Annotated in this window: 870 protein-coding genes, 16 tRNA genes, 2 other RNA genes, 12 pseudogenes and 4 riboswitches (2 of these 904 cut by a window edge); of the genes and pseudogenes, 562 read left to right on the forward strand and 338 right to left on the reverse strand. The window is 73.7% G+C overall.

The window, feature by feature from the left end; all coding sequences use genetic code 11:
- The 6 genes from ABDB74_RS04110 to ABDB74_RS04135 form a co-directional block, all read left to right on the forward strand.
- Positions 1-293: the 3' portion of an ABC transporter permease gene (locus ABDB74_RS04110; RefSeq protein ID WP_346621964.1), read on the forward strand. Its footprint begins 631 nt before the window's first position; 293 of the gene's 924 nt are visible here — the last part of the coding sequence; its start codon lies beyond the left edge, outside the window; its stop codon occupies positions 291-293.
- The gene (locus ABDB74_RS04115; protein ID WP_346621965.1) at positions 286-1,254 is read left to right on the forward strand and encodes an ABC transporter permease; all 969 of its coding nucleotides are present in this window, start codon (positions 286-288) and stop codon (positions 1,252-1,254) included. Before ABDB74_RS04110 ends, ABDB74_RS04115 begins: the two co-directional genes overlap by 8 nt.
- Positions 1,251-2,303, forward strand: a complete 1,053-nt coding sequence (locus ABDB74_RS04120; RefSeq protein ID WP_346621966.1) for an ABC transporter ATP-binding protein — start codon at positions 1,251-1,253, stop codon at positions 2,301-2,303. Before ABDB74_RS04115 ends, ABDB74_RS04120 begins: the two co-directional genes overlap by 4 nt.
- On the forward strand, positions 2,296-3,336 hold the full coding sequence (locus tag ABDB74_RS04125; protein WP_346621968.1) for a dipeptide ABC transporter ATP-binding protein: 1,041 nt from the start codon (positions 2,296-2,298) through the stop codon (positions 3,334-3,336). Before ABDB74_RS04120 ends, ABDB74_RS04125 begins: the two co-directional genes overlap by 8 nt.
- A 122-nt stretch (positions 3,337-3,458) precedes the next feature.
- On the forward strand, positions 3,459-4,352 hold the full coding sequence (gene mshB / locus ABDB74_RS04130) for an N-acetyl-1-D-myo-inositol-2-amino-2-deoxy-alpha-D-glucopyranoside deacetylase (protein WP_346621970.1): 894 nt from the start codon (positions 3,459-3,461) through the stop codon (positions 4,350-4,352).
- Complete coding sequence (locus ABDB74_RS04135; RefSeq protein ID WP_346621972.1) at positions 4,349-4,777, forward strand: DUF6113 family protein; 429 nt, start codon at positions 4,349-4,351, stop codon at positions 4,775-4,777. The genes mshB and ABDB74_RS04135 overlap by 4 nt, the downstream gene beginning before the upstream one ends.
- Here the strand turns inward: ABDB74_RS04135 and ABDB74_RS04140 are convergent.
- Together ABDB74_RS04140 and ABDB74_RS04145 are read right to left on the reverse strand one after the other, a co-directional pair.
- Positions 4,731-5,492 (reverse strand): GNAT family N-acetyltransferase, encoded by a 762-nt coding sequence (locus ABDB74_RS04140; RefSeq protein ID WP_346621974.1) that lies wholly within the window; start codon positions 5,490-5,492, stop codon positions 4,731-4,733. The genes ABDB74_RS04135 and ABDB74_RS04140 overlap by 47 nt on opposite strands.
- 47 nt (positions 5,493-5,539) lie before the next feature.
- Complete coding sequence (locus ABDB74_RS04145) at positions 5,540-8,386, reverse strand: EAL domain-containing protein (protein ID WP_346621975.1); 2,847 nt, start codon at positions 8,384-8,386, stop codon at positions 5,540-5,542.
- Between the two features lie 220 nt (positions 8,387-8,606).
- On the opposite strand from ABDB74_RS04145, the gene fdxA reads away from it, so the two are divergent.
- The 4 genes from fdxA to ABDB74_RS04165 all read left to right on the forward strand — a co-directional run bounded on the left by fdxA (position 8,607) and on the right by ABDB74_RS04165 (position 12,945).
- The gene (gene fdxA / locus ABDB74_RS04150; protein ID WP_346621977.1) at positions 8,607-8,933 is read left to right on the forward strand and encodes a ferredoxin; all 327 of its coding nucleotides are present in this window, start codon (positions 8,607-8,609) and stop codon (positions 8,931-8,933) included.
- Positions 8,934-8,938: 5 nt separating this feature from the next.
- Positions 8,939-10,051, forward strand: a complete 1,113-nt coding sequence (gene dapC, locus ABDB74_RS04155; protein WP_346621978.1) for a succinyldiaminopimelate transaminase — start codon at positions 8,939-8,941, stop codon at positions 10,049-10,051.
- A 169-nt stretch (positions 10,052-10,220) separates the two neighbouring features.
- A complete protein-coding gene (locus ABDB74_RS04160) occupies positions 10,221-12,575 on the forward strand; it encodes a hypothetical protein (RefSeq protein WP_346621979.1) in 2,355 nt (784 codons plus the stop codon).
- A gap of 142 nt (positions 12,576-12,717) precedes the next feature.
- Positions 12,718-12,945, forward strand: a complete 228-nt coding sequence (locus ABDB74_RS04165) for a hypothetical protein (RefSeq protein WP_346621981.1) — start codon at positions 12,718-12,720, stop codon at positions 12,943-12,945.
- Here the strand turns inward: ABDB74_RS04165 and ABDB74_RS04170 are convergent.
- The 5 genes from ABDB74_RS04170 to ABDB74_RS04190 all read right to left on the reverse strand — a co-directional run bounded on the left by ABDB74_RS04170 (position 12,911) and on the right by ABDB74_RS04190 (position 17,463).
- Positions 12,911-13,573 (reverse strand): response regulator transcription factor, encoded by a 663-nt coding sequence (locus tag ABDB74_RS04170; protein ID WP_346621983.1) that lies wholly within the window; start codon positions 13,571-13,573, stop codon positions 12,911-12,913. The two genes, ABDB74_RS04165 and ABDB74_RS04170, sit on opposite strands and share 35 nt — an antisense overlap.
- On the reverse strand, positions 13,570-14,982 hold the full coding sequence (locus ABDB74_RS04175) for an ATP-binding protein (RefSeq protein WP_346621985.1): 1,413 nt from the start codon (positions 14,980-14,982) through the stop codon (positions 13,570-13,572). The genes ABDB74_RS04170 and ABDB74_RS04175 overlap by 4 nt, the downstream gene beginning before the upstream one ends.
- A gap of 453 nt (positions 14,983-15,435) precedes the next feature.
- Positions 15,436-15,948, reverse strand: coding sequence for a hypothetical protein (locus tag ABDB74_RS04180; RefSeq protein ID WP_346621986.1), 513 nt, complete (start codon positions 15,946-15,948; stop codon positions 15,436-15,438).
- Positions 15,949-16,214: 266 nt separating this feature from the next.
- Positions 16,215-16,454, reverse strand: coding sequence for a hypothetical protein (locus tag ABDB74_RS04185; RefSeq protein ID WP_346621987.1), 240 nt, complete (start codon positions 16,452-16,454; stop codon positions 16,215-16,217).
- 295 nt (positions 16,455-16,749) lie between these two features.
- Positions 16,750-17,463 carry a hypothetical protein gene (locus ABDB74_RS04190; RefSeq protein ID WP_346621989.1) on the reverse strand — a complete coding sequence of 238 codons (714 nt, stop codon included), beginning with the start codon at positions 17,461-17,463 and terminating at the stop codon, positions 16,750-16,752.
- 118 nt (positions 17,464-17,581) lie between these two features.
- Here ABDB74_RS04190 and ABDB74_RS04195 point away from each other — a divergent pair, with 118 nt between their 5' ends.
- Entirely contained in the window at positions 17,582-18,691 is a 1,110-nt protein-coding gene (locus ABDB74_RS04195) for an alpha/beta hydrolase (protein WP_346621991.1), read from the forward strand.
- 27 nt (positions 18,692-18,718) lie between these two features.
- Here ABDB74_RS04195 and dapD read toward each other — a convergent pair whose 3' ends face one another.
- Complete coding sequence (dapD, locus tag ABDB74_RS04200) at positions 18,719-19,702, reverse strand: 2,3,4,5-tetrahydropyridine-2,6-dicarboxylate N-succinyltransferase (protein ID WP_346621992.1); 984 nt, start codon at positions 19,700-19,702, stop codon at positions 18,719-18,721.
- Between the two features lie 73 nt (positions 19,703-19,775).
- Here dapD and dapE point away from each other — a divergent pair, with 73 nt between their 5' ends.
- From dapE to ABDB74_RS04225, 5 genes are all read left to right on the forward strand, one after another.
- Positions 19,776-20,903: a succinyl-diaminopimelate desuccinylase gene (dapE, locus tag ABDB74_RS04205; RefSeq protein ID WP_346621994.1), complete on the forward strand. Its 1,128-nt coding sequence runs from the start codon at positions 19,776-19,778 to the stop codon at positions 20,901-20,903.
- Positions 20,900-21,733 (forward strand): TIGR00730 family Rossman fold protein, encoded by an 834-nt coding sequence (locus tag ABDB74_RS04210; RefSeq protein ID WP_346621996.1) that lies wholly within the window; start codon positions 20,900-20,902, stop codon positions 21,731-21,733. Before dapE ends, ABDB74_RS04210 begins: the two co-directional genes overlap by 4 nt.
- 1 nt (position 21,734) lies before the next feature.
- Positions 21,735-22,103 (forward strand): DivIVA domain-containing protein, encoded by a 369-nt coding sequence (locus tag ABDB74_RS04215; RefSeq protein WP_346621997.1) that lies wholly within the window; start codon positions 21,735-21,737, stop codon positions 22,101-22,103.
- On the forward strand, positions 22,096-22,548 hold the full coding sequence (locus tag ABDB74_RS04220) for an SRPBCC family protein (protein WP_346621998.1): 453 nt from the start codon (positions 22,096-22,098) through the stop codon (positions 22,546-22,548). Before ABDB74_RS04215 ends, ABDB74_RS04220 begins: the two co-directional genes overlap by 8 nt.
- Positions 22,549-22,613: 65 nt before the next feature.
- Complete coding sequence (locus ABDB74_RS04225; RefSeq protein ID WP_346622000.1) at positions 22,614-23,516, forward strand: EamA family transporter; 903 nt, start codon at positions 22,614-22,616, stop codon at positions 23,514-23,516.
- A 1-nt stretch (position 23,517) separates the two neighbouring features.
- Here ABDB74_RS04225 and ABDB74_RS04230 read toward each other — a convergent pair whose 3' ends face one another.
- Positions 23,518-25,023, reverse strand: coding sequence for a glycosyltransferase family 39 protein (locus tag ABDB74_RS04230; RefSeq protein ID WP_346622002.1), 1,506 nt, complete (start codon positions 25,021-25,023; stop codon positions 23,518-23,520).
- Positions 25,024-25,072: 49 nt separating this feature from the next.
- Here ABDB74_RS04230 and ABDB74_RS04235 point away from each other — a divergent pair, with 49 nt between their 5' ends.
- The 5 genes from ABDB74_RS04235 (at position 25,073) to ABDB74_RS04255 (ending at position 30,082) form a co-directional block, all read left to right on the forward strand.
- Complete coding sequence (locus ABDB74_RS04235; RefSeq protein WP_346622004.1) at positions 25,073-25,624, forward strand: DNA-3-methyladenine glycosylase I; 552 nt, start codon at positions 25,073-25,075, stop codon at positions 25,622-25,624.
- 114 nt (positions 25,625-25,738) lie between these two features.
- Complete coding sequence (locus tag ABDB74_RS04240; protein ID WP_012947303.1) at positions 25,739-25,906, forward strand: DUF3117 domain-containing protein; 168 nt, start codon at positions 25,739-25,741, stop codon at positions 25,904-25,906.
- A gap of 140 nt (positions 25,907-26,046) precedes the next feature.
- On the forward strand, positions 26,047-27,531 hold the full coding sequence (locus ABDB74_RS04245) for a M17 family peptidase N-terminal domain-containing protein (protein WP_346622007.1): 1,485 nt from the start codon (positions 26,047-26,049) through the stop codon (positions 27,529-27,531).
- Positions 27,528-28,994 (forward strand): hypothetical protein, encoded by a 1,467-nt coding sequence (locus tag ABDB74_RS04250; protein WP_346622009.1) that lies wholly within the window; start codon positions 27,528-27,530, stop codon positions 28,992-28,994. The genes ABDB74_RS04245 and ABDB74_RS04250 overlap by 4 nt, the downstream gene beginning before the upstream one ends.
- Before the next feature lie 71 nt (positions 28,995-29,065).
- A complete protein-coding gene (locus ABDB74_RS04255) occupies positions 29,066-30,082 on the forward strand; it encodes a methyltransferase domain-containing protein (RefSeq protein WP_346622011.1) in 1,017 nt (338 codons plus the stop codon).
- 1 nt (position 30,083) lies between these two features.
- Here ABDB74_RS04255 and ABDB74_RS04260 read toward each other — a convergent pair whose 3' ends face one another.
- The 3 genes from ABDB74_RS04260 to ABDB74_RS04270 form a co-directional block, all read right to left on the reverse strand.
- Positions 30,084-31,586 carry a phytoene desaturase family protein gene (locus tag ABDB74_RS04260; RefSeq protein ID WP_346622012.1) on the reverse strand — a complete coding sequence of 501 codons (1,503 nt, stop codon included), beginning with the start codon at positions 31,584-31,586 and terminating at the stop codon, positions 30,084-30,086.
- 22 nt (positions 31,587-31,608) lie between these two features.
- Positions 31,609-33,267, reverse strand: a complete 1,659-nt coding sequence (locus tag ABDB74_RS04265; protein WP_346622014.1) for a SpoIIE family protein phosphatase — start codon at positions 33,265-33,267, stop codon at positions 31,609-31,611.
- A 134-nt stretch (positions 33,268-33,401) separates the two neighbouring features.
- Positions 33,402-34,520: a spore photoproduct lyase family protein gene (locus tag ABDB74_RS04270; protein WP_346622015.1), complete on the reverse strand. Its 1,119-nt coding sequence runs from the start codon at positions 34,518-34,520 to the stop codon at positions 33,402-33,404.
- A 52-nt stretch (positions 34,521-34,572) separates the two neighbouring features.
- Here ABDB74_RS04270 and ABDB74_RS04275 point away from each other — a divergent pair, with 52 nt between their 5' ends.
- Complete coding sequence (locus ABDB74_RS04275; protein ID WP_346622017.1) at positions 34,573-35,349, forward strand: 5-oxoprolinase subunit PxpA; 777 nt, start codon at positions 34,573-34,575, stop codon at positions 35,347-35,349.
- A 4-nt stretch (positions 35,350-35,353) separates the two neighbouring features.
- Here ABDB74_RS04275 and ABDB74_RS04280 read toward each other — a convergent pair whose 3' ends face one another.
- Positions 35,354-36,082, reverse strand: a complete 729-nt coding sequence (locus tag ABDB74_RS04280) for a GAF domain-containing protein (RefSeq protein ID WP_346622018.1) — start codon at positions 36,080-36,082, stop codon at positions 35,354-35,356.
- An 84-nt stretch (positions 36,083-36,166) separates the two neighbouring features.
- Here ABDB74_RS04280 and ABDB74_RS04285 point away from each other — a divergent pair, with 84 nt between their 5' ends.
- Complete coding sequence (locus tag ABDB74_RS04285) at positions 36,167-36,793, forward strand: allophanate hydrolase subunit 1 (protein ID WP_346622020.1); 627 nt, start codon at positions 36,167-36,169, stop codon at positions 36,791-36,793.
- A 1-nt stretch (position 36,794) separates the two neighbouring features.
- Entirely contained in the window at positions 36,795-37,646 is an 852-nt protein-coding gene (locus ABDB74_RS04290) for a biotin-dependent carboxyltransferase family protein (protein ID WP_346622022.1), read from the forward strand.
- 14 nt (positions 37,647-37,660) lie between these two features.
- Here the strand turns inward: ABDB74_RS04290 and glgA are convergent, their stop codons facing one another.
- Positions 37,661-38,833: a glycogen synthase gene (glgA, locus tag ABDB74_RS04295; protein ID WP_346622024.1), complete on the reverse strand. Its 1,173-nt coding sequence runs from the start codon at positions 38,831-38,833 to the stop codon at positions 37,661-37,663.
- Positions 38,834-38,904: 71 nt separating this feature from the next.
- Between glgA and glgC the strand changes: the two genes are divergently transcribed.
- Positions 38,905-40,125 (forward strand): glucose-1-phosphate adenylyltransferase, encoded by a 1,221-nt coding sequence (glgC, locus tag ABDB74_RS04300; protein ID WP_346622026.1) that lies wholly within the window; start codon positions 38,905-38,907, stop codon positions 40,123-40,125.
- A 74-nt stretch (positions 40,126-40,199) separates the two neighbouring features.
- Here glgC and ABDB74_RS04305 read toward each other — a convergent pair whose 3' ends face one another.
- The gene (locus ABDB74_RS04305; protein ID WP_346622028.1) at positions 40,200-40,859 is read right to left on the reverse strand and encodes a class I SAM-dependent methyltransferase; all 660 of its coding nucleotides are present in this window, start codon (positions 40,857-40,859) and stop codon (positions 40,200-40,202) included.
- 200 nt (positions 40,860-41,059) lie between these two features.
- Here ABDB74_RS04305 and sigE point away from each other — a divergent pair, with 200 nt between their 5' ends.
- From sigE to ABDB74_RS04325, 4 genes are all read left to right on the forward strand, one after another.
- The gene (gene sigE / locus ABDB74_RS04310; RefSeq protein ID WP_346622030.1) at positions 41,060-41,650 is read left to right on the forward strand and encodes an RNA polymerase sigma factor SigE; all 591 of its coding nucleotides are present in this window, start codon (positions 41,060-41,062) and stop codon (positions 41,648-41,650) included.
- Complete coding sequence (locus tag ABDB74_RS04315) at positions 41,647-42,219, forward strand: anti-sigma factor (protein WP_346622032.1); 573 nt, start codon at positions 41,647-41,649, stop codon at positions 42,217-42,219. The genes sigE and ABDB74_RS04315 overlap by 4 nt, the downstream gene beginning before the upstream one ends.
- A gap of 218 nt (positions 42,220-42,437) precedes the next feature.
- The gene (locus ABDB74_RS04320; RefSeq protein ID WP_346622034.1) at positions 42,438-43,769 is read left to right on the forward strand and encodes a trypsin-like peptidase domain-containing protein; all 1,332 of its coding nucleotides are present in this window, start codon (positions 42,438-42,440) and stop codon (positions 43,767-43,769) included.
- 64 nt (positions 43,770-43,833) lie between these two features.
- Positions 43,834-44,235 (forward strand): twin-arginine translocase TatA/TatE family subunit, encoded by a 402-nt coding sequence (locus ABDB74_RS04325; protein WP_346622036.1) that lies wholly within the window; start codon positions 43,834-43,836, stop codon positions 44,233-44,235.
- 90 nt (positions 44,236-44,325) lie between these two features.
- On the opposite strand, the gene ABDB74_RS04330 is transcribed toward ABDB74_RS04325, so the two are convergent.
- Positions 44,326-45,477, reverse strand: coding sequence for an Mrp/NBP35 family ATP-binding protein (locus ABDB74_RS04330; RefSeq protein ID WP_346622038.1), 1,152 nt, complete (start codon positions 45,475-45,477; stop codon positions 44,326-44,328).
- Between the two features lie 163 nt (positions 45,478-45,640).
- Between ABDB74_RS04330 and ABDB74_RS04335 the strand changes: the two genes are divergently transcribed.
- The 5 genes from ABDB74_RS04335 (at position 45,641) to ABDB74_RS04355 (ending at position 49,880) form a co-directional block, all read left to right on the forward strand.
- Complete coding sequence (locus ABDB74_RS04335) at positions 45,641-46,333, forward strand: AzlC family ABC transporter permease (protein ID WP_346622040.1); 693 nt, start codon at positions 45,641-45,643, stop codon at positions 46,331-46,333.
- Positions 46,330-46,647, forward strand: coding sequence for an AzlD domain-containing protein (locus ABDB74_RS04340; protein ID WP_346622042.1), 318 nt, complete (start codon positions 46,330-46,332; stop codon positions 46,645-46,647). The genes ABDB74_RS04335 and ABDB74_RS04340 overlap by 4 nt, the downstream gene beginning before the upstream one ends.
- Before the next feature lie 155 nt (positions 46,648-46,802).
- Positions 46,803-47,204, forward strand: a complete 402-nt coding sequence (locus ABDB74_RS04345; RefSeq protein ID WP_346623853.1) for a PPC domain-containing DNA-binding protein — start codon at positions 46,803-46,805, stop codon at positions 47,202-47,204.
- Positions 47,205-47,303: 99 nt separating this feature from the next.
- Positions 47,304-47,948, forward strand: a complete 645-nt coding sequence (locus ABDB74_RS04350) for a DUF6518 family protein (RefSeq protein ID WP_346623855.1) — start codon at positions 47,304-47,306, stop codon at positions 47,946-47,948.
- A 126-nt stretch (positions 47,949-48,074) separates the two neighbouring features.
- Entirely contained in the window at positions 48,075-49,880 is a 1,806-nt protein-coding gene (locus ABDB74_RS04355; protein ID WP_346622043.1) for an EAL domain-containing protein, read from the forward strand.
- Positions 49,881-49,918: 38 nt separating this feature from the next.
- Here ABDB74_RS04355 and ABDB74_RS04360 read toward each other — a convergent pair whose 3' ends face one another.
- Both ABDB74_RS04360 and ABDB74_RS04365 read right to left on the reverse strand, forming a co-directional pair.
- The gene (locus tag ABDB74_RS04360) at positions 49,919-50,503 is read right to left on the reverse strand and encodes a DUF1003 domain-containing protein (RefSeq protein ID WP_346622045.1); all 585 of its coding nucleotides are present in this window, start codon (positions 50,501-50,503) and stop codon (positions 49,919-49,921) included.
- Complete coding sequence (locus tag ABDB74_RS04365; RefSeq protein WP_346622046.1) at positions 50,496-51,734, reverse strand: magnesium transporter MgtE N-terminal domain-containing protein; 1,239 nt, start codon at positions 51,732-51,734, stop codon at positions 50,496-50,498. Before ABDB74_RS04365 ends, ABDB74_RS04360 begins: the two co-directional genes overlap by 8 nt.
- A gap of 100 nt (positions 51,735-51,834) precedes the next feature.
- Between ABDB74_RS04365 and ABDB74_RS04370 the strand changes: the two genes are divergently transcribed.
- The 3 genes from ABDB74_RS04370 (at position 51,835) to ABDB74_RS04380 (ending at position 54,783) form a co-directional block, all read left to right on the forward strand.
- Positions 51,835-52,740, forward strand: a complete 906-nt coding sequence (locus ABDB74_RS04370; RefSeq protein ID WP_346622048.1) for a PhzF family phenazine biosynthesis protein — start codon at positions 51,835-51,837, stop codon at positions 52,738-52,740.
- Entirely contained in the window at positions 52,737-53,660 is a 924-nt protein-coding gene (locus ABDB74_RS04375; RefSeq protein ID WP_346622050.1) for a DMT family transporter, read from the forward strand. Before ABDB74_RS04370 ends, ABDB74_RS04375 begins: the two co-directional genes overlap by 4 nt.
- Positions 53,661-53,829: 169 nt before the next feature.
- Positions 53,830-54,783 (forward strand): CoA ester lyase, encoded by a 954-nt coding sequence (locus ABDB74_RS04380; protein ID WP_346622051.1) that lies wholly within the window; start codon positions 53,830-53,832, stop codon positions 54,781-54,783.
- 77 nt (positions 54,784-54,860) lie between these two features.
- Here ABDB74_RS04380 and ABDB74_RS04385 read toward each other — a convergent pair whose 3' ends face one another.
- Entirely contained in the window at positions 54,861-55,292 is a 432-nt protein-coding gene (locus tag ABDB74_RS04385; protein ID WP_346622052.1) for a DUF4190 domain-containing protein, read from the reverse strand.
- 218 nt (positions 55,293-55,510) lie between these two features.
- On the opposite strand from ABDB74_RS04385, the gene ABDB74_RS04390 reads away from it, so the two are divergent.
- A complete protein-coding gene (locus ABDB74_RS04390; protein ID WP_346622053.1) occupies positions 55,511-56,710 on the forward strand; it encodes an acyl-CoA dehydrogenase family protein in 1,200 nt (399 codons plus the stop codon).
- Positions 56,711-56,852: 142 nt separating this feature from the next.
- On the opposite strand, the gene ABDB74_RS04395 is transcribed toward ABDB74_RS04390, so the two are convergent.
- The gene (locus tag ABDB74_RS04395) at positions 56,853-57,578 is read right to left on the reverse strand and encodes a DUF4230 domain-containing protein (protein ID WP_346622055.1); all 726 of its coding nucleotides are present in this window, start codon (positions 57,576-57,578) and stop codon (positions 56,853-56,855) included.
- A gap of 170 nt (positions 57,579-57,748) precedes the next feature.
- Here ABDB74_RS04395 and ABDB74_RS04400 point away from each other — a divergent pair, with 170 nt between their 5' ends.
- The 8 genes from ABDB74_RS04400 to ABDB74_RS04435 all read left to right on the forward strand — a co-directional run bounded on the left by ABDB74_RS04400 (position 57,749) and on the right by ABDB74_RS04435 (position 66,744).
- Positions 57,749-58,684, forward strand: coding sequence for an NADP-dependent oxidoreductase (locus tag ABDB74_RS04400; protein WP_346622057.1), 936 nt, complete (start codon positions 57,749-57,751; stop codon positions 58,682-58,684).
- Between the two features lie 80 nt (positions 58,685-58,764).
- Entirely contained in the window at positions 58,765-59,076 is a 312-nt protein-coding gene (locus ABDB74_RS04405; RefSeq protein ID WP_346622058.1) for an EthD family reductase, read from the forward strand.
- 99 nt (positions 59,077-59,175) lie between these two features.
- A complete protein-coding gene (locus ABDB74_RS04410) occupies positions 59,176-63,555 on the forward strand; it encodes an FtsK/SpoIIIE domain-containing protein (protein ID WP_346622060.1) in 4,380 nt (1,459 codons plus the stop codon).
- 86 nt (positions 63,556-63,641) lie between these two features.
- Positions 63,642-63,938, forward strand: coding sequence for a hypothetical protein (locus tag ABDB74_RS04415; RefSeq protein WP_346622062.1), 297 nt, complete (start codon positions 63,642-63,644; stop codon positions 63,936-63,938).
- Positions 63,939-64,947: 1,009 nt separating this feature from the next.
- The gene (locus tag ABDB74_RS04420) at positions 64,948-65,175 is read left to right on the forward strand and encodes a hypothetical protein (RefSeq protein WP_346622063.1); all 228 of its coding nucleotides are present in this window, start codon (positions 64,948-64,950) and stop codon (positions 65,173-65,175) included.
- Positions 65,172-65,810 (forward strand): hypothetical protein, encoded by a 639-nt coding sequence (locus ABDB74_RS04425; RefSeq protein WP_346622064.1) that lies wholly within the window; start codon positions 65,172-65,174, stop codon positions 65,808-65,810. Before ABDB74_RS04420 ends, ABDB74_RS04425 begins: the two co-directional genes overlap by 4 nt.
- On the forward strand, positions 65,807-66,322 hold the full coding sequence (locus ABDB74_RS04430) for a hypothetical protein (RefSeq protein ID WP_346622065.1): 516 nt from the start codon (positions 65,807-65,809) through the stop codon (positions 66,320-66,322). The genes ABDB74_RS04425 and ABDB74_RS04430 overlap by 4 nt, the downstream gene beginning before the upstream one ends.
- Positions 66,322-66,744 (forward strand): hypothetical protein, encoded by a 423-nt coding sequence (locus tag ABDB74_RS04435; protein WP_346622066.1) that lies wholly within the window; start codon positions 66,322-66,324, stop codon positions 66,742-66,744. Before ABDB74_RS04430 ends, ABDB74_RS04435 begins: the two co-directional genes overlap by 1 nt.
- 97 nt (positions 66,745-66,841) lie before the next feature.
- Here the strand turns inward: ABDB74_RS04435 and ABDB74_RS04440 are convergent, their stop codons facing one another.
- On the reverse strand, positions 66,842-67,138 hold the full coding sequence (locus tag ABDB74_RS04440) for a WXG100 family type VII secretion target (protein ID WP_346622067.1): 297 nt from the start codon (positions 67,136-67,138) through the stop codon (positions 66,842-66,844).
- Positions 67,139-67,397: 259 nt separating this feature from the next.
- On the opposite strand from ABDB74_RS04440, the gene ABDB74_RS04445 reads away from it, so the two are divergent.
- The 3 genes from ABDB74_RS04445 to ABDB74_RS04455 all read left to right on the forward strand — a co-directional run bounded on the left by ABDB74_RS04445 (position 67,398) and on the right by ABDB74_RS04455 (position 71,264).
- Positions 67,398-68,078 carry a DUF1028 domain-containing protein gene (locus tag ABDB74_RS04445; protein WP_346622068.1) on the forward strand — a complete coding sequence of 227 codons (681 nt, stop codon included), beginning with the start codon at positions 67,398-67,400 and terminating at the stop codon, positions 68,076-68,078.
- A gap of 70 nt (positions 68,079-68,148) precedes the next feature.
- Complete coding sequence (locus ABDB74_RS04450) at positions 68,149-69,687, forward strand: acetolactate synthase large subunit (RefSeq protein WP_346622070.1); 1,539 nt, start codon at positions 68,149-68,151, stop codon at positions 69,685-69,687.
- A 161-nt stretch (positions 69,688-69,848) separates the two neighbouring features.
- A complete protein-coding gene (locus ABDB74_RS04455) occupies positions 69,849-71,264 on the forward strand; it encodes an esterase (protein WP_346622072.1) in 1,416 nt (471 codons plus the stop codon).
- A gap of 89 nt (positions 71,265-71,353) precedes the next feature.
- Here ABDB74_RS04455 and ABDB74_RS04460 read toward each other — a convergent pair whose 3' ends face one another.
- Positions 71,354-71,506 (reverse strand): hypothetical protein, encoded by a 153-nt coding sequence (locus ABDB74_RS04460; protein WP_346622074.1) that lies wholly within the window; start codon positions 71,504-71,506, stop codon positions 71,354-71,356.
- Positions 71,507-71,620: 114 nt separating this feature from the next.
- Between ABDB74_RS04460 and ABDB74_RS04465 the strand changes: the two genes are divergently transcribed.
- From ABDB74_RS04465 to ABDB74_RS04475, 3 genes are all read left to right on the forward strand, one after another.
- Positions 71,621-72,871: an MFS transporter gene (locus ABDB74_RS04465; protein ID WP_346622075.1), complete on the forward strand. Its 1,251-nt coding sequence runs from the start codon at positions 71,621-71,623 to the stop codon at positions 72,869-72,871.
- A gap of 21 nt (positions 72,872-72,892) precedes the next feature.
- Positions 72,893-73,729, forward strand: coding sequence for an alpha/beta hydrolase (locus ABDB74_RS04470; RefSeq protein WP_346622077.1), 837 nt, complete (start codon positions 72,893-72,895; stop codon positions 73,727-73,729).
- Positions 73,730-73,795: 66 nt separating this feature from the next.
- Positions 73,796-74,197, forward strand: coding sequence for a nuclear transport factor 2 family protein (locus ABDB74_RS04475; protein ID WP_346622079.1), 402 nt, complete (start codon positions 73,796-73,798; stop codon positions 74,195-74,197).
- Positions 74,198-74,236: 39 nt separating this feature from the next.
- Here ABDB74_RS04475 and ABDB74_RS04480 read toward each other — a convergent pair whose 3' ends face one another.
- Positions 74,237-74,890: a class F sortase gene (locus ABDB74_RS04480; RefSeq protein ID WP_346622081.1), complete on the reverse strand. Its 654-nt coding sequence runs from the start codon at positions 74,888-74,890 to the stop codon at positions 74,237-74,239.
- 32 nt (positions 74,891-74,922) lie between these two features.
- On the reverse strand, positions 74,923-75,441 hold the full coding sequence (locus ABDB74_RS04485; protein WP_346622082.1) for a hypothetical protein: 519 nt from the start codon (positions 75,439-75,441) through the stop codon (positions 74,923-74,925).
- Positions 75,442-75,676: 235 nt separating this feature from the next.
- Between ABDB74_RS04485 and ABDB74_RS04490 the strand changes: the two genes are divergently transcribed.
- The 8 genes from ABDB74_RS04490 (at position 75,677) to ABDB74_RS04525 (ending at position 81,372) form a co-directional block, all read left to right on the forward strand.
- Complete coding sequence (locus tag ABDB74_RS04490; protein WP_346622084.1) at positions 75,677-76,069, forward strand: hypothetical protein; 393 nt, start codon at positions 75,677-75,679, stop codon at positions 76,067-76,069.
- Positions 76,070-76,246: 177 nt separating this feature from the next.
- Entirely contained in the window at positions 76,247-76,621 is a 375-nt protein-coding gene (locus ABDB74_RS04495) for a hypothetical protein (RefSeq protein ID WP_346622085.1), read from the forward strand.
- A 603-nt stretch (positions 76,622-77,224) separates the two neighbouring features.
- Positions 77,225-78,454, forward strand: coding sequence for an ATPase, T2SS/T4P/T4SS family (locus ABDB74_RS04500; RefSeq protein ID WP_346622086.1), 1,230 nt, complete (start codon positions 77,225-77,227; stop codon positions 78,452-78,454).
- Positions 78,451-79,314 carry a type II secretion system F family protein gene (locus ABDB74_RS04505; RefSeq protein ID WP_346622087.1) on the forward strand — a complete coding sequence of 288 codons (864 nt, stop codon included), beginning with the start codon at positions 78,451-78,453 and terminating at the stop codon, positions 79,312-79,314. Before ABDB74_RS04500 ends, ABDB74_RS04505 begins: the two co-directional genes overlap by 4 nt.
- 13 nt (positions 79,315-79,327) lie before the next feature.
- Complete coding sequence (locus ABDB74_RS04510) at positions 79,328-80,269, forward strand: type II secretion system F family protein (protein ID WP_346622089.1); 942 nt, start codon at positions 79,328-79,330, stop codon at positions 80,267-80,269.
- A 29-nt stretch (positions 80,270-80,298) separates the two neighbouring features.
- Complete coding sequence (locus tag ABDB74_RS04515) at positions 80,299-80,505, forward strand: hypothetical protein (protein ID WP_346622090.1); 207 nt, start codon at positions 80,299-80,301, stop codon at positions 80,503-80,505.
- The gene (locus tag ABDB74_RS04520) at positions 80,495-80,908 is read left to right on the forward strand and encodes a TadE/TadG family type IV pilus assembly protein (RefSeq protein ID WP_346622092.1); all 414 of its coding nucleotides are present in this window, start codon (positions 80,495-80,497) and stop codon (positions 80,906-80,908) included. Before ABDB74_RS04515 ends, ABDB74_RS04520 begins: the two co-directional genes overlap by 11 nt.
- Complete coding sequence (locus tag ABDB74_RS04525; protein ID WP_346622093.1) at positions 80,905-81,372, forward strand: hypothetical protein; 468 nt, start codon at positions 80,905-80,907, stop codon at positions 81,370-81,372. The genes ABDB74_RS04520 and ABDB74_RS04525 overlap by 4 nt, the downstream gene beginning before the upstream one ends.
- A gap of 24 nt (positions 81,373-81,396) precedes the next feature.
- Here ABDB74_RS04525 and ABDB74_RS04530 read toward each other — a convergent pair whose 3' ends face one another.
- From ABDB74_RS04530 to ABDB74_RS04540, 3 genes are all read right to left on the reverse strand, one after another.
- Positions 81,397-82,998: a hypothetical protein gene (locus ABDB74_RS04530; protein WP_346622094.1), complete on the reverse strand. Its 1,602-nt coding sequence runs from the start codon at positions 82,996-82,998 to the stop codon at positions 81,397-81,399.
- Positions 82,998-83,645 (reverse strand): hypothetical protein, encoded by a 648-nt coding sequence (locus ABDB74_RS04535; RefSeq protein WP_346622095.1) that lies wholly within the window; start codon positions 83,643-83,645, stop codon positions 82,998-83,000. The genes ABDB74_RS04530 and ABDB74_RS04535 overlap by 1 nt, the downstream gene beginning before the upstream one ends.
- 391 nt (positions 83,646-84,036) lie before the next feature.
- Complete coding sequence (locus tag ABDB74_RS04540; protein WP_346622097.1) at positions 84,037-84,519, reverse strand: hypothetical protein; 483 nt, start codon at positions 84,517-84,519, stop codon at positions 84,037-84,039.
- Positions 84,520-84,680: 161 nt separating this feature from the next.
- On the opposite strand from ABDB74_RS04540, the gene ABDB74_RS04545 reads away from it, so the two are divergent.
- The 3 genes from ABDB74_RS04545 (at position 84,681) to ABDB74_RS04555 (ending at position 86,886) form a co-directional block, all read left to right on the forward strand.
- A complete protein-coding gene (locus ABDB74_RS04545) occupies positions 84,681-85,856 on the forward strand; it encodes a sensor histidine kinase (RefSeq protein ID WP_346622099.1) in 1,176 nt (391 codons plus the stop codon).
- Entirely contained in the window at positions 85,853-86,500 is a 648-nt protein-coding gene (locus ABDB74_RS04550) for a response regulator transcription factor (protein WP_346622100.1), read from the forward strand. The genes ABDB74_RS04545 and ABDB74_RS04550 overlap by 4 nt, the downstream gene beginning before the upstream one ends.
- Positions 86,501-86,673: 173 nt before the next feature.
- Positions 86,674-86,886, forward strand: coding sequence for a hypothetical protein (locus tag ABDB74_RS04555; RefSeq protein WP_346622101.1), 213 nt, complete (start codon positions 86,674-86,676; stop codon positions 86,884-86,886).
- A 27-nt stretch (positions 86,887-86,913) separates the two neighbouring features.
- On the opposite strand, the gene codB is transcribed toward ABDB74_RS04555, so the two are convergent.
- The gene (gene codB / locus ABDB74_RS04560; protein WP_346622102.1) at positions 86,914-88,206 is read right to left on the reverse strand and encodes a cytosine permease; all 1,293 of its coding nucleotides are present in this window, start codon (positions 88,204-88,206) and stop codon (positions 86,914-86,916) included.
- The gene (locus ABDB74_RS04565) at positions 88,203-88,697 is read right to left on the reverse strand and encodes a nucleoside deaminase (RefSeq protein ID WP_346622103.1); all 495 of its coding nucleotides are present in this window, start codon (positions 88,695-88,697) and stop codon (positions 88,203-88,205) included. Before ABDB74_RS04565 ends, codB begins: the two co-directional genes overlap by 4 nt.
- Positions 88,698-88,913: 216 nt before the next feature.
- Here ABDB74_RS04565 and ABDB74_RS04570 point away from each other — a divergent pair, with 216 nt between their 5' ends.
- On the forward strand, positions 88,914-89,945 hold the full coding sequence (locus tag ABDB74_RS04570) for a lipase (protein ID WP_346622104.1): 1,032 nt from the start codon (positions 88,914-88,916) through the stop codon (positions 89,943-89,945).
- A 57-nt stretch (positions 89,946-90,002) separates the two neighbouring features.
- Here ABDB74_RS04570 and ABDB74_RS04575 read toward each other — a convergent pair whose 3' ends face one another.
- A complete protein-coding gene (locus ABDB74_RS04575) occupies positions 90,003-90,239 on the reverse strand; it encodes a hypothetical protein (protein WP_346622105.1) in 237 nt (78 codons plus the stop codon).
- 63 nt (positions 90,240-90,302) lie between these two features.
- Here ABDB74_RS04575 and cutA point away from each other — a divergent pair, with 63 nt between their 5' ends.
- Together cutA and ABDB74_RS04585 are read left to right on the forward strand one after the other, a co-directional pair.
- On the forward strand, positions 90,303-90,629 hold the full coding sequence (gene cutA / locus ABDB74_RS04580; protein ID WP_346622106.1) for a divalent-cation tolerance protein CutA: 327 nt from the start codon (positions 90,303-90,305) through the stop codon (positions 90,627-90,629).
- 122 nt (positions 90,630-90,751) lie between these two features.
- On the forward strand, positions 90,752-92,515 hold the full coding sequence (locus ABDB74_RS04585; protein ID WP_346622107.1) for an EAL domain-containing protein: 1,764 nt from the start codon (positions 90,752-90,754) through the stop codon (positions 92,513-92,515).
- A gap of 11 nt (positions 92,516-92,526) precedes the next feature.
- On the opposite strand, the gene ABDB74_RS04590 is transcribed toward ABDB74_RS04585, so the two are convergent.
- Complete coding sequence (locus ABDB74_RS04590) at positions 92,527-92,814, reverse strand: DUF6343 family protein (protein ID WP_346622108.1); 288 nt, start codon at positions 92,812-92,814, stop codon at positions 92,527-92,529.
- 46 nt (positions 92,815-92,860) lie between these two features.
- Here ABDB74_RS04590 and prfB point away from each other — a divergent pair, with 46 nt between their 5' ends.
- The 18 genes and pseudogenes from prfB (at position 92,861) to ABDB74_RS04675 (ending at position 108,485) form a co-directional block, all read left to right on the forward strand.
- On the forward strand, positions 92,861-93,973 hold the full coding sequence (prfB, locus tag ABDB74_RS04595; RefSeq protein ID WP_346622110.1) for a peptide chain release factor 2: 1,113 nt from the start codon (positions 92,861-92,863) through the stop codon (positions 93,971-93,973).
- A 167-nt stretch (positions 93,974-94,140) separates the two neighbouring features.
- A complete protein-coding gene (gene ftsE / locus ABDB74_RS04600; RefSeq protein ID WP_346622111.1) occupies positions 94,141-94,830 on the forward strand; it encodes a cell division ATP-binding protein FtsE in 690 nt (229 codons plus the stop codon).
- Between the two features lie 61 nt (positions 94,831-94,891).
- On the forward strand, positions 94,892-95,776 hold the full coding sequence (gene ftsX, locus ABDB74_RS04605) for a permease-like cell division protein FtsX (protein WP_346622112.1): 885 nt from the start codon (positions 94,892-94,894) through the stop codon (positions 95,774-95,776).
- 215 nt (positions 95,777-95,991) lie between these two features.
- Positions 95,992-96,468 carry an SsrA-binding protein SmpB gene (smpB, locus tag ABDB74_RS04610; RefSeq protein WP_346622113.1) on the forward strand — a complete coding sequence of 159 codons (477 nt, stop codon included), beginning with the start codon at positions 95,992-95,994 and terminating at the stop codon, positions 96,466-96,468.
- Between the two features lie 2 nt (positions 96,469-96,470).
- Positions 96,471-97,394 carry an NADP-dependent oxidoreductase gene (locus ABDB74_RS04615; RefSeq protein WP_346622114.1) on the forward strand — a complete coding sequence of 308 codons (924 nt, stop codon included), beginning with the start codon at positions 96,471-96,473 and terminating at the stop codon, positions 97,392-97,394.
- The gene (locus tag ABDB74_RS04620) at positions 97,391-98,287 is read left to right on the forward strand and encodes an amidohydrolase family protein (RefSeq protein WP_346622115.1); all 897 of its coding nucleotides are present in this window, start codon (positions 97,391-97,393) and stop codon (positions 98,285-98,287) included. Before ABDB74_RS04615 ends, ABDB74_RS04620 begins: the two co-directional genes overlap by 4 nt.
- Positions 98,284-98,652, forward strand: a complete 369-nt coding sequence (locus ABDB74_RS04625; protein WP_346622116.1) for a VOC family protein — start codon at positions 98,284-98,286, stop codon at positions 98,650-98,652. Before ABDB74_RS04620 ends, ABDB74_RS04625 begins: the two co-directional genes overlap by 4 nt.
- Before the next feature lie 370 nt (positions 98,653-99,022).
- A pseudogene (locus ABDB74_RS20645) lies at positions 99,023-99,142 on the forward strand (GNAT family N-acetyltransferase); the annotation flags it as partial.
- A gap of 91 nt (positions 99,143-99,233) precedes the next feature.
- Positions 99,234-99,830, forward strand: a complete 597-nt coding sequence (locus ABDB74_RS04630) for a GNAT family N-acetyltransferase (protein ID WP_346622118.1) — start codon at positions 99,234-99,236, stop codon at positions 99,828-99,830.
- Between the two features lie 10 nt (positions 99,831-99,840).
- Entirely contained in the window at positions 99,841-100,713 is an 873-nt protein-coding gene (locus ABDB74_RS04635) for an SCO6745 family protein (RefSeq protein WP_346622119.1), read from the forward strand.
- Between the two features lie 3 nt (positions 100,714-100,716).
- On the forward strand, positions 100,717-101,259 hold the full coding sequence (locus ABDB74_RS04640) for a carboxymuconolactone decarboxylase family protein (protein WP_346622121.1): 543 nt from the start codon (positions 100,717-100,719) through the stop codon (positions 101,257-101,259).
- A 273-nt stretch (positions 101,260-101,532) separates the two neighbouring features.
- A complete protein-coding gene (locus ABDB74_RS04645) occupies positions 101,533-102,684 on the forward strand; it encodes a magnesium and cobalt transport protein CorA (protein WP_346622123.1) in 1,152 nt (383 codons plus the stop codon).
- A gap of 67 nt (positions 102,685-102,751) precedes the next feature.
- Positions 102,752-103,127, forward strand: a transfer-messenger RNA (tmRNA) gene (ssrA, locus tag ABDB74_RS04650).
- Positions 103,128-103,395: 268 nt separating this feature from the next.
- A complete protein-coding gene (locus ABDB74_RS04655; protein ID WP_346622124.1) occupies positions 103,396-105,030 on the forward strand; it encodes a sodium-dependent transporter in 1,635 nt (544 codons plus the stop codon).
- A complete protein-coding gene (locus ABDB74_RS04660) occupies positions 105,027-105,161 on the forward strand; it encodes a methionine/alanine import family NSS transporter small subunit (protein WP_346622126.1) in 135 nt (44 codons plus the stop codon). Before ABDB74_RS04655 ends, ABDB74_RS04660 begins: the two co-directional genes overlap by 4 nt.
- A 309-nt stretch (positions 105,162-105,470) precedes the next feature.
- Positions 105,471-107,348 (forward strand): hypothetical protein, encoded by a 1,878-nt coding sequence (locus tag ABDB74_RS04665; protein ID WP_346622128.1) that lies wholly within the window; start codon positions 105,471-105,473, stop codon positions 107,346-107,348.
- Between the two features lie 133 nt (positions 107,349-107,481).
- Entirely contained in the window at positions 107,482-107,856 is a 375-nt protein-coding gene (locus tag ABDB74_RS04670) for an ArsR/SmtB family transcription factor (protein WP_407062164.1), read from the forward strand.
- Entirely contained in the window at positions 107,853-108,485 is a 633-nt protein-coding gene (locus tag ABDB74_RS04675) for a cation transporter (RefSeq protein ID WP_346622131.1), read from the forward strand. The genes ABDB74_RS04670 and ABDB74_RS04675 overlap by 4 nt, the downstream gene beginning before the upstream one ends.
- 72 nt (positions 108,486-108,557) lie before the next feature.
- On the opposite strand, the gene ABDB74_RS04680 is transcribed toward ABDB74_RS04675, so the two are convergent.
- From ABDB74_RS04680 to ABDB74_RS04705, 6 genes are all read right to left on the reverse strand, one after another.
- On the reverse strand, positions 108,558-109,802 hold the full coding sequence (locus ABDB74_RS04680; protein WP_346622133.1) for a serpin family protein: 1,245 nt from the start codon (positions 109,800-109,802) through the stop codon (positions 108,558-108,560).
- A 117-nt stretch (positions 109,803-109,919) separates the two neighbouring features.
- Complete coding sequence (locus tag ABDB74_RS04685; protein WP_346622134.1) at positions 109,920-111,668, reverse strand: DUF2207 domain-containing protein; 1,749 nt, start codon at positions 111,666-111,668, stop codon at positions 109,920-109,922.
- A gap of 58 nt (positions 111,669-111,726) precedes the next feature.
- Complete coding sequence (locus ABDB74_RS04690) at positions 111,727-113,628, reverse strand: alpha/beta fold hydrolase (RefSeq protein ID WP_346622135.1); 1,902 nt, start codon at positions 113,626-113,628, stop codon at positions 111,727-111,729.
- Positions 113,629-113,813: 185 nt separating this feature from the next.
- On the reverse strand, positions 113,814-114,908 hold the full coding sequence (locus ABDB74_RS04695; RefSeq protein ID WP_346622137.1) for an alpha/beta fold hydrolase: 1,095 nt from the start codon (positions 114,906-114,908) through the stop codon (positions 113,814-113,816).
- Positions 114,909-114,975: 67 nt separating this feature from the next.
- Positions 114,976-116,001 (reverse strand): potassium channel family protein, encoded by a 1,026-nt coding sequence (locus tag ABDB74_RS04700; protein WP_346622138.1) that lies wholly within the window; start codon positions 115,999-116,001, stop codon positions 114,976-114,978.
- Between the two features lie 75 nt (positions 116,002-116,076).
- The gene (locus tag ABDB74_RS04705) at positions 116,077-117,819 is read right to left on the reverse strand and encodes a class I adenylate-forming enzyme family protein (RefSeq protein WP_346622139.1); all 1,743 of its coding nucleotides are present in this window, start codon (positions 117,817-117,819) and stop codon (positions 116,077-116,079) included.
- A gap of 80 nt (positions 117,820-117,899) precedes the next feature.
- On the opposite strand from ABDB74_RS04705, the gene ABDB74_RS04710 reads away from it, so the two are divergent.
- Positions 117,900-118,751: a patatin-like phospholipase family protein gene (locus ABDB74_RS04710; protein ID WP_346622141.1), complete on the forward strand. Its 852-nt coding sequence runs from the start codon at positions 117,900-117,902 to the stop codon at positions 118,749-118,751.
- Positions 118,752-118,780: 29 nt separating this feature from the next.
- Here the strand turns inward: ABDB74_RS04710 and ABDB74_RS04715 are convergent, their stop codons facing one another.
- Complete coding sequence (locus ABDB74_RS04715; RefSeq protein ID WP_346622142.1) at positions 118,781-120,352, reverse strand: long-chain-fatty-acid--CoA ligase; 1,572 nt, start codon at positions 120,350-120,352, stop codon at positions 118,781-118,783.
- 65 nt (positions 120,353-120,417) lie between these two features.
- Complete coding sequence (locus ABDB74_RS04720) at positions 120,418-121,071, reverse strand: TetR/AcrR family transcriptional regulator (RefSeq protein ID WP_346622143.1); 654 nt, start codon at positions 121,069-121,071, stop codon at positions 120,418-120,420.
- A gap of 106 nt (positions 121,072-121,177) precedes the next feature.
- Here ABDB74_RS04720 and ABDB74_RS04725 point away from each other — a divergent pair, with 106 nt between their 5' ends.
- From ABDB74_RS04725 to ABDB74_RS04735, 3 genes are read left to right on the forward strand one after another with little or no spacing between them, the layout of a single operon-like run.
- On the forward strand, positions 121,178-122,398 hold the full coding sequence (locus ABDB74_RS04725) for an acyl-CoA dehydrogenase family protein (protein WP_346622144.1): 1,221 nt from the start codon (positions 121,178-121,180) through the stop codon (positions 122,396-122,398).
- A complete protein-coding gene (locus ABDB74_RS04730; protein ID WP_346622146.1) occupies positions 122,395-123,384 on the forward strand; it encodes an acyl-CoA dehydrogenase family protein in 990 nt (329 codons plus the stop codon). Before ABDB74_RS04725 ends, ABDB74_RS04730 begins: the two co-directional genes overlap by 4 nt.
- A gap of 3 nt (positions 123,385-123,387) precedes the next feature.
- Positions 123,388-124,299: an enoyl-CoA hydratase-related protein gene (locus ABDB74_RS04735; protein WP_346622148.1), complete on the forward strand. Its 912-nt coding sequence runs from the start codon at positions 123,388-123,390 to the stop codon at positions 124,297-124,299.
- A 33-nt stretch (positions 124,300-124,332) separates the two neighbouring features.
- Here ABDB74_RS04735 and ABDB74_RS04740 read toward each other — a convergent pair whose 3' ends face one another.
- Positions 124,333-124,833: a MarR family transcriptional regulator gene (locus tag ABDB74_RS04740; RefSeq protein ID WP_346622149.1), complete on the reverse strand. Its 501-nt coding sequence runs from the start codon at positions 124,831-124,833 to the stop codon at positions 124,333-124,335.
- 89 nt (positions 124,834-124,922) lie between these two features.
- On the opposite strand from ABDB74_RS04740, the gene ABDB74_RS04745 reads away from it, so the two are divergent.
- Complete coding sequence (locus ABDB74_RS04745; RefSeq protein ID WP_346622151.1) at positions 124,923-125,483, forward strand: YceI family protein; 561 nt, start codon at positions 124,923-124,925, stop codon at positions 125,481-125,483.
- A 126-nt stretch (positions 125,484-125,609) separates the two neighbouring features.
- On the opposite strand, the gene ABDB74_RS04750 is transcribed toward ABDB74_RS04745, so the two are convergent.
- Positions 125,610-126,137 carry a GNAT family N-acetyltransferase gene (locus ABDB74_RS04750; protein ID WP_346622152.1) on the reverse strand — a complete coding sequence of 176 codons (528 nt, stop codon included), beginning with the start codon at positions 126,135-126,137 and terminating at the stop codon, positions 125,610-125,612.
- Between the two features lie 66 nt (positions 126,138-126,203).
- Between ABDB74_RS04750 and ABDB74_RS04755 the strand changes: the two genes are divergently transcribed.
- The 4 genes from ABDB74_RS04755 (at position 126,204) to ABDB74_RS04770 (ending at position 130,354) form a co-directional block, all read left to right on the forward strand.
- On the forward strand, positions 126,204-126,545 hold the full coding sequence (locus ABDB74_RS04755; protein ID WP_346622153.1) for a hypothetical protein: 342 nt from the start codon (positions 126,204-126,206) through the stop codon (positions 126,543-126,545).
- A gap of 100 nt (positions 126,546-126,645) precedes the next feature.
- Positions 126,646-128,538, forward strand: coding sequence for a translational GTPase TypA (gene typA / locus ABDB74_RS04760; protein ID WP_346622155.1), 1,893 nt, complete (start codon positions 126,646-126,648; stop codon positions 128,536-128,538).
- Between the two features lie 291 nt (positions 128,539-128,829).
- On the forward strand, positions 128,830-129,303 hold the full coding sequence (locus ABDB74_RS04765; RefSeq protein ID WP_346622156.1) for a DUF5994 family protein: 474 nt from the start codon (positions 128,830-128,832) through the stop codon (positions 129,301-129,303).
- 67 nt (positions 129,304-129,370) lie between these two features.
- Positions 129,371-130,354 carry an NAD-dependent epimerase/dehydratase family protein gene (locus ABDB74_RS04770; protein WP_346622157.1) on the forward strand — a complete coding sequence of 328 codons (984 nt, stop codon included), beginning with the start codon at positions 129,371-129,373 and terminating at the stop codon, positions 130,352-130,354.
- Positions 130,355-130,451: 97 nt separating this feature from the next.
- Here the strand turns inward: ABDB74_RS04770 and ABDB74_RS04775 are convergent, their stop codons facing one another.
- The 4 genes from ABDB74_RS04775 to ABDB74_RS04790 all read right to left on the reverse strand — a co-directional run bounded on the left by ABDB74_RS04775 (position 130,452) and on the right by ABDB74_RS04790 (position 134,046).
- Entirely contained in the window at positions 130,452-131,438 is a 987-nt protein-coding gene (locus tag ABDB74_RS04775) for a sulfite exporter TauE/SafE family protein (RefSeq protein ID WP_346622158.1), read from the reverse strand.
- A gap of 313 nt (positions 131,439-131,751) precedes the next feature.
- Positions 131,752-132,753: an inorganic phosphate transporter gene (locus ABDB74_RS04780; protein ID WP_346622159.1), complete on the reverse strand. Its 1,002-nt coding sequence runs from the start codon at positions 132,751-132,753 to the stop codon at positions 131,752-131,754.
- Between the two features lie 6 nt (positions 132,754-132,759).
- Positions 132,760-133,377: a DUF47 family protein gene (locus tag ABDB74_RS04785; RefSeq protein WP_346622161.1), complete on the reverse strand. Its 618-nt coding sequence runs from the start codon at positions 133,375-133,377 to the stop codon at positions 132,760-132,762.
- A gap of 105 nt (positions 133,378-133,482) precedes the next feature.
- Entirely contained in the window at positions 133,483-134,046 is a 564-nt protein-coding gene (locus ABDB74_RS04790) for a sigma-70 family RNA polymerase sigma factor (RefSeq protein ID WP_346622162.1), read from the reverse strand.
- Positions 134,047-134,116: 70 nt separating this feature from the next.
- Here ABDB74_RS04790 and ABDB74_RS04795 point away from each other — a divergent pair, with 70 nt between their 5' ends.
- The 5 genes from ABDB74_RS04795 to ABDB74_RS04815 are packed head-to-tail and all read left to right on the forward strand — an operon-like array spanning position 134,117 to position 139,064.
- Positions 134,117-134,761, forward strand: a complete 645-nt coding sequence (locus ABDB74_RS04795) for a zf-HC2 domain-containing protein (protein ID WP_346622163.1) — start codon at positions 134,117-134,119, stop codon at positions 134,759-134,761.
- Complete coding sequence (locus ABDB74_RS04800; protein ID WP_346622165.1) at positions 134,758-136,539, forward strand: copper resistance protein CopC; 1,782 nt, start codon at positions 134,758-134,760, stop codon at positions 136,537-136,539. The genes ABDB74_RS04795 and ABDB74_RS04800 overlap by 4 nt, the downstream gene beginning before the upstream one ends.
- A 55-nt stretch (positions 136,540-136,594) precedes the next feature.
- A complete protein-coding gene (locus tag ABDB74_RS04805) occupies positions 136,595-137,326 on the forward strand; it encodes a YcnI family protein (protein ID WP_346622166.1) in 732 nt (243 codons plus the stop codon).
- Positions 137,326-137,991, forward strand: coding sequence for an SCO family protein (locus ABDB74_RS04810; RefSeq protein ID WP_346623856.1), 666 nt, complete (start codon positions 137,326-137,328; stop codon positions 137,989-137,991). The genes ABDB74_RS04805 and ABDB74_RS04810 overlap by 1 nt, the downstream gene beginning before the upstream one ends.
- Positions 137,988-139,064, forward strand: coding sequence for a hypothetical protein (locus ABDB74_RS04815; protein ID WP_346622168.1), 1,077 nt, complete (start codon positions 137,988-137,990; stop codon positions 139,062-139,064). Before ABDB74_RS04810 ends, ABDB74_RS04815 begins: the two co-directional genes overlap by 4 nt.
- A gap of 19 nt (positions 139,065-139,083) precedes the next feature.
- Here the strand turns inward: ABDB74_RS04815 and ABDB74_RS04820 are convergent, their stop codons facing one another.
- The 4 genes from ABDB74_RS04820 to ABDB74_RS04835 are packed head-to-tail and all read right to left on the reverse strand — an operon-like array spanning position 139,084 to position 143,441.
- Positions 139,084-139,899, reverse strand: a complete 816-nt coding sequence (locus ABDB74_RS04820) for a phosphocholine cytidylyltransferase family protein (protein ID WP_346622170.1) — start codon at positions 139,897-139,899, stop codon at positions 139,084-139,086.
- Positions 139,886-141,019 carry a CDP-glycerol glycerophosphotransferase family protein gene (locus ABDB74_RS04825; RefSeq protein WP_346622172.1) on the reverse strand — a complete coding sequence of 378 codons (1,134 nt, stop codon included), beginning with the start codon at positions 141,017-141,019 and terminating at the stop codon, positions 139,886-139,888. The genes ABDB74_RS04820 and ABDB74_RS04825 overlap by 14 nt, the downstream gene beginning before the upstream one ends.
- Positions 141,016-141,798, reverse strand: coding sequence for an HAD family phosphatase (locus ABDB74_RS04830; protein WP_346622174.1), 783 nt, complete (start codon positions 141,796-141,798; stop codon positions 141,016-141,018). Before ABDB74_RS04830 ends, ABDB74_RS04825 begins: the two co-directional genes overlap by 4 nt.
- A gap of 44 nt (positions 141,799-141,842) precedes the next feature.
- Positions 141,843-143,441, reverse strand: coding sequence for a mannitol dehydrogenase family protein (locus ABDB74_RS04835; protein WP_346622176.1), 1,599 nt, complete (start codon positions 143,439-143,441; stop codon positions 141,843-141,845).
- Positions 143,442-143,870: 429 nt separating this feature from the next.
- Here ABDB74_RS04835 and ABDB74_RS04840 point away from each other — a divergent pair, with 429 nt between their 5' ends.
- Positions 143,871-144,668, forward strand: coding sequence for a M23 family metallopeptidase (locus ABDB74_RS04840; RefSeq protein WP_346622177.1), 798 nt, complete (start codon positions 143,871-143,873; stop codon positions 144,666-144,668).
- 615 nt (positions 144,669-145,283) lie between these two features.
- A tRNA-Ala gene (locus ABDB74_RS04845) sits at positions 145,284-145,356 on the forward strand.
- Positions 145,357-145,502: 146 nt separating this feature from the next.
- Here the strand turns inward: ABDB74_RS04845 and ABDB74_RS20650 are convergent.
- A pseudogene (locus ABDB74_RS20650) lies at positions 145,503-145,733 on the reverse strand (tyrosine-type recombinase/integrase); the annotation flags it as partial.
- 467 nt (positions 145,734-146,200) lie between these two features.
- Between ABDB74_RS20650 and ABDB74_RS04850 the strand changes: the two are divergent.
- Positions 146,201-146,521: a hypothetical protein gene (locus ABDB74_RS04850; protein WP_346622179.1), complete on the forward strand. Its 321-nt coding sequence runs from the start codon at positions 146,201-146,203 to the stop codon at positions 146,519-146,521.
- Positions 146,522-146,678: 157 nt separating this feature from the next.
- On the opposite strand, the gene ABDB74_RS04855 is transcribed toward ABDB74_RS04850, so the two are convergent.
- Positions 146,679-148,166: a mannitol dehydrogenase family protein gene (locus ABDB74_RS04855; RefSeq protein WP_346622181.1), complete on the reverse strand. Its 1,488-nt coding sequence runs from the start codon at positions 148,164-148,166 to the stop codon at positions 146,679-146,681.
- 116 nt (positions 148,167-148,282) lie between these two features.
- Complete coding sequence (locus ABDB74_RS04860) at positions 148,283-149,296, reverse strand: aldo/keto reductase family protein (RefSeq protein WP_346622182.1); 1,014 nt, start codon at positions 149,294-149,296, stop codon at positions 148,283-148,285.
- A 155-nt stretch (positions 149,297-149,451) separates the two neighbouring features.
- Here ABDB74_RS04860 and ABDB74_RS04865 point away from each other — a divergent pair, with 155 nt between their 5' ends.
- Entirely contained in the window at positions 149,452-150,756 is a 1,305-nt protein-coding gene (locus ABDB74_RS04865) for a glycosyltransferase family 4 protein (RefSeq protein WP_346622184.1), read from the forward strand.
- Positions 150,757-151,023: 267 nt separating this feature from the next.
- Here ABDB74_RS04865 and ABDB74_RS04870 read toward each other — a convergent pair whose 3' ends face one another.
- The 4 genes from ABDB74_RS04870 to ABDB74_RS04885 form a co-directional block, all read right to left on the reverse strand.
- Positions 151,024-152,130: a zinc-binding dehydrogenase gene (locus ABDB74_RS04870; protein ID WP_346622185.1), complete on the reverse strand. Its 1,107-nt coding sequence runs from the start codon at positions 152,128-152,130 to the stop codon at positions 151,024-151,026.
- Positions 152,123-153,112 (reverse strand): Gfo/Idh/MocA family oxidoreductase, encoded by a 990-nt coding sequence (locus tag ABDB74_RS04875; protein ID WP_346622187.1) that lies wholly within the window; start codon positions 153,110-153,112, stop codon positions 152,123-152,125. The genes ABDB74_RS04870 and ABDB74_RS04875 overlap by 8 nt, the downstream gene beginning before the upstream one ends.
- Before the next feature lie 110 nt (positions 153,113-153,222).
- Positions 153,223-153,411 carry an SIP domain-containing protein gene (locus tag ABDB74_RS04880; protein ID WP_346622189.1) on the reverse strand — a complete coding sequence of 63 codons (189 nt, stop codon included), beginning with the start codon at positions 153,409-153,411 and terminating at the stop codon, positions 153,223-153,225.
- A 79-nt stretch (positions 153,412-153,490) separates the two neighbouring features.
- Complete coding sequence (locus ABDB74_RS04885; protein ID WP_346622190.1) at positions 153,491-154,435, reverse strand: helix-turn-helix transcriptional regulator; 945 nt, start codon at positions 154,433-154,435, stop codon at positions 153,491-153,493.
- 115 nt (positions 154,436-154,550) lie between these two features.
- Here ABDB74_RS04885 and ABDB74_RS04890 point away from each other — a divergent pair, with 115 nt between their 5' ends.
- The 4 genes from ABDB74_RS04890 (at position 154,551) to ABDB74_RS04905 (ending at position 159,639) form a co-directional block, all read left to right on the forward strand.
- The gene (locus tag ABDB74_RS04890; protein ID WP_346622192.1) at positions 154,551-155,528 is read left to right on the forward strand and encodes a bile acid:sodium symporter family protein; all 978 of its coding nucleotides are present in this window, start codon (positions 154,551-154,553) and stop codon (positions 155,526-155,528) included.
- Entirely contained in the window at positions 155,525-157,258 is a 1,734-nt protein-coding gene (gene ilvD / locus ABDB74_RS04895) for a dihydroxy-acid dehydratase (protein WP_346622193.1), read from the forward strand. The genes ABDB74_RS04890 and ilvD overlap by 4 nt, the downstream gene beginning before the upstream one ends.
- A gap of 698 nt (positions 157,259-157,956) precedes the next feature.
- Positions 157,957-158,505 carry a DUF6328 family protein gene (locus ABDB74_RS04900; RefSeq protein ID WP_346622195.1) on the forward strand — a complete coding sequence of 183 codons (549 nt, stop codon included), beginning with the start codon at positions 157,957-157,959 and terminating at the stop codon, positions 158,503-158,505.
- A 267-nt stretch (positions 158,506-158,772) separates the two neighbouring features.
- On the forward strand, positions 158,773-159,639 hold the full coding sequence (locus tag ABDB74_RS04905; protein ID WP_346622197.1) for an SGNH/GDSL hydrolase family protein: 867 nt from the start codon (positions 158,773-158,775) through the stop codon (positions 159,637-159,639).
- Positions 159,640-159,710: 71 nt separating this feature from the next.
- Here the strand turns inward: ABDB74_RS04905 and ABDB74_RS04910 are convergent, their stop codons facing one another.
- Together ABDB74_RS04910 and ABDB74_RS04915 are read right to left on the reverse strand one after the other, a co-directional pair.
- Positions 159,711-159,986: a flagellar FlbD family protein gene (locus ABDB74_RS04910; protein WP_346622198.1), complete on the reverse strand. Its 276-nt coding sequence runs from the start codon at positions 159,984-159,986 to the stop codon at positions 159,711-159,713.
- A gap of 153 nt (positions 159,987-160,139) precedes the next feature.
- Positions 160,140-161,075, reverse strand: a complete 936-nt coding sequence (locus ABDB74_RS04915) for a siderophore-interacting protein (RefSeq protein WP_346622200.1) — start codon at positions 161,073-161,075, stop codon at positions 160,140-160,142.
- A gap of 140 nt (positions 161,076-161,215) precedes the next feature.
- On the opposite strand from ABDB74_RS04915, the gene ABDB74_RS04920 reads away from it, so the two are divergent.
- A complete protein-coding gene (locus tag ABDB74_RS04920) occupies positions 161,216-162,175 on the forward strand; it encodes an iron-siderophore ABC transporter substrate-binding protein (protein WP_346622201.1) in 960 nt (319 codons plus the stop codon).
- Positions 162,176-162,242: 67 nt separating this feature from the next.
- Here ABDB74_RS04920 and bfr read toward each other — a convergent pair whose 3' ends face one another.
- Together bfr and ABDB74_RS20655 are read right to left on the reverse strand one after the other, a co-directional pair.
- Positions 162,243-162,725, reverse strand: coding sequence for a bacterioferritin (bfr, locus tag ABDB74_RS04925; RefSeq protein ID WP_346622202.1), 483 nt, complete (start codon positions 162,723-162,725; stop codon positions 162,243-162,245).
- Complete coding sequence (locus tag ABDB74_RS20655; protein ID WP_407062151.1) at positions 162,712-163,143, reverse strand: bacterioferritin-associated ferredoxin; 432 nt, start codon at positions 163,141-163,143, stop codon at positions 162,712-162,714. Before ABDB74_RS20655 ends, bfr begins: the two co-directional genes overlap by 14 nt.
- Here ABDB74_RS20655 and ABDB74_RS04930 point away from each other — a divergent pair.
- Together ABDB74_RS04930 and ABDB74_RS04935 are read left to right on the forward strand one after the other, a co-directional pair.
- Entirely contained in the window at positions 163,134-163,658 is a 525-nt protein-coding gene (locus ABDB74_RS04930) for a class I SAM-dependent methyltransferase (protein WP_346622204.1), read from the forward strand. The two genes, ABDB74_RS20655 and ABDB74_RS04930, sit on opposite strands and share 10 nt — an antisense overlap.
- Positions 163,659-163,689: 31 nt before the next feature.
- Positions 163,690-164,868, forward strand: coding sequence for an acyl-CoA dehydrogenase family protein (locus tag ABDB74_RS04935; RefSeq protein ID WP_346622206.1), 1,179 nt, complete (start codon positions 163,690-163,692; stop codon positions 164,866-164,868).
- A gap of 2 nt (positions 164,869-164,870) precedes the next feature.
- Here ABDB74_RS04935 and ABDB74_RS04940 read toward each other — a convergent pair whose 3' ends face one another.
- The 5 genes from ABDB74_RS04940 to ABDB74_RS04960 are packed head-to-tail and all read right to left on the reverse strand — an operon-like array spanning position 164,871 to position 169,401.
- Complete coding sequence (locus ABDB74_RS04940; RefSeq protein ID WP_346622208.1) at positions 164,871-165,113, reverse strand: hypothetical protein; 243 nt, start codon at positions 165,111-165,113, stop codon at positions 164,871-164,873.
- Positions 165,110-166,594 (reverse strand): glycosyltransferase family 2 protein, encoded by a 1,485-nt coding sequence (locus tag ABDB74_RS04945; RefSeq protein WP_346622210.1) that lies wholly within the window; start codon positions 166,592-166,594, stop codon positions 165,110-165,112. Before ABDB74_RS04945 ends, ABDB74_RS04940 begins: the two co-directional genes overlap by 4 nt.
- The gene (locus ABDB74_RS04950; RefSeq protein WP_346622211.1) at positions 166,591-167,340 is read right to left on the reverse strand and encodes a histidinol-phosphatase; all 750 of its coding nucleotides are present in this window, start codon (positions 167,338-167,340) and stop codon (positions 166,591-166,593) included. Before ABDB74_RS04950 ends, ABDB74_RS04945 begins: the two co-directional genes overlap by 4 nt.
- Positions 167,337-168,326 carry an ATP-grasp domain-containing protein gene (locus tag ABDB74_RS04955; RefSeq protein ID WP_346622212.1) on the reverse strand — a complete coding sequence of 330 codons (990 nt, stop codon included), beginning with the start codon at positions 168,324-168,326 and terminating at the stop codon, positions 167,337-167,339. Before ABDB74_RS04955 ends, ABDB74_RS04950 begins: the two co-directional genes overlap by 4 nt.
- Positions 168,319-169,401: a response regulator gene (locus ABDB74_RS04960; RefSeq protein WP_346622214.1), complete on the reverse strand. Its 1,083-nt coding sequence runs from the start codon at positions 169,399-169,401 to the stop codon at positions 168,319-168,321. The genes ABDB74_RS04955 and ABDB74_RS04960 overlap by 8 nt, the downstream gene beginning before the upstream one ends.
- 247 nt (positions 169,402-169,648) lie before the next feature.
- Between ABDB74_RS04960 and ABDB74_RS04965 the strand changes: the two genes are divergently transcribed.
- Entirely contained in the window at positions 169,649-170,359 is a 711-nt protein-coding gene (locus tag ABDB74_RS04965; RefSeq protein WP_346622215.1) for a response regulator transcription factor, read from the forward strand.
- Positions 170,360-170,454: 95 nt separating this feature from the next.
- Here ABDB74_RS04965 and ABDB74_RS04970 read toward each other — a convergent pair whose 3' ends face one another.
- The 10 genes from ABDB74_RS04970 to ABDB74_RS05015 all read right to left on the reverse strand — a co-directional run bounded on the left by ABDB74_RS04970 (position 170,455) and on the right by ABDB74_RS05015 (position 178,434).
- Positions 170,455-170,826, reverse strand: a complete 372-nt coding sequence (locus tag ABDB74_RS04970; protein WP_346622217.1) for an Hpt domain-containing protein — start codon at positions 170,824-170,826, stop codon at positions 170,455-170,457.
- 53 nt (positions 170,827-170,879) lie between these two features.
- The gene (locus ABDB74_RS04975) at positions 170,880-171,293 is read right to left on the reverse strand and encodes a hypothetical protein (RefSeq protein WP_346622219.1); all 414 of its coding nucleotides are present in this window, start codon (positions 171,291-171,293) and stop codon (positions 170,880-170,882) included.
- Positions 171,290-171,901, reverse strand: coding sequence for a signal peptidase I (locus ABDB74_RS04980; RefSeq protein WP_346622221.1), 612 nt, complete (start codon positions 171,899-171,901; stop codon positions 171,290-171,292). The genes ABDB74_RS04975 and ABDB74_RS04980 overlap by 4 nt, the downstream gene beginning before the upstream one ends.
- 32 nt (positions 171,902-171,933) lie before the next feature.
- Positions 171,934-172,518: a TasA family protein gene (locus tag ABDB74_RS04985; protein WP_346622223.1), complete on the reverse strand. Its 585-nt coding sequence runs from the start codon at positions 172,516-172,518 to the stop codon at positions 171,934-171,936.
- Positions 172,519-172,678: 160 nt separating this feature from the next.
- Complete coding sequence (locus ABDB74_RS04990) at positions 172,679-174,463, reverse strand: ATP-binding protein (protein ID WP_346622224.1); 1,785 nt, start codon at positions 174,461-174,463, stop codon at positions 172,679-172,681.
- Positions 174,460-174,882, reverse strand: coding sequence for a response regulator (locus ABDB74_RS04995; RefSeq protein ID WP_346622225.1), 423 nt, complete (start codon positions 174,880-174,882; stop codon positions 174,460-174,462). Before ABDB74_RS04995 ends, ABDB74_RS04990 begins: the two co-directional genes overlap by 4 nt.
- A 202-nt stretch (positions 174,883-175,084) precedes the next feature.
- Complete coding sequence (locus ABDB74_RS05000) at positions 175,085-175,903, reverse strand: DUF3618 domain-containing protein (RefSeq protein ID WP_346622226.1); 819 nt, start codon at positions 175,901-175,903, stop codon at positions 175,085-175,087.
- Between the two features lie 45 nt (positions 175,904-175,948).
- On the reverse strand, positions 175,949-176,473 hold the full coding sequence (locus tag ABDB74_RS05005) for a phage holin family protein (protein ID WP_346622228.1): 525 nt from the start codon (positions 176,471-176,473) through the stop codon (positions 175,949-175,951).
- A gap of 1 nt (position 176,474) precedes the next feature.
- Positions 176,475-177,359: a hypothetical protein gene (locus ABDB74_RS05010; protein WP_346622229.1), complete on the reverse strand. Its 885-nt coding sequence runs from the start codon at positions 177,357-177,359 to the stop codon at positions 176,475-176,477.
- 295 nt (positions 177,360-177,654) lie between these two features.
- Entirely contained in the window at positions 177,655-178,434 is a 780-nt protein-coding gene (locus ABDB74_RS05015) for an enoyl-CoA hydratase-related protein (protein WP_346622231.1), read from the reverse strand.
- A gap of 140 nt (positions 178,435-178,574) precedes the next feature.
- On the opposite strand from ABDB74_RS05015, the gene ABDB74_RS05020 reads away from it, so the two are divergent.
- Positions 178,575-179,021, forward strand: coding sequence for a nitroreductase family deazaflavin-dependent oxidoreductase (locus ABDB74_RS05020; RefSeq protein ID WP_346622233.1), 447 nt, complete (start codon positions 178,575-178,577; stop codon positions 179,019-179,021).
- 6 nt (positions 179,022-179,027) lie between these two features.
- Here ABDB74_RS05020 and ABDB74_RS05025 read toward each other — a convergent pair whose 3' ends face one another.
- On the reverse strand, positions 179,028-180,089 hold the full coding sequence (locus ABDB74_RS05025) for a winged helix DNA-binding domain-containing protein (RefSeq protein WP_346622234.1): 1,062 nt from the start codon (positions 180,087-180,089) through the stop codon (positions 179,028-179,030).
- A 50-nt stretch (positions 180,090-180,139) separates the two neighbouring features.
- Positions 180,140-180,904, reverse strand: a complete 765-nt coding sequence (locus ABDB74_RS05030; protein WP_346622236.1) for a TrkA C-terminal domain-containing protein — start codon at positions 180,902-180,904, stop codon at positions 180,140-180,142.
- A gap of 57 nt (positions 180,905-180,961) precedes the next feature.
- Here ABDB74_RS05030 and ABDB74_RS05035 point away from each other — a divergent pair, with 57 nt between their 5' ends.
- The 5 genes from ABDB74_RS05035 to ABDB74_RS05055 all read left to right on the forward strand — a co-directional run bounded on the left by ABDB74_RS05035 (position 180,962) and on the right by ABDB74_RS05055 (position 183,773).
- Positions 180,962-181,558 carry a class I SAM-dependent methyltransferase gene (locus ABDB74_RS05035; RefSeq protein ID WP_346622238.1) on the forward strand — a complete coding sequence of 199 codons (597 nt, stop codon included), beginning with the start codon at positions 180,962-180,964 and terminating at the stop codon, positions 181,556-181,558.
- Positions 181,559-181,568: 10 nt separating this feature from the next.
- Positions 181,569-181,694: a hypothetical protein gene (locus tag ABDB74_RS05040; protein ID WP_346622240.1), complete on the forward strand. Its 126-nt coding sequence runs from the start codon at positions 181,569-181,571 to the stop codon at positions 181,692-181,694.
- Positions 181,695-181,887: 193 nt separating this feature from the next.
- A complete protein-coding gene (locus ABDB74_RS05045; protein ID WP_346622242.1) occupies positions 181,888-182,097 on the forward strand; it encodes a hypothetical protein in 210 nt (69 codons plus the stop codon).
- A gap of 39 nt (positions 182,098-182,136) precedes the next feature.
- Positions 182,137-183,465, forward strand: coding sequence for an ATP-binding cassette domain-containing protein (locus tag ABDB74_RS05050; protein WP_346622243.1), 1,329 nt, complete (start codon positions 182,137-182,139; stop codon positions 183,463-183,465).
- On the forward strand, positions 183,438-183,773 hold the full coding sequence (locus ABDB74_RS05055) for an ATP-binding cassette domain-containing protein (protein WP_346622245.1): 336 nt from the start codon (positions 183,438-183,440) through the stop codon (positions 183,771-183,773). Before ABDB74_RS05050 ends, ABDB74_RS05055 begins: the two co-directional genes overlap by 28 nt.
- Positions 183,774-183,832: 59 nt before the next feature.
- Here ABDB74_RS05055 and ABDB74_RS05060 read toward each other — a convergent pair whose 3' ends face one another.
- On the reverse strand, positions 183,833-184,666 hold the full coding sequence (locus ABDB74_RS05060; protein ID WP_346622247.1) for a DUF4190 domain-containing protein: 834 nt from the start codon (positions 184,664-184,666) through the stop codon (positions 183,833-183,835).
- Between the two features lie 275 nt (positions 184,667-184,941).
- Here ABDB74_RS05060 and ABDB74_RS05065 point away from each other — a divergent pair, with 275 nt between their 5' ends.
- Positions 184,942-185,982, forward strand: coding sequence for a metal ABC transporter solute-binding protein, Zn/Mn family (locus ABDB74_RS05065; RefSeq protein ID WP_346622248.1), 1,041 nt, complete (start codon positions 184,942-184,944; stop codon positions 185,980-185,982).
- A 31-nt stretch (positions 185,983-186,013) separates the two neighbouring features.
- On the opposite strand, the gene ABDB74_RS05070 is transcribed toward ABDB74_RS05065, so the two are convergent.
- The 6 genes from ABDB74_RS05070 to ABDB74_RS05095 all read right to left on the reverse strand — a co-directional run bounded on the left by ABDB74_RS05070 (position 186,014) and on the right by ABDB74_RS05095 (position 191,301).
- Complete coding sequence (locus tag ABDB74_RS05070) at positions 186,014-186,730, reverse strand: TIGR03943 family putative permease subunit (RefSeq protein ID WP_346622249.1); 717 nt, start codon at positions 186,728-186,730, stop codon at positions 186,014-186,016.
- Between the two features lie 16 nt (positions 186,731-186,746).
- Positions 186,747-187,646: a permease gene (locus ABDB74_RS05075; protein ID WP_346622251.1), complete on the reverse strand. Its 900-nt coding sequence runs from the start codon at positions 187,644-187,646 to the stop codon at positions 186,747-186,749.
- A 245-nt stretch (positions 187,647-187,891) separates the two neighbouring features.
- Positions 187,892-188,287, reverse strand: a complete 396-nt coding sequence (locus ABDB74_RS05080; protein WP_346622252.1) for a transcriptional repressor — start codon at positions 188,285-188,287, stop codon at positions 187,892-187,894.
- Positions 188,288-188,354: 67 nt separating this feature from the next.
- Entirely contained in the window at positions 188,355-189,248 is an 894-nt protein-coding gene (locus ABDB74_RS05085; RefSeq protein WP_346622253.1) for an oxidoreductase, read from the reverse strand.
- A gap of 76 nt (positions 189,249-189,324) precedes the next feature.
- On the reverse strand, positions 189,325-190,506 hold the full coding sequence (locus ABDB74_RS05090; protein ID WP_346622255.1) for a zinc-dependent alcohol dehydrogenase: 1,182 nt from the start codon (positions 190,504-190,506) through the stop codon (positions 189,325-189,327).
- Between the two features lie 189 nt (positions 190,507-190,695).
- Complete coding sequence (locus tag ABDB74_RS05095) at positions 190,696-191,301, reverse strand: hypothetical protein (RefSeq protein WP_346622257.1); 606 nt, start codon at positions 191,299-191,301, stop codon at positions 190,696-190,698.
- Between the two features lie 43 nt (positions 191,302-191,344).
- On the opposite strand from ABDB74_RS05095, the gene ABDB74_RS05100 reads away from it, so the two are divergent.
- The 7 genes from ABDB74_RS05100 to serB all read left to right on the forward strand — a co-directional run bounded on the left by ABDB74_RS05100 (position 191,345) and on the right by serB (position 199,156).
- On the forward strand, positions 191,345-192,337 hold the full coding sequence (locus tag ABDB74_RS05100; RefSeq protein WP_346622259.1) for a M23 family metallopeptidase: 993 nt from the start codon (positions 191,345-191,347) through the stop codon (positions 192,335-192,337).
- 54 nt (positions 192,338-192,391) lie between these two features.
- The gene (locus ABDB74_RS05105; protein ID WP_346622260.1) at positions 192,392-193,354 is read left to right on the forward strand and encodes a cation diffusion facilitator family transporter; all 963 of its coding nucleotides are present in this window, start codon (positions 192,392-192,394) and stop codon (positions 193,352-193,354) included.
- A gap of 58 nt (positions 193,355-193,412) precedes the next feature.
- Positions 193,413-194,450 (forward strand): cytochrome c oxidase assembly protein, encoded by a 1,038-nt coding sequence (locus tag ABDB74_RS05110; protein WP_346622262.1) that lies wholly within the window; start codon positions 193,413-193,415, stop codon positions 194,448-194,450.
- A 78-nt stretch (positions 194,451-194,528) separates the two neighbouring features.
- Positions 194,529-195,038 carry a metallophosphoesterase gene (locus tag ABDB74_RS05115; RefSeq protein ID WP_346622263.1) on the forward strand — a complete coding sequence of 170 codons (510 nt, stop codon included), beginning with the start codon at positions 194,529-194,531 and terminating at the stop codon, positions 195,036-195,038.
- Positions 195,035-195,895: a putative RNA methyltransferase gene (locus ABDB74_RS05120; RefSeq protein WP_346622264.1), complete on the forward strand. Its 861-nt coding sequence runs from the start codon at positions 195,035-195,037 to the stop codon at positions 195,893-195,895. The genes ABDB74_RS05115 and ABDB74_RS05120 overlap by 4 nt, the downstream gene beginning before the upstream one ends.
- Positions 195,896-195,958: 63 nt before the next feature.
- Positions 195,959-197,716, forward strand: coding sequence for a cytochrome c oxidase subunit I (gene ctaD, locus ABDB74_RS05125; RefSeq protein ID WP_346622266.1), 1,758 nt, complete (start codon positions 195,959-195,961; stop codon positions 197,714-197,716).
- Positions 197,717-197,881: 165 nt separating this feature from the next.
- A complete protein-coding gene (gene serB / locus ABDB74_RS05130) occupies positions 197,882-199,156 on the forward strand; it encodes a phosphoserine phosphatase SerB (protein ID WP_346622267.1) in 1,275 nt (424 codons plus the stop codon).
- A gap of 133 nt (positions 199,157-199,289) precedes the next feature.
- On the opposite strand, the gene ABDB74_RS05135 is transcribed toward serB, so the two are convergent.
- Entirely contained in the window at positions 199,290-199,862 is a 573-nt protein-coding gene (locus ABDB74_RS05135; RefSeq protein WP_346622268.1) for an isochorismatase family protein, read from the reverse strand.
- A gap of 15 nt (positions 199,863-199,877) precedes the next feature.
- Positions 199,878-201,161 (reverse strand): nicotinate phosphoribosyltransferase, encoded by a 1,284-nt coding sequence (locus ABDB74_RS05140; protein ID WP_346622270.1) that lies wholly within the window; start codon positions 201,159-201,161, stop codon positions 199,878-199,880.
- Between the two features lie 60 nt (positions 201,162-201,221).
- On the opposite strand from ABDB74_RS05140, the gene clpS reads away from it, so the two are divergent.
- Both clpS and ABDB74_RS05150 read left to right on the forward strand, forming a co-directional pair.
- Complete coding sequence (gene clpS / locus ABDB74_RS05145) at positions 201,222-201,518, forward strand: ATP-dependent Clp protease adapter ClpS (protein WP_346622271.1); 297 nt, start codon at positions 201,222-201,224, stop codon at positions 201,516-201,518.
- Positions 201,515-202,006: a DUF2017 family protein gene (locus tag ABDB74_RS05150; protein ID WP_346622273.1), complete on the forward strand. Its 492-nt coding sequence runs from the start codon at positions 201,515-201,517 to the stop codon at positions 202,004-202,006. The genes clpS and ABDB74_RS05150 overlap by 4 nt, the downstream gene beginning before the upstream one ends.
- Here the strand turns inward: ABDB74_RS05150 and ABDB74_RS05155 are convergent.
- Positions 201,945-202,298 (reverse strand): hypothetical protein, encoded by a 354-nt coding sequence (locus ABDB74_RS05155; RefSeq protein ID WP_346622274.1) that lies wholly within the window; start codon positions 202,296-202,298, stop codon positions 201,945-201,947. The genes ABDB74_RS05150 and ABDB74_RS05155 overlap by 62 nt on opposite strands.
- 94 nt (positions 202,299-202,392) lie before the next feature.
- Here ABDB74_RS05155 and ABDB74_RS05160 point away from each other — a divergent pair, with 94 nt between their 5' ends.
- The 9 genes from ABDB74_RS05160 (at position 202,393) to ABDB74_RS05200 (ending at position 209,307) form a co-directional block, all read left to right on the forward strand.
- Entirely contained in the window at positions 202,393-202,878 is a 486-nt protein-coding gene (locus tag ABDB74_RS05160) for a M67 family metallopeptidase (RefSeq protein ID WP_346622276.1), read from the forward strand.
- Between the two features lie 121 nt (positions 202,879-202,999).
- Positions 203,000-203,278 (forward strand): MoaD/ThiS family protein, encoded by a 279-nt coding sequence (locus ABDB74_RS05165; RefSeq protein WP_346622277.1) that lies wholly within the window; start codon positions 203,000-203,002, stop codon positions 203,276-203,278.
- A 47-nt stretch (positions 203,279-203,325) separates the two neighbouring features.
- Positions 203,326-204,276, forward strand: a complete 951-nt coding sequence (locus ABDB74_RS05170) for a cysteine synthase (RefSeq protein WP_346622279.1) — start codon at positions 203,326-203,328, stop codon at positions 204,274-204,276.
- A 144-nt stretch (positions 204,277-204,420) separates the two neighbouring features.
- Positions 204,421-205,248, forward strand: coding sequence for a glutamate racemase (gene murI / locus ABDB74_RS05175; protein WP_346622281.1), 828 nt, complete (start codon positions 204,421-204,423; stop codon positions 205,246-205,248).
- Entirely contained in the window at positions 205,245-205,988 is a 744-nt protein-coding gene (locus ABDB74_RS05180) for an MBL fold metallo-hydrolase (RefSeq protein ID WP_346622283.1), read from the forward strand. Before murI ends, ABDB74_RS05180 begins: the two co-directional genes overlap by 4 nt.
- A gap of 91 nt (positions 205,989-206,079) precedes the next feature.
- Entirely contained in the window at positions 206,080-207,024 is a 945-nt protein-coding gene (locus ABDB74_RS05185; protein ID WP_346622284.1) for an ATP-dependent DNA ligase, read from the forward strand.
- Positions 207,025-207,206: 182 nt separating this feature from the next.
- Positions 207,207-208,082: a dienelactone hydrolase family protein gene (locus tag ABDB74_RS05190; protein ID WP_346622286.1), complete on the forward strand. Its 876-nt coding sequence runs from the start codon at positions 207,207-207,209 to the stop codon at positions 208,080-208,082.
- A gap of 73 nt (positions 208,083-208,155) precedes the next feature.
- Positions 208,156-208,746 carry a QsdR family transcriptional regulator gene (locus ABDB74_RS05195; RefSeq protein WP_346622288.1) on the forward strand — a complete coding sequence of 197 codons (591 nt, stop codon included), beginning with the start codon at positions 208,156-208,158 and terminating at the stop codon, positions 208,744-208,746.
- 84 nt (positions 208,747-208,830) lie between these two features.
- Complete coding sequence (locus tag ABDB74_RS05200; protein WP_346622289.1) at positions 208,831-209,307, forward strand: DUF4262 domain-containing protein; 477 nt, start codon at positions 208,831-208,833, stop codon at positions 209,305-209,307.
- A 5-nt stretch (positions 209,308-209,312) separates the two neighbouring features.
- Here ABDB74_RS05200 and bcp read toward each other — a convergent pair whose 3' ends face one another.
- The 3 genes from bcp to ABDB74_RS05215 form a co-directional block, all read right to left on the reverse strand.
- Positions 209,313-209,801, reverse strand: a complete 489-nt coding sequence (gene bcp, locus ABDB74_RS05205; protein ID WP_346622291.1) for a thioredoxin-dependent thiol peroxidase — start codon at positions 209,799-209,801, stop codon at positions 209,313-209,315.
- Positions 209,802-209,853: 52 nt separating this feature from the next.
- Positions 209,854-210,258: a YjbQ family protein gene (locus ABDB74_RS05210; RefSeq protein ID WP_346622293.1), complete on the reverse strand. Its 405-nt coding sequence runs from the start codon at positions 210,256-210,258 to the stop codon at positions 209,854-209,856.
- 64 nt (positions 210,259-210,322) lie between these two features.
- Entirely contained in the window at positions 210,323-211,075 is a 753-nt protein-coding gene (locus tag ABDB74_RS05215; RefSeq protein WP_346622294.1) for an ion transporter, read from the reverse strand.
- 72 nt (positions 211,076-211,147) lie between these two features.
- On the opposite strand from ABDB74_RS05215, the gene rph reads away from it, so the two are divergent.
- The gene (rph, locus tag ABDB74_RS05220) at positions 211,148-211,870 is read left to right on the forward strand and encodes a ribonuclease PH (RefSeq protein WP_346622296.1); all 723 of its coding nucleotides are present in this window, start codon (positions 211,148-211,150) and stop codon (positions 211,868-211,870) included.
- Positions 211,867-212,478, forward strand: coding sequence for an RdgB/HAM1 family non-canonical purine NTP pyrophosphatase (gene rdgB / locus ABDB74_RS05225; RefSeq protein WP_346622297.1), 612 nt, complete (start codon positions 211,867-211,869; stop codon positions 212,476-212,478). Before rph ends, rdgB begins: the two co-directional genes overlap by 4 nt.
- A gap of 7 nt (positions 212,479-212,485) precedes the next feature.
- Here rdgB and ABDB74_RS05230 read toward each other — a convergent pair whose 3' ends face one another.
- Positions 212,486-212,716 carry a hypothetical protein gene (locus ABDB74_RS05230; RefSeq protein WP_346622299.1) on the reverse strand — a complete coding sequence of 77 codons (231 nt, stop codon included), beginning with the start codon at positions 212,714-212,716 and terminating at the stop codon, positions 212,486-212,488.
- Between the two features lie 146 nt (positions 212,717-212,862).
- On the opposite strand from ABDB74_RS05230, the gene ABDB74_RS05235 reads away from it, so the two are divergent.
- Together ABDB74_RS05235 and ABDB74_RS05240 are read left to right on the forward strand one after the other, a co-directional pair.
- Positions 212,863-213,216 (forward strand): hypothetical protein, encoded by a 354-nt coding sequence (locus ABDB74_RS05235; RefSeq protein WP_346622300.1) that lies wholly within the window; start codon positions 212,863-212,865, stop codon positions 213,214-213,216.
- 103 nt (positions 213,217-213,319) lie between these two features.
- The gene (locus ABDB74_RS05240; RefSeq protein WP_346622302.1) at positions 213,320-214,240 is read left to right on the forward strand and encodes a DUF6910 family protein; all 921 of its coding nucleotides are present in this window, start codon (positions 213,320-213,322) and stop codon (positions 214,238-214,240) included.
- Positions 214,241-214,264: 24 nt separating this feature from the next.
- Here ABDB74_RS05240 and ABDB74_RS05245 read toward each other — a convergent pair whose 3' ends face one another.
- Positions 214,265-214,693 carry a hypothetical protein gene (locus ABDB74_RS05245; RefSeq protein ID WP_346622303.1) on the reverse strand — a complete coding sequence of 143 codons (429 nt, stop codon included), beginning with the start codon at positions 214,691-214,693 and terminating at the stop codon, positions 214,265-214,267.
- The gene (locus ABDB74_RS05250) at positions 214,683-214,874 is read right to left on the reverse strand and encodes a helix-turn-helix transcriptional regulator (RefSeq protein ID WP_346622304.1); all 192 of its coding nucleotides are present in this window, start codon (positions 214,872-214,874) and stop codon (positions 214,683-214,685) included. The genes ABDB74_RS05245 and ABDB74_RS05250 overlap by 11 nt, the downstream gene beginning before the upstream one ends.
- Before the next feature lie 297 nt (positions 214,875-215,171).
- On the opposite strand from ABDB74_RS05250, the gene ABDB74_RS05255 reads away from it, so the two are divergent.
- Entirely contained in the window at positions 215,172-215,351 is a 180-nt protein-coding gene (locus ABDB74_RS05255) for a hypothetical protein (RefSeq protein WP_346622306.1), read from the forward strand.
- Positions 215,352-215,549: 198 nt separating this feature from the next.
- Here ABDB74_RS05255 and ABDB74_RS05260 read toward each other — a convergent pair.
- Positions 215,550-215,630 (reverse strand) — tRNA-Leu (locus tag ABDB74_RS05260).
- Positions 215,631-215,717: 87 nt separating this feature from the next.
- Between ABDB74_RS05260 and ABDB74_RS05265 the strand changes: the two genes are divergently transcribed.
- Complete coding sequence (locus tag ABDB74_RS05265; RefSeq protein WP_346622307.1) at positions 215,718-215,987, forward strand: DUF3618 domain-containing protein; 270 nt, start codon at positions 215,718-215,720, stop codon at positions 215,985-215,987.
- Between the two features lie 66 nt (positions 215,988-216,053).
- Here ABDB74_RS05265 and ABDB74_RS05270 read toward each other — a convergent pair whose 3' ends face one another.
- The gene (locus ABDB74_RS05270) at positions 216,054-216,680 is read right to left on the reverse strand and encodes a TetR/AcrR family transcriptional regulator (RefSeq protein ID WP_346622308.1); all 627 of its coding nucleotides are present in this window, start codon (positions 216,678-216,680) and stop codon (positions 216,054-216,056) included.
- A 125-nt stretch (positions 216,681-216,805) separates the two neighbouring features.
- Between ABDB74_RS05270 and ABDB74_RS05275 the strand changes: the two genes are divergently transcribed.
- The gene (locus ABDB74_RS05275; protein ID WP_346622309.1) at positions 216,806-217,903 is read left to right on the forward strand and encodes an EAL domain-containing protein; all 1,098 of its coding nucleotides are present in this window, start codon (positions 216,806-216,808) and stop codon (positions 217,901-217,903) included.
- A 14-nt stretch (positions 217,904-217,917) separates the two neighbouring features.
- Here the strand turns inward: ABDB74_RS05275 and ABDB74_RS05280 are convergent, their stop codons facing one another.
- Entirely contained in the window at positions 217,918-218,523 is a 606-nt protein-coding gene (locus ABDB74_RS05280; RefSeq protein WP_346622311.1) for a histidine phosphatase family protein, read from the reverse strand.
- A gap of 58 nt (positions 218,524-218,581) precedes the next feature.
- On the opposite strand from ABDB74_RS05280, the gene ABDB74_RS05285 reads away from it, so the two are divergent.
- The 3 genes from ABDB74_RS05285 to ABDB74_RS05295 all read left to right on the forward strand — a co-directional run bounded on the left by ABDB74_RS05285 (position 218,582) and on the right by ABDB74_RS05295 (position 221,403).
- The gene (locus tag ABDB74_RS05285) at positions 218,582-219,436 is read left to right on the forward strand and encodes an aldo/keto reductase (protein WP_346622312.1); all 855 of its coding nucleotides are present in this window, start codon (positions 218,582-218,584) and stop codon (positions 219,434-219,436) included.
- Between the two features lie 136 nt (positions 219,437-219,572).
- Positions 219,573-220,727 (forward strand): acyl-CoA dehydrogenase family protein, encoded by a 1,155-nt coding sequence (locus tag ABDB74_RS05290; RefSeq protein WP_346622313.1) that lies wholly within the window; start codon positions 219,573-219,575, stop codon positions 220,725-220,727.
- Entirely contained in the window at positions 220,720-221,403 is a 684-nt protein-coding gene (locus tag ABDB74_RS05295; protein ID WP_346622315.1) for a PaaI family thioesterase, read from the forward strand. The genes ABDB74_RS05290 and ABDB74_RS05295 overlap by 8 nt, the downstream gene beginning before the upstream one ends.
- A gap of 91 nt (positions 221,404-221,494) precedes the next feature.
- On the opposite strand, the gene ABDB74_RS05300 is transcribed toward ABDB74_RS05295, so the two are convergent.
- The 5 genes from ABDB74_RS05300 to ABDB74_RS05320 all read right to left on the reverse strand — a co-directional run bounded on the left by ABDB74_RS05300 (position 221,495) and on the right by ABDB74_RS05320 (position 226,777).
- Positions 221,495-222,613 carry an NAD-dependent epimerase/dehydratase family protein gene (locus ABDB74_RS05300; RefSeq protein ID WP_346622317.1) on the reverse strand — a complete coding sequence of 373 codons (1,119 nt, stop codon included), beginning with the start codon at positions 222,611-222,613 and terminating at the stop codon, positions 221,495-221,497.
- Positions 222,614-222,622: 9 nt separating this feature from the next.
- Entirely contained in the window at positions 222,623-223,891 is a 1,269-nt protein-coding gene (locus ABDB74_RS05305) for an MFS transporter (protein ID WP_346622318.1), read from the reverse strand.
- A complete protein-coding gene (locus ABDB74_RS05310; protein WP_346622320.1) occupies positions 223,888-224,484 on the reverse strand; it encodes a helix-turn-helix domain-containing protein in 597 nt (198 codons plus the stop codon). Before ABDB74_RS05310 ends, ABDB74_RS05305 begins: the two co-directional genes overlap by 4 nt.
- A 65-nt stretch (positions 224,485-224,549) precedes the next feature.
- Positions 224,550-225,923, reverse strand: a complete 1,374-nt coding sequence (locus ABDB74_RS05315; protein ID WP_346622322.1) for an MFS transporter — start codon at positions 225,921-225,923, stop codon at positions 224,550-224,552.
- Between the two features lie 26 nt (positions 225,924-225,949).
- Positions 225,950-226,777 carry an alpha/beta fold hydrolase gene (locus ABDB74_RS05320; RefSeq protein WP_346622324.1) on the reverse strand — a complete coding sequence of 276 codons (828 nt, stop codon included), beginning with the start codon at positions 226,775-226,777 and terminating at the stop codon, positions 225,950-225,952.
- Between the two features lie 74 nt (positions 226,778-226,851).
- Here ABDB74_RS05320 and idi point away from each other — a divergent pair, with 74 nt between their 5' ends.
- From idi to ABDB74_RS05335, 3 genes are all read left to right on the forward strand, one after another.
- Positions 226,852-227,391 (forward strand): isopentenyl-diphosphate Delta-isomerase, encoded by a 540-nt coding sequence (idi, locus tag ABDB74_RS05325; protein ID WP_346622326.1) that lies wholly within the window; start codon positions 226,852-226,854, stop codon positions 227,389-227,391.
- A 405-nt stretch (positions 227,392-227,796) separates the two neighbouring features.
- Positions 227,797-228,570: an SDR family oxidoreductase gene (locus ABDB74_RS05330; protein WP_346622327.1), complete on the forward strand. Its 774-nt coding sequence runs from the start codon at positions 227,797-227,799 to the stop codon at positions 228,568-228,570.
- A gap of 21 nt (positions 228,571-228,591) precedes the next feature.
- Positions 228,592-228,867 carry a hypothetical protein gene (locus tag ABDB74_RS05335; protein WP_346622328.1) on the forward strand — a complete coding sequence of 92 codons (276 nt, stop codon included), beginning with the start codon at positions 228,592-228,594 and terminating at the stop codon, positions 228,865-228,867.
- Positions 228,868-228,876: 9 nt separating this feature from the next.
- On the opposite strand, the gene ABDB74_RS05340 is transcribed toward ABDB74_RS05335, so the two are convergent.
- Genes ABDB74_RS05340 through ABDB74_RS05350 form a run of 3 tightly spaced genes read right to left on the reverse strand, consistent with a single transcriptional unit; the run spans position 228,877 to position 233,040 of the window.
- The gene (locus tag ABDB74_RS05340) at positions 228,877-231,243 is read right to left on the reverse strand and encodes a SpoIIE family protein phosphatase (RefSeq protein ID WP_346622330.1); all 2,367 of its coding nucleotides are present in this window, start codon (positions 231,241-231,243) and stop codon (positions 228,877-228,879) included.
- Complete coding sequence (locus ABDB74_RS05345; protein ID WP_346622332.1) at positions 231,240-231,878, reverse strand: biliverdin-producing heme oxygenase; 639 nt, start codon at positions 231,876-231,878, stop codon at positions 231,240-231,242. The genes ABDB74_RS05340 and ABDB74_RS05345 overlap by 4 nt, the downstream gene beginning before the upstream one ends.
- A gap of 28 nt (positions 231,879-231,906) precedes the next feature.
- Positions 231,907-233,040 (reverse strand): helix-turn-helix domain-containing protein, encoded by a 1,134-nt coding sequence (locus tag ABDB74_RS05350; RefSeq protein ID WP_346622334.1) that lies wholly within the window; start codon positions 233,038-233,040, stop codon positions 231,907-231,909.
- 124 nt (positions 233,041-233,164) lie between these two features.
- On the opposite strand from ABDB74_RS05350, the gene ABDB74_RS05355 reads away from it, so the two are divergent.
- Both ABDB74_RS05355 and pruA read left to right on the forward strand, forming a co-directional pair.
- Positions 233,165-234,094 carry a proline dehydrogenase family protein gene (locus ABDB74_RS05355; protein ID WP_346622336.1) on the forward strand — a complete coding sequence of 310 codons (930 nt, stop codon included), beginning with the start codon at positions 233,165-233,167 and terminating at the stop codon, positions 234,092-234,094.
- 25 nt (positions 234,095-234,119) lie between these two features.
- Positions 234,120-235,745 carry an L-glutamate gamma-semialdehyde dehydrogenase gene (pruA, locus tag ABDB74_RS05360; RefSeq protein ID WP_346622338.1) on the forward strand — a complete coding sequence of 542 codons (1,626 nt, stop codon included), beginning with the start codon at positions 234,120-234,122 and terminating at the stop codon, positions 235,743-235,745.
- A 96-nt stretch (positions 235,746-235,841) separates the two neighbouring features.
- On the opposite strand, the gene ABDB74_RS05365 is transcribed toward pruA, so the two are convergent.
- The gene (locus ABDB74_RS05365; protein ID WP_346622339.1) at positions 235,842-236,378 is read right to left on the reverse strand and encodes a DUF488 domain-containing protein; all 537 of its coding nucleotides are present in this window, start codon (positions 236,376-236,378) and stop codon (positions 235,842-235,844) included.
- 83 nt (positions 236,379-236,461) lie between these two features.
- On the opposite strand from ABDB74_RS05365, the gene ABDB74_RS05370 reads away from it, so the two are divergent.
- Positions 236,462-237,634: an MFS transporter gene (locus ABDB74_RS05370; RefSeq protein ID WP_346622340.1), complete on the forward strand. Its 1,173-nt coding sequence runs from the start codon at positions 236,462-236,464 to the stop codon at positions 237,632-237,634.
- Between the two features lie 7 nt (positions 237,635-237,641).
- On the opposite strand, the gene ABDB74_RS05375 is transcribed toward ABDB74_RS05370, so the two are convergent.
- Positions 237,642-237,983, reverse strand: a complete 342-nt coding sequence (locus ABDB74_RS05375; RefSeq protein ID WP_346622341.1) for a hypothetical protein — start codon at positions 237,981-237,983, stop codon at positions 237,642-237,644.
- Positions 237,984-238,220: 237 nt separating this feature from the next.
- Positions 238,221-238,514, reverse strand: a pseudogene (locus ABDB74_RS20660) (cupin domain-containing protein); the annotation flags it as partial.
- 203 nt (positions 238,515-238,717) lie between these two features.
- Here ABDB74_RS20660 and ABDB74_RS05380 point away from each other — a divergent pair.
- Together ABDB74_RS05380 and ABDB74_RS05385 are read left to right on the forward strand one after the other, a co-directional pair.
- Positions 238,718-239,350 carry a GAF domain-containing protein gene (locus ABDB74_RS05380; protein ID WP_346622343.1) on the forward strand — a complete coding sequence of 211 codons (633 nt, stop codon included), beginning with the start codon at positions 238,718-238,720 and terminating at the stop codon, positions 239,348-239,350.
- Positions 239,347-239,718 carry a LuxR C-terminal-related transcriptional regulator gene (locus ABDB74_RS05385; RefSeq protein WP_346622344.1) on the forward strand — a complete coding sequence of 124 codons (372 nt, stop codon included), beginning with the start codon at positions 239,347-239,349 and terminating at the stop codon, positions 239,716-239,718. Before ABDB74_RS05380 ends, ABDB74_RS05385 begins: the two co-directional genes overlap by 4 nt.
- 34 nt (positions 239,719-239,752) lie before the next feature.
- Here the strand turns inward: ABDB74_RS05385 and ABDB74_RS05390 are convergent, their stop codons facing one another.
- From ABDB74_RS05390 to ABDB74_RS05400, 3 genes are all read right to left on the reverse strand, one after another.
- The gene (locus ABDB74_RS05390) at positions 239,753-240,586 is read right to left on the reverse strand and encodes an ABC transporter permease (protein ID WP_346622346.1); all 834 of its coding nucleotides are present in this window, start codon (positions 240,584-240,586) and stop codon (positions 239,753-239,755) included.
- On the reverse strand, positions 240,583-241,503 hold the full coding sequence (locus tag ABDB74_RS05395) for an ABC transporter ATP-binding protein (protein ID WP_346622347.1): 921 nt from the start codon (positions 241,501-241,503) through the stop codon (positions 240,583-240,585). Before ABDB74_RS05395 ends, ABDB74_RS05390 begins: the two co-directional genes overlap by 4 nt.
- 110 nt (positions 241,504-241,613) lie before the next feature.
- Positions 241,614-242,723 carry an NAD(P)-binding domain-containing protein gene (locus ABDB74_RS05400; RefSeq protein WP_346622349.1) on the reverse strand — a complete coding sequence of 370 codons (1,110 nt, stop codon included), beginning with the start codon at positions 242,721-242,723 and terminating at the stop codon, positions 241,614-241,616.
- A 176-nt stretch (positions 242,724-242,899) separates the two neighbouring features.
- Between ABDB74_RS05400 and ABDB74_RS05405 the strand changes: the two genes are divergently transcribed.
- The 6 genes from ABDB74_RS05405 (at position 242,900) to ABDB74_RS05430 (ending at position 249,402) form a co-directional block, all read left to right on the forward strand.
- Entirely contained in the window at positions 242,900-244,192 is a 1,293-nt protein-coding gene (locus tag ABDB74_RS05405) for an ATP-grasp domain-containing protein (RefSeq protein ID WP_346622350.1), read from the forward strand.
- 166 nt (positions 244,193-244,358) lie between these two features.
- Positions 244,359-245,150 carry an ABC transporter ATP-binding protein gene (locus tag ABDB74_RS05410; RefSeq protein ID WP_346622351.1) on the forward strand — a complete coding sequence of 264 codons (792 nt, stop codon included), beginning with the start codon at positions 244,359-244,361 and terminating at the stop codon, positions 245,148-245,150.
- Positions 245,147-246,046 carry an ABC transporter ATP-binding protein gene (locus ABDB74_RS05415; RefSeq protein ID WP_346622352.1) on the forward strand — a complete coding sequence of 300 codons (900 nt, stop codon included), beginning with the start codon at positions 245,147-245,149 and terminating at the stop codon, positions 246,044-246,046. The genes ABDB74_RS05410 and ABDB74_RS05415 overlap by 4 nt, the downstream gene beginning before the upstream one ends.
- Positions 246,043-246,933 (forward strand): branched-chain amino acid ABC transporter permease, encoded by an 891-nt coding sequence (locus ABDB74_RS05420; protein WP_346622354.1) that lies wholly within the window; start codon positions 246,043-246,045, stop codon positions 246,931-246,933. Before ABDB74_RS05415 ends, ABDB74_RS05420 begins: the two co-directional genes overlap by 4 nt.
- On the forward strand, positions 246,926-248,161 hold the full coding sequence (locus ABDB74_RS05425) for a branched-chain amino acid ABC transporter permease (protein ID WP_346622355.1): 1,236 nt from the start codon (positions 246,926-246,928) through the stop codon (positions 248,159-248,161). The genes ABDB74_RS05420 and ABDB74_RS05425 overlap by 8 nt, the downstream gene beginning before the upstream one ends.
- Positions 248,158-249,402, forward strand: a complete 1,245-nt coding sequence (locus tag ABDB74_RS05430) for an ABC transporter substrate-binding protein (RefSeq protein ID WP_346622357.1) — start codon at positions 248,158-248,160, stop codon at positions 249,400-249,402. Before ABDB74_RS05425 ends, ABDB74_RS05430 begins: the two co-directional genes overlap by 4 nt.
- Before the next feature lie 59 nt (positions 249,403-249,461).
- Here ABDB74_RS05430 and ABDB74_RS05435 read toward each other — a convergent pair whose 3' ends face one another.
- On the reverse strand, positions 249,462-250,619 hold the full coding sequence (locus ABDB74_RS05435; RefSeq protein WP_346622359.1) for an MFS transporter: 1,158 nt from the start codon (positions 250,617-250,619) through the stop codon (positions 249,462-249,464).
- 315 nt (positions 250,620-250,934) lie between these two features.
- Positions 250,935-251,010: transfer RNA gene (locus ABDB74_RS05440), tRNA-Lys, on the reverse strand.
- 249 nt (positions 251,011-251,259) lie between these two features.
- Between ABDB74_RS05440 and ABDB74_RS05445 the strand changes: the two genes are divergently transcribed.
- From ABDB74_RS05445 to ABDB74_RS05460, 4 genes are all read left to right on the forward strand, one after another.
- On the forward strand, positions 251,260-252,426 hold the full coding sequence (locus ABDB74_RS05445) for an Ig-like domain-containing protein (protein WP_346622360.1): 1,167 nt from the start codon (positions 251,260-251,262) through the stop codon (positions 252,424-252,426).
- 76 nt (positions 252,427-252,502) lie between these two features.
- Positions 252,503-252,904 (forward strand): hypothetical protein, encoded by a 402-nt coding sequence (locus ABDB74_RS05450; protein ID WP_346622362.1) that lies wholly within the window; start codon positions 252,503-252,505, stop codon positions 252,902-252,904.
- Between the two features lie 56 nt (positions 252,905-252,960).
- The gene (locus ABDB74_RS05455) at positions 252,961-254,043 is read left to right on the forward strand and encodes an exo-alpha-sialidase (protein ID WP_346622364.1); all 1,083 of its coding nucleotides are present in this window, start codon (positions 252,961-252,963) and stop codon (positions 254,041-254,043) included.
- Positions 254,044-254,056: 13 nt separating this feature from the next.
- Entirely contained in the window at positions 254,057-254,338 is a 282-nt protein-coding gene (locus ABDB74_RS05460) for a MoaD/ThiS family protein (RefSeq protein WP_346622366.1), read from the forward strand.
- Between the two features lie 77 nt (positions 254,339-254,415).
- Here the strand turns inward: ABDB74_RS05460 and ABDB74_RS05465 are convergent, their stop codons facing one another.
- Together ABDB74_RS05465 and ABDB74_RS05470 are read right to left on the reverse strand one after the other, a co-directional pair.
- Entirely contained in the window at positions 254,416-254,658 is a 243-nt protein-coding gene (locus tag ABDB74_RS05465; RefSeq protein ID WP_346622367.1) for a hypothetical protein, read from the reverse strand.
- A gap of 143 nt (positions 254,659-254,801) precedes the next feature.
- Positions 254,802-256,592, reverse strand: coding sequence for an AMP-dependent synthetase/ligase (locus tag ABDB74_RS05470; protein WP_346622368.1), 1,791 nt, complete (start codon positions 256,590-256,592; stop codon positions 254,802-254,804).
- 149 nt (positions 256,593-256,741) lie between these two features.
- Here ABDB74_RS05470 and ABDB74_RS05475 point away from each other — a divergent pair, with 149 nt between their 5' ends.
- From ABDB74_RS05475 to ABDB74_RS05510, 8 genes are all read left to right on the forward strand, one after another.
- Positions 256,742-257,884, forward strand: a complete 1,143-nt coding sequence (locus ABDB74_RS05475) for an acyl-CoA dehydrogenase family protein (RefSeq protein WP_346622370.1) — start codon at positions 256,742-256,744, stop codon at positions 257,882-257,884.
- Between the two features lie 27 nt (positions 257,885-257,911).
- Complete coding sequence (locus tag ABDB74_RS05480; RefSeq protein ID WP_346622372.1) at positions 257,912-259,126, forward strand: acetyl-CoA C-acetyltransferase; 1,215 nt, start codon at positions 257,912-257,914, stop codon at positions 259,124-259,126.
- A gap of 10 nt (positions 259,127-259,136) precedes the next feature.
- The gene (locus ABDB74_RS05485; protein WP_346622374.1) at positions 259,137-261,302 is read left to right on the forward strand and encodes a 3-hydroxyacyl-CoA dehydrogenase NAD-binding domain-containing protein; all 2,166 of its coding nucleotides are present in this window, start codon (positions 259,137-259,139) and stop codon (positions 261,300-261,302) included.
- A gap of 71 nt (positions 261,303-261,373) precedes the next feature.
- Complete coding sequence (locus ABDB74_RS05490) at positions 261,374-262,015, forward strand: TetR/AcrR family transcriptional regulator (protein WP_346622375.1); 642 nt, start codon at positions 261,374-261,376, stop codon at positions 262,013-262,015.
- Positions 262,016-262,084: 69 nt separating this feature from the next.
- Entirely contained in the window at positions 262,085-262,720 is a 636-nt protein-coding gene (locus ABDB74_RS05495) for a trimeric intracellular cation channel family protein (protein WP_346622376.1), read from the forward strand.
- A gap of 75 nt (positions 262,721-262,795) precedes the next feature.
- A complete protein-coding gene (locus tag ABDB74_RS05500; protein WP_346622378.1) occupies positions 262,796-264,121 on the forward strand; it encodes a methyl-accepting chemotaxis protein in 1,326 nt (441 codons plus the stop codon).
- Between the two features lie 162 nt (positions 264,122-264,283).
- Positions 264,284-264,523 (forward strand): hypothetical protein, encoded by a 240-nt coding sequence (locus ABDB74_RS05505; RefSeq protein ID WP_346622379.1) that lies wholly within the window; start codon positions 264,284-264,286, stop codon positions 264,521-264,523.
- Positions 264,524-264,736: 213 nt separating this feature from the next.
- On the forward strand, positions 264,737-264,892 hold the full coding sequence (locus ABDB74_RS05510; protein ID WP_346622381.1) for a hypothetical protein: 156 nt from the start codon (positions 264,737-264,739) through the stop codon (positions 264,890-264,892).
- 99 nt (positions 264,893-264,991) lie between these two features.
- Here the strand turns inward: ABDB74_RS05510 and ABDB74_RS05515 are convergent, their stop codons facing one another.
- Positions 264,992-266,500, reverse strand: coding sequence for an alanine/glycine:cation symporter family protein (locus tag ABDB74_RS05515; RefSeq protein ID WP_346622382.1), 1,509 nt, complete (start codon positions 266,498-266,500; stop codon positions 264,992-264,994).
- On the reverse strand, positions 266,500-266,937 hold the full coding sequence (locus tag ABDB74_RS05520; protein WP_346622384.1) for a universal stress protein: 438 nt from the start codon (positions 266,935-266,937) through the stop codon (positions 266,500-266,502). Before ABDB74_RS05520 ends, ABDB74_RS05515 begins: the two co-directional genes overlap by 1 nt.
- Positions 266,938-267,332: 395 nt before the next feature.
- On the opposite strand from ABDB74_RS05520, the gene ABDB74_RS05525 reads away from it, so the two are divergent.
- A complete protein-coding gene (locus tag ABDB74_RS05525) occupies positions 267,333-267,605 on the forward strand; it encodes a GlsB/YeaQ/YmgE family stress response membrane protein (RefSeq protein ID WP_346622386.1) in 273 nt (90 codons plus the stop codon).
- A gap of 104 nt (positions 267,606-267,709) precedes the next feature.
- Here ABDB74_RS05525 and ABDB74_RS05530 read toward each other — a convergent pair whose 3' ends face one another.
- Together ABDB74_RS05530 and ABDB74_RS05535 are read right to left on the reverse strand one after the other, a co-directional pair.
- Positions 267,710-268,108 carry a MerR family transcriptional regulator gene (locus ABDB74_RS05530; RefSeq protein WP_346622387.1) on the reverse strand — a complete coding sequence of 133 codons (399 nt, stop codon included), beginning with the start codon at positions 268,106-268,108 and terminating at the stop codon, positions 267,710-267,712.
- Between the two features lie 65 nt (positions 268,109-268,173).
- Positions 268,174-269,664, reverse strand: a complete 1,491-nt coding sequence (locus tag ABDB74_RS05535; protein ID WP_346622389.1) for a SulP family inorganic anion transporter — start codon at positions 269,662-269,664, stop codon at positions 268,174-268,176.
- A gap of 293 nt (positions 269,665-269,957) precedes the next feature.
- Between ABDB74_RS05535 and pgi the strand changes: the two genes are divergently transcribed.
- A complete protein-coding gene (gene pgi, locus ABDB74_RS05540) occupies positions 269,958-271,592 on the forward strand; it encodes a glucose-6-phosphate isomerase (RefSeq protein WP_346622391.1) in 1,635 nt (544 codons plus the stop codon).
- A gap of 36 nt (positions 271,593-271,628) precedes the next feature.
- Here the strand turns inward: pgi and ABDB74_RS05545 are convergent, their stop codons facing one another.
- Positions 271,629-271,751, reverse strand: a complete 123-nt coding sequence (locus tag ABDB74_RS05545; RefSeq protein WP_346622393.1) for a hypothetical protein — start codon at positions 271,749-271,751, stop codon at positions 271,629-271,631.
- A gap of 91 nt (positions 271,752-271,842) precedes the next feature.
- Positions 271,843-272,298, reverse strand: coding sequence for a hypothetical protein (locus tag ABDB74_RS05550; protein ID WP_346622394.1), 456 nt, complete (start codon positions 272,296-272,298; stop codon positions 271,843-271,845).
- Between the two features lie 232 nt (positions 272,299-272,530).
- On the opposite strand from ABDB74_RS05550, the gene ABDB74_RS20665 reads away from it, so the two are divergent.
- Entirely contained in the window at positions 272,531-272,980 is a 450-nt protein-coding gene (locus ABDB74_RS20665) for a hypothetical protein (protein ID WP_407062152.1), read from the forward strand.
- Between the two features lie 77 nt (positions 272,981-273,057).
- Positions 273,058-273,690, forward strand: a complete 633-nt coding sequence (locus tag ABDB74_RS05555) for a DUF305 domain-containing protein (RefSeq protein ID WP_346622396.1) — start codon at positions 273,058-273,060, stop codon at positions 273,688-273,690.
- 203 nt (positions 273,691-273,893) lie between these two features.
- Here the strand turns inward: ABDB74_RS05555 and ABDB74_RS05560 are convergent.
- Positions 273,894-273,969 (reverse strand) — tRNA-His (locus tag ABDB74_RS05560).
- An 87-nt stretch (positions 273,970-274,056) separates the two neighbouring features.
- Positions 274,057-274,704, reverse strand: coding sequence for an oligoribonuclease (gene orn / locus ABDB74_RS05565; protein WP_346622398.1), 648 nt, complete (start codon positions 274,702-274,704; stop codon positions 274,057-274,059).
- Between the two features lie 157 nt (positions 274,705-274,861).
- Between orn and ABDB74_RS05570 the strand changes: the two genes are divergently transcribed.
- Both ABDB74_RS05570 and ABDB74_RS05575 read left to right on the forward strand, forming a co-directional pair.
- The gene (locus ABDB74_RS05570) at positions 274,862-276,049 is read left to right on the forward strand and encodes a hypothetical protein (protein WP_346622399.1); all 1,188 of its coding nucleotides are present in this window, start codon (positions 274,862-274,864) and stop codon (positions 276,047-276,049) included.
- A 153-nt stretch (positions 276,050-276,202) separates the two neighbouring features.
- Positions 276,203-277,969, forward strand: coding sequence for a hypothetical protein (locus tag ABDB74_RS05575; protein WP_346622401.1), 1,767 nt, complete (start codon positions 276,203-276,205; stop codon positions 277,967-277,969).
- 13 nt (positions 277,970-277,982) lie between these two features.
- On the opposite strand, the gene ABDB74_RS05580 is transcribed toward ABDB74_RS05575, so the two are convergent.
- Entirely contained in the window at positions 277,983-278,609 is a 627-nt protein-coding gene (locus ABDB74_RS05580; RefSeq protein WP_346622403.1) for a TetR/AcrR family transcriptional regulator, read from the reverse strand.
- Between the two features lie 91 nt (positions 278,610-278,700).
- Here ABDB74_RS05580 and ABDB74_RS05585 point away from each other — a divergent pair, with 91 nt between their 5' ends.
- From ABDB74_RS05585 to ABDB74_RS05595, 3 genes are read left to right on the forward strand one after another with little or no spacing between them, the layout of a single operon-like run.
- Positions 278,701-280,314, forward strand: a complete 1,614-nt coding sequence (locus ABDB74_RS05585) for a carboxyl transferase domain-containing protein (RefSeq protein WP_346622404.1) — start codon at positions 278,701-278,703, stop codon at positions 280,312-280,314.
- 11 nt (positions 280,315-280,325) lie between these two features.
- Positions 280,326-282,329, forward strand: coding sequence for a biotin carboxylase N-terminal domain-containing protein (locus ABDB74_RS05590; RefSeq protein ID WP_346622406.1), 2,004 nt, complete (start codon positions 280,326-280,328; stop codon positions 282,327-282,329).
- Positions 282,329-283,483 carry an acyl-CoA dehydrogenase family protein gene (locus tag ABDB74_RS05595; RefSeq protein WP_346622407.1) on the forward strand — a complete coding sequence of 385 codons (1,155 nt, stop codon included), beginning with the start codon at positions 282,329-282,331 and terminating at the stop codon, positions 283,481-283,483. Before ABDB74_RS05590 ends, ABDB74_RS05595 begins: the two co-directional genes overlap by 1 nt.
- Positions 283,484-283,517: 34 nt before the next feature.
- On the opposite strand, the gene ABDB74_RS05600 is transcribed toward ABDB74_RS05595, so the two are convergent.
- Positions 283,518-285,206: a DUF885 domain-containing protein gene (locus tag ABDB74_RS05600; protein ID WP_346622408.1), complete on the reverse strand. Its 1,689-nt coding sequence runs from the start codon at positions 285,204-285,206 to the stop codon at positions 283,518-283,520.
- Between the two features lie 45 nt (positions 285,207-285,251).
- Positions 285,252-286,265 (reverse strand): NADPH:quinone reductase, encoded by a 1,014-nt coding sequence (locus ABDB74_RS05605; protein ID WP_346622409.1) that lies wholly within the window; start codon positions 286,263-286,265, stop codon positions 285,252-285,254.
- A 126-nt stretch (positions 286,266-286,391) separates the two neighbouring features.
- Between ABDB74_RS05605 and ABDB74_RS05610 the strand changes: the two genes are divergently transcribed.
- On the forward strand, positions 286,392-286,676 hold the full coding sequence (locus ABDB74_RS05610; protein ID WP_346622410.1) for a DUF1905 domain-containing protein: 285 nt from the start codon (positions 286,392-286,394) through the stop codon (positions 286,674-286,676).
- A gap of 5 nt (positions 286,677-286,681) precedes the next feature.
- Here the strand turns inward: ABDB74_RS05610 and ABDB74_RS05615 are convergent, their stop codons facing one another.
- Positions 286,682-287,098, reverse strand: coding sequence for a hypothetical protein (locus ABDB74_RS05615; RefSeq protein ID WP_346622411.1), 417 nt, complete (start codon positions 287,096-287,098; stop codon positions 286,682-286,684).
- 192 nt (positions 287,099-287,290) lie between these two features.
- Between ABDB74_RS05615 and ABDB74_RS05620 the strand changes: the two genes are divergently transcribed.
- Positions 287,291-289,201, forward strand: coding sequence for a glycosyl hydrolase family 28-related protein (locus tag ABDB74_RS05620; RefSeq protein ID WP_346622413.1), 1,911 nt, complete (start codon positions 287,291-287,293; stop codon positions 289,199-289,201).
- On the opposite strand, the gene ABDB74_RS05625 is transcribed toward ABDB74_RS05620, so the two are convergent.
- Entirely contained in the window at positions 289,186-289,425 is a 240-nt protein-coding gene (locus ABDB74_RS05625) for a metallophosphoesterase (RefSeq protein ID WP_346622414.1), read from the reverse strand. The two genes, ABDB74_RS05620 and ABDB74_RS05625, sit on opposite strands and share 16 nt — an antisense overlap.
- A gap of 59 nt (positions 289,426-289,484) precedes the next feature.
- Positions 289,485-289,928: a hypothetical protein gene (locus tag ABDB74_RS05630; protein ID WP_346622416.1), complete on the reverse strand. Its 444-nt coding sequence runs from the start codon at positions 289,926-289,928 to the stop codon at positions 289,485-289,487.
- 104 nt (positions 289,929-290,032) lie between these two features.
- Here ABDB74_RS05630 and ABDB74_RS05635 point away from each other — a divergent pair, with 104 nt between their 5' ends.
- A complete protein-coding gene (locus ABDB74_RS05635; RefSeq protein ID WP_346622418.1) occupies positions 290,033-290,410 on the forward strand; it encodes a PadR family transcriptional regulator in 378 nt (125 codons plus the stop codon).
- Complete coding sequence (locus tag ABDB74_RS05640; protein WP_346622419.1) at positions 290,397-291,086, forward strand: hypothetical protein; 690 nt, start codon at positions 290,397-290,399, stop codon at positions 291,084-291,086. Before ABDB74_RS05635 ends, ABDB74_RS05640 begins: the two co-directional genes overlap by 14 nt.
- Here the strand turns inward: ABDB74_RS05640 and ABDB74_RS05645 are convergent.
- From ABDB74_RS05645 to ABDB74_RS05670, 6 genes are all read right to left on the reverse strand, one after another.
- Positions 291,073-293,688 (reverse strand): bifunctional FO biosynthesis protein CofGH, encoded by a 2,616-nt coding sequence (locus ABDB74_RS05645; RefSeq protein ID WP_346622421.1) that lies wholly within the window; start codon positions 293,686-293,688, stop codon positions 291,073-291,075. The two genes, ABDB74_RS05640 and ABDB74_RS05645, sit on opposite strands and share 14 nt — an antisense overlap.
- A gap of 110 nt (positions 293,689-293,798) precedes the next feature.
- Positions 293,799-294,647: an ABC transporter permease subunit gene (locus tag ABDB74_RS05650; protein ID WP_346622422.1), complete on the reverse strand. Its 849-nt coding sequence runs from the start codon at positions 294,645-294,647 to the stop codon at positions 293,799-293,801.
- Complete coding sequence (locus ABDB74_RS05655; protein WP_346622423.1) at positions 294,644-295,618, reverse strand: ABC transporter ATP-binding protein; 975 nt, start codon at positions 295,616-295,618, stop codon at positions 294,644-294,646. The genes ABDB74_RS05650 and ABDB74_RS05655 overlap by 4 nt, the downstream gene beginning before the upstream one ends.
- Before the next feature lie 19 nt (positions 295,619-295,637).
- Positions 295,638-296,723: a hypothetical protein gene (locus ABDB74_RS05660; protein WP_346622425.1), complete on the reverse strand. Its 1,086-nt coding sequence runs from the start codon at positions 296,721-296,723 to the stop codon at positions 295,638-295,640.
- Positions 296,707-297,228, reverse strand: a complete 522-nt coding sequence (locus ABDB74_RS05665) for a sigma-70 family RNA polymerase sigma factor (RefSeq protein WP_346622426.1) — start codon at positions 297,226-297,228, stop codon at positions 296,707-296,709. Before ABDB74_RS05665 ends, ABDB74_RS05660 begins: the two co-directional genes overlap by 17 nt.
- 177 nt (positions 297,229-297,405) lie before the next feature.
- Positions 297,406-297,918: a flavin reductase family protein gene (locus ABDB74_RS05670; RefSeq protein ID WP_346622428.1), complete on the reverse strand. Its 513-nt coding sequence runs from the start codon at positions 297,916-297,918 to the stop codon at positions 297,406-297,408.
- Between the two features lie 102 nt (positions 297,919-298,020).
- Here ABDB74_RS05670 and ABDB74_RS05675 point away from each other — a divergent pair, with 102 nt between their 5' ends.
- The 3 genes and pseudogenes from ABDB74_RS05675 (at position 298,021) to ABDB74_RS05685 (ending at position 300,301) form a co-directional block, all read left to right on the forward strand.
- Positions 298,021-299,442: an NAD(P)/FAD-dependent oxidoreductase gene (locus ABDB74_RS05675; RefSeq protein ID WP_346622430.1), complete on the forward strand. Its 1,422-nt coding sequence runs from the start codon at positions 298,021-298,023 to the stop codon at positions 299,440-299,442.
- Between the two features lie 56 nt (positions 299,443-299,498).
- Positions 299,499-299,846 (forward strand): annotated as a pseudogene (locus ABDB74_RS05680) (SGNH/GDSL hydrolase family protein); the annotation flags it as partial.
- 35 nt (positions 299,847-299,881) lie between these two features.
- Positions 299,882-300,301: a hypothetical protein gene (locus ABDB74_RS05685; RefSeq protein ID WP_346622431.1), complete on the forward strand. Its 420-nt coding sequence runs from the start codon at positions 299,882-299,884 to the stop codon at positions 300,299-300,301.
- A gap of 17 nt (positions 300,302-300,318) precedes the next feature.
- Here ABDB74_RS05685 and ABDB74_RS05690 read toward each other — a convergent pair whose 3' ends face one another.
- Positions 300,319-302,250, reverse strand: coding sequence for an EAL domain-containing protein (locus ABDB74_RS05690; protein ID WP_346622432.1), 1,932 nt, complete (start codon positions 302,248-302,250; stop codon positions 300,319-300,321).
- A gap of 198 nt (positions 302,251-302,448) precedes the next feature.
- Here ABDB74_RS05690 and ABDB74_RS05695 point away from each other — a divergent pair, with 198 nt between their 5' ends.
- Positions 302,449-303,489, forward strand: a complete 1,041-nt coding sequence (locus ABDB74_RS05695; RefSeq protein WP_346622433.1) for an LLM class flavin-dependent oxidoreductase — start codon at positions 302,449-302,451, stop codon at positions 303,487-303,489.
- Positions 303,490-303,580: 91 nt separating this feature from the next.
- On the opposite strand, the gene nadC is transcribed toward ABDB74_RS05695, so the two are convergent.
- From nadC to nadA, 3 genes are read right to left on the reverse strand one after another with little or no spacing between them, the layout of a single operon-like run.
- The gene (gene nadC / locus ABDB74_RS05700; RefSeq protein ID WP_346622435.1) at positions 303,581-304,480 is read right to left on the reverse strand and encodes a carboxylating nicotinate-nucleotide diphosphorylase; all 900 of its coding nucleotides are present in this window, start codon (positions 304,478-304,480) and stop codon (positions 303,581-303,583) included.
- Entirely contained in the window at positions 304,477-306,177 is a 1,701-nt protein-coding gene (locus tag ABDB74_RS05705) for an L-aspartate oxidase (protein WP_346622436.1), read from the reverse strand. The genes nadC and ABDB74_RS05705 overlap by 4 nt, the downstream gene beginning before the upstream one ends.
- A complete protein-coding gene (gene nadA / locus ABDB74_RS05710) occupies positions 306,174-307,199 on the reverse strand; it encodes a quinolinate synthase NadA (RefSeq protein ID WP_346622438.1) in 1,026 nt (341 codons plus the stop codon). The genes ABDB74_RS05705 and nadA overlap by 4 nt, the downstream gene beginning before the upstream one ends.
- Positions 307,200-307,271: 72 nt before the next feature.
- Between nadA and ABDB74_RS05715 the strand changes: the two genes are divergently transcribed.
- Positions 307,272-308,006 carry an NrtR DNA-binding winged helix domain-containing protein gene (locus tag ABDB74_RS05715; protein WP_346622440.1) on the forward strand — a complete coding sequence of 245 codons (735 nt, stop codon included), beginning with the start codon at positions 307,272-307,274 and terminating at the stop codon, positions 308,004-308,006.
- Positions 308,007-308,305: 299 nt separating this feature from the next.
- On the forward strand, positions 308,306-308,773 hold the full coding sequence (locus ABDB74_RS05720; RefSeq protein WP_346622441.1) for a VOC family protein: 468 nt from the start codon (positions 308,306-308,308) through the stop codon (positions 308,771-308,773).
- Between the two features lie 74 nt (positions 308,774-308,847).
- Here the strand turns inward: ABDB74_RS05720 and ABDB74_RS05725 are convergent, their stop codons facing one another.
- From ABDB74_RS05725 to ABDB74_RS05745, 5 genes are all read right to left on the reverse strand, one after another.
- Positions 308,848-309,546, reverse strand: coding sequence for a 4'-phosphopantetheinyl transferase superfamily protein (locus tag ABDB74_RS05725; protein WP_346622442.1), 699 nt, complete (start codon positions 309,544-309,546; stop codon positions 308,848-308,850).
- Between the two features lie 243 nt (positions 309,547-309,789).
- A complete protein-coding gene (locus tag ABDB74_RS05730; RefSeq protein ID WP_346622444.1) occupies positions 309,790-310,644 on the reverse strand; it encodes a hypothetical protein in 855 nt (284 codons plus the stop codon).
- A 265-nt stretch (positions 310,645-310,909) separates the two neighbouring features.
- Positions 310,910-311,581, reverse strand: coding sequence for a class I SAM-dependent methyltransferase (locus ABDB74_RS05735; protein ID WP_346622446.1), 672 nt, complete (start codon positions 311,579-311,581; stop codon positions 310,910-310,912).
- A gap of 270 nt (positions 311,582-311,851) precedes the next feature.
- A complete protein-coding gene (locus ABDB74_RS05740; protein WP_346622448.1) occupies positions 311,852-312,208 on the reverse strand; it encodes a VOC family protein in 357 nt (118 codons plus the stop codon).
- Between the two features lie 189 nt (positions 312,209-312,397).
- On the reverse strand, positions 312,398-313,324 hold the full coding sequence (locus tag ABDB74_RS05745) for a hypothetical protein (protein WP_346622449.1): 927 nt from the start codon (positions 313,322-313,324) through the stop codon (positions 312,398-312,400).
- A 315-nt stretch (positions 313,325-313,639) separates the two neighbouring features.
- Here ABDB74_RS05745 and ABDB74_RS05750 point away from each other — a divergent pair, with 315 nt between their 5' ends.
- The 22 genes from ABDB74_RS05750 to ABDB74_RS05855 all read left to right on the forward strand — a co-directional run bounded on the left by ABDB74_RS05750 (position 313,640) and on the right by ABDB74_RS05855 (position 343,681).
- Positions 313,640-314,743, forward strand: coding sequence for a ParB/RepB/Spo0J family partition protein (locus tag ABDB74_RS05750; protein WP_346622451.1), 1,104 nt, complete (start codon positions 313,640-313,642; stop codon positions 314,741-314,743).
- A complete protein-coding gene (locus ABDB74_RS05755; RefSeq protein ID WP_346622453.1) occupies positions 314,740-315,945 on the forward strand; it encodes an acyl-CoA dehydrogenase family protein in 1,206 nt (401 codons plus the stop codon). Before ABDB74_RS05750 ends, ABDB74_RS05755 begins: the two co-directional genes overlap by 4 nt.
- A gap of 99 nt (positions 315,946-316,044) precedes the next feature.
- Complete coding sequence (locus ABDB74_RS05760; RefSeq protein ID WP_346622454.1) at positions 316,045-316,599, forward strand: carboxymuconolactone decarboxylase family protein; 555 nt, start codon at positions 316,045-316,047, stop codon at positions 316,597-316,599.
- A gap of 215 nt (positions 316,600-316,814) precedes the next feature.
- Complete coding sequence (locus tag ABDB74_RS05765) at positions 316,815-318,257, forward strand: DHA2 family efflux MFS transporter permease subunit (protein WP_346622456.1); 1,443 nt, start codon at positions 316,815-316,817, stop codon at positions 318,255-318,257.
- Between the two features lie 159 nt (positions 318,258-318,416).
- Positions 318,417-318,767, forward strand: a complete 351-nt coding sequence (locus ABDB74_RS05770; protein WP_346622457.1) for a DsrE family protein — start codon at positions 318,417-318,419, stop codon at positions 318,765-318,767.
- The gene (locus tag ABDB74_RS05775; protein ID WP_346622459.1) at positions 318,767-319,957 is read left to right on the forward strand and encodes an FAD/NAD(P)-binding oxidoreductase; all 1,191 of its coding nucleotides are present in this window, start codon (positions 318,767-318,769) and stop codon (positions 319,955-319,957) included. The genes ABDB74_RS05770 and ABDB74_RS05775 overlap by 1 nt, the downstream gene beginning before the upstream one ends.
- Before the next feature lie 28 nt (positions 319,958-319,985).
- Entirely contained in the window at positions 319,986-321,086 is a 1,101-nt protein-coding gene (locus tag ABDB74_RS05780; protein WP_346622461.1) for an alpha/beta hydrolase-fold protein, read from the forward strand.
- Positions 321,087-321,102: 16 nt separating this feature from the next.
- Positions 321,103-323,313, forward strand: a complete 2,211-nt coding sequence (locus ABDB74_RS05785) for an aminotransferase class I/II-fold pyridoxal phosphate-dependent enzyme (RefSeq protein WP_346622463.1) — start codon at positions 321,103-321,105, stop codon at positions 323,311-323,313.
- A 372-nt stretch (positions 323,314-323,685) separates the two neighbouring features.
- Positions 323,686-324,138 (forward strand): hypothetical protein, encoded by a 453-nt coding sequence (locus ABDB74_RS05790; protein ID WP_346622464.1) that lies wholly within the window; start codon positions 323,686-323,688, stop codon positions 324,136-324,138.
- A gap of 64 nt (positions 324,139-324,202) precedes the next feature.
- Positions 324,203-324,970 carry a DUF6073 family protein gene (locus ABDB74_RS05795; RefSeq protein WP_346622465.1) on the forward strand — a complete coding sequence of 256 codons (768 nt, stop codon included), beginning with the start codon at positions 324,203-324,205 and terminating at the stop codon, positions 324,968-324,970.
- A gap of 148 nt (positions 324,971-325,118) precedes the next feature.
- Positions 325,119-325,715 carry a hypothetical protein gene (locus ABDB74_RS05800; RefSeq protein ID WP_346622466.1) on the forward strand — a complete coding sequence of 199 codons (597 nt, stop codon included), beginning with the start codon at positions 325,119-325,121 and terminating at the stop codon, positions 325,713-325,715.
- Positions 325,712-327,010 carry an AarF/UbiB family protein gene (locus ABDB74_RS05805; RefSeq protein WP_346622467.1) on the forward strand — a complete coding sequence of 433 codons (1,299 nt, stop codon included), beginning with the start codon at positions 325,712-325,714 and terminating at the stop codon, positions 327,008-327,010. Before ABDB74_RS05800 ends, ABDB74_RS05805 begins: the two co-directional genes overlap by 4 nt.
- Before the next feature lie 190 nt (positions 327,011-327,200).
- Positions 327,201-327,854, forward strand: a complete 654-nt coding sequence (locus ABDB74_RS05810; protein WP_346622468.1) for a helix-turn-helix domain-containing protein — start codon at positions 327,201-327,203, stop codon at positions 327,852-327,854.
- Positions 327,855-328,160: 306 nt separating this feature from the next.
- Positions 328,161-329,156, forward strand: a complete 996-nt coding sequence (locus tag ABDB74_RS05815; protein ID WP_346622469.1) for a DUF1702 family protein — start codon at positions 328,161-328,163, stop codon at positions 329,154-329,156.
- A gap of 197 nt (positions 329,157-329,353) precedes the next feature.
- Entirely contained in the window at positions 329,354-331,066 is a 1,713-nt protein-coding gene (locus ABDB74_RS05820; RefSeq protein ID WP_346622470.1) for a VCBS repeat-containing protein, read from the forward strand.
- A gap of 149 nt (positions 331,067-331,215) precedes the next feature.
- Positions 331,216-332,379 (forward strand): enediyne biosynthesis protein UnbU, encoded by a 1,164-nt coding sequence (locus ABDB74_RS05825; RefSeq protein WP_346622472.1) that lies wholly within the window; start codon positions 331,216-331,218, stop codon positions 332,377-332,379.
- Positions 332,376-337,889 (forward strand): SDR family NAD(P)-dependent oxidoreductase, encoded by a 5,514-nt coding sequence (locus ABDB74_RS05830; RefSeq protein ID WP_346622473.1) that lies wholly within the window; start codon positions 332,376-332,378, stop codon positions 337,887-337,889. The genes ABDB74_RS05825 and ABDB74_RS05830 overlap by 4 nt, the downstream gene beginning before the upstream one ends.
- 50 nt (positions 337,890-337,939) lie before the next feature.
- Positions 337,940-338,323: an acyl-CoA thioesterase gene (locus tag ABDB74_RS05835; RefSeq protein WP_346622474.1), complete on the forward strand. Its 384-nt coding sequence runs from the start codon at positions 337,940-337,942 to the stop codon at positions 338,321-338,323.
- 116 nt (positions 338,324-338,439) lie between these two features.
- Positions 338,440-340,542 carry a VCBS repeat-containing protein gene (locus ABDB74_RS05840; RefSeq protein ID WP_346622476.1) on the forward strand — a complete coding sequence of 701 codons (2,103 nt, stop codon included), beginning with the start codon at positions 338,440-338,442 and terminating at the stop codon, positions 340,540-340,542.
- A 261-nt stretch (positions 340,543-340,803) separates the two neighbouring features.
- Complete coding sequence (locus ABDB74_RS05845) at positions 340,804-341,901, forward strand: permease (RefSeq protein ID WP_346622477.1); 1,098 nt, start codon at positions 340,804-340,806, stop codon at positions 341,899-341,901.
- A gap of 201 nt (positions 341,902-342,102) precedes the next feature.
- Positions 342,103-343,008, forward strand: a complete 906-nt coding sequence (locus ABDB74_RS05850) for an acyl-CoA dehydrogenase family protein (protein WP_346622478.1) — start codon at positions 342,103-342,105, stop codon at positions 343,006-343,008.
- A gap of 214 nt (positions 343,009-343,222) precedes the next feature.
- On the forward strand, positions 343,223-343,681 hold the full coding sequence (locus tag ABDB74_RS05855) for a flavin reductase family protein (protein ID WP_346622479.1): 459 nt from the start codon (positions 343,223-343,225) through the stop codon (positions 343,679-343,681).
- A gap of 56 nt (positions 343,682-343,737) precedes the next feature.
- On the opposite strand, the gene ABDB74_RS05860 is transcribed toward ABDB74_RS05855, so the two are convergent.
- Positions 343,738-343,810: transfer RNA gene (locus ABDB74_RS05860), tRNA-Arg, on the reverse strand.
- A gap of 186 nt (positions 343,811-343,996) precedes the next feature.
- On the opposite strand from ABDB74_RS05860, the gene ABDB74_RS05865 reads away from it, so the two are divergent.
- Together ABDB74_RS05865 and ettA are read left to right on the forward strand one after the other, a co-directional pair.
- Complete coding sequence (locus tag ABDB74_RS05865; RefSeq protein WP_346622481.1) at positions 343,997-344,524, forward strand: single-stranded DNA-binding protein; 528 nt, start codon at positions 343,997-343,999, stop codon at positions 344,522-344,524.
- Positions 344,525-344,625: 101 nt separating this feature from the next.
- Positions 344,626-346,296: an energy-dependent translational throttle protein EttA gene (ettA, locus tag ABDB74_RS05870; protein WP_346622482.1), complete on the forward strand. Its 1,671-nt coding sequence runs from the start codon at positions 344,626-344,628 to the stop codon at positions 346,294-346,296.
- A gap of 16 nt (positions 346,297-346,312) precedes the next feature.
- Here ettA and ABDB74_RS05875 read toward each other — a convergent pair whose 3' ends face one another.
- Positions 346,313-346,798 carry a protein-tyrosine phosphatase family protein gene (locus ABDB74_RS05875; RefSeq protein ID WP_346622483.1) on the reverse strand — a complete coding sequence of 162 codons (486 nt, stop codon included), beginning with the start codon at positions 346,796-346,798 and terminating at the stop codon, positions 346,313-346,315.
- A gap of 68 nt (positions 346,799-346,866) precedes the next feature.
- Here ABDB74_RS05875 and ABDB74_RS05880 point away from each other — a divergent pair, with 68 nt between their 5' ends.
- The gene (locus ABDB74_RS05880) at positions 346,867-347,283 is read left to right on the forward strand and encodes a thioesterase family protein (RefSeq protein WP_346622484.1); all 417 of its coding nucleotides are present in this window, start codon (positions 346,867-346,869) and stop codon (positions 347,281-347,283) included.
- Positions 347,284-347,421: 138 nt separating this feature from the next.
- Here ABDB74_RS05880 and ABDB74_RS05885 read toward each other — a convergent pair whose 3' ends face one another.
- From ABDB74_RS05885 to ABDB74_RS05925, 9 genes are all read right to left on the reverse strand, one after another.
- Complete coding sequence (locus ABDB74_RS05885) at positions 347,422-347,958, reverse strand: MOSC domain-containing protein (RefSeq protein WP_346622485.1); 537 nt, start codon at positions 347,956-347,958, stop codon at positions 347,422-347,424.
- 15 nt (positions 347,959-347,973) lie between these two features.
- Complete coding sequence (locus ABDB74_RS05890; RefSeq protein ID WP_346622487.1) at positions 347,974-348,624, reverse strand: energy-coupling factor transporter transmembrane protein EcfT; 651 nt, start codon at positions 348,622-348,624, stop codon at positions 347,974-347,976.
- Positions 348,621-349,355, reverse strand: a complete 735-nt coding sequence (locus ABDB74_RS05895) for an ATP-binding cassette domain-containing protein (protein WP_346622489.1) — start codon at positions 349,353-349,355, stop codon at positions 348,621-348,623. Before ABDB74_RS05895 ends, ABDB74_RS05890 begins: the two co-directional genes overlap by 4 nt.
- On the reverse strand, positions 349,352-349,966 hold the full coding sequence (locus ABDB74_RS05900) for a biotin transporter BioY (RefSeq protein ID WP_346622491.1): 615 nt from the start codon (positions 349,964-349,966) through the stop codon (positions 349,352-349,354). Before ABDB74_RS05900 ends, ABDB74_RS05895 begins: the two co-directional genes overlap by 4 nt.
- A gap of 52 nt (positions 349,967-350,018) precedes the next feature.
- Positions 350,019-351,608 (reverse strand): glycoside hydrolase family 13 protein, encoded by a 1,590-nt coding sequence (locus ABDB74_RS05905; RefSeq protein ID WP_346622492.1) that lies wholly within the window; start codon positions 351,606-351,608, stop codon positions 350,019-350,021.
- Between the two features lie 163 nt (positions 351,609-351,771).
- Positions 351,772-352,170, reverse strand: coding sequence for a globin (locus ABDB74_RS05910; protein ID WP_346622494.1), 399 nt, complete (start codon positions 352,168-352,170; stop codon positions 351,772-351,774).
- Positions 352,167-353,474, reverse strand: a complete 1,308-nt coding sequence (locus tag ABDB74_RS05915; protein WP_346623857.1) for an MFS transporter — start codon at positions 353,472-353,474, stop codon at positions 352,167-352,169. The genes ABDB74_RS05910 and ABDB74_RS05915 overlap by 4 nt, the downstream gene beginning before the upstream one ends.
- A complete protein-coding gene (locus ABDB74_RS05920) occupies positions 353,471-354,478 on the reverse strand; it encodes a mechanosensitive ion channel family protein (protein WP_346622496.1) in 1,008 nt (335 codons plus the stop codon). Before ABDB74_RS05920 ends, ABDB74_RS05915 begins: the two co-directional genes overlap by 4 nt.
- A 78-nt stretch (positions 354,479-354,556) precedes the next feature.
- Positions 354,557-356,626, reverse strand: coding sequence for a prolyl oligopeptidase family serine peptidase (locus tag ABDB74_RS05925; protein ID WP_346622498.1), 2,070 nt, complete (start codon positions 356,624-356,626; stop codon positions 354,557-354,559).
- Between the two features lie 219 nt (positions 356,627-356,845).
- Between ABDB74_RS05925 and ABDB74_RS05930 the strand changes: the two genes are divergently transcribed.
- The 7 genes from ABDB74_RS05930 (at position 356,846) to ABDB74_RS05960 (ending at position 362,751) form a co-directional block, all read left to right on the forward strand.
- Positions 356,846-357,373, forward strand: a complete 528-nt coding sequence (locus tag ABDB74_RS05930) for an HNH endonuclease (protein WP_346622500.1) — start codon at positions 356,846-356,848, stop codon at positions 357,371-357,373.
- Entirely contained in the window at positions 357,370-358,233 is an 864-nt protein-coding gene (locus ABDB74_RS05935) for an SCO6745 family protein (protein ID WP_346622502.1), read from the forward strand. The genes ABDB74_RS05930 and ABDB74_RS05935 overlap by 4 nt, the downstream gene beginning before the upstream one ends.
- Before the next feature lie 258 nt (positions 358,234-358,491).
- Positions 358,492-359,625: a hypothetical protein gene (locus ABDB74_RS05940; protein WP_346622504.1), complete on the forward strand. Its 1,134-nt coding sequence runs from the start codon at positions 358,492-358,494 to the stop codon at positions 359,623-359,625.
- Positions 359,613-360,245: a class F sortase gene (locus tag ABDB74_RS05945; RefSeq protein ID WP_346622505.1), complete on the forward strand. Its 633-nt coding sequence runs from the start codon at positions 359,613-359,615 to the stop codon at positions 360,243-360,245. Before ABDB74_RS05940 ends, ABDB74_RS05945 begins: the two co-directional genes overlap by 13 nt.
- Before the next feature lie 109 nt (positions 360,246-360,354).
- On the forward strand, positions 360,355-361,788 hold the full coding sequence (locus ABDB74_RS05950; protein WP_346622507.1) for an amidase: 1,434 nt from the start codon (positions 360,355-360,357) through the stop codon (positions 361,786-361,788).
- A gap of 30 nt (positions 361,789-361,818) precedes the next feature.
- Positions 361,819-362,238, forward strand: coding sequence for a hypothetical protein (locus ABDB74_RS05955; protein WP_346622508.1), 420 nt, complete (start codon positions 361,819-361,821; stop codon positions 362,236-362,238).
- A gap of 54 nt (positions 362,239-362,292) precedes the next feature.
- A complete protein-coding gene (locus ABDB74_RS05960; protein WP_346622510.1) occupies positions 362,293-362,751 on the forward strand; it encodes a DUF5130 family protein in 459 nt (152 codons plus the stop codon).
- 87 nt (positions 362,752-362,838) lie between these two features.
- On the opposite strand, the gene pepN is transcribed toward ABDB74_RS05960, so the two are convergent.
- Complete coding sequence (pepN, locus tag ABDB74_RS05965; protein ID WP_346622512.1) at positions 362,839-365,391, reverse strand: aminopeptidase N; 2,553 nt, start codon at positions 365,389-365,391, stop codon at positions 362,839-362,841.
- 144 nt (positions 365,392-365,535) lie between these two features.
- On the opposite strand from pepN, the gene ABDB74_RS05970 reads away from it, so the two are divergent.
- Together ABDB74_RS05970 and ABDB74_RS05975 are read left to right on the forward strand one after the other, a co-directional pair.
- Positions 365,536-366,201: a DsbA family protein gene (locus tag ABDB74_RS05970; protein WP_346622513.1), complete on the forward strand. Its 666-nt coding sequence runs from the start codon at positions 365,536-365,538 to the stop codon at positions 366,199-366,201.
- Positions 366,202-366,245: 44 nt separating this feature from the next.
- Positions 366,246-367,007, forward strand: coding sequence for an SDR family oxidoreductase (locus ABDB74_RS05975; RefSeq protein WP_346622515.1), 762 nt, complete (start codon positions 366,246-366,248; stop codon positions 367,005-367,007).
- Between the two features lie 9 nt (positions 367,008-367,016).
- On the opposite strand, the gene ABDB74_RS05980 is transcribed toward ABDB74_RS05975, so the two are convergent.
- A complete protein-coding gene (locus ABDB74_RS05980; RefSeq protein ID WP_346622516.1) occupies positions 367,017-367,691 on the reverse strand; it encodes a DUF429 domain-containing protein in 675 nt (224 codons plus the stop codon).
- Between the two features lie 25 nt (positions 367,692-367,716).
- On the opposite strand from ABDB74_RS05980, the gene ABDB74_RS05985 reads away from it, so the two are divergent.
- Positions 367,717-368,208, forward strand: coding sequence for a ribose-5-phosphate isomerase (locus tag ABDB74_RS05985; RefSeq protein WP_346622518.1), 492 nt, complete (start codon positions 367,717-367,719; stop codon positions 368,206-368,208).
- Between the two features lie 62 nt (positions 368,209-368,270).
- Positions 368,271-368,786 carry a hypothetical protein gene (locus tag ABDB74_RS05990; RefSeq protein WP_346622520.1) on the forward strand — a complete coding sequence of 172 codons (516 nt, stop codon included), beginning with the start codon at positions 368,271-368,273 and terminating at the stop codon, positions 368,784-368,786.
- Here the strand turns inward: ABDB74_RS05990 and ABDB74_RS05995 are convergent.
- Positions 368,783-370,027 (reverse strand): GNAT family N-acetyltransferase, encoded by a 1,245-nt coding sequence (locus ABDB74_RS05995; protein ID WP_346622521.1) that lies wholly within the window; start codon positions 370,025-370,027, stop codon positions 368,783-368,785. The genes ABDB74_RS05990 and ABDB74_RS05995 overlap by 4 nt on opposite strands.
- A gap of 104 nt (positions 370,028-370,131) precedes the next feature.
- On the opposite strand from ABDB74_RS05995, the gene ABDB74_RS06000 reads away from it, so the two are divergent.
- The 4 genes from ABDB74_RS06000 (at position 370,132) to ABDB74_RS06015 (ending at position 374,033) form a co-directional block, all read left to right on the forward strand.
- On the forward strand, positions 370,132-370,542 hold the full coding sequence (locus ABDB74_RS06000; RefSeq protein ID WP_346622523.1) for a MarR family winged helix-turn-helix transcriptional regulator: 411 nt from the start codon (positions 370,132-370,134) through the stop codon (positions 370,540-370,542).
- 176 nt (positions 370,543-370,718) lie between these two features.
- Positions 370,719-372,452, forward strand: coding sequence for a hypothetical protein (locus tag ABDB74_RS06005; RefSeq protein WP_346622524.1), 1,734 nt, complete (start codon positions 370,719-370,721; stop codon positions 372,450-372,452).
- A 147-nt stretch (positions 372,453-372,599) separates the two neighbouring features.
- Positions 372,600-373,583 carry a sigma-70 family RNA polymerase sigma factor gene (locus tag ABDB74_RS06010; protein ID WP_346622526.1) on the forward strand — a complete coding sequence of 328 codons (984 nt, stop codon included), beginning with the start codon at positions 372,600-372,602 and terminating at the stop codon, positions 373,581-373,583.
- 168 nt (positions 373,584-373,751) lie between these two features.
- A complete protein-coding gene (locus ABDB74_RS06015; protein ID WP_346622528.1) occupies positions 373,752-374,033 on the forward strand; it encodes a hypothetical protein in 282 nt (93 codons plus the stop codon).
- Between the two features lie 31 nt (positions 374,034-374,064).
- Here the strand turns inward: ABDB74_RS06015 and ABDB74_RS06020 are convergent, their stop codons facing one another.
- Positions 374,065-375,561, reverse strand: coding sequence for an MFS transporter (locus ABDB74_RS06020; RefSeq protein ID WP_346622529.1), 1,497 nt, complete (start codon positions 375,559-375,561; stop codon positions 374,065-374,067).
- Between the two features lie 136 nt (positions 375,562-375,697).
- On the opposite strand from ABDB74_RS06020, the gene ABDB74_RS06025 reads away from it, so the two are divergent.
- The gene (locus tag ABDB74_RS06025) at positions 375,698-377,737 is read left to right on the forward strand and encodes a cation:proton antiporter (RefSeq protein WP_346622531.1); all 2,040 of its coding nucleotides are present in this window, start codon (positions 375,698-375,700) and stop codon (positions 377,735-377,737) included.
- A 16-nt stretch (positions 377,738-377,753) separates the two neighbouring features.
- On the opposite strand, the gene ABDB74_RS06030 is transcribed toward ABDB74_RS06025, so the two are convergent.
- On the reverse strand, positions 377,754-378,638 hold the full coding sequence (locus tag ABDB74_RS06030) for a DUF4349 domain-containing protein (protein WP_346622533.1): 885 nt from the start codon (positions 378,636-378,638) through the stop codon (positions 377,754-377,756).
- A 336-nt stretch (positions 378,639-378,974) separates the two neighbouring features.
- Between ABDB74_RS06030 and ABDB74_RS06035 the strand changes: the two genes are divergently transcribed.
- The 4 genes from ABDB74_RS06035 to ABDB74_RS06050 all read left to right on the forward strand — a co-directional run bounded on the left by ABDB74_RS06035 (position 378,975) and on the right by ABDB74_RS06050 (position 383,176).
- Entirely contained in the window at positions 378,975-379,493 is a 519-nt protein-coding gene (locus ABDB74_RS06035; protein WP_346622534.1) for a hemerythrin domain-containing protein, read from the forward strand.
- Positions 379,494-379,713: 220 nt separating this feature from the next.
- Entirely contained in the window at positions 379,714-380,946 is a 1,233-nt protein-coding gene (gene egtB / locus ABDB74_RS06040; protein ID WP_346622535.1) for an ergothioneine biosynthesis protein EgtB, read from the forward strand.
- A 79-nt stretch (positions 380,947-381,025) separates the two neighbouring features.
- The gene (gene egtD, locus ABDB74_RS06045; RefSeq protein ID WP_346622537.1) at positions 381,026-382,006 is read left to right on the forward strand and encodes an L-histidine N(alpha)-methyltransferase; all 981 of its coding nucleotides are present in this window, start codon (positions 381,026-381,028) and stop codon (positions 382,004-382,006) included.
- A gap of 369 nt (positions 382,007-382,375) precedes the next feature.
- Complete coding sequence (locus ABDB74_RS06050; RefSeq protein ID WP_346622539.1) at positions 382,376-383,176, forward strand: DUF427 domain-containing protein; 801 nt, start codon at positions 382,376-382,378, stop codon at positions 383,174-383,176.
- A 229-nt stretch (positions 383,177-383,405) separates the two neighbouring features.
- On the opposite strand, the gene ABDB74_RS06055 is transcribed toward ABDB74_RS06050, so the two are convergent.
- On the reverse strand, positions 383,406-383,879 hold the full coding sequence (locus ABDB74_RS06055) for a hypothetical protein (protein WP_346622540.1): 474 nt from the start codon (positions 383,877-383,879) through the stop codon (positions 383,406-383,408).
- A gap of 1,009 nt (positions 383,880-384,888) precedes the next feature.
- Positions 384,889-385,140 carry a hypothetical protein gene (locus ABDB74_RS06060; protein ID WP_407062153.1) on the reverse strand — a complete coding sequence of 84 codons (252 nt, stop codon included), beginning with the start codon at positions 385,138-385,140 and terminating at the stop codon, positions 384,889-384,891.
- Positions 385,141-385,462: 322 nt separating this feature from the next.
- On the opposite strand from ABDB74_RS06060, the gene ABDB74_RS06065 reads away from it, so the two are divergent.
- The 4 genes from ABDB74_RS06065 to ABDB74_RS06080 are packed head-to-tail and all read left to right on the forward strand — an operon-like array spanning position 385,463 to position 389,259.
- Positions 385,463-385,666, forward strand: coding sequence for a hypothetical protein (locus ABDB74_RS06065; RefSeq protein WP_346622542.1), 204 nt, complete (start codon positions 385,463-385,465; stop codon positions 385,664-385,666).
- Entirely contained in the window at positions 385,663-386,574 is a 912-nt protein-coding gene (locus ABDB74_RS06070; protein ID WP_346622544.1) for a serine protease, read from the forward strand. The genes ABDB74_RS06065 and ABDB74_RS06070 overlap by 4 nt, the downstream gene beginning before the upstream one ends.
- Before the next feature lie 28 nt (positions 386,575-386,602).
- A complete protein-coding gene (locus tag ABDB74_RS06075; RefSeq protein WP_346622546.1) occupies positions 386,603-388,189 on the forward strand; it encodes a radical SAM/SPASM domain-containing protein in 1,587 nt (528 codons plus the stop codon).
- A complete protein-coding gene (locus ABDB74_RS06080; RefSeq protein WP_346622548.1) occupies positions 388,186-389,259 on the forward strand; it encodes a radical SAM protein in 1,074 nt (357 codons plus the stop codon). Before ABDB74_RS06075 ends, ABDB74_RS06080 begins: the two co-directional genes overlap by 4 nt.
- Positions 389,260-389,332: 73 nt before the next feature.
- Here ABDB74_RS06080 and ABDB74_RS06085 read toward each other — a convergent pair whose 3' ends face one another.
- The 7 genes from ABDB74_RS06085 to ABDB74_RS06115 all read right to left on the reverse strand — a co-directional run bounded on the left by ABDB74_RS06085 (position 389,333) and on the right by ABDB74_RS06115 (position 397,071).
- The gene (locus ABDB74_RS06085; RefSeq protein ID WP_346622550.1) at positions 389,333-391,375 is read right to left on the reverse strand and encodes a DNA/RNA non-specific endonuclease; all 2,043 of its coding nucleotides are present in this window, start codon (positions 391,373-391,375) and stop codon (positions 389,333-389,335) included.
- A 704-nt stretch (positions 391,376-392,079) separates the two neighbouring features.
- Entirely contained in the window at positions 392,080-393,027 is a 948-nt protein-coding gene (locus tag ABDB74_RS06090; RefSeq protein WP_346622551.1) for a hypothetical protein, read from the reverse strand.
- A gap of 471 nt (positions 393,028-393,498) precedes the next feature.
- The gene (gene xerC, locus ABDB74_RS06095) at positions 393,499-394,629 is read right to left on the reverse strand and encodes a site-specific integrase (RefSeq protein WP_346622553.1); all 1,131 of its coding nucleotides are present in this window, start codon (positions 394,627-394,629) and stop codon (positions 393,499-393,501) included.
- 41 nt (positions 394,630-394,670) lie between these two features.
- A complete protein-coding gene (locus ABDB74_RS06100; protein ID WP_346622555.1) occupies positions 394,671-394,895 on the reverse strand; it encodes an excisionase family DNA-binding protein in 225 nt (74 codons plus the stop codon).
- A 116-nt stretch (positions 394,896-395,011) separates the two neighbouring features.
- Complete coding sequence (locus tag ABDB74_RS06105) at positions 395,012-395,611, reverse strand: hypothetical protein (protein WP_346622557.1); 600 nt, start codon at positions 395,609-395,611, stop codon at positions 395,012-395,014.
- A gap of 291 nt (positions 395,612-395,902) precedes the next feature.
- Positions 395,903-396,367 carry a tyrosine-type recombinase/integrase gene (locus ABDB74_RS06110; RefSeq protein WP_346622559.1) on the reverse strand — a complete coding sequence of 155 codons (465 nt, stop codon included), beginning with the start codon at positions 396,365-396,367 and terminating at the stop codon, positions 395,903-395,905.
- Complete coding sequence (locus ABDB74_RS06115; protein ID WP_346622560.1) at positions 396,364-397,071, reverse strand: hypothetical protein; 708 nt, start codon at positions 397,069-397,071, stop codon at positions 396,364-396,366. Before ABDB74_RS06115 ends, ABDB74_RS06110 begins: the two co-directional genes overlap by 4 nt.
- Before the next feature lie 1,692 nt (positions 397,072-398,763).
- On the opposite strand from ABDB74_RS06115, the gene ABDB74_RS06120 reads away from it, so the two are divergent.
- Positions 398,764-399,552 (forward strand): hypothetical protein, encoded by a 789-nt coding sequence (locus ABDB74_RS06120; RefSeq protein ID WP_346622562.1) that lies wholly within the window; start codon positions 398,764-398,766, stop codon positions 399,550-399,552.
- Between the two features lie 442 nt (positions 399,553-399,994).
- Here ABDB74_RS06120 and ABDB74_RS06125 read toward each other — a convergent pair whose 3' ends face one another.
- Positions 399,995-401,380 carry a hypothetical protein gene (locus ABDB74_RS06125; RefSeq protein ID WP_346622564.1) on the reverse strand — a complete coding sequence of 462 codons (1,386 nt, stop codon included), beginning with the start codon at positions 401,378-401,380 and terminating at the stop codon, positions 399,995-399,997.
- Between the two features lie 347 nt (positions 401,381-401,727).
- On the opposite strand from ABDB74_RS06125, the gene ABDB74_RS06130 reads away from it, so the two are divergent.
- The 3 genes from ABDB74_RS06130 (at position 401,728) to ABDB74_RS06140 (ending at position 403,843) form a co-directional block, all read left to right on the forward strand.
- Positions 401,728-402,042, forward strand: coding sequence for a transposase (locus tag ABDB74_RS06130; RefSeq protein ID WP_407062165.1), 315 nt, complete (start codon positions 401,728-401,730; stop codon positions 402,040-402,042).
- On the forward strand, positions 402,030-402,788 hold the full coding sequence (locus tag ABDB74_RS06135; protein ID WP_407062154.1) for an IS30 family transposase: 759 nt from the start codon (positions 402,030-402,032) through the stop codon (positions 402,786-402,788). The genes ABDB74_RS06130 and ABDB74_RS06135 overlap by 13 nt, the downstream gene beginning before the upstream one ends.
- A 395-nt stretch (positions 402,789-403,183) precedes the next feature.
- A complete protein-coding gene (locus ABDB74_RS06140; RefSeq protein WP_346622565.1) occupies positions 403,184-403,843 on the forward strand; it encodes a hypothetical protein in 660 nt (219 codons plus the stop codon).
- 1,008 nt (positions 403,844-404,851) lie between these two features.
- Here the strand turns inward: ABDB74_RS06140 and ABDB74_RS06145 are convergent.
- From ABDB74_RS06145 to ABDB74_RS06160, 4 genes and pseudogenes are all read right to left on the reverse strand, one after another.
- Positions 404,852-406,014: pseudogene (locus tag ABDB74_RS06145) on the reverse strand (IS3 family transposase).
- 72 nt (positions 406,015-406,086) lie between these two features.
- Complete coding sequence (locus ABDB74_RS06150; RefSeq protein WP_346622567.1) at positions 406,087-407,034, reverse strand: hypothetical protein; 948 nt, start codon at positions 407,032-407,034, stop codon at positions 406,087-406,089.
- On the reverse strand, positions 407,013-407,387 hold the full coding sequence (locus ABDB74_RS06155; RefSeq protein WP_346622568.1) for a hypothetical protein: 375 nt from the start codon (positions 407,385-407,387) through the stop codon (positions 407,013-407,015). The genes ABDB74_RS06150 and ABDB74_RS06155 overlap by 22 nt, the downstream gene beginning before the upstream one ends.
- A gap of 132 nt (positions 407,388-407,519) precedes the next feature.
- Positions 407,520-409,232 carry a DUF262 domain-containing protein gene (locus ABDB74_RS06160; protein WP_346622570.1) on the reverse strand — a complete coding sequence of 571 codons (1,713 nt, stop codon included), beginning with the start codon at positions 409,230-409,232 and terminating at the stop codon, positions 407,520-407,522.
- A 209-nt stretch (positions 409,233-409,441) separates the two neighbouring features.
- Between ABDB74_RS06160 and ABDB74_RS06165 the strand changes: the two genes are divergently transcribed.
- Positions 409,442-409,672 carry a hypothetical protein gene (locus tag ABDB74_RS06165; RefSeq protein WP_346622572.1) on the forward strand — a complete coding sequence of 77 codons (231 nt, stop codon included), beginning with the start codon at positions 409,442-409,444 and terminating at the stop codon, positions 409,670-409,672.
- Positions 409,673-409,918: 246 nt separating this feature from the next.
- Here the strand turns inward: ABDB74_RS06165 and ABDB74_RS06170 are convergent.
- Positions 409,919-409,992: transfer RNA gene (locus tag ABDB74_RS06170), tRNA-Gly, on the reverse strand.
- Between the two features lie 136 nt (positions 409,993-410,128).
- On the opposite strand from ABDB74_RS06170, the gene ABDB74_RS06175 reads away from it, so the two are divergent.
- The 6 genes from ABDB74_RS06175 (at position 410,129) to clpX (ending at position 416,415) form a co-directional block, all read left to right on the forward strand.
- On the forward strand, positions 410,129-411,583 hold the full coding sequence (locus tag ABDB74_RS06175; protein ID WP_346622573.1) for an amidase: 1,455 nt from the start codon (positions 410,129-410,131) through the stop codon (positions 411,581-411,583).
- A 50-nt stretch (positions 411,584-411,633) separates the two neighbouring features.
- Positions 411,634-411,707, forward strand: a tRNA-Pro gene (locus ABDB74_RS06180).
- Positions 411,708-411,839: 132 nt separating this feature from the next.
- Complete coding sequence (gene tig / locus ABDB74_RS06185; RefSeq protein WP_346622575.1) at positions 411,840-413,303, forward strand: trigger factor; 1,464 nt, start codon at positions 411,840-411,842, stop codon at positions 413,301-413,303.
- Positions 413,304-413,554: 251 nt separating this feature from the next.
- A complete protein-coding gene (locus ABDB74_RS06190) occupies positions 413,555-414,193 on the forward strand; it encodes an ATP-dependent Clp protease proteolytic subunit (protein ID WP_407062155.1) in 639 nt (212 codons plus the stop codon).
- 20 nt (positions 414,194-414,213) lie between these two features.
- Positions 414,214-414,843 carry an ATP-dependent Clp protease proteolytic subunit gene (locus ABDB74_RS06195; RefSeq protein WP_346622577.1) on the forward strand — a complete coding sequence of 210 codons (630 nt, stop codon included), beginning with the start codon at positions 414,214-414,216 and terminating at the stop codon, positions 414,841-414,843.
- A 297-nt stretch (positions 414,844-415,140) separates the two neighbouring features.
- Positions 415,141-416,415 (forward strand): ATP-dependent Clp protease ATP-binding subunit ClpX, encoded by a 1,275-nt coding sequence (gene clpX / locus ABDB74_RS06200; RefSeq protein ID WP_346622578.1) that lies wholly within the window; start codon positions 415,141-415,143, stop codon positions 416,413-416,415.
- Positions 416,416-416,533: 118 nt separating this feature from the next.
- On the opposite strand, the gene ABDB74_RS06205 is transcribed toward clpX, so the two are convergent.
- The 3 genes from ABDB74_RS06205 to valS all read right to left on the reverse strand — a co-directional run bounded on the left by ABDB74_RS06205 (position 416,534) and on the right by valS (position 420,172).
- On the reverse strand, positions 416,534-416,896 hold the full coding sequence (locus ABDB74_RS06205) for a DUF559 domain-containing protein (RefSeq protein ID WP_346622579.1): 363 nt from the start codon (positions 416,894-416,896) through the stop codon (positions 416,534-416,536).
- A gap of 65 nt (positions 416,897-416,961) precedes the next feature.
- Positions 416,962-417,447 carry a hypothetical protein gene (locus ABDB74_RS06210; protein ID WP_346622581.1) on the reverse strand — a complete coding sequence of 162 codons (486 nt, stop codon included), beginning with the start codon at positions 417,445-417,447 and terminating at the stop codon, positions 416,962-416,964.
- Positions 417,448-417,586: 139 nt separating this feature from the next.
- Positions 417,587-420,172, reverse strand: coding sequence for a valine--tRNA ligase (gene valS / locus ABDB74_RS06215; RefSeq protein WP_346622582.1), 2,586 nt, complete (start codon positions 420,170-420,172; stop codon positions 417,587-417,589).
- A gap of 99 nt (positions 420,173-420,271) precedes the next feature.
- Between valS and ABDB74_RS06220 the strand changes: the two genes are divergently transcribed.
- Genes ABDB74_RS06220 through ndk form a run of 3 tightly spaced genes read left to right on the forward strand, consistent with a single transcriptional unit; the run spans position 420,272 to position 422,453 of the window.
- Entirely contained in the window at positions 420,272-421,627 is a 1,356-nt protein-coding gene (locus ABDB74_RS06220) for a folylpolyglutamate synthase/dihydrofolate synthase family protein (RefSeq protein ID WP_346622584.1), read from the forward strand.
- Positions 421,624-422,031, forward strand: coding sequence for a DUF4233 domain-containing protein (locus tag ABDB74_RS06225; RefSeq protein WP_346622585.1), 408 nt, complete (start codon positions 421,624-421,626; stop codon positions 422,029-422,031). The genes ABDB74_RS06220 and ABDB74_RS06225 overlap by 4 nt, the downstream gene beginning before the upstream one ends.
- A gap of 11 nt (positions 422,032-422,042) precedes the next feature.
- Entirely contained in the window at positions 422,043-422,453 is a 411-nt protein-coding gene (ndk, locus tag ABDB74_RS06230) for a nucleoside-diphosphate kinase (protein WP_346622587.1), read from the forward strand.
- A gap of 77 nt (positions 422,454-422,530) precedes the next feature.
- On the opposite strand, the gene ABDB74_RS06235 is transcribed toward ndk, so the two are convergent.
- Complete coding sequence (locus ABDB74_RS06235; RefSeq protein ID WP_346622588.1) at positions 422,531-423,037, reverse strand: hypothetical protein; 507 nt, start codon at positions 423,035-423,037, stop codon at positions 422,531-422,533.
- On the reverse strand, positions 423,034-423,264 hold the full coding sequence (locus ABDB74_RS06240) for a helix-turn-helix transcriptional regulator (protein WP_346622590.1): 231 nt from the start codon (positions 423,262-423,264) through the stop codon (positions 423,034-423,036). Before ABDB74_RS06240 ends, ABDB74_RS06235 begins: the two co-directional genes overlap by 4 nt.
- 138 nt (positions 423,265-423,402) lie before the next feature.
- Between ABDB74_RS06240 and ABDB74_RS06245 the strand changes: the two genes are divergently transcribed.
- The 20 genes and pseudogenes from ABDB74_RS06245 (at position 423,403) to holA (ending at position 446,777) form a co-directional block, all read left to right on the forward strand.
- The gene (locus ABDB74_RS06245; RefSeq protein WP_346622591.1) at positions 423,403-425,325 is read left to right on the forward strand and encodes a TIGR03960 family B12-binding radical SAM protein; all 1,923 of its coding nucleotides are present in this window, start codon (positions 423,403-423,405) and stop codon (positions 425,323-425,325) included.
- Positions 425,325-426,092, forward strand: a complete 768-nt coding sequence (locus tag ABDB74_RS06250) for a TIGR03936 family radical SAM-associated protein (protein ID WP_346622593.1) — start codon at positions 425,325-425,327, stop codon at positions 426,090-426,092. Before ABDB74_RS06245 ends, ABDB74_RS06250 begins: the two co-directional genes overlap by 1 nt.
- A gap of 342 nt (positions 426,093-426,434) precedes the next feature.
- Positions 426,435-429,722 (forward strand): Rne/Rng family ribonuclease, encoded by a 3,288-nt coding sequence (locus ABDB74_RS06255; RefSeq protein ID WP_346622594.1) that lies wholly within the window; start codon positions 426,435-426,437, stop codon positions 429,720-429,722.
- Between the two features lie 220 nt (positions 429,723-429,942).
- Entirely contained in the window at positions 429,943-430,254 is a 312-nt protein-coding gene (gene rplU, locus ABDB74_RS06260) for a 50S ribosomal protein L21 (RefSeq protein WP_346622596.1), read from the forward strand.
- Positions 430,255-430,261: 7 nt separating this feature from the next.
- The gene (gene rpmA, locus ABDB74_RS06265) at positions 430,262-430,519 is read left to right on the forward strand and encodes a 50S ribosomal protein L27 (RefSeq protein ID WP_346622598.1); all 258 of its coding nucleotides are present in this window, start codon (positions 430,262-430,264) and stop codon (positions 430,517-430,519) included.
- Positions 430,520-430,624: 105 nt separating this feature from the next.
- Positions 430,625-432,169 carry a GTPase ObgE gene (gene obgE, locus ABDB74_RS06270; protein ID WP_346622600.1) on the forward strand — a complete coding sequence of 515 codons (1,545 nt, stop codon included), beginning with the start codon at positions 430,625-430,627 and terminating at the stop codon, positions 432,167-432,169.
- Positions 432,166-433,308 (forward strand): glutamate 5-kinase, encoded by a 1,143-nt coding sequence (gene proB, locus ABDB74_RS06275; protein ID WP_346622601.1) that lies wholly within the window; start codon positions 432,166-432,168, stop codon positions 433,306-433,308. Before obgE ends, proB begins: the two co-directional genes overlap by 4 nt.
- Positions 433,309-433,331: 23 nt before the next feature.
- The gene (locus ABDB74_RS06280) at positions 433,332-433,814 is read left to right on the forward strand and encodes a peptide deformylase (protein ID WP_346622603.1); all 483 of its coding nucleotides are present in this window, start codon (positions 433,332-433,334) and stop codon (positions 433,812-433,814) included.
- Between the two features lies 1 nt (position 433,815).
- Positions 433,816-434,412, forward strand: coding sequence for a GNAT family protein (locus ABDB74_RS06285; RefSeq protein ID WP_346622605.1), 597 nt, complete (start codon positions 433,816-433,818; stop codon positions 434,410-434,412).
- A 39-nt stretch (positions 434,413-434,451) separates the two neighbouring features.
- Positions 434,452-435,705 carry a glutamate-5-semialdehyde dehydrogenase gene (locus ABDB74_RS06290; RefSeq protein ID WP_346622607.1) on the forward strand — a complete coding sequence of 418 codons (1,254 nt, stop codon included), beginning with the start codon at positions 434,452-434,454 and terminating at the stop codon, positions 435,703-435,705.
- 25 nt (positions 435,706-435,730) lie between these two features.
- Positions 435,731-436,618: a MoxR family ATPase gene (locus ABDB74_RS06295; protein WP_346622608.1), complete on the forward strand. Its 888-nt coding sequence runs from the start codon at positions 435,731-435,733 to the stop codon at positions 436,616-436,618.
- Positions 436,618-438,042: a VWA domain-containing protein gene (locus ABDB74_RS06300; protein WP_346622610.1), complete on the forward strand. Its 1,425-nt coding sequence runs from the start codon at positions 436,618-436,620 to the stop codon at positions 438,040-438,042. The genes ABDB74_RS06295 and ABDB74_RS06300 overlap by 1 nt, the downstream gene beginning before the upstream one ends.
- Positions 438,043-438,215: 173 nt before the next feature.
- A complete protein-coding gene (gene nadD, locus ABDB74_RS06305) occupies positions 438,216-438,905 on the forward strand; it encodes a nicotinate-nucleotide adenylyltransferase (protein WP_407062156.1) in 690 nt (229 codons plus the stop codon).
- Entirely contained in the window at positions 438,902-439,330 is a 429-nt protein-coding gene (gene rsfS / locus ABDB74_RS06310; protein ID WP_346622613.1) for a ribosome silencing factor, read from the forward strand. Before nadD ends, rsfS begins: the two co-directional genes overlap by 4 nt.
- Positions 439,327-440,091: a histidine phosphatase family protein gene (locus ABDB74_RS06315; protein ID WP_346622615.1), complete on the forward strand. Its 765-nt coding sequence runs from the start codon at positions 439,327-439,329 to the stop codon at positions 440,089-440,091. Before rsfS ends, ABDB74_RS06315 begins: the two co-directional genes overlap by 4 nt.
- Before the next feature lie 229 nt (positions 440,092-440,320).
- Positions 440,321-441,409 (forward strand): IS110 family transposase, encoded by a 1,089-nt coding sequence (locus tag ABDB74_RS06320; RefSeq protein WP_346621943.1) that lies wholly within the window; start codon positions 440,321-440,323, stop codon positions 441,407-441,409.
- Positions 441,410-441,491: 82 nt separating this feature from the next.
- Positions 441,492-442,385 (forward strand): DegV family protein, encoded by an 894-nt coding sequence (locus ABDB74_RS06325; RefSeq protein ID WP_346622616.1) that lies wholly within the window; start codon positions 441,492-441,494, stop codon positions 442,383-442,385.
- Positions 442,386-442,484: 99 nt separating this feature from the next.
- Positions 442,485-443,330, forward strand: coding sequence for a ComEA family DNA-binding protein (locus ABDB74_RS06330; RefSeq protein WP_346622618.1), 846 nt, complete (start codon positions 442,485-442,487; stop codon positions 443,328-443,330).
- Positions 443,331-444,040: 710 nt separating this feature from the next.
- Positions 444,041-445,444: pseudogene (locus ABDB74_RS06335) on the forward strand (ComEC/Rec2 family competence protein); the annotation flags it as partial.
- A 331-nt stretch (positions 445,445-445,775) separates the two neighbouring features.
- Positions 445,776-446,777 carry a DNA polymerase III subunit delta gene (gene holA, locus ABDB74_RS06340; protein ID WP_346622620.1) on the forward strand — a complete coding sequence of 334 codons (1,002 nt, stop codon included), beginning with the start codon at positions 445,776-445,778 and terminating at the stop codon, positions 446,775-446,777.
- 162 nt (positions 446,778-446,939) lie between these two features.
- On the opposite strand, the gene rpsT is transcribed toward holA, so the two are convergent.
- On the reverse strand, positions 446,940-447,200 hold the full coding sequence (gene rpsT / locus ABDB74_RS06345; RefSeq protein ID WP_346622621.1) for a 30S ribosomal protein S20: 261 nt from the start codon (positions 447,198-447,200) through the stop codon (positions 446,940-446,942).
- 200 nt (positions 447,201-447,400) lie between these two features.
- On the opposite strand from rpsT, the gene lepA reads away from it, so the two are divergent.
- The 5 genes from lepA to ABDB74_RS06370 all read left to right on the forward strand — a co-directional run bounded on the left by lepA (position 447,401) and on the right by ABDB74_RS06370 (position 452,974).
- On the forward strand, positions 447,401-449,251 hold the full coding sequence (gene lepA / locus ABDB74_RS06350) for a translation elongation factor 4 (RefSeq protein WP_346622622.1): 1,851 nt from the start codon (positions 447,401-447,403) through the stop codon (positions 449,249-449,251).
- A 23-nt stretch (positions 449,252-449,274) separates the two neighbouring features.
- Positions 449,275-449,904: an MOSC domain-containing protein gene (locus tag ABDB74_RS06355; protein ID WP_346622624.1), complete on the forward strand. Its 630-nt coding sequence runs from the start codon at positions 449,275-449,277 to the stop codon at positions 449,902-449,904.
- Positions 449,905-449,968: 64 nt separating this feature from the next.
- The gene (locus ABDB74_RS06360; protein WP_346622625.1) at positions 449,969-450,691 is read left to right on the forward strand and encodes an LppX_LprAFG lipoprotein; all 723 of its coding nucleotides are present in this window, start codon (positions 449,969-449,971) and stop codon (positions 450,689-450,691) included.
- Positions 450,660-452,414, forward strand: coding sequence for an MFS transporter (locus ABDB74_RS06365; RefSeq protein WP_346622626.1), 1,755 nt, complete (start codon positions 450,660-450,662; stop codon positions 452,412-452,414). Before ABDB74_RS06360 ends, ABDB74_RS06365 begins: the two co-directional genes overlap by 32 nt.
- Before the next feature lie 168 nt (positions 452,415-452,582).
- A riboswitch (guanidine-III (ykkC-III) riboswitch) is annotated at positions 452,583-452,648 on the forward strand.
- Positions 452,649-452,659: 11 nt separating this feature from the next.
- Positions 452,660-452,974, forward strand: coding sequence for an SMR family transporter (locus ABDB74_RS06370; RefSeq protein ID WP_346622627.1), 315 nt, complete (start codon positions 452,660-452,662; stop codon positions 452,972-452,974).
- Between the two features lie 93 nt (positions 452,975-453,067).
- Here the strand turns inward: ABDB74_RS06370 and ABDB74_RS06375 are convergent, their stop codons facing one another.
- The 7 genes from ABDB74_RS06375 to ABDB74_RS06405 form a co-directional block, all read right to left on the reverse strand.
- Entirely contained in the window at positions 453,068-454,033 is a 966-nt protein-coding gene (locus ABDB74_RS06375) for a zinc-binding dehydrogenase (protein WP_346622629.1), read from the reverse strand.
- Between the two features lie 78 nt (positions 454,034-454,111).
- Complete coding sequence (locus ABDB74_RS06380; protein ID WP_346622631.1) at positions 454,112-455,215, reverse strand: ATP-binding cassette domain-containing protein; 1,104 nt, start codon at positions 455,213-455,215, stop codon at positions 454,112-454,114.
- A 31-nt stretch (positions 455,216-455,246) separates the two neighbouring features.
- Entirely contained in the window at positions 455,247-456,557 is a 1,311-nt protein-coding gene (locus ABDB74_RS06385; protein ID WP_346622633.1) for an ABC transporter substrate-binding protein, read from the reverse strand.
- Between the two features lie 62 nt (positions 456,558-456,619).
- Complete coding sequence (locus tag ABDB74_RS06390; RefSeq protein ID WP_346622635.1) at positions 456,620-457,471, reverse strand: carbohydrate ABC transporter permease; 852 nt, start codon at positions 457,469-457,471, stop codon at positions 456,620-456,622.
- Positions 457,468-458,433, reverse strand: a complete 966-nt coding sequence (locus tag ABDB74_RS06395; RefSeq protein WP_346622637.1) for a sugar ABC transporter permease — start codon at positions 458,431-458,433, stop codon at positions 457,468-457,470. Before ABDB74_RS06395 ends, ABDB74_RS06390 begins: the two co-directional genes overlap by 4 nt.
- Before the next feature lie 197 nt (positions 458,434-458,630).
- Complete coding sequence (gene selD, locus ABDB74_RS06400; protein WP_346622638.1) at positions 458,631-459,638, reverse strand: selenide, water dikinase SelD; 1,008 nt, start codon at positions 459,636-459,638, stop codon at positions 458,631-458,633.
- A 9-nt stretch (positions 459,639-459,647) separates the two neighbouring features.
- The gene (locus tag ABDB74_RS06405; protein ID WP_346622640.1) at positions 459,648-460,034 is read right to left on the reverse strand and encodes a hypothetical protein; all 387 of its coding nucleotides are present in this window, start codon (positions 460,032-460,034) and stop codon (positions 459,648-459,650) included.
- 65 nt (positions 460,035-460,099) lie between these two features.
- Here ABDB74_RS06405 and ABDB74_RS06410 point away from each other — a divergent pair.
- The 3 genes from ABDB74_RS06410 to selB all read left to right on the forward strand — a co-directional run bounded on the left by ABDB74_RS06410 (position 460,100) and on the right by selB (position 463,292).
- Positions 460,100-460,195: transfer RNA gene (locus tag ABDB74_RS06410), tRNA-OTHER, on the forward strand.
- A gap of 29 nt (positions 460,196-460,224) precedes the next feature.
- Positions 460,225-461,556, forward strand: coding sequence for an L-seryl-tRNA(Sec) selenium transferase (gene selA / locus ABDB74_RS06415; protein ID WP_346622642.1), 1,332 nt, complete (start codon positions 460,225-460,227; stop codon positions 461,554-461,556).
- Positions 461,547-463,292: a selenocysteine-specific translation elongation factor gene (selB, locus tag ABDB74_RS06420; RefSeq protein ID WP_346622643.1), complete on the forward strand. Its 1,746-nt coding sequence runs from the start codon at positions 461,547-461,549 to the stop codon at positions 463,290-463,292. The genes selA and selB overlap by 10 nt, the downstream gene beginning before the upstream one ends.
- Positions 463,293-463,385: 93 nt before the next feature.
- On the opposite strand, the gene ABDB74_RS06425 is transcribed toward selB, so the two are convergent.
- Positions 463,386-464,153: an enoyl-CoA hydratase-related protein gene (locus ABDB74_RS06425; RefSeq protein ID WP_346622644.1), complete on the reverse strand. Its 768-nt coding sequence runs from the start codon at positions 464,151-464,153 to the stop codon at positions 463,386-463,388.
- A 69-nt stretch (positions 464,154-464,222) separates the two neighbouring features.
- Between ABDB74_RS06425 and hemW the strand changes: the two genes are divergently transcribed.
- The 7 genes from hemW to ABDB74_RS06460 all read left to right on the forward strand — a co-directional run bounded on the left by hemW (position 464,223) and on the right by ABDB74_RS06460 (position 469,673).
- Positions 464,223-465,461, forward strand: coding sequence for a radical SAM family heme chaperone HemW (gene hemW, locus ABDB74_RS06430; RefSeq protein WP_346622646.1), 1,239 nt, complete (start codon positions 464,223-464,225; stop codon positions 465,459-465,461).
- A gap of 121 nt (positions 465,462-465,582) precedes the next feature.
- Entirely contained in the window at positions 465,583-465,759 is a 177-nt protein-coding gene (locus ABDB74_RS06435; RefSeq protein WP_346622647.1) for a hypothetical protein, read from the forward strand.
- 85 nt (positions 465,760-465,844) lie between these two features.
- The gene (locus ABDB74_RS06440) at positions 465,845-466,159 is read left to right on the forward strand and encodes a TraR/DksA C4-type zinc finger protein (protein ID WP_346622648.1); all 315 of its coding nucleotides are present in this window, start codon (positions 465,845-465,847) and stop codon (positions 466,157-466,159) included.
- Positions 466,160-466,253: 94 nt separating this feature from the next.
- Entirely contained in the window at positions 466,254-467,183 is a 930-nt protein-coding gene (locus ABDB74_RS06445; RefSeq protein ID WP_346622650.1) for an ATP-binding cassette domain-containing protein, read from the forward strand.
- Positions 467,180-467,926: an ABC transporter permease gene (locus ABDB74_RS06450; protein WP_346622652.1), complete on the forward strand. Its 747-nt coding sequence runs from the start codon at positions 467,180-467,182 to the stop codon at positions 467,924-467,926. Before ABDB74_RS06445 ends, ABDB74_RS06450 begins: the two co-directional genes overlap by 4 nt.
- 20 nt (positions 467,927-467,946) lie before the next feature.
- Complete coding sequence (locus tag ABDB74_RS06455; protein ID WP_346622654.1) at positions 467,947-469,071, forward strand: sensor histidine kinase; 1,125 nt, start codon at positions 467,947-467,949, stop codon at positions 469,069-469,071.
- On the forward strand, positions 469,068-469,673 hold the full coding sequence (locus tag ABDB74_RS06460; RefSeq protein WP_346622655.1) for a response regulator transcription factor: 606 nt from the start codon (positions 469,068-469,070) through the stop codon (positions 469,671-469,673). The genes ABDB74_RS06455 and ABDB74_RS06460 overlap by 4 nt, the downstream gene beginning before the upstream one ends.
- An 88-nt stretch (positions 469,674-469,761) precedes the next feature.
- On the opposite strand, the pseudogene ABDB74_RS06465 reads toward ABDB74_RS06460, so the two are convergent.
- Positions 469,762-470,052, reverse strand: a pseudogene (locus ABDB74_RS06465) (type II toxin-antitoxin system VapB family antitoxin); the annotation flags it as partial.
- Positions 470,053-470,315: 263 nt separating this feature from the next.
- Here ABDB74_RS06465 and hrcA point away from each other — a divergent pair.
- Genes hrcA through ABDB74_RS06480 form a run of 3 tightly spaced genes read left to right on the forward strand, consistent with a single transcriptional unit; the run spans position 470,316 to position 473,239 of the window.
- Entirely contained in the window at positions 470,316-471,338 is a 1,023-nt protein-coding gene (hrcA, locus tag ABDB74_RS06470) for a heat-inducible transcriptional repressor HrcA (RefSeq protein WP_346622657.1), read from the forward strand.
- A 15-nt stretch (positions 471,339-471,353) separates the two neighbouring features.
- The gene (gene dnaJ / locus ABDB74_RS06475) at positions 471,354-472,484 is read left to right on the forward strand and encodes a molecular chaperone DnaJ (protein ID WP_346622658.1); all 1,131 of its coding nucleotides are present in this window, start codon (positions 471,354-471,356) and stop codon (positions 472,482-472,484) included.
- A gap of 2 nt (positions 472,485-472,486) precedes the next feature.
- Complete coding sequence (locus ABDB74_RS06480; protein ID WP_346622659.1) at positions 472,487-473,239, forward strand: 16S rRNA (uracil(1498)-N(3))-methyltransferase; 753 nt, start codon at positions 472,487-472,489, stop codon at positions 473,237-473,239.
- Between the two features lie 263 nt (positions 473,240-473,502).
- Here the strand turns inward: ABDB74_RS06480 and ABDB74_RS06485 are convergent, their stop codons facing one another.
- From ABDB74_RS06485 to ABDB74_RS06495, 3 genes are all read right to left on the reverse strand, one after another.
- Positions 473,503-475,119 (reverse strand): ABC transporter permease subunit, encoded by a 1,617-nt coding sequence (locus ABDB74_RS06485; protein WP_346622661.1) that lies wholly within the window; start codon positions 475,117-475,119, stop codon positions 473,503-473,505.
- Positions 475,116-475,796 carry an ATP-binding cassette domain-containing protein gene (locus ABDB74_RS06490; RefSeq protein ID WP_346622663.1) on the reverse strand — a complete coding sequence of 227 codons (681 nt, stop codon included), beginning with the start codon at positions 475,794-475,796 and terminating at the stop codon, positions 475,116-475,118. The genes ABDB74_RS06485 and ABDB74_RS06490 overlap by 4 nt, the downstream gene beginning before the upstream one ends.
- 62 nt (positions 475,797-475,858) lie before the next feature.
- Positions 475,859-476,806, reverse strand: a complete 948-nt coding sequence (locus ABDB74_RS06495) for a putative selenate ABC transporter substrate-binding protein (RefSeq protein ID WP_346622664.1) — start codon at positions 476,804-476,806, stop codon at positions 475,859-475,861.
- Positions 476,807-477,137: 331 nt separating this feature from the next.
- On the opposite strand from ABDB74_RS06495, the gene ABDB74_RS06500 reads away from it, so the two are divergent.
- The 10 genes from ABDB74_RS06500 (at position 477,138) to ABDB74_RS06545 (ending at position 486,698) form a co-directional block, all read left to right on the forward strand.
- The gene (locus tag ABDB74_RS06500) at positions 477,138-478,316 is read left to right on the forward strand and encodes an ABC transporter substrate-binding protein (RefSeq protein WP_346622665.1); all 1,179 of its coding nucleotides are present in this window, start codon (positions 477,138-477,140) and stop codon (positions 478,314-478,316) included.
- A gap of 119 nt (positions 478,317-478,435) precedes the next feature.
- Positions 478,436-479,311, forward strand: a complete 876-nt coding sequence (locus tag ABDB74_RS06505; protein WP_346622667.1) for a branched-chain amino acid ABC transporter permease — start codon at positions 478,436-478,438, stop codon at positions 479,309-479,311.
- Positions 479,311-481,125, forward strand: a complete 1,815-nt coding sequence (locus ABDB74_RS06510) for a branched-chain amino acid ABC transporter ATP-binding protein/permease (protein WP_346622669.1) — start codon at positions 479,311-479,313, stop codon at positions 481,123-481,125. Before ABDB74_RS06505 ends, ABDB74_RS06510 begins: the two co-directional genes overlap by 1 nt.
- Positions 481,122-481,874 (forward strand): ABC transporter ATP-binding protein, encoded by a 753-nt coding sequence (locus ABDB74_RS06515; RefSeq protein ID WP_346622671.1) that lies wholly within the window; start codon positions 481,122-481,124, stop codon positions 481,872-481,874. Before ABDB74_RS06510 ends, ABDB74_RS06515 begins: the two co-directional genes overlap by 4 nt.
- A gap of 10 nt (positions 481,875-481,884) precedes the next feature.
- Positions 481,885-482,244: a histidine triad nucleotide-binding protein gene (locus ABDB74_RS06520; protein WP_346622673.1), complete on the forward strand. Its 360-nt coding sequence runs from the start codon at positions 481,885-481,887 to the stop codon at positions 482,242-482,244.
- Between the two features lie 51 nt (positions 482,245-482,295).
- Positions 482,296-483,123, forward strand: coding sequence for an enoyl-CoA hydratase/isomerase family protein (locus ABDB74_RS06525; RefSeq protein WP_346622675.1), 828 nt, complete (start codon positions 482,296-482,298; stop codon positions 483,121-483,123).
- A 273-nt stretch (positions 483,124-483,396) separates the two neighbouring features.
- Complete coding sequence (locus ABDB74_RS06530) at positions 483,397-484,380, forward strand: PhoH family protein (RefSeq protein ID WP_346622677.1); 984 nt, start codon at positions 483,397-483,399, stop codon at positions 484,378-484,380.
- A 5-nt stretch (positions 484,381-484,385) separates the two neighbouring features.
- Positions 484,386-484,928, forward strand: coding sequence for an rRNA maturation RNase YbeY (ybeY, locus tag ABDB74_RS06535; protein WP_346622679.1), 543 nt, complete (start codon positions 484,386-484,388; stop codon positions 484,926-484,928).
- 79 nt (positions 484,929-485,007) lie between these two features.
- Positions 485,008-486,360: a hemolysin family protein gene (locus ABDB74_RS06540; protein WP_346622681.1), complete on the forward strand. Its 1,353-nt coding sequence runs from the start codon at positions 485,008-485,010 to the stop codon at positions 486,358-486,360.
- 5 nt (positions 486,361-486,365) lie between these two features.
- Entirely contained in the window at positions 486,366-486,698 is a 333-nt protein-coding gene (locus tag ABDB74_RS06545) for a cytidine deaminase (protein ID WP_346622682.1), read from the forward strand.
- Here ABDB74_RS06545 and ABDB74_RS06550 read toward each other — a convergent pair.
- Positions 486,695-487,282 (reverse strand): hypothetical protein, encoded by a 588-nt coding sequence (locus ABDB74_RS06550; RefSeq protein ID WP_346622684.1) that lies wholly within the window; start codon positions 487,280-487,282, stop codon positions 486,695-486,697. The two genes, ABDB74_RS06545 and ABDB74_RS06550, sit on opposite strands and share 4 nt — an antisense overlap.
- A 100-nt stretch (positions 487,283-487,382) precedes the next feature.
- On the opposite strand from ABDB74_RS06550, the gene ABDB74_RS06555 reads away from it, so the two are divergent.
- The 5 genes from ABDB74_RS06555 to ABDB74_RS06575 all read left to right on the forward strand — a co-directional run bounded on the left by ABDB74_RS06555 (position 487,383) and on the right by ABDB74_RS06575 (position 490,617).
- The gene (locus ABDB74_RS06555; RefSeq protein ID WP_346622686.1) at positions 487,383-487,583 is read left to right on the forward strand and encodes a hypothetical protein; all 201 of its coding nucleotides are present in this window, start codon (positions 487,383-487,385) and stop codon (positions 487,581-487,583) included.
- A gap of 86 nt (positions 487,584-487,669) precedes the next feature.
- Positions 487,670-488,587 (forward strand): GTPase Era, encoded by a 918-nt coding sequence (era, locus tag ABDB74_RS06560; RefSeq protein ID WP_346622688.1) that lies wholly within the window; start codon positions 487,670-487,672, stop codon positions 488,585-488,587.
- Entirely contained in the window at positions 488,587-489,381 is a 795-nt protein-coding gene (gene recO / locus ABDB74_RS06565) for a DNA repair protein RecO (protein ID WP_346622689.1), read from the forward strand. Before era ends, recO begins: the two co-directional genes overlap by 1 nt.
- Positions 489,371-490,135 (forward strand): isoprenyl transferase, encoded by a 765-nt coding sequence (locus ABDB74_RS06570; RefSeq protein WP_346622690.1) that lies wholly within the window; start codon positions 489,371-489,373, stop codon positions 490,133-490,135. The genes recO and ABDB74_RS06570 overlap by 11 nt, the downstream gene beginning before the upstream one ends.
- A gap of 182 nt (positions 490,136-490,317) precedes the next feature.
- Positions 490,318-490,617 (forward strand): hypothetical protein, encoded by a 300-nt coding sequence (locus tag ABDB74_RS06575; protein WP_346622692.1) that lies wholly within the window; start codon positions 490,318-490,320, stop codon positions 490,615-490,617.
- Between the two features lie 22 nt (positions 490,618-490,639).
- Here the strand turns inward: ABDB74_RS06575 and ABDB74_RS06580 are convergent, their stop codons facing one another.
- The gene (locus tag ABDB74_RS06580) at positions 490,640-491,065 is read right to left on the reverse strand and encodes a transcriptional repressor (protein ID WP_346622693.1); all 426 of its coding nucleotides are present in this window, start codon (positions 491,063-491,065) and stop codon (positions 490,640-490,642) included.
- Between the two features lie 65 nt (positions 491,066-491,130).
- On the opposite strand from ABDB74_RS06580, the gene ABDB74_RS06585 reads away from it, so the two are divergent.
- The 10 genes from ABDB74_RS06585 to ABDB74_RS06630 all read left to right on the forward strand — a co-directional run bounded on the left by ABDB74_RS06585 (position 491,131) and on the right by ABDB74_RS06630 (position 500,331).
- Positions 491,131-491,406, forward strand: coding sequence for an antibiotic biosynthesis monooxygenase (locus ABDB74_RS06585; RefSeq protein WP_346622695.1), 276 nt, complete (start codon positions 491,131-491,133; stop codon positions 491,404-491,406).
- A 23-nt stretch (positions 491,407-491,429) separates the two neighbouring features.
- Positions 491,430-491,813 (forward strand): HNH endonuclease, encoded by a 384-nt coding sequence (locus ABDB74_RS06590; RefSeq protein ID WP_346622696.1) that lies wholly within the window; start codon positions 491,430-491,432, stop codon positions 491,811-491,813.
- 72 nt (positions 491,814-491,885) lie between these two features.
- Positions 491,886-493,283, forward strand: a complete 1,398-nt coding sequence (locus ABDB74_RS06595; RefSeq protein WP_407062157.1) for a glycine--tRNA ligase — start codon at positions 491,886-491,888, stop codon at positions 493,281-493,283.
- Between the two features lie 114 nt (positions 493,284-493,397).
- Positions 493,398-494,849 (forward strand): aldehyde dehydrogenase, encoded by a 1,452-nt coding sequence (locus tag ABDB74_RS06600; protein WP_346622698.1) that lies wholly within the window; start codon positions 493,398-493,400, stop codon positions 494,847-494,849.
- Positions 494,850-494,975: 126 nt separating this feature from the next.
- On the forward strand, positions 494,976-496,136 hold the full coding sequence (gene dusB / locus ABDB74_RS06605) for a tRNA dihydrouridine synthase DusB (protein ID WP_346622700.1): 1,161 nt from the start codon (positions 494,976-494,978) through the stop codon (positions 496,134-496,136).
- A 103-nt stretch (positions 496,137-496,239) separates the two neighbouring features.
- The gene (locus tag ABDB74_RS06610; RefSeq protein ID WP_346622701.1) at positions 496,240-496,677 is read left to right on the forward strand and encodes a hypothetical protein; all 438 of its coding nucleotides are present in this window, start codon (positions 496,240-496,242) and stop codon (positions 496,675-496,677) included.
- A gap of 124 nt (positions 496,678-496,801) precedes the next feature.
- Positions 496,802-497,398, forward strand: coding sequence for a YdcF family protein (locus ABDB74_RS06615; RefSeq protein ID WP_346622702.1), 597 nt, complete (start codon positions 496,802-496,804; stop codon positions 497,396-497,398).
- A 13-nt stretch (positions 497,399-497,411) separates the two neighbouring features.
- Positions 497,412-497,891, forward strand: a complete 480-nt coding sequence (locus ABDB74_RS06620) for a hypothetical protein (protein ID WP_346622704.1) — start codon at positions 497,412-497,414, stop codon at positions 497,889-497,891.
- The gene (gene dnaG, locus ABDB74_RS06625) at positions 497,861-499,777 is read left to right on the forward strand and encodes a DNA primase (protein ID WP_346622705.1); all 1,917 of its coding nucleotides are present in this window, start codon (positions 497,861-497,863) and stop codon (positions 499,775-499,777) included. The genes ABDB74_RS06620 and dnaG overlap by 31 nt, the downstream gene beginning before the upstream one ends.
- Positions 499,774-500,331 (forward strand): hypothetical protein, encoded by a 558-nt coding sequence (locus ABDB74_RS06630; RefSeq protein WP_346622706.1) that lies wholly within the window; start codon positions 499,774-499,776, stop codon positions 500,329-500,331. The genes dnaG and ABDB74_RS06630 overlap by 4 nt, the downstream gene beginning before the upstream one ends.
- 40 nt (positions 500,332-500,371) lie before the next feature.
- Here the strand turns inward: ABDB74_RS06630 and ABDB74_RS06635 are convergent, their stop codons facing one another.
- Positions 500,372-500,581: a hypothetical protein gene (locus ABDB74_RS06635; protein ID WP_346622707.1), complete on the reverse strand. Its 210-nt coding sequence runs from the start codon at positions 500,579-500,581 to the stop codon at positions 500,372-500,374.
- A gap of 136 nt (positions 500,582-500,717) precedes the next feature.
- Here ABDB74_RS06635 and ABDB74_RS06640 point away from each other — a divergent pair.
- Positions 500,718-500,790, forward strand: a tRNA-Asn gene (locus tag ABDB74_RS06640).
- A gap of 352 nt (positions 500,791-501,142) precedes the next feature.
- Here the strand turns inward: ABDB74_RS06640 and acs are convergent.
- The 7 genes from acs to ABDB74_RS06675 form a co-directional block, all read right to left on the reverse strand.
- Complete coding sequence (gene acs, locus ABDB74_RS06645) at positions 501,143-503,089, reverse strand: acetate--CoA ligase (RefSeq protein WP_346622708.1); 1,947 nt, start codon at positions 503,087-503,089, stop codon at positions 501,143-501,145.
- Between the two features lie 130 nt (positions 503,090-503,219).
- Positions 503,220-504,833, reverse strand: a complete 1,614-nt coding sequence (locus ABDB74_RS06650; RefSeq protein WP_346622710.1) for a cation acetate symporter — start codon at positions 504,831-504,833, stop codon at positions 503,220-503,222.
- Positions 504,826-505,215, reverse strand: a complete 390-nt coding sequence (locus ABDB74_RS06655) for a DUF485 domain-containing protein (protein WP_346622712.1) — start codon at positions 505,213-505,215, stop codon at positions 504,826-504,828. Before ABDB74_RS06655 ends, ABDB74_RS06650 begins: the two co-directional genes overlap by 8 nt.
- Before the next feature lie 205 nt (positions 505,216-505,420).
- Entirely contained in the window at positions 505,421-506,953 is a 1,533-nt protein-coding gene (locus tag ABDB74_RS06660) for a cation acetate symporter (RefSeq protein WP_346622713.1), read from the reverse strand.
- A 19-nt stretch (positions 506,954-506,972) separates the two neighbouring features.
- Complete coding sequence (locus ABDB74_RS06665; protein WP_346622715.1) at positions 506,973-507,347, reverse strand: hypothetical protein; 375 nt, start codon at positions 507,345-507,347, stop codon at positions 506,973-506,975.
- 3 nt (positions 507,348-507,350) lie between these two features.
- Positions 507,351-508,094: a response regulator transcription factor gene (locus ABDB74_RS06670; RefSeq protein WP_346622716.1), complete on the reverse strand. Its 744-nt coding sequence runs from the start codon at positions 508,092-508,094 to the stop codon at positions 507,351-507,353.
- Entirely contained in the window at positions 508,091-509,215 is a 1,125-nt protein-coding gene (locus ABDB74_RS06675; RefSeq protein ID WP_346622718.1) for a histidine kinase, read from the reverse strand. The genes ABDB74_RS06670 and ABDB74_RS06675 overlap by 4 nt, the downstream gene beginning before the upstream one ends.
- Before the next feature lie 317 nt (positions 509,216-509,532).
- Here ABDB74_RS06675 and ABDB74_RS06680 point away from each other — a divergent pair, with 317 nt between their 5' ends.
- The gene (locus ABDB74_RS06680) at positions 509,533-511,224 is read left to right on the forward strand and encodes an NAD(P)/FAD-dependent oxidoreductase (protein ID WP_346622719.1); all 1,692 of its coding nucleotides are present in this window, start codon (positions 509,533-509,535) and stop codon (positions 511,222-511,224) included.
- Here the strand turns inward: ABDB74_RS06680 and ABDB74_RS06685 are convergent.
- Positions 511,221-512,537: a cyclopropane-fatty-acyl-phospholipid synthase family protein gene (locus ABDB74_RS06685; protein WP_346622720.1), complete on the reverse strand. Its 1,317-nt coding sequence runs from the start codon at positions 512,535-512,537 to the stop codon at positions 511,221-511,223. The genes ABDB74_RS06680 and ABDB74_RS06685 overlap by 4 nt on opposite strands.
- A 256-nt stretch (positions 512,538-512,793) precedes the next feature.
- Between ABDB74_RS06685 and ABDB74_RS06690 the strand changes: the two genes are divergently transcribed.
- On the forward strand, positions 512,794-513,405 hold the full coding sequence (locus tag ABDB74_RS06690; protein ID WP_346622722.1) for a hypothetical protein: 612 nt from the start codon (positions 512,794-512,796) through the stop codon (positions 513,403-513,405).
- Positions 513,406-513,425: 20 nt separating this feature from the next.
- Here ABDB74_RS06690 and ABDB74_RS06695 read toward each other — a convergent pair whose 3' ends face one another.
- Positions 513,426-514,775 carry an AI-2E family transporter gene (locus ABDB74_RS06695; protein WP_346622723.1) on the reverse strand — a complete coding sequence of 450 codons (1,350 nt, stop codon included), beginning with the start codon at positions 514,773-514,775 and terminating at the stop codon, positions 513,426-513,428.
- A 265-nt stretch (positions 514,776-515,040) separates the two neighbouring features.
- On the opposite strand from ABDB74_RS06695, the gene ABDB74_RS06700 reads away from it, so the two are divergent.
- The 3 genes from ABDB74_RS06700 to ABDB74_RS06710 all read left to right on the forward strand — a co-directional run bounded on the left by ABDB74_RS06700 (position 515,041) and on the right by ABDB74_RS06710 (position 518,517).
- Complete coding sequence (locus ABDB74_RS06700; protein ID WP_346622725.1) at positions 515,041-515,310, forward strand: hypothetical protein; 270 nt, start codon at positions 515,041-515,043, stop codon at positions 515,308-515,310.
- A 223-nt stretch (positions 515,311-515,533) separates the two neighbouring features.
- Positions 515,534-516,733: a phospholipase D-like domain-containing protein gene (locus tag ABDB74_RS06705; protein WP_346622726.1), complete on the forward strand. Its 1,200-nt coding sequence runs from the start codon at positions 515,534-515,536 to the stop codon at positions 516,731-516,733.
- 236 nt (positions 516,734-516,969) lie between these two features.
- Complete coding sequence (locus tag ABDB74_RS06710) at positions 516,970-518,517, forward strand: molybdopterin-dependent oxidoreductase (protein ID WP_346622727.1); 1,548 nt, start codon at positions 516,970-516,972, stop codon at positions 518,515-518,517.
- Here ABDB74_RS06710 and ABDB74_RS06715 read toward each other — a convergent pair.
- From ABDB74_RS06715 to ABDB74_RS06735, 5 genes are all read right to left on the reverse strand, one after another.
- Positions 518,484-519,395 carry an alpha/beta hydrolase gene (locus ABDB74_RS06715; protein ID WP_346622729.1) on the reverse strand — a complete coding sequence of 304 codons (912 nt, stop codon included), beginning with the start codon at positions 519,393-519,395 and terminating at the stop codon, positions 518,484-518,486. The two genes, ABDB74_RS06710 and ABDB74_RS06715, sit on opposite strands and share 34 nt — an antisense overlap.
- A gap of 80 nt (positions 519,396-519,475) precedes the next feature.
- The gene (locus ABDB74_RS06720; protein WP_346622730.1) at positions 519,476-520,975 is read right to left on the reverse strand and encodes a phosphatase PAP2 family protein; all 1,500 of its coding nucleotides are present in this window, start codon (positions 520,973-520,975) and stop codon (positions 519,476-519,478) included.
- 94 nt (positions 520,976-521,069) lie between these two features.
- Positions 521,070-521,474 carry a hypothetical protein gene (locus ABDB74_RS06725; RefSeq protein ID WP_346622732.1) on the reverse strand — a complete coding sequence of 135 codons (405 nt, stop codon included), beginning with the start codon at positions 521,472-521,474 and terminating at the stop codon, positions 521,070-521,072.
- Entirely contained in the window at positions 521,471-522,022 is a 552-nt protein-coding gene (locus ABDB74_RS06730) for a hypothetical protein (protein WP_346622734.1), read from the reverse strand. Before ABDB74_RS06730 ends, ABDB74_RS06725 begins: the two co-directional genes overlap by 4 nt.
- The gene (locus ABDB74_RS06735; RefSeq protein WP_346622736.1) at positions 522,019-524,079 is read right to left on the reverse strand and encodes a PEP/pyruvate-binding domain-containing protein; all 2,061 of its coding nucleotides are present in this window, start codon (positions 524,077-524,079) and stop codon (positions 522,019-522,021) included. Before ABDB74_RS06735 ends, ABDB74_RS06730 begins: the two co-directional genes overlap by 4 nt.
- Positions 524,080-524,294: 215 nt before the next feature.
- Here ABDB74_RS06735 and bluB point away from each other — a divergent pair, with 215 nt between their 5' ends.
- The 3 genes from bluB to ABDB74_RS06750 are packed head-to-tail and all read left to right on the forward strand — an operon-like array spanning position 524,295 to position 527,340.
- Positions 524,295-525,995 (forward strand): 5,6-dimethylbenzimidazole synthase, encoded by a 1,701-nt coding sequence (gene bluB / locus ABDB74_RS06740; protein WP_346622738.1) that lies wholly within the window; start codon positions 524,295-524,297, stop codon positions 525,993-525,995.
- On the forward strand, positions 525,992-526,534 hold the full coding sequence (locus tag ABDB74_RS06745; protein WP_346622740.1) for a bifunctional adenosylcobinamide kinase/adenosylcobinamide-phosphate guanylyltransferase: 543 nt from the start codon (positions 525,992-525,994) through the stop codon (positions 526,532-526,534). Before bluB ends, ABDB74_RS06745 begins: the two co-directional genes overlap by 4 nt.
- Entirely contained in the window at positions 526,531-527,340 is an 810-nt protein-coding gene (locus tag ABDB74_RS06750) for an adenosylcobinamide-GDP ribazoletransferase (RefSeq protein WP_346622742.1), read from the forward strand. Before ABDB74_RS06745 ends, ABDB74_RS06750 begins: the two co-directional genes overlap by 4 nt.
- Positions 527,341-527,349: 9 nt before the next feature.
- Here ABDB74_RS06750 and ABDB74_RS06755 read toward each other — a convergent pair whose 3' ends face one another.
- Positions 527,350-528,123 carry an alpha/beta hydrolase gene (locus ABDB74_RS06755; protein ID WP_346622743.1) on the reverse strand — a complete coding sequence of 258 codons (774 nt, stop codon included), beginning with the start codon at positions 528,121-528,123 and terminating at the stop codon, positions 527,350-527,352.
- A gap of 29 nt (positions 528,124-528,152) precedes the next feature.
- Positions 528,153-528,458, reverse strand: a complete 306-nt coding sequence (locus tag ABDB74_RS06760) for a hypothetical protein (protein ID WP_346622745.1) — start codon at positions 528,456-528,458, stop codon at positions 528,153-528,155.
- A 180-nt stretch (positions 528,459-528,638) separates the two neighbouring features.
- Between ABDB74_RS06760 and ABDB74_RS06765 the strand changes: the two genes are divergently transcribed.
- Positions 528,639-528,899 carry a hypothetical protein gene (locus tag ABDB74_RS06765; protein WP_346622747.1) on the forward strand — a complete coding sequence of 87 codons (261 nt, stop codon included), beginning with the start codon at positions 528,639-528,641 and terminating at the stop codon, positions 528,897-528,899.
- Between the two features lie 24 nt (positions 528,900-528,923).
- On the opposite strand, the gene ABDB74_RS06770 is transcribed toward ABDB74_RS06765, so the two are convergent.
- On the reverse strand, positions 528,924-530,111 hold the full coding sequence (locus ABDB74_RS06770) for an acyl-CoA dehydrogenase family protein (protein WP_346622748.1): 1,188 nt from the start codon (positions 530,109-530,111) through the stop codon (positions 528,924-528,926).
- 27 nt (positions 530,112-530,138) lie between these two features.
- On the opposite strand from ABDB74_RS06770, the pseudogene ABDB74_RS20670 reads away from it, so the two are divergent.
- The 3 genes and pseudogenes from ABDB74_RS20670 to ABDB74_RS06780 form a co-directional block, all read left to right on the forward strand.
- Positions 530,139-530,306 (forward strand): annotated as a pseudogene (locus tag ABDB74_RS20670) (glycerate kinase); the annotation flags it as partial.
- Between the two features lie 92 nt (positions 530,307-530,398).
- Positions 530,399-531,262: a glycerate kinase gene (locus ABDB74_RS06775; RefSeq protein ID WP_346622749.1), complete on the forward strand. Its 864-nt coding sequence runs from the start codon at positions 530,399-530,401 to the stop codon at positions 531,260-531,262.
- Between the two features lie 36 nt (positions 531,263-531,298).
- Positions 531,299-532,327, forward strand: coding sequence for a potassium channel family protein (locus tag ABDB74_RS06780; protein ID WP_346622750.1), 1,029 nt, complete (start codon positions 531,299-531,301; stop codon positions 532,325-532,327).
- A gap of 19 nt (positions 532,328-532,346) precedes the next feature.
- Here ABDB74_RS06780 and ABDB74_RS06785 read toward each other — a convergent pair whose 3' ends face one another.
- From ABDB74_RS06785 to ABDB74_RS06795, 3 genes are read right to left on the reverse strand one after another with little or no spacing between them, the layout of a single operon-like run.
- Entirely contained in the window at positions 532,347-532,496 is a 150-nt protein-coding gene (locus tag ABDB74_RS06785; RefSeq protein WP_346622752.1) for a hypothetical protein, read from the reverse strand.
- Between the two features lie 55 nt (positions 532,497-532,551).
- The gene (locus tag ABDB74_RS06790; RefSeq protein ID WP_346622753.1) at positions 532,552-534,198 is read right to left on the reverse strand and encodes an AMP-binding protein; all 1,647 of its coding nucleotides are present in this window, start codon (positions 534,196-534,198) and stop codon (positions 532,552-532,554) included.
- Positions 534,199-534,202: 4 nt separating this feature from the next.
- Positions 534,203-535,171, reverse strand: a complete 969-nt coding sequence (locus tag ABDB74_RS06795; RefSeq protein WP_346622754.1) for a cyclase family protein — start codon at positions 535,169-535,171, stop codon at positions 534,203-534,205.
- Between the two features lie 154 nt (positions 535,172-535,325).
- Here ABDB74_RS06795 and ABDB74_RS06800 point away from each other — a divergent pair, with 154 nt between their 5' ends.
- The gene (locus tag ABDB74_RS06800; protein WP_346622755.1) at positions 535,326-536,615 is read left to right on the forward strand and encodes a hydroxyacid-oxoacid transhydrogenase; all 1,290 of its coding nucleotides are present in this window, start codon (positions 535,326-535,328) and stop codon (positions 536,613-536,615) included.
- A gap of 6 nt (positions 536,616-536,621) precedes the next feature.
- Here ABDB74_RS06800 and ABDB74_RS06805 read toward each other — a convergent pair whose 3' ends face one another.
- Positions 536,622-537,035, reverse strand: a complete 414-nt coding sequence (locus ABDB74_RS06805) for a PaaI family thioesterase (protein ID WP_346622757.1) — start codon at positions 537,033-537,035, stop codon at positions 536,622-536,624.
- Positions 537,036-537,193: 158 nt separating this feature from the next.
- Here ABDB74_RS06805 and ABDB74_RS06810 point away from each other — a divergent pair, with 158 nt between their 5' ends.
- From ABDB74_RS06810 to ABDB74_RS06820, 3 genes are read left to right on the forward strand one after another with little or no spacing between them, the layout of a single operon-like run.
- Positions 537,194-537,616, forward strand: a complete 423-nt coding sequence (locus tag ABDB74_RS06810) for a hypothetical protein (protein ID WP_346622759.1) — start codon at positions 537,194-537,196, stop codon at positions 537,614-537,616.
- Positions 537,613-538,446 carry a hypothetical protein gene (locus ABDB74_RS06815; RefSeq protein ID WP_346622761.1) on the forward strand — a complete coding sequence of 278 codons (834 nt, stop codon included), beginning with the start codon at positions 537,613-537,615 and terminating at the stop codon, positions 538,444-538,446. Before ABDB74_RS06810 ends, ABDB74_RS06815 begins: the two co-directional genes overlap by 4 nt.
- Positions 538,433-539,833, forward strand: a complete 1,401-nt coding sequence (locus ABDB74_RS06820) for an alpha/beta hydrolase (protein WP_346622762.1) — start codon at positions 538,433-538,435, stop codon at positions 539,831-539,833. Before ABDB74_RS06815 ends, ABDB74_RS06820 begins: the two co-directional genes overlap by 14 nt.
- 84 nt (positions 539,834-539,917) lie before the next feature.
- Here the strand turns inward: ABDB74_RS06820 and ABDB74_RS06825 are convergent, their stop codons facing one another.
- Both ABDB74_RS06825 and ABDB74_RS06830 read right to left on the reverse strand, forming a co-directional pair.
- A complete protein-coding gene (locus ABDB74_RS06825) occupies positions 539,918-540,295 on the reverse strand; it encodes a hypothetical protein (RefSeq protein WP_346622763.1) in 378 nt (125 codons plus the stop codon).
- Positions 540,296-540,535: 240 nt separating this feature from the next.
- Positions 540,536-540,609: transfer RNA gene (locus ABDB74_RS06830), tRNA-Ile, on the reverse strand.
- Between the two features lie 148 nt (positions 540,610-540,757).
- Positions 540,758-540,915: riboswitch (cyclic di-AMP (ydaO/yuaA leader) on the forward strand.
- A gap of 10 nt (positions 540,916-540,925) precedes the next feature.
- Here ABDB74_RS06830 and ABDB74_RS06835 point away from each other — a divergent pair.
- Positions 540,926-542,158 (forward strand): peptidoglycan DD-metalloendopeptidase family protein, encoded by a 1,233-nt coding sequence (locus ABDB74_RS06835; protein ID WP_346622765.1) that lies wholly within the window; start codon positions 540,926-540,928, stop codon positions 542,156-542,158.
- A gap of 41 nt (positions 542,159-542,199) precedes the next feature.
- On the forward strand, positions 542,200-542,874 hold the full coding sequence (locus ABDB74_RS06840; protein ID WP_346622767.1) for a VTT domain-containing protein: 675 nt from the start codon (positions 542,200-542,202) through the stop codon (positions 542,872-542,874).
- Here ABDB74_RS06840 and ABDB74_RS06845 read toward each other — a convergent pair.
- Entirely contained in the window at positions 542,868-543,764 is an 897-nt protein-coding gene (locus ABDB74_RS06845; RefSeq protein WP_346622768.1) for a maleylpyruvate isomerase N-terminal domain-containing protein, read from the reverse strand. The genes ABDB74_RS06840 and ABDB74_RS06845 overlap by 7 nt on opposite strands.
- A 136-nt stretch (positions 543,765-543,900) precedes the next feature.
- Here ABDB74_RS06845 and ABDB74_RS06850 point away from each other — a divergent pair, with 136 nt between their 5' ends.
- Positions 543,901-545,046 carry a GGDEF domain-containing protein gene (locus tag ABDB74_RS06850; RefSeq protein ID WP_346622770.1) on the forward strand — a complete coding sequence of 382 codons (1,146 nt, stop codon included), beginning with the start codon at positions 543,901-543,903 and terminating at the stop codon, positions 545,044-545,046.
- 453 nt (positions 545,047-545,499) lie between these two features.
- Positions 545,500-546,000 (forward strand): DUF3145 domain-containing protein, encoded by a 501-nt coding sequence (locus tag ABDB74_RS06855; RefSeq protein ID WP_346622772.1) that lies wholly within the window; start codon positions 545,500-545,502, stop codon positions 545,998-546,000.
- 216 nt (positions 546,001-546,216) lie between these two features.
- Here ABDB74_RS06855 and ABDB74_RS06860 read toward each other — a convergent pair whose 3' ends face one another.
- From ABDB74_RS06860 to ABDB74_RS06885, 6 genes are all read right to left on the reverse strand, one after another.
- A complete protein-coding gene (locus tag ABDB74_RS06860; protein ID WP_346622773.1) occupies positions 546,217-547,629 on the reverse strand; it encodes a carboxyl transferase domain-containing protein in 1,413 nt (470 codons plus the stop codon).
- A gap of 43 nt (positions 547,630-547,672) precedes the next feature.
- Positions 547,673-548,917, reverse strand: coding sequence for a beta-ketoacyl-[acyl-carrier-protein] synthase family protein (locus tag ABDB74_RS06865; RefSeq protein WP_346622775.1), 1,245 nt, complete (start codon positions 548,915-548,917; stop codon positions 547,673-547,675).
- Between the two features lie 89 nt (positions 548,918-549,006).
- Positions 549,007-549,249 (reverse strand): acyl carrier protein, encoded by a 243-nt coding sequence (locus tag ABDB74_RS06870; RefSeq protein ID WP_346622777.1) that lies wholly within the window; start codon positions 549,247-549,249, stop codon positions 549,007-549,009.
- Positions 549,250-549,331: 82 nt separating this feature from the next.
- Positions 549,332-550,300: a beta-ketoacyl-ACP synthase III gene (locus tag ABDB74_RS06875; RefSeq protein WP_346622779.1), complete on the reverse strand. Its 969-nt coding sequence runs from the start codon at positions 550,298-550,300 to the stop codon at positions 549,332-549,334.
- Positions 550,297-551,499 (reverse strand): acyltransferase domain-containing protein, encoded by a 1,203-nt coding sequence (locus ABDB74_RS06880; protein WP_346622781.1) that lies wholly within the window; start codon positions 551,497-551,499, stop codon positions 550,297-550,299. Before ABDB74_RS06880 ends, ABDB74_RS06875 begins: the two co-directional genes overlap by 4 nt.
- 155 nt (positions 551,500-551,654) lie before the next feature.
- Complete coding sequence (locus ABDB74_RS06885; RefSeq protein ID WP_346622783.1) at positions 551,655-552,833, reverse strand: helix-turn-helix domain-containing protein; 1,179 nt, start codon at positions 552,831-552,833, stop codon at positions 551,655-551,657.
- Positions 552,834-552,878: 45 nt separating this feature from the next.
- Here ABDB74_RS06885 and ABDB74_RS06890 point away from each other — a divergent pair, with 45 nt between their 5' ends.
- Positions 552,879-553,487: a pirin family protein gene (locus ABDB74_RS06890; RefSeq protein WP_346622785.1), complete on the forward strand. Its 609-nt coding sequence runs from the start codon at positions 552,879-552,881 to the stop codon at positions 553,485-553,487.
- Between the two features lie 16 nt (positions 553,488-553,503).
- Positions 553,504-554,730 carry a M20 family metallopeptidase gene (locus ABDB74_RS06895; RefSeq protein ID WP_346622786.1) on the forward strand — a complete coding sequence of 409 codons (1,227 nt, stop codon included), beginning with the start codon at positions 553,504-553,506 and terminating at the stop codon, positions 554,728-554,730.
- An 80-nt stretch (positions 554,731-554,810) separates the two neighbouring features.
- Here ABDB74_RS06895 and ABDB74_RS06900 read toward each other — a convergent pair whose 3' ends face one another.
- Positions 554,811-555,839, reverse strand: a complete 1,029-nt coding sequence (locus ABDB74_RS06900) for a LacI family DNA-binding transcriptional regulator (protein WP_346622788.1) — start codon at positions 555,837-555,839, stop codon at positions 554,811-554,813.
- 216 nt (positions 555,840-556,055) lie between these two features.
- Here ABDB74_RS06900 and ABDB74_RS06905 point away from each other — a divergent pair, with 216 nt between their 5' ends.
- The 5 genes from ABDB74_RS06905 to ABDB74_RS06925 all read left to right on the forward strand — a co-directional run bounded on the left by ABDB74_RS06905 (position 556,056) and on the right by ABDB74_RS06925 (position 562,039).
- On the forward strand, positions 556,056-557,372 hold the full coding sequence (locus ABDB74_RS06905) for an extracellular solute-binding protein (protein ID WP_346622789.1): 1,317 nt from the start codon (positions 556,056-556,058) through the stop codon (positions 557,370-557,372).
- A 105-nt stretch (positions 557,373-557,477) separates the two neighbouring features.
- Positions 557,478-558,461, forward strand: a complete 984-nt coding sequence (locus ABDB74_RS06910) for a sugar ABC transporter permease (protein WP_346622791.1) — start codon at positions 557,478-557,480, stop codon at positions 558,459-558,461.
- A gap of 9 nt (positions 558,462-558,470) precedes the next feature.
- Entirely contained in the window at positions 558,471-559,373 is a 903-nt protein-coding gene (locus ABDB74_RS06915) for a carbohydrate ABC transporter permease (protein ID WP_346622793.1), read from the forward strand.
- A 73-nt stretch (positions 559,374-559,446) separates the two neighbouring features.
- Positions 559,447-560,547: a sn-glycerol-3-phosphate ABC transporter ATP-binding protein UgpC gene (locus ABDB74_RS06920; protein WP_346622795.1), complete on the forward strand. Its 1,101-nt coding sequence runs from the start codon at positions 559,447-559,449 to the stop codon at positions 560,545-560,547.
- Positions 560,548-560,635: 88 nt separating this feature from the next.
- The gene (locus tag ABDB74_RS06925; protein WP_346622796.1) at positions 560,636-562,039 is read left to right on the forward strand and encodes a GH1 family beta-glucosidase; all 1,404 of its coding nucleotides are present in this window, start codon (positions 560,636-560,638) and stop codon (positions 562,037-562,039) included.
- A 46-nt stretch (positions 562,040-562,085) separates the two neighbouring features.
- On the opposite strand, the gene aceE is transcribed toward ABDB74_RS06925, so the two are convergent.
- A complete protein-coding gene (aceE, locus tag ABDB74_RS06930) occupies positions 562,086-564,902 on the reverse strand; it encodes a pyruvate dehydrogenase (acetyl-transferring), homodimeric type (protein ID WP_346622798.1) in 2,817 nt (938 codons plus the stop codon).
- Between the two features lie 425 nt (positions 564,903-565,327).
- Between aceE and ABDB74_RS06935 the strand changes: the two genes are divergently transcribed.
- The 3 genes from ABDB74_RS06935 (at position 565,328) to ABDB74_RS06945 (ending at position 566,368) form a co-directional block, all read left to right on the forward strand.
- Positions 565,328-565,747 (forward strand): DUF3052 domain-containing protein, encoded by a 420-nt coding sequence (locus ABDB74_RS06935; RefSeq protein ID WP_135145054.1) that lies wholly within the window; start codon positions 565,328-565,330, stop codon positions 565,745-565,747.
- A gap of 43 nt (positions 565,748-565,790) precedes the next feature.
- Complete coding sequence (locus ABDB74_RS06940) at positions 565,791-566,252, forward strand: peroxiredoxin (RefSeq protein WP_346622799.1); 462 nt, start codon at positions 565,791-565,793, stop codon at positions 566,250-566,252.
- 44 nt (positions 566,253-566,296) lie between these two features.
- A tRNA-Val gene (locus tag ABDB74_RS06945) sits at positions 566,297-566,368 on the forward strand.
- Positions 566,369-566,472: 104 nt separating this feature from the next.
- Here the strand turns inward: ABDB74_RS06945 and ABDB74_RS06950 are convergent.
- Positions 566,473-567,276, reverse strand: a complete 804-nt coding sequence (locus ABDB74_RS06950) for an alpha/beta hydrolase (RefSeq protein WP_346622800.1) — start codon at positions 567,274-567,276, stop codon at positions 566,473-566,475.
- A gap of 216 nt (positions 567,277-567,492) precedes the next feature.
- Here ABDB74_RS06950 and ABDB74_RS06955 point away from each other — a divergent pair, with 216 nt between their 5' ends.
- A complete protein-coding gene (locus ABDB74_RS06955) occupies positions 567,493-568,404 on the forward strand; it encodes an alpha/beta hydrolase (RefSeq protein ID WP_346622801.1) in 912 nt (303 codons plus the stop codon).
- Here ABDB74_RS06955 and ABDB74_RS06960 read toward each other — a convergent pair.
- The 5 genes from ABDB74_RS06960 to ABDB74_RS06980 form a co-directional block, all read right to left on the reverse strand.
- Positions 568,401-570,299, reverse strand: coding sequence for an anthranilate synthase family protein (locus ABDB74_RS06960; protein WP_346622802.1), 1,899 nt, complete (start codon positions 570,297-570,299; stop codon positions 568,401-568,403). The two genes, ABDB74_RS06955 and ABDB74_RS06960, sit on opposite strands and share 4 nt — an antisense overlap.
- Positions 570,300-570,529: 230 nt before the next feature.
- Positions 570,530-571,564 carry an NAD-dependent epimerase/dehydratase family protein gene (locus ABDB74_RS06965; protein ID WP_346622804.1) on the reverse strand — a complete coding sequence of 345 codons (1,035 nt, stop codon included), beginning with the start codon at positions 571,562-571,564 and terminating at the stop codon, positions 570,530-570,532.
- On the reverse strand, positions 571,561-573,018 hold the full coding sequence (locus ABDB74_RS06970; protein ID WP_346622805.1) for a wax ester/triacylglycerol synthase family O-acyltransferase: 1,458 nt from the start codon (positions 573,016-573,018) through the stop codon (positions 571,561-571,563). Before ABDB74_RS06970 ends, ABDB74_RS06965 begins: the two co-directional genes overlap by 4 nt.
- 146 nt (positions 573,019-573,164) lie before the next feature.
- The gene (locus ABDB74_RS06975; protein WP_346622807.1) at positions 573,165-574,130 is read right to left on the reverse strand and encodes an alpha/beta hydrolase; all 966 of its coding nucleotides are present in this window, start codon (positions 574,128-574,130) and stop codon (positions 573,165-573,167) included.
- A 42-nt stretch (positions 574,131-574,172) separates the two neighbouring features.
- Positions 574,173-576,134, reverse strand: a complete 1,962-nt coding sequence (locus ABDB74_RS06980; protein ID WP_346622809.1) for an FUSC family protein — start codon at positions 576,132-576,134, stop codon at positions 574,173-574,175.
- A 62-nt stretch (positions 576,135-576,196) separates the two neighbouring features.
- On the opposite strand from ABDB74_RS06980, the gene ABDB74_RS06985 reads away from it, so the two are divergent.
- Complete coding sequence (locus ABDB74_RS06985; RefSeq protein WP_346622811.1) at positions 576,197-577,018, forward strand: Nif3-like dinuclear metal center hexameric protein; 822 nt, start codon at positions 576,197-576,199, stop codon at positions 577,016-577,018.
- A 10-nt stretch (positions 577,019-577,028) separates the two neighbouring features.
- Here ABDB74_RS06985 and ABDB74_RS06990 read toward each other — a convergent pair whose 3' ends face one another.
- Positions 577,029-577,766, reverse strand: a complete 738-nt coding sequence (locus ABDB74_RS06990) for a hypothetical protein (RefSeq protein ID WP_346622813.1) — start codon at positions 577,764-577,766, stop codon at positions 577,029-577,031.
- A gap of 105 nt (positions 577,767-577,871) precedes the next feature.
- Between ABDB74_RS06990 and ABDB74_RS06995 the strand changes: the two genes are divergently transcribed.
- Genes ABDB74_RS06995 through ABDB74_RS07015 form a run of 5 tightly spaced genes read left to right on the forward strand, consistent with a single transcriptional unit; the run spans position 577,872 to position 582,210 of the window.
- Positions 577,872-579,671 (forward strand): carbon starvation protein A, encoded by a 1,800-nt coding sequence (locus ABDB74_RS06995; RefSeq protein ID WP_346622814.1) that lies wholly within the window; start codon positions 577,872-577,874, stop codon positions 579,669-579,671.
- Positions 579,668-580,072 carry a hypothetical protein gene (locus ABDB74_RS07000; protein WP_346622816.1) on the forward strand — a complete coding sequence of 135 codons (405 nt, stop codon included), beginning with the start codon at positions 579,668-579,670 and terminating at the stop codon, positions 580,070-580,072. Before ABDB74_RS06995 ends, ABDB74_RS07000 begins: the two co-directional genes overlap by 4 nt.
- 60 nt (positions 580,073-580,132) lie before the next feature.
- A complete protein-coding gene (locus tag ABDB74_RS07005; RefSeq protein ID WP_346622818.1) occupies positions 580,133-580,873 on the forward strand; it encodes a C4-type zinc ribbon domain-containing protein in 741 nt (246 codons plus the stop codon).
- Positions 580,870-581,964, forward strand: a complete 1,095-nt coding sequence (locus ABDB74_RS07010; protein WP_346622820.1) for a bifunctional RNase H/acid phosphatase — start codon at positions 580,870-580,872, stop codon at positions 581,962-581,964. Before ABDB74_RS07005 ends, ABDB74_RS07010 begins: the two co-directional genes overlap by 4 nt.
- 12 nt (positions 581,965-581,976) lie before the next feature.
- Positions 581,977-582,210: a hypothetical protein gene (locus tag ABDB74_RS07015; RefSeq protein WP_346622821.1), complete on the forward strand. Its 234-nt coding sequence runs from the start codon at positions 581,977-581,979 to the stop codon at positions 582,208-582,210.
- Here the strand turns inward: ABDB74_RS07015 and ABDB74_RS07020 are convergent.
- Positions 582,189-582,944, reverse strand: coding sequence for a sulfite exporter TauE/SafE family protein (locus ABDB74_RS07020; protein ID WP_346622822.1), 756 nt, complete (start codon positions 582,942-582,944; stop codon positions 582,189-582,191). The genes ABDB74_RS07015 and ABDB74_RS07020 overlap by 22 nt on opposite strands.
- A 24-nt stretch (positions 582,945-582,968) precedes the next feature.
- On the opposite strand from ABDB74_RS07020, the gene ABDB74_RS07025 reads away from it, so the two are divergent.
- Together ABDB74_RS07025 and ABDB74_RS07030 are read left to right on the forward strand one after the other, a co-directional pair.
- Positions 582,969-583,328, forward strand: a complete 360-nt coding sequence (locus ABDB74_RS07025) for a hypothetical protein (RefSeq protein ID WP_346622824.1) — start codon at positions 582,969-582,971, stop codon at positions 583,326-583,328.
- A 26-nt stretch (positions 583,329-583,354) separates the two neighbouring features.
- Entirely contained in the window at positions 583,355-584,074 is a 720-nt protein-coding gene (locus ABDB74_RS07030) for a PIG-L deacetylase family protein (RefSeq protein WP_346622826.1), read from the forward strand.
- Between the two features lie 60 nt (positions 584,075-584,134).
- Here ABDB74_RS07030 and ABDB74_RS07035 read toward each other — a convergent pair whose 3' ends face one another.
- Positions 584,135-585,688: a DUF222 domain-containing protein gene (locus tag ABDB74_RS07035; protein WP_346622828.1), complete on the reverse strand. Its 1,554-nt coding sequence runs from the start codon at positions 585,686-585,688 to the stop codon at positions 584,135-584,137.
- A 103-nt stretch (positions 585,689-585,791) separates the two neighbouring features.
- Between ABDB74_RS07035 and rnpB the strand changes: the two genes are divergently transcribed.
- The 3 genes from rnpB to ABDB74_RS07050 all read left to right on the forward strand — a co-directional run bounded on the left by rnpB (position 585,792) and on the right by ABDB74_RS07050 (position 588,629).
- Positions 585,792-586,193, forward strand: an RNA gene (gene rnpB / locus ABDB74_RS07040) — RNase P RNA component class A.
- Between the two features lie 309 nt (positions 586,194-586,502).
- Positions 586,503-587,279, forward strand: coding sequence for a hypothetical protein (locus ABDB74_RS07045; protein ID WP_346622830.1), 777 nt, complete (start codon positions 586,503-586,505; stop codon positions 587,277-587,279).
- A gap of 271 nt (positions 587,280-587,550) precedes the next feature.
- Positions 587,551-587,696, forward strand: a riboswitch (cyclic di-AMP (ydaO/yuaA leader).
- A gap of 72 nt (positions 587,697-587,768) precedes the next feature.
- Positions 587,769-588,629, forward strand: a complete 861-nt coding sequence (locus ABDB74_RS07050; RefSeq protein WP_346622831.1) for a LysM domain-containing protein — start codon at positions 587,769-587,771, stop codon at positions 588,627-588,629.
- A 92-nt stretch (positions 588,630-588,721) separates the two neighbouring features.
- On the opposite strand, the gene ABDB74_RS07055 is transcribed toward ABDB74_RS07050, so the two are convergent.
- The 3 genes from ABDB74_RS07055 to ABDB74_RS07065 are packed head-to-tail and all read right to left on the reverse strand — an operon-like array spanning position 588,722 to position 591,793.
- Entirely contained in the window at positions 588,722-589,765 is a 1,044-nt protein-coding gene (locus ABDB74_RS07055; RefSeq protein ID WP_346622832.1) for a Gfo/Idh/MocA family oxidoreductase, read from the reverse strand.
- 34 nt (positions 589,766-589,799) lie between these two features.
- Entirely contained in the window at positions 589,800-590,504 is a 705-nt protein-coding gene (locus ABDB74_RS07060; protein ID WP_346622833.1) for a methyltransferase domain-containing protein, read from the reverse strand.
- Entirely contained in the window at positions 590,501-591,793 is a 1,293-nt protein-coding gene (locus tag ABDB74_RS07065; protein ID WP_346622834.1) for an APC family permease, read from the reverse strand. Before ABDB74_RS07065 ends, ABDB74_RS07060 begins: the two co-directional genes overlap by 4 nt.
- Positions 591,794-591,899: 106 nt before the next feature.
- Here ABDB74_RS07065 and ABDB74_RS07070 point away from each other — a divergent pair, with 106 nt between their 5' ends.
- From ABDB74_RS07070 to ABDB74_RS07110, 9 genes are all read left to right on the forward strand, one after another.
- Positions 591,900-592,559: an A24 family peptidase gene (locus tag ABDB74_RS07070; RefSeq protein ID WP_346622836.1), complete on the forward strand. Its 660-nt coding sequence runs from the start codon at positions 591,900-591,902 to the stop codon at positions 592,557-592,559.
- A gap of 191 nt (positions 592,560-592,750) precedes the next feature.
- Entirely contained in the window at positions 592,751-592,978 is a 228-nt protein-coding gene (locus ABDB74_RS07075) for a Flp family type IVb pilin (RefSeq protein WP_346622837.1), read from the forward strand.
- 95 nt (positions 592,979-593,073) lie between these two features.
- On the forward strand, positions 593,074-593,484 hold the full coding sequence (locus ABDB74_RS07080; RefSeq protein ID WP_346622839.1) for a TadE/TadG family type IV pilus assembly protein: 411 nt from the start codon (positions 593,074-593,076) through the stop codon (positions 593,482-593,484).
- Entirely contained in the window at positions 593,472-594,443 is a 972-nt protein-coding gene (locus tag ABDB74_RS07085) for a pilus assembly protein TadG-related protein (RefSeq protein ID WP_346622840.1), read from the forward strand. The genes ABDB74_RS07080 and ABDB74_RS07085 overlap by 13 nt, the downstream gene beginning before the upstream one ends.
- A gap of 12 nt (positions 594,444-594,455) precedes the next feature.
- Positions 594,456-595,202 carry an RcpC/CpaB family pilus assembly protein gene (locus tag ABDB74_RS07090; protein ID WP_346622842.1) on the forward strand — a complete coding sequence of 249 codons (747 nt, stop codon included), beginning with the start codon at positions 594,456-594,458 and terminating at the stop codon, positions 595,200-595,202.
- A complete protein-coding gene (locus ABDB74_RS07095; RefSeq protein WP_346622844.1) occupies positions 595,199-596,392 on the forward strand; it encodes an AAA family ATPase in 1,194 nt (397 codons plus the stop codon). Before ABDB74_RS07090 ends, ABDB74_RS07095 begins: the two co-directional genes overlap by 4 nt.
- Positions 596,389-597,861, forward strand: a complete 1,473-nt coding sequence (locus ABDB74_RS07100; protein ID WP_346622846.1) for a CpaF family protein — start codon at positions 596,389-596,391, stop codon at positions 597,859-597,861. The genes ABDB74_RS07095 and ABDB74_RS07100 overlap by 4 nt, the downstream gene beginning before the upstream one ends.
- 2 nt (positions 597,862-597,863) lie before the next feature.
- Positions 597,864-598,805 carry a type II secretion system F family protein gene (locus ABDB74_RS07105; protein ID WP_346622848.1) on the forward strand — a complete coding sequence of 314 codons (942 nt, stop codon included), beginning with the start codon at positions 597,864-597,866 and terminating at the stop codon, positions 598,803-598,805.
- Positions 598,805-599,707: a type II secretion system F family protein gene (locus tag ABDB74_RS07110; protein ID WP_346622850.1), complete on the forward strand. Its 903-nt coding sequence runs from the start codon at positions 598,805-598,807 to the stop codon at positions 599,705-599,707. The genes ABDB74_RS07105 and ABDB74_RS07110 overlap by 1 nt, the downstream gene beginning before the upstream one ends.
- A 181-nt stretch (positions 599,708-599,888) precedes the next feature.
- Here ABDB74_RS07110 and ABDB74_RS07115 read toward each other — a convergent pair whose 3' ends face one another.
- Entirely contained in the window at positions 599,889-600,233 is a 345-nt protein-coding gene (locus tag ABDB74_RS07115; RefSeq protein WP_346622852.1) for a hypothetical protein, read from the reverse strand.
- A 168-nt stretch (positions 600,234-600,401) separates the two neighbouring features.
- Here ABDB74_RS07115 and ABDB74_RS07120 point away from each other — a divergent pair, with 168 nt between their 5' ends.
- Genes ABDB74_RS07120 through ABDB74_RS07135 form a run of 4 tightly spaced genes read left to right on the forward strand, consistent with a single transcriptional unit; the run spans position 600,402 to position 602,435 of the window.
- Complete coding sequence (locus ABDB74_RS07120) at positions 600,402-601,535, forward strand: Vms1/Ankzf1 family peptidyl-tRNA hydrolase (RefSeq protein ID WP_346622854.1); 1,134 nt, start codon at positions 600,402-600,404, stop codon at positions 601,533-601,535.
- Between the two features lie 25 nt (positions 601,536-601,560).
- Positions 601,561-601,818, forward strand: a complete 258-nt coding sequence (locus ABDB74_RS07125; protein ID WP_346622855.1) for a DUF2795 domain-containing protein — start codon at positions 601,561-601,563, stop codon at positions 601,816-601,818.
- Between the two features lies 1 nt (position 601,819).
- Positions 601,820-602,050, forward strand: coding sequence for a hypothetical protein (locus ABDB74_RS07130; protein ID WP_346622857.1), 231 nt, complete (start codon positions 601,820-601,822; stop codon positions 602,048-602,050).
- Between the two features lies 1 nt (position 602,051).
- Entirely contained in the window at positions 602,052-602,435 is a 384-nt protein-coding gene (locus tag ABDB74_RS07135; protein ID WP_346622859.1) for a thioesterase family protein, read from the forward strand.
- A gap of 31 nt (positions 602,436-602,466) precedes the next feature.
- Here the strand turns inward: ABDB74_RS07135 and ABDB74_RS07140 are convergent, their stop codons facing one another.
- The gene (locus ABDB74_RS07140) at positions 602,467-603,510 is read right to left on the reverse strand and encodes a LacI family DNA-binding transcriptional regulator (protein WP_346622861.1); all 1,044 of its coding nucleotides are present in this window, start codon (positions 603,508-603,510) and stop codon (positions 602,467-602,469) included.
- Between the two features lie 235 nt (positions 603,511-603,745).
- Between ABDB74_RS07140 and ABDB74_RS07145 the strand changes: the two genes are divergently transcribed.
- The 3 genes from ABDB74_RS07145 (at position 603,746) to ABDB74_RS07155 (ending at position 606,413) form a co-directional block, all read left to right on the forward strand.
- Positions 603,746-604,930: an endo-1,4-beta-xylanase gene (locus tag ABDB74_RS07145; protein WP_346622863.1), complete on the forward strand. Its 1,185-nt coding sequence runs from the start codon at positions 603,746-603,748 to the stop codon at positions 604,928-604,930.
- Positions 604,931-605,136: 206 nt separating this feature from the next.
- Positions 605,137-605,931 (forward strand): alpha/beta hydrolase, encoded by a 795-nt coding sequence (locus tag ABDB74_RS07150; protein WP_346622864.1) that lies wholly within the window; start codon positions 605,137-605,139, stop codon positions 605,929-605,931.
- Between the two features lie 53 nt (positions 605,932-605,984).
- Positions 605,985-606,413 carry a ChaB family protein gene (locus tag ABDB74_RS07155; protein WP_346622865.1) on the forward strand — a complete coding sequence of 143 codons (429 nt, stop codon included), beginning with the start codon at positions 605,985-605,987 and terminating at the stop codon, positions 606,411-606,413.
- Positions 606,414-606,491: 78 nt separating this feature from the next.
- Here ABDB74_RS07155 and ABDB74_RS07160 read toward each other — a convergent pair whose 3' ends face one another.
- The gene (locus ABDB74_RS07160; RefSeq protein WP_346622866.1) at positions 606,492-607,802 is read right to left on the reverse strand and encodes a M24 family metallopeptidase; all 1,311 of its coding nucleotides are present in this window, start codon (positions 607,800-607,802) and stop codon (positions 606,492-606,494) included.
- A gap of 86 nt (positions 607,803-607,888) precedes the next feature.
- On the reverse strand, positions 607,889-608,998 hold the full coding sequence (locus ABDB74_RS07165; RefSeq protein WP_346622868.1) for a GGDEF domain-containing protein: 1,110 nt from the start codon (positions 608,996-608,998) through the stop codon (positions 607,889-607,891).
- Between the two features lie 100 nt (positions 608,999-609,098).
- Between ABDB74_RS07165 and ABDB74_RS07170 the strand changes: the two genes are divergently transcribed.
- The 4 genes from ABDB74_RS07170 (at position 609,099) to ABDB74_RS07185 (ending at position 611,356) form a co-directional block, all read left to right on the forward strand.
- Entirely contained in the window at positions 609,099-609,572 is a 474-nt protein-coding gene (locus tag ABDB74_RS07170) for a cupin domain-containing protein (RefSeq protein ID WP_346622869.1), read from the forward strand.
- 58 nt (positions 609,573-609,630) lie between these two features.
- Entirely contained in the window at positions 609,631-609,813 is a 183-nt protein-coding gene (locus ABDB74_RS07175; protein ID WP_346622871.1) for a hypothetical protein, read from the forward strand.
- Positions 609,814-609,883: 70 nt separating this feature from the next.
- Positions 609,884-610,579, forward strand: coding sequence for an NADPH-dependent F420 reductase (npdG, locus tag ABDB74_RS07180; protein WP_346622873.1), 696 nt, complete (start codon positions 609,884-609,886; stop codon positions 610,577-610,579).
- A 15-nt stretch (positions 610,580-610,594) separates the two neighbouring features.
- Positions 610,595-611,356 (forward strand): helical backbone metal receptor, encoded by a 762-nt coding sequence (locus ABDB74_RS07185; RefSeq protein WP_346622874.1) that lies wholly within the window; start codon positions 610,595-610,597, stop codon positions 611,354-611,356.
- Between the two features lie 19 nt (positions 611,357-611,375).
- Here the strand turns inward: ABDB74_RS07185 and panB are convergent, their stop codons facing one another.
- Positions 611,376-612,242: a 3-methyl-2-oxobutanoate hydroxymethyltransferase gene (gene panB / locus ABDB74_RS07190; RefSeq protein WP_346622876.1), complete on the reverse strand. Its 867-nt coding sequence runs from the start codon at positions 612,240-612,242 to the stop codon at positions 611,376-611,378.
- Positions 612,239-614,083: an NAD+ synthase gene (locus ABDB74_RS07195; protein WP_346622877.1), complete on the reverse strand. Its 1,845-nt coding sequence runs from the start codon at positions 614,081-614,083 to the stop codon at positions 612,239-612,241. Before ABDB74_RS07195 ends, panB begins: the two co-directional genes overlap by 4 nt.
- Before the next feature lie 242 nt (positions 614,084-614,325).
- Here ABDB74_RS07195 and glnA (ABDB74_RS07200) point away from each other — a divergent pair, with 242 nt between their 5' ends.
- The 7 genes from glnA (ABDB74_RS07200) to ABDB74_RS07230 all read left to right on the forward strand — a co-directional run bounded on the left by glnA (ABDB74_RS07200) (position 614,326) and on the right by ABDB74_RS07230 (position 623,867).
- Positions 614,326-615,666: a type I glutamate--ammonia ligase gene (glnA, locus tag ABDB74_RS07200; RefSeq protein WP_346622878.1), complete on the forward strand. Its 1,341-nt coding sequence runs from the start codon at positions 614,326-614,328 to the stop codon at positions 615,664-615,666.
- Between the two features lie 33 nt (positions 615,667-615,699).
- Positions 615,700-616,431, forward strand: coding sequence for a type 1 glutamine amidotransferase (locus ABDB74_RS07205; RefSeq protein WP_346622879.1), 732 nt, complete (start codon positions 615,700-615,702; stop codon positions 616,429-616,431).
- Positions 616,428-619,532, forward strand: a complete 3,105-nt coding sequence (locus ABDB74_RS07210) for a bifunctional [glutamine synthetase] adenylyltransferase/[glutamine synthetase]-adenylyl-L-tyrosine phosphorylase (protein WP_346622881.1) — start codon at positions 616,428-616,430, stop codon at positions 619,530-619,532. The genes ABDB74_RS07205 and ABDB74_RS07210 overlap by 4 nt, the downstream gene beginning before the upstream one ends.
- Before the next feature lie 117 nt (positions 619,533-619,649).
- The gene (locus ABDB74_RS07215; RefSeq protein WP_346622883.1) at positions 619,650-621,224 is read left to right on the forward strand and encodes a hypothetical protein; all 1,575 of its coding nucleotides are present in this window, start codon (positions 619,650-619,652) and stop codon (positions 621,222-621,224) included.
- A 53-nt stretch (positions 621,225-621,277) separates the two neighbouring features.
- On the forward strand, positions 621,278-621,598 hold the full coding sequence (locus tag ABDB74_RS07220; protein ID WP_346622885.1) for a CDGSH iron-sulfur domain-containing protein: 321 nt from the start codon (positions 621,278-621,280) through the stop codon (positions 621,596-621,598).
- A gap of 57 nt (positions 621,599-621,655) precedes the next feature.
- A complete protein-coding gene (locus tag ABDB74_RS07225; RefSeq protein WP_346622886.1) occupies positions 621,656-622,549 on the forward strand; it encodes a bile acid:sodium symporter family protein in 894 nt (297 codons plus the stop codon).
- Between the two features lie 229 nt (positions 622,550-622,778).
- Positions 622,779-623,867: an IS110 family transposase gene (locus tag ABDB74_RS07230; protein WP_346621943.1), complete on the forward strand. Its 1,089-nt coding sequence runs from the start codon at positions 622,779-622,781 to the stop codon at positions 623,865-623,867.
- 28 nt (positions 623,868-623,895) lie between these two features.
- Here the strand turns inward: ABDB74_RS07230 and ABDB74_RS07235 are convergent, their stop codons facing one another.
- A complete protein-coding gene (locus ABDB74_RS07235; RefSeq protein WP_346622888.1) occupies positions 623,896-624,909 on the reverse strand; it encodes an iron-containing redox enzyme family protein in 1,014 nt (337 codons plus the stop codon).
- An 87-nt stretch (positions 624,910-624,996) separates the two neighbouring features.
- On the opposite strand from ABDB74_RS07235, the gene ABDB74_RS07240 reads away from it, so the two are divergent.
- From ABDB74_RS07240 to ABDB74_RS07255, 4 genes are all read left to right on the forward strand, one after another.
- Positions 624,997-625,689, forward strand: a complete 693-nt coding sequence (locus tag ABDB74_RS07240) for a Pr6Pr family membrane protein (RefSeq protein WP_346622890.1) — start codon at positions 624,997-624,999, stop codon at positions 625,687-625,689.
- A gap of 28 nt (positions 625,690-625,717) precedes the next feature.
- Positions 625,718-626,257 (forward strand): DUF1353 domain-containing protein, encoded by a 540-nt coding sequence (locus ABDB74_RS07245; protein WP_346622891.1) that lies wholly within the window; start codon positions 625,718-625,720, stop codon positions 626,255-626,257.
- 127 nt (positions 626,258-626,384) lie between these two features.
- Positions 626,385-627,944 carry an alpha/beta hydrolase fold domain-containing protein gene (locus tag ABDB74_RS07250; RefSeq protein ID WP_346622893.1) on the forward strand — a complete coding sequence of 520 codons (1,560 nt, stop codon included), beginning with the start codon at positions 626,385-626,387 and terminating at the stop codon, positions 627,942-627,944.
- Positions 627,945-628,231: 287 nt separating this feature from the next.
- Entirely contained in the window at positions 628,232-628,918 is a 687-nt protein-coding gene (locus tag ABDB74_RS07255; protein ID WP_346622894.1) for an SPFH domain-containing protein, read from the forward strand.
- 457 nt (positions 628,919-629,375) lie between these two features.
- Here ABDB74_RS07255 and ABDB74_RS07260 read toward each other — a convergent pair whose 3' ends face one another.
- Complete coding sequence (locus ABDB74_RS07260; RefSeq protein ID WP_346622896.1) at positions 629,376-630,053, reverse strand: hypothetical protein; 678 nt, start codon at positions 630,051-630,053, stop codon at positions 629,376-629,378.
- Positions 629,993-630,337, reverse strand: a complete 345-nt coding sequence (locus ABDB74_RS07265) for a hypothetical protein (RefSeq protein ID WP_346622898.1) — start codon at positions 630,335-630,337, stop codon at positions 629,993-629,995. The genes ABDB74_RS07260 and ABDB74_RS07265 overlap by 61 nt, the downstream gene beginning before the upstream one ends.
- A 257-nt stretch (positions 630,338-630,594) precedes the next feature.
- Here ABDB74_RS07265 and ABDB74_RS07270 point away from each other — a divergent pair, with 257 nt between their 5' ends.
- A complete protein-coding gene (locus tag ABDB74_RS07270) occupies positions 630,595-630,993 on the forward strand; it encodes a hypothetical protein (RefSeq protein ID WP_346622899.1) in 399 nt (132 codons plus the stop codon).
- Positions 630,994-631,404: 411 nt separating this feature from the next.
- On the opposite strand, the gene ABDB74_RS07275 is transcribed toward ABDB74_RS07270, so the two are convergent.
- From ABDB74_RS07275 to ABDB74_RS07295, 5 genes are all read right to left on the reverse strand, one after another.
- Positions 631,405-632,346, reverse strand: a complete 942-nt coding sequence (locus ABDB74_RS07275; RefSeq protein ID WP_346622900.1) for a DMT family transporter — start codon at positions 632,344-632,346, stop codon at positions 631,405-631,407.
- Positions 632,347-632,401: 55 nt separating this feature from the next.
- The gene (locus tag ABDB74_RS07280; RefSeq protein ID WP_346622902.1) at positions 632,402-633,133 is read right to left on the reverse strand and encodes a phenylalanine--tRNA ligase beta subunit-related protein; all 732 of its coding nucleotides are present in this window, start codon (positions 633,131-633,133) and stop codon (positions 632,402-632,404) included.
- A complete protein-coding gene (locus ABDB74_RS07285; RefSeq protein WP_346622904.1) occupies positions 633,130-633,723 on the reverse strand; it encodes an XRE family transcriptional regulator in 594 nt (197 codons plus the stop codon). Before ABDB74_RS07285 ends, ABDB74_RS07280 begins: the two co-directional genes overlap by 4 nt.
- 193 nt (positions 633,724-633,916) lie before the next feature.
- Entirely contained in the window at positions 633,917-634,273 is a 357-nt protein-coding gene (locus ABDB74_RS07290; RefSeq protein WP_346622905.1) for a PLP-dependent transferase, read from the reverse strand.
- Positions 634,274-634,861: 588 nt separating this feature from the next.
- A complete protein-coding gene (locus tag ABDB74_RS07295; protein WP_346622907.1) occupies positions 634,862-635,170 on the reverse strand; it encodes a hypothetical protein in 309 nt (102 codons plus the stop codon).
- Positions 635,171-635,517: 347 nt separating this feature from the next.
- On the opposite strand from ABDB74_RS07295, the gene ABDB74_RS07300 reads away from it, so the two are divergent.
- On the forward strand, positions 635,518-635,643 hold the full coding sequence (locus ABDB74_RS07300; RefSeq protein ID WP_346622908.1) for a hypothetical protein: 126 nt from the start codon (positions 635,518-635,520) through the stop codon (positions 635,641-635,643).
- Positions 635,644-635,735: 92 nt separating this feature from the next.
- Here the strand turns inward: ABDB74_RS07300 and ABDB74_RS07305 are convergent, their stop codons facing one another.
- Both ABDB74_RS07305 and ABDB74_RS07310 read right to left on the reverse strand, forming a co-directional pair.
- Positions 635,736-636,152 (reverse strand): hypothetical protein, encoded by a 417-nt coding sequence (locus ABDB74_RS07305; RefSeq protein ID WP_346622909.1) that lies wholly within the window; start codon positions 636,150-636,152, stop codon positions 635,736-635,738.
- Positions 636,153-636,339: 187 nt separating this feature from the next.
- Positions 636,340-636,630 (reverse strand): hypothetical protein, encoded by a 291-nt coding sequence (locus ABDB74_RS07310; RefSeq protein WP_346622911.1) that lies wholly within the window; start codon positions 636,628-636,630, stop codon positions 636,340-636,342.
- Positions 636,631-636,963: 333 nt separating this feature from the next.
- Here ABDB74_RS07310 and ABDB74_RS20675 point away from each other — a divergent pair.
- The 6 genes and pseudogenes from ABDB74_RS20675 to ABDB74_RS07335 all read left to right on the forward strand — a co-directional run.
- Positions 636,964-637,398, forward strand: a pseudogene (locus ABDB74_RS20675) (GAF domain-containing protein); the annotation flags it as partial.
- A 222-nt stretch (positions 637,399-637,620) separates the two neighbouring features.
- Positions 637,621-639,243, forward strand: coding sequence for a SpoIIE family protein phosphatase (locus tag ABDB74_RS07315; protein ID WP_407062166.1), 1,623 nt, complete (start codon positions 637,621-637,623; stop codon positions 639,241-639,243).
- A gap of 305 nt (positions 639,244-639,548) precedes the next feature.
- Positions 639,549-640,058, forward strand: a complete 510-nt coding sequence (locus ABDB74_RS07320) for an ATP-binding protein (protein WP_346622914.1) — start codon at positions 639,549-639,551, stop codon at positions 640,056-640,058.
- Between the two features lie 743 nt (positions 640,059-640,801).
- Positions 640,802-641,602: a hypothetical protein gene (locus ABDB74_RS07325; protein WP_346622916.1), complete on the forward strand. Its 801-nt coding sequence runs from the start codon at positions 640,802-640,804 to the stop codon at positions 641,600-641,602.
- Between the two features lie 435 nt (positions 641,603-642,037).
- Positions 642,038-642,421, forward strand: a complete 384-nt coding sequence (locus ABDB74_RS07330) for a YciI family protein (protein WP_346622917.1) — start codon at positions 642,038-642,040, stop codon at positions 642,419-642,421.
- A 12-nt stretch (positions 642,422-642,433) separates the two neighbouring features.
- Positions 642,434-643,651, forward strand: coding sequence for a sigma-70 family RNA polymerase sigma factor (locus tag ABDB74_RS07335; RefSeq protein WP_346622918.1), 1,218 nt, complete (start codon positions 642,434-642,436; stop codon positions 643,649-643,651).
- A 430-nt stretch (positions 643,652-644,081) separates the two neighbouring features.
- Here ABDB74_RS07335 and ABDB74_RS07340 read toward each other — a convergent pair whose 3' ends face one another.
- Together ABDB74_RS07340 and glnA (ABDB74_RS07345) are read right to left on the reverse strand one after the other, a co-directional pair.
- Positions 644,082-645,494, reverse strand: a complete 1,413-nt coding sequence (locus ABDB74_RS07340; RefSeq protein ID WP_346622920.1) for a hypothetical protein — start codon at positions 645,492-645,494, stop codon at positions 644,082-644,084.
- A gap of 534 nt (positions 645,495-646,028) precedes the next feature.
- Entirely contained in the window at positions 646,029-647,462 is a 1,434-nt protein-coding gene (gene glnA / locus ABDB74_RS07345; RefSeq protein WP_346622921.1) for a type I glutamate--ammonia ligase, read from the reverse strand.
- 167 nt (positions 647,463-647,629) lie between these two features.
- Here glnA (ABDB74_RS07345) and ABDB74_RS07350 point away from each other — a divergent pair, with 167 nt between their 5' ends.
- Positions 647,630-648,049, forward strand: a complete 420-nt coding sequence (locus ABDB74_RS07350) for an RDD family protein (protein ID WP_346622923.1) — start codon at positions 647,630-647,632, stop codon at positions 648,047-648,049.
- Between the two features lie 181 nt (positions 648,050-648,230).
- On the opposite strand, the gene ABDB74_RS07355 is transcribed toward ABDB74_RS07350, so the two are convergent.
- From ABDB74_RS07355 to ABDB74_RS07365, 3 genes are all read right to left on the reverse strand, one after another.
- A complete protein-coding gene (locus tag ABDB74_RS07355; protein ID WP_346622924.1) occupies positions 648,231-649,091 on the reverse strand; it encodes a DUF4191 domain-containing protein in 861 nt (286 codons plus the stop codon).
- Positions 649,092-649,152: 61 nt separating this feature from the next.
- Positions 649,153-650,136, reverse strand: a complete 984-nt coding sequence (lipA, locus tag ABDB74_RS07360) for a lipoyl synthase (RefSeq protein ID WP_346622926.1) — start codon at positions 650,134-650,136, stop codon at positions 649,153-649,155.
- 83 nt (positions 650,137-650,219) lie between these two features.
- Positions 650,220-651,287 carry a hypothetical protein gene (locus tag ABDB74_RS07365; protein ID WP_346622928.1) on the reverse strand — a complete coding sequence of 356 codons (1,068 nt, stop codon included), beginning with the start codon at positions 651,285-651,287 and terminating at the stop codon, positions 650,220-650,222.
- A 104-nt stretch (positions 651,288-651,391) separates the two neighbouring features.
- Here ABDB74_RS07365 and ABDB74_RS07370 point away from each other — a divergent pair, with 104 nt between their 5' ends.
- Positions 651,392-652,333, forward strand: a complete 942-nt coding sequence (locus ABDB74_RS07370) for an LLM class F420-dependent oxidoreductase (protein ID WP_346622929.1) — start codon at positions 651,392-651,394, stop codon at positions 652,331-652,333.
- Positions 652,334-652,405: 72 nt separating this feature from the next.
- On the opposite strand, the gene ABDB74_RS07375 is transcribed toward ABDB74_RS07370, so the two are convergent.
- On the reverse strand, positions 652,406-654,733 hold the full coding sequence (locus ABDB74_RS07375; RefSeq protein WP_346622931.1) for a bifunctional diguanylate cyclase/phosphodiesterase: 2,328 nt from the start codon (positions 654,731-654,733) through the stop codon (positions 652,406-652,408).
- Positions 654,734-655,008: 275 nt separating this feature from the next.
- On the opposite strand from ABDB74_RS07375, the gene leuS reads away from it, so the two are divergent.
- A complete protein-coding gene (leuS, locus tag ABDB74_RS07380) occupies positions 655,009-657,897 on the forward strand; it encodes a leucine--tRNA ligase (RefSeq protein ID WP_346622933.1) in 2,889 nt (962 codons plus the stop codon).
- A 229-nt stretch (positions 657,898-658,126) separates the two neighbouring features.
- Complete coding sequence (locus tag ABDB74_RS07385) at positions 658,127-659,215, forward strand: IS110 family transposase (protein WP_346621943.1); 1,089 nt, start codon at positions 658,127-658,129, stop codon at positions 659,213-659,215.
- 71 nt (positions 659,216-659,286) lie between these two features.
- Here ABDB74_RS07385 and ABDB74_RS07390 read toward each other — a convergent pair whose 3' ends face one another.
- The 5 genes and pseudogenes from ABDB74_RS07390 to ABDB74_RS07410 form a co-directional block, all read right to left on the reverse strand.
- On the reverse strand, positions 659,287-659,880 hold the full coding sequence (locus tag ABDB74_RS07390; RefSeq protein WP_346622934.1) for a carboxymuconolactone decarboxylase family protein: 594 nt from the start codon (positions 659,878-659,880) through the stop codon (positions 659,287-659,289).
- Positions 659,881-659,912: 32 nt separating this feature from the next.
- Positions 659,913-660,341: a PPOX class F420-dependent oxidoreductase gene (locus ABDB74_RS07395; RefSeq protein ID WP_346622936.1), complete on the reverse strand. Its 429-nt coding sequence runs from the start codon at positions 660,339-660,341 to the stop codon at positions 659,913-659,915.
- Complete coding sequence (gene lipB / locus ABDB74_RS07400) at positions 660,338-660,994, reverse strand: lipoyl(octanoyl) transferase LipB (RefSeq protein ID WP_346622938.1); 657 nt, start codon at positions 660,992-660,994, stop codon at positions 660,338-660,340. The genes ABDB74_RS07395 and lipB overlap by 4 nt, the downstream gene beginning before the upstream one ends.
- Before the next feature lie 55 nt (positions 660,995-661,049).
- Positions 661,050-661,571, reverse strand: coding sequence for a hypothetical protein (locus ABDB74_RS07405; protein ID WP_346623930.1), 522 nt, complete (start codon positions 661,569-661,571; stop codon positions 661,050-661,052).
- Positions 661,572-661,629: 58 nt separating this feature from the next.
- Positions 661,630-662,445, reverse strand: a pseudogene (locus ABDB74_RS07410) (FAD-dependent oxidoreductase); the annotation flags it as partial.
- Here ABDB74_RS07410 and ABDB74_RS07415 point away from each other — a divergent pair.
- Positions 662,444-664,066, forward strand: a complete 1,623-nt coding sequence (locus ABDB74_RS07415) for a serine/threonine-protein kinase (RefSeq protein WP_346622939.1) — start codon at positions 662,444-662,446, stop codon at positions 664,064-664,066. The pseudogene ABDB74_RS07410 and the gene ABDB74_RS07415 sit on opposite strands and share 2 nt — an antisense overlap.
- Before the next feature lie 6 nt (positions 664,067-664,072).
- Here ABDB74_RS07415 and ABDB74_RS07420 read toward each other — a convergent pair whose 3' ends face one another.
- From ABDB74_RS07420 to lpdA, 3 genes are all read right to left on the reverse strand, one after another.
- Positions 664,073-664,978: a TIGR01777 family oxidoreductase gene (locus ABDB74_RS07420; RefSeq protein WP_346622941.1), complete on the reverse strand. Its 906-nt coding sequence runs from the start codon at positions 664,976-664,978 to the stop codon at positions 664,073-664,075.
- Between the two features lie 85 nt (positions 664,979-665,063).
- Positions 665,064-666,893 carry a 2-oxoglutarate dehydrogenase, E2 component, dihydrolipoamide succinyltransferase gene (gene sucB, locus ABDB74_RS07425; RefSeq protein ID WP_346622943.1) on the reverse strand — a complete coding sequence of 610 codons (1,830 nt, stop codon included), beginning with the start codon at positions 666,891-666,893 and terminating at the stop codon, positions 665,064-665,066.
- Positions 666,894-666,940: 47 nt separating this feature from the next.
- Positions 666,941-668,320 (reverse strand): dihydrolipoyl dehydrogenase, encoded by a 1,380-nt coding sequence (gene lpdA, locus ABDB74_RS07430; protein ID WP_346622944.1) that lies wholly within the window; start codon positions 668,318-668,320, stop codon positions 666,941-666,943.
- A 153-nt stretch (positions 668,321-668,473) separates the two neighbouring features.
- Here lpdA and ABDB74_RS07435 point away from each other — a divergent pair, with 153 nt between their 5' ends.
- Entirely contained in the window at positions 668,474-668,809 is a 336-nt protein-coding gene (locus ABDB74_RS07435; protein WP_346622946.1) for an oxidoreductase, read from the forward strand.
- 89 nt (positions 668,810-668,898) lie between these two features.
- Here ABDB74_RS07435 and ABDB74_RS07440 read toward each other — a convergent pair whose 3' ends face one another.
- Positions 668,899-670,410, reverse strand: a complete 1,512-nt coding sequence (locus ABDB74_RS07440) for a leucyl aminopeptidase (protein WP_346622948.1) — start codon at positions 670,408-670,410, stop codon at positions 668,899-668,901.
- Positions 670,411-670,499: 89 nt separating this feature from the next.
- Here ABDB74_RS07440 and gcvT point away from each other — a divergent pair, with 89 nt between their 5' ends.
- Positions 670,500-671,618, forward strand: a complete 1,119-nt coding sequence (gene gcvT, locus ABDB74_RS07445) for a glycine cleavage system aminomethyltransferase GcvT (RefSeq protein WP_346622949.1) — start codon at positions 670,500-670,502, stop codon at positions 671,616-671,618.
- A 15-nt stretch (positions 671,619-671,633) separates the two neighbouring features.
- Here the strand turns inward: gcvT and ABDB74_RS07450 are convergent, their stop codons facing one another.
- From ABDB74_RS07450 to ABDB74_RS07465, 4 genes are all read right to left on the reverse strand, one after another.
- Positions 671,634-672,770 carry a YihY/virulence factor BrkB family protein gene (locus ABDB74_RS07450; RefSeq protein WP_346622951.1) on the reverse strand — a complete coding sequence of 379 codons (1,137 nt, stop codon included), beginning with the start codon at positions 672,768-672,770 and terminating at the stop codon, positions 671,634-671,636.
- Positions 672,771-672,883: 113 nt separating this feature from the next.
- Positions 672,884-673,156, reverse strand: a complete 273-nt coding sequence (locus tag ABDB74_RS07455; protein WP_346622953.1) for a DUF4235 domain-containing protein — start codon at positions 673,154-673,156, stop codon at positions 672,884-672,886.
- A complete protein-coding gene (locus ABDB74_RS07460) occupies positions 673,153-673,650 on the reverse strand; it encodes a DUF3618 domain-containing protein (RefSeq protein WP_346622954.1) in 498 nt (165 codons plus the stop codon). The genes ABDB74_RS07455 and ABDB74_RS07460 overlap by 4 nt, the downstream gene beginning before the upstream one ends.
- A complete protein-coding gene (locus tag ABDB74_RS07465; RefSeq protein ID WP_346622956.1) occupies positions 673,647-674,096 on the reverse strand; it encodes a phage holin family protein in 450 nt (149 codons plus the stop codon). Before ABDB74_RS07465 ends, ABDB74_RS07460 begins: the two co-directional genes overlap by 4 nt.
- 119 nt (positions 674,097-674,215) lie before the next feature.
- Between ABDB74_RS07465 and ABDB74_RS07470 the strand changes: the two genes are divergently transcribed.
- On the forward strand, positions 674,216-674,428 hold the full coding sequence (locus ABDB74_RS07470) for a hypothetical protein (protein ID WP_346622958.1): 213 nt from the start codon (positions 674,216-674,218) through the stop codon (positions 674,426-674,428).
- A 74-nt stretch (positions 674,429-674,502) separates the two neighbouring features.
- Here ABDB74_RS07470 and ABDB74_RS07475 read toward each other — a convergent pair whose 3' ends face one another.
- Complete coding sequence (locus ABDB74_RS07475) at positions 674,503-675,486, reverse strand: aldo/keto reductase family protein (protein ID WP_346622960.1); 984 nt, start codon at positions 675,484-675,486, stop codon at positions 674,503-674,505.
- Positions 675,487-675,541: 55 nt separating this feature from the next.
- On the reverse strand, positions 675,542-676,159 hold the full coding sequence (locus tag ABDB74_RS07480; protein ID WP_346622962.1) for a DUF3043 domain-containing protein: 618 nt from the start codon (positions 676,157-676,159) through the stop codon (positions 675,542-675,544).
- A 152-nt stretch (positions 676,160-676,311) separates the two neighbouring features.
- On the opposite strand from ABDB74_RS07480, the gene ABDB74_RS07485 reads away from it, so the two are divergent.
- On the forward strand, positions 676,312-676,659 hold the full coding sequence (locus tag ABDB74_RS07485; protein WP_346622963.1) for an iron-sulfur cluster assembly accessory protein: 348 nt from the start codon (positions 676,312-676,314) through the stop codon (positions 676,657-676,659).
- Between the two features lie 76 nt (positions 676,660-676,735).
- Here the strand turns inward: ABDB74_RS07485 and asnB are convergent, their stop codons facing one another.
- From asnB to ABDB74_RS07500, 3 genes are read right to left on the reverse strand one after another with little or no spacing between them, the layout of a single operon-like run.
- On the reverse strand, positions 676,736-678,667 hold the full coding sequence (asnB, locus tag ABDB74_RS07490) for an asparagine synthase (glutamine-hydrolyzing) (protein ID WP_346622965.1): 1,932 nt from the start codon (positions 678,665-678,667) through the stop codon (positions 676,736-676,738).
- Between the two features lie 37 nt (positions 678,668-678,704).
- Positions 678,705-679,055 (reverse strand): DUF3817 domain-containing protein, encoded by a 351-nt coding sequence (locus tag ABDB74_RS07495; RefSeq protein WP_346622967.1) that lies wholly within the window; start codon positions 679,053-679,055, stop codon positions 678,705-678,707.
- The gene (locus tag ABDB74_RS07500; protein ID WP_346622969.1) at positions 679,045-679,413 is read right to left on the reverse strand and encodes a metalloprotease; all 369 of its coding nucleotides are present in this window, start codon (positions 679,411-679,413) and stop codon (positions 679,045-679,047) included. Before ABDB74_RS07500 ends, ABDB74_RS07495 begins: the two co-directional genes overlap by 11 nt.
- Before the next feature lie 351 nt (positions 679,414-679,764).
- On the opposite strand from ABDB74_RS07500, the gene coxB reads away from it, so the two are divergent.
- Entirely contained in the window at positions 679,765-680,667 is a 903-nt protein-coding gene (coxB, locus tag ABDB74_RS07505) for a cytochrome c oxidase subunit II (RefSeq protein ID WP_346622971.1), read from the forward strand.
- A 51-nt stretch (positions 680,668-680,718) separates the two neighbouring features.
- On the forward strand, positions 680,719-681,123 hold the full coding sequence (locus ABDB74_RS07510) for a cytochrome c oxidase subunit 4 (protein WP_346622973.1): 405 nt from the start codon (positions 680,719-680,721) through the stop codon (positions 681,121-681,123).
- 715 nt (positions 681,124-681,838) lie between these two features.
- Here ABDB74_RS07510 and ABDB74_RS07515 read toward each other — a convergent pair.
- From ABDB74_RS07515 to ABDB74_RS07530, 4 genes are all read right to left on the reverse strand, one after another.
- Complete coding sequence (locus ABDB74_RS07515; protein ID WP_346622975.1) at positions 681,839-683,524, reverse strand: cytochrome bc complex cytochrome b subunit; 1,686 nt, start codon at positions 683,522-683,524, stop codon at positions 681,839-681,841.
- Positions 683,524-684,636: a Rieske 2Fe-2S domain-containing protein gene (locus ABDB74_RS07520; RefSeq protein WP_346622976.1), complete on the reverse strand. Its 1,113-nt coding sequence runs from the start codon at positions 684,634-684,636 to the stop codon at positions 683,524-683,526. The genes ABDB74_RS07515 and ABDB74_RS07520 overlap by 1 nt, the downstream gene beginning before the upstream one ends.
- Before the next feature lie 73 nt (positions 684,637-684,709).
- Complete coding sequence (locus ABDB74_RS07525; RefSeq protein ID WP_346622978.1) at positions 684,710-685,549, reverse strand: cytochrome c; 840 nt, start codon at positions 685,547-685,549, stop codon at positions 684,710-684,712.
- Positions 685,550-685,556: 7 nt separating this feature from the next.
- The gene (locus ABDB74_RS07530) at positions 685,557-686,177 is read right to left on the reverse strand and encodes a heme-copper oxidase subunit III (protein WP_346622980.1); all 621 of its coding nucleotides are present in this window, start codon (positions 686,175-686,177) and stop codon (positions 685,557-685,559) included.
- A gap of 123 nt (positions 686,178-686,300) precedes the next feature.
- Here ABDB74_RS07530 and ABDB74_RS07535 point away from each other — a divergent pair, with 123 nt between their 5' ends.
- On the forward strand, positions 686,301-686,729 hold the full coding sequence (locus ABDB74_RS07535; RefSeq protein ID WP_346622982.1) for a hypothetical protein: 429 nt from the start codon (positions 686,301-686,303) through the stop codon (positions 686,727-686,729).
- An 8-nt stretch (positions 686,730-686,737) separates the two neighbouring features.
- The gene (gene trpD, locus ABDB74_RS07540) at positions 686,738-687,796 is read left to right on the forward strand and encodes an anthranilate phosphoribosyltransferase (RefSeq protein ID WP_346622984.1); all 1,059 of its coding nucleotides are present in this window, start codon (positions 686,738-686,740) and stop codon (positions 687,794-687,796) included.
- A 90-nt stretch (positions 687,797-687,886) separates the two neighbouring features.
- On the opposite strand, the gene ABDB74_RS07545 is transcribed toward trpD, so the two are convergent.
- Together ABDB74_RS07545 and ABDB74_RS07550 are read right to left on the reverse strand one after the other, a co-directional pair.
- Entirely contained in the window at positions 687,887-688,174 is a 288-nt protein-coding gene (locus ABDB74_RS07545) for an Lrp/AsnC ligand binding domain-containing protein (RefSeq protein WP_346622986.1), read from the reverse strand.
- A complete protein-coding gene (locus tag ABDB74_RS07550; RefSeq protein ID WP_346622987.1) occupies positions 688,171-689,991 on the reverse strand; it encodes a DEDD exonuclease domain-containing protein in 1,821 nt (606 codons plus the stop codon). The genes ABDB74_RS07545 and ABDB74_RS07550 overlap by 4 nt, the downstream gene beginning before the upstream one ends.
- A 168-nt stretch (positions 689,992-690,159) precedes the next feature.
- On the opposite strand from ABDB74_RS07550, the gene ABDB74_RS07555 reads away from it, so the two are divergent.
- From ABDB74_RS07555 to ABDB74_RS07570, 4 genes are all read left to right on the forward strand, one after another.
- On the forward strand, positions 690,160-690,486 hold the full coding sequence (locus tag ABDB74_RS07555; RefSeq protein ID WP_346622989.1) for a hypothetical protein: 327 nt from the start codon (positions 690,160-690,162) through the stop codon (positions 690,484-690,486).
- Between the two features lie 182 nt (positions 690,487-690,668).
- A riboswitch (cyclic di-AMP (ydaO/yuaA leader) is annotated at positions 690,669-690,846 on the forward strand.
- Positions 690,847-690,969: 123 nt separating this feature from the next.
- Positions 690,970-691,947 (forward strand): C40 family peptidase, encoded by a 978-nt coding sequence (locus ABDB74_RS07560; RefSeq protein WP_346622991.1) that lies wholly within the window; start codon positions 690,970-690,972, stop codon positions 691,945-691,947.
- 138 nt (positions 691,948-692,085) lie between these two features.
- Positions 692,086-693,366, forward strand: coding sequence for a M48 family metallopeptidase (locus ABDB74_RS07565; protein WP_346622992.1), 1,281 nt, complete (start codon positions 692,086-692,088; stop codon positions 693,364-693,366).
- Entirely contained in the window at positions 693,363-694,493 is a 1,131-nt protein-coding gene (locus tag ABDB74_RS07570; RefSeq protein ID WP_346622994.1) for a glycosyltransferase family 4 protein, read from the forward strand. The genes ABDB74_RS07565 and ABDB74_RS07570 overlap by 4 nt, the downstream gene beginning before the upstream one ends.
- Positions 694,494-694,534: 41 nt before the next feature.
- On the opposite strand, the gene ABDB74_RS07575 is transcribed toward ABDB74_RS07570, so the two are convergent.
- Entirely contained in the window at positions 694,535-696,328 is a 1,794-nt protein-coding gene (locus tag ABDB74_RS07575; RefSeq protein ID WP_346622995.1) for a long-chain fatty acid--CoA ligase, read from the reverse strand.
- Between the two features lie 156 nt (positions 696,329-696,484).
- Between ABDB74_RS07575 and ABDB74_RS07580 the strand changes: the two genes are divergently transcribed.
- Genes ABDB74_RS07580 through ABDB74_RS07595 form a run of 4 tightly spaced genes read left to right on the forward strand, consistent with a single transcriptional unit; the run spans position 696,485 to position 699,350 of the window.
- The gene (locus ABDB74_RS07580) at positions 696,485-696,916 is read left to right on the forward strand and encodes an SRPBCC family protein (RefSeq protein ID WP_346622996.1); all 432 of its coding nucleotides are present in this window, start codon (positions 696,485-696,487) and stop codon (positions 696,914-696,916) included.
- A 6-nt stretch (positions 696,917-696,922) separates the two neighbouring features.
- Complete coding sequence (locus ABDB74_RS07585; protein WP_346622997.1) at positions 696,923-698,071, forward strand: ion transporter; 1,149 nt, start codon at positions 696,923-696,925, stop codon at positions 698,069-698,071.
- Positions 698,068-698,364, forward strand: coding sequence for a hypothetical protein (locus ABDB74_RS07590; protein WP_346622999.1), 297 nt, complete (start codon positions 698,068-698,070; stop codon positions 698,362-698,364). The genes ABDB74_RS07585 and ABDB74_RS07590 overlap by 4 nt, the downstream gene beginning before the upstream one ends.
- Positions 698,361-699,350 carry an ROK family glucokinase gene (locus ABDB74_RS07595; protein WP_346623000.1) on the forward strand — a complete coding sequence of 330 codons (990 nt, stop codon included), beginning with the start codon at positions 698,361-698,363 and terminating at the stop codon, positions 699,348-699,350. The genes ABDB74_RS07590 and ABDB74_RS07595 overlap by 4 nt, the downstream gene beginning before the upstream one ends.
- A gap of 15 nt (positions 699,351-699,365) precedes the next feature.
- Here ABDB74_RS07595 and ABDB74_RS07600 read toward each other — a convergent pair whose 3' ends face one another.
- Genes ABDB74_RS07600 through ABDB74_RS07615 form a run of 4 tightly spaced genes read right to left on the reverse strand, consistent with a single transcriptional unit; the run spans position 699,366 to position 702,609 of the window.
- Positions 699,366-700,601 (reverse strand): TIGR00300 family protein, encoded by a 1,236-nt coding sequence (locus tag ABDB74_RS07600; protein WP_346623001.1) that lies wholly within the window; start codon positions 700,599-700,601, stop codon positions 699,366-699,368.
- A 19-nt stretch (positions 700,602-700,620) separates the two neighbouring features.
- On the reverse strand, positions 700,621-701,112 hold the full coding sequence (locus ABDB74_RS07605) for an SRPBCC domain-containing protein (RefSeq protein WP_346623002.1): 492 nt from the start codon (positions 701,110-701,112) through the stop codon (positions 700,621-700,623).
- Between the two features lie 13 nt (positions 701,113-701,125).
- On the reverse strand, positions 701,126-701,806 hold the full coding sequence (locus ABDB74_RS07610; RefSeq protein WP_346623003.1) for a hypothetical protein: 681 nt from the start codon (positions 701,804-701,806) through the stop codon (positions 701,126-701,128).
- A complete protein-coding gene (locus ABDB74_RS07615) occupies positions 701,803-702,609 on the reverse strand; it encodes an alpha/beta fold hydrolase (RefSeq protein ID WP_346623004.1) in 807 nt (268 codons plus the stop codon). The genes ABDB74_RS07610 and ABDB74_RS07615 overlap by 4 nt, the downstream gene beginning before the upstream one ends.
- A 111-nt stretch (positions 702,610-702,720) precedes the next feature.
- Here ABDB74_RS07615 and ABDB74_RS07620 point away from each other — a divergent pair, with 111 nt between their 5' ends.
- The 3 genes from ABDB74_RS07620 (at position 702,721) to ABDB74_RS07630 (ending at position 704,503) form a co-directional block, all read left to right on the forward strand.
- Positions 702,721-703,482: a lysophospholipid acyltransferase family protein gene (locus ABDB74_RS07620; RefSeq protein WP_346623005.1), complete on the forward strand. Its 762-nt coding sequence runs from the start codon at positions 702,721-702,723 to the stop codon at positions 703,480-703,482.
- Positions 703,483-703,562: 80 nt separating this feature from the next.
- Positions 703,563-704,012 (forward strand): RidA family protein, encoded by a 450-nt coding sequence (locus tag ABDB74_RS07625; protein WP_346623007.1) that lies wholly within the window; start codon positions 703,563-703,565, stop codon positions 704,010-704,012.
- A gap of 2 nt (positions 704,013-704,014) precedes the next feature.
- The gene (locus ABDB74_RS07630; RefSeq protein ID WP_407062167.1) at positions 704,015-704,503 is read left to right on the forward strand and encodes a polyadenylate-specific 3'-exoribonuclease AS; all 489 of its coding nucleotides are present in this window, start codon (positions 704,015-704,017) and stop codon (positions 704,501-704,503) included.
- A gap of 90 nt (positions 704,504-704,593) precedes the next feature.
- Here ABDB74_RS07630 and ABDB74_RS07635 read toward each other — a convergent pair whose 3' ends face one another.
- Entirely contained in the window at positions 704,594-706,744 is a 2,151-nt protein-coding gene (locus ABDB74_RS07635) for a methyl-accepting chemotaxis protein (RefSeq protein WP_346623011.1), read from the reverse strand.
- A 105-nt stretch (positions 706,745-706,849) separates the two neighbouring features.
- Positions 706,850-707,764: an NmrA family NAD(P)-binding protein gene (locus ABDB74_RS07640; protein ID WP_346623013.1), complete on the reverse strand. Its 915-nt coding sequence runs from the start codon at positions 707,762-707,764 to the stop codon at positions 706,850-706,852.
- 47 nt (positions 707,765-707,811) lie between these two features.
- Between ABDB74_RS07640 and ABDB74_RS07645 the strand changes: the two genes are divergently transcribed.
- The 3 genes from ABDB74_RS07645 (at position 707,812) to ABDB74_RS07655 (ending at position 711,264) form a co-directional block, all read left to right on the forward strand.
- On the forward strand, positions 707,812-708,837 hold the full coding sequence (locus ABDB74_RS07645; RefSeq protein ID WP_346623015.1) for a 6-phosphofructokinase: 1,026 nt from the start codon (positions 707,812-707,814) through the stop codon (positions 708,835-708,837).
- 80 nt (positions 708,838-708,917) lie between these two features.
- The gene (locus tag ABDB74_RS07650; RefSeq protein WP_346623016.1) at positions 708,918-710,255 is read left to right on the forward strand and encodes a class II 3-deoxy-7-phosphoheptulonate synthase; all 1,338 of its coding nucleotides are present in this window, start codon (positions 708,918-708,920) and stop codon (positions 710,253-710,255) included.
- On the forward strand, positions 710,248-711,264 hold the full coding sequence (locus ABDB74_RS07655) for a GntG family PLP-dependent aldolase (RefSeq protein WP_346623017.1): 1,017 nt from the start codon (positions 710,248-710,250) through the stop codon (positions 711,262-711,264). The genes ABDB74_RS07650 and ABDB74_RS07655 overlap by 8 nt, the downstream gene beginning before the upstream one ends.
- A gap of 73 nt (positions 711,265-711,337) precedes the next feature.
- Here ABDB74_RS07655 and ABDB74_RS07660 read toward each other — a convergent pair whose 3' ends face one another.
- From ABDB74_RS07660 to ABDB74_RS07675, 4 genes are all read right to left on the reverse strand, one after another.
- A complete protein-coding gene (locus tag ABDB74_RS07660) occupies positions 711,338-712,126 on the reverse strand; it encodes a hypothetical protein (protein ID WP_346623019.1) in 789 nt (262 codons plus the stop codon).
- A 130-nt stretch (positions 712,127-712,256) separates the two neighbouring features.
- A complete protein-coding gene (locus tag ABDB74_RS07665) occupies positions 712,257-713,168 on the reverse strand; it encodes a deoxyribonuclease IV (protein WP_346623021.1) in 912 nt (303 codons plus the stop codon).
- 13 nt (positions 713,169-713,181) lie between these two features.
- The gene (gene pknB, locus ABDB74_RS07670; protein WP_346623022.1) at positions 713,182-715,167 is read right to left on the reverse strand and encodes a Stk1 family PASTA domain-containing Ser/Thr kinase; all 1,986 of its coding nucleotides are present in this window, start codon (positions 715,165-715,167) and stop codon (positions 713,182-713,184) included.
- 82 nt (positions 715,168-715,249) lie between these two features.
- The gene (locus ABDB74_RS07675) at positions 715,250-716,401 is read right to left on the reverse strand and encodes an alpha-hydroxy acid oxidase (protein ID WP_346623023.1); all 1,152 of its coding nucleotides are present in this window, start codon (positions 716,399-716,401) and stop codon (positions 715,250-715,252) included.
- Positions 716,402-716,414: 13 nt separating this feature from the next.
- On the opposite strand from ABDB74_RS07675, the gene ABDB74_RS07680 reads away from it, so the two are divergent.
- The 3 genes and pseudogenes from ABDB74_RS07680 to ABDB74_RS07690 all read left to right on the forward strand — a co-directional run.
- Positions 716,415-716,738 carry an Rv2175c family DNA-binding protein gene (locus ABDB74_RS07680; RefSeq protein ID WP_346623025.1) on the forward strand — a complete coding sequence of 108 codons (324 nt, stop codon included), beginning with the start codon at positions 716,415-716,417 and terminating at the stop codon, positions 716,736-716,738.
- A 43-nt stretch (positions 716,739-716,781) separates the two neighbouring features.
- On the forward strand, positions 716,782-717,147 hold the full coding sequence (locus ABDB74_RS07685) for a lycopene cyclase domain-containing protein (protein ID WP_346623027.1): 366 nt from the start codon (positions 716,782-716,784) through the stop codon (positions 717,145-717,147).
- Positions 717,144-717,353: pseudogene (locus ABDB74_RS07690) on the forward strand (lycopene cyclase domain-containing protein); the annotation flags it as partial. The gene ABDB74_RS07685 and the pseudogene ABDB74_RS07690, both read left to right, overlap by 4 nt.
- Here the strand turns inward: ABDB74_RS07690 and ABDB74_RS07695 are convergent.
- Genes ABDB74_RS07695 through ABDB74_RS07705 form a run of 3 tightly spaced genes read right to left on the reverse strand, consistent with a single transcriptional unit; the run spans position 717,350 to position 720,992 of the window.
- A complete protein-coding gene (locus ABDB74_RS07695) occupies positions 717,350-718,303 on the reverse strand; it encodes a phytoene/squalene synthase family protein (protein WP_346623028.1) in 954 nt (317 codons plus the stop codon). The pseudogene ABDB74_RS07690 and the gene ABDB74_RS07695 overlap by 4 nt on opposite strands.
- On the reverse strand, positions 718,300-719,796 hold the full coding sequence (gene crtI, locus ABDB74_RS07700) for a phytoene desaturase family protein (protein WP_346623030.1): 1,497 nt from the start codon (positions 719,794-719,796) through the stop codon (positions 718,300-718,302). Before crtI ends, ABDB74_RS07695 begins: the two co-directional genes overlap by 4 nt.
- Complete coding sequence (locus ABDB74_RS07705; RefSeq protein ID WP_346623031.1) at positions 719,796-720,992, reverse strand: polyprenyl synthetase family protein; 1,197 nt, start codon at positions 720,990-720,992, stop codon at positions 719,796-719,798. Before ABDB74_RS07705 ends, crtI begins: the two co-directional genes overlap by 1 nt.
- A 131-nt stretch (positions 720,993-721,123) precedes the next feature.
- Here ABDB74_RS07705 and metF point away from each other — a divergent pair, with 131 nt between their 5' ends.
- A complete protein-coding gene (gene metF, locus ABDB74_RS07710; protein WP_346623032.1) occupies positions 721,124-722,035 on the forward strand; it encodes a methylenetetrahydrofolate reductase [NAD(P)H] in 912 nt (303 codons plus the stop codon).
- Between the two features lie 41 nt (positions 722,036-722,076).
- The gene (locus tag ABDB74_RS07715) at positions 722,077-723,312 is read left to right on the forward strand and encodes an AI-2E family transporter (protein WP_346623033.1); all 1,236 of its coding nucleotides are present in this window, start codon (positions 722,077-722,079) and stop codon (positions 723,310-723,312) included.
- 13 nt (positions 723,313-723,325) lie between these two features.
- Here the strand turns inward: ABDB74_RS07715 and ABDB74_RS07720 are convergent, their stop codons facing one another.
- Together ABDB74_RS07720 and ABDB74_RS07725 are read right to left on the reverse strand one after the other, a co-directional pair.
- Positions 723,326-723,952: a hypothetical protein gene (locus ABDB74_RS07720; RefSeq protein WP_346623035.1), complete on the reverse strand. Its 627-nt coding sequence runs from the start codon at positions 723,950-723,952 to the stop codon at positions 723,326-723,328.
- A gap of 94 nt (positions 723,953-724,046) precedes the next feature.
- Positions 724,047-724,910, reverse strand: a complete 864-nt coding sequence (locus ABDB74_RS07725) for an alpha/beta fold hydrolase (RefSeq protein WP_346623036.1) — start codon at positions 724,908-724,910, stop codon at positions 724,047-724,049.
- A 46-nt stretch (positions 724,911-724,956) separates the two neighbouring features.
- On the opposite strand from ABDB74_RS07725, the gene ABDB74_RS07730 reads away from it, so the two are divergent.
- The gene (locus ABDB74_RS07730; protein WP_346623038.1) at positions 724,957-725,655 is read left to right on the forward strand and encodes a CDP-alcohol phosphatidyltransferase family protein; all 699 of its coding nucleotides are present in this window, start codon (positions 724,957-724,959) and stop codon (positions 725,653-725,655) included.
- A 158-nt stretch (positions 725,656-725,813) separates the two neighbouring features.
- Positions 725,814-726,791, forward strand: a complete 978-nt coding sequence (locus ABDB74_RS07735) for a carbohydrate kinase family protein (protein ID WP_346623039.1) — start codon at positions 725,814-725,816, stop codon at positions 726,789-726,791.
- Between the two features lie 22 nt (positions 726,792-726,813).
- Here ABDB74_RS07735 and ABDB74_RS07740 read toward each other — a convergent pair whose 3' ends face one another.
- Genes ABDB74_RS07740 through ABDB74_RS07765 form a run of 6 tightly spaced genes read right to left on the reverse strand, consistent with a single transcriptional unit; the run spans position 726,814 to position 732,229 of the window.
- The gene (locus tag ABDB74_RS07740) at positions 726,814-727,473 is read right to left on the reverse strand and encodes a flavin reductase family protein (RefSeq protein WP_346623040.1); all 660 of its coding nucleotides are present in this window, start codon (positions 727,471-727,473) and stop codon (positions 726,814-726,816) included.
- Positions 727,470-728,624 carry a glycosyltransferase family A protein gene (locus ABDB74_RS07745; RefSeq protein WP_346623041.1) on the reverse strand — a complete coding sequence of 385 codons (1,155 nt, stop codon included), beginning with the start codon at positions 728,622-728,624 and terminating at the stop codon, positions 727,470-727,472. Before ABDB74_RS07745 ends, ABDB74_RS07740 begins: the two co-directional genes overlap by 4 nt.
- Positions 728,621-729,439, reverse strand: coding sequence for a carotenoid biosynthesis protein (locus ABDB74_RS07750; protein ID WP_346623042.1), 819 nt, complete (start codon positions 729,437-729,439; stop codon positions 728,621-728,623). The genes ABDB74_RS07745 and ABDB74_RS07750 overlap by 4 nt, the downstream gene beginning before the upstream one ends.
- A complete protein-coding gene (locus tag ABDB74_RS07755; RefSeq protein ID WP_346623044.1) occupies positions 729,436-731,097 on the reverse strand; it encodes an NAD(P)/FAD-dependent oxidoreductase in 1,662 nt (553 codons plus the stop codon). The genes ABDB74_RS07750 and ABDB74_RS07755 overlap by 4 nt, the downstream gene beginning before the upstream one ends.
- Positions 731,094-731,687: a GNAT family N-acetyltransferase gene (locus ABDB74_RS07760; protein WP_346623045.1), complete on the reverse strand. Its 594-nt coding sequence runs from the start codon at positions 731,685-731,687 to the stop codon at positions 731,094-731,096. The genes ABDB74_RS07755 and ABDB74_RS07760 overlap by 4 nt, the downstream gene beginning before the upstream one ends.
- Positions 731,684-732,229 carry a YbaK/EbsC family protein gene (locus ABDB74_RS07765; RefSeq protein WP_346623047.1) on the reverse strand — a complete coding sequence of 182 codons (546 nt, stop codon included), beginning with the start codon at positions 732,227-732,229 and terminating at the stop codon, positions 731,684-731,686. Before ABDB74_RS07765 ends, ABDB74_RS07760 begins: the two co-directional genes overlap by 4 nt.
- A 251-nt stretch (positions 732,230-732,480) precedes the next feature.
- Between ABDB74_RS07765 and ABDB74_RS07770 the strand changes: the two genes are divergently transcribed.
- The 3 genes from ABDB74_RS07770 to ABDB74_RS07780 all read left to right on the forward strand — a co-directional run bounded on the left by ABDB74_RS07770 (position 732,481) and on the right by ABDB74_RS07780 (position 737,172).
- Positions 732,481-732,804, forward strand: coding sequence for a DUF6504 family protein (locus ABDB74_RS07770; protein WP_346623048.1), 324 nt, complete (start codon positions 732,481-732,483; stop codon positions 732,802-732,804).
- Positions 732,804-733,301, forward strand: a complete 498-nt coding sequence (locus ABDB74_RS07775) for an SAV_6107 family HEPN domain-containing protein (protein WP_346623049.1) — start codon at positions 732,804-732,806, stop codon at positions 733,299-733,301. The genes ABDB74_RS07770 and ABDB74_RS07775 overlap by 1 nt, the downstream gene beginning before the upstream one ends.
- A gap of 97 nt (positions 733,302-733,398) precedes the next feature.
- On the forward strand, positions 733,399-737,172 hold the full coding sequence (locus tag ABDB74_RS07780; protein ID WP_346623050.1) for a DNA polymerase III subunit alpha: 3,774 nt from the start codon (positions 733,399-733,401) through the stop codon (positions 737,170-737,172).
- 27 nt (positions 737,173-737,199) lie between these two features.
- On the opposite strand, the gene ABDB74_RS07785 is transcribed toward ABDB74_RS07780, so the two are convergent.
- Positions 737,200-737,385, reverse strand: a complete 186-nt coding sequence (locus ABDB74_RS07785) for a hypothetical protein (RefSeq protein ID WP_346623051.1) — start codon at positions 737,383-737,385, stop codon at positions 737,200-737,202.
- A 113-nt stretch (positions 737,386-737,498) separates the two neighbouring features.
- Between ABDB74_RS07785 and ABDB74_RS07790 the strand changes: the two genes are divergently transcribed.
- From ABDB74_RS07790 to ABDB74_RS07805, 4 genes are all read left to right on the forward strand, one after another.
- Entirely contained in the window at positions 737,499-738,104 is a 606-nt protein-coding gene (locus ABDB74_RS07790; RefSeq protein WP_346623052.1) for a GDSL-type esterase/lipase family protein, read from the forward strand.
- 112 nt (positions 738,105-738,216) lie between these two features.
- Positions 738,217-738,696, forward strand: a complete 480-nt coding sequence (locus ABDB74_RS07795; protein WP_346623053.1) for a VOC family protein — start codon at positions 738,217-738,219, stop codon at positions 738,694-738,696.
- Between the two features lie 62 nt (positions 738,697-738,758).
- A complete protein-coding gene (locus ABDB74_RS07800; RefSeq protein ID WP_346623054.1) occupies positions 738,759-739,493 on the forward strand; it encodes a methyltransferase domain-containing protein in 735 nt (244 codons plus the stop codon).
- Positions 739,490-740,680, forward strand: coding sequence for a nucleotide pyrophosphatase/phosphodiesterase family protein (locus ABDB74_RS07805; protein WP_346623055.1), 1,191 nt, complete (start codon positions 739,490-739,492; stop codon positions 740,678-740,680). Before ABDB74_RS07800 ends, ABDB74_RS07805 begins: the two co-directional genes overlap by 4 nt.
- A gap of 24 nt (positions 740,681-740,704) precedes the next feature.
- Here ABDB74_RS07805 and ABDB74_RS07810 read toward each other — a convergent pair whose 3' ends face one another.
- From ABDB74_RS07810 to ABDB74_RS07820, 3 genes are all read right to left on the reverse strand, one after another.
- Complete coding sequence (locus ABDB74_RS07810) at positions 740,705-741,670, reverse strand: sucrase ferredoxin (protein WP_346623056.1); 966 nt, start codon at positions 741,668-741,670, stop codon at positions 740,705-740,707.
- 25 nt (positions 741,671-741,695) lie between these two features.
- On the reverse strand, positions 741,696-742,931 hold the full coding sequence (locus tag ABDB74_RS07815) for a JmjC domain-containing protein (RefSeq protein ID WP_346623058.1): 1,236 nt from the start codon (positions 742,929-742,931) through the stop codon (positions 741,696-741,698).
- 68 nt (positions 742,932-742,999) lie between these two features.
- Positions 743,000-743,290, reverse strand: a complete 291-nt coding sequence (locus ABDB74_RS07820) for a BatC protein (protein WP_346623060.1) — start codon at positions 743,288-743,290, stop codon at positions 743,000-743,002.
- A 251-nt stretch (positions 743,291-743,541) separates the two neighbouring features.
- On the opposite strand from ABDB74_RS07820, the gene ABDB74_RS07825 reads away from it, so the two are divergent.
- From ABDB74_RS07825 to ABDB74_RS07835, 3 genes are all read left to right on the forward strand, one after another.
- Entirely contained in the window at positions 743,542-744,204 is a 663-nt protein-coding gene (locus ABDB74_RS07825; protein WP_346623062.1) for a permease, read from the forward strand.
- 105 nt (positions 744,205-744,309) lie between these two features.
- Positions 744,310-745,524, forward strand: coding sequence for a DNA polymerase IV (gene dinB, locus ABDB74_RS07830; RefSeq protein ID WP_346623064.1), 1,215 nt, complete (start codon positions 744,310-744,312; stop codon positions 745,522-745,524).
- Positions 745,525-745,691: 167 nt separating this feature from the next.
- Positions 745,692-746,099 carry a DUF3040 domain-containing protein gene (locus tag ABDB74_RS07835; RefSeq protein WP_346623066.1) on the forward strand — a complete coding sequence of 136 codons (408 nt, stop codon included), beginning with the start codon at positions 745,692-745,694 and terminating at the stop codon, positions 746,097-746,099.
- A gap of 210 nt (positions 746,100-746,309) precedes the next feature.
- On the opposite strand, the gene ABDB74_RS07840 is transcribed toward ABDB74_RS07835, so the two are convergent.
- Genes ABDB74_RS07840 through ABDB74_RS07850 form a run of 3 tightly spaced genes read right to left on the reverse strand, consistent with a single transcriptional unit; the run spans position 746,310 to position 750,907 of the window.
- Positions 746,310-748,640: a DUF3488 and transglutaminase-like domain-containing protein gene (locus ABDB74_RS07840; protein WP_346623067.1), complete on the reverse strand. Its 2,331-nt coding sequence runs from the start codon at positions 748,638-748,640 to the stop codon at positions 746,310-746,312.
- Complete coding sequence (locus ABDB74_RS07845; RefSeq protein ID WP_346623068.1) at positions 748,637-749,992, reverse strand: DUF58 domain-containing protein; 1,356 nt, start codon at positions 749,990-749,992, stop codon at positions 748,637-748,639. The genes ABDB74_RS07840 and ABDB74_RS07845 overlap by 4 nt, the downstream gene beginning before the upstream one ends.
- Before the next feature lie 3 nt (positions 749,993-749,995).
- Positions 749,996-750,907, reverse strand: coding sequence for an AAA family ATPase (locus ABDB74_RS07850; RefSeq protein WP_407062168.1), 912 nt, complete (start codon positions 750,905-750,907; stop codon positions 749,996-749,998).
- Between the two features lie 296 nt (positions 750,908-751,203).
- Between ABDB74_RS07850 and mraZ the strand changes: the two genes are divergently transcribed.
- The 20 genes from mraZ (at position 751,204) to ABDB74_RS07950 (ending at position 773,204) form a co-directional block, all read left to right on the forward strand.
- Positions 751,204-751,638, forward strand: coding sequence for a division/cell wall cluster transcriptional repressor MraZ (mraZ, locus tag ABDB74_RS07855; RefSeq protein WP_346623070.1), 435 nt, complete (start codon positions 751,204-751,206; stop codon positions 751,636-751,638).
- Between the two features lie 418 nt (positions 751,639-752,056).
- Positions 752,057-753,052 carry a 16S rRNA (cytosine(1402)-N(4))-methyltransferase RsmH gene (gene rsmH, locus ABDB74_RS07860; RefSeq protein ID WP_346623072.1) on the forward strand — a complete coding sequence of 332 codons (996 nt, stop codon included), beginning with the start codon at positions 752,057-752,059 and terminating at the stop codon, positions 753,050-753,052.
- Positions 753,049-753,675 (forward strand): hypothetical protein, encoded by a 627-nt coding sequence (locus ABDB74_RS07865; RefSeq protein WP_346623074.1) that lies wholly within the window; start codon positions 753,049-753,051, stop codon positions 753,673-753,675. The genes rsmH and ABDB74_RS07865 overlap by 4 nt, the downstream gene beginning before the upstream one ends.
- A gap of 135 nt (positions 753,676-753,810) precedes the next feature.
- Positions 753,811-755,529: a penicillin-binding protein 2 gene (locus tag ABDB74_RS07870; protein WP_346623075.1), complete on the forward strand. Its 1,719-nt coding sequence runs from the start codon at positions 753,811-753,813 to the stop codon at positions 755,527-755,529.
- Between the two features lie 106 nt (positions 755,530-755,635).
- A complete protein-coding gene (locus ABDB74_RS07875) occupies positions 755,636-757,213 on the forward strand; it encodes a UDP-N-acetylmuramoyl-L-alanyl-D-glutamate--2,6-diaminopimelate ligase (protein WP_346623077.1) in 1,578 nt (525 codons plus the stop codon).
- The gene (gene murF / locus ABDB74_RS07880) at positions 757,210-758,601 is read left to right on the forward strand and encodes a UDP-N-acetylmuramoyl-tripeptide--D-alanyl-D-alanine ligase (protein WP_346623078.1); all 1,392 of its coding nucleotides are present in this window, start codon (positions 757,210-757,212) and stop codon (positions 758,599-758,601) included. The genes ABDB74_RS07875 and murF overlap by 4 nt, the downstream gene beginning before the upstream one ends.
- A complete protein-coding gene (gene mraY, locus ABDB74_RS07885) occupies positions 758,598-759,677 on the forward strand; it encodes a phospho-N-acetylmuramoyl-pentapeptide-transferase (protein WP_346623080.1) in 1,080 nt (359 codons plus the stop codon). The genes murF and mraY overlap by 4 nt, the downstream gene beginning before the upstream one ends.
- Before the next feature lie 152 nt (positions 759,678-759,829).
- Positions 759,830-761,263, forward strand: coding sequence for a UDP-N-acetylmuramoyl-L-alanine--D-glutamate ligase (gene murD, locus ABDB74_RS07890; RefSeq protein ID WP_346623081.1), 1,434 nt, complete (start codon positions 759,830-759,832; stop codon positions 761,261-761,263).
- Between the two features lie 7 nt (positions 761,264-761,270).
- Positions 761,271-762,803: a putative lipid II flippase FtsW gene (gene ftsW, locus ABDB74_RS07895; RefSeq protein WP_346623082.1), complete on the forward strand. Its 1,533-nt coding sequence runs from the start codon at positions 761,271-761,273 to the stop codon at positions 762,801-762,803.
- Positions 762,800-763,900 (forward strand): undecaprenyldiphospho-muramoylpentapeptide beta-N-acetylglucosaminyltransferase, encoded by a 1,101-nt coding sequence (murG, locus tag ABDB74_RS07900; protein WP_346623083.1) that lies wholly within the window; start codon positions 762,800-762,802, stop codon positions 763,898-763,900. The genes ftsW and murG overlap by 4 nt, the downstream gene beginning before the upstream one ends.
- Positions 763,901-764,286: 386 nt before the next feature.
- Positions 764,287-765,747: a UDP-N-acetylmuramate--L-alanine ligase gene (gene murC / locus ABDB74_RS07905; RefSeq protein WP_346623084.1), complete on the forward strand. Its 1,461-nt coding sequence runs from the start codon at positions 764,287-764,289 to the stop codon at positions 765,745-765,747.
- On the forward strand, positions 765,744-766,544 hold the full coding sequence (locus tag ABDB74_RS07910) for an FtsQ-type POTRA domain-containing protein (RefSeq protein ID WP_346623085.1): 801 nt from the start codon (positions 765,744-765,746) through the stop codon (positions 766,542-766,544). The genes murC and ABDB74_RS07910 overlap by 4 nt, the downstream gene beginning before the upstream one ends.
- 21 nt (positions 766,545-766,565) lie before the next feature.
- Complete coding sequence (locus ABDB74_RS07915; RefSeq protein WP_346623086.1) at positions 766,566-767,204, forward strand: peroxidase-related enzyme; 639 nt, start codon at positions 766,566-766,568, stop codon at positions 767,202-767,204.
- A gap of 387 nt (positions 767,205-767,591) precedes the next feature.
- Complete coding sequence (ftsZ, locus tag ABDB74_RS07920) at positions 767,592-768,893, forward strand: cell division protein FtsZ (protein ID WP_346623088.1); 1,302 nt, start codon at positions 767,592-767,594, stop codon at positions 768,891-768,893.
- 55 nt (positions 768,894-768,948) lie between these two features.
- Complete coding sequence (gene pgeF, locus ABDB74_RS07925; RefSeq protein ID WP_346623090.1) at positions 768,949-769,680, forward strand: peptidoglycan editing factor PgeF; 732 nt, start codon at positions 768,949-768,951, stop codon at positions 769,678-769,680.
- Between the two features lie 50 nt (positions 769,681-769,730).
- Positions 769,731-770,465 (forward strand): YggS family pyridoxal phosphate-dependent enzyme, encoded by a 735-nt coding sequence (locus ABDB74_RS07930; RefSeq protein WP_346623091.1) that lies wholly within the window; start codon positions 769,731-769,733, stop codon positions 770,463-770,465.
- Positions 770,466-770,556: 91 nt separating this feature from the next.
- Complete coding sequence (locus ABDB74_RS07935; RefSeq protein WP_346623093.1) at positions 770,557-771,279, forward strand: cell division protein SepF; 723 nt, start codon at positions 770,557-770,559, stop codon at positions 771,277-771,279.
- 79 nt (positions 771,280-771,358) lie between these two features.
- Positions 771,359-771,619: a YggT family protein gene (locus ABDB74_RS07940; RefSeq protein ID WP_346623095.1), complete on the forward strand. Its 261-nt coding sequence runs from the start codon at positions 771,359-771,361 to the stop codon at positions 771,617-771,619.
- A 91-nt stretch (positions 771,620-771,710) separates the two neighbouring features.
- Complete coding sequence (locus ABDB74_RS07945) at positions 771,711-772,439, forward strand: DivIVA domain-containing protein (protein ID WP_346623097.1); 729 nt, start codon at positions 771,711-771,713, stop codon at positions 772,437-772,439.
- Positions 772,440-772,583: 144 nt separating this feature from the next.
- The gene (locus ABDB74_RS07950) at positions 772,584-773,204 is read left to right on the forward strand and encodes a hypothetical protein (RefSeq protein ID WP_346623099.1); all 621 of its coding nucleotides are present in this window, start codon (positions 772,584-772,586) and stop codon (positions 773,202-773,204) included.
- A 19-nt stretch (positions 773,205-773,223) separates the two neighbouring features.
- Here the strand turns inward: ABDB74_RS07950 and ileS are convergent, their stop codons facing one another.
- Positions 773,224-776,379, reverse strand: a complete 3,156-nt coding sequence (ileS, locus tag ABDB74_RS07955) for an isoleucine--tRNA ligase (RefSeq protein ID WP_346623101.1) — start codon at positions 776,377-776,379, stop codon at positions 773,224-773,226.
- Positions 776,380-776,507: 128 nt separating this feature from the next.
- Here ileS and ABDB74_RS07960 point away from each other — a divergent pair, with 128 nt between their 5' ends.
- From ABDB74_RS07960 to ABDB74_RS08030, 15 genes are all read left to right on the forward strand, one after another.
- Positions 776,508-778,019 (forward strand): potassium/proton antiporter, encoded by a 1,512-nt coding sequence (locus tag ABDB74_RS07960; RefSeq protein WP_346623103.1) that lies wholly within the window; start codon positions 776,508-776,510, stop codon positions 778,017-778,019.
- Positions 778,020-778,150: 131 nt separating this feature from the next.
- Complete coding sequence (locus ABDB74_RS07965; protein WP_346623105.1) at positions 778,151-784,645, forward strand: DNRLRE domain-containing protein; 6,495 nt, start codon at positions 778,151-778,153, stop codon at positions 784,643-784,645.
- A gap of 876 nt (positions 784,646-785,521) precedes the next feature.
- Positions 785,522-785,755: a hypothetical protein gene (locus ABDB74_RS07970; RefSeq protein ID WP_346623107.1), complete on the forward strand. Its 234-nt coding sequence runs from the start codon at positions 785,522-785,524 to the stop codon at positions 785,753-785,755.
- Between the two features lie 363 nt (positions 785,756-786,118).
- Positions 786,119-787,348 carry a DUF4032 domain-containing protein gene (locus ABDB74_RS07975; protein WP_346623109.1) on the forward strand — a complete coding sequence of 410 codons (1,230 nt, stop codon included), beginning with the start codon at positions 786,119-786,121 and terminating at the stop codon, positions 787,346-787,348.
- 154 nt (positions 787,349-787,502) lie between these two features.
- The gene (locus ABDB74_RS07980) at positions 787,503-788,810 is read left to right on the forward strand and encodes an extracellular solute-binding protein (RefSeq protein WP_346623111.1); all 1,308 of its coding nucleotides are present in this window, start codon (positions 787,503-787,505) and stop codon (positions 788,808-788,810) included.
- The gene (locus ABDB74_RS07985; protein WP_346623113.1) at positions 788,807-789,766 is read left to right on the forward strand and encodes a sugar ABC transporter permease; all 960 of its coding nucleotides are present in this window, start codon (positions 788,807-788,809) and stop codon (positions 789,764-789,766) included. The genes ABDB74_RS07980 and ABDB74_RS07985 overlap by 4 nt, the downstream gene beginning before the upstream one ends.
- Before the next feature lie 2 nt (positions 789,767-789,768).
- Positions 789,769-790,602, forward strand: coding sequence for a carbohydrate ABC transporter permease (locus ABDB74_RS07990; protein WP_346623115.1), 834 nt, complete (start codon positions 789,769-789,771; stop codon positions 790,600-790,602).
- A 55-nt stretch (positions 790,603-790,657) separates the two neighbouring features.
- The gene (locus ABDB74_RS07995; RefSeq protein WP_346623117.1) at positions 790,658-791,965 is read left to right on the forward strand and encodes a sn-glycerol-3-phosphate ABC transporter ATP-binding protein UgpC; all 1,308 of its coding nucleotides are present in this window, start codon (positions 790,658-790,660) and stop codon (positions 791,963-791,965) included.
- A 71-nt stretch (positions 791,966-792,036) separates the two neighbouring features.
- Complete coding sequence (locus tag ABDB74_RS08000) at positions 792,037-793,689, forward strand: glycoside hydrolase family 13 protein (protein ID WP_346623119.1); 1,653 nt, start codon at positions 792,037-792,039, stop codon at positions 793,687-793,689.
- A gap of 188 nt (positions 793,690-793,877) precedes the next feature.
- Positions 793,878-794,369: a signal peptidase II gene (gene lspA, locus ABDB74_RS08005; protein ID WP_346623862.1), complete on the forward strand. Its 492-nt coding sequence runs from the start codon at positions 793,878-793,880 to the stop codon at positions 794,367-794,369.
- Positions 794,370-794,408: 39 nt separating this feature from the next.
- Positions 794,409-795,356 carry an RluA family pseudouridine synthase gene (locus tag ABDB74_RS08010; RefSeq protein ID WP_346623121.1) on the forward strand — a complete coding sequence of 316 codons (948 nt, stop codon included), beginning with the start codon at positions 794,409-794,411 and terminating at the stop codon, positions 795,354-795,356.
- Between the two features lie 10 nt (positions 795,357-795,366).
- A complete protein-coding gene (locus ABDB74_RS08015; protein WP_346623123.1) occupies positions 795,367-796,170 on the forward strand; it encodes a CPBP family intramembrane glutamic endopeptidase in 804 nt (267 codons plus the stop codon).
- A gap of 22 nt (positions 796,171-796,192) precedes the next feature.
- Positions 796,193-796,648: a GNAT family N-acetyltransferase gene (locus tag ABDB74_RS08020; protein ID WP_346623125.1), complete on the forward strand. Its 456-nt coding sequence runs from the start codon at positions 796,193-796,195 to the stop codon at positions 796,646-796,648.
- Between the two features lie 199 nt (positions 796,649-796,847).
- Complete coding sequence (dnaE, locus tag ABDB74_RS08025; RefSeq protein ID WP_346623127.1) at positions 796,848-800,414, forward strand: DNA polymerase III subunit alpha; 3,567 nt, start codon at positions 796,848-796,850, stop codon at positions 800,412-800,414.
- Between the two features lie 70 nt (positions 800,415-800,484).
- Positions 800,485-801,132, forward strand: a complete 648-nt coding sequence (locus ABDB74_RS08030; RefSeq protein ID WP_346623129.1) for a hypothetical protein — start codon at positions 800,485-800,487, stop codon at positions 801,130-801,132.
- Here ABDB74_RS08030 and ABDB74_RS08035 read toward each other — a convergent pair.
- Positions 801,107-801,904: an LON peptidase substrate-binding domain-containing protein gene (locus tag ABDB74_RS08035; protein WP_346623131.1), complete on the reverse strand. Its 798-nt coding sequence runs from the start codon at positions 801,902-801,904 to the stop codon at positions 801,107-801,109. The genes ABDB74_RS08030 and ABDB74_RS08035 overlap by 26 nt on opposite strands.
- A gap of 106 nt (positions 801,905-802,010) precedes the next feature.
- Between ABDB74_RS08035 and hisD the strand changes: the two genes are divergently transcribed.
- Genes hisD through ABDB74_RS08060 form a run of 5 tightly spaced genes read left to right on the forward strand, consistent with a single transcriptional unit; the run spans position 802,011 to position 805,793 of the window.
- The gene (gene hisD / locus ABDB74_RS08040; protein WP_346623133.1) at positions 802,011-803,315 is read left to right on the forward strand and encodes a histidinol dehydrogenase; all 1,305 of its coding nucleotides are present in this window, start codon (positions 802,011-802,013) and stop codon (positions 803,313-803,315) included.
- A complete protein-coding gene (locus ABDB74_RS08045) occupies positions 803,312-804,424 on the forward strand; it encodes a histidinol-phosphate transaminase (protein WP_346623134.1) in 1,113 nt (370 codons plus the stop codon). The genes hisD and ABDB74_RS08045 overlap by 4 nt, the downstream gene beginning before the upstream one ends.
- A 4-nt stretch (positions 804,425-804,428) precedes the next feature.
- The gene (gene hisB / locus ABDB74_RS08050; RefSeq protein WP_346623135.1) at positions 804,429-805,025 is read left to right on the forward strand and encodes an imidazoleglycerol-phosphate dehydratase HisB; all 597 of its coding nucleotides are present in this window, start codon (positions 804,429-804,431) and stop codon (positions 805,023-805,025) included.
- Between the two features lie 4 nt (positions 805,026-805,029).
- A complete protein-coding gene (locus ABDB74_RS08055; protein ID WP_346623136.1) occupies positions 805,030-805,206 on the forward strand; it encodes a hypothetical protein in 177 nt (58 codons plus the stop codon).
- Positions 805,203-805,793 (forward strand): nucleotidyltransferase family protein, encoded by a 591-nt coding sequence (locus ABDB74_RS08060; RefSeq protein WP_346623138.1) that lies wholly within the window; start codon positions 805,203-805,205, stop codon positions 805,791-805,793. Before ABDB74_RS08055 ends, ABDB74_RS08060 begins: the two co-directional genes overlap by 4 nt.
- 174 nt (positions 805,794-805,967) lie before the next feature.
- On the opposite strand, the pseudogene ABDB74_RS08065 reads toward ABDB74_RS08060, so the two are convergent.
- Positions 805,968-806,654, reverse strand: a pseudogene (locus ABDB74_RS08065) (DUF222 domain-containing protein); the annotation flags it as partial.
- A 656-nt stretch (positions 806,655-807,310) separates the two neighbouring features.
- Between ABDB74_RS08065 and ABDB74_RS08070 the strand changes: the two are divergent.
- Both ABDB74_RS08070 and hisH read left to right on the forward strand, forming a co-directional pair.
- Positions 807,311-807,892 (forward strand): hypothetical protein, encoded by a 582-nt coding sequence (locus ABDB74_RS08070; protein ID WP_346623140.1) that lies wholly within the window; start codon positions 807,311-807,313, stop codon positions 807,890-807,892.
- Positions 807,893-808,015: 123 nt separating this feature from the next.
- Positions 808,016-808,654 carry an imidazole glycerol phosphate synthase subunit HisH gene (gene hisH / locus ABDB74_RS08075; RefSeq protein WP_346623142.1) on the forward strand — a complete coding sequence of 213 codons (639 nt, stop codon included), beginning with the start codon at positions 808,016-808,018 and terminating at the stop codon, positions 808,652-808,654.
- A 9-nt stretch (positions 808,655-808,663) separates the two neighbouring features.
- On the opposite strand, the gene ABDB74_RS08080 is transcribed toward hisH, so the two are convergent.
- A complete protein-coding gene (locus ABDB74_RS08080) occupies positions 808,664-809,428 on the reverse strand; it encodes an SDR family oxidoreductase (RefSeq protein WP_346623143.1) in 765 nt (254 codons plus the stop codon).
- Positions 809,429-809,550: 122 nt separating this feature from the next.
- Here ABDB74_RS08080 and ABDB74_RS08085 point away from each other — a divergent pair, with 122 nt between their 5' ends.
- The gene (locus tag ABDB74_RS08085; protein WP_346623145.1) at positions 809,551-811,902 is read left to right on the forward strand and encodes a M20/M25/M40 family metallo-hydrolase; all 2,352 of its coding nucleotides are present in this window, start codon (positions 809,551-809,553) and stop codon (positions 811,900-811,902) included.
- A gap of 4 nt (positions 811,903-811,906) precedes the next feature.
- On the opposite strand, the gene ABDB74_RS08090 is transcribed toward ABDB74_RS08085, so the two are convergent.
- Both ABDB74_RS08090 and ABDB74_RS08095 read right to left on the reverse strand, forming a co-directional pair.
- The gene (locus tag ABDB74_RS08090) at positions 811,907-812,506 is read right to left on the reverse strand and encodes a nitroreductase family protein (protein WP_346623146.1); all 600 of its coding nucleotides are present in this window, start codon (positions 812,504-812,506) and stop codon (positions 811,907-811,909) included.
- A gap of 32 nt (positions 812,507-812,538) precedes the next feature.
- On the reverse strand, positions 812,539-813,087 hold the full coding sequence (locus ABDB74_RS08095) for a TIGR03086 family metal-binding protein (protein WP_346623148.1): 549 nt from the start codon (positions 813,085-813,087) through the stop codon (positions 812,539-812,541).
- A gap of 38 nt (positions 813,088-813,125) precedes the next feature.
- Between ABDB74_RS08095 and ABDB74_RS08100 the strand changes: the two genes are divergently transcribed.
- The 4 genes from ABDB74_RS08100 to hisF are packed head-to-tail and all read left to right on the forward strand — an operon-like array spanning position 813,126 to position 815,917.
- Positions 813,126-813,968, forward strand: a complete 843-nt coding sequence (locus tag ABDB74_RS08100; RefSeq protein ID WP_346623150.1) for a helix-turn-helix domain-containing protein — start codon at positions 813,126-813,128, stop codon at positions 813,966-813,968.
- A gap of 37 nt (positions 813,969-814,005) precedes the next feature.
- Complete coding sequence (gene priA, locus ABDB74_RS08105) at positions 814,006-814,737, forward strand: bifunctional 1-(5-phosphoribosyl)-5-((5-phosphoribosylamino)methylideneamino)imidazole-4-carboxamide isomerase/phosphoribosylanthranilate isomerase PriA (protein ID WP_346623151.1); 732 nt, start codon at positions 814,006-814,008, stop codon at positions 814,735-814,737.
- Positions 814,734-815,126: a RidA family protein gene (locus ABDB74_RS08110; protein ID WP_346623153.1), complete on the forward strand. Its 393-nt coding sequence runs from the start codon at positions 814,734-814,736 to the stop codon at positions 815,124-815,126. Before priA ends, ABDB74_RS08110 begins: the two co-directional genes overlap by 4 nt.
- Complete coding sequence (hisF, locus tag ABDB74_RS08115; protein ID WP_346623154.1) at positions 815,123-815,917, forward strand: imidazole glycerol phosphate synthase subunit HisF; 795 nt, start codon at positions 815,123-815,125, stop codon at positions 815,915-815,917. The genes ABDB74_RS08110 and hisF overlap by 4 nt, the downstream gene beginning before the upstream one ends.
- Here the strand turns inward: hisF and ABDB74_RS08120 are convergent.
- Together ABDB74_RS08120 and ABDB74_RS08125 are read right to left on the reverse strand one after the other, a co-directional pair.
- Positions 815,910-816,443 carry a hypothetical protein gene (locus tag ABDB74_RS08120; protein ID WP_346623155.1) on the reverse strand — a complete coding sequence of 178 codons (534 nt, stop codon included), beginning with the start codon at positions 816,441-816,443 and terminating at the stop codon, positions 815,910-815,912. The two genes, hisF and ABDB74_RS08120, sit on opposite strands and share 8 nt — an antisense overlap.
- A 72-nt stretch (positions 816,444-816,515) precedes the next feature.
- Positions 816,516-817,127: a TIGR03085 family metal-binding protein gene (locus tag ABDB74_RS08125; RefSeq protein WP_346623156.1), complete on the reverse strand. Its 612-nt coding sequence runs from the start codon at positions 817,125-817,127 to the stop codon at positions 816,516-816,518.
- Between the two features lie 110 nt (positions 817,128-817,237).
- Between ABDB74_RS08125 and ABDB74_RS08130 the strand changes: the two genes are divergently transcribed.
- The 16 genes from ABDB74_RS08130 to ABDB74_RS08205 all read left to right on the forward strand — a co-directional run bounded on the left by ABDB74_RS08130 (position 817,238) and on the right by ABDB74_RS08205 (position 839,342).
- Positions 817,238-819,013 (forward strand): ABC transporter ATP-binding protein, encoded by a 1,776-nt coding sequence (locus tag ABDB74_RS08130; RefSeq protein WP_346623158.1) that lies wholly within the window; start codon positions 817,238-817,240, stop codon positions 819,011-819,013.
- Complete coding sequence (locus ABDB74_RS08135; RefSeq protein ID WP_346623159.1) at positions 819,010-820,848, forward strand: ABC transporter ATP-binding protein; 1,839 nt, start codon at positions 819,010-819,012, stop codon at positions 820,846-820,848. Before ABDB74_RS08130 ends, ABDB74_RS08135 begins: the two co-directional genes overlap by 4 nt.
- A gap of 19 nt (positions 820,849-820,867) precedes the next feature.
- Positions 820,868-821,089, forward strand: coding sequence for a hypothetical protein (locus ABDB74_RS08140; RefSeq protein ID WP_346623161.1), 222 nt, complete (start codon positions 820,868-820,870; stop codon positions 821,087-821,089).
- A gap of 97 nt (positions 821,090-821,186) precedes the next feature.
- Positions 821,187-822,857, forward strand: a complete 1,671-nt coding sequence (locus tag ABDB74_RS08145) for an FAD-binding dehydrogenase (protein WP_346623162.1) — start codon at positions 821,187-821,189, stop codon at positions 822,855-822,857.
- 16 nt (positions 822,858-822,873) lie between these two features.
- Positions 822,874-823,566: a hypothetical protein gene (locus ABDB74_RS08150; RefSeq protein WP_346623164.1), complete on the forward strand. Its 693-nt coding sequence runs from the start codon at positions 822,874-822,876 to the stop codon at positions 823,564-823,566.
- A 31-nt stretch (positions 823,567-823,597) separates the two neighbouring features.
- Positions 823,598-823,975: a phosphoribosyl-AMP cyclohydrolase gene (hisI, locus tag ABDB74_RS08155; RefSeq protein ID WP_346623165.1), complete on the forward strand. Its 378-nt coding sequence runs from the start codon at positions 823,598-823,600 to the stop codon at positions 823,973-823,975.
- Positions 823,972-825,480: an anthranilate synthase component I gene (locus ABDB74_RS08160; protein WP_346623167.1), complete on the forward strand. Its 1,509-nt coding sequence runs from the start codon at positions 823,972-823,974 to the stop codon at positions 825,478-825,480. Before hisI ends, ABDB74_RS08160 begins: the two co-directional genes overlap by 4 nt.
- A complete protein-coding gene (locus ABDB74_RS08165) occupies positions 825,477-826,133 on the forward strand; it encodes a Trp biosynthesis-associated membrane protein (RefSeq protein WP_346623168.1) in 657 nt (218 codons plus the stop codon). Before ABDB74_RS08160 ends, ABDB74_RS08165 begins: the two co-directional genes overlap by 4 nt.
- 159 nt (positions 826,134-826,292) lie before the next feature.
- A complete protein-coding gene (trpC, locus tag ABDB74_RS08170) occupies positions 826,293-827,102 on the forward strand; it encodes an indole-3-glycerol phosphate synthase TrpC (protein ID WP_346623170.1) in 810 nt (269 codons plus the stop codon).
- A gap of 42 nt (positions 827,103-827,144) precedes the next feature.
- Entirely contained in the window at positions 827,145-828,494 is a 1,350-nt protein-coding gene (gene trpB / locus ABDB74_RS08175; RefSeq protein WP_346623172.1) for a tryptophan synthase subunit beta, read from the forward strand.
- Positions 828,491-829,291, forward strand: a complete 801-nt coding sequence (gene trpA, locus ABDB74_RS08180) for a tryptophan synthase subunit alpha (protein WP_346623173.1) — start codon at positions 828,491-828,493, stop codon at positions 829,289-829,291. The genes trpB and trpA overlap by 4 nt, the downstream gene beginning before the upstream one ends.
- Complete coding sequence (gene lgt, locus ABDB74_RS08185; protein WP_346623175.1) at positions 829,288-830,232, forward strand: prolipoprotein diacylglyceryl transferase; 945 nt, start codon at positions 829,288-829,290, stop codon at positions 830,230-830,232. Before trpA ends, lgt begins: the two co-directional genes overlap by 4 nt.
- A gap of 354 nt (positions 830,233-830,586) precedes the next feature.
- Complete coding sequence (gltB, locus tag ABDB74_RS08190) at positions 830,587-835,263, forward strand: glutamate synthase large subunit (protein WP_346623176.1); 4,677 nt, start codon at positions 830,587-830,589, stop codon at positions 835,261-835,263.
- Positions 835,264-835,316: 53 nt separating this feature from the next.
- The gene (locus ABDB74_RS08195) at positions 835,317-836,807 is read left to right on the forward strand and encodes a glutamate synthase subunit beta (protein ID WP_346623178.1); all 1,491 of its coding nucleotides are present in this window, start codon (positions 835,317-835,319) and stop codon (positions 836,805-836,807) included.
- A gap of 241 nt (positions 836,808-837,048) precedes the next feature.
- Positions 837,049-838,464: a pyruvate kinase gene (pyk, locus tag ABDB74_RS08200; protein WP_346623180.1), complete on the forward strand. Its 1,416-nt coding sequence runs from the start codon at positions 837,049-837,051 to the stop codon at positions 838,462-838,464.
- A complete protein-coding gene (locus tag ABDB74_RS08205) occupies positions 838,461-839,342 on the forward strand; it encodes an acyl-CoA thioesterase II (protein WP_346623182.1) in 882 nt (293 codons plus the stop codon). The genes pyk and ABDB74_RS08205 overlap by 4 nt, the downstream gene beginning before the upstream one ends.
- Here the strand turns inward: ABDB74_RS08205 and ABDB74_RS08210 are convergent.
- Both ABDB74_RS08210 and ABDB74_RS08215 read right to left on the reverse strand, forming a co-directional pair.
- Positions 839,320-841,059 carry an aminotransferase class V-fold PLP-dependent enzyme gene (locus ABDB74_RS08210; RefSeq protein WP_346623183.1) on the reverse strand — a complete coding sequence of 580 codons (1,740 nt, stop codon included), beginning with the start codon at positions 841,057-841,059 and terminating at the stop codon, positions 839,320-839,322. The genes ABDB74_RS08205 and ABDB74_RS08210 overlap by 23 nt on opposite strands.
- A gap of 250 nt (positions 841,060-841,309) precedes the next feature.
- Positions 841,310-841,383, reverse strand: a tRNA-Leu gene (locus tag ABDB74_RS08215).
- A 76-nt stretch (positions 841,384-841,459) separates the two neighbouring features.
- Here ABDB74_RS08215 and ABDB74_RS08220 point away from each other — a divergent pair.
- Positions 841,460-842,059, forward strand: coding sequence for a response regulator (locus ABDB74_RS08220; protein WP_346623184.1), 600 nt, complete (start codon positions 841,460-841,462; stop codon positions 842,057-842,059).
- 268 nt (positions 842,060-842,327) lie between these two features.
- Entirely contained in the window at positions 842,328-843,644 is a 1,317-nt protein-coding gene (locus ABDB74_RS08225) for an ABC transporter substrate-binding protein (protein WP_407062169.1), read from the forward strand.
- Between the two features lie 526 nt (positions 843,645-844,170).
- Here ABDB74_RS08225 and ABDB74_RS08230 read toward each other — a convergent pair.
- From ABDB74_RS08230 to ABDB74_RS08250, 5 genes are all read right to left on the reverse strand, one after another.
- Entirely contained in the window at positions 844,171-845,085 is a 915-nt protein-coding gene (locus ABDB74_RS08230) for an ABC transporter ATP-binding protein (protein WP_346623187.1), read from the reverse strand.
- Positions 845,082-846,092, reverse strand: coding sequence for an ABC transporter ATP-binding protein (locus ABDB74_RS08235; RefSeq protein ID WP_346623188.1), 1,011 nt, complete (start codon positions 846,090-846,092; stop codon positions 845,082-845,084). The genes ABDB74_RS08230 and ABDB74_RS08235 overlap by 4 nt, the downstream gene beginning before the upstream one ends.
- Entirely contained in the window at positions 846,082-847,080 is a 999-nt protein-coding gene (locus ABDB74_RS08240; RefSeq protein ID WP_346623190.1) for a branched-chain amino acid ABC transporter permease, read from the reverse strand. The genes ABDB74_RS08235 and ABDB74_RS08240 overlap by 11 nt, the downstream gene beginning before the upstream one ends.
- Positions 847,081-847,083: 3 nt before the next feature.
- Complete coding sequence (locus tag ABDB74_RS08245) at positions 847,084-848,325, reverse strand: branched-chain amino acid ABC transporter permease (RefSeq protein WP_346623192.1); 1,242 nt, start codon at positions 848,323-848,325, stop codon at positions 847,084-847,086.
- Positions 848,326-848,654: 329 nt separating this feature from the next.
- Positions 848,655-849,068: a PaaI family thioesterase gene (locus tag ABDB74_RS08250; RefSeq protein ID WP_346623194.1), complete on the reverse strand. Its 414-nt coding sequence runs from the start codon at positions 849,066-849,068 to the stop codon at positions 848,655-848,657.
- A gap of 66 nt (positions 849,069-849,134) precedes the next feature.
- On the opposite strand from ABDB74_RS08250, the gene polA reads away from it, so the two are divergent.
- Complete coding sequence (gene polA / locus ABDB74_RS08255) at positions 849,135-851,882, forward strand: DNA polymerase I (RefSeq protein ID WP_346623196.1); 2,748 nt, start codon at positions 849,135-849,137, stop codon at positions 851,880-851,882.
- 75 nt (positions 851,883-851,957) lie between these two features.
- Positions 851,958-853,037 (forward strand): AI-2E family transporter, encoded by a 1,080-nt coding sequence (locus ABDB74_RS08260; RefSeq protein WP_346623197.1) that lies wholly within the window; start codon positions 851,958-851,960, stop codon positions 853,035-853,037.
- A 70-nt stretch (positions 853,038-853,107) separates the two neighbouring features.
- On the opposite strand, the gene ABDB74_RS08265 is transcribed toward ABDB74_RS08260, so the two are convergent.
- Positions 853,108-853,953 carry a class I SAM-dependent methyltransferase gene (locus tag ABDB74_RS08265; RefSeq protein ID WP_346623199.1) on the reverse strand — a complete coding sequence of 282 codons (846 nt, stop codon included), beginning with the start codon at positions 853,951-853,953 and terminating at the stop codon, positions 853,108-853,110.
- A 218-nt stretch (positions 853,954-854,171) separates the two neighbouring features.
- On the opposite strand from ABDB74_RS08265, the gene rpsA reads away from it, so the two are divergent.
- Entirely contained in the window at positions 854,172-855,641 is a 1,470-nt protein-coding gene (gene rpsA / locus ABDB74_RS08270) for a 30S ribosomal protein S1 (protein WP_269190399.1), read from the forward strand.
- A 194-nt stretch (positions 855,642-855,835) separates the two neighbouring features.
- Here rpsA and ABDB74_RS08275 read toward each other — a convergent pair whose 3' ends face one another.
- On the reverse strand, positions 855,836-856,108 hold the full coding sequence (locus ABDB74_RS08275; RefSeq protein WP_346623201.1) for a hypothetical protein: 273 nt from the start codon (positions 856,106-856,108) through the stop codon (positions 855,836-855,838).
- Positions 856,109-856,251: 143 nt separating this feature from the next.
- On the opposite strand from ABDB74_RS08275, the gene coaE reads away from it, so the two are divergent.
- The gene (gene coaE, locus ABDB74_RS08280) at positions 856,252-856,848 is read left to right on the forward strand and encodes a dephospho-CoA kinase (protein WP_346623202.1); all 597 of its coding nucleotides are present in this window, start codon (positions 856,252-856,254) and stop codon (positions 856,846-856,848) included.
- Between the two features lie 546 nt (positions 856,849-857,394).
- On the opposite strand, the gene ABDB74_RS08285 is transcribed toward coaE, so the two are convergent.
- The 4 genes from ABDB74_RS08285 to ABDB74_RS08300 form a co-directional block, all read right to left on the reverse strand.
- A tRNA-Val gene (locus tag ABDB74_RS08285) sits at positions 857,395-857,469 on the reverse strand.
- Positions 857,470-857,526: 57 nt separating this feature from the next.
- Positions 857,527-857,597 (reverse strand) — tRNA-Cys (locus ABDB74_RS08290).
- Between the two features lie 41 nt (positions 857,598-857,638).
- Positions 857,639-857,711, reverse strand: a tRNA-Gly gene (locus ABDB74_RS08295).
- A 94-nt stretch (positions 857,712-857,805) separates the two neighbouring features.
- Complete coding sequence (locus ABDB74_RS08300) at positions 857,806-858,249, reverse strand: SsgA family sporulation/cell division regulator (RefSeq protein WP_346623203.1); 444 nt, start codon at positions 858,247-858,249, stop codon at positions 857,806-857,808.
- Between the two features lie 140 nt (positions 858,250-858,389).
- On the opposite strand from ABDB74_RS08300, the gene ABDB74_RS08305 reads away from it, so the two are divergent.
- The 25 genes from ABDB74_RS08305 (at position 858,390) to ABDB74_RS08425 (ending at position 881,236) form a co-directional block, all read left to right on the forward strand.
- Complete coding sequence (locus ABDB74_RS08305; RefSeq protein ID WP_346623205.1) at positions 858,390-859,040, forward strand: sigma-70 family RNA polymerase sigma factor; 651 nt, start codon at positions 858,390-858,392, stop codon at positions 859,038-859,040.
- Positions 859,037-859,861, forward strand: a complete 825-nt coding sequence (locus tag ABDB74_RS08310; RefSeq protein ID WP_346623206.1) for an anti-sigma factor domain-containing protein — start codon at positions 859,037-859,039, stop codon at positions 859,859-859,861. The genes ABDB74_RS08305 and ABDB74_RS08310 overlap by 4 nt, the downstream gene beginning before the upstream one ends.
- A gap of 17 nt (positions 859,862-859,878) precedes the next feature.
- Entirely contained in the window at positions 859,879-860,346 is a 468-nt protein-coding gene (locus ABDB74_RS08315) for a PGPGW domain-containing protein (RefSeq protein ID WP_346623208.1), read from the forward strand.
- A gap of 26 nt (positions 860,347-860,372) precedes the next feature.
- A tRNA-Val gene (locus ABDB74_RS08320) sits at positions 860,373-860,444 on the forward strand.
- A gap of 96 nt (positions 860,445-860,540) precedes the next feature.
- Complete coding sequence (locus ABDB74_RS08325) at positions 860,541-860,933, forward strand: HNH endonuclease (protein WP_346623210.1); 393 nt, start codon at positions 860,541-860,543, stop codon at positions 860,931-860,933.
- A gap of 10 nt (positions 860,934-860,943) precedes the next feature.
- Positions 860,944-861,489 carry an MOSC N-terminal beta barrel domain-containing protein gene (locus tag ABDB74_RS08330; RefSeq protein WP_346623212.1) on the forward strand — a complete coding sequence of 182 codons (546 nt, stop codon included), beginning with the start codon at positions 860,944-860,946 and terminating at the stop codon, positions 861,487-861,489.
- Between the two features lie 10 nt (positions 861,490-861,499).
- Complete coding sequence (locus tag ABDB74_RS08335) at positions 861,500-862,639, forward strand: CapA family protein (protein ID WP_346623213.1); 1,140 nt, start codon at positions 861,500-861,502, stop codon at positions 862,637-862,639.
- Between the two features lie 98 nt (positions 862,640-862,737).
- Complete coding sequence (gene thrS / locus ABDB74_RS08340; RefSeq protein ID WP_346623215.1) at positions 862,738-864,765, forward strand: threonine--tRNA ligase; 2,028 nt, start codon at positions 862,738-862,740, stop codon at positions 864,763-864,765.
- Positions 864,762-865,343 (forward strand): HIT domain-containing protein, encoded by a 582-nt coding sequence (locus tag ABDB74_RS08345; RefSeq protein ID WP_346623216.1) that lies wholly within the window; start codon positions 864,762-864,764, stop codon positions 865,341-865,343. Before thrS ends, ABDB74_RS08345 begins: the two co-directional genes overlap by 4 nt.
- The gene (gene pgsA / locus ABDB74_RS08350) at positions 865,344-865,961 is read left to right on the forward strand and encodes a phosphatidylinositol phosphate synthase (RefSeq protein ID WP_346623217.1); all 618 of its coding nucleotides are present in this window, start codon (positions 865,344-865,346) and stop codon (positions 865,959-865,961) included.
- Positions 865,958-866,902 carry a phosphatidylinositol mannoside acyltransferase gene (locus ABDB74_RS08355; protein ID WP_346623219.1) on the forward strand — a complete coding sequence of 315 codons (945 nt, stop codon included), beginning with the start codon at positions 865,958-865,960 and terminating at the stop codon, positions 866,900-866,902. The genes pgsA and ABDB74_RS08355 overlap by 4 nt, the downstream gene beginning before the upstream one ends.
- A complete protein-coding gene (locus ABDB74_RS08360) occupies positions 866,902-868,116 on the forward strand; it encodes a glycosyltransferase family 4 protein (RefSeq protein WP_346623220.1) in 1,215 nt (404 codons plus the stop codon). The genes ABDB74_RS08355 and ABDB74_RS08360 overlap by 1 nt, the downstream gene beginning before the upstream one ends.
- Positions 868,117-868,127: 11 nt before the next feature.
- Positions 868,128-868,679: a hypothetical protein gene (locus tag ABDB74_RS08365; RefSeq protein ID WP_346623222.1), complete on the forward strand. Its 552-nt coding sequence runs from the start codon at positions 868,128-868,130 to the stop codon at positions 868,677-868,679.
- Between the two features lie 63 nt (positions 868,680-868,742).
- A complete protein-coding gene (pdxS, locus tag ABDB74_RS08370) occupies positions 868,743-869,639 on the forward strand; it encodes a pyridoxal 5'-phosphate synthase lyase subunit PdxS (protein WP_407062170.1) in 897 nt (298 codons plus the stop codon).
- On the forward strand, positions 869,636-870,745 hold the full coding sequence (locus ABDB74_RS08375; RefSeq protein ID WP_346623224.1) for a heparan-alpha-glucosaminide N-acetyltransferase domain-containing protein: 1,110 nt from the start codon (positions 869,636-869,638) through the stop codon (positions 870,743-870,745). Before pdxS ends, ABDB74_RS08375 begins: the two co-directional genes overlap by 4 nt.
- Positions 870,746-870,804: 59 nt before the next feature.
- On the forward strand, positions 870,805-871,467 hold the full coding sequence (gene pdxT / locus ABDB74_RS08380; RefSeq protein WP_346623225.1) for a pyridoxal 5'-phosphate synthase glutaminase subunit PdxT: 663 nt from the start codon (positions 870,805-870,807) through the stop codon (positions 871,465-871,467).
- On the forward strand, positions 871,464-872,225 hold the full coding sequence (locus ABDB74_RS08385) for a YebC/PmpR family DNA-binding transcriptional regulator (protein ID WP_346623226.1): 762 nt from the start codon (positions 871,464-871,466) through the stop codon (positions 872,223-872,225). Before pdxT ends, ABDB74_RS08385 begins: the two co-directional genes overlap by 4 nt.
- Before the next feature lie 84 nt (positions 872,226-872,309).
- A complete protein-coding gene (gene ruvC / locus ABDB74_RS08390; RefSeq protein ID WP_346623227.1) occupies positions 872,310-872,879 on the forward strand; it encodes a crossover junction endodeoxyribonuclease RuvC in 570 nt (189 codons plus the stop codon).
- Positions 872,876-873,514 carry a Holliday junction branch migration protein RuvA gene (gene ruvA / locus ABDB74_RS08395; RefSeq protein ID WP_346623228.1) on the forward strand — a complete coding sequence of 213 codons (639 nt, stop codon included), beginning with the start codon at positions 872,876-872,878 and terminating at the stop codon, positions 873,512-873,514. Before ruvC ends, ruvA begins: the two co-directional genes overlap by 4 nt.
- A gap of 62 nt (positions 873,515-873,576) precedes the next feature.
- A complete protein-coding gene (gene ruvB, locus ABDB74_RS08400; RefSeq protein ID WP_407062171.1) occupies positions 873,577-874,635 on the forward strand; it encodes a Holliday junction branch migration DNA helicase RuvB in 1,059 nt (352 codons plus the stop codon).
- Positions 874,636-874,783: 148 nt separating this feature from the next.
- A complete protein-coding gene (gene yajC / locus ABDB74_RS08405; protein WP_346623232.1) occupies positions 874,784-875,095 on the forward strand; it encodes a preprotein translocase subunit YajC in 312 nt (103 codons plus the stop codon).
- Positions 875,096-875,108: 13 nt separating this feature from the next.
- Entirely contained in the window at positions 875,109-876,761 is a 1,653-nt protein-coding gene (gene secD / locus ABDB74_RS08410) for a protein translocase subunit SecD (RefSeq protein ID WP_346623234.1), read from the forward strand.
- A complete protein-coding gene (gene secF / locus ABDB74_RS08415; RefSeq protein ID WP_346623236.1) occupies positions 876,758-878,107 on the forward strand; it encodes a protein translocase subunit SecF in 1,350 nt (449 codons plus the stop codon). Before secD ends, secF begins: the two co-directional genes overlap by 4 nt.
- Positions 878,104-878,691 carry an adenine phosphoribosyltransferase gene (locus ABDB74_RS08420; protein WP_346623237.1) on the forward strand — a complete coding sequence of 196 codons (588 nt, stop codon included), beginning with the start codon at positions 878,104-878,106 and terminating at the stop codon, positions 878,689-878,691. Before secF ends, ABDB74_RS08420 begins: the two co-directional genes overlap by 4 nt.
- A 91-nt stretch (positions 878,692-878,782) precedes the next feature.
- A complete protein-coding gene (locus ABDB74_RS08425) occupies positions 878,783-881,236 on the forward strand; it encodes a bifunctional (p)ppGpp synthetase/guanosine-3',5'-bis(diphosphate) 3'-pyrophosphohydrolase (protein WP_346623239.1) in 2,454 nt (817 codons plus the stop codon).
- 116 nt (positions 881,237-881,352) lie between these two features.
- Here ABDB74_RS08425 and ABDB74_RS08430 read toward each other — a convergent pair whose 3' ends face one another.
- The gene (locus ABDB74_RS08430; RefSeq protein ID WP_346623241.1) at positions 881,353-882,198 is read right to left on the reverse strand and encodes a peptidylprolyl isomerase; all 846 of its coding nucleotides are present in this window, start codon (positions 882,196-882,198) and stop codon (positions 881,353-881,355) included.
- Between the two features lie 159 nt (positions 882,199-882,357).
- On the opposite strand from ABDB74_RS08430, the gene ABDB74_RS08435 reads away from it, so the two are divergent.
- The 6 genes from ABDB74_RS08435 to ABDB74_RS08460 all read left to right on the forward strand — a co-directional run bounded on the left by ABDB74_RS08435 (position 882,358) and on the right by ABDB74_RS08460 (position 889,343).
- On the forward strand, positions 882,358-883,041 hold the full coding sequence (locus ABDB74_RS08435; RefSeq protein WP_346623243.1) for an MBL fold metallo-hydrolase: 684 nt from the start codon (positions 882,358-882,360) through the stop codon (positions 883,039-883,041).
- Positions 883,038-884,300 (forward strand): histidine--tRNA ligase, encoded by a 1,263-nt coding sequence (hisS, locus tag ABDB74_RS08440; RefSeq protein ID WP_346623244.1) that lies wholly within the window; start codon positions 883,038-883,040, stop codon positions 884,298-884,300. The genes ABDB74_RS08435 and hisS overlap by 4 nt, the downstream gene beginning before the upstream one ends.
- A gap of 85 nt (positions 884,301-884,385) precedes the next feature.
- Positions 884,386-885,375 carry an aldo/keto reductase gene (locus tag ABDB74_RS08445; protein WP_346623245.1) on the forward strand — a complete coding sequence of 330 codons (990 nt, stop codon included), beginning with the start codon at positions 884,386-884,388 and terminating at the stop codon, positions 885,373-885,375.
- 27 nt (positions 885,376-885,402) lie between these two features.
- Positions 885,403-887,178 carry an aspartate--tRNA ligase gene (aspS, locus tag ABDB74_RS08450; RefSeq protein WP_346623247.1) on the forward strand — a complete coding sequence of 592 codons (1,776 nt, stop codon included), beginning with the start codon at positions 885,403-885,405 and terminating at the stop codon, positions 887,176-887,178.
- Between the two features lie 68 nt (positions 887,179-887,246).
- On the forward strand, positions 887,247-888,338 hold the full coding sequence (locus tag ABDB74_RS08455; protein WP_346623249.1) for an alanine--glyoxylate aminotransferase family protein: 1,092 nt from the start codon (positions 887,247-887,249) through the stop codon (positions 888,336-888,338).
- 72 nt (positions 888,339-888,410) lie between these two features.
- Positions 888,411-889,343: a hypothetical protein gene (locus tag ABDB74_RS08460; RefSeq protein WP_346623251.1), complete on the forward strand. Its 933-nt coding sequence runs from the start codon at positions 888,411-888,413 to the stop codon at positions 889,341-889,343.
- A gap of 37 nt (positions 889,344-889,380) precedes the next feature.
- Here ABDB74_RS08460 and ABDB74_RS08465 read toward each other — a convergent pair whose 3' ends face one another.
- Positions 889,381-890,241 (reverse strand): aldo/keto reductase, encoded by an 861-nt coding sequence (locus ABDB74_RS08465; RefSeq protein WP_346623253.1) that lies wholly within the window; start codon positions 890,239-890,241, stop codon positions 889,381-889,383.
- 35 nt (positions 890,242-890,276) lie between these two features.
- Here ABDB74_RS08465 and ABDB74_RS08470 point away from each other — a divergent pair, with 35 nt between their 5' ends.
- From ABDB74_RS08470 to ABDB74_RS08565, 20 genes are all read left to right on the forward strand, one after another.
- Positions 890,277-891,611, forward strand: a complete 1,335-nt coding sequence (locus tag ABDB74_RS08470; RefSeq protein WP_346623254.1) for a replication-associated recombination protein A — start codon at positions 890,277-890,279, stop codon at positions 891,609-891,611.
- A gap of 101 nt (positions 891,612-891,712) precedes the next feature.
- Entirely contained in the window at positions 891,713-892,138 is a 426-nt protein-coding gene (locus ABDB74_RS08475) for a DUF948 domain-containing protein (protein WP_346623256.1), read from the forward strand.
- Positions 892,138-892,440 (forward strand): hypothetical protein, encoded by a 303-nt coding sequence (locus ABDB74_RS08480; protein ID WP_346623258.1) that lies wholly within the window; start codon positions 892,138-892,140, stop codon positions 892,438-892,440. Before ABDB74_RS08475 ends, ABDB74_RS08480 begins: the two co-directional genes overlap by 1 nt.
- 61 nt (positions 892,441-892,501) lie before the next feature.
- The gene (gene alaS / locus ABDB74_RS08485) at positions 892,502-895,186 is read left to right on the forward strand and encodes an alanine--tRNA ligase (protein WP_346623260.1); all 2,685 of its coding nucleotides are present in this window, start codon (positions 892,502-892,504) and stop codon (positions 895,184-895,186) included.
- 6 nt (positions 895,187-895,192) lie between these two features.
- Positions 895,193-895,867 carry a Holliday junction resolvase RuvX gene (gene ruvX / locus ABDB74_RS08490; RefSeq protein ID WP_346623261.1) on the forward strand — a complete coding sequence of 225 codons (675 nt, stop codon included), beginning with the start codon at positions 895,193-895,195 and terminating at the stop codon, positions 895,865-895,867.
- A 59-nt stretch (positions 895,868-895,926) separates the two neighbouring features.
- Positions 895,927-897,555: an endolytic transglycosylase MltG gene (gene mltG / locus ABDB74_RS08495; protein WP_346623262.1), complete on the forward strand. Its 1,629-nt coding sequence runs from the start codon at positions 895,927-895,929 to the stop codon at positions 897,553-897,555.
- Positions 897,548-898,354: a shikimate dehydrogenase gene (locus ABDB74_RS08500; RefSeq protein ID WP_346623264.1), complete on the forward strand. Its 807-nt coding sequence runs from the start codon at positions 897,548-897,550 to the stop codon at positions 898,352-898,354. Before mltG ends, ABDB74_RS08500 begins: the two co-directional genes overlap by 8 nt.
- Positions 898,355-898,363: 9 nt before the next feature.
- Positions 898,364-899,026 (forward strand): prepilin peptidase, encoded by a 663-nt coding sequence (locus ABDB74_RS08505; protein ID WP_346623265.1) that lies wholly within the window; start codon positions 898,364-898,366, stop codon positions 899,024-899,026.
- Positions 899,027-899,072: 46 nt separating this feature from the next.
- Positions 899,073-900,266: a chorismate synthase gene (gene aroC / locus ABDB74_RS08510; RefSeq protein ID WP_346623267.1), complete on the forward strand. Its 1,194-nt coding sequence runs from the start codon at positions 899,073-899,075 to the stop codon at positions 900,264-900,266.
- Complete coding sequence (locus ABDB74_RS08515) at positions 900,263-900,799, forward strand: shikimate kinase (protein WP_346623268.1); 537 nt, start codon at positions 900,263-900,265, stop codon at positions 900,797-900,799. Before aroC ends, ABDB74_RS08515 begins: the two co-directional genes overlap by 4 nt.
- Positions 900,796-901,857, forward strand: coding sequence for a 3-dehydroquinate synthase (gene aroB / locus ABDB74_RS08520; RefSeq protein WP_346623270.1), 1,062 nt, complete (start codon positions 900,796-900,798; stop codon positions 901,855-901,857). The genes ABDB74_RS08515 and aroB overlap by 4 nt, the downstream gene beginning before the upstream one ends.
- Positions 901,854-902,288: a type II 3-dehydroquinate dehydratase gene (gene aroQ, locus ABDB74_RS08525; protein WP_346623272.1), complete on the forward strand. Its 435-nt coding sequence runs from the start codon at positions 901,854-901,856 to the stop codon at positions 902,286-902,288. Before aroB ends, aroQ begins: the two co-directional genes overlap by 4 nt.
- Positions 902,285-903,403, forward strand: coding sequence for a Xaa-Pro peptidase family protein (locus tag ABDB74_RS08530; protein WP_346623273.1), 1,119 nt, complete (start codon positions 902,285-902,287; stop codon positions 903,401-903,403). The genes aroQ and ABDB74_RS08530 overlap by 4 nt, the downstream gene beginning before the upstream one ends.
- Positions 903,404-903,964 (forward strand): elongation factor P, encoded by a 561-nt coding sequence (efp, locus tag ABDB74_RS08535; protein ID WP_346623275.1) that lies wholly within the window; start codon positions 903,404-903,406, stop codon positions 903,962-903,964.
- A 14-nt stretch (positions 903,965-903,978) separates the two neighbouring features.
- Entirely contained in the window at positions 903,979-904,401 is a 423-nt protein-coding gene (nusB, locus tag ABDB74_RS08540) for a transcription antitermination factor NusB (RefSeq protein WP_346623277.1), read from the forward strand.
- Between the two features lie 116 nt (positions 904,402-904,517).
- Entirely contained in the window at positions 904,518-905,120 is a 603-nt protein-coding gene (locus tag ABDB74_RS08545) for a cupin domain-containing protein (protein ID WP_346623279.1), read from the forward strand.
- Positions 905,121-905,175: 55 nt separating this feature from the next.
- Positions 905,176-905,847 (forward strand): alpha/beta fold hydrolase, encoded by a 672-nt coding sequence (locus tag ABDB74_RS08550; RefSeq protein WP_346623281.1) that lies wholly within the window; start codon positions 905,176-905,178, stop codon positions 905,845-905,847.
- Entirely contained in the window at positions 905,844-906,641 is a 798-nt protein-coding gene (locus ABDB74_RS08555; protein ID WP_346623283.1) for a class II aldolase/adducin family protein, read from the forward strand. Before ABDB74_RS08550 ends, ABDB74_RS08555 begins: the two co-directional genes overlap by 4 nt.
- Before the next feature lie 51 nt (positions 906,642-906,692).
- Positions 906,693-907,919 (forward strand): FAD-dependent monooxygenase, encoded by a 1,227-nt coding sequence (locus ABDB74_RS08560; RefSeq protein ID WP_346623284.1) that lies wholly within the window; start codon positions 906,693-906,695, stop codon positions 907,917-907,919.
- Positions 907,920-907,922: 3 nt separating this feature from the next.
- Positions 907,923-908,378 (forward strand): RidA family protein, encoded by a 456-nt coding sequence (locus tag ABDB74_RS08565; RefSeq protein ID WP_346623286.1) that lies wholly within the window; start codon positions 907,923-907,925, stop codon positions 908,376-908,378.
- Here ABDB74_RS08565 and ABDB74_RS08570 read toward each other — a convergent pair.
- Positions 908,375-909,205: the 3' portion of a hypothetical protein gene (locus ABDB74_RS08570; RefSeq protein WP_346623288.1), read on the reverse strand. The gene runs 201 nt beyond the window's last position; only the last 831 of its 1,032 coding nucleotides appear in the window; its start codon lies beyond the right edge, outside the window; its stop codon occupies positions 908,375-908,377. The two genes, ABDB74_RS08565 and ABDB74_RS08570, sit on opposite strands and share 4 nt — an antisense overlap.

The raw sequence follows: 909,205 nt of genomic DNA on the forward strand, positions 1-909,205 counted from the left end.
CCAAGGGGCTCCCCACACGGGACGTCATCGTCCGCCACACCCTGCGGAACAGCCTGATCCCCGTCGTCACGTTCATCGGCGCCGACATCGGCACCCTGATGGGCGGCGCGATCGTGACCGAGACCGTGTTCAACATCCCGGGTATCGGTCGCACCGTCTTCGACTCCATCCAGGCCCAGGAGGGCGCGGTGGTCGTCGGCATCGTGACCCTCCTGGTCTTCTTCTTCATCTTCTTCAACCTGGTCGTCGACGTGCTCTACGCCGTCCTCGACCCGAGGATCCGCTATGAGTGAGCCGAAGCAGACGACCCTGGGCCACGCCGAGGTCGGCGCCGGCGGCGTGACCGGGGCGACCGACGAGCCGGAGGACGTCGCCGGCTCCCAGAACAGCCTGTGGAGCGACGCCTGGCGTCAGCTCAGGCGGAACGTCCTCTTCTGGATCGGCGCCGCGCTGGGCCTGCTGTTCATCGCCATGGCGCTGTTCCCGTCGGTCCTGGCCCGCGGCGTCGACCCGCGGTCGTGCAACCTGGCCAACTCCAGTGCGGCCCCGTCGGCGGAGCACTGGTTCGGCTTCGACCAGCAGGGCTGCGACTACCTGTCCAACGTCGTCCACGGTGCCCGCAACTCGCTGATCATCGGCGTGCTGGCCGTGCTGTTCATCCTGGTGCTGGGCGTGGTCGTGGGCGCGATCGCCGGCTTCTACGGTGGATTGACCGACAGCATCCTGTCGCGGGTGGCCGACATCTTCTACGCGTTGCCGCTGATCCTCGGCGCGCTGGTGCTGCTCCGGGTGGGGCCGTCCACCGACCTCCCGGTGATCAGCGACCGCGGTGCCGGGGCGGTCGCCATCGCGCTGGCCGCGTTCGGCTGGATGACGGCCATGCGGCTGGTGCGCTCGCAGGTGATCGCGGTGAGGAGCTCCGACTACGTCGCGGCCGCCCGCGCCATGGGCGCCTCGGACATCCGGATCCTCCTGCGGCACATCCTGCCCAACGCCGTCGCCCCCGTGCTGGTCTACGCCACCATCACCGTCGGCATCCTCATCGCCGCCGAGGCGACGCTGACCTTCCTCGGCGTCGGGCTCCAGCGGCCGGCGATCTCCTGGGGGCTGCAGATCAACGACGGGCAGAACCTGCTGCGCACCGCGCCGCACATCGTCCTGTTCCCGAGCGCCGTCCTCACCATGACCGTGATGGCGTTCATCCTCATGGGCGACGCCCTGCGCGACGCCCTCGACCCGAAGCAGCGTTCATGAGCACCGCGTCCACGTCCCTCCCGTCCCGTCCCGCCAGATCCGGGGCCGGCCCCCTGCTGGAGGTCGACGACCTGCGCGTCGAGTTCCGGACCGACTCCGGCGTCGTCAACGCCGTCAACGGGGTCAGCTACACCGTCTCCGAGGGGGAGACGGTCGCGATCCTCGGGGAGTCGGGATCGGGCAAGTCGGTGTCCGCCCAGGCGATCATGGGGATCCTGGACACTCCGCCGGCCGAGATCACCGGCGGGCAGATCCTCTTCGAGGGCCGGGACCTGCTGACGCAGCCGCCGGAGGAGCAGCGCAAGGTCCGGGGCCCGGGGATCTCGATGATCTTCCAGGACGCGCTCTCGGCGCTGAACCCCGTGTACAGCGTCGGGTTCCAGATCGGCGAGATGTTCCGCGTCCACCGGGGGCTGTCGCGCAAGGACGCGAAAAAGCGCGCCGCCGAGCTGATGGACCGGGTGCGCATCCCGGCCGCGGCCCAGCGGGTGAACGACTACCCGCACCAGTTCTCCGGCGGCATGCGGCAGCGCGTCATGATCGCCATGGCGATCGCGCTCGACCCGCGGATCCTGATCGCCGACGAGCCGACGACGGCGCTCGACGTGACGGTCCAGGCGCAGGTCATGGACCTGCTCAAGGAGCTGCAGCGCGACACCGGCATGGGCCTGATCCTGATCACCCACGACCTCGGGGTGGTCAACGAGGTCGCCGACAACGTGGCGGTCATGTACGCCGGGCGCATCGTGGAGCGGGGCACGGTCGACGACGTGTTCGGCAACCCGGCGCACCCCTACACCGACGGGCTGATGAGCTCGATCCCGCAGCTGGAGGCCAAGGGCGGCCGGCTGCAGCCGATCGGTGGCCAGCCGCCGAACCTGGCGTCCATCCCCACGGGATGCCCGTTCCACCCACGGTGCCCGAAGCGCCGGCTGGGTGCCGACGCACTGCCCGGCCGTGACTGCGCCGCCGACGTCCCGCCGCTGCGGCTGGTCGTCCCGGGGCGCGAGGCGGCCTGCCACTACAGCGAGGAGGTGCTCGATGTCTGACGACGGCTCCAGGAGCATCGCAGCGAGCGCCAGCGAGCCGCTGCTCGAGGTGAAGGACCTCAAGAAGCACTTCCCGCTCACCCAGGGGATCGTCCTCAAACGCACCGTCGGCCACGTCCGCGCGGTCGACGGCGTCAACCTGACGCTGGGCCGCGGTGAGACCGTCGGCCTGGTCGGGGAGTCCGGCTGCGGGAAGTCGACGGTCAGCAAGCTGATCGTCGCCCTGGAGAAGCCCACCAGCGGGCAGATCCTCTACAAGGGCGACGACATCACGACGATGAACCGGCGTGCGCTCAAGCAGTACCGCCGGGAGGTCCAGATCATCTTCCAGGACCCGTACGCCTCGCTGAACCCGCGGATGACCGTCGGCGACATCGTCGCCGAGGGCTGGTCGGTGCACGCCGACATCGCGCCACGCAAGGGCCGGCTGCAGCGCACGCAGGAGCTCATGGAGCGGGTCGGCCTGAACCCCGACTTCGTCAACCGGTACCCGCACCAGTTCTCCGGTGGGCAGCGGCAGCGCATCGGCATCGCGCGGGCCCTGGCGCTCCAGCCGGAGGTCATCGTCTGCGACGAGCCGGTCAGCGCCCTCGACGTCTCGGTGCAGGCCCAGGTCGTCAACCTGCTCGAGGACCTGCAGGACGACTTCGGGCTCTCGTACCTGTTCATCGCCCACGACCTGTCGGTCGTCCGCCACATCTCCGACCGGGTCGCCGTCATGTACCTGGGCAGCATCGTGGAGGAGGGGACCGACGACGAGGTCTACGGGTCGGCGGCGCACCCCTACACGCAGGCGCTGCTCTCGTCGGTGCCGGTGCACCAGCCGCACCTGCGGGGGCAGAAGGACCGGATCATGCTCGAGGGCGACGTCCCGAGCCCGGCCGATCCGCCGTCGGGCTGCCGCTTCCGCACCCGCTGCTGGAAGGCCCAGGACATCTGCGCCACCGAGCCGCCGGCGCTGGTCGACCGGGGGCAGGGGCACCCGTCCGCCTGCCACTTCGCCGAGGCCCGCCAGGTCATGCCCACGGAGTGATCCGTCGCCCTCCGGGCGGCACCGCGGCCAGGTGCCGCCCCGGCCGCCGCTGAGCCGCCGCGTCGCGTCCGTCGGGAGCCCTCCGGGGCCCGCGACGGACGCGACGGGGAGAATGCCGCCCCGTGACTCCCTCCCGCCGTCTGCTCCTCGTCCACGCGCATCCGGACGACGAGACGATCACCACCGGGGCCACGATGGCGCGCTACGCAGCCGAGGGCGTCGGCGTCACCCTGCTCACCTGCACGCTGGGCGAGGAGGGCGAGATCCTGGTGCCCGAGCTCGCTCAGCTGGCCGCCGACCAGGCCGACCAGCTGGGCGGTTACCGGATCGCCGAGCTGCGCAGCGCCATGGCGGCGCTCGGCGTCGGTGACGTCCGCTTCCTCGGCGGCGCGGGCTGCTACCGCGACTCCGGCATGATCGGCACGGCCGCCAACGAGCACCCGCGCGCCTTCTGGAACGCCGACCTGGACGAGGCGGTGGCACACGCGGTCGCCGTCGTCCGGGAGGTCCGGCCCCAGGTGGTCGTCACCTACGACCCCGACGGCGGCTACGGCCACCCCGACCACATCCAGGCGCACCGCGTCGCGATGCGGGCGGTGACGGCCGCGGCCGACGGCGGGTACCGGCCCGACCTGGGCCCGGCGTGGGAGGTGGCGAAGGTCTACTGGCCCTGCGTGCCGCGGTCGGTGCTCCGGGAGGGCGCCGAGGCGCTGGCCGCCGCGGGGGACCGGGTGCCCTTCGAGCAGCCCGAGGGGCTGGAGGACGCCCCGTTCGCGGTGCCCGACGACCAGGTGACGACGGCGGTCGACGCCTCGGCCTTCACCGGTCACAAGTCGGCGGCCATGCGGGCGCACGCCACCCAGATCACGGTCGACGGTCCGTTCTTCGCGCTGTCGAACGACCTCGGCCAGCAGATCCTGGGCACCGAGCACTTCCGGCTGGTCCGAGGCGGGCGAGGTGCCGGGGCGGACGCCCACGACAGGGAGGACGACCTGTTCGCCGGGCTGCCCGGATGAGCCGCCGTCGCCCGCCCGCGGTCGCCTGGGGGGTCCTCGCCGTCGTGGTCGCGGCCTGGCTGGCGCTGGTGGAGGTGTTCTGGCTGCCGCTGCGCGTCGGCGGGGTGCTCGTGCCGGTGTCGGTCGCCGCAGCGGTGATCGGCAACCCGCTGCTGGTGTTCGCCGCGCTGCGGGTGTCGGGTTCCCGGGTGGTCGCCGCGCTCCCGGCGGTCACGTGGCTGGTCGTCGTCGTCGCCGCCATGATGCGCCGCCCGGAAGGGGACGTGCTGATCGTCTCCGGAGGGAGCCTCGGCACCGTAGGGCTCGTGTTCGTGATGCTCGGCGTCCTGGCCGCCGCGCTCGCCGTGGGTCAGGTGCTGGGCACCCCGCGCCGGGAGGTCAGACGCCCGGCGCCCACCGGTAGTGGTACCGGTGGTGCTCGGTGAACCCCAGCGAGCCGTAGAGGGCCAGTGCGGGGTGGTTCGACGCGGTGACCTGCAGCATGCAGGACTGCCCGCCCCGGCTCCGTCCCTCGGCGGCCAGTGCCGCCATCACGGCGCGGGCCACGCCGCGCCGTCGGTAGCGGTCGTCCACGGTGACCGCGCTGATCACCAGCCAGTCGTCGGCCAGCGCGCCACGGGCGACCGCGGCCAGGGGCGCGGGCGGCGCGTCGAGCCGTACGGAGGCGAAGAGCAGATCCTCGGCGTTGCACAGGACCGCTGCGGCAGCTGCCGGTAGCGGCGCGCCGCGGTGGCGGTAGCCGGCCAGCCAGGCGGCGTCGGGTGAGCTGGAGATGGCGACGTCGACAGCGGGGGCGGGCCACGGGCCGGCCGGGCCGGTCAGCACGAGGACGTCCTCGTCCCGGCTCCAGCCCGCTGCGGCGAAGGCGTCGTCGACGGCGGCGTGCCCGGGCTCAGGCACGGCCGCGCACGGCCGCAGCCCGCGGTCGCGGTACCAGCCGGCCACCGCGGTGATGGCCTCCGCCGGATCGCCGGGTGCGTTCCCGACGACCAGCGCCGAGTTGGCCCGGCCGGTGAACCCGCTACCCGCGCGCAGCAGCCAGTCGCCGTACGGCTCCTCCTCGAGCCCGCGCCAGGTCCGGGCGGCGAGCCGCTCGAGTTCGTCGACGGCGACGGGCGGGGTGGTGGAGCGTGCGGGCACGTCGCCGATCCTGCCGCCCGGCGCGGCGGCAGCCGGTGGCGGGGCGGTCAGTGGGTGGGGCGCACGGCCGCGGGCAGCGGGCGGGTCTCCAGCCAGTCGAGCACGCGGCCGGCCGGCATGGGGCGGGAGATGTGGTACCCCTGCGCGATGTCGCAGCCCCACTCGCGCAGCGCCGCGAGTGACGCGGCGTCCTCCACGCCCTCGACGACCATGCTCATGCCCAGGTCCCGGCTCAGCTGCAGGGTGCTGCGCACGATCGCGGCCGCGCGGGCATCGGTGGTGAGGTTCGTGACGAAGCTGCGGTCGAGTTTCAGCTCGTCGACCGGCAGCGCGCGCAGGTAGGACAGCGAGGAGTAGCCGGTCCCGTAGTCGTCGACCGACAGGCGCACGCCCAGCCGGCGCAGCCCGCTCATCACCTGCTGGCTGCGGGCGGCGTCGGCCATGAGGACGTCCTCGGTGATCTCGAGGATCAGCGCCTCGGCCGGCACGGAGAACGAGTCCAGCAGCATGGCCACCTGCTCGGGCAGGGCCACGTCCTGCAGGTTCGACACCGACAGGTTCACCGCGACCGACAGGTCGTGCCCGTGCGCGCGCCACGACCGCAGGTCGCGCAACGAGCGCTCGAGCACCCGCAGGGCCAGCCGGCGCATGAGCCCGGCCTGCTCGGCGAGCGGCAGGAAGACGTTGGGGTAGAGCAGCCCTCGGTCGGGATGGTTCCAGCGCACCAGCGCCTCGAGGCCCACGACGGCGCCCGTCCGCAGGTCCACCTTGGGCTGGTAGTGGTTGTCCAGCTGCTCGCCGTCCAGGGCCGACCGCAGCTGCTCGAGGGTCTCCAGCCGGTCCCGCGTCGCCGGGGTGCCGTCGGGCGCCCACACCTCGTAGCCGTGCCGGCCGCGCTTGGCCGCGTACATGGCGGTGTCGGCGCGGGCGAGCAGCAGGGAGCGGTCGCGGCCGTGGTCGGGGCACAGCGCGATGCCGACGCTGGCGTCGACGTGCAGCGGCATCCCGTCGAGGACGAACGCGTCACGGAGCGCGGCGCCGAGGCCGTCGGCGACCTCGCGGGCGCGGTCGGCGTCGGCGTCGGGCAGGAGGACGGCGAACTCGTCACCGCCCATGCGGGCGAGCAGGTCACCGGGTCCCAGGGCGCGCTGCAGCCGTGGGCCCACCAGGCACAGCAGGTCGTCGCCGACGCTGTGGCCGAAGCTGTCGTTGATCTCCTTGAACCGGTCGAGGTCGATCATCAGCAGGGCGCTGCGCCCGTGCGCGTCGCCGTACACGGTCGCCTCCACCTGCTCGATGAACCGGCGGCGGTTGGCCAGCCCGGTCAGCGGGTCGTGGTGGGCCTCGGTGGCCAGCTGGGCCAGCCGCCGCTGCTCGGCCGCGCGCAGCTCCGCGTTCTCCACGACCAGCGCGCCCTCCAGGGTCACCTGGCGGACGGCGTCGCGGACCGCCGCCGTCCACGTCCGGCGCGCGCCGACCGATCCGGTGACGACGAGGCCGAGCAGACGGTCGCCCGACATGAGCGGGACGCTGATGTACGAGCTGACCTCGAGCGCCTGGACCAGACGAGGGTCGATCAGGTCTCCTGCGGCGGCGTCCTCGACGAAGACCGCCGTCTTCTGCTCGGCGGTCACCCGCCAGAGCGGGACGTCGGAGGCGGGACGGCCGATCAGCTGCGTCTGCACCACCCTCTTGTGCGAGTCCGGCCAGTCGACGTGCCTGACCTCCCCGATCCTGCCCGCGCCGTCGACCAGGTAGGCGGCGCTGCGGTCGGTGCCCGCGAGGCGCTGCACCGCGCGGGCCACCACCTCCGCGGCCTCGGCGGCCCCGGTCACGCCGGAGCCGTCGACCAGCAGCTGCCGGACGACCCGTGCGGTGGCCAGCGACGCGGCGCGGGCCTGGCTGGTGCGGGCCTGCTCGATCACCCCGCCCAGGTGCGCGCCGGCGGCGGCGGCCAGCCGGCGGACGTCCTCGGAGAACGGGCGCACCTCGGTGCTGTCGAGGGTGAGGACACCGGCCAGCTCGGGGCTGCGCCCCAGTGGGACGGCGAGCGCCGAGGCGATCCGGAAGGAATCCACCCACCAGCCCGACACCAGTTCGGAGTCGCGGTCGGCGGTCGTCGGCCGGCCGGTGCGCAGGACGGTCTCGGCCAGCGGGAGGCCGACCGGCGCGGTGCGGAACTGCTCCCAGGTGGCCATGTCGCGACGACCGTCGGCGTAGGCGGCCATCCGGGGGACGAGCCGGCCGTCCTCGACCAGGAAGATGCAGGCGCGCTCCACCTCGCCGAGCTCGGCGAGCTGGCGGCAGGCCGAGCCGAGCAGGTGGTCCATCGACTGCGACTGCCCGGCGGACTCGATCAGGCCCAGCAGGACGGCCGCCTGGTCGAGACGGCGCTGCTGCGACCGGCGGGTCCAGGCCTCGGCCAGGGCCGCGGCCAGCTTGGGGGTCACCTGGCGCAACAGGTGCGGAGCGGCGGCTGCCGCGGGCTCGACGGTCAGCACGCCGACGACCTCGTCGCCGAGGATCAGCGGCTCGCCGTGCGCGGACCGGATGCCGACCTCGGCCAACCGGCGGTCGGCGGCGCGCCGCCCGTCGGCGCGGGCGACGACCGGCGTGCGGCCGGTGACGACCGCGGAGAGGAACGGTGAGTCGGCGAGGAGCGCCGGCGTGCGCAGCGCGGGATGGCGGGGGAGCGGCTCACCGGTGGCGCAGGAGGCCTGCCGGAAGGGCACCACGAGCTCGGTCGTCGCCTCGTGCACCCAGACCGCGACGCGGGTGGCCCCGGACGACGCCCGCAGCCGGTCGAGGAGGTGGACGAGCGCGGCCTGGGCGTCGTAGGGCGACGCCGGCGACGGACGCCGCGGCGTGGCCTCGTGGTGCGACGTCTGGGACACGTCGTCAAGATCGGCGTCCCCACCACCGGCTTGAGCGTGGCATGCCGGCTCACCCCGATGGAGGGAGAGGACCGTCACACCGGCGCGCCCACCCCTCCCGTCAGGGGGATCCACCGGGTGGCCCGTCGAACGGCGCAGCGCCTCGGAGGTGATACTAGGTACGCATCTGGCACTCGGCCCCGGCCGAGGTGCTGCCCGAACGTCCCCGGGAGGGAACCCCGTGACCTACGTCATCACCCAGGCCTGCGTCGACGTTCTCGACAAGGCGTGCATCGACGAGTGTCCGGTGGACTGCATCTACGAGGGCGACCGGATGCTCTACATCCACCCCGACGAGTGCGTGGACTGCGGCGCCTGCGAGCCGGTCTGCCCGGTGGAGGCCATCTACTACGAGGACGACGTCCCCGACAAGTGGAAGGACTTCTACAACGCCAACGTGGAGTTCTTCTCCGACCTGGGCAGCCCCGGTGGCGCCGCGAAGACCGGCAAGATCGGCAAGGACCACCCGCTGGTGGCCGCGCTGCCGCCGCAGGGCGAAGACTCCTGACGGCTGTGCCCGCAGGGTCCTCCCGGGCCCTGCCGGACTTTCCGTGGGACTCCCTCGCCGGGGCGCGGGCGCGCGCCGCCCAGCACCCCGGCGGGGTGGTCGACCTGTCGATCGGCACCCCGGTCGACGGCACCCCGGCCGTGCTGCGCGACGCGCTCGCCGAGGCAGCGGACGCGCCGGGGTACCCGACGGCGCTGGGCACGGCCGCGCTGCGCACGGCGGCCGCGGGCTGGCTGGCCCGTCGGCTGGGCGTCCACGTCGCGGACCCGGCGGGTCCCGAGCCGTCGGTCGTCCCGACGGTCGGCTCCAAGGAGCTCGTCGCCCTGCTGCCGACGCTGCTCGGTCTGCAGGGCAGCGCGAGCACCGTGCTGGTGCCGGAGATCGCCTACCCGACCTACGAGGTCGGCGCCGTGCTGGCCGGCCTGGCGGTGCGCCGGTCGGACGAGCCGCCGGCCGACGCGGCCGGGATATCGCTGGTCTGGCTCAACTCCCCGGGGAACCCGCACGGCCGGGTGCTCTCCGACGACCAGCTGCGCGCCTGGGTCGCGTGGGGCCGCGCCCACGGGGTCCCGGTCGTGGCCGACGAGTGCTACATCACCCTGGGCTGGGACGTGGCGCCCCGGTCGATCCTGCATCCCGCTGTGGCGGGGGACGACCACACCGGGCTGCTCGCCGTGCACTCGCTGTCCAAGCAGTCGACCGCGGCCGGCTACCGGGGCGGGTTGCTCTCCGGTGACCCGGCGCTGGTCCGCCGGGTCTGGGAGGTCCGCCGGCACCTGGGCCTGCTCGTGCCCGGCCCCGTCCAGGCCGCGATGGCCGCCGCGCTGGACGACGACGCGCACGTCGACGCCCAGCGCGAGCGGTACCGGGCGCGCCGGGAGCGCCTGGCCGCCGCCGTCCGCGGGGCCGGGCTGCGGATCGACCACTCCGAGGCCGGGCTCTACCTGTGGGCGACCCGCGACGAGGACTGCTGGCTCACCATCGACCGGCTGGCCGAGCGGGGCGTCGTCGCCGCGCCCGGCAGCTTCTACGGCCCGGCGGGGGCCCGCCACGTCCGGCTGGCGCTGACCGCCACCGACGAGCGGATCGACGCGGCGGTGGAGCGCCTCACCGCCTGACGTCGGTGTCCCGTCCGGTGGCCCGACCGGCGCGGGCCGGCGCCGGTGCTCGGGCCGGCGTTTAGGCATTTGAACGGCTACCCCCTGGTCAGAGGCGTGTGCGTAGGTGAATCTCGTGGTGAGCGACCCGTTCGGGTCCACCCCCTCCACACCCGAGGATCACCCCGCCATGCCTGCTGCACGTCCTTCGTCCGACGCCTCTTTCGCCGCGTTCCGCCGGACGCCTCGCCGGATGGCCGCGGTGCTGGCCGCGTCGGCCGTCATCGGTGGTCTCGGCTTCACCGGCACCGCGTCCGCGGCTCCGGCCGGCACCGGCGGGATCTGCAACGGTGTCGTCAACCAGCTCGCCCACCGCGGCGCCGTGCAGGAAAATCTGCTGCGGGCGGCGGCGAAGAAGAACGCCGACCAGATCGCCAAGCTGCAGGCCGAGCGCACCGCGCTGCAGGCGCGGGCGACCACCCTGACCGCCGAGCTCGCCGCCGCGGACAAGGCGCTGGCCGACCTGCTCGCTCAGGAGCAGGAGCTCGACGCCGACCTCACCAGCACCGCCACCGAGCTGGCGGAGCTCACCCGGCAGCAGGCCGCCGCCGCGGCCGCGGTCACCGGCGCCGAGAGCGAGATCGCTCGGCTGACCTCCGAGGCGAGCGCGCTGCAGGACGAGCTGACCCCGCTGCAGCAGCAGCTCGCCGCCGCTCAGGACGCTGTCGCCGACCTGGAGACTCTGGCCGGGGCGACGGAGAGCGACCGAGCCGCCAAGCAGGCCGAGATCGACGAGGCCACCAAGCAGCTGGCCGCCCTGCGGCTGGCCGCCGAGCAGGCGGCCGCCGCTGTCACCGCGCAGGACCAGCTGATCGCCGGCGCCGAGGGCCGGCTGGCGCAGGCCACGACGGACCGGACGAACGCGGCGGCTGCGGTCACTGCGGCAACGCAGGCGGTCACCGACGCGGAGGAAGAGCTGCAGCGGCTCGTCGACAGCGGCAACGCCGCGCAGGCCGACCTGGACGCGCAGAACGCCGAGATCGCGGCCGCCAAGACCACGCTCGCCGGCCTGGTCGAGGACGAGAAGAAGGCTGTCGCGGCGCTCGCCGCGCTGCAGGCGGAGATCGCGGACGCGCAGAGTGCGCTGGACGAGGCGAAGACGGCCGCATCCACGGCCGCCGCCGCCTTCGCCGCCAAGGAGGCCGAGATCACGAAGGCCCAGGGCGAGCTGCCGCTTCTCCAGGCGGATGCGAAGAAGGCCGCCGACGCGGTCGCCGCCAACACCGCCGCGACCGCCGAAGCAGCCACGCTGGTGACCTCGCTGGAGAAGCAGGTCGCCGACAAGAGCACGGCGATCACGGCCAAGCAGGCGGAGCTGAAGAAGGCCCAGGACGAACTGGCCGTCCTCCAGGCAAGGAAGACGACGCTCGAGACCGAGATCGCCGACCTCACCCTGCGGATCAACGCCATCAAGGGCGACGGCAAGGAGAAGAAGGCGCTCCAGGACCAGAGGGCCGCCAAGGAAGCCGAGCTGGCCACGGTGAACACCCAGATCGCCGACAAGAACACCCTGATCTCCGGGCTGCAGGGCGACCTCGCCGCGCTCAGGACCCAGGTCGACGCGCTGAACGTCCAGTTGACGGCGGCGAAACTGGAGAGCAGCCGGCTGCAGCAGCAGGCCGCGCCCCTCCAGGCGGCGCTGACCGCCGCCAACGACGCGGTGGCCACCAAGCAGACGCAGCTCACCGCCCTGCGGGGCCAGCTCCCCGCGCTGGAGAGCGCCATCGAGGCGGCCGACCAGGCGGTCGCTGAGAAGCAGGCCACGCTCGACGAACTGCAGGCGAAGGCTCCCGGCGCCCAGCAGGCGGAGGCCGCCGCGCAGGCCGCCGTCCTGGAGCAGGAGCAGGTCGTCGCCGACCTCGAAGCCGCGCTGCCCGGCCTCACCGATGACCTGACAGCCGCGAACAAGGCGATCGCCGACCAGCGCATCGTGCTGACGGACCGGCTGTACGAGCTGGGGAGGGCCGAGATCGCGCTCACTGCCGCCACCGCCGCGGTCGACGCGGCGACGTCCGCCCTCTCGTCGGAGCGGACGAAACTGCTCGGGCTGCAGAAGGCGCTCGACGACGCCACCGCTGCTGCAGTTGGTGCGCAGGCCGAGGTCACCCGGTTGGGCACGGAGATGGACGGGCTGGTCGCCACGCTGACCGGCCTGAACACCCAGATCGCCGCGAAGGAGGCCGAGATCCTGTCCCTGCAGGGGCGGGTCGCCCCGTTGCTGGCCGAGCTCAACAAGGTCGACGAGGCCGTCACCGCCGCCGAGGCCCAGCTGAGGACCCTCCAGGGGCAGCTGACGACGCTCGACGGTCAGGTCACCGCGGCGACGAAGAAGCTGCGCGAGCTGGAGGCGCAGAAGAAGCAGACAAAGGAGGCCATCGCCGCGCAGCGCACGACGGTGAACGCCCTGCAGGACCAGTTGGGCGCCGTGCAGAACCAGATCAAGGCGATCGACGACACCATCGCCCTCGGAGGCTGCGCCGCCTGACCGGGCGGCGCAGCCCGACGTGCACAGGAGGGGCCCCGGCTCGACGAGCCGGGGCCCCTCCGCCGTCGATCGACCGGAGGAGGTGAACGCGGTGCACGAGGCGGCGCCCCAAGTTCCTCGGGCTTCCTGCCCCGCATGGTGCGTGGCCTCGCACGGCCTCCTGACCGGGGAGGAGGACTGGGTGCACTCGGGTGAGCCGCTGCCGCTCGCCGACGGCGTGCAGGCGCTGCCCTGCCTGTCGGTCAACCCGGGCACGGGTGCGGTCGACGGGCCCTACGTCGTCATCGGTTGGGACCAGTACACCCCGGAGCAGGCGGAGGCGCTGGGGGCGGCGCTCATCGCGATGGCGCGTCGCGCTCGTCGTCCCTGAGCAGCGCGAAAGCGCTCTCCCGGTCCTTCACCCGCAGCTTGCGCAGCACCGCCGAGACGTGCACCCGCACGGTGGTGGGGGACAGGAACAGCTCCCGCGCCACGTCCTCGGTGGTCCCGCCCCGGCTGAGCGCCTCCATCACCTCGCGCTCGCGGGGGCTGAGCTTGTCCGTGGCCGCTGACCGGCGCCTCAGCCGGGGCAAGGTGGGCTCGCGGAACTCGGCGATCACCTTCGCGGCCAGCCAGCGGGGCAGCGCCGCCTCGCCGGCGAGCACGCCACGCAGGGTGGGGCCCAGCCGGTCGGGGTCCATGCCCTTGAGCAGGTAGCCAGAGGCGCCGGCCCGCAGCGCGGCGAACAGGTCCTCGTCGTCCCGGGAGGCGGTGAGCATGACGACCGCGGTGTCCGGCAGCGCACGGGTGATCTCGCCCGCCGCCGCCACCCCACCACCGGGCATGTGGACGTCGAGCAGGCACACCTGCGGGCGTGAGGCCCGGGCGGCCGCCACCGCCGCCCACGCGTCGGGGGCCTCGCCCACCACCTCACAGCTGTCGGCCTCCAGCGCCTCACGGACCATGCTGCGCACCGGCGCGTGGTCGTCGGCGATCACGACCCGGAGCGTGTCCGTCACGGCCACACCACCTCCACCGTCGTCCCCTTCCCGAGGGCCGACTCGATCGAGAACCGGGCGCCGGCCGCCGCGGCGCGCTCTCGCATGCTGGTCAACCCGAAGCCGCCCGGGCGGGTGGTCGCCGGATCGAAGCCGCGTCCGTCGTCGACCACGGTGAGGCGTAGCGGCTCGGCAGTCAGCACCACCCGCACCGTGCCGGCGTCCCCGTGTCGTGCGGCGTTGCGCACGGCTTCGGCGGCGATGCGCAACAGCGCCTCCCCGCGGGCCGGGGAGGTCTCCGCGGCGGGGGAGACGTCGGTGGCGGCGGCAACCTCGTACCGCTCCGCCGTCTCCTCCACGACCTGTCGCAGTACCTGGGGGAAGGGCTCGTCGAGAGGCTGGGCGAGGGCCGCGATCGCCCGGCGCGCCTCGTCGATGGCGCGGTCGGCGGCTCCTCCGATTCGCTCGACGGTCACCGTCTCGCTGGGCCGACGGGCCAGCTGCCGAGCCTGGCCGCGGATGTAGGTGAGCTCCTGCGTCAACCCGTCGTGCAGGTCACGCGCCAGGCGCCGGCGATCCTCGGCCACCGCAGCCTCGGCCTGGACCTGCCAGAAGGACTGGATCTCGCGGACCGCGCCGGTCAGCATCAGGAGGTAGGCGCCGAGCCGGAGCAGGTCGCCGCTGTAGACGTACTCGGTGTACAGCGAAGGGAAGAGGAAGTAGTGCAGGCGGGCGAAGGCGCCCAGCACGAAACCGGCCGCGAGCCAGCTGATCAGCTCGTCGGCGCCGGACCGCGACTGCCGTACCAACCTGATCGCGGCCCAGCCGTACGCCAACGCGCCCACCGCCTGGACGGCGAGGACCGCCGGGTGCGGGATCAACCGGGGAAGTGACGGATCCGCAGGCGAGCCGGAGGGGTCGATCGTCGGAGGCAGGTCTGCCGCCCAGACCGCCCCGACGCTCGCCACCACCACGAGCACGGCGACGAACGACAGCGTCATCCAGCCCGCGCCCCCGCGGCCGAGCCGCAGTCTGCGGGGAACGAGGACGGCGAGTGCGAGCAGCCCGGTGCCCAGCAGGCGGGTGCCCAGAGCGGCCCACTGGCTGGGGTCGTGCCCGTCGCCGGAGACGGCCGCGGGCAGCGCGGTCAGCACCAGGTTGGCGACGGCCAGGGCGCAGAGCGCCAGCACGAGGAGGAGTTCCCGCACCTGGCGGCTCCGGCGGAAGCGGCCGTACAGGAGGAAGCCGACGATCAGCGCCACGATGGCGTTGACCGTCTCGAGCATGATCTGCAGCGTCGGCGCACGGTAGGCGAACTGCAGGGATGAGACGCTGACCACCGCGATGGTGAGCACGCCGCCCAGGAGGGCGGTCCCGCCGGCCAGGACGGCGGAACCACGCGGCCCTGCCCGACCCACCGTGGTCGTCACGTCCGCAGCGTATCGAGTGCAGCGCATGATGCGACGAATCCGGGCGTTGTTGCCCCGACGGGGGGAGCCGGGGGTCGACGGGAACGGTGGACAGCGGCCCCGGCAACCGCCAACGGCGTGGCCGACCATCCGGTCAGCCGGTGCCGGCCGGCCGCGAGCGGTGTGCGGCCGGGTGTGCGTGGCGGCCGGGGTGGGGGAGCTGACCGGTGAGCGGCGGCCGGCGGTGCTGTCCGCGGCGCCGGTCTACCTCGTGGGCGTCTGCGGCGTGACCGTGGCCGCCAACGTGCCGCTCAGGACGGGCTGGCCCGGTTGCGGCCGGGTCCCCGGAGGCGGCGGACCGCTGGCCCGGCTGGGTGCGCCGGTGGACCGGCTGGAACATCGTCCGCGCGCCGTCCGGGGCGGTCGCCGCCGCGCTGCTCACCGCGCAGCCGTACGGCTGAGCGCCGACGGGTGTCAGGCGGGCTCGCGGTACCGGATGACGGTCCCCGCGCCGACGCGGCGGGCGGCGGTGAGGCTGAGCGTGGCGCGGCGGAAGACCTCGCCGGCGGACAGCGCGGGGTCGACCGGGGCGATGCCGGCCGCGGCCCACAGCCCCGGGATGCCCTGGTCCGCCACCGCGACGACGAGGCGGGAGGCCGCGGCGTGGGCGGCCGACGGCGGACCGGCGAGCACGATGCCGAACTCGGCCGGGCCCGAGAACGCCAGCCAGTCGTCGCCGCGCACCGACCGGGCCAGCAGCGTCGTCACCTGGGCGAGCGTGCTCTGCGGGGCGGGCCAGCCGTCGTCGCGGCGCAGCAGCCCGAGCGCGATCAGGCTGGCGGGACGCTCGGCCGCTTCAGGCAGCTGGGCGGCGAGCTGGCCGAGCAGGGCCTCGCGGGACGGCAGCAGCGCCGTCACGTCGGCGACCGCGGGACCGGCGGCCGCGGCGGGGGCCGGGAGTGGGGGGTTCTGGGACGCGATCGTCATGGCGAAGATGTCGGTGCCGGAGCTGCCTTCGTTGAGCCCCGCGGTGGGCAGGTCCCCCGGCAGAGGGAACGGGACCGTCCGGAACGGTGGCCCGGCGCAGCGGGAGTGGGGGCGCCCCGGCCGGGCTGCCAGGAAGGCTGGGGTCGTCCGGTGCTGCAGACGCGGGCGATCCAGGGGTCCAGGCTGGCCTGGGTGCGGTCCCTGGCGCCGAGCCCGGGCGCGCGCTGATGACCGAGCGCCTCGGAGGCCGTGGAGCCTTGCTCCCGCTAGGAGCTCGTCGATTCGTCTGGCGAGCCCATCCCGGGGCCCCGTTCGGTGCTGCCGTAGCGGCAGATGAAGTGCACGCGAACGAGGAGTCCTACGCCCGTGACAGCCACGAAGGAGACGAGGCCCCAGATCCAGTTCACCGCGAGCCAACCGAGGGGACCGAGGCCGAGGCCGATCAGTAGTTGCTTGAGCAGGTACGGCAGGAACGGGCCGGCGTACTTCGCCCGCATCGCGGGCATGCCGCTTCCCTCTGCTGTTCAGCAGCACGCTCGTAGCGGCGACGCCATGTCGGATCGCTTGCCATGCCTCACCTCCGCTCCCGGTTGACTGATCTTGGTCGAGCCCGCGACGGAACGCCACGCGGCACCGGCCGGCCCGGTTCGCAGGTCCCGTCGGCATCCCGCCATGCGGGCACCCTGGCGCCCTGGCGGGGTTCCGGATCTCGGGGGTGCCGTCCTCGTCCAGCTCGCCGGAGGGACGCAGCCGACGTCGTTCGAGCCGACCGAGCAGCTGGCCGCGCGCTCGCTGCCGAACTCAGGAGCAGGTGAGGCCGTCGCCCGCCAACGCCGTCGTCAGCTGCTGGGCCATGCCCTCCCACTGCTGGTACAGCTCCGGATAGGCCGAGCGCTGCACGGCCTGGGCCATCTCGGTGAGCCGGCCGGCCTCCCAGCCGGGGACGGTCACCAGGCCGTCGTAGAACTTGCCGGCGGCGTAGACCGGATCCCGCACCTGCTCCGGCGTTCCCCACCCCTGCGAGGGGCGCTGCTGGAACAGGCCGAGGGAGTCGCGGTCGCCGTAGTCGAGGTTGCGCAGCCGGGATTCCTGCTGCGCCGTGGCCAGTGCGATGACGACGGCGCGCTCGGGGAGCCCGCGCTCACGGCCGACCCGGGCGATCGTGGCCGCGTTCGCCGCCTGCTCGGCGGTCACCGTGACCGACCCGTCGGGCACGGTGCAGGTCCCGGTCGCGGGGGGTTCCCAGTGGCGCTCGGCGCCCCAGCCTGCACCGGCGAAGAGGGCCGCGGTCACCAGCAGCGCCGGCCACCACCGCAGCAACCCGGTGGCGCCACCGGCGCCGCGGGACCGCGTGGCCGCCAGGCGGCGGGCCGGGCGGCGACGGTGGGGTTGACGCCCGGCGCTCCGGCGCGCGGCGCCGCTCCCCGTGGTGCGGCGGGCGCCGGCCGGCCGTGCGCGGGTGGTGCTGCGCGCCCGGGCTGCGGCGGCGCGCGTCGCGGTGCGGGGGCTGGCCATCGTCACCGACTGTAGGTGCCGTTCCTGACAGTTCGCCGGACCTCGGGGCGAGCCCGCGCGCGGGGCTGTTCCCGCCCGGCTCGCGCCGATAGCGTGTGCCCGCCGTCGAGGAGGAGCCATGGTCGACGTCCTGCTGCCCGGGATCACCGCCACGCGGGTGACCACCCCGCGACTGACCCAGAACGTCGTGCACCCGGCCGCTCTCGAGCCGGCGCGGCTCGGCGATGCGGACGGCGAGGTCGTGCTCTTCGTGCACGGCAACGTCAGCTCCGCGCTCTTCTGGCAGGAACCGCTGCTGGCCCTGGCCCAGGAGACGCGTGTGCGGCCGGTCGCGGTCGACCTGCGCGGCTACGGCGACACCGACCCGCTGCCCGTGGACGCGCGCCGGGGCGTGCGCGACTGGGCCGACGACGTCGCGGCGCTGGTGGAGACCCTCGGCGTCGACCGGGTGCACCTGGTCGGCTGGAGCATGGGCGCGGGCGTCGTGCTGCAGTACCTGCTCGACGCGCCCGCGCGGGTCGCTTCGGTGGCGTTGGTGGCCCCGGTCTCGCCGTACGGCTTCGGCGGCACGGCCGGGCCGGAGGGACGACGCCTCGCCGAGGACGGCGCGGGCTCCGGTGGCGGAGCGGCCAACCCCGAGTTCGTCGCCGCGCTCGCCGCCGGCGACACGGGCGCCGGCAGCCCGACCAGCCCGCGGTCGATCCTGCGGGCGTTCTACGTGGCGCCGGGGTCGCTGCCGCTGGATCCCTCGATGGAGGACGTCTTCGTCGCCTCGATGCTGTCCACCCGCACCGGCGACGACCACTACCCGGGCGACTCGGCGCCCAGCCCGACGTGGCCGGGACTGGCGCCGGGGGAGCGTGGCGTGCTGAACACGATGGCGCCGACGGTCATGGACGTGTCGGGGATCGCGGAGCTCGCCGACAAGCCGCCGGTGCTGTGGATCCGCGGGGACGCCGACGCGATCGTCTCGGACACCTCGGTGTTCGACCTCGCCTACCTCGGGCAGCTGGGTGCGGTGCCGGGCTGGCCGGGAGAAGCGGTCTGCCCGCCGCAGCCGATGGTGACCCAGACCCGGGCCGTGCTGGAGCGGTACGCCGCGGCCGGGGGCACCTACCGGGAGGTCGTCCTGCCGGGGGTCGGGCACTCCCCGCACGTGGAGCGGCCGCAGGAGTTCGTGGTGGCCCTGCTGGAGCACCTCGACGTCCCCGCGGAGAGCCCGGCCTGACCAGGGCAGGACCCGCGGGCCCTGCCCCTAGTTGGCGTGGAGCTCGGCGTTCAGCGCACCCCAGTCGCCGTTCCGCGGCAGCGCCTCGAGCGCGCCGGTGACGCTGTTGCGCCGGAACAGCAGGCCGTTGCGGCCGGACAGCTCCTTGGCCTTCGTCACCGAGCCGTCGGGCAGCGTCACCCGCGAGCCGGCGGTCACGTAGCAGCCGGCCTCGACGACGCAGCCGTCACCCAGCGAGATGCCGATGCCCGCGTTGGCGCCCAGCAGGCACCCGCTGCCGATGGAGATCACCTGGGTGCCGCCACCGGAGAGCGTGCCCATGATCGAGGCGCCGCCGCCCACGTCGCTGTCGGCGCCCACGATCACGCCGGCGCTGATCCTCCCCTCGACCATCGAGGGGCCGAGGGTGCCGGCGTTGAAGTTGACGAAGCCCTCGTGCATGACGGTCGTGCCCTCGGCCAGGTGCGCTCCGAGCCGCACCCGGTCGGCGTCGGCGATCCGGACGCCCGAGGGGATGACGTAGTCGACCATCCGCGGGAACTTGTCGACGCTGAACACGGTCACGTGCCCGACGGCCGCACGCAGGCGGTGCGCGTTGAAGGTCGCCGCCTCCACCGGGCCGGCGCTGGTCCACGCGACGTTGGTGAGCAGGCCGAAGACGCCCGTCATGTTCGCCTGGTGCGGCCGGATCAGCCGGGACGAGAGCAGGTGCAGACGCAGCCAGACGTCGTGGGTGTCCACCGGCGGCGCGCTCAGGTCGGCGATCACCGTGTGCACGGGGACGACCTCGACGCCGCGCGACTCGTCGCTGCGCACCAGGCCGCCGTAGTCGGGGCCCAGCTCGCCCGACAGCTCCAGCGCACCGAGCCGCGTCGTCCCCGTGACGGCACCGGCGCGCGCGCCGAGCCGGGGCTCGGGGTACCAGGTGTCGAGCACCGTCCCGGAGCGGGTGACGGTCGCCAGACCGGCGGCGGAGGCGGAGACGGGCACGGCGGGGGCGGCGTCGGTCACGGCCACGACGCTACCGAGCCGCTCCCAGCGCCGGGGCGGCCGGTGGGGACGGCGCCCCCTAGGCTCGGCAGGCGTGAGTGCCCTGCCGCAGCTCGATCTCTCCGCCGACGTCCTCGCGCTGACCCGCGCCCTGGTCGACGCACCCTCGGTGTCGGGCGGCGAGGGACCTCTGGCCGACGCCGTGGAGGCCGGCCTGCGGGCGCTCGGCGGGCTGGAGGTGGAGCGGGTCGGCGACGCCGTGCTCGCCCGCACCAACCTCGGCCGGCCCACCCGCGTGGTGCTCGCCGGCCACCTGGACACCGTGCCGATCGCCGACAACGTGCCCAGCCGCGTGGACGAGGCCACCGGCCGGCTCTACGGCTGCGGCACCTCGGACATGAAGGCCGGCGACGCGGTGATGCTGCGGCTGGCCGCCACCTTCGGCGTCCCGGGTGCGGAGCCCGCGCACGACCTCACGTTCGTCTTCTACGACAACGAGGAGGTCGAGGCGGTGAAGAACGGCCTCGGCCGGGTGGCCCGCGAACGGCGCGGCTGGCTGTACGGCGACCTGGCGATCCTGCTCGAGCCGACCGACGGCGAGATCGAGGCCGGCTGCCAGGGCACGCTGCGCGCGGTGCTCGCGACGACGGGCCGGCGCGCGCACAGCGCCCGCAGCTGGCTCGGGGAGAACGCCATCCACGGGCTGGCCGGCGCGCTGGCCGCGCTCGCCGACTACCGGCCCCGCGAGGTGGAGATCGACGGGTGCACCTACCGGGAGGGGCTCAACGCGGTGGGCATCGCCGGCGGGGTCGCCGGCAACGTGATCCCCGACGCGTCGGCCCTGACGGTCAACTTCCGGTACGCCCCCGACCGGGACGAGGACGCCGCCGAGGCGCACGTGCGCGAGGTGTTCGCCGACGCGATCGCGGCGGGGGCCACGCTGACCGTCGTCGACAACGCGGGGGGAGCGCTGCCCGGCCTCGCGGAGCCGGCCGCCGCGGCGTTCGTCGCCGCCGTCGGCCGTCCGGCGCGGGCCAAGCTCGGCTGGACCGACGTCGCCCGGTTCGCCGCCTTCGGCATCCCGGCGATCAACTACGGCCCCGGCGACCCGCAGCTGGCGCACACCCGCGAGGAGCACGTCCTCGTCGAACGGCTGCAGCCGGCCGTGGACGCCCTGACCGCCTACCTGTCCGCACACCCCGTCCCGAGGAGCCAGGCATGACCGTGACCCCACCGCCGGACGGCCGCCGGCCGCGCCCCACGCGGCACCGCGGCCCGATCGTGCTGCGCGGCGGGGAGCCCGACCCGCAGCGGCAGGGGTCGACCACCGACCAGCGACTGCTCGACAAGCGGGGCCCCAGCGACTGGGTGCACACCGATCCGTGGCGGGTGCTGAGGATCCAGAGCGAGTTCGTCGAGGGCTTCGGGTTGCTGGCCGAGCTGCCGCGCGCGGTCAGCGTGTTCGGCAGCGCCCGCACCCCCCGCGACCACCCGCACTACGCGATGGGGGTCGAGCTGGGCGCCGCGCTGTCGGAGGCGGGGTACGCGGTCATCACCGGGGGCGGCCCCGGCGCCATGGAGGCGGCGAACAGGGGCGCCTCCGAGGCCGGGGGCCTGTCGGTCGGCCTGGGCATCGAGCTGCCGTTCGAGCAGGAGCTCAACGAGTGGGTCGACGTCGGCATCTCGTTCCGCTACTTCTTCGTCCGCAAGACGATGTTCGTGAAGTACGCGCAGGCATTCGTCATCCTGCCGGGCGGCTTCGGCACCCTCGACGAGCTGTTCGAGGCGCTCACCCTCGTGCAGACCCGCAAGGTCACGCGCTTCCCGGTCGTGCTCATGGGCAGCGAGTACTGGTCCGGCCTGCTCGGCTGGATCCGCGACACGATGGTCGCCGAGGGCACGATCAGCCCCGGTGACCTGGACCTGGTCACCGTCACCGACGACGTCGCCGAGGCGGTCTCGGTCATCCAGGCCGCCGAGGCGGCGCGCCTGGCAGGGGACGGCGGCGGGGGGATGCGGGCGCGGATCGACACCGGCCCCTCCGACGCCTGAGGTGCTGTCCTTCGTCGTCTTCGTCGTCGCCGTCCTGCTGGTCGGCGGGGTGCTGTTCCTGGTCGCGTCCCTGCTGCTCGGCCGGGGGGAGACCCAGCCGCCGGCCGAGCTCGACCGGTCGCCGGTCGAGCTGCCCGACGACCGCCGCGTCACGTCCGACGACGTCCGGGCGCTGCGGATCGCGGTGACCGCCCGGGGCTACCGGATGGCGGAGGTCGACTGGCTGCTCGACCAGTTCGCGCAGACCCTGGACGAACGCGACGACGAGATCGCCGCGCTGCGGGCCGAGCTGGCCGGGCGCACCGAGCAGGACCAGCCGACCGACCCGCGGGTCGTGTCGTCCGAGGAGGGGGAGAGCCGCGGTGCGTGAGGTGACCGAGCGGATCGACGTCGATGCGCCGCCGGAGCGGGTGTGGGACGCGCTGACGGCATGGACGCGGCAGGGCGAGTGGATGATCGCGACCGACGTGCGGACCGTCGCCGGGCCGGCCCAGGGGGTCGGCGGCCGGCTGGCCGCGCGCACGGGGCTGCCGCTGCCCGGTGGCCGGCACGTCGGGCTGCTCGACACCATGGTCATCACCGAGTGGGACCCGCCCCGGCGGGTGGTCGTCCAGCACACCGGGCGGCTGGTGCGCGGCCCCGGCATCTTCGAGATCGAGCCCCGCGGCGAGCACAGCACCTTCGTGTGGACCGAGCGGCTGTGGCTGCCCTACGGGCTGCTCGGGCAGGTCGGCTGGGTGCTGGTCAAGCCGTTCGCGCTCGTCGGGATCCGGCTGTCGCTGAAGCGCTTCGCCGCGTTCGCCCGCACCTTCTAGGCCGCTGCGCCGGACGAGCCGGCGGTCGGCGAGGATGACGCCGTGGACAGCGCGGAGGCGGGGGCGTGAGCCGGCGGGGCTGGGCCCTGTTCCTCACCATGTCGGTCATCTGGGGCGTGCCCTACCTGCTCATCAAGGTCGCCGTCGGCGAGGTCTCGCCGGTGTCCGTGGTCTTCGCCCGCTGCGCCATCGGCGCGGCCCTGCTGCTGCCCTGGACGATCGCCCGCGGGCAGCTGCGCCCGGCCCTGCGGCACTGGAAGCCGCTGCTGCTGTTCACGGTGCTGGAGATGACCGGGCCGTGGCTGCTGCTGTCCTACGCCGAGCAGAGCCTGTCCAGTTCGCTCACCGGCCTGCTGGTGGCCGCCGTGCCGTTCGTGGCGGCGCTGGCCGCGCGGCTCGTGGGGGAGGAGGAGCGCCTGACCCCGGTCCGGCTGCTGGGCATGGGCATCGGGGTGGTGGGCATCGCGGTGCTCCTGGGCCTGGACATCGAGGGCGCCCAGCTGCTGCCGATCCTCGCCGTCGCCCTGGTGGTCGTCGGCTACGCGACCGCCCCGCTGGTGGTCAGCCGGGCCCTGCCCGACGTGCCCGGCGTGGCGGCCAGCTCGATCGCGCTGTTCATCACCGCCGTCGTCTACGCGCCGTTCGCCGTCCCGCGGCTCGACACGGTGGCCGACGCCTCGCCGGAGGCCCTGCTCTCGCTGGCGACCCTGGGCGTGGTGTGCACCGCGCTGGCGCTGGCCCTGTTCTTCGCGCTCATCCGCGAGGTCGGCCCGCAGCGGGCGCTGGTGATCACCTTCGTCAACCCGGTGGTCGCGGTGCTCCTCGGCGTCTGGTTGCTCGGCGAGCCGTTCACCCTGGGCATCGCGCTCGGGCTGCCGCTGGTGCTGGTCGGCTGCGTCCTGGCCACCCGGCGCAGCGCGCCCCGGCCCGAGCCCAGCGTCGCCGCGGTGGACGCCGCCGCGCGCTGACTCAGCCCAGGCGCCGCAGCTGCGGCCAGATCGCCGACCAGGGCTCCTGCCGGCCGGTGGCGACCCACACCGGCCGCCCCTGCTCGTCGTTGTCCAGCGCCACCCCGTTGTCGATCCGCCCGGCCAGGTCCACGCGGGCGAACCACACGCGCAGCTCCTGCTCCGGGATCCCGACGGCGATCACGGTGTCCACCGACTCCGGCGGCGGACCCCACGTCCAGTAGGAGTTGTGCCCGCTGTAGGCCGGGCCGAGCCGGGGGGCGAACCGGTCGACGGCTCCGGCCTGCCCGTAGTTGCCGGTCAGGACGGCGACCGGTTCGTCCTCCGGCAGCCGGCCGCGCACCTGCTCGATCGTCAAGGCGAACCGGGGCCAGCCGACGGTCTCGCCGGCGTCGTAGTTGACCGCGGGGACCGGGGTGCCGGCCAGGGCGTCGACGGGCACGACCGGCAGCATCAGCACCGCGTTCAGCAGGCCGCTGAGGACCAGGGCCGGGACGAGCGTCCGCCGTGCGCGCCGGCCGCCCCGGCGCGCCCAGGCCAGCGCCGGGGCGGCCCCGGCCGCGAGCAGCACCGGGTACAGGCCCGCCAGGTAGTAGGGCTTGCCGCCGGTCAGGAGGAAGACGACCGCGAGGACGACGTAGGCCACGGGGAAGCACCGCCAGGGCCACAGCGCGGGGTCCCGCCAGAGCCGCCATCCGCCCAGCACCCAGACGGGGACGAGCAGAGGGCTCACCAGCACCAACTGGTAGGGGAGGAACAGGTACCAGGGCTCGCTGGTGCCCGAGCCGCCCGCGGCGATCGCCTCGGCCAGCTCCAGCTGTGGCCAGCCGGAGACGGCCTGCCAGACGAGGTTCGGTGTCCACAACGCCAGTGCGAGCGCCCCACCGGCCCACGGCCACGGGCTGCGCAGCGCCGCGCGCGGCCCGGCGGCGAGCACCCCGAGGAGCACGGCCGCGAGCAGGAAGGCGGGCTGCAGCTTGTTCTGCAGGGCCAGCCCGGCCACGGCGCCGACGACCAGCCACACCCGCCCGCCGTCGCGCAGCGCCCGGACCAGCAGCCAGCCGAGCAGGGCCCAGAAGAAGAGGTCGAAGGTCGCCGTCGACAGCAGGTGGCCGACCGCCAGCAGCACGGCCGAGACCGCCATGCACCCGGCCGCCAGCAGCTGGGCGGACCGGCCGCCGCCGAACTCGCGGGCGAGCAGCCCGGTCAGCAGGACCACCGCGCCCGCGGCCAGGGCGGAGGGCAGCCGCAGCGCCACCAGCGAACCGGGGGCGAGGGCGTCCATCGCCGCGGCGACCAGCGGGGTGAACGGCGGCTGGTCGACGTACCCGAACGCCGCCTCGCGGCCGGCCCGGAGGAAGTACAGCTCGTCGCGGTGGTGGCCGTAGCGGTCGGCGACGGCCAGGAGGAGGGCGGCGAGCGCGCCGGCGAGCGCGCCGAGCGGCGCCCAGGCCACCGGCGCGGCCGCGGTCCCGCGCGGCGACTCGAGGTCCCGGACCACGTTCACCCGCGGACCGTAGCGCCGGGGCGTCAGGGGGCGGCGCTACGGTCCGCGGGTGGATGACATCGGTCGCTGCGGCTGGGCGACGAGCAGCCCCGAGTACGTCGCCTACCACGACGAGGAGTGGGGCACGCCGCTGCGCGGCGACGACGCCCTCTTCGAACGACTGAGCCTGGAGGCGTTCCAGTCGGGGCTGTCCTGGATCACCATCCTCCGCAAGCGCCCCGCGTTCCGATCGGCCTTCGCGGGCTTCCGCATCGACGAGGTCGCCCGGTTCGGCGACGCCGACGAGGAGCGCCTGATGGCCGACGCGGGCATCGTGCGCAACCGGGTGAAGATCCGTGCGGCGATCGGCAACGCCCGCGCGGCGCAGCAGGTGCCGGAGGGGCTGTCCGCGCTGCTCTGGTCCTTCGCGCCGACGGCGGCCCGGCCGCGCCCGGCGACGCTCGCCGACGTCCCGGCGACGAGCGCGGAGTCGGTCGCGATGGCCCGGGAGCTGAAGAGCCGCGGCTTCGTCTTCGTCGGCCCGACGACCGCCTACGCGCTCATGCAGGCCACCGGCATGGTCGACGACCACGTGGCCGAGTGCTTCCGGGCATCACCCTGACGGGCCTGCTGTTGGACGACGGCGGCTCATACGGGATCATTGCCACGGAGCTCACAGCATCGGACACCACGCGCCCGTCCACGGGCAGACGCGTGGCTGGCGAAGGAGGCACGCATGGCGGCCATGAAGCCGCGCACGGGTGAAGGTCCCCTCGAGGTCACCAAGGAAGGGCGCGGCCTGGTCATGCGGGTACCGCTGGAAGGCGGCGGTCGCCTGGTCGTCGAGCTGTCGCCGGACGAGGCGGCCGCGCTGTCGGAGGCGCTGAAGGGCGCGACCAGCTGACTTCCTCCGCGAGCCTGTCCCCGGGCAGCCCCGCACAGGACGACACGGCCCCGGCCGTCGGCACCTCGCCGGCGACCGGGGCCGCGCCGTTCCCGCGGGTCGAGGTCCTCGCCGACGTCCCGGCCCTGGGACCCGACGACGTGCTGGCCGTACCGGTCGGTGCCGGCAGCGCCCTGCCGCCGTGGCTGACCGGTGCGGCGGCCCCGGTGGTCAGCCCCGAGCTGCTGACCGGTGCCCTCGCCGACACCGGCAACTCCGGCCGCGCCGGGGGGCTGACCAACGTGCCGATCGCCGGGCGGCGGCCCCGCAGCGTCGTCGCGATCGGCGTCGGCGACGGCGTCCTCCCCGACGTGCGCCGCTACGCGGCCACCGCCGTCCGCCGGGCGCAGACGCTGGCCGCGCACGGCGCGCGGCGCCTGGTCCTGCCGCTGGACACCGCGACGGCGCCGGCCGGCGCGGCCGAGGTGCGCGCGGCGGTCGAGGCGGCGCTGCTGGGCGGGTACCGGTTCCGCGACACCTCGAAGCCGCACCCGGTGCGGCTGGGGACGGTGACCCTGGTCCTCGCCGGCGCCGACGACGCCGCGGTGGCGGAGGCCGCCCGTGCCGGCCAGGTGGCCGCCGAGGCCGTCGGCTGGGCGCGGGACCTGGTCAACACGCCGCCCAGCACCAAGAACCCCGCCTGGCTGGCCGACCGGGCCATCCACCGGCTGGCCGGGCTCCCGCACGTCTCGGTCACCGTCCTCGGCCCCGAGGAGCTGAGGGCCGGCGGGTTCGGCGGCGTGCTGGCCGTCGGGAGCGGATCGGCCACCCCGCCGTGCGTCATCGTCGCCGGCTACCGGCACCCCGCGGCCGGCCCGGCCCACCCCGTGCTGGTGGGGAAGGGCATCACCTTCGACACCGGCGGGCTGTCGATCAAGCGCGGCGCCGGCATGCGGGACATGAAGACCGACATGGCCGGTGGCGCGGCCATCCTCGCCGCGGTGGACGCCGCCGCGCGGCTGGAGCTGCCGGTGGCCGTCACGGCGGTCGTCGCCGTCGCGGAGAACGCGGTCTCGGGGTCGTCGTACCGGCCGGCCGACGTCGTCCGGCACGTCGGCGGGCGCACGACCGAGGTGGGCAACACCGACGCCGAGGGGCGGCTGGTGCTCGCCGACGCCCTGGCCCACGCCCGGCTCGTCCTGGGCGCCACGGCGCTGGTCGACGTCGCGACGCTCACCGGCGCCATGAAGGTGGCCCTGGGCGCGCGGACGGCCGGGCTGTACGCGACCAGCGACGGGCTGGCCGACGCGCTGTCCGCCGCCGGCACGCAGGCGGGGGAGCCCTCGTGGCGGATGCCGCTGGCCGAGGAGTACGCGGAGCTGCTCGACAGCGCCGTCGCCGATGCGACGAACGCGCCGGGCGGCCCCGGCGGGACCACCGCGGCGCTGTTCCTGCGGCCGTTCGCCGGGGAGCTGCCGTGGGCGCACCTGGACATCGCCGGCCCGGCGCTAGCCCGGTCCGACCACGAGGAGACGGTCAAGGGCGGCACCGGGTTCGGCGCGCGGACGCTCCTGCGCTGGCTGGAGGCCGGTGCCCCGGTGGATGCCGCCCCGGTGGATGCTGTCGCGGTGGTGAACGACCGATGACCGACGAATCCGCAGGTGTCGTCTTCCCGGCCGGCCCCGACGGCCGGCGCAGCACCGCCGCCCTGGGCCGGGCGGTCGTCGCCGACGCGCTGCGCCCGGTGGACGCCACCGGTGCGCTGGCCGCCGAGCACGAGACCAACTGGCGGGCGGGCTACCTGACCCACTTCCGCCGGCTCGTGGAGGCCGGGCTGCCGTCGGCAGGGGCCGCGCACGCCATCGCCGACGCCGGGCTCGACTCGCTGCACCGGCGCATGCGGGTCGCCGGACCGGACGGGGAGGCGGGGCTGGACACGCTGGCCGGCGCGCCCGCCGGCCGGTCGCTGCGCACGGTCGAGGTGACCGGGCGCGCCGAGCCGGAACGGGAGTTCTCGCTGCCCTTCCACGGCTACCGGCTCCGCGGCGACGCGCTGCTGCGCCGCCTCGACCGCTGGACCGACGCCGGGGTGGTGGAACCCTCGTGCGGCGAGGCGGTCCGCGCCGTCGTGGCCCACCCGGAGTGGCTGGCGCTGCCGGACACCACCGTCGTCGTGCTCGGGGCCGGGGCGGAGATGGGGCCGCTCACCGCGCTGCTCCGCTGGGGGGTCCGCGTGGCCGGCGTCGACCTGCCGCGTGCCCCGCTGTGGGAGCGCGTGCTGCAGACCGCCCGCAGCGGGGCCGGCACCCTGCTGCTGCCGGTGTCCGGCGAGGGCCCCGACGCCGACCCGGCCCGCGCGGGCGCCGACCTGATCGCCGAGGTCCCGGCGGTCGCCGACTGGGTCACCGGTCTCCCCGGGCGGCCGGTACTGGGCAACTACGTCTACGCCGACGGCGCCACGAACGTCCGGGTCTCGACGGCGGTCGACGCGCTCACCGTGCGCCTCGGGGCGGCCCGGCCCGATCTCGCGCTGGCGTTCCTCGCCACACCGACCGACGTCTTCGCCGTCCCCGGTGACGCGGTGGCGCAGTCGGTGCGGGCCTACGGCGCCCGGACGGGGACGGCCAAGCTGCTCGGCCGGCCGCTGCGCACGCTGTCCGGGGGCCGGCTGCTGCGGCGCGCGTACGTGCCCGGCGCCGACCCCGGCATCGCCGACAGCCTGGTCGCCCAGCAGGGCCCCAACTACGCGCTGGCCAAGCGCTTGCAGCGGTGGCGGGCCACGGTGGCCCGCGCAGCCGGGCACACGGTCTCGATGAACGTGGCCCCGCCGACCCGCACCCGCTCGGTGGTCAAGAACCGGGCCCTGGCCGCCGCCTACGCCGGCGCCCACCGGTTCGGCGTGGAGGTGTTCGAGCCCGCGACGGCGAACGTGCTGATGGCCGCCCTGCTGGTGCACGACCTGCACACCGGCGGCGGGCCCGCGCACGAGCACCCCTGGCAGGACGAGGCGTACGAGGCGGCGCACGGCGGCCTGTGGCGGACCGCCTACGCCCCGCGCAGCGCGCTCGGGCTGGCCGCGCTGCTCGGCTACGGGGCCGCCCGGGCCTGACGCGCACCGGACCCTGGCGCCTGCGGGCCCGGTCGGCCACAGTGGTCGCCCACCTGCCCGTGGGAGACGACATGGCCCGGATGTTCAGTGCGCGCACGCTGCTCACCGTGCTGCGCAGCGGGAACGCCGCCGCCCGGCTGCGGGCCACCCGCGACGGTCAGGCCGCCGTCCGGCTGCACCTGGGTGCGGCGGCGCTGGGCACCGGGGTGCTGGACGCGGTCGCCGACGGTGCCGTGGCGACGCCGGAGCTCGCCCGGCGGCTCGACGTCGCGGAGGCCGAGCTGCTCGACGCCTTCCTCCGCACCCTCGCGGCGGCCGGGCTGGTGCGGGGCGACGGCGCCGGATGGGCGCTGGCGCCGGCCGGCCGCGCCGTGGTCACCGACGACCTGGTGCGGGCCTCCTACGAGGCGTTCGCGGGCTTCCACACCGGTCTCTACCGGGACCTGGGCCCGCTGCTGGCCGGCGGGCCCCGGCGGCGCGACGTCACCACCCACGGCGGGGTGATCGCCCGGGTGTCGGCCGCCTTCGAGCCGTTCGTCGACGACGTGCTGCGGGAGACGGTGGCCGCCGTGTCGCCGCGGGCGGTGCTCGACGTCGGCTGCGGCGCGGGGCTGCAACTGGCCACGATGCTGGCGGCGGCACCGGAGGCCGCCGGGGTCGGGGTGGACACCGACCCGGCCGCGGCGGGCCTGGCCGAGACGACGCTGCGGGAGCGCGGCCTCACCGCCCGGGCGCGGATCGTGCGGGACGACGTCCGCCGGCTGACCGGCGAGGAGCCGTTCGACCTCGTGCTGCTGGCCAACGTCGTCTACTACGTCCCCGCGGACGAGCGGGCCGCGCTGTTCTCGGACGTCGCGCGCCTCCTGGCGCCGGGCGGCACGCTCCTCGTCGTCACGACGGTGGCCACGGATCAGCTCTTCAGCCGGCACTTCGACCTCCTCCTGCGGGCGCAGGAGGGCCGTATGTCGCTCCCGGACGTCGACGGACTGGAAGCCGGGCTGCGCGCGGCCGGCCTGCGGCCCCGGGAGCCGCGGCGGATCGCGCCGGGGGCTCCGCTGGTGGCCGTGACCGCCGACCGGCCGACCTGACTCAGGCCGGGCCGACGAGCCGCGCCACGATCTCCGCGGACAGCCCCACGAGGGGCAGGCCCCCACCGGGGTGCGCCGAGCCGCCGGCCAGGAACAGGCCGGGCACGGGGGAGGCGTTGGCCGGGCGCAGGAACGCCGCGCGCGAGCCGTTGCTGGAGGTGCCGTAGATCGAGCCGCCGACGCTGCCGGTGTCGCGCGCCAGATCGGCCGGCGTCCGCACCTGCCGCCAGCGCAGCCGCTCGCGGACGTCGAGCCCGCGCCGCGCCATCACCTCCAGCACCCGGTCGGCGTAGCTCTCGGCCAGGCCCGGCGCGTCCCAGTCCACCCCGCGCCCGGGGTCGTGCCGCGGTGCGTTGACCAGCACGAACCAGGACTCGCTGTCGGCGTCGGGAACCAGCGCCGGGTCGTCGGGCGCGCTGACGTAGACGGTCGGGTCGGGCACGGGACGCGGCCGGCCGGCGTACCGGCCGGTGCCGAAGACGGCGTCGAACTCCGCGTCGTAGTCGTCGGGGAAGAGCACCGAGTGGTGGGCCAGCCCGGGGGTGCGGCCGCGCAGGGCCAGCAGCAGGACGAACCCGGACAGCGAGGGGGTGGCCCGGCGGAGGTCGCGGCGGACCCGCCGGATGCGCGGATCGGGTGGCAGCAGGTCGGCGTGCAGCGCGGTGGCGTCGACCCCGGAGACGACGACGTCGGCGGGCAGCCGTTCCCCGTCGGCCAGCTCCACCCCGGCCACCCGGCCACCCTCGAGCGAGATCCGGCGCACGGCCCGGCCGGTGCGCAGCACGGCACCGCGGTCCACCGCCCGTTCCAGCACCGCCTGTCCGAGCCGGTGCAGTCCACCGCGCACGTACCAGGACCCGAACGCCTGCTCCGCGTGCGGGACGGTCGCGAGCACCGCCGGCGCGCGGCGCGGGTCGGAGCCGGAGTAGGTGGCGTAGCGGTCGAGCAGCGTGCGCAGGTGCGGGTGGTCGAGGTAGCGGCGGCCCAGCCCGCGCAGCGACGCCCACGGGGCGATCGCCGTGACGTCGCCGGGCCGGCGGGCCAGCCGCGCGAGGGTCACCGGCCCGGCCAGCGGCGTGCGCAGGAACGGGCCCTCGCTGATCCGCCACATCGTCGCCCCCCGGTCCAGCAGGGCGGTCCACTGCCGGCCGGCGCCAGCGCCCAGTGCGTCGTCGAGCGCGGAGGGAACGGCCTCGAGCCGTCCCGGCATCGTCAGCCGGGTGCCGTCGGCGAAGCGGTAGCCGACGGCCGGGTCGAGCCGCATGAGGTCGACGGCGTCCTCCAGCCGGCCGCCGGTGGCGGCGAACAGGTCGCGGTAGACCTGGGGGAGGGTGACCAGGCTCGGCCCGGTGTCGAACGCGTGCCCGTCCCGGCTGAACCAGCCGAGCTTGCCGCCGATCCGCGGCGCCTGCTCGACGACGGTGACCGCGTGCCCCAGCGCGGTCAGCCGGGCGGCCGACGCCAGCCCGCCCAGGCCGGCGCCCACCACCACCACGCGCGCCACGGGCCCACCGTAGCCAGGCGGATCAGCGGGGGACGGCGAGCGCCAGGACGGCGAGGTCGTCGTGCTCGTGCCGCGACCCGGCCAGCTGCGTCTCGACGGCGGCCGACACCGCGGCCACCACGGCCTCCGCGTCGGCGACCGGGGCGCCCGCCACCACCCGCAGCAGCGCGTCCTCACCGAACTGGCGGCCGGTGTCGTCCCGCGCCTCGGTGACCCCGTCGGTGTAGAGGACCAGCGTGGAGCCGGGGGGCAGCTCGACGACGGTCTCGGTGAAGACCACGTCGGCGTCGATGCCCAGCGGCCGCCCGGCGGCACCGACCTCCCGGGCGCCGTCCGCCGTGGCGAGCACGGGCAGCGGGTGCCCGGCGACGCTGAGGCAGGCGCGGCGCCCCTGCCCGGCGGGCTCGAGGACCAGGCAGCAGGCGGTGACGAAGCGCAGCGGGGTGCCCTGCCCGTGCAGCAAGGCGGTGTTCACCGCGGCGAGGATCTCGCCGGGGCGGCCCGCGGCGGCGGCGGCGCGCGCGGTGTGCCGGGTGACCGCGGTGACGGCGGCGGCCTCGGCCCCGGTGCCGCAGACGTCGGCGATCAGCACCATCCATCGCCCGTCGGGAAGCGGCATGACGTCGTAGGTGTCGCCGCCGACGAGCGCGGTGTCCCCGCCCGGCCGGTAGCGCGCCGCGAGCTCCATGCCGGGGATGGCCGGCAGGTGCGAGGGCAGCAGGCTGCGCTGCAGCGTGTCGGCCAGCTCCCGGACCTCCGACTCGGCGCGCAACCGGGCGAGGAACTGGCCGATCTGGCGCCCGGCGTGGGAGAGCACCTCGACCAGTTCCGGTGGTACCGGCCGGGCCGACTTCGAGAACAGCTCGCAGACGGCGAGGAGGCGATCGCCGCGCAGCACGGGGAAGGCCACCCCGGTGGACAGCGCGTCGGCGCGGGCCACCTCGGCCCGGATGAAGCGGCTGTCGTCGGTGAGGTCCTCGACGACCACCGGCACCCGCTGCTGCCAGGCCAGCCCCGGCAGCCCCTCGCCCCGGACGAAGGTGCGGACGGCGGCGTCGGACTCCAGCGCGGGAACCTCCGCGCCCGGCGCGGTCCAGGTGCCGGCGTGCACCAGCCGGGTGCCGTCGGAGTCGGGCTGCCAGAGGCTGGCGGCGTCCCAGTCGAGCTGGGTGCACAGCGTCGGCAGCAGCTGGCGGAAGGCGACGTCGGCGTCGCGGGCCTCGGTGAGCGCGGCGGTGACCCGCAGCGTGGCGGCGAGGTAGCGGCTGACCTGCAGCTGCCGCTCCAGCAGGATGGTGGTGCTCGCGTCGCGCAGCACGGCGACGACGGAGGACTCCGCGGCGGTGGCGCCCGGGAAGGGCTCGACGCGGGCGAGCGTCACGTCGATCGAGACCTCCTCGCCGCTGGCGTGCAGGGCCGGCAGCTGGGTGGTCGAGCCGACCAGCTCGCCCTGCCCGGTGGTCAGGAACCGGGTGATGCGGCCGCCGTGCCCGCGCCGGAACCGCTGGGGCATGATCGCCGTCAGGGGCAGCCCGAGCATCTCCTCGGCCTCGTAGCCGAGCAGCCGGGAGACTGCAGGGTTGACGTAGGTGACGCGCCCCTCGGCGTCGGCGACGACGACCGTGTCCGGCAGGGCGGCCAGCAGCGCAGCCGCCGGCAGCCCCGAGCTCGCCTCAGGCACCCGTTCCCCCTCGGGTCCTGACATCCTCCGTGGACGGTGGACCCGTGGGCGAGCGTCTCACACACGCGGTGATCGTGCCGACACGGAATGTCGACATGTGACCATGTCGACACGGCGCCCTGTCGACCGCTCGGTCAGAAGGCATAGCGGACCCGCAGCCAGGGGGCGTGGGCCGCGATCAGCGCCCGGAGCCGGGCCAGTCCGGCCCGCTTCACGTCGGCGCGGTAGCGCACGTTGTCCTGGCCGTTCTGGCTCCGCTTCGGCTCCTGCAGGTCCGGTCGCCAGAGCAGCTGCTCGGCCGTCGGGTGCCAGCCCAGGTTGACCTCGTGCAGCCCCTCGTTGTGGGTCAGCATGATCACCTCCGCGGCGGCCTGCGCCTTGGCCGCGGCGCCCAGGCCGTCGTCGAGCTGCTGCAGCAGCTCGGCCCAGGCCTGCTCCCAGCCGTCCCGCAGGACGACCGGCGACAGGTTGAGGTGCACCTCGTAGCCGGCCGCCACGAAGTCGTCGACCGCGGCGATCCGCTCGGCGACCCGGCTGGTGCGCACGTCCAGGACGCGTGCGTCGGCATCGGGCATGACCGAGAAGCGCAGCCGGGTGCGGCCCGCGGGATCGAGGTCGAGCAGCCGCCGGTTGACGTACTTGGTGGCGAAAGACGCCTTCGCCGTCGGCAGCCCGCGGAAGGTGGCGACCAGATCGGCGACGTTGTCGCTGACCAGCGCGTCGACCGAGCAGTCGCTGTTCTCACCGATGTCGTAGACCCAGCTCTCCGGGTCGCACTGGTCGGGCTCGGTCTTGGGCCCCTGACGGGTCACGTGCCGGCGCAGGTGCGCGGTGATCTGGTCGATGTTGGTGAAGACGGTGATCGGGTTGGCGTAGCCCTTGCGCCGAGGGACGTAGCAGTACGAGCACGCCATCGCGCAGCCGTTCGCGGTGCCGGGGGCGATGAAGTTCGCCGAGCGGCCGTTCGGCCGGGTGGCCAGCCCCTTGCGGACACCGAGCACCAGCGTCTCGGTCTTCACGCGGACCCAGCGGTCGACGTTCCCCGCGTTGCCGTGCAGCTCCGGGATCTGCCAGTGCGAGGGCACCTCGACGACGTCGACGCCCGGGAACCGGCCCAGCACCTGGCGCCCGCGGGGGGAGTCGAGGGCGGCGGGCTCGGCGTAGATCCGCCGCACCTGGAGCAGCGGGTTGGGCGGCATCGGCTCCGGCGGCGCCCCGAGGTCGAAGAGGGTGAGCGGCTCCGCGGCTGCCATGACCGGTGCAGCGCCGGCGGGGCGGCTCCCATTCCGGTGCCAGACTGCCCCGGTGAGCGCACCGGGCACCCCCCGCATCGACCTCAACGCCGACCTCGGCGAGGGCTTCGGCGTCTGGCGGCTGGGCGACGACGACGCGCTGCTGGGCATCGTGAGCAGCGCCAACGTCGCCTGCGGCTTCCACGCCGGTGACCCGCTGACCATGCGGCGGGTGAGCGCCTCGGCGGTTGGGGCCGGGGTGGCGGTCGGCGCACAGGTGGCCTACCGGGACCTGGCCGGGTTCGGCCGGCGGTTCGTCGACGTCGCCCCCGACGAGCTGGCGGCCGACGTGCTGTACCAGCTGGCCGCGCTCGACGGCATCGCGCGGGCGGCGGGCGGCGGGGTCTCCTACGTCAAGCCGCACGGGGCCCTCTACAACGCGGTGGTGGCCCACGAAGCGCAGGCGCGGGCGGTGGTCGACGCCGTCGTCGCCCACGGCCGCGGCCTGCCCGTGCTCGGCCTGCCGGGCTCCGCGCTGCTCCGCGCCGCGGCGGCCGCGGGACTGCCGACCGTGAGGGAGGGGTTCGCCGACCGCGGCTACACCCCGGAGGGCACCCTCGTGCCCCGGGGTGCGCCCGGCGCCCTCGTGCACGAACCCGCCGAGGTGGCGCGGCGGGCCGTCCGGATGGCCGTCGACGGCACGGTGGTGGCGGTGGACGGCAGCGTGGTGCCCGTGGACGTCCGGTCGGTCTGCGTCCACGGCGACACCCCGGGGGCGGTGGGGCTGGCACGCGCGGTGCGGGCGGCGCTGGAGACGGCCGGGCTCGCGATCGCCCCCTTCGCCGGCTGAACCCTCAACCGCCGGGGCGGAGCGACTCCACCGGCTCCCGGCCGGACAGGAGGTCGGCGGCGAGGTCGTCGACGGAACGCCCCGTCGTGGCGGCGGCGGCGCGCATCAGCGCGAGCGCGTCGGCGGGGTCGACGTCGAGCGCGATACCCACCTTGCCCATGGCCTCCCAGACGGCGGCGCGCCGACGGGGCGCCGGGCCCTGCAGCCAGCCGGGGCCCTCGGCGGGGGACCAGGTGGACCAGACCGCCGCGTCGCTCAGCGCGGAGCTGACCAGCTGACCCACCGCGACGGCCGCGAAGACGTCGAGCTCCGGGACGGCGGCCGGCCGGGTGAAGTACAGGTCGAGGGCGCCGTCGCCGGACGGGGAGGGGCGCAGCGGCAGGGCGACGACGGCCCGGAACGGCGTCCCGCCGAGGAGCAGGCCGGCGAACACCGGCCAGCGCTGCCGCAGGTCCTCCTCGACGGCGAAGACCGGCTGGCCGCGGCGTTGCGAGGTCGTGCACGGGCCGTCGCCGGCGGTGAACTGCATGCGCTCGGCGGCGGCGGCCACCGGGCCGCTGGACCCCAGGGGCACCCACCGGCCGGTCGCGTCGACCATGCTGAGGCCGGCGCCGTCGACGGCCAGCACCCGGGCGCAGGCCCGGCTCAGCCGCTCCGGCAGCAGTTCCGGCCCGGCCGGCTCCGCGGCGGAGACCTCCGCGAGCGCGGCGCGGAACCGGTCGGCGATGGTCATGGCTGATTCTCCGCCCGCGCGGCCCACCGCACATCCTGGGCGGAGCCGGGTCCGGCCTGGCCCGCGATGGCCGATCATGGGCCGGTGACCGACCCCCAGGAACCGGTGCGCGCCGTGCCGTACGGCGACCGCGCGGTCCTGGTCGAGGCCGCCGATCCCGCCGCCGTGCCCGGACTCCGGGCGGCGCTGGCGGCCGCCCCGCTCACCGGGCAGCTCGACCTGGTACCGGCCGCCCGCACGCTCCTCGTCGTCCTCGACCGGCCGGTCACCGACCTCGACGTCGCCGCCCTGCGCCGGCTGACCCCGGCGGCCGGCGAGCGGCCGGCGGCGGCGGACGTCGAGCTGCCGGTGGTCTTCGACGGGCCCGACCTGGCCGAGGTCGCCCGGCTCACCGGCGGCTCGGCCGCCGATCTCGTGAGCCGGCTCACCGCGCTGCGGCTCACCGTCGCCTTCAGCGGCTTCGCCCCCGGCTTCGGCTACCTGACCGGGCTCCCTGCCGACCTGCACGTGCCCCGCCGGCCCACCCCCCGCACCCGGGTGCCCGCGGGGGCCGTGGCGCTGGCGGGCCCCTACGCCGGGGTCTACCCGAGGCCCTCGCCCGGTGGCTGGCAGCTGGTGGGGCGGACCGACGCGCTGCTGTTCGACGTGGACCGCGACCCGCCGGCGCTGCTCGTCCCGGGAGCCGCCGTCCGCTTCCGCGAGGTGCGCTGAGGTGCTCACCGTCCTGGCGCCCGGGCCGCTGGCCACCGTGCAGGACGCCGGCCGGTGCGGCTGGGCGTCGATCGGGGTGACCCGGTCGGGGTTCGCCGACCGGCCGGCGGCCGGGCTGGCCAACCGGTTGGTGGGCAACGACCCGGGGGCCGCGGCGATCGAGGCGACCGCGGGTGGGCTGCGGGTGCGCGCCGAGCGCGCGCTACTCGTGGCCGTGACCGGCGCGCCCGCTCCGCTGACCGTCGACGGCCGGCCGGCGCCGCTGAACGGGCCGCTGGGCCTGGCGCCCGGGGCGGTCCTCGACCTGGGGATCCCGCCGGTGGGGCTGCGCACGTACCTGGCGGTGCGCGGCGGCGTCGACGTCCCGCCGGTGCTGGGCTCGCGCAGCACCGACACGCTGTCCGGCCTGGGGCCCGGCCCGCTGCGGCCCGGTGACCTGCTGGCGGTCGGGCCGCCACCGCCGGGGCAGCCCACGGTGGACGTCGCCCCGGTCGCCCCGCCGTCGTCGGCGCCGCTCCTGCGGGTGCTGCCCGGCCCGCGGCGCGACTGGCTGGCCGGGGAGGCGTGGACGGCGCTGACGGCGGCGGCGTGGACCGTCACGGCCGACAGCGACCGGGTGGGGCTCCGGCTCGCCGGTCCGCGGCTGCACCGCGCGCGGGACGGGGAGCTGCCGAGCGAGGGGCTGGTGCCCGGCGCGGTGCAGGTCCCGCCGGACGGCGCCCCGGTCCTGTTCCTCGCCGACCACCCGGTGACCGGCGGCTACCCGGTGCTCGCCGTCGTCGTCACCGCCGACCTGGCCGGAGCCGCGCAGCTGCGCCCGGGCGACGCGGTGCGGTTCCGGGCCGCGCGCTGAGCCGCCGGCGAGGTTCACCCGCGGGCGGCGAGCACCGCCGAGTACACCTCGACGGTGCGCTCCGCGACGGCGGCCCAGCCGAACTCCGCGAGCACCCGTTCCCGACCGGCGGCGCCCATCGCGGCGGCCCGGTCGGGATCGGCCAGCAGCTCAGCCGTGCGGGCGGCCAGGCCCGCGGCGAAACCGGCCGGGTCGGCCTCGTCGTAGGGCACGAGCAGCCCGGTGCGGCCGTCCTCGACGACCTCCGGGATGCCGCCCACCGCGCTGGCGACGACGGCGGTGCCGCAGGCCGCGGCCTCCAGGTTGACGATGCCGAGCGGCTCGTACACCGACGGGCAGACGAAGACGGTGGCCCCGGTGATCAGCGGCACCAGCTGCTCCCGCGGCAGCATCTCCTCGATCCACACGACACCGGTCCGCCGCTCCTGCAGCGCGGCCACCGCGTCAGCGACCTGACGGCGTTCCGCGGGGGTGTCGGCGGCGCCGGCGCACAGCACCAGCCCGGCGTCGGCGGGCAGCTGCTCGGCGGCGGCCAGCAGGTGGACCAGCCCCTTCTGCCGCGTGATCCGGCCGACGAACAGCGCGTACGGCCGGTCGGGGTCGACGCCCAGCCCGCGGACCACCTCCGGTGCGGGAACCGGGCGGTAGGCCTCGGCGTCGACGCCGTTGTGCACGACGTGCACCCGGGCCGGGTCGAGCTCGGGATACACGGCGAGGACGTCGTCGCGCATGCCGGCGCTGACCGCGATCACCGCGTCGGCGCCCAGGTACGCGGTGCGCTCGGCCCAGGAGGAGAGGCGGTAGCCGCCGCCGAGCTGCTCGGCCTTCCACGGTCGGCGCGGCTCCAGCGAGTGCGCGGTGACCACGTGCGGCACCCCGTGCACCAGCGCGGCGAGCAGACCGGCGGTGTTGGCGTACCAGGTGTGGCTGTGCACCAGGTCGGCGCCGGCCAGCGCCGCGGCGATCTCGACGTCGACGCCCAGGGCCTGCAGGGCGCCGTTGGCCTCGCGCAACCCGGCCGGGACGGCGTGCCCGGTCGCGTCGATGCGGGCGCCGCCGAAGCAGTGGACGTCGAGGTCGGGCCCGGCGGGCAAGGAGCGCAGCGCCGCCACGAGGTGCTCGACGTGCACGCCCGCCCCGCCGTAGACGTCCGGCGGCCACTCGCGTGTGACGATCCCGATGCGCACGACGTCACCCTAGGGGGGCGCAGTCGGCTGTCCAGTGGGACGGCGCCCTGGCCAGCGGCTACCGTGCCTTTATGCGTGGCGGTCCTCGGGTGCTCGGCATCGTCCTGGCGGGCGGTGAGGGGAAGCGGCTGGCGCCGTTGACCTCCGACCGCGCGAAGCCGGCTGTCCCGTTCGGGGGCAACTACCGGCTCATCGACTTCGTGCTCTCCAACCTGGTCAACGGCGACATCCGGCAGATCGCCGTGCTCACCCAGTACAAGAGCCACAGCCTCGACCGGCACATCACCCAGACCTGGCGGATGTCGAGCCTGCTCGGCAACTACGTGACGCCGGTGCCGGCCCAGCAGCGCCTGGGTCCCCGCTGGTACACCGGCAGCGCCGACGCGATCTTCCAGAGCCTGAACCTGATCTACGACGAGCGGCCGGAGATCGTCGTCGTCTTCGGTGCCGACCACGTCTACCGGATGGACCCCCGGCAGATGCTCGACCAGCACCTGCAGACCGGGGCCGGAGTCACCATCGCGGGGCTGCGGGTACCGCGGCGGGAGGCGACCGAGTTCGGGGTGATCGACTCCGACGCCGAGGGCAAGGTGCGGGGCTTCCTGGAGAAGCCGGCCGACCCGCCCGGGCTGCCCGATTCGCCCGAGGAGAGCTTCGCCTCCATGGGCAACTACGTCTTCACCACCGACGCGCTGCTCGAGGCGCTGCGCGCCGACGCGGAGGACCCGGACTCGGTGCACGACATGGGCGGCTCGATCATGCCCATGCTGGCCGACGCGGGCGAGGCGTACGTCTACGACTTCTCCACCAACGTCGTGCCCGGCGCCACCGAGCGCGACCACGGCTACTGGCGCGACGTGGGGACGATCGACTCCTACTACGACGCGCACATGGACCTGGTCTCGGTGACGCCCGTGTTCAACCTCTACAACGACCGGTGGCCGATCTACACCCTGGCGCCGCAGCGCCCGCCGGCGAAGTTCGTGCTCGGCGGCCGGGCCGAGGAGTCGATGGTCAGCGCCGGCGCGATCATCGGCGGCGGCTCGGTGCACAACTCGGTGATCTCACCCGGGGTCCGCGTCGAACGCGGCGCCCGGGTCGAGGACAGCGTCGTGATGGACGGCGTCTACATCGGCGAGGGCGCGCACGTGCGCCGCGCCATCCTCGACAAGAACGTGGTCGTGCCGGCGGGCGCGCGGATCGGCCTGGACCACGACCTCGACCGGCAGCACTACCACGTGAGCGCCGGCGGCATCACGGTGCTGGCGAAGAGCGCCCGCGCCTACCTCTGACACACCCGGCACAGGAACCTATGCCTACGGTTCTCGCGCTGGATCCGTAGGCATAGCTTCCTGTGCCCGGTCGGTCAGGCGCGCTTGGTGGCCACGAGCAGGCCGCTGCCGATCGGCAGCAGGGCCGGCAGGAGCGCGTCGTCGTCCCGGATGGTGCGGGCGATCTCCCGCCAGGCGACCGTCTGCGGGTCGCGCGCCGTCCGGTCCGCGACCCGGCCACCCTGGAGCAGGCCGTGGCAGGTGAGCGTGCCGCCGATCCGGGCCAGGGCGAGCAGCGCCGGCAGGTGCTCGGCGTACTCCCGGGGCGGACCGGCGCAGCAGACCATGTCGTAGGCGCCGGGCGAGAGCCGGGGGAGCACCTCGCCGGGGGTGCCGAAGATCAGTCGCGCCCGGCCCGCGGGCACCCTGGCCTCGGCGAGCGCGCTGCGGGCGGCACGCAGCTGCTCCGGGTCGCCGTCCAGGGCGGTGAGCACGCCGTCGGGGCGCATGCCGCGCAGCAGCCAGAGCGCGGCCAGGCCGCCGCCGCTGCCGATCGACACCACCGACCGGGCGCCGGTGGTGGTGGCCAGCACGGCGAGGGTCGCCCCCACCGCGGGCTCCACGGGGGGCGGCCCGGAGAGGAACTGCGCCCGCTGCCGTGCGGCCACCATCTCGGGTGTCTCGGCGGCGAAGCGGTCGGCGTAGGCGGCGCCCTGGTCGGTGCCGCCCCCGGGCGGCGGTTCCTGGGCGCTCATCACCGACCGAGGGTAGTTGCCCGGCCCCGTCGGACCGCGTGCGGCGGCGGCACCTGTGCGTCTCCTGGGAACGGCGGTGCCCGGGAACACGGATGTGCCGTCCGTCCGTTGATCGATGTGTGCGCCTGAAGCGAGCCGAGCCGGTACGAACCGCTGACGCGGGGGAGGTCGTGGGTGGCCCCGTCTGCGATCCTGGTGGCGTGTCCGAGGCCTCAGCACCGCAGCCCCCGGCCGCGGCCGTGAGCCAGGACGCCTGGGTGGCCCCGTCCTGGGAGCAGGTCGTACGCGACCACTCCGCGCGGGTGTACCGGCTGGCCTACCGGCTCTCCGGCAACGCGCAGGACGCCGAGGACCTCACCCAGGAGACGTTCGTCCGGGTGTTCCGCTCCCTGGCCGACTACTCCCCGGGCACCTTCGAGGGCTGGCTGCACCGGATCACCACGAACCTCTTCCTCGACATGGTCCGCCGGCGGCAGCGGATCCGGTTCGACGCACTGCCCGAGGACACCGAGCGGCTGCCGGGCCGGGCCCCCAGCCCGGAGCAGGTCTACGCCGACACCCATCTCGACCCGCAGGTGCAGGCGGCGCTCGACGCGCTGGCCCCGGAGTTCCGCGTCGCCGTCGTCCTCTGCGACATCGAGGGCCTCACGTACGAGGAGATCGCCGCGACGCTGGGCATCAAGCTCGGCACGGTGCGCAGCCGCATCCACCGCGGGCGGGTGCAGCTGCGCCAGGCGCTGGCCCACCTCGCCCCTCGCCGGGCGGGTGTTCCCGGGGAGGTCGGGGCGTGAGCATCCCGGAGAGCCACCTGGCCCAGGAGGCCATCGCCGCGCTCGTCGACGGCGAGCTGACCGCGGGTCCGGCGAGCCGGGCCGCCCGGCACCTGACCGGCTGCCTGCAGTGCCGGATGGCCGTGGAGGCGCAGCGCGAGGCGAAGGCGGCGCTGCACGGCTCGGCGGACGTCGCCGTCCCCGGCGACCTGATGTCCCGGCTGTGCGCGATCCCGTTCACCGCGGACGTGCCGGGGTCCGGCGAGGGCACCGGCGGGATCAGCGCCGGCCCTGGTGAGCTCACCGTCACGGGTAGTGCCGGCTCGTGGTCGGTCGACCTCACCCCCGGCCCGGCGCCGCGGCGGGGCCCGCTCGGCAACCGCTGGCTCCGGCGCGGGGTGGCCGGCACGCTCGCCGGCCTCGGCGCCGGGGTGACCGCTCTGGCTCTCACCCTGCCGGCCGACGCCGCGCGCGCGCCCGCCGCGGACAGCCCGACGCGCGAGCAGCACACCCAGGTGGTGCCGCCGGTGCTGCGTACCGTCACCGTGGACACCTCCGTCGGCGTCGTCCCCCCGGGTGGTACCCCCTGAGCACCTCCTCCGACCAGTCGCCGGACAGCGGCGGTGACGCGGTCTTCGCGCGGCCGGCCGGCCAGACCGGGGCCTTCGACGACTCCGCGGCGCAGCGGCTGACCCCGCGTCCGGCCGCCGCGCCGGAGCCGACCCCCGGCCAGGCGACCGCCTTCGGCCGGCCCGACCGGGTCACCGGGAGCTTCGCCGGTGACCGCCCGCCGCCGAGACCGCGCCCGGTGCCGCCACCCCCGCCCGAGGCGCTGCTGCGCGCCTTCGGTCCGCCGATCCCCGGCCGGGGCGGCCTGCAGGATCCGCCCGGTGGCCGACCGGGCCGGCGGCGGACCGCCCCGGGCCCCTGGTGGAAGGCCGACGCCCGCGACGATCCGTGGCGCGACCCGGCGTCACCGGCCGGCCTCGGCGCGCCCGCGGTCTACGCCGAGGACGCCCAGCCCGGGCCGGTCGTCATCGACGCGGCGGGCCGCCGGAAGGTGCGGCTGCGCGACCTCTCCGTGCGGCTGGCGACGCTGGTCGTGCTGACCCTGCTGGTCGTGGCGGCCGTCGGCGGTGGGGTCGGGTGGTACCTCACCCGCACCGCGGGGGAGTCGCCGCTGCTCAGCCCGGGGACGACGCTCTCCCAGGTGCAGCCCGGCATCACCCGCGAGCCGGGTTCGGTCTCCACCATCGCCGAGGCGGTCATGCCCGCGGTCGTCTCCATCGAGGTGCGGGTCGGTCAGGCCGGCGCCACCGGCTCCGGTGTGGTCGTCGACGGCGAGAACGGCTACATCGTCACCAACAACCACGTGATCTCCGGGGCCGACGGCGTCGAGGGCGCGGAGATCCGGGCGATCTTCTCCGACGGCAGCGGCTCGGCCGCCCGCATCGTGGGGCGTGACCCGGCGAGCGACCTCGCGGTCATCAAGGTCGAGAAGCCGGGTCTGGTGACCGCGTCGCTGGGCATGTCCGGCGAGGTCGCCGTCGGCGATCCGGTGGTCGCGATCGGCTCGCCGCTCGGGCTGGCGGGCACCGTGACCAGCGGCATCGTGAGCGCCCTGAACCGGCCCGTGCGGCTGGCGGGCGAGGGCACCGACACCAACGCCGTGATCAGCGCCGTGCAGACCGATGCGCCGATCAACCCCGGCAACTCCGGCGGCGCGCTGGTCGACGCCACCGGCTCGCTCGTCGGCATCAACACCGCGATCGCCTCGACCGGGACGGGTGGCTCGATCGGTCTGGGCTTCGCCATCCCCGTCGACACGGTGAAGCAGATCACCGAGCAGCTGATCTCCGACGGGACGGCCGTGCACGCCGTGCTGGGCGTCAACGCCCGGTCGGTCACCGACGGCACGCGCGACGGCGCACTGGTGCTCAACGTGGAGCCGGGCAGCGCCGCGGCGCGGGCCGGCATCCGCGAGGAGGACGTCATCATCGCGGTCGACGGCACCCCGGTGGGCAGCTCCGAGGAGCTCGTCGTCGCCGTCGACGCCCACGAGCCCGGGGACGTGGTCACGATCGAGCTGGTCCGCAACGGCAGTTCGCGCCAGGTCGAGGCCACGCTCGACCCTGCCTGACCGAAGGGCCGCCTAGGCTGGGACGGGTCGCGCGAGGCGGCCCGGAGGAACGGAGAGAGCGGCGGTGTTCGACTCGATCGGCTGGCCCGAGATCTTCGTGCTCGCGCTGGCGGCGTTGTTCATCTTCGGGCCGGAGCGGCTGCCGGATCTGGCCAAGGAGGCCGCCGGCGGGCTCAAGCGACTGCGCTCGGCGATCACCGGCGTCCGGGCGCAGATGAACGACTCGCTCGGCGACGACTTCGCCGAGCTGCGCGACCTCGATCTGCGCAAGTACCACCCACGGACCTTCATCCGCAGCCAGCTCCTGGATGACGACGACGAGGACGGCCCGGTCGGTCACCGGGGCAGCGCGACCGGATCGGCCGGCCTGGGCGCCACCGCCATGGGCGCGGCCGTGCCGGCGGCCGCCGTCGCCCGGTCCCGCGACGCAGGCTCACCCCCGCCGTTCGACGTCGACGCGACGTGATCGGTCGTCGTCCTCCGGACGACACCGCAACGCGCCCCGACAAGCGCAGAGGCCGTTCCCCTCGGGAACCGGCCTCTGCGGCGGATCAGCTCAGTGCTTGACGGGGGTGAGACCCAGCGACATGCCCGACAGGCCGCGCTGACGGGTGGCCAGCCCGTCGGCGATCCTGATCAGGGCCTGCGCGGCGGGGGAGTCCGGGTCGGCCAGCACGATCGGCGCGCCGGAGTCACCGGACTCGCGCAGCCGCACGTCGAGCGGGATCTGGCCCAGCAGCGGCACCCGGGCACCGAGCGTGCGGGTCAGCGCGTCGGAGACCGCCTCGCCGCCGCCCGAGCCGAACACCTCGACGCGGGAACCGTCGGGGAGGTCCATCCAGCTCATGTTCTCGATGACGCCGACCACCTGCTGGTGGGTCTGCGTCGCGATCGCGCCGGCGCGCTCGGCCACCTCGGCGGCGGCCAGCTGCGGGGTGGTGACGACGAGGATCTCGGCGTTGGGCAGCAGCTGGGCGATGGAGATGGCGACGTCGCCGGTGCCGGGCGGCAGGTCCAGCAGCAGGACGTCGAGGTCGCCCCACCAGACGTCGGCGAGGAACTGCTGCAGCGCGCGGTGCAGCATCGGCCCGCGCCAGACGACGGGGGTGTTGCCCGGGGTGAACATGCCGATCGAGATGACCTTCACGCCCATGGACTGCGGCGGCATGATCATGTTGTCGACCTGGGTGGGCTTGTCGTCCACGCCGAGCATGCGCGGCACCGAGTGGCCGTAGATGTCGGCGTCGACGACGCCGACCGCGAGGCCGCGCTTGGCCAGGGCGGCGGCCAGGTTGACCGTGACCGACGACTTGCCGACGCCGCCCTTGCCGGAGGCGACGGCGTAGACGCGGGTGAGCGAGCCGGGCTGGGCGAACGGGATGACCGGGTCGGCGGCGTCGGTGCCGCGCACGGTCTTGCGCAGCTCGGAGCGCTGCTCGTCGCTCATCACGTCGAGCGCGACCTGCACGGAGGTCACACCGGGGACGGCGGAGACCGCCTGGGTGACCCGGGTGGTGATCGTCTCCCGCATCGGGCAGCCCGCGACGGTGAGGTAGACCTCGACGGCGACCGAGCCGTCGGGCCCGATCCGCACGTCCTTGATCATGCCGAGCTCGGGGAGCGGGCGGTTGATCTCGGGATCCTGGACGGTGGCCAGAGCGGCGTTGACGGCGTCGAGCGCCGGCGTGCCGGTCAGCTGGTCGGACATCGTGTTCGCTTGTCTCCTTCGACGGGGACCGGCGTCCGGCGGTCGGCGGCCAGCAGGCGGCGACCTGCGCGATCGGTCGCCTGCCACTGTACGGCGGGTCACGGCCGCGCCCGCCCGCCGGAGGGTGATCTACCGCGCAACCGCGCATCACTAGGGTCGGGCCGTGTCGCCCGACCGCTCCCGGACCCTGCGCGACGCCGTCGGCCTGGGGCTGGCCGTCGGGCTCTACGGCGTGGCGTTCGGCGCCGCGGCCGACGCCGCCGGGCTCGACGTCTGGCAGGCGCTGACCCTCTCGGCGCTGATGTTCACCGGGGCGTCGCAGTTCGCGCTCGTCGGCGTCCTGGGGGCGGGGGGCAGCGCGCCGGCGGCCGTGGGCAGCGCCCTCCTGCTCGGCACCCGCAACACCGTCTACGCCGTGCGGATGGCACCGCTGCTGGCCCCTCGCGGCCTGCTCCGCCGGGCCGGGGCGGCGCACTGGGTGATCGACGAGACGACGGCGATGGCGGTGGCCGCGCCCAGCAGGGAGCTCGGCCGGCTGGCGTTCTGGGCCACCGGCGCGACCATCTACCTCGGCTGGAACGCCATGACGCTGGTCGGCGTGCTGGGGGCCTCGGGGCTGGGCGCGCCGGCGGAGGCCGCGCTGGACTCCGTCGTCCCCGCCGCGTTCCTGGCGTTGCTGTGGCCCCGGCTGCGGAGGGGATCCCGCGAGGCGGGGGCGCAGCGGCGGGTGGCGGCCGGCGGTGCCGTGGTGGCGCTGGCGCTGACGCCGTTCGTGCCGCCGGGGGTGCAGGTCGTCGCCGCGGTGGTGGCCGTCGCCCTCGCCGGCCGCCCTCGCCGCGCGGAGCAGCCGGCATGACCGGCACCACGCTGTGGGCCGCCGTCCTGGTCGCCTCCGCCGGCTGCTACCTGCTCAAGCTCGCCGGGCTGTCGGTGCCCGCCTCCTGGGTCGAGCAGCCGTGGGTGGCCCGGTTCGTCGACTTCGTGCCCGCCGGGCTCCTGGCCGCGCTCGTGGTCGTCCAGGCGCTGACCACCGGCGACCGGATCGTGGTCGACGGCCGGCTGGCCGGGCTGGCCGTCGCGGCGCTGGCCCTGGCGCTGCGGGCGCCGTTCATCGTCGTGCTGCTCCTCGCCGGGGCGGCCGGCGCGCTGGTCCACGTCGTCAGCGGCTGACCCGCGCCCGACCGTCGAGCCGTGACCGCGGGGGTTGGACGGCCGATCGGAGGGCACGGCAGCGGGGCCGGACCCGATGATCGGAGGAACTCCATGCAGTACCGCGAGATCACCAGCCCGGGAACCAGCACGGGGGCGAGAGCACCTACGTCGTCATCCTCGACGAGGGGGACGACGCGGTGGCGGCGCTGACGTCGTTCGCGCAGCAGGAACAGCTGTCCGCCGCCCAGGTCACGGCCGTCGGCGCGTTCCGGCGTGCGGTGGTCGGCTGGTTCGACCGGCAGACCAGCGACTACCGGCGGATCACCGTCGGCCAGCAGTGCGAGGTGCTCTCGCTGATCGGCGACGTCGCCCTCGGCGCCGACGGGGAGCCGGCGCTGCACCTGCATGCCGTCCTCGGCCTGGCGGACGGCACCACGCGCGGCGGCCACCTGCTCGAGGGCGAGGTGTGGCCCACGCTGGAGGTGGTGGTCCGGGAGAGCCCGGCGCAGCTGCGCAAGACCATGCGCCCGGAGGTCGGACTGGCGCTGATCGACCTGGACCGCGCCGAGCGCTAGCGGGCACGTGCTCACCGGCTGACCGGAACCCTCGCGCGCCGGAACCGCCCATCGGGCCGGACCTCGGCCAGGATCGCCGCGTGACCGACGTCGTGGGGGCTGACGCCGCACCGGCCCGGGTGCGGCGGTCCGGAGTGCTCCGGCTGGCCGGCTTCGCGCTGCTGGGCGCCCTCGCCGGGGGCCGCCAAGGCCGGCGACGAGTCCGGCTGGCAGTGGGCCGGCGACCTCGGCACCTACCCGGCCGCCTGGGTGCTGGTCGTGGCGCTGATCGGCCGGTTCGCGCCGGGCGCCGGTGCGGCCGCGGTCCGCGCCGCCGTCTTCTTCGCATCGATGACCGCGGCGTACTACGGCTGGGCGGTGGTCGTGCTCGGGTTCGGCTACGACCCGGACCTGATCCTCGCCTGGCTCTTCCTCGCCGCGACCGCCGTGGCCGCGTTCGCCGCGGTCGGCTGGTGGGCGACCCGGCGGCCGGGACCGGTGGCAGGGGCGCTGCTGGCGCTGGCGGCCGGGACGGCGCTGGCCGACGGCGCGGTGCGGGGCCTCTACCTCTCCTGGACCGGCTCGGCCGTGCCGTCGCGCCCGGTGCAGGCCGCCGTGGAGGTCGTCGTCGCGCTGGCCGTCACGCTGGCGCTGCCCCGGTTCCGCAGCGCCCGGCTCTGGGCGCTGGGGCTGCTGCTGCCGATGGCCTGGCTGGCCCAGGAGCTGCTCGACCGGCTGCTCTACGGGACCGGCTTCATCCGCTGATCGGGCCGGCCGCGGTCGATCGGGTGGTGCGGCCCGCGGGAAAAGGCCTGGTCAGACCACCCTCGTGCGGGTGAGGCGCCCCGGGGAACGATCAACGACCTGCCGCCACGGATCGACGATGATCACGTGATCACTGCGCTCAGCCAGGTCGAGGACGGTCTCGGCGCCCTGTGTCCGACTGCGGGTGGCCCCGGCGAGGTGCCGACGCTCGACGGGCTCGCGCGGGACGTCCCCGTGCTGTCGGGCACCGGCACCTGCGAGGACCTCGACCGCCTCTTCGCCCGATCCCACGGCGCCGGCTGCGCCGCGGTGACCCATCCCGAGTTCGACGGGGTGGTCGGCCTCGTCGAGCGCAGCCGGTTCGACGCCATGATGAGCGGCCCCTACGGCTACGGGCGGTCCCTGTACGGCCGCCGGCCCGTGACCGAGGTGGCGCAGTGGGACGCCCTCACGCTCTCCCCGGCCACCACCGTCGTCGAGGCCGCCAGCCGGGCGATCACCCGCCCGGCCGACCACGTGCAGGACCACGTCCTCGTCATGGGCCCCGGGGTGGTCCGCACCGTCGCCATGCCGGTCCTGCTGTCCGCGCTCGCGCGGGCGCTGGCCGGCCAGGCGCTGCGCGATCCGCTGACCGGCCTCGCCAACCGGGAGGCGTTCTTCGGCCGGGTCGAGGAGTCCTGCCGGCGCAGCGCCACGCAGGCGGGCCACCAGACCGCCGTCGTCTACTTCGACCTGGACGGCTTCAAGGCCGTCAACGACACCTTCGGGCACGACCGGGGTGACGCGCTGCTCGTGGAGGTGGCCGCCGCCCTGGCCGAGTCGGCCCGGCCGACCGACCTCGTCGCGCGACTCGGCGGTGACGAGTTCGCGGTCTGCCTGGACATCGACGCCACCGTGAGCCGGCGGCACGGTGCGGCGCCGGACACCGACGTCGCGCGCAGCGTCGCCGGGCGGATGCATGCGGCCGTGGCCGCGATCGGCCGGTCCGACGGCGTGGCGCAACGGGTGCGCGTCAGCGCGGGTGTCGCCGTCAGCGCCGGTGGCTGCGTCGACCCGGCGGAGCTGGTGCGCGCCGCCGATCTGGCGATGTACACGGGGAAGCGGGACCGCGGGGACCAGGTCACGGGGCCGGTCGTGGTGACGACCTCGGCCGACGCGGACCCGCTCCTGGGCACGAGCATCGCCGCGGCCGGGGCGCGGGGCGAACTGCTGCTCCTCTTCCAGCCGATCGTGCGGCTGGCCGACGGGTGCCTCGCCAGCGTGGAGGCCCTGGTCCGCTGGCGGCATCCGCGGCTCGGCCTGCTCGCCCCGGACGCCTTCCTGGCCGCCGCCGCCCGGGCCGGCCAGCTGACCGATCTGGACGACTGGGTGCTGCGGACCGCGGTGCGGCAGTTCGCCGAGTGGCGCCGGGCCGGGGGCTCGGACACCGCCCGGGTGGCCCTCAACGTCAACGTGAGCACCGACCGGCTGCTCAGCCCGGGGCTGTGCGACCTGCTCGCCGGCGCGGCATCCGATGCGGCGGTGGAGCCGAGGTCGGTGCGGGTCGAGGTGCCCGAGCACCTGCTGGTGGACCAGCTGCAGGACGCCGTCCAGCCGCTGGCCGAGCTCCGCACGGCCGGGTTCCAGGTGACCTTCGACGACGTCGGCGCCGGGGGAACGTCGTTGCGCCACCTCCGCGAGGTGCGCGCCGACGGGCTGAAGATCGACCGGTCGTACGTGCAGGGGATGCTGACCGACGACCGCGACCGCGCGCTCGTCCAGCTGCTGATCGACTTCGCCCGCGGGACGGGGACCAGGGTCACCGGCGAGGGGGTCGAGACGGCGGCGCACCGCGACGCCCTGGTGGCGATGGGCTGCGAGTACGCCCAGGGCTGGCTGTTCGGCCGGCCCGTGCCGCTGCCCCAGCTGGGAACGAGCTACCCGGCGCCCTGACGGATGCGCCCGGCGCCGCCCCCGCCCCTGCGCCGCCGTCAGCGGACGGGATCGCGCCGCTTGGCCTTCTCGCGGCGGTCGTCGCCGTCGTCGCGCCGCTTGTTCTTCTCGCGGCGGTCGTCGCCGTCGTCGCGCCGTTTGCCCTTGTCGCGGCGGTCGTCGCCGTCCTCGCTGGAGATCCGGTTGAGCTCGCCCCGGATGAAGTCACGGGTGGCCAGCTCGCCGACGGCCACCCGGACCGCCGCCAGCTCACGGGCGAGGTACTCGGTGTCGGCGCGCGTCGACGCCGCCCGGGCGCGGTCCTCCTCGGCCTGCACCCGGTCGCGGTCGGCCTGCCGGTTCTGCGCCAGCAGGATCAGCGGAGCGGCGTACGCGGCCTGCGTCGAGAACGCCAGGTTGAGCAGGATGAACGGGTACGGGTCCCAGCGCAGCTGCACCGCGAAGACGTTCAGCGAGATCCAGACGACGACGAGGATCGTCTGCACGGCCAGGAACCGGCCGGTGCCCAGGAACCGCGCGATGCCCTCGGCGAACTGCCCGACGGCGTCGGGGTTGAGCCGGAGGAAGCTGCCGAACCGGCGCGCGCCACCGCGGGGGACGTCGAGCCGGGGACCGTCAGCCACGGCGGGCCCGCTCCCGCCAGTCCTCGGGCAGCAGGTGGTCGAGGACGTCGTCGACACTCACCGCGCCGACCAGCCGGCCCTGGGCGTCGACCACCGGCGCGGCCACCAGGTTGTAGGTGGCGAAGTAGTGGGTCACCTCCGCCAGCGGCGCCTCGGGTCGGAGCGGCTCGAGGTCGTCGAGCACCCCGCTGACCAGCGTCGACGGAGGCTCGCGCAGCAGCCGCTGGATGTGTGCCAGCCCCAGGTAGCGGCCCGTCGGCGTGGCCGACGGCGGCCGGCAGACGTACACCTGGCTGGCCAGCGCCGGGGTGATCTCCTCTTCCCGGACCCGGGCGAGCGCCTCGGCGATGGTGGCGTCGGGGGCGAGGATGACCGGCTCGCTGGTCATCATCCCGCCGGCGGTGTCCTCCGAGTACTTGAGCAGCTGGCGCACCGACTCGGCCTCGTCGGGCTCCATGAGCTCCAGCAGCCGGTCGCGGTCGACGTCGTGCAGCTCCGACAGCAGGTCGGCGGCGTCGTCGGGGTCCATCTCCTCGAGGACGTCGGCGGCGCGGCTCTCCTCGAGCGTGCCGAGGATGGTGATCTGCTCGGCCTCGGGCAGCTCGCCGAGGACGTCGGCCAGGCGCTCGTCGTCCATGGCCTCGGCGACCTCGTGCCGCCGCTTGATCGGCAGCTCTTGGAGGGCGTGCGCCATGTCGGCGGCGTTGAGCTCCCGATAGGTGGCGATCAGCGTCTCGGCGCCCTGCCCGGTCTCGGGCAGCGAGAGCCCGGTCACCTCGTCCCACGCGAGCTGGTGCAGCTGCCCGCGCCGGCCGATCCGGCCCGGCTCCTGGACGGCGAGCCGGGTGAGCAGCCAGTCGCCGGTGCGGGTCTGCTCGATCGCGGCGTCGACGACGTGCGCGGGGCGGCCGGACTCGTCGATCCGCACCTGCCGGTCCAGCAGCTCCCCGAGCACGAGGGTCTCGCCGCCCCGCTGCTCGAACCGCTTGAGGTTGAGCGTGCCCGAGGCCAGCATCACCGCGCCCGGGTCCAGCGCGGTGACCCGGCCCATCGGGACGAAGATCCGGCGACGGGCGACGACCTCCACCACCACGCCCAGCACGCGCGGGGCGGCGTTGCCCACCCGCAGGGCGACGACGACGTCGCGGACCTTGCCGACGCGGTCGCCGTTGGGGTCGAAGACGGTGAGCCCGGCCAAGCGGGAGACGTAGGCCCTGGTCGCCGTGGTCACGGACCCTCCTCGCCGGCGTCGTCGGCCGCATGACCGAGGTGTGTCGTGCGTCGTGACCTCGCACGATCGGCCACCGGACGCTGAGGTTACCGTCGCTGCCGTGGCCGCTCCCGCACTGCTGGACTACGAGATCGTGGACGTCTTCGCTGCCCGCGCGTTCGCCGGCAACCCGCTGGCCGTGGTGTTCGACGCCGACGGGCTGACCACCGCCCAGTGCCAGGCGCTGGCGAACGAGTTCCACCTGTCGGAGACCTCGTTCCTGTGCGCGCCCACCGCGCCGGGAGCCGACCACCCCGGTTCGGCCGGCGGTCCGCAGGCCGACTACCGCGTTCGCATCTTCACGCCGTTCGCGGAGCTGCCCTTCGCCGGTCATCCGAGCGTGGGGGCGGCGCACACGCTGGTGCGCACCGGGCGGCTGCCGGCCGGGACGTTGCGCCAGGAGTGCGGCGCCGGGGTGCTGGACGTGGTCGTCGACGCCGACGGCGCGACGCTCTCCGGCGGCCGCCCGACGCTCGTGGACGGCCCGGACGCCGGGACGCTGGCCGGGGCCATGGGCCTGACCCGCGCGGACAGCACCGGGGTGCCGGCCGACGTCGCCGGCTGCGGGCTGCCGTTCGCCTACCTCTCCGTCCGGCCCGGCGCGGTCGACCGCGCGGTCCCCGACCCGGCGGCGCTGGCCGCGCTGCAGGTGGGGGAGGGGGTCTCGGTCCTCTCCTGGGATGCCGGGACCGCGACGGCGTACGCGCGGGTGTTCGCCGCGGACCTGGCGTGGGGGGAGGACCCGGCCACCGGCTCCGCGGCCCTGGGTGCCGGCGTCTGGCTGGTGGAGAGCGGGCTGCTCGCCGGGGAGGGGACGTCGTCGTTCACCGTGCGCCAGGGCGAGCGGCTCGGCCGCCCGTCGGTGCTGGAGTGCACGGTGACCGCCGCCGGGCGGCACGCCGTGGCCGCGACCGTGCGCGGCACCGTCGTCCCGATCGCGCGGGGCCGCATCCGCGTGCCGGAGTGAGCACCGCCTCGGCCGAGGCCTGGGCACTGCACCGCCCGCAGCCCCGGGACGTCGGCCTGCTCTCCCTCGCCGTCGTCGGCGTCTCGCTGTCGGCGCCCCTGACCGCGATGGTGGCCGCACCGATGCTGGCGCTGGCGTTCTGGCGCAACGCCGCCGGCGCGGCCGTGCTCGTCCCGGTGCTCCTGACCCGGGAGCGCGCCACCCTGTCGGGGCTGCGGGTGCGGGACCTGCGGAGCTCGGTCGTCGCCGGGCTCTTCCTCGCGGCGCACTTCGCCGCGTGGCTGCCGAGCCTGTCGATGACGACGGTGGCCGCGTCGGTCGCGCTGGTCACCACCACGCCGATCTGGACGGCGCTGGCGGCCCGGGTCTCCGGCGTGCGGCTGCCGGCTTCGGTCTGGTGGGGCCTGCTGCTGGCGTTCGCCGGCGTCGTGCTGATCGTCGGGGTGGACGTCACGGTGAGCCTCGAGGCGCTCGCCGGCGATGCGCTGGCCCTGCTGGGGGCGATCTGCGCCGGCGGGTACGTGCTGGCCGGGGCGCGCGCCCGCCGGCGGCTGGCGACCTCGGCCTACGCCGTCGTCTGCTACTCCGTGTGCGCCGTCGTCATCGCGGTGGCGGCGCTGCTCGTCGACGCACCGCTGAGCGGGTTCCAGGCCCGGGACTGGTGGCTGATCGCGGGCATCACGGTCGCCGCGCAGCTGTTCGGGCACACACTGCTCAACCTGGTGCTCTCGTCGGTGGGCCCGACCGTCGTGAGCCTCGCCGTCCTGCTCGAGGTGCCCGGCGCGCTGCTGTTCGCCCTCGTCCTGCTCGGCCAGGTGCCGCCGCTGCTGGCGCTCCCGGGTGTCGCGCTGGTGGTGGCCGGGGTGGCGCTGGTCGTGCGGGCGAGCCGGCCGACGACGCTGGTCGAACCCGGTACCTGACGGCCCATCGGCCAGTCCGTGTCGCCCGAACCGGCGAGTCGGCGGGTGTCGTCGACCACACTTGCGCACCCGGCCGCGGGGCCGGGCGTCGGCGGGTGAGCGACGCGATCAGCGCGTCGCTACCCTCCGGTAACCGACCTTCCCGACCCCATCGACAAGCGGAGGCACCGTGGCCGAGCTGCGATCCCGTCGTTCCAACCTCGCCGTCCCGGGCAGCAACCCCCGGTTCCTCGAGAAGGCCAAGGGCCTGCCGGCCGACCAGGTCTTCCTCGACCTGGAGGACGCGTGCGCGCCGCTGGCCAAGCCCGGCGCGCGGAAGAACATCGTCGCCGCGCTGAACGAGGGCGGCTGGGGCGACAAGATCCGCACCGTCCGCGTGAACGACTGGACGACGGAGTGGACCTACCACGACGTGATCGAGGTCGTCGGCGGCGCCGGCGCGAACCTCGACTGCATCATGCTGCCGAAGGTCGCCGACGCCGCTCAGGTGAAGGCGCTGGACTTCCTGCTCACCCAGATCGAGAAGAGCAACGGCCTGGAGGTCGGCCGGATCGGCATCGAGGCGCAGATCGAGACGGCGCAGGGCCTGATCAACGTCAACGACATCGCGTTCGCCAGCGAGCGGATCGAGACGATCATCTTCGGGCCGGCCGACTTCATGGCCAGCATCAACATGAAGTCGCTCGTCGTGGGCGCCCTGCACCCCGACTACCCGGGCGACCCGTTCCACTACATCCTCATGCAGATCCTGATGGCCGCCCGCGCCCGTGGCGTGCAGGCCATCGACGGCCCGTTCCTGCAGGTCCGCGACGTGCCGGCCTTCGAGGAGGTCGCGAAGCGCTCGGCGATGCTGGGCTTCGACGGCAAGTGGGTGCTGCACCCGGGCCAGATCGACGCGGCCAACGAGATCTACGCGCCGTCCCAGGAGGACTACGACCACGCCGAGCTCATCCTCGACGCCTACGACTGGGCGACGTCGGAGGCCGGTGGCAAGAAGGGCTCGGCGATGCTGGGCGACGAGATGATCGACGAGGCCAGCCGCAAGATGGCGCTGGTCATCGCCGGCAAGGGGCGCGCCGCCGGCCTGTCCCGGACGTCGTCCTTCACCCCGCCCGAGAGCTGAGCCGACCCAGGGTATAGGAGGCTATGCCTACGGATCCAGGCGCGATTCCGTATGCATAGCTTCCTGTGCCTGGGCGGTCAGGGGCCGAACGAGCCGCTCCTCAGCGCCGCGAAGGACGCGATCATCAGCACGAACATCAGCACGAACAGCGCCGTCACGATGCCGCCGACGATGATGCCGGCGAGCGCCAGGCCGTTGCCCTCCTCGCCGGTCTCGCGGATCTGCCGGCGGGCGATGACGCCCAGGACCAGCCCGACGGGCGCGAAGACGAACGCCATGACGAGCGCGAGGATCGCCATCGTGTTGGTGGGCCGGCCGTAGGCCGGCGGGTAGCCCGGTGGCGGGCCGTAGCCCGGCGGCGGCCCGTACTGCCGCTGGCCGTACGGGGGCTGCCCGTACTGCGACTGACCGTGCTGCTGCTCGTACCGGGGGCCGTACCCGGTCCGGTCGCCCGGAGGTGGCCCGGCGGGCGTGTCCCCCCGGTAGAGGTTCTCGTCGTCGTTGCTCATGGGCGTCCTCCGTGGTGCGGCCCGTCCGGTCGCGGATCTGCCGGGGTACTCCACCACGCCGGCGGGGACCGGACGCGGGACGGCGCGCGGAACCGCCGGGACGGGTGCCGGTGTGCGGCGCGCTCGGCCCCAGGGTGACCAGGCACACTCGGGAGGTCGTCCGAGGGTGCCCCATACTCACCGGTAACTCGGACACCGGAGTCCCGAAGGAGTGGACGTTGACCCGCTTGGCCCAGACCGCTGACCTGACCGACATCCAGCGCGAGATCCTGTCGACGGTCAGGAGCTTCGTCGACCGGGAGATCATCCCCAACGCGCAGGAGCTCGAGCACGGCGACATCTACCCGCAGAAGATCGTCGACGGGCTCAAGGAGCTCGGCATCTTCGGGCTCATGATCCCCGAGGAGTACGGCGGCCTCGGGGAGTCGCTGCTGACCTACGCCCTCGTGGTCGAGGAGATCGCGCGCGGCTGGATGAGCGTCTCCGGCGTCATCAACACCCACTTCATCGTGGCGTACATGATCAAGCAGCACGGCACGCAGGAGCAGAAGGAGCACTACCTCCCGCGGATGGCCACCGGCGAGGTCCGTGGCGCCTTCTCCATGTCGGAGCCGGGCCTGGGGTCCGACGTCGCCGGGATCCGCACCAAGGCCACCAAGCAGGCCGACGGCGGCTACGTCATCGACGGCCAGAAGATGTGGCTGACCAACGGCGGCAGCTCGACGCTGGTGGCCGCGCTCGTGCGCACCGACGAGGGCGCCGAGAAGGCCCACCAGAACCTGACGACCTTCCTCGTCGAGAAGCCGGCCGGCTTCGGCGAGGTCGAGCCCGGGCTCACCATCCCCGGCAAGATCGACAAGATGGGCTACAAGGGTGTCGACACCACCGAGCTGGTGTTCGACGGCTACCAGGCGGGTGCCTCCGACATCCTCGGCGGTGAGCCCGGCCGGGGATTCGCGCAGATGATGGACGGCGTCGAGGTGGGCCGGGTCAACGTGGCCGCCCGCGCCTGCGGCATCTCGATCCGCGCCTTCGAGCTCGCCGTCGCCTACGCCCAGCAGCGGGAGACGTTCGGCAAGCCGATCGCCCAGCACCAGGCCATCGCCTTCCAGCTGGCCGAGATGGCGACCAAGGTCGAGGCCGCGCACCTGATGATGGTCAACGCCGCCCGGCTCAAGGACGCCGGCAAGCGCAACGACGTCGAGGCCGGCATGGCCAAGCTGATCGCCAGCGAGTACTGCGCCGAGGTGACCACCCAGTCGTTCCGGATCCACGGTGGGTACGGCTACTCGAAGGAGTACGAGATCGAGCGCCTCATGCGCGAGGCGCCGTTCCTGCTGATCGGCGAGGGCACCAGCGAGATCCAGAAGACGATCATCAGCCGCGGGCTGCTCAAGGAGTACAAGCTGAAGGGCTGATCTCCCGTCTCCCGTCCCCCGGCCCCCGCTCCTCGTCCCGATGAGCGGGGGCCGAGGTGTTCCCGGGTCGGTCGGTCTCTGCCCACCGTCGTGGGCAGAGACCGACCGACCCGGATTCAGCCGGTCGCGGCCGGCGCGGTGGTCAGCTCGCGTCGCCCGGCGCGGGCTCGAACCGGACCTCGACCTGCTCGACGCCGAGGGACCGGGCGAGCGTGATCAGCATGCGGCGGGTGTTCTGCTCGGCCCGGTCGGCCAGGTCGCTGTCGGCCGCGGCCGCCGACAGTCGGCGCTCGGCCAGGGCGTAGAGCTCGCTGTCGTCGGACGGGTTCTCCACGAACAGGCTCCCCACCCGGTCCAGCGCGCCGCGGTCGCGGTCGACGACGCGGCTGTTCTCCGGGTCGATCCGGACGTCGCCGATGCGCGGAGCCGGTAGCTCGATCGTCGCGGACCCGCCGTCGGGTGACAGGGTGACGCCGCCGGTCGTCAGCCGGTCGAAGTCGACGTAGGCGTCCGCGGTGCCGGTGGCCAGGAAGCTGACCCGCTCGCCGCTGATCACCGAGGGCACGAACCGGGTGTCCTTCTCCCGGTCGATGACCACCTGGAAGGTGGCCTCCGCAGCGCGGTACTCCGACAGGTCCTCCAGCGCCAGGAGCAGCGGAGGGGTGCTGCGGTCGACGACCTCCTGCTCGAGCGGGTTCCCGAAGCCGGGGATCCACTCGGCCACCTGGCCGGCGAGGGGGACGAGGAGTGCGACACCGACACCGGTGGCGACGAGGGTGACCGGCACGCGCGGGCGGGAGCGCGGAGGGCGGGGAGCGTCCCCGTCCGTCTCGGCGTTCCGGGCGGGATCCTGCAGGAGAGCGGGCATGCGCAACCTCTCGCGGTTCGTGCCGGGGTATGCGCTGCTCAGCGATCCGGCTCGGCCCGCTATTCCCGCGACACGCGCGACACGCCGGTCGCCGAGGCGATCGATCGCGGCCCTGCGCAGCCGCGGTCGGACGGCGCGCGGCGGTCGACGCCGGCGTGTAGGCAGGGGGCATGCGCGCAGCCGGAGTGACCGAGTTCGGTGGGCCGGAGGCCCTGCACATCGTCGACGTGGCGCCCGAACCGCTCGGCCCCGGCCAGGTGCGGTTGCGCGTCGAGGCGGCCGCCGTGAGCCCGACGGACACGCACGCCCGGTCGGGGGCCTACGCCGAGCGCGACCCGGTGAAGACCCCGCCGTGGGTGCCCGGCATGGACGTCGCCGGCACCGTCACCGAGGTCGGCCAGGGCGTGGAGCACCTCGCCGTCGGCGACCCGGCGATGGGCATCGTCGTCCCGTTCGGCCCGTACGGGGCCTACCGGGAGGACAAGGTGCTGCCCGGCGACTCGGTCGTCCGCGCGCCGGAGGGCGCCGACGCCGTGGCCGCCTCCACCCTGCCGATGAACGGGCTCACCGCCCGGCTCTCGCTCGACCTGATGGGGCTGCAGCCGGGACAGGTGCTCGCGGTGACCGGTGCGGCGGGTGCCTACGGCGGCTACGTCGTCCAGCTGGCCAAGGCCGACGGCCTGACCGTGGTGGCCGACGCCTCGCAGGCCGACGAGGAGCTCGTCCGCGGACTGGGCGCCGACGTCGTGGTGCGCCGCGGCGACGACGTCGCCGACCGGATCCGGGAGCGGTTCCCGGACGGCGTCGACGGGCTGGCCGACGGCTCGGTGCAGGACGAGCTGGTCCTGCCCGCGGTCAGGGACGGCGGGGCGGTTGCCACGGTGCGCGGCTACCGCGGGAACGGCGAGCGCGGGCTGCGGTTCTTCCCCACGCTGGTGCGCAAGGTGGCCACCGACCGGGCGGCGCTCGACCGGCTCCGGCAGCAGGTGGAGGACGGCGCGGTGACGTTGCGCGTCGCGCGCACGTTCCCGGCCGAGCAGGCCGCCGAGGCGCACCGGGTCCTGGAGGCCGGCGGCGTGCGGGGGCGGCTGGTGCTCACCTTCTGAGGTCGCGCCGGGCGCCGCTCACCTGATTGGCTGCGCAGGTGGGCGCGGGCAGCGGAGCCCGGGCGATCGGGAGGTTGCAGATGGTGCACAGACTGGTGGTCAGCTACGGGACGCCCGAGGACCCTGCGGCGTTCGACTCCTACTACCGGGAGACCCACACCCCGCTGGCGCTGAAGCAGCCCGGGCTGGTGCGGCTCACCTTCGGGCACGGCAAGGCGATGGACCCGGCGCAGCCGGCGCCCTACCTCGTCGCCGAGCTGGACTTCGACTCCGAGGCGGCCATGGGGCAGGCGCTGGCCTCGCCCGAGGGCCGGGCCGCGGGCGCGGACCTGGCCAACTTCGCCACCGGCGGGGTCTCCTTCGTGCACTTCGAGGTCCATACGGCGAGCTGAGCCGGCCGGCCCGGACCGCCTCGTCCGAGTGTCCCGCGACAGCTCGTCCACAGCCGGCCGGTGGACCGGAACTGACGCGTCCGTCTAGCGTTCCGGCCCGTGCGCGTCCAGGTGAGCGTCGGGCAGCCCGGTGGTGGGCTGCTCGACGTCGCCGTCGACGTGGACGACGACCTGCCCGTCCGCCGGCTCGCCGCGGAGCTCGCCCGGGTCGCCGGCCGGCCGGCCGAGGGGCTGTGGCTCGCCGGAGAGCGGCTCGACGAGGACCGGCCGGTGGGGGAGAGCCCCCTGGTCGACGGCGCGGTCGTGCACCTCTCCGAGCCGGCCGCCGGCGCGGTGCCGGCCGGGCCGCCTGCCCGCGGCTGGCAGCTCCGGGTGATCGGCGGGCCCGGCAGCGGGCTGGTCACCCGCCTGCCGATGGGCGACCACGGGCTCGGCCGGAGCGGCGCGCTCGGGTGGGACCGGTCGATGTCGCGGCGGCACGCGCTGCTGCGGGTCGGCGCGGACGGGGCGACCCTGCGCGATCTCGGGTCGGCCAACGGCACGTTCGCCGACGGCGAGCCGGTGCCCGAGGACGAGGACGTGGCGGTCGCCCCCGGGCAGGTGATCCGGCTGGGCGACACCCAGCTGGCGATCGCACCCGCCGCCGTCGCCGACGCCGCGGTCGAGCCGGCCGGCCCCGGCACCCGGGCGTTCGTGCGGGCCCCGCGGCTGCTGCCCGCGCGGCGTGAGGTCCGCATCGAGCTGCCACGGGAACCGGCCACCCGGGAGCCCCGCCGGGTCCCCCTGGTGATGATCCTGGCGCCGCTGGTCGTCGGCGTCGTCCTGGCCGTGGTCCTGCGGTCGCCGCTGTACCTGGTGTTCGCCGTCGCCGGCCCGGTCATGATGCTCGGCAACGCCGTCGCCGACCGCCGGCAGTCCGCGCGCGAGGACCGCCGGGCCCGCGAGGAGCACGCACGGGAGCTCGCCCGCAGGCTGCAGCGGATCGACGCCGCGGTGGCCGAGGAGACCGTCCGCCGCCGGGCCGCCCACCCCGACCCGGCCGCGGCACTGCTCACCGCGCTGCTGCCCGGTCGCCGGCTGTGGGAGCGCCGCCGGACCGACCCCGACGCGCTGGACCTGCGGCTCGGCACCGCCGACCTGCCCGCCGAGGTGGTGGTCACCGGCCGCCCGGGGGCGGACGAGGCGTCGCCGCGGCGCGCCGTGCGGGCGGTGCCGGTGGTCGTGCCGCTCCGCGGGACCGGGGTCGTGGGGCTGGCCGGCCCGGCCGGGCCGCTGGCCGGTCTGCTGCGCTGGGTGGTGCTGCAGCTGGCGATCCACCACCCGCCGCGCGACCTCGGGCTCACCGTCCTCACGCCGCGGGCCCGGGCCGACTGGAACTGGGTGCGCTGGCTGCCCCACGTCCGGCCGGCCGACGGGGACGGCCCGGTGGCGTCGGTCGGCAACGACCCGGAGACCGTCACCGCCCGCGTCGCCGAGCTGACCGCCCTGGTGCGGGCCCGCCGGGCGGCCACCGCCACCGGTGGCCGGGTGCCGCCGGAGGCCTTCCCCGCGCACGTGCTGGTCGTGCACGGGTTCCGGCCGCTGCGGGCGACCCCGGGGCTGGCCCAGCTGCTGCAGGACGGGCCGGCGGTCGGCGTCTACGCGGTCTGCGCCGACGAGGAGGAGCGGTTCCTGCCCGAGACGGCGACGGCGACGGCGGTGTTCCACCCGGCGGAGGAGACGACGCTCGCCGTGCACCGCAGCGGCGCCGACCCGGTGGGGGCCGTGCTCGCCGAGCCGGTGGCGGCAGAGCTCGCGGAGGCCGCGGCCCGGGCGCTGGCTCCCCTGCGCGACGTCAGCCTGGAGGAGGACGAGGCGGTCCTGCCCGACAGCGTCCGGCTGCTCGACGTGCTGGGCCTCGAGCCCCCCACGGCCGATGGCGTCCGCGCGCGCTGGCAGCTGGAGGGGCGGACGACGCGGCTGGTCGCCGGCGCGGGGCTGCAGGGGCCGTTCGTGCTCGACCTGCGCACCGACGGCCCGCACGCCCTGATCGCCGGCACCACGGGCGCCGGCAAGTCGGAGCTCCTGCAGACGATGATCGCGTCGCTGGCCGTCGCCAACCGCCCCGACGCGCTGAACCTGGTGCTGGTCGACTACAAGGGCGGCAGCGCGTTCAAGGACTGCGTGGACCTGCCGCACACCGTCGGCATGGTGACCGACCTCGACGCGCACCTGGTGGAGCGCGCGCTCACCTCGCTCGCCGCCGAGCTCACCCACCGGGAGCACCGGCTGGCCGGGGCGGGGGTGAAGGACATCGACGACTACGTCGACCTGCAGGCGCGCGAGCCGGGCCGCCCGCCGCTGCCGCGGCTGCTGATCGTCATCGACGAGTTCGCCTCGCTGGCCCGGGAGCTGCCCGACTTCGTGACCGGCCTGGTCGGCATCGCGCAGCGCGGCCGGTCGCTGGGCATCCACCTGGTCCTGGCGACCCAGCGGCCCAGCGGCGTCGTGTCCCCGGAGATCCGGGCGAACACCAACCTGCGCATCTCGCTGCGGGTCACCGACGGGGCCGACAGCAGTGACGTGCTGGACTCACCGGACGCCGCGCGGATCCCGAAGTCGGCGCCCGGTCGCGGGTTCGCCCGGCTCGGGCACGGCGCCCTCGTGCCGTTCCAGGCCGGCCGGATCGGTGGCCGGCGCCCCGGCCAGGGCACGGGGGCAGCGGCACCGTTCGTCGTGCCGCTCGGCTGGCACCAGGTGGGGTACGCCGCGCCCCGGCGTCCGACGCCGGACGGGGTGCGATCCGACGTCGAGATCACCGACCTCTCGGTGCTGGTGGCGGCCGTGCGCGCTGCCGCGGTCGCCGAGCAGGTGCCGGCGCAGCGCAGCCCCTGGCTCCCGGCCCTGCCCGCGCGGGTGCTGGTCGTCGACCTGGACGTCCCTCCGCCGGCTGCCGCCGCGGTGCCCCGGCTGCCCTTCGGCCTGCAGGACCTCCCGGCGTCGCAGGAGCGCCGGGTGGCCGCCTTCGACCCGGCCGCGGACGGGCACCTGCTGGTGATCGGCTCGCCGAGGAGTGGGCGGTCGCAGCTGCTGCGCACCCTGGCCGGCGCCGTCGGCGCGCGCTGCTCGACCGGCGACGTCCACCTCTACGCCCTCGACTGCGGCAACGGCGCGCTGCTGCCGTTGGCCGACCTGCCGCACTGCGGGGCGGTGGTGACCCGCACCGAGACCGAGCGCGCCGCCCGGTTGCTCGACCGGCTCGCGCGGGAGCTGGAGCGCCGGCAGCAGATCCTCGCCGAGGGCGGCTTCGCCGACGTCGCCGAGCAGCGCCGCCGGGCACCGGCTGACGACCGGCTGCCGCACGTCCTGCTGCTGCTGGACCGGTGGGAGGGGTTCGCCCCGACCCTCGGCGAGGTGGACGGCGGTCGGCTCACCGACGTCCTCCTGGCGATCGTCCGCGAGGGCGCCTCGGCCGGGATGTCGCTGGTGATGACCGGTGACCGGTCCCTCGGCACGGCCCGGTTGGCCTCGCTCACCGACAACCGGCTGGTCATGCGGCTGGCCGACCGCGGCGACTACCCGCTCGTCGGCGTCCCGGGCAGGCAGGTGCCCGGCGCCATGCCACCGGGACGTGCGCTGACCGCCGACGGCGCGATCGAGACCCAGGTCGCGCTGCTGGCCGACGACGAGTCGGGGCAGGGGCAGGCGGCGGCGCTCGCCGAGATCGCGAAGGCCGCGCACGTGCGGGATGCGCTGCTGCCGCGGTCGGCACGGCCCTTCCGCGTCGACGCGCTGCCCGCACGGATCGGCTTCGATGCGGCGTGGCAGCTGCGGCCCCCGGACGCCGGCAGCGGATTCGCGCTGGTCGGGGTGGGCGGTGACGAGCTGACCGCGGTCGGCCCCGACCTGGCGGACGGCGCCCCGGCGTTCGTGGTGGCCGGACCATCCCGCTCGGGGAAGAGCACCGTGCTGGTGGGGATGGCGGAGTCGTTGCTGCGCCAGGGGGCCCGCGTCGTCGTCTGCACGCCGAAGGCGTCGCCGCTGCGGGCGCTGGCCGGGCGGCCGGGCGTGCTCGAGGTCGTCACCGATCCCGCCACCCCGGCGCAGCGATGGCGGGAGCTGCTCGCCACCGGGCCCGGCCGGCCGCTGGCCCTGCTGCTCGACGACGGCGACCTGCTGCGCGACTGCCCGGCGGCGGAGGTCTTCCGCGACGTCGTGAAGGGGTACGCCGGCCCGGGACGGGGCCTGGTGCTGGCCGGCACCGCCGACGGCATCTGCACCGGCCTGTCCGGCTGGCAGGTCGACGCGAGGAGGGCGCGACAGGGCGTGCTGCTCTCCCCGCAGAGCAGCACCGACGGCGACCTGATCGGGGTGCGGCTCCCGCGCGGCGCCGTCGGCGGGCCGGTGCAGCCGGGACGGGGGCTGCTGCACATCGGGAACGGGTCGCCGTGCACCGTCGCCGTCCCCCTCCCGCCGCCGGCCGGCGCGGCCCGGAGCTGAGCCGCCCGCCTGTGGACAACCGCCGATCGGGACGCCCCGGTGTCGTTAGCGTGTGCGGACCCTTCCCCTCCGACGCGGAGGTTCGCGTGAGCGACCTGTACATCGACGGCGCGATGCTGGCTCGCGTCCGGTCCGACCTCGGCACCATCGGCGATCTCCTGGCCGGCCCGGCGCGGGAGATGCGGGCCGTGACCGGCTCGGCCATGGGCGCCCCGGCGCTCGCCCGGCGGATGGACGAGTTCGGCGACGAGTGGTCCTACGGCATCGAGCGCCTCGGTGGCTTCGCGGCGGGCGCGGCGGACGCGCTGGCGCGGATCGACGAGGCGTTCCGCGCGGCCGACACCGCGCTCGGTGACGCGCTGCGCCGGGCCGGCGCGCGGTGAGCGGCGGCTTCCCGTCGCTGGGGTTCGACCCGGCTCCGGGTGACGTGGTGGTCGCCCGGCAGGTCGCCGGCGGGGTCACCCACGCCGCGCGGGCGCTCGAGGAGATCTCGGCCGTGCTCGCCGGCACCGCGGACGGGGAGTGGCGCGGGAACGCGGCGATCGCCTTCCGGACCCTGCTGGCCGAGGACTTCCGCCCGAAGGTCGTCACCGCGGCCCGGTCGTTCGACGAGGCGAGCCGCGCGCTGCACGACTGGCTGGACACGATGCAGGCCGGCCAGGCGCGGGCGAGGTCGCTGGAGACGCAGCACGCGGCGGCGGTCCGGCGGGCACAGGAGGCGCGGGCCGCCTGCGCGGCCGTCCCTGCGGCCGCGCCACCGTCCGGGGTGCCGCGTGCGCCGGAGGAGGCCGCGGTGGAGGACGAGCGCTCGCGGGCGCGGGCGGCGGCCGGGCGCGCGGCGGACTCCGCGGACGCCGAGGTCGACGGCATCGTGCAGGAGGCGCGGCGACTTCTCGCCGAGTACGAGGAGCTGGGCCGGCAGGCCGCCGGCCGGCTCCGGGGGGCCATGGACCTCGCGCCGGACCAGCCCGGCTTCTGGCAGGGCCTCGTCGTGTCGATCGGCGCCGTGCTGGAGGAGATCGGCAAGTTCGCCGACGGCTTCGACGAGCTCGTCGTGGCCCAGCTCGCCCGGTTCGCGCCGGTCCTCGACCACATCGGGGACGTCGCGTCGTTCCTCGGGACCGTCTGCGGCGTGGTGGCCTGGTTCCCCGGCTTCCAGTCGCTGGCCGTCGCGGCGGTCGCGCTGAACGGCGTCGCGCTCGTGATGCACTACGGGGCGGCCGTCGGTCAGACCGGCAGCTTCGCCGAGGCGCTGACCGACGAGACCGTGCTCATGGACGCGGCGGGTGTCGCGCTCGGTGCCGGGGCGCGGGCGGCGGGCGGGCGCCTCGTCGGCGCGGTCCGCTCCGGCAGCTCGGCGCGGCGGCCCCCGGGGGCAGCGCGCTGCGCACCGTGCCGCAGGTCTTCGGACGTCCCAAGGAGCTGCCCTTCAACTACTTCCAGCTCGCCCGCAGCGCCGGCTACCGGATGGGTGAGGGGGAGCTGCTCTGGCGGACCGCGACCTTCCACATCGGGGCCGGCAACGTCGCACACCTCGTCGTCAATGCGCCGGGCACCCGGTCGACCGCCACCCGCCTGTTCGACCCGCCGGGTCCGCGCCGGCCGAGCGGGGTCCGGTGAGCGCCCCACCTGCCGGGGTCGTGGACCTCTGCCTCCCGGCGGACTGGTGCGACCTGGTCCTCGGCGACGACGCCGGCGCCCGGGCGCGGTTCGCGGACCTGGCGCAGCAGGTCTGGCCCGGCGGTCCGGAGCACCTGCGGACCGCGGTGGCCGACGCGCTGGTCGCCTGGCGCGCGCGCCTGGTGGCCGCGGGGGCGGTCAGCCACGGGGTGGTCGGCGCGGTCGCCCCCGGCGGCGAGCCGGCGGTGTGGCACGTGATCAGCAGCGTCGTCGAGCTGCCGCGCTCGCCGGAGGTCGACCTCACGGCCGTCCTGGCCGAACTGCTGCCGGTGCGCATCCACGACGTGCTGCACGTGGAGCGCTTCGCGACCGACCTCGGGCTGGGCGTCGGCTTCGTGGCTGCGCCGGAGGCGCTGCCCCCACCGGGCCCGGGCCCGGCGGCCGGCGGCCGGACGGTCCGCACCGGCCTGGCCGGCGCGCTCGCCTGCGTGCCCGGCGCCGGACACGGCCTGCTGGTCACCGGCGCCTGTCTGGCCGCCGGTCAGGTGGCCGAGCTGGCCGCGCTGGTCGCCACGATCGCCGGTCGGTCGCGGTTGCGGCCGGCACCCACCCGTCAGGACGGAGGGCCACGATGACAGCTGCGCCGACGCCCCTGGGCCCCGCCGACCGGCCGTGGCGCACCAGGGCCGAACTGCTGGCGGCCCGCGCGCCGGCCGTGCCGCAGCTCGACAAGCAGTTGCTGGCCCCATGGCGCTATCTGGGGACGGTGGCGTTGGTCGCCGTCACCGTCGTCACCGGCATGTTCGCCGCGCTCGGCTTCGCCGAGGGGGAGCGGCTGAGCACCGCCCTCGCGGTGTTCTTCGCGGGCATCAGCGTGGCCGCGGCGGTCCCGTCGGTCCTGCTCGCAGCCCGCACCCGGGCGGTGCACGACCGGCTCCGGGACTGGGAAGAGGTCGAGCAGCGGTTCCGGGCGCTACCGCGGGCCCGATCGCGCCGGAGCACCGGACACCGTACGACGCCCGGGATGACGCCGACTTCGAGCTGGTGGCACGCGACGCACTGCTCGACGCCTACATCCATGCGCATGGCTCCCGCGGCATGCTCCGGCTCTGCTCGCTGCCCGGGGTCGTGTTCGGACCGGTGCTGATGGCGACGCCGCTCGGCATGCCGGAGTCCGCCGTGGGGTGGGGCGCGGTGATCGTCGGCGGCTACCTGTTCGTGGCCGGCGTGCTGGGCGTGGGGACCTACTTCCGGCGGGTGTTCCGAGGTGAACGGAGCTACCGCAGGCTCGAGCGTGAGATCTTCGAGCTCCGTCGGCAACGCTACGGCGAGTCGGAAGCCCTGGCTGTGGACCGCGCCCTGCTGTGGGGGCGTGCGCGCGAGGCGCTGACCGTCGGACTGGTGGCCGTGCCCGTGGCCGGCTGGCAGGTGGCCGCAGGGCGGGAGGGAGCGATTCCCGTGCTCGTCCTCGTCGTCGCGGTCATGGCGGCGATCGCGCTCGCACCACTGGTGCCCCGCCGCCGGAGGAACGCCGGTGCCCAGGAGCCGACCGGTACCTCGGCGCCCTGAGACCGGGCCGCAGGCCGACCCCGACGACGCCGGCCGACCCGACGACGACGGCCGCCTCGCATCAGGCGAGGCGGCCGCCGTCGTGCTGTGCCGGTGATCAGCGACCGAGTGCACCGGCCAGCTGGGTGTCGGCGTCCCGGAAGGTCGCGGCCGCCTGGTTGAGGTACTGCGCCATGCCGTCGAGCCCGGCGACCATGTTCCGCGCACCGGTGGTGAACTCGTCGTAGGACGCCTGGAAGGTGCGGCTGGAGCTGTCCGTGACGTAGCCCTCGGCGACGAGCTGGTCGACCAGGCCCTTGAGCTGGCCCAGCAGGCCGTCGATCTCGGCGCGCCCGTTGACGAGACGCCCGGCGGCGTCCTCCATCTGCTGGTAGGTGACGTTGACGTTGGCCATGGGGGGTCCAATCGGGAGGGCCCGGTCGCACGCGTCGCACCGGGGATGAGCGGGGTGTCGCGGGAACGAAACCACGCCGGCGGACACGCCGAGCCGGTTGTCCACAGGCCCTCCGGCCGCCTCCGTCGCGACATCCCAGCGGGGCCGGCGGCGGCTCACCCGGTCCCGCTCGGAGGTCGGCGTCGTGAGCGGCGCCCGGTTACGGCGCCCCGGCACCGGGCACCGGCTCCTCGACCACCCGACGGACGGAGCCTCCCGCATGACCTTCTCGATCGTGGCCCGCTGCCCGCACACCGGTGAGTTCGGCGTGGGCGCCCTGACCGCGCTCATGGGGGTGGGCAAGCTCGTCGGCCACGCGTCGCCGGGCGTGGGGGCGACCGCGTCGCAGGCCTCGATGAACCCCTACCTCGCCATCGACGGCCTCCGGCTCATGGCCGAGGGGCTGGAGGCGCCGGCCGCCTTGCAGGAGGTCCTCCGCCGCGACCCGGGCCGGGACGTGCGCCAGTGCGGCTTCGTCGACCGCAACGGCTGCACGGCCGCCTGGACCGGTGAACGCACCCTCGACTGGGCAGGGCACATCGAGGGCGACGGCGTGGTCGTCTCGGGCAATCGGCTGGTCGGCCGGCACACCGTGGAGGCGGCGCTCGACGCGTTCGTCGCCCATCGCGACCGGGAGCTCGCCGAACGGCTGGTGCTCGCCGTCGAGGCCGGTGAGTCGACCGGCGCGGACACCGAGGGCGCGCGGTCGGGGCACGTGCTGGTCCTCGGCACGGAGGCCTATCCGCTGTGGGACATCCGGGTGGACTCGGACAAGGACCCGGCGGCCCGGTTGTGCGAGCTCTTCGAGGAGTACCGCACCGACTTCCTGCCCGAGGTCCAGCGGCTCCCGACCCGCCGCGACCCGGTGGGCGCCGCCACCCGGGAGCTGCTCGGGGAGTGAGCGGGGGGCGCGCCCTCGCAGGGGCCCACCCGGGTCGCCGCCGTCTTCCGGCCGTGCGAGGGTCGCGGTCGTGAACGGCGCCCAGGCACTCATCCGGACCCTCGTCAGCGCAGGCGTGGACGTCTGCTTCGCCAATCCCGGCACCTCGGAGATGCACTTCGTCGCCGCACTGGACGACGTCCCGGAGATGCGCGGCGTCCTCACCCTGTTCGAGGGCGTGGCCACCGGTGCAGCCGACGGCTGGGCGCGGATGACCGGCCGGCCCGCGGCCACGCTGCTGCACCTGGGCCCCGGCATGGGCAACGGTCTGGCGAACCTGCACAACGCCCGGCGCGGCCGGGCGCCGATGGTCAACGTGGTCGGCGACCACGCCCGCTCGCACAAGCGGCTGGACGCGCCGCTGGAGTCCGACATCGACGCCGTGGCCGGCACGGTGTCCCGCTGGGTGCGCCGGTCGCTCTCCCCGGCCGACGTCGCCGCCGATGCCGTCGACGCGGTGGCGGCCGCCTCCGCCGGGGGCATCGCGACCCTCATCCTCCCGGCCGACGTGTCGTGGGAGGACGGCGCCGAGGTCGCCGAGCCGCTGCCCCTGCGGCCGGCGCCCCGGGTGGCCCCGGGGGTGGTCGAGGAGGTGGCCGCCGTCCTGGCGGGTGGTGAGCCGGTGGTGCTGCTGCTCGGCGGGGACGCGGTGGGCGAGGACGGACTGCTCGCCGCCGGGCAGGTCGCGGCCGGCACCGGCGCGCGGTTGATGACCGAGACGTTCCCGGCGCGCGCGGCCCGCGGGGCCGGGCTCCCCGACGTCACCAGGCTGCCCTACCCGCCGGACGTCGCGATGGCGGCGCTGGCCGGGACCAGGCACCTGGTGCTGGCCGGCGCCACGGCGCCGGTGCACTTCTTCGGCTACCCCGGGGTCCCCGGCCACCCGGTGCCGGAGGACTGCACCGTGCACGTGCTCAGCGAGCCGGGGGAGGACGGCGTGGCCGCGCTGCAGGCGCTCGCAGAGCTCGCCGCCCCGGATGCGAAGCCCGAGCTGCTCGAGTCCTCGCGCCCGGAGCTGCCCACGGGCCCGCTGACCCCACGGGCGATGTCGGCCGTCATCGGCGCCCTGCTGCCCGAGAACGCGATCGTGGTGGACGAGGCGATCACCTCCGGGGTGGGGATCATGGAGCTGACCTCCGGTGCGCCGCGGCACGACTGGCTGGCGCTGACCGGCGGCGCGATCGGCGACGGGCTGCCGATGGCGCTGGGCGCGGCGGTGGCCTGCCCCGACCGGCCGGTGATCGGGATCCAGGCCGACGGCAGCGCCATGTACACGATCTCGGCGCTGTGGAGCCACGCCCGCGAACAGGCCGACATCACCACGATCATCTGCGACAACGGCTCCTACGCGATCCTGCAGCACGAGCTGTCCCGCGTGGGTGCGGCCGGTGACGGGGAGCAGGCGGCGAAGCTGCTCGACCTGGGCGGGCCGCGGCTGGACTTCGTCGCCCTCGCGCAGGGGATGGGTGTGCCGGCGACCCGGGCCACCACCGCCGATGAGCTCGCCGACCAGCTGCGCCGGGCGCTGGCCGAGCCCGGCCCCCACCTGATCGTCGCCGTCCTGCGCTGACTGCGAGCCGGCCCGGGACAGCCCGCGAGCGGCCGCTTGCCGACGTCAGGTACACAGGAGTCCCCTCGATGTGAGGAGCACCACAGCCACGACAAAGGAGTCGCGTCTTGTCCCTGCACCGCAACCGGTTGGTCCCCCTCGCTGTCGCCGCAGGTGTGGGGATGGGTGCGTTCGTCGCCGGCGGGCCGGCGCTGGCCGGTCCGCCGTCCTCCGTCCAGCCGCCCGGGAAGGCCGAGGGTCACCCGTCCGCGGGCCAGGAGGGCTGGCAGCCGGTCCAGAAGTCCGAGCGCGAGCCGCTCTACGACCTCGACTGGACGATCGCCGACCCGCGCTACGACTACACCCCTGAGGGCCCCGGCGCGGAGTTCGTGCCGCTGACCGACGACGAGGGCAACGCGATCAGCCGGGTGCTCTACGGCGTCGACCACGGTGCCGCATACCGGATCGAGGTGCCGCTGGACTGGAACGGCGACGTCGTCTTCTGGGAGCACGGCTACCGGGGCACGGGGACGACGCTCTACGTGAGCGACCCGAGCTACGACCTGCGCCGCACCTACATCGAGAACGGCTACGCCTGGGCGGCGTCGTCCTACAGCGCCAACCGGTACGACATCGAGGCCGGCGTCCGCTCGACCGAGAAGCTCGCGAAGCTCTTCGACCGGGAGGTCGGGAAGGCCGACGAGCGGTACCTGCAGGGCGTCTCGATGGGCGGGCACGTGATCGGCGTGCTCCTGGAGCGCAACCGCGGCGTCGAGTGGGACGGCGCGGCGCCGATGTGCGGCGTCATGGGCGACCGCGAGCTCTACGACTTCTTCCTCGACTACAACCTGCTGGCCCAGACGCTGGCCGGGATCGACGCCTACCCGATCCCGGACGACTACCTGACCGCGGTGGTGCCGCGGATCAAGGCGGCCCTGGGCACGCCGCCGGCGCCCGGCCCGCTGACCGAGGAGGGTGAGGTCTTCCGCGACCTGATCACCGAGATCTCCGGCGGGGAGCGTCCCGGTGACGACGAGGCGTTCGCCTACTGGGAGGGGCGGAGCTTCGTCTACGGCGTGGTGGCCACCGAGCCCGGCGGTCTGGACGGCGTCGCTCCGGGCCCGGTGTGGTCGAACGTCGACACCGACTACCCGATCGACCACACGTTCGACGACGGGTCCACCCTCGACGAGCGCATCGAGCGGGTCGCCCCGGCGCACCAGGCGCGGCGCTCCGGACCGTCGGCGTACGTCCCCGACATCACCGGTGACATCGACGTCCCGGTGCTGTCCATCCACACCCTCGGCGACTACTACGTGCCGTTCTCGATGCAGCAGTACTACGCCGAGGACGTGCTCGAGGAGGGCAACGAGGACCTGCTCGTGCAGCGGGCCATCCGGGCCGCCGGGCACTGCGAGTTCACGCCGGAGGAGGCGTCGGCGCAGTTCTTCGACCTCGTGGAGTGGGTGGAGGACGGGGTGACGCCCGCGGGCGCCTCGGTGCTCGACGACGCCGTGGTGGCCTCGCCGACCTACGGCTGCGAGTTCACCACGCCGGCCGCCACCGGCACGCGGGTCTTCTACGAGCCCTGCCCGTGACCGCCCGGCGGCGCCTCACCTGAGGGGGCGCTGACCGGAGCACAGCAGAGGGCCCTCCCTCCGTCACCGGGAGGGAGGGCCCTCTGTGGTCAGTGCTTCTTGCCGTGGGTCAGGTTCTCCATCTGGGACGTCGTGTCCACCTTGGCCTTGCGGTCGATCCGCTTCTCCTTGATCGACTTTCCGCTGGCCTTCTTGGTCATCGACTGTCGCGGGGACTTGTCACCCATGGTGCGCTCCCTCATCGGGAGCCTGGACGGCTCCGTGCCGCGGACGGTACGCGCCCGACGGGCCGGCCGGTGGCCGCCGGACCGGCCCGGGTGAGCCGCGTCCGTGGGCGCTGCCTAGATTGCCTGGCAGTGGACGACGGACCGGGGGACGCAGCCGGACCCGCCGCGCCACGTCCGTCACGGCGGCTGGTCACCGATCCGGTCTTCGGGCCCTACTGGGCCGGCAAGCTGCTGGCGAACATCGGCATCTGGATCCAGAACATCGCCAGCGCCGCGCTGGTCTGGCAGCTCACCTCATCGGCGTTCCTCGTCGGCCTGGTGAGCTTCGCCCAGTTCGTGCCGCAGCTGGTGCTGACCCCGGTAAGCGGGGCGATGGCCGACCGGGGCAGCCCGCGCAAGCAGATCCTGCTCGGCCGCTCGCTGTGCACGCTGGGTGCCGCGGCTCTCGCCGGCTGGGTCCTGCTGACGCCCGACGTGTCGGACGTGCCGCCGTGGGTCGTGATGGTCACCGCGCTCGTCGTCGGTATCGGGTTCTCCGTCGGCGGTCCGGCGATGCAGGCGCTGCTCCCGTCGCTGGTGCGGCAGGGGGAGGTCGCCCGGGCGGTGGCGCTGGACAACCTGACCTTCTCCGTGGGCCGCGCCGTCGGGCCGGCCGTGGGGGGTGTCGTGGCCGCCACCGCCGGCTACGGCGTCGCCTTCCTGCTCGCCGCGATCGGCCACGCCGTCTTCCTCCTGGCGGTGTTCCGGCTCCGGGCACCGGGCGCCGCCACCGCCCCGGGCCCGCGGCTGTCGGTCATCGACGGGCTCCGGTACCTGCGCACCGACCCGGTGGTCGGCGTCCTGCTCCTCGGCGTCACCGCGGTCGGGATCGGCGCCGACCCGGCCGTGACCCTCGGACCGTCCCTGGCGGACGCCCTCGGGGGCGGGCCCGAACTGGTCGGCCTGTTCGCCTCCGCCTTCGGCGTGGGCGCCTTCCTCGGGTTCTTCGTCCAGGCGCTGCTGATCCGCTTCCTCGACCACGCCCGGCTGGCCACGAGTGGTCTGGTGCTCCTCGGGCTGTCGGCGGTCGGGCTGGCGCTGAGCACCGGCGTTCCCGTCGCCGTGGCGGCGTTCGGGGTGGGTGGCGTCGGCCTGACGCTGGCCATGAACGGCGTCACGACGCTGCTCTACGACCGGGTGCCGCGCGAGTACATCGGCCGCATCATGGCGCTCTGGCTGGTCGGCTTCGTCGGCTCGAGGCCGCTGGCCGCGACGCTCAACGGCGCGCTGACCGACCTGATCACGGTCGGCGCGGCCCTGCTGACCACCGCCGTCCTCGTGCTCGGCGTGGCTGCGGTGTGCCGCCCGTCGGTGCTGCGGCGGGCCGCCCCGGAGCGCTGAGGGCTGGCATCATCGCCAGGCGTGGTCCGGTCGGTACTGGTGGGCGCCGGGGCGGTGGTGCTGCTGTTCGCGTCCCTGGTCGGCCTGCTGTGGGCGTTCCAGCGCAGCCTGATCTACCTGCCCGACGACGGCCCGGCGCGCACGGTCGACGTCGCCCTCCCCGGTGCGCGGGAGGTGGCTCTGACCACCTCCGACGGGCTGGAGCTCGGCGGTTGGTACCTGCCGGCCGAGGGGACCGGCGCGCCGACGGTCCTCGTGGCCAACGGCAACGGCGGCTCCCGGGACCTGCGCGCACCGCTCGGGCGGGCGCTCGGTGACGAGGGGCTGGGTGTGCTGCTCTTCGACTACCGGGGTTACGCCGACAACCCGGGGAGCCCCACCGAGGACGGGCTGGCGCTCGACGTCCGTGCCGCCCGGGAGTTCCTGGTGACGGAGGCCGGCGTCCCGCCCGACCGGTTGCTCTACTTCGGCGAGAGCCTCGGGGCGGCCGTGGTCACCGAGCTCGCCGTCGAGCATCCGCCGGCCGGGCTGGTGCTGCGCTCACCGTTCGTCGACCTGCCGTCGGTGGCCGCCGAGCACTATCCCGTCCTGCCGGTCCGGGCGCTGCTGTGGGACCGGTTCCCGGTCGCCGAGCGGATCGCCCGCGTGGACGTGCCCACCACGGTCGTGCTGGGCACCGACGACTCGATCGTGCCGCCCGGGCAGAGCCGGACGGTCGCCGAGGCGGCCGCCCGGCTGCACCGCCTGGTGGAGGTGCCCGGTGCGAACCACAACGACCGGGTGCTGCTGGACGGCGCCGCTCTCGTCGACGCCGTCCTGGACCTGGCCGAGCACGCCACCGGCTGGTCCCGGTCCTGACCAGGCGGGTACGGCGCCGGAGGCGCGGGTACGGGGTGCGCTGACGGCTTCCGGGGGGAGGAACGCGTGCCTGATCCGGCGGGACGGTCGACCCGCGAGGTGTTCGAGGACCATCTCCGGCTGGCCGCGGCCGGCGATCTGGAGAGCGACCTCGCCCGCAACGTGGCCGAGGACGTCGTCGTCCTGTGCGGCCGCGGGACCTTCCGCGGCCACGACGGCGTCCGGGAGCTGGCCCGGCAGCTGATGGACGAGGTGCCGAACGGCCGCTGGAACTACGTCACGCGGCTGGTCGAGGGACGCCTGGCCTACCTGGAGTGGACGGTGGACGAGGGCGCGGTGCGGGTCCGCGACGGCGCCGATTCGTTCCTCGTCGAGGGCGGGAAGATCCGGGCGCAGACCATCCACTACACCGTCGAGGACGAGCACGGGACCGTGCTGGTGCGGCCCGACGGGAGCCGGCCGGGCTGACGCGACCACGAACTCGACGACGCCGCGAGCCGTGTCCCGTCAGACCGCGGTGGCGAAGACGATGACGTTGTCCCGGTAGCTGCGGTCGGCCTCGTCGAACGGCCCGCCGCAGGTGATGAGGCGCAGCTCCGGGCCGTCGGCCTGCCGGTAGACCGCGTCGGTGGGGAACTCGCTCTTGGGCCAGCGGCCGACGCCGTCCACGACGAACGCGTGCACGGTCCCGTCGGCGGCGGTGACCTCGATGCGGTCACCTGGCGTCAGCTCGCCCAGCCGCCAGAACGCGCCCGGGCCCTCGTAGGAGTCGACGTGGCCGGCGAGCACGGCGGCGCCGTCGGCGCCCGGGGCCGGACCTCCCGACCACCAGCCGACCTGGGCGGGGTCCTCCGGCACCTCGAGCCTGCGCTGCGCGTCGAGCCCGAGGTCGACCAGGTCGACCTCGAGGTCCAGCGAGGGGATGGAGAGGGCGGCCGGTCGGGCCAGGGCCGGGGCCGGCGCGGGGACGGCGGGCTGCGCCGCAGGCGGCACGGTCGTGGTGGGCGCCGTGGTGAGGGGCGCGGCCGCCACCTGCCGCACGTCGGCCACCTCCCCGCTCAGCGGGGGCTGCGGCGCGGCCGACGGGGTGGTCCCGAGCCAGGCGCTGCCGCCCAGCAGCGCCAGCCCGGTGAGGGCGAGGGCCGTCGGCGCGGTGCCCATCCGGGCACCGCGCCGGCGGTGACGGGCAGTGCTCACCCGTGGCGGCGCCGGATGCCCAGGGCCACGCCACCGACGGTCAGTGCCGCGCCGGAGGCACCGAGCGCGATGAGGGCCGGGTCGGCGTCCGCGCCCCCGCCGAGACCGGCGTCGACTCCGCCGTCGGGCACGGGGCCGATCGGCTGCTGGGGCTGGTCACCCTGGATGGTGAGCTGGGCCGTGAGGACGGTGCCACCCGCCGGGCAGGGCACGCTGACCTCGCCCGTGGCCGAGGGCGAGCCCGCGGGGATCGTCACCGACCCGTCGAAGCTGCCGTCCTCGGCGAGGGGCACCCGGCCGAGCAGGCCGCCCTCGAAGCCGCTGCCCGCGAGGACGGCGACGTCCTGCTCGCCACCGGCGCTCTCGCACTGCCCCGTGACCTGGATGCTCTCGCCGTCCTGGACCGTGGACGGTTCGATCATCAGCGACTCGTGCTCGTCCGCCGCCGCGACTCCGGGCAGCGAGAAGGCGACCGCCGCCGCCAGAAAGGTTCCGGTACTGATCAGCTTCCTCAACGTGCGACCTCCATCGTGTCGTCGATCTCGGACTGCACCCCGATGTTTGCCGATCATGTGGATCACTGCACCTCGGGGTCACCGATCGTCCGTTGGGCGACCGATCTCGGCCAACTCCGAGCTGCTGCTGGTCGCGGCCCACGGTGGAGGCCGCGTGATCCGGCCCCGACCGGCGTTCGTCACGGCTCGGTGACGCCCCGACTAGGGGCTGCCGCACCGGGTAGGAGCCCTGGGCATGAAACGACTTGCGAGCGCACTGGCCGTATCCGGACTCCTGGTCGCAGGTTGCGGGGAGGAACAGCCCGCGGAGACCGTCGACGCGTTCTGCCGCGAGTTCCAAGGCACCGGGGTGACCGGTTTCGGCGTCGGCACGAGAGAAGAGATCACGGACAGCGCGGCTTTCTTCTCCGGCTTGGAGGCCGAGGCGCCGGAGCCGATCTCGGACGAGGTGTCCACGGTGGCCGACGGGCTGAACGCGATGGCGGAGGCATTCGGGCAGGCCGAAGCAGAGGGCATCGAGGCCGTCGAGGCCGTGCAGGAGATCGCGGACGTGAACCTCGACGAGATCGCCTCCGCGGCGGAGCAGGTGGAGCAGTACGCGGTGGAGAACTGCGAGACCGTGGAGTAGCCCGAACAGTGGACGGCTCCGGGTCACCCGCGCCGGGCACGCGTGCGGCCGGCGGTGCGAGTCGGCGGCTCGGCCTCGGCCGGCGTCCCGCCCTCCTGCCGGCAAGCCCGGGCGGCGGTGGCTGATCGGTACCGGAACGCGCGTAGCGGCCCGGCCGTCGACGGGTAGGCCCCTGACATGTCGACGGAGCTGCAACCGGTTCGGACGATCGTGGCCGCGTTCGTGGGCGGAGTGGTCGGTGGTCTGGCGCTGGCCATGGTCGTCGGCTACGGCGCCGACGCGCTGCTCGAGCCGCAGGCCGGGGGAGGCCTGGAAGCCCTGCTCCACGCCTTCGTCGGGTTCGTGGTGGGGGCGACGCTGGGGGCGGCCGCGGCCGCGGGCCTGGCATTCCGCGACGAGAACGCCCACGGGCGTGGCGTGACGGTGCTGGCGGTCCTCGCCGGCGGTGTGCTCTGGACCATCGCCTGGTGGCTGGAGCCGGTGCTGATCTGGGCCGGCCCCGTCGTGCTGCCGGCGGCCGCCCTGGTGGGGCGTGTGATCGCCACCCGGTAACGGCCGCGCTCTGGGTCACCGGCGCGCTCGACCGGGTGAGCGCGTGACGGTCGACCACGTCGGTGCGTCACCCGATCGGCTGGCGGTGGACGACGAGGCCCCGTTCGGCTGCTCGGGTCGTCACCGTGGGTGCATGGCGATCCCCGAGGCGACCGCGGCCCTGCCCTCCGGCCGGTCCGACGGGGCCCCGGGTGGACGGACGACCGCATGACACCCCGCCGCTGTCCGGCCGTGATCCTCGTGAGCCCGGAGCGTCGGGTCCGGTGCACGGGACGACTCGGCCACGGCCCGGCCGAGGACATGCACCAGGGGTTGCTGCGGGTGACACTGCCGGACGGCCGGGAGCACGCGGCCTCGCTCGTGTGGAGCACGTCGCCCAGTCCCGCGGAGCGCGAACTGCTCGATCGGGCCGATTGACCGGATCGCGCGTTGTCCGGCCGCCTCTCGTCCGCTGCGGGGCCGGTCCGGTCACCCGACCGGGTGCTGTCGCGCCTCTCCGTGCCCGTCCTTGTCCACAGATCGACTGACGGCGGCCCCGCGGACTGCCTGGTTTCCATACAGTCCCCGCGATCCGACTGCTCGCTGGCTCGACGGGGGATGGGCGTGCCGACTGCTCTGGACGTCGTGGACGGTGAGGTCCGCGAGCTCATCCGCCGGCGTGGGCTGGACCCGTTCACCGACCCGGGCCCGGTGCGGCTGCTGGTGCGCGACGTCGTCGCCGACTACTCGGAGCGGTCGCTGACCTCGGCACTGCCGCCGATCGGTGACGTCGAGTCGGTGGTGCGCGACGTGCTGGACCGGGTGGCCGGGTTCGGGCCGCTGCAGCGCTACCTGGACGACCCGGAGGTCGAGGAGATCTGGGTCAACGAGCCGGGCCGGGTGTTCGTCGCCCGGCACGGCCGCAGCGAGCTGACGACGACGATCCTGGCGCCCGGTGAGCTGGCCGATCTGGTGGAGCGGATGCTGCGCACCTCGGGTCGACGCATCGACATGTCGACCCCGTTCGTGGACGCGATGATGCCCGACGGGTCGCGGCTGCACGTGGTCATCCCCGACATCACCCGCCGGCACATGGCGGTCAACATCCGCAAGTTCGTGCTGCAGGCGCACTCGCTCGACGAGCTGGTCGCGCTCGGCACGCTCACCGCGCCGGCGGCCCGCTTCCTCGAGGCCGCCGTCGCCTCCGGGCTCAACATCCTCGTCTCCGGCGGCACCCAGGCCGGGAAGACGACGTTGCTCAACTGCCTCTGCGCGGCGGTGCCCGCCCGGGAGCGGGTGATCACCTGCGAGGAGGTCTTCGAGCTGCGGGTGCCGCTGCCCGACGTCGTCTCCATGCAGACCCGCCAGCCCAACCTGGAGGGCGCCGGGGAGATCCCGCTGCGCCGGCTGGTGAAGGAGGCGCTGCGGATGCGGCCCTCCCGGATCGTGGTCGGCGAGGTGCGGCAGGAGGAGTGCTTGGACCTGCTGATCGCGCTGAACTCCGGGCTGCCGGGCATGTGCACCCTGCACGCCAACAGCGCCCGCGAGGCCGTGGTGAAGATGTGCACGCTGCCGTTGCTGGCCGGCGAGAACATCGGCACGTCGTTCGTCGTCCCCACCGTCGCCTCCAGCGTGGACCTGGTGGTGCACGCGGGCACCGACGCCGACGGCCGGCGGCGGGTGCGCGAGATCGTCGCGCTGCCCGGCCGGTCGGAGGACGGCGTCATCGAGACCGCCGACGTCTTCACCAGCCGGGACGGCCGCCTGGTGCGGGCCGACGGCTACCCGCCGCACCCGGAGCGGTTTGCCGCCGCCGGGTTCGACCTGCCGGCGCTGCTCGGAGCCGGCACGTGACCGGGTCGGGCGCGCTCCTCGGGCTGTTGCTGGGCGTGGGACTGCTGCTGATCTGGCGCAGCGGGCCGCGGGCGCCGAAGCCGCGGACGGATGCCCGCCGGCCCGGGAAGCGGGAGCAGCTGCTGGCCGCGGCTGGGCTCACCGGCATCAACGGCGCCCAGCTGGTGGCGCTGCAGGTGGCGCTGGGGGTGCTGGTCACCGTCGTCGTCCTGCTGACCACGGGCACGGTCACGGTGAGCCTGGTGTTCGGGCTGTTCGGTTTCTGCCTCCCGCACGTGCAGGTGCGCCGGCTGGCCGGGAAGCGGCGGGCCGACCTGCGCGAGGTGTGGCCGGAGGTGGTCGACAACCTGGCCTCGGCGGTGCGGGCGGGGCTTTCGCTGCCGGAGGCGCTGTCGACGCTGTCCACCCGCGGGCCCGAGGTGCTGCGCCCGCCGTTCGCGCGGTTCGCCGTCGAGTACCGGTCCAGCGGCCGGTTCGGCGCGGCGCTGGACCGGCTCAAGGACGATCTCGCCGACCCGGTGGGCGACCGGATCGTGGAGACGCTGCGGGTCGCCCGGGAGGTCGGTGGCAGCGACCTGGGCCGGGTGCTGCGCACGCTGTCGACGTTCCTGCGCGAGGACGCCCGTGCCCGCGCGGAGCTGGAGACCCGGCAGGGCTGGGTGGTGCAGGCGGCCCGGCTGGCGGTCGCCGCGCCGTGGGTGGTGCTGCTCCTGCTCGCCACGCAGTCGACGACGTTGGACGCCTACGACTCGGCGCTGGGCAGCGCGATCCTGCTCGGTGGGGGCGCGGTCTGCCTGGTCGCGTACCGGCTGATGCTGCGGATCGGGCGGCTGCCCGAGGACGTGCGGGTGCTGCAGTGAGCGGGGTGCGCTCGTGAGCGCCGGTGCCCTGGGGATGCTGCTGGGTCTGGTGGCGGCCACCGGGCTGGTGCTGGTGCTCACCTATGCACCGCCGTTCCGCTCGGTCCGGCTGGTCGACCGCCTGGCGCCGTACGTGCACGACACCCCGCCGCCGTCGCGGCTGCTCGGCACGGCGACCGAGCCGGGCATGTTCTCCGCCGTCCTGCGGATCGCCGGCCCCTCGATCGGGAACGGGGCCCGCCTGGTCGACCGGTTCCTCGGCGGGCGGGCGGCGGTGCGCCGGCGGCTGGACGCGCTCGGCGGCGAGATGACCGTCGAGGACTTCCGCATCGAGCAGGTGGTGTGGGGCGCGCTCGGGCTGCTGGCCGCGACGGCGGTGGCCCTGGTCGGGTCCGTGGCCGCCGGTGACGTCAACGTGCTCTCGGCCGGGCTGCTCTGCGTGGCCGGCCTGCTGGGCGGTGTGCTCGGCCGCGACTGGTGGCTCACCCAGCAGGTCCGGAAGCGCGAGGAGCTCCTGCTCGCCGAGTTCCCGGTGGTCGCCGAGCTGCTCGCGCTGGCGGTGACCGCGGGGGAGAGCCCGACGGCGGCCATCGTGCGGGTCACCCGCCTGTCGGGCGGGGAGCTGGCCCGCGAGCTGGGCGCCGCGCTCGGTCGCGCGCGGGCCGGGGTGCCGCTGGTCGACGCGCTGCAGCAGGTCGCCGACCGCACCTCGCTGGACCCGCTCGCCCGCTTCATCGACGGCCTGCTCGTGGCCATCGAGCGCGGCACCCCGCTGGCCGAGGTGCTGCGTGCCCAGGCCGCCGACGTCCGGGAGGCCGGCAAGCGCCGGCTGCTGGAGGCCGGTGGCCGCAAGGAGATCGCGATGATGGTGCCGGTCGTCTTCCTGGTGCTGCCGGTCACCGTCCTCTTCGCCCTGTTCCCGGGGTTGATCAGCATCGTCTCGCTGGCGCAGTGAGCCCAGTGGAACCGAAGGAAGGACGCCATATGCCTGGCATCGCACACCTGTCCGCCGCCTTGGCCGCGCTGTCGGCGCGGTTGCGCGGGGAGGACCCCGAGCGGGGTGACGTGCCCGGCTGGGTGATGATCACCGTGATGACGGCGGCGCTGGTGCTGGCCATCCTCATCCCGTTTCGCGAGGCGATCGTGGCCGCGGTGACGAACGCGCTGACGTCGGTCACAGGTGCGGGCTGACCCGGCCGACCGCAGGGACGACGGCGAGCGGGGCAGCGCCGTCGTCGACTTCGTGCTGGTGTCGATGCTGATCGTGGCGCTGCTGCTGGCGGTGCTGCAGGTGGCGGTCTACGCGCACGTGCGCAACGTCGTGACCGCCGGCGCGCAGGAGGGGGCGCGGTACGCGGCGATGGCCGACGTCGATTCCGCTCTCGGCGCGGGCCGCACGGTGGAGGTGGTGGCGCGGGCGACCTCGGTGCAGACCGCGCAGGGGCTGGCGTGCACGTCGGGGGAGGAGGCCGATCCCGGCGGCGCGACGCTGGTGGTGGTGCGCTGCTCGGGGGCGGTGCCCTCGCTGCTCGCGGCGCTGGGCAACGTGCTGCCGCTGGAGGTCACCGGGCGGGCGATGAAGGAGGCGGCGTGAGGTGGCTGCCGCGCCGGCTGGGCATGGTCGCCGGGGAGCGCGGTTCGGCGCTGGTGGAATTCGTGTTCGTCGCGCTTGTGGTGTTCGTGCCGCTGGTCTACATCGTGGCCGGGTTCTCGGCGGTGCAGCGCGGGGTGTTCGCGTCGCAGGCCGCGGCGCGGGAGGCCGGGCGGGTGATGGGTACCGCGCCGGATCCGGTCACCGGGCACGAGCGGGCGCTGCGGGCGGCGGAGCTGGCGGTGGAGGACCAGTCGGTGGACGTCGCGGATCTGCGGCTGGGCTACGCCCCGGTGGGGTCCGGGTGCGATGCCGCGGGGAGCTACTCGCCGACGCTGGCGCCGGGGGAGGAGTTCTCCGTCTGCGTCACCGTGACCGTGCGGATCCCGCTGCTGCCGGAGTTCGTCGACGCCAACACCGCCATCGGCCAGTTCGTCGTCGAGCGCGACCGCTACGTCGACGGCTGAGCCCGGCGACAGCGTGGCTCCTCGTCAGGCGGCGTGGCCGATGGCCCAGGCGAGCCCGCCCGCCAGTGCAGCGGCGACCAGGCGTGGACGGCCGCCGCGAGGCGCCATCCACCGTGCCAGGGCGACGGTGCCGCCCACGGCCAGGGGCGCGGCCATCGCTCCGGCCAGCCGCCCGGCCAGGCCGAACCAGTACGGCGAGGCGCCGTCCTGCTCGTCGTCCGTTCGGCCGTCCAGGAGGTAGGCGGTCACGTGCGGGAGCACCCCGGGTTCCAAGGCGGCACCGTGGCCGCCGCGGTAGGCGCCGCACTGCTCGACCACGCGCGCCGGCCGGTCGTCGAATCCGTCGACTCCCGCCGTCCCGATGTCGCGCATGCCGAGGCCCCGCAGTGCGGCGCACAGCCAGCCGACCGGCACGTCGTGGGTCGCGCGGTCGTGCAGCACGAGTTCCCGCACCTGCTGCCGGTCGGTGATCCGGGTCCACGGGTACTCCCGGGGCAGCACCGATCCCGCGAGGTAGATGCGGTCGAAGTGCATGGCCGGGACCGCCTCCAAGGCGCGGCCGAGCAGGTAGGTGCCGTTGCTGTGGCCGGCGAAATGCCGCTCGCCACCGTGGGTCACGTGCACCCGGCCGTACCACTCGAGGAAGCGGCGCAGATTGCGTGCCCTGGTGAAGGGCAGCGCGAAGTCGACGGCGCTGAAGTAGCCGTAGCTGGGCGCCCAGACGACGGGCGTGGGGTGGTCCACCGTGGCGGGTCGCTCGGTCAGCCCGCTGGTCAGCTGCCCCACCCAGTTCGCGTACCTGCTCGTGCGGATGCCGTGGAGGACGATGATCACTGGCTCTGCGGACGGCGTCTCGGCCAGCAGGCGTTCGCGGTTCAGGTCGCCCCGCAGGGCGTGGTGCAGGATCCCGTACCGGTCCGGAGCGTCGTCGACGTCGACGACGCCGGCGTGGTCGGCCTCCGGGACGTCGATCCGCATCGCGCCGGGCATGTACTCGACGTCGAGGCTGTCGTCCCGGGTGACGATGTCGTCGCGGTCCCCCAGCACCTGGACGACGGTGACCCGCGGCCGCGACTCCGCGCGGAAGGCGTTCACCCAGCGCAGCCGCAGTTCGGTGAGGTACGGCGAGCCCACCTGCAGGTCCTCGGCGGTCAGCCGCCCCACCCCTGCAGCCACCGCGTAGGGCAGTCGCAGCCAGAGCGGCAGCCGGTGCGTCCGGAATCCCGCGTTGGGCGCGGCGAGGAGCACCATGCGCTCCACCTTCGACGTCCACGGGTACCGGGTGGAGTGGCCACCCGCGCGCCCCGCGTCGATCAGGAACGCGTGCCGGACCAGCAGGCCCCCGATGCTGTGGCCCACCAGCAGGACCCGCTCCACCGGCCGGCCCACGCCGTTGTCCCCGGCCCAGGTCCGCACCTGCACGGCGAGACGGTGTGCCACATCCTCCATCCGCTGGGAGCTCAGCGGAGTCAGCCCGTGCGACCAGACCCGTACCTGCCACCCGGGGCCGAGGTCCGCGCCGAGGCGCCGGAGGAGGCCTTCGGACCGGTCGGCGCCCAGCCCGGGCACGTACACCAGCAGTCCGGTGCCGCCCTCGGCGCCGGTCCTGATCGGGTCGGTGCTCATCACGGTCCTTTCGTGCCGTCGGCGGCCGGTGGTGCGCCGGTCAGGGCGGCGGAGAACGCGCCGGTGAGTGACAGGCGGGTCAGCAGATAGGCGTCGAGGAACCCGACGATGGCGAAGAACAGCAGGATGCTGCCGATCACGAGCTCGGCGTTCGCCAGGCCGAATGCCCCGCTGACGGTGCCCACCAGCCGACCGAACGCCCCCGGCGCCTGCGTGATCTGCACCAGACCGACGCCCACGAGGATCTTCGTCAGCCAGTCGCTGATCTGCTCCAGGTTCGTGTTGGCCGTGACCCCGCCCCGGACGGCGTTGGTGACCGTGCCGTGCACTCCGGGGGCGGCCGGGTCGGTCGGCGTCTCGGTGGAGCCGCCCTCGCTGAGCACCTTGGGGACGCCGAACAGGAAGCCGAGGAGACCGCCGACCGCCAGCGCCGCCGCGGCCACGAGCAGGAGTGCGGCGACGCGAGTCCAGAAGTCCGGCCAGGTCGTCGCGGTCCCGCCGGCCCAGACCGCGACGACCGCCACCCCGAGCAGCGGCAGCAACCAGCTCAGCCACCACGCCCAGCGGTACCGGTTGACCTGTCTGGCGCGGATGCGCTCAGGGGTGGCCTCCCGGTCGAGTCGTGCCGAGCGGGACCACGTCGGCATGGCGTCCCCCGTTCCCGAGCGCCGGCCGGGTGCGACATCAGAGGTCACCGCCCGGAGGAGCGGCACCTCGGACGCCGCGATCGCCCGGACCGATCGGCGGAACGGTACGAGGCCCCAGGCCCGCCGATGCGAGGTCGCGCACCGCTGCCGGCACCTCGCAGCGCGGCGGCACGCGGCGCGGTCGCCGTCCGTGCTCAGAGTGATGTCGCCGCGCCGACGGTTGAGCCGACCACCGGCGCCGAGATGCGCATGAGTGCGGTTGTCAGCCCCGACAACCGCACTCATGCGTATCGCGGCGGGGAGATGCGGCCTGGTGTGCTCGCGGTGTCCCTCGTGCTGGACACCCCTGTGCCCGGCGGCCGTCGACGGCGGCCGCCGGGCACAGGGTGCGTCACCGACCCGGGGCGTCGGCTTCGAGGGAGTCGGGGCCTCCGGAGCTGTTCACCGCGGCCGTCCCGGCCGGCGCCCCGGCGCCGGTGACCGGCTCCGTCGTCCTCCGGATGTCGCGGGAGCGCATGTGGAGAGCGACCAGCAGGAGTGCCAGGCCGGCAACCACGACGGGAACCTCCGCCTGCACGTGCTCCGCCTCGCTGACCAGACCGACGAGTGGCTTGAGCGCGTCCCCGAGGCCCATGATCCACAGGATCAGCAGCAGCACCGACCCGGCGCCGACCGCGAGGCCGCGGAGCAGTCCCGGCTGCCGGAGCCCGGCGCCGACCGCTGTGACGAGAGCCAGCGCCAGCCCGCCGAGGTACAGGACCGCCATCGCGCCGTCGCCGACCGTGTCACCGCTGGCGATGATCAGCGTCCCTTTCAGCACGAGAGCGACGCCGGCAGCGGCGGCGATGTAGGGAACCCAGGTGTAGCGCACCATGACGACCTCCGGCTTCGGGACTTCGAGGCGTCGAACGCTAGGGACGGGACCGGCCCGGCGGATCCCCCCGCGGACCGGTCTCGGACCTCTGTCGCAGGACGGAGAAGGCATCGGCGCAGAGGGGGATGTGGAGCGACCGCGTCGAGGCCTACCGTCCTGCCATGAAGCTCGCCCTGCCGTGGGGTTCGCGGTTGGAGGCGTGGGGGACCAGCCCCGGTGACGTCGTCCTCGCCGTGGCCGTGACGGTGGTGGTGAGCAGCGAGTTCGGTCCCCAGTGGGTGGCCGAGCCGCTCGTCGCGGGACTCGTCGGGGTCCCGGTCCTGATGTCCCTGGCCTGGCGCCGACGATTCCCGGTCGCGGTCGCGGTCGCCGTCTGCGCGTTCGGTCTCCTGCTGGCCGTGACGGCACCCGGCGAGTTCGCGCCGCAGTTCTACTTCCTGGCGGTGCTCATCGCCGTCTACAGCTGCGCGGCGGAGACAGCCGGTCGGCAGGCGGTGCTCGGCGGCGCGGTGACGTTCACGCTGATCACCGTCGCCCACGTGATGACCGGGGACGGCGACGCCGGCGACTTCCTGCCGTGGCTGGTCTGGGGAGCGCCGTGGTCGGCCGGTCGGCTGGTCCGCCGCCGGACGCTGGAGGCGGCCGCTTCCGGCCGGCGTGCCGCGGAGCTCGAGCGGCAGCGCGACGCCGCCGTCCGCGAGGCCGCGTCGCGGGAGCGCGACCGCATCGCTCGCGAACTGCACGACGTGGTCGCCCACTCGGTGTCGGTCATGGTGGTGCAGGCGGGGGCGGAGCGGATGGCGCTCGGTCACGGACATCCCCGGACGACGGCCGCGCTGGAGGCGGTGGAGAACGCCGGCCGGGAGGCGCTGACCGAGCTGCGGAGCATGCTCGCCGTGCTCCGCGACGGTCGGGAGGAGCCGCCGGAGCTGGCTCCGCAACCGGATCTGGACCAGGTGCCGACGCTCGTCGATCAGCTACGGGCGGCCGGCCTCCCGGTCGACCTCCGCGTCTCCGGAACCCCGGCTCCGGCGTTGCCTCCCGGGCTGGGGTTGTCGGCGTACCGGATCGTGCAGGAGGCGCTGACCAACGTCCTCAAGCACGCGCCCGGCGCGCGTACGCACGTGGACATCAGGCACACCGCCGACGCGCTGCGGCTCGAGGTGCGCAACGGGGCACCCCGGGAGCGTGGGATCCGCCCGGTTGCCGGCGGGCGGGGTCTGATCGGCATGCGGGAACGGGTGGCGCTGCACGGCGGTGAGCTCGAAGCCGGTCCGCACGCGAACGGCTGGCGGGTCGCCGCGCGGCTGCCCGTGCGCGAGCCGGTGCTCAGATGACCCTGCGGGTCGTGGTCGCCGAGGACCAGGCGCTCGTCCGAGCGGGCCTGGTGACCATCCTGCGCACCGACCCGGCCATCGAGGTGGTCGGGGAGGCGGCCGACGGGGAGACGGCCACGCGACTGGTGCAGGCCCGGCGTCCGGACGTGGCGCTGCTGGACGTGCGGATGCCCGTCCTCGACGGCCTCGCCGCCACCCGCCTCATCGTCGACCGGATGCCGTCGACGCGCGTGGTGGTGCTGACGACCTTCGGCCAGGACGACGTGGTGTTCGAGGCGCTGCGCTCGGGAGCGAGCGGCTTCCTGCTCAAGGACACCCGGCCGGAGGACCTGCTCGCCACCGTGCACGCCGTCGCGGCAGGGGAAGCGCGGCTGGACCCGGCGGTGACGTCGTCCGTGGTGGCGCACTTCCGGGCCCAGGGACCGCCCCGGCCCGGATGCGGTTCGCTACCGGCGCTCACCGCCCGGGAGCGGGAGGTCCTCGTCCTGCTGGCCCGCGGGCGGAGCAACGCGGAGATCGCCACGGAGCTCGTCGTCTCGATCGGGACCGTGAAGACGCACGTCGGCAGTGTGCTCGCCAAGCTCGGCGCTCGGGACCGTGTGCAGGCCGTCATCGCCGCGTACGAGAACGGCCTCGTCCGCTAGGCGGGCCCGGCGGAGCCACGGCGTGGCCGCCCCGGACGTAGGGACTTTCGGCCCGCACGACGGGCCCGTGGGCTCTCCTGCCGGCACCTCCACCGCCAGCAGCATGGAACCGGGTCCACCGCGGACCCGCTCCGGGCGCCGGCGGCGCCCTAAGCCGGCACAGGGGAGTCGTCATGAGCGTCCACGCCGAACACCGCCCGGCAACGGCCGAGCAGCCCACCGTCCAGCACCGGCCGGCGACCCGGCAGCCCGTGAAGAAGGGGCCGGAGGACCGGGGCCTGCTGATGGCCCTCGGCGTCGCCCTCGTGGCCCTGCTGGTCTTCGGCGCGATGGTGGCGCTGACCATGCTCGGCTGCGGGGACGGCTACGCGCCCTGGGCCCCCTGACCCGGGTCCTCGCCGTCCCCGCCCGGCTCACGCCGTGACGCGCTCCGGGGCCGGGCGCCGTCCGCGCTGCACCAGCAGCACGCCCACGACGGCGACGAGGACGCCGACCACCGGCGGGATGAACCACTCGGCCTCGCTGCTCCACCAGGCGGCGAACGCGGCCACGACGTAGACGGCGATGTTGCGCCACTCGACGTCCGGGAGCGCCTCGTTCTCCGGCATGCCGCGCCGCCACCGCGCCACGAAGTCGCCGATCACCACGCCACCCAGCGGCGGGATCAGGATGCCCAGCCACACCAGGTACTGGATGAGGTTCTCGTAGATGCCGGTGATGGCCAGCAGCGTCCCGAGGATCACGCCGCCGATCACGAACGGCTTCTTCGACCGCGAGTCGGCGATCTCGGCGCCCGCGACGCCGAAGTTGTAGGCGGTGTTGTCGTTCGTCGTCCAGAGGTTGGCGATGAGGAAGACCAGCCCCCAGCCGACCAGCCCCAGTTGGTACAGCACCAGGACGAAGTCGCCCTCGCCGAAGGAGATCGCCCCGATCGCGCCGAAGCCCAGCATCAGCAGTTCGCCGATCAGGAAGGCGACCAGGCAGGCCCAGAAACCGCTGAGCGGCGTGCGGGCGAACCGGGTCCAGTTGGGCGCCTGGGTGCCGCCGGAGGCGAACGTGCCGACGACGATGGTGACCGCGGTGGCCAGCGGCATGGTGGTGGCCGGCTCGACGGCGCTGAGCCCGCTCCAGCCGCCGACCTCGTCCAGCGACCGCCAGGTGACCCAGCCGGCCAGCACGAGCATCAGCGGCACGGAGACCACCGACAGGGCGTACATGCCCTTGTAGCCGTAGTAGGCGGTGACGCCCATGAGCGCGCCGCCGACCAGCATGAGCACGATCTCGGTGGCCCGGCCCTCCCACTCCAGGGCGCTGGCGGTGAGGCCGGCCAGGGTCGCGACGGTGACGCCGTACCAGCCGACCTGTGTGCCGCCCAGCAGCAGCGAGGCGAGCTTGGCCCCCCTCCGGCCGAGGGCGTACCGGCACATCATCACCGTGGTCAGCCCGGTGCGGGCGCCGATGCCGCCGATCACGGCGACGTACACACCGAGGACGGCGCTGCCCAGCAGCAGCACCCAGATCAGCGACGTGACGTCGAACGCGGCGCCGATCTGGGCGCCGGCCAGCATGGTGGGCGTGAAGAAGGTGAAGCCGAGCAGCACGATCGCCAGGGAGAACAGCGACTTCCGGGCGTGCGCGGGCACCGGGTCGATCGGGTAGTCCGGATCGACGACGGCCGGGGCGTCCTCGGGACGGACGGTGCTCACCGGGCCTCCTCCACGTCCGCGACGAGCTCGTCCTCGCCGATGTCCTCGTTCCACAGCGCGGGGTTCGCGTCGATGAACCCGGTCATCAGCTCCACGCACTCCGGGTCGTCGAGCACCAGCACCTCGACGCCGTGCTCGGCGAGCCACTCGTGCCCGCCGGAGAAGGTGACGGCCTCGCCGACGACGAGCCGGGTGATGCCGAACTGGCGCACCAGGCCGCTGCAGTACCAGCACGGCGAGAGGGTGGTGACCATCGTCGTGCCCCGGTAGGAGGACTGCCGGCCGGCGTTGCGGAAGGCGTCGGTCTCCCCGTGCACCGACGGGTCGTCGTCCTGCACGCGGCGGTTGCGGCCGCGGCCCAGGACGGTGCCGTCGCGGCCGATGAGGGCGGCCCCGATCGGGATGCCCCCTTCGGCGAGCCCGGCACGGGCCTCCTCGACCGCCACGGTCAGCCAGGTGCGCGCGGTCTGTTCGTCCAGCGGGACTGTCATCGCATCTCCAGATCCGGGCCGGTGCCTGCGCCGACCCTGGCCGTCACGCTGCCGCCCGTCCGTCTCCGGCCGGTGACGGCCGCGTTACGGGTCCTGGTCCGGGCGCATCGGGGGTCCCATGGTGGATCCGGGTGACGCGGAGCACAACCGAACGGCGTCCCGCTCGTTGAGCCTCCGGAGCGCGCGACGAGGCGCGCCCGGAGACGAGGAGAGCCCGTGCGCAGAGCAGGACGGCGTCTGGTGACGGCGGTAGCCGCCGCGGTGCTGGCGGTGGGCGGCGGAACGGCGGTGGCCGTCCCGGCGGCCGGCGCGACCGGGGAGTTCGCCCCGCTCGACCAGAAGGGGCCGCGGCTGAGCGTCCCGAAGGCGGACCTGGACGCCGCCCTGTCCTGCAACGGCTCCCTGCGCGGGCTGGGGCAGGACCCGATCCTGCTGGTGCCCGGCACGACGCTGACGCCCGAGGTCAACTTCGGGTGGAACTACATGCGCGCGTTCGACCAGCGTGGCTGGCGCTGGTGCGCGCTCACCCTGCCCACCGACGCCACCGGCGACATCCAGGTGGCGGGGGAGCACGTGGTCCACGCGCTGCGGACCATGAGCAGGGAGTCGGGGCGCGACGTCGACGTCGTCGGGTACAGCCAGGGCGGCATGGTGCCCCGCTGGGCGCTCCGGTTCTGGCCGGACACCCGCGACCTCGTCGACGACGTGATCGGGCTCAGCCCGTCCAACCACGGCACCGTGCTCGCCGACGTCTCCTGCGAGCAGGAGTGCACGCCCGCGAACCACCAGCAGGCGTCGCTGTCGCGGTTCATGCAGGCGCTCAACAGCGGTGCGGAGACGTTCGCCGGCATCGACTACACGGTCGCGTACACGGCCACCGACGAGATCGTCGTCCCGAACACGCCGCCGAACGCGAGCTCGGCCCTGCGCACCGGCGACGGCCGGATCGCCAACATCGCCCTGCAGGAGGTGTGCCCGGCCAACGCGGCCGACCACTTCGCCATCGGCAGCTACGACCCCGTGGGCTACGCCATCGTCGCCGACGCCCTCGCGCACGACGGGCCGGCCGTGCGGAGCCGGATCCCGCTCACCGTCTGCGCCCAGGTCCTGCACCCCGGTGTGGACCCCGTGACGTTCGCGTCCGACCACGCCGGGATGGTGCGGTACGCCACCGACAGCACGGGCGACGCCGCGGAGACCCCGGCCGAGCCGCCGCTCGCGCCGTACGTCTTCCCGCGGCACCCCTGACACCCCGGGAGGGATGAGCCCGGGCGGCCGCCCCGATCGGCGGCCGCCCGGGACCGGTCAGCCGCCGCGCTCGACCTCGGCCTGCACGATGCCGCGCAGCGCGGTGCGCAGCGAGTCGTCGGAGGTGTCGCCCCGGTCGAGGGCCTCGCGCGCCGGCTGCGGCAGCAGCCCGGTGTCCACGGTGTCCAGCCAGGCCACGTCGTCGCCGTTCCGCCGCCCGACCTGCAGGGAGTCCCCCTGGGGCCGGAGGACGTACTCCCCGCCGTCGATCTGGATCGTCATCTCGTGAGTCATGCCCGCCCCCTACCCGGGACGGCGCGGGTTCCACGCGCCCGTCCGCACGCCAGGATGGGTGCCGTGGACGAGGAGTGCTGCGAGGTCGTGGTGACGGGGCCGGACGCCGAGTGGCTGGCCGGCTTCACCCGCACCCTGGTCGAGGAGCGGCTGGCCGCCTGCGGCCACCAGCTCGCGCCGATCCGGTCGGTGTACCGCTGGGAGGGCGCCGTCCACGACGAGGCGGAGGCGCGGGTGGCGCTGCACACCCGCAGCTCGCTGGTGCCGGCGGTGGTGGCGCGCACCCACGAGCTGCACCCCTACGACGTCCCGTGCGTCATCGCGCTGCCGCTGTTGGCCGGCAACCCGGCCTACCTGCGCTGGGTCGCCGACGAGACCCGGGAACCCTGACCGGGCAGCTGTTGGCCTCACCCGTTGCGGGGTACGGCAACGACGTCGGGTCGTGACGGCCACCACCCCTGCCGATGCAGACCAGTGGGGACGGACGACACCGAGACCTGCCGGAGGGGGATGTGGCGACGGGACCGGGCGAGCGCGAGCTGCCCCTCGACGTGCGCAGCAGCGCGGGCTCCTCCGGCCGGGACGCCGCCCTCGTGGAGGCGGTGCTCGACGCGCTGGCCTCCCCGACCGTGCTCCTCGACCCGGCCGGCCGGGTGGTCCTGGCCAACTCGGCATGGACGGCCGCGGGGCAGGAACGCCGGACGCCGATCCTGCCGGGCCAGGACTACCACGCGCTGGCCCTGCAGCTGCGCGACGACGCCGACGGCCGCCGGCTGGTGCGCGAGCTGCGCGAGCTGTCGAACGGCGAGCGCGCCGAGGTCTCGGTCGACCGCTCGATCCCCGACCCGACGGGCACCGCCACGAGCTGGTTCCACGTGCAGGCGTCGCGAGTGGACCAGGTCGGCCACGTGGTCGTCACGCACACCGACGTGACCTCCCGCGTGCAGGCGGAGCGGGCCGCGGACTGGCGGGCCCGCCACGACCACCTCACCGAGCTGCCCAACCGCGCCCACCTGCACGAGCTGATCGACGCCGAGCTCCGGCGCACCGACCGGCCGGCGCTGGCCGTCCTGTTCCTCGACGTGGACGGCTTCAAGGAGGTCAACGACTCGCTCGGCCACGACGTCGGCGACGAGCTGCTCCGGCAGCTGGCCGGCCGGCTCCTCGGCGAGACGCGGGCGCAGGACACCGTGGGCAGGCTGGGCGGCGACGAGTTCGTCGTGCTCTGCCGCGACTGCGACATCGACGGGGCGGAGCTGCTGGCCCGGCGCTGTCACGCGGCCTTCGACGAGCCCTTCGACCTCGGCGGCCGCGTCCACCGGCTCAGCGCCAGCATCGGCGTCACGGCCGTCGGTGCCGGTCACGAGCCCGGGATCCGGTCGGCGGACCTGGTCCGCGACGCCGACCTGGCCATGTACTCGGCCAAGGCGGCCGGACGGAACCGGGTGCAGGTCTTCGACCCGGATCTGCGGATCACCGTGCAGCGCAAGAGGCAGCTGCTCGCCGAGCTGCGCGAGGCCGTCGACGAGGGGCAGCTGCTGCTGCACTACCAGCCGATCGTGGAGGTGGCCACGGGCGTGGTCACCGGCACCGAGGCCCTGGTGCGCTGGCAGCACCCGGAGCAGGGGCTGCTCGGACCGTGCGAATTCGTGCCCCTCGCCGAGCAGCAGCCCGATCTCCTCCTCGCGCTGACCCGCTGGGTGCTGGGGGAGGCGTGCCGGCAGACGGTGGCCTGGGAGGCGCAGGGGGTCTCGGTCGTCACCGGGGTCAACGTGGCAGCCGCACACCTGGGCACCGGCACGCTGGTGGAGGACGTGAGCCGCGCGCTCGACGCCGCCGGGCTCGACCCCCGCCGGGTGGTGGTGGAGCTGACCGAGACCAGCGCCGCCGAGGACCCCGTCGGTGCGGCGGAGCAGATCGCCCGCCTGCGCGACCTCGGGGTGCAGACCTCGATCGACGACTTCGGCAGCGGCTTCTCGTCGCTGAGCCAGCTGGTGTCCATCCCCGCGGGGGTGCTGAAGATCGACCGGAGCCTCGTCGCCGGGGCCGACGACCCGCACGGGCACTCGGCCGCGGCGATCGCCGCCGTCGTCGGGCTCGCCCGGGCCTGCGGCATGCGCAGCCTCGCCGAGGGCGTGGAGACCGCGGCCCAGATGCAGCGGGTCGTGGAACTGGACTGCTGGTACGCGCAGGGCTTCCACATCGCCCGGCCGATGCCGGCCGGCGAGTTCGCGCGGTGGGTGCGCGCCTGGTCCGGGCAGGTGCTGCCGGCCTGAACCGGCGGGCGTCAGCCCGGTTCGCCGCGGGCCTTGCGGCGGAGGATGACGACGATGTCGACCGCCGCGATCGCACCGAGGACGAACAGGACGACGGCCGGCCAGGTGGGCAGGCCGGCGGCCAGCCAGCCGAGGCCGCCGAGGACGCAGACGACGAGGCCGAAGATCGCCAGGGCGAGCCGCAGGGTCAGCGCCGACTGGGCCGGTCGCGCGCCCCCGATGCCCGCCGTCGGGTCGTGGTGGTCGGGCAGCCCGCGCTCGTAGTCCTCCCGGGAACGGGGTCGCTGGGGATCGCTCATGGCATACCTGCCTACCCGGGGCGCGGGCGCACTACCCTGGGTCGACGTGGCCGCTGACTTCTCCGTCGTCCTGGACGAACTCGACACGACCCTGAAGTCGATCGAGGCTGTCCTCGACGTCGACCGCCTGCGCCGGGAGGTGGCCGAGCTCGAGCAGCAGACGGCCGCCCCCGACCTCTGGGACGACGTCGAGGCCGCGCAGGCCCTGACCTCCAAGCTCTCCTACATGCAGGGTGACCTGCGCCGGGTGGAGGAGCTTCGCGGCCGGCTGGAGGACGTCGGGCTGCTGCACGAGATGGCCGCCGAGGAGAACGACGAGGCGACCACCGCGGAGACCGAGCGGGAGCTCGAGAGCCTGCGCAAGGCCATCGACGAGCTCGAGGTGCGCACCCTGCTCTCCGGTGAGTACGACTCCCGCGAGGCCCTGGTGACCATCCGCTCGGAGGCCGGCGGCGTGGACGCCGCGGACTTCGCCGAGATGCTCATGCGGATGTACCTGCGCTGGGCCGAGCGGCACAAGTACGCGACCGAGGTCTACGACGTGAGCTACGCGGAGGAGGCCGGCATCAAGTCGGCCACGTTCGCGGTCAAGGTGCCCTACGCCTACGGCACCCTCTCGGTCGAGCAGGGCACCCACCGGCTGGTCCGCATCTCGCCGTTCGACAACCAGGGCCGGCGGCAGACCTCCTTCGCCGGGGTCGAGGTGCTGCCCGTCGTGGAGCAGACCGACCACGTGGAGATCCCGGAGAACGAGATCCGCGTCGACGTCTTCCGCTCGTCGGGGCCCGGCGGGCAGAGCGTCAACACCACCGACTCCGCCGTCCGGATGACGCACATCCCGACCGGCATCGTCGTCTCCTGCCAGAACGAGAAGAGCCAGATCCAGAACCGGGCGGCCGCGCTGCGCGTGCTCCAGGCCCGGCTGCTCGTCGTCCGCCAGCAGGAGCAGAAGGCGGAGATGGACGCGCTCAAGGGCGAGGGCAGCAGCTGGGGCAACCAGATGCGTTCCTACGTGCTGCACCCGTACCAGATGGTCAAGGACCTGCGGACCGAGCAGGAGACCGGCAACACCGCGGCGGTCCTCGACGGCGAGATCGACTCCTTCATCGAGGCCGGCATCCGGTGGCGCCGTCAGCAGGAGGTCGTGCCGTCCTCCTGACGGTGTGGGCGAGGTCACGTTTCGACCCCGTCGGGAGTCGGACGCGACCGTCCGTGACCGGTGACCCGCCAGTTGTGGTCGCCTGGTCACACACGGCGAGAATGGGTACGGAGCGTCACGCGGCGGAGGAACCGGCTGCGCCGCCGGGACTAGTACCGTGGCCCCTCGTGATCGAATTGCAACACGTCACCAAGCTGTACCCGGCCAGCGGCCGGCCCGCCCTTGACGACGTGTCCACGGAGATCGACAAGGGCGAGTTCGTCTTCCTCATCGGCTCCTCCGGTTCGGGCAAGTCGACCTTCCTGCGGCTGCTGCTGAAGGAGGACGACCCGACGTCGGGCACGGTCAGCGTGAACGGCAAGACGCTCAACACCATGAGCAAGTGGCAGGTGCCCAAGCTGCGCCGCACGATGGGCTGCGTCTTCCAGGACTTCCGGCTGCTGCGCAACCGCACGGTCGCCCAGAACGTCGCCTTCGCCCTCGAGGTCATCAACAAGCCGCACCGGACGATCAAGCGGGTCGTCCCGGAGGTGCTGGAGATGGTCGGGCTGGAGGGCAAGGCCAACCGGCTGCCCGGCGAACTCTCCGGTGGTGAGCAGCAGCGGGTGGCCATCGCGCGCGCGTTCGTCAACCGGCCGCTGGTGCTGCTGGCCGACGAGCCCACCGGCAACCTCGACCCCGAGACCAGCGAGGGCATCATGCTGCTGCTCGAGCGGATCAACCGGACGGGCACCACGGTGATCATGGCGACGCACGACTACCACATCGTCGACTCGATGCGCCGTCGCGTCATCGAGCTCAACGGGGGAGTCCTCACCCGCGACCAGTCGCGCGGCGTCTACGGCGTGGGTCGCTAGCAGCCCACCACCGCACCGACACCGCCGACCGCGTCCGCACGCACTCCACGACAGGGAATCCATGCGCGTCAACTTCGTGCTCTCCGAGGTGGCCACCGGGCTGCGTCGCAACCTCACCATGACGGTCGCGATGATCCTGACCACGGCCATCTCGCTCGGCCTCATGGGCACCGGCCTGCTCATCGCCGGGATGATCTCCGAGATGAAGGAGATCTACTACGACAAGGTGCAGGTCTCCATCTTCCTGGCCGACGACGTCACCGACGAGCAGCGGCAGGCCATCCAGTCGGAGCTGGAGTCCTCCCCGGAGGTGGCGAGCTTCCTCTACGAGTCCCGCGAGGAGGCCTACGAGCGGTTCCGGCAGCAGTTCAGCCAGCAGCCGGAGCTCGTGGAGAACACCCCGCCGGACGCCCTGCCGGAGAGCTTCCGCGTCGAGCTGGTCAACCCCGAGCGCTACGAGGTCATCGCCGCCGAGTTCCCCAACGGGCAGGACGGCGTGGACCAGGTGCGCGACGAGGGGGAGTTCCTCGACCGCCTGTTCAGCCTGCTCAACGGCGCCCGCAACGCCACGATCGCCGTCGCCGTCGTGCAGGCGCTGGCGGCGCTGCTGCTGATCTCCAACACCATCCAGCTGGCCGCCTTCAACCGCCGCAACGAGACGAACATCATGCGGCTGGTCGGCGCCTCGCGCTGGTACACCCAGCTGCCGTTCATCCTCGAAGCGGCGTTCGCGGGGCTCATCGGTGGGCTCCTGGCCGCCGGCGGGCTGGTGCTGACCAAGGTGCTCTTCATCGACGAGACCCTGGAGGGACCGATCAAGGCGGGGATCATCCCGCCGGTCGAGTGGGACGCGATCATCACCAACAGCGTCATCGTCTCCGGGATGGGCGTCGCGCTGGCCGCCATCGCCGCGTACGTGACGCTGCGGCTGTACGTCCGGCTCTGACGTCGTCGTCCTCGGGACGACACCGCCCCTCCCACCCGTGATCGGGCAGGAGGGGCGGACGTCGTTGCGGGAGGCGGGTGCCGCGCCCGCGAGTCATGCGAACTCGGGGCGATCAGGCGCGGATGGCCCCGAGTGCGCAGGACTCGGCGTCAGGAGGCCTCCCCGGGTCCGCGTATCCGGCGGGCCACGATCGCCGGCCGCAGTAACCTGGGCCCATGCCGCGGGAACAAGGGCGCAAGTTCATCGCCCAGAACAAGAAGGCGCGGCACGACTACTCGATCCTCGACACCTACGAGGTGGGCCTGGTGCTCACCGGCACCGAGGTGAAGAGCCTGCGGGCCGGCCGTGCCTCCCTCGTCGACGGGTTCGCCTCGATCGACGACGGCGAGGTGTGGCTGCAGCACGTGCACATCCCCGAGTACACCGAGGGCACCTGGACCAACCACGCCCCGCGTCGCAAGCGCAAGGTGCTCATGCACCGCGAGGAGATCGACAAGCTCCTGGGCAAGACCCGCGAGGGCGGGCTCACGCTCGTGCCGCTGGACCTGTACTTCAAGGACGGCAAGGTCAAGGCCACCCTCGCGCTGGCGAAGGGCAAGAAGTCCTACGACAAGCGGCACGACCTCGCCGAGCGCGACTCGCGCCGGGAGATCCAGAAGGCCTTCGGGCGGTACGTGAAGGGACGGCGCTGAGCGTGCGGGGAATCGCCTACGACCGGTTCGGTGGCGTCGATGTGCTGCAGCTGCGCGACGACCTGCCCGAACCGCCGGTCGGCCCGGACACCGTGCTGGTGCGCACCCGCGCCGCCGGCGTCAACCCGGTCGACATCGGCATCCGCGAGGGCAATCTCGCGAGCTTCTTCCCGCACCGCTTCCCGATCGTGCCGGGCTGGGACCTCGCCGGCGTGGTCGAGGCCGTCGGGCCCGCGGTGGTCGACTTCGCCCCGGGTGACGAGGTGTTCGGCTACCTGCGCCGCGACGACGTGCAGTGGGGTACGGCGGCCGAGCTGGTGCCCGCGCCGCAGCGCTGCGTCGCGCACAAGCCGGAGTCGCTGTCGTTCACCGAGGCCGGCGCGCTGCCGCTGGCCGGGCTCACCGCCTACCAGGCGCTCACCGAGACGCTGGCCGTCGGTGAGGGCGACCGCGTCCTGGTGCACCGCGCGGCCGGCGGCGTCGGCTTCTTCGCCGTGCAGATCGCCGTCGCCCTGGGCGCGCACGTGATCGGCACGGCCAGCCCGCGCAACCACGGCTTCCTGACCGACGCCGGTGCCGCCGAGGTGCTCGACTACTCGGCCGGCCCGATCAGCCAGCAGCTGTCGGACGAGGTGGACGCCGTCCTCGACCTCAACGGCGGCGACGCGCTGGCCGACGCGCCGAACCAGGTGCGCGACGTGTCGCGGATCGCCAGCGTCGTCGACCCGTCGGTCAACGGGATGGGCGGGCGCTACGTCTTCGTCCGCCCCGAGCGGCACGATCTCGAGGAGTTGGCGCGCATGGCCGACGCCGGCCAGCTCCGGGTGGCGATCGCCAAGGCGTTCCCGCTCGAGCGGACCGGCGAGGCGCAGGAGCTGGTGGCCGGCGGGCACGTGCGCGGCAAGGTCGTCGTCACGGTCCCGTGAGCATCGAGCCGCCGGTCGGCGATGCCGACGTCCCCCGGTACTGGCGGGAACTCGGGCTGCCCGGGCTGGTCGACGTGCACGTGCACTTCCTCCCCGAGCCGGTGCAGGCCAAGGTCTGGCAGTACTTCGAGGCCGCCGGCACCCACTACGGGGCGGACTGGCCGGTCGCGTACCGGCTCCCCGTGGAGGAGCGGCTGGCCGTGCTCGACCGGCTGGGCGTGCGGGCGTTCCCGACGCTGCCGTACCCGCACAAGCCGGGGATGGCCGAGTGGCTGAACGAGTGGTCGCACGCGTTCGCCGCGGCGCACCCGCGGGTGCTGCAGTCGGCCACCTTCTACCCCGAGCCCGGGGCGCCGGCCTACGTGGCCGCGGCGCTCGACCGGGGTGCCCGGGTGTTCAAGGTGCACGTGCAGGTGGGTGCGTTCGATCCCCGTGACCGACTGCTCGACGAGGTCTGGGGGCGGCTCGAGGAGACCGGCACCCCGGTGGTCATCCACTGCGGCTCCGGGCCGCTCGCCGGCGAGCACACCGGGCCGGCGCCCATGGCCGGGCTGCTCGAGCGGTTTCCCCGGCTGCAGCTGGTGATCGCGCACCTCGGCATGCCCGAGTACCGCGAGTTCCTCGAGCTGGCCGAGCGGTACGAGCGGGTGCACCTGGACACCACCATGTTCGCCACCGACTTCACCGAGCGGCTGATGCCGTTCGACCCGGCCGACCGGCCCAGGCTGTCGGACCTGCGCGGCAAGGTGCTGCTCGGCAGCGACTTCCCGTCCATCCCGTACCCCTACGCCCACCAGCTGGCCGCGCTGCACCGGCTGGATCTCGGCGAGGACTGGCTGCGCGCCGTCCTCTGGGACAACGGGGCGCGGCTGTTCGGCCTGGAGGCGGCATGACCCGGTTCACGCTCACCGGCACGGTGCTCGACACGCCTGATCCGCAGGGGCTGGCCCGCTTCTACCAGCGGCTGCTCGGCTGGTCGCTGGGCACCGACGACCGGGAGTGGGTGACGCTCCACCCGGAGGGCGGCGGGGCCGGGCTGTCCTTCCAGCTGGAGCCCGGCCACGTTCCGCCGGTGTGGCCGGCCGGCGCCGGCGATCCGCGCATGCAGCTGCACCTCGACATCGCGGTCGACGACCTGGACGTCGCCGTGCAGCTCGCCGTCGAGGCCGGTGCCACGGTGGCCGCCTTCCAGCCGCAGGACCACGTCCGGGTGTGCCTCGACCCGGCCGGCCACCCGTTCTGCCTGTACGTGCCCTGACATCCGGTGGCCGCCCGGCCACCGGCTGCCTGGCCGCACGCCCCGTGCCCGCCGTGCCCGCCGCGTCCACCGTCCGGTCGCCGCACCCCGACGACAGCCCGGCCGTCGCCGGGCTGCTCGTCGCCGCGGTCGCGCGCGGCGACGGCCGGGCGGAGGGGCGCCCGTAGCCTGGATCCCCGTGTCCACGTCCCGCATCCCCGTCCCCGACGGCCTGACCGTCCGACCCCTGCGAGCCGACGACGCCGATGCGGTCGCCGCACTGCTCGCCGCGGCGGAGGCGGTGGACCACACCGGCGACCATCCCGACGCCGCCGACCTCACGGAGCTGTGGGTCAACGAGCTGGTCGACCTCGAGCACGACGGCCGGCTGGTGCAGCACCGCGACGGCACCGTCGTCGGCTACGCCACCACCATCGCCCCGCCGACGTTCCGGGACGCCTACGGCGTGCACCTGCAGGGCCGGGTGCACCCGGACTGGCGGGGTCGGGGCATCGGCCGGGCGCTGCTGGACTGGCAGCTCGAGCGCGGGGCCGAGCTGCACGCGACGCGCCATCCGGACGCGCCGGCGGCTCACCGCGACCGTGTACACCAGCCAGACGTCCGTGGAGGCGCTGCTGCGCCGGGCCGGTCTGGAGCAGCTGCGCTGGTTCTTCCACATGGAGCGTCCGCTCACCGGGCTGCCCGACCGCCGGGTGGTCGAGGGCGTGCACCTGGTGTCCTTCACCTGGGACCGCGACGAGGAGGTGCGGCGCGCGCACAACGCGGCGTTCACCGAGCACTACGGGTCCAGCGAGCGCGACGTCGTCTCCTGGCAGGTGATGTTCAGCGGCATGCGAGCCTTCCGCCCCGACCTGTCGGTGCTGGCGGTGATCGACGGCGAGGTCGTCGCCTACGCGCTGGCCTACGTGCACGAGTCGGCCACGCGGGCGACCGGGACCCGGCAGTGCTACTTCGGGCAGATCGGCGTGGTGCCGCGGGCCCGGGGTCTCGGGCTGTCGAAGGCGGTCATCATCGAGGCGCTGCACGTGGCCGCGGCGAAGGACTGCGGGACGGCGGGGCTGGAGGTCGACAGCGAGAACTCAACGGGGGCGCTCGGTCTCTACGAGAGCCTCGGTTTCCGGACGGCGCACACCCAGGTCTCCTGGTCCAGGCGGCTGTCCCCGCTGCCGCGTGACTAAGGTCCGGCGCATGGTCAGCGCCGATCACCCCGTCTTCGACCCCGCCCTCGTCGGCCGTGCCCACCGCGCGGTCGATCCGCTGCACTCCCAGCTCTACTTCGCCCCGGAGCAGGACGAGCACCTCAGCGCCATCGGGCTCAAGCCGGGGCGGATGTCCTACTTCGCCGGTCGCGCCGCCCCGATGGGTGCCGTGGGCGCCGGCGTCGTCACGGCGACGTTCTACAACTTCGCGCCGTCGCTGGTCGCGCACATGATCCCGCGGGCCTGGACGATCGCCTCGCCGGAGCGGGTGGTGGCCGCCCGCTGGGACGCCGCGCGGGCGTCGCTCACCCGGCTGCTGGGTGCGGAGGCCGCCGGGTCGCCGGAGGTCGCGGAGCTCGGCGGGCTGCTGCGCGAGGCCTGCGACGGACTCAGCGCGGAGGGCCGGCCGCTGTACGCCGGGCACGCCGACCTGCCGTGGCCCGAGGAGCCGCTGCTGGTCCTGTGGCACGGCGCCTCCTTGCTGCGCGAGCACCGCGGTGACGGGCACGTCGCCGTCCTGGTGCACGCAGGCCTGTCCGGGCTCGAGGCGCTGATCACCCACTGCGCCACCGGCCGGGGCTTCACCGAGCCGGCCGCCAAGGCCACCCGCGGCTGGAGCGACGAGCAATGGGCCGCCGGCTGTGCCGCCCTCGCCGACCGCGGGCTCCTCGACGACGCCGGGCTGACCGAGGAGGGCGCCGAGCTGCGCGCCCGGATCGAGGTGCAGACCGACGCGCTGGCGGCCGACCCGTGGCTGTCGCTGGGCGCGGAGAAGACGGCGCGGGTGGTCGAGCTGGGCAAGGGGCTGTCCCGCACCATCACCGCCAACGGCGCGTTCGGGCAAGGCATCTTCGGTCGCTGACCCGTGACGACCGACGACGACACCCCCCGCCTGCCGCCGGCCGCCGAGGACGGCGCCGTGGCCGAGCTCATGCGCGCCCGACGCGGCGGGCGGCTCAGCGCGCTCGACCTGCTGCTGCTGCACAGCCCGCCCGTCGCCGAGGGGTGGAACGCGCTCCTCGGCGCGCTGCGCTCCTCGACGCTGCCCGGCGACCTGCGGGAGCTGGTCGTCCTGCGGGTGGCGGTCCTGAACGACGCCGCCTTCGAGTGGGCGGCCCACGAGCCGATCGGCCGGCGCGCCGGTCTCACCGATGCGCAGCTCGAGCTGCTGCGCCGGCCGGACGCGGCCGGGGACGCCTGGTCCCCGGTGCAGTCCGCCGTCCTCGCGTTCACCGATGCCTCGACCCGCGCGGTGGCCGTCCCCGATGCGGTGTTCGCCGCGGTGCGCGAACACCTCGACGACCGGCAGGTCGTCGAGCTCACGGCCACCGTCGCCGGCTACGCCATGGTGTCGCGGTTCCTCGTCGCGCTCGAGATCCCGCCACCCACGGGCGAGGTCGCCGGCTAGCTCGCGCCTCCGGCGACGGGGTCGGCAGCGCGCGAGAGCGGCGCGCTCACCCGTGTGGGCGAACACACCTCGGGCCCGGGGCGGCTGCCGTGGGATCATGGACGACGGCCGTGGCACGAGGCGGCGGCCCGACCCGGGAGGAGGACGCGGTGCGCAGCGAGCCTCCCAGTACCGAGCCCGAGGTCCTCCCCGCCTGACCCGCACCGGCTGCGACGGCGCGCGAGGACCGCTCCGGTGTCCACCGCTGTCCCCCCGTCGCCCCGGGAGCCCGCCATGGCCGAGCGTCGTCGTGCGCCGCTGACCGCCCTGTCCACCCTCACCCGCCGTCCGCGGGTGGAGGTGTTCACGCCCGTCGCCCACACCCCCGCACCCGCACCCGAATCCACTCCCCGGCCGCCGGCGCCGTCCCGGATGGTCGACAACGCCGTCTACTCCGACGGCTACCGGGTCGCCACCCCCGAGTCGGCTGCCGAGAGCCTGCAGGAGGTCACCGAGGGGGAGGGGCGGCTGGCGTGGCTGGGGCTCTACCGGCCGGAGCCGGGGGAGCTGGGGGAGCTGGCCGAGCTGTTCGACCTGCCGGAGCTCGCCGTCGAGGACGCGATCAAGGCCCACCAGCGGCCCAAGTTCGAGCGCTACGGCAGCACGCTGTTCGTAGTCCTCAAGGCCGCGCGGTACCTCGATGCGGTCGAGGAGGTCGAGTTCGGCGAGCTGCACCTGTTCCTCGGGCCGCACTTCGCGATCACCGTCCGGCACAGCGAGTCGCCGGACCTGTCCCGGGTGCGCCGCCGGCTCGAGAGCGACCCGGCGCTGCTGGCCAAGGGCAGCGAGTCGGTGCTGTACGCGACGCTCGACGCCGTCGTCGACGGGTACCGGCCGGTGGTCGACGGGCTGGCCAACGACATCGACGAGATCGAGACGCAGGTCTTCGGCGGCGACCCCGGGGTCTCCCGGCGCATCTACGAGCTGTCGCAGGAGGTGCTGGAGTTCCAGCGCGCCGCCCAGCCGCTCACCGGCATCATCGCCGGGCTCACCGCCGGCTTCGACAAGTACGGGGTGGACGAGGAGCTGCGCAGCTACCTGCGTGACGTCGCCGACCACGTCATCCAGGTCAACGAGCGGGTGGAGGGCTTCCGCCTGCAGCTGCGCGACATCCTCACGGTCAACGCGACGCTGGTGGCGCAGCGGCAGAACGAGGAGATCCGCGAGCTCACCGAGACGAGCATCGCCCAGGGCGAGGAGGTCAAGAAGATCTCTGCCTGGGCGGCCATCCTGTTCGCGCCCAGTCTGGTGGGCGGGGTCTACGGCATGAACTTCGACCAGATGCCCGAGCTCGACGAGTGGTGGGGCTACCCGTTCGCGCTGCTGCTGATGGTCAGCGTCAGCCTCACCCTCTACCTGGTCTTCAAGCGCCGCGACTGGATCTGACCGCCCGCCGGCGGCGCGGGGAACAACTCCCGGAGCGGTGCCGTTAGACTGGTCGAACAACTACACAGGGGGCGATTGGTCTCGACTGCGGTCGTTTGACCAGGGGAAGCGAGCCGAGGAAGGCAACGATGATCTCGTTAACCATCCGTTGCAAAAAACACAAGCGCCGATTCCAATCAGCGCGACTTCGCTCTCGCTGCCTGACGGCAGCTAGGCGAGTCTGTCAGCCCGGGTTCGTCATCGGCCCGGATCCTGGCATCAGCTAGATGACTCACCGCACGCACCGGTCGCGGGTGCGTGTGGGACACCGAACAGCGACTGGGCCCGTCATCCCGACTCGTTCGTGAGATCGGGAGGGCCGAGCAGAGGCAGAGCGAACTGCGCTCGGAGAAGCCCTGGTGATGCGTCGCAGGACGCGGGTTCGATTCCCGCCGCCTCCACCCCGACGAGAGCCCGGGAGGTCACTGACCTCCCGGGCTCTCGTGCGTCCGGGCCGGGCAGAAGGCGCCCCGGCGACGGGTGGTCCGGCTGGCCTCCGCTCGGTCGGTGCTGCTGGCGACGACGTCCTCGGCGGCGCACCGGCGCATCGCTCCGACCACGACTCCCCGGCAGCGGGAGGGCCCGACTCCTGACATCCTCTCTCCGACGGCGCGACGTCGACCGGCGCTCCATGAGTGCGCAGGCTCGGCGGATCACGACACAGGAGGTCGCATGAGCACGACGGCGGGGCCGGCCCCGGGGCAGGCTGACGAGGAGCGCCGTCGCGGCGCGTTCAGCTCCCGGCGCGTCTTCATCCTGGCGGCGATCGGCTCGGCGGTCGGGCTCGGCAACATCTGGCGGTTCCCGTACGTCGCCTACGAGAACGGCGGCGGCGCCTTCCTGCTGCCCTACCTGGTCGCGCTGCTGACCGCCGGCATCCCGTTCCTGCTGCTCGACTACGCGATCGGCCACCGCCACCGCGGCTCCGCGCCGCTCTCCTTCGCCCGGCTGCGCCGCGGCACCGAGGGGCTCGGCTGGTGGCAGGTGGGCATCTGCTTCGTCATCGCCGTCTACTACGCCGCGGTGCTGGCCTGGGCGCTGCGCTACACCTTCTTCTCGATCGACCAGGCCTGGGGCGCCGACCCAGAGGCGTTCTTCTTCGAGGAGTTCCTCCAGGCCGGTGACGTCGCGGTCACCGCCGACGTGGTGCCCGGGGTGCTCGTGCCCCTGGCGCTGGTCTGGCTGGCCGTCCTGGTGATCATGGCCCTCGGCGTCCAGCGCGGGATCGGGATGGTCTCGCTGGTCTTCATCCCGCTCCTGGTGCTCACCTTCGTCGCCCTCGTCGTGCAGGCGCTGCTGCTGCCGGGCGCAGGGATCGGCCTCGACGCGTTCTTCGCGCCCGACTGGTCGGCACTCACCTCGGCCCCCGTCTGGGCCGCCGCGTTCGGTCAGATCTTCTTCTCGCTGTCGGTCGGCTTCGGCATCATGATCACGTATGCCTCGTACGTCAGCCGCCGCGAGGACATGGTCGGCTCCGGCCTCGTCGTGGGCTTCTCGAACTCCGGCTTCGAGCTGCTCGCCGGCATCGGGGTGTTCGCCGCCCTGGGCTTCATGGCCCAGGCCAACGGGGTCGCGGTCGACGAGGTCGCCAGCGGCGGGATCGGCCTGGCCTTCATCGCCTTCCCGGCGATCATCAGCGAAGCACCCGGCGGCGCCCTCCTCGGCGTCCTGTTCTTCGGGTCGCTGGTCATCGCCGGCATCACGTCGCTGATCAGCGTGATCGAGGTGGTGATCTCCGCGGTCCGCGACAAGCTCGACACCGGCCGCCTCACCGCGACCCTCGCCGTCGGCGTTCCCGCCGCGGTGCTGAGTCTGGTGCTCTTCAGCACGACGAGCGGCGTCTACGTGCTCGACGTCGTCGACCACTTCGTCAACCAGTACGGCATCCTCGTCGTGGCGCTGGTCAGCATGCTGGTCGTCGCCTGGGCGCTCCGGGCCCTGCCCGCTCTCGGTACGCACCTGAACGTCCACGGCCGTCCCCAGGTCGGCACCGGCTGGCGGCTGCTGACGAGCGTCGTCGCCCCGTTGGGCCTGGCCGTCGTCCTCGTCCTCGGGCTGCGGGACGACATCGCCGCGCCCTACGAGGACTACCCCGCCTGGCTCCTGCTGGTCCTCGGCTGGGCGTTGGTCGTGGCCCTGCCGCTCATCGGCTTCCTCCTCGCCCGGCTGCCGTGGCGCGACGGGACCCACCTGGACGGACCACCGCCCGGCTCCGATCCGGCGGCGCCCCTGCACCCGACCCCCGCGACGGGCCCGGCCGCCCACAACCCCCCGGCGATCGGGCAGGACGAGGGAGGACTCCGATGAGCACGCCCGCGATCGTGATGATGGTGGTGGCGATGGTCGTGATCTGGGGCGGTCTCGCCCTGGCCATCGCCAACCTGCTGCGCCACGGCGCCGTCGAGGATCGGACCGAGAACCTGCGCCGGGACCGCTGACCCCGGGCGGACGACGGCCGGGGTCGGCAGGACGGCCGGAACCGTCATCACCGGCCTCGATGCGGACCATCAGCACATTCGTCTTCCGTGACCCACCGCACTCGCTGACAGTGATGCGCGTCGCATTCCGCGCATGCCGAACCCCGGCAGCCGTCCGCGCGGTCGTCGTCGGTCACGACGGCGTCCGGTTGCGGGCGGTCCGTGCCGGACGGCGCGGCTGCAGCCGATCGCTGCGGCCGACCGACGAAGGGGAGTCGCTTGAGGAACAGGACAACCGGGAGGCCGAGGAGTTCGTTCGTCCTCGTCGGCATGGCGGGGGCGCTCGCGTTCACCGCGCTGGCGCCGGTACCGGCCGCCGCAGCGCCGGGCGGGGCTCCGGACTTCGGACCGAACGTGCGGATCTTCGACGAGAGCACGCCGCTCGAGGAGATCAACGCGTACCTGATGAGCATCTCGGACGCAGCCGAGTTCAGCACCGACCGGCACGCCGTGTTCTTCGAGCCGGGCACGTACGGGAGCGCCGCGGGGCAGGACGACCCGTCGACCGCCACGGGCATCGTCAACTCCGAGGTCGGCTACTACACCTCCATCCAGGGCCTCGGCGCCTCACCCGAGGACGTGGTGATCAACGGTGCGCTGCACGTCGAGCCGGTGCAGGAGGCGGACACCGGGCCCTCGAACTCGCTGACCAGGTTCTGGCGGTCCCTCGGCAACCTGACGATCAACCCGATCCAGCGGCCCGTGGGCCCGGACGCGGACCGGCCGCGCCCGGAGGGCATCGCCGAGCCGCACACCATGCGCTGGGCCGTGTCGCAGGCCGCCCCGCTGCGCCGGGTCAACATCGAGGGCAACCTCGACCTCACCGGGCGGTACGGCGCCACCGCGTTCGGGACCTACATCGCCAACAGCCGGATCGAGGGCACGGTGACCAGCGGCGACGCGCGGGTGGAGTACGCCCAGGCCCAGTGGTACACGCGGGACAGCGAGATCGGCGGCTGGGACGGCGCCGGCATCAACTACGTGTTCTCCGGCGTGCGAGGTGCACCGCAGACCGACTTCGGGGCCCGCGGCACGACGACGTTGCCGAGCACCCCGATCTCACGGGAGGCCCCGTTCCTGTACCTGGATGGCGACGAGTACGAGGTCTTCGTGCCGTCGGCGAAGCCGGAGACGTCGGGGACGCACTGGGGGACGGGTCAGGGCGACGGGGTCTCGATCCCGATCGACCGCTTCTTCATCGCGAAGCCCGGGAACTCCGCCGCCACGATCAACGCGGCGCTGGCCGCCGGGAAGCACCTGCTCCTCACGCCCGGTGTCTACTCGCTGGACGCCCCGATCCGGGTGACGCGGGCCGACACGGTGGTCATGGGCATGGGGTACGCCTCGCTCGCCCCGGCCGCGGGCACGGCCGCGATCGAGGTGGGCGACGTCCCGGGCGTGGTCGTCTCGAGCCTGACCGTCGACTCGGGCCCCGCGACGGACGTGCTGATCCGGGTGGGCACCCGGGGCGGCCACTCCGGCATCGTGGTGAACCCGACGACGCTGACCGACGTGTTCGTCCGGGTCGGCGGCGCCCGGCCCGGCCAGGCGACCACGAGCGTGGAGGTCAACAGCAACCACGTGATCCTCGACCACACCTGGCTCTGGCGTGCCGACCACGGTGCCGGTGCGGGCTGGGAGAGCAACCTCGCCGACCACGGCCTGGTCGTGAACGGTGACGACGTCACCGCGCTCGGCCTGTTCGTGGAGCACTACCAGGAGGAGCAGGTGATCTGGAACGGCGAGCGTGGACGGACCGTGTTCTTCCAGAGCGAGATGCCCTACGACCCGCCGAACCAGGCGGCGTGGATGAACGGCACCGCGGAGGGTTATGCGGCGTACGTCGTCGGGGACCACGTGAAGAAGCACGAGGCGACCGGGATGGCGATCTACTCGCTGTTCCTGGCCGGGTTCGGGCCGTATGGGCCGCTGTCCGGTCCCCAGGTGCACGCCTCGAGCGCCATCGAGGGGCCGGTGCCGGCGAACGTCCGCTTCCGGTCGATGGCGACCGGGGTCATCGCCGCGGGCGGAGGGATCCGGCACGTCGTCAACGACGCCGGCGCAGCGGTCGACGCCGCTGCGCCCAACGACGCGGTGCACGGGATGACGGCCGTCACCCGCCTGGCGTCCTATCCCGCCCGGTGGTGACCGTGCTCGTCGCCTGACGAGGTCGAGCACCGGCCGCGGAGCTCCCGATCGCACCACGCGGTCGGGAGCTCCGTCCGCGGTCGGAGGCTGTCGACCGTCATCCGATCGGTGGCGCTATCATCGCCGGATGACGATGGAAACGATGGCCGGTGGCGACGTCGAGCCGTCGCTCGACGAGCCGGCGGCGCTCTCGGCGGCGGCGTGCCTGTTCCGCGGCCTCGGCGACCCGGCCCGGCTGGCGATCCTCCGCCACCTGGTGCTCGGTGAGCACAAGGTCGTGGACCTCACCAACCACCTCGGGCTGGCGCAGTCCACCGTCTCGGCGCACCTGGCCTGCCTCCGCGACTGCGGGCTGGTCTCCTCGCGGCCGCAGGGCCGGGCGTCCATGTGGTCGCTGAACCACGCCCCCCACCTGCTCGACCTCCTCGCCGCGGCCGAGCGCCTGCTGGCCGCCACCGGGGACGCGGTCGCCCTGTGCCCGACGTACGGCGAGGCGGCACACCGGTGAGCGCCCCCACGGTCACGGCACGGGCCCGCCGGGCGATCCGGCTGGAGCAGTTCACCATCGGTTACAACGTCGTCGAGATGGCCATCGCGGTCACCGCCGGGCTGGCCGCCGGACTCATCTCCCTCGTCGGGTTCGGTGTCGACTCCGGCATCGAGGTCGCCGCCGCCACCGTCGTGCTGATCCGGCTGTACGCCGAGGTCCGCGGCGGGGAGCCCGACGAGGTCAAGGAGCGGCGGGCGCTGAAGTTCATCGCCGTCACCTTCTTCGCGCTGGCCGCGTACGTCACCTACGAGGGCATCCGCCGCCTCGCCGGCGAGGAGACGCCGGAGACGAGCCTGGTCGGCATCGTCCTGCTGGCCGCCTCCGTCGTGGTCATGCCGCTGCTGGCCCGCGCCAAGCGCCGGGCCGGGGAGGCACTTGGCTCCCGGCTGGTGATCGCCGACGCGAACGAGACCCGGCTGTGCGCCTGGCTGTCGGTCTCCACCCTGATCGGCCTGCTGGCCTTGGCCGCGTTCGGGTGGACCTGGGTCGACGCCGTCGCCGGGTTCGTGATCGCCGGGTTCGCGGTCATGGAGGGCAGGGAGGCCTGGGAGGGCGAGCTGACCTGCGACGACGACGAGTGCTCGTGACCACCGTCGCGCTGATCCCGGACGTCCTCGCGCTCGCCGTGCCGTCGCCGGCGTCGGCCGCGGTCCCGGCGATCAGTCCGAGGGGTCGCCGACGACGGCCACGAACAGCGGCGAGCGGGTGGCGGTGTCGGTGAGGACCAGCAGGAAGGGCCGGTCGGACGACACGACCTCCGCCGGGGCTGCCGCGGCCGCCTCCTCGACCACCACGCCGGTGGCAGCGGCGGCCTCGGTGCCTTCCTCGTCCACCTCCAGGAAGGTCTGCTGGACCACCTGCGAGATGGCGACGTCGGCGCGGCCGAGCGCCGAGTAGTCGCCCGCCACCGGAAGGCCCATCGCGGCCAGCACGTCGAGCAGCTGGTGCGACTGCTCGATCCTCAGCTGCGGCAGCCGCACGCCGACGGTGCGGGCCCCGGCGGCCTGCAGGGCGGCCAGCGTCGCCGCGTCGACGGCGCAGGGGTCGGTGCCCTCCGGCGGCAGGACGGCGACGGCGGCGAGCGTCCCGTCGCGGTAGGGCAGCTCCACCGACCGCCACCCGTCCGCGGTGCGGCCGGCCCCCGTCGCCCCGCTCATCATCTCGACGGACACCTCGCCGGACGGCGTCGTGAACGCAGCCGCCGCGGTGCCGGTGAACGGCACCGCCCACCGGGCCTTCAGGTGCAGGGCGTTGGTCAGCACGGCGACCGTCCTCGGGCGCAGCGGCTCGTCGAAGAGCTCGTCGACGACCCCGCGGGTGTCCTCCTCGACCGTGGCGTTGATCCGGTCGGTGGCCCCCTCGGGGTCGCCGGCGAAGTCGAGTGCCCGTACGTCGGCGTCGAAGGCGGTGGCGATCGCGTCGAGGTAGTCGCGGTCCGGTTCCACGCCGGCGGCGGCCCACAGCCGGTTGCTGGTCTGCAGGGAGTCCGGCGCCTCCTCGTCGTCGAGGTCCCCGTCGTGGCGGAGGGCGTCCATCCCGCTGGTGTGGTCACGCAGCGCCGCGACGAGCTCCGGTGACCACTCCGGCAGGTGCAGCAGGGCCCCGACCGCGTCCGCGGTCCCGCCCGCGCTCGCCGGGTACAGCAGACCCAGTGCCTGCGCCGCCGAGGTGGGGGAGAGCAGCACGTCGGCATCGCCGGTGCTCTCGCAGACCGCGTGCAGCAGGTCGAGGCCGAAGGCGGTCTGCGCCTCGGCGACGTCCCGCGCGGTCAGCTCACCGGCCTGCACCGGCACGGCGTCGCCGCGGTGCAGGGTGGGAGCGGCACCCGCCGTGCCGCAGGCGGTCAGCGTCACCACCGCGCCCGCCGCGACGGCCAGCCGCGGCCGGCGTGCCCGTCCGCCCACGACGTGCTCCTCCCCGCACCGCGCGGTGCGATCGGCCGACGGAGCGATCGTGGATGTCGGGCGGCGTCCGGTCCAGGCCCGGCCGCCCGTCGTCGCCCTCCTGTGACCTCCCGGCGGTCACCAGGAGCCGCCGCCACCACCGCCCACGCCACCGCCGACGCCGGTGGTGCCGGTCCCGCCGCCCGAGGACGACGGGGCGACGCTCGCGGTGCCGCAGCCGGCCAGGAGGACCGGCCCGACACCGGCGTAGGCGAGGTACCGGCGGTCCTGCGGCGACCGCACCGGGACCGACGCCGTGGCGGCGACCGTCGACCACCGGTCGGCCTCCCCGAGGGCGACCGCCCATGCGGTCCAGCGCCCGAGCAGACCGGTGCCGATCGCCTCGTCGACGGCGGTGGACGGCGACTGCGCGAGGAACTGCCGCAGCGACTCCACCTGCAGCCAGGTCGCGGACCCGGCCGGCGTGAGCACCCGTAGCTCCCACCCGGCGATGGCGGCGGCGGCACCCGCGCCGGCCAGCAGCCCGGCGACCGCGGCGAGCACCAGCGGGAGCGCGACGTCCTCGACGGCCAGGTAGCCGGCCACCGGTGCCAGGACGAGTCCGGCGACCGCGGCCAGGCCGCCGAGCACGCGCGTCCACGTGGCCCGGCGATCGGCGGCCCCGTCCCACATGCCGCCGGCGCCCTGCCAGCCGTCGAGCTCCTCGCCCAGGGCGCCCCAGGCCTCGGCGAAGCCCTCGTCGTAGCTGCCCAGCGGCAGCCGCTCGCGCCCCCGGAACAGCAGGTCGAGCAGCCGGCGGACGGAGCCCTCGCCCGGCTCGCGGCGCACCAGCGTCAACTCGTCGGGCTCCTCCCCGGGCGCCTCCAGGTCGATGACGCCGGCGACCGCCTGCTCGAGGAGCCAGGCGGCCTTGTGCTGCTCGGTGACCGAGCCGGCGAGCAGCACGCCGCCCTGGGCGGGTGACACGGTCGCGGGCAGGGTCGGGGACGGGGTGACGTACCCGGCGAGCTCGGCGAGGTCGATCCGTGCGTCCTCGCCGGGCGCCGCGCGCACCGGGATGCCGACGGCGGGCACCCGCTCCCTGCCCGCACGCCGGACCGCGGCCAGCGTGACCGCCCCGGCCGGCACGGCGAGCCCTGCGGCGAGCGCCCCCACCAGCAGCGGATCGGCGCCGTCGGCCGGCGGGGCGGTCGCCGGTGGCGCGGGGAGCGCCGGCGCCTCGTCCAGGGCGGTGCCGAGGGTGCCGGAGACGGTGACCCCCTCGCCGGCGTCCAGCGAGTCGACCGCGGCGACGAGGCGACCGGGCTCGGCCTCCTCGACCGGGCAGGCGTCCACCTCGCCCTGCTCGCCGGTCGCGCACCGGAGCTGCTGCAGTGATGCGGGGACGGCCACCTGCACCTCGACGTCGTCGATCGGCACGTCCCATCCGGTGCCCACCGCGTCCCAGGCCAGCTCGTCGCCGGTCACGACGTCCTCGAGGGTGTAGGTCAGGACGTAGCGGTGCCGGCCCGTGACCGTCCGGTCGGGGTCGCCCACCCGGATCTCCCCGGCCTCGTCGACGGTGACGTCGTCGGGCGCGCCGGGGGAGAAGGCCTCGACCGGCGCGGCCGGATCCAGACCCGGGACCCGGCGGAGGATCCCGCGCCGCTCCTCGCCGCCGAAGTCGTAGTCGATCACCTCGGTGACGCGGGCGCTGCCGTCCTCGGCCACCGTGGCGGCCACCCACAGCAGGCGCACCCGCTCGCCGCGGCCGGCTGCGGCGACCACCAGCGCCAGGAGCCCGACGGCCAGCGCGACCACCAGGACCAGGGCGGCGTCGATCCGCCGCCGGCGGCGGACGCGGTCGGACCGGCGGGGCGCGGTCATGCCGGGTCCACACCCCCCGGCCCCCGGACGGGGGATCGGCCGGTCACCTCCGCAGGCCTCAGCCGAGCGGGGCGAGCGCCTCGACGGCCGGGAGGAAGGCCTGCTCCCGGTACACGTCGCTGCGGGCCGGTCCGGTGCTCAGCTGGACGAGGACGACCCCGTCGGGGCTGTCGGCGAGCGCCAGCTCGACCCGCTGGCCGAGGTCGTCGAGGCTGTAGAGCGCCCAGCTGAACGACTCGGTGGTCAGCTCGCCGACCTGCTGGGGTGGCTCGCCGGTGCCCAGCTGTGCGCCGAGCTGCTGGAGCACCTGCTCGGCGGTGGCACCGGGCACGACCCGCTGGATCAGGGAGACCAGGGCCGACTGCTGCCACACGCCCGGGAGCACCTCGGTCCAGCCGTCCGGCCGCACCCCGGTGAGGCCGGACTCCTCGCTCTCGAACGACACCATCTCGACGTCCACGTCGGAGGCGGTGAAGGCGGGGGCCTCGATCTCCTCGACGCAGCCGGTGGCCGGCTCGCTCCGGGGGTCGTCGAGGAAGTCCGCAGCGATCTCCACGGCGCAGTCGTGGCTGGGCAGCGCGCCGTGCCCGGTGAACGGGAACCGGACGAAGAAGCTGTTCGGGAGGTTGTCGGAGATGGCCTCGCCCCACCGCGGCGGGGTGATGGGGTCGAGGTCGCCGGCGAGCACGAGCGCGGGGATCTCGCTCTCCACCGGGTCGTCCGCCCCGGGGCCGGGCTCGCCGGCCTCCCACGAGGCGCAGACGTCGAACACCCCGGGGCCGAGTGTCGGCGCCTGCTGGAAGAAGCCCTCGACCATCGGGTCCGCGGCGGCGGCCGCGGCCACCTCCTCCCGGGAGCTGAAGGGAACCTCCTCCTGGCACTGCACGGCGAGCTGCTGGCCGATGCTGACGAGCTCCAGCTGCTGGGAGAGCAGCCCGAACAGCAGGCCGATCGTGCCGAACTCGCCGTCGTCCGCCGCGGCGATGATCTCCGGCAGGAACGGCACCAGCTGCGTGGAGTACAGGGTCTGGAACAGGAAGCCGGCGAGCGAGTCCCCGTCGAGCTCGTCCTCGACGCGCTGCGCGTTCGTCGGGTCGACCACGGTGATCGGCGCCGGCGACGCGTTCAGCTCGTCGACCAGGCTCCGGAACGTCTGCTCGAGGTCGGGGTACCGCGCGGCGCACTCCGGGTCGTCGGCGCACGTCGCGAAGAGGGCCTCCATGGCCCGGACGGCGTTCTCGGGCGTCTCCTCGTACAGGTCGGCGTCGACGGGGTAGGCGGCGTCCAGCACGACCGACCGGATCCCCTCGGGGTGGTCGCGCATGGCCGTCTGCGCCAGCCGGGTGCCGTAGGAGATCCCGTAGAGGTTCCACTCGTCGTGGCCGAGCGCGACCCGCAGGTCCTCGAGGTCGGCGGCCGAGGCCGCGCTGTTGTAGTCGGAGAAGTCGATGCCCTCGTCGACCAGGCGCTGCCGGCACTCCTCCAGCGACTGGACCGCCTGGGCCTCCAGCTCCTCGGGGGGCAGGTCGGAGCCCAGCGACTCCTGGACCCAGGACGTGTACTCCTCGCAGGTCAGCGACGGCTCGGTCAGCCCGGTGCCGCGCTGGTCGAGGAGGATCAGGTCCCGGTCCTCGGTCAGCGGCTCGTAGAGCTCGCCGAACGCCACCGGCACGAACTCCAGGGTGCCCTGGCCCGGCCCGCCGGACAGGTAGACGACGGGGTCGTCGGCGGGATCGTCGGAGTCGGTCCGGACGACGCCGAACGCCAGCTCGACGGTGCCCGCGTCGGGGTCGTCGCGATCGGCCGGGACCGGCAACGTGCCGCACTCGATCGGCACCCCCGCCGGCACGTCGAACCCGCAGGCGCCCCACTCGACCTCGCGGGATGCCGCGGAGGCATCGCCCCCGTCCGGCCCGCCGCCGTCGTCACCGTCGCCGTCGGAGCCGGTGCACGCGCTCACGAACAGCAGGGAACTCGCCAGCAGAGCTGCCCAGCGCCGACCCATCACAGCGGTCTCCGTCCGTCGTCGGTGGCGCGGCGCCCTGGCTCCACCGTTCCGGGGATGCCGCCCACTCCGGTTCCTGAACGAGCTCGGTTCCTGACTACCAGACGTCCGGGCCGGTGCCACCCCCACCGCCGTCCGGATCACTCCCAGGGCCACTCCTGCTGCTCCCGGAGCACCGCCTGCAGGAAGCGCCAGGCGATCAGCATGTCGGCGAGGAGGGGGCCGATCCCGCCCTCCGTGGTGAGGTCGACGTGCGAGAAGGACCGGACGGGCAGCACCTCGGCCTGCGGGAACGCCGCGCGGAGCCGGAGCAGCTCGGCGGAGGGCACGGCCGGGTCGTCGAGCGCGTGCGCCGCCAGCACGTCGGCCTCGATCCGGTCGGCGACGGCGACGGGGGAGAAGGTCTCCACGAGGGCGTTGCCGGGCGGAGGGAGGTTCCGGGCGAGGTCGGCCACCTGCGCCGGGTCGTCGGTCGTCATCATCCGGTACACCTGGCGCGCGGCCGGGGGGAGGCCGTCCGGATCCCGCTGCTCCAGCGCGGCCCTCAGGGCGTCGGCCTGGTTCGCGGGCACCAGTTCGGTCGCGGCGTCCCGGAGCACGCTGTCGACGGCGTCCTCGTCGGCGGCCCACGGATAGGTCTCGCCGTCCACCACGGACACCCCGGTCACCGCCGCCTGGAGCATCCCGGCCAGATCGGCGTAGGCGCCGAACGTGGCGACCAGGTCGATGCACCGGCGCACCCGTTCGTCGGCGGCCGCCACGAGGGCCAGGGAACCACCGAAGGAGAACCCGAAGAGCACCAGGCCGCCGTCGTCGGGGCAGAGCCGGGCCGCCACCTCGACGACGCGCTCGACGTCGGCGACGTCGAGCTCCTGGTCGTAGAGGCGCAGCTCGGGGACCACCACCTCCCGTCCCGCCGCGGCCAGCGCGGACGCGAAGCCGACGACGCGCTCGTCGTCCCGGCCGGCGGGTGCCGCACCGGGCACCACGAGGATCGGGGGAGCATCACCGCCCGGGGAGTACCGGTGGACGACGACGTCCCCGAGCACCTGCTCGCTGGGCTCGATCGACGCCTCGTCCGAGCGCGGCAACGGGCCGTCGAAGGCGCCGTCCAGCACGAGGACGGCCCTCGTGCCGGACCGCACGGTCGGGTGCAGGGCGAGCGCCGTGACCGCGAGCACGGCCACCACCACCCCCAGCGCCAGGGCGGCTCGGCGTCCCCCCGGGCCTCGCATGCCCCGATCGTCCCAGAGACGCCGGCGGGCGGCCCGGCCCCACCGGCACGAGCCGGTGCCCGCGGCTCTAGTTCGAGCGCACGACGACCAGGACGTCCTCCGGCTGGAGGGTGCCGATCAGCGCGTCGTCGAAGCGCAGCGTGCGGCCGCCGCGGGTCACCGACAGCACGATGTCGCGCAGCTGCCGCGGCCCGAGGCCCACCTCGTCGGTGGTCACGGTGCGCTGGTGGAGATCCAGCCCCTGGCCGCCGGTGACCAGGTCCTCGACGACGGCGACCACCCGCGGGGCGTCGGTGGACAGCCCCAGCAGCCGGCCGGAGGTGGCCGAGGTGGTGATGACCGTGTCCGCGCCGGACTGCCGCAGCAGGTTGGCGTTCTCCTCCTCGCGGACACTGGTGGTGATGGGGACGCTCGGGTTGAGCTGGCGGACCGTGAGCGTGATGAGCACGGAGGCGTCGTCCCGGTTGGCCGCGACGATCACCGACCGCGCCCGCTCCACGGCGGCCCGGCGCAGCACGTCGGTGCGGCCGGCGTCGCCCACGATGCCGGTGAGCCCGATGGCGTTGGCCTCGTCGATGGCCCGGGAGTCCGGGTCGACGACGACGATGCGCTCCAGCGGCGTGCCGTTGGCCTGGAGCGACCGGATGGCGCTGCGGCCCTTGGTGCCGTAACCGCACACGATGACGTGCTGGCGCACGCGGGACCTCCAGCGACGGATGCGGAACTCCTCGCGCGAGCGCGCGGTGAGGGCTTCCAGGGTCGTCCCGATGAGGACGATCAGGAACATGATGCGCAGCGGGGTGATCAGGAGGACGTTGACCAGCCGCGCCTGGTCGGTGACCGGGGTGATGTCGCCGTACCCGGTGGTCGACAGGGAGACGGTGGCGTAGTAGGCCGCGTCGAGCAGCGAGATCGGGCCGCCCTTGCTGTCCTCGTAGCCGTCCCGGTCGAAGTACACGACGAGGATGACGACGGCGAGCACGGCCGCTGCGATGAGGACCCGGCGCAGCACCTGACGGACCGGGGGCTGCTCGAAGTGGGCGATCTGCACCCCGGTGTGCTCGGTCTCGAGACCGTTCCGCTGCGGGTCCACCCCGCGGACGATAGTGAGCGCGGGCCGCCGTTGCGCGCCGCCGCACCCGAACGGGGTGCGGCGGCGCGCCGGCGGTCAGCCGCCGATGGCCTCCCGCTCCCGGGCGGCCAGCTCCCGCTTGAGCACCTTGCCCGCCGCGGACACCGGGATCGCGTCGATGAAGCGGACGTCGCGCAGCCGCTTGTAGGGGGTCACCTTGTCGTTCACCGCCGCCATGACCGACTCGGCGGTCAGCGCGGCGCCGGCGGCGTCGTCCTTGCGCACCACGTAGGCCACCGGCAGCTCGCCGGCGTCCTCGTCGGGGCGCCCGACCACGGCTGCGCCGGCCACGCCGGGCACGCCGAAGAGGATCTCCTCCAGCTCACGCGGGAACACGTTGTAGCCCTTGTAGAGCAGCATGTCCTTGGTGCGGTCGACGATCGAGAGGTAGCCGTCCTCGTCCAGGATGCCGACGTCGCCGGAGTGGAACCAGCCGTCGGCGTCGATCGACTCGGCCGTCGCCTCCGGCCGGCGCCAGTACCCGCGCATCACCTGGGGGCCGCGGATGCACACCTCGCCGCGCTCCCCGGCCGGCAGCGGCTCCCCGCCACCGAGCGGCTGGATGCTGATCTCGGTGTCGAAGACCGGGAGCCCGACGGTGCCGGTCTTGCGGGTGCCGGAGCGGAACGTCGGGTTGCCGGTCGCCTGCATGGTGACCTCGGTCAGGCCGTAGCCCTCACCGATGACGGCGTCGGGGAGCAGCGCCTGCAGCTTCTCGATCAGCGTCACGGGCAGCGGGGCGGCGCCGCTGGAGACCCCGCGCACGTGCGACAGGTCGGCGTTCTCGATGCCCGGCACCTGCAGCAGCGCCACGAACACCGGCGGGGCGCCGCCGATGCTGGTCACCTGGTGCTTCACCGCGTCCTCGACGTACTTCACCGGGTCGAACCGCATGTGGATGATCGTGGTGGTGCCGCCCATGACCATGCCGTTGAGGTAGCCGATCGCGCCCATGGCGTGGAACCACGGCGTGAGGTTGACGATCCGGGCCTCGCCGAGCCGGGTCGGGTACTCGTCGGGGCTGCCCACCTGCTCGAGCGTCACGTCGCCCTCGGCGTCCAGCGCCGGCAGCGAGCCCGACGTCCAGCAGCCCGACTGGAGCACGTTCGTGACCACGTTGCGGTGCGGGAGCTCCACGCCCTTGCTGACGCCCGTGGTCCCGCCGGTGTAGGCCAGGTGCGCCAGGTCCGCGGCGGGGTCCAGCTCGGCGTCGAGGTGCCGGTCGGTGGGGTCGCCGGCCAGCAGGTCGGCGAGGTCGACGTCGGTCTCCTCCAGGCCTTCCAGCCGTGCGGCGAAGTCGAGGGTGTGCGCCTCGCCGGTGACGACGACGGTCTGCACCGGCGTCTGCGCCAGCGCGCCCCGGACGAACGGCAGCACCTGGTCCCAGGTGATGACGACCTTCGCCCCGGCGTCGTTCAGCTGGGCGGCGAGATCGGCGGCCGGCAGCAGCGGGTTCGTGGGGGAGAAGACGGCGCCCGCGAGCATGATCCCGTAGTAGAGCGGCGGGTACTGCCGGCAGTTCGGGATGTGGACGGCGACCACGTCGCCCCGGCCGACGCCGTGGTCGGCGAGCCAGCCGGCGACCGCGTGCGCGCGGGCGCCCAGCTCGGTGAAGCTCAGCGGCACGTCGTGGTCGATGAACGCCGTCCGGTCGCCCCAGCGGCGGACGGCGGCCCGCAGGATCGACCCGACCGGGACAAGGGGGTAGTCCAGGGAGCGAGGCAGTCCGGGCGGCCAGCCGGCGGAGCTGGGAGCCGGGGCGGACTGGACGGTGGTCATGCGTGTCCTCTCGTCGGTGAGCTGAGCCACAGGGTGGCTCAGCTCACAGCCCGTGTCGAGGGTTCTGTGAGGATGGGGGCATGAGCGACCAGCGCACCGCACTCGTCCTCGGTGGCGGCGGCATCACCGGCATCGCGTGGGAGATCGGCGTGCTCGCCGGCCTGGCGGAGGCCGGAGTGGATCTCGCCGGCGCCGACCTCGTCGTCGGCACCTCGGCCGGGTCGGTCGTCGGCGCACAGCTGACCAGCGGCGCCTCGCTGGAGGAGATGTACGCCCGCCAGCTCGAGCCCCCGGAGCGGGAGAACGTCGCCCGGATCGGGCGCGGCACCATGCTGCGGTTCGGGTGGGCGATGGTCGCCAGCCGCGGCCGGGACGTGGAGTTCCGCCGCCGGATCGGCGCGCTGGCGCTCGCTGCGGAGAAGGCGGGGCTGACCCCGAGCGAGCAGGAGCGGCTCGAGGTCATCGGCTCCCGGCTGGTCAGCCGGGAGTGGCCCGGGCGTCCGCTCACCATCACGGCCGTGGACGCCGCCACCGGCGAGTTCCGGCCGCTGGACCGCGACTCCGGTGTGCCGCTGCACCTGGCGGTCGCCGCCAGCTGCGCCGTCCCCGGGGTCTACCCGCCGGTGACCATCGACGGCCGCCGCTACGTCGACGGCGGGATGCGCTCGGCGGCCAACGCCGACCTCGCCCAGGACTACGAGCGGGTGGTCGTCCTCGCCCCGATCACCCGCGGGATCGGCCCCATGGCCAGCGTCGACGCGCAGGTCACCGGGATGGTCGCGCGGGTCGGCGTCGTCGCGCCGGACGAGGGCAGCCGCGCGGCGATCGGCCGCAACGTCCTCGACCCGGCTGCCCGGGAGCCCTCGGCGCGCGCCGGTCGCGCCCAGGGTGCGGCGGTGGCCGCCCGGATCGCCGACGTCTGGAACGGCTGACCTCCCCTCGGCCCTGCGGCGGCGAGGGTTCAGACGACCGGTTCGGCGACCAGGGAGCCGGCGGAGTGCTCCTGGCGGAGCGCCGTCTTGAGCACCTTGCCGCTGGGATTGCGGGGGAGCGCCCCGACCACCGAGTACTCCCGGGGGTTCTTGTAGCGGGCGAGCTTCTCCCGGCAGTACGTCGCGAGCTCCTCCGGCGTGGGCGGGTCCGCCGGGTCGCGCGGGGCGATCACGGCCAGCGGCGCCTCGCCGTAGCGGGTGTCGGGGACGCCGATGATCGCGACCTCACCGACCTTCGGGTGCGCCGCCAGGACGTTCTCCACCTCGGCGCAGTAGATGTTCTCCCCACCCGAGATGATCATGTCCTTCTTGCGGTCGACGACGTAGAAGTAGCCGTCCTCGTCCTGGCGCACCAGGTCGCCGGAGTGGAACCAGCCACCGGCGAACGCCTCGGCCGTCTCCTCCGGCTTGTTCCAGTACTCCTTCATCACCATCGGGCTCCGGTAGACGATCTCGCCGACCTCGCCACGGGGCACGTCCGCCATCGCGTCGTCCACGACCCGCACCTCGACGTTGAGGATGGGGGTGCCGACCGAGCCGATCTTGCGCACCGAGTCCTCCCCGCGCAGCAGGCAGGTGACCGGGCTGCACTCGGTCTGCCCGAACGCGGTGACGACCTCGGCCTGCGGGAACGCGTCGATCAGCGCGCGCAGCAGGGTGGTGGAGGCCGGCGCCGCGCCCCAGGAGACCCGGCGCAGGTGCGAGAGGTCGCGGGCGGCGAGGTCGGGGACGGCGAGGACGGCGGCCCACATGGCGGGCACGAGGAAGATGCTGGACACCTTCTCCCGCTCCATCAGATCCAGGGTCGCGGCCGGGTCGAAGGCGCCCGACCGGAGGATCACGTGGACGCCACCGAGCAGCAGCGGCGGCAGCCCGCCGGCGAGCCCGGCGATGTGGAACAGCGGCGCGCCCGGCACCCCGACCCGGTCGTCGGGGTCCCAGCCCAGCGTGGTGATCTGGCTGAAGGCGTGCATCAGCAGGTTCCGGTGGGTGAGCACCGCGCCCTTCGGGCGGCCGGTGGTCCCGGACGTGTACATGATGAAGGCGGGCTCGTCCTCGTCCACCGCGACGTCGAGCGGCTCGTCCCCGGCCGCCGCGAGCGCCTCCTCGTAGTCCCCGCCGATCACCAGCGTGGTCGTGACCGACGGCGCCTGCTCCCGTGCCTTGGCGGCGACCTCCGCCAGCGGGGCGTCGACGACGAGCGCGACCGCACCGGAGTCGGTGAGCACGTACGCGACCTCGTCGGCCACCAGCCGGAAGTTGACCGGGACGACGACCGCGCCCAGCCGCACCCCGGCGAGGTAGGACTCCCACGCCTCCATGCCGTTGAGCGCCAGGACGGCGATCCGGTCGCCGGTGCCGACGCCGCGCCGGCGCAGGGCGCGCGCGAGGCGGGTGACCCGCTGGTCCAGCTCGGCATAGCTGCGCCCGGCCCCGTCGTGGCGCAGCGCCGTCGCGTCGGGCGTCGCGCGGCTCCAGCGCGCCAGCTGGTCGCTCATGGTCATGCCCCGGCCCTGCAGGGAGGGGATCTCCACGCTCACGGCTGCTCCTCGACGTCCGACGCTGGTGTGACCTGCGTCATGCTCTCGGTCGCGGGACCGGGCGGTCAACCCTGACTGTCGAGGGCGAGCAGCCGGGCGGCCAGCCGCTTCCAGAGCGCGAGGTGCGGATCGGTCGGGGCGGGCCGGTCCTCGAAGGCGTAGACCAGTGCGACGCCCCGCATGCTGGTGAACAGCAGCTCGCCGAGGTCGGCGTAGGCAGGGGCGGCCGAGATCTCCGGGCCCCAGATCCCCCGGGCGACCGCGGCGATCGCCTCCCGCAGCCGGCGCTCCTCGCCGCGCAGCGCCGTCCGCAGCTCCGGGTCGGTGCGGGCCGCCGTCCACAGCTCCATGGCGGCCCAGAACGGCGGCTCCTGGAAGGTCGCCCACATCAGGTCGATCGCCCGGTCGACCCGCTCCCGCCCGGTCGGCTCGTCCTCCATCAGCGCGGCCGCGCGGCGCCGGACCTCCGCGAGCTGCGTCGTCGCCAGGTGCTCGGCGGCGGCCACCAGCAGCTCGGCGCGGGAGGGGAAGTGGTGCAGGAGCCGGCCGCGGGAGACGCCCGCGCGGGCCTGGACGGCGAGGGTCGAGGCGCCGGCGTAGCCGTCCTCGACCAGGCAGGCCACCGCGGCGTCGAGGATGAGCAGCCGGCTGTCGGCGGTCATCTCCGACCGGGACCGCGGGGTCCGGACGACGCCGCGGGGGAGCGGCTCGGCGGTCATCGCCGCAGCGTAGCCGGGCCGGGGCCGCTCGGCAGTCACCGTTGACCGTTACGGGTGACGGCTGTCACGCTGCGCACCGTCCGACCATCGACGAGAGGAGCCGCCCGTGGATTTCGACGACAGCCCCGACGAGGCCGCCTACCGGGCGCGGGTCCGGGCCCTGCTCGAGGAGCACGCCGGTGAGCTGCTGCACCTGGCGCCGGGGCAGGAGGGCGTCGACGCGCGCCGGCACGAACCGGAGATGCGGCGCACGCAGCGGGTGCTGGCCGACGCCGGGCTGGTCGGGGTCACCTGGCCCCGGGAGTACGGCGGCCAGGGCGGCACGCTCGTGCAGCAGGCGATCGTCGCCCAGGAGCTGGCCCGCGCCCGCGTGCCCGGGCTGATCAACCACATCGGCATCGGCATGTGCGGGCCGACCGTCATCGCGCACGGCAGCCAGGACCAGCGCGACCGCTACCTCGCCCGGCTGCTGCGGGCCGACGACGTCTGGTGCCAGCTGTTCAGCGAGCCGGCGTCGGGCTCGGACCTCGCGGCGCTGCGCACCACGGCGGTGCGCGACGGCGAGGACTGGGTGGTCAACGGCCAGAAGGTCTGGACGACGCTGGCGCACGTCGCCGACTACGGCATCCTGCTCACCCGCACCGACCCCGACCGGCCCAAGCACGCCGGGCTGACGATGTTCGTCGTCGACATGCACGCCCCGGGCGTGACCGTCCGCCCGCTGCGCCAGATGGGCGGTCAGTCGGACTTCAACGAGGTCTTCTTCGACGACGTGCGCATCCCCGACGGCGAGCGGCTCGGGGAGCCCGGCGAGGGCTGGCGGGTCGCGCTCACCACGCTGATGAACGAGCGGGTCGCGATCGGCGGCGCGGGCGGCACGATCGGCCTGCCGGTCGAGGCGTTCGTCGAGCACGCCCGGGAGCGGCTGCCCGCCCTCGACGGCGACCGCCAGGTGCTGGCCCGGCAGGCGGTCGGCCGGGCCGTGGTCGCCTCGCTCGCCGCCCGCTACACCGGCTACCGGCGGCTCACCGTGCTCAGCCAGGGCGGCATCCCGGGCCCGGAGGCGAGCGCCGGCAAGCTGGCCGGGACGGAGGCGGCGCGGCTGGTCGCCGACGCCGGCGTCCGGCTGCTCGGCGACGACGCCGTCTACGCCTCGACCTCCGACGGCGACGACCGCTGGCAGCGCACGCAGTCGTGGCTGCCCGGCATCGCCATCGCCGGTGGCACCGACCAGGTGCTGCGCAACATCCTCGGCGAGCGGGTGCTCGGGCTGCCGCCGGAGCCCCGCAGCGACAAGACCGACCCGTTCTCGGGAGGACGGCGATGAACTTCGACCTCGACACCGATCAGCGCGACATCGCCGCCGGCGCCCGCGACTTCTTCCGTGGCAGCGCCTCGCCGGCCGCCGCGCGCGCCGGCCTGGAGGGCGACCGGCTGGAGCCGGGCCGGAAGGCGCTGGCCGACATCGGCTTCCTCGGCATCACCGTGCCCGAGGCGGCCGGCGGTGCGGGGCGGTCGGTCCTCGACCTCGCCGTCGTCGCCGAGCAGGGCGGGGCGGTGCTGGCCGCACCGTCGCTGGTGACGGCCGCCCGGGCGGCGGTCCTCCTGGCCGACGCCCCCGAGCTGGCCGCCCAGCTGGCCGACGGGTCGACCGCCTTCGCCGTCCTCGACGGGCCGGTGGACGGCTCGGCGCCCTCGATCGACGCCGCGGACGCGACGCTGTTCCTCGGGCTGGACGGCGGCGACCTCGTGGTCGGCGAGGGGGAGGTCGTCCCGGGCCGGCCGCTGGACGCCACCCGGGGCCTGGCCTCGGTGCGGCTCACCTCCCGCCGGGTGCTCGCGCCGGATGCGCAGGAGCTGTGGGCCCGCGCCCGGCAGGTGGCCGCGGTCGTGCTGGCGGCCGAGGACCTCGGTGGTGCCGACCGCGCGGTGGAGCTGGGCATCGCCTATGCGCAGGAGCGGGAGGCGTTCGGCCGACGGATCGGCTCCTACCAGGCGGTCAAGCACATGCTCGTCGACGCCTGGGCCGGCGTGGACCAGCTGAGGTCGCTGGTCTGGTGGGCCGCCTGGGCCGCCGACTGCGCTCCCGCCGAGCTCCCGCTGGCGTCGTCGGCCGCGAAGGCGTACGCGGCGGGCGCCTTCGAGCGGGCGGCCGGGACGCTGATCCAGGTGCACGGCGGCATCGGCTTCACCTGGGAGCACGACGCGCACCTCTACTGGCGGCGGGCCAAGGTCGACCGGCTGCTGCTCGGCGACGAGGCCGAGCACCTCGACACGGTCGCCCGCCTCGCGGTCGCCGGCGCACTGGGCTGACCGGTGTCGACGCGGACCGACACGAGCGAGCTGACCGAGCTCCGCTACGAGGTGGCCGAGGGCGTCGCGACGGTGACGCTGCACCGGCCCGACCGGCTCAACACCTTCACCCTGACCATGGCCGACGAGCTGGCGGCGGTGGCGGCCGCCGCGGACGCCGACGACGACGTCCGCGTGGTCGTGGTGACCGGCGCCGGCCGGGCCTTCTGCGCCGGCGCCGACCTCGGCGGAGGGCCGGACACGTTCGGCGACCGGCGCACGCGCACCCGGCCCCCGGGGCCGCTCAGCCAGGACATCGCCGGCCTCCCGCGGGACGCCGGCGGGGTGGCGTCACTGCCGTTCGCCGCGCTGCGCAAGCCGGTGATCGCCGCGGTCAACGGGCCGGCGGTCGGCATCGGCGCGACGCTCACCCTCCCCATGGACATCCGGATCGCCGCGGAGTCGGCCCGGTTCGGGTTCGTCTTCGGCCGGGTGGGGATCGTGCCGGAGGCCGCGTCGTCGTGGTTCCTGCCGCGGGTGGTCGGCATCAGCCAGGCGATGGAGTGGGTGGCGACGGGTCGGGTGTTCGACGCGGCCGAGGCGCTGCGCGGCCGGCTGGTCTCCCGGGTGGTGCCCGACGCGGAGCTGCTGCCGGCTGCCTACGCGCTGGCCGGGGAGATCGTCGCGAACACCAGCGGGGTCGCCGTGGCCGCCGCCCGCCAGCTGCTGTGGTCGATGCTCGGGGCCCCCTCGCCGTGGGACGCCCACCGGGCGGAGTCCCGGGCGCTGGTGGAGCTGGGGGAGGGGCCCGACCCGGCCGAGGGGGTCGCGGCGTTCCTGGAGAAGCGGCCGCCGCGCTTCCCCGCGCGGCTGCCCGACGGCGCCGTCGCCGGAGTGCCGCGCTGGCCCGCGCCCCCGGACGACGTCACGGGCTGACCCGCGCGGTCGACGCCCCGTGCCGGACGGGTGTCAGGGCACCCGGGTCGGGTCGAGGTGCCGCAGCAGGGTGTCGCCGAGATCGCGCATGGCGGCCACCTGCTCGGGCGAGAGCTGGTCGAACAGCTCTCGCCGGACGCCTTCGACGTGGATGGGTGCCGCGCCCTCCAGGGCGGCGAAACCCTCGTCGGTGAGGACAGCGAGCTGTCCGCGCCCGTCGTCGGGGCACACCTGCCGGCGCACCCAGCCGCGTTCCTCGAGCCGGGACACCGCGTGGGAGAGCCGGCTCCGGGAGCTCAGGCACCGGTCGGCGAGCTCGCTCATCCGCATCTGCCGCTCGGGCGTCTCCGACAGCGCCACGAGCACCTCGTAGTAGGCGTGCGAGATGCCGGTGCGGTGGGTGAGCTCGCGGTCGAGCCGGTCGAGCAGCAGCTGGGCGCTGTAGAGCCAGGCGCGCCATGCCTTCTGTTCCTCCGGGTCGAGCCAGCGGGGCTCACCCGTGGGGAGGGAGTCCGGCGACACCGACGTGGTCATGCGGTCAGGATACTGGCGGAATAGTCAAACGCTCAACTACGCTGTCGTCCGACGAAGGCCACCCCGTTCGACCACCACTGGGAGATCCCATGACCGCCAGCACCGTCCAGATCCCCGGCTACCTCGCCGGCACCTGGGACATCGACGCCAGCCACTCCACCGTCGGCTTCTCCGTCCGCCACATGATGGTGAGCAAGGTCCGCGGCTACTTCCGCGAGTTCTCCGGCGAGATCGTCACCGCCGAGGACCCGACGCGGTCCACCGTCACCGCCACCGTGGACATGGACTCGATCGACACCCGCCAGGAGCAGCGGGACGCGCACATCAAGTCCGCCGACTTCTTCGACGTCGGCAACCACACCGTGATGACCTTCCGCTCCACCGCGGTGAAGACCGACGGCGCCGACTGGACCGTCGAGGGCGACCTGACCATCAAGGGCATCACCAAGCCCGTCGTCCTGGAGCTCGAGCTCAACGGCTTCGGCCCCGACGCCTACGGCGGCACGCGGGCCGGCTTCAGCGCCCGGACCGAGATCTCCCGCAAGGAGTACGGCGTCGACATCGACATGCCGATGGACGGCGGCGGTGTCGTCGTCGGCGACAAGATCACCGTCGAGCTCGAGATCGAGGCCGTGCTCCGCACCGCCTGAGAAAGGACCCCTCTGCCCCACGTGCCTCGCAAGCTCGACGCCGGACCCTGCACAGGGGCCGTTCCATCGCGTCACGAGAGGCCCCGGACGGTTCGCCGTCCGGGGCCTCCCGCGTCGCCCGGACGGCTACGCCGTCGCGGGGTCCAGCGCCTGGAACAGGACGTGGTCCTGCCACCGACCGGCGATGCTCAGATACCGCGGCGCCAGCCCGTAGCGGGTGAAGCCGTTGCGCTCGAGGACCTTCTGCGAAGCGGCGTTGTGCAGCAGCGTCCCGGCCTCGACGCGGTGCAGGCCGAGGTCGCCGAACGCCCGCCGAAGCATCTCGCCGACCGCGCCGGTGGCCAGCCCCCGGCCGTTGGCGGGCGAGGCGATCCAGTAGCCGATGCTGCAGGACTGGAAGGCGCCGCGGACGACGTTGTTCAGCGTCACCCGGCCGGCCACCGCCCCCGCCTCATCCAGGACGACGCAGGGGAACGACAGCCCCGCCGCGTGCCGCTCCAGGGCCGCCCGCACGTCGGCCCGCTGGCCGGCCTCGGTGTACCACCGCTCGTCGCGGGCCGGTTCCCAGGGCGCCTGGAACTCCCGGTCCTCGCGGACGAGGTGGGCGAGGGCGGGCGCGTCATCGAGCGCCAGGAGGCGGGTCCGTGCGGGCACGCCCGCGACCCTGCCAGGCGGCCGGCCGGCGCCGCGGTCGACTCCTCGACAGGGACACTGGGACGCATGTCGACCTCCACTCTCGCCCGTGTGCCCGCTTCCCTCCTGGTTGCCGTCGGGTTGGCCGCCGGCTTCGGGATCGCGCAGGGCACCGGCATCCGGGCGCTGGGCGGCGCGGTGCTCGTGGCCTGCGGCATCGGCGCCGGGTGGATCGCCGCCCGACGGCGGGGCGCGGCCGTCACCGCGGGGCTGGCCGCGCTCTACGTCGGCGCCTTCGTCCTGGCCCACGTGCTGGCCCTCGGGGCGGGGTTTCCGGCCTGGTTCGCGGTGAGTCTGGTCACTGTTGCCGCCGCGGGAGCCACCTACGGGGTGGTCGACAGGCAGCGGGAGACGGTCGCCGCGCGCTGAGCACCTAGAGTGGGGGGAAGGTCGCGGCTCCGGTTGCTGTTGACCTGATGCCCGCGCGCGTCCGCGCGGCGCCCCCGACCTGCCTGAGGTGCCCTTCCGCATGCCCACCCGCAACGACCTGCGCAACGTGGCGATCGTCGCCCACGTCGACCACGGCAAGACCACCCTGGTCGACGCTCTCCTCCGCCAGGCCGGCGCGCTCGGCCGGTCGAAGGGCGAGGGGACCGACAACGACTCCACGCAGGACCGCGTGATGGACTCGATGGATCTCGAGCGCGAGCGCGGGATCACCATCCTCGCCAAGAACACCGCGATCCGGCTGGCCGACGAGGACGGCAACCCCGTCGTCGTCAACATCGTCGACACCCCCGGCCACGCCGACTTCGGTGGCGAGGTCGAGCGCGGCCTGTCGATGGTCGACGGCGTCGTCCTGCTCGTGGACGCCTCCGAGGGACCGCTGCCGCAGACCCGGTTCGTGCTCCGCAAGGCGCTGGCCAAGGGGATGCCGGTCATCCTCGCGGTCAACAAGACCGACCGCGCCGACGCCCGCATCGAAGAGGTCGTCGACGAGAGCTACGAGCTGTTCATGGAGCTGCTCGAGGACACCGGCCTGGACCCCGAGGCGCTCGAGTTCCCGATCGTCTACTGCAACGGCCGCACGGGGCAGGCCTCGCTCAACCGCCCGGAGAACGGCACCGTCCCGGACAGCCCCGACCTGGCGCCCCTGGTCAAGACGCTGCTGGACACCATCCCGGCGCCGACCTACGACGCCGAGGAGCCGCTGCGGGCGCAGGTCACCAACCTCGACGCGTCGCCGTTCCTGGGCCGCCTCGCCCTGCTGCGCATCCACTCCGGTGAGATGAAGCGCGGCCAGCAGGTCGCCTGGTGCAAGGTCGACGGGACGATCAAGAACGTCAAGATCACCGAGCTGCTCGTGACCGAGGGCCTCACCCGCACCCCGGCCGAGAGCGCCGGCCCCGGCGACCTGGTCGCCATCGCCGGCATCGAGGACATCATGATCGGCGACACCCTCGCCGACCCGAACGACCCGCGGCCGCTGCCCCCGCTGACGGTCGACGAGCCCTCCATCTCGATCACGATCGGCATCAACACCTCGCCGATCTCGGGGAAGTCGGGCAAGAAGCTCACCGCCCGCCTCATCAAGAACCGCCTCGACCAGGAGCTGGTCGGCAACGTCTCGGTGCGCATGCTGCCCACCGAGCGCCCCGACACCTGGGAGATGCAGGGCCGCGGTGAGCTGGCGCTGGCCATCCTCGTCGAGCAGCTGCGCCGCGAGGAGTTCGAGCTCACCGTCGGCCGGCCGACCGTCGTGACCAAGGAGATCGACGGCAAGCTGCACGAGCCGGTCGAGCGCGTCACCATCGACGTCCCGGGCGAGTACGTCGGCACGCTGACCCAGGCGCTGGCGGTCCGCCGCGCGCGCCTGGAGAACCTGGTGCACCACGACACCGGCTGGGCGCGGATGGAGTACATCGTCCCGTCCCGCGGGCTCATCGGTTTCCGCACCGAGTTCCTCACCGAGACCCGGGGCACCGGCATCCTGAACCACAACCTCGAGGGCTACGAGCCGTGGCTGGGCGACATGCGTGCCCGCCCGACCGGCTCGCTGGTCGCCGACCGCCAGGGCGTCGCGACGACCTACTCGATGTTCTCCCTGCAGGAGCGCGGCCAGCTCATGGTCGAGCCGGGCACCGAGGTCTACGAGGGCATGATCGTCGGTGAGAACTCCCGTCCGGACGACATGGACGTGAACATCACCAAGGAGAAGAAGCTCACCAACATGCGCAAGTCCACCTCCGAGGAGCTGGAGCGGCTGATCCCGCCGCGCATCCTGAACCTGGAGCAGGCGCTGGAGTTCTGCGCCGAGGACGAGTGCGTCGAGGTCACCCCGGCCACCGTCCGCATCCGCAAGGTGGTCCTGGACCAGACCGAGCGCGGCAAGTCCAAGAACCGCAAGCCCAAGCCGGCCTGAGTCCCTCCCCCCGCCGCCGGGCGGGGACGTCGCTCCGCACGCTCTGCCCCCGAGTGCACGCGCACCCGGGGGCAGAGCGCTGTCCGGGGTCCCGAGGTGCGGACCGGACGGGAGTGGCCGGTAGGTCACGGTTCGTGATGACCGGCCGGAGCGCACCGACGCGCCCGTCCGTCGCACCACCGGCCACACCCGTGTCGGGCCATAGGTTCGTGTCGGGGTCTTCTGTCCGGGCCCATGGTGAGTGAGAGAGGCGGCCGAACGCTCATGGCGACGATCACCCGTACGGTTCCGATGCCCGAGGGGTTCCGTGGTGGGATCGACGTCCGGGTGAGCCTGCGCGCCGACGCCGGAACCGGGGGGTCGGCCTTCGACGGCGCCTGGTTCCCGCGCAGCCGCGACCTGGCCGCCGAGCTGCCCGAGCTCATCGCGGCGCTGGACCGGCGGGGCGTCCGCGTGGAGCGGTTCACCTACCCCCTGGACGCCTGGGAGCCGGCCCCGCGCAAGATCGAGGTGCAGGGCCGCACCGTCCGCGCGGGCGGCTTCCGCAGCATGGACCCGCAGGTGGTCTGCCTGACGTGGGCCGGCGGCAACCGCCGGGCCGACCTCCTGGTCGTGCCGCCGGAGACCGACGTGCTGACCGGCGCGCGGGCGCTGCGGCTGTGCACCCGCAGGGGCCTGCCGCCCTCGCCGCAGATGGTGCTGGCCGCCGCACGTTCCACGCCGCTGCCGCAGGTGCCCGACCTCCCGGCGAGCCGCGCGGTCTAGGAGCCGGTCCCGGCTACGCCCACTGCGAACCGGCTGGACGGCGGGGGAGCGGCTGCGCTGGGCTGAGGTGCATGCGGCTGCTCGTGCTCGGTGGCACCCTCTCCTCGGCCGGCACGTCGTCACGGCGGCGCTCGGGCGCGGCCACGACGTCGCCACCTTCACCCGCGGTGTCTCCGGTGCGCCGCCCGAGGGAGTCCGCGCTCTGCACGGCGACCGCGACGATCCCGATGCCCTGGCGCGTGCGCTGGGGGAGTGGACGCCGGAGCTCGTCGTCGACACCTCCTGCCAGACGCGGGCGGCGGCCAGCAACGCCGCCGCTGCGCTCGGTGGCGTGCACGCGTACGTCCTCGTCAGCAGCCTCAACGCCTACCGGAACTGGCCGCCGGGTCCGATCGGTCCCGAGGACGGCGAACCGACGTGGGACACCGACGAGGACGCGTACGGCCCGATCAAGGCGTTCGCCGAGCGGGAGCTCGCCGCCGCAGTCGACGGCCGGCTGCTGACCGCCCGCGTGGGGCTGATCACCGGCCCGCACTACCCGGTCCACCGGCTCGGCTGGTGGCTGGAACGCATCGCCCGCGGCGGGCGCGTGGCCGTCCCGGCCGAGGGGGCGCGGCAGCCGATCACGCTGGTGGATGCGCGCGACCTGGCGGCGTGGCTGGTCGGCATGGCCGAGGCCGGCCGCACCGGCGCGGTCAACGCCACCGGGCCGGCCGGTCTGACGACGCTCGGCGGCCTGCTCGACGTCTGCCGCGCCGTCACCGGGGGAGATGCGGAGTGGGCCCCGGTGCCCGAGGCCCGGCTGCTCGCCGCCGGCGTCGAGGAGTGGGTGCACCTCCCGCTGTGGCTGCGGCAGGAGCTCGCCCGGACGGCCTGGGACGTCGACGAGAGCCGTGCCCGCGATCTGGGGATCTCCACCCAGCCGCTCCGGGAGACGGTCGCCGACACCTGGGCCTGGCTGCGTGCGCACGAGCGCCCGCCGCTGCCCGCCGGCCTCCTCGCGCCCGGCCTGCCGCCGGACCTGGAGGCGACCCTCCTGCCGACGCGATGATCAGCGACCCTGATCATCGAGCGTCCTCCCTCACGGTCTGCGGTGAGGGAGGACGCTGCACGATCAGGTCCCCTGATCCCAGCTCCGGGGGTGTTTCTCAGTCGCGCGGCGCGCTGGGCCGCCCGGCGCCGACGGGCTGCTCGTGCCCGTGGACCGGCTCCTCGGCCGCGCTGACGTTGCGCGCGGCCACCGCGGCGACGGCGTCGGCGGACTCCGCGGCCCGGTCCTTGCGGTACTCGCGGTAGGAGTGGACGACGGCCAGGACCCAGACCGCGGCGAGCACGGTGTAGACGACGGCGCTCGTGGTGGTGCCCGCGTCGACCCACTCGCTGCGGAGCAGGGTGCGGACGTTGGTCAGCACGATGACGCCGCCGACCATCGAACCGAGCAGCCGCGGCGGGATGTGCCGCACCAGCCACGCGGCGATCGGGGCGGCGACGAGCCCACCGGCCAGCAGCCCGGCGACCCACATCGGGTCGATCCCCTGCGAGCCGAGCGCGACCAGGAAGCCCAGGCTGGCGGCCAGCGCCACGAGGAACTCGGAGGTGTCGATGGAGCCGATGACCTTGCGCGGCTCCATCCGCCCGCTGGCCAGCAGCGCCGGCGTGCCGACGGGGCCCCAGCCGCCGCCGCCGGTGGCGTCGACGAAGCCGGCCACCAGGCCCAGCGGGCCGAGGAACCGGCCGCGGACCGGCTTGCCGATGTTGCGCCGGTCGATGCCCCGGAGCGTGAAGCGCACCAGGATGTACGCGCCCAGCGAAACCAGGATCAGCGACATGACCGGCGCGGCGATCTCGGTGGAGAGCGCGGAGAGGAAGTGCGCGCCGGCGAACGCCCCCACCGCGCCCGGGACGCCGACCTTCGCGACGACCTTCCAGTCCACGTTGCCGAACTTCCAGTGCGACAGCCCCGAGGCCAGCGTGGTGCCGATCTCGGCGAGGTGGATCGTGGCCGAGGCTGCGGCGGGGTTGGTGCCGATCGCCAGCAGCAGCGTCGTCGAGGTGACGCCGTAGGCCATGCCCAGGCTGCCGTCGACGAGCTGGGCACCCAGGCCGGCGAGCGCGAGCAGGATGAGGGTCTTCACGGGGAACTGACTCCGGGTCTCAGGGAGCGGGCGCGCGGGGGCAGCCGGCGAACGGGAAGGACGAGACGGGGGGAGCGCCGGAACGGCGCGGGAATCAGCAGGCCGGACAGGCCGCGGTGCAGACGCGCAGAAGGTCGACGTGCAGGCGGCTCACCAGGAGCAGCATCGTCGTCCGCGTCACGCCGTAATGTCTACCAGATCGGTGCACTTATCCGTGCACCCGGGCGTCCAGTGCGTGGGACGGCGTGTCGTCCCGGACGGACCGGTCCCCGTCGTGGGGCGGACGGGCGCCGCTGCGGCCGAACCCCGGGGATCAGCCGACGAGGAGGTCGGTGACGACGTAGACCAGTGCGGCCACCGCGGCGGCGGCGGGCAGCGTGACGACCCAGGCGGCGACGATGTTGCCGGCCACGCCCCACCGGACGGCCGACAGCCGGCGGGTGGAGCCGACGCCCATGATCGACGTCGTGATGATGTGGGTGGTGGAGATCGGCACCGCGAAGACCGTCGCCGTCGTCACCATGACGCTGGAGGCCACGGTCTGGGCGGCGAACCCGCCGGCCGGGGTGAGCTGGATGATCCGGCGGCCCATCGTCCGCATGATGCGGAACCCGCCGGCATAGGTGCCCGCACTGATCGCGGCGGCGGCCGCGAGCACCACCCAGAACGGCACCTCGAACGTGTCGATCTCGCCGGCGGTGAACAGCGCGAGGGTGATGATGCCCATTGTCTTCTGGGCGTCCTGCATGCCGTGGCCCAGCGCCATGGTCGAGGCGCTGACGATCTGTGCGTACCGGAAGCCGCGGTTGGCCCTCGACACGTGCGCCCGGCGGAAGGTCCACAGGATCGCCACCATGAACAGGTAACCCAGGCCGAAGCCGACCAGCGGCGAGACGATCATCGGCACGATCACGTTGGTGAGCACGCCGACCCACTGCACCGCGTGCGCGGCGGCCAGGGCCGCGCCCACCAGGCCGCCGATCAGGGCGTGCGAGGAGGACGACGGCAGGCCGTACCACCAGGTGATCATGTTCCAGGTGATGGCGCCGATGAGCGCCGCGAAGACGATCTCGAGCCCCTGGCCGTTCGCGGGGGGCTCGATGATGCCGGCACCGACCGTCTCGGCGACCTCGGTGGAGAGCAGGGCACCGACGAGGTTCATCACCGCGGCCAGCGTCAGCGCGGCCCGGGCGGTGAGGGCCTTGGTCGAGACGGCGACGGCGATGGCGTTGGCCGCGTCGTGGAAGCCGTTGGTGTAGTCGAACGCCAGCGCCACCAGGATGATGACCACCAGCGCCAGGAAGGCCGCATCCATGCGCGGTCAGGACTCCTTGACGGCGATCGTCTCGACGACGTTGGCCACGTGCTCGAACGCGTCGGCCGCCCCCTCGAGCTGGTCGGCGACCTCCTTGAGCTTGAGGACCTCGAGTGCGTCGTACTCGCCGCTGTAGAGCCGCGACAGCAGCCGGCGGTAGAGCTTGTCGGCCTCGTTCTCCAGGCGGTTGACCTCGATCCAGTAGTCGGAGAGGTCCTGCAGCGTCCTCAGCCGCGGCATCGCCTCGGCGGTCGTCTCCGCGCACCGCTGCAGCAGCGACACCTGCTGGCTCATCTCGGCCGGCAGGGTGCCCAGGCCGGTGAGGATGACCAGGTCGGCGGCGGCCTCGACGAAGTCCATGACGTCGTCCATCTCGCTGGCGAACCGGTAGATGTCCTCGCGGTCGAACGGGGTCACGAAGCTGGTGTTGAGCGCCCGGAAGATCGCGTGGGTGGACCGGTCGCCGGCGTGCTCCAGGTCGCGCAGCTGGACCGCCAGCTCCGCCCGGCGCGCGTGGTCGTGGACGAACTCACCCAGGACCTCCGTCGCCGTCACCAGGTTCTGCGCCGAGGCGGTGAACAGCGGGTAGAAGCTCGAGTCCTTGGGCGTCAGGCTGAAGGGCACGCGGGGGCTCCGTCTCGGGGTGGGGACGGCCGCGGCCGCCGGAGGGGCGCGCGGGCCGTCGGGCAGCATAGGTGGCTGCGCGATCACTCCGCGTTCACCTCGCGGTCACCTGTGCGCGGAGTCGCCCTCCGCCGTGTCCCCGTTCACCCGGGCGAGGGAGGCGACCAGGTCGGCCCGGGCCCGGGCGACCCGGGAGCGGATGGTGCCCACCGGGCAGTCGGCCACCTCGGCGGCCTCGGTGTAGGAGAGCCCGAGGAGCTGGGTGAGCACGAACGCCTCCCGTCGATCCGGCGCCAGCCGGCCGAGCAGGTCGGTGACGGCGGCGCCGTCGCCCACGGCCTCCCCGGCCGTCGCGGGCGCCAGGAGCTCCAGGTCGGCGGCCTCGCGGACGAGGGTCAGCCGGCGGCGCCGCCGGGAGCGCAGGGCGTCGGCGCACACCCGCCGCGCGATGGCCAGCAACCAGGTGCGCACCGAGGAGCGGCCCTCGAAGCGGTGCAGCGAGCCGAACGCCCGCAGGTAGGTCTCCTGGGTGAGGTCGTCGGCGGCGTCACGGTCGCCCAGCGCGGCGCACAGGCGCCAGACGTCGGACTGCGTCTCGCGCACGAGGGTGGCCGCGGCCAGCGGATCGCCGTCGGCGGCGTCCGCGGCGATGCGGGCCAGGTCGTCCATGTCCTCGGAGGTGATCGGCGTTACTTCCCTGGTCGGGAACCGGACGACGTCCGGGTGCGACTAATGAACCATGCCGTGCCTGACCTACCGCGAGGCGCTGTCCGCGCGCCTCGACGGCGAGCCGCTGGGGATGCCCGCCCGCGAGCTCGACGAGCACCTCTCCGCCTGCCCGCGCTGCGCCGCCTGGGCCGCGGCGGCCGAGCAGGTGACCCGCCGCGCGCGGCTGGCACCGGCGCCGCCGGTGCCCGATCTCACCGCCTCCGTCCTGGCGGCGCTGCCCCGGGAGCTGCCCGGGGCGCGCACGGCCGCGCGCGCCCGCATCGCCGGCACCGCGCTGCGCCTGGTGCTGCTCGCGGTGGGCGTCGCCCAGGCGGCGCTGGCCGGGCCGGTGCTCGTCTCCGGCGCGGGCTCGATGAGCGCGCCGGTCCACCTGGCCCACGAGACCGCCGCCTGGAACCTGGCGGTCGCCGCGGCGTTCCTCGCCGTGGCGGCGGCGCCCCGGCTCGCGAGTGGGGCGCTGCCGTTCCTCGGCTCCTTCGTGGCCCTCCTCCTCCCGGTGACGCTCGCCGACCTCGACGCCGGGCACGTGCACGCCGACCGCGCCGCGGGGCACCTGCTGCTCCTCGCCGGTGTCCTGCTGGTGGCGACGACGGCCTGGCGGGGACGCCGGCGCGGTCTGCCGGCGGCCGTCGCCGACCGGTCCGTGACCGCGTGAGGCGGACCGGAGCCCTGCTCGCCCTGCTGCTCACGGCATGGCTGGGCGCCGGGGTGCTGACGGCCGGCCCGGCCGCGGCGCACGCCACGCTCGTCGCCACCGAGCCGGGGGAGGGCGCCCGGCTGGAGGCCGTCCCCGACGAGGTGACGCTCCGGTTCAGCGAGGCCGTCTCCCTGGGAGCCGGGTACGCGCGGGTGCTGGGGGCCGGCCAGGAACGGGTGGACGCCGGCTCGGCCTCCGTCGACGGGGAGGTCCTGACCATCCCGCTGCGCAGCGGACTGCCCGACGGCGGCTACCTCGTCACCTACCGGGTCATCTCGGCCGACTCCCACCCCGTCTCGGGCGCGTTCTCCTTCGTGGTGGGCGACGGCGAGCTGCCGGCCGCCGACGGCGGTGAGCTCGACGGCACCGATCCGGTGGTCGGGATCCTCCTGCCGGCGTTCCGCTGGCTCGGCTTCGCGGGATCGTCCCTGGCGATCGGTGTCCCGGTGCTGGCGGCGGTCTGCTGGCCCGGCGGCTGGGCGTCCCCGCGGCTGCGGCGGCTCGCCGTCACGGCGACGATCGCGGTGGCCGTGGCAGCGCTGGCCACCTTCCTCCTCCAGGGGCCGTACGCCGCCGGCACCGGGCTGGGCGCGCTCGCCGATCCGGCCCTGCTCGTCGCGACCGCGGGTTCGGGCGCCGGCTGGGCGGCGCTGGCGCGCGCGGTCCTGGCGGTGGCCCTCCTCGTGGTGCTGCGCCCCGTCTGGCGGCAGGGTGGGCCGCCCGGGCGCGGCCGGCTCGCCGTGGCCGGTGGCCTGGCCGCGGGGCTGGTGCTGGCTACCGCGGCCGTGGGGCACCCGGTGGCCGGGCCGTGGCCGGGGCTGGCGGTGCTCGTCGCGGCGGTGCACGTGGCCGCGATGGCCGTCTGGCTCGGCGGCCTGGCCGGGATGCTGCTCGTGGCGCTGCGACCGGGCACGGCGCCCGGCGCGGGCGTCGCCGCCCTCCCCGCGTTCTCCCGCCTGGCCTTCGCGGCGGTGGTCGCGCTGGTGGTGTCGGGCATCGTGCAGTCGGTGCGGGAGGTCGGCTCCCCGACGGCGCTGGTCGAGACCACCTACGGCCGGCTGCTCGTGGCCAAGCTCCTGGTCGTGGTGGTGCTGCTCGCCGCCGCCGGGGTCTCCCGGGTCTGGGTGCAGCAGCGCCTGGGCGTCCGCCGGCCCCGCCGGCACCGGACGATCCCCGTGCACGCCTTCTCCGCGACGGCCCCGGTCGAGCGCGCCGAGCCCGCGCCCGAGGAGCTCGCGGCCGCGGCGGAGCGGGACCGCGCCCAGGCGGAGGGCGCCGCCGCGCACCTCCCGTCGCTGCGCCGGACGCTGGTGGTGGAGGGCGTACTGGCCGCCGTCGTCCTGGCGCTGACGGCCGTCCTCGTCGCCACCCCGCCGGCCCGCACAGCGCTGGCCCGCCCGGTGGACGTCGTCCTGCCGTTGCAGGGCAGTGCGGGGACCGCGCCGGGGAGCGTGCAGGTCTCGGTGGATCCGGCGCGGCCCGGCGAGAACGCGCTGCACGTGTACCTCTTCGACGAGTCCGGACGGCTCACCCAGCCGGCCGAGATCCGCGTGACGCTCACCGAGCGCAGCCAGCAGATCGGCCCCCTCGACGTCGACCTGGAGCCCGCCGGGCCCGGCCACTACGTCGGTGACGGCCTCACCATCCCCGGCGCCGGCACCTGGACGCTCACCGTCGGCGTCCGGCTCGACGAGTTCACCGCCCTGACCGCGGCCACCGACTTCCCGGTGCGCTGACCTCCCCGACGGTGCAGTCACCCGACTGTCCGTGCCCCAGATGAACAGGAGTTCCGTGTCCCTGCCCCGCCCGTTCGCCCGGGTCGCCGTCCTGCTGCTGGCCACCCTGACCGCTCTCGCGGCGGCCGTGGCCGTCGCTACGGTCGCCTCGGCCCACGTCACCGTCTCCTCCGCTGACGCCGCTCCCGGGGGCTACGGGAAGCTCACCTTCCGCGTGCCGAACGAGAGCGACACCGCCAGCACCGTCGGCCTGCGCATCCAGATCCCTGAAGAGGCCGCGATGGGCTCCCTGCGGGCGCAGCCGGTGCCCGGGTGGACGGTGACGACCACGACCAGCGAGCTGGCCGAGCCCGTCGAGGTCCACGGCCGGGAGATCAGCTCCTACGTCTCGGTCGTGGAGTACCGCGCCGCCGACGGTGCCGGCATCGCACCCGGCCAGTTCCAGGAGTTCGCCCTGGCCGGCGGCCCGTTCCCCGACGCCGAGGAGCTCAGCTTCCCGGCGGTGCAGAGTTACAGCGACGGTAACGAGGCGGCGTGGATCGAGCCGACGGTCGCCGGCCAGGAGGAGCCCGAGCGGCCCGCGCCGGTCCTGACGCTCACGTCGGCCGACGCCGGCGCGGAGACCGGCGCCGCGACGGGGGGCCAGGCCGACGAGGCGCACGACGCCGCCGGGCACTCCGCCGACCCCGGTGCCCTGGCGCTGTTCTTCGCCGTCCTCGCGCTGCTCACCGCGCTCGCCGGTGTCGTCCTCGGCGTCCGCGCCAACCGACGTACCGTGTCCTCGTGATGTCCGCCGTCCGCCGTCGCCCCCGCCGGTGCGTACCGGCACTGCTCCTCTCCACGGGCCTGCTCCTGGCCGGCTGCGGGGGCTCGGCGGACGGCGCCGCCGAGGAGCACGACCACTCCGCCGGCGCACCCGCGGTCGTCGAGGCCCCGGAGGACCGGTACGCCGGTCTGGACCTCAACGAGGCCTACCGCCGGCCGTCGTTCACCCTCACCGACACCACCGGTGCGCCGTACGACTTCAAGGCCGCCACGTCGGGTCGGCCGACCCTGCTGTTCTTCGGCTACACCAACTGCCCGGACGTGTGCCCGACGACGATGGCCGATGTCGCGGTGGCCCTGCGCGGGCTGGAGCCGGAGCTCGCCGAGCAGGTCCAGGTGGTGTTCGTGACCACCGATCCGGCCACCGACACCCCCGAGGTCCTGGGGGAGTACCTCGACCGGTTCGACGCCGACCTGCCCACGCCGTTCATCGGACTGACCGGCGACCAGGAGACCATCGACCAGGCGCAGCTGTCGGCCGGGGTCCCGCTGGCCGAGGACGAGGGGCGGCTGCACTCCACGCTGCTGCTGCTGTTCGGGGCCGACGACGAGGCGCAGGTGGCCTTCGACGCGGAGAACACCGCCGGTGACATCGCCGATGACCTGCGCCTGGTGACGGGCGCGTGAGCCGTGGGCTCGGGCGGCTGCTGACCGTCCTGGCCGGCGTGCTGGCGCTCCTGGCCCTGGCCGGCCCCGCCTCGGCCCACGTCGGGGGAGAGGCGGCCGCGAGCGACTTCGACGGCCGGGTGGTCGCGGTGACCCCGGAGCTGCCCGGGGTGACGGTGCGGGTGCTGCAGTTCGGCGACGAGCTGGAGCTGGTCAACACCTCGGACACCGAGGTGCTGGTGCCCGGCTACTCCGGCGAGCCGTACCTGCGCATCGGGCCCGACGGCGTCTGGCGCAACACCCACGCCCCGGCCACCTACATCAACCTGGACCGCTACGGGCGGACGGCGCTGCCCGCCCACGCGGACCCGGACGCCGCGCCGGAGTGGGAGCAGGTCTCCACCCGGCCGGAGTACGTCTGGCACGACCACCGCACCCACTGGATGAGCGAGGGCGTCCTGCCGCGGCAGGTCGCCGCCGACCCCACCCGGGAGCACGTCGTCTCCGAATGGGTCGTCCCGGTGCGGCACGGGGCGACCGAGGGCGAGATCGCCGGGGTGCTCACCTGGAGCCCGCCGCCGTCGGCGTGGCTGATGTGGCCCGTCGTCGCGGGTCTGCTGTCGCTCACCGTCGCCGCCGGGCTGCTGGCCCGCACGCCCCGGCCGCTGGGGGCGGTGCTCGCCGTGGGCGCCGCTGCGGCGCTGTGGCATGCGGTGGCCACCCCGGCGCCCCCGGTCACGGCCGGTTCGCACGCGGGGGCGATCGTGTCGGCTCTCCTGCCGGGCCTGGCGACGCTCCTGTGTGCCGGCGTGGGGGTCCGGGCCGCGCTGCGTGGCCGCGGCGCGATGACCGGCCTGCTGGCCGTGGTGACCGGCTGGCTGCTGCTCGTGCAGGGCCTGCCCGACGTCGACGTGCTCTGGTCGGCCAACGTCGCCTCCGCCGGGCCGGAGATCCTGGCGCGTGCCGCGGTGACGGTGCTGGCGACCCTCGGCGCCGGGCTGGTGATCGGTGGCATCGCCGCCGTCCGCCGGTTCCGGGAGGCCGACGCCGAGCCCACGGGAGCCGACGCAGGCCACCGCGTTCCGGTGGCCTGACGGCGGCTCCCGCGAGAGGTCAGCCTGCCTCGGCGACGATGGTCGGCGGTTCCCCGCCAAGGAGACTGTTGGCCCGCTGCAGGTCACCTTCGAAGTCGACCTCGACCGCGGCGTAGGCGGAGATGTCCACCGGGCGGACCCGGAGGCCGCGCTCGGCGATGGCCGTCTCGATGCCCCGCTCGAAGTAGTCCTCGTGCGAACAGGCGTCCAGGTGCTCGATGAGCGTGGCCTTGTCGGCGGAGGAGACGTAGTTGATCCCCACCGCCTCACCGAGCCCGCCGCGGACGATCTTGGACAGCTCGTGGATGCACCCGTCGTCGTCGAGGGTGTACTTGACCTCCTCCTCCGCGACGGTGCTGGTGTCGACGCAGACGAAGCTCTGGTCGGCCGTGATGTAGGGGAGCGCCACCTCGAGCACGGCCGGGTCGAAGACGACGTCACCGTTGAGCCAGAGCACGCCGCCCTCGCGCGTGCTGCGCAGCCCCCGCAGCAGGCTCTTCGACGTGTTGGTGATCGCGAAATCGGGGTTGTAGGCGAACAGCAGGTCGGGCGCGGCCTTCATGATCCGCTTGCTGCGGTAGCCCACTACCGCAGTCACGCACACGTCGGCGCCCAGGACGGCGCGTAGGCCGTCGAGCTGGCGCTGCAGGATGCTGCGTCCGTCGTCGAGCCGGGTCAGCGGCTTGGGATCCTGCCGGCCCAGCCGGGTGCCCATGCCCGCGGCCAGGATCACGACCTGCACCGATGGTGCCTGCACCCGTCGGGACGTCGTGCGGGCCGACAGGGGGGAGCCACCCCGACGGACGGGGTTGAGGACGTGGTCACCGGTCCGCACGGACATCATCTCCTTCAGTGGTCGTGCTGGTGGTCTGCCCGGACGCGGTCGCGGACGGGACGATCAGGTCGAGGACGCGCTGGGTGGCGTGGCCGTCCTCGAGGTGGCAGAAGGTCTCCCGGAAGCGGGCGTAGCGCTCGGCGTGCTCCGCGGTGACCGTGTCGATGTCGGCGATCGCCGAGATCAACTCGTCGCTGGTCGCGACGAGGGGACCGGGCGCGACCTCGGCGAGGTCGAAGTAGAAGCCTCGCAGCTTGTCGCGGTAGCGGTCCAGGTCGTAGGTGTAGAAGAGCTGCGGCTTGCCCGTGACGGCGAAGTCGAACATGGTTGACGAGTAGTCGGTGACCATCATGTCGGCGGCCAGGTAGAGGTCGGCGATGTCGGGGTGGTTGCACACGTCCCGGACGGCCGAGCCGTCGGTGATCTCCAGCCGGCTCATGACCATGTTGTGCAGCCGCAGCAGCAGCACGTGGTCCGCGCCCAGCCGGGCGCCGAACTCGTCGAGATCGATCGGGAACTCGAAATCCCGCTCGCCGCTGCCCTCGAAGACCAGATCGTCGCGCCAGGTCGGGGTGTAAAGCACCACCGTCTGGTCCGCGCCGATGCCGAGGTCCGACCGCACCTGCGCGCGGACCTCGTCACGGCGGGGGCTGCTCAGCGGGTCGTTGCGTGGATAGCCGGTCTCGTGGATCGGACCCGTGTAGCTGAACGCCTTGCGCAGCCGCTCGGTGGTCACCGAGTTGGGCGAGAGCAGCAGGTCCCAGCGGGCGATGTCCTGGTCCAGGTAGGCCAGCCGACCCTCGGGCGCCCAGAGCACGTCGTTGTGGATCCGCTTGAGCATCGTGCCGTGCCACGTCTGCAGGTAGGTGGTCCCGGACCGCTTCTCCCAGTCCAGTGGGATGTGGTCGTTGGAGATGACCAGGTCGGCCCCCTCCAGCGCCGCGATCGACTCCGGGCTGCCGAATGTGAGCGTGCGGACGTCCGGCGGGAAACCGGCCTGCGTGTGCGGCGCCGACAGCCAGGTGTGGGTGGCGTCGAGGCCCTGCGCCAGCAGGGCCTCGTAGATCGCCCGCGGGTTGTCGGAGAAGTGCCCGCGGAAAGCGGCGTAGACGATGTTCACCGGGCGGCTCCCGTCAGGGCGTCGTCGGAGTCCGGCCGACCGGCCGGCACGGGGAGCAGGAGGTCGGCCAGTTCCTGCCAGGACTCGATGACGGCGATCGCGCCGGCCGCCAGCAGGGCCTCGGCACGCACCGTGCGCTCCTCGGGCAGGACGAACAGCAGGTTGCCGATGGTCGGGCAGCCGGCGCCGACGGCCGACCGCACACCCGCGACGGCGTCCTCGATGGCAAGACCCTGCTCGGGCGCGATGCCCAACGCGGCGCAGGCGTGCCGGTAGACGGCCGGGTCGGGCTTGCTCGTGGGTGTGGGCAGCGAGTCCTCGGCGCTGTAGCGGCGCGTGGCCGGGATCAGCTCGTCGAGCCCGGTGGCGGTGAAGCAGGCGGCCAGCCGGGACAGCGCGCTGGAGCTCACCGCGGCCAGCTTCAGGCGGGCCGCCAGCGCGGCGAGCGCGGCGAGCGTCGGCTCGTGCGGGCGCAGGGTACGGCCCAGGTGCTCGGTGACGGCTCGCCGCTCCTCGGCAACCCATGGCTCGACGTCGACGTCGGTGACGCCCGCCTCGGCCGCGAGAGCCAGGGCGGTGGACCGGAAGTTCATGCCGGTCGCGGCGGCCCGCAGCTCGTCGGCCGTGTACCTCCGGTGGATGCCGACGGAGGCGAGGAACGCGTTGGTGACCTCCGCGGAGGCCTCGAACGCGGGCTCCTCCGAGGGGAAGAGGTTGCCGTCGGCGTCGCAGAGCAGGTACTGCACCCGCTCGATGAGCGTCGGCGGAACGGTCGGCACCGGGTGAGCTCCCTTCGTAGACGTGGTGGAGGGGGGCGTGGCGGTCACCGCGTCGGCGCCACGGGGCCGAGCGTGCGAGCCGCCACGGTGGCGCGGACGCCATCGTGATCGAGTGCGGCCAGCGTCTCCTGCAACTCGGCGACGAAGGCCGGGTGTCGGCCGAGGTCGCCGAACAGGGCGGTCTCGGCCAGCAGCGGGCGCGGGTCGGTGCCGCCGGCGCGGGCAAGCCGCTGCAGACGGTCGGCCAGCGCATCCTCGACGACCACCGGGCGGCCGGCCTCGTCGGTGCCACGCAGGTACCGGAACCAGCCGGCGACGGCGAGGGTCAGCAGGCCGTGCGGCCGGCCCTCCTCCAGCGCCTGGCGCAGCGACGGCAGCAGGTGGTGCGGCATCTTGGTGGAGCCCCGGCGGCACAGGCGGGGCAGCCCGTCGGCGATCGCCGGGTTGGCGAACCGCTGCAGCAGGGTGCGCTTGTACTCGGCCAGGTCGATGCCGTCCGGGGGCGGCAGCAGTGGGGTGACCTCGGCGTCCATGAGCCGGGCGACGTAACCGGCGAAGACCGGGTCGGCCATCACGTGGTCCAGGCTCGTGTGCCCGGCCAACGAGCCCAGGTAGCCGAGCGCGCAGTGGCTGGCGTTGAGCAGTCTGGTCTTCATCAGCTCGTAGCTGCCGACGTCGGGCACGAATCGCACGCCCACCGCGTCCAGCGGGGGCCGCCCGTGGGAGAACGTGTCCTCGATCACCCACTGCGAGAACGGCTCGGTGATGACCGGCCACCGGTCGTCCACGCCGTAGCGCTGCGCGACCGCGGCCCGCTCCTCGGGTGAGGTGTGCGGGGTGATCCGGTCCACCATGCTGCTCGGGAAGGCCACCCGGTCGGCGATCCACTGTGCGAGCACCTCGTCGCGCAGCCCGGCGAAGCCGACGATCGCGGCCCGGGCGGTGTCACCGTTGCGGTGCATGTTGTCGCAGGAGACGACGGAGAAGGGTGGCATCCCGGCCCGCCGGCGGCGGTCGAGCGCTTCCACGATGAAACCGAACACGGTGCTGGGTCGGGAGGGTTCGTGCACGTCCTGACGGATCTCGGCGTCGTCGGCGTCGAACAGACCGGTGCGCGGATCGATGCGATAGCCGCTGTCGGTGATGGTCAGCGACACCATGCGCGTGCGCTCGTCGGTGAGCAGGTCGAGGACGGCGGTCGGGTCGTCGGGCGCGAAGTGGTAGCCGACCATGACGCCGACAACCCGGGCGCGCTCGCCGTCGGGGCTGCGCTCGACGACCGTGTACAGGTGGTCCTGCGGTGCGAGGGCGTCCTTCATCGTGCGGCTGTGCAGGCCGACGCCCACCACGCCCCAGTCGTCGCTGATCCGGCGCTCTGCGAGCTCGTCGAAATAGAGCAGCTGGTGCGCGCGGTGGAATCCGCCGACGCTGAAGTGGACGACGGCCGGGGTGAGGGCCGAACGGTCGTACGTGGGCACGCTCAGCTGCGCACCGTGCAGGCACAGCGTCTCGTCGGTGAGCGGATGGATCCGCGCGGCCGCCGCTACGTTCTGGGTCACCGTCTGGGTCGGCGTCGCGCTCGGCCGGACGGTCGCGTCGCTCGCGGTGGCCGCCCGCAGGGGCAGGAGCTCGGCCTGTGACATCGCGTCCCTCCTTCTCTGTCCTGAGCGCGGCGGCACCGACCGGGACCGTTCCGGGTCCCCGGAGGTCGGCAGTACACGGGTGTGACCGGGTGTCGCGCAACAAGGTCCGGCGCCGCATCGCGGACGCGGAGGCACCGGACCGGCGCGGAGTGTTTCACGCCGGAGGGTGGGAATGCCCGGCACGGCCGGGCTCAAACGCCCTGCGACCTCCGCTGGTGCGTGTCCATGATCACCGATGCTGCCGGGGCTGGTGCACCGGGTCGAGTCCCACCGATGTCAGTAACTTCTGTGACTGGCGTGGTCGGTGATGTGTTCCACTCGGCGTGTCTCGAGGGACGCGCCGAACGCCCGGTCACGGACGAGTCACGCAGTGTTTCGATTGGTCCGGCCCCGACCGGCCGGAGCCACGGACGCGAGACGGACAGGTGCATGGACGCAGGGATCGGCCCGGAGGCCCGCACGGAACTCCTCGGTGCGGTGGGCCCTCGTCCCGGCCGGTCCCGGTCCCGGCGGGCCGGGCACCGCCCGTCGCGGGCCCATGTGCGCCGTAGCCCGGCCCTGCTGCTCGCGGCGGTCATCCTCGGCGGCGTGGCCGCCGCCGGTGTCAGCCTGCACAGCGCGCCGGTCGCCGCTGCGGACGCGACGACGGTGCTGGCGGCCCAGGACGTGCTCCTCACCGAGGAGGAGGGCGTCGAGATGCTGCCGCAGGCGTCGATCTCCGTCGCGGAGGCGCAGGCCCGCCTGCAGGAGGTGGCCGCGTCGCGCGCGGCCCGCGCCGAGCGGGAGGCCGCTGCGGCGGCCGCGGCCGCCGCAGCTGCCGAGGCTGCCCGCCCGAAGGCCGTGCTGCCTGTCGCCGGCGCCCGCCTCACCAGCGGCTTCGGCAGCCGGTGGGGCACGTTCCACTACGGCATCGACCTCGCCGCGCCCATGCGCACGCCGGAGTACGCCGCGATGGACGGGGTGGTGCTGCGGGCCGGGGCGGCCAGCGGCTTCGGCCTGGTGGTCTACCTCCTCCACGAGAACGGCGACGTCACCGTCTACGGCCACATGGACAAGATCCTGGTGACGCCGGGGCAGTACGTGGAGGCGGGGGAGACGATCGCCCTGCTCGGCAACCGCGGGCAGTCCACCGGCCCGCACCTGCACTTCGAGGTGCACCAGGGTGGGCTCGACGGCAAGCGGGTCGACCCGATCCCGTGGCTGAGGGCGCGCGGCGTCAAGATCTGACGCCGCGCGCCGGGATGATCCCGGTTGCACCGCCCCGGGCAGGACGCCGCCCGTCGGCTGCTGCGTGCGCGCGACGCCATGGGTCGCCGTTACGCCGAACCGCTCGACGTGCCGACGCTCGCGCGGATCGCGCTGGTCTCCGAGGTACCTTCATCCGCACCTTCCGCGCCACCTTCGGCGAGACGCCGACGCGGTACCTCTAGCGGCGCCGGGTCGAGCGGGCCATGTTCCCTGCTTCGCACTGGGGATCGCAGCGAGACCGACATCCGCATGGCCGTCGGGTCTGCGGGCCTGGGCGCCTTCAGCCGGGTCTTCCGCGACATCGTGGGGGAGTCGCCGAGTGCCTACCGGCGGTCAAGCTGTTCTTCGCCTGCGACGACGCCGCCGCCACCCACGCCGAGCCGGAGGCCACGGGGTGGACCCCACCGAGGACCCGACCGGACAGTCGTACGGCACCGACTTCGGCCTGCACGACCCGTTCGGCAACCACGTCCGCGTCGCCCAGCTAGAGGAGGCCTGATCCCCCGGCTCGCCACCCCACCCCCCTCCGCTGGTCGGTTCGTCTCGGGTTGTACAGTTGCCCCCGGCTCGGACACACCAGACCGGGCCGGGTTCGGGGCTGTGGCGCAGCTGGTAGCGCACCACACTGGCAGTGTGGGGGTCAGGGGTTCGAGTCCCCTCAGCTCCACCCTTCGGACCAGGGCTTTCATCAGAAGGCCCTGGTCCGATCTCGTTTCTGGTTGCGGTTGCCTGCCCTTGCCTGTCAGGCAGCATCGCGCCCATGGGGTCGACAGCCTCACGGGCGAGGGCTGGCATGACGGGGCTGTAGATGTCCATGGTTGTGCGCATCTGGCTGTGGCCGAGCAGCTCCATGACGACCCTCGGGTGCACGTTCTCGCTCAGCAGGAGAGTGGCGGCGGTGTGCCGGCGGTCGTGCAGCCGGCCACTCGGAGTCGGCGAGCATCTGCTCGCCGAGCTGCGCGGCCTTGGGCTCGTGCAGCGCGGCGGCCGGCGACAGGGGCAGTGCCAGCGTGCGGTGGCTGTGGCGGGTCTTGGACTCCTCATAGACGAGCCCGCGGCCGCGGACGCGGTGGATGCTGCGCCGCACGGTGAGGGCGCCGGTGAGCAGGTCGACGTCCTTCCACTGCAGCGTGAGCGCCTCGGATTGGCGCAGACCGAGTGATCGCGACGGTCCACCGGGCGGAGCTGCGGACGCCGGCGGTCGCAGCGAGGACGGCGCGGGCCTCGTCCAGGTTCAGTGCGATGGCGATGTCGCTCTGCCGTTGGGCGGGCTGTCCATGCACCGCGAGCCGCGCCGCCGGATCGACGTCGACTGGCTCAGGACACAGACCGCGAAGATCCCATACAGTTCTGTGGACTCCGGTGACCTGGTTCGTCAGATGCGCGACGACGATCGGTACTGATGCTCTACCTGGACACCAGCCTGCTCGTTGCGTTTATCACCACGGAGGAGCGGCCGGGTCGTGCGCACGACTGGCTCGCGGGAGTCGACGACGACCTCGTGACCTCGGGTGGACCAGGGTCGGGGTGGCGTCCGCGCTGTCGATCAAGCAGCGCCAGAAGTTCTCGACGCCGGCGGGCGGGCGGAGGCCCAGTACGCCTTCGCGGTAATCGCCGACCAAGGGCTCGACCTCCTGTCGGTCGAGACTCTCGACTTCCGACGAGCCGCCGACTACGTCCGGCCGCCCGGGCGCAACCTGCGCGGCGCCGACGCGGTGCACATCGCGGTCGCTGGCCGGCTCGGTGTCACCGTGCACTCGCTCGACGATGCTCAGGTGGAGGCCGCCCGAGAGCTCGGCGTGGACGCCGTTGTGACGGTGCCGAAGGAGTAGTCGTTGGTCGTGCGGATGATCGAGGCGGCGACTGAGGACGCTGGGCGGCACGGTCATCGTCGGCGCCGGGGGCCCTTCTCCGGACCGGTGCGGCAGGGCCGGCTCGCCGCCGGGTCAAGCCGTGAAGACCTCGCCCAGCGGGCCGGCGTGCGGCTGCTCAGCCTGCGCCGGCGGGCGCATCGACGAGAGTGGCGAGGGTGGCCCGTGCGCCGCGTGCACGAAGGACCGCGAGGGCCTGTCGGTAGGGCGCCACGAAGCGCTCGTCGTCCACCAGGTCACCGAAAATGCTGCGGTCAGCGATGAAGGTGAGTGGGTCTTCGTCGAGTCGGCCGGCGTTGGCGCGGACGCGGTCGGCCTGCCGGTCGACGAGAGTGATGGGACGCGCGTGATCATCCCATCCCTCGGCGAACCGGGCCCAGCTGGCGACGACGGCCGCGGCCCGGTGTACCTCGCCGCCCGTGGCGAGGTTGTCGCGGATCACCGGCAGCACGTACTTGGGGATCAACGCCGAGGTCTGGCTGCACAGCCGGGTTACCGTGTCCGCGACGGCGGCGCTGGTCAAGCGGCCCAGCAGGGTCCGCTTGTAGTGCTCGAGGTTCACGCCAGGTACGTCGGGGAGGGTGGGGGTGACCTCCCGGTCCATATAGTCCTGCAAGAACCGGGACCACAGCGGATCCCGGCAGGCGTCGTGCACGAAACGGTATCCGGCCAGGTGTGCGAAGTAGGCCAGCGCCTGGTGGCTGCCGTTGAGCAACCGCAGCTTCATGAGCTCATGAGGCGCGACGTCCTCGACCAGCTGGACCCCGGCGTCCTCCCACGCCGGGCGGCCGGTGGGGAACATGTCCTCGATCACCCACTGGGCGAAGGGCTCGCACACCACCGGCCACGCATCGGCGATGCCGAACTGATCGCGCACCCATGCCACGTCGTCGGGTGTGATGAGGGGCGTGATCCGGTCCACCATGCTGTTGGGGAAGGACACCTCGCGTTGCACCCAGGCACCCAGCTCCGGGTCTCGCAGGGTGGCGAAGCCGGTGAACGCCCGCCGGGCGACGTCGCCGTTTTTCTGCAGGTTGTCGCAGGAGAGGACGGTGAACGGCGCGAGTCCGCGGTGCCGGCGGCGAGCGAGGGCCTCGGTGACCAGACCGAAGGTGGTGCGGAGAACTGCGTCGGGGCGCAGGTCGGCCCGGATGTCGGGGCTGCTGTCGTCGAAGGCGCCGGTCACCGGGTCGGAGTTGTAGCCGCGTTCCGTGATCGTCAGGGACACGATCCGGGTCTCGGGGTTCGTCATCTTCTCGACCACGGCCTCGGGGTCGTCGGGCGCCAACAGATACTCGACGAGGGAACCGACGACTCGCGGTTCGAGCGACCCGTCCGGGTGCTTCACCACGAGGGTGTACAGCCCGTCCTGAGCGCTCAAGACCTCCTGCATGCGCCGATCCGAGGGCAGAACGCCAACTCCGCAGATGCCCCAGTCGAGGGCCTTGCCGGCGTTCATTAGCCGGTCCGCGTACATGGCTTGGTGCGCGCGGTGAAATCCACCGACGCCGATGTGCACCATGCCGGTGCGCACCCGGCGCCGGTCGTAGGACGGAATCGCGACTGTCGGCGTCAAAAACCCGAGCGTGCTGGCGTTGAGGGGCATCGAAGTGAGCCCAGGACCGTGGGACACGCATCTACCCTAACGTCAGGTGAGAGTGGCCGTCGTGCCCCCTCACCGGAGCTGTCGGCGGGCAGGGCCCGCCGGCTCCGTCGCGATCGTCAGGCCGCCGCGTCCCTAGCCGCCTTGTCCGCGGGCAGGAAGACGGTCTTGGGGTCACGTTCGACGACGTCGCCGAGCACCTCGTCGACGCGGGTCATGACGTCGGCATCGAGTCGGATCCCGGCCGCCTTGACGTTGTCGTGGACCTGCTGGGGCCGGCTGGCGCCGATGATCGCCGCGGCGACGTTCGGGTTCTGCAACACCCAGGCCAGCGCCAGCTGCGCCATTGTCAGGCCGAGATCATCGGCGATGGGACGCAGCCGCTGCACGCGGACGAGGACGTCGTCGGCGAGGAACCCCTCCACCTGGAAGCCGACTCCGGTGTGGCTGGCCCGGCTGCCCTCCGGCGGCTGCTCTCCGGGCCGGTACTTGCCGGTGAGCACTCCTTGCGCCAGCGGTGACCAGACGATCTGGGACAACCCCTCTTCCTGGCAGGTCGGGACGACGTCGGCCTCGATGACTCGCCACAGCATCGAGTACTGCGGCTGGTTGCTGACCAGTTGCACCCTCAGCTCTCGGGCCAGGGAGGCCGCGGCGGCGATTTGATCGGCCTGCCACTCCGAGACGCCGAGGTAGAGCACCTTGCCGGCCCGGACGAGGTCGGCGAAGGCGGTCATCGTCTCCTCCAACGGGACCGTGGGGTCGTATCGGTGCGCCTGGTACAGGTCGATGTAGTCGGTGTCGAGTCGCCGGAGTGACGCGTGGCAGCTCTCGATGACGTGCTTGCGGGACAACCCACGGTCGTTGGGGCCGGGCCCCGTCGGCCAGTACACCTTCGTGGCGATCTCCAGACCTTCACGGCGCTGGCCGGCAAGCGCGCGGCCGAGCACGGACTCGGCGGCCGTGCCGGCATACACGTCGGCCGTGTCGAACGTCGTGATCCCGACGTCGAGCGCCGCCTGCACGCAGGCCACAGCGGCGTCCTCCTCGACCTGGCTGCCGTGAGTCAGCCAGTTGCCGAAGGCGATCTGCGAGACATTCAGGCCCGACCGGCCCAGTCGACGAAACTCCACGCCGTCCGACCGTAGTCGCAGCTACGCAACCCGGCCCGCGGAGAGGGCGCTGACCACCCGCACGATCACCGGGCGGGTTCAGGGAGCGGATGCTATTGCGTGATCCATCTCTCCCGGCCATGGTGCGGCCAACGAGAGCAGAGAAGAGGTGGTCGATGGCGACCGCAACCGACGGGGCGCCTGACGGCCTCGACCCCTCGGCAGTGGGGAACTCGTCTCTCACATCCGGATACGCAGCGAGGGCTCGCCGGCGGCTGTCCATCTGCCTCTACACACCGTCGGTCGATCCCTCCGGCATGGGCGCGCACATGCTCGACCTGGCTGCAGAGTTCCGGTCGACGTCCGACGTCTCAGTGCTCTGCTGGGGGACAGCGAGCGGGCGCCGGGTCCTCGACCGTGCTGAGGCGCTGGGGGTCGTCACCTGTGCTCTTCCGCCTCCGCGAGACCCCGGGTTCGGTCAGGTCATCGTCGACTTCCTCACCGCCCACCCGGCGGACGTGTTCCACATCCACGTCGGCAGTGGGCGGGAGAACTTCGATGGCGCCCGGGCGGCGCGTCGAGCCGGCGTGCCGGCCGTCGTGCAGACCGAGCACCAGCCGTGGCTACTGAACCCGCGGAAGCGGGCCGCGTTCTTCCGCGCCATCACCGAAGTGGACCGGCTCATCGCCGTCTCCGAGGGCGTGCGGCTCACGCATGAGCGCATCGGCGTGCCGGCCGAGCGGCTGGTGACCGTCCCGAACGGCATCGTTCCCCGAGGGCCGTCTCCCGGCCGGGCGGCCGCGCGGGAAGCGTTGGGTCTGCGCCCCGACCACATGGTGGTCATGAACGTTGGCCGGCTGTTCGTGCAGAAGGGGCAGCGCAACCTGGTCGCCGCGATGCCCGACCTTGCGGCACAGTTCCCGGACCTGGCCGTGGTCATCGTCGGCGGCGGCTACCTGGCCGATGATCTGGCCCGCCAGGCGGCCGAGCTCGGCGTGGCCGACTTCCTCCACCTGCCGGGCCACCGGAACGATGCACGCATGCTCCTGGATGCCGCCGACGTGTTCGTCCTGCCATCCCGGCAGGAGGGCATGCCCCTGGCCGCGATTGAGGCAATGGACGCCGCGCTGCCCGTGGTCGCCACCGACGTCATCGGATCGGCAGAGGTGGTTACCTCCGGAGTCACGGGGACGCTCGTGCTGCCCGAGGACCCGCCCGCCCTCGCCAAGGCGGTGGCCGAGCTACTCGCCGACCCGGCCCTGCGACAGCGGTACGCGCTCGCCGGGCGCCGCCGGTACGTGGAACTGTTCACCGCGCGTCGGATGGCGCAGGACACCCTGCGCGTCTACGACGACGTCTTGACGTCGCGCCGAGCGCCGATCCGGAGTGTCTGCCATCGTGCCGAGGCGTCTGCCGAACCGTCCGCCCGGTCACTCGCTGTGCGCGGCGGAGAGGAACCCGCCTGCCTCACGCCAAAGTAGGAGACCACCTACCCAGGGGCCATGAAGGATCGATGTGCTCGAAACCGCCAACAGCCCCGCCCACGGACCGCTGCGCTGACTACGCCCCGTCCGCATGATGGCCCCGACCATCGTGGCCCACGGACTCAGGACCGGAGGCCGCTCAGATCACGGCGTTCGGCGTCTCGTTGCTCACCGGTTCTTGCTGCGGGGCCCGTCGCCCCTCGTCTCCTGCACGGCCCTCGTTCGTCGGCACGACGAGTGGCGCCCCCGGCAGGTTTCGGTAGGTCAGCCGGGCCCGAACTGCAGCACCGCCTGCAGCGGTGGGCTCGCCAGCCGCCGACCTGCCAGGTCGGCCAGAAAGTCGGGGCCGTCCTCGAAGGGGAGGACGTCGGTGACCAGCGATGTGCGGATCTGCTCGCCGCGGTCCCGTAGGAGGTCGAGGGTGGCCGCCGCCAGCGCTGTGCGCGTCCACGCCGCGGCCATGCCACGTGGCACCCGGCCAATCTGCGCGCAGACAAGTGCCAGGCCGTTGTGGTGGAATTCCTCGCCCAGCCGGACGGCCTCGGCGCCGGCTTGGTAGAAGCCCAAGTCCACCACGACGCCCTGCGGCCGCAGGGCTTTCAGCGCCGTGGCCAGGGCGATGTCGTGCCCGCGGCACTGCAGGACGACGTCGGCGCCGGCGTCCCCTGGACCGTGCCGCCAGCGGCGCTTCACCTCGAGCCAGCCACGGCCGTCGGCGTCGTCGACGGCGTCGAGACCCAGGGACTCTGTGACCGCGCGCCGCTCCCTGGACGGCTCGGCGACGGCCACCGCCGCCGCGCCGTGCCGGACGGCGAGCAGGGCGGTCAGAAGCCCGATGACGCCGGCACCTGTGATGAGAACGTGGCGGTCGCGCACGCCGGCGTCGAGTGAAGCGCCGGGCCCGGCAAGGGCCGCGGCAGCATGGAGCAGGCCGTTGACGCAGATCGGCCCCATCTGCGCGAGGTAGATCGCCAGCAGCGGGTCAAGGTCGTCGGGCACCGGGATCACCGTCGTGCCGGTGGGGTCGGCGCAGCGGCCGGTGCGGTGGCCGTAAGCCATGGCCACGCGAGATCCCACGGGGAGGGCGTCCGCGTAGCTCTCGGTCACCCGGCCGACCTCCATGTAGCCGAGGCTCCGCTTTGGGTAGCCGTCCGGGGCGCTGACCCCGAAAGACCGTAGGTCTGGGTTCCAGCCCAGCCGGTGGTGGGGGTCGGTGCCGCGGACGAGGGCGACCTCCGTACCGGCGCTGATCCCGGACCACTCGGTAGCCACCCACGCCTGCCCCGGTCCCGGCTCGGGCTCCATGTCGTCCAGCAGCACGGGCTGGCCGGGCCCCGCCACGCCGATGGAGCGCACGCGCCGCTCAGCCATCCACGTCGCCGTCCGTCAGCCGCACGGGAACGCCCTGACGGGCGGACCGGTCGGCGGCGCAGGCCAGGGCATGCGTGCGGAGTGCCTCCTCGTAAGGGACACGGACCTGCTGCACGCGGCCGAGCAGGACGTCGACGAACTCACGGTTCTCCGTGGCGATCGGATTCTGCTCGGATCGCAGGGTCTCCTCGCCGTCGGCAGTGATCACCCGAAGTTCGTGGTCGGTCAGCCCGCGCTCGGAGAGCTCAATGACGCGCCCGTCCGCCACCACCTGGAGGGCAACCCGATGCCGCCAGCCGAGCACGCGCGCCGAGGAGATGCTGCCCACCGCGCCCGAGACGAACTGCAACAGCGCGGCGGCCGCGGTAGGAACGCCCTCCGGCCCGTCCGGGGCGCTCCGCTCGACGGCCGCCACCGTCTCGACCTCCCCGGCGAACTGGCGAGCGAGGTCGAAGATGTGGGTGGTCTGCTCCACCACCTGGCCGCCGGAGTATGCCCGTTGCGACCACCACGGGACCGGTGGCGTCTTGTCCAGCCAGTAACCGGTGAGGAGTTGGGCGGGCTGTTCGGCGAGGAAGTCCGGGGCGCGGTGCACGAGGTCGAGGTGCCGCCAGTGGTAGCCCACCGCGGTCGTGAGCCCGGTCCCGTCCAGCCGGTCGCCGATCTTCTCCGCGGTCGGCAGATCCAGCGCGAGTGGCTTCTCGACGAAGAACGGCAGCCGGCGGTCGATCGCCGCGAGCTCGAGGGCCCCGTGTGCGAACGGTGGAACGCACAGCCAGACCGCGTCGAGATCCTCGGTCTCCAGCAACGTCAACCCGTCACCGTAGGGGCGTGCCCCGTACCGGGTGGCGGTTTCCTCGGCCCGCTCCGGTTGGGTATCAGCGACCGCCACGATCTCCACGTCCTGCAGGCCGGCGAGAGCCCGCAGGTGTTGGCCGGCGATGAAACCACTGCCCACGCAGGCCACCCGCAGCGGCGTCACGCCGGGCCCCCGCCGTCCACCGCGACCTCCTCGCTGCCGACCAGTCGCCGCGGTCCGGGCTTCCACGCCTCCCCGACGGTGCCTGCACTACGGAGCCTGTGACGTACAAGTTACCGGCTGAGTCCGTCCGTCGCGCGCTGTGTGCCCCGGACCCACGTGGTCGTGCGCCGGTCGACGCCGGCCTCCTGCACCAGGTGCCGGCGCAGGCCCTTGACCACGCCGGCCTGCCCGGCCAGCCAGGCGTACACGCCGGAGGACCCCCGCGGGGCGGTGTCGGCGGGCACCTCCCAGAGGATCATCGACGGGGCGGCCCGCCCACGAGGGTCATCGGGCTACTTCCTCGGTGCGCCATGAAGGGCGGATCGGCGAGCAGTTGCATCAACGCTGAGACGCTGCGCAACTGGGTCGTTCAGGCCCAGGTCGACGACGGGCATCGGCCCGCCACCCACCCCACGAGGGCTGACCTGCGTGGAGGTTGCTCGCCTCCGGCCCTACTTCGTCCGGGTCGCTCTGCATCTGGGCGAGGCGCTCGGCCGTTCCCGTACCGGGGACAGCGGTGTAGACGACCAGGTCAATGCCGGGGTCGTCTGTCAGGGACAGCCGGTGGTGAGCCAGATGGAGGTCGCCGACGACGGGATGGCGGAACTGTCGTTCTCGCGCGGAGAACTGCTCCACGCCGTGGCCGGCCCAGCCGGCGCGGAAGTCTGGGCTCGCCTGCCGCAGTCGCTCGACCAGCCTGGCCACAGGGGGCTGGTGGATACGCGGCCCGGTCTCGGCCCGGAACTGGGCCAGGAAGTGGCGGCTGTCCACGTCCCAGTGCGTGTGCAGGGACTGCACCTGCTGGTCGGTGAACACCAACCACAAGAGATTGCGGTCCTCGGGCGGCACGGCCGCGATACCGGGGTAGAACGCCTGGTAAGCGCTGTTCCAGCCGATGATGAACCACGTTGGCGTGATCGCGTAGGCGGGGCTGTCACCCAGCGCGTCGAGCAGCTGCTGCGCATGCGCCGGCAGCTGATCGACGTCGTCCTGTGGTCGGGGCGCCGACTGGCCGACGAGACGGAGGACGTAGCTGTGCTCCGCCTCCGTGAGCCGCAAGGTCTTGGCCAGCGCGTCCACAACCTGCCGCGATGGCGTGATGTCCCGAGCCTGCTCGAGCCAGGTGTACCAAGTGAGGCTCACGCCTGAGAGCAGGGAGACCTCCTCGCGCCGTAGTCCCGGCGTCCGCCGCCGTCCGTGATCCTCCAGCCCGACTGCCGCCGGGCTGACGTGGTGGCGCTTGGTGCGCAGGAAGTGCGCGAGTTCAGTGCGGGCCTCGTTCACGCGCCCGGCCTCCTGGTAGTAGTGCCAGTACCAGTATCAGCAGCATCCTTGTCGCCCATGTGTCTGAAGCCCATCGTGTGGCTCACGTCATACCGGTGAGGGATTGGGGCAACGTGTGAGCATCGCAGCGTTCAGTGGCTTCGTCGGACGATGGTTCGCCCTCATCGTGCTCGTGGCGGGCGGGATCGCCCTCGCCGTGCCTGACGCCTTCGCAGGGGGGACGGTCGCCGTCCCCTACCTGCTGATGGTGATCATGCTGGGGATGGGCATGACGCTGCGGGTCGCCGATTTCGCCATCGTGGCCCGCCGGCCGTGGGCGCTGCTCGTCGGCGTCGCGGCGCAGTACGTGGTCATGCCGAGCCTTGCCTGGTTGCTCACGCAGGCTCTGGACCTCCCTGCCGCCGTGGCCGCAGGGGTCATTCTCGTCGGCGCGGCGCCGGGCGGTACCGCGTCGAATGTCATGGTGTATCTCGCGAAGGGGGACACCGCACTGTCGGTGGCCATGACGTCGGTGTCGACACTGCTCGCACCGCTGCTCACGCCCCTGCTCGTTCTGTGGCTCGCGGGGGAGTACCTGCCTGTCGACGCCGGAGGGCTGTTCGTCTCGATCGTCCAGATCGTGGTCGTGCCGGTGTTGCTGGGTCTTGTCCTGCGCATCGTCGTCCCACGGGGCGTGGAGGCCATCTTGCCGGCGCTGCCGCTGGTTTCGGTGGCCGGGATCACCGCCGTCGTGGTCGTCGTCGTCGCCGCCAGCTCCGAGACGATCCTGTCGGTCGGGTTGCTGGTCGTCGTCGCGGTCGTGCTGCACAACCTGCTGGGCTACGGCGTCGGGTATGCCATCGGGAAGAGCTTCGGGATGCCGACGACCGCGCGGCGGGCCATCGCCATCGAGGTCGGCATGCAGAACTCCGGCCTCGCGGCCGGCCTGGCCACGATCCATTTCAGCCCCGCGGCCGCCTTGCCGGCGGCGATCTTCTCCGTCTGGCACAACGTCTCGGGATCGCTGCTCGCCAGCTACTGGGCCCGGCGGGACCCGGATGAGGACCGTGGGGTGGGCATCAGCGCGGCGCCGGTGCAGGAGACCGGACGGTGACCGCGGGACCGTCGGTCCCGGAGCCCGCCCGGCGGCAAGGTGGGGTCGATCCCCGGGCGCGGAGTCGGGCGGTGACCGACGGGCTGGAGGCGACCGCGGCCCGAGGATTGCTCCGGGCAGCCGGCCTGGACGATGACGACCTGAGGAAGCCGCAGATCGGGGTTGCCTCGTCGTGGAACGAGATCACCCCCTGCAACCTGAACCTGGATCGGCTGGCACAGGCCGTCAAGGAAGGGGTGCACACCGCCGGCGCCTACCCGCTGCAGTTCGGCACCATCTCGGTCAGCGACGGCATCGCGATGGGACACCTGGGGATGCACTACTCGCTGGTGTCCCGCGAGGTCATCGCGGACAGTGTCGAAACCGTCCTCCAGGCCGAGCGCATGGATGGAACAGTTCTGCTCGCCGGCTGCGACAAGTCCCTGCCCGGCATGCTCATGGCGGCCGCCCGGCTGGATCTGGCGACGGTCTTCCTGTACGCCGGGACCGCGCTGCCCGGCCGGACCGCGCTGTCGGACGGGTCCGAACAGGTGCTGACGATCGTGGACGCCTTCGAGGCGGTGGGCGCCTGCACGGCCGGGACGATGACCCGTCAGGACGCCGAGGCGATCGAACGCTCCTACTGTCCCGGCGAAGGCGCGTGTGCCGGCATGTACAGCGCCAATACGATGGCCAGCCTGGCCGAGGCCATGGGGCTCGCGCTGCCGGGAAGTGCCTCTCCCCCCGCGATCGACCGCCGCCGGACAGGCCTCGCCCATAGATCTGGGGAAGCCGTGGTGCGGCTGCTCGAGCAGGGGATCACCGCCCGGGACGTCCTGACCCGCGAAGCGTTCGAGAACGCCGTCTGCGTCCTCATGGCCCTGGGCGGCTCGACCAACGCGGTTCTCCACCTGCTGGCCATTGCCAACGAGGCCGAGGTGCCCCTGGATCTCGACGACTTCCGCCGCATCGGCGCGACCGTGCCGCACCTTGCTGATGTCCGGCCCTTCGGCCGGCACGTCATGGCGGACGTCGACCGGGTCGGCGGCATCCCGGTGGTCATGAAGACCCTGCTCGACGCCGGCCTCCTGCACGGCGGCGCCCTGACCGTGACCGGCCGCACGGTCGCCGAGAACCTTGCCGCCATCGACCCGCCCGACCCGGACGGCCGGGTCCTGAGAAGCATCGAGACACCGATGCATCCGACCGGTGGCCTGACCATCCTGCGCGGTTCCCTTGCCCCGGACGGCGCTGTGGTCAAGAGCGCCGGGTTCGACACCACCCAGTTCACCGGCACCGCCCGGGTCTTCGACGGCGAAAGAGCCACGCTCGACGCCCTCGCGGCCGGTGCGATCCAGCCCGATGACGTCGTCGTCATCCGCCACGAGGGCCCCAGAGGAGGCCCGGGGATGCGAGAGATGCTCGCCATCACCGCAGCGATCAAGGGCGCCGGACTCGGCAAGGACGTCCTGCTCGTGACCGACGGCCGGTTCTCCGGGGGGACCAGCGGCCTCTGCGTCGGGCACATCGCTCCCGAAGCCACCGACGGCGGGCCGATCGCCCTTGTCCAGAACGGCGACCGCATCCACCTCGACGTCCCGGCCGGAACCCTGGACATCCTGGTGGCCGACAGGGAGATGGCAGGTCGGCGCTCGGCATGGACGCCGCCCCAGCCCTCAGCCCGGCGGGGTGTGCTGGGCAAGTACGCGCGCGCGGTCGGCACCGCGTCGGCCGGAGCCGTCTGCGGCTAGGGCCGACTTCGACCCACGGCTTCACTCGGGCATCCGACCCCGGTCGAGTCACCACCCGGCTCAAGAACGGGCTCCGGCCTCACACCCTGAGTCTCCGGACTCGCCGCGGCGGCTCAGCTCGCTGTTCCCCGCGTTCACGCGCGTCGGCGAGGCATTCTTGGTGGAAGCGGAGCATGGTGCGATCGGGTCCTGCTGGGGTGACGGCGACCTGGACGGTGCTGTCGTGGGTCGAGCCCGGTGGCCGCCATGTCAAGCGGATCCGGTCGCGGGGACGAAGGCTCCGGAGCTCTCCGGTGGTGCCCTCCGGAGCCTGGTAGGGCTGGCCCGGTTCTTCGAGGACTGTCCACCTCGTGGCCCAGGCAAGCGCGATGGCAGGGGAGTCCCCGGTCCGTTGCAGCGCCTCCGCCTCTGACCTCCACGGTCGTGCGGTGGCGGACCTCCGCGAAGGCCCATCAGCCGCCCTGGCAGTGTGGGGGTCAGGGGTTCGAGGCCTCTCAGCCCCACCCGGATCACCAGGCCGCACTCCCGCGGGGAGAGCGGCTTCCGGCGGGTCGGGGCCCGCCGATGCCATGAGGGTGTGGCGGTCTCCCCGGGCGGGATGACGATCCGCTGGTCAGCGGCCGGTCGGCGATCATGCACGGACGATCCGGGCACTCCCCGGGGAGAAGTGCTGGAGCGAGTGGAACGGGGCAGCCGGGATGACCGACCGAGAGGGCGAGCGCCGGTCCCGCGGCGGGCGCGACGCCACGGGCGGGGAGACCCGCAAGGAGCGGATCGACCGTGAGCTGTCGGAGCTGCTCCAAGAGCTCCGGGTGGCCCTTCCCGGCGTCCAGTTCCTCCTGGCCTTCCTGCTGATCGTCCCGTTCCAGCCGCGGGTGAGCCAGATGACGCAGTTCCAGCAGGACGTCTACCTGACCAGCCTCGTGGCGGCTGCAGTCGCCACCGGGCTGCTCATCGCACCGGCCGCCCAGCACCGGCTGCTGTTCCGCCAGCGGGACAAGGAGTCCTTGCTGCGGCGCAGCAACTGGTCGGCGCTCGCCGGCCTGGTCGTCCTCACGGTGGCGATCGCCGCCGCGCTCCTCCTGGTCGTCGACATGCTCTTCGGCCGGACCCTGGCGTGGGGCGTGACCGCCGCCATCGCTGCGCTGCTGCTCTGCTGGTGGATCGCGGTTCCCGTCTGGATCCGGAGGCGCAACCCTCAGGATTCGCTGGACGAGCCCTCCGGACGCGAGGGCGACGCCACCTGACCCCCCGGTCGACCGTCCGGGGCCACCGCCGCATCGGCACACCGATCCTGTCCGGCGGCGCTTCGATCCTCCGGACGAGCGGGCAGGGAACCTGGACCGGGGCCAGGCGTTCAGCGGGGCTCGAAGCGCATCGGCACAGCGAGGCCGCCGCCGCAACGGCTCCGGTGGACGCCAGGCCCTGGCCGCACGGAGGGGTGTGGTCGGCGTGACCGCGGCGTCGGTCGCGCGTTGTTCCGCGCACAGTGCCCCCACTTACCTGGAGGAGACGTGCGCCGTTTCGCTACCTGCGTCCTGGCCGTTCTCGCCGTCCTGGCCGGCGTCGTCGTCGCCCCCGTCGCACAGGCCGTCCCGGCGCCGCTGCGGTACGTCGCCCTGGGCGACTCGTACAGCGCGGCGTCCGGCGTGCTGCCGCCCGACCTCACCGCGCCACCCGCGTGCCTGCGCTCGACCCGCAACTACCCGCACCTGATCGCGGGAGCCACCGGCGCCCGGCTCACCGACGTCACCTGCGGGGGAGCCGACACCGGTGACTTCTTCACCGGGCAGCACCCCGGGGTCGCCCCGCAGCTCGACGCGCTCGACCGCGACACCCAGTTGGTGACCCTGACCATCGGCGGCAACGACAGCGGCGTCTTCATCAGCTCGATCCTGGCCTGCACCGCCGCCGGGCTGTCGACCGTCGGCCGGGGCAGCCCCTGCCAGGACCGGTACGGCTCCTCGTTCGAGGACACGATCCGCACCACGACGTACCCGGCGCTGGTGGAGACCCTCCGGGCCGTCCGGACGGCGGCACCGAAGGCGGAGGTCGCGATCCTCGGCTACCCCTGGATCATGCCGGCGAGCGGTGGCTGCTTCGACCGCATGCCGATCGCCGAGGGGGACGTGGCCTACCTGCGCAGCCTGCAGGCGACGCTCAACGACGCCGTGCAGCGCGCGGCCGGGCGGACCGGCGTGACCTACGTCGACCTGAGCGCCGCCTCCGAGGGGCACGATGCCTGCCAGCCGCTCGGTGTCCGCTGGGTCGAGCCGGTGCTGCAGGGGACCAACGCGGTGATCGTGCACCCGAACGCGCGGGGCGAGGCGGCGATGGCGGCGCTGACGATCGAGGTCCTGCGCCTGGACCGCGGCCGCTGATCGCCGGCCCGGGTCCGGGCCGGCGCGGTCCGGGTTGCGGCGCCGTCGTCCGGGGGTGACCGGGCGCGGGATCAGTCCTGCGCGGTGGTGGCGATCGTGACGTGTGGGCGGACCAGTCGGGGCGCGGGCGGTGTGGCGGCGAGGCCGTTGGCCAGGCCGGCCCGTGCGGCGAGGACGCCGGCACGGTCGTCGACGATGGAGCGCAGGACGTCGTCGAACGTCGCCTCGACGACGTAGTGGGTGCCGTCGACGAGGTGCAGCACGGTGTCGGCGCGGTGCTCGATGCGCTCGATGTGGTCGGGGTCGACGGAGAAGTGCTCACCGTTGCGGCAGGTCACTGCGATCACGAGGGCGGTCCTTTCGCGCTCGGCGGGCAGTGGCCGGTGGGTGCCGGTCCTGCACCCCTCCCATCGGCGTCCCCGGACCGCTTCTGGAGTGCCGTGGAGCGGCCTGCCCGAACGGGTGAGGGAGGCCAGCGCCCGGTGCCGGGCCCGGGAGCCTCAGTCGGAGCCGCGGCCCTCGCGCCAGTACCCCATGAAGGCGACCGAGCAGCGGTCGACGCCGGCCTCCTGCACCAGGTGCCGGCGCAGGCCCTTGACCACGCTGGCCTCCCCGGCCAGCCAGGCGTACACGCCGGAGGACCCCTGCGGGGCGGTGTCGGCGGGCACCTCCCAGAGGATCTCGGTGTCGACGTCCACGTCGGCCAGCTCGGCAGCGGGGGAGGGGGTGAGCAGGGGCCCCAGCTCGCGCACGGTCGCCACGACGGCGGCGGTGAGCAGCTGCCCGCGCGGGGCGGGGGGAGCACCGTGGGCGGGTGAACGGGGCAGCCAGGTGACCTCGACCCCCGCCGGAGCGGCCACGTCCAGCGCGTCGGCCGCCGTCGGCACCTCGAGCAGCACCCGGGCCAGCCGGCCTGCGGGAAGGCTCTCCACGATCGCGCAGACGGCCGGCACCGCCGTCTCGTCGCCGGCGACCAGCAGGCAGGAGGCGTCGGCCGGCGGGTGCCACTCGTAACCGCCGGTCGGGCCGGGGAAGCGGGCGTTCGGGCCGACCAGCACGACCTCGTCACCCGTCGTGGCCTGCTCGGCCCAGGCGGAGGCGGGGCCGGTGGCGCCGTGCAGCACGAAGTCGACGTCGACCTCGAGGCGCTCCGGGCGGAAGCCCCGGACGGTGTAGGTGCGGATCGGCATCTGCCGCTCCGGGGGCAGCGCGCGCCACGCCCCGTACCAGTCGTCGCCGGCCGGGCAGTCGAGGATGCCGCGGCCGGGGAGGGGGAGCATCACCTTGATCCGCTGGTCCCACCCGTTGCTGGCGAAGGCGTCCAGCTCGGGGCCGGTGAAGGTGACCCGGACGAAGCCGGGGCTCAGCCGCTGCACCCGGGCCACCCGCACCGGGAACGTGCGGTAGGCGGGGACCTGCACGGTTTCGACGGTCATGACGACTCTCGGCTCGGGCAGGTGCAGGCCGTCTCTCGACTTAGGCTAGCCTCACCTAGCTCCCGGCAGTCTTGCACACGCCTGCCGGACGATCCAGCCGCGCGTCCTCCCGGCCGTGCGCCCCTGTTCTAAGGAGAACGATGACGATCCGCGTCCTACGGGCCACCGCCCTCTCCGTGGCGGCAGCCCTGGCCCTGACCGCGTGCGGCGACAGCTCCGAGCCCGACGCCGGGTCGGCCGGTCGGACGCCGGCCGAGGACGCGGCGTTCCCGCGCACGGTGGAGCACGCCATGGGCAGCACGGAGATCCCGGAGCAGCCCGAGCGCGTCGTCGTCCTGGACACCGGGGAGCTGGACGCGGCGCTCTCGCTCGGGGTCACGCCGGTCGGCGCGGTGACCACCGACGTCTCCGGGGAGTTCCTGAGCTACCTGGCCGACGACGCCGAGGGCATCGAGGTCGTCGGCACGATCGCCGAGCCGAACCTCGAGGAGATCGCCGCGCTGGAGCCGGACCTGATCCTGTCCAACCAGGTCCGCCACGAGGCGATCTACGACCAGCTGTCGCAGATGGCGCCGACCGTGTTCGCCGCCGACCTCGGTGACACGTGGAAGGAGAACTTCCTCCTCGACGCCGAAGCGCTCGGCAGGGAGGACCAGGCCGAGGAGCTGCTCGCGGAGTACGAGCAGCAGGCGGACGAGCTCGGCGAGGTGATCGGCGACCCGGCGAGCACGACCGTGAGCCCGCTGCGCTTCGTCCAGGGCGCCATCCGCGTCTACCAGCCGGAGTCGTTCGTCGGCACGGTCCTGGCCGACATCGGCCTGGACCAGGTGGAGCTGCCCACGGACCGGACGCCGACGTTCGCCGAGCTCGGCCTCGAGGAGATCACCCGCGCCGACGCCGACGTCATCCTGTACTCGTCCTACGGGCCGGTGTCGGACTCCGGTGAGGCCGACGTCGTGGCGGGGCCGCTGTGGCCGATGCTGACGGCCGTCGCGGAGGGCCGGGCGTACGCCGTGGAGGACGACGTCTTCTACACCGGCATCGGGCCGATGGCCGCCCAGCTGCAGCTCGACGCGCTCGAGGGCTTCCTGGCCGGCTGACCTCTGACGCACCGAGGGCCCCTTCCCGGGATCGGGAGGGGGCCCTCGGTGCGTCAGGCGGGTGCGGTCAGGGAGTCTCGGTGGTGATCTGCGCGGCGAGGTACTGCGGCGAACCCACCCGCTCGATGGCGGCGAGCTGCGCCTCGAACCAGTCGGCGTGCTTCTCCTCGTCGCGGACCATCTCCTCGAAGACGGCGGCGGTGCCGTGGTCGCCGAGGTCGTGGCACTCCTTGGCGGAGGTGTTGAACTGCGCGACGGCCGCCTTCTCGCTGTCGAGGGCGAGCACGAGCATCTCCTCGGCCGTCTCGCCGACCCGGATGGCGCCGAGGCGCTGCAGGTTGGGGTGGCCGTCGAAGAGCAGGACGCGCTGGATGATGTCGTCGGCGTCGCGCATCTCGTCGATCGACAGATCGTAGAAAACCTTGCCGAGCTTGGGCAGGCCCCATGCGTCGAGCATGCGGGCGTTCAGGAAGTAGGTGTTGGTGACCGTCAGTTCGAAGGTCAGCGCGTCGTTGAGCAGTTCGACCACGCGGGGGCTAACGGGCTGCACCGGATACTCCAAGCTCTCGCTCGGCCGAACGCTCGGTGGCGCGCTCGGCCCGTACCGGGCAATGCTGGCACACCAGGTCGCGCAGCGAATCCACGCAGTTGCCGCAGGTGCGGCCCGCCCCGGTCGCACGCGCCACGTCGGCGACGCACCGGGCCCCGTTGGCGATGGCCTCGAGGATGTCGCGGTCGGTCACCACGCTGCAGTGGCACACGTACATGAGCTGATCGCCTAACCGGGAGCGCGAACGGGGCAAGCTCCCGGAGGCATCTCCGGGTGCTAGGTGCAGGTTAGCCTTACCTGAGTGTGTGCGGTCAAGTGCGCAGGTCGGCCGCCTGTGTCGGCGGGCCGTCCTACGGTCGGCGGTACGCCGGCCTCGCCGTCGGCGCTGTCGAGCCCCGGGAGGTCGACGTGCGGGCATCGGAACGGCTGGCCTGGGCGGCGGCCGTCGTCGATCCCGCCCCCGCGGAGCGGGTGCTCGAGGTCGGCTGCGGCCACGGCGTGCTGGCCGGGCTGCTCGCCGACCGGGTCGGCCACGGGCAGGTGGTGGCTGTCGACCGCTCGCCGACGATGGTCGCGGCGGCGGCCCGCCGCAACCGCGCGGCCGTCGCCGTCGGCCGGGTCGTCCTGCAGGCCGTGGCGCTGGCCGACGCCGAGCTGCCGGAGAGCTGGTTCGACGCCGTCGTGTCGTTCGACGTGCGGGCCTTCTGGACGCCGCCGGCCCCCGAGTGGGACGTCGTCCGCCGGGTGCTGGCCCCCGGCGGACGGGTGGTCGTCGCCTTCTCGGTGATGGGCCCGGGCGCCGACGACCGCATCCGGACGGCGGTGCACCGGCTGGCCGGGGAGCGCGGCCTCACCGAGCACGCCGTGCACCGGGCCGGCACGGCGCCCACCCCGTCGGCGGCGATCGAGTTGCGAGCCGGTCCGGCCGGGTAGGGCCCGGAGGGACATCGACGAGAGGACGCACATGACCGACGACCTGATCCCCGGGGATCTCTACGCCTACGAGTCACTGCTGTCGGCCGAGGAGCGCAAGGAGCTCGCCGGCATCCGCGAGTTCCTGCAGACCGAGGTGAAGCCCCGGGTCAACGAGCACTGGGAGGCCGCCACCTTCCCGATGGACCTGATCCCGCGCTTCGCCGAAGCCGGGCTGGTCGGCCGCAGCTACGACACCGAGGGCTCGCCCCGCGGCTCCCGCCTGTTCACCGGCTTCATCGCGCTGGAGACGTCGCGCGTCGACCCCTCGATGGCCACCTTCCTCGGCGTGCACAACGGCCTGGCGATGGGGTCGATCGTCAACCTCGGCTCCGAGGAGCAGAAGCGCCGCTGGCTGCCCGGCATGCTCGCCCTGGACAAGATCGGCTGCTTCGCGCTCACCGAGCCGCACGGTGGCTCCGACGTCGCGCTCGGGCTGGAGACCACGGCCCGGCGGGACGGCGACGAGTGGGTGCTCGACGGCGCCAAGCGGTGGATCGGCAACGGCACCTTCGCCGACCTCGTCGTCGTCTTCGCCCGGGACGTCGCCGACGACTCGGTGAAGACGTTCGTGGTGGAGAAGGGCACCCCCGGGTTCACGGCGACCAAGATGGAGGGCAAGTACGCGCTGCGCACGGTGCAGAACGCCGACATCAGCTTCGAGGGCTGCCGCATCCCGGCGGAGAACAAGCTCGAGGGCGGCAACACGTTCAAGGACGTCAACCGGGTGCTCAAGCTGACCCGCGGCGGCGTCGCCTGGAGCGCCGTCGGCTGCCAGATGGGGGCGTTCGAGGCCGCGCTGGCCTATGCCAAGGAGCGGGAGCAGTTCGGCCGCCCGATCGGCGGCTTCCAGCTGATCCAGGACCTCCTGGCGCGCATGGCCGGCAACGTCACCGCCAGCCTGGGGATGGCCGTGCGCGTCGCCCAGCTCCAGGAGGAGGGCATCTTCCGGGACGACCACGCCGCGCTGGCGAAGAGCTACGTGACAGCCCAGGCGCGGCAGACCGTGGCCTGGGCACGCGAGCTGTTCGGCGGCAACGGCATCCTCATCGAGCGCGACGTCGTCCGGTTCTTCAACGACGCCGAGGCGCTGTACTCCTACGAGGGCACCCGGGAGATCAACCAGCTGATCGTCGGCCGGGCGCTGACCGGCATCAGCGCCTTCGTCTGAGTTCAGCCGAGGACGGCGGTCCGCACCAGGTACAGCGCGACGACGACGACGACGGCGACGGCGAGCCCGAGGTAGAGCCGGCGCTCGCTCAGCCGGTCGGCCTCGGTCTCGTCGGCCAGCGCGAGCGGGTCGGCCCACACCGGGACGACCCCGCCGCGCCGGTCGAGTTCGTCCTCGGTGAGGACCACCGGGGGGCTCACGCGGAACGGCTGCCCGGCCCCCGCCAACTGGTGCAGCGCGCTCATACGGTGACCCTCCCGGTCTTCTCGGTCTTGTCCCAGGTCATCGCGGCCCCGCGGAACTCCTTGACGTAGGCGTCCACGGTGATCGCGCACATCATCGGCCCGAAGCCGACCAGGTACAGCGCCAGCGGCGTCAGCGGCCGGCCCCAGCGGGTGCCCTCCAGCTTCCGGACGCCGTAGGCCAGGGGGATGCAGAGCACCAGCCAGCTGTAGACGAACAGCGTCCACACGGTCTCCGCGGTGGCCGACAGTGGCACCGCCCCCGGGAAGGCGGCCGACAGCAGCACCACGAAGGAGATCGTGCCGGGGAACAGCAGCGCCTCCCGCCAGACCGCGAACCCGGTGCGCGGATCGACGGAGATCGTCAGCGTGATCATGAAGACGAACGTCGCGATCGGCACGAACACCGCCGCCCCGAACACCTGCGAGGCCAGCTCGCTGTCGAGCAGGTAGAGCCCGATCAGGCCGATCGAGGTGAGCAGCATCGCGACCGGCAGCAGCAGGATGGCGAACCAGAAGATCCCGAAGAAGACGCCACCGAGCCCCGGGTGCACCGATCGGCGGAACCACAGGTGCCGGTACATCGAGGTGATCTGCACGTTGCCGCGCGCCCAGCGCAGCCGCTGCTTCCACAGCGCGTCCACGCCGGCCGGCTCCTCGGCCAGCACACGGGCGTGCGGCTCGAAGACGACCCGGCGCCCGGCGAGCTGGGTGCGGAACGTGGTGACGGTGTCCTCGGCCAGCGACGAGGTGTCGATCTGGCCGCCGATCGCCAGCAGGTTCTCCCGGCTGTGCAGCTGCGCGCCGCCGGCGAGGCAGGCCATGGCGCCGGCGACGTTCTGCGCCCGGCGCGACGCGGCCTGCGCCGCCAGGTAGTCGAAGCCGATGAACCGGGTGATGCCCTGCGGGTCGCCGCTGCCCTCGCGGATGTAGGCGGTGACCGCGCCGACCGTGGGGTCGGCGAGGTGGCGGGTCATCTTGCGCAGCGACGCCGGCTCGTAGATGACGTCGGCGTCCATGATCAGGAGCGCCTCCATCCAGTCGTCGGCGAGGATCTCGCGCAGCCCGTGGTTGAGCGTGTGCGCCTTGCCCTCGCCGCCCTTCTCGCGGCGCAGGTGCACGACCCGGCCGGGGAACCGCGCGGCGCAGGAGGCGAGCACCGCGGGGGTGTCGTCGGTGCTGGCGTCGTCCACGACGTAGATCCGCAGCCGGTCCGGCGGGTAGTCCAGGGCCATCAGCCGCTCGATCGAGGTGGTGAGCACCGCGGCCTCGTTCCAGGCCGGGATCACCACCGCGACGTTGGGCAGGTAGGGCCCGGTCTCCCGGTAGTGGTTGCGCACCGCGTGCAGCGGGATGACCAGGAACTGCGCCAGCCCGGCGACCACGGGGACGGCGCCGATGCCGACGAGGACGAGCAGGACGACGGTCAGCACCGTCTCCCCGATGCCTGCGACGTCGGTGCCGGCGGCCAGGACCGCGGTCACCGGGCACCCACGAGCCGGGTCGCCGAGGCCGCGTCGGCGACCCAGGAGTACCGGCCCACGGTGGTGGCCGCGTGGCTGTCGGTGGACCCGACGAGGGAGACGCCGGCGGCGTCGAGCGCCAGCACCACGCGCGGGCCGGGGCAGCGCCACTTCTCGTTGACCTCGACCGTCGTCCCGGTGCGGACGGCGGCGGCGGCGATCGCGGCGACGTGCTCGTCGAGCAGCTCGCTCTCGTGCAGGCCGATCTTGGGCAGCAGTGAGAACAGGTGGGCCAGCTGACCGCGCCCGGCCCGCTCCATCGCCCGGACGGTGGCGTCGACGAGGATCGACAGCGCGTCCTCCCCGGACAAGCCGCCGGCGATCTCCTCGAGCGTGCGCCGCGGGCTCCACGGGCCGTCCGGCCCGGGGAACTGGTGGTCGGCGATGAGGATGCGGTCGACGCCGCCCGGGCCGACGACCAGGTCGTCGGGCACGTCGAGCCGGCCGGAGGCGTCGAGGATCTTGGCCTCCACGCCGGTCAGCACCTCGAGGCCGTCGATCCGGGGGAGCGCGGAGACCTCGGCGAGGAAGCCGGGCACCCACGTCGTCGACGTCCGGACGTGGTCGACCATGCGGATGCTGGCCAGCCCGGTGTCCCGCGCGGCGACCAGGTTCTCCAGGGGGGCGCTCACGGCGTCGTCGGACCACGTGGAGTGCACGTGGTGGTCGGTGAGCAGCAGGTCCAGCTCACCCAGGGCGGTGGTCATCGGTCGGCCTCCTCGGCCACGAGGCCGGCCGGCGGGACGAAGACGTCCTCCAGGTACCGGACGACGGCGAGCTCGGTGAACGGCACCGCGGCCGGCAGCGGCCGGCCCAGCGCCAGGTCCAGGGCCAGCGACGGCATGTCCACGCCGGCGGCGACGGTCAGCGGCATGGCGCCGGGGAACCGCGGGTTGACCTCGAGCAGGGCGGGCCGGCCCGCGGCGTCACGACGCAGCTGGACGTTGGCGACCCCCACCAGACCGATCGCGGCGGCCACCCGGCGGGCGGTGTCCTCCAGCTCCGGGTCGGACACGGTGGCGCCGGCGACCGAGACCCCGGAGTCGACCCGCAGCCGGGACCGCGGGACGGCGGCGACGACGTGCCCGTCGGCGTCGGCCAGGGTGTCGACCGAGTACTCGTCGCCGGGCAGGTGGGCCTGCACGAGGATGTCCTCGTCGCTGCCGAGGGCGCGCAGCGCGGCGGCGTCCTCGACCAGGTGCACGCCGCGGGAACCCGCGCCGCGCCGCGGCTTGACGATGACCGGGTAGTCCCAGCCGTCGGGGTCGGTCGTGCCCAGCAGCGCGGTGCGCGGGGTGGGCAGCACGTCGGCGCACTGCTGGGCCAGCGCGTACTTGTCCAGGCAGACCTCGAGGGTCTCCAGGCTGGGCGCGGCCAGCGTCGTGCCGACCTCGTCGAGGCGCTTGCGCTCGGCGGCCAGCCGGGGCAGCTCGACGTCGACGGTGGAGAACAGGACGTCGACCCGCTCGCGCTCGCAGAGCTCGACGAGGTGGTCGACGAACTCCTCGCCGAGGCCGGGGCGCACCAGGTGCCGCGCGGGGGCGTCGACGAGGTAGAGGCCGCTGGCGTAGCGGTCCATGTCGGCGGCGAGCAGCTCGACGTCGTCGCGCCGGGCCAGTGACCGGAGGACGGCGATGCCGGCCGGGCCGCCGGCGCCGGTCACGAGGACGCGGGTGGGGGTGGGGTCAGACACCGAAGGGCTCCCGGGTGCTCGAGGTGGTGGACGGGGCGGACTGGAAGGCGGACCCGCTGGTGGCCCCGACGACGCCACCGGCGTCCCGGACCACCTCGAGCGGCTCGCAGTACCGGCCGCCGGTGCCGTAGCGGGACCAGTAGCGGGCGGTGGAGAGGATGAAGTCGTCCTCGAGGTAGGCGCGGATGCCCGCCTGCGAGGCGAAGCTCTTCAGCAGGTCCAGCTTCGTGCGGGTGAAACCGTCGATGCTCACGAACCGGCTGGGCCGGAAGTCGATCGTGGCCGAGGGGCTCTGGAAGCAGGCCACGGTCGGCACGCTGCGGGTGGCGACGCTGGCCGCCTGGTGGACCGCGCGGTGGTCCTGGTGCCGGTCGTTGGGCGAGTGCGTGTAGACGATCGTCGGGCGCACTTCCTGCACGACCCGCTCGATGATCGACATGGTCGGGTCCATCGGGCTGATGCGGGTGTCCTCGAGGTCCTCGAGGAACAGCCGGGCGCCGATGAGCTCGGCGGCGGCCAGCGACTCGTCCTGCCGGTCGCCGGCCTCGCCGCCGCGGGCGCCGCGGGAGAGGGTCAGGATGACCACCTGGTCGCCGGCGGAGCGGTGGGCGGCGAGGGTGCCGCCGACGCCGATCTCCACGTCGTCGGGGTGCGCGCCGATGGCGAGCACCGTCTGGCGTGCGGGAGCCGCGGCGCGCCGGGCCTGGGCCGTCTCGGCCAGCCGGCGGATCGTCGCGGCGAGCGTGTCCTTGGGCACCGGCTTGACCAGGAACTCGTCGGCCTGCCGGCGCAGCGCGTCCACGGCGTAGTCGACCGACGCGTGCGCGGTCATCACCGTGATCGGGAGGTCGGCGCGCAGCTGGCGCAGCCGGTCGAGGAACTCCAGACCCGTCATCCCCGGCATCTCGATGTCGGTGATCGCCGCGTCGAACTCCACCCGCGAGGCCAGGGCCAGCGCTTCCAGAGGGTCGGCGCACGTGGTCACGGTCATGCCGCCGCGCTGCAGCACGATGCGCACGAAGAGTGCGGTGTCGGGGTCGTCGTCGACGACCAGGACGTGCAGTGCACCGTCCACGGGTCCGGCTCCCGTCGGTGGGGTCCCCCGGTTCGCCGGGAGGGGGACGGGTGCGTCCCCGCCGGAGTTGACGGCCGTGCCCGCCGGCCGCATGAGCCGGGCCCGGGTCCCCTCACCCCTCCGGGTGGGGTCGCCCGACCGGGCGATCCGGCCGCTGCTCAAGCCGGCGGTCCGCGGTGCCGATCACCCGGTCAGGTGACGGGAGGCCCGTCCGTACCCAGCGCTGCGCACCGGAGGAGGAGACGTCGTGCCTGATCGGTCCGTGCTCGTGGTGGAGGACACCCAGGAGATCCGCGAGCTCGTGACCACGGTGCTCGAACGCGCCGGCTTCGCCGTGCGGGCCGTGGGCACCGGCGGCGAGGCGCTCGCGGAGGTGCGGCGCGACCCGCCGGACCTCATCGTGCTGGACCTCGGCCTGCCCGACGCCGACGGCACCGAGGTCTGCCGGCAGATCCGCGCCGAGACGCCCTGCTACGTCCTGATGCTCACCGCCCGCGCCGAGGAGGTCGACCTGCTCATCGGGCTGGCCGTCGGCGCCGACGGGTACATGGCCAAGCCGTTCTCGCCGCGCGAGCTCGCCGCCCGCGTGCAGGCGATGCTGCGGTTCCCCCGGACCGTGCAGCCGGCTGCACCCGGAGCCGTCCCGGAGCCGGAGTCGGTGCGCCGGCTCGCCGAGCTCGAGGTGGACGAGGACAGCCGCGAGGTGCGGGTCGACGGCACCGTCGTCGACCTCACCCGGACCGAGTTCGACCTGCTGGCTGCCCTGGCCTCGCGGCCGGGCCGGGTGCTGCAGCGCGAGACCCTCCTGCGGGAGGTCTGGCAGACCGACTGGGAGGGCAACCTGCGCCTGGTCGAGGCGCACATGTCCAACCTGCGCCGCAAGCTCGTCGCGGCGGGGCTCAACTCGCCCGAGATCCGCACCGTCCGCGGGGTCGGCTACCGCCTCGTGGCCGCCTGACCTCTGCCCCAGGCATAGGAGGCTATGCACCCGCATCCGGGGCGCGAACCATAGGTAGAGCCTCCTATGCCTGGGCGGGTCGTGTCGTACCGCGCTCAGGTGCCGGCGAGCTCCTGCAGCCGCTCGACGCGGGAGTGAGCCAGCACGCCACGGCGGGCGTCGGCGGCGATCGCGCGGCACAGCGACGCGACCTCCGGGTGCCCGAACTGGCCGCTGGTGCCGGCGAGGGTGGTGGCGGCCGAGGCGACGGCGCTCGTGTCCCCGGCCCGCGTGTGCCGGTCGATCGCCGAGAGCCGGTGCGGGAGCGCGTCGGCGTAGAGGCCCTCGAGCCGGGCCATCAGCGCCGGGTCCACCAGGTCGTCGTCCACCGTCCCGCCGTCGTCCCTGGGACCGCCGGGGAGTTCCGCCTGCGCGGCCGGCCCCGTGGTCCGGCCGCGCAGGAAGTCGAGGAGGGGCCCGTCGGCCACCGGGGAGACGGAACGGCCGGGGGCAGGGGCCGTGGCGTCCCCGATCAGGAGGCTCAGCACCGGAACCCCTCCGACGGTGCGGACGTCGCCGTCCAGCCGTAGGGGGTCTGCGCGGTGACGGTGAAGGTGTGGACGCTGCCGGAGGCCCAGTACGTCTGGCTCGCGGTGACGGCGTCGGGCCCCGTCCGGGCCACGACGAACGTCGTGCCGTTGGACCGGTGGCCGGTGACGACGTACCCGCTGACGTCGGGGGAGGGGCTCGGCGTCCACGAGACCCGGGCGCCGAAGCCGAGGAAGCACCAGCTCCCGGCTGTGCCCACCGCGGTGGGCGGTGCGACGGTGGCGGTCGAGACGGTGGTGGGCACCGAGGCGGTGTCGCCGAAGCCGGCCGAGGCGGGGAGCACGCCCGCGACGACGGTGACGACGGTCAGGCCGATCAGGACGAGGGAGCGGTGGAGCGCGGTCATGGCCGGGCCTCCTCGTTGCGGGTGGGGCGCCAGATGGTCAGCAGCAACCAGCCGGCGAGCAGGGCGGGGGCGCCGTAGAGCAGCACCTGGTTGAGCACCGGCGTGCGGAGCAGCTGCAGGACGTGGCCCAGCCCGGGGACCACGGCCTGCACCTCGTAGACGGTGTCGCCGACCAGGCCGGCGGTCCACGGGTCGACCGTCTCGTTGCCGTCGCCCTTGGTCTGCACCGTCACGCCGCCGTCGGCCGCCCGCTCCACCGTGACCACGCGGTGGGTCACGAGGCTGCGGGGGCCGATCGGCATGTGGTACGTGATCACCATGCCCTCGGTGATCTCCGCGACGGGGATCGGGGTGGCGACGGTGACGTCGCCGGGCTCGATCTCCGGGGCCATGCTGGCGGTGAGCATGGTCATCGTGCGGTAGCCCAGCAGGTGCGGTCCGACGGCCAGGACGGCGAACATCACGACGGCGAAGCCCACGATCCCGCGGACCAGCCACGGGGCCAGCCGGCCCGCGATGCGGTGGGCCCGGCCGGCGGCGGAGTGCTCGTCCGTGGCCCGGGACGACGCGGCTCCCACCGGGTGGCGGGCGGGGAGGACGGCGGTCATGACGGGATCTCCGAGTGGTCGTCGGGCCCGGATCAGCGGGCGGTGCCGGTCTTCTGGACGGCGTCGAACTGCAGCGAGACCATGCTCTGCTGCCCCTGGAACTGGTTGCCGGCCGTCCCGGGCAGCGACACCGTGAGCAGGAAGTGGTCGGCCTGGCCGGCCTTCATCGCCGACGAGGCGGCCAGCGGGACCTGGCCGGTGAGGCCGCCGGTGCGCACGACGGTCGGGGTGCCGGCGCAGCTGTTGGCCGCCGTCCAGGCCACCGGGCAGGAGGTGACGGTCAGCTGCAGACCACCCGGTCCGGTGAGCACGCCGGAGCCGGTGGCGCCGATGGTCATCGACAGGGCACCGAGGTCGAGGCTGCCGGTGTTGGCCAGCGTGACCGCGCGGCTGACCGAGGCACCGGGGACCAGGCCCGAGGCGTCGACCGGGACGGTGGCGGTGGTGGTGGCGTCGATGTTGATCGTGCCGGTCGCCACGGGCACCGAGACCGGGGTGGTGCTGTCGCTGAAGCCGCCGAAGGTCCCCATGCCGGCGACGGCGGCGGCGGCCGCGAGAACGCCGAGCGAACCGACGACCTTGGCGGTGGTGGTCGATCCGGCCGTGGTGATGCCCATGTCTGTGTCTCCTCGTCAGTGCGGGTGGCGCCGGGTGCGGTGGCGACACGGCCGACTCTGGAGGCCGAACCGCAGCCCCCCGCCGGTGAACCGCAAGGAATGCGCAAGAAACGGCCCCCCGTCCCGGTCGGGACGAGGGGCCGGTGACCGGTACCAGGAGTCAGGCGGTGCCGCGGGGGAGCGTCATGGTGAAGGTGGTGCCCTCGCCCTCGACGCTGACCAGGTCCAGCGAGCCGCCGTGGGCGGTGGTGATGGCCTTGGTGATGGTGAGGCCGAGCCCCACCCCGGGAACGGCGTTGCGCTGGGCGGTGGACGACCGGAAGAACCGGGTGAACAGCTGCCCCCGCTCGCCGGCCGGGATGCCCATGCCGGTGTCGGCGACCGAGAGGAGGGCCACGGGGGCCGCGTCGGGGCGGTGCTCGGCGACCAGCTCGCCGTCGGGCAGCTGCCAGCCCGGCCGCAGCGACAGGCGCACCTGGCCGCCGGCGCGGGTGAACTTCACGGCGTTCGACACCAGGTTGTCGCAGGCCTGGCCGAGCCGCACCGCGTCGCCGGACACCACGAGGCCGTCGGGCGGCACGTCGACGACGATCTCCACACCGGCGGCGGCCGCGGCCACGCGGGCCGTCTCCTCGGCGGCGCGGACCACGGCGGCGAGGTCGACGTCGGCCGGCTGGAGAGAGAACCGGCCGCTGTCCACCTGGGCGGTGAACAGCAGGTCGCCGACCAGGCGCAGCAGCCGCTGCGCGTTGCGCTCGACGGTGGACAGGTACTGCCGCTGCTCGTCGGTCAGCGGCTGGTCCTCGTCGTCCATGACCAGCTCGAGGTATCCGAGGATCGAGCTGAGGGGGGTGCGCAGTTCGTGGCTGATGAGGCTCACGAACTGGTCCTTCATGCGCTCGGTGGCGCGCGCCTCGGTCATGTCGGTGCCGACGAAGTTCCAGCCGGCGTGCACCCCGCGGTCGTCCGAGCGGGGCGTGACGGCGACCGAGACGGTGCGCCGGCTGCCGTCGGCGGCGACGTAGGTCCAGTCGCGGACGTCGCTGCCCTCCTCGCGGGCGACGTGCACCAGGGCGGACAGCGGGGTTGCGGCGCCGGTGCTCCCGGCCGCGGCGGTCAGCTCCTCGGACAGGTGGAAATCGAGGATCGAGCGCCGGCGGACGACGTCGGGTCGCAGCACCCCGAGCATCTTCTCCGCGCCGGGGTTCCAGACCCGGATCGTGCCGTCGAGGTCGGTGCCGATGATCGACTGCTCGGTGACCGCGTCGATGACGCTGGTCATCGTCTGGGCGCGAGCGGCCAGGATGCGGGAGGCGGTGTCGAGCTCGTCGGCGCGGCTCCGGACCTGGGCGAGCAGCGCCGCCTGCTCCCGCTGCAGCCGCTCGATGTCACGGGCCTGGTCGGCCACGCGGCGGGTGTTCTCGTGGATCGCGATGCTGCCGACGGCGACGACCAGGGGGCCGAGCAGCAGGGCGCCGGGCACGATGGCCGCGGCGGCGGGGTCGCCGAGCAGGTACGGCACGGCGAGCACCGCCGTCGTCCCGGCCACGGCGACGGCCACCCCGCGGCGGGTCGCGGCGGTGGACAGCACCCACAACGGGCTGAGGAGGAGGAACAGCGTCGTCGGGGAGGCGGTGCCGGCGTACAGCAGCCCGACGGCGAGCAGGTGAGCGGTCGGCACGGCCGGCGAGCCCGCGACCGCGGGGGAGCGGCGGGCCGTCCAGGCCACCGCGGTGGCGGTGAAGGCGACGGCGAGGCCGGCGTGCACCAGGGTGGGCTCGGCCACCGGCAGCGCTCCCGCGAGCAGCAGCACGGCGGCCACGCCGAACACGACGGCGGAGGACAGCGTGCCGCGCCCGGCCTCCCGCCCCGGGCGCAGCGCGGTCGGCCGGCGCGACGGACCCGCGCGGTCCGGCGCGGGGCGGTCGAGGACGGCGACGCTCACGTCACCGGCTCCCGCACGGTCAGGGCCCGGACCTGGTGGACCAGGCCGGCGACGGTGAACGGCTTGGCGAGGTAGGCGTCGGCGCCGGCCGACAGGCCCCGGGCCACCTCGTCGGGGGAGGCTCCGGCGGAGAGCAGCAGGATGCGGATGCCTGCGGTGGCCGGGTCGTCGCGCAGCGCCGAGCAGATCTCCAGGCCGGTGGCGCCGGGCATCGAGACGTCGAGCACGGCGAGGTCGGGCAGCTGCGCCCGCGCGGCCGCCAGCGCCGCCGAGCCGTCGGAGGCCGACGTGACCACCTGGCAGCCGGCCTTGCGGACGGCGAGGCAGACCAGGTCCCGGATGTCGGCCTCGTCGTCGGCCACGAGCACCCGGACGATGCCGGCGGGTCCGCTGCCGGGGGCGTGCAGAACCGCGTCCACGAGGGCTCCCGTCGATCGTGGTCCCGGACCGCTGGTGCGGTGGGACCGGTGGCGTCGTCCCGTGGAGGAACGGCGCCCCGGCCGGGGGGCTGCAGTACGGGGCGCGGCGCGTCACCCCGTGGGGGTGGGCCTCGAACAGCAGTGCGCCCCGCCGGGGGACCCGGCGGGGCGCACTGCGTGGGACGGGACGGGCCCGCCGGTGTCAGGAGCCGGACTTGTTCTGCACCTGCTCCTTGGACTGCTGGGCCTGGCCCTGCACGGACTGCTTCGACTGCTGGGCCTGGCCCTGCACGTGCTCCTTGGACTGCTGGGCCTGGCCCTGCACGTGCTCCTTGGACTGCTGGGCCTGGCCCTGCACGTCCTGGGCCGCGGACTGGCCTTCCTGCTTCACGGTCTCGGCCGCACCCTGCGCGGAGGACTTGACCTCCTCCATCGCGTGCTGGGCGGCCGGCTTGAGCTGGTCACCCATCTCCTGCGCGGCGTCCTTGGCCGGCTGGATGAGCTGGTCCTTGTGCTCCTTGAACGAGCTCTCGGCCTGCTGGGCCAGCTGCTGCTCGCGCTGCGAGGCGGGCAGCAGGCTGGAGACCAGCCACCCGACACCGAAGGCGATCAGCCCGGCGGCCAGGGGGTTGCCCTGGGCCTGCTGGCTGAGCTGCTGCGGCATCTGCTGCATGGACTCCTTGGCGCTGGACGCCTTGTCCTGCATGGAGTCCTGCATGGAGTGCATGGAGTTCTGCAGGGACCCCGCGGTCTCGGAGGCCATGCCCTGGGCGTCGTGCATCGTGCCCTGGGCCTGCGACTGGGCGTGGTGCATCTTGCCCTGGGCCTGGGAGATGGCGTGGTCGGCCTGCCCCATCACCTTGTCCTTGAAGCCGCTCATGCGGCCCTTGGCGGCGGTCACCCTCCGGTCCACGACGCGGGACGGGTTCACCTTCTCGTTGAGGGCGTCGACGTCGTAGCTGAGCTCGCGCCGCGTGTCCTCGATCTGCCGCCGGATGACGTCCGGGTCACTGCTGGTCATGTCTATCGGCTCCTGCCGTGTCGAGATAAGTCAGCGGTCGGGGGGTCAGTGGGGCTTGAGGGCGCCTGGCACCTCTTGCAAGGTGTCCACGGTGCGCTCGGGCTTGGGGTTCACCTGCCGGAACTTCTTCTTGCCCATGGTGAAGGCGACGGCGCCGACGATCCCCCAGAGGACCGCGACGATCAGTGCGCCCCAGGCGGGGCCGACGAGGTAGGCCAGGCCCCACATCAGTGCGAGCGAGACGAACAGCGCCACCATGTAACCGGCGAAACCGGCGGCGCCGAACATGCCGGCGCCCTCCCCGGCCTTCTTGGCCTCGACCTTGAGCTCCACCTTCGCCAGCTCGAGTTCCTGGCGCATCAGGGTGGAGAGGTCCTTGGTCACCTCGCCGATGAGCGCGCCGACCGAGACGCCTTCGACGTCGGGGTTGCCGGCCGCGGTCCTGGGCGTGCCCATGTCACCGCTGTGGGTCTGGTCCTCGGAGTAGTCGGCCGCGTAGTTCTGCGCATCCGGCTCCGCGTAGCCCTGAGGCGTGCCCGCGGCGGAGGCGCCGGAGTAGGGGGTGCTCATGTCAGCGCACCTCGCCGGGGCGGCGGGTCGGGTCGTCCCAGCCCGCGGCCGCGTTGGGGGGAACCGCGGTGCCGGCGGGCGGCACGGTCCCGTACGGCGGCGGGGGTAGCGGAGCGGCCGTACCGGCTCCGACGCCGGCGCCGGTCGTGGCGCTGGAGTAGTCGGAGTAGGTCGGCGCCGCGTCGACGAAGTTCTGGCTGCCGCGCTGGTCGCCGCGGGACTGCGACGCGCTCCCGGACTGCGACCCGGAGTCGCTGTGCGCAGCCTTGGCGCCGCTCGTGAGCCGGCCGGCCGCGATACCGGCGACGGCGGCACCGAGCAGGAACATGCCGGGCTTGCGGCGGGCGAAGCGGCGCACCTCGTCGAGCAGCTCGGCGGGCTCCTTGTTCTGGAGCATCGAGGCGAAGTTCTCGACCGAACCCGACGCCTGCTGGAGCACGTCGCGGACGGGGCCGGGGGCGCCCTCGCTGCTGCCGTCGGCCAGCCCGCGCATCTGCTGGGCCAGGGAGTTCAGGCCCTCGGCCGCCTTGTGCTGCTGCGAGACGGCCTGCTCCTTGAGCTGCGAACGGCCCTGGTCCAGGAGGTCCATGGCCTGCCGCTGCGTCTCGTGCGCGACCTCCTTGGCCTGGTCGGCGGCGGTCGCGGCGACCTGGCTACCGGCCTGCGCAGCGGTGTGCCCGACGTTGCGGGCCTCGTTCGCGGCGACGTCCTTGGTCTGCTTGGCCTCGCCCTTGGCGACGTCCTTGGTCTGCTGGGCCTCGCCCTTGGCGACGTCCTTGGTGTGCTTGGCCTCGCCCTTGGCGGCGTCCTTGGTCGACGAGTTGTCGTCGGTGGTGCCCGTCGTGGCCGGAACCGGTGGGAACGGGGCATCGATGGAGTGAGTCATCGGTCCTCCTCGGCGTGCTTCGTGGTCGGTGGAGGCGCTACCCCGACGCTGTTGCGACAACCATCCGGACGGCTGCTTCGTCGGCCGGAGGGCCACGACAACGGTGGGTGAGCGCCGCTGTGTCGGGCGGGGAGCTGCTGGGGGTCCACCCGGCGCGTCCATGCGTCTCGGGGGCGGGACCGGGGGGGCAGGGGAGAGCAGCGTCACGCGCTGCGCCGTCCCGTTGCCGCTCGTCAGAGCACCGTTCCGCGCAGCGGGAGGGGTACCCCGGGGAGGGGGCCGGTGAAACCGGAGATCAGCCGCGCCACGGGAACCGCGGGGGACGACGCTCGGCGAAGGCCGCGACGCCCTCGGCGAGCTCGCCGGCGGCGATCGTCTCGCGGTACCGGGCGGCGGCGAGGGCCTCGCCGTCCCCGCCGTCGGTCAGCGCGGCGACGGTCTCCTTGGTGGACCGCTGGGTGAGCGCGGACCGGGAGGCCAGGACGTCGGCGAAACGGCGCGCCTCGGTGTCCAGCCCGTCGGCGTCCACGAGCCGGTCCACGAGGCCGGTCCGCAGCGCGGTCGGTGCGTCGACGAGCTCACCGCTGTAGAGGAGGTACTTGGTCGTCGCCGGGCCGACGAGGTCGAGCAGCGCCTTCGTGGACGACGGGGTGTAGACGATGCCGACCTTCGCGGGCGTGACGCCGAAGACCGCCGTCGGATCGGCGAACCGCAGGTCGCAGCAGGTCGCGAGCTCGACGCCGCCGCCGATGCAGTGCCCGCGGATCACGGCCACGGTCGGAGCGGGGAAATTCCGCAGCGCCGCCTGCGCGGCCAGGTTGTGCCGGCGCACGTCGGCCATCGGGTCGCCGGGGTCGTCGCCGTCGAGCAGGTCGGAGATGTCGGCGCCGGCGCAGAAGCTGGGACCGGCGCCGGTGACCAGCAGCACCCGGACCCCGGGGTCGTCGGCCAGCGGCGCCAGCACCTCCGGCAGCGCGGCCCACATGCCGACGGTCATGGCGTTGCGCTTGTCGGGACGGTCGATGGTGAGGACGGCGACGTGCCCGTCCCGTGTCACGGTGAGGTGGTCGGTCATCTCGTCCCAGGTCGTCGGTGGCGAAGTCGCAGCCCGTGGGCCACCTGTCGGTCCGGCCGTCGGAACCGTGCCACCGGCCCGGTCCGGCCGCGACTCGGACCGGCGTGCCGGGCCGACCCGTGTCTCATAGATTCGGGTGCATGCCGCTGCAGGGGGAGTACGAGCCGAGCCCGCAGAAGTGGGTCCGCGACCAGGTCGAGCGCTACGAGGCCACCGGTGGCCGCGAGGCGAACACGCTCCGGGACACCGGCCTGCCGGTGGTCGTCTTCAGCACCCGGGGTGCCAAGAGCGGCAAGGTGCGCAAGCAGCCGCTGATGAGGGTGGAGCACGACGGGGTCTACGCGATGGTCGGCTCCCAGGGCGGGGCACCGACCGACCCGGCCTGGGTGGCCAACCTGCGTGCCCACCCCGATCAGGTCACCGTCCAGGACGGTCCCGAGCCGCGGGACGGCGTCGCCCGCGAGATCACCGGCGCCGAGCGCGACCAGTGGTGGGAGCGCGCCGTCGCCGTCTACCCCGCCTACGCCGAGTACCAGCAGAAGACCGACCGGCAGATCCCCGTCTTCCTCGTCGAGCCGCGCGGCTGAGCCGGCTCAGGGCAGGGCCGCGGCGAGGCGGGGGATCGCCGCGGCGACGTCCGGTCCCCAGCCGGTGAACGGCTCGGCGACGACGGCGCGCGCGCTGCCTCGCCCGCTCCACCGCCAGGTGCCGGCGATGCGGCCGTCGACGACCACCGTGGGCCGGAAGACGCCGTTGCGCCCCGGGACGATCCGGTGGGCGAAGGCCGGGTCGAGGATCGCCCCGCGGTCGCCGTAGCCGAGGACGAACTCGTCGAACCCGGGCAGCAGCAGCGGCTCCCGCGCCTGCTCGCGGTGCGCGGCGCAGCGCTCGACGGTGTCGGGGTCGAGGAAGAACTCGGTGTCGCCGACGCGGAGGCACGCGAGCTGGTGCCGCACGGCGGCGAGCCCGGCGCGCACGTCCCGCACCGTGCTGCCCGCCCAGCGGACGAGATCGTGGACGGTGGCCGGGCCGTGGCCGCGGAAGTACCGCAGCGCCAGCTCCGCCAGTGCCTCACCCCCCGACAGCCGGCGGGGCTCGCGCACCCACTCGTCGAGGAGCACGAACAATTGCTCGCCGTCGTCGGTCGGGCCGAGGCAGAGCGTTCCGGTCTGCGCCAGGAACCACAGCAGGTGGTAGCCGCGCTGGCCGGTGGTGTCCACGCCACCGTCGCCGATGGCGGAGAGCAGCGCGGCGCGCCGGAGCCGCCGGCCACCGGACAGCGCGCCGACGGCGAGGTCGCGGGCCCGCTCGGCATCGGCCTCGGTGAGGCCCAGGCTCGCGCGCCGGCCGGCGAGCCCGGCCAGGGCGCGGGGCCCGAGCAGCTCCAGCAGCCAGGGCAGGTCCTCGGCCGGGACGAGGTGCAGCGTCCCGCGCATCGGCCACGACCGGACGACGGTGCCCGCGTCGAGCGCGGCCAGCACCTCCGCGCGCCGCCGTCCCGGGGTGCGCAGGGCCACCGACGTCACGGCGCCGGGGAGGTCCTGGCCCTGGGCCGCGGCGAGCCGGCGTACCGCCTCCGCGACGTCCGCGGCCGGTGGCCCCGCGAGCCGCTGGGCCACCAGCCGCATCAGGGCGACGTCGTGCAGCGTCGTCATGGGCTCACGGTGGCAGGTGGGTACGATCGATCGGGGCCTGGTGCGCGTGGCTACCGGCGTCGCCGCTGGACGACCTCCACCGGTGGGGTGGCCGCGTGCCAGGCGCGCGACCGCTCGCTGGCCTCCTCGCCCTCGTCGCCGTGCAACCGGTCGGTGATGTCGTCGAGGATCGCCTGCCGGCCGTAGAGGGTCACCACGTCCCCGGCGCGCAGCCGCAGGTCCTCGCTCGGCGCGCCGATCCAGCCGTCGTCCCGCTCCACGCCCAGCACGGCGACGCCCTCCTCGGGCAGGCGCAGCAGGCCGAGCGGCCGCGAGGTGATCCAGTCGTCGTCCTTCACCGGCAGCTGCACCACCCGCCAGCGGCCGCGCAGGTGGAGGAGGGCGGCGTAGTCGCGGACGTCCAGATCGGCGACCCGGCTCAGCACGCGCTCGATGACCCGGCGCAGCAGCCGGTCGACGCGGTCGTTCTTGGCGAGCCAGAGCAGCCCCGCCATGGAGCCGATGATCACGACGGTGCGGCGCAGCCCGCCGCCGGTGGAGTCCACCCCCGCATAGCTCAGGATCAGCGTGCCGAGCACCGACACCGCCCCCGCGCCGCTGACCAGCATCAGCACCATCACGATCCGCCGCCGCACCGGGTGCGAGACCACCGCCTCGGCCTCCGACGTGGTGAACCCGGTGCCCGTGAACGCCGAGCGCGCCTGGAACCGGGCGTGCTCGAGCGACATGCCGGTCATCGTCAGCGCGACGGTCGCGATCCGGGTGACGAGCAGGCCGATCGTGACGATGACGACGAGGGAGACGACGGCGACCACGCACAAGCCTTACCGCGCGCGGCCGCTGCGGGCGACTCCGCCTGGGAGACTGCCGGCATGCGGGCCGAGGACTGGGACCGGCGGTACGCCGAGCGGGCGCAGTGGTCCGACGGGCCCAACGCGCTGGTCGGGGACCTGCTCACGGACGTGGCGGCGGGCTCCGCCGTCGACCTCGCGGCCGGGGAGGGCCGCCATGCGCTCTGGCTGGCCGGCCGGGGGTGGCGGGTGACCGCCGTCGACTTCTCCGGCGTCGGCCTGGACCGGGGCCGGTCCCGTCCGGGGGCGGACCGGGTCGCCTGGGTGACCGCGGACGTGCGTACCTGGGCGGCGGCGCCCGCGTCGCTGGATCTCGTCCTCGTCGCCTACCTGCACCTGCCCGCGGCGGAGACGGCCGGGCTGCTGGCCCGGGCGGTGGACTGGCTGCGCCCGGGCGGCCGGCTGCTGGTCCTCGGCCACGACCTCGCGAACCTGACCGAGGGCGTCGGCGGGCCCCAGGACCCGGACATCCTCCACAGCGTCGGCCGCCTGGCGCCGGTCGCACGGCTGCTCGACGTCGACCGGCTCGAGCAGGTCCGCCGCAGGACGGCCGCCGGCACCGCCGTGGACACCCTTCTCTGGGGGCGGCGACCGGGCCGGGCGGCTCGGACGGCGTAGCGTCGCGGCCGTGATGGGGATGGGTGGGGCCGGCGATCCCGATGCCGCGCGTCGGCGGCGGCTGGTCGCCGCGCTGGTGGTGCTCGCGATGGTCCTGGCGGCCGGCGCGACGGTGCTGTCCATCGCCTTGTCCTGAGGGTCCACGTCGGGTGACCGACGGCCGGCGTGGCGGACGTCGCCACGCCGCCCCTCCCGAGGCGGGGACCTTGGTCCCTGGCCCTCGACGCCCCCGGGGTGCCACCGTTGGTTCCGCGCCGGTCCGGTTCCCGGTGGGCCGAGCAGGGGGAATGTCCACGCCGCCCAGGCGGCACGCGCCCGGAGGACCGTCCGTGACGCCGACAGCCGCGCCCACCGTCCACGATCCGGCAGTCCGTTCCGCGATCGTCCGGCTCAGGCAGGAGTTCCCCGAGCTCGGCGCCGCTCCGATCGTGCACGTCGTGCGTACGTGCCGGGAGGAGCTGCGCGGATCGCCCGACGGCGCGCTGCCGGAACTCGTCGAGCGCCTGGCGCGTCACCGGCTGGACCGGAACGTCGCCTGAGGGAGCCGGGCCGGTTGCCGGGCCCGGCAGGATGGGTGCATGGGCTACGTCGACGTGACCGGGGTGCGGCACACCCTTCCCGACGGTCGCGTGCTGCTCGGCGACGTGTCCTTCCGGGTGGGCGAGGGAGCCCGCGCCGCCCTGGTCGGCGAGAACGGCGCCGGGAAGACGACGCTGCTGCGGATCGTCTCCGGCGACCTGGTCCCCGAGGCGGGGTCGGTGGCGCGTACCGGCGGCCTGGGCGTCATGCGGCAGTTCATCGGCCCGGTCCGCGACGACACGACGGTGCAGCGGCTGCTGGTCGACCTGTCGCCACCGGCGGTCAGGACGGCGTGGGAGGCGGTGGAGGCCGCCGAGCTGGCGCTCATGGAGACCGACGACGAGCGCAGGCAGATGCCCTACGCCGATGCGCTGGCGCAGTGGGGCGACGCCGGCGGCTACGACGCCGAGGTCACCTGGGACACGGTGACGGTGGCGGCGCTCGGGGTGCCCTACGACCGCTGCAAGTACCGCGAGCTGTCCACCCTCTCCGGCGGTGAGCAGAAGCGACTGGCCCTCGAGGCGCTGCTGCGGGGGCCCGACCAGGTCCTGCTGCTCGACGAGCCGGACAACTACCTGGACGTCCCAGGGAAGCGCTGGTTGGAGGAGCGGCTGCTGCAGACCCGCAAGACCGTCCTGTTCGTCAGCCACGACCGGGAGCTGCTCGCCCGGGTCGCCGACCGGGTGATCACCGTGGAGGGCGGGACGGCGTGGGTGCACGGCGGCGGGTTCGCGAGCTACCCCGAGGCACGCACGGCCCGCCACGAGCGGCTGGCCGAGCTGCGCCGGCGCTGGGACGAGGAGCACCAGCGCCTGGTCGACCTGGTCCGCACCCTGCAGCAGCAGGCGGCCAACTCGCCCGACATGGCCAACCGCTACCACGCGATGCAGACCCGGCTGGCGAAGTTCGAGGCCGCCGGACCGCCCCCGGAGCGACCACCCGAGCAGAAGGTCTCGATGCGGCTCCGTGGCGGGCGCACCGGCGTGCGGGCGGTCATGGCCGAGCAGCTGGAGCTGACCGGGCTGATGCGGCCGTTCGACCTGGAGGTCTGGTACAGCGACCGGGTCGGCGTCCTGGGCGCCAACGGGGCGGGCAGTCGCACTTCCTCCGTCTGCTGGCCGGCCAGGACGTCGCGCACACCGGGAGGTGGCGGCTCGGTGCGCGCGTCGTCCCCGGCTTCTTCGCCCAGACCCATGCGCATCCGGAGTGGCAGGACCGGACGCCGGTCGACCTGCTCTGGCACGGTGAGCCGGGCGGGGCCGGGCGTGGCGGACGGCAGGGCGTCGACCGCGGCCGGGCCATGGCGGCGCTGCGGCGCTACGGGCTGACCGACTCCGCCGACCAGCTGTTCCGGACCCTGTCGGGCGGTCAGCAGGCGCGGTTCCAGATCCTGCTGCTGGAGCTGTCGGGCGCCACCCTGCTGCTCCTCGACGAGCCGACGGACAACCTCGACGTCCTCTCCGCCGAGGCGCTGGAGGAGGCGCTGGCCGCCTTCGAGGGCACCGTGCTGGCCGTCACCCACGACCGCTGGTTCGCGCGCTCCTTCGACCGCTTCGTCGTGTTCGGGGCGGACGGCCGGGTGTACGAGTCGGCCGATCCGGTGTTCGACGAGGCGCGGGTGGCCCGCGCCCGCTGACGCGACCGGCCGGCCACCATCGGGGGTGGCCGGCCGGCCGCGCTGTCGGGTCGGGCGCCTTACTGGATCGCGTAGAACACCCGGTCGTCGGAGTCGAAGCTCATCGTCGGCTCGACCGAGAGCCGGCCACCGGCGAGGGCGGCCGGGGGCACGTCCATGCAGAACTGGAAGGTGTCGGTGCCGCCGGGGTTGAGGGTCGGCGCCTCCATGGCGTCGTCCGGCAGGACGGCCGAGCAGTCGCTGTCGCTGTACTGCCGGTTGTCCGTGCCGTGGAACACGGCGCTCAGGTCCCACCCCGGCGTGCCCTCGGCGTCGCCGGTGTAGGTCACCGTGAGCTGGGTGAGGACGTACTGGCCGGTCGGCGGCTCGTTGAACTGGTTCGCGCCGGCCACCACGGCGTCGGCGTCCAGGGTGACCGCGTCCACCGTGACCTGGTAGTCGCCGACCTGCGCCGGCACGCCCCAGGCGACGGGTGCCGTGGCCGGCGCCCCCGGCGCCGGGTCGGCGGGTGCCCCGGAGCCGGGGGAGGAGGTCGCCTGGTCCATGCCCTCGTCGATGCTGCGCTCGACCTCCTCGATGACCTCCGAGTAGAAGGCCGCCGTGGCGATCACCACCAGGATGGCGATCGTGGACGTGCCCAGGCCGCTGATCGCCATGCCCATGCCGCCGTGGGTCCCGCGACGGGCGCGGAGCAGGGCCGGGATGCCCAGGCCGAGGCCGATCACTGCGAGGACGGCGGCGGCGATGTTGATGAACGGCAGCCAGCTCAGCAGCAGCGCGATGATGCCCAGGACCATCGACGCGATGGCGAGGCCGGCGCCCTTCCTGGGCGGCGGGAAGTAGGGGGGTGGCGGGCCGTACGGCTGGTGCGGCGCCTGGGCGGGGTGGGACACGTACGGCTCCTCGGGAGGGCGGTCGGATACGGATCGGGACCGTATGTGGCGCGCCGCCCGGCAGCCCGGACCTCGCCGCCGACATGATCATCGGCTCACCACGCGCCCCACCCACCTCGCCGGCCGACGACGGGGTGCCCGCGGGTGTCGTCGGCGCCGGTCGGCGGAGCTGCTCAGCAGGCCTCCCCGGCGGGCGCGGGGTCGGTGTCGGCGCGCGACCGGCGGTGAGGCATCATGCAACTGGGAATCATTACCAATACCGCCTGGAGACCCCGATGCGCCGCCGCCCCCGTTCCGCCGCCCTGGCCCTCGCCGGGGCCGTCACCCTCGTCCTCGCCGCCTGCGGAGGCGGCGACGCGGGCGGTCCGACGACCAGTGCGGGCGACGCCGACGCCTGCCCGGGCGAGGTCGTCGACGTGGTGGTCTCGGTGGGGCAGTGGGGCGACGTGGTGGAGACCCTCGGCGGTGACTGCGCCTCGGTGACCACCGTGATCAGCTCGACCGCCGTCGACCCGCACGACTTCGAGCCGACCACCGGCGACATCGCGGCCTTCCAGGAGGCCGAGCTGGTCGTCCTCAACGGCGCCGACTACGACCACTGGGCCGAGGACGCCGCGACGGGCGTGGATGCTGCGCCGGTGGTGCTCGACCTCGCGGAGGTCGTGGGCCTCGGGGAGGCCGAGCACGCCGGGGAGGCCGAGCACGCCGAGGAGGCCGAGCACGCGGAGGAGGAAGCCGAGCACGCCGGGGAGGGCGAGCACGCGGAGGAGGAGGGGCACGGCCACGGCGGGGTCAACCCGCACATCTGGTATTCGCCGGAGTACGTGCAGCAGGCCGCCGAGGCGGTCACCGCCGAGCTGAGCGAGCTCTCGCCGGATGCGGCGGACTACTTCGCTGAGCGGGCCGCCGCCTGGGAGGAGGAGCTCGCTCCCTACCTCGCCGAGATCGAGTCGCTCCGGACCACCGCCGAGGGGCGTACGTACGCGGCGACCGAGTCGGTGTTCGAGTACATGGCCGAGGCGATCGGGCTGACCGATGTCACCCCGGAGGGATACCGGGAGTCCGCCAGCAACGAGGGGGAGCCGGCTCCCGGTGATCTGGCCGCGTTCGAGGCCGCGCTGTCGGCCGGCGAGGTCGACGTGCTGATCTACAACACGCAGACCGAGGGCGGGGTGCCCGAGCAGTTGCGTGCCGCCGCCGAGGACGGTGGAATTCCGGTCGTCGAGGTCACCGAGTCGGCGCCCGACGGCGCGTCCTCGTTCATCGACTGGCAGTTGAGCCAGCTGCGCGCGCTGTCCGACGCCCTGCGGGCCTGATCGCCCGTCACCCCGACGACCGGGGCCTCGATCAGTCCTCGTAGGTGTCCGCGGGCGGCTCGATCGGCCGGACCGACACCGGGTCGATGACCGCCTCGGGGTAGTCGCCGGCGGGATGCCGCACGGGCGGGGCCCAGGTGCCGATCACCTCGACCCACTGGTCGGCGGCGAGGCCGCCCCGCTCGCCGTCGACCACGACGGTGATGCCGACGGCGTCGGCGGCGCAGCAGGCGATGGCGATCCGGCTGACGTACCAGCCGCCGCCCTCCCGCGGGGTGACGAAGCCGGTCAGCCGGATCCGCCGGCCCTCGAGCGTCGAGGCGTCCGGGGCCAGCGCGGCCAGGCGGTACGTCATGACGGGGACGGTCCGGTGGTCCCGGCCCGGGTCGTCCGGGCCCAGGGCCGGTGCGGCGAGGGTGTCGGCGGTGAGCTGCGCGGGCTGGGTCTGCCGGGCGACGGTGAACGAGCCCAGCGCCGGTGGGGCCACGAGGGCGAGCACCACGGCCGGCAGGACCAGGAGCCAGGAGACGCGGGGTGCCCCGTGCTCGTGCGCGGGAACGCCGTCGCCGTCCCGCTGCCGGGCGCGCCAGGCGCGGAGCAGGCCGAGGAGCGCGACGCCCAGCAGGACGACGGCGGCGATCAGCAGGAACGGGCGGAAGCCGGCCTGGACGTAGGCGAGGTGGGCGTCGGTGAGCGCCACCTGCAGGACGTAGGCGCCGAGCAGCAGCAGGACGCCGTGCTGGGTCATCCGGTCCACGGGAGCCTCACAGCAGGACGGCGCCGACGCCGACCGCGGCGAGCACGGCGACGACGAGGGTCACGGGAGCGAAGCGGGCGGCGAACCGCGGGCCGAAGGTGCCGGCCTGCAGGGCGATCAGCTTGACGTCGACCGCCGGACCGACGACCAGGAAGACCAGCCGCGCGGTGGGGGAGAACCCGACGAGGCTCGCCGCGACGAACGCGTCGGCCTCCGAGCAGACCGCCAGGACGACGGCGAGGGCGGCCAGCACGAGCACCGCCAGCACGGGGGAGCCGGCCACCGCGTCCAGCCACGCCCGCGGGACGACGGTGCTGAGCGTCGCCGCGGTCAGCCCGCCGACCACCAGGAACCCGCCCGCGTGCAGCAGGTCGTGCTGCACGGCGGCCCGGAACGACTCGCCCCGGCTCTCGCCCGGCGCGGCGACGTGGCCCGCGCGGACCCGGAGCCAGGCTGCCCGGCCGAAGGACGCCCACAGCCAGCCCATCACCAGCGCCACCAGCACCGAGGCCAGGAAACGGGCCAGGACCATCTCCGGCTGGCCGGGGAACGCGACGGCGGTGGCCACCAGCACGACCGGGTTGATGGCCGGCGCGGAGAGCAGGAACGCGAGCGCGGCGGCCGGTGCGACGCCGCGCCGGATCAGGCTCCCGGCCACGGGCACCGACGCGCACTCGCAGCCGGGGAGGACCGCGCCCGCCAGCCCGGCCACCGGCACGGCCGCCGCCGGGCGGCCCGGCAGGGCGCGGGCGAAGAAGGACGCCGGCACGAACGTGCTGATCGCGGCAGACAGCAGCACGCCCAGTACCAGGAACGGCAGGGCCTGCAGGCAGACCGCCACGAACACCGTGGACCACGCCTGGACGACCGGCTCCTCGAAGACGGCGGGCCGCAGGACGTAGAGCACGGCGATGGCCGCCAGGACGGCGAGCAGCGCGTCCCCGGAGCGGGGCCCCCGGCGCCGCGGCTCGTCCCGGCGGTCTGGCTGACGGGGATGCAGGGGGCCGAACGAGCCGCGCAGCTGCGCCGGTGGCTCGCCCGAGGAGGTCCGGCGGACGATCCGCGGCGCGACGTGCCGGCCGAGCTGCGCGACGCCGTCGCCGGGTTCGGGCCACCCCGGAGGTGCGCCCGGCCGCCCGGCGGGTCTGACGGTCAGCCCGCCGGGCGGCAGGTGGCGCAGGTACCGAAGATCTCGAGGGCGTGGCTGACGTCGGCGAAGCCGTGCTCGCCGGCCACCTCGTCGGCCCAGCGCTCGACGGCCGGGCCGGCGACCTCGACCGTGCGGCCGCAGGACCGGCACACGAGGTGGTGGTGGTGCTGGCTGCTGCAGCGCCGGTACAGGGCCTCGCCGGTGTCGGTCCGGATGGAGTCGAGCTCGCCGTCGTCGGCCAGTGACTGCACCGCGCGGTAGACGGTGGACAGACCCACCCGGCCGCCGGCGGCGCGGAGCCGGGCGTACACGTCCTGGGCGCTGTGGAAACCCTCCAGGTCGGTGAAGAGCGTCCGGATCGCGTCGCGCTGCGGGGTGGGGCGGGTCACGCGCCCCATCGTGGCACGGCGGTCGCCGGCCGCGGTGTCAGCCCGGGGAGCTGCCCGGGCTGACACCGGCGGGTGGTCACAGGTCCACCACGGGCTCCCCGGTACCGCCGATGCGGTCGAGCTCCTCCAGCTCCAGGGGCCCGAGCACACGCGCGGCGGCCTGCAGGTTCTCCTCCAGGTGGGCCACCGACGACGTGCCGGGGATGAGCAGCACGTTGGGGGACCGGGCGAGCAGCCAGGTCAGCGCCACCTGCATGGGCGTGGTCTCCAGCCGTCGCGCCACGGTCTCCAGTGCCGCGGACTGCAGCGGGGTGAACCCGCCCAGGGGGAAGAACGGGGTGTAGGCCACACCCTCCCGCGCGAGGGCGTCGATCAGCGGATCGTCCTGCCGGTGCACGAGGTTGTAGTGGTTCTGCACGCAGACCACCGGGGCGATGGCCTGCGCCTCGGCGAACATCTGCGGGGTCGCGTTGCTGACGCCCAGGTGCCGGACGAGGCCCTCCTGCTGCATGGCTGCGAGCGCCTCGAACGGCTCGGCCAGTGAGCGCTGCACCGGCTCGGCGAACCCGGGCATCCGCAGGTTCACCACCTCGAGGGCGTCCACGCCCAGGTGGTCGATGTTCTCCTGCACGGCGCGGCGCAGGTCCGCGGGATCGAGCGCCTCCGGCCAGCCGCCGTCCGCGTCCCGCCGGGCCCCGACCTTGGTCACGATGACGAGGTCGTCGGGGTAGGGATGCAGCGCCTCCCGGATCAGCTCGTTGACGACGAACGGTCCGTAGTAGTCGCTGGTGTCGATGTGGTTGACCCCCAGCTCGACCGCCCGCCGGAGGACGGCGAGGGCGGCGTCCCGGTCGGCCGGCGGGCCCATGACATGAGGGCCGGTGAGCTGCATGGCCCCGTAGCCCAGGCGGAAGACCTCACGGTCGCCGAGGCGGTAGGTGCCGGACTTCTCCGCGGTGGTGATCGTCATGGGTGCTGGCGTACCCGTCCACGGCGGGACATGCGCGGCCGGCCGGCGGGCGGTCGCACACCGGCCGGCCGCGGGCTCACGGCTGGAGCAGCACCTTGACGGCGCCGTCCTTCTTCTCCCGGAAGTTGGCGTAGGCCTGGGGGGCCTGCTCGAGCGGCACCCGGTGCGTGGCGAACTCGTCCACGCCCAGCGGATCGCCGTCGATCAGCAGCGGCAGGATGTCGGGGACCCACCGCCAGACGTTCGCCTGTCCCATCCGCAGCTGGACCTGCTTGTCGAACATGCGCATCAGCGGCAGCGGATCGGTCGCCCCGCCGTAGACGCCGGACAGCGAGATGGTGCCGCCGCGGCGGACCGCCTCGATCGCGGTGTTCAGCGCGGCCAGCCGGTCGATCCCGGCCACCGTCATGACCCGTTCCATGATCGCGTCGGGCACCACGGCGCTGGCCTTCTGGGCGATGGTCGCCAGAGGGGACCCGTGTGCCTCCATGCCGACGGCGTCGATGACCGCGTCGGGCCCGCGCCCGTCGGTGAGGTCGCGAACCTGGGCGACGACGTCGGCCTGGTTCGTCGAGTCGATGACGGTGATGCCGTTGCGCCGGGCCCGGGCCAGCCGCTCGGGCACCACGTCGGAGGCGATGACCTGGCCGGCACCCAGGTGCTTGGCGATGCGGGTGGCCATGTCGCCGATCGGGCCGAGCCCCAGGACCAGGACGCTGCCCCCCTGCGGGATGCCGGCGTACTGGACGGCCTGCCAGGCGGTGGGCAGCACGTCGGAGAGGTAGACGTAGCGGTCGTCGAGCGGGGCGTCGGGCACCTTGATCGGCAGGGTGTTGCCGAACGGCACCCGCAGGTACTCGGCCTGGCCGCCCGGCACCTGGCCGTAGAGCTTCGTGTAGCCGAACAGCGAGGCGCCCATGCCCTGCTCGCGGTTCTGCGTCGTCTCGCACTGCGACTGCAGCCCCTGCGCGCACATCCAGCAGGTGTTGCAGGAGATGTTGAAGGGGACGACGACGCGGTCGCCGGGCTTGACGGCGGTGACGTCGGCACCGACCTCGCGGACGATGCCCATCGGCTCGTGACCCATGACGTCGCCGGTGGTCATGAAGGGCGCCATCACCTCGATGAGGTGGAGGTCGGAGCCGCAGATGCCGCTCGACGTGATCTCGACGACGACGTCCGTCGGATCCTGGATCGTCGGGTCCGGGACGGTCTCCACCCGGACGTCTCCCCGTCCGTGCCAGGTCACTGCGCGCATGCGGAATCTCCTCGATCGGGCCGTTGGGAAAGGGCTGAACCCTCTTCGTGAGCCGGATCGCGTGACTCTCAACCAAACGCCGCGTGTTCGTGACTATGCGTCAAGCAATCCTAACGCTGCGCTGAAGTGAGTGTGCGCATTGTGGTGATCCGGTTCACAGAACTGCTGCTCATTACCCCGTTACCTAGATCACGAACCCATCACGGCGTGTTTACATGGGCCCCGCTCCTCTCCCCGGGGGCACCGGAAATGTCGGCCGACGGAAGTCAGGTGCATGAGCTCGCTCCACCAGGACCGCCTCCTCGACGAGGGCGCGGCATCGGCCGGGACAGTCGTCCCGGCAGCTGCCGCCGACCCCGCTCCGGCCGCCGTGTCGGCCGGGATCGCCGAGGACACGTCCACGTCCACCGCTCCCTCGCGGCGTCCGGGGAAGACGCCCTCGACGAGGGCTCGCGCGACCGTCGACCCGGCCACCCGGGCGACCGCCAGGAACTCCGCGCGCGGCACCGCGGCCACGGGGTCGCGCGCCGCCCGGGCCACGGCTGCCCGCACGGCCAAGGCGGCCGGCGCCACGGCCACCCCGGCGACCGCCGAGGCGGCGAGGACCGCGGCCGTGAGCGCCACGGCCGCGACCCGGAAGGCCACCGCCGCAACCCGGAAGGTGGCCACCGCCGCGACCCGGAAGGCGGCCGTCGCCGCCGCGGCGAAGCCGGCGGCCACGCGTCGTCGGCAGGCCGCCCCGGCGCCCGCCGCCGCGACGGTCCGCGCCGCGCGCGCCGCCGTCGTCCGGGCCATCGCAGCCAAGGTCGCGGCCGACGCAGCCGCCGAGCGTTCCCGGATGGCCCGGCCGACGCCCCACCGGCGCTCCCGCGTGGACCTGGCCGCCCTGGAGCCGGTCACGGATGTCACCGCGCTGGTCCAGCGCCCGACGCACGCCCCTGGGGCGGTCGTCGTCGTCAAGGACGTCCCCGCATCGGCGGCCCCGGCCACCGTCGTCGTCGCGCCCGTGGTGGTCGCCTCCGGCCGGCCCGCCGGCGCGGAGGACGAGTCGGCCCGCGCGGCCGGTGTCGTCGCGGCCCTGGCCCGCGGGCTCCGCCCCTCGCGCCTCCCGCGTCCTCCGTCGGCGCGGCGCCGGTCGGCCTTCTGCCTCGCCGCCGCCCTGGTGGGGGCCCTGAGCATCGGCGGCGCCGCCGCGGAACCGGCGGCCGTCGAGACCCGGACGGTCAGCCACTCGGTCAGCGTGGCCGAGCAGCTGGGGATCGAGGGGTCGGCCCCGGCCGATGTCGTCGACGACGAGGACACCTCGCGGCTGCAGGAGCTCGTGGCCAGCCGCAGCGCCCGGGACGCCGAGCGGACCGCTGCCGCGGACGCGCAGGCCGAGGCCGACCGCCTCGCCGTCGAGGCGGCCGACCGCGCCGCCGCCGAGGCCGCCCGGCCGAAGGCCGTGCTCCCGGTCGAGGGCGGCCGGCTCACCAGCGGCTTCGGCGCGCGCTGGGGCACGCTGCACGCCGGCATCGACCTGGCCGCGCCCATGCGCACCCCGGAGTACGCGGCGATGGACGGCGTCGTGCTCGAGGCCGGTCCGGCCAGCGGCTTCGGCCTCGTGGTCTACATCCAGCACGACAACGGCGACGTCACGGTCTACGGGCACATGGACGAGATCCTGGTCGAGCCGGGCCAGATCGTCCGCGCCGGGGACACCATCGCCCTGCTGGGCAACCGGGGGCAGTCGACCGGCCCGCACCTGCACTTCGAGGTGCACGTCGGCGGCATCGACGGGGAGCGCGTCGACCCGCTGCCCTGGCTCCGGGAGCGCGGCGTCCAGATCTGAGCGCCGCCGTCCACGACGCCCCCTGCCGGACCTTTGCGGCCGGGGGCGTCGGGCATGGGGGAGACTCGCGGCGTCGTGGGAGAGGGGCGGGAGAAGGTCATGGGGCACGGTCACGCGCACGGACCGGCGACCGCAGCCGGCCCGCAGCGCCGCCGGCTCGCCGTCGTCCTCGGCCTGACGGTCGCTGTCCTCGTCGCCGAGGTCGTCGGTGCGGTCCTGTCCGGCTCCCTGGCCCTGCTGGCCGACGCCGGGCACATGGCCACCGACGCCGCCGGCATCGCGCTGGCGCTCGGCGCCGTGACTCTCGCGCAGCGGCCGGCGGCCGGACGGCGGACGTTCGGCTGGGCGCGGGCGGAGATCCTGGCCGCCGTCGCCAACGGCCTGCTGCTGCTGGCGGTGGCCGGATACGTGCTCGTCGAGGCGGTGCGCCGGATCGGGAGCCCGACCGAGGTCGGATCCGGGCTCATGCTGGTGGTCGCCTCCGCCGGCCTGGCGGTCAACCTGGTCGGCCTCGCGGTGCTGCACCGCGGGCGGACCGAGTCGCTCAACGTGCGCGGGGCCTACCTCGAGGTGCTGGCCGACGCGCTGGGCTCGGTCGCGGTCATCGTCGCCGCCGTCGTCATCGCCACCACCGGCTGGACCCCCGCCGACACCCTCGCCTCGGTGCTCATCGGCTTCCTCGTCGTGCCGCGGGCCTGGCACCTGCTCCGGGAGGCGCTCGACGTCCTCCTGGAGGCGGCTCCGCGCGGGGTCGACCTCGACGAGGTGCGCGCGCACATCCTGCGCGTCGACGGCGTCCGCGGCGTGCACGACCTGCACGCCTGGACGATCACCTCCGGGCTGCCGGTGCTCTCGGCCCACGTCGTCGTCTCCGACGACGCCCTGGCGGCCGGGCACGGTGGACGCGTGCTGGACGCGCTCTGCTCCTGCCTCGGTGACCACTTCGACGTGGAGCACTGCACGTTCCAGCTGGAGGGCGAGGCGCACGCCGCCCACGAGGCCCCGGTCCACGACTGATGCCGGACCCCTCCTGCCGGGAGCGGGGCCACCGGCGGCACCGCGCCGAGTGGGACAGTTGAGCGGCACGACCGGCCGGCAGGAGGAGATCGCGGTGGAGCACGGGCACCACTCGGGCATGTGGGTCCCGGACGAGCCGCCGACCTGGGGGCGGCTGTTCCTGCCGCACCTGGACGGCTGGTCGGTCCTCGCCGTCCTCAGCATCGTGGGCCTGGTCGTCTACCTCGCCGCCGTCGTGCGGCTGCACAGCTCGGGGGTGGCGTGGCCGTGGTGGCGCACGGCGGCCTGGGTCGGCGGCACCGTGTCGCTGTTCGCGGTCACCGGCACCTGGTTCAACGGCTACAGCATGGTGATCTTCAGCGTCCACATGACGCAGCACATGGTGCTGTCGCTCATCACGCCGCTGCTCCTGCTGCTCGCGGCCCCGGTGACCCTCGCTCTGCGCACGCTGCCGCGGGGCCGGGGCCTCGCCGGTACGCCCCGGGCGCTGCTGCTCGATGCCCTGCACAGCCGGTTCGCCCGGTTCGTCGCGTCCCCGCTGTTCACCGTGCCGCTGTTCATCGCCAGCCTCTACGGCATCTACTTCACGCCGCTGTTCGACGCGCTGATGTCCGACCCGGCGGGGCACCAGTTCATGCTGGCCCACTTCGTGGTCACGGGCCTGCTCTTCTTCGGCCCGATCGTCGACCAGGACCCGTGGCCCCGGTCGGTGGGCCACCTCGGCCGGATGCTGGAGCTGTTCCTGCCGGTGCCGTTCCACGCGTTCTTCGGTGTCGCGGTGATGATGGCCGGAGGCCTGGTGGTCGACACCTTCGCCTCCCCGCCCGAAGGCTGGGGCATCGATCCGATGGTCGACCAGGGCGTCGCCGGCGGCATCGTGTGGGCCTTCGGGGAGCTCCCCACCGTGCTGGTGCTGGCCGTCGTCTTCTTCTCCTGGGCCCGCTCGGACGACCGGCGCGCGCGCACCCTCGACCGGGCCGCCGACCGCACCGGCGATGCGGAGCTCGCGGCCTACAACGCGCGGTTGCGCGCGATGGCGACGGCACCGCCGTCCGCCGGCCGGCAGCCGTCCCCCAGCGGCGCGGAGCCGGTCTGACCCGCCCGGTCCGGCGCCAGCAGCGCGGCCGCCCACGTGGACGCCGTGGTGCAGCCCCAGCAGGGGCACCATGTCGTCGTGCCTGTCTCGCTGGTGTTCACGTCCGACACGCACGTGCCGAAGCGTGCGCGTGACCTACCTGATCGCCTGTGGACGGCGATCTCCGAGGCCGACGTCGTCGTCCACGCCGGCGACTGGGTCGACGCCGCCCTGCTCGACCGGTTCGAGACCCGCTCCCGGCGGCTCGTCGCCGTGTACGGCAACAACGACCACGGAGCGCTCCGCGAGCGGCTGCCCGAGATCGCCCGCGCCGAGATCGAGGGTCTGCGCTTCGCGGTCGTGCACGAGACGGGTGACGCCAAGGGGCGGGAGGAGCGCTGCGCGGCCCGCTTCCCGGATGCCGACGTCCTGGTGTTCGGGCACAGCCACATCCCGTGGGACACCACCGCGTCCACCGGGCTGCGGCTGCTCAACCCGGGGTCGCCCACCGATCGGCGGCGGCAGCCGCACGGCACCTACGTCACCGCCGTCGCCGACGACGGACGGCTGCACGACGTGACCTTCCACGCCGTGCCGCCCCGCCGGTGAGCGGAGCTCCGCCGCTCGATCCGCGTGCCGTCGCGCTGCTGGCCTGCCCGGTCTGCCACCGGCCAGTGGCTGCCGACCCCGACGGCGCCGGTCTGTCGTGCGCTGCCGGTCACCGGGTGGACCGTGCCCGGCAGGGTCACCTCACGCTGCTGCCCCCGGGACGGCGCCCGGCGACCGGTGACTCCGCCGAGATGGTCGCCGACCGGGTCGCCTTCCTCTCCGCCGGCCACTACGACCCCGTCACGGCGGCGCTGCGCGCGGCCGCGTGCGCGCCGGGGGAGCCGGCGGCACTGCTCGACCTCGGCGGTGGCACCGGCCACCACCTGGCCCGCCTGCTCGATGGCCTGCCGGACGCGGTCGGCGTGGTGCTGGACGCCTCCCGCTACGCCGCGCGGCGTGCCGCCCGGGCGCACCCGCGCGCCGTAGCGGTGGTCGCCGACACCTGGGCGAGGCTCCCGGTGCTCGACGCGGCCGTCGACCGGGTGCTCGTCGTCTTCGCGCCGCGCAACGGGCCCGAGATCGCGCGGGTGCTGCGCCCCGACGGGCAGCTCGTCGTCGTCACCCCCGGTCCCGAGCACCTCGCGGAGATCGTCGGCCCGCTGGGGCTGCTGCGGGTCGACCCCGGCAAGGCCGAGCGGCTGAGCGCCACGCTGGAGCCGCACCTGGAGCCCGTGTGCGCCAGCACGCACCGGCAGACCCTCGTCCTGGACCACGCCGCCGTCGCCACGCTGGTCGGGATGGGGCCGCACGCACGGCACCTCAGCGCCTCCGGTCTCGCCGCGTCGCTGCACCGCCTGCCGGCGTCCGTGCAGGTGACCATGGCGGTCGACGTGGCCGTCTACCGCCGGTCCCGGTGACCGTCCGGCGCGCCCGTACCGCCCGCCCTGAGCCGCGGGTTGGCACGGTCTAAGCTGCGACCCGTGACGATTGCACCGGCGCCCATCGTGAGCCGGCCGAGCCCGGCTCACGTGGTGGAGAAGGGTTCGCGGCTCTCCAACCTGCTGCGGACCACGGACCACAAGACCATCGGCCTGATGTACATGGCCACCTCGTTCGCCTACTTCGTTCTGGGCGGACTGATGGCCATGCTGATGCGTGGTGAGCTGGGTCGGCCGGAGCTGCAGTTCCTCTCCCCGGAGCAGTACAACCAGCTGGTCACCATGCACGGCACGGTCATGCTGCTGATGTTCGCGACGCCGCTGTTCTTCGCGTTCTCCAACCTGATCATGCCGCTGCAGATCGGTTCGCCCGACGTGGCGTTCCCCCGGCTGAACGCGCTCTCCTTCTGGCTGTTCTTCTTCGGCAGCCTGATCGCGGTCGGCGGCTTCCTGACCCCGGGCGGCGCGGCGGACTTCGGCTGGTACGCCTACGTGCCGCTGTCCGACGCCGTCCACTCCCCGGGTGCCGGGGCCAACATGTGGTTCGCCGGCCTCGCGGTCAGCGGCCTCGGGACGATCCTCGGCGCGGTCAACTTCATCACCACGATCGCCTGCCTCCGGGCGCCGGGCATGACGCTGTTCCGGATGCCGATCTTCACCTGGAACACCCTGATCACCAGCCTGCTGGTGCTCTTCGCCTTCCCGATCCTGACCGCGGCGATCGCGGCGATGATCGCCGACCGCAACCTCGGCTCGCTCATCTACTCGGAGGAGAACGGGGGGCCGATGTTGTGGCAGCACCTGTTCTGGTTCTTCGGGCACCCCGAGGTCTACATCATCGCGCTGCCGTTCTTCGGCATCATCACCGAGGTCATCCCGGTGTTCGCCCGCAAGCCGCTGTTCGGCTACAAGGGCATGGTGTTCGCGACGATGTCCATCGCCGCGCTCTCCGTGGCCGTGTGGGCGCACCACATGTACGCCACCGGTGCGGTGCTGCTGCCGTTCTTCGCCTTCCTGACGTACCTGATCGCCGTGCCCACCGGCATCAAGTTCTTCAACTGGATCGGCACCATGTGGCGCGGCCAGATGACCTTCGAGACGCCGATGCTGTTCGCCATCGGCTTCATGATCACCTTCCTCCTCGGTGGCCTGACCGGCGTGCTGCTCGCCAGCCCGCCCCTGGACTGGCACGTCAACGACAGCTACTTCGTCGTCGCCCACTTCCACTACGTGGTCTTCGGCACCGTGGTGTTCGCCGCCTACGCCGGCATCTACTTCTGGTTCCCCAAGATGTGCGGCCGGATGCTGGACGAGCGGCTGGGCAAGCTGCAGTTCTGGATGACGTTCATCGGCTTCCACGGCACGTTCCTCATCCAGCACTGGCTGGGGAACACCGGCATGCCGCGCCGCTACGTGGACTACCTCGAGACCGACGCGTTCACGACCATGCACGCGATCTCGACGATCTTCTCGTTCGTCCTCGGGGCCGCCACCATCCCGTTCATCTACAACGTGGTGCGGTCGTGGAAGTACGGGCAGCTCGCGCTGCGCGACGACCCGTGGGGCCACGGGAACTCGCTGGAGTGGGCCACCAGCTCGCCCCCGCCGCGGCACAACTTCGTCGAGATCCCGCGGATCCGCTCGGAGCGACCGGCGTTCGAGGCGCACTACCCGCACCTGCTGGACCGGCTCGAGGCCGAGGCGCACGCGGGCAAGCGGCACGAGCCCTACGCCGGCGTCAGCGAGCTGGTCGAGGACAGCGGTCCCCGCCAGGGGTCGAAGGACCCCGACCCGACCTGAGCGACGCCCCTCCTCCCGGTCCGGACACGTCCGGGCAGGGAGAGGGGAGAACCTCCACGACGCCTCGTCGGCCTCCGGGCCGGCGGGGCGTCGGTCGTTCCCGGGCCGTCTCTCCGCGGAGGGGGACCGGCCGGGGCCTCGGACGCCGTGCGGCACGATGGCGCCGTGCCGCTCCAGCCCATGCCCCGCCAGCTCCCGGAGTCCACGCCGTCCGCCGTGCGTGCGCTGCTGACCGTCACCGGCGCCGACCGGCCCGGGGTGACGGCGGAGCTGTTCGGCGCGCTCGTCGCCGCCGCGCCCGGCAGCCCGGCGGTGGAGGTGCTCGACGTCGAGCAGGTGGTCGTCCACGGTCACCTGGTGCTCGGCGTCGTCGTCGGGGCCCTGGACGGCGACGGCGGAAGGACCGGCGAGGCTGAGCTGCTGAGCCATCTCGAGCGGGTCGCCGAGGAGGTCGGATCGGCCGTGGGGGTGCGGGTGCGGGTGGAGTCGGCGACCGAGCCCGGGGCGGCCCCCGTGCCGGCCCCGGTCGCGGCCGGTCGCCCGCACCACGTGATCGTGCTCGGCCGGCCGATCCCGCCCGAGGCGGTGGCCGGGGCCGCCCGCGCCGTCGCGGGCATCGGCGGCAACATCGACGCCATCCGCCGGCTGTCGGACTACCCGGTGACCAGCTTCGAGCTCACCGTCTCCGGTGCGGAGGCGACGGCCCTGCGCACCGCGCTCGCGTCGGTGGCCGCGACGACCGGCGCCGACATCGCCGTCGAGCAGGTCGGGCTGGCCCGCCGCAGCAAGCGGCTGATCGTGCTCGACGTCGACTCGACCCTCGTCCGCGGCGAGGTCATCGACGAGCTGGCCGCTCGGGCCGGCCGGGCGGCCGAGGTCGCCCGGATCACCGCCGCCGCCATGAACGGGGAGCTGGACTTCGCCGAGTCGCTGCGGGCCCGGGTCGCCGTCCTGGAAGGGCTGCCGGCGGAGGTGCTGGACGAGGTCCGGGAACACCTCGTGCTCACCCCGGGCGCCCGGACGCTGATTCACACGCTCAAGCGGCTCGGTTTCCGGTGCGGCATCGTCAGCGGTGGCTTCACCCAGATCACCGACCCCCTCGCCGAGAGCCTCGGGCTCGACTTCGCCGCGGCCAACACCCTCGAGATCGTGGACGGCCGCCTCACCGGTGGTCTCGTCGGCGAGATCGTCGACCGGCCCGGCAAGGCCCGCGCCCTGGCCCGGTTCGCCGCGCAGTACGGCATCCCGCTGGAGCAGACCGTGGCCGTCGGCGACGGCGCCAACGACCTGGACATGCTCAACACCGCGGGTCTCGGGATCGCCTTCAACGCCAAGCCGTTCGTGCGCGAGCAGGCGCACACCGCCCTGAACCAGCCGTACCTCGACGCGGTGCTCCACGTGCTCGGCTTCACCCGGGACGAGGTGCTCGACGCGGTGTAGCCGGCCCCCAGCCCCGGCCCACCCCGCGGCTCCCGCGCGATGATCAGGGGACCTGATCATCGCGTGTCCACCCTCATCGTGGGCGCTGAGGGAGGACGCCGCGGGGTGAGGGTGGACGTCGTGGCGGCGCCGTTCAGGCCGTGCGGGGCGACCCCTCCAGCGCGACGCCGGCGGTGCGCAGCTGATCCAGCGCCGCGTCCGTGGTGGCCTCGGAGACGCCGGCGGTGAGGGGGAGCAGCACGCGGGTGCCGAACCCGGCGGCGACGGCGTCCAGGGCCGTGGCCCGCACGCAGTGGTCGGTGGCGATGCCGACGACGTCGACGGCCTCCACCCCGCGCTCGCGCAGCCAGTCGGCCAGCTCGACGCCGTCGGCGGCGCCCTCGAAGCCGGAGTAGGCGGCGGCGTACTCGCCCTTGTCGAACACGGCCTCGATCGGCTCCCGGTCCAGCGCCGGGTGGAGCTCCACGCCGCCGGTGCCGACGACGCAGTGCGCGGGCCACGTCTCGACGAAGTCCGGCGAGGCGGAGAAGTGGGAGCCGGGGTCGATGTGGTGGTCCCGGGTGGCGACGACGTGGTCGTACCCGCCCGCCGCCGTCCGCACGTGGTCGGTGATGGCCGCCGCGACCGCGGCCCCGCCGGCGACGGCGAGGCTGCCGCCTTCGCAGAAGTCGTTCTGCACGTCGACGACGATCAGTGCGCGGGTCATGGGGGCTCCTCCCGGTCAGGCGGTCACGGTCTCCAGCACCGGTTCCCCGCGGGACAGCGCCCACGCCTCGGCGGGCAGGGCTTCCCGCACCTTTGCGTGGTGCTCGCGGGCCAGCCGCAGCGCCTCGGCAGGGGAGAGCTGCGCGCAGAGCTCGCCGGCGCGAACCAGCGGCAGCACCAGGTCGCGGTCGCCGGCGCCGGGCTCGATCGGCTCGCTGCTCACGACCTCCGCGGTGGCCGTGCCGTCGGGACCGTGCCGGCGGACGGCGAACTTGCGGCCCCCCACGGAGTTCTTGCCCTCCGACCGCTTCGCCACCTGGACGCCGTCCCGCTCCACCAGCTTGTAGACCATCCCGGCCGTGGGCGCCCCCGAGCCGGTGACCAGCGAGGTGCCGACGCCGTAGCCGTCGACCGGCGCGGCCATGAGACCGGCGATGGCGTACTCGTCGAGGTCGCTGGTCACGATGACCCGGGTGCCGGTGGCGCCCAGCTCGTCGAGGAGCTCCCGGGCGCGGGTGGCGAGAGTGGGCAGGTCGCCGGAGTCCAGCCGGATCGCGCCGAGTTCCGGCCCGGCCACCTCGATGGCCGTCCGGATGCCCTGCTCGACGTCGTAGGTGTCCACGAGCAGCGTCGTCCCGACGCCGAGGGTGTCGACCTGGGCGCGGAAGGCGGCCCGCTCGTCGTCGTGCAGCAGGGTGAAGGCGTGCGCGCTGGTGCCGGTGGTCGGGACGCCGTAGCGCCGCCCGGCCTCCAGGTTGGAGCTCGCCGCGAAGCCCACGAGGTGAGCGGCCCGGGCGGCCGCCACCGCCGCCTGCTCGTGGGTGCGCCGCGAACCCATCTCGATGCACGGCCGCTCGCAGGCGGCGGCCACCATGCGCGCCCCCGCCGAGGCGATCGCGGAGTCGTGGTTGAGGATCGACAGGGCCAGGGTCTCCAGCAGCACCCCCTCGCCGAACGGTGCCCGGACCGTGAGCACCGGCGAGCCGGGGAAGAACAGCTCGCCCTCGGTGTAGCCGTCGATGTCACCGCTGAAGCGGAAGTCGGCCAGCCAGTCGAGCAGCCGCTGGTCGGTCAGCCCCTGCTCCCGCAGGGCGGCGAGCTCGACGTCGCCGAACCGGAAGCCCGGGAGCTCCTCCAGCAACCGCCCCGTGCCGGCCAGGACCCCGTACCGGCGGCCGTGGGGGAGCCGGCGGGCGAAGACCTCGAAGACGCAGTCCCGCGCCGCCGTGCCGTCGGCCAGCGCCGCGGCCAGCATCGTCAGCTCGTAGCGGTCGGTGAGCAGCGCGGGAGCCGTCGGCATGGCACGGGAGCGTATGCGCCGGCCGGATCGACGGGCGGCGCGACGTCCTAGAGTGGAGCCGTGGCCGGACCGCTCGCTCCCACTCGGGCACCCGAGACGACGGAAGAGGTCCTCGGCGACCTCGACCGCCCGTGGGTGACCATCGTCTGGAACGACCCGGTGAACCTGATGAACTACGTGACCTTCGTGTTCCAGGAGCTGTTCGGCTACGACGAGCCGACGGCGACCACGCTGATGCTGCAGGTGCACCACGAGGGCAGGGCGGTCGTCAGTTCGGGGCCCAAGGAGCGCATGGAGCACGACACCAGCCGCCTGCACGCCTACGGCCTCTGGGCCACGTACCAGCGCGACTCATGAAGCCCTTCCGCGCCAAGGGCGGCCGGTACGTCGCCCGCTTCATCGCCGCCGAGGCCGGGGTCACGGGGCTGCTCCTGGACCAGCTCGAGCAGTTGCTGCAGGACGACAGCTCCGGTGGCGATCCGGTGGTCGCCCGGCTGTTCCCGGACGGCCACCGGAGCGATCCGGAACTGGCGGACGACTACCGGGGCATGACCGAGTCCTCCCTGCGCAGCGGCAAGGCCGACGACCTGGCGGTCGTGCGGGCGACGCTGCCGGCCGACGGCGGTGAGGTGCGGCTCGACGAGGACGAGGCCGGCGCCTGGCTGCGGACGCTCAACGACCTCCGCCTGGCCCTGGGCACCCGGCTGGACATCGGCGAGGACAGCGAGTTCCCGGAGGACGCCGACGGCGAGGAGGGCCACCAGATGGCCGTCTACTACTGGCTCACCGCCGTGCAGGGGTCGCTCGTCGACGCGCTGGCCGCCGCTCGCGCCGGCCGAAGGTGACCAGGACCAGCGCCGCGAGCAGCAGGTCGAGGGCGAACAGCACGTAGACCATGCCGTGCAGCTCCACGTCGACGACCAGCGCGCCGACGGTGGAGAGCAGCACCACGGCCGAGACCGTCACGAGCAGGAGGATCAGGAGCAGCCGCAGGGCCACGATGACCGCCACCGACCCGCGGTCGCCCGGCTCGGCGGCGCTGTACCCGCGGTGCCGGAACAGCCCCCGGCAGCCGAGCACCACGGCGGGCAGGGCCAGCAGCACGACGCCGGCGATCAGCAGTGACGGGACCCACACGGAGCCGACCGTATCGGTCCTCGGTCGTCTCCCGACGGGGGGCCGACCGGGGGCGACGCCGGGACGCCCGCACGGGGCGGCCTAGACTGGCCCCGTGCTGCGCATCGACCGCGCGACCTACGACGCCATCGTGGCCCACGCCCGGAAGGACCATCCGGACGAGGCCTGTGGCGTCGTCGCCGGCCCGGAGGGGACCGAGCGCCCCGAGCGCTTCGTCCCGATGCTGAACGCCGCGCGGTCCCCGACGTTCTACGAGTTCGACAGCGCCGACCTGCTGGCCCTGTACCGCGACCTCGACGACCGGGACGAGTGGCCCGTCGTCGTCTACCACTCGCACACCGCCACCGAGGCCTACCCGTCGCGCACCGACATCGGGTACGCCTCGGGACCTGCCGCGGACCCGCGCACCCACTACGTGCTGGTGTCCACCCGCCACCACGGGCCGGAGACCGGCCTGGCCGGTGACGAGGTCGAGTTCCGCAGCTACCGCATCGTCGACGGGGAGGTGTCCGAGGAGGAGGTCGAGATCATCGAGTCCCACCTGTTCGGTCACTCGCCGACGACAGTCGTCTACGACTGACGGGTGAGTCGCGCCGCCGTCCGGAATCGACGGCGGCCACCGGGCGTTGCCCGACTCAGACGCACGACCGCTGCCCCGCGCAGCGCCCCCACGCATCGACGTTCCCGAGGAGAAGCACGCCATGGCCATCGAGGTCCGGATCCCGACCATCCTGCGCACCCACACCGGCGGCAACAAGACCGTCGAGGGCAGCGGGGACACCCTCGGCGCACTGATCGACGACCTCGACAGCCAGCACTCGGGTCTGAAGAACCGCCTCGTCACCGAGGAGGGCAAGCTGCACCGCTTCGTCAACGTCTACGTCAACGACGAGGACGTGCGCTTCACCGGTGCGCTCGACACGCAGGTCAAGGACGGCGACTCGGTGACGATCCTCCCGGCGGTCGCGGGCGGCTGCTGAGCGGTCCGCCGCTCCGTCCCCCCGACACCTCTCCCGGAAGAGTTCTCATGGCCCGCTTCGCCTCCCTCGTCGACTCGCTCGGCAACACCCCGCTCGTGGGGCTGCCGAACCTCTCGCCGACCCCTGACGTGCGCTTGTGGGCCAAGCTCGAGGACCACAACCCCACCGGCTCCATCAAGGACCGCGCGGCGATCAAGATGATCGAGGCGGCCGAGAAGGAGGGGCTGCTGCAGCCCGGGTCGACCATCCTCGAGCCGACGAGCGGCAACACCGGGATCTCGCTGGCCATGGTGGCCCGCCAGCGCGGCTACACGCTGATCTGCGTGATGCCGGAGAACACCTCGGTGGAGCGCCGCCAGCTGCTCGAGATGTACGGCGCGCAGATCATCTCCTCGCCCGCGGCCGGCGGCTCGAACCAGGCCGTCGCCGTCGCCAAGGAGCTGGCCGCCCAGCACGACGACTGGGTGATGCTCTACCAGTACGGCAACCCCGCGAACGCGCTCGCGCACTACGAGGGCACCGGCCCGGAGATCCTCGCCGACCTGCCGTCGATCACCCACTTCGTCGCCGGCCTCGGCACCACCGGCACGCTGATGGGTGTCTCGCGGTACCTGCGCGAGCACAAGCCGGGCGTCCAGGTGATCGCCGCCGAGCCGCGCTACGGCGAGCTCGTCTACGGGCTGCGCAACATCGACGAGGGGTTCATCCCCGAGCTCTACGACCCGGAGCTGCTGGACTCGCGCTTCTCCGTGGGGCCCGAGGACGCCATCCACCGCACCCGCCAGCTGGTGGAGCGCGAGGGCATCTTCGCCGGCATCTCGACCGGTGCCATCCTGCACGCCGCGCTCGGCATCGCCGACAAGGAGGTGGCGGCGGGGCGGGACGCCGACATCGTCTTCATCGTCTGCGACGGCGGCTGGAAGTACCTCTCGACCGGGGCCTACGCCGGCACCCTGGAGGAGGCCACCTCCGCGCTGGAGGGTCAGCTCTGGGCCTGAGCGGCTCCGTCGCCCGATGCCTGCGTGCCGAGCGCCCCCTCCTGTCCCCGGGAGGGGGCGCTCGGCGCATCGGGCCCGGCGGACGCGCCCGTCCGTGGGTGTGGTGCACGCCCGTCGGTGGCGCCGTCTAGCCTGGCCCGCGACATGGGGACGACGCGGCGGGGTGCGGATGCACCCATCGGCATCTTCGACTCGGGCGTCGGTGGGCTCACCGTCGCCCGCGCGGTGCTGGACCAGTTGCCGCACGAGGCGGTCCGCTACATCGGGGACACGGCGAACGGGCCCTATGGCCCGCTGCCGATCGCCGAGGTGCGCCGGCACTCGCTCGCGGTGATGGACGAGCTCGTCGACAGCGGCGTGAAGCTGCTCGTGGTCGCCTGCAACTCGGCCAGCGCCGCCTCGCTGCGCGATGCCCGCGAGCGCTACGACGTACCGGTGGTGGAGGTCGTGCTGCCCGCCGCCCGCCGGGCGATCGCCGCCACCCGCAACGGCCGGATCGGCGTGATCGGCACCCAGGCCACGGTCACCAGCGGCGCTTACGACGACGCGTTCGCCGCCGCCGCGCACGTGACCGTCACCTCGGCGGCGTGCCCGAGCTTCGTCGACTTCGTCGAGCGCGGGGTGACCAGCGGCCGGCAGCTGCTGGGCCTGGCCCAGTCCTACCTCGACCCGCTCCTGGTGGCCGGGGTGGACACCGTCGTGCTCGGCTGCACCCACTACCCCCTGCTCACCGGCGTGCTGTCGGTGGTGCTCGGCGACGAGGTCACGCTCGTCTCCAGCGCGGAGGAGACCGCCAAGGACGTGTACCGGGTGCTCACCCGTACCGACCTGCTGCGCGACCCCGGCGCGGCACCCCCGGAGCACGTCTTCCTGGCCACCGGCGACCCGGAGCCGTTCGCCCGGCTGGGCCGGCGGTTCCTCGGCCCCGAGGTCGGCGCGGTGCTCAGCGCCGGACGGGTGGGGGCCGCGTGAAGCTCACGGTCGTCGGGTGCTGCGGCAGCGGCCCCGGTCCCGACTCGCCCGCGTCCTGCTACCTGGTCGAGCACGACGGCTTCCGGTTGGTGCTCGACCTGGGCAACGGCTCCTTCGGTGCCCTGCAGGGCCTGGTCGACCCGGGGAGCATCGACGCGGTCTTCCTCTCGCACCTGCACGCCGACCACTGCCTCGACGTGGCGCCGTTCGTGGTGTGGCACCGCTACTCGGGCCGGTCGCGCGGTTCGGTCGTGCCGCTGTACGCGCCGGTGGGTGCCGAGCGCCGGCTGGCGCTGGCCTACGACCTGGACGGCGACGGGCTCACCGACGTCTTCGACTTCGTGCCCGTGGGTCCGGGGGCGCTGACCATCGGGCCGTTCGAGGTGGCGCTCGCGCGCACGGCCCATCCGGTCGAGACCTACGCCATCCGGCTCACGGCCGGAGGCCGGTCCCTGGTCTACACCGGCGACACGGGGCCGTGCGACCGCGTCGTCGAGCTGGCCCGGGGCGCCGACGTGCTGCTGGCCGAGGCCGCGCATCCCGACAACGTCCCCGAGCAGCCGCCGGGGCTGCACCTGACCGGCCGGCAGGCCGCCCAGCACGCGGCGGCGGCCGGGGTGGGCCGGCTGCTGCTCACGCACATCCCCGCCTGGGTCGACCACATCGGGCAGCTGTTCGCCGCGAGCTCGGTGTTCCCGGAGACCGAGCTGGTGCAGCCGAAGGCTGTGTACGAGCTCTAGGCGACCCGTCACCGGTGACGCGGCCGCGGCCTGTCGGCCGTCGGGCCGCGAGCGGTTGCCGCGGCCCCGGCGGCCGGGCAGCGTGACCGGCGTGGCCGACGAGGAACGCGACGGTGTGGCGCTGACCAGCCTGGACTCACCTCTCGGTGACGGGCTGGGGGTGACCAAACGGGCGCTGGTGGACCACCTCGACGCCGTCGCCGACCGATTGGTCCCGCTGCTCGCGGGGCGCCCGCTGTCGGTGGTGCGGGTACGCCCCGGGCAGGCGCCGTTCATGCAGCGCAACGTGGCGAAGGGAGCGCCGCCCTGGGTGCGCACGGTGGCGGTGTGGGCGGAGTCGGCGCACCGCGAGGTGCACCAGGTGCTCTGCGACGACCGCCGGACGCTGCTGTGGCTGGCCAACCAGCGGGCGGTGGAGTTCCACGTGCCGTTCCTGCCGGCCGGCTCCCGGGAGCCGACCGGGCTGGTGCTCGACCTGGACCCGCCCGACGGCGCCGACTTCTCCGCGGTCGTCACCGTCGCCCGGCTGGCCCGGCGGGTGCTGGAGGAGGCCGGCCTCGCCGGTGCGGTCAAGACCAGCGGCTCCTCGGGGCTGCACGTGGTGGTGCCCGTGCACGGGTCGCCGGTCGAGGACGTCGCCGCCGCCACGCGGGCGCTCGCGCAGCGGGTCGCCGAGCTGGACCCCGGCATCGCGACGACGGCGTTCCTGAAGGAGGAGCGGCACGGCCGCGTGTTCGTGGACTCCACCCGCTCGGGCACGGGCACCGTGGTCGCCGCCTACAGCCCGCGGGTGCGGCCGGGCCTGCCGGTGTCGGCCCCCGTGGCCTGGGCCGACCTCGACGCGGTGCGGCCCGGCGACGTCACTGTCACGGGCGCGGCAGCGCGCCTCGCCGACTGGTCGGCGCTGCTCCCCGGACCGCAGCAGCTGCCGCCCGACCTGCTCGCCGAGGGCCGCGCCATCCCGGTGGCCCGGGTGCAGGCGATGCACGAGGGGAAGCGGCGGGCACGGGCCCGGCGGGCCGCCGGAGGTGGCTGATCGTCGCCCGTACCAGGAGGTTCTGAAACATTTGCGGAAGGTGTTGCGCACCTCCGCTGGGTGACGCTACGTTGACGCCACGTCGACGGTGATGCCTATCACGAACCGGGCCCGGTGTGTCGGCGTACCTCCTCCTCGGTCGCCGCTGCCGTCGGCCGCGGCTCTCCTCCGAAAGGTCCACCGTGCCCATTCCACGCCTGTTGGCGCGCGCCTCCGCGGCGCTCGCCCTCACGCTGGCGACGGTCGTCGCCACGTCGGTCCCCGCCTCCGCCGACCCCTCCTGGTGGCGGGGCCCCGCGCCCACGCAGTCCAGCATCACCGCCGAACGCGGCCCGTTCTCCGTCTCGTCGACGTCGGTGTCGGACTGGTACACCCCCGGCTTCGGGTCGGCCACGATCTACTACCCGACCAGCACCACGTCGGGCAGGTTCGGGGGCGTCGCCATCTCCCCCGGGTACACCGCGTCGGAGTCGACGATCGCCTGGCTCGGCCCGCGGATCGCCTCCCAGGGCTTCGTCGTCATCACCTTCAACACCAACTCCCGCTACGACCAGCCGAACTCGCGCGGTGACCAGCTCCTCGCCGCGCTGGACTACCTGACCGGGTCCAGCTCGGTCCGTTCCCGGGTCGACGCCTCCCGGCTGGCGGTGATGGGCCACTCGATGGGCGGTGGTGGTGCCCTGGAGGCGGCCAAGGACCGGCCCTCCCTGCAGGCGGCGATCCCGCTCACCGGCTGGAACACGGACAAGACCTGGTACGAGGTGACGACGCCCACCCTGGTGATCGGTGCCGAGGAGGACACCGTCGCGCCGGTGGACAGCCACTCCATCCCGTTCTACAACAACCTGACCAATGCGCAGGAGCGGGCCTACCTCGAGCTGAACAACGCGAGCCACTTCGCGCCGAACAGCCCGAACGACGACATCGCGTCGAGCTCCATCGCCTGGCTGAAGCGGTTCGTGGACGACGACACCCGGTACACGCAGTTCCTCTGCCCGGGCCCGACGGTGTCGTACTTCGGCAGCATCTCGGACTACCGGGCCACCTGCCCCATGTGATGAGCAGCCGGTAGCACGGCGGGCGGGCTCCGATCTCGGTCGGGGCCCGCCCGTCCTGTCCTACGCTGCCACTGTGGCGGAGCCCCCGGTGGAGATCGTGCGGCAGGCGGCGCGCACGCTCCTGGAGGGGCGGCGGCTGGACACCGGCACGCTCGCCACCGAGCTCAGCATCGCCCGGGCGACGCTGTTCCGCCGGGCCGGCAACCGGGACGCGATCCTGGGGGAGGCGGTGGGCTACCTCGCCCGGCGAACCCTGCGGGCGATCGAGCGGGAGTACGACGCCCGTCCCGCGGAAGCCGAGCCCCCGGGGCGGCTCCGCTGCCTCGCCGTCAGCGAGGACTTCCGCTACGCGCTCAGCACCGCCGGTGTCGTCCGGCGGCTGCTCGACGAGGAGCCGGCGACGGCGATCCGGGTCTTCACCGATCCGCAGGGGCGTGTGCAGCCGCGGGTCGTCGAGGACTACACCGCGCTCTTCCAGCGCGACGTCGACGAGCTCGGCCTGGTCCCGCAGGTGCCGGTCCCGCTCCTGGCGCTGGCGGTCGTCCGGTTGGGCGAGTCCTTCCTGTACTCCGACGTGCTGGCCGCGCGCGCCCCGGACCTCAAGGCCGCGACCACGGTGATCGACGCGCTGGTCACGAGCGTCTTCGGCCTCGACGGCCGCTGACCGGCTCGTCCCCAGCTGCGCGCCGCGTCCACAGACCGGCCGCCGGCCGTCCGGATGTCGGTACCGCCCCGCAGGCTGACCGGCATGACCGATCCGCAGACCCTCGCCTGGCTCGACCAGGAGGACGCCCGGCTGGCACGGACGATCCGCGCCCACCGGGTCGCCGTGCAGTACGTGATGCGGGGGGAGGAGTCCGACGAACCCCCGTTCGGCTACACCGTCGGCCTGTTCGGGGTCGCCCACCCCGAGCTGGTCGTGGTGGGCGTCGGGCACGAGACGGCCTGCGGCCTGCTGAACGGGGTGGCCGGTCAGGTGCTCGCGGGCCGAGACCCGGTGGCCGGCGAGGTGATCGCCGACGGCCCGGAGCCGATCGTCGTCGAGCAGCTGCCCAACCCGGGGGAGGTGCTGTTCAGCGCCAACCGCTTCTACCAGCGCCCCGACGAGTACTCCGTGCCCGCCTACCAGCTCACCTGGGCGCACCCGGACGGTGGCTTCCCGTGGGACCCGGGGTACCCCTGCCCGCCGTCGTGCCAGCCGCGGCCGGGCACCTGGCGGGCGTGACCGCGTCAGCCGAGGCCGAGCTCGCGGCGCAGCTTGGCGACGTGGCCGGTGGCCTTGACGTTGTAGGACGCCTTCTCGATCCGGCCCTCGGCATCGACGATGAACGTCGACCGGATCACGCCGACGGCCTCCTTGCCGTACAGCTTCTTGGGGCCGTAGGCGCCGTAGGCCTGCAGCACCTGCTTGTCCGGGTCGGAGACCAGCGTGATCTGCAGCCCCTCCTCCTCCCGGAACCGGGCGAGCTTCTCGACCGGGTCGGGGGAGATGCCGAGGATGTCCAGGCCCGCCTCGGCCAGGTCGCCGGCCGCGGCGGTGAAGTCGACGGCCTGCGTGGTGCAGCCGGGGGTGAGCGCGGCGGGGTAGCAGTAGACGATCACGCGGCGGCCGCGGTAGTCGGCCAGCGACACCGGGTTGCCATCGGCGTCAGGCAGGGTGAACTCCGGCGCCGGGTCGCCGGCAGCCAGGCGGACGGGTACGGCGTCGGTCTCGGTCATGCCGCGCATCCTGCCGTGTCGTGGCGCCCCGCTCGCAAGGGGGCGGCGCGACTCACCCGGGGAGAAACGAGAAGCGCACCTGGCGCTGGTGGTTGTCGGCGTTGGTGTCGACCAGGCAGATCCGTTGCCAGGTGCCCAGCATGAGCCGGCCCTCCAGCACCGGCACGCTGGCGTGCGGGGGCACGAACGCCGGCAGCACGTGGTCGCGGCCGTGCCCCGGGGAGCCGTGGCGGTGCCGCCACCGGTCGTCGCGCGGGAGCAGCTCGTCCAGCTGGGCCAGCAGGTCGTCGTCGCTCCCGGAGCCGGTCTCCAGGATCGCCAGACCCGCCGTGGCGTGCGGCACGAAGACGTGCAGCAGGCCGTCGTCCTCCGACCGCACGAAGTCGGCGCACTCGTCGGTCAGGTCGACGACGACGGGGACCCCGCCGGTCCGGACGGCACGAAGTTCCGATCTCATGACCCCGATCCTGCCCGGCGTCCCCGCCTGCTGCGTGCCCGAGCCGCGCGGACGGCCCCGCAGGTCAGCCGGAGCGCTCGTCGGCCGGTTTCTCCGACAGGAGCGCCCGCAGGTGCGCGACCTCCTCGGTGAGCGCCTGCAGGTCCCGCCGGGTGACCGCCTCGGTCTCCTCGCCCACCTGCTGCACGCGCTCGACCAGCCAGGAGGCGAACGTGGCGGTGACCACGCCGAGCAGGGCGATGCCGGTGAGCATCAGGCCGGCGGCGACCACCCGGCCCTCGGTGGTCACCGGGTAGCGGTCGCCGTACCCCACCGTCGTGACGGTCGCGAACGCCCACCACAGCGCCTCCCCGAACCCGTCGATGTTCGCCTCGGGGTGGTCGCGCTCGGCGTCGAGCACGGCCAGGGCGGCGACGAACATGAGCAGCGTCGTGGCGCCCACGACGAAGACCGCGACGCGGCCGCGCAGCGAGCGCCCGGCGTGCCGGTTGAGCGCGTTGAGCAGGGTGACCAGGCGCAGCAGCCGCAACGGCCGCAGCAGGGGCAGGACGATCACGGCGAGGTCGAACAGGTTCGATCGCACGAACGCCCGGCGGTGCTCCGCCAGCCGGAGGCGGACCGCGTAGTCGACGGCGAACCACAGCCAGGTCACCCCGGCGACCCAGCCGCACACGGCCGGCCAGGGCGGGGGCAGGTCGGGCTCGAGGATCGGCCAGGCGTACGCGGCGAGGAACAGCAGCGCGGCGGTGGTGAGGATCCAGTCGGTCGAACGCTCCCAGCGCTCCCGTCGCCGATCGGTCAGGGAGGTCACCGCCATGCCTGCCGACGCTAACGGTGCGCCGCGGGTGCGCGCCGTGGTGGCCCCGGCCGCGCACTACTGTCGGCAGCCGTGACCCGCCCCGACGGCCGCACGGCCGATCAGCTCCGCCCGGTGACCATCACCCGCAACTGGCTCGACCACGCCGAGGGCTCGGTGCTCGTCGAGTTCGGCCGCACCCGGGTGCTGTGCGCCGCGAGCGTCACCGAGGGGGTGCCGCGCTGGCGCAAGGGCTCGGGGCTCGGGTGGGTCACCGCCGAGTACTCGATGCTGCCGCGGGCCACGCACACCCGCAGCGACCGCGAGTCGGTGCGCGGGAAGATCGGCGGCCGCACCCACGAGATCAGCCGGCTCATCGGACGCTCGCTGCGCGCCTCGATCGACCTCGGGGCGCTGGGGGAGAACAGCATCGCCATCGACTGCGACGTCCTCCAGGCCGACGGCGGAACGCGCACCGCCGCGATCACCGGCGCCTACGTGGCGCTCGCCGACGCCGTCTCGTGGCTCGGCGACCGCAGGAAGCTCGCCAAGCCGAACCCCCTGGCGCAGTCGGTGGCGGCGGTCAGCGTCGGCGTCATCGACGGCGAACCGCGGCTGGACCTCGCCTACGAGGAGGACGTGCGGGCCGGCACGGACATGAACGTGGTCTGCACCGGCGACGGCGGCTTCGTCGAGGTACAGGGCACGGCCGAGGGCGCCGTCTTCGACCGGCCGACGCTCGACGCCCTGCTGGACCTGGCCGTCGCCGGCTGCGCCGAGCTGACCCGCCTGCAGGCCGCGGCGCTGTCCCGATGAGCACCCGGCTCCTGCTGGCCACCCGCAACGCCGGCAAGCTCGCGGAGCTGCAGCGGCTGCTGGAGAGTGCCGTCCCGGGGGTCGAGGTGCTCGGTCTCCGCGACGTCGCAGAGTACCCCGAGGCGCCGGAGACCGGCGCGACCTTCGCGGAGAACGCGCTGCTCAAGGCCCGGGAGGCGGTCCGGCACACCGGGCTGCCCGCGGTGGCCGACGACTCCGGGCTCACCGTCGACGCGCTCAACGGCATGCCGGGGGTGCTGTCGGCGCGCTGGTCGGGAAGGCACGGGGACGACGACGCGAACACCGCGCTCCTGCTGGGGCAGCTGGCCGACGTCCCGGACGAGCGGCGCGGCGCGGCCTTCGTGTGCGCTGCCGCGCTGGTGACCCCGGACGGCACCGAGCGGGTGCTGGAGCGGGAGTGGCGCGGGACCGTGGTCCGGGAGAAGCGCGGCAGCAACGGCTTCGGCTACGACCCGGTCTTCGTCCCGGCCGGGCTGGAGCGCACCTCCGCGGAGCTGTCGCCGGCGGAGAAGGATGCCCGCAGCCACCGCGGCCAGGCGTTCGCCGCGCTCGTGCCCGTGCTCGCCGAGGTGCTCGGCGCGCGCTGAGCCCCGCTCAGCCCTGTCGGGGCGCGAGCCCCAGCCAGGCCGGGAAGTCGTCCTCCTCCGGCTCGGCGTGCCGGCCGCGCCGCGTCGGCTGTTCCTCGCCGGCCACCCGCGCCGCCACGCCGAACTCCGGCGCCCGGTGCCGGCCACGGGCGGGGACGGCCGCGATCGAGTGGACGACGGCGGCGCGCATCACGGCCGCGGGCAGCCAGGTGGCGCCGGAGAGGGCGGGGGAGGTCATGCCTCCTGATCGGCGCGCGGGGCGCCTTGCCCGAGCCCGTGCGGGGCACGTCCACCCACGTGGGTGAACGGCCGGCCGTCGCCCCGTGACCCGGGGCGCACCGACCCCGCTCAGTAGCCTCCCGGCATGGAGCTCGTGCGCCTGCTGTGGTCGGCGTCCACATCCTCGGCCTGTCGTTGATCATCGGCCCGTTCCTGTTCCAGGTGACCCGGAAGGCCGGCTTCGACACGACGCTGATGCAGGTCGGTGCCCTCACGCAGCTGGTCACCGGTCTGGCCCTGGTGGGGGTGCGGGAGGCCGGCGACCTGGCCGTGGACCACGTGAAGATCGGCGTCAAGCTGGTCGTCACGGTGCTCGCCGTGGTCACGGTGTTCCTGGCCGCGCGCAAGCAGCAAGCGGCCGATGCAGGCCGGGCCGATCCGAAGGCGCCGCTGCCGTTCTTCCACACCACCGGCGCGCTGGCGATCCTCAACGTGTTCGTCGCCGTCCTCTGGACCTGACCGCACCGCAAACCGGAGCCCGCTCGGGAACCGCTGGGCCGCTCCGCTGGGGGGAGATGCCGGCCCGGGCGTGAGGTCGGGCCGGTCCGGGCACAGATACCGGATGCGAGTCGTCGTGGAAGAGACCCGGGTCCTGCACTTCGACGACGGGACGCCGGTGACCGCGGCGTCGGGCGTCGCGCCCTTGGGCGACGGCTGGCTGGTCGTCCAGGACGACTCCACGATCGCCGCCTGGCGCCGCCCCGGCGGGGTCACCGCGGTTCAGGTGCTGCCGTCCGTCGAGGGTCTCGACACCTTCCGGGAGGACGAGGGCACCAAGCACCTCAAGCCCGACCTCGAGGTGGCCTGCCCCGCGGAGGTGGACGGGGAGCCGGCGGCCCTGCTGCTCGGCTCCGGCTCGACCCCGCGGCGCATGCGCGGCGTGCTGGTGCGGCTCGACGCCGGCCGGCCGGTCGTGCGGGCCGCCGAGCTCGGCCCGCTGTACGAGCGGGTGGCCGAGCGGCTGGGCGTGCCGATCGACTCGGTCAACCTCGAGGGCGCCAGCCGGCACGGGGACGTCGTCCGGTGGTTCAACCGCGGCAACCTCGCGGCCGGTGTCCGGTCCGCCAGCGTGGACGTGCCGTTGGCGGCCATGGTCGCCGCCGTGCTCGGCCGGGCGGAGCCGGGCTCGGTGCCGGTGGACCGACCGCGCCACTACGACCTCGGTGAGGTCGAGGGCGTGGGCCTCGCGATCACCGACGCGGTCGCCCTCCCCGACGGGCGGGTCCTGCTGAGCGCGGCCGCGGAGGACACCCCCAACGCCGTCGACGACGGGCCGGTGGTGGCCACCGCCATCGCGCTGGCCGACGACGAGACCGTGCTCGCCGTCGCGCCGGTCTCGGAGGTCGACGGCCACGTGCGCAAGGTCGAGGGGCTGGCGCTGCGCGGGATGCGCGACGACGTCGTGCACCTGCTGGCCGTCGTCGACGACGACGACCCGGACACCCCGTCGGCCGAGCTCGAACTGCGGGTGGAGCTGTCCTGACCCGGCGGACCGGTGTGCGGCCGGTCAGCTCCGGCGGTTGATCACCACGAAGGCCGCGGCGCCGACGAGGACCTCGGCCAGGAGCAGCAGCGTGAGCACCATGTAGACGTAGGCGCCCAGGCCGATCGCGATCGTGGCGGCAGCGGTGAGCGGAAAAGCAGCCAGCCCGAGCACGGCCAGGGCGCGGGTCAGGACGGCGTCGTCGCGCTCGTCCCCGGTCTGGGTCCAGGCCCGCTCGAAGGTGGAGGTCCGTCCCGGGCGGCGGATCGCCCGCCACCAGAGAACGGCGCCGGCGACCAGGCCGACGGCCGCGCCCTGGAGGAGCCCGGTGCCCATGTTCCCGGGCCCGTGCTCGCGCAGCAGCAACCCGGCGACGATCAGGGCGGCCAGGACGGGCAGGCCGACGCCGAGGGCGAGGATCGCGGAACGGCGGGTGCGCGCGTCAGTCGACATGGAAGATCTCCTCCACGGTGCTGCGGAAGTGGCGGGCGATGGCGATGGCCAGGGGGAGTGACGGGTCGTAGCGGCCGGTCTCGATGGAGTTGACGGTCTGCCGGGAGACGTCGAGCGCCTCGGCCAGCTCGCGCTGGGAGAGCCCGGCGGCCAGCCGGAGCTCGCGCACGTCGTTCTTCACGGGCCCTCCACCTGGTCAAGCGACCTTGTCATGACAAGCGTGCTTGACGGGGGTTGATGGTGTCAAGGGTGCTTGACCGTCATCGCGGGCGGCCTCGCCATCAGGGATGTCACCACGCAGGGCGCTTCCTGGGCGTCGACTCGGCGCTGATCCCGGCGCAAGGACCCTTCGGGCTCTGCTCTGCCTGACCAGTACCTCGCGCATCACACCTGCGCGCGCTGCCCGCACGGAGGATGCTGTTCGTGCGGGCAGCGCGCTCAGCCGGAGGAGGAATACGTGATCGGGACAGTGGCGAACGTGTCGAACCCTGATGGTGCCCGTCACCGCGCCGGGCGCGTGCGCACCTCGTTGGTGGCGGGGCTGGCCCTGATCACCATGGGCCTGGCCGGCTGCGGGGATCCCGATGACGATGACGGCGGTGTCGGGTACGTCGCCGCAGAGCTGGTCGTGCCCGTCGGAGCCCCCGGGGCGGCGTGATCCACCGGCGGAGCCGGCCGGCCCTGGCGCCCACCAGCACGCCGATCGGCTCGGCTCGGGCGCTCGCGCGCAGCGGAATACGCCATGCGTGCCATGACCCCGTGAGCCCGCGCGGCCCACAGAGGGGCACCTGCGCCGTGCATCGAGTGGAGACGCCTGGGTCACTGGGCCACTCGACCGCTGGCCCCTCCGTCGCTGTGCGGGAGGGGGGAGTCGAACCCCCACGCCCGAAGGCACCAGATCCTAAGTCTGGCGTGGCTGCCGTTACACCACTCCCGCGTGGTCCCGGAGTCTAGGAGTCCCCCGGCCGGGTGCGCCCGAGGCCGTCGGCGCGCTGACCTGCGTGGCGTCTGGCAGGCTGTCGCCGTGCCCCGCGACCCACGACAGATCCAGCTCGAGATCGACTCCGCCCGCGAGTCGCTGGCCGCCACGCTGGACCAGATCGCCTACCGCACCAGCCCGACGCGCCTGAAGGCGCAGGGCAAGGACGCGGTGCGGCGGTTCCTGCAGACGCCGGCCGGCCAGGCGACGATGGGGGCCGCCGGCCTCCTGGTCACGCTCGTCGTGGTCCAGAAGATCCGGCACCGCAGAGCCCCGGTGGAGAAGGTCCAGGTCCAGGTGCGCCGCAAGCGCTGACCGCCCCGACACGACGAGACCGGCCCGTCCCCGAGGGGGCGGGCCGGTCCCGTCTGCGTCCAGCCGTCAGGCGCGCGCCCCGGCGTGGCTGCGCACCAGCGGGAGCACGACGGTGTCCAGCACCTCGTCGGCGTAGGCGTCGTCCACCGGGTCGCCGGTGAGCAGCCAGCGCTGCACCAGCAGGGCGCTGATGGTCTCGGCGGCCGGCGTGGTGCGGAACGACGGGTCGAGCTCGCCGCGCGCCTCGGCGTTGGCCAGCACCTGGTCGAACGGCTGCGACCACACGGCCAGCGGGCCGTTCCGGAAGGCCTCGGCCAGGGCCGGGTGCCGCGGCACGGTGGACAGCAGCGACAGGGTCGCCGCGCCCGTCGGGCCGTTGACGACGCTGGCGAGCGAGTGCATCAGCTCGCGCAGGTCGCCTTCGAGGGACCCGGTGTCCGGGGTGTGCGCCTCGGCGCGGTTCAGGTCGGAGATCGTGTCGACGACGAGGTCCTGCTTGGTCCGCCAGCGGCGGTAGATCGTCGCCTTGCCCACGCCGGCCTCGGCCGCGACCGCGTCCATGGTCAGCGCGCCGTAGCCCACGTCGGCCAGCAGTCGCAGGATCGCCGCGCGGATGACGCCGTCCCGGCTGGGATCACGGGGCCGTCCGCCGCGGCTGGGACGGGCGACTTCGGCGGTGGAGGGAGCTGCCATGGGGAAACCTTAGACACTCAAGTTGTGAACTACCTGGAAGTCCCCTGCCAGTACCCACGGAAGTGCGTTCCGATACCGCCGCGCGCCTGTCACCCGTGCCGCGGTCGGTGGGTCACCCTCTGAGGGTGGGAACCATCTGCGGCGGTGTCTGTGGGTGCCGCCGGAACTGGGAGGTCCCCGGCCGCGCCACCCGGGTGCTGCTGGCCACCTCCATCGGCCACGTCCTGCCGCACGTCGCCCGGACCGCGAAGGCCCTCGGCCTGACCGTGCACTCCGCGCCGCAGCTCGTCGACGTCGTCGACGAGCGGGGCGGCTCGGGCCTGGAGCGGCTGTTCCAGCGGCTGGCCCGGGAGCTCACCGCCGCGGAGACCGAGGCGGTGCGGGTGGCCACCGACCCGCCCGACGACGGCGCCGCGCTCATCGCCCGCCTGCTGACCGCGCCCACCCTGGCCGTGGAGCTCGCCCGGCGCGGGGTCACCGTCGAGGTGGGAGTGCTCGCCGAGGCGGAGTTCTGGTCGGTGTACCAGCCGATCGTCTCTCTCGCCGACCGCTCCGTCGTCGCGCACGAGGCACTGCTCCGCGGCCTGGTCGACGGCCGCGAGGTGGGTGGTGGCGACCTGTTCTTCGTCGCCGAGTCGGCCGGCTGGCTGGACCGCCTCGACCGCATCGGCCGGGAGTCCGCGATCGCCGGCGCGGTGCCCTGGCTCCGCGGCGACGACCTGTTCGTCAATTTCAACCCCACCTCGATCTACCGGCCGCAGGTCTGCCTGGCCAGCACCGAGCGGGTCGCGCACGACGCCGGCGTCGACCCGCGCCAGCTGGTCTTCGAGGTGGTGGAGTCGCACGCCATCGCCGACCGCGGGCACCTGGTCTCGGTCCTGGAGCACTACCGCTCGCTGGGCTGGCGGGTGGCCCTGGACGACGTCGGCTCCGGCTGGTCGAGCCTGTCGCTGCTGGCCGCCATCCGCCCGGACGTCGTCAAGCTCGACAAGGGGCTGGTGCAGCAGCTGCCCGACGACGGGGCGCGCACGGTCCTCCGGGCGGTCACCGACCTGGCGCACCAGCTCGGGGCCGTCGTCGTCGCGGAGGGCATCGAGACCGAGGAGCTCGCCGAGGAGGTCGTAGCCCTGGGCGCCGACCTGGGCCAGGGCTGGCTGTTCGGCCGGCCCGTCCGCCCGCAGACGCCCGCCGAGGAGCCCGAGGGCCGCTGGCAGCCGGTCTAGCGCACGCCGCCGGATCAGCCGAGGGCCCACCCGGTGAGCACCGGGCGGCCGTGCTCGTGGCCGAGGATCCCGTACCGCCCGGCCGGCAGCGCGAAGAGCGCCCCCGCCTCCGGTGCCAGCCCCAGCCAGCGGGCCGTGAGCACCCGCAGCACGTGCCCGTGCGCGACGAGAACGACGTCGCCCTCGTCCAGCCGGGCGCGGGCGCGGTCGAGCACGCGGTCCACCCGCCGGCCGACGTCGGCCATCCCCTCGCCGGGGGTCTGCGCCGTGGCCGTGCCGTCGCGCCACACCGACCACTCCCGCTGCAGCTCCTCGCTGATCTCGGCGGTGGTTCGGCCCTCGTAGCTGCCGTAGTCGATCTCCACCAGGTCGGGGTCGACGGCGGTCGCCGACAGCCCGGCCAGCTCGGCCGTGCGCCGGGCCCGCACCATCGGGCTGACCCGGACCTCGACGAACGCCCGCTCCCCGAGGACGCCCCGCAGCGCGCGGGCCTGCTCCTCCCCGTCCGGCAGCAACGGGAGGTCGGTCGTCCCCGTGTGCTGGCCGCTCCGGCTCCACTCCGTCTGCCCGTGCCGCACCACCACGAGCTCCCCGACCTGCCCACCGATGATCTCGCCCACCGGCTCATCGAACACGGTCCGGGGAACAGGCGCGCGGGTTGCCGCGCTGGCCACCGGCATGACCACCGCGCAGCGCACCGACATCTTCTCCATCGGCGGCGACCTCCCCGTCCACCGCCTCGGCTACGGCGCCATGCAGATCACCGGACCCGGGGTCTGGGGCGAGCCGGTCGACCGCGCCGGGGCCCTCGCCGTCGTGCGGTCGGCGATCGAGCAGGGCGTCGACTTCATCGACACCGCCGACTCCTACGGCCCGCAGGTCAGCGAGCAGATCATCGCCGAGGCCGCGTTCCCGTACCCCGACGGCCTGGTCATCGCCACCAAGGCGGGCCTGACCCGCACCGGCCCGGGGGTGTGGCCGCCGTGCGGCCGGCCCGAGTACCTCACCCAGCAGGCCGAGCTGTCGCTGCGGAACCTGAAGGTCGACCGCATCGACCTCATGCAGCTGCACCGCATCGACCCGCAGGTGCCGCTGGCCGACCAGCTCGGCGCGTTCAAGGAGCTGCAGGACCAGGGCAAGGTGCGGCACATCGGGGTCTCCGAGGTGTCGGTCGACGAGCTGAAGGCGGCCCGCGAGATCGTCGACGTCGTCAGCGTGCAGAACCTGTACAACCTGACCAACCGGCAGAGCCAGGACGTCCTCGACTACGCCACCGCCGAGGGCATCGCCTTCATCCCGTGGTTCCCGATCGCCACCGGCGACCTGGCGGCGCCGCACAGCCCGGTCGCCGACATCGCCCGCGAGCTCGACGCCACCCCGTCGCAGGTGGCGCTGGCCTGGCTGCTGCAGAAGTCGCCGGTCATCCTCCCGATCCCGGGCACGAAGTCCGTCGACCACCTCACCGAGAACCTCGGTGCCGCGCGGCTGACGCTCTCCGACGAGGACATGGCGCGCCTGGACGCGCTGGCCTGACCCCGCCTCGCACGGCATAGGAAGCTCTACCTACGTCCAGCAGCCCCGGGACGTAGGTAAAGCCTCCTATGCCGGCAGGCGGGGAGGACGGGACCCCGGCGCGAGAGCCAGCTGAGGTACACGTCACCATGGCCCCGTGGACGCTGAGGACTTCCGCCAGGTCAAGGACGCCGTGCGCCAGCTCATCCGCGAGTCGGTGGTGCCCCGCGAGGAGCAGATCGAGGACGAGGACCGCATCCCCGACGACCTGCGCGCGCAGGCCGCCGAGATGGGCCTGTTCGGATACGCGCTGCCCGAGGAGCACGGTGGCCTCGGCGTCACCATGACCGAGGACGTCGAGCTGGCGTTCGAGTTCGGCTACACGACGCCGGCGTTCCGTTCGCTCTTCGGCACCAACAACGGCATCTCCGGCCAGGTCATCGCCCGCTTCGGCAGCGACGAGCAGAAGAAGAAGTACCTGCCGGGCCTCTCGGCCGGTGAGCTGATCGGCTCGTTCGCCCTCACCGAGGCCGAGGCCGGCTCCGACCCCGCCGGGCTGCGCACCAGCGCCCGCCGCGACGGCGACGGCTGGGTCATCAACGGCAGCAAGCGGTACATCACCAACGCGCCGATCGCCGACCTCTTCGTCGTCTTCGCCCGGACCGACCCGGAGCAGAAGGGCGGCCGGGGCATCTCCAGCTTCGTCGTCGAGACGACGACGCCGGGGGTCACCGTCGGGCCCAAGGACAAGAAGATGGGTCAGGCCGGGGCCTGGACGAGCGAGGTGTTCTTCGACGACGTGCGGGTGCCGGCCGACGCGCTGATCGGCGAGGAGGGCCGCGGCTACGCGAAGGCGCTGACGGTGCTCTCCCGCGGCCGGCTGCACATCGCCGCCCTCTGCGTCGGCATGGCCCAGCGCGTGCTCGACGAGTCGGTGGCCTACGCCGCCACCGCCAAGCAGGGCGGCGCCCCGATCGGCCGTTTCCAGCTGGTGCAGGCGATGCTCGCCGACATGCACGCCGAGGTGCTGGCCGGCCGCAGCCTGGTCCGGGACGTCGCCGCCCGCTACGACTCCGGCGAGGACACCTCGGTCGGCCCGTCGTCGGCGAAGCTGTTCTGCACGGAGATGGTGGGCCGCGCCGTCGACAAGGCGGTGCAGGTGCACGGCGGCATGGGCTACCTGCGGACGACTCCGGTCGAGCGGTTCTACCGCGACGCCCGGCTGTTCCGTCTCTACGAGGGCACCAGCGAGGTGCAGCGGGTGATCATCGGCGGTGCGCTGCTGCGCGAGGCCGGCATGGCGCGTGGCTGACCGACCGGAGCTCTCCGTCGAGGAGCGCGACGTCCGGCGGGACGCGGTCGGCGACCTCGGTGCGGCGCTGCGCGACCTGGTCGACGCCGCGGTGCGCACCGAGGTGCCGCTCGGCGAGCTGGCCGCCGTCGCCTCCGCCGCCCGGGAGCTCGCTGCCCGGCTGCGCGCCGACGGGCGCGGGCTGCACGACATCGCCTCGGTCGACGACCCCGCGACCGGCGAGCGCTGGTACAGCCCGGTCTACGGGCCGGGCAACCCGGTGGCGCCGCCGATGGAGGCCGACAGCAGCCCCGACGGCCGGGCGACCGGCCGGGTGACCCTCGGCAAGACCCACGAGGGGCCGCCCGGGCTGGTGCACGGGGGAGTGGTGGCGACGATGCTCGACCACGTCCTGGCCCGTGCGATCCGGGCGGCTGGCCGGGGCGGGCTGACCGCCACGCTGACGGTCACCTACCGGCGGCCGGTTCCCCTGGGCGTCCCGCTCGTGGTGACGGCGCAGCTCGGCGCCACCGAGGGCCGCCGGACGACCGCGATCGCGCGGCTGGCCGCCGAGGACGATCCGGTGACGACGCTGGCCGAGGCCGAGGGCCTGTTCGTCGCGCTGCGCCCCGAGCGGGCCGCCGACGTCTTCGCCCCGACCGGGCGTGACGTGGGGGCCTGGACCAGCCGATCCTGACCGGCCGATCCTGACCGGCCGCTCCCGACCCGGCTCGACACGCGGAACGCCATGACCCGCACGCTGCTGGGCAGCGCGCCGGGCTGACCGCTCAGTTCGCCCGCGGACCCGGGGCGTTGTCCGGATCGCCGCCCGGGTCGAGCGGTCGCCCACCGGACGGGGTCAGGAGGGGGCCGGGTGCGCCGTCCCCCCGGCCGGCCGCCGCGACGAACTGCCGGAGGACGTCGTCGCCGGTGTGGAACGGGCCCCAGTCGAGCAGCTTCCGCGCCCGCGCGGTGTTGAGCGCCGGCGCCTGGAGGCCTAGGTCGAGCCAGGCCGGCTCGGTGGGCACCACGCGAGCGGTGAAGGCGGCGTGCAGGCCGGCCCGCAGCAGCGACGCCGGCGTCGGTACGCGGAACGTGCCGAGCGCGCGGGCGAGGGCGGCGGCGTCCATGAGCGGCTCCGCGGCCAGGTTGAACGGGCCCGGAGCGCGCCGGTCGAGCATGCGCTCGATGGCGTCGGCGACGTCGTCGGTGTGCACGAAGGCGATCGACAGCCCCGGCAGCGGCAGGGGCAGCAGCCGGGCGAGCGGGCCGGGCAGCATGCGGGCGGCGCCGTACACCAGTTCGCCGAGGAAGTAGCGGCCGATCTCGCTGGCGGCCTCGGGCTGGAGCACGAGCGTGGGCCGGACGACGGTGAGCGCCGTGTCCGGGTGCCGGCCGAACACCTGGCGGACCACCCGCTCGGCCTCGGACTTGTCGCGGCTGTACTGCGAACTCGGGATGCCGGTGGTGGGCCAGTCCTCGGCCACGCGGGAACCGCGGGCGCCGGCCGCGTAGGCGCCGATGGAGCTCATGTGCACGAACTGGTCGACCCCGGCCGCCGCGGCCGCCCGGGCGACCCGGCGGGTGCCCTCGACGTTGACCTGGCGCAGCATGTCCGGGCGCCGTCCCGGCTGCAGCGCCCAGGCCAGGTGCACCACGGCGTCGGCGCCGTCGACGAACTCGGCCAGCTCCGCCTCGCTGGCCGCCTCGCCGAGGTCGGCCAGGTGCCACCGGACGCCGTCGTAGGGCGGGATCGACGGCGGCCGTCGCCGGGCGAGCCCGCGCACCTCGGCCAGCCCGGCCTTCGGATCGGTCAGCCGGCGCAGGAGGGCCGTGCCGACGTTGCCGCTGGCTCCGGTGACGGCGACCGTGCGGCCGGCGAGATGACCGGGGGAGAAGTTCGGCATGCCCTGCCGCTACCCGGCCGTCCCCGCGCCAACCGGTTCGCGCAGCCGGAGCGAGACCGCGGCGGCGAGCACGAGTGCGGCGACGGCGACGGCGAAGCCCGCGGTGTGGCTGGTCGCATCGGCCAGCCGCGCCACCGCCAGGCTGCCGGCGATCCCGCCGGCCTGCAGGGCCAGGGAGGCGACGGAGACCGTCGTCGCCCGGTGCTGGGCGGTGACGCGGGTGTGCATGAGCTGCTGGCGCAGCGGCCAGCCGGCCGCGTTCACCAGGTAGAACAGCGCGAAGGTGACCGCCGTGACGGCGAGCACCGGGCTCACGGCCGTGGCGGCGAGCACGATCGCCGCCAGTCCGGCCACCGACGCGGTGGCGACGGCGGTCGATCCGCCGGCGGCCCGGCGCACCCTGCCGGCGAGGACCGAGCCGACGGAGGCCGCCGCGAACGACGCCGCCATGACCACCCCGAACACGGCCGTCCCCTCGGTCACCCCGCCCGCGAGCTCGGCGGACCGCAGCGGGCCGAGCAGTTCGACCGTCGAGAACACCAGCCCGCTCACCGCCGAGAGGACCAGCAGCCGGCGCAGGATCGCGTCGTGGCGGGTGAGCCGGGCGGTCTCCCGGACCAGCCGCGGCACGTCCCGGCAACCACGCAGGAGCGCCGTCGCGCCGGACGTCGGGGCCGCGACGGTCCGCAGCGGCGTCACCAGGGCCACCAGCGCCACCAGGTAGACGACGTCGACGCCGGCCGCGACCAGGAACGGGATGACGAGCACCGCGCTCCCCGAGCCCTCGGCCAGCACCGGGACCAGGCCGCCGAGCACCGCGCCGAGGGTGAGCCCCAGGCCACTGGCCGCGGCGGCGCGGCTCAGGCCGGGCGTGGTGTCGGCGCCGGGATCGGCGGCGTGGGTGGCGTCGACGAACCAGGACTCCAGCGGCCCCGAGTCCAGCGCCCGGCCGGCGCCGATCAGCCCGTAGGCGAGGGCGAAGACGACGACGTCCTGGGCGGCGGCCATCGTGAGCAGCCCGGCTGCGCCCAGCACGGCGGAGAGCACGAGCACCGGCCGGTGCCCGATCGCGTCGGCGAGGCCGCCGGTGGGCAGCTCCAGCGAGACGGCGACGATCGAGTGCACCGCGACGGTCAGCCCGATCTCGGTGGTGCTCAGGCCGCGCGCCGACGCGAGCAGCACGATCACCGGCACGGTGATGCCGAGCGGCAGCCAGCGCAGCGCGGTGAGGAGCACGTAGCGGCGCTGGACGGCCGCGACGTCGAGCCGGGTGCTCACAGGGGGTAGGTCGTCAGCGGGAAGAGGTCCAGCAGCACGTGCACCGGCGGCTGTCCGGCGTCCTCGCGGGTGTCCCGCCAGCGGGCGAGCACGGCGTTGAGCTCGTCGGCGAGCTCCCGGGCGGCGTCCGGGGACAGTCGCAGGCTCCAGTCGTTCAGCGACACGGCGGCGCGCCGGTCGTCGTCCAGTTCGCCGCGCTCGGTGGCGTGCGCGGCCAGCAGCCGCTGGTGGAGGGTGATCTGGCGGTGGCTGATCTCCTCCACCGCCTCCCGGCCCGCGGGGTCGTCGACGAGGGCGGCCGTGTCGAAGTGGGTGCTGCGGTGGGGTGCCCGCCACCAGCGGTCCCGGCCGTTCCCCTCGTCGGGCAGCTCCTCGACGAACCCGTACGCGGCGAGCTGGCGCAGGTGGTAGCTGGTCGACCCGCTGCTCTCACCCAGGCGCTGCGCCAGGCGTGAGGCCGTCGACGGGCCGTCGTTGCGGAGCGCGGCCATCAGCCGACCGCGGAGCGGGTGGGCGAGGGCGCGGAGGGCTCGGGGATCGGAGACGTCGATGGTCCCGTGCGGAGGCGGTGCCGCGGGTGTGCGCTCGGCCATGCGCCGACAGTAGAACGCAAACACTCCTTTGCAAAGATTCCTTTGCGTTACTCGTGGGTGGGTGCTCAGCCGCCGGTGTCCGGCGTCACCCGCACGAGGCCGCCGCCGGTGCCGATCGTCTCGAGCGACTCCCCGCGGCGCTCGGGAAGGCCGAAGGTGGCCAGCGCCGCCACCACGAAGAACGCGGCGAAGGTCCCGAACACCAGGCCGGTGCCCCCGGCGTCGACCAGCAGCGGCACGCACAACGGCGCCGCGATCGAGGCCAGCCGGCCGAACCCGGCCGCGGCCCCCGCGCCGGTCGCGCGCAGGGCGGTCGGGTAGATCTCCGGCGTCACCGCGTAGAGGGCGCCCCACGCGCCGAGGTTGAAGAAGGACAGCACCATGCCGGTGACCAGCAGCGCCGTGTCGGCGTCGGCGGTGGCGAACAGCCCGGCCCCGACGGCCGAGCCGGCCAGGAACGTCGCCAGCGTGGGGCGCCGGCCCCACTTCTCGATGAGGAAGGCCGCCACCGCGTACCCGGGGAGCTGGGCGAGGGTGATGTAGAGGGTGTACTCGAACGACCTGACCAGCGAGAAGCCCTCGTTGAACAGCAGGGTCGGCAGCCAGATGAAGGCGCCGTAGTACGAGAAGTTGATGCTGAACCAGACGATCCACAGCGCGGCCGTGCGGCTGCGCGTGCCGGCCGCCCACAGCGCGCGGGGCCCTGGTGGGGCGCTCGGCGGCGCGGGCGCCGGAGAGGCGACCGGCTGCACACCGGCGGCCCGCTCGAACCGGCGCACCGCGGCCTCGGCCTCGTCGGTGCGGCCCCGCAGCTCCAGGAAGCGCACCGACTCCGGCAGCCCCCGGCGGACGACGACGGCGTACAGAGCGGGCAGGGCGCCGATGGCCAGCGCCCACCGCCAGCCGTTGTCGCCGCCGGGGACGACGAAGTACCCGATCAGGGCGGCCAGCGTCCAGCCCACCGCCCAGAACGCCTCGAGCAGCACGACCACGCGACCGCGCACCCGGGCGGGCGCGAACTCGCTGACCAGGGTGGAGGCGACCGGGAGCTCAGCCCCCAGGCCGAGGCCGATGAGGAACCGGAAGACCAGCAGCGCGCCGACCGACCACGACAGCGCGGCCGCCCCGGTGGCCAGCCCGAAGACCAGCAGGGTGAGGGCGAAGACCTGGCGCCGGCCGAACCGGTCGGCGAGCAGCCCGCCGAGCGTCGCGCCGATCGCCATCCCGGCGAAGCCGATCGAGCCGATCCACGACACCTCGCTGTTGGACAGCCCCCACTGCGCGACCAGGGCCGTCATCACGAACGAGATGAGCCCGACGTCCATGGCGTCCAGCGCCCAGCCCAGCCCGGAGCCGACGACCAGCCGGCCGTGCTCCCGGGTGAAGGGCAGCCGGTCGAGGCGTTCGGCCCGGGTCCGCGACGACGTCGTCTCCGTCATGCCGTGCAGTCTCGCAACCGCCGGTCTCAGCCCCGGACGTGGGCGGTGATCAGCTCGGCGGTCCGGTCGGCGGCCAGCTCGGGGATCCAGTGCGGAACGCCGTCGAGGACCTCCAGCCGGTAGGGGGCGTCGACGAAGCGGGCGGTGTCCTCGGTGGCGGCCCGGCCGAGGAACGCGTCGCCGGTGCTCCACACGTGCAGCGTCGGCACGCGCACCCGGCCCACGGGGTCGCGGCCGCTCCAGGGCAGCGCCCGATACCAGTTGAGCGCCGCCGTGAGCGCGGCCGGCTCCCGCATCCGCCGGACGTACCGGTCGACGGCGTCGTCGGGGAGGCCGCCGGAGGACAGCAGCCGGCGCAGGGCCGCGCCGTCGCCGGCCAGGAGCACCTGCTCGGGCAGGATCGGCAGCTGGAACAGCCCCACGTAGTAGGAGCGCAGCGCCTGGTCGCTGGTGGCCAGGGCGCGGGCCATGGCGCCCGGGTGCGGCACCGAGAGGGCCGTGAGGGTGCGCACCCGGCCGGGGTGCCAGGCGCCGAGCGCCCAGCCCACGATGCCGCCCCAGTCGTGGCCGACCACGTGCGCCGAGTCGAGCCCGGCGGCGTCCAGCAGGGCCAGGACGTCACCGACCGTCTCGCGCAGCCGGTAGTGGGCCCGGCCGCGGGGGCGGGCCATGGGCGAGTAGCCGCGCTGGTCGGGGGCGAGGGTGCGCAGGCCGTGCTGGTGCAGCGCGGGCGCCACCCGGTCCCAGGCGGTCGAGTCCTGCGGGAAGCCGTGCAGGAGGACGACGGGCTCGCCGTCGCCCGGTCCGGCGTCGCGGACGTCGAAGGTCAGGCCGTTCCGGCGGTAGCTGTCCACCCGGCGACTGTGCCCCGCCCGGTCTCCGCGCACACAGGGAGGCGGTGCGTGCGCCGATCGGGGACCATGGTGGGGTGACCGCGCCTCCTCTCGAGCTCATCGTGCTGGTCGACGACGACGGGCGGGAGATCGGCACCCTCCCCAAGCCGCAGGTGCACCACGGGGAGACGCCCCTGCACCGGGCGTTCTCCGCCTACCTGTTCGCCGACGACGGCCGCCTGCTGGTCACTCGCCGGGCCGAGGGCAAGGCGACCTTCCCGGGCATGTGGACCAACACCGTGTGCGGGCACCCGGGTCCGGGGGAGGACGACGGCGCGGCGATCGCGCGGCGGGCCGACTTCGAGCTCGGCCTGCGGGTGACCGACGTGCGCCCGGCGCTGCCCGGGTACCGGTACCGCGCCGAGTTCCGCGGGGTGGTGGAGAACGAGGTCTGCCCGGTGTACGTCGGCCGGTTCGCCGGTGAGCCGGCGCCGGAGCCCAGCGAGGTGGGGGAGTGGGAGCTCCTCGACTGGGCGGCCTTCCGCCGACGTCAGGAGACGGAGGGCGACGCGTGGTCGCCGTGGTGCCGGGAGCAGGCGCGGCTGATCGAGCAGGCCGGGCTGCACCGGGTCTGACCCGTTCCTGCTCGCCGCTCGTGGCCGGCTGCTCCGTCGCCTAGCGTGGCCGGGTGACCCTCAGCTCGGACGACGACCCCCACGCAGTGGCGCGTGGGGGGCCGCTCGACGGCAGCGTTTTCGGTGACGCTGTACCGGAGGAGTTCGAGGTCGTGATGGCTGACGGCTCGCACCATCGGTACGTCGTCACGGACGAGTGGGGCGAGAGCGCGTCCGGTGCACGCGCACGGGTCTACGCCTGGCACGGCCGACGGGGCGCCCCCCGGTAGCGACCAGCCGCAACGGTCGCGACGGGACGAGCGGGACGTCGAGGTCGGGTCGCCGTCCGCCCTCGTCCGACCTGCGGCCCCGTCGATTGTCGACGAGGCTGTCCGCACGGACACGTACGGACGACGGAGGGGCTGGATGGACGCGTCGCTGAAGGGTCGGGTCGCGCTCGTGACCGGTGGGGCGAGCGGCCTCGGGCGGGCGACCGCCCTGGCGCTGGCCGAGTCCGGTGCGCACGTGGTGATCGCCGACATCGACGCCGCGGGCAGCGAGGAGACGTTGTCCCGGGTGAGCGCCGCCGGCGGCTCGGGCGAGGTGCTCGGCCTGGACGTCACCCAGGACGAGAGCCGGCGCGCCGTCGTCGCCGACCTGTTCGACCGGCACGGCGACACCTTCGACGTCCTGGTGAACGTCGCCGGCATCGACCGGCCGGGCTACATCACCGACATCGACCTCGCCGACTATCAGCGGGTGCAGGCCGTCAACTGCGAGGGGCCGATCTTCCTCACCAGCGAGTTCATGAAGCGGGTGCAGCACCTGCCCGAGGGCCGCACCGCCGACGTCGTGCACGTCGTCTCGCTGTCGGCGATCACCTCCGGCAGCGGGGCCATCGCCTACAACGGCTCCAAGGCCGGCTTCCTGAACGCCACCCGGTGCATCCAGCGGGAGCTGCGCGAGAAGGCGACCACGCTCCCCGACGGCAGCGAGCGGCCCTTCCCCTGCCGGGTGCAGAGCGTCATCCCCGCCGCCATGGACACCCCGATGATGGAGCAGTGGGGCATCCCCGGGCACCTGATGATGCCGCCGTCGGCGGTGGCCGAGGCCATCCGCACCCTGCTCCTCCTGCACCCGGCGAGCTTCGTGCCGGAGATGCAGATCGTGCCCCGGCTCGAGCCCAACTTCCCCCGCTGACCGATCGTGAGGAACAACCGCGTGAACGCACCGGACGACCCCACCCCGGACACCGCGATGGCGTCGGGTTCCGACGCCGGAGAGCCCGGCGGTCACCTCGGCCCCGGTGACCTCGCGCCGGACGAGGAGCGGCTGCTGGCGGCGCTGGAGCGGCGCGACGGAACGGACCTGGTGGGCTCGCCGCAGGACGTCGTCGCCGCGACACGGGCGGCGGAGGACGAGGGTCCGTTGCCGGCCGCGGGCGGCGAGCCCGACGACGGGCTGACGCCGCGGTTCACCGCCCCCGAGCCGGACTGACCGGGCTGCTCAGCTGTCCTGCGGCCGCAGGCGGACGGCGACGAGCGCGACGTCGTCCTCCGCGCCGTCGGGCAGCAGCCGGTCGATGAGCCGGTCGCACATCGCGGTCACCGGGAGGTGGCGCAGGTCGGCCAGCGCCTCGCCGAGCAGGGTCACGCCGTCGTCGAACACCTGGTCGCGCCGCTCGACCAGGCCGTCGGTGTAGAGCAGCAGGGTCGACCCGCGCTCGATCACGGTGACCTGCTCGCTGCGCGGCCGCCCCGGGTCCACGCCCAGCAGGAGGCCGGCGCGCTCGGGGACGAGGAGCTGCTGCACGCCGTCGGGGGCGACCAGCAGCGGCGGCAGGTGGCCGGCGCTGGCCCAGCGCAACCGGGTCACCGCGGCGGCGCGTTCGGCCGGGGTCTGCTCCAGCCGGCCCACGAGCACCGTCGCCATGGCGCCGAGGTCCAGGCCCTCGATGGCGGCGTCCAGCCGGGACAGGACCTGCGCCGGCCCGGCCGCGCTGTCGTAGGCGATCCCGCGCAGCAGCCCGCGCAGCTGGGCCATGGTGGCGGCGGCCTCGGTGTCGTGGCCGACCACGTCGCCGATGACCAGCATCGTCGATCCGTCGGGCTGCTGGAACACGTCGTACCAGTCGCCACCGACCTGGGCCTCCCGTGCGGCCGGCACGTAGCGCACCGCGACCTCGAGGTGGTCGGGCTCGGGCGGGTCGGACAGCAGGCTGCGCTGCAGCGTCTCGGCGGCCCGCACGATGCTGCGCGAGCGCGCGTACAGGGCCTCGAGCACGTGGGTGCGCAGCTCGCCGGCCTCGGCGATCTCCTGGGCCGACCACGGTTCCGACCGGCCGCGGACGGTCTCCCGCCACCGCTCGAACGACTTGCGCGGGCTGAGGCGGACCTCGTCGCCCTCCCGCTCGGCGATCGCCTTGTTGTGCGGGTCGCCGCCCCAGTCGATGTGCCGGACCGCCTCGCCGCGGAACCAGAGCACGTACTGGCCCTCCGGGAGCGGCAGCACCAGCACACCGCACGCCGCCCGGCCGCCGAGCCGTGGCGCCACCGAGGCCAGGGCGTCGGTGGCCACGACGTCCTTGCCCTGGACCGCGGCCCAGCCCGCGATGGCGTCGGCGAGCCCGGCGGGCAGCTCCGTGCCGGCGCAGCCCCGGGTGCCCTGGAGGTTGACCACGACGCCGTCGGCGTCCAGCAGGTCCAGCAGGCTCGGGGTGCCCAGGACGGTGTCGGTGAGCGGCCGGTCCTCGTCCATGGTGGCGGCGGTCAGCCAGGCCAGCGTCGACCGGACCCGCAGGGCACGGTGGAACTCGTCGTCCTGCACCCGGTCGACCAGCCGGACCGAGAGCGTCGACCCCAGGAACTCCGCCGCCGCGCGGGTGGCGTACGGCGGGGCGTGCGGTCCGCTGTAGTGGTGGCAGGCGATGAGGCCCCAGAGCTTGTCGTCGCGCAGCAGCGAGATCGACATGGATGCGCGCACGCCCATGTTCTTCAGGTACTCGACGTGGATGGGGGAGACGCTGCGCAGCGACGAGTACGTGAGGTCCAGGGGCCGGCCGGTCAGCGGGTGGTCGACCGGCTCGAGGGGGACCGGCGTGTAGTCGACGTCGTTGAACAGCCGGATCCAGTTCTTCTCGTACAGCGCCCGCGCCTGGGCGGGGATGTCCGACGCCGGGTAGTGCAGGCCCAGGAACGAGTTGAGGTGCGGCGCCTTCGCCTCGGCCACCACCTCGCCGTTGTAGTCGGCGTCGTAGCGGTAGACCATCACCCGGTCGAACCCGGTGAGCTCCCGCACCGCCCGCGCGGTGATCCCGTACAGCTCCTGCAGCGACGACGCGCGGTTGAGCTCCGCGACCGTTCCCCGCACGGCCTGGTAGGTGTTGGGGAAGGAGAAGGGCCGGGGCCCGTGCGCGGGCTCCAGCTCGACGACGAGGGTCGACACGGGCAGCGCGCCCGGGGGATCGGCGACGGGGCCGCCGTCCCCGGTCACCGCGGGGCCCGGTTCGGTCAGCGTGCGGTGCAGGAGGGCGTCCACCGGCACCGCCTGCCCGCCGACGTCGATGGTGATCTCGACGGGGTTGCGCTCGCGGAGGTCACCGAACGCGCTGGCCGAGCGGATGACCGCGTCGGCCGCCGCCGCGCCGAGGACGTCGGCCAGCGGCCGGCCGAGGGCCTCCCGCAAGGGCAGCCCGGTGAGGTCGGCGAGGTTCTCCGACACCTGCTGGACGATCCAGTCGGGGTCGCTGACGGCGATGAGCACGCCCCGCGGCTGGATGCTCCCCGGGATGTGGATCGGCTCGCGCTCGCAGTTGGTGAGGTCGACGGGTTCGCCCACGGGCAGGAACCCGGTCTCGTGCCCGACGCCGGTCATGCCCGCGCCCCGTCGACCCGGGTCGCGGGCCGGCACCACTCGGCCAGCGCGCGGAAGGTCTCCCGCGCGGAGGCGAGGATGCGCTCGGCGTCGCCTCCGGCCGCGACGCGGGCCCGGGTGACGTGGCGGTAGCCGGCCCACATCGCGCCGGTGTCGGGGCCGTACGGCGAGAACGCCCGGATGCGGACGCCGGCCAGCCCGGGGAGGTCGGCGAGATGCCGGTCGATGAACGTGCCGCCGAGGGTGGAGCCCTCCAGGACGTAGAGCCGGCCCAGCGCGTCGTCGGTGCCGGGGACCGCGGGGAGCGCCGGCACCGCGGTCGACGCGGGGGCGCCCAGGGCGGCCAGGTCGACCGCGAACAGCTCGGCCCGGCGCCGCCGGGGCCAGTCGACGGACCGGGCGTCCACCGGCAGGCGGCCGGCCCACTCGTCGAGCCCCCGCTCGGCCGCCACCCAGAAGCCGTGCAGGAGGGTGACCACCTGCACGAGCCTGGTCCGGTCGAGCGCGGGGTCGAGCAGGTCCAGCGTGCGCTCGACGGTCTCGTGCTCGTCCGCGGTGCCCGTGCGGAGCACACGCAGCACGTCGTCGTCCCCGCTGCGGTGGTGGTGGTGCGCAGCCTCTTCTACCGCAGCCATTGCTGTGAGGGTAGGTGACCCGGCCGGATCAGGAGAGCCGCGGCCGGAGGAGCCCGGCCAGGCGCGCGGCCCGCAGCCCGGCGTGCACCAGCAGGCGGGCGTCGCCGTCGGCCAGGTCCAGGCCGGTCAGAGCGGTGATCCGGCCCAGCCGGTAGTACAGCGTGTGCCGGTGGATGCACAGCGCGTCGGCGGTCCGGACTGCGCTGCCGGCGCAGTCCAGGAACACCTCCGCCGTCCGGGCCAGCACGGCGTCCTCGACCAGCGGGAGCACGGCCGGGTCGGGGCCCGGCAGCTCGGCGGCCAGCCGCCACGCACCGAGCTCGCCCCAGTGCGCGACCGGGGAGAACCGCTCGACCGCCGCGGCGACCCGCACCGCGGCCCGGGCCTCGCGCCACTGGTCGGCGAGCGCGTCGGCGCCGCGGCGCACCGCGGACACCCCGGCGGTGCTCGCCGCCGGCAGCGAGCCCAGCGACGCGGCGGCCAGCGCGCCGGCGGGGCGCAGGTCGGTGTCCGCCGGGAGCGGCACCAGCACCGCGACCGGGCCGCCGTCGACGACGGCCGCCACGGTCCCCGCCGCCGGCAGCCGCCACCCCGGGGGCACGGCGCCGCCGGCGGGGGACAGGGCCACCAGCACCTGGGCCCCGTCGCCGGTCAGCCGGTCGGCCAGCCGGCGGGCCGCCTGCGCCCGGGCCCCGGGCCGGCCGGTGAGCGCGTCGGCGAGCGTGCGGCCCAGGTCCTCCTCGGGCCGTCCGGCGAGCAGCCGGCCGGCGTCCGCGGCCAGGTCGAGGGCCCGGGCCAGCGCCGGGTCGGCCTCGTCGTCGGGGTCGGTCCGGCCGTCGTCCAGCAGCCACAGGTAGCCCCGCGCGCGGCCCTCGTGCCGGACGGGCAGCACCAGCCGGGTGAGGATCCCGGCAGCCGGATCGGCCGGCGTCCGCAGCGGGCGGGTCGCCGAGGAGATGCCGAACTCCTCGAACCAGCGGCGGGTGTCCCGGGACGAGCTCCGGGTCAGGATCGAGCGGGTGCGGACGGCGTCCATCGGATCGGCGCCGCTGTCGTCGTGGGCGCAGAAGGCCAGCAGCGTGAAGTCCGCGTCCTCGAGCGTCGCGGGGGCGGCCAGCACCCGGGAGACCTCGTCGACGAGTTCCTGCAGGTCGTCCCGCATGCGCTCCTCCTCCTCGTACAGCTGTATGAGAACAGACGGGCGGAGTCCGGACATCTGTCCCTGGTCCGGAGGGGTGGCGCTGTCTAGCGTTCGGGGGGACGGTCCATCGTTCCCGGGAGGTCCCGTGGTGCTCTCCAAGGCTCTGCTGGCGGCGTCCCGCCGACCCGGGCTGCAACGGGTGGTCACCGGCACCCCGGCGACCCGCCGCGTGGTCGACCGGTTCGTCGCGGGCGAGACCCTGGCCGACGCGCTGACCGCCGCCCGCACCCTGGCCGCCGACGGCATCTCGGTGACCCTCGACCACCTCGGCGAGGACGTCACCTCGCGCGCCGGGGCCGAGCACTCCCGCGACGCCTACCTCGCCGCTCTCGAGGGGCTGGCCGGTCTGGGCCTCGGGGACCGCGCCGAGGTCTCGGTGAAGCTGTCGGCCTTCGGCCAGGCCCTGCCCGACGGCCACGACACCGCCCTGGAGCTGGTGCGCCCGGTGGTCGAGGCGGCGACCGCCGCGGGCACCACGGTGACCCTCGACATGGAGGACCACCGCACGATCGACTCCACGCTCGCCGCACTGGCCGAGCTGCGCAAGGAGCACCCCGGCACCGGCGCCGTCCTGCAGGCGATGCTCCACCGCACCGAGGACGACGCCAAGGCCCTCGCCGTCACCGGTTCCCGCGTGCGCCTGGTGAAGGGCGCCTACGACGAACCGGCGACCGTGGCGTACCAGAAGAAGAAGGACGTCGACGCCGCCTACGCGCGCTGCCTGGAGATCCTCATGGCCGGGCCGGGGTACCCGATGGTCGGCTCGCACGACCCGGCGGTGATCCAGCGCGCGCACGAGCTGGCCGCCCAGCAGTCGCGGGCCGCGGACTCGTGGGAGGTGCAGATGCTCTACGGCATCCGGCCCGACGAGCAGCGCCGCCTCGCCGCCGGCGGCACCCGCGTGCGGGCCTACGTCCCGTACGGCGTCGATTGGTACGCGTACTTCGTGCGCCGGCTGGCCGAGCGCCCGGCCAACGTCGGCTTCTTCGTCCGTTCCCTGATCACCACATCCTGATCACACCGTCCTGAGAGGTCCTGCCATGGACGCCGTCACCCGTGTCCCCGCTCCGCGCAACGAGCCGGTCCGCGACTACGCCCCCGGAGCCGCCGAGCGGGCCGCCCTGCAGACCCGGCTGGCCGAGCTGGCCGCCGAGCCGCTGGAGCTGACCAGCACCATCGGCGGGCGGCAGCGCATGGCCGCCGGGGAGCGGTTCGACGTCGTGCAGCCGCACCGGCACGCCGCCGTCCTCGGGGCCTCGGCGCACGCGACCCACGCCGACGCGCAGGACGCCGTCCGCTGCGCCAAGGAGGCCGCGCCCGCCTGGCAGGAGCTCTCGTTCGACGACCGCGCGGCGGTCTTCCTGAAGGCCGCGGACCTGCTGGCCGGCCCGTGGCGGCAGACCCTCAACGCCGCCACGATGCTCGGCCAGAGCAAGACCGCCTACCAGGCCGAGATCGACAGCGCCTGCGAGCTGATCGACTTCTGGCGCTGGAACGTGCACTTCGCGAGCCGGATCCTGGCCGAGCAGCCGGAGTCGGCCCCCGGCTTCTGGAACCGCAGCGACCACCGGCCGCTCGAGGGCTTCGTGTACGCGATCACGCCGTTCAACTTCACCGCGATCGCCGGGAACCTGCCCACGGCGCCGGCGCTCATGGGCAACACCGTGGTCTGGAAGCCGGCGCCGACCCAGCAGTTCGCCGCGCACTTCGTCATGCGGCTGCTGGAGGCCGCGGGCCTGCCGCCCGGGGTGATCAACATGGTCACCGGCGACGGGATCCCGGTGTCGGAGGTGGCCCTGGCCGACCGCGACCTCGCCGGGATCCACTTCACCGGGTCGACCCCGGTGTTCCAGCATCTGTGGCGCACGGTGGGCAACAACATCTCGTCCTACCGCGGCTACCCGCGGATCGTCGGGGAGACCGGCGGCAAGGACTTCGTCGTCGCGCACGCCTCGGCCGACGTCGACGTGCTGCGCACCGCGCTCGTCCGGGGCGCGTTCGAGTACCAGGGGCAGAAGTGCTCCGCGGCCTCGCGCGCCTACGTCCCGCGCAGCGTGTGGGCCCGGCTGAAGGACGACCTGGTCGCCACCACCGAGTCCCTCGAGCAGGGCGACGTCACCGACTTCTCGAACTTCATGGGCGCGGTCATCGACCGGAAGTCGTTCTCGAAGCTCTCCGGCGTCATCGACCGGGTCGACGACGACCCGGCGCTGTCGATCGTGGCGGGCGGGGAGAAGGACGACAGCGAGGGCTTTTTCGTGCGGCCCACGATCATCGAGGGCACCGACCCCGGCCACGAGGTCTTCACCACCGAGTACTTCGGCCCGGTGCTCGCCGTCCACGTCTACGAGGACGCCGAGTACGACGCGGTGCTGGCGCAGATGGAGTCCGCGGCGCCGTACGCGCTCACCGGCGCGGTCATCGCCCAGGACCGCGCGGCGGTCGCGCACGCCCAGAAGTTCCTGCGCCACGCGGCGGGCAACTTCTACGTCAACGACAAGCCGACCGGCGCCGTCGTCGGCCAGCAGCCCTTCGGTGGCGGGCGGGCGTCGGGCACGAACGACAAGGCCGGCGCCGCGCAGAACCTCCAGCGGTGGACCAGCACCCGGTCGATCAAGGAGACCTTCGTGCCGGCGACCGACCACCGCTACCCCCACATGGGCTGACCCCGGCGTGGCCATGACCAGGTGACCTGATCATGGCGCGTCCTCCCGCACGGTCGGCGGTGGGGGAGGACGCGGTGCCGCGAGGGAGGACGGCGTTCAGGGCGTCACGGCGCCGGGCCAGTGGACCTGCCCGTCAGAACCCAGCACCGCGCCGTCGGCGGGCGGGTGGGGGGTGAGCCGGCCGTCGGGCATGAGGTGGTGCACCGGGACGTCGCGGGCGAGGACGGCGACGTCGGCGACCAGCCGCCGGTGGCAGCGCCACCAGACGCTCTCGCTGCACATGACGGCCACCGTCGTCGCGGCGGCGTCGGCGAGCACCTGGTCGAGGGCCGCGGCGAACTCCGGCGTCCGGGTGTGGGCGGCGTACGCGGCGAACTGCGCGACGGTCCACCAGTCGTCGGCCACCGGATCACCGGGCGGGAGCCGGCGGCGTCCGCCCAGCCGTTCCTCCCACCGGTAGCCGACGCCCGCGGCGGGCAGCCACCCGGCCAGCTCCTCGCGCCGCGCGTCCGGGTTGGTGCGGCTGCCGGGGAAGCGGCGGACGTCGACGACCAGCCCCACGCCGGCGCTGGTGAGGCGGTCACCGAGCCGGTGGCGGTCCTCGGGCCCGTGGCCCACGGTCAGCAGCGGCACGCCACGGGGACTACCCGGGCGCGGCCGGTCATGCCCCGCCGGTCATGCTCGGCACGGACGTGCGACGACGACGACGGAGTGCTGTGAGCGGGGAAGCGGTGGAGGTGCGGGCCTCCCTGTGGCGGTCGCGCGGGGTGTGGGCGCTCGTGGGGGTCACCGCTCTCGGGTTCGCCAGCTACTTCCTGACGCTGGCCTCGCTGCCGGCCTACGCGGTGGCCGGCGGCGCGCCGGAGAGCACCGCCGGCGTGGTGACGGCGGTCTTCCTCGTGGTCACCATCGCCGTCCAGACCGTGGTGCCCGCGCTGACCAACCGGTTCGGCGTCGGGCCCGTGTTCGCGGCCGGGCTCCTCGCGCTGGGGCTGCCCGCGCCGTTCTACGTGCTCGACGACGGCGTGGCGTGGATCTGCGCGCTCTCGGCGGTGCGCGGGGCCGGGTTCGCGGTCATCACCGTGCTCGGCGCGACCCTGGCGGCCCGGGTCGCCCCGCCGGAGCGGCGCGGCGAGTCGATCGGCCTGTACGGCCTGGCCATCGCGCTGCCCAACATGGTGGCGATCCCGGCCGGGGTGGCGCTGGTGCTGAACGGGCACGTCGGATGGCTGTCGTGGCTGTCGGCCTCACCGGTGCTGGGGCTGGTCTTCCTGCCCATGCTGCTGCGGTCGATGACCAGCCACGAGGACCGCGGGCCGTCGGGGAACGCGCGGGCGGCCGTGCGCGCCGCCCTGGTGCCGTCGGTCGTGCTGTTCGTGGTCACGACCGCCGGCGGTGGGCTGGTCACGTTCCTGCCCATCGACCGGCCCGACGGGCAGCTGGCGACCGGAGCGCTCCTGCTGTGGGGGCTGGCCGGCGCGGTGACGCGGTGGCGGGCCGGCGTGCTGGCCGACCGGGTCGGCACCCGGCTGCTGCTGCCGCTGGCGGTCCTGCTGGGGGCCCTCGGGCTCGCCGTCGCGGCCGTGGGGCTGTGGACCCACCCGGTCTGGGTGCTGCTCGGCTCGGCGATGTTCGGGGCGGGGTTCGGGGCGGTCCAGAACCTCACCCTGCTGCGCTCCTTCGCCCGCGCAGGGGAGGACGGCACGACGGCGGCGAGTGCGGTCTGGAACGCCTCGTTCGACGCCGGGACGGCCACCGGGGCGCTGCTGCTGGGCTTCACCTTCGGCGCCGTCGGGCTGCCCTGGACCTTCGTGCTCTCGGCCGTCGCGCTCGCCGTCGTGCTGCCGCTGGCGCGGGTGGCCGCCCGTCCGGTGCCGGCCCGGTCCTGACGCCGGCTCAGCCGCGCCGGATCGCGGCGTGCAGCGACCGGATGAACAGCACCTCCTCGGCGGAGCGCCGCAGCCAGGTGCGCAGCCCGTCGAGGTCGTTCCGGTTGGCGTCCCGGAGCTGGCCCAGCTTCGTCTGGCGCGTGCTGGCCTGGGCCCGCTGCGCGGTGGGCAGTGCCCGCCCTTCCGCGCGCGCGATCGCGGTCAGCCCCGCGCCCACGAACACCAGCTCGCGAACCTCGGTCAGGTCGGCGAGCAGCCGGTCGGCGGCGGGCTCGTCGGTCGCGGTCAGGGCGGCCAGCAGGTCGTCGGCGCGGCGGCGGCCCTCGGCGGCCGGGTCGGGAGACGTCACGGCTCCACTGTCCCTGGTCGCCCCGGGAAGGTCACGTGAGGGGCGGTCCCAGCACCTCCATCCCGTGCTCCCTCGCCGCGGCGACGAGGACGGCCATGTCCGGCGGGCCCTCGGGCGGGGGTGGCAGGGTCGGTGCCGGGGCCGGCCGGCCGGTGGCCCGCACGAACTGGTCGAACCGGGGCCGGGAGAGCGAGTCCGAGCAGGCGCGCGGTGGGGGAGTCCGACCCGGAAGGTGTGCGGCAGCCCTCTCGGCGCCCAGACGAAGCTGCCCGCCGTGGCGGTCCAGGTGCGGTCCTGGATGCCGAAGGTCAGCTCGCCGTCCAGCACGAACCAGGCCTCGTCCTCCTCGTGGTGGACGTGCAGCGGCGGTGACGAACGGTGGGGGAGCAGTTGCTCCCAGACGGCGAGCTGCCCGGCGGTGTGCTCGCCGAGGGCCTTGAAGGTCATCAACGTGTCGATGTGCCAGACCGCGGTCCCCGTGCCGGGGTCCCGCACGACGGGGGCCTGCTGGGTGGTGTCGGATGTGCTCATGAGGTGAGGGTCGGGCCCGGCTCCGGAAGCGCGACATCCCTGAAGCGGGGGGTTTCCTGCTGTCTCCTGCGGTCCTACCGTCTCCGCATGGCACCGACGGTGCGCGACCGGATCGAGCGGCTCTGCCGGTCGGCCACCGAGCCCCTGGCGCTGTACCGCGACGTCGTCCCGGTGCTGGGCCGCGCGGTGCCCGCCGATCTCTGGTGCGGTCTGCTCCTCGATCCGGCGACCGTCATGAACACCGGCGGGTACCACGACGAGGGGCTGCCCCTGGAGGTCCTGCCCCGGTTGCTGGAGCTGGAGGTCGGCAGCGACGACGTCAACCGGTTGCCGGCGCTCGCTCGCGACCGCTCCGGTGTCTCCACCCTCCACCGCGCCACCCGGGACCGCCCGGAGCTCAGCGCCCGGTACCGCGACGTCGTGGTGCCCGCGGGATGGGACCTGAGCTGCGGGCGGTGCTGCGCGACCGGGGCCGCCCCTGGGGCGCGGTGATCCTCTTCCGCGAGACCGGGTCACGCGACTTCACCGAGGCGGAGGTGGAGCTGGTCGCCGCGCTGGCGCCCGACGTCGCTGCTGCCGTCCGACGCACCCTGCTGGTGTCCGAGGTCGCCCACCGGGACGCCGAGGAGGGGCCCGGGATGGCGGTGCTGCGGGTCGACGGCCCGCGCATCGACGTGGAGCTGGCCAGCAGGGCGGCGCGGGTGCTCATGGACCAGATGCCCGACTCGCGCATCGACGGCGTCCCGGTCGGCGTCCACGTGCTGGTGTCCGGCTCATCGCGGCGGGAGGACGCCGTCAGTCGGCGCCCGTGCGGTTGCGGACGGGCCGGTGGATGAGCGTGCAGGTCGACGTCCTGGAGCCGGCCGGCCGGGAGGGGCCCGAGCGGCTGTCGCTGGTGATCGAGCCGGTGGCGCCCTACGAGCTGGCGGAGGTGATCGCCGAGGCCTACGGGCTCACCGCCCGGGAGCGCGAGGTGGCCCGGCTGGTGGTGGCGGGGAACAGCAACCCCGAGGTGGCCGCGGCGCTGTCGATCTCGCTGACCACCGTCCAGGACCACCTGAAGAAGGTCTACGCGAAGCTGGGGGTCGGCAGCCGGCACGAGCTGACCGCCCGCATGTTCTTCGACCAGTACCTGCCGCGCCAACTGTCCCGGCTGCCGGTCGGTGGCGACGGCTGGTACCTGCCCGCGACCCCGCCCCGCTGAACCCGGGCTCGGCGGGGCGGGGCGGGGCGAGGCGTCAGGCGTCGCGGCGCCGGAGGACCGGGTAGCCGGCGAGGACGACGACGGCGACCTCGGCGCAGAACACCGCGAAGCCGATCCACGGGTCGAGCAGGTTCGGGTCGAACGACACCGGGGTGGCCACCACCGAGCCGGCGTTCCCGGGCATCAGCTTGGTGGCCCACTCGCCCCAGGCGCCGGGCAGCAGCACCACCATGTTGCCGACGACCAGGAGCAGCGCGAGCACGATCGACAGGGCGGCGGCGGTGTGCCGCACGAGCAGGCCGACGGCGGCGGCGAACAGCCCGATCCCGGCCATGTACAGGCCACTGCCGAGCAGCGCGCGGAGCACGCCGTCGTCGCTGAGCGCCAGGCCGACGCCCTCCCGCTGCAGGAACCAGTTGCCGCCCAGGTAGCCGAGCACGGCGGTGACGGTGCCGACCACGAACAGCGTCGTGGTGAGCACGACCGCCTTGGCCGCGAGCACCCGGCCCCGGCGCGGGGTCGCGGTCAGCGTCGCGCGGATCATCCCGGTGCCGTACTCGCTCGTGACGACCAGGGCACCGAGCACGATCGCGGTGATCTGGGCGACGGTCATGCCCCAGGTGATGAACGCACGGGCAGGGTCGGAGGCGCTGCCGTCGGCGAGGTCGGCGGCGATCAGGGCGCAGACCAGGACGGTCAGCCCGGCGCCGAGGGCGACCAGCGCGACGACGGACCACGGTGTCGAGCGGACCGACCAGAACTTGATCCACTCGGCGCGCAGGGTGTCCGTGAAGCCGGGCCGGCGCACCCCGGGGACGTGCCGGTTGGGGTCGAGGTCGACGGTGCGGGAATGCTCGGTGACGGTCATGCGGGGACCCCGGCGGCGGTGGACGCGTGGTACTCCACGCTGTCGGCGGTCAGCGTCATGAAGGCGTCCTCGAGCGAGGAGCGGACGAGCGTGAGCTCGTGGAGGAGCAGGCCCCTCTTCCCGATGAGCTCCCCGATCGCGGCGGCGTCCAGGCCCTGGACCCGGAGCTCCTGCTCCTGCACGACGACGTCCAGCCCCTGGCGCCGCAGCAGGTCGGCGACCTCGGTTTGCTGCGGGGCGCGCACTCGCACGTAGGAGGCCGCGTGCTCGGCGATGAAGTCGGGCATCGAGCAGTCGGCCAGCACCCTGCCACGGCCGATGACGACGAGGTGCTCGGCGGTCAGCGCCATCTCCGCCATGAGGTGGCTGGAGAGGAACACCGTGCGGCCCTCGGCCGCGAGGTTCCGGGTGAGCCTGCGCACCCAGCGGATGCCCTCGGGGTCCAGGCCGTTGACCGGCTCGTCGAGGACGACGACGGGCGGGTCGCCCAGCAGTGCGACGGCGATGCCCAGGCGCTGGCCCATGCCCAGGGAGAACCGGCCCACCCGCTGGCCGGCGACGTCGGTGAGGCCGACCATGTCGAGCACCTCGTCGATGCGGCGCACGGGTATCCCGTTGCTCGCCGCCATCCAGCGGAGGTGGTCGCGGGCGGAGCGCCCCGGGTGCAGCGCCCGGGCCTCCAGCAGGGCGCCGACCTCGCGCAGCGGCGCGGGGTAGTCGGCGTACGCGCGGCCGTTGACGGTGATGCTGCCCGCGCTGGGCCGGTCGAGCCCGAGCAGCATGCGCATCGTCGTCGACTTGCCGGCGCCGTTCGGCCCGAGGAAGCCGGTGACCCGGCCCGGGTGGACGGTGAAGGAGACGCCGTCGACGGCGGTCCGGGTGCCGTACCTCTTGGTGAGCTCCCGTGCCTCGATCATCGCGGAGCCCGGGTGAGCAGTCGGAGAGTCATGCCCGAAGCCTGTCGGCCGCGGAGCGCCCGGAACATCGGGGAGCGCCCTGATCCGACCCTGAACGGTCCCCGAGCTGGTCAGGCCGTGCGGGGCAGGGGGGTCCCGGGGCGCAGCTCACGGCGCAGGGCCCGGGCAGCGGCCTGTCCCGCGCGGTTGGCGCCGATCGTGCTCGCGGAGGGGCCGTAGCCGACCAGGTGCAGCCGCGGCTCGCCGGCGACCTGGGTGCCGGCCATGCGGAACCCGCGGCCGGGGTCGCGCAGCCGCAGCGGGGCGAGGTGGCCGACCGCGGCCCGGAAGCCGGTGGCCCACAGGATCACGTCGGCGGCGACGAACCGGCTCTCCTGCCCGTCCACCGGGTCCCAGACGACGCCGTCGGCGGTGATCCGGTCGAACATCGGCAGCCGGTCGAGGACCCCGCGGTCGAGCCCGTCGCGGACGTACGGGGTGGACACCAGCAGGCCGGTCACCCCGACGACGCTGCCGGGGCGCCGTCCCTCGCGGACCGCCTCCTCGACCTTCGCGACCACCTCGCGGCCGAGGTCCTCGTCGAACGGACCCTCCCGCCAGACCGGCGGCCGGCGGGTGACCCACGTCGTGGCGGTGACGCGGGAGATCTCGGCCAGCAGCTGGGTGGCCGAGGCGCCGCCGCCCACGACGACGACGTGCTGCCCGCGGAACTCCTCGGCGGAGCGGTAGCCGACGGTGTGCAGCTGCCGGCCGGCGAACAGCTCCTGGCCGGGATAGCGGGGGACGAAGGGGCGGGTCCAGGTGCCGGTGGCGTTCACGACGGCACGGGCCGTCCACACGCCACGGTCGGTCTCCACGCGGAAGCGCTCGTCCCCGGTGCGCCGGACGGCGGTGACGCGGACCGGCCGCACGACGGGGAGGTCGACGTGCCGCTCGTACGCCGCGAAGTACCGGGGAACCGACTCCACCGCCGCCACCGTGTCGTCGACGGGGGTGAACGGCAGGCCGGGGAGGTCGTGCACCCGGTGCGTGGTGCCGAGGGTGAGGGAGGGCCAGCGGTGCCGCCAGGCCCCGCCGGGCGCGGCCTCGCCGTCGAGGACGACGAACCCGCTGCCGCGTTCGAAGCCCTGCCGGGCCAGCCCCCATGCGGTGGAGAGCCCAGCCTGCCCGGCGCCGATCACCACGACGTCGACGTCGCGGAGGGCGGGGCGGCTTGTCACACCGGGACCAACCCGCCGTCCGCCCCACCGCTTCCCGCCGGCCGCGGGAGAAGCAACGACACCCGGCCGTACCTCTTCCTGAGGAAACCGACCGCCCGGTATGGTGCCGCTTCCACTTGCTGACCGACGGGGGACAGTTCACCATGCCGACGCCCATGTCAGCCGATGACGGCGCCGTGACCAGGGGCGATTCCGACGCCCGGTGGTTCGTGGCGGTCGAGGTGCACGTGCGCTCGTCGGCGGCGCGGCCGGAGTTCGGGGCGGGCGAGCGGCTGGACGCACCCGGGGTGGCGCAGCTCGAGAGCGCCCGTCTCCGCGGGTTGCGGACGGCGGTGCTCACCCGGGATCGCGCCTTCTACGGCGACGACCTCGACTGGCTCGTCGACCACTGGATCGACTGCGACACCGGGAATGCGGCCGCGATCGCCGCAGCGGCCGGCTCCCTGACCGGGGTGGTCGCCGCCCTCACCAGCTCGGTGGACGGGTTCTCCGGTCCGGCCGCCGCTGCGGCGAGGGCGCTCGGGCTGCGCGGCCCCACCCCCGGCACGCCGGCGCTCGCGCACGACGAGGCGGCCGTCCGTCGCGCCCTGACCGCTGCCGGGATCCCCGGGGTCCGCTGGGCGGAGGTGTCGGCGGCGGACGCGGAACTCGACGCGCCGGTCGGCTACCCGTGCCTCGTCATGCCGGTGGACGGCGGCACCGGCTGGGACGTCGGGCTGGTCTCCGACGACTCGGAGCTCAGGGCGGTCGCGGCCCGGCACCGCGCCCGCCACTGCTACGGCCGGGCGCTGCGACCGCGGCACCGGCTGATCGTCGAGGAGGTCACCCGCGGACCGCGCTTCTCCGCCGACGGTTTCGTCGACGAGGACGGTCCGGTGGTCCTCGCCTGGTCGGAGCGGGTCATGGCCGCGCCGCCGCACCACACCGAGCTCGCCGTGACGGCGACGACGCAGCCGCCCGGGGCGGGGGTCGCGGACGCCGTCCGGTCGTGGCTGGCCGCGGTCGGGTACGACTTCGGCCCGTTCCACGTGGAGTTCGTCATGGGCTCGGGCGGCCCGCGGCTGGTCATGTTCCGCCCGCGCGTGGTCGATGCCGGCGCCCACCACTGCGTCGACCGGGTCAGCGGCGTCGACACGGTGGACCTGTGGGTCGCGCGGTTGCTGGGTGAGCGTCCCGCATCCGGCGCGGTGGGGGGTCCGGTGGGCGCGAGCACCCAGATGTTCCTCACCTCTCAGGTGATCGGCCGGGTTCGGGCCGTGTCCGGCGTCCGGGACGTGGGCTGCATCCCCGGACTCGTCGTGGCGGAGGTGTTCACCGACATCGGCAGCCCGGCAATGCCGCCGACCTGCAGCCGCGAGCGGCTGGGTCACGTCCTCACCGTCGGCGAGACGCCGGAGCAGTCCCGGCGGCGCGCCGCGACCGCCCTCGACACCATCTGCGTGGAGATCGACGAGCTCGTCCCCGCCTGACGGGGGTGGTGGGCCCTGGCGGCGCAGTGATCATTCCGTGACCGTCGCGGCGCGCCGGGCGGTGTGATCTGCGCTTAGAGTCTCGGCTCATGTGGTCCAGATCACCATCGCTTCGATCCGGTGTCCGGTCGCGTACCGACGGGCTGCGACGCGGGACGTCCCGGCCGTGCTGAGCATCGATTCCCTCCACGTCACCTACGGCGGCGCCGTCCAGGCCGTGCGCGGGGTGTCCATGGACGTGCCCGACGGCAAGGTCGTCGCCGTGCTCGGCAGCAACGGCGCCGGGAAGAGCACCCTGCTGCGCACCATCTCGGGCACGCTGCGGCTGCACCGCGGCAAGATCGAGTCCGGGAGTCTGAGCTTCGACGGCACCGACCTCGCCTCTCGCGACCCGGCCCAGGCGGTGCGCCTCGGCCTCGTGCAGGTGCCCGAGGGGCGGCGCATCTTCGGCCGCCTCACGGTGGAGGAGAACCTGCGGGCCGGCGGGATGGGGAACCGGGACAAGGCCGCCAAGGCGAAGGCCCAGGACCGGGTCTACGACATGTTCCCGGTCCTCAAGGAGCGCAGCTCGCAGCGCGGGGCGCTGCTGTCCGGTGGTGAGCAGCAGATGCTGGCCATCGGCCGGGCGCTGATGGCCAGTCCCAAGCTGCTCCTGCTCGACGAGCCCTCGCTCGGCCTGGCCCCGCGGATCATCGGTCAGATCGGTGAGGTCATCGCCGAGATCAACCGGCAGGGCACGTCGGTCCTGCTCGTCGAGCAGAACGCGACCATGGCGCTGGGGGTGGCCGATCTGGCCTACGTGCTCGACGTCGGGGAGGTGTCCCTCTCCGGCGACGCGCGACAGCTGTCCCAGACCGACGAGGTCCAGCGGCTGTACCTCGGTCATGACGGCGGCGACTCCGGTGAGCCGCGGCGGCGCATGGCCTCGGGCAAGACGCTCTCGCGGTGGACGGCATGACCGCCCCACACGCCGCCGGGTCACACGCCGCCGGAGCTCGTGCCGTCGGGTCGGACACCCGATCGGACATCCCACCGGTCGAGGTCGACAACGTCAGCGTCCGGTTCGGGGCGATCACGGCCCTGTCGGAGGTGTCCTTCACGGTCGCGCCCGGCTCGATCCACGCGATCATCGGCCCGAACGGCGCCGGGAAGTCGACGATGTTCAACGTTCTGTCCGGGGTCTACAAGGCCGACGAGGGGCAGGTCCGGTTCGGTGATGCCCGGCTGGACCAGATGCGTCCGTACAAGATCGCCGGCATCGGGGTCGCCCGCGCGTTCCAGAACATCGCCCTCTCCAGCACCCAGTCGGTGGCGGAGAACCTGATGCTGGGCCGTCACCACCTGACCAAGGCCGGTTTCCTGGCCGCCGGCCTGCGGCTTCCGCGGGCGACGCGGGAGGGGAAGATCCACGGCGCCCGCGTGGCCGAGATCGCGGAGTTCCTCGAGCTCGGCGACAAGCTGCACACGCCCGTCGGGGTGCTCTCCTACGGCGACCAGAAGCGGGTGGAGGTGGCCCGAGCGCTGTGCACCGAGCCGCGACTGCTCCTGCTCGACGAGCCGGTGGCGGGCATGAACGCCGAGGAGACCGACCGGATGGCCGACGCCATCCTCGAGATCCGGTCGGCGCTCGGGATCTCCATCGTCCTGGTCGAGCACGACATGGGAATGGTCATGTCGCTGGCCGACCGCGTCACCGTCCTGGACTTCGGCCGCCGGATCGCGGACGGCACTCCCGCCGAGGTGCAGAACGATCCCGAGGTGATCCGCGCCTACCTCGGCTCCGGCGACGAGGAGAACCCCGCCGACGCCGCCGCCCACCACCACCCCTCCGACACACCTGGGGCGACCTCGTGACGCAGTTCCTCTCCCTGCTCCTCAACGGGATATCCCTCGGCGCGCTCTACGCCCTCATCGCCCTGGGGTTCGTGATCATCTTCAAGTCGAGCGAGGTCGTGAGCTTCACCCACGGCTCGCTGTTGCTGCTCGGCGCCTACTCCATCGCGCGGCTCTCGGAGACGATCGGGTTCCTGCCGGCCGTCCTCGTGGGCATCGCCATCACGGCGGCCGCGGCTTTCGTGATCGAACGCCTGATCATCAACCGGCTCCGGGGGGCCGCCGTGATCAGCCTGGCCATCGTCACCATCGGCGTCGACATCATCCTGCTCACCGAGCTGATCCGGCGGATCGGCTCGGACATCCTCAACGTGCCGCACCCGTGGGGCGGGCAGTCGTTCCGGGTCGGGAGCATCGGGCTCAGCCAGAACCGGCTGATCGCGTTCCTCATCGCGGCGGTCCTCATCGCCGCGTTCTTCGCGGCCTTCAAGTACTCCAGCTGGGGCATCGCGATGCGCGCGTCGGCGGAGGACGGCGAGACGGCGGCGCTGATGGGCATCCGGCAGGGACGGGTCTCCGCACTCGCGTGGGTGGTCGCCGGCGTGCTCGCCGCCGTCGCGGCGTTGTTCCTCGTGGGCTCGCCCACCCCGGGCGTCAGCCCGACGGCCTACGCCGTCGCCCTCCGCGCCTTCCCGGCGGCGATCCTCGGGGGCCTCGACTCGACAGGGGGTGCGCTCGTGGGCGGGCTCCTGATCGGCATCGCCGAGGCATTGGCCGCCGGCTACCAGGACCAGTTGCTGTTCCTCGGCCGTGGGTTCAGCGCCGTCGTCCCGTTCATCGTGATGATCGCGGTCCTCATGTTCCGGCCCTCGGGCCTGTTCGGGACGAAGGAGCTCACCCGTGTCTGAGTCGACGGCGACGGCGACACGGGGGGCGCACCCGTCGGGGGTCGATCCGCAGCCGGCGGGTGGTGGCCGGTCACGGCTGCCATCCCTGCTCAAGCCCCTGCTGCTCGCCGCGTTCCTGGTGGTGCTGCTGGTCCTGCCGCTGTACGTGGAGGAGTTCTGGCTGCGAACCGGGTTCGCCGTCTGCGGCGCGATCGTGGGTGCGATCGGCCTGAACTTGCTGGTGGGCAACAGTGGTCAGCTCTCCCTCGCCCATGCCTTCTTCCTCGCCGTCGGGGCGGTCAGCTACGTCTACGTCTCCGGGGAGCCGGGCGGTCTGGGCGTCGCCGAGCTCGGCGGCCTGGGCCTGCCGCCGATCATCGGGATGATCGTGGGCGTGCTGCTGGCCGGCCTCGCGGGGCTGATCTTCAGCCCCCTCGCAGCCCGGCTGCGCGGGATCTACCTCGGTGTGGCGTCGCTGGCGCTGGTGTTCATCGGCATCCACGTCCTCAACAGCTGGACCGAGGTCACCGGCGGGTTCAACGGGCGGGCGGCGCCGAGCTTCTCCCTGTTCGGCTTCACCTTCGGCAACCGGGACCCCGAGCTGTACGTCCTGGGCGTGCCGTTCCGGGAGGCGGAGCGGCTCTGGTACCTCGGGCTCGTCCTGGCGCTGGCGGCCTACGTGTTCGCCCGCAACCTGCTCCGCAGCCGCCCGGGCCGGGCCCTGCAGACCCAGCGGGACAGCGAGGTCGCGGCATCGGTGATGGGCGTCAACGTCCAGGGCTACAAGGCCAGGATCTTCCTGGTGAGCTCGATGTACGCCGGGCTCGCCGGGGTGATGTACGCCCTGTCCATCGGGAGCATCGCGCCGGAGTCCTTCGGCCTCGAGCTGTCGATCCTCTACCTCGCCATGATCGTCCTGGGCGGCCTCGGCTCGGTGAACGGGGCCGTGCTGGGGGCGATCTTCGTCAGCGCACTGCCGCTGGTCTTCCAGCGGTACGCCGACCTGATCCCCTTCGTGGGTCGCGGCGAAGGCGGACTGGCGGCCGGCGAGGCGGCCCGCTTCCTGTTCGGCGCAGCCATCGTCCTGGTGATCCTCTTCGAGCCCGCCGGCCTCGCCGGTATCGGCCGGCGCATCACCGGCCGATTCCGTCGCCCCGGAGGGCGCATCACCCAGCGACCACCCGACACACCCAGCCGTTCCACCGAACCCACCCCGTCAGACCCACCGGCACAAGGGAGCACCACGTGAGACTGAGCAAGCGTTCGACCGGCGTCACGATGCTGGCCGCCACCGTCGTCCTGGCCGCCACCGGCTGCAGCACCAGGGCGCCGGAGTCCTCGGGTGGCGGCGGCGGAGGAGCAGCCGCCGGCGATGTCACGACCGACGTCGGGGTCGAGGGCGAGACCATCACCCTCGGGGTGCTCACCGACCTGACCGGCGTCTTCGCCGCGCTGGGCAACGACATCACCAACGCCAACAGCCTGTTCTGGGAGAACAACCAGGTCTGCGACACCTACGACGTCGAACTCGAGATCCAGGACACCGGCTACGTCCCCCAGCAGGGCGTCCAGCTCTACAGCGGGATGCAGGACAGCATCCTGGCCATGCAGCAGACGATCGGCTCGCCCATCAACACGGCACTGGCGCCCGAGTACGAGGCGGACCAGATCGTCAACTTCCCCTCCGCCTGGTCGAAGACGCTCACCCAGATCCCGGGCACGGGCGTCGTGGGGGCCACCTACGACGTCGAGATCGCCAACGGCTACGACTACATGTTCCGAGAGGGGCTCCTGCAGGAGGGCGACACGGTCGGCCACATCTACTTCGAGGGCGAGTACGGCGCGAACGGGCTCGAGGGCACCAGGGCCGTCGCCGAGGAGATGGGCCTCGAGGTCATCGAGGCGCAGATCAAGGCGACCGACCAGGACATGAGCGCGCAGATCACCCAGTTCAACTCGGCCGGTGTCGACATGATCGCGCTCACCGTGGCCCCGGGGCAGACGGCCTCGGTGGCGACCGTCGCCGCGGCGCAGGGGCTCGACGTGCCGATCCTGGGCAGCAACCCCGTCTTCGCGCCCGGGCTGCTCCAGGGCCCGGCCGCCGAGTGGCTGAAGACTCACCTGTACGTGGCGTCGCCGGTGTCGGCCTTCGACGCCCACCCGGAGCTGCTCCAGCAGTACCAGGAGGCATACCCCGACGCCGTCCCGAGCCTGGGCGTCGTCGTCGGCTTCGGCATGAGCGAGATGATGAAGCAGGTGCTGGACCAGGCCTGCGAGAACGGCGACCTCACCCGTGAGGGCGTCCTGACGGCGTTCCAGGAGCTGGAAGAGGTCGACACCGGCGGTCTCGTCGTGCCGATCCGGGGCTTCGAGCTCGGCCAGTCGCCGAGCCTGCAGAGCTTCATCCTCCAGCCGGCCGACGTGCCCGGTGGTGCCACCGTCCTGGAGGACGCCTTCGAGGGCGAGTTCGCCGCCGGCATCGCCGGCTGACCCCGTAGCACCGGCGGCGCCCCCTCCCACCGGGGAGGGGGCGCCGTCGTGTGTGGGCCCTAGAGCCTCCCCGTGCGGGCGACCGGCAGCAGCCGGGCGGCGAGCAGCGCGGTGGCCGCGGCGGCCACGGCCAGTGGCAGGGCCGCCGACGTCGCCCGCGCGGCCACCGCCATGACGAAGGGTGCGGCGAAGCCGAGGTAGGCGCAGGCGAGGAACAGCGAGGTCAGGGCTCCCAGCCGGGCCGGCGGGGCCAGCCGGGCGGTCAGCGTGAGGCCCGCCGCGAGGCACAGCCCGCCGCCGGCGCCGAGGAGCGGGGCGGCGGCGATCAGCCAGGGGAGCGCGCCGGTCTCGGCGAAGACCGCGGCGCTGCCCAACCCGAGCGTGCCGAGCCCGGTGCCGACGACGGCGGTCCACCGCCCCAGTCGGCGCTGGAGACCGGCCACGACCGTGCCGGCTCCCAGGGTCACGCCGGCCAGCACGCCGGTGACCGCCACGCCGCCGTAGGGCAGGTCCACCAGCAACGGGACGGCGGAGATGATCGTGGACGGAAAGGCGTAGACGCACACCGCGACCGGCGCCAGCACGGTCAGCACGAGGAAGCCGTCCCCCGGCCGGATCAGCGGCGCGGCGGGCGCCCCGTCCGTCCCGGTGCGGCGTCCGTCGCGCAGCTCGACCGTCTCCGGCAGGCGGAGGGCGAAGGCCAGGCCGACCGCGACCAGCGCGGTGTGCACGAGGTACGGCAGCACGGTCGGCGCCGGGGCGTACTGGCCGAGCAGGCCGCTGGTCAGCGGGCCCAGCGAGAAGCCGGCGGTCATGGCGAAGGCGGCCCGCCGCCCACCCGCCCCCTCCCCGGAGGCCACCGACAGCTCGCCCACCCAGGCGCTGCCGACGCTGAAGACGATGCCGCTGACGACGCCCTGCAGGAACCGGGCGGCGAACAGCAGCGCCAGCGAGTCACCCGCTGCCGCGAAGGCGAGCGACGCCAGCGCCGAGAGCACGATGCCGGGGATCGCCACCCGGCGCCGGCCCAGCCGGTCCGACAGCGGCCCGGCCAGCAGGAGGGCGGGGACGAGCCCGGCGGCGTAGCAGCCGAACAGCGCGGTGAGCACTTCTGCCGAGAGGCCCAGCCGTTCCTGGTAGACCAGCAGCAACGGGGTCGGGACGTTGGTGCCCGCCGCCACGGCGAAGAGCGCGAACACGGCGCGCTTCCAGATCACCGGCGAACCCTATGGCCCACCGCTTCCCGTCCCGCATCCGGCGCGACCGCAGGAAGTCGGCTGCCGCGATCGGCGCGCCGCGGAACGGTGCTCAGGCGGGGAGCTGCCGGTCGAGCTCGCGGACGAGCTCGACGAACCGGTCGGGGTCCTCGAAGTGGAACCCGTGGCCGGTGTCCACCCGCTCGAGCGCGGGGGAGGCGACGACGAGGCTGGCGCGGCCCCTCCCGGACGGAGGATCCGGAGAGGGAGACGAGGAGGCCGAACAACGGCGAAGCGACGACGCCGGAGGCATCGTCGCTTCGTCAGTGCTCGGTGTGGTGCGCCATCAGGGACTCGAACCCCGAACCCGCTGATTAAGAGTCAGCTGCTCTGCCAATTGAGCTAATGGCGCGGTGTGCCCGGTGCGGCGGGCACGAAAGAGAACGATACCAGCGCCGCCTCCCTGTCCCAGGGTGGGGTGGCGTGCTCTTCGCCACGGCACCGACTCGCTGATCACGCCGCGCTCGGGCCACCTCGCCAGCGGCTCGTGAGCCACTGCACTCCCTGGTGTCGAAACCGCGTGGACACTGGAGTGGTTGCCCGGCTCACGTGCGAGCGGGGCGGGGGAGAGGAGTCGGGACAGGTGCGACGGACAGCCGCAATGATCGCCGCCGGGGCGCTGGTCGCCCTGGCCGGGTGCAGCGGGGAGGACGCCGGCGGCTCCGCCGTGCCGACCAGCGCTGCCGCCGAGCCGGCGAGCGTCGACATCGCGGTCGCCGACGGAGCGGTGGACGTCTCACCCGTGGTCCCGCTGGAGATCGCCGTGACCGGCGGCGAGCTCACCGAGGTGGCGGTCACCGACATCACCGGCGCCACGGTGCCCGGCGCGCTGGCCGACGACACCACCGGGGACGACGAGACCCAGGTCTGGGAGCCGGAGACGCCGCTGTCGTACGGCAGCAGCTACACCGTGACGGCCACGGCCACCAACGAGGACGACAAGGAGACGACGGAGCGGTCGACGTTCGGGACGGTCACCCCGGAAACGCTGTCGACCCCGGCGATCGGACCCCTCGACGGCCAGACCGTCGGCGTCGGGATGCCGATCCGGGTCTGGTTCGACGATCCGGTGGCCGACAAGGCCGCCGTCGAGAGTCACCTGACGGTCACGAGCAGCACCCCGACCGACGGCGTCTGGAACTGGTTCAGCGACAGCGAGGTGCACTTCCGCCCCTCCACGTACTGGCCGGCGAACACCGAGGTCACCCTCGACGCCGACCTCTACGGCGTCGACTTCGGCGACGGCGTGTGGGGGGAGAAGGACCGCTCGGTCTCCTTCTCGGTCGGTGACCGGCACGTCTCGGTCGCCGATGCGGCCACGCACACCATGGCGGTCCACGACGGCGACGAGCTGGTCCAGACCTTCCCGATGAGCGCCGGTGGCCCCGAGTTCCCGAGCCGGAACGGCCCGCACGTGGTCACCGAGATGAACCGGCACCGGGTCATGGACTCGAGTACCTACGGCACGCCGGTCGACAGCCCGAACGGCTACCGGACGCCGGTGGAGTTCGCCGTCCGGCTCAACGACAACGGCGAGTTCGTGCACGCCGCCCCCTGGTCGGTGGAGCAGCAGGGACGGGAGAACGTCTCCCACGGCTGCATCAACCTCTCCACCGAGCGGGCGAAGTGGTTCTACGAGTTCTCCCGGCCCGGCGACGTCGTGGAGATCGTCAACTCCACAGGGCCGACGCTCTCGGCCGCCGACGGCGCCATCTACGACTGGGCGATCCCGTGGGACGAGTGGCGGGCCGGCAGCGCCCTGACGTGAGCCTCCGCCGCCGGTCGGCGCGTTTCCGCTGCTCGGCGCGGGGGCACCACCACGGCGCCGTCGAGGAGGGCCTGCCGTGGACACCTGGTTGATCGTGCTGATCGTCGTCGCCGCCCTGGTGGTGCTCGCCCTCGCGGCGCTGGCGTTCAGCAAGCGCGCGCGTGTGGCGCGCGTGCGCCGGGAGGCGCAGCACCGCGAGCAGGCGCGGGAGAACCTGCAGGAGGCGGAGGAGCGCTCGGCTCGTGCCGACCGCGAGCAGGCCCTCGCCCTCGAGCAGGCGGCCCGTGCCCGGGAGGAGCTCGCGGACGTGCAGCAACGGGCGGCCCGCGCCGAGCAGGAGGCCCGCCGGCGCGCGGCCCGCGCCGAGGAGGACCGCGCGGCCGCCGAGCACCTGCGGGCCGAGGCGCAGCGGCTGGCCCCCGACGTCGCGGACGGCCGGTACGACGACCATCCCGACGGCGGCGCGACCCGCCGCTGAGTTCCGCCCGCCGCGACGGTCTACCCCTCGACGAACGTCGACACCGGAGGGGCACCATGACCGACCTGCTGGCCATCGGGACGCGCAAGGGGCTGTGGCTGGCCCGCAGCGACGACGCCCGCCGCACCTGGACCCTGGAGGGTCCGCACCTGCTCGCCCAGGAGGTGGCGGCCGTCTCGATCGACACCCGGCGGCCGGCCCCCCGGCTGCTGGCCGGGGTGCAGTACGGGCACTGGGGCCCCACCGTCACCTGGTCCGACGACCTGGGGAGCAGCTGGCACGAGACCGACTCCGGTGCCATCCGCTTCCCCGAGGACGCCGGCGCGGCCCTGGGCCGGGTCTGGCAGCTGCAGCCGGACATCGCCGGGCGCCCCGACGTGGTCTGGGCCGGCTGCGAGCCGCAGTCGCTGTGGCGCAGCACCGACGGCGGCTGCAGCTTCACCCTCGTCCGCGGGCTCTGGGACCACCCGCACCGGCCCGACTGGGCCCCCGGGGCCGGCGGAGGGGCGGTGCACACGGTGCTGCCCGACCCGGACACCGACCGGGTGACCGTGGCGATGAGCACCGGCGGGGTCTACGTCAGCGACGACGGCGCCACGGGCTGGGCGCCGCGCAACCGCGGCATCAGCGCCGTCTTCATGCCGGAGCCCGCACCCGAGTACGGGCAGTGCGTGCACAAGGTCGCCGTGGACGCCGGTGACCCGCACCGGATGTACGCGCAGAACCACTTCGGCGTCTTCCGCACCGACGACGGCGGCGGATCGTGGACCTCGATCGCCGAGGGGCTCCCGGCCGACTTCGGCTTCCCCGTCGCGGCCTCGACCAGCACGCCGGGCACCGCCTGGGTGGTGCCGCTGGTGGCCGACATGCAGCGGGTGCCCCCGGACGGCCGGCTCCGGGTCCACCGCACCCGGGACGCGGGGCGGAGCTGGAACGAGGTGGGCGCCGGGCTGCCCGACGGTGCGTGGACCGCCGTGCTCCGCGACGCGTTCTGCACCGACGACCACGATCCGGCGGGCCTCTACGTCGGCACCCGGGACGGCTGCGTCTACGCCAGCGCCGACGAGGGGGACACGTTCACGCTCGTGGCCCGGCACCTGCCCGACGTCCTCGTCGTCCGCGCCGCGCGGCTGCCGTGAGCGGGGCGCGGCGGTGAGCGTGCAGGTGGTGCTGCCCGGCGTCCTGGCCGACCTGGCCGGTGGCGACCGCCACCTGGACCTGGATCCGGAGGGCGGGACGCTCGCGGCCGTGCTGGACGAGGTCGCGGTGCGCTACCCGGTCCTCGCGCGGCGGATCCGGGACGAGGCGGGCGCCGTGCGGCGGTTCGTCAACGTCTACGTCGACGGCGAGGACGTGCGCTGGCAGGGCGGGCCGGCCACGCCGGTGCCCGACGGGGCGGTGGTCCAGGTGCTGCCGTCGGTCGCCGGGGGCTGACCCGGGCATAGGAACCTATGCCTGCGAATCGGCGCCCGAACTCGTAGGCATGGCTTCCTATGCCTACGAGCTGGGGGTCAGAGCGCGGCGAGGGTGGCGCAGTTGGGGCAGAGCTGCTGCTCGTCGTAGCCCTCGGGCGGCCACGGCACCTGCTCGTCGACCGAGACGAAGGCTCCGCACAGCGCCTTGCGGCTCTGCCCGTTGACCCGGCCGATCGTGGCGTGCGCCGGGCCGATCTGCCGCGGGGTGAGCCCCTCGGCGCCGAAGGAGCCGACCATGACGACCGCGTGTGCCGTGCCGTACGCGTAGACACTGGTCATGGCGACCAGGGTCCGAGGCTTCCGCCCGTTGCGCCACCACCGACGGGCACGTGTCGGCCGCACCCGTCACACCGGTCCCTTCCGTTCCGGATAGGCGCCGGGAGGCCCCCGTCCGCCGCCACGGACAGGGGCTCCCGGCCGGGTCAGGAGGCGTAGATCCGCTCCACCTCGTCGGCGAACTCCTTCATGACCACCGACCGCTTCAGCTTCAGGGACGGCGTCAGCTGGCCGCCCTCGACGGTCCACTCGACCGGCAGGACCGCGAAGGACTTGATCGACTCCGCCTTGGACACCTGCGCGTTCGCCCGGTCGACCGCGGCCTGGATCTCGGCCAGGACCTCCGGGTCGTCCACCAGCTGCGCCATGGGGGTGTCCGTCGGCCGGCCCTTGGTCTCCAGCCAGCCGGGCAGCGCCTCGGCGTCCAGGGTGATCAGGCAGCCGATGAACGGCCGGTTGTCGCCGACGACGATGCACTGGCTGACCAGCGGGTGGGCCCGGATCTTGTCCTCGAGGACGGCGGGGGAGACGTTCTTCCCGCCCGAGGTGACGATCAGCTCCTTGATCCGGCCGGTGATCGTCACGTACCCCTCGTCGTCGATCTGGCCGATGTCCCCGGTGGCGAGCCAGCCGTCGCGCAGCACCTCGGCCGTCGCCTCCGGGTTGTTCCAGTACCCGCGGAAGACCTGCGGGCCGCGCACCTGGATCTCGCCGAGCTCGCTGATGCGGACCGCCGAGCCCGGGGCCGGCCGGCCGACGGTGCCCACCTTGAGGGCGTCCGGGCCGCTGACGGTGGCCGGCCCGGTGGTCTCGGTGAGCCCGTAGCCCTCGAGGATCGTGACCCCGATGCCCCGGAAGAAGTGGCCCAGCCGCTCGCCCAGCGGGGCGCCGCCGGAGAGCGCGTACTCGACCTTGCCGCCCATCGCGGCCCGCAGCTTGCCGTAGACCAGGGCGTCGAACAGCTTGTGCTGCAGATTCAGCCCGAGGCCGGCGCCGCCGGTGTCCTGGGCCTTCGACCAGGCGACGGCGACCCGCTCGGCGCGGTCGAAGATCCCGCCCTTGCCGCCGGCGTGCGCCTTCTGGCGGGCGCCGTTGTAGACCTTCTCGAACACCCGGGGCACCGCCACCAGGAAGGTCGGCTGGAACGTGCCCAGGTCGGCCAGCAGCTGGGCGAGGTCGCCGGTGTGCCCGAGCCGGGCGCCGTTCTGCACGCAGCCGATCTCGATGATCCGCGCGAAGACGTGGGCCAGCGGGAGGAAGAGCAGCGAGCTCGCGTTCTCCGCGGCCATGGCCGGGATGACCGTGGGGGCCAGCTCGGCGACGTACAGCAGGTTGCCGTGCGTGAGCTCGCACCCCTTCGGCCGCCCGGTCGTGCCGGAGGTGTAGATGATCGTGGCCAGCGTGTCGGTCGACAGCGTCGCCCGCCGCTGGGCCAGCCCGTCCTCGGGGGTCTCGCCGGCCCGCGCCGCGACCTGGTCGAGATCGCCCCCCTCGATCTGCCAGACGTGCCGCAGCCCGGGTATCCCGTCGCGCACCGACTCGACGAGCGCCTGGTGCGTGGCCGTCTCGACGACGACCGCCACCGCGCCGGAGTCCGAGAGGATCCACTGCGCCTGCTCGGCCGACGACGTCTCGTAGATCGGAACGGCGACCGCGCCGGCGGTCCAGATCGCGTAGTCGGCGAGCGTCCACTCGTAGCGGGTCTTGCTCAGGATGCCGACCCGGTCGCCGGCCTGGACCCCGGCGGCCATCATGCCGCGAGCCAGTGCCGAGACCTGCTCGGCGAACTCCTTGCGGGTGACCGGCGCCCAGCTCCCGCCGACGTTGCGGCTGAAGGCCACCTCGTCGGGCGAGCCGGCGGCGCGCTCGGAGACGGCATCGGGGAGGGCGGCGGTGGCCGGGATCTCGAAGGCGGCGGGGACGGCGTACTCCTGCACGGTGAGCTCCTGTCAGAGGCTTCGTCGACTGTGACGTGGCCGACAAAACTACTGTGACGCGGCGCGCAAAGATACAGAACGAGTGGTCTGTATGTTGGGGTTCCCCCGTGCGTGTCCGCCGGGAGGCTCCCGAACCCCCGGAGGTGGCTGTGCAGTCCGCGCTCTACGAGGCCGAGCACGAGGCGTTCCGCGCGATGCTGCGGGACTTCCTGGCGAAGGAGGTCGTCCCGCACCACGACGACTGGGAGAAGGCCGGCGTCGTCGACCGCTCGGTCTGGCTGAAGGCCGGCGAGCAGGGCCTGCTGGGCATGGACGTGCCCGAGGAGTTCGGCGGCGGCGGGGTGAAGGACTTCCGCTACAACGCGATCCTGTCCGCGGAGGTCAGCCGGGTCGGGGCCAGCGGTCTCGGGTTCACCCTGCAGAACGACGTCGTGGCGCCGTACCTGATCGGGCTCGCCACCGACGAGCAGAAGCGGCGCTGGCTGCCCGGGGTCGTCAGCGGCGAGATCATCACCGCGATCGCCATGACCGAGCCGGGCGCGGGCTCGGACCTGCAGGGCCTGACGACGACGGCCCGCCGCGACGGCGACGAGTGGGTGCTCACCGGGTCCAAGACGTTCATCACCAACGGCATCAACGCCGACCTGGTCATCGTCGTCACCCGCACCGACCCCGGGGCCGGCGCCCGCGGCTTCTCGCTGCTCGTGGTCGAGCGGGGCATGCCGGGCTTCGAGCGCGGGCGGAACCTGGACAAGGTCGGCCTCAAGGCGCAGGACACCGCCGAGTTGTTCTTCGAGGACGTGCGGGTGCCCGCCGCCAACCTGCTGGGCACCGAGGGGCATGGCTTCTTCCACCTGATGGAGAACCTGCCGCAGGAGCGGCTCTCCATCGCCGCGGGCGCCGTCGCCTCCGCCCGGAATGTGCTGGACCTGACCGTCCGGTACTGCAAGGAGCGCACCGCGTTCGGCAAGCCCATCGGGGCGTTCCAGAACACCCGCTTCGAGCTCGCCGAGATGCACACCGAGGTCACGATCGCCGAGACCTACCTGGAGAAGGCGATCCTCGAGCACAACGCCGGGCGGTTCACCGTCGAGGACGCCGCCATGGCCAAGTGGTGGACGACGGAGCTGCAGAAGCGGGTCATCGACCGCTGCGTCCAGCTGCACGGCGGCTACGGCTACATGCTCGAGTACCCGGTCGCCAAGGCCTTCGTCGACTCGCGCATCCAGACCATCTACGGCGGGACGACCGAGATCATGAAGGAGATCGTCGGCCGCTCGCTCGGCGTCTGAACCCATCACGCACCCGAGAGGACGAGCATGAGCACCGAGGCGTTCATCTACGACGCCGTGCGCACCCCGCGCGGCAAGGGCAAGAGGACCGGCGGGCTGCACTCGGTGAAGCCGATCAGCCTGACCACCGGCCTCATCGACGAGGTCCGCAGGCGCAACCCCGGGTTGGACCCGCAGCTGGTCGACGACATCGTGCTCGGCGTCGTCTCCCCGGTCGGCGAGCAGGGGGCGGTCATCGCCCGGACGGCGGCGCTGGCCGCCGGTCTGCCCGAGACCGTGGCGGGCGTGCAGATCAACCGGTTCTGCGCCAGCGGCCTGGAGGCGGTCAACCTGGCCGCGCAGAAGGTGCGCTCCGGCTTCGAGGACCTGGTGTTCGCCGGCGGCGTGGAGTCGATGTCGCGCGTGCCCATGGGCTCCGACGGCGGCGCCTGGCCGATGGACCCGGAGACCGCCGCGCGCACCGGCTTCGTCCCGCAGGGCATTGGCGCGGACCTGATCGCCACGCTGGCCGGCTGGAGCCGGGAGGACGTCGACGCCTACGCCGCCGAGTCCCACGCCCGGGCCGCCAAGGCCTGGTCCAACGGCTACTTCGAGCGCTCGGTCGTGCCGGTGACCGACAAGAACGGCACCGTCGTCCTGGACGCCGACGAGCTGGTGCGCCCCGGGACGACGGTCGAGTCGCTGGCCGCCCTGCCCTCGGCCTTCGCCGGCATCGGCGACATGGGCGGCTTCGACGCCGTCGCGCTGGACAGGTACCACTGGGTCGAGCGGATCGACCACGTGCACACCGCCGGCAACTCCAGCGGGATCGTCGACGGCGCCGCGCTGGTCGTCGTCGGCACCGAGGAGGCCGGCACCCGCCACGGGCTCACCCCGCGGGCCCGCATCGTGAGCGCCGCCGTCTCCGGCTCCGACCCGGTGATCATGCTGACCGGCCCGGCACCGGCCACGCACAAGGCGCTGGCGAAGGCCGGCCTCACCGTCGACGACATCGACCTGGTCGAGATGAACGAGGCGTTCGCCGCCGTCGTCCTGCGGTTCATAGCCGACACCGGCTTCGACCACGAACAGGTCAACGTCAACGGCGGGGCCATCTCGATGGGCCACCCCCTCGGGGCCACCGGCGCGATGATCCTGGGCTCGCTCGTCGACGAGCTCGAGCGGCGCGACCTGCGCCGCGGCCTGGCCACCCTGTGCGTCGGCGGCGGGATGGGCATCGCCACCGTCGTCGAGCGAGTCTGAGGAGATCCCCGTGAGTGACAGCACCATCCGCTGGGAGACCGACGCCGACGGCGTCGTCGTCCTGACGCTGGACGACCCGTCGTCCTCGGCGAACACCATGAACGACGCGTACGTGCGGTCGATGGGCGAGACGATCGACCGGCTCGAGCGCGAGAAGGGCTCGATCCGGGGCGTCGTGCTGACGAGCGCGAAGAAGACCTTCTTCGCCGGCGGCAACCTCGGCAGCCTGATCCGGGCGACGCCCGAGACCCGCGACCAGGTGCTCGCCCAGGTCACGCTGGTGAAGAGCCAGCTGCGCCGGCTGGAGACCCTCGGCCTCCCGGTCGCCGCGGCGATCAACGGGACGGCGCTCGGGGGCGGCCTGGAGATCGCGCTGGCCTGCCACCACCGCGTCGTCCTCGACGACCCCAAGGTGAAGCTCGGCTTCCCGGAGGTCACGCTCGGCCTGCTGCCCGGCGGGGGCGGGATCGTGCGCTCGGTCCGGCTGCTCGGCCTGACGACGGCGCTGCTGGAGCTGTTGCTGCAGGGCCAGCAGGTGCGGCCCGACAAGGCGGTGAAGCTGGGGCTCGTCCATGACACCGCGGCCGACCGCGACGAGCTGCTGGCCGAGGCCCGCGCCTGGGTGCTCGCGAACCCGGACGCCGCCCAGCCCTGGGACACCACGGGCCACAAGGTCCCCGGCGGCACCCCGTCGTCGCCGTCCCTGGCGGCGAACCTGCCCGCGTTCCCGGCCAACCTGACCAAGCAGCTCAAGGGCGCGCCCTACCCGGCGCCGTACGCGATCCTGTCGGCGGCCGTGGAGAGCCTGCAGGTCGACGTCGACACCGCGTTCACCGTCGAGGGCCGGTACTTCGTCGATCTCGTCGTCGGCCAGATCTCGACCAATCTGATCCAGGCGCTGTGGTTCGACCTGAACCGGATCAACGGCGGCGGCTCCCGTCCCGCGGTCGAGCGGGCGTTCACGGCGTCGAAGGTCGGCGTGCTGGGCGCCGGGATGATGGGCGCGGGCATCGCGCACGCGTTCGCCAAGGTCGGCGTCGACGTCGTCCTCAAGGACGTCGGCACCGAGGCGGCCGAGAAGGGCAAGGCGCACGTCGCGGCCCTGGTCGGCAAGCAGGTCTCCCGCGGGCGCATGAGCCAGGAGAAGGCCGACGCGTTCCTCGCCCGGATCACCCCGACCGGCGACGCCGCGGACCTGGCCGGCTGCGACGTGGTCGTCGAGGCCGTCTTCGAGGACACCGCGCTCAAGCACCGGGTGCTCAGCGAGGCCGAGGCGCACGCCCTGCCGGACGCGCTGCTGGCGTCGAACACCTCGACGCTGCCGATCACCGGGCTGGCCGAGGGCGTGCAGCGGCAGGCCGACGTCGTCGGCATGCACTTCTTCTCCCCGGTGGACAAGATGCCGCTGGTCGAGCTGATCGTGGGGGAGCGGACCTCGGACGAGGCGCTGGCCCGTGCCTACGACGTCGTCCGGCAGATCGGCAAGACGCCGATCGTGGTCTCCGACAGCCGCGGCTTCTTCACCAGCCGGGTCTTCGGCACGCTGGTGATGGAGGGTGCGGCGCTGCTGGCCGAGGGCCTCGCGCCGATGAGCGTCGAGCGCGCGGCGCTGCAGGCCGGCTTCCCCGCCGGGCCGCTCACCCTGCTCGACGAGGTCACCCTGACCCTGCCGCTCAAGATCCGCGACGAGGCGGCGAAGGCCGGGGCCGCCGACGACCACCCGGGCGTGGCCGTCCTGCGGACGATGGTGGCGCACGGGCGGACCGGGAAGTCCGCCGGCCAGGGCTTCTTCGACTGGCAGCCGGAGAAGCGGGTGTGGCCGGGCCTGACCGAGCTCTTCCCCACGCGCGATGCCGATTCCGAGGGTGCGGTCCCCTTCCGGGACGCGCAGGAACGGCTGCTGTTCGCCATGGCGGTGGAGACGGCGCGCTGCGTCGAGGAGAAGGTGCTGACCTCGGTGGAGGACGCCAACATCGGCTCGATCATGGGCATCGGCTTCCCGCCCCTGTACGGCGGCGTGCTCCAGTACGTCGACCAGTACGAGGACGGTGTGGCCGGGTTCGTCGCCCGGGCCGACGAGCTGGCCGACCGATACGGCGAGCGGTTCCGCCCGCCGGCGCTGCTGCTGGAGCGGGCGGTCCCGGCCGGCAGCCTCCGCGCCGCGGTCGCGGCCTGAGCCGGCCGCCGGAGCGGGGCGCCGCCGGTGCGCGGCGCCCCGCTCCCGCCGTCCTCCCTACGATTCCCGGCATGGCCGAGAGCGGGGACCCCTGGGTGACCACCGCCCCGGCGCGCCGCACCCAGGCCGAGCGCCGCGCCAGCACCCGCGAGGCGCTGGTGCGGGCGACCGTCGAGTCCCTGGTCGAGCTCGGGTACGCGCGCACCACCACGCAGGAGGTGCAGCGCCGGGCCGGGGTCTCCCGCGGTGCGCTGACCCACCAGTTCACGTCGAAGGCCGAGCTGGTGCTGGCCGCCGTCGACCACCTGTACGAGGAGTTCAGCGCGAGCGTCCGGCAGGCCGCGGCCGAGCTGCCGGCCGAGTCCTCGGCCCGCATCCCCCTCGGCGTCGAGCTCGTCTGGCAGCGGTTCCACGGGCCTCTGTTCGTCGCGGCGATGGAGCTGTGGACGGCGGCGCGCACCGACCCCGAGCTGCGGGCGGCGCTGCTGCCGCACGAGCGGCGGCTCGGCGCGCAGCTGCGGCGGCTGGCGACCGAGGTGTTCGGCCAGGAGATCGCCGCGCACCCGGATGCGGAGGCGCTGTACCAGGTGCTGCTCACCTCGATGCGGGGCCAGGCGATGACCTACGCCCTGCAGCCCGGCGCCCCGCGCACCGGCCCGCACCTGCAGCACTGGCTCGCGATCGTCGAGGCGTTCACCCTCCGCCGCGTCTGATCGGGTCCGGTCCGGCGTCTGGAAGGCTGGCGCCCTCCCGGAGTGCTGCAGGGAGGAGCGGTTCGGCCCATGACCACCACCGTGCTGCTGGTCCTCGACCTCGTCGGCGCGTTCGCGTTCGCCCTCAACGGGGCCCTGACCGCGCTGCGCGCCACCCGGCTCGACATCGTCGGCGTGGTCACCCTCGGGATGATCACCGCGCTGGGCGGCGGCACGATCCGCGACGTCTTCCTCGACGCGCTGCCGCCGGCCACCTTCCTCGACTGGCGCTACCTGGCCGTGGCCGCGGGTGGCGGGCTGATCGCCTTCTTCGCCTGGACGCACCTGGAGCGGATCAACGGCACGATCAACGTCCTCGACGCCGCCGGCCTGAGCCTGTTCGCGGTCACCGGTGCCCTCAAGGCGGTCGATCTCGGCTTCGGCCCCGCGCAGGCGGTCATCGTCGGTGCGATCACCGGCGTCGGCGGCGGCACGCTCCGCGACGTCCTCGTCCGCCAGGTGCCGTCGGTGCTCAGCAGCGGCCTCTACGCCGTCCCGGCGCTCGTCGGCGCCACCGCCGTCGTCGTCGCCGACCTGCTCGACATCCGCACCGCGGTCACCACGGTCGGCGCCGCCGCCCTGTGCTTCGCCATCCGGATGGTCGGCGTCCACTTCGACGTGCATGCGCCCTTCCCGCCGGGCACCCGGCGGCCCGAGGAGCAGTGAGCCGCGCGGCGCACGGTCAGCCCCGCACGAACAGGTTGCGCTCAATATTGTTGGAGTCATGCCGATGACCCAGGTGTGACCACCCTCTCTGCCGGGTCGACGACGCCCCGGCGCACCGGTTTCCGGGCCAGCATCCCGCGCGGCGCGCGCCTCGACGAGGAGGGCTTCCGCCGGCGCCACCGGATCGTCTCCGTCGTCCTGGCCCTGCATCCGCCGGTGCTGGCGGGCATCGGACTGGCCCGTGACGTGGGTGGCTGGATGCTGTGGGGGCAGCTGGCCGTGCTCGTCGGGCTCCTGGTGGCCGGCCAGGTCCTGCGGGGCCGCGTCGTCCGGGCCAGCGCCGCGAGCCTCGGCCTGATGATCGGCGCCGACGTGCTGGTGCACGTCGGCGGCGGCCTCACCGACCTGCACATCTGGTTCTACGCGATCCTCGCGCTGGTCGCGGTCTACCAGCACTGGACGCCCTTCCTGCTCGCGGTGGCCTTCGTCGCGGTGCACCACGCCGCGATGAGCCTGCTGATGCCCGAGTCGGTGTTCTCCACCGCCGAGGCCCAGCACGACCCGGTCGCCTACGCCCTGCTGCACGCGGTGTTCCTGCTGGCGGAGGCGTACTTCCTCGCCTACAGCTGGAAGTTCTCCGAGGAGTCCGACCGCGCGCACCGCGCCGAGGCGCGCCGGGCCGAGGACCAGGCCGCGGCGCAGACGCAGGCGCAGACCGACCTCGCCGCCGAGCGTGCCCGCACCACCGAGAACGCCGCCACCGCGCTGGCCGAGCGGGAACGCCGCGCGGCCGCGCTGGAGGAGCAGCTCGCCGAACTGGTGGACGCCGGGCGGCGGCTGGACGACAACGTCGGCACCGCCACCGAGGTGATGACCGGTCTGCGGGCGGCCATCGCCGAGATCGCCGCCGCGGCCAGCCACGCCACCACGACCGCCAACCAGGCCAGCGAGGGCTTCCGGGAGAGCGCCGAGACCGTCGATCGGCTGGCCATGACGATGGCCGAGATCGACCAGATCGCCGGCAGCATCTCCACGATCGCCGACCAGACCAACCTCCTGGCGCTCGACGCGACCATCGAGTCGGCCCGTGCGGGGGAGGCCGGCAAGGGCTTCGCCGTCGTCGCCGGGGAGGTCAGGGACCTCGCGTCGGAGACGGCCAGGGCGACGGAGCGGATCCGGCGCGTGGTCGAGGCGGTGCGGGGCGACGTCGAGGCCGCGGGCAACGCGCTCGGCAGCGTCCAGCAGGTCATCCAGGGCGTCGTGGAGGCGCAGACGACGATCGCCGCCGCGGTCGAGGAGCAGAACGCCTCGACCGCCCAGGCCCAGGACGCGATCGTCGGCGCGTCGCGCGAGGCGACGCGCATGGCCGCGGATCTGCAGCGGATCGTCAGCGGCATGTAGCCGGCCCGGCCGACGGGCTCCGCGCCCGCCCGTCGGCCCGGCGGATCCGCCACCCCTCGCGTGGACGGCGGGCGACCGGGTAGGGGAGGCCGTGGCCGCCGCGCGACCTGTGCCCGGCCGGCCACGCCCGACGATGTACGTACCGACCTGGAGGAGGAGTACATGCGCGTGGAGGAACTGTCCGGGGACGACGCGGCGGTGTACCGGGCCGTCGCCGAGCGCGAGGACCAGGACGGCGCGCCGCACCTGCAGGACCTGGCCCGGCAGGCCGGCCTGGACCTCGAGCGGACCAGGGCCGCCGTCGACCGGCTGCAGCACGCCGACCCGAAGCTGGTGCACGAGGTGCCGGACACCAGTCGGACCGACCTCGGCCCCACCTACGAGCTGGCCCCGCGGACCTGACCCCGCGACACAGGGCCGGCTACCGCTGCGACATCGTCATCGCCGGACGGCCGTGGGAGGTGGAGCGCTTCGTCGACCTGTAGTGAGGGCTCCCCGCACGGGACGTCGCGGGCGCCTCACCGCTGGTCACGGCCGCAGCCCGAGCGGAGCGATCCGGTAGTTCCGCGGTGGACCGGGTAGGGCAGCGGGGACCCACACCCCGAGGAGGTGCCCGTGCTCGGATTCATCGCACTGCTGCTCGTCGTCTGGCTGGCGCTCGCCGTGATCGGTGCGGTGGTGGAGGGCCTGTTCTGGCTCGTCGTCATCGCCGCCGTGCTCTTCCTGGCCACCGCGGCCTACGGCTGGACCAAGCGCAACACCAGAGTCTGACCCCGGGCCGCCCGTCACGGGCGGCCCGGCCGCGCTCACTGCGCGCCGCCCTCCGTCCGGAGGGCGGCGCGCAGTGGTGTCACGACCCGATCGGCCGGCTCAGGTGCGCTCGGCGACCGGCAGGATCTCCCCCTGCTCCAGCCGGGCGCGGTAGCCGAAGAGCTCCTTCTTGACCACCCGGGCGAGGATGTAGAGCCCGATGATGTTCGGCAGCGACATCAGGAAGATCATGCTGTCGGAGAAGCCGATCACCGCGTCGAGCGTCGACGAGGCGCCGATGACGACGAAGATGCAGAAGATGAGCTTCCACGTGCGGTCGACCAGCATCGACTCGCCGAAGAGGTAGGTCGCGGCCTTCAGGCCGTAGTAGCTCCAGGCGAGCATGGTCGAGTAGGCGAAGAGGACCACCGCGACCGCCAGCACGATCGGGAACCAGCCGACCACCGTCCCGAAGGCCGCCGACGTGGTCTGCACGCCCGGCGCGCTGGCCTCGTCGGCGTAGGTGCCGGTGATGACGATGGCGAGCGCGGTCATCGTGCAGATGACGACGGTGTCGATGAACGGCTCGAGGACGGCGACGTGCCCCTCGGTCGCCGGCTCGCTGGTCTTCACCGCGGAGTGGGCGATCGCCGCCGAGCCCAGCCCCGCCTCGTTGCTGAAGGCGGCCCGCCGGAAGCCCTGGATGAGGACGCCGACGACGCCGCCGAACCCGGCCTCGGGCGTGAACGCCTGGGAGACGATCGCCCACAGCGCTTCGGGCACCGCCGTGAGGTTGGCGATCAGCACGGTCAGGCACGCGATGACGTAGAAGACGGCCATGAACGGGACCAGCTTGTCGGTGACCCGGGCGATGCTGCGGATCCCGCCGATGATGACCGCGCCGACGAACAGGGCGAGGATCAGGCCGAAGATCGCCCCGGCCGCGCCGCCGCCGAGCGGTCCGTCGGCCCCGCCGGTCACCGACTGGGCCTGGCTGAACGCCTGGTTGGCCTGGAACATGTTGCCGCCGCCGACGGCGCCACCGAGCGTGAAGATGCAGAACAGGACGGCGAGGACCTTGCCGAAGGTGCCCAGCTTCGGGCTCTTCTCCTTGAGCCCCTTGGTCAGGTAGTACATCGGGCCACCGGACACCCGGCCGTCGGCGTACACGTTGCGGTACTTCACGCCGAGCGTGCACTCCACGCCCTTGGTGCACATGCCGACCAGCCCGGCGATGATCATCCACAGCGTGGCGCCCGGCCCGCCCAGCGAGATCGCCACCGCGACGCCGGCGATGTTGCCGAGGCCGACGGTGCCCGACACGGCCGTCGCGAGCGCCTGGAAGTGGGTCACCTCGCCGGCGTCCCGGGGGTCGTTGTAGTCACCCCGGGCCAGCTGGATCGCGTGCTTGAAGGCCCGGAACTGGAAGCCGCGCAGGTAGACGGTGAAGAAGAACCCGGCGATCACCAGCCACACGACGATGAGCGGGAGCACCACCCCCTCGTCGATGAAGTCCAGCGGGATGGCGAAGAAGACGACCGCGGTGATCCACTCCGACACCGGGGCGAAGAAGCTGTCGACCTGCTCGTCGAACGTGGCGGCCAGCAGAGAGTCGGACGTCGAGGGCATCACGGCACCACCAGGACGGGGACGGGGGAGAGCTGGATGAGGCTGCTCGGCGTCGAGCCGAAGAGCATGGTGCGCACCCGGCTCTGGCCGACGCGGCCGACGGTGATCCAGGCCGCGTCGTAGTCGCGGGCGAGGCTGACCAGCGTCTCCGCGGGATGGCCGTGCCGGACGACCCCCTCCACCTCGAGGTCCCCGGGGGCCGAGAGCCGGGTGACGACCGGGTCCAGCACCCGTTCGCGCGCCGCCGTGGCCTCGCGCTCCTTCTCCACGGAGCGGCGTTCGTTCTCCTCTGCGCTGGTGAACGAGTACGGCGACCAGGGCACGACGCAGGCGAGGAGCAGGCGCAGGTCGTGCCGGCGGGCGGCGTCGGCAGCGGCCTCGGCGGCGCGGCCGCTCGCCTCACTGCCGTCCAGACCTACCACGATCGATTCGGGCACGAGCCCACCTCCGGTCGGGGGACGACGTGGCGCGAAGGCTAGCCCTGGTCGCGGTCCGCGGCAGGTCGAACCGGAGCGGCGGCGTCGGGGACCGCCGAGCTCCTGGCGACCGCCCGCTCCGGTGCCCGGGTGGGGGACAGGGAGGAGACGGCCACATGGACGCGGCCGGATCGGGTAGGGGTCGACGAACAGCCACCGAATGGGAAGGAAGATCTGTCATGGGACTCATCTCCGGACTCGTCAAGTTCAACCTGCTCAAGCGGCTGCTGGGCCGCTTCACCGGCCGCCGTCGCGCCTGAGCACCACACCTGACCACCGCACCTGACCGACGCCGCACCGAGGCGACGGACGGCCCGATCCCTGACGGGGGACCGGGCCCGAGAGGAGAACCGAGCATGGAGATCACCGGCATCATCACCGCACTGGTCATCGGTCTGATCATCGGCGCGCTGGGCCGCCTGGTCGTGCCCGGGAAGCAGAGCATCCCGATCTGGCTGACCCTGCTCATCGGTGTCCTCGCGGCCGTCGTCGGCACCCTGGTCGCCGGCGCGCTCGGCGTGGCCGACACCGCGGGTGTCGACTGGATCGAGCTGGCGCTCCAGGTCGGCTTCGCCGCTCTCGGGGTGGCAGCCGTGGCCGGGTCCTACGGACGCCGCAGCCGCGTCTGACGGATCGGACGGAGGAGAGGCCCTGGTCGGTGATCCGACCAGGGCCTCTCCTCGTGGTGCGTGGGTCAGTGCCGGAGCACGTCCGTGCTCGGACCGCCCCGGTGTCAGCGGCTGGCGTCCAGGCGGCCGGCGAGGGTCTCCGCGAACCCCTCCGCGACGGCGAGCTGCTCGCGCAGCGCGGTGACCCGGGCGGTGGCGGCGGCGTGGAACATCCGGAGCCGGTCGAGCAGCTCGGCCCGGTCGCCCGCGCCCGCGTCGAGGTCGGCCAGCAGCGTCAGGAGTTCCTGCATCTCCTCGAGCGTGAAACCGAGCGGCTTCATCCGCTTGATGACCTGGAGGCGGGCGACGTCGTCGTCGCTGTAGAGCCGGAAGCCACCCTCGGAGCGGGCGGTCGGGATCACCAGCCCGTTCTCCTCGTAGAAGCGGATCGTCCGCAGGCTCAGACCCGTCCGTTCGGCCACCTGGCCGATCTGGACCAACTCGCCGCGCGGGGTCTCGGTCATCCCTCCTTCATAGGGCATCCCTCGTCCGGCGTCTGCTCGGCCGGTTCCCGCCAGCGGTGCCGGCATCAGTGCGCACCGGCGAGCTGGCCGGTGTGCCGGTCGAAGCGCGCGGCCGAGTGGCCCTGCAGCCCGATGATCTCGACGGTCTTGCCACGCTTCTCGTACTTGTGCGTGACGGCGTCGAGCGCGGCGACGGTGGAGGCGTCCCAGACGTGGGCGTTCGACAGGTCGATGACCACGTTCTGCGGGTCGTCGTTGTAGTCGAACTGGTAGATGAGGTCGTTGCTGGAGGCGAAGAACAGGGCACCGTGCACCGAGTACACGCGGGTGTCGCCGTCGGGGTCGCCGACGCTGGTGACCTCGACGAGGTGGGCGACCCGGCGGGCGAAGAGCACGCAGGCGACCAGGACGCCGACGCCGACGCCGATCGCCAGGTTGTGGGTGATCAGCGTGCCGGCGACGGTCGTGAGCATCACCGTCGTCTCGCTGCGCGGCATGCGGTGGATGGACTTCAGGCTGTGCCAGTCGAAGGTGGCGATCGACACGAAGATCATCACCGCGACGAGGGCGGCCATCGGGATGATCGCGACGACGTCGCCCAGCGCCACCACCAGGACCAGCAGCAGGGCGCCGGCGAGGAAGGTCGACAGCCGGGTGCGGGCGCCGGACTTCACGTTGATCATCGTCTGGCCGATCATGGCGCAGCCGCCCATGCCGCCGAAGAAGCCGGACGCCACGTTGGCCACACCCTGGCCCCACGACTCGCGGGTCTTGTCCGAGTGGGTGTCGGTGAGGTCGTCGACCAGCTTCGCCGTCATCAGCGACTCCATGAGGCCGACGAAGGCGACCCCGAGTGCGTAGGGCGCGATGATCGTCAGCGTCTGCCAGGTCGGCGGGATCTCGGGGAGGCCGAAGAACGGCAGGCTGTCGGGCAGCTCGCCCTGGTCACCCACGTCCGGCACGGTGAAACCCGCGGCCACGGTCAGCCCGGTGAGCACGATGATCGAGACGAGCGGCGCGGGGATCGCCGCGGTCAGGCGCGGCAGGCCGAAGATGATCGCCAGCCCGGCGGCGACCATCGGGTAGACCAGCCACGGCACGTCGGTCAGGTACGGCAGCTGCGCGGTGAAGATCAGGATGGCCAGCGCGTTGACGAAGCCGACCATGACGCTGCGCGGGATGAACCGCATCAGCCGGGCGAACCCCGACAGGCCCAGCAGCACCTGGAACACGCCACCGAGGATCACCGCCGCGAGCAGGTACTCCAGGCCGTACTCCCGCGCCAGCGGTGCGACGACCAGCGCGATCGCCCCCGTGGCGGCGGTGATCATCGCCGGCCGGCCACCGGTGAAGGCGATGACGACGGCCATGACGAACGAGGAGAACAGGCCGACGCGCGGGTCGACCCCGGCGATGATCGAGAAGCTGATCGCCTCGGGGATCAGGGCGAGCGCCACGACGAGGCCGGCGAGGATCTCGGTGCGGGCGACCTTCGGCGACAGCCAGTCGGGACGGCGCACCCGCGGTGTGGGAAGGGCAGGGAGGACTGAAGACATGGGTCCATCTCGTTCGATGCACCGTCACCGGCGCGGGCGGGCAGCACCGCAGGCGGTGCCGAGTCGGGGTGGGTGCGACGGTGCACCCGGGAGAGCGACGCTCGAGCCCGGAGCAGAGATGTCGGTCGGGATCACCGGCTGCGATCATCGGTGCGCCCGGGCGGCGTCGCTGGCGTCAGGGTCAGTCTGCCGGGAACTCGTCCCTCACGTCAGTGTTGACCGATGAGCCGTTCGTCACGTTCGCGGCACGCCGGTGACCGCGTCAGCACAGCCCCACCTCGGAACGGAGCAGCATGGACATCACCGCAACAGCAGAGTGGCGCGCGCTCGAGGAGCATCGCCGCGACCTCGAGGGCACCCATCTGCGGGACCTCTTCGCCGGCGACCCCGACCGCGGCCGGCGGATGACCGGTCGCGCCGGTGATCTGTACGTCGACTGGTCCAAGCACCGTGCGACCGACGAGACCCTGCGCCTGCTGGTCGCGCTCGCCGAGCGGGCGGGGGTCCGCGAACGCATCACGGCGATGTTCCGCGGTGAGCACATCAACACCACCGAGGACCGCGCCGTGCTGCACGTCGCGCTGCGCATGCCGCCGGACCAGGAGCTCCTGGTCGACGGCCAGCGCGTCGTGCGGGACGTGCACGAGGTGCTCGGCCGGATGCGCGCTTTCGCCGACAGCGTGCGGTCGGGGGAGTGGCGCGGGCACACCGGCCGGCCGATCCGGGCCGTGGTCAACATCGGGATCGGCGGCTCCGACCTCGGCCCGGCGATGGCGTGGACGGCGCTGCGGGACCACGCCGACCGCGGCCTGACCACCCGGTTCGTCTCCAACATCGACCCGACCGACATCGCCGAGGCGACGCGCGACCTCGACCCGGCCGAGACGCTGTTCGTGGTCAGCTCGAAGACGTTCACGACGCTGGAGACCCTGACCAACGCCACCGTCGCCCGCGACTGGCTGCTGCGCGGGCTGGGCGCCGACGAGGCCGCCGTGGCGAAGCACTTCGTGGCCGTCTCGACCAACACGGCGGCCGTCCAGGAGTTCGGTGTCGACCCGCAGAACATGTTCGAGTTCTGGGACTGGGTGGGCGGCCGGTACTCCTTCACGTCCGCGATCGGGCTCTCGCTGATGCTCGCGATCGGCCCCGACGCCTACGACGAGATGCTCGCCGGCTTCCACGCCGTCGACGAGCACTTCCGCACCGCCCCGCTCGAGGCCAACGTGCCGGTCCTGATGGGGCTGCTCAACGTCTGGTACCGCGACTTCTTCGATGCCCAGACGCACGCCGTCCTGCCCTACAGCCAGTACCTGTCCCGGTTCCCGGCCTACCTCCAGCAGCTGACCATGGAGAGCAACGGGAAGTCCGTCCGCGCCGACGGGCAGCCGGTCGCCGCCGCCACCGGCGAGGTCTACTGGGGAGAGCCGGGGACGAACGGGCAGCACGCCTTCCACCAGCTCCTGCACCAGGGGACGACGCTGGTCCCCGCCGACTTCATCGGCTTCGGCGAGCCGAACCACGACATCGGCGAGATGCACGACCTGCTGATGGCCAACATGTTCGCCCAGGCGGCGGTCCTCGCCTTCGGCCGTACCGCCGAGGAGGTCGCGGCCGACGGGACGCCGGAGTCGCTGGTGCCGCACAAGGTGATGCCCGGCAACCGGCCGAGCTCGGTGATCCTCGCCCCGCGGCTGACCCCGTCGACGCTGGGTCAGCTGGTGGCGCTCTACGAGCACGTGGTCTTCACCCAGGGTGCGATCTGGCAGATCGACTCCTTCGACCAGTGGGGGGTGGAGCTGGGGAAGGTGATGGCCCGTGAGCTGGCGCCGGCGCTGACCGGCCGGGAGCCGGAGGCGCTGGACCAGGACGCCTCCACGACCGCCCTGGTGGCGCACTACCGGCAGCTGCGGGGCCGGGCCGTCGGCTGAGCGGCCAGGACGCGATGCCGACCGGGGAGGCCGCCGTCACCGGACCTCCCCGGTCGGCGCCGCGCGGAGGCCGACGACCGGCACCGGGAGGCGCACGCCCGGCGGACGGCGGATCAGCCACCCGGCGACGCCCAGGTCGATCAGCCGGCCGGCGCCCATGACCAGGGCCTCGGCGGTCGGCCCAGACTCGCCGGCGACCAGGAACGTGCTCCCGATGGCGCCGCCCGGGTCGCGCTGCCGCCGGGCGTGCTCAGGCCCGCGCCCCGGCGTCCGCGTCGGCGGCGAGGTGGGTGACCGGGATGTCGCAGCTCTTGCGCAGGCGCGCCGGCAGATCACGACGCAGCCACGCGGACAGCCCCCGCGGCAGGGTGGAGACGATGATCTCGTCGGCCGGGAAGTGACCGAGGGTGGCCCGGACCGCCACGAGGGCGTCGGCGTCGCCGACCTCGCCGTCGACCTCCGCGCCGAGGGCGCGCAGCTGGTCCAGTGCCCGGTCGAGACGCTGCCGGGCCAGCGCGTAGGCGCGGTCGGCCGCGGAGGGCCCGAGGTCCGCGTACGCGCTCGGGCCGTCGACCTCGTCCCGCTCCGGCGTGGCCGGGGCGACGACGTGGAACTCGTGCGGTCCGGCGGTGATCCGGTCCTGGACGGCCCGCCGGAGCGCGTCGGTGGTCAAGGTCTGGTTGGCGACGATCAGGCAGCGGCTCATGGCCTGTGCTCCCGTTCGGTAAATCCCCCACGGACGGGACGAGTGTGCTGCGCGTCGCCGCTCAGGTCCATCCGGTGCCGTCGCGAGCCACGCTCTGCGTCCGCCACCCCCGGGGGCCGGCGGTGCCGACCGACGGCGCCGGCATCGGAGTCGGCGTCCCGGCCAGGGGCCGAGCGCCTTCCCGGATGCGCCGGACAGGCCGTCGTACGGTCGTACGGGGGAGGTGGTCCTGATGGCACGGCTCTGGGCGGCGCTGCTGCTGTTGGCCGCTGTCTTCGCCATGCACGGGGTCCAATGCGTGGCCACGGGGTGGACCCTGGAGCACGGGTCCCCGTCGTTCGGCCCGGCTGCCTCGGTCGGTGCATCCGCATCGTCCGCCCATGTCGGTGCCGTCGGCGATGCGATGCCCGACCACGGGCACGTTCCTGACACACACGGGGCAGGAGACGCAGGTGCTACCGGGTCCAGCGGCCTGCCCGCCCCGTGGCACGACGCCCACGTCCTGGCTGTGTGCCTCGCGGTTCTGCTCGCGGGGCTGACGTCCCTCGGGGCCCTGGTGCTCCGCCGAGGCCTGGCGGTCCCGCTCGTCCGCGGCTCGCCCACGCCTTGCCGCTGGCCCCGCGGGTGGTCGCGGCAGCCTCGACCACCCGCTCTCTCCGCTCTCTGTCTCCTGCGGATCTAGGCCGGCGCTGCACCCCGAGAGCTCCGCTGTTCCGGGGTCCGCACGCATGCCTACATCCCTCAGACAGGAGACCCAGCGTGACCCGCACCAGCACTCGCCTCGTCCGCCTCACCGGTGGGCTGATGGCCGCCGTCGTCGTCCTCGCCGGCTGTTCGGACACCGCGGAGACCTCCGCCACCGGCAGCACCGCGACCGACGGCAGCTCCGCCGATCAGAGCGCGGAGTTCAACGACGCCGATGTCGCGTTCGCCCAGGAGATGATCCCGCACCACGAGGGCGCGCTCATGATGTCCGCGGTCGCCATCGACCGCGCCTCCGATCCCCGGGTCGTGGACCTGGCCGAGCGGATCGAAGCAGGCCAGGATCCGGAGATCGACCTCATGACCGGCTGGCTCGAGGAGTGGGGCCAGCCGCTCGAGGAGTCCGGCCACATGGGCGGCATGGACCACGGGTCAGGGGACACGGGTGGCATGGGCATGGACGGTGGCATGAGCATGGACATGGAAGACATGCCGGCGACCGGTCGGGACTTCGACCGCATGTGGCTCGACGCCATGATCGAGCACCACGAGGGCGCCGTCGAGATGGCGCAGACCGAGATCGAGGACGGCCGGAACCCCGGGGCCGTCGACCTCGCTCGCTCGATCAGCGAGATCCAGAAGCAGGAGATCGAGGAGATGCGGCAGCTGCTCACCGAGCTGGGTGACTGATCCGTGCCCGGTGGGGCGCGGTGCCGTCCGGGCACCGCGCCCCACCGGGCGCCCCAGGCCCGGCGGGCAGGCCGGGGCGGGCGCGCACCGCCGGGCGAGTCGTGACCGCCCTGCCGCGGGAGGTGCACCGGCGTGATCTCGCCCCGGCGCGGGCCGGGAACGGGGGAGGCCCTGGACGGCGAACCGACCAGGGCCTCCCTGCATGGGGTGAGTGACGGGACTTGAACCCGCGACACCCAGGATCACAACCTGGTGCTCTACCAGCTGAGCTACACCCACCGTGCCTCCGCCCGGACGCAGGCGCCCGGAGGGAACGGGGCAACGATACCGGAGGCCGCCGGACGGCCCGCCGGGGGAGTCCGGAGGTCAGACCGTGTCGGCGTCCCCGGCCGACAGCAGGCCGGCGAAGGACCCCACCACCTGGTCGGCGGCCTTCTTCGCCTGGTCGCTGCTCGGCCCGGGGGCGGCGACGAACAGCGTGCGCCGGTAGTACGCCAGCTCCCGCACCGACTCGATGATGTCGGCCAGCGCCCGGTGCGCCAGCCCCTTCGGCGGCTGCGCGTAGTACACGCGGGGGAACCAGCGGCGGGCCAGCTCCTTGACCGAGGAGACGTCGACCATCCGGTAGTGCAGGTGGTCGTCGAGCTCCGGCATGTCGCGGGCGAGGAAGCCCCGGTCGGTGCCGATCGAGTTGCCGCACAGCGGGGCGGTGCGGCGCTCGGGCACGAAGCGCTTCACGTAGGCGAGGATCTGCTGCTCGGCCTCGGCCACGGTGAGCGTCGCCGCCCGGACGGCGTCGGTGAGCCCCGACTTGGCGTGCATGTCGGCGACGAACTCCGTCATGCCGTCGAGGTCGGCGTCGTCCGCGGAGATGATCAGGTCCAGCCCCGGGTCGAGCACGTTCAACTCGGAGTCGGTGACCAGCACCGCGACCTCGATGAGCCTGTCCTTCGTGAGGTCCAGCCCGGTCATCTCGCAGTCGATCCAGACCAGGTGTCCCGTGCTCTCCGCCACGTCGGCCGACAGTACGCACCAGGTGTCCCGGGCGCCCCGAAGGCCCCGCGTGTCCAGGCCCGGCGCACCGGGCACGGCGGCGCGGTCCGATTGCGTCGGAATCGGCGCGGGTCACGGCTAGGGTCGCCCGAACGTCCCACGTCAGGAAGCCTTGCCCGTGTCTTCTGCTCCCGCACCCGCCGCCGCGACCCCCGTGCCGGCGGCCCCGGGCACGCTCGGCGCCGGCCTGCGCCACCCGGTGGCCCTGGTGAGGTGGCTGTGGGCCGCCTACATGACCCCGGGCCGGCCCGGTCGCGGCACCACGCAGACCGAGCTGCGCTGGATCTACACCGCCTGGCTGGCGGCCTTCCTGCTGAAGATGCTCGGCTCGTCCTGGGACGTCTCCTGGCACTTCAAGTGGCTGCGCGACGACCTCGCGCCCCCGCACCTGCTCAACACCGTGGGCACCGCCGCCGTCGTCGTCCTGGTGCTGTTCCACAGCTACAGCGGCTACGGCGTCGACCGCCGCGCGCTGCGGCTGATGCAGGCCGGGATCGGCCTGTTCCTCGTCGCCGTCCCGATCGACATCGTGAACCACCGGCTCAACGGCCTGGACATCACCAGCTGGAGCCCCAGCCACGCGCTGCTCTACATCGGGACGGCGATCATGCTGGCCGGGGCGCTGCGGGGCTGGTGGCTCCACGCCGCACCCGGCCGGGTCCGCGACCTCGTCTCCCTCGGCCTGTGGTTGTTCTTCGTCGAGAACGCGCTCTTCCCCAACCAGCACCAGGAGTACGGCGTCCTGTCGCTGGAGGCCTACGAGGCCGGGCGGACGACGGCGGAGCCGCAGCTGCTGGACTTCGCGGCCTCGCAGGGCCAGACCCCGACGATGTTCATGCTGCCGGTGCCGCCGTGGGTGCACCCGGCCTGGATGATCTGCGCCGGCCTGCTCTCGCTCGTGGTGGCCCGCAAGATGGTGGGTCTGCGCTGGACCGCCACGGTGATCACCGTCGTCTACCTGGGTTACCGGGGCGTCATGTGGCTGGGCCTGGTGGCCACCGGGTTCCCGCCGTCGGTGCTGCCGGTGGTCCTCCTGGTCGGCGCCGTGCTGGTCGACGTCGCCGTCACCCGGCGCATCCCCGGCTGGGCCGCGGCGTGGGGCGTCGTCGCCGGCGTCTACGGGGTGGCCTTCCCGCTGGAGCTCCTCGGCCTGCTGCCGCCGTGGAGCTGGTGGTCGGCGCTGCCGGTGGCCATCGGCTTCGCCGCGCTCTGGGCCGCCGTCGACGCGCTCGAGCGCAGCTCGCTGCTGGCCCGCTGGCGGTCCGCGGAGGAGTCGGCAGGGGTCCCGGAGCCGGCCGCCGTCTGACCCGCCGCCCCGGCGCGGACGGGCCGGGGCGACCCGTGTCGATGACGTAGCGTCGGAAGAGCGTCACGGGGGCCTGGCGCCCCACCGGTGTCCCGGGCCACGTCCGGACGGACGCCGGCCCTGACCGCAGATCCGATCCGCCCGGAGGACGACGTGCTTGCCCTGACCCCGGCGCCGCTGCAGACGGCGGGGGAGCGTGCCCTCTTCGGCGAGCTCGCCCGGTGGGGCACCGGCGCCTCGGTCCGTGCCGCCGTCGTGGCCTCCCTGCCGCTGATCGACGGCCCGCTGGGCCGCCGTCAGTCCGACGCGGTGCTGCTCGTGCCCGAGGGCATCGCCGTGATCCGGATCGCCGAGGTGCAGCGCCAGTCCGGCGTCGTGACCGCCACGCCGGAAGGGCCCTGGACCATCGCCGCCGAGGGCGGCCCGAGCCAGGTGCTGCAGCTCGCCGGTGGCGGCTCGACCCCGCTCGACGGGCTGATGCGGGCCGGCATGGACGTCGCGGTCAGGCTGCGGCGCGCCGGCCTGGAACCCGGCCGGATCGCCCGCCTCACGGTCCTCGTCGGCGAGGTCACCGGCCTGGTGCCCGCCGACGGCGACCTGGGCGAGGGGGACCAGGTGGCCACCCTGGATCCGCGGTCGCTGCTGCTCGGCATCGCCCGGGCCTCCCGGCACGCAGGCGTCGACAACCCACGGCTGTGGACCACCGCGGACGTCCGGGCGGCACTCGAGGCGCTCGAGCTGCCCGGCCGCGGGCCCACGGTCGAGGAGTTCAACGGGGAGGCGTTCCCGTACTCGCCGTACGTGCTGCGCCGTCCGCAGCTGATCACCCCCGCCGCGATGGCCGCCTCCCCGGCGCCGCGCCCGCAGTCGGCGCCGGATGCGCGGGCCGGCGAGGCGCCCGGGGATCACTCCGGGGACCCGCTCAGCGCCACCGCGGTGGCCCGGGCGGTGGCGGCCTCCGTGGCCTCGGCGCACGCGGCCGCCGTGGCCGCCGCCGCGCCCGCCGGGCCGAGGCCGGACCTGACCGTGCAGCGCGACACCGTCGAGGTGGACGGACCCCGGGCGGGGCCCGGTGACGAGGGGATCGGGGGGCTGTTCGCCCGGTCCGGCGAGGATGCCGCCCCCGGACCTGCTGCCGGTCGGCCGGCCCCGGAGCCGCCCCGGCCGCCCCGCACCGCCGTCCTTCCCGCGGTCCAGCCCGCTGCCCAGCCCGCCGAGGAGCCGCCGGCGCGGCCGCCGCTGTCCCCGGCCTGGGGAGCCACGGCGTCGGGGCGGGGCGACGAGCGGCCCGACGGCGGGAGGCGCCGCTGGCCGGCGCCGCTGGTCGCGGCGCTGGTGGCGCTGGTCCTGGTCTGCGGCGTCGGCGTCTGGCTGCTGACCGGCGGTGGCACGACCACCGACGGCGGGGGCGGCGCGGCCGAGGTCCCGGGCACGGCGGCTCCCGGCCCGGCGGTGGGCGAGGTCGTGACCGTCGACGGCACGGGCTACACCGCCGAGGCGGTGCAGGTCGACGACACGTGCGCCGGACACGCCTACGGGGAGGTGGCGGGCTTCCTGGCCGCCACCGACTGCACCGGCCTGTCGCGGGCGCTGTACTCCGCGACGGTCGACGGCGCGCCCGTCGTCGTCTCGGTGTCGCGGGTGACGATGCCCGGCACCGCCATCGCCCGGGACCTGCGCGCGCTCGCCGACACCGACGGCAGCGGCAACGTCAGCGACCTGCTGCGCGAGGGGGTCACCTACGACGGCGGGCCCGCGCGGCTCTCGTCGGCCCAGTACGCCAGTGCGGTCTCCGGCCCGAGCGTGACGATCGTGGAGAGCTCATGGGCCGATCCCGCCGCAGCGGGCACCCCGGCGGCGCTGGACAAGGTCGCCTCCGACGGCCTGTCCCTCCCCGTGCCGCCCCTCCCCGGGAGCTGATCCGCGGCGCCGCTCAGCCGGTCGCGGCGGCCCAGGCCATCCGCCGGAGCAGCTCACCGGTCGCGGCGCGGCCCAGCCGGCCGGCGCTGTGCGGCGTCGAGTTGATCAGGCCGAAGACGGCGTGCGCGCGCGTCCGGCAGGCGCTCGGCTCGTCACCGGGGTGCAGCCGCGCGAGCACCGCCACCCACTCCTCGACGTAGCGCCGCTGCAGCCGGCGGACCCGTGCGGCGTCCGCCTCGGGCAGCGACGGCAGGTCGCGGTCGTGGACGACGATCAGCGCCGGGTTGTCCAGGGCGAACTCCACCTGGAAGTCGATCAGGGCCCGCAGCTGGGCCACGGGCTCCGGGCCCGCCGCGGCGATCCGTTCGCGGGCGCCGTCGGCCAGCCGCTGGCTGATGCGCACGAGCATCTCGGCGAGCATGGCGTCCTTGCTCGCGAAGTGCCGGTAGATGGCCGGCCCGGTGACGCCGACGGCGGCGCCGACGTCGTCGACCCCCACCGCGCGGGCGCCGCGCTCCGCGAACAGCTGCGCGGCCGCCTGCAGGATCTGCTCCCGGCGGGAGGGGCGCCCGGTGTCGGCGATCAGGGCCGTGTCCCGTGCGTCCGCACCGGGGACCGCCCGCGAGCCGGCCGACGTCATGCGACCGATGCTAGCCCCGGGGTGAACGGTCGTTCACCTCAGGACGCCGATGGGTGGACCAGAAGTGTGAACGCCGGTTAACCTCCTCGACGTGGATGCACCGGCGCTTCCCCGAGCTTCCGTGGCCGACCCCGGGGCGGCCGCCCGCAACGCCGCCGCGCACGCCGGCCTGGTCGCCGACCTGCACGGCCAGCTGCGGCGGGTGGCCCTCGGCGGGGGTGAGCGCGCCCGGGCCCGGCACACCGACCGCGGCAAGCTGCTGCCCCGCGAGCGGGTCGACGCGCTCCTCGACCCGGGCAGCCCGTTCCTGGAGCTCTCGCCGCTGGCCGCGCACGGCCTCTACGACGGCGAGGCGCCGGCCGCGGGGATCATCACCGGCATCGGGCGGGTCGCCGGGCGGGAGTGCGTCGTCGTCGCCAACGACGCCACCGTCAAGGGCGGCACGTACTACCCGATGACGGTGAAGAAGCACCTGCGCGCCCAGGAGGTGGCGCTGCACAACCGGCTGCCCTGCATCTACCTGGTCGACTCCGGGGGCGCCTTCCTGCCGATGCAGGACGAGGTCTTCCCCGACCGCGAGCACTTCGGCCGGATCTTCTACAACCAGGCCAACCTCTCCAAGGCCGGGATCGCGCAGATCGCCGCAGTCCTCGGCTCGTGCACCGCCGGCGGCGCCTACGTCCCGGCCATGAGCGACGAGGCGGTCATCGTGCGCGAGCAGGGCACGATCTTCCTGGGCGGCCCCCCGCTGGTGAAGGCGGCGACCGGTGAGGTGGTCACCGCCGAGGACCTCGGCGGGGGAGACCTGCACAGCCGGGTCAGCGGCGTCACCGACCACCTGGCCGACGACGACGCGCACGCGCTGCAGATCGTGCGGCAGATCGTGGGCACCCTCGGCCCGCGGGATCCCCGGCCGTGGGACGTCGAGCCGGTCGAGGAGCCGCTGCACCCGCCGGAGTCGCTCTACGAGGTCGTGCCGCCGGATCCGCGCACGCCCTACGACGTCCGCGACGTGATCGCCCGGCTGGTCGACGGCAGCCGGTTCGCCGAGTTCAAGCCGCTGTACGGGCAGACGCTGGTGACCGGCTTCGCCCGGCTGCACGGGCACCCGGTCGGGATCGTGGCCAACAACGGCGTGCTGTTCGCCGAGTCCGCGCTCAAGGGCGCCCACTTCATCGAGCTCTGCGACCGGCGGAAGATCCCGCTGCTGTTCCTGCAGAACATCACCGGGTTCATGGTGGGGCGCGACTACGAGGCCGGCGGCATCGCCAAGCACGGCGCCAAGATGGTCACCGCCGTCGCCTGCGCCCGGGTACCGAAGCTCACCGTCGTCATCGGTGGCTCCTTCGGCGCGGGCAACTACTCGATGTGCGGCCGGGCGTACTCGCCCCGGTTCCTGTTCACGTGGCCGAACGCCCGCATCTCGGTGATGGGCGGGGAGCAGGCGGCCTCGGTGCTGGCGACCGTCCGCCGGGACGGGATCGAGGCCCGCGGCGAGGAGTGGCCGGCGGACGAGGAAGAGGCGTTCAAGGAGCCCATCCGCGAGCAGTACGAGGCCCAGGGGCACCCGTACTACGCCACCGCCCGCCTCTGGGACGACGGCGTGATCGACCCCGCCCGGACCCGCACCGTTCTCGGCCTGGCTCTCTCCGCCTGTGCCAACGCCCCGTTGGAGGACGTCGGCTACGGCGTCTTCCGGATGTAGAGGCCGCTCCCATGTTCGACACCGTCCTGGTCGCCAACCGCGGCGAGATCGCCGTCCGCGTGATCCGCACCCTGCGGGAGATGGGCATCCGCTCGGTCGCCGTGTTCAGCGACGCCGACGCCGGTGCGCTGCACACCCGGCTGGCCGACGTCGCCGTCCGCCTCGGGCCGGCCCCGGCCGCGCAGAGCTACCTGTCGATCGAGCGGGTGCTCGCGGCGGCGGGGAGCACCGGCGCCCAGGCGATCCACCCCGGGTACGGCTTCCTGTCCGAGAACGTCGAGTTCGCCCGGGCCTGCGAGCAGGCGGGGATCGTCTTCATCGGCCCGCCCGTCGCGGCGCTCGAGGCGATGGGCGACAAGATCCGCGCCAAGCAGACGGTCGTGGCCGCGGGCGTGCCCGTGGTCCCCGGCCGGTCCGAGCCCGGCATGACCGACGCAGAGGTCGCCGACGCGGCGGTGGCGGCCGGCTTCCCCGTGCTGCTCAAGCCGAGCGCGGGCGGCGGCGGCAAGGGCATGCGGGTGGTGCGCACCAAGGACGAGCTGCCCGACGCGATCGCCGGCGCCCGGCGCGAGGCGCGCGGCTCCTTCGGTGACGACACGCTGCTGGTCGAGCGGTACGTGGGCAACTCGCGGCACATCGAGGTGCAGGTGCTCGGTGACTCGCACGGCACCGTCATCCACCTCGGTGAGCGGGAGTGCAGCCTGCAGCGCCGGCACCAGAAGGTGATCGAGGAGGCGCCGTCGCCGCTGCTCGACACGTCGATGCGGGCGGCGATGGGCGGGGCGGCGGTCGAGGCGGCCAAGGCGGTCGGCTACACCGGCGCGGGAACGGTCGAGTTCATCGTCGACGCCGACCGGCCGCGCGACTTCTTCTTCCTGGAGATGAACACCCGGCTGCAGGTCGAGCACCCCGTCACCGAGTGCGTCACCGGCCTGGACCTGGTCGAGCAGCAGATCCGCATCGCCGCCGGTGAGCGGTTGCCGATCGGCCAGAGCGACGTCTCGCTCGACGGGCACGCGATCGAGGCGCGGCTCTACGCCGAGGACCCGGCCCGGGGCTTCCTGCCGCAGGCGGGCACCGTGCTCGGCCTCGCCGAGCCCTCCGGCCCCGGCGTCCGGATGGACAGCTCGTTGGCGGTCGGCTCCGTCGTCGGCACCGACTACGACCCGATGCTCGCCAAGGTCATCGCCTGGGCGCCGGACCGGGAGACCGCCCGGGCACGCCTGGTCGGCGCCCTCGGGGAGACCGCGGTCCTCGGCGTGACCACGAACGCGGCGTTCCTGCGGGCGCTGCTCACCGACGACGACGTCGTCGCCGGGCGGCTGGACACCGGGCTCATCGAGCGCCGCGGCGAGGACCTCACGGCCGTCGCGGAGCCGTCGGCGCACGTCTACGCCGCCGCAGCGCTCGCGCTGCTCGTCGAGTCCGAGCCCGCGGGACCGCTCGTGGACCGCTGGTCGGTGCCCGACGGCTGGCGGCTGGGTGAGCCGGCCTGGACGATGCGGAAGCTGCAGGCTCCCGGCGCCGACCCGGTGACCGTGCGGGTCCGCGGCCGGTCGGGGAGCGCCGAGGTGGCCGTGGGCGACGCGGAGCCGGCTTCCGCCCGGGCGGTGCGCGACGGCGACCGGCTGACGGTGACGGTCGACGGTCGGACGTCGTCCTACGCGCTGGTGCACCACGGCGGCACGGTGTGGCTGGCCGCGGGCGGGCGGGTGACCGCGTTGCGCGAGCACGAGCGGCTGGCGTCGTCGTCCGGGAAGGCCGCGGGCGACGGCGTCGTGACCTCGCCGATGCCCGGCACCGTGACGGTGGTGCAGGCGTCGGTGGGCGACGAGGTGGAGGCGGGAACCCCGCTGCTCGTCGTCGAGGCGATGAAGATGGAGCACGTGCTCACCGCCCCCATCGCGGGGACGGTGACCGAGCTCGGTGTGACGGCGGGCCGGACGGTCGCGCTGGACGAGCGGGTGGCCCTGGTGACCCCGGTGGCGGCCGCGCCTGAGCAGCAGGAGAACTGATGTTGGACTACCGGCTCAGCGACGAGACCGAGGCCCTGCGGACGACCGTCCGGGAGTTCGCCCGCGAGGTGATCGCCCCGCAGATCGGGGAGTTCTACGAGCGGGACGAGTTCCCGACCGGGATCGTGCGGCAGATGGGGGAGCTGGGCCTGTTCGGCCTGCCGTTCCCCGAGGAGTACGGCGGCTCGGGCGGCACGTACTTCGACCTCTGCGTGGCCCTGGAGGAGCTGGCCCGGGTCGACTCGTCGATGGCCATCACCGTCGAGGCCGGCGTCTCCCTGGGCGCCATGCCGATCTACCGGTTCGGCACCGAGGAGCAGAAGCAGGAGTGGCTGCCCCGGCTGTGCGCCGGTGAGGCGCTCGGCGCCTTCGGCCTGACCGAGCCCGGCGGCGGTTCGGACGCCGGGGCGACGCGGACGACCGCCCGGCTCGAGGACGGGCACTGGCTGATCAACGGCTCCAAGGCATTCATCACCAACTCCGGCACCGACCTGACGTCGCTGGTCACGGTGACCGCGGTGACCGGCACGAAGCCCGACGGCAAGAAGGAGATCTCGGCGATCATCGTGCCCTCGGGCACGCCCGGGTTCACCGTCGGGCAGCGGTACTCGAAGGTCGGCTGGAACGCCTCCGACACCCGTGAGCTCTTCTTCGACGACTGCCGGGTGCCCGAGGAGAACCTCGTCGGGCAGCGCGGCCGCGGGTACGCGCAGTTCCTCTCGATCCTCGACGAGGGCCGGATCGCGATCTCGGCGCTCTCGGTGGGGCTCGCCCAGGGGTGCGTGGACGAATCGGTGAAGTACGCCGGTGAGCGCGAGGCGTTCGGGCAGGCGATCGGGAAGAACCAGGCCGTCCAGTTCATGATCGCCGACATGGAGGTCCGGGCCTCGACCGCGCGGCTGGCCTACTACCGGGCGGCGGAGAAGATGCTGCGCGGGGAGCCGTTCAAGCGCGAGGCGTCGATCGCCAAGCTCTACAGCTCCGAGGTCGCCATGGACAACGCCCGCTACGCCGCCCAGGTGCACGGCGGCTACGGGTTCATGAACGAGTTCCCGGTGGGCCGGTTCTACCGCGACGCGAAGATCCTGGAGATCGGCGAGGGCACCAGCGAGGTGCAGCGGATGCTCATCGCCCGGGACCTCGGCGTCGGCTGACGCCCACCCTCCGTCGCCGGCGGCTGGACCGCACTCACAGGCGGGCGAGCTCCGCGGCCAGCGGGTCCAGGCCCAGCTGGCCCAGCTCGAGCACCTGGCGGTGCCACTGCTTGAGGTCGAACGCGTCCCCGGCTCGCTTCCGGGCCTCCTCGCGGCAGGTGAGCAGGACCCGCTCCCCGACCTTGTAGACCGCCGCCTGGCCGGGCCAGCCGAGGTAGCGGTGCAGCTCGTCGACCCGTATCGCGTCGTCGATGCTCACGTGCGCGCGGAGGAAGGCGAGGGCGACGTCGTAGTCCCACCGGGTGCCCGCGGCGGCGCCGGCGGGGATGGGCAGGTCCAGGTGCAGCCCGATGTCGAGGACCACCCGCGCCGCCCGCAGCTCCTGGGCGTCGAGCATGCCCAGCCGGTCGCCGGGATCGGCCAGGAACCCGAGCTCGCCCATCAGCCGCTCGGCGTACAGCGCCCAGCCCTCGGCGCTGCCCGGGCACCAGCACAGCAACCGCTGCCAGCGGTTGAAGCGGGCCGCGTCGTGGATGGTCTGGCCGATCTGCAGGTGGTGGCCGGGGACTCCTTCGTGGAACACCGTCGTGGTCTCGCGCCAGGTCGTCATGTCGGTGACGCCCTCGGGCAGCGACCACCACATGCGGCCGGGCCGGCTGAAGTCCTCGGTCGGGGCGCTGTAGTACACGCCTTCCCCCGACGTCGGGGTGAGCCGCCCCTCGATCCGGCGGACGGGTTCGGGGATGTCGAAGTGCACGCCGTCGAGCGCGGCGACCGCCCGGTCGGCCGTCTCCTGCAGCCACTCCTGCAGGGCGTCGCGGCCGCGGATGATCCGGGCCGGGTCGGCGTCGAGCACGGCCATGGCACCGGCCACCCCCTGGCCCGGCGCGATCTCCTCGGCGAGCTGCTCCTTCTCCGCGACGATCCGCGCGAGTTCGGCCCAGCCCCAGTCGTAGGTCTCGTCGAGGTCCAGCCGCGCGCCGGTGTGGAAACGCGACTCCAGGAGGTACCGGTCGCGGCCGACGCCGTCGGCCTCTGGTGCCAGCGGCAGCAGCACGCGCTCGAGGTGCCCGGCGAACCCGTGCAGGGAGCCGGAGGCCCGCTCCGCGGCGTCGGCCAGGTCGCGGCCCAGCGGGCTCCGGGCCGGGACGGAGGCTTCCTGGACGAGGCGGGTGAAGAAGCCCGGGGCCTCCGGGGTGCCGGCCCACTGCCGGGCCCGCTGGGCGGCGAGCTGCACCTGGCGGGCGGCCGACACGTGGCCCCGGTCGGCGGCGTCGTCCAGGCCGCGCGCGTAGCGCAGCAGGGCGGCGGGCATGGCCGCCAGCCGGACGGCGACCGTCGTCCAGTCCTCCTCGCTCTCGGTCGGCATCAGGTCGAACGCCTCGCGGAAGTCCTGCAGCGGGCTGTTGATCGTGTTGAGGTCGGCCTGGGCGTAGCCGGCGTCGTACCGGTCGAGCTCGGCGCCGATCCGCTCCAGCATGGCGCTGCGCGCCACCTCGTCGCGCCGGTCGGCCGGCTCGACCGCCTCGACCTGGGCCCGCGTCCGGCGCAGCAGGTCCGCGTGGGCCTCGTGCCCGTCGGTGCTCAGGTCGGGCCACCGGTCCTCGTGCCCGCGAACGCCGATGTAGGTGGCCACGGTCGGCTTCGAGGCGGCGTAGCTCTCGACGAACCCGTCGGCGAGCCGGTCGAGCGAGGACTGCGGACGCGCGGGGAAGTCGGTCACCGGGTCACGCTATCCGGCGGAACAGCACCGTCCGTCCGACGACGCTCAGCGGGTGACGTCGATCAGCACCTTCCCGACGGCGCCGTCCTTCACCGCCTGGTGCGCCTGCGCGGTCTCGGCCAGGCCGAACACGTGCAGGGGCAGGCCGGCGTCCTCGCCGACGCGGATCGCGCCGTCGGCGACGGCGGTGGTGACGTCCTCGATGCCGAGCACCTTGGACCGCTCGGGCTCGGTGTAGACGAGCACGAACTGCCAGCGGGCGTTGGGCCCCATCTGCGCGCGCACCGGAACGGTCACCTCCGCGCCGCCGTCGTCGGCGTACATGGCGACCGCTCCGTGCATGCCGATCACCTGGGCGTCGACCCCGGCGTTGACCGCGGCGGACACCTCGACGATCGCGTCCACGCCCTTCGGTGCGACCTTGCGGACCTCGGCGACGACGTCCTGCTCCTTGTAGTTCACGACGTGGTCGGCCCCGGCGGCCGCGGCGAGCTGCGCCTTCTGCGGGCTGCTGATCGTGGCGATCACCGTGGCGTCGGACCAGCGCGCCAGCTGGATCGCGGCATTGCCGACCGCCCCCGCCCCGCCCTGCACCAGCACGGTGGAGCCGGTGAGCGAGCCGGGCCCCAGCCGGTCGGGCAGCGACTCGGCGACGGTCAGGCAGCGGTGCGCGGTGAGGAACGGGATGCCCAGCGCCGCCCCGAGCTCGAAGGACGGGTCGGCGCCGAGCAGGACGACGTGCCGGGCGGGGACGACGGTGAACTCGGCGGCGGTGCCCCACGGCCGCTGCCAGGCGGCCTCCCAGATCCACACCCGCTGCCCGAGCATCGCCGGGTCCACGCCCTGGCCGACGGCGTCGACCGTGCCGGAGCCGTCCTGGTTCGGCACCTGGCCGTCCGGGCCGGGCTGGGCCGTGCTGCGGGACTTCCAGTCGGTGGGGTTCACGCCGGAGAAAGCCACGCGCACGCGCACCTCGCCGGGACCGGGCTCCGGGACGGGGCGGTCGGTCAGCTGCAGGACGTCGGGACCGCCGGGGGAGGTGTAGGTGATGGCTCGCACCGTCGCTCGCTACCCGCACCCGGCGAAGGCACACCGCGCCATGGCTTCCGTGCGGCCAGTGGCACGATCTGCGAACCACGTGCCGAGGCGCGATGAGTTCCGCGGGCCGGGTCGGTCCACTCTGCCGTGACCACACCAGCGCAGCCCCTCGACCTGACCTTCACCGCGCCGATCGAGAAGGACGGCGCGTTCGCCACCTTCGTCACCGTCCCCGGTTCCGCCGACGTGCTGGGTACGCGCCGGGCGGTGAAGGTGACCGGGACGATCGACGGGCACGAGTTCGCCGCCACCCTCATGCCGTCGGGCGAGGGCCCGCACTGGCTGCCGCTGCGGGCCGCGCTGTGCAAGGCGACCGGCAAGTCCCGCGCCGGTGAGCAGGTCACGGTGGCCCTCCGGCAGCGATTGAGCTGAGCGGTTCAGCCGGCGGGCATGTCCTCGTCCGTCGGCCACTCGGGCACCGGGAGGCCGGAGAGGACGAGCAGTCGCTCGACGGTGTGCTCGACGACCTCGTCGGTGGGCGGTGCCCCGTCGGGCGAGGCCATGAGCCGCCGCACCTCCGTCGGCTCGATCTCGGTGCCGACGGCGTCACGCACCCACCGGGCGAAGCCCGCGGCCTCGGCGTCGGTGTCGACCGGCGCCGAGGCGTCGGGCTCGTCGAAGTAGACGCGGGGCTCGTGACCGAGGAAGAAGCGGCCCCCGGTCGCGTCGGCCGCGCGGTAGTCCACGGTTGCGATGTCGCTGTCGTGCACGTCGACCATCAGGAACGGGACCGCGGTCGGCCGTCCCGTGCGCCAGCGTCCCTCGCTGTAGACGAGCGTCCCGAAGTACCCCATGGGCCGAGGCTAACGAGATCCCGGACCGTCCGGGCGCACCGCTCCACCAGGGCGGTCCGGCGTTCGACGGGGCCCGCAGGCGGTGCGTGCCGGCGGCCACCTGGCTTCTTGACAGTCCGTCGCCGGCTCCTACGCTGCACGTGACGGTGACCCGGCTCACAGCAGGGTCGATCCCCGACGACGAGGATCTCCATGACGACATCCCCTGCCCGGCTCCCGCGTTCCCGCCCCCCGTTCCGCCGCCTCGGGGGTGCACTGGCCGTGGCCGTCGCCCTCCTGGTCGCGCCGGCGACCGCGGGCGTGGCCACCGCCGCGCCCCCGCCCACGACGAGCGCGATCTCCCCCGACCTGGGCCCGAACGTGACCGTCTTCGACCCGAGCATGCCGGTGAGCGAGATCCAGGCGGTCCTCGACACGACGTGGGAGCGGCAGCGGGACAACGAGATGGGCTCCGAGCGGTACGCCTACCTCTTCCTGCCGGGGGTGTACGGCACCGCGACGGAGCCGTTGCAGATCAAGGTCGGCTACTACACCGAGATCACCGGCCTGGGGGAGCAGCCGACCGACGTCGTCATCAACGGCAAGGTCGAGGTCTACAACCGCTGCCTGGACGACGGCGGCACCAGCAACTGCATCGCGCTGAACAACTTCTGGCGCACGGTGTCGAACCTGACCATCGCCGTGAACGGCACCGGTCAGGACGGGTGCCGCGCGACGGCCAACTTCTGGGCCGTGTCCCAGGCGGTCTCCATGCGCCGGGTGGGCATCACCGGCGCGAACCTGTCCCTGATGGACTACTGCACCGCCGGACCGCAGTACGCCAGCGGCGGGTTCATCGCCGACTCGGACCTGCCGTTCGTCATCAACGGGTCCCAGCAGCAGTGGCTGACCCGCAACAGCGTCGTCGCCGGCTGGTCCAACGGAGTCTGGAACCAGGTCTTCTCCGGCGTCGTCGGTGCGCCGGACGACGCGACGTTCCCCGACCCGCCGTACACGACCCTCGAGACGACCCCGGTGAGCCGGGAGAAGCCGTACCTGTTCGTCGACGACGACGGCCGCTACGGCGTCCGGGTGCCGTCGGCCCGGACGGGATCGGCCGGCACCACCTGGGCCGACGGGGCGACGCCGGGTCGGACGATCCCGCTCACCGAGTTCTTCGTCGCGACGCCGGCGAGCTCGGTGCAGGAGATCAACAACCAGCTGGCCCGCGGCAAGCACCTGCTCCTGACGCCGGGCGTCTACGACATCGAGAAGAGCATCGCGGTGAAGCGGGCCGGCACCGTCGTCCTCGGCCTCGGGCAGGCCACCCTGACCGCGGTCGGTGGCGCGACGCCGCTGACGATCGCCGACGTCCCCGGGGCCGTCGTTGCCGGGGTGACCGTCGACGCCGGGACGGAGGAGTCACCGGTGCTGCTGCAGGTGGGCAAGCCCCACGGCAACGGCGGGAAGTCCGACCCGGCGAACCCGACGACGCTGTCGGACGTCTACTTCCGCGTCGGCGGGCCGCACATCGGCAAGGCCGACATCGCGCTCCAGGTCAACAGCGACGACGTCCTCATCGACCACACCTGGGTGTGGCGCGCCGACCACGGCGTCGAGGACTTCACCGAGGGCTACCTCGGTGACACCGACCGCTGGCAGATCAACACCGGCCGCAACGGCGCCGTCATCAACGGGGACCGGGTCACCGCGACCGGCCTGTTCGTCGAGCACTTCCAGGAGCACAACACCATCTGGAACGGCGAGGACGGGACCGTCGTGCTGTACCAGAACGAGCTGCCCTACGACCCGCCGTCGCAGGCCGACTGGCAGGAGCCGGACGGCACGCTCGGCTGGGCGGGCTACAAGGTCGGGGACGACGTGCAGCGGCACCGGCTGTACGGCGGCGGGGTGTACGGCTACCAGCGCAACGCCGCTCCCGGGATCACCACGGAGCACGGGTTCGAGGTGCCCGAGACGCCGGGCGTGCAGCTGCACCACGTCATGACCGTGCACCTCGACGGCGTCGGCGTGATCGAGCACGTGGTCAACGACGTCGGTGGCCGGTCGGACAGCAGCACCCAGGGGCAGCCGCAGTACGTCGTCCGCTACCCGGCGCCGTGACGCACGGCTGACCCCGGTGGGCCGGAGCGGGACACCGCTCCGGCCCACCGGGATCCCGTCGTGCGGCGGACCGGGATCCGTCGGGTCTCCCGCGGCTGCGCCGCGCCGGACAGCAGGTCGCCCAGGTCGACGACGACGTCGACGGACTGGCCGGCGAGGTCGGCCAGCACCGCGTCGAGCGCGAGCAGATTGCCGTGGACGTCGGAGATGGCCGCGATCCGCACCGGCGGAACCTATCGGCGGACGTCCGACGTCGCAGTGGAGTTGGGAGCTCTCCGGCGGGTCAGTCCATGCGCCAGGTCATCAGCGCCGACGCCGTCGGTGTGAAGAACCAGGCCAGCAGGGCGACGCAGACGAGCGTGACCACGACGCAGGCGACCGCGACCGGTCGGGGCGCCCGGCGGGCCACGGGCAGGGTGTGCCACTCCTGCACGGCCGCTGCCGCGCTGATCCCTCCGACGGCGAGCAGCACGATCGGGGTCAGCGACAGGGAGAGGAGACCGCCCAGCTGCGCGAGGCCGCCGAGGGTTCCCTGCGGCCACAGGTCCTTGGGGTCGTGGGCGCCGCTCGCCACCTCGGCCAGTGGCAGCGCGTCGAGGTCGTTGACGTAGTAGGGGATCAGCACGCCGGCCAGGTAGGGCGCCACCGCGACCACGACGCACGCGGCCAGGACGACGACCGACCGCCAGGACCTCGGTGGTGCGTCGACCGTTCGCAGGAGCGCCACGGGCGGCAGAGTGCCAGGCGTGAACGGAGACCGGCAAGGTCGAGGCGAACGCGCCGGGGACGAGGTACTAGGCGGCGCCCGATAGCTCCGCTACCTTGTCTCGCATGACACCGGATCCCGACCGCCGGACCCAGCTGCTCCGGGGCGTGCTCGACACCTGCCTGCTCGCGCTGCTCGCCCGCACGCCGACGCACGCCTACGAGCTCGTCGTCCTCCTCGAGCGGCACGGCATCGAGGGCGTCGGCTACGGCACCGTCTACCCGCTGATGGGCAGGCTCCGCCGGCAGGGGCTGGTGGAGGAGCAGGTCGAGCCCAGTCCCAGCGGCCCGCCGCGGAAGGTCTTCTCCGTCTCGGCCGCGGGACGTGCCGCACTGGCCGAGTGGGCCCAGCAATGGGACGCCACCACCACATCCGTCCGCACCCTGCTCGCCACCGCAGGGGCACTTCCCGATCCGGAGGTCACTCCGCGTGTCCACTCCTGAGAACCCGCCGCCGTCCGACGAGGTCAGCGCCGCCATCCGCGCGCTGGACCGGGAGCTGCGGCGGCTGCGCGTTCCACGACGCCGCCGGGCCGAGTTGCTCGCGGAGGTGCGCACCGACCTTCGCGCGGCCGCCGACGACGGCGTTCCCCCGCGGGCGTTGCTCGCGGACGTCGAGACCTTCGCGCGAGACGCGGTCGCCGCCCGCGGCTGGGGACCCCGCCCTCGCGACCGGTGGGCGGGGACGGGCGTCGCCCTGCTGGCCGGCGGCGCAGCGCTCGTCGTCGGCTACCTCGTGGTCGTCGAACTGCTGACCCCGCTGTTCAGCCGCTGGTTCGAGCTCGACGGGAGCTACCCGGTCGCCGGAGCCGTGCTCGCGGTCGTGCTCATGGCGCTGGCCGGGCTGGGCGGCGCGCTCGCCGCCTACGCCGGCTTCCTCTCCGGCCGGCCGGCGGCCCGGCCCTCGGTGAAGCGCGCCGCCTGGTACCTGCCGCTCGGTGCGGCGCTCGGCGTCGTCGGAGCCCTCGCCTACGGCCACAGCCAGGACTACGCGACGGCACCGCCCGTGGTCACGACCGAGGTCCTCCTGGTCGCGCTCCCGTGCGCGGCGGCCCTGTGGCTCGCCCGGTCGCGGGGCCTGCGCTCCGAGACCGCCCCGGAGGGCGTTAGCGCGGGGTGATCGAGAGGTCGAGCCGGCGGCGGCCTTCGTCGGAGCGGGCGGTCGCCAGCCGCTCGGCCGACGGGGTGCCGTACTCGGTGGTCCGCTGACGGGCGGGCCGGCCGATCGCGGCGGCCATCGCCTCCAACTCGGCGATGGTCTTCAGCGAGCCGTTCTCGCTGCCGGCCATCCGGCTGATCGTCTCCTCCATCAGCGTGCCACCGAGGTCGTTGGCCCCGCCCTGCAGCACCGCCTGGGTGCCGGCGTCGCCGAGCTTCACCCACGAGGTCTGGATGTTGGGGATGCGCCCGTGCAGCAGCAGGCGGGCGACGGCGTGGACGGCCCGGTTCTCCCGCACCGTCGGGCCGGGGCGGGCGACCCCGGCCAGGTAGATGGGGGAGTTGTGGTGCACGAAGGGCAGCAGCACGAACTCGGTGAACCCGCCGGTGCGGTCCTGCAGCGCGGCGAGGGTGCGCAGGTGCCCGACCCAGTGCGCCGGGGTGTCGACGTGGCCGTACATCATCGTCGACGTCGTCGGGATGCCGACCTCGTGCGCGGTGCCGATGATCTCCAGCCAGGTCGCCGTCGGCAGCTTGCCCTTGGTGAGCACCCAGCGGACGTCGTCGTCGAGGATCTCCGCCGCGGTGCCAGGGATCGAGTCCAGCCCGGCGTCCTTGAGCGCGGTGAGGAAGTCGCGGAACGACAGCCCGGTGCGGGCCGCGCCGTTGACGATCTCCATCGGTGAGAACGCGTGCAGGTGGATGCCCGGCTGCCGCTGCTTCACCTCGCGGGCCAGGTCGAGGTAGGCGGTGCCCGGCAGGTCGGGGTGGATGCCGCCCTGCATGCAGATCTCGGTGGCGCCGGCCGCCCACGCCTCGTCGACCCGGTCGCCGACCTGGCTCATCGACAGCGTGTAGGCGTCGGCGTCGGTGCGCCGCTGGGCGAACGCGCAGAACCGGCAACCGGTGTAGCAGACGTTGGTGAAGTTGATGTTCCGGTTCACGACGTAGGTGACGTCGTCGCCGTTGACGTCGGCGCGGACGGCATCCGCGAGCCCTGTCAGGGCCTCCAGATCCGTGCCGTCTGCGCCCAGCAGCGCCAGGTACTCGGCGTCGGTCAGCCCGGCCGGGTCCTGCTCGGCGTGCAGCAGCGCCGCCAGCACCTCGCGGTCACCGGCGGCCAGCGCGGTCGAGCGCCCGTCGCGGGCCGACGTCGTGCGGTCGCGGAGCTCCGACCAGTCGCCGTAGACGGCGTCGAAGTCGCTGCGCCGGTCGGTGGTCCGCCCGACGGTGTCGACCTCGACGTGCAGATCGGTGCGGCCCACCCCGGAGCCGACAGCCGTCCACGACTCGTCGGGCTCCTGCCACGGCCGACCGGCGGGGATCCGCCCTTCGACGGCCAGGCCGTCCGGCCCGGCCAGCGCGGCGACGTGCGGGCGCACCCGCGGGTCCAGCCACGGCTCCGGCTGCAGCACGTAACCGGGCTGGGCGGTCAGCCGCTCGCGCAGCTCGAAGCCCGCCTCGGCGCTCAGCGCCGCGAGCTTGTCGATGTTCGGCCAGGGGCGTTCCGGGTTGACGTGGTCGGGGGTCAGCGGGCTGACGCCGCCCCAGTCGTCGACGCCGGCGCGCAGGAGCAGGCCCAGCTCGGTGGAGTCCGACAGGTTCGGCGGCGCCTGGACCCGCGCCTTCGGGCCCAGCAGCAGCCGGGTGACGGCGACCGCGGCGACGTACTCCTGCAGCTCCAGGTCGTCGTACGCCTGCATCGCGGTGCGTGGCTTGGCGCGGAAGTTCTGGACGATGACCTCCTGCACGTGCCCGTGCCGTGCCGCCGCGGCCCGGATCCGCAGGACGGCGTCGACCCGCTCGGCGTAGTCCTCGCCGATGCCCAGCAGCACACCCGTGGTGAAGGGGACGGCGGAGCGACCGGCGTCCTCCAGCACCCGCAGCCGGACGGCCGGTTCCTTGTCGGGGCTGCCGTAGTGCGGGCCGCCGGGCTCCGACCACAGCCGCGTCGCCGTCGTCTCCAGCATCATCCCCATCGACGCGGAGACCGGCTTGAGCCGCTGGATCTCCTCCCAGGTGAGCACACCGGGGTTGAGGTGGGGGAGCAGCCCGGTCTCCTCCAGCACCCGGATCGCCATCGCCCGCAGGTAGCCCAGCGTCGAGTCGAAGCCGTGCGCCTCCAGCCATTCGCGCGCGACCGGCCAGCGCTCCTCGGGCCGGTCGCCGAGGGTGAACAGCGCCTCCTTGCAGCCCAGCGCGGCACCGGCGTGGGCGATGTCGAGCACCTCGTCGGGGGAGAGGTAGGGGGCCTTGCCCTGCGCCCGCAGCTGCCCGGGCGTCGTCACGAAGGTGCAGTAGTGGCAGCGGTCACGGCACAGGTGGGTGAGCGGGATGAACACCTTGCGGCTGTAGGTGACGACGCCCGGCCGCCCGGCGCTGGCCAGACCCGCGTCGCGCACCCGGCCGGCGGCGGTGAGCAGCCGGTCCAGCGGGTCGCCCTCGCCGAGGCCACGGGCGTGCAGCAGCGTCTCGGCCTCGGTCGCGTCCAGGGCAACGCCTCGCTCGGCGCGCACCAGGGCGCGGCGGACGGCGGACTCGGTGGGTGCAGGCAGAGCGCTCATAGCGCGTCCGACGCTAGTCCCCCGCCCAGGCATAGGAGGCAATGCCTATGGTTTCGGCGCCCGAACCATAGGCATTGCCTCGTATGCCTAGTGGTGGCGGCGGGGTGGCGTCAGATGTCGCGACGCTGGAAGGACAGCGCGGTCAGTCCCCAGATCACGGCGACCCACAGCGCGGCCCACGCCAGGTACGCGGGCGTCAGCGGGCCCTCGGCCAAGAAGGGGAAGCCGCCCTCGCCGGGGCCCATCTGGATCAGCGAGATCGGGTCCTGGAAGGCGTTCATCGCGCCGCGCCACAGGCCGTCGGTGGGCAGCAGGATCCGCGACACGGCGCCCACCCGCTCGACGCCCTCGTTGCCCAGCGCCCCGCCGATCCCGCCGACCACGCCCGCGACCCACGTCGCCCCGAACAGCCCGACCGCGACGATGCCCGACGCCATCGGCGAGACGACGCTGGACAGCAGCAGGGCCAGGGTCAGCAGGACGACGGTCTCGGCCGCGAGCAGCGCCAGCCCGGTGGCGGGCGCCGGGGGCCAGTAGCCGACCACCGCCCGCACGATGAGCAGCTGGGCGAGGCCGGCCAGGACGACGTAGCCGCAGCCGAACGTGAGCAGGCCGAGCCACTTGCCGAGCAGCACCGACGACCGGCGGACCGGGCGGGCGAGCATCGCCAGTGCCTGCCCCGACTCCACCTCGCCGGCGAGGGTGGGCCCGGCCAGGAACGCCGTGCCGATCGCCGCGATGAGGCTGAACCCGAACATGATCAGGTTCAGCAGCAGCGAGGCGACGAGGCGGGCCTCGCCGCTGGTCAGCGTGCCCAGCTCGGTGTCCAGGCCGATCAGCCTCGAGAAGCCCCAGCCGCTGAGCGCGAGCAGGACCACCGTCAGCGCCAGCAGCGCCCAGACCACCTTGCGCCGGGACGCCTCGCGCAGGGTGAGCCCCGCGATGGTCAGCGCGATCACGGGGCGGCCTCCTCAGGCGTGGGCTCCTCGTGCCGGAGGACGGCGAGCAGTCGCTCCTCGAGACTGATCCGCACCGGCTCGACGGCGTGCACGCGGACGCCGAGGCCGACGAGGTCGCGCACCAGGTCGGGCACGGTGACGCCGTCGTCGTCCGCCGTGAGCTGGACGGTGAACCAGTCGCCGCTCCGGGTCAGTGCCCCGGCCGCCCGCAGCCGGTCCTCGGTCCGGGCGTCCACGCCGGCCAGCCGCAGCCGTACCTCGCGCTGCCCGAGCAGCTCGGCCAGCGTCCCGGACGCCGCCACCCGGCCCCGGTCGAGGATCACCACCCGGTCGCAGACGCGCTCCACCTCACCGATCAGGTGCGAGTTGAGGAGCACCGCGACGCCGCGCGACTTCAGCGAGAGCACGAGGTCGCGGACGTCGACCCGGCCGATCGGGTCCAGCGCGCTGGTCGGCTCGTCCAGGACGACGAGCTCCGGGCGGGCGACCAGGGCGACGGCCAGCCCCAGGCGCTGCTGCATGCCCTTGGAGAACCCACCGACCCGGTCGCCGGCGCGGTCGGCGAGCCCGACGAGCGCGAGGCACTCGCGGCGCTCCTCGGCGGGCACGTCGATGCGGGACAGCTTCACGTGCAGGTCGAGCACCTCGGCCGCGGTCAGCCACGGCTGGTACCGGAAGAGCTCGGGGAGGTACCCGACGGCGGCGCGGGAGCGGGGGTCGGAGGACTTCCGCCCGAGGAGCAGCACCTCGCCGGCATCGGGCCGCACCAGGCCCAGCAGCATCTTGATGACGCTGGTCTTCCCCGCACCGTTGGGGCCCAGCAGCCCGAGCACCTCGCCGCGGCCCACGGTGAAGGAGACGTCGGCCACGGCGGTCTGCCGCCCGTACCGCTTGCGCAGCCCGGAGCACCAGACCGCCGGGGAGGGCGGCGGACCGGCGCGCTGGTCGACCGCGGCAGCGGAAGGGCTCACCCCGCGGACGGTAGCGGCCTCAGGCGAGGTCACGGGCGACCGACAGGAGCTCGTCGGCGCTCAGCGACCCGGCCACCCCGGTCATCACGCCGTCCTCGACCCAGACCACACCGGCGAACAGGCCGTTGCGGGAGGTGAGCACGGTCGCCGCGGTGCCGTCGACGTCGGCCGTGGAGCTGGTCACCAGCTCCGCCGGGACGGGGAGGGGCAGCGTGGCGCCGTCCGTGGAGAGGTCCCGCAGCTGGTCGGCGAGGCCGTCGGGCAGCCCCGGGAGCGACAGCAGGTAGTCGCGCACCGTCTCGAACGGCACGCCCTGCGAGTAGACCGTCGGCGCCTCGGCCCGGGCGACGACCAGCGTCGGCACGCCGGTCGGCTGCGACCAGATCGCCGCGACGCCGGGCCCCGCCTGCAGCCGGAGCTGGGTGCCGTCCAGGCCGGCGGGCGGCGGTGGGAGCACCTCGCCCTCGGCCGCCGCGGCCTGCGCGGCCTTGGCGGCGGAGAAGGTGAAGGTGGCGCTCACCCGTCCGGCGGCCAGGTGGGCCGGGTCGCCGGTCACGCCCTCGGGCAGCTCGCCGACCTGGGGGACGGCGAGACCGGTCCGCTCCTGCGCGGTCGCGGCGTCGGCCACCTGCTCCGGCTCCGGCGCCTCGGTGAACTGCAGGTCGCCGTAGGCGGAGAGGTCGGGCACCTGGACCAGGTCGGTGGAGGTCAGCTCCACCGGGTCGACGCGCTCGGTCTGGAAGATCGGCAGCCAGTCGTTGGCCGCCGCGACGCCGGCGCCGGTCAGCAGGACCACCGCGCCGAGCGCGGCGACCGCGGGACGCCGGACGGCCGTGCCCCACCGGTTCGCGGCGGCGGCGCGCGCCGGGCGGGCGGCGGTCGTGGTCGACGGGGCGGAGGTGGCCGGGAACCGGGCCCATGCCGCGTCGGTGTCGACGGCGGCGGGGCCGCCGAGCGCTGCGCCGACGAGCTGCGCATCGGCCCGGGCGTCGTCCAGGGCGCGCAGGCAGACGGGGCAGTCGGCGACGTGGGCGCGGTCGGCGTCGGACACCCCGGCGGGCTCGTCGATCAGCCGGCGGAGGACGCCCTCATTCGGATGACGCATGGCGGTTCAGCTCCTTGCGAAGGGCGGATTCGGCGCGGCGGACGGTCGTGCCGACGCTGCCGGGGGAGAGATTCAGTGCGGTGGCGACCTCGGCGTAGCTCAGGCCGCTGTGGCGCAGCACGAGCGCGGTCGCCTGCTTGCGGGGCAGCCGGGCCAGGGCCGCCCGGACACGGCTGCGGTCCTCGAGGGTGAGCACCGTGTCGGCCACGTCCGGGGTGACGGAGTCGGCGGCGGAGGCCACCGTCTCCTCCCGGTCCGCGCGGCGGCGCCCGGAACGGATCAGGTTCAGCGCGGTGTGGGCCGCGGCGACCGACAGCCAGCCTGCGGCCTCGGCGGCGGGGACCGACGAGCGACCGAAGGACAGGAAGACCTCCTGGGCGACGTCCTCGGCCTGGTCGCGCGAACCGAGCACCCGGGCGGCGACCCCGGCCACCTGCCCGTAGTGCTGCCGGAAGACGTCCTCGAGGTCGCTGCGGACGCCCACCCGCGCTGTCGGAGCCGTCACCGCCACGCCGTCCTTCCGCTGGGGCCGTCCCCGCGCCGCCGGTCGTCCCTCGAGGGGGAGGACGGCGGCGGGGAGGGCGACGGCCGGGTGCCGCCCACCGTGCCCGACGAGGTCCATACCGGTACAGCACCGCCGGGCGCCGGGATGTGACACCGGCGGTGGAACTTCCTCACCGGGTCAGCCGCGCCCGGCCGCCGTCCCGGTGTCGTCGGTGTACCGGCCGCGCAGCCGCAGCAGCGGTCGGGCGCCGGGGTTGAGGACGGCGACGTCGTCGACGGCGAGCAGCGCCAGGACGTGGTCGCCGGCCTCGACCAGCCGCTCGAGCCGGCAGTCCAGCGCGGCCAGGCCCTCGCTCAGCACGATCCCGCCGCTGCCCGCGGCGCGGGTCCACGGGACCGACTCCAGCAGGTGGCGGGCGCTGGGCCGGCCGGCGGAGGAGAAGCGCGAGGCCACGATCGCGTGCTCGGCGGCGAGCACCGTGAGCGCGCAGCGGCCGACGTCCTCGAGCACCTCGGCCGGGTAGCCGGCGGCGGTCAGGCCGACGGCGACCAGCGGCGGGGAGGCCGACACGCTCATCACCGAGCTGACCGTCGTCCCGATGTCGTCGATGTCGTCCCGCACGGTCAGCAGGCAGACCCCGGCGGCGTACTGGGCCAGGGCGGTGGCGAACTCGGCGGCGTCCACGGACATGGCGGCCAGTCGACCACACCGTCAGGATCTGTCGGGGGAGCGGACAGGGACGTGAGCATCGCAGCGAGGAGCGGAGCGTCCCGCGGGAGCGACAGGAGCATCGTGGACATCGAAGAGCGCAGCTGTGACGTCGTCGTCCTCGGGGCGGGGTCGACCGGGGAGAACGTCGCCGACATCGTCGTCCGGGGCGGGCTGTCGGCCGTCCTGGTCGAGCCCGAACTGGTCGGCGGGGAGTGCTCGTACTGGGCGTGCATGCCGAGCAAGGCGCTCCTGCGCGGCACCGAGGTGCTCGCCGAGGCGCGGTCGGTGCCCGGCGCGGCCGAGGCGGTGACCGGGGAGCAGGACGTCCCCTCCACGCTCGCCCGCCGCGACTCGTTCACCTCGCACTGGAACGACTCCGGCCAGGTCGAGTGGGTGCGCAGCGCCGGCATCGACCTGCTGCGCGGTACCGGACGCCTCGACGGGGAGCGCACCGTCGTCGTCACCGCCGAGGACGGCACGCGGATCCGGCTGACGGCGCGGCACGCGGTGGCCGTCTGCACCGGCTCGACGTCGGCGACCCCGCCGATCGACGGCCTGGCCGGCGTGGGCGCCTGGGGGCCGCGCGAGGCGACCAGCGCGAAGGAGGCCCCGGCCCGGCTGCTGGTCCTCGGTGGCGGCTACGTCGGCTGCGAGATGGCCACCGCCTGGCAGGCGCTCGGCTCGCAGGTGACCGTGCTGGAGCGCGGCGGCCGGCTGCTGCCGCGCGCGGAGCCGCAGGCCGGCGACGCCGTGGCGGAGTCGCTGCGGCGGTCCAGCGTGGCCGTGCGGCTGGACGCGGAGGTCACGGCCGCCCGTCGGGACGGCACCGAGGCGGTGCTGACGACGGCGGACGGCGAGTTCCGCGGCGACGAGGTGCTGGTGGCGGTCGGCCGGTCGGCGCGCACCACCGACATCGGCGCCGACACGGTCGGCCTGGAGCCGGGGGAGTACCTCGCCGTCGACGCCACGCTCCGGGTGGAGGGCGTGCCCTGGCTGTACGGGGTCGGCGACGTCAACGGCCGGCGGCTGCTCACCCACATGGGGAAGTACCAGGCCCGGCAGGCCGGCGCGGCGATCGTCGCGCGCGCTCGCGGCGAGCAGGTCGACACCTCTGCCTGGTCGCCGTTCGTGGACACCGCGGACGAGGTCGCGACGCCGTCGGTGGTGTTCACCGATCCCCAGGTCGCCAGCGTCGGGCGCACCGCCGCCGAGGCGGAGGAGGCCGGGCTGCCGCACCGCGTCGTCGAGTACCCGATCGGCAGCGTGGCCGGCGCCGCGCTGTTCGCCGACGGGTACACCGGGACGGCGATCGCCGTCGTCGACACCGAGCGCGAGGTGCTGCTCGGGGTGACCTTCGTCGGCCCGGCCGTGGCCGAGCTGCTGCACGCGGCGACGATCGCGGTCGTCGGCGAGGTGCCGATCGCCCGGCTGTGGCACGCGGTGCCGGCGTATCCCACGATCAGCGAGGTCTGGCTGCGGCTGCTGGAGACCTACCGCGGCTGAGCGGAGGCGCTCTCACCCCGGTGACGGCGGCGCAGCGGGCCGTGCTGAGGTGAGCCGTGCAGTTCGTCCGCTCCGCCTCGTCCCCCTGGCGCCGCTACATCGCCCTGGGCGACTCGTTCACCGAGGGGCTCAGCGACCCCGATCCCGAGCGCCCCGGCGAGTTCCGCGGCTGGGCCGACCGGCTGGCCGGGCACCTCGCCGCGGCCGTCCCGGGCGCCGACGTCGAGTACGCCAACCTGGCCGTCCGCGGGCGGCTGCTGCCGCAGGTGCTCGCCGAGCAGGTGCCCGTGGCCCTCGACGCGCAGCCGGACCTGGTGAGCCTGGTGGCCGGCGGCAACGACCTGCTGCGCCCGGGCGCCGACCCGGACGAGCTGGCCGCGCAGCTGGAGAGCGCCGTCGTCCGGTTCCGGCGGGCCGGCGCCGACGTGCTCCACCCGGCGTGGACCCGCGGCAGACCCCGATCCTGCGCCGCATCCGCGGCAAGGTGGCGACCTTCAACACCAACCTGTGGTCGGTCGCGGCCCGCACCGGCGCGGCGGTCCTGGACCAGTGGGGCGCGGCCTGGATCCAGGACTGGCGGATGTGGGACTCCGACCGCATCCACCTCACCGACGAGGGGCACCGCCGCACGGCGCTGGCCGCGGCCGCCGCCCTCGGCCTGCCCGGCGCCGACGGCGGGGACTGGCGCACCCCGCTCCCGCCGCAGCCGCCCCGTGAGCTGCGGGCGGCGCTGGCCGAGGAGGCCGCCTGGGTGCGCGGCTTCGTCGCGCCCTGGATCGGCCGGCGGCTGCGCGGCCGGTCCTCCGGCGACGGCCGGGCCGCCAAGCGACCGGTGCCGCTGGCCCTGCCGAAGGCGTAGCGCCGGCGGGCCGGGCCTCAGTCGTCGTCGGGGTCGGCCAGCTCGTCGAACAGCGTGCGGACGGCGAACGGGCCGGTGTCGGCCAGATCCTGCGCCTCGGGGGGCGAGGCGGGCCGCTGGCGGAGCGGCGTCGGAGGGGTCACCGGCTCCGACACCAGCTCACCGGCGACCTCCTCGGCCGGCGCGTCGGTGACCTCGCCGATCAGCACCTCCGCCGGGCTGGGCAGCGGTGCGGGGCGGCCGAACGCGTACCCCTGCGCCATCGCGCAGCCGTGGTCGAGCAGCCAGGCGGCCTGGTCGAGGTCCTCGATGCCCTCCGCGATCACCTGCAGCCCCATGCCGCGGCCCAGCTGCAGCAGCCCGTGCACGAGCGCGGCGGTGGAGGGCTGGGTGACGACGTCCGCGACGAACGAGCGGTCGATCTTCACCGTGTGGATCGGCAGCCGGTGCAGCGCGGTGATCGCGGAGTAGCCGGTCCCGAAGTCGTCCAGGGCCAGGGTCACGCCCTGGTCGGTGACGACGGCGACCGAGTGCAGCGTGGCCTCCGCGGCGAACAGCGCCGTCGACTCGGTGATCTCCAGCTCGAGCCGGTGGGGCGGCAGCCCCGACTCCTCGAGCGCGGCCGCCACCAGCTCGCTGAAGCCGTCCTCGGCGAGGTGCCGGGCGGAGATGTTGACGTGCACCCGCAGGTCGTCGGGCCAGGTCGCGGCGTCGTTGCACGCCCGCCGCAGCACCCACGCGCCGAGCTTGGAGGTGAGCCGGTTGTTCTCCGCGGCGTCCAGGAAGGCGCCGGGCGGCAGCAGCCCGCGGGTCGGGTGCTGCCAGCGGATCAGCGCCTCGTAGCCGAGCAGCGTCTCGTCGGCCAGGTGCACGATCGGCTGGTAGAACAGCCGCAGCTCGTCGTTGTCCAGCGCGTGCCGCAGGTCGGTCTCCAGCTGCAGCCCGTCCACCTCGCTGCGGCTGAGCGCGCCCTCGTGCACCTCGATGCGGGCGCGGCTGCCGTCGGCCTTGGCCTTGGTCAGCGCGCTCTGCGCCTGGCGGAGCAGGTCGTCGGGGGTCATGTCGGCGCCGAGGGTGAGCCCCACGCTGGCCGAGAGGGTGATCTCGCGGTCGCTCACGACGAACGGCTCGTCCAGCACGCTCAGGAGGCGGTCGGCCAGGGCGCGGAGCCCGTCGAGATCCTCGACGTCCTCGGCGACGACGAGGAACTCGTCGGCCCCCAGCCGGACGGCGGTGTCCTCCACCCGGGTGCTCCAGCGGAGCCGGTCGGCGAACTGGCTGAGCAGCAGGTCGCCGGCCTCGTGCCCGAGTGCGTCGTTGACCGCCTGGAACCGGTCGATGTTGAGGTGCACGAGCCCCACCTGCAGGCCCCGGCGGCGGGAGAGCGCCACGGCGTGCCGCAGCCGGTCGGTGAGGGCCCGTCGGTTGGGCAGGCCGGTCAGCGGGTCGGTGAACGCGCGCCGGACGGCGTCCTCCTCCGCGCGCCGGCGGTCGGTGACGTCGACCAGCGACAGCACGACGAACTGCGGCGTCCCGTTGTTCTGCCGCACGACCTCGTGTGACTGGACCACCCACAGCTCGGTGCCGTCGGAGCGGCGCAGCCGGCGCTCGCCGTCGAGCAGCAGGTTCGGGTCGAGCGGGGGCTCACCGGGCGCCGGCTCCAGGCCGAGGTCACCGACCGGAGGGTCGTCGGGGTGGGCCAGCAGGTCCACGTGCCGGCCGGCCAGGCTCTCGGCGGTGCGGCCGGTGAGGGCGCACATCCGCGGGTTGGCGACCAGCATGTGCCCGTCGAGGTCGACGAGGGCCTTGGCGATCGGCGCGGAGAGGAACAGCGCCTGGAACAGCTGGCCCCGGTCGGCGAGGAGCGTGTCGATCGCCCGCAAGCGCTGCCCGGCGGTGCCGCCAGGCGTGCCCGGGGATCGGGGCGTCTCGGATGCGGGAAGGCTCACGCGGACAGCGTCACGCATCGCAGGCAGGAAGTGACGGAACCGGATCACGGAGAGTCGTGATCGCGCAGTCACGCTGAGTCGCACGGAAGCTCACGCGTCCCACGGGTCGCGTCAGCCACGGGTGATCTGCCACACCGGCCGGGAATCAGGCCCGCTCGCGGAGTGCTGCTCGGCAGACGTCGACGAGAGGGAAGAGTCGTGGAGAAGCGGATCGGGTTCCTGTCCTTCGGGCACTGGCAGCCCATCCCGGGGTCGCGGGTGCGCACCGGGCGCGACGCGCTGGTGCAGAGCGTGGAGCTCGCGGTGGCGGCCGAGGAGCTGGGCCTCGACGGCGCGTACGTGCGGGTGCACCACTTCGCTCGCCAGCTCGCCTCGCCGTTCCCGCTGCTGGCTGCGATGGCGGCGCGCACCAGCCGGATCGAGCTGGGCACCGGCGTGATCGACATGCGGTACGAGAACCCGCTGTACATGGCGGAGGAGGCCGCGGCGACCGACCTGCTGGCCGACGGCCGGCTGCAGCTCGGCGTCAGCCGGGGCTCGCCGGAGACGGCGCTGCGCGGCTCGGAGGCCTTCGGGTACGTGCCCGGCCGCGACGGCAGCGACACCGACCTCGCGCGGGAGAAGACCGCGCTGTTCCTGGCCGCGATCTCGGGGCAGCCGGTGGTCGACGCCGATCCGCGGATGACCGGTGGGACGGCGGGGAAGCTCGCGATCCAGCCGCAGTCGCCGGGGCTCGCCGACCGCATCTGGTGGGGCTCGGGCACCCGCGCGACGGCGGAGTGGACCGCGAAGCAGGGGCTCAACCTGATGAGCTCCACGCTGCTGGTCGAGGACACCGGGGTGCCCTTCGACGAGCTGCAGGCCGAGCAGATCGCCCGCTACCGCGCCGCCTGGGCCGAGGCCGGGTGGGAGCGCGAGCCGCGGGTCTCGGTGAGCCGCAGCGTGCTGCCGATCGTCACCGACCAGGACCGGCAGTACTTCGGCGGCGACCGCGACGGGCAGGACCAGGTCGGCATCCTCGAGGGCGTGCGCGCCCGGTTCGGCAAGAGCTACACCGGTGTGCCCGACGTCCTCGCCGAGGAGCTGGCGAAGGACGCCGCCGTCCGCGAGGCCGACAGCCTGCTGCTGACGGTTCCCAACATGCTGGGCGTCGACTACAACGCGCAGCTGCTGGAGACCGTCGTGCGGCACGTGGCTCCGGCGATCGGCTGGATCCCGCCGGACCGGCGCCCATCCTGACCCGCCCCCCGCGAGGCATAGGAAGCTTTGCCTACGGTTCTCGGCCCCCATCCGTAGGCAAAGGTTCCTATGCCTACGGCGGGCGGGTCGGTCAGCGCAGGTCGAAGCCGAGGTCGAGCACCGGAGCGCTGTGGGTGAGCGCGCCGACGGCCAGGTAGTCGACGCCGGTCGCGGCGACCTCGTGCGCGCGGTCCAGCGACAGCCCGCCGCTGGCCTCGAGCCGCACACCGGTCCCGCGCACCAGCTCCACCGCGGCGGAGGTGTCGCCGAGCGAGAAGTTGTCCAGCAGCACGAGCCCCACGCCGGCGTCGATCGCCTCGCGCACCTGCTCGAGGGTGTCGCACTCCACCTCGAGCGGGATCGCCGGCGCATGGGCCCGCACGGCCTCCACCGCCGCGGTGATGCCGCCGGCTGCCGCCACGTGGTTGTCCTTGACGAGCGCGGCGTCGCCCAGGGCCATCCGGTGGTTGACCCCGCCACCGCAGCGCACCGCGTACTTCTCCAGCACCCGGAGCCCCGGGGTGGTCTTGCGGGTGTCGCGGATCACCGCGTCGGTGCCGGCCACCGCGTCGACCCACCGGCGGGTCAGGGTGGCGATGCCGGAGAGCCGGCCGACGAGGTTCAGCGCCGTGCGCTCCGCGGTCAGCAGCGAGCGGGTGGGCCCGGTGACGCCGAGCACGGGTGCGTCGCTGCGGGCGGCCGTCCCGTCGGCGGCGTGCACGGTGACCTCGACGTCGGGCCCGCCCACGAGCGCGAAGACCGCCGCGGCCACCGGGACTCCCGCCAGCACGCCGGGCGACCGCGGCACGACCTCGCCGGTGGCCCGCGCGCCGGCCGGCACGGTGGCCAGGGTGGTGACGTCGGGGCCGAGCGCGAGGTCCTCGTCGAGGGTGCGCCGGACGACGTCCACGACGGCGGCCGGGTCGAGACCGCCGTCGCGCAGGACGTCGGCGAGCTCCGGGCGGAGCGGGAACCACTCGGTGCCGGTCATGCCACTCCCTCGATCGGCCGGGACGCGGTCAGCGGCACGGTGCGCGTGTGCAGGTGGCCGGTTCCGTCGACGCGGTGCGCGAGCCGCACCTGCCACTCGGGCCGGGTGCCGGGGGCGTCGGCCCGGCGGTGGCAGCCCCGGCTCTCCGGGCGGGCGAGCGCCGCGGTGGCCAGCAGCGTGGCGACCGTGTGCACCGCCGTCGCCTCGACGGCGGCGAGGTCCAGCGGCCGCCCGGCGGGCAGGCGGGGGGCGGCGGCGAGCGTGCCGGTGAGCTCGGTCAGGCCGTCGGCGCCGCGGACGACGCCGGCGTGCCGGCTGGTGCCCGCGCCGATCGCGGGCCGCGCCGCGGGGTCGATTCCCCCGGAGGAGCAGGACGGCCCGGCGGCCGGCTCGGCGGGTGCCCCGGACGGCAGCTCCGCGTCGAGCATGGCGGCGCACCGGCGAGCCGCCACCAGGCCCTCCGTGATCGAGTTCGACGCCAGCCGGTTGGCCCCGTGCACGCCGGTGCAGGCGACCTCCCCGACGGCGAAGAGACCGGGGACCCCGGTGCGGCCGTCGAGGTCGGCGAGCACCCCGCCGCAGGTGTAGTGCGCCCCCGGGACGACCGGGACCGGCTGGGTGGCCAGGTCGTACCCGGCCTCGAGGCACGCGCGGAGGATGCCGGGGAAGCGGCGGGCGAGGAACTCCGCGCCCAGCCCTGTCGCGTCGAGGAGGACGCAGTCCTCCCCGGTGGCGGCCAGGTGGGCGGCGATCGTGGCGGAGACGACGTCGCGCGGGGCGAGGTCGGCGAGCGGGTGCGCGCCGGTCATGATCGAGCGTCCCACGCCGTCGACGAGCACGGCGCCCTCGCCGCGCACCGCCTCGGAGATGAGCACCTGCTGGCCATGGGCCTCGGGCCCCTGCCAGAGCACGGTGGGGTGGAACTGCACCATCTCCACGTCCGCGACCTCGGCCCCGGCGCGGAGCGCGAGCGCGAGCCCGTCGCCGGTGGCGCCGGCCGGGCTGGTGGCGGCCGCGTACGCCTGCCCGTAGCCGCCGGTGGCCAGGACGACGGCGTGCGCGCGCAGGTCACCGGCGTCGACGAGGGCGCCGTCGTCCTCGATCCGGGCTACCCGCAGGCCGACGACCTCACCGCTCGCGGCCCGCAGCGCGTCCAGCGCGACGGTGCGCTCGTTCACCTGCACGCCGGCGGACCGCAGCGCCTCGACCAGCGTGCGGGTGACCTCTGCACCGCTGGCGTCCCCGCCGGCGTGCACGATCCGGTCGCGGCTGTGCCCGCCCTCGCGGGTGAGCGCCGGCCGGCCGTTCGCGTCCAGGTCCAGCCGCGCGCCCAGCTCCTGCAGCAGCCGGACGGCGACGGGCGCCTCGGCGACGAGCGTCTCCACGGCGGCCTCGTCGCAGAGCCCGGCGCCGGCGGTGAGCGTGTCCTGCACGTGCAGGCCGGCGTCGTCGTCGGTACCGAGGACGGCGGCCAGGCCGCCTTGCGCCCAGCGGGTGCTGCCGTCGCCGAGCGCCCCCTTGGTGACGACGGCGACCCGGCGCCCCGCCCCGGCCAGGGCGAGCGCGGTCATCAGGCCGGCGGCGCCGCTGCCGACGACGACGACGTCGACGGCGGCGGACCACCCCGCCGCGGGGAGGGGCAGGGCCGGGACGACGGCGGGGGCGACCGGCGCGGTGCGGCGGGGCCCCACGGTCACTCGCCGACCAGCGACGGGGTGCCGAGGGCGATCATCGCCTCGACCGCGGAGCGGGCCCGGGCGGCGACGTCGGCGTCGACGGTGATCTCGTCACGGCCCTCGCGCAGCGCGCGCAGCAGCTTCTCCGGCGTCGACATCTTCATGTAGGGGCACTCGGCGCGCGGGTTGACCGCCTCGAAGGCGGCGGCCGGGTTGGCCTGGCGCAGCTGGTGCAGCATGCCGATCTCGGTGGCGACCAGGACGCGCTTGGCCGTCGTCCGCTTGGCCTGGTCGAGCATCGCGCCGGTGGAGAGGACGTGCACCCGGTCCGACGGGAGGTCGCCCTGGCCGACCATCCACAGCGCGCTGGTGGCGCAGCCGCACTCGGGGTGCACGAGCACCTCGGCGTCGGGGGCGTCCTCGATGCTCTGCCGCAGGTCGGTGGGGGAGATGCCGGCGTGCACGTGGCACTCGCCCATCCAGATGCGCATGTTCTGCCGCCCGGTGACCCGCTGGACGTGCGCGCCGAGGAACTGGTCGGGGAGGAAGAGGACCTCCCGGTCGGCGGGGATCGACTCGACCACCTCGACGGCGTTCGACGACGTGCAGCAGATGTCGGTCTCGGCCTTCACCTCGGCGGTCGTGTTCACGTACGAGACGACGGCGGCGCCCGGGTGCTCGGCCTTCCAGGCGCGCAGCTGGTCGGCGGTGATGGTGTCGGCCAGCGAGCAGCCGGCGTTCGCGTCGGGCACGAGGACGGTCTTCCCGGGGCTGAGGATCTTCGCCGTCTCGGCCATGAAGTGGACGCCCGCGAAGACGATCGTGCTCGCGCTGCTGGCCGCGGCGATGCGCGAGAGGGCGAGGGAGTCACCCACGTGGTCGGCGACGTCCTGGATCTGCGCGGCCTGGTAGTTGTGCGCCAGGACGACGGCGTCGCGCTCGGCGGCCAGCCGGCGGACCTCGTCGCGCCAGGTCTGCCACTGGTCGGGCGTCCAGGTGGTCGACGGGTTCGGAGCGAGCGGGGCGGGCAGCGTTGCGGTCACGGGGACTCCCTGTGGGGGGACGGTTTCGTACTCTCAGGCGAAAACCTCGATCGGGAATCTAGCATTCCCGTCGTGACATCCGTGTGGTCCTCGCCCGAACGGCCGGCCTATCCGCACCAGGCCCTCGCCGTGGTGCTCCAGGTCCGGGCGGCGAGGTTGCACGTCATGCTCTGGCGCCGCGCCAAGGAGCCGTTCGCCGGGGCGTGGGCGCTGCCGGGCGGGCCGCTGCTGCCGGAGGAGACCCTCGGGGCCTCGGTGGGCCGGCAGCTCGCCTCGAAGGTGGAGGTGGCGCAGCTGGCCCACCTCGAGCAGCTGGAGACCCGCAGCGATCCTGTCCGCGACCCGCGCAGCCGCACGGTGGCGACCGCCTACCTCGGGCTGATCCCGAGCGACCTCGACCCGGTGCTGCCCGAGGACACCGCCTGGCACCCGGTGGACGCGCTGCCGGGGACGGCCTTCGACCACGGCTCGATCGTCGGGTCGGCGCTGGAGCGGCTGCGGGCGAAGCTGTCGTACACGAACGTCGCCTTCGCGCTCGCTCCGCCGACCTTCTCCATCGCCGAGCTCCGGGAGGTCTACGTGGCGGCCCTCGGCTACGAAGTCACCGCCACCAACCTGCAGCGGGTGCTGCTGCGCCGCGGGGTGCTGGAGACGACGGGGGAGCTGGCCGGGCCGGGCCGGTCCGGGGGGCGCCCGGCGACGCTGTACCGGTTCCGCACGACGGGGCTGGAGGTCACCGACCCCTTCGCCGTCCTCAGGCCGCCATCATCGCGCGGGCGCAGACCCGCCGGCCGGCTGCGGCCCTGACACCGGGTCCCGTCCGGCGCGGGCTCGGCGACGGCGCTGCCGTCCGGGCGGGGCCGGGTGGTCGGCAGGCGGGCGTGTCATCGGAGGCGCGGCCGGGGCCGGTGGCTCCGACGGCCGCTCGGCCCCGGTCGCGTCGGAGCGTTCAACGTGTGATCTTGACGCTCTTTTCCGGCGCGCGTAGACATCGGGCAGCTCCTCTGTGGCACGCCCTTCTGGTGTTGGACGAAGCCATGAATGGGAGCGCGCCGATCGCCGATCGTTCCGGCGCAAATTCACGCAACGGAGAAGGGACCCATACCGTGTCCGACAAGCCGAATCCCATTCCGGACAGCTATCGACGCGTGACCCCGGCGCTCGTCGTGAAAGGCGCCGTCGAGGCCCTGAAGTTCTACGAGTCGGTATTCGATGCCAAGGAGCGCATGCGATTCCCCGGGCCGGACGGGACGATCGCTCATGCGGAGATCGAGATCGGTGACTCGGTGCTCATCGTCGAGGACGAGTTCCCGGAGCGCGGCACGCAGGCACCCGGGGCGAACACCGGCGCGTCCTCGTCCTTCCTCTTCCTGTACGTGGATGACGTCGACGCAGTGGTGGCGAAGGCGGTCGAGCTCGGTGCATCGCTGCAGAGAGCGCCCGAGGACCAGTTCTACGGCGACCGTGACGGTTACATCATCGATCCGTTCGGCCACGGCTGGACGGTCGCCTCGCACGTCGAGGACGTGTCCCCCGAAGAGTTGATGCGTCGAATGGCTGCCATGGGTGCGTGACCCGAGCTCCGCGATTCCGTCGTGAGTCGTCGACGGAGGCTCGCCCCGCCGGCTCTTCCACGGGCCCGCAGTCCTCAGTCGAGGACGCCCCTCGCGTGCGCAAGCACTTCGTACCCGTCGGACTCCGAGACAGCCGATGGCGCGGTGCCACAGCCGGCGAGCGCGGCGGGATGGTCCGGCCCGGGCCTGAGGTCCACCAGCCACATCGGGCCGGCCGGCGGGGCGGAGCCCCAGTCGCTGACTGCCACGCCCTGCGTGTCGTCCAGGGTGATCGAGTTCATGGGCCGACGCAGCCCCTCCCCGGTGGCCTTCACCAGGGCCTCTTTGCGGGTCCATGTCATGAACAACGTCGCGAGGTCTCCAGCGGGCTCGCGCAGCTGCGCGAGCTCGTGGGGTGAGTAGATCTGCGCCGACAGCGTCGCGATGCCCAGCAGTGGCCGGATCTTCTCGACGTCCAGCCCCACCGCAGCGTCGGCCACGGCCACGCCCACGAGATCGGGCGTGTGGGTCATCGAGAAATCGACCGAACCGGCCGCGGTGTAGGCGGTGTCGATCCGTAGTCGTGGCTTGCCGTGCTGACCACCGCAGGGGCACGTCCGGTCGTAGCGCACCTGACGCGGTGGTACGCCCAGCCGGTCTGCGAGGACCAATCTGGTGAGCGCGTGCGCAGCCAGGTAGCAGCCACCCTGAGGCCGACCCCGCAGCTGGGCCAACCGGGCTCGCTCGAAGTCATCGAGCACGCGCACCAGGTCGGGGTGCGCGTCCGGCTGCACCGGGGGGGTCCACCACACCGAGCATCGGGGTCCGGGTGCGCCGGCCGGCCGTTCCGCTGTCGACCTCGACGCCCGACGGTCGCCGAGGGCCGCATCCGCAGGTTCTTGCTCGATCGCGTCGGCCGAGATCGTTTGCGGCGCCGCGCGGTGCGGCTGACGATCCGTCACACGACTCGCGCGTTCCGGGTCGGGCGCCGCCCCGGCGGCTGACGGCGTCACGGCCACGGGCCACCCGTCGGTCGGTCATGCGTTCCAGGGCATGGTCGGGAACCAGCCGTATCCGAACATGGCCGGCAGCCTGATGTCCCAGTACACGATCAAAAACGTGCCGAACAGTATCAGCGCAGCGCCCGCCGCGCTGGCCGCGTTGCGGCGGCGGCCCAGCCATCCGCCGACCCCCGTACGTGTCGCCACGAGCAGCAGAACCACGGCGAGCAGACCCATGAGCACGATGTTGCCGATGGATTGCAGGACGAAGGTCAGCGCTCCGTACAGGGGGTTGTTCTGCTCCACGGCGTGCCCCAGGAGCTTCTGGAACAAGGGGTAGGGCCGGCCGACGAGGAAGCCGCCGATGAGTGCTCCGATGACCAGCATCCGTGCCTGGGGACGGCCGGTGAACGGATCGTGGAGATAGCCCAGCGAGACCAGCCCCAGGTAGACGAAGGCCAACCCGATCACCCCGAACGTCACCGAGGCGTGGAGGAGCCTGACCGGGATGCCGGCGCCCACGGTGCCGAGGGACAGCTGTGGCAGCGACGAGCCGATCATCACCGCGGCCGCTCCGTACACGGCCGATACGGCCAGCATGCCGACCGCCAGCCAGCCCATCGGGGCCAAGGCCGCCCGCATGCGTCCTCGCTGCCGTCCCGCCATCTCCGGCAGGGCCCCGAAGACGGCGATGTTGCACGCCGTGAACGTGCCGGCCAGGCCCGATACCAGTGCGAAGATCGCGCCGCCGACTGCGCCGGAGATCGCCGCACTCTTCGCATCGTAGCCGAGGATGCCGTTCGCCACGTTGTCACCGATCGTGACGTCCACGAACTGGTAGGACCATAGAGCGGCCAGCAGCACCCCGCCGCCGACACCGATCACGACCATGCGTGGCGCCCGGCTGGACGTGCGGGCGAGTCGGTCGCTCGTGCGTTCCCGGACTGGGGTCAGAGCCATCGGTTCTCCTGGGTTGCAGCGGGGTGGCGTGCTCGGGGGCGAGGCGGTTCGGGCCGGGAGTTGCGGCTGGGTGGTGCGGACCTCGGTCCATTTCTCCGCGTCCGGTCGCCGGCGGGGAGCCGTGGACTGCCGACCGCGTCGGCCGGCGGGTGCCCAGGCCCTGGCAGCTCCACCGGGGACGTCTGGCCGGCACTGCTCACGCGACGGCGCGTCGGGCGCGGAAGTGCGCGTAGGCGCCGGTTCGCTCAATCTCGGGATCTGCGAAACCGGAGCGGACGAACAGCGCCCTCAGCTCCTCGACGGAGCCGACGTGCACGAATTGTCCGCGTCGCTGCATCATCGAGATGTGCCATTCGGAGAGGCGGTGGTGACCTGTCACGACCACCGTCCCTCGGAACTCCCCTCCGGGCTTGAGGACCCGGGCGATCTCCGCGACGCAGCTCGGCGGGTCGGTGAAGCAGTGGAGGCCGTGGTAGCAGGTGCACAGGTCGAACGTCGCGTCGTCGAACGGGATGGCAGAAGCCGGAGCCTGCACGTACTCGATGCCCGACAATCCTCGGGCCGTGCCCTCCCGACGCGCGAGCTCCAGCATGGGCTCGGAGATGTCGAGGGCGACGTAGCGGAAGTCGAAATCGGTGCTCAGCCCGCGCAGCGCCAGTCCCCCGCCGCATGCGACGTCGAGGACCGCCTGGCCGGGGAGAGAGGGGGGGAGGGTCATGTCCGCGTACAGCAGCCTCGCCGTGTCCGCGCTCCACATCACCCTCGCGAGGAGACCGAACAGCCGCGGCTTCTTGACGGTGCGGTCGTAGACACGGCTGACCGGTCCGCCCTCCAACCACGACTGCGTGGTCCCGCTCTCCTTGGACATGGCCACTGCCGTACCTCCGGTCCCGTGGGTGGCAGAGTCAGCGCGATCCCGCATTCGCCGTGGAAAGGCGACAGCGGGGATCAGCACGAAAAGTAGAGAGCGCCTCGAGCGGGGGCAATGCGCGGTGATGACGTGCGACTGAACGCCCGCCGGCAGATGCTGTGACCGCGAAAAAAAATTCCCGCCCGGACATCCTGACGTGGATGCCGGGCGGGAATCGAGTCGGGCCGGAGGGGCGTACGCCGCCCGGATCCGACCTCGCGCGGAGGACTAGAAGGACTGCTTCCACAGGCCGATCCTGCTGCCCTCGGGGTCTGCGAGCACCGCCATCGTGCCGACACCAGGGATGTCGTACGGCTCGACCGCGGTGGATCCACCGAGGGACTGCGCCTTCTTCAGCACGGCGGAGACGTCGTCCACGATCGCGTACATGAGGGTCCCGGGGGTCGAGGACTGCTCGTCGAGCTTCCGGATGCCGCCGCTGATTCCGGTGTCCGAGCCGGTGTCCACGGTGAGGTAGTCGTACATGTCGTCCTTGAGCTGCCAGGAGAACAGCTCCGAATAGAACTTGCCGGCGGCCCCGGAGTCGCTGGTGTGGATCTCGAAGTAGCCGATCGGAATGCCCATGGGACGACCCTTCACTCGGTGTGGCTGGTGGATACCGGCCGGTCGGGGTCGAGACGCTACGGGGCCGCTATGCATCTGTGAAGCGACTTCGCCGCCGATGGTCGCCCGGCCCTCGGCGTTCGAGTGCGCATCCGTGCGGTCGAACGGTTGCGCTCCGGAGTCGGCGGAGGCGGGCGCGGCCCCGCCCTGTCAGGACGGGGCCTCTAGAGCCGTCATCTCCCTCTCGACGTCGTCGAAGATGTGAATCGCGGCGCCGATCGCCGTCGCGGTCGTCAGCTCGATGATCTCTTCCTCCGACGCGCCCGCGGCCGTCAGTCGGCGGACGTCGTCGACACCGAGCCGGGACGGGGTTCGTCGGATCTTCTCCGCGTAACCGCTCCACGGCTCGGGGAGCGGCTCGCCGGCCAGTGCGGCCGTGCGCAGGTCCAGCGAGGCGTGAGCCGGGGCGTGGAGCGGGGCCCGCCGCAGGGCGTCGATGCGCGCGGAGAACGGCGCGTCGCCGTCCGCGCCCGAACTGTCGGTGTGGCCGGTGAGGAAGCCGGGCAGGCGGTAGCCCGACAGGTGGAGCGCGCGGGTGCCGAGGTGCAGCTGTGCGCCCTGCAGTTCGAAGCCGTAGGCGTGGGCGAGCCGGTTCACCGCATCCCAGACCAGGTGGACGGTCATGGCGTGGTGGATGGCGTCCAGCGGAACGGGGACGGCGCGGGTCCGCCGCAGTGCTCCGCCCACGTCGCCGCCCTCCGTGTGGCAGGCCTCGAGGAGCCCGATGACCCCTCGGAGTTCCGGACGGTGGGAGGCCACGTCGTCAGGATCCATCGCGCCGCGCGAGGCGATGGTGACGAGCTCCGTGTGGATGTCCACGCAGTAGTTGCAGCGATGGATGCGCGCCGTCTGGAGGGCCAGGCTCTCGTGCTCGGCCGCCGTCCAGAACGACGGGCCCCGCATGGTCGCCCCCGCCAGGTCGAGAAGTGGCCCTCCGCCCAGCTCGGGCCGGTAGAGCAGGGCCACCAGGACGTCGGGCATCGGGGCGCGGGACATGAGCGCGGCGGCGCGCAGGAAGCCTTTGGTGGGTTTCCGGTGACCGTTCTCGAGGGTCTCCAGGTACATGGCGGGCAGCATGCCGCATCCAGCCACCACGTGGTGCGTTCCGCCGGGGCCCTGGGGCCTGCCGACACGGCGCGGCGGTGGTCGATGAGGGACACGCCGGTATCGCTATAGGAAAGTGACGCAACATCTTGACGCCCTCCCGGCGGGTGGTGTTCTCTCTGCCGCGCCGGGGTCGTACGCAGCTCGCACGACGCCCCAGGTCACCCGGAGGGTGAGTGTGTCGATCCACTGCGGAACTCCACGTACCCGAACTCATCCGATGAAAGGGTTCTGATGGACACCGACGAATGTCCCGGCACGGTGGTCGATGACTACTCCGTGGAAACGGTGCCGATCGATTCCCTGCTGACCGGAGATTCACCTCGGCTCGGCGGTGAGAACGCCGACCATGTGCAACGCCTCGTCGATTGTGGCGGCACGCTGCCGCCGATCATCGTGCACCGGGCGGACGGTCGAATCATCGACGGGATGCACCGCCTGCGGGCCGCGAGGTTGCGTGGCGAGCACACGATCCAGGTGCGGTACGTGGACTGCCGGGACATCGATCCCTTCGTCCTGGCCGTCCGGCTGAACGCCCAGCACGGGCTCCCGCTGACTCGTGCTGAACGGGCGAACGCCGCTCGGCGTGTCATCACCGCCCACCCCGACTGGTCGGACCGGATGATCGCGTCGTTGACCGGACTGGCGGCCAACACGATCGCGTCGATCCGGCAGCGCGCCACGGACGATGTACCGCAGTCGATCGGGCGGATGGGGCGGGACGGCAAGGTGCGACCCGTCCTGGCGGCACCCGGCCGGGAGCGTGCTCAGCAGCTGCTCGCCGAAAACCCGACCGCCAGCCTCCGGCAGGTCGCCCGCGCGGCGGGGGTCTCGCTCGGCACGGCTCACGACGTCCGTCGCCGGATGAACGCGGGGGAGGACGTGGTGCCGGCACGGAACGCTCGTCGGCAGGCCGGTACGACCGCGCGGTCGTCGACGACGGAGCTCCAACCCGCGGTCGAGTCCCGGCGCGATCTCCCCGACTGGGGTCAGATGGGAGCCCTGCTCGAGCTGCTCAAGCGGGACCCGTCGCTGCGCTTCACCGAAGGTGGCAGGACCGTTCTCCGGCTCTTCGACCTGCAGTGCGGGTTCGCCACCCGTCAGGACCAGGTGGCGCACTCCGTCCCGGCCCACTGCGGCACCTCCATCGCCGCGATCGCGCGGGCCTGCGCCGGCGCCTGGCTCAGATTCGCCGAGGAGCTCGAGGGCGACAGGTCGACCGCGCTCAGCGTCTCGGCTTCCGCTCCTGGCGCGGTCGTGTCGCGTCTCGAGGCGGAGCGTGCCCCCGCACGCGTTGTCTCCCGGCCGGCCATCGCCCCGTCCCCACGGCTCGCGCCACCCCGTGAACGGGCCCTCGCCGCCGTGTCGGTCGCGGGCGGAGTCCAGGCATGACCGCGACGACGGTGGACAGCCCCGTGCTCGCCACCGACTGGCTCGCGCGGGCCCGCGAGGTCGCCGAGGTGCTGGCGGGCGACGCCGCGGAACGAGACGCCGCCGGTCGCACCCCCGTGGCCGAGGTGCGTCTCCTGAAGGAGTCCGGACTGGTCACGCTGCTCGGGTCCCGAGCAGCCGGCGGTGGAGGGCAGGACTGGTCGACCGCGCTCGACGTCGTCCGAACGGTCTCCCGGGCCGACGGTTCCGTCGGTCAGCTCCTGGGATACCACTACCTGTGGTTCTGGGCGGCACGCTTCTTCGGCACCGAGGGCCAGATCCGTCTTCTCGAGGAGGAGGCGATCCGAGGGACGCTGTTCTACAGCGGGGCGCTCAACCCCCGTGACAAGGACATGGCCGCCGTCGACCGGGGCGACTCGCTGGTGATCAATGGACGGAAGAGCTTCGCCTCGGGAAGCGGCCTCTCCGATCGCACCTTCCTCGGGGCTGCCCTCCCCGACGGCCGACCGGCATTCGTCATCGCAGAATCGACCGCACCGGGCCTGGTCTACCACCACGACTGGGACAACATGGGTCAGCGACTGACGGAATCGGGAACCATCACCGTGACCGATCTCGAGGTCCCGTGGACTGCTGCGCTCGGTTTCGTGGACAAGGAACTGGTGTCCTCGGTGTACAGCTCGCTGTCGATCCTGACTCTTCAGCAAATCATGGCGAACCTCTACCAGGGCATCGCCGAAGGGGCGCTGTCCGCCGCCGCTGGGTACACCCGGACCCAGACCCGTCCCTGGCCCTACGGGGGGGACCCCAAGGACTCGGCCTGCGAGGAGTGGTACGTCCTCGAGCACTACGGCGACTTCCAGTCGCGGCTGTGGGCCACCGGAGCGCTCGTGGAGTCCACGAACGCGGCACTCTCCGACGCCCTGCACGATCCCCGGCCCGCGATGACTCCGCAGCGTCGGGGGGAGCTAGCGGTGCGGATCAGCGCCGCGAAACAGCGCACGATCATCGAAGGTCTCGACGTCTGCACCCGGATGTTCGACGTGATGGGTGCTCGGGCCACCTCCGGCAAGTACCGGTTCGACCGGTTCTGGCGAAATCTGCGCACGCACAGCCTGCACGACCCCGTTGCCTACAAGAAGCGGGAGGTCGGCCAGTACGCCCTGATGGGGCAACTGCCGCGCCCGACCTTCTACTCGTGACCGCGGCGCCTGCGCGCCACCTCTGCCGTCACGCCCGGCCGCGACTGCGCGGGGCGTGCTGAGTCCCATCCATTCAACGCAGCACTGGAGGTTCCGCACATGGCGCACGTCGACATCCCACCGGGCACCCCGCCTGGCACGCCCGGGCTCATGATGTACCGGCAGGACACCGGTGGTCCGTTGAGCCAGCTGGCCGAGGTCCTGCTCCGCGAGGAGAACTCCCTGAGCCGCTCGGAACGAGAGCTGATCGCGGCCTACGTCTCGTATCTGAACGAGTGCTACTTCTGCTGGCAGACCCACCGGCAGATGAGTGTCCAGCAGGACGAGGGTGCTGATCTGGCACGGCTCGAATCGCTGATCGACGACTTCGACGGCGCTCCCCTCAAGCCCAAGCTGCGCGCCCTCCTGGTCATCGCCGGCCAGGTGACCATCAGTGGCAGGTCGGTGACGACGGAACTCGTCGCCTCGGCGAAGGATGCCGGCGCCACGGACGCCGAGATCCACGACACCGTCCTGATCTCCGCCGCGTTCTGCATGTACAACCGCTACTGCGACGGGCTCGCCGTGCTGGTGCCGCAGGATCCGACGGCCTACGTCGGGATGGCGCAGCACATCATCAGTGGCGGGTACTCCATGTGCGCGAAGGGGCACTGACCACGCCGAGCCCCCCACGGCGGGAGGCGACCGGACCACGGTGCCGGAGGGCAGGCGAACCACATCCGGCCGCCGCCCCTCGAGAGGGCCCATGAGCGCTGACCAGATCCGGGCGGGCTCGTGGAAGTGCACCGCGCAATCGCACGCAGCAGTCGTCGGAGGCGGTCCGACGGTCGGCACCGGCGCCCCCAGCGCCAGACGAATCGAGGTGTGACGTGTTCCAAGCGGTCGACGCGCCGAGTTCCGCCCGCGCACGGCAGAGGTGGGCGCTGATCCTCGGGTCTCTCACGTCGTTCCTCGTCGGGCTCGATGCGTTGGTCGTGACGACGGCCCTGCCGACGTTGCAGCAGGAGTTCGGCACCAGCATCGAAACCCTGAGCTGGACCATCGACGGTTTCGCGCTCGCCTTCGCCGCGACGATCATCGCCGGAGCGACACTGGGCGACCGACTGGGGCGGCGTGCATTCTTCGCGGTCGGGACCATCATCTTCACGGTTGCCTCCGCCCTCTGCGCGGTGAGTGGCGGAGCGGAGAGCCTCGTGCTCTTCCGGGTGCTCCAGGGCATTGGTGGCGGGATCGCCTATCCCTTGTCACTGGCGCTGATCGTGGACGCGACACCCCCGAAGGAGCGCGGTACCGCGCTGGGCATCTGGGGGGCGGTCACCGGTGTCGCCGTCGCGGCCGGGCCGCTCATCGGTGGACTCATCGTCGAGGGGATGAGCTGGCAGTGGGTGTTCTGGGTCAACGTGCCCGTCGGTATCGCGATCGTCTACCTGACGATGCGGAAGCTGGGGGAGACGCGCGGCGTGGTGCGCCGCGTCGACTGGCTCGGGCTCGTCCTGGCCACCGCAGGGCTGTTCGGCATCGCCGAGGGGCTCATCCGCGGCAACGAGGTGGGGTGGACCGACCCGACCATCGTGCTCGGTCTGGTCGGCGGGGTGGTCGTACTCGCCCTGTTCATCGCCTGGCAGTACCGGGCGCCCTCTCCCATGATGCCGATGCAGCTGTTCCGGAATCGCAGCTTCACCGGAGGGTGTGCGGCCGGTTTCTGCCTGACGGCCGGCATCTACGGACTGGGCTTCCTGACGGCCCAGTACCTCCAGCTCGCCATGCAGTTCGGCCCGCTAGAGGTCGGGATCCGGCTCCTCCCCGCAACCGGCATGGCGTTGATCGTGTCACCGTTCGTCGGGGTGCTCGCCGACCGCATCGGCGAGAAACCCCTGGTGATCGCCGGTCTGGGCCTGTTCGGTACAGGGCTCATCCTCCTCGGGACGTCAGTCACCGGTGTCGACTCCTACGGCGTTCTCGTCCTGCCGCTGCTCATCGCCGGCGTGGGTATCGCCACCGCTTTCCCGACGTCGGAGACCGCCGTCATGCGGTCGGTCCTACCGTCCCAGGCAGCCATCGCGTCCGGGGTCAGCAACACCTTCCGTCAGGTCGGTGCCGTGTTCGGTGTGGCGGTCGCCGTGGCCGTGTTCACGAGCAACGGGGAGTACGGCTTTCCCGCGGAGTTCGCTGCCGGGTACCGCCCCGCGATGATGGTGCTCGGCCTCCTCAGCCTGCTCGGCGTCGTCGCCGGCTTCTTCATCCGACGGGAGCCCATCCCCGACGACGCCGATGAGCCGTCGGTCCGAGAGGAGCCGAGCCGGGTCGTCTGACCTCGGCAGACGTCCCCCGCCCGCGGCCCGCCGGCCGCCCGACGCACACGACTCGCCGCCTCGTCCCCGCGGAGCCCGGACCGCGGCGGCGTCCGGTGGCTCGACCGTGGCAGAAAGTCCGATCACAAGATCCCATCCCACGACTTGGCTGGAGCTGACATGAGATACCTGTTCGTCCTGCACGACGCTCCGTACGGCACCGAAAGGGTCTACAACGGTCTGCGTTGGGCGCGGGAGATGCTCCAGGGCCCCGGCAGCGAGGCGCGGATGTTCTTCTTCGCCGATGCGGTCGCCGCGGCGAAGTCCGGCCAGCACACGCCGAACGGTTACTACAACGTCGGCAAGATGGTCGCGGGCGTGGCCGCCGCCGGAGCGGAGGTCGGGTGCTGCGGCAGCTGCCTCGACGCCCGCGGGATCGGCGACGAGGAACTGGTCAAGGGAACGCACCGGTCGTCCATGTCCGAGCTCGCGGAGTGGACGGCCTGGGCGGACCAGGTCATCAACATCTGATGGCCGGCGACATGGCGCGCGACGTCGTCGTCCTCGGCGCGGGCGTCGCGGGGCTGGCGACCGCCCGTGGCCTGCGCGAGCGGCTCCCGGACACCGATCGCATCGTCCTCGTCGACTCGTCGACCGAGCAGGTGCAGGGGCTGTCCCTGCTGTGGCTCCTCCGTGGCTGGCGGGACCGCGAGGCCGTCACACTGCGGGATGGCTACCGGGCCCTGCCGGGCGTCGAGTTCGTCCACGGCCGCGTCGAGCGGATCGACCCGGGCAACCGGACCGTCCTGACCGACATCGGGACCCTGTCCTACGACGCGCTGGTCTGTGCGCTGGGCGCCGAACTGGACATCGGGCGGCTACCCGGGCTCGCCGAGGCCGAGGCCGCAGGGGACGCCGTCCACTACTACGCACCGGATGCTGCCCTGGCCGCTCAGGCGCGCATTCGTGCGCTGCGTCGCGGGAAAGTGGTCGTCCTGGTGTGCGACGTCCCCTACAAGTGTCCCGGCGCCCCGTACGAGGGAGCCATGCTCGTGGCCGATCTCCTGACCGAGACCGGTGCACGATCCTCGGTGGAGGTGGAGGTCTGCACACCGGAGCCGCAGCCGATGCCGGTCGCCGGGCCCGAGGTGGGCCGTGGCGTGGTCTCGATGATGGAGCGGGCCGGCATCCGCTTCCGCCCGTCGACGCGCATCACCTCGGTCGACGCGGATGGTCGGGTCCTGCGCGGCGCCGACGGGCTCGAGATCCCCTTCGACCTGCTCGTGTTCGTCCCGCCGCACCGGCCTCCCCGCGCCATCGCCGAGCTCGGGCTCGCGCCGGCCGGGTGGGCGCCCGTCGACCCTCGTTCCCTGCAGACGTCGTTGCCGGACGTGTGGGCGCTGGGGGACAACTCGATGGTGGTGCTGGAGAACGGAAAGCCACTGCCCAAGGCGGCGGTCTTCGCCAAGGCGCAGGCAGTGACCGTGGCCGCGGGCGTGGCCCGGTTCCTCGGGTACGACGTGCCCGACGTCCCGTTCGACGGGCTCGGCCACTGCTACCTGGAGGCAGGCGCGCTCAAGGCGGCACGGGGTGCCGGGAACTTCTACGTGGCCCCGGATCCCGACGTCCGGTTGGAGGGAGTGTCCGCGGAGCTGCACCGGGAGAAGGAGCGTGAGGAGTCCGAGTGGCTCCAGGCGTGGCGGACGGCGCCGGTCCCGTGACACGGTCGGTCGAACCGGACGGACGGCGATGAACGCCCCGTGGCCCTCCGTGCTGCGCGGACGCCTCGACAAGCATCTCCTCACCAGCGAGGCGCTGCGCAGCAATCCGCTGGGAGATCCTGCCGAGCGTCCGATGTGGGTGTACGTGCCGCCGGGTTACGACGAGCGGGACGGGCGTCGGTACCCGACGGTCTACCTGCTGCAGGGTTTCTTCGGCCACCTGGACATGTGGGCCAACCGGGCGCCCTTCACCCCGCCGTTCATCGAGGAGGTGGACCGGGCCTTCGCTTCGGGGAGCATCCCGCCGGCCATCCTCGTCTTCATCGATTCGTGGACGTCGTACGGGGGCAGCCAGTTCCTGGACTCGCCGGGCACCGGCAGGTACCACAGCTACTTCTGCGACGAGATCGTCCCCTGGGTCGACGGGCACTACCGGACCGTCGACGCACAGGGAGGCCGGGCTGTGTCGGGGAAGTCGAGTGGCGGGTACGGGGCCCTGGTCAGCGCGATGCTGAGGCCCGATCTCTTCGGTGGTGTCGCCTGCCACGCCGGTGATGCCCTGTTCGAGTACACCTGCTTCGCGAAGTTCCCGAAGTGCGTCCGGTTCCTCCGGGCCTATGGCGGGGACATCGAGCGCTGGTGGCGCGACTTCAGCGAACGAGGCCGGGTGGGTCGTCCCGAGGACCCGTCCCTACTGATCGTCTACGGCATGTCGGCGTGCCTGTCGCCCACGCCGGACGGCGTGCCGCAGCTGCCCTTCGACCCGGTCAGCGGCGCCGTGCGTGCCGAGGTCTGGCAGCGGTGGCTGGCGCTGGATCCCGTCCGGATGATCCCCGCCCATGCCGATGCATGGCGAGGCATGCGCGCCGTGTGGATCGACTGCGGAGCGCAGGACGAGCACTTTCTCGACGTCGGCGCCCAAGGTCTGCGCGCGGCGCTCTCCGCGGTCGGGGTGACCGACGACGCCCTCTTCCACTTCGAGCTCTTCCCCGGCGCACACGGTGGTCTGGACCACCGTTACCTGTTGTCCCTCGACTGGCTCTCCAGGCGCCTGGAACGGAACGACCCGGCCGTGCGATCCGCGGCCGGCGAGATCGCCCTCGCCGGAACGCGCGAGGTCACCCGCTGATCCTGGAGGTCCCGCTGTGACGCAGGAGTCCGTGACCCGTTCAACTGATGGTTTCGTACGGTCGGACACGACCGGTGTCCAGCGCTCCGAGCAGCAGCGCCTGATGCGGTCGGCCGGAGCTGCGCACGGCGGGTTGTTCGAGGACCTGGCCGTCGCCGACCTGCGGCAGCGGCGTGGTGTCAAGTGGGCGAAGGTCGAGGCGGACGTCCTGCCGGCGTGGATCGCCGACATGGACTACCCGGTGGCACCACCGATCCGGGAGGCCCTCGTCGCCGCTCTCGACAGGGGAGACCTCGGGTATCCGGGGTGGTCGAACTGGATGGGGCCCGATCCACTCGCCGCGGCCTTCACCGCACGGATGCGCCAGCGGTACGGCTGGGACGCAGAGCCGACCCATGTCCGGACGCTCAGCGACATCCTCCAGGGCCTCCAGATCGTCCTCCACGTGGCGACGTCGCCAGGCGATGCCGTCGTCGTGCAGACGCCGAACTATCCGCCCTTCCTCAAGCTCATCGAGGCGATGGGCCGGCGCCTCGTGTCGGTCCCCTTCGAGCGCCACGCCCAGGGCTGGGGATTCGACCCGGACCGGCTCGAGGAGGCCGTCGTGCGCTCGGGCGCGCGGGTGCTGTTCGTGGTGAACCCGCACAATCCGACGGGCCGGGTCCTCACCGGGGAAGAGCTGGCCGCGATCAGCGCGATCGGGGAGAGGCGCGACCTCCTCCTGGTCGCGGACGAGGTGCTGGCGGATCTCACCCTGCATCCCCACCAGCACATCCCGCTGGCGTCGCTCGGTGCGGAGACGGCTCGGCGGACGGTCACCCTCTTCTCTGCGACGAAGGCGTTCAACATCGCCGGGCTCCGGGCGGCCGTGCTCCATGCGGGCGATCCGACCGTCCGTACCCGACTGCGCGCCTACCCGCCCGACCTGTTCGGTGTCGTCGACGACCTCGCCGTGACGGCGACGCGCGCGGCCTGGGCCGAGGGGGACGGCTGGCTGGGCGGCCTGCTGTCGCACCTCGCCGAGCGGCGCGACCACCTCGTCGCGCGCCTGGCCGCCGAGGCGCCGCAGGTGCAGGTCGCCTCGCCGCAGTCCGGGTACATGGCCTGGCTCGACTGCCGAGGGGCCACCGGTGGTCGCCGGCCCGCGGCGTTCTTCCGCGAAGAGGCCCGCGTCGAGCTCAGCCCCGGTGAGACGTTCGGCCGGGGTGGTGCCGGCTTCGTCCGGCTGAACTTCGCGACCTCGTCGGCGTTGCTCGACCACATCCTCGACCGCATGGTCGCGGCTTCGCGGGCCGCAGGACAGCTGTCGGCCGCGGCCCCGGCAGCGTCGTCGCAGCGACGGAGCAGCGGTCGCGACCAGACCCTGGCCGTCACCTCAGCGTCCACCCCGGACCCGGGATGCCCGACACCGGAGGCCACGCCAGTCGCCGCGCGTACCGACTCTCCGCCGAACGTCTGGGCGGCTGTCGACTACCACCCGATCGCGGTACGGGACGTCATCGTCTCGGAGCTGCTGGTCCGGGCGGCCGGTGTGCGCGCCGGTCAGGCCGTCCTGGACGTCGGTTCGGGGAGCGGCAACACCGCCATCGCCGCCGCCCGACGTGGGGCGCTCGTGACGGCGTCGGACGTGGTGCCGGCCGCCCTCGCGGTGGCGAGCCGGCGAGCGCAGGCCGAGGGGCTGGACATTCGCACGGAGGTGGCCGACGCGGAGCAGCTGCCCTTCCCCACCGGCGCGTTCGACGTCGTGGTCTCGAGTTTCGGGGCGATGTACGCCCCTGATCATCAGCGAGCGGCCGATGAACTGCTGCGCGTGTGCCGGCCGGGGGGATCGATCGCGATGACGAACTGGACCCCGGGCGGGATCGTCGCCCGGCTCCAGCGCATCCTCCAGTGCGTCGTGGGCCCACCGCCGAAGCCAGGCCCGAGCGGTCCGCCGGTGCTCTGGGGTACGGAGCAGCACTGCTACGAGCTGTTCGGTGAGCACATCCGCGACATCCGCATGGAGTTCCGGGTGCACGAGTGGTGCGCACCGTCGGCGGAGGCGCAGGTCGATCTCCTTGCTCAGCACCTGGCTCCCTGGCACGTGGCGACCGGTCGACTGGACGACGCGCAGCGGGACGCGATCCGACGGCTGGCCGTGGAGGAGTTCGAGCGGTCCAACGCGTCCGCGGACGGTTCGAACGTGGCGCCTGCGGAGTACCTCGAGCTCGTCATCACACGCTCCTAGGCGGTCGCACAGCCCGGACGACCGGGCGGGACGACGGCCGGCTCCCGCACGGTCGCGGATCCGTGGGCCGGCCGCGGATGCCCGGGTGGCGGCCCACCCCCGACGCACCCCTCGGCCAACCTCGCCGATCGTCGTGCCCGGCGCCGGGCTTCCTCCGCGTGCCGAGGAGCTGCCGGCGGTCGGTCTGTTGGCGCGCGGTGGGCCGGGCCCATCGCGAACGGCCCCGTGATCGACATGTTCACGGCCACCTCTCGGACCGGTTGACTATATGTTTTTCAAGCGATCTACTCAGCGGGGCAGCCACAATTCTCCTTCATGGTGGGAATCGGTGGCCCTCGCGTCTTCTCGCCCCCGCATACCAGGAGAAATGCCATGACACTGACCCGCGAGCACGCCCCGTCGACCGAGGGCGTCGACACCGGCGCACTTCTTGCCGCATACCGTTCCTCGGTGACGCCGGCAGCCAAGGACTTCGTGGAGTGCCGCATCTCGGCCAATGAACTGCGCGAGCGGTGGCTGACATACTTCCGCGGCTCGTTCTTGGTCTACGAAATCGCCGTCCACGACGCCTGGCGTTCCGCGTTCGGGCCGGACCGGGGAATCGAGCCGGGCCCGCCGCACGCCGACCCGAAATTCGTGGAGACGCTGCGGGTCTTCCCGGTGACGATCTCGCACAACAATCTCGAGCGCCTCATCGACGTGCTCGCGGTCGAGGTCGGTGACGGAACGGCCGATGCCACCGGCCTGCGTGAACGTCTCGTCGACTTCGCCTTCGTGGTGGACGAGCTCGACCGCCTGATGAGCACCCTGACGCTGGCCCACTGAGAGGTCAGACGACGAGGGTGCGGATCAGCGCTCTCGGGACACATCCACAGGAAAGAGGCACGACGTGACAGACGACAGGTCAACCAACGGGGCGCCGGTCAGCATCATGGCCATTCTCGAGGCTGCGCAGGGCGTGGTCGGCGGTGATGGCGGCGCTCTGTTCGATGCCGAGGTCGTGAAGGGACACGACCTGGCGTGGGGCGGCCCCGGCAACCTCTACACCATCAGGCCGTACACGCTCAGCGCCGCGGCGCTGGAGGTGTTCACGGTCCGGGAGCGCATCCACGTCGACATCGACGGGCTCGGCGAGGATCTCGTGGATCTCCACGGGATCGGCGTCTACCGGCGCCACACCCCGCGGATCGGCACCCCCGGCGCGACGGAACTGACGTGGCGAACGGCGACGATCGGCGCCCAGTTCCTGTCCCTGCAGGTCCTGGGCCACAGCGACGTCCTCGGCCAGATCAGGGTGACCAACACGCCCGGGAAGCGGGAAGGCGCGATCGTCGCGCCGGCTCCGCTGCCCGGCAAGGGTGTCGGCTACACGCCGCTCAAGAACTGCACCACGGAGATCTTCCCGCAGTTCGACATCGAGCGGCTGGGGACCACGGTCAACACCGGCGACGAGCCGGTGCTGGTCGAGTCGCGCGTGAACATGGTGCCGCCCATCGGCGACGTCTCCCGCACGGCACGGGGCTATGCCCTGTACGACGGCGACCGGCAGGTCGGTCGCCTGCTGGCGGCTGACCTGGAGATCGGTGCACTCCTGCACCACGTGCCGATCGACAGCGCCTGGCGGCAGATCGAGGCGACGCCTCCGGTCATGGTCTGACCGAAGAGTGGTCGCAAGCGACATCGGGTGGGCCCGCGCGAGCCTCAGCGCGGGTCCACTCCCGTCATTCGCCTTCCGGATCGAGGCCTCGCTGGGTGACCGCCCGATGACCTACCTGTTCGCCCGGCGCAGTGGAGCAGGCGGTCGGATGGTGAGTCGGCTCGTCGTCCTGACGCCGCACAACCTCCGGTCGACCCTGGTCGAGATCGTCGAGCAGCATGGGGACGAGAGCCCTGGGGTCACCGTGAAGCTGCCCACGATGAACGCGCCGCGAGCGGTCTCCGGGCGTCATCTGTTCACCTGTCTGCCGCTCACCGACGTCGGCTATCTGGACCTGATGGCCTGGATGCACCCGGCCAGCGTCCCGGTCGTCCCGGGGGACCGGGACGGCCGTCTCTCGGCATCGCCGGCCCTCGGGCCGACCGAGGTTCGGCGCTCCGCCGACCCGGACAGCGGGTACGAGGTGTTCGAGCACGTCCACCGGGCCACCGGGGTCACCGTCGCCCGGCGGGTGCTGTGCCGCGGCGTCGAGACGCGGTCGTGGGAGGTGCTCGACCTCGGTCCCGAGGTGCACGGCCACCTGCCGGCGCGGATCCGGGCGGTCAGGAGCGAGAGCGGGCTGTTCACCGAATTCGTCCGGACCACCCATCCACGGCCGATCCCGGCCGCGTGGTTCGACCGCGACATCGACTACTTCATGCGCGCGGTGGATGCGGAGCTGTCGGAACGAGCCCGACCAACGTGAAGGGGGAGACCGTGCCGTCGTCGTGGATGGTGGTCCGCAGGCTCGCCGAGGTCGCCCGGATCGTGGCGGGCGAGGGCCTGGCCCGTCGTGTCAAGGGCGTGGAGGGGCACGGGATCAGCGAGGTCCTCGACCGCCTGGGTGGGGCGTTCGTCAAGGGCGCGCAGATCCTCAGCACCCGGCGGGACCTGGTGGGGGCGGAGCTGGCCGGCGAGCTGGCGCGACTCCAGGACCGGGTGCGGCCGATGCCCGCAGGCGACGCCCTGCAGGTGATCGCCGCGGTCTGCCCCAGCTGCGCAGTTCGGGCCCGCCCAGGTGTCGAGGCCGGCGCGGTGGCGAGCGGCTCCATCGCCTGTGTGTACCGGGTGCCGGGACCCGCCGGTGACATCGCGCTGAAGGTGCGGAGGCCGGAGGCCTGGTCACAGCTGCACGCGGACACCCGGATCATCCGATGGGCAGCTCGGCTGCTGGCGCGATTGCCGGGCGCCTCCGGCATACCGGTCCGTGAGATCGCCGATCAGGTCTGCGAGGCGGTGCTGATGCAGCTGGACTTCGACAGGGAGCGCCTGCACCTGGAGCGGTTCAGCGACGCCATGGCAGACGCCCCCGGTGTCGTGGTGCCCCGCGTCGTACCGGCGATGTGCCACGACGGTGTGCTCGCCATGGAGTACGTGGAGGATCTCCGGCGCACCCGGCCGCACGAGATGGGCGAGGCCGAGCGCTCCTCGGCGACGCAGCTGCTCGTGAGTGCCGTGTACCGGTCGGTGTTCCTCGTCGGCCTCGCGCACCTCGATCTGCACCAGGGCAACGCGTACCTGATCGATCAGCGGACGGTGGCCGTCATCGACTTCGGCTTCGCCTACCAGTTGAGCGAGTCGGCGAGACGACGGTTCGCCCAGTTCATCGGCGGCATGATCGAGTCCGACGGACCAGGATGCGCCGAGACGCTGCTCGCCTCGGCGACCGGTCGGCTGGACGACGCCGATCTGGTCACGTTCCGCCGTGATGTCTCACGGCTCGTCGAGGTCAGTGCCGGTCGGAGCGTCGCGCAGTTCAGCCTTCCCGAGTTCGCGGGTGCCCTCTTCGACATCCAGCGCCGCTGCGGCGTCTACGCCGATCCCGAGTTCGTCTTCCCCATCCTCTGCCTGCTCGCTCTCGAAGGCGCGGTCAACGAGTGGGCGCCTGACATGGACTTCCAACTCGAGGCGGCACCCTATGTCTTGACCGTCCTCCTGGAGGCCGACGTCCCCGGGTCGCTGGAAGACACCACGGCCGGGAGCGTCGCGGGGATCTCCTGATGCACACGGTGGCAGCGTGCGGAGGCAGGATTCTGTCGCGGGCGGGACGTCGACCCACCAATCGGGAGAGATCCGGTCCTCGTTCCGACTGGTACCTTGAACGCCGTCGGAACGGGCCCCGGCGGGCCCCTGCCTCACCGGTGAACCTTCGGAATCACCGCGGCACCAGGGGAACGGAGAGGGGGGTTCTGTGGGATCGCCGCGTGACTACGGTCAATTCTGCGGCCTTGCCGCGGGCCTCAACGTCATCGGGAACCGATGGACCCTGCTCATCATCCGTGAGCTGCTGCTGGGCCCGGTCAGGTTCAACGATCTGGTGGCGAACCTGCCCGGCATCGGCTCGAACCTCCTCGCGGAGCGGCTGCAAGGGCTCGCAGCGGCGGGCGTGATCGAGGTGGTGCCGGTGGCCGGTGACCGCCGTGGTAAGTCCTACCAGCTGACCGAGCGGGGGCAGGAGCTGAAGGGGCCCCTGCTCCTTCTCGCCCGATGGGGACTCTCGGCCCTGACCGAGCAGGACAGCAAGGGCGTCGTCCGGGCCGAGTGGGCGATCATCGCGCTCGAGGCCATGGTCACCGACGACAGCATCCCGACGCTGGACGAGGCGTACGAGTTCGTGATCGACGGCGTCCCCGTGGTGGTCACCGTCCAGGACGGAGTCGTGAGCATCGGGCGAGGCGCGCCTGTCGCCGACGTCGCGCTCAGGGTCACCAGCGATGCCGAGACCTTCGTCCGTGTCGGCGCACGGCTGATCGATCCGCTGGAAGCCGTCGCGCAGGGGCTGGTGAAGCTCGAGGGCGACATGGTTGCCGCGGATCGCTGCATCCGGTTGTTGAACCTCGCCTAATCCTGCCGGCTGTTCAGCGCGTTGAACGCGCGCGGAAGTCGAAAGACGCGTGGCCCGTTCAGGGCCTATTGCCCCCGCGCTCGGGCCGCTGATACCGTCCGCGCCAGCTCCACCTGATGATTCCGCGATTGGTCGACAAGGCCCGAGACCATCGCCCCTCCCGTCATTACATGGCGCATTTCTGGATCGGTGCGTCGAATTCCGGGCGAAGTCAATAGCAGCTGTTCGATGTCGATCGACGCTGCCCGGAACAACTGTTGTCAGGTCTTATTGCTGTTGTCAGTTCTTTTCGGGGGAGTGGATGCCATGAGCGTTCCCATCGATGCAGAGGTGGACGGCACGATCTCCGGCCGGCAGCATCTGCCCGCTGCCGGCCGGTGGCCGCTCGGCGTCCGGCTTCCCCGGTCCCTGGCCGACTTCGATCGCCGTGGGTTCCGAACCGACCGGCCTGACGCCCGGGAGCTTCTCGAGGGGCACGCACAGGCTTTCATCGCCGGTTTCGACCTGGCGAGCTCGAGGTGGTCCCACGTGCACGAGGCGCTGGCCGACGTCCCCGCGTTCGAGCGCGGCTTCGCCTACGAGGGTGCGGCCATGTACGCCGCCCTCCGGGATGCGGCGACTTTCGGCCGGGCGCAGGCGCTCGCCCATGTTCTGCGAGACGCCGGGGACGGCTACGCCCATCTCGTCCACGTCGGCTACGGGTGGGGGTTGGGGCCGCTTCGGTCCGGCTGGTTCCCGCGGCTGCCCGACACCCCGTTGCTGCGGTGGCTGGCGCTGGACGGCGCCGGGTTCTGCCACGCCTTCTTCGGTGGACTTCCGGCGGTGCGCCGCCTGGCCGCAGCCCCGGCGACCCTCGTGCGCGAGGCGCGGCTCGCGGGTTGTGGGCGGGCACTCTGGTTCATCGAGGCTGCCGATGTCCGATCCGTAGCGGCGGCGATCGCCGGCGTCCCTGCGTCGGCTCAGCGGTCGCTGTGGGCGGGGGTGGGCCTGGCGGTGGCCTACGCGGGCGGAGCCGTGGGCGCCGACCTGGACGACCTCGCCGACCTCGGTTCCCGGCATCGGCCAGGGTTCGGCCAGGGCGTGCTGTTCGGTGCTGCCGCCCGGGCGCGGGCCGGGATCGTGCCGCCGTACACCAACGCGGTCTGCGTCCGGGTGCTGGGGATCGACGCCCACGAAGCCGGGCGGCTCGCGGACCGGGCCTCTGCGGATCTCGGCAGCCCTGGCTCCCTGGCCGACTTCCTGGAATGGAAGACCAGGCTCCAGCACGCGGTCGCCGACGTCCTCGACTCGCGGGGGGCCTAGTGGCCACCGTGTTCGGATCCCCGGCAGCGCGCCGGGCGGTCGTCCTGGCCGTAGCGCTGGCGCTGACGCTGACGGCCGCGATGTTCACGCGGCGCCCGGGACCGAGCGCCGAGCAGACAGCTGATCTGGCGCGCCCTTTCAGCTTCCGCACGGTAGTCCTCAACGAGGCTCCACCGGGCGGGCGCAGCACCCGTCCGGTGCATCCCGACTTCTCGGGGGTGCAGGCGTGGATCGCCGCCGTGGGCGGGGCGGTCTCCCTCAGCGACCTGCGCGGGCTCGGACGGTCGGCCGACGGGTGCCTGGTGGACCCGCGCGACGACTCCGTCACCGTGTTCCCCGTGCCGGAAGCGGGCGGACCGGACTACCCCCGCTTCCAGTTGCGCCCCACAGACCTCGCTTACGACACGACCATGGCTCCGATGGGGTGCGTTCCCGGGGACTTCGACGAGGACGGGACGACGGATCTGCTCGTCACCTACTGGGGACGCTCGCCCATCGTCTTCATGAACCAGGGCAGCGGCGTCGCAGGACCCACGGCGGACGGGTTCCATGCGCACGAGCTGGTGGATCCCCCTCAGATCTGGAACACCACCACCGCCAACGTGGGTGATGTGGACGGCGACGGACACCTCGACATCCTCCTCGGCAACTTCTTTCCCGACGGTGCTCGCGTGCTGGACCCGACCGCGACCGATGACGGCCGCATGGCGATGAACAGCTCACTGGGGAAGGCGCTCAACGGCGGAGGCGCCAAGCTGTTCCTCACCAAGCCGACCGGCGGGGTCCAGGACATGCCGGAGATCATCGACGCCACGTCGGCGCTGCCCACGAGTTCGACCAGCGCCTGGACACTCGCCACCGGCATGCAGGACCTGACGGGGGACCTGCTGCCCGAGGTGTACCTGGCCAACGACTTCGGCCCCGACCAGCTCCTGGTCAACGACTCCACCCCGGGTCGGGCCGGTTTCACCGCCGTCTACGGCTCCCGGGACCCGTACACCCCGCGTAGCCAGGTCCTCGGTCACGACTCCTTCAAGGGCATGGGCGTCACGTTCACCTACGCCGACGGCGGAGGGCTCCCGTCGATCATGGTCGGCAACATCACCACCGAATTCGGGTTGCACGAGAGCAACCTGTTCTTCGTCCCGTCCGGCGAGCCCGAGGATCTCGCGGCAGGCCGTGTGCCCTACCGCGAGCGGAGTGAGGCGCTGGGCATCGCCCGCGCCGGCTGGAGCTGGGATGTCAAGGCGGGCGACTTCGACAACTCCGGAGTCGACGAGATCCTGCAGTCGACCGGCTTCCTGAAGGGTGTGGACAACGCCTGGCCGGAGCTGCAGGAACTCGCGATGGGCAACGACCAGCTCGTCCTCGATCCCGACTTCTGGCCCACTCTCGGGCCGGACGCCGACCTGGCGGGCCACCAGCCGAACCCCTTCTGGGTTCGTGACGGTGAAGGTCGTTACGCGGATCTGGCGAGTGCCGTCGAGATCGACGAACCGTGGAACAGCCGCGGTATCGCGCTCGGTGACGTCGACGGCGACGGTCGGCTGGATGCGCTCGTCGCCAATCAGTTCGAGGACTCGGTGCTGCTGCTCAACCAGGGGCCGGTCAACCGCCCTGCCGCCTATCTCCAGCTGGTCAGCCGGGGCGCCGCTGGTGGCGATCGACCCGCGATCGGGGCACAGGTCGAGCTGGAGCTCCCCGGCGGCGGCAAGGCGCAGCTCTATCCCGCGAACGGGCACAGCGGGGTGTCGGCCAGCGACGTCCACCTCGCGTTGCCCCCGGGGCCACCAGTGGCCGCGAGGGTCAGCTGGCGCGACGCCACAGGCCTGCACAGCCGGGAAGTGATGCTCGAGCCCGGGCGCCACCAGTTGGTGCTCGACGAGGACCAGAGTGCGGAGGCACCATGACCGACCCGCGCACATGCCCGACATGCGGGAGAGGCGAGCACCCCGCGCCGTCCGTCCACTCCTCGGGCGACACGCCGGCCGTCGTTCCACCGTCCCCGGTCGACCGCCGGGTCAAGGCCCTGAGGCGATTTGCTCTCTCGATCACGGCCTTGACCATCGCCGGCCACGCCATGCTCGGGTTCGAGCAGGCACCGTTGGTGCCGTTCGTGACCCTGGCGGTCAGCTACGCGACCGCGCTGCTGCTGGAGGCGCTCGACGCGTGGGCCCGCAGACGGCCGGCCGAGTTCCAGGGGCCGGGTCAGTTCCTCACCTTCCTCCTCCCCCCGCACATCACCGGACTCGCCTGCGGCCTGCTCCTCTACGGCAACGCGTCCCTGTGGCCGTACATCCTGGCCGTCGTCGTGGCGAACTCGTCGAAGTACGTGTTCAGATTCCGGGTCAACGGTCGGGTGAGGCACTTCCTGAACCCGACGAACACCGGGATCGTGGTGGTCCTCGTGGCGTTCCCGTGGGTCGGGATCGCGCCGCCCTACCACTTCACGAACGCGTCCACGGGCGTCATGGACTGGCTTCTTCCCATGGGCATCCTGGTCCTCGGGACGGTGCTCAACGTCCGGCTGACCGGTAAGGCGCCCCTCATCGTCGGCTGGCTGGCGGGGTTCGTGGCTCAGGCGGCCGTCCGGGCGGTGGTCTTCGACCACTCGTTCCTGGCGGCGCTCATGCCGATGACAGGAGTCGCGTTCATCCTCTTCACGAACTACATGATCACCGATCCGGGGACCACGCCGGTGAAGCGGCGCAACCAGGTGGTGTTCGGTGTGACGACGGCGGCGATCTACGGAGCGCTGGTGCTGTCGGGTGTGGCCTTCGGGCTCTTCTTCGCGCTCGTCATCACATGCGTCCTCCGCGGCGCCGTCCTCCTGCTCGCCCCGTACGCCCGGGCGTTGCCGGAGATCAAGAGCTTCCTGACCGGGCTGCGCGCGGCGCCGGGATCGTCCCCCGCCCCGGCCGGTTCCCCCGCCCCTGCGCCGTCGCCGGCACCTGCGCCGGTGCCGGCGCCGGTGCCGGAGAGGGTGCCGGTGGCGGCGGTGCCCGTTCCCGCGGCGGCGTCCGTCCCGGCGCCTGTCGTCGCGCCCGTGGGGGCGGGCTCGGAGCTCGGACCGACCCAGCGTGCCGGCGGCGGCCCGACCGACACCACGCACGTCATCGGACTGCGCATGGCCGTGCCGGGCACGCCGGTTCCCGCACGAAGGATCAATGGACACAGCAGTGGCCCGCGGCTCGCCGCATCCACCGAGGGAGACGTCACATGAACTCGCCCCGGATCGCCATCGTCGGCATGGCGTGCCGCTACCCAGGCGTCTCCAATCCGACCGAGCTGTGGCAGGACGTCCTGGCTCGCCGGAGGGCATTCCGCGACCTCCCGGAGGACCGCGTCTCGGCGCGGTACCGCGGGGGGGCGGACGAGCCGGACCGCGCCTACGTGCGCCGGGCGGCCGTGCTGCGGGACTGGGCGTTCGATCGCGAGCAGTTCAAGATTCCTGGTGGGCTGTACCGAGCGACCGACCAGGCGCACTGGCTGGCCCTCGAGACGGCCGCCGCCGCGTTGGCCGACACGGGCTACGAGAACGGTGTCGGGCTGTCCGGTGACGATGTCGGGGTCCTGCTCGGGAACTCCCTGACCGGGGAGTTCAGCCGCGCCTCCGTCATGCGCCTGCGCTGGCCTTTCGTGGCCGATGCCGCGGCGACGGCCCTGGAGGCCGGCGGCGTCGCACCGGAGGTGGCGGCGGATGTCCTCAAGCACATGGAACGGCGGTACAAGGAGCCGTTTCCGGTGCCGGGCACGGAGACGCTCACCGGCGCGCTGTCGAACACGATCGCCGGACGGGTCTGCAACTACTTCAACTTCCGGGGAACGGGTTACACCGTGGACGGCGCCTGCGCGTCCAGCCTGCTGGCCGTCATGACCGCCGGCAGAGCCCTCGTCGCAGGTGAACTGGACTTCGCTCTCGCCGGCGGGGTCGACATGTCCATCGACCCGTTCGAACTCGTCGGCTTCTCCAGGCTCGGTGCCCTTGCCCAGGACGAGATGCGCGTCTACGACGCGGCCCCGACCGGCTTCCTCCCCGGCGAGGGCTGCGGCGTGGTCGCCCTGATGCGGGCCGATGATGCCGAACGTGCGGGGCTCCGGATCTACGCCGAGATCATCGGATGGGGAACCTCCTCCGACGGCCAGGGCGGTCTGAGCCGGCCCACGTCCGGCGGTCAGGTCCTCGCGATGCGGCGGGCGTATGCGATGGCCGGCCTGGCCCCAGCTGCTCCCCAGTTGCTGGAGGGGCACGGGACGGGAACGCCGGTCGGGGACGCCACCGAGATCGAGGCGCTGCTGACGATTCGGGGGACCGTCACCGAGGGCGCCGCGGCGCTGGGCAGCGTGAAGGCGAACATCGGCCACACGAAGGCGGCCGCCGGCGTCGCCGGGCTGATCAAGGCCACCCTGGCGGTGCACCACGCCGTCATCCCTCCGGTCACGGGATGCGAACGGCCGCACCCCCTCCTGGACGGCGGGGCGTCGCTGCGCCTGCCCCTGACGGCCGAGGCATGGCAGGACCCCACCCGCTGGGCCGGCGTCTCGTCCATGGGCTTCGGTGGGATCAACGGGCACCTGGTGCTGAGATCGGCACCGGGCTCCGAGCCGTCGGCCGGCGGAACCATCACGCCCGCCCTCCGCCGGTGGGCCGGCGATCCCGGCGGTCCCGAGGTGCTCGTGGTCGCTGCCGGCAGCCGCAGCGACCTGGTACGGCGACTGCAGACGCTGCAGGCCGCCGCCCCTGCGCTCAGCGACGCAGAGGTGCGCGACGTCGCGGCCAGCATGTGGCACCAGGGTGAGGCGGACGGCCCCTGGCGGGCCGCGCTCGTGGTCGACTCTCCTGCCGAGCTGGCGCGTGCGGCTGCCGCCGCGGCGGAAGCCGCAGCCGACTGGGACGGTCACCTGTTCGTCGACCGGGCCCGGGGCGTCGCGCTGGGTGCCGATCGGTTCCGCACTCGTGTGGGGCTCATGTTCCCCGGTCAGGCGGCGCCCGTCCGTCCCCGTCTCGCCTGGTGGGCGGCCCCGGACGGGATGGCGGATCTCGTCGTGGACACCGGCGACCGTCCCACCACGGAGACCGACGCAGCGCAGCCCGCCATCCTGCGTCAGGAGGTGGCAGCGCTCCGGTGGCTGGAGGAGCTCGGGGTGACGGCGGTGGCCGCCGTGGGCCACAGCCTCGGGGAGATCGCGGCGCTGCACTGGGGTGGGGCACTCTCGGCCCGGGCGGCTGTCGAGCTGGCGGCCCGACGCGGTGAGGTCATGGCTCGCTACGGGACACCGGGCAGCACGATGGCGACCATCGCCGCATCCACCGACGAGGTGCGCCGGCTGGTCGACGGCCTCCCGGTGGTGGTCGCGGCGCACAACGCGCCCGCCCAGGTCGCCGTCGCGGGGGCGACGCCGGCGGTCGAGACCGCCGTGCACCGAGCCCGGGCTGCCGGCCGGAGGGCCACCGTGCTGCCTGTCTCGCACGGTTTCCACAGCCCCGCCATGCAGCCCGCGGTCGGACCGCTGCGGGCGGTGCTCGCCGACACGTGCTTGGCGGACCTGCGACGTCCGGTGATCTCCACCGTGACGGGCCGCGACCACGTCGGCACCGAGGTGGCGATGCGGACGGCGCTGGCCGACCAGCTGACCGCCCCGGTCCTGTTCGAGGAGGCCCTGGGCACGTTGGCGGACCGCTGCGACGTGCTGGTCGAGGCGGGGCCCGGCTCGATCCTGGCCGGGCTGGCCGCCGCCATCCGCCCCGACATCCCTGCGGTGTCCATCGACTGCGCCGGCTCCGCGAGGAGCCATGCGGAGACCATCGCCGTACTGGCAGCGGGCGCCGGAGCCGATCTGCGTGCGTGGTTCGCTGCGCGGCCGCACCGCAGCCTGCGCTGGGACGCCGTACCCCGGTTCGTCGCCAGCCCCTGCGAGGAGAGGGACGGCTGGGCCGATGCCGAGGCGCTGCCGCAGCCGGACGCTGACGAGTCGTCCCCGGGGCCGGCGGAGTCGGACGAGGCGCAGCCCGTGAGCGGGGACGTGGGCGCCATCGTCCGGCAGCGCCTGGCTGCAGCCCTGGAACTGCCGACGTCGGCGGTGCGGCCCGGTTGCTCGGTCCTGGGGGATCTCCACCTGAGTTCCCTCCAGGTGGTCCAGCTGGTCAACGGCATCGCCGCCGACATGGGCGTCCGGACGCCGGACGTGCCGATGATCGCCCAGGCGACCGTGGGCGATCTCGTGGTCCTCCTCGAGAACGCCCAGCCCGCGGGTGCGTCGGCCACCGTGGTCGGGGTCGACAACTGGGTACGCACGTTCGAGCACCGCTGGCTGCCGTTCCTCGCCGGCACCACGGACCGGACGCAGTGGCGCGTAGTGGCGCCGAGCGGCCACTGGGCCCGGAGCCTCGCTGCCGACGACGCGGACGGGTTGCTCATGGTCCTTCCCCGCGAGGCCGGGATCGACCGGGTCGCCGCGCTGATCGAGTGCGCGGCCGCCGGCCCGACGCGCGAAGTGCTGCTGATCCACGACGGTCACCCGGCCGCGGCCGGTCTCGCGCGGAGCGTCTGCACGGAGGTCGATCCGTGGACGACCACGGTGCTGCAGGTGCCGTCCCTGGCGCACCGCGTCGAGCCGCAGGATCTGGGGGACAAGGAGGGGCGGCGCTTCAAGGAGCTGCGCATGGGGGCCGACGGCCTCACCGAGGTCCTGGGCACGGTCCTGCGGCCGCTCGCAGCAGCTGGCCCGCAGGTGCTCCGCGCGGGCGACGTCTGCCTCGTCACCGGTGGGCCCCGAGGGATCACCGCGGCGTGCGCCCAGGCTCTCTCGGTCCGCACCGGATGCGTCCTCGTCTTCCTGGGACGAACGGACGCGGATGACGCCGGGATCGCCGACGCCATGGCGGAACTCCGCACGCAGACCGAAGCCCACTACGTGCGCTGCGACCTCACGGACACGGCTGCCGTCGGGGCGGCCATCGCGCGGGCGCGGGAGTTCGGCCCGGTGCGAGGGATCGTGCACGGAGCAGGCCTGAACACCCCCCGCCGGCTCGGCGAGATCTCGGCGGCATCCCTCGCCGGGACGATCGGCCCCAAGGTCGACGGGCTCGTGGCCCTGCTGGCCGAGGTCGGCGAGGACCTGGATCTCCTGGTCGGTTTCGGTTCGATCATCGGCAGGCAGGGCCTCGTCGGGCAGGCCGAGTACGCCATCGCCAACGACTGGCTGCGGGTCGTGCTCGAGGAATGGGCGCAGCAGCATCCGGCCTGCCGGACACATGCGCTCGAGTGGTCGGTGTGGGCCGACATCGGCATGGGAGCCCGGATGGATGTGCTGGACTCGCTGCGCAGCCAGGGGGTCGATCCCATCCCCGCCGAGCGCGGAGTGGCTGCGTTCCTCGACGTGCTGGACGACCCGGCGTGCCCCGTGACGTTGCTGGTGACGTCCAGGTTCCCCGCCAGCCACACGCTCACGATCCCGGCCTCGCCGGATCGGCTGCACCGTTTCGCCGAGCGCTCCGTCGTCGCTCTCGCGGGGGTGGAGGCGGTTCTGGATGCCGACGTGTCGTTCGGGACGGATCCCTACCTGGACGACCACCGGATCGACGGGGTCCCCGTCCTGCCGGCGGTCGTCGGTATGGAGGCCATGATGCAGGCCGCCGTCGCGGCGGGCGTCACGGCGCCGTCGGCCATGGCCGACGTGGTCTTCCGGTCGCCGATCACGGTGGACGAGCAGTCGGCGTTGACGCTCCGCACCGCAGCGCTCGTCGAGGGCAGCAGGACCCGCGTCGTCCTCCGCGACAGCGGCGACCGATTCGCGGAGAACCGCTTCCAGGGGGTGGTGATGCCGGCGGGCGCCGAGCCGGAGCCCTACGCACCCTCGATCGCCCCCGAGGCCGACGACTGCGCTCGCGCGCTCTACGGCCCCCTCTTCTTCCACGGTGAACGATTTCGCCGGCTGCTCCACGTCGAACGGCTGTCGACCTTCCGCCTGGAAGCCTGGATCGACGCGGTCGACACACCTGCGTGGTTCGCCCAGTACCACAGCAACGATCTGTTGCTGGGTGACCCGGGCGCCCACGACGCCACCATCCACGTGCTCATGACCTGCATCCCCCATCGCTGTGTCCTGCCCGAGTCCGCGGAGTCCTTCACGGTGTGGCACCGGCCTGCCGGACCGATGAAGGTCGTGGCGACGGAGACCGCGCACACGTCGCACGACTACGCCTTCGACGTGGACCTGGTGCGCCCCGATGGTCTCGTCGCCGCACGGTGGCGCGGCCTGCGGCTCCGCCGCATCGGTGACCGTGCCTGGCCGGAAGGACTCCCGGAGATGCTGGTCGCCCCGTGGGCGGCGCGACGGCTGGTCGAGAGCGGCGCCGCTCCCGGCGTCGAACTGGTCGGCCCGGTCTCCGCTCTGCGAGGGACGCGCGACGATCGGTCCGTGCCGGTCGCGGTGTGCGAGATGGGCGCCCCCGTCAGGCTCGACGACTCGGACCGCGCCGCCGCCGGCCAGTGGGCCGCGGCCGGCGGCGGCGACCCGCGGCGGGGAGAGGCACGTGTGGCCGTGGCTCGTGAGCTGCTCGGAGCGGTGCAGGACGACTCGGGCCGGCGTCTCGTCGGCGTGGATCTCCGGACACTCGCCGAAGACGTCGCAGTGGCCGATGTCGGGCCGGTCAGGGTCGTCTTCGCCGAGTGCCGCGTCGCCGGCCGTCCGGCCCCGCTCCTCGTCGGGGTGGCGGTGGACCGGGCATGAACGGGAACGGCGCGAGCCCGAGCAGAACCGGTTTCCGTCACCGCCACGTCGTGACGCTTGACGAGACGAATGCCGTCGGAAACGTCTACTTCGCCCATTACCTGCACTGGCAGGGGCATTGTCGCGAGATGTTCCTGGCGCAGCACGCCCCGGCGACGGCCGCGGCGATCGCCGCCGGTTCGCTGGCCATGGTGACGGTCAGCTGTTCGATGGACTACTACGTCGAATGCTATGCATTCGACGACGTCGAGGTGCTCATGACCCTTGGCAGCACGGCCGGTAACCGCGTCTCCATGCGTTTCGACTTCGGCCGGGGAGAGCAGCTCGTCGCTCGAGGTGCCCAGACCGTCGCCTGCATGAGTCGCCGGCCCGAAGGAGTCATGCCGGCACCCCTGCCGGCAGACCTGGTCACGGCCTTGGCCCGCTTCAGCTGATGGCTGCCATGGCACCCGCGCGTGCGGCAGACCAGCCCGGAACACCATCACGGAGGTGTGGAATGTCCCGTCGCCGCCGCACGTGGATCCGGGGGACCCGAGCCGGGGTGCCGCTCGTGACGATCGCCCTGATCACAGGGTGCGGTACGTCGACACCGGCCGGCACCGCCGGTGGGGGCGTCACCTTCCAGGAGGTCTCGCCCTGGATGGACACCCGTGACTACAGCCGGGTTCCCTCGCCGGAGCACGAGCGGAGGGTCGCCCATGCCGAGTCCGAGTCGGTCGGGATGCCCGACCTCATGACCGAGCCGGTGCACGACCGGGGAATCCCGGGCGTGGTCATCCGGGACTTCGACGGCGACGGGCACCTGGACATCTATGCCACGAACGGCCCCGGACGGGACAACAGCCTCTACCGCAACCGGCTGGGCGAGCTGGGGCGGCTTGCGTTCGTGGACGTCGGCGCCGGCGCAGGTGCCGGGCTCCGGGACGCCGACACCAACGGCGCCTGCTCGGGGGACGTCGACAACGATGGCGCCCCGGACCTCTACGTACTGGGTCGCAACCAGTCCAACCATCTGCTGGTGAACCGTGGCGACGGAACGTTCGACGACGTCACCGACCAGTCCGGCACCGGCGGGGGCGAGGCCAGCCACGTGAGCTGCACGATGGCCGACTTCGACGGCGACGGGCTGCTGGACATCGCGGTGGCGAACTCCTTCGACATGGTGGACGGCTCCCCGATCACGACCGTCCCGTTCGAGCGGAACCAGGCCGATCAACTGTTCCGCAACGAGGGCGACAACCGGTTCACCGATGTGAGCGAGAGCTCCGGCTTCGCCTACATCGACAACAGCCAGCAGGCCGGAGCGGCTCCGGTCGCGGGGATCACCTGGGCGATCGCAGCCGTGGACTACGACCGCGACGGGGATCCGGATCTCATCACGGGGACGGATCAGGGCATGCTCCCGCACGCCAAGAACGGCGGCATCGACCGCGGCTTCGTCCGCGTCTTCCGGAACAACGGCAGTGGTGCGTTCCGTGAGGTCACCCGGGAGCTGGGCCTGGCCGAACCAGGAGCGTGGATGGGATTGGCGATCGGCGACTTCAACGTCGACGGGCGGCTCGACCTCTTCGCGTCCAACTCTGGTGATTACATGCAGTTGAACATGCCGCCGGGCATGCAGGGGGAGCTCGGTGACATGTCGAGCCGCTGGTTCCTGCAGCGGGCTGACGGCACGTTCGCGGATCCGCGGCGATCGACCTTGCCCGTGCCCGCCGAGGACGGGGAGGACCCGACCCTCGGGGGACTGGGAGCCACGCCGTTCGGCTGGGGCGCCACCACCTTCGACTACGACAACGACGGCGCGACGGACATCCTGTTCCACGGCGGCATGGATCCCATGAGCTACGTGACCGCCGACAACCCCGGTGCCCTGCTCCGCAATCTCGGGCCCGATGCCCTGCGGGACGACTTCTTCCCGACCTTCGCCTTCGACGACGCCATCGCACGGTCCGGGACCGATCATCGCCGCCGTGTCGTCACCGGAGTGGCCAGCGGCGATCTCGACGAGAACGGGTTCGTCGACGTCGTCACGGTGGCACAAGGCCGCAGCACCGGCCCGCTCCACTCGTACGCCCGTGGGCTGGGGTCGCCGTTCGACGACGGCGCTGCCTACCTCACGACATACCGGCCGGTCGAGGGGAGCGGCGGGATGCAGCTCACACCGACCGACAGCAGGACGGTCCCCGGCGACCTCTCGGTCGAGCTGAACAGAGGCAACGCTCACGGCTCGGCGACCGTCACCGTGATGGGCACCGTCGGTCTCACCGAGACGGGACGGGTCAACCGTGACGGAGTCGGGGCCGTCGTGGCATTCACGCCGCGGGACGGGGAGACCGTGCTGCGCCCGGTCATCGCAGGTGCCAGCTTCGCGTCGCAGGACTCACTCCGCGGCACGTTCGGCATGGGAGCGGCTGCCGTCGCGACGGTGACGGTGGACTGGCCCGGTGGGGTGCGGAACGTGCTGTACGACGTGCGGCCCGGAGAACGCATCGTGTTCCCCGAGATCCCGTGCCCGCTCGAATTGCGGCCCGACCTCTACACCGGGTGCGTCGGGGAGTCCCTGGATGCGTTGGTCGGGTCCGGGCACCTGGTGCCGGCCCAGGCCGACCGCTTTCTGCGGAGCGCGATGCGGGCCAGGTCCGACAATGGCTGAACGTGCGTCCTGAGCGACGGAGTCGGTCAGTTCCCGGATCCGTGACCCGGCCGCATCGCCTTCTGTCCTGAGGTGGGACGGCTCGATTTCCGGGTCCCGCATTCTTCCGGTCGTTGCCGTGGTCGCGGCAGAATCGATCACCGCTCCTGCAGGTCGGCGACCCACAGTCGACGAGGAATGGCTGCGCGTGCGACGTGGCGCCGTTCAGGGGCGAATTCTGATCGGCTTTCGCATCGACCTTCCGGTCGATATTTTCGCCCCATGTCCGACGTCATCGCGTTGCCTGAGTCGCGTCCTGCACGCCGGACCGCGGTCGCTGGGGTCCTGATCGCGGTGGCCCTGTTCGCGGCCGGTCTGCTCTGGTCGAAGTGGTTGCCCTATGGCGCCAAGCTGGGCGAGCTGGGGGCGAGCAACACGTGGGTCGGCTCCAGCATCCTCACCGTCGGCGGGGTCCAGCCCGGAGATGCTCCGAGTTGGAACGCTGCGACCACGTTCGCGTGGACCTACGGGCAGGCTGTCTGGAAGGCACTGCTCACGGCGTTGGTCATCGCTGCCGCGGTCCAGGCGCTGGTGCCGCGAGCGTGGCTGCTGCGGGTACTGAACCGGCGCACACAGCTGGGTGCTGCGGCGGTGGGTGGTCTGGTCAGCGCGCCGTCGATGATGTGTACCTGCTGCAGCGCGCCGGTAGCGGTGACGTTGCGCCGCAGCGGGGTCTCGACCGCCGCGGCGGTGGCCTACTGGCTGGGCAATCCACTGCTGAACCCGGCGGTGCTGGCCTTCCTGGTGCTCGTGGCGCCGTGGCAGTGGGCCTCGACGCGTCTGGTGGTCGCATTGTTCGTGGTCATCGGTGGCGCCGCCGTGGTCGGGTGGCTGGTCGAGGGCCGACGGGTCCCCACCGCGGACGTGCCGGAGGTTCTGCGGCTCTCCGCCGCCGAGAATCCGGTGGACGACGCCTGGCTGGTCGGGGCTCCGGCACGGTTCGGACGCGCACTGCTGAAGCTCGGGATCGTGCTCGTACCCGAGTACCTCGTGGTGGTGTTCCTCCTGGGCGCCTTCCGCGGCTGGCTCTTCCAGGTGGATGCGCTCGGTGCCGGTCTGTTCGCGATCGTCGTGGCCGCGATCATCGGGACGCTGATGGTGATACCCACCGCCGGTGAGATCCCGATCCTGCACGGATTGGTGTTGGCAGGGTTGGCGGCAGGGCCGGTCGGGGCGCTCCTGGTGACACTGCCTGCGGTGAGCATCCCGGGGATCGCGATGGTCGCCCGGGCGTTCGGGTGGCGGGCGACTCTTGCCACGACGGCTGTGGTGGTGGCCGGCGGCATCGCCGCGGCCGGCATGCTCGTCGGCCTGGCCTAGAGGTCGTTGTCGCCGAAGTTGACGCGACGTGAGAGGAACTGGACGGCGATGTGGACGTGGCAGGACCGTGACGAAATGCTCGTCTGGTACGCCGGTGAAGCCGCGCGCATCGACCGAGGTGAGGGCGACGTGCGGCAGGGGCTCGCACTGCTCGGCGCGCATGGCCTCTTGCGGTCCGGGGCCGCCCCCCGCTCGACTGACATGAAGCAGCTGCTGACGCTCATCGAGGACGTCGCCGGGGAGTGCCTCAGCTCCGCCTTCTCGCTGTGGTCCCAGACCGCGGTCATCGACTACTGGGAACACGCCTCGTCCGAGACGTGCACCGAGGTTCTCGACGGACTCCGCGACGGAACCGTGCCCGGGGCTACTGCGATGGCGCCGGCGCTCGGCCAGCTGTGCGGGCTGGGTGACGTCCCGCTCGTCGCCCATCGCGACGGGCACAGCCTGTCGGTGAGTGGGCACGTGGCCTGGGCGTCGCACCTCTGGGACGGCGCGGTGGTGGTGGCGCCCGTACGAGTGCCGGAGGAGGGCGCCGCGGAGCGGTGGGTCATCGCCTTCCGGGTGGGGGCGCCCGGCGTGACTCTGCATCCGGCCCCCTCGCTGCTCGCCCTCAACGGCACCGGCTCCTCGTCGTTGACGCTCGCCGACGTGGTGGTCCATGTCGACCGGATCCTCAGCACGGACATGGCCGGATTCGTCTCGGAGGTGCGCCCCCGGCTCCTGCTGGCGCAGTCGGCGATGTGTGCCGGCCTGGCGCGCCGATCGGTCAACGAGGCGCGTGCCCGGACGGCGGTCTGGGACAGCCCGCTGCGGACGGTGGCGGACGCGCGGCTTGCCGACGTCGCGGCGGTCGCTGACGGGGTGCTCCACCGGTTGGACGATTGGTCGGACCGCAGTGCGGAGATCGAGATCGCGGCGCTGATGCAGCTGCGGCTGGACGCCGCGGCTGTCGCCGCCCGGGCGACGGACCTGGAAGTCCTCGTGTCCGGAGGCGCAGGCTTCCTCAGCACGTCCGCGACCAGTCGGCGACTGCGCGAGGCCGCCTTCCTGCCGATACAGGCGCCGACCGAGCTGCAGCTGCTCCGCCAGCTGTCGGCCAGTGGCTGACCATGCCGCCGGCGATCTCCGTGGGTGGACCGCAATGGTCGGAGGACGTGCAGGGCGCTTCGACGCCGGGTGATCGGGTCGTCGCCCTCTGCCCGTGTGATGGCGACCGCTCTCGAAGGACTGACAGGACTACGGATCAGAGGGAAGAGGGCGGCCGAGAATGGGAAGTCCCACGACGTCGACGGAGCTGAATGCAGCGACGTTCCGACGGGCGATGGCATCGGTGCCGACGGGTGTAGCGCTCCTGACGTGCGGCGAAGGCTCAGAAGCTGACGCGATGACCGTGAACTGCTTCGTTTCGGTTTCGCTCGATCCCCTGCTCGTCATGGTCGGGGTGGGTGCCGCCGGACGCATGCGTCAGCGCATCGAGGCAGCCGGCGGCTATGCGATCAACGTGCTGACCGATGCGCAGAGCCAGCTCCCGGTGCGGTTCAGCCGACGGGACAGGCCGGTCGGGAACCCGGCGATGGCAGAACTCGCCGCGATCCCGGGCCACACCGGGCATCCGGTGCTTCCGGCGGCGTTGTGCGCCATGGAGTGCTCGCTCGAGGCGGTCTATCCAGCGGGTGATCACGTCCTGCTGCTCGGGCGGGTCCTGGCCATTCGCAGCGGGCCGGACGGATGCATGCCGCTCCTGTTCCACCGCAGTCGGTACGGACGGGTGGCTCACTGAGCTGTGGTCGGGGCGAGCCTGCTCGCTGGAGGTTCCGCAGGTCAGACCGCCACGAGCGCGCCCGGCAGGGATCGAACCTGCGACCAAGTGCTTAGAAGGCACCTGCTCTATCCGCTGAGCTACGGGCGCTCGTGCCTCGATCATCGCATCGCCGGGGCGGCAGGTGCCGGACCCGGGCCCCCGTCGTCCACAGGATGATCCGGCTTCCACAGATCACGGATCGGCCCGCCCACCGGCGGCCGCGGCGGTCAGGGTCGACGGCACACCGGCACCGCGCCGGCCGCGCCGGATCCGGCGCAGCCCCTGAGGAGCACCGTGAACGACACCCTGGTCACCGTCGTCGGCAACGTCGTCGATTCACCCCGCCGCGTCAGCCTGCAGAGCGGCGCCGTCACCAACTTCCGCATGGCCTCCACGTCCCGCCGGTACGACGCCGCGCGCGAGGAGTTCGTGGACAGCGGCACCTTCTGGGTCGACGTCGAGTGCTGGGGCGCGCTGAGCGGCAACGTCTCAGCCAGCCTCAGCAAGGGCGACCCGGTCGTCGTGCACGGGGCGCTGACCACCCAGAGCTGGGAGTCCGACGCCGGCCCGCGCAGCAAGCCGCGCATCAAGGCGTTCGCCGTCGGGCCGAACCTGCAGAAGGGGCGGTCGCTGTTCACGCGGGACAAGAGCGCCCGCAGCGGCGAGGAGGGCGGGACCGCGCCCGCCCCGGACCGCGCCGGTGAGCCGGACTTCCCGGCCGCCGACGACGAGCTGCGTGCCGGCCGGGACTACCTGGGCACCGACGAGACGTTGGACCCCGTGGACACCGACGACCTCTCCCGGGAGCCCGCGCACGCGTAGTTGCCCGGGCTGGGAGGATCGGAGGTTGAGAACGCCTGGGGGCGGGCCGGGCATCGGCCGGCCCGCCCCCGCTCGCGACCGACGGAAGGCTCCGAAGCCCAGTGGCTCAGTACATCTACTCCATGGTCCGTGCGCGCAAGGCGCACGGCGACAAGGTCATCCTGGACGACGTCACGCTGGCGTTCCTGCCCGGCGCGAAGATCGGCGTGGTCGGCCCGAACGGCGCGGGCAAGTCCACCGTCCTGAAGATCATGGCCGGCCTGGAGCACGCCTCCAACGGTGAGGCGGTCCTCTCGCCGGGCTACTCGGTCGGCATGCTGCAGCAGGAGCCGCCGCTGAACGAGGAGCTCGACGTCCGCGGCAACGTCGAGGAGGCGGTCAAGCCGCTGCGCGACGCGCTGACCCGCTTCGAGGAGGTCAGCGCGGCGATGGGTGAGCCCGACGCCGACTTCGACGCGCTGATGGCCGAGCAGGGCGAGCTCATGGAGGTCATCGAGAACGCCGACGGCTGGGAGCTCGACGCCCGCATCGAGCAGGCCATGGACGCGCTGCGCTGCCCGCCCGGCGACGCCGACGTGACCGTGCTCTCCGGTGGTGAGCGCCGCCGCGTCGCGCTGTGCCGGCTGCTGCTCGAGGCGCCCGACCTCCTGCTGCTCGACGAGCCCACCAACCACCTGGACGCCGAGAGCGTCGCGTGGCTGGAGCAGCACCTGGAAAAGTACGCCGGCACCGTCGTCGCCGTCACCCACGACCGGTACTTCCTGGACAACGTCGCCGAGTGGATCCTGGAGCTCGACCGGGGCCGCGCCTACCCCTACGAGGGCAACTACTCCACCTACCTGGAGACGAAGCAGACCCGTCTCAAGGTCGAGGGCGCCAAGGACGCGAAGCGGCAGAAGCGCCTCAAGGAGGAGCTGGAGTGGGTCCGCTCCGGCGCCAAGGCCCGCCAGGCCAAGAGCAAGGCGCGGCTGGCCCGCTACGAGGAGATGGCCGCGGAGGCCGACAAGTTCCGGAAGCTGGACTTCGAGGAGATCCAGATCCCGCCGGGCCCGCGCCTGGGCAACGTCGTCGTCGAGGCGAAGGGGCTGACCAAGGGCTTCGGCGACCGCGTGCTGATCGACGACCTGTCGTTCACCCTGCCGCGCAACGGGATCGTCGGCGTCGTGGGCCCCAACGGCGCCGGCAAGACCACGCTGTTCAAGATGCTGGTCGGCGAGGAGAAGCCCGACGACGGCGACATCAAGGTCGGCGAGACGGTCAAGCTCTCCTACGTCGAGCAGAACCGCAGCGGCATCGACCCGAAGAAGACGCTGTGGGACGTCGTCTCCGACGGTCTCGACCACATCAAGGTCGGCAACGTCGAGATGCCCTCGCGCGCCTACGTGGCGGCGTTCGGGTTCAAGGGGCCCGACCAGCAGAAGCCGGCCGGCGTCCTGTCCGGGGGTGAGCGCAACCGACTGAACCTGGCCCTCACGTTGAAGCAGGGCGGCAACCTGCTGCTGCTCGACGAGCCGACCAACGACCTCGACGTCGAGACCCTGACCAGCCTCGAGGGCGCGCTGCTGGAGTTCCCCGGCTGCGCCGTCGTCGTCAGCCACGACCGGTGGTTCCTCGACCGGGTGGCGACGCACATCCTTGCCTACGAGGGCGACTCGAAGTGGTTCTGGTTCGAGGGCAACTTCGACGACTACGAGAAGAACAAGGTCGAGCGGCTGGGACCGGATGCCGCGCGTCCGCACCGCGCTACCTACCGCAAGCTCACCCGGGACTAGCAGCTCTTCGAGCACGTCACCGCCGATGGCTGGACGGAGCGCCCGCTCCGCGCCGGCCATCGGCGTCCGGGTCACCGGCGAAGCGCTCGACGAACCGTCGCTGCCCCGGCGTCTCCACGGCCCGGGGCCGGTAGTGCCGGCGGACGTGGGCCACCGCCTCGTCGGCAGGCAACCCGTCCAGGACGGCGAGGCAGGCCAGAGCCGTCCCGGTGCGCCCCGTTCCGCCGCGGCAGGCGACCTCCACCCGCTCGCCGGCGGCGCGCTGCCAGGCCGTGCGCAGCGCGTCGGCAGCCGCGGCCGGTTCGCGGGGCGGCCGGAAGTCCGGCCACCGCACCCACCGGCTCTCCCAGGTGACCGGCCGGGGTGGCCGGCCGAGCAGGTAGAGCCCGAACCGGGGGAGGGGACCGGCGGGCAGCGGCGCCCGGAGCGCCCGACCGCGCACGAGCCGGCCGGACGGCAGCGCCAGCACTCCCGGCGCAGCGGCGTCCCACGGCTCGGTCACGTCGGGAGCCTAGGGATGGTTCGCGGGCCCCGTCCCGGTGCGCGGACCCGATGCGGCAGGGTGGCGGCGTGAGGCACACGGTGCACGTCCCCATGCGCTGGTCGGACATGGACGCCTACCAGCACATCAACAACGTCGCCTTCCTCGGCTACTTCGAGATGGCGCGGGTCAACCTCTTCTTCGAGCAGCCGACGCACGACGCGGAGACCGGGATGCGGCGCGGCCTGGTCGTCGCGTCGCACGAGATCGCCTACAAGCGCTCGGTGGTCTACGACGCCGACCCGCTGGAGGTGCAGGTCTGGGTGTCCGGCATCCGCGCCGCCGCATTCACCTGCCACTACGAGCTCTTCGACCACGGGGCGCTCGCCGTCACCGGGAGCACGCTGCTCGTGCCGTTCGACTTCGCGCTGAACCGGCCGCGCCGGCTCACCGCCGAGGAGAAGGAGTTCCTCGCCCGCTGGGCCGACGAGCCGACCGCGGCCTGACCGCCCTGGGTCAGGGCTGGTCGGGCAGGATCAGGGAGTCTGCGGACAGTCTGTCTCTGCCCACCACGGTGGGGCAGAGACAGACTGCCGTCGCCATCCCTCAGCCACCCGGCCGCCCGGGCGACCGCGGCCGCGTGCTCAGCCGGTGACGATCCTGGGCACCGGGCGGTCAGCGCCGGTCGGCGCGCCCCGCCGGGCGGCCTCCTCGTCGGGAACCAGCCGCACCGGCGCCCCCTCGGCCACCAGCGCCCCGCCGAACACCGCCGCGTTGATCCCGCCCCGGTGCACCATCGCCTTCACCAGCTTCAGCCCGGTCAGCCGCTCCAGGTGGGTGCACGGCGGGCAGCGCTTCATCCCGAACAGCAGCGCGTCACCGACCGCGAACCACCGGCCCACCAGCGAGGGGAGCTCGATCCCGCCGGTCACCAGGTTGCGGCGGGTGTCCCCGGTCGAGAGCCCGGCGCCCACCTCGGCGGCGACCGCGGCCACGTCGGCGCGGTCGATCAGCGTCAGCTGCTTCTCCAGGTCGGGGTACTGCGCCCACGTCCCGCCGCCGAGCGCATAGCGGTCGCCGTCCAGGCCGACACCGGCCACCAGCCGGGCCGACGGCAGCCGGCGCATGGGTCCCGCGGCCCGCGGGGTCGACCAGATCTCCAGCAGCGAGCCGGTGTCCATCGGCGCCTCCACGGGTCAGGCGGCGGTGGCGCGGGAACGCCGGGCCGGGGGGACGTCGTCGGCGCCGCGGGCGTCGAGCGCCTCGCTCACGGTGTGCGCCATCTGCAGCAACTGCACGAGCAACGGCGTCACCGTCGTCCGCAGGCCGCGCACCCCGCGGGCCGAGCCGCCCCGCGCGGCCTGCGCCTCGCGGATCCGGTCGGCGCGCTCGGCCAGCACCGGGATGAACCGCAGCGCCATCGAGATCACCAGCCCGATCCGCGCGGGCCGGACACCGACGAGCCGCAGCGGCGCGCACAGCCGCTCGATGACGGCCACCATCTCCGTCACCCGCGTCGTCGCGGTCACCACGGCGGCGGCGAGCACCAGCGCGAGCAGCCGCGTGACGGTGAGCACGGCGGTGGACACGTCACTGAACAGCGCGTGGAAGACGAACAGGCCGAGCAGCCACCACCGCACCGTCCGCGCCTGCCGGGCCAGCGTCCCGACCGGCAGCCGGGCCACCCCGACCCCGACGGCGAGGACGCCGAGCAGCACGGCGCCGGCCACCGGGAGCTCCGGCACGGCGAACATCAGCACCGCCAGCGCGGCGAGGGCCAGCAGCTTCCACCCCGCGGGCACCCGGTGGACGGCGCTGCGCCGCGGCACGTACAGCGCGAGGGTCATCGCCGCTCCATCAGGGCGCGGTAGGCGGCGACCGACGACGCGGGCCCACCGTCGGCCACCACCCGGCCGCCGTCGATGACCAGGACCCGGTCGAACCCGTCGAGCAGGTCGAGCTGGTGGGTCACCACGACCACCTGCTGCTCGAGCTCGTCGATCACCCGCGCGACGCGCCGGGCGTTGACCAGGTCGAGCAGCGTCGTCGGCTCGTCGAACACGACGCGGGCCGGGCGCATCACCAGCACGCCGGCGATGGCCAGCAGCTGCTTCTGCCCACCCGAGAGCAGGTGCGCCGGGTGGTCGGCGTGCCCGGTCAGGCCGTAGCGCGCCAGCACCTCGGCCACCCGCTCGGCCCGCTCGCCGGCGGGCACCCCCTGGTTCTCCAGCCCGTAGGCGGCGTCCTCGGCCACCGTCGGGTGCACGATCTGGGCGTCCGGGTCCTGGAACACGAACCCCACCCGCCGCCGGATCTCGCGCACCTGCGTGCGCGTGTCCAGCCCGTCGACCAGCACCTGCCCGACGGTGGGGACGACGAGGCCGTTCAGGAGCCGCGCGAAGGTGCTCTTCCCCGAGCCGTTGGCGCCGACGACGCCGATGCGCGCCTCGGTCAGCTGCAGGTCCAGGTCGGTGAGCACCGGCCGGTCACCGTAGCGGTGCGCGACCCCCCGCAGCTCGATGCCGCGGGCGGGGTCGGCGACCGCGTCGGCCCGTGCCTCCGGCCTGCGGAACCTCACCGGTCGGCGAGCGCCCGCTGCGGTCGGTCGATCACCGGGTAGCTGCGGCGCACCTGAGCCGCGATCGCAGCGGCGATGAACGCCTTGACCGCGTCACCGGGGAGGAACGGCAGGGCCCCGGAGACGATCGCCTCGCCGAGGGACAGGTTGGCGACGGCGGCCAGCACGGGCACGCCGATCAGGTAGACGACGACCATGCCGCCGACGATGTTGAACAGCACGCCCCACGCCACGTTGTAGCGGGCCCAGAACCGCTCGGTCAGCCAACCGATGACGAACGCCGCGATCGGCCAGCTGAACAGGTAACCGGCCGTCGGGCCGGCGAAGACGGCCAGACCGCCGGAGCCGCTGGCCAGCAGGGGCAGCCCGATCGCCACGAGCACCAGGAACAGCAGCACCGCCAGGAAGCCGCGCCGGGCCCCCAGGACGCTGCCGGCCAGCATCACGCCGAGGGTCTGCGCGGTGATCGGCACCGGGCCGATCTGGATCGCGGGGAGCGTCCCCAGCACGGCGATGATCGCCGCGAAGAGGGCGACGTAGGCGAGGTCCCGGGTCTTCATGTTCAGCTCCTGCGGTGCGCCGTCGGGAAGGCGCCGCCGGCCCGGCGTCACCTGCGGCACGGTACCCGAGCGCCGGAGGGCGCCCGGGCACCGGGCGATCCGGTCAGGCGTGCAGCCACACCGCGGTGTCGTCGGGCACCGTGCCGTCGTCCACCGGGGCGCTGCCGAGCAGCACCCGGCCCTCGGGCACCGGCACCGGCGCCCCGGAGAGGTTGACCAGGCAGACCAGCCCGCCCGGACGGCGGAAGGCGACGCAACCGTCGGGTGCCTGTAACCACTGCACGCTCTCCCCGGCGAAGACGGGCGAGGAGGCGCGCAGCTCGAGCGCGGCTCGGTACAGCGACAGCATCGAACCGTCCTCGGTGCGCTGCGCCTCGGCCGTGAGCGAGGCCCAGCCGTCGGGCATGGGCAGCCAGGTGTCGGCCCCGGACGAGAAGCCGTAGGAGGGCTCGGTGCCCGACCAGGGCACCGGGATGCGGCACGCATCGCGCCCGCGCTCGGTGCCGCCCGAGCGGAACCACATCGGGTCCTGCAGCACGTGGTCGGGCAGGTCGACGTCGGGCATCCCGAGCTCGTCACCGTTGTAGAGGTAGGCCGCGCCGGGCAGTGCCAGCTGCAGCAGGGCCGCCGCCCGGGCCCGGCGGGTGCCGAGCGCGCCGCCGCCGTAGCGGGTGACGTGCCGGGGCCGGTCGTGGTTCGACAGCACCCAGCACGCCGGCGCCGGGGTGCCCTCCACGGCAGCCAGCGAGTGGGTGATCGCGTCCCGCAGGCCGTCCGGCGTCCACTCGGCGGTGAGCAGCTTGAAGTTGAAGGCCAGCTGCAGCTCGTCCTCGCGGAGGTACTGCGCCAGCCGCTCGTCGTCGGAGACCCAGACCTCGCCCACGGCCATCGTGCCGGGGTACTCGTCGATGACCGCCCGGATGCGGCGGTGCACCACGTGCACGCCGTCCTGGTCGAACCGGTGGTCGCCGGGGCCGTGGTCGTCGAGCAGGCCGGTGTCGTCCATCGGCACCATGTCGGGCAGCCCGTCGGGCTTGGCCATGCCGTGGGCGACGTCGATCCGGAAGCCGTCCACCCCCCGGTCGAGCCAGAACCGCATGGTCTCCTCGAGGTCGGCGACCACCTCGGGATTGCCGAAGTTCAGGTCGGGCTGCTCGGGCGCGAAGATGTGCAGGTACCACTGCCCGTCGGGCACGCGGGTCCACGCCGGCCCGCCGAACACCGACGGCCAGTTGTTCGGCGGCTCGCTGCCGTCGGGGCCGCGACCGTCGCGGAACAGGTAGCGCGCCCGCTCCGGGGAGCCCGGGCCGGCGGCCAGCGCCGCCTGGAACCACTCGTGGTCGTGCGAGCTGTGGTTGGGCACCAGGTCGACGGTCACCCGGATGCCCAGGGCGTGCGCCTCGGCCAGCAGCGCGTCGAACTCCGCGAGGTCGCCGAACACCGGCTCGACGTCCCGCGGGTCGGCGACGTCGTAGCCGTGGTCGGCCATCGGCGAGGGGTAGAACGGCGTGATCCACAGCGCGTCCACGCCGAGGTCGGCCAGGTGCGGCAGCCGCGACCGGATGCCGGCCAGGTCGCCGACGCCGTCGCCGTTGCCGTCGGCGAAGCTGCGGATGTAGATCTGGTAGAAGACCGCGTTCCGCCACCAGTCGGTGTCGGTGGGGGACAGGGTGCGGTTCGGCTCCGGGCTCACCGGGCTCCTCGGGTGCTCTCGTGGACGTTCGGGGATGCGGCCGCTGTGGGGGTGGTCCTCGTGCGCGGGGGTCCGGCAGGACCCGTGAGCACGAGCAGGGCCCCCGGAGCGGGCCGCGGGGGCCGCGCGGGGGCTGCGACGGGTGGGCAGAGTGCCCGGCGGGTCAGCGGTTCTGCATGCTGTGCGCCGCCATCTCCAGGTAACCCCAGAGCGTGGCGTCCTGCTGCGGGGGCAGGTCGAGCGAGTCGACGGCGTCGCGCATGTGCGACAGCCACGCGTCGCGCTCGGCGGGTCCGATGGCGAAGGGGGCGTGCCGCATCCGCAGCCGCGGGTGCCCGCGCTCCTGGGAGTAGGTCGTTGGCCCGCCCCAGTACTGCTCGAGGAACCCGCGCAGGCGGGTCTCGGCGCCCTCCCAGTCGTCCTGCGGGTAGAGCGGTGCGAGCACCGGGTCGGTGCGGACGGCGGCGTAGAACCGGGAGACCAGCCGGCGGAAGGTCGGCTCGCCCCCGACCTCGTCGTAGAAGGTCCGCGCCGACGGCAGGGACCGCCTCGACTCGCTCATGCCCCGGATGCTCCCTCAGCGTCGACCGTGGCGCGCGCCTGGTTGCGCGTGCGCCGATAGGCCACCAGCGCCGGGGCGACCGCGATCATTCCGAGGCAGCCGGAGAGCGCGACCACCGTGCCGGGCGCGAGCACCTCGGCGGCCAGCCCCGCGGCGACGGCGCCCAGGCCCTGCACGCCGGCCAGCCCGCTGGCCGCGACGCCGAACGCGCGTCCGCGGAACGGTCCCGGGACGGCCTGCACGAAGGCCACGTTCAGCGGGATCGTCCAGGCCGCACCGAGCCCGGAGACGAACAGCATCGCCACCAGCACCCAGAACGGCACCGCACCGGGGCCCGCCAGCGCCGCGACGAGCCCACCCACGAGGACGGGGGCCAGCGACACGAGCACGAGCGGGGCCACGAGCCGCTCCCGTCGCGCCGGCGACACCAGCCGGGCGATGACCAGCCCGCCGATGGTGACGCCCAGCGGATTGGCGGCCAGCAGCACGCCGATCGCCGTCGTCCCCTGGCCCAGGGAGTCGACCAGCGGGGCGGCGATGCCCTCGGTGGCGTACACGAACCCCGTCGTCACCCACAGGACGCCGACGATCGCGAGCAGCCGCGGGCTGGAGCGGATGAACCGCAGGCCCGCCGTCGTGTCCCGCCAGAGGGATCCCGGTTGCCCGCCCTCACCGGCCGGCGCCGGACGCCGCTCCAGCCGCGCCCACAGCCAGACGGCGGAGACCACGAACGTGGCCGAGTCGACCAGCAGCGCCGCCGACGGGTTCAGCACGGCCACCAGCGCACCACCGGCCAGGAAGCCGCCGACCTGGGCCAGCTGCAGCGTGATCCCGGTGAGCGAGGTGGCGACGGCGTACCGGTCGCCGTCGAGCACGTCGGCCATGAGCGCCGAGCGGGCGGACTCGAACGGTGGCGCGCACAGGCCCACCACGAAGAGCAGGGCGAGCAGCACCGGCAGCGGCATCCCGGGGACGGCCATCACCGCCACCAGGGCCGCCCGGGCGGCGTCGGTGGCGATCAGCACCCGGTGCCGGGGCAGCCGGTCGGCCAGGGTCGACAGCAGCGGCCCGCCGATGAGCCAGGGCAGGTGGCCGATCGCGAAGGTCAGCGCGGCCAGCAGGGGCGAGGAGGTGCGGTTGTAGACGAGGACGGTGAGCGCCACGCGGGCCAGCTCGTCGCCGGCCGCGGAGAGCAGGAAGGTGCCGAAGAGCGGGCGGAACTCCCGGACGGCGAAGACCTCGCCGAACGTGGCCTGCCGCAGCGGCGCGCCCTCGGGGAGTCCCTCCGGCGCGGTTCCGCTCAGCGGGGCCCCGTCCCGGACGCCGAGACGCTGCCGAGGAGCGGGATCGGGGTGCGGATGCCCTCGGCGACGAAGCGTTCCTTCAGCCGCATGCGCAGCTCCCGGCCGACCCGCCACTGGTCGGCGTTCGTCGTGCGCACGGTCAGCCGCAGGAACACGCCCTCGGAGGTGATCTGCTCGACGCCGAGCGACTCCGGCTCGGCCAGCAGGACGCCGGCCCACTCCGGCTCGGCGTACACCGCGTCGGCGACCTCCTGCATCACCGTGCGGCACCGCTCGAGGTCGGTGTCGTGGGCCACCGGCATGTCGATGACCACCTGGGCGTACCCCTGGCTCTTGTTGCCGACCCGGAGGATCTCGCCGTTCCGGACGTACCAGACCACGCCGTTGATGTCGCGCAGCCGCGTGATGCGCAGGCCCACCCCCTCCACGGTGCCCGTGGCCTCGCCCAGGTCGACGACGTCGCCGACGCCGTACTGGTCCTCCAGGATGATCCCGATCCCGGCGATGAAGTCCTTGATCAGGTTCTGCGCGCCGAAGCCGAGGGCCACACCGACGACTCCCGCGCTGGCCACGATCGGGGCCAGGTTGATGCCCAGCTCGCCCAGGACGAGGACGACGGCGATGCCCACGATCACGATGGAGGCGAAGCTGCGCAGCACCGAGCCGATCGCCTCGGCCCGCTGGGTGCGCCGGGCCGCGACCTGGTCGACGACGTCGCCGTGCTGGGGCACCCGGTTGCGCAGCGGCCGCAGGATGGTGGGCATCGCGCCCGTCGCCGTGCGGTCGGTCAGGCGGTCGATGGCGCGGTGGGCCAGCCGTCGCGCGACGGCCGCGACCACGACGATCAGCAGGATCTGCGCCGGTGCGGCGACGAGCATGCGGGCGTTCTCCGCCAGCCAGTCCAGGCCCGACCAGTCGTAGACCTTCTGGCAGAGCCAGTAGTCGGCGCAGTCGACGACGGACGTCTCGTCGTCGGCGGCGAGCACCGTGAGTAATCTGCTCATTACCGAAATACTCTCAGCTGGGGGTGACGGTGTCAGCCCATCCCACCACGCGTGTTCATCTGATCACGCTCGGCATCCTCAGTCGGTGAGTCCGGTGTGTGCGGCCAGGAACGCCAGCTGGTCGGCCGCCAGGGCGACGGTCCGGCTCACCGCCCGTGCCCCGTGCCCCACGGACACCTCCCGGCGCAGCACGACCGGCGCGTCCGAGGAGGTCGCGTGCTGCAGGGCGGCGGCCAGCTTCCGCCCGTGCAGGGGATCCACCCGGGTGTCGGACTCGAAGGTCGTGAACAGCACCGCGGGGTAGGCCGTCCCCTCGCGCACCGCGTGGTAGGGCGAGTAGCCCAGCAGCCAGCCGAGCTCGACCGGGTCGTCGGCGCTGCCGTACTCGTCGTTCCAGGTCCGGCCGAGCCCGAAGCGCTCGTACCGCACCATGTCCAGCAGCGGGGCGCTGCAGACGACGGCGGCGGCGAGGTCCGGGCGCTGGGTCAGCGTGGCGCCGACCAGCAGGCCGCCGTTGGAGCCGCCCATCACCGCGAGCTGCCGGTGCGTCGTCCAGCCCTGGGCCACCAGGTGCTCCCCGGCGGCGGCGAAGTCGTCGAAGACGTTCTGCTTGCGCTCGCGCATCCCGGCGCGGTGCCACTCCTCGCCGTGCTCCGAGCCGCCGCGCAGGTTGGCCACCACCCAGACCCCGCCCGCGGCCACCCACGCCAGGGCCTGCGCCGTGTACCCCGGGGTGAGCGCGACGTTGAACCCGCCGTAGCCGTAGAGCACCGCCGGCCGCGGGCGGTCGGGGGCGCCGGTGCCGGAGAGCACGAACAGGTGCACCGGCGTCCCGTCCGCCGACGTCGCGTGCGTCTCGACGACGGTGACCGCCGGCACCTGCCCGGCGACGTCGGCCCGCTCCCAGGAGGTCAGCGCGCCGGCCGAGGTGGCGTCCCAGCGCAGCACCGACGGCGGGGTGGCGTAGTCGGTGTAGCCGACCCAGGCGCTGGTGCCGCCCTCGGGCGGGGCGCTGACCCCGGAGACGCTGCCCGATCCGCCCAGCTGCACGTCGCCGATCCGGCCGCTGCCGTCCCCGGCCCAGAGCGACAGCCGGTCGGTGGCGTCCACGGCGTGCACGGCGAGCACCTGCAGGGCCCCGTCGGCCCCGTCGACCAGGGCCAGGTCGGAGAGCACGGCGCCCTCCTGCTCGGGGACGACGGCGCGCCACCGCTCCGGCGCCCACGTGGCGGGGTCGGCGGGATCGGCGACGGCGAGCCGCCAGCGGGGGGCGTCGCGGTCGGACAGCAGCCACAACCGCCCGTCGCGGGCCACCCAGGCGGCGGTCTGCGCGTCCACGCCGATCTGCAGGTCGCGCAGGGCGCCGTCCCCGGTGAGGTCGGCCAGCCAGACGTCGTCGCGGGGGGCGGTGCCCACCGACCGGGAGACGACCAGCCAGCGGCCGTCGCGGCTGGTGCGCACGCCGAAGTAGCTGGCCGGGTCGCTGCCCTCGCCGTGGACGAGGACGTCGTCGTCGGGCGGCGTGCCGACCCGGTGACGCCAGACCCGCCGGTGGAACTGCTCCTCGCCGGCGGGTACGAGGTCGGGGGCCAGCCGGCGGACGTAGAACAGCTCGTCGCCGCCGGGCAGCCAGCCGACGGGGGAGTAGCGGCACCGGTCGATCGGCCCGTCGAGCAGCTCGCCGGTGCCGACGTCGAGCACGTACAGGCGCGACTCCTCGTCGCCGCCGGTGGAGAGCTGGTAGGCGAGCCGGTCGCCCTCCCAGGACGGCGACCACGCGTCGAGCGTCGTCGTCCCCTCCGGGTCCAGCGCCATGGGGTCGACCAGCACCCGGATGCTGCCGTCGGCCTCCCGGACGCGCAGCACCGCGTGCTCCTGCCCGGGGTCGCGGCGGGTGGAGAAGGCGCGCCCGCCCCGCCACACGGGGAGCCCCACGGCGCCGGCGCGCACGAGCTCGCCGAGGCGGGCGGCGAACCGCTCGCGCATCGGCAGTGCGGAGAGCACTTCCGTGGCCAGCGCGTCCTGGGCCTGCGACCACTCCTGCGTGCGGGGGTCGGACGGGTCCTCGAGCCAGCGGTACGGATCGGCGACCCGGTGGCCGTGGAGGTCGTCGACGAGGTCCAGGCGCGGGGCCTCCGGGTAGCGCATGCCCGGCACGCTAGTCGGCGCCGGGGACAGCGAGCCGGGACCGGACGGATTTCGAGTGCGCCAACCCGGCGATCGCGGGTCAGAATGGGGCAGCCCGCGGGTCGTCCAGCCCCGGCGGTCCGGGGCGTCCGGAGGTGATCCGTGCCGCGTTCCGCGCCCGGGTCGACGTCGGCGGGTCACCCAGGCCCGCGGCGCGACCCCGTCCCGCCGCTCGTCCCCGTGCCCGCCACCGCCACCACCGGCGCGACGCTGCTGCTCAACGCCACGTACGAGCCGTTGTGCGTGGTCTCCAGCCGCCGGGCGATCGTCCTGGTCCTCGCCGCGAAGGCCGAGGCGGTCGACGTCACCGCCGACGTCTGCCACGCCGAGACCCTGAGCCTGCCGGTGCCCGTCGTCGTCCGCCTCACGCGGTACGTGCGGGTGCCGTACCCGGCGTCGGTGCCGCTCTCGCGGCGGGCGGTGTTCACCCGCGACGGGCAGACCTGCGTCTACTGCGGCGGGTCGGCCACCAGCATCGACCACGTGGTGCCGCGCAGCCGGGGCGGCACGCACACCTGGGACAACGTCGTCGCGGCCTGCCGTCGGTGCAACCACACCAAGGCGGACCGCTCCCTGGCCGAGCTGGGCTGGAAGCTGCCGCACCCGCCGAGCACGCCGAGCGGGGCCGCCTGGCGGCTGCTCGGGCACCGGACGGTCGACCCGCGCTGGCGGGAGTGGCTGGGGATGCCGGAGAGCGTCAGCGCATGACGTCTCCCGCGACCGCCCGCCGGCTGTGGGCGCTCGCCGAGCCGTTCCACGCGCTCACGTACTTCGCCGACGAGGCGCAGGCCGCCTTCGCGGCGGCCGGGCTGCGCGGGTTCTGGGCGGGCTACTTCGCCGGCCGGGCCGCACCCCTGGGCGCGGTCGGGGCGGAGGTCGTGGCCGCGACGTTCGTCAACTTCTCGCCGGACTTCGTCGCCCGCCGGGTGCCCGGCGTCTGGGCCGACGCCTCCCCGGCCGACGCGCTGCAGGCGCGGCTGGACGGCGTCGACGCGGCGGTCCGGCGGGTCCTGGGGGACGGCTGGACGTCCTCGCCCGATGCGGTCGAGGCGATGGAGCTGGCCGCGGCCGCGGCGGCCGCGGTCGACCTTCCCGGGCGGCCGCTGGCCGCCGCGAACAGTGCGGTGGCGGTGCCCGGGGAACCGCACCTGGTGCTGTGGCAGGCGCTCACCACGCTGCGCGAGCACCGTGGCGACGGGCACACCGTCGCGCTGGTGCAGCGGGAGATCGACGGCGTGCAGGCCCACGTGCTCGCCGCGGCCGCCGGGCGGTCCGACCGGGCGTGGCTGCAGAAGGCCCGGGGCTGGGACGACGCCGCCTGGGGCGACGGCGTCGCGGCGCTCACCGAGCGCGGCCGGCTGGCCGACGGGGAGCTGACCGCCGAGGGGCTGGCCGTGGTCGCCGCGGTGGAGGCCGACACCGACCGGCTGGCGCTGGCGCCGTGGCGTGCGCTCGGGGACCGCGGCTGCGACCGGCTCGCCGAGCTCCTGGTGCCGGTGCGCCGCGCCGTCGTCTCCGCGGGCGCCTGGCCGGCCGGCAACCCGATCGGTGTCCCCGAGCCAGGGTGATCCCGGGTGCCCGGCATGGCGAAGTGTGAGGTCGAACCGCCGATACGACGCTGACATCTGACAGTCGACCACACTGCCGGCGCCCACTGCATGTCAAGAGACGATGAAAGCGAGCTGGCCCCACATCACACGTCGGTCACGGACCGCCACATCTGACCCGTGCGGTCGTGATGTACGTAGAGGAACTGGGTGGTCGCGTTACGTTGCCGCGGCAGCCAGCGCCGCTGGGGCGCTGCGGTCGCCGGAAGGTGTCCTCCCATGTCCAGCACCACTTCGTCCCGTCGGCGCCAGGTGCAGCGCCTGGCCCTCACCGGCGTCGGGTCCGCGGTCCTCCTCGTCGGGATCGCCCCCGCCGCCGTCGCCGCGACCGACGTCACCATCCCGCTCGAGCCCCTCGAGGTCGAGCTGGGCGCCTTCCCGGTCGAGAACCTCGGCGCGATGGACCCCATGGCCGACCCGGCCACCGCGCCCGCCGTGACCCCCGTCCCGGTCCAGTACAGCGGCACGATCACCGTTGCGCTGCCCACGGAGCTCGACGACTCCGCCGTGGAGGCCGCGCTGACCTTCGACGACGACGGCGACGGCAACCCTGACGTGATCTACGCCTCCAACCCGACGGGGACCGAGCTCCCCCTGACGATCAGCGGCGCGGGCACCGGCACCATCACGGTCACCCTGCCCGCCGACGACAGCGTGGGCGTCGATGCCGGCACGCTGTTCCTCGAGCCGCTCACCACGGACCCGGCGGACCTGTCCCCTGCCTTCACCTACTACGACCCGGTGTTCTACGAGCTCGGGTTCGACGCCTCCGCGCCCGTCGCGCAGAACGTCGCGCCCGAGCTGGTCGCGATCTCGCAGGTGCCCTGCGCCATCTCGTCCGCCACGTCCTGCCCGGTGCCGGTGACCGCCGGCTCGACCGTCACGCTGGACCTGACCGCCGCTTCGGTGCTGCGGGAGCTGGACCTCACCGACCTGACCGGTGTTCTGGTCGGCCTGCAGGCGCTCGACGCCAACGGCGACGCCGTCGGTGCGGCAGTGCCGCTGGCGGTCCAGGTCAGCGGCTCGGCGGCGACCTTCGTGCTGCCGGCCGGCACCACCGCCGGCTCCTACGGTCTCGTCGTCGCGCAGCCGACCCCGGCCGGCGGCGTCTCGGTCGTCGCTGTGGAGCTCACCGTGGCCGCTGCGACCGTCGTCGCCCCGCCGGCGGCTCAGCCGGTGGTCAACGACGGGCTGCGCTCGAACACCGGGGTGGAGGCGGTCGAGGCCGGTTCCACCGGAACCGCCGCGGTGACCGCCGGTGCCGGAATGCTGCTGCTCGCCGGCGTGGGTGGCGTGGCGGTCGCCCGCAACCGGCGCCGTCCGGTGGCCGAGGGCGGGACGTGCGACTCCTGACCCGGGTCGGCCGGCGCACCGCCGTCGCGGCGGTCGTCGCCCTCGGGATCACCGGGGGCACGCTGCTCGCCGTCGGCCTCGCCGACGGCGGGCAGCCGGCCGCGGCCACGCCGTCCGAGATCCCGCAGCCGGCGCTGCCGCCCGAGGGGGCCGTCCTCCCGGTGCCGTACTCGGACGTGCACGTGACGGTCCCGGCGCTGGACATGGACCTGCCGGTGCTCCCCCTGACCCCGCGCGGTGGGGCGATCAACCCACCCACCCTCACGGCCGCGTACTGGATCGAGCCCTACGGCGACCCGGTCGGCTCGGCCGAGCAGGCCGGCAACACGCTCTACCTCGCCGCGCACTCGACCGGGACCGGCGAGTACGGCTTCGACCCGCTGATGGCGGCCGACGGCGGGGGCAGCACGCTCGCCGCGGGGGACGTCGTCGAGGTCAGCACACCTGAGGGCACGGTCCGCTACACCGTGGAGCGCACGAAGCGCTACGCCAAGGGCGAGCTGCCCGGCGCCACGGAGGTGTGGGAGGCCTCGCCGGGGCGGTTGGTGCTGATCACCTGCTTCCAGCGCGGTGGTGGCCGGGCCTCCACCGAGAACCTCGTGGTGTTCGCCGAGTCCTGACCAGGCGATGCGGGGCGTGCGCCGGAGGCTCGCGCCCCGCGCGCCGGCCCTCGCCGGAGCAGGAGCACCGTCAGGGCCCGGTCCTGCACCCGGGACTAGCGTGCCGGGCGTGACCCAGCTGCACGACCTCACCGCGCTCGAGCAGGCAGCCGCCGTCCGGGCGAAGGAGGTGAGCCCGACCGAGCTCGTCGAGCACGCCCTGCGCCGCATCGACGCGTTCGACGCCGACCTCGGCGCCTTCGTCACCGTGACGCCCGAGCGGGCCCGCGCCGCCGCGTCGGCCGCCGAGGCACGGCTGCGGGAAGGCGGGGAGCTGCCGCCGTTCCTGGGCGTCCCGACCGCGATCAAGGACCTCAACAACACCGCCGGCGTCCGGACGACGTTCGGCTCCGCCGCGCTCGCCGACTTCGTCCCCGCGGTCGACGACGCCGTCGTCACCCGGCTGGCCGCCGCCGGGACGATCAGCGTGGGCAAGACGAACACCCCGGAGTTCGGCTTCCCCTGCTACACCGACAACGAGCTGGTCGGCCCCGCCCGCTGCCCGTGGGATCCCTCGCGGCTGGCCGGTGGCTCCAGCGGGGGAGCCGCGGTCGCCGTGGCCGCCGGCTTCGTGCCGTTCGCCCAGGGCAGTGACGGCGGCGGCTCGGTCCGCATCCCGGCGAGCATCAACGGCCTGGTCGGCATCAAGCCCACCCGTGGCCGGATCAGCAACGCCCCGTACGGCAGCGAGGTGACCGGGCTGGGCACCAGCGGGCCGCTGGCCCGCACCGTGCGGGACGCCGCCGCGATGCTCGACGCGATGGCCGGCCCGGAGATCGGCGACCCGTTCTGGGCCCCGCCGCTGCCGCCGGGGGAGAGCTTCCTCGGGTGGGCCGACCGGGAGCCCGGCCGGCTGCGGATCGGGCGGTACACCGAGTCGGCGGTGCCCGGGACGGACCTCGATCCGGAGGTCGGCGAGGCGTTCGACGACGCGGCCCGGCTGCTGGAGGGGCTGGGGCACACCGTCGAGGATGTGCCGGCCGGTCTGCTGGACCCCGCGGTGCTGCCGTCCTTCGAGCGGGCCTGGGCGCTGGGTGCCACCACGCTGCCCGTGCCCGCCGACCGGGTCGACCGGTTGCGGCCGCTCACCCGGTGGATGCGCGACCGCGGGCTGGCGCTCTCGGCACGGGACGCGATGCAGGCGATGTTCGCGCTGCGGCAGTTCTCCCGGCAGTTCCTGCAGGCCACCGCCGGCTTCGACGTGCTGCTCGCGCCCGTGCTCACCATGACGCCGCGGCCGATCGGCTGGTTCGGCCTCGACGGGGAGGGCGGGCCGGACTTCGAGCGGCAGAAACGCTATGCCGCCTTCACCGCCCTGTTCAACGCCACCGGGCAGCCGGCGGTCAGCGTCCCGCTGCACTGGACGGCCGACGACCTGCCCGTCGGCACCATGCTCGTCGGCCGCCCGGCCGACGAGGCGACGCTCGTGTCGCTGTCGGCCCAACTGGAGGTCGCCCGGCCCTGGGCCCGACGCCACCCCGCCGTCTGGGCCATGAGCGGATGAACGCGGCGGGTCCCCGGTAAGTTGTCCTTCGTGTTCGACGCTGAGTGGTACCTCGTCTTCGCCGGCATCCCTCTGGCCATCATCGCCGTGCTGGCGCTGCTGACGCTCCGGCCGGGCAAGGATCGGCGTCCCCGCTACAAGCCGGGTCAGCCCTGGGAGTACGACCCGGTCTGGTACGAGCCGCACCCCGCGCACACGGGGGAGGACGCGCACGACCCGGCACCGGCCCACGGGCCCGCCGCCGTCCCCGGCAGCGGCACCGCGGCGCTGGGCTCGTCGATGTACCCGGAGCAGCCGAGCGAGCGTGCCCTGGACGCCGAGCGTGGTACCGGCCCGTCGCTCGCCACCGGCACCACCGGTGCCGGTGCCGGCCAGCCCCGCGGTGGTGCCACCGCCGCCCGCATCCCGCAGCACGCCGGCCCGCTCGGCGGCGCCCGCGGGACCTGGTGACGGCGCCCCGGTGACCCAGTCCGACGTTCCGACCACCACCTCCGGAGACCGGCGATGACCCGCCCCCTCGACACCCAGTCCCACGACACCGCGACGAACTACACCCTCCCCTCGCGCACCGAGGTGGCCCGGCCGCTGGACGAGGTGTTCAGCTACCGGGAGCTCGCGCGTCTCGACGAGGCACTCACCATGTCCTCCCGCGAGACGGGGCTGCGCTTCACGCTCTACATCGGCGAGCTGCGCACGCCCACCCGCACGCACGCCGAGGAGCTGCACGCCCGGTCCGGTGCCAACCCGACCGACGCGGTGCTGATCGCCGTCTCGCCCGGTCAACGGGTGGTGGAGGTCGTCACCGGCGCCGGTGCCTCCCGCCGGCTGCCCGACCGCGCCTGCGCGCTCGCCGTCCTCTCCATGACCAGCGCGTTCAGCGCCGGTGACCTGGTGGGCGGCATCGTCAACGGGCTGCGCCAGCTCTCCGACCAGGCGGGGCACCCCTCGGGGCTGCGCCCCTGACGGACGCCGCCCGGGACGCCGGGCCGGACACGACGGAGCCCCCTCCACCAGGCGGTGGAGGGGGCTCCGTCGTGTGCGGGGCCGGGCTCAGCCGGCCGCGTCGGCGTCCCGTTCCCGGGCTCGGAGCGCCCGGGCGATGCCGTCCCGGCCCTCGAACACCAGCCGGCGCAGCGCCGGCGGCTGCTCGGCGTCGGAGAGCCAGGCGTCCGCGGCCGCGATGGTGCGCGGCTCGACCACCGGCGGGAACAGGTACTGGACGGCGTTCTTCGCGATCTCACCGGGACGCCGCTCCCACACCGGGCGCACCTCGGCGAAGTAGCGGTCCACGTATCCGGCGGTGAGCTCGCGCTGGGCGGAGTGCCAGAAGCCCTGCAGCATCGCCTCGTGGACGGCGTTGGGGAGCGTCTCGTCGGTGAACGCCCGCTCCCAGGTCTCCTCCTTCGACTTCGCCGTCGGACGCAGGGCCCGGGCCGTGGCCGCCCGCCGGATCCCGGTGGCGGTGGCGTCCCGCTCGGCCTCGGCGTCGATCTCCGCGTCGCCCGCCGCGCCGATCGCGACCAGTCCGTGCAGGAAGGCCCAGCGGGCGTCGGCGTCGACCGTGAGGCCCGGCACCGTGCGCGAACCGTCCAGCAGGCCGCGCAGCGCGTCGGCGTGCTCCTCGGTGCGGGCCGCGCTGGCGAGGGTGCGCGACCACAGCAGCTGCTGGTCGCTCCCGGCCGGGGCGGAGTCCATGGCCGCGAGGGCGTGGTCGCCCAGCTGCGCCCAGCCGGTCGGCGCCCACGACGGGTCGGCGTAGGAGGACAGCGCGGCCTGCACCCGCGCGAGGAGCGACTGGATGACGCTGCTCTCGCTCTCGGCCCCCACGCCGGCCAGCACCAGCTGCACCCACTCGCGGGCGGGGAGCTCGGCGTCGCGGGTCATGTCCCAGGCCGCCGACCAGCAGAGCGCCCGGGCCAGCGGGTCGGGGATGGCGCCGATCCGGGTGCGCAGCGTCGCCAGTGAGCGCTCGTCGAGCCGCAGCTTGGCGTAGGTGAGGTCGTCGTCGTTGACCAGCACCAGGTCGGCGGCCGGGTGACCGGCCAGCTCGGGCACATCGGTGCGGGCGCCGGCCACGTCGAGCTCCACGCGGTGGGTGCGGGTCAGGCCCTCGGGCCCCTCGCTGTAGAGGCCGACGGCCAGCCGGTGGTTGCGCAGCACCGGGTGCTCGGCCACGGCGGTCTGCTCGATGGCGAAGCGGGCGTAGCGGCCGTCGTCGGTGAGCTCGTACACCGGGCGCAGGGTGTTGACCTGGCTGGTGCGCAGCCACTGGTCGGCCCACTCCGAGAGGTCGCGCCCGGAGCTCTCCGACAGCGGGCCGAGCAGGTCGGCCAGCGTCGTGTTGCCGTACTCGTGGCGGCGGAAGTAGCGCTGCACCCCGGCCAGGAACTCCTCCCGGCCGACGTAGGCCACCAGCTGCTTGAGCACCGAGGCGCCCTTGGCGTAGGTGATGCCGTCGAAGTTCACCTCGACCGCGGCGACGTCGGGGATGTCGGCGGCGATCGGGTGGGTGGAGGGGAGCTGGTCCTGGGCGTAGGCCCAGGCCTTCTCCGTGTTGGCGAACGTCGTCCACGCGGTCGTGTACTCGGTCGCCTCGGCCTGGCACAGGGTGCTGATGTAGGTGGCGAAGGACTCGTTGAGCCACAGGTCGTCCCACCAGCGCATGGTCACGAGGTCGCCGAACCACATGTGGCCGAGCTCGTGCAGGATCGTCTCCGCACGGCGCTCGTAGCGGGCGCGGCTCACCTTCGACCGAAAGACGTAGTCCTCGAGGAAGGTGACCGCGCCGGCGTTCTCCATCGCACCGGCGTTGAACTCGGGGACGAACAGCTGGTCGTACTTGTCGAACGGGTACGGGTAGTCGAACACCCGGTGGTAGAAGTCGAAGCCCTGCTTGGTGACCCGGAACAGCTCGTCGGCGTCGAGGTACTGCGCCAGCGAGGCACGGCAGTACAGCCCCAGCGGGATGCCCTCGTGCAGGTCGGTGACCTTCGCGTAGGGGCCGGCGATGAGCGCCACCAGGTAGGTGGAGATGCGCTTGGTCGGCGCGAAGTGGGCCAGCTGCGAGCCGCCGGCCCCGGCCTCGATGGTGCGGTCGCCGGTGTTGGAGATGACCTGCCAGTCGAACGGTGCGGTGACGTGCAGGGTGAAGGTCGCCTTGAGGTCGGGCTGGTCGAAGCAGGTGAACATCCGCTTGGCGTCGGCCGGCTCGAACTGCGTGTAGAGGTAGACCTGCCCGTCCTCCGGGTCGAGGAAGCGGTGCAGCCCCTCCCCGCTGTTGGTGTAGCGGCAGTCGGCCGTCACCACCAGCGTGTTGGTCTCCGCGAGGCCGGACAGCGATAGGCCGCCCTCCTCGGTGTAGGCGGTCACGTCCAGCTCGGTGCCGTTGAGCGTCGCGGAGTGCACGCGCTCGGCGACCAGGTCGATGAAGGTCTCCGCGCCCGGCCGGCGGCAGGTGAACTCGACGGTCGTGGCCGAGCGGAACGTGTGCTCGCCGGGGTGGCCGGCGCCGTCGGTCACGTCGAGGGTGATGTCGTAGCTCTGGACGTCGAGAAGCTCGGCGCGCGCGGCGGCATCGGTGCGGGTCAGGTTGGGTACGGCCACTGCGGCAGCTTGTCATGCGGGGGTGACGGCCCGCCCGCCGTGCGCGGGGTGCTCCCGGGAACAAGCCGCCTCCCACCTGGCTTTCGAGCCACAAGAGACGGCCCCCGGGCGCACCTGCCCGGGCCACGGACGAGGAGCAACCGAATGACCGAGGCAGTGCAGAGCGCCCCCACCAGGGCCCGCGTCGACTTCTGGTTCGACCCGCTGTGCCCGTGGGCCTGGCTCACCAGCCGCTGGGTGCTCGAGGCCGCCAAGGTCCGCGACATCGACCTGCACTGGCACGTCATGTCGCTCGCGGTGCTCAACCGCGGCCGCGACCTGCCCGAGGACTACCAGGAGATGATGGAGCAGGCCTGGGGGCCGGTGCGGGTGGCGATCGCCGCCGCCCAGCAGCACGGCGACGAGGTGCTCGGTGACCTCTACACCGCCATGGGCACCCTCCGGCACCACGAGGGCCGCGAGCTGGCGGAGATCATCGCGCCGGCGCTCGAGCGGGTGGGGCTGCCCGCGGAGCTCGCCGCGGCGGCGCGGTCCACCGAGTACGACGAGGTGCTCGAGAAGAGCCACCACGCGGGCATGGACCCGGTCGGTGACGACGTCGGCACCCCGGTCATGCACATCGACGGGGTCGCCTTCTTCGGCCCGGTCATCAGCAAGGTGCCCACCGGTGAGGACGCCGGCCGGGCGTTCGACGGCGCCGTCCTGCTCGCCAACCTCCCCGACTTCTGGGAGCTCAAGCGCACCCGCACCTCCGGCCCGGACATGGACTCGGTCCCCGCCGACGCCCTGGAGCTCACCCGCTCGCGCTGATCGCCGGCGTGCCCGGCCGGTCCGGGGTGCGGCATCCTGTCGGGATGCCGCACCCCACACGTCAGCGCATCTTCATCTCCGGGGCCAGCTCCGGTCTGGGCGAGGGGATGGCCCGGACGTTCGCCGCCATGGGCCGCGACCTCGCGCTGTGCGCCCGCCGCGTCGAGCGGCTCGAGGCCCTGCAGGGGGAGCTGCGCGCTGCCCACCCGGGCATCCGGGTCGAGGTCGCGCCGATGGACGTCGACGACCCGGACTCGGTCGCGACGTCGTTCGCCGACCTGGCCGACCGGCTGGGCGGGTTCGACCGCGTGATCGTCAACGCCGGCATCGGCAAGGGCGCCTCGGTCGGCAGCGGCGGGGCGGCGGGCAACCGCGCGGTCCTGCACACCAACGTGCTCGGCTCCCACGCGCAGTGCGAGGCGGCGATGGAGCTGTTCCGCCGTCAGGGCATGGGCCACCTGGTGCTCATCTCGTCGGTGGCGTCGGTGCGGGGCATGCCCGGCAGCCGGACCGCCTACGGGGCCAGCAAGGCCGCGCTGAACGCGTTGGCCGAGGGGATCCGGTCGGACGTGTACGGCTCGCAGGTCGTCGTCTCCACCGTGCTGCCCGGCTACATCGCCACCGACATCAACGTCGGCCGCCGCGGGCCGCTCACCGTGGGGCTGGACAAGGGCGTCAAGGCGCTCGTCGAGGTCATCGAGCGCGAGCCCGTGCGCGGCTACGTGCCGGAGTGGCCGTGGCGGGCGGTCGCCGGTCTGCTGCGCGTCCTCCCGCTGTCGGTCGTCCGGCGGGTCACCGGTTCCTGAGCCGGGCGCTCACCAGCAGATCCGCATCGGCCGGCCCCGCGCGTCCCGGGTGCCGTCGCCCACCGAGCCCGCCGTCCCCTCGGCGATCCGCCGGGCCGACCACGCCGCCGCGCACGCGTCCAGGGCGTCGACCGCCGGCAGGTGGTCGGGGCCCACCGCGAGGGCGTCGAGCACGTCCATCACCGGCCCGAGCGCCCGGATCCGCTGTGCGAGCCCGCGTGCGGAGGCCTTGGGGGCGAGCACCCGGTCGTCCAGCTCGCGGAACGACAGCTCGGGATGCACCTCGTGCACCCGCGGATCCGAGGGGTCGCCGAGCGCGGTGTCCAGGTCGCGGATCGATCGCACGAGCGCGAAGGACTGCGCCGACAGCGAGCGGCCGCGGGACGCCTCCACCGACAGCCGCCGCGCCTCGGCGTAGTCGTCGGTGGCCAGCACGGCGCGGACCGGCGCCGGGAACACCGAGCCGGCGGCGCCCCGCCCGCGCAGGGCGTCACGCGCCGCGACGTCGCAGGCGCGGACGCCGTCGTCCGAGAGCCCGATCGGCATGTCGATCGCCACGACGTCCACCCCGGGGACGGCGAGCACGGCGGTCACGTCGTCGAGCGCCAGCAGCGTCACCGAGCGGCCGTCGAGCAGCGCACCCACCCAGCGTCCGCGCCAGCCGTCCACCCCCAGCACCGCCACGGGACGAGGCTGACAGAATTTCGCCATGCGCGTCTTCGTCGGAACCGACCACGCCGGCCTCGACTTCAAGGAGCACCTGAAGCAGGCGCTGACCGAGGCCGGGTACGAGCCGGTCGACTGCGGTGCGTTCGAGTACGACGCACAGGACGACTACCCGCCGTTCTGCTTCGAGGTGGGGGAGCGGACGGTCGCCGAGCCGGGCTCGCTCGGCGTGGTCATCGGCGGCTCGGGCAACGGCGAGCAGATGGCCGCCAACAAGGTGCCCGGGGTGCGGGCCGCCCTGGTGTGGAACACCGCCACCGCGCAGCTGGCGCGCCAGCACAACGACGCCAACGTCGTGTCGATCGGCGCCCGCCAGCACAGCGACGACGAGGCGACGGCGCTGGTGCTCGAGTTCCTGAAGACGCCGTTCAGCGAGGACGAGCGGCACGTGCGGCGGATCGGGCTGATCTCCGACTACGAGCGCGACCGGCACCGCCCGGCGGGTGGCCTGCCCACCCGCGAACGGCACCCCTGACGGCCCCGGACGCCGACGCCGTCCGCCGGTCGGCAGCCGCCGTCCGGGAACTGCTGGACCGGGTGCCCGACGGGACCGCCGCCGTCCCCGTCATGGACGGCTCCGTCCTCGACATCGCCGCGCACCTGGCCAGCTGCCTGGCCTTCTACGCCCACGACCTGGCCGCCGGGCCCGCGGAGGTGTCCGCGAACGACCTGGTCCGCCGGCCCGGGGCCGACCTCGCCACGCACGCCGCAGGCATCGCGGCGTGGGGTGAGGTGCTGGCCCGCACCCTCGAGGGTGCGGGCGCCGGCGACCGCGGCTGGCACTCGCACGGCGTCGCCGACCCGGCCGGGTTCGCCGCCATCGGCTGCGCCGAGCTGCTCGTGCACGGCGACGACGTCGCCACCGCGCTCGGCCTGACCTGGAGCCCGCCGGTCGACGTGGCGGCCGGGGTGCTGGCCCGCCTGTTCCCCGACGCGCCGCCGGCCGAGGACTCCCTGGCCACGCTCCGCTGGGCGACCGGGCGGGCCGACCTGCCCGGGCGTCCACGGCGCACCGGGTGGCGCTACGCCATGACGCCGGTGGTCGACCGCTAGAAGCTGTCCGGGCACCACGGCGTGACCGGCCAGCCGAAGGCCGCGCTGGCCAGCGTCACCGCTCCGGGGCTGACCTCGGTGACGCGTCCGGCGCCCTGCAACGCGGCGAGCGAGACACCACCGAGGTAGGCGGCCGACAGCTCCTCGATTCCGAGCACGATGTCGGGGTCCCGGTCGGTGTGCCCGCAGTAGCCACCGGCGGGATGGCCGGAGAGCCGCCAGCGCCCGGCGTTCCACGGGCAGAACGGATCGCGGACCTCGAGCACGAGGTCGATCGGCGTCGGGTAGCGCCGGGCGGCCAGCGCGCGGTCGACGTCGACCAGCCGCACCCACAACCCGTCGACGGGGGCGCTGTGCAGCGCGCGGCCGTCGGTGACCAGCCAGCGCAGCGGGTCGTCGGGGGAGGCGGCCGGATACGTCACCGTCCGGACCAGGTCGACCGACAGCAGCAGCTGCCAGAGCGCGGCGTAGGCCGGGGTGCTCGTCGCCCGCACCTCCTCGACGGTCAGCGTGCCGTCGGGTTCCCCGGCGTCGGTCCAGGCGCCCTTCACCCGGTAGGCGGCGTACCCGGTGACCATCCCGTCGGCCTCCCGGTGCACCAGGTACTGCCGCTCGGTGGCGCCCTTCCGCTGGGTCGGGTCGTCGCGCAGCTGCCGGTCCCACCAGCGCTCGTCGCGGACCATGTTCCCCGGCACCCACCGGTGCACCGCCCGGTGCACGGCCTCGGCGGCCGGGCGGTACTGCTCGGCGGTCACCTGCTCCACCCGGCCCGTGCCCAGGTCGGCGTCCGGGCGCAGCCTCAGCCGCTCGGTGCGGCCGGAGAACCGGGCCTCCACGGTCGCCGGTGCGTAGCCGAAGCGCCCGTAGATGGGGTACTCCGCGGCCCACAGCCCGGCCACCGGCTCGCGCTGCTGCTCGTGGAGCTCGGTGAGCTGGCGGCGCATGATCGCGCTGAGGATCCCGCGGCGGCGGTGGGTCGGGGCCACGGTGACCCAGGTGATCCCGGCGCAGGGGACCACGGCGCCGGGGACGGCGAGGGTCCGGCTGTACAGGCCGGCGGTGGCGACGACGCGGTCGTCGTCCCACAGCGCCAGCGACCGGTCCAGCTCGGCGACCGAGGAGGGGCGCTCGGTGAAGTCGGCGGGCGTCTCCTCGGCGAACACCGTGTACATGGCCCGTGAGAACGCCGGCCACTCGTCCGTGGTGATCGGGCGGAGCTGGGCGGCGAGATCGTCGGGCACGCCCGTTGTCTACCGGTACGCACGGACACCGCGCCAACGGGTTCCGGGCGGTGACCGTGCGGATCCGCGAGCCGACCAGGGATACCGGTGCCAGGATGCCCCGCATGGCGCAGGAGCAGCGGCCGGTCGGCTGGTGGGTCAAGCGGCTGGACGCGCTCCTGGAGGAGGCGGTGGACGCAGCCGTCGCCCCGGAGGGGCTGACGCGACGGCACTGGCAGGTGCTGCACTCGCTGGCCGAGGGGGACGCCGGCCCCCGGGACGTGCTGCGCGACTTCTCGGTGGATGTCGGGCCGGTGGTCGCCGACCTGACCGCCCGCGGCTGGGTGACCCGCCCCGCGGCCGGGGCGCTGCGGCTGACCGAGGACGGCGCGGCCGCCCACGACCGGGTCTGGCGCGCCGTCGGCCGGGTGCGCCGGCACGCCGCCGACGGGATGTCCCGGGACGAGTACGAGCGGGCGGTCACCGTGCTCGCCCGCATGGTGGAGAACATGGAACGGGCGCTCGGCCGCGGCTGACCCGTGGTGGAGGCGGTGGCTCGGCGGTGTCCGTGCCGGCGCGGATCGTCCCGCCCGCACCTGGGCGCTGTCCAGGGACCCGGCCGGTTGCGATCTCGGGCTAGGGTCGGGCGTCGCCCGCGCCGCCGTCGCCGTGTTCCCGCACCGCCGGCGCACCCCGACGGACGGAGGCCCTCGTGCGCTCTCGTGCACTCCCACTCGCGCTCAGCGCGGCGCTGCTGACCGGCTGCACCGGATCGATCGGTGAGGGCCCGCAGGAGGTGGGGGAGGACGAGGCGGTGGTCGCCGAGGTCGCCACCTCCGCGCCCGGCGAGCGGTTGACGGTCGTCGCCGACCCCGATCCGGTCGGTTCGGCGGTGAGCACCAGCCGGGCGCTGTTCGAGTCCTCCGACGTCGCGGTGCTCGCCGCCGAGGACGACCGCGCGGGGATGCTGCTCGGCGCCTCCGCGGCGGTCGCGCTGGGCGTGCCGCTGCTGGTCACGACCGGCCGGCAGACCCCCGAGCCGGTGACGGCGGAGCTGGACCGGCTCGGCGTCGACACCGTCCTGGCCGTCGGGGAGGCCTCGGGGCCGGCCGAGGGGTCCGACGTGGCGGTGCTGGCGCTCGGGGCCGACGCCGAGGACGTCGCCACGGTGACCGGCACGGAGCTGGCCGAGGGCGAGCCCGTGCCGGCCGACAACGAGGCCGCCGCCGTGGCCGCGCTGGACCCGGCGCAGCCGGCGGCGCTCCGGCCCGAGCCGGGCACGGAGCGCGGCACGGAAGGCAGCACCGAGGGCGGCACGGAGGACGGCGCGGAGGACGGCACGGAGAGCAGCACGGAGGAGTCCGCCGGGGACGACGTCGACGAGGTGCTGCCGGAGGTGGAGCGCGCCGAGCCGCTCGAGGAGACGGTGGTGCTCGCCGCGGGCGGACCGGAGTCGGTCGCCGGGATCGCCACCGCGCGCGCGGCCGGTGCCCGCGTGGTGCTGACCGGCGGGACGACGGACCCGCGTGCTTCCCAGGAGGCGATCGACGCCGTCGCGGCGGAGGAGACCGACAGCGTGGTCGCGCTCGGGGCCGGCTTCGGCGCCGAGGACGGCCTGGACTGGAAGGTGGAGACGGCGGCGACCGGCGTCGAGCTCCCCGGCGGTGGGCAGACGCTCTTCCCGGGCACGCTGCTCGTCGCCCTCTACGGGCACCCCGGCACCGGCGCCCTCGGGCTGATGGGTGAGCAGCCCCTCGAGGCCGCCATCGAGCGGGCGCGGGCGCACGCGGCCCCGTACGAGCCGCTGGTCGACCAGACCGTCGTGCCGGCGTTCGAGATCATCGCGACGATCGCCTCGTCGTCGGCCGGGCCCGACGGCGACTACTCGAACGAGGCCGACATCGAGGAGCTGCGGCCCTGGGTCGAGGCGGCGGGCGAGGCCGGGATGTACGTCGTCCTGGACCTCCAGCCGGGGCGCACCGACTTCGTCACCCAGGCGGAGCTGTACCGGCCGCTGCTGGAGATGCCGCACGTCGGGCTCGCGCTCGACCCCGAGTGGCGGCTGGGGCCGAACGAGGTGCACCTGGTCCAGATCGGCTCGGTGGACATCGAGGAGGTCAACCGGGTGGTGCACTGGCTGGCCGACCTGACCCGCGAGAACCAGCTGCCGCAGAAGCTGCTGGTGCTGCACCAGTTCCGGCTCGACATGATCCCCGGCCGGGAGCGGCTGGACATGAGCCGCGACGAGCTGGCGATCATGGTGCACGCCGACGGCCAGGGCGGGCAGGGCGCCAAGCAGAGCACCTGGACGGTGCTGCGCCGGGACGCGCCCGAGGGGCTGCGGTGGGGCTGGAAGAACTTCTACGACGAGGACATCCCGATGCTCACCCCGGAGCAGACGATCTCCGACGTCGAGCCCGACCCGGAGCTGATCACCTACCAGTGATGCGCTCCGCCCGTGACGGGGTGACACCGACCCGCTGAGACAGCCGGTCCGACCACCGGGAGCCCCGGAGCTCATCGCTCCGGGGCTCCCGTTCTGTCGGTGCGCTGTGGTCTGCTGACGCGCACATCGACCGGAGGGGGATGTCAGGTGACCAGCGTCGCGCTCGGCCCGACCGACCAGCTGGACCCGCGGCTGCTCGAGCACCGCCGCGAGCTGACCGGCTACTGCTACCGGATGCTCGGCTCGATCTTCGACGCCGAGGACGCGGTGCAGGAGACGATGGTCCGCGCCTGGCGTGGGCTCGCCGACTTCGAGGGCCGGTCCGCCGTGCGCTCCTGGCTGTACCGGATCGCCACGAACGTCTGCCTCGACCAGCTGTCGGGCCGGCAGCGCCGGGCGCTGCCGATGGACCTCGCGGGCTCGCCGTACCCGCCGGTGGAGGCCTCGCTGGCCGGCCGCCGGGCGACCTCGGCGTGGGTGGAGCCGGTCCTCGACCGCCAGGTGCTGCCCGAGGACGGTGATCCGGCCGAGCAGGCGGTCGCCCGCGAGTCGGTGCGGCTCGCCTTCGTGGCCGCGCTCCAGCACCTGCCGCCCAGGCAGCGGGCGGTGCTGATCCTGCGCGAGGTGCTCCGCTGGAAGGCCGACGAGGTCGCCGAGCTGCTCGACACCACGGTCGCCTCGGTGAACAGCGCCCTGCAGCGGGCCCGGGCCACGCTCGCCGACGTCGGCGGCCGCCCGGCGCCCCGGACGCTGGACGACGACGACCGCGCGCTGCTGGCCCGCTACCTGGACGCGTTCGAGCGCTACGACATCGACGCCTTCGTCCAGCTGCTGCACGAGGACGCCACCCAGCACATGCCGCCGTTCGAGATGTGGCTGCAGGGCCGGGAGGACATCGGCACCTGGATGACCGGCCCGGGCGCCGGCTGCAAGGGCTCCCGGCTGATCGAGACCTCCGCCAACGGGACGCCGGCGATCGCGCAGTACCGCCCGGCCGAGGGCGGTGGTCACGTGCCGTGGGCTCTGCACGTGCTGGAGATCGAGGACGGCCGGATCGCCCACATCTCCAGCTTCCTCAACCTCGACTGCGAGCTGTTCGCCGCCCTCGGGCTACCGACCGAGTTCGACTGAGCGGGCCATCGCCGAGTCCGCCACGTTCCGCTTCTGCTTGACCCCGGACCGCGGCAGGGCCAGCCTGGGGCGATGACGGCGGTGGTACTGCCCGCTCACGGGCGATGGACGTGGGATGCCCGTGGCGAGGGACGAGCGGTCCGGGTCTCGACGCACGTCGAGCACGGGGTGGTCAATCTCAGCCTCTGGCGCGGCGAGACCTGCGTCGGCACGGCGCGGCTCGCTCCCGACGACGCGGCGGGGCTGGTCACCGGGCTGACCGAGGGCCTGGCCACGCTGGCCGCCCGCCCGCGGGTCGTGGGCCCGGAGGCCACGCGGGTCGCCGACCTGGAGGCCCGGTTGGCGCGTCTGGAGCACCGCCGGCAGCCGGTGTGGCGGCGGGCGACCGAGGCGGAGACCGGTTGGGCCGTCCGGGCGTCGGTCCGCGCCGCCGTCCGCCCGCGGGGCTGACGGCACGGACCCAGGCGCGGAGTCCCTCCGGTCAGGGCGGACCTGGTCGGGCAGCGGTAGGAGCTGCGGCCGGTGCTGGCGCCGGTGCCGGAGCGGGTGCCGGTTCGGGCACCGTCGCGTCGTCGCCCAGGGGCCGTCGCACGAATGCCACCGAGACCAGCGCGCCGGCAATCAGAAGGCCGGCCAGGATGAACAGGGCGGTGCGGAAACCGTCCGCGAACGCCGGCGGGTCGGTGTAGTCGCTGCCACCGAGCCCTGCGGCGACCGGGACCACGGCCACCGCGAGCAAGCCGGCCGCGCGGGCAACGGCGTTGTTGACCCCGGAGGCGACGCCGGCGTAGCGGTTCGCGGCGGACGCCAGCACGGTCGCGGTCAGCGGGGCGACCAGCAGGGTCAGGCCCGCCCCGAAGAGGGCGACGGCGGGTAGGACGTCGCCCAGGTAGGAGGCGTCCGGGCCGATCCGGAGCATGAGCAGCACCCCCGCCGCGGCCACCAGCGGCCCGGCGGTGAGCAGGGGTCGCGGCCCGATCCGCTGGGCCAGCGCCCCGACCCGCGCGGAGAACAGCAGCATCAGGGCGGTGACCGGGAGCAGCGCGGTCCCGGCCAGCAGCGGGCTGAACCCGGAGACGACCTGCAACTGCAGGACGAGCAGCACGAACAGGGCACCGAGTGCGGCGTAGACGAACAGGGTCGCGGCGTTGGTGGCGGTGAACTGCCGGTCGGCGAACAGCGACGGGGGCACCAGCGGGTGCCGCGACCGCCGCTCCACCAGGACGAAGGCGGCGAGGGCGAGGGCGCCGGCCGCGCCCCAGAGCCACACCTCCGGCCCGGCCGCCGGGTCGCCGGCGGCGGTGAGGGCGTAGGTGAGCGCGCCGAGGCCGGCAGCCACCAGCGCCGTCCCGGTCCAGTCCAGCTGCCGGGCGGCTGCCGGGTCGCGGGACTCGGGCACGTGCCGGGCCACGACCGCGATGACGAGGACGGCCAGCGGCAGGTTGATCAGGAAGACGGCCCGCCAGTTCCACTCGACCAGCCAGCCGCCGACGAACGGGCCGATCGCGGCGGCGACGCCGGTCAGTCCCGACCACGCCCCGACGGCGGCGGCGCGGTCGGACCCGGAGAACGAGGCCGAGATGATCGCCAGGCTGCCCGGGGTGAGCAGCGCCCCGCCGACGCCCTGCAGCGCGCGGGCGGCCACGAGGGTGCCGATGTCGGGCGCCAGCCCGCACAGGAGCGAGGCGAGAGCGAACCAGACGACCCCGACGACGAAGATCCGGCGGCGTCCGTAGCGGTCGCTGAGCGAGCCGCCGAGGAGGATCAGCGCGGCGAGCGTGAGCGTGTAGGCGTTGAGCGTCCACTGCAGGCCGGAGAAGTCGGCGTCGAGGTCGGCCCCGATGCGCTCCAGGGCCACGTTCACGACCGTCGCGTCCAGCATGGCCACGCCCGAGCCGAGGACGGTGGCGAGCAGGACCCAGCGCCCCTGGGGCGTACCCATGCGCAGGCCCGGGCCGGCCGCGGGCGGCACAGCCATGAGCGTTCCTCCTCCGCCGGCAGCCGACACATCGGCTCGCTGCTGTCCAACGCCCGTAGGTGCCGGGGATTCCCCGGACCTCGCGTGCTGCGCACGGCCATGGGCACCCCCGTCGGCGGCGCGCAGAATGTCGGGCATGTCGTCCGAGGCAGACCTCGTCACCGCGGCCGGCTCGGTGCCGGGCTACCTGGGGCCCACCGCGGCCCTGGTGGTGGCGGCCGCGGTGATCGGATACGTGTCGGCCCGCGTCCGCGTCGTCCCGATCGTCGGGTTCCTGGTAGCCGGCGTCCTGATCGGCCCGGCCCAGCTCGGCATCGTCGAGAGCGGCGAGGCCGTGGAGGCCGCCGCGGACATCGGCGTCATCCTGCTGCTGTTCACCATCGGGATCGAGTTCTCGCTGGAGCGGCTGGCCCGTGTCTGGACCTGGATCGCGGTCGCCGGTGGTCTGCAGCTGGTGCTGGCGACCGGCGGCGGCCTGGGGTTGACCCTCGCCGCGGGTGGGGGCTGGCGCGACGGGCTGTTCACCGGGTTCCTGCTGGCGCTGTCGTCCACGGCGATCGTGCTGAAGCTGCTGGGGGAGCGGCGGGAGACCTCCGGCGTCCGGGGTCGGCTGGCGCTGGCCGTGCTGATCGCCCAGGACCTGGCGGTGGTCGCCATGGTGCTCGTCGTCCCGCTGCTGGGCGCCGGTGCCGACGGCGAGGGCTCCGGTGGCGGGTCGCTGCTGTGGGCGCTGCTCACCGCGGTCGCGGTCATCGCCGTCGTCCTCGTCGTCGCCCGACGGGTGATGCCCACGGTGCTGGACGTGGTGGCGCGCACCTGCTCGCCGGAGGTGTTCCTCCTCGCGATCGTGGCCATCTGCTTCGGCACCGCTTACCTGACCGCGCTCGCGGGGGTGAGCGTGTCGCTCGGTGCCTTCCTGGCCGGCCTGGTGGTGAGCGAGAGCCGCGCCAGCACCCAGGCCTTCGCCGAGGTGATGCCGCTCCAGATCGTGTTCAGCGCGGTCTTCTTCGTCTCGGTGGGCATGCTGCTCGACCTGGGCTTCATGCTGGCCAACCTGCCGCTGGTGCTGGGCGCCGCGGCGGTGGTCCTGGTGGTGAAGACGCTGACCACCGCGGTGGCCGCCACCGCCGCCCGCATCCCGGTGCGCACCGCCGTCGCGACCGGTCTGCTGCTCGCGCAACTGGGCGAGTTCTCGTTCGTGCTGCTCACCGTGGGCACCGCCGCGGGGCTGGCCCCGCTGGGGCTGGGGGACGACGGCGCGCAGGTGGTCGTCGCGACGACGGTGCTGCTCATGCTGCTCACCCCGCAGCTGGCCGCGGCCGGGGCCCGGATCGACCGGACGCGGCGGGCCTCGTCCGCCGTCGATGCCGTGCACGACGGCGGCCCGCCCCGCGACCACGTCGCGATCATCGGGTGGGGCCCCACCGCGCTGGAGCTCGCCGCGACGCTGCGCGGCCGGGGGATGGGCGTCGTGATGACCACGCTCAACCCGGACGGGGCGGCGCAGGCGCAGGCCGCCGGGCACGCGGTGGTGCGAGGGGACCCGACGAAGGCGGAGATCCTCCGGACGGCCGGGGTGCCGGACGCGCGGCTCGCCGTGGTCGCCGAGGACGACCCCGAGCAGGCGGTGCGGGTGGTCGCCGCCACCCGCGCGGTGACGAGGGCCCCGATCGTGGCCCGGCCGCTGGGCGCCGTCGACGTCGCCGAGCTGGCCGACGCCGGGGCCGACCACATCCTCGACCGCGACCGGCTCTCCGGCCAGGCGCTGCTGCACTCGGTCCTCACCGAGTTGGGGCACCCGGTCGTGCACCCGGGCCGCGAGCGGACCGTCGTCGACACGGCCCGGGTGGTGCGGTACGCGTGGCCGGAGGGCAGCGGCTGCGGTCACGCCGGGGCGTCCCAGCCGGTGCTTCCGCAGGCGCCCGGCTGCATCGGGTGCCTGCAGGAGGGCACCGAATGGGTGCACCTGCGGACCTGCCTGAGCTGCGGCTACGTCGGCTGCTGCGACTCCTCGCCGCGCCGGCACGCCCGCGCCCACGCCGGCGCCACCGATCACCCGCTGATCACCTCGGCCGAGCCGGGGGAGAGCTGGGGTTACTGCTTCGTCGACGACGTGACCGTGCCGGCGCCGGCCGGTGCGGCGCCGGAGGCCGAGTCGTCCCCGGCGCCGCAGTGACGACGGTGCCCGCCGCTCACTCCTGCGGCGGCGCCGCTTCCGCCTGGGCTGTCGACGCCGGGGCCGCGGCCCGCCGCCGGGCCAGCCGGAGCGGCACCAGGACCGCCCCGGCCGCCACCGCGGCGACGGCCAGCCACGGCAGGAGGACGCCGAGCACGACGACGGTCTCCCCGAGGACCGCGACCAGTGACCGCCATCCGGTGCCCAGCCCGTCGAGGAACCCGTCCGGGCCGCCGGCCGGCGCCACGCCGAAGGGCGTCAGGTGCACCCGGAGCGTCGACAGCTCCACCTGGTCGGCGAGAGCGGCCCGCCGGGACTGCAGCGACTCGAGCTCCTGCTGCCGTTCGGAGAGGGCCTGCTCCGCCTCCAGCAGGGCCTCGGTGGTGGCCGCGTCGTCCATCAGGGCGAGCAGTCGGGCCACCGAGGTCTGCAGCGCGGTGATGCGGGCGTCGAGGTCCACCACGGTGGCGGTCACGTCGGAGCGCGACACCGACACGCTCTCGACGTCGCCGAGCTCCTCCAGGTCGGCCAGGACGCCGGTCAGCGCGTCGGCCGGCACGCGCAGGACGAGGTCGGCGACGACCCCGTCGACGCCGTCCGCGCCGGAGGTGGCCTGCACGGTGCGCTCGTCGACGCGGCCGCCGACGGACTCCACCAGCTCGCTGACCCGCTGGGCGCCCTCGGCCGGGTCGTCGACGGCCAGCGCGGCGGTGGCCGTCGTGACCACCTGCCGGTCCTCGTCGGCCGGCGATCTCTCGTCGAGGCCCGGGGCAGCCGGTACGGGAGCAACTGCACCGCCGCCGGTGGCGCCGTCCGCGCTGCCCGACTCCCCGCCGGACGGGCCCGTGCAGCCGGCGAGCAGCGCCAGGGCCAGCACCGCTGGAGCGAGGAAGCGCCGCATGGCGCGGACGGTAGGCCAGTGCTCAGGCCGCCGACCAGCGTCGATGCGCGATCGTGACGGCCGGCGGGGCGGCTGGATCCGGGCCTGAACGGTCTCCATGACCGGAGGACGGCACGGGGGGCGGGATCGGTTCCGTGCCGCACTGGAAGGGTCGCGGGCGGCGCTTCTGCTGCAACGCCGGAACCGAGTCGCGGAGGGATGACTGGGACCGAACCGGCATGGCCGGCTCGGCGCGCTCCTGCAGGCTGCACGCCGAGGTCAGCACGCGAGTCGGCCGCGGCGGGCCTACTGCTCCCGCACAGCGTGCATGCGGGTGGTGCGGGTAGGAGACGTGCCATGTCCGACTTCGAGATCACTGCCCTCGTCCTGGCCGAGCACGAGGTCTTCCGGCGGGAGTTCACCGCGCTCGACGACCTGCCCGTCGAGGAGCTCGCCGCTGCCTGGGAGGCGCTGCACGCCAAGCTCGAAGTGCACGCCGTAGCCGAGGAGCAGCTGTTCTACCCGCTGCTCGCGCAGGAGGCGGACGGCGAGCAGGAGACGGCGGAGGGCGTACACGACCACAACGAGATCCGGCACGCCGCGGCCGCCGTCGGGGAGCACGAGGTCGGCAGCGAGGGCTGGTGGGAGGCGGTGCGCAACGCGCGACAGGTCAACGCCGACCACATGGCCGAGGAGGAGACGGACTTCTTCCCTCCCTTCAAGGAGGCCGTCGACGAGGAGCAGCGCGAGGCCCTCGGGATGCAGTGGCTGGCATTCCATGACGAGCACGAGGAGGCCGACGGGCTGTCCGGCGACGACGCGAAGGTGGCCGAGGTGATCGCGACCGAGGTGCCGGAGGGTGACCCGTCCCTCTAGGGACGCCGCCCCTCCGAGCTGCGCTGGTCGCGCGGGTCTGATCCCCGGAGCAGTGGCTTGGTCGGAGGGGCGTGGAGCGACGGCAGGCCTGGACCGGACAGCGAGCCAGGTGGCCGGAGCCACGACGAGGAATGGGATCCGGCGGCCGGGGGTACAGCGCGCCCTCGAGCGATCGCGCCTGTGCCGCTGCCGGCGACCCACCCGACGGCCTGGAGGCCCGATGACCCTGACTGCCCCTTCCGCCTCGGATCTGCGCACCCGAGTCCTCGACGTCCGGTCGCTGACCGAGGTCCTGGCCGCGCCTCTCTCGGCGGAGGACCAGACGGTGCAGTCGATGCCGGACGCCAGCCCGACCAAGTGGCACCGGGCCCACACGTCCTGGTTCTTCGAGGAGTTCCTGCTCGGCCCCGCGGGGCGCGCTCCCTACGATCCGTCCTTCGGGTACCTGTTCAACTCCTACTACGAGGCCGTCGGACCGCGGCACCCACGCCCGCAGCGAGGGCTGATCACCCGGCCGGGCGCCGCGGAGATCGGCCGGTACCGGGCTCACGTCGACGCGGCGCTGGCCGACCTGGTGTCGAACGGGTTGGACGAGGACCAGGCTGCGGTGGTGGTACTGGGGCTCAACCACGAGCAGCAGCACCAGGAGCTGCTGATCATGGACGCCAAGCACCTGCTGGGTGGCCAGCCGTTCGGGCAGGTCTACGCGTCCCGCCCTCTGGACCCCGCAACCCCGTCGCCGGCCCTCACCTGGCGCGCGGTCGAGGGCGGGCTCGTGGACGTGGGCCACGACGGCACGGGCTTCGCCTACGACAACGAGGGGCCGGCGCACCGGGTGTGGCTGGAACCGTTCGAGATCGCCGAGCGGGCGGTGACGAACGAGGACTGGCTGGCGTTCATGGCCGACGACGGCTACGAGCGGCCGGAGTTCTGGCTCTCCGACGGCTGGCACACGATCGGCCGCACCGGCGGGCGGGCACCGGAGTACTGGAGCCAGCAGGACGGGGAGTGGACGACGTGGACGCTGGCCGGGCGCCGGTCGCTGGTGCCCGGCGAGCCGGTGTGCCACGTCTCCTTCTACGAGGCGGACGCCTACGCCCGCTGGGCCGGCGCTCGCCTGCCGACCGAGTTCGAGTGGGAGACCGCCGCCCGGCCGGTGGCTCACCTGCGCGGCCAGCTGCTCGACCCGCAGCGGCTGCACCCGGGCCCGGCGGGGCGGCACATGATCGGGGACGTGTGGGAGTGGACCTCCAGCGCTTACCTGCCCTACCCCGGGTTCGTGCCGGTCGAGGGTGCGATCGGCGAGTACAACGGCAAGTTCATGTCCGACCAGCACGTGCTCCGGGGGGCGAGCTGCGCCACGCCCGCCGGTCACGAGCGGCTGACGTACCGCAACTTCTTCCCGGCGTCCGCCCGGTGGGCGTTCTCGGGCCTGCGGCTCGCCAGGTCGTGACCCCAGAGCTGCCCGACCTCACCCGCCTGACCCGAGGACGCCTGTGACGACCGCCTGCCCGCCCGACCCCGGGACCCCGGTGTCGACCACTGCCGCGCTGCAGCTGGAGCGGCACCTGCCCCCCTCGGCCATGCGACGGGCTCTCGAGGACGACGTCCGCGCCGGGCTCACCGCGTCCCCGAAGACCCTGCCGCCGAAGTGGTTCTACGACGCCAGGGGCTCGCAACTGTTCGATGCGATCACCCGGCTGCCGGAGTACTACCCGACCCGGACAGAACGCGCCCTGCTGGTGGAGCACGCGAACGAGGTGGCGGCCCTCACCTGCGCCGACACCCTCGTCGAGCTGGGCAGCGGGACGTCGGAGAAGACCCGGCTGCTGCTGGATGCCCTGCGCGAGGCCGGCGGTCTGAACCGCTTCGTGCCCTTCGACGTCGACGAGTCCGTGCTGAGGCAGGCAGGTGCGGCCGTCCTCGAGGAGTATCCCGAGCTGGTCGTGCACGCCGTCGTCGGGGACTTCGAGCATCACCTGCCCCTGCTGCCGACCGGGGGCAGGCGGTTGTTCGCCTTCCTCGGCGGCACCATCGGCAACCTGCTCCCCGCCGAGCGCGCCGACTTCCTGCGCACCCTGTCCACCGGCATGGCCGCGGGCGATGCGTTGCTGCTCGGCACCGACCTCGTCAAGGACCCCCACCGCCTCCTGCGTGCCTACGACGACTCGGCCGGGGTCACGGCGGAGTTCAACCGCAACGTGCTGCGGGTGCTCGCCCGGGAGCTGGATGCGCAGGTCGTGCCAGAGGCGTTCGAGCACGTCGCGGTGTGGGACGCCGAGCACGAGTGGATCGAGATGCGGCTGCGGTCGGTCCGCGCCCAGGTGGTCCGCGTGCTGGACCTGGAGGTGCCCTTCGCCGAGGGGGAGGAGCTGCGGACCGAGATCAGCGCGAAGTTCCGCCGTCCGGTGGTCGAGGCCGAGCTCGGCGCCGCGGGACTGGAGCTGGTCCGCTGGTGGACCGACCGAAACGGTGACTATGCGCTGTCCCTGGCCTGCAAACCGGGACCCTGACCACGAGTAGACGCTCGGACGGAAGGACACCCGGTCGGCGGATCGTTCAGCACGGACGGCGAAGAGCTCCTGTCCCCGGTGGAGGTCCGGCGGTAGGCGGCGCCGGCGACCCACAGCCGGTCGGGGCCGGTCGCGGGGAACGCGTGGTCGAGCCCCGCGAAGAACGCCGACGCGCTCCCCAGGATCTCGTTCGCCCCCCGCAGCTGACGGTTCTCAGGCGTAGGGCGGGTCTACACGGGGTCGGTGCCGACAGCACGCCGCACCGCGAGCGAATCCGGTCGACGACCGTCCCCAGCAGTCATGCCGTCCCCGGGTCCGCTCCGTGGTCCGGCGACGTGTCGGCCGGAGTGGCTCGGGTAGCCGCGGTGAGTGAGCCTGACCAAGGGCAGCGGGCCGTTCGGTGCGGCCCCTGCGGGATCGTTCAACTTCGATCCGCAGCCGCCCGAGCACGTGATGTACGTGGAACGGTCGCCGCGGCGCGTGCGGGTCGTTCTCGGCGGGGAGACGGTGGCAGACAGCACCGACGTCCGTCTGCTGCACCCGCCGGGTCGAACGCCCACGTACCTGTTCCCCCGCGAGCACGTGCGGACCGACCTGTTCGAACCCAGCGAACGCCGCAGGTCCGACCCGGCGATGGGGGAGGGGACGTACTGGAGCGTGCAGGCCGGGGACCGGCGGGCGGTTGACGCGGCCTACGCCTTCGAGCGACCACCCCCGTCGGCGGCCGCGGTGACCGGGCTGGTGGCCTTCGACTGGGACGCCATGGACGGGGTCTTCGAGGAGGACGAGGAGGTCTTCGTCCACCCACGCGATCCGTACACCCGCATCGACGTGCTCAGGAGTTCCCGCCAGGTCCGGGTGAGCATCGACGGTACCGTGATCGCTGAGTCGACCCGGCCGCGGATGCTCCTCGAGAGCGGTCTGCCGGTGCGGTACTACCTGCCGCGCGAGGATGTGCGCGCCGACCTTCTCGAGCCCAGCTACACGACTACCCGCTGTCCGTACAAGGGCGTCGCCCACTACTGGTCGCTGCGCGTGGGGGAGCGGCTGGAGAAGGACCTGGTCTGGACCTATCCAGAACCGTTCCACGACGCCGAGGCGGTGCGAGGGCTGCTGTGCTTCGTCGACGAACGGGTGGACCTGGAGGTGGAGCAGCGGGGCGGAGGGTGAGGGACGTCCGCGTCCACCCGGGCATCGACAGGCAGCGTGCTGAACTCCCGTAGCCGGACACCGCGGCGTTGTCGGTCCAGACGTCGATCCGGCCGAAGCGCTCGCGGGAGTGCTGCGCCAGGTGCTGCACCTGCGACCACACCGCCACGTCGGTGGCGCCACCAGCGCCGTCCCGCCGGCCCGGGTGATCTCCTCGGCGGCGGTGTGCAGCGCCGGCTCGGCAGCACCGTCAGGACGTGCGGGCGGGGTCCAGGACGCGGTCGAAGACGGCGCCGGTCGCCTGGGCCTGCACGTACTTGTCCACGATGTCGACGACCCAGTCCCTGGCCGTCCACTTGCTCGGCTGGTACAGCCCGAGCGCGGTGTTGAGCAGGACATCGCCGGTGTAGACGACCGCGAAGACGGTGTTGACCGCCTTCTGTCCCCGCAGACCGTTGGCGGCGGCGACGCCGTAGGCGGTGCCCCACATGCCGCCGAGGGCGAAGTGGGTCGTGTAGTTCAGCCGCCGGCGCCCCTCGGGGGTCGTGGGGTGCACAGGAAGGACCTTCTCAGCGAAGTCCGCGGGCGCGTAGCTCTCCGGGCGCCCGGTCAGCGGCATCTCGATGAGCTTCTGGAACGCGGTCATCACCACGGTCCCGGCGACGCCGGCGAGGATTCCCCGGGCCACCGTGGTGGCGGTCGACGGTTCGTTGTTCGGTTGCACGTGTGTCCTCCGGGGTGGTTGCGGTGCCGGGTGCTCGGGCTGCGTCATGGGTGCTGGCCAACAGGCGGTGTCAGGGCTCGAGGGTGACCGTGATGCAGCCGTCCTGCTCCATCTGGAAGATCTCGTCGCCCCAGCGGTTGCCGTGCGCCTGTCCGGGTGCCCTGCCAGGTCAGCGCCTCATCTGGCCTCCTCGGCGGACGTGCGCAACGGGTGCGCCCCCTGTGTGCCGGCAGCGCATCTACCCCGCTCAGGCGCTCTGTACCCCTCGGTCCAGTTCCTGGGAGGGCGCAGCAGGCCCGGCCCCGTCACCGCGGCCGCTGGGACTGCCCAGACTCTGACTGGGTCCGGTCCGCGGGTCCCGGACCGGCGGTCGGCCTCGCCCGAGAGATGCTCCGAAGCCGCCCGTCGAGCACTCGGCTCTCATGTCGTGACCGGCCCACCCGCGGACAGTGCCGGACCGCCGACATGCCCCGCGGAGACGCCGTCAGGGGCGCCGCTCGCCGACGTTCCCGCGGAGACGTCTGATCCGGTGACGAGCGGCCCGTCGACGCCCGACCGCCGTCACGAGTTCATCTCGACGACTGGCTCTGGCAGGGGCAACGGGCACACCGACCCGCTGGGGCGTTCCTGGATCACATCGCGCGCGCTGCCCGCACGGAGCATGCTGTCCCTCCCGACAGTGCGCCTTGCCGGAGGGGAACTCGTGGCCGGAACGTTGACGAACTCGTCGACCCCTGATGCTGCCCGTCGCCGTGCTGTGCGCCTGCGCACGTCGCTGGTGACCGTGCTGGCCCTTGTCACCTTGGGACTGGCCGGCTGCGGGGATCCCGACGACGGCGACGGCGGCGGTGGGTATGTCGCTGCAGATCTGACCGTGCTCGTCCCCGCCTCCGGGGGGAGCTGATGCGCCGGCGAAGTCGGTCCTAGGGCACGTCTCCTTGTCCGCGTAGCCAGGGACGAACCAGGCGCCGGATCGCGCGCGCGGACGACCAGCGGCCGACCGCGACCATCACAGGCATGGTGCGACCTTGGTCGACAGCCCGCCGCGGGACCGGCCCAGGGCGTGACCAGCCGGCTCGACGAGCGGATTCGTGTAGTTCGTCGGTGCCCCTGTGTCCCGGGACAGACTGGCCGCGCGCTGGTGGGCGCGGTTGATCGTGGAATCGATCGACGCCGACCAGTCGATGTCACCTGCGGCGTCCGGCAGAACCTCCGAGATCCGCTCCCACTGGGCATCGGTCAACACCGCTCGACGCGACATGCGCCCACCATCACGCCCACCGGCGCTCAGGATCGGGACACAGGCCCCAGCCCCCATACCGTCCTGCTCTCAGGCTCCGACACCGGCTGACTGCTGCCCCCTGCCCGACCCGCGACCGCGTCAGCGACGCGGAGTCCTGGGCCCGTCGAGGCGCTCCCCGGAAAAGTAGAAAGTAGAAAAAACTGTTCGTTGTCGCGCCTGAACACGACGTAGCGGCGCGCACTTTCGGGTCCTCGACCGCGATCGACTCCTTTGACAGGTGCGGAGTCGATGCGGGATACCTACTGCCCGTTCCCGAACCTCTCCGTAGAAGGGAAGACCGATGTCGTCCTCCGATTCCTCGAACGTGCCGGTCACCAAGATCCGGTTGCGCATTCCGTCCGGAATGAAGGTCAGTGACGTCATCTCCCGCCTCGAAGTGACATTCGAGGAGATCGAGCCCACCGGGGCCGAGATCCGTCCCAACCTGGACTGTTGCGTGGACGCGACCGTCATCAGCCCGGTGAGCACCGTCAACGCGCGATGAGCCCGTTCCGGGCCGGCTCACGCCGGCTGGGGCCCGACGACGCCGGCCAGGAACCGCTGTGGATGGCGCTGGACGTCCTCGCGCCGCGCACGCCGGTACCCACGGACGAGGCCGGGGCGATCGCCGATGCCCGGGACGCCGGCCTGGAGGCGATCCTCGGCTCCACGACCGACTTCCTGCCGGTCGGCTTCCTGGATCTCGGCCGGCGCCGGGCGGAGGCGGTGGCGCGGATCGTGGTGCGGCAGCCCAGCCCCGACGGGCCGCTCGTCCACGGGCGGGGCACCGGATTCCTGGTCGGCCCGGACGTGCTCATGACCAACCATCACGTGCTTCCCGACATCGACAAGGCCCGGGTCAGCACCGTCGAGTTCAAGTACGAGCTCGACATGCTCGGCAACGAACTCGACGCCGACGTCTGGGAGCTGGTGCCCGACGACCTGTTCGTCACCAGCCCCTTCGAAGAGCTCGACACCACCCTGGTGCGGGTCGCGACGAAGGACGGCAGGGCGGCCGGCGAGGTCTACGGCCAGGTCGCCCTCCGCGCCGACCCGCGGAAGGTCGCCGTGGACGAGCCGGTCTGCCTCATCCAGCACCCGGACGGGCGGCGCAAAGAAGTTGTCCTCTTCGAGGCGAAGGTCAAAGAGCTCTATCAAGAAGGGTTCCTGCATTACTCCGCCGACACACTCGAAGGGTCGTCGGGGTCGCCGGTGTTCAACGTGACCTGGGACCTGGTGGCACTCCATCACCGCGGCGTCATCGAGCGGGACGAGGCCGGCAATTACCAGGTCAAGGACGGCCAGTACGTGTACACGTCGAACGAAGGCGTGCGCATCTCGGCCATTGTCGATTTCTTGCGCGGGCTGCCCGAACCGCAGCAGTCCGCCGTCGTCCCACTGCTCGTCCCCTGACCCGTCATCGCTCCGGAAGGAGCCCGCCGTGCACCCCGTGCAGACCAGTTACATGCGGAGCAGGTACACGCTTGCCGAACGGCTGGACGACGGCAGCGGCGGCATCCTCGTCAACACCCTCACCGGGGCGGTCGACCTGGTCTCCGAGCGGTTGGCGCTCGCCGTACGGGGCAGCCGCGACTACCCGGGCGTCGTGGACGCGGTCCACGACGGCGGGGACCCCAAGTTCCTCCTCGAGCGCGGTTACTACGTCGAGGACCTCGAGGTCGAGGACGCCTTCGCCCGGGCGATCGCCCAGCGCAGCCTGCGCCAGCGGCAGGCGCTGGCCGAGCCGAAGTACATGTTCTTCACCACGCTGCGGTGCAACCTCACCTGTTCCTACTGCTGGCAGGTGCAGGAGCACGGCGGTGCCCGGCAGAAGACGCCGGTCATGAGCGACGAGATGATCGCCGCCGCCTTCCGCTTCGTCGACGCCGACATGGCGCGGCGCGGCGCCACCTCCGGCGTGGTCAGCCTGTTCGGCGGGGAACCGCTGATCGACCGCCCGCAGTTCCGGGCCACCGTGAACACGATCTGCGAGGGCGCCGCGGCCCGCGGGCTCGACATCCACTTCACGACCAACGGCAAGCACCTGGCCGCCTTCCGCGACGAGGTGGAGCGGTTCCGCCCCTCGATCCAGGCGACCGTCGACGGGTTCACCCCCGGGGCCGCGCCGTTGCTCACGAGGGCCGGCCAGAAGCTGACCGGCCTGCACGAGGAACTGCTCGCCGTCGCCGGCGAGCTCGGGCTGCGGGTCTACGTCCGGTTCCTCGTCGGGATCGACACGATCGACGAGTTCATCGCCTACGCCGACCACCTGCACGAGGGCGCGGTCCCGCCGTCGCTGAGCCTGGGTGTGGCCCCGATCCAGAACAAGAGCGGGCCGCGGGGCGAGCGCGCCGCGTCGAAGCCGGAGGTGCTCGAGCGACTGCTCGCCGCCCTGGACGACCGCAGCTACGCGCGCCGGCTGGCCTTCACCGACTGGCGCAGCCTCTACCTGCTCAACTACCTGCGCTGCGGCGAGGAGCTCTTGCCGGCCGCGAGCTTCTTCCACTGCGAGGCCCAGACCCATCTGTTCGCGTTCGGCTCCGACGGGCTGCTGTACACCTGCTACGAGGCCGGCGGGGATCCCAGCCTGGCGGTCGGGCGGTACTTCGACCCCGACGGCGGCGCCGTCGACGGCGCCGAGACCGTGCGCTCCGCCGGAGGGTGCGGCGGTGGCTGCTCCTCGGGTGGCTCGTCGCAGGCCCGGGGGCCGGTGCCGATCCAGCTGTCGCTGCGGCGACCCGGGGCGGAGTCGCCGTCCGCGGAGTCCTACGTGCCCGAGGGCGTGGCCACCGTGGACGAGGCGCACCTGCGGCGGTTCCGCGAACGGACGGCGTTCGCGATGCCGCAGTGCTCGGAGTGCGCGCTCTCGCCGATCTGCGGGGGCGGCTGCCAGGTGCGCGGGATCAAGAAGAACGGGGTCTACGAGTTCCCGTACTGCGACGACCTGCACGACGAAGTGCGATTCACCATGCGGAGCTGGAGCACCCTCGGAGAGATGCTCCTCCCTACGGCAGGAGGTCAGCTGTGACTGCGCTCGACGGCATCAAGGTGGAGCACGGCCTGAGTGATTACCTTCGACACGGGATCTCGCTGTGGGATCTGGTGGACAAGGACTCCATCTCCAGCGTCACCATCCTGCTCACCTACGCGTGTCCCGCTGCCTGCGACCACTGCGTCTTCGAGAGCAGCCCCTCGCGGCGGGAGACGGTGAACCCCGAGACCGCCCGCCGGTTCGTGATGGCGGCGGCACGGCAGGACCCGCCGCCCTCGCTGTCCTTCTCCGGGGGAGAGGCGTTCCTGCAGCTGGATCTCATGCGCGAGCTCACCGATCTGGCCGCGAGCCTCGGGATGGCCAGCGAGGTGATCAGCTCCAGCGGCTGGGCGACCAGCGACGAGCGGGCGACGCGGGTGCTGCGCGACCTCTACGCGCGCGGGATGCGGACCTACTGCACGAGCATCGACGATCTGCACGCGGCCTTCATCGACCCGCGCAAGATGCGCCGGGCGGTGGAGGCGGCGCTCGGCGAGGGCTACACGGTGGTCATCAACTCGATCATCCGCAGTGACACCCGCGGCCGGGAGACAGAGCACATCTCGAAGATCACCGGCCTGCCGATGGAGACGCTCGGGCGCTGCGTCGTGCACCCGTTCATCACCGTTCCGGTCGGCCGTGCGCGGACCAACGTCAACGACTACCTGTACCTGAACAAGGACTTCCAGGAGGGCTGCCCGTTCTCCACCGAGATCGTCACCCTCTCGCCGAGGGGTTTCACCTACCCCTGCTGCGGCATGGTGATCGGTGAGCCGACGAGCAGGGCCGGCCTGTTCATCCAGGACAACCTCGACGGGAAGTCGGTCGACGAGATCGCCGAGGTCATCGAGGCGCTGAAGAACGACCTGTTCTTCAAGCTGTTGCAGACCATGGGTCCCTACCGGCTGCTGCAGGAGATCAAGAAGGCCAATCCGGAGCTCGACGCCCGCGACCGGTTCACCGGCAGCTGCGACGTCTGCCTGGAGTTCACGGCCAACCCGGCGATCGCCGAGGCCACGCGGCGGTTCCTCGACAAGTGCCAGGCGGCGCTCTACCCGGTGACCTGACGCCTCCGCGTTCCATCGCGGGCCGCGGTGACCAGCGCGGATGTGTCGCGACGCTGCCGTTCAGGAGGCGCGGTCACCACTCGACCTGGTCGAACGCCGTGATCTCGGATGGGGCAGCCGACTCCAGTCCGCCGTGAGAGTCGGCGTCGGCGAGCGCGCCGAAGTCCAGCCCGGTGTGTGCCGTGACGTCGGTGATCCGTGTCTGGAAGATGGCCACCCGTCCCACGTCGTCGAAGTCCTCCAGCGCGTCGGGCAGGAACGTCTCCTGGCTGGCGAGGAAGGCCGTCGCCCGGAGCGCGGACTGCTCGACCCGCATGACGATCTTCCAGAAGGCTCGCGGAACGGTCACGCCACGGTAATGGGGATCGTCGGCCCGGAAGACCGGGCCGGTGAAGACGCTGACGCGCTTCCGGCCGGCCCTGGCGTTGGTGAGGACGTAGTTCTCGATGCCCGCCCACAGGGCGGTGCGTTGGTTGAACGCACTCACCTGGGGGGCGCAGTTGGTGAAGTGGAAGGTGTCGCTGGCGCCCCGGAGGGCGCTGACGGCGCTGCCCCAGGCGGGGTCGAGCCGCCGGACCAGGTGGCCGCGGTCGAAGATGCGTGGCCGCTGGGCCTCGAAGACCTTCTGGCTGAGCTGCTGGTCCGGTGAGATCCGCGGATCGAGGTACCACTTCTCTGCGGCTTCGACCTCGCCGGTTCGGCGGTTGATGCCGCGCAGGCGCTTGCCGTCGATGTTCACGGCCGTGCAGAAGGGCATCCGCCGTTCGCCGTTCTGGATGACGCTGAAGTGCACGTACCTCAGTGCCAGGTCGTCCGGTGCTCTCCCTTCGGCCGGCACCGCAGCCTGGCCGACGAGTTCCGCGGACAGCGTGGGCAACGGAACGGCGCTGCCCAGGAAGTCAGGCCGATAGCCGCGGCGGCTGCGGTAGTCGTCGTCGGGAGGCCGGTTCTTCTCCATCACGCCGAGCGGGACAGGCCCGACCAGAGACGGCCGGTCGGGGGTGGTCAGAGCAGACACCGCTGTGGGCGGTGCGAAGGCGTCGCCGGCGGTGATGCGCACCGGTATCTGCAGCTCGGTCTCCGCGCTGCCGATCGTGAGCGACCTGCCGATCGGTGCCGTCGCGGGCGCCGACTCTCGGTCGGGACCGGCCCGTGGCGGATCGAGGGCCTCGGCCAGCACGGCGCGCTGCTCAGGTGGGAGTCGGTCCAGCACCTCGCGCAGCGCCATGGCCAAGCTACTGACGCGGATGCCCTCGTTGGACTCGTCGGGCACGGGCTGACCGTTGTCGAGGCTCGTTTCGTTGCGTGGCCCGCCGGCGTGGTGCAGCGCTACCAGGTCGAACTGGTCGTTGAAGACCGGGCTGCCGCTGGAGCCGCGCAGGGTGTCACCCTGGTAGTGCAGCGTGACGCCCCCCTTGCCGCGGCCGACTACCCGGTTCTCGCGCAGCGCGACCTGCTTGAAGTCCCCGTCGGGGTGCTGGACGATCGTCACGAAGTCGCCCTCGGCGTGTTTGTCCTGCGCCGCCGTCAGCGATGACCTGCCGAAGGCTGCCAGTGGCCTCCCCCCGGACAGCTGCGGCCCGACGGCCACCACGGTGGCGTCGAGTTCGTCCTCGTGACTGGTCCAGAAGAATGTCGTCGGGTCGAGGTGGAACTCGCTCGGCGTGACCGGGACACCGTCCATGCCGAGTTCGTAGTCGAACTGGACGACCTGCTGCGCCGCTGCCGCGGCGTTCGGCGTGACGTGGTGGTTCGTGAGCAGCAGGCGCGTCGATACCAGGGTGCCGGTGCCAACTGCCTGCCGCTGGGCGGTGACGACGCGGGCGACGGCGTTGGCCGCCAGGCGTGCTCGGTCGAGGTAGGCGACCGGCACGAAGTCCAGCGCCGGCCCGACCATCCTTTCCAGGGCGCCGCCGGCGAGCGCCTCGGTGCGGACCAGCGCGGCGACCCCGGCCCGGGCGGCGAACGGCAGGCTCTCGACCAGCTCGAGGTCGCCGGCGGCGACTCGGCGAACCAGGTCGCTGGAGAGGTCTTCAGCGGTCAGGGCGCGTAGGCGCCGGTACAGGCGATCGTCATCGCCCTCGCGGAAGACTGTCGATCCAGTCGCCTCCGGCATGGCGCGCCACCCGTCACGAGAGGGGCCCTAGCAGCACCGGATGCTAGCGGTAGGACGCGGCACCGGACGGAGTAGCGACGTGCTGATGACGTTGCGGTGGCGAAGCGGTCGCGCATCGGCCCGGACGTCCCGCATCGCCGCGTTCAGGTTGCGGTGTTGCCCGGTCTGGTCGCAGGCGGCGACCTTGACGACCTGATCGGTACGGTGCAGTCGCCTCGCGTGCCCGGCGAGGGCTCGCACCAATGCAGCCACTCGTCGTGACCGATCCATGACCGGTGGAGCGGAGAGCAGGGGTCTGCAGGGGCCCGAGGCGGACCTCCCAGACGATCCTCGGGTACTCCTCCAGGGGACCCAGCAATCCATATGACCTGCGGTCTTGCGTGGAGCGGGTGACCGCGATCGAACCGGCATGGCCAGCTTGGAAGGCGGGATCCTCTGACGGCGTATGTACTGGCCAGCGGCTTGCGAGGGGCGCCAAAACAGCGTCCGTGACCCACACATGACCCAGGGTCGAGGCGTGACCCACGCGTGACCCACCGCGGGCAGGTGGTTGCTAGTGGCACGCTCTGCCACGACCACCCTGGAGGTGGCATCGGGGACACCGTGGACACCGTGGACGCCGAGCGGCAGCTCGGTCTGACAGACCTAAGCCATCCGCTACTCGTTACGAGGGCGCATGGCACTGCTCGATGCCCCCGAGCGAGCTAGAGCTCAGCTAAGCCCGCGCGGCGCCGCAAGAAGGGCCCCAAGAGTAGTCCGGCGAAGGTCAGGGCCATGGAGCCGGTAAGCCCGGCGAGAAAGGTCGCAGTCAGTTGAGAATTTGCGGCTAGAGGATCGTGAAGGACGTAGTTCACGCCCTTCCTTCTGACTTCCAAGTTTTGCCATACCAAGCGGTCGGTGGAAGCTACGGGCGGCCGAGCGGACGTCACTTCGCTAAAGCCCAGTTCCTCACGGAGCTCAAGTCGGATGCTGGAAACAGCTACGGGCTCAATCAATCGACCCGAGGTCTTCTCAGCTAGGAAGCTGGTTTGCTCATCCTCTCCTGCGTCCAGTGCTCGCAACTCCTCATTAACTCCATAGTCCCCGATATTGTATCCGGCAATAGGGGCGAGTGCGCCGAATGTTTGGCTGCCTGCCGTCGTCGTCTCAGGCGTACCTACCGGAAGAAAAACGGTTAGATCTCCGAACATTGCGACGGGCGCCTCGCGTGAGACGACGCCTTCTACCAGAGCGGATGATGTGTCGTGGTAGCCGTCGTAGTCGGTGACCGCAAAAACCTTGCCGTCCTGTGCGGCGCCCAGACCGCCAGCCCGATAGCGAACGTTCGCGGCTCCGGCATATTCATCTGCTGGGCACCGCACCGTGCCATCGGACGCCATCTCAGCGACATACACGCAGTGCGCATGTACTGGGACTCCTGGTGGTGGCTGATACTGCCCTGACGTGATCAGGTACCAGCGCAGTCCGGGAATCCTTTCCTCGAAGTCAAGCGTGAGCTCGAGGATGCTGATCCCCGGCCAACCCGTCTCCCGAAGCTCAGCACTTACTGCAACACGAGGGGCCGGGATCCCGCCGTCGGCCTCAACAAAGATCAGCAAGCCACCTGTAGGGCTTGGCAAATCACCAGAAGTCAACACCGGCAGTAGCAGCACGATGGTCGCGACGCTGGATAGCAGAAACCCCGCCAAGAGGGGGAGAGTCCACCATCGACGCCGATGGGGCCGCGGCCGCGCGGCCGCAGGTGTCGGTGTCGGTGTCGTCAGCAAGCCCGCCCATGATCGAGCCTCTGGCATCACCGTCCCGCGCGCGAAGACTCCTTCAGCTGTTGCTCTCTCCTGCGCGCCAGTTGGAGTTCGTGTCCTGCCCACCAAGAAACCGACCCAACCTGCAACCAGCAGACCTAGCCAACGCCCCCCGCGAGACACTGCATGAAGATACGCAGAAACGGGCCGGTGAACCGACAGGGGATGGGGGCAAGTGGCTGCGCGTGTCGGGCGGAAGGCGCCGGAAAATCACCCTCGAGCAGCATGGCGACCTTGTGCACGCGTCCCTAATGGGGCGCTCAGGGACCCCATGGCCGCTGCTCGCGCCACATGGGCAGGGTGGACGTTAGCGGCCGGGTGTCAGTCGTCCCGCTCCGGATCATCGTTCGACAACTCGCTGATTGCTCCAAGCATGTCATCGAGAGCGCGGGCGATCGCGGCGTCGCGGTTGTCCGCGGCGTGCTGGTAGAGCAGGGCGGCGGCGGGGGAGGAGTGGCCCAGTCGGCGCATCAGCTCCTTGGTGGTCGCCCCGGTGGCCGCTGCCAGGGTTGCGCCGGTGTGGCGGAGCTCGTGGGGCCGGACGGCCGGCAACCCAATGGCGGTGGCGGCGCGACGGAAGGTCGAGTTCCAGTTGCTGCGGGCGAGATAGCCGCCCGAACTGGTGGAGAACAGGAGGGCGTCCGGAGCAGCGGTGACGTGCTTCTCCAGGTGCTCTTCCAGTACGGCCGCGACTGCGGCCGGCAGAGTCACGATCCGGTGCCCTGCGTCGGTCTTGGGATCGCCGACTACCCATCCACTGCCGACTCGTCGAACGGAGCGCTCGACGCGGATTCGGCCGCCGGGTAGGACGTCGGACCGGCGCAGGGCCGTGGCTTCACCAAACCGAAGACCGCCGAAGGCGAGGACAAGCAGTAGGGCCCGATAGCGAGCGGTTCTCCGGTCGTGCCCCAGCCGCTCGGCCAGCTGCAGCGCCTCTGCCGCGGTGAGTGCGCGGGAGGGACGGGACGCCTTCGGCGTGCCAGCGGCGCGCAGACGGCATGGATTGGAGGCGATGACCTCGTCGCCGACCGCCACGTTGAGGACGGCCCGTAGCAGTCGGTAGGACTGCGCCAGTGCTGTCGGACCGGTGCTCCGACCGGCCTTGGTGTGCCAGGACCGGACGGCGGCGGACGTCACTTCGTCGACGGGTACGTCCGCCCATGCCTCGGCGAGGTGGTGACGCCACAGGCCCGCATAGAGAACGCGCGTGCTTGAGCGGAGGTCGTTACGACTGAGGTAGTCCTCGGCATAGTCGCCGACGGTCCGGCGGCTGGCCACCGGAGCGCGCCACGTCTTGCGGAGGAGGTCCGTCTGTTGCGTTGCGAGCCAGGCCCAGGCATCGGCCTTGGTGCTGAAGACCTTGGCATGGCGCCGACCGTCAGGGGCGCGATACCGAGCGCGAAATCGACCGCTGGGGAGCTCGTCGACCGTCCCGAACGTCCGCTTGGCCACCTTGCAACCCTGACGGGACAGTGAGCGGTTGTCCGCCCGCGCTACCGCTGCCTGTGGACGCGGCCGGCGTCCACAAACGCGTCTAGCGTCGCGCGCTCGAGGCGCACATACTTGCCGACTTTGACGTAGCCGATCCGGCGCTCGGTGATGAGCCGGCGGATGAACCGCTCGCCCGTTCCGAGGTACTCGCCAGCTTGCTGGACCGTCATCAGCTGATCGCGGGTGACGGTGTCGAAGTCTCTCCGATGCGCCGGTCGGGACGTCATGCCAGGAGCCTCAACCCGGTCCGCCAGTAGTTCTTGGGCCTCCCCCCAGTTGAACTTGTTCGTCGCGCGACTGGCCACTGAACTCGGCATCGAGCCGTGTGCCATGTGGGGTCACGTCAGAGTTCGGCCACGATGATGCGGGCGCCGGCGTATTCGTCCGCGCCGGCAGGGCGCTTGGATGCCGTGATGCGGTCAGCCCGTACGTCGTCCGCTTGCACGCGTAGCCCCGTCCCTCTGCGCACCCCGAGTACGCCGTCGAGGGCATCGATCGTCGCTTTGATCAAGTTGCCAAGGTGGGGCTCGTTACGTCCGCTTTGGTCCTGACCGAGGAAGAACTCGAGGTCCACTTGAAGTCGACAACCGGCCGGAAGCGTGCAGCTGGAGAACGCCGACCGGACATTCGCCTTCCAGCGCTGATCGGTGGCTCCGGCTGAGTAGCCGGTGGGCCTGCCTCGGACCACCCGCTCGAAGTGGCCGGGTGCCGGCACGCTGGCCCCAGCGCCACCGCCACGGCGTTCGGGTTGCTGGGGTCGGTGCTGCGGCGGGGGCGGGGCAATGCTGTAGCCGACTTCGCCATCTCCGTAGACGTGCAGCGTGCTTGGCCGGTGGTGCCACAGCCACGCCAGGTGAGCGCAGACGATGGCGTCCAGTTCGTCTTCCACGCGGTTGAGGTCGCCGGGGCGCGGCGCGGGTAGCGCTGCTTCAGTTGCGTCCACCGGGGACTTCCGGCCAGGGCCAGCTCCGGGATGGACTCCAGGTGCTGCACGAACAACTGGAATTCCGGCGTCCGCCCCTGATCGTTGCCCTTCTTGTAGTCCAAGCGGTACGGGAGCTCGAAAAGGCTCACGAGCGCAGGGTGCGGATAGACCTCGATGCAGACGCCGACGTTGCCGCCGGTGGGCGTTCGGGGATCCACCGCCCATCCGAAGCGCTGAGCCAACTTCCTAGACCGTGTGTCGCAGGTTCGAATCCTGCCGGGGGCACCGCGAGAACTGCAGGTCAGGCAGCTAATCGGCCTCTGATGCGAGCCGTCGAACGGGCGCTTGTTGCCGCTCAGTCCGCATCCAGTCCGCACGAGCCGCGTCCATCCGGTCCGCGACGGCGTCCAGCTCGTCGCCGAAGAGGTGGCCGTAGCGGTCCAGGGTCATCGCGGCGGAGGCGTGCCCGAGCATCGACTGCACACCCTTGATCGACGCCCCTGAGGCGATGGCGAGCGATGCCGCCGTGTGCCGGAGCTCGTGCGGAACGAGGCCCGGCAGGTCGGCCGCGTCGGCCGCCCGGTCGAACCAGTCGCGGCGGAAGTTGTTGACGCGCATGGCGGTGCCGGCCTGCGAGGGGAACAGGAAGTCGTCGGGGGCGCGGCAGGCGAGCTGGCCGGCCAGGTCCTCCCTCAGGAAGCGCGGCACCGGCACCCACCGGCGCGCATGGGACTTGGGCGGCCCGAGAACCTGGCGCCCCTCCACCTCGGTCACCGACTCGGCGACCTCGTCCGCCCGCGGAGCAGGTCGACCCGCCGCACCCGGAGTGCCGCTGCCTCGCCCCACCGTAGGCCGGTGTAGCCGAGCAGCAGCACGAGTACGCGGTGCGGTCCGCAGTGGCCGGCGAGATCGGCCAGCTGCGAGTGGTCGAGGTAGCGGCGATCGGTGGTCGGGAGTCGCGGGAGGTCGACACCCGAGGCTGCGTTGCGGGCGAGCCGCCTGTCCTTGACGGCGGCGTCCAGCATGGCCGTGAGCAGGTGGTAGGCCTGCCGGGTGCGGCTCGCCGACAGCCCGTCGGCCCGCATCGCCGCCACCCACGCAACGACGTCCCCGTGACCGACGCGCGACAGGCGCACCTCTCCCCATCGCGGCAGGACGCGCGCGCGGAGCAGTGACTGGTAACTCGCCAGGGTCTTGGGCGCGAGGTGTGCCCGTCCTTCGATCCAGGTCTCGGCCCAGCGACCGACGGTCAGGCGTCCCAGTTCGGGATGGATGTACGTCCCTCGCACCAGTTCCGCGGTCCGCTCGTCCAGCCACCGCTGAGCGTCCACCTTACGGTCGAACGCCTTGGTGACCTCGCGGCCCGACGCATCACGGAAGTGCGGGCGGTACCGCTTGCCCTTTCCGTAAAGCGCGGTGCGCTCCAACTTCCCGGTCGAGCGGTTCCTCCTATGCCAACGGTCCTGGATCGTGGCCACGGTCTCGCCTCCGTGAACTCTCGTTGGACAGGCCGTCAGCCGAGACTGCCGCCACAGAGTCGTCGCCTGGCCGAATGCGCCGAAGGATGACCGAGTTCGGAGGCAACCCAAGCTCAGGGGCCTGTCGTCTGTGTAGCTCAGCGGGCGGAGCCGAGGTGCTCTTGACCGACATCTGTGGACAGTCCACGGCCTGTGGAGAGGGGATAGGCGCGATCTCCCGAAGTTCTCCTGTAAGTCTCCAGTTCATCGCCACGTCCCTGAAGGCGGCCTAGGGGACACACTGCCTGGCCCTGTGCGACCGGACAGTAGGCGTTAGGTAGTGCAGCCCGTTCAGTCACGAGTTCCGCACCTTCGGCCGCCAACCTTGGCATCATCATGGGCTCGGACGAGAGCCTTTACGAGGGGGAGTCTTGACTACACAGGATGCAGATCGATATGCCGATCGCTTGAATAGGATCACCGACAGTATCGACAGGACGATGGGGTCTATTTACACTACGGCTTTTGCCGCCCCTGCGGTCGCAGTCGGACTTCTGGGATTGGTCAACGTTAACAACGCTGGCAGAGAAGGTCGTCAATTGGGATACGTTGGCCTCGTCGTTGCGGCCTGCCTCGTGCTCATGTACGCCTGCGTGCAAATGCGTTTCATTTTCGTCTTGGCAGGTCAGAGGCGAGCCATAGAAGAGTATGTCGAGGCAGAGCGAATTCTTCCACCGGGTCTCTACCGTTGGGAGACCGGCCCGGCGAAGGAGTTGAGTGGGACTCGGACACTAGATGGCCATCTTCACGGAAATCGGTTCTTGCAGCCTGCGCTAGCTCTCTCGGTCCTCACTTTCGTCTGCGCGTTCGGGCTCACGGGGCTGTGGCACCTGCAGGGATCCGTCTGGCTATTTGTACTTGCAGCTACACTGACCGTAACCACGCTCGTGGCAGGTTTTTTGAGTTTCCATGCCATACCTCGCGCAGAGGCTCGTGTCTATGCGTGGACCAAGCACAGCCTCGAACCTGCTACCCGGCCTTGAGCCATGTAGGCGTTCAATGCAGGGAAAGACCTGTCCGAAAGTGGGCCGCTTAGGGCGACGTGGTCGCCAGGACACAACAGCTCTTGTGTCAGCGGCATCGAGCGCGGCTCCCGTCCCCCTGGCAGTCCTGCTCGGTGCCTTCGTCCGGCTGCGCACCGCTGACCTCGTGGCGGGCGGCCACCGGGATTGCTGGGGCGTCGTCTCTTCCCCGTAGGAGTAGGCGGAGCTGAGATGGGGGTCGCGCCGCCTCGAACTCAAGACACGGCAGGGACAGGCGCGGCGGGGTACAGCCCGAGCCGCACGGGGACGCGCGGCCGGCGCAGAAGGTGGAGAGCCCGTTAGCCCGGGGCCTTCATCGCGCATGATGTGAGGGGTGGCCCAGGAGACCAAAGGTGCCTTTAAACTGCAAGGAGGTTGCTCCTGGCCGTCTCGCTGGCGGTACGCGGGGACTGCCTGGCCGATCTGGCGCAGCTGCGGGGTGCGCCGGAGGTGTTCGGCCCGGTTGCCTGTACGACGACGGCCACGATCCAGTTCGCGACGTCCATGCGATGCCCCCGTTCCGGGGCCGCCCCCTCCCATGCTCCAAGCGGATCCTTCGGGTCAGTACGGTCACCCCACGCTTGGACCACACGAGGGGGCGGCTTTGGCGTCGGACAAGAAGAAGTGCTTCGTGGTATCGCCCATCGGCCCCGAAGGGTCGCCCGAGCGGGAGAAGGCCGACACGACACTGAAGTACCTGATCAAGAAGGCGCTTTCGCCGGACTTCGAAGTATTGCGCGCCGATGATGACACAAATCCGGGAGCAATTACTCCCCGAATTGTGCAGAGCATCCTAGAGGCCGATCTGGTAATAGCAGACATCACCGGAGCGAATGCGAACGTGTTCTACGAACTGGCAATCGCACACGGCTACCGAAAGCCGACCGTACACATCCAGGAGTCGAGTGAGCGCCCGCCATTCGACATCAAGGACATGCGAATCCTGCCGTACGACACCACGAACCCCGAGAGATTGGAGAAAGCGCAGGAGTCGCTGAAGGCGTTCGTCGCATCGGCGCTCAAGAACCCGGAGGCAATCGAGACGCCTCTCCGAACCGCCCACCAGTTCGAGGCAGCGCGGGCGAGCGGCGATGTCGTAGCGCAGACCAATGTGCAGATCATGGAAGCACTCGATGACCTGCGGGCGGCGGTTCGCTCACTCATGTCCAGGCCCACCGGTGGCGGAGGGTTTCGTTATCCGCTCACCTCGCTCAGCGCTAGCGGTGACCTGCCCGACGATTTTGATCGGGCGGAGTACATCCGCAATCTAGAAACAAGAGCGAAGGAACTCACTCGGGAGGTAAACACCCCCGGCCTCGTAAAACTCGCGTCCCCCGGCGCGCACCTCGCTGCTCGACAAGAACTGGACGAGGTCCGCCAGAAGCTCCGTGAGGTCTATCCGAGTTCGGCCTATCTTTGACCCCGGGGTTCCGACGGGCGGCGTAGCGGCCACCCGGTCGAGCGCCGTTAGCCGCGACCACTCCTCGATCCGGCCGGGAGCCTGCTTAACTGCGACGTAGGGCAGGGCGATAGCGAGGTAGTCCGGCTCCCACCCGTCCACGCCTTGCGCGGCCGACGGTCACCCGCCAGTGCATGCTGTCGTCGCGCCCGTCCGGGGCGCTGTCCGCCCGGGCCAAGGTTCGCAACGGCAGCTCCGTCGGGACGCCCCTCGGAGACCTCAGGATGTGGCCCAGATGCCGCCCTTGGGCGAGCCAGCGGTAGCTGTCGCCAAGCGGCCCACGATGGGATCGCCGCCTCATCACTCGTGTCCGGTTGGCGCAGGGGCGCGGCCTGTGCACAGCGGGCCGGCGTCGTAGGCAGGCTGAACCCCTCCGCTGGCCGCGAAGCTAGCGCGTCACTTCTTAAGGGGCGTCAATCTCGTAGGGGATGAGATCGAGCGGCGCCAGGGCATGATCGGCGACGGGAACAACGAGTTCGCCTTCCCGCCGGGCGTCCACGCGCGTCGAGGTCGCGCTCCAGTTGAGCGTGACCGTGGAGCCTGGCTCTTCCGCCACCACCAGCATGAACGGCGTCGCGTTAGCGACTCCGTGGGGCCGAATGTCTCCCAGCTGCAGGGTGACGGTCGTGACCGGCGGGCCGTTGTCGATGTCGATACGTAGGCCTTTGAGGCTCACCGAAGGTGATGAAGACAGCAGGCGGGACAGGGGCGACGCAAGCCCCGGGACATCCGGCGAGAGGCCGCTGAACAGCCTGCTCATGTCTGGGGTGCCGTGAGCCTTGGGTGGCCGCGGGAGTGACCACTCGGTGTCCTCGCCCTCGTCGTAGGCGAGCACCCGCCCCTCGATCTGGAGGGTGAGTTCAACGTCGGGCAGATTCCGCACGGTCGGGTTCGTCACCCGCAGGTTCATCAGATTTAGTTGCTGGCCCAGGACCTTGCGCAAGATCGCCTGTGGGACGGCCTTCCGGCATTTCTGAAGGTGAGCCTCGACCTCCTCCTCGTACTGCTCACGGCTCCGGGGGTCTGCCCGTATCGCCCTTGCCATGGCGGCCTGCATCCTGGCGGTGCCCTCCGGGAGCGGCTCCTCCGGTGGCGGCTCGATGGCCAGGACCGCCTCCCGCCGCTGAAAGATCCACGCGTTGATCCCGTCGGCGCTCAGATCCAGCGGGGTGAGGACAGCCGGGTCGGCGGGCCACTCGACGTCCAGGTCCAGGCTCTGCTCCGGCTGCTGGCCACGAAGCAGCCGGTCCTGCAGCATCTGCAGCTCGCCGGGACCGGCGGGAAGCGTCCGGGCTTGCCTGCGCACGAAGACTGTGCCCGCGTCGGCCCCGGGCTTGCCCTTCTCACTCTGAAAGGTCTTGGCCAGCGGGTAGAAGCGGTCACCCCAGCGGGGCGACTCCACGGTGACGACGAGGACGTCCTTGCCCTGAACTTCCACGAAAATGCCTGCCCACACCGGGCCGGGATTGCCGAGGTACTTGTCCAACGCGGCGTCCAATCTGGCGAGGTCGATCAGAGTCACGCCCTCGACCGATCCGGGTTCGACCCCAACGAGGACGTAGCCGAGGCCCGCCATGAAGCGGGCGGCGTGGTCGGGGTGACGGTTCGCTGAGCCGAGGATCTGGCGGGCAAGGCTGAAGGCGCCCTCGGGCGTGGTCAGGTCGAGCGCCGACTTCCACTCGATCCAGTCAGCCTCGTCCTCGTCCTTGCCGGCGACGACCGCCTCGGCCAGCTTGACAAGATCCGCCGGTCGGCGCAGTCCTTCGTGCACCTCGATGTTGAGCGCCACCCGCTCCGCCTCCCCGCAGCGTCGATGACGCGCATCGTCCTACACGCTGTCCCATGGGCCGCCTTTGGGACTGTCCTCCGACACTCGCGAAGACGACGCAAGCACGCCCTGACGCGCTACCTCGGCAGCACCCGACGCTCCTCCGATGAAGACTGGAGAACCGCAAGATCATGAGGCCACACACCTCTTGCATTTGCGGTAATAGGGGCCGCCCCGTGGTCATCGACGAGGTGCTCGCGGGCGTCACCGGCGAGGCTCGACGTCTTGCTGCCCGTCGCGATCCTCGAGTGGCTTTCGCAATGAGTGCCTGCCGGTGACGTCTCCGGGGTCCGGGCGGTTGACGCCTGATAGGAGCCTGGGCTGCGGCAGCCCCCTCCCGCGAACGCACCAGCCGGCCCGGGCAGGGCAAGACCGACCCCGGTGACGCGGTCGCCATCGCCCGCATCACCGCCCGCGAAACCGGCCTACCTCCGGTTCGCCTCGCCGTCGGCCAGGCCGCCGACCTGCGAGCCCTGACCGACTACCGGGCCCAGCTGGTCGCCGAACGCACCGCGCTATCCAGCCGCACCCACGCCGAGCTGCACGGCCTGTTACCCGGCTACCACGCCCGGATCCCGCGGCTGACCGGGGGCAGACGTTCATCGCTGCCGTGCAGGACCTGATCGCCGGTGACACCAGCGTGCGCGCGCAGCTGACCCGCCGGCGGCTGGTCCGGCTGGCCGAGCTGACTGCAGAGATTCAGGAGATCACCGGACTCATCACGGCTGCGGTCGAGCAGGTGAAGACCGGCCTCACCGACGTCTACGGCCTCGGCCCGGTCAGCGCGGCCACCATCCTCGGCGAGGTCGCCGACATCCGCCGCTACCGCTCAAGGCACGCCTTCGCCGCCGCTAACGGGACCGCCCCCATCCCGGCCTCCTCCGGCCGGACCACCCGGCATCGGCTCAACCGGTCGGGCAACCGCACGCTCAACCGCGTGCTCTACATGATCGCGATCACCCAGATACGCGCCGACACCGAAGGACGTGCCTACTACCAGCGCAAACGCGCCGAGGGCAAGACCAACCGGGAAGCCCTGCGCTGCCTCAAGCGACGCCTGTCCGACGTCACTTCACTGGCCCGGCAAACCCTGACCTGGGACCAGGGTTCGGAGATGGCCTATCACCACCTGCTGGAGGAGTACTTCGCCGACGGCATCTTGTTCGCCCCGCCGGCCAGCCCGTGGCTGCGGGGCACGAACGAGACCACCAACGGACTCCTCCGCCAGTACTTCCCCAAGGGCAGCGATCTGCGCACCTTCACACTCACCGATCTGCGAACGGTCGAACAGCGCATCAACAGCCGCCCGCGGAAGCGACTCCCCTGGCGCAGCCCGGCCCGCGCCATGGCGACGGAGCTGGCAGGGTGAACCGGTCAGCGTTGCGACGACCACGCGAATCCGCCGTGGAACCCGCCTGCCGCCAGGGGGTCAGTTTTCAGGCGCCGTCGACGAGGAGCCGGGAGAGGAGCTAGGCCCTGGAGGCTCTCTGCGAGGTCGGCAGGACAGACAGCTTGCGGCCCCGCCGCATCGGCTAGCGACCACCCACAGTTGGAGAGGCCAGCAAGCTCGAAGGATCAGAGACCAGTGAGGCTCGACCAAGTCAGGGGTGGCTCGAGCGTGCGATTGACCGCCATGCCAGACCGAACCGGCAGCGTGTCACTAGAGGGACGCCTTCAGGACACACACCCAAGGCAGTTCCATGTTGACGTGTGGCGCTACAGTCGCGCTAGGAGCCGTCCAGTAGGGAGCGACCACAGTTGGCTGTGACGCCGATTATCGTGCCGGACACTGATCGGCCCACGTTGCAGTGGCTGGCCAAGGCTCCGCCCGAGTTGGTCCAGCAGCTAGCGGCCGCCATAGGCGCTGCCGCTGTGCCTCAACGCACCTCCCTCGCCGCCAGGCTTGGCGAGGTTCGCTTGCCTGAGGGGGGGCCGGGAGCGCAACAGATCACAGACGCATTGCTCGGCGTGAACTCCTTCCGGTTCTCGCACGGACAGACGGTGGAAGAGACAGTCGAGGGACTCGCTCGTTCGCAAAGCCTGAGCTTGGGGGATGAGGAGCGAGTACGTCTGCGAGAGCACATGGCTGCGCTACTGCATCAGCGACCGCTTGAGGTGGTCGCTAAGGCCATCGACCTCCGCAGCGAGCAGGACAGGCTTTTTCACCTTTCGCGCATCTACACAGATGCGCGACCCGTCTATGGCGACGATGCCGACCTCGACCCGGTGGGCTATGTTTCCTTTCATATTTTGAAGATCGATCACTACGAAGACGGAGACTACAGGTCCTTCCGCGTGGCGCTCGACGACGAGGACTTGGATAACTTGAGAGATTCCGTCGATCGAGCAGTCAGAAAGCGCGGGAGCCTGCATAGATACATGCAGGAAAGGCATATTCCTCTCATCGACGTTGAGGTGGACTGACGATGTACGGGACGCAGGAGCGGTATGAGTTTCAGCCGGCCCCGTATGGCTCCGAACACGAGCTCCGTGGGTTCGGTCATTCACCAGAGACTGTGGCGGGACCGCGAGCGCGGTCTCGAGGGGCTCACGGTGCCCCTCCCTTGAGAGACAAGGCATTGCGGGGTTATAGGTTCGCCGAAGGTGAGCGCAGGGATGCGCCGAGCCGGAGTGCCGAACCCTCCGACGTTCCCACTTCTCGGGCTAACGCTGGCGAAAGGGTGAGGCGAAAGGTCGCGGAGCGCCCGACGTATATCCTGGACCGAGGCTACCAAGTACTAGCCGGCCTCCTGGGCCTGACCATACTGCTTGTCGCAACAAACCTGCAGTTGGCCCCACCGCTGATTGGGATGATGCTTGTCGCCTGGGGATCTATGGTATATGTCGATGCCACGGTGCGTGGGAAGTCCGTCTTTGACCCGCGCCTTGCTGCAATCGCAATATTTGGTGGGGTAGGATTCATCGCCATGGGTTTCCTGGGCCTCTCCTCCACGTAGGACATGACGGCTCCAAGTACAGGTCGACGGGTACTCGCTAACCTGGTTGGGATTGCGACGCTAATCTTCATCGCGGCAGTCGTCTGGGCCCAATTCCCGAACGATCTGAAGATTTTGGATGCGTTACTACGTGGCGTAGCAGTCCTGGAGGGGCAGGAGGGCGCAGCGACACCCATTGCGCTCGTAAATATTGTGATGGTTCTTGCTGTGCTGACTTTCGTCCTCGGCTCCCTTGCCCTTGCCACGCTAACGAAGCTTCTCGCGGCCTTCTACGCCAATGTGGTGTCGGTGATCCTGGGAGACCGTTTTCAGCCGGTAGACGTGAGAGAGAGCCTCCCTCCATTGCGCTGGTTCTGCCTTCCATTTGGCTGCCTATTTCTATCTATTGGGATTGTCCGGGTATACGAAGCGACGGGCTAAGCGGGAGCTCTCGGGGGGACTGCCCCCACGCAGTTGACTCATCGGGTTGGGGTGGTCAGGCCGCGGTAGCGGCGAGTTGGAGTGTCTCGTGCTCGACCGGAGCAGGTCCTCCGAGTCGGCGTTGCCGCCGGCGGCGGTGGTAGGTCCGCTCGATCCAGGTGATGATCGCTAGCTAGCCGTAGTTCTTCTTGAGTGGCCCATCGCTGCCGGTCGAGCAGGTTCTTCTGCAGCAGCGCGAAGAATGACTTCATCGCGGCGTTGTCACCGCACGCGCCGACTCGGCCCATCGAGCCGACCAGTCCGTTGTTCCTGATGGTGCGGACGAAGGTTTTCGAGCGGAAATGGCTGCCACGGTCAGAGTGCACCGTCGTGCCGACCGGGCTGCGCCGGATGATGGCGTTGCGCCGGCCGCCACCGCCGGGGAGGTTTTCATCCGCGAGTTGATGGAGTGGTCGAGATCCGTCCGGAGTAGGCGTCCTTGATCGCGCAGAGGTAGAGCTCCGCCCCCGGCGGTGTTGTGCTCGGTGATGTCGGTCAACCAGGTGACGTTGGGCGCGGTGGCGGTGAACTAGCGGTCGACCAGGCCGTCGTGCACTGGCGGGCCGGCCCTGCTCTTCAGCCCGCGCTTTTTGGCGAGCACCGACCAGATCCGCTGCACCGAGCACAAACCGAACGACGCGACTCTCATCTGCAGTGATGCCCCGATCGCGGATTTCGTCGGCGATGAACCGGTAGCCGAACGGCGGGTCATCACGGTAGATGTCGATCGCGGCGGTGAGCAGGCACGCGTCGACCCAGTCCCGCTGTGAGACCGGGTTGGCGCACCACTTGTAGAAGGCCTGCTTGGAGAAGCCCAGCCGGCAGGTCACCGCGACGGTAATGTTGTCGGCGGCCAGTTCACGGACCAGTGGGTACATCATGTTGGGAGCACGTCGCGGGTGAAGTAAGCCGTCGCCCGCCGAGGATCTCGTTCTCTTGCTCCAGCAGCTTGCTGCGCTTCCGCGGCTCGCGCAGCTCCGCGGAGTCGTCCTTCGAGCCCCCACCGGGGTCGGCCGAGGTGGGTGGGGCGAGGCCGTCTTCGCGGTCGGTGATCTTCAGCCAGCGCTGCAGGCAGGACTCCGAGATTCCGAAGTCCCAGGTGATTTGGGCGATCGACACCTCGCTGCGGCCCACGGCGATCACGTCACGACGGAACTCCGCCGAGAACGGCTTGGGCACGATGCTGATCCTTCCAGTGAGGCCGCAGCCGCACAGACAAGGAGTCAATCCAAATCGGGGCAGTCCCGGTCGTCAATCCAGCAGACGGGAGCTGCCGAGCATCACCTGCTCCGCTAAGAAACGAGCTAGGGGGAGCTCCTTGCGCAGCAAGTCCTCATGGACGTAAGGCCGATAACGTTTGCGCTCCCCACCCTTAGCGTGCACGATGGCATTCCTGGTCTTGTACACTCGCCGAGACAAGGATTCGGCGAGAGCGGGTCCGCCAGTCGCTGCGAGCAAGTCCACCGTACCGGCGTCCGCGAATGAGACCTTATTGCTTGCATAGTATGTAAACAGGTTTTCGTCGTACCTCCTCACCTCCTCGATCAACGCCTGAAAGCTGACATACTTTTCCAGCGTCAGTTGCAGCGCAAGCCGCTCGTCAAAGGAGACGTGCTCTTCCTTCAACTCTCGGACTTCTCGTTGGATCAGCTTCACAAGGCCCCGTAAGTCGTCGTCGCGACGAAGAGAAAAGCTAGGCAGAGCGAGGCGGTCGCGTACCAGATGCAGAACCCTGTCGTCGAAGACTGCATCGAAGTAATGCTCAGCTATGTGGTAGTAGTTGAGGTACTGTGCCGCTGGATCTTCTGATGCCAAGGCGGCAAGGTAGTGGTGAAGCAGGTCACCGTTATACACTCGGCGTGGCGCCTGTATCTCATTCATTCGGGCACGTCGGCTATTGGCTAGGCGCGCCGCACTAAACAGCCCGCCAAGGCTTCGCACAGGCACGAGCGAGAGATTGGCGTTATAAGCAAACTGAAACAGACAAGAGTTAACGTAAGCAGTCAACGCTGCGCTTGGGCGGCTCCGCTCTGACTCGACGACGACGGTGGTAAACCGGCGAGTTGCAAGGTGCAGCAATAGCTCGAGACCGTTGCCGCTATCTAGGTTTTGCTGCACCCGATCGCGATATGCCCGCATCTGTACGGAGCGCACCAGTTCAGACCTGGTCTCATGGCTCATGAACTGATGCAGAAGCATATAGAAAACTCCGGGCTCGGCGGACCGATCGCGTAGCTCAACTGCGCATCCGCGTCCTCAAGGCGTAGACGTTCTTCTCTGCGCCGAGTGAAGGCTGCCGTCGGATAAGCTGCTTCTTCGCGTATGAGCACCTCGATCCGCTCCGGCCAGATAAGAGCCACTCTGGCCTCCGTCGAGGCGTCAGCACCCGCCAGACGATCTAAAATCATGTCTAAATCGGCGACATCGAACAGCGCTGGGCCTTCGAGTGTCTGTGACTGTAGGACGAAGTGCCCGGTCTCAGGTTCCTGAAGCTCGGCGCGGAAGATGGCTCGGAGGGCTGCAAGCACGTCTACTCGTGACGGGGCAGTCATGCATTCTCCTTGGACGGCGTTGGCGGACAGGACGCTTTGGCTGGTGCCAATGCACTGCGCTCAATCTTCTTCGCTGGGGCGAGAGATTGCAGATGACGACTCGCCCCGAGGTGAAGCTGACGGGTCAGCGCCTTACCCCAGATCCGTGGTCTCGGACGCCTCGTCGTTGGGATCCCCATCGGTTGTGAGGGTCTCGCCCTCCGGAAGAGCAGGGGCAGCGTCTTCAAGGGATCGTTCGCCGACGAGTTCGAGGGCGCGCGACTGCAGGGTGTCCGATCGTGCGCGGAGGAAGGCGTCATAGTCGTTGCGCAAGGCTGCGTCCAGCGCATCAGAGGAGATGAAGCTGCGCTTGAGTCGCGCCAGGACTTCTTCCCTACCAATACTTGCGATCAGATCACCGAGGTACTCGTGCGGGGCCTTGTTGCTGATCGTGATATTACTGGTAGACGTCAGCATTACGATGTTCGCCACTGCGTTCGCCTTGCCGGGCGTGATGCCCTGCGACTTCAGGAAATCGCGAGGGAAGAAGTGGTGGTACTCCTTATCGTTGCTCCATGCGAGAGACTTGCGGGCGTCGATGCGCTGGCCAGTGAGAAGGTCCAGAGGATCTTCGTACGAGAGCATGAGAGCAAGCATCTTGGAGACGGCACTGTTTGAGCGGAATTGCGTCATCCGCCAGACGTCGCCGCGGGGAAGGGGAGCGGCCGCGGGGAGCTCGGCGCTGCCGTTCGCGAAGGCGCTAACGGCGGCGTAGTCGCTGGACATCTGGCCCGTGTTCCAGCCCCCAAAGTAGCCGCCCAGAGTGGTACGCCAGAACCACTGTTCGATCGCCAAGAACTGTTGGCCGGTAGGGCTTGGTACGCGCCGAAAGAGCTCAGCAAGGACCGCGAACTGATTGGCATAGGGCAAGGCTGCCGCCCTGGGAGCTCGTATGTGGCTCGCGAGGAAATCGACGGCGCGGCGTGAACCCTCGCGTACGCCCCGCATAATGTCCTCGAGCTCGTCCGTCGACTTCTCGCGGAGACTGTCCATGTCATCGACGGCGAAACCGTAACCAGCGACAGCGGACGTGATGCGTAGGATGGTCTTGCGGTCGAACGTTCCGTAGTCTCGCGTGTCGAGCTCGGCCAAAATTTCATCGATCGCGTCGCGCAGGTCGAATGCCGGGTCCCACGTTGCCGCTCGCATGAGATCGACGATCGTCAGTGGCGTAGCGGTACTGTTGATTCGCTCGAAAATCGGCGCAATATCTTTGATCGGCATATCGCCGAGGGTGACCGCTGCGATCATGTAGTCCTGGAACCGGTTGAATAGTGCATCGGCACGCGACCTTACTTCATGGTCGTCGAGGACCGAGATTCGGCGGAAGTATGCCGCTGGATCCGATAGATAGCGCAGGGGCACTTGGGTCAGAGGCGGCTCCTCCAGGGTATGCAAGTGGATGAAACGCGTCAGCTTCAGGTCGTAAACGATGTTCCAAAGACTGTCCGGGTCGTCCGCTGGCTTCCAGTGAAGTGCGCCGCAGACCGTAGACAAGCGCTGCTGGCCATCCAAGAGGTAGTTGACGGGGTAGTCGGGCCGGCGGTCGGCGATCGTGAGCCCTGCGATTGATCGCTCGTTCGCGAGCTCTTGCTTCGACTGCCAGAGAAGAATGCTTCCGATGGGATAGTTCAGCGCGATGGAGTCGAGCAGTCCGAGAACCTTGCCGCGCGGCCAGACGAAGTCACGCTGGAACTTCGGCAGGAGGATATCGCCGGTGAGGACGCGCTGGGCCAGCTGTGAGAGCCTCTCAACACTGGGTCGCGGATCCTTAGATGGCGCGGCGGTTGGGTTCTGCTCGGTCACACGCTTCCAATCTCGTACGCGGTCGTCGCACGGTAGGACGCGTGCTCTGAGGATGTGTGGCGACACACCGTCAGAGCCTGGCCGGTCGCTTACCGCGTTTCGCACCGGGTCTTGGAGTGGTCGGGCGGGGGTCGGCAGCGGGCTGTCGGAGTTCGGAACTCGTGCAGCTGTCTCGGGACATCGTTCACAGCTGAGCCCCGGGATGGACGATGGTGCGGCAGCTGGTCGTCACGGCGGTGCTGGTCGAGGGGCCCAGCAAGCACGAGGTCGTCCGGGACTACGGCGCAACTCGCGGCTGGGTCATCACCCTCGTCCAGCGGCGTCTGGCCGAGGGCGACGCCGGCCTGTGGCCGCGATTGCGGCGGCCGTTGCGCAGTCCGCGACTCAGGTCTCCGCCGTCGTGGGAAGTGGTCCACGGAGCGCCGATCGACATCTTTTGAGCTCCCGGCCGCCGGAACGATACGGAGACAGGCAGGAGCGGTGGCTCTGTGACCCATCTGGGTCACGAGGTCCTGTCCGGCGGGCGGGAGAGGGGCCTCACCAGACTGTTTCGGCCGCGCGGCGTGACCCATTCATGACCCACGCAGCGGAAAACTGGGGTCTCCAGGGGCCTGAAACGGTCCTCTAGGAGGCTGCTCCGGAGTTCCTTCAGACGGGCTGGCAGGCCGCTGGGCTGCGGTTATGCGTGGAGCGGGTGACCGGGATCGAACCGGCATGGCCAGCTTGGAAGGCTGGGGCTCTACCATTGAGCTACACCCGCGAGGTGCCCGACCAGCGTAACGGCCGGCGTCCGGGGCCCGCGCAGGAGCCACTCGGCGGGGCATGGATCCGCGTCGTCCGGACTGCCCGCCGCCGTGATCGGCCGCCTGTCGGTGCTCGCCGCTACGGTGCCGGACGTGACCGAGACCACGTGGCTGGACGCCACCGCGCAGGCCGAACTCGTGCGCACCGGGAAGGCCAGCCCGGCCGAGTTGGTCGACGCGGCGATCGAGCGCATCGAGCGGGTGAACCCCCGGCTCGACGCGGTCATCCGCGACCGGTTCGAGGCAGCCCGCAAGGAGTCCGGCGGGGACCTTCCGGACGGTCCGTTCCGCGGGGTGCCGATCCTGCTCAAGGATCTCGGCTGCCACGTCGCCGGGGAGGAGACCAACTACGGCACGTCCTTCCTCCGCGACCCCGGATACCGCTGGCCCACCGACAGCTACCTCGCGCAGCGCTTCCGGGCGGCGGGCTTCGTCGTCCTCGGCCGCACCAACGTGCCGGAGTTCGGCACGACGATCACCACGGAGCCGGCCGCCCACGCCCCGGCTCGCAACCCGTACGACACCAGCCGCTCCACCGGGGGCTCCAGCGGCGGCTCCGCAGCCGCGGTCGCCGCCGGCCTGGTCCCCGCCGCCCACGCCAACGACGGCGGTGGATCGATCCGGATCCCGGCCGCCGAGTGCGGGCTGGTCGGCCTCAAGCCCACCCGGGCGCGGGTCAGCCAGGGCCCCGACGTGGGGGAGAGCTGGGCCGGCGCCACGATCGACGGCGTCGTCACCCGCTCGGTCCGCGACACCGCCGCCGTCCTCGATGCCATCAGCGGCCCGATGCCCGGCGATCCGTACGTCGCCCCGCCGCTCCTCAGGCCCCTGACCGACGAGGTCGGGGCACCGGTGGGCCGGCTGCGCGTCGGACTGCTGGATGCCGACCCGGGGGAGCAGTACCTGGACGACCCCGCGTGCCGGGCCGCGGTGCAGCAGGCCGGACGGCTGCTGGCGGAGATCGGCTGCGACGTCGAGCCGGGGACGCCGGATGCGATGTTCGACCCGCAGTTCCCGCGGTTCTTCACCACCACCATCTCCGCCGACGTCGCCCTCACCCTCTCCGCGCTCGAGCGGGGTGCGCTCGGCCGGCCGATCGAGGACACGGAGCTCGAGCCGCGCAACGCCATGTACCGCGCCGTGGGACGGAAGCTGTCCGCCGAGGACTACGTCGGCGCGCGGATGTGGCTCGGCGCGTGGACCCGCCGGATGTCCGGCTGGTGGGCGCCGCGCGACCAGGGCGGCGAGGGGTTCGACCTGCTGGTGACCCCCACGATCGCCGCACGGCCACCGGAGCTTGGCTGGCTCACCGCCGCCGGACCCAAGGAGGAGGGCCGGCGGATCAACAGCCTCATGCCGTACACGGCCCAGTTCAACGTCACCGGGCAGCCGGCCATCAGCCTGCCGCTGCACTGGACCGACGAGGGTCTCCCGGTGGGTGTCCAGCTGGTCGCCGCCTTCGGCCGCGAGGACGTGCTGGTCCGGGTGGCCGCGGCACTGGAGCAGGCGGCGCCGTGGGCGGATCGGCGTCCGGCCGTTTCCGCCTGACGGGTTCCGGGGCGGGCGCCCGCGCGGTGGCGCCTAGACTCGGGCGGCCACGGGGTGTGGCGCAGCTTGGTAGCGCACCTGCTTTGGGAGCAGGGGGCCGCAGGTTCAAATCCTGTCACCCCGACCGGACGATCACGGTGCGCGCATCCCGCCACCGCGCGCATGCCCCCAACGTCTCTAGACTCGGGGGTCGACCCGGCGTCACCGGACCCCGCGGGCGCCCACAACCGCTGTCTTACCGAGGAGCACTGCCGCTGTGAAGAGCACCATCGAGGAACTGGGCCCCACGCGGGTCCGGATGGCGATCGAGGTGCCCTGGGGGGACCTGGACCACGCTTTCGGTGAGGTCTACAAGGAGCTGGGCAAGCAGGTCCGCATCCCCGGGTTCCGCCCCGGCAAGGTGCCCAACCGGGTGCTTGACCAGCGCATCGGCCGCCCCGTCGTCCTGGAGCAGGTCGTCCAGCACGCGGTCCCGGAGGTCTACTCCGAGGTCATCCGCGAGAACCAGGTGCGGGTGCTCGGCCAGCCCGACATCGAGGTCACCCGCCTCGACGACGGCGACACCCTCGCCTTCACCGCCGAGGTCGACGTCGCCCCGCAGCTGGAGCTGCCGCCCCTCGAGGACCTCGCCGTGACCGTCGACGACGTCGAGGTCACCGACGAGGAGATCGACCAGCAGATCTCGGTCATGCGCGAGCGCTTCTCGATGCTCACCGGCGTCGAGCGCCCCGCCCAGGACGGCGACTTCGTCTCCATCGACCTCGAGGCCAAGCTCGACGGCGAGGTGCTCGAGGACGGCTCGACCACCGGTATGTCCTACGAGGTCGGCTCCGGCAACGTCATGGAGGGCCTCGACGAGGCCGTCCGCGGCCTCTCCGCCGACGAGTCGGCGACCTTCCAGACCGCCCTGCTCTCCGGCCCGAACTCCGGCCAGATGGCCGACGTCACCGTCACCGTGCGCTCGGTCAAGGAGAAGGAGCTGCCGGCGCTGGACGACGAGTTCGCCCAGACCGCCAGCGAGTTCGACACCCTCGAGGAGCTGCGGGAGGACGTCCGCACCCGCCTGGCCCGCACCAAGGTGATCCAGCAGGGTGCGCAGGCCCGCGACAAGCTGGTCGAGCACCTCCTCGAGACCGTCGAGGTGCCGATGCCGGAGACCCTGGTCGAGCGCGAGGTCGAGTGGCGCAACCGCGCCTTCGAGCGCGAACTCCAGCAGGCCGGCATGGACTGGGACGCCTTCCTGCAGATGTCGGGCGTCGAGAACCGCGAGGCCTACGACTCCGAGCAGCGCAAGAACGTGGAGGAGGCGGTCAAGACCCAGTTCATCCTGGACGCGATCGCCGACGCCCGTGAGGTCACCGTCGACAACGACGACCTCTCCGCGCAGATCATGGCCCAGGCCCAGCGCAACCGGATGAGCCCGGAGCAGTACGCCCAGCAGCTGCAGCAGTCGGGCAACATCGCCGAGTTCGTCGCCGACGTCCGCCGGACCAAGACGCTGGCCCAGCTGCTCGAGCAGACGACGATCACCGACGCGTCGGGCAACACCGTCGACCTCGAGGCGCTGCGCCCGAAGACGGTCCAGGCGCCCGCCGAGGAGACCGCCGCCGGGGAGACCGCGGAGGCTCCGGCCGAGGACGAGGACATCGCCGTCCAGGCCGTCGCCACCGAGGCCGCCGAAGGGGCGACCGAGGACACCGAGGACGTCAGCAAGGCCTGATCCACCCCCGCACGACCGGTACGACGCCGCCCCACCCGCACCCGGGTGGGGCGGCGTCGTCGCATCCGGGGCCGCCGCGCTGCGCCGACGGCGAACACCGGCCGGACGGGGAGTGTCCCGTCGGAGGTCCGCGTTAGGGTCGACAGGACTCAGGCGATCGCCGGGGGGTAGCTCCTCCCGGAGGGCCGTTCCGGGCCCCGCACCACACGAGATCTACTGCCACGACGCGTCCTACGGAGGTCACCGCACCCGTGAGCACCACCGACCCGATCTTCGCGAGCGCACCGATGATGCGTGGCGCCAGCGGCATGATGAACCTCGGCGACTCGGTCTACGAGCGCCTGCTGCGCGAGCGCATCATCTTCCTGGGCACCCAGGTCGACGACGTCATCGCCAACCAGCTGGCCGCCCAGATGCTGCTGCTCTCCGCCGAGGACCCCAAGCAGGACATCCACCTCTACATCAACTCGCCCGGTGGTTCGGTCAGCGCCGGCATGGCCATCTACGACACGATGCAGTTCATCGACTGCGACGTCGCCACCTACGGGATGGGCCTCGCCGCCTCGATGGGCCAGTTCCTGCTGACCGCCGGCACCAAGGGCAAGCGCTACGCCCTGCCGCACGCACGGATCATGATGCACCAGCCGTCCGCCGGCGTCGGTGGCACGGCGGCGGACATCGCCATCCAGGCCGACCTGTTCCGCCGGACCAAGCGCGAGCTCAACGAGCTGCAGTCCTTCCACACCGGTCAGGACATCGAGCAGATCGAGCGCGACTCCGACCGTGACCGCTGGTTCACCGCGCAGGAGGCCCTCGAGTACGGCTTCGTCGACCACGTGGTGAGCAAGGCGGCCATGACCGACAGCGCCAACCCGGTCTCCGACAACTGAGCTCCCGAGGACTGACACAGATGAGCTTCCAGATGCCCTCCAGCCGTTACATCCTGCCCTCCTTCGTGGAGCGCACGAGCTACGGCATGAAGGAGTCGAACCCGTACAACAAGCTCTTCGAGGAGCGCATTATCTTCCTCGGGGTGCAGATCGACGACGCGTCGGCCAACGACGTGATGGCCCAGCTGATCACGCTGGAGTCCGCCGACCCCGACCGCGACATCACCATCTACATCAACTCGCCCGGCGGCTCGTTCACGTCGCTCATGGCGATCTACGACACGATGATGTTCGTCCGGCCCGACATCCAGACCGTCTGCATGGGCCAGGCCGCCTCGGCCGCCGCCGTCCTGCTCGCGGCCGGGACGCCGGGCAAGCGCCTGGCGCTGCCCTACTCCCGGGTGCTGATCCACCAGCCCTCGGGCGAGGCGGGCGGCCAGGTCTCCGACCTGGAGATCCACGCCGCGGAGATCCAGCGGGTGCGCTACCAGATGGAGGAGATCCTGGCCCGGCACACGGGCCGCACGGCCGAGCAGGTCCGCTCCGACATCGACCGCGACAAGATCCTGACCGCCGGCGAGGCCAAGGAGTACGGCATCGTCGACCAGGTCATCCAGAGCCGGAAGCTCAACGCCCTCCCCACTCCGTGATCCGGTACGGGCCGGGCACGCGCGGGACGCGTGTTCGGCCCGTACCGTCGGAGGTCTGAGGGCACGACGGGACAGAAGTGGGACGGCCGGGACGTTCCGGGTGAGTCATTGCCCGAGCTCGTCCGCGGCGGCGGGTACGTTCGGCGAACGCCCGATCCCCGGCCGGAAGCGCTGGGAGGAGAGCCTCGCGGGACAGCCTGTCAGCGAGGACGTGCAGGGGCAGAAGACAAGCAAGCAGGGTCCAACCCGCGGGTACCTGACACCAGGACCGGCGACTGTCGAGGTGGAGGTCAGCAGGTGGCACGTATCGGTGAGAGCGGTGATCTGCTCAAGTGCTCGTTCTGCGGCAAGAGCCAGAAGCAGGTCAAGAAGCTCATCGCTGGCCCCGGGGTCTACATCTGCGACGAGTGCATCGACCTCTGCAACGAGATCATCGAGGAAGAGCTCTCGGAGTCGTCGGACCTCAAGTTCGACGAGCTGCCCAAGCCCAAGGAGATCCACGACTTCCTCGACCAGTACGTCATCGGCCAGGACAAGGCCAAGCGGACGCTCTCGGTCGCGGTCTACAACCACTACAAGCGGATCCAGGCCGGCGGTGACCGCGCCTCCCGCGAGGACGCCGTCGAGCTGGCCAAGTCCAACATCCTGCTGATCGGCCCGACCGGCTGCGGCAAGACGCACCTGGCGCAGACGCTGGCCCGGATGCTCAACGTGCCGTTCGCCATCGCCGACGCCACCGCCCTCACCGAGGCCGGCTACGTGGGCGAGGACGTCGAGAACATCCTCCTCAAGCTGATCCAGGCCGCCGACTACGACGTCAAGCGGGCCGAGACCGGCATCATCTACATCGACGAGGTCGACAAGATCGCCCGCAAGAGCGAGAACCCGTCGATCACCCGCGACGTCTCCGGTGAGGGCGTGCAGCAGGCGCTGCTGAAGATCCTCGAGGGGACGACGGCGTCGGTGCCGCCGCAGGGTGGCCGCAAGCACCCGCACCAGGAGTTCATCCAGATCGACACCACGAACGTGCTCTTCATCGTGGGTGGCGCCTTCTCCGGCCTGGAGCAGGTCATCGAGGCGCGGGCCGGCAAGCAGGGCATCGGCTTCGGCGGCGAGATCCGCGGCAAGAAGGAGATCGAGGAGGCCAACGCCTTCGCCGAGGTCATGCCCGAGGACCTGCTGAAGTTCGGCATGATCCCCGAGTTCATCGGCCGGCTGCCGGTCATCACCAGCGTGCAGAAGCTCGACCGTCAGGCGCTGATCAACATCCTGACCGAGCCGAAGAACGCCCTGGTGCGCCAGTACCGGAAGCTCTTCGAGCTCGACGGCGTGGAGCTGGAGTTCACCGACGACGCGCTCGAGGCCGTCGCCGACCAGGCGATCCTCCGCGGCACCGGCGCCCGTGGCCTCCGCGCGATCATGGAGGAGGTGCTCCAGTCGGTCATGTACGACATCCCCAGCCGCGAGGACATCGCCACGGTGGTCATCGGCAAGGAGGTCGTGCTGGAGCACGTCAACCCGACCATCGTGCCGCGCAAGCCGTCCCGCGCCCCCCGCGAGAAGTCGGCCTGATCCGCAGCTGACGTCACAGCGAGCCCGTCCCCGGCACCGGGGGCGGGCTCGCTGCGTTTCCGGGCCCGGCCAGGAGCGTTGCTCCTCCACCGGCCGTTCGGGGTGCTGAACTGGCCGGTCACGGAGCAATGCCGAGTCGACGCTCGTAGACCGCCCTGATCTGGGCGCGGCACGCCGCCGGGTTCCGGGTGAGCCGGCGGTAGCTGAACCGGAGCACGATCCAGCCGGCGGCGGCCAGGGCGGCGTCCCGTCGGAGGTCGCGTTCACGGGCCTCCGGGCTGCCGTGGAAGGCCGCTCCGTCCAGCTCGACGGCGAGCTCGACCTCCGGCCAGGCCGCATCCAGCAGTACGGGGCCGTCGGGCAGCAGCACACGGTGCTGCTGCCGGCAGGCCGGGAGCCCCGCCACGTCGAGCACGTGCTGGACGCCGAAGATCTCCAGCTCGCTCTGGCAGCCGCCCGCGATCAGCCCGAGCAGCGTCACCAGGGAGGCGCGGCCGGGCAGCTCCGGCCGGAGCTCGAGCTGCGCCGTCAGCTCGTCGACGCCGATCAGTCGCTCACGGGTGGCCCGGAGGCAGGCGGACCGGGCGACCGAGTCGAAGCCCGCATCGCCCGGGCCCGATGCGCGTCGCCCCAGGTGTCGATCAGGGAGCGGGCGAGCGTGGTCGCGGGCAGCCCTCGGACACGGACGACGGCTGTCGGGATCCGGGAGCGGTGCACGCGGAGCCAACGGGAGCTCCGCAGCCGTCGTTCTCCGGCGACGGTCACGTCGAGCCGCGTCACCCGGTTGTCGACGACGCCGTGCACGGCGAGGGCGCTCATGTGGCTCAGCGGGCCGCGCACGTACCCGGTGGCGGCGTACGCACGCACCGTCCAGTCCTCCGCGAACTCCGGCGTCGTCACCCAGCCGGGGTGGAGCTGGACCAGACGGCCGGTGGCGAGCCAGCGACCCACCGATCGCGCACTCGCCGATGCGGACACCGCCGCGACCGACGCCGTCCGCGTCGGCCCGAGCAGGGGGAGCAGGTCGTGCACAGGCACAGCCTGCGGCGCGATCACTCGGACCCGGGGCCGTCGTCGCGAACCTGTGGACGGCGCCACCAGCGTTGCTCCTCAGCCGGCCATTCCGGTTGCGGAAGTGGCCGGCTGAGGAGCAACGCCCGGCGAGGGCGCGTCAGGCGTCGGCGACCTCGGCCAGGACGACGTCGACGGTCAGCTCGCCCTCGCCCGGGCGGATGGTCAGCGTCCGGATCCGGCCGGCGTCGACGAGGTCCGAGCGGGCCGCCTCCAGCGCGGGCACCTGCACGGCCGGGGCGGTCACCGTCGCGGTCTCGACGTCGGCGCGCATCGACTGCTTGGCGTCCGACTTCGCCTTCCGCACCCCGGCCAGCGCCGCCGCGGCCACCGACACCACCGCCGGGTCACCGCCGGTCGGCAGCTCGGTCGCGGTCGGCCACAGCGCCCGGTGCACCGAGCCGGTCTGCCACCAGGACCAGACCTCCTCGGTGACGAACGGCAGCACCGGCGCGAACAGCCGCAGCTGCACCGACAGGGCCAACGCCAGGGCGGCCTGGGCCGACGCCGCGCCCGGTCCGTCGCCGTAGGCCCGCGACTTCACCAGCTCCACGTAGTCGTCGCAGAACGACCAGAAGAACGACTCGGTGACCTCGAGGGCGCGGGTGTAGTTGTAGGCGTCCAGCGCGGCCGTCGCCTCGTCCACCACCGAAGCCAGCGAGGCCAGCAGGGCCCGGTCGATCGGCTCGGTCACCTGGTCGGCGGTGTGCGCGGCCGAGGCGCCGGAGCCGAGGGCGAACTTGCCGACGTTGAGGATCTTCATGGCCAGCCGCCGGCCGACCTTCATCTGCGCCTCGTCGAACGGCGAGTCCGCACCCGGCCGGGCGCCCGCAGCGCGCCAGCGCACCGCGTCGGTGCCGTACCGCTCCAGGACGTCGATCGGCGTCGTCGCGTTGCCCTTGGACTTCGACATCTTCTTGCGGTCGGGGTCGACCACGAAGCCGGAGATGGTGGCGTGGGTCCAGGGCACGGTGCCGTGCTCGAAGTGCGCGCGGACGACCGTCGAGAACAGCCAGGTGCGGATGATGTCGTGCGCCTGCGGCCGCTGGTCCATCGGGAAGACCTTGGCGAACAGCTCCGGGTCGGTGTCCCAGCCCGAGGCCACCTGCGGCGACAGCGACGACGTCGCCCAGGTGTCCATGACGTCGGGGTCGGCCATGAAGCCGCCCGGCTTGCCGCGCTGGTCCTCCGTGAAGCCCTCCGGGACGTCGGACGACGGGTCGACCGGCAGCGCCTCCTCCGGCGCGAGGATGGGCGCCGAGAAGTCCGGCTCGCCCTCGGAGTCGAGCCGGTACCAGACCGGGAACGGCACGCCGAAGAACCGCTGGCGGCTGATCAGCCAGTCGCCGTTGAGGCCCTCGACCCAGTTGTCGTAGCGGTGCCGCATGTGCTCGGGCACCCACTGGATCTCCCGGCCCCGGGCGACCAGGGCGTCGCGCAGGTCGGCGTCGCGGCCGCCGTTGCGGATGTACCACTGCCGCGTGGTGACGATCTCCAGCGGGCGCTCGCCCTTCTCGAAGAACTTCACCGGGTGGGTGATCGGCTTCGGGTCGCCCTCGAGGTCGCCGGACTCGCGCAGCAGCTCGACGATCCGCTGCTGGGCGGAGAACACCGTCTTGCCCGCGAGCTCGTCGTAGGGGTGCGTCGGGACGTCGGCCGGCGGGTCGGCCAGCAGGCGGCCGTCCCAGCCGACGATCGCCCGGGTCGGCAGCTGGAGCTCCCGCCACCAGGTGACGTCGTTGAGGTCGCCGAAGGTGCAGATCATCGCGATGCCCGAGCCCTTGTCCGGCTCGGCGAGGCGGTGGGCGACCACCGGCACCTCGACGTCGAACAGCGGCGTCCGGACCGTCTTCCCGAACAGCGGCTGGTAGCGCGCGTCGTCGGGGTGCGCGACCAGCGCGACGCAGGCCGGCAGCAGCTCCGGCCGGGTGGTCTCGATGAAGACCGGGCCGTCGGGGGAGTGGAAGGCGATCCGGTGGTAGGCGCCCGGGCGCTCGCGGTCCTCGAGCTCGGCCTGCGCGACGGCGGTGCGGAAGGTGACGTCCCAGAGGGTCGGCGCCTCCTGCGCGTAGGCCTCGCCGCGGGCCAGGTTGTGCAGGAACATCCGCTGGGCGGTGGCCCGCGAGGTCGCCGAGATGGTCCGGTAGACGTTGGACCAGTCCACCGAGAGCCCGACGCGGCGCCAGAGCTTCTCGAACTCGGCCTCGTCCTCGGCGGTCAGCTGCTCGCACAGCTCGACGAAGTTGCGCCGCGAGATCGGCTGCTGGTCCTTGCCCGGCTTGGCCGGGGGCTCGAAGGACGGGTCGTAGGGGAGCGCGGGGTCGCAGCGGACGCCGTAGTAGTTCTGCACCCGCCGCTCGGTCGGCAGCCCGTTGTCGTCCCAGCCCATCGGGTAGAAGACGTGCTTGCCGCGCATGCGCTGGTAGCGGGCGACGATGTCGGTGTGGGTGTAGCTGAAGACGTGCCCCACGTGCAGCGAGCCGCTGGCGGTCGGCGGGGGAGTGTCGATCGACCAGATCTGCTCGCGCGGCGCCTGCAGAGCCGCCGCGCGGTCGAAGCCGTAGACGTCCTCGGACGCCCAGCGGCCGATCCACTTCTCCTCGAGCCCGTCGACGGACGGCTTCTCCGGTACGCCGACGGTGGCTCCCGGCGTCGCGCTGTCCGGGGTGCGGGAGTCGGTGACCATGTGGCTCAGTCTAGGAACCGGACGACCGACGACAGCCGAGGGAGGAGCGGACCGGGGCGCGGAGCCGGTCCGGTGTCCTCGGCTGGCATCCTGAGCAGGATGAGCAACAGCAGCACCGGTGACATGGCCCGGGTGGAGAAGGAGCTGCTCGCGCGCTGGCCGGAGAGCCGGCTGGAGCCGTCGCTCACCCGCATCACCGCGCTGGTCGACCTGCTGGGGTCGCCGCAGCGCGCCATGCCGGTGATCCAGGTGGCCGGCACCAACGGCAAGACGACGACGGCGCGGATGATCGACGAGCTGCTGCGCGGCTTCGGGCTGCGCGTCGGGCGCTTCACCAGCCCGCACCTGGAGACCATCCGGGAGCGGATCGTGCTAGACGGCGAGCCGGTGAGCGCGGAACGTTTCGTCGAGACCTACGAGGACATCGCGCCCTACGTGCAGATGGTCGACGCCGCCGGCGAGATCCCGATGAGCTTCTTCGAGGTCATGGTGGGCATGGCCTACGCGCTGTTCGCCGACGCGCCGGTCGACGTCGCCGTCATCGAGGTCGGCATGGGCGGCACCTGGGACGCCACCAACGTCGCCGACGCGCGGGTCGCCGTCGTCACGCCGGTGGCCCTGGACCACGCCGAGTACCTGGGCCCCGACGTCGGCACCATCGCCGGGGAGAAGGCCGGGATCATCAAGGGCGACGCGATCGCCGTCCTCGCCCACCAGGAGCCGGCCGCGCTCGACACGCTCGTCCGCCGCGCCGTCGAGGCCGACGCCGTCGTCGCCCGCGAGGGCACCGAGTTCGGCGTGCTGGAGCGGAAGGTCGCCGTCGGCGGGCAGCAGGTGCGCCTGCAGGGCCTGGGCGGCGAGTACGAGGAGGTCTTCCTCCCGCTGTTCGGTGCCCACCAGGCGCAGAACGCGGTCACCGCGCTGGCCGCCGTCGAGGCGTTCCTCGGCGCCGGGGCGGCGACCGGCCCCATCGAGCAGGAGACCGTCCGCGCCGCGTTCGCCGCGGTGCGCTCGCCCGGCCGCCTGGAGCGGGTGCGCACCAGCCCCAGCGTGCTGGTCGACGCCGCGCACAACCCGGCCGGCATGACGGCGACCGTGGCGGCGATCCGGGAGTCCTTCGACTTCACCCGGCTCGTCGGCGTCGTCGGCTGCGTCCACGGCAAGGACGTCGCCGGCATGCTCGCCGCGCTGGAGGAGGTCTGCGCCGAGCTCGTCGTCACCCAGAACAGCTCGCCTCGGGCGATGCCGGCCGACGAGCTCGGAGACCTCGCGGTCGACGTCTTCGGCGCCGACCGGGTCAGCGTCTCGCCGCGGCTGACCGAGGCGCTCACCGAGGCGATCGAGCTGGCCGAGGCCGGCCCCGACGACGCGCTGGGCGGCTCGGGGGTGCTGGTCACCGGCAGCGTGATCACCGCCGGCGAGGCCCGCGGCCTGCTCTCCCGGGGCCGGTCGTGACCGCGCCCGACCCCGCCCGCGCCGCGAAGGCGCTGCGCGGCGCCGCGGCCGCGGTCCTGGTGCTGGAGGGCATCGCCGTCCTCTTCGTCCCCCGCGGCATCGCGCAGACCGAGGAGGGGCTCGGCGGGGTCCGGCTGACGCTGCTGCTCGTGCTCGCCGTCGTGCTGATCCTCGCCAGCGGGATCCAGCGGCGTCCGCGGGGCCTGGTCATCGGCACCGCCCTGCAGGTGCCGTTGCTGCTCACCGGCCTGCTCAACAGCGTCATGTGGTTCGTGGCCGGCGCGTTCCTGATCATCTGGTTCTACCTGCTGCAGGTGCGCAAGGAGCTGCTCGGCAGCCCGTTCGAGGCCGTGGAGAGCCCCGGGCCGGGCGACGGCGAGGGCGAGGAGCGGGCCACCCCGTAGGCTCCGCCCCCGTGACCGAACGCACCCTTGTCCTCGTCAAGCCCGACGGCGTCTCCCGCGGCCTGGTCGGCGAGGTGATCACGCGGCTGGAGCGCAAGGGGCTGCGGCTGGTCGCCGCCGAACTGCGCACGCTGACCGCCGAGGTCGCCGAGACCCACTACGCCGAGCACCGCGAGCGGCCGTTCTTCCCCTCGCTGGTCGAGTTCATCACCGGCGGCCCGCTGATGGCCCTGGTCGTCGAGGGTCCGCGCGCCATCGAGGCGTTCCGCGCGCTGGCCGGCGCCACCGACCCGGTGAAGGCCGGCCCGGGCACCATCCGCGGCGACTTCGCCCTCGAGGTGCAGAACAACATCGTGCACGGCTCCGACTCGCCCGAGTCCGCCGCACGCGAGATCGGCCTCTTCTTCCCCGACCTGGGCTGACCCGGACAGGCAAAGGAACCTATGCCTACGGAATCGGCGTCGAAACCGTAGGCATAGGTTCCTTTGCCCGGAGCCGGTCAGAAGTCGGCGTCGGTGGGCTCGTCGGGGCTGGTCCAGGCCAGGTGCCAGTAGGCCAGCAGGCCGGCGGCGAACCACAGCAGGAAGCCGAGGCACAGGGCCAGCGGGACGTGCCCGGTGAGGGCGACGACGGCGACGGCCCCCGACCAGGCGGCGAGATGCAGCGCGGTGGCCGGCCAAGCCATCGCGGTGAACGACCGGTCGCGCAGCCGCTGCTGGTGCTCGTCCAGCGATCGGACGCTGCGGTCGAAGACGCCCCGGATGCCGGCGTTGAGCGTGGAGTGCAGCGGGATGAACGCGAGCATCCCGACGGTCCAGACGACGAAGAAGGGCGTGTTCCAGCCCGCGTCCGTCGTGGCGGCGGTGACGGTGGCCGCCACCAGTGCAGACAGCAGCGTCGCTTGAGCGATGACCGCGCGGCGGCGTACCCGCACCGTGCGGGCCCACGCCCAGCGGCCGTCCTCGAAGGTGCGGGCGAGATAGGTCTGCTCGGGGTGGGTGCTCACGGCGTCCTCCTGAGTTCTTGGCTGAGCGAGGGCAGCGGGTCGAGGGAGAAGACGGCCTCGACGGGCAGGTCGAAGAACCGCGCGATGCGCAGGGCGAGCGCCAGGGACGGGCTGTACTCCCCGCGCTCCAGGTAGCCGATGGTCTGCGGGTGGACGCCGACGGCGTCCGCCAGCTCCTTGCGGCTGACCCGACGGTCCGCCCGGAGCACGGCGATGCGGTCGTGCACCCGGTCGGCATCTCCTCGTGGCTGACGACCCATGCCTTCATTCGTAGCATTATTGCTACGCCCTGCGCAATGACTGCTCGCAGTGCGCGGTCGTCGGGCGTGGGAGTGCTCCGCGTCGCGGGCTACCCTGGACCGGTCATGACTGGTGAGACCTTGTACCCCCGCCTCGAGCCCCTGCTGGCCCAGGTCCAGAAGCCGATCCAGTACGTCGGCGGTGAGCTCAACGCCCAGGTCAAGCCGTGGGAGTCCGCGGCCGTCCACTGGGCGCTGATGTACCCCGACGCCTACGAGGTGGGGCTGCCCAACCAGGGCCTGATGATCCTGTACGAGGTGCTCAACGAGCGCCCCGACGCCCTGGCCGAGCGCACCTACGCCGTCTGGCCGGATCTGGCCGCCCTCATGCGCGAGCACGACGTCCCGCAGTTCACCGTCGACGGGCACCGCTCCGTCCGGGACTTCGACCTGCTCGGGGTCAGCTTCGCCACCGAGCTGGGCTACACCAACCTGCTCGAGGCGCTCGATCTCGCCGGTGTGCCGCTGCACGCGGTCGACCGCGACGAGACCCACCCGGTGGTCGTCGCCGGCGGGCACGCCGCGTTCAACCCGGAGCCGGTCAGTGACTTCGTCGACTGCGCCGTCCTGGGTGACGGCGAGCAGGTCGTCGGCGACATCACCGACGTCGTCAAGGCGTGGAAGCAGCAGGGACGCCCGGGCGGCCGCGAGGAGCTGCTGGCCCGGCTGTCGCGCGTGGACGGCGTCTACGTGCCCCGGTTCTACGCGTTCAGCTACGGCCCGGACGGCGCGATCGCCGCGGTCACCCCGACCCGCGACGACGTCCCGGCGAAGGTCGGCAAGCGCACCGTCATGGACCTCGACGAGTGGCCCTACCCGAAGCAGCCGCTGGTCCCGCTCGCCGAGAGCGTGCACGAGCGGATGAGCGTGGAGATCTTCCGCGGCTGCACCCGCGGCTGCCGCTTCTGCCAGGCCGGGATGATCACCCGCCCGGTGCGGGAGCGGACGATCACCGGCATCGGCTCGATGGTCGAGCAGGGCCTCAAGGCGACCGGGTACGAGGAGGTCGGGCTGCTGTCGCTGTCCAGCGCCGACCACTCCGAGATCGGGCAGGTCGCCAAGGAGCTCGCCGACCGCTACGAGGGCACCAACACCGGCCTCAGCCTGCCGTCGACCCGCGTGGACGCCTTCAACGTCACGCTGGCCAACGAGCTGTCCCGCAACGGGCGGCGCAGCGGCCTCACGTTCGCCCCCGAGGGCGGCAGCGAGCGCATCCGGCGGGTGATCAACAAGACGGTGTCCAAGGAGGACCTCGTCCGCACGGTCACCACCGCCTACGCCAACGGCTGGACGCAGGTGAAGCTCTACTTCATGTGCGGTCTGCCGACCGAGACCGACGAGGACGTCCTGGAGATCGCCGAGCTCGCGGTCGAGGTCATCCGGGCCGGCCGGGAGGCCAGCGGCCGCAAGGACATCCGCTGCACCGTCTCCATCGGTGGCTTCGTGCCCAAGCCGCACACCCCGTTCCAGTGGGCGAGCCAGGCCAGCGCCGAGACGATCGACTCCCGGCTCAGGCTCCTCCGGCAGGCCATCAACAGCGATCGCCGCATCGGCCGCTCCATCGGCCTGCGCTACCACGACGGCAAGCCCGGGATGATCGAGGGACTGCTGTCCCGCGGCGACCGCCGGGTCGGCCGGGTCATCGAGCGGGTCTGGCGCGAGGGCGGGAAGTTCGACGGCTGGAGCGAGCACTTCTCCTACGACCGGTGGGTGGCCGCCGCGACCGAGGAGCTGGCCGCGTTCGGCGTGGACCTCGACTGGTTCACCACCCGCGAGCGCACCGAGCACGAGATCCTGCCCTGGGACCACCTGGACTCCGGGCTGGACAAGGAGTGGCTCTGGGAGGACTGGCAGGAGGCCCTCTCCGAGGAGGAGGTCGCCGACTGCCGGTGGACCCCCTGCTACGACTGCGGGGTCTGCCCGACCATGGGCACCGAGATCCAGATCGGGCCCACCGGCCGCAGCCTGCTCCCGCTCACCGTCGTCTGATGGCCCGCCAGCCCGAGGGCCCGCCCCCGCCGCCCACCGTGCAGAAGCTGCGGATCCGCTACGCCAAGCGGGGCCGGCTCCGCTTCGCCTCCCACCGCGACCTGGCGCGGGCGCTGGAGCGCGCGCTGCGCCGGGCGCAGGTGCCCATGGCGTTCTCCGCCGGGTTCAGCCCGCACCCGAAGATCTCCTACATCGGTGCCGCCCCCACCGGGTCGGCGAGCGAGGCGGAGTACCTGGAGATCGGGGTCGCGATCCGCTGCGACCCCGAGGCGGTGCGGGTCGCGCTGGACGCCGCCCTGCCGGCCGACGTCGCCGTCCTCGAGGTCGTGGAGGCGCAGGAGGGGACCGGCTCGCTGGCCGAGCGCATCGACACCTCCGTGTGGCGGGTCGAGCTGCCCGACGTGGCGCTCGACGAGCTGCAGCCGGCCGTGGAGAAGTTCCTCGCCAGCGACGTGGTCACCGTCGCCAAGCGCACCAAGAACGGGCTCAAGGACATCGACGCCCGGCCCGCCGTCGCCCGCGCGTCCGTGGGCGAGGAGGCAGGTTGTGCCATACTGCACATGGTCGTCCGGCAGGTGACGCCCGCTGTACGACCCGACGACGTGTTGGCCGCCCTGGTTGCCGTCGCCGACCTGCGCCCGCCGTTGCCCCCCCGGGCCGTGCGTGAGGCGCAGGGCCGGCTCGACGACACCGGGACCGTGGCCGATCCGCTCGGTCCTGACCGCGTGGCGCGCCCCTCCGAACCGGGGGAGCACGTCACGGTCTGACCGATCGGAGCCCTCCGGGGCCCGTGCGCCGTCGAGCGGCACGGCTGCCAGACGTGACGCGCCGATCCGGGCCACCCGGCTCCGGACGCCCAGACCACCGCACCACCTGCAGGACCGGCACCACCGAGTTCCACCGCGCCCAGCACCACCGGGCGCGGGCGCCACAGCATTCCGGTCCCGGCCCGCGGCAACCGCCGCCCGGGAACCGCATCAGACTTCCGCAGGGCGAGCCTGACCGCCGTACCCCGCGCGGCGGCTCGCCCCGCCCGACCCGTGCTCCTGCGCGGCCGCCAGTCGAACCGATCGGCGCCCGGGAGCAGCACACAGGAGGCGAGAGCCCTCGTGGCTGACACCGACCACACCAGCGAGACCGACCGGACCGAGGAAGGCGCGGAGCGCATCGCGCCGGACACCCCCCAGCCCGCGGAGGCGGAGGCCACCGGCACCCCGGCCACCGCCGAGGAGGGCGCACCCGTCGAGGAGCAGCCCGCCGAGGAACGGCCCGCCGAGGAGGAGGAGGAGCCCACCGGCGACGAGCCGGCTGCGCAGCAGCCGGCCGCCGAGGACCTCGATCCGGAGCCGGAGCGGTCCCGGTTCGGAGCCCAGTTCAGCTCGCCGGAGCCCACCGCCGTCGTGGCCCGTCCCCGTCGCCGGGCGACGCGCCCGGCCGGCGCCGCCGACCCGGACTCGATCGAGGCGGTCGCCCCGGCGCCCGCGGCCCCGGTCCCGGCCTTCATCAGCTTCGTCGCGCCCCCGGCCGACGCGCCCCCGGCCCCCCGCCGGCGCAGCCGCCGGCCGGCGGAGTCGCCCGAGCCCGACGCGGTCGAGGACACCGGCGGCGCGGACCGCGACACCGGTGCGGACGAGGCCCCCGAGGAGGCCCCCCGGTCCCGCCGGAGCCGCTCCCGCCGCCGCCCGGCCGAGGAGCAGCCGGAGCCGTCCCGGACCGACAGCGCCGAGGACGAGCAGACCGACGACGCCGACGACCGTGACGAGTCCGGCGAGGACCGCGACGAGGGCGGGTCGTCGGCCAGCCGCCGGCGTCGCCGTGGACGCCGGGGCCGCGGTCGCGGGCGCAGCGGCGAGGACGCCGAGGAGGAGAACGGCGACGACCGCCCGGGCGCCGACGACGCCGAGACCGACGACGAGGAGACCGACACCGACCGCGCCGACGAGTCCTCGGACACCGAGGACGAGGGCGAGGGCGAGGACGAGGGTTCGACCGGCTCCAGCACCCGCCGTCGCCGGCGGCGCCGTCGCCGCAGCGGCAGCGCGGGCGGCGAGGACACGGCCGAGGACACCGACGACGACGACCGCCCGGAGCGGGCCGGCCGCAACGGCCGCAGCACCAGCGACGACGACGTCCGCGGCATCGCCGGCTCCACCCGGCTCGAGGCCAAGCGCCAGCGCCGCCGGGACGGCCGGGACACCGGGCGCCGTCGTCAGCCGATCCTCACCGAGAGCGAGTTCCTCGCCCGCCGCGAGGCGGTGGACCGCAAGATGGTCATCCGCCAGCGCGGCGAGCGGACGCAGATCGCCGTCCTCGAGGACGACGTCCTCGTCGAGCACTACGTGACCCAGGCCTCGGCGACGTCGTTCGCCGGCAACGTCTACCTCGGCCGGGTGCAGAACGTGCTCCCCAGCATGGAGGCGGCGTTCGTCGACATCGGCAAGGGGCGCAACGCCGTCGTCTACGCCGGTGAGGTCAACTGGGACGCCGCCGGCCTGTCGGGCAAGCAGCGCTCCATCGAGCAGGCGTTCAAGTCCGGCGACAAGATCCTGGTGCAGGTCACCAAGGACCCGATCGGCCACAAGGGCGCCCGGCTGACCCAGCAGATCAACCTGCCCGGCCGCTTCCTGGTGTACGTGCCCGGCGGCTCGATGACCGGGATCAGCCGCAAGCTGCCCGACACCGAGCGGCAGCGGCTCAAGGACATCCTGAAGCGGATCGTCCCCGAGGACGCCGGCGTGATCATCCGGACGGCCGCGGAGGGCGCCTCGGAGGAGGAGCTCACCCGCGACGTCAACCGGCTGACCGCGCAGTGGGACGTCATCCAGAAGAAGGCCGCATCGACGTCAAACGCGCCGACGCTCCTCTACGGCGAGCCGGACCTCGCCATCCGGGTCATCCGCGACGTCTTCAACGAGGACTTCAAGGAGCTCGTGGTCCAGGGCGACGACGCCTGGGACACCGTCGAGGCCTACGTCGCCCACGTCAGCCCCGAGCTCACCGAGCGGCTCTCCCGCTACACCGGCCAGGGCGACGTCTTCCACGACCTGCGGATCGACGAGCAGCTGACCAAGGCGCTGGACCGCAAGGTGTGGCTGCCCTCGGGTGGCTCGCTGGTGATCGACCGGACCGAGGCGATGACCGTGGTCGACGTCAACACCGGCAAGTTCACCGGCTCGGGCGGCAACCTCGAGCAGACCGTGACGCGCAACAACATGGAGGCGGCCGAGGAGATCGTCCGCCAGCTCCGGCTGCGCGACATCGGCGGCATCATCGTCATCGACTTCATCGACATGGTGCTCGAGAGCAACCGCGACCTCGTGCTGCGGCGGCTGACCGAGTGCCTGGGCCGGGACCGCACCAAGCACCAGGTCGCCGAGGTCACCTCGCTGGGTCTGGTGCAGATGACCCGCAAGCGGGTCGGCCAGGGGCTGCTCGAGGTCTTCTCCGAGTCCTGCGAGCACTGCCGCGGGCGCGGCATCCTCGTGCACCTCGACCCGGTCGACGAGAAGCGTCGCGGCGGGGGCAACGGCGGCGGTTCCGGATCCGGGACCGGTGGCGGGAAGGACGCTGCCGCGAAGGATTCCGGGAAGGAGTCCGGCGGCGGCCGCAACCGCGGCAACGGCGGCGGCGGCGGCAAGGACACTGCCAAGGACACCGCGAAGGACACCGCGAAGGACACCGCGAAGGACAGCGAGAAGGACACCGCCAGGGACAGCGAGAAGGACGTCGAGAAGGACACCGCCGAGGAGACCGCCGACACCGGCGCCGCCGACGTGGCGTCCGGTGAGGGCGACGCGCCCGAGGGCGGCCGCGGCGGTGGCCGCCGCAACCGCGGCCGGCGCAACCGCGGGCAGTCGGGGGAGGACCGCGCGGCCGAGGACGCCGCGGTGCTCGCCGGCGCGCGGGCCGACGACGGGACGCCGGCCGGGCAGCCCGTGGCCGACGGCTCCGCCGAGGCGGTCACGGACGTCGCCCCGTCCACGGCGCCGATGCCGCCGGTCGCCGCACCGCCCGCGGAGTCGCAGCAGGAGGCGCCGGCCGGAACGGGGACGGCCCCGGCGGCCCGGCCCGCACGGAAGGGCGGCCGGCCGGTGACGACCGTCGAGCCGCTGCCCGCGAGCGCCCCGGTCCCGGTGGCGTCCGCGGAGATCGAGGCCGACGACGTGCTGCCGGCCGGCGAGGTCGCCGCGGTGGAGGCGCCGGAGCAGGACGCGATGCCGATCACCCCGGCCACGACGGCCGCCGACGTCGTCCCCGGTGGGGTCGCGCACGACGCCGACGCCGGCGCCCCTGCCGACGCCCCGGCGCCCGCGCAGACCCCCGCGGCCGACGGGGAGGCGCCCGCCCGTCCGCGCCGCCGGCGGGCAGCCAGCCGCCCGGCGGGCCCGCCCGCCTGACCGGAGAGCCCCCTCCCCGCCGGGTGGGGACGGGGTGCCCGGGGGCACGTCGACCCGTCGACCGTCCTCGGGTACGCTGGCCGGGTTGCTGCGCTACCGCGCAGGCGCCTCCGGGTGCCGCCGGGAAGGCGTGGGCAACCCGTCCAAGCACCCGGCGCCCGCTCCGGTCGTGCGCGCCGGACACAGAGCTTGACGTGAAGAAGCGAACGAGGAGTCAGTGGTGTACGCAGTGGTGAAGGCCGGTGGCAGCCAGCACAAGGTGGCCGTGGGCGACACGTTCACGATCAACCGCCTGCAGGGTGCGGCGGGCGACTCGGTCGCCCTTCCGGCCATCCTGCTGGTCGACGGCGACACCGTCACCAGCGATGCGGCGGCCCTGGCGAAGGTGACCGTGACGGGTGAGATCGTCGAGCACGCCAAGGGCCCGAAGATCCACATCCACAAGTTCAAGAACAAGACCGGCTACCACAAGCGGCAGGGGCACCGTCAGCCCCTGACCAGCGTCGTGGTCCGCGACATCTCGAAGGGCTGACGCCGACATGGCACACAAGAAGGGCGCTTCGTCGTCCCGCAACGGTCGTGACTCGAACGCGCAGCGCCTCGGCGTCAAGCGCTTCGGTGGGCAGGTCGTGAAGGCCGGCGAGATCATCGTCCGCCAGCGCGGCACCCACTTCCACCCGGGCCTGGGCGTCGGCCGCGGCAGCGACGACACGCTGTTCGCGCTCGCGCCGGGCTCGGTCACCTTCGGCACGCGGCGGGGACGCAAGACCGTCTCCATCTCCGCGGTCGAGGCCTGATCGTCCGCAGCAGTTCCGCTCACGAGCGCACGGGCCACCGGCCCGTGCGCTCGTAGCGCTTGACAGGTAGGTAGGAGGCGGCGCGGACTCGTCCGCTCGAATCACATGGCCGCTTTCGTCGACCGCGTGACCATCCACGTCGCCGCCGGTAACGGTGGGCACGGCGTGTCATCGGTGCACCGGGAGAAGTACAAGCCGCTGGGCGGGCCCGACGGGGGCAACGGCGGGGACGGCGGCGACGTCGTCCTCGAGGTCGACCCCAACGTGCACACCCTGCTGGACTTCCACCACCGCCCGCACCAGAAGGCGGCCAACGGCCGCCCCGGCGCCGGCAGCAACCGCCACGGCGCCCGGGGCGAGGACCGCGTGCTGCGGGTCCCCGAGGGCACCGTGGTCAGCACCCCCGGCGGCCGCGTGGTCGCCGACCTCATGGGCGCGGGCACCCGCGTGGTGCTCGCGCACGGCGGCAAGGGCGGGCTCGGCAATGCCGCGCTGGCCAACCCCCGCCGCAAGGCCCCGGGCTTCGCGCTGCTCGGCGAGCCGGGCGAGACCTTCGACGCGGTGCTGGAGCTCAAGAGCATCGCCGACGTCGGCCTCGTCGGGTACCCGTCCGCGGGCAAGTCCTCGCTGATCGCCGCGATGTCGGCGGCGCGGCCGAAGATCGCCGACTACCCCTTCACCACCCTGGTCCCGAACCTGGGCGTGATCCGCTCCGGCGACGTCGTCTACACGATGGCCGACGTGCCCGGGCTGATCCCCGGGGCGTCCACCGGCAAGGGCCTGGGCCTGCAGTTCCTCCGCCACGTCGAGCGCTGCGCGGTCCTGGTGCACGTCGTCGACATGGCCACGATCGAGCCCGGCCGCGACCCGGAGAGCGACATCGAGGCGCTCGAGCACGAGCTCACCGAATACGGGGGCGAGGAGCTCGACCTGGTCGGCCGCCTGCGGATCGCGGTGCTGAACAAGATCGACGTTCCCGACGGCCGTGAGCTCGTCGACCTGGTGCGCGCCTCCCTCGAGGAGCGTGGGCTGCAGGTGTTCCCCGTCAGCGCCGCCACCGGCGAGGGGCTGGCCGCCTTCGGGTACGCGCTCGCGGCCGCCGTGGAGGAGCACCGCGCCTCGCTGCCCGCGCCGGAGCCGGTGCGGGTGACGCTGACCCCCCGCGCCGTCGACGACTCCGGCTTCACCGTGGAGCGCGACCCGGACGACCCGGAGGGCTTCGTCGTCCGCGGCGTCAAGCCGGAGCGGTGGGTGCGCCAGACCGACTTCACCAACGACGAGGCCGTGGGCTACCTCGCCGACCGGCTCAACCGGTTGGGCGTCGAGGAAGAGCTGGCCCGCGCCGGTGCCCGCGAGGGCGATGCGGTCACCATCGGCGGCGTCACCTTCGATTGGGCCCCGACGCTGCCGGCCGGAACGCTCACCGCCGAGGAGTCGGCCGGGCTGGGCGGGCGCGGCACCGACAACCGCCTGGAGCGCAGCGAGCGGTTCGGCGCCGCCGAGCGGCTGGCCGCCAAGCGTGCCCGCCGGACGCCGTTCGAGGTCAGCGAGGACGGCTGGACCGACGAGGACCTCGAGGCGCTGGGCGACGAGGACACCGACGACGTCCCGGGGGTCGCGGGCGACGAGACGGCGGACGGCGGACGGTGACCGACACCGCCGTCAGCAGCGTGGCCCGGGCCTCGATCGCCGGCGCCGTGCGGGTCGTGGTCAAGGTCGGCTCCTCGTCGCTGACCACCCTCCCCGGCGGGCTGGACGTCGACCGGCTCACCGCCCTCGTCGACGTCCTGGCCGCCGTGCGCGCCGCGGATCGGGAGGTCGTGCTGGTCTCCTCCGGGGCGATCGCCGCCGGCCTGGCGCCGCTCGGGCTGGACGGCCGCCCGCGCGACCTGGCGACCGCGCAGGCGGCGGCCAGCGTGGGCCAGCTGCGGCTCGTGCAGACCTACGCCGACGCCTTCGCCCGGCACGGGATCACGGTCGGCCAGGTGCTGCTGACCGCCGACGACCTGACCCGCCGCAGCCACTACCGCAACGCCCACCAGACGGTGGAGCGGCTGCTGTCGCTGGGCGTGCTGCCGATCGTCAACGAGAACGACACGGTCGCCACCGAGGAGATCCGGTTTGGCGACAACGACCGCCTCGCCGCGCTGGTGGCGCACGTCGCGCAGGCCGGGGCGCTGGTGCTGCTGTCCGACGTCGACGGCGTCTACGACGGCGATCCGCGCAGCGGCCCCGCCCAGCTGGTGGACACCGTGCGCGAACCGGCCGACCTCGCGTCGGTCACCCTCGGCTCGGCCACCCGCAACGGCGTGGGCACCGGGGGGATGGCCACCAAGGTCGAGGCCGCGTTCATCGCCGCGCACGCCGGCGTCCCCGTCGTCGTCACCTCCACCCCGCAGGCGGCCGAGGCCCTGGCCGGGAACCGCGTGGGCACGCTGTTCGACCGCATGGGCAAGCGCCCCAGTGCCCGGCAGTTCTGGCTGCGGTACGCCAGCCGGCCGCGCGGCCGGGTGATCCTCGACGACGGCGCCGTGACCGCCGTCCGCGAACGGCACGCCTCGCTGCTGGCCGCCGGCATCACCGGGGTGGCCGGGGAGTTCCTGGCCGACGACCCGGTCGAGCTGGTCGGGCCCGACGGCGTCGTCGTCGCCCGGGGCCTGGTGGCCTACGACGCCCGGGAGCTGCCCGCGCTGCTCGGCCGCAAGACCGGCGAGCTGCCGCCGGAGCACCGCCGGGAGGTCGTGCACCGCGACGAGATGGTGCTGATCGGGCGGCACGTCGGCCGCTGAACGCGGCTTGGCAGACTGCCCGCGTGACGATCCGCCCCATCCGCGAGCTCGGTGACCCCGTCCTCCGCACGCCCTCCGACCCGGTCCGGGCTTTCGACAGCTGGCTGGCCGCGCTGGTCCGCGACCTCGAGGACACCGTCGACCACCCCGGCCGGGCAGGTGTGGCCGCGCCGCAGATCGGCGTGGGGGTCCGCGCGTTCTCCTACAACATCGACGGGGTCATCGGGCACATGGTGAACCCGGTGATCGTCGAGCGGTCCGAGGAGATCCAGGACGGTGACGAGGGGTGCCTGTCGGTGCCCGGCATCTGGGCCCCGACGGTCCGCGCGATGCACTGCGTCGCCGAGGGCTTCGACGTCGAGGGCAGGCCGCTGCGGCTGGAGGGCGAGGGGCTGATGGCCCGCTGCCTGCAGCACGAGGTCGACCACCTCGACGGCAAGGTCTTCCTGGACCGGCTCACCGGCGACGCCCGCAAGGCCGCCCTGCGGGCGCTGCGCGACCGCTGAGATGGCCTTCCTCGAGCCGGTGACGTTGGCCGGCGACCACGTCGTCCTGGAGCCCCTGCAGCCCGGGCACGCGGAGGAGCTCGCCGACGCCGTGCGGGACGGCCGCCTGTGGGAACTCCGGTACGCGGCCGTGCCGACACCGGAGGGGATGGCCGCGCAGATCGAATCGAGGCTGACCCGGCAGGCGCTCGGCGAGGTGCTGCCGTTCACCGTCCGTCGGGTCGCCGACGGGCGGGCGGTCGGCATGACGACGTTCCTCAACGCCGAGCCGGACGTGCCACGCGTGGAGATCGGCAGCACCTGGACCGCACGCTCGGCGCAGGGCACGGGCATCAACGCCGAGAGCAAGCTGCTCCTGCTGACCCACGCGTTCGAGACGCTCGGCTGCCTGGCCGTCGAGTTCCGCACGCACTCGCACAACCGGCAGTCCCGCGAGGCGATCGAGCGCCTGGGGGCCAAGCAGGACGGCGTGCTGCGGCAGCACCGCAGGATGCCCGACGGCTCGCTGCGCGACACGGTCGTCTTCTCCGTCCTCGACAGCGAGTGGCCCGCCGTACGCGCCGGGCTGCGGCACCGGCTGGCCCGCCGCACCGGTTGAGCGTGAAGGCCGCGGTCACGCCCGCGTACCCTCGCGGGCGTGACCGACGTCTCCGGCCTGCCGTTGATCGGCGCCGCCGCGCTGCGTGCGCGGTCGGCGGCCCGGGTGCTGCGCACCCTGCCCACCGACACCAAGGACGCCGCGCTGACCGCGATGGCCGAGGCGCTGGTGGAGCGGACCGAGGAGATCCTGGCCGCGAACGCCGCCGACGTCGACGCCGCGCGGGCCGAGGGCACGCCCGAGGCGATCCTCGACCGGCTGCGGCTGGACACCGCCCGGGTGGCCGGGGTCGCCGACGCGCTGCGCCAGCTGGTCGCGCTGCCCGACCCGGTGGGCGACGTCGTCCGCGGCTCCCGGCTGCCCAACGGCCTGGAGCTCAAGCAGGTCCGGGTTCCCCTCGGCGTCGTCGGCATCGTGTACGAGGCCCGGCCCAACGTCACCGTGGACGCCGCAGGGCTCTGCCTCAAGAGCGGCAACGCCGCGCTGCTGCGCGGCTCCGCGTCGGCGTTCCGGACCAACACCGCGCTGATCGCCGTCCTCACCGAGGCCGGCGAGAAGTCCGGCCTGCCGGCCGGGTTCGTCGAGCTCCTGCCGGCCGACCGCGCGTCGGTGGGGGAGCTGCTGAGCGCCCGCGGGCACGTCGACGTGGTGATCCCGCGCGGCGGTGCCTCGCTGATCCAGCGGGTCGTGCGCGAGTCGCGGGTGCCGGTCATCGAGACCGGCGAGGGCAACTGCCACGTCTACGTGGACGCGTCCGCGGACCCGGCCATCGCCGAGGCGGTCGTGCTGAACTCCAAGACCCACCGGGTGAGCGTCTGCAACTCCGCCGAGACGCTGCTGGTGCACCGCGACGTGCCGTTCCTGCCGCGGCTGCTGGCCGCGCTGGCCGGCGCCGGCGTGACCCTGCACGGCGACGGCTCCGCCCGGGCGGCCCACGGGGCCGTCGTCCCCGCCACCGACGAGGACTGGGCGACCGAGTACCTGTCGATGGACATGGCGGTGCGGATCGTCGACGACCTGCCGGAGGCGCTGGACCACATCGCCCGGTGGAGCACCGGCCACACCGAGGCGATCGTCGCCGACTCGGCCCGCGCCATCGCCGAGTTCACCGCCGGTGTCGACGCGGCCGCCGTGCTGGTCAACGCCTCGACCCGGTTCACCGACGGCGGCGAGTTCGGCTTCGGCGCCGAGATCGGCATCTCCACCCAGAAGCTGCACGCCCGCGGCCCGCTCGGGCTCCCGGAGCTGACCTCCACCACCTACGTCGTCACGGGGTCCGGCCACACCCGCTGACCCCGCCGCCCCACCGAGGAGCCGCATGCCCCGCCCGCCGTCCCAGTCCCCGAACTTCTCGTCGGTCGCGGACGTCAGCAAGCGGCTGTCCACGGCGGGCTACCTGCCCGACGCGCAGATCGCGACGACGGTCTTCCTCGCCGACCGCCTGGGCAAGCCGCTGCTCGTCGAGGGCCCCGCCGGCACCGGGAAGACGGAGCTGGCCAAGGCGCTGGCGGCGGCCACCGGGTCGGAGCTGATCCGGCTGCAGTGCTACGAGGGGCTGGACGAGGCCCGCGCGCTGTACGAGTGGAACTACAAGAAGCAGCTGCTGCGCATCCAGGCCTCGCAGGCCGAGGGCGGCGCCGACTGGGACACCGTCCACGACGACATCTTCGGCGAGGAGTTCCTGCTCTCCCGGCCGCTGCTCACCGCGATCCGCCGGACCGAGCCCACCGTGCTGCTCATCGACGAGACCGACAAGGCCGACGTCGAGGTGGAGGGTCTGCTGCTGGAGGTGCTCAGCGACTTCCAGGTGACCATCCCCGAGCTCGGCACGATCACCGCGACCCGCCGGCCGACCGTCGTCCTCACCTCCAACGCCACCCGCGAGCTCTCCGAGGCGCTCAAGCGGCGCTGCCTGTACCTGGCGCTGGACTACCCCACGGCCGAGCGGGAGCGCGAGATCGTGCTGTCGCGGGTGCCCGACCTCGCGCCGGGCCTGGCCGACCAGCTGGTGCGCACGGTGCGCGCCCTGCGCGGGCTGCAGCTGAAGAAGTCGCCGTCGATCTCGGAGACCCTCGACTGGGCGCAGACCCTCCTCGAGCTGGGGCTGGACACCCTCGACGAGCCGGCGATGGCCTCGACCCTCGGCGTGGTGCTCAAGCACGCCAGCGACCAGACCCGGGCCGCCGCCGAGCTGCGGCTGAACTGATGACCGCGCCGGTGACACGCGGCGGGGAGCCCGGCGGGCTGGCCGGGCACCTGGACGGCTTCGTGCGGGCGGTCCGGGAGGCCGGCATCCCGGTCGGCATCAGCCAGGCGGTGGACGCCGCGGAGATCCTGACCGTGGTGGACCTGCTCGACCGCGAGCAGCTGCGGCACGGACTGGCCGCGGTGCTGCTCCAGCGGGCCGCCCAGCGCCCGACCTACGACGTACTCTTCGACCTCTGGTGGCCGCTGGGCGACCGGCCCGCCGCGGAACCCGGCGACGGCGACGGCGACGGCGAGGAGGGCGGCGCCACGCTCGACGTCCCCGACGACGCCGCGCTGGCCGAGCTGATGCGCGCGGAGCTGCTCCGCCTCCTGGAGGACGGCGACCCGGAGGCGCTGCGCCGCTTCGCCCGGGACGCCGTGGACCAGCTGGGGCAGGGGCAGCCGACGCCCTCGGGTCAGTCGTACTTCAGCTACCGGGTCATGCGGGCGCTGTCGCCGGACACGCTGGTGGCCCAGCTGCTCGCCGGCCTCCTCGGCGAGCAGGGCCGCGGCGGGCTGGCCGAGCAGGTGGCCCGCCAGACCGTTCGCGACCGGCTGGCCGCCTTCCGCACCGCCGTCGAGGCGGAGGTGCGCCGGCGGACCGCGGCCGAGAAGGGCCGGGACCGCGTCGTCAAGAACGCCGTACGGCCGCTGGCCGACCAGGTGGACTTCCTCCGGGCCCAGTCCGCGGACCTGGCCGAGCTGCGCCGCGCGGTGACCCCGCTGGCCCGCCGGCTCGCCGTCCGGCTCTCCGCCCGGCGCCGGCTGGGCCGCCAGGGGCGGCTGGACTTCCGCAAGACCGTGCGCGCCTCGCTGGGCACCGGTGGCGTGCCGGTGGTCACCCACCACCGGCCGCGCAAGGTGCACAAGCCCGAGCTCGTCGTGCTGTGCGACGTGAGCGGCTCGGTCGCCGGCTTCAGCCACTTCACGCTGATGCTCACCCAGGCGCTGCGCGAGCACTTCACCGGCGTGCGGGCGTTCGCCTTCGTCGACTCCACCGACGAGGTGACCCGCTTCTTCACGCCCGGTGTCGACGTCGCCGACGCGATCGGCCGCATCGGCCGCGAGGCGCAGGTCGTGGCCTTCGACGGGCACAGCGACTACGGCAACGCGTTCGAGGTGTTCGCCGACCGGTGGGCGTCGGCCGTGGGCCCGAAGACGTCGCTGCTCGTGCTCGGCGACGGGCGGACCAACTACCGGCAGCCCGGCGTCCCGGTGCTCGCCGGCCTGGTCTCGAAGGCGCGTTCGGCGCACTGGCTGAACCCCGAGCCGCGCCGGCTGTGGGGGAGCGGCGACTCCGCGGCCGACCGGTACGGCGAGGTCATCGACATGGTGGAGTGCCGCAACGCCGCGCAGCTGACCGACTTCGTCACGACGCTCTGAGCCGGTCGGCGAGTCGGCACGTCGTCCTGTCGGCACGTCGACATCTCGATCACGGGGCCGGGGCCGGTCCTCGCGGGGCCGGGCCCCATGGCCCCGGATAGGCTCGGATGGTGGCGGGACGACGTGTCGGGGTGATGGGCGGGACCTTCGATCCCGTCCACCACGGTCACCTGGTGGCCGCCAGCGAGGTGGCGGGCCTGTTCGGGCTCGACGAGGTCGTGTTCGTGCCCACCGGCGAGCCGTGGCAGAAGAGCGACCGGGAGGTCAGCCCCGCCGAGGACCGGTACCTGATGACGGTCGTCGCGACGGCGTCCAACCCCCGCTTCACCGTGAGCAGGGTGGACATCGACCGGTCGGGGCCCACCTACACCTTCGACACCCTCACCGACCTGCACGCCCAGCGGCCGGACGACGAGCTCTTCTTCATCACCGGCGCCGACGCGCTGGCGCAGATCATGACCTGGCGCGACGGCGCCCGGTGCTTCGACCTGGCCCACTTCATCGGGGTGACCCGCCCCGGGTACCCCCTGGCCGACGCCCACCTGCCCGAGGGGCGGGTCAGCCTGGTGGAGATCCCCGCGCTGGCGATCAGCTCCAGCGACTGCCGCGCACGGGTCGGCCGCGGCATGCCGGTCTGGTACCTCGTGCCCGACGGCGTGGTCCAGTACATCGAGAAGCGCGGCCTCTACCGGCAGCCGCAGCGCCGGCACACGCCACCGGCCGAGGGCCCCGGCGACGACCGTCCGACGGGCGACCGCCCCACCTACGACCGACCACCGCCGGACGCGCCGGGGAACAACTCCCCGGACGACGGCGCTGCCCATCCACCCATGACTTCTCACCTGCAGGAGGTGCCGCGATGACCGCCTCGGACGAGGCACGGGAGACCGCGCTGCTCGCCGCCCAGGCGGCCGCGGACAAGCTGGCCACCGACGTCTCCATCGTCGACGTCAGCGAGCGGCTCGCCATCACCGACGCGTTCGTGCTCGCGTCGGCCCCCAACGAACGGCAGGTCCAGGCCATCGTCGACGAGGTCGAGGAGCGGCTCCGGGAGCACGGCGTGAAGCCCGTGCGCCGGGAGGGCGTCGCGGAGTCCCGCTGGGTGCTGCTGGACTTCGTCGACGTGGTGGTGCACGTCCAGCACGCCGAGGAGCGGGCCTACTACGCCCTCGAGCGGCTGTGGAAGGACTGCCCGACCATCCCGTTCACCGACGCCGCCGCCCCGTCGGCCGCGCCCGGGGGGAACGACTCCGGCACCCCGGCCGTCGCGGAGACGACCGGCCAGTGAGCTCCCCCGGGCTGCCCGAGCTCCCGGTTCCCCGGCTGGTGGTCTGGCGGCACGGGCGGACGGAGTGGAACGCGGCCGGACGTTTCCAGGGCCAGCTCGACCCACCGCTGGACGACGTCGGCCGCGCCCAGGCCGCGCACGCCGCCGGGCACCTGGTGGCCGGCCTCGCGCCCGCCTCGACCGTCGTCGTCTCCAGCGACCTGGTCCGGGCGGCCGAGACGGCCCGCTCCCTGACGACGCTGCTCGACGTGCCGCTGCGGCTGGACGCCCGGCTGCGCGAGCACGGCATGGGCACCTGGGAGGGCCTGACCCGCGACGAGGTCGCCGACCGGTACCCCGAGCAGTACGCCGACTGGCTGGCCGGCCGGCCGGTGCGCGGCCGCGGTGGGGAGGAGGTCGCGGCGGTGGCCGACCGGGTGCTCGCGGCGCTGGCCGAGCTCCCCCCGGTGGAGGTGGCGGTCGTCGTGACCCACGGCGGGACCAGCGGGCGGCTGATCGAGCGGCTGCTCCAGCTCGGGCCCGACCACCGGCGGGTCTTCGGGCCGCTGGGCAATTGCGCCTGGAGCGAGCTGGCCCGGCAGAGCGGCCGCTGGCGGCTGCTGCGCCACAACCACGCCGCCGCGCCGCCACCGGAGGGGGTCGCCGTCCCGGCCCTCGGACGGCGGCTGGCCCACGGCGAGACGGCCCCTCCGTCCCTCGCCGGGGCGGTCGGCGACCAGCGTGGCGACGGCCACGCCCAGGACGCCGACGCCGTCGGCTGACAGTGAGGATGTAGGCGCTGCCCCGCAGCGGTCGTTCCTGACCCTTCGGCTGACTGACTTCGGGTCTTCAACGGGATCTGTCGGTTCGGTCCGCTGCGGGGCTGCCTGCACTCACCGGTCGTGGCGGTGTGACTTCATAGGAGCCTGTGCCAGCAGGCACCCATCACTGTCTTGTCCGTTCGCCCGGCGGTGCGTGCCGCCCTGTCGGTTGCGAGCGAGAAGGACGGCGATGACCACCATCGCACCAGAGATCGTCCCGGGCCAGGTCCAGGTGGCCGGTGGCGTGGACACCCATTCCGACACCCACACCGCTGCCGCCGTGGACGGCGCCGGGCGGCTGCTGGGCCACCGGCAGTTCCCGGCTACCGCGGCCGGCTACCGGCAACTGCTGGCCTGGCTGCGCGGGTTCGGGGTGCTGCTGGTCGTCGGCGTAGAGGGGACCGGCGTCTACGGCGCCGGGCTGGCCCGGCACCTGGCCGTCGAGGGCGTGGCGATGGTCGAGGTCGACCGGCCCGACCGCAAGACCCGCCGGTTCGCCGGCAAGTCCGATCCGCTCGACGCCGAGGCCGCCGCCCGCACCGCGCTGGCCCGCACCCGCACCGGCACCCCGAAGGACCGCAGCGGGCAGGTGGAGGCGCTGCGCAACCTGCGGGTGGCCCGTCGCAGCGCGATCGACCAGCGGGCGGACTGCCAGCGGCGGATCAAGTCGCTGATCGTCACCGCTCCCGAGCCGCTGCGCGCCCAGCTGCGCGGCCTCAAGGGCGTCACGCTGATCGGCACCTGCGCCGGGCTGCGCCCCGATCTCAACCGCATCGGCGAGCCGGAGCAGGCCGTCAAGCGCGCGCTGCGTTCATTGGCCCGCCGCCACCAGCTCCTCAGCGAGGAGATCAACGAGCTCGACGACCTCATCGGCCCGCTGGTTGCCCAGATCAACCCCGACCTGCTCGACTGCACCGGCGTGGGCGCCGACGTCGCCAGCCAGCTGCTCGTCACCGTCGGACAGAACGCCGACCGGCTGCACTCCGAGCCGGCCTTCGCCATGCTCTGCGGCGTTGCCCCGATCCCGGCCTCCTCGGGCAAGACCCACCGCCACCGGCTCAACCGCGGCGGAGACCGACAGGCCAACGCCGCCCTCTACCGCATCGTGCTCTGCCGGATGCGCTGGGACCCACGCACCCGCGCCTACGTCGAACGCCGCACCACCGAAGGCCTGTCGAAGAAGGACATCATCCGCTGCCTCAAGCGCATGATCGCCCGCGAGCTCTACTACGTCCTACGCCCCGCTCACCCAACCAACGACCTCGCTCCGGCGGCTTGACGATCCATAGGAGCATCCTCCCGCGCCCCTCCCCGGTACCGGCCACGACGGTCGTCCCGCACCCGGCGGCTAGCCTCGCCGGGTGCCCGTCGCCGTCCTGACCGATTCGACGGCCTACCTTCCCCCGGACCTGGCGGAGCGGTACGGCATCCACGTCGTCCCGCTCTACGTCGTGCTCGCCGGCCACTCGGGCCGCGAGGGCGAGGACATCAGCTCCGAGGACGTGGCCCGTGCCCTGTCCTCGCGCGGGCAGCGGGTCTCCACGTCGCGGCCCACGCCCGGTGACTTCGTCGCCGCCTACCGGGCGGCGCTCGACGCCGGCGCCGACCGGCTGGTGTCGGTGCACCTGTCGGCGGAGCTGTCCGGCACCTGGGACGCCGCTCGGGTCGCCGCTTCCCAGGTGGGGGAGCACATCGTCTCCGTCGTCGACTCCCGGTCCGCCGCCATGGGCACCGGGTTCGCCGTCCTGGCGGCCGCGCGCGCGGCCGCCGGCGGCGCCGACCTGGACACCGTGGCGCGGGTGGCCCGCGAGGCCGCAGCCCGCACCCGGACGCTATTCGTCGTCGACACCCTCGAGCACCTGCGCCGGGGCGGGCGGATCGGCTCGGCCGCGGCGGTGTTCGGCTCGGCCCTGGCCGTCAAGCCGGTGCTGCACGTGGTCGACGGCCGGGTGGTGCCGCTGGAGAAGGTGCGCACGTCGGCCCGGGCGTTCAACCGGCTCGTCCAGCACGTGGTCGAGCTCGCCGGGGAGCGCCAGGTCTCCCTCGCCGTCCACCACCTCGCGGCGGCCGAGCGCGCCGAGCGGCTGGTGACCGAGCTCCGCGAGCGGGTGCCGGGGCTGTGCGAGCTGCACGTGAGCGAGCTGGGTGCCGCGATCGGCGCGCACGTCGGCCCCGGGGCGGTGGGCGTCGTCGTCTCCCACGTCGCACCCGGGACCGCGCCGCCGTCCGGCGGGGAGCAGCCACCGGGGGAGTGACGGGCATCGGGGTGCCTCCGTCGTCCACATCGGCGGCCGGTGTCCACAGATCCGCCGTGAGCAGCTCCCACCGGGGCCGCGCTCCCTAGCGTCGGCCGGGTGCGCCTCCCGACCCGCCGCGACGATGCCGACGTCATCCGTGCCCGGCTGCGGGCGCTGCTGGCGGAGCCCCGCCCCGGCGGGTGGCTGCCCGAGGACGACGACGGCGCCGATGCCTGGCGGGCGGACGGGCACCAGGTCTCCGGCGCGGTCGGCGAGCCGCCGCCCGACGACGAACTGCCGGCCGGGGTGGGCCGGCACCGGGCCCCGGGGACGGCGGTGCGCTGGGACGCCGGCCGCACGGGAGCCCGCGCGCTGTGGGTGGCCGCGACGGTCGCGGTGCTGCTCCTGCTGGGCTGGACGTGGCTGGACCGGCCCCGGGTGGAGCCCGCCGGCGCCGCCTCGACCGTTCCGGCCGTGCCGACGTCGGCGCCACCGTCGGCAGAGGCGGCCGGGACGACCGACGAGGCGGCTGCGCCCTCGACCGTGGTGGTGTCCGTCGTCGGGCAGGTGGCCCGGCCCGGGCTGGTCACCCTGACCCCGGGGGCGCGGGTCGCCGACGCGGTGGCCGGGGCGGGGGGTTTCCTCCCGGAGGCCGATCCCGCGTCGGTCAACCTCGCCGCACCGGTGTCCGACGGCGAGCAGATCTCGGTCGGTACGCCGGGCGCCGCCGCCGGCGCCGGAGGCGTCGGCGGGCCCGACGCCCAGGGCGGGGGGAAGGTCGACCTGAACACCGCCGGCGTCGCCGATCTCGACGCCCTGCCGGGGATCGGCCCGGTGCTCGCCCAGCGCATCGTCGAGCACCGGGCCCGCAGCGGTGGGTTCCGCAGCGTCGACGAGCTCGACGACGTGCCGGGCATCGGCCCCGCGACCGCGGCGGAGCTGGCCGAGCTGGTGACGGTGTGAGCAGCCGCGCACGGGACGCCCCCGGGCGCCGCCCGGACCGGTGGCAGTGGCTCGACGTGCGGCTCTGGCCGGCGGCCGGGGCGGTCTGGGGAGTGGCGCTCGGAGCGCCGTTCCTCTCGTCGCACCAACTGCTGCTCATGACCGGAACCGCACTGGCGGTCGCGGCGGTCGTCGTCCGCGCGCGGGGCGCCCACGCCGCCGTGGCGCTGGTGGTGCTCGCCGGGGTGGCGGCCTCGTCGGGGATCGCGGCGGTGCGGGCCGCGGGGCGCGAGTCGTCGCCGCTGCGCGACCTCGTCGCCGCCGGGGGAACGGCCGAGGTGACGCTGACCGTGCGCGGCGACCCGCGTCCGGTCCGGGGCGCCGGCGCCCCCCGGGTGCTGCTCGACGCCCGGATCACCGCGCTGAGCCACGGCTCCACCCACCACCGGCTCGACGACGCCGTCCTGGTGTTCGCCCCGGGCGACGGCTGGGCCGGGGTGCTGCCCGGGGAGGAGGTCCGGGTGCGCGCCGGCATGGGGCCACCTGCTGCCGGCGACGACGTGCTGGCGGTGCTCTCGGCGCGCGGCCCGCCGGAGCCGGTGGCCGGCCCCGGGGCGGCGCAGCGGGCGGCGGGTGCGCTGCGGGGCTCGCTGGCCACCACCTCGGCCCGCGTCCTCGACCACCGGTCCGGTGGGCTGCTGCCCGGGCTGGTCGTCGGCGACACGCGCGCCATGGACGAGGTCCTGGACGAGGAGTTCGAACGGGCCGGGCTGTCGCACCTGACCGCCGTCTCCGGCGCGAACGTGGCCATCGTGATCGCCGCGGTCCTCCGGCCGCTGCGCCGTCACGGGGTCGACCGCCGGGTGCAGGCGCTCGTGGCCCTCGTGGCGCTGGCCGGGTTCGTCGTCCTGGCCCGGCCGAGCGCGAGCGTGCTGCGCGCGGCCGCGATGGGCGCGGTCACGCTCGTCGCGCTGGCGTCGGGGCGGTCCCGGGCGGCGCTGCCGGCCCTCGGTGCCGCCGTCGTGGTGCTGCTGCTCGCCGACCAGGGGCTGGCCCGCGACCCGGGCTTCGCGTTGTCGGTCGTGGCGACCGCGGCCATCGTGCTGCTCGCCCCGCCCTGGGCCCGCCGGTTGCGCGCCCGGGGCTGGCCGCCGCTGCCGGCCGACGCGGTGGCGGTCAGCGTCGCCGCCGGCCTGGCGACGGCGCCGCTGATCGCCGGGCTCAACGGGATCGTCAGCCTGGTGTCGCTCCCGGCGAACCTGCTCGCCGCCCCCGCCGTGGCCCCGGCGACCGTGCTCGGGCTGCTCGCCGTGCCGGCCGGGCTGGCGCTGCCGTGGCTCGGGGACGCCCTGGTGTGGCTGGCCGGCTGGCCGGTGCGCTGGATCGTGCTGGTGGCCGAGCGCGCGGCCGCGGTCCCGGACGCGGCCGCCGGCTGGCCGGCCGGGGTCGTCGGCGCGTCGGTCCTGGCGGCGCTCCTGCTCGTCGGGGGGTGGCTGCTGTGGCGGGTCCCGCCGCTGCGCGCCGTCGGGCTGGCCGTGCTGGCCGCGCTGGTCCTGGTCGGCTGGCCGCTGCGGCAGCAGCTCGACGGCTGGCCCGCCGACGGTGCGGTGCTGGTGGCCTGCGACGTCGGCCAGGGGGACGCGCTCGTCCTCCCCGTCGGCGGTGGGCGCGGCGTCCTGGTCGACGCCGGGCCCGACCGCGCCGCGGTCGACCGGTGCCTCGACCGGCTGGGCATCGACGAGCTCCCGCTGGTGCTCCTCTCGCACCTGGACGCCGACCACGTGGGCGGCCTCGACGGCGCGTTCACCGGGCGCACCGTCGGCGTGGTCGCCACCGGTGTCCTGTCGCCGGCCGACGACCGCGCGCCGGCGGTGGACCGGCAGGTGCACCGGGCCGGTGGCACGCGGACGGTGCTCGTCCCGGGCGATCGGCGGGCCGTGGCCGGCGTGGAGCTGGAGGTGCTGGCCCCGGCACCCGGGAGGGCCACCGCGTCGGCCGAGGCCAACGACCTCTCGCTGGTGGTCCGGGTGACGGTGCGGGGGTTGCGCATCCTGCTCACCGGCGACCTGGGCGCGGAGGCGGAGGCCCGGCTCCGGCGGGACGGGACCGACCTGCGCGCCGACGTGCTCAAGGTGCCGCACCACGGCAGCGGGGACGCCGACCCGGCCTTCCTCGCCGCCACGGGGGCGCGCGTCGCGCTCATCTCCGTCGCGGCGGACAACACCTACGGCCACCCGGCGCCGCGGCTGCTCGAGTGGCTGCGCGAGTCGGGCATGCGGGTCCACCGCACCGACCGGGAGGGCGACCTCGCGGTGGTCGGGGAGGCGGGCGACTGGGGCGTCGCCGGGCGGGGGAGCAGCGCGGGGGTGGACGCCGCCGGGGCCGCTCCCGACCGTCCCGCGACGGCCGCCGTGCACGCCCGGGCGGGCGGCGGGAACCGTCGGCCCCCCGTGACACGATGGCGGCGTGACGGCGTCCCCGGTCGAACCCACCTCGCGGCTGCGCGTGGTCATCGGCGAGGAGGAGCTGCTCCGGTCGCGCGCCGTGAGCGCCGTCCGCACCGCCGTGCTCGGCCGCCACCCCGACGCGGAGGTCCACGAGCTCGCCGCCCTGGGGCTGCCGGTCGGGCAGCTGGCCGACGCGCTGGCGCCGTCGTTGTTCGGTGGGCACCGGCTGGTGGTCGTGACCGGGGTGCACGAGTCGGCCGGTGCGCTGGCCGATGCCCTGACCGCCTACGCGAAGGACCCCGACCCCGACCTCACGCTCGTGATCGTCCACTCCGGGGGCAAGCGCAACGAGGCCCTGGTCAAGGCGTTCAAGGCCGCCGGCGCGGCGGTCGACGAATGCCCGAAGGTGACGTCCGTCGGCGACCGCATCGCCTTCGTGCGCAACGAGGTCCGCCGGCTCGGCGGCCGGATCGCCCCCGATGCGGTCACCGCCCTGGTCGACGCGATCGGCGCCGACCTGCGGTCGCTCTCCGCCGCCGCCGGCCAGCTCGTCTCCGACTTCGGCGGAAGCATCGACGCCGACGACGTCGCCCGGTTCCACCGCGGGCAGGGGGAGGTCACCGGCTTCACCGTGGCCGAGCGGGTGCTGACCGGCGACCGCGCGGGCTCGATCGAGATGCTGCGCTGGGCGCTGGAGCGCGGGGTGGCCCACGTGCTCATCGCGGACGCCATCGCCGACGGCGTGCGCACCGCGGCCCGGGTGGCCTCGCTCAGCTCCAGCAACCCGGGCGACCTCGCCCGGACCCTGAAGATGCCGCCGTGGAAGGTGAAGAAGGCGCAGGCGCAGGCGCGCGGGTGGAGCATCGAGGGGCTGCAGCAGGCTCTGGGCGTCACCGCCGGCCTCAACGCCGACGTCAAGGGCGCCGCGGCGAGCGCCGACTACGCCCTCGAGCGGGCCATCCGCCGGCTCGTCACCATCCGCACCGAGACCGGCCGGGGACGGGCTCGCGCCGGACGCTGATCCGACGAGCACCCCGGCGCTCCAGCGGGGACGCCACCACGACAGCAGGTGGAGCCGGACCCCCGGACGGGAAGCCGGGCCACGGTGCCGCAACGCGACGAGCCCCCGTCCCGGAGGGGACAGGGGCTCGTCGCATCCGCGCCGGAGGCGCGGGACGCCGGCTCAGAGGCCGGCGACCTGCTTGGCCAGACCCGACTTGCGGTTGGCGGCCTGGTTCTTGTGGATGACGCCCTTGCTGGCGGCCTTGTCGAGCTGCTTCGCAGCGGCCTGGTACGCGGCGCTCGCGGCAGCGGCGTCCCCGGACTCGGCGGCGGTGCGGACGCGCCGGACGGCCGTCTTCAGGGCGGACTTGACCGCGACGTTGCGCTGACGCGCCTTCTCGTTGGTCTTGATCCGCTTCATCTGGGACTTGATGTTCGCCACGCGTGAGCCTCGGTGTCTCGACAGGAGGGAGTACTTCTGACAGTGCGTCCGGGCATGCGCCACAGGACCGGCCTGCAAAGATACCAGCGTCTCGCCGGCGGCCCCACCCCGCGGTCCGGGGCCCTCCCGCACACCTCGCACGGGCCGGTCGTCGCGCCGCTCTTCGGCCCCGGCCGGTGACGTGGGACGATGGCGGCACTGTGACGACTCCTGCTGCCACCGATCCGGCCCTCATCCGGAACTTCTGCATCATCGCCCACATCGACCACGGCAAGTCGACGCTGGCCGACCGGATGCTCGAGGTCACCGGACTCGTCGAGGGCCGCCACATGCGCGCCCAGTACCTCGACCGCATGGACATCGAGCGCGAACGCGGCATCACCATCAAGGCGCAGAACGTCCGGCTGCCGTGGACCCCGCGCTCGGGGGCCCACACCGGCACCGAGTACGTGCTCGACATGATCGACACCCCCGGCCACGTGGACTTCACCTACGAGGTGTCCCGGTCGCTGGCCGCCTGCGAGGGCGCCGTCCTGCTGGTGGACGCCGCCCAGGGGATCGAGGCCCAGACGCTGGCGAACCTCTACCTGGCGCTGGAGAACGACCTCACGATCATCCCGGTGCTGAACAAGATCGACCTGCCGGCCGCGCAGCCCGAGCGCTACGCCGAGGAGATCGCGCACATCATCGGCTGCGAGCCCGAGGACGTGCTGCGGGTCAGCGGGAAGACCGGCGTCGGGGTGCCCGATCTCCTCGACCGCATCGTGGAGGAGATCCCGGCACCGACGGGCGAGGCCGGCTCCCCGGCACGGGCCATGATCTTCGACTCCGTCTACGACATCTACCGGGGCGTGATCACCTACGTCCGCGTCGTCGACGGCCGGATCGCCGCCCGCGACAAGATCAAGATGATGTCGACCGGTGCGACGCACGAGCTGCTGGAGATCGGCGTGATCTCGCCGGAGCCCAAGCCGGTGGACTCCCTCGGGGTGGGCGAGGTCGGTTACTTCATCACCGGGGTGAAGGACGTCCGCCAGTCCCGCGTCGGCGACACCGTCACCCTGCAGCACAAGCCGGCGGCGGAGTCGATCGGTGGCTACCGCGACCCCAAGCCGATGGTCTACTCCGGCCTCTACCCGATCGACGGCAGCGAGTACCCGCTGCTGCGCGAGGCGCTGGACAAGCTGCTGCTCAACGACGCCGCGCTGGTCTACGAGCCGGAGACCTCGGCAGCGCTGGGCTTCGGCTTCCGCGTCGGCTTCCTGGGCCTGCTGCACCTGGAGATCGTCCGGGAGCGGCTCGAGCGCGAGGCGGGCATCAGCCTCATCTCGACGGCGCCCAACGTCGTCTACCGCGTGATCATGGAGGACGGCACCGAGATCACGGTGACCAACCCCAGCGACTGGCCCGAGGGCAAGATCGACAAGGTCTTCGAGCCGATCGTCAACGCCACGATCATCGCGCCCAGCGACTACACCGGCGCGATCATGGAGCTCTGCCAGGGCCGCCGCGGCCAGCTCGGCGGCATGGACTACCTGAGCGAGTCGCGCGTCGAGCTGCGCTACACGCTGCCGCTCGGTGAGATCATCTTCGACTTCTTCGACGCGCTGAAGTCCCGCACCCGCGGCTACGCCTCGCTCGACTACCAGGAGGCCGGCGAGCAGGAGTCCGCGCTGGTCAAGGTGGACATCCTGCTGCAGGGCGAGGCCGTCGACGCGTTCAGCGCGATCGTGCACAAGGACAAGGCCTACAGCTACGGCGTGATGATGGCCGGCAAGCTCCGCGAGCTCATCCCGCGCCAGCAGTTCGAGGTGCCGATCCAGGCCGCCGTCGGCTCCCGGGTGATCGCCCGCGAGACCGTCCGCGCCATCCGCAAGGACGTCCTCGCCAAGTGCTACGGCGGTGACATCACCCGCAAGCGGAAGCTGCTGGAGAAGCAGAAGGAGGGCAAGAAGCGGATGAAGATGGTCGGCCGCGTCGAGGTCCCCCAGGAGGCGTTCGTCGCCGCGCTCTCCACCAACGAGTCCACCGCCTCGGCCAAGCCCAAGTGACGGGGCGGGTCGACGCCGTCTGCGTGTCCGGGGCCGATCTCGTCCCGCTGCCCGGCCGCCGGCCCGACCGCAGCGGCATCCACAAGCGGTCCGTGCCCGGCCGCGTCGCCGTCGGGACGCTGGGCCTGGACGGCGACGTCCAGGTCAACCGCAAGCACCACGGTGGTGAGGGACAGGCCGTCTACGCCTACGCCCAGGAGGACGCCGAGTTCTGGATCGCCGAGATCGGCCGCGCGCTGCCGCCCGGCATGTTCGGCGAGAACCTGCGGACGACGGGCCTGGACCTCACCGGCGCCGTCCTCGGTGAGCGCTGGCGGGTGGGGACCGCGCTCCTGGAGGTGACCGCGCCCCGGATCCCGTGCGCGAACTTCGCCCGCTTCTGGGACGAGCCGCAGCTGGTCAGGCGGTTCACCGCACACGGCGCCAGCGGGGCGTACCTGCGCGTCCTGGTGACCGGGGAGATCGGCGCGGGTGACGTCGTGGAGATCGAGGAGCGTCCCGGGCACGAGGTGACGGTCGGGCTGGCGTTCCGGGCGTTCACGACGCAGAAGTACCGGATCGCCGAGCTCGAACCGGCGTTGCCCCATCTGCCCGACAAGGACCGCTCGAAGGTGGCGGGGAGGATCGCCCGGCGGATCGCTCCCATCCTCTAGGGCTCCGGCGCGCTAGTGTCCGCCGCGACGGCGGGGGAACTCCCGCCGGAACGGGGAGGTCGCCATGCTGGTCCGTCGGTCGGGGCTCGCGCTCCTGGCGCTCGCCGTGTTCACCGGCCCTGTCCTCGCCGGATGCGAGTCCGAGGGGGCCGGGGAGGCCACGGAGACCGAGGAGTCGGCGGCCGACCTGCTGGAGCGGGCGAAGCAGACCCTCGACGACTCCGAGAGCGTGCACTTCGTGCTCAGCAGCGAGGGCGCGCCGACGACGGGCACGGTCCTCGTCGGCGGTGAGGGGGACATGGCGCGCCCGGCCTCCTTCGACGGCACGCTGCAGGTGCTCGCGCTCGGGTCGACCCTCGACCTGGAGGTGGTGTCGGTCGACGGCACCGTCTACGCGCAGCTGCCGTTCACCAGCGGCTTCACCGAGATCGAGCCCGAGCAGTTCGGTTTCGGCGACCCCGGCGAGCTGATGGACCGCGAGACGGGCATCTCGCAGCTGCTCGCCGAGGCGCAGTCGGCCGAGCTGGGGGAGGAGCGCCGCGTGGACGGCGAGGTGGTGCGCGAGGTGACCGCCGAGCTGCCCGGTGACCTCGTCGAGCAGATCCTCGACAGCGCGGACCCCTCCCAGCCGGTGCAGGCCCGCTTCTCCATCGCCCCGGACAGCGGGGAGCCGCGCCGGGCGGAGCTGACCGGGCCGTTCTTCGAAGCAGGCGAGGACGCCACCTACACCCTCGAGCTCAGTGACTTCGGGGCCGATGTCGAGATCACCGCACCCACCACAGGCTGAGGCGCCGGCCGCCCCGGGCCGGGGTGCCCCGGGGCTGGCCGCGATCGGCCTCGCCACCCTCGCCGTGCTGGTCACGGCCGCCGACACCTACGTCGTCGTCCTGGCGCTGCCGGACATCCTCACCGGCGTCGGGGTGGGCATCGGTGAGCTGCAGAGGGCGACGCCGATCGTCGGCGGTTTCCTCCTGGGCTACACGGCGACGCTGCCGCTGCTGGGCCGCCTGGCCGACCTGCGCGGGCGGATGCCGGTCCTCATCGGCTGCCTGCTGCTGTTCGCGCTCGGCTCGCTGCTGACCGCCACCGCCGTGTCGCTCGGGCCGGCCGTGGCCGGTCGCGGGCTGCAGGGCATCGGCGCGGGCGGGCTGGTGCCGGCCACGCTGGCGCTGGTCGCCGACCGCTGGCCGCCCGAGCGTCGCTCGGTCCCGCTGGGCGTCGTGGGAGCGGTGCAGGAGGCCGGTGCCGTGCTGGGCCCGCTGGCCGGCGCGGCGGTGCTGGCGTTCGCCGACTGGCGGGCGATCTTCTGGCTCAACCTGCTGCTCGGGCTCGCGCTCGCGGCCGGGGTGGTCGCCACCGGCCGCGTGCGCCGCCCAGACCCGCTCGGGCTGGTGCTCGCCGCCGTCGCCGCCGGGGCGCTCGGCCTGCTGCTGGCCGAGCCGTCCGCGCTGGCCGAGGACGTCACGCTGGGGCTGCTCTACGTCCCCCTCGCCGAGGGGTGGGGCTGGAGCACGCCGCTGCTGCTGCTCACCGTCGTGGCCGCCGCCGGGCTGGTCGTCCGCGGCGCCGTGCACCCCACGGGCGCCGTCCTCCCGTTGCGGGGGCTGAGCCGGCTGGCCCGCGAGGTCGACGTCCTCGGATCGACGCTGGCCGTCCTGGCGCTGGGTGCGCTCGTGTGGGCGTTCGCCGCCGCCGACACCTCGCGGGAGGTGGTGGCGCACGGCTGGGTGCTGCTGCCGCTGGCCGCCGTCGCCGCGGTGCTGTTCGTGCTGCACGAGCGGCGCACGGCCGACCCGGTCCTGCCGCTGGCCGCCCTCCGGCCGGTCGGGGCGTGGGGCGCGATGCTGGTCAACCTGCTGGTGGGCGTGGCGCTGGTGGCGGCGTTGGTGGACATCCCGCTGTTCGCCCGGGCCACCACGGCGCCGGGGGACCAGCTGGAGGCGGCGCTGGTGCTGTTGCGGTTGCTGGTCGCCGTGCCGGTGGGTGCGGTCGCCGGTGGGTGGCTGTGCCGGGTCGTCGCGCCGCGCGTCGTCGCCGGCGGCGGGATGGCGATGACCGCGGCGGCGTTCGTCGCCATGACCACCTGGGACGAGCGGTCGCTGGACGGCGCCGGGTCGACGGTGGTGCTGCTGGCCGCCGGCCTCGGGTTCGGCCTGGCGATCGCGCCGGTGAACGCCGTGCTGCTCGCGGTCACGCGACCGGAGGTGCACGGCAGCGCGAGCGCGCTCGCCGTCGTCGCCCGGACCGTCGGCATGCTGGCCGGGCTGTCGCTGCTCACCGCCGTCGCGCTGCGCCGGTTCACCGCCGAGGTGGCGGCGATCGGCACGCCCATGGAGCTGTGCCCGACCTCGCCCGCGGACTGCGCCGCCTACGACGCCGCGACGGCGGAGGCGCTGCTCACCCAGCTGCACACGGTCTTCGCCGGCGCGGCGATCGCGGCCGGGCTGGCCTCCGTCGCCGCACTCGTGCTGCTGCGGAGCCCGGTCCTCAGGGGGTCGGCGCGAGCCTGAGGTCGTCGCGGAGCGCCGGGACATCGACGCCCCCCGTCGCGGCCGGGTACGCGCAACGAGCGGGCGGCCGTGAGCCCCACCGCCGGGTCCTATGTGCCGTCGGCCGAGTCGCACGGTCGACCGGAACGGGCGACGGGGGATGGCGGAGCGAGGGGATGACAGAGTGGCGGGGAGCCGGGACCACGGCTCCCGGACGAGCGGTGCCGTACCCGGTGTGCGACAAGACGGCGCCAGAGGAGCCCGCGATGTCGTGGTTGGTGCTGGTCGTGTCCGGGATGCTCGAGGCGGTGTGGGCGGTCGCGCTCGACCGGTCCGAGGGCTTCAGCCGGCCGGTGCCCACCGCCGTCTTCGTGGTCGCCCTGGCCGCGAGCATGGGCGGGCTCGGCTACGCCCTGCGTGAGCTGCCGGTGGGCACGTCCTACGCCGTCTGGGTCGGGATCGGGGCGGTGCTGACGGTGGCCTGGTCGATGGTCACCGGCGCCGAGACGGTCTCGGTGGTCAAAGTGTTGCTGCTCGCCGGGATCGTCGGCTGCGTGATCGGCCTGAAGGTCGTGGAGTGACCCGGGTGCCGAGTGGGCAGTCGGTGCCCGCCGACGCGGAGTGTCCGCGCGTGGCGGCGACCGCGACCGCCCACCCGGCGGGTGGCGCCCCGCTCAGAGGGTGAAGACGATCTTCCCGTTGGTGCGCCCCTCGAGCATCCGCTCGAAGCCCTCCCGCGCCTGCGCGAGCGGCAGCTCGACGTCGATCTGCGGCCGGATGCCGGTGACGGCGCACATCTGGATCAGCGCCTCCAGCTCCGCCTTGGTGCCCATCGTGGAGCCGATGACCGACAGCTGGGTGAAGAAGACCCGGTTGAGCTCGGCGCCGGGGTTGAAGCCGGTCGTGGCGCCGGAGGTGACGAGCACCCCGCCGGGCTTCAGCGACTTGATGCTGTGGCTCCAGGTCGCCTCGCCCACGGTCTCCATGACGCCGTCGACCCGCTCGGGCAGCCGGGCACCGCTCTCGAAGGCCTGCTCGGCGCCCAGCGCGAGGGCCGCGGCGCGCTTCTCCTCGCTGCGGCCGGTCACCCACATCCGGTAGCCGGCCGCCCGGCCCAGCACGATCAGCGCCGTGGCCACCCCGCCGCTGGCGCCCTGCACCAGCACCGTCTGCCCGGGGCGCAGCCCGGACTTCACGAACAGCATCCGGTAGGCGGTCAGCCAGGCCGTGGGCAGGCAGGCGGCTTCCGCGAACGAGAGCTCCGCCGGCTTCGGGAGGAGGTTGCGCCGGGGGACGGCCACCTTCTCCGCCATCGACCCCTGGTGCACCTCCGACAGGAGTGAGCGCTTCGGGTCGAGCGTCTCGTCGCCCATCCACTCGGGGGTCGAGATGACCCCGTGGACCAGGACCTCGTTGCCGTCCTCGTCGATGCCCGCGGCGTCGGTGCCCAGGATCATCGGCATCCGCTCGGCCGGGAGCCCGATGCCCTGCAGGCTGAACAGGTCGTGGTGGTTGAGCGAGACCGCCTTCACCTGGATCGTCGTCCAGCCCTCCGGCGCCCGCGGCTCGGGGCGGTCGCCCACCTCGAGCACGGAGAGCGGATCCTTCGGGGCAGGGGCGGAGACGAAGGCAGCCAGCATGCACGGGACGCTAACTGAGCTGTTCCGGCGCGGCGACGCGGGCCGCCGGGGGATACCCGGCGGCCCCCACCGACCGCCTCACCGCAGCGCGACGCCCTCGCGGTCGAACACCAGCGCCTCGTCGAGCCGGACGCGGAGCGCGAGCTCCGCGTCCACCTCGACGCCGAGGCGCTTGTCGAGCCGGACGACCAGGTGGTCACCGCGGTGACCGACTCCGGCGGACAGGCCGACCGGCTGGACGAGGGCGAAGATCTCCGCGCCCGTCCGCTCGACCCGGACCACCCGTGCCGTCAGCCGGTCGTCCGCGCCGGAGGTGCCCGCACCGGTCACGTCGACGCCCTCGGGCCGGATGCCGATGGTCACCGAGTCGGACCCGGTCGCCGTCACCGGCAGCGGGACCTGCAGCGATCCCGCGACCACCGCACGACCGTCGCGGACCGGCACCCGGTCGAGCAGGTTGATCGAGGGTGACCCGATGAACCCGGCGACGAACGTGTTGACCGGTCGCTCGTAGAGCTCGGTCGGGGTGCCGATCTGCTGCAGCCGCCCGTCCCTCAGCACGACGACGCGGTCTCCCATCGTCATGGCCTCGGTCTGGTCGTGCGTGACGTAGACCGTGGTGGTGCCCAGCCGCTTCTGCAGGGCCGCGATCTCCGCCCGCGTCGAGACGCGCAGCTTGGCGTCCAGGTTGGACAGCGGCTCGTCCATGCAGAAGACCTTGGGATCGCGCACGATGGCGCGGCCCATGGCCACCCGCTGGCGCTGGCCGCCGGACATCCGGGCCGGCTTGCGGTCGAGGAGATCCTCCAGCTGCAGGATCCGCGCGGCCTCGGCCACCCTGGTCCTGATCTCTGCCGCGTCGACCCCCAGGTTCTTGAGCGCGAAGGCCATGTTCTCGCCGGCGGTCATGCTGGGGTACAGCGCGTAGCTCTGGAACACCATCGCCACGTCCCGGTCCCGGGGGCGGCGACCGGTGACGTCGACGCCGTCGATGCACACCCGCCCCGAGCTCACCGGCTCGAGGCCGGCGAGCATCCGGAGGCTGGTGGACTTGCCGCAGCCCGACGGGCCGACGACGACCATGAACTCGCCGTCGCTGATCGTCAGGTCCAGACCGTCCACCGCGGGGCGCTCGCTCTGCGGAAAGGTGCGGGTCGCCCCCTCGAAGGTCACCGCCGCCACGGCGGTGCCTCCTCGTCGCTCGGCGCGGCGGTCACAGCTTCGGCTCGATGTCGCGCTCGTAGACCGTCGTGCTCTCCGCCTCGAGCTGCCCGAAGACCGTCGCCACGTCCTCGCCGCCGATCGTGATCCGGTCCAGCCCGGCGCCGATGCGCGCGCCACCGCCGGGGAGGAGAACTCGGGCGTTGTCCTGCGACGCGGTGACCTCGAGCTGCTCGATCGCGGTGCGGAAGTTCGGGTTCTCCTCCAGGAAGGGCTTCATGTCGGGGTGGTCGACGGCGTCCTTCTGCACGGGCATGTAGCCGGTCGCCTGGCTGAACGTCACCGTGTTCTCGGTGTCGGTGAGGAAGGCGATGAGCTCCATGGCCGCCTCCTTGCGCTCGTCGGAGATGCGCTCGGGGATGGCCAGGCCGGCGCCGCCGGTCGGGACGCCGGGGGTGGGGCCGGGGAGGAAGGCGGTGCCGATCTCGAACCCGGCGGTGCCGGTGAGGCCCTTCAGGGAGCCGGTCGACTGCAGCAGCGAGGCGGCCTGGCCGGCGCCGAACTGGTTGTTGGCGTCATTGGAGATGGCGATGTGCTGCTGCTGGTACTGGTCCTGCAGGAACTCGCCGGCCTCGATCGTCCCGTCGGACGTGAAGGTCATGTCCCACTCGTCGGAGTAGGAGCCGTCGAAGGTCCACACCATTCCCTGGAAGTACCAGTCGAGGTAGTTGCTCCCGTCGGGCAGGACCATGGGGGCGACGCCGCCGTTCGCGGCCGCGAGCTTCGGAGCCCACTCGGCCCACTCGGCCCACGTCTCGGGACCGCGGTCGGGGAGGCCGGCGGCGCTCCACATGGCCTTGTTGTAGTAGAAGAGCGGCGTCGAGCGGGCGTAGGGCAGGGCGTAGTGCTCGCCCTCGAAGGTGTAGTCCTCGCGCAGCGAGTCCACGTAGCCCTCGCTGTCCACGCCCACGGTCGACCACAGCTCGTCCATGGGCGTGATGGCGTCGGTGAGCGCGAAGTTGAACCAGGTGACGTCGGAGACGACCACTACGTCGGGCAGCTCCCCGCCGGACAGGGCGGCGTTGAACTTCTGGGCGACCTCCTCGTAGTTCTTGCCGGCGGTCACCAGGTTCACCTCGATGCCGCTCTCCTCCTCGAAGGCCTCGAGGAGCTCGGTCTCGACGGCCTTCGACTCCCCGGGGTGGTTGGACCAGAAGGTCAACGTCTCGACCGGACCCTCGCCGCTCGCGCCGGCGCCGGCGTCGTCGGCGGAGCCGGTGCCGGCGCAGCCGGTGAGGGCGAGCGCGGCGAGCGTCGCGGCGCCGGTGAGGCGGAGCAGGGGACGGCGTCCCGATGCGGTCATGAGGGGGCTCCTGTCGTGGATCGTTCGGTGGTGTCGCCGGGCTGTGCCGCCCGGAGTCGGGGTCAGCCCTTGACGGCGCCGGCCGTCAGGCCCTTGATCATGTGGCGCTGCAGCGCCAGGAAGATCAGCAGGATCGGCAGCATCGTCAGCACGGTGCCGGCGAGCACCGGCCCCCAGTTGGTCAGTCCCTGGGTGTCCTGCAGCTGGGCCAGGCCGACGGGCAGCGGTGCGATGCGGGCGTCGTCGGCCATGAGGAGCGGCCAGAGGTACTGGTTCCACTCGGTGACGATGGTGATCAGCGTGAAGGCGATGAGGGTGGGCCAGGACATCGGCAGCACCACTCGCCAGAGCATCCGCAGCGGCCCGGCGGCGTCCATCTCGGCGGCCTCGATGACCTCCCGGGGCAGCGCGAGGAAGTGGTTGCGCATCAGGAAGGTGCCGAAGGCGACGCCGGCCAGGGGGACGATGATCCCGGTGAAGGTGTTCCGCCAGCCCAGCTGGGCGACCAGCGCGTAGTTGCTGATCATGGTGATCTGGTTGGGCACCATCAGGCTGCCGATGACGAAGAGCAGCACCAGGGTGCGGCCGGGGAAGCGCAGGAACGCCAGGGCGAAGGCCGACAGCACCCCGAGGACCACCTGGATCAGCGTGAGCGCCGAGGTGATGATGATCGAGTTGCGCAGGTAGTCGCTGAAAGCGACCCCACCGCCCACAGCGGTGTAGTTGTCGAACGTGAGCGGGTCCGGCCACCAGCTGACCGGCACCGTGTAGATGTCGGGCCGTTCCTTGAGCGACGAGATCAGGATCCAGTACAGCGGCACCGCGACGAGGAGCACGACGAGGAGGAGACCGGCGTAGCCGCCCAGGCGACCGAGCGGACCGGTGCGGCCGGCGGGGGATTCGGTGGTGGTCACTGCTGCTGGCCCCGCTCCATGGCGCGGACCTGGACCAGCGTGACCACGAGCAGGATGACGAACATGATCGTGGCGACCGTGGCGCCGAAACCAGCCCGCTGGTTGACGAACGTCTCCTGGTAGACCTGGTAGACCATCGTCGTCGTGCCGTTGCCCAGGGGGCCGCCCCTGGTCATGGTGTCGATGATGTCGAAGACCTGGAAGCTGTTGAGCAGCACGGTGATCAGCAGGAAGAAGGTGGCCGGCCGCAGCTGCGGCCAGGTGACCCTGCGGAACTTCGCCCACGCGGATGCCGCGTCGATCTCGGCCGCCTCGTCGAGCTCCGCCCGCCGTCCCTGCAGCGCGGCGAGGTAGATCACGAAGGTGTAGCCCAGGTTCTTCCAGATGTAGGTCGTCGTCACCATGAACAGCGCCCACTCGGGATCCTGGTAGAAGGCCGGCGCCTCGACCCCGATCCGGCCCAGCAGGTCCTGGATCAGGCCGAAGGTCGGGTCGAAGACGAACTGGAAGGCGACCCCGACGGCCGCGCCGGCGACGACGAACGGCGCGAACACCAGGGAGCGCACGGCGTTGCGGCCGAACAGGTTCCGGTCCAGCAGCAGCGCCAGTGCCAGCCCGAGGGCCATCGAGCCGAGGACCGCCGCAGCGGTGAAGACGACGGTGTTCCACAGCACGGTGTGACTGGCGGAGCTCGTGAACCACTCGACGTAGTTGTCGAAGCCGATGTAGGAGGCCGTGGGCGAGGAGATGTTCCAGTCGGTGAACGACAGCCGGACGTTGTCCAGCAGCGGCCGGTACGTGAACACCGCGAGCAGCACGAGGTTCGGCAGCAGGAACGCGCCGGCGACGAGGATGCCGCGCCGGCGCCCACGTTCGCGCGGCTCCCGGCGGTGCTCCGGTGGCCGGGGCGGAAGTGCCGGAGCCGTCCCCGCAGGGGCGCCGACGACGAGGTCTGTGGCCACGGGGAGACCGTGGCGGGACCGGATGAACGGATACCGGGACTCAGGCGGCTGACCGACTACAAGATCATGAACGTCTGCTACTTGGCGTTTGCGCCGAGCTGCACACGGCAACGGCCACCCGCTGGCCTCCGGCTCGCGCGGTTGCGACGGCCACTACCTGTCCGAGGTGCCACCCGTTCGACCTCCAGGGGCGTCCCTCAGCGGACGACGACGACGAACTCCCCGCGCGGCACGAACTCCCCGATCACCGGGGAACCGGGGATCTCCCCGCCCAGCAGCAGGCCCCCGGAGGTCTGCGCGTCGGCGAGCAGCAGCGCCTCGTCCTCGGATACCGCCGACAGGTCGGTGTGCGGGCGCACCCAGTCGAGGTTGCGGCGGGTGCCGCCGGAGACGAACCCGGCGGCCAGCGCCTCGCGCGCACCGGTCAGGTAGGGGACGGCGGCGGCGTCGACCACGGCGGTGACCCCGCTGGCCCGCGCCATCTTGTAGAGGTGGCCCAGCAGCCCGAACCCGGTGACGTCGGTGCCGGCCCGGATCCCGGCGGTGACGGCGGCCTGCCCGGCGGCCCGGTTCAGCGCGGTCATCGAGGCGACCGCCTCCTCCGACACCTCGCCGGTCGCTTTCATCCGGCTGTTGAGCACGCCGACGCCGAGCGGTTTGGTGAGCGTCAGCGGGGTTCCGGCGACGGCCCCGGAGTTGGTGACGATCCGATCGACGTCGACGACGCCGGTCACCGCCATCCCGTACTTCGGCTCGGGGTCGTCGATCGAGTGGCCACCGCCCACGTGGCAGCCGGCCTCCTGCGCCACCTCCAGCCCGCCGCGCAGCACCTCGGCGGCGAGCTCGGCGGGCAGCACGTCGCGGGGCCAGCCGAGCAGGTTGACCGCGACGACGGGGACCCCGCCCATGGCGTAGACGTCGGAGAGCGCGTTCGCGGCCGCGATCCGGCCGAAGGTGTACGCGTCGTCGACGACCGGGGTGAAGAAGTCGGTGGTGAGCACGAGGCCCTGCCCGCCGGCGATCCGCACGACGGCCGCGTCGTCGCCGTCGTCCAGGCCGATCACCAGCTCGGCGTTCGGTGCGGACGGCCCGGTGGCGGTCAGGCCGGCGACGACGGCCTCCAGCTCGCCGGGCGGGATCTTGCAGGCGCAGCCCCCGCCGTGCGCGTACTGGGTGAGCCGGACGGTCGCGGGCGCGGTGGTCACGCCCCGAATCTAGGCGCGGCCACCCGGGAGCACGACCAGCCGGGGCGGCTGCGCCGCCCCGGACCCCGACCGCGGCCCCTCGTGCCCTGGGCGCAGCGCCCGGCCGGCCGGGTGCCCCGACCGCGCCACCTCGCCGGACCCGGCCCACCCGGGGCGGGGCGAGGCTCCGCCCGGGCGTCGCGCACCCCCGACGCGAGCCACCGCCGCGAGCAGCCGGGCACGCCGGCGCGGATCGGGCTCGAGCGCGGCCAGCACCTTCTCCAGGGCCGCCTGGCCGGCCTCGGCGTACGGGCCGTCGGGGCGGGCCGCGAGGGCGGCCGCGACCGCCGCGGCCTCCTCGGGCGTGAGGGTGACCGGCGGCAGCGGTGCGGGGGAGCGGGGCCCGGTGCGGTTCACGTCCCGGAGGATGGCAGCGACCTCCGACAGTTCCCGGTGGGCGATCGGGACGTAGGCTGCCGGACGGAGGCGTCAGGGTGTCTGGTGGCCCCCGCGGCCTCTAAAGCCGACGTGGCCGAGCAACTCGGTCAGGCGGGTTCGATTCCCGTCCGCCTCCGCCAACTCTTCCCCGCACATACGCTGCGGGGCGATGTCTCCCGACCCGACGACCGGCGATCCGCGCCGGCGCGTCCCCCGCACCGACACCCTGCTGGCCGACCCCCGGCTGGCCGCGGCCGGGGACCGGCTGGGCCGCGGCCTGGTGAAGAGCGCGGTCCAGCGGGTGCAGCAGCGGGTGCGGACCGGCGAGGTGGCCCCCGACGCCGCCGTCGGCGCCGTGCTGGCCGAGCTGCCGGCGACGGCGGGGAGCCTGCGTCCGGTCCTCAACGCCACCGGCGTGGTCGTGCACACCAACCTCGGCCGGGCGCCGTTGTCGCCGGCGGCGGTGGCCGCGGTCGTGGCCGCCAGCGGCACCACCGACGTGGAGCTCGACCTCGCGACCGGCCGCCGCGGCCCCCGTGGTGAGGCGGCGATCGCGGCGCTCCTCGAGGCCGTCCCCGCCGCCGAGGCCGCGATCGTGGTGAACAACTGCGCGGCGGCGCTCGCCCTGGTCGCCACGGCCCTGGGGCAGGGGCGTGAGCTCGTGCTCGCCCGCGGGGAGCTGGTCGAGATCGGCGACGGCTTCCGCATCCCCGAGCTGCTGCAGACGACCGGCGCGCGGCTGCGCGAGGTCGGCACGACCAACCGGGTCGCCCTCGGCGACTACCGCGGCGCGCTGGGCCCGGAGACCGGTGCGGTGCTGAAGGTGCACCCGTCGAACTTCGTCGTCCGCGGGTTCACCCGCTCCGTCGAGGTGGCCGAGCTCGCCGCCGCGCTGGAGGGCACCGGGGTGCCGCTGGTCGCCGACGTCGGCTCGGGGCTCCTGCGGCCGCACCCCCTGCTGCCCGACGAGCCGGATCTGCAGACCACGCTCGCCGCCGGGGCGGACCTCGTGCTGGCCAGCGGCGACAAGCTGCTGGGCGGGCCCCAGGCCGGGCTCGTCCTCGGCCGGGCGGAGCTGGTCCAGCGGCTGCGCCGGCATCCGCTGTACCGGGCACTGCGGGTGGACAAGACGACGCTGGCCGCCCTCGAGGCGACGCTGCGCGGGCCGCTGCCGCCGGTGGCCGAGATGCTCGCCGCCGACGTCGACGGGCTGCGCGCCCGGGCGCGGGCGGTGGCCGGGCGGCTGGTCGAGGCGGGGGTGGACGCCGCCGCCGTGGACGCCGACTCCCGGGTCGGCGGGGGAGGGGCGCCCGAGCACCCGCTGCCGGGCGCCGCCGTCGCCCTGCCCTCCGCGTTCGTCGAGCCGCTGCGGGGGGCGACGCCGCCGGTCGTCGGCTACCTCGACGAGGGCCGCACGCTGCTGAACCTGCGCAGCGTCCCGCCCGAGGCCGACGACGACCTGGTCGCCGCCGTCCTGGAGGTGGCCCGCCGGTGGACGTGATCGCGACCGCCGGACACGTCGACCACGGCAAGTCGGCGCTGGTCCGTGCGCTCACGGGCATGGAGCCCGACCGCTGGGCGGAGGAGCGCCGCCGCGGCCTCACCATCGACCTCGGCTTCGCCTGGACGACGCTGCCGTCGGGACGCCGGCTGGCGATGGTCGACGTGCCCGGCCACGAGCGGTTCGTCGGGAACATGCTGGCCGGTGTGGGGTCGGTGCCCGCGGCGCTGGTCGTCGTCGCGGCCGACGACGGCTGGTCGGCGCAGACCGCGGAGCACGTCGCCGTCCTCGATGCGCTCGGTGTGCGGCACGCCCTGCTCGCGGTCACCAAGGCCGACCTCGCCGATCCGGCCCCCGTGCTCGCCGACGCGCGGGAACGGCTGGCCGGGACGTCGATGGGCGCGGTGCCCGGGGTGGCGGTGAGCGCGGTGACCGGCTCCGGGCTGCCCGAGCTGATCGCCGCGCTGGAGGAGCTGCTGGGCGTCCTGCCCGCCCCCGATCCCGAGGCGCCCGTCCGGCTGTGGATCGACCGGGCCTTCACCATCAAGGGGGCCGGGACGGTGGTCACCGGCACCCTCGCCGCGGGCTCGGCCGCCGCGGGGGACCGGTTCCTGCTCGGCGACCGGGAGGTGACCGTGCGGGGCGTGCAGTCCCTGGGCGCGCCCGTCGAACGGGCACGGGCCACCGCGCGGGTGGCCCTGAACCTGCGCGGGGTCGCCGTGGAGGACCTGTCCCGCGGTGATGCCCTGCTCACCCCCGGGGCCTTCCGGCGCACCGACGTCGTCGACGTCACCCTCGCCGGCGAACCGGACGACCGGCTGCCCACCGAGCCGGTCGTGCACGTCGGTTCGGCCACGGTCGGCGCCCGGCTGCGGCCGCTCGACGGCGCGGCCGTGCGGCTGCGGCTGAACGAGCCGCTGCCGCTGCGGGTCGGCGACCGGCTGCTGCTCCGCGATCCCGGCGCCCGGCGGGTGCTGGGGGCCGACGTGCGCGACGTCGACCCTCCGGAGCTCCGCCGCCGGGGCGCCGCGCGGCAGCGGGCCGCCGACCTCGCCGCCCAGCCGACGGGCAGCGAGGGAGCGGCGAGCGACCTCGCCCGCCGCCGGATCGTGCGGGCCGCGGACTTCGCCGCCATGGGCTGGCCGGTGCCCGCCGGTGCCACGGTGCACGGGCCCTGGCTGCTGGCCGCCGGGCTGGCCGACGAGCTGGCCGAGCGGGTGCCCGACGTCGTCGGCCGCTACCGGAGGCTGCGGCCGCTGGAGCCCGGACCGCCGGCGGAGGTCGTGCGCCGGGCCCTGCAGCTGCCGGACGCCGACCTGGTGGCCGCGCTCGTCCGGGCGCCGCTGGTGCTGCGCGAGGGACGGGTCGTCGACGGCGCCGCGGTCCTGCCGCCGGAGGTCCAGCGCGCGGTCGACGCCGTCCGCGCCCGGCTGGCGGCTGACCCGTTCGCCGCCCCCGAGGCGCCGGACCTGGTGGCGGCCGGCCTCGGTGTGCGCGAGCTCGCCGCCGCCGTCCGCAGCGGCCAGCTGGTGCGGATCGGCGAGGCGGTCTACCTGGCGCCGGGCATCGCCGACGTCGCCCGGACCCGGCTGACCGCGCTAGCGCAGCCGTTCACCCTCAGCCAGGCCCGCCAGGCGTGGGGGACCAGCCGTCGCGTCGCCGTCCCCCTCATGGAGTGGCTCGACGCCCAGGGCGTCACCGTCCGGCAGCCGGACAACACCCGCCGCCTGCGCTGACCCGCGAACCCGGGCGGAGACCCTTTTCCGGAAGGTCGGTCTCTGCCCAGCATGGTGGGCAGAGACCGACCGAGCCGGGAATTGCGTCCTCGGTCAGTCGGTGGGCACCCAGCGGGCGGGGCGCTTCTCGCGGAAGGCGGCGATGCCCTCCTGGCCCTCCTCGCCGGCGAAGAACCGCGCCGAGAGGTCGAGCAGCTCGTCGAAGGCCAGCTGCGGCTGACGGGCCCGCAGCAGCCGCTTGGTCGCGGCCAGTGCCTCCGGGGCGCCGGCGGCCAGTGCGGTGAGCTGCCCGGCGAGCACCGCGCCGACCTCGTCGTCGGCGGCCACCAGGTCGACCAGCCCCCCGGCCGCGGCGGTGTCCGCGTCGAACACCTCACCGGTGAGCGCGAGACGGTGCGCCACGTGCGTGGTCATCCGGGGCAGCACGACGGCCGAGATCACCGCCGGCACGAGGCCCAGCCGCACCTCGGAGAAGGCGAAGGTGGCCGACGACGCGGCGACGACGACGTCGCAGGCGGCCAGCAGCCCCACCCCGCCGGCACGGGCCGGTCCCCGGACGACGGCGACGACCGGCTTGGGTGCGGACCAGACGAGTGAGAGCAGCTGCGGGAACTCACGCACTCCCTGGTCCTCCGACGACCCCCCGGACGCCTCGGAGAGGTCCATGCCGGAGCAGAAGACCCGGCCGGTGTGGTCGAGCACGACCACCCGCACGGCGTCGTCGGCCAGCGCCTCCTCCAGGGCGGCGCGCAGCTGGGCGCGCATCGCCCGGGACAACGCGTTGCGGTTGCCCGGGGAGTCGAGGGTCAGCGTGGCGACGCCGCGGGAGACGGACACCTGCAGCACTCGGTCGGAGGTCACGCCCGGCATCCTGCCCGCGCCGGCGGCAGCCGGCACCCGGCCCCCGGGGAGCAGGCACACTGGGAGCAGATGAACACCGTCCTGCCGCTGCTGAACGACGCGGGCCTGCCGCCCGGCTCGCCCGGGCCCGACCGGCTACCCGACAGCGCCCGCGCCGGCCTGGCCACCACGCCGTTCGGGCTGTACGTGCACGTCCCGTTCTGCGCGACCCGCTGCGGCTACTGCGACTTCAACACCTACACCTCCGAGGAGCTCGGCCCCGGGGCGAACCGCAGCGAGTACGCCGGCACCGCGATCGCCGAGCTCGAGCGGGCCGCCCGCACCCTCGGGCCGGACCTGCCGACCGTCTCGACGGTCTTCGTCGGCGGCGGCACCCCGACGCTCCTGCCGGCCGATGACCTCGCCGCCGTCCTCGCCGCGATCAGGCGGCGCTTCCCGGTCGCCGACGACGTCGAGGTGACCACCGAGGCCAATCCGGAGACCGTCTCGCAGGGCTCGCTGGCACGGCTCCGCGAGGCCGGGTACACCCGGGTCAGCCTCGGCATGCAGTCCGCCGCCCCGCACGTGCTCGCCGCGCTCGACCGGAGGCACACCCCCGGCCGCGCCGTCGAGGCGGCGCACGAGGCCCGCGCCGCCGGGTTCGAGCACGTCAACCTGGACCTGATCTACGGCACGCCGGGGGAGACCGAGGCCGACTGGGCCGCCTCGCTCGACGCGGTCCTCGCCTCGCCGGTCGACCACGTCAGCGCCTACGCGCTGATCGTCGAGGAGGGCACGAAGCTCGCCCGCCGGGTGCGGCGGGGTGAGCTGCCGATGCCCGACGACGACGTCCTGGCCGACCGCTACGAGCAGGCCGACGCGACGTTGGGCCGGGGCGGGTTCCGGTGGTACGAGGTCTCGAACTGGGCCACCTCCGACGCCGCCCGCTGCCGGCACAACGAGCTGTACTGGGCCAACGCCAACTGGTGGGGCGTCGGCCCCGGTGCGCACAGCCACGTCGGCGGGCTGCGCTGGTGGAACGTCAAGCACCCGGCCGCCTACGCCGACCGGCTCGCCCGCGACCAGACCCCGGCCCAGGACGCCGAGCTGCTCGACGAGGCCGACCGGGCGCTCGAGGCGGTGATGCTCGGGCTGCGGCTGCGCGACGGGCTGCCGCTCACCGCGCTCACCGACACCGGCCGCGCCCGGGCCGCCGACGCCGTCGCCGGCGGGTTGCTGGACCCGGCGGCGCACGACCGCGGCCGCGCCGTCCTCACCGATCGCGGCCGGCTGCTCGCCGACGCGGTGGTCCGCGATCTCACGGACTGAGCCCCGCCGACGCAGGGCCGGAGCCCGGATCTCACCCGAAAGAGCGGGATTCGCGGGGCCGATCTCGGCTATGGTCCCGGTTCCGGCAACGGCGCCGGGGAGTCCGAGGAGGTGGTCCGCGGTGGTGGTCGCAGCAGCACGCCGGGCCGGGGACCCCTCGTCGGCTCCCGCCGCTCCACCGTTCGCCCTGTCCGGTGGGATGCGGCTGGCCCTGGCCATGAACCGCCGCGCTCGCGGGTTGCGCGGGCTCGACGTGCTGCGGCGCAGCCAGGACCGGGCCCCGCCGCACGGCGCCTGACTCCGCCCCGGAGTCCCGATCCTCCGACCTGACGCGCCACCGGCCCGGTGACCGCGTCCTTCCGCGTTGCCAGAAGGAGACCCGCATGTCCGCCAGTCTCGATGCCATGACCGCCGCCTCGGCGGATCGCTTCCGCACCCTGCTGGAGGCCCAGCGCGCCGACTGCGTGCAGCAGCGCGAGGAGGCCCTCGCGGAGTGCGCCACCTCGGTGCCCGACCCCGTCGCGCAGCGCCGCAGCGCCGACCTGCAGCTCCAGATCGAGGAGATCGACGCCGCGATCGGCCGGATCGACGGGGGGACCTACGGCCGGTGCACCGGGTGCGGCACCGCGATCCCCGAGGAGCGGCTGGAGCTGCGCCCGTTCGCCCGCACCTGCGTGGCCTGCACCGCCGCCGCCTGACCCTGCCCGTCGCCGGCCGCGCCTGACGGATGTCAGACGCGGCCGGCGACGTCCGGCACTACTCCCCGGGCGCCGACGGGGGCAGGCTCGTGCCGTGACCACCGCCACCGACCCGGCCCTCGACATCCGCGGGCTGACCGTCCGCTACGGCGAGGCGGTCGCCGTCGACGACCTGGACCTCACGATCCCCAGGGGGCAGACGGTCGCCCTGCTCGGGCCGAACGGGGCGGGGAAGTCCACCACCGTGAACGCGGTCCTCGGGCTGCTGGCCCCCACGGCCGGCGTCGTGCGCGTGCTCGGCCGCAGCCCCCGGGACGCGGTGCGGGCCGGCGACGTGGGCGCGATGCTCCAGCACGGCGGCCTGCCGAGCGAGGCGCGGGTGGGAGAGGTCATCGACCTGGTCCGTCGCAGCTTCGGGCGGGCCGGGGGAGCGACGGCCTGGCCGCTGGACGACCTCGTGCTCACCGCCGGCATCGACGGGCTGCTCGGCCGCCCGGTGGAGGCGTTGTCCGGAGGTCAGCGGCAGCGCGTCCTGCTCGCCCTGGCGCTGGCCGGCGCCCCGCCGCTGCTGCTCCTGGACGAACCCACCTCGGCGATGGACGTCGAGGGGCGCCGGGCTTTCTGGACGACGATGCGCGGGCTCGCCGGACGCGGGCACACCGTCGTCTTCGCCACCCACCACCTCGACGAGGCCGACGCCGTCGCCGACCGGGTGGTCGTCGTGGCCGAGGGGCGCGTGGTCGCCGACGGCACCACCGCCCAGGTCAAGGCCGGGGTCGCCGGTCGCTCGATCTCCTTCACCGCCGCGCCGGACCGCCGGCTCGACGGCCTCCCCGCGGTCACGGCGGTCACCCGCCGGGGCGGCACCGTGACCCTCGCGACGGCCGACGCCGACGCGACGCTGCGGGCGCTGCTCGCCGACGGCGGCCTCCCCGACCTCGAGGTGCGCGGCGCCACCCTCGAGGACGCCGTGCTCTCGCTGATCGCCACCCACCGGCAGGCCCCGATCGGAGCGACCCGATGACCCCGCTGCTCGGCTTCCAGCTGCGCCGCGTGGCGCGCAACAGGCAGTTCGTGTTCTTCACGGTCCTGCTGCCGGCCCTCTTCACGATCTTCCTCACGAGGATCATCGGCGGCCAGATGCCCGGCGGCGCGCAGCGTCAGGAGGTGTCGGCGTCGATCATGGTCTCGATGATGGCCTACGGCGCGATCGGCGCCTCGCTGGGCGCCACCATCCGGATCTCCTTCGACCGGGCGTCGGGCTGGCTGCGGCAGCTGCGCGTCACGCCCGTGCCGCAGACCCAGGTGTTCGCCGTCGACGTCGCCGTCGGGGTGCTGCTCGCCCTGCCCAGCCTGCTGGTCGTGGCGCTGGTCGGCCGCCTGGTCAACGGCGTCGAGTTGGGCGCCGGCACGTGGGCCGCGCTGATCGCGGTGCTGTGGGCCGGTTCGGCCGCCTTCGTCGCGCTCGGCATCCTGGTCGGCCTCGCGCTGGACGAGAAGGCGGCCGGTGGCGCGATCGGCATCCTCGGGGTGGTGCTGGCGGCGCTCGGCGGGCTCTGGTGGCCGGTGGAGATGCTGCCGGGGGTGCTGCGGGGTCTGGCGTACGGCCTGCCCTCCTACTGGTACGCCGAGCTGGGCCGCGACGTGCTCGCCGGCGGGCTCCCGTCGGCCGCCGCGTTCCTGGCGATCACCGCCTTCACCGCCGCATTCGGAACGCTGGCCGTGCTGGTCGCGCGCCGCCGGCCGCTGTACGCCGTCTCCGGCTGAGCGCGGATAGCGTCCCGGTCGTGGATCCCCGGACCCGCTGGCAGCGCCTGGGCTGGGCCGTGCCCTGGCTGCTGTTCCAGGTCTTCCCGCTCGCCGACCTGATCACCACGCCGCGCCCCGTGGCGGTGCAGGTCGTGGCCGGGGCAGGGCTGGTCGCCTTCACGGTCGCGTACCTGGGCGTGTTCGGCCGGATGTTCGGCAGTGGTGGTGACTGGCCCCGCTGGCAGCTGGCGCTCGTCGGGGTCCTGGGCGTGGGCCTGGCCGTCTGGCTGGGCCCGTCGTGGGCCGGCCTGATGATCTACGTCTCCGCGGCCGCGGCCGTCGGTCTCCCCGAGCGGTGGGTGTGGCCCGCGGTGGCCGGCGCGTCCGGCGTCTGCGCGGCCGTCATCGCGGCGCACGGGCTCCTCGGCGAGCTGTTCATCCTCCCGGTGATCTGCCTGCTGACCGCGTTCGCGCTGCGTGGGACCCGGCACCTGGTGTCGGTCAACGCCGAGCTGGTGGAGGCGCGCGACGAGCTGGCCCGCAACGCCGTCGCCGAGGAGCGGCTGCGGTTCGCCCGCGACCTGCACGACCTGCTGGGCCACAGCCTGTCGCTGATCGCGCTCAAGAGCGAGCTGGCCGGGCGGCTGGCCGACCGGGACCCGGCCCGCGCCCGGCAGGAGATGGCCGACGTCGAGGCCGCGGCGCGGCGGTCGCTGGCCGAGGTGCGCGACGCGGTGAGCGGCTACCGGCAGGTGAGCCTGGCGCAGGCGCTGGCCGAGGCGCGTTCGGCGCTGTCGGCGGCCGGCGTCACCCTGCGCGCGCCGGCCCCCGGGAACCGGCTGCCCGGGCCGGTCGACGCGGTGCTCGGGTGGGTGGTCCGCGAGGGCACCACGAACGTGCTGCGGCACAGCGACGCGCGGTCGGTCACCGTCGTGCTGCGGACGGGGGAGGACGAGGTGGAGCTGACGGTCACCGACGACGGCCGCGGCGGGGAGGCCCCCGCCGGCGCCGGGCTGTCCGGCCTCGCCGAGCGGGTGGCCGCGGTGGGCGGGCGGCTGGCCTACGGACCGGCCGAGGGGCGCGGGTTCCGGCTCACCGCCGTGGTGCCGACGACGGCCGTGCAGCGGCCCGCCGGTGGACCCGAACGGGTGGCCGCGCCGTGATCCGGGTGCTGATCGCCGAGGACCAGACGATGGTCCGCGGGGCGCTGCGTGCGCTGCTGGAGCTCGAGGAGGACATCGAGGTGGTCGCCGAGGTGGGGCGCGGCGACGCCGTCGCCGCCGCCGCGGTCGAGCACCGCCCCGACGTGGCCCTGCTCGACATCGAGATGCCCGGGGCCGACGGGCTGACGGCCGCCGGTGAGTTGGCGACCGCGCTGCCGAGCTGCCGCGCGGTCATCCTGACTACCTTCGGGCGGCCGGGCTTCCTGCGCCGGGCCATGGAGGTGGGTGCGGCCGGGTTCCTGGTGAAGGACGCGCCGGTGGCCGAGCTGGCCCGGGGCATCCGGGCGGTCGTGGCCGGCGAGCGCGTCATCGACCGCGACCTCGCCGCAGCGGCGCTGGCCATCGGGGCGACGCCGCTGTCCACGCGGGAGGCCGACGTGCTGCGCGCCGCGGCCGACGGGGCGACGGTGTCCGACATCGCCGGCCGGCTGTTCCTGTCGGAGGGAACGGTGCGCAACTACCTGTCGTCGGCCATCGGGAAGACCGGTGCGCGCACCCGCGTGGAGGCGGCGCGGGTGGCCGAGGAGAAGGGCTGGCTCTAGGTCAGCTCCGCCGGGGCCCGGGCACCGGCGGCTGGGCCGGGATCGACGCCGTGGCCGGGCCGGACGGCGCCTGCACCGGGGTGAGCGCGTCGAGGTCGAGCACCCGCACGTGGATGACGGTGCGCTGCTGCAAGGCGGCCCGCAGCGCGCGGTGCAGCCCGTCCTCCAGGTACAGCTCGCCGTGCCACTGCACCGCGTGCGGGAAGAGGTCGCCGTAGAAGGTCGAGTCGTCGGCGAGCAGCGCGTCGAGGGCCAGCTCGCGCTTCGTCGTCGTCAGGGTGTCCAGGCGGACCTGACGGGGCGGGATCATCGCCCAGTCGCGGGTGGACAGCCCGTGGTCGGGATAGGGGCGACCGTTGCGCACGCCTTTGAAGATCAGGGGACGACCTCCGCTCTCAGCCCCGCCCCGGGGCGCCGACCGGCACCACCCTAGCCGCCGGGCGACCGGGCCGTCGCCGTCTCACCCGGAGGGTGCGGCGCCCCGCCGGGCGCGCGACGGCGCGGCCCTGCGGACGTATGCTGGCCTGGCACTCTGTCCGTGCGAGTGCCAGGGGATGGCAGTGGGAGGCCGGTCCCGGCCGTGGGCCCCCGCGGCCCCGCAGGCTCCGCACGGCGCGTCGACCGGTACGGGGAGGTGTCACCGTGGCGCACGACGAACGCCGCCTGGAGGTGCTCCGGGCCATCGTCCAGGACTTCGTCTCCACCAACGACCCCGTGGGCAGCAAGGCCCTCGCGGAGCGGCACGACCTCGGTGTGTCCCCGGCGACGATCCGCAACGACATGGCGGTGCTGGAGGAGCAGGGCTACATCACCCAGCCGCACACGAGCGCCGGGCGGGTGCCCACCGACAAGGGGTACCGGCTGTTCGTCGACCGGCTCTCCGCGGTCAAGCCGCTGTCGGGCGCCGAGCGCCGGGCGATCGAGCGGTTCCTCGACGGCGCCGTCGACCTGCACGACGTCCTCGGCCGCACCGTGCGGCTGCTCGCGCAGCTGACCCGCCAGGTCGCCGTCGTCCAGTACCCGACCCTCTCGCGCAGCGCCGTCCGCCACCTCGAGGTGGTCCAGGTGGCCACCGGCCGGCTGCTGCTGGTCCTGATCACCGACACCGGCCGGGTCGAGCAGCGGGTCGTCGACTGCCCCGCCGACGTCGACGCCGGCGCGGTGCCGGAGCTGCGCTCGCTGCTCAACTCCGCCTTCGCCGGGGTGAAGCTCGGCGACGCCGGCGACAAGGTGCCCGACCTGCTCGAGACCGCGCCGCCGCACCTGCGCGGGCTGGTCGCGGCGGTGAGCACCACGCTCGTGGAGACGCTCGTCGAGCCCAGCGAGGACCGGCTGGTCGTCGGCGGGACGGCGAACCTCGCCCTCAGCGGGGCCATGGACTTCTCGGGCACGATGCGGCCGCTGCTCGAGGCGCTGGAGGAGCAGGTCGTCGTCCTGCGCCTCATGAGCGAGGTCGACGCGAGCACCGTGCTGGTGCGGATCGGCGAGGAGAACGCCCACGAGGCCCTGTCCGGCGCCTCGCTGGTCACCGTCGGGTACGGCTCGGGAGACCGGTCGCTCGGGGGGCTCGGCGTCGTGGGGCCGACCCGCATGGACTACCCAGGAAACATGGCCGCGGTACGAGCCGTGGCCCGCTACGTCGGCCACCTGCTGGCCGAGAGCTGAGGACGAGACTCTTCGATGGCAACCGACTACTACGGCGTGCTGGGCCTGGCCCAGGGGGCGACCGACCAGGAGATCAAGCGCTCCTACCGGCGGCTGGCGCGGGACCTGCATCCCGACGTCAACCCCGACCCGGCGGCCAAGGAGCGCTTCCAGGAGGTCACCCGCGCCTACGAGGCGCTGACCGACCCCGAGAAGCGCCGCATCGTCGACCTCGGCGGTGACCCGTTCGACGCCGGCGCCGGGGCAGGGGGCGGCTTCGGCGGGGCCGGGTTCGGTGGCCTCAACGACATCATGGACGCCTTCTTCGGCGGTGCGGCCACCCGTGGCCCGCGCAGCCGCACCCGGGCCGGGCGGGACGCGCTCATCCCCGTCGAGCTCGAGCTGGACGAGACGGTCTTCGGCGTCACCAAGGACATCACCGTCGACACCGCCGTCCTCTGCGACACCTGCGCGGGCGCAGGCGCGGCCCCGGGCACCCACGCGGCCACCTGCTCCACCTGCTCCGGCCGAGGCGAGGTGCAGAGCGTGCAGCGCGGCTTCCTGGGCCAGGTGGTCTCCAGCCGCGTCTGCCCGACCTGCTCCGGGACGGGACAGGTCATCCCGGAGCCGTGCCCGAAGTGCGCCGGTGACGGCCGGGTCCGCGCCCGCCGCACCATCTCGGTGAAGGTGCCGGCCGGCGTCGAGGACGGCATGCGGATCCGGCTGACCGGCCACGGCGAGGTCGGCCCCGGGGGCGGCCCCGCCGGCGACCTGTACGTCGAGGTGCACGAGCAGCCGCACCCGGTGTTCACCCGTGACGGCGAGGACCTGCACTGCCGGGTCACCCTGCCGATGACGTCGGCGGCGCTGGGCACCACGCTGAACCTCAAGACGCTGGACGGCGAGGAGGACCTCGACATCCGGCCCGGCACCCAGTCCGGCAGCGTGCTCACCCTCCGGGCGCACGGCGCGCCGCGGCTGCGGGCCACCGGCCGCGGCAACCTGCTGGTGCACGTCGAGGTGCAGACGCCGACGAAGCTGGACGCCGAGCAGGAGAAGCTGCTGCGCGAGCTGGCCGCGCTGCGGCGCGAGGACCAGGCCGATTCGCACCGCGAGGCGCAGGGCGGTCTGTTCTCCCGGGTCCGCGACGCGTTCAACGGGCGCTGAGCGTGAGCACCCCGATCCCGGAGCTCGACGGCGCGCCCCTCTTCCTGGTCGACGACCTGCCGGACACGCCGGAGCTGGTCGTCGCCGGGCAGGAGGGGCGGCACGCCGTCGAGGTGCTGCGGCTGCAGCCGGGGGAGCGGGTGCACGTCGGGGACGGCCGGGGTGCGGTGGCCGAGGGGGAGGTCGTCTCCGCGGGCGCCGACGGGTTGCGGGTGGCGGTGCGGGCCCGGTTCGAGGTGCCGGCGCCCGACCCGGAGTTCGTCCTCGTCCAGGCCCTGCCCAAGGGCGACCGCGGGCCGCTCGCCGTCGACCTCGCCACCGAGCTCGGTGTCGACCGGATCGTCCCCTGGCAGGCGTCCCGGTGCGTGACCCGCTGGCGCGACGACCGCGTGGACAAGGGGGTCGCCAAGTGGCGGTCCGCGGCCCGGGCGGCCGCCAAGCAGTCGCGCCGGCCGCGGCTGCCCGAGGTCACCGACCCGATGACCACGCGGGAGGTGTGCGGGCTGCTGGGCGACGCCGACCTCGCCGTCGTGCTGCACGAGCAGGCCCGCCGGCCGCTCACCGGCCTCACGCTGCCCGGCAGCGGCACCGTGGTGGTCGTGGTCGGCCCGGAGGGCGGGCTGGCCGACGGCGAGGTGGTCGCCTTCCGCGCCGCCGGTGCCGAGCCGGTGCGGCTCGGACCCGAGGTGCTGCGCACATCCACCGCCGGCGCCGCCGCCCTCGCGGCCCTGTCGGTGCAGGCTCGCTGGAGCTGACCCCCGCCCCGTTCGATGACCAGGGGCCCTGATCATCGAGCGTCCTCCCTCACGGTCGGCGGTGCGGGAGGACGCTCGGCGGTGCGGGAGGACACGGCGAGGAGAGGGAGGACGCTCGACGGGGGACCCGGGCGGCGGTGCGCTCCTGCTCGACCGGCAGCCAGCTGAGGACGAGGCGGCCGGTGAGCAGCCTGCGTCTCGGAGCGGTTCTCGGGCACCCGATAGCCGCTCCGAGACGCATCCGGGCGGCGGTGGCTCGCCCGTCAGCGCAGGGCCGCGCGGGCGCGGTCGCTCACCACGTCCACCGCGAACGTGAGCACGATGATCGCGATCAGCACGGTCGCGACCGCCGGCCAGTCGAACGACGCCGTCGCGGCCGACAGCAGGGCGCCGATGCCGCCGGCGCCCAGCAGGCCGACGAGCACGGTGTCCCGGATCGCCACCTCCCAGCGGTAGAGCGCCAGCGCCAGGACCGGGCCGGCGAGCACCGGGGCGGTGCCGTACAGCCAGCGGCCGGCCGGGAACGCGCCGGCCGAGCGCAGCGCCTCGGCGGGACGCCGGTCGGCCTCCTCCACGGCCTCGGCGACCAGCCGGCCGAGGACGCCGAGGGTGTAGACCCCCAGCGCGAGCGCCCCCGGCAGGACTCCGGGGAGGAACACGAACAGCAGGACCAGTGCCCACACCGGGGGCGGGACGGCGCGCAGCAGGAGCAGCCCGAGCCGGGTGACCGCCCCGACGGCGCGGCGCACGGGGCCGGCGGCCGGGGGACGCGCCGCGAGCCCCGCCAGCAGGACCGCCCCGGCGGTGGCGACGACGACGCCGATGACCGACATCTGCACGGTGACGAGGGCGGCCGCCCAGACCTCGGCGAGCAGGTCGCCGTCGGTCGCGGGCGGCCACGCGGAGACGAGGACGTGGCCGAGCTCCTGCCGGGTGCGGGCGGAGAACAGCGCGGCGGGGGAGAGGGACAGGTACCAGACCGCCCAGACCGTGGCGGCGAGCACCGCGACCACCGCGCCGGTGAGCAGCCGGTCGCGGTGCAGCGCGGCCCCGCCCGGTCGCGGCGCGGCGACGCGGCGGCGCACGGCGCGACCGGCGACGTCGGCCAGCAGGCACAGCGCGGCCAGCGCGTACACCGTCGTCCACACCTGCTCCCAGCGCAGCGAGGTGAAGGACAGCGCCAGCTGGTAGCCCAGGCCACCGGCCCCGATCAGCCCGAGGACGACGGCCGAGCGCACCGCGCACTCCAGCCGGTAGAACGAGTAGGACAGCAGCCCGCCCGCTGCCGCGGGGAGCAGGCCGTACAACGTCGCCGTGGCGGGCCCGGCCCCCGCGGCCAGCAGCGCCCGGTAGCTGCCGCGCGGGACCTCGTCGAGCAGGTCGGCGAAGACCTTGGCGGTGATCGCCCCGAAGGGGATCCCGATCGCGAGCACGCCCACCCAGGGGTCCAGGCCGAGCACGTTGACCAGCAGCAGGCCCCACACCGCCTCGTGCAGCCCCCGGGGCAGCGCCAGCGCGCCGCGGGCGGTGAGCCAGCCGGTGCGCCGTCGTCCCCAGGTGGTGCGGCTGACCAGCGGCGCGCCCAGCGCGCCCAGCAGGACCGACAGCCCGGCGCCGAGCACGGCGTAGGCGACGGTGACCAGCGTGGACGCCGCGACGACCCCGAGGAACTCCGTGCCGAACTCGGGCCGCAGCGCGGCGGCGAGGAAGCGGTCGAGCTGCGCCCCGCCGGCCGGGGTGACCACCGGCCCGGAGAACAGGCCGCTGCCGACCAGCGACCACCCGAGCAGCACCACCCCCGCCAGGCCCCACCCCCAGCGCCGCCGGTCGCGGTGCAACCGGGGAGCCGGTGGCGCCGACCGGTCGAGGACGGCGGTCACCGGCCGACCCCGTAGAACCGCTCCAGCGCCGGCACCGTCAGCGCGCGGGCGGGGGCGTCGAGCACGATCCGGCCGTCGGCCAGGCCCACCACCCGGTCGCAGTGCCGCAGCGCCAGGGCGGGGTCGTGCAGGCAGACCAGCAGCGCACCGCCGCGGACGGACGCCAGCTCGCCGAGCAGGCCGAGGGCGAGGTCGGCCAGGGCCGGGTCGAGCGCGGACGCCGGCTCGTCGGCGAGCACCAGCTCCGGCCGCTGCACCAGCAGGCGGGCCAGCGCCACCCGCTGCCGCTCGCCCCCGGACAGCCGGTCGGTGCGCTCGTACATCCGGCCGGCCAGCCCCACCCGTGCGAGCGCCGCATGCACCTCCTCGACGCCCTGCGGGCGGACCAGCGACCACGCCGCCCGCACCGCCGGCCACGAGCCGAGCCGCCCGGCGTTGACGTTGTGCACCACCCGCAGGGCCCCGGCCAGCTCCAGCTGCTGGTGCACGGAACCGGTGCGCGCCCGCAGCCGCCGCAGCGCGCGGCCCCGGAGCGCCGCCGGGTCCCGGCCGAGCACCCGCACCGCACCCGCCGTCGGGACGACGACGCCGTTGAGCACGCCGAGCAGGGTCGACTTCCCGGCACCGGAGGCGCCGACGACGGCGACCCGCTCGCCCGCGGCCACCTCGAGGTCCACCCCGGCGAGGGCGGTGGTGCCGCCGAAGCGGACCTCGATGCCGGTGAGCCGCGCGGCCTCGGTCAGTTCACCAGCCCGAGGTCGCGGCCGATCTCCTCGATCTGCCGGTAGTTCGCCGCCTCGGTGGGGATGAACGCCCCCGCGCCGAAGAGGTCGAGCACCGCGGCGTCCCGCGGGTCGTCGGAGGAGAGCCCGGTGAAGTAGGCGGTGAGCCGCTCGGGCAGGTCCTCGCCCCACCGCTCGACCGCGTCGGGGCCGAGCAGCCAGTGGTAGTCGGAGTAGGCCGGGGTCCGCGCGTAGCGGACGACCGCAGGGTCGATCTCGCCGGCGGCCTCCCGGGCCTCGTACACCTGCTCGTTGAGCACCCCGGCCTCGTAGCTGCCCGAGGCGACCAGCGCCAGGGTCGCGTCGTGCGAGCCGGCGAAGCCGGGGCCGCCCGGGAAGCCCTCGGGGTCGACGCCCTGCTCGGCCAGGAACCAGGCCGGCATGAGCCGGCCCGAGGTCGACGTCTCGCTGCCGTAGGTGAAGCGCAGGCCGGCCAGCGGCCTCAGGTCGTCCGACGGCGCCAGCCCGGTGGCCGCGTTGACCACGAAGACCGAGTGGAACTCCTGGTCGATGTCGCGCTGGGCGATCGGCACCGAGCCGGGGGTCTGCAGGCGGGCCTGGACGCCGGTCAGGCCGCCGAACCACACCAGGTCGAGGTCGCCGGTGCGGAAGAGGGAGACCGCGGCGGCGTAGTCGGTGACCGGGACGTACTCGACGTCGATGCCGAGCTCCTCGGACAGGGAGTCGGCGACCGTGCCGTGGAGCCGCTGCAGGACCTCCGGGTCCTGGTCGGGGATGGCGCCGATCCGCAGCGGGCCGGCCGGGCCGGCGGCCGCGGAGCCGTTCCCGCAGCCGGCGAGGGCGGCGACCAGGCCCAGGGCGGCGACGAGGGCGGTCGCGAGGCGGCGGAGCGGGGGAGAACCGGATGCTGGGCCACCCGACCGGGCGGCGCGAGCGAGGCGCACTACGTCCTCGCAGGGGGGATCGGACCGGGCACGGGGACCTCCTGGGCGGGTGGCTGGCTGGCGGCTCATCCTCACACCGCGCCCGCGGGTCGCGCCCGCCCGCGGGGCCGGCGCGCGGCGGAACGCGGTGGTCGGTCACGTTCTGGCTACGCTTCCCCGGCTCGCCGGCCGGTGGAGGACACCGGCGCCTACGGTGACGCCCGTAACCGCATGCGACCCGCCGGCCGATCCCGGCCGGATGCCAGGCGCGGCGGGCCGGCGTCGCCCGACCGGCCGGACGGCCGTCCCGCCGGGGTCCGGCGCGGTCGTCGCTGCACCACGAGGGAGAACCATGCGCACCAAGCTCCACACCGTCGCCGCGGCCAGCGCCGCGGTCGTCGTCCTCGCCTCCTGCTCCTCCGGCGACGGCGGGAGCGGCGGCACCGCCGCCTCCGGCGAGCTGACCGGTGAGGGCACCGGCGAGTCCTGCACCATCGAGGCCGAGGTGCCCATCGGGGCCGTGCTCAGCCTGACCGGCGCCGCGGCCAGCTACGGCGAGTCGCAGCAGCGCGGCCTGGAGCTCGCGGCCGAGGAGCTGGCCGAGACCGACGGCGTCACCTACGACCTGACCATCGAGGACGACCAGACCGACCCGCGGCAGGCCATCACGCTGTTCGACCAGTTCGTCCAGGAGGACGTCAGCCTCATCATCGGGCCCACGCTGTCGAACGCGGCCGTGCAGGCCGACCCGATCGCCCAGGACGCGGGCGTGCCGGTGCTCGGCATCTCCAACACCGCCGCCGGGGTCACCGACATCGGCGATTACATCTTCCGCAACTCGCTGACCGAGCAGGCGGTCATCCCGCAGACCGTCGCGGCCGCCACCGAGGAGTTCGGGCTCGAGAACGTCGTCGTCATGTACAGCAACGACGACGCGTTCACCGAGTCCGGCTACGAGGCCTTCGCCGCCGCGCTGGAGGAGGAGGGGGTCGAGATCAGCGAGACGATCACCTTCTCGAAGACCGACACCGACTTCCGGGCGCTGCTCACCCAGGCGCAGGCGAGCGACCCCGACGCGCTGGTCGTCTCCGCGCTCATCGAGGCCGCGGTCCCGCTCGTGACCCAGGCCCGTGAGATGGGCATCGAGGTGCCGATCATCGGCGGCAACGGGTTCAACAACCCGCAGCTGATGGCCGACGCCGGCGAGGCCGCCGAGGGCGTCGTCGTCGGCGCCGCCTGGAACTCCTCCTCCGACAACCCGGAGAACCAGGCGTTCCTCGCCGCCTACGAGGAGAAGTACGGCGCCCAGCCCGACCAGTTCGCCGCCCAGGCCTACACCGGTCTGAAGCTGGTCGACCGGGCCGTCCGCGCCAACTGCGCCGCCGACCACGAGAGCATCCAGCAGGCCCTCGGCGAGCTGGAGGACGTCCCGACCGTGCTCGGTGAGTTCTCCATCGACGAGAACCGGGACGCCGAGCACCCGGCCGTCGTGCAGGTCGTCGAGGACGGTTCGTTCACCGTCCTGCAGTGATCCGGCACGCCCCTCCGACCGGAGGGGTGGCACGCCCTCCGGGGGCCCGGTCCGCGGACCGGGCCCCCGGTCGGGCGTCGGCTACCGTGCCCGCACCCACGACGAGAACAGGCGACGCTGTGCAGCAGCTCCTCAACGGCATCTTCATCGGCTCGATCTACGCGTTGTTCGCCATCGGCTTCACGCTGGTCTTCGGCATCCTGGACCGGCTCAACCTGGCCCACCCGGCGGTCTTCGCCGCCTCGGCCTTCGTCGGGATCGAGCTGGTCGAGCGGGTCGGGCTCTCCCTCTGGGCGGCGCTGCCGATCGTCTTCGTCGTCGGTGCGCTGCTCGGGCTGGTCATCGAGCGGGTCGCGTTCCGGCCGCTGAAGGGCCGGGCCGACGCGCACTTCGCGGGGCTGATCTCCTCGATCGCCCTGGCCGGGATGCTCATCGCCGTCCTGCAGTGGCGGTACGGCCCCGACACCCGCCGCTTCCCGCCCGGCTCGTTCCCCGACACGCGCTACGAGGTCGCCGGCGCCCAGGTGACACTGGTGCAGCTGGTGATCCTCGCGATCTCCCTCGCCCTCATGGTGGGCCTGACCTACATGGTCACCAGGACCCGGCTGGGCCGCGGCATGCGGGCCGTGGCCGAGAACCCCACGGCGGCCCGCGTGCTCGGGGTGAACGTCGACCGCATCACCGCCGTCACCTTCGCGATCTCCTCGGCGCTGGGCGCCGTCGCCGGCGTCCTGTTCGCCATCAACGTGAACACCGCCCAGCTCGGCATGGGCTCGGCGATCGAGCTCAAGGGCCTGGCCGTGATCATCGTCGGCGGCATGGGCTCGCTGCCCGGCGCGCTCATCGGCGGCCTGGTGCTCGGCCTGGCCGAGGTGTTCGCCGTCCAGTACATCGGCTCGTCGTGGCGGGACGTCATCGCCTTCGGCCTGCTGTTCATCATCCTCCTGCTGCGCCCGCAGGGCCTGCTCGGCGCCCGGAAGGTCAGGGAGGTCTGATGCTGGACCAGTACGCGACGACGCTCACCTTCATCGCCCTCGGGGCGATCTTCGCCTACTCGTTCTACGCGGTGCTGATCGCCGGCCAGCTGAGCCTGGGCCAGGCCGGCTTCGCCTCCCTGGCGGCGTTCTCCGGGGCCTACCTGGCACCCGACCGGGCCGACGTCGGGGAGATCCCGGCGCTGCTGGTCGCGGTGGCGATCGGCATGGCGGTCGGGGCGCTCGCCGCCGTGCTGCTGGGCCTGCCGACGATGCACCTGCGCGGGGTCTTCCTGGCCATCGCCACCCTCGGTTTCGCCGAAGCGGTGCGGGTCGTCCTGCTCAACCAGGCGTGGACCGGCGGCGCCCAGGGGCTCGGCGTGCCCCGCATCCTGACCGTCGGCATGGCCTGGTTCGCCCTGGCACTGGTGGCGTACTGGTTCTGGCGGATGGGCCGCTCCCGGTACGGACGGGCGCTGGAGGCCATCCGGGAGGACGAGCTCGCGGCCCGCTCCATGGGCATCGACGTGGGCCGGCACCGGCTCGCCGCCTTCATCACCGCCGGCGCGGTGGCCGGCCTCTACGGCGTGCTGTTCGCCTACTACGTGCGGCTGATCGCGCCGAACGACTTCGACTTCGTGGCGGCGGTGGAAGGGCTCGTCACCGCGGTCGTCGGCGGCTCGACGATGTTCCTCGGACCCATCCTGGGCAGCGGGTTCCAGACGATGGTCCCCGAGATCCAGCGGGCGGTCGGGGTCGAGGCGGGCTGGATCCGGCCGTTCCTCGCCAGCCTGCTGCTGCTCGTCGTCATCCTCTTCCTGCCCGGCGGTCTGGCCAGCCTCATCCCGCGCCGCACCCGCATGCCCTCGGGCACCGACGACGACGCGGCCGCCGGCCTCGCCGACCGTCGCCACCCGACGGCCGGTGACCCGGTGATCACCCTCTCCAGGCTCGGCAAGGAGTACGGCGGGGTGCACGCCGTCCGCGGGGTGGACCTGGAGATCCGGGCCGGCGAGGTCGTCGGCCTGATCGGCCCCAACGGCGCGGGCAAGACCACCCTGGTCAACATGATCAGCGGCCTGGTGCCGCCCAGCTCGGGCAGCGCCACCGTCCTCGGGACGACGATCGGGCGGACGCCCGTGCACAAGATCGCGGCCGCGGGCGTCAGCCGCACCTTCCAGCACTCCAAGCTGTTCAACCGGCTGTCGGCGCTGGAGAACGTGCTGGTCGGCGCCCACCTGGTCAGCCGCCCGACGTTCCTGCGCCGCCTGCTCTGGCTGCCCTCGGCCCGGCGCGACGAGCGGGCCGCCCTCGAGCAGGCCGCCCGGTGCCTGGACCGGGTGGGGCTGGCCGACCTGGCCGGCAACCGCGCCGAGTCCCTGTCCTACGGCGACCAGCGGCGGCTGGAGATCGCCCGGGCACTGGCGTCGGACCCGTCGCTGCTGATCCTGGACGAGCCGGCCGCCGGCATGAACCACGTCGAGGCCGCGAAGCTGTCGGAGCTCATCACCTCGCTGGCCCGGGACGGGCTGACGATCCTCTTCATCGAGCACAACGTCGGCATGGTCCTGGAGACCTGCAGCCGCGTGGTCGTGCTCAACTTCGGCGAGGTCATCGCCAGCGGCACGCCGGCGGAGATCGCCGCCGACCCCGCCGTCATCGAGGCCTACCTCGGGTCCGACGACGACGCCGACGGCTCCCTCGCCGCGGGCACCGCCGTCGACCCGACCGCGGGCAGCCCCGACGGCACGCCGCCGGACGCCGTCCTCAACGCGCAGCCCTCCGCGGCGGGGACCCTGGAGACGCCGGACACGACCCCGAGGAACCCGACATGAGCGAGCCCATCCTCCGCGTGGAGGACCTGCGCGTCAGCTACGGGCGCGTCGAGGCCGTCCGCGGCGTGAGCTTCGCCGTCGAGCCGGGCGCGCTCGTGACGCTGGTGGGCGCCAACGGCGCCGGCAAGTCCTCGGTCATCAACGCCGTCGCCGGCCTGGTGCGCCCCTCCGGTGGCCGGATCACCTTCGCCGGGAAGGACATCACCCGGACGCCGTCGCACAAGCTGGTCGGGCAGGGGCTGGTGCAGGTGCCGGAGGGCCGGCAGATCCTCGCCACGCTCACCATCGAGGAGAACCTCCGGATGGGGACGTGGCACACCGGCAGCGGCGCCCAGGGCGCGATCGACGGGATGTACGACCGCTTCCCGGTGCTGGCCGAGCGGCGGGCGCTCCCGGCCGGGGCGCTGTCGGGTGGGGAGCAGCAGATGCTCGCCATCGCCCGGGCGCTCGTGGCCCGGCCCACGGTGATGCTCATGGACGAGCCGTCGATGGGCTTGGCGCCCAAGATCGTCGACGAGGTGTTCCGCGTCATCGAGGAGATCCGGGCCTCGGGGACGACGGTGGTGCTCGTGGAGCAGAACGCCCGGCGGGCCCTGCGCGCGGCCGACCACGGGTACGTGCTGCAGAGCGGGGAGATCGTGCACTCCGGCCGGGCCGCCGAGCTGCTCGCCGACGAGCGGATCGTGCAGGCCTACCTGGGCGTCGAGGGCGGGGGCGGCGACCGCGCCGGGAGCGCCGGGGCGCTCTAGGGTCGGGTCCGTGAGCGACTGCCTGTTCTGCCGCATGGTCGCCGGGGAGATCCCCGCCGACGTCGTCCACCGAACCGACCGCGTGCTGGCCTTCCGCGACATCAACCCCCAGGCGCCGACCCACGTGCTGGTCATCCCGGCGGAGCACCACCGCAACATCGGCGCGCTGGCGGCGGCGGACCCGGGGCTGCTCGGCGAGGTCGTGGCCGCGGCCCACGCCGTGGCGGTGGCTGAGCGCCTGGTCACCGGGGACGGCAACGAGCCGGGCTACCGCCTCGTCACCAACACCGGGCCGCAGGCCGGCCAATCGGTGGACCACGTCCACCTGCACGTGCTCGGTGGGCGCGGCCTCGGCTGGCCGCCCGGCTGAGCCGGCCGGGGCGTCCGTGCGGGCGGCGGAGCGGGCTGACAAGGTGAGGCCATGCCGACGAACGACAGCGCAGCGCCCCTCCGGATCGAGCGCGACGGCGACGTCGCCGTCGTGGTCCTGGACAACCCGCCGCTGAACCTCTTCGACGCGGCGGCGTTCGACGCGATGGAGACGGTGGCCGGCGAGCTGATCGCCCTGACCGACCCGTCCCGGCCCGACCGCGCGCGGGCGGTGCTGGTCGAAGCGCGCGGCAAGGTGGTCTCCGGCGGCGTCGACGTCACGTACTTCCGCGACATCGCCGAGGGGCCGGAGCCGGCGCGGCGCGGCGCTGAGCTGTGGGCCCGGCTGCTGACGGTGGCCAACACCTTCGAGGACCTGCCGGTGCCGACCGTCTTCGCCGCCCACGGCCTCTGCCTGACCGCCGCCTTCGAGCTGGCGCTGTCCTGCGACATCCTGCTGGCCGCGGAGAAGGCGTCCTTCGGCCTGGTCGAGATCGTCGTCGGCCTCACCCCGTCGATGGGCGGACCGCAGCGGCTGGCCGAGCGGGCCGGGCCGGCGCGGGCCAAGGAGCTGATCTACACGGGCGAGCGCTACCCGGCCGCCGTCCTCGAGCGGTGGAACGTCGTCAACCGGGTGCTGCCCGACGACGGGTTCGCCGAGGCGGCCCGCGAGTACGTCCATCGGGTCGCGGCGGGGCCGACCGTGGCGCACGCCGCCACCAAGCGGCTGGCCACCGTCGCCGTCCGGGACGGGGCACGGGCGGCCGATGCCCTGGTGCCGGAGATCTCGGGCCCGCTGTTCGCCACCGACGACCTGCGCGGGGCGGTGGCCTCGTTCCTCGGCGAGGGCCCGGGGAAGGCGACGTACTCCGGTCGCTGACCTCACGCGGGCGACCGGGGATTCGGGGGGCCGGACGCGGGTAGCATCGGGCGGTCCCCAGTGCGATCCCCGCACATCGCCGTCGCAGGAAGGCAGGGTCGAGGGTTCTTGCCCGACACCTCCCCGAACGTCCCCGTGCCCGGTGCCCCCACGTCGCGTGAGGCCTCGGCACAGGCCGCCGCGGCGGATGGCGCACTCGCCGGTCCGTCCACTCCGTTCACCGGCCCGGGAGAACCCGTCCGGGCCACCATCACCGTTCCCGACAGCGTCCCCATGGTCGCCCTGCTGGGCTCGGCCGACGAGCTGCTCCGCCTGGTCGAGGCCGAGGTCGACGCCGACGTGCACGTGCGCGGCAACGAGATCGCCGTCACCGGGCAGCCGGCCGCCAACGCGTTCACGGTCCGGGTGTTCGACGAGCTCATCGCGCTGATCGGCACCGGCCAGCAGCTGCGGCCCGACTCGGTCCGCCGCGTCATCGCCATGCTCAGGGCGGGCGGCTCCGAGCGCCCGGCGGACGTGCTGAGCCTGGACATCATCAGCCGCCGCGGCCGCACCATCCGGCCCAAGACGCTGAACCAGAAGCGCTACGTCGACGCCATCGACTCGCACACGGTCGTCTTCGGCATCGGCCCGGCCGGTACCGGCAAGACGTACCTGGCCATGGCGAAGGCGGTGCAGGCGCTCACCACCAAGCAGGTCAACCGGATCATCCTGACCCGGCCGGCGGTCGAGGCGGGGGAGCGCCTGGGCTACCTGCCCGGCACCCTGTCGGAGAAGATCGACCCCTACCTGCGGCCGCTGTACGACGCACTGCACGACATGGTCGACCCCGAATCCATTCCGCGCCTGATGGCGTCGGGAACGATCGAGGTCGCCCCGCTGGCGTACATGCGGGGCAGGACCCTCAACGACGCGTTCGTCATCCTCGACGAGGCGCAGAACACCACGGCCGAGCAGATGAAGATGTTCCTCACCCGGCTCGGCTTCGGCTCGAAGATCGTGGTCACCGGTGACGTCACGCAGGTCGACCTGCCCGGTGGCGCGCAGAGCGGCCTGAAGATCGTGCGCGAGATCCTCGACGGCATTGAGGACGTCCACTTCAGCAACCTGACCAGCTCCGACGTGGTCCGGCACCGCCTGGTCGGCGACATCGTCGACGCCTACGAGCGGTGGGACGCCACCCGGCAGCCCGCCACGACCCGTCCGGCCGCCGGCGCGCCGACGCGGACCTCGCGACCGCGCCGGCAGGGGAGCTGACCGGCGTGCCCGTCGAGGTGTCCAACGAGTCGGAGATCGCCGTCGACGAGGCCGAGCTGGCGGGCATCTGCCGGTTCGTCCTCGGGGAGATGAAGGTCAACCCGATGGCGGAGCTGTCGGTGCTCTGCGTCGACGTCGAGTACATGAGCAGCCTGCACGAGCGCTGGATGGGCGAGAAGGGCCCCACCGACGTGCTCGCCTTCCCCATGGACGAGTTCGACACCGGCCGGCCCGACGACCCCGAGCCCGGCCCCGCGCTGCTCGGTGACATCGTGCTGTGCCCGGCGGTCGCCGTCCGGCAGGCCCGGGCCGCCGGCCACTCGATGGACGACGAGCTGGTGCTGCTGGCCACCCACGGGGTGCTGCACCTGCTCGGCTACGACCACATGGAGCCCGACGAGGAGAAGGAGATGTTCGGTCTCCAGTCGACGCTCATCGACGCCTGGCGCGCGGCTCCGCGGGAGCCGGTGACCGGCGCCGCGGTGACGGCCCCGCCGCGCGGGCGGGCGACCGGGTCGACCTCGGGTCAGGAGACCGGTTCCCGATGACCTCCGCGAAGGCGACGGGCGAGCGAGCATCGCAGCGAGCGCCAGCGAGCGAGGAGCGGAACGAGTCCGGAGCCGAGCAATGACCTCCGGCGCGATCGTCTCGCTGGTGATCGCCGTCTGCCTGGTTCCGCTCGCCGGCCTGTTCGGCGCCATGGAGGCCGCGCTGCAGCGCGTGTCCAAGGCGCGGGTGGAGGAGCTGCGCCGCGACGGCGTGAAGCGGGCAGCGGCGCTCGAGGAGGTGGTCGCCGAGCGGGCGCGGCACGTCTCGCTGCTCCTGCTGCTGCGGATCGTCTGCGAGATGGTCTCCGCGGTCATCGTGGCCCTGCTGTTCTTCGACCTGTGGGACAGCACGCTCCAGGCGGTCCTGGCCGCAGCGGGTGTCATGACCGTGGTGAGCTACGTCCTGGTCGGCGTGGGCCCGCGCACCCTCGGGCGGCAGCACGCCTACGGCACGGCGCTGGCCACCGCGGGCCTGGTCCGGCTGCTCGGCCGCGTCCTCGGCCCGGTGGCCACCCTGCTGATCCTGGTGGGCAACGCCATCACGCCGGGGCGCGGCTTCCGCGACGGCCCGTTCTCCTCCGAGGTGGAGCTGCGCGAGCTGGTCGACATGGCCGAGGAGCGCGGCGTCGTCGAATCCGGCGAGCGGAACATGATCCACTCCGTCTTCGAGCTCGGTGACACGATCGCCCGCGAGGTCATGGTGCCGCGCACCGACGTCGTCTGGATAGAGCGCACCAAGACCGTGCGTCAGGCGCTCGCCCTCGCCCTGCGCAGCGGTTTCAGCCGGATCCCGGTCATCGGCGAGAACGTCGACGACGTCGTCGGGGTGGTCTACCTCAAGGACCTCGTCCGCCGGTCGCAGCACAGCGGCGACCAGCGCGGTCCGCGGGTCGAGGAGCTGATGCGCACCCCGACGTTCGTGCCGGAGTCCAAGCCGGTCGACGAGCTGCTCCGGGACATGCAGGCGCAGCGCATCCACATCGCGATCGTGGTCGACGAGTACGGCGGCTTCGCCGGGCTGGTCACCATCGAGGACATCCTGGAGGAGATCGTCGGCGAGATCGCCGACGAGCACGACGCCTTCCAGCGGCCGGAGGTCGAGCAGCTCGACGACGGCTCGATGCGGATCACCGCCCGGCTCCCGGTGCAGGACCTGGCGCCGCTGTTCGGCGTCGAACTGCAGGAGACCGACGACGTGGAGACCGTGGGCGGGCTGCTCGCCCGTGAGCTGGGCCGGGTGCCGATCGAGGGGGCCTCGGCCGAGTTCGGCGGTCTGCGGCTGGTCGCCGAGAGCACCGGCGGGCGCCGCAACCGGATCGACACCCTGCTGGTCTGCCGGCTGCCCGATCCGTCGGCGGACGGCGAGGACGCCGGCGACGAGCAGCAGTCGGGGGCCACCCGCGCGGAGATGCCGGCCGTCGTGGAAGGCTGACGGCCGTGGCCGACCTGCACCCCGAGGACGCGAAGCTCGTCACCCTGGCCCGTTCGGCGCGCGGCCGGACCGGCGCCGCCGAGGGGGCCGCGGTCCGCGACACCGACGGCCGCACCTACGTGGCGGCCAGCGTGGCGCTGCCCTCGCTGCGGCTGTCGGCGCTGCAGGCCGCCGTCGCCGCCGCCGTCTCCAGCGGGGTCGAGGGGCTGGAGGCCGCCGTGGTCGTCTCCGCCGCCGACGCCGTGGAGCAGGAGGGGCTCGCCGCCGTCCGCGACCTCACCCCGGGCGCGCCCGTGCACCTCGCCGGCCCCGACGGCGTCGTCCGCGCCACCGCCTAACGGGTGAGCGGGACGCCGAGGGCGTCCGCGAGCGCGGCCGGGTCGCGCGCCCACAGGGTGACGGCCCGCTCGCCGTCGTCGGTCAGGTACCGGATCGCGACGCGGGTGCGCCCCGGCCACCAGCCGCCGCGCTTCTCCGGGCGCGGCCAGTCGGCCGGCGGACGGCCGGTGCGCACGTCCCGCACCAGCACCGACGGGATCACGGCCGACGGGTCGGTGCGGGTGCCGGCGACGTCGAACGAGAGGCCGTGGTCGGAGATCGTCACCCGCCGGGTGTTCACCGCGTACACGGCGAGGCCCGCGACCAGCGCCAGCGGGAGCTCGTCCCGGGCGGCGGGCCAGCCGCCGCGCCAGGCGAAGAGCGCCAGCCAGGCCGCGACGACGAGAACCGCCAGGGCCAGCGCGGCCAGGCCCCCGGGGCGGTACTGCCAGTAGCGCAGCCGGGCGGGGACGACGGTCGCCGAGCGCTTGGGGCCCCAGCCCGCGATGAACCGGTGGCTCCGCACCTGCTCGACGTGCAGCCGCCGCTCGCGCTCGGCCGCCACCCGCGGCACCCGCGACCGCTTCCGCTCTCGTCCTGCCACGGCGCCGATCATCCCAACCCCTGCCGGCTGGCAGGTTCCTTGCGCACGACGTCGTGCCTGCCACTTCCCGGCCCGGCGTGAGAAGCCGATGGTCGAGGGCGTGACGACGATCCTGTTCCTCCTCCTGCTCCTGCTCGTCCTGCGGTCCCTCGGCCGGCCCGCCGCCGGGCCCGCCCGTGCACCCGTCGGCCCGTGGTCCGGGACCGGGGGGCGCATCGCCGCGGACGTCGTGGCCGGCGTCCGGGTGCTCGACCGGCTCTCCGTCGCCCGCCGCGACCGGATCGGCCGCCCCTGGTCCTGACCGCCGTCCCGACCCGGCTGCTCACCTGGTCTGCGCGTCGGACTCCGGAGCGCGGGGATGTCGGCCGCCGGTGGGAGACTGGGTCCGTGAGCAGCCCCGAGCAGTCGCCGCACCGCAGCGGCTTCGTCGCCCTGGTGGGCCGCCCCAACGCCGGGAAGACCACGCTGACCAACGCGATGGTCGGCGAGAAGGTCGGCATCGTCAGCAACCGCCCGCAGACCACGCGGCACGCCATCCGCGGCGTCGTCCACCGGCCCGGCGGGCAGATCGTGCTGGTCGACACCCCGGGCCTGCACAAGCCCAAGAGCCTGCTGGGCAAGCGGCTCAACGACGTCGTGCGCGACACGCTGTCCGACGTCGACGTGATCGTCTTCTGCGTCCCGGCCGACCAGCCCGTGGGCACCGGGGACAAGTTCATCGCCCGCCAGCTCGCCGAGGTGAAGGCGCCGGTCGTCGTCGTGGTCACCAAGACCGACGCCGCGTCGAAGAAGCAGGTCGCCGAGCAGCTGATGGCCGCCAGCGGACTGGTCGAGGCGGCCGAGGTGGTGCCGGTGAGCGCGGTCGGGGGCGACCAGGTCGAGCTGCTCGAGGACCTGCTGATCAGGCTGCTGCCCGAGGGGCCGCCGCTGTACCCGGAGGCGCAGACCACCGACGAGGACGTCGAACTGCAGATCGCGGAGCTGGTCCGCGAGGCGGCGCTGGAGAAGGTGCGCCAGGAGGTGCCGCACTCGCTGGCCGTCACGGTGGAGGAGATGAACCGGCGCCCCGATCCCAAGCGCGCCGGCGGCGAGCTGGTCGAAGTGCACGCGCTGCTGCACTGCGAGCGGCCGAGCCAGAAGCCCATGCTGCTGGGCAAGGGCGGGAACATCATCAAGGCGATCGGCACCGAGGCCCGTGCGGGCATGGAGACGCTGCTGGGCGCGCGGGTGCACCTGGAGCTGCACGTCACCGTGCTCGGCGAGTGGCAGGACGACCCGAAGAAGCTCAACCGGCTGGGCTATTGATGAGCGCGCACACCCCGAAGGCGCTGTACCGGGACGAGGGCATCGTCCTGCGCACCCAGAAGTTGGGTGAGGCCGACCGGATCGTCACCGTGCTCACCCGCCGCCACGGCAAGGTCCGGGCGGTGGCCAAGGGCGTGCGCCGCACCAAGAGCAAGTTCGGCGCCCGGCTCGAGCCGTTCACCCACGTCGACCTGCAGCTCTACACCGGGCGCAACCTCGACATCGTCAGCCAGGCCGAGTCCATCCGGTCCTACGGCCAGGAGATCGTCGCCGACTACCCGGCGTACACCGCGGGCACCGCCGTCCTGGAGACCGCCGACCGGCTCACCGCCGAGGAGAAGGAGCCGTCGCTGCGGCTGTTCCTCCTGGTCGTCGGCGCACTGCGGGCGCTGGGGGAGAGGACCCACCCGGCGCCGCTCGTGCTCGACGCGTTCCTCCTGCGGGCCATGTCGGTGGCCGGCTGGGAGCCCGCGCTGTCGGAGTGCGCCCGCTGCGGCGAGGCCGGTCCGCACCGGCACTTCTCCGTCCCCGCCGGCGGCACCGTCTGCCCGGCCTGCCGGCCGACCGGCTCGGCGATGCCCAGCCCCGTGACCATCGAGCTGCTCGACGCGCTGCTGACCGGCGACTGGGACCACGCCGAGGCCAGCCTCGGGATCAACCGGCGCGAGGGCAGCGGCCTCGTCGCCGCGCTCCTGCAGTGGCACCTGGAGCGCGCGCTGCGCTCGCTGCCGCTGGTCGATCGATCCGAACCGTCGGCACCCCGCCGGGAGATGAGCCTGCTCAGTGAGGCGTGAGGTCAAGGCCCCCAGTCCGCACCCGTCGGGCGCGCGACCCCCGCAGCTACCGGCGGACAAGGTGCCCCGGCACGTGGCGATCGTCATGGACGGCAACGGCCGCTGGGCGAAGCAGCGCGGGCTGCCGCGCACCGCCGGTCACGAGGCGGGGGAGTCCTCGCTGTTCGACTGCGTCGAGGGCGCCATCGAGCTCGGCGTGAAGGCGATCAGCGCCTACGCCTTCTCCACGGAGAACTGGCGGCGCAGCCCCGAGGAGGTGCGCTTCCTCATGGGCTTCAACCGTGACGTGATCCGCCGTCGCCGTGACGAGATGCACGAGCTCGGGGTGCGCGTCCGCTGGGCGGGTCGCCGTCCCCGGCTATGGCGCTCGGTGATCAAGGAGCTGGAGGTCGCCGAGGAGCTCACCCGCGACAACGACGTCCTCACCCTCACCATGTGCGTCAACTACGGCGGACGCGCCGAGATCGCCGACGCCGCGGCCGCCATCGCCCGCGAGGTGGCGGCCGGGCGGCTGAACCCGGACAAGGTCGACGAGGACACCGTCGCCCGGTTCCTCGACGAGCCGGACATGCCCGACGTCGACCTGTTCGTGCGCAGCTCCGGGGAGAACCGGACCAGCAACTTCCTGCTCTGGCAGTCCGCCTACGCGGAGTTCGTCTTCCTCGACACCCTCTGGCCCGACTTCGACCGCCGGCACCTGTGGGCGGCGTGCGAGGAGTTCGCGGCGCGGCAGCGCCGCTTCGGCACCGCCTGAGGACGGCGGGAGGTCTCGCCGCGGCGGCGGTGCGCCGTCAGCCGCATGCGGACGGTGACGGCGGGCGCGGATGCGGGCAGGCCGGCCGCGCTGCCGCAGGGGAACGGGCCGCGCTTCGGTCACACTCGGTGAACGCGGCCGACGTGGTTCCGCGGGTGCACCACGGGGAGGGAGCCGCAGCCATGAGCCAGCCCCCCGGTGCCGACGGTCGTCCGGCCCCGCCCGACCCCGAGTTCCCGCCGCCGGGGTCGGATCGGCCGACCACTCCCTCCCCGCAGCCCGGTGGCGAGGACGCGTCAGGGGCGTACGGTGCCGCCTTCGCCGCCGGCTACGGCCCGCCGCCCGAGGCATTCGGTGAGCCGGACCCCGACGACGAGCCACCCGACGGGCCCCGCCGCCGCACCCTCCTGCCGTGGCTCCTCGGCGCGGCCGCGATCCTCCTGTCGGGGCTCGTGCTCCTGCTCGTGTTCCTGCTGAGCTAGGTGTACTGACCGGTCAGGTCGATCAAGCGGGCGTGCGCTCCGACGCCGGCTCCTGGCTGCCCGCGGTGCCGGCCTGGCACGCGCTGCAGGTCCCGAAGACCTCCAGCGTGTGGCTGACGTCGACGAAGCCGTGCTGACCGGCGATCCGGTCGGCCCAGCGCTCGACGGCCGGACCGGCCACCTCCACGGTCAGCCCGCAGCCCCGGCAGACCAGGTGGTGGTGGTGCTGCCGGCTGCACCGCCGGTACAGGGCCTCACCGGTGTCGGTGCGGATGGAGTCCAGCTCCCCGTCGTCGGCCAGCGACTGCACGGCTCGGTACACCGTCGACAGGCCCACGGCATCGCCGGCGTCGCGGAGCCGTGCGTGCACCTCCTGCGCGCTGTGGAAGCCGTCGAGGTCGGCGAAGACGGCTCGGACGGCGGCGCGCTGTCGGGTGGTCCGGACCATGCGCCCATGGTGACAGGCGGGCATGGGAGCGTCTGCGCACGGCTCGGTCGACGACGGGAGGTCCGGTGTTCGCGGTGACACGGCTACGGGTGGCCACGGGCGATGCGGCGGCGCTGGCCGACGCGGTGGCCCGGTTGCTGGCCGCGCTCGCGGGCAGGCCCGGGTTCCGCGACGGCGAGGTCGGCCGGGCCGCCGACGACCCGGCGCTGTGGGCGCTGGTCACCCGCTGGGACGGCGTCGGGGCCTACCGCCGCGCGCTGTCGGCGGCCGAGGTGAAGATCGCCGGTGCCCCGGTCTGGGTGCACGCCGTCGACGAACCGGGTGTCTACCTCACCGACTGACCCGCGGGCCCTACGGTGCCACCGTGGTCAGCCGCACCCGCACCGCCCGCTACGCCCGCCGGCGCAAGCGGCGGATGGACGCCGTCGAGCACGACCTCACCGACGCGCAGTGGATCGCGCTCGAGCACGCGTGGGCTGGGTGCGCGTACTGCGGGTCCATCGGCACGCCCCTGCAGCGGGACTGCGTGCTCCCCATCTCGCGGGGTGGCCGGTACACGTTCGGCAACGTCGTCCCGGCCTGCTGTTCCTGCAACGCCAGCAAGTGCAACGACGAGGTCACCGGGTGGCTGCGGCGCAAGCGGCTGGACGAGCGGGCCTTCCTCGTGCGGCACGCCGAGATCCGGGCCTCGCTCGCACTGCTGTTCCGCCCTGCGGCGTCGGAGCCGTCGGCCACGGCGACCGACTGAGGGCGCCGCGCCACCGGGCAACTACCGTGGGCAGGTCAACCGCCGACCGCCAGCCGGATGGAGCCTCTCCGCGTGAGCACCGCCAAGCACGACCCCGCCCGCCTCGACAAGGTCGTGAACCTCTGCAAGCGACGGGGTTTCGTCTTCCCGTCCGGCGAGATCTACGGCGGCACCCGCTCCGCCTGGGACTACGGCCCGCTGGGCGTCGAGCTCAAGGAGAACATCAAGCGCCAGTGGTGGCGCACCGTCGTGCAGAGCCGGGACGACATCGTGGGCCTGGACTCGTCGGTGATCCTGCCCCGCCAGACGTGGGTGGCCTCCGGTCACGTCGGCGTCTTCACCGACCCGCTGACCGAGTGCCAGAGCTGCCACAAGCGCTTCCGGGCCGACCACCTCGAGGAGGAGTTCGAGGCGCGCAAGGGCCGGGCGCCGGAGAACGGCCTGGCCGACATCGCCTGCCCGAACTGCGGCACCAAGGGCGCGTGGACCGAGCCGCGTGACTTCAACATGATGCTCAAGACCTACCTCGGCCCGGTCGAGGACGAGTCGGGGCTGCACTACCTGCGCCCGGAGACCGCGCAGGGCATCTTCGTGAACTTCGCCAACGTGATGGGTGCGGCCCGGAAGAAGCCGCCGTTCGGCATCGGCCAGATCGGCAAGTCGTTCCGCAACGAGATCACCCCCGGCAACTTCATCTTCCGCACCCGCGAGTTCGAGCAGATGGAGATGGAGTTCTTCGTCGAGCCGGGCAGCGACGAGGAATGGCACCAGTACTGGATCGACGAGCGCACCCGCTGGTACACCGACCTCGGCATCGCCCCGGAGAACCTGCGGCACTACGAGCACGCGAAGGAGAAGCTGTCGCACTACTCGAAGCGCACCGTCGACATCGAGTACCGCTTCGGCTTCCAGGGCTCGGAATGGGGTGAGCTGGAGGGCATCGCCAACCGCACCGACTTCGACCTCTCCACGCACTCGGAGCACTCGGGCACGGACCTGTCCTACTTCGACCAGGCCACCAACACCCGCTGGACGCCGTACGTCATCGAGCCCGCGGCCGGCCTGACCCGCTCGCTGATGGCCTTCCTCATCGAGGGCTACACCGAGGACGAGGCGCCCAACGCCAAGGGCGGGGTCGACGTCCGCACCGTGCTCCGGCTCGACCCGCGGCTGGCGCCGGTGAAGGCCGCCGTCCTGCCGCTGTCGCGCAACGCCGACCTCTCGCCCAAGGCCCGCGACCTCGCGGCGGCGCTGCGGCGGAACTGGAACGTCGACTTCGACGACGCCGGCGCCATCGGCCGCCGGTACCGCCGGCAGGACGAGATCGGCACCCCGTTCTGCCTCACCGTCGACTTCGACACCCTCGAGGACCAGGCGGTGACCATCCGGGAGCGCGACTCGATGAGCCAGGAGCGCGTGGCCCTGGACCAGGCCGAGTCCTACCTCGCGGCGCGGCTCCCCAGCTGCTGACCGACCCCGTGTGTGCGCTGAGGCCCGGTTCCGAGCTCTGGAACCGGGCCTCAGCGCACACGCGGGCCGGATCTCACCTCCCCGCGAACCCGACCCCCAGTAGAAGGAGCTCCCATGTTCGAGACCAATCTCCTCATCGGCACCGAGCAGGTTCCGGCCACCCGCGGGCGGACGTTCGACCGCGCCAACCCGGTCAGCGGCGACGTGGTGACCCGCAGCCAGGCGGCCGGCGTCGCCGATGCGCTCAAGGCCGTCGACGCCGCCGCGGCAGCGTTCGAGAAGTGGGCCGCCACCACGCCCGGCGAGCGCCGGATGAAGCTGCTCGAGGCCGCCGACCTGCTGGAGGCGAACACCGACCGCTTCGTCGAGCGGATGGCCGCCGAGTGCGGTGCGACCGCGGGGTGGGGCCACTTCAACGTCCACCTCGCCGCGGGCATGCTCCGGGAGGCCGCGGGCCTGACGACCCACGTCGGCGGGCAGGTCATCCCCTCGGACATCCCCGGCAGCCTGAGCATGGGCATCCGCCAGCCGGCGGGCGTCGTGATCGGCATCGCGCCGTGGAACGCGCCGGTGATCCTGTCGACCCGCGCCGTGGCGTTCCCGCTCGCCGCCGGGAACACCGTCGTCCTCAAGTGCTCCGAGCTCTCCCCGGCCACGCACATGCTCCTGGGCGAGATCCTGGTCGAGGCCGGCCTGGGCGACGGCGTCGTCAACGTGATCACCGTGGCCCCGGAGGACGCCGCCGAGGTGACCGAGGCGATGGTGGCCCACCCGGCGATCCGCCGGCTCAACTTCACCGGCTCGACCCGGGTCGGCCGCATCATCGGCGAGGTCTGCGCGCGCCACCTCGTGCCCGCGCTCCTCGAGCTGGGGGGCAAGAACCCGCTGCTCGTCCTCGACGACGCCGACATCGACGCCGCCGTCCAGGGGGCGACGTTCGGCGGCTTCGTCAACCAGGGCCACGTCTGCATGTCGACCGACAAGATCATCGTCCACGAGTCGATCGCCGAGGAGTTCGTCGAGAAGTTGGTCGCAAGGGTGGAGTCGCTGCCGATCGGCGACCCGCGCGAGGGGGACGTCGTCCTCGGCTCGGTCATCGGCACGAGCACCGTCGAGCACATCCAGCGGCTGGTGGACGACGCCGTCGCCAAGGGGGCGAAGGTGCTGACCAAGGGCGAGCCGCAGGGCACGATCATGCCCGGGGTGGTGCTCGACCACGTCACGCCGGACATGGAGATCTTCCACGAGGAGATCTTCGGCCCGGCCGTCACGATCACCCGGGTCGCGAGCGAGGAGGACGCGGTCGCCGCGGCCAACGACAGCGCCTACGGGCTGTCGGCGGCCGTCTTCACGCGCGACGCCGCGCGTGGGTTCCAGGTCGCCCGGCGGATCGAGTCCGGCATCTGCCACATCAACGCGCCCACCGTGCACGACGAGGCGCAGATGCCCTTCGGTGGTGTGAAGGACAGCGGGTACGGGCGGTTCGGCGGGCTCGCGGGCATCGAGGCCTTCACCGAGCTGCGCTGGATCAGCATGCAGGTGGAGCCGCGCGTCTACCCGTTCTAGGAGAGCCCCGCCGTCGAGTGGGCGGTCGCGGTCGGCGGCACGGTGCGACGCGCCGGTCCTGCCGACCGCACTGCCCACTCGGCCGGGCGGTGAGGATGGCGGGGGCCGCCACCTACTCTGGGTGTCATGACCAGCACGCTCGAGCCGACGACGACGGCCCTGCCGCCGCTGAAGCTGGGCGCGCTCGCCGTCGACCCCGCGGTGGTGCTCGCGCCGATGGCCGGCATCACCAACCCGGCCTTCCGCACGCTGTGCCGGGAGTTCGGCGCCGGTCTCTACGTCTGCGAGATGATCACCACGCGGGCGCTGGTGGAGCGCAGCGCGAAGACCCTGCAGATGGTGCGCGCGACCGCGGACGAGAAGGACGCGTTCTCCGTCCAGCTCTACGGCGTCGACCCGGCCACGGTGGGCCGCGCCGTGGAGATGCTGGTCGACGAGGGCGTCGCCGGCACCCGCCCGGCGCACATCGACCTGAACTTCGGCTGCCCGGTGCCCAAGGTGACCCGCAAGGGCGGCGGCTCCGCGCTGCCGTGGCGCCGGGTCCTGCTGCGCGACATCGTGCGCGAGGCCGTCCGCGCCGCCCGGGACGTGCCGGTCACCATCAAGACCCGCATCGGCATCGATGCCGACCACGTCACCTACCTCGACGCCGGCCGGATCGCCCAGGACGAGGGCGCCGCGGCGATCACCCTGCACGGGCGCACCGCCGACCAGCTCTACAGCGGCACCGCCGACTGGTCGCCGATCGCCCGCCTGGTCGAGGCGGTCGACATCCCGGTCCTGGGCAACGGCGACGTCTGGGAGGCCGATGACGCGCTGCGCATGGTGGCCGAGACGGGATGCGCCGGCGTCGTCATCGGGCGCGGCTGCCTGGGGCGGCCGTGGCTGTTCGGCGACCTCGCCGCTGCCTTCGCCGGGGAGAGCCGCCGTGCGCTGCCGACGCTGCGCGAGGTCGCGGGGATCATGCACCGGCACGCCACGCTGCTGTCCGGGGACCAGGGGGAGCTGCACGGCTGCACCGACTTCCGCAAGCACGTGGCCTGGTACCTCAAGGGCTTCTCGGTCGGCTCCGACGTCCGGCGGGCGCTGGCGATGGTGAGCGCCCTGGACGAGCTGGCCGAGCTGCTCGACCGGATCCCCGACCAGCCGTACCCGACGGTGGTCCTCGGCGCGCCGCGCGGGCGCACCAGCACCCCGCGTCCGGTGGCCCTGCCCGAGGGCTGGCTGGCCGACCGCGACGACCCGCGCCCGCCGGCGGGGGCGGAACTGGAGACGAGCGGCGGATGACGGTCGCGAGAACGACGGTCGAGGGAGCATCGCCGCCGGCTGCGGGCACCTCCCGCTTGCGGGGGACAGCGAGCGAGGAGCGGATCGAGACCGGAGTCGAGCCATGAGCGGACCGTTCCTCTACGACGAGGACCCGGCGCCGCTGCACACCGGCACGCCGCGCGCGCGGAAGGGCTGGCTGATCGGCGGCCTGGTCGGGGTTCCCCTGGTCGCCGTCGGCATGGTGGCAGCGCTGTACCTGGTCCAGGGATCGCCCGAGGAGCAGGCCACCCAGGTGACCGGGGTGTTCCTTGCCGCGCTGGCCGCCGGAGACAGCGAGACCGCGTACCAGCTCCTCTGCGAGGACGAGCGGGCCCGCCTCGACGTCGACGGGCTGGACGAGGAGTACCTGCGGCCGGGCGCGGCCGAGGTGATCGGCGTCGAGGACGACGCGACCGAGGGCGCCCGCATCCAGGAGGTCACCGTCCGGTGGGAGGACGGCGCGACGGCGCAGCTGGAGGTCGTCCGCGAGGACGGCCCGCGGATCTGCGGCATCGACTGAGGTCCTTCTTCCCCGCCGCACTGGATGCTGACGGGGTGGGCCGGCACACCGGTCCGGGGAGGCGCGGACGGTCAGCACCGCGTGGTACCCATGACGGGTGGGTGTGCGGAGTCTGGTGGGGCGCGTGGCAGGAGCCGCCGCCCTGGCTGCCGTGCTGTTCGTCGTCTCCACGGCGCTGGCCATCTGGTGGACCGCCCGGCAGGACGCCCGACCGCTGTCGGACGCGATCGTCGTGCTCGGCTCGGCGCAGTACAACGGCGTCCCGTCGTCGATCTTCGAGGCGAGGCTGGAGCACGCCCGCACGCTGTACGAGGACGGGGTGGCGCCGGTGATCGTCACCGTGGGCGGCAAGGCGGTCGGTGACCAGTTCACCGAGGCCGAGGCCGGGCGGGACTACCTGGCCGCGACCGGCGTACCGGGTCACGCGCTGTTCGCGGTGCCCGAGGGGGTCGACACCCTGCAGAGCATGCGGCTGGTCGGCGAGGCGTTCGACGAACGCGGCTGGGAGCGGGCGGTGCTGGTCACCGACCCCTGGCACGCGATGCGCGCCGAGCGGATGGCCGAGGACGCCGGCATGGAGGCCGAGAGCTCGCCCACGCGCCAGGGGCCGGCGGTGCAGACCCGTGCCACCCAGTTCCGCTACATCGTGCGGGAGACTGCTGCCTACCTGCTCTACCGCGTCACGGGCGAGAGCATCGCCGGCGCACCCGGCATCGGCTGAGGGAGGGACGACGGTGCTCGAACTGGGCAAGGCAGGCTCGCTCGGCACGGGCGCGGGTGTGCACCCGGTCCTGCGCGAGGGGTCCGTCGTCGCCACGCTCCGGGCCGCGCGGTGGACGGAGGCCGCGACGGTGGTCGTCGACGGTCGCACCTGGGAGTTCGCCCGGCGTGCCCGCGAGCTCACCGGGCGCCGGTCGGGTGACCCGGAGTCCGTCGCCCGGCTGTGCGCGCGGCAGACGTCCGCCTGGAAGGGAACCTGGGCGATCGACCTCGACGGCACGCCGGTCGAGGTACGACCCGCCTCCCGGTGGCGGGGCACGCACCGTTTCCTGGCGCACGGGCGTCCGGTGGCCGAGAGCGGCACCACGCCGGGCTGGACCCCCCGCGCCGTCATCACCATGGACGGCTCCCTACCGCTGGAGCAGCAGGTCTTCCTGCTGTGGTGGGAGCACGTCGTCCGCCGGTGGACCGCGGCAGCCGCGGGCGCGGCCTGATGGCCGGCCGGGGACGGATCCGGGCGGCCGACATCGCCGTGGTCCGCGAACGGAGCAAGATCGACGAGATCGTCGGTGAGCACCTGCAGCTGAAGCGGGCGGGCGGCGGGAGCCTCAAGGGCCTGTGCCCGTTCCACGACGAGAAGTCGCCGTCGTTCCAGGTCACGCCCAGCCGCGGGCTCTACCACTGCTTCGGGTGCGGGGTGGGCGGCGACGTCATCTCCTTCGTCCAGCAGATCGACCACCTCTCCTTCTCGGAGGCGGTCGAGCTGCTGGCCGGCCGGGCCAACATCGAGCTGAAGTACGAGGACGACGGCGGGCGCCCCACCGCGGGGCCGGACCGCGCCTCGGTGGGGCAGCGGGCGCGGCTGGTCGCGGCCAACACCGCCGCGGCCGCCTTCTACGCCGAGCAGCTCGGCAGCCCCGAGGCCGCGCCGGCCCGCCAGTTCCTCGCCGACCGCGCGTTCGACCGGCAGGCGGCGCTGGACTTCGGCTGCGGGTACGCCCCGGGCGGCTGGGACGGGCTGACCCGCCACCTGCGCGCCAAGGGCTTCAGCCAGGCGGAGCTGGTCACGGCGGGGCTGGCGAAGGAGTCGTCCCGGGGCACGCTGATCGACCGGTTCCACCGGCGGCTGGTGTGGCCGATCCGCGACATCACCGGCGACGTCATCGGGTTCGGCGCCCGCAAGCTCATGGACGACGACCCGGGGCCGAAGTACCTCAACACCCCGGAGACCCCGCTCTACAAGAAGAGCAACGTCCTCTACGGCATCGACCGCGCCAAGCGGGACATCGCCAAGCGGCACCAGGCCGTCGTCGTCGAGGGGTACACCGACGTGATGGCCTGCCACCTGGCCGGCGTCACCACGGCGGTGGCCTCCTGCGGCACCGCGTTCGGTGCCGAGCACATCGGCGTGCTGCGCCGCCTGCTCATGGACCAGGACGAGTTCCGCGGCGAGGTCGTCTACACCTTCGACGGCGACGCCGCCGGCCAGGCGGCGGCGATGAAGACCTTCGCCGAGGACCAGCGCTTCGTCGGGCAGACGTTCGTCGCGGTCGAGCCCGACGGCCGCGACCCGTGCGAGCTGCGCCAGGAGCGCGGCGACACCGCCGTCCGCGACCTCGTCGCCCGTCGCACCCCGCTGATCGCCTTCGTGCTGCGGACGACGCTGGCCGGCTACGACCTCGACACCGTCGAGGGCCGCGTCGCCGCGTTGGAGAAGACCGTCCCGCTGGTCGCGCAGATCAAGGACCACGCGCTCCGCCCCGCCTACGCCCGCGAGCTCGCCGGGATGATCGGCCAGCTCGACGAGGCGGAGGTGCTGGAGCGGATGCGCCGGCTCAGCGGCGACGGGGGAGGGGCGCCGTCCCGTGGCCGGCCGCGCACGCCGAAGCGGACGCCGGACGACGCGGCCGTGGCCGTGGAACGGGAGGCGGTGAAGGTGGCGCTCCAGGCACCGGAGCACGCCGGGCCGGTGTTCGACGCCATCCCGCCGGCGGCCTACACCGACCCCGACTACGCCGCCGTCGCCGCCGCGGTGGCCGCGGCCGGTGGCGCAGCCGGTGCCACGGTCACCGGCCCGGCGTGGCTGGACCACGTGAGCGCACACATCGAGCGGGACAGCGCGCGAGCACTCCTGACCGCGCTGGCGGTCGAACCGCTCCGCTCGGTGACCGGGGAGTCCGACCCCGGCTACGCCAACGCGATCCTGGCGCGGCTGCAGGAGATGGCGACGGTCCGCCAGGTGGCGGCGCTGAAGGGCAAGCTGCAGCGGATGAACCCCGTCGAGGCGGGCGACGAGTACATGAAGGCGTTCAAGGCGCTGATGGACCTCGAGCAGCTGGCGATCTCGCTGCGCAAGCGGGCGATGGGCGGCCTGGCATGAGCCTGCTGGCCGACCTGCGGCGCCGCTTCGCCCGCCCGCCGGAGCCGGTCCGGGCCGCGGTGACCGCCGATCCGGACGAGCGGGTGCTGGCCTGGGGCGCGCTCACCCGGGACGCCGGCTGGCTGGTCGCGACCTCGCGCGGGCTGCGACAGGTGGCCCCCGACGGCGCAGGCAGCGTCCTGCCGTGGCACGAGGTGGGCAGCGCCCGCTGGGCGGCGACCGCCGACGGCGGTGGCACGTTCACGGTCACGCCGCTCACCGAGGTGGAGCCCGGCGTGCAGGCGCGCCTGCCGGCGGTGCGGCACGTGCTGGCCGACGCCGGCGACCTTCCTGCGGTCGTGCGCCGGCGGGTGGACCAGACCGTGGTCACCAGTCGCCGGTCGCCGTTGCCCGGGAGGGGAGGGGTGATCCTGGTCGCGCGCCGGGTGCCCGGTCAGGCGGCGCGGGAGTGGACCGTCGTCTTCGACGACGACTCCGACCGCGACGACCCCGCGGCCCGTGAGACCGCGCGGCGCAAGCTGGCGGAGGCAGTCGCCGCCGAGCAGCCGGACTGATCCGGCAGCCGCTCGGTGCGGCGCAGCCGGGCCGCGGAGGTCAGCGCGGGGGCTCGGCGCCCATGTGCGCCTTGAGGGTGGAGACGGCGTCGTCGGCCTTGGCCTGGGCCATGCCGGCGATGCTCTGCAGGCGGGGGTCGTCCTTGGCGTGCTCCCAGGCGCGGCGGATCTGCTCGTAGCGCTCGCGGCCGGCCCGCGAACCGAGCACGTAACCAGCACCGAAACCGGCGAGGAACGACAGCTTGGCCACGGGGAACCTCCTGGATGAACGCGCGGTGAACGCCGACACGCTACCTTCGGGGCGCATCGCCCGCTGTCCGCGAGGCGTGTGCGGCGGCCCGCGGGCCGTGGGGTACTCTCGTCGAGCCAGCGGGTCACGCCGCTGATCCCCCGTAGCTCAATTGGCAGAGCATGCGACTGTTAATCGCAGGGTTACTGGTTCAAGTCCAGTCGGGGGAGCAGAGATGGGCCTCTGACCAGCACGTTCGTTGGTCGGAGGCCTTCGTCGTTCGGTGGTGGGCCAGGGCTGATCCCCCGCAAACCCTCCGGTTTCATCCCGCCTACCGTGCCAGGACCAGCAGATCAGCGGCTCTCTCCGGGCTGGTGGTGTCCTCGACAGGCCGCACCCGCCGGCCACACCACGATCGCGGCCGGCCTGACCCCCGGGTCCCGCCTCCGGCTATCCCGGCTGCACGGCCGTACCGCGCAGTCCTCGTGCTGCACGTGCAGGCGCCCCTCCCGGGTGTCCGGGGAGCCGTCGGCGCCCTCCCGGCTCCCTGGTCGGGAGGCGGGAGGGCGGGGCAGGTGTGGGCTATTCGGCGGGTGTGGCGGGCAGTTTGTCCTTGATCATGTTCATGACCGAGGAGTCGGTGAGGGTGGTGACGTCGCCGAGTTCGCGGTTCTCGGCGATGTCGCGGAGCAGCCGGCGCATGATCTTGCCCGATCGGGTCTTGGGGAGTTCCTGGACGACCATGATCTGGCGTGGTTTGGCGATGGGGCCGATGTCGCGGGCGACGTGGGTGCGCAGGGTCTGCACCAGTTCGTCGCCGGAGTCCTCGGCGGTTCCGCGGAGGATGACGAAGGCGACGATGCCCTGGCCGGTGGTGGGGTCGCTGGCGCCGACGACGGCGGCTTCGGCGACGGTGGGGTGGCCGACGAGGCTGGATTCGACTTCGGTGGTGGAGATGCGGTGGCCGGAGACGTTCATGACGTCGTCGACCCGGCCGAGCAGCCAGATGTTGCCGGCGGCGTCCTTCTTGGCGCCGTCGCCGGCGAAGTAGACGTCGGTGCCGAAGCGGGACCAGTAGGTGTCGACGTAGCGGTCGTCGTCGCCCCAGATGGTGCGCAGCATGGCCGGCCAGGGCTCGGTGAGCACGAGCAGGCCGGTGGAGTCGTCGGTGAGCTCGTTGCCCTCGTCGTCGACGACCTTGGCGGAGATGCCGGGGAAGGGGTGCTGCGCGGAGCCGGGGGTGAGGGTGGTGACGCCGGGCAGCGGGGTGAGCATGTGGGCGCCGGTCTCGGTCTGCCACCAGGTGTCCATGATCGGGCAGCGGCCGCCGCCGACGTGCTGGTGGTACCACAGCCACGCCTCGGGGTTGATCGGCTCGCCGACCGAGCCGAGCAGCCGCAGCGAGGTCAGGTCGAACCCGGCGGGGATGTCCTCGCCCCACTTCATGAACGTGCGGATCACGGTGGGGGCGGTGTAGAGGATGGTGACGCCGTATTTCTGGATGAGTTCGAACCAGCGGCCGCGGTGCGGGGTCTCCGGGGTGCCCTCGTACATGACCGAGGTGGCCCGGTTGGCCAGCGGCCCGTAGACGATGTAGCTGTGGCCGGTGACCCAGCCGACGTCGGCGGCGGTCCAGTACACGTCGGTGTCGGGCTTGAGGTCGAAGGTGGCCCAGTGGGTGTAGGCGACCTGGGTGAGGTAGCCGCCGGAGGTGTGCAGGATGCCCTTGGGCTTGGCCGTGGTGCCCGAGGTGTACATGATGTAGAGCGGGTGCTCGGCGTCGAAGAACTCGCACGCGTGCTCGGCCGGCTGCCGGCCCACGACGTCGTGCCACCACAGGTCGCGGCCCTCGGTCCACTCCACGTCCTGCTCGGTCCGCTTCACCACGACGACGTTGCGGACGCCGGGGCTGCGGCCCACCGCGTCGTCGACGGCGGGCTTGAGCGCGCTGGGCGCGCCGCGGCGGTACCCGCCGTCGGCGGTGATGACCAGGACGGCGCCGGCGTCGTCGAGCCGGCTGGCCAGGGCGTCGGCGGAGAACCCACCGAAGACCACCATGTGCACCGCGCCGATGCGGGCGCAGGCCAGCATCGAGATGATCGCCTCGGGGATCATCGGCAGGTAGATCGCCACCCGGTCACCGGCGCGCACGCCGAGCTCGGTCAGCGCGTTCGCGGCCCGGCAGACCTCGTCGGTGAGCTGGGCGTAGGTGAGCGTGCGGGTGTCGCCGGGCTCACCCTCCCAGTGGTAGGCCACCTGCTCGCCGTGCCCGGCCGCCACGTGCCGGTCCAGGCAGTTGTAGGCGACGTTGAGCTTCCCGCCGACGAACCACTTCGCGAACGGCGGGTTGCTCCAGTCCAGCACCGTGTCCCAGCGCCGGTCCCAGGTCAGCCGCTCGGCCGCGGACTCCCAGAACCCCAGCCGGTCCCGGGCCGCCTCCTCGTACACCTCCGGGCCGACGTTCGCCTGCGCGGCGAGGCTCTCCGGCGGCGCGAACGTGCGGCCGTCGTCCTGGGTCGTCTCACTCATGCGGAAACCTCCGTGAAGGGCGTCGCGCGGCCATCGGGCCACGCATGTGCTGTCCGTGAATCGTGTGGGAGCTCCCGGCGAGGCGTGCGCCCCCGAGACGGGGCGCACGCCTCGCCGGTACAGCAGGGGATCAGTGGTCGACGGCCTTCTCGGCGCCGATGCCGGTGAAGGCACGCACCTCGAGCTCCGCCCACTTCTCCTCGTTCGGCTTCTCCTTGGTGAGGACGGTGCCCAGGTACCCGAGGAGGAACGACGCCGGGATCGACACCAGGCCCGGGTTGCGCAGCGGGAACCAGGCGAAGTCGACCGTCGGGATCATCGACGTCTCGGCGCCGGAGACCACCGGGGAGAAGATGATCAGGCCGATGCAGATGATCAGCCCGCCGTAGATCGACCACAGCGCGCCCTGGGTGGTGAACCGCTTCCAGAACAGCGTGTAGAGGATCGTCGGCAGGTTCGCCGAGGCGGCCACCGCGAAGGCGAGCGCCACGAGGAAGGCGATGTTCAGCCCGGCGCGCAGCGCCAGGATGCCCAGCCCGATCGCCACCGCGCCGATGACGACGGCGGTGATCCGGGCGACCTTGACCTCACCGTTCGGCGGGACGTCGCCCTTCTTGATCACCGAGGCGTAGACGTCGTGGGCGAACGACGCCGACGCGGTGATCGTCAGGCCGGCCACCACCGCGAGGATCGTGGCGAACGCGACGCCGGCGATGATGCCCAGCAGCACGGTGCCGCCCAGCTCGAAGGCCAGCAGCGGTGCGGCGGCGTTGACCCCGCCCGGTGCGGCCACGATCGCGTCGGCGCCGACCAGGGCGCCCGCGCCGTAGCCGATGATCAGGCTGAACAGGTAGAAGATGCCGATCAGCCAGATCGCCCAGACCACCGACGTCCGGGCGGCCTTCGCCGTCGGCACGGTGTAGAAGCGCATCAGCACGTGCGGCAGCCCGGCCGTCCCGAGCACCAGGGCCAGCGCCAGGCTGATGAAGTCCAGCCGGGTGACCTCGCTGACCCCGTACTGCGCGCCCGGGTTGAGCACGCCGGTGGTGCCGGCCCGATCGGCGGCGCCACCCAGCAGGGCGGAGAGGTTGAAGCCGAAGTCGCCGAGCACCCAGATGGTCATCACCAGGGCACCCGCGATCAGCAGGCTCGCCTTGATGATCTGCACCCAGGTCGTGCCGCGCATGCCGCCGACGAGGACGTAGAAGATCATCAGGGCGCCGACGACGACGACGACCAGCGCCTCGGCCACCGGCCCGCTCACGCCGAGCAGGAGGGCGACCAGCCCGCCGGCGCCGGCCATCTGGGCGAGCAGGTAGAACAGCGAGACCGCGAGGGTGGAGATGGCGGCCGCGGTGCGCACCGGGCCCTGCCGCATCCGGAAGGCCAGCACGTCGGCCATCGTGAACCGGGCGGTGTTGCGCATCAGCTCCGCGACCAGCAGCAGCGCGACCAGCCACGCCACCAGGAAGCCGATGGAGTAGAGGAAGCCGTCGTAGCCGTAGATCGCGATGGCCCCGGCGATGCCGAGGAACGACGCGGCCGACAGGTAGTCACCGGCGATGGCCAGGCCGTTCTGCTGACCGGTGATGGTGCGCCCGGCGGCGTAGTAGTCCGCCGCGCTCTTGTTGTTGCGGCTGGCCCGGAAGGTGATGGCCAGGGTGACCACGACGAACGCGCCGAAGATCGAGATGTTGATCGCGGGGTTGCCGATGGTCGCCTCGGCAGCGAGCAGGTCACGCACGGGAGGCCCCCTCGGTGCCGGACGGCCCGGTGGCGCCGGGGGCGTAGTCGTGGGCCTCGAGACGCTCGCGCATCTCGTCGGCGATCGGGTCCGTGCGCCGGTTCGCGTGCGCCACGTAGACGTGCGTGATCACGAACGTGGTCACGAACTGGCCCAGTCCGAAGAGCAGGCCGACGTTCACGTTCCCGAACACCTGGGTGGACATGAAGTCGGTGGCGTAGGTGGAGAGCAGGACGTACAGCAGGTACCAGACCAGGAACGCCACGGTCATCGGGAAGGCGAAGCTGCGGAAACGCTTCTTCAGCTCCACGAACTCCGGGGAGTCCTGCGCCGCGCGGTACTCCTCCGGCGTCAGCAGACGCCTGTCGTCGGTATCGGTCAACGTGCGGCCTCCAGGCAGAGTCAGGCTGATCGTCGCCACGCGACGGTGGTCGGTTGTGAGCACTGTCACGCTATGGAGCGCGCCCTGGGAACGGCAGGGGAACGTGCGGACACTGCGCCGAGCGGTGACCAACGGTCGACGTACGGCAGGTCTGGCGGGACGAGCGGTCGCGAGGTGGCGGCGTCAGACCCGGGTGAGAGGTGAGTTACAGGGGGAGAGGCCCGCGGTCCAGCTGCACGGCCTCCGGCGTGTGCAGCCGGACCAGGGTGCGGGCGGCGTGCCGGGGCACCCGTCGGGGCGTGGCCAGGGACACCACGATCATCGTGAGGAACGCCAGCGGGACGGTCCACGCCGCCGGCTGGCCGAGCAACGCACCGGGCCAACCGTCGTCGGCCATGCCGAGGAGGGTGGCCAGCACCGCCCAGCCCGCGCAGCCACCGCCGACGAGCATCCCGGCGATCGCGCCCGCGTCGGTCAGCCGGCGCCACCAGATGCCGAGCACCAGCAGGGGGCAGAAGGTGGAGGCGGCGAAGGCGAAGGCGAGACCGACCGACCGGGCGACGCCGACGCCCTCGGTCAGCAGCGAGAGGCCGAGCGGGGTCAGAACGGCGACGATGGCGGCCGCCTGGAAAGCACGCACGCCTCGGAACCGGCGCCCCATCACGTCCTGGCTGATCACGCCGGCCACCGCGACGGTCAGCCCGGAGGACGTGGACAGGAAGGCCGCGAAGGCGCCCGCCGTGGTCAGGGCGGAGAGCAGGTCGCCCACCGTGCCGCCGAGCATCCGCGCCGGCAGCTCCAGCACCACCGTGTCGGTCCGGCCGCTCGCGATCAGGTCCGGTGCGTAGAGCCGGCCCAGGCCGCCGTACACCGGCGGCAGCAGGTAGAAGAGGCCGAGCAGGCCCAGCACACCCAGGGTCGTCCGGCGGGCCGCGGCGCCGTCGGGGTTGGTGTAGAAGCGCACCACCACGTGGGGGAGGCCCATCGTGCCGAGGAACGTGGCGACGATGATGGAGTACGTCGTGTAGAGCTCGTGCTCGCTCGCGCCGGCGAGCGGCGACGCCCACACGTCCCCGGCGACGCCGGCGTGCACGACGTCGGCCGAGGCAGGGGAGACGGCACCGTCCCCGAGCCACACGGCGGCCATGAACAGCAACGGGAACAGCAGCGCAGTGAGCTTCAGCCAGTACTGGAAGGCCTGCACGAAGGTGATGCTGCGCATCCCGCCGAACAGCACGTTGACCAGCACGACCGTCGCGACCAGCACGCCACCGAGCCAGGGGCCGGTGCCGGTGGTGGTGGCCAGCGCCAGGCCGGCGCCCTGGAACTGCGGCATGAGGTAGAGCCAGCCGATCGCCACGACGAGCAGCGAGGACAGCCGGCGCACTCCGACCGACTCCAGCCGGCTCTCGGCGAAGTCGGGCAACGTGTAGGCCCCCGAGCGGCGCAGCGGCGCGGCGACGAGCACGAGCAGGACGAGGTAGCCCGCCGTCCACCCGACCGGGTACCAGAGCATCTCGGTGCCGAACGCGAGGACCAGCCCGGCGACGCCGAGGAACGAGGCCGCGGAGAGGTACTCCCCGCCGATCGCGGAGGCGTTGAGCCCCGGCCGGACCGTGCGCGAGGCGACGAAGAAGTCGCTGGTGGTGCGGGAGAACCGCCATCCGTAGGCGCCGACCCCCAGCGTGGCCACGAAGACGAGCGTGACGCTGAGGACGCTGTACCCGGTGGCGGTCACGGCCGGCCGACGCTCCGGTTCACGACCGGTCCAGCACGTCGGTGAAGTCCCGCTCGTTGCGTTCGGCGGCGCGCACGTAGAGCCAGCCGATCACGAGGAGCACCGGGTAGACGGCGAACGCCAGCAACAGCCAGGGCAGCGGCACGGCGAGCACCTGGACCGTGGACAGGCCCGGCAGGAGCCAGAAGAACAGCGGGATCCCGCCGACGAGCACGACCACGGCGGCGAGCGAGAGCAACGCCAGCCGCAGCTGCGAGCGCAGCAGCGAGGACATGTAGACCTCGCCGAGGAGGGTCTGGGCGTCGATCTCCCTGGCCGCCGGGATCCGCTGCGCGCGGGCGGCACCGGTGCGCGGGCTCGTGACGCGCACCCGACGCGGGGGGGAGTCCGACATGGCTCAGCCCCTCCCGGGCGCGCCCGGGCGAGCCCGTCGGACCAGGAGGTCGCGGAGCTCCCGGGTGTGCCGCCGGCTCACGCCGAGCTCGACGCCCCCGACGACCACCGTGCAGCGGCCGGCGTCCATCCGCACCTCCTCGACGTGCTGGAGAGCGACCAGCAGCGACCGGTGGATCCGCACGAAGCCGGCATCCTGCCAGGACTCCTCCAGGAGCGTCAGCGGCACCCGGACCAGGTGGCTGCCCGACGGGGTGTGCAGCCTGGCGTAGTCGCCGTGGGCCTCGACGTAGCGGACGCTGGACCGGGCCACGAACCTGGTCACCCCGCCCAGCTCGATGGCGATGTCGTCGTCCACCGGCGCGGAGGCACCGGCCCCTGCACCGACCACCCTGCGGACCGCCTCGGCGAGCCGGTCCTCGCGGACCGGCTTGAGGACGTAGTCGACGGCGTCCAGTTCGAAGGCGTCCACGGCGTGCTCGTCGTAGGCGGTCACGAAGACCACCGGCGGCGGCGTCCTGAACCGGGACAGCACCCGGGCCAGGTCGACTCCGGTCAGCCCGGGCATCCGGATGTCGAGGAAGACCGCATCGACGGTCCGCTCCTGGAGGAGACGCAGCGCCTCGGTCGCCGAGTCGGAGGTCAGCACGGTGCCGATCCGCCCGTCCCGTTCCAGCAGCCAGCGCAGCTCGTCGAGGGCGGGGCGTTCGTCGTCGACCACCAGGACGGTCAATCGGTCGGCGGTCATGGGCGCACTCCTGGGGCGAACTTCGGGACCCGCACGATGACCTTCGTGCCGGCCCCCGGGGCCGTCTCCACGACCAGGCCGTAGTCGTCACCGAAGGCGGTGCGGAGCCGGGCGTCCACGTTACCCAGACCGACCGAGTCGACGGAGGCGTCGCCGGCGAGCGCCCGCCGTACCTTCTCCGGGTCCTCCCCGACGCCGTCGTCCTCCACCGAGATCAGGCACTCGCCCCCGTGGTCGGCGGCGATGATGGTCACCGTTCCCGTTCCCGGCTTGCGCTCCAGGCCGTGCCGGATGGCGTTCTCCACCAGTGGCTGGAGGCAGAGGAACGGCACGGCCGCCGGCAGCACCTCCTGCGCCACCCGGAGCGTGACCTGGAGACGGTCGCCGAATCGGGCCTTCTCCAGCACGAGGTACCGCTCGATCGACCGCAACTCCTCGGCCAGCGTCGTGTACTCGCCGTGCCGGCTGAAGGAGTACCGCGTGAAGTCGGCGAACTCCAGCAGCAGCTCGCGGGCCCGCTCCGGATCGGTGCGCACGAACGACGCGATCGCGGTCAGCGAGTTGTAGATGAAGTGCGGGCTGATCTGGGCCCGCAGTGCCCGGACCTCGGCCTCCATGAGCCGCGTGCGCGAGGCATCGAGCTCCGCCAGTTCCAGGTTCCCCGACACCCAGCGCGCGACCTCGCCGGCGGCCCGGACCAGCCCGGCGGAGGCGGACGAGGTGAACGCCTGCAAGGTGCCGACCACCCGGTCCTCGACCACGAGCGGGCTGACCACGACCTGTCGCAGTCCGCAGCCGGCATCGGTGCACGGGAAGTCCCTGCGGTCGCGGACCACCGTGTTGCCGGACTCGAGCACGAAGGCGGCGAGCGCCGGCGCGTGTCGCTCGTGATGCCCGAACCGGCCGTCCCAGGCCAGCATCGACACGGTGTCGGTGAGCGCGACCGCGGGCACCCCGAGCAGGTCGCGCAGGTGCCGGACCGCGCGGCCGGCGGAGCCCGCGGTCAGCCCCTCGCGCAGCTCCGGCGCGGTCAGGGAGGCGGAGTGGAGACTCCGGAAGGTCGCCTGCTCCGCCTCCGTGCCGAGGTGGCCGGGCCGCAGCCACCGCCACGAATCGCGCATGGGCAGTCGGGGCGCCGGTGCCGCTGCGCGACCCGGCTTCCCATCCTCCGTTCACTGGATGCACACGTACGGACGCCGGGATGGAAGGTGAGCGTGCGCACCGTAGGTTCCGCATGCTCGCGCGCACCACCCGTCTCCGGGGTGTCGAGACGATCCCGTCGACCCGAGGCGCCACTGCGGACGGTAGTCGCACAGGGGAGCGAACCCGTGCGCGCTCTGCCGGTCCGGGCCCGGGCGGCCGGATCAGTACGGTGGCACCGCGGCCGCGGCGGTCGCCGGCCGCCTGCACGGGCATCCGTCCGGAGGAGGGGCGTGGGATGACGATCGGTCCCGATCGGGAGACCGTCCACGGCGGGGACCGGCCGCCGGTCACGATCTTCGGCCCGGACTTCCCGTTCGCGTTCGACGACTGGATCACCCACCCCTCGGGCCTCGGGGCCGTCCCGCCCGAGCGCCACGGCGAGGAGGTCGCCATCGTCGGCGCCGGGATCTCCGGCCTCGTCGCGGCCTACGAGCTGATGAGGCTCGGGCTCAAGCCGGTGCTCTACGAGGCCTCGCAGATGGGTGGGCGGCTGCGGTCCGCCCGGTTCGAGGGGGCGCCGGAGGAGATCGTCGCCGAACTGGGCGGCATGCGGTTCCCCGTGTCGTCGACCGCCTTCTACCGCTACGTCGACCTGCTCGGCCTGGAGACGAAGCCGTTCCCCAACCCGCTGACGCCCGCGTCGGGGAGCACGGTCATCGACATCGAGGGGGAGACCCACTACGCGGAGTCCTCCGAGGCGCTGCCGCCGCTGTTCCGGGAGGTCGCGGCGGCGTGGGCCGACGCCCTGGGCACCGTGCGGTTCGCCGAGATCCAGGACGCGATCCGGGTGCGCGACGTGAAGAAGCTCAAGTCGCTCTGGGACGAGCTGGTCCCGCTGTGGGACGACCGCACCTTCTACGACTTCATCGCCAGCTCCGACGCGTTCTCCCGGCTGTCGTTCCACCATCGCGAGGTCTTCGGCCAGGTGGGGTTCGGCACCGGCGGGTGGGACTCGGACTTCCCGAACTCGATGCTCGAGATCTTCCGGGTCGTGATGACCAACTGCGACGAGGACCAGCGCTTCGTCGTCGGCGGGGTGGAGCAGGTGCCGTGGGGGCTGTGGAACCACGCGCCCGCCGATCTCGCGCACTGGCCGGCCGGGACGACGCTGGCGAAGCTGCACTCCGGCGGGCCGCGGGCCGGTGTCGCCGCCATCGCCCGGGACGCCGACGGCGGCTTCGCCGTCACGGACGCCTGGGGGCACACCGCCCGCTACCCCGCGGTGCTCGTCACCTGCCAGAGCTGGCTGCTGACGACGACGATCGACTGCGACGAGAGCCTCTTCGCGCAGAAGATGTGGACGGCGCTGGACCGCACCCGCTACATGCAGTCGTCGAAGACCTTCGTGATGGTCGACCGGCCGTTCTGGAAGGACAAGCACCCGGAGAGCGGCCGCGACGTCATGAGCATGACCCTCACCGACCGTCTCACCCGCGGCACCTACCTGTTCGACCACGGGGACGACAGACCCGGCGTCATCTGCCTGACGTACTCGTGGATGAGCGATGCGCTGAAGATGCTCCCGTACCCGGTCGACCAGCGCGTGCGCCTCGCTCTCGGGGCGCTGAGGAAGATCTACCCCGACCTCGACATCGCGCAGCACATCATCGGCGACCCGATCACCGTCTCGTGGGAGGCGGACGCCCACTTCCTGGGCGCCTTCAAGGGCGCCCTGCCCGGGCACTACCGCTACAACCACCGGATGTACTCGCACTTCGTGCAGGACGACTTCCCGCCCGAGCACCGGGGGATCTTCCTGGCGGGCGACGACGTGTCGTGGACGCCGGCCTGGGTGGAGGGTGCGGTGCAGACCTCCCTCAACGCGGTCTGGGGCATCATGCGGCACTTCGGAGGCGGCACCCACGCCGAGAACCCCGGCCCCGGTGACGTGTTCGCCGAGGTCGGCCCGATCGCGCTGCCGGACTAGCTGCTCGTGGAGTCGCCGTCGTCCGCCCGGTCCCGGTTCGCGGTGCGGCTCCAGTCCGGGCGGCGCAGGGGCAGCCGGCTGTCCCCGCCCGGCTTCACCGCGAGGACCTGGTTGACGCCGGTCCGACGGCCTTCGAAGGCCAGGGCCGATCCGGCCAGGTACAGCCGCCACACGCGGGCCCGTCCCGGGGACGACAGCCGCACCGCCTCGTCCCAGCGCTGCTCGAGGTTGCGCACCCAGGCGCGGCAGGTCAGCGCGTAGTGGCGGCGGAGTGCCTCGACGTCGCAGACCTCGAACCCCGCCTCCTCGAGCACCCGGACGTGGGTGGCCAGCGGCTGCAGCTCGCCGTCGGGGAAGACGTACCGGGTGAGGAACGAACCGGGATCGGGGCGGTCGGGACCGGCCGCCGGGCCGCGGGCGATCGCGTGGTTGAGCAACCGGCCTCCCGGGGCCAGCAGCGCGTGGAGCCGGGCGGCGTAGGCCGGCAACTGGGCGAGCCCCACGTGCTCGGCCATCCCGACGGACGCGATCGCGTCGAAGGGGCCGTCGTCGACCTCCCGGTAGTCCTGCAGCCGGACGTCGACGCGGCCGGCGAGGCCGGCGTCGGCGACCCGCTCGCGGGCCAGCGCCACCTGTGCGGCGGAGATGGTCACCGCCGTCACCGAGACGCCGTACCTGGCCGCCGCGTGCAGCGCGAACGAGCCCCATCCGCAGCCGACGTCGAGCAGCCGCATCCCCGGCTCCAGCCCCAGCTTCCGGCAGACGAGGTCGAGCTTCGCCTCCTGCGCCTGCTCCAGCGTCGCCGTCGGCTCGGGGAAGTACGCGCAGCTGTAGACCAGCGACGGGCCGAGCAGCAGCCGGTAGAACTCGTTGCCGACGTCGTAGTGGTGGCTGACGGCCTGCCGGTCGCGCTGCACCGAGTGGCGCGTCCCGCGCACGCGGGCCTCCTCGGGCGGCGGCGCCGGCGGTGGCCCCAGGACCCCGGCTCCCAGCAGCCGGCCGCCCAGCCGGGCAAGCGCCCGCCGGTCGACGTGCAGGTCCGGACGGGCCGGTAGCTGGTCCGGGAGGCTCAGCACCGTGTAGAGGTCGCCCTCGATGTCGAGGTCGCCGCTGACGTAGGCGCGGGCGAGACCGAGCTCCCCCGGCGCGTGGACCAGCCGGCGCAGAGCCCGGCGGTGGCGCACGACCAGGGTGGGCGCCCCCTCGACGACGGTCTCCGAGCCGTCCCAGCAGCGCACCGACAGGGGGAGCGGCGCACCCAGCAGGAGGGTGCCGAGTTCGTCCACCAGCCGGCTCGCTCCGCGGGGCGCCATGCGTCCACCCTGGCAGAGGGACCCCCGCCACCGCGACGCTCTTCGGCAGCCGTACCGGAGGCCACGCGGTGCGGAACGCGCGGACCGGTGGTGCGACCTGGTCTCGAGCGGCTCGACGCGGGATGGGGGTGCAGGGTGGGGGTAGTCGACAGACGTTCCCGACCGGGGTGCCCGGCACTCCGTCCGAGCAGAGGAGATCGCCATGCCCACCCAGCGAGGCAGGGGGGACGGGAGGCGTGCGACCCCGATCCGCCCCGTGACCACGGCGGTGCTGGCGGCGCTCGTGGCGGCGGGCGGCCTGGCCGCATGCGGCCGGAACGACTCCGTGCCGGGGACCGCCGCGGAGGTCGGGGAGCTGAGGGAGGAACTCGGCGCGCTCGAGGACCGCGTCAGCGCGCTGGAGGAGCAGGTCGCCGCACCCGAGCCGACTGCCGGCCCGCCGGACGACGGGGGCGAGCAGCCCGGTGACGGCGGGACGTCCGAGGACGAGGGGACGGCGCAGCCGGTCGAGGATCCCGCCGGGGTCTTCGAGGACCCGGAGCCCCTGGTCGGCCAGGTCGTCACGGTTGCCGCCGCCATCTCGGACCTCATCGCCGTCACCGAGGTGGGAGCAGCCTTCCGGCTCGCGGACGGGGACGGGGACACCGTCGGCGCGGTCATGGTCACCCCACCGGCCGACCTGGAGGTGGGGGACGTCGTGCGGGTGTCGGGCCCCCTGGCCCGGATCCGGGAGAGCAGCTTCGAGGCGGACTTCGGCATCGCTGCCGACGTGCTGGTCGACGACCCCGATGCCTTCTTCGCCGACCTCACGGGGGAGTTCGCCATCGCGGCCCGGGACGTCGAGGTCCTGCAGCAGCCCCCCGGCTGACCCGCGCGGACCGGTGGGGTCTAGGGGACGGTCGCTCCGGCCGCGGGCGTCGGCGTCGAGCGCTCCGCGGGCGTGCGGGCCCCGGGGCGCTCCGGGGCCTGCGCGTGCTCGCGGACCTCCGGTCGCTCCCGGACCTCCGCGACCTCATCGCGCTGCGGGGCCTCCGAGCCGTCCGGATTTTCCGGTACGACCGCCGCCGCAGCGGCAGCCGGGGCCGGGGCAGGGGCAGGGGCCGGGAGCGGGTTCTCGCGGAGGTAGGTCAGGACCCGGTACGAGACCGCCACGAGCGGCACGGCGAGCAGGGCGCCGGCGAGCCCCCAGAGCAGCGAGCCGCCGGTCACCGCCAGGAGGATGACGACCGGGTGCAGCCGGAGGGCCCGGCCGACGATGATCGGATGCAGGATGTTGCCCTCGACCTGCTGCACCACCAGGACGGCGATCAGGACGATGATCGCGTCGGTCGTGCCGTTGGTGACGAGGGTGACGAGGACCGCCACGGCCCCGCTGATGGTGGCGCCGAACAGCGGGACGAACGCGCCGATGAAGGTGAGCAGGGTCAGCGAGGCCCACAACGGCACCCCGAGGACGAGCAGCGCGGCTCCGATGCCGATGGCGTCGATGAGCGCCACGATGATCACGCCGCGCACGTACTGGGACAGCGCCCCCCAGGCCGACCGCCCCGCTCCGTCGATCTGCGGCCGCCGTCTGTCGGGGACGAGACCCAGGAGCCAGGCCCACATCGACGCGCCGTCCTTCAGCAGGAAGAACGTCAGGAAGGCGACCAGGAGGACGGCGGCCAGGCTGTAGAGCGCCATGGTGGCCGCCGCCGTCGGTTCCGGGGCGAGTTCGTAGAGCTGGTCGACCACGGCGTTGCGGGCCTCGGTGACCTGCCGCGGGTCCAGGTTCAGCGGCCCGTCGATCAGCCACACGCGGATCCGGTCGATCCCCGCAGCCAGGGGCCGGGTGAGGTTCCGCAGCTGGTCCGCGGCGCGGAACCCGATGAGGAAGCCGATCCCGGTCAGCGCCCCCAGCAGCAGCAGGACCGACAGCAGCGCCGAGAGCGCGCGGGGAAGCCCCCGCTCGCACAGCCACCGGGTGATCGGCTGGATGATCGCGGTCAGCAGCAGCGCGACGGCGACGGCCACGGTCACGAGCGGCAGCCGCAGCAGGAACCAGAACAGCAGCCAGCCGATGCCCGCCACGGCCAGGAGGGCGGCGCTGGTGACGAGGGTGCGGACCGCCCATGCCGGTGCGGTCGGCCGCGCAGCCGTGGGGTCGCCGCCCGCGGCGGCCAACGTGACCGTGGCCTGCGGGGGTCCCGGGGAGGCCTCCGCACCGTCGTCCCCGCGCCGTCTCGTCCACCGCTTCACCGGTGCCACCCTGTGCGCACTGTCCGTTCTCCGATCATGGGTCCGCACCGTCGGTGAGGCCGGACGCCGGCGGCGTGCTTGACCGAATCTTCGGTCACGGACGCCTTCCCGGCAGGGCGAAGCGGGCCGCCCGCATGTTGCGGGCGCCTTGCGGAACCGTGTCAGGACGGCGGCATCGCGGTGGTCGTCGGCCGGAGGGGCACATCCGGGGACGGCGGCGCCGACGGGTCGCCGCCTTCGCCACCAGCACCGCCCGGAGGTAGCCATGTCCCAGCCGGTCCTGTCCTCACCCGCCGGGCCCCGGCCCGTCGCCCGGAGCCTCGCCGTCATCGATGCGGATCTCCACTCGTGCCGCAGCACCCGGCGGGATGCCGAGCGGGAACTCGCCGAGGTGCGGCGGCGTCAGGAGCAGCTCGCCGATCTCGAGGTGACCCTGCTCGCCACCATCGACAGCCGGTGCCGGCTGGCCGACCACCTCCTCGACGAGCGCCTGCGTGCCCTCCGGACGGGAGCGGCCGGCCCGCAGCCACGGTGACCCCGCTCGAGCCGCGCGACCGGCGGGCGACCGGCGGGCGACCTGCGGCGGCCGGCCTCGCGCATCGACGGCGCGGCGGTTTCCGGCTCGGCCGGACGGGCAGCATCCGGACGCCCCGATCGTCGAGTCGAGAGGAGGTCTCGTGCCTGCAGGACGGTCGATGACCGGCGGAGCGGTCTCGACGGCCGGTAGCCGGGCCCACCCTGCGGCCGCCGCTCCACCCATGTCCGCGCCCCCGCGCCAGGTGCTCGAAGCGCTGGTGGGCGTGCCCTTCACCGAGGGCAACCGGGTCGACGTCCTGAGAGACGGGGACGAGACGTTCCCGGCGCTGCTGGCGGCCATCGCCGCGGCGCGACGGACCATCGACCTGCTGTGGTTCTCGTGGCGCGGTGGCCGGATCAGCCACGAGGTGGCCGGAGCCCTCGCCCAGCGGGCGCGGGACGGCGTGCGCGTGCGGATCCTGCTGGACGGCTACGGCGCCAAGCACATGGACCGCGACGACCTGCGCCGGCTCCGCGCGGCGGGCTGCACCGTCTACTTCTACCGGCCGATGCGCAGCCCCCGGGTGACCGCCTGGAACATGCGCACCCACCGCCGGGTGCTGGTCTGCGACGAGGTGGTCGGCTTCACCGGGGGAACTGGGATCGACACGGCGTGGACCGGCGACGGCCGCCGGCCCGGGAACTGGCGCGACACCGCCTACCGGGTGGAGGGCCCGGCCGTCGCAGGCCTGCGCTCGGCATTCGTGTCCGGCTGGATGCAGGCGCAGGTGCGCCTCAGCGGGGAACTGGTCTCCGAGGACGACCGGTTCCCGGACCTGGAGACCGCGGGCAGCACGCCGGTCCAGGTCGTCCGGACGTCGTCGCAGCCGGGCTGGAGCGGGGCGGCCGTCGTGATCGCCGGGCTCCTCCAGACCGCGCGGGAGGAGGTCCGGATCACCACGCCCTACATCCGGCTGCCCCGATGGCTGCGCCGGCTGGTCGGCGACACCGCCCGGCGGGGAGTCCGGGTCCGGATCCTCGTCTGCGGCCCGCGCGTCGAGCGGCCGACCGTGCACCTGCAGGGGGAGCTCGACTTCCAGCCGCTGCTCGACGACGGCGTGGAGATCTGGCGCTACCAGCCCTCGCTCATGCACGCCAAGGTCGTCTCCGTCGACGGGGCGGTCGCCATGGTGGGCACGACGAACGTCGACACCCGTTCCCTGGCGCTCAACGAGCAGGTGGGCCTGGTGCTGGACGACCCCGCGGTGGTGGGGGTGCTCGACGGCCACTTCGCCGAGGACCTCGAGTTCAGCGAGCGGGTGGACGCCGAGCTGTGGCGCCACCGGGGCATCGGCCGTCGGACGCTGGAGGTGGCCGCGGACGTGGTGGGCCGACCGCTGCGCGGTCTGGGGGCCGCCGGGCTGGCCGGCCGCCGGCCCTGACCGGGCACGGGCGGCGCACCGTGCGGACGCCGCTGCCGGGCTGCGCGGGTACGGCCGGGGTCGAGCGCGAGGGGCAGTTCCGACCACGTGTCGGAGGTAGGGGCGCGCGACCGGATGGTGCATGACAGTTCTGCATCGAAGTCGGTCCCGGCGGTGTCCGGCCGCGGCCGCGGGGACATGGGGCGGTGGTGGACGACGGAGCACGTGCAGCAGGACAGCCGGGTGGCGCCCGGCCGATGAGCCGCGGCCGCGCCGCGCTCGCGGGGATCGCCGCGGTCGCCGTGGCGCTCGGCGTGGAGGAACTGGCCGCCGGGCTCATCCCCTCGGCGCCCTCGCTGATCATCTCGATCGGCGACACGTTCATCGACAGCGTGCCCGGGTGGCTGGAGCAGTGGGCCATCGCGACCCTGGGCACCGCGGACAAGCCGGTGCTCATCGGCGGCATCCTGGTCGTCGCCGCCCTGCTCGGGGCGGCCCTCGGCGTGCTCGCCCGCCGGTGGTTCGTCCTGGCCGCCGGCGGCATCGCCCTGTTCGCGACCCTGGGCGTCGTGGCCGCACTGGCCGACGACCGCAGCCCGGTGTTCCTCAGCGCGCTCGTCGGTGTGCTCGGCGCCGTTGCCGGCGTCGCGCTGCTGTACGTGCTGGTGCGGGTGCTCCCCAGCCGCCAACTGCCGCCGGAGCCGACGACCGACGCCGACGGCACACCCGTCCTCAGCCCCGTCGACCGCCGCCGCTTCCTCGCCGTCACCGGCAGCGCCACCCTGCTCGGCGTCCTGGCCGGTGTCGCGGGCTACCTGCTGTCCGGCCGCGAACGGCTGGGTGAGCTGCGCGCCGCCATCCGGCTGCCCGTGCCGGTGGAGCAGGCCGGTCCCGTCCCACCCGGCGCCGACCTGGAGATCCCCGGTCTCACCCCGCTGTTCATCCCGAACGAGGAGTTCTACCGGATCGACACGGCCCTGCGCGTGCCGGTGATCGACCCCGCGGACTGGCAGCTGGAGATCCGCGGGATGGTCGACGACCCGTTCACCCTCACCTACGCCGAGCTGATGGAGCTGCCGCAGATCGAGGCGGACATCACCCTGGCCTGCGTCTCCAACGAGGTGGGGGGCGACCTCGTGGGCAACGCCCGCTGGCAGGGCGTCCCGCTGCGCCCGCTGCTCGAGCGGGCGGGTCTGCAGGAGGGGGCGACCCAGCTGGTCGGCCGCTCCGTCGACGGCTTCACGGCGGGCTTCCCGGTGCTCACCGCGCTGGATCTGGAGGAGGCGATGGTGGCCGTCGCGATGAACGGCGAGCCGCTCCCGGCCGAGCACGGCTTCCCCGCCCGCCTCGTCGTCCCAGGGCTCTACGGCTACGTCTCGGCGACCAAGTGGCTGTCGGCGATCGAACTGACCGACTGGGACGTCGACGGCTACTGGATCCCCCGCGGCTGGGCGAAGGAGGGCCCGATCAAGACCCAGGCGCGCATCGACGTACCGCGTCGGGGAGCGGCCGTGGTCCCCGGGCGGCAGCCGATCGCCGGGGTGGCGTGGGCGCCCACCCGGGGCATCGAGGCGGTCGAGGTCAGCATCGACGACGGCCCGTGGCAGCGCGCCGAGCTCGCGGAGTCGCTCGACGTGGACTGCTGGCGGCAGTGGTACCTCCCGTGGGAGGCGACCCCGGGCCGGCACGTGATCGCCGCCCGGGCCACCGACGGGCTGGGCGAGGTGCAGACCGACGAGCGGACGCCGGTCGCACCCGACGGTGCCTCGGGCTACCCCGTCATCGAGGTCGTCGTCGACTCCTGAACCGGCCGGTCACCGCTCATCCGGCGCATCCACCGGCGCGTCTGCTCGACGACCACGTCGGGGTCGGTCAGCGCCAGCATGTGCCCGGAGCCCTGGACGGTCACCAACTCGGCGTCGGGGAGTGCGGCCATCAGCTTCTCGACCTCCTCGTCGGTCACCTCGGGGTCCTCGCTGCCGTGCACCACCAGCGTGGGCACGGTGAGGCTCGGGGCGAGCCGGACGCCGTCGTGGCTGACGCTGGCCAGCGTCGTCCCGGCCAGGGCCAGCGGCCGGGTGGTCAGGAAGTCGTCGCGCACCTTCTCGACGAGGTCCCTGGGCTCGCCCGGGGCGAAGGCCGCCTTCCGGACCAGCCGATCCGCCAGCGGGGCGATCGGCCGGATCCGCCCACCCACCCGGGCGACCGTGCGCAGCACGGTGAACCAGCCGGAGCGCACGCGCGCACGGGCCCAGCGGGGCAGGCCGTCGCCCGGGAAGCCGGCCACGGTGATGCCCGAACCGCCCGATCCGGCGAAGACCACACCCGCGATCCGGTCGTCCGCGCCGCCGCCGTGGACGTGCTCGAGCAGGATGCCGCCGCCGAGGCTGTGCGCCACGACGACCGCGGAACCCCCGTCGGGCACCGCGGCACCGAGAACGGCCGAGAGGTCCTGCGCGTGGGCGGCCAGGCTGTAGTTCCCCGTCCGCGCGTCACCGCTCTGGGCGTGGCCGCGCAGTTCGTAGCCGACGACCCGGTAGTCGGCGGCGAGCCGCTCGGGCACGTCGCCCCACGAGTCGATGGACAGCCCGAGCCCGTGCACCAGCACGAGGAGCGGGGCGTTCTCCCGGCCCCAGGAGTACAGGGCCAGGCGGGTGCCGTCGAAGGAGGTCACATCGGTCATGGGCGGGAGATACCCAGCTCCGCACCGCCGTGCTGTGTCGTTGTCGTGACAGTCACCACGGCGTGCGCCAGGCCTGGTCGTCACCGGGAGGCGACGGCCCTCCGGCCGGCCGCGAGCGAGCGGGGGTACCGGAACTGGTCGCCCACCCCCGGCAGCAGGCACCGGGCGCAGACGAGCACCCACACGGTGCCCAGGACCAGCCCGGCGAGCACGTCGGTCGGGTAGTGCGCCGCGACGTAGATGCGCGACAGGGCCACGGCCGGGGCCACGAGCACCGGCACCACGAGCACCGCCCACCGCCGGTGGCCACGGCCGAGGGTGATGACGAGCGCGGCCAGGCCGCCGTAGAGGGCCACCGCGGCGGCCACGTGGCCCGAGGGCCAGCTCGCCGCGGTCACCAGGCCGGAGGTCAGGTCTGCCACGGGCGGGCGCACCCGTTCGACCGTGCGGGAGACGACGAAGTAGATGCCGAGCTCCCCGAGCACGGTGACGAGGACGAAGAGCACCGGTCGCCAGCTGGCGGTGATCGCGAGCGCCACCACGGCGAGGGAGAGCGACACCGCGATGAACGCGCGCGTTCCCGACAGCGTCCCGACCGCGGTCGCGATGTCGGTCAGCGTGGGTGTCCGCAGGTCCACGACGGCCTGTGCGACCTGCCGGTCGAAGCGGCCGAGGGCGGTGTCGCCGAGCACCGCGGTGACCAGCAGCCCGAGCGCGATCAGCACGACGGAGAGCGCGGCGGCGGCGACCAGCAGCCGGGTCACGGTGCGGCGGCCGTCCGGCAGCGCGGCCTGCTGGGAGGGGGCCAGGTGGGGGGCGTCGTGGGGGTCGACGTCCAGGGGGTCCAGCGGCTCCGCCGTCCGCTGGTGGTGGTCGTGCTGCCAGCCGCGGAAGGCCGCCGTCGTGACCGCCAGCAGCCCCGCCCCCAGGGCCCAGCCGGCGAGGACGTCGGTGACGAAGTGGACGCCGAGGGCCAGCCGGGTGAAGCCGACGGCGAAGGCGATCAGCAGCGCCACGGCGATGACCCAGGGCCGGAAGCGGCGGTGCACGGCGGGCAGGACCAGCATCGCCAGCATGACGAACGTGACCAGCGAGAGGGTGGCGTGGCCGCTGGGGAAGCTGGCGTTGGACGGCAGTTCGTTGACCGGGCTCTCCACCACCGGCCGCGCGCGACCGATCAGCGCCTTGGTCAGCGGGACCAGGATCGCCATCCCGACGCCGGTGGCCACGACGAACGCGGCCAGCCGGCGCTGACCGCGGATCAGCAGGAAGACGGTCGTCAGCGTGAACAGCAGGATCACCGCGGCGTTCCCGCCGAGGTCGGTGACCACCCGCAGCACGCTGACCAGCGCGGGGGAGTCGCTCACCACCGAATTGAGGTCGGCGGCCACGTCGCCGTCCAGCGAGGCCAGCGGCGACCACTCCCGCTGGACCAGCAGCATCAGCAGCAGGAACGGGACCGCCCCGATCAGCAGGGCGACCAGCCCCAGGACGGTGCGGACCCCGAACCGGCCGACCCCGGCGGTGCCGCCGTCGTCGACCGGGGAAGGGGTCTCGGTGCGCTCCACAGCCCGGCTCATGGGCAGGACGGGTACCCGGTCCCGATCCCCGCCAACGGGTCGGACCTGACGATCCCGTTACGGCCGGCGACGGCGGATCCGGCACGGACGGGGATCACGGGCCCGAGGCGGCGCGGTCGCCGGGCACCACCGTCTCGAGCCGGCGGACCTCGACCAGCAGGTGCTGCACCCGCAGGTCGCTCAGGCAGCCGCGGAGCTCCCGCCGGTCGAACTCGTCCAGGCCGGGTCGCAGGCGGAACGCGAACACCCTGTCGTCGACCGACCGGAACGAGTCCTCGACCACGTCCGCGTTGACCAGCAGCCGGCAGGCGCTGACCAGTCCCCGAATCATCTCCTCCCGGACGGCCGGGTCCTCCCGCACGATCGACGCCGCCACCACGACGTCGGTGTACGACCCCTCCGGCTGCGGCACCTCCACGGTCATCAGCTCCTCGCGCAGCAGCACGACGCCGGCGACGGCGACGGCCGCGGCGACGAGCCAGCCGAGGACCCGGCTCATCGCAGGCCGGCCGTCGCCGCGGGACCGAGGAGCACCCGCAGGGCCGGGTCGTCGCCGCAGTCGTCCGCGCCGGCCAGCAGCTCGGCGTCGGTGGGCACCAGCGAGGTGGCCGGGAAGGCGACCTGCTCCAGCTCGGTGGCCAGCTGCTCCTCCACGCCCGCCCGGGCGGAGTTGCCGGCCACCCGCTCGATCAGCCAGGCGATGCCCGAGACGACGAACCCGCCGCCGAGCAGGACCGGGATGAAGATGTGCGTGCGGTCGAACGCCTCCGGCTTGAGCCAGAGGAACGGCTTGCTCTCCACGGGGGTCGCCCGCAGCCGCTCCAGCGCCCCGGGCTGCCGCTGCGCACCAGCGCCGGAACGGACGTGCTCGTCGACCGCGGCCAGCCGGCGCAGCACGAGCGCCGTGCAGAGCCCCACGAGGGTGGCGAGGAACAGGATCCCCACCAGCAGGGCGCGGTGCCACTCCCACCGGTAGACGTAGATGAACAGGTAGGCGCCGGTGGCGATCAGGGCCACCACGCCGATCAGCCAGCTGAGCTGCTTCACGACGTCTCCTCCTCCACCGAGCCGCTGTCGCCGTCGACGCGCACGGTCGTCCCGGGCGCGAACCGCTCCAGCGCCCCGGAGAAGCCGACGACGGTGGGCACGCCGGACTCCCGGGCCAGGATCGCGAGGTGCGCGAGGACGCTGCCGGTCTCGGCGACCAGCCCGCCCAGTCGCGGCAGGACCGGGGCGAGCGAGGGGTCGAGGGTCCGGACGACGAGCACGGAACCCTCCGGCGGGTCCTCCCCGTGGTGCACCGGTCCGCTGCCCGACCCGCCGCCGGCGCCGGTGCCACCTGCGGAGCCGGCGACGGGCACCGGCCGGCCGGTGTCGCTCATGCGGAACCGGGCGGGCAGCGGCTCACCCGCCTCCTCGATGCGCGGCTCCAGCACGGCAGCGGGATCGTGGACCGCCGCGGTGAGGTCGGCGAGCCGCAGGCCACGGACCTCCTCCGGGCCGGCCAGCCGCCCGGTCGCGGCGAGCCGCTCGCCGAGCGTCCAGGCGGCCCGGGCCGTCACCTCCTGCAGCCAGCGCACCCGCAGCCGGAGCGCCTCCCGGAGCAGCCCCGCGTCGGACCCGTCTCCCGGCGGGGGGCTGTCGGGGGCATCGACGTCGGGTGGCAGCTGCGGGGTCCGGCAGACCAACGGTGCGGCGAGGGCGAGGACGACCGGGTTCGCGGCGACGATCTCGGCGTCCGAGAGGCCGGCCTGCCGCGAGCGGGCCAGCACCCGCAGCGCCGCGCTGACGCCGGTCAGCCGGGGCGCGGCCGGATCCACCAGCATGCCCATGAGCAGCTCGTGGGCGTGCACCGAGCGCAGCGCCGGGGCGACCCGGTGCAGCACCGCGACCAGTTGCCGGTCGGAGAGCTCGTCCAGCGCCGGCACGCCGCCCAGCGTGTGGTCAGCGGCCGCCAGCACGTCCTCCGCCAGCACCGGCAGCGCCGAACGGAGCCGGCCGACCCGCCAGGACGCCCGCAGCCGGCGCAACCGGGGGCGGGGGTCGAGCCGCTCCAGCAGCCGCGGCGACTCCGCCCGGCTCTCCAGCAGGTCGAGGTCGACGGCCACCCAGCCCCCCACGACCGTGGCCAGCGGCGAGGCGTCCACCGTGGCCCGGTCGGTGGTGCCGGCGAGCAGCAGGGCGTGCCCGAGGGCCTCGCGCATCGGCGGCACCCAGAGGTCGCGCTCCAGCGGCTGCAGCGGCTCGGGAAAGGTCTCGGCGACCGGTCCGGGCCCGAGCACCGGGCCTTGCGGACGGCCGCGCGGCTCGGCGGTGACCGGGCGGCTCTGGAGCAGTCGCAGCCGGCCGGACCCGTCGAACGCCCACTCGACGTCCTGCGGCCCGCCGAACACCTCCGCGGTCCGGCGCGCGAGGTCGGCGAGGGCACGCAGCTGCGGCCGGCGGAGCCGGACCCCGCCGTCCCCCCGGGTCGCCTCCGTGGCCTGGCCGGTCAGGTCCAGCTCGTACCGGTCGCCGTCGACCTGCCCGCTCACGAGCCGGTCCGGCCCGCCCTCGACCGCGGCGACGACCAGCCGGTCCTCGCGCCCGGACACCGGGTCGATGCCGAAGAGGACACCACCGCTGCGGGCGTCGAGCAGCGGCTGGACGAGGACGGCGAGCGGCTCCCGCCCGGTCAGCTCCGCCGAGCCCTCGGCCGCGGTCTCCCGGGACGCGACGACGGTGTCCACGGCCCGGCGGAACTCCTCCAGCCCGCTGACGCCGACGACGGACTCGAACCGCCCGGCCATCGAGGAGTCGCCGAGGTCCTCCACCGTGGAGCTGCTCCGCACGACCAGCGCGCGCCGGCCGTCCTCGGAGAGCCGGCGCCAGGCGTCGAGCACGTCGTCGGGCAGGGGCGTGCCCGACGACACCCGGTCCACGGCTGCGGTGGTGACGACGAAGCCCGGGACGATCGGCAACCCCTCGCGGTGCGCCCGGGCGAGCGCGGAGGCCTTCGCCCCGGTGAGCCCGTCGTCCGCGGCCGCTTCCTCGTCGAGGCCCACGACGGAGGGGCGATCGGTCGGCGGCGCGGCTCCGGAGCCGTCGGTCGAGGTGGCGGACACGTTCCCGTTCATTGCCGCCCGCCGCGCCGCCAACCGCGCCATGGCCGCGCCACACCCGTTCGTAGACAAACCGTAACGACGGGAGCGGTGACCGACCCGGCCGCCGGGGACGGGCCGCCCGCCCGGGGGACACCGTGCGGCCCGCTGCCCGCGACGGCGGGCGCCCGTGCGAGATTGGTCCGGAGGGTGCGGCACCTGACGGAGGAGTTCCTGGCATGACCTGGCCCCGGCCGGTCCCGGTGATCGGCGACCGCACGCATGCGGCGGAACGGGCGGCCGACCCCGCCGGCTGGGCGTTCGACGCCGGCAGCGTGGCCGCCCTGCACGAGGTCATCGAGGCCCGGCGCGACATCCGCCGCTACCGCCCCGACCCCGTTCCGCCGGAGCTGCTGCGGACGGTGCTGGAGGCCGGGCACCGCGCGCCGTCGGTGGGGCACTCCCAGCCGTGGCGGTTCGTCGTCGTCACCGAGCAGGCCACCCGTGACCGCGCCGCGGTGCTCGCCGACCGGGAGCGGCTGCGGCAGGCCGAGCTGCTCACCCCGGATCGCCGGGCCCGGCTGCTGGACCTGCAGCTGGAGGGGATCCGCGAGGCGCCGGTCGGGATCGTCGTCGCCTGCGACCGCCGGGCACACGCCACCGGGGTCCTGGGCCGGGCCACGTTCCCCGACGCCGACCTCTGGAGCTGCGCCTGCGCCATCCAGAACATCTGGCTGGCCGCCCGCGCATCCGGCCTCGGCCTGGGCTGGGTGACGCTCTTCCAGCCGGCCGACCTCGCCGCGCTGCTGCACCTGCCCGACGGCGTCGAGACCCTCGGCTGGCTGTGCCTCGGCTGGCCGGACGAGCGCCCGCCCGAGCCCGGCCTGATGCGCCACGGCTGGTCGGCGCGGGCGCCGCTCGACGACGTCGTCCTGGCCGAGCGCTGGCCGGCCGACGGCAGTCCGGAGGCCCCCGTGTCCCACCTCGCGGGGCCGCGACCGGACGCCGTGGTGGCCGCCCGCGACAGCGGCGACGACCTGCTCGCCGTCCCCGGGTCGCTCGGCGTGCTCGACCGCGCCGTCGACCGGGTGCTCGCCCTGCCGGGGGACGAGCCGGCCACCGGGACGCTGGTCGTCGTCGCGGGGGACCACCCCGTGGCCGACGCCCACCAGGTCTCCGCCTACCCGGCGTCGGTGACCGCCGACGTGCTCGCGGCGACCCGCAGTGGGGAGTCCCTGGGGGCGGCGACGGCGCGGCAGGCCGGGCTGCGGGTGCGGGCCCACCACGCGGTGGTGCCCGGGCCCCAGGGCGACCTGGTCGCCGCCGACGCGCTCCCCGCGGCCGCGGTCCAGGCGCTCGTCGAGGAGGGCCGGGCGCTGGGCCGGGAGCTGGCGGCGGACGGGCTGGTCTGCCTGGGCGAGGTCGGCATCGGCAACACAACGGTCGCCGCGGCGCTGGCGTGCGCGCTGCTCGGCCTGGACCCCGACGCCGCCGTGGGCCTGGGGGCCGGCGCCGACGCGGCGATGCTGGCCCGCAAGCGCACCGTCGTCGCCGGAGCTCTCGAGCGGGCGCGTGCGGAGCACGGGGTGGCGCTCGCCGAGCCGCTGACCGCGCTCGCCGCGCTGGGCGGTCCGGAGTTCGCGGTGCTCGCCGGCGTCACGCTGGGCGCGGCGGCGGCAGGTGTCCCGGTGGTGCTCGACGGGCTGGTCACCTCGATCTCCGCCGTCGTCGCCGTCCGCCTGGAGCCGGCCGCGCAGCCGGCGCTCGTCGCCGGCCAGCGCAGCCGGGAGCGGGCGCACGCCGAGGTGCTCACCGAGCTGGGGCTGGAGCCGCTGCTGGACCTGAGGCTGCGCTCGGGGGAGGGCGTGGGCGCGGTCCTGGGCGCCCAGCTGCTGCTGACCGCGGTGCGCGCCCGGCGCACCGCCGGGCGGGTGTCGTGATCGGCCGCCCACGCCGGACGCTCGTGCTCGGAGGCGTCCGCTCGGGCAAGTCGCGGCACGCCGAGCAGCTGCTCGCGCGGGCCCGGCGGGTGGACTACGTGGCCTGCGGGCTGCCCGCCGACGGCAGCGACCCCGAGTGGGCCGACCGCGTCGCGCTGCACCGGGCCCGCCGCCCGGCGACCTGGCGCACCCTCGAGACCACCGACCTGGTGGGCGTGCTCGGCGACCCGGGCCCACCGGTGCTGGTCGACTGCCTGTCCACCTGGCTGGCGGGGGCGATGGACGACTGCGGGGTGTGGACCGGTGGCGAGGACGCCGACGCCCGGCTCGCGGCCGCGGTCGACGCGCTGCTCGACGCCTGGGCCGGCACCCGCCGCCGGGTGGTCGCGGTGAGCAACGAGGTGGGGTCGGGGGTGGTGCCGGCCACCGCGTCGGGCCGCCGGTTCCGCGACGAGCTGGGCATCCTCAACTCCCGCGTCGCGGCGGGCTCGCAGCGGGTCTGGTTGCTCACCGCGGGCCTGCCGCAGCGGCTGCGGTGAGCGCGGTCCCGCGCCAGGAGGCGGGCAGCGGCGGGCTGCTCGCCGCGCTCGGCGTCTTCAGCGTGCTGCCGGTGCCCGCCCGGGCCCGGATCCCGGGGCCCGGCGTGCTCGGCTGGCTCCCCGTCGTCGGGCTGGTGCTGGGTGCGCTCGCCTGCCTCCCGGCGCTGCTGGTGTGGCGTGGTGGCGGGCAGGGGGCGCCGCTGCTCGCCGCCGCGCTGGTGGTGACCGCGCTCGCCCTGCTCACCCGCGGCCTGCACCTCGACGCGACCGCGGACCTCGCCGACGGCCTCGGCAGCGGCCGCCCTGCCGAGCAGGCGCTGGCGATCATGCGCCGGCCCGAGGTCGGGGCCTTCGCCGTGGCCGCCCTGGTCTGCACGCTGCTGATCCAGGTGACGGCGCTGGCAGCGGTGCTCGGCGACGCCGGCGTCCCCGAGGGGCTGCTCGCCGTGGTGCTGGCGACGGTCACGGGCCGGACGGCGGTGCTGCACGCCGCGTCCCGGCCGGCCGCCCCCGGGTCGTCGCTCGGCGTCCTGGTCGCCGGCTCGGGCTCGCCGGTCCTGCGCTGGGCGGCCACGGCGGTGCTGCTCGCCGCGGCGGTGGGGGCGAAGCTGGCCGTCGGCGGTTCGCTCCCGGCGGCGCTGTGGTGGGCCGCCGCCGTCGTCGTCGGGCTGGCTGCGGCCGCCGTGCTGGCCCGGCACGCCGCGCGGCGCCTCGGCGGGGTGAACGGCGACGTCTTCGGTGCCCTGGTGGAGACCGGCACCACCGTCGCGCTGGTCGTGCTGGCCGCCGCCGTCACCTGGACCTGAGCCGACCGCTCACTCCTCCGGGAAGAGGGCGCGCAGGCCGAAGCGGGTGGGCCGCCGGAACGGGCGCCAGCCGTCGCGGGGCTGGGCCAGCCGGTCGGCGACCACCCAGAGCACCGCCGGATCCAGGCCCATGCCCAGGTGGCTGGCGTGCACCGCGACGTTCTCGCTGCGCGGCCCCTCCTCCTGCAGGCAGGTGCGCCAGTCGACGACGCCGTCCGACCGGGAGTAGACCGACGTGCTCGGTACCGGCAGGGCCGGGGCGGGGCGCACCTGCTCGACGGCCCGCAGCCGGCGGTACTCCCGGTACATCCCCGCGCCGCGCGCACCGGCCGGCCGCCGCGGCACCCCGGCGAACGGGGAGCCCAGCGAGATCACCTGGCGGACCAGGTGCGGGCTGCGCTCGGCCAGGCGACGGGCGAAGAGGCCCCCGAGGCTCTGGCCGACGATGCTGACCGGTGACCCGTGCTCGTCGGCCACCCGGTCCACCAGCCGGCGGACGCCCTCGACCACCTCCGGCCGGGGGCCGTGGTTGCGGCCGAGGTCCCAGCCCACTGTGGGGTGGCCGAGGCTTCCGATCCAGCGGCGGATCGCGCGGGTGGAGACGTCGGACGCCAGCCACCCGGGCAGGACGACGACGGGGTGCGGCTCGCCGCGCGGCGCCAGCCGCAGCAGGGGGAGCCCGGCGGCCAGGGCGCCGGCGCTGACCAGGGCGCGGGCCGGTTCGGTGAGGGCCAGCAGGTTGTCGGTGCGGTCGCCGCGGGCGGGCGCGGGGCGGGTGCTCACCCGTCCTCGATGCCCGCGCGGCGCCCGGATCAGTCGCTCGGCGGGAGGACGCGGGGGACGAACACCTCGTCGACCGGGCGGGGGCCGACGTACTGGCGGCAGGTGCACGGCACCCAGCTGTGGCCCGACCAGCGTCCGCGCTTGTCGTAGGTGTCGCGGCGCAGCTCGGCGTAGCAGGTGTTGCTCTCGGTGTCGTGCTGGCTGAGGGTGTGCCCGCATCCGCACAGCGGCGTCACCGGTGGGGGAGCGGCGGGGCGTCGACCCCGGCCCACCCGTCCGGCGATGAAGCCGGTGGCGAGCAGTGCGGCCCCCACCAGCAGGCTGACCGGTTCCATCCGCGTACACCTCCCGAGACCTCCGACGGTAGCGCGCCGACGGCGTCCCCCGGCGGGGTGACGGCCGCGGGGAACGTCACCCACCCGGCTGCGGAGCGTGCCGGCGGGAGCGGCCCGGGTCGATCCACGCTCGCCCGATCGTGGGGATTGGCTCCCGCGCGAGCGGGGAACTGGAGAGAGATGAGCACGTACGCCGTGGGGTTCGCCCGTCCCGATCGCTGGTCGACCGGGCGGCAGAACGATCGGAGCTACCCCTGGCACGCCGTGGAGGCGCACCGCCCGCCCGCCGAGCTCGACGGTGAGGTCGAGCTCGCCGTGTGCGGCGCGATCGTCCAGGTGTGGGGGACGCAGAAGTGGGAGCGGGTCGGCATCGGCCGCACGGGTTGCCCCGAGTGCGCCCGGATCACCGCCCTCGACTCCCGGCTGACGACCGCCCGCTGAGCCCGGCCGGCCCAGCGGGCGCGATCAGCCCCTGTCCGGCTTGCGGCCGCTGATCGCCGACAGCCCGGTGATCGCCCGGCCGACGATGAGCGCCTGCACCGAGTCGGTGCCCTCGAAGGTGAAGATCGCCTCCATGTCGGCGTGGTGCCGGGCGACGTGGTGGTCGAGCAGGATGCCGTCCCCACCGAGGATGTCGCGCGCGTCGGCCACGATCGCGCGCGCCTTGGCCGCGTGGTTCATCTTCGCCAGCGACGCCATGGCCGCCGTCATCCGGCCGGCGTCGGCGAGCTTCGACAGCCGCCAGCACATCAGCTGCATGGACGTGATCTCGGCGAGCATCCGCGCGAGCTTGTCCTGCACCAGCTGGAACCCCGCGATGGGCTGGCCGAACTGCTCCCGCCGCAGCGCGTGCGCGAGAGCCAGCTCGTAGGACGCCGTCGCCAGGCCCAGCGCCCGCCACGCCACCGTGTAGCGGGTGCGGTCGAGCATCGAGGAGACGTCCTTGAACGAGTGGCAGTTGGCCAGCTTGTTCTCCGCCGGCACCCGCACGTCGGTCAGGGTGATCTCGGCCTGCCACACCGCGCGCAGCGCCGTCTTGCCGGTCATGACCGTCGCCTCGTAGCCGGGCGCGCCCTTCTCGACGACGTAGCCGCCGACCTTGCCGTCCTCGCCGCGGGCCCAGATGATCACGTAGTCGGCGATCGACCCGTTGCCGATCCACTTCTTCTGCCCGTTGAGCACGAAGGCGTCACCGTCACGGCGGGCCGAGGTCTCCAGGCCCACGGCGTCGGAGCCGTGCTTGGGCTCGGTCAGGCCGAAGGCGCCGATCTTCTCCAGGCGCACCATCTCGGGCAGCCAGCGCTCGCGCTGCTCCTCGTCGCCGAGGACGGCGATCGACTGCATCGCGAGGAAGCTGTGCACGCCGTTGAAGGTGCCGATGCTGCCGTCCGCGCGGGCCAGCTCCGCGGCCACCAGGCCCGCGGCGACGTTGCTCATCCCGGGGCAGCCGTGGCCCTCGATGGTGCCGCCGACGATGCCCAGCCCGGCGAGCTTCTGCGCCATCTCGAACGGGAACTCGGCGCGTTCCCAGTAGTCGTTGATGTGCGGGGTGACCTCCGCGTCGCAGAAGGCGCGGACCCGGTCGCGGATCTCGATCTCGGCCGGCTCGAGGAGGTCATCGATGGCGTAGAAGTCAGGGCTGTCGACGGTCACGATGCCGAACGTACGACGAACAGGAGCATGCTGCCCGTCGTGCACGTCGTGATCGCGCCCGACTCGTTCAAGGGCAGTCTGACCGCCGACGACGCGGCCCGCGCCGTCGCCGACGGGATCGCCCGGCTGCGCCCGGACGTCGAGCTGGTCCTGCGCCCGGTGGCCGACGGCGGCGAGGGCACGGTCGCCGCGGCGCTGCGGGCCGGGTTCCGGCCGGAGACCGTCGCGGTGCACGGACCCGACGGGCGTCCCCGGACGCCGCGATCGCCGTCGGTCCCCGCGTCGCCGTGCTGGAGCTGGCCACGGCGGCCGGCCTCGGTCTCGCGCCGCCGGCGCCGCTCACCGCGAGTACCCGGGGGGTCGGCGAACTCGTCCGGGCCGCCCTCGACCGGGGGGTGCGGGGGATCGTCCTCGGCATCGGCGGGAGCGCGACCACCGACGGCGGGGCGGGGATGCTGCAGGCGCTGGGCGTGCGGCTGCTCGACGCGGACGGAGACGACGTCCCTCCCGGCGGCGCCGGGCTGATGCAGCTGGTGCGGGCCGACCCGACGGGGCTCGACCCGCGGCTGGCCGGGGTGGAGCTGGTCGTGGCCTCCGACGTCGACAACCCGCTGACCGGCCCCGCGGGCGCGGCGCGCGTCTTCGCCCCGCAGAAGGGCGCCGGACCCGACGAGGTGCGCACCCTGGACGCGGCCCTCCGCCGGTACGCCGCCGTCCTGCGTCGGGACCTGGGCGTCGACGTCGCTGACGTGCCCGGTGCCGGCGGAGCGGGCGGCACCGCCGCCGGGGCGATGGCCATCGGTGCCCGGGTCGTGTCCGGGGCCGGCCTGGTGTGCGACCTGGTGGGCCTGTCCGACGTCCTCGCCGGCGCGGCGCTCGCCGTCACCGGGGAGGGGGCGCTGGACGAGCAGACGCTGCACGGCAAGGCCCCGGCCGAGGTGGCCGCCCGGGCCCGGGCGGCCGGCGTGCCCTGCCTGGCGCTGGCCGGCACCGTCCGGCTGACCGCGGACCGGCTGACCGCCGCGGGGTTCGCGGCCGCGCACGCGCTGAGCGAGCTGGAACCCGATCCGGCCCGCTGCGTCGCCGAGGCGGCGACCCTGCTGGGTGAGCTGGCCGGCGGGGTGGTCGTCGCGCACCTGCCGGCGCGGTAGCTTGCCTCGTCCCCGGTGCCGTCGGCAGGAGTTCCGTTGCCGTTCCTGATCCACCGACTCTCGCGGTTCATGCGGCTGCGGCTGCGCGGCTGGCGGCTACCCCTGGCCGTGGCGGTGGCCGTGTTCCTCACCAGCTGGCTCGCGATGGTGCTGGTCGAGCCGGCCGGTGGTGACATCACCGCCCCCGGCACCTACTGGTGGTACTTCCTGGTCACCGCCGCCACCGTGGGCTACGGCGACGTCTTCCCGACCTCGATCGGCGGGCGGCTCGTCGGCGCCTACGTGATCGTCGGCGGCATCGTCACCCTGACCCTGCTGTTCACCCGGCTGTCCGACGCGCTGCAGTCGCTCCGCTTCCGGCGCCTGAGAGGTGTGGTCCCCCTGGAACTCTTCGACCACCTCGTGCTGCTCGGCTACTGGCCCGGGCGCACCGAGCGGATCATCGCCGAGCTCACCGCCGAGGGGCGCTACCAGGTGGCGCTGGCCGCCTGGGACGACGTGCCCGAGAACCCGATGCCCGACCACCCGGCTGTGCACTTCGTCCGCGGCGACCTCACCCACGAGGACGTCATGGACCGGGCATGCGTCCCCGCCGCCCGCACCGTCGTGATCGACGGCCGGGACGACAACGAGACGCTCGCGATCGCGGTGGCCGTCGTCCACGCCAACCCGGACGTGCACGTCGTCGCCGCCGTGCGCGACCTCGAGCGGGCGGAGAACCTGCGCTACGTCAGCGCGCGGGTGCAGGTCGTCCAGTGGCACATGCCGTTCCTGCTGACCGAGGAGGCGACCGACCCGGGCATCGCGCAGATCTACTCCGACCTGATGCGCAGCGGCGGGCGCGGCAACACCTACTCGCTGGTGGTGCCGGCCGGGTTCGCGCACACCACCTTCGGCGACTGCCAGACGTGGTTCGGCCGGGAGTTCGGGGCCACCGTGCTCGCCCTCCGGGGCCCGGACGGCCTCGCGGTCAGCCCGGCGTGGAGCACGGCGGTGCCGGTGGGAGCGACGCTCTACTACGTCGCCGGCCGGCGGATCCCCGCCCGGGAGCTCGCCGGGCGCTGACCCGCCCCGGCAGCCCGCGTCAGGAGGGGTGGCCCGGGACGTCGTCCGCGTCGCCCTGCGGTGCCTCGCGGGGGGCGCTCTGCTCCTCCAGGTGGGCTTCGGTCTGGGCGCTCTCCTGCTCCACGGCGATGTCGCGGGGCTGCGGCGTCTCGGGTTCCGGCGTCGTCATGGCCCCCACCCTGCCCCAGCCGGCGGCGGCTCGCGCGGCCGCCGCCGGCCGTGGGTCAGCCGCGCAGCTCCCGGCGCAGGATCTTGCCGGTGACGGTCTTGGGGAGCTCGTCGACCAGGACGACGCTGCGCGGGTACTTGTAGGCGGCCATCCGCTCCTTGCAGTGGGCGATGAGCTCGTCCTCCGTCGCCGTGGCCCCGGGGTTCAGGCTGACGAACGCTTTCACCGTCTCGCCGCGCTTCTCGTCGGGGACGCCGACCACCGCCGACTCGCGGACCGCCGGGTGCTCGGCGAGGACGTCCTCCACCTCGCGGGGCCAGACCTTGTAGCCCGAGGCGTTGATCATGTCCTTCTTGCGGTCGACGATGAACACCCAGCCCTCGGGGTTCATGAAGCCGACGTCGCCGCTCTTGAGCGCCCCACCGGGCAGGCCCGCCGCGGTCTCCTCGGGTTTGCCCCAGTAGCCGGCGACGACCTGCGGCCCCTCGGCGACGATCTCGCCGATCTCACCGAGCGGCAGGTCCCGGCCGTCGTCGTCCTGGATGCGCACGACCGTGTTCGGTGCCGGGACGCCGACCGACAGCGCGCCCGAGGTCGGGTCGACCGGGGAGGCCGCCCCGAACGGGGTCACGGTCATCGGGGAGGTCGTCTCGGTCAGGCCGTAGGCGTTGTGCACCTGCTTGCCGGTCGCCTTCAGGAACTTCTGCTCGGCGGTGGGGGAGATGGCGGCCCCACCGGAGTAGATGGAGGTGAACGACGAGAAGTGGTCCTTGCTGAAGCCCGGGGCGTTGAGCAGCGCGGTGAACGCCGTGATCGCGCCGATGGTGAACGCCGGCCGGTGCTCGGCGAACGCGTCGAGCACCACCTGCGGCTCGAACCGGTAGGCCAGGACCAGTGGCGCCGGCACCAGCAGGCTCACCGCGATGTGGCCGATCAGCCCGGTGATGTGGAACAGCGGGGCGACGCCGAAGATCGCGCCGTCCCGCCCCGCGTGCACCCAGTCGCGGTAGACCTGCGCGGTGAACACCACGTTCCGGTGGGTGTTCATCGCGCCCTTGGGCACGCCCGTCGTCCCCGACGTGTAGGTCAGGAACGCGACGTCGTCCGACCGCAGCCCGACCGGCGGCGGGGCCTCGCCGCGGTGCCGGTCGATCAGCTCCAGGAGGTCGGTCGTCCCCTCGTGCCGCTGCCGGGTGATCCCCGCGAACAGCCGCTCGTCGTCCCGCGTCTGGAACTCCAGCTCGCTGGTCGTGAGCACCAGGCGCACGTCGGTGCCGGGCACGACCTCGCGGGCGATCTGGTCGTAGAGCGACTCGAGGGCGAGCAGCACCGTGGCCCCGGAGTCCGCCAGCAGGTAGGAGAGCTCCCGCTGCCGGCTCATCGGGTTGATCGACACCATGACGCCGTCGGCCTTCCACGCGGCGACCATCGCGATGACGAACTGCGGCACGTTCTGCAGGTAGACCGCCAGCCGGTCGCCGGGGCCGAACCCGTTCGCGAGCAACCCGGACGCCAGCCCGTCGCTGAGCTCGTCGAGCTCGCGGCGGGTGATGGTCCCGTCGAAGTAGCGCAGCGCCACCGCCGAGGGATCGCGCTCGACGCCGGCCCGGAACATCTCCAGGGCCGTCTCGAACTCGATCGGGTAGTCGGCCGGCTGATCGCCGTAGCGCGCCAGCCAGGGCCGGTCGTCGTAGCCGCTCATGGCGTCACTTGATGACGACGGGGTTGACCGGGGTGCCGGCCGCCTTGGCCACCTTGAGCGGGGCCGCGACGTAGAGGAAGGCGTACTGGCCGTCCTCCGCGCAGTCGGCGGCCAGCTGCTCCAGGTCCGCGATCTCGGTCAGGGTCACGCCGAGGTTGCGCATGAGCGCGTTGTGCAGCACCAGCGCGACGCCGTTGTTCGGGTCGAAGGTGACCTCGTTGGCGATCGTGTCGGTGACCAGGTTGGGGATCTCCATGTCCTGGAACCACTGCACGAGCTCGGGGGAGTAGACCAGCCCCGGCTCGTTGAAGCCCTCGTAGAACGCCTCGCCCTGCTCGTGGAACAGCTGCAGGAAGTTGGTCCGGATGATCAGGATGTCCCGCTTCTGGATGGGGGTGCCCTGGGCCTCGGCGCAGGCGACGAGGTCCTCGTGGGTGAAGGTCTCACCCTTGTCGAGGGTGGCCCTGCCGCGGAAGCGGGCCATGTCCAGCAGCACGGCCCGGCCGACGACGCCGCGCTGGGCGATCGGCTCCACGCTGGCCTTCTCCAGGCCGCCGATGGTGGTGCGGGCGTCGTAGCCGTTGTAGATCTTGCCGTCGTACCAGAGGTGGCCGAGGGCGTCGTACTGCGTCGAGCCCTGCAGGTACGCGTCCATCTTGTCGTCGGCGTAGTGCAGGCCGCCGGGGTACGCCGCCCCCTTGCCGCCCTCGTCCCAGTCGCTCTCGTCGAGGATCTGCGTCCGGACGGCGGGCGTGCGACCGGGCCACACCGGGTCGCCCTTCGGGTCGCCGATCAGCCGCTGGAGCGTGAAGACCTTGCCCGAGCGGACCAGCTTGACCGCGGCGAGCACCTGCTCCGGGCCCAGGTAGTTCAGCGCACCGACCTCGTCGTCGGGCCCCCACTTGCCCCAGTTGGTGGGCGCGTCCCTGAGGAGGTCGCCGAGGTAGGGGGCGGTCGCGGGGGTGTCGGTCACAGAGGCCTCCAGGGCTGGCGGACGGCCCGTCCGTCGACGGGCGGGGCGGTGCTCCGGACTATTCGCCGGTGTGGTGCCGACCACAACCACTGTGCAACATTCGCTGCAACCGATCACCCGACCCGCCAGCGCCCGAGCAGCCCAGGAGATCCCCATGACCAGCACCGTGCCCGGCACCCCGGAGTCGGTCTTCACCTACGGCGCACCGCAGCTGAAGTTCGGCAGCGGCGCCTCCGACGAGATCGGCTACGACCTCAGCCGGTACGGCGTGCGCCGGGTGCTGGTGATCACCGATCCGGGGGTGGCGGCGACCGGCCACCCGCAGCGGGTCGCCGAGCAGATGGCGCAGTTCGGGATCGAGGCGCGGGTCTACGACGGCGTCCACGTCGAGCCGACCGACGTCAGCCTGGTGGCGGCCATCGACGAGGCCCGGGCGTCGGGTCCGTGGGACGCGTTCGTCGCCGTCGGCGGCGGGTCGAGCATCGACACCGCCAAGGCGATCAACCTGCTGACGACCAACCCGGGCGAGCTGATGGACTACGTCAACCTGCCGGTGGGCAAGGGGCAGGCGCCGCCGGAGCCGCTCAAGCCGTTGATCGCGGTGCCGACGACGACGGGCACCGGGGCGGAGAGCACCACGATCTGCGTGATGGACGTCCTCTCGCTGAAGGTGAAGACCGGCATCAGCCACGCGCGGCTGCGGCCCACGCTGGCCGTCATCGACCCCGACCTGACGCGCAGCCAGCCCTCCGGCGTGACGGCGGCGTCCGGCATGGACATCCTGTGCCACGCGCTGGAGAGCTACACCGCCCGCTGGTACACCACCTACGAGCACAAGACGCCGGAGCAGCGGGTGCCCTACTGCGGCTCCAACCCGATCTCGGACATGTGGTCGGAGAAGGCGCTGTCCCTGCTGGCCGGGTCGTTCCGCACCGCCGTCCGCAACGGCGACGACGTGCAGGCGCGCTCGGACATGGCGATCGCTGCCACCTTCGCCGGCATGGGCTTCGGCAACGCCGGCGTGCACATCCCGCACGCCAACGCCTACCCGATCGCCGGGCAGGTGAAGGACTTCCACCCCAAGGACTACCCGGCCGGCGAGGCGATGGTCCCGCACGGGATGTCGGTGGCGCTGACCGCGCCGGAGGCCTTCCGGTTCACCTTCGAGGCGTCCCCGGAGCGGCACGTCCGCGCCGCCGAGCTGCTCGCGCCGGGGGCGGACCGTCCCTCGGACCTCGCGGAGTTCCTGCCCACCGTGCTCGCCGACCTGATGCGGGACATCGACATCCCCAACGGCGTCGGCGCGGTCGGGTTCGACGAGGGCGACATCCCCGACCTCGTCGACGGCGCGATGAAGCAGCAGCGGCTGCTGGCCACCTGCCCTCGAGCGGTCACCGAGGACGACCTCGCCGGCATCTTCCGGCGGTCGATGGCGCTGTGGTGACCCGGCTCAGCGGGGGCCGACGACGGTCTTCGTGACCTGGCCGGTGGCGACGAGCTCGCCGTCGACGGTCGCCTCCGCCCGCAGGAAGGCCACCGCCCGCCCCCGGCGGAGGACGGTGGCGGTGACCTCCACGGTCGCCCCGGCGCGGACCGGCCGCAGCAGCGAGGCCGAGACGTCGTGGGTGACCGCGTGCTCGTCCGCGCCGAGCTGCGGCAGCAGCGCCAGGAACGAGGCCACGTCGAGGAGCGCGTAGACGACCCCGCCGTGCAGCATCCCGGCCGGGTTCTGCGCGGCCTCCCCGACGGGGAACCGGATCCCGGCCGCGAGGTCGCGCTCGTCGCGCAGCTGCACGCCGAGGAACCGGTGCAGCGGGATGTCGAGGACGGCCTGCACGCGGGGGCCGGGCGAGTCGAGGGGCATCGCAGCAGGATCCCGCACCGGGGGGGGGCCGGCCGACGGCGCCCCGGGGAACCCCCTGTGGATCCACGCGGGCGTTCCACAGGTCCTGCCGGGCGCGGCCGTCGGGTGCTCGCGGGCCATACGTTCCCCCCGGGTTCGAGACCGATGGGGGGCGGCGGATGGGCGGGTACGGCGATCCGGAGGCTCTCGAGGCGCTGGCCGCGGAGCTGCACCGGCGGGCCGGTCAGGTCCGGGAGGCGGCGGACGAGCACGCCCGCACGACCGACCGGGCCTGCTGGGTGTCCGACGCGGCCGCGGTGCACCGCCGGGAGCTGGCCGCCGACCGCGCCGCGGTGGAGGCCGCGGCCGACGGGATGGACGCCGCCGCCGACGTCCTGCGCCGGCACGCCGACGAGGTCCGGGAGCGGATCGCGGCGATCGCGCGGGCGGAGCGGGAGGTCCGGGCGTGGCTGGCCGACCGCGCCGCCCGCGGCGGGGAGCTGCTCGACCGGGTGGGGGAGGTGCTGGGCGAGCTGCCGGAGGCGGGGGCCGACGTGTGGCGCCAGATCCCCGGTCGGCTCACCCGGCTGGGCCTGTGGTGACCGGTCCGCCGGGGCCGGCCGCCCCGCGCCTGACCGTCCGGCGCGGGACGGCGCCGCCGGCGCCCGCCGCGGCGCGTCGGCTCAGCCTGGCCCCGGCGGAGTGGGCCGTGCTCACCGAGGGCAGGCTGCCCGGCCTCCCGGCGGCCTTCGCCGCCGCCGCGACGGTGACCGGTGAGCAGCGGGACGCCGCGCTCTCTTCGCTCACCGGTCGCGGGATCCTCGTCGCCGGCGGGGCGGGCCCTCCGGTACCCGCGGTGGCGGCCCAGCTAGAGGTGCTGCGCCGCCCGGTCCTGACCGTGCGGCTGGACGTCACCGGCCGCGGCGGAGCCCGGCACGGCTGGTTCGCCCTCGGGGCCGGAGTGGTGGCCGGTGCCGTGACGCTGCCCGGGGGGAGCGTCGAGCTGTCGCTGACCCCGGCCGCCGGCCTGGGGCACGAGCTGGCCCGCGCGGTGCCCGAGGCCGCCGTCCTGACCGCGTCGGGGGCACCGGTGGGCGGTGGCGCCGTGCCGGCCGGTCGCCTCCCGCTCGCGCTGCTGGACACCGCCGTCCCGCAGGTCGCCGGGCCGACCGCCGGGGAACGGGCCCTGGCCGACGAGCTGCTGCGGCGCACGGCCGGCTCGCTGGCCTGCCTGGTGGTCGGGCGGGCCGGGGATCCGGTGGGCGCCGGGCAGGTGTCCTGGCTGGCCACGGACGCCGGGTGGGTGGGGCTTCGGCCGGCCGGAACGGCCCGGCAGGCGGTCGACGTGCTGCCGGTGCGGCCGGCCGACCTGGGGACGTGGGTCGCGCCGGCGGTGGCCGCGCTGCTGGAGGCCGCCGATGAGCAGGGCTGAGCTGGCGGTCAGCGGGGGCGCCGGTGGCGTCGAGGCCGACCTGGCCGACCTGGAGACCCTCGCGCGCAGCAGCGCCGCGCTGGCCGAGCTGCTGGCCGGCACCAGCGGCGCCTGCCACGCGGTGCTGGTCGATCCGGACCTGCTGGCCTCCGCGCTGCTCGACCCGGGCGGCGTCGCCCGGTTCGACGCGGCACTGCTCGGGGTGCTGGAGGGGCCGAGCGGGCTGACGGCGCTGGCCGCCGGGCTGGCCGCGCGGGCCGTGGTGCTGCACGCCGCGGCGGCCGCCTACGCGGCCGCCGACGCCGCGCTGGCCGAGCTGGCCGACGACCTGCGCTGGGCGAGCGGCTTCTTCTGGCCGGTCACGGTGGGCGGGCTGCTCGTCACGGGCACCGGCCGCGCAATCGGCGACCCGGCCGGTGCGGACCAGGAGATCGGCGTCCTGCTCGCAGACCCGGAGCGCTGGCTCACCGAGCACCCCGGCCTGGTGGACGACGTGGCCGGCGCCCTGCCCGGGCTGGGTGGACTGGCGAACGTGCTGACCATCGGCGTGGCCGCTCCGTGGCTCGGTGGCGGGGACGTCGGCTCGGCGGCCCGTCGGCTCGGCCGGCTGTGGCCCGACGGCGCCCCCGTCGTCAGCCAGCTCCCCGATGACGACCGCACCGCGGTGGTCACGCCGCCGCGAGGGGTCGACGACCTGCTGCGCGCGCTCGACGCCCGCGCCGGCGGGGCGGGCCCCGGGCAGGACACCGTCGCCGTGCGGGTGCTCACCTCCGCCGACGGCAGCACCGCGTACATCGTCGACATCCCCGGCACCCGCGACTGGAACCCTCCGAGCGCGTCGGTCAACCCGCGGACCGACGACCTGGGCACCAACCTCCGCGTGCTGGGGGGCGGCGTCACGACCAGGCAGCGGGCGATCGCCGAGGCCCTCCGGCGGGCGGGGGCCGGGCCGGCCGACCCGGTGATGCTGGTCGGCCACAGCCAGGGCGGCATGGTGGCCGCGCAGGCCGCCTCCGACGCCGGCACCCCGGACTTCGACTTCGACGTGCGCAGCGTGGTCACGGCCGGTTCGCCGATCGCCCGTGCCGACATCCCGGCGTCCGTGCAGGTGCTGGCGCTGGAGAACGCGTACGACGTCGTGCCGCGGCTGGACAGCCGCCCGAACGACGACAGCCCGAACGTCACGACCGTGATCTTCGAGGTCCAGCACGGCGACATCGGGGACAACCACGGGCTCGAGCAGGCCTACCGGCCGGCCGCCCGTGCGGTCGACCGGAGCGGCGATCCCTCGATCACCGCGTTCCGTGCCGCCGCCGCCCCGTTCCTCGCCGGGCCGGGCAGCGGCACCACGGTGGTCGCCCACGTCTACGCGATCGGCAGGCGGTGAGGCGGTCCTACGTGCTGACCGCCTGGATGGGCGGCAACGGCACCTTCGTGGCGGCCCACACCTCGCTCGCGACGGCCGCCGGCGTCAGTTCTCGAGCACGTCGGTGTCGTCGGCCAGGGCGGCCCGGAGACGGAGCCGTTCGAGCTCGGCCCGCACGGCCGACAGGTCGCCGGACGAGCGCAGCAGGTGCGCGAGCGCACCGGCGTTGTCCGCCCGGGCGGCGCGGGCGAGCTCGTCGAGGAGTTCACGGAGCGCGCCCTCGTCCTCGCCGTGCCGCACCAGCCGCGCGATCCCGTTGACGGTGCTGCGCACGTCCTGCAGGAGCGGGGGGAGCTGGCGCACCGTGTAGTCCAGCAGGACCACGAGGTCGAAGGGGAGCCGCACGAGTGCGACGACGGCGGGCACGGGACCGAACCGGGGCGGGGGCGGCGGAGCCGCCGGACCGAGGTCGTCGCGGGTCATGCATCCGTCCTACCCGCGGACGGGTGGCGACGCACGACTCGCGACAACCGGCGCAGCACGGGCGGAGCGGATCGTCGGTGTCTCGGCCTGAGGTGTTCGTCACGTCGGCGCCGGCGACGAGTGGACGGCGGTCGGCGGGGGAATACCCCCCGGTTGCCGCGGCCCGACGGCCGTCCCGCGGCGGGCGGCCCGGTGCCGACGCTCCCGTCCCAGGTCGTCCGGCGCGGGCGTCGGCGCAGGTGGGGCGGGTGGGGCTCGAACCCACGACCCAGGGATTATGAGTCCCATGCTCTGACCGGCTGAGCTACCGCCCCGGTGGCGACAGCCTGCCAGAAGGGCCCGCCTCGCCGTGGTGCCGGTGGGGCGGACCGACATGGTGCGTTACCACCCTGTGACATCTCGGCTCTTCGCTTGTACCGTTCCTCGCGGCCCGGCCGACCCCGCCCCCGAACCCGGGGGCTCGACCGGGCCCCGCCGAACCGTCCGGCCTGATGGCCGGACGGACCGGGGACCCACCGTTCTTGGGGTGAGTCCTGCCTGCGCACGTACCGGCAGGCAGGTAGGGCCACGTTCCGGCCCGAACCCGTCAGCTGACTCGGTAGGCGGAGTAGAGGAACGGAGAACGTCGCCTTGGCGACCCTGCACCACCTGCACCACCCGACCGGGCCCACGCGGACGACCGGGCGTTTCCGCCGGACCGGACGGCGGGCGGCCGCGCTGACCGCGCTGCTGGCCGTCCCGTGGCTCGGCGCCGGGCCGGCCCTCGCGGCCCCCGGCGCGGCCGTCGACGTGCAGTCCGAGCACGACCGCGTCGCCGCCGAGGTCGCCGGGATCGAGCAGCGGGTGCGGGAGGCCGAGGACCGCCTGCAGCAGATGACGCTCGAGGCCGAGGAGGCCAGCGGGACGGTCCTCGCCACGCAGGCCGCGCTCGCCACGGCCCAGCAGCACGCCGAGGCCACCGCGGCGGAGCTCGCCGCCGTCCGGGCAGTCGTGGCGCGCACCCAGGACGACGTCGCGACCCTCGGCCGGGAGGCGTACATGGGTGGTGACGAGTCGCTCAGCGAGATGGAGATGGTCCTGGACGCCGACGGGCCCGGCGAGCTCCTCCAGCAGGCCGCGACGCTCGACCTGCTGGGCGAGCAGCGGGCCCGGACCCTCGAGGAGATGAGGGTGGTCGAGGCCCGGGAGGCCCAGCTCGACCGCGAGGCCCGGGCGGCCGTGGCGGAGCGGGACGCGGCCGCCCGCGCGGCGCACGAGGCCCAGGTGGCCGCCGACGCCCTGCTCGCCGAAGCCCAGGCCGACTTCGACGCGCTCGCGGCGGAGAAGGCAGCTCTCGACGGTCAGCTGCGCGACGCGGAGATCAGGCTCCTGTCGGTGCAGGGCACCGCCGACCCCGTCGCCACGTGGGACCAGCGGGAAGCCGCCGAGCAGACGGTCAGCACGCTGTCCGCCGCCGGCGGTGGCATCGCGCCGACCCAGGGCCGCGTGACCTCCTGCTACGGGGCCCGGTGGGGGACCATGCACCTCGGTCTGGACATCGCCGCGCCGATCGGCACCCCCGTCCTCGCGCCGGAGTCCGGTGTCGTCCTCCAGGCGGGGCCGGCCAGCGGCTTCGGCCTGGCCGTGGCGATCCAGCACCCCGACGGCGCCATCACCGTCTACGGCCACGTCAACCAGTTCTTCGTGAACCCCGGTGAGGTCGTGGGCGCCGGGCAGCAGATCGCGGAGGTCGGCAACCGGGGTCAGTCCACCGGCCCGCACCTGCACTTCGAGGTGCACCGCGGTGGCCTGTACGCCGATCGGTCGAACCCGGTGCCGTGGCTGGAGCAGCGCGGCGTCTCGCTGGGGGGCAGCTGCAGCTGACCCCGGCGCGGCGGTCGCCGGAGCCCGCGCAGGACCGGGATGTGCGTGCGGCGAGGCAGGACGTCTGGCTGCGCGCCGCCGCGCTGGCCGCGCTGCTGCTCGGCGGTGCGGTGGCGGCGCTCGTCGTCGACCTGCCGTCCCCCGACCGGCTCCGCGCCTGGCTCGACGCGGCCGGCGCGGGTGGCTGGGCGCTTCTGGTCGCCGCGCTGACGCTGGTGCTCCTGGCCCCCGTGCCCCGGTCGGTGCTCTCGGTGCTGGCCGGCGCGGTCCTCGGCTTCGGCCCCGGGCTGGCCGTGGCGCTCGCCGGCGGGGTGCTGGCCGGTCTCGCCGCCTTCGGGCTCGGCCGCGTGCTCGGCCGGCCCGCCGCCGCCCGGCTGGCGGGGCCCCGTCTCCAGCGCGCCGACCAGTTCTTCACCGGCCGCGGGTTCACCGCCGTGCTCGTGGGCCGGCTCATTCCGGTGATCCCGTTCGCGGTGCTCAGCTACGGGTCGGGTCTCAGCGGCGTCCGGCCGGTGCCCTACCTGGCGGCGACCGCCGTCGGGCTGGTCCCGAGCACGGTGGTGCAGGTCGGCATCGGCGCCTCGGCCGGGTTCGTCGTGTCCCGGCTGTCCACGATCACGACCGTGCCGGTCGTCGCCGTCGTCGTCCTGCTCGTGCTGGCCGGTGGTCTCGCGTGGTGGCACCGGCGGCGGGCGGGGGAGCGGCAGCGCTACTGACCGCGGCCGAACAGCCGGCCGACCACGCCCCCCGCCCCGCCCACCGTGCGGGCGGCCAGCTGCAGGATCGGCCCGCCCGGGATGCCGGGCACCTGCTGCACGATGGGCGCCAGCTGGAGCAGCCCGCCGACGTCGTGGACCTTCAGCCTGCGCCGGGCGGCCGCCGGCACCGGGTTCACCCGCCCGGAGGCGGCGTCGAGCAGGAGATCGGCCGCTCCCTCGACGGCCGGGCCCTCGACCACGCCGGCCGGCACCCGGTGCACCTGCCACCCGTTCCCGTCGGCGGCGAAGCCCCAGCCGCCGTCCGGCGTGGCCAGGGTGACCCGGCCACGGATCCCCGTCGAGGCCGCCAGCGCTCCCGTCACGTCGGTGAGGGCTGCCAGGCCGGACTGCAGCACGGCCGCAGACGGTGGCTCGGCTCCGCACGACACGAGGTCCAGCCCGTGCACGGCGAGCTCGTAGGCCTGCCCGAGGACGACGCTGAGCAGCGGCAGCCGCCCGACGACGGAGACCGTCGGCGCGGTGTCGAGCTCCGTCGGCTCCTCGTGGAGGTACCGGGTGGTGGCCTCCCGGTTGCGCCGCAGCGCGGCCAGCACCTCCTCGCGGGAGGCGTCCCGGTGCGCGGCCGTGACCCGGGCGTTCACGGCGTCGGGATCGGGCGGGGTGCCACGTCCACCGGAGCGGGCGGAGGCGATCAGGTCCGCCAGCGCGGCGTGGTCGTCCCAGCAGCCCAGATGCACGCAGATGTCGTGCGCCCGCCAGCCGGGCAGCCGTGAGCGCCGGTCCAGGTCCACCGATCCGGCCCGCGCGAGGAACTCGTCCCACGCGCCGAGCACCATCCCGGCGACCTCGTCCCGGCCCGCGCCGGCCATCCCCTGGTGTCCGCCCACGGCACGCCCCTACCCGGCCCCCGGTCCGGGCAGGCATGGCCACCGTCGCACCCCGGCGGGGCAGGGGGCGTCCGTCCTCACCCCCCGGGGTGAGGACGGCGTCAAGCAGCCGACGGGGCGCGCCGATCGCCTCCCTGTGATCGAGCGAGCGGCACACGACCGCCGAGCGGGCAGTCCCGCGCCGTCCGAGCGGCCGTCCTCGGGCTTCCTGCGCCGCGCGCTGACCGGTGTCCGGAACGGTCTGTACCGTCCTCTCGCCGGGGACGACGCCCGCGTCACCTACTGGGTCCGGCACGTGCGGATCGGGGTGCTCCTCACGGAGTTGGCGGCCCTGGCGGTGACGGCCCACGTCCTGCTGACCGACGGCCTCGCCGCCCGGGACCGGGCGCTGCTGGCCCTCGCGACGGTGGTGCTCGTCTGCACGCCGGCGATCCTGCTGCTCCCGCTGGCGGCGATGATGCGCGACTGGCGCGGCCCCACGCTGTTCTACGCATGGACCCTCGCCTCCGCCGCCGTCGTGATCATCGCCACGCGCCTCGACGGTGGTGCCGGCAGCCCGCTCGACGCGCTCGTGTTCCTGGTCCTCGCCTACACGGCCGTCGCGTACCCGCCCCAGGGCGTCGTGGCCATGGGCAGCCTGATCACCGTCGGCCACCTGCTGCTGGTCGACCTGCCGGGGCTCAGCGCCGGCGGACTCTTCTTCGCGGCGATCACGGGCGTCTTCACGGTGGTCTGCGCGATGTCGTCGGCCAACTCGTGGGCCGCCTACGACCGCCACGTGCTCCTGATCCGCACCCAGGAGCTGCTCGCGTCCACCGATGCGCTCACCGGGGCCCCCAACCGGCGGCTCTTCCGCGAGCGCGTGTCCGCCGCGGTCGACGCCGCGGCCTGGGGCCACCAGTCGGTCCTGTGCCTGGTCGACCTCGACGGCTTCACGACGGTCAACGACGCCGGCGGGCACGCCGCGGGCGACGCGTTGCTCAGCGCCGTCGCCACGGCGCTGGGTGGGGCGGTCCGCGAGACCGACACCGTCGCCCGGCTGGGAGGCGACGAGTTCGGCGTCCTGGCCGACGTGACCGCCGGCTTCTCCGCCGAGGCGCTCGCCGAGCGGTTGCGGGCGGCGGTCGCGCTCACCGGCACCCGGTACCGGGTCACCGCGAGCGTGGGCGTGGCGGAGATCGAGCCGGGCGACGAGGTGGAGGACCTCCTGCACCGGGCCGACGTCGCCATGTACCGGGCCAAGAGCGGTGGTGGCGATCGGGTGAGCGCGGTCGGGGGCTGACGGCAGGCGCCCGATGAGCCACTCGGCGTCGCACCTCGGACACGAAGCGTGACTGCCGGTCGGCGCGGCAGCGCAGGTGGCCCAGCACTTCGCCCCCTCGGTGGCCGGTGGGCTGGTTACCGTGTGTGACGAACGTCTCGGGTCGAGGTGCCGGGTGCCCCGCCGTCCCGTGTGGCGGGCGCAGCCGCCGGTCGCCGGATCCCAGGGGGAGGGGTGGACCGGGTAGACGCCGACTCCATGGCCGTGGTATGGCCGCTGACCAGGGACAAGGCGCCGTGTCGGTGATCAACAACCACTTTCGTCCCACGGGTCGCATCCGGGCTGGCGCGATCGGGTCCCCATCGTGCAAACTTGTCGCGGGAGCCCTGCTCCGACACTGCCGAACACGGCGCGTCACCGAATCGATGGGTCCGTAGGGGAAGACGAGACCGATCGAGTCGATGGAGGTGCCCCGTGCAGCGACGGTCTACCCAGGGTGTCGTCTTCGTGCACGCGTGCCCGAAGGCGCTCTGCCAGCACGTCGAGTGGGCGCTGGAACGCGTCGTCGGCGCGCCGGTCTCCCTGTCATGGGCTGACCAGCCCGCCGCGCACGGTTCCTACCGTGCTGAAGTGGCATGGACCGGTGCCCCCGGTACCGGCGCCAAGCTGGTCGCTGCGCTGCGCGCGTGGCCGATGCTGCGCTTCGAGGTCACCGAGGAAGCCAGTCACGGCAACGACGGCGAGCGGATGTCCTACGTGCCCGGGCACGGGGTTTTCCGGGCGCCGACGAGCGCCAACGGCGACCTCATCGTCACCGAGCAGCAGCTGCGCCACCTGGCGGCCACCGCGAGCTCCATCGAGGCGTTCCGGCACGGGGTCGACCAGCTGCTCGGCGCGGCCTGGGACGCCGATCTCGAGGTCTACCGGCACGCCGGCGACGGTAGCCCGGTCACCTGGCTCCACCAGGTCGTGTAGCTCACCGGTCGAGCAGCAGGAGGCCCGCTGCGCCCGCCCTCGTGGGCGGCCGCGCGGGGACCTCCGGATCACGATCCGAACACGACACTCCGGGCCCGGCCCGGAAGGCGTCGTAGCCTGGAACCGGTCGTCCGGGCGCCGTCGGGGAAGCGGCGCCCGGACGACCTCCCACGTGGTGCGTGAGGTCGCCCGCCACCGGCCGGGCGGCCGGGGCGGTCAGAGCGGGATGTTGCCGTGCGCGCCCCGGCCGAGCGGGGCCGCCGCCAGCGCCTCGATCAGCCGCTGCCGGGTGCGGGCCGGCTCCACCACCTCGTCGACGACGCCGATCTGCAGCGCCCGGTTCACCCCGCCGGCGATCCGCTCGTGCTCCTCGGCCAGCTGCGCGTGCAGCGCCTCCCGCTCCCCGGGAGGGGCGGCGGCGAGCTTCTTGCGGTGCAGGATGCCGACGGCCGCCTTCGCGCCCATGACCGCCACCTCCGCGCCCGGCCACGCGAACACGGCGGTCGCGCCGAGCGAGCGGGAGTTCATGGCGATGTAGGCGCCGCCGTAGGACTTCCGCGTCACGAGCGTCACCCGCGGGACAACGGCCTCGGCGAACGCGTGCAGCAGCTTGGCCCCGCGGCGCACGACGCCGTCCCACTCCTGCCCGACGCCCGGCAGGTAGCCGGGGACGTCGACCAGCACGACCAGCGGGACGCCGAACGCGTCGCACATGCGCACGAACCGGGCCGCCTTCTCCGCCGACGCGGAGTCCAGGCAGCCCCCCAGCCGCAGCGGGTTGTTGGCGATGACGCCGACCGTCCGCCCGGCCAGCCGGCCGAGGGTGGTGACGACGTTGGGTGCGAAGCGCGGGTGCAGCTCCAGACCGGGCTCGTCCAGCACCGCGGAGACGAGCGGCTTGACGTCGTAGGCACGGTTGGTCTGCTCGGGCAGGAACGCGCCGAGGTCGAGGCTGCGCTCCTCCGCGGCCGGGGCGAACCTGCCCTGGGCGGCCAGCAGGTCGACGGCGAGCCGGGCGGTCTCCAGGGCGGTGGCCTCGGACTCGGTGACCACGTGCACCACGCCGCTGCGCCGCCCGTGGGTGTCCGGGCCGCCCAGGCTCTCCATGTCGACGTTCTCACCGGTGACCGAGCGGACGACCTCCGGGCCGGTCACGAAGACCCGGCCGGCGGGGCCCATGATCACCAGGTCGGTGAGCGCCGGGCCGTAGGCGGCGCCACCGGCGGCCGGTCCGAGCACCACCGAGATCTGCGGCACCCGGCCGGAGGCCCGCACCATGGCGGCGAAGACCTCCCCGACCGCGTGCAGCGCCGTGACGCCCTCGGCCAACCGCGCTCCGCCGGAGTGCCAGATGCCGACGACCGGGACGTGCTCCCGCAGGGCGGTGTCGATCGCGTCGACGATGTGCCGGCAGCCGTCGACGCCCATGGCGCCGCCCATGACCGTGGCGTCGGTGCAGAAGGCGATCGCCGGGCTGCCGGAGACGGTGCCGCGGGCGGCGAGCACCCCGGAGTCGTCGCGCGGGCCGAGCTGCTGCATCGACGCCGCGTCGAAGAACCGCCGGAGGCGGTCCTCCGGGTCGCGGGGGTCGGGGGTGGGCAGCGTCGGTGCGGCCTGGACGGTCGTCACGGCGTCTCCTCAGGTGGTGCGGGCCGGGGCCGGGGTGGTGCGCTCAGGCGGTCGTGAAGACCAGCGCGATGTTGTGCCCGCCGAAGCCGAAGGAGTCGTTGACGGCCGCGCGGAGCGTGGCCCGGCGCGGCTCGCGGCGGACGATGTCCAGGGCCTGTACGGCGGGGTCGTCGTCGGGGTCGTCGAGGTTGGCCGTCGCGGGGACGATCTGCTCGCGCAGCGCGAGGATGGCGAACACCGACTCCAGCGCGCCGGCGGCGCCGAGCAGGTGGCCGGTCTGGCTCTTGGTGGCGCTGACCAGCACGTGCTCGCCGAGGGAGGAGCGGATCGCCGCGGCCTCGGCGGTGTCGCCGACCGGGGTGGAGGTGGCGTGCGCGTTGACGTGGCCGATGTCGGCGGGGGAGAGGTCGGCGTCGCGGAGCGCGGCGGTGATCGCCCGGCCCGCGCCCTCGCCCTCCGGGTGCGGGGCGACCAGGTCGTAGCCGTCGGCGGTGGCGCCGGCGCCGGCCACCCGGGCGTGCACGCGGGCCCCCCGGGCGGCGGCCGAGTCGGCGCGCTCGAGCACCAGCGCGGCGGCGCCCTCGCCCAGCACGAACCCGTCGCGGCTCTTGTCGAACGGCCGCGAGGCGCGCTCGGGCTCGTCGTTGCGGGTGGACATCGCCCGCATGGCGGCGAAGCCGGCCATCGGCAGGGGGTGGACGCAGGCCTCGGCGCCGCCGACCAGGACGATGTCGGCGCGGTCGAACCGCAGGAGGTCCAGCCCCCAGCGGATGGCCTCGGCGCCGGATGCGCAGGCGCTGACCGGCGCGTGCACGCCGCCCCTGGCGCCGACGGCCAGGCCGACCGCGGCGGCCGGCCCGTTGGGCATGAGCATCGGGATGGTGAACGGCGAGACCCGCTTGGGGCCCTTCGCCTCCAGGACGTCGTCCTGGCCGAGCAGGGTGAGCGCACCGCCGATGCCGGTGCCGAACACCACCGCGATCCGCACGGGGTCGACGCCGGAGTCGGCGGCCCCCGAGTCGGCCCACGCCTGCTCGGCGGCGATCACCGCGACCTGCTGGCTGCGGTCCAGGCGGCGGGCGCGCACCCGGTCGATCTGCTCGGCGGGGTCGGCCGCGAGGCGGGCGACCAGCTGCGCCGGGAACTCCTTGACCCAGTCGTCGGTGATCCGGCTGACGCCGGAGCGGCCGGCGAGGAGGGCCTCCCAGGTGGTGGCCACGTCGCCGCCGAGCGGCGTGGTGGCACCGAGGCCGGTGACGACGACGTCGGTGGTGGACGGGCTGCTCATGGGGTCTCCTCTGCGGGCGTCGGCCGGGGGTGGGGCCGGATCGGGGCGGAGCGGGTCCCGCCGGCGGTCGGCCGGCGGGACCCGCTGGGTCAGCCCTGGTTCTTCTCGATGAAGGTGATCGCGTCGCCGACCGTCTTGATGTTGGCCAGCTGGTCGTCGGGGATGGCGACGCCGAACTTGTCCTCGACGGCGGTGGCGATCTCGACCATCGACAGCGAGTCGACGTCGAGGTCGTCGGTGAAGGACTTCTCCGGGGTGGCGTCGGCGGGTGCCACCCCGGCGACCTCCTCCAGGATCTCGGCCAGACCGGACTGGATCTCCTGGGTGCTCACGCGGGTCCTCTCTCTCGGATGGGGCGGGCGGTGCCCGCCGACGTCCGGGACACGGTGTCCCGGGGATCTTGGGTGGTGGCGCTCACGGCAGGACGACGACCTGGCCGGCGAAGGTCAGGCCCGCCCCGTAGCCCAGCAGCAGGGCGACGTCGCCGCTCTTGGCCTCGCCGGTCTCGAGCAGGGCCGCGAGGGCGAGCGGGACCGACGCCGAGGAGGTGTTGCCCGAGCGCACGACGTCGCGGGCGATGACGGTCCGCTCCGGCAGCTTCAGCCGCTTGGCCATCAGCTCGATGATCCGCAGGTTGGCCTGGTGCGGCGCGAAGACGTCGATGTCGTCGGGGCCCACCCCCGCACGGTCCATCGCCTCGACCAGGGTGTCGGTGAGCTTCGTCGTCGCCCACCGGTACACCGCCTGGCCGGCCATGCTCATGCCGGTCTCGTCCGGGGGGATGGCGATCGCCTCGTGCAGGTCGCCGTCGCTGCCCCACACGGCCGGGCCGATGGCCGGTTCGTCGGAGGCGCTGACGACCGCGGCCCCTGCGCCGTCGGCGAAGATCACCGCCGTCGACCGGTCGTCGAGGTTCGTGTAGTCGGTGAGCCGCTCCCCGCCGATGACGAGCGCGTTGCGCGCCGTCCCGCTGCGGATCGCGTCGGCGGCGGCGCTGAGCGCGTAGCACCAGCCGGCGCAGCCGGCGTTGACGTCGAAGGCCCCGGGCCGGGGCACCCCGAGCTGGTGGGCGATCCGCGGCGCGAGCCCGGGGATCGCCTTCGGCGGGCTGGTGGTCGCGAGCAGCACGAGATCGATGTCGCCGGCGTCCAGGCCGCTGGCGGCCAGCGCCTTGCCGCCGGCCGCGACCGACATCTCCACCAGCGTCTCGTCGGGCTCGGCCCAGCGACGCTCGGCGATCCCGACCCGCGCCTGGATCCACTCGTCGTTGGTCTCCATCCGCTCGGCGAGCTCGTGGTTGGTCACCCGCCGGCGGGGCCGGTAGCTCCCCAAGCCGAGGATCCGCGCCCCCGGCGCGCCCTTGTCCAGCTTGATCGGGGTCACGCGGTCACCTCCGGGTAGAGCCGGGCGATCGGGTCGCCGGCGTCGACGAGGTCGCCCTCATGGACGAGCCACTCGGCCAGCACGCCGTCGTACCCGGCGGACACGTTGACCTCCTCGCGCCGGCCGCGGATGCACCCCAGGAACGTGCCCGCGGGCAGGTGGGTGCCCTCCGCGACCTCGGCGGGGCTGACCGTGCCGCGCGCCGGGGCCACCACCATCCGCCAGTCGGGCAGGTGCTCGGCCTCGGCCCGGCCCCGCTCGGCGTCGATGAGCTCCCGGGCGCGGGTCAGGTCGGCCGGGCTGCTGATGGCCAGCACCTCGATGCCGGATCCCTTCCACTCCCGCTTGGCCAGCCCGGCGAGCGCGCCGGCCGGCGGCAGCTCGAGCACCGCGGTGACGCCGAGGTCCCGCAGGGTGGCCAGACAGGCGTCGAACCGCACCGGGCTGGTCACCTGGCTGACCAGCCGGGACAGCGCCTCGGCGCCGGAGTCGACGGCGGCGCCGTCGGCGTTGGACAGCAGCAGCCGGCTGGGATCGGCCGGCCGGAGCCCGCCGACGAGGCCCTCGAGCTCCTCGCGCGCCGGAGCCATGTAGCCGGTGTGGAACGCGCCGGCGACCGACAGCGGCATGATCCGCGCCTTGGCGGGGGGCTCGGCCTTGAGCGCCGCCAGGCCGTCCAGGGGTCCGGCGGCCACGACCTGCCCGCCGCCGTTCATGTTGGCCGGGGTCAGGCCGTGCCGCTCGAGGGCGGTCAGCACCTCGTCGGGATCGCCGCCCAGGACGGCGGACATCCCGGTGGGCGTCCGGGCGCAGGCGGCGGCCATCGCCCGGCCGCGGACGGCGGTCAGCGCGATCGCCGCCTCGACCGAGAGGACCCCGGCCAGCGCGGCGGCGGTCAGCTCGCCGACGCTGTGGCCGGTGATGACGACGTCCCGACCGGTGTGCGGCGTGTGGGCCACCGGGCCCGGCAGACCACCGAGCTCGCGGGCGACGAAGAGGCTCATCGCGACCACGAGCGGCTGGGTGACGGCGGTGTCCTTGATCGCCTCGGCGTCGCCCGTCGTGCCGAGGGAGAGCAGGTCGGCACCGGCGATCGCACCGGCCCAGCGGAAGAACGGTTCCGCGCCGGGGAGGTCCAGCCAGTCGGTCAGCATCCCGGGCTTCTGCGCACCCTGACCCGGGGCGAGGACGGCGAGCACGTGTTCACCGTGCCAGTGATCGGCTCCGGCCGCGGTGGGCTGGGGTACGAAAGGAGACCGGTGATCTTTGTGGGAACCCTCCAACACATGCAGGTAAACGCCGACTCGCGCAGCTGTCCGCTCGTGGGAACCGTACGTCTGTGGTAGCCGGCGCCTCAGTGCCAGAGCGAGCGTTCGCGGTCCAGTGCGGCCAGTGCGAGGGCCACCTGCAGGGTCCAGCTGCCGCGCGGATCGGTCGCCGACAGGCCGGTCAGCTCGGCCGCTCGCCTGAGCCGGTACCGCACCGTGTTGGGGTGGACGAAGATCGCCCGCGCGCTGGCCTCCAGGTTGCCCCCGCTGGCGAGCACGGCCCGGACCGTCTCCAGCACCCCGCCGCCGGCCCCGCGCAACGGTGCGGCCACCTGCTCCTGCAGCGCCGCCCGGGCCAGTGGGTCGCCGTCGAGCGCGCGCTCGGCCAGCAGTGCGTCCGCGGCGACCGGGCGGGGCGCCTCCGGCCAGGCGCGCGCGGCGCGCAGGCCGGCGAGCGCCGCCGCCGCCGAGACCGCCGCCCGGCCCAGGCCGTCCACGACCGGCCCGGTCACGACCGGGCCGTCGCCGAACTCGTCGCTGACCCGGTCCGCGACGGCCTCGAGGTCGCCCGCGCCGCCGAGGACGACGACCAGCTGCTCGGCGTGGACGCCGACCAGGACGTCGCAGCGGAGGCCGCGGGCGGCCCGGCGGACGGCCCCGTGCGGGTCGTCGACGCCGGTCGGGGTGGCCCCGACCAGCACGACCGCGGGGGTGGCGGCCGCCCAGCCCAGCGCCGCGGCGCGGCCGGACAGCTCCTCGGACCGCTCCCCACGCACCAGCGCGTCGACGACGAGCGCCTCCAGCCGGGCGTCCCAGGCGCCCCGGTTCTCCGCGAAGGCGGCGTAGACGTGCGCCGTCGCGAAGGCCACCTCACGGCTGAACTGCAGGACCGCGAGGCGCAGCGTGTCCTCGTCACCGGGCGCGGCCACCGAGGTGACCCGTTCCTCCATCACCTCGACGGTCACCTTGACCAGGTCGACCGTCTGCTTGAGCGCCACGGCGCGGACGAGCTCCCGCGGGGCGGCGCCGAAGACCTCGCCGGTGAGCCGGGGTGGCCGGCCGGGGTTGCGGCACCACTCGACGAGCGAGGCGATGCCGGCCTGGGCGACCAGGGTGACCCAGGAGCGCTGGTCGGCCGGCATCGCGCGGAACCACGGCAGGTCGTCGTCCATCCGGGCCACGGCCTGCGTGGCCAGCGACCCCGACGCCCGCTCCAGCCGCCGCAGCGTGGCCTCGCTCGGCGGGCGGTTGCTCACCCCGCTCACCGGGTCAGCGTGTCACGCCGCCCCTGCGTCGGGGACAGTGGAGCGGTGGACGTTCCCCCGGTCGGCGGCGCCGGCCTGGACTCCCGGGTGGTCGCGGCCCCCGACGACGGCTCGCTCGGGCCGGTGCTGCGGATCGCCGACGACCGGCTGGCCGCCGGTGCCGGATACGGCGAGCACGAGCACCGGTCGGTCGACGTCGTCGCCGTCGTCCTGGCCGGGACGCTCACCCATCGCTGGGGTGCCGGGGCGGCGCTGGCCGCCGGTGACGTCGCGGTCCTGCGCGCCGGTGCGGGGCTGGCCCACGACGAGGTGGCCGGCGCCGGGGGCGCGCGGGTGCTGCAGTGCTACCTGCGCAGCGCGCACCCGTCGGCGCCCGCGGCCCACGAGGTGCACCGGGCGGCCGGCGGCTGGATCGACCTGGCCCGGGCGGACGCCGCCCTGTGGGTGGGCCGGGCGGGTCCGGGCGACGAGCTGACGCCGCCGCCGGGCGTGGTGCTCGTCGCGGACGGCTCCGGCGTGCACCGCGCCGGATCGGGGCCGGTACGGCCCCCGGTGCCGGTGACAGTGCTGGTCTGGCGGGTCGACGGCGGCCGGCCGAGCTGGGCGGAGGACCGGCTCCCGTCATCGCGGAGAACGGGTGCGCCCCCCGCGTGACGGGCAGAGTGGGGGCATGCCGATCAGCTCCTCCGACCTGCTCGCCGCCGCGTACTCCGACGCCGACCGCACCATCGAGCTGCGCCGTCAGCTGCACCGCCACCCGGAGATCGGACTGCAGCTGCCACGCACCCAGGCCACGGTGCTCGAGGCGTTCGCCGAGCTGCCGATCGAGGTGATCACCGGGACGACGACGAGCTCCGTCGTCGGTGTGCTGCGCGGTGCCCGGCCCGGGCCCACGTTCCTGCTGCGCGGTGACATGGACGCCCTGCCGGTGCACGAGGACACCGGCCTGCCGTTCGCCTCGCAGGTCCCCGGCGCGATGCACGCCTGCGGCCACGACACCCACGTCGCGATGCTCGTGGGGGCGGCGCGGTTGCTGGCGGCGCGCCGCGACGAGCTGGCCGGGCAGGTCGTCTTCATGGTGCAGCCGGGGGAGGAGGGTTTCCACGGGGCGCGCTACATGCTCGACGAGGGGCTGCTCGACGTCGTCCCGGAGGCGCCGGTGAGCGGCGCGTTCGCCCTGCACGTCTCCGCCACCATGCCCAGCGGCAGCGTGAACGTGCGACCCGGGCCGATCATGGCGGCGGCCGACCAGTGGCGGATGACCCTGCACGGCCGGGGCGGGCACGCCTCCGAGCCGCACGCGGCGGCCGACCCGATCCCGGTGGCGGCGGAGATCGTGCTGGCGCTGCAGGCGATGGTCACCCGCCGGGTCGACGTCTTCGACCCCGCGGTGGTCACCGTCGCCCACATCGAAGCGGGGTCGACCAACAACGTCATCCCCGACACGGCGGTGCTCGAGGGGACGATCCGCACCCTCTCGCCCGCGCGGCGCGCCGACGTCGTCGCCTCCGTGCAGCGGGTGGCGACCCACGTCGCGGCCGCGCACGAGATGGGCCTGGACTGGCAGCACTTCGAGGGCTACCCGGTCACGATGAACGACCCCGGCATGGCCACCCTGGTGCTCCGGTCGGCGGCCGAGCTGCTCGGGCCGCAGGCCAGCGTGCCCATGCCGGCACCGCTCATGGGCGCCGAGGACTTCTCCTACGTGCTGCAGCGGGTGCCGGGTGTCATGGCCTGGCTCGGCGCCTGCCCTCCCGGGGTGGATCCGGCCGGCGCCCCACCCAACCACTCGAATCTGGTCGTGTTCGACGAGGAGCCGCTCCCGGCCGGGGTCGCCCTCTACGCGCAGATGGCGCTGCAGGCCCTGTCCGCCCAGGGCTCGTCCACCTCGGCATAGGAGGCTATGCATACGGTTTTCGGCGCGATTCCGTATGCATAGCCTCCTATGCCTGGAGGGGGCGGGCGAAGGCTCTCGGGTCAGGCCGAGGCCCGCCGGACGAGCGAGGTGGGGCAGACGCGGGTCTCGACGGTCCGCTCGCCGGCCTCGATCTGGTCCAGCAGCAGGTCGACCATCAGCCCGGTCATCTCGCCGAGCGGCTGCGCGACGGTCGTGAGCGGCGGGTCGCAGGCCCGGGCCACCGCCGCGTCGTCGAACCCCACGACCGCGACGTCCTCGGGCACCCGGCGGCCGGCGGCCCGCAGCACCTGCAGGGCGCCCACGGCCATCGGGTCGGAGGCGACGAACACGGCGTCCAGCTCGGGGGCCTCGGCCAGCAGCCGGGTCATCGCCCGCATCCCGCCGGCCTCGGTGAAGTCCCCCTCGGCGACCAGTTTCGGCCCGGCGTCCCGTCCGGCGTCGGCCAGTGCCGTCCGGTACCCGGCGAGCCGGTCGAGGCCGGCCACCATGTCCAGCGGCCCGGTGATGGTGGCGACGCGGGAGCGCCCGAGCGAGAGCAGGTGCCGGGTGGCGACGGCGGCGCCGCCGGTGTTGTCCGCGTCGACGTAGGCGGCCGGCCGGTCGTCGAGCGGCCGGCCGGACAGGACCAGCGGAACATGCGCGCCGGCCAGGATGCCCGGCAGCAGGTCGTCGCTGTGCAGCGACATGAGGATCACGCCGTCGACGTGCCCCTGCCGCACGTACCGGCCGATCTTCTCCTGCTCCCGCTGTCCGCGGGCCGCGAGCAGGACCAGGTTCAGGTCGGTGTCGGCCAGCCGGTCGGAGAGCCCGCGGACGATGCTGGCGAAGAACGGGTCGGAGAAGACCTGGGTGTTGGACTCCGACAGCACCAGGGCGATCGTGTCGGTGCGCCGGGTGACCAGGCTGCGGGCCATGCGGTTGGGCACGTACCGCAGCGTCTCGACGGCGGTCTGCACCGCCAGCCGCGCCTCCTCGCTGACCCGCGGCGAGTCGTTGATGACCCGCGACACCGTCGCCCGGGAGACCCCGGCGAGCACGGCCACCTCGTCGAGCGTGGGCGTCGCGGGCCGTGCGCCGGTGGTCGTCATGGGCACTCCTCGGGAGGTCGGCGGCCGCGGGGACGGGCCCGGAGGGGCGGTGGCGGCTCGTCCACGGTAACGCCGTGGAAGCGTTTCCACGAGACCCCTTGACAGGTTGGTGTGATGGGGACCACTGTTTCGCCCACCAGCCGTGAGAGCGTTCTCACACCGGCGCCGATACCCCATCTCCCAGCGGGTGCGGCCGAGGACCCCAGGAGGTCTGCGATGTCTCTGTCCGGGAAGGGCAAGGCGGCGTCGGCGGCGCTCGCCGTCGCACTGCTGACCGGCGCGTGCGGGGGGTCGGCCGCCAGCGACGACGACGCGCCGTACGACCCCGACGCCCCCGTCACGCTGACGGTGGGCCTGTTCGGCACGTTCGGGTTCCAGGAGGCCGGCCTCTACGACGAGTACATGGACCTGCACCCGAACGTCACGATCAAGGAGACGTCGGTCGAGAAGTCGGCCGACTACTACCGGGCGCTGCAGACCCGCCTGGCCGCCGGGTCGGGGCTGGAGGACGTCCAGGGCATCGAGATCGGCTTCGTCTCCGACATCGTGCAGAACCACGCCGACGCGTTCGCCGACTTCGGTCAGGCCGAGAACGCCGACGAGGTGCGCGAGACGTTCTACGACTGGAAGTACGAGCAGGCCATGACCGAGGACGGCCGCGTGGTCGGCCTCGGCACCGACGCCGGCCCGCAGGCGATGTGCTTCCGCAGGGACCTCTTCGAGGCGGCCGGCCTGCCCACCGACCGCGAGGAGCTCGGAGAGCTCTGGTCGGACTGGGAGGGCTACCTCGACGTCGGTCGCAGGTACCAGGACTCGCCCACCAAGCCCGCGGGCAGCGCGTTCGTGGACAGCCCGGCCAGTGTGTTCTCCGCCGCGGTGTACCAGGGCGAGCTGGCCTACAACGACGAGGACGGCAACCCCGCCCCGGAGTCCAGTGACGGCGTCGAGAACGCCTGGGAGCACGCGAGCGAGGCCGCGGCCGAGGACCTCACCGCCGGGCTGAGCCAGTTCGGGGACGAGTGGAACTCCGCCTTCGCCAACGGCGCCTTCGCCACCATCGCCTGCCCCGCCTGGATGCTCGGCTACATCACCTCGCAGGTCGGCGAGGACGGCGCCGGGAAGTGGGACATCGCCCCGCTGCCCGGCCAGGGCGGCAACTGGGGCGGTTCGTGGCTCGGCGTCCCCGAGAGCAGCGACGACAAGGAAGCGGCGATGGCCCTGGTCGAGTGGCTGACTGCGCCGGAGCAGCAGATCAAGATGTTCACCCGCGAGGCGCACTTCCCGTCCAGCTCGGAGGCCGCGGAGGACCCGGAGGTCGCCGACGCCACGAGCGAGTACTTCAGCGGCGCACCCATCGGGCAGATCTTCGGCGAGTCGGCCGAGAACATCCGCCGCACGCCGATCGGTCGGTACGACACGCAGATCCAGGAGGCGTTCACCACGGCGCTCACGAACGTGGCCACGCAGGGTGTGAGCCCGGACGAGGCGTTCGAGGACGCGATGGCGAGCGTCGAGCAGGTCACCGGCGGCTGACCGCCGGCCGGACGCGGTGCCCGGGAGCGCGTCCCGCTCCCGGGCACCTGCCCCGGTCCCGGACCACCCCTGTCAGCCGTCCGCCACCCCCGCTGAGGACAGCCCATGACCATCGCGAGCTCCGGACCCCGCGAAGCGCTGATCGCCGCGCCCGTGGTCGCGCCCCCGACGACCACCCCGCCGGCCCGCCGGCGCACCCGGCTCACGAGGAACCGCTGGGGCTACGCCTACGTGGCGCCCTTCTTCCTCGTCTTCGGGTGCTTCAGCCTCTTCCCGTTCCTCTACACCGCCTGGGTCTCGCTGCACGAGACGAGCCTGTCGAACATCGACGGCGGCACGTGGGTCGGGCTGGAGAACTACCGCAACCTGCTGCAGAGCGAGTTCTTCTGGAACGCCGCCCGGAACACCCTGACCATCGGGATCCTGGCGACGGTGCCCCAGCTGTGCATGGCCCTGGGGCTGGCGCACCTGCTCAACTACAAGCTCCGGCACCGCACGTTCTTCCGCACCGTGATGCTGATGCCCTACGCGACCAGCATCGCGGCGGCCACCCTGGTCTTCGCCCAGATCTTCGGCCGCGACTACGGCCTCATCAACGCCGTCCTCGAGGGCGTCGGCCTGGAGCGGATCGACTGGGAGGGCGGCACCTGGACCAGCCAGCTCGCCATCGCCACCATCGTCACCTGGCGGTGGACCGGCTACAACGCCCTGATCTACCTGGCGGCGATGCAGTCCATCCCCGGTGAGCTCTACGAGGCCGCGGAGATGGACGGGGCCAGCCGGTGGCGGCAGTTCCTGCACGTCACGATCCCCGCCCTGCGCCCGACGATCCTGTTCACCGTCATCGTCTCGACGATCGGGGCGGTGCAGCTGTTCGGCGAGCCACTGCTGTTCAGCGGCAACGGCACGACCAACGGCGGGACGTCGAACCAGTACCAGACGCTCGGACTGCTGATGTACCAGCAGGGCTGGAGCAACTTCCACATCGGCCAGGCCGCCGCGACCGCCTGGGCCATGTTCCTGATCATCCTGGTGATCGTGGGGGCTGCCGCCGTCGTCGGCCGGCTCCGCGCCCGGGCCGACCGGTAGGAGCCCGTCATGGCGACCCTCACACTCCCCGGCAGGTCGGCGCCGACCGAACCGCCCCGGGCCCCCGTGCGTCGGCGCAGGGGCCGGGGCGGGAAGTCGGCCTCGGCCGGCCCGGTGGCCTACACGCTGCTGACGCTGTCGGCGCTGGTGTCGATCTTCCCGCTGTACTGGACCCTGGTGGCCGGCTCGCACACCAACGCCGAGATCGCCGCCACCCCGCCGCCGTTCCTGCCCGACGCCAGCCTGTTCGAGAACATGGGCCGGGCCCTGGAGGAGGCGCCGATCGGGCTGGCGATCCTCAACTCGGTCATCGTGGCCGGCAGCATCACCGTCGGCACCGTGCTGTTCTGCACGCTGGCCGGGTTCGCCTTCGCCAAGCTGCGGTTCCGCGGCCGCGGCCTGCTCCTCGCGCTCGTCGTCGGCACGATGATGGTGCCGACCCAGCTGGCCGTCATCCCGCTGTTCATGATGATCGCCGAGCTGCAGTGGGTGAACCACCTCCAGGCGGTCATCCTGCCCACCCTGGTCAGCGCGTTCGGCGTGTTCTTCATGCGCCAGTACCTCGTCTCCGCCCTGCCCGACGAGCTGCTCGAGGCCGGGCGCGTGGACGGCGCCTCGACCTTCCGCGTCTTCCGGTCCATCGTGCTCCCGGCCGCCCGGCCGGCGATGGCGGTCCTGGCGATGCTGACGTTCCTCACCGCCTGGAACGAGTTCTTCTGGCCGATCATCGCGCTGACCAACAGCAACCCGACCGTCCAGGTCGCGCTCGCCGGGCTCGGCTCCGGCTACGTCCCGCAGCGCTCGGTGATCATGGCCGGCACCCTGCTCGGCACCGTGCCCGTCCTCGTCGTCTTCGCCGTCCTCGGCAAGCAGATCGTCGGCGGGATCATGCAGGGCGCGGTGAAGGGATGACGGCGCCCCTCGTACGAGCCACCCCGCACGACCGGTCCCAGCGCGCCCGTCCCTCCCGAAAGAGGTCTCTCCCATGGCCAGCGTGACCTTCGCCCAGGCGACCCGGGCCTACCCCCGCACCGAGCGGCCCGCCGTCGACGCCCTCGACCTCGACATCGCCGACGGCGAGTTCCTGGTCCTCGTCGGCCCGTCCGGCTGCGGCAAGTCGACGTCGCTGCGCATGCTGGCCGGCCTCGAGGAGGTCGACTCCGGCTCGGTGCTGATCGGCGAGCGCGACGTCACCGACCAGCCGCCCAAGGACCGCGACATCGCGATGGTGTTCCAGAGCTACGCCCTCTACCCGCACATGACCGTCGAGCAGAACATGGGCTTCGCGCTCAAGCTGTCCGGCGTCCCCAAGGCCGAGATCGCCCGGCGCGTGGCCGACGCGGCCACGATCCTCGATCTCGAGGACTACCTGCAGCGCCGGCCGAAGGCGCTGTCGGGCGGCCAGCGGCAGCGGGTGGCGATGGGCCGGGCGATCGTGCGCAAGCCGCAGGTGTTCCTGATGGACGAGCCGCTGTCCAACCTCGACGCGAAGCTGCGGGTGCAGACCCGCACCCAGATCGCCGCGCTGGTGCGCCGGCTGGGCACCACCACCGTCTACGTCACCCACGACCAGGTGGAGGCCATGACGATGGGCGACCGGGTCGCGGTCCTCAAGGACGGCCTGCTGCTGCAGTGCGACACCCCGGCGACGCTCTACGACCGCCCGGCCAACGTCTTCGTCGCCGGCTTCATCGGCTCCCCGGCGATGAACATCCTGACCGGCGACGTCGTCGACGGCGGGGTCCGGCTCGGGACGGCGGTGCTGCCGGTACCCCGCGACCGGCTGGCGCGGGCGTCGGCCGGGACGGGTCGGGTGACCGTCGGGTTCCGCCCCGAGTGCCTGGAGCTCGCCGGCCCGGGGGAGGGGATCCCGGTCGTGGTCGACGTCGTCGAGCAGCTGGGCTCGGACGCCTTCCTCCACACCACGCCGGCGGGCGAGGACGCCCACGGCCGGCTGCACTCCTCCGACGTCGTGGTGCGCACCGAGCCGCGGCAGGCGCCGGCCGTCGGGCAGACCGTCCGGCTGCGCGTCCCGGGACACGCTCTGCACGTCTTCGACCCGGTCTCGCAGGCGCGCGTCGACTGACCCCGCCGCCGTCCCCGTCGCTCCCGCCGGCACCCCGCCGGCGTCCCCGCCCCATCCCTCCCCCCTCTCGCCCAGGAGACGTGCGCCCATGACCTCGACCGACATCCGACCGGACCTCACCGGCGGGCTGACCTTCCCGCCCGGCTTCACCTTCGGCGCCGCCACCGCCGCCTACCAGATCGAGGGCGCCGTCGGCGTCGACGGCCGGGGGCCGTCGATCTGGGACACCTTCAGCCACACGCCGGGCCGGACCTTCCAGGGGCACACCGGGGACGTCGCCGTCGAGCACTACGCCCGGTACCGCGACGACGTGGCGCTCATGGCGGACCTGGGCCTGTCGGCCTACCGGTTCTCCGTCGCGTGGTCGCGGGTGCTGCCCGAGGGAGCCGGCCGGGTCGAGCAGCGCGGGCTGGACTTCTACAGCCGGCTGGTCGACGAACTGCTGGCGCAGGGCGTCGACCCCTGGCTCACGCTGTACCACTGGGACCTGCCGCAGGCGCTGCAGGACCGCGGGGGCTGGAGCGCCCGGGACACCGCCGCCCGCTTCGCCGACTACGCGGGCACGGTGTACGACGCCCTGGGCGACCGGGTGCGGCACTGGTCCACGCTCAACGAGCCGATGTGCAGCGCGCTCCTGGGCCACATGTCCGGGCAGCACGCGCCGGGCCTGCGCGACGCCGTCGCGGCGTCCCGGGCGACGCACCACCTGCTGCTGGGCCACGGACTGGCCGCCCGCCTGCTGCGCGACGAGGGCGCCGAGAGCCTCGGCATCACGCTCAATTTCACGCCCATGACGCCGGCCACCGACCGGCCCGCCGACGTCGACGCGGCACGGCGGCTGGACGGGCAGCAGAACCGGATGTTCCTCGAGCCGGTCGTGCACGGGGCCTACCCCGAGGACGTCGTCGCCGACCTGGCCGCGGCGGGGGCGCCGCTCCCGGTGCGGGACGGGGACCTGGAGGTCATCGCCACGCCGCTGGACTGGCTGGGCGTGAACTACTACTTCGAGTCGACCGTGCAGGTCGGCGTCCGGCCGGCGGACCGGCCGACGTCCTTCATCGGCGGGGAGGACGTCGTGGAGCTGGAGCCCCAGGGCCCGACCACGACCATGGGCTGGGGGGTGAGCCCCGGGGCGTTCACCCGGCTGCTGCTGTGGCTGCACGAGCGGGCGCCCGGGCTGCCGCTGGTGGTGACCGAGAACGGCTCCGCCTGGGACGACGCGGTCTCCGCCGACGGCGCCGTGCACGATCCCGAGCGCACCGAGTACCTGCTCCGGCACCTCGAGGCGGTCACCACCGCGATCGACGGCGGCGCCGACGTCCGGGGGTACTTCGCCTGGTCGCTGCTGGACAACTACGAGTGGGCGCGGGGGTACGCCCAGCGCTTCGGGCTGGTGCACGTGGACTACGCGACCCAGCAGCGCACGCTCAAGGACAGCGCGCACGTCTACGCCGAACTCCTCCGGCGCCACCGGCAGGCCCCGGAGGGCTGAGCGGAGGCCGGCGGCGCAGGGGGGTCTGCGCCGCCGGCCCCCGTTCTCAGGTCGCGGGGCTGGGGTCGGACCGGTCGTCGGCCGGCGCGGCCTGCACGTCGCGGACCTGGTACTTCTCCACCGCCTGCCGGACGACCGAGCGCTCGACCTGGCCCTCGTCGGCCAGCGACGCCAGCGTGCGCACCACGATCGACTCCGCGTCGACGTGGAAGTGCCGGCGAAGTGCCGGGCGGGTGTCGGAGAGCCCGAACCCGTCGGTGCCGAGCGTCGACATGCCACCGGGCACGTACGGCGCGATCAGGTCGGGCACCGCCCGCATCCAGTCCGACACGGCCACGACCGGGCCCACGGTCTCCTGCAGGCGAGAGGTGACGTACGGGGTGCGCGGCTCCTCCTCGGGGTGCAGGAGGTTCCACTCCGCGCACTCGTCGGCCTGCCGGCGCAGCTCGTTCCACGACGTCACCGACCAGACGTCGGCGCTCACGCCCCAGTCCTGGGCCAGCAGTTCCTGGGCCCGCAGCGCCCACGGCACGGCGACGCCGGACGCGAGCACCTGCGCCTTGACCTCGCCGGCCGCGCCGTCGTCGGCCCGCGGGCCCTCGGCGTAGCGGTACATGCCGGCCAGCAGGCCCTGCACGTCCAGGTCCTCCGGCTCGGCCGGCTGGCTGAACGGCTCGTTGTAGACCGTCAGGTAGTACATGACGTCGGGGGAGCGGGAGCCGCCCAGCGGGGCGCCCGGGTCCTCGCCGTACATGCGCACGAGGGCGTCGCGGGTGATGTGCGCGACCTCGTAGGAGAACGCCGGGTCGTAGGACACCACCGCCGGGTTCGTGTGCGCCAGCAGCAGCGAGTGGCCGTCCTCGTGCTGCAGCCCCTCGCCGTTGAGCGTCGTCCGTCCGGCGGTGGCCCCCAGCAGGAAACCGCGGCTCATCTGGTCGGCGGCCGCCCAGATCGAGTCGGCGGTCCGCTGGAACCCGAACATCGAGTAGAAGATGTAGATCGGGATCATCGGCTCGCCGTGCGTCGCGTACGACGTCGCGGCGGCCGTGAAGGACGCCGTGGAGCCGGCCTCGTTGATGCCCTCGTGCAGGATCTGGCCCTGCTCGGACTCCTTGTAGGTGAGCATCAGCTCGCGGTCGACAGAGGTGTAGCGCTGGCCGGCCGGGTTGTAGATCTTCTGCGTCGGGAAGAGGCTGTCCATCCCGAAGGTGCGGGCCTCGTCCGGGATGATCGGCACGAAGCGGGGCCCGAGCTCGGAGTCCTTGAGCAACTCCTTCAGCAGGCGGACGAACGCCATCGTCGTCGCCACCTCCTGCTTCCCCGACCCGCGGCGCAGGACGTCCAGGGCCTTGTCGTCGGGCGCCTTGAGCGTCTTGAACTCCGACCGCCGGCGCGGCACCGCCCCGCCGAGGGCCCGGCGCCGCTCGAGCATGTACTGCATCTCGTCGGAGTCGGGGTCGGGCTTGTAGTAGGGCGGCAGCGTCTTGTCCAGCGCCGAGTCGGGGATGTCCAGGTAGAGCCGGTCGCGGAAGGCGGCGAGGTCCTCAGCGGTCAGCTTCTTCATCTGGTGCGTGGAGTTGCGGCCCTCGAAGTGGCTGCCCAGCGTCCAGCCCTTGATGGTCTTGGCGAGGATGACCGTGGGCTGGCCCTTGTGCTCCACCGCGGCCTTGTAGGCGGCGTAGACCTTGCGGTAGTCGTGGCCACCGCGGGCGAGGTCCCAGACCTCCTTGTCGCTCATCCCCTCGACGAGCTTGCGGGTGCGGGGGTCCTTGCCGAAGAAGTGCTCGCGGACGAAGGCGCCGTCCTCGGCCTTGTAGGTCTGGTAGTCGCCGTCGGGCGTCTGGTTCATCAGGTTGACCAGCGCGCCGTCGCGGTCGGCGGCCAGCAGCTTGTCCCAGCCGCGGCCCCAGATCACCTTGATGACGTTCCAGCCGGCGCCGCGGAAGAACGACTCCAGCTCCTGGATCACCTTGCCGTTGCCGCGGACCGGGCCGTCGAGCCGCTGCAGGTTGCAGTTGATGACGAAGGTGAGGTTGTCGAGCTCCTCGCGCGCGGCCAGGCCGATGGCGCCGAGCGACTCGGGCTCGTCCATCTCGCCGTCGCCGAGGAAGGCCCACACGTGCTGGTCGGAGGTGTCCTTGACCCCGCGCGCGTGCAGGTAGCGGTTGAACCGGGCCTGGTAGATGGCGTTGAGCGGGCCGAGCCCCATCGAGACGGTCGGGAACTCCCAGAACTCGGGCATCAGCCGCGGGTGCGGGTAGGACGACAGCCCGCCGCCGGGGTGGCTGACCTCCTGGCGGAAGCCGTCCATCTGGTCCTCGGTGAGCCGGCCCTCGAGGAACGCGCGGGCGTAGATGCCGGGGGAGGCGTGCCCCTGGAACCAGATCAGGTCGCCGCCGCCGGGGTGGTCCTTGCCGCGGAAGAAGTGGTTGAAGCCGACCTCGTAGAGCGAGGCGGACGAGGCGTAGGAGGAGATGTGCCCGCCGACGCCGATCCCGGGCCGCTGGGCGCGGTGCACCATGATCGCGGCGTTCCAGCGGATGTAGGCGCGAATGCGCCGCTCGGCGTGCTCGTCGCCGGGGAACCAGGGCTCGCGCTCGGGCGGGATCGTGTTGATGTAGTCGGTGCTGCGGAGGGCCGGCACCCCTACCTGCTGCTGCCGGCTGCGCTCGAGCATCCGGAGCATGAGATAGCGGGCCCGGCCGCGGCCGGCATGGTCGACGACGGCGTCGAGGGACTCCAGCCACTCCTGGGTCTCGTCGGGGTCGGTGTCGACCAGTTGGCTGGGGAGCCCGTCGGTGATGACCGCGCGGGCCTGTCCTGCGCGGGCGGGGTCGCCGTCCGGCTGCTGCGGTGCGCTCATGCGCCTATCGTCTCCCGCCGGGGTCGCCGTCGTCACGTCTGGGACCGATCAACGGAAGAAGTCGTGTCGGGCGCTGTCGCGGCAGGACGACCGTCGTGGTTCGCGCACGCAGTCGTGCGACCCGCCCGTCATGCCCTACGCTTCCGCCTGCGGCGCCCCGACACGACGGGTGCCGCCCCGGTGCCCGGCCACGACGGCCGGACGGCGGGCGTGCCGGGCGACAGCGAGAGGGGTGACATGACCGGGGTGCGGGTGGTTCTCCCGCTGGTCGTGTCCGCCGCAGGCTCGCGCCCGCCCGGTTGCCGCCCGGCTCGGCGTTCTCCAGGTGGTCCCGTGACGCGTCCCCGCGCGGCCGGCGGCTCGACAGGGCACCATCCACCCCACATCAGGTCAGCAGCAGGACCACCTATGGAGGAGCAGCAGGGATGAGCGTCGACAGCGCCGGCATGGCGGCCCGGCTGGGCATCAAGCCGGGCATGGTCGTGCAGGAGCTCGGCTGGAGCGAGGACGCCGACGAGGACCTGCGCGACTCGATCATCGAGGCCTCCGGCAGCGAGATGGTCGACGAGGACACCGACGAGGTGGCCGACGTCGTCGTCCTCTGGTGGCGCGAGGACGACGGCGACCTGTTCGACGCCCTCACCGACGCGCTGACCTCGCTGGCCGACGAGGGCGTCGTCTGGCTGCTGGTGCCCAAGTCGGGCCGGCCCGGGCACGTCGAGCCCGGTGACGTCACCGAGGTGGCGCCGACGGCGGGTTTGTCGCAGACCAGCAGCATCTCGGCGGCCAAGGACTGGTCGGGCATCCGGCTGGTCACGCCGAAGGCCGCACGCAGCCGTCGCTGAACCCGCCGCGCGGCGCGGCACGCCGGTGCGGCACGATCGCGGCATGACGCTCTCCGTCGGCGACCGCGCCCCCGAGTTCAGCCTTCCCGACCAGGACAAGCAGGTCGTCTCCCTCGCCGACCTGCGGGGCACGCCCGTGCTGCTGGTCTTCTACCCGTTCGCCTTCTCCGGCATCTGCACCGGTGAGCTGTGCCAGCTGCGCGACGAGCTGGCCGCCTACACCGACGCCGGGGTGAAGGTGCTGGCGATCAGCACCGACCCCGTGTTCAGCCTCAAGGCGTTCAAGGCGCAGGAGGGCTTCGACTTCCCGCTGCTGTCCGACTTCTGGCCGCACGGCGCCACGGCGCAGGCCTACGGCGTCTTCAACGAGAAGGCCGGCATGGCCGTCCGCGGCACCTTCCTGGTCGACGCAGAGGGCGCCATCGCCTTCGCCGAGGTCAACGGGCCCGGCGACGCCCGCGAGCAGTCCGGGTGGAAGGACGCGGTCGCGAAGCTCGCGGCCTGAGCACCGACCGGCCACAGGGCCCGGGGCAATACCCTGGGCCCGCGGGGCGCGTAGCTCAGCGGTAGAGCTCTCGCCTTACAAGCGAGCGGTCGCAGGTTCGAACCCTGTCGCGCCCACCCCTGCTGCCCGGCCGGACCCACGGTGCGTGGGAGCCGAACCATGCGAACTCGTGGCGATCGATCGTCGATGGCCACGAGTTCGCATGGTTCGAGTGGCCCGGTCAGGCGGCGCCGACGTCCGCGGCGGCCGCGGTGCGGGGCTCGGCCGGCTTGGGGAAGGCGGGGCGGAGGAAGGCCGGCGCCTTGAACGGCGTCCAGGTGCCCTCCGGCTGGGCCAGCCGGTCGGCGATCGCCCAGAGCGCGGCCGGGTGGTGCCCGATCCCCAGGTGGCTGGCGGTCACGGCGATGTTCTCGCAGCGCTCGCCCGGCAGGTTCAGGCAGGTCTGCCAGTGCACGATGCCGTCGTAGTGCGAGTAGATCGACGTCGCGGGCACCGGCAGCGGGCAGCCCTCGGGCTCCAGCGGGAACTGGCGCTTCTCCACGTGCAGGTGCGCGTAGCGGTCGAACGCCTTGGTGGCCCGGGTCTGGCTGTGCCGCTCGATGCGGAACGGGCTGCCGAGGGTGATCACCTGGCGCACCTGGTCGGGGCACTGCCGGGCGAGGTCGCGGGCGAAGATGCCGCCCAGGCTCCAGCCGATCACCGTCACCTCGCGGCCGTAGCGGCCGTGCAGGTAGTCGAGCTTGTCGCGCAGGCCGTTGACGCAGGTGGCGGTCGGGCCGATGTTGCGGCCCAGCCCCCAGCCGTGCACCCGGTAGTCGAGCCGCCGGAGCGTGGCGCGGAGGACGCGGGTGGAGGAGTCGTCGGCGAGCAGGCCGGGGAGGACCAGCACCGGGTGCCCGTCGCCCTTGGGCAGCCGCTGCGCGAGCGGCCGGGCCGCCAGGTAGAGGCCGAAGTCGGCGAACGCCCGTCCCGGCTCGCTCAGATAGAGCGGGAGTGCGGGACCGTCACCCTGCTGTCGTGCCACGTCGTCCTCCTGGATGCCGCCCGATGGTGGATGGGCTCTACCAAGATGAGGTCTGGCTCACACGTGCCGGTCGGGTACGCGCGGGCACATGTTGCCGAATCGTGTCCTGGGTCATATCGGACGTGTGCGTTCCATCGGGCGTGTCGGCGGAGACCGGACTGCGCCCGCTGGCACCACGTGCCACCGTACGGACGATCACCTTCGAGAGGAGAACCGATGGCCGACGGCGGCATGCCGGGACGCAGTTGCACCGTGGACCTCGACGGTCCGGTGCACTTCGTCGACTTCGGCGGTCCGGACGACGGCCCGGCGGTCGTGCTCGTGCACGGCCTGGGCGGGTCGCACCTGAACTGGGACCTCTTCGCCCCGCTGATCGCCCGGCACGCACGGGTGTGGGCGATCGACCTGCCCGGCTTCGGCCGCAGCGAGCCCGGCGACCGGACGGCCAGCGTGACGGCCAACGTGGCGGTGCTGCACCGGTTCCTCACCGAGGTGGTGGGGGAGCCGGCGGTGCTCGTCGGCAACTCGATGGGCGGGATGATCTCGATCCTCGAGGCCGGTGAGCGCCCGGAGGGGGTCTCCGGCCTCGTGCTGCTCGACCCCGCCGTCCCCGGGCCGCGTCGCGCGCTGGACCCCCTGGTCGCGGTCACCTTCGTGCTCTACGCGGTGCCCTTCGTCGGCGAGCGGTTCCTCCTGTGGCGGCGGCAGCGCCACTCGGCGCTCGCCCGGGTGCGCGAGATGCTCACGCTGTGCGGGGTCGACCCCGACCAGGTGCCGCCGGAGGTGGTCGAACGGTCGGTCGGCCTGCTGGAGGAGCGTCGCGACGTCGAGGGCATGGACCGCGCCTTCCTCGCCGCGGCCCGTTCCCTGCTGCGCGTGCTGGCCGATCCGCGCCGCTACCGGCAGGCCATGGCGTCGATCGAGCTGCCCGTCCTCCTGGTCCACGGCGACCGCGACCGGCTCGTCCCCGTGGCGGCGGCCCGGGACATCGCCCGCCGGCACCCGGCATGGCGCTACATCGAGTGGTCCGGCGGGGGGCACGTGCCCCAGCTGCAGGAGCCGGCGCGGCTGGCGGCCGAGGTGCTCGACTGGATGCGGGAGTCGGCGCTGACGCGCTCCCCGGCCTAGCCGTCGCGACCACGACGGTGTCGTCCGTGGTCAGGAGCGACGTCGCGCAGCAGTTCCCGCGTGAGGCCGCTGAGCACATCCAACCCGTCAGGGGACAGCAGGGACTCCAGGTGGAACTGCACCGAGGCGAAGCCCTCTCCTCGCAGCGCATGGATCTCCCCGGTGCCCGGCTCGGCGGCGAGCAGCACCCCGGGGAGCCCTGACGGCGCGGCGACGGCGGCGAAGGTGTTGTAGTAGCCGACCCGCACTCGTCGGCCGTACAGGTCGATGCTGCGTTGCGTCCCCTGGTGCGGCACCGGCAGCGGTTCGACGGCCAGGCCGAGCTGAGCGGCGAGCACTTGGTGGCTGAGACAGACCGCGAGAAGCGGCCGGCCGCTGGCCCGGCGCCGGCGCACCAGAGCGTGGAGGGCGGCGATCCGGGGATCGCCCAGGTCGCGCGGGTCACCCGGCCCGGGGCCGGCGACCAGCAGGTCGGCGGCGTCGTACGGGGCGACGGCGTCCCAGCGGCGCACCCTCGCGGTCATCCCCAGTCGGCGGAGCAGGTGCGCCAGCATCTGGGTCCACCCGTCCTGGGCGTCGACCACAAGGGCGCTGCGGCCCGCCAGGGCGGCGTCCGGCCGGTCGTGCTGCGGTGTCGCCCAGAAGGGGGCGAGGCGCTCGTTGCGCCGGGAGAGCGCCTCGGCGACCCCCGTTCGGTCGGTCAGGAGGGGGACCGGTCGGTGCTCCGGCGCGGGCAGCACGCCCAGGGCGCGCAACACGCCGGCCGCCTTCGCGTGGGTCTCGGCCGTCTCGGCGACCGGGTCCGAATGCCGCACCAGGGTCGCCCCGACCGGCACCCGCACCGTGCCGGAGGGCTCCAGGTACGCCGTCCGGATGAGGATGGGTGCGTCCAGCGTCCGTACCCCGGCGTCATCCTGTCCGATCAGCGCGAGCACGCCGGCGTAGTGGCCGCGGCCGGTCACCTCGTGGCGGGCGATCACCCGGGCGGCGTTCTCCACCGGTGACCCGGTGACGGTGGGCGCGAACATCGTCTCGCGCAGCACGTCGCGCACGTCGAGGTCGCTGTGCCCGCGCAGCAGGTACTCGGTGTGGGCCAGAGCGCTCATCTGCCGCAACCGCGGACCGACCACCTGCCCGCCGCGGGAGCACACCCGGCTCATCATCTTGAGCTCCTCGTCGACCACCATGAAGAGCTCCTCGACCTCCTTGTCATCGGCCAGGAAGGCGAGCAGCCCCTCGGCCGTCGGGCCCGACGGCGGGAAGCGGTAGGTGCCGCTGATCGGGTTCATCACCACCTCGCCAGCGACACAGCTGACGTGGCGCTCCGGGGTGGCCCCGACCATGGTGAGGTCGCCGGCGTGCAGGGCGAAGGCCCAGTAGGCGCCCGGTTCACCGATCAGCAGCCGGCGCAGCACCCTCAGCGCCGTGGTCGCCGGGGGCGCCGAGGCGGTGGAGACGTGGTCACGGCGCAGCACGAAGTTGGCGCCCTCGCCCCGGCCGATCTCCTGCTCCACCACGCGCTCGACCAGGGCGGCGTAGTCGTCGTCGTCGACGCTGAAGTCACCACCGTGCACTCCGGGGTCCTCGTCGGGCAGCAGGTCGAGCGCCTCCTCCAGCGTCAGCACCTCGGCGTCGCTCACCACCAGGCAACGCAGCGGCGCGCCGTCGTCGTGACAGACGAAGCCGCGCTCGGCCACCTGGCGGTAGGGGACGGCGGCGAGCACCCGGTGGCCCGGAGACCCGGTGGCCGGTTCGGGCAGGGGGATGTCGGCGAGCCGTTCGACGTCGATGACGTCGCCGGTCAGCACCTCTACCCCGGCGCCACCGGCGCGTCGCAGGACGGCGAAGGGTTGCGCGTCGGGATCGTGGAGCAGGTGGGGGAGCAGGCGGGGCACGGGGTCCTCCAGGGGAGATGACCGCCGTCCGAGTCAACCCGTGGAGAGCACGAACGGCTGCCTCGGAGGAGGCAGCCGCGGACGTTCAGGAGTGTGCGGATGGGCGCCTCAGCAGGCGCGCCACCAGGTCAGCTGAGCCGTGTGCACGTCGGCACTGTAGGGCACCGGCTGCCACGCACGCCAGCACCCGCACCGCCCGTCGGCCGCTCACCCCGTCGGCCAGCGCGCCGTCAGCCCCGGGAGCGGAGCGTGTCCCGCAACGCCTCGAGACCGGTGTAGCGCGGCTGCCAGCCGAGCTCCTGCCGGGCCCGTGTCGTGTCCATGATCGCCGGGCGGCCGGCCGCCTCGATCCACTCGGCCACCGGCGGCAGGAACGGCAGCCGCGCCACCGCCCGGGCCGCCGCCTGGGCGGGGGCGGCCGGTAGCGGGACGGGGATCGCGCCGAACTCCCGGGCCACGTCGGCGGCGGTCAGCACGCCGTCGCCGGCGATGTTGTAGGCCCCGGGCGGGCCGGCCCCGACGACGCAGAGCTGCAGCGCCCGGCCGACGTCCTCCTCGTGCACGAACTGCATCGGCAGCCGCGGCACGAACACCGGCACGGGAACCGGCAGTCGGCGCGGCCGGCCGAACAGCGCGCGCCCCAGCGGCGCCAGCGGGCCCGGCAGCACGTCCTTGCCGCCGATCGCGTTGGGGCCGAGGACGACCGGGGGCCGCAGCAGGTAGAGGGCGAGCTCGGGGTGGTCGGCCGCCTCCCGGTCGAGCAGCGACTCGAGCTCGGCCTTCTCCTGGGCGTAGAAGAGCCGGCCGGCCGGGCGGGTCGGCCAGTCCTCGCCGATCCGCGCGGGGTTGTCGGCGTGGAAGCCGTACGCGGCGACGGAGGAGGCGTAGACGAACCTCCGGGCGCCCACCCCGGCGGCGGCGCGGAAGACGTTCAGCGTGCCGTCCACGTTGATCGCGCGCGTGGTCTCCCGGGAGGCGTTGCCGGTGATGAGGAAGGCCAGGTGCACGACGACGTCGGCACCCTGGAAGGCCTCCCGCAACGCGTCGGGGTCGCGCACGTCGCCCCGCCGGTACTCCATCTTCGTCCAGCCCCGCCCGGCCGGGTCGAACGGACGGCGCGCGATGCCGATGATCCGGTCGACGCGGTCGTCGTCCTGGAGGAGAGGGACCAGCCCGGCGCCGAAGGTGCCGGTGGGCCCGGTGACGGCGACGGTCAGCCCGCGGGCCCCGCCGCCGGTGGTCGTCCGCTTCTTCGCCGGGCTCACCGGGTGGCTGCCCGGGCGGTGGACTTCGTGCCCGTCGGCTGCGGGACGTCGGGGGTGGCCTGCTCGGCCCGGGCGTGCTCGAGCAGTTCCTCGATGCCGCGCCGGATGCCCCCGGAGAGCACATCGACGTCGGGGAAGGCGTCGAAGTCGGCGTTGAGACCGAAGGTCATGGTGTCCAGGTAGCTGAAGATCCCGATCGAGCAGCGGATGCCACCGGCGATCGGCACGTAGGCGTGCGCCGAGCACATCCGCTTGCCCAGCACGTACAGCGGGACCCGCGGGCCGGGCACGTTGGTGGTCACGGCCTGGCACCAGGACTGCCCGGCCTGCATGCCCGCCCGCACCCCGAGGGAGAGCATGCTGGGGGCCACGAAGTCGCCCATCGCGATGATCGACGGGACGTCGACGGCCTGCATCGCCCTCTTGTACTCGTCCATCTGACCGCGGATGGACCGGAGCCGGGACACCGGATCGGGTTGGCCGACGGGCAGGTCGACGAAGACGGCGGAGACCTGGTTGTCCAGCGAGCCGCGCCGGCTCGCCGAGCGGACCGACACCGGCACCATCGAGCGCACCACGAGCTTGTCCGAGGACAGCTCGCCGCGGCCCTGGAGGAGGTCGCGGAAGCCCTTGGTGATCGCGGTGAGGATGACGTCGTTGACCGTGCCGCCCAGCGCCGTGCGCACCTCCTTGAACTCCGCGAGGCTGCCCTGCGTCCACGCCCAGCGCCGGTGCGGGCCGATGGACCCGTTCAGCGACCGGGCGGTGGGGGTGATCGCCTGCTTGGCCAGCGAGGGCACCGTCCCGGCCAGCGTGCGGCCGGTCTCGGTGAGGCCGCGCGCGTTGCGCAGGGCGGCGCCGACGCCCGGCAGGCCGGTCAGGGTGCGCAGCGGTGCGGTCGCCGCGTCGGTGAGCGCCCCCGCCACGAGCGCCGCCGACGACGGGTCGCGCCGCGGGGTCCAGTCACGCGGCTCGGCGTGGGTGGCGTCGGGGTCGAGGTCGAACATCAGCTGCATCAGGTCGGTGCCGGCGACGCCGTCGACCATGCAGTGGTGGACCTTGGAGATGAGCGCCCAGCGGCCGTCGGCCAGGCCCTCCACGAGCCACAGCTCCCACAGCGGCTTGGCCATGTCCAGGCGCTGACCCAGCACCCGGCCGGCCAGGTTGCGCAGCTGCTCGTCGCCGCCCGGCGAGGGCACGGCGGTGTGCCGGACGTGGTAGAGGATCTGGAAGTGCGGGTCGTCGACCCACATGGGTCGGCCGAGCTGCAGCGGGACCTCGCGCACCCGCTGGCGGTACCTGGGCACCCGGGGCAGCTTGCTCAGCAGCAGCCGCACCACGTCGCCGTAGCTGGGGGCCGGGCCTTCGAACACCGCCACCGATCCCACGTGCATCGGGGTGTTCTCGCTCTCGGCGAAGTAGAAGCCACTGTCGAGGGCACTCATGCGGTCCATGTCTCGCTCCTCGCCGCCCCGTCGCGCTGCTCGGACGGGGCCATCGCACGTCCGTCGGATGGCCGCCTGCGCCAGCGCCGTCAGGTGGACGGCTGACAGATCGTGTGGCGGCGACCACATTCAGGGGTGCCCCGGTCACGGGTGGGTCAACCGGCCTTCCGGGAGCCGTCCTCGATCCGGTCGAGCAGGTCGAGGAAGGCGCGGTCGACCACCGCCCTGCGCGTGAGGTTGACGCTGTGCCCGGCACCGGGGACCACCACCAGGTCGGCGCCCGGTCCCACGGCCTCGGCGATCCGGCGCCCGTGCTCGGCGGGCGTGAGCCGGTCGTACTGGGCGGCGACCACCGTCACCGGCACCCGGCTCAGCACCGGCAGGGCCGCCGTCTCGTCGTGGTCGACGAAGGTCGCGTAGAACGCCATCGTCACCGGCAGCGGCGTCGCCTCGAGGAGTTGCTGGACCAGCCGCACCGAGTGCCGGTCGGCGTCGTCCCGGCCGAAGAGCAGGCGGCGGATCAGGCGGCGGCCGAGGAACCGCCCCCGCCACGGCAGCCTGTCCATGCGCGGGGCCAGCAGTTGCAGGAGCCACAGGTAGAGCGCCAGCAGACCCAGCCGGCGGGCCACCTTCACCACGAATCCGGCCAGGCCGGTGTCGACCAGGCCGCCGGCCGAGGTGGCGAGCAGGAAGGCACCGACGACGCGGGTGCCGAACAGCTCCGGCCGCTGCCGGGCCAGCGCCATGATGCTCATCCCGCCCATGGAGTGCCCGGCGAGCACGACCGGCCCGGTGGGGACGACGGCGTCGAGCACCTGGGCGAGGTCGCGGCCGGTGCGGTCGATCGTGGCCCGGCGCAGCGGGGTCCAGCCGGAACGGCCGTGCCCGCGGTGGTCCCACAGCACCAGGCGGACGCGGTCGCGCAGCACGGCCCGCTGCAGGTCCCACTCCGCCAGCCGGGCGGTGAAACCGTGGCAGAGGACGACCGTCACCGGCGCGTTGTCCGGGCCGTCGACCTCGACGTGCAGGTCGACGCCGTCGTCGGTTGTCACCGTCCGGGACCCCGGCGGTGGCGAGCCGTCCATGGAGGGCAGGGTCAGCGGGGGCGGGTCGGTGGCCACGGCGCCATCCCAGGGGCCCGCGGCCGGCGGCGCAACCCGTGGTCAGTGCCCGCCGCGCCGGCCGGGGGCCGTCTCGCGCACCAGCCGGCGGGCGGCGTCGACCTCCCGGGCCACCGGCGCCAGCACCCCGTCGGCGTGCAGCTCGGCGTCGTCGGGCGTCCGCCGGGCGCCGATGTCGTCACCCAGCCGGTGGATCGCCCGGCGCAGCGCGGCCACCTGCGCCGGGTCGGGGGCCGGGTCCCCGCCCCGGGTGGCGATCACCGCCTCGGTGACGGCGTCGGCGGTGCGCTCGAGCTGCACGATGACCGGCCACCACGCCGCCGCGCGGGTGCTGATCGGTGGTGGCTCGGCCAGCCGCCGCTGCAGCTGGGTCTGCAGCTCGGTGAGCGCGCGGTAGGTGCGCCGGCGGGCGCGGCGGCGCTCGGCCGGGTCGCCGGTGAAGGCGGCCGCCACGAAGGCGTCCAGCGCGAGGGCGGCCCCGGCCATGGCCTCGTCGAACGGGGCGCGCCACGTCTGGGGCCAGAGCAGGTAGCCGAAGACCAGCACGATCGCGCAGCCGACCAGGGTGTCGAGCAGGCGGGCGACGACCAGGCCCGGCTCGCTGGGCAGTGCGACGTCCAGCAGCAGGATGATCAGCGGCGTCTGGAAGACCGAGAACAGCCCGAAGCTGGTGTCGCGGGCCCAGGGCAGGACGGCGGCTGCGCCCGCCAGCGCCAGGAGCACCCACGCGTCGTGGGGCAGGGCGGCCAGCAGCGCCGAGCCCAGCAGCACCCCGAGGATCGTGCCGACGCCGCGCTGCACGGCCCGGGTGAAGACCGAGCCGAAGTCCGGCTTGAGGATGATGGCGACGGTGAGCAGCACCCAGTAGGGGCGTTCGACGGGCAGGTACTGGCGGGCGATCTCGGCCACGGTCATGCACAGCGAGAGCCGGACGGCGAAGCTGCGGGTGTCGCGGCTGCCGAGCGTGTGGTCGGCCAGCTCTCTCAGCCGCTCCCGCGGGGTGGGCGCAGGGGACGGGGCAGCCGCGGTCGCCCGTTCCTCCGGATCCCCGACGACGTTCCACACCAGCCGCACCCCGTGCCGGACGGCGCGCACGGCCGGGTGGCCGCCCTCGAGCGGCGGCGGTCGCCGGCCGCTCAACTGCCGGGTGCCGGCGACGCCGGCGGCGAGCGCGTGCACGGCGGTCACGTCCTCGCGCCCGGCCGGCACGCCGGCGCGGGCGGCCGCGACCGCGCCCTCCACCAGCGGCGCCGCGGCGTTGAGGACGCCGGCCAGCTCCGAGAGCTCGCGGCTGCGGCCGGCCGATCGGCTCCGGCTGCGGATCACCCGGTCGTAGGCGGCGTTCAGCGCGGTGGTGAGCGCCCGTCGCGCGTCGGGGGCGCGGTCGCTGCCGACCGCCGAGAGCAGCGCCGCGATGCGGGTGAAGACCGCCGCCACCGCCGCGCGGTCGGGGTCGAGCGCCTCGGTGCGCGACTGGACCAGCGTGGCGAGCGTCGCCCACGCCGCGCCGCACAGGAAGAACCCGACACCCGCCACCGCCGGCAAGGGCGTGACCAGCCCGGACGCGAGCGCGGTGTAGATGAGGAGTTGCAGGGCGCCCAGCGACAGCGCGGCGTTGACGGCGCTGACCAGCGCCGCGGCCGCCGACAGCAGAGCGATGACGACGACCGGTTCCCAGCCGCCGCCGGTGGCGTACTGGCCGGCGAGCAGCCCGAGCATGCCGAAGCCCGTGGCGGCGCCGACCCGGCGCAGGCGGTCGCGCAGCGGCCCCGGCTGCGGTGCCAGGCTGGCCGCGAGCGCCCCCATGGTGCCGAACACGCCGGCCGCGAGCGGCGCGGCCGAGTCCATCCCGCCGCCGACGGCGACGGCGAGGGCCAGCGGGGCGGGCACCGCGACGGCGAACCGGGCGACGTCGCGCCAGGGCACCGGTGGCGGCGAGGTCCGCACCAGCGCCTCGAGCCACGCCGGGGCGCGCAGTGCCCGCTGCCGCCGCCATCCCGCCACGCCGGAAGCGTGTCATTCCGCCCCGCGGCCCGCGGGGAGGGTGCCGCCTACGCTGCGGAGCCGTGACCGTGCAGCTCGGAGAGGTCCTCGCCGCCCTCGACGCCCGCTACGACCCCGCTCTCGCCGAGGGGTGGGACGCCGTCGGCCTGGTCTGCGGGGATCCCGCCGAGGCGGTGCGGTCGGTGCTGTTCGCCGTCGACCCGACCGCCGCCGTCGTCGACGAGGTGATCGGGACCGGCGCGCAGCTGCTGGTCACGCACCACCCGCTGTTCCTCTCGCCGGTCCACGGGGTGCCGGCCGACGACCCGAAGGGCCGGCTGGTGCACCGGCTGGTGCGAGCCGGTGCCGCCCTGTTCGTCGCCCACACGAACGCGGACCGGGCCGCCGACCACGGGGTGAACGCCGCGCTGGCCGCCGTCCTCGGGCTCGCCGACGCCGTGCCGCTGGAGCCGGTGGCCACCGACCCGCGCGCCGGGCTGGGCCGCGTGGGCCGGCTGCCGGAGCCGCTGACCCTGCGGGAGTTCGCCCGGCACGCGGCCGCGGTGCTGCCCGCCACGGCCGGCGGGGTCCGGGCGGCCGGTGACCCCGAGCGGATCGTCCGCACCGTCGCGGTGTGCGGTGGCAGCGGCGGCTCGCTGGTCGGCGCAGCCGCGGCGGCCGGCGCCGACGTGCTGCTCACCAGCGACCTGAAGCACCACCCGGTGTCCGACGCCCTGGCAGTGCCCGGCCCGGCGCTCTGCGACGTGGCGCACTACGCCTCCGAGTGGCCGTGGCTGCCGGTGGCCGCCGAGGTCCTGCGCGGCGACCTGGGCGGCCGGGTGGAGGTCGCGGTCTCGACCCGGCGCACCGACCCCTGGACCTGCCGCGCCGGGGCGCCGGGGTAGCCGGTCCGGTCTACGCGTGGCCGGCGGCCTTCAGCGCCTGGATGCAGGTGCGCTCGAGGACGCGCTGGCGACGCATGCGGGCGAGCAGCCCGGGCACCGGCTCCAGCTCACGGGTGGCGGCCGGCCGGACCTCGGTCAGCCGGCCGCCGGAGTACCGGCCGGTGGTGGTGTGCACGGTCCAGCGCTCGACGTCGGGTACCGACAGCTCCTGGCCGATCAGCACGGCCGGTCCGGCGGCCTCCGGAGGTCCGTCGAGCACCGGCAGGGGATCGGCGGACCAGTCGGGGACCCGGACGGTGCGGACGTGCAGGCCGCCGTCGTCGACGCCGAGGACGGCGTCCGCCGGGTCGTCGCGGCGCCCGCCCGGGACGACGTCGACGGGTTCGAGCACGAGCACCAGCCGCGGCAGGTACCACCAGTGCTCCCGCCGCAGCATGTGCGAGTCCGCGAGGGCGCGGGACGGGGGGTGCTTGCGGAGCTCCTGGTCCAGCAGTTCCTCGGAGAACAGCTCGCCGTCGCCGTCCTCGACCAGGGTGAGACGGCCCGTGGCGACCAGCGGCGCCCATCGCGAGCCGGTCAGCCGGGGGTCGGAGAGGACCAGCGCCGCGGCGTCGCTCGCGGCGGCCGCGCGGGCGGTGGCCACTTGCGCCCACGGCAGCGCCACCGTCGGCTTCCCGCCCAGGACGAGGGGGACGACGCCGATGGCCGCGGGCGGTCCCTCCGGCGTCCGCCATAACAGTTCGGCCACACCGGCCGAGCGAACTGCGGTCTCAGCACTTGTGACGTCCATCGCCTGGTTGTCTACTCCCCTCGGACGGCGGCGACAGAGCCGCCCTCGGACCAGGGAGTCACCGTGCCTGCCTTCGTCGTGGCTGCTGTGGTCGGGGTGCTGTTCTTCCTCGGCTACCGCTACTACTCCAGCTATCTCGCCCGGAAGGTCTACGCCCTCGACCCGGCGTTCGTCACGCCGGCGCACGAGTTCAACGACGGCAACGACTTCGTCCCGACCAACAAGCACGTCTTGTTCGGTCACCACTTCACCTCGGTGGCCGGGGCGGCGCCGATCGTCGGCCCGGCGATCGCGGTCTTCTGGGGCTGGGGTCCGGCTCTGACGTGGATCGTCCTGGGCACCATCTTCGCCGCCGGCGTGCACGACTTCGGGGCGCTCGCGGTGTCGGTCCGGCACAAGGCGAAGAGCATCGGCACGCTGGCCGGCGAGGTCATCAACGGCCGGGCCAGGAAGCTGTTCCTGGCCATCATCTTCTTCCTGCTCACGCTGGTGAACGCGGTCTTCGCCGTGGTCATCGGCAACCTGTTCGTCGCCAACCCGGGTGCGGTCATCCCGATCGTCCTCGAGATCCCGCTCGCCATCGCCATCGGCGTCTACATCTACCGCACCCGCTCGTCGGCGTTGATCCCGTCGATCGTCGGCGTCATCGTCCTGTACGCGCTGATCCTCGTGGGCAACGCCTACCCGATCTCCCTCGACGGCCTGGCCGACGCGCTCGGTGTGGAGCAGACCCGGAACGTCTGGGTGGTGCTGCTGTTCGCCTACACCTGGATCGCCTCGCGCATCCCGGTGTGGGTCCTCCTGCAGCCGCGTGACTACATCAACAGCCACCAGCTCTTCATCGCCCTCGGTGTCATCGCGCTCGGGGTGATCGTCGGCATGAACACCATCCAGGCGCCGGTGATCAACGACGTGCCGGAGGGGTCGCCGAGCTTCTTCCCGTTCCTGTTCATCACCATCGCCTGCGGGGCGGTCTCCGGTTTCCACTCCCTGGTCTCGTCGGGGACGACGTCCAAGCAGCTGGACAAGGAGACCGACGCCCGCTACGTCGGCTACATGGGGGCCGTCGGCGAGGGCTCGCTGGCGACGGGAGCCGTCCTGGCCGCCACGGCCGGCGTCGCCGCCTCCCAGGCGGACTGGCAGGCGCTCTACCCGGACTTCGCCACGGCGTCGAGCGGCGCGGTGGGCAACTTCGTCGCCGGCGTGGCCCAGTTCGCCAACAACATCGCCGTCCCGCTCGACATCGCGACCATCTTCGCCGCCGTCGTCGTGATCAGCTTCGCGGCGACCACGATGGACACCGGCGTCCGGCTGCAGCGCTACGTCGTCCAGGAGATCGGCGAGCTGCTCAACGTGCGGGCGATCTCGCGCAACCTCACGGTCGCCACCACCATCGCGGTCCTGATCCCGCTGGGCATGGCGCTGATCCCGGGTGAGGGCGAGGCCGGCTACACCTTCGGCGTCCTGTGGCAGCTCTTCGGCACCACCAACCAGCTCACCGCCGGTCTGGCGCTCTCGGTCATCGCGGTGTGGGTGACGCGTCAGGGCCGCAACCCGATCGCGGCCATCATCCCGCTGGTGTTCCTGCTGGTGATGACGACGTGGGCGCTGATCATCAACCTGGTGAGGTTCGTCGAGAACGACCAGTGGGTGCTGGCTCCGCTGGACGCGCTGATCTTCGTCCTGGCGGTCTGGCTGATCGTGGAAGCGGCGCTGGCCCTGGTCCAGGCCCGGCGGGAGCGGCCCGCGGTGCCGGTCGACGGCACGGGCACCGGCCCGGAGTCCGTCGTCGCGCGGGCCAACCCCGACGAGGCCACCTCCGACGTCCCGCTGGGTGGGGCCGACCGGGACGACCGCCGGTGACCTCCCGCGTCGTCCTCGTCCGCGGCCCCCGGGCCGCGGGCGGGGGCGGCGGCTGCTGCAGCGGCGACGTGAGGCCGTTCGACGAGGGCGGTTCGCACTGCCACGCACCGCGGGACGGCGGCGACGAGGGCGTCGCCCCGGTGTACCGCGCGCTGCGTGCGGCGCTCCCGGACGACGTCGCCATCGAGATCGTCTCGCCGTCGAACTGGCTCTGGCTGGTGCCGGAGCTGGTGCGGGGCGGCCGTCGGCGAGGCCTGCGCGGCCCGGCGCTCCGGCGTTCGGTGCGCGCCGGGATGGCGGTCGAGTCCCTGATCGTCGACGGCGCGGTGCTCGCCTCCGGCCGGCTCCCGGCCCCCGCCGCGGCGGTCGCCGCGGTGGAGGCCGAACTGGCCCTGCGGTGAGCCGGCCACCGGGCGACCGACCCGCGCGGGGCAGGGGTGGTGCGCAGGTAGGTTGAGCGCGTGAAGGCCGACCATTTCGAGCAGCAGAAGCTTCTGGAGCTGGCAGCGGAGGACGTCGCGCTCACCCAGCTCGCGCACCGCCGGCGGACGCTGCCGGAGGCGGTCGCCGTCGAGTCCGCCGCCGAGGCGGAGCGGACGCTGGCCGACGACGCCGTCCGGGCCGAGACCGCGGCGCGGGACCTGCAGCGCGAGGTGAAGCGGCTGGAGGCGGACGTCGAGACCGTGCGGGCGCGCGCGGCCAAGGACCAGAAGCTGCTCGACTCCGGCAGCGTCTCGCCCAAGCAGATGACCGACCTGCAGCACGAGATGCAGTCCCTGGCGCGTCGTCAGTCGGACCTGGAGGACCAGGAGCTCGAGCTGATGGAGAGCCTGGAGACCGCCGAGGCCGCGCTCCGGGAGGCGCAGGCGGGCCGGGACGAGGCGCGTGCCGCGCTGGGGCGGGCCGAGCAGCTCCGCGACGACGCGCTGGCCGACATCGCCGACAGCACCACCCGGCACGAGGCCGCGCGGGCCGCCGTCGCCGGGGGCATCTCGGGGCCGCTGCTGAGCCTGTACGAGCGGATCCGCACCCAGACGGGCGCCACGGGTGCGGCGATGCTCAAGGCCCGGCAGTGCCAGGGGTGCCGGATCGAGCTGAACGGCCGGGAGCTCGCCGCCGTGCGCAACGCCGACCCGCACGAGGTGGTCCGCTGCGAGAACTGCGGGCGGATCCTGGTGCGCACCGCCGAGTCCGGGCTGTGACCCGGCGGTTCGTCGTCGAGGCCGACGGCGGGTCCCGGGGCAACCCCGGGCCGGCCGGCTACGGCGCGTTGGTGCGCGATGCGGAGACCGGGCGGGTGCTGGCCGAGCGGGCGGCGTCGGTCGGCCGGGCCACGAACAACGTCGCCGAGTACGGCGGCCTGGTGGCCGGGCTGCAGGCGGCGCTGGATCTCGACGCGTCCGCCCAGGTGGAGGTCCGGATGGACTCCAAGCTCGTGGTCGAGCAGATGTCGGGCCGCTGGAAGATCAAGCACCCCGACATGCAGCAGCTGGCGCTCCAGGCCCAGCAGATCGCCCGCAAGCTGGGCGGGGTGCGCTACACCTGGGTGCCGCGGGCCCAGAACGGCGCGGCTGACGCGCTGGCCAACAGCGCGATGGACGGCAGGCCGGTCCACCGCGACGCCGCCGCCGAACCCACGGTCGCCGAGGACGACGTCCAGCCGGTGCGCGAGCCGGCGCCGGTGGTCACCACGGTGACCCACCTGCTGCGCCACGGGCAGACGGAGCACACGCCCGAACGCCGGTTCAGCGGCCGCAACGACCTTCCCCTGTCGCGCACCGGCCGGGCCGAGGCCGAGGCGGCGGGGGAGCGCGCTGCCCAGCTGGGCATCGAGGTGGTCGTCGCGTCGCCGCTGCGGCGGACGCGGGAGACCGCGGAGATCGTGGCCGCGCGGCTCGGCCTGCCGGTCGAGTTCGACGACGACCTCCGGGAACTGGACTTCGGTGACCTCGAGGGGCTGACCTTCGACGAGGCCCGTGCCCGGCACCCGCTCGCGGTGCGCCGGTTCATGGCCGACGTGACGGTCGCGGCACCCGGCGGCGAATCGATCGCCGACGTGAGCACGCGGCTGGCCGGCGCCCGGCGGCGGATCCTCACCCGGCACGCGGGGAGGACCGTGCTGGTCGTCAGCCACGTGACGCCGATCAAGCTCCTGCTGGCGGCCGGGCTGGGGACCGGCGACGACGTGGTCCATCGAGTGTTCCTGGAGGCGGCGTCGCTGTGCACTGTCGCGTGGAGTTCCGACGGCCGGGCGTCGGTGCGCCTGGTGAACGACACCGCGCACCTGCGCTGAGGCGGTTCCGGGATGGCGAAGCGGGCGATGGCGTGGGCGGTGGGCGTGACGCTGGCCGCGTTCGGCCTCCCGGTGCTGCTCCAGGTCGGGCGCGGTGGCGGCGGGGACGTCCTGCTCCCGCCGGCGGGTGAGCTGGGAATCCTGGCCCTCTCGGTGGTCCTCGTGTTCGGGCTGACGTTCCTGGTCGCCTACGGGGTGCAGCGGTGGAACCGGAGACGGGCTGGTCAGACCCGGGTGAACAGGTAGACCGAGACCGCGACGCCGAAGGTCACGATCACCACCCGCAGCAGGGTCGCGGGGATGCGGGTGGCGATGCGGGCGCCCAGGAACCCGCCGACCAGGCCGGCCGGGGCGGCCACGGCGACGACCACCCAGTCGACCGGGCCGAAGAGCCCGAAGACCACCAGGGTGACGGTGGCGGTGACGGCGGAGAGCGCCGACTTGAGCGCGTTGGCCAGCTTGATCCGTTGCAGGCCGATGCCCAGCACGCCCACGAGGATGACCCCGAGCGCGCCCCCGAAGTAGCCCCCGTAGGCCGTGGCGAAGAAGAGCACCACGTACAGCCACCCCGGGTCGCGGCCGGGCTCGGCGGCGTCGACGCCGGACAGCCGCCGGGTGATCACGGGCTGGACGGCCAGCAGCAGACTGGCCAGCAGCACCAGGACCGGGACGAGGACGTCGAAGGCGTCCGACGGCGTGGTGAGCAGCAGGACGCTGCCGGCGAGGCCGCCGAGCACCGCCACCGCGCCGAACCGGAGGAGCCGCCGACGCTGGCCGGCGTACTCCGGGCGGAACCCGGCGACGCCGCCGAGATACCCGGGCCACTGCGCCAGCGAGTTGGTGACGTTCGCCGCCACCGTGCCCAGGCCGAGCGCCACGAGGGTGGGGAAGAGGATCAGCGAGCCACCGCCGGCGATGGAGTTGACGGCTCCCGCGAGAAGCGCGACGCCGGCCACGATGAGCAGCTCGGCGGCGGACACGAGCGGTGACCCTACGGTGGACCCATGCGGAAGCCGGGGAACGCGACGTGGCTGGCTGCCCTGCTGGGCGGCTCCGGGGGGCTGCACCTGGTCCGGCCGCGCACGTACGAGTGGCTGGTGCCACCGGAGCTCGGCGACGCCCGGGCGTGGGTGGTGGCCTCCGGCGTCGCCGAGATCGGGACGGCGGCGCTGCTGGCCGCGCCGGCCACCCGCCGGGCCGGGGGCTGGGCCGCCGCGGGCCTGCTGCTCGCGTTCGTGCCGGCGCACCTGCACACGTTCCGGGTGATCCCGCGCGAGGCGCTGCCGCTGGCGGTGGCCACGCTCCGGCTGCCGCTGCAGGCGCCGATGGTCGCCGCCGCACTCCGGGTCGCCCGCGGACGCTGACCCCGTCGTCGCGGCAGACTGCGCCCATGCCGACGAGTCCCCTGCCCGACGACTGGCAGCGCGCCCTGGTGATCGCCGCTCACCCCGACGACATCGAGTACGGCCTCGCGGCCGCCGTCGCCGTCTGGACATCAGCCGGCAAGGAGGTGCACTACCTGCTGGCCACCCGCGGGGAGGCGGGGATGGCCGGCGTGCCTCCCGAGGAGGCCGGGCCACTGCGCGAGGAGGAGGAGCGGCGGTCGGCCGCCGTCGTCGGGGTCGGCGAGGTCGAGTTCCTCGATCACCGGGACGGCGTGCTGGTGGCCGGCCCCGAGCTGCGCCGCGACCTGGCCGCGGCGATCCGGCGGCACCGGCCGGAGCTGGTCGTCACCGGCTACTTCGGTGCCACGTGGACGCCGCCCGGTGTCTCCCCGGCCTCCGTGAACTCCGCGGACCACCGGGCGCTGGGGCAGTCGGTGATCGACGCGGTGGCCGACGCCGGGAACGAGTGGATCTTCCCCGACCTCGCGGAGGAGCGGTGGAGCGATGTGCGGTACATCGCCGTGGGCGAGCTGGTCGACCCGCCGCACGAGGTGGACGTCAGCGGCGTGGTGGACCTGGCCGTGGCATCGCTGTCCGAGCACCGGCGGTACCTGGAGCTGCTGTCGGACGACCCGGTCGAGGAACAGGCCCGGCAGATCGTCGACATGTCCACGCTGACGGAGGACGGACGTCGCCGGGTGGGCTTCCGGCTCTACTGGGGGTAGCCGACGCCGCCGGCCTCGCCCGCAGCGGGCGAGGTCGGCGAGAGCTGGTCACCGGAGGGCTCAGAAGGGTGGTGGGTCGTCGGCCGGGTCGGGTGGTGGTGAGGGTGGCTCGGTGAGGACCCGATAGCCGGGTGGCCGGCTGACCCGGGTGACCCCGCTCGGCGTGATCACGGTGAGTACGCCGTCGTCGTCGAGGGTGTGGGTCCAGTCGGGGGCGAAGGTCTTGAGCCGGTGGTGGCGGCGGCAGAGGCAGCACAGGTTCTGGCACGAGGTCTGGCCGCCGTGGGCGTGCGCGACGACGTGGTCCAGGTCGGCCCAGCCGGCCCGGACGGTGCAGCCGGGGTGCCGGCAGGTGCGGTCCCGCGCCCGCAGGAACCGCTGCTGGACGGGTGTGGGGCGGTAGCGGTCGACCGGGCCCGGCCGGGCCGGCAGGGGGCAGGCGCAGAGCGTGGCGGGGTGGTCGGGGCGGCCGCGGCGGGCCAGCCGCTCGAGTTCTGTGCGGCCGAGGACGGCCAGCAGCGCGCCGGCGGCGTCGGTGATCGCGATGTCCAGGCTGCCGCCGGTCGGTGCGCGCAGCCCGCCGGGGCCGACCGCGTCGAGCTGGGCGAGCAGTTCGCGCAGGTGGGCGGCGGTGATCGGCTCCCCGTCCACCTCCCCGACCGGCGCCGGCGCGTGGGTGAAGGCGGCGGGCAGCGGCGCGCCGGCGGCGAGGAAGCTGGCCGGGGTGAGCGCGGTCAGGGGTGCGACCACGGTGAGGTGCGCGGTCACCGGTGGCCGGGTGTCGTCCCAGGGGCGGAGCATCAGGTCCGCCGCCGCTCCGGCGCGGAGCATGCCCAGCGGCCGGGTGTCGCCGGCCTCCTTGGCCGCGCGGGCGTGCCGGTCGGCGGCGTCCCGGCAGGCGCGGGCCTCGGGATGGGGCAGCAGAGCGCGGAACTCGCTCATCCCGTCCCCGACCGGACGCACCGTCACATCCGCCCCGCGCCGCCGCTGCTCCCGCCGCCGGTCGGCCGCCGCGGCGTCGCGCGCCAGCAGCTCGGCGCGCACGGCTTCCCGTAGCTTGCGCGCGCCCAGTTCGGCGGCGCGGGGCAGGACCGCGGTCTCCATGCCGGCGATCGCGGCCGGGTCGGTGTCGCGGCCGGTGGCGGCGACCTCCGCGGCCATGGCCCGCGCCCGCGCCCAGTCCAGCCGTCCCAGGCTGAGCTCCGCGTGCGTGGCCGGCAGCCGGGTGGTGAGGATCTCGGCGTGCTCGAGCTGGGTGACCGCCGCAGTGCGGCTGCAGTTCTGGATCAGCGCCAGTTCATCGGGCAGGAACTCGCTGACCCCCGGCGGCCCGACCTGCCCGGCCTGTTCCCCACCCGGTGACCGGCCGTCCGGCGCGGGACGGGCGGCCGCCAGGTCCATGACGAGCTCGGCGCGCAGCGCGGCCAGCTTCGCCTCGGCCACCACGATCTGCCCGAGCAACTCCGCGGTCTCCGCCGCGCTGCGGCGGGCCGGCAGCCACCCGCCGAGCGGTTCCTCCCGATCGCAGAAGTCGGGATCGTCGATCTCCCACGGCGAGGGCGCCGTGTCCACCGACGTCACGGTCACCCCGACCGCGAACCCGACCACCGACATACCCGCAGGCTAAGCGGGGGGTACGACACATTCCGGCGCCCCGATCCAGGCCGGTCGGCGACGCGGCCGGACGGGCAGGTCCTAGACTGGCCGGCACGACGGACGAGTCGGCTGGGCGGTCGCGTCGGCGGGGGAGACCCCGTCGCCGAGGAACGTCCGGGCTCCACAGGGCAGGGTGGTCGTTAACGACGACCCGGGGTGACCCGCGGGACAGTGCCACAGAAAACAGACCGCCAGCGCGTGCGCTGGTAAGGGTGAAACGGTGGTGTAAGAGACCACCAGCACGCCGGGTGACCGGCGTGGCTCGGTAAACCCCACCCGGAGCTAGGTCAAGAAGGGGCGGCGGTTCGCCGTCGTCCCGCGCAGGCGTTCGAGGGCGGCCCGCCCGAGCCTGCGGGTAGACCGCTCGAGCCTGCCGGCAACGGCAGGCCTAGATGGATGACCGCCCATCGGGACGCCGCGAGGCGCCCGTGGACAGAACCCGGCGTACAGGCCGACTCGTCCGTCGTCCTCCCCATGATCAGACCTGTCCCCGCAGGTCCCCTCGGCGTGTCACGAAAACGTCATGCGCGCGATCGGGTTGTGCGCGTTCGAGATGGACCGCTCCGGGCATGGAATGCGAAGGCCCGATGGCGGGCCTGGTGGGACGCGGACCTCCCTGGGTCCGTCCACCGTGCTGCCGGGTCCTCCCCGACCCATGTTCTTCCCCGGCGGGAACCGATTCGCCGTCCGCACCACGGGTGGCGGTACCGCACCGTGCCCGATGTCCTCCGCAGCACCGGGAGGGCATGCCCCCTCGGACGAAGGAGTCTCCATGCGCAAGGCGTTCGCACTTCCGACCGTCGCCCTCGTCGCCACCGCCTTCCCGCTGCTGGCCGCGACCTCGGCTTCGGCCGCCGACCACGACGGCAGCTACCAGGCCACGCTGGGTGCGCTCAACGAGTCCGGCGTCACGGGGACCGGCATGGTGACCCTCTCCGGTGACCAGGCCACCGTGACGGTCGAGGCGTCGAACCTGCTCGCCGGCGCGCCGCACGCTCAGCACTTCCACATCGGCGCCCTGGGCCAGTGCCCGACGGCGGACGACGACGCGGACGGGGACGGCATCGTCAGCACGCCCGAGGCCGCGGAGTACTACGGCTCCATCGGCGCGTCGCTGACCACCACCGGCGACACCGGCCCGGACAGCGGCCTGGCCGTGGACCGCTTCCCGACCGCCGAGGGCGGCTCGTACACCTACGAGCGCACCTTCTCGGTGTCGGAGGACGTGCAGGAGTCCTTCGCTGCCGGCAACGCGGTGCTGGTCGTGCACGGCATCGACGCCAACGGTGACGGTGCGTACGACCCGAGCGCCGGGATGAGCCCGCTCGACCCGTCGCTGCCGCTGGAGGCCACCGCCCCGGCCGCCTGTGGCGTCCTCGAGGCCTCGCAGATGGGCACCATGCCCGCCGGCGGTGCCGAGACCGGTGCCGGCTCGACCAGTGGCATCGAGCAGCAGACCGCGATCGGCGTCGGCGCCCTCGCCGCGGCCGGTGCGGCCGCGGCCGGTGTCACCGCCTACCGCCGCCGCCAGGCCACCGACCAGGCCTGATCGCACAGCCCGGTGCACGCCGGGCGGGCGCTGCCCGCCCGGCGCTGCCGCCCGGCGCTGCTCGCCCCGGCCGGATCGGCGGACCGTGCCCCGGGCGCCGATCGTCCGGTGAACGCGGCGCTGCGCGCACGGTCCATGACGCACCGTGCGCCTCTGCGGAGGGTCCCGGAAAAGGTCGGAGTGGTTCCGCTGTCCCCGGTCCGGTCTGCCTAGCCTTCCCACGTCACCCGACCGGGTGACCCGGATGGCCGCCCGCCGAACCTGCCCACGGCCACCGGACGCGTCGACAGAACGGGCAGGCGCGGGGGACCCACCGACCAGTGGCCCTCCGGGGCCTCGGGGTGAAGCCGCACGATGCGGCCGGGCAACTCTCGCCCGAACCCGACAGCTAACTCCGCAGGCGGCGAGAGGGCTCACCACTCCATGCGCACTCGCAACCGCACCCTGGGCCGACACCGTCGTCCCGCCCGCAACCGCGTCATGTCGGCCGTGACCTACCCGGCCGTGGTCCTCGGGGCTGCTTCGGCCGTCACCCTGGGGACGATCGCTCCGGCGTCCGCCCACACCGGGGAGCACACCGTTCGCTCCGGCGACACCCTCAGCACGATCGCGTCCGGTCACGGGACGTCGTGGCGCAGCGTCTACGACGCCAACCGGGCCACGATCGGTGGGAACCCGAACGTCCTGCGGGTCGGGCAGGTGCTCACCATCGGCGGCTCCGGCCCGGCGCCGACCGCCGCCGCGCCCGCGCCCGCGCCGAGCGCTTCCGGCGCGTACGTCGTACGCCCGGGAGACACGCTCGGCAGGATCGCCGCCCGACACGGCATCAGCTGGCAGCAGCTGCACGCCACCAACCGTGCGGTCATCGGTGCCAACCCCAACGTGCTGCGCGTCGGACAGCGACTGGTCCTCAGCGGCGCCACGGCCGCGGCGCCTGCCCCCAGCGCGGCACCCGACCGCGCCAGCCGGTCGAACCGGCCCGCCCCGGCTCCCGCGCCGGCCCCGGCTGCGACCTCCGCGGCCTACGGCCAGTGGGACCCGCACGTCCGCCCCGCCGTCCAGGAGGTCGCCGAGCGGTTCGGCGTCGCACGTGTCCTCACCCGCCCCGGTCACAGCCCCACCGCCGGCCGCGCGGCCGACTTCATGGTCCACACCGACCGGGCCAAGGGTGACGCCATTGCCCAGTACGTGGTCGACAACGCGGCCCGGCTCCGCGTCGACTACGTGATCTGGCACCAGAAGGTCGCCGGTCCGTGGACCGGCTGGCAGTGGAAGGCCATGGCCGACCGCGGATCCCCCACGGCCAACCACATGGACCACCCGCACGTGTCCTTCCTCCCCGCGGGGTAACCGGCCACGGGGGCCGCTGGGCTCCAGGAGAGACGACGAGCGCCCCCCTCCCGGGTTCCGGGCGGGGGGCGCTCCCCGTGCGGCCGTGCTGATCAGCCGATCCCGACCACGACCCCCTCGGTCGCGCTGCGCCGGGCGGCGTCGAGCACGGCCATCGAGGCGATGGCGGCACGCGGGTCGACCGGCACCTGCCCGAGCCCGCGGACGGCGCGGGCGAATGCCGGGTAGAAGGTGTCCCAGGCGCCGTTCTCGGTGGGCACCGGCCGGCCGGCGTCCCCGCGGTGCACGCGGCCCCAGCGCTCCGGCGGCTCGGCACCCCAGGCCGGGCCCAGCGACGCCGGGGTGTGGGCGGCGAGCAGGAGGTCCTCCTGGCCGTCCATGAGGGTGTCGTTGACGTAGCTGCCGGTCGTCCCGGTCACCCGGAACCGGGGCCCCGGTGCACCCTGGCTCCAGCTGCCCGACAGGTGCGACCGTGCGCCGTTCGCATGGGTCACGGCCATGAAGACGTCGTCGTCCAGGCCGTTCTCCCGCAGCCGCCACTCGGCGTAGACCGAGACGGCCGGCCCGAGCAGGACCAGTGCCTGGTCGACGAGGTGGCTGCCGAAGTCGAGCAGCGTGCCACCACCGGCGGCGCCCGGCCCGCTCCCCGGGGCCAGCCGCTCGAAGCGGGACTCGAAACGGACCAGCTCTCCGAGCGCACCCTCGGCCACCAACCGGCGGACGGTGAGGAAGTCGGAGTCCCACCGCCGGTTCTGGTACGGCGACAGCGCCAGGCCCGCCCGCTCGGCGAGCTCCACCGACCGGCGGGCGGCGTCGGCGTCCAGCGCGAACGGCTTGTCGCAGACCACCGCGAGCCCCAGCTCCAGCGCCCGGTCGGTCAGCCCGCTGTGCGTGGCGGCGGGCGTGGAGATCGCCACCGCCTCCGCGCCGGCGTCCTTGAGCTCCTCCAGGGAGGCGAAGGCCGCCCGGCCGGGTGCGTCCTCGGCCACCAGCGCCCGGCGCTCGGGCGACGTCGTCACCACCCCGAGGAAGTCGATCTCCGCCGCGGCTCCCAGCAGCGGGGCGTGGAAGTACCGGCCGCCGAAGCCGTAGCCCACCAGGCCGGCGCGGACAGGAGGCATCTGGGTCGTGGTCACCGGGCGATTCTGCCTGCCGTCCCCGGGCTCCCCGTCAGGCGGCGACGGCGGTGACGAACGTGCAGATCCCCTCGCCGGAGTCCGCCCGGTGGCGGATCCCGATCAGCCAGAGCAGGGCGGTCTCGATCCGGTGGGCCAGCCGGCGCCGCCCCTCGTACCAGGTGCTGCCACCGGTGGTCACCTCGACGTCCCGGAACCCGGCCAGCCGGACGTGCTCGGTCAGCATCCAGTCCGGGAGGATCGAGATGTGGCCGGGCTGGTGGTAGTGCCCCGGCCCGAAGATGAACGGCGCGCCCCGCAGGAACATCTTCAGCCGGGAGTGCGGGTGGGTGATGTTCGGGGTGCTGACGACGAGCCGGTCACCGGGCCGGAGCAGCGAGCGGATCGAGCGCAGCACCTGCCGCGGGTTCTCCACGTGCTCGAGCGTCTCGACGCACATCACCAGGTCGAACGGGCCGCGGGTCTCCTCGGTCCACTCCGGGTGGTCGAGATCGAGGCGGTGGATCCAGTCGTGCGGCGGGTCGAGATCGGTGGGCACGACGTCGAAGCCGGCGTCCCGGAGCCGGCAGGCCAGCGCACCGCAGCCGGCACCGACCTCGAGGATCCGGCCACCGTCGGGCAGCGCTCGCCTGGCCAGCTCGACGGCGTACTCGTGCACTCCGGGAGCGGCGTGCACGCCGTGCCCCTGATACGTCCCCGTTGCTGCGGTCCGGGTGGTGGTGCCCTCGTCGGCGGTCACCCTCGGGAGTCTGGCCCACCAGCGGCCGGTCCGCCCGGTCGCCGACCGCCGGACCGCCGCAGCCGGAGCGCCCGCAGCGCGACGCCCGCGGCCAGGACCAGGATCCCGGTCACCACCGCCTGCCACAGCAGCGTCGCGGCGAGCACCAGGCAGCCCACCGCGCCGAGCACCTGCAGGGCACGTGGCCAGCGCCGGTGCTCGGCCGGCTGGGTGAACGCCGCCAGGTTCGCGACGAGGTAGTAGAGGAGCACGCCGAACGAGGAGAAGCCGATGGCGTCGGCCAGGTCGACGACGAGGACGAGCCCGCAGACGACGGCGGCGAGGGCGAGCTCGGCGTGGTGCGGCACCCGGAAGCGCGGATGGACGGCGGCCAGGACCCGGGGGAGGTCGCCCTCGCGCGCCATCGCCAGGCTGGTCCGGCCGACGCCCGCGACCAGCGCCAGGAGCGCACCGAGGGTCGCCGCCGCGGCGCCGACCCGGACCACCGGCTGCGCCCAGTCGGCGCCGGCGGCCTCCACCGCGGCCGCCAGGGGAGCGGTGGTCGCGCCCAGCGGCCCGGAGCCGAGCACGAGCAGCAGCATGACGGCCACGGCCGTGTAGACGGCGACGGCGATGCCGAGCGCGAGCGGTACGGCCCGGGGGATGGTCCGCCCGGGATCCCGGACCTCCTCCCCGAGGGTCGCGATGCGGGCGTAGCCGGCGAAGGCGAAGAAGAGCAGCCCGGCGGACTGCAGGACGCCGTACCAGCCCGCGTCCACCCCCTCGGTGAGGCGGCCGACGTCCGGCCGGCCGCCCGCGAGGCCGGCGCCCACGGTCACGGCGAGCACGACCACGACCACGCCGACGAGCAGCTTGGTGAGCCCCGCGGTGCGCGTGATGCCGCGGTAGTTCACGGCGGTGAGGGCCAGCACCGCGGCGACCGCGGCCGGCCGGCGCCAGTCGGGAGGCACCGCGTAGGAGGCGAAGGCCAGCGCCATCGCGGCGCAGCTGGCGGTCTTGCCGATCACGAACGCCCAGCCGGCCAGGAAGCCCCACCAGGGACCGAGCCGTTCCCGGCCGTACACGTAGGTGCCGCCGGCAGCGGGGTACTGCGCGGCGAGCTGGGCCGAGGCGGTGGCGTTGCAGTAGGCGACCACGGCAGCCAGCGCCAGCCCGAGGAGCAGCGCCGCCCCCGCGGCCCGTGCCGCCGGCGCGAACGCGACGAACACCCCGGCACCGAGCATCGACCCCAGCCCGATCAGCACCGCGTCGGCCGTCCCCAGCCGCCGGGCGAGCACCGGACCGCTCACGAACCGCTCCTTCCGCCGCCGGCCGCGTTCCCGCGGAGCTCCCGGGCCGGGCGCGGGTGCTGTGCGAGGCTGCGGAGGTGATCGTCCCGCGCCCCTCCGCGCCCCGGTGACCGGGGTCGCCGTCGCCGTGGCGGCGGTGTCCGGGCTGCTGGCGGGGTTCGCGGTGAACCGCGCCGCCGGGGCCTTCCCCTGGGGGGCGACGGACGGCCCGCGCGCCCGGTTCGCCGTCCGGCCGCCCCTCCTCGAACTGGCGACCGCGGCGCTGTTCGCCCTCGTCGCCCTCCGCCTCGGTGCCGCCTGGGAGCTGCCCGCCTTCCTGGCCGTGACGTCCGCCGGGGTGCTGCTCACCGTGATCGACCTGCGCGACCGGCTGCTGCCCAACCGGGTGATCGTCCCGGCCGTGGGCGCGACGGCCGCCCTGCTCACCCTGGCGGCGGCTGCGGAGGGAACGTGGCACCCCCTGCTCCGGGCGGGGCTGGGGGCGGCCGTGCTGTTCGCGCTCTACCTCGTGCTGGCGTTGATCTCGCCGCGGGGTCTCGGCATGGGCGACGTGAAGCTGGCCGGGCTGCTCGGTCTCCCGCTGGGCTGGCTCGGCTGGGGCGCCGTCGCGCTCGGGGCGGTCGCCGGGTTCGTCGTCCAGGCGGTCCTGGCCCTGCTGCTGCTGGCCGGACGGCGCATCGACCGGAAGGCCGAGCTGCCGTTCGGGCCGGCGATGCTGCTCGGCGCGGCCCTCGCCGTCGGCTGGAGCGGCTCGCTCCTCGGCTGACCCGGGCCCCTGGGCCGGTGACGGTGCGTGACCGGCGTTCGCGGATGGCCCCCCGCCGGAGGTCCGGCCTCATCGGATCGGGTGAGGCTCGCTCAAGTCGCGCTCTGTTCTGCACGACAACTCTCCCCAACGCCACGAAGCCGGATCACCCCGATCCGGATCTCGACGGCTCACAACCGAGGGAGCACCGAATGATCAACGCCTACGCCACCCTGGCCAGCCTGGTCGCGTTCGCCCAGGACCGCCTGAAGAACGAGGAGAAGGGCGCGACCGCCGTCGAGTACGGCCTCATGGTCGGCCTGATCGCCGTCGTCATCATCGGCGTCGTCGCGACGCTGGGTGGCCAGCTGGCCGAGCTGTTCGCGTCGGTCAGCGAGGAGCTCCCGGCCGTCACGACCACCACCACCACCGGGGGCTGACCACTCGCTGCTGCGCGGCGACGTAGCGGTTCCGGCGCAGCGGCCCTCGTCCTGGGGGTCGCTGCGCCGCTGCACGAGAGAGGCGGTGGACCGGGATGAGGGGACGACTGCGCGACGAGCGCGGCGCCAGCGCGGTGGAGTTCGCTTTCATCGTGCCGCTGCTGATCGTGCTCGTGATCGGCATCGCCGAGTTCGGCCACGCCTTCCAGGTGCAGGGCACGTTGTCGGCCGCCGCCCGCGAGGGGGTGCGGGCGATGGCCCTGCGCAACGACCCGGTCGAGGCCCGCGACGTCGTCCGGACCGCGGCCGCGTCGCTGTACCCGGCGGTCACCGACGACCAGATCGACATCGTGATCGTCGGCGGCACGGCCGGGACCTGCCCCACCACCGGCGCCGGCGACACCGCCGTCCGCCTCACCATCACCTATCCGAAGCCGTACCTGACCGGGTTCTTCGGCGCGGAGATCGAACTCACCGGAACGGGGGTCATGCGATGCAACGGCTGACCTCCCGCGCCCGGCGCCGGCTGGCGGGCGAGCACGGCGCGAGCGCCGTCGTCCTCTCCCTGCTGATGGTCCCGCTCCTGGGCTTCGCGGCCATCGCCGTCGACATCGGCGCGCTCTACGCCGAGCGCGCCCGGCTCCAGGTGGCGGCCGACGCCGCCGCCATCGCGGTCGCCCAGGACTGCTCCCGCGGCAACTGCGGGGACATGCTGGCGACCGCCCAGAACCTGATCACCCTGAACCACGGTCCGGGCACGGCGTCGTACCCGGTGCTCAGCAGCGACCCGCTGAGCGTGACGGTGGAAGGCAGCACCCCGAAGGAGCACTGGTTCGCGCCGGTCATCGGGCACGACTCCAGCCAGGTCGCAGCCACGGCCACGGTCGGCTGGGGAGGCCCGAGCCAGGGCACCGCGGTGCTGCCGCTGACCTTCTCCTGGTGCTCGTTCAAGGCCCAGACCGGCGGCGGGCTGCCGTCGACCGAGACCCATCAGACGATCATGTTCAGCAAGTCCGACGGCGTCGGTGGCTGCACCGGCCCGTCGGGGAACTTCGTGCCCGGTGGCTTCGGGTGGGTCGTCCCCGACGAGGGCAGGTGCCACGCCACCTCCGCGATCGGGCAGCGGCTCTTCTCCGACACGGGTGTCTCCCTGCCGGCCGGCTGCGCCGAGGCCGACCTCGAGGGGTGGCTCGGCCGGACGGTCCTGCTGCCGCTCTTCGACGAGTTCGGGGACGGGGGGAGCAACGGCTGGTACCGCGTCTACGGCTACGCCGCCTTCACGCTCACCGGCTACGCCGTCAACGGCTCGATCTCGAGCGGTCACAAGGTCTGCGGGCCCGGCACCAACTCCAGCGACCGGTGCGTCACCGGCTACTACACCCGCTTCGTCGAGCTCTCCGACGACTGGAACTACAGCCCGGACGCGCCCCAGCTCGGGGCCTCGATCCTCCGACTGATCCGATAGGGGCGCCCACTCGTGAGACGTCGATTCCTGGCCGCCGTGGCGGCCCTCGCGCTCATCGCCGTCGGCACCGTGGTCCTGGTGACCTACGTGCGCGGCGCGGAGGCCCGCGCCTACGCGGGTGTGCAGACCATCGAGGTACTGGTGGCCGATGCGCTCATCCCTGCCGGCACTCCCGGCAGCGCACTGGCCGACCTGGTGAGCACCGAGGTGCTCCCCGCCAAGGCCGCGTTGCGGGGGCGGGTCACCGACCTCGCCGCGCTGGCCGACCGCGTCGCCACCGTCGACCTCGAGCCCGGGGAGCAGCTGCTCGCCAGCCGGTTCGAGCGGCCCGACCAGCTGCAGGCGCCCGGAACGGTGCCCGTGCCCGAGGGCATGCAGGAGGTCAGCGTCGTCCTGGACCCGCAGCGCGCCGTGGGCGGCCGGCTGGCCGCCGGCGACACGGTGGGCGTCTTCGTGTCCATGAGCGGTGATGCCGGTGGGACCACCCACGCCGTCCTGCACGAGGTCCTGGTCACCCAGGTGCAGGGGGCGCCGGCACCGCCGGCGCCGCCCGCCGACGGGACGGTGCCGGCCGCCTCCGCACCCGTCCCCTCGGGCAGCCTCATGGTCACGTTCGCGGTCACCGCGTCGCAGGCCGAGGCCGTCGTCTTCGCCGCGGAGCACGCCAGCATCTGGCTGTCCCTGGAGCCGGCCGGCCCCGACGTCTCCCGCACCCAGGTGATCACCCCGGACACCATCTACGGAAAGGCCTACTCATGAGCCGCGTCGTCCTGGCCGGAGCGGGCGAGGACCTGGTCCTCCGCGTCAAGGAGGCCACCGCCGGCGACGTCCACGTGCTGCCGCCCGGCCGGCTGCCCAGCGACCCGGCCCGGCTGTTCGAGCAGCTGCTCGACGACGAGCTGCCCGACGTGCTCCTGGTCGGCCCGCACGCGCCGGCGCCGGAGGTGCTGACCCTCGCCGCCCGGCTGGACGTGCAGAGCCCCGGGATCACCGTCGTCCTGATGGCCGACCCGTCGCCGGAGATGCTGCAGGCGGCGATGCGCGCCGGCATCCGCGACCTGCTCCCGCCCGACGCCGGCGTGGCCGAGATCGCCGCCGCCGTGGAGCGCGCCGGGCACGCGGCGGCGGGCCGCCGCCGGGTGCTGCGGCCGGCCACCGAGACCGACCGCTACGCCGGCCGGGTCATCACCATCGCCTCGCCCAAGGGCGGCGTGGGCAAGACGACCGTCTCCACCAACCTGGCGATCGGGCTGACGGCGGCGGCGCCCCAGTCCACCGTCCTCGTCGACCTCGACGTGCAGTTCGGCGACGTCGCCTCGGCGCTGAGCCTGACGCCGGAGTACACCCTGCCCGACGCCGTCCACGGCCCGGCCAGCGAGGACACGATGGTCCTCAAGACCTTCCTCACCCAGCACCCCAGCGGGCTGTACGCCGTCTGCGGGTCGGAGTCGCCGGCGGCCGGCGACACGATCACCGGCGAGGACGTCAGCCGGCTGCTCGCCTCGCTCGCCCGCGAGTTCCGCTACGTCGTCGTCGACACCGCCCCGGGGCTGTCGGAGCAGACCCTGGCGGCGCTGGACCGGGCCTCCGACGTGATCATGCTCTCGAGCATGGACGTGCCCGGCGTGCGCGGGCTGCGCAAGGAGCTCGACGTGCTCCGGGAGCTGTGCATGATCCCGGCCGGCCGGCACGTCGTCATGAACTTCGCCGACCCCAAGGGCGGCCTGACGGTGCGCGACGTCGAGACGACGATCGGCACCGGGATCGACGTCGTCCTGCCCCGCTCGATGTCGGTCCCGGCCAGCACCAACCAGGGCGTTCCGATCCTGGAGAGCGGCGGCCGCCGCGACCCGATGGTCCGGGAGCTGCGCCGGCTGGTGTCCCGCTTCTCCGCCACCCCGCTCATGAAGTCCAGCCGCTACCGGGCCAAGCACCGGGCCGCGTCGTGAACCTCGCCCAGCGGCTGGAGGCCCTGCGCGGCGGGCCCGAGGCCGCCCCGGCCCGGCCGGCCGCTCCCGTCCCCGACGCCCCGGCGCCCGGGAGCACCGCGACGCCGGTGGCCGGCCCGGCTGTGCGGCCGGTGCCGGCCACCCGGGCGGCCGTGGCACCGGCCCCGGCCCCGCCGACCGACGCGCTGGCGCGGCTCAAGGACCGCGTCGGCAAGGCGCTGTTCGAGCGCATGGGCAGCCGGATGAACGACCCGTCGCTCAGCGAGAGCCAGCTGCGGTCGATCGTGCTGAAGGAGCTCGACGAGGTCGTCGAGGAGGAGAACGTCCCCCTCAGCACCGACGAGCGCCAGCGGCTGACCGCCGAGCTGGCCGACGACGTGCTCGGCTACGGGCCGCTGCAGCGGCTCCTCGACGACGACGCGGTCAGCGAGATCATGGTCAACGGCCCGGACGCCATCTACGTGGAGCGCAGCGGCAAGCTCCAGCGCACCCCGACGCGCTTCACCTCGGAGGAGCACCTCCGGCGGGTCATCGACCGCATCGTCTCCCGGGTGGGACGCCGGATCGACGAGTCCTCGCCGCTGGTCGACGCGCGGCTCGCCGACGGCTCCCGCGTGAACGCGATCATCCCGCCGCTGGCCTTCAGCGGCTCCACGCTCACCATCCGCAAGTTCGCCAAGGACCCGTTCACCGTCGAGGACCTGATCGGCTTCGGCACGCTCACGCCGGAGATGGCCGAGCTGCTGCACGCCTGCGTCGAGGCGCGGCTGAACGTGATCGTCTCCGGCGGTACCGGTACCGGGAAGACGACGCTGCTCAACGTGCTGTCCTCGTTCATCCCCGAGGGGGAGCGGATCGTCACCATCGAGGACGCCGTCGAGCTGCAGCTCCAGCAGGACCACGTGGTCCGGCTGGAGTCGCGGCCGCCCAACATCGAGGGCAAGGGGGCGGTGACCATCCGCGACCTGGTCCGGAACTCGCTGCGCATGCGCCCGGACCGGATCGTGGTGGGGGAGTGCCGCGGCGGCGAGAGCCTGGACATGCTGCAGGCGATGAACACCGGCCACGACGGCTCGCTGTCCACCGTGCACGCCAACTCCCCGCGCGACGGCATCGCCCGCCTCGAGACGCTGGTGCTCATGGCCGGCATGGACCTGCCGCTGCGGGCCATCCGCGAGCAGATCGCCTCCGCGGTCGACGTCGTCGTCCAGCTGACCCGGCTGCGCGACGGCACCCGCCGGGTCACCCACGTCACCGAGGTCCAGGGGATGGAGGGCGACACGGTCACGCTGCAGGACGCGTTCCTCTTCGACTACTCCGCCGGCGTCGACGCCTCCGGCAGGTTCCTCGGCAAGCCGGTGCCCACCGGCGTCCGCCCCCGGTTCACCGACCGGTTCGACGAGCTGGGCATCAGGCTCTCACCGCGGGTCTTCGGGGCGGCCGAGCCGACCGGTGCGCCGAGGTGGTGACGGTGCCCGCGACCCTTCTCCTCCTCGGCGTCGGAGCGATCTCCGCGGCCCTGTTGATCCTCGCCCTCGTCGTCCTTCCCGGCGGGCCCTCGCGGGTGCCGCTGGCCCGGCTCGACCCGTCCGTGGCCCCGCCGGCCTCCGCCCTGGCCGGCGCGGGGGCGGCGGCCGAGGCGGCGGTGGAGAAGGTGCTGCTCAAGCGCGGCCGGCTGGCCGCCGGGGCCGCGGCGCTGGAGCGCGCGGGCATGGCGACGACGCTGCCGAACTTCGTGCTCGCCGTCGGGCTGACCACCGTGCTCGCCGTGGTGACCGGCGCTCTCCTGGCGGGCCCGCTGCTCGCCGTGCTGCTCCTGGTGCTGGTGCCGTTCGGCGCCAAGCTGCTGCTGGGCTTCCGCGCCGGACGACGGCAGGCCGCCTTCGCCGATCAGCTCGACGACTCGCTGCAGCTGATGTCGAGCAGCCTCCGCGCGGGGCACAGCCTGCTCCGGGCGGTGGACTCGGTGTCGCAGGAGGCCGAGGCGCCGACGTCGGAGGAGTTCGCGCGGATCGTCAACGAGACCCGCGTCGGCCGGGATCTCAGCGACGCGCTCGACGAGGTCGCCGAGCGGATGGGCAGCGACGACTTCACCTGGGTGGCGCAGGCGATCGCCATCCACCGCGAGGTCGGCGGCAACCTCGCCGAGGTGCTCGACGCCGTCGGGAACACCATCCGCGAGCGCAACGCCATCCGCCGCCAGGTCAAGGCGTTGTCGGCCGAGGGCAAGCTCTCCGCGGTCGTCCTCATGGCGCTGCCGTTCGGTGTGACCGGCTTCATCTCCGTCACCAACCCCGGCTACATCGCGAAGTTCACCGAGAGCCTCGTCGGCTACGGGATGCTGGGAGCGGCGGCGCTCATGCTCCTGGTGGGCGGCCTGTGGCTCAAGAAGACCGTGAAGATCCAGTTCTGATGAGCATCGTGCCCGCCTCCGTCCTGCTGGCCGCGATCGCCGTCAGCGGCGCCGTCGCGCTCCTCGGCTGGTCCCTGCTCGCCCGCCCGGGGGCCGGGACCGTGCAGGTGCGGGACAACCTGCTCCGGGGCATCGACGTCACCGGCCCGGCCGGGCGTGGCGCCCGGACGGGGTCCGGCCCGCTCTCCCGGCTCACCCGCGGTCTCACCCCGCGCGGCACGGTGGCCCGGCTCGACCGCCTGGCGGGACGGGCCGGTCGTCCGGCGGCCTGGCCGGTGCCGAAGCTGGTGGCGGCCAAGCTGGTGCTGGGCCTGGTCGCGGCGTCGCTCGGGCTGCTGGTGGCGACCTCCGGGCCGAGCGTGCTGACCGTCCTGGTGGCGGCCGTCGCGACCGTCGTGGCCTACGTCGTGCCGGAGCTGCTGCTCTACAGCCGCGGGCAGGAGCGGCAGCAGGCCATCGCCCTCGAGCTGGCCGACACGCTCGACCAGATGACCATCGCCGTGGAGGCGGGGCTCGGCTTCGAGTCGGCCATGGCGCGGGCAGGCAGCAACGGCAAGGGCCCGCTCGCCGAGGAGCTGGTGCGCACGCTGCAGGACATCGCCGTCGGGCAGCCGCGGCGTCACGCCTACCTGGCGCTGGCGGAGCGGACCGGGGTGCCCGACCTGCGCCGGTTCATCCGCGCCGTCGTGCAGGCCGACCAGTACGGCGTCTCGATCGCCGACGTGCTGCGCACCCAGGCGGCGGAGATGCGGCTCAAGCGCCGTCAGCGCGCCGAGGAGAAGGCGATGCAGATCCCGGTGAAGGTGATCTTCCCGCTGATCCTGTGCATCCTGCCGACGCTGTTCATCGTGCTGCTGGGGCCCGCCGTCATGGACATCGCCGCCGCCTTCAGCGGGCCATGACCGGTGTCGTCCTCCGGACGACACCGCGGCCACGTGCCGTCCCCCGGCTGAGCTGAGCCCGTCCGTCGTCCCTGCGTGGACCCCTCCGGGGCCCACTCGGGCCGCCCCTGCGCCGAATGCGACGAACTCGTGGCCATCAGCAGCTGATGACCACGAGTTCGTCACATCCGGCGGGCCCGTGTCAGCCGGTCGAGCGGGGCTGCGCCGGGTTCGTGGGGTCACCCTGGGACGGCGGGTTCATGGCCGGCCCGGTCGTCGCCTCGGAGACCTTCGACCCGCCACGCGCGTGCGAGGGGTCGTCGGCGGCCGACGCGGCCGGGTCGCCGCCCGACGGCTCGGCGCCCTCACGGAGGGCCTGGAGCCGGTTCTCCATGATCGTGACGACCTGCACCCGGTTCGCGTGCGCGCGTTCGTACTCGAGCACGGTCTGGAGGCCCTGCTCGTCCAGGGTCCGGATCCGCGCGGCCAGTCCCTCCACCGGCAGGTGGTCGTAGTCGGGCAACGGCAGCTGATCGTGCTCTGTCATCCCTCGTCCTCTCGGCGGTTCCTTGTCGCCGGACCGCCTACCCCCGGCTCCCGGAAACGACACCGGGTGTGAGCCGGTGGCCGGTGGGTAGGCGGCGACGGCGGGATTCGCCACGACGGTGATCCCCCTCCGAACGCCCCCGATCGACCGAGGAGTTGTCCCACCGACATGGACGTGTCCTTCCTGGAGCCGGTCTTCGCCGCGCCCGGGCCCTACGCCACGGTCTGCGCCGACGTGACGCACACCAACGAGAACGCCGACACGGAGCTGGACCTGCGGGTGCGCGCGCTCACCGAGCAGCTCACCGAGCAGGGCGCCCCGGAGCAGGTGGTCGAGGCCGTGCGGGCCCGGCTGCTCGAGGGCAACGAGGGCGGCGAGGCCGGCACGCTCAAGGGGCGCGCGGTGATCGCTGCCGCCGACGGCACGGTCGTGCTGGACGAGGTGCTGGCCGACGCGCCGGCCCGCGAGACCGCCGAGTGGTCGCCGCACCCCGACCTGGTGCCGGTGCTCAAGCAGCTGGCCGGGCGGGTGCCGCACGTCGTCGTCGTCGCCGACCGGGTGGGCGCGGACATCACCACGGCCGGCCTCCCGGGCCGGCCGGACCAGGAGAAGCAGGTGGAGGGCGACACCTTCCACATGCGGAAGGTCAAGGTCGGCGGCTGGGCGCACAACACCTACATGCACACCGCCGAGAACCAGTGGGAGGAGAACGCCGGCCTGGTCGCCGACGAGCTGGAGTCCCAGGCCCGTCGGCTGCCGCTCCGGTTCATCCTGATCGCCGGCGACGTGCGGGCCCGGCAGATCCTGAGCGACAAGGCGCACGCCGCGTGGTCGGACCTCGTCGTGACGACGGAGGAGGGCGGCCGTGCCGCCGGCGCCGACCGCGAGCCGGTGGAGCGGCGGACCGCCGAGCTGATCGCCGAGCACGAGGCCCGCGACATCGCCGACGCCGTCGAGAAGGTGCAGGCCGCCGGAGCCCACGGGCTGGCCGTCACCGGGACCGAGGCCGTCGTCGAGGCGCTGCGCAAGGGACAGGTGGAGACGCTCGTCGTCACCGAGGCCCGGGACGACGACGCCACGCTCCTGGTCGGCGACAGCCCGCTGGAGCTGGGCGTCAAGCAGCAGGACATGGACGCCCTCGCCACCCACGGGGAGGTCGTCCCCGCCGGGTCCGCGCTGCTGGCCGCCGCGGTGGCCAGCGCGGCCGGGGTCCTCGTCGTCCCGGAGGCGGCGCTGCCCGGCGACGAGCCGGTGGCTGCCATCCTGCGCTACACCGACGACTCCACCCCGTCCACCTCCTGATCCCGTCCACCGAAGGAGAACTGTCGTGACCGACCCGCACCAGCCCGGCACCCCGTCCGGCACCAGCGAGCGCGACATCGAACGGCGTGCCGCTCTCGCCGAGTCGCTGGGCAAGGAGGTCTGGCCCGCCGACCGCGACGCCCTGATCGCCAAGGCGCAGGAGGGGCCGGCGCCCGACCGGGTGCTCTCGGACCTGCAGCGACTGCCGGCAGGGCAGCGGTTCGAGAACGTGCAGCAGGTCGCCGAGGCGCTGGGCCTGGGCACCGAGCAGCAGCGGTTCTGACGTGACCACGCAGAAGAGGCCCAGCCCCGAGGCGCTGGACAACGTCACCGAGGACAACATCGAGACGAGGTCCCAGCTCCTGCCGGAGGAGGCCGCGCTCCAGGGCAGTGGCATGGAGGAGGTCGCCGCCGAGGTCATCCTCGCCGAGTCGGAGGAGCGGACGGTGCATCCCGATCCCGACGACGCCCAGGGTGCGCACCGGCAGTCGGCCGAGACCGCGGACCAGCCCTGACGTGCGGCACGAGCACCCGGTCCGGCTGCGCTGGTCGGACCCCGACATGCTGGGCCACGTCAACCACGCGAGGGCGCTGAGCCTCCTGGAGGACGCCCGGCTGGCGCTCGGTGACGACCACACCGGGGGCGGGCTGATCCTGGCCCGTCTGGGGGTCGACTACCTGCGCCAGCTCTACTACCGGGTCGGTGAGGAGCTCTGCGTGCACAGCTGGGTGACCCGGATGGGCACGAAGTCCTTCACGATGCGGCAGGAGCTGGCGCAGGACGGCGAGGTCGCGATCCGCGCCGACGTCGTCCTGGTCGTCTTCGACTTCGCGGCGAACGCCAGCCGGGCCATGACCGACGGCGAGCGTGCCCACTGGAGCCGGTACCTGGAGGGCTGAGGGCGCTGGGGGGCGACGGACGAGGCCCTCGCTAGGGCCTCGTCCGGCCGTCGGACCGCGCGTCCGGCCGGGCGGTGCTGTCCCGCACCACCAGGCGGGTGGCCAGCTCCACCCGGGGGCTCTCGATGCTGTCGCCGTCCACCATCCGCAGCACGGTGCGCACTGCGAGCATCCCCATCTCCACGAGTGGCTGGTGCACCGTCGTCAGCGGCGGAGAGGACCAGCGGGCCTCGGGCAGGTCGTCGAACCCGACCACGCTGACGTCCTCCGGCACCCGCATGCCCCGGCGGCGGATGCCTTCGTAGACGCCGAGGGCCATCTGGTCGTTGGCGGCGAAGACCGCGGTCGGGGGATGGGCCAGCGTGAGGAGGCGGTCCGCCGCCCCAGCTCCGGACGCATAGCCGAAGTCGCCCTCCACGACCAGCTCCGGGTCGTAGGGCAGGCCGGCGGTCTCGAGCCCCGCCCGGTAGCCGTCCAGGCGTGCCCGGCTGGACCAGAGGGTCGGGAGGCCGGCGACGAAGGCGATGCGCCGGTGCCCGAGGCCGGTCAGGTGCTCGGTCGCGCTGAGGCCGCCGGCCCAGTTGGTGACGCCGATGGTCGGCACGTCCAGGCCCGGCACACCGGCCGGATCGACGACGACCGCCGGCACGTGCAGGCTGCGCAGCTCCGAGTGCAGGTCGGGATCGAGGTCGCTGGTCACCAGGATGGCGCCGTCACTGGCGCGTGCACCGAGGTTGTCCAGCCACTCCCGGGCGTCGCTGGCCCGCCGGTGGATGGCGGTCACCACCGTGCCGACCCCGGCTGCGTGCGCCGCCTCCTCCACGCCGCGGATGATCTCGACCGCCCAGGGGCTGTCGAGATCGTTGAAGACCAGGTCGACCAGCCGGGCCCGGCCCGGCGGGCGTCCGCCGCGCCGCTGGTAGCCGTGGTCGCGGAGGAGTTGCTCGACGCGCTGCCGGGTGTGCGGGGCCACGTCGGACCGCCCGTTGAGCACGCGGGAGACCGTCGGGACCGAGACCCCGGCCGCGGCGGCGATGGCCGCGATCGTGACCGTGCGGGCCTGCTCGTCGGGCAACGGAGCTCCTCCTCGTCGGGTGGTCAGCCTACGGCGGGAGGGGCTGGACGGTGGTTGCCCGCCGTCGGGTACCACCCACCCGGGAGGTCGGCCGGCTACGCGGGGCCGCGCGACACGCGACCTGACGAGCCACCTCGCACATCGCCCTTGACGGCCCCGATGTGAACTTCGTAACGTCTCGGCACCATTTCCGGAAGTTACCGGAAGCGGCATGACGCCGAGGAAAGGTCCCAGAATGCGCTCTCTCAGGTTCGGTTCCGGCGCGGTCACGCGCAGCGCGGCGGCACTGGGCGTGCTGCCCGTCGTCCTGGCCGCCACCGTCCTCCCCGCGGCCGCGGGCACCGACAGGGCCGCAGCCCCGCCGGTCCACGCCCAGGAAGACCGGTCCTACGGCCAGGCGAAGAAGCACGGTCTGCGCACCGTCACCCCTGACGACCTGGTCATCGGGACCGCCGCCGCCGGCGGGGGACACCACCTCGACGCCGGTTACCCCGACCCGTTCACCTACGACTCCACGTACCGCAAGATCCTCGCCGCCGAGTTCAGCTCGGTATCGCCGGAGAACCAGATGAAGTGGGACTTCATCCACCCGGAGCCGGGCGTCTACAACTTCGGCCCGGCCGACGCCATCGTCGACTTCGCCGAGGCCAACGGCCAGGTCGTCCGCGGGCACACCCTGCTCTGGCACAGCCAGCTGCCGTCCTGGGTCACCTCCGGCGACTACACGGACGACGAGCTCCGGGCCATCCTCAAGGACCACATCCAGACGGTGGTCGGCCACTTCAAGGGCCGCATCCAGCAGTGGGACGTCGCCAACGAGATCTTCAGCGACCCCTGGAACGGCCCGATCACGCTCCGGCAGGAGAACCCCTTCATCCAGCAGCTGGGCCCCGGCATCATCGCCGACGCGTTCCGCTGGGCGCACGAGGCCGACCCGGAGGCGAAGCTCTTCCTCAACGACTACGCCGTCGAGGACATGGGTGGCAAGAGCGACTTCTACTACGAGCTGGCGAAGGAGCTGCTCGCCGAGGGCGTCCCGCTGCACGGCTTCGCCTTCCAGGCGCACCTGGACCTGCAGTACCCCTTCCCGGCCACCCTGGACGAGAACATGCAGCGCTTCGACGACCTCGGCCTGGAGACGGCGATCACCGAGCTCGACGTCCGGTTCACGCTGCCGGAGAACGGCGTGCCCACGGCGGAGCAGCTGGCCGAGCAGGCGGACACCTACCAGGGGGTCCTCGAGGCCTGCCTGTCGGTCGAGGACTGCAACTCCTTCACGATCTGGGGCTTCAACGACAAGTACTCCTGGGTCCCGAGCTTCTCGGCGGGCCAGGGGGCGGCGACCGTGATGTTCGAGGACTACGAGCGCAAGCCCGCCTACTACGCGCTGCGCGAGGCGCTCGCGGCCGCGCAGGACTGACACCGGCACGGAGCCGGCTGTCGCTCGAGCTCCTCGGCCGGTTCCCGTGGCCTCACGGGGGCCGGCCGAGGCCCGCCGGCGTGCTCGGTGGCGGCCCCTTCGGCCAGGATGCCGGGCATGGCCTTCTTCGAGGGTTTCCAGCTCCGGTACGCCGACGTCGGCGGGGACGTCGTCATCCGGTTCCGCGCGGGCGGTGACGGCCCCCGGTGGTGCTCCTGCACGGGCACCCGCGCACGCACACCACCTGGCACCGGGTCGCCCCGCTGCTGGTGGCGGCCGGGCACACCGTCGTCTGCCCCGACCTGCGCGGCTACGGGCGGTCGACGGTGGTGCCGACGACACCGGACCACGCGCCCTACTCCAAGCGCGCCATGGCCGGTGACGTCGTCGCGCTGATGCGGGCGCTCGGGCACGACCGGTTCGCCGCCGTCGGGCACGACCGCGGCAGCTACGTGGCGCTCCGGACGGCGCTGGACCATCCCGATGCCGTCGTCAGGCTGGCGGTGCTCGACTGCATCCCGATCGTCGAGCACCTCGACCGCGCGGACGCCCGGTTCGCCACCGCCTGGTGGCACTGGTTCTTCTTCGCCCAGCCGGAGAAGCCCGAGCGGGCGATCTGCGCCGACCCCGACGCCTGGTACGGCTCCCTGGCGCCGGGCCGGGCCGCCGCCATGGGCGAGGACAACCACGCCGACCACCTGGCCGCGATCCGGGACCCGGACACCGTCTTCGCCATGCTCGAGGACTACCGGGCCGGTCTCGGCATCGACCGGGCCGCCGAGGAGGCCGACCGGGCCGCGGGCCGCAGGGTCACCTGCCCGACGCTGGTGCTGTGGTCGGGCCGTGACGACCTCGAGGACCTGCATGGCGACCCGCGCACCATCTGGGCGGAGTGGGCCACCGACGTGCGCGGCGGCGTCCGCATCGACAGTGGCCACCACATGGCCGAGGAGGCCCCGGACGAGCTGGTCGCGGCGCTCGTCCCCTTTCTCGCGATGTGATCATCTCCGCCGATCGGGGTAGGGCCTCCGGCGACGACGAGAGAGGAGCGACCATGCCGAAGACGGCGAAGAACGGGTCGGCCAAGCAGTCGGAGCTGCCCAGCACGCTGCAGCGTTCGCCCAAGAAGGCGCAGCGCACCTTCACCAAGGCCTACGACTCGGCGGTGGACGAGTACGACGACGAGGAGCGCGCCAACCGGACGGCCTGGGCCGCGGTGAAGCACTCCTTCGAGAAGGTGGGCGACCACTGGGAGAAGAAGCCTGGTGGCAAGAAGGGGCCCTCCGACGAGCAGGCCGAGGGTGGCCGGGGGACGAACAAGGACACCAAGGGGGGCGTGAACGCCAACGCCTCCAAGTCCCATCTCTACGACCTCGCCAAGAAGCTCGACATCGACGGCCGCTCGACGATGAAGAAGAAGGAACTGGTCGACGCCATCAAGAAGGCGAGCGACAAGAAGACCGCCGCGGCGCGCAAGAAGTAGCCCGCGGCCCGGGGCGACGACCAGGCGGTGGTCGCCCCGACGCCTCCTGTGCCACCGCGGTGCGCCGGGCGCCCGCGGTCAGCCGGGCGGGATCAGGACGAAGCCGGTCTGCCGGCCGTCCAGGTACTCGACCCCGTCGTCGGTGAGCGCGATGCCCTCCTCGAGGCCGAGCCGCACGCACTGGCCGCCCCACTCGGGGACCGGTCGCCGGACCGCCAGCTCCAGCGCGTACACGGTGTGGGGGTGCACCGGGTAGTCGCCGGCCCCGGGGACGCCGCGCTGCTCGTCCCACTGCCCGATCGCCGGCCCGGCGCCGTGGCCGTGGTAGCCCACCGGGTGCGAGTAGATGTCGCCGTCGATGCCCTCGGCGGCCGCCGCGGCGCGGGCGGCGGCCAGCACCTCGTTCCCCGTGCGGCCGGGCTGCAGCGCCGTGGTGGTCAGGTCCTGCAGGCGGTTCGCGGCCCGCAGCGCGGCACGCAGGCCGTCGGGCGCCGCGGTCTCACCGGGCCGGAGGACGTAGGCGTTGCGCTGGGTGTCGGTCCGCAGCCCGAGGCTGGTCAGCCCGACGTCGCAGTGCAGGAGGTCACCGGGCCGGACGACGGAGTCGTAGGGGACGGCCGGCAGCAGCGTGCCCTGCTCCTCGGCCAGCGGCACCCCGCACCGCTGCAGGACGACGCCGGGCTGGAACCACGGCTCCACGCCGAGGTCGTGGAAGCGCTGCCGGATCCACCAGGCGACGTCGAGCGCCGTCGTCGTCCCCACGGTGACGACGGCGGGGGAGAACGCCTCGGCGATGGTCTCGTGCACCAGCCGGTTGAGCGCCCGCAGCGCCGCGATCTCCTCGGGCAGGCGGGTCTCCAGCCAGCCCACCGCCAGCTCCTCGGCCGGCACCAGCCGGTCGGCGTAGGGCCCCAGGGCCTCCGTGAGCAGGCGGTGGTCGGTGTGTGACAGCCCGTCGGCCAGCGCGAACCGCTCCGAGACGTCGATGCCGATGCGCCGGGGGTCGGCCTGCTCGACGAACCGGCGCACCTCCGCCCACTGGGCGTGCTCGGGCGGCTCCCCCGTCGTGGACCCCGGCGTCCACGCCGGCAGGAACTGGCCCACCGGGTAGCGGGAGACCGCCGCCGGGGTGACGCCGTCGTCGCTGCGGTGCAGCACGAGGATCGTGCGTCGCCGGGCCGACAGCCAGGTGGCCGGCAGCAGTGTGGCGAGCACCGGGTCCTCGTTGTACTCGCGGCCCACCACGATCCACAGATCGATGCCTGCGCGGTCCATCAGGCCGGGCAGCACGTCGAGCAGTCGCTGGCTGAGCCAGCGGTCGCGCACGTCGGCCTGCTCGCGCAGCGGCAGGGGAACCGTCCGCGTCGGGTCAGGCGCGACGACCGTCATGCGCCTAGCGAAGCAGAGAACGGCCGAACCCACCGGTCGAGAAGGGCACCTCCGCTCGGACGCCGTCCGGGCGGGGGACGGCGGGGCTAGGCGGTCGTCCGGTCAGGCCGTGGCGCGCGGGCCGGCGCGAGGGGAGCTGCGGCCACCCGGTTGCGTCCCTCCCGCTTGGCGTCGTACATCGCGGCGTCGGCCCGGTCGATCAGCCGCCACAGCGCGGCGACCGGGTCCTCCCCGTCGACCGGCCGGACCACGGCGAGGCCGACCGAGGCGGTGACCGCGTGCCCGTCGCCTCCGCGGCCGTCGGCGACCGCCTGCCGCAGTCGTTCGGCCAGCCGGGTCGCCTCGGTGACGTCGCTGACCGAGCCCAGGACGACGAGCTCCTCACCGCCCGTCCGGGCCAGCACGTCGGCCGGGCGGACGGTGGTGGACAGCGACCGGGCCACGGCGCCGAGGACGGAGTCGCCGGCCGCGTGGCCGAACTCGTCGTTGAGCCGCTTGAAGTGGTCGAGATCGAGCACCATGGCGGTCACGTGGCTGCCGTCGCGGCGGGCCTGCCGCCACAGCCGGGGGGCCTGCTCGACCAGGTAGCGGCGGTTGTGCAGGCCGGTCAGCGGGTCGAGCCGGGCGAGGCTCTCGGTGTGCTCGAGCAGCCGCTGCACCCGCCGGCGCAGGAGGAAGACGCCCGCCGCGGCGCCGTTCAGCGTCCCCGCGCTGACGCCCACCTGGACCCCGAGGCCCACGGCGCTGTCGTAGCTGGGCCACAGCGCCGCCAGGCAGACGGCCGTCGTCACGGCCATGTGCACGGCCAGCCCCCGCAGGTCCAGGAACCAGGCGGCGACGAGGGCCGGGAACAGCAGCATGAGCGGCGTGGCGTAGCGCAGCGGGTCCTCGATGCAGAGGACGACGGCGAGGTAGACCAGGTCGCCCAGGATCACCAGGGCGAAGGTGTGGCGTGGCCCGGCGCGACCCCGGACGCCCAGGGCCACCGCGAGCCCGAACAGCAGCAGCATGGTGGCGCCGTAGGCCCACCGCGCGGCGCCCTCGCGCAGCACGCCGTCGACGACGAGGTTGATCGAGCCCATGAGCGCTCCGGTGGCCAGGAGCGTGGCCACCGTCAGCCCGGCGACCCGGCGCTCGGGACCGCGTGCCGACTCGCTCCCCGCGGCTTCCGGGAGGCCGGCGTCCAGGCTGATCACGGCACGAGGATGCCGTACGACCAGGCGTTTCGGCACGGTTCCGGATGCGATCACGCCGGTGGGCCGCCCGTGCGGGTGAGGTCGGTGCCAGGGTGGGGCCATGTCGCACCCCGATCCGGCACTGGTCGACGTCCGTCCGCTCGCCGACCACCCACTGGCCGACGCGGGGGAGGGCCGGGCCCTGCGGATGGTGGCGCCGGGGGCGGTCACCGCCGGCCGGTTCGGATTGGTGGAGTACCGGCTCGGGCCGCGCACCCCGGGGGCGGCGCCGCACTACCACCGCACGTTCTCCGAGTCGTTCTACGTGCTCTCGGGGGAGCTGACCCTCTTCGTGGACGGCGCGTGGCGCGTGTGCCGGCCGGGCGACTTCGCCATCGCGCACGAGCAGGGGGTGCACGGCTTCCGCAACGACGGCGACGAGCCCGCCTCGATGCTCATCCTCTTCACGCCCGGCATCGCCCGGGAGACCTTCTTCGCCGAGATGGCCGAGATCGCGCGTAGCGGCCGGACGCCGACCACGGAGGAGATGGCCGCCCTCTACGCCCGGCACGACCAGGTGATGGTCGACGCCTGAGCGACCACAGCCGAGGGATGGAAGGCTGGTTCCCGACGACGAGCGAAGGAGGCTGCGCATGCCGCAGGGGCCGTGGTTCTACTGCCTCAAGCACCGCACCGTCGAGGACCGGGACGGGTGCGCCGAGCGCCACCGGCTGGGTCCGTACGACACCCGGCAGGAGGCCGAGCAGGCGCTGGAGACGGTCGCCGAGCGCAACGAGCGGCTCGACGCCGAGGACCGCGAGTGGGAGGGCGACTGAAGCGCCCTCCCACGGCGAGGCATGATCGGTCCGGAAAGCCGGGCTGTCCGGCTCCGCGGGAGGGGTGGACGTGACGGACGGTCGCGCGGTCGAGGAACTGGTCGTCGGGGTGCTGGGTGGCACCGGTCCCCAGGGGCGCGGGCTGGCCGTCCGGCTGGCCGCCCAGGGGCAGCGGGTGCTGCTGGGGTCGCGGGACGCCGAGCGCGCCGCCGAGGTGGCCGCCGAGGTCGCCCAGCGGGCGGCGACGGTGGCGGGGGACGCCGCGGTCTCCGTCACCGGCGGTTCCAACGTCGACGTCGCCGGGGCGGCGGACCTGGTCATCGTCGCGGTGCCCTTCGCCGGGCACGCCGCCACGCTGGCCGAGCTGGCCACCCCGCTGGCCGGGAAGATCGTCGTCGACTGCGTGGTGCCCATGGGCTTCGACGAGCTGGGCGCCTACGTGCTCGACGTCGAGGAGGGCAGCGTCGCCCAGCAGGCGGCCACGCTGCTGCCCGACTCGCACGTGGTGGGCGCGTTCCACCACCTGTCGGCGACGCTGCTGGAAGACCTGTCCAAGCCCACCATCGACGGCGACGTGATGGTGATCGGCGACGACCGCGGCGCGATGGACACGGTGCAGGCCCTGGCCGGCCGCATCCCCGGCATGCGCGGGATCTACGCCGGCCGGCTGCGCAACGCCCGCCAGGTCGAGGCGCTGACCATCAACCTCGTCTCGGTCAACCGCCGCTACAAGGTGCACGCCGGCATCCGGGTCACCGACGTCTGACCGCCGGACCTCGTCGTGCCCGCGCCGGAGCGCCGCGACGACCGGGGGACCGCCTACGACGGGCCACCTCCGCGTCGCGTCGTGTCGCTGGTCCCGTCGCTGACCGAGGCGGTCGCGGTCACCGACGCGGGCCTGCTCGCCGGTGCCACGGACTGGTGCACGCATCCCGTGGGGCTCGACGTGCCGCGGGTCGGGGGTACCAAGTGGCCCGACCTCGCCCGGGTGCTCGCGCTGGCGCCGGACCTCGTCGTCGCGAACGCCGAGGAGAACCGGGACGAGGACGTGGCCGCGCTGCGCGCCGCCGGCATCCCGGTGTGGGTGACGGCGCCGGCGACCGTCGACCAGGCGCTCGACTCGCTCGGCCGGCTGCTCGCGGCGCTGGACCGGCCCGACCCGGGCTGGCTGCGGCGCGCCCACGAGGTCTGGGCCGACCGGCCCCGGCTGCCCGGCGCGCGCGCCGTCGTCCCGATCTGGCGGCGGCCGTGGATGGTGCTCGGCCGGGACACCTTCGCCGGTGACGTGCTGGCCCGGCTCGGCGTCCGCAACGTCTTCGCCGGACACGTGGACCGCTACCCGAAGCTGGCCAGGAACGAGCCCGCGACGGTCGACGTCGACCTGGTCGTGTTCCCCGACGAGCCCTACGCGTTCACCCCCGACGACGGCCCCGAGGCATGGCCACAGGCCCGGCCGGTGTTCGTGAGCGGGCGCCACCTCACCTGGTACGGCCCCTCGCTGGTCGAGGCGCCGGCGGTGCTGCTGGGTCAGCTCACCGGCTGACGTCCACCGGAGCGGCCGGTCAGTCGAAGGAGTGCTCGGGACCGGGGAAGACGCCGCCGCGGACCTCGTCGGCGTACTCCCGGGCCGCCCGCAGCAGCTCGCCCCGCAGGTCGGCGTACTTCTTCACGAACCTGGGCACCCGCCCGCCGTTGAGCCCGGCCATGTCCGGCCACACGAGCACCTGGGCGTCGCAGTCGACGCCCGCGCCGATCCCGATGGTGGGGATGGACAGCTCCTTGGTCACCTGGCCGGCGATCTCGGCCGGGACCATCTCCAGGACGACGGCGAACGCACCCGCCTCCTGCACCGCGTGCGCGTCGGCCAGCAGCTGGTCGGCGCCCGCGCCGCGGCCCTGCACCCGGAACCCGCCGAGGGCGTGCTCGCTCTGCGGCGTGAACCCCACGTGCGCCATGACGGGGATGCCCGACTCCCGCAGCAGCCGGATCTGCGGGGCCACCCGCACGCCGCCCTCGAGCTTGACCGCCTGGGCGCCGCCCTCCTTCATCATCCGGACGGCGGTGTCGAACGCCTGCTGCGGACCGGACTCGTAGCTGCCGAACGGCAGGTCGGCCACGATCAGCGCCCGCTTCGTGGAGCGGGTGACCGCCTTGGTCATCACCAGGAGGTCCTCGACGGTGACCGCCACCGTGCTGGTGTGCCCGAGGACGACGTTGCCCGCCGAGTCGCCCACCAGCAGCACCGGGATGCCGGCCTCCTCGAAGACCGCCGCGCTGTAGGTGTCGTAGGCGGTGAGCATCGCCCACTTCTCACCACGCTGCTTGGCCTGCTGGAGGTGGTGGACACGCACGCGTGCGGTCGACGTGCCGCCGTAGAGCACCGACTCGGTCACTGCGCTGTCCTTCGCCGAACTCGCGGACTCGTTCACGATGCTCCTTCGCGGACCGTGGGCAGGGTCTCCCGCCAGCGGTTGGTGATGGGCAGGCGCCGGTCGCGACCGAACGCCTTGAGGCTGATCTTGGTGCCCGGGGCCGACTGGCGGCGCTTGAACTCGGCTGCGTCCACCAGCCGGAGGACCCGGGCGACCACCTCCGGGTCGTGCCCGCGCTCGAGCAGCTCGGCCAGCCCGAGGTCCCGGTCGACGTAGTCGGTGATCACCGCGTCCAGCTCGTCGTAGGAGGGCAGCGAGTCGCTGTCCACCTGGCCGGGCGCGAGCTCGGCCGAGGGGGGCTTGTCGATCGAGTTCCGCGGGATCGGCTCGGTCTCCCCGCGGCGGCGGGCCTCGGCGTTGCGCCACCGGGCCAGCTCCCAGACCAGGGTCTTGGGCACGTCCTTGATCGGGGCGAAGCCGCCGGCCGAGTCGCCGTACAGGGTCGAGTAGCCGACGGCGACCTCGCTCTTGTTCCCCGTCGTCAGCAGCAGGTGGCCGTGCTGGTTGGACAGGCCCATGAGGAGCGTGCCGCGCACCCGCGCCTGCAGGTTCTCGGCGGCCACGCCGGACAGCTCGACCGAGGCCTCGTAGGCGTCGACCATCGGCGCGATCGGCACGACCGAGTAGTGCAGGCCGGTCCGGCGGGCGAGGTCCTCGGCGTCGGCGAGGGAGTGCTCGCTGGACCACTTCGACGGCAGCCCCACGCCGTGCACCCGGTCGGCGCCGAGCGCGTCGACGGCGAGGGCTGCGCAGACCGCCGAGTCGATCCCGCCGGAGAGGCCCAGGACGACCGAGGGCATGCCGTTCTTGTCGATGAAGTCGCGCAGGCCCACGACCAGGGCCCGCCAGACCTCCTCGCAGTCGCCGAGCGGCTCGGCGATCGTGGCCGCCCGGGCCTCGAACGCCGGCACGGGCTCCTCGGACAGCACGTGCCGGGTGACCGTCATGGGCCCGATCCGGCCGTCCCGGCGCTCGGGCGCCGTCGTCGGGTCGAGAGCGAGGTCGACGACGAGCAGGTGCTCGACGAACTGCGGCGCGCGGGCCAGCAGGGTGCCGTCGGCGGCCACCACCATCGAGTCGCCGTCGAAGACGAGCTCGTCCTGCCCGCCGACCTGGTTGCAGTAGACGATCGGGGCGCGCGCCTCGGCCGCCCGCCGGCGGACCATGGGCAGCCGCAGGTCGTCCTTGGCGCGCTCGTACGGGGAGGCGTTGGGGGAGACGACGAGGTCGACGCCGGCCCGGCCGGCGACGCCGCACGGCCCGCCCTCGACCCAGAGGTCCTCGCAGATGGTCAGGGCGACGTCCACGCCGTGCAGCCGGACGATCTGCAGCTCGGTGCCGGGCACGAAGTACCGGGCCTCGTCGAAGACGCCGTAGTTGGGCAGGTGCCGCTTGTAGTACCGCGCGACGACCTCCCCGCCGTGCAGGAGGGCGGCGGCGTTGCGGGGGGTGCCCCGGCGGGGGTTGGCGTCGCCGGGCAGGTCGGCGGCGTCCTCGTGCTCGCCGCCCGGCTCCGCCTCGGGGCCCGGGGCGCCGTCCGCGCTGTGCGCCAGGTACCCGACGACGACGGCGACGTCGCCGAGGCCCTGCTCGGCGAGCCGGGCCGCGAGGTCGACCACGGCGCGCTCGCTGGCGCGGGCGAACGACTCGCGGAGCACGAGGTCCTCCGGGGGGTACCCGGTGAGCGTCATCTCGGGGAGGACCACGAGGTGTGCGCCGGCGTCGGCGGCCTGCCGCACCCGGTCGAGGACGCGGTCCGCGTTGCCGTCGAGGTCACCGACGCGGGTGTCGATCTGGGCCAGGCCCACCCGCAGCTGCACCGCTCGCTGATCGTTCACGAGGCCAGTCTGGTCGTCACCGGCCTCCGGCGGCCAGACGGGTCCTTGTCCGGCCGGTCACTCGCCGGCGGCAGGCGCGGGGTCGAGGAGCTGCCGCTGCGGCGCGCCGGGCCCCCGCCGGCCCGGCCGGACCTGCGACACGACGACGGTTCGTGGCGCACCCCCGTGTGCGAACCGCCCGGACGGGGCAGGCTTGCGCTGAATTCACATCCCGGAAACGAGCGGACTGGATCATGGCGGGCATGGACCGACAGCAGGAGTTCGTCCTGCGGACCCTGGAAGAACGTGACATCCGTTTCGTGCGGCTGTGGTTCACCGACGTCTCGGGCTACCTCAAGGCCGTCGCGGTGGCGCCGGCCGAGATCGAGGCGGCCTTCGCGGAGGGCATCGGCTTCGACGGCTCGGCGATCGAGGGCTTCGCCCGCGTCTACGAGTCCGACATGCTCGCCAAGCCCGACCCGGGCACCTTCCAGGTGATGCCGGCGGCCAAGGGGCAGCCGAGCGACACCGCGCGGATGTTCTGCGACATCACGCTGCCCGACGGCTCGCCGTCCTGGGCCGACCCGCGGCACGTGCTGCGCCGGACGCTGGCCAAGGCCGCCGACATGGGGTTCACCTTCTACACCCACCCCGAGGTCGAGTTCTTCCTGCTGAAGGACCTGCCGGCCGACGGCAGCCCGCCGGAGCCGGCCGACAACGGCGGCTACTTCGACCTCTCCACGCACAACGTGGCGCACGACTTCCGCCGGGAGGCGGTCTTCGCGCTCGAGGCCATGGGCATCTCGGTCGAGTTCAGCCACCACGAGGTGGCGCCCGGCCAGCAGGAGATCGACCTGCGCTACGCCGACGCGCTGTCGATGGCGGACAACATCATGACGCTGCGGCACGTCGTCCGCGAGGTGGCGCTCGCCCAGGGCGTGTACGCCACCTTCATGCCCAAGCCGTTCACCGAGCTGGCCGGCTCGGCGATGCACACGCACCTGTCGCTGTTCGAGGGCGACCGCAACGCCTTCCACGACGCGGGTGACCCCATGCGGCTGTCCACGACCGGCCGGCAGTTCATCGCCGGCCTGCTGACCCACGCCCGCGAGTACACCGCCGTCACGAACCAGACGGTGAACTCCTACCGGCGGCTCCTGGCCGGCACCGAGGCGCCGACGGCGGCGACCTGGGGCCGGGCGAACCGCTCGGCCCTGGTGCGGCTGCCCTCCTACAAGCCCAGCAAGGCGCAGTCGGCCCGGGTCGAGGTCCGCTCGCCGGACTCCGCGTGCAACCCGTACCTGACCTTCGCCGTCCTGCTCGCCGCCGGGCTGCGGGGCATCGAGAAGGGCTACGAGCTGCCGCCGGAGGCCGAGGACGACGTCTGGTCGCTCACCGACACCGAGCGCCGCGCGGCCGGGTACGAGGACCTCCCGGTCAGCCTCGGGGAGGCGCTGAGCGCGATGCAGGGCAGCGAGCTGGTCGCCGAGACCCTCGGCGAGCACGTCTTCGAGTTCTTCCTCCGCAACAAGTGGGAGGAGTTCAACTCCTACCGGCAGAACGTGACGCCATTCGAGCTGCGCCGGTACCTGCCCGGTCTCTGACGCCCACCAGGGCGGGCCACTAACCTCGACGGCGTGGCCCGCCTGCTCGTCGTCGTCCCGAGCGAGACCGATCCGCCCGCGCGGCTGGGGGAGTGGCTGCGCGAGTCCGGGCTGGAGCTCGACGAGCGCCACCTCGGCACCGGCGACCCGCTGCCGGCCGACCTGACCGGTGTGGACGGGCTCGTGGTGCTGGGCGGGCCGCAGTCGTCGCTGGACGACGAGGCCACCAGCCCCGAGCTCGTCGGCGTCCGGGCCCTGCTCCGCCGGGCGGTCGAGGCCGACCTCCCCACCCTGGCCGTCTGCCTGGGGGCGCAGCTGCTGGCGCAGGTGGGTGGCGGCCGGGTCCGCGTCGGCGTGGACGGCCCGGAGGTGGGCGCCACGCTGGTCGCCAAGCGGGACGCCGCGGACGCCGACCCGGTCTTCGGGCCGCTGCCGCTGTCGCCCGACGTGATCCAGTGGCACCACGACGAGATCGCCGAGCTGCCCGCCGGCGCGACCCTGCTCGCGAGCAGCCCGCACTACCCGTACCAGGCCTACCGGGTCGGCGACTGCGTGTACGGGCTGCAGTTCCACATCGAGACGACGCCGGAGATGGTGCGTGCCTGGGCCGGGAGCGACCCGGTCGGCGTGGCCGCCGCCCCCCTCGACCTGGAGACCCTGTGCGCCCGGGCCGACGCCGCGCACGACGACATCGCCGACGCCTGGCAGCCGTTCGCCGCCCGGTTCGCCGCGCTGGTCGAAAGCCGCTCCGGGGCGCGCGCATGACCGTGCCGCAGGCGGAGATCCCGCGCCCGGCGGTCGTCCGTCTGGTCCGCTTCGGATTCGAGGACGGCGAGCGCGCCGCGCGGCTGCTGTCCGACCCGTCGCTGGGGCTGTGGGATCTCGGGCGCAACGAGCCGGCCGACCCGGAGGCCGGCCCGGTGGTCGCGGCCCTGGCCCGCGCCGGCGATCCGGATCTCGCCGTCCGGTCGCTGCACCGGCTGGTCGAGGCGCTGGACGCGGAGGACGACACCGGTGGCGCGGCCGCCACGCTCCTGGCCCGGCTGCGCGGCTCCGGTCACCTGCGCGCGCGCCTGCTCGCCGTCCTGGGCGCGAGCTCGGGGCTGGCCGACCACCTCGCCGCCTACCCGCTGGACTGGGAGGTGCTCGACGACGCCAACGGGCCGAACCGGCCCACCCCGCACGCGCTGGAGCAGCAGATGCTCGCGGCGGTCGGTGCCGACCCCGACGACCCGCCGTGGGGGGTCCGCCTGGGCTCCGCAGCGCCCGACGCCGGGCCCTCGCGGATCGCGGCCCTGCGGCACGCCTACCGCCGGGCGATCCTGTCGCTCGCCGGGCGCGACCTGGCCGATGGGGTGCCGGCCGAGGAGGCCGCGGCGGAGCTCGCCGACATCGCCGCCGCGGTGCTCACCGCAGGCCTGGCGCTGGCCGTCGCCGAGCAGCCGCAGGACACGGCCCCCTGCCGGCTGTCGGTCATCGCGCTGGGCAAGACCGGCGGGCGGGAGCTGAACTACGTCAGCGACGTCGACGTCGTGTTCGTGGCCGAGCCGGTCGACCCCGGTGACCCCGAGCCCCCGGCCCTCGCCGGCGCCACGCGGGTCGCCGCGTCGCTCATGCGCATCTGCCAGGAGGCGGCCTGGGAGGTCGACGCCGCGCTGCGGCCCGAGGGCAAGGCCGGCGCGCTGGTGCGGACCGTCGCCGGGCACGCCGCCTACTACGACCAGTGGGCCGACACCTGGGAGTTCCAGGCGCTGCTCAAGATGCGTCCGGTCGCCGGTGACCCCGATCTGGGCCGGACCTACGTCGAGGCGCTGTGGCCGCTGGTGTGGAAGGCCGGCGACCGGCCGGGTTTCGTCGCCGAGGTCCAGGCCATGCGCCGCCGGGTCGAGGCCAACATCCCGCCGGCGCAGGCCGAGCGGGAGCTGAAGCTCGGCCGCGGGGGCCTGCGCGACGTCGAGTTCGCCGTCCAGCTGCTGCAGATGGTGCACGGCCGGGCCGATCCGATGCTCCGGGTGGGCGGCACGCTACCGGCGCTGATGACGCTGTCGGCCGGTGGGTACGTCGGCCGGGAGGACGCCGCCACCCTCATCGCCTCCTACCGCTTCCTGCGCACGGTCGAGCACCGGTTGCAGCTGCTGCGGCTGCGCCGCACCCACCTGCTGCCCACCGACGAGCAGCAGCTGCGCTGGCTGGCCCGCTCGCTGGGGTACAAGCCCGACCACCGCGGCGATGCCGTCGACGTGCTGAGGGCGGAGCTGGCGCTGCACACGCGCGAGGTGCGCCGGCTGCACGAGAAGCTCTTCTACCGGCCCCTGCTCACCGCCGTCGCCCGGGTGCCGGGGGAGCACCTCCAGCTGGGGTCCAAGGCCGCCGGTGACTGGCTGCGGGCGCTGGGCTTCGCCGACCCCGACGGCGCCCTGCGGCACCTCGCGGCGCTCACCGCCGGGGTCTCGCGGTCGGCCTCGATCCAGAAGTATCTCCTGCCGGTGCTCCTGCAGGCGTTCGCCTCCTGCCCGAACCCCGACTCCGGCCTGCTCGCCTACCGGCAGGTCAGCGATGCGCTGGGTGGCAACCAGTGGTTCCTGCGGCTGCTCCGGGACGAGGGGCAGGTGGCCGAGCGGCTCGCCCAGCTGCTGGGCTCGAGCCAGTACGTCGCCTCGCTGCTCACCCGTACCCCGGAGGCGCTGCGGCTGCTGGCCGATGACGCCGAGCTGGCGCCGCGATCGGCGGCCGCGCTGGCGAAGGCGTGGCGGCAGGCCGCCGGCCGGGCGCCGGATCCGCAGGCCGGGGTCCGGGTCATCCGCGGGCTGCGCCGGCAGGAGCTGCTGCGCATCGCCTCGGCCGACCTGCTGGGCGGGCTGGACGCGCTCCAGGTCGGGCGCGCGCTGACCGACGTCGCCGTCGCCACCCTGCAGGCCGGGCTCGACGCGGCGCTGCGGGCGCACGCCGCCGACTCGGGAACCGACGTGGCCGACCTGCCCATGGACCTCGCCGTCATCGGCATGGGCCGGCTGGGTGGGGGAGAGCTGGGGTTCGGCTCCGACGCCGACGTGCTGTTCGTGCACCGGGCGCGGTCGGGTGCCGACGAGGCCAAGGCCTCGGCCGCGGCCAACGCGGTCGCGCACACCCTCCGGCGGCTGCTCAGCGAGCCGGCGCCCGACCCGGCGTTCGAGGTCGACGCCGATCTGCGACCGGAGGGCCGGCAGGGTCCCCTGGTCCGCAGCCTCTCGGCCTTCCGCGAGTACTACGAGCGGTGGATGTCGGTCTGGGAGGCGCAGGCGCTGCTGCGGGCGGTGCCGGTCGCCGGCGACGAGCGGCTCGGCGCGGACTTCGTCGAGCTGATCGACCCGATCCGCTACCCGGCCGCCGGCCTGACCGCCGAGCAGGTGGCCGAGATCCGCCGGATCAAGGCGCGCGTCGAGCGGGAGCGGCTGCCGCGCGGCGCCGACCCGGCCACCCACACCAAGCTCGGCCGGGGCGGGCTGGCCGACGTCGAGTGGACCGTCCAGCTGCTGCAGCTCCAGCACGCCGCGGAGACGCCCGCGCTGCGGGTCACCCCCACGGCCGAGGCGCTCGGCGCCCTCGAGGAGACCGGGCTGCTCGACGGCGAGCAGGCGGACGCGCTGCGGACGGCCTGGGACCTGGCCACCCGGGCGCGGAACGCCATCTTCCTCGTACGCGGCCGGCCCAGCGATCAGCTGCCGCGCCCGGGCCTGGAGCTGGCCGGCGTCGCCCGGGCGTGCGGGTACGGCCCCGACGACGACCCGGGTCAGTTCGTCGACGACTACCGCCGGACCACCCGGCACGCCCGGACCGTGGTCGAGCAGGTGTTCTACGGGCAGCCCCCGCCCGGGCCGGCGCAGTGACCGGAGCCGGGCCGGCACATGACGATCCGGTTGCATCGGGCCCGAGTGGGTTCGGAACCGGGGAAGACGGCAAGGGCACGGGGAGGACCTGACCCCGAGACCAAGGCAGGACATGCGATGCGTTTCCTTCCCGCCGGAGTCTGCGCGGCTCTGCTCCTCACGGCCTGCACCACGGACGGCGGCTCGTCGGCCGGTTCCGACCCGAACGCGTCCCCCACCGCGTCCCCGACCACCTCACCGACCGAGATCACGCTGAGCGACGACCAGGCCCTCGAGCCGGTCGGCGACCCGGGCACCTCCGCCGTGCAGGGGGGTGGGTTCCCCGATGTCGGCCGGCCGGTCGCCCACCTCACCGACGTCCGGGCCGCCGAGCACGAGGGCTTCGACCGGGTCGTGCTGGAGTTCGAGGGCGACCGGGTGCCCAGCTACCGCGTGTCCTACGTCGAGCCGCCGGTCACGCAGGACGCCTCGGGCCGGCCGGTGGAGATCGAGGGAGACGCCTTCCTGGAGGTGCGCACCACCCCCGCCAGCACCGTCGACCTGTCCGGCGAACGCCCCGAGCAGATCTACGAGGGGGCCGACCGCATCGAGCCGGCGGGTGGCACCGTGGTGACCGAGGTCGTCCAGACCGGCGATTTCGAGGCGAACATGGCCTGGACGGTCGGCCTGACCGACCGGACACCCTACGGCGTCGCCGTCTTCCAGGATCCGCCGCGCCTGGTGGTGGACGTCCGCCATCCGTCCGAGGACGGTGCCGGCACGCTGCAGCCGATCGGGGACGGCGACACCGCCGAGTCCATCGCCACCGGCGACGGGCCGCTGGTGGCCCTCACCGACGTGCGACTCGGCGCCCACGAGGGGTTCGACCGGATCGTCTTCGAGGTCGCCGGCGAGGGTGAGGCCGGCTGGCGGGTCGGCTACACCGACGACCCGCGTGCCCAGGGGTCGGGAGCCCCGGTGGAGGTGCCCGGCGAGGCCGTCCTCGGCATCACGTTGACCAACCTCGCGCTGCCGGGCGACGCGCCCGAGGGCGTGCAGCCCTGGGACGGTCCCGACCAGCAGGAGATCGCCGGGGCGACCGTGCTGGACACCCTCGTCGAGGACACCCTCTTCGAGGGCCACTACACCTTCTTCGCCGGGGTGGACCGGGAACGCCCGTTCGCGGTCGGGGCGCTGACCTCGCCGCAGCGGATCGTGGTCGACATCCTCGCCGAGGAGCCGGCGGCGCCCGTCGCGCTCTCCCAGCGCTGCGAGAGCCCGGCCGGCTTCGCGATCTCGTATCCGGAGTCGTGGTCGGTGAACTCGGGGGAGACCGTGCCCGCGTGCACCCGGTTCGCCCCGGAGCCGTTCACTGTGCCGGCCGGTACCGATGCCCGGGTGGGTGCGGTGACCGCCTCGGTGGAGCCCGTTCCGTTCGACCGGGTCGCCGGCTCCGGACCCGACGAGGTGCAGAGCCGGACCGAGACGACGGTCGGCGGCCGGACCGCGGTGCGGATCGAGCGGGTCTCCTCGGGTGAGGGCCTCTGGCCCGAGGGGGTGCGGACCACCAGCTACGTCGTCGACCTCGGCGAAGGGGACGACGGCCCGAGCACGCTGGTGGTCAACACGGTCGGCCTGCCGCAGTTCGACTACGCGCGGAACGTCCGGGTCCTGGACCGCATGGTCGAGACCCTCGAGTTCACGGAGGGCTGAGCGGCCGGCGCCGGCGCGGTGTAGTCCCGCGTCGGCGCGGGCATGCTGGGGGTGTGTCGCGATCACTGTCGGCCGAGCCGGACCTGCCCGAGGACGTCGAGGGCGGGCCCGCCGGCGACCCGGAGGACGGCGCCACGATCACGCCCTACCGGGACGGTCCGCTGATCGTCCGCGGCGACTTCCGGCTCGTCGACCAGGACGGCACCGAGATCGACCCGGGACGCCGCACGATCGCGCTGTGCCGGTGCGGGAAGTCCGGCATCAAGCCGTTCTGCGACGGCTCGCACAAACGGGCCGGGTTCTCCGCGCCCAGCGCGCCGAGCCGGCCCCGCCCCGCGGCCCGTCTCCTGCGGGAGGACGGCGGCGAGGACTGACCGGCGCCGGGGCGTCGGATGCGGGGAACGTGACCTGCATCGCGCAGGATGCGGGCCATGGATTCTGCGCTCACCGCCGTCGCGCTCCCGCTGGCACTGGCGGTCGTCATGTTCGGGCTCGGCCTGTCGCTCACCCCCGGTGACTTCGCCCGGATCGCCCGGCAGCCGAAGGCCGTCGTCATCGCCCTCCTCCTGCAGCTGCTGGCCCTGCCGGTGCTGTGCTTCGGGCTGGTCCTGGCGTTCGACCCGCCACCCCTCCTGGCCGTGGGCCTGCTCCTGCTGGCCGCCTCGCCCGGCGGCACCACCGCGAACCTGTTCAGCCACCTCTACCGGGGTGACGTCGCGCTCAACATCAGCCTCACCGCGCTGAACTCGGTGATCGCCGTGGTGACCCTTCCCGTGGTCACGAACCTCGCGATCGGCTTCTTCGAGCCGGCCGGTGGCGGCACGCTGGGCCTGCAGTTCGGCAAGACCCTGCAGGTCTTCGCGATCGTGCTCGTGCCGGTGGCCCTCGGCATGCTGGTGCGGCGGTCGGCGGCGGCCTTCGCGGACCGGATGGACAAGCCCGTGCGGATCCTGTCGGCGCTCGTGCTCGCGCTGGTCATCGCGGGCACGATCGTCGCCGAGCGGGACGACGTCGGCGAGTACCTGCGGGCGGTCGGCCTGCCCGCCCTGGTCTTCTGCCTGTGCAGCCTGGGCGTGGGGTTCGCCGTCCCCCGGCTCCTCGGCATCGGGCGTGCGCAGGCCATCGCGAGCAGCTTCGAGATCGGTGTGCACAACAGCACGCTGGCGATCACCGTCGCGATCAGCGTGCTCGGCAGCGTGGAGCTCGCGGTGCCCGCGGCGGTCTACGGGGTCGTGATGTTCCCCGTGGCCGCGGTCTTCGGCTGGGCGATCACCCGGACGCGGACCGGCGCCGGCGAGCGCGGCGACGCGGTGCCCGCCGGCTGACAGTGAGGATGTAGGCGCTGCCCCGCAGCGGTCGTTCCTGACCCTTCGGCTGACTGACTTCGGGTCTTCAACGGGATCTGTCGGTTCGGTCCGCTGCGGGGCTGCCTGCACTCACCGGTCGTGGCGGTGTGACTTCATAGGAGCCTGTGCCAGCAGGCACCCATCACTGTCTTGTCCGTTCGCCCGGCGGTGCGTGCCGCCCTGTCGGTTGCGAGCGAGAAGGACGGCGATGACCACCATCGCACCAGAGATCGTCCCGGGCCAGGTCCAGGTGGCCGGTGGCGTGGACACCCATTCCGACACCCACACCGCTGCCGCCGTGGACGGCGCCGGGCGGCTGCTGGGCCACCGGCAGTTCCCGGCTACCGCGGCCGGCTACCGGCAACTGCTGGCCTGGCTGCGCGGGTTCGGGGTGCTGCTGGTCGTCGGCGTAGAGGGGACCGGCGTCTACGGCGCCGGGCTGGCCCGGCACCTGGCCGTCGAGGGCGTGGCGATGGTCGAGGTCGACCGGCCCGACCGCAAGACCCGCCGGTTCGCCGGCAAGTCCGATCCGCTCGACGCCGAGGCCGCCGCCCGCACCGCGCTGGCCCGCACCCGCACCGGCACCCCGAAGGACCGCAGCGGGCAGGTGGAGGCGCTGCGCAACCTGCGGGTGGCCCGTCGCAGCGCGATCGACCAGCGGGCGGACTGCCAGCGGCGGATCAAGTCGCTGATCGTCACCGCTCCCGAGCCGCTGCGCGCCCAGCTGCGCGGCCTCAAGGGCGTCACGCTGATCGGCACCTGCGCCGGGCTGCGCCCCGATCTCAACCGCATCGGCGAGCCGGAGCAGGCCGTCAAGCGCGCGCTGCGTTCATTGGCCCGCCGCCACCAGCTCCTCAGCGAGGAGATCAACGAGCTCGACGACCTCATCGGCCCGCTGGTTGCCCAGATCAACCCCGACCTGCTCGACTGCACCGGCGTGGGCGCCGACGTCGCCAGCCAGCTGCTCGTCACCGTCGGACAGAACGCCGACCGGCTGCACTCCGAGCCGGCCTTCGCCATGCTCTGCGGCGTTGCCCCGATCCCGGCCTCCTCGGGCAAGACCCACCGCCACCGGCTCAACCGCGGCGGAGACCGACAGGCCAACGCCGCCCTCTACCGCATCGTGCTCTGCCGGATGCGCTGGGACCCACGCACCCGCGCCTACGTCGAACGCCGCACCACCGAAGGCCTGTCGAAGAAGGACATCATCCGCTGCCTCAAGCGCATGATCGCCCGCGAGCTCTACTACGTCCTACGCCCCGCTCACCCAACCAACGACCTCGCTCCGGCGGCTTGACGATCCATAGGAGCATCCCCCGCCCGGCTCAGGCGGCGATCGGCTGCTGCCGGCGCAGCGCCGGGCTGCCGGCGTCCCAGGCGCCGAGCAGGTGGTGCGCCGCGAGGCCGTCCATCGCCAGGGAGGCGGCCGCGCCGAAGAGGACGTCGGCGGCGAGCTCCGGCTCCTCGGTGACCAGCGAGCCGCACATGTCCACCGAGGCGATCTGCTCGTGCACGGCGTCGGCCTCCACGTGCTCGTCGTAGAACACCGTCGTCCGCTCGTCGAAGCCCAGCCGGCGCAGCCCGGCCGAGTAGCGCCGGCTGGGCTCCGAGGAGGTCATCTCGACCGCGGTCAGGTGTCCGAGGGCCGCGCCGCGCCAGCGCCGGTGGAGGCCGAACAGCGACATGGTGTTCACCGACGAGAACGCCACGGCCGGTGCGCGGTCCCACAGCGCGCCGTAGCCGGCGTCCAGGTCGAGATCGCGCATCAGCCCGGCGAACAGTTCGCTGTGCATGCGGGCGGCGGACCCGCCGCCGTACTCGTCGGCCTGGATCTCCACCATCGCCGCCTTGGCCCGGCCCGACAGCCGCGGGACGGCGAAGGTGTGCGGATCGCCCTCCTTGAGGTGGTAGACCGACCGCAGGGTCAGGTACTCCCGCCACTGCTCGAGCGTGCCCCGCCTGGCCATGTAGGACGACAGGGACGGGCTCTCGTCGGCGTCGATGAGCGCGGTGATCTGCCGGTCGATCGGCTCGTCGGTGACCGCCAGGTCGCCCACGAGATGCTGCAGCGCGGTGAGGTGGCGGCGCTCCAGGCCGGCGCGCAGGCCGAGCAGCGCCGGGTCCCACTCCCAGTCCTCCGGCACCTCGTCGAATCCCCGGTAGTGCAGCTCGTAGCAGACGGCGAGGGAGAGTTGCAGGTCGTCGTGGGTGAGCGCCTCGTCCCGGCCCGTGGCCAGGCGCCCGGCACGCTCGAGCACCGTCTCGGACAGGCTGGTGCGGGTGGCGAGGTCGTGGGCGAGGGCGTCACTGAGCGGACCCCGTGGCTCGGGCAGGCGCATGACCGGCACCATGCCCAGTGCCCGGGCAGACGATGCGCCCGGTACGTGTGATGTCGCCCCCCGGGGGCTGCTTGGCATGATCCGCGCGTGACCCGGACGACGCCGACCGCTCCCCGCACCGCGGCCAGGGTCTGGTGGGCGGTGCTCACGGTCGTGGTGGCCGCATCCGTCGCGACCCAGTTCGTGCTGCTCCTGACCGACCCCGAGGGCGCGTCGCTGGGCATCGCCGAGCGGATCGTCCGGTTCTTCAGCTACTTCACCGTCCAGAGCGACCTGCTCGTGCTGGCGTCCGTGCTGCCGCTCGTGCGCGATCCCGACCACGACGGGCCGGTCTGGCGGGTGGTGCGGCTGGCCTCGCTGCTCGGGATCACCATCACCGGCATCGTCTACGCCGTCGTGCTGGCGCCGCTGCACGACCCGGAGGGCCTCGACCGGTGGACCAACGCCGGCGAGCACTACGTCTCGCCCGTCCTCACCGTCGTCGGCTGGCTGCTGTTCGGGCCGCGCCCCCGCGTCACCACGGGTGTGGTGCTGCGTGCCCTGCTGTGGCCGGTCGCCTGGATCGCGTGGATCCTGGCCCAGGGGACGGTCACCGGCTGGTACCCCTACGACTTCATGGACGTGGGCGTCCAGGGCTACGCCGTCGCCCTGCGCAACCTCGCGTTCGTCGTCCTGCTCGCCCTGGCGTTCCTGCTGGTGTTCCGGCTGGTCGATCACCGACTGGCGGCCACCGGCGCGGCCGGACGCATCGACGGACGAGAGGCCCCGGCGCTGCGCTGAGCGGCGTCCGGCAGGGGAGGGGGCACAGGTGCCGTTCGAGGTGGGGGACGTCGTCGTCCGGAGGCGGGACGAGACGCGCTGGACGGTCGTCGAGCCGCTGGTGTACGTCGGCAACCGCGACCGGTTCGTCATCCCCGCCGGGTTCGTCACCGACTTCGCCACGGTGCCCCGTGTCGTGGTGTGGCTGGTGCCGCGGTTCGGCCGCTACACCGCCGCGGCGATCCTGCACGACTGGCTGGTCACCGCCGGGATCGTCAGCGGGGTGGTGACCGGCCGGGAGGCCGACGGTCTGTTCCGCCGGGTGCTGCGGGAGAGCGGCGTGCCGGTGGTGCGCCGCTGGCTGATGTGGTGCGGCGTGCGCTGGGGCGCCTTCGCCGACCCGGTGCGCGGCCGGGGCTGGTGGCGCAGCGCGCCGGCGGTGCTGGGCATCTCCCTGCTGGCCGCGCCGGTCGTCGTGCCGCCGGCCGTGCTCATCGCGGCCGCCCTGGTCGTCTACGGCCTGGTCGAGGCGGCCGTCGGGCTGCTCACCGGGACGTGGCCGCGCGACGCGGGGTCCTTCCGCATCTGACGGCGGCGGTCGTGCGGCCGGGGGGAGCGACCGCGCCGCACCGCGGGGAACGGTGTCCCTCCCCGCCCCCGGGGGTAGGCGGGGAGGAGACCCTGATCGCGCGCGACCGACAGCCTCGGAGGCTCCGATGGCCCTGACGTACCCCACCAGGCCCGGCGACATCGACCACCTGATCGCCGACGACCACGCGTTCGTCGAGCGGCAGTTCCAGCACCTGGAGGCCGGCCGCGGCGACCGGAGGGTGCTGGTCGACCAGATCACGATGCAGCTGGCGCTGCACGCCTTCGCCGAGGAGACGGTCCTCTACCCGATCTGGCCCGAGATCGGCATGACCGACGAGCACGAGGACGCCGAGCACGAGCACCAGGAGATCAAGGAGCTGCTCGTCGTCCTCGGCCGGACGCAGCCGGGGGAGGCGGAGTTCGAGGAGGCGCTCGGAAACCTGATCGGGCTCGTCCGCCACCACGTCGACGACGAGGAGTCCGAGGAGCTGCCGGAGTTCCGGTCGAAGGCCGGGCCCGCACGGATGGCCGAGCTGGGGGAGAAGTTCCTGGCGGCCAAGCGCCAGGCTCCGACCCGGCCGCACCCGCACGCCCCCGACGAGGGTCTGGCCGAGCGGATCGCGGGCATGCTGGCCAAGCCGCTGGACCACGTCCGGGACGTGCTCTCGGGCAAGCAGAAGGACATGGCCACCGACCCCTCCGGGCTGCTCGACCCGCAGGCCCAGGCGATCGTCGACGCGCACTCCTCGCTGGGGCTGCTGCCGTTCGAGATCCTCACGCCTGACCAGGCGCGCAAGCAGCCGGGCCCCAAGCAGGCGGTCCAGAAGGTCATGGCCGAGCGGGGCATCGACGGCCCGGAGCCGGTCGGCTCGGTCGACGACCTGATGATCCCCGACGGCGCCGGCGGGCAGCAGCGACTGCGCGTCTACAAGCCCGACGGCGCCGGGCCCGGTGCGCTGCCGATCATCATGTGGCTCCACGGTGGCGGGTGGGTCCTGTTCGACATCGACGACCACTACGACGACTCCTGCCGGGCCCTGTGCACCAAGACCGGTGCGATCGTCGTCAGCCCCGACTACCGGCGGGCGCCGGAGGCGGTCTTCCCGGCGGCCCACGACGACGTCCTGACCGCCTGGACCTGGGTGCGGGAGAACGCCGCCCAGTTCGGCGGTGACCCGACCCGGATGGCGATCGGCGGCGAGTCCGTCGGCGGCAACATGGCAGCGGCCACCGCGCTCACGCTGGCGGCCAACGGCCAGCCGCGCCCACTGGCCCAGGTCTGCGTCTACCCGCTCACCACCGGCGAGCAGTTCGGCGAGTCGATGGCCGACGCCGCCGACGCCCGTCCGCTGAACCGGGCCCTCCTGTCGTGGATGGCGATGCACGCCTTCCAGGGGAAGCCCGAGGCGGCGACGGACCCGCGCATCGCGCTGCTCGACTGGACGCCGGAGCAGCGGGCGAGCATGCCGTCGACGCTGGTCATCACCGCCGGGCGCGACGTGCTGCGCAGTCAGGGGCAGCAGTTCGCGAGGGATCTCGAGGCCGCCGGAGTGGAGACCGGGCACCGGAACTACGAGGGCGTCATGCACGAGTTCTTCGGTGCGGCCGCGGTGCTGGACAAGGCCGAGCAGGCCCAGCAGGAGGCCGCGCAGCACTTCCGGCGCGCCTTCGGGACGGCGGCCTGACGGCAGGCCCGGCAAAACTCCGACGCCCTGCGGCCGCTGGGCGGCTACCATCCTGCCCGCCCGAGGTCAGCAGCCGGGCGGCATCGCCGCCGCAGGTCCTGCGCGTCGGCCGCGGGCATGCCATGTGGGCAAGCGTCTCAGGAGCGCGCGGGTTCGACTCCCGACGCCGTTCGGCGCGTGGTCATCCCGGCTCCGGCGGTCTGCAGCGCCTCGTGCGCTCCCCGCCGGCGCCCGACCGCGCGCCGGACGGTCCGCGCGCCGGCAGACGGGAGAGGAGGGCAGGGAACGTGCAGATCGTCGTCCAGGAGTGGGAGCGGGTCCTGCTCTACCGGGACGGCCGGTTCGAGGAGGTCCTCGGAGCAGGCCGCCACCGCCGGCTGCGCTGGCGGCGCCGCCGGGTCCGCGTGCCGGTCCGGCCCCGGCTGCTCGTCGTCCCGAGCCAGGAGGTGCTCACCGCCGACGGGTTGTCGGTCAAGGTGAGTCTCACCGTCGCGGCGCGGACCGCGGATCCCCGGCGGTGGTACGAGGCGGTCGACGACGCCGACGGCTTCCTCTACGCCGCGCTGCAGATCGCGCTGCGCGAGGCGGTGGGCGCGCGCACCCTGGACGAGCTGCTCGCCGCCCGCGACTCGCTCCCCGACGACCTGCGAGGGCGGGTCGCCGGCTCCGCGGAGGCCGTGGGCGTGGCGATCGACAGCCTCGCCCTCCGCGACGTCATGGTCCCGGCGGAGCTCCGGCGGGCCGCCGCCGAGGTCGCGACCGCCCGCGCCCAGGGGCAGGCCGCTCTCGAGCGCGCCCGCTCGGAGGTGGCGGCGACGAGGGCGCTGGCCAACGCCGCTCGCCTGGTGGCCGAGCAGCCGGCGCTGCTGCAGCTGCGCACGCTGCAGGCCGTCGAGGCCGGCGGGGCGACGGTGGTGCTGACGCAGGGTCCGGCCGGCGTGGACCCGGCCGGAACCGGTCGTCGGGACGGCTGACCGCGGCGTCGCGGCGGGTCCCCGGCCCGGATGCACCGCGGCCCCCGACCTCGATGAGGGCGGGGGCCGCGGCTGGACGACTCAGATGTCGACGACTCAGATGTCGTAGTACACGTCGAACCGGCACACCGAGCGTGACTCCAGAGAGGTTTCCGCAGGTCAGCGCGTCGTCGCGGCGAGGTTCGGTACCGCCATAGGCGCTGATTCGGCCCTCGTTCCCCCTGGTTCTGGGGGAAAACTGGGGGAAACGGCTCGGCGCTCCTCGCTCCTCGAGGACCGCTGAGGACGGCATGCGACCGGCCGAGTGGGGAGCCGGGTGTGTGTCGGTCACGACCAGAACTTAGATCAACTCCCGGACACCGGTAGATCATCTGGGGTGAACGCCTTGGGCGACAGGGCAAGCCCCACGAGCTGGATGTCCGTTCCATGGCGAAGGCGTCGACGTACGGGGCTCCAGTCAGGGCGCCGCCGCCAGCCAGCCCGGATGAAGCAGCAGCTTCTCCAGCCCGACCGCCTCCTGCGCCATCCGCTGCCCGCTGGTGAGGACGCCCGCTGCGGTGTCGGCCAGAGGCCCCGGCCATGCGGCCGCCGCGGCCGCCGCCCGGCTGGGGACGGCGGTCGCGGCGGCCCGGTGACCGTGTGCGAGCAGCGCCTCGTACAACGGCATCGCCGGATCAACGGGCGGCAGGCCGGCGCGGGTGGCGGGGCCGCGGCTCTCGATGTCGTCGTAGAGGGTGGCCGACGCGGCGGCGGGAATCTCCAGGCCGCGAAGGTCCAGATCGCCGAAGTACTGAATGCGGGCCGGGGCCGGCTGCAGCAGCGGGACCGATGCGACCGCGGAGCAAAACTGCCGGCCGCCGCCGTACCCGACCCACCGGGCGGGCCCGCCGGCGACGGCGTGCACCCGAGTCGCCTCCAGCAGCGAGGCGTAGGTGTGGTGATTCTCCGCGACCAGCAGCTCGACCTCTGCCGGGGTGGCCCCGGGTACGCACTGTGCGGCGAACGGCATCGGCACCAGGTGGCAGCGCAGCAGCTGCAGGGTCAGCCCGCCGGAGGCGAACAGCCGGCCCGCCATCAGCGCGTCCAGCCGCTTCTCGTCGCCGAAGAGCTCCAGGCTGCGCTCGCGGAGCGGCACGTTGATCCGTTCCGCGCCGCGCCGCGGAGGAACCCGGCGGCGGCCTCGAGCACCTCGAACTCCTCCGGTCGTCGGGCGATTCGCGCGGCGGCCGGCAGCGCGCTCGGCCACACCCGGCCCGTGTCGGGCCGCGGGCCCGGTGGGGCGGCCGGGGTCCGGCGGACCCACCGCGGCAGCGGCGGGGCGCTGCGCCGGTCGTAGAGCGCCCCGCCGCGGGGCAGCACCGCGGCCCCGGCCCGCTCCAGCTCGGTAAGCGCGTCGAGCAGCTCCGCCCGGCCGGTCACCGACGTGGCCAGCGACCGGTTGAAGTCGACCGCGGCCCGCTAGAGCACGTCGAGCTCGACGGTCTGCCGCCGGAAGGCGGCGACGACGCCCGCCAGGTGCGCGGCCAGCGCGCCGAGCTCCGCGCCGCCCGGCGCGGCCGGTGCGGTCACCTCGCGGCACCGGTGCGGAGGACGCGGACCGCAGTGATGCCGTCGTCCTCGCCGGCCCGGTGATCGCTGAGCCACTGCGGGACTGGAGGGTGACGTAGCGGCGCTGCTTGAGCGTGCCGGGGCTGTTCCGCAGCCGGATCACGATCGGGAACTGCCCGACCGCGCCGAAGTCCTCCACGCCGGTGGGTGAACACCAGTTGCACGCCGTGGGCGGCGGCGACGTCGCGCTGCAGCCGCAGCAGCTCGCGTGGCTGGCGGTACTCAGTGGGTTGTCCAGTACCAGGGTGCCGGCGACGTGCCCGAGGCCGCGGTTGACCCTGCGCAGTCGGGCCAGCGTGCAGTACAGCGCGACGCAGGCGGTGAAATTCTCCCCGCCGGAGTACTCGCCGAGCAGGGTGATGTCGAGCGGTTCGACGGTCAGCGAGCTGTTCGGCTTGAGCACCGTCACGGTGAACCCGCGCGGGGCGACGGCCGCGTGCACGCACCGCGTCAGCAGCGCCAGCTGAGCTGTTGCATGAGCCAGCTGAGCAGTTGCATGAGATTGGCACGGAAGTTGCAACGCCGGGCAGCTCGCGCACAGCTGGTCGGGCACGCACCGCCGGATCAGCCGCGCCGACGTCGAGGCGCGTGCGACCGGCACGCGGGCGATGACGGCCGATGAGGTCCGGTCTCTGCTGCTGGCGCACGCGGTCGCCGGCCCGGCCGGCAATCTGCTCACGGCGCCCGCTCCGCTGGTGGCAGCAGTGACCCACCCAGCGGCGCCGTAGCTGCCCGCAGCGTGCCCGCTGTGCGCGCGAACAGCTCCAGCAGCCCGCCGGGCCACCCCGAGTGGGGCCTTGGGACACGCGCGCCGCGGACTACTCGGCCACCTCGGTGAGCTCGAGTGGCTGGACGCCCTCCGCCCTGTTCGTGGGCCGTCAGCTGCAAGCCGGTTCGACGTCATCTCGGCGCGGCGGCGATTCACCACGGGTCCGGGGCTTGAGCTCGCTGACGAGTACGCCGGCGACGATGAGGGCGGCGCCGACGATGGCGAGGCCGGGCAGTCGGTCGCCGGCGAGGCGCCCGATGACGCCGCCCCACACCGGCTCACCGGCGTAGATGACCGTGGCCCGGGTCGGGGACACCGACCGCTGGGCCCAGTTCATGGTGAGCTGGATGAGGCAGCTGGCGGCGCCGAGACCGATCGCGGCGGCGAGCCAGAGCCAGGAGAAGGACGGAACGGCCTCACCGACGACGGGCATCATCGCTACCGACAGGGCGCCGCCGACGAGCAGCTGTACGACGGTGATCCGGCCGAGGTCGACGGTGCCGGCGTACAGGCCGATGAGGACGATCTCCGCGGCGATGGCGACGGTGCTGACCAGCGTCAGGATCTCTCCGGTGCTCAGCGTCAGCCCCGCCGAACCGGGGTCGGCCAGCAGGACCAGTCCGGTGAAGGCGAGCGCCACCCCGGCCCAGGCGGCGGGCTTGGGTGCGCGGCGGAACACCGCCCACTGCAGCAGCGGCACGAGCGGGACGTAGAGCGCGGTGAGGAACGCCGAGGTGCTGCTGGGGATCGTCTGCAGGCCGATGGTCTGCAGCGCGTAGCCGCCGAAGATCGTCACGCCGATCGCCGCGCCGGCACCCAGCTCCCGCCGGGTCAGCCCGGTCAGCGTCCGGCGGAAGATGACCAGGCTGATCGCGCCGGCGGCGAGGAAGCGCAGGCCGACGAAGAGCAGCGGCGCGCCGTGCTGCATGGCGAGGTGGACGATGAGGAACGTGGCGCCCCAGACGGCGGTGACGGCGATCAGCGCCATCTCCTGCCGGCTGAACCGGACACCCCAGCGGGGACGAGGCCTGGTGTCCAGCGTTGCGCTCACCCGTCGGCCGGCCGGGCGCGCCACAGGTGATCGTGGGCGTCGTCCCGGGGGTGGATCAGCACGGTGCACTTCCGTCGGCGCGGGTGATCAGCCGGCGGTGGAAGGTGGCGTCCGGGCTGTGGGCGAGCAGGCCCTCGGTGAGCGCGTCGGCTGCGGCGTGTGCGTCGTCATCGGTGAGCGGGTCGAGCACGTCGAGGATGAAGACGGCACTGGTGGTGGCGGTGGTGATGCCCGTGCGGGTGCACTGGCGCCAGTTCCAGCGGCGGCAGGTGACGCCGGCGTCGTCGCGCCAGACGACCTCGCCGACCTCCGGGTGCTCGACGACCGCCTCGCCGCCGGCGGTGGTGTCGAAGGCCTCGGTGCCGTCGGCGCGGACGAGTCGCGGCGGGCTGGCGTAGGCGGCGCGGTCCTCCCCACCGAAGGGCAGCATGGAGGCGATGGAGACGGCGTTGTAGACGTCGGTGATCCGGTCGATGCGCGGCAGGCCGCCGGGGTCGATCCGGCGCATCAGCGCCTCGACGCTGGGCCGGGTGCGCTGCGGCTTGGCGCCGAAGGCCCGGTAGGCCTCCCGCCACGCGGCGAGGTGCGGCAGCTCCTCGGGCTTGCGCCCGTCGAGCCGCTCCCGCGTGATCGCCTCGGCGGCGGCAAGAACCTGTTCGCTGGACTCGTCGCTGGGGCCGCCCTGCAGGCCGTCGGCGGTCAGCAGCACCACGCGGTAGTCCGGCCGCAGCGCGAACACCGCGTCGTCGACGGTGGCGGCGGCGAGCCACTGCTGGGGGTCGGTCATGAATGGCTCCCGGTGACGTGGGGCTGGAACACGGTGAGGGCGAAACGGGCGGGGCCGGTGGCGTCGGCGGGGTTGGCGTAGCCGTGGGCGACGTCACCGGCGAAGGCCGCGGAGTCGCCCACGGTCAACCGCTCGGTCCGGTCACCGACGCGCAGGTCGACTGCGCCCTCCAGGACGAGCAGCAGTTCCCGGGTGCCGGCGCTGTGCGCCTCGCTGGTGTTCGCATCGCCCGGCTGCAGCGACCAGTCCCACAGCTCGACGACGTCGGGCGGCTGGGTGCCGGCGACCAGCACCGCCTGCCCGCCGTGGTCCCCGTGCCACAGCACCGGGGCCCGCCCGGCCGCGGTCACGGTGAGGGCGTGCGGGCGCTCGACGTCGACCAGGACGGGCAGCCCGACACCGAGGGCGTCGCTGATCCGCAGCAGCGTGGCGATGCTCGGGTTGCCCTCGCCGTGCTCGATGGTGATCACCATGCGGCGGCTGACCCCCGAGCGGTCGGCCAGCTCATCCAGCGTCCAGCCGCGGGCGATCCGGTGCTGCCGAACCCGCTGCCCGATCACCTCGTTGACCGCGACCACTTCGGCCGTCATCAGTGCCGCCTCCGTTGCGTCATCCCCACCGCACCCCTCTACGCTGCCTCCGACAGTGCAACATAGTGCATCAGGAGGTGCGGTGATGGCTGTACAGGGGCACCGGTCGAGCGACGCGGGGCTACGGGTGGAGACCCGGTTGCGGTCCTCGGACGCGGGGGCTCCGAGCCCGGGCGGCCGTTGAACGTCCCGATCATCCCAGCGTCGACGCGCAGCTCGGCACAGACGGCGTCGGCGGCGCCGGCGTCGGCCAGCGGGCGGCGAGATCGCGATGCGGGTCGCCGGGTAGGCCCGGGTAGCGCACCCGGTCGACCGCGGGATGCGCGGCAAGCCGGCGGGCGAGCTCACCGGCGGACTCCTGCTCCTGGCGCAGTCGCACGGCCAGGGTGCGGGCGCCGCGCAGCGCCAGGTAGGCCTCCAGCGCGCCGGGGGTGGCCCCGGCGACCTCGCGGCGGCGGGCCACCCGCTCGCGGTCGTCCTCGCGCCCGCAGACCACGACGCCGAGCAGCAGGTCGGAGTGCCCGCCGATGGACTTCGTCGCGCTGTGCACCAGAAGTCCGCAGCTCCTCGGGGTTCTTGACGGTCGGCTCGGCCGCGCTCTCGAACAGCAGAACGAAGACGGTCGCGTGCGCCGGCACGGGCAGGGCGTAGCCCATGAGCGTGCCCGGTGCCACGGCGTGCCGGTGGGCGTTCTGCCGTCGGATCGGGATGAGTCCGGCCTGCTGGCGCATCCGGTCGCCGGCGGACGACCTGTCCAGCAGCAGCCCCTCGACGTCGAGGGTCTTCAGATAGGCGATCGCCGGTAAGGCGCCGAGCTTCTTCGTCGCGGCTTTGATGTTCTTCTTCAGCTCGTCGGCGCTGCGGGCGCTGACCCGGAAGGCGACGCCGGTCCAGGCCTCCGGGGGCAGCTTGCCCTCGAGCAGACTGGCGATGCCGTGGTAGGTCGACCCGTAGGTGCTGCTGTTCACTGGTGTCTCCGTGAGATCCCCCGGGTTGGTCCCGGCTGCGGGGCACCGTGCGCGCCGTCTTCCGCCTGACAATCAACCCGGCATCGCGTCAGTCCTGGGACAGCCGCGAACCCGCGTGGACGGGAACTCGTCGGTCAGCAAGTGCAGCCCGGTAGGAGATTTCATTCGGCTCAGCCGACGATTCTCACCGGGACCCACGCGACGTCGTGGCCGCCGAGCAGGCCACTGACCAGCTGCTCCAGCTGCGTCGGCGGGACCGCGGTGTCCTCCGCGCCGGCGGCGTCATCGGCGTCCTCGGAGGACCTGGTGTGCCCGGCGTCGTCTCGACGGGGGCGTGCGGCGGCGTCGGCGGCGAGCGCGTCCTCGACGGCGGCCCGGGTCTGCTCGACCAGGGCGAGGAACCGATCGGCCGCACTGACGGGCGCGCTCGGGTCGGTGGTCGGCACGGGAACGCGCATGGCGGGGGGCGTGGAGGTCATTGCCCGCACCGTCGGCGCGGGCGGTGCCGTCCGCAATGAGCTGTCCCGCCGGGTAAGGGGCGAAGCCCATTGCGCTCGTTGCCGGGCTCGTCACCTTCCCAGGCAGCGGGGCCATCCCCGGGGTCTGGAAGGAAGGGCATGTCCGCCCGAGAGTTGCCGATGATCAAGTCCCGCGCGCGATTGCACGCGGCCGCCACCCAGCGCGCCCGGGTGCGGGTCCGGGGGAGGGTCGCCGCGGTCGGTGACGGGTACAGCGGCACGTACGCAACTCGTGGCTGCGGATCGCCACGGCGGCCGGCGACGTCCGGGTCACGGCGTCGACCAGGAGCACGTTGGGGACGATGCCGGTGGGTAGCAGTGTGGAGCTGGCGACCACGCTGACCGGCATCGTGGACGTGGCCGAGGTCGTCTACTTCGAGGAGAGGGCGCAGCTGCTGGGCTGGTCGCCGGCCGAGGATGACGCGGCGGGTTGACTGAGCCCGCCCGGGACTGTCGGACCCCCGGCGATCGCCCGCAACTCGCGTAGCCAGCGGGCCCCCGCCGGTGCGGCGGGGGCCCTCTGCGTTCAGGTCAGCCAGGGCTGACCCGGCGGCGGCACGGTGATCGGCTGTTCGGCTGACCGGTTCTGGATCCGGCAGGCGGTGCAGCCGAGCGGGTCGGAACCGTGTTCCTCCGTCCACCACCGGGCGACCTCGCCGGCGATGCGGCGCTTGAGGGTGGCCCAGCGGGCCGGCCAGTGATGTTCGAGGTCTTCTTCGGCGCAGTCGGCGTCGCGTGCGAACGCTTCGGCGTCATCGAGGAAGTGATGGCGAGCCCTCTCGACCTGCAGGCGGTTGAGCAGCCGGACGGTGGCGACCAGGGTGATCCAGTCCTGCTCAGGCGGCCGGGACGGTCGGGGCGGCAGGCAGCTGCGCTGGGTGGGGATGGCGGCGGCCGTGCGGGTAGCGGGCGTTGTGGGTTGGAACGCCGTGGGTCGGGACAAGGTGAGCTCCGTTTGGGACGGCGCGTGCCGGTACCGGATGCCCCGGCGATCGCGCGGGGCATCGGTGGATGTCCGACGGTCACCGTGGTGGCGTCCACTGATTGGCCAAGTGCGCCGACGCGGCGACCTTCAGACGGCACGATGCCTCGACGCCGTAGCGGGAAGCTCCGCTTCGCTGTGCTGCTGATCAGCCAGCACGAGCGATGTGGACGGCGTACCCGTGCTGGCGGTCGCCGACGGCGATCACGGCGCGGCCGGTCCGCTCGTGGAGGTCGCGTGCCGACCGTCGGGCGTCGGCGGCGGTCCAGCAGCGCACGGTGTGCGGACCCCAGGCGAGCCAGAACGCCACCTCGCGTGCGGTGTCGGCCGGCAGCCCGGCGTGCTCAGCGGTCGGCTCGGGGGACTCGGGCGGTGCCGTGCCGTCAGTGGCGGGGACGAGGACGACGGTCGGCGAGAGCGGGGCGGTCGGGTACAACATCGGACGGTTCCTGGTGGGGTCGGTGGGCCCGGGTCGGCCCACCCCTCACGGTGCGCAGGAAGGAGCCGTCGGCAGTCAGCGGCGTGGGATCCGTCCGAGTTCGTAAACCACGCCGCACGGTGAAGCTGAGAGCTGCATCGGCCGGGCTGTGGGGGCGCCGACCCGGTCGCGCTCCAGCCGACAGGCCCCGAGTTGGTCTGCGGGTACGGCGCACCTCCCGGCGCGCGCTCGCGGGCACCAACGAACTCAGTCGGACCCGACTAGCAGCCCAGTACCCTTGGTGCCCTCACTCATCGGGACGTCGGCGACGTGTCCCTGTCGCCGGGGGGACGTGTGACTGGCTCACTGCCTTCCGGTGCCGCGCTGCCCCCGCGGTCGGATCCGGCGTTCGAGCGGTTCGCCCGCCTGGTCCGACGTCAGCTGGACGTCCCGGTCGCGCTGGTCACGCTGGTGTCGGTCGATGAGCAGGTGTTCCCCGGCGCGGTGGGGCTGCCCGAGCCGTGGCAGTCGACGCGCAGGACGCCGCTGAGCCACTCGTTCTGCCAGCACGTGGTGCGCTCGGCGGCTCCGCTCGTCGTCACCGATGCCCGCACCGACCCGCTGGTCGCCGACAACCTGGCCATCGCGGACCTGCGCGTCATCGCCTACGCCGGCGTTCCGCTGACCGACGGCGACGGCGTCGTGGTCGGCTCGCTGTGCGCCATCGACAGCCGGCCGCGGACCTGGTCGGATGATGACCTGGCGGTGCTGACCGATCTGGCCGGGGCGTGCAGCTCGGAGCTGTGGCTGCGGGCGGCCCAGCAGCGCGCCGATGACGCCGTCGCCGAGGCGCAGAAGTCCGCGAAGCGGGCGCAGCGGCTACTCGTGCAGCAGGCGATCGACCGCTCCCGGTGGGCGCTGGCGCTGGACGCGGGGAAGGTCGGCACCTTCGACCTGAACCTCGCCACCGGCGCGCTGACCGTCGACGACCGCCTGCTGGAGCTGTCGGGGATGGACCGGGACACCTTCACCGGCCGCCCGGAGGACGTCTACGCCCATGTGCACCCCGACGACGTCGCCGATGTCCGCGCCCGCGTTCAGCACGCCGTCGACACCGGCGGGATCTACGACGCCGAGTACCGCATCGTGCTCGCCGACGGCTCTCACCGGTGGGTCGCCGCCCGCGGGCAGGTGGTCGATGGCGCCGAAGGCGCCACCGGACACCTCGTCGGGGTGGTGCACGACACCACCGACCGCGCCCTGACGCAGCAGCAGACTCAGCAGGCCGCCGCCCGGGAGCGGCTGCTCAGCCGGATCACCGAGGAGCTCAGCGGCACCCTGGATGCCGACGAGGCCGCTCACCGCCTGGCCCGGCTGGTGCTGCCCGCGGTCGCCGACTGGTGCATCGTCACCCTCGTCGACGACGACCAGGCCGCCGGCTCCCGCCGCGGCCTGCGCCCGGCCGCCGCGGAGCACGTCGATCCGGCGATGCGGCCGGTCCTCGACGGCTACGCGCAGGCGCGGCTGGGCGCGCTGGGCGACGAGGCGATCGTCGTCCGGGCGATGCGCACCGGGCGGCTGCAGCTGGTCGGGACCGGCGCCACCGCGCACGCGCTGACGATGCTGACCCCTGGCCCGACGCACGAGGCCATCCGGGCGCTGGCACCCGAAGCCATGACCGTCCTTCCGCTGCCCGGGCGCACCGGCCCGGTCGGGCTGATGACCCTGGCCAACGGTGCCGGCCGTGGCCCGTTCACCCCCGAAGACCTCAACACCGCCCGGCACGTCGCCGGCCGCGCCGGCCTGGTCCTGGACAACGCCCGGTTGTTCCGGCAGCAGCGGGATCTGGCCGAAGGCTTCCAGCGGTCCCTGCTGACCCCGCCGCCGGAACCGGACCACCTGCAGATCGTGGTCCGGTACGTGCCCGCGGCGCAGGCCGCGCAGGTCGGCGGGGACTGGTACGACGCGTTCATGCAGCCCAGCGGCGCGACGCTGCTGGTCATCGGCGACGTCGTCGGCCACGACGTGCAGGCCGCCGCGGCGATGGGACAGATCCGCAGCATCGTGCGGACCCTCGGCGCGCTGGACCACGATGGGCCGGCCGCGGTGCTGAGGCAGGTGGAGCAGGTGATGGAGACCCTGCAGACGCCGATCCTGGCGACCACGGTCGTCGCCCGGCTGGAGCAGACCGACGAAGAACGCGCCGACGGGCTGACCCGGCTCTGCTGGTCGAACGCCGGGCATCCGCCGCCGATGGCGGTCGGATCCGACGGCTCGGTCACCGCACTCACCACCGCCCACACCGATCTGCTGCTCGGGGTGGACGCCACAGCCCCGCGCCGCGAGTCCCAGGTGCACCTGGGCCGCGACACGGTCGTGCTCTTCTACACCGACGGGCTGGTCGAACGCCGCGACTCCCACCTCGATGCCGGCACGGCCCGCCTGCAGGACACCTTGGCCCAGCTCGCCGGCCGGAACCTGGACGAGTTGTGCGACGAACTGCTGGCCCGCATGCTGCCCGACGCGCCCGACGACGACGTCGCTCTGGTCGCGGTGCGACTGCACCCGCAGGACCGGCCGCGCCCGGCCGAGGCCGGTCCCGAGCGGGTGCCACCGAACGTGCCGGCCGACTGACCTCTGATGTCCCTGCTGCGGAGAAACGCAGGTGAACCGGCGGATCGCGCGCGGCGGCGCACTCGGGCGTCGACCATCCGGCGTCGTCCCTCCGGGGGTCGGCATGCCGGACTAGCCATTCCCGGCCGCGGCGACGGCCGACGCGGAGCAGACCGAGACGGGTGTGAGTACCGGCGGCCATCGGTGAGGGGCTAGCGTCGTCAGTCGCGAGTTCGGCGGCTGTACGCCGCCGACCACAGCCTGGGCGCCGCCGGACAGCCGGGGCCGGCTCATGCACCACAGTCGGTCGATCCTCGGAGGGCACGTTGGGCAACGACCTGTGGGGCCACCGCCATCCGCCGCCGACGGGCGCCGACACCGTCCTCGTCGGACGGTGGGAGCCGGCCGGCATCGCAGACCTGACGCGCGCCCGACGACGGCTCGCCGCAGACCTGCAGCATGCGGCCGGCGCCGACGGCGGGGCCGTGGAGCGGCTGCTGCTCGTGTTCGAGGAGATCGGCTCCAACGCGCTGCGACATGGCGGCGCTCCTGTGGACATCACCGTGTGCAGCTTCGGCAACTACTGGCTGCTGGAGGTGGGGGACACCGACGTCAGTACGCCGCCGACCCCGGCCGTCGATCGGGACGCCGCGGACGGTGGCCTGGGCCTGTACCTGGTCGGGCAGATCTGCGGAGCGCACGGCTGGTACGTCGACGGCACCCGCAAGGTCGCCTGGGCGCGGATCGACTACACCCGGGCGGAGGCGCCTCCCGAGGTCACGGCCTCCCTGCCCAGACCGTCGCTCGCCCGGTCCGGATCCGCATCAGCACCCTGAGCAGCCCGGTGTCGGTGATCATCGGCGGCGCTGCGGACGACGCGGTCCGGAAGCGTGGGCGACCGGTGGGGCGCGACAGCGAGGTCAGCGCAGTCGGAGCAGACCGGCTGTGTGCACGCGTCCGCGGCCGGCGTCCTTCGCGGCGTACATGGCTCCGCCGGCGGTGCGGAGGACATCGTCGAACGTCACAATGCGGTGCCGCCACCGCCACCCCGATGCTGCACGAGACCCCGACGGTTCTCCGCCCGACCCGGGCTTCATCCGTGAGGACGGGGAGGAGGTCCTCACCCAGCTCTGTGGCGGCCGTGGACCCGACCGACGCCCGTCGCCGACGTCGACCCACCCGACTGTCCCATCGGCAGGCCGAGCGGTCGTTCGCCGCCCCGGGGCGCGCTACGTCGACGCGGACGCCCGGTCGTTCTCGTCTGCGTGGCAGGCCACCGCTGCTCTCCGCGGCCCGGGGACGTGACGCAGCGGCACGACGAGTGCCAGCGGTGCCGCAGCTCCTTCGACCGGCTGTACCTCGTGGTCCACCCGGCCCGGGGCGGGGCACCGAGCCCAGGCCCGTAGGTCAGCTGGAAGCGGCCTGATTTCCAGCTGGGGCGGCTGCTGGGCGCTCCTGCCGGGCAACAGCCGTACGCGCTGGCCGCCTGACCACCCGCGGGGCTGCGCAACCTGGCACCACCCGCCCGGGCTGCCGGGTCGGCCACCGGGGCCGGTGCCGCCGGGCCGGGCACAGGCTGATGGACTGGGTCAGCGGCTTGCCCGCGTGCACGGTGACGGCGGTGGTCGCCGTCGTGCTCGTGGCCGAGTCCGGTCTGCTCGTCGGGCTGGTGCTGCCCGGCTCGTCGCTGGTGATCGGCCTCGGTGTCCTCGTCGGCGCCGGGCTGGTCCCGCTGCCGGTGGCCGCCCTGACCGTGGCCGCCGCCACGGTGGGAGGCGCTGCGCTCGGTCACTGCTTCGCCGCGCGCGCCGGCTCCGGCACGCTCCTGCCGACCGGCGGGCCGCTTGGGCGGCTGCTACCGGGTCGGATGCGGGACCTGGTCGACCGGGCGGCGGGGCCGTGGTCGGACGCCGTCGCGGGGCGGCCGGTGCGGGTGGCGGGGATGTCGCAGCTCTTCACCGGGTCGCGGACGCTCGCACCGCGCATCGCCGCCCGATCCGGGGTGCCGCTGTCGATCATGCTGCGGGGAACGGTTCCCGCGGCGCTGCTGTGGTCGTGGGGTCTGGTTGCGGCGGGCGCTGCTGCCGGCGCCGCCGCGGCGCTCCTGAACGACATGGTGGCCCTGGCCGGTGTGCCCGTCGTCGTCGCGGTCATCTGGCTGTTCCTGCGCCGGCGCGCCCGTGCTGCCGGCGCTCCACAGGCCCGCCGGCCTACCGCCCGTCGACGCCTCCGCCACCGCGCTTGGCTGCCGGCGCTCGCCGCCTCGACAGGGGCTGCCAGCGTGATGGCGGTCGTGGTCCTGGGCTGCTGCGTCACGGGCGCGACCGCCGCCGCCGCGCTGCCTTCTGCGACAATCCTGTCGACCAGGGCCGGGTCCTGACCGAGGTCCAGGCGGCTGCGGCCCGCGCCGGCGGCTGGATGACGGTGGTCGTCCTGGACGCCGACGGTCGGTCGCTCGTCGCCAGTCCCGGTCCCGGCGCGCCGAAGTACACAGCTGGCTGGTCAAGATCCTCGTCGTCACCCGGCTGCTCGCCCTCGACGCCACTGGGTGCGGGCGCTGACCTCGAAATGGTCGGCCAGCAGCCGCGCCGTCCGTCCCCGGGGACCGCCGGCCCGCAGCTCCTCGACCAGGGCGTACAGCAGGTCGATGCAGTTCGTGCCCGGAATCCAGCGGCAGCCGGGGACGTTCCCGGGTTCCCTTTCGCGCCGGTGGCAGGGTTGCCCGCCGGGTTCCCGTGCCGGAGTGTCCTCATCCGCCCCGTGCTGTTCGTCAGTAGATCGGAGCGGGATCCTCCCGCGGACGTGAGGAGTGAAGATGAACCAGTACCTGCTGTCGGTGTACGAGGTGGAAGGACAGGTGGACGGAGCGCCCGCCACGGCGGAGGAGATGCAGGCCTTCATGGGCCGGGTGATCGCCCTGGAGGAGGAGATGGACCGGTCCGGGGCGTTCGCGTTCGGCGGTGCGCTGCACGGTCCCGACGCGGCCACCGTGGTGCGGGGTGGCACCGGCCGCGACAAGGTGACCACCGACGGGCCCTTCGTGGAGGCGAAGGAGCACATCGGCGGGTTCTACATCGTCAATGCCGAGGACCTCGACGAGGCGCTGTCGTGGGCGGAGAAGGTCGTCGAGGCCATCGGCCACGACATCGAGGTGCGCCCGTTCCGGGCCACCGGGCGGCTGCAGGCCGGCGGCCACTGACGGAGCCGCCGGATGGACGACGTCGAGCGCGCGTTCCGGGAGGCGCACGGTCAGGCCGTGGCGACGCTCACCCGGGTCTTCGGTGACCTCTCGCTCGCCGAGGACGCCGTCCAGGACGCGTTCGTCCGCGCCATGGACCGGTGGCCGGGCGACGGTCTCCCGGACAACCCCGCCGGCTGGATCGTCGCCACCGCACGGAACCGGGCCACCGACGTCGTCCGCCGGGAGCGGCGGGGCCGTCGGCTCACCGAGCAGATCGCGACCGATCACCTCCAGGCCGAGCGCGCCCCGGGCCCGGAGGTGCCGGGACCGCTGCCCGACGACCAACTGCGGTTGATCTTCACCTGCTGCCACCCGGCCCTGGGGCTCGAGCACCAGGTGGCGTTGACCCTGCGACTGGTCGCCGGGCTCACCCCCGCGGAGGTCGCAGCCGCGTTCCTTGTCACCGACGCAACCATGGCCAAGCGGCTGGTGCGCGCGAAGAACAAGATCAAGGCGGCGAACATCCCGTACCGCGTCCCCGACCACGCCGACCTGCCGCGCCGCCTGCAGGCCGTGCTGACGGTCCTGTACCTCATCTACAACGCCGGTGCCGACGACTTCGGGCGGCGGGGCCTGCGGGCCGAGGCGATCCGGCTGACCCGGGTACTGGTCGGGCTGATGCCCGGCGAACCCGAGGCCGCGGGTCTGCTGGCCCTGATGCTGCTCAGCGACGCCCGGATGCCGGCCCGCCGCGACGTAGCCCACGTCGTGCAGCTCGAGGACCAGGACCGGTCACTGTGGGACCGTTCGCTGATCGCCGAGGGGCAGGGACTGGTGCTGGCGTGCCTGCGCCGCCGTCGGCTGGGCCCGTTCCAGCTGCAGGCGGCGATCCAGGCGCTCCATTGCGCCGCACCCCGCTACGAGCAGACCGACTGGGCGGCGATCGTCCGGTTCTACGACCGGCTGTTCGCGGTGATGCCGACGCCGGTGGTGGCGATGAACCGGGCGGTGGCGGTCGCCGAGACCGAAGGCCCGGCGGCGGGCCTTCGGCATCTCGACGACCTGGCGCGGGACCTGGCCGGGTACCACCTGCTGCACGCCGCGCGCGGATCGATGCTGGAGCGGCTGGGACGACGCGATGAGGCCGCCGCAGCCTACGGCCAGGCGGCTGCGCTGGCGCGGACCGCCGCCGACACCGCCTTCCTCGCCCGGCGGCACACCGAGCTCACCCCGGACCAGCCCCTATAGCGGCTGTGCCCGGAGCCAGCAGCGCAATCCCACGAGCGGCTTCGGATCAGCCGCCCTCGACCAACGGCGGGCTGCTCGCCTGCGGTGTAGACCAGCTCAAGCGGCAGCTCGTCCAGGGTGACGTCCAGTGGTGCGCCGATCTGCGTGACAACCAAGCAGTGAGCACCAGGTCGTCCCCGGCGTGGAAGATGCGGCACGACACCCGGGACGAGACGACCGCCGGGGGCGATGGCCGGACGCGGACTGCCCCGGGCTGCCAGATCCACCGGATTGCCGAGATCATGCGGTTTCGCGTTGCACCCGTGGGGCTCAGCTCCAGCCACGCGACGCCGTCCCAACCGCGCCGGTCGGCAGGCCGCTGTGGTCGCCGCACAAGCCGAAGCCCCGCCGGCTGAGAACCGGCGGGGCTTCGGATGACCTCGGCCGAGCACTATCCGCGCTCGACTCGATCGAGGGCGCTGTCCTCGTGCTCCTGGCCGGACTTGTAGTACCGGTTCGCGACGGTAGCGATGTTCTCCCAGCCGCCGACCGCCATCAGCTCACCAGAGGGCAGGCCGAAACGGTCGATCATCCACCGGGCGAACCGGTGGCGCAGCGAGTGCCACGGCAGGTGGGCCATCGTCCGCTTGCGCTCGACGCGCGTGTACGACCGGGTCTGCTCGGACCACTCGTCGCGGACCTCGGTCCAGTGCTCCAGTGGCCAGTCCGCCCGGTCCATCGCCGGGTGCAGCAGGTCGCTGCTGAAGGAGGTGTGCCACTGCAGGCCGCCGCCTTCGGCGGGGAACAGCAGCGCCTCGGGATTAGTCCCCGCAGCCTGCTCCTTGAGCGCTTCGCCGACCCGATTGGCGAGTTCGGCACGCAGGGGATAGCCGGTGAACGTCTTCTTCGGGATGGCCACGCTCCGACGCTTGTCCCCCTTCGGCAGGCAGCGGCGCCCGTTGGAGTCATCGGCCGTCGCGGCCGCGTCGATCTGCCAGTCGATGTGGATGTGCGGCCGGAAACTCTTCTTGTCCTTCCTGTCCTTCTTGCCCTTCGCGCCGTGCCCGTTCCTGTTCCGGCGGGTCTTGGCCATCCGGCAGCAGCCGCCGAGGTGCACGTCGTAGGCGGTCAGTTGGAACTCCTCGCCCCAGCGCGGCCCCGACCCGCTGCTCAGCTCCACGGCCAGCGCGCCCCAGGCCCGACGGGCCGCGGCGAACTCCTCCCGGAGCGCGATCACCTGGGCGAGCGAGGGGGCGTCCTCGTCGCGGACGTACTCCTCGTGCTCGCCGACGCGGCGGGCCCGGCGCCGGCGCTTTGGCGCCGGAGTGCCCAGGACTGAAGGCGCCGGCTGGGCGGCCCCCTCGGGCAGGAGTTCCGCCTGGGCGACGGTGAAGTAGCCGTTCTGCTGACCCCACAGCAGAAAGGCCCGCAGGGCGGTCGTGTTCTGCGTGACCGCCGTCCGCGTGCCGGCCTGGGCGCGCATCTTGTCGCACATCGGACGGTCGACGTCCATGGCCCGGTAGTGCTCGTGCTTGCGGATGCACCGGTGCATGGCCTCGGTGACCTTGTCCAGGTAGGAACCCTTCCACGGCGCCTTGTCCTTGTACGGGCTGCGGGCCTCGAACAGGAACTGCTTGACCATCACCTTGAGCGAAGTCACTGCGAGCGGCCCGGCGGCCGTGCTCACCCGGGCGTCGATCTCGGCCGCCTTGAGCCGCGCCCCGTCCAGCGTCCGGCCCCCGCTGGTGTCGCCGGGAGCGCCGTCGGGCTCGGTCCACTTCAGCCGGAAGTACAGGGTGCTGGTCGGGGCGTAGATGTCGACCACGCCGATCGTCTCGACCGGCGGGCGGCGCGCGGGGCTCACTTCCGCCTCGGCGTGTACGACTTGGGCGCGCCGGCGGGCCGGCCACCGACCGGGCGGGTGCTGACCGAACGCGGGGCGGGGGCGGGGCGCGGTGCGGTGCGGGTGACGGTGGCCGTGCTGACGGTGCCGCGGCCGGCGCGGCCCCGCGGCCTGGGCGGCAGCCCGGCGAACCAGTCCAGGACTTCCTGGCGGGTCCACAGGTTGCGGGAGAAGCCGGCGCGGGGGCGGGGAAGTCCTCGCGGTAGGTGTAATCGCGGGCGGCGTCCACCGAGAGGTGGAAGGCGGCCGCGACGTGCTCGATGGTCCAGATCGGGACCGACAGGTCGATGTTCACCGGACTGTCGGTCCGGACCCCGGCGAGCACGGCAGTCGCTCGGACGATCCGGGTCTCTGGTGACGCATCCGTCGCGCTAGCCACGGGGATGCGCGGGAACGGCGCCGGGCGCAGCACAGCCCCCGCCAGGGGGAATCCGGGGAAAACCCTGGCGGGGGCTGCGCGAATGTGCAGGTCAGGGGCGGTGTCGCCCCCTCCGATCAGATGTCGTAGTACATCGCGAACTCGTGCGGGTGCGGGCGGAGACGGATCGGGTCGATCTCGTTCTCCCGCTTGTACTCGATCCACGTCTCGATCAGGTCGGGCGTGAACACCCCGCCGTCGATCAGGTACTCGTGGTCGGTCTCGAGGTTGTCCAGCGCGGCGTCCAGCGACGCGGGAACCTTCTCGATGCCCAGGGCCTCCTCGGGCGGCAGCTCGTAGAGGTCCTTGTCGACCGGCGCCGGCGGCTCGATCTTGTTCTTCACGCCGTCGAGGCCGGCCATCAGCATCGCCGAGAAGGCGAGGTACGGGTTGGCCGACGGGTCGGGCACGCGGAACTCGATGCGCTTGGCCTTCGGGCTGTCGCCGGAGATCGGGATGCGCAGGCAGGCCGAGCGGTTGCGGGCCGAGTAGACCAGGTTGATCGGGGCCTCGTAGCCGGGCACCAGGCGGTGGTAGCTGTTGACCGTCGGGTTGGTGAAGGCCAGCAGCGACGGAGCGTGGGCCAGCAGGCCACCGATGTAGTGGCGGGCCATGTCGGACAGGCCCGCGTAGCCGGTCTCCGCGTGGAAGAGCGGCTGCCCGTCCTTCCAGAGGCTCTGGTGGCAGTGCATGCCCGAGCCGTTGTCGCCGAACAGCGGCTTGGGCATGAAGGTGGCGGTCTTGCCGGCGGCCCAGGCCGTGTTCTTGATGACGTACTTGAACAGCATCAGGCTGTCGGCCGAGCGCAGCAGCGTGTCGAACTTGTAGTTGATCTCGGCCTGACCGCCGGTGCCGACCTCGTGGTGGCCGCGCTCGAGCTCCAGGCCCGACCTGGTCAGGTTCAGCATCATGTCGGCGCGCAGGTCGCTCTGCTGGTCGTAGGGCTCGACCGGGAAGTAGCCGCCCTTGGGGCGCGCCTTGTAGCCGCGGTTGGGGCTGCCGTCGAGCTCGGTCCGAGCGCCGGAACGCCAGGAGCCCTCTTCGGAGTCGATGTGGTAGTAGCCCTCGTTGATCGAGGTGTCGTACCGCACCGAGTCGAACACGTAGAACTCCGCCTCGGGGCCGAAGTACGCGGTGTCGGCGATGCCGCTGGCGGCCAGGTAGGCCTCCGCCTTCTTCGCCACGTTCCGCGGGTCGCGGCTGTAGGCCTCACGCGTGATCGGGTCGTGGATGAAGAAGTTGACGTTCAGCGTCTTGTGCTTGCGGAACGGGTCCACGAAGGCGCTGTTGGCGTCGGGCAGCAGCAGCATGTCCGACTCGTTGATCGCCTGGAACCCGCGGATCGAGGAGCCGTCGAAGCCGAGGCCATCGCTGAAGGTGTCCTCGCCGAACGTCGACGCAGGGATGGTGAAGTGCTGCATGACGCCGGGCAGGTCGCAGAAACGGACGTCGACGAATTCGACGTCGTTGTCGCGGATGTAAGCGGCGACCTCGTCGGGACTGGTGAACATCGATCCTCCGGGATTGGGCGGGCGGCCGAACGGAACGCTACGAGCGGGGAGTTGCCCCGCCGTGTCCCGAGTGTTTCGGGGCGGTAACAACGACCCCGGCGTGTCGTCCGGGGTGCGGCACCGCGGGCCCGGGGGAGGCCGGGCCGCTGGGTCCTACGCTTGCGGTCATGGTCAGGGATGCCGAACAACCCTCTCAGGCCCCGGCTCGTGGCGCCTCCCTGGGGTTGCCCGCCGACGGGCCCGGCTCGCTGGCCCCGTTCACCAGGCGGGTCGGCGGCTACCTCGTCGACGCCGTGACCTCGGCGTTGATCGCGTGGGTGTTCACCGCGCCCGCCGGACCGGGCAACTGGAGCCTGCTGGTGTTCGGTGTGATGACCGTCGTCACGCTGGTGCTGTTCGGCCAGACGCCCGGGCACCGGGTGTTCGGCATGCGACTGGCGCATCCCACGCCCGGCGCGAGGGTGGCCCCGTGGCGCGCCGTCGCCCGGACGGCCCTGCTGATGCTGCTGGTGCCCGCCCTGCTGGTCGACGCCGACGGCCGCGGCCTGCACGACCGGCTCACGGGTACCGCCGTCGTCCTCGACTGAGCCGCCCGCGTCCATGATCAGGTGACCTGATCATCGAGCGTCCTCCCTCACCTCCCACGGTGAGGGGGGACGCTGCACGATCAGGTCGGCTGATCATCGGATGCCACCCGGACGAGGGACGGCCCAGGACGCCGAGAGCCCCGCACCGGGTGGGTGCGGGGCTCTCGGGCAGGTGATCGGGTCAGCGGCGGCGGACCTGGCGCTGGCTGACCGACATCTGCCGGCCACCGGGCAGCGGGCCACCGGGGACGGGCATGCGTGGGCCGCCCAGCGCGCTCATCCGCCGGGCGAGCGCGTTGACCTCCGCGGCGCTGAGGTTGCGAGGCAGCTTCATCACGTGGGTGCTCAGCTTCTTCAGCGGCACCTGGCCCTCGTCGTCGCCGATGGTGATGTCGTAGATCGGGGTGTCCCCGACGACGCGGGCGATCTTCTTCTTCTCCTGGGCGATCAGGCCTCGGACCCGGCCCGGTGAGCCCTCGCCGACGAGGATGATCCCCGGCCGACCCAGCACCCGGTGCACCGCGTCCAACTGCGGTGTGCCGGCGACGCCGGAGGTCACCCGCCAGTCCCCGCGCATGCCCTCGAGCACCCACGCCGCGGCACCGGGCTGGCCCTCGACCTGCCGGTAGGCCGAGCCCTGCGCGCGGCGGCCGAAGACGATGAGCGCCGCGAGGCCACCGAAGAGCAGGGCCAGGGGGATGAAGAGGAACGGCGAGCCCAGCAGGATGCCGATCAGCTCGATGACGGCGGCGACCGCCACGAACCAGATCAGCATGATCCAGGGGAGCTTGGGGTCGTTCTTCCGCGTCAGGCCGTACGCCTGCTTGATCATCCGCCCCTGGCTGCGGACCTTCGTGAGCCGGCCGACCTTGGGCTGGCCGTTCTTGTCCAGCTTCGGCGCCTTGACCGGCTTGGCTGTCTTGCCGGAGGCGGTGGCGCCGGCGACCGTGGCACCCGAGGTGCGGCCGCGCCCACCGTCCTTCGGTCCGCGTCCGGCGTTGCCGCTCGGAGCGGTCGCGTCTGTGGGCTTGCTGCGTGCCATGCCCCCAGGATAGGGGCGTCCGCGGCGTGCAGCCCGGACTCACCGGCCGGACCTGCCGGAGTCAGCCCTGGCGGGTGAGCCCGCGCGCCTCGACAGCCTGCTGGAACAGCCGCCCGGCGCGGTAGGAGCTGCGCACCAGGGGGCCGGCCAGGACGCCCGGGAAACCGATCTCCTCGGCGTCCTTCTGGAACTGCACGAACTCGTCGGGCTTGACCCACCGGACGACGGGGTGGTGCCGCGGCGAGGGCCGCAGGTACTGCGTGATGGTGAGCAGGTCGCACCCGGCCTCGTGCAGCGCCTGCATCGTCTCCACGACCTCGTGCGGCTCCTCGCCCATGCCGAGGATGAGGTTGGACTTCGTGACCAGGCCGGCCTCGCGCGCGGCGGTGATGACCGACAGGGAGCGCTCGAACCGGAAGCCGGGACGGATGCGCTTGAAGATCCGCGGCACGGTCTCGACGTTGTGGGCGAGGACCTCGGGCCGGGAGGAGAAGACCTCGGCGAGCTGGTCCGGGTCGGCGTTGAAGTCGGGGATCAGCAGCTCGACCCCGCAGCCGGGGAGCTGGGCGTGGATCTGCCGGACGGTCTCGGCGTAGAGCCACGCCCCGCCGTCGGGGAGGTCGTCCCGGGCGACGCCGGTGACGGTGGCGTACTTCAACCCCATCGTCGCGACGCTCTCGGCGACGCGGCGCGGCTCGTCGGCGTCGAACTCGGCGGGCTTGCCGGTGTCGATCTGGCAGAAGTCGCAGCGCCGGGTGCACTGGTCACCGCCGATGAGGAACGTCGCCTCCCGGTCCTCCCAGCACTCGTAGATGTTGGGGCAGCCGGCCTCTTCGCAGACGGTGTGCAGGCCCTCGCGGCGGACCAGCGACTTCAGCTCGGTGTACTCCGGGCCGGTCTTGAGCTTGGTCTTGATCCACTCGGGCTTGCGCTCGATCGGGACCTGGCTGTTGCGGACCTCCAGGCGGAGCATCTTCCGGCCGGCGGGCTCGATCCGGGAGTCCTGGACGGGTGTCGGCTCAGGGATCCTCGGCGCCTCGCTCATGATCCCCACGGTACTCGCGAAGACGCCGCAGCCCCCGTCGCACGTGGCGACGGGGGCTGCGGCGGTGGATCGCTGCGGGAGGATCAGACCTGACGGTCGTCCGGACCGGCGGTCGGGCCCTCCGTGGCGCCGCCCCCGGAGGTGAAGGGCTTCGGAGTGTTCGTGATGTCCTCGCTCGCGCTGTCGGCGCCGTCGCCGTCGACGAACTGGGCGTCGCGGACGCCCATGTCCGACTCCGGCGGCGCGGAGTCGCCGGTGGTGTCGGCGGTCGACACGGTCTTGCCGGAGTCGCTGGGGGAGCTGGGCACGGGGTCCTCCCGGTAGGTGGGCACCGGGCCGTCGCCGGCGGGTGCGGGGTTCCAGTCGTCGTTCTTCCGGCGGAGCAGCACCGCGACCCCCGCGGCCAGCGCGAGGACGGCGACCACCCACGGCCAGCGCCGGGGCTGCGGCTGCACGCCGGAACGGCGCCTGACGGACTTCGCCGTCGCGTTCGCCGCCTTCTCGAACTCGCGGTGCTTCTTGCCGGCCTTCTTGCGGGCCTTCTTCGCCGCCTTGCGCGTCCGGCGCGTGGACTCGGCGGCTGCCGCCGCCAGCTCGGCGCGCCGGGCGTCGAGCTCGCTGCGCGCGCTGTCCACGCCGGCGAGGAGGGTCCCGCGTGCGCTCTCCAGCGCGGGCGTCACCGCCTCGCGGGCGGCGAGCACCCGTGGCGTGGTGTAGGCCAGAGCGGCGGTCTGGGCGGCGGTCAGCCGGGGGCCGACGTCGTCCTTGAGCGCCCGCTGCGCCGATTCCCGGGCTGCCCCGACCCGGGGACCGAGGTCGGCCGCCGCGCGCGCGGCGGCCAGCTGGGCCGCGGTCACCCGCGGCGCCGCGGCCCCGCGGGCGGCCTCCACGCGAGGACCGATGGCGTCCCGGGCGGCGTCCACGCGGTCGCCGATGGTCTCGCGAGCGGTGGCGACGGCGGGCGCGGCCGCCGCCGCGGCGGCAGCCACCCGGGGCGCGACGGCCCGCTGGGCCGCCTCCACGTGAGGGGTGAGCTGTTCGGCGGCGGCGCGACCTGCCTCGGTCACCGCCGTCCCCAGGTGGGCCAGGCCCTCCTGCACTTCGGCGCTGATGATTTCGCCGCGCGTCTTCTTGCGGAACACGAGCTGCACCTCCGAGTTGATCGTCTGGCGATCATCCTGCCCGGTCCGAGCCGTGCCCACACCCCGAAGCGGCGGCCGATCGACGATCGGTCGGTCGTGGTTGGGGTCCGGTCGTGCAGTTGCGCATCTTCACCGAGCCGCAGATGGGCGCGACCTACGACGACCTGCTGGCCATCGCGCGCCGCGCGGAGGAGACCGGCTTCGACGCCTTCTTCCGCTCCGACCACTACCTGACCATGGGTGGTGACGGACTGCCGGGCCCCACCGACGCGTGGATCACCCTCGCCGGGCTCGCCCGCGAGACCAGCCGGATCCGCCTCGGCACCCTGATGACCGCCGGCACCTTCCGGCTCCCCGGCCCGCTGGCGATCTCGGTGGCGCAGGTCGACCAGATGAGCGGTGGCCGGGTCGAGCTGGGCATCGGCTCGGGCTGGTTCGAGGCCGAGCACACCGCCTACGGCATCCCGTTCCCTCCCCTGGGCGAGCGCTTCGACCGGTACGAGGAGCAGCTGGCGGTGCTGACCGGGCTGTGGCGCACGCCGGTGGGGGAGACGTTCGACTTCGACGGGCGCCACTACCAGCTGTCCGGGTCCCCGGCGCTGCCCAAGCCGGTGCAGGAGGGCGGCGTGCCGATCCTGGTCGGTGGCCGCGGGAGGAAGCGGACGCCGCGACTGGCGGCGCGGTACGCCGGTGAGTTCAACGTCCCGTTCATGCCGGCCGACGACAACGCCCGGCTGTTCGCCGGTGTCCGCGCGGCCTGCGAGGAGGCCGGCCGCGACCCGGCGTCGCTGGTGTGCAGCTCCGCGCTGGTGCTCTGCGTCGGCCGCGACGAGGCGGAGCTCGCCCGTCGGGCGGCCGCGATCGGCCGTGAGGTCGACGAGCTGCGCGCGCACGGTGTCGCCGGCACGCCCGCCCAGGCCGTGGACACCCTCGGTCGCTACGCGGAGGCCGGGGCGGAGCGCGTGTACCTCCAGGTGCTGGATCTCTCGGACCTCGACCACCTCGACCTGGTGGCCGGTGAGGTGGCCCCGCAGCTGGACCGAGCCGACCGGTGACCGCTGCCCGGGGCAGGGACGCGGTCACCGGTCGACGCCCGGATCAGCCCCCGGCGGGACGTCGTCCGTACGTCAGCGCCGGGCGGGACGCCGTGGCTCGAGCGACGGCCGGGGTGCCGGCACCACGGCGTCCCCCGGGCGGGGTGCGGCCAGCCAGGTGAGGAGGTCGTCGACGGGCATGGGGCGGGCGATGGCGTAACCCTGCGCCACGTCGCAGCCGAGCTCGGCGAGCACCGCGGCGGTCTCGTCGTCCTCCACGCCCTCGGCCACGAGGCTCAGGCCCAGGTCGTGGGCCAGGGCGACGGTGTGCCGGACGATCGCGGTGGCCCGGCCGTCCCGGCCGACGTCGCGGGTGAGGCTCCGGTCGAGCTTGAGCTCGTCAGCCGGCAGGTACCGCAGGTAGGCCAGCGAGCTGTAGCCGGTGCCGTAGTCGTCGATCGAGGTGCGGATGCCCAGTCGCCGCAGCTCACCGAGCACCGTGCGGCCCCGGTCCGGGTCGGCCATCAGGGTGTCCTCGACCAGCTCGAGGGTCAGGGCCTCCGGCGGCAGACCGTGCACCCGGAGCAAAGCCGTGACGGTGGCGGGCAGGCCGAGGTCGGTGACGCTGGCCGCGGACAGGTTCACCGAGACCGGCACCGCGCGCTCGGGCCACCACCGGGCGGCCGCGCTCAGCGCCAGCCCGAGCACGGTGTCGGTCAGCGGCCGCATCAGGCCGGCCTGCTCGGCCGCGGGCAGGAGCGCGGCGGGGGACAGCAGCCCGCGCTCCGGGTGCTGCCAGCGCACCAGCGCCTCCACGCCGACCACCGCGCCGCCGGCCAGGGCGACCTGGGGCTGCAGGTGCACGAGGAGCTGCCCCTCGTCGAGCGCCGTCCGCAGGTCCTCCATCGTGCGGAGCCGGTCGCCGGTCCCGCTGTGCGGGTCGGGGACGTAGGAGCGGACCCCTTCGCGCGCGGTCTTGGCCGCGTACATCGCCACGTCGGCGCAGCGCAGCAGTTCGGTGACCGACGCTGCGGGGACCGGGGCGGTGGCGACGCCGATGCTCACCCCGACGTGCAGCCGCACGCCGCGCACCACGAAGGGCTCGAGCACACGGGCGCGCAGCTCCTCGGCCCGGGAGATGCCGGCGTCGAGCCCGGTCGCGGGCAGCAGGACGGCGAACTCGTCGCCGCCCAGGCGGGCCAGCAGCTCGCCGGCGGACAGTTCCGGCCAGAGCCGGGGGCCGACCAGCCGCAGCAGGTCGTCACCGGCCGAGTGCCCGAGGCTGTCGTTGACCTCCTTGAAGCCGTCGAGGTCCAGCAGGAGCAGGGCGACCGGCCGGCGTGCGTCGGCGGCGGCGAGGGCGGCGCGGGCCCGTTCCAGGAGGGCGCGCCGGTTGGGCAGACCGGTGAGCTCGTCGGTCCGTGCCTGCTCGCGGATCTCGTGCAGGCCGCGGATCTCCTGGAACGACATGGCGGTGCGGGCGAGGGTGGCCAGCAGGCATCCCACGGCCGCCCAGCCGGCGATCCCGAGGGACGACCCGCCCCACGCCGTCACCAGGACCGCGAGGCTGATGGCGTTGCAGGCGAACGGCACGAGGACCACCCGCCAGCCGATCCGCGCGACGGGGTCGGCGTCGGCGGGGGCGGTGCGGCCGGTGCGCCCGGCGACGTGCGCGGCGACGGCGGTCAGCGCCGCACCGGCCAGCCAGGTCAGGTTGAGCGGCCCGTCGACGGTCAGCTCGCCGCGCGCCACGTAGGACAGGTAGAGGGCGTCGCCGACGAGGGTGCACAGGAGGCCGCCGACCAGGAGCGCCAGCGGCCAGTCGCGGCGCACCCCGATCACGGCGCCCATGGCGGTGATCGCGGCGAGGAGCAGGGTGTCGGCGACGGGGTAGAGGCGGGCCACGGCCAGGGCGCCGTCCCCGTTCCCGGACGGCATCGAGGGCAGCAGGGTGACGGCGAAGGCGACGGCGCCCAGCGCACCGATGAGCGCGTCGAGCCACATGCTGGGGTGGGTGGTGCGCACGCGGGAGCGGATCAGCCCGACGAGGGCCACGGCCATCGCCGGGTACGAGGGCAGCCACAGCAGGAGGAGCAGCCACGCCGGGACGTCGCCGAAGGCGGGCACGAGGCCGACGCCGTAGACGATCGTGCTGACGGCGCCGGCCGCGAGGGCGACGGTCAGGGCCAGCCACACCATCCGTTCCCTCGGGCGGTGCGCGGCCGTCCGCCGGCAGACCAGTGCACCCAGCAGGAAGACGGCGTTGTAGAGGACGAGGTCGTAACCGACGGCGGCCGGACCCCACGGAGGGCGGGCCACGAACCCGCTGGCGTACAACGCGAGCGCAGCGAGACAGGCGATCAGCAGCCGGCCCGTCGACGGCGCGTGACCGTTGCGGTGCTGCGCGTCGGATCCGGTCACGGGAGGGTCATCGGTCGCGGGGGGAGGGGAGACGAGACGAATCCGTCCGCTCTCGCCCGAAGGAGGGAGCACGGGGTCCCGCCCCGCGCGCCGCCTCCGCCGGTGCGTCGGTGTGCGCAGGCGGTAGGCTGCCGGTCGTGACCGGGCGGCTCCTGCTTCACCGGCCGTGCTGACCTGAGACCCCTCGGACAGCACGGCGACCCCTCCTGCGTGAGGGGTTTTTTGTTGCCCACCACCGGTACCGCACCGCGCACCACGATCCGGGAGCACGAACGATGAGCCAGACGGACAGCCCCAGTACCGAGCCCACGGGCGACGGCGTCCCGCCGCACCGGTACACCCCGGCGCTGGCCCAGCGGATCGAGCTGGCCTGGCAGGACCGCTGGGAGCGCGAGGGCACCTTCCACACGCCCAACCCCGTCGGGCGGCTGAGTGCGGGCTTCGAGCGGGTCGCCGACCGGCCGAAGTTCTTCGTGATGGACATGTTCCCGTACCCCTCGGGCGCGGGGCTGCACGTCGGCCACCCGCTGGGCTACCTCGGCACCGACGTCACCAGCCGGTTCCACCGGATGGACGGCGACAACGTCCTGCACCCGATGGGCTACGACGCCTTCGGCCTGCCCGCCGAGCAGTACGCCGTGCAGACCGGGCAGCACCCGCGGATCACCACCGAGGCCAACATCGCGGCGATCCGGGCGCAGCTGCGCCGGCTGGGCGTCGACCACGACGACCGCCGCAGCTTCGCCACCATCGACCCGGGCTACTACAAGTGGACCCAGTGGATCTTCCTGCAGATCTTCGGGTCCTGGTTCGACGAGGCCGCCGGCAAGGCCCGCCCGATCGACGAGCTGGTCGCCGAGTTGGACGCCGGGACCCGCGAGCCCGGTGTCGGCACCAACCCGTACGGCCGCCCGTGGGCCGAGCTGGACGAGCGCGAGAAGAAGGCCGTCGTCGACGCGCACCGGCTGGCCTACCTGAACGAGGCCCCGGTCAACTGGTGCCCGGGCCTGGGGACCGTGCTCTCCAACGAGGAGGTCACCCCCGACGGGCGCTCCGAGCGCGGCAACTTCCCGGTGTTCCGGCGGCCGCTCAAGCAGTGGATGATGCGGATCACCGCCTACGCCGACCGGCTGCTCGACGACCTGGACCGGCTGAACTGGTCCGAATCGGCCAAGGTGTCACAGCGCAACTGGATCGGCCGCTCGACCGGCGCCCGGGTCCGCTTCCCCTGCGGGGCGGAGACGATCGAGGTCTTCACGACCCGCCCAGACACGCTGTTCGGCGCCACCTACATGGTGCTGGCGCCGGAGCACCCGCTGGTCGAGCAGCTCACCGCGGCCGCCTGGCCCGACGGCACCGACCCGCGCTGGACCGGGGGAGCGGCCACGCCCGCCGAGGCGGTGCGGGAGTACCAGCGCCAGGCCTCCCGGCGCTCCGAATTGGATCGGCAGGACGCCGGCCGGGAGAAGACCGGCGTCTGGCTGGGCGTCACCGCGGTCAACCCCGTGAACGGCCGGCAGCTGCCGGTCTTCATCGCCGACTACGTCCTGACCGGCTACGGCACCGGCGCGATCATGGCGGTGCCCGGCGAGGACCAGCGCGACTGGGAGTTCGCCGAGGCGTTCGGGCTGCCGCACGTGCGTACCGTGCAGCCGCCCGCGGACTGGGACGGCGGTGCCTGGACGGGGCCCGGCCAGATGATCAACTCGGCCAACGACGAGCTGTCGCTGGACGGCCTGGACAAGGCGACCGCCATCGCGCGGATCACCGAGTGGCTGGTCGCGAAGGACCACGGCGAGGCGACGACCACCTACAAGCTGCGCGACTGGCTGTTCAGCCGGCAGCGCTACTGGGGCGAGCCGTTCCCGATCGTGTACGACGAGGACGACCGGCCCGTCGCCGTGCCCGAGTCGATGCTGCCGGTGCTGCTGCCGGAGGTCGACGACTACTCGCCCAAGACTTTCTCGGACGACGACGTCGACTCCGTCCCGGAGCCGCCGCTGTCACGGGCCACCGACTGGACGACGGTGGAGCTGGACCTGGGTGACGGCGTGAAGAAGTACCGCCGCGAGACCAACACGATGCCCAACTGGGCCGGCTCCTGCTGGTACTACCTGCGCTACCTGGACCCGGGCGACGACGAGCGCATGGTCGACCCGGAGCTGGAGCGCTACTGGATGGGCCCGCGCGAGCCCGGTGACGTCGGCGGCGTCGACATGTACGTCGGCGGCGTCGAGCACCTCGTCCTGCACCTGCTGTACGCGCGCTTCTGGCACAAGGTGCTGCACGACCTGGGCCACGTGTCGAGCGAGGAGCCGTTCCGCCGGCTGGTCAACCAGGGCTACATCTCCGCCTACGCCTACACCGACGAGCGGGGCTTCTACGTACCCGCCGCGGAGGTCGAGGAGAAGGACGGCCGCTTCTTCTACCAGGGCAGCCCGGTCAACCGTGAGTACGGGAAGATCGGCAAGAGCCTGAAGAACATGGTCACCCCCGACGAGATGATCGGCGCCTACGGGGCCGACACCTTCCGGGTGTACGAGATGTCCACCGGCCCGCTTGAGCAGTCGCGCCCCTGGGAGACCAAGGCGGTCGTGGGCTCCCAGCGGCTGCTCCAGCGCATCTGGCGGGTGGTCGTCGACGAGGAGACCGGCGCGGTCCGCGCGAGCGACGACGTGGAGCCCGCCGAGGACACCCTGCGGGCGCTGCACCGCGCGATCGCGGGCGTGCGTGACGGCTACGCGACGCTGCGGTTCAACATCGCGATCGCCCGCGTCACCGAGCTGACCAACCACCTGACCCAGGCCTACGGAGCGGCGTCGCCGGTACCGCGGGCGGTCACCGAGGCGCTGGTGCTGATGGTGGGGCCGCTGGCCCCGCACCTGGCCGACGAGCTGTGGTCGCGGCTGGGGCACGCGGAGTCCTCGGCGTGGGCGCCGTTCCCGGAGGTCGACGAGCGCTGGCTGGTCGAGGACACGGTGCAGGTCGCCGTCCAGGTCAACGGCAAGGTGCGCGCGCAGGTGACCGTGCCGGCCGACGCAGACGCCGCTGCGCTGGAGGCGGCGGCGCGGGCCGACGAGAGAATCGCCGGCTACCTGGACGGCGCGACCGTCCGCCGCGTCGTCGCCGTCCCCGGCCGGCTGGTCAACTTCGTCCTCGGCTGACAGTGAGGATGTAGGCGCTGCCCCGCAGCGGTCGTTCCTGACCCTTCGGCTGACTGACTTCGGGTCTTCAACGGGATCTGTCGGTTCGGTCCGCTGCGGGGCTGCCTGCACTCACCGGTCGTGGCGGTGTGACTTCATAGGAGCCTGTGCCAGCAGGCACCCATCACTGTCTTGTCCGTTCGCCCGGCGGTGCGTGCCGCCCTGTCGGTTGCGAGCGAGAAGGACGGCGATGACCACCATCGCACCAGAGATCGTCCCGGGCCAGGTCCAGGTGGCCGGTGGCGTGGACACCCATTCCGACACCCACACCGCTGCCGCCGTGGACGGCGCCGGGCGGCTGCTGGGCCACCGGCAGTTCCCGGCTACCGCGGCCGGCTACCGGCAACTGCTGGCCTGGCTGCGCGGGTTCGGGGTGCTGCTGGTCGTCGGCGTAGAGGGGACCGGCGTCTACGGCGCCGGGCTGGCCCGGCACCTGGCCGTCGAGGGCGTGGCGATGGTCGAGGTCGACCGGCCCGACCGCAAGACCCGCCGGTTCGCCGGCAAGTCCGATCCGCTCGACGCCGAGGCCGCCGCCCGCACCGCGCTGGCCCGCACCCGCACCGGCACCCCGAAGGACCGCAGCGGGCAGGTGGAGGCGCTGCGCAACCTGCGGGTGGCCCGTCGCAGCGCGATCGACCAGCGGGCGGACTGCCAGCGGCGGATCAAGTCGCTGATCGTCACCGCTCCCGAGCCGCTGCGCGCCCAGCTGCGCGGCCTCAAGGGCGTCACGCTGATCGGCACCTGCGCCGGGCTGCGCCCCGATCTCAACCGCATCGGCGAGCCGGAGCAGGCCGTCAAGCGCGCGCTGCGTTCATTGGCCCGCCGCCACCAGCTCCTCAGCGAGGAGATCAACGAGCTCGACGACCTCATCGGCCCGCTGGTTGCCCAGATCAACCCCGACCTGCTCGACTGCACCGGCGTGGGCGCCGACGTCGCCAGCCAGCTGCTCGTCACCGTCGGACAGAACGCCGACCGGCTGCACTCCGAGCCGGCCTTCGCCATGCTCTGCGGCGTTGCCCCGATCCCGGCCTCCTCGGGCAAGACCCACCGCCACCGGCTCAACCGCGGCGGAGACCGACAGGCCAACGCCGCCCTCTACCGCATCGTGCTCTGCCGGATGCGCTGGGACCCACGCACCCGCGCCTACGTCGAACGCCGCACCACCGAAGGCCTGTCGAAGAAGGACATCATCCGCTGCCTCAAGCGCATGATCGCCCGCGAGCTCTACTACGTCCTACGCCCCGCTCACCCAACCAACGACCTCGCTCCGGCGGCTTGACGATCCATAGGAGCATCCGACCCGGCCGGTGGGCGGTGCGGCGAGGCCGCGCCGCCCACCGGCCGGGCCGCTCAGGAGCCGGCGTGCTTGCCGGCCTCCCAGCCCGCGTCCTGCAGGCGGTCGGTGGCCCACGCCAGCGGTGAGCGTTCCAGCTGCGTGGCCATGGTGTCGTTCCACCGGTTGAGGAAACCGAAGTTGGCGATGACGGCGACGATCTCGACGATCTGGTCGTCGTCGAAGTGCCGGCGCAGGTCGGCCATCTCGTCGTCGGTCACGGCGTTGGGGGTCAGCCCGGCGCCGCGGGCCACCCGCAGCGCGGCCCGCTCGGCGTCGGTGAAGAGGGGGCTGGACTCGAACTCCCACACCGCGGCCAGCTTGCGGGCGTCGGCGCCCCGCTGCTCGGCCACGTGCGCGGTGTGGGCCTGGCAGTACGCGCAGCCGGCGGCGCCGGAGACGACGGTCGCGACCAACTGCTTGAGCACGCCTCCGACCGTTCCCTCGGCCATGACGACCGCGTTGAGGCGGGCGAACGCCTCCATGATCTCGGGTCGCCGGGCCATGGTCAGCGTGCTGTTGGGCAGGACCCCCAGCGCGGACTCCACGGCACGGAAGGTGTCCTCGTACTGCGGCAGCGACTCACGGGGCAGCGGCTCGATCCTGGGCATGGCGGCTCCTCCTCGGCACGGGAGAAACTACTTTAACGCTGAAACACCTGCGCCGTGCTGCCGCTCACGGGTTCCCTCAGGCTGGGCGGGATGCGGATGATCTCGTGCCGCTCGCCGCTGCGGCGGAGCAGCCGGTGCCACAGCCGCGAGACGGCGTTGCCGAGGGTGAACTTCAGGCCGTAGGCACGTCGCATCGCGGCGAGCGCCGAGGGCCATTCGGCACGGTCGACGAACGCCGCCGTGCCCTCCACGGCCGGGCCCGTCACCCGCCCGCGGACGTCGCACGGTGCGACGGTGACCCGGCTGGTGTGGCGGAGCCGCTTCACCTTCCCCGAATCGGCCGGGGTCCAGACCACGAGCGAGCCGCCGTCGGCCGCGGCCCAGACCGGGGTCGCCACCGGCGCGCCCGTGCGGCGGAACGTGGTCAGGCTGACGTACTCGCTGTCGGGGAGCGAGGTCACGACGGGGTCGGTACCGCGGCCAGCGCCGCGTGCACGGCCTGCTCGGTCGGGTCCAGCGCGTCGGCGACGCGGACGTCGCGGCCCAGCTCCGCCGACAGCGAGGTGACCCCGGCGTCGGGGATGCCGCAGGGCACGATGGCCCCGAAGGCGCCCAGGTCGGGGTCGCAGTTGAGGGCGAAGCCGTGCATCGTGACCCCGCGCGCCACCCGGATGCCGATCGCCGCGACCTTGCGCTCGGGCCGGAACCCGCTGCCCGGCGGGTCGGCCGGCAGCCACACGCCGCTGCGGCCCTCGACGCGGCCGGCGGCCACGCCGAACCCGGCGCAGACGTCGATCAGCGCCCCCTCGAGCCGCCGGACGTAGGCGACGACGTCGACGGGGTCGGGCAGGGCCACGATCGGGTACCCGACCAGCTGGCCCGGTCCGTGCCACGTGATCTTGCCGCCGCGGTCGACGTCCACCACCGGCGTGCCGTCCACCGGCCGCTCGTGGGGCTCGGTGCGCCGGCCGGCCGTGTACACCGAGGGGTGCTCCAGCAGCAGCAGCGTGTCGGGGACCTCGCCGGCCACTCTCCGCGCGTGCAGCTCGCGCTGCCGCGCCCAGGCCTCCTCGTAGGGAACGGTCCCGGCGCGCACCACGTGCAGTTCGGCCACGGGCCCACCCTATGCCCGCGTCAGGCGGGGCGGCGCGGGTCCAGCCGGGTCGCGATCACTGTGCCGTCGGGGCGGTAGTACAGCCGGCCAGGATCGTGGGTGCGGACGCAGGCATCAGCCGGCGCTCCCGTCGGCGGCCGGCGGGAGGGCGCGGAGGACGGCGCGCCGTCCAGGCGCCGCTGGCCATCGCGCCCTGGATCGACGGGGTGTCGCGGTGGTCGCCGCAGACGTACAAGCCGTCGCCCAGCTCGACCGGGCGGCGCAGCTGCAGCGGCGGGAGCGCGGCGGGCTGCGCGCCGGCGACCGTGACCGACGTCAGGTGCTCGAGGTCCGACGGCGAGACGCCGTGGGCCCGGGCGATCTCGGCGCGCACGTCCTCCTCCCGCGTCCGCTCCAGGGTGGCGCTGGCCACGAGCGCCCGCCCGTCGGGGCTGTACCGCGGCTGGGCGTCGGACACGACCGCGCTGTTGACCAGCGCGCCCGCGGGCTGCCCCAGCACGATCAGCGGCGTCCGCCAGGGGGACTCCGGCAGCACGTGCAGGTGGGTGGTGACCTGTCGCGGCGGCGGCCTCGACACCGGGCAGGAGCGCGGCCGCCGTCCCGGGGTCGGTCGCGACGACGACCGCGTCGGCCGACCACGTCCCGTCGTCGGTCGTCACGGACCCGGGCGCCACCGAGCGGACAGGGGTGTGCAGGTGGAGCCGCCCGGCGCCCAGGCGCCCGGCCAGCTGCCCGCCGACGGCCTGCATGCCCTCGGCGGGCAGCCCGGTGCCGCCCCGCACGAAGCTGCGCCACAGGAGGTCCAGGTACCGGCTGGAGGTGGCGAGCTCGTCCTCCAGCAGCACACCGGCGAGGAAGAGGCGGAGGAACCGCTCCAGGGCGGCGTCGCCCACACCCGCCGACCGGAGGGCCTGCTCGGCCGGGACCTCGGGCGCACCGAGCAGGTGCCCGACGGGGGAGTAGCCGGCGCGGAGCGAGAAGGCGACCAGTGCCGCCTTCTCCCGGAGGGACCCGAGGGGCGCCGTCGCCGTGCCCACGACGGCGGCGGGTCGCCGTCGCGGGTCGACGACCCGGTGGGCGCGGCCGTCGACCCGGATCACCGCGCCCCGCTCGAACCAGCCGAGCTCGAGGGCGGGGAGGTCGAGGTCGGCCGCCCTCGGGTAGCCGGTGTTGAAGACCTGGAAGCCACGGTCCACGACGAACCCGTCGATGCGGTCGGTCGCGAGCCGGCCGCCGGCGTGCCCACCGGCCTCGAGCACGTGCACGTCCCGGCCGGCCGCCGTCAGCCGGATCGCCGCGGACAGGCCGGCCAGACCGGCCCCGACGACGACGACCTCAGCCCGCGGTGGCATCGACACGGTCGGGAGGTAGCCAGGGCGCGGCGCGGTGAACCGCATGCCTGTGGACGAGCGCAGCGCCGTCCGCCCGGGTCGCCCTACGGTGCCCGGCATGCCTGCCGTGGTCCCCCCTGGAGAGCCCCCCGCCGTCCAGCCGCCCGCCGTCCCCGGCTACGTGCTGGAGACGCTGCTCGGCCGGGGCGGCTCCGGCGAGGTGTGGCGGGCGGTACCGCGCGGGGGCGGGGAGCCCGTCGCGGTCAAGGTGCTCCTGGCCGGGGACCCCGAGCGCCAGGCGCGCGAGGCGGCCCTCCTCGGCGAGCTGGACCACCCGCACCTCGTGCGGTTGGTCGAGGTGGTCCACCAGCCGCGGCGGGGCGGGACGCCGCGGATCGCGCTGGTCCTCGACCTGCTCGCGGGTGGGAGCCTGGCTGCCCTGCTGGCGCGGCGCGGGCGGCTGCGGCCCGGGGAGGTGGTCACCGCCATCGCCCCGGTGGCCGGCGCGCTGGCGCACGCCCACGCCAACGGAGTGGTGCACGCCGACCTCTCACCAGGCAACATCGTCTTCACCGCGGAGGGGCGGCCGGTGCTCACCGACCTGGGTGTGGCGCGGGTGCTGGGGGAGACGGCGGCCGCCGAGGTCACTCCCGCCTACGTCGATCCGATCGTGGCCCGCGGCGGGACGCCCGGCCCGGCGTCGGACGTGTTCGGGGTGGCGGCGGCCGCCTTCCACGCCCTCACCGGCGTCGCGCCCTGGAACGCCGCGACCCCTCGGGACACGCTGACCGTGGCGGCCGGAGGGCAGCTGCCCGACCTGCGGGAGCTGGCGCCGGACGCACCGCCGGAACTGGTCGCGGTCATCACCCGGGGCCTCGCCCCGGACCCGCACGACCGCGGGACGGCCGCGGAGTTCGCGCTCCATCTCCGGCACGCCTGCCGCCCCGAGCCCGTGGCCCTGACCGGGCTCGCGCGGCCGGCCGGCACCGGCGGGCCCGACGCACGCACCGAGCTGACCCACGTGGTCCCCGGCCGCCGTCCCCGCCCCGCGCCCGTGGTCGTGCGACCGGCCGGTCGGCACCGGGGCCTGGCCCGGGCCGGACGGGTCGTATCGGCGTCCGGTCGGCTGGCCAAGGGCCTGCTGGCCGCGGCGCTGGTCCTCGCCGCACTGGCGACCACCGCCTGGGTGGGCACCCGCTGGGGCGGGGGGAGCACGCGGGATGAGGAGGCGGCCGTGGCCGTGGCCGCGGTGCGCGCCCCGGCGTCCGCCACCGGGACGCCGGACGCGTCGCCGCCGGCCGCTCCCGAGCCGCGGCCCGGGCCCGGAGCCGCATCGGTACCGACCGGCCCGGGGGAGTGGACCGCGCTGGTGTCCGATCTCTACGGCCGGCGCGCGGAGGCCTTCGGCGCCCCCTCGGTCGCGCGGCTCGCCGACGTCTACACCCCCGGCAGCACGTTGGGCGCGGCCGACGCGGAGCACGTGCGGGCGTTGGCCGCCGCCGGTGAGGTGCTGCGCGGTTTCGAGCCGGCCGTCGTCGAGCTCACCGTCGTCACGGCCTCCGCCGGGCGCGCCGAGCTCCTGCTGACCGACCGCTGGCCCGACTACCGCGTGGTGCCCCGTGACCGGCCGGACGGCGCGGCGCTGCGCACGGTGGCCGGACGGCCGGACGCCCAGGTGCGGATGGTCCTGGCGCGCACGCCCGCCGGATGGCGGATCGAGCACGCCGAGCGGCTGGGCTGAGCCGGCTCAGGGCTTGGCGATCGCCGCCCGGAGTGCGGAGTGGACGTCGGTGTGGGCGAAGCGGAACCCCGCGTCCTGCAGTGCGGTGGGCACGGCGCGCTGCCCCGCGAGGACGCCGACCCGGGCGAACTCACCGAGGACCAGCCACAGCGCCGGGCCGGGCACGGGGAGCACCGCCGGGCGGTGCAGCACCCGGGCCAGCGCCGCGGTGAACTGCGCGTTCGTGACCGGCGCCGGACCGCAGAGGTTGACCGGGCCGGACACCAGGCTGGTCAGCAGAAAGCGGATCGCGGAGACCTCGTCCTCGAGGCTGATCCAGGGGAAGTACTGGCGGCCCGAGCCCAGGCGTCCGCCGAGCCCGGCGCGGAAGATCGGCAGCATCCGGGCCAGCAGGCCGCCGGGGCCGAGCACGAGGCCGGTCCGCAGCGCGCAGACCCGGACCCCGGCGTTCGCGGCGGGTTCGGTGGCGCCCTCCCAGGCCACGCAGACGTCGGCGAGGTAGTCGTCCCCGGGCGGAGCGGACTCGTCGATGATCCGGTCACCCGTGTCCCCGTAGTAGCCGACCGCTGACGCGTTGAGGAGGATCCGTGGCCGGTCGGGGGCGGACTGGGCGGCCTGGGCGAGCGCCTCGCTCAGGGTGGCCGTGCTGTCGACGCGGCTGTCGAGGACCGCCTGCTTGTGCTGCGCGTTCCAGCGGCGGTCGCCGATGCCGACGCCGGCGAGGTTGACGACCGCGTCGATGTCGCGGAGCAGCGCGGGGTCGATCCGCCGGTGCGCCGGGTCCCAGCGGTGCTCCTCCGCGGTCCGCGGGGTGCGGCGCACCAGCTGGAGCACCTCGTGACCGTCGGCGCGGAGGGCGGGCAGCAAGGCACTGCCGATCAACCCGGACGCACCGGACACGGCGACCTTCATGCGCTACTCCCGGGCGGTTCCAGGTGCGGAGGGCGGAAATGGCTCGGGGCCCCGGCGGTCGACCGGGGCCCCGAGCGGGACGACATCAGGCGAGGCCGAGCTCGCCGTGGAACTGACCGGCCTCGAGCCGCTCCTTCACCGTGACGAGGAACCGAGCCGCATCGGCGCCGTCGACGATCCGGTGGTCGTAGGTCAGCGCCAGGTAGACCATCGACCGGACCGCGATGACCTCGCCGAGCTCGTCGTCCTGGACGACCACCGGGCGCTTGACGACCGAGCCGACGCCGAGGATCGCCACCTGCGGCTGGTTGATGATCGGGGTGTCGAACAGCGCGCCCCGGCTGCCGGTGTTGGTCAGCGTGAAGGTGCCGCCGCCCAGTTCGTCCGGCGTGACCTTGTTCGTCCGGGTCCGCTCCGCCAGGTCGGCGATCTTCCGGGCGATGCCGCCCAGGCTGAGATCACCCGCGTCGTGGATGACCGGCACCAGCAGCCCGCGCTCGGTGTCCACCGCGACGCCGAGGTTCTCGGCGTCGTGGTAGGTGACGGTGCCCGCCTCCTGGTCGATCGAGGAGTTCACCGACGGGTGCGCCTTGAGCGCCTCGATCGAGGCCTTCGCGAAGAACGGCAGGAAGGAGAGCTTGACGCCCTCGCGCGACTCGAAGTCCTTCTTCGCCTGCTGGCGCAGGTTGGCGATGCGCGTGACGTCGGCCTCGACCACGGTGGTGAGCTGCGCGCTGACCTGCAGCGACTCCACCATCCGCCGGGCGATGACCGAGCGCAGCCGCGACATCTTCTCGGTGCGGCCCCGCAGCGAGGTGTCCGGCGTGGCCGCCGGCGACGGCGTGCGGAGACCGCCGGGGGCGGCCGCGGCCGGAGCCTCCTGGGCCGGGGCGGCGGACTTCTCCGCGGCGGCGAGCACGTCCTGCTTGCGGATGCGACCGCCGACGCCGGTGCCGGAGACGGAGTTCAGGTCGACCCCGTGCTCGGCGGCCAGGCGGCGCACCAGCGGGGTCACGTACTGACCGCCGCCGTCACCGGCCGGGGCGGACGGGGCCTGCGGAGCCACCTGGGGCGGCGGTGCCGACGTGGGCGAGGCGGCCGGCTGGGCGCCGCTGGCGCCGTAGTCGCCACCGGGCTGCTCGCTGGCGGGGTCGGCCTCCTTCGCCTTGGGCGCCGCCTGCGGCTCCGGCTCGGCCGGGGCCTCCTCCTTCGGCGCCTCCTGCTGCGGGGCGGGGGCGGCGGGGGCAGTGCCGCCGCCGGAGGCGCCGGTGCCGATGACGGCCAACTGGGCGCCGACGTCGACGGTCTCGTCCTCGTTGACCGTGATCTCCAGCAGCGTGCCGCTGACCGGTGCCGGGATCTCGGTGTCGACCTTGTCGGTGGAGACCTCCAGCAGCGGCTCGTCGGCCGTGACCTCGTCGCCGACGGCCTTCAGCCAGCGGGTGACGGTGCCCTCGGTGACGCTCTCGCCCAGCGCCGGCATGGTGACGGGAGTTCCCTCGCCGCCGCCACCACCACCGGACCCGGCGGCCGGCTGCGGCTCGGGCTCGGGCTCGGCGGCGGGCTGCTCCTCCTGCCCGCCGGAGCCGGCGTCCTCGACCTGCTGGTCGGGGGTCTGCGGCGTGGTGTCGGTGTCCTCGGCGGAGGCCGGCGGGCTGCCGGCACCCTCATCGCCGTCCCCGCCGCCGATGACCGCGAGCTCCGCGCCGACGTCGACGGTCTCGTCCTCGGACACGAGGATCTTGGTGAGCACGCCGGCGGCCGGCGAGGGGATCTCGGTGTCGACCTTGTCGGTCGACACCTCGAGGAGGGGCTCGTCGACCTCGACCTGGTCACCCTCCTGCTTGAGCCATCGAGTGACCGTGCCCTCGGTGACGCTCTCGCCCAGGGCGGGCATGGTGACGGACGTCGGCATCGGGGCAGTGCTCCTTCTGGCGTGGGGGAGAGGGGACGAGCGTTCGATCAGCCGTGCACGTGCAGGGGCTTGCCGGCCAGGGCCAGGTGGGCCTCGCCGAGCGCCTCGCTCTGCGTCGGGTGCGGGTGGATGAGGCTGGCGACGTCGTCGGCCTCGGCCTCCCAGTTGTAGATCAGCTGGGCTTCGGCGATGAGCTCGCCGACCCGGCTGCCGACCATGTGGATGCCGACCACGGGACCGTCCGGCGCCTGGACCAGCTTCACCGCGCCCGTCGTCTTCAGGATCTGGCTGCGGCCGTTGCCGGCCAGGTCGTAGGTGAGGGTCTTGACCTCGCCGTAGCGCTCCTTGGCCTGCGCCTCGGTGAGGCCGACCGAGGCGACCTCGGGGTCGGAGTAGGTGATGCGGGGGACGCCGGCGTAGTCGATCGGCGCGGGCTCCAACCCGGCCACCCGCTCGGCGACGAGGATGCCCTCGCCGAAGCCGACGTGGGCCAGCTGCAGGGTGGGGACGAGGTCGCCGACGGCGGAGACCGTCGGGAGGTTGGTGCGCATGTACTCGTCGACGAGGACGTAGCCGCGCTCCATCTCGACGCCCACCTCCTCGTAGCCGAGGCCGGAGCTGACCGGCCCGCGGCCGACCGCGACGAGCACCAGCTCGGCCTCCAGCTCCTTGCCGTTCTCCAGCGTCACCTTGACGCCGTTGTCGGTGGTCTGGACACCGGCCACCTTGTTGCCCAGCTCGAAGCCGATCTTGCGGCGGCGGAACGCCCGCTCGAGCAGCTTGGAGGAGGACTCGTCCTCCAGCGGCACGAGGTGGGGCAGGCCCTCGACGATGGTGACGTCGACGCCGAAGGACTTCCAGGCGCTGGCGAACTCGCAGCCGATGACGCCGCCGCCGAGCACGATCGCCGAGCTCGGTACCCGGTCCAGCCGGAGGGCCTCCTCGCTGGTGATGACCTTCGTGCCGTCGATCTCGATCCCCGGGAGGGTGCGGGGGTAGGAGCCGGTGGCCAGCAGCACGTGCTTGCCCTCGTAGCTCTGCCCGTTCACCTCGACGGTGGTCGGGGAGGTCAGCCGGCCCTCGCCCTCGACGTAGGTGATCTTGCGGGCCTTCACCAGGCCCTGCAGCCCCTTGTAGAGCTTGGAGACGACGCCGTCCTTGTAGCTGTTGACGCCGTCCATGTCGATGCCGGCCAGCGACGTCTTCACACCGAACTGCTCGCCCTCGCGGGCGAGGTCGGCCACCTCACCGGCGTGCAGCAGGGCCTTGGTGGGGATGCAGCCGCGGTGCAGGCAGGTGCCGCCGACCTTGTCCTTCTCGATCAGGACGACCTTCAGCCCGAGCTCGGAGGCGCGGAAGGCCGCGGCGTATCCGCCCGAGCCACCACCGAGGATGACCAGGTCGGCGGGGGAGGTGGGTTCGCTCACGGGTGCTCCTCTGATGCGGCAGGCGACGTCCCCGCTCGAGCGGGCGGGGGCTGGTGCCCATCCTGCCACCCCGGGAACGACCTGGCCCGGACCACCGTTGCACTCGCGAGCGTCGTGGTGATCACCGCGGCCCCGAGCGTGGGGAGCAGACGGATGGGCGTGCTCGACCGGTGGCGCCGGCGGCGGGGCGGCGGTCCGGAGCGCGCGACGCTCGACCGCGGTTCGCAGCGCGCCGATCTCACCCACCTCGAGCAGTTCGTCGCGACCCGCCGCGGTGTCGAGGGGTACGTCGAACCGCGCACGGCGGTCACCGAGGCGACGATCGTGCTGGTGGCGGCCGACGGTGAATGGACCCGACGGCGGATCGACGGACCCGACGTGGCGCGGCGGCTGTCCCGGGAACTGACCATCCCGGTGTACGACGCGCAGGTGACCGGCTACCCCCAGCGCATGCGCGACTGGAGCGCCCGCCAGAAGCGCGGCAACTAGGCGTCCTGCCTCACCGCACGGCGTCCTCCCTCACCGTCCACGCTGAGGGAGGACGCGTCATGATCAGGTGAGCTGATCGTGGCCGCGACTCAGTCGGCGATGAGGTCCTCGATCGTCGCGAGGAGGGTGCGCACGGGAACGCCGGTGCCGCCCTTGGGCGTGTAGCCCCAGGGGGCGGCGGTGTTGTAGCTCGGCCCGGCGATGTCGATGTGCGCCCACGGCAGGCCCGCGGGCACGAACTCGGCCAGGAAGTGACCGCCCACGAGCATGCCGCCCAGCCGGTCGGCGTTGGCGTTGACGAGGTCAGCGACCGTCGAGTCCAGCCCCTTGCGCAGCTCCGCCGGCAGCGGCATCGGCCACATGGACTCACCGCTGCGCTCCGATGCCGCGATGACCGCGTCGCGCAGGTCGTCGGAGCCCATGACGCCGGAGGTGCGGGCGCCGAGGGCGACCATCTGGGCGCCGGTGAGGGTGGACGTCTCCAGCAGGACGTCGGGACGGTCCTCGGCGGCGCGCGCGATCGCGTCGGCCAGGACGACGCGGCCCTCGGCGTCGGTGTTGGTGATCTCCGCCTTCTTGCCGTTGCGGAAGGTCACGACGTCGGCCGGGCGGTAGGCGGTGCCGCTGGGCAGGTTCTCCGCCATGGGCACGGTGGCGACGACGTCGACGGGCAGGCCGAGCTGCGCGACGAGGCACACGGTGGCGATCACGGCGGCGGCGCCGGCCATGTCGCTCTTCATGTCCTCCATCTTCGCGGCGGGCTTGATCGAGATGCCGCCGCTGTCGAACGTGATGCCCTTGCCGACCAGCGCCACCTTCTTGCGCGCGCCCTTGCCCGCGTAGGACAGCCGCAGCAGCCGCGGCTTGCGGGTGGACCCCCCGCCGACGGCCAGGATGCCGCCGTAGCCGCCGGCCGCCAGCGCGTCCTCGTCGAGGATCTCGGTCGACAGCCCCAGCTTCTCGCCGGCGGCCGCGCCGCGGGCGGCCATCTCGGCCGGGTGCAGGTCGTTCGGCGGGGTGTTGACCAGGTCGCGGACCAGGGCCACCGCGTCGGCGACGGCGCGGACGCGGCGCAGAGCCGTCTCGGCGGCGCCGGCGCCCGGGACGACGATCGTGAACTCGCTCGGCGGCGCCGGCCGGTCGGCGGGCAGGTCGGACTTGTACGCGGTGAACTCGTACGCGCCGAGCAGCGAGCCCTCGCCGACGGCGTGCAGCCGGTCGGCGTCGGGCGTGCCGCCGACGGCGGCGAGCAGGCTCACCACGGAGCGGCGGCCGGTGAGCGCGCGGCTGGCGGCGCCGGCGGCCCGGCGCAGCGCCTCGGGGCGGTACCCGCCGGCCGCGTCGGGAGCGCCCAGGCCGGCGACGGCGACGACGGGGAAGGGGCCCTGCCCGAAGGAGGGCAGGCGGGTGACCTCGTCCTCGGCGCCCCGGGCGCCCAGGTCGGCCAGCGCGGGCAGCAGCCGGCCGCCGAGCAGCCGGTCGACCGCCTCGGCGCCGGGGGTGGGCAGCAGGCCCTCGGGCCCCTTGCCGACGGCGACGACGACGGCGTCGCCGGTCAGCTTCTCGAGCGGGTGGTCGGTGGCGGAGATCGTCGGCGGCACCGCTCGATCCTAGGAGGGACCCTGCTGCCCCCATCGATCCGCCCGCTCGCGACGGGACCTCGCGGGCGGACCCCACTAGCGTGGCCGGTGTGAGTCCGCTGACCTCCCCCCTGCACGACCGGCACCTCGCGGCCGGGGCCAAGCTCGCCGACTTCAGCGGCTGGTCGATGCCCATCGAGTACGCCGGTGGCGGCGTGCTCGCCGAGCACGCCGCCGTCCGCGACGGGGTGGGGCTGTTCGACGTCTCCCACCTCGGCACGGGCACGGTGCGCGGGCCCGGCGCGGCCGAGTTCGTGAACGCCTGTCTCACCAACGACCTGGACCGCATCGGCCCGGGGCAGGCCCAGTACACGCTGTGCTGCGTCCCCGACGGGGAGGAGCACGCCGGGGGAGTGGTCGACGACCTGATCGTCTACCTCCACGGCCCGGACGACGTCCTGCTCGTGCCCAACGCCGCGAACGCCGCGGAGGTGCTCGGCCGGCTCGCCGACGCCGCGCCGCCGGGGGTCACGGTGGAGGACCGGCACGCCGACGTCGCCGTCCTCGCCGTCCAGGGCCCCCGGTCGCTGCAGGTGCTCGAGCTGCTGGGCGTCCCGGGGGAGATCGGCTACATGTCGTTCGTGACCGGCACCGGCGGCGCCGGGGCGGAGGTGACCGTGTGCCGCACCGGGTACACCGGGGAGCACGGCTACGAGCTGCTGGTGGGCGCCGACCGCGCGGTGGAGCTCTGGGACGCCGTCCTCGAGGCCGGTCAGGACCTCGGCATCCGGCCCTGCGGGCTGGGCGCGCGGGACACGCTCCGCACCGAGATGGGGTACCCGCTGCACGGCCACGAGCTCTCGCGCGACATCACGCCGAACCAGGCACGGGCCGGCTGGGCCGTCGGCTGGCGGAAGCCGGTGTTCTGGGGGCGGGACGCGCTCGCGGCGGAGAAGGAGGCGGGCCCCGAGCGCGTGCTGTGGGGGCTGAAGGCGACCGGGCGCGGGATCCCGCGCCCCGGCATGGCGGTGCTCGGCGCGGACGGCGCCCCCGTGGGCGAGGTGACCAGCGGGACCTTCTCCCCGTCGTTGCGCACCGGGATCGGGCTGGCGCTGGTCGACACCGCAGCCGGCGTCGAGGAGGGCGGGGAGCTCACCGTCGACGTCCGCGGCCGTCCGCAGCCGGTCACCGCCGTCCGCCCGCCGTTCGTGCCCTCGCACGTGCGCTGAGGCCGGCGCGCCCTGTCAGGGCGCGTTCTTGCGGGTGGGGTCGCTGTCGCCCTTCTCCGGCTCGGCCTTGGCCGGCAGCGTGTCGGCCTTCACCGCGTCGCGCTCGCCCATGGGCAGCGGCTCGCCCTCGGTGGTGTCGTGGCCGGTCTGGTGCTCGGCCTCGGAGTTGATCTCCGCCCCGAGCAGCACCAGGTAGCAGGTGAGGTACAGCCACAGCATCAGGACGATGACGCCGGCGATCGCGCCGTAGGTCTCGTTGTACGAGCCGAAGTTGTTGACGTAGAAGCTGAAGCCGAGGCTGACCACCGCCCACACCAGGGTGACGACGACCGAGCCGAGGCTCACCCAGCGCAGTTGCGGCGCATCCCGGTCGGGGGCGACCCGGTAGAGGACGGCCAGCGAGCCGATGACGACCAGCAGCAGCAGGACCCAGCGGGCGACCTGGGCGAGCACGGTCGCCACCCCGCCCAGCGGCAGCGCGTCCAGCACCAGCGGGACGACCGCGACCAGGCCGATGGTCAGGACGACGAAGACGATCGCGCCGAGCGTCAGGGCCAGGGAGAGGGCGCGGAGCTTCAGGAAGTTGCGGGTCTCGACCTCGTCGTAGGCGATGTTGACCGCCTTGACCAGGTTGTTCACGCCGCCGGAGGCGGTCCAGAGCGCGGCGAGGATCGACAGGACGAGGCCCCAGGTGAGCGCGCCGCCGGCCTCGGTGATGGCGGTGACCTGGTCGGTGATCAGCTGGCGGGCCTCGTCCGGCAGGCCGGAGGTGAAGTCGGCGACCTGGCTCGCGGCCTGCTCGCGGGAGGCCACCAGCCCGTAGATCGAGATGAGGGCGATCAGCGCCGGGAAGATCGACAGGAAGCCGAAGAACGCGACGCCACCGGCGATGATCGGCATGTTGTCGGCGTTGTTCTCCGCCCAGGCGCGCTTGAGCACCTGCTTCCAGCCCTTGGCCGGGATCTGCGTGGGCGAGGAGGCGTCGATGCCCGGCAGCGTCTCGGGGCCGGGCGCTCCCGGCGGCAGGGCCTGCGGGTCACCGGGCCGCGGACGCGAGGCCGGCTCGGCCGCGGCGGCGCGCCGGGCGGCCTTCTCCTCGACCCGCTCGCGGATCCGGTCGGAGGCTCGCTCCCGGGGCCGGGTGCCGGTCATGGACGTTCTCCCAGGTGCTGGGCCGCCCTCGGCGGCACGGGTCGAGCGGAGGCAGTGCGGAGCGCGGGAGGCGCCGGGGGCGGGCAGGTGCCCGTCCCCGGCGCCTCCCGTCGTCAGTCGCCGGGCCAGGCGCCGGTGATCCGCGTGAACCCGCGGGCGCCGGCCCGGTCGATCGCGGCCTTGGCCGCGCCGAAGATGGCGCCCTGGATGGCGGCGGCCAGGACGACCTGGCGCATCGGGTACTCGCCCTGCAGCGCGCCGGGGGCGTCGTCCTCCTTGGCGAGGAGCCGCCAGATCTGCTTGAAGACGGCGCCGGACACGGCGCCGGCGAGGATGCCCGCCGCGAGGCCGATCGGCCGGTAGGCCAGCTTGGCTCCCGTGCTCACCGCTTGCTCCTCCCGAGCATGCGTCGCCGGCGGGCGCGCCGGGTCGCCTTCTTGATCCGCCGGGCGTCCCGGCGCTGCTGCCTGGCCAGCCGCTTCGTCGTGGCGCGCCGCTGCTGCTTGCGCTCCTCGGCGGCCGCCCGCCGGGCGGCGGCACGGACCTCGGCCGCCATCGCGGCGGTCGCCACCCTCTTGGCCTTGCGACGGCGTCGCGCGCGCCAGGTCAGCAGCCCGATCACGGCGGCGACGAGACCGGAGGCCCCGCCGATCACCGCCGGAGGGCTCTCCCGGTAGGTCTCCACGGCGGTGTCGCGAGCGCGGTAGGCGCTCTCCTTCGCCCGCGCCTGGACGTCCAGGCGGTCGCTCAGCTCGTCGACCGTCCGTCCCAGTTGCTCCCGCGTCGCCTCGATGTCGGCCCGGATCGCGTCCGGGTCGGTCGGTCCGTTCGCATTCGCGTCCTGCCCGTCCGAGGGGCCGGAGCTGCTCGACGTGCTCACCGCTGTGCACTCTCCTTCACGGTCGTGATGTCGGCCTTCACGCTCGAGATCGCCTCGGTGGGCACCGGCGGGGAACCCTTCTGGACGTCCTTCTTCCCGACCAGCGCGAGCACGCCCGCGATGGCGAACAGCACGAGGGCCACGATCAGCGCGGCGAGCCAGGCCGGCATCACCAGGGCCAGCGCGAGGATGACGGTGGTGATCAGGACGGCCAGGCCGAAGAAGGCGAACAGGCCGGCGCCGCCGAACAGGCCGGCCCCGATGCCGAGGTTCTTGGCCTTCTGGGTCATCTCCGCCTGGGCGAGCCGGGCCTCGTCGCGGACGAGGCGGCTGACCTGTTCGGTCAGCTGGCTGATGAGTTGCCCGGTCGACGCGCTGTCGGGCACGGCTGGATGGTCGGTCGCCCGGGTGGCGCCCGTGGTGGGCTGGGGCGTGGATGCGGTCATCGGTCCTCCGGTCGGCGGGTCGATGCAGGTCCATGCCCCTTCCGGCCCTCCGGTAATCCGCCTGCGGCTCATCCCTGCGCCGGGATGCCGACGGCCGCGGGATCACTAGCCTCGACCCCATGAGCTTCCACTGGCGTTTGGAGGACCCGTCCGGCGCGGAGATCGATCCCGCGTCGGTGGGGGTCGAGCTGCCCGAGGACGACAACCAGGGCGACGCCGAGTCGTGGCTGGGGGAGAACTGGCGGGAGCTGCTGGACCGCGGCGTCGCGACGGTGACGCTGTTCGAGGGGGACCGCAAGGTCTACGGCCCGATGGGGCTCGCCCCGGCCTGACCCTCCGGTAGAGGTCGAGGACGAACGAGGCCCCTCCTCGCCCCGCGATGCGACGGGCCAGGAGGGGGCTCGGCTCAGCCGCGGGCGGTCTTGGTCGGATCGCGCTCGACGACGTCCCCGAGGGCGTCGTCGATGCGCGCCAGGACGTCGGCGTCGAGCGTCACGCCGGCGGCCGTCACGTTGTCGTGCACCTGCTCGGGCCGGGTGGCGCCGATGATGGCCGCGGCCACGTTCCGGTTCTGCAGCACCCACGCCAGGGCCAGCTGCGCCATCGACAGACCGAGGTCCCCGGCCACGGGACGCAGCTGCTGCACCCGGTCCAGGATGTCGTCGGTCATGAACCGCTGCATCGACTGGCCGGCCTCGGCGTGGCCGGCGCGGCTGTCGGCCGGCGGCTGCTCGCCCGGGCGGTACTTGCCGGTGAGCACGCCCTGGGCGAGCGGCGACCAGACGATCTGGGAGAGCCCCTCCCGCTCCGACGTCGGGACGACCTCGGCCTCGATCACCCGCCACAGCATCGAGTACTGCGGCTGGTTGCTGACGAACGGGACGCCGAGATCACGGGCCAGCGCCGCCCCGGCGGCGATCTGCTCGGCGTTCCACTCCGAGACACCGATGTAGAGCACCTTGCCCGAGCGCACCAGGTCGGCGAAGGCGGTCATCGTCTCCTCGAGCGGCACCGAGGGGTCGTAGCGGTGCGCCTGGTAGAGGTCGACGTAGTCGGTCCGCAGCCGCCGCAGCGAGGCGTGGCAGCTCTCGATGACGTGCTTGCGGCCGAGCCCGCGGTCGTTGCGGCCGGGGCCGGTGGGCCAGTAGACCTTCGTGAACAGCTCCACCGACTCCCGCCGGTGCCCGGCCAGGGCCGCGCCGAGGACCGTCTCGGCGCGGGTGCCGGCGTAGACGTCCGCCGTGTCGAAGGTGGTGATCCCGGCGTCGAGCGCGGCCCGGACGCACGCGTGCGCGGCGTCCTCCTCGACCTGCCCGCCGTGGGTCAGCCAGTTGCCGTACGCGATCTCGGAGATGGTCAGGCCGGAACGGCCGAGGCGTCTGAATTCCACGCGTGCCGACGCTAGCCCGACTCCGTGAGCCGGGCCCGCCGGAGGGTCCCCGGCCTCAGACCTCCGCGCCGACCGGGACCTCGGGCTTCGGGAAGCGCCACCGGCGGATCATGGTCGATCGGCTGATGCCGTACCAGACCAGGCCCTTCATCTTGTGCTGCTGGTCCGGGAACCGGGCGGCGACGGCGCGCTTGATCCTCCGGCCCAGCACCACCGAGTCGACGATCAGCAGCAGGAAGAAGCTGAGCAGCAGGAAGCTGGCGTAGCTGCGCACGGCCAGGCTCGGGACGAAGGTGCCGATCAGCGCCACGCCCGCGATGGCCAGGAAGAAGCTGCCGACGTTGCGGCGGCTGTCGACGACGTCGCGCACGAGCTTGCGCACCGGTCCGCGGTCGCGGGCGGGCAGGTACCCGTCGTCGCCGCGGGCCATGCCCTGGCGGGCCCCCGCGCCCTGGGCGGCCCGCTGCTCGCGCATCCGCTTGTAGGCCTCCTTGCGCGTGGTGGGCGGCGGCGGGGGCGGACCCGGTCGCTTGCCCTGTGCCACGTGGCGCTTGGGGGTGGGCCGGCCCTTGCCGCCGGCCCTGACGAGCTGCTCGGTCTGCGCGGCTGTGCTGCCGGACGCGGAGTCGGGCGTCGCGGCGTGGTTCCGGCGGCCGGGGAGGCGGAGCTTCACGGCAGCGAAGTCTACGTGTGTGAGCAATGCAGCCCCGGACGGCGAGCCGCGAGCCGTACAGTGGGTGCGCACGGGAAGAGGACCCGCTCCGGCGGCGTTCGTCCGTGGCAGGACGCGCCTACGCGGACACCTCGGAGGGAGAGGACAGGAATATGACGGTGCAGGACACCACGGCCACCGGCGTCGTGCTCAGCGACACCGCGGCCGCCAAGGTCAAGGCACTGCTGGACCAGGAGGGCCGCGACGACCTGCGGCTGCGCATCGCCGTCCAGCCCGGCGGTTGCTCCGGTCTGCGTTACCAGCTCTTCTTCGACGAGCGGTTCCTCGACGGCGACCAGACCTACGAGTTCGACGGCGTCGAGGTCATCGTCGACCGGATGAGCGGCCCCTACCTGGGCGGTGCGGTCATCGACTTCGTCGACACCATCGAGAAGCAGGGCTTCACCATCGACAACCCCAACGCGCAGGGCTCGTGCGCGTGCGGTGACTCCTTCAACTGAGCGCCGCTCGCTCGATGAGCGATGAACCACCGAGGCCCGGGATCACGTCGATCCCGGGCCTCGGTGGTTCATCGGCTCAGAGGCGGACGGGGTAGACCGTCGCCGGGATCTCGGGTGTGATCCGCCCCTCGACGAAGATGCCGTGCCAGACCATGAACACCAGGAGCGTCCACAGCTTGCGCGAGTGGTCGACCGGTGAACCCGCCCGCTGGTTCTGGCGGTGGGCGGTCAGCATGGCCAGGATCTGCTGCTTGTCCAGCCACTGGTCGGTCTGGCTGTCCACGATCACCTGCCGCGCCCAGTCGTGCAGGTCCTCGGCGAGCCAGTGGCGGGTGGGCACGGGGAAGCCGAGCTTGCGGCGGTTCAGCACGTGCGGCGGCACGATCTGCTCCAGCGCGCGGCGCAGGGCGTACTTCGTCGTCTCCCTGGTGACCCGCTGGTCGACCGGGATGGTCGAGGCCACCCGGAAGACCTCCGGGTCCAGGAAGGGCACCCGCAGCTCCAGCGAGTTCGCCATGGTCATCTTGTCGGCCTTGACGAGGATGTCGCCGCGCAGCCAGGTGAAGAGGTCGACGTACTGCATCGCCGTCACGTCGTCGTAGCCGGCGGTGCGGGTGCGCTCGTACAGCTCGCGGGTGACGGCCACGTGGGACAGGTCGGGGTCCCGCTTCTCGAGGAAGGTCAGCTCCTCGTCGCGGAAGATGCGCGCGTTGCCGTAGTAGCGCTGCTCGAGGGGGATCGACCCGCGGCGGAGCAGGTCCTTGCCCCGCATGCCGTCGGGGAGCTTGGTCGACAGCGTCCCGAGGGCGCGCCGGATCCCGTCGGGGAGCCGGTCGAACACGGCCAGCGACAGCGGCTCCCGGTAGATGTTGTAGCCGCCGAACAACTCGTCGGCGCCCTCGCCGGAGAGCACCACCTTCACGTGCTTGCGCGCCTCGCGGGCCACGAAGTAGAGCGGCACGAGCGCGGGATCGGCCACCGGGTCGTCCAGGTACCAGACGACCAGCGGGATCGACCCGGCGAACTCCTCGGCGGTGACCACCTTGGTGATGTGCTCGACCCCGATCGCGGCCGCCGACTCGGCCGCGACGTCGATCTCGGAGAAGCCCTCCCGCTCGAAGCCGACCGTGAAGGTCATCAGGTCGGGATTGTGCCGCTTGGCGAGCGCGGCGATGGCCGTGGAGTCGATACCGCCGGAGAGGAACGACCCGACCGTGACATCGGCGCGCATGTGCATCCGGACCGAGTCGTCGAGGACGTCGGCGATCCGGTCGTAGAGCGCCTGCTGCTCGTCCTGCGCGACCGGGCGCACCGGGAACGTCGGGTGGAAGTAGCGGGTCGTCGTGAGCTCGCCGTCGACGACGGTGAAGCTGGTGCCGCTCTCGATCCGGCGGATGCCCCGGTGCAGCGTCGCGGGCTCGGGCACGTACTGCAGCGTGAGGTAGTGCTGCAGCGAGGCGCCGTCGACACCGCCGGCGGCCGTGCTGCCGCCGAGGAGCTCCAGGAGCGCCTTCTTCTCCGACGAGAAGGCGAGCGCGCCGTCGGCGAGCCGGGCGGTGAACAGCGGCTTGATGCCGAACGGGTCGCGCGCTCCGAAGACGGTCCGGGTCTCGCTGTCCCAGATGACGAAGGCGAACATCCCGCGCAGCCGGTCGACGACGTCCTGGCCCCACAGGTGGTACCCGGCCACGATCGCCTCGGTGTCGCCCTCGGTGGCGAAGGTGGCGCCCGCCGCGGCCAGCTCCTCGCGCAGCTCCAGGTAGTTGTAGATCTCGCCGTTGAAGACGATCCGGTACCGGCCGTCCGCGTACGGCATCGGCTGGTGGCTGTGCTCGATGTCGATGAACGACAGCCGGTTGAAGCCGTAGACGACGCGGTCGTCGTGCCAGACCTCGTTCTCGTCGGGCCCGCGGTGCCGCAGGCAGTGCAGCGCCTCCCGGACGTCGGTGACGACGGCGTCGGTGACGCGCGGGGCGTCGGTGGAGAAGTAGGCGAGCAGGCCACACATCAGGCGCAGGTCCTCGGGGTGGGGGAGAGGTTCGCGGTCACACGCGTTCGCCGGCGCGCATCTTCTGCGTGACGGTCCGCTCGGCGACGAAGGAGACGAAGGGGATGGTGCCCAGGACGAGCGCGACGACGGCGCCCTTCAGCGTCCACTTCGCCCGCAGCGCCAGGTCCACGGTGGCGAGGAAGAACAACGCGTAGAGCCAGCCGTGCGCGGTTCCGAGCACGGTGACCGGCTCCGGGATGCCGGCCAGGTGCTTCAGCGGCATGGCGACGGCGAACAGCAGGACCAGGAGGACGCCGACGACCGTGGCCATGACGCGGTAGCGCTGCAGGGCCGCGGCGATCGCCTGCTCCGAATCGCGGGCCGGGGCGGTCCGTTCAGCGGCCATTGCTGCTGCTCCGTTGTCCGAGGGCCCGCTCGTTGAGCTCGGCGAGGTAGGCGTTGTAGGCGGCGAGCTCGGGGTCGCCGGTGGTGTCGATGCGTGGGCGCTGGTAGAGCACCACGGCGTTGCCGGGCTGCTCCTCGTCGGGGTCGCGGTGGAGCTCGAGGCGGACCATCCGGACGTAGAACCACAGCCCCATGAACCCGTAGAGCGGCCACTGCATGGCATAGCTCCAGTTGACCGCGCCGCCGCCGGCCTCGGCCTTGGACAGCTGCCAGTAGCCGAGGAAGAAGGTGGCGACGAACAGGGCGGCCACGAGCAGGTGCAGCAGGACCCACTTCGGGGTCAGCAGCCGGGAGAACACGCCGTCGACTCTAGCCGCCGTCGCCGCCGGACCGGTCCAGGTGACCGACGTCGCAGGGCCGCGGGAGCGCGTCCCGCCCCGTTTCCGGGGCGGGCGTCGCAGGGCCGCGGGAGCGCGTCCCGCCCCGTTTCCGGGGCGGGCACGCGGGACCCACGGCCCCGGCCGGTGCATTCGCGTGGCGACGGGGGCCCGCGACCCGCCCGACCGTCTCCGGTGGTCGGCCGCCGAGGCGGGTCGGCTAGTCTCGGCCCACACTGTGATCGGCGTGGAACGACTCCGCCGACCGCCGGTGGACGACCCGCTGTAAGGACCACCCGGGAAGCCGGGTGGAGGACGAGGAGGCAGCGAGCAGTGGCTCGAGGCAGCAGGCTCGCGCGGCTGGCCGCGCTCGGTCTCCTGGGGGTGCTGACCCTCAGCGGGTGCGAGCTCGGCGAGAGCGCCTTCTGGGAGCGCAACTTCGTCCGGTGGGGATGGCCCGAGGGCATCACCGATGAAGCAGAGGCCATGCGTGAGCTGTGGATCGGCTCCACCTTCGCGGCCCTCATCATCGGTCTCGCGGTCTGGGCGCTCATCGCCTACTCGGTGATCGCCCACCGCAAGAAGGGTGACGAGCTGCCCCGCCAGACGGCGTACAACCTGCCGCTGGAGATCGTCTACACGATCATCCCGTTCATCATCATCGCCGGTCTGTTCTTCTTCACCGTGGTGGTGCAGAACGAGGTGCGGGACCGCAGCGAGAACCCCGACGAGATCATCGCGGTCAACGCGTTCAAGTGGAACTGGCAGTTCGTCTACGCGGGGACCGAGGGCCCCGACGGCGAGCCCGTCGACACCGTCGGCACGAGCACCGAGATCCCGATCCTGGTGGTGCCCACCGAGCGCACCGTCCGGTTCGACCTCGCGTCGGCCGACGTCATCCACTCGTTCTGGGTGCCGGAGTTCCTCTTCAAGCTCGACGTGATCCCGGGCAACGAGAACGGCCGGGACAACGTCTTCGAGGTGACGGTCCGCGAGGAAGGTGCCTACGTCGGCCGGTGCGCCGAGCTGTGCGGCACCTACCACGCCTACATGAACTTCGAGGTCCGCTCCGTCGCTCCGGACGTGTACGACGACTACATCGAGGCCCGCGAGTCGGGCCTGAGCACGTACGAGGCGCTCGAGGAGATCGGGCTACCCGGTGAGGCGACGACGACCACGCCGCTCGAGCTGATCGAGGAAAAGGTCGACGACCAGCTGATCAGCAGCGGTGACTGACATCCCCGCTCCGAGAACCCGCATCCGGAAGACGCACGAGGAGGCACGGCCGTGAAGGTCGAGGCGCTGATCTTCAACATCATCGGTGTGTTCTGCATCGTGGCCGCGATCGTGTACGGCGTGTGGTCACGCGAGCCCATCGGCACCACCGCGCTGGCGCTCTCCGGTGGACTCACCGGCCTCATCGGCGGGTTCTTCTGGTTCGTCTCCCGCCGGATCGACGCCCGTCCCGAGGACCGCAAGGACGCGGAGATCGCCGACGGCGCCGGCGAGCTGGGCTTCTTCCCCCCGGCCAGCTACTGGCCCTTCGGCCTGGCCCTGGCGACCGCGCTCATGGGGCTGGCGCTGGCGTTCTGGTACTACTGGCTGATGCTGATCGCGGTCGCTGCGATCGTGGTCACGGTCGCCGGCCTGCTGTTCGAGTACTACGTCGGGCAGAACGCGCAGCAGAGCTGAGCGCCCGATCCCACGACGAGGGCCCCCTCCACCGCCCGGTGGAGGGGGCCCTCGTCGCGCGGTGGCCGACCGTCGGTGGAGTGGGGCGCCCAGGGGCCCGCGTGGGGTAGCTCGGCCCCGTGACGGCGGCCGCTGTGGCGCGGGGCCGCACCCGTCTCACAGCCAGCGCGCGCGGCGGTGCCCCCCCTTCCCGCCGGTGGCTTGCCGCCGGATGTGACACGCACGCGTGACCGGTGAACGGGAAGCGCGGCCCAGGGGGCATCCCTGCCGTCCGCGCGGCCGGGCACCCGGGCTGCCCGCGGGAGTCGGTCCGGCGGCGGTCCGGGGGTCGTGTCGGCGCGGATGCGCGAACGGGGCGCTGGCCCGGCTCGAGGCGCTGACACGGGCGTCCGCCCCTCTGCTGCCGATACGGGCGGACCTCGGACCCCGGGGCACACGGGCCCAGGCGGCTTGCCGCCGGCACAGGTGTGGCAGCGGACCTCACCGGCAACCGCGCACGGGCGTGGGCCCGCAGAGGGCGGCGCAGCTCACGGCCGCCGGGGGCGCGGCTCACATCCCCGACCAGCGGATGCCGCAGCCCCCGGCGCGGGGTGGTGGCATCGCACCACCGTGGTCGACGGGGGGTTCGCGCGGCCGGGCGAGCCGTCCACGACCGTCCCGACATGTAGAAGGGCCCCGGTGGAAACCACCGGGGCCCTTCTGCATGAGTGACCGATCAGTCGCGCGGGTCCTGCGGACGACCGCCGTCGGACGGACGGCCACCCTCGGACGGACGCCCCGAGGTCGTCAGCTCCCGCTCGGACTCACCAGCCGCGAGCCCACGGCCCTCGCCTCGCTGCTCGAGCTCCACCGCGGAGGGCCGCTCGACCGGCGAGAAGAACCCGCGGATGGCGCGACGGGCGCCACCCACCTGGTTCATGCGCTTCGGGACCGGAGCCCCGCCGTAGGCGAGCTGCCCGTGACCGTGGTCGTCGACCGGGCCGAGCGGCTGGTGCACCTCGATGAACTCGCCGCTGGGGAGCCGACGGATGACGCCGGTCTCGATGCCGTGCTCCAGCACCTCGCGGTCGTGCTGCTGCAGACCGAGGCAGATGCGGTAGGTGATCACGTACACGATCGGCGGCAGGATGATCATGCCGATGCGGCCGCCCCAGGTCATCGCGTTCAGGCTGATGTCGAACTTGTCGGCGACGACGTCGTTACCACCGGAGATCAACAGCACCAGGTAGAACGTCAGCGACATCGTGCCGAGCGAGGTGCGGACGGGAACGTCGCGCGGTCGCTGCAGCAGGTGGTGCGACGCGGTGTCGCCGGTCAGCTTCTGCTCGATCCACGGGTAGAACAGCAGGAGCGTGAAGATGATGCCGGGCAGCACCACGGTCGGCCAGAACAGTGCCGGGATCGTGTAGTCCCCGGGCAGGTTCAGATCCCAGGCGGGGAACAGACGGCTCGAGCCGTCCAGCCACATGATGTACCAGTCCGGCTGCGACGCGGCCGAGACCTGGGCGGGGTTGTAGGGGCCCCACAGCCAGATCGGGTTGATCTGGACCAGACCGCCGAGTGCCGCGCAGACACCGAACACCACGAACAGCAGCCCGGTCGCCTTCCCGGCGAAGGCCGGGAAGAGGCGGTTGCCGACCACGTTGTGCTCGGTGCGCCCAGGGCCGGGGAACTGGGTGTGCTTCTGCTTCACCAGGATCAGCAGGTGCACCGCGATGAGCGCGAGCAGGATCGCCGGGATGAGCAGGACGTGGGCGATGTAGAGCCGGCCGATGATCAGGTCGCCGATGTAGTCACCGCCGAACACCGCCCAGTGCACCCAGGTGCCGACCACCGGGATGGCCAGGATGATCGCCGACATGATCCGCAGGCCGGTACCCGAGAGCAGGTCATCGGGGAGCGAGTATCCGGAGAAACCCTCGAGCAGGGCCAGGATCAGGATGAGGACGCCGATCAGCCAGTTGCTCTCGCGCGGCCGGCGGAACGCACCGGTGAAGAAGATGCGCAGCAGGTGCACGGCGATAGCGGCGACGAAGAGCAGGGCTGCCCAGTGGTGCAGCTGGCGCATGAAGAGCCCGCCGCGGACGTCGAAGGAGATGTCAAGCGCTGAGGCGTAGGCGATGGACATGTCCAAGCCGCGCAGCGGGTCGTAGGACCCGTCGTAGACCACCTCGGTCATCGAGGCCTGGAAGAAGAAGGTGAGGTACGTGCCCGAGAGCAGCAGGATGATGAAGCAGTAGAGGGCGATCTCCCCGAGCAGGAACGACCAGTGGTCGGGGAAGACCTTGTTCAGGGTCCGGCGGACCGGGCCGGCGAGGATCAGCCGGTCGTCGACCTGGAAGGCGGCCTTCCCGACCGCGCCCGTCGGGGCCCCCGGTGCCGAGGCGGTACGAGCTGCCATCAGATGCGCTCCCGGTTCCAGTACGTGGGGCCGACGGCCTCAATGTAGTCGCTGCGGGCGACGAAGAATCCTTCGTCGTCGACGGCGATGGGCAGCTGCGGCAGCGGCCGGCTGGCCGGGCCGAAGACCGGCCTGGCGCCCTGGGTGACGTCGAACATCGACTGGTGGCAGGGGCAGAGCAGCCGGCTGGTCTCCTGCTCGTACAGCGACACCGGGCATCCGGCGTGCGTGCAGATCTTGGAGTAGGCGACGTAGTCGCCGAAGCCGAAGTCCTCCTGGCCCTCGCGGGGCTGGTCCTCGATGACCTGCTGCGGCCTGAGCCGGATGAGCATGGTCGCGGCGTCGGTCTGGAAGTTGCCGCCGGGCACGGCCGGGAACACGGTCTCCAGCGATCCGGGCTGCTGGTCGCCGGGGCGGACCGGGCTGCCGTCGATCCGAACCAGCCGGATGCCCTCGGCCCACGAGGTGCGACCGAGCGTGTTGCCGGCGCTCGGGTTGTTGATCAGCCCACCCAGCGGGGCGATCAGCATGACGCCGACGCCGACGCCCATGAAGCCGAGCGATCGGGTGATCAGCTTGCGGCGCGGCAGGCCGCTGTTGTGCAGGCCGCCGACCAACGTGGCGCCGGTGGTGACCCGGTCGAAGTGGGACCCATCGTGCTTGTCCTGGACCGCCGTCTCGTGGGGGAGGAGCTTCTTGGTGTAGAGCACCAACCCGACGCCGACCAGCGTGAGCGACAGGCCCATGAACAGCCCCAGCAGGGGGGTGAACATGGCGCTCCAGGTGGTGCCCTCCTCGGCCCACGACCACTCGGGGAGGAACCAGCCCGAGCCGATGTAGACGACCAGGAACAGGAAGGCGAAGACGCCGGCCAGGGCGAAGGTCCACCCGACCTGGCGCACGGCGCGCCGCTCGAGGGGGGACCCGGGTTCGGGACCCGGCTCGACGTGGAGGATCTCCACGCCGTCGTACCGGGCTCCGAGGAGGTCGAGCTCCTCGCGGCTCATGGCCGCGAGCTGCTCGGGGGTGTAGTCCTCGTCCGGGCCGCCGTGCAGCGGTCCCGGGGTGTCCTCGCCACCGGTCGAGCCGGGGCGGGTGTCGCGCGTGCTCACGCTTCCTCCTTGCCGGCGTCCGCGGTCAGCGTTCGCGCAGCAGTCGTGTTGACCGGCGGGCTCGCAAGCTCGCTCACGCCTTGCTCCCCATCCAGAAGATCCCGAACAGGAGGGCTCCGACGCCGACGACCCAGATGACCAGGCCCTCGCCGACGGGGCCGATGCGCCCGACCCCGGCGCCGCCCGGATCGGCCATCTCCTGCACCGTCTGGATGTAGGTGATGATCTCGCGCTTCTCCTCGGGGGTGAGCTGGTTGTCCCCGAAGACGGGCATGTTCCCCGGCCCGGTCAGCATCGCCGTGTAGATCTCGAGGTCGTTGGCGTCCTCGAGGCTCGGCGCGTCCTTGCCGGAGGAGAGCGCGCCGCCCTCGCCGACGAAGTTGTGGCAGGACGCGCAGTTGAGCCGGAAGAGCTCGCCGCCCTCGGCGATGTCGCCGCCGCGCAGGTCACCCGAGGGAAGGGTCGGGCCACCGCCGTTGGCCTGGATGTAGGCCATCAGCTGATCGATCTCCTCGTCGGAGAAGACCACCGGCTTGTCGGGCGCGTCGGCCTCCTGGCGCACCAGCGGCATGCGGCCGGTGTGCACCTGGAAGTAGACGGCGGCGGCGCCGACGCCGATCAGCGACGGGCCGCGGTTGGGCACGCCGTCGAGGTTCTCGCCGTGGCAGGTGATGCAGCTGCGGATGTACAGCTCGCGTCCCGCGGCCTCGGCGGCGGACTCGGTGGGCTCGACGGCGGCCTGCGCCGGCGCGAACACCGAGTAGAGGGCGCCGGTCAGCACCAGCGAGGCCATGAGGCCGGCGACGTTGGCCAGCCGGCGACGCTGCTTGGAGCGACGCCGCGCGCGGGCCCGGGCCGCCGGGGTGCCGGCGTCGTCGGGCTGGGCGTCGGAGTGGGGGTTCGTGGTGGACACCGGTTCCCTAGCGGATCAGGTAGATCGTGGCGAAGAGCCCGACCCACACGACGTCGACGAAGTGCCAGTAGTAGGAGACCACGATCGCCGAGGTCGCCTGTGCCGGCGTGAAGCGGCCCATGGTGGACCGGATGAGCACGTAGACGAAGGCCACGAGGCCACCGATGACGTGCAGACCGTGGAAGCCCGTCGTGAGGTAGAACACCGAGCCGTAGGTGGACGAGGCGATCGTCGTGCCGTCGTGGACCAGCTCGACGTACTCGTACGCCTGGCCGAGCACGAAGGTCAGGCCCATCAGGAAGGTGATCGTGAACCACCGCCGCAGCCCGTAGACGTTGCCCTGCTCCGCCGCGAAGACGCCGAACTGGCAGGTCACCGAGGAGGCGACCAGGATGATCGTGAACGTCAGCGCGTACGGCAGGTTCAGCTCGGTGGGCTCCGGCGGCCACCCGTCGGTGGCCCGGGCTCGCGCGGTGAAGTACATGGCGAACAGACCGGCGAAGAACATCAGCTCGCTCGAGAGCCAGATGATCGTGCCGACGCTGACCATGTTCGGTCGGGTCAGGGAGTGCACCCGCGAGGTGTCGAAGGTGCTGCTCGCCACGGGGGCCGTTGTCACGGGGGTCATCATGGCATCGGGGGGGCCCCGTCACGACCGCGGGGGCGGTGGGCGTGGCGGCAACGTGATCAGCTCGATACCGACTCGCGGGGTTGGCCTGCGCGGACGGCTCCGGGCACTAGGCTCGGCGGCGTGAGTGCTGCCGAGCCGCCCGCTGCACCGGCCACCGTCCTGGTCTACAGCCACCGACCCGAGGTCCGCGATGCCGTCCGAACGGCGGTCGGCCGGCGGCCGGCCGCGGACGTGGGGCCGCTCACCTGGGTCGAGTGCGCGACCGGTGACGAGGTGGTCTCCGCCGTGGACGCCGGAGGCATCGACCTGTGCATCCTCGACGGCGAGGCGCAGCCCACCGGAGGCCTCGCGCTGACCCGCCAGCTCGAGGTCGAGGTGGCCGACCGGCCCGCGGTCTGCGTGCTCATCGCCCGGCAGCCGGATCGGTGGCTCGCGCACTGGTCGCGGGCCGAGGCGACCCTGCCCCTCCCCGTCGATCCGCTGGTCGCGCCGGGCGTGGTCGCCGACCTGCTCCGCAGCCACGGGCGCCGCCCGGCCGCGAGCTGGTGACGCGGGCAGTGCCGTCGCCGTCCGCCGCCCCGAGCTGGCCGGGGTTGCTCAACCGCCTGCTCGCGGGTGTGGACCTGTCCGCGACCGACACGCGGTGGGCGATGCGCGAGGTAATGACCGGCGAGGCCACCCCGGCCCAGGTGGCCGGGTTCACCGTGGCCCTGCGGGCCAAGGGCGAGGCGCCGCAGGAGGTCGCCGGCCTGGCTGCCGAGATGCTCGCCCAGGCCACGCCGGTGGAGCTGCCCATGGACTGCGTCGACATCGTCGGCACCGGGGGCGACGGGGCCCACACCGTCAACATCTCGACGATGGCCGCGGTGGTGACAGCGGCTGCCGGTGCCCCGGTCGCCAAGCACGGCAACCGGGCCGCGTCGTCGTCCTCGGGCGCGGCCGACGTGCTGGAGGCGCTGGGCGTGGTCATCGATCTCCCCGCGGCGGCGGTGGCCCGCTGCGTCCGTGAAGCGGGGATCGGCTTCTTCTTCGCGCCCGTCTTCCACCCGGGCATGCGGCACGCGGCCGCGCCCCGCCGGGAGATGGGCATCGGCACGGTCTTCAACTTCCTCGGTCCCCTCACCAATCCGGCGCGCCCGGTGGCCGCGGCCATCGGCTGCGCCAATGCGCGGATGGCTCCCGTGCTCGCCGAGGTGCTCGCCGCCCGGGGGACGCGCGCGCTGGTCTTCCGCGGGGACGACGGTCTGGACGAGCTGACGACCGCGACGACGTCGGCGGTGTGGGCGGTGCGCGACGGCGCGGTGGAGGCCGACCGCGTGGACCCGGCCGTGCTCGGCATCCCGGTGCCGGCCCCCGATGCACTGCGGGGTGGTGACGCGCGCGTCAACGCGGACGTGTTCCGGCGGGTCATGGACGGCGAGCGCGGTGCGGTGCGCGACGCCGTGCTGCTCAACGCCGCTGCCGCCCTGGTGGCGTTCGACGCCCGCCCGGCCCGGCTGCACGACGCCCTGGCTGCCGGGCTGGAGCGTGCGGCCGCCGCCGTCGACGACGGGCGGGCCGCGGCGCTGCTGGACCGCTGGGTGGCCGTGACCCGCGAGGTGGCTCCGCCGCGCTGACGGAGGACCCGTCCTGCTCACGCCTCGCTCCGCGCGGGCGCGGGCCCTGGGGGGCGCCGACCCCCCGCCGGGGGTGGGTGCGGCGGCCTGTCAGTCCGCGGCGTCGAAGCCGATGGAGAACGCAGCCTCCAGGTCGTGTCGCGAGTAGGCGCGGAAGGCGATGTGGGTGTCGGTGTCGACGACCCCGGGCACCTTGTTGATCCGGCCGGCGATCACCTGGGCGACCTGCTCGAACTCGCGGACGCGGACGATGGCGATGAGATCGGCCTCGCCGGCGACGGAGTAGACCTCGCTCACACCGTCGAGCTCGGCGACGGCCTGCGCGACCTCGGCGATCGAGTCGGTGGCGGCATCGATCATCACGATGGCGGTGATCACACGGGGGATGCTAGCCGGGTGCGGCGCCCGGCGGGCGCAGCTGCGGCAACCCGCTCCGGCCGTGCGCGGGTGCCGAGGGATCGGCCGTCGGCGAAGGGGTCCTGCACGTCGCGCCCGGTCTCCACCCGGGTCAGGAACGCGCTGTAGCCCCCCGTGCCGGGCGCGGGGCTGGCCAGCGTGCCGGTCAGCTGGACCAGCCGGGTGCCGGGCTTCTCCAGCCAGCGGAGCACCAGTTCGGTCTCGTCGACCGACGTCGTGAGCTCGCCGGCGGCCCCGGCCACGGTCTCCGCGGTCGCCAGGAGCCCGGCCAGGACGCTGCGGACCGTGGTGCCGCGGGGAGCGTTCCCGGCGGCCGCGAGTCGGCCGAGCCGGACGACGGACAGCTCCCAGCCGCCGTCACCGTCGGGGCGGGCGAGCACGAGCTCCAGGACGGCGGCCAGTGACGCCAGCCGCTGCCGCCGACGGACCGCCCGCACGAGGACCGCGATCCGGTCGCGGAGCACGGCGGCGTCCTCGTACCGCTCCTCGTCGGCCAGCCGGTCGACCCGCTGCAGCAGCGGCGAGAGGAGCGGCCGCGGGTCATGGGTGACCGCGGCGGCGAAGACGGCGGCGACGTCGGCGTACTCCCCGACCGACTGGGCGCCGGTGCAGGGGGCGCCGCAGCGGCCCATGCCGGCCAGCGCGCAGGCGCTGACGGGAGTCCGCGGGGACAGCCGGGCGGTGCACTGTCGCAGCGGCAGGGCCTCGTGCACGGCCGCGACGGCGGCGTCGGCGGCCCGGCGATCGGGGAACGGTCCCAGGAACACCCCCGCCTCCGGACGGACGCGTCGCACGACCGACAGCCGGGGGAAGGGTTCCTCGGTGAGCCGGACCCACAGCGCGCGCTCGGGGAAGCGGGACCGGCGGTTGTAGCGGGGCTTGTGCTCGGCGATCAGGCGCAGTTCGCGCACGGCGGCCTCGAGGGCGTGCGCGCAGGGGATCGAGTCGACCCGCTGGGCCAGGCCCACCATCTCGGTGATCCGGCTGCGCTGCTCGCCGGAGGTGAAGTAGCTGCGGACCCGGCTGCGCAGGTCGGTGGAGGTGCCGACGTAGAGCGGCTCGTCGTTCGGTCCGCGGAAGAGGTAGACGCCGGGACCGTGCGGGACGCCGTCGGCCAGGTGCCGCTTGCGGCGCCGTTCCGGATCGACCTGGCGGGTGAGACCGGTGAGCTCCTCGAGCGTGGTGATCCCCAGCGGGCCGAGGCGTTCGAAGAGACCGTGCAGGACGTCGACGGTCGCGCGGGCGTCGTCGAGCGCGCGGTGCGTGGGGGAGGTGGCGGCCGAGAAGTAGGGGGCCAGCGTGGCCAGCTTGCAGTTGGGCACCTCGTCGCGGGTGAGCAGCCGCCGGGCGAGGACGGCCGTGTCCACCGACGCCGAGGTGGGCCAGACCAGGGCGTTCTCGGCGCAGGCCGCCTTGAGGAAACCCAGGTCGAAGGGGGCGTTGTGCGCGACCAGGACCGCGCCTCGCGCGAACTCCAGGAACGTCGGGAGGACGGCCCCGATGCGCGGTGCCGCGGCGACCATCGCCGAGGTGATCCCGGTGAGCACGCTGATGTAGGGCGGGATCTCGTGGCCGGGGTCGACCAGCGTCTGGAACTCCCCGAGCACCTGGCCGCCCCGGATCTTCACCGCGCCGATCTCGGTGATCGCGCTGTCCTTGGGCGAACCGCCGGTGGTCTCCAGGTCGACGACCACGAAGGTGACCTCGGCCAGCGGCGTACCCAGCTCCTCGATGGCGACCTGCTGGTAGCGCTGCGACGCGGTGGGGAGTGGTGGCACGGCCGGGACGCTAGGTCGGGGTGCTGACAGTCCGGGGGACGCGCGCCGCCACGCGGAGCCGTGGCGGCGACAGCGCGGGTGCCCGGCCGGCCGGACCGGTCGGCGGCCGAGCGGAACTGTCGGTGCCTGCACCTAGCGTCCGCGGCGACTCACGGAGGAGAAGAAGCGATGCTCATCGACTGCGACACCTGCACCGCGCGTGGAACCGGCTGCGCCGATTGCGTGGTCACCGTTCTGCTGGGCGCCCCACCGGGATGGCAGGGGGTCGATCCGGTGGTGGTGCCGATGACCGGGCGGCCGGCGCGTGACGTCCCGGCCGCGCTCGCCGCGGAGGACGTGGTGGTGCCCCCGCCCGGCGTGGTGGTGGAGTTCGACGACGTGGAGCGCCGGGCGGTCCGGGCGCTGGCCGACGGTGGCCTGGTGCCGCCGCTGCGCCACCGCGAGGGCGCGGAGGAGTCGGGCAGCGGGGGCTCCGGCGGCCGCCGCACCGGCTGACCTGCGCGTCGGCGGTGCCCGCGAGTGCCCGGTCGAGGTCCTGGCACGCGTCAGGCGCGCCGTGTCACCCGTCCGTGGACGCCTCGCGCGTATCCGGCTGTCCCGTTTGTCCCGGCCATGATCACGGTCGTAGGGTCGTCGCCGTCCGGACGGGTGGTCGTCATCCGCAGATGGATGGCCCCGGCCGGACACCGCCTAATCACCGGACGGCGCGCACCACCGGCGCCCGAGGTGAACCGGGGACCCACCGCACTCCTGGGGTGAGTTCTCCCGCGGCCGGCACGCCGGCGAGCGGGGGATAGGGCCAGTCTTCCCAGCCCGAACCCGTCAGCTAACTCGGTCGGCGGTCGCAGTGGAAGAAACGGAGAGCCGCCGCACGTGGCGACCCCCTACGCCCGACAGACGCACGCCCCCGAACTCCTCCATACCGACCTCCGGCCCCGGCAGTCGCGCGGCCGCCGGTTCGGACCGCTGCATTCGGGTGTGCTGATCAGCGCCACCGCCGCCCTGACCCTCACGCTGATGCCGGGTACCGCCTCCGCGGTTCCCGGTGACGCCACCGTCGACCAGGTCGCCGCGCAGATGGCCGAGGCCGGGCACGAGCTGGAGGTCGTCACCGAGCAGCTCAACGACGCCCGCGTCGCCCTGGCGCGGCACCAGAGCGACGTCCAGGCCGCCTCGGCGGCGGCCGGTGCCGCGCAGGACCGGGTCCGCGCCCTCGACGGCCGGATCCGGCTGCTGGCGCGCAGCGTCTACACCGGCAGCGGGATGTCGCAGCTCGACGTGCTGCTCAGCAGCGACTCCGCCGACCATGCGGTGAGCCAGCTCGGCACCCTCGAGGCGATCGCCGGGCACACGAACGAACTCCTGACCGAGGTCTCCGTGGCCTCCGAGCAGGCGGAGCAGTTCCGCGAGGCCGCCGACGAGGCCGCCGCCGACGCGCAGCGGGTCGTCGACGAGATCAGCGCGAAGCAGGCGGAGCTCGAGGCGAAGATCGCCGACTACCAGCGTCGCTACGAGACGCTGACCGCCCCGCAGCGGGCGCAGCTGGCGCTGGCGCACGGCGGGGACAGCCTGCCCGCGCCCAGCGGCGTCGTCGCTCCCAGCTCCGCTGCGCAGGCGGCCGTGGACACCGCGCTGGCGCAGGTCGGTGACCCCTACGTCTGGGGCGCCGGCGGGCCGAACGCCTTCGACTGCTCGGGCCTGACGTCCTACGCCTACGCCGCCGCCGGCGTGATGCTGCCGCACTCCAGCCGCGCCCAGTCGCAGATGGGCACGGCCGTCCCGCGCAGCCAGCTGCAGCCGGGTGACCTGGTGTTCTTCTACAGCCCGGTCAGCCACGTGGGCATGTACATCGGCAACGGGCAGATGGTGCACGCGTCGACCTCCGGCCAGCCGGTCAAGGTGGCGAGCCTCGATGCGATGGGCAACTACAACGGCGCCCGGCGCATCGCCGGCTGACAGCCTCGGGAGCATCGCAGCGAGGGACGAGCGAGGAGCGGACCGGGGCGCGGAGGCCGGCCAGTGCCATCGCCGGCTGACAGCCTCGGGCACCGGACCGGTCCGGTGCCGGGGACCGTCCCACCTAGGATCGCTCGGGTGACCGGGGGTGGACGGGCAGGAGCTCGTGCCGCACTCGTCACCGCGGCCGTCCTGGGCGCGGCGCTGGTGGTGGTCATCGTCGTCCGCACGCCGTGGGAGGTGCTGCCCGAGCCGCCCGGTGGGTACACCGATCCGGACCCCACCGCGGGGCTGGACCCCCGGCAGATCGCCCTCGCCGAGGCCTTCGCCACGGCGATGCGCCCGCTGTCGCTGATCTCCATCACGCTCGGGCTGGCGGTCTCGGCGGTCCTCGGTCTCACCCCGCTGGGCGGGCGGCTGATGCGCGCCGCCGCGGCTCCGTTGCGCCGGCGGTGGTTCGCGCAGGTGCTGCTCGGCGTGCCCGCTCTCGTCGTCGTCGGGCGGCTGGTCACCCTGCCGGTGTCGGTCTACGCGGAGGTCATCCGGCACCGTTACGGCCTGTCCACCCGCGGCTGGGGGCTGTGGCTGCGCGACGTCGCCGTGTCCCTGGCGATCAGTGCCGCGCTGACCACGCTGGTGGTCCTCGTCTTCCTGTGGCTGGTCCGCCGGGCCCCGCGCAGCTGGTGGGCCTGGGCCGGTGCCGCGGTGGCGGGGCTGGTGGTGATCGGCTCGTTCCTGTACCCGGTGGTGATCGAGCCGGCGTTCAACGAGTTCGAGCCGCTGCCGGCCGGTGAGCTGCGCAGCGAGCTGCTGGCCCTGGCCGAGGAGAACGGCACGCCGGTGCAGGACGTCCTCGTCTCCAACGCCTCCCGCCGGACCACCACCCTGAACGCCTACGTCTCCGGCTTCGGGTCCACCCGGCGCATCGTCGTCTACGACACGGTCCTGGCCGAGCTGCCCGACGCGGAGATCGAGGCGATCGTGGCGCACGAGCTGGGGCACGTCGTGGCCCAGGACGTGCTGACCGGAACCCTCATGGGTGCGCTCGGGGCCGGCGCGGCCACCGCGCTCGCGGGCTGGCTCCTGTCCTCGCCGCGGTTGCTGCGCCGGGCCGGCGCCGAGTCGGCCGGGGACCCGCGGGTCGTGCCGTTGCTGCTGTTCCTGGTCGCCGTCGGCACGCTGCTGGCCACCCCGGTGCAGAACGTGGTCTCCCGGCAGATCGAGGCCCGGGCCGACGTGCGCGCTCTCGAGCTCACCGGAGATCCGGAGACCTTCATCGGCATGCAGCGCCGGCTGGCGGCGGGGAACCTCGGCGATCCGGACCCGCCCGCCGCCTGGCACTGGTTCTTCGGCAGTCATCCGACCGTGGCCGAGCGCATCGCGATGGCCCGGGACTGGCAGCGGTCGGAGGGCCCGTGACCCGCACCCTGGTCGTCACCAACGACTTCCCGCCCCGTCAGGGGGGCATCCAGACGTTCGTGGCCGCACTCCTCCAGCGCCGGCCGCCGGACTCTCTGGTCGTCCTCGCGTCGGACCACCCGGGCTCCGCGGAGCACGACGCCGCACTGCCCTACCCGGTGGTCCGCCGGCCCACGGGCATGCTCCTGCCCACCCGGGAGACCGCCCGGGCGGCCGTCGAGCTCGTCGACCGGTTCGGGTGCGCGACGGCGTTCTTCGGTGCGGCCGCCCCGCTGGGCCTGCTCGCCCCGGGGTTGCGTGCCGCCGGTGTCGGTCACCTCGTCGGCGCGACGCACGGCCACGAGACCGGCTGGGTGGCGATGCCGGGCAGCCGGCAGCTCATGCAGCGGATCGCCGCAGGGCTCGACGTCGTCACCTACATCAGCGAGTACACGCGGGACCGGCTGGCCCCGGCGCTGGGCGGCCGCACGCGGCTGGCGCAGCTGTCGCCCGGCGTCGACGTCGACCGGTTCACCCCCGGCGTCGACGGGACCGCTGTCCGCCGCCGGTACGGGCTGGGGGAGGCGCCCGTGGTCGTCTGCGTCTCCCGGCTGGTCGCCCGCAAGGGCCAGGACGTGCTGGTCGCCGGCTGGCCGCGGGTGCTCGCCCGGCACCCCGGCGCCCGCATGCTCCTGGTGGGTGGCGGCCCGGCCGAGCCGTCGCTGCGCCGCGCCGTCACGGCCGCCGGGCTGCAGGACTCCGTGGTCGTCACCGGGCCGGTGCGGCACGAGGAGCTGCCCGCCCACTACGCGGCCGGCGACGTGTTCGCGATGCCGTGCCGTACCCGCCGCGGTGGCTTGGACGTCGAGGGGCTCGGCATGGTCTTCCTGGAGGCTGCCGCCTGCGGGCTGCCCGTGGTCGCCGGCACCTCCGGTGGCGCGCCCGAAGCGGTCCGGCAGGGCGTCACCGGGCACGTGGTCGACCCGCGTTCGCCGACCGCGGTGGCCGCAGCGCTGGTCCGCCTGCTCGACGACCCCGACCGGGCGCGGGCGATGGGGAAGGCCGGCCGGGCCTGGGTGGAGCAGCGGTGGTCCTGGACCACGATCGCGGCCGACCTCGACCGGCTGCTGGACCCCGCGGAGCACTGAGCCCCGTCCCGCGACGGCGGGACGGGGCTCGGTGGGGGCCGTCAGCGGTCGTACAGGGCGTCGACCTCGGGGCCGAACTCCTTCATGACGACGTTGCGCTTCAGCTTGAGGCTGGGCGTCAGCATCCCGTTGTCCTCGGTGAAGTCGGTGCTCAGCACCGCGAACTTCTTGATCGCCTCCGCCTGGGACACCGCTTTGTTCGCGTCCGTGACCGCGGCGTCGATCTCGGCCAGCACGTCGGGGTCCTGGCGCACCTGATCGGCGCTGAGGTCGGGGGACTTGCCCTTGGACTCCAGCCACTGGGGCAGGGCCTCGGCGTCCAGCGTGATCAGCGCGGCGATGAACGGCCGCTGGTCGCCGACGACGATGCACTGGCTGACCAGCCGGTGAGCGCGCAGCCGGTCCTCGAGCACGGCGGGGGCCACGTTCTTGCCGCCCGCGGTCACCAGGATCTCCTTCTTGCGGCCGGTGATCCTGATGAAGCCGTCGGCGTCGATCTCGCCGATGTCACCCGTGTGGAACCAGCCGTCGGCGTCGATCGCCTCGGCGGTGGCCTGCTCGTTCTTCCAGTAGCCGCGCATGACCACGCCGCCGCGCAGCAGGATCTCGCCGTCCTCGGCGATCGCGGCGGACACCCCGGGGAGCGGGCGGCCGACGGTGCCGATCCTGATCGCGTCGTCGTGGTTCACCGCGGCCGCGGCGGTGGTCTCGGTGAGGCCGTAGCCCTCGAAGACGGTGACGCCGATGCCCCGGAAGAAGTGGCCCAGCCGCTCGCCCAGAGGAGCCCCGCCCGAGATGGCCCCCTGGCACCGGCCACCGAGGGCCGCGCGCAGCTTGCCGTACACGAGCCGGTCGAACAGCGCGTGCTGCAGCCGCAGGCCGAGCCCGGGGCCACCGGTGTCCTGCGCCCGCGACCAGTCGATGGCGACCTGGGCGGCCCGGTCGAAGATCCTGCCCTTGCCGGCGGCCTCCGCCTTGGCTTTCGCCTGGTTGTAGACCTTCTCGAACACCCGGGGGACGGCGAGGACGAAGGTCGGCTTGAACTCGCCGAGGTCCTCGACCAGGTTCGACACGTCCGGGGTGTGGCCGATGACCGTGCGGGTCTTGACGGCACCGACCTGCAGGACGCGGGCGAGCACGTGCGCCAGGGGGATGAACAGCAGCAGCGAGCCCTGGGTGTTCATGAACCGGCCGAGCAGGCTCATCCCGTTGCCGATCTCGAACAGGAAGTTGCCGTGGGTCAGCTCGCAGCCCTTGGGCCGGCCGGTGGTGCCGCTGGTGTAGATCAGCGTGGCGAGGCTGTCGGCGGCCAGCGTCTTCCGGCGGGCCTCGAGCTCGCTGTCGGGGACGCCCGCGCCGGCCTGGGTGAGGGTGCCGACCGCGTCGTCCTCGATCACGTGGACGCTCTTGAGGTCCGGCGCCTGGTCGCGCACCGAGTCGACGGCGGTGGCGTGCTCGTCCCGCTCGACGATGACCGCGGTGGCCCCGGAGTCGGAGAGGATCCACGCCACCTGGTCGGGGCTGGAGGTCTCGTAGATGGGGACGACGACGGCGCCGGCGGTCCAGATGGCGAAGTCGAAGACGGTCCACTCGTAGCGCGTCTTGGCCTGGAGGGCCACGCGGTCACCGGGGGCGACGCCCGCGGCGATCAGCCCCTTCGCGACGCCGGCGACCTCGGCGGCGAACTCCTTCCAGGTGACGTCCTGCCACTGGCCGTTCCGCCTGCGCCGGAGACCGACCGCGTCGCCGGCTTCCGCCACATTGGCGGCCAGCATGTCGGTCAGGGCCTCGCCGGGCCCGACCTCGGTGGTCACAGGAACGCTGAACTCGCGCACGCTGGTCCTCTCCTCCCCGCCGGCCGCGAGGCACCGTCGCCCGCGCGCCCCGGTACGGGGACGTCCGGGTCAATCTAGCCGCTGGTGCTACCGGGCAGTAGCTCAGTGCTGCACCGGGGAGGGCCGGTCCACCCGGGAGCCGATAGCCTGCTGGCCATGGCCGACCAGTCCACCCAGTCGATCGTCGTCGAGGCGCCCGCGGCGGAGGTCATGGCGGTCATCGCCGACTTCCCCGCCTACCCGCAGTGGGTCTCCGCCGCCAAGAAGGTCGAGGTCCTCGAGACCGGGGACGACGGCCGCGCCCGCCGCGTCCACTTCGTGCTCGACGCCGGCGCGGTCAAGGACGACTACGTCCTGGACTACACATGGGACGACGACCGCCGCGTCTCCTGGAACCTCGTCAGGGGCCAGATGCAGAAGCGGCAGGAGGGCTCCTACACCCTCGTCGAGACCGACGGCCGTACCGAGGTGACGTACTCGATCACGATCGACCTCTCGATCCCGATGCTCGGGATGATCAAGCGCAAGGCGGAGAAGGTCATCCTCGACACCGCGCTCAAGGAGCTCAAGAAGCGCGTCGAGGGCTGACCCGGCGTGCGCACGCTGCTGGTCACCGGCCCGGGTGGGGCGGGGACGTCGACGCTGGCCGCGGCGGCCGCCGTCCGGTGCGCCCGCGCCGGGCGTCGCACGCAGCTGGTGACCCGGCAGGCCCCACCGGTCCCCGGCCTGGCGGAGGTGGCCGGGCTGGGCGTGCAGCAGGTCGGCGGACGCCGGGCGGTCGAGACGTTCTGGGCCGCGCAGGCCGAGGCGCTGGGCGGGGTGCTGCCGCACCTGCCGCTCCCTCCGGAGAGCTCGGTCGTGCCGCTCCCCGGTGCGGAGGAGCTCGCCCTGCTGGGTGCCGTGGCCGGCGCGGACGCCGATGTCGTGGTGGTCGACGCCGGGCCGCTGCGGGACGGGCTCGCCTTCGCCGCCCTTCCCGGGGCGCTGCGCTGGTGGCTCGACCAGGCGCTGCCGCCGTCGGTGCGGGCGCTGGCCGCCGTCCGGACCGCCACGGTGTCCGCCGGTGCGGCGCGTCGCGGCCCGGTCGACACCGTGCTCGCCGCGCTGCCCGCCGTCGAGCGGCTGCTGGGGCACGACCGGCTGGCCGACCCGGCCGGCACCGCCGTCTGGCTGACCGCCGGTCCCCGCGCCGACGCGGTCCCCGCGCTCCGCCGGGCGGCGACGGCGCTGGGTCTGCACGGGCTGCGACCCGCCGCGGTGCTCGCGCGGGGGCTGCCCCCTCGCGGAACGGGGGAGTGGTGGGAGCGGCGGGCCGCCGAGCACGAGGCCGCGGTGACGGCGCTCGGTGCCGTCGCGCCCGTCCACCCGGTCGCCGAGCTCGCCGGGGCTCCGGCCGACCCGGCAGAGGCCCTGGCGCTGCTCGACGGGATCCAGCTGCCGGCCGCCGGTGGCCCGCCGCCCCCGGCGCCCCGGCGCTGCGACGGCGGCTGGCAGCTCGCCGTGCCGCTGCCCTTCGCCGAGCGCACCGACGTGGGCCTGACCCGGTGGGGCGATGACCTCGTGGTGGGGGTGGGGGAGGATCGTCGTTCGCTGCGCCTGGACTCGTTGTTGCGCCGCTGCGAGGTGACCGGTGGCCGGCTGGCCGACGCGGGAACCGCCGACGCGCGCCTCGAGGTCAGCTTCCGCCCGGATCCGCAGCTGTGGCCGGCCGACCTCCTGAAGGCCGAGGAGAGGACGTCATGACGACCGGTGCCGACTGGTTCGACCAGGCCCGCCGACTGCTCGAGGCCGCGAGCGCCGGCGCCCGGCCCGCCCCGGACGCCGACGGGGCGCACGGGGACGACTGCCGCTGGTGCCCGGTCTGCCAGGTGGCGGCCGTCGTCCGCGGTGAGCGTCCCGAGGTCACCGCGGCGCTCGCCGACGTCCTCACCACGGCCGCGGCCGCGCTCCGGACGTTCGCCGAGACCCCGGGCGCGGCGCCCGCGGACGAGCCGGGTGGGGAGCAGCCGCCGGTGCAGCGGATCGACATCGCGTGACCGGCCCGGACGCCGCGGGGCTGCCCGCGCTCGGCATCGACATCGGTGGCACCAAGGTGGCCGGTGGCATCGTCACGCCCGACGGCTCGATCCTGGCGACCGCCCGCCGGGCCACGCCCGGAGCGTCGGTGCGCGACACCGAGGACGCGATCGCCGCCGTGGTCGAGGAGCTGGCCGACGGGTACGACGGCGCGCTCGTCGGCGTGGGCGTCGGTGCTGCCGGGTGGTTCGACCGGACCGGTGACACCGTGCTGTTCAGCCCGCACCTGGCCTGGCGGAACTCGACGCTGCGCAAGGACCTCGCCGCCCGGCTGCAGCGGCCGCTCTGGGTGGGCAACGACGCCGACGCCGCCGCCTGGGCGGAGTACCGCTACGGCGCCGCGCAGGGCGCCGACCTCGCCCTCATGGTCACGCTGGGCACCGGCATCGGCGGCGGGATCGTGCTGGACGGGCGGCTGCGCCGCGGCTCGCACGGTGTCGCGGGGGAGTGGGGCCACATGCGCGTGGTCCCCGACGGCCGGCTGTGCGCCTGCGGCAACCGCGGCTGCTGGGAGCAGTACGCGAGCGGGACGGCGCTCGGGCAGACCGCGCGCGAGGTGGCCCGCACCTCCCCGGCCGCCGCGGCGATGCTGCTGGAGCGGGTGGACTGCGAGCCGGACCGGCTCACCGGCGAGCACGTGGCCCGGGCCGCCTACGACGGCGACCCGCTCGCTCTCGAACTGGTCACCGAGGTGGGCTACTGGCTGGGCCAGGGGATCGCGGACCTGGCCGCCGTCCTCGACCCGGAGGTCGTGGTGATCGGCGGGGGCGTCAGCGTGCTCGGGGAGATGGTCCTCCGCCCGGCGCGCGAGCGGCTCGAGCGCGCGCTGCCCGGCCGCGGCTTCCGCCCGGGGCCGCGGATCGTGGCGGCCGCGCTGGGCGCCCAGGCCGGCATCGTCGGCGCCGCCGACCTGGTGCGGCAGGCCGTCGCCGAGGGCGACGCCTGAGCCCGTCGCCGAGGATCACTCCGGGCAGAGCTCGCGGGCGAGCTGCTCGAGGAACAGGCCGATGTCGGTGACGATGCCCATCGCCTGGGCGCTGCCGCGGTCGGCGAGCTTGGTGACCGTCGCCGGGTTGATGTCCACGCACACCAGCGGGATCGACGCCGGCAGGATGTTCCCGGTCGCGATGGAGTGCAGCATCGTGGCGACCATGATCGCGAACCCGACGTCGTGCAGCTCGGCCCGCATCGCCCGCTGACCGTCGATCACGTCGGTGAGGACGTCGGGCAGCGGGCCGTCGTCGCGGACCGAGCCGACCAGCACGAACGGCTTGCCGGCCCGCACGAGCGCGTGCATCACGCCACCGGTCAGGACGCCGGATTCCACGGCGGCGGCGATCGAACCGGCGGCGCGGATGGTGTTGATCGCCCGGATGTGGTGCTCGTGCCCGTGCGGCACCCCGGAGCCCTTCGCGAGGTCCACGCCGAGGGAGGTCCCGAACAGCGCCGCCTCGATGTCGTGGGTGGCCAGGGCGTTCCCCGCGAACAGGACGTCGACGTAGCCGGCCTGCACCAGCCGGACCACGGCGGGGGAGGCGCCGGTGTGCACCACGGCGGGCCCGCCCACCCACAGGATCCGCCGGCCGGCCGCCTTCACCTCGCGCATCCGCTCGGCGATCTGCCGGACGAGCAGCGCCTGGGGCTTCTCGCTGGACACCGCCGAGGACATGAAGCCGAAGTCCTCCTCCTCGCCGCGGGGCGCCCGTGGCGGCAGCTCCACCCGCACGCCGTGGGCCCCGCAGACGACGGCGTCCCCGGCGCGCACGTCGCTCACCGGGACGGTGCGGACGACCGGGCCGGCGTCCCCGGAGGTCACCACCAGGCCGCAGTCCATCTCCGGGTTGACCACGCGCAGCCAGTCCTGGTCCAGCCGGACGAGGGTGTCGAGGTTGGTCGTGGAGTAGAAGTCCTCGGGGAAGACGCCGTCGGCCGGGGCCGGCCGGGTGCTCGCGGTGCCGGGGTCGACCGGATTCGCGCCGTGCACCTGCACCCGCATGAGGATGCGGTCCAGCCGCTCGGCCCCGTCGGCGCGGATCTCGACCAGGGCCGTCGACTCGTCCTCGTGCTCGCGGCCGAGGTCGAGGTCGCTGATCCGGTAGTCGCCGCCGTACTCGAGGACGTCGTCGAGCACCCGGGCGAGGATGCCGGTGTCCATGAGGTGGCCGGTCACGGTCACGGTGGCGGTGTGCGTGCTCACCGGCCGCACGCTAGTGGACTCACCCGGCCTCGGCGGTCCGCTTGACGCCCTCGAGCCAGGCCAGGTGCTGGGCGCGCAGCCGCCGCTCGGTGAACAGCCAGGGCACGAAGGCGCCGGCCAGCGACTCCGCCACCCGCAATCGCGTCCCGCCGCCCGGCAGTGGTTCCAGGACGTGCCGGTCGACGGCGTTCACCCACAGCGACCGGCCGGTCCAGGTGAGCTCGTGCGGTGGCCGGACGACGGCGAGCACGGCACGGACGGGGAACCCGCGGATGCGGAAGGACAGCGGCTCGCCGGCGGCGAGCCGGGGGGGGCGCACCGCGCCGAAGGCGGGGTCGAGTGCCGGGTACCCGGCCACGTCGGCGACGACGGCCCACACCTGCTCCACTCCGGCCCGGATGTCGATCTCGCTGGCGGAGAAGATCTGCGCCTGCGTGTCGATCCGGCCCCGGGAGGCGTACTGCTCGTGCAGCGTGGCGAAGCCCGGGCCGGTGTAGAGGAGTCTCGCCACGGCGTCCCGGCCCTCAGACGACCGCGCCGTCGTCGCCGTCGTCGGACCGGTCGCGCATCCGGGAGACGAGCATCGCGACGCCACCGGCGACGACCGCCCCGCCGAGCACCAGGCCGGCGTCGGCCGAGAGCCGCAGCACCGAGGGCGCCCCGATCAGCAGGATGCCCGCGGCGACGAGCAGCAGCGCGTAGAGCACCGCGGGCGCGGGCACCGGCAGCGGCGGTGGCGGGGGCGGCTCGTAGTGCTCGTCGGGCCGGTCGAGGACGGGCACCTCGTGGGCCACGGGCGGCGGCGCCTCCGACGGCTGCTGGTCGACGGCGGCGCGACCGTGCTCGGCCTCGAACGCCGCGACGATGCGGCGCCACTCGGCGTCCTCGTCGACGTCGCGCCGGACCGCGGGGCGGGGCGGCCGCGGCCGGGCGGGGTGGTCGTCGGCGTGCTGGTCGACCAGCACCCGGGCCTCGGCGTGGCGCGTGCGGTCGACGAACAGGCGGTCCGACGGCGGGCTCGGCAGGAACACCGAGCGGGTGTAGGGAGCGACGTCCGCGGAGGGCTCCAGGTACGCGGCGATGCCCGCGGCCCCGAGCATGTCCAGCAGGTGCTCCCCGACCCGGGGGTCGACGTCGCGCACCGGGCTCCACAGCGTGGCGTCGAGGCCGTTGTCGCGGCGTCCGCGTCCGCGTCGCTCGGTCATCGGTGGTCGGCCGACGGGGCGGCGGGCACGCGCGCCCGGATCCACTCGACCGAGCGGTCGAAGATCAGCGGCGCGTCGTTGTCCAGGGTGGCCACGTGGTAGCTGTCCTCCAGGACGACCTCGGTGGTGTCCGTGCTGCCGACGCCGGCGAGCAGGATCCGGCTGTTGACCGGTTCGACGACGTGGTCCTCGCGGCTGGTGAAGACGATCACGGGGGCGGTGACCCGGCCCAGCTCGGCGCGGGTGGCGCTCCAGAGGCCGCGCAGCTGCAGCATCGCCCGCGTGGGCAGCCGGGGATAGGCCAGCTCGGAGACGCCCGGCTTCTTGATGTCACTGGCGATCGGGGCCCAGCTGGCGGTGAGCCGGGCGAGCAGGGGCAGCACCTTCGCGTCCAGCCGCTGGGTCAGCAGGGCCGGGTTCACCAGCAGCAGGCCGGCGACGTCGTCCCGGCGGACCTGCGCCAGCCGGGTGGCCAGCGTGCCGCCCATCGACAACCCGGCCACGAACACGCGGTCGCAGGTCGCGGCGAGCCGGTCGAAGGCCTCCTCGACCGTCGCCGTCCACTGGTCGTGGGTGCTCGCGTTGCAGTCCTGCCAGCGGGTGCCGTGGCCGGGCAGCAGCGGGCACCGGACGGCGAAGCCCTCGGCGGCCAGGCGCTCGCCCCAGGGCCGCATGCTCATCGGCGTCCCGGTGAAGCCGTGCACCAGCAGCACGCCGGTGCGGCCGTCGGGGCCGTCGCCGCCGGGGAGGTCGAACGGCTCGGCGCCGGGCATGACCTCGGGTGCGGGGGTCGGTCCGGGCACGGTGCTCCTTCGTCGCCGCCGGCGGACGGCCGGTGTCGGGTACCTCACGGGAGGGGCCCCGATTGTGATTCGGGACCCAGGCTCCCTAGTCTGGCAGTCCCCGAGGGAGGCGTGTTGTTCTACTGGTTCCTCAAGTTCGTCGCGATCGGCCCGGCGGCGAGGGTGATCTTCCGCCCGAAGGCCGAGGGCACCGAGCACGTGCCCTCGACGGGCGCGGCGATCCTGGCGAGCAACCACCTGTCCGCGTCCGACTGGGTCTTCATGCCGATGCAGCTCAAGCGGCGGGTGACGTTCCTGGCCAAGGCCGAGTACTTCACCGGCACAGGGGTCAAGGGCTTCCTCCAGCGGGCGTTCTTCACCGGGGCGGGCCAGGTGCCCATCGACCGGTCCAGCGCCTCGGCCGCCGAGAACGCCATCCAGACCGGCATCCGCATCCTGCGCGAGGGCAAGCTGCTCGGCATCTACCCGGAGGGCACCCGCTCGCCGGACGGGCGGCTGTACCGCGGCAAGACCGGGGTCGCGCGCATGACGCTGGAGACCGGTGTCCCGGTCATCCCCGTCGCGATGATCTACAGCCGGCGCCGGCTGCCGTTCGGCAAGGAGCTGACCCAGGTGCGGCTGCGCTTCGGCGCGCCCCTCGACTTCTCCCGCTACGAGGGGCTCGCGGGCGACCGCTTCGTCGAGCGCTCGGTCACCGACGAGATCATGTACGAGATCATGACGCTCTCGGGCCAGGAGTATGTCGACGTCTACGGCGCGACGGTGAAGAAGTCGATGGACGCCACGGGCGCCAGCGCGAACGACGTCGTCGCCACCCTGCAGCCGCCGGCCACCGAGGCCGCCGACCGCGCGCCCACGACGCTCGCCGGCTAGCGGGACACGAGCCGGGGCCGCCCACCCGGCTGCCCCGCGTTCCGCTGTCGGGTCGGGGCCGGGTGTCCCATGATCGGGACGTGACCACTGGCATCGAGCTCGTCCGTCCGGCGGGCCTGAGCGGCACCGTGCCCTACGCCTACGCGGCGGTGACCGATCCCGGGCGCATGGTCTTCACCGCCGGCGCCTGCCCGCTGGACGCCGACGGGAACACCGTCGCCGTCGGCGACGTGGCCGGGCAGGCGCGGCAGGCCGTGGGCAACCTGGTGGCCGCCCTCGAGGCGGCCGGTGCGGGGCCGGCCGACGTCCTCAAGACCACCGTCTTCGTGGTCACCCGCGACCGGGCGGACCTGGTGGCGGCGTGGGACGTCGTGCGTGCCGCGTTCGGCGAGCACGACGCCCCGAGCACGCTGGTGGGGGCCACCGTCCTCGGCCACCCCGACCAGCTGGTGGAGGTCGAGGCGGTCGCCGTGCGGGACAGCTGGCAGGAGCCGGGGCCGCCGCACGACGCCTCTACCGTTGACGCGTGACCGTGCGGCGCTACTTCTACGACACCGAGTTCATCGAGGACGGCACCACCATCGACCTGGTCTCCATCGGCGTCGTCGACGAGACCGGCCGGGAGTTCTACGCCGTCAGCACGGAGTTCGACCCGGACAAGGCGATCCCGTGGGTGCGGCGGAACGTGCTCGACCAGCTGCCGCCGCCCGCGGACCGGGCGTGGCGCAGCCGGGAGCGGATCCGGGAGGACCTGCTGTCCTTCCTCACCGCACCGGGTGAGGAGATCGAGCTGTGGGCCTGGTTCGCCGCCTACGACCACGTGGCGCTCGCCCAGCTGTGGGGCGCGATGCCCGCGCTGCCCCGGCCGATCCCGCGGTTCACCCGCGAACTGCGCCAGCGGTGGGACGACCGCGGGCAGCCGCCGCTGCCGCCGAAGCCCGCCGGCACCCACGACGCCCTGGTCGACGCCCGCTACAACCTCGAGCGCTGGAACGCCATGGAGGCGGCGGCCCGGCACTGATCGCCCGGGCGGCACGTGACCGTGCGCCGATCGTGGTGATGGCGCGGACACCACCACGATCAGCGCACGACGGCGGCGGCCCGGGTGCGGCTAGACGGTGAAGACCGCCAGCAGCCGGTTGAGCTCGCGGGACAGGCCGTCGAGCTCCTGCGCCGCCGACCGCGCCCGCTCGACGTCGTCGGCGCTGTCGTCGGCGTCCCGGCTGACCGTGGTGAGCGTCGTGGTCACCGTCCCGGCGCCGTCGGCCGCGGCGGCGACGCTGCGGGTGAGCTCGCGGGTGGTGGCCGTCTGCTCCTCGACGGCGCTGGCGATCGTCGTCTGGTGGTCGTTGATCGAGCGGACCACCTCGGCGATGCGGGCGATGGAGCGCACCGCTGCCGTGGTCTCGGTCTGGATGCCCTGCACCCGCTGGCCGATCTCCTCGCTGGCCTTGGCCGCCTCCTGCGCGAGCTCCTTGACCTCGTTGGCGACGACGGCGAAGCCCTTGCCCGCGTCGCCGGCGCGCGCCGCCTCGATCGTGGCGTTGAGCGCGAGCAGGTTCGTCTGCTCCGCCACTCCCGAGATGACCTTGACCACGTCGCCGATCTCGGCCGAGCTGGCGCCGAGCGCGGCGATGGTCGACTCGGTCTCCTCGGCGAGCGCGGCGGCCTGCCGGCCCACGTCCGCGGCCTCGGCGGCGCTGCGGGCGATCTCGGTGATGGAGGCCCCCATCTCCTCCGCGCCCGCCGCGGCCGAGGACACGCTGCCGCTGATCTCCGCAGCGACGCCGTGCGCGCCCTGCGCCTGGCTCCGGCTGCGCGACGCCCGCGTGGCCAGGCCGTCGGCGACGGTGGAGACCCCGGCCGCGGAGGCGGCGACCTCCTGCGCGCACCGGTGGATGTCGCGGACCGTGCAGGCGACCTTGTCGACGAAGCGGTTGAACGCGCCCGACAGCTGCCCGACCTCGTCCCCGCGCGAGTCGTCCATGCGCTGGGTCAGGTCGCCCTCGCCGTCGGCGATCTCGGCCATGCGGTCGCGCAGGTGCACGAGCGGCTGGGTGAGCCGGCGCCCGACCCACAGCGCGATCAGCCCACCGATCACGGCGATGACCACGCCGGCGACCACCAATGCCCACACCATGGCCGCGCGGCCCTCGTCGAGCGCGTCCTTCGCCGCGGTGAAGTCGGCGTCGCGGGCCACGGTGGCGATCACCCAGTCCCAGGGGGCGTAGTAGGAGACGCGCACCGTCGTCGGACCCGCCTCGGGGTCGACGTAGCGGACGGTCGCCTGCTCGCCGTCCTGCAGCTGGACCGCGGCGTCGACGATCTGCTGCACGTACGGTGCGCCGTCGGCGTCCGCGGCCGTCAGGAGCTGCTCGCCGTCCCGGATCCCGTCAGGGCTGATCAGGACGGTGCCGGCGCGCTCACCGGTTCCGCCGTAGACCTCGATGTGGCCGTGCTCGCCGATGGTCGTGGCCTGCAGACCCTCGCGCAGCGCCGGCAGGTTCTCCTGCTTCACGCCGACGTAGAGCACGCCGGTCACCTCGCCGCCGGAGCCGAAGAGCGGGGCGTAGGCCGACACCAGCCAGGAGTCGACGACGAACGCGTTGCCCCGGTAGGTCTGCCCGCTGCCGACCACGGAGGCGACCGGGTTGGGCTTGCCGTCGGGGTTGGTGGCGGGGATGTAGGTCCCGATGGCCCGGGCGCCCGAGGCGGCCTGGACGTTGGTCGCCACGCGGAGGTAGTCGCCGGCGGGCGTCTTCTGGAAGATCGTCACCGTCGCCCCGACCATCGACTTGATCGTGTCGACCACGGGGGTGGGGACGGCGGCGTCGCTGTTCTTGCCCAGCCACTCGCCGCCCACCAGGACGCGCGGCAGCTGGAGCGGGGTGACCTCGCCGGTCAGCTGGTTCTTGGCGTCCCACGCGACGGGTCGCGAGCCGGAGTCGTCGATCGAGAACCCGCCGGACTGCTCCAGCACGTACTGCGCGGTCGCCAGGTCGGAGTCGACCTTCGCCGCCGTCGAGGCGCCCTGGGTGGAGACGACGTCGTACGCGCCACGGGCCGCCCGGCTGATGTCCTCGGCGACCAGGGCGTCCATGTCCCGTGCCGCGTCGTCGGCGAAGCCGCTGCTCTGCCAGGCGCTCACACCGCCCATCGCCACCCCGGTCACGGCGACACTGGTCACCGCCAGCGCCACCACCTTGGCGCGGATGCCCCACGAGGAGGGGGTCGCCCGGGCGGGCAGGGTCGTCCAGCGCATGGTCGGCCTTCCGGATCGCCAGCGGCCCGGCGCCGCTGCTTCCGGCTATCTCGGCAGCTCAGGGACGATCCGGTACCCGGGCGTCCAATCGAGACCGAGGCGTGACTACCGCAGTGCCGACCAGTCCCCGGGGTGGGCGCGCAGGTGCTCGGCGAGTGTCCGGGCGGGGTGGCCGGTCAGCGCCGGGACGACGTCGCTGACCGTGGCCAGCTCGCCGGCGGCGATGGCCAGGTAGCTGGAGACCCAGCCCGCGATCTCCCAGTCCGGCGCGCCGGTGGGCCGGCGCGTGGCCCACGCCTCCTCGACGGTCTGCTCGCGGTACTCGGCGCGCCGACCGGTCACCTCGGTCAGCACCGCGGCGGCCTCGGCGAGGCTCAGGGCCTCGGGTCCGGTCACGTCGAGGACGGCGCCGTCGAGCGCGGGGGAGTCGTCGAGCAGCACCGCCGCGGCGACGTCGGCGAGGTCGTCCCGGGAGACGAAGCCGACCCGGCCGTTCCCCGCGGGCGCGGCGATCACCGCCGTCCCGTCGTCCTCGACGGTGGCGAAGAACGCCACGAAGTCCGCGTACATGCCGTGCCTCAGGACCGTGTGGCGCAGGCCGGTGGCGGCGATGGCGGCCTCCGTCGCCGCGTGCTGGCGGGCGAGGGTGAAGACGGCGCCGGGCGCGGCCCCCACGAACGAGGTGTAGACGATCCGGCGCACCCCCGCGGCCGCGGCGGCGTCGACGGCGGTGAGGTGCTCGCGCAGCCGGTCCTCGGACTCCGCGGCCGAGACCAGGTAGAGGGTGTCGGTGCCGGTGAGCGCGGCGGTCAGTCCCGGTCCGTCGGCGTAGCCGCCAGGATTCGCCACGATCTCGGCCCCGGCGGGCCGCGGGGCCCGGCCCGGATCGCGGACGACCAACCGCAACGGCACCCCGGCGGCGGCGAGGCGGGCCACGACGCGCCCGCCGAGCGCCCCCGTCGCTCCGGTGACGGCGACGGGACGCGAACCCGCCGATGAGGGCGTGACCTGCGGCATCATGTCGCCGACAACCCGGCAGCAGGCCCCGCCCTTCCCGGAGGACCCCCATGCGCATCGGCATCCTCACCGGCGGGGGTGACTGCCCGGGGCTCAACGCCGTCATCCGCGCCGTCGTCCGGAAGGGCGTCGGCGAGCACGGCGACGACATCATCGGCTTCCGCGACGGCTGGCGCGGGGTCATGGAGGCCGACAGCGTGCCCCTGGACCTGGCCGCGGTCCGCGGCCTCCTGCCGCGGGGCGGAACCGTGCTCGGGACCTCCCGCACCAACCCCTACGCCCTCGACGACGGCGCCGACCGGATCCTGGCCGCCCTGGACCGCCTGGGGATCGACGGGCTCGTGCCCATCGGGGGCGAGGACACCCTGGGCGTCGCCGGGCGGCTGGCCGACGCCGGCGTCCGGGTGGTCGGCGTGCCGAAGACGATCGACAACGACCTCGACGCGACCGACTACACCTTCGGCTTCGACACCGCCGTCGGCGTCGCGATGGAGGCCATCGACCGGCTGCACACCACCGGTGACAGCCACCACCGCGCGCTCGTGGTGGAGGTGATGGGCCGGCACGCCGGGTGGATCGCGCTGCACGCCGGCATGGCCGGTGGCGCGAACGTCATCCTCATCCCCGAGCACCCGTTCGACGTCGACGCCGTCGTGCGGCACGTGGAGCACCGGTTCGCCTCCGGCTTCTCGCCGATCATCGTGGTGTCGGAGGGCGCCCAGGCCACCGACGGGGACCTGGTGCTCGCCACCGGTCAGAAGGACGCGTTCGGGCACGTGCGGCTCGGCGGGATGGGCCCGGCGCTGGCCGCGCTCATCGAGGAGCGGACCGGGCGCGAGTCGCGCGCGGTCGTCCTCGGCCACGTCCAGCGCGGTGGCACGCCCTCGCCCTTCGACCGGGTGCTGGCCACCCGCTTCGGCCTGGCCGCCGTCGACGCGCTGCACGCGGGGGAGACCGGGGTCATGGTGGCGCTGCGCGGCACCGACATCGTGCGCGTCCCCCTGTCGGTGGCGACGGCGAAGCTGAAGCTCGTGCCGCCGGAGCGGTACGCCGAGGCGGAGGTCTTCTTCGGCTAGGGGCCGGCGATGCCCGCCGTACGTGTGGAACCGGCTACACGCCCTCGGGTTCCTGCGGGTACCCGCCGTACCCTCGGGGCGTGAGTCTCCCCGAATCTACGCAGACGGTGCCCGGCCTGGACCGGTGGCGGGACCTGCCCGCCGCCCAGCAGCCGCGGTGGCCCGACCGCGCCGCCCTCGACGCCGTCCTGGAGACGCTCTCCACGGTGCCGCCGATCGTCGCCCCCACCGAGGTCGACACGCTGCGCGCCCAGCTGGCCGAGGTTGCCCAGGGCAAGGCCTTCCTGCTGCAGGGCGGGGACTGCGCCGAGACCTTCGACCTGAACACCGAGCCGCACCTGCAGGCCACGACGCGCACCCTGCTGCAGATGGCCGTCGTCCTCACCTACGGCGCCAGCGTGCCGGTGGTGAAGGTCGGCCGGGTGGCCGGGCAGTACGCCAAGCCCCGCTCGTCGGACACCGACGCCCTGGGGCTGCCCTCCTACCGCGGCGACATGGTCAACGACCTGGAGCCGGTGCTGGAGAAGCGGATCCCCGACCCGTACCGGCTGGTGCGCGCCTACGCCAACTCGGCCGCGGCCATGAACATGATCCGGGCCTACGCCCGCGGCGGGCTGGCCGACCTGCACGCCGTGCACGACTGGAACAGGGACTTCGTCGCCAGCTCCCCGGCCGGGGTGCGCTACGAGGTCATCGCCCGCGAGATCGACCGGGCGCTGGCGTTCATGCGGGCCTGCGGCATCGACTCCGACGCGCTGCGCGGGGTGGAGCTGTACAACTCCCACGAGGCGCTCATCCTCGACTACGAGCGGGCGTTGCTGCGCATGCACGAGGGCCGCCCGTACGCGCTCTCGGCCCACTTCGTCTGGGTGGGGGAGCGCACCCGGCAGATGGACGGCGCGCACATCGAGTTCGTCTCGAAGCTGGCCAACCCGATCGGCGTCAAGATCGGGCCGACGACGACGCCCGAGCAGGCGACCGAGCTGGTGGAGCGGCTCGACCCCGACGGCGTGCCGGGCAAGCTGACGCTGATCAGCCGGATGGGCAACGGCAAGATCCGCGACGTCCTGCCGGCCATCGTGGAGAAGGTGACCGCGAGCGGCCACCAGGTGGTGTGGCAGTGCGACCCCATGCACGGCAACACCCACGAGTCTCCGACCGGCTACAAGACCCGCCACTTCGACCGCGTCGTCGACGAGGTGCTCGGCTTCTTCGACGTCCACCGGGCACTCGGCACCTGGCCCGGCGGCATCCACGTCGAGCTCACCGGTGAGGACGTCACCGAGTGCCTCGGCGGGGCCATGGAGATCAGCGACGAGGACCTCAACAGCCGGTACGAGACCGCCTGCGACCCGCGGCTGAACACCGGGCAGTCGCTGGAGCTGGCGTTCCTCGTCGCGGAGATGCTGCGTGGCTGAGCACTCCCTGGTCGACCTCCGGTCGGACACCGTCACCCGGCCGACCCCGGCGATGCGCCGGGTGATGGCCGATGCCGAGGTCGGCGACGACGTCTACGGCGAGGACCCGTCGATCACCGCGCTCGAGGAGCGGGTGGCGGCGATGTTCGGGCACGAGGCGGGGCTGTTCGTGCCGTCGGGCACCATGGGCAACCAGATCGGCATGCGCCTGGTCTGCGAGCCGGGCCAGGAGGTGCTCTGCGACGCCGACGCGCACGTCGTCACCTACGAGATGGGCGCGGCCGCGGCGATCTTCGGCATCTCCACCCGCACCGTCGTCTCGGCGGGTGGCCGGCTCGACGCGGCGCAGCTCATCGAGCAGGTCCGGCCGCGGGACAACTGGCACCTGACCGGCACCGCCGCGATCGCGGTGGAGAACTCGCACAACCGGGGCGGCGGGCTCGTCCAGCCCCTGGCCGAGCTGCAGGAGCTCTGGAACTGGTCGCGCCGCTCCGGGGTCGCCGTCCACCTCGACGGCGCCCGGGTCTGGAACGCCTCGGTGGCCGCCGGCGTCGACCTGCTCACCTACGGCCGGCTGGCCGACACCGCATCGGTGTGCCTGTCCAAGGGGCTGGGCGCGCCCGTCGGCTCGGTCCTCGTGGCCTCGGCCGAACGGATCGCGACCGCGCGACTGTGGCGCAAGCGGCTCGGCGGCGGCATGCGGCAGGCCGGGGTGCTCGCCGCGGCCGGCCTGCACGCGCTGGACCACCACCTGCCGAGGCTGGCCGAGGACCACGAGCACGCCCGGCTGCTGGCCAAGCGGCTCGGCGTCGACCCGGCGTCGGTGGAGACCAACATGGTCGTCCTCGACGACGTCGACGCGCCGATGCTGGCCGAGGCGGCCAAGGCGCAGGGCGTGCTGATCTCCCAGGTGAGCGCCCGGAGGATCCGGCTGGTCACCCACCTCGACGTCGACCGCGCCGGCATCGACCGCGCCGCCGACCTCCTCGGAGGGCTGCTCGACCGCTGAGCGGGGCGCGGGTGATCACCCCGCACCGGTGGCTGCCCGGAGAGCCCGGTGGGCAGCCGTGGGCGCGTGGTGATCACCCGGCCAGCGCCGCGGCGACGCGGGCGACCAGGGCCACGGGGTCGCGCAGATCGGCCGCCGTCACGAAGAGGACCCGCCAGCCCGCCGCGAGCAGCCGGTTGAGCCGCTGCCGGTCCCGCGCGAACTGGGCCCGGTCCCCGTGCCAGACGCCGTCGTACTCGATCGCCAGGCGGTGCTCCGGGTAGGCGAAGTCCAGCCGGGCGACGAACGTCCGCTCGTGCCGGACCTCGTACTGCGCCACCGGCGCCGGCAGCCCCGCGCGGTGCAGCAGCAGCCGCAGCCGGGTCTCCTGCGGCGACTCCGCGAGCCCGTCGGCCAGCGCGGCGACCTCCCTGGCCTGGCGGCTCCCGCGGCACCGCGGCTGCCGCAGCGCCGCCGCCCGGACGTCGTCGAGGAGCGCGACGCGGCTGTGCACCAGGCGGTCGAGCAGCACCACGGCCTCGTCGACCGGCGGACGACGGATGAGGTCCAGCGCGGTCCGCGTGCGACCGGTGAGCACCAGGGCCCCGTCACCGACCAGGTCACCCGTCGTCGTGGCCGTCCGCACCGTGACACCGACCCCGCCACCCAGCGCCGCCTGCCGGGGTGCCGTCAGCAGGACCGCCCGGGCGGCGAGCTCGTCGGTCACCGGGAGCGCCGCGTCGCAGTAGACGTCCTGTCGCAGTCGCAGTCGCAGTCGCCGCCGGCGGCGGCAGCGCAGCTGCGCGCGAGTCAGGGTGCCGCGGCGGAGGGCGTCGGTGCCCCGGAAGACGGTGCCGGGAGGGGCGGGATCGGGGGAGTGCACGGCAGGGCAGCCTGCCCGCTCCCGGCGATGCGCCCCGCTCGCTGTCCACAGGTGTGATCAGCACGCACCGGTGGCGGCCCGGAAGACCGGAGGGGCAGCCATGGGTGCGTGCTGATCGCGCGGCCGCTGGTCAGGCCGGCGGGGGGTCCCCGATGAGCGAGTTCAGCAGCTTGATGTCGGCGGTGTGGCCGCCGCACGGATCGCCGTCGCGCAGGCTCGGCGTCTCCACGACCATCGGGACGCCGGCGGTGGTGCGGTGGCGCAGCAGCTCGGCGAACGGGCCGGTGCCGTACTCGCCGCTGGTGATCGTGCCCGCGCCGATCGTGGTGTGCCGGTCGCGCTTGGAGCCGCACTCGTCGAGCGAGTCGTTGACGTGCACCAGCCCCAGCCGGCCGGGGCCGACGGTGGCCTCCAGGGCGTCCAGCGTCGCGCTCATCCCGCCCGGCACCGAGACGTCGTGTCCGGCGGCCCAGGCGTGGCAGGTGTCGAAGCAGACGCCGAGCAGCGGGTGGTCGTCCAGGGCGGCGAAGTACGGGCCGAGCTCCTGCACGGTGGCCGCCAGCGCCTTGCCGCCACCCGCGGTGGGCTCGATCAGCAGCCGGGGGCCGTCCGCGGGCGCCGCCTCCAGCACCGGGAGCAGCCGTTCGCGCAGCTGGCGGAGGGCGTCGTCGTAGCGGTCCTCGCCGACGGAGGAGCCGGCGTGCACGACGACGCCCTGGCAGCCCAGCTGCGCGCCGCGCCGCAGGTTGTGCTCGATCGAGGCGATCGACTGCTCGACGGTGGCCTCGGTCGGCGAGCCCGGGTTGACGAGGAACGGCGTGTGGATGAACGAGGGCACGCCCCGCTCGGCGCAGCCGGCGGTGAACAGCGCGTCCTGCGCCGGGTCGCCGTCGGTCAGCTTCCAGCCGCGGGGGTTGCCGACGAAGACCTGGACGGCACGCGCGGCGACGGCGTCGGTGTAGGCGAGCCCGCCCTTGGCCAGGCCGCCCTTGATCTGGATGTGCGCGCCGACGGGCGGCACACCGGGGGAGGTGTTCGACACGGGAGAGAAACGCCTATCCGAAGCTGAGCAGGATGGTGACCGGGGTGCCGCGCTCGACCTGTTCGCCCGCGGCCGGGCTCTGCCGCAGCACGCTGTTGCCGAAGAACCGGGTGGCCTCGACCTCCAGCCCGGCGGCCTCCAGGGTGGCCGTCGCCTCGTCACCGCTCATGCCGACGACGTCGGGCACGGTGACCAGCGGGACGCCGGCCGAGACCTGGATCCGCACGGTGCTGCCGTAGGGGACCGGCCCGGCCGCCGGCCCGGGGTCGACGGCCATGACCTCACCGGCGTCGACCTGGTCGCTGCGGCCGTCCTCGATCCGCTCGACGGTGAAGCCCAGGCCCTGCAGGTTGGCCGTGGCCTGCTCGGGCGTCTGCCCGGTGACGTCCGGGACCGCCACGGGCGCCCGGCCCTGGCTGACCACGGCCGTCACGACCTGGTCGCGCTTGAGCTCGATGCCGGCGGCCGGCTCGAAACGGATGACCATGCCCGGGGGGACGTCGTCGTCGTAGTCCTGGCCGCGGGTCACCTGCACCGGGAGGTCGCGCTGGATCGCGGCCTCGACCTCGTCGATGGGCAGGCCCACGAGGTCGGGCGGGACGATGTAGCGCTCGGGCCCCTTGGAGACGACGACGCGCACGTCGGTCCCGCGGATGACCTCCCCCTCGGCGGGGTCGGCGGAGATGACCACGCCGTCGGGAACGGTCTCGCTCCACTCGGAGACCACCGGGTCGGGGTCGAGGCCGGCGCCCTGCAGGAGGTCGATCGCGGCCGCCTCCTCCTTGCCCGCCAGTTCCGGCACGTCGGTCCAGCGGCCCACGCCGACCCACCAGCCGACCGCGCCGATGGTGATGGTCATGAGCAGCACGACCGCCACGGCGAGCCGGCCGCGACGCCGCCGGATGTGGTCCGGCACGCCGGGGCGGGGGCGCGCCGGTCCGGGACGGCGGCCGTGCACGTCGGTGGTGGGGCCGGCCCCCATGCCCGGGAGCGTGCTCGTCCCCCTCGGGCGGGACGCCCGGGCGCCGAGCACCTCGGTGCCCGGGTTGCTCGGGTGACCGGGCCGGGGCCGGGTCGGCCGGTTGGTGGGCCGCAGCGTCGCCGGGCCGGCCGTCGTCTGCCCGGTGGGTACCGGGACGGGCTCGAGGCCGAGGTCCTTGCGCACGTCGGAGAGCTCGGCGAGGAACGCCCCGGCGTCCAGCGGCCGGCCGGCGGCATCGCGCCGCGTGGTTCGGGCGACCAGGTCGTCGACCTGCCACGGCAGGCCGGGGACGTCCTTCGACGGGGCGGGGACGTCGTGATGGACGTGCTGGTACGCGACCGCGAGCGGCGTGTCGCCACCGTAGGGCGGGTGCCCGGTGAGCATCTCGAAGAGCACGATCCCGGCGGCGTAGATGTCGCTGCGGGCGTCGGCGCGGCCGCGCTCGAGCTGCTCCGGTGACAGGTAGGCCACCGTGCCGATCAGGACGCCACCGGTCTGGCTGGTCTGCCCGGTGCCGACAACGGCGCGGGCCAGGCCGAAGTCGGCGACCTTGACCACGCCGTCGACGCCGATGAGCACGTTCTCGGGCTTGATGTCGCGGTGCACGATGCCGGCGCGGTGCGCGGCGGTGAGCCCGGCCAGCATCGGCTCGAGCACCGCGAACGCCTCGGCGACGGTGAGCCGGCCCCGGGCGCTGAGCAGGTCGCGGAGGGTGCGGCCGCGGACCAGCTCCATGACGAGGAACACCAGGCCCTGGTCGCTGCCCTGGTCGCTGACGCCGACGACGTTGGGGTGGCTGAGCATCGCCGCCGCGCGCGCCTCGCGGGTGAACCGGTCGACGAACGTGGGGTCGTGGGCCAGGTGCTCGGCCATGACCTTGACCGCGACGGTGCGGTGCAGCCGGAGATCGGTGGCGGCGTAGACGGTGGACATCCCGCCGCGTGCCAGCCGTTCCTCGAGGCGATAGCGCCCCTCGAGAACGAGGCCGACCACGGGGTCGGTCACGGCGGTGTCCACCCCGCCGAGTGTAGGAGCGGGATCGGCCGCGGTGGCCCAACCACGCGGTGGAGGAGGCGGCTGGTACGGCTGGTACGCGTGGTCAGGTGCGCCGGATCACGCCGGCCGGCGTCACGGTGTCGCGTGGCAGCGAGCGCACGTCGGGGAGGCCGCACAGAGCCATGGTGTGCGCCAGCTCCGCGCTCAGCCCGTCGAGCACCCCGGCGACACCCCGGGTTCCCCCGGTCGCGAGCCCCCAGGCGACGGGCCGCGCGACGAAGACCGCCGTCGCACCCAGGGCCAGCGCGGTGAGCGCGTCGGAGCCCGACCGGATCCCGCCGTCGACGTACACCTCGACGTCGTCGCCGACGGCGTCGACCACTTCGGGCAGGGCGTGGGCGCTGCTCACGGCGGGGTCCACCTGGCGGCCGCCGTGCGTCGAGACCCACACCGCGGCGGCGCCGGCCTGCACGCAGTGCGCGGCGTCGTCCCCCCGCAGGACGCCCTTGACGATCACCGGCAGGCCCGAGACCTGGCCGAAGCGGGCGATGTCGTCGAAGGTCCAGGTGGCGGTCACCAGGTCCGTGAACGTGGGCCGGAGGTGCTCCGGCGGGTGGTTGGCCATCCGCAGCCCCTCGGGGAGGGCGAAGCCGTGCCGCATGTCCCGGCGCCGGCGGCCCAGCAGCGGCAGGTCGACGGTGAGCACCAGGGCCCGGTAGCCCGCGTCGCCGGCGCGGCGGGCGAGGTCGTCGGTGTGGGCGTCGGAGACCGACCGGTAGAGCTGGAACCACTGCGGGCTGTCCGGCGCGGCGGCCGACACCTCCTCCAGGGTCTGCGTCGCGCTGGTCGAGACGGTCATCAGCGCGCCGGTGGCCGCCGCGGCGCGCGCCGTGGCCAGCTCCCCGTCGGGGTGGGCCATGCCCTGGTAGGCCCACGGGGCGACGCCGATCGGCGTCCGCACCGGGGTGCCGAGCAGCTCGGTGCCCAGCCGCACCGTCGTGACGCCGCGCAGCACCCGGGGGCGCAGCCGCCACGAGCGCCAGGCGGCCGTGGCCTCGCTCGTCGTCGTCTCGGTTTCGGCGCCGCCGGCGTAGTAGTCGTAGACGGGTGGCGCCAGCACCTCGCGCGCCCGGGCCTCGAGCACCTCGAGATCCAGGTACGGGGGCTCGGGTCGCGGGTCCTCGGGGATCTCCTGGCCGACGAGCTGCTCGCGCGCGCCCGGCACCGGGGTGTCGGCTGGTCCGATGGTCGCCATAGGCTCGCACTCTATGGACACGCTCACGCCCGCGGAGGTCGCCCAGCTCCTGGGCACCTCGCCGAACCGGGTCCGGCAGCTGCTGCGCGACCGGAAGCTGATGGCCGTGCCCGGCAGCGGCAACGGCAGGATCCCCGCCGCCTTCGTGCAGGACGGCGTGATCCTCAAGCACCTGCCGGGGCTGCTGACCGTGCTCCAGGACGGCGGGTTCACCGACGAGGAGGCCTTCGACTGGCTGTTCCGGGAGGACGAGTCGCTTCCCGGCACCCCGGTGCAGGCGCTGCGCGACAACCGGCACACCGAGGTCACCCGCCGGGCGCAGGCCCTGGCGCTCTGAGCCCGGTGCATCCGGACGACCGGGCCGGGCGGAAGCTGCTGACGTGGAGCAGCTGACCTACCTGGGCCTGCTGGCCGGCTGCCTGGTGGTGACCGCGCCCCTGGAGCTGGTGCTCGGCGTCCGCGTGTACGCGCGCTGGCGGCGGTTCCTGCTCGCCGTCGTCCCCGAGTTCGTCGTCTTCGTCGTCTGGGTGCTCTACGCGATCGCGCAGGGGCACTGGGACTACAGCGACGTGCGCACCCTCGGCGTCCGGCTGCCCGGCGGCATCCCGCTCGAGGAGGTGCTCTTCTTCCTGGTCGTCCCGCTGTGCTCGGTGCTCGCGCTGGAGGCGGTGCGGAAGGTGACGGGGTGGGACGCCGGCTACCCCGCCGAGGAGGCCCTCCCGGCGGGGGAGCGGGCCGGACGATGAGCTACTCCGCCCTCGCCGTGCTCGCGGTCGTCGCCGTCCTGGTGGTCGACCTGGCGGTGCTGCGCACGCGGATGGTCACCCGGAAGGTCTTCTGGACCGCCTACGCGATCATCGTGACGTTCCAGCTGCTGATGAACGGGGTGCTCACCGGCCTGGACGTGGTCACCTACGACCCGGACACGATCTGGGGGCCGCGGATCGCCTACGCCCCGGTGGAGGACCTGCTCTTCGGGTTCGCGATGGTCACCCTCACCCTGGCCACCTGGGCGGCGGTCAACCGGCGGGCGAACACCGCGAGGCGGCGCGGCCTGGACACCGACACCCGCCCGTCGAGCACCCGGTAGTCCGCACGCTCGATCTCGGTGAGGATGCCGCCGTACAGGTCGGTCGCCGCCCGGACGCAGTCCCGTGAATCGGGGGCGAGCAGCGGCGTGCCGGGGGCGGCGTCGTCGTACCGGCGGCGGACGATCGCCACCATCTCCCGCATCAGGTCCGCGAACCGGGCGTCGTGCCGCTTCTCCATCAGCTGCTCGCGGGTCACGCCGTGGGCGGCCATCAGGTCCGCGGGCAGGTAGACCCGCCCCCGGTCGGCGTCCTCGGCGACGTCGCGCAGGAAGTTGGTCAGCTGGAACGCCTCGCCGAGGGCGATCGCGTGCGGCGCCGCCTCCTCGCGGGCCACACCCGGTGCGGTGCCCAGCACGGGCAGCACCTGCAGCCCGATCACCGACGCCGAGCCCCACATGTACCGGTCGAGGGCGGCCATGTCGGGGTAGGCGTCGACGTCGAGGTCGCTGGTCATCGCCGCGAGGAAGTCGACCAGGTGCTCGACGGGGATCGCGTGGCGCCGGTAGGTGTGCACCAGGGCGAGGCGCACGGGGTCGTCGGACCAGCCGGCCTCCAGCTCGGCCAGGACCGCGCGCGACCAGTCGGCCAGGTCGCCGGCGGGATCGGGCCCGGGCAGGTCGACCAGGTCGTCGGCGGTCCGCGCCCCGGCGTAGAGGGCGTGGATCGCCGGACGGCGGTCGGGGGTGAGCAGCCGGGTGGCGAGGTGGTAGCTCTTGCCGTGCCGCGCGGCGATCTGCGCGCAGTGCCGGTAGGCGGCGTCCAGCCGCGCCTGGCGCTCGGCCTGCGTGTCGGGTGGTCGCAGTGCCGTCATGAGGGCTGCACCCCCGTGATCCGCTCCGCCGCCAGCCGGCCGCTCATGAGCACCATCGGCACGCCCACGCCCGGCTGCACCGACGAGCCGGCCAGCACCACGTTCTCGGGCCCGCGCCGGGAGAGCGTCGGGGGGCGGAACGGGCCGGTCTGCCCGAAGGTGTGCGCCAGCGCGAACGGGGTGCCGGCGGCCATGCCCTGCGCGGCCCAGGTCAGCGGCGTGTCCATGTGCTCGACCTCGATCGCCTCGGTGACCCCGGTGTACCCGCGCGCCTCGAGGGTGCCCAGCAGCTCGTCCCGGTAGCGGGGGCCGAGCGTCGCCCAGTCCAGCTGCGGGTTCCCGCCGCTGCGGCGGTCGAGGTTCGGCGTGGGGGCGACCACGCTCAGCACCTGCCCGCCCTCGGGGGCCAGGCTCCGGTCGGTGCGCGAGGGCATGCTGATCAGCAGGCTCGGATCGCTCATCGGCCGGCCGTCGCGGGTGAGCTCGTCGAAGACCTGCCGCCACGCCGCGCCGAAGCTGATCGTGTGGTGGGACCGGCCGGGCAGCTCGGTGCGCACGCCCAGGTGCAGCGCGACGCACGACGGGGAGTAGACGGGCCGGCGCGGCCCGCGCAGCCCGGGCACCAGGGTGTGCGGGGCGTCGGTGGTGACGACGACGGCGTCGGCGGGCAGCCGGTCGCCGTCGGCCAGGCGGACCGCGCCCACCCGGCCGCCGGCGGTCTCCAGCTCCGCCACCGGCGCGCCGTACCGGAACACGACCCCGGCGTCGGCCGCAGCGGCGGCGAGGGCACGCGGCACCGCGGCGATGCCGCCCTCCGGGTGCCAGACGCCGGCGCCGATGTCGAGCTGCGCTATGACCGCGTAGGCGGCGATGGCGCGGAAGGGGGAGACCCCGGCGTAGAGGGCCTGAAAGCTGAACAGCCGGCGCAGCCGGTCGTCGGTGAAGGCGCGCTCGACGTGGCCGGACAGCCGCCGGAAGCCGCCGCGCCGGGCGAGCGTCAGCAGCTGGGGGCCCAGCAGGTCCAGCGGGGAGTCGAGGTTGCGGTCGATGAAGGTGTCCAGCTGCAGTCGGTACAGCTCGGCGAGATCGGCGAGGTAGCGGCGCAGGGCGTCGGCCTCGGCCGGCCCGCACAGGGCGGCGACCTCGGCGGCGAACGCGTCGGGGTCGGCGTGCACGTCGAGGTGGGTGCCGTCGGCGAACTGGGCCCGGTAGCTGGTCTCGAGGGGGTGCAGGGTCAGCCGGTCCTCGAGCTTCTCCCCGACGGCGGCCAGGGTGTCGGCCACGACCTGCGGTGCGGTGAAGACCGACGGGCCGGTGTCGAGGGCGTACCCGGCGTGCTCGATGCGCCCGGCCCGGCCGCCGGGCCCGGCGCCGCGGTCGACGACCGTGACCTCGCGGCCGGCGCCGCGCAGGCGCAGGGCGGCGGCCAGGCCGGCCAGCCCGGCACCGACGACGACGACCCGGTCGGTACGGCCGGGGACGCTGCGGGCCATCAGGCGGTGCGGGTGGTGGCGGCCACCGCGAGCGCGTCCAGGGCGGCGCGGGCGTCCTCGGCCATCGGCGCCTCGGCGATCGCCTCGCGGGCCAGGGCGGTGCGCTGGGTGATCCGCTCCTCGACGCGGTCCCGCGCGCCGGTCGAGACCAGCAGGCCCCGCAGCGCCTGGAACTCGTCGGCTCCGGCGTCGGGGTTGCCGAGCAGCTCGCCGAGCAGCCGGCGGCCCACGTCGTCCGTCGCCTCCTCGGCGAGGGCCACCAGCAGCGTCTGCTTCCCCTCGCGCAGGTCGTCGTCGGCGGACTTCCCGGTGACCTCCGGATCGCCGAAGACGCCGAGGAGGTCGTCCCGGAGCTGGAAGGCCTCGCCGAGGGGGAGCCCGATGGCGGCGCACGCCTCGACCACGGCCGGCCCGGCCCCGGCGATCGCGGCCCCGAGCTGCAGCGGCCGCTGGACCGTGTAGCCGGCGCTCTTGTAGCGGGCGACGGTCAGCGCGCCGTCGGGCCCGGGCAGGCCGCCGGCGGCGCGCAGCAGGTCGAGGTACTGCCCGGCGGTCACCTCGGTGCGCATCGTGTCCCAGACCGCCCGGGCGCGGCCCAGGGCCGGCTCGGAGATCCCGGAGCAGCGCAGCATCTCGTCCGACCAGACCAGCGCGAGGTCGCCCACCAGGATCGCGGCGCCGACGCCGAACAGCTCGCCGTCACCCGAGAAGCCGTGCGCGGAGTGCCGGTCGGCGAACCCGATGTGGGTGGTCGGCCGGCCCCGGCGGGTGCCGGCGGCGTCCATCACGTCGTCGTGCACCAGTGCGCTCGCGTGCACGAACTCCAGGGCGGCGACCGCCCGCAGGACGGCCGCTTCGTCCTCGCCCGCCCCGGATCCCTGGCCGCAGGCGCCGCGCCAGCCCCAGTAGGCGAACGAGGGCCGCAGCTTCTTGCCCCCTTCGGCGAGCGCGCAGACCTCGTCCACGACCGGCACCAGGCGGCCGTCCATCCCGGCGAGCGTCGCGCGCTGCTGGTCGAGGAAGTCGGTGAGCGCCACGGCCACCGCGGCGCGCACCCGGTCCAGATCGGCGGCTGCCAGCGGGGGCGCGGGGCGGACGGCTTCGCGCTGCTGCTCCGCGGCGATCATCTGGTCAGTATCGCCCAACCTGGTGGGGCGCGGCCCCTCCAGCAGGGCAGCTGCCGTGCTGCGCTCCATCGTCACTCCCGTCGGCGGATCCCGGTGTACGGGGCTCTTCCGTGCCCCGGACGGTTCCGGATGCACGTCGAGGCGGGAAGTTCGGTGGTGCCGGTACGGGCGCCGCGTGGGCGCCCGTACCCTCGGGTGCCGTGACCCGGACCGTGCGTGAGCTGCTCACCACCGAGCGCCCGACGTGGTCGTTCGAGTTCTTCCCGCCGAAGACGCCCGCCGGGGAGGAGCAGCTCTGGACGGCGCTGCGCGAGCTGGAGCGGCTGCACCCCTCGTTCGTGTCGGTGACCTACGGCGCCGGTGGCTCCACGCGCGAGGGCACCGTCGCCATGACCGAGCGGATCGCCGCCGAGACGACGATGACCCCGCTGGCCCACCTGACCGCCGTCGACCACAGCGTCGCCGAGCTGCGGCACGTCGTGAGCCGGCTGGCCGCGGCGGGGGTCCGCAACCTGCTGGCCCTGCGCGGCGACCCGCCGGGCGCCGACCCGCAGGCCGAGTGGGTGCCGCATCCCCAGGGGCTGCGGTACGCCTCGGAGCTGGTCGAGCTGATCCGCTCCATCGGTGACTTCTCGGTGGGCGTGGCCGCCTTCCCCGAGCGGCACCCCCGGTCTCCCGACTTCGACACCGACGTCGAGATGTTCGTGGCCAAGTGCCGGGCAGGTGCCGACTTCGCGATCACGCAGATGTTCTTCCGCCCCGAGGACTACCTGCGGCTGCGGGACCGGGTGGCCGCCCGGGGCTGCGAGGTGCCGGTCATCGCCGGCGTGATGCCCGTGACCAACGTCCGGCAGATCACCCGGATCGTCCAGCTCTCCGGCCAGGCGTTCCCCGAGGACCTCGCCGAGCGGTTCGCCGTCCTGGACGGCGACCGGCCCGAGGACAAGGCCGCGGTGCACGCGCTCGGCGTGGAGGTGGCCACCGACCTGTGCCGGCGGCTGCTCGACGAGGGCGTGCCCGGGATCCACTTCATCACCATGAACCGGTCCACGGCGACCCGCGAGGTCTTCGCCAACCTCTCCTCCACCGGCGCACCGGCCACGGCCGGCTGAGCTCGGCGTCTGCCGACCGGGCTTCTGGGCATGGAGGCGACATGAACCTGTCGGACAGGAGCCGGGAGCGCGACGCCGTCCTGCTGCGCGTGGGGCGCCGCGCATGGGCGCTGCTCGGCGTGCTGGTCGGGGTCTACCTGCTGTACCTGCTGCTGCAGCAGATCAGCGTGGTGGCCGCGCCGCTGGCGGTGGCGCTGTTCCCTGCGGCGGTGCTGTGGCCGGTGGCCCGGTGGCTCAAGCGCGCGGGCGTGCCGGACACCGTGGTCGCCCTGCTGCTGGTGATCGCGCTGCTCGGGCTGCTGGCGCTGGCGCTGTGGTTCCTCGTGCCCCGGATCGCCGACCAGCTGCCCGAGCTGGCCGACAGCCTGGCCGAGGCGGTCGCCGACCTCGGGGAGTTCCTCGAGGGGACCCCGTTCTCGTTGCCGTTCGAGGTCGGTGACGGTGGGCTCGCCGACATGGCGCAGCAGGCGTTCGGCGGCTCCGGGGGAGACGGCGCCGTCGTCGACCAGGGCCTGCGGGTCGTCGGCATGCTGGCCGACACCGGGACGTCGATCGTGCTGTTCCTCGTGGCGCTCTTCTTCTACCTGCGCGACGGGGAGCGCATCTGGTCGGGCATCACCAGCCTGCTGCCCGAGAACACCCGGCGGCACGCGAACCGGGTCTCGGACCAGCTGTTCTGGACCCTGGGCGCCTACTTCCGCGGGCAGATGGTGGTCGCGCTGGTCGACGCCGTCGCCATCGGTATCGGGCTGGCCGTCCTCGGGGTGCCCCTGGTCCTGCCGCTCGCGCTGCTCATCTTCCTCGGGGGTTTCTTCCCGATCGTCGGGGCCTTCGTCTCAGGCCTGATCGCCGTCCTCGTGGCGCTCGCCGACCAGGGGCTGACCACGGCGCTCCTCGCCCTGGCTGTGGTCGTCGTGGTGCAGCAGGCGGAGGGCAACCTGCTCGAGCCACTCATCCTGAGCCCCGTGCTGCGGCTGCACCCGTTCGTCATCATCCTGGCCGTGACGGTGGGTGGGGTGACGTACGGCGTGCTGGGCGCGTTCCTCGCGGTGCCGCTGACCGCCTGTCTCGCGCGCCTCATCGACTACGTGCGCGGGCGCCGGCCCGAGGCCGGGCCGGGCTGGGGCGACGGGGACGACGACACCGGGGACGACGACACGGGGGACGACGCCACCGGGGACGACGCCACCGGGGACGGCGCGACCGGGGACGGCGCCCGCCGGGCCGCAGACGCACCCGGCGAGGGGGTCCCGGTCCGGTCGGGTGGGGCCTCCTAGGTCCGGCCGCGGGTCAGGGGCCCTCGAGCAGGTCCGCGCTGCGGGCGGCGGCGCGGCGCAGGCCCTCCCGCTCGGACGCGTAGCCGCCGAGGACCCCCACGACCGGCAGGTTCGACAGCGCCCGGGCGAACAGGCGGCCCTTGGGCCGGGCGTCGAGGGCGGCGTCGATCCGGCTCAGCAGCCGGGCGGCCCGCCACAGGGTGCGCGCGGCGCCCTTGACCCCGCGGCGTTCGTCCTTCGCCCCCAGGGCGCCCTCGGCGTAGGTGCCCTTCGCGGGGACGAGGAGCGGCTCGACCCGCTCCGCGCTGAGCGGCCGGTCGAGGAGCACGCGGGCCAGCAGCGACACCCGCTCGGCGGGCGCCTCGAGTCCGTGCTCCCCGGCGACGCCCAGGACGACGAGTGACTGCACGGCGGTACCCACGGTGTTCTGCAGCGGCAGCAGGTCGGCGAGCTTGCCGGCGAACCGCGGCGCCGCCGAGACCCCGGCGGCCACCCGGGAGACCTGGTCGGCCCACCACTCGTCGCGCTCGCGGCGCGGCAGCTCCGGTGGCCGACCCAGGCGGGTGGCCAGCGGGGTCAGCACGCGGTCGACCCGGCGGAGGACGTCGACGACGACGGCGTCGGTGAGGGGAGGGGCCATGGGGGGATCCTGCCCCGACCCCGCGCCCTGCACGCACGCTCACCGGCTGCTTCGCCCGGGCGCCCTGCCGAACCGGGCTCCCGCCCGGGGCGGCTCAGCCGGCCAGCCGCGAGCAGTCCGCCGGCGTGAGGGCGACCGGCTCCCCGGCCGCGAGCTGGGCGAGCACGATGCCCTGGACGACCGGGTCGCCGGGGAGCTCGCCGTGGCCGACCTGCAGCCCGTCGCACACCGACTGCACGGTCAGGTTCAGTGCGCCGTCCAGCCGGGCGGAGTCCGGCGGGGTGACCACCGTGTCTCCCGTCGTCCAGACCGACACCCAGTCGACTCCCTCGGGCGTCTCGTCCAGGCCCAGCTCGGTCAGCAGGTCGCTGCCCGGGGCCATCTGCCGGCAGGCCTCCGGGCACCGCTCGGGCGCGTACGTGCCGGTGAGCGAGGCCAGTCGCGTGCCGTGGTGAGGGGAGCCGAGGGTGACCACCCGGCGCACCACGTCGGCGTGGCCGTCGGCGACCCACAGCCGCGCGGTCAGGCCGCCGGCCGAGTAGCCGACGACGTCGACGCTCGTGGCGCCCGTCCGCCGCAGCGCCGCCGTCGCCGCGGCGTCGAGGGCGGCGGCCGACCCGCGCAGGTCCCCGACGCCCCCGTCCGGGAGGGCGACCACGGTGGCGTCCCGGCCCGCATCGCGGAGCCGGTCGGCCAGCGGCTCCAGCGCCACGGTGTCGCCGCCGTACCCGGGGACGATGAGCACCGGTCCTGGTGGTTCCACGGCGGCTCCCGGTGGTTCCACGGCGGCTCCCGGTGGTTCCACGGCGGCTCCCGGTGGTTCCACGGCGGCGGGGGCCACCGCACGACCCGGACCGTCGGACCGGTTGAGGACGACGCCGGCGAGGACCGCCGCGCCGACCAGCGCCGCGGCCAGCAGGATCAGCAGGAGACGGCGCGTCGGGAATGCGGCGAGCATGTCCCTACTGTCCCTGGTGCGGATCGGACGGCCTGGAGGAGGTGCGGTGCTCAGCCGGGAGGAGTACCTCGCCGCGTGGTCGCGGTGGCACGGCGGCGCCGACACCGGGGCGCCGGTGGTGCGTGCCTGGCTCTCGCTGGCGCACGCCCTCGCCCGCCCACTGGCGGCCCTGCCCCCGCTGGCCGCCACGGCCGCCGGGGTGGTCGTGGCCGCAGCGGCGGTCGGTCCTGCGGCCGCCGGTGGCGCCTGGCTGCTCGTGGCCGGGCTGCTGGTGGGGCTCTCCGGCCTGCTCGACAGCCTGGACGGCGCCCTGGCGATCGGCACCGGGCGCGCCTCGCAGCGCGGCTACGTCCTGGACTCCGTCGTCGACCGGCTCACCGAGGCGGCCTACGCGGCGGCGCTGTGGGCCGCCGGGGCCCCCGGCTGGCTCGCGGTCTGCTTCGGCGCGCTGTGCTGGCTCCCCGACTACCTCCGGGCCCGCGCCGGGCAGGCGGGGGTCCGCCGCACCGGGCCGATCTCGTTGTGGGAGCGGCCCACCCGGGTGGCCATGGCCGGCCTGACCCTCGCCGGGGCCGGCGTCGTCTCCGGGCTGGAGGTCCCGGGGCTCGACCCGGCGCCCCTGGTGGTCACCGTGGGCGCGGCGGTCGGTGCGCTGCTCGGGGTCGCCGGAACCGTCCAGCTGGGCTGGTGGCTGCGCGGTCAGCTGGCCGGCCCGGGAACCACCGACGTACCGATACCCGACTGACCCGGCGCCTGCACTCCCGCGGCGACCTCCGGACGGCGACGGCGAGACCGGCCACCTAGGGTGTGCTCTGCCCGGTCTCCCCATCGGCGCCCGTTCCGTCCCAGGCCCCGGGAGCCGGCCCACCGCGCCCCGACGCCGTCCATCCCCCAGGAGCACCCGTGCCCGTCGTCGTCACCGGCTCCATCGCCACCGACCACCTGATGACCTTCCCCGGCCGCTTCACCGAGCAGTTCGTCGAGGGCCAGATGGAGAACGTCTCCCTGTCCTTCCTCGTCGACGACCTGGTGCAGCACCGCGGTGGCGCCGGGGCGAACATGGCGTACGGGCTCGGGCTGCTCGGCCTCGCGCCGGCGCTGGTGGGTGCGGTCGGCAGCGACTTCGCCGACTACGACGCCTGGCTGACCCGTCACGGGGTGGACACCGGCAGCGTCCACTGGTCGGAGCTCAAGCACACCTCCCGGTTCGTCTGCACCACCGACGAGGCGAACAACCAGATCGCGTCGTTCTACTCGGGCGCGATGGCCGAGGCGTCCCAGATCGAGCTCGCGCCGGTCGCCGCCCGCATCGGCACCCCCGACCTCGTCGTCATCGGGCCCAACGACCCGACGGCGATGGTCCGCCACACCCAGGAGTGCCGGGACCGCGGCTACCCGTTCGCCGCCGACCCCAGCCAGCAGCTGGCCTGGGCCGACGGCGCGATGATCCGCGAGCTGGTCACCGGAGCCGAGCTGCTGTTCACCAACGAGTACGAGGCGGCGCTGCTGCTGCAGAAGACCGGCTGGACGGCCGACGAGGTCCTCTCCCGGGTGGGCACCTGGGTGACCACCCGCGCCGCCGAGGGCGTCCTCGTCCGGCGGGCCGGCGAGGAGTCGCTGTCGGTGATCGCCGTCCCGGAGACCAAGCCGGTCGAGCCGACCGGGGGCGGCGACGCGCTGCGCGCCGGGTTCATCGCCGGCCGCATGTGGGGGCTGGGCCTCGAGCGGTCGACCCAGCTCGGCTCCGCCGTCGCCACCGCGGCCGTCGAGGTGATCGGCACCCAGGAGTACGACCTGCCGCGGGAGAGCTTCCTGGCCCGCTTCGCCGAGGCGTTCGGCGCCGAGGCCGCCGACGAGATCGCCGCCCACCTGCCCGGTTGATCCCGTCCGGTCGTCGCCGGAGTCAGCCGCCGCGCAGGCGCTCCCCGATCGAGGGGTCCTCGGCCCAGCTGCGGTAGGGGATGCGGGCGATCTCGCGCACCTCGCCGACGGTCGCCCACTCGTTGCCACCGAGCCGCGCCAGCGGCCTGAGGTGCTCGATCCGGGGCCGCCCGTCCCGCACGGCCTCGGCCCACACGCTGATCCGCCGGACCGCGCCGAAGACGACGGTGCTGTCGCCCAGCCGGACGGTGGAGTGCAGCGTGCACTCGATCGAGACCGGGGACTCCGCCACGCGCATGGCCGCGACGGTGTCCGCCGGCTCCAGGCGCACCCCGCAGTGCTCGGCCTCGCTGGAGTCGGGCGGGAAGTCGGTGCCCGTGGCGTTGACCTGCTCGAAGAGGGCCTCCGGGGTCAGGTTGACGGTGAACTCGCCGGTGGCCTCCACGTTGCGCAGCGAGTCCTTCCGCCCCACCGAGGTGAACTGCACGATCGGCGGGGCGACGCAGGCGACCGTGTAGAAGGAGTGCGGCGCCAGGTTGTGCACGCCCGAGGCCGAGCGGGTGCACACCCAGGCGATCGGCCGCGGGACGACGACGGAGTTGAGGACCCGGTAGAACGCGCCGGTGTCCATCCCGGCGGGGTCGAAGGTGGTGCGCGGGCGCTGCTGCTCGGCGGAGGTCACCGGCTCATCGTCGCCGATGCGGCCGCAGCCCTCGCGTCGACGGGGCGACCGCGCCAGCGCAGGCTGCCCCGCCGATGCCCCCGCACCGACCGGATCATCAGGACGTCCAGGGCCAGCACCGACAGCGGGTGGGCGAACGCGTCGGGCCAGGCGCGCCCCCCACCGGCCAGGGCACTGGCCACCCGGCCGGCGACACCTGCGGCGTACCCGAGCAACCCCGCCCGTGAGCCGCACAGCGCCGCGACGGCGGGCACGACGTAGACGGCGGTGAGCGCCGCCGCCGCGGCCAGCCCGGCAGCCGGCCGGCCCCCGACCGAGGCCCACAGCGACTTGGCGTAGCCCTCCCGCAGCGCGGGCCAGCCCTCGTACATCCGGCAGGCGGCCAGCCGCGAGCCGTCCACCGGCACGCCGCGGCCGCCCGCCCGCTTGACCGCCCGGAGCAGCGCGATGTCCTCGAGCACCTCGCCGCGGACCGCCTCGTGACCGCCCGCGCGCAGGTACGCCCCCCGCCGCACGACCAGAAACTGCCCGTTGGCGGCGGCCAGCGACGGCCGGGGGGAGCGCTCGGCCAGCCGCAGGGGCAGCGTCGTCGTCCAGAGCCACGGCGCCAGCGGCTGCACCAGGCGCTCCGCCGCGCCGACCGCGAGCGGTCGCGGCCAGGGGGAGACGAGGTCGAGGCCGTGGGCGTCGAGCAGCGCCACGGCGGCGGCGATCGCATCCGGGAACAGCCGCACGTCGGCGTCGACGAACACCAGCACGTCGTCGTCGGTGCCGCCGTCCGGGGCCGGTGCCGCGGCGACGCCGACCACGCAGGCGTGCGGCTTGCCGAGCCACCCGGGCGGCGGCGGGGGAGCGGTCACGATCCGGACCCGCCGGTCGTGCACCGCGCGGACGACGTCGCCGGTGCCGTCGGTCGAGCCGTCGTCGACCACCACGACGGAGAGCCGGTCCAGCCCGCGCTGGTCCAGCAGCGCGGCGAGGCAGCCGGCCACCTGGTCGGCCTCGTCCCGCACCGGGAGGACGACGGTGACCTGGCGGGGCACCTGCGGCGGGTCCGGCGGGGGACGGCGGAGCAGCGCCGCGTTGACCGCGGCGTGCGCGGCCCCGAGCACGGCCACGCCGGCCAGCGCCGGCACCAGGCGGCCGGTCACCGCCGGCCCGCGCGCCGGTGCTGGAGGCCGAGGACGGCGAGGACGACAGCGCCGAGCCCTGCCCCCCAGGCCGCCGAACCGGGCAGGCCCAGCCAGCCGGCGTGGGCCAGGGCGCCGCCGAGGGTCATCCAGGCGAGGGCGAAGAGCGGGGCGGCCGGCCCCACCCGCGGAGGGCCGGGTGCCCGGGTGCGCTCCACCAGCAGGTCGAGCAGCGTCATGAGCACCGCGCCGGCGACCAGCCACCCGGCGAGATTGGTCAGCGGCACGGTGTCGATGCCGGGCAGGCCCGGGGACGGATCGGCCCACGTCCAGTAGCCGGCCTGCACCAGCTGCGGGTCGAGCACGACGTCCCAGGCGGCGAAGACCGCGGCCGCCCAGGCGATCCGCGCCGGCCGCCGGCGGGCCGCACGGACGGGCCGCGCCAGCACCTCGCCCAGCAGCCAGCTGGGCCAGGCCATCATCAGCCAGGCCAGCGGCACCAGGAACGGCACGCCCAGCAGGGTGGGGCCGAGGGTGTCGCTGTAGGTGTAGCTGCCGTACGGGTAGCCGGTGGCCAGGCCCAGCGACTCGAACGCGATCGCGGTGGCGGCGACCAGCGCCAGCACGCCGGCACCCGTCCGGAGCCCCCGGCTGAGGCTCGCGTGCACCACCGACAGCGCCGAACCGAGCAGCACGATGGTCCAGGAGACGACGTCCCGGCCGGCCCCCGAGCTCAGCGGGTAGGCGATGGCCGTGGCGACGAGCGCGCCGGCCAGCACCAGGGGGACGACGCGGCGCAGGGCCGGCGCCGGCGCCTGGGCGGTCGCGGCCGTCACGCCCGCCCCGTCCCGGGTCGCAGCCGCGCCAGGGCCCGGCGGGCACCCGCGCGGGCACGCGCCGGTGCACGGCGGTCGGCGAGGACGGCGCGGGCGGCCGTGCGGCCGGAGTTGCCCGAGACGCCGCCACCGGGGTGCGTGGAGGCGCCCGCGAGGTACAGGCCGGGCAGGCCCGGCACCCGGTAGCCCGACAGCCCCGGTGCCGGACGGAAGGCGAACATGCTGGCCAGGCCCATCTCCACGTGCATGACGTTGCCACGGGGCAGGGACAGTTCCCGCTCCAGGGCGAGCGGGGTCTGCACGTGCATCTCCCGCACCGAGGCGGCGAAGCCGGGGGCGTAGCGGTCGACGGCCTCGACGAGCCGCCGGGCCTCGGTGTCGGCCAGCGCGTCCCAGTCGCCGCCGTCGGCCAGCGCGTACGGGTACCACTGGCCCCAGACGGTGACCACGTGCTGCCCGGGCGGCGCCAGGGTGTCGTCGCTCGCGGAGAACGACATGGCCAGCGGCACCGGCTCGCGCGGAACCCGGCCGGCGCCCCAGTCGCCGTGCGCGGCGGCCAGCTGGGCACGGTCGGTGCACAGCAGCTGGAGGCCCTGGAGCGCGTCGGCCGCCGGGACGCCCGGGTACGACGGTGGGGCGTCGGTCAGGGCCCGCACGACCAGGCCGAACCCGTTGCCGATCGGTGGGGCGGCGTCGGCCAGCACCGGCGGAGCGGCGTCCCCGGCCAGGTCGCGGGTGACGCCGATGTGGCAGGCGGCCACGACCGCCGGTGCCCGGACGGCGCGGCCGGACCGGGTCTCCACCCCGGCGACCCGGCCGTCCTCGACGAGCAGCCGCGCGGCGCCGTCGCCGAGCACCACCCGGCCGCCGTCGGACTCCAGCCGCCGGCGCAGCGCCCGGGTCAGGCCGCCCGAGCCACCGACCGGGTGCCCCGGCGGGACGTCGTGCAGCAACGCCACCCAGCCGACCATCGCAGCGGTGCCGGGCTCGGACATCGGCGGGCCGGACTGGGCGCCGAACCACGCCAGCGCCGCCTTGAGCCGCTCGCTGGTGAACCACCGGTCCAGCAGCGCGTCGCCCGAGCCGAGGAAGTCGACGGCGAGCTCGCCGCCGGGGGTGCGCGGCCGACCGTCGGCGGGGGCGCCGAGCGGCCAGAAGGAGCGGACCAGACCACCGGCCGACGGCGCCCGGCCGAACGAGGCGACCACGGCGCGGCTGCGGGGTCCCCACACCTCGACGAACCGGCGGTAGGCGGCGGCGTCGGCCGGTCCGCAGGCCGCCTCGATCGACGCGCAGGTGGCGTCCAGGTCCACGGAGAACACCAGGGGACGGCCGGCGGGCCCGGGATCGCCCGGCGCGGGTGCCGGCGCGAAGCCCCAGGGGTCGCAGTCGATGTAGCGCAGCCCGTGGGCGGCGAGGTCGAGCTCCTCGACGATGCCGCTGTGCCGGATGATCACGTGCGCGCTCGAGCCGCGGTCGACCCGCACGCCGGGCCACCGCTCGACGGTGGACACCGCGCCGCCGAGGACGTCGTCGGACTCGACGACCTCCACGGTCAGGCCCTCCCGCGCCAGGTAGCAGGCGGCGACCAGGCCGTTGTGGCCCGAACCGATGACGACGACGTCGGCGGGCGGGGAGGGGGCAGGGGGTGCGGTCACGCTCGGTCGTTCGCCGCGGAGGGGCTGGGTGGATGCAGCGGGAGCCGGGCGCCGAGGATGGCGAAGGGCCGGGAGTCGCCGGGGAAGTGGTAGCCGCGGGCGAGGTCGACGAAGCCGTCGGCGCGGTACAGCCGGAAGGCCTTGGTGTCGGCGTCGGGCGTGGAGAGCAGGGCGACCGGGTGCGGCAGGCCCTCGACCAGCGCGTGCAGCAGCTGCCGGCCCAGGCCCCGGCTCTGGGCGTCGGGGTGGACGTGCAGCTCGCAGATCTCGAAGGCCCCGGGCAGCCACCTCCTGGCCGTCCGGCGGTCGAGTGCGGCCCGCACCTGGTCGTGCCACCACTGGCCGGGGGCGATGAGGTAGCCGTAGCCGAAGCCGACCAGCCGCTCACCCTCCGGCGTCTGCGCGAACGCGCCCACCGCGCGGAAGCCGGGCCGCTCGGTGTGCTGGACGGCGTAGCCGTACCGGCCGGCGACGACGCCGGAGTCGTAGCCCATCGCGAGCCCGTAGACGGTGAGCACCTCGTGCATGTGCTCCCGCATCCACGGCGGCGGCAGCTCGACGATGCGGGTGGCGGGGCGGGTGCCCGTCACGGGGACACCGCCTCGGGTGCGCCGGCGGGTGACGCGTTCCCGGCGGTGGTGGCCGTGCCCGGGCCCTCGCCCACCTCGGCAGCGGTGCCCGCGGTGAGGCGCAGCAGCTCGTCGTAGGTGGTGGGGAAGACCGCCGTCGGGTGGCCGGCCGCGGCCCACACCGCGTCGTGGCGGGCCAGCTCCACGTCGACCAGCGTGCCCAGCGGCTCGGGGTGGCCGACCGGGGCGACGCCGCCGATGGGCTGGCCGGTGTGCCGGCGGACGACGTCGGCGGGGGCGGGGGTCAGGGAACCGACCCCGAGCAGCGCCGCCACCTGGTGGACGTCGACGCGGTGCGCTCCGCTGGTGAGGATCAGCAGCGGAGCGTCGTCGGCGAGGAAGACCAGGCTGTTGACGATCGCGCCGACCGGCACGCCCAGCGCGGCGGCGGCCGCCGCCGCGGTGCGGACCTCCGCGGGCAGGACGCGGACCTCGCCGGTGGCACCGGCCTCGGCGAGGACGCGGGCGACGTCGGCCACCCGGGGGTGCGGGGGTCGGCTCATGCACTGATCCTGCCACCGCCCGAGGGGGTGGTGCCCGGCGTGTCCCGGGGCCGGGCCGACGGCGGTGCACGCGGACCCGCCGTGGTCGGGACACGGCGGTGGCGTCGCTTGACGAGGGGAGGCCGCTCGGGTCTACTGGACGTCGTTCGAACACACGTTCGAACGACGTCCGGCCTGCTCCACCCGGCCTCTTCCCCGCCGGTGGAGCGCCGTGCCGGCGTGCACGCGGGGTGAGGCGTGGGGAGTCTGTCATGAGCCGGGTGCTCGGTGAGGTCGTCGGTCGGACCGGCGAAGAGGTGCAGGTCGAGCGTGGCCCGCTGGGCCCGGTGCAGTTCTGGCGCGGGCAGTCCCGGTACGTCGTGGGCGAGCTGCTCGACTCCTGGATCGAGACGGTGCCGTGGTGGATCCGGGGTGCCGAGGCCGGGGGCGCCTCCGCCGACATGGTGGCTCCGCGGGAGGTCTGGCGGGTCGAGGCGGTCCGGGCGGGCCGCTCACGGATGAGCTTCGCCGGGGTCTACGACCTGTCGTGGGACGCGTCGGGCAACCGCTGGTGGCTCGTGCGGGTGCACGACTGATGGGCGCCGCACGAGCCGTGCCGGCCGACCAGCTGCCCCTGCCGCCCGCGCTGCCCGCCGCGGCGGCGGCGCTGCTGGACCAGGCCCACCGCGGGCTGGCCGAGGCCGCGGCGGCCACCGATCCGCGGGAGCGCTACGCCACCGCGCACCTCGGTGCGCTGCGTGCCGCCGCTGCCGTGCTGGCCGCGCGCACCCGCCCGGAGGCCGGTCGTCGCCGGCCGCGCAGTGCCTGGGTCCTGCTCGGACAGGTGGCGCCGGAGCTGGGGGAGTGGGCCACCTTCTTCGCCGCCGGGGCGGCCAAGCGGGCCGCAGCCGAGGCGGGCCTGTCCCGGGCGGTCACCGAACGGGAGGCCGACGACCTGGTCCGCGACGTCCGCGCCTTCCTCACCGTCGTCGAGACCACGCTCGGCAGCACCCCGCTGCCGGAGTCGTCCCGCTACCCGCGGCCGCACGTGGTCGGTGGAGCCCCGTCCTGGTCCGCCGGATCCCGGAAGTGAGCGAGCGTGCGAACTCACCGGTGGACAGAGCAGTCGCGGTCACGCGGCTGACGAGCTGGGGGCACCTCCCGCTTGCGGGGGACAGCAAGGAAGCCGCGTGAGTGACCCCTTCGTCCACCTGCACGTCGCCTCCGGCTACTCCATGCGGTACGGGGCCAACCACCCCGCCGATCTGGTGGCCCGCGCCGCCGAGCACGGCATGCCCGCGCTGGCCCTCACCGACCGTGACGGCATGTACGGCGCGGTGAAGTTCGCGCTGGCCTGCCGGTCGGCCGGGGTGCGACCGATCTTCGGGGTCGACCTGGCGGTGGCGCCCGCACTGGGCACCAGCGTGCCGCCGGCGCTCGCGCACGTGCTGGGCGAGGATCCCGCCGCGGCGCGGCGGCCGCGGGCGACGACGTCTGCCCGTCGGGCCCCGGCCCGCGGTGGGGCGAGCGTCGACCCGCGGCTGCCCCGGGTCACCTTCCTGGCCCGGGACGGCGCCGGCTGGCGGTCGCTGTGCCGGCTCACCAGCGCCACCCACCTGCGCGGGACCCGCGGCGAGCCGGTGAGCTCGCTGGCGATCGCCGCCGAGCACGCGACCGGGCTGACCCCGCTGCTCGGTCCCGACTCCCCGGTGGGGCGGGCGCTGCTGGCCGGCCGGGCCGATCTGGCCGCCGGGCAGCTGGACGTGTGGCGCGCCGTCTTCGGACCCGGCCTGGCGCTCGAGCTGGTGCACCACCGTGGCCGGGGTGACCGTTCCCGCGCCCAGGCGATGCTGCGGTTCGCCGCCGAGCAGCAGGTGCCGGTGGTGCTCAGCAACGCCGTCCGGTACGTCGACGCGCTGGACGCGCCGACCGCCGACGTCCTCGACGCCGCCCGGCGGCTGGTCCCGCTCGGTGCCCGGCACGTCGACCGCACCACGGCCGAGGGCTACCTGAAGTCCGGCAAGGAGATGGCCGAGGTCGCCGAGGACGTGGTCGGCCCCGACCGGGACGCCGCCCTGCGGTTGCTCGAGCGCACCGCCCGGCTGGCCGAGCAGTGCGCCGTCGATCCGGCGGGCGACCTGGGCATCGGCAGCGTCCGGTATCCCGAGCTCGACGTGGTCACCACACCGGCCGAACGGGGGATGGGCCCGGCGCAGGTGCTGCGGGCCCGCTGCGAGGCCGGGCTGGGCCGGCGCGGCATGGCGCCCACGGCACGGGTGCGGCAGCGGCTGGCCGAGGAGCTCGGGGTCATCGAGTCCCTCGGGTACCCGTCCTACTTCCTCACCGTGGCCGACGTGGTCGACCTCATCAAGAGCTTGAGGGTTCGGGCGGCGGCGCGCGGGTCGGGGGCCGGCAGTCTCGTCACCTACCTGCTCGGCATCTCCGACGTCGACCCGCTGCGCTACGGCCTGCTGATGGAGCGGTTCCTCTCGCCGCTGCGCCACCAGCTGCCCGACATCGACATCGACGTGGAGTCCGCCCGCCGGATGGAGGTCTACGACGCGGTGATCGACCGCTTCGGCGCCGACCGGGTCAGCTGCATCTCGATGATGGACACCTACCGGGTGCGGCACGCGATCCGCGACGTCGGCGCCGCGCTGGGGCTGCCGCAGGCGGAGGTCGACGCCGTCGCCAAGGCGTTCCCGCACATCCGGGCCAACCAGGTGCACGCCGCGCTGCGCGACCTGCCCGAGCTGCGGGCCAGCCGGCTCGGGTCGAGGCGCTCCGGCGGCAGTGGTGACCTCGACCTGCTGTTCGACCTCGTCGCCCGGCTCGACGGGCTGCCCCGCCACATCGCCCTGCACCCGTGCGGGGTGCTGTTGTCCGACGCCACGCTGCTGGACCGCACCCCGGTGGAGAGCAGCTATCTCGGCTATCCGATGAGCCAGTTCGACAAGGACGACGTCGAGGAGCTGGGGCTGCTCAAGCTCGATCTGCTCGGCATCCGGATGCAGTCGGCGATCGCGCACGCCCTCGACGAGATCGCGCGGGTCGACGAGGAGTCGGTCGACATCGACGCCGTCCCCCGGGACGACCCGACGACGTTCGAGCTGATCCGCAGCACCCGCACGCTCGGCATGTTCCAGATCGAGTCGCCGGGGCAGCGCGAGCTGGTCGGCAAGTTCGGGCCGCAGACCTTCGAGGACCTCATCGTCGACATCTCGTTGTTCCGGCCCGGGCCGGTGAAGAGCGACATGGTCACCCCGTTCCTCCTGGCCCGGAACGGCTGGCAGGAGGCGCAGTACCCGCATCCGGACCTGGAGTTCGCCCTCGCGGAGACCGCCGGGGTGGTGGTCTTCCACGAGCAGGTGCTCCAGGTGGTCGCCCGGATGGCCGGCTGCACGCTGGCCGAGGCCGACGAGGTGCGCCGTGCGCTGGGGGAGAAGGACGCCCATCCGGAGGTCCGTGCCTGGTTCGTGCCGCGCGCGCTGGCGGCCGGCTACCCGGTCGAGGTGGCCGAACGGGTGTGGGAGGTGCTGGCGGCCTTCGGGTCGTTCGGTTTCTGCAAGGCGCACGCGGCGGCGTTCGCGCTGCCCACCTACCAGTCGGCGTGGCTGAAGACCCACCACCCGGCGGCCTTCCTCGCCGGGGTGCTCACCCACGACCCGGGCATGTACCCGAAGCGGCTGATCCTCGACGACGCCCGCAACTTCGGCATCCGGGTGCTGGGCCTGGACGTCAACGCCTCCACCGGCAGCTACCGCGTCGAGCAGCTGACCAGCGAGGACCCCGACGACCCTGAGGATGACGTGGAGGGTGAGGGTTCCGGCGGCTGGCGGCGGCCGGAGTGGATGCCCGCGGCGATGCCCGATCCCTCGCGGTACGGCATCCGGTTGTCGCTGGCCGACGTGAAGGGCATCTCCGACGACGAGGTCACCCGGATCGTGGCGGGACAGCCCTTTCGGTCACTGACGGATTTCTGGTCGCGGGCGTCGGTGTCCCGGCCCGTGGTCGAGCGGCTGGTGCTGGCCGGCGGCTTCGACTCGCTCTACGGCTTCGGGATGCGGGACCGCGAAGCCGGCCGGCCGACCCGCCGGCGCCGGCAGGTGACCCGGCGGGACCTGCTGCTGCAGATCAGCGAGCTGGACCGGTGGAGCCGCAGCGGTGCGCGGGCCACGTCCGACGGGCAGCTGAGCCTGGACCTGATGGGGCTGGAGGAGGAGCCGGCGGGCGGGAACTCGGAGCGGGACGGGACGGCCGCCCTGAGCTGGGCGGAGAGCAGCGGGCTGCCCGAGTTCACCGACGCCGAGCTGGTGCGGGCCGAACTCGAGGTGCTCGGGCTGGACGCCAGCCGGCACGTGATCGACTTCTACCGGCCGTTCCTCGGCGCCCTGGGCGCGGTGCCGTCCGGCGAGCTGCTCGGCTGTCGCAGCGGCGCGGAGGTGCTGGTGGCCGGGGTGAAGGTGGCCACCCAGACCCCGCCGATCCGGTCCGGCCGCCGGGTGGTCTTCGTGACCCTCGACGACAGCAGCGGCTGCACCGACTCGACCTTCTTCGAGGACGCGCAGGGGCCCTACGCGGCGACGGTCTTCCACTCGTGGCTGCTGGTGATCCGCGGTGTCCTGCGGCGCACCGGCCCGCGCGGGGTGTCGCTGCGGGCCACCGGCGCCTGGGAGCTGCCGGCGTTGCACGAGGCCTGGGAGGCCGGTGGGCTGGCAGCGGTCGCCGAGCTCATGGCGGCACCGGGGGAGTACACCGAGCAGGCGATCGCCGGCGCCGCCGCGTCCCGGAACTCGCGGCCGGTGATGGTGCGGCCGGTGCTGGTGCACCCGACCGGTTTCCGGATGTCGCCCTACGCCGACATCCGGCCCGCCGGCGACGAGACGAAGGGGGCGGCCCGGCGGGCCGCGTCGGCGCCGCCGCGGAAGCTCTGGCACTCCAGCCCCGGCAGCTCCGGTCACTGAGTTCCACGCGGCTGCGCGCCGAGGAACTCAGCCCTCGGTGTCGGTGGCGCCGTCGATCTCCTGCTCGATGTCGTCGACGCCCTCTTCGACGTTCTGCTCGACGCCGTCGTCCACGACGTCGTCACCGCAGGCGGTCGTCGTGAGGGAGGCGGCGGCGATGGCGAACGCGGCCGCGGTCGTGCGGAGCGGGCGGGGGCGGGTGGAGCTGGCCATGGGAACTCCTCGGTCGTCGACGGCGCTGACCGAGGAGTTCTGCCCGCGGCCCCTGAACCGGTAAACGATCGCCGGGTGGCCACGGCGGGCAGCGGGTGCCGGAGGATGCGGTGGTGATCACCGACCTGCGCGTCTGCTTCATCGGCGACTCGTTCGTCGCCGGTGTGGGCGACGCCGAGCACCGGGGCTGGGTGGCTCGGCTGTGCGCCCGCAGCACCGGGGCCGGGCTCCCGCTCACCGCCTACAACCTCGGCGTCCGGCGGGAGACGAGCGTCGACGTGCTCGCCCGGTGGGAGGCCGAGTGCCGGCCCCGGCTCTCCGTGGGCGACGACCGCCGGATCGTCGTCGGGGTCGGCGTCAACGACACGGCGCTCGAGGGCGGCACACCCCGCGTGCCGGCCGAGCGGTCCGTCACCGCGCTGGCGGCCCTCCTGGACGGTGCCGTGGCGGCCGGGTGGCCGGTGCTGGTCGTCGGCCCGCCGCCGATCGCCGATGACGGGCAGAACGCCCGTATCGCGGCGCTCGACGTCCGCTTCGCCGAGATCTGCTCGGCCCGGGACGTGCCCTACGTCTCCGTCACCGGGCCGCTGGGCGCCAGCGACCCGTGGCGGCGCCAGGTGGCCGAGGGCGACGGTGCCCACCCCGGTGCGGCCGGTTACCAGGAACTGGCCGACCTCGTGTGGCCGGAGTGGGAGGCCTGGCTCCGGACGCGTCCGTGAGCTGGGGCCGTGAGCTGCGGGGCCGTGCCGGCCGACCGATGAGTCCGGCGGCCGGAGGAGGTCTACCCACCGACCCCGGCACCCGGCCGGGGCCCGCGAAGGAGGACCAGCGATGCCCCAGCAGATCCCGTGCCTGTGGTTCGACGGCTGCGCCGAGGACGCCGCAGCGCACTACACCTCGATCTTCCCGAACTCCTCCATCGGCGACGTCACCCGCTACGGCCCCGGCATGCCCATGCCGGAGGGGACCGCGATGACCGTCAGCTTCACCCTCGACGGGCAGGAGTACGTCGCGCTCAACGGCGGGCCGCAGTTCCCGCACAGCGAGGCCATCTCCTTCCAGATCATGTGCGCCGACCAGGACGAGGCCGACCACTACTGGACCCGGCTCACCGACGGCGGCGAGGAGAGCATGTGCGGCTGGCTCAAGGACCGCTTCGGCGTCTCCTGGCAGGTGGTCCCCACCGAGCTGATGTCCCTGCTGAACGACCCCGACCCCGGCCGGGCCCGGCGCGCCACCGACGCCATGATGCAGATGCGCCGCATCGATCTCGACGTCATCCGGCAGGCCGCCGACAGCGTTCCCGCCTGAGCGGCCGGCGTCCCGGACGTCGCGGCCGGTGTGGCCGGCGCACCGCCGCTAGGCTCCGGTGGGTGCCCACCGTTCCCGCCTCGCCGACCGCGGAGCAGCTGCCCGTCCGGACCGCCGCCGTGTGGGCGGCGCTGGATCCGCTGGTCAGCGCCGGTGACCCGTTGCGCGTGCTCGACGTCGGCGGCGGCAGCGGCGTGTTCGCCGTGCCCCTGGCCCGGCTCGGTCACGACGTCACCGTCGTCGACCCCAGCGCCGACGCCCTGGCCACGCTCCACCGCCGCGCGCAGACCGCCGGCGTGGGGGGGCGGGTCCGTGGGGTCCAGGGTGACGGCGACCTGCTGCACGAAGTGCTGGCCGACGACGGCGACTACGACCTCGCGCTGTGCCACTCCGTGCTCGAGGTCGTCGACGACCCGGCGGCGACGCTGCGCGAGATCGCCGGCGCACTGCGGATCGGCGGTCAGGTCAGCCTCGCCGTCGCCAACCGGGCCGGCGCGGTGCTCGCCCGCGCCGTCGCCGGGCACCCGGCCGAGGCGCTCGCCCTGCTCGGCGACCAGGGGCCGATCCCGGGACGCCCGGCCCGCCGCCGGTTCTCGCCGGAGGACCTCGTCGCCCTGATCGACGGCGCCGGCCTGACCTCCGGCGTCTGGCGCGGCGTGTCGGTCGTCGCCGACCTGCTGGAGGCCGCCTCCGGCGCCGACCCGGCCGACGTCCGGCACCTGGAGCTGGCGCTCGCCGGGATCTCGCCCTACCGCGAGGTCGCCGCCGGGCTGCACCTGCTGGCCAGCCGCCCGTGACCGCCCCGGCCGACGGCGACGGGCTCCCGCCCGACCTCCACCGGCCGGCGTACGGCGTCGCCACCCTCGCCGACGTCCTGCCCGGTGTCGCGGCGGCTCTCGGCACCCCGGTGCCGCGCGGGGACCTGCCGGCCGACCCGCTCGGCCTCACCGAGGCCCTGCGCGGCGCCCGCCGCGTCGCGGTCCTGCTGGTCGACGGGCTCGGCGCCGACCTGCTCCGCGCCCATGCGGCCCTCGCCCCCACGCTCGCCGCGCTGAGCAGCCCCGCCGGTGACCTGCAGGCGCCCTGCCCCAGCACCACGCCGGTCAGCCTCGCCACCATCGGCACCGGCCTGCCCCCGGGCAGCCACGGCGTCCTCGGGTTCGTCACCGAGGTGCCGGGGGAGGGGCGCACCCTCAACCACACCCAGTGGGCCGACGACCCCGATCCCGCCGACTGGCAGTCCCAGCCGACCGTCTTCCAGCGGGCCGCCGCCGACGGCGTCGCCGTCACGGCCGTCGGCCCGTGGGCCTACGCCGGGTCGGGGCTGACCGAGGCGGCCTACCGAGGTGCCGACTACACCGGCGCCGTGGGCCCGGGCGACCTGACCGCGCTCGTGCGGGCGGCGCTCGACGCCGGTCCGCGCGCGCTGGTCTACGGGTACATGGCCGAGCTCGACCTGACCGGCCACGTCCGCGGGGTCGACTCGCCGAGCTGGCGCGCCCAGCTGGCCCTGGTCGACCGCGTCGTCGAGCAGCTCGTCGACGGCCTGCCCGACGACGCCGCGCTGCTGGTCACCGCCGACCACGGGATGCTCGACGTCCCCGCGTACACCCGTCTCGAGCTGGACGACGAGCCGGATCTGGCCGACGGCGTCCGGCTGCTCGCCGGCGAACCGCGCGCCCGCTACGTGCACGCGGAGCCCGGCGCCGAGGCCGACGTCCTGGCGCGCTGGCGCGGTGTCCTCGGCGACCGGGCGTGGGTGGCCGGCCGGGACGAGGCGATCGCCAGCGGCATCTTCGGGCCGGTGCAGGACGCCCTGGCCGCCCGGATCGGCGACGTCGTGGCGCTGGCCCGGGGCAGCTGGGCGATGGTGAGCTCCCGCCTGGAGCCCAGCCCGAGCCGGCTGGCGGCGTACCACGGGTCGCTCACCTCGACCGAGCTGGCGATCCCGTTGCTGGCCGCCCGCGGGCGTGCCCTCTCCTGAGCCCGGCCGTCAGCTGCCCGCAGATCACCCGGGGCGGGTGGTCAGGGACAGGTGGTGCCAGGTGCGCACCCGGCCGGGCCGCGCGGCCTGGCAGGTGAGGTGCACGACCTCCGGGGACGGCCGGCTCTCCACCGTCACCACGACCGTCTCCGCCCGTCCCGCCAGGGTGACCTCCCACCGCTCCGCCCCGGGCTCGGCCGCATCGAGTCCGACGACGCCGAGCGGGGTGAGGTCGTCGACGCCGAGCAACCCCAGTTCCTCGCGTGCGTAGTGCTGCGCCGCCTGGGCCGGAGCCGTCAGGCCCGCCCGGCCGCGCAGCCACGCCAGCGCCACCTGGCCGCGGGCGTGCGCGGCGACGACCAGGCCGCCGTCACCGGGCACCTGCCCGTAGTAGAAGCCGTGCGGCAGCACGAGCATGTTGGCGGCGAACCGGTCACCGCCGAGGTGGCTGCACTCCCACACGTCGGCCGGGTCGACGGGCAGCGCCCGGGCCAGCGGGCGACCGCGCAGCGCGCAGCAGGCGTCATGCCCCCCGTGGGTGCAGACGAGGTACGTGGCGCCGGCCGCCGGCTCTCCGGCGGTGCCGTCCCACGGGGCGGTCAGCAGGTCCGCGTCGGCCGACCGCACCGACCACCACACCCCCTCGCGGCCGGGGCGGCTGTCCGCGTAGGCCCAGCGCCGCCCCGAATCGGCCAGCCGGTCACCGGGGCGGCGCACCAGCAGCACCCGCACGCCCTCCCGTGCCGCCCGCTCGGCCAGCAGCCGGGCCACCCGCGCGTCGAAGCGGGACTGCGTCAGGGCCTGCCGGCCCCACGGACCCGGCTGCTCGATCAGCAGCCAGCGGGACACGGGGGCGGCCGTGGCGACACCGGAGTCGCCGCGTTCGAGCGCCTGCACCGAGCAGCGGCCGGCGTCGAGGCGGCCGGGCGGCCGGGCAGGGGCGTCGGTACGGCAGAAGTCGTCGGCGTCCGTGGGAATGGGTCCGGTCACTCCCTCCACCGGGTCCGCCGCGCGCTCATCGGTGGGTCCCTGTCGGATCGCCGTGCTCCGGCAGGGCCGCGTCGGGAACCGTGGCGATCGACTCGGTCACCAGCCGGCGGGCCAGCGTGACCCGGTCGGCCGGCTCCAGCCCGGGCAGGTCACCGACCTTGAGCTCCCCGACGGCGAGCAGCTCGGCGAGGGCGGCGCGCGTCTCGGCCGGGAAGGAGTGCGTGCGGCGGCCCGCGAGCAGCCCGACCCGTCCGTCGTCGGCGTCGCGCAGTGCGCAGCGCAGCCGTCGGCGCAGCCGGAGGACCGTGTCGGGGCCCAGCGCCGCGGCGGCAGCCGACTGCGCCAGCGGTGCGACCGGCTCGGGGCGCACCTGGGCCCAGGTGCGGGCACGGAGGCGATCGGCCACCTCGGCGGGGTCGACCCGGCCCAGCCAGTCCCGCAGCCCCTCGACGACCGCGGCGACGTCGTCGGCGACGACGTCGGGGTCGGAGAGATCGACGCCCAGGGGCAGCGACCCCCGCAGCGTGCGGTCCTCGGCCGCCAGGGTGCGTACCAGGTCCAGCACCGACTCGGCGGCGGCCCAGCGGGTCACCGAGTGGATGCCGACGGTCAGGTGCGCGCTGATCTCGCCGAGCGCCTTCCCGGAGTGCAGGTAGCCGCGGGGCAGGTAGAGGGCGTCGCCGGGGCGGAGCACCGCGTCGACGACCGGCTCACGCGCGGCGGCCACGGCGACCTCGTCGGCGCGGCCGGTCCAGACCTGGGTGCGCAGCGGGTCGGGGAGCACCGGCTCGTGGATGGTCCAGTGCTTCTCGCCGGCGACCTGCAGCACGAAGACGTCGTGCACGTCGTAGTGCGGGCTGAAGCCCTGCGAGGACGGCGGGGTGACGTACGCGTTCACCTGCGTGGGGTGGCCGAGGTCGGCGGCCAGCTGGTCGGCGAACTCGATCAGCGGCGGCCACAGCCGGTGCAGGCCCTGCAGGACGACGGTGCTCCCGTCGGCGAACAGCCGCAGCACCGCGTCGGAGGAGACCTGGTCGGCGATCTCCGCGCCGGCCCCGCCGGAGGTGGTGAACCGCTTCGGGTCGACGACGGCGCCGTCCTTCGCGATCCGCAGGAACGGCGTGCGCAGGCCGCGTCGGGAGAGGAGCTCGTCGACCGCGGGCAGGTCGAGCAGGTCGGTGAAGGAGTTGCCGGTGTCCTCGGCCCGCGTGAGCAGCGGGCGCTGTGCCCAGTACTGCTCGGCGAAGAGCTCGGGCGCCATGTTCGTGCACCGCCGCAGGGCCGGGCGGAGCTGCTGCTCCGCCCCGCCCCGCGGGGTCGGGTTCTCGGTCAGGCCGAACCGTCCGCGCCACCGTCCGCGCCACCGTCGGCGCCACCGTCGGCACCGCCGTCCGCGCCGCCGTCCGCACCGCTGTCGGCGCCACCGTCGGCGCCGCCGTCGTGGCCACCCGGGGTGCCGGACGCGCCGTGGTCGGCCGTTCCCGCGGCGCCGTCGGCCGGGCCGTGCGCGCCGCTGTCGGCGCCACCGTCGGCGCCGCCGTCGTGGGTACCCGGGGTGCCCGAGGCTCCGCCGTCGGCCGGGCCCTCCGTGCTGGTCATGTCGTCGTCGTCGAGCGCCATGGCATCTCCGTCCAGGTCGATCAGGGCAGCCGGACGGCAGCCCCTGCGTCGCTGCTTACCTCCCTCGTCCGGGTCTGACACCTGCTGCCCGGCCAGCGGTTTCCCCCGATCCGGCGAGGGTCACGATCAGGTGACGGGTCGGCGTCCGGTGCACTCATTCCTTTCCTGGCGGGCATCCGGTGTGGGTACGCCCTCGACGGGCACCTCTGGTGTGCCAGAGGCAATGAGACGACGCACGAGGAGGAGATGTCATGACAGAGAGTCGTACCCAGACCGGCGCCAGCGCCGACGTGACGCGGGAGACGCCGGGTGCCCGGGTGGACACGACCCCCGACGAGGGGGCGACCCGCGTGGGCCTCCGCGAGACGCACCACCAGACGCCGCCGACGCGCCGCGACCGCGTCCGCTGGGGGCCGGTCTGGGCGGGCCTGATCGTCGCGGTGCCCACCTTCCTGCTGCTGCAGCTGGCCACGCTGGCGCTCGGCTGGTGGGAGCTGGCCGGAGACGCCGGGAACAACGCTGACCTGATCAGCGGGATCAACGGGCTGATCGCGCTCTTCCTGGGCGGGCTCACCGCCGGAGCGACCGCGCTGTGGCGGGGGTTCAGCGAGGGGCTGCTCCACGGCATCCTGGTGTGGGCGCTGGCCGTGGTCACCATCGTGCTGCTGACCCTGTTCGGTGGCGGTGCCCTGCTCGGCTCCCTCGCCGGTGTGGTCACCGATGTGGCCGGCATCCAGCAGGCCAACCTGCCCGACATCCAGGCCGGTCAGGCCGCCGAGACGGCGCGCTCGGCCGCCAGCTGGGCGGTTCTCGGGCTCGGCCTGTCGATCATCGCGGCCGCGCTCGGCGGTGTGATCGGCGCCAAGATGTGGCCGGGCAAGAAGGAGACCGACGAGGTCGTCGCCACCCGCTGACCGCGGCACGCCGGGGCGTGCCGACCGGCCGCCCCGGCACCTGACCGCTATCGTTCCCGTGGATCGAACACATGTTCGACCCACGGGAACGTGTGGGAGGTGGCGGTGACGAACGGTGTCGCGCGGGCGGACGGGTGCACCGTCCTGCACGTCGACATGGACGCCTTCTTCGCCAGCGTCGAGGTGCGCCGGCACCCGGAGCTGGCCGGCACGCCGGTGATCGTCGGTGGGGCCGGCAACCGGGGGGTGGTCACCTCGGCCACCTACGAGGCCCGGCGGTACGGGGTGCGCGCGGCCATGCCCACCGCGCGGGCGCTGCGGCTGTGCCCGACGGCGAAGGTCCTGCCGGGGGACATGGCCCTCTACACCGAGGTGTCCCGCTCGGTCATGGCGCTGTTCCGCTCGATCACCCCGCTGGTCGAGCCGCTGAGCCTGGACGAGGCGTTCCTCGACGTCGCCGGTGCTGGCCGCCGGCTGGGCGATGCCGCGCAGATCGGCGAGTACATCCGGGCCCGCGTGTACGACGAGCAGGGGATCACCTGCTCGGTCGGCGTGGCCGGCACGAAGTTCGTGGCGAAGCTGGCCTCGACCCGCGCCAAGCCCGACGGGCTGCTGGTGGTCCGCCCACCGGAGGTCATGGGTTTCCTGCACCCGCTGCCGGTGGGTGCGCTGTGGGGCGTGGGCCCGAAGACGGAGGAGACGCTGGTCCGGCTGGGGCTGCGCACCGTGGCCGACCTGGCGCACGTGCCGGCGAAGACCCTGCAGCGGGCGCTCGGTCCCGCGGCGGGCGCCCACCTGCACGAGCTCGCCTGGGGCCGCGATCCCCGGCGCGTCGTCCCCGACGAGCCCGAGCGCTCCACCGGCGCGGAGGAGACCTTCGCCACCGACGTCGACGACCCCGTCGTGGTCCACCGCGAGCTGCTGCGCCTGGCCGAGCGCACGGCCGGCCGGCTGCGCTCGATCGGCTGCCTGGCCCGGACGGTGAGCATCAAGGTGCGGTTCGCCGACTTCGCGACGATCACCCGCAGCCGCACCCTCGGGGCACCCACCGACGTGGGGCAGGAGCTCTACGACACGGCGCGGTCCCTCTACGACGCCCTGGGGCTCGAACGGGCCCGGATCCGGCTGGTCGGGGTGCGGGCCGAGCGGCTCGTCGACGCCGGATCGGCGCCCCGTCAACTGGAGCTCGGGGCCCGCGAGCACGGCCGCCGGGAGGCGGAGCTGGCCGCCGATCGCGCAGCCCGGCGGTTCGGGGCCGGCGCCGTGCGTCCGGCCACGTTGCTGCACCGCTCCGGCCCGGTGCGGCGAGCAGGCCCCTGACCTGGCCGGATGCGTCGGCCGGTCCACCCGGAGAAGTGATCGGCCGGCTCGCCCGGCGGGTCGTCGCGGCGCCGCCTTTCGCGGCTTGCAAAGGGCTCGTATCCTCAGACGTACCGTCGGCGGGAGCCTCCGACGGCCACTGGCTCCGCCCCACCCTGGAGGTCGACGTGCCGCTCTCCGAGCACGAGCAGCGTCTGCTGGAGCAGATCGAGCGCGCCCTCGTCGATGACGATCCCAAGTTCGCTTCCTCGGTCCGCACCGGTGATCGCCGTCTGAAGGCCCGCCGCATGCTGCAACTCGGCGGCCTGCTGGTCCTGGTCGGCCTGGCCGTCCTGGTCGGCGGCGCGGTCGCCGGGTCGGTACCGCTGGGCGTCCTGGGCTTCCTGGTCGCCTTCGCCGGTGCGACCCTGGGTGTCCTGAACTATCGCGGCGCCACCGGCGCGGTCGAGCCCGCCCCCGGCTCGGCCGGCTCCCGCGGGGCCACCGCCGCCGGTCGTGGTGGGCGTGCCCGCCGGGGCCGTCAGCCGATGAAGAGCCGCCTCGAGGAGCGTTTCCGCCGCCGCTACGACCAGTAGCCAGCCGCGCCGTCCGACGCCGGCCGCCGTCCCCCGGGACGGCGGCCGGCGTCGTTCCTCCGGCGTGACCGACGGCTCCGGTGCGCCGGGACCACCCTGACGGCCCCGGTGCGCCGGGCGGTACCCGTGACCGGGGGCCCGGGCCGGTCCGGGCGCAGGTGTCCGAGGGGCGTCCGGCGCCGGCGGTGACGTCGTCCGGGCGTCCGGGGATCAGCGGCGGCCGGCCGCGTCCCGGCGCCACCGGTTCCAGGTCGCCCGCACGTCGTCCACCAGCGATGCCGGCCACAGCAGTGCCCGCACCCGTACCGGCCACGGCCGCGCACCGTTCAGCCCGCGCCGGGCCGTCCGCAGCGTCGCCCGCAGCCGTGCGTCCCCCGTGGTGGCACCCGTAGTCGCGGGGGGGCCGTACGCGGCGGCCTCCTCGGCCCGGGCGAGCCCCCGCACCGCATCCGTCGCTGCCGCGGCGGCCGGCCCACCCGGTCCGCGGCGCACGGCCGTGGCGAGCGCGTCGGCGACCCGGCGAGGGGTCCACGACGGATGCAGGTGCAGCCCCAGGTCCACCGCGCTCGCGGTCAGCTCGTCCCACACCCCGGCAGGTCCGCCGGCCGCGAGCCGGCGGCGGCGCTGCAGGGCGCGCAGTGCCGCCGGGGAGACCAGCACGAGGCCGGTCAGGGTCACCGCGCCCAGCACCGTCAGCAGCGGCCGCAGCGACGCCTGGGTGGTCTCCTGCGGGCCGACCTGCGGAACCGCCTGGGGGAGCCGGTCGGCCCGCGGCACCTGCGCCTGCGGGGCGCTCGTCGGCACCGGCAGCGCGGGCGCCGCGTCAGCGCGGTCCTCGGCCGTCGCCCGCGGCGACCAGGGGAGCGCGACCTGCCGGTCAGGTGCGATCGGGGTGGGGTCGAACGGCACCCAGCCGAAGCCGTCGAAGAAGACCTCCACCCAGGCGTGCGCGTCGTCGCTGGTGATCAGCCGGGTGCGGTCCCGCTGCACGTCACCGGGCGTGTAGCCCAGCGCCACGCGGGCGGGCATTCCCGCCTGCCGGACGAGCACCGCCATCGCGCCGGCGTACTGCTCGCAGTAACCACGCTTGAGCCGGAGGAAGTCCACCAGGTCGTCACCGCTCGTCCCGGGGGCGGTGGAGAGGCTGTAGGTGAAGCCGTTGGACCGGTCGCTCAGGTAGCTCTGGATCCGCTGCACCCGCTCGTACCCGGTGGCCGCACCGTCGGTCAGCCGGGCGGTCAGCTCGGCGATGGCCGGGTCGAGGTCGGGAAGGGCGGAGAACCGCTGCTGGATGCCGCTGGTCGCCGGGAGCGGCGCCGCCCGGGACAGCAGTTCCGGCGACGGCCGGGGCTCGGTGGCGGAGACGCGGTAGGAGAGCCCCGCGCTGGTGACGTCGCGGCCGAACACCGTCCCGGTCGCCGTGTCGAACCGCCACGCGCCGTCGTCGCCGTCGACCTGCACCGACTGCGGGACGGGTGGGACGGGCAGGAACCGGTCGTCGTGCTCGAGGACCTGGATCGAGGCGGTCACCGGCCGGGTCGCCTGGCGGTCCGGCAGCAGCGCGAGGGCGTCGGCCTCGGCCACGGAGATCTCGCCGTCGAGGTTGCTCAGCGACCAGCCGTCGGCCGGGTCGTACTCGTCGAGGGCGACGGCGCGCAGGTAGCCGGGGTCCTCCACGGACGTGGCCACGCGCAGCAGCTCGATGGCCTCGGGCAGGATCAGCTGCCCGCGCAGCTCCGCCGCCGGGTCGAGCGAGGTGCCGGTGGCGTCTCCGGTGCCGCCGCCCAGGCCGGTGGTGAACGAGCCCTCGGGCAGGGTCGGGACGACGCCGCCGAGCACGATCCCCGCCGCGAGGGCGGCCAGGCCGATGCGCACCGCGGTGCCGGTCCCGCCGGTCAGCGCCTTCCTGTCCCGGCCCCGGCCGGCCAGTGCCCGTTCCTGGTCGACGCGCAGGAGCAGCGCGAACCCGGCGGCCGGCGCCGCGAGCGCCAGCAGGCCGATCCCGCCGATCACCGTGCCCACGGGGACGCACACGAGGACGAGGAGACCGATCCCGGCCACCGCGGCCTGCCGGCCGGCGACCGTGATCAGGTCGACCAGGATCGCCACCAGGCCGACGAAGAGGGTCGTGAGCGCGAGCAGGCCGGTCAGCGGCAGCGCGGGGGTGGCCTGCTCCCGGATCTCGGCCGCGCCGTCGGCGAAGACGCCGCCCAGCCGGTCCAGGCTCTCCGGGGTGGGGACGATCCCCGCCAGCGCGCCTTCCGGGGCGAACGCGGCGGTGAGGACGCAGACCAGCAGCGCCAGCTGGCCGAGCGGCACCAGCGCGGTCCCCAGCGCACGGAGCGGCCGGGGGACCGGCGCTCCGCTGCTCAGCCGCGCACCGGCCCTCCGGAGGAGGAGCCCGCCGGCGAGGACCGCCCCGATGGCGAGCACGACCGGGGGGAACCAGGCACCGGAGGCGAAGACCGGGGTCAGGGCGCAGGCGCCGAGCAGGGTGGCGACGGCGGCGGCCACGGAGCCGCGCACGTCCGGACCGGTCATGCCGGCGCTCCCGACCGGACCCCGCCCAGCGCGGCCCACGCCGCGGCGACGTCCTGCCCGGCGGTCGCCGTCGTCACCCGCCAGCCCGCCCCCGACAGCAGTGCCGCGGCCTGCTCCCGCTGGGCGGACAGGGCGTCCCGCGCCGCCCCCGACCCCATGCGCCCGGCCCGGCCCGGCCCGTTGCCGGCCCAGCCGGTGATGTCGAGCAGGATCGCGAGGTCGGTGACCGGGCCCGGCCGCAGCTGCACGAGGTCGGCGACGTCGTCGGGCCCCACCGCTCCGAGCAGGCAGATCAGCGGGCCGTCGCCGGCCGCGCGGGCCGCCGTGCTGATCGCGGGGCGCAGGCTGCCCGCCCGCGACGGCCCCACGCCGGCCAGCCGGTCGAGCAGCTCGTCGGCGCCGAGCCCGGTGCGCCCCGCGGCCGGCGGCAGCTCCCCGGTGTCGGTGACGACCCGCAGCTCCGCGCCCCGCTGGGCCAGCGACACCCCGATGCTGGCGGCCGCCTCGACCAGCCACTCGAGGCTGTCGCCGGGCGGGCAGTCGTCACCGGGCGGACCGGGGACCGGCCGGCCGGCGTCCCGGGCGGGGACCACCAGGTGGGCCCGTGACCGGGTGTCGAGCAGCAGCGTGCCCTGTGCCCGCCAGGGGCGTTCCTCGAGGCGGACCATGAGCTCGCCGGTGCGCGCGGTCGCCCGCCAGTGGACCTTGCGCAGGTCGTCGCCCCGGCGGTACTCGCGGACGCTGACGTCGTCGTCCCCGTGGACGGCGATGGCCCGGCGCGCGCCGTCGCCGCCGCGCCCGTGCCCGCCGCCGGGCCCACCGGGGCCGAGGGGGCGGACCCGGGGGACGACGGTCAGCGGTGCGGTGTCGGTGCCGGCGACCGTGCGTTCCACCAGGCCGAACGGGTCGACCACGCGCAGCTGCAGGGGGCCGAGCACGTAATCACCGCGGTGCCGGCCGGCCAGCGTGTACCGGACCGTCGTCGCCGCGCCGGGTGCCAGGCCGGCCACCGAGAACCGGTGACCCTGCCCCAGTGCCGGCGGGAGCTGCTCGGTGAGCAACCACAGCCCACCGCGGCGGGTGTCGGTGTTGCCCAGCTGGAGGGCGACCTCGGCCACCCCTCCGCGCGGCAGCCGCTGCGGGGTGACCTGGCGCCGGGTCGTCACGCGGAACCGGCCGCGGAGCACGGTGAGCGCGGCCAGCAGCGGCAGTGCCAGGACGAACAGCGCCAGCTGCACGAGCGGTTGCTCACCCAGCACCGCGCCGACCAGCGCGAGGGTCGCCCCGCCGCCGACCAGGCAGTGACCGCGGGGTGTGAGGGTCGACAGGGTCCGGCCGGGTGCGCCGCGCACGGGTCAGCGCCCGCGGAGGACTGGGACGGAGGCGAGCAGCGCCGTCACCACCTGCTCGGGGGTGCGCCGCGCCACCGTCGCCTCGCCGCTGAGCAGTAACCGGTGGGCCAGCACCGGCACGGCGAGGGCCTGCACGTCATCGGGCAGGACGTGGTCCCGTCCGTCGAGGGCGGCCGAGGCGCGCGCCGCCCGGAGCAGCTGGAGCCCTGCCCGGGGGGACGCGCCCAGCCGCAGGTCGTGGGAGCGGCGGGTGGCGTCGACCAGGGCGACGACGTAGCGGCGCACCGCGTCGGACACGTGCAGGCGACCGACCGCGGCCACCAGGGAGCGGACGAGGGCGGCATCGGCGACCGGTCGGACCGAGGCGAGCGGATCGGCGGTGGCGCGGTCGTCGAGCATCGCCAGCTCGGCCGCCGGGTCGGGGTAACCCATCGAGACCCGCGCGGTGAACCGGTCGCGCTGGGCCTCGGGGAGGGGGTAGGTGCCCTCCATCTCCAGCGGGTTCTGCGTGGCCATCACCAGGAACGGGCGGGCCAGTTCGTAGCTGACGCCGTCGACGGTGACCTGTCGCTCCTCCATGCACTCCAGCAGCGCGGACTGCGTCTTGGGGGAGGCCCGGTTGATCTCGTCGGCGACGACGACGTTGGCGAAGATCGCGCCGGGCTTGAACTCGAACTCCCGCGTCTCGTGGTCGTAGACGGCCACGCCGGTGACGTCGCTGGGGAGCAGGTCGGGTGTGAACTGGATGCGCCGGACGCTGGCGTCGAGGCTGGCGGCGAGGGCCTTGGCGAGCGTCGTCTTGCCGACCCCGGGGACGTCCTCGACGAGCAGGTGCCCCTCGGCGAGCAGGACCACCAGGGCCAGCCGGACGACGTCCTCCTTGCCCTGGACGACGCGGCCGATGCTCGCCGCGATCCGTGCGCCCTCCGCAGCGACGTCGACCGACGAGTCGGCCGTCCCGTCGGTGGCCCGTGTCGCCTCCGTCACCACCACACCGTACGTGCCCCGCAGGACCGGGCGGTGGGTTCGCGCCCACCCGCGCCGGGGGCCGGCGGCCGGCCCTGCGGGCGGGGGTGGAGCGGGTGCCCACGACACGGCCTCAAGTGGTGGTCAGTGGGGGCTAGTGGGTTAGTGTGTCGACCGGTGGGGAGGCAGGGTTCCGTCCGGGGGGCCTGCAGAGCCATGGGAGGACCGATGCAGGGGGTGATCCGGTGTTCGTCGGCAGCTACCAGTTGCGCCTCGACGAGAAGGGCCGGCTCGCTCTCCCGGTCCGCTTCCGCGAGCAGGTGGCCGACGGCATGGTGATCAAGAAGGGCCAGGAGCACTGCATCTACGGGCTCACCATGGCCCGGGTCGCCGAGCAGAGCGCCGCGATGGCCGCCATGGCCCCCTCCGACACCGCCGCGGCGCGCATGCGCGCCCGCATGAGCTTCGGGTCGATGGTCGAGATCGAGCCGGACAAGACCGGCCGCATCACCATCCCCGCCGGACTGCGCGAGTACGCCCACCTCGACCGGGACGTCGTCGTGGTCGGCGTGGACACGCGGTTCGAGATCTGGGACTCCGCCACCTGGGACGCCTACGTGGCCGAGCAGGAGGCCTCCTTCGCCGACATGGAGAGCGAGGGGATGCCGACGTTGTCGTGATCCCGGGAACGCCCCACCCGCTCCACCGGCCTCCGCGCCGCACCGAACGAGCCGCCTTCCCCGCGGCTCGACCGGCCCGGGCCCCAGCCGCCTTCCCCGCGGCTCGGTCCCACCGCGGAGGACCGCACGGACCAGCGGGTGCCACCGGCCCTCGGCCGGCGCGGGTGACCCCACCGGCCCCGCGGGGCGCCACCTGACGCTCTTCCCCGACGCCAGGCGGACCCCGCGGGGCCGGACACCACCCCGGTCCGACGTCCCCCCGCCCCACTGCGCTCCACCGCCCCCACTCCGCCCCACCTGCCCCACTCCGCCCCACCCGCACGATCCCGCACACCGCCCGCCGCCGCGTCCCCCCGCCGCCGGGCGGGGCGCGGCACCATCGCCGCACCATCCCGGACCCTTCGAGAGGCAGCAGACGATGAGCAGGACTGGAGGTGCCGCGGCGCCGGGCCACTCGCGGCCCCCGGTGCACGTGCCCGTCCTCCTCGACCGGGTCGTCGAGCTGCTCGGCCCGGCCTGCGCCGCCGACGGCGCCGTCCTGGTCGACGCCACCCTCGGTCTCGCCGGCCACACCATCGCCATGCTCGAGGCGCACCCGGGCCTGCGCGTCGTCGGCCTCGACCGCGACCCGGACGCCCGCGCCGAGGCCACCCGCCGGATCGAGGCCGCGGGGCACGCCGATCGCGTCACGGTCGTCCCGGCCGTCTTCGACGAGCTCCCCGAGGTGCTCGACCGCCTCGGGATGGACGAGGTGCAGGGCGTGCTGTTCGACCTCGGCGTCTCCTCGCTGCAGCTGGACCGCCCCGACCGGGGGTTCAGCTACTCGACCGACGCGCCTCTCGACATGCGCATGGACCCCGGCGCTCCGCGCACCGCCGCCGACGTCGTCAACACCTATCCGCCGAAGGAGCTCGCGCGCGTGCTGCGGGTCTACGGCGAGGAGCGCTTCGCCTCCCGCATCGCCGCGGCGATCGACCGGGAGCGCGTGCGCGAGCCGTTCACCGGTACCGCCCGCCTGGCCGAGCTGGTGCGCGAGTCCATCCCCGCCGCCACCCGCCGCACCGGCGGGCACCCCGCGAAGCGGACCTTCCAGGCCCTGCGCATCGAGGTCAACGACGAGCTCGGCGCGCTCGAGCGCGCCCTCCCCGCCGCGATCGAGGCCCTGGCCGTGGGGGGTCGTGTCACGGTCATCACCTTCCACTCCCTGGAGGACCGGGTCGTGAAGCAGACGCTCGCCGCCGGAGCCGCCGACCGCACCCCGCCGGGCCTGCCGGTGCCGCTGCCCGAGTACGGGCCGGTGCTGCGCCTGCTCACCCGCGGCGGCGAGGCCGCCGGCGAGGCCGAGCTGACGAGCAACCCGCGGTCCGCGTCGGCCCGGGTGCGGGCGGCCGAGCGCATCCGGCGGGCGGCATGACCCGCGCCGCCGTCCGCGTCCCCGCCGCACCGCGGATTCCGGCCGGGAGCACGCGGGCCACCGTCCGGACCGCGCCCCGGCCGGAGCTGCGGCTGGTACCGACCGGCGGCGCCGCCGCCCGGCCGCGCCGCGACACCCGTGCGGCGCTGCGGTCGCGCAAGGCGCCGTTCGTCCTGCTGGTGGTCGCGCTGCTCAGCCTCACCACCGTGGGGCTGCTGGTCCTGAACACCGCGATCGCGGTCGACTCGCTCAAGGCCACCCAGCTGCGCGCGGAGAACGCCTCCCGGGCCCAGGAGGTCCAGCGCCTCGAGCGGCAGGTCGTGGCCGGCAACACCCCGGCGGGCGTCGCCGCGGCGGCCGTCGCCGCCGGCCTGGTGCCCGCCGGTGTCGCCGCCTACCTGGTGCTCGGGCCCGAGGGGACGACGATGATGCGGGGCACGCCGGAGCCGGCTCCCGAGCCCGAGCCCGCGCCTGCGCCCTCGGCTCCGGCAGCAGAAGCCCCGGCGGCCGAAGCCCCGGCGCCCGAGGCCCCGGCGCCCGAGGCCCCGGCACCCGAGGCCCCGGCAGCCGAGGCCCCGGCAGCCGAGGCCCCGGCGGCCGAGCCCCCGGCGGGCGGGAACTGAGCCGTGCCGAGCAGCGTTCGCGGACCCGGCGCGGGTCCCCGCACCACGCGAGGGTCGGTCCCCGGCCGCGGTGAGGCCGGGGCGTTCGTGTCCCGCCGTGCCCCCGGGACCAGGCGCAGCGGCGCCGGTCTGTCGGTGGGGCAGCGGAGCCTGCGCAACCGGTGGGGCCTGGCCCTGCTGATCACCCTGCTCGTGGTGGTGGTCGGGCGGCTGGTGGTGCTCCAGGGCATCGACGGCGCGGCCTACGCCAGCGCCGCGGAGCAGGACCGGCTGCGCGACTACCCGGTCGCGGCGATCCGCGGGCAGGTGCTCGACCGCGACGGCAACCCGTTCGCCTACACCGTGGACGCCTCCCGCGTCGTCGCCGACCCCACGGTGGTCCGTGACCCGGCGCGCACCGCCCTGGCGCTGACCACGCTGCTCGACGTCCCGGTGCCCGAGCTCACCGAGAAGCTGTCGGAGGACGGCCGGTACGTCGTCCTGGCCACGCAGGTGACGCCGGAGACCGCCGACGCGATCGAGGAACTCGGTCTCGGCGGCGTGATCCTGGAGGACGACCCGCTGCGGCTGTACCCGGCCGGGTTCGTCGGCGGGCAGGTCGTCGGTTTCGTGGGGTCCGAGGGCACCGGGCTCGCCGGGATCGAGCAGACCTTCGAGGAGCAGCTGTCGGGCACGCCCGGCCGGCGCACGGTCGAGGTGGGCAGCGGCGGCAACCCGATCCCCTCGGGCATCGACGAGTCGACGCCGGCGACCGACGGCGACCACGTCACCCTCACCCTGGACCAGGACCTGCAGTTCACCACCGAGCAGCGGCTGGCCGAGGCGTGCGCCGACGGGTCGACCACCCGCGCCTCCGCGGTGGTGCAGGAGGTCCAGACCGGCCGGATCGTGACCATGGCCTCCTGCCCCGGCTACGACCCCGGCGCCTACTCCGAGACGGATCCGGACCTGCTGGGCAACCCGGTGGTGTCCGACGTGTTCGAGCCCGGCTCGATCATGAAGGCCGCGACGCTCGCCGCGGCGCTCGAGGAGGGCGTCGCCACCCCGGACACCGTCCTGACCGTCGACGGGCACATCCAGGCCGGCGACCGGGTGGTCACCGACGCGCACGACCACGCACCCGTCGACTGGACCGTCACCGGCATCCTGGCCAAGTCCAGCAACGTCGGCACGATCATGCTGGCCCGCGAGGTCGGCGACGAGACGCTCGAGAAGTACCTGCGCGCCTTCGGGGTGGGGGAGAAGACCGGCATCGAGCTGCCCGGCGAGAGCCGGGGCATCCTCGAGGAGTCCGAGGAGTGGACGGCCATCCGAGCGGCCAACGTGGCCATCGGCCAGGGCGTGGCGATGACCACGCTGCAGATGGCCTCCATGTACCAGGCCATCGCCAACGGCGGCGTCCGCATCGAACCCCGCCTCGTCACGTCGGTGACCGGCCCGGACGGAACGGTCAGGGCGGCCCCCGAGCCGGCGCGGACCCGCGCGGTCAGCGAGTCCACCGCAGCCCAGATGGCCTACATGCTCGAGGCCGTCGTCGGACCCGGGGGCACCGCGCCCCTGGCGCAGATCGAGGGCTTCCGGGTGGCCGGCAAGACCGGGACCGCGCAGCGCGCCAATCCCGAGTGCAACTGCTACACGGGCGGCGGCTACGTGACCACGTTCGTCGGGTTCGCCCCCGCCGACGACCCCCAGTACGTCGTCGCCGTCGACCTGGAGCGGCCCACCAGCAACGCCGAGGGCGGGCAGGTCGCCGCGCCGGTCTTCGCCGACGTCATGCGGGCCGCCCTGACCGCCGACGCCGTGGTGCCCTCCGGTACCCCGCGCCCCGAGTTCACCCTGACCGGCACGCCCTGACCGCGGCCCCGGCCGAAGGCGTCGCCCGACCGGGACGCGCCGCGGCCGCCGGGGGCGCGCGCACGTGCGCGGGCCGGGTCGGCCCCCGCCGGTAGATTGGAGCCCCGTGACCCCGACCGACCCCGGGGCGGTCCCGCGGCCCGCCGGGAACCGCCCACTGCCCCTCGCCGCACTGGCCGATCTCGTCGGTGCTCCGGTGGGCGCCGACGCCACCGGCGCCGGCATCGAGATCTCCGGGGTGACCCTGGCCTCCGGTGAGGTCGCCCCCCGCCACCTCTACGCCGCGCTGCCCGGCGCGCGCACCCACGGCGCCCGGTACGCGGCCGACGCCGCCGCCCGGGGCGCCGTCGCCCTGCTGACCGACCCGACGGGCCGCGAGCAGGCGCTGGCGGCCGGGCTGCCGGTGTGCGTGGTCGAGGACCCGAGGCAGGTGCTCGGCGCGATCGCCGACCGGGTCTACGGCGAGCCCAGCCGCCGGCTCACCGTCGTGGGCATCACCGGCACCAACGGCAAGACGACGACGAGCTACCTGGTCGAGGCCGGGCTGGCCGCGGCCGGCCGCTCCACCGGGCTGATCGGCACGGTGGAGACCCGCACCCGGGGCCGGGCCGCCGACGGGACGCCCACGGTCACCGCGCTACCCAGTGTCCGCACCACCCCGGAGGCGCCCGCACTGCACGCGCTGCTGGCCGGTATGGCCGACGCCGGCGTCTCCAGCGTCGTCATGGAGGTCTCCAGCCACGCCCTGGTGCAGGGCCGGGTCGGCGGGGTGCGGTTCGCCGCCGCCGGTTTCACCAACCTCGGCCGCGACCACCTGGACTTCCACCGCGACATGGAGGACTACTTCCAGGCCAAGGCGCTGCTGTTCGACGGCCGGGCCGCCGTCGAGGCGGTCGACGTGGACGACCCCTACGGCCGCCGGCTGGTCGACCGGCCCGGCCGTCCCCGCCCGGTCACGGTGGCGGGCACCCCCGGCACGAAGGCGGACTGGACGGCGACGGACGTCGTGACGGCGCCCGGCGGTGGCTCGACGTTCACCCTGCACGGACCCGGCGGCCGCACCTGGCCGGCCCGCCTGCGCCTGCCGGGCCGCTTCAACGTCGCCAACGCCCTGCTGGCCGTCGCACTGCTCGACGGCGTCGGTGTCGCCGTCGAGGACGCCGTCGCCGGGCTGGCCGAGACGGTGGTGCCCGGCCGCATGGAGCCGGTCGACGCCGGGCAGCCGTTCGTCGCCGTCGTCGACTACGCGCACACGCCGGACGCCGTCCGCACCGCGCTGGCCGCGCTCCGGGACGCCACGCCCGGACGGCTGGTCACCGTGCTCGGCTGCGGCGGCGACCGCGACGCGGGGAAGCGGCCGGAGATGGGCCGGGCCGCGGCCGAGGGCAGCGACGTGCTGGTGGTCACCGACGACAACCCGCGCTCGGAGGACCCCGCCGCGATCCGGGCGGCGATGCTCGCCGGGGCGCGGGAGGTGCCGGCCGGCCGTCGTGCGGAGGTGCTGGAGGTCGGGGACCGGCGCACGGCCCTGGCGACGGCGGTGCGGCTGGCCGGGGCCGGGGACACGCTGCTGGTGGCGGGCAAGGGCCACGAGACCGGTCAGGAGGTCGCGGGCACGGTGCACCCCTTCGACGACCGCACCGCCCTGCGCGAGGTCCTGACCGGATCGGTGGCGCCGGCATGATCGAGCTGTCCGTGGCCGACGTCGCCGCGCTGGCCGGTGGCCGGCTCGAGGGCGCACCGTCCGGCGTGGTGACCGGGAAGGTCACCCTCGACTCGCGTGCCGTGGCGCCGGGGGACCTGTTCGTCGCGGTGGCGGGGGAGCGGGCCGACGGGCACGACTTCCTGGGTGCGGCGGCCGCCGCGGGTGCGGTGGCCGCGCTGGTGGCCCGGCCCGACCCCGCACTGCCCTGCGTCGTCGTCGACGACCCCGTGACGGCGCTGGGCCGGCTCGCCGCGGGCGTGCACGCGCGCCTGGTCGCCGGTGGGCTGCGCACCCTGGGCATCACCGGGTCCTCAGGCAAGACCTCGACCAAGGACCTCCTCGGCCAGGTGCTGGCCACCGCCGGGCCCACCGTCAGCCCGCCGGGGTCCTACAACAACGACATCGGCCTGCCGCTCACCGTGCTCTCGGCCGACGAGGGCACCCGGTTCCTCGTGCTCGAGATGGGTGCGCGAGGCCCCGGGCACATCGCGCGGCTGTGCGGCATCGCCCGGCCGCACGTCGGCGTCGTCCTCAACGTGGGGTCGGCCCACCTGGGCGAGTTCGGCAGCGCGGAGATCATCGCGCAGGCCAAGGGTGAGCTGGTCGAGGCGCTGCCCGCAGAGGGCACCGCGGTGCTCAACGCCGACGACCCGCGGGTCGCCGGGATGGCGCCGCGCACCCGGGCCCGCGTGCGCACCACCGGCCGTGCCGGGGACGCCGACGTGCGCGCCGTCGACGTCGCTCTGGACGGCGCGGCGCACGCCCGGTTCACCCTGATCGCCGCCGGCGAGCGGCACCCGGTGGCGCTGCGGGTGGTGGGCGAGCACCAGGTGGCCAACGCGCTGTCGGCCGCCGGCGCCGCCCTGGCCGTGGGCATGACGCCGGCGCAGGTGGCCGCGGCGCTGTCGGCCGCGCAGCCGCGCAGCCGCTGGCGCATGGAGGTCGACCGGCGCGACGACGACGTCACCGTGGTCAACGACGCCTACAACGCCAACCCCGAGTCGATGCGCGCGGCGCTGGCCGCGCTCGCGGGGCTCTCCGCCGGGCGCCGCATCGCGGTGCTCGGCGGCATGGCCGAGCTGGGCCCCGACGCGGCCGAGGAGCACCGGCTGCTGGGCCGCGACGCGGTCGCCGCCGGGGTCGACCTGCTCGTGGCCGTGGGCGCCGATGCGGTAGGCATAGCCGAGGGCGCGACCGCCGCGGGGCGGCGCGCAGGAGAGGAGTCGGTGCACGTGCCGGACCGGGGCGCTGCCCTAGCGTGGCTGACGGAGGTGCTGCGTCCGGGCGATGTCGTCCTGGTCAAGGCCAGCCGCTCCTACGGCCTCGAGCTCCTGGCGGCCGACCTGCTGGGCGGTGCCGCGCAGTGAGGAGCGTCCTCATCGCGGCCGCCGTGGGCCTGGTCATCTCCATCCTCATGACGCCGCTGGCCATCCGCGCCTTCCGGCGGCAGGGCCTCGGGCAGGAGATCCGCGACGACGGCCCCGAGAGCCACCTGTCGAAGAAGGGCACGCCCACGATGGGCGGCACCGTGATCGTGGGCGCCACCGTGCTCGGCTACCTCGCCGCCCACCTGGCGTTCCTCGGCGAGTCCGGCTGGGGGTTCAGCGCCACCGGCCTGCTGCTGCTCTTCCTGATGGTGGGCATGGGGACGGTCGGCTTCCTGGACGACTACCTCAAGATCCGGCACCGGCGCAGCCTCGGGCTGAACAAGACCGCGAAGCTGGTCGGGCAGCTGGTCGTCGGCGTCACCTTCGCGGTGCTGGCGATCAACTTCCCGAACGACGACGGTGTGGAGCCGGCGTCCACCGTCGTCTCCTACGTGCGCGACATCGCCCCCCTGGCCCTCGGACCGATCGCGTTCGTGATCCTCGCCTACCTGTTCATCGCCGGGTTCTCCAACGCCGTCAACCTCACCGACGGCCTGGACGGGCTGGCCGCCGGGGCCTCGGCGATGGTGCTGGCGTCCTACATCGTCATCTCGTTCTGGCAGTTCACCCACGACTGCGCCAACGAGCTGATCGAGGGCTGCTACACGGTCCGCGACCCGCTCGACGTCACCCTCGTGGCGGCCGCCGGCATGGGCGCCTGCCTGGGCTTCCTGTGGTGGAACACCAGCCCGGCCCGGATCTTCATGGGCGACACCGGGTCGCTCGCCCTCGGTGGCCTGCTCTCCGGGCTGGCGATCGTCACCCGCACCGAGCTGCTGCTCGTCGTCCTCGGCGGTCTGTTCGTCGCGGTCACGCTGTCGGTGATCATCCAGGTGGCCTTCTTCCGCGCCACCCGCCGGCGGGTGTTCCGCATGGCGCCGCTGCACCACCACTTCGAGCTCGCCGGCTGGACCGAGAACACCGTGATCGTGCGGTTCTGGCTGGTCACCGGCATGGCGGTCGCCTTCGGTCTCGGCCTGTTCTACGCCGACTGGCTCAGCTTCGTGGGCCTGTGAGCGGACAGGAGCGTGAGCATCGCAGCGAGGCGGCCGACGACAGGGAGCGAGCATCGCAGCGAGGAACGAGCGAGGAGCGGAGTGACCGCGGAGTCGGCCTGGACGTCCGAGCGAGGAGCGGAGCGCGCCGCGGGAGCGAACCGGAGGACGCTGTGAGCGAGCAGCCCCCGGCCATCGCCGGCCGCACGGTCCTGGTCGCCGGTCTCGGCGTCTCCGGCGTGGCCGCCGCCCGCGTGCTGCTGGACCGGCAGGCCCGGGTGCTCCTCACCGACGCCGCGCAGCCACCGGCGGTGACGGAGCTGACCGGCGCGGGCGCGACCTGGCTCGGCGCGCTCGAGGCGCTGCCCGACGGGGTGGACCTCGTCGTCACCTCGCCCGGGTGGCGCCCCGACGCCCCCCTGCTGGCCGACGCCGCCGCCCGCGGGGTCGAGGTGATCGGTGAGCCGGAGCTCGCCTGGCGGCTGCGCGTCCCCGGCCCGGACGGGACCCCCGCGCCGTGGCTGGCGGTGACCGGCACCAACGGCAAGACCACCACGGTCACCATGCTCGAGACCGTCCTCACCGCGGCCGGCCGCCGGGCCGTCGCGGCCGGCAACGTCGGGCGGCCGCTCGTGGAGGTGGTCACCGCGCTGGCCGACGACGGCAGCCCCGCCTACGACGTGATCGCCGTGGAGCTGTCCAGCTTCCAGCTGCACTGGTCCTCCTCACTGGCGCCGGCGGCGGCCGCGGTCCTCAACGTGGCCGACGACCACACCGACTGGCACGGCTCCTTCGCCGCCTACCGCGACGCCAAGGCCCGCATCCTCGAGCGGTCGCCGGTCGCCGTCGCCGACGCGGGGGACCCGGTGGCCGCCGGCCTCGTCGCGGGCCACCCGGGCCGGGTGACCGTCACCCTGGGCGAGCCGGCGCCGGGGCAGCTCGGCGTGCGCGCCGGCGTCCTGGTCGACCGCGCCTTCGCCGCGGACCCCGGCGGTGAGGTGCTGATGGCGCGCGCCGACCTGCCGGTGCCCGGGCCGCACAACACGGTCAACGCCCTCGCCGCGGCGGCCCTCGCCCGGGCGGCGGGCGTGCCGGCCGAGGCGGTCGAGCTCGGGCTCGCCGGGTTCACCGGCGGCGCGCACCGCAACGTCCTCGTCGCCACGATCGACGGCGTCGACTACGTCGACGACAGCAAGGCCACCAACCCGCACGCCGCCGGCGCCTCCCTGGCCGCCTACCCCCGGGTGGTCTGGATCGCCGGGGGCCTGCTCAAGGGCGCCGACGTCGATCCGCTCGTCGCGGCCGTCGCCCCCCGGCTGGCCGGGGCGGTGCTGCTCGGCCGTGATCGCGCGGTCGTGGCGCGGTCCCTGGCGCGACACGCCCCGTCGGTCCCTGTGGTGGAGGTGGCCAGCGGGAACGATGGGGCGGTGGACGCCGACCGGCCGGATGCGGAGACGGCGATGACCCGTGTGGTCGCCGCCGCGGCGACGCTGGCGCGGCCCGGGGACACGGTGCTGCTGGCGCCGGCCGCCGCCTCCATGGACGTCTTCCGCGACTACGGGCACCGCGGGCGGGCCTTCGCCGACGCGGTGCGGGCGCTCCGGTGATCGCCCGATGACCACCACCGAGCGGCCGTCGCGCCCCGCCCGGCCGGCCCACGACCGCGGGCGGGCGCCCGCCGCCCGGGCGGTCGTCCGCCGCTGGACGGGGCCGGCCTGGCTCGACGGGCCGATGACCAGCGCCCACCTGGTGCTCGGTGCCGCCGGGCTGCTGCTGGTCATCGGCGTGGTCATGGTGTTCTCCGCGTCGGCCATCGAGGCGGCGCTCGCCGACGAGCCGGCCTGGGCGCCGGGGGTCAAGCAGCTGGTGCTGGCCTGCATCGGGCTCGGCGCGCTGATGATCGCCCTGCGGTTGCCGGTCGGGCTGGTGCGGCGCTGGTCGCGGTTCGCCCTGGTGGTGGTCGTCGTGCTCCTGGTGCTCGTGCTGATCCCCGGCATCGGGCTGGAGCGCAACGGCGCCCGGCAGTGGATCCCCTTGGGCTTCACCGACTTCCAGCCCTCCGAGCTGGGCAAGCTGGTCTTCGCCCTGTGGGGCGCGCACGTGCTCGCCCTCCGCGAGCGCTACCTGACCACGAAGTCGCTGCTCGTCCCCGTCCTGCCGGTCTTCGGCGTCCTCGCCCTGCTGCTGATCGCCGAGCCGGACTTCGGTGGGGTGGTCAGCCTCGGCCTCGTCCTGGTCGGTCTGCTGTGGGCCGGCGGGATGCCGATGCGCTGGTTCGGTGCCTTCGCGGGCGTGGCCGTCGTCACCCTCGCCGTCATGGTGTGGGCAGCGCCGTACCGGATGGCACGGGTCACCTCGTTCCTCGACCCCTTCGCCGACCCCACCAACACCGGGTTCCAGGCGATCCGCGGCATGTACGCGCTCGCGACCGGGGGGCTGTGGGGCGTCGGGCTCGGCAACAGCGCCATGAAGTGGAACATCCTGCCGGAGGCGGAGTCGGACTACATCTTCGCGATCATCGGCGAGGAGCTGGGCTTTCTCGGCTGCCTGGTGGTCGTCACGCTCTACGGCGTGCTGGCCTACGCCGGCTTCCGGATCGCCCGCCGCTCGGCCGATCGCTTCGTGCAGCTGGCCAGCGTCGCCATCACCGTGTGGCTGATCGGCCAGGCGACGATGAACATGGGGTACGTGGTGGGTCTGCTCCCGGTGACCGGGGTGACGCTCCCGCTGATCTCGGCGGGCGGCACCTCCCTGATCCTCACCCTGTTCATCGTCGGGCTCCTGGCCCGGTTCGCACTGTCCGAGCCCGCCGCGGTGGAGGCGCTGCGCACCGCCGAGCGCGGCCGGTTGGCCCGGCTGCTCCTGCCGGCCCCCACGACGGCGGTCGACCAGGTCCGTCCCCGGCGCCTCGGCGACGACCCCGGGAACCCGCGTCCGGCGGTGGGGAGCGGCCGCACCCTCCTGCACGTCCGCGGTGCCGCGCCCCGGCGCACGCCCCAGCGCACCGAGGCGCCGCCGCGGTCGAGGACGGCGGCGGGCCGCGGTGCCGGCGCGCCCCGGACCGGTGCGGCCACCCCGCCGCCGCGGCAGCGCTCCGGGTCCTCCGCGTCGGGCGCCGCCCGGCGCCGGCCGGGGGGTGACCGATGAGGGCCGTCCGCTCGGTCGTGCTCGCCGGCGGCGGGACCGGCGGCCACATCGAGCCGATGCTGGCGCTGGCCGACGCGCTGCGCCGGCGCGGGGGCCCGGAGCTGCGGATCACCTGCCTGGGCACCGCCCGCGGGATGGAGACCCGGCTGGTCCCCGCGCGCGGGTACGACCTGCGGCTGATCCCGCCGGTCCCGCTGCCGCGCAAGCCGACGCCGGACCTGCTCCGGGTCCCCGGCCGGGTGCGCCGGTCGGTGGCCGAGACCCGCGCCGTGCTCGACGAGCTCGCGGCGGACGTCGTGGTGGGCTTCGGCGGCTACGTGGCCCTGCCGGCGTACCTCGCCGCCCGCCGGGCGGGGGTGCCGGTCGTCGTGCACGAGCAGAACGCCCTCCCGGGCCTGGCCAACCGCATCGGTGCGCGGCTCGCCGCCCGGGTGGCGGTCACCGTGCCGGGCACCCCGCTGCACCGTGGCGAGCACGTCGGCATGCCGCTGCGCCGGGCGATCTCCTCGCTCGACCGGGCGGCGCACCGGGCGGAGGCGAGAGCCGAGTTCGGCCTGGACGCCGACCGGCCCACGCTGCTGGTCTTCGGCGGCTCGCAGGGCGCCGCCTCGCTCAACCGCGCCGCGGTCGCCGCCGCGGACGCCCTCACCGCCGCGGGCGTCCAGGTGCTGCACGCGCGCGGGCCGAAGAACACCGACGTCACGGTGCCCGCCCCGCCGGCCGGCAGCGCGCCCTACGTCGTCGTCGACTACCTCGACCGCATGGACCTCGCCTACGCGGCCGCCGACCTGGCGCTGTGCCGGGCCGGTGCCGTCACCGTCGCCGAGCTGTCCGCGGTGGGCCTGCCCGCGGCCTTCGTGCCGCTGCCGATCGGCAACGGGGAGCAGCGGCGCAACGCCCTGCCCGTCGTCGACGCCGGCGGCGGGCTGCTCGTCGAGGACGCCGACCTGGACGCGGACTGGATCGCCGCGCGGCTGCTGCCGCTGCTCACCGACCCCGTCGCGCTCGGGGGCCTGGCCCGGCACGCCGCCGCGGCCGGGGTGCCGGACGCCGACGAGCGGCTGGCCGACATCGTCTGCGAGGTGGCCGAGCGATGAGCGCCGCGAGGACGACGGGGGAGCGAGCATCGCAGCGAGGAACGAGCGAGGAGCGGAACGAGCCCGGAGTCGAGCAATGAGCACCGCGAGGACGACGGGGGAGCGAGCATCGCAGCGAGGCGGCCGCCGACAGGGAGTGAGCATCGCAGCGAGGGACGAGCGAGGAGCGGAGCGACCGCGGAGGCGGCCTGTGTCGCCGAGCGAGGAGCGGAACGAGCCCGGAGTCGAGCAATGAGCACCGCGAGGACGACGGGGGAGCGAGCATCGCAGCGAGGCGGCCGCCGACAGGGAGTGAGCATCGCAGCGAGGGACGAGCGAGGAGCGGAGCGACCGCGGAGGCGGCCTGTGTCGCCGAGCGAGGAGCGGAACGAGCCCGGAGTCGAGCGATGAGCGCTGCTGACGTCGCGGCCTGGACCGGCCCGGTCCCGTCGCTGCCCGAGCTGGGGCGGGTCCACTTCATCGGCATCGGTGGTGCGGGGATGAGCGGGATCGCCCGCATCCTGCTCGCCCGCGGGGTCCCGGTGTCCGGCAGCGACCGCCGTGACAGCCCCACGCTGCTCGCGCTGCGCGCCCTCGGCGCACGGGTGGAGCTCGGCCACGACGCCGCGCACGTCGGCGATGCCGACACGGTCGTCGTCTCCACGGCGATCCGGGCCGACAACCCGGAGCTGGTCGCGGCCCGGGAACACGGCCTGCGGGTGCTGCCGCGGGCGGTCGCCCTGGCCGCGGTGATGGCCGGGCGGCGCAGCATCGCCGTCGCCGGGACGCACGGCAAGACGTCCACCACCTCCATGCTCACCGTCGCCGTCCAGGCCTGCGGCGTCGACGCGTCCTTCGCCATCGGCGGCAACCTCAACGAGTCGGGCAGCAACGCCCACGCCGGCGAGGGGGACGTGTTCGTCGCCGAGGCCGACGAGAGCGACCGGTCGTTCCTGCTGCTCGCGCCGTTCGCCGCGATCGTCACGAACGTCGAGGCCGACCACCTGGACAACTACGGCGACCTCGCCGCGGTGGAGGCCGCGTTCGACCGGTTCCTGCAGACGGTGGATCCCGGCGGCTTCGTGGTGCTCTGCGCCGACGACCCGGGCTCGGCCCGGCTGCGGCAGGTGCCCGCGCCGGCGCGGGTGCGGACCTACGGCACGGCCGCCGACGCCGACCTGCGGCTGGTCGACCTGGACGTCGGACGCGAGCAGACCAGCTACACGGCGGTGCTGGACGGGACGTCGCTCGGGCGGGTCCGCATCCAGGTGCCCGGCGAGCACATGGCCCGCAACAGCGCCGCCGCGTTGCTGTCGGGGCTCGAGCTGGGGCTGCCCGCGGCCGGCCTGGTCGACGGGCTCGGCCGCTTCGGCGGGGTGCACCGGCGGTTCGAGCTGAAGGGGGTCGCCGCGGGCGTGCGGGTCTACGACGACTACGCCCACCACCCCACCGAGGTGGCCGCCCAGTTGCGGGCCGCGCGGGCGGTCGCCGGGGAGGGGCGGCTGGTGGTCGCCTTCCAGCCGCACCTCTACAGCCGGACGCAGGAGTTCGCCGAGGGGTTCGGCGCAGCGCTCGGCCTGGCCGACGAGGTCGTGGTCATGGACATCTACGGCGCCCGGGAGGACCCGGTCCCCGGGGTCACCGGCGCGATGGTGGCCGACGCCGTGCCCCTGCCCGGCGACCGGGTGCTCTTCGAGCCGTCGTGGTCGGCGGCCGGTCCGGCGCTGGCGTCGCGGGCGCGGGCCGGGGACCTCGTGATGACCATGGGGGCCGGCGACGTGTCGATGGTCGGGCCGGAGGTGCTCGACGCCCTGCGCGCCGCCGAGGGCTCCGCCGGGAGGGACGACGCGCCGGACGCCGGGCGGTGAACCGCTCGGGCAGCACCACCAGTGACCGCACGCGGCGGCCGCGCCGGACCACCGGGCGCCGCAGCGCCGGTGCGACGCCGCCGCCGGACCGCCGGCGGGCCCGGCGGGCGTCCCGGCACCGCCGGACGCTGCAGCTGGCCACGGCGCTGACCGTGCTCGCCGCCGTCGGCTGGCTGCTCTGGCTGAGCCCGGTGCTGGCCGTCCGCACGGTGCAGGTCGACGGCACCGCGACGTTGTCGGCGGACCGGGTGCGGGAGACCGCGCAGGTGCCGCAAGGGGTGCCGCTGCTGCGCATCGACCTCGGCGCGGTCGAGGACCGGGTCGCCCGGCTGCCGCAGGTCCGCGACGTGCAGGTCGCCCGCGGCTGGCCCGACCAGATCGTCGTCACGGTCGCCGAGCGGGTGCCCGTGGCGGTCGTCGGCGACACGGGCCGGCGCGCCCTGGTCGATGCCGAGGGGGTGCTGTTCGACACCGTCACCGGGGACGCTCCCCCCGGGGTGGTGCCGCTCGAGGTGGCCGACCCCGGACCCGGGGACGCCGCCACCGCGGCCGGGCTCGCCGCGATCCGGGCGCTGCCCGAGCGGTTGCGCGCCGACCTCGCCGAGGTCGCCGCGCCGGGGGCCGAGGACATCACCCTGACCATGCGGGACGGCACGATCGTGCGCTGGGGGAGCGCCGGGGAGGTGGAGACCAAGGCGCAGGTGCTGGTGGCCCTCCTCGACCGGATCGACGACGGGGAGCTCGAGCCGGCGTCGGTCATCGACGTCAGCACGCCGGACGCGGTGGTGCTCCGCTAGCGCCCGGCGCAGCATGGCGGCATGTCCGAGCCAGAGTCCCCCCGTCCGTCCGATCCCACTCCTTCCGGACCGGGGGGTGACGGCACGGCGATCAGCCGGTTCCCCGTTCCCCCGAGAGAGGACCTGCCGGCCGACCTGCGCGAGCGCTTCGCCGACGTCGAGGAGCGGTCGGGGTTCCTGCCGAACGTGTTCGCCGCGCTCTCCTGGCGCCCCGCGGAGGCTGGCGCCTTCTTCGCGATGCACGACGCGCTGATGGACAAGGAGACGGCGGCCCTGTCGAAGGCCGACCGCGAGCTGATCGTGGTGGCCACCAGCGCGGCCAACGACTGCCTGTACTGCGTGGTGGCCCACGGCGCGGTCGCCCGGATCCGCGCGCGGGACCCCTACGTCGCCGACCAGGTGGCCGTGGACTGGCGGAAGGCGCCGCTGTCCCCGCGCATGCTCGCGGTGCTCGAGGTGGCGGTCCGGCTCGCCGTCGAGCCGGGCGCCGTGCGGGCGGAGGATCTCGCCGGGCTGCGCGAGCACGGCCTGACCGAGGACGACGTCTGGGACGTCGGGGCGATCGTGTCGTTCTTCGCGCTCTCGAACCGCCTCGCGCACTGGGCCGCCATCCCGCCCAACCCCGAGTTCTTCCTCATGGGCCGGGTGCCCCGGGCCTGATCCGGCGGGCGCTGCCGCTCCGTGGTCCCCGACGGTGGCACACCGTCGCCGCCCGCGTGCGGACGGCTGGGAGCGAGCACGCCGACCGACACGCCGGGCGGTGCGACACGCCCGACACGCAGTTCGTCGCGAGATGTTTCTCGGCCGGTCCGCCGGGCTGCTCTGGACCTGCGGATGAGACGGTTTCGGCGCGAGTCGTCACGGCTCGTGGTGTCCGTGTGACCAAAGGGTCGTCAGGGTGTGGTGCGATCCGGCCTCACCGACACGCCGACCCCGAGGAGGTGCTTGTAGCGCCTCTCTGCGCCCACCTAACTTCATCCACGTCGACCGAGTTGACATAACTGTAAGGCTGAACTTGAGGATGAGGGTCCAGTTGGGGAGCGCCGCATGACACCTCCGCACAACTATCTAGCGGTCATCAAGGTCGTCGGCATCGGCGGCGGCGGGGTGAACGCGGTCAATCGCATGATCGAGGTCGGGCTCAAGGGCGTCGAGTTCATCGCGATCAACACCGACGCGCAGGCGCTGCTGATGAGCGACGCCGACGTCAAGCTCGACGTCGGGCGTGAGCTCACCCGGGGCCTCGGCGCCGGCGCGCAGCCCGACGTGGGCCGCCAGGCCGCCGAGGACCACCGCGAGGAGATCGAGGAGGTCCTCAAGGGGGCCGACATGGTCTTCGTGACGGCGGGCGAGGGTGGTGGCACCGGTACCGGTGGCGCCCCTGTCGTCGCCTCCATCGCGCGCAAGCTCGGTGCCCTGACCATCGGTGTGGTCACCCGCCCGTTCGCCTTCGAGGGCAAGCGGCGCGCGGTGCAGGCCGAGTCGGGCATCGAGGAGCTGCGCAACGAGTGCGACACGCTCATCGTGATCCCGAACGACCGGCTGCTGCAGCTGGGCGATCGGAACGTCAGCGTGATGGACGCGTTCCGCACCGCCGACCAGGTGCTGCTGTCCGGTGTCCAGGGCATCACCGACCTGATCACCACGCCGGGTCTGATCAACCTGGACTTCGCCGACGTCAAGTCGGTCATGTCCGGGGCCGGCTCGGCGCTCATGGGGATCGGCAGCGCGCGGGGCGACAACCGTGCGCTCCTCGCCGCCGAGCAGGCGATCGCCAGTCCGCTCCTGGAGGCCTCGATGGAAGGCGCCCACGGGGTGCTGCTCTCGATCTCCGGCGGCTCGGACCTGGGGTTGTTCGAGATCAACGAGGCCGCCTCGCTGGTCTCCGACGCCGCGCACGCCGACGCCAACATCATCTTCGGCGCCGTCATCGACGACGCCCTGGGTGACGAGGTTCGGGTCACGGTCATCGCCGCGGGCTTCGACGGCGGCCGGCCGAGCTCGCGCAAGGACGGCGCCGCGACGGGGACGAACACCCCCGGAGCGGTCTCCACCGGTGCGGCCTCGCCGTTCGCCGCGCCGCGTCGTCCGGTCGCCGCGCCGCCGGTCGCGGCCGCGCCGCCCGTCGTCACCCCGCCGCCGGCCGTGGCCGCCCCGCCGGTGACGGGGGAGCGGCTGGCCCAGCCGGCGCCGGGCGCCGCCGCGGCTCCGCAGCGGGCGGCAGGTGGTGGCGGGATCACCGTCCCGCCGCTGCCGCCCATCCAGGGCTCCCCGGGCAACGGTCGCCGGCCGCTGTCCAACGAGGACTTCGAGGAGGAGCTCGACATCCCGGAGTTCCTCAAGGGGTAGCGCCACCCTCCGGAGGACCCGCCGCCCCACGGGAGTGCCCGTAGGGTTGGCGTCGATGAGCACGAATCCGGCCGCTCCGTCGGCGGTGCGACCCCGCAGGGTCGTCACCGACCGACGGGGCGGCCGCTCCCGTTCCCCGTACGACTCCTTCAACCTCGGCGACCACGTCGGCGACGACCCGGCCGACGTCGCCGCCAACCGGGCCCGCGTCGCCCGGGAGCTGGGCGTGGCCGACGACCGACTGATCTGGATGGACCAGGTCCACGGCACCGGGGTGGCCGTCGTCGAGGGGCCCCAGGACGGCCCGGTGCCCGCGACCGACGCGCTCGTCACGGCGAACCGCGGACTGGTGCTGGCCGTGCTCGCCGCCGACTGCGTGCCGGTGCTGCTGGCCGATCACGACACGGGCGTCGTCGCCGCGGTGCACGCCGGCCGCGAGGGCGTGCGCGCCGGCGTGCTGCCGGCTGCCCTGTCGGCCATGGCCGGTCTCGGCGCCCGTGCGCGGCACGTGACCGCGCTGCTGGGCCCGGCCGTCTGCGGCGCCTGCTACGAGGTGCCCGCCGCGATGCAGGCCGAGGTGGCGCGGGTCGCGCCGGACGCCGCGGTCACCACGCGTGCCGGTACGCCCGGGTTGGACCTGCGGGCCGGGGTCGAGCAGATCCTGCGCCGGGCCGGCATCCCGGAGGTCGTCCAGGACGCACGCTGCACGGTGGAGGACCGCACCCTCTTCTCCCACCGCCGGGACGGCGTCACGGGCCGGCAGGCCGGGCTGGTCTGGCTCGACTGAGGGCACCCGCCCCCGCCCCTCGGGTGCGGGCGTCGGGGAGGATCGGCGTCGTGGCCAGTCTCAAGGAGAACCTGCGCGCGGTCCGTGCCCGGATCGACGCGGCGGCGCGGGCCGCTGGGCGCGACCCGGGGAGCGTGGCGCTCCTCGCGGTGAGCAAGACCTGGCCGGCGGCCGACGTGCGGGCGCTGGCCGCGCTCGGGCAGCGGGACTTCGGCGAGAACCGGGTGCAGGAGCTCCTCGACAAGGCCGCGGAGCTCGCCGACGCCGGCCCGCGCTGGCACTTCGTCGGGCAACTCCAGCGGAACAAGGCCGCGGCGGTCGCGCGGACCGGCGCGGTGGTCCACTCCCTGGACCGGCAGCCCCTGGCGACCACGCTGGACCGGGCGGGGCAGGAGGGCGGGCATCCCGTCGACGTGCTGATCCAGGTCGACCTCGGTGGCCCGGCGGGCGAGGTGGCCGCCCGTGGCGGAGCCCGGCCCGCCGACGTCCCGGCCCTCGCCGACGCCGTCGCCGGGGCGGCCGGGCTGCGGCTGCGCGGACTCATGGCGGTCGCCCCCCGCGGTGCCGACCCCCGCCCGGCGTTCGACCGGCTGGCCGACCTCGCCGGGCGGGTGCGGGCCGACCACCCGGAGGCCGTGGACATCTCCGCCGGCATGAGCGGCGACCTCGCCGACGCCGTCGCGGCCGGCGCGACCATCGTGCGTGTCGGAACCGCGCTCTTCGGCGAACGGCCCCTACCCTGCGGTGAGTTCGAGGAACACCAGCCACGTGAGTCACAGCAGTAACACGGGTCGCACGCCCCTCGGTCTACCGGGAACGATGTGACGACGATCGTGCAGACGCGACGCTGAGGACACCAGCAGAGGGGGAGGTCCGATGGCTGGAGCCATGCGGAAGATGGGGATCTACCTGGGGCTCGTCGAGGACGAGGACACCCGGGGCTACGGCCGGTACGACCCCCGTTCGCCGGACGAGCTGGAGCACGACCGCCGTTACGGCCGGTACGACGAGGACCGCTACGGCGACGAGTACGCCGACCGTTCCTACGGCGACGACGGCTACGCCGGCGGGTACGCCGACGAGGACGAGCCCGCCGCCGGGATCCCTGCCGCCCGGGACCCCGAGCCGATCTCGGTCCGGCGCGTCCAGGCCCGACCGCTGGGCCTGGCGCCCAGCGGCGCCACCGCCAGCGGTGCCGGCTCGATCGGGTCCCGCGCGGGGAGCCTGAGCAGCGGCCCGGTCGCCGCCGGTCTCGCCGTCCAGGAGCCGCTGGTCGCCGCGGAGCCCGAGCCGGAGCCGGTGGCCACCCCCGCCGCCCAGCCCTACCGGATCACGACGCTGCACCCGCGGACCTACAACGAGGCGCGGACCATCGGCGAGCGGTTCCGCGACGGCATGCCGGTCATCATGAACCTCACGGAGATGGACGACGCCGACGCCAAGCGACTCGTCGACTTCGCTGCGGGACTCAGCTTCGGGCTGCGCGGTAGTATCGAGCGCGTCACGGCGAAGGTGTTCCTGCTCAGCCCGCAGGACGTCGCCGTCACCGCTGAGGACAAGGCGAAGATCCGCGAGGGCGGCTTCACCCCCAAGTCCTGAGCGCAGTGGTGGAGTCGGCACCGGGGGGTGCCCTGAACGAGCGGGGCCCGTGTCTCTTTTCTGGCAGATCGTCTCGTCGGTGCTGCTCGTCTTCCTCGTGCTGCTGTTCGCGCGGTTCGTCGTCGACTGGGTGATGGTCCTGGCCCGCAGCTGGCGGCCCTCGGGTGCGGTCGCGGCGGTCCTCGAGGTCGTCTACTCCACCACCGACCCGCCGTTGAAGGCGGTGCGCAAGGTCATCCCGCCTCTGAACCTGGGGTCCATCCGACTGGACCTCGGGTTTATGGTGCTGCTGATCGCCGTGGTGGTCCTCCGGAACGTCACGCTCGCACTCGCACGCTGAATCCCCCGGGATCAGAGCCGACGGACGGGCGTGCACCGCCGCTCGTCCCAGCACGTCCCTGTTCCCGCCGTCCGACCCGAGGTGACCTGCGATGCCACTCACGCCTGCCGACGTGCACAACGTCGTCTTCAAGAAGCCGCCCATCGGCAAGCGGGGCTACGACGAGGACGAGGTGGACGCCTTCCTCGACGTCGTGGAGGCCGAGTTGGCCCGCTTGATCGAGGAGAACAACGAGCTGCGCTCGGGCGCCGGTCGCGCCCCGGCGCGGGCCGAGGAGCGGCCCGAGCCGCCGGCGCCGGTCGCGCCCCCCGTGGCGGCGCCGCCGCCGGTCCAGCAGCCCCGTGAAGACGACAGCGCCCGTGCCTCCCGCATGTTGGCGCTGGCCACGGAGACCGCCGACCGGTACGTGAACGAGGCGAAGACGCAGGCCGAGCAGATGCTCACCGGCGCCAAGACGAACAGCGACCGCCTGATGTCCGAGGCGCGCGCCAAGAGCGAGCAGATGGTCACCGAGGCCAAGCACCGGGCCGACTCGATGATCGGGGACGCCCGCACCCGCTCCGAGACGATGGAGCGCGAGGCCCGCGCCAAGGCCGCGGCCCTCGACCAGGACGCCGAGCGCCGGCACGTCGAGGTGATGGGCTCGCTGGAGGAGAAGCGCAGCAGCCTGGAGCGGAAGATCGAGGAGCTGCGCACCTTCGAGCGCGAGTACCGCACCCGGCTGCGGTCCTACCTCGAGTCGCACCTGCGCGACCTCGACAGCCGCGGCTCGGCCGAGCCGGCGTCGGCGGGCCGGCAGAACCAGCACGCCAGCGCCTGAGCCGATCCCTCCTCCGGGAGGGGCGCACGACGACGAGGGCCCCCGGACATCGGTCCGGGGGCCCCGTCGTCGTGCGGCCACGGTGTGCGGTCGCGGCACCGTCCGAGGGGCGCCCCGGTGCCGGGCCGACCTAGAGTCCGGGGGGTGATCGTGGCCGCCGGACTTCTCTGGCTGCTGGGGCTGGCCCTGTTCGTGGCCGGCCTCGTCACCGGCGTGCCCGCGTTCTACTGGGGCTGCGTGGCGGCCTGTCTCGTGGCCGCCGGCCTGCTCGTCGCCGCACAGCGCGCCATGCGGGCCGGGCCCGGCCCGCCGGCGCCGGCCGACCGGCCCGTCGCCCCGGAGGAGCCTCCCGCCGACCTGCTTCCGGGCGCCGGCAGCACGGCGGTCTCCGCCGGGCCCGCGCCGGCGGAGGAGCCCGCATCGATCCCTGGGCCCGCGCCGGTCGGGGAGCCGGCGGCGACCGCGCCCGCGGCCGATCCGCCGGTCACCGCGCGCCCCCCGGACGAGGAGTACACAGAACCGCCGGTCGAGGAGGTCGAGGTCACCGACCTGCTGATCATCGTGGACCTGACCGACGAGGTGCTGGTCGTGGACGAGCGCCCCCGCTACCACGTGCCGGGCTGCGCGTGGCTGCGCGGTGAGTCCACGATCCCGCTCCCGCTGGACGAGGCGCGCGCCGACGGGTTCACCCCGTGCGGCGCCTGCCGCCCCGACCACACCTTCGCCGAGCGCGCCCGGGCCCGCCGCGCCGCTCCGGACGGCTAGCTGTACTGCCCGGAGACAGCTAGCCGGCCTTCACCACCCAGAACCGGGAGCCCTCGGGCCCCTCGACGCCCTCGCCCGCTCCGGCCGTCCCGGCGTGCACCGTGCCGGCCAGCACCTCCCCGGCCAACTGCTCGGCGTGCTCGGTGAGCGCCTGCGCCATGGCGCCGTCGGCGGTCCAGGACAGCTCGATGCGGTCGCTGACCTCCAGGCCGCTGTTCTTGCGGGCCTCCTGCACCAGGCGGACGACCTCGCGGACGAGTCCGGCGCGCTCGAGCTCCGGGGTGAGGGTGAGGTCGAGCGCGACGGTGAGGCCGCCGGCGCTCGCCACCGTCCAGCCCTCCCGCGGCGTCTCGGTGACGATCAGGTCGCCCTCCAGGAGCGGTACCTGCGTGCCGTCCACCTCGACGGTGGCGGTGCCGGCGCGGTACGCGGCGACCAGCGCCGGCGCGTCCGCCGCGGCGACCGCCTTCGCCACGGCCTGCACCTGCTTACCCAGCCGCCGCCCGACCGCCCGGAAGTCGATCTTGACGGTCACGTCGACCAGGTCGCCCCCCACGGCCGACAGCTCCATGAGCTCGGCGACGTTGAGCTCGTCGGCCACCTCGGCGACCAGGTCGCGGGGGAGCGCCGACCATCCCGGGGCCGCGACGACGGCGCGGGCCAGCGGCTGCCGGGTGCGCACCTTGGCGGCGGTGCGCGCCGAGCGGCCCAGCTCCACCAGCCGCCGCACCAGGGTCATCTGCGCGACCAGGTCGTCGTCGAGCGCGGCGGTGTCCACCTGCGGCCAGGAGGCGAGGTGGACCGAGTCGGCCGCGTCGGCCAGACCGGGGGCGACCGCCCGTGCCCAGACCTCGTCGGTGACGAACGGGGTGAACGGCGCCATGAGGCGGGTCAGGCCGTCGAGCACCTCGTGGAGCGTGCCCAGCGCCGCCGGGTCGCCGTCCCAGAACCGCCGCCGGGACCGCCGGACGTACCAGTTGGACAGGTCGTCGACGAACTGGGCGAGCAGCCGGCCCGCGCCCTGGGTGTCGAAGTCCTCCAGCGCCGCGGTGACGTCCCGGGTGACCGCGGCCAGTTCGGCGAGCGCCCAGCGGTCGAGCAGCGGCCGCTCCTCGCGCGCGGGGGCCGGTGAGGTGGCCGGGTCCCAGCCGTTGGTCTCGGCGTAGAGGGTGAAGAAGCTGGCGGTGTTCCAGTAGGTCAGCAGGACCTTCCGGACGACCTCGGACAGCGTCTCGTGCCCGACCCGCCGGGCCGACCACGGCGAACCGCCGGCCAGCATGAACCAGCGGACGGCGTCGGCGCCGTGCCGGTCCATCAGCGGGATCGGCTCGAGGATGTTGCCCAGGTGCTTGCTCATCTTCCGGCCGTCCTCGGCCAGGATGTGGCCGAGGCAGAGCACGTTCTCGTACGAGCTCTTCTCGAACACCAGGGTGCCGACCGCCATGAGCGTGTAGAACCAGCCACGGGTCTGGTCGATCGCCTCGCAGATGAACTGCGCGGGGTACGCCGCCTCGAACTGCTCCTGGTTGCGGTGCGGCGCGCCCCACTGCGCGAAGGGCATCGAACCGGAGTCGTACCAGGCGTCGATGACCTGCCGGACCCGTCGGTAGGTGCCCTCCTCACCGGCCACGGTGAAGGTGACGTCGTCGATGAACGGCCGGTGCGGGTCGAGGTCGGAGAGGTCCCGCCCGGTCAGCTCCGAGAGCTCCGCCAGCGAGCCGACGGCGACCATCCGGCTCGGGTCGGCGTCGTTGCGCCAGATCGGCAGGGGAGTGCCCCAGTAGCGGTCCCGCGACAGCGCCCAGTCGACGTTGTTGTGCAGCCAGTCGCCGTACCGGCCCCACTGGATGTTCTCCGGGTGCCAGGCGGTCTTCTCGTTCTCGGCGAGCAGCTGGTCCTTGATCGCGCTGGTGCGGATGTACCAGGACGGCTGGGCGTAGTACATGAGCGGCGTGTGGCAGCGCCAGCAGTGCGGATAGCTGTGCTCGTACCGGATCTCGCGGAACAGCACGCCGCGGGCCTGCAGGTCCTCGACCAGGGCCGGGTCGGCGGCCTTGAAGAAGTGCCCGCCCACGAGCGGGATCTCGGGCAGGAAGTGCCCGGTCGCGTCGATCGGGTTCACGACGGGCAGCCCGTACGCCCGGCAGACGGCGAGGTCGTCGGCGCCGAACGCGGGGGACTGGTGGACCAGCCCCGTGCCGTCGTCGGTGGTGACGTACTCGGCCAGGACCACGAAGTGGGCGTCCTCGCCCGCCGGGAACTCGACCAGCTCGAACGGGCGCCGGTAGGACGTGCGCTCCCAGTCGCGGCCTGGGGCGCGGCCGAGCACCTCGGCGTCCTCCCCGAGGACGGCGGCCAGCAGCGGCTCGGCGACCACGACCGGCACGTCGTCCGAGCCGGCCGCCCGGGCGACGACGTACGCGACCTCGGGGTGCATCGCGACGGCGGTGTTGCTCGGCAGCGTCCACGGCGTCGTCGTCCAGATCAGCAGGTCGGCCCGGCCGGCCCACTCGCCGCTGGTGACCGGCAGCCGGACGTACACCGACGGGTCGGTGATGGTCTCGTAGCCCTGGGCCACCTCGTGGTCGGACAGGCCGGTGCCGCAGCGCGGGCAGTACGGCGCGACCCGGTGGTCCTCGACCAGCAGCCCCTTCTCGAAAACCTGCTTGAGCGACCACCAGACGCTCTCGATGTAGGCCGGGTCCATCGTCCAGTAGGCGGTGGACATGTCGACCCAGTAGCCCATGCGCTGGGTGAGCTCGGTGAAGGCGTCGACGTGCCGCTCGACCGAGGCGCGGCAGCGGGCGTTGAACTCGGCGATGCCGAACCGCTCGATGTCGGGCTTGCCGGCGAAGCCGAGCTCCTGCTCGACGGCGATCTCCACCGGCAGGCCGTGGCAGTCCCAGCCCGCCCGGCGCGGCACGTGCCAGCCCTGCATGGTCTTGAAGCGGGGGAAGACGTCCTTGAACGCACGCGCCTCGATGTGGTGGGTGCCCGGCCGGCCGTTGGCCGTGGGCGGCCCCTCGTAGAAGTTCCACTGCGGCCGGCCCGCCGACGCCTCCAGCGACCGGTCGAACACCTTGCCCGCCGCCCAGCGCTCCAGGATGCGGTGCTCGAGAACGGGCAGGTCGACCTGTGGGGGCAGTGCGGCGAAGGGGCCGGTGGGAGCACTCACGCCGTCATTCTCCCCGAACGGGCAAACGGCTTCGCCGGGCACGTCCGGGAACCCCGACCCGCCGGGTGCGATCGACCGGGCGGGGCCACGGGCGGCGTGCGGGAGACTGCTGCCATGGCGGCGGACCGGTGAACACCACGGTCGCCCTCGCCCTCGCCCTCGGGGCGGTCGTCGTGCTGCTCGCGGCGATCGCCCTGCGGCTGGCCGACCGGCTGGGCCTGCCCAGCCTGCTGCTCTACCTCGCCATCGGGGTGGTGCTGGGGGAGAGCGGGCTGGGCATCGAGTTCGAGGACTACCCGCTCACCCAGACCCTCGGCGTGGCGGCCCTGCTGGTCATCCTGGCCGAGGGCGGGCTGACCACCCGGTGGGCCGACGTCCGCCGGGCGCTGGGCCCCGGGCTGACGCTGGCGACGGTCGGCGTGGCGGTCAGCATCGGGGTCACCGCCGCCGTCACCGTCTGGCTGCTCGGCTGGGCCTGGGGGTTCGCGCTCCTGGTGGCCGCCGTCATCAGCTCCACCGACGCCGCCGCCGTCTTCGCCACGCTGCGGCGGCTGCCGCTCCCGCGCCGGCTCGCCGCCTCGCTGGAGACCGAGAGCGGGCTCAACGACGCCCCGGTCATCCTGCTCGTCATCGTCCTCTCCGACGTGCTCACCGACGGCGCGAGGGGCCCCTGGTGGCTCGTGCCGGTCGAGGTGGTGGCCCAGCTGGCGGGCGGGGCGGCGCTCGGGCTGGCCGTCGGGTTCGGCGGCGCGGAGCTGCTCCGGAGGGTGGCGCTGCCGCTGTCGGGCTTCTACCCGCTGGCGACGCTGGCGCTGTGCGTCCTGGCCTTCGCGGGGGCCTCCCTGGCGTACACCTCCGGCTTCGTCGCGGTCTACCTGTGCGGGCTCGTCCTCGGCAACGCCGCGCTGCCGCACCGCTCGGCCAGCATCGGTTTCGCCGAGGGCATGGCCTCGCTGGCCCAGATCGGGCTGTTCGTCATGCTCGGGCTGCTGGTGTCCCCGTCCCGGCTGCCCGAGGCCGTCGGCCCGGCGCTGGTCGTCGGCGGCGCGCTGCTCCTCCTGGCGCGGCCGCTGTCGGTGCTGGCCAGCCTGGTCTGGTTCCGGTTCCCCGTGCGCCAGCAGGTGTTCATCTCCTGGGCGGGGCTGCGCGGCGCCGTGCCGATCGTCGTCGCCACCTTCCCGCTGACCGCGCAGGTGCCCGGCGCCACCGTCGTCTTCGACACCGTCTTCGTGCTGGTCGTCGTCTTCACCCTGGTCCAGGGCTGGTCGCTGCCCTGGGTCGCCCGGCGGCTCGGCATCGCCGCGCCCGTCGCACCCCGCGAGATCCAGGTGGAGGCCGCGCCGCTGGAGGAGCTCGACGCCGAGCTGATGCAGATGACCGTGCCCGCGGGCTCGCGGCTGCACGGGGTGTACCTGCCCGAGCTGCGGCTGCCCGAGGACGCCGCCGTCGTCCTCATCGTCCGCGACGGCCGGGCGTTCGTGCCCGGCGAGAACACCCGGCTGATGCGGGGGGACCAGGCGCTGCTGGTCTCGGCGCGGCGGTCCCGGCCGGAGGCCGAGCGGCGGCTGCGGGCGGTCAGCCGGGCCGGCCGGCTGGCCACCTGGCGCGGGGAGACCGGCCGCCCCGACGAGACGGACTGATCCCACCTCCCGCCTGACGGTAACGATACGGATACGTATCGTCACACATCCCACCCCGCAGGCGGCTGACCTGCGAGTTTCTCGCTGCTCGTTCGCGTGCGTCGGCATGCGGCTCGGTGGGGGGATTCCGCGTGAAGGTTCGTTCCGGCTTCCAGTCGGTCACTCGTTGGCGCTCCCGTGGGGTGCTGGGGCTCGTGGTCGCCGCTGCCCTGAGCATGAGCCTCCTGGAGGCCGTGCCCGCCCAGGCGGCGCCTGACGACAGGGTGCTCCCGGACGCCGCCTTCGAGGGGTCGTCGCAGCGACCGGTGCCGGTTCCCTCCGCCGAGCAGGAGCCGGCACCGGCCGACGTGCCGCCCCCCGCCCTGCCGCCGGCGCCGGAGCTGCCTCCCGTACCGGAGGGTCTCTGGCCGGAGCGGGACCTCGAGGAGCTCAACGCCGCCCTGCTGGAGGCGGCGCGGACCGGCCGCCCGGTCGAGCTGGAGTCGGAGACGACCGAGACGTCCATCAGCTTCGCGCAGCCCGACGGGACCGTTCAGGTGCAGACCGCCGCCGGCCCGGTGCGCACGGAGGTCGACGGCGACTGGATCGACGTCGACACGACGCTGCGGTTGACCGAGAACGGGGTCGAGCCGGTCGCCGTGACCGGGGAGATCACGTTCTCGCCGGGTGGCGCCGAGCCCATGGTGCGCCTCAGCGACGGGGTGTCCGCCACCCTCCGGCTGGACTGGGACGGCCGGCTCCCCGAGCCCGAGCTCGACGGGAACACCGCGACGTACCGGAACGTCATGCCGCACGTCGACCTCGTGCTGTCCGCGACCCGCGTCGGCTTCGAGCAGCACCTCGTCGTCAAGCAGCGGCCCAACCGAGCCACGCTCGCCACGCTGCGCGAACTGCAGTTCCCGGTCGCGGTCAACGGCGCCGAGATGACCGAGGGCAAGGGTGGGCAGCTCCTCGTCGAGGACGACGGGAAGGTGGTCGGCACCGCGGCCGCGCCCATCATGTGGGACAGCCGGACCGATCCCCGGACCGACGAGCCCGTGCTGACGAAGGCGGTCGGCCTCGACCTGGCCGACCCCATGAAGCGCGGCACCGACTCCACCCTGGTCCTCAGCCCCGACATGGGCATGCTCACCGACCCGGCGACGGTCTACCCCGTCACGATCGACCCCACCCAGGCGCTCGGTCCCCTCGGTGACACGTTCGTCCAGAGCAGCATCCTCAACACCCCGCAGGGCGGGGCGACGGAGCTGCGGTCGGGCACCTACGACGGTGGCCGGACGGTGGCGCGCTCCCTGCTCCGCTTCGACGTGAGCCCGGTGTTCAACCGCGTGGTCCAGTCGGCGAACCTGGCGCTCTACCACTTCCACTCGTGGTCGTGCGACCCGCGGTGGGTCGACATCCGCGCGGCCGGCGACCACGACCCGGCGCGGGTCACCTGGGGCAACCAGCCCGGGATCGACTGGAGCGTGGCCGGCATCAAGGCGAACGCCCACGTCGCCGCCTGCCCGGCCCGCTGGATCGACTTCAACCTGACCGGTTGGGTAGCGGCGCACGCCGACGCCCGGAACGGCGCCCCCGCGGTGATGCCCCTGGCGGTCACCGCGGGCAGCGAGGGCGACAACTTCGCCTGGAAGAAGTTCAACTCGGGGAACGCCGGCGGTGGGGTGCCCACGCTGACCTTCGCCTACGACGGCCGGTGCGACCAGTACCACGGGGTCCTGATCTGCGGCGCCATCCGCGACAAGTGGCACGCCGTGGGAGCGTGGAACTCGGTCCTCGGGCTGCCCATCCAGAACGAGACCTGCGGGCTGGTCCGGGGTGGCTGCTTCAGCCACTTCCAGGGCGGCTCGATCTACTGGTCACCGGCGACCGGCGCGCAGATCATCAAGGGTTCGATCCGGGACAAGTGGGCGTCCATGGGCTGGGAGAACTCCTACCTGGGCTACCCGACGACCGACGAGGTCGCCCTGAGCGGCGGCTGGTTCAACCACTTCGAGGGCGGCTCGATCTACGGCTCCCGCACGCCCGGCATGGGGTTCCACGACATCAGCGGTCCCATCCGCGACACGTGGGCCGGTCTCGGCTGGGAGAACGGCTGGCTCGGGTACCCGACCAGCGGCCCGATCCCCGTCGCCGGCGGTACGCGGCAGGAGTTCCACGGCGGCAACATCCTCTTCGACACCCGGGCGAACGCCACCACCGTCGGCGCCGGCGTGCTCAAGCACCCGACGCAGTTCCAGCGGGTGACCCAGGCGCGCACCCAGCTCCAGGCGACGGCGAAGCTGCCGAGCGGCGGCGGCACGTACGACGGGGTCCGGTTCCAGTGGCGGGCCTACAGCCTCACGCCGGCCGAGGGGTGGACCGACGTCAACCCCGGAACCCTCTCCCTGCCCGACGGGAGCGCGGTGAGCGGGACCTGGCTCCCGCTCGCCGACGCGAACGGCGGCAAGGAGTCCACGGTCTACACCTGGAACGCGACGACGAGCATCCCGATCGACGGCCTGTTCCAGGTCCGCGCCTGCCTGCGCGTCGCCGGCGGGACGACGGAGCGCTGCACCGGCGTCACCCAGATCACGGTCGACCGGGCGGGGCTCACCGGCGCCAACGCCACCTCCGACGCGGGGCCCGGCACGGTCGGCCTGCTGACCGGCGCCTACGCCGTCGTCGGGCGGGACGCCGAGTTCACCGCGCCGCACGGGGGCATCGCCGCGACCCGCAGCTTCACGAGCAACGACCCCGACCGCCCCGGCCCGCTCGGCCCCGGCTGGCGCATGTCGCTGGCCGTGGACGAGGCGGGGGCGGACTTCCTCTCCCTGGTCGACCGCGTGGACACCGCGCTCATCACCCGCGGTGACGGCACCCAGATGCCGTTCGTCCGCAAGTCCGCCCACGCCACCGACGTGAACAACTACGTCGGGGACGGCGAGGCCAGCACCGAGGCCAGCACGCTGACCTTCGTCCCCGGTGCCGCGGGCACCGCCAGCTCGTACGTGCTCACCGACCTGGACGGGGACAAGGTCACCTTCACCCGCGCCGACGGCGGTAACGGGCACCTCGACCGCGGCCTGTTCCGCGTCACCAAGGTCGAGGCGATCCGCGGCAAGGCGGGCAGCACCGACCTGGCCCCGGCCGTGACCACCGTCGTCTACACGGCCGCCGGGAACCCGCGCTTCCTGCTCGCGCCGACCGACGCCGGGGCGGCCTGCCCGGATCCGTCCGTCACGACCCAGCCGGCCGGGTGCCGGGCGCTGGAGTTCGTCTACACCGGCAGCGGTGCCGGCGAACGGCTCGCGGAGGTGCGGCTGAGGGCGCACGGCGCCGCTGCCCCCGACGGCGGGCTGCTCACCGCTGACACGCCGGTGCAGGCGCACTCGATCGTGGTGGCGACCTACCGGTACGACGCCCAGGGCCGGTTGGCGTCGGCCGCCGATCCCCGGAGCGGCACGTCCGTCGGTTACACCTACCGGTCCGATGGTCGGCTCGCCACGGTCACGCCCGTGGGCGCGACCGCGACCTGGACCCTCGGCTACGACGACCGGCTGCTGCCCCGCCTGGTGTCGGCCACGCTGGACGACGGGCCGGACGGGCTCCCCCCGCAGCGGACGAGCGTCCGCTACGAACTGCCGCTGGACGGCAGCAACGCCGCGCTGCCCGCGCTGACCTCCGCCGAGATCGGTCGGTGGGGCCAGAAGGTGCGCCCCACCGACATGACCGCCGTGTTCGGCGCGGACGTGGTGCCCGCCGCCACCCCGACCGCCGCGCAGTGGCGGGGGGCCCAGCTGCTGGCCATGGACGTGAACGGTCGCGTGGTGAACACGGCCAACTTCGGCGGCACCGTCAACCAGGACACCGGCGCGGACCAGGCGCCGGCGTGGCGGATCAGCACCACCGAGTACGACGCCGAGGGGCGGGGGAACGTCGTCCGCGAGCTGACCGCGGGCAACCGGGACCGTGCCCTGGCCGTCGGGACGGACGCTGCCGCGCAGGCCGCTCAGTCCAGGCTGCTGGACACCGTGCACGCCTACTCCGCAGACGGCGTGGACCTGCTGCGCAGCTACCAGCCCGCCCGGTTGGTGACCGTCGCCGCCGGTGACCGGCAGGTCAGCGCCCGCACCCGGACCACCACCACCTACGACACCGGCGCGGAAGCGGGACACCCCACCCCGGGGACCAGCCGCCGGCTGCCCGTGCGCACCACCGTCGACGCGGTCGAGATCCACAAGGGTCTCCCGGCCGGATCGACCGGCACCGACCCCGCACTTCCGGCGCTGGACGGCCGCAGCCGGGTGACGACCCTGGAGTACGGCACCCCGAACGCGTGGAAGCTCGGTGCGCCGTCGGCCACCCGGGTCGACCCCGGCGGCGGCGCGGCCGAGGTGGTCACGCGGCAGGTGATCGACGAGCAGGGTCGCACGGTCTCCAGCACGCTGCCTGCCGGCGGGACGAGCACGGCCACCGCGGCGACGACGGTGAAGGTCTACTACTCGGCGACCAGCGGCGAGCCCGGGTGCGCCAGCGAGGCGTGGGCGGGCTGGCTGTGCAAGAGCCGTCCCGGCGGCGCACCGGACACCGGGGCCGCTCTGCCCAGCAGTCACGTGACCCGCTACGACGTGTACGGCAACGTCGTGCAGGTCGTGGAGACCGGCGCGGGGGTCACCCGGGTCGTGAACACCGCCTACGACGCGGCGGGTCGTCCGCGGCGCAGCGGCATCTCCGGCACGGGCCCGGAGGTCGGTCTCCAGCGGCCGGAGGTGGGGACCACCTACACGGCCGCCGGACTGGTCGAGACGACCCGGCTGCTGGCTGCCGACGGGTCAGCCGCCGGGGCGCCGGCCGAGGGGACCGGGCCGATCACCCGCACGTACGACGCCTACGGCCGGCTGGTGTCCTACACCGACGGCAGCGGCCTGGTCACCACGCAGTCCTACGACGCGGTCGGCCGGCTGATCACGGTGGCCAACGAGCACGGCACCCGCACGGTCGGCTACGACGGCGACGGGGAGCGGGGGAGCCTGCCGACCAGCCTGGACGTCTCCGGGATCGGTGTGTTCACCGCCCGGTACGGGGCCGACGGCAGCATCGTCCGCGAGGAGCTGCCCGGCGGGCTGAGTGCGACCACGGTGCGCGACGCCGCCGGTGACTCCGTCAGCCTGAGGTATGTCAAGACTGCAGCAGATGGCAGCACGAGCGAGTGGTTGAAGTCGACGGCCACGATCAACGGCTTCGACCAGGTGGACAGCTACCGCACCGTGGCGATCACCGGGCTGGACCGGACCAACCGCTACGGCTACGACAACCTGGGCCGGCTGGTCACCGCCACCGACTCCACGGCGCGCGACGCCAACGGTCTGCCGACCGGCGCCTCCTGCACCCGCCGGTACACCTTCGACGTCAACGGCAACCGGGTCGGGCTGGCGCAGTCGGCGACCGCGGGCGCGCCGGCGGGCACGTGCCCGGCCACCGTGGCGGCGGCCGCCGGCTACGGCTACGACACCGCTGACCGGCTGAAGGCCGACGCTGCCCGGGCGACGCTGCGCTATGACGCCCTCGGCCGCACCCGCGTGCTGCCCTCGGTGGACACCGTCGACCAGGGTGGTGACGTGGCGCTGGACTACTTCGTGGACGACCTGGTGGCGGGCATGAGCCAAGCGGGGCGGACCACGGTGTTCGGCCTGGACGCCACCGGCCGGCGGGTGGTGCGCACCGACACCGACGGGACGACCCCGGGTGCGCGCCGCGCCACCAGTCTCTACAGCGGGGACGACGACAACCCCGACGTGGTCAAGGAGCCGGACAACAGCTACACCCGCAACATCAGCTCCTTCGGCGGGTTGGCCTCGGTCGTCACCAAGAGCGGCACCAGTGGGGCGGAGGTGGCGTTGCAGTTGGCCAACCTGCACGGTGACGTCGCCGCCACCGTGCCGGCCGGCGCGGAGAGCCCGATCGACCTGCGGGTCACCGAGACCACCGAGTACGGACTGCCCCGGGTCAGGCCGGCCGCGGGCACCACCCAGGCCCGCTACGGCTGGCTGGGCACCCACCAGCGCGACGCCAGCACCATCGGCGGCCTCACGCTGATGGGCGTGCGGCTCTACGCACCCACCCTCGGCCGCTTCCTCACCGTCGACCCGGTGGAGGGCGGCAACCCGAACGCCTACGTCTATCCGGCCGACCCGGTCAACATGTTCGACCTGGACGGGCGTTGGGGATGGGCCAAGAAGGCGTGGAAGAAGGCCACGCGTGCCGTGGTCAAGACGTCGCTGAGCGCGTCCCGGTGGCTGACCAACAGCAGGTGGGGAAAGCGCATCAACAGGGTGTGTACGTTCGCGATCGGCCCGGCGTCGGCTGTATGCGGTGTCGTGTACACCGCCGCTTATGCCCGCCAGGGAAGATTCAGGGAAGCCGCTGTCTCGGCTGTCGGCCTGATCGGTGGGAATGTCGTGACGGGCGCCCTGAAGAGAGGTTATAGCCGGGCATACACGTCTGCCGCGGCAGCCTCTACGAAGCGATATCCAGTTCCGCGTCGTCCAGGAAGGGCATGGAGAGTTACCGCCTGGACCTCGAGCGAACTGCACGGAATGGCTGTGGGAGCAACCATAGATCGCATAGGGAATCGGCGACGATGACGATGTCGAACAATGAGCAAGTGCTCATCGTTCCTGTCGGGCGGGAGATCTGGCGACCGGTCTACGCGTTCGGTGCGATCGCTTGTCTCATTGCGCTTGTGGGCGTTCCGCTTGCAGCGCAGGGGGCGTCGGTCGCTCTCCCCGTCGTCCTCTTCTGCGTAGCGGCCTGCGCCGTCCTGGCGGTCGCTAGAACGCTCGTCTGGCGCCTACTGCCGGCACGCGTCACGGTCAGCTATGACAGTTCAGGACTGTTCGTCCGACGAGGCAGAAAGCTGGTGCGTCACTATCCGTGGGCTACTACCGAGCAGGTTCACCTGACGTGGGGTGACCGGTGGCCGGAGTGGAGCAGGTGGGCGATGTTCCCGTGTGTCAGCGTGGTCCACGAAAGTGAGAAGGGGTCGGTGATCGACCGCTCTCCAAGTTTCCTCCTCGTCCGACCACGAGACGTAGAACAGGCCGAGCGGAGAGTTGAGGAGGTGGTGCAACGGTATGTCCGGGTCCAAGGCCCGTGACCCTTTGAACCGACGGCGCGCGACGCCAACGGTCTGCCGACCGGCGCCTCCTGCACCCGCCGGTACACCTTCGACGTCGACAGCAACCGGGTCGGGCTGGCGCAGTCGGCGACCGCGGGCGCACGCTTGGCGGTCGCCCGAACAGTCGGGGAGCGAGTCTCCGGCCGTCAGGTCCTGGGATGGATGGCGGGAGGTGCCTTGAGGGGGCTACCGCGGGTTTCCAGAGCGGCATCGGGGCGACCGTCGGCAGGTTCGGGACGACCGTCTTCCAAGCAACGCGGAAGTACGGCGGATACCGCGGAAGTGCTCGAGCCGCACGCGCTGGCGTGAGAGCGGCGGCCGCCTACCGCCTCACGAGGTTCTGATGAGCGGGCGTCGGGAGAACCGCCTGTCGCATGCCGGGGGAGTGCTCTACTTCCTCGGGATAGTCACCGTCTTCTCGATCATCTCGGTCCTCCTGTTCGGCACGCCTGCTCCGCCGGAGGATCTGGCCGTGACGACGGGGATCATGATGGTCGTCGACTCGATCTGGCTGGGGGTCGTACTCATCTGGGGACGGATCACACGGAAGCACCGTCGGAATCGGCTGGGGGGATAGCTCTCGAAACGGTTGGGAGGTTCGGGCGGATCGGCAGGTGCCCTGTCAACCTGTCCAGTCGTTCCAGGCGTGCGGCGGCTGTCCTCAGCAGCCGTTGTGACCATCCCGCTTCGAGATCCTCGGCCGCCGCGGCCGCCGGGCACCGGGCTTCCCGCGGTCCGCCGCCTTGTTGCGCGTCGCGTGCGTGGGGCGGCGTGGGCACTCTGGAGTCGCGTGACGGGGCGGCCCGGAGAGCCTGGTCGGTCGCGCGCCGAACAGTCGGCCCGTCCGTCAACGCCTGCGTGCCGGACCATGTCGTGACATCGTGATCGCAGCACCGGCACCGGGCGGCGGTCGCCGTGCCGGGACCCCACGGAGCGCGCGATGCGGTACCTCTTCCGGCCGCCGGCCGGCGACGCGACGGGCCTGCTCGCCCTGCCCTGGGAGCAGCCCCTCGAGGAGTGGGACCACGACCTCCTGCTCGACGTCCCGCAGCGCGGCATCTCCCGGCACGTGGTCCGCTTCGTCGCCGTCGAGGGCCGGGTCTACGCGCTGAAGGAGATCTCCGAGTCGCTGGCCAGGCACGAGTACGCGCTGCTCGCCGCCTTCGAGGGCGAGGGGCTCCCGGCGGTGTCGGTGCTGGGCATCTGCGTGGACCGGCCGGACGACCAGCAGGCCATCCTGGTCACCCGCTACCTCGAGTACTCGATGTCCTACCGCTGGCTGTTCTCCCGGCCGCAGGTCGACCACTCGGCCGAGCAGCTGCTCGACACGATGGTGGTGCTGCTGGTGCGGCTGCACCTGGCCGGGATCTTCTGGGGCGACTGCTCGCTGTCGAACACGCTGTTCCGTCTCGACGCCGGCACCTTCTCCGCCTACCTGGTCGACGCCGAGACGGTCGACCGGCACCCGCGGCTCTCGCCGGGCCAGCGGGCCTACGACGTCGACCTGGCCCGCGAGCGGGTCGGCGCCGAGCTGCTCGATCTCCGCTTCGGCGGCCTGCTGCCCGAGGGCATCGACCCGATCGAGGTGGCCGAGAGCCTCGCTCCCCGCTACGCATCGCTGTGGGAGGAGGTGACCCGGGAGGAGGTGTTCCGCACCGACGAGCAGCGCTACCGGGTCGCCGAGCGGCTGCAGCGGCTCAACGACCTGGGGTTCGACGTCGGCGAGGTCGAGCTGGTCACCACCGAGGAGGGCACCCGGCTGCGCGTGGAGACGCGGGTCGCCGAGCCCGGGCAGAACCGCCGGGAGCTGTTCCGGCTGACCGGTCTGGAGGTGCAGGAGCGCCAGGCGCAGCGGCTGGTCAACGACGTGCGCGCCTTCCGTGCCTACCTGGAGCAGAAGTCCGGGTCGCCGGTGCCGGAGACCATCGCCGGGCACCGCTGGCTGGCCGAGGTCTACCAGCCGGTCGTCGACGCGATCCCCCCGCACCTGGCCGGCCGGCTGGCGCCGGCGGAGATCTTCCACGAGGTGCTCGAGCACCGGTGGTTCCTCTCGGAGCGGGCCGGCCGCGACGTCGGAACGACGAAGGCGGCGCGGTCCTACGTCGACCACGTCCTGCCGCAGACGCCGAGCGAGGTCACCACGCCGTCGGTCATCGCCCGGCGGAAGTAGCCGCACGGAGGGGGGCTCGGCGGAGTGCCGGTCTCGGTCCAGTCGCGAATCGCTGCGGTCGGACCGGTTCGAATTGACACTCCCTGTGAGCTGTATCACGCTCCGATAGCCGTCGTGATCACCGTCGGGGGAACGCCAACGGAGGCGAGGACTGATGCCGAACGCTCCTGGTCGGAAACGCCAGAAGAAGAGGGCAGCGGGTGCCGCGGCCTCGCTCGTCGCGGTCGCCGCGCTGTCGGCCTGCGGAGGTGACTCGGGCGACGACTCGACGCTCACGTGGTACACCAACCCGGACGCCGGCGGGCAGGCCGAGATCGCCAGCCGGTGCACGGAGGAGGCCGACGGGGCCTATCGCATCGAGACCGCTCAGCTGCCGCGCGAGTCCTCCCAGCAGCGCGAGCAGCTCATCCGCCGGCTCGCCGCCGAGGACGACTCGATCGACCTCATCAGCCTCGACCCGCCCTACATTCCCGAGTTCGCCGAGGCGGGCTTCCTGGCGCCGGTGCCGGAGGACGTCGCCGAGCGGGTCACCGAGGGCGTCGTCCAGAGTGCCATCGACGGTTCGACGTGGGACGGCGAGATCGTCGCGGTCCCGTTCTGGGCCAACACCCAGCTCCTCTGGTACAAGGAGTCGGTCGCCGAGGCCGCAGGACTCGACATGGACGAGCCGGTCACCTGGCAGCAGCTGGTCGAGGCGGCCGAGGCCCAGGACACCCAGATCGCCGCGCAGGGCATCCGCGCCGAGGCGCTCACCGTCTGGATCAACGCGCTGATCGAAGGGGCCGGCGGCTCGATCATCGAGGAGACCGCCGAGGACCCGGAGGACATCGTGCTCGGCCTCGAGTCCGAGGCCGCCGTGGAAGCGGCCGAGGCGATGCGGTCGGTGGCGACCGTCGGTGGCCCGGCCTTCTCCACCGCAGGTGAGGACGCCAACGTCGTCGACTTCGAGGAGGGCGACGCCGCGTTCATGGTCAACTGGCCGTTCGTCTGGGGCCGGGCCCTCGACGCGGTCGAGGCAGGCACTCTGGACGCGAGCGTGCCCGAGGACTACGGCTGGGCGCGCTACCCGCGGACCGTCGAGGGCGAGGAGAGCAGGCCGCCCTACGGCGGTATCAACCTCGGCGTCGGTGCCTTCAGCCGGAACACGGACCTGGCCTACGAGGCCGCCGAGTGCATCGTCTCGCAGGAGAACCAGACCTACTACTTCCTCACCAACGGGAACCCGGCGTCCCTGGCGTCGGTCTTCGACGACCCCGAGGTGCTCGAGGTGTTCCCGCAGGCCCCGCTCATCCGGGAGTCGCTGGAGGCGGCCGCGCCCCGGCCGCAGACGGTCTACTACAGCGAGGTCTCCGGGGCGCTGCAGCGCGTCTACCACCCGGCGAGCTCGGTCGACCCGGGCACCACCGGCGAGGAAGCCGCCGAACTCATCAGGGCCGTCCTGCGAGGGGAGGAACTGCTGTGACCCAGACCACGCTTCCCCCGGTCAAGAAGACCGAGCCGGTCTCGGCACCCAAACGGGGGCTGAGCGACCGGTCGCGCAGCGAGCGGAAGCTCGGCTGGCTGCTGGCCGGCCCGGCGTTCGTGGTGATGCTCGCGGTCACCGCCTATCCGATCCTGCAGGCGGTCTACGAGTCGCTGTTCTCGTACCGACTCACCGACCCGGCCAACCGGGAGTTCACCGGGCTGACCAACTACTGGGTGATCCTCACCGACCCCATCTGGTGGCAGGCCATCTGGGTCACCGTCTTCATCACGGTGGTCACCGTGGCGGTGGAACTGGTGCTCGGCTTCGGGCTCGCCATGGTGATGGCCAAGGCGCTCAGCTCCATCCGGCCGGTGGTGCGCGCGGCGATCCTCATCCCGTACGCGGTGATCACCGTGGTCTCTGCTTTCGCCTGGCAGTTCGCCTTCGACATCAACACCGGTTTCGTGAACTCCTGGTTCGCCTGGATTCCCGGGGTGACCGCGGACACCGACTGGTTCGGCGACAGGTGGCAGTCCCTGTTGGTCATCTGCCTGGCGGAGATCTGGAAGACCACCCCGTTCATCTCGCTCCTGCTGCTGGCCGGTCTGGCGCAGGTGCCCGAGGTGCTGCAGGAGGCGGCGAAGGTCGACGGCGCCACGTGGTGGCAGCGGCTGTGGCGGGTGACGATCCCGAACATGAAGGCGGCGATCATGGTCGCCCTGCTGTTCCGCAGCCTGGACGCGTTCCGGGTCTTCGACAGCATCTTCATCATGACCGGTGGCGCCAACGGCACCGAATCGGTGTCGTTCCTCGCCTACCGGCAGACGATCGCACGATTGGAGATCGGGCTGGGATCGGCGGTGTCGGTGCTGCTCTTCCTCGTGGTGGTGCTCATCGCCTTCACCTTCATCAAGGCATTCAAGGTCGATCTGGCCTCGACGCGGGGGGAGTGACGATGTCCACTCGGAAGAAGGTCATGTGGTGGATCGGTGGCGCGATCATCGTCGTCTACGCGCTGTTCCCGATCGCCTGGATCATCTCCATCTCACTGAAGGCCCCGTCGGACATCGCCAACGGTCAGTTCCTGCCGAGCAGCGTCTCCTGGGGCAACTACGAGACGGTCCTGACCGGAGATGCGAGCGAACTGTTCCTGCCCGCGCTGCGCAATTCGTTCGGCATCTGCCTGATCGCCACGGCCATCTCCTGCCTGCTGGCGATGTTCGCCGCCTACGCGATCGCCCGGCTGGACTTCCCGGGCAAGAAGGTGATCCTCTCCACGGCGCTGGCGGTGGCGATCTTCCCGGTCATCTCGATCGTGACGCCGCTGTTCAACGTGTGGCGGCAGATCGGTCTCTACGACACCTGGCCAGGCCTCATCCTCCCGTACCTGTCGCTGACACTGCCCATCTCGATCTGGACGATGTCGGCCTTCTTCCGGGAGATCCCGTGGGAGATGGAGCAGGCCGCCCAGGTCGACGGCGCCACGACGTGGCAGGCGTTCCGCAAGGTGATCGTGCCGCTGGCCGCTCCCGGCGTGTTCACCACGGCGATCATCGCGTTCTTCATTGCCTGGAACGACTTCGTCTACGGGATCGTCCTGACCTCCACCGAGGCGGCCCGGCCCGTTCCGGCCGCGCTCGGCCTGTTCAGCGGCGCCTCCCAGTTCGAGGACCCGACGGGCGCGATCGCGGCGGCCGCCCTGATCGTGACGATCCCGGTCGTCGTCCTCGTGCTCCTCTTCCAGCGGCGCATCGTCGCCGGCCTCACCAACGGCGCGGTCAAGGGCTGACCGCCATGACCCCGACCTGCCCCACCTCATCGACCCACCGAGGGGACGACCACTGATGGCCTCCATCGAGATGAACAACATCGTCAAGAAGTACGGCGACGGGTTCCCGGCGGTGAACGACGTCAGCCTGGACATCGCCGACGGGGAGTTCATGATCCTGGTCGGCCCCTCCGGCTGCGGGAAGTCGACCCTGCTGCGGATGATCGTCGGCCTCGAGGACATCACCAGCGGCGACATGGTCATCGGGGGAAAGCGGGTCAACGACCTCGCACCGCGTGACCGCAACCTGTCGATGGTGTTCCAGAACTACGCGCTGTACCCGCACATGACGGTGTTCGAGAACATCGCCTTCCCGCTGCGGCTGGCCAAGATGCCCGACGACGAGGTGCGCCGCCGGGTGGACGAGGCCTCGGACGTGCTCGAGCTCGAGGAGCACCTGGAGCGCAAGCCGGCCAACCTCTCGGGTGGTCAGCGGCAGCGCGTCGCGATGGGCCGGGCCATCGTCCGGGAGGCCGAGGCGTTCCTCTTCGACGAGCCGCTGTCCAACCTCGACGCCAAGCTCCGGGGTCAGATGCGCACGGAGATCTCGCGGCTGCAGCGCCGGCTGGGGATCACCACCGTCTACGTCACCCACGACCAGACCGAGGCCATGACCCTCGGCGACCGGGTCTGCGTCCTGCGCAAGGGGAAGATCCAGCAGGTCGCGTCGCCGCGCGAGCTGTACGAGCAGCCGGTCAACCTCTTCGTGGCCGGGTTCATCGGGTCGCCGCCGATGAACTTCCTGCCGGCGACGCCCGAGGGCAACACCCTGCGGACGCCGTTCGGGACGATCGAGCTGGACGCCGGCCGCGCCGCCAAGGTGGCCGGCCGCGAGCTGCTCCTGGTCGGCATCCGGCCGGAGTACTTCGAGGACGCCTCCCTGGTCGACGAGGCCAAGCGCCCGCTCGGCTCGACGTTCCGGGCGCGGGTCGACGTCACCGAGTGGCTGGGGGACTCGCAGTACGCCTACATCCCGTACGAGGCGCCGGAGTCGATCCAGGCCCAGCTGCGCGACCTGTCCAAGGAACTGGACTCCGAGGAGCTGCGCACCCAGGCGATCGTGTCGATCGACGCGACCAGCCGCATCCGGGAGGGCCGGGATGCGGAGTTCTGGCTCGACAGCCGCAAGGTGCACGTGTTCGACCCGGAGTCGGGGGAGAACCTGACCCGCGATCCCGAGGCCGGCGCCGAGCTCACCCGGATGGCGACCCAGGACCGGGTCGAGCAGCTCGAGGACTCGCAGGCGCAGGCGGGCGGTGCGCTTGCGGGCCGTGCGCCCGCGGGCGGGGCGCAGGTGGGTGGGGCCACGGCGGCCTCGGCCTGACCCAGGCCCACCGAGTCCGGCGCTCGCGCGTCCCTGCAGGGCCGGACTCCTGGACGGGGCCACGCGTGGACATGCATGGAGCGCAGCCGGAGACGTGGTGGCGGGACGCCGTCGTCTACGAGGTGTACCTGCGGAGCTTCGCCGATTCCGACGGGGACGGGATCGGCGACCTCGGTGGTCTGCGCCGCCGGTTGCCCTACCTCGTCGACCTCGGCGTGGATGCGCTGTGGATCACCCCCTGGTACCCGTCGCCGATGGCCGACGGCGGGTACGACGTCGCCGACTACTGCGACATCGACTCCCGGTTCGGCACCCTCGCGGACGCCGACGCCCTGCTCGCCGAGGCCCACGGGCTCGGGCTCCGGGTCATCACCGACCTGGTCGCCAACCACACCTCCGACCGGCACCCGTGGTTCCTCGCGGCCCTGGCCGCCGGGCCTGGGTCGCCCGAGCGGAGCCGGTACTTCTTCCGCGACGGCCGGGCGGGCGGCTCGGAACCGCCGAACGACTGGATCAGCGCCTTCGGGGGCCCCGCCTGGACGCGGGTGCGGGACCCCGACGGCTCGCCGGGGCAGTGGTACCTGCACCTGTTCGCCCCGGAGCAGCCCGACCTCGACTGGGACCACCCGGGCGTCCGGGACGACTTCGACGCGATCCTGCGCTTCTGGTTCGACCGGGGGATCGACGGGATCCGGGTCGACGCCGCCCCCGCGATGGCGAAGGTGACGGGGCTGCCCGACGCCGGCCACGGACCGGGGGCCCTGTTCGAGTCCCGCACCTGGGTGGGCAACCCGCACTGGGACGTCGACGGGGTGCACGACATCCTCCGGCGCTGGCGGCGGATCGGGGACAGCTACGAGGGCGGTCGGCTGTTCGTCACCGAGGCAGTGGTGAACGGCCCCGAGCGGCTCAGCCGCTACGTCCGGCCGGACGAGATGCACACCAGCTTCAACTTCGACTACCTTGCCTCGCCGTGGGACGCCGGCCACCTCCGCGCCGTGATCGACGCCAGCCTGGCCGCCCTCGAACCGGTCGGGGCGCCGGCCACCTGGGTGCTGTCCAGCCACGACGAGACCCGGCACGTGACCCGGTTCGGCCGCGCCCGGAGCGCGGCCGCCACGATGGGCTTCGACACCGGCGCGCCGGCCGCCGACCTGGGAGTCGGGCTCCGCCGAGCCCGGGCGGCCGCGCTGCTCACCCTCGCCCTGCCCGGCTCGGCCTACGTCTACCAGGGCGAGGAGCTCGGCCTGCCCGAGGTGGAGGACCTGCCGGAGGAGGTGCTGCAGGACCCGACGTGGGAGCGGTCGGGCCACACCTCCCGGGGCCGTGACGGATGCCGCGTGCCCCTCCCGTGGTCGGGGGGCCGCCCGCCGTTCGGGTTCACCGACGACGGCGTCGAACCGTGGCTGCCGCAGCCCGCGGACTGGGCGGGTTCCACCGTCGCCGCACAACTGGCCGATCCGACGTCGACCCTGTCCCTCTACCGCACGGCGCTCCACCTCCGCCGGCGCATCCCGGGTGTGCGCAGCGGCGCCTTCTCCTGGTGGCGGACCGCAGACGACGTCGTGGCGTTCGATCGCGGACCCGCGTTCCGGTGCGTGGTGAACCTGTCGGACGAGCCGCTGGACCTGCGCGGTGCGGGCCGCCACCTCCTGTCCAGCGCACCCTGCGCGGACCTGCTCCCCCCGGACACCGCGGTCTGGCTGGAGCCCGGCGCCTCGTAGCCGGCCGTCTCCTGCGACCCGGGGCCGATCCCCGCGGCTATCGTCGACGCAGATGGTCGCGGCCACCGCGATCGCGCCGAGCCGAGGAGCCCCCGCTGTCCGAGCACGTCGAGCCGGCGGACGACGCGTCCGGGGGATCCTCCGCCGTCGCGCCGCCGAACCCGCTCCGCACCCGGCTGCTGCTGTCGCTGGCGGCCGCCGTCCTGCTGCTGGACCTGGTCACCAAGCTCGTCGTCGTGGCGACGATCGAGCCCGGCGAGGACATCCGGGTGCTCGGCGGCGCGCTGTACCTCACCAACCTGCGCAACACCGGTGCGGCCTTCTCCTTCGCGCAGGGCGCCACGGTGCTGTTCACCCTGATCGCGATCGTCGTCGCCGTCGTGATCGTCCGGACCGCCCGGCGACTGCGCTCGACCGGCTGGGCGGTGGCGCTGGGGCTGGTGCTGGGCGGGGCGCTGGGGAACCTGGTCGACCGCATCTTCCGCGACCCCGGGTTCCTCCGTGGCGGCGTCGTCGACTTCCTGTCGGTGTTCGGTCCCGACGGCAGCGTGTGGCCCGTGTTCAACGTCGCCGACTCGGCGATCGTCTGCGGCGGCATCCTCGGCGTGCTGCTGGCCTTCCGCGGCATCGAGTTCGACGGCACCCGGGACGACGGGTCCGACCGGGCCGACACCGCCTGAAACCACGCTGCGGCGTCCTGACCGACCCGACCCCGCACAATGGTGCGCGTGACCAGCGTTCCCGGCCTGCACCGGGCCCTTCCGGTGCCCGACGGGCTGGAGGGCCAGCGGGTCGACCAGGCCCTCTCCCGGCTGTTCGGGCTGAACCGCACCGCGGCGGCGGAGATCGCCGACGCCGGCCACGTCGTCGTCGACGGCCGGGTCCGTGGCAAGGGCGACCGGCTCAGCGGCGGGAGCTGGCTGGAGGTCGAGCTGCCGCCCCCGCCCGGCGAGCCCGCGCCGCCGAAGCCGGTCGAGGGGATGGCGATCCTGTACGACGACGACGACCTGGTGGTCGTCGACAAGCCGGTCGGCGTGGCCGCCCACCCGAGCCCCGGGTGGGACGGGCCCACCGTGATCGGTGGCCTGGCCGCCGCCGGCTTCCGGATCTCCACCTCCGGATCGGCCGAGCGGCAGGGCGTGGTGCACCGGCTGGACGCGGCGACGACGGGCGTGATGGTGGTGGCCAAGAGCGAGCGGGCCTACACCGCCCTCAAGGCGGCGTTCAAGGAGCGCACGGTCGAGAAGGGCTACCACGCGCTGGTGCAGGGGCACCCCGATCCCTCGCGCGGCACGATCGACGCGCCCATCGACCGCCACCCCCACCACGACTGGAGGTTCGCCGTCGTCAGCGGCGGCCGCCCCTCGGTCACCCACTACGAGGTGTCGGAGGCGTTCGCCGCCGCGAGCCTCGTGGACATCCGGCTGGAGACCGGCCGCACGCACCAGATCCGGGTGCACTTCTCCGCGCTGCGCCACCCCTGCGTCGGGGACACGACCTACGGCGCGGACCCCACGCTCGCCGCCCGGCTCGGCGTCTCCCGCCAGTGGCTGCACGCCGTGCGGCTGGGCTTCCCGCACCCGGCCGACGGACGCTGGGTGGAGTTCACCAGCGACTACCCGTCCGATCTCGCCGGCGCGCTGGCCCTGCTGCGCGCCGACAGCTGACGCCGGGACGGTGACGGGTCTGCCGGCCTCCCTCGCCGACTTCGGCCCCGCCGCGCTCGCCGCGGTGGTGGTCGCCGCCTACCTGGTGGTGGGCGAACCGGTGGTCGGCCAGGTGCTGCACCGGCGCTTCGAGGGCCGGCTGCGCACCGACAGCGGCGCCCGCCGCTCGTTCTACCGGCGGCTGCTCGTGCTCGAGTGGGGGCTCGCGGTGCTCGCGCTGGCGGTCTGGCTGTCCGCACCCGGTGTGGACGCCGCCGCCGTCGGGCTCCGCTGGCCGCAGGAGCGGCCGGGGCCGCTGGCCGCGGTGCTGGTCGTGGTGGTGCTGCTGCTCGTCGTCGCGTCGACCCGCCAGCTGCGGGCCGGTGCGCTGCTGGAGACGGCCCGGCCGGCGCGCCGGCCGGGTGAGGGGCGGCACGCCGAACCGCCCGGGCACTCGACCCTGGCCCTGCTGCCGCGCACCGACCGCGAGCGTCGGCTGTTCACCGTCGTCGGCCTCACCGCCGGCGTCTGCGAGGAGTGGCTGTACCGGGGGTTCTTCCTCGCCGTGGTCGCGGCCACGGCCGGTGGGGCGCCGACGGCGGTGCTGGTCGCCGTCGCCGCCGTGGCGTTCGGTCTCGCGCACGCCTACCAGGGCCGGGCGGGGATCATCACCACCGGCGTCCTCGGCGGTGTCATGGCCGTGCTCTACCTCGACACCGGCTCGCTCCTGCTGCCCGTGCTGCTGCACGCGCTGATCGACCTGCGCTTCCTCCTCGTGCCCGCCAGCGCGCTGCCGGGGCAGGCCCCCGGCGCCCAGGAGACGGCGGGTGGCTGAGCCGGCGGTGAGGATGGGTGGCATGGCCGTCCCGTCCGCGCAGCTCGCCACCACCGCCGACTGGCCCGAGGTCGCGGCCCTGCGTGCCCGGGTCTTCGTCGAGGAGCAGGGCGTCCCGCCCGAGATCGAGCGCGACGCCGCCGACGCGTCCGCGGTCCACGTGCTCAGCCGGGACGGCACCGGGCGGGTGGTGGCCACCGGCCGGGTGCTCGTCGACGGCGCCACGGCACGGATCGGCCGGATGGCGGCCGCCGCCGAGGTCCGGGGCCGGGGGCACGGCGGCGTGGTCCTGGACGAGCTGCACCGCCAGGCGCTGCGGCTCGGTGCCACGGCCGTGGAGCTGCACGCCCAGCTGCCGGCCCGGCGCTTCTACGAGCGGGCCGGGTACACCGCCGTGGGTGAGGTCTTCGAGGAGGCCGGGATCGCCCACGTCACCATGCGCCGGCGGCTCGGGGAGGGGCCGGCGGGAACCGTGTGACGGAGTGGTCCGGATCGCCGAGACACGAACTGTCGGTGGTCGCCGGTAGACCTGTCGAGGTGCGAGGATCGCAGGCACCGGTCACCGCTGGAGCGTCACCGCCGAACGGCCTTCCCCGCCGGTCATGAGAACCACCCCGTCGACCCTGCCCGCCCCGCGCCGGCCGGGCCGTCGAGACCCGTGAGGAGCACCCCGCACCGTGAGCAGCCCGTCCCGCGACGAGAACTTCGTGCACCTGCACGTGCACACCGAGTACTCGATGCTGGACGGCGCGGCGAAGCTGCCGGAGGTCACCGCAGCGGCCGCGGCGCAGGGCATGCCGGCGCTGGCGATGACCGACCACGGGAACGTCTTCGGCGCCTACGACTTCTACAAGCAGGCCAACGCCGCCGGTGTGAAGCCGATCATCGGCATGGAGGGGTACTACACCCCGGGCTCGCGGTTCGACCGCGCCCCGTTCGACTTCGGCGACAAGCTCCTCGACGAGGAGGGCGACGGCGGGTCCAACCGCGGCAAGGCCGCCTACACCCACATGACGCTGCTCGCGCGCACCACCGAGGGCATGCACAACCTGTTCCGCATCTCCTCGCTGGCCAGCCTGGAGGGGCAGTACCGCAAGCCGCGGTTCGACCGCGACCTGCTCGAGCGGTACGGCAAGGGCCTGATCGCCACCACCGGCTGCCCCTCGGGCGAGGTGAACATGTGGCTGCGCGCCGGCAAGGAGGACAAGGCGCGCCAGGCGGCCGCCGACTTCCAGGACATCTTCGGGCGGGAGAACTTCTACGCCGAGCTGATGGACCACGGGCTGTCCATCGAGAAGAAGACCCGCCCGGCGCTGCTGGCGATCGCGAAGGACCTCGGCATCCCGCTGCTGGCGACCAACGACCTCCACTACACGCACAAGGAGGACGCCGACGCCCACGACGCCCTGCTGTGCATCCAGACCGGCTCCCGGCTCAACGAGCCGAACCGCTTCAAGTTCAACGGCGACGGCTACTACCTGAAGTCCGCGGCGGAGATGCGGGCGCTGTTCACCGGCGACCTGCGCGAGGCCTGTGACAACACCCTGCTGGTGGCCGAGCAGTGCGAGGTGTCCTTCACCGAGGGCGCCGACCTGATGCCCCGGTTCCCGCTGCCGCCGGGGGAGGACGAGACCTCCTGGTTCGTCAAGGAGGTCGAGCGCGGCCTGCACAAGCGCTGGCCGGGCGGCATCCCCGACCACGTGCGCAAGCAGGCCGACTACGAGGTCGGGATCATCACCCAGATGGGCTTCCCGGGGTACTTCCTCGTCGTCGCCGACTTCATCAACTGGGCGAAGGACAACGGCATCCGGGTCGGCCCGGGCCGCGGCTCGGCCGCGGGCTCGCTGGCCGCCTACGCGATGGGCATCACCGACCTCGACCCGCTGGCGCACGGGCTGATCTTCGAGCGGTTCCTCAACCCCGAGCGCGTGTCCATGCCCGATGTCGACATCGACTTCGACGACCGCCGCCGGGGTGAGGTCATCCAGTACGTCTCGCAGAAGTACGGCGAGGAGCGGGTCAGCCAGATCGTCACCTACGGCACGATCAAGGCCAAGGCCGCGATCAAGGACGCCGCCCGCGTGCTCGACCGCCCGTACTCGGTCGGCGACGAGCTGACCAAGCTCATGCCGCCGGGCGTCATGGGCAAGGACATCCCGCTGTCGGGCATCTTCGACCCCGCGCACCCCCGGTACAAGGAGGCCGCGGAGTTCCGGGCCCGCTACGAGTCCGACCCCGGCGCCGCCGAGGTGGTCGACCAGGCCCGCAAGCTCGAGGGGCTGAAGCGGCAGTGGGGCGTGCACGCCGCCGGCGTCATCATCGGCCGCTACCCGCTGATCGACAGCATCCCGATCATGCGGCGCGAGGCCGACGGGGCGGTCATCACGCAGTTCGACTACCCGACGTGCGAGACGCTCGGCCTGCTCAAGATGGACTTCCTGGGCCTGCGCAACCTCACTGTCATCGACGACGCGCTGCGCAACATCGTGCTGAACGGCAAGGAGCCGATCGACCTCGACGAGCTCAGCAAGGACCTCACCGACAAGGCGACCTACGAGCTGCTGGGCCGGGGCGACACCCTGGGTGTGTTCCAGTTCGACGGCGGCCCGATGCGCTCGCTGCTGCGGCTGATGCGGCCGGACAACTTCGAGGACATCTCCGCCGTCGGCGCGCTCTACCGGCCGGGTCCGATGGGCGCGAACTCGCACACGAACTACGCGCTGCGCAAGAACGGCCAGCAGGAGATCACGCCGATCCACCCGGAGCTGGCCGAGCCGCTCGAGGAGATCCTCGGCCAGACCTACGGCCTGATCGTCTACCAGGAGCAGGTCATGGCGATCGCGCAGAAGGTCGCCGGGTACAGCCTCGGCAAGGCCGACCTGCTGCGCCGCGCGATGGGCAAGAAGAAGAAGTCGGTCCTCGACGCCGAGTTCGTCGGCTTCGAGGCGGGGATGAAGGCCAACGGCTTCTCCGCCGCGGCCATCAAGACGCTCTGGGACATCCTGGTCCCGTTCGCCGACTACGCCTTCAACAAGGCCCACTCCGCCGCCTACGGCCTGGTGTCGTACTGGACGGCGTTCCTCAAGGCGAACTACCCGGCCGAGTACATGGCGGGGCTGCTCACCAGCGTGGGCGACGACAAGGACCGCCGGCCTATCTACCTGGCCGAGTGCCGGCGGATGGGCATCAAGGTGCTCCCGCCGGACGTCAACGAGTCGTCCTGGGACTTCACCGCCGTCGGCACCGACGTCCGCTTCGGCCTCGCCTCGGTGCGCAACGTCGGGACCAACGTCGTCGACTCGATCGTCCGCGCCCGCGAGGAGAAGGGCGCGTTCAAGGACTTCGCCGACTTCATGCGCAAGATCGACACGGTCGCCTGCAACAAGAAGGTCATCGAGTCCCTGGCCAAGGCCGGCGCGTTCGACTCGCTGGGTCACTCGCGGCAGGGCATCGTGGCCGTCCACGCGCAGGCGGTCGACTCGGCCATGGGGCTCAAGCGCAAGGAGGCCGAGGGCCAGTTCGACCTGTTCGGCAGCTTCGGTGACGAGGGGGCGGCCGACGACCCGTTCGCCGGCGCCCTCGACATCACCATCCCCACCGCCGACTGGTCGAAGAGCGAGCGGCTGATGTTCGAGCGCGACATGCTCGGCCTCTACGTCTCCGACCACCCGCTGCACGGGGTGGAGCACGTGCTGACCTCGCACGCCGACACGCCCATCGCCGAGATCAACGCCGGCGGCGTGGAGGACGGCGCGAACGTGACCATCGCGGGCATCCTCACCGCGGTGTCCCCGCGCACCAACAAGCAGGGCGCGCCGTGGGCGATCGCGACGCTGGAGGACCTCGAATCGGGCATCGAGGTGCTGTTCTTCCCGAAGACCTGGGCCGAGGTCTCGGAGAAGGTGGTCCGCGACCAGATCGTGGTGGTCAAGGGGCGGATCAGCCGGCGCGACGACCAGCCGTCGCTGTTCGGGTCGGAGGTCAGCATCCCGGAGCTCACGGAGGGCCCGCGCGGCCCGGTGCTCGTCTCGATGGCGGCGGCGCGCTGCACCCCACCGGTGGTGGAGCGGCTCCGCGAGGTGCTCGGCAGCCACCCGGGCACGACCGAGGTGCAGCTCAAGCTGGTCAACGGCAGCCGGGAGACCGTCCTGCGGCTGGACCAGGGGCTCCGGGTGCGGCCCAGCACCGCGCTCATGGGCGACATCAAGGCGTTGCTGGGCCCGACCAGCGTGGCGATCCTCTGAGCGCGCCGTCGGGCACTCCCCGACGGTGCCCGGACGTCCCCCGGCCGGCCGCCGTTGGTTCACTGGACGGGTGAGCACCCCACCACTGCCCGCCCAGCCGGCCCTCGGGGTGCCCCCGCACGCCTACTGGCGGGGCTGGCCGGAGGTCCGGCAGGACCTGCGGGCCGGGCGCGCGCTGGGGTTCGGCCTGGTGCTCGCGGGCGTCCCCGCCGGCGTCCTGTGGTGGCTGCTCGCGCCCCGGGCGGACTACCAGATCACCGAGGCCGGGCCGGTGGTGCTCGGCCGGCCGTCGGGTGAGCTGCAGATCGCCGACGACACCGTCCTGCTCCTCATCCTGCTCACTCTCGGGGCGCTGGCCGGCGCTGCGGCCTGGCTGCTGCGCCGGGGCCGCGGCGTCGGCATGCTGCTGGTGCTCGCGGTGGGGGCGTCGTTGGCCGCGCTGATCGCCTGGCAGACCGGCGAACTGCTGGGCCCCGCGCCCACGGAGGCCGCACTCGCCGACGTCGGCACGCAGGTCACCACCGGGCTGACGCTCGGCTCGCTGCCGGCGCTCGCCGCCGCACCGTTCGCGGCGCTGCTGGTCTACCTGGTGGGGGCGCTGGTCGCCGTCGACGACGGCCTCGGCCGCCCGGTCGGCGACGACGTCGCGCCGCCGGCACGCACGGCCGTCCCGCCCGCGGGCGGAGGGTCGGTCAGTTCACCGTCATCGGGGTGGTGAACTGCTGCAGCGGCGCGGGCACCGCGCCGAGCGCCTGCAGCATCGTCAGCTCGCGACGGAGCAGCCGCGACTCCAGCGCCAGCCGCCGCCGGGTGGCCGACTCGGCGAGCAGCGCCTGCCGGTCCTCGGTGGTGAGCAACGCGGACGACGCCACCAGCCAGGACAGCGCCTCCGGGTCGTCGGCGGCCGCGGCCAGCCGCACCGCTGCCTCGGCGCCGTCACCGTGCGCGCCGGCGCCCAGCGCCGACACCTCGGCCACGTACCGGGTGAACAGCGCGCCCACGCCGCGGGCCAGCAGGACGAGCGAGCCACGGGTGACGGATGCGGCGACGTCGTCGAGCGGTGGCGCGTCGAGGCCCGATGCGTCGGTGAGCGTCTCGGCGTCCCCGGCCGCCTCCTCGGCGGCCTCCTCCTCGGCCAGCCACTCCACCTCGGCCTGCAGATAGGGCGGGTCGTCGGCGACGACGACGTCGAGCAGGCGGAACCGCTCGCCGCCGACCGTGACGATCCGGAAACCGCCGTCGGGCTGGGGCTGGACCCGCTGCAGCCGCGCGGCGCAGCCGATGTCGTACAGCGCCGCCGCCGGGGCCACCCGCTCGACCTCCCAGCCCTGCCGGATCGCCACGACACCGAAGAACCGGCGGTCGTCCTCGGGGAGGGACGTCAGGTCGCGCATCAGCCGGCGGTAGCGCGGCTCGAAGATCTGCAGCGGCAGCACCACCCCGGGGAACAGCGGCTGCCCGAGCGGGAACAGCGGGATCAGCTCGGCCATCCCGGGAAGCGTACGGGCCGCCGGGCCGTCCGCCGTCCGGGCGCCCCCGGCGCGGCCGGAACCGCTGGCTACCCTGAGGATCCCGATTCACCTCCGGAGGTGGCCCGTGCTCGCCCGCATCGACCTGCGTGGATCCACGCTGCCCGGCGTCCGGGAGCTCTCCGGGCTGCTGCCGCGGGCCGCCACCGACATCGACTCGGTGCTCGCCACCGTCCGCCCGCTGTGCGAGGACGTACGGCTCCGGGGCGCCCAGGCGGTCCGTGAGATCACCGCCCGGCTCGACGGGGTGGACGCCGAGGACTTCGCCGTGCCGAAGGAGGCGCTGGACCGGGCGCTGGCCGAGTGCGACCCAACGCTGCGCGAAGCCCTGGAGGAGTCGATCTCCCGGGTCCGGACGGTGCACACCGACCAGCGCCGCACCGACGTCACCACCCAGGTCGTCGGCGGCGGCAGCGTGACCGAGCGCTGGCTGCCGGTCCGCCGTGTGGGGCTGTACGTGCCCGGTGGGCTCGCCCCCCTGCTGTCCAGCGTCGTGATGAACGTCGTGCCCGCGCAGATCGCCGGCGTCGAGTCGATCGCCGTCGCCTCGCCGCCGCAGCGCGACCACGGTGGCCTGCCCGATCCGGGCGTCCTGGCGGCCTGCGCCCTGCTCGGGGTGACCGAGGTGTACGCCGTCGGCGGCGCCCAGGCGATCGCCGTGTTCGGCTACGGCGCCGGGTCCTGCGAGCCGGTCGACATGGTCACCGGGCCGGGCAACGTCTACGTGACCGCCGCGAAGCGGCTGCTGCGCGGGCTCATCGGCATCGACTCCGAAGCCGGCCCGACGGAGGTCGCGATCCTCGCCGACGACACCGCCGACCCGGCGCACGTCGCCGCTGACCTGATCAGCCAGGCCGAGCACGACCCGCTGGCCGGCGCGGTGCTGGTGACCGACAGCGAGGAGCTGGCCGACGCCGTCCTGGCGCTGGTGCCCGCGCAGGTGGCGGCCACCAAGCACTCCGACCGGATCACCACCGCACTGGACGGCAGCCAGTCGGGGATCGTGCTCGTCGACGACCTCGAGGACGGGCTGCGGGTGGTCGACGCCTACGCCGCCGAGCACCTGGAGATCCAGACCCGGGACGCCCGCGAGGTCGCGCTGCGGGTGCGGAACGCGGGCGCGATCTTCGTCGGCGCCTGGTCGCCGGTCTCGCTGGGTGACTACATCGCCGGGTCCAACCACGTGCTGCCCACCGGCGGGTGCGCCCGGCACTCCAGCGGCCTGTCCGTGCAGTCGTTCCTGCGCGGCATCCACCTCGTCGAGTACGACGAGCAGGCGCTCGCCGACGTCGCCCGGCACGTCGATGCCCTCGCCGGCGCCGAGGACCTCCCGGCGCACGCCGCCGCCGTCCGCATCCGGCAGCGGTCGTGACGTCGCTCGAGGACCTTCCCCTCCGGCCCGAGCTGCGCGGGCGCACGCCCTACGGCGCCCCCCAGGTCCCGGCCACCCACCGGCTCAACACCAACGAGAACCCGCACCCGCTGCCGGCCGAGCTGCTCGCCGACCTGGGCGAGGCACTCGGGCATGCGGCGCTGGAGCTCAACCGGTACCCCGACCGGGACGCCGTGGCGCTGCGCACCGACCTCGCGGCCTACCTCGCGCGCACCAGCGGCCAGCCGGTGGAGCCGGCGCAGGTGTGGGCGGCCAACGGCTCCAACGAGGTGCTCCAGCAGATCCTGCAGGCCTTCGGGGGAGCGGGGCGCACCGCGCTGGGGTTCACGCCCTCGTACTCGATGCACCCGATCATCGCCGCGGGCACCGGGACGGCGTGGGCCGACGGGCACCGCGCGGCAGACTTCACCATCGACGTCGCGGCCGCCGTCGCGCAGGTGCGGGAGGTGCGGCCCGACGTCGTGTTCGTCACCAGCCCGAACAACCCGACCGGCACCGCCGTCGACCTGGACACCGTCGTCGCCCTGTACGAGGCGACCGAGGGGGTCGTCGTCGTGGACGAGGCCTACACCGAGTTCGCCCGCACCGGCACGGTCTCGGCGCTCGCGCTGCTGCCCGGGCGCCCGCGGCTGATCGTCAGCCGCACGATGAGCAAGGCCTTCGGGATGGCCGGGCTGCGGCTGGGCTACCTGGCCGCGGACCCCGCCGTCGTCGATGCGCTGCAGCTCGTCCGCCTGCCGTACCACCTCAGCTCGCTCACCCAGGCCGCCGCGCGGGCCGCGCTCGCGCACACCGACGCGCTCCTCGGCACCGTCGACGCGGTGAAGGAGCAGCGTGACCGGATCGTCGCCGCGCTGCCCGGCCTCGGGCTGACCAGCGTCCCCAGCGACGCCAACTTCGTGCTGTTCGGGCACTTCGCGGACGCGGGGAAGGCCTGGCAGGCGCTGCTGGACCGCGGGGTGCTCGTGCGGGACGTCGGCCTGCCCGGCTGGCTCCGCGTCACGGCCGGCACGGCCGCGGAGACCGATGCGTTCCTCACCGCGCTGGGTGAGGTCGCGCCGGACCACCGCACGACTCTGGGAGACTGACCGCATGACCCGCACCGCACGCGTCGAGCGACAGACCAACGAGACCAAGCTCGTGGTGGAGCTCGACCTCGACGGCACCGGCGCCAGCTCGATCAGCACGGGCGTGGGGTTCTACGACCACATGCTGACGGCGCTGTCCAAGCACAGCGGCATCGACCTGACCGTGCGCGCCGACGGTGACCTGCACATCGACGCGCACCACACGGTGGAGGACGTCGCCATCGCCCTGGGCCAGGCGTTCGCCGAGGCGATGGGGGACAAGAGGGGGATCACCCGCTACGGCGATGCCACGATCCCCATGGACGAGGTGCTGGTGCAGGCCGCGGTGGACCTCTCCGGCCGGCCGTACTTCGTGCACGCCGAGCCCGAGAACATGACCCCGGTGATCGGGCCGGACTACCCGACCAGCCTGACCAAGCACGTGCTGGAGTCCTTCGCGTTCAACGCGCGGATCAGCCTGCACGTGCGGGTCCTCTACGCCGGCCGGGACGCCCACCACATCGTCGAGGGCCAGTTCAAGGCGCTGGCGCGGGCGCTGCGCACCGCCGTGGCGCTCGACCCGCGGGTCACCGACGTGCCGTCGACCAAGGGCGCCCTGTAGCCCGGTGGACTTCGGCCTGATCCTCGTCGTGCTCGGCGGGTTTCTCCTGGGCGGTGCCTGGAGCATCTGGCGGGCGGACTCCGAGACCGCCGGGCGCACCGGGCCGCAGGTCGTCTTCGCCGCCATCCTGCTGCTCGCCGCGCTGCTCGCCTCGGTCTCGGGCATCCTCCGGCTCGTGTGAGCCGCGGCGACGAGGACCGGTTCGTCGAGCTGGTCGCCGCGGACCCCACCGTGCGTGCCGTGCTCGAGCGTGCCCCCGCGCTGGGCCTGGACGACTGGTGGCTCACGGCGGGGGTGCTCTTCCAGACGGTGTGGAACGCCCTCACCGGCCGCCCGGCCGGCACCGGCATCCGCGACGCCGACTGCTTCTACTTCGACCCCGACACGTCCTGGGCGGCGGAGGACGCGGTGATCCGGGCGGGCGCGGACCTGTTCGCCGATCTGCCCGTTCCGGTGGAGATGCGCAACGAGGCCCGCGTGCATCTCTGGTACGAGCGGAAGTTCGGCGTGCCGGCCGCGCCGTTCCGCGACTGCGCCGACGCCATCGACCACTTCGCCGCCGTCTGCTGCTGCTACGGGATCCGGGTGGGCGGCGGCGGCGCGGTCGAGGTGTACGCACCGCACGGCTACGACGACCTGTTCGCGCTCATCGTGAGGCCGAACCCGCGACTGGCGCCGCGGCACGTCTACGAGGCCAAGGCCGCGCGCTGGGTCGAGGAGTGGCCCGAGCTCACGGTCCTGCCCTGGCCGGAGCAGCCGTCCCGCTGACCACGGGCAGGGCCCAACCCGTCCGCGAGCGTTCGGGTTCTGCGGTGCTGCGGGGAGGATGAGGATCTCGGTTCCGTCGGGCCGGTAGGTGTGCCATCGGCCGCTGGTATCTCGTTCGACGCGGAAGCCGTGGTGGACCTTGGTGTGGTGGCGTTCGCACAGCAGCGCTGAGTTCTCCAGCGAGGTCTCCCCGCCGTCGGCCCAGTGCACGAGGTGGTGGACGTCGCACCAGAAGGCCGGGGCGTCGCAGCCGGCGAACACGCATCCCCGGTCGCGGTACTCCACCGCCCGGCGCAGCGGCGGCGGGACCACCCGGTGCCGGCGGCCCAGGTCCAGGAGCTCGCCGTCGGGGCCGATGACGATCCGGCTCACGTTGCCGTCACACGCCAGCCAGCGGGCGCGGGCGGCGGAGATCGTCGCCCCGAACCCGGTGGTGGCCGCGCCCGGTCCGGTGGCGGGGTCGACCAGGTCGGTGAGGTCGATCCGGACGATGACGTGCGGCTTCACGGTGCGCAGGACCGGCAGGGCGCCCGAGGCGAGCTGGTTGTCGGCGAGCTGGACCAGGGCGTCGGCGGACTGCTGGGCGCGGGTGCGCATGTCCCCGGCGGGGCGGGATGCCTGCACGATCGACTCGACCGCGGCCTGGAACTTCTCCCCGCCGACGGCGTCGAGCTCGCCGCGGAATCCGACGCTGCCATCTGCGTGGGTGACGAACACCAGTGACCGGCCCTCGGTCGGGTCGGGTTCGGGCCCGTCGGGGTCGAGCCGGGCCAGGTAGTGGTCCACGACCTGGCGCAGTTCGTCCAGCGGGCGGGCCGCGGCGACCGCTGCCAGCGTCGCGTCGACCCCGGCCAGCTCCACGTCCTGCGCCTGGGCGGCGGCCGACCCCCGGTGCGGCGACCGGGGCGATCACCGCGACCTGCTCGGCGGTCACCGCACCCGCGGCGAACGCGGCCCGCACCGCCGGCAGCTGCGCCAGCGCCCGCCCGGAGCGCACCACCCGCGACGCCGCCGCCGGGGACAGCCGGGCGTGCCCGCGCAGCCAGGACGCCATCGCCTTCTGCCCGTCGTGCTCGGCGGCGGAGGTGACCTCGCACTCCCGCACCGTGCGGATGACCTCCGCGGCCAGCCGGTTGCTCGCCACCAGCAGCGGCCGCAGCCGGTCCAGCAGCTGCGGGCCGAACCGGCCGGCCAGGTCCTCGGCCGCCAGGTCGTCCAGCGCGGCCGTCAACCGGCCCAGCGCATCACCCGCAGTCGTCGAACACATGTACGAAGACTACCGGGGTGACCGTCCCCCGACAACTCAAAGCGGCAGGTCAGACGCCTGCCCACAGATCTGCGGGAAGCCTTGACAGCGGCCGTGATCGTGGCGGCGGGAAGACCACAGTCGGGCCGTTCCAGCCTCCTGGCTACCGGCTGCGCATCGATGGTGGGGGCCGATGCACTGGGAGTGTCCCGGCGTCCCGCTCCGGTCGAGCTGCTGGACGGTGAGGCCGTGCCGCCGCAGGATGCAGGCTGTGGACGGATGTCGATCGGCGCGCCCCCTGCTGGTGATGGCGACGCTGCTCGCCGCTACGCCTGCGCTCGCCGCCTGCGGCGCTGACGGGCCGGGCACCTCGCCCTACGTCGCGGAGTTCGCCCTCGGAGCCGGTACCCCGGAGGCGCAGGAGTTCGAGTTCACGCCGATGCCCGGGGTCCGTGTCCAGCTGCTCCCGGAGCCGTCCCCCCCGCCGCGGATCACGCTGCCCGATCCCGGGGAGGGCTTCGAGCTGCCCCCGCCCTCGCCCGACCCCGGTGGTCAGTCGCTCCTCGGGTCGGCCTTCCAGCCCTCGATCGCCTGGGTCAACGACGGGGAGTACCTCGCGGTCATCACCCAGGGCAGCGGCAGCTGCCCCAGCGGGCCGGACGACATCGAGGTCGTCGCCGACCAGGAGATCGTGGTCCAGCTGGGGCCGCTGTTCCCCGACCGGGACACCTGCACCGCAGACATGAGTCCGCACGTCACCGTGGTGGAGCTGCCGCAGGGGATCACGCCGGCGGAGCGGCTGGTGGCCCGCTTCGGGGACGACGAGGCGACCATCGACGGCGTGAATCGCTGACCCGTTCCGCAGGGGCCGGTCGCGGCGCCTGGCGTCGACCGGTGAGCGCAAGAGGGTGCGCCTCAGGTGCCACGACGGGGAACACTTCCGGCCGCTCACGTGCTGGTCGGTAGCGTGGCAGGCGTGAAGAAGGTGGCGGTCCTCGACTACGGCTCGGGGAACCTGCGGTCCGCCGAGCGCGCGCTCCAGCGGGTCGGGGCCGACGTGACGGTGACCTCCGACATGCAGACGGCGCTCGACGCCGACGGGCTCGTCGTCCCGGGTGTGGGCGCGTTCGCCGCCTGCATGACCGGCCTGGACGCCGTCCAGGGGCGCCGGATCATCGGCCGCCGGCTCGCGGGTGGCCGGCCGGTGCTGGGCGTCTGCGTGGGCATGCAGATCCTGTTCGAGCGCGGCGTCGAGCACGGTGTGGACGCCGAGGGCTGCGGCGAGTGGCCCGGGGTCGTCGAGCCCCTGGAGGCTCCCGTGCTCCCGCACATGGGCTGGAACACCGTGCAGGCGCCGCCGGACAGCGTGCTCTTCGACGGCCTCGAGGACGAGCGCTTCTACTTCGTGCACTCCTACGGGGTCCGCGAGTTCCCCCTCGTCCAGGACGGCGCGCCGTCGCGGCTCGCGCCCCCGAAGATCACCTGGGCCGAGCACGGCGACCGGTTCGTCGCCGGCGTGGAGAACGGCCCGCTCTCGGCGACGCAGTTCCACCCGGAGAAGAGCGGCGACGCCGGCGCCCAGCTGCTGACCAACTGGCTGGGCACGCTGGACTGAGCGGCCGGCTCAGCTGCGCAGGTAGCTGGCCCCGTTGACGTCGATGATCGTGCCGGTGGAGAAGCGGGCGCCCGGCGAGGCGAGCCACAGCACGGCCGAGGCCACCTCTTCGGGACGGGCCACGCGGCCGTAGGGTGACTGCGCGCGGACGGCGTCGCCGCCCGGGCCGTCGAGGATCTCCCGCGCCATCTCCGTCTGCACGAACCCCGGGGCGACGCTGCCCACAGTGATGCCGTGCGGCGCCAGCGCCTGGGCCATCGACTGCCCGAAGGCGTTGAGCCCGGCCTTCGCCGCGCCGTAGGCGGGGGTGTTCGGCTCGCCGCGGAACGCGCCGCGACTGGTCACGTTGACCACCGCGCCGCCACCGGCCGCGACCAGGTGCGGCACGGCCCGGAACGTGGCGTGCATGGCGCCGACCAGGTTCACCTGCAGGGTGCGCGCCACGATCGCCTGCCAGTCGGCCCAGGACGTCTCCGTCGGCGGGTGCGCCGTGTAGACGCCGGCGTTGTTCACCAGCACCTGCAGCGCACCCAGCGCGGCCGCCGCCTCGTCGACGGCCGCCCCGACGGCCTCGGCATCGGCGACGTCGGCCTGCACCACCACGTGCCCCCGGCCGGGCAGCTCGGCGGCCACCCGCTCGGCCGCCTCGCGGGAGCTGCCGGAGTGGACGGCCACCCGGTCGCCCCGGTCGGCGAAGGCGTGGGCGATCGCCCGCCCGATGCCGCGGGAGGCGCCGGTCACGAGGACGGCGCGCGAGTCGCTGGAGTCGGCCACGCGCGAAGTCAACCAGCGGCGTCCACCAACCGCCTGCCGCCCGGGCATCGCGCCTGCCCGGCCGGGCCCCGATCACGGCCTAGGGTTCCCGGGTCCCGTCCCGGTGCTCCCAGGAGGTCGGCGTGCCCGCCGAGCGTTCCCCACGGCCCACCGCAGGGCGGCCCGGCCGTCTCGCCGGGCTCGTCGTCGTCGCGCTCCTGCTCGGTCTGGCCGCGTGGTCTGTGGCCGCCCTGCAGCCGCCGGACCCGCGGCCCGCGGACGTGCCCGCCGGGGAGTTCAGCGCGGCGCGCGCGTTCGAGCACGTCGAGGCGATCGCGGCCCGCCCCCACGTGGCGGGCAGCGCCGCGAACGAGGAGGTGGTCGACCGGCTGGTGCGCACGCTCACCGACCTCGGGCTGGACACCCGGGTGCAGAACGCCGTGGGGGCGCGCAGCGGGGGTCCGGGCGAGGCGCGCATGGCCCGGGTGCGCAACGTCGTCGCGGTCCTGCCGGGCACCGACCCCAGCGGCCGCCTGTACCTGACCGCCCACCACGACTCGGTCGCGGCCGCGCCCGGCGCCGCCGACGACGCGGCCGGCGTGGCCGCGATCCTCGAGTCGGTGCGGGCGCTGACCGCGGGAGCCCCGCTGCGCAACGACGTCGTCGTCGTGCTGACCGACGCCGAGGAGGCGTGCCTGTGCGGCGCCGAGGCGTTCGCCGCCTCCCACCCCCTGGCCACCGGCGGGGTGGTGCTCAACGTCGAGGCCCGCGGGACCGGCGGCCCGCCGATCATGTTCGAGACGTCGCAGGGCAACGCCGAGCTGGCCCGGGTCTTCGCCGAGGCGGCGCCGCACCCGGTGGCCAGCAGCCTCGCCGTCGAGGTCTACCGCGCGCTGCCCAACGACACCGACTTCAGCGTGCTGCTCGAGGACGGTGACTTCACCGGCCTGAACACCGCCTTCATCGACGGCGCCGCCGCGTACCACTCGCCCCGGGACCGCCCCGAGCGGCTGGACCGGGGCTCGCTCCAGGCGCTCGGCGACAACGTGCTGGCGCTCGCCCGCGACCTCGGCGGCCGTGATCTCGCCGCGCTCGCCGAGCCGGCCGCCGACGACGCGACGTACTTCCCGCTGCCCGGTCTGCTGGTCGGCTACCCGGGCCGGCTGGTGTGGCCGCTGGCCGGTGCGGCGCTGGTCGCCGTCGCCGGGCTCGCCTGGGTGCTGCGTCGCCGGGGGATCAGCTCGCTGCGCCGCACCGCCGCGGCCGCGGCCCTGGCGCTGCTGCCGCTGGTGCTCGCCCCGCTTGCTGCGCAGGGCCTGTGGCGGGCGCTGGTGGCGGTGCGGCCGGAGTACGCGGGGATGCTCGACCCGTGGCGCCCCGGCTGGGTCCGGCTGGCGGCGGTCGCCGTCGTCGTGGCCGTGGTCCTGATCTGGTACGCGCTGCTGCGCCGCCGGGTCGGGCCCGCGGCGCTCGCGGCCGGAGCGCTGGTCTGGCTCGCCGTGCTCGGGGCCGTGCTCGCCGCGGTGGCGCCCGGCGGCTCCTACCTGGCGGCCTGGCCGGCGCTGGTCGGCGCGCTGGCCGGGACCGTCGCCGCGCTGGCCCCCGGTTGCGTCGTGCGCACCCTCGCCGCGCTGCTGACCGGTGCGGTCGCGCTGCTGCTGCTGGCGCCCACCGCGGCGCTGTTCTTCCCGGCAATGGGCCTGTCGTCCGCGGGCGTGCCGGCGGTGGTGGTCACGCTGGCCGCCCTCGCCCTGCTGCCCGCCCTGGAGCTGCTGTTCCCGGACCCCAGCGCCGAGCCGGGGGCGGCGCGGCGCCGCCTGGCGGCCGCCGCCGTGCCGGCCACCGCCCTGGCCGTGGCCTGGGCGTGCGTCGCCGCCGGGCTGGCCGTCGACCGGTTCGACGCCGACCACCCGGTCCCCACCCGCCTGGCCTACGTGCTCGACACCGACCGGGGGCAGGCCCGCTGGGTGAGCACGGAGACGACGCCGGCGGAGTGGACCGCCCGCTTCGTGGACGGGCCCGGCGAGCTGGACATCGAGCCGCCCTGGCTGGCCGGGCGCCCGCTGCTCACCGGCCCGGCCGAGGCCGCCGACCTGCCCGCCCCCGAGGTCACCGTCGCCTCCGACGAGGTGGTGGGGAACCGGCGGGAGATCACCGTGCGGGTGACCCCCCGCCGGGACGGCGTGCGGCTGGTCGACCTCGACCTGACCGTCGACGGGGACACGGTGGCCGGAAGCCGGATCGAGGGCCGGGCCGTCCCGGACGGCGCGCTGGGCACCGACCGGCTGCACGTCACCTTCCACGCCCCGCCCGCCGGCGGGCTGCAGGCCGGCTTCAGCATCGAGGGCGACGGACCGGTGACGCTGCGGGCGACCGACGGCAGCCACGGGCTCGCCGGGCTGCCGGGGTACGAGCCCCGGCCCGAGGGCGTCGACGTCGCCGGTGCCCACGGCTCGGACCTGCTGCTGGTGTCCTCGGTCACCGAGCTCGGCTGAGCGGTCACCAGCGGCCGCGGTGCACGACCTCGTCCACGCCCCGCCGGCCGCGGCGCAGCGACGGCGAGCGGCGGTCGTCGGCGCCCGGGTAGCCGACCGACACGCAGCCGACCGGGCGGTACTCGGCCGGCACGCCGAAGGCCGTCCGGAAGGCGTCCACCCGAACCGCCGGGACGCCGAAGAAGCAGGCGCCCAGCCCCTCGTCGACCGCGGTGAGCAGCATCAGCAGCGACGCCATGCCCGCGTCGACGTCCCAGTACGGCACGGGCCAGCGCGCCTCGTCGCGGTCGGTCCAGCCCTTGTCCGGCTCGGCGTAGCGGTCGAGGTAGGCGTTCTTGTTCGCCAGCGGCACGATCAGCAGCGGCGCGCGGCGCATGCGGGTGAGCCACCGGTCGGGCGCGCCCCCGTCGGTGGTGGCGGCCCAGAACCGGTCGCGTTCCCCGGCCGTCTCCAGCACGAGGAACGCCCAGCCCTGGCTGAAGCCGGCCGACGGGGCCCGGATCGCGTGCGCGAGCAGCTTCTCCCGCACCTCGGGCGGCACGGGGCGGTCGGGGTCGTAGTCCCGGACCATGCGGCGGCGGCGGACGACCTCGGCGAACTCCACGGGTGCAGCCTGCCGGACGGCGCGCGCGGAGGTCAGGCCCGCCGGCCGAGCCGGGCCAGCGCCCGGGCCTCGCGGTCGGCCGTGTCGGGCACCTCGACGGCCGGCCGGCAGATCCCGTCCATGTGCAGCGCCGGGCCGAAGCTGTCCGCGCCGGCCTCGATCCGGTCCAGCTCCCCGTCGGTGAGGCCGGCATCGGCGCCGACGGCGCGGGCGACGTCCCAGCGGTGGACCAGCATGTCCCACACGTAGAACTGCTCGAAGGCGGCGCCGACCGTGGTGCGCCCGAAGAAGCCGTCGAACTCCCGGCCCGGTACGGCGTCGTCGGACAGGGCCTCGGCCACCCGCGTCGCGTGCCGGCGCCAGGCGGCCGCGGGATCGGCGGCGACGTCCGGTTCGTCACCCAGGTCCACGCCGTGGGTGGTGAGGAAGTCCCGCTGCGTCCCGACCAGGTGCCCGACGACGTCGGCGGCGCTCCAGCCCTCGCAGGGCGACGGGCGGGTCCAGCCGGCCGGGGGCACGGCGTCGAGCAGCGCGGTGAGGGGACGGTCGGCGGCCGCGAAACTCGTGGCGGTGGAGGTCATGCCCCGGAACGTAGGGGCGTGCGGCAGGCTCGGTCTTGATGAAACCCGACACCTCCGGTGGGGCGATGGACCACGTCGAGCGCGCGCACCTCAAGGACCCCGGTGACGCCTCGCACGTCATGTACCGGTATCCGGCCGAGCCTGAGTTCGACGGCCTGCTGCAGCGGTTCTGGATCCCGGTGTGGTCGGTGCCGCCGGGGCGGGAGGCCCCGCAGCGGGTCCTGCAGTACCCGGTCGCGCTGCTGGTCGTCGCCGCCGACTACGCCCGCTTCTACGGCGTGGTCCCGGGGCTCTCCACGACGACGCTGACCGGCACCGGCTGGGCGGTCGGCGTCATGTGTGCGCCGGCCGCGGGCGCACTGGTCGCCGGCGGGCCGATGAGCGCGTACACCGACCGGCACGTCGACGTCGGCGACGTCCTGGGCGCCGAGGGGGAGCGCCTGACCGCCCGGGTCCGCGCCGCCATGGCGGGCGACCCGCACGCGCCGGCCGCGCACGCCGCGGCGATGGCCGCGTTCGGCGACGCGCTGCGGCCGTTCCTCCCCGTCGACGACGACGGCCGCCTGGTCAACGAGATCGTCGCCTTCGTCGAGGGCGACCGAGAGGTGGTCCGCGTCGCGCAGGTGTGCGAGCGCTTCGGCGTGTCGGAGCGGGCGCTGCAGCGGCTGGTGCACCGCCGGCTCGGGCTGACCCCCAAGTGGCTCATCCAGCGCCGCCGGCTGCAGGAGGCGGCCGAGCGGCTGCGCGGGAACCCGGTGAGCATCGGCGAGGTGGCGGCGGTGCTCGGCTACGCCGACCAGGCCCACTTCACCCGGGACTTCGCCCGCGTCACGGCCATGACCCCCGGGCAGTTCGCGGCCCGGTACGTCCCGGGGAGCTGACGCGGGGACGCGGCGGGCCGGTCCCTACGCTGTCGTCGTGCCCACGCTGCAGCTGCTCCCCGCCGTCGACGTCGCCGACGGCCAGGCCGTCCGTCTCGTGCAGGGGGAGGCCGGCAGCGAGACCTCCTACGGCGACCCCCTCGACGCCGCGATGCAGTGGCAGCGCGACGGCGCCGAGTGGGTGCACCTGGTCGACCTCGACGCCGCCTTCGGGCGCGGCTCCAACCGCGAGCTCCTGGCCCGCGTGGTGGGGGAGCTGGACGTCGACGTGGAGCTCTCCGGCGGCATCCGCGACGACGCCTCGCTGACCGCCGCGCTGGCGACCGGGTGTCGCCGGGTGAACCTCGGGACGGCGGCGCTGGAGTCGCCGGAGTGGTGCGCGAAGGCGATCGCCGAGCACGGCGACCGGATCGCCGTCGGCCTGGATGTCCGCGGCACCCGGCTGGCCGCGCGCGGCTGGACCAAGGAGGGCGGGGAGCTGTACGAGACCCTCGCCCGCCTCGACGCCGAGGGCTGCGCCCGCTACGTCGTCACCGACATCACCAAGGACGGCACGCTCAAGGGCCCGAACCTGGAGCTGCTGCGCGAGGTCTGCGCCGCCACGTCGCGCCCGGTGATCGCCTCCGGCGGGGTCAGCTCGCTGGACGACATCCGTGCCCTGGCCGCCCTGACCGAGATCGGCGTCGAGGGCGCCATCGTGGGCAAGGCGCTGTACGCCGGGGCCTTCACCCTGCCGGAGGCGCTGCGCGTGACCCAGGGGCGCTCGTGACCGTGCTGAACCTCGGGTCGGCGAACCCGTGGGAGCCGGTGGTCGGCTACAGCCGGATCGTCGTCCGCGGGGACACCGCCTGGGTCAGTGGCACCACGTCCAGTGTCGACGGCGAGGTCGCCCACCCCGGCGACGGCGCCGCCCAGACGCGCCAGGCGCTGGCCACCATCCGGCGCTCGCTGGAGCGGGCGGGCTTCACCCTCGCCGACGTCGTCCGCACCCGGATGTACGTCACCGACATCAGCCGCTGGGAGGAGATCGGCCGGGCCCACGGCGAGGTGTTCGGCGACATCCGCCCGGCCTCCACCATGGTCGAGGTGTCGGCGCTGATCGATCCCGCGATGCTGGTGGAGATCGAGGCCGACGCCGTCCGGGGGGCCGGCGCATGAGTCTCGCCGTCCGCGTCATCCCGTGCCTCGACGTCGACGCCGGCCGCGTGGTCAAGGGGGTCAACTTCGTCGACCTGCGCGACGCCGGCGACCCGGTGGAGATGGCCCGCGTCTACGACGCCGAGGGCGCCGACGAGCTGACGTTCCTCGACATCACCGCGAGCTCGGGCGACCGCGAGACCACCTACGACGTCGTCCGCCGCACCGCGGAGAGCGTGTTCATCCCGCTCACCGTGGGCGGGGGCGTGCGCGCCGTGGAGGACGTCGACCGGCTGCTGCGGGCCGGCGCCGACAAGGTCGCGGTCAACACCGCGGCCGTCGCCCGGCCGGAGCTGATCGCCGAGATCGCGCACCGCTTCGGCAGCCAGGTGCTCGTGCTCTCGCTCGACGCCCGCCGGACGCGCGACGGCGCGGTCACCGACTCCGGCTGGGAGATCACCACGCACGGCGGCCGCCGCGGGACCGGGCGCGACGCCGTCGAGTGGTGCATCCGGGCCGCGGAGCTCGGGGCGGGGGAGATCCTGCTGAACTCCATGGACGCCGACGGCACCCGGGCCGGCTTCGACACCGATCTGATCCGGCAGGTGCGCGCCGAGGTGCGGGTGCCGCTGATCGCCAGCGGGGGAGCCGGCGCCGCCGAGCACTTCCCGCCCGCGGTGCAGGCCGGCGCGGACGCCGTCCTGGCCGCCAGCGTCTTCCACTTCGGGGTCATGCGCATCGGCGAGGTCAAGGACGCCCTGGCCGCGGCCGGCGTGCCGGTGCGCCGGGAGGCCGACCAGCCGCTCAGCTGACCGGGCGCCCCAGACCCGGCACGAGGCGGGGGAGGGCGGCGCTGGTGAGCAGGACGAACAGCGACATGCCGGTCTGCACCCAGGTCCACCAGCCCACCGGCGTGTGCCCGGCCAGCGGGCAGACCATGGTCATGACGGCCATGAACCCGCCCGCCACGAGGCCGAGCCGGGCCGAGTGCCGGCTGCCCCGCCAGAGCGCGGCCACCGCCAACACGATCGAGACGACCGTCCCGATGTCGACGGGCAGCTGCCACAGCGGGTAGTGCACGTCCCCCGTCGGCAGCGGCTCCACCAGCGGGCAGGTCAGCCAGGCGACGGCGAAGACGACCGCGAGCACCTTCCCGCGGGGTGGGGCGATCCACGGGTCCGCGGCGGCCGCGTGCCGGGGCCCGGGCCGGGTGGGGACGGGCGCCGCGCCGACAGCGGGTACGTCACGGTGGGCGGCGGGCATGTCCGCGATGCGGGCCGGAGGGGGCGGCACGGCCGGCCGGCGCTCGGCGGCAGGCGGGTGGTCTGCGACGGTCACGGGCGCACCGTAGCGCCGCCACCGATCGGGAGGCGCCCTGTTCCGTGCGCCGTCACCCGCCCGGGAAGGCGATCAGGACACCTCGACCCGGGCGACGTCGCGCCGGCCGGACGCCCACAGCAGCAGCTCGAGGGGCTCGCCGGTGACCGTGCGCCCACCGTTCCCGAACCGCTTCTCGGCATCGGGCGTGTCACTGCGCCGCAGCACGAGGCCGCGCCGGCCCGCGGCGCGGCGGCCGTAGAGCCCGAGCGCGGACCACAGCCGGTCCTGCTCCTCGCGGGGCAGCACCCGCGGCTCCCAGCCCAGCTGGGCACGGCGGACGTCCTCGTGGTGGATGGCGAACTCCGACACGTTGACCGCCTCCGCCGCGGCCGGCAGGGCCATCGGCGACCACGGCGGCGGCCCGCTGCGCACCTGCTCGACGACCTCCGGGTACGGCGTCGAGGTGCGCAGGCGGTCCTCCAGCCGGTGGGACCACCAGGCCAGGCGCTCGCCGCCGGGGAGCATCTCGAGGCCGTATCCCGGCAGGGCGTCGGGCCGCCGGTCGCGGACGGCCAGGTGCGCGGCGAGGTGGGCGGTGGTCCACCCCTCGCAGCAGGTCGGCGCGTCCGGGCCGAGCTCGCCGAGGAGGTCGGCCAGGGCGGCGCGTTCGCGGTCGGCGAGGGGCGGGGAAGAGGCGCTCACCCGGCGAAGTTACCGAGGGAGCCCGGACCCGAAACCCGGCGCGCGAGGTCGCTTAGCCCCACTAACGACCGCGTAGCATGCAGGTGCCTGCACCGACCCCGAGGAGCCCCGTGTCCCGCCGCCGAGACGCCGTCGTGCGCCGCGGGCTCCGCCACATCGGCCGGGCCGTCCGCGAGCAGCCGGGCATGTTCACCCTGGCGCTGCTGGCCAGCAGCCTCTACGGCGCGGCCACCGTCGCCAGCGCCTGGGTCATCGGCGAGATCACCAGCCGCGTGCTGCTGCCGGCCTTCGACGAGGGCGTGACCACCGGCTCGGCGCTGACGCTGGCCGCGGTCGCCATCCTCGGTGTCGCCGTCCTCAAGATCCTCGGCATCCTCGGCCGCCGGCTGTTCGCCGGGGTCATGAGCTTCCGGCTGCAGGCCGAGTACCGGCGCCGGGTCACCGGCCAGTACCTCCGGCTGCCGCTGTCCTGGCACCAGCGCCACCCCACCGGGCAGCTGCTGTCCAACGCCAACTCCGACGTCGAGGCGTCCTGGTTCTTCGTCGCCCCCCTGCCCTTCGCCTGCGGCGCGCTGGTGATGATCGCGATCACCAGCGTCGCGCTCGTGCTCACCGACCCGCTGCTGGCCGTCGTGGGCCTGGTCGTCTTCCCGCTCGTGTTCGCCGCCAACGTCGTCTACTCGCAGGTCATGAGCCCCCGCATGCAGCGCGCCCAGCAGCTGCGCGCCGAGGTCAGCGAGATCGCCCACGAGAGCTTCGACGCCGCGCTGGTGGTCAAGACCCTCGGCCGGGAGGACACCGAGACCGAGCGCTTCACCGAGCGGGCCGAGCAGCTGCGCGACGGCCTGGTCGCCGTCGGCCGGGTCCGCGGGCTGTTCGACCCGCTGATGGAGGCGCTGCCCACCCTGGGCACGCTGGCGGTGCTGCTCATCGGCGCCGGCCGGGTCGCCGACGGCGCCACCGACGCCGGCGACCTGGTCTCCATCGCCTACCTGTTCACGCTGCTGGCCCTGCCGATCCGGGCGATCGGCTGGGTGCTCGCCGACCTCCCGCGGGCGCTGGCCGGCTTCGACCGGGTGCGCCCGGTCCTCGACGCGACCGGGGAGACGCCCTACGGGGCCGACGCGGCGGCCGGGGCCGCCGGCGGGGCGGGGGTGGCGGTGCGTGACGTGGGCTTCACCTTCGACGGGGTCGCGCGGCCCACCCTCACCGGCGTCACGTTCGACGTGCCGGCCGGACGCACGATCGCCGTGGTCGGGCCGACCGGCTCGGGCAAGTCCACGCTCGCCGGCCTGCTCGTCCGGCTGGTCGACCCCGTTGACGGCGCCGTGCTGGTCGACGGGGTGGACCTGCGCCGGCTGCGCGAGGGCGAGCTGAGCGCGCAGGCGGCGTTCGTCGCCCAGAGCGCGTTCCTCTTCGACGACACCGTCCGCGGCAACATCACCCTGGGCGCCCCGTTCTCCGACGACGAGGTGGAGGCCGCGCTGCGCGTGGCCGCGGCCGACGCGTTCGTCGCGGCGCTGCCCGAGGGCCTCGACACCCGGGTGGGGGAGCGGGGCGCCAGCCTCTCCGGCGGCCAGCGGCAGCGGCTGGCCCTCGCCCGCGCCGTCGTCCGCCGGCCCCGGCTGCTCGTCCTGGACGACGCCACGAGCGCCGTCGACCCCGCCGTCGAGGCGCGCATCCTCGACGCGCTGCGCGGCAGCGAGACCCCGACGACCGTCGTCGTCGTGGCCTACCGGCAGGCGACGATCGCGCTGGCCGACGAGGTGGTGTGGCTGGAGGACGGGCGCGCCGTCGCCCGCGGCAGCCACGAGCAGCTGCTCGCCGAGGTGCCCGGCTACGCGGCGCTGGTCCGCGCCTACTCGCAGGCGGAGGTGGCGGCGTGAGCTCCGCCACCGTGCCGGCCGACCGCCCCGCCGAGGGCGCCCTGGCGACCCTGCGCCGGGGCCTGCGGATGATGCCGGAGTTCCGCCGCGGGCTGCCGGTCACCTTCGCCCTCGCCCTGGTCGCCACGGCCGGCCGGGTCGTGGTGCCGATCGCCGTTCAGCAGGTGATCGACCGCGGGCTGGACGCCGACGCCGGACCCGACCTGGACCTCATCACGTGGGTGGTGGCGGCCTCGGCGGTCGTCGTGGTGATCACCGCCGTCGCGGTCTACCGCATGAACGTCCGGCTGTTCCGCACCACGGAGACCGCGCTGGCCAACCTGCGGGTGCGCGCCTTCCGGCACGTGCACGACCTCTCGGTGCTCCACCAGCAGGGCGAGCGGCGCGGGTCGCTGGTCTCCCGGGTGACCAGCGACGTCGACCAGCTGTCGGTGTTCATGCAGTGGGGCGGCGTCCTCGGCCTGGTCAGCGTGGGCCAGCTGCTCGTCGCCACCGTGGTCATGGCCGTCTACTCCTGGCAGCTGACCCTGCTGGTCCTGGTCTGCTTCGTGCCGCTGGTGTTCGCCGTCCGGTGGTTCGCCCGCCGGCTGGTGCGGGTCTACGGCGTGGTGCGGGAGCGGGTCGGCGACGTGCTCGCCGCGGTCGCGGAGTCGGTCGTCGGCGCCCCCACGGTGCGCGCCTACGGGGTGCGCGCCCGCACCGCCGCCCGGCTCGACGCCGCCATCGACCGGCACTACCGCGCGCAGGTCGACGCGCAGAAGGTGACCGCCGCGGTGTTCGTCAGCGGTGAGTTCGTCGCGGCGCTGGCCAACGCCGCCGTCGTGGTCGTCGGGGTGCTGCTCGGCCTGGCCGGCGACATCACCGCCGGCACGCTGGTGGCCTTCCTGTTCCTCGTCACGCTGTTCGTCGCGCCGGTGCAGACCGCCAGCGAGGTGCTCAACGAGGCGCAGAACGCGGTCGCCGGCTTCCGCCGCGTGCTCGACGTGCTCGACACCGAGCCCGACGTCCGCGACCCCGCGGTCGCCGCACCCGAGCGGGTCCGGGAGCTGCCGGAGGGGCCGCTGGGCATCCGCTTCGACTCCGTCACCTTCCGGTACGCGCCGGGCGCGCGGCCGGCGCTGGACGACGTCGACCTGGCGATCGCCCCGCGCACGCGGGTGGCGATCGTGGGGGAGACCGGCTCGGGCAAGACGACGTTCGCCAAGCTGGTCACCCGGCTCATGGACCCGACCGCCGGGCGCGTGCTGCTCGGCTCGGACGCCGCGGGCTGGGTGCCGCTGTCCGACGTCGCCTTCGCCTCGCTGCGCGCGCGGGTGGTGATGGTCCCGCAGGACGGGTTCCTCTTCGACGCGTCCGTCGCCGAGAACGTGCGCTACGGCCGGCCCGGCATGACCGACGCCGACGTCGTCGCCGCCTTCGACGGGCTCGGGCTCGGGGCCTGGCTCGCCGGGCTGCCCGACGGCGTCGCGACGGCGGTCGGTCAGCGCGGGGAGTCGCTGTCGGCGGGGGAGCGGCAGCTGGTCGCCATCGCGCGGGCCTACGTCGCCGATCCCGACCTGCTGGTCCTCGACGAGGCGACGAGCGCCGTCGACCCGGCCACCGAGCAGCGGCTGACGCGGGCGCTGGACACGCTCACCTCGGGCCGGACCACCCTCACCATCGCCCACCGGCTCTCCACCGCCGAGCGGGCCGACGAGATCCTCGTGGTCGACGCCGGGTGGGTGGTGCAGCGCGGCACGCACGCCGAGCTGGTCGACGCCGAGGGCACCTACGCCCGGCTGCACGCCTCCTGGCGCCGCTCGTCGGCGGGCGAGCCCGAGCCGTCGGTCGCCTGACGGGTGCCCGGTGACCAGCGTGGCCGCATTCCGGGCAGCGGAGCGGGGGACCGGGGGGGGTGCAGCTGCTGCGCCGACGCAGCAGCGGACTGCTCGCGGCGGCGAGCGCGCTGACCGCCGTCCTCGTGTCCTGGCCGCTCGTGCGGGCGACGGCAACGGGATCGCGCTGGCGATGGCGCTCCTGCTCGTCGCGCTGCTGGCCCTGTGCCTCGGCCCGGCCGTGCGCGACCACGTGGCCTGACCGGACCGGCAGGCCATCCGCGCGACGCAGCCATCGCGGCGCGACTCACCCCGAAGGCGGGACGCGTCCGGTGGGGAGGGCCCGCTAGCGTCGCGGCGTGACTTCCGACAACGGCCGCATCGAGGCCGACGCCGTCGTGGTGGGAACGGGGCTGGCCGGGCTGGTCGCCACCGCGGAGCTGGCCGACGCCGGCAAGCGGGTCGTCCTGGTCGACCAGGAGCCCGAGGCGTCGCTGGGCGGGCAGGCGTGGTGGTCGTTCGGCGGCCTCTTCCTCGTCGACTCCCCGGAGCAGCGGCGGCTGCGGGTGCACGACTCGCTGGAGCTGGCCCGGCAGGACTGGTTCGGCACCGCGGGGTTCGACCGCGACAGCGACCACTGGCCGCGGCAGTGGGCCGAGGCGTACCTCCAGTTCGCGGCCGGGGAGAAGCGGGCCTGGCTCCGGGAGCAGGGCATCGGCTTCTTCCCGGTCGTCGGCTGGGCCGAGCGCGGCGGCTACACCGCCACCGGCCACGGCAACTCGGTGCCGCGCTTCCACATCGTCTGGGGCACCGGCCCGGGCATCGTCGAGCCCTTCGCCCGCCGGGTGCGGGCGGCCGTCGATGCCGGCCTGGTGCAGCTGCGGTTCCGCCACCGGGTCTCGGAGCTCGTGGTGAGCGGGGGAGCGGTCACCGGCGTCCGCGGGGCGGTGCTCGAGCCCAGTGAGGTCGCCCGCGGCGAGGCGAGCTCGCGCGCCGAGGTCGGGGAGTTCGAGATCGCCGCGCAGGCCGTCGTCGTCACCTCCGGCGGGATCGGCGGCAACCACGACCTCGTCCGGAAGAACTGGCCGGCGCGGCTGGGTCCGGCGCCGCAGCGGCTGCTGTCGGGCGTCCCGGCCCACGTCGACGGCCACATGCAGGAGGCCACCGTGGCGGCCGGCGCCAGCATGGTCAACGGCGACCGGATGTGGCACTACACCGAGGGCATCGCCAACCACTCCCCGGTGTGGGCGCGGCACGGCATCCGGATCCTGCCCGGCCCCTCGTCGCTGTGGCTCGACGCGACCGGGCAGCGGCTGCCGGTGCCGCTGTTCCCCGGGTTCGACACGCTGGGCACGCTGGCCCACATCGGGCAGACCGGCCACGAGCACACCTGGTTCCTCGCCACCCACAAGATCGTGGAGAAGGAGTTCGCGCTCTCGGGCTCGGAGCAGAACCCCGACCTCACCGGCAAGGACGTCAAGCTGCTGCTCGGCCGGGTCAAGGCCGGGGTCTCCGGGCCGGTCCAGGCGTTCCTCGACAGGGGCGAGGACTTCGTCGTCGCCCGCACGCTGCCCGAGCTCGTCGACGGCATGAACCGCATCACCGGGGGCACCCCGCGGCTGGACCTCGCCCAGGTGGAGCGGGAGGTCGTGGCCCGCGACCGCGAGATCGCCCACCCGTTCACCAAGGACCTGCAGGTGACCGCCATCCGCGGAGCCCGCAACTACCTCGGCGACAAGCTCATCCGGGTCGCTCCGCCGCACCGCATCCTCGACCCGGAGGCCGGGCCGCTGATCGCCGTCCGGCTCAACGTCATCACCCGCAAGAGCCTCGGCGGCCTGGAGACCGACCTGTCCGCGCGCGTGCTGCGCCCGGGGGGTGAGGTCTTCCCGGGTCTCTACGCCGCCGGGGAGGTCGCCGGGTTCGGCGGCGGCGGCGTGCACGGCTACCGCTCGCTGGAGGGCACGTTCCTCGGCGGGTGCCTGTTCTCGGGGCGGGTGGCCGGCCGGGCCCTCGCGGCGTCGTTGTGAGCGGGCGGGAAGCACTGTGAGCGCGCCGCGCGATCCCTGGTCCGATCCGTCGACGGCTGCCGAGCCGGGGCCGGCCTACACCGGGCCGCCGCCGACGGTGCCGCCGCCGTACGGCTACGGCGGGCCGGGCCCGTACGGTGCCCCGCCGCCCGGTCACGGTTACGGCTACGGTCCGCCGCCGCCCTACGGCTATCCGGCGCCCTACCCGCCGCCGGCCTACGGCGGGGGGTACGGCCCGCAGCCGGACCGCCGGCCGGGACAGGTCATCGGCGCCGCGGTGCTGAGCTTCGTGCAGGCCCTGCTGGTCCTGATCGCCTCGCTGTACGTGTGGTTCTTCGCCTCGATCGCGGAGCTCGCGATCGAGCAGAGCCCCACCGCCGCGCCGGCCCAGGCCTACGAGTTCGCCCGCGAGGGCGACGTGCTGGCGATCGTCCAGCTGGTGTCGGCGGTGCTGCTCGTGGCCGCCGGCATCCTGGCGCTGAGCCGGCGCGGCCGGCCGGCGTGGCTGCTGCTCGTGGGGGCGCACGGGGTCCAGGTGGCGCTGGCGATCTACTGGGCGGGGCAGCTCGACGACCTCCTCGGCCCGGCCGCCACGGGCGAGGCCGGCGGGGTCCTCGCCGCGTTCGCCCTCTTCTTCGCGGCACTGCCGGTCGTCGCGCTCGGGCTCGTGCTGTTCGGCGGCGGGCGGCACTGGTTCACCGCCCCGTAGGGCTGACCGGCGGGCACGGCACACTGGCGGCATGTCCGCCGCGTCGCCGTCCCCACCCGGGCTGGCCCCCGAGGTCGCCGCGCTGCTGCGCCGCGACCCGGCCGGGCTGGTCGCCGCCGTCGTCCAGCAGCACGACAGCCGTGAGGTGCTCATGGTGGCGTGGATGGACGACGAGGCGCTGCGCCGCACCCTGACCACGGGCCGGGCCACCTACTGGTCGCGCAGCCGCGAGGAGTACTGGGTGAAGGGCGAGACCTCGGGCAACCGGCAGTGGGTGCGCGAGGTCCGGGTCGACTGCGACGGCGATGCGCTGCTGCTGCTGGTCGACCAGGAGGGCGCCGCGTGCCACACCGGCGAGCGCAGCTGCTTCCACCGCGAGCTGCCCGCGGTGCAGGGGGCGTCGTCGTGAGGTTCGGTGCGACCTCGCCCACCCGCGAGGAGTTCGCGGCGCCGGGTCCGGCGGGCGGGGAGGCCGTGGTCCCCGTCACTCGCCGGCTGCTCGCCGACAGCGAGACCGCCGTCGGCATCTACCGCAAGCTGGCCGGCAACCGTCCGGGCACGGTGCTGCTCGAGTCGGCCGAGCAGGGCAAGCGGTGGGCCCGGTACAGCTTCGTCGGCGTGCGCAGCGCCGGGGTGCTCACCGAGCGGGACGGGCGCACCGAGTGGCTCGGCGAGGAGATCCCCGGTCTCACCGACGGCCTCCCGGCCGACCCGCTGGACGCCGTCCGCGTGCTGGCGCGCCGCCTGCGCTCCCCCCGGACGCCGGGCCTGCCCCCGCTCACCGGGGGCCTGGTGGGCTACCTGGGTTACGACGTGGTCCGCCGGCTGGAGCGGCTGCCGGAGACCAGCACCGACGACCTGGGCATGCCCGAGCTGGCGATGATGCTGGTCACCGACCTGGCGGTCCTCGACCACAGCGACGGATCGGTGCTCCTGATCGCCAACGCGCTGCGTGGTGGCAGCGGCTACGACGACGCCGTCGCCCGGCTGGACGAGATGGCCGCCGCCCTCGTGGCGCCCACCGCCCCGGCGGTCGCGGTGTTCGAGCCCGCGGACGCCCCGCCGGTGCGCAGCAATCTCGCTCCCGGGGCGTTCCGGGACGGCGTCGAGCGCGTGCGCGAGCACATCCGCGCCGGGGACGCCTTCCAGGTGGTGCTGGCCCAGCGCTTCGAGCTGGAGACCGACGTCGAGGCCCTCGACCTCTACCGGGTGCTCCGGGCCACCAATCCGTCGCCGTACATGTACCTGCTGCGCTTCGCCGGACGGGAGACGCCGTTCGACGTCGTCGGCTCCTCGCCGGAGGCGCTGGTGACCGTGACCGGCTCGTCGGCGGTCGTGCACCCTCCGGCGGGCACGCGGCCGCGCGGCGCGACGCCGGAGGAGGACGTGCGGCTGGCCGACGGGCTGCTCGCCGACCCCAAGGAGCGAGCCGAGCACGTGATGCTGGTCGACCTGGCCCGCAACGACCTGGGCCGGGTCTGCGTGCCGGGCAGCGTCGAGGTGCCCGACTTCATGCGTGTGGAGCACTACAGCCACGTCATGCACCTGGTCTCCACCGTCGCCGGCCAGGTCAGCCCCGGCTGCGACGCGCTCGACGTCTTCGACGCCACGTTCCCCGCGGGCACCGTCTCGGGCGCGCCCAAGCCGAGCGCGATGACGATCATCGAGACCCTGGAGCCGACCCGGCGGGCGCTGTACGCGGGCACCGTCGGGTACGTCGACGCCAGCGGCGACATGGACATGGCGATCGCCATCCGCACCGCCGTCCTGCACCAGGGGCGCGCCTACGTGCAGGCCGGCGCGGGGATCGTGGCCGACAGCGACGCGGAGACCGAGGAGGCCGAGACCCGGCACAAGGCGCGTGCGGTGCTCTCGGCGATCGCGACGGCCGAGGGGCTGCGGGAGCTCCCGTGAGCGAGGCGCCCGGCAGGGACCAGCCGGCGCGCCGGCCGGGGTCGGGCCGCCGGGAGCTCACCGGCGTCGTGCTCGGCGGTGCGCTGGCCGGGGCGCTGGCGCTGACGGCCGCCGCCCAGACCTGGGCCGCCGTCACCGCCGAGCGCCGGCCGCCGCTGCCCCCGGTGTCGGGCACCCTCTCCGGCGCCGAGGCCGCACCGCTGGGGACCGCGGCGGGGCTCGTGCTCCTGGCGGCCGCGCTCGCCCTCCTCGCCGTCCGGGGGACCGGCCGGGCCGTCGTGGGCCTGCTCATGGCCGCTGCGGGGGGTGCGCTGCTGTGGTCGGGGGTGCGGGTGCTCGGCGGGGGAGTGGCCGACGCCGCCGCCGACCTGCCGGGCCTCGGTGGTGGGAGCACCACCGCGACCACCGTGGAGGTCTCGGTGACCTGGCCGGTGCTGGCACTGGTCGCCGGCGGGCTGGGAGTGGCCGCCGGCCTGGTGGCGGCCGTGCGCGGCAGTTCGTGGCCCGGCATGGGCGAGCGCTACGAGCGCAGCCCCGGCCCGGCGCCGGTGCGCTCGGAGGAGGACCGCGCCGAGGACGCCTGGAAGGCGCTCGACCGCGGCGAGGACCCGACCGACCCCTCGTCGACGACGCGGCCCGGGCCGGGCCGGTAGCGGAACCGGGTGGGTCCACGTCCACGGCCCCCGGGCCAGGGGTGCTCCGGGCCGCCTCTAGAGTGGGTCCACCCATCCGCCGTGTGGCGGGATCGACGTGCGAGAGGTAGTGGCGCAGATGAGCAACCGCGACACCTCACCCGACGCTGCGACGACGCCGTGAGCGTGCTCGACGAGATCGTCGCCGGCGTCCGGGCCGACCTCGCCGTCCGCGAGGCCGGCACGCCGCTGGACGAGGTGAAGGCAGCCGCCCGGGCGGCCCGGCCGGCGCTGGACGCGCTCGCGGCCCTGCGCGCCCCCGGGGTCGGCGTCATCGCCGAGGTCAAGCGGCGCAGCCCCTCGAAGGGTGACCTGGCCGACATCCCCGATCCGGCCGACCTCGCCCAGCAGTACGCGGCCGGGGGAGCGCGGGTCATCTCCGTGCTCACCGAGCGCCGCCACTTCCACGGCTCGTACGCCGACCTCGCCGCCGTCCGCGCGGTGGTCGACGTCCCGGTGCTGTGCAAGGACTTCATCGTCAGCAGCTACCAGGTGCACGAGGCGCGGGCGCACGGCGCCGACGTCGTGCTGCTCATCGTCGCCGCGCTGGAGCAGAACGTGCTGGTCGGGCTGCTCGAGCGGGTGGAGTCGCTCGGGATGACGGCGCTGGTGGAGGTGCACACCGAGGCCGAGGCCGACCGGGCGCTCGACGCCGGTGCGTCGGTCATCGGGGTCAACGCCCGTGACCTCACCACCCTCCAGGTCGACCGGTCGACGTTCGAGCGGATCGCTCCCGGCCTGCCCTCGGAGGTCGTCAAGGTCGCCGAGTCCGGTGTCCGCGGCCCGCACGACCTCATCGGCTACGCCGGCGCCGGCGCCGACGCCGTCCTCGTCGGCGAGGGCCTGGTGACCGCCGGGGACGCCCGCCAGGCGGTGGCCGACCTGGTCACGGCCGGCTCGCACCCGGCGACGCCCCGCACGAGTCGCTGACCCCCTCCACCTCCTGCCGGGCCGACGCGGGACACTGATCCCATGACGACCACCAGCCCACCGCAGCCCGGAGAACTCTCCCTCCCGGCGCGCCCGGGCTGGCCCGACGCGACCGGGCACTTCGGCGTCTTCGGCGGCCGGTTCGTGCCCGAGGCGCTGATCGCCGCGCTCGACGAGCTGACCGAGGCATACGAGGCCATGCGCGTGGACCCGGCCTTCCTCACCGAGTTCGCCCGCCTGCAGCGCGACTACACGGGCCGGCCCAGCCCGGTCACCGAGGTGCCCAAGTTCGCCGAGCACTGCGGTGGTGCCCGCGTCCTGCTCAAGCGCGAGGACCTCAACCACACCGGTTCCCACAAGATCAACAACGTGCTGGGCCAGGCGCTGCTGACCCGGCGGATCGGCAAGAGCCGGGTCATCGCCGAGACCGGCGCGGGGCAGCACGGGGTGGCGACGGCCACGGCCGCGGCGCTCATGGGGCTCTCCTGCACCATCTACATGGGCGAGGAGGACACCCGCCGCCAGGCGCTCAACGTCGCCCGCATGCGGTTGCTGGGCGCCGAGGTCGTCCCGGTGACCACCGGATCGCGCACCCTGAAGGACGCGATCAACGAGGCCTTCCGCGACTGGGTGACCAACGTGGAGACCACCAACTACGTCTTCGGCACCGTCGCCGGCCCGCACCCGTTCCCGGCGATGGTGCGCGACTTCCAGCGGGTCATCGGTGACGAGGCCCGCGGGCAGGTGCTCGAACGGGAGGGCCGGCTGCCCGACGCGGTGCTGGCCTGCGTCGGCGGTGGCTCCAACGCCATCGGCATCTTCACCGCCTTCGTGCCCGACGACGGCGTGCGGCTGGTCGGCCTGGAGGCCGGTGGCGACGGCGTGGACACCGGCCGGCACGCGGCGACCATCACCGGCGGCACCCCGGGCGTGCTGCACGGTGCCCGGTCCTACCTGCTGCAGGACGACAACGGCCAGACGATCGAGTCGCACTCCATCAGCGCCGGCCTGGACTATCCCGGCGTCGGCCCCGAGCACTCCTACCTGCACGACATCGGGCGGGCCGAGTACCGCGCGGTCACCGACGCCGAGGCGATGGAGGCGTTCGCGCTCCTGTGCCGCACCGAGGGGATCATCCCGGCGATCGAGTCGGCCCACGCGCTGGCCGGCGTCATGAAGCTCGGCCGGGAGCTCGGCCGGGACGCGCTGTTGCTGGTCAACCTCTCCGGCCGCGGCGACAAGGACGTGGAGACCGCCTCGGCGTGGTTCGGGCTGGGCGACCGCGAGCAGGTCGACCCCGGGCCGGGCCTGGACACCGACCAGCAGCCCACCGAGGGCGCGGTCAGCAACGACGACGCGGTGCCCGGTGAGCAGGCAGGAGAGACGGCATGAGCCGGCTGGCCGAGCGCCTCGACGCGGCGAAGCGGGAGGGGCGGGCGGCGCTCATCGCCTACGTCCCGGTCGGCTATCCGGACGTCGACGGATCGATCGATGCCATGCGGGCCGCCGTCGAGGCGGGGGCCGACGTCATCGAGGTCGGGGTGCCCTACAGCGACCCCGGCATGGACGGGCCGGTCATCCAGCAGGCCGTGGACGTCGCCGTGCGGGCCGGGGTGGGCATGCCCGACGTGCTGCGCGCGGTCGAGGCGGTGGCCGCAGCCGGCGCCGTGGCGGTGGTGATGAGCTACTGGAACCCGATCGAGCGCTACGGGGTCGACCGGTTCGCCACCGATCTCGCCGCGGCCGGGGGCGCGGGGGCCATCACCCCCGACCTCATCCCCGACGAGGCCGGGGCGTGGATCGCGGCGAGCGACCGCGCCGGCCTCGACCGCGTCTTCCTGGTGGCGCCGTCGTCCACGGACGCGCGGCTGGCCTCGACCGCCGCCGCCTGCCGGGGCTTTGTCTACGCCGCCTCCACCATGGGCGTCACCGGCACCCGCGCGACGGTGGGGGACGCGGCCGAGACGCTGGTCGCCCGCACCCGCTCCGCCGCCCCCGACCGGCACGTGTGCGTCGGGCTGGGCGTCTCGAACGGCGACCAGGCCGCCGAGGTGGCCGCCTTCGCCGACGGCGTCATCGTCGGGTCGGCCTACGTGCGGGAGCTGCTCGAGGGCCGGGGCGCCGACGGCGTCCGGGCCCTCACCGAGGACCTGGCCGCCGGCGTCCGGCGGGCGGGGGTGCGGGCATGACCGTGCTCGCCGCCATCCCGAGCCCCACGCAGGGCGTCTGGGAGCTGGGGCCGCTGCCGATCCGCGCCTACGCGCTGGCCATCATCGTCGGCATCGTCCTGGCCGTCTGGATCACCCAGAAACGCTGGGTCGCCCGGGGTGGGCTGGCCGAGGACGTGCTGGACATCGCCGTCTGGGCGGTGCCGTTCGGCATCGTCGGTGGGCGGCTCTATCACGTCGTCTCCAGCCCGCGCCCGTACTTCGGTGAGGACGGGGACCCCCTGCGCGCCTTCGCCATCTGGGAGGGCGGGCTCGGCATCTGGGGCGCGATCGCCCTGGGCGGGGTCGGTGCGCGGATCGCCTGCCGGCGCCGCGGCATCCCGCTCCCGGCCTTCGCCGACGCGGTGGCCCCCGGGCTGCTGGTGGCCCAGGCCGTCGGCCGGCTGGGCAACTGGTTCAACAACGAGCTCTACGGCGGCCCGACCGACCTGCCGTGGGCGCTGACCATCTACGAGTGGAGCAGCGGCCGGGCGGTGACCGGGCCGGACGGCGAGCCGGTGGTCCTGGGCACGTTCCACCCGACCTTCCTGTACGAGATGCTCTGGAACCTCGCCGCGGCGGCGCTGGTCATCTGGGCCGACCGGCGCTTCCGGCTGGGCCACGGCCGGGTGTTCGCCCTGTACGTGGCGTCCTACTGCGCCGGGCGGCTGTGGATCGAGCTGCTGCGCACCGATCCGGCCGAGACCTTCTTCGGGGTCCGGGTCAACGTGTTCACCTCGATCATCGTCGGCCTGCTCGCGGTGGCCTACTTCGTCTGGCAGCGCGGCCGTCCCCGCGAGGTGATCACCCGCCGCGCCGAGGCCGCCGCCGCCGAGTCGCCGGCGGCCGCCGACCGGGCCGCCGGGGCGTCGCCGGCCCGGATACGTGAGGACGATCACCAACCGCCGTCGTCCACCACCTGAGGCCGGTGTTCGCGCAGGTCCGGCCGCATATCGCCGGTTTCCGTCCGACCATCACGGATCGGCTTCGGCGGTATCAGTTGGGTGTTACGGCTGTGTACCCTTCGGGCTGACCCGCCGGCGATCCCGGCGGGGTCGTAGTGTGTCGGAACCGGGCCAGCGCTGCCCCGCGGACGACGGCCCAGCGGCACCACCGGTGGGCTCGCGCCGGCCGGCCGGTGCACCGCTGTCCGGTCGGCACCCGGCGCTCCGCACGTGCCGCAATCTCCGCAGCCCTTGACCTCCGGCCGGGCCCCCGCCCCCCGTCCCACCCCCTCGCCCCGAGGGGGAGGACGGTGCGCCGACGACGGGAGTGACATGACCGACTTCCACGCCCCCGCCACCACGGCAGTTCCCGGCTCCGCCATGCCGCCGGCCGTCCCGTTCTCCGCGGTGCCCGCCCCGGTGGGCCTCTACGACCCGGCGAACGACAAGGACGCCTGCGGTGTCGCCTTCGTGGCCGACGCCCGGGGACGCCGGAGCCGCCGCATCGTGCAGGCCGGTCTGACCGCGCTGCACAACCTCGACCACCGGGGCGCCGCCGGGTCCGAGCCGAACTCCGGCGACGGCGCCGGGATCCTCACCCAGATCCCGGACGCCCTCCTGCGGGCCGGCGTCGACTTCGACCTCCCGCCGTTGGGCGAGTACTCGGTCGGCATCGCCTTCATGCCCGTCGACCCCGACGAGCGCGCCGCTCGCGTCGCCGACGTCGCCCGGCTGGCCGAGGAGGAGGGGCTGACCGTCCTCGGGTGGCGCGACGTGCCCGTCGACCCCGACGGCGCCGACCTCGGGCCCACGGCCCGCGCGGTCATGCCGCACTTCGCCCAGCTCTTCGTCGCCGAGACCATGGGCGCGCGGGCCGACGAGAAGGCCTTCGGCGGCAACGTCGTCTGCAACGGCGTCACCCGCCTCGAGCGGCGCTCCTTCGTGCTGCGCAAGCGCGCCGAGCGCGCCGCCGTCGACGCCGGCAGCTCCCTGTACGTCACCTCGCTGTCGTCGCGGACGATCACCTACAAGGGCATGCTGACCACCGACCAGCTGCCGCTGTTCTTCCCCGACCTGCGCGACGAGCGCTACGAGTCGGCGATCGCGCTGGTGCACAGCCGGTTCTCGACCAACACGTTCCCGAGCTGGCCGCTGGCCCACCCGTTCCGCTTCATCGCGCACAACGGCGAGATCAACACGATCAAGGGCAACCGCAACCGCATGCGGGCCCGTGAGGCCAAGCTCGCCACCGAGCTGTTCGACGGCCCCGCCGGCCCGGCGTCCGAGCTGGGCCTGGAGCGCATCTTCCCGGTCACCGCCAGCGACTTCAGCGACTCGGCGACGTTCGACGAGGTGCTGGAGCTGCTGCACCTGTCCGGCCGCTCGCTGCCGCACGCGGTGCTCATGATGATCCCGGAGGCGTGGGAGAACCACGAGGAGATGGACCCGGCCCGCCGGGCCTTCTACCGGTTCCACTCCTCGATCATGGAGCCGTGGGACGGGCCGGCCGCGGTCTGCTTCACCGACGGCACGCTGATCGGCGCGGTCCTCGACCGCAACGGCCTGCGCCCGGGTCGCTGGTGGCACACCAAGGACGACCTCGTCGTCATGGCCAGCGAGGTCGGCGTGCTGGACATCCCGGCCGCCGACGTCGTCGCCAAGGGTCGGCTGCAGCCGGGCCGGATGTTCCTCGTGGACACCGCCTCTGGGCGGATCGTCTCCGACGAGGACGTCAAGGGCGCCCTGGCCGCCGAGCAGCCGTACGAGGACTGGCTGCACGCCGGCCTGGTGCACCTGCCCGCGCTGCCCGAGCGCCGGCGCTCGCGGCCGAGCCACGAGTCCGTCGTCCGCCGGCAGATGCTCTTCGGGTACACCGAGGAGGACCTGCGCATGCTGGTGACGCCGATGGCGGCCAGCGGTGCCGAGCCGATCGGGTCGATGGGCACCGACACCCCGATCGCCTCGCTGTCGGACCGCTCCCGGCTGCTCTACGACTACTTCGGGCAGCTGTTCGCCCAGGTGACCAACCCGCCGCTGGACGCCATCCGCGAGGAGCTGGTGACCAGCCTCGGCCGCACCTTCGGGCCCGAGCAGAACCTCCTGCAGGCCTCCCCGGCCTCCTGCCGGCAGGTGCACCTGCCGTTCCCGGTCATCGACAACGACGAGCTGGCCAAGATCCTGCACATCGACGACGACGGCGACCTGCCCGGTTACGCCGCCGTCCGGATCACCGGCCACTTCGACGTCAACGGTGGCGGGGCCGCGCTCGCCGAGGCCGTCGAGCAGCTGCGCAGCAAGGTCAGCAAGGCGATCGCCGCCGGCGCCCGGATCATCGTGCTCTCCGACCGGGACTGCGACGAGCAGCGCGCCCCGATCCCGTCGCTGCTGATGACCGCCGCGGTCCACCACCACCTGGTGCGGGAGAAGACCCGCATGGAGGTCGGGCTCGTGGTCGAGTCCGGCGACTGCCGCGAGGTCCACCACGTCGCCCTGCTGCTGGGTTACGGCGCCGCGGCGGTCAACCCGTACCTGGCGTTCGAGTCCATCGAGGACCTGATCCGCGACGGCGCCCTCACCGGCGTCGAGCCGGCGCAGGCCGTCCGCAACATGGTCAAGGCGCTGGGCAAGGGCGTCCTCAAGGTCATGAGCAAGATGGGCATCAGCACCGTCGGGTCGTACACGATGGCGCAGATCTTCGAGGCCGTCGGCCTGTCCCAGGATCTCGTCGACGAGTACTTCACCGGCACCTCCTGCCCGCTGGGCGGCGTCGGCATCGACGTGCTCGCCGAGGAGGTGGCCATGCGCCACCGCCGCGCCTACCCGGAGAACCCCACCGAGCGGGCGCACCGCCGGCTGGAGACCGGCGGCGAGTACCAGTGGCGCCGCGAGGGCGAGGTGCACCTGTTCAACCCGGAGACGGTGTTCCTGCTCCAGCACGCCACCCGGTCCCGCCAGTACGACGTGTTCGAGAAGTACACGCAGACGGTCGACCAGATGTCGGCGGACGCGGCGACGCTGCGCGGGATGTTCACGCTGAAGACCGGCGTGCGGCCCCCGGTGCCGATCGACGAGGTCGAGCCGGTCAGCGAGATCGTCAAGCGGTTCAACACCGGCGCGATGAGCTACGGCTCCATCTCGCAGGAGGCGCACGAGACCCTCGCCATCGCCATGAACCGCCTCGGTGGACGCTCCAACACCGGTGAGGGCGGCGAGGACCCCGACCGCTTCACGCCCGACCCGAACGGCGACCTGCGCCGCTCGGCGATCAAGCAGGTGGCGTCGGGCCGGTTCGGTGTGACCAGCGAGTACCTGGTGAACGCCGACGACATCCAGATCAAGATGGCGCAGGGCGCCAAGCCGGGCGAGGGTGGGCAGCTGCCCGGCGGCAAGGTCTACCCGTGGGTGGCCCGTACCCGGCACTCGACGCCGGGCGTCGGCCTGATCAGCCCGCCGCCGCACCACGACATCTACTCGATCGAAGACCTCAAGCAGCTGATCCACGACCTCAAGAACGCGAACAACGAGGCGCGGGTCCACGTCAAGCTGGTCGCCGAGGTCGGCGTCGGCACCGTCGCGGCCGGGGTCAGCAAGGCGCACGCCGACGTCGTCCTGATCTCCGGGTTCGACGGCGGCACCGGCGCCGCACCGCTGACCTCGCTCAAGCACGCCGGCTCCCCGTGGGAGCTGGGGCTGGCCGAGACGCAGCAGACCCTGCTGGCCAACGGCCTGCGCGACCGCATCGTGGTCCAGGTCGACGGGCAGATGAAGACCGGGCGCGACGTGATCGTCGCGGCGCTGCTCGGTGCCGAGGAGTTCGGTTTCGCGACCGCGCCGCTGGTGGTCTCCGGCTGCGTGATGATGCGGGTCTGCCACCTCGACACCTGCCCGGTCGGTGTGGCCACGCAGAACCCGGAGCTGCGCAAGCGGTTCACCGGCCGGCCGGAGTTCGTCGTCACCTTCTTCGAGTTCCTCGCCGAGCAGGTGCGCCACTACCTGGCGGAGCTGGGCTTCCGGTCGGTCGAGGAGGCCATCGGCCACGCCGAGCTGCTCGACACCCGGAAGGCCGTCGACCACTGGAAGGCCGCGGGGCTGAACCTCTCGCCGATGCTGGTCGTGCCCGAGCTGCCCGAGGGCACGCCGCGGCGCGCGGTGCGCGGGCAGGACCACGGCCTGGACGTGGCGCTGGACCAGACGCTGATCCAGCTGTGCGAGGGCGCGCTGCTGGACGCGCGGCCGGTCAGCCTCGAGCTGCCGGTCCGCAACGTCAACCGCACCGTCGGCACGATGCTGGGGTCGATGGTCACCCGCCGCTTCGGCGGCGAGGGCCTGCCCGACGGCACGATCGACCTCACCTTCGGCGGGTCGGCCGGGCAGTCGTTCGGCGCCTTCGTGCCGCGCGGCATCACCATGCGGCTGTTCGGTGACGCCAACGACTACGTCGGCAAGGGGCTGTCGGGTGGCCGGATCGTCGTCCGGCCTTCCCGCGAGGCGTCCTTCCTGGCCGAGGACAACGTCATCGCCGGCAACGTGATCGGCTACGGCGCCACGAGCGGGGAGATCTTCCTGCGCGGCCGGGTGGGGGAGCGCTTCTGCGTCCGCAACTCCGGCGCGCTGGCCGTCGTCGAGGGCGTGGGTGACCACGCGCTCGAGTACATGACCGGTGGTCGTGCGGTGATCCTCGGGCCCACCGGCCGGAACATCGCGGCGGGCATGTCCGGTGGCATCGGCTACGTGCTCGACCTCGCCCGGCACCGGGTGAACACTGAGATGGTCGACGTCGAGCCGCTGGACGGCGAGTCCGCGCAGTGGCTGCGCGACGTCCTCGTCCGGTACGTCACGGACACCGAGTCCACGGTGGCGCACGCCCTGCTGGCCGACTGGGGCCGCTGGTCGGAGCAGTTCAGCGTGATCATGCCGCGCGACTACCGGCGGGCCCTGGACGCCCGGCGGGCGGCCGAGGCCGCGGGCACGGACGTCGACCGGGCGGTCATGGAGGCCGCGCGTGGCTGAGATGCGTGTGCGATGCGTCCGCGGAACGAACGAGCAGCAGAGGGAGGCAGCACGTGGCTGACCAGACCGGTTTCCTGAAGTACGAGCGCGGCCTCCCGCCGCGGCGTCCGGTCGAGCTCCGGATCATGGACTGGAAGGATGTCTACACCCGGCGCCAGAACGGCGAGGACCCGCTGTTCCCGACGGCGGAGGTGCGCAAGCAGGCGGCGCGCTGCATGGACTGCGGCATCCCGTTCTGCCACCACGCCTGCCCCGTGGCGAACCTGATCCCGGAGTGGAACGACCTGTCCCGCCGCGACGACTGGCAGGACGCCATCGAGCGGCTGCACGCGACGAACAACTTCCCGGAGTTCACCGGGAAGCTCTGCCCGGCGCCGTGCGAGGGCTCCTGCGTGCTCAACCTGCAGGAGTCGCCGGTGACGATCAAGCAGATCGAGTGGGAGATCATCGACCGGGCGTGGGACGAGGGCTGGGTCACCCCGCAGACCCCGGCCGAGCGCACCGGCAAGAAGGTCGCCGTCATCGGCTCCGGGCCCGCGGGCCTGGCCGCCGCCCAGCAGCTCACCCGGGCCGGGCACGACGTCACCGTCTACGAGCGTGCGGACCGGGTCGGCGGGCTGCTCCGCTACGGCATCCCCGAGTTCAAGATGGAGAAGTCGGTCCTCGACCGGCGGCTGGACCAGATGCGCGCCGAGGGCACCCGGTTCGTGACCGGTGTCGACGTGGGCGGCAGCGCCGAGGGCGACCTGTCGGTGGAGCAGCTGCGCGCCGACTTCGACGCCGTGGTCCTCGCCGGCGGGGCGACCGTCGGCCGTGACCTGCCCGCCCCGGGCCGGGAGCTGTCGGGCATCCACCTGGCCATGGAGTACCTGCCCTACGGCAACCGGCAGGCCCTCGGCGAGCTGGACTCCCCGCCGATCGACGCGCACGGCAAGCACGTGGTGATCATCGGTGGCGGTGACACCGGCGCCGACTGCCTCGGCACCGCGCACCGGCAGGGGGCGGCCTCGGTCGCCCAGCTGGAGATCATGCCGGCGCCGCCGGAGCGGCGCGCCCAGGACACCAACCCCTGGCCGACCTACCCGATGATCATGCGCGTCTCCAGTGCGCACGAGGAGGGCGGCGAGCGGCTCTACTCGGTCAACACCGAGCGCTTCGTGGGAGACGAGCACGGCAACGTGCGGGCGCTGCTCATCCACGAGGTGGAGCGGGTGGACGGCCGGTTCCAGAAGATCGAGGGGTCCGACCGCGAGCTCCCGGCCGACCTGGTGTTCCTGGCGATGGGGTTCACCGGGGCGCAGCGGGAGGGCCTGGTCGACACCCTCGGCGTCGAGGTCGACGGACGCGGCAACGTCGTCCGGGACGACGCGTTCATGACCACCGTCCCGGGTGTGTTCGTGGCCGGTGACATGGGCCGCGGCCAGTCGCTGATCGTCTGGGCGATCGCCGAGGGGCGCGCCGCGGCCGCCGGCGTCGACACCTGGCTGACCGGCGAGTCGATGCTGCCGGCACCGGTGACCCCGACGGCGGTCGCCCTGCGATAACACCGCGCTCCTCCGGACCGCACCGCGGCCAACGGCCGTCCCCCGGTCCGGAGGAGCGTCTCCGTCCCGCCTGCGCGGAGCCCTCCGGGCCCCACTCGGCGCGACACCGCGGCCAACGGCCGTCCCCCGGTCCGGAGGAGCGTCTCCGTCCCGCCTGCGCGGAGCCGCTCGGCGGGACACGTCGTCGCCGCCGCGCGGGTCGCGTGGGCCGGTGGTTCGGCGGACCACTAGCGTTATCGCCATGTCCCGCCGCGCGAAGATCGTCTGCACCCTGGGTCCGGCCACCAGCTCGGCCGAGCAGGTCACCGCCCTCGTCGAGTCGGGCATGGACGTCGCCCGGCTCAACTTCAGCCACGGTTCGCACGAGGACCACGCATCGGCCTACCGGCTGGTGCGCGCCGCCTCCGACGCCACCGGTCGCGCCGTCGCCATCCTCGCCGACCTGCAGGGGCCCAAGATCCGGCTCGGCACGTTCGCCGAGGGCCCCGTCGTCTGGGAGACCGGCAGCCAGATCTGCATCACCGTCGAGGACGTCCCCGGTACCGCCGAGCGGGTCTCCACGACCTACAAGGACCTGCACAACGACGTCCGGGTGGGCGACCGGCTGCTCGTCGACGACGGCAACCTCTCGCTGAGCGTCGTGCGGGTGGACGGCCCCGACGTCTACTGCCTCGTCGTCGAGGGCGGCACCGTCTCCAACAACAAGGGCCTCTCGCTGCCCGGCGTCTCGGTGAGCGTGCCGGCGCTGTCGGACAAGGACGAGGAGGACCTCCGCTTCGCCCTGCACCTGGGAGCCGACTTCATCGCGCTGTCCTTCGTGCGCTCGCCGACCGACGTCGCACTGGTGCGCGACATCATGCGGCAGGAGGACATCCACGTCCCGGTCATCGCCAAGCTGGAGAAGCCAGAGGCGGTCCGGAACCTCGACGCCATCGTGGAGGCCTTCGACGGCGTCATGGTCGCCCGCGGCGACCTGGGCGTGGAGCTGCCCCTGGAGCAGGTCCCGCTGGTGCAGAAGCGCGCCATCCAGGCGGCCCGCGAGCGCAACAAGCCGGTCATCGTCGCCACGCAGATGCTCGAGTCGATGATCACCAACTCCCGGCCCACGCGCGCAGAGGCCTCCGACGTCGCCAACGCCGTGCTCGACGGGACCGATGCGGTCATGCTCTCGGGCGAGACGTCCGTCGGTGCCTACCCCATCGGCGCCGTGCGCACGATGGAGCGGATCATCGACGCGGTCGAGAACGACCACCTGTGGGCGCCGGACCTGGCGCGCCGGTCGCGGTCGCGATCGGGCGCGATCGTCCGCGCGGCGCGGGACATCGGTGAGTCGCTGGACGTGAAGGCGCTGTGCACCTTCACGCAGACGGGCGAGACCGCCCGCCGGCTGGCGGCGCTGCACCCCCGGCAGCCGCTGCTGGCCTTCACCGTGGACGCCCGGGTGCGCAGCCAGCTGGCCCTCGCGTGGGGCGTGGAGACCTTCCTCGTGCCGACGGTGGAGCACACCGACGACATGGTGGAGCAGGTCGACTTCTCCCTGCTCTCGATCGGCCGGCTCAAGGTCGGCGACCGCGTCGTCGTCGTCGCGGGCAGCCCGCCGAACACGGTGGGGTCCACCAACCTCATCCGCGTCCACGAGGTGGGTACCGACTCGTGAGCGAGCCGGCGGCCGACAGCCAGGCGTCGGCCCTGATGTCGGTGCTGGACCTGGAGCAGCGGGACGACGACCTGTTCGTCGGGCAGACACCGAGCACGCCGCTGCAGCGCATCTTCGGCGGCCAGGTGGCCGGGCAGGCGCTGATGGCGGCCACCCGCACGCTGCCGGAGGACCGCACCGTCCACTCGCTGCACTCGTACTTCCTGCGGCCGGGCGACCCGAACGAGGAGATCCGCTACGCCGTCGACCGGATCCGTGACGGCCGTACCTTCACCACCCGTCGCGTGATCGCCTGCCAGCGGCGCAAGGGGGAGGACGTCGCGATCTTCTCGCTCACCGCGGACGCCTCGGCCCCGCAGCCCGCCGTCGCCGAGCACGCGCTGCCGATGCCGGACGTGCCGCGACCGGAGACGCTGCCGACCCTGGCCGAGATGGTGGCGCCCTACGGGGAGCACGCCGCGGCTGCCCTGGCCATCAGCCGCGCGGTGGAGCAGCGGCTCATGGAGGACCCGTTCAACCGGGAACCGAAGCGGCCACCGCACACCCGGACCTACGCCTGGATGCGGGTGGCGGGCCGGCTGCCGGAGGTGCCGGCGGTGCACACCGCGGCGCTCACCTTCGCCAGCGATCTCACGCTGCTGTCCGCGGGCCTGGCCCGGCTGGGCGGCGGCTGGGGTGGCCGATTCGTGGGCGCGAGCCTCGACCACGCCGTGTGGTTCCACCAGCAGGTCCGGTCCGACGAGTGGTTCCTGTACCAGACCGACAGCCCCGCCGCCTCGGCCGGCCGGGCGCTGTGCTTCGGGGAGGTCTGGGCCGCGGACGGCACGCACGTCGCCACGGTCGCCCAGCAGGGCCTCATCCGCTCGTTGAAGGGCTGACCGGGCCGCCCGGACCGCTCGGGCCGGCCTGCACGGCATCGGTCTCGTCGAGGACCGCGGCCGTCTCGTCGACCGGCGGCGGAGCCGACGCGTCGGACTTCTCGCGTTCGGCCTGCCCGTGGCCCGCCGGTTCCGGCTCCGCCTGCTCCCGCCCCGCCTGCTGGCGCTCGGCCCGGGCGCGGTCCCGCTCCGCCCGCTCGGCCTCGGCCCGCTCGCGCTCGGCGGCCCGAGCCGCCGCCTGTTCCGCCGCCTGGGCGGCGAAATCCGCGGCGAGCCAGTCGTGGCCCTCCTTGAGCAGCGTCCACACGCGCTCGACGTGCGCACGGGTCGTCGCCGGCGAGCCGATCGCGACGCGGAGCACCGGCTGGCGTTCGACCGTCGTGTGGGTCAGGAACACCTCCCCGCCGTCGTTCAGCCGCTCGAGGAGCGTCATCGTCGCGACGTCGGCGTCGACCCCGTCGGGCCAGCGGGGCCGCAGGCACACCAGGGAGAGCGGGTGCGGGGCCACGACGTCGAAGCGCTCGTCGGCGGCCGCCCAGGCGGCGAGCTCCTGCGCCAGGGCGACGTGCCCGCGGATGTGGGCCCGCAGCCCCTCGGCGCCGTACCAACGGAGCACGAACCACAGCTTGAGCGCGCGGAAGCGGCGGCCCAGTTCGATCTGCCAGTCGCGGTAGTCCACCACCGTGCCGGCGTCGGTGGCGGCGTTGCGCAGGTAGTCGGGGAGGATCGCCAGCGCGCCGGTCAGCGCTGCGCGGTCGGCGACCCAGAACAGGGTGGCGTCGAAGCCGGTCAGCAGCCACTTGTGCGCGTCGGTGGTGTAGCTGTCGGCCCACTCGACGCCGGCCTGCAGCTGCCGGAGCTCGGGGACGACGGCGCTGACGCCGGCGTAGGCGGCGTCGACGTGCAGCCAGACGCCGTACTTCTGGCAGATCGGGCCGATGGCGGCGAGCGGGTCGACGGCCGTGGTCGACGTCGTGCCGACGGTCGCGCAGACCAGCACCGGCCGGTACCCGCGGGCCGTGTCGCGCTCGAGGCGGGCGGCTAGCGCACCCGGGTTCATCGCGAGGTCGCCGTCCACCTCCACGATCCGGACCGCGTCGGTGCCCAGGCCGGCGATGCGCACGGCCTTCTCCATCGAGGAGTGCGTCTCGGCGGAGACGTAGACGGTGGCGCGGTCGGGCTGCACCCCGCCGCGCACGGTGGCCCCGCCGGAGGCGCGGTGGAGGGCGGCCAGCAGCGCGACGAGGTTGGCCCCGGAGCTGGAGTCCTGGACGACGCCACCGCCGGTACCCGTGGACAGGAAGGACTCCGGCAGGCCGAGCAGGCCGGCGAACCAGTCCATGACGTGCTGTTCCAGCTCGGTCGCCGCCGGGCTGGTCACCCAGGACATGCCCTGCACGCCCAGGCCCGCCGAGACCAGGTCGCCGAGCACCGACGGGCCGGAGGTGTTGGCCGGGAAGTAGCCGAAGAACCCCGGGTGCTGCCAGTGCGTGATGCCCGGCATGACCACGCGGTCCAGATCGGCCAGCACCGCGGAGAACGGTTCACCCGACTCCGGGGGGTCCGCGGGCAGCGCCGCGCGGACGTCGCCGGGGGAGACCTGCGAGCGCACCGGGAAGGAGCCGATCCGCGTCCAGTAGTCGGCGATCCAGTCGACCACCTCGTGGCCGTGGCGCCGGAACTGCTCGGGGGTCATGTGCGGGGCGGGCTCGGTCACGGTGCCACCGTATTAGGTGCGGGGACGGCGCCCGGGCGCGGTGCGGGGGGTGTTGCCGTGCCGAGGGGCCCGCGGTCGGGTCCGGTGGGAGAAGCCGGCCTCGCGGTCGGGCTCGCGGTGGAGGTCCTCCTCGCGAGGGTGCGGATCACCGAGGCGGTGGCCTTCGGGCGGGCCCACCGCCGGGCGCGGTGGGCCGAGCCGAGGGGCGGCACGAGTCCGCCGTGCGATCCGGCGGATCGGATGAGCAGGGTGCCCCCGGTGCGACTCGAACGCACACTGCGCGGGTTTTGAATCCGCTCCCTCTGCCGATTGGGGTACGGGGGCGTGCCGGGGTGACCCGGCTGCCCGAGCAGAGTAGCGGGGCGGTGCCGGCGACCGGACCTCGCTAGGCTCTCGTGCCGTGACCAGCAAGCCGATCCGCGTCGTGATCGCCGAGGACGAGGCGCTCATCCGTCTCGACCTCAAGGAGATGCTCGAGGAGGAGGGGTACACGGTCGTCGCCGAGGTCGGTGACGGCCAGCAGGCGATCGACCGGGCCGAGGAGCTGCGCCCCGACCTGGTGATCGTCGACATCCAGATGCCCGTCCTCGACGGGTTGTCCGCGGCGGAGCGGATCGCATCGGCGCGGATCGCGCCCGTCATCGTGCTGACGGCGTTCAGCCAGCGGGAGCTCGTCGAACGGGCCCGCGACGCCGGGGCGATGGCTTACCTGGTCAAGCCGTTCTCGAAGAACGACCTCGTCCCGGCGATCGAGGTGGCGCGCGGCCGGTTCGCCGAGATGACGGCGCTCGACAGCGAGGTCAAGACCCTCGAGGAGCGCCTGGAGACGCGGAAGGTCGTCGAGCAGGCGAAGGGGCGGCTGATGGCCGACCAGGGGATGACCGAGGCCGAGGCCTTCCGGTGGATCCAGCGCACGGCCATGAACGAGCGGACGAGCATGAAGGCGCTGGCGGAGGCCATCCTGGCCGGCGGCCCCGCCACCGAGGAGAGCTCCGCCTGACCCGCTGGGCGCGCGCGGCGAGCGGTCCGGCGGCTGCATGTTGCGCGGGTGTGACTCTGTGTACCAGATGTTCCATGTTGCCTACGCCCAGGTCACGACCTCATCACTATCCCTCTGCGGTCGGGTGCATCTCCATGATCGGCGGCTAGGTTCTGCGAACTGATCGGTGTTCGATCGGCAGTTGTCGCGCATGCGCAACGGCCACGGACGCACTGATGACACTGGGAGTTGCTTGATGCGCACTGGCAAGAATGCCCGCGGCATCGCCGTGACCGGTGCCGCCCTGCTCGCCCTCACCGCATGCGGCGGCGGCGACGAGGGCGGCACGCCTGCTGCCGAGGGCGGCGACGGCGGCGTCGGCGGCGGCGAGAAGTTGGTCAACGTCTACGGGACCGACGGGAACATGGGGAACGCCCTGGGCGAGTCCTTCACCACCGAGGGCGCCCTGGCCGGGATGCGGGGCACCACGCCACTGACGGAGCTGTCCTCGGACTTCACCGACCGGCTCCTGGCGATCGATCCCGATCTGCAGGACTTCAACTACGCGGGTGAGACCTACGACGCGATCATCGTGAGCGCGCTGGCCGCCCAGCTGGCCGGCAGCACCGAGCCCACGGAGTTCGCGCCCTACATCAACGGCATCACCTTCGGCGGCGAGACCTGCGAGGACTTCGTCTCCTGCAAGGAGATCATCGACGCGGGCGGCAACCCCGACTACGACGGCGTGTCCGGTCCGCTCGAGTTCACCGAGCCCGGCGAGCCGGCGGTGGCCAGCTTCGGCATCCTGGAGTTCGGCCAGGACAACCAGATCGACTCCGACGCCACCGAGTTCGTGCTCGCCGGTGACGCGGACAACGCGGCCAGTGACGAGGGTCCGGCCCCGGCGCCTCCGGGCGCCACGACGGACGACCCGCTGGTCATCGGCACCCTGCTGCCGCTCACCGGTAACCTCGCGTTCCTCGGCCCCCCGGAGGTCGCCGGCGCCCGGCTGGCCGTCCAGGAGATCAACGAGGCCGGTGGCGTGCTCGGCCAGGATGTGGAGCTGATCGAGGGTGACTCGGGCGACGCGTCGACCGACACCGCCTCGCAGACGGTCGACCGGTTGCTGCAGGAGAACGTCGACGTCATCGTCGGTGCCGCGTCCTCCGGGGTGAGCCTGACCGTCATCGACGCCATCACCCGCGCCGGTGTGGTGCAGTTCTCGCCGGCCAACACGTCGGACCAGTTCACGACCTACAACGACAACGGTCTGTACTTCCGGACGGCTCCGCCGGACACCCTGCAGGCCCGGGCGCTGTCCGACCTGATCATCAACGACGGCAACAACACCGTCGGGATCATGGCACTGAACGACCCGTACGGCACCGGTCTCATGGAGAACACCGTGGAGAACCTGCAGGCCGCAGGTCTGTCGGAGGACAGCATCCAGACGCTGACCTACGACCCGCAGGCGGCGAACTTCGACTCCGAGATCCAGCAGATGGTCGAGTTCAACCCCGACGCTGTGGTGGTGATCGGCTTCGAGGAGTCGGCGCGGATCATCGAAGGCCTCAACGCGGAGGGCATCGGCCCGGCGCGCGACTGACGCAGTCCGGCTTGCCCGGGTCACCACGGTGACCCGGGCGGGCCGACCGCCCGGTCGCAGTGGCCCGGCACCCCACGGGGTGCCGGGCCACTGTGCTGTCCGGGCCACTGTGCTGTCCGGGCCACTGTGCTGTCCGGGCCACTGTGCTGTCCGGGCCACTGTGCTGTCCGGGCCACTGTGCTGTCCGGGCCACTGTGCTGCCCCTCCGGCCCGCTGTGCGGGGCGCTGGGCCCGTCTTCCGCCCCGGCCGGGGCCCCGGTGCTCACTCGCCGGTGCGAGGAGCGCGTCAGCCGGCTGCCGGGCGGGCGCTGGAGCGGGGAGCAGTGCGGTGGCGCGCCAGGGAGCACCGCGGCCGGGGCATCAGGTCCTGCCGTGGCCTCGGCGACCGTGCGGCGGTTCGAGCGCGGGCAGGCGGCACTGCGCTCGGGGCGGAGAGGTCGTCATGAGCCGGCTACGCGCCCGGAAAGCGGTCCGGCGCCGCCCCCTGTCGAGGGGACGGCGCCGGAGGGCCGAACGGGTGGACCCGTCAGTGCGCCTTGGCCAGCGTGCCCAGGTAGAGCTCGATGACCTTGGGGTCGTGCATCAGCGACTCACCGGTGGCCGTGTAGGCGTTGCGGCCCTGGTCGAGCACGTAACCCCGGTCGCAGATCTGCAGGCAACGGCGGGCGTTCTGCTCGACCATGATGATCGACACGCCCGTGGCGTTGATCCGCCGGCAGCGGATGAACACCTCGTCCTGGTACGCGGGGGAGAGGCCGGCCGAGGGCTCGTCCAGGAGCAGCACCGACGGCTCCATCATCAACGCACGGCCCATGGCGACCATCTGGCGTTCGCCACCGGACAGCGAACCGGCCTTGGTCCGACGCCGCTCACCCAGCATGGGGAACAGCTCGGCGACGTAGTCGAAACGCTCCTTGAACGACTTCGGCCGCAGGTAGACGCCCATCTGCATGTTCTCCTCGATGGTCAGCGAGGGGAACACGTTGTTGTTCTGCGGCACGTAGCCCACGCCCAGGGACACCAGTCGGTGCGCGGGCGCCGAGGTGATGTTCTCCCCGCGCAGCGTCACCGAACCGGAGCGCACCGGGATCAGGCCGAACAGCGCCTTGAGCAACGTCGACTTGCCGGCACCGTTCGGCCCGATGATGCCGACCAGTTCGCCCTCGTTGAGATAGAAGTCGCACTCGTTGAGGATGTTCACCCCCGGCAGGTAGCCGGCGACCAGCTCGTCGGCGCGGATCAGCGCATCGCCGGCCAGCCGGACGTGCTCCTCGCGGGTGGCCGCCTGCTCGGCGGGGGAGAGGTCGCCGGCCGCCTCGGGCCGGCTCGGTCCCCGACCGACCGCTCCCGCACCGTCCCCCTGGTCGGCCGGTCGGTCGAACTCGTACTCCGGGTCGGTGCTCTCACGTGGGTCCTTGCCCTGACCGGGATCGATCGTCATCGGTCCGTCCCCTTCTCGCGCTTAGGCTCCGGACGCCGGACGTCGGCCGTGGATTCCTCGCGGGAGATGCTGGCCGCGGCCTCGGCGAGCTGGCGGTCCTCGTCCTCGGTGGTGAGCGCGGCATCGTGGTGTGCACCGAGGTAGGCGTCGACCACGGCCTGGTTCTGGCTGATCGACTCGGGGGGGCCCTCGGCGATGACCTTGCCCGCGGCCATCACGACGACCCAGTCGCTGATGTCCCGGACGACGTCCATGTCGTGCTCGACGAAGACCACCGTCATGCCCTGCTCGCGCAGGTCCTTGACGTGCCCCAGCAGGCTCTGCGTCAGCGCCGGGTTCACCCCGGCCATCGGCTCGTCGAGCATGACGACCTTGGGGTCGCTCATCAGCGCGCGGGCCATCTCGAGCAGCTTGCGCTGTCCGCCCGACAGCGTGCCGGCGAAGTCATCCTTCTTCGTGTCGAGCTTGAACCGGCGCAGCAGCTCCATGGCCTTCTCGGTGTTGGCCTGCTCCTGCGCCCGCCAGATCCCCGGGATCAGTGCACGGAAGAAGCTCTCGCCCTTCTGCCCCTGCGCGCCGAGCAGCATGTTCTGCAGCACGGTCAGCCGGGACAGGGCCTTGGTCAGCTGGAAGGTGCGGACCACGCCGAGACGCGCCACCTGGTGCGAGGCCAGCTTGCCGAGCGGGCGGCCGTCGAAGGACCACGAGCCCCCGTCGGGCTGGTCGAACCCGGTGAGCAGGTTGAACAGGGTGGTCTTGCCGGCCCCGTTGGGCCCGATGAGGCCCGTGATCCCACCGCGCTGGATCTCCAGGTGGTCGACCGAGACGGCGGTGAGACCGCCGAAGGTGCGCACGACGCCGTCCACCACGATGGCGGGATCGGGCTTGGCGACGCCGACCTCCCATGGCAGGTCGCGGAGGGCGGCCTGCGCCAGCCGCCGTGGGGCTGCCGGAGCGCCTGCGGAACTCGCGTGCGCGCCGCTCGTGGGGGTGGGGTCAGCGGGCATCGAGCATCACCTCTCGTCGGTCACCGAAGATGCCCTGCGGCCGGAAGATCAGCAGCAGGATCAGCCCGAGACCGATCAGGACGAACCGGATCTGGGCCACGTCGGTGGCCGACAGCAGGTCCTCGGGGATGACCCCGTTGCTGATCAGCGTACGCAGCCCGGTGTCGGCGAACTGGACGATGAAGTACAGGATCATCGCGCCGATGACGGGCCCGAGGACCCGTGCCGCACCGCCCAGGATCAGTGCCGCGTACGCCAGGAAGGTGTTCGCGTTCTGGTACTGGTCCGGGGTGGCGGACGCCGTCCCGACGGCGTACACCATGCCGCCCAGCGCACCGAGCACGCCGCCCAGCACGAGGGCCTGCATCTTGTAGACGTAGACGTTCTTGCCCAGGGCTCGCACCGCGTCCTCGTCCTCGCGGATGGACTTCACCACCCGGCCCCAGGGGCTACGGACGAGCAGCCACACCAGCAGGCAGGCCAGTGCGACCAGCACCCAGCCGACGAGCGTGACCCACAGGTCCGCGCCGCTCCAGCGGGTGCCCAGGAGACTGTAGCGGCGCGCGGTGTCCCAGGGCGCAAGATCGACGAAGGGATCGCTGAACCCGGAGAGCCCCCGGGTGCCCGCGGTGATCGGCGTCGCCGAGACCGACCGGAACGTGAGCCGGAGTCCCTCGGCGGCGGCGATGGTGGCGATGGCCAGGTAGTCGGCGCGCAGTCGCAGCGTCGGGATGCCCAGCAGCAGGGCGAGCAGGACGGCGGCGGCGATGCCGATGAGCACGCCGACCCAGAAGGGGAGCCCCCATTGGGCCACGGAGATCGCGATCCCGTAGCCGCCCAGCATGGCGAAGGCGATCTGACCGAAGTTCAGCAGCCCCGTGTAGCCGAACTGGATGTTGAGTCCGATGGCGAGCAGCGCGAAGAAGACGGCCTGGAAGCCGATCCCCGCCTTGAGTGCGACGGCGAGTGCGTCGAGGAGTTCAGCCATGGCTCAACCAATCCGGGCCCGGCTGCCGAGGATGCCCTGCGGCCGCACGATGAGGATGACGATCAGGAGGAGCAGACCGCCTACGTACTTCATGTCGTTGGGGATGACCAGCGTCGACATCTGGACGAAGACGCCGACCACGATGCTGCCGACGAGGGCGCCGTAGGCGGTGCCGAGACCACCCAGCGTGACGCCGGCGAACATCAGCAGCAGGAGCCGGAAGCCCATGTCCCACTGGACCTCGTCCGAGAGGCCCAGCAGCACGCCGCCCAGGGCGGCCAGTGAGCCACCGACCATCCAGACCACCAGGATCACTCGGTTGACGTCGATCCCGGAGGAGGCGGCGAGGTCGCGGTTGTCGGAGACGGCCCGCATGGCCTTGCCCATCTTGGTCCGCTGCAGCATCAGCGCGACGAGGACGAGGACGCCCAGCGCCACCAACATCGACGTGAGGTCCTTGTTGGTCATCGAGAAGGCGCCGTAGTCGACGGTGCGCTGACCCCGGTAGTCGGCGAAAGCGTTGGAGCGGCCACCGTAGATGACCTGGTAGAGGTACCGGAGCAGCAGCGACAGGCCGATCGAGATGACGAGTGCGGCCACCAGGCCGGTGCCCCGGCGGCGCAGCGGTCGCCACAGGGCGACTTCGTTGAGGGCACCGATGCCGGCGCCCACGATCATCGCCAGGATCGCCGCGGCGATCAGCGGTACTCCGCCCCCCACGTTGATGAACCAGGCCACGATCGCGCCGATGGTCACCAGTTCGCCGTGCGCGAAGTTCACCAGCCCGGTGGTGCCGAAGATCAGCGACAGGCCGATGGCCGCCATGGCGATGAGCAGGCCGAAGCGGAGCCCCGAGACCAGCAACTCGACCCAGCGGACGGACCCGCCGCCGGATTCCCGGGAGCCGTCGTTGAGCCCGATGATCACACCTTGGCTGCGTCCGGGGTCGACGGTGACCGTGCGGCTGTTCCCCGCGTTGAACTCCACACCCTCGGGGAGGGAGTCCTCGGGGATGGTCACCGTGTACTCACCGGGGCCCGGCAGGTCGACGACGAAGCGGCCGTTCTCGTCGGTCTCGTCGGTGCCCACCACGTCGCCGTCCGGCGTGGTGACCACCACCTCGACCCCTTCGATGGGGCCGCTCAGGCTCGTCCGCAGCGTGCCGGAGACCTGCTCGCCCTCCCCGTCCGCCGCGTGCGCGACACCGGGGACGAGGGTGGCCAGTCCGGCGGTGAACAGCGCCACCAGCAGCAGCCGTACCGCCGCGGCCAGCCCTCTGCGCGGCGGTCCACCAGCCGGCCTCCGAGCCACCGCTCTCGCGGGACTGCTGCGTCGACCGTGCCGGCGGACACGGTCCGTCGGGTGCGTCACTCGACCTCCTCGGCGGATTCGTTGAGGTCGGAACCTAACGTAGTTGTCCACCCAGGCCGCCTCCGTGCACCGACCTGTGACCTTTCTGCGACACGCCGTGCCGTTCGAGGAGCGCTGCGTGGCGGCCCGCCGCACGATCGGGTGATGCGCCGAGGGTCCGAGCGGGGGCCCGGCCGTCGACCGGGGCGGTCGGCCAGGCCGGCTCAGGTCTTCGACGCGTCGAGGGTCATGCAGGTCAGCCGTGCGGTCGCGGTCCGCCGGCCCTGGTCGTCGGTGATGTCGATGAGGAACGTCGACAGCGTCCGGCCGCGGCGGACCGGCGTGCAGACGGCGGTCACGGAGCCCGAGGTGGCCGCACGCAGGTAGCTGACGTTGAGCTCGATGCCCACCACCTGACGGTCGGGCCCGGCGCCCACGGCGGCGGCCATCGACCCGATGGTCTCGGCCAGCGTGCACGTCGCGCCGCCGTGGAGCAGCCCGAAGGGTTGCTGGTTGCCGTCCACCGGCATCGTCGCGACCAGCCGGTCGGGGTTCCAGTCGGTCATCCGCACGCCGAGCTTGTCGTCGAGGGGGCTGCTGATACCGGCCGGCAGCCAGTCCGGGGGAGGGGTGCTCACGCCGGGACCGTATCGGCCGCGTCGGCCGCGCCGTCCTGTCGGGGAGCGCACCTAGGATCGACCGCGATGTCCGCTCCGGTGAGTACCCCCAGCGCCCCGCCGTCCGCCGCCCCGATCAGCACGGGTCCGCGCCCACGGCTGCTTCTGCTCGACGGGCACTCCCTGGCCTACCGCGCGTTCTTCGCGCTGCCGGTGGAGAACTTCTCGACCACCACCGGGCAGCCGACGAACGCCGTCTACGGCTTCACGTCGATGCTGATCAACATCCTGCGCGACGAGCAGCCCACCCACCTCGCCGTCGCGTTCGACGTCGGCCGGAAGACCTTCCGCAGCGAGATCTACGCCGAGTACAAGGCCAACCGGGCCGAGAGCCCGACCGATTTCCGCGGCCAGGTGAGCCTCGTCCAGGAGGTCCTCGGCGCCCTGCGCGTCCCGGTGATCACCGCCGAGGGCTACGAGGCCGACGACGTCATCGCCACCCTCACCGTGCAGGCGGTCGAGCAGGGCCTCGACGTGCTGATCGCCACCGGCGACCGCGACGCCCTGCAGCTGGTCAACGACCACGTCACCGTGCTCTACCCCCGCAAGGGCGTCTCGGACATGACCCGCTTCACCCCTGAGGAGGTCGAGACCAAGTACGGCCTGACGCCGGCGCAGTACCCCGACTTCGCCGCGCTGCGGGGGGACCCGAGCGACAACCTGCCGAGCATCCCCAGCGTGGGCGAGAAGACCGCCGCCAAGTGGGTGCGCGAGTACGGCTCCCTCGACGCGCTCGTCGACCAGGTCGACACAGTCAAGGGCAAGGTCGGCGAGAAGCTCCGCGAGCACCTCTCCGCGGTGCTGCAGAACCGGCGGCTCACCGAGCTCGACCGTTCGGTGCCCCTCGAGGTGGGCCCGCAGGACCTGGCGGTCCAGGCGTGGGACCGCAACGAGGTGCACACGCTCTTCGACAACCTGCAGTTCCGCGTTCTGCGCGACCGCCTCTTCGCGACCCTCACCAGCGCCGAGCCCGAGGTCGAGGGAGGCTTCGACGTCCAGGCCGACGAGGTGCCCGCAGGGGGGCTCGGGGAGTGGCTGCAGGCCAACGCCCGCACCGGCCGCACCGGCGTCATCTTCCGGGGCACCTGGGGACGCGGCACCGGTGAGCTCACCGGCATCGCGCTCGCGGCGGGCAACGGCCACGCGACGTTCGTCGACGTCGGCCCCGACCTCGACGCCGCCGACGAGCAGGCGCTGGCCGCCTGGCTCGCCGACCCCGCCGCCGAGAAGGTGGTGCACGAGGTCAAGGGCCCGCTGCTGGCCGTGTGGGCCCGCGGCTGGGAGCTGGCCGGCATCGTCAGCGACACGGCGCTGGCCGCGTACCTGGCGCTGCCCGGCCAGCGGTCCTTCGACCTGGGCGACCTCGCCGTCCGCTACCTGCGGCGGGAGCTCAAGGACGCCGCCCAGCCGGAGGGGCAGCTCACGCTCGACGGGCTCGGCCCCAGCGAGGACGACGTCGCCCGCGAGGCCGCGCACGCCGACGTCCTCAAGGCCGTCGCCGTCAACGACCTCTCCGCCGCCCTCGAGACGGTCATGGGCCAGCGCGGCGGCGACCACCTGCTCGGCGGGATCGAGCTGCCGCTGACGCGGGTGCTGGCCGCCATGGAGTTCCGGGGCATCGCCGCCGACCTGGACTTCCTGCGCGAGCTGCAGCGCGAGTTCGCCGACGGCGTCGCCGCCGCCGCGGCCGAGTGCTACGCGGTGATCGGTCGCGAGGTCAACCTCGGTTCCCCCAAGCAGCTGCAGGCGGTGCTCTTCGACGAGCTGGGCCTGCCCAAGACCAAGAAGAACAAGACCGGGTACACGACCGACGCCGAGGCGCTCACCACGCTGCTGGCCCAGACCGGCCACCCGTTCCTCGAGCACCTGATGCGCCACCGCGACGTCACGCGGCTGCGCACGGTCATCGACGGGCTGATCCCGATGGTCGACGACGGCGGCCGGATCCACACCACGTTCCAGCAGACGATCGCCGCCACCGGACGGCTGTCCTCGACCGACCCGAACCTGCAGAACATCCCGATCCGCACCGCCGAGGGCCGGCGCATCCGGCAGGCGTTCGTCGTCGGGCAGGGCTACGAGTCGCTGATGACGGCCGACTACAGCCAGATCGAGATGCGGATCATGGCCCACCTCTCCGGCGACGAGGGGCTGATCGAGGCGTTCACGTCGGGGGAGGACCTGCACTCCTTCGTCGCCTCCAGGGCGTTCGACATCCCCATCGCGGAGGTCGACCCGGAGATGCGCCGCCGGATCAAGGCGATGAGCTACGGCCTGGCCTACGGACTGAGCGCCTACGGGCTGTCCGGGCAGCTGCGCATCTCGGTCGAGGAGGCGCGCGAGCAGATGCACGCCTACTTCGAGCGGTTCGGTGGCATCCGCGACTACCTGGACGGCGTCGTGGACGACGCCCGGCAGACCGGCTACACCGAGACGACGCTGGGGCGACGGCGCTACCTGCCCGACCTCACCAGCGACAACGGGCAGCGCCGGCAGATGGCCGAGCGCATGGCGCTCAACGCACCGATCCAGGGCTCGGCGGCCGATGTGATCAAGGTGGCGATGCTCGACGTGGAGAAGGCGATCGCCGCCGAGGGGCTGAACTCACGGATGCTCCTGCAGGTCCACGACGAACTCGTGCTCGAGGTCGCGCCGGGGGAGCGGGAGGCGCTGGAGGCGCTGGTGCGCCGGGAGATGGCCGGGGCGGCGCAGCTGTCGGTGCCGCTGGAGGTCTCGGTCGGCTTCGGGGCGAGCTGGGACGCCGCCGCGCACTGACCCTCACCCTCCAGTAGAGGGTCTGTGTCGACCGGGCGATGTGTCAGCGCGGTCCTGGTGGTCAACATCCGTCAGGTGAGTGCTGCTGCTGAGCCACGTCCCGACCGGCCCACCACGCAGGCGCCCGACTGGCTGGTGCGGAGCGCCGCGGTGGGTGGGCGGCTGCTGGTGCTGGCCGTCCTGCTGTGGCTGCTCGCCGGCTTCGCCGTCAAGCTGACCCTGCTCCTGGTCGCGCTCCTCGTCGCACTGCTGGTGGCCGGGATCCTGACCCCCCTCGCGCAGTGGGCCCGCCGAATGGGAGCTCCGCCGTGGCTCGCCGCGGGCGGTCCGCTCCTGCTCCTGGTCGCCCCGCTGGCCGGCCTGGCCGTCGTCCTGGGAGCGCGCGTCGCCGAGCAGCTGCCGCGCCTGCGCGAGCAGTTCGACCAGGTCGCCTCGCAGATCTCGGACCGGTTCGGCGTCGACGTGCCCGGTTTCGGCTCGGGATCAGGCTCCGGCGCGTCCCAGGGCTCGGGTGGGGGGACGAGCGCGGGCTCGCTCCTCGGCCCGGTGCAGACGGTGTCCGAGGTCCTGATCGGCATCTTCCTCACCCTGGCCTTCGCGTTCCTGTTCCTGCACGGGGGCCAGGCGATCTGGCGGTGGCTCGTCGGCAAGTTCGGCGGTCGCCTGCGGGAGGACGTCGACGCCGGGGGCCGGGCGGCCTGGACCACGGTCGGCGCCTACGTGCGCGGACTCACGATCGTCGCCCTCTTCGACGCCGTCTTCATCGGCGCGGGCCTGCTGCTGATCGGCGTACCGCTGGCCCTGACCTTGGGCGCCCTGCAGTTCCTCGCCTCCTACATCCCCACGATCGGAGCGTTCGTCGCCGGACTGCTCGCCGTGGTGGTGGCCTACGGCTCCGGCGGGCTCGGGACGGCCGCCCTCGTCCTCGCGCTCGTCGTCGTGGTGCAGCAGGTCGGCAACGACGTCGTCGAGCCGTACGTGATGCGCAACCGGCTGCCGCTCAACGCCCTCATGGTGCTGGTGGCCGTCACCGCCGGTGGACTGCTGTGGGGCATAGCCGGTGCCCTCCTGTTCGTCCCGCTGGCCGCTGCGGTGTCGGCCGGCGCCCACGAGGTGTGGGTGCGCCACGGCTCACCGCCGGTGGCCGGCCGCTGAGCCGGCGCCGGCCGGTGGCCGCCTCGGCCGGACGAGAGCCCGTTCCCCGGGCGAGCCGGTTGCAGCCCCCTCAGAGGCGGCAGACCAGGACGAGCGTTCCCGGCACGAGAGCGCCGCGCTCGGGTGACCACTGCCCCCAGTTCTCCGTGCGGCCGGGTGTCCACTCGGGCTCCAGGAGGTCCTCGAGCACGAGGCCGGCGCCTACGACGGCCCGGACCCAGTCCCCGACGGTCCGGTGGTGCTCGACGTAGACGGCGGCGCCGCCGTGGTCGGTCTCCACGTACGGCGTGCGGTCGAAGTACGACGAGACGATCCGCAGGTCGTCGGGGTCGGGGGAGTCGGGGAACGGCCAGCGCATCGGGTGGTTGACCGACGCGACGAAGCGCCCGCCCGGCCGGAGCACGCGCGCCACCTCCCGCAGCGCCCCCTCGACGTCAGCGACGAACGGCAGCCCGCCGAAGGCCGAGCACGCGAGGTCCACGCTCGAGTCGGTGAGCGGCAGCGCACCGGCGTCGGCCTGCACCAGGGGCACGGGGATGCCGGTCGTCCGGTTGAGCTCGGCCGCCCGCGAGAGCATGCCGGCCGACAGGTCCAGCGCGACGACGTCCGCGCCTGCCGACCGGAGCCAGCGGGAGCACGGTGCCGATCCGCAGCCGATCTCCAGCACCCGCCGGCCGGCGACGTCGCCCAGCAGGTGTGCATCGGCCTCGCGCAGCCCTTCGGGGCACCAGAGGAAGTCGGCGTCCCCGAGGTCGGAGCCGTGCTCGGCCAGGTAGGCCGGCGCCGCCGCGTCCCACCAGCGGCGGTTGGCGCGCACCGACTCCTCGGCGCCCGCGGAGCGGCGGGCGACGCCGCCGGCGGCCGGATAGCCGTCGCTGCCGATGGGGAGGCCCGGCCCGGGGGAGGGTGCGTTCATGACACGCCGATCGTGACACGCCGCCGACCGGGCACGACCGGTCCCACCCAGGTGGACCGGATGCGCCCGGCGTCCGTACGATGGGGAGGCGCCAGAGGTCTGTCGTGCCCTTCCCTCCCGGGAATGCCCCGCCGGTTCTCCCCGCTGCACTTCCCCGCGGTCCGACGGCCGCGGGTCGTCCTGTCCCTACGCATAAACCGTCCGGAGCAACCAACCACATGACCTCCACTCAGGTCCGTCCTTCCAGCACCCCCCAGGTCGCCATCAACGACATCGGTACGGCCGAGGACTTCCTCGCCGCCATCGACCAGACGATCAAGTACTTCAACGATGGCGACATCGTCGAGGGCGTCATCGTCAAGGTGGACCGGGACGAGGTGCTGCTGGACATCGGCTACAAGACCGAGGGCGTCATCCCCTCGCGCGAGCTGTCCATCAAGCACGACGTCGACCCGAACGAGGTCGTGAGCGTCGGCGACGAGGTGGAAGCGCTTGTTCTCCAGAAGGAGGACAAGGAAGGCCGGCTGATCCTCTCCAAGAAGCGCGCCCAGTACGAGCGCGCCTGGGGCACGATCGAGGCCAAGAAGGAAGCCGACGAGGTCGTCACCGGCACCGTCATCGAGGTCGTCAAGGGTGGTCTCATCCTGGACATCGGCCTGCGCGGCTTCCTCCCGGCCTCGCTGGTCGAGATGCGCCGGGTCCGCGACCTGCAGCCCTACGTGGGCCGCGAGCTCGAGGCGAAGATCATCGAGTTGGACAAGAACCGCAACAACGTCGTCCTGTCCCGCCGTCAGTGGCTGGAGCAGACGCAGTCCGAGGTCCGCAGCGAGTTCCTCAACAAGCTCGCCAAGGGCCAGGTGCGCTCGGGTGTCGTCTCCTCGATCGTCAACTTCGGTGCGTTCGTCGACCTGGGTGGCGTGGACGGCCTGGTGCACGTCTCCGAGCTGTCCTGGAAGCACATCGACCACCCGTCCGAGGTCGTCGAGGTGGGCCAGGAGGTCACCGTCGAGGTCCTCGACGTCGACCTGGACCGCGAGCGGGTCTCCCTGTCGCTGAAGGCGACGCAGGAGGACCCGTGGCGTCAGTTCGCCCGCACCCACCAGATCGGGCAGGTCGTGCCCGGCAAGGTCACGAAGCTGGTTCCCTTCGGTGCGTTCGTGCGCGTCGACGAGGGCATCGAGGGCCTGGTGCACATCTCCGAGCTGGCCGAGCGCCACGTGGAGATCCCGGAGCAGGTCGTGCAGGTCGGCGACGAGATCCTGGTCAAGGTCATCGACATCGACCTGGACCGCCGCCGGATCTCGCTGTCGCTCAAGCAGGCCAACGAGGGCGTCGTCGGCGACGAGGAGCAGTTCGACCCGGCTGCCTACGGCATGGCCGCCTCGTACGACGAGCAGGGCAACTACATCTACCCCGAGGGCTTCGACCCGGAGACCGGCGAGTGGCTCGAGGGCTACGACGAGGCCCGCGAGACGTGGGAGCGGCAGTACGCCGAGGCCCAGGCCCGCTTCGAGGCTCACCGCAAGCAGATCGCGGCCGCCAAGGAGGCCGACGCCGAGGCGGCGGCCGGTGGCAGCTACTCCAGCGACGACGCTGCCGGCCCGGACGCCCCGGCCAGCACCGGCGGCACGCTGGCCAGCGACGAGGCGCTCGCCGCGCTCCGTGCCAAGCTGGCCGGCGGGGAGTGACCTGAGGGTCTGACCCGCTGGCTCTGCACGTCGGAGGCCCAGGACCGATCCGGTCCTGGGCCTCTGGCGTTCCCGCGGGAGCTACGCGAGCACGACGACGAGGCCCGCGGATGCTCTCCGCGGGCCTCGTCGAGGTCCGGTGGCGGCGGCCGCCGGCCGCGGGGGAGGGGCGCCCCGTGGCCGGCGGGCGCGGATCAGAGGCTGAGGATGATGGCGAACGCCGTGCGGGGGCGGCCGCCGGAGCCGGCCAGGAAGCTCCAGGTGTGGCGCCCCGTGGTCGGCGTCTGGAACATCCAGCGCAGCAGCGAGCTGCGGTGCGCCACGGCCGGCCGCTGGAACTGCATCCGCTCGCGCACGGCGGGGATGTCGGCGCAACGCACGCCGGTGGCGGCGCCGGGCCGGTGCCGGCCGGCGCCACGGCGGGCGGCACGGGTCGACGGGGATGCAGGGGGCGTGTGACCGGACATGTCTCGTTCTGCCTCTCTCGGCGGGGAAGATCGCCAGGACGCACGTTAGTGATGGGGCGCGTGTGACTACTGCGACGCGCCGGACGGACGGGGCGTGCGTTACCGCTCCGTGATCTTCCTCGGTCGGTCGCTACTGTCCGTGCATGCTGAGGATCGGACTGACCGGCGGGATCGGCTCGGGCAAGAGCACCGTGTCGAAGCTGCTGGCCGAGCGGGGCGCGATCATCGTGGACGCCGACCGGATCGCCCGCGAGGTGCTCGAGCCGGGGACGCCCGGCCTGGCCGGCGTGGTGGACGCGTTCGGCAGCGGAGTGCTGGCCGGGGACGGGTCCCTGGACCGCGCGGCGCTGGCGGCGATCGTCTTCGCCGACGAGGGTGCCCGCCGGCGACTCGACGCCCTGGTGCACCCGCTGGTCCGGCAGCGGTCGGGCGAGCTGATCGCGGTGGCGCCCGCGGACGCCGTCGTGGTCAACGACGTCCCCCTGCTGGTGGAGACGGGGCAGGCGGGGTCCTACGACCTCGTGGTGGTGGTCGAGGCCGATCCCGAGGTGCGGGTGGCGCGCCTGGTCGAGCGTGGTCTCACGGAGGCCGACGCCCGGGCCAGGATCGCCGCCCAGGCCACCGACGAGCAGCGGCGTGCGGCCGCGGACGTCCTGCTGGACAACAGCGGGACCCTCGAGGAGCTGGCCGAGCAGGTCGACCGCTTCTGGGTCGAGCGGGTCGTGCCGGCGACGCGCTGAGTCACCGACGCCGCCGGCCGGCCACGCGCGGCCGGCGCGGTGCGAGGGCGCCCCAGGCGGCTGCACGACGGCTCCGGCGCGCCGCCCGGCGCACGCGGCGGCGACCGTCGCCGGGGGCGAACGCCCACCACCCGTGCTCCGGCTCCGGCAGTGCGTCCCCGCCGGCGAGCAGCTCGCCCAGGAGTCGCTGCAGGCGCGGCTCGTCGTCGAGCAGCGCCGTCCTCCAGCCCGCCGAGCCCCTCGGCCGCGACGAAGACGCTCAGGCGCCGGAGAGCGCCCTGGCCGAACACGGCCATCGCCGTGTCCTGCAGGAAGTGCACCGCGTCGTCGACCCGCGCCCCTGACGCGAGCGCGCCCTCGGCGGCCAGCCAGGCGCGCAGCGTGAACAGGTCGGGCCCGCCGGGCACGGGTGGTCGGGTCGGCGGGGGCGGCGGGGCGTCGGGCGCGGTCACCTGCGCCATCATGCTGATCGTCACATCCGTCCCGGTCGGTGGGGACGTGCCCGGACATGCGAAGAGCCCCAGATCATCGACCTGGGGCTCTCTGTGGTGGGCGATACTGGGTTCGAACCAGTGACCTCTTCCGTGTCAAGGAAGCGCGCTACCACTGCGCCAATCGCCCGATCCGGCCAACGGGCCGGTTCCCTCCTCCGCGCTCGTGCCCCGCGAGGAAGCGACGAGGTGGAGACGGGATTTGAACCCGTGTAGACGGCTTTGCAGGCCGTTGCCTCGCCTCTCGGCCACTCCACCGCACGCGGGCGCCAGTCTCTCGACCGGCGCCCGAGGTTCCGAGCGGACGACGGGATTCGAACCCGCGACCCTCACCTTGGCAAGGTGATGCTCTACCAGCTGAGCCACGTCCGCGTTACGAGAAGAACTGTAGCGGACGTCCGGAGGCGGTTCGAAGGGGGGGTCCCCCGCCTCCCTCCGGACCCTTCCGCGGAGCTGTTTCCGCAGGTCAGTGGCCCGGTGCGTCCGGGCCACCGTTCTGCAGGAGCGCATCGAGCTCCTCGTCCAGGGGCAGCAGTGCGCTCTCCGAGCCGAAGGGCACCAGGGCTTCGGTGTGCCGGAGGAATGCCGCGACGGTCGCGCGCGAGAGCTCGAAGAGCGCCTCGCCCGACGGTGCGCGCAGGTGGAGGAAGAGCACGTCGGTCGTCGCGCGGGCCGGCCAGACGCGGACGTCGCCGTCCCCCGTCGGGCGCTCGAGGCCGGTCTGCAGCAGCTCGCGGCCCACCAGCCAGGCGATGCCGTCGTCCGCCTCGTGGTCAGGTTCACCCGACTCACCGAAGGCGATCCGGACGGCGAAGGGGTCGGCCGGGTCGTAGCAGAGCAGGGCCGGCACCTCGGTCCAGGACTGAGGGCCGACGAGCTGAAGGGTGATGGGGGTGATGTGGCCGGGCATCCATCGGCTCGTCATGTCAGGTGAACGACCGGGGCGCGGGAAAGTCACGAGGAACGGCGAGTCGCGTCACACCCGCATCATGCGCCACATCGGTGCCGCCGAACCGGACGGGTGCGTTCCTGCGAACGTCTCGTGTGACGATGGGAGCCGTGAGCCGACCGGTCAGCCGGCCGGAGGACGGCGTCGGCGACGACGAGATCCTCCGGCGCATCCGCGGCGGTGACCGTGGCGCCGTCGACGAGCTGTACGAGCGCTTCCGTCGCCCCGCGTTCGCCCTGGCGCGTCGCATCCTCGCCGACGACGGTCTCGCCGAGGACGTCCTGCAGGAGGTCTTCCTCGGCGTGTGGCGCGACCCGAGCGCCTACGACCGCGCCCGGGGCAGCTTCGCGTCCTGGTTGCTCGCCGTCGTGCACCACAAGGCGGTCGACGCCGTGCGCCGGGAGGAGTCGCAGCGACGGCGGCAGGCGCGGGCGGAGGACCAGGCGGTGCTCGACGTGCCGGGCGCGACCCGCCACGTGGAGGACGACGCGTGGGCGCGGGTGGTCGCCGACCAGGTGCGGTCGGCCCTGGGGGAGCTGCCGCCACCGCAGCGGGAGGCCCTCGCGCTCGCCTACTACGGCGGCTACACGCAGCGCGAGGTGGCCGCCCTGACCGGCGCGCCCCTCGGCACGGTCAAGACCCGGATGCTGGCGGGCATGCGGAGGCTGAAGGCCGAGCTGGGCGGGCTGTCCGGCTCGGCGGGAGGGGGCGCGCTGGACGGCGCCGCCCCACTGGACGGGACGACTCGATGACCGGCGACCACCCCTACGACGAGCTCGCCGTCGGCTGGGCGCTGCACGCGCTCGAGCCGGAGGACGAGGCGGCCTTCGCCCGCCACCTCGCCGGGTGCGCGCGGTGCACCCGCACGGTCGCGGAGACCTCGGAGGTCATGGCGGCCATGGCCCGTGACCTGCCCCTGTCGGAGCCCTCGCCCGGCCTGCGCTCCCGCCTCCGCGCAGCCGTGGACGAGACCGAGCAGCTCCCGCCGCGCGGGTCCGGGGCGGTGCCCGGCGTCGGCGCGACGCGCACGGCCGCGGGGGCGAGCGCCGCCGAGCAGGCCGGGCCGGTGCCGGTCCCGCGAGGGGGCCGCACCCGGCGTCAGCTGCTGCCCCGGGCGCTGGCCGCGGCCGCGGTCGCCGCGGTGGTCGGCCTCGGCGCCTGGGTCGCGGTGCTCGCCCAGACGGAGGACGAGCTACGTTCCACGCTGGCGGCGCAGGACGCCGTCGTGGCCGAGCTGACCCGGCCCGGGGAGGCGCTGATCACCCCGCTGGCCTCCGACGAGGGTCAGGTCGCCACCGTGGTGGTGCGCGACGGCGACCTGTCCGTCCTCACCGACGGGCTGCCGCCCAACGACGCGGCATCGTCGACCTACGTGGTGTGGGGACTCGGCGAGGGAGATCCGGTGGCTCTCGGCACGTTCGACGTCGTGAGGTCACAGATCGACATCCGGACCGTAGGCTCCGGGGAGGCCGGAATCGACGAGTTCCCCGAGTACGGGATCAGCATCGAGCCCGGTCAACAGGCTCCGTCGTCCCCGACGGAGGTCGTCGCGACCGGGCAGGTGACCAGCTGAACGGAACGGAGACCAGGGTGTCGGCTGCCGGGCGCCCCACCCCCGAGACCGCCGGGGAACGACGGGCCCGCTACGACGCCGACGGGATGCACAGCCTGCGCGAGCGGGTCGCGCTGCTGCGCTGGCGACGCTGGCTGGCCGCGCGCCGCGGCATCGACCACGGCTACCGCGTGGGCGTGGGCATCGTCGGCGCCCTGATCGTGTCCGTGGGGATCGTCACGATCCCGCTTCCCGGGCCGGGCTGGCTCACGGTCATCGCCGGCCTCTTCGTGCTCGCCAGCGAGTTCACCTGGGCGGAGCGGCTGCTGGAGTTCACCAAGCGGCACGTCTCGCGCTGGACCGACTGGGTCACCGCGCAGCCGCTGTGGGTCCGGATGCTGCTCGGGCTCGGGACGGCGGCTGTCGTCTACGGCCTCCTCGTCGTCACCCTGCACCTGATGGGCGTGCCGGACTGGGTGCCGGGGTGGGTGCCGCTCTGGCGGTGAGCGTCTGGCACAATCGGACGCGTACCGGGCGATTGGCTCAGTGGTAGAGCGCTTCGTTCACACCGAAGAGGTCACTGGTTCGAACCCAGTATCGCCCACCGGCACGAGAGGCCCGGCCCGCAGCAGCGGGCCGGGCCTCTCGTCGTCCCGGCGCCGCGCCCGGCCGACGGCGCACGTCCCACGGACGAGGGACCATGGGAGAGGTGAGCGCCCAGCCCGACCGCGCGGCCCGGCTGCAGCTGATCCTCGACCGCGACGGGCCGACCTGCGTGTGGTGCGGACGGGACTTCTCCCCGCTGGTCCGGCCCACCACCGAGCACGTGGTGCCCCGCGTCAAGGGCGGACCCTCCTGGCTGGAGAACGAGGTGGCGGCCTGCGGCCGCTGCAACGGGGAGCGCGGGCACCGCACCCCGGTGGAGTGGCTCGAGGAGTGCCGGCGGCGCGGCTGGGCCGCGGACGAGGCCCGGCTCGCCCGGACGCTGGCCGCCCTCACCGACGCGATCGCCCGGGCCGGCGGTCAGCGGCGGGCCCGGCCCTACCTCGACGCGCAGCTCCGCCGCCTGCGTCGACTCCGGCCGGCCGCCTAGGGTCGCGACCGTGACGACGACCGCCCGCGTGGCCCAGCTCTGGGTCTATCCCGTGAAGTCCCTCGGCGGAACGGCGCGCGACCGGGTGCGCCTGGCGCCGGCGGGACCGGAGGGCGACCGGGCGTACACGGTCGTCGACGCGGCCAGCGGCGAGGTGCTCCGCGGGAAGCACGCACCGGGGTTGGGGGAGCTGGCCCCGACGGGCGATCCGCGGGCCGACGCGCGCGCGGTCACCGGCGCCCTCGGCCGGCCGGTGCGGATCGAGCCGGCGTCCGGGGGCAGCGGTGCCGATGCCGCCGCGGTGCACCTGGTCTCCCGCCAGGCGATCGAACGGGCCGCGAACGGCGACGTCCCGGAGGGCTGCTCGGCCGACGACCCGCGCGCCAACGTGCTGCTCGACCTGCCCGACGACGACGAGCGTGCCTGGGTCGGCCGCACCGTGCGCATCGGCTCGGCCGAGCTGCACGTCACCCGGACGCCGAAGCACTGCCTGGGCGTCTACGCGGAGGTGCGCCGACCCGGTGAGATCGCCGTCGGGGACGCCGTCCTGCTCTAGCCTCGCCTCCGTGGTGCGACGTGCGGTGGCGGGGACGGCCATCATCGGGCTGCTGCTGACCGCCTGCGGCACGACCACGGAGGAGCCGGCGGCCGGGTCGGCTGCCACCACGACGGCCCCCGACCCGACGGAGCCGGCGGCGCCGACGACGGCGAGCGAGCCGGAGCAGATCACCGTGCTCGCGACCGGCGACGTCCTCGTGCACCAGGGCCGGGCGCTGACCGCCGGCGCGCGGCAGGCCGACGGCAGCTACGACTTCTCCGGGGTCTTCGCGCCGGTCGCCCCGCTGGTGAGCGCGGCCGACCTGGCCATCTGCCACCTGGAGACGCCGGTGGCGCCGGACGGCGGCCCGTACCGCGGCTATCCCAGCTTCGCCGTCCAGCCCGAGATCGTCGACGCCCTCGCCGGCGCCGGCTACGACCTGTGCACCACGGCCTCCAACCACTCGCTGGACGCCGGCTTCGACGGGCTGGTCCGCACCCTCGACGAGCTCGAGGCGGCCGGCATCACCCCCGAGGGCACCTACCGGACCGAGGCGGCGAGCGAGGAACCGACGATCGTGGACGTCGACGGCGTCCGGGTGGGTTCCGTCGCGGGCACGTTCAGCCTCAACGGCGTCCCGCTGCCGGCCGGGCGGGAGTGGTCGGTCGACGTCGTCCCGGTGCCCGACGTGACGCCGATGCTGGAGGCGGCCGCCCGGGCGCGTGGAGCCGGTGCCGAGATCGTCGTCGCCAGCCTGCACTGCTGCACCGAGTACCGGCACGACCCGACCGCGGCGCAGGAGGCCGCGGTGCGCACGCTGCTGGCCTCGCCCGACGTCGACCTGGTGCTCGGGCACCACGCCCACGTGGTGCAGCCGTTCGAGCGCATCGACGGGGAGTGGGTCGCCTACGGGCTCGGCAACCACCTGGCCGAGCACGCCACCCGCGGGTACCCGACGGAGGACTCCGTTGCGGCGCGGTTCACCTTCACCCGGGGGGCGGACGGCCGGTTCGCCGTGACCGCGGCCGAGGCGGTGCCGCTCGTGATCGACATGGGCAGCGACGCGGTCACCGTGCGGCCCGCGGATCCGGCCACGTACGACCGCGTCTCGGCCGTGCTCGACCGCCGGGGCGCCGTCGCCGACGGGCTGGCGGTCGTCCCCGGGTAATGGCCGCAGGCCCGGCCGGGGAGCGCACTAGGCTCGGGGCCGGCGTCGGGCCTGCCCGGTCGCCGACGACGACGCCGCAACGACCCCCGGGAGCTCCTGTGTCCACCCCGCCCTCGCCAACCGCCGTCGGCCCGATCCGGGTGCCGGCCGGGACGACGGCGCAGCAGGCGCTCAAGGACGCCGGGGTGCCCCTCAAGGGCCCCGACGGCGCCGTCGTCGTCCGCGACCTGGCCAGCGGTGACCTCAAGGACCTCGCCTGGGTGCCCGACGCCGACGCCGAGGTCGACCCGGTCGCGGCCGCCAGCGCCGAGGGCCGCGCGGTCATCCGGCACTCGGCCGCCCACGTGCTCGCCCAGGCCGTGCAGGAGCTCTTCCCCGGCACCCGGCTGGGCATCGGGCCGCCGGTGGAGAACGGCTTCTACTACGACTTCGACCCGGAGCGGCCGTTCACCCCCGAGGACCTGCAGGCCCTCGAGAAGAAGATGACCGAGATCGTCCGGGCCGGGCAGCACTTCGCCCGCCGGGAGATCAGCGACGCCGATGCCCAGGCCGAGCTCGCGCACGAGCCGTACAAGCTCGAGCTGATCGGTCTCAAGGGCGGTGCCGGGGAGGCTGCCGAGGGGGCCGACGTCGAGGTCGGCGGCGCCCAGCTGACCATGTACGACAACCTCGACCCGCGCAGCGGCGACCGGGTATGGACCGATCTGTGCCGAGGCCCGCACCTGCCGCGCACGTCGGGCATCCCGGCGTTCTCCCTCACCCGCAGCGCCGCGGCGTACTGGCGCGGCAGCGAGAAGAACCCGCAGCTCCAGCGGGTCTACGGCACCGCGTGGGAGAGCAAGGACGCGCACAAGGCCTACCTGGAGCACCTGGCGGAGGCCGAGCGCCGTGATCACCGCCGGCTCGGCGTCGAGCTGGACCTCTTCAGCTTCCCGGACGAGATCGGCTCCGGCCTCCCCGTCTTCCACCCCAAGGGCGGGGTGATCAAGCGGGAGATGGAGGACTACGTCCGGCGCCGGCACCTGGAGGAGGGGTTCGACTACGTCGGCACCCCGCACATCAGCAAGAGCGGGCTGTTCGAGACCTCCGGTCACCTCCCGTACTACGAGGAGACCATGTTCCCGGGCATGGACCTGGACAACGCGAAGTACTACCTCAAGGCCATGAACTGCCCCATGCACAACCTGATCTTCCGGTCGCGCGGGCGGTCCTACCGCGAGCTGCCGCTGCGGCTGTTCGAGTTCGGGTCGGTCTACCGGTACGAGCAGTCCGGCGTGGTGCACGGCCTGACCCGGGTGCGCGGGTTCGCCCAGGACGACTCGCACAGCTACGTCACCCCCGAGCAGGCCCCGGGCGAGATCCGGCACCTGCTGCACTTCGTGCTCGGTCTGCTGCGCGACTTCGGCCTCGACGACTACTACCTGGAGCTGTCCACGCGCGACGACTCCGACAAGTTCATCGGCTCCGACGCGGAGTGGACGGTCGCCACGGCCGTCCTCGAGGAGGCGGCGAAGGAGACCGGCCTGGAACTGGTGCCGGATCCGGGCGGGGCGGCCTACTACGGGCCGAAGATCTCCGTCCAGGCCCGGGACGCCATCGGGCGCACCTGGCAGATGTCGACGATCCAGTACGACTTCAACCAGCCCGCGCGGTTTGGCCTCGAGTACACCTCCGCCGACGGCGGGCGGCAGCAGCCGGTGATGATCCACTCGGCGAAGTTCGGCTCGATCGAGCGGTTCTTCGGTGTCCTCACCGAGCACTACGCCGGCGCCTTCCCGGCCTGGCTGGCGCCGGTGCAGGTGGTCGGCATCCCGGTCACCGACGAGCAGGTGCCCTACCTGACCGACGTGGCGCTGAAGCTGCGCGCCCGCGGCATCCGGGTGGAGATCGACGACTCCGACGACCGGATGCAGAAGAAGATCCGCACCGCCAGCAAGCAGAAGGTGCCGTTCGTGCTCATCGCGGGCGCGACCGACGCCGAGGCCGGCGCGGTCTCCTTCCGGTACCGCGACGGCAGCCAGCGCAACGGCATCCCGGTGGACGACGCCGTCGGGGAGATCGCCGCCTGGGTCGCCGCCCGCAGCAACGCCGACCCCACGGCCGACAACACGGCGGTCCCCGGATGACCACCGGCCCGAACGAGCCGTACCGGGTCGCCGTGTCCTCCGACGACGGCGGCCCGGCAACGGTGTTCGAGCACCTGTGGACGCCCTACCGGATGGCCTACATCCGGGGGGAGGGGAAGCCCACGGGCTCCCACGACTGCCCGTTCTGCGTCATCCCGACCCTCGACGACGAGGCCGGGCTGGTGGTCGCGCGGGGGACGTCGGTCTTCGCCGTCCTCAACCTGTACCCGTACAACGCCGGCCACCTGATGCTGGTCCCGTACCGGCACGTGCCCGACTACACCGACCTCACCGCCGAGGAGGTGGCCGAGCTCGGGGCGTTCACGCAGACGGCGATGCGGGTGGTGCGTGCGGTCACCGGCGCGCACGGGTTCAACATCGGCATGAACCAGGGTTCGGTGGCCGGGGCCGGCATCGCCGACCACCTGCACCAGCACGCGGTGCCGCGCTGGGGCGGGGACACCAACTTCATGCCGGTCGTCGGTCTCACCCGGGTGCTGCCGCAGGTGCTGGGGGAGACCCGCGCGCTGCTGGCCGCCGCCTGGGCCGAGTACGTCACACCGGTCTCGGAGGCCTGAGTGCTCGGCGTCAACGCCCGTCCCGTCGTGGCCAAGGTGGTGAACCCCCTGGCCGTCCGACTGGCGCGCATCGGGGTCACCCCGGACATGGTCACCATCACCGGGACCGTCGGCGCCGTGGTGGCCTCCGCCGCGCTCATCGCCACCGGGCACCTGTTCTGGGGCGCCTTCGCGGTGACCCTCTTCGTGCTGCTCGACATGCTCGACGGTGCGCTGGCCCGGCTGCGCGGCGGGGGCTCGCTGTTCGGCGCGGTCCTCGACTCCACCGGCGACCGCGCCGCGGACGCCGCGATCTTCGGTGCGCTCGTGTGGTGGTTCTCCGGAGCGGGGGACAACCGCCTGCTGGTCCTGCTCGCGCTGCTCTGCCTCGTGCTCGGGGTGCTGACGTCCTACATCAAGGCGCGCGCGGAGGGCATGGGGCTGGCCTGCGACGTCGGGGTGGTGGAGCGCACCGAGCGGCTGATCCTCGTCCTCGTCGGCACCGGCTTCACCGGGCTCGGGATCCCGTACGCCGTCGACGTCGCCCTGTGGGTGCTGCTGGTCGGCAGCGCGGTCACGGTGGGGCAGCGCGTCCTGGCCGTGAAGCGGGCGGCGGCCGGCCGGCGGATCACCTCGTGAGCGGGGCCCGGCAGCAGCTGGCCGAGCGGCTCTCCGACGCCGGCTACGCCGCCGGCTGGCGCGCGGTGCGCGCGCTCCCCGAGCCGGTCGCCCGGGCCGCCTTCGACCGCGCCGGCCGCTGGACGGCCGGGCGCGACGGGGTGGGCGTCCGCCAGCTCCGGGCCAACCTGCGCGTCGCGACGCGCGGTGCGCTCAGCGAGGCCGCCCTGGACGACCTCACCGCCGAGGCGCTGAGCTCCTACGCGCGCTACTGGCAGGAGGCGTTCCGGCTGCCGACCCTCACCGCCGAGCGGATCCGCCGGGACACCGCACTCCCCGGGATCGAGCACATCGCCCGTGCCCGCGAGGAGGGGCGCGGCGTGGTCATCGCCCTGCCGCACAGCGGCAACTGGGACGCGGCCGGTGCCTGGTTCGTCGACTGGCTCGGCGGACCCTTCATGACCGTCGCCGAACGGCTGAAGCCGGAGTCGCTCTACCGGCGCTTCCTCGAGTACCGGGAGTCCCTGGGCATGCGGGTCGTGCCGCTCACCGGCGGCGAACGGCCCAGCGCCGACGTGCTGCGGGAGTGGCTCGCCGACGGCGGCGTGGCGTGCCTGCTGGTCGACCGCAACCTCGGCGCGGGCGGCGTCCCGGTCACCTTCTTCGGCCGCGCGGCCACCATGCCGGGCGGCCCGGCGCTCCTGGCCGACCGCACCGGCGCCGCCCTCGTCCCGGCCGTCGGCCAGTTCACCGACACCGGCTGGCGGGTGTGCGTCCACCCCGAGGTGCCGGTGCAGGGGCCCGGCCGGCTCAAGGACCGGGTGGCGACGGCGATGCAGGGCGTGGCCGACGCGTTCACCACGACGATCGCGCAGCGGCCCGTGGACTGGCACATGCTCGGCCGTGTCTGGCCCGACGTCCCCGCCGACCCGCCACGGCGCGGCGAGGGAGCGACCGCCTGATGCGCGTCGGCCTGGTCTGCCCGTACCGCTGGGACGTCCCCGGCGGGGTGCAGTACCACGTCCGCGACCTGGCCGAGACGCTGCGCGGCCTGGGCCACCACGTGGAGGTGCTCACGCCCGCGGAGCGGGAGGAGTCGGTCACCGACCCCTTCCTCACCTTCGCCGGCCGGACCGTCCCGGTTCCCTACAACGGCTCGATGGCCAGCCTCCAGTTCGGCCCGGTCTCGGCGGCGCGGGTGCGGCGCTGGCTGCGCGAGGGCCGCTTCGACGTCGTCCACGTGCACGAGCCGGCGACGCCGTCGGTGTCGCTGCTGGTCTGCATGATCGCGACCGGCCCGATCGTGGCGACGTTCCACGCGGCGACGACGCGCTCGAAGTGGCTGGCCGTGGTCGGCCCCATGGCGCGGCCGTGGCTGGAGAAGATCAGCGGCCGGATCGCCGTCTCGGACTTCGCGCGCCGCGTCCAGGTGGAGCACCTCGGGGGAGACGCGGTGATCCTCCCCAACGGGGTGCACGTGCCCTTCTTCGCCGAGGGCCCGGCGCTGCCCGGCTACGGGCGCGGCACCGGTGGCCCGCCGACCATCGGCTTCCTGGGCCGCTACGACGAGCCGCGCAAGGGCCTGCCGGTGCTGCTCCAGGCGATGCGCGAGGTGGCCCGGGAGCACCCCGACGTGCGTCTGCTGATCGCCGGCCGGGGGGACGCCGACGAGCTGTGGCGGCTGGTGGGGGAGGAGCTGCGGCCGAACGTGACGCTGCTGGGCGAGATCTCGGAGGCGGACAAGGCGGCGTTCCTCCGGTCGGTCGACGTGTACTGCGCCCCGAACCTGCTCGGCGAGTCCTTCGGCGTGATCCTCATCGAGGCGATGGCGGCCGGTGCCCCCATCGTCGCGAGCGACCTGGACGCGTTCTCGCGGGTCCTGGACGGTGGCTCCGCCGGTGTGCTGGTGCGCCGCAACGACCCCGCGGCCCTCGCGCGGGCCCTCGGTGCGCTGCTCGCCGACCCGGCCCGCCGCGCCGAGCTGGCGGCCTGCGGGTCGCAGGCCGCCGCGCGGTACGACTGGCAGGTGCTCACCCGCCGCATCCTCGCCGTCTACGAGACGGTGCTGCCCCCTGGCGGGGGTGTGGTCACGGTGGGTGACGACGACGACTTCCCGGGTGTGCCGCCGACAGGCACCGCGGCGCAACCTCCCCGCATCCGGCGCGCGCGCCGCTAGCCTCGGCCCCCGTGACGTCCCAGGCCTGGTTGCTGCTCGCCACCGGAGTCCTCCTGGTCCTCGTCGCCTGGACCGGCTGGACCCTGACCCGGCTGCGCCGGCTGGCCGCCCGCGTCGACCGCGCGTGGGCCGCCCTGGACATGCAGCTGCAGCGTCGCGCCGGCCTGGCCGGGGAGCTGGCTCGGAACCACCCCGCGGCCCTGGGCGAGGCGCTGGCCGCACGGCTGGCCGCCGGAGCCGCCGAGGCGCGGGCCGCCCGGACCGACGGGGATCGCGAGCTGGCCGAGAACGCCCTCGGGCACGACCTGCGCGAGCTGCCGGACGAGCTGCCGGGGGTGCCGCCGGCGCTGCGCACCGACCTCGACGGCACGCAGACGCGGGTGGCGCTGGCCCGGCGGTTCTACAACGACGCCGTCCGCGACACCCGGGAACTCCGCGGCGGCCGCTTCGCGCGCTGGGCCGGGCTGCACCGGTCCCGTCGGCTGCCGCGCTACTTCGACATCGACGACCGCGTCGGCTCTGTGAGCAAGGACGCGGACCCGGCCGGTCGCCCGGCGGGCTGACGGCCGTACCGTTGTGCGCCAGTGACCTCGTCTACCCGAAGGCGGACAGCAGTGGCAGCGCAGATCGACCCGACGGACACCTCGACCGGGACCGACCGGGTGAAGCGCGGCATGGCCGAGCAGCTCAAGGGTGGCGTCATCATGGACGTGGTCACCCCGGAGCAGGCCAAGATCGCCGAGGACGCCGGCGCGGTCGCCGTCATGGCGCTGGAGCGGGTGCCGGCCGACATCCGCGCCCAGGGCGGGATCGCCCGGATGAGCGACCCCGACATGATCGAGGGCATCATCGACGCCGTCTCCATCCCGGTGATGGCCAAGGCGCGCATCGGGCACTTCGTCGAGGCCCAGGTGCTGCAGTCACTCGGCGTGGACTACATCGACGAGTCCGAGGTGCTGACCCCGGCCGACGAGGCGCACCACATCGCCAAGAGCGCGTTCACCGTCCCGTTCGTCTGCGGCGCCACCGACCTCGGCGAGGCGCTGCGGCGCATCTCCGAGGGCGCGGCGATGATCCGCTCCAAGGGTGAGGCGGGCACCGGCAACGTCGTCGAGGCCACCCGGCACATGCGGTCCATCCGGGCCGGCATCAAGGCGCTGGGCACGCTCGACGAGACCGAGCTGTTCGTCGCGGCCAAGGAGCTGCGGGCGCCGTACGACCTGGTGGCCGAGGTGGCCCGGCTCGGCAAGCTGCCGGTGGTGCTGTTCACCGCCGGTGGGATCGCCACCCCGGCCGATGCGGCGATGATGATGCAGCTCGGCGCCGAGGGCGTGTTCGTGGGCTCGGGCATCTTCAAGTCCGGCGACCCGGCGCTGCGCGCGGCGGCCATCGTCCAGGCCGCGACCTTCTTCGACGACCCCGACGTGATCGCCAAGGTGTCGCGGGGCCTGGGTGAGCCGATGGTCGGGATCAACGTCTCCACGTTGCCGGAGAGCGAGCGGTACGCCACCCGCGGCTGGTGACGTACGACCCGGGGGTGGGGCCGGACCGCATCGCGGGCCTGGACCTCGCCCGCGGGCTGGCCGTGCTGGGCATGTTCGGTGCCCACCTCCGCATCAGCGACGAGCTGCACGCGGACCCGTCGACGTGGGGGGCGGTCGTCGACGGCCGCTCGTCCATCCTGTTCGCCACCCTGGCCGGCGTCTCGATCGCGCTCCTCACGGGGCGGTCCCGGCCGGCCGACGGCGTGGACCTGGTCCGGGCCCGGCTGCGCATCCTCGTCCGGGCCGCGTGGATCGTCGCGATCGGCGCGGTGCTGGAGTGGCTGGACACGTTCGTCGCGATCATCCTCGGCGTCTACGGCACGCTGTTCGTGCTCGCGCTGCCCTTCCTCCGCCGGCCGACGCGGCGGTTGCTCGTCGCCGCGGGGGTCGTGGCCGTGGCGGGACCGCCGCTGAACGCGCTCCTCGGCCAGGTCCTGTCGGCCGCCGACGCGAAGTCCCACTACGTCGCGGAGCTGCTGGTCACCGGCACCTACCCCGCGATGCTCTGGCTGGCGTTCGTGCTGGTCGGGCTGGCCGTCGGGCGGCTCGACCTGGCTGCCACGGGCGTCCGGGCGCGCCTGGCCGGGGCGGGCGCGGCCGCCGCCGTGCTGGGCTACGGGGGCGGCTGGGTGAGCACCCGGGCCGTCGCCGACGGCGTCTCGTCCGCCGGCCCCCGGGAGGGGTTCGCCTCGCCGGTGGGGGAGTGGGAGGCGGCGTGGCTGACGGGAGCCGAGCCGCACAGCGGCACGACCTTCGAGCTGGTCGGGTCGTGCGGCGTCGCCTTGCTCGTGATCGCCGGCTGCCTGGTGGTCGCCGACCGGCTGCCGCTGCCCACCGCTCCGCTGCGTGCCGTCGGCGCGATGGCGCTGTCGGTCTACACCTTGCACATCGTCGCCCTGTGGGCGCTGCTGCTCACGGGCGATCCGGCCGCCGCGCGGGGCGTCGGCGTGTGGCTGCTGTTCGTCCTGACGGCGCTCGCGGCGGCCGGCACGTGGCGGTGGAAGCTCGGGCGGGGACCGCTGGAGCGGCTGCTGACGTGGAGCTCGTCGCGCGCCGCCGCCGTCCAGCCCACGCGGCGGACCTGAGCCGGCACGAGTGGGCCGACGACGGAGGCGCCGCGGGGCGCGCCGTACCGTCGGACCCCGTGTCCACCGTTTCTGCCCGGCCCGTGATCGGGGTCCTCGCGCTCCAGGGCGACGTCCGCGAGCACCTCGCGGTGCTGCGCGCGGAGGGCGCCGAGCCGCGGCCGGTCCGCCGCCCGGAGGAGCTCGCCGAGGTGGACGGGCTGGTCGTGCCCGGCGGCGAGTCGACGACGATGGCCAAGCTCGCCGGCCGGTTCGGCCTGCTCGAGCCGCTGCGCGACGCCGTCCGCGCCGGGCTGCCCGCCTACGGCACCTGCGCCGGCATGATCCTGCTGGCCGACCGGCTGGTCGACGCCCCGCCGGGCCAGCCGACAGTGGGCGGGCTCGACGTCACCGTGCGGCGCAACGCCTTCGGCCGCCAGGTCGACTCCTTCGAGTCGCACGTCGAGCTGGCGGGCGTCGACGGCGGGCCGCTGCACGCCGTCTTCATCCGTGCGCCGTGGGTCGAGCAGGCCGGCCCCGGGGTCGAGGTCCTCGGCCGGGTCGTCGGGGGTCCGGCCGACGGTAGGATCGTCGCGGTCCGCCAGGGCGACGTGGTGGCCACCAGCTTCCACCCCGAGCTGACCGGGGACCGCCGGGTGCACGCGCTGTTCGTCGACATCGTGCGCCGTCACCTGGCCGACGCAGGCCGGATCGACGACGCCGGCAGGAGAGGAGAGCCGTGAGCGGCCATTCCAAGTGGGCGACGACCAAGCACAAGAAGGCTGGGATCGACGCCAAGCGCGGCAAGCTCTTCGCCAAGCTGATCAAGAACATCGAGGTCGCGGCCCGCACCGGCGGCGGTGACCCGGCGGGCAACCCGACGCTGTTCGACGCCATCCAGAAGGCCAAGAAGAGCTCGGTGCCCAACGACAACATCGACCGCGCGGTCAAGCGCGGGTCCGGCGCCGAGGCCGGGGGCGTCGACTACCAGGGCATCACCTACGAGGGGTACGCCGCCGGCGGCGTCGCCGTCCTCATCGAGTGCCTGACCGACAACAAGAACCGGTCGGCCATGGAGGTCCGCACGGCCATGACCCGCAACGGCGGGTCGATGGCGGACCCGGGATCGGTCTCCTACCTCTTCTCCCGCAAGGGCGTCGTGGTGGTGCCGCAGGCCGACGGGGTCGACGAGGACAGCGTGCTCATGGCGGTCCTGGACGCCGGCGCGGAGGAGGTGCGCGACCTCGGCGACACCCTCGAGGTGCTCTGCGAGCCCGGCGACCTGGTCGCGGTGCGCACCGCCCTGCAGGACGCGGGGATCGAGTACGACTCGGCGGAGGCCGGCTTCCAGCCGAGCGTGCAGGTGGAGCTCGACGTCGACGGCGCCGGCAAGGTCTTCCGGCTCATCGACGCCCTCGAGGACCTCGACGACGTGCAGAACGTCTACGCGAACTACGACGTCCCCGACGAGGTCATGGAACAGGTCGCGGCCGACGCCTGACCTCACCGGGCGTGTTGGCGGGGTCCGGTCGTCCCTGCCGGTTAGCCTCGGTCGAACACCAGTTCGGCCGACAGGAGCGTGACCATGCGGGTGCTCGGCATCGACCCGGGCCTCACCCGGTGCGGGTGGGGAGTGGTCGACGGGCGCCCCGGGGCGCGTCCGACGGCGGTCGGGGTCGGCGTCGTCCGCACGCTGCCGGAGCTCGACCTCGAGCTCCGGCTGCTGGAGCTGCACACCGCCGTCACCGCGCTGCTGCGCGAGCACCGGCCGGACGTCGTGGCGATCGAGCGGGTGTTCACCCAGAACAACAAGGGCACCGCCACCGGCACCGCCCAGGCGGCCGGGGTCGCGGCGCTCGCGGCGGCGCAGGCCGACCGGCCGGTCGCCTGGCACACGCCCAGCGAGGTGAAGGCCGCCATCTCCGGGAACGGCCGCGCGGACAAGGAGCAGGTCACCCTCATGGTCACCCGAGTGCTCGGCCTCGGCGCCGCGCCCAAGCCGGCCGATGCCGCCGACGCCCTGGCGCTCGCGGTCTGCCACGCCTGGCGCGGGCCGGCGCAGCAGCGCCTGCGCACGGCTGCGATCGCCGGCGGGATCGGCGCGCCCGTGCGCGCCACCACGCTGCCGCGCTGGACGGGGGTGGCGGCCCGATGATCGCCAGCGTGCACGGCCGGGTCGCCGCGGTGGGGCCCGACGGCGCCGTCGTCGAGGTCGGCGGCATCGGGCTGTCGGTGCAGTGCACCCCCGGCACGATCGCCCGGCTGCAGGTCGGCGAGGCCGCGCGCCTGGCCACCAGCCTCGTGGTGCGCGAGGACTCGCTGACGCTCTACGGGTTCACCGACGACGACGAGCGCCAGCTGTTCGAGCTGCTGCAGACGGCGAACGGCGTCGGCCCGCGGCTGGCCCAGGCGGTGCTGGCCATCCACCCGCCGCGGGAGGTCCGCAGGGCGGTGTCGACCGCCGACGTCAAGGCGCTGATGCAGGTGCCCGGCATCGGCAAGAAGGGCGCCGAGCGGCTGATCCTGGAGCTGCGGGACCGCCTCGGCTCGACCAGCACCGACACCTCCTTGGACGGTCCCGCACCGGCCGGGCTGCCGCCGGTGACGCCGGTCGCCCCCTGGCGGGACCAGCTGACCTCGGCGCTCGTCGGGCTGGGCTGGAGCGCCAAGGAGGCCGAGACCGCGGTGGGGCAGCTGGCCCCGGTGGCCGACGAGCAGCTCGCCGCGACCGGCACCGTCGAGGTCGCCGTCCTGCTGCGGCAGGCCCTCCAGCTGCTGGGTAGGACGTGACCGCCCCGTTCGACCGGTCGCTGACCGGAGAGCTCGCCGGTGACGCCCCGCCGGAGTGGTCGGTGTCGCCGCAGGCCGGTGACGAGGAGCGGGTCGTCGAGTCGGCGCTGCGGCCGCATTCGCTGCACGACTTCATCGGCCAGCCGAAGGTCGCCCGCCAGCTCGCGCTCGTCCTCGAGGGTGCCAAGCGGCGTGGCCGCACCCCCGACCACGTGCTCCTGTCCGGCCCGCCCGGGCTCGGCAAGACGAGCCTGGCGCTGATCATCGGCTCCGAGCTGGGCACGGCGGTGAAGATCACCAGCGGTCCGGCGATCGAGCGGTCCGGTGACCTCGCCGCGATGCTGTCCAACCTGGCGCCCGGCGACGTGCTCTTCATCGACGAGATCCACCGCATTGCCCGGCCCGCCGAGGAACTGCTCTACATGGCGATGGAGGACTTCCGGGTCGACGTCGTCGTCGGCAAGGGGCCGGGGGCGACGGCGATCCCGCTGGAGATCAACCCCTTCACCCTCGTCGGCGCCACCACCCGGGCCGGCCTGCTCACCGGCCCGCTGCGCGACCGGTTCGGGTTCGTGGGCCAGATGGAGTTCTACGAGCCGGCCGAGCTGCAGCGGGTCCTGGCCCGGAGCGCCGCGCTGCTCGGCGTGGAGCTGACCGACGAGGGGTCGGCCGAGATCGCCGGCCGCTCCCGGGGGACGCCCCGGATCGCCAACCGGCTGCTGCGCCGGGTGCGCGACTACGCCGAGGTCGAGGCCGACGGCCGGGTGACCCGCGAGGTGGCCGAGGCGGCCCTCGCGCTCTACGACGTCGACCACCTGGGCCTGGACCGGCTGGACCGCGAGGTGCTCGAAGCCCTCGTAGGGAAGTTCGGCGGGGGGCCGGTCGGGGTCGCCACCCTCGCCGTCGCGGTGGGGGAGGAGCCGCACACCGTCGAGGAGGTGTGCGAGCCGTTCCTGGTCCGCGCCGGGTTGCTGGCCCGTACGCCGCGCGGCCGGGTGGCCACCGAGGCCGCATGGCACCACCTCGGCCGGCCCCTGCCCCGGGGCGGGATCCCGCTCGGCCGGGTCACAGCAGACCCACAGGTACCAGGGTCGTCGTCAGAGGCCCTGTTCGACGCCTAGACTCCCGGACGCTGGCGCGCAACTCGCAGGCCGGGCCACGCGCGTCCCGTCTGGTCGCCGCGCGTGCCGGCACCGACGTACCCGAGCGGTCCCGTCCCGGACCGCACCCACCGCGGTGCACCAGTCGCGGAAGAGAGGCACACCTGTCGTGGAGTACTTCCCGCTGATCATGCTGGCCCTGCTGGCCGTCCTGCTCTTCGTGCTGCCCGCCCGGCAGCGCAAGAAGATGCAGGAGCAGGCCGCCGCCATGCAGGCGTCGCTGACGATCGGCACCCCGGTCATGACGTCGAGCGGGCTGCACGGGACGGTGGCCGCGCTCGGCGAGACCACGGTCGACCTGGAGATCGCCCCCGGCGTGGTCGTCACCTTCGCCCGCCCGGCGATCCTCGAGGTGCGTCGCCCGGCCGGCGCGGACGCGGTCGGCGACGACCCCTCGCGTCCGGCCGACGGCACCGTCTGACCCGGAGGACCCCGTGGCCAATCGCTCGCTGCCCGCGGGGCGGTACTTCGGCGCCTTCGCGCTGATCGTCGCCCTGCTCTACGGGCTCGTCTTCTTCACCGGGGACACCCGCACCCCCCAGCTCGGGCTCGACCTGCGCGGCGGCACGACGGTCACCCTGACCGCGCGAACGCCCGACGGCGCCGCGCCGGCCCAGGAGGACCTGGAGCTGGCCCGCCGCATCATCGAGCAGCGGGTGAACGGCCTCGGCGTCTCCGAGGCCGAGGTGGTCACCGAGGGCGACTCGAACATCGTCATCTCCGTCCCCGGGGACGACGGCGAGCAGGCCCGCGAACTCGGCGCCACGGCCCAGCTGCGCTTCCGGCCGGTCGTGGGTGGTCCCGCCCCGGCGGCCCCCGCCGAGGAGGACGCCGCGGCCGACGAGGACGCCGGGGTCGAGGAGGACGCCGCGGTCGAGGAGGGCACCGACGACGCGGAGGCCGCCGAGGGGGATGCCGAGCCCACGGACGCCGCCACCGACGGCGCGGCCGAGGAGCCGGCGCCGGCCGACCCGGACGCGCCCCCCGTCACGCAGGAGGAGGCGGCCGCGGAGTTCGCGACCCTGACCTGCGATGTGGAGGAGCTCGCCGGTGAGGTCGCCCGCCCCGACTCCTACGTCGCCGCCTGCAGCGAGGACGGCTCGGCCAAGTACCTGCTCGGCCCCACGATCATCGAGGGCACCGAGATCGACGACGCGTCGGCCGGCACCGAGCCCGGGACCGGCGAGTGGATCGTGCTGCTGGAGTTCCAGTCCGACGGCCTGGCCTCCTGGGCGGAGTACACCACGGCCAACGTCGGGCAGAACGTCGCCTTCACGCTCGACGGGCGGGTGATCTCCGCGCCGACGATCAACCAGCCCATCACCACGAACCCGACCACCATCACCGGGCAGTTCGACCAGGAGTCGGCCACCGAGCTGGCCAACCAGCTGAGGTACGGCGCCCTGCCGCTGACCTTCACGCAGGCGACGGCGCAGTCGATCTCCACCGAGCTCGGCGAGGAGCAGCTGGAGGCCGGCCTGATCGCCGGCGGGCTCGGCATCGCGCTGGTCTTCGTCTACGCCTTGTTCTACTACCGGCTGCTGGGCCTGGTCATGATCGCCAGCCTCGCCCTGTCCGCGGTGGTGGTCTACGGCGTCCTCGTGGTGCTGGGCCGGGAGATCGGCTTCACGCTGAGCCTCGCGGGCATCGCCGGGTTCATCGTCTCGATCGGCATCACCGCCGACTCGTTCGTCGTCTACTTCGAACGGCTCAAGGACGAGATCCGCGAGGGCCGGTCGCTGCGCTCGGCCGTCCCGCGGGCCTGGGTGCGCGCCCGGCGCACGATCCTGTCCGCCGACGCGGTCAGCTTCCTCGCGGCGGCGATCCTCTACGTGCTGGCCATCGGTGACGTGAAGGGCTTCGCCTTCACGCTCGGCATGTCCACGGTGCTGGACCTCGTCGTCGTCTTCCTCTTCACCCACCCGCTGATGGCGGTGCTGTCCCGGTTCAAGTCGTTCGGCAGCAGCCGGTTCTCCGGCCTCGGCCAGGTCGAGCACACCCGCCGCGCCGGTGCGCCGGCCCGCCGGCGTGACCTCGTCGGCGCCACCGCGTCCGGTGACGGCCGCCAGGACAGGAGCACGTCATGACCCGCCCGACCGACCCGGAGGACCTCACGTCGGCGGACGTGCCGCCGGAGGAGACGACGGCGCGCAGCGGCGAGGACGCGCTGGCCGACGCGGGCCTGCCGCAGGACCCCGGTGGCGCGGACACCGTGGCGCCGGCAGCCGCGCAGGGACGCAGCGGCGGGCTCGCCCACCGCCTCTACAACGGCGAGGTCGGCCTCGACGTCGTCGGGCGCAGCCGGCTCATCTACCGGATCACCGCCGTGGTGCTGCTGCTCTGCATCGCCTCGATGGTGTTCCGGGGGTTCAACTTCGGCATCGACTTCGAGGGCGGCAACAGCTTCCGGCTGCCCGGCAGCGAGCAGCAGCTCGCCGAGGCGCGCGAGGCGGCGGAGGAGGCCGGCGCGGAGGTCGCCACGGCGCAGGTCGTCGGCGGCAACACGCTGCTGCTGCGCACCGAGCAGCTGGACAACGAGACCGAGCGCGCTGTCGTCGAGGCGCTGGCCGGCGTGGCCGGCATCGCGCCGGACGACGTCAGCCCCGAGTCGGTGAGCGCCGACTGGGGCCAGGACATCACCCAGCAGGCGCTCGTGGCGCTGGCGGTCTTCCTGGTCGCCGTCGTGCTCTTCCTCGCGGTGCGCTTCCAGCCGAAGATGGCCGTCGGCGCCATGGCGGCGCTGGCGCACGACATCATCCTCACCGCGGGCATCTACTCGCTGATCGGTTTCGAGGTGACGCCCTCGACGGTGATCGGCTTCCTCACCATCCTCGGGTTCTCCCTCTACGACACCGTGGTCGTCTTCGACAAGGTCGACGAGAACACCCGCGACCTGGAGCGCAGCGCCCGCATGACGTGGGGCGAGGCGGCGAACCTCGCGGTCAACCAGACCCTGATGCGGTCGATCAACACGTCGGTCATCGCGCTGCTGCCGGTCGCCGGGCTGCTGTTCGTCGGCGCCGGCCTGCTCGGCGTCGGGACGCTCAAGGACCTCGCCCTCGTGCTGTTCGTCGGTCTGGCCGCCGGCACCTACTCGTCGATCTTCCTGGCGACGCCGGTCGTGGCCGACCTCAAGGAGCGCGAGCCGGCGCAGGAGGCGCTGCGCCGCCGGGTGCTCGCCCGGCGGTCCTCGGCCGCCCGCACCGGCGCCGCCGCCATGCCGGCCGGGCCGGTGGCCAGCGCCCGCCGGCGCCGGCCCGCCGGCGGGGTGGCCGTGGCCGACCTGCCCGAGAGCGTGCCCGCCGACGTCGTCGTCGAGTCGCCGGCGACGGTGCGCCCCGAGCCGGGCCGCGGCGGTGCCACCGCGCCGCGACCGGGCGCGCGGCCGCAGCGCGCCGGCTCCAGCCGGCCCGCCGGCAAGCGCCGCCGGTGACCGGCACCGCGGCCGGGCTGCCGCTGGACGAGCTCATCGCCGGGCTGACCGTCGACGTGCCCGACCACCCCATGCCCGGGGTGGTGTTCCGCGACCTGACCCCGGTGTTCGCCGACGGGCCGGCCTTCCGGCGCATGGTCGAGGGGCTGGCGGCGCCGGCGGGGTCCGATCCCCGGGCGGCCGCCGTGGCCGCCGGTGCGGCCGGGGAGCGGGACTTCGACGTGGTCGTCGGGGTGGAGGCCCGCGGGTTCCTGCTCGCGGCCGCGGTCGCGCTCGACGCGGGCGTGGGGGTGGTGCCGGTGCGCAAGGCCGGGAAGCTGCCGCGCGAGCGCATCGCCGCCGACTACGCGCTCGAGTACGGGACCGCGACCCTCGAGCTGCACGCCGACTCCATCCGGCCGGGGCAGCGGGTGCTCGTCGTCGACGACGTGCTGGCCACGGGTGGCACGCTCGCCGCCGCGGTCGCCCTGGTCGAGCAGCTGGGCGGCGTGGTCACCGCCGTGTCGGTGGTCGTGGAGCTGGCCGCACTGGGCGGCCGGCAGCGGCTGGCCCCGCACACCGTGCACGCCCTCTGGGCCACCTGACCGGGTCGGGTCCGCGAGCCGGCGCGCCTGCCTCCGGGCTCCTGCGGCTAGCATGGGGAGGGTCTGTCCTCCTCGACCCGCAGGAGTCGCCGTGGCCTCCGACGTGACCGCCGACGCGGTTGCCGCGCGGGCCGCCGCGGCCGCAGGTGGTCAGGCGTCCCTCCCCGGCGGGGTGGACGAGGCCCCGGTCCGCAGCCCGCTGCCCGAACGGCCCGTGGTGCGCCGGCCCGACGACGTCGGCACCGAGCCGGTCGACCCGGAGTCGGGGGCGCCCCGGCGCCGGGTCCGCGACCGCCTCGCTCGCCGGATCGTCTCCGGCCAGCGCAGCGGCCTGGTCCGGCCGGTGCTCGAACCGCTGGCGGTCCTGCACCGGCAGAGCCATCCGAAGGCCGACCTGGTGCTCCTGCAGCGGGCCTACGACGTCGCCGAGGCGGCGCACTCGACGCAGCGGCGCAAGAGCGGCGATCCGTACATCACCCACCCGCTCGCCGTCGCCACGATCCTGGCCGGGCTGGGCATGGACACCACCACCCTGATCGCGGCGCTGCTGCACGACACGGTCGAGGACACCGGCGTCACGCTGGAGACGATCACCACCGACTTCGGCTCCGAGGTCGCCCACCTCGTCGACGGCGTCACCAAGATCGACAAGGTGAAGCTGGGCGACGCCGCCCAGGCCGAGACGATCCGCAAGATGATCGTGGCGATGTCCCGGGACCCGCGGGTGCTGGTCATCAAGCTCGCCGACCGGCTGCACAACATGCGCACGTTGCGCTTCCTCCCGCCGGAGAAGCAGGAGAAGAAGGCGCGCGAGACGCTGGAGATCCTCGCCCCGCTGGCCCACCGGCTGGGTATGAACACCATCAAGTGGGAACTCGAGGACCTCGCGTTCGCCACGCTGTACCCGAAGCGCTACGACGAGATCGTGCGGCTGGTGGCCGAGCGCGCCCCGTCGCGGGACACCTATCTCGCCGAGGTCACGACGACCGTCAACGACCAGCTGAAGGCGGCCAAGATCGAGGCCGTCGTCACCGGCCGGCCCAAGCACTACTACTCGATCTACCAGAAGATGATCGTCCGCGGCCGCGACTTCACCGACATCTGGGACCTCGTCGGCATCCGGATCCTCGTCGACTCGGTGCGCGACTGCTACGCCGCGCTGGGCATCATGCACGCCCACTGGCAGCCGGTTCCCGGCCGCTTCAAGGACTTCGTGGCGATGCCGAAGTTCAACATGTACCAGTCGCTGCACACCACGGTGATCGGGCCGCAGGGCAAGCCGGTCGAGCTGCAGATCCGCACCCACGACATGCACCGCACCGCCGAGTACGGGATCGCGGCGCACTGGAAGTACAAGGAGAAGGCCCGGGTCGGCGGCAAGCCCAGCGCCGGCGAGTTCGGCGCACCGCCCAAGGCCGGCACGCCCGACGACATGCTGTGGCTGCGCCAGCTGCTGGACTGGCAGCGCGAGGCCCAGGAACCGGGCGAGTTCCTCGAGACGCTGCGCTACGACCTCGGTCCGCAGGAGGTCTTCGTCTTCACGCCGAAGGGCGACGTCGTCAGCCTGCCCGGCGAGTCGACGCCGGTGGACTTCGCGTTCGCGGTGCACACCGAGGTCGGCTACCGGACGATCGGCGCCCGGGTCAACGGCTCGCTGGTCTCCCTGGACAGCAAGCTCACCAACGGCGACGTCGTGGAGATCTTCACCTCCAAGTCGCCCACGGCCGGCCCCTCGAAGGACTGGCTCACGTTCGTCGGCTCGTCGCGCGCCCGCACCAAGATCCGGCAGTGGTTCACCAAGGAGCGCCGCGAGGACGCCGTCGACGCCGGCAAGGAGGCCCTGACCCGCGCGATGCGCAAGGCCGGCCTGCCGCTGCAGCGGCTGCTCGGTGGGGAGGCGCTGTCCACCCTCGCCAAGGACCTGCGCCACTCCGACGTGACGGCGCTGTACGCGGCGGTGGGGGAGAACCAGCTCTCGGCCGCCTCGGTGGTCGAGAAGCTCATGATCGCGCTGGGCGGCAGCGAGGGCGCGGCGGAGGACATCGCCGAGACCGCGATCCCGACCCGGCGCCCGGCCGCGAGACGCCCGGCCGGCGGCGACCCCGGGATCATCGTGCACGGGATGACCGACGTCTGGGCCAAGCTCGCCAAGTGCTGCACGCCCGTGCCCGGGGACGACATCCTCGGGTTCGTCACCCGTGGTGGCGGGGTCAGCGTGCACCGCACCGACTGCACCAACGCCGGCGACCTGCAGCGCAAGCCTGAACGTCTGGTCGAGGTCGAGTGGGCCTCGAATCCGGGCTCGATGTTCCTGGTCGCCATTCAGGTCGAGGCGCTCGACCGGCACCGGCTGCTCTCCGACGTGACCAAGGCCCTGGCCGACGAGCGGGTGAACATCCTGTCGGCGTCGGTGCAGACCAGCCGCGACCGCGTCGCCATCAGCCGGTTCACCTTCGAGCTGGCCGACCCGGCACACCTGGGCGCGGTGCTGCAGACGGTGCGCAACGTGGAGGGCGTCTTCGACGTCGAGCGCGTCACCGCGTAAGCAGCCGCACCGCCCACGGCCGTCGGCTGCCTCGTCCGCAGTAGGCATAGGAGGCTATGCCTACGGTTCCGAGGCGGAAACCGTAGGCAAAGCCTCCTATGCCGTGCGGGGGCGGATCAGCCGACGACGGCCATGTCCTCGATGGTGACCGGGACGTTCGGCGGGCCGTCACCGGGGCCCTCGGCGCCCTGGACGCCGCCCGCGGCGACCTCGTCGAGCACGGCCAGCCCGGCCTCGTCCACGGTGCCGACGACGGTGTACTCCGGCGGCAGCTCGGTGTCGACGAAGGTCAGGAAGAACTGGCCGCCCGTGGTGTTCGGCGCCGCCGTCTTCGCCATGGCGATCGTGCCCCGCGGGTAGGTGGTGTCGGGGGTGACCTCCTCGGCGTACTTGTACGTCGGGCCGCCGGCACCGGTGCCGGTCGGGTCGCCGCACTGCAGGACGCCGAAGGTCTCGGCGTTCACCAGCCGGTGGCAGGAGGTGCCGTCGTAGAAGTCCTGCTCCGTCAGGTAGACGAAGCTGGCCGCCGCGCAGGGGGCCGTCTCCCGGTCGAGGGTGAGCGTCAGGTCGCCCTGGTTCGTGCTCATCAGGACGGTCGCGGTGCCCTGGGCGGGCGTCGACTCCGGGGCCGGCGGCGTGCCGACGTCGGTGAGGTTCGGGTTCCCCGACTCGTCGGGCAGGTACTCGCAGGTCACCGTGCCGTCGGGGTTGGTGGTCCGCGCCGCCGCGCTGGTGGTGGGCGTGGTCGCCGTGGTCGGGTCGGCCGCGGCGGCGGCGTCCTCGTCGTCGCCCCCGAGCACGTCCGTGAACAGCAGCGCCGCGCCCACGACGACGACGGCAACCAGCGCGGCGAGCAGGACGCCCAGGTTCCGGCGGCGCTTCCTGGCCTCCTCCGTGCGGCGCTCCAGCTGTCGCTGCAGGTGACGCTGCGCGGCCTGGCGGCGCTGCTTGTTCGTGGGCACGGGGGCGGACTCCTCGGGCGGACGGGGGGCGAGGCGGCGGTGTGATCGGCGGTGCGGCCGGGGCCGCTGCCCGCTGGTCGGGGAGCGAGTCTAGGTGGCGGGCCTGGCGGTTCCCTGGGAGCGCCGGGCCGGCCGGGGGTGCCCGCGTAACCTGCACGGGTGCTCATCCGCTCCTTCCCCGCCGGCGCGTTCGGCACCAACTGCTACGCGGTCGCCTCCGGTCCCGGGCAGGAGTGCGTCGTCGTCGACCCCGGCATGGACGCCGTCGAGCCGCTGGCCCGCATGCTGGCCGACGACGGTCTCAAGCCGGTCGCGGTCGTGCTGACCCACGGCCACCTCGACCACACCTTCTCGGTGCTGCCGGTGTGCGACGGCTACGACATCCCCGCCTACCTCCACCCGGCCGACAACGGCATGCTCTCGGACCCGGTCCGCTGGCACGGCCCGCAGCTGGCCCCGCTGATCACCGGCGTCCGGCTGCCCGACCCGTCCGACGTCCGGGCGCTCGACGACGGCGCGGTGCTCTCCCTGGCCGGGGTCGACCTCACCGTCCGGCACGCGCCCGGCCACACCCAGGGCTCGGTGGTCTTCGAGCTCGACCTGGGGGAGGCGCCCGGGCTGCTGGCCGGTGACGTGCTGTTCGCCGGCTCGGTGGGCCGGGTCGACCTGCCCGGCGGCTCCTGGGACGCGATGCTCCGCTCCCTGCAGGACGTGGTGCTCCCGCTGGACGACGAGACGGTCGTGCTCCCCGGCCACGGCCCGGCGACGACGATCGGCCGCGAGCGCGCGATCAACCCGTACCTCGCCGAGGCGGCCCAGGCGCCGAAGGGGCGCGGGCTGTGAGTGGATTGACGGCGCCGAAGGGCACGTTCGACACGCTGCCGCCCGAGTCGGCGACGTACCTGGCGGTCCGCGACACGCTGACCGCGCCGCTGCGGCGGGCCGGCTACGGCTACGTCGAGACGCCGGTGTTCGAGGAGACCGCCGTCTTCTCCCGCGGGGTGGGCGAGTCGACCGACGTCGTCACCAAGGAGATGTACACCTTCGACGACCGCGGCGGGCGTTCCCTCACGCTGCGGCCCGAGCTCACCGCCGGGCTGATGCGCGCCTTCATCGAGCACCGGCTGTACCAGGGCGCGCTGCCGGTGAAGCTGTGGACGGTCGGCTCGGCGTTCCGCTACGAGCGGCCGCAGGCCGGCCGGTACCGGCACTTCACCCAGGTGGACATGGAGGCCCTCGGCGTCGACGACCCGGCGCTGGACGCCGAGGTGGTGGCGCTCGGCGTGCAGGGCTTCCGCGACCTGGGGCTCACCGACTTCGAGCTGCTGCTCACCTCGCTGGGCGACAGCACGTGCCGGCCGCAGTACCGGGAGCTGCTGGTCGACTACCTGGCCACGCTCGACCTCGACGAGGAGACGAGGCGCCGGGCGGCGATCAACCCGCTGCGCGTCCTGGACGACAAGCGGCCCGAGGTGCAGGCGCAGCTCGACGACGCGCCGCTGATGGCCGACCACCTCTCGGACTCCACGAAGGCGCACTACGACGCCGTCCGGCAGCACCTCACCGACCTCGGGGTGACCTGGACCGAGGCGCCCAGGCTGGTGCGCGGCCTGGACTACTACACGAAGACCACCTTCGAGTTCGTGCACAACGGACTCGGCGCGCAGTCGGCCATCGGGGGCGGCGGGCGCTACGACGGGCTGTCCGCGGCGCTCGGCGGGCCCGACGTCTCCGGGATCGGGTACGCGGTCGGCGTCGACCGGACGCTGCTCGCCGTCCAGGCCGAGGGGCTGGACATCGGCGCGACCGCGGGCGTACAGGCGTTCGTCGTCCCGCTGGGGGCCGAGGCGAAGCGGCTGGCGGTCGGGCTGGTCGGCCGGCTGCGCCAGGCCGGCGTCGCGGCCGACACCGTCTACGGCGACCGCGGCCTCAAGGGCGCGATGAAGGCCGCCGACCGCTCGGGGGCCTCGCACGTCGTCGTCATCGGTGAGCGGGACCTGGCCGAGGGCGTCGGCCAGCTGAAGGACATGAGCACCGGCGAGCAGCGGGCGGTCCCGGTGGCCGAGCTGTTCGACACGGTGCGTGCGAGTGTGGAGGGATGAGTCCTTCGATGGTGAGAACGACGCCCGAGCGAGCATCGCAGGGAGCGCTAGCGACCGAGGAGCGGAACGAGGGCGGAGTCGAACGATGAGCATGGAGCAGCGACCGCTCGGCGGGACCGGGGCCGAGGTCAGCGTGATCGGCCTGGGCACGTGGCAGCTCGGAGGTGACTGGGGCGACGTCGACGACGCGGCGGCCGCCGAGGTCCTCGGCGCGGCGCTCGACGCCGGCGTCACCCTGCTGGACACCGCCGACGTCTACGGCGACGGCCGCTCGGAGGTCCGCATCCGCCAGGCGCTGGCCCCGCGGTCGGAGCGGCCGTTCGTCGCCACGAAGGCCGGCCGCCGCGCCGACCCGTTCGAGGCCGCGCAGTACACGCCGGAGAACCTGCGCGCGTGGGTCGACCGGTCGCGCCGCAACCTCGGCGTGGACACCCTCGACCTGGTGCAGCTGCACTGCCCGCCGACCGCCGTCTACTCCGACCAGCGCCTCTACGACACCCTCGACGGATTCGTGGCCGACGGCTCGATCGCCGCCTACGGGGTGTCGGTGGAGACCGTCGCCGAGGGCCTGACGGCGCTGGAGCACGAGGGCGTCCAGACGATCCAGGTCATCCTGAACATCTTCCGGCGCAAGCCGCTGGAGGAGCTGCTGCCCGCCGCGCAGAAGGCCGGCGTCGGCGTCCTCGCCCGTGTGCCCCTGGCGAGCGGGCTGCTCACCGGCAAGTACGACGAGTCGACGACGTTCCCGGCCGACGACCACCGGAACTTCAACCGCCACGGCGAGGCCTTCGACGTCGGCGAGACCTTCGCCGGCGTGCCGTTCGAGGTGGGCGTCGAGGCCGCCCGCGAGGTCGCCGCGATCGCCGGCGACGCGGTGCCGACCTCCGCGTTCGCCCTGCGCTGGGTGATCGACCAGCCCGGCGTCACCACCGTGATCCCCGGGGCGCGCAACGTCACGCAGGTGCGGGGCAACGTCGCGGCCGCGTCGATGGCGCCGCTGTCCGATGCCCAGCTCGCCGACCTCGAGCGGCTGTACGACGAGCGCATCCGCGCCCACGTGCACGACCGCTGGTAAGCCACCCCCGTCCTGAGAGGCCCGACCTTGCTTCGCACCCACGACGCCGGAACGCTGCGCGCGTCCGACGCCGGAACCACCGTCACCCTCGCCGGCTGGGTCGCCCGTCGCCGCGACCACGGCGGCGTGGTCTTCCTCGACCTGCGCGACGCCTCCGGCTACGTGCAGGTCGTCGTCCGGGAGGAGGAGGCCCACCACCTGCGCAACGAGTACTGCGTGCTCGTGACCGGTGAGGTGCGCCGCCGTCCGGAGGGCAACGAGAACCCGGAGCTGCCCACCGGCGAGATCGAGGTGGCGACGACGGAGCTGCGCGTGCTCTCCACCTCGGCGCCACTGCCGTTCCCGATCGAGACCGACCAGGCGGCCTCCGACGACGTCCGCTACAAGTACCGGTACCTCGACCTGCGCCGGCAGGGTCCGGCGAAGGCGATGCGGCTGCGCTCGGAGATCAGCCGGATCGCCCGCGGGGTCATGGCCGAGCACGGCTTCGTCGAGGTCGAGACGCCGAACCTGACCCGCTCCACGCCCGAGGGCGCCCGGGACTTCCTCGTCCCCGTCCGCCTCCAGCAGGGCAAGTGGTACGCGCTGCCGCAGTCGCCGCAGCTGTTCAAGCAGCTGCTCATGATCGGTGGCCTGGAGCGGTACTACCAGATCGCCCGCTGCTTCCGGGACGAGGACTTCCGGGCCGACCGGCAGCCGGAGTTCACCCAGCTGGACTACGAGATGAGCTTCGTCGAGCGCGACGACGTGCTCGCCGTCGCCGAGGACGTCGTCCGCTCGCTGTGGCGGGAGCTCGCCTCCTACGAGCTCCCGGAGATCCCGCGGATGACCTACCGCGAGGCGATGGACCGGTTCGGCTCCGACAAGCCCGACCTGCGCTTCGGCGTCGAGCTCACCGAGCTGACGTCCTACTTCGCCGACACCCCCTTCCGCGTCTTCCAGGCGCCGTACGTCGGCGCGGTCGTCATGCCCGGTGGCGGCTCGCAGCCGCGCCGGGCCTTCGACGCCTGGCAGGACTGGGCGAAGTCGCGGGGCTACCGCGGCCTGGCCTACGTGACGATCGCCGAGGACGGCACCCTCGGCGGTCCGGTGGCGAAGAACATCTCCGACGCCGAGCGGGCCGGCCTGGTCGAGGCGGTCGGCGCGGAGCCCGGCGACTGCGTCTTCTTCGCCGCCGGGGCGCGGCGCTCGGCGCAGGAGCTGCTGGGCGCCGCCCGCAACGAGATCGCCAAGCGCCTGGACCTCATCGAGCCGGGCTCCTGGTCGTTCCTCTTCGTCGTCGACTTCCCGATGTTCGAGGAGACCGAGGACGGCGACTGGACCTTCATGCACCACCCCTTCACCTCGCCCACCCCCGAGTGGCGCGAGCGGTTCGCCGAGGACAAGGGCGCGGCGCTGTCGGACGCCTACGACATGGTGATCAACGGCAACGAGGTCATGAGCGGCTCGGTGCGTATCCACGACGCCGACCTGCAGGAGCGGGTGTTCGAGACCCTCGGCATGTCCCGCGAGGAGGCCCGCGAGCGGTTCGGCTTCTTCCTCGAGGCGTTCGCCTACGGCCCGCCGCCGCACGCGGGCGCCGCCCTCGGCTGGGACCGGCTCACCGCGCTGCTGGCCGGTGTCGAGTCGATCCGCGAGGTGATCGCCTTCCCGAAGACCGGCGCCGGCTACGACCCGCTGACCGGCGCGCCGACGCCGATCACCGAGGCGCAGCGCACGGAGTCCGGGATCGACGCGAAGCCGGAGGAGCCGCCGCTGCCGGGCGAGCCCGGCGCGCCCGGTCCGTCCGACCCGACGAAGTAGTCCACGCGGGTCCCGCGCAGCCGGTGGTCCGGGGTGCGGTCGTCGCCCGCGCCGGTAGGTTCCCGGGTATGCCGCTGCGCGCCCGCACCCTGCTCGGTCCCGGCCCGTCGAACCCGTACCCGGAGGCGCAGGTCGCGCTTGGCCGGCCGCTGCTGGGCCACCTCGACCCGGTGTTCCTGCAGGTGCTCGACGAGACGTCGGACCGGCTGCGGCAGGTGTTCGGCACGGCGAACCGCCGCACGCTCCCGCTCTCGGCGACCGGCTCGGCGGGCATGGAGGCGGCGTTCGTGAACACCGTGGGCCCCGGCGACGTCGTCGTCGTCGCGGTGAACGGGCTGTTCGGGCAGCGGATGGTCGACGTCGCCGGCCGGTGCGGCGCCGAGGTCGTCGCGGTCGAGCACGACTGGGGGCAGCCGGTCGACGCCGAGCGCGTCCTGGCCGCGCACCCGTCACCGAAGCTGATCGCCGCCGTCCACGCCGAGACCTCGACCGGCGTGCGCTCCGACCTCGGCCCGCTCGCCGCCGGCAAGGGCGACGCGCTGCTGCTGGCCGACTGCGTCACCTCGCTGGGCGGCATCCCGGTGGAGCTGGACGACTGGGGCGTGGACCTGGCCTACTCCGGGTCGCAGAAGTGCCTGGGCGTGGCACCGGGGCTCGCGCCGTTCACCATCAACGACCGGGCCTGGGAGCGGCGGATCGAGAAGCCGCAGAGCTGGTACCTCGACCTCGGCATGCTCGGCGGGTACGCGGGCGAGGCCGCCGGGTCGGGAGGCCGGACCTACCACCACACGGCGCCCACCGGGATGGTCGTGTCGCTGCACGCCGGGCTCGGCCGGATCCTCGACGAGGGCCTGGACGCCGTCCACGCCCGCCACGCCGAGGCCGGGCGGCTCCTGCACGAGGGGCTGGCCGAGCTCGGGCTGGAGCTCTTCGCGGCCGAGGGGCACCGGTTGCCCGAGCTGACCACGGTGGCGGTGCCCGAGGGCGTCGACTCGGCCGCCGTCCGCAAGGAGCTGCTGGAGCGCTACGACCTGGAGATCGGCGGGGGCGTGGGCGCCTACGCCTCGACCGTCTGGCGGATCGGTCTCATGGGCCCGAACGCCTCGCCCGCGAAGGTCGCGCTCGTGCTGGCCGCCCTGAAGGACGTCCTCGGTCGCTGACGCCCGGGCGGTCGCGCCACGCCGGCCCAGGCGACGCCCCGGAACGACGTGGCGTGCGGCACACTCCGGCACATGCTGCACGCAGGAGTTCCGCGCCGGGGGGCGTCGGCCGGCCGGTCGTTCCGGACACTGCCGCCGTGGGCGCTGGTCCCCGTGGCGGCGCTCGGCTGGTGGCTGTTCGGGTTCTTCCCGTCGCTGATCGAGGACGTGCTCACCGACCACCCGTTCCCGGGCTGGCCGGTGGTGCCCCTGCTGGCTTCCCGCTCCGGTCTCCTGTGGATGGGGGCGTTCTGGGGCGGGGTCGTGGCCGGCCTGCTCGGCCGCTTCGCCCGCCCGGGGCGACGTCGGACGGCGGTGGCCGCGACGGGCGCCGGCGTGGCCGTGGCGATGGCGGTGACGCTGCTGCAGGTGGGGCTGTTCATCGCCGACCAGCCGGTGCCTTTGGGCGCCGACCGGGTGATCGCCGGCCTGTGCCTGCTCACGGTCGTCGCGGGCTGCGTCGGGTGGGCACTCGGCTCGGCCTGGGTGTTCGGCCCGGTCGGGCTGGGGGTCGGCCTTGCCGCGCTGGCCACGGCCGTGACCGGCTGGCTCAACGGATTGCAGCTGGCGCTGCTGAACGCCACGCAGGCCGACCACCTCCTCGCCCTCGACTGGCGTTGGGGCCAGTGGGCCGGGGCGGTGCTGCTCGCGGCGGCCCTCGTGGTGATCGGCGTCCGTCCGGCGGCGCGGCTGGCGTGGTGGGCGGTCGTAGTGGTGGGCGCCTGGTTCGTGGAACCGGCGTTCACCGCGGCGGTCAACCTGGAGTTCTACCTGCGGGGGGCCATGCCCGGCATGCCCGGCTTCCCCGAGACACTGCCCGAGGCCCTGGCCGCGGCGGGGCAGACGCTCTGGCAGGCCGCGCAGCCGGGCTCCTCCCAGCCGGTCGCCCCCTGGATCACGGCCGTCGTCGTCGCGGCCCTGCTCTGCGCGGCCCTGCCCCGGCTCCGCCGGACGGCGGCCGACTGAGCACCCGTGATCGCCCGCGCCGGCGCGGGGGCGGGTGTCAGGCGGCGTCGAGGCGGGCGAGCTGGGCGGCGGTGAGCCGCAGGTCGGCGGCCGCGGCGCAGTCCTGGATCGACGACGCCTGCGACGCGCCCGGAATGGGGACGACGACGTCGCTCTGGGCCAGGTGCCAGGCGAGCGTCACCTGGTACACCGACACGCCCAGCTCGGACGCCACCGCAGCGAACGCGGGCGCCGTCGAGGCGAGCGAGCCGGCCGCGGTCACCCCGCCGAACGGGCTCCACGGGAGGAAGGCGAGCCCGTGGCCGGCGCAGTGCGCGAGCTCGTCGGCGGAGGAGCGCCAGCCCGGGGAGAACTGGTTCTGCACGCTCACCAGGGCGTCCCCGACGATCGCGCGGGCGATGTCGATCTGCGCGACGTCGGCGTTCGAGATGCCGACCATCCGCACCAGGCCGGCGTCCACCAGGGACCGCAGGGCGCCCATCGACTCGTCCCACGGCGTCGCCGCGTCGGGCCGGTGGAACTGGTAGAGCCCGATCGCGTCGCCGCCCAGTCTCCGCAGCGACGCCTCGCACGCCCGCCGGAGGTAACCGGGGGTGCCGTCGAGGTCCCAGCCGGTGCCGCGCCGGGTGTGCCCGCCCTTGGTGGCCACCAGGACGTCGTGGGCTCCGGAGCCGTAGCCGCGCAGGGCGTCGGCGACCAGCGACTCGTTGTGCCCGAACTCGGCCTCGTCCCGGGCGTACGCGTCGGCGGTGTCGATCAGCGTCACCCCGGCGTCGAGGGCGGCGTGCACCACCGCGACGGCGTCGTCGTGGGAGGGCCGGCCGTCCTTCGTGGACAGGGGCATGGCCCCGAGCCCGACGGCGCCCACGGTCACGTCCCCGATGCGTCGCTGCTGCACGGGGCCTGTCGTGCCCCGCGGGTAGCGTCCGAACCGTGACTTCGCTGTTCGACGCTCCCGAGGACGACGGCCCTGCGGGGGTCGACCCGGGGGCGCCGCTGGCGGTGCGGATGCGGCCCCGCTCGCTGGAGGAGGTCGTCGGCCAGCAGCACCTGCTCGGCGACCGCGCCCCGCTGCGGCGGCTGGTCGAGTCCGACGAGCCGATGTCGCTGGTGCTCTACGGCCCGCCCGGCACCGGCAAGACCACGCTGGCGCACGTCATCTCGCTGGCCACCAAGCGCCAGTTCGTGCAGCTCTCCGCCCTGGACGCCGGGGTGAAGGAGGTCCGGGCGGTCATCCAGAGCGCCAGGCGCGAGCTCACCTATGCCGGCCGCCGCACCGTGCTCTTCATCGACGAGGTGCACCGGTTCTCCAAGACCCAGCAGGACAGCCTGCTGTCGGCGGTCGAGGACCGGATCGTCAGCCTGATCGCCGCGACCACCGAGAACCCGTTCTTCTCCGTGGTCAGTCCGCTGCTCTCCCGCAGCCTCGTGCTCGCCCTGCAGCCGCTCACCGACGACGACGTCCGCGCGGTGCTGCACCGGGCGCTGACCAGCGAGCGCGGGCTCGACGGCGCCCTGACCCTGAGCGCCGAGGCCGAGGACCACCTCGTCCGGGTGGCCGGCGGCGACGCCCGCAAGGCGCTCACCGCGCTCGAATCGGGCGCCGGTGCGGCGCTGGCGGCGGGCGCGCCCGAGATCGACCTGGCGACGCTGGAGACGGCGGTCGCGCAGGCGGCGGTCCGCTACGACCGGCAGGGCGACATGCACTACGACGTCGCGAGCGCGCTGATCAAGTCGATCCGGGGCAGCGACGTCGACGCCGCGCTGCACTACCTGGCCCGCATGGTGGCGGCGGGGGAGGACCCGCGCTTCATCGCCCGCCGACTGGTCATCTCCGCCAGCGAGGACATCGGCATGGCCGACCCGACCGCGCTGCTCACCGCGGTCGCCGCCGCCGACGCGGTCGCCTTCATCGGCATGCCCGAGGGTCACTTCCCGCTGGCCCAGGCGGTGGTGCACCTGGCGACGGCGCCGAAGTCGAACGCGATCACCGCGGCCATGGGGGAGTCGATGGCCGACGTGCGGGCCGGCCTGGGTGGCCCGGTGCCACCGGGCCTGCGGGACGCCCACTACGCCGGGGCGAAGAAGCTCGGCCACGGGAAGACCTACGTGTACCCGCACGCCCATCCCGACGGGGTCGTGCCGCAGCAGTACCCGCCCGACGCGCTGATCGGGAAGGACTACTACCGGCCGACCGGTCGCGGGGCGGAAGGGCGGCTGGGCGAACGGCTGGCCAAGCTCCGGGCGATCGTCAGGCGACAGCGGTGACCCCCCGGCGGGGGAAGGACGCCCCGGCCGGCCCGCGACTACTGTGACGAGGCCGGACGGACGTCGCCGGTGCCCGAGACATCCCAGAACAAGGAGCACGTGTGTCCGCAGGAGAGATCGCCGGGCTGATCGCCGCCGGCGCCCTGGTGCTGCTGGTGGCGCTGGTCGCCGTCCCGCTGCTGAAGCTCGGCCGGACGCTCGACGAGACCACCCTCACCATCCGCCAGGTCCGTGAGCAGAGCGCGCCCATCCTGGGTCAGGCCAGCACCACGGTCGCGCACGTGAACAGCAACCTGGAGCGCGTGGACGACATCACCGGCAACGCCGCGAACGTCTCCAGCAACGTCGCGGCCCTGACCAGCGTCGTGGCGGCCACCCTCGGCAGCCCGCTGATCAAGGTCGCCGCCTTCAGCTACGGCGTCCGCAGTGCGGCCAGGAAGAAGCGCGAGGGCCAGGCGATCGCCGACGCCGCCGCCCGCGACAAGGCCGAGCGCCGCGCGCGCCGCGCCGCCCGGCGGGCCGCCTGATGCGCCGGCTGTTCTGGCTCGCCATGGGCATCACCATCGGCGCCCTCGTCGTCCGCAAGCTGTCGGCCGCCGCGGAGAAGATGACGCCGGCCGGCATCGGTGCCTCGATCGCCGAGGGGCTGCGCGACCTCGCCGACGCGATCGGTGACTTCGGCGCCGACGTCCGTGCCGCCGCCGCCGAGCGGGAGCTCGAGCTGCGCTCGGGCACCGGGCTGGACGCGCCCCTGCCCACCGGCGACCAGGTGCAGCTGCCCGGTCGCCAGCTGCCCGGGGCACACGGCTCCACCGCCGCCGACCTCTGATCACCCTGGCCGGGGGCCGGCAGCAGCCGCGGCCCCGGCTCCGCACGACTGAGTGGACCTGATGCAGACCGCCGAGATCCGCCGCCGCTTCCTCGAGCACTTCGCTCAGCGCGGCCACACCGTCGTCCCCAGCGCCTCGCTGGTCTCCCCGGACCCGTCGCTGCTGTTCACGGTGGCCGGCATGGTGCCGTTCATCCCGTACCTGACCGGCCGGGAGCCCGCGCCGTTCCCGCGCGCCACCAGCGTGCAGAAGTGCGTCCGCACCCTCGACATCGAGGAGGTGGGCAAGACCACCCGGCACGGCACGTTCTTCCAGATGAACGGCAACTTCTCCTTCGGGGACTACTTCAAGGAGGGGGCGATCCGGCACGCCTGGGAGCTGATCACCGGGCGGGTCGAGGACGGCGGGCTGGGCTTCGACCCGGACCGCATCTGGGCGACGGTCTACCTCGACGACGACGAGGCCGCCGACGCCTGGCACCGCATCGCCGGCCTGCCCACCGACCGGATCCAGCGGCTGGGCAAGAAGGACAACTACTGGCACACCGGTGCCGACGGCCCCGGCGGGCCCTGCTCGGAGATCTACTACGACCGCGGGCCCCGGTTCGGCCCGGAGGGCGGCCCGCTGGTCGACACGGCCGGCGACCGGTTCCTCGAGATCTGGAACCTGGTCTTCATGCAGTACGAGCTGGCCGACGTGCGGAGCAAGGAGGAGTTCCGGATCGTCGGCGAGCTGCCGAAGAAGAACATCGACACGGGCATGGGCCTGGAGCGGGTGGCCTTCCTCCTGCAGGGCGTCGACAACATGTACGAGATCGACGAGGTCGCGCCGGTCCTGCGCCGCGCCGCCGACGTCGCCGGGGTCACCTACGGCAAGGACCCCGACGCCGACGTGCGGCTCCGGGTGGTGGCCGACCACGTGCGCAGCGGGCTGATGCTCATCGGCGACGGCGTGACGCCGGGCAACGAGGGCCGCGGGTACATCCTGCGCCGGCTGCTGCGCCGCGCCGTCCGCTCCATGAAGCTGCTCGGGGTCGACGAGGCGACGCTGCCGGAGCTGCTGCCGGTGTCCCGCGACGCGATGAGCGCCAGCTACCCCGAGCTGGCCACCGACTTCGACCGCATCTCCGCGGTGGCCTACGCCGAGGAAGAGGCCTTCCGCCGCACCCTCAGCGCGGGGACGACCCTCTTCGACACCGCCGTCTCGCAGGCCAGGAAGGCCGGCGCGGCGACGCTCTCCGGTGAGCAGGCGTTCTCGCTGCACGACACCTACGGGTTCCCCATCGACGTCACCCTCGAGATGGCCGCCGAGCAGGGCGTGACCGTCGACGAGGAGGGCTTCCGCGCGCTCATGGCCGAGCAGCGCGACCGGGCCCGCGCCGACGCCCGCGCCAAGCGCACCGGCTCGGTCGACGTCGTCGCCTACCGGCAGCTGCTCGCCGAGCACGGCCCCACGGACTGGCGCGCCTACGAGACCCTCCGCACCGACTCCCGGGTGCTCGGCCTCGTGCACGAGGGCGAGGACGCTGCCGCCCGCCCGGCCGCCCCGGGGGAGATCACCCGCGTCGTCCTGGACCGCACCCCCTTCTACGCCGAGTCCGGCGGGCAGGTCGCCGACGCCGGCATCCTGACCTGGGACGGCGGGCGCGCCGAGGTCATCGACGTGCAGCGCCCGGTCAAGGGGCTGGTGGCCCACCAGGTCCGCGTGCTGGAGGGCGAGCTCCGCGAGGGTGCCGAGCTCACCGCCGAGGTCGATCGCGAGTGGCGGCTGTCGGCCTGCCAGGCGCACTCGGGCACCCACGTGGTGCACGCCGCGCTGCGCCAGGTGCTCGGCCCGCAGGCCCTGCAGTCCGGCTCGTACAACCGGCCGGGCTACCTGCGGCTGGACTTCGCCTGGCAGGGCGCCCTCACCCAGCAGCAGCGCAGCGACATCGAGGACGTCGCCAACGCCGCCGTCCGAGCGGACCACCGAGTGAGCGCGTCCTGGATGACGCTGCCCGAGGCGCAGGCGTTCGGCGCGCTCGCCCTGTTCGGGGAGACCTACGGCGAGCAGGTGCGCGTCGTGGAGATCGGTGGGCCCTGGTCGCGCGAGCTCTGCGGTGGCACCCACGTCCGCGGCAGCGCCCAGATCGGCACGCTCGCGCTGACCGGTGAATCGTCGGTCGGCTCGGGGGCGCGCCGGGTCGAGGCCGTCGTCGGGCTGGAGGGCTTCCGCTACCTGGCCCGCGAGCGCGACCTGGTGCGGCAGCTGGGCGAGATCCTGAAGTCACCCCAGGACGGCCTGGTCGACCGGGTGAGCGGCATGGTCGCCCGGCTGCGGGACCTCGACCGCGAGCTGGCGGAGCTGCGGGCCCAGCAGACCGTGGCGGCGGCCGGTGAGCTGGCCGCCTCCGCCCGCGACGTCGGCGGGGTGGCCCTGGTCACCGGGGCGCCGGCCGGGCTGGGCGGCGGCGATCTGCGCACCCTGGCCCTCGACGTCCGGGGGCGGCTGAGCGGCGACCGGCCGTCGGTCGTGCTGCTGGCGTCGGAGTCCGGTGGCAAGGTGGCACTGGTGGCCGTGCTGAACCCGGCCGCGGTCGCGCAGGGGTTGTCGGCCAACGACGTCCTCCGGGCGGCCTCGGCACCCGTCGGCGGTCGTGGGGGCGGCAAGTCCGACGTCGCCCAAGGGGGCGGCACCGATCCCGCGGGTATCCCCGCGGCGTTGCAGGCCGGCGAGCAGGCGGTCGCGGCCGCTACTGGGAGGTAGACCATCGTGTCCCGAACCGAGCACAGCCCCGAGGACACCGGCCCGGTCGGCGGGCGGCGTCGTGAGCTCCCGGCGGTGCCGCCGGCCCGTCCCCGGCCGAACACGGGTGAGCAGCCGGCCCATCACCCGACCACCGAGATCGACCTGAGCCAGGGCTTCCCGCCGGTCAAGCACGAGACCACCGAGATCGACCTGTCCGGCGGCTGGCCGCAGCACCTGAAGGTGCCGCCGCGCCGCCCGGGTGCGCCGGTCACCCGCGGCCGCGTGCTCGGCATCGACGTCGGCACGGTGCGCGTCGGCGTCGCGCTGTCGGACCCCACCGGCACCCTGGCGAGCCCGCTGGAGACGCTCCGCCGGGCCAAGAGCGGGTCCGACCTGGACCAGCTGGCCGCCCTCGTCGTGGAACACGAGGTGACAGAGGTGGTCGTGGGGGAGCCGGTGCACCTGTCGGGCGCCGCGGGTGCCTCCGCGCAGGACGCTGCCGATTACGCACAGGAACTGGCAGACCGCATCCCCGAGGTGCCGGTGAACCTGATCGACGAGAGGCTCTCCACCGTGACCGCAGCCAGCCACCTCCGCGAGGGCGGCATCGACAGCCGTCGCCAGCGTGCGGTGATCGACCAGGCGGCAGCCGTGGTCATCCTGCAGCAGTACCTCGACGCCCGGCGGTCGCCCTCGTGAGCGCGCCCGGCGGGGCGCCGCGGCGGGGGAGGCACGCGTTCGACGACCGTGCCGGTGGGATGTTCCCGTCGTTCCCGACGGCTCCCGGGACCTCCGTGGGCGGCTTCCCGCCGGGCGGCGCGCAGTCGTCGCAGCGCGGGTTCGACCGCGGCGCCGACGAGCACGGCTTCGGCCGCCAGCACCCGTCCGCGCCGCTGCCGCCCCTGCCCCGCGGTGTCTGGGACCGGCTGCACCCCCGGGAGGACGCCGACGACGAGGCCACCGTCGCCGCCCCCCGCCTGGGCCGGCTCCCCGACGAGCCGGCACCGGGCGAGCCGCAGCCCGACGACACGCCGACCTCCGCCCACGCGTACGAGGACGAGACCGGGGGCCTGGACGTCATCGGCGCCAACGTCGACGACGACGCCCCGCGCCGGCGGGGTCTCCTGCGCGGCCGCCGGGCCGCCGGCCCGCCCCCGCAGGACACGGGTGCGGGTGGCCACCCCGGTGACGCGGTGGAGCGCGGGCAGGCGCAGGACGCACCGCACGACGCCACCGACCACCACCCGGTGGACGCCGAGCACGCGGCCGGCGCGACGGCGGCCGACGACGAGATCCCGGTCGTCCCCTACGACCCGCGGGCCGAGCGGAGCCGCCGGCGGCGCCGCCGGCGGCCGTTCGCCGTGGCCCTCGCCCTCCTCGTGCTCGGTGGCATGGTGGCCGGGATCGTGATCGGCGGCCAGCAGCTGCTGTCCATGGTCAACCCCGCCGCCCAGGACTACACCGGCAGCGGCACCGGCAGCGTCGACATCCGCGTGCAGCAGGGCGACACCCTCAGCGACATCGCCCGCACCCTCGAGGAGGCCGACGTCGTGGCCTCCACCGGGCCGTTCATCGATGCGGCGTCGGCGAACCCGGCGGCGACCGGCATCCAGCCCGGCGTCTACACGATGCGGCAGCAGATGAGCGGAGAGGCGGCCCTGGAGCTGCTGCTGGACCCGGTCTCGCGCCAGGTGGCGCGGGTGACCGTCCCCGAGGGGTTCACGGTCGAGCAGATCCTCGCGCGGCTGGCGGAGGAGACCGGCACGCCGCTCGAGGAGCTGCAGGCGGCGGCCGACCCGGCCGCGCTCACCCTCCCCCCGTACGCCAACGGCCAGCTCGAGGGCTTCCTGTTCCCGGCGACCTACGACTTCGAGCCCGACACCACGCCGCAGCAGATGCTGCAGCGGATGATCGACACGTTCGTCGACGTGGCCGCCCGGCTGCGGCTGGAGGAGCGCGCCGCGGCACTGGGCCTCAGCCCGTACGAGGTGGTGACGGTCGCGTCGATGGTCCAGTCGGAGACGCGGCTGGACGAGGAGCGTCCCGACGTGGCCCAGGTCATCTACAACCGGCTCGAGCAGGGGATCGCGCTCGGCATCGACGCCACGCTGGCCTACGGGCTGGACAAGAGCGGCAACGAGCTGACCGTGTCGGACCTGCAGACCGACAGCCCGTACAACACCCGGACGCGCCAGGGGCTGCCGCCGACGCCGATCAGCTCGCCCGGCGAGGCCAGCCTGGAGGCGGCCCTCGCTCCCAGCAGCGGCGACCTCCTGTACTACGTGCTGGAGTCCGAGGACGGCTCGCACTTCTTCACCAGCGACTACTCGGAGTTCCAGGCCGCCCGGCAGCGGTGCGCCGAGGCCGATCTCGGATGCGGTGGCTGAGCGGCAGCAGCGGGCGGCGGTCCTCGGCCGGCCGGTGACGCACTCGCTCTCCCCGCTCCTGCACCGGGCCGCCTACGCCGCGCTGGGCCTCACCGACTGGAGCTACGACGCCCTGGACGTGGGGCCCGCGGACCTGCCGGTGCTCCTCGCCGGCCTCGGTGAGGAGTGGCGCGGCTTCTCGGTGACCATGCCGTGCAAGCAGGCGGCGGTCGAGGTCGCCGACGCGGTGGAGCCGCTGCCGCGCCTGCTCGGCGCGGCCAACACCCTCGTGCGCACCGCGGACGGGTGGCGCGCGGAGAACACCGACGTCACCGGTGTGGGCATGGCGCTGCAGCTGGCCGGGGTCGGGCACGTCGGGCACGCGGCGATCCTCGGCGCCGGCGGGACGGCGGCGGCCGCGGCCGTGGCGCTGGCGTCGCTCGGGGCGCAGCAGGTCGACGTCGTCGTCCGGGAGCCCGCCCGCGCCGGTGAGGTGCTCCGGGTCCTCGACGCCCTGGGCGTGGACGCCCGGGTGCTCCCGCTGGCCGGGGCCGAGGTCGGGGCGCCGGTCGTGGTCAGCACCGTCCCGGTGGGCGGCCAGCCGGCCGTCGCCGGCGTGGCGTGGCGGGCCGGTCAGACGGTGCTCGACGTGCTGTACGCCCCGTGGCCCACCCCGCTGGCCGAGCGGGTCACCGCGGCCGGGGGGACCGTCGTCAGCGGCCTCGAGGTGCTGTTCTGGCAGGCCACCGTGCAGGTGGAGCTCATGACCGGGCAGCCGGCGCCCATCGGTCCGATGCGCGCCGCGCTCGACGCCCGCTGAGGCGTCGCCGTGGACGTCGCACGGCCGGTGCTGGTCGGCGCGGCCCTCGTGGGTGCGCTGGCGGTCGGCCCGTGGCTGGCCCGCACCGCCGCCCGGCTCGCGGCCCGTGACCACCGCGCCGTCACCACTGCGCGGGCCATCGGCGTCGTCACCGGCCTCGTCGCCGCCGGGCTGGCCGGCGCGCTGCTCCTGGGCGGCCCGCGCCCGGCCACCGTGGCCCTCGCCTGGGCGGCCGGTGCGGCGGTGGTGCTGGCCGCGGTCGACCTCGCCGCGCACCGGCTGCCCGACCGGGTGCTCCTGCCGGCCGTGGTGGTCTGCGGAACGGCGCTGTTCGTCGACGCCGTCGTGCTGGGCACCTGGCTGCCGCTGGCGCGGGCGGCCGCCGCCGCTGCCGCGCTCGTCGTCGTCCCCGGCGTGCTCCGCCTGGTCGCCCCCTCGGCGCTGGGTTTCGGTGACGTGAAGCTGCTCGGCCTGATCGGGCTGGTCCTCGGCTGGTTCGGCGGCGGGGTGGTGCTCGCCGGCATCTTCCTCGGCCTGCTGGTCGGCGCGCTGGCCTCGGTCGCCCTGGTGGTCGTCGGGCGCGCGACCTGGCGCAGCGCCGTGCCCTTCGGGCCGCCCCTGCTCGTCGGCGCGGTCCTGGCGCTCCTGGTGGGCGGTGCGCCACCCGCGTGAGCCATGCCACCGGGGCGCGCGACACGGGCCTGGCAGAATCCCCGGCATGTTGCGCTGGCTGACCGCCGGTGAGTCGCACGGCCAGCAGCTCACCGCCATCCTCGAGGGCCTCCCCGCCGGGGTCGAGGTCCAGACCTCCGACCTCGACCTGCAGCTGGCCCGCCGCCGGCTCGGTCACGGCCGGGGCGCCCGCATGTCCTTCGAGCAGGACGTCGTCACGATCACCGGGGGAGTGCGGCACGGCCGCACCCAGGGCGGGCCGATCGCCGTCCAGGTGGGCAACACCGAGTGGCCCAAGTGGCAGACGGTCATGGCCGCCGACCCGGTGGACGCCGACGTGCTCGCCGGCCAGGCCCGCAACGCGCCGCTCACCCGGCCGCGCCCGGGGCACGCCGACCTCGCCGGCATGCAGAAGTACGGCTTCGACGACGCCCGCCCGGTGCTCGAGCGGGCGAGCGCGCGCGAGACGGCGGCCCGGGTGGCGCTCGGTGCGATCGCGCAGGCGTTCCTGCGGCAGACCGTGGGCGTCTCCGTGGTGAGCCACGTCGTCGGCATCGGCCCGGTCGTCGCTCCCGACGGCCTGGTGCCCGGCCCCGACGACAACCCGCGCCTGGACGAGGACCCGGTGCGCTGCGCCGACCCCGCCACGAGCGAGCGGATGATCGCCGAGATCGACGACGCCCGGAAGACCGGCGACACCCTGGGTGGCGTCATCGAGGTCGTCGTGCACGGGCTGCCCCCGGGCCTGGGCACCCACGTGCACTGGGACCGCCGGCTCGACGCCCGCCTGGCCGCCGCGCTGATGGGCGTCCAGTCGGTGAAGGCGGTCGAGGTGGGCGACGGGCTGGAGACCGCCCGCCGCCGCGGCTCGGTGGCCCACGACGAGATCGTGCTCTCCGGCTCGGCCGACGGGCAGCCGCGGGTGCAGCGGCTCACCGACCGCGCCGGCGGGATCGAGGGCGGCATGACCAACGGCGAGGTGCTGCGGGTCCGTGCCGCCATGAAGCCGATCAGCACGGTGCCGCGGGCGCTGCAGACCGTCGACGTCGCCACGGGTGAGCCGGCGGTCGCCATCAACCAGCGCAGCGACGCCTGCGCGGTGCCGCGCGGCAGCGTGGTGATGGAGGCGATGGTCGCCCTGGTGCTGGCCGACGTGGTGCTGGAGAAGTTCGGCGGCGACTCGGTGGCCGAGACCCGGCGCAACGCCCGGGCCTACCTCGACTCCCTGCCGTACCGGTGACGCGCCCGGTCATGGTCATCGTGGGTCCGCCCGCGTCCGGCAAGACCACGGTCGGCACCGCCGTCGCCGCCGCCCGCGGGCTGCCCTTCCGGGACACCGACCGCGACGTCGAGGACGGGACCGGGACGACGGTCGCCGACCTGTTCGTCCAGCACGGCGAGCCGCACTTCCGCGCGCTGGAGGAGCGGGCCGTGGCCCGGGCGCTGGCCGAGCACGACGGCGTCCTGGCGCTCGGCGGTGGTGCGGTGACCAGCGCCGCCAGCCGGGAGCTGCTGGTGGCCTACGGGAAGGCCGGCGGCACCGTGGTCTGGCTCGACGTCGACGTCGCCTCCGCCGCCAAGAGGGTGGGCCTGTCCCGCGACCGCCCGCTGCTGGCAGTGAACCCGCGCGCGATGCTGCGCACCATGCTCGAACAGCGCGCCCCCCTCTACGCGGCGGTCGCCACCCACCCGGTGACCACCGCGGGGCGCTCGCCGGAGGAGGTCGTCGCCGAGGTGCTCGCCGTCCTGACGCCCGAGGAGGAGGCCCGGTGACCCGCCGCGTCCCCGTCGCGGGGGAGAAGCCCTACGAGGTGGTCATCGGCGCCGGCGCCCATGCCGAGCTCGGGCTCGTGCTGGCCGGCACCCCGAAGGCCGCCGTCGTCCACGCACCGCCGCTGGCCGCTGCCGCCGGCGCCGCCGTCGAGACGCTGCAGAGCGCCGGCGTGGCCGCCGAGGCGGTCGTCGTGCCCGACGGCGAGGCGGCGAAGACCGCCCAGGTGGCCGCCGGGGCCTGGGAGGAGTTCGGCCGTCTCGGGCTCACCCGCTCCGACGCCGTCGTCGGGATCGGCGGTGGCGCGGTGACCGACCTGGCCGGCTTCCTCGCCGCCACCTGGACCCGCGGTGTCCGCGTCGTCCAGGTGCCGACCAGCCTGCTCGGCATGGTGGACGCCGCCGTGGGTGGCAAGACCGGGATCAACACCTCGGCCGGCAAGAACCTGGTCGGCGCCTTCCACCCGCCGGCGGCGGTGCTCGCCGACACCGACCTGCTGGCCGGGCTGCCCGAGGCGGAGTTCCGGTCGGGCATGGCCGAGGTGGTCAAGTGCGGGTTCATCGCCGACCCCCGCATCCTCGAGCTCCTCGAGGCCGACCCCACCGGCCGCCGGGACACCGAGGAGCTGATCGAGCGCGCGGTGCGGGTGAAGGCCGCCGCGGTGGGGGAGGACCTGCACGACACGGGAGTGCGGGAGTTCCTCAACTACGGGCACACCCTCGGCCACGCCGTGGAGCGGGTCGAGGACTTCGGCTGGCGGCACGGGGAGGCCGTGGCCGTCGGGCTCGTCTTCGCCGCCGAGCTGGCCGGCCGGGCCGGGCTGCTGACGCCGGCGGAGGTGGCCCGGCACCGCACGCTGGTCGCGGCCATGGGGCTGCCCACCCGGTACGCCGGGGACTGGTCGCGGTTGCAGGCGGTGATGCGGGTGGACAAGAAGGCCCGGGGCGCCTCCCTGCGCTTCGTCGTCCTCGACGGGCTGGGCAACCCGAGAATCCTGACCGACCCCGACCAGGCCTGGCTCGACGCCGCCTGGGCCGCCGTGAGCGAGGAGATAGCATGACCATCCAGGTCCTGAACGGCGCCAATCTGGGACGGCTCGGTACCCGCGAGCCCGAGGTCTACGGGACGACGACGTACGCGCAGCTGGCCGAGCTCGTGGAGGCCGCGGCCCGTGAGCTCGGGGTCGAGGTGCGGGTGCGGCAGACCGACGACGAGGGCGAGCTGCTGCGCTGGATCCACGAGGCCACCGACGCCGGCGACCCGATCGTCGTGAACCCCGGCGGCTGGACGCACAACTCGGTCGTCCTGCACGACGCGCTCGCCGCGGTGACCGCCCCGGTGGTCGAGGTGCACATCAGCAACATCCACCGGCGCGAGGAGTTCCGGCGGCACTCCTACGTCTCCCGGGTCGCCGACGGCGTCATCGCCGGGCTCGGGGTGCACGGGTACGTGGTGGCGCTGCAATGGCTCGTCCTGCGGGGCGTCTCGTGAGCCGCGACACCACGCGGGAGGCGGCGCGGCGGGACGCGCTGCGGGCCGCCGCGGCCGAGCGCGGGCTCGACGCCGTCCTGGTCACCAACCTGCTCAACGTCCGCTACCTGACCGGCTTCACCGGCTCGAACGGCGCCCTGCTGGTGCGCACGGCGGGGGACGACCTGTTCGGCACCGACGGCCGGTACACCACCCAGGCCGCGGCGCAGGTGTCGGGCTGCGAGCTGGTGGAGGACCGCTCGACGGTGGCGGGGCTGGCCAAGCTGGCGGTGCGGCGGGGCACCGGCCGGCTGGGCTACGAGTCGCACGACCTCACCGTCGACGGGCTGGCCGCGCTGGAGAAGGTGCTGGCCGAGGCGGCGACCTCTGGCCGGACGGCGCCCGAGCTGACGTCGGTGCGTCGCATCGTGGAGGGGCAGCGCGCGATCAAGGACGAGCGCGAGGTCGAGCTGCTGCGGCAGGCGTGTGCGATCGCCGACCAGGCGCTGGCCGAGCTGGCCGCCGAGGGTGCGCTGCGGCCCGGCCGGACCGAGCTGGAGGTCGGCCGGGAGCTCGACGCGCGCATGCTGGCGCTCGGCGCCGAGGCGCCGTCGTTCGAGACGATCGTGGCCACCGGCGCGAACTCGGCGATCCCGCACCACCGCCCGGACTCGACCGTCCTCCGCGGGGGTGACTTCCTCAAGCTCGACTTCGGCGCGACCGTCGAGGGCTACCACTCCGACATGACCCGGACCCTGGTGCTGGGCCACGCGGCGGACTGGCAGCGGGAGATCTACGAGCTCGTCGCCGCCGCGCAGGCCGCCGGCCGGGCCGCGCTGGCGGTGGGTGCCGACGTCGTCGCGGTGGACGCCGCCGCCCGCGACGTGATCGTCGCCGCAGGCCACGGGGAGCACTTCACCCACGGTCTCGGGCACGGCGTGGGCCTGGAGATCCACGAGGCACCGGGCATCGGCCAGCAGGGCGCGGGTAGGCTGGCCGCCGGCATGGCCGTCACCGTGGAGCCGGGCGTGTACCTGCCCGGCCACGGCGGTGTCCGGATCGAGGACACCCTGATCGTCACCGACGACGCGCCCGAGTTGTTGACCCTCACGAGCAAGGAACTGCTGGTTCTCTAGATGGCTACCACCAACGACCTGAAGAACGGCATCGTCCTCAACCTGGACGGCCAGCTCTGGACCGTCACCGACTTCCAGCACGTCAAGCCCGGCAAGGGCGGCGCCTTCGTGCGGACGACGCTGAAGAACGTGCTGTCGGGCAAGGTCGTGGACAAGACCTTCAACGCCGGCACCAAGGTCGAGACGGCCAACGTGGACAAGCGGTCGATGACCTACCTGTACAAGGAGGGCACCGACTTCGTCTTCATGGACGGCGACACGTTCGAGCAGATCTACGTGCCCACCGAGACCGTCGGCTCGGGTGCGGACTACCTGCTCGACAACACCGAGGTCGTCGTGGCCATGCACGACGGCACGCCGCTGTACGTCGAGCTGCCGGTGACGATGGAGCTCGTCGTCGAGCACACCGACCCGGGCCTGCAGGGCGACCGCTCCACCGGTGGCACGAAGCCCGCCACCCTGGAGACCGGCGCGCAGATCCAGGTGCCGCTGTTCATCAGCACCGGCGAGAAGCTCAAGGTCGACACCCGCGACGGCCGGTACCTCGGCCGCGCCAACTGAGCGCCGGTTCTCCCATGGCTGCACGGTCGAAGGCGCGCAAGCGTGCGGTTGACGTCCTCTACGAGGCCGATGTCCGGAGCCGTGACCGGCTGGAACTGCTCCGCGAGCGGGTCGCCGACGGCAACCCGCCCGTGCCCGACCACACCGTCCGCCTCGTCGAGGGCGTGGAGGAGAACCGCTCCCGCATCGACGAGCTGATCGAGACCCACACCTCCGGCTGGTCGCTGGACCGGCTGCCCGACGTCGACCGCGCGATCCTGCGGATGGCCACCTACGAGCTGCTCTGGGCCGACGACGTGCCCGACGCGGTGGTCATCGACGAGGCGGTGGAGCTCGCGAAGGCGCTGTCCACCGACGAGTCCCCCCGGTACGTCAACGGCGTCCTCGGCGCCATCCTCCAGGCCGAGATCCCGAGTCAGGGACTGCCGAACGCCTGAGGCCGGGGGTGGACCCACGCGGTTCGTCCGGCTACGTGGCCGACTGCGTCCGTCGCGGACGCAGGGCGGCGAGTTGTCGTCCGATACACGGGCGTGCTGGGCCATAGACTGCACCTGTGTCCAGAGCAAGGCCCAGCAGGCAGCCTGACGACCTCCCGCCGTGGACCAACGTCCTGGGACGCCGACTGCGCGAGATCAGGAGCAGTCGCGGTGAGTCGCTGGCCAGCGTCGGTGCCGCGACCGGCGTCTCCTCCTCGTTCCTCTCCCTGCTCGAACAGGGGCGCACCGACGTGAGCCTCGGCCGGCTCCTGCCCGTGCTCGACCACTACGGGCTCGGCATCGAGGAGGTGTTCGCCAACGGCAGGGCGCCGCGCGAGAGCGTGGTGCGGGCCGACGAACGGACGCCGGTGTTCTCCATCGCCGAGGGCGTCGAGGTGTTCCTCGCCGCCCCCGACCGCCGGCACCCCTTCACGCCCTTCGTGGTGGAGTACCGGCGCGAGTCCGCGATGACGAGCTGGTCCGAGCACGCCGGCGAGGAGTTCATCTTCGTCCTGGAGGGCAGCCTCGCCCTGGAGTTCCGTGACGAGGAACCCGTCGTCCTCCACCATGGGGACTCGATCTTCTTCCCGTCGACGACGCCGCATCGGATCTCGTCGGCCGAAGGGGACCTGGCTCGGGCACTCGTCGTCTCCACGGAAGCGCGTGTCGCGACGACCTGAGTAAAGGGCGTCCAGTCTGTTGACGTACTAGCCACTCTATAGAACAGTCTGTGCTGTGGCTCACTTTCTGCTGGTGCACGGCTCATGGCTCGGCGGCTGGATGTGGGACGGGGTCGCGCGCGAGTTGCGACGGCGCGGCCACTCCTCGGTCGCACCCACGCTCAGCGGCGGCACGCTGAGCGAGCACATCGCCGAGGTGACGGCACTGCTCGACGGCGCGCCGGACACCATCCTGGTGGCGCACAGTTACGCCGGCATGGTGGCGGCCGGCGTGGTCGACGGAGGGACCGACTCCGTGCGCATGGTGGTCTTCCTGGACGCGTTCGTGCCGACGCCGGGTTGCTCCGCCTTCGACCTGCTTCCCGCCATCCGGGAACCGCTCGAGAGCGGTGCCTCGGCGGCCGGATCCGACGCCGCGCCGCCACTCCCGCTGTCCATGTTCGGCATCACCGACCCCGCGGCCGCCGCCGACATCGGAGCCCGCATGCGTCCGTGGCCGCTGGCCACCCACCGTGAAGCCTCGCCGGGTTGGCCGGGGGGCGTGCCGGCGGTGTACATCCAGCTCGCCGGCGGGTCGTTCTTCGACGGGGTGGCCGCCGAGCTGGAGGACGCCGGCTGGCGCGTGGAGCGGTTGCCCCTGCAGCATCTCGCGCCCATCACCGACCCCGTGCCGGTCACCGCAGCGCTCCTGCGTACCGCCGACGAGACACAGGAGGTTCCGGCATGAGCTCCACCACGGCCGCCCCCGACCAGGACGAGCTGGACCTCGGCGAGATCCCCGAACGCCTCGGCGACGTGGAGGCCGAACGCCGTCGCCGCAAGCAGCAACTGGCCGCGGCCTTCCGCGTGTTCGGCCGGTACGGCTACGACGAGGGCGTCGCCGGGCACATCACCGTCAGGGACCCGCACCTCGTCGACCACTTCTGGGTCAACCCGTTCGCCGTGCACTTCTCGCGGATGCGGGTGCGCGACCTCCTGCTCATCGACGGCCAGGGGAAGGTGGTCGAGGGCACGGGACGCACGAACAAGGCTGCCTTCCACATCCACGCCGCGATCCACGAGGCTCGGCCGGACGCCGTCGCGGTGGCCCACGCGCACACCATCCACGGTCGCGCCTTCTCGACGCTGAGCCGCGAACTCCTCCCGATCGTGCAGGAGTCCTGCGCGTTCTACCGCGACCACGTCGTCTTCGACGAGTACAAGGGGCTCGTCGTCGAGCGGGACGAGAGCGTCCGCATCGCACAACGGCTCGGCCCGCGGCGCGCGGTCATCCTGCGCCACCACGGCCTGATCACCGTCGGCGGCTCGGTCGAGGAGACCGCATGGTGGTTCATCTCGATGGACCGCGCCTGTCAGATGCAACTGCTGGCCCAAGCCGCCGGGACGCCACGGGTCATGACCGACGAGGAGGCGACCCTCGCTCGTCGCCAGTTCGGCAATCCCAACATGGCGCGGCACAACTTCCGCCAGCTGTCGAGTCTGGTGCTCGATCAAGAACCCGATGTCCTCGACGAGGACTAGAACCGCTGCCCCCGCCTGCCCCACTCACACGATGTCGAAGGAACGGTGATCATGCGAGGTCCCCTGGAAGGCTGCTGCATTCTGGTGTCCGGCGCGAGCATCGCCGGGCCGGCGCTGGCCTACTGGCTGCACCGGTCCGGCGCCCGGGTGACGGTCGTCGAGAAGGCGCCCGAGCTGCGGCCGGGCGGTCAGCTCGTCGATCTGCGCGGCGTGGGCAGGTCGGTGGTCGCGCGCATGGGGCTGGACGAGCGGGTCCGTGCCGCGGCGGAGGCCAACTACGGCCTCTCCTTCGTCGACGGGCGCAACCGGCCTCGTGGGACGCTGCGCGCCGAGGACTTCGGCGGCGATGGCCCCATCGCGGAGATCGAGATCCTGCGGGGCGAGCTGTCCCGGGTCATCCACGAGGCGACGGCGGCGGACGTCGACTACCTCTTCGGCGACCACATCGCCGCGCTCGAGGACAGATCCGACGGTGTCGACGTGACCTTCGCGTCGGGGGACGTGCGGACGTTCGATCTCGTCGTGGGGGCGGACGGCGCGCACTCGGAGACCCGGCGGCTGGCCATGGGCGAGGATGCCGCGCACCTCGCCCACCTCGACACGTACCTGGCGTTCTGGACGGCGCAGAACCATCTCGGCATCGAGGACTGGACCTACATCTACAGCGAGCCGGGCCGCACCATGGGCATGCGGGCGATCCTCGACAACAGCCGAGTCATGGCCTTCCTCAGCTTCCGCGGTGGCCCCCCGGCCTACGACCACCGGGACGTCGCGACGCAGAAGCGCATCGTCCATGCGCGCGCAGCAGGCATGGGATGGGAGTGCGCCCAGCTCCTCGCCCAGGTCGACACCGCGCCCGACTTCTGGTTCGATTCGTGCGCCCAGGTGCGACTGGACAGCTGGTCGCGCGGACGTGTCGCACTCGTCGGCGACGCGGCCTACTGCTCCTCACCGTTGACCGGGCACGGGGCCACGATCGCACTGGTCGGCGCGTACGTTCTCGCCGGCGAGCTGGCCGCCGGCCCGGACGACCACCGTGCCGCCTTCGAACGCTACGAGGAACGACTGCGCCGATGGCTGGTCGACGTGCACGGCCTGGCCGCAGGACAGGGCCAGATGATGACTCCTGAGTCCGGAAGCGGGATCGCCCTCCGCAACAACCTCGTCCGGCTGGCGCGCTACGTGCCCGGGAAATCCCTGCTGATGCGGTCGCAGATGCGCATCTCCAACGGCTTCGAGCTGCCCGACTACTCCGTGTCCACCGTGCCGGCGGGCTGAGCGATGACGACCGAGCTGTCGACGGTCGCCGCCGTCGCCGTCAACCCCGCGTCCCTGCCCGCCTTCACCGCCATCTCCCACGGGACGGTCGTCCCGGCGCTGGGCCTCGTGTTCACCGGGGGACAGGTGGCCTGGGACGCGACCGGCCGGCCCGTCGGAGCGGACCTGGCAGCCCAGTTCCGGCAGACCTGGGCCAACCTCGATGCGGTTCTCGAGGCGGCCGGCACGTCCCGTCGGCATGTCGTCAAGGAGACCATCTTCCTCGTGGGCTACACGCCCGACCGATTCCCTGAGGTCGCCCAGTTGATCGCGGCCGTACGACCGGAGGGAGTCCCCGCTCCGGCGAGCACTTGCGTCGGCGTCGAGACGCTCTTCGCCGACAGTCTCCTCGTGGAGATCGAGGCGGTAGCGGTCCTCCCCTCGTCCAGCGCCGTGAACCCCGCGTCCACCGGCTCCTAGTGCAGGTCGCGGCGGGCGAAGAGCCAGACGCCCACGCCGACGATGACTGCGGCGAACGCGCCGACGACCAGGCCACCCTGCAGGTTGGTGACCAGGTAGGACGGCGGTTCGGTCGTCCCCGGCCCCATGGCGCTGTAGTCGAACACCCGGAGGCCGCCCGGGACGACGAGCGCTCCCGCGTTGGTCGACAGCAGCCAGCGCTCGAGCATCGGGTCGTAGATGCGCAGGGCGTTCTCCACGATCGCGAAGTAGACGAACCCCACCCCGAGCGCGGCGCCGGTGTTGCGGACCAGGTTGGCCAGGCCGAAGCCGATCAGCGCGATCAGCACCACGAGGAGGATCGCGCGGCCCTGCGCGGCCAGCAGCTCCGACCAGAAGCCGGCGGGCAGCGGAGCGTCGGTGCCCACGAAGGTCCGCAGGATCCAGCCCATCACCAACCAGGCGACCTGTGCGGCCACGCCGATCACGAGGGCCGCCAGGGCGAGGACGCCGATCTTCGTCGCCATGACCCGCAGCCGGCTGGGCACCCAGAACAGCAGGGCCACGATCGTGCGGTGCGACCACTCGGCGCCGATCCAGGTGGCGCCGACGAGGAACGCGAGCACCGCGGCGGCCGCCGCGAAGCCCATCGCGCCGGCCTCCCCGGCCATGGCGAGGTCGAACGGTGCCGTGGTCAGGTAGTCCTCGACCCGCCACGTCGACGTGTCGAGCGGGGGCCCGCAGACCTGCTCGACCGGGTCGCCGGCCTGCTCGGCGTCCTGCCGGCAGAGCTCCCGCCACTCCTGTTCCGAGGCGATGACCTCGTCCATCCGTTCCCGGGCGGCGGC

The sequence above is a fragment of the Blastococcus sp. HT6-4 genome (assembly GCF_039679125.1).
Taxonomy (GTDB): Bacteria; Actinomycetota; Actinomycetes; order Mycobacteriales; family Geodermatophilaceae; genus Blastococcus; species Blastococcus montanus.

Coding starts and splice junctions, on each gene's coding strand:
- ABDB74_RS04115 (WP_346621965.1), top strand. CDS start 286: ATGAGTGAGCCGAAGCAGACGACCCTGGGCCACGCCGAGGTCGGCGCC.
- ABDB74_RS04120 (WP_346621966.1), top strand. CDS start 1,251: ATGAGCACCGCGTCCACGTCCCTCCCGTCCCGTCCCGCCAGATCCGGG.
- ABDB74_RS04125 (WP_346621968.1), top strand. CDS start 2,296: ATGTCTGACGACGGCTCCAGGAGCATCGCAGCGAGCGCCAGCGAGCCG.
- ABDB74_RS04135 (WP_346621972.1), top strand. CDS start 4,349: ATGAGCCGCCGTCGCCCGCCCGCGGTCGCCTGGGGGGTCCTCGCCGTC.
- ABDB74_RS04160 (WP_346621979.1), top strand. CDS start 10,221: ATGCCTGCTGCACGTCCTTCGTCCGACGCCTCTTTCGCCGCGTTCCGC.
- ABDB74_RS04180 (WP_346621986.1), bottom strand. CDS start 15,948: ATGACGATCGCGTCCCAGAACCCCCCACTCCCGGCCCCCGCCGCGGCC.
- ABDB74_RS04185 (WP_346621987.1), bottom strand. CDS start 16,454: ATGCCCGCGATGCGGGCGAAGTACGCCGGCCCGTTCCTGCCGTACCTG.
- ABDB74_RS04190 (WP_346621989.1), bottom strand. CDS start 17,463: ATGGCCAGCCCCCGCACCGCGACGCGCGCCGCCGCAGCCCGGGCGCGC.
- ABDB74_RS04195 (WP_346621991.1), top strand. CDS start 17,582: ATGGTCGACGTCCTGCTGCCCGGGATCACCGCCACGCGGGTGACCACC.
- ABDB74_RS04210 (WP_346621996.1), top strand. CDS start 20,900: ATGACCGTGACCCCACCGCCGGACGGCCGCCGGCCGCGCCCCACGCGG.
- ABDB74_RS04240 (WP_012947303.1), top strand. CDS start 25,739: ATGGCGGCCATGAAGCCGCGCACGGGTGAAGGTCCCCTCGAGGTCACC.
- ABDB74_RS04250 (WP_346622009.1), top strand. CDS start 27,528: ATGACCGACGAATCCGCAGGTGTCGTCTTCCCGGCCGGCCCCGACGGC.
- ABDB74_RS04255 (WP_346622011.1), top strand. CDS start 29,066: ATGGCCCGGATGTTCAGTGCGCGCACGCTGCTCACCGTGCTGCGCAGC.
- ABDB74_RS04270 (WP_346622015.1), bottom strand. CDS start 34,520: ATGGCAGCCGCGGAGCCGCTCACCCTCTTCGACCTCGGGGCGCCGCCG.
- ABDB74_RS04280 (WP_346622018.1), bottom strand. CDS start 36,082: ATGACCATCGCCGACCGGTTCCGCGCCGCGCTCGCGGAGGTCTCCGCC.
- glgC (WP_346622026.1), top strand. CDS start 38,905: ATGCGTGGCGGTCCTCGGGTGCTCGGCATCGTCCTGGCGGGCGGTGAG.
- ABDB74_RS04305 (WP_346622028.1), bottom strand. CDS start 40,859: ATGAGCGCCCAGGAACCGCCGCCCGGGGGCGGCACCGACCAGGGCGCC.
- ABDB74_RS04330 (WP_346622038.1), bottom strand. CDS start 45,477: ATGTCCGACCAGCTGACCGGCACGCCGGCGCTCGACGCCGTCAACGCC.
- ABDB74_RS04340 (WP_346622042.1), top strand. CDS start 46,330: ATGACCGGCACCACGCTGTGGGCCGCCGTCCTGGTCGCCTCCGCCGGC.
- ABDB74_RS04385 (WP_346622052.1), bottom strand. CDS start 55,292: ATGAGCAACGACGACGAGAACCTCTACCGGGGGGACACGCCCGCCGGG.
- ABDB74_RS04395 (WP_346622055.1), bottom strand. CDS start 57,578: ATGCCCGCTCTCCTGCAGGATCCCGCCCGGAACGCCGAGACGGACGGG.
- ABDB74_RS04400 (WP_346622057.1), top strand. CDS start 57,749: ATGCGCGCAGCCGGAGTGACCGAGTTCGGTGGGCCGGAGGCCCTGCAC.
- ABDB74_RS04405 (WP_346622058.1), top strand. CDS start 58,765: ATGGTGCACAGACTGGTGGTCAGCTACGGGACGCCCGAGGACCCTGCG.
- ABDB74_RS04430 (WP_346622065.1), top strand. CDS start 65,807: ATGACAGCTGCGCCGACGCCCCTGGGCCCCGCCGACCGGCCGTGGCGC.
- ABDB74_RS04435 (WP_346622066.1), top strand. CDS start 66,322: ATGGCGACGCCGCTCGGCATGCCGGAGTCCGCCGTGGGGTGGGGCGCG.
- ABDB74_RS04440 (WP_346622067.1), bottom strand. CDS start 67,138: ATGGCCAACGTCAACGTCACCTACCAGCAGATGGAGGACGCCGCCGGG.
- ABDB74_RS04445 (WP_346622068.1), top strand. CDS start 67,398: ATGACCTTCTCGATCGTGGCCCGCTGCCCGCACACCGGTGAGTTCGGC.
- ABDB74_RS04455 (WP_346622072.1), top strand. CDS start 69,849: ATGGGTGCGTTCGTCGCCGGCGGGCCGGCGCTGGCCGGTCCGCCGTCC.
- ABDB74_RS04460 (WP_346622074.1), bottom strand. CDS start 71,506: ATGAGGGAGCGCACCATGGGTGACAAGTCCCCGCGACAGTCGATGACC.
- ABDB74_RS04480 (WP_346622081.1), bottom strand. CDS start 74,890: ATGGGCACCGCGCCGACGGCCCTCGCCCTCACCGGGCTGGCGCTGCTG.
- ABDB74_RS04490 (WP_346622084.1), top strand. CDS start 75,677: ATGAAACGACTTGCGAGCGCACTGGCCGTATCCGGACTCCTGGTCGCA.
- ABDB74_RS04495 (WP_346622085.1), top strand. CDS start 76,247: ATGTCGACGGAGCTGCAACCGGTTCGGACGATCGTGGCCGCGTTCGTG.
- ABDB74_RS04515 (WP_346622090.1), top strand. CDS start 80,299: ATGCCTGGCATCGCACACCTGTCCGCCGCCTTGGCCGCGCTGTCGGCG.
- ABDB74_RS04530 (WP_346622094.1), bottom strand. CDS start 82,998: ATGAGCACCGACCCGATCAGGACCGGCGCCGAGGGCGGCACCGGACTG.
- ABDB74_RS04535 (WP_346622095.1), bottom strand. CDS start 83,645: ATGCCGACGTGGTCCCGCTCGGCACGACTCGACCGGGAGGCCACCCCT.
- ABDB74_RS04540 (WP_346622097.1), bottom strand. CDS start 84,519: ATGGTGCGCTACACCTGGGTTCCCTACATCGCCGCCGCTGCCGGCGTC.
- ABDB74_RS04545 (WP_346622099.1), top strand. CDS start 84,681: ATGAAGCTCGCCCTGCCGTGGGGTTCGCGGTTGGAGGCGTGGGGGACC.
- ABDB74_RS04550 (WP_346622100.1), top strand. CDS start 85,853: ATGACCCTGCGGGTCGTGGTCGCCGAGGACCAGGCGCTCGTCCGAGCG.
- ABDB74_RS04555 (WP_346622101.1), top strand. CDS start 86,674: ATGAGCGTCCACGCCGAACACCGCCCGGCAACGGCCGAGCAGCCCACC.
- ABDB74_RS04565 (WP_346622103.1), bottom strand. CDS start 88,697: ATGACAGTCCCGCTGGACGAACAGACCGCGCGCACCTGGCTGACCGTG.
- ABDB74_RS04575 (WP_346622105.1), bottom strand. CDS start 90,239: ATGACTCACGAGATGACGATCCAGATCGACGGCGGGGAGTACGTCCTC.
- ABDB74_RS04590 (WP_346622108.1), bottom strand. CDS start 92,814: ATGAGCGATCCCCAGCGACCCCGTTCCCGGGAGGACTACGAGCGCGGG.
- ftsX (WP_346622112.1), top strand. CDS start 94,892: ATGCGCGTCAACTTCGTGCTCTCCGAGGTGGCCACCGGGCTGCGTCGC.
- smpB (WP_346622113.1), top strand. CDS start 95,992: ATGCCGCGGGAACAAGGGCGCAAGTTCATCGCCCAGAACAAGAAGGCG.
- ABDB74_RS04625 (WP_346622116.1), top strand. CDS start 98,284: ATGACCCGGTTCACGCTCACCGGCACGGTGCTCGACACGCCTGATCCG.
- ABDB74_RS04635 (WP_346622119.1), top strand. CDS start 99,841: ATGGTCAGCGCCGATCACCCCGTCTTCGACCCCGCCCTCGTCGGCCGT.
- ABDB74_RS04645 (WP_346622123.1), top strand. CDS start 101,533: ATGGCCGAGCGTCGTCGTGCGCCGCTGACCGCCCTGTCCACCCTCACC.
- ABDB74_RS04655 (WP_346622124.1), top strand. CDS start 103,396: ATGAGCACGACGGCGGGGCCGGCCCCGGGGCAGGCTGACGAGGAGCGC.
- ABDB74_RS04660 (WP_346622126.1), top strand. CDS start 105,027: ATGAGCACGCCCGCGATCGTGATGATGGTGGTGGCGATGGTCGTGATC.
- ABDB74_RS04665 (WP_346622128.1), top strand. CDS start 105,471: ATGGCGGGGGCGCTCGCGTTCACCGCGCTGGCGCCGGTACCGGCCGCC.
- ABDB74_RS04670 (WP_407062164.1), top strand. CDS start 107,482: ATGGAAACGATGGCCGGTGGCGACGTCGAGCCGTCGCTCGACGAGCCG.
- ABDB74_RS04685 (WP_346622134.1), bottom strand. CDS start 111,668: ATGACCGCGCCCCGCCGGTCCGACCGCGTCCGCCGCCGGCGGCGGATC.
- ABDB74_RS04695 (WP_346622137.1), bottom strand. CDS start 114,908: ATGCGAGGCCCGGGGGGACGCCGAGCCGCCCTGGCGCTGGGGGTGGTG.
- ABDB74_RS04705 (WP_346622139.1), bottom strand. CDS start 117,819: ATGACCACCGTCCAGTCCGCCCCGGCTCCCAGCTCCGCCGGCTGGCCG.
- ABDB74_RS04710 (WP_346622141.1), top strand. CDS start 117,900: ATGAGCGACCAGCGCACCGCACTCGTCCTCGGTGGCGGCGGCATCACC.
- ABDB74_RS04720 (WP_346622143.1), bottom strand. CDS start 121,071: ATGACCGCCGAGCCGCTCCCCCGCGGCGTCGTCCGGACCCCGCGGTCC.
- ABDB74_RS04730 (WP_346622146.1), top strand. CDS start 122,395: ATGAACTTCGACCTCGACACCGATCAGCGCGACATCGCCGCCGGCGCC.
- ABDB74_RS04740 (WP_346622149.1), bottom strand. CDS start 124,833: ATGACCACGTCGGTGTCGCCGGACTCCCTCCCCACGGGTGAGCCCCGC.
- ABDB74_RS04745 (WP_346622151.1), top strand. CDS start 124,923: ATGACCGCCAGCACCGTCCAGATCCCCGGCTACCTCGCCGGCACCTGG.
- ABDB74_RS04755 (WP_346622153.1), top strand. CDS start 126,204: ATGTCGACCTCCACTCTCGCCCGTGTGCCCGCTTCCCTCCTGGTTGCC.
- typA (WP_346622155.1), top strand. CDS start 126,646: ATGCCCACCCGCAACGACCTGCGCAACGTGGCGATCGTCGCCCACGTC.
- ABDB74_RS04765 (WP_346622156.1), top strand. CDS start 128,830: ATGCCCGAGGGGTTCCGTGGTGGGATCGACGTCCGGGTGAGCCTGCGC.
- ABDB74_RS04780 (WP_346622159.1), bottom strand. CDS start 132,753: ATGGATGCGGCCTTCCTGGCGCTGGTGGTCATCATCCTGGTGGCGCTG.
- ABDB74_RS04790 (WP_346622162.1), bottom strand. CDS start 134,046: ATGGACGACCTGGCCCGCATCGCCGCGGACGCCGCCGACGGCGATCCG.
- ABDB74_RS04795 (WP_346622163.1), top strand. CDS start 134,117: ATGCCGTGCCTGACCTACCGCGAGGCGCTGTCCGCGCGCCTCGACGGC.
- ABDB74_RS04810 (WP_346623856.1), top strand. CDS start 137,326: ATGTCCGCCGTCCGCCGTCGCCCCCGCCGGTGCGTACCGGCACTGCTC.
- ABDB74_RS04835 (WP_346622176.1), bottom strand. CDS start 143,441: ATGTCACAGGCCGAGCTCCTGCCCCTGCGGGCGGCCACCGCGAGCGAC.
- ABDB74_RS04840 (WP_346622177.1), top strand. CDS start 143,871: ATGGACGCAGGGATCGGCCCGGAGGCCCGCACGGAACTCCTCGGTGCG.
- ABDB74_RS04855 (WP_346622181.1), bottom strand. CDS start 148,166: ATGCCCCTCAACGCCAGCACGCTCGGGTTTTTGACGCCGACAGTCGCG.
- ABDB74_RS04865 (WP_346622184.1), top strand. CDS start 149,452: ATGGCGACCGCAACCGACGGGGCGCCTGACGGCCTCGACCCCTCGGCA.
- ABDB74_RS04870 (WP_346622185.1), bottom strand. CDS start 152,130: ATGGCTGAGCGGCGCGTGCGCTCCATCGGCGTGGCGGGGCCCGGCCAG.
- ABDB74_RS04880 (WP_346622189.1), bottom strand. CDS start 153,411: ATGATCCTCTGGGAGGTGCCCGCCGACACCGCCCCGCGGGGGTCCTCC.
- ABDB74_RS04900 (WP_346622195.1), top strand. CDS start 157,957: ATGACCGACCGAGAGGGCGAGCGCCGGTCCCGCGGCGGGCGCGACGCC.
- ABDB74_RS04915 (WP_346622200.1), bottom strand. CDS start 161,075: ATGACCGTCGAAACCGTGCAGGTCCCCGCCTACCGCACGTTCCCGGTG.
- ABDB74_RS04920 (WP_346622201.1), top strand. CDS start 161,216: ATGACGATCCGCGTCCTACGGGCCACCGCCCTCTCCGTGGCGGCAGCC.
- ABDB74_RS20655 (WP_407062151.1), bottom strand. CDS start 163,143: ATGCCCGCACGTCGACCTCCCGGGGCTCGACAGCGCCGACGGCGAGGC.
- ABDB74_RS04935 (WP_346622206.1), top strand. CDS start 163,690: ATGACCGACGACCTGATCCCCGGGGATCTCTACGCCTACGAGTCACTG.
- ABDB74_RS04940 (WP_346622208.1), bottom strand. CDS start 165,113: ATGAGCGCGCTGCACCAGTTGGCGGGGGCCGGGCAGCCGTTCCGCGTG.
- ABDB74_RS04950 (WP_346622211.1), bottom strand. CDS start 167,340: ATGACCACCGCCCTGGGTGAGCTGGACCTGCTGCTCACCGACCACCAC.
- ABDB74_RS04975 (WP_346622219.1), bottom strand. CDS start 171,293: ATGACCGCGCTCCACCGCTCCCTCGTCCTGATCGGCCTGACCGTCGTC.
- ABDB74_RS04980 (WP_346622221.1), bottom strand. CDS start 171,901: ATGACCGCCGTCCTCCCCGCCCGCCACCCGGTGGGAGCCGCGTCGTCC.
- ABDB74_RS04985 (WP_346622223.1), bottom strand. CDS start 172,518: ATGGGCATCACCACGGCCGGATCGACCACCACCGCCAAGGTCGTCGGT.
- ABDB74_RS05000 (WP_346622226.1), bottom strand. CDS start 175,903: ATGACCAGCAGTGACCCGGACGTCATCCGGCGGCAGATCGAGGACACG.
- ABDB74_RS05005 (WP_346622228.1), bottom strand. CDS start 176,473: ATGAGCACCCCCTACTCCGGCGCCTCCGCCGCGGGCACGCCTCAGGGC.
- ABDB74_RS05010 (WP_346622229.1), bottom strand. CDS start 177,359: ATGACTCACTCCATCGATGCCCCGTTCCCACCGGTTCCGGCCACGACG.
- ABDB74_RS05015 (WP_346622231.1), bottom strand. CDS start 178,434: ATGACCGACCACCTCACCGTGACACGGGACGGGCACGTCGCCGTCCTC.
- ABDB74_RS05020 (WP_346622233.1), top strand. CDS start 178,575: ATGCCGCTGCAGGGGGAGTACGAGCCGAGCCCGCAGAAGTGGGTCCGC.
- ABDB74_RS05025 (WP_346622234.1), bottom strand. CDS start 180,089: ATGACGACGCTGCACGACGTCGCCCTGATGCGGCTGGTGGCCCAGCGG.
- ABDB74_RS05035 (WP_346622238.1), top strand. CDS start 180,962: ATGCGGGCCGAGGACTGGGACCGGCGGTACGCCGAGCGGGCGCAGTGG.
- ABDB74_RS05050 (WP_346622243.1), top strand. CDS start 182,137: ATGGGCTACGTCGACGTGACCGGGGTGCGGCACACCCTTCCCGACGGT.
- ABDB74_RS05055 (WP_346622245.1), top strand. CDS start 183,438: ATGGCGGCGCTGCGGCGCTACGGGCTGACCGACTCCGCCGACCAGCTG.
- ABDB74_RS05065 (WP_346622248.1), top strand. CDS start 184,942: ATGCGCCGCCGCCCCCGTTCCGCCGCCCTGGCCCTCGCCGGGGCCGTC.
- ABDB74_RS05070 (WP_346622249.1), bottom strand. CDS start 186,730: ATGACCCAGCACGGCGTCCTGCTGCTGCTCGGCGCCTACGTCCTGCAG.
- ABDB74_RS05080 (WP_346622252.1), bottom strand. CDS start 188,287: ATGGGGCGCGTGACCCGCCCCACCCCGCAGCGCGACGCGATCCGGACG.
- ABDB74_RS05085 (WP_346622253.1), bottom strand. CDS start 189,248: ATGACGATCACCACCGCGGAGAAGTCCGGCACCTACCGCCTCGGCGAC.
- ABDB74_RS05090 (WP_346622255.1), bottom strand. CDS start 190,506: ATGCGCGCAGTGACCTGGCACGGACGGGGAGACGTCCGGGTGGAGACC.
- ABDB74_RS05095 (WP_346622257.1), bottom strand. CDS start 191,301: ATGGCCCGGACGACGGCGGCGCGCGCGGCGCGGACCGTCGCGGCGGCG.
- ABDB74_RS05100 (WP_346622259.1), top strand. CDS start 191,345: ATGGCCCGGCCGACGCCCCACCGGCGCTCCCGCGTGGACCTGGCCGCC.
- ABDB74_RS05105 (WP_346622260.1), top strand. CDS start 192,392: ATGGGGGAGACTCGCGGCGTCGTGGGAGAGGGGCGGGAGAAGGTCATG.
- ABDB74_RS05135 (WP_346622268.1), bottom strand. CDS start 199,862: ATGACCCGCGCACTGATCGTCGTCGACGTGCAGAACGACTTCTGCGAA.
- ABDB74_RS05140 (WP_346622270.1), bottom strand. CDS start 201,161: ATGCCGACGGCTCCCGCGCTGCTCACCGACCGCTACGAGCTGACGATG.
- ABDB74_RS05150 (WP_346622273.1), top strand. CDS start 201,515: ATGAAGCCCTTCCGCGCCAAGGGCGGCCGGTACGTCGCCCGCTTCATC.
- ABDB74_RS05165 (WP_346622277.1), top strand. CDS start 203,000: ATGGCCATCGAGGTCCGGATCCCGACCATCCTGCGCACCCACACCGGC.
- ABDB74_RS05170 (WP_346622279.1), top strand. CDS start 203,326: ATGGCCCGCTTCGCCTCCCTCGTCGACTCGCTCGGCAACACCCCGCTC.
- murI (WP_346622281.1), top strand. CDS start 204,421: ATGGGGACGACGCGGCGGGGTGCGGATGCACCCATCGGCATCTTCGAC.
- ABDB74_RS05200 (WP_346622289.1), top strand. CDS start 208,831: ATGACCGATCCGCAGACCCTCGCCTGGCTCGACCAGGAGGACGCCCGG.
- bcp (WP_346622291.1), bottom strand. CDS start 209,801: ATGACCGAGACCGACGCCGTACCCGTCCGCCTGGCTGCCGGCGACCCG.
- ABDB74_RS05210 (WP_346622293.1), bottom strand. CDS start 210,258: ATGAGATCGGAACTTCGTGCCGTCCGGACCGGCGGGGTCCCCGTCGTC.
- ABDB74_RS05215 (WP_346622294.1), bottom strand. CDS start 211,075: ATGGCGGTGACCTCCCTGACCGATCGGCGACGGGAGCGCTGGGAGCGT.
- rdgB (WP_346622297.1), top strand. CDS start 211,867: ATGAGCACCCGGCTCCTGCTGGCCACCCGCAACGCCGGCAAGCTCGCG.
- ABDB74_RS05230 (WP_346622299.1), bottom strand. CDS start 212,716: ATGACCTCCCCCGCCCTCTCCGGCGCCACCTGGCTGCCCGCGGCCGTG.
- ABDB74_RS05240 (WP_346622302.1), top strand. CDS start 213,320: ATGCGAGTCGTCGTGGAAGAGACCCGGGTCCTGCACTTCGACGACGGG.
- ABDB74_RS05245 (WP_346622303.1), bottom strand. CDS start 214,693: ATGTCGACTGACGCGCGCACCCGCCGTTCCGCGATCCTCGCCCTCGGC.
- ABDB74_RS05270 (WP_346622308.1), bottom strand. CDS start 216,680: ATGGCAGCTCCCTCCACCGCCGAAGTCGCCCGTCCCAGCCGCGGCGGA.
- ABDB74_RS05285 (WP_346622312.1), top strand. CDS start 218,582: ATGACCACCGCGCAGCGCACCGACATCTTCTCCATCGGCGGCGACCTC.
- ABDB74_RS05300 (WP_346622317.1), bottom strand. CDS start 222,613: ATGCCGAACTTCTCCCCCGGTCATCTCGCCGGCCGCACGGTCGCCGTC.
- ABDB74_RS05310 (WP_346622320.1), bottom strand. CDS start 224,484: ATGGCCGAGCGCACACCCGCGGCACCGCCTCCGCACGGGACCATCGAC.
- ABDB74_RS05315 (WP_346622322.1), bottom strand. CDS start 225,923: ATGACGGAGACGACGTCGTCGCGGACCCGGGCCGAACGCCTCGACCGG.
- ABDB74_RS05330 (WP_346622327.1), top strand. CDS start 227,797: ATGGACGCGTCGCTGAAGGGTCGGGTCGCGCTCGTGACCGGTGGGGCG.
- ABDB74_RS05340 (WP_346622330.1), bottom strand. CDS start 231,243: ATGACCGGCGTCGGGCACGAGACCGGGTTCCTGCCCGTGGGCGAACCC.
- ABDB74_RS05345 (WP_346622332.1), bottom strand. CDS start 231,878: ATGGCTGCGGTAGAAGAGGCTGCGCACCACCACCACCGCAGCGGGGAC.
- ABDB74_RS05350 (WP_346622334.1), bottom strand. CDS start 233,040: ATGCGGGACGACCTGCAGGAACTCGTCGACGAGGTCTCCCGGGTGCTG.
- pruA (WP_346622338.1), top strand. CDS start 234,120: ATGGACGCCGTCACCCGTGTCCCCGCTCCGCGCAACGAGCCGGTCCGC.
- ABDB74_RS05385 (WP_346622344.1), top strand. CDS start 239,347: ATGAGCGTGCAGGTCGACGTCCTGGAGCCGGCCGGCCGGGAGGGGCCC.
- ABDB74_RS05390 (WP_346622346.1), bottom strand. CDS start 240,586: ATGACCGTCACCGAGCATTCCCGCACCGTCGACCTCGACCCCAACCGG.
- ABDB74_RS05395 (WP_346622347.1), bottom strand. CDS start 241,503: ATGATCGAGGCACGGGAGCTCACCAAGAGGTACGGCACCCGGACCGCC.
- ABDB74_RS05415 (WP_346622352.1), top strand. CDS start 245,147: ATGACCGCCCCACACGCCGCCGGGTCACACGCCGCCGGAGCTCGTGCC.
- ABDB74_RS05445 (WP_346622360.1), top strand. CDS start 251,260: ATGATCGCCGCCGGGGCGCTGGTCGCCCTGGCCGGGTGCAGCGGGGAG.
- ABDB74_RS05455 (WP_346622364.1), top strand. CDS start 252,961: ATGACCGACCTGCTGGCCATCGGGACGCGCAAGGGGCTGTGGCTGGCC.
- ABDB74_RS05465 (WP_346622367.1), bottom strand. CDS start 254,658: ATGACCAGTGTCTACGCGTACGGCACGGCACACGCGGTCGTCATGGTC.
- ABDB74_RS05480 (WP_346622372.1), top strand. CDS start 257,912: ATGAGCACCGAGGCGTTCATCTACGACGCCGTGCGCACCCCGCGCGGC.
- ABDB74_RS05490 (WP_346622375.1), top strand. CDS start 261,374: ATGGCCGAGAGCGGGGACCCCTGGGTGACCACCGCCCCGGCGCGCCGC.
- ABDB74_RS05495 (WP_346622376.1), top strand. CDS start 262,085: ATGACCACCACCGTGCTGCTGGTCCTCGACCTCGTCGGCGCGTTCGCG.
- ABDB74_RS05505 (WP_346622379.1), top strand. CDS start 264,284: ATGCGCGTGGAGGAACTGTCCGGGGACGACGCGGCGGTGTACCGGGCC.
- ABDB74_RS05515 (WP_346622382.1), bottom strand. CDS start 266,500: ATGCCCTCGACGTCCGACTCTCTGCTGGCCGCCACGTTCGACGAGCAG.
- ABDB74_RS05525 (WP_346622386.1), top strand. CDS start 267,333: ATGGAGATCACCGGCATCATCACCGCACTGGTCATCGGTCTGATCATC.
- ABDB74_RS05530 (WP_346622387.1), bottom strand. CDS start 268,108: ATGACCGAGACCCCGCGCGGCGAGTTGGTCCAGATCGGCCAGGTGGCC.
- ABDB74_RS05535 (WP_346622389.1), bottom strand. CDS start 269,664: ATGTCTTCAGTCCTCCCTGCCCTTCCCACACCGCGGGTGCGCCGTCCC.
- pgi (WP_346622391.1), top strand. CDS start 269,958: ATGGACATCACCGCAACAGCAGAGTGGCGCGCGCTCGAGGAGCATCGC.
- ABDB74_RS05545 (WP_346622393.1), bottom strand. CDS start 271,751: ATGGGCGCCGGCCGGCTGATCGACCTGGGCGTCGCCGGGTGGCTGATC.
- ABDB74_RS05550 (WP_346622394.1), bottom strand. CDS start 272,298: ATGAGCCGCTGCCTGATCGTCGCCAACCAGACCTTGACCACCGACGCG.
- ABDB74_RS20665 (WP_407062152.1), top strand. CDS start 272,531: ATGGCACGGCTCTGGGCGGCGCTGCTGCTGTTGGCCGCTGTCTTCGCC.
- ABDB74_RS05580 (WP_346622403.1), bottom strand. CDS start 278,609: ATGACGTCGGCCGGCTCGCGGGCGGTCCCCGGTGCGGACGCACGGGAC.
- ABDB74_RS05590 (WP_346622406.1), top strand. CDS start 280,326: ATGTTCGACACCGTCCTGGTCGCCAACCGCGGCGAGATCGCCGTCCGC.
- ABDB74_RS05595 (WP_346622407.1), top strand. CDS start 282,329: ATGTTGGACTACCGGCTCAGCGACGAGACCGAGGCCCTGCGGACGACC.
- ABDB74_RS05615 (WP_346622411.1), bottom strand. CDS start 287,098: ATGGGGTACTTCGGGACGCTCGTCTACAGCGAGGGACGCTGGCGCACG.
- ABDB74_RS05620 (WP_346622413.1), top strand. CDS start 287,291: ATGACGACATCCCCTGCCCGGCTCCCGCGTTCCCGCCCCCCGTTCCGC.
- ABDB74_RS05635 (WP_346622418.1), top strand. CDS start 290,033: ATGACACCGGATCCCGACCGCCGGACCCAGCTGCTCCGGGGCGTGCTC.
- ABDB74_RS05645 (WP_346622421.1), bottom strand. CDS start 293,688: ATGAGCGCTCTGCCTGCACCCACCGAGTCCGCCGTCCGCCGCGCCCTG.
- ABDB74_RS05660 (WP_346622425.1), bottom strand. CDS start 296,723: ATGCGTCATCCGAATGAGGGCGTCCTCCGCCGGCTGATCGACGAGCCC.
- ABDB74_RS05670 (WP_346622428.1), bottom strand. CDS start 297,918: ATGTCCGTGGACGCCGCCGAGTTCGCCACCGCCCTGGCCCAGTACGCC.
- nadC (WP_346622435.1), bottom strand. CDS start 304,480: ATGACCGGCACCGAGTGGTTCCCGCTCCGCCCGGAGCTCGCCGACGTC.
- ABDB74_RS05730 (WP_346622444.1), bottom strand. CDS start 310,644: ATGGTCGTGATCGGTGTCGGCGGCGGGGTGCTGCTGGCCGCTCTATGG.
- ABDB74_RS05735 (WP_346622446.1), bottom strand. CDS start 311,581: ATGTCCAAGGAGAGCGGGACCACGCAGTCGTGGTTGGAGGGCGGACCG.
- ABDB74_RS05740 (WP_346622448.1), bottom strand. CDS start 312,208: ATGGGCATTCCGATCGGCTACTTCGAGATCCACACCAGCGACTCCGGG.
- ABDB74_RS05745 (WP_346622449.1), bottom strand. CDS start 313,324: ATGCTGCCCGCCATGTACCTGGAGACCCTCGAGAACGGTCACCGGAAA.
- ABDB74_RS05755 (WP_346622453.1), top strand. CDS start 314,740: ATGACCGCGACGACGGTGGACAGCCCCGTGCTCGCCACCGACTGGCTC.
- ABDB74_RS05760 (WP_346622454.1), top strand. CDS start 316,045: ATGGCGCACGTCGACATCCCACCGGGCACCCCGCCTGGCACGCCCGGG.
- ABDB74_RS05770 (WP_346622457.1), top strand. CDS start 318,417: ATGAGATACCTGTTCGTCCTGCACGACGCTCCGTACGGCACCGAAAGG.
- ABDB74_RS05775 (WP_346622459.1), top strand. CDS start 318,767: ATGGCCGGCGACATGGCGCGCGACGTCGTCGTCCTCGGCGCGGGCGTC.
- ABDB74_RS05780 (WP_346622461.1), top strand. CDS start 319,986: ATGAACGCCCCGTGGCCCTCCGTGCTGCGCGGACGCCTCGACAAGCAT.
- ABDB74_RS05790 (WP_346622464.1), top strand. CDS start 323,686: ATGACACTGACCCGCGAGCACGCCCCGTCGACCGAGGGCGTCGACACC.
- ABDB74_RS05800 (WP_346622466.1), top strand. CDS start 325,119: ATGGTGAGTCGGCTCGTCGTCCTGACGCCGCACAACCTCCGGTCGACC.
- ABDB74_RS05815 (WP_346622469.1), top strand. CDS start 328,161: ATGAGCGTTCCCATCGATGCAGAGGTGGACGGCACGATCTCCGGCCGG.
- ABDB74_RS05830 (WP_346622473.1), top strand. CDS start 332,376: ATGAACTCGCCCCGGATCGCCATCGTCGGCATGGCGTGCCGCTACCCA.
- ABDB74_RS05845 (WP_346622477.1), top strand. CDS start 340,804: ATGTCCGACGTCATCGCGTTGCCTGAGTCGCGTCCTGCACGCCGGACC.
- ABDB74_RS05850 (WP_346622478.1), top strand. CDS start 342,103: ATGAAGCAGCTGCTGACGCTCATCGAGGACGTCGCCGGGGAGTGCCTC.
- ABDB74_RS05855 (WP_346622479.1), top strand. CDS start 343,223: ATGGCATCGGTGCCGACGGGTGTAGCGCTCCTGACGTGCGGCGAAGGC.
- ABDB74_RS05885 (WP_346622485.1), bottom strand. CDS start 347,958: ATGGACACCGGCTCGCTGCTGGAGATCTGGTCGACCCCGCGGGCCGCG.
- ABDB74_RS05890 (WP_346622487.1), bottom strand. CDS start 348,624: ATGACCCTCGCGCTGTACGTGCCGCGGCGCAGCGCCGTCCACCGGGTG.
- ABDB74_RS05910 (WP_346622494.1), bottom strand. CDS start 352,170: ATGAGCGAGTCGAGGCGGTCCCTGCCGTCGGCGCGGACCTTCTACGAC.
- ABDB74_RS05920 (WP_346622496.1), bottom strand. CDS start 354,478: ATGAGCAGATTACTCACGGTGCTCGCCGCCGACGACGAGACGTCCGTC.
- ABDB74_RS05925 (WP_346622498.1), bottom strand. CDS start 356,626: ATGCGCTACCCGGAGGCCCCGCGCCTGGACCTCGTCGACGACCTCCAC.
- ABDB74_RS05935 (WP_346622502.1), top strand. CDS start 357,370: ATGACGTCTCCCGCGACCGCCCGCCGGCTGTGGGCGCTCGCCGAGCCG.
- ABDB74_RS05940 (WP_346622504.1), top strand. CDS start 358,492: ATGTCCAGCACCACTTCGTCCCGTCGGCGCCAGGTGCAGCGCCTGGCC.
- ABDB74_RS05960 (WP_346622510.1), top strand. CDS start 362,293: ATGACCCGCCCCCTCGACACCCAGTCCCACGACACCGCGACGAACTAC.
- ABDB74_RS05970 (WP_346622513.1), top strand. CDS start 365,536: ATGACCGAGGCAGTGCAGAGCGCCCCCACCAGGGCCCGCGTCGACTTC.
- ABDB74_RS05975 (WP_346622515.1), top strand. CDS start 366,246: ATGCCGCACCCCACACGTCAGCGCATCTTCATCTCCGGGGCCAGCTCC.
- ABDB74_RS05985 (WP_346622518.1), top strand. CDS start 367,717: ATGCGCGTCTTCGTCGGAACCGACCACGCCGGCCTCGACTTCAAGGAG.
- ABDB74_RS06000 (WP_346622523.1), top strand. CDS start 370,132: ATGGCGCAGGAGCAGCGGCCGGTCGGCTGGTGGGTCAAGCGGCTGGAC.
- ABDB74_RS06020 (WP_346622529.1), bottom strand. CDS start 375,561: ATGGCTGTGCCGCCCGCGGCCGGCCCGGGCCTGCGCATGGGTACGCCC.
- ABDB74_RS06025 (WP_346622531.1), top strand. CDS start 375,698: ATGTCGTCCGAGGCAGACCTCGTCACCGCGGCCGGCTCGGTGCCGGGC.
- ABDB74_RS06030 (WP_346622533.1), bottom strand. CDS start 378,638: ATGCGGCGCTTCCTCGCTCCAGCGGTGCTGGCCCTGGCGCTGCTCGCC.
- ABDB74_RS06035 (WP_346622534.1), top strand. CDS start 378,975: ATGTCCGACTTCGAGATCACTGCCCTCGTCCTGGCCGAGCACGAGGTC.
- egtB (WP_346622535.1), top strand. CDS start 379,714: ATGACCCTGACTGCCCCTTCCGCCTCGGATCTGCGCACCCGAGTCCTC.
- ABDB74_RS06060 (WP_407062153.1), bottom strand. CDS start 385,140: ATGTCGCGTCGAGCGGTGTTGACCGATGCCCAGTGGGAGCGGATCTCG.
- ABDB74_RS06065 (WP_346622542.1), top strand. CDS start 385,463: ATGTCGTCCTCCGATTCCTCGAACGTGCCGGTCACCAAGATCCGGTTG.
- ABDB74_RS06070 (WP_346622544.1), top strand. CDS start 385,663: ATGAGCCCGTTCCGGGCCGGCTCACGCCGGCTGGGGCCCGACGACGCC.
- ABDB74_RS06085 (WP_346622550.1), bottom strand. CDS start 391,375: ATGCCGGAGGCGACTGGATCGACAGTCTTCCGCGAGGGCGATGACGAT.
- ABDB74_RS06100 (WP_346622555.1), bottom strand. CDS start 394,895: ATGACGTCCCGACCGGCGCATCGGAGAGACTTCGACACCGTCACCCGC.
- ABDB74_RS06150 (WP_346622567.1), bottom strand. CDS start 407,034: ATGCTTCTGCATCAGTTCATGAGCCATGAGACCAGGTCTGAACTGGTG.
- ABDB74_RS06155 (WP_346622568.1), bottom strand. CDS start 407,387: ATGACTGCCCCGTCACGAGTAGACGTGCTTGCAGCCCTCCGAGCCATC.
- ABDB74_RS06165 (WP_346622572.1), top strand. CDS start 409,442: ATGGTGCGGCAGCTGGTCGTCACGGCGGTGCTGGTCGAGGGGCCCAGC.
- ABDB74_RS06195 (WP_346622577.1), top strand. CDS start 414,214: ATGAGCTTCCAGATGCCCTCCAGCCGTTACATCCTGCCCTCCTTCGTG.
- valS (WP_346622582.1), bottom strand. CDS start 420,172: ATGGTCACCGACTCCCGCACCCCGGACAGCGCGACGCCGGGAGCCACC.
- ABDB74_RS06220 (WP_346622584.1), top strand. CDS start 420,272: ATGAGCAACAGCAGCACCGGTGACATGGCCCGGGTGGAGAAGGAGCTG.
- ABDB74_RS06245 (WP_346622591.1), top strand. CDS start 423,403: ATGACTGGTGAGACCTTGTACCCCCGCCTCGAGCCCCTGCTGGCCCAG.
- ABDB74_RS06250 (WP_346622593.1), top strand. CDS start 425,325: ATGGCCCGCCAGCCCGAGGGCCCGCCCCCGCCGCCCACCGTGCAGAAG.
- rpmA (WP_346622598.1), top strand. CDS start 430,262: ATGGCACACAAGAAGGGCGCTTCGTCGTCCCGCAACGGTCGTGACTCG.
- obgE (WP_346622600.1), top strand. CDS start 430,625: ATGGCCGCTTTCGTCGACCGCGTGACCATCCACGTCGCCGCCGGTAAC.
- ABDB74_RS06285 (WP_346622605.1), top strand. CDS start 433,816: ATGGCCTTCCTCGAGCCGGTGACGTTGGCCGGCGACCACGTCGTCCTG.
- ABDB74_RS06295 (WP_346622608.1), top strand. CDS start 435,731: ATGCCCCGCCCGCCGTCCCAGTCCCCGAACTTCTCGTCGGTCGCGGAC.
- ABDB74_RS06300 (WP_346622610.1), top strand. CDS start 436,618: ATGACCGCGCCGGTGACACGCGGCGGGGAGCCCGGCGGGCTGGCCGGG.
- rsfS (WP_346622613.1), top strand. CDS start 438,902: ATGACCGCCTCGGACGAGGCACGGGAGACCGCGCTGCTCGCCGCCCAG.
- ABDB74_RS06320 (WP_346621943.1), top strand. CDS start 440,321: ATGACCACCATCGCACCAGAGATCGTCCCGGGCCAGGTCCAGGTGGCC.
- ABDB74_RS06360 (WP_346622625.1), top strand. CDS start 449,969: ATGCTGGTCCGTCGGTCGGGGCTCGCGCTCCTGGCGCTCGCCGTGTTC.
- ABDB74_RS06365 (WP_346622626.1), top strand. CDS start 450,660: ATGTCGAGATCACCGCACCCACCACAGGCTGAGGCGCCGGCCGCCCCG.
- ABDB74_RS06370 (WP_346622627.1), top strand. CDS start 452,660: ATGTCGTGGTTGGTGCTGGTCGTGTCCGGGATGCTCGAGGCGGTGTGG.
- ABDB74_RS06375 (WP_346622629.1), bottom strand. CDS start 454,033: ATGCTGGCTGCCTTCGTCTCCGCCCCTGCCCCGAAGGATCCGCTCTCC.
- ABDB74_RS06385 (WP_346622633.1), bottom strand. CDS start 456,557: ATGACCGCATCGGGACGCCGTCCCCTGCTCCGCCTCACCGGCGCCGCG.
- selA (WP_346622642.1), top strand. CDS start 460,225: ATGTCTCCCGACCCGACGACCGGCGATCCGCGCCGGCGCGTCCCCCGC.
- hemW (WP_346622646.1), top strand. CDS start 464,223: ATGAACACCGTCCTGCCGCTGCTGAACGACGCGGGCCTGCCGCCCGGC.
- ABDB74_RS06440 (WP_346622648.1), top strand. CDS start 465,845: ATGTCCGCCAGTCTCGATGCCATGACCGCCGCCTCGGCGGATCGCTTC.
- ABDB74_RS06450 (WP_346622652.1), top strand. CDS start 467,180: ATGACCCCGCTGCTCGGCTTCCAGCTGCGCCGCGTGGCGCGCAACAGG.
- dnaJ (WP_346622658.1), top strand. CDS start 471,354: ATGGCAACCGACTACTACGGCGTGCTGGGCCTGGCCCAGGGGGCGACC.
- ABDB74_RS06500 (WP_346622665.1), top strand. CDS start 477,138: ATGCGCACCAAGCTCCACACCGTCGCCGCGGCCAGCGCCGCGGTCGTC.
- ABDB74_RS06510 (WP_346622669.1), top strand. CDS start 479,311: ATGCTGGACCAGTACGCGACGACGCTCACCTTCATCGCCCTCGGGGCG.
- ABDB74_RS06515 (WP_346622671.1), top strand. CDS start 481,122: ATGAGCGAGCCCATCCTCCGCGTGGAGGACCTGCGCGTCAGCTACGGG.
- ABDB74_RS06525 (WP_346622675.1), top strand. CDS start 482,296: ATGCCGACGAACGACAGCGCAGCGCCCCTCCGGATCGAGCGCGACGGC.
- ABDB74_RS06530 (WP_346622677.1), top strand. CDS start 483,397: ATGGTCGCCCTGCTGGGCTCGGCCGACGAGCTGCTCCGCCTGGTCGAG.
- ABDB74_RS06540 (WP_346622681.1), top strand. CDS start 485,008: ATGACCTCCGGCGCGATCGTCTCGCTGGTGATCGCCGTCTGCCTGGTT.
- recO (WP_346622689.1), top strand. CDS start 488,587: ATGAGCGCGCACACCCCGAAGGCGCTGTACCGGGACGAGGGCATCGTC.
- ABDB74_RS06575 (WP_346622692.1), top strand. CDS start 490,318: ATGAGCCAGCCCCCCGGTGCCGACGGTCGTCCGGCCCCGCCCGACCCC.
- ABDB74_RS06580 (WP_346622693.1), bottom strand. CDS start 491,065: ATGGTCCGGACCACCCGACAGCGCGCCGCCGTCCGAGCCGTCTTCGCC.
- ABDB74_RS06600 (WP_346622698.1), top strand. CDS start 493,398: ATGTTCGAGACCAATCTCCTCATCGGCACCGAGCAGGTTCCGGCCACC.
- dusB (WP_346622700.1), top strand. CDS start 494,976: ATGACCAGCACGCTCGAGCCGACGACGACGGCCCTGCCGCCGCTGAAG.
- ABDB74_RS06610 (WP_346622701.1), top strand. CDS start 496,240: ATGAGCGGACCGTTCCTCTACGACGAGGACCCGGCGCCGCTGCACACC.
- ABDB74_RS06630 (WP_346622706.1), top strand. CDS start 499,774: ATGAGCCTGCTGGCCGACCTGCGGCGCCGCTTCGCCCGCCCGCCGGAG.
- acs (WP_346622708.1), bottom strand. CDS start 503,089: ATGAGTGAGACGACCCAGGACGACGGCCGCACGTTCGCGCCGCCGGAG.
- ABDB74_RS06665 (WP_346622715.1), bottom strand. CDS start 507,347: ATGTCGGACTCCCCCCCGCGTCGGGTGCGCGTCACGAGCCCGCGCACC.
- ABDB74_RS06670 (WP_346622716.1), bottom strand. CDS start 508,094: ATGACCGCCGACCGATTGACCGTCCTGGTGGTCGACGACGAACGCCCC.
- ABDB74_RS06675 (WP_346622718.1), bottom strand. CDS start 509,215: ATGCGCGATTCGTGGCGGTGGCTGCGGCCCGGCCACCTCGGCACGGAG.
- ABDB74_RS06680 (WP_346622719.1), top strand. CDS start 509,533: ATGACGATCGGTCCCGATCGGGAGACCGTCCACGGCGGGGACCGGCCG.
- ABDB74_RS06685 (WP_346622720.1), bottom strand. CDS start 512,537: ATGGCGCCCCGCGGAGCGAGCCGGCTGGTGGACGAACTCGGCACCCTC.
- ABDB74_RS06700 (WP_346622725.1), top strand. CDS start 515,041: ATGTCCCAGCCGGTCCTGTCCTCACCCGCCGGGCCCCGGCCCGTCGCC.
- ABDB74_RS06705 (WP_346622726.1), top strand. CDS start 515,534: ATGTCCGCGCCCCCGCGCCAGGTGCTCGAAGCGCTGGTGGGCGTGCCC.
- ABDB74_RS06710 (WP_346622727.1), top strand. CDS start 516,970: ATGAGCCGCGGCCGCGCCGCGCTCGCGGGGATCGCCGCGGTCGCCGTG.
- ABDB74_RS06715 (WP_346622729.1), bottom strand. CDS start 519,395: ATGACCGATGTGACCTCCTTCGACGGCACCCGCCTGGCCCTGTACTCC.
- ABDB74_RS06720 (WP_346622730.1), bottom strand. CDS start 520,975: ATGAGCCGGGCTGTGGAGCGCACCGAGACCCCTTCCCCGGTCGACGAC.
- ABDB74_RS06725 (WP_346622732.1), bottom strand. CDS start 521,474: ATGAGCCGGGTCCTCGGCTGGCTCGTCGCCGCGGCCGTCGCCGTCGCC.
- bluB (WP_346622738.1), top strand. CDS start 524,295: ATGACCTGGCCCCGGCCGGTCCCGGTGATCGGCGACCGCACGCATGCG.
- ABDB74_RS06760 (WP_346622745.1), bottom strand. CDS start 528,458: ATGGAACCGGTCAGCCTGCTGGTGGGGGCCGCACTGCTCGCCACCGGC.
- ABDB74_RS06765 (WP_346622747.1), top strand. CDS start 528,639: ATGAGCACGTACGCCGTGGGGTTCGCCCGTCCCGATCGCTGGTCGACC.
- ABDB74_RS06785 (WP_346622752.1), bottom strand. CDS start 532,496: ATGACGACGCCGGAACCCGAGACGCCGCAGCCCCGCGACATCGCCGTG.
- ABDB74_RS06790 (WP_346622753.1), bottom strand. CDS start 534,198: ATGAGCGGCTACGACGACCGGCCCTGGCTGGCGCGCTACGGCGATCAG.
- ABDB74_RS06800 (WP_346622755.1), top strand. CDS start 535,326: ATGACCAGCACCGTGCCCGGCACCCCGGAGTCGGTCTTCACCTACGGC.
- ABDB74_RS06805 (WP_346622757.1), bottom strand. CDS start 537,035: ATGCCCCTCGACTCGCCCGGCCCCCGCGTGCAGGCCGTCCTCGACATC.
- ABDB74_RS06810 (WP_346622759.1), top strand. CDS start 537,194: ATGGGCGGGTACGGCGATCCGGAGGCTCTCGAGGCGCTGGCCGCGGAG.
- ABDB74_RS06820 (WP_346622762.1), top strand. CDS start 538,433: ATGAGCAGGGCTGAGCTGGCGGTCAGCGGGGGCGCCGGTGGCGTCGAG.
- ABDB74_RS06825 (WP_346622763.1), bottom strand. CDS start 540,295: ATGACCCGCGACGACCTCGGTCCGGCGGCTCCGCCGCCCCCGCCCCGG.
- ABDB74_RS06865 (WP_346622775.1), bottom strand. CDS start 548,917: ATGAGCAGCCCGTCCACCACCGACGTCGTCGTCACCGGCCTCGGTGCC.
- ABDB74_RS06895 (WP_346622786.1), top strand. CDS start 553,504: ATGCCGATCAGCTCCTCCGACCTGCTCGCCGCCGCGTACTCCGACGCC.
- ABDB74_RS06900 (WP_346622788.1), bottom strand. CDS start 555,839: ATGACGACCACCGGCGCACGGCCCGCGACGCCCACGCTCGACGAGGTG.
- ABDB74_RS06905 (WP_346622789.1), top strand. CDS start 556,056: ATGTCTCTGTCCGGGAAGGGCAAGGCGGCGTCGGCGGCGCTCGCCGTC.
- ABDB74_RS06910 (WP_346622791.1), top strand. CDS start 557,478: ATGACCATCGCGAGCTCCGGACCCCGCGAAGCGCTGATCGCCGCGCCC.
- ABDB74_RS06915 (WP_346622793.1), top strand. CDS start 558,471: ATGGCGACCCTCACACTCCCCGGCAGGTCGGCGCCGACCGAACCGCCC.
- ABDB74_RS06920 (WP_346622795.1), top strand. CDS start 559,447: ATGGCCAGCGTGACCTTCGCCCAGGCGACCCGGGCCTACCCCCGCACC.
- ABDB74_RS06925 (WP_346622796.1), top strand. CDS start 560,636: ATGACCTCGACCGACATCCGACCGGACCTCACCGGCGGGCTGACCTTC.
- aceE (WP_346622798.1), bottom strand. CDS start 564,902: ATGAGCGCACCGCAGCAGCCGGACGGCGACCCCGCCCGCGCAGGACAG.
- ABDB74_RS06935 (WP_135145054.1), top strand. CDS start 565,328: ATGAGCGTCGACAGCGCCGGCATGGCGGCCCGGCTGGGCATCAAGCCG.
- ABDB74_RS06940 (WP_346622799.1), top strand. CDS start 565,791: ATGACGCTCTCCGTCGGCGACCGCGCCCCCGAGTTCAGCCTTCCCGAC.
- ABDB74_RS06955 (WP_346622801.1), top strand. CDS start 567,493: ATGGCCGACGGCGGCATGCCGGGACGCAGTTGCACCGTGGACCTCGAC.
- ABDB74_RS06970 (WP_346622805.1), bottom strand. CDS start 573,018: ATGGACCGCATGAGTGCCCTCGACAGTGGCTTCTACTTCGCCGAGAGC.
- ABDB74_RS07015 (WP_346622821.1), top strand. CDS start 581,977: ATGGCGAAGCGGGCGATGGCGTGGGCGGTGGGCGTGACGCTGGCCGCG.
- ABDB74_RS07025 (WP_346622824.1), top strand. CDS start 582,969: ATGCGGAAGCCGGGGAACGCGACGTGGCTGGCTGCCCTGCTGGGCGGC.
- ABDB74_RS07030 (WP_346622826.1), top strand. CDS start 583,355: ATGCCGACGAGTCCCCTGCCCGACGACTGGCAGCGCGCCCTGGTGATC.
- ABDB74_RS07035 (WP_346622828.1), bottom strand. CDS start 585,688: ATGTCGGTGGTCGGGTTCGCGGTCGGGGTGACCGTGACGTCGGTGGAC.
- ABDB74_RS07045 (WP_346622830.1), top strand. CDS start 586,503: ATGCGCAAGGCGTTCGCACTTCCGACCGTCGCCCTCGTCGCCACCGCC.
- ABDB74_RS07075 (WP_346622837.1), top strand. CDS start 592,751: ATGATCAACGCCTACGCCACCCTGGCCAGCCTGGTCGCGTTCGCCCAG.
- ABDB74_RS07080 (WP_346622839.1), top strand. CDS start 593,074: ATGAGGGGACGACTGCGCGACGAGCGCGGCGCCAGCGCGGTGGAGTTC.
- ABDB74_RS07085 (WP_346622840.1), top strand. CDS start 593,472: ATGCAACGGCTGACCTCCCGCGCCCGGCGCCGGCTGGCGGGCGAGCAC.
- ABDB74_RS07095 (WP_346622844.1), top strand. CDS start 595,199: ATGAGCCGCGTCGTCCTGGCCGGAGCGGGCGAGGACCTGGTCCTCCGC.
- ABDB74_RS07110 (WP_346622850.1), top strand. CDS start 598,805: ATGAGCATCGTGCCCGCCTCCGTCCTGCTGGCCGCGATCGCCGTCAGC.
- ABDB74_RS07115 (WP_346622852.1), bottom strand. CDS start 600,233: ATGACAGAGCACGATCAGCTGCCGTTGCCCGACTACGACCACCTGCCG.
- ABDB74_RS07120 (WP_346622854.1), top strand. CDS start 600,402: ATGGACGTGTCCTTCCTGGAGCCGGTCTTCGCCGCGCCCGGGCCCTAC.
- ABDB74_RS07145 (WP_346622863.1), top strand. CDS start 603,746: ATGCGCTCTCTCAGGTTCGGTTCCGGCGCGGTCACGCGCAGCGCGGCG.
- ABDB74_RS07155 (WP_346622865.1), top strand. CDS start 605,985: ATGCCGAAGACGGCGAAGAACGGGTCGGCCAAGCAGTCGGAGCTGCCC.
- ABDB74_RS07160 (WP_346622866.1), bottom strand. CDS start 607,802: ATGACGGTCGTCGCGCCTGACCCGACGCGGACGGTTCCCCTGCCGCTG.
- ABDB74_RS07170 (WP_346622869.1), top strand. CDS start 609,099: ATGTCGCACCCCGATCCGGCACTGGTCGACGTCCGTCCGCTCGCCGAC.
- ABDB74_RS07175 (WP_346622871.1), top strand. CDS start 609,631: ATGCCGCAGGGGCCGTGGTTCTACTGCCTCAAGCACCGCACCGTCGAG.
- glnA (WP_346622878.1), top strand. CDS start 614,326: ATGGACCGACAGCAGGAGTTCGTCCTGCGGACCCTGGAAGAACGTGAC.
- ABDB74_RS07210 (WP_346622881.1), top strand. CDS start 616,428: ATGACCGTGCCGCAGGCGGAGATCCCGCGCCCGGCGGTCGTCCGTCTG.
- ABDB74_RS07215 (WP_346622883.1), top strand. CDS start 619,650: ATGCGTTTCCTTCCCGCCGGAGTCTGCGCGGCTCTGCTCCTCACGGCC.
- ABDB74_RS07225 (WP_346622886.1), top strand. CDS start 621,656: ATGGATTCTGCGCTCACCGCCGTCGCGCTCCCGCTGGCACTGGCGGTC.
- ABDB74_RS07230 (WP_346621943.1), top strand. CDS start 622,779: ATGACCACCATCGCACCAGAGATCGTCCCGGGCCAGGTCCAGGTGGCC.
- ABDB74_RS07235 (WP_346622888.1), bottom strand. CDS start 624,909: ATGCGCCTGCCCGAGCCACGGGGTCCGCTCAGTGACGCCCTCGCCCAC.
- ABDB74_RS07250 (WP_346622893.1), top strand. CDS start 626,385: ATGGCCCTGACGTACCCCACCAGGCCCGGCGACATCGACCACCTGATC.
- ABDB74_RS07280 (WP_346622902.1), bottom strand. CDS start 633,133: ATGACCGACCCCCAGCAGTGGCTCGCCGCCGCCACCGTCGACGACGCG.
- ABDB74_RS07285 (WP_346622904.1), bottom strand. CDS start 633,723: ATGACGGCCGAAGTGGTCGCGGTCAACGAGGTGATCGGGCAGCGGGTT.
- ABDB74_RS07295 (WP_346622907.1), bottom strand. CDS start 635,170: ATGACCTCCACGCCCCCCGCCATGCGCGTTCCCGTGCCGACCACCGAC.
- ABDB74_RS07310 (WP_346622911.1), bottom strand. CDS start 636,630: ATGTTGTACCCGACCGCCCCGCTCTCGCCGACCGTCGTCCTCGTCCCC.
- ABDB74_RS07315 (WP_407062166.1), top strand. CDS start 637,621: ATGGACCGGGACACCTTCACCGGCCGCCCGGAGGACGTCTACGCCCAT.
- ABDB74_RS07325 (WP_346622916.1), top strand. CDS start 640,802: ATGGACTGGGTCAGCGGCTTGCCCGCGTGCACGGTGACGGCGGTGGTC.
- ABDB74_RS07330 (WP_346622917.1), top strand. CDS start 642,038: ATGAACCAGTACCTGCTGTCGGTGTACGAGGTGGAAGGACAGGTGGAC.
- ABDB74_RS07335 (WP_346622918.1), top strand. CDS start 642,434: ATGGACGACGTCGAGCGCGCGTTCCGGGAGGCGCACGGTCAGGCCGTG.
- glnA (WP_346622921.1), bottom strand. CDS start 647,462: ATGTTCACCAGTCCCGACGAGGTCGCCGCTTACATCCGCGACAACGAC.
- ABDB74_RS07350 (WP_346622923.1), top strand. CDS start 647,630: ATGGTCAGGGATGCCGAACAACCCTCTCAGGCCCCGGCTCGTGGCGCC.
- ABDB74_RS07355 (WP_346622924.1), bottom strand. CDS start 649,091: ATGGCACGCAGCAAGCCCACAGACGCGACCGCTCCGAGCGGCAACGCC.
- lipA (WP_346622926.1), bottom strand. CDS start 650,136: ATGAGCGAGGCGCCGAGGATCCCTGAGCCGACACCCGTCCAGGACTCC.
- leuS (WP_346622933.1), top strand. CDS start 655,009: ATGAGCCAGACGGACAGCCCCAGTACCGAGCCCACGGGCGACGGCGTC.
- ABDB74_RS07385 (WP_346621943.1), top strand. CDS start 658,127: ATGACCACCATCGCACCAGAGATCGTCCCGGGCCAGGTCCAGGTGGCC.
- ABDB74_RS07390 (WP_346622934.1), bottom strand. CDS start 659,880: ATGCCCAGGATCGAGCCGCTGCCCCGTGAGTCGCTGCCGCAGTACGAG.
- ABDB74_RS07415 (WP_346622939.1), top strand. CDS start 662,444: ATGCCTGCCGTGGTCCCCCCTGGAGAGCCCCCCGCCGTCCAGCCGCCC.
- ABDB74_RS07420 (WP_346622941.1), bottom strand. CDS start 664,978: ATGAAGGTCGCCGTGTCCGGTGCGTCCGGGTTGATCGGCAGTGCCTTG.
- sucB (WP_346622943.1), bottom strand. CDS start 666,893: ATGCCGACGTCCGTCACCATGCCCGCCCTGGGCGAGAGCGTCACCGAG.
- ABDB74_RS07435 (WP_346622946.1), top strand. CDS start 668,474: ATGGGCGTGCTCGACCGGTGGCGCCGGCGGCGGGGCGGCGGTCCGGAG.
- ABDB74_RS07450 (WP_346622951.1), bottom strand. CDS start 672,770: ATGACCGGCACCCGGCCCCGGGAGCGAGCCTCCGACCGGATCCGCGAG.
- ABDB74_RS07465 (WP_346622956.1), bottom strand. CDS start 674,096: ATGACCGCATCCACGCCCCAGCCCACCACGGGCGCCACCCGGGCGACC.
- ABDB74_RS07470 (WP_346622958.1), top strand. CDS start 674,216: ATGAGCTTCCACTGGCGTTTGGAGGACCCGTCCGGCGCGGAGATCGAT.
- ABDB74_RS07485 (WP_346622963.1), top strand. CDS start 676,312: ATGACGGTGCAGGACACCACGGCCACCGGCGTCGTGCTCAGCGACACC.
- asnB (WP_346622965.1), bottom strand. CDS start 678,667: ATGTGTGGCCTGCTCGCCTACTTCTCCACCGACGCCCCGCGCGTCACC.
- ABDB74_RS07495 (WP_346622967.1), bottom strand. CDS start 679,055: ATGGCCGCTGAACGGACCGCCCCGGCCCGCGATTCGGAGCAGGCGATC.
- ABDB74_RS07515 (WP_346622975.1), bottom strand. CDS start 683,524: ATGGCAGCTCGTACCGCCTCGGCACCGGGGGCCCCGACGGGCGCGGTC.
- ABDB74_RS07530 (WP_346622980.1), bottom strand. CDS start 686,177: ATGACCCCCGTGACAACGGCCCCCGTGGCGAGCAGCACCTTCGACACC.
- ABDB74_RS07555 (WP_346622989.1), top strand. CDS start 690,160: ATGCTCATCGACTGCGACACCTGCACCGCGCGTGGAACCGGCTGCGCC.
- ABDB74_RS07580 (WP_346622996.1), top strand. CDS start 696,485: ATGGCCGACCAGTCCACCCAGTCGATCGTCGTCGAGGCGCCCGCGGCG.
- ABDB74_RS07590 (WP_346622999.1), top strand. CDS start 698,068: ATGACGACCGGTGCCGACTGGTTCGACCAGGCCCGCCGACTGCTCGAG.
- ABDB74_RS07610 (WP_346623003.1), bottom strand. CDS start 701,806: ATGACCGAGCGACGCGGACGCGGACGCCGCGACAACGGCCTCGACGCC.
- ABDB74_RS07635 (WP_346623011.1), bottom strand. CDS start 706,744: ATGCGCTGGACGACCCTGCCCGCCCGGGCGACCCCCTCCTCGTGGGGC.
- ABDB74_RS07640 (WP_346623013.1), bottom strand. CDS start 707,764: ATGATGCCGCAGGTCACGCCCTCATCGGCGGGTTCGCGTCCCGTCGCC.
- ABDB74_RS07645 (WP_346623015.1), top strand. CDS start 707,812: ATGCGCATCGGCATCCTCACCGGCGGGGGTGACTGCCCGGGGCTCAAC.
- ABDB74_RS07675 (WP_346623023.1), bottom strand. CDS start 716,401: ATGGCGACCATCGGACCAGCCGACACCCCGGTGCCGGGCGCGCGCGAG.
- ABDB74_RS07680 (WP_346623025.1), top strand. CDS start 716,415: ATGGACACGCTCACGCCCGCGGAGGTCGCCCAGCTCCTGGGCACCTCG.
- ABDB74_RS07695 (WP_346623028.1), bottom strand. CDS start 718,303: ATGACGGCACTGCGACCACCCGACACGCAGGCCGAGCGCCAGGCGCGG.
- crtI (WP_346623030.1), bottom strand. CDS start 719,796: ATGGCCCGCAGCGTCCCCGGCCGTACCGACCGGGTCGTCGTCGTCGGT.
- ABDB74_RS07705 (WP_346623031.1), bottom strand. CDS start 720,992: ATGGAGCGCAGCACGGCAGCTGCCCTGCTGGAGGGGCCGCGCCCCACC.
- ABDB74_RS07715 (WP_346623033.1), top strand. CDS start 722,077: ATGAACCTGTCGGACAGGAGCCGGGAGCGCGACGCCGTCCTGCTGCGC.
- ABDB74_RS07720 (WP_346623035.1), bottom strand. CDS start 723,952: ATGGCCCCTCCCCTCACCGACGCCGTCGTCGTCGACGTCCTCCGCCGG.
- ABDB74_RS07725 (WP_346623036.1), bottom strand. CDS start 724,910: ATGCTCGCCGCATTCCCGACGCGCCGTCTCCTGCTGATCCTGCTGGCC.
- ABDB74_RS07765 (WP_346623047.1), bottom strand. CDS start 732,229: ATGAGCCGACCCCCGCACCCCCGGGTGGCCGACGTCGCCCGCGTCCTC.
- ABDB74_RS07770 (WP_346623048.1), top strand. CDS start 732,481: ATGAGCCGGGTGCTCGGTGAGGTCGTCGGTCGGACCGGCGAAGAGGTG.
- ABDB74_RS07775 (WP_346623049.1), top strand. CDS start 732,804: ATGGGCGCCGCACGAGCCGTGCCGGCCGACCAGCTGCCCCTGCCGCCC.
- ABDB74_RS07785 (WP_346623051.1), bottom strand. CDS start 737,385: ATGGCCAGCTCCACCCGCCCCCGCCCGCTCCGCACGACCGCGGCCGCG.
- ABDB74_RS07795 (WP_346623053.1), top strand. CDS start 738,217: ATGCCCCAGCAGATCCCGTGCCTGTGGTTCGACGGCTGCGCCGAGGAC.
- ABDB74_RS07815 (WP_346623058.1), bottom strand. CDS start 742,931: ATGGCGCCCGAGCTCTTCGCCGAGCAGTACTGGGCACAGCGCCCGCTG.
- ABDB74_RS07820 (WP_346623060.1), bottom strand. CDS start 743,290: ATGGCGCTCGACGACGACGACATGACCAGCACGGAGGGCCCGGCCGAC.
- ABDB74_RS07825 (WP_346623062.1), top strand. CDS start 743,542: ATGACAGAGAGTCGTACCCAGACCGGCGCCAGCGCCGACGTGACGCGG.
- ABDB74_RS07840 (WP_346623067.1), bottom strand. CDS start 748,640: ATGACCGGTCCGGACGTGCGCGGCTCCGTGGCCGCCGCCGTCGCCACC.
- rsmH (WP_346623072.1), top strand. CDS start 752,057: ATGAGCAGGACTGGAGGTGCCGCGGCGCCGGGCCACTCGCGGCCCCCG.
- ABDB74_RS07865 (WP_346623074.1), top strand. CDS start 753,049: ATGACCCGCGCCGCCGTCCGCGTCCCCGCCGCACCGCGGATTCCGGCC.
- murF (WP_346623078.1), top strand. CDS start 757,210: ATGATCGAGCTGTCCGTGGCCGACGTCGCCGCGCTGGCCGGTGGCCGG.
- ftsW (WP_346623082.1), top strand. CDS start 761,271: ATGACCACCACCGAGCGGCCGTCGCGCCCCGCCCGGCCGGCCCACGAC.
- murG (WP_346623083.1), top strand. CDS start 762,800: ATGAGGGCCGTCCGCTCGGTCGTGCTCGCCGGCGGCGGGACCGGCGGC.
- murC (WP_346623084.1), top strand. CDS start 764,287: ATGAGCGCTGCTGACGTCGCGGCCTGGACCGGCCCGGTCCCGTCGCTG.
- ABDB74_RS07915 (WP_346623086.1), top strand. CDS start 766,566: ATGTCCGAGCCAGAGTCCCCCCGTCCGTCCGATCCCACTCCTTCCGGA.
- ftsZ (WP_346623088.1), top strand. CDS start 767,592: ATGACACCTCCGCACAACTATCTAGCGGTCATCAAGGTCGTCGGCATC.
- pgeF (WP_346623090.1), top strand. CDS start 768,949: ATGAGCACGAATCCGGCCGCTCCGTCGGCGGTGCGACCCCGCAGGGTC.
- ABDB74_RS07935 (WP_346623093.1), top strand. CDS start 770,557: ATGGCTGGAGCCATGCGGAAGATGGGGATCTACCTGGGGCTCGTCGAG.
- ABDB74_RS07945 (WP_346623097.1), top strand. CDS start 771,711: ATGCCACTCACGCCTGCCGACGTGCACAACGTCGTCTTCAAGAAGCCG.
- ABDB74_RS07970 (WP_346623107.1), top strand. CDS start 785,522: ATGAGCGGGCGTCGGGAGAACCGCCTGTCGCATGCCGGGGGAGTGCTC.
- ABDB74_RS07975 (WP_346623109.1), top strand. CDS start 786,119: ATGCGGTACCTCTTCCGGCCGCCGGCCGGCGACGCGACGGGCCTGCTC.
- ABDB74_RS07980 (WP_346623111.1), top strand. CDS start 787,503: ATGCCGAACGCTCCTGGTCGGAAACGCCAGAAGAAGAGGGCAGCGGGT.
- ABDB74_RS07990 (WP_346623115.1), top strand. CDS start 789,769: ATGTCCACTCGGAAGAAGGTCATGTGGTGGATCGGTGGCGCGATCATC.
- ABDB74_RS07995 (WP_346623117.1), top strand. CDS start 790,658: ATGGCCTCCATCGAGATGAACAACATCGTCAAGAAGTACGGCGACGGG.
- ABDB74_RS08000 (WP_346623119.1), top strand. CDS start 792,037: ATGCATGGAGCGCAGCCGGAGACGTGGTGGCGGGACGCCGTCGTCTAC.
- ABDB74_RS08010 (WP_346623121.1), top strand. CDS start 794,409: ATGGTGCGCGTGACCAGCGTTCCCGGCCTGCACCGGGCCCTTCCGGTG.
- ABDB74_RS08020 (WP_346623125.1), top strand. CDS start 796,193: ATGGCCGTCCCGTCCGCGCAGCTCGCCACCACCGCCGACTGGCCCGAG.
- ABDB74_RS08035 (WP_346623131.1), bottom strand. CDS start 801,904: ATGGCCGAGCTGATCCCGCTGTTCCCGCTCGGGCAGCCGCTGTTCCCC.
- hisB (WP_346623135.1), top strand. CDS start 804,429: ATGACCCGCACCGCACGCGTCGAGCGACAGACCAACGAGACCAAGCTC.
- ABDB74_RS08095 (WP_346623148.1), bottom strand. CDS start 813,087: ATGACCTCCACCGCCACGAGTTTCGCGGCCGCCGACCGTCCCCTCACC.
- ABDB74_RS08100 (WP_346623150.1), top strand. CDS start 813,126: ATGAAACCCGACACCTCCGGTGGGGCGATGGACCACGTCGAGCGCGCG.
- hisF (WP_346623154.1), top strand. CDS start 815,123: ATGAGTCTCGCCGTCCGCGTCATCCCGTGCCTCGACGTCGACGCCGGC.
- hisI (WP_346623165.1), top strand. CDS start 823,598: ATGTCCGCCGCGTCGCCGTCCCCACCCGGGCTGGCCCCCGAGGTCGCC.
- trpB (WP_346623172.1), top strand. CDS start 827,145: ATGACGACCACCAGCCCACCGCAGCCCGGAGAACTCTCCCTCCCGGCG.
- trpA (WP_346623173.1), top strand. CDS start 828,491: ATGAGCCGGCTGGCCGAGCGCCTCGACGCGGCGAAGCGGGAGGGGCGG.
- lgt (WP_346623175.1), top strand. CDS start 829,288: ATGACCGTGCTCGCCGCCATCCCGAGCCCCACGCAGGGCGTCTGGGAG.
- gltB (WP_346623176.1), top strand. CDS start 830,587: ATGACCGACTTCCACGCCCCCGCCACCACGGCAGTTCCCGGCTCCGCC.
- pyk (WP_346623180.1), top strand. CDS start 837,049: ATGTCCCGCCGCGCGAAGATCGTCTGCACCCTGGGTCCGGCCACCAGC.
- ABDB74_RS08230 (WP_346623187.1), bottom strand. CDS start 845,085: ATGACGATCGATCCCGGTCAGGGCAAGGACCCACGTGAGAGCACCGAC.
- ABDB74_RS08235 (WP_346623188.1), bottom strand. CDS start 846,092: ATGCCCGCTGACCCCACCCCCACGAGCGGCGCGCACGCGAGTTCCGCA.
- ABDB74_RS08240 (WP_346623190.1), bottom strand. CDS start 847,080: ATGGCTGAACTCCTCGACGCACTCGCCGTCGCACTCAAGGCGGGGATC.
- polA (WP_346623196.1), top strand. CDS start 849,135: ATGTCCGCTCCGGTGAGTACCCCCAGCGCCCCGCCGTCCGCCGCCCCG.
- ABDB74_RS08265 (WP_346623199.1), bottom strand. CDS start 853,953: ATGAACGCACCCTCCCCCGGGCCGGGCCTCCCCATCGGCAGCGACGGC.
- rpsA (WP_269190399.1), top strand. CDS start 854,172: ATGACCTCCACTCAGGTCCGTCCTTCCAGCACCCCCCAGGTCGCCATC.
- ABDB74_RS08275 (WP_346623201.1), bottom strand. CDS start 856,108: ATGTCCGGTCACACGCCCCCTGCATCCCCGTCGACCCGTGCCGCCCGC.
- coaE (WP_346623202.1), top strand. CDS start 856,252: ATGCTGAGGATCGGACTGACCGGCGGGATCGGCTCGGGCAAGAGCACC.
- ABDB74_RS08300 (WP_346623203.1), bottom strand. CDS start 858,249: ATGCCCGGCCACATCACCCCCATCACCCTTCAGCTCGTCGGCCCTCAG.
- ABDB74_RS08305 (WP_346623205.1), top strand. CDS start 858,390: ATGGGAGCCGTGAGCCGACCGGTCAGCCGGCCGGAGGACGGCGTCGGC.
- ABDB74_RS08310 (WP_346623206.1), top strand. CDS start 859,037: ATGACCGGCGACCACCCCTACGACGAGCTCGCCGTCGGCTGGGCGCTG.
- ABDB74_RS08325 (WP_346623210.1), top strand. CDS start 860,541: ATGGGAGAGGTGAGCGCCCAGCCCGACCGCGCGGCCCGGCTGCAGCTG.
- ABDB74_RS08345 (WP_346623216.1), top strand. CDS start 864,762: ATGACCACCGGCCCGAACGAGCCGTACCGGGTCGCCGTGTCCTCCGAC.
- ABDB74_RS08360 (WP_346623220.1), top strand. CDS start 866,902: ATGCGCGTCGGCCTGGTCTGCCCGTACCGCTGGGACGTCCCCGGCGGG.
- ruvC (WP_346623227.1), top strand. CDS start 872,310: ATGCGGGTGCTCGGCATCGACCCGGGCCTCACCCGGTGCGGGTGGGGA.
- ruvA (WP_346623228.1), top strand. CDS start 872,876: ATGATCGCCAGCGTGCACGGCCGGGTCGCCGCGGTGGGGCCCGACGGC.
- secF (WP_346623236.1), top strand. CDS start 876,758: ATGACCCGCCCGACCGACCCGGAGGACCTCACGTCGGCGGACGTGCCG.
- ABDB74_RS08445 (WP_346623245.1), top strand. CDS start 884,386: ATGAGCATGGAGCAGCGACCGCTCGGCGGGACCGGGGCCGAGGTCAGC.
- ABDB74_RS08455 (WP_346623249.1), top strand. CDS start 887,247: ATGCCGCTGCGCGCCCGCACCCTGCTCGGTCCCGGCCCGTCGAACCCG.
- ABDB74_RS08460 (WP_346623251.1), top strand. CDS start 888,411: ATGCTGCACGCAGGAGTTCCGCGCCGGGGGGCGTCGGCCGGCCGGTCG.
- ABDB74_RS08480 (WP_346623258.1), top strand. CDS start 892,138: ATGCGCCGGCTGTTCTGGCTCGCCATGGGCATCACCATCGGCGCCCTC.
- alaS (WP_346623260.1), top strand. CDS start 892,502: ATGCAGACCGCCGAGATCCGCCGCCGCTTCCTCGAGCACTTCGCTCAG.
- mltG (WP_346623262.1), top strand. CDS start 895,927: ATGTTCCCGTCGTTCCCGACGGCTCCCGGGACCTCCGTGGGCGGCTTC.
- aroC (WP_346623267.1), top strand. CDS start 899,073: ATGTTGCGCTGGCTGACCGCCGGTGAGTCGCACGGCCAGCAGCTCACC.
- aroQ (WP_346623272.1), top strand. CDS start 901,854: ATGACCATCCAGGTCCTGAACGGCGCCAATCTGGGACGGCTCGGTACC.
- efp (WP_346623275.1), top strand. CDS start 903,404: ATGGCTACCACCAACGACCTGAAGAACGGCATCGTCCTCAACCTGGAC.
- nusB (WP_346623277.1), top strand. CDS start 903,979: ATGGCTGCACGGTCGAAGGCGCGCAAGCGTGCGGTTGACGTCCTCTAC.
- ABDB74_RS08555 (WP_346623283.1), top strand. CDS start 905,844: ATGAGCTCCACCACGGCCGCCCCCGACCAGGACGAGCTGGACCTCGGC.
- ABDB74_RS08560 (WP_346623284.1), top strand. CDS start 906,693: ATGCGAGGTCCCCTGGAAGGCTGCTGCATTCTGGTGTCCGGCGCGAGC.
- ABDB74_RS08565 (WP_346623286.1), top strand. CDS start 907,923: ATGACGACCGAGCTGTCGACGGTCGCCGCCGTCGCCGTCAACCCCGCG.